Genomic DNA, 922746 nt, shown 5'->3' on the forward strand with positions numbered 1-922746 from the left:
GTATCCTCGATACTTGCTTTAATCCCAGAAATGAAACCACCAGAACCTCTGTCAACAATCCAGTATTTACCAGGCGGTATGGGACCACTACCCTTAACTGCGCCACATGCCCCTTTATTACGGTAGATACCGTTACCCGAGAAGGCCATAAACACACCAACACCATAAAGGTTGAATGGCGCATAGTCAGCACCATTCAAGAGCAACTTTCCATGTAGAGCCATTATAACCATTCAATTTGTATAGTTTTAAGTTCACAAATTGTACAACACCATAATAAACATGTGGATACCTGACGGAGATATAAAAATCTGAAAAATACGAAATATGAGAGGCACTTGACAATAATAAATGTGGCACGTCGCGCAGTCGGGTAGCGCAGGACCGAGCGAAGCGAGAAACGGTCATGGTGTCGCGCCTGTTGTGGCCGTAGTGACGATTTTGTTGCCAGGTAAGGGGATACCTTCAGTGTGAGAAGAGGCGCTGAGACTGGGATAGAGGCGGTGGCATGATGGGTATGACGTGAACTTCGCTTCATGTCACATATCTCATTGACTTAAATAGTAATAATTCAGATAAATTATCCATGTACACTGTTTAGTGTACATGTACAATTTTGATGGAAATTTAAACAGTAAAATATGGAAAAATCACTGTAAAACTTCTGCAAACCCTATTGCTTACCCACCACCAGCGAAATCAATCCGGCGGCAATTAGCGGGCCCACCGGCACGCCGCGGAACAGCGCCACACCCAGGACGGTGCCTACCAGCAGTCCGCCTACCAGCGTTGGCTGGCTGCTCATCAGGCTGACGCCGCGCCCGCCCAGCCAGGAGACAAAAACGCCAACCGCTACCGCCAGCAGCGACTTCCAGTTCATAAAGGAGTGGATCAGGGTGGATGAGGGGAGCGAGCCGCTGGCGATTGGCGCCATCACGCCGATAGTCAGGATAATAATCCCCAGCGTGAGTCCCTGTTTTTCAATCCAGGGGAAGTAGTGGTTAAGGGGCGTTATCTTAATCGCAATCAGCACCAGAATGGAGATGGTCACGGTGGTGTTGTGGCTAACCAGGCCCAGTGCGGCCAGCGCCACCAGGATAATAAGCGTACTATCAAACATCGGGACGGTCCTTCCCCTGCCGGAATAAAAGTTACAAAACCATTACTCTACATGGCTCATGGCCGTCAGGGGAGAATTTTGCGTTGGGCAACTGCCCGAATCATGGGGCTATACGACGGAACTCGACCAGTTCCGGCCTGGCAATACGCAGATAATCCGCGCTATTGAGCACCATGGAGCGATCGAGCCGTCCGGCGTTAAAGGCGATCTCGTCAAAACGTTCAAAAAGCAGCGGATCGGCCACCAGCTTCAGGGCCGGGTGAAAACTGAAGGGCGGGATGGCGCCAAACACGCAGGCGGTGAGCTGTTCGACTTCCACCGGGCTTGCCAGCGAGGCGCGCAGACCACCGATGCGCTGCGCCAGAATGGCGAGATCCGCCTGCTGGTCTGCGGCCAGTACCGCCAGTACGTGCTGATTTAATCCGTTGCCTTTTACCTTACAGACCAGCGCTTTGGCGCCCTGGCCCAGCGCGGTGCCGCGCAGTTCAGAGACCGCCTCGCATTTGCCGACCGCTTCGTGGGACATGACCCGAAAGTCTGCCGCTTCTGTAGTGAGCAATGCGACCAGGCGCTGATGAATATCGTTAAGCGGGGGGGCTACGGTCATGGCGTTCTCCTTAAAATGACGGTTACCACCAGCCCAGATAGCTCCCCACCCAGGCCACGATGGCGACGAGGATCAGAATAAGGGTGGTTTTGCGCATTGTGAAGGTCTCCGGAGTCGCTAAGGGAATGAATTAAGGGGAAAGAGTGCCTTTCGCGACAGACCTCGTCAAGGGGCGGATCTGACCACATTGCGAAATCGCTCAGTTTTCCGGTATGGCGTCTGGAGATGGAATCAAACGGGTAAAGAAAGCCAGCAGGAGGCGCTCTGCTGGCTGTTTTTTGATATCAACTGTGACTTTCGCTGCTCTGCTTATGAAACAGTTCACGGAACACCGGGTAGATATCCTCCTGGTCGCGGATGTGCTGCATGGCGAAGTTATCAAACATCGTTTGCAGGTGCTCATATTCGCGCCACAGGGTCTGATGGGCGCGCCTGGTTATTTCGATGTAGCTGTAATAACGCACCACCGGCAGAATCTTTTTCGCCAGCAGTTCGTGACACAGCGGGGAGTCGTCGGCCCAGTTATCGCCATCCGAAGCCTGAGCGGCGTAGATATTCCATTGGGCCGGGTCATAGCGCGCCTTCACGACCTCATCCATTAGCTTCAGGGCGCTGGAGACAATGGTGCCGCCGGTCTCCTGGGAATAGAAGAATTCGTGCTCGTCCACCTCTTTAGCCTGGGTATGGTGGCGAATATAGACCACCTCCACGTTTTTATAGGTCCGGCTCAGGAACAGATAGAGCAGGATGTAAAAACGCTTGGCCATATCCTTGGTGGCCTGATCCATCGATCCGGAGACGTCCATCAGGCAGAACATCACTGCCTGGCTGGAAGGCTCAGGGCGCTTCTCGTAATTGCGGTAGCGCAGATCGAAGGTGTCGATAAAGGGCACCCTGGCAATGCGTTCGCGCAGCGCTTCGATTTCACGCTTCAGGCGCTCTTCTTCCAGCAGCATGGCCGGTTCGCTGCGCTGCACCTGTTCCAGGCTGGCTTCCAGTTCCCGTAGCTGGCGGCGCTTACCGGCGTTCATGGCGGTACGGCGCGCCAGCGAGTTCTGGAGCGAACGCACCACGCTGATATTGGCCGGTACGCCGTTGGCGGTGTATCCGGCGCGGTGAGTTTTAAACTCATTTAGCTGGCGTTGCTGATTCTTCTTCAGATTGGGCAGCGCCAGATCCTCGAACAGCAGATCCAGGTATTCGTCTTTGGAGATCTGAAAGACAAATTCGTCCTGACCTTCGCCTTCGGGGCTGGCCTGGCCCTGGCCGCTACCGGAACCGCCGGCGCCGCCCTGGGGGCGTTCGATGCGATCTTTCTGCACAAAGTGGTCATTACCGGGATGGACGCGCTGACGCTGACCGCCGCGCCCCTGATGAAACATCGGTTCGTTGATATCGTCTGTCGGAATGGATACCGACTCGCCGCTCTCCACATCCGTGACCGAACGCTTATTGATGGCCTCGGAGATCGACTGCTTGATTTGCGACTTATAGCGACGCAGGAAGCGCTGGCGGTTTACCATGCTCTTGTTTTTACCGTTCAGGCGTCGGTCAATAAACCAGGTCATAGGTCCCCCTGACTTCGTCTGTCATAAAACAGGTAAAGGCCGCGGCATCACACCGCGACCGGCAGGCCGTTAAGAGGACTTACGTACTCGCAGATACCATTCGCACAGCAAACGCACCTGCTTGCGGGTGTAGCCCTTTTCCATCATGCGATCGACAAAGTCATCGTGTTTCTTCTGCTCGTCGGTCGAGGTTTTGGCGTTAAACGAAATGACCGGCAACAGCTCTTCGGTATTGGAGAACATCTTCTTCTCTATAACCGTGCGCAGCTTCTCATAGCTGGTCCAGTTAGGGTTGCGGCCATTGTTGTTGGCTCTGGCGCGCAGCACGAAGTTGACTATCTCATTACGGAAGTCTTTGGGGTTGCTGATCCCCGCCGGTTTTTCGATTTTCTCCAGCTCGGCGTTCAGCGCTTCGCGGTCAAACAGCTGGCCGGTGTCCGGATCGCGATACTCCTGATCCTGAATCCAGAAGTCGGCGTAGGTCACGTAGCGATCGAAGATGTTCTGACCGTACTCCGAATAGGATTCCAGATAGGCGGTCTGAATCTCTTTGCCGATAAACTCGGCATATTTGGGGATCAGATAGCCCTTCAGATGTTCCAGATAGCGCTCTGCCTGCTCCTGAGGGAACTGCTCGCGCTCGATTTGCTGTTCCAGCACGAAGAACAGATGCACCGGGTTAGCCGCCACTTCGGCGTGATCGAAGTTGAAGACCCGGGAGAGGATCTTAAACGCGAAGCGGGTGGAAAGACCGTTCATGCCTTCGTCGACGCCGGAATAGTCGCGATACTCCTGGTAGGACTTCGCTTTCGGGTCGGTATCCTTCAGGCTTTCGCCGTCATAGACCCGCATTTTCGAATAGATGCTGGAGTTTTCCGGCTCTTTAAGGCGTGACAGTACCGAAAAGCGCGACAGCGTTTCCAGGGTTCCGGGGGCGCAGGGCGCGTGGGTCAGCTCACTGTGGTTAAGCAGTTTTTCGTAGATGCGGATCTCTTCGGAGATTCGCAGGCAATAAGGCACCTTCACGATATAAACGCGATCGAGGAAGGCCTCATTGTTTTTGTTATTACGGAACTGTACCCATTCCGATTCGTTGGAGTGGGCAAGGATGATGCCGCTAAAGGGCAGGGCGGAGATCCCTTCGGTGCCGTTGTAATTCCCCTCCTGGGTGGCCGTCAGCAGCGGATGCAGCACCTTAATGGGCGCTTTAAACATCTCCACGAACTCCATAATCCCCTGGTTGGCGCGGCACAGGGCGCCGGAGTAGCCATAGGCATCCGGATCGTTTTGAGCGTGATCTTCCAGCTTGCGGATATCCACCTTACCCACCAGCGCTGAAATATCCTGATTGTTCTCATCGCCGGGTTCGGTTTTGGCAATCGCCAGCTGTTCCAGAATCGACGGCCAGACCTTCACCACCCGGAATTTAGTGATATCGCCGCCGAATTCGCGCAGCCGCTTGGCGGCCCAGGGCGACATAATGGTGCCGAGATAGCGGTTGGGGATGCCATACTCTTTCTCCAGAATCTGGGCATCCTCCTGGGGATTAAACAGGCACAGCGGGTGGTCATTCACCGGGCTGCGTTCGCCGTTGGCGCTTAACACATAGATGGGCACCTTCTGCATTAATGCTTTCAGGCGTTCGGCAAGGGAGGATTTACCACCGCCGACCGGCCCCAGCAGATAGAGGATCTGTTTCTTCTCCTCTAGTCCCTGGGCGGCGTGTTTCAGATAAGAGACAATCTGCTCGATAGCCTCCTCCATGCCGTAAAACTCTTCAAAAGCCGGGTAGCGTGCAACCACCCGATTCGAAAAGAGACGGGACAGCCGTGGATCCTGGGCGGTATCGACCATTTCAGGCTCACCGATAGCCATCAATAGCCGCTCCGCCGCGTTGGCATAGGCACTGCGATCTTGCCGGCAAGTGGTAAGAAACTCCTGCAGTGTGAACTCTTCGTCCTTGGCAGCTTCATAGCGCTGGCGATAGTGATCGAATATATTCATGGCATGCCGTCCTTTCGTTTTTTAGCACAGGTGATAAGAGCCGTTGGTATGAATAATGGAGGCTCCGGAAGACGTAATCTGATAACTGCAACCCCGATACCGGCGATCTCATCAGTCCGGTAACTGTGCTACTGCGTTTCAGGGTTATCCACCTTCTAAAATTTAAGCGTAGATGCATTTGGGAAACTTGCATTGGGACCTGAGTAAATTTCAACGACATATCAATAACTCATCTGATATCGCTTTATTGACGTCTGAAAGCCCGATGCGCTATTCGCATCACCTTCATCCCGCTGTCAGCGCAATGTCATCTAACCAGGTGATGCTGTGATGTTTTCTTATTGTGCGATGGGGGTTGTGAAAATGTTTTGGTTCGGCCCAACGTGCAGGTACACTTCCCGCGGGAACACAAGATGAAAGGATTAAAATACTGTGACCAAATTCAAACTTCTTGCAGTGGCAGTCCTGGCGGCGGCTACCGCTAACACCGCGTTCGCCGACGAGGGGATCTGGTCGCTGGGGGCGGCGGCTTATATTCAGAACAGCCCTTATAAAGGCACCAATACCGAGACCCGTCCGGCGCCGATGGTGGGGTATGAAGGCAAAAACTTCTATCTGCGCGGCTTTAACGGCGGCTACTACCTGTGGAATGATAAGACCGATAAGCTGTCGATCGCCGCATGGTATTCACCGCTGCATTTCCGCCCCAAGGATAGCGGCGATCATCAAATGCGTCGTCTGGACTATCGTAAGTCCACGATGATGGCCGGGCTGAATTATGCCCACTACACTCAGTACGGCTACCTGCGTACCTGGCTGGGTGGCGATGTACTGGGTGAAAGCAACGGCGTGACCTGGGATCTGGCGTGGCTGTACCGCTATACTAATGGCCGTCTGACCATCACCCCGGGTATCGGCGCTACCTGGAACAGTGAAAATCAGAACCAGTATTACTATGGCGTACGTCGCAGCGAGTCGTCGCGTAGCGGCATTCGTCACTACAACGCGGATAGCGACTGGAACCCGTACGTGGAGCTGTCGGTCAACTATAACCTGACCGATAACTGGAGCATCTACGGAATGGGCCGCTATATTCGCTTTGGCGATGAAGTGAAAGACAGCCCGATGGTGGATCGCAGCTGGATGGGTATGCTGCTCACCGGCGTTAACTACCGCTTCTGAGGTTAATTAAAGCGGCATCAGGGTCAATAGCTGGGTGCTCAGGCACCCCGTCAGGTTGATGACAAAGAGGGAAAAAACGTGGTTTTTCCCTCTTTGTGGCAATCGGCTGAAAATCAATGGATTGATTTTCCGTGTTTATTTTCCTGGTGATTCAGGGCCGAATATATTCGGCCCTGGTTTGTCATCAGTCTCGCGGGGTGCTCAGGCACCCCGTTCGCTTATCTGCGATAGGGAGGCATGATATGGGTAAAAGCATCAATCTGGCCGGACAAACGCTGCCAGCCCTGGGACAGGGAACCTGGTATATGGGGGAAGACCCCGGCCAGCGGCGCCAGGAAGTGGCCGCGTTACAGGCGGGTATCGACCTTGGCCTGCGGCTTATCGATACCGCCGAGATGTACGCCGAGGGCGGAGCGGAACAGGTGGTGGGAGAAGCCATTCGCGGGCGACGCGATCGGGTATTTGTGGTATCGAAGGTTTATCCGTGGAATGCCGGCGGCGCACGCGGTATGGCGGCCTGTGAAGCCAGTCTGAAGCGGTTAGGCACCGACTATATCGACCTTTATTTGCTGCACTGGTCTGGCGATATCCCGCTGGAACAGACGCTGGAATTGATGACCGGGCTTCAGCGTCAGGGCAAGATTGGCCACTGGGGCGTCTCTAATCTGGATATCGATGAGATGCACGAGCTGTGGACCCTGGCGGGTGGGGAAGCCTGCGCGACCGATCAGGTGCTGTATCATCTGGCATCGCGCGGTATCGAAACGGATCTCCTGCCCTGGTGTCAGGAAAGGGAGATTCCGGTGATGGCCTACTGCCCGCTGGCCCAGGCAGGAAGACAGCGTCGGGGGCTGATGCAGCATCCGCTGCTGGTGGAAGAGGCTCAGTCGCTGGGTATTAGCGTGGCGCAGCTGCTGCTGGCATGGGTGATTCGTCGTCCCGGGGTGATTGCCATCCCCAAAAGCGCGACCCTGGCTCATGTGCGGGATAATGCCGCCGCGCTGGAGATCTCTCTGAGCGATACGCTGCTCGAGCGCCTTGATAAGGCTTTCCCGGCCCCGACGTGCAAGACGCCGCTGGATATTGTCTGACGATGATACCGGGCGCTGCCGCGTGGCGGCGCCCGAACAGGGACTTTAACCTTTCAGCACTTTCAGGGTGCAGGCCAGACGCGAAGGCTGACCGGGGCGCGCGCGCTGAGGTACGGTAACGGCCGCGGTTTCGATGCAAACCATGGTCCGGTATCCGTCATCCGGCATATCGGCCATGCTAACGGAAAGGGCGGGGCCCGGATTCCAGCCAACGACGTTACTGTTGTAACGGTGTGCCACCTCAATGGCGCGGCCCAGTTTACCATCTTCAATCAGACTGCTGGCTTCCGGTGCCAGATAGACCCGATCGGTCCGGTCCGGAAAGGTCTGTACGCCGTCGGAAAGCCGGCCTTCCTCGCCGTTATTCACCTTATCGAGATAGCTCTCGCCCAGACCGGCAACGCGCACCTGTGCGATATCGCCCACCCGGAAGTAGCTGTGCAGCGCCGCGGTGGTCTCGAAATCGCCGTGCGCTTCCAGCGCCATTTCACATTCGGCGCCCAGCCGGAAGTGCGCCAGCAACTGGAAGTCGTGGGGCCAGAAGCGGCGGGTTTCGTCGCTACTCAGCAGTTCGAAGGTGAGATTAACGCCATCGGTATCCTGCTGGTGCTCTTTAAGCTGCCACGGCAGGTTGCGGGCAAAACCGTGGGACGGGAATCCCGGCTGCGCCGACGGGCCAAACCAGGGCCAGCAGACAGGTACGCCGCCGCGCAGCGCGCTACCGGTGGTAAACGGGGTATTGCTGCTCAGCCAGATGACTTCTTCTTCTCCGGCGGGCTGCCAGGAGAGCAGGTGAGCGCCCTGCAGCGCAAAGGCGGCGCGCGCCCTGGGGTGATCCACCACAATCAGGTCCAGTTCGTCCAGCTTACGGCGGGAGACAGCATCGCTTATCTGATTAACGACGGACAGCGTATAGATATCGGCACTCATAGGTATCTCCTTGTCTGATCCAATAAAAAAGGCCCCGTGGGGGGCCTTTTGCAGAACGCTGATTCAACACACCTTATTTAGAGATGTGAGCGATCAGGTCCAGTACCTTGTTGGAGTAGCCAGTTTCGTTGTCGTACCAGGAAACCAGTTTCACGAAGTTGTCGTTCAGGGCGATACCGGCTTTGGCATCGAACACGGAAGTGCAAACTTCGCCGTTGAAGTCGGTGGAAACCACGTCATCTTCGGTGTAGCCCAGAACGCCTTTCATCGGACCTTCAGAAGCGGCTTTGATCGCTTTCTTGATGTCTTCGTAAGAAGCGGCTTTTTCCAGACGAACGGTCAGGTCAACAACGGATACGTTCGGAGTCGGAACGCGGAACGCCATACCGGTCAGTTTGCCGTTCAGTTCCGGCAGTACTTTACCGACCGCTTTAGCAGCACCGGTAGAGGACGGGATGATGTTCTGAGCCGCGCCACGGCCGCCGCGCCAGTCTTTGTGAGACGGGCCGTCAACGGTTTTCTGGGTAGCGGTGGTGGCGTGAACGGTGGTCATCAGGCCTTCAACGATACCGAAGTTGTCGTTGATGACTTTAGCCAGCGGCGCCAGGCAGTTGGTGGTGCAGGAAGCGTTGGAAACGATATCCTGGCCAGCGTAGGTTTCAAAGTTGGCACCGCGAACGAACATCGGGGTGTTATCTTTAGACGGACCAGTCAGAACCACTTTTTTCGCGCCAGCGGTGATGTGCTTACGTGCAGTTTCGTCGGTCAGGAAGATACCGGTTGCTTCAGCAACAACGTCAACGCCAACTTCGTTCCACTTCAGGTTAGCCGGGTCTCTTTCAGCGGTAACACGGATGGTTTTACCGTTAACAACCAGATGGCCGTCCTTCACTTCTACGGTACCGTTGAAACGGCCGTGAGTGGAGTCATACTTCAGCATGTAAGCCATGTATTCCGCGTCCAGCAGATCGTTGATAGCCACGATCTCGATGTCAGAACGTTCCTGAGCAGCACGGAAAACAATGCGGCCAATGCGGCCAAAACCGTTGATACCTACTTTGATAGTCATATATTCCACCAGCTATTTGTTAGTGAATAAAAGGTTGGTTGTAAAATTACAAAAACCTTACGCAGCGTCAAGCGGAATCGTGTCAATCATTGCGACAAATCAAACCGCTGAGGGGCAGATTTGCCTCCACGTTTCCATTCTGCTGCCACCCATATGGGGGTGATGCGGCAGATTTTAAAGCGCCCTGGATACAAAAGTGTGAATTTGATCACAAATGAGGGGGCATCCGCTATTATGGGCTGAGTTTAGAACAAAACCGGCATCCTCGCTGTTAATGTTTTGTTAGAATCTGAACTGAGGAACTCCCCCGATACGCACACAGAGAGCGCTGTTTATGGCTAACTCAAAATCGACTGAAGAACTGAAACAATCCCTGACTGAAATGCAGTACTACGTGACCCAGCAACAGGGCACTGAGCCGCCATTTAGCGGGCGTTTGCTGCATAACAAGAGCGACGGCATCTACCACTGTCTGGTCTGCGATGCGCCGCTGTTTAATGCCGGTACCAAGTACGATTCCGGCTGCGGCTGGCCCAGCTTTTACCAGCCGGTCAGCGAAGACGCCATCCACTATCTGAAGGATTTCACCCACGGTATGGAGCGTATTGAGATCCGCTGCGGTAACTGCAATGCCCATCTGGGGCACGTATTTCCGGACGGTCCGCAGCCCACCGGTGAACGCTACTGCGTTAACTCTGCTTCCCTGAGCTTTAGCGATGGCAGCAGCGATGAACGCACCAAAGGTTGATAAATCGATTCAGCTACCTTCCCAGGGAGTGTAATAACTATGAGTATGGAGATAGAGCAGATTCTTGCCGCTATGACGCCGGAAGTGTACCAGCGTCTTGTTACGGCGGTAGAGCTGGGGAAATGGCCCGATGGCGTGGCGCTGACGCCGGAGCAGAAAGAGAACACCTTACAGCTGGTGATGCTGTGGCAGTCGCGCAATAACCATCAGCCCGAGCATATGTCGCTGGGCACCGACGGTCAGATCGTGATGAAGAGCAAGCAGCAGCTGAAGCAGGAGTTCGGTATTGAACCGGCGCCTTTCGTTACATTGAAGCCGGAGCAGCAGTAACCGATGGCCCGGGATTTCCCGGGCCGTCATGCACTTACTGAAGCGCTTCAGCTTCGGCGCTAAGAGTGGCGCCTGCCGCCGCCATTTCCGCCAGTGCCCGCTCGCTGTCCTGGGGGGAAAGATTCACGCCGCGGCAGCCGTCGGTGACCAGGGTGACGCGGTAGCCCAGCTTCAGAGCGTCCATTACCGTGAATTTCACGCAGTAGTCGGTCGCCAGCCCCATTACAATCAGTTCGGTGACTTCATGATGACGCAGCCAGCCGTCCAGTTCGGTCTGGCGACGCTGGCCGTTGTCGAAGAAGGCGCTGTAGCTGTCTACCAGCGGATCTTCCCCCTTATAAAACAGCGCATCGATGGCCTGCTGATGGAGCTCCGGATGCAGCGCTGCGCCCGGACTGTTCTGCACGCAGTGATCCGGCCACCAGGTCTGGGGCAGGCCCGCCAGTTCACCCTGAGTGTAAGGCGGCTCTCCCTGCTGGCTGGCAAAGCTGCCGTGATTCGCCGGGTGCCAGTCCTGGCTGGCCAACACTGCGATCCCCCTGGTCTTGCAGGCATCAATCAGCCGGTTGGCGACGGCAATCACGCTATCGCCGTCCGGTACCGCAAGGGCGCCATCGGCGCAGAAATCATTCTGAAGGTCGATCAGTAACAGTGCGCTTTGGGTCATCAGATTGCTCCTTCGTGGTCCGGGGTTAGTTCACCGCGCAGGTTTTGCGCCATCGCCGCGCGAATGGCGGGGGCTTCCAGTCCCTGACTTAACAGCCAGTGTAGCTTGGTCAGGGTCGCCTCTACCGTCATATCGGCGCCGCCGACCACGCCGGCATGGGCGAGGGCGTTACCGGTGGCATAGCCGCCCATATTGACGCGCCCCGACATGCACTGGGTCAGGTTAACCACCACGATACCGCGCTCGCTGGCTGCCCGCAGTTCCGCCAGAAAGTCGGCATGCTGGGGCGCATTGCCCACGCCGTAAGAGCGCAGTATCAGCGCCCGCACCGGCTGACGCAGAAAGTTACTTACCACATCTGCAGAAATGCCCGGGTAGATGGTCACTACCCCAATCGGCTGCGGCGTAATGGTGTGAACGATCAGTTCGCCGTGACCAGTGGGGGCCGCCGGAGTATTCAGACGCCGGATATGGATACCGGCCTCCAGCAGCGGCGCCAGGTTGGGGGAGGCGAAGGCATCGAAGCCGTCGGCATGGGCCTTGGTGGTGCGGTTGCCGCGGTACAGGCGGTTATTAAAAAATAGCGAGACCTCATTAACCGGGTAGTTGGCCGCCACATAAAGCGCATTCAGCAGGTTGGTCTGTCCGTCTGAACGCAATTCCGCCAGCGGGATTTGTGACCCTGTCACAATCACCGGTTTACCCAGATTCTCCAGCATGAAGGAGAGCGCCGAAGCGGTAAAGGCCATGGTGTCGGTACCATGCAGGATCACAAAGCCGTCATAGTCGTCGTAGTGGGCCTTAATATCATCGGCGATATGCTGCCAGTCTTCCGGCGTCATATCCGAAGAGTCCATCAGCGGCTGGTATTCGTGGATGGTAAAGTCCGGCATCTCCGGGCGATGAAATTCCGGCATCAGCGCCAGCTGACGCTGCAGGTGGCCGGAAACCGGGATATACCCCTGCTCGGAGCGTTGCATACCAATGGTACCGCCGGTGTAAGCGACATAAATCGATTTCTTTTGCATCAGAGGACTCTGGGCTGAAATAAACAGCCGCAATATAGCCAGGGATCCGGGAAAAAAACAGCCCGGCAGGCGCCGGGCTGTTGGGGGAGGTGTTACTTCACATCACCACAGGTGAGGCATAACGCGTAGCGGTTCTGAGGATCGTTGAGCGACTGCCATTTGTCGCCCTGAGCCTTCAATTCGCTGGTGGCCTGCGCCAGCGGTGCTGGCAGATAAGCCTGTAGCGCGTCAGGTAACGAGGCCTGGACCGAGGCGCCCATCTGATTCAGCAACTGGTCGAACAGACCCGGCTCATCCAGCTGGAACTTCAGGTGCCACTGCTTCAGCTTCGCCAGTTCGGCTGCTTTATTCACGGCGTCATCGAAGTCGCCAAGGCTGTCTACCAGGCCGTTCTTTTTGGCGTCCTGGCCGGTCCAGACGTGGCCCTGAGCAATCTGATCAATCTGCTCCGGCGTCTTGTTGCGCGACTTCGCCACCAGATTAATAAAGCGCTGATAGCCGCTCTCGATGCTCAGTTGCATCATCTGCTGTACTTCCGGCGGCAGCGCTTTGGTGCTGGAGACATCCGCCAGCGGCGAGGTTGCCACGCCATCAGTATTCACACCCACGCTCTTCAGGCTCTCTTCCAGGGTAGTGATAACCCCAAAGATACCGATAGAGCCGGTGAGCGTGGAGGGGGAAGCCACGATGTAGTTCGCTGGCGTCGAGATCCAGTAACCACCCGAGGCCGCCATTCCGCCCATTGAAACCACGATCGGTTTGCCCTGAGCTTTGGCCGCGGCCAGCTCTTCACGAATCACCTCAGAGGCGCTGACGCTACCGCCGGGGCTATTGACCCGCAGCACAATCGCTTTCACGTTGGGGTCGAGTCGGGCTTCGCGAATGCGCGCCGCAGTGGTATCGCCGCCCATATTACCGGCAGAATCTTCACCGTCCATAATGGCGCCGCTCGCCAGAATGACTGCGATGGCGCCGCCTTGCTGCGGGGCGGGCTTCACGCTGTAATCGTAGATGCTGGTGGCTTTATAGGTTTTCTGCTTGTTGTCCCAGCCGAACTGCTTGCCCAGCGCCTGGTCAACCACGTCTGAGGTTGCCAGTTCATCTACCAGCTTGTTCTTCAGGGCATACTGCGCGGTATCGCCTTTGAGCGCGGTAAGTTGCGTCAGCAGACCCTGGGCGCCGGGGAAGACCTGGCTGGCCGGGATCTTACGGTTAGCGGCGATGGTGTCGAGATAGTTGCCCCACAGCTCGCCAATCCAGCGGCCGTCGGCTTCGCGGGCGGCATCGGACATATCATCGCGGATAAACGGCTCTACCGCAGATTTGTAGGTTCCTACACGGAACACGTGGGTGTTGACCTTAAGCTTCTCCAGCAGTGATTTATAGTACATGCCGTTGGTGGCAAAGCCGTGCATATCCACCACGCCCTGCGGAGAGAGCCAGATCTTGTTGGCGAAGCTCGCCAGCAGGTACTGTCCCTGGCTGTAGCTGGCGCCCCGGGCATAAACCGGCTTACCGCTGGCGCGGAACTCCTGTAATGCCTTGCCGATATAGCGCATTGAAGGCTGGTCGGCGCCGGCAAAGTTTTTCAGATCGAGCACGATGCCGGTGATATTGGCGTCACCTTTCGCCTGGCGAATGGCATCGACAATATCGAACAGCGAGTTTTCCTGTAACCGATCGGAGCTGGCGCCAAACAGCTGGCGGCTCAGCATACCCAGCTTATTGTTGACCGAAGGCTTATCGACCACGACGCCGGTGATATCCAGCAGCAGCGCGCCACGTTCGGCCGGGCGGTTAGTGTCGGATGTCAGGCTGCTGAACTGCATCCAGATGCCTACCCCAACCAGAACCAGGAAGATAAAGAACAGGTTAAGTACCAGTTCCCTGATGAAATTCAGCAGACGCCAGCTCCATTTAAAAAAGCCGGCAAAGATTCGCCAAAGGGTGTGCATGTCTTCTCCATAACCAGATAGATATCACTGCCAGCGATCCGGTGGCAGCCAGTATGCTGTTTATCCTAAATATCCGGGGCCGGATTGTCAGCAGGAATCGGCACTGTACTGTAACAATCTGCCATGCTGTGTTAATTTCTTGAGCAGGCATCGTTACTGGAGTTAATAAATGGATGCATTAGAGCTGTTAATCAACCGACGCAGCGCTTCCCGCCTGGCGGAGCCTGCACCGGAAGGCGAGGCGTTGCAGAATATTCTGCAGGCCGGAATGCGGGCGCCGGATCACGGCGGTCTGCAACCCTGGCGTTTTTTCCTGATTGAAGGGGAAGGCCGCGCGCGCTTCAGCCTGTTGCTGGAAGAGGCGGCGAAGGCCAAAGGGCTGGACGAAAAGGCGATTGAAAAGTCGCGCGCCTCGCCGTTTCGCGCGCCGCTGATTATCGCCGTGGTGGCCCACTGCAGCGATCATCCGAAGGTACCGCACTGGGAGCAGCTCTGTTCTGCGGGTTGCGCGGTGATGGCGATGCAGATGGCGGCCCAGGCCCAGGGCTTTAACGGCATCTGGCGCAGCGGTCCCTGGACCGGCGACCAGGCCGTTCGCGCCGCCTTCCAGTGTCGCGAGCAGGATCAGATTGTCGGCTTCCTCTATCTGGGCACGCCCCAGCTCAAAGCCGCCACCTCCATCAGCGTGCCGGACATCACGCCATTCGTGCAACGATTCTGAAACTTCCCCTCAGCTGTCCGGATTGTGAGCAAAAGCAGCGCAATTCGGATGGCCACTCTTACCACTCCCGCATTCTGGCGCTACCATATGGGCCATTGCCAATGACAGGAGAGGTCCATGAGTGAGCAAGCTATTCGTTTGACGCAATATAGCCACGGAGCTGGTTGCGGCTGCAAAATATCCCCGAAGGTGCTGGAAACCATCCTGCACAGCGAACAGGCGAAGTTTATCGACCCGAACCTGCTGGTGGGCAATGAGACTCGCGATGATGCGGCCGTTTACGATCTGGGTAACGGCACCAGCATTATCAGTACCACCGACTTTTTTATGCCGATTGTCGACGATCCCTTCGACTTTGGCCGCATTGCCGCCACTAACGCCATCAGCGATATCTACGCGATGGGCGGTAAGCCGATTATGGCCATAGCTATCCTGGGCTGGCCGCTGGATAAACTGGCCCCGGAAATTGCCCGTCAGGTTACCGAAGGGGGGCGTGAAGCCTGCCGTCAGGCGGAAATCGCCCTGGCGGGCGGCCATTCCATCGACGCCCCTGAGCCGATTTTCGGTCTGGCGGTGACCGGCGTGGTGCCCACCGAACGGATCAAGAAAAACAGTACGGCGCAAGCGGGCTGCAAACTCTATCTTACCAAGCCGCTGGGCATTGGCGTTCTGACCACGGCCGAGAAAAAATCGCGTCTGCTGCCGGAACACCAGGGACTGGCTACCGAAGTGATGTGCCGGATGAATAAGCCGGGCGCGGTGCTGGCGCAGCTCGACGGCGTGAAGGCGATGACCGACGTCACCGGTTTTGGTCTGTTGGGACACCTGAGCGAAATGTGCCAGGGCGCAGGCGTTCAGGCCGAAGTCTGGTTCGACCGGATACCGAAACTGCCCGGCGTCGAGGCCTATATCGACCAGGGCTGCGTGCCTGGCGGCACAGCCCGTAACTTTGCCAGCTACGGCCACCTGATGGGCGAAATGCCGCAGGCGTGGCGCGATTTGCTGTGCGATCCCCAGACTTCTGGCGGTCTGCTGCTGGCGGTGACGCCGGAAGCCGAAGCCCAGGTGCTGGCACAGGCGGCTGAGCTGGGGCTGGAATTAACGGCCATCGGCGAGTTGCGCGAGGCCCGGGGCGGGCGCCCGATGATCGAGGTGCGCTGATTCCATGCGGCTGTTTATCGCGGAAAAGCCAAGCCTTGGGCGAGCCATTGCCGATGTGCTGCCCAAACCCCATCGCCGCGGCGATGGCTACATAGAGTGTGGCAACGGCCAGGTGGTGACCTGGTGCGTGGGCCACCTGCTGGAACAGGCTCAGCCGGATGTCTACGACGGGCGTTACGCGCGCTGGAATCTGGCCGATCTGCCCATCGTCCCGGAAAAGTGGCGGCTGCAGCCGCGGCCGTCGGTCGCCAAACAGCTTAACGTCATCCGTAAGCTGCTGGAGCAGGCCAGCGAAGTGGTGCACGCCGGTGACCCGGATCGCGAAGGGCAACTGCTGGTGGATGAGGTGCTCGACTACCTGGAACTGGCGCCGGAAAAGCGGCGCCAGGTTCAGCGCTGTTTGATCAACGATCTCAACCCGCAGGCGGTGGAGCGCGCCATTGCAAGGCTGCGCGCCAACAGCGAATTTGTGCCGCTGTGCGTTTCCGCGCTGGCTCGTGCCCGCGCCGACTGGCTGTACGGCATCAATATGACCCGGGCCTGGACCCTACTGGGGCGTAACGCCGGGTATCAGGGAGTGCTTTCGGTCGGGCGGGTACAGACCCCGGTACTGGGGCTGGTGGTGCGCCGTGACGAAGAGATCGAAAACTTTGTCCCGCGTGACTTTTTTGAGGTGCGCGCCCATATCGTCACCCCGAAGGATGAACGCTTTGTGGCGGTCTGGCAGCCCAGCGATTCTTGCGAGCCTTATCAGGATGAAGAGGGGCGGTTGTTGCACCGGGGGCTGGCGGAGCATGTGGTTAAACGCATTAACGGTCAGCCAGCCACGGTAACGGCTTATAACGATAAGCGCGAGTCAGAGACGGCGCCGCTGCCGTTTTCGCTTTCCAGCCTGCAGATTGAGGCGGCAAAACGCTTCGGCCTGAGTGCCCAGACGGTGCTGGACACCTGCCAGAAGCTCTATGAAACCCATAAGCTGATTACCTATCCCCGTTCTGACTGCCGCTATCTGCCGGAAGAGCACTACGCCGGGCGTCATTCGGTGCTTAACGCTATCGGCGTTCACGCGCCGGATCTACTGCCGCAGCCGGTGGTGGATCCCGAAATCCGCAACCGCTGCTGGGATGACAAAAAGGTGGATGCCCACCATGCCATCATCCCGACCGCCCGCGGCAGCGCCGTGAAGCTGACCGAAAACGAGAGCCGGGTCTACGAGCTGGTTGCCCGCCAGTATTTGATGCAGTTCTGTCCGGATGCCGTATTCCGTAAGTGCGTTATCGATCTCGATATTGCCGGTGGCCGCTTTGTGGCCAGGGCGCGTTTTCTGGCGGAAGCCGGATGGCGCACCCTGCTGGGGGCCAAAGAGCGCGATGAAGATAACGACGGTACGCCGCTGCCGGTGGTGGCGAAGGGTGACGAGCTGCTGTGCGAAAAGGGTGAGGTGGTGGAGCGTCAGACCCAGCCGCCGCGCCATTTTACCGATGCTACGCTGCTGTCGGCCATGACCGGTATCGCGCGCTTTGTGCAGGATAAAGATTTAAAGAAGATCCTGCGCGCGACCGACGGACTGGGTACCGAAGCCACCCGGGCCGGAATTATCGAGCTGCTGTTCCGGCGCGGTTTTCTGGTTAAGAAGGGGCGCTATATTCACTCTTCGGACCCCGGCAGGGCGCTGATTCACTCGCTGCCGGAGATTGCCGGACGGCCAGATATGACCGCCCACTGGGAATCGACGCTGACCCGCATCAGCGAAAAGCAGTGCCGCTATCAGGATTTTATGTATCCGCTGGTGGACACCCTGCATGAGTTGATCGGCCTGGCGCGCAATGCCCCGGTGCGCCAGTTTCGCGGTCTGGCGGCTCCCGAGCCCCAGTCGGAAAAACGCGCCGCCCGTAAAGGCGGCGCGATGAAGGGGAAACGCCGGGGTAAAGGCGGCGGTAAAGAGGCCGCCACCGGCGTCTGACTCAGATAACGCCCTGATGGCGCATGGCATCGGCCACTTTGACAAAGCCTGCGATATTGGCGCCGCGCACGTAGTCTACCTGCGCGGTGTCGTCGCTGCCCCAGGTGACGCAGTCGGCGTGGATTTTTTCCATAATGGCATGCAGCCGCCCGTCGACCTCTTCACTGTCCCAGCTCAGGCGCGCCGCGTTCTGAGCCATCTCCAGTCCCGACGTTGCCACGCCGCCGGCGTTGGCCGCTTTGCCTGGCGCAAACAGTACCCCAGCCTGCTGGAACAGCATGGTCGCTTCCAGGGTGGTCGGCATATTGGCGCCTTCCGCCACCGCCCGGACGCCGCTGGCGATAAGCTGCCGGGCGTCATCGACATCCAGCTCGTTCTGGGTGGCGCACGGCAGGGCGATATCGACCGGCACCTGCCACGGCCTGGCGCCTTCGTGCCAGGGGAGCGAGAACTCCCGGGCGTAATCCACCAGCCGACCGTTATGGCTGGCCTTAATCGCTTTCAGTCGCGCCAGTTTCTCAGGGGTAAAACCGGCTTCATCCACCACGGTGCCAGCGGAATCTGAAGCGGTGATGACCCGGGCGCCGTACTCCAGCGCTTTTTCAATGGCGTACTGCGCTACGTTACCGGCGCCGGAGACCGCGACCCGCATGCCTTCCAGCGCCATACCGTGCTGCCTGAGCATGGCGTCGGTAAAGTAGATCAAACCGTAGCCGGTGGCTTCCGGGCGAATCAGGCTGCCGCCGAAGCTTAATCCTTTGCCGGTAAAGGAGCAGCTGTTGGCGTTGCTCAGCTTACGCATCATCCCGGCCATATAACCCACTTCCCGACCGCCGACGCCGATATCGCCAGCGGGAACATCGGTATCCGGCCCCAGGTGGCGCCACAGCTCGCTCATCAGCGCCTGGCAGAAACGCATGATCTCGCCGTCGCTCTTACCTTTGGGATCGAAGTCGCTGCCGCCTTTACCGCCGCCCATCGGCAGGGTGGTCAGGGCATTTTTAAAGGTCTGCTCGAAGCCCAGGAACTTCAGGATCGACAGATTGACCGAAGGGTGGAAGCGCATACCGCCCTTATAGGGGCCGATGGCGGAGTTAAACTGCACTCGCCAGGCGCGGTTGACCTGAACCTGGCCGCTGTCATCGGTCCAGGCGACCCGGAACTGAATGACGCGTTCCGGCTCTGCCAGACGCTCCAGCAGGGCATTGTCAAAATAGTCGGGATGCTGTTGCAGAAAGGGCCACAGGGTGGCGAATACCTCCCGCATCGCCTGGGCGAATTCCGGCTGGTGGGGGTCGCGTTGCAGCACGCGGTCAAGAAAGGTCTCCAGGGAAGGGATTGTGGTCATAGAGTGACTCCTGTCATCGGAAATAAAGGAAAAGGCCCGCAGGCGGGATTATGGTTATTTTTTGACTATATCACCGCCCGGGAGAAAATAAACAGGGCTTGCCGTCATGCGTTGCTGGGGCCAGAATATCCGTAATGAAAATACCGGAATGGAGTGTAGTGGTATGAAACGCCGACTGTTATTCGCCGCGCTGGCGTTGGGCGTGGTACTGCCCGCAGGGGCCCGCCCGGCCCCCGATGTTGAGGTGAAAATCCCCGCGCAAAGCCTGGAGCGCACCCGTGATCGAACAGCGAACTGTAGCCGCTGCTGCCTGTTTGAGGATCGCAACTACAGTGAAGGGGCGGTGATTAAAAGCGAAGGGATACTGCTACAGTGCCAGCGTGAACAGGGAGCGGTCGGTACTAATCCGCTGGTCTGGCGGCGGGTGAAGCCATAAAGGCCGCCAGTAGCGGAATATCCGCCGGGGCAAGGGGATAATCCCTGGCGGTTTCCGGTCGGCACCAGACCAGGGCACTGTGGTTCAGAAGCTGGATTTCGCCCAGGTAGTCCGGCACCGTCCAGGCGTGCAGGTGGATAATACGGCCAGTCACCTGCTGACGCCGGCTGGCGATATAGTCGCCCACCGTCGCCCGGATCCCCAGCTCTTCCCACAGTTCACGCGCCAGCGCCTGAGGCTGGCTTTCGCCCGGTTCCACCTTGCCGCCGGGAAACTCCCACAGCCCCGGCTGATCGCCGCCCAGTGGACGCTGCGCCAGTAGAATCTCGCCGCGACGGTGAATAATGGCTGCCACCACATCCAGGGTATTCATCGGATTACAGATCGAATTTCACCCAGATTGGCGCATGGTCGGAGGGCTTCTCCATGGCGCGAATTTCATAATCGATGCCGGTCTCTGTGCAGCGTTCGGCCAGCGGCGACGTGGCCAGCAGCAGATCGATACGCAGCCCGCGGTTATCATCAAACCCTTTAGAGCGATAGTCGAACCACGAGAACTGATCCTGGGTCTCCGGATGGGCGGCGCGCCAGGTATCCACCAGTCCCCAGCCCAGCAGCCTTTCCATCCATTCACGCTCTTCCGGCAGAAAGGAGCACTTACCGGTACGCAGCCAGCGCTTGCGGTTCTCTTCGCCAATGCCGATATCGAGGTCCGTGGCGCTGATATTCATATCGCCCATAATCAGCACCGGATTCTGGTTGCTGAGCTCGCTTTCCAGATAATTTTGCAGATCCTGGTAGAACTTCTGTTTAGCCGGGAACTTCAGCGGGTGGTCGCGGCTTTCGCCCTGGGGAAAGTAACCGTTGATCACCGTCAGCGAGCCGAGCGGTGAGGGGATATCCGCCATAATAATACGGCGCTGGGCCTCTTCCCCGTCACCCGGAAAGCCGCGGCGTACCGCCAGCGGCGAGGCTTTGGTGAGGAGTGCAACGCCGTAATGGCCCTTCTGGCCGTGGTAAAACACGTTGTACCCGAGCTTCGCCACCTCTTCCAGGGGGAACATATCGTCGTGTACTTTGGTCTCTTGCAGGCCGATAACGTCCGGCTGGTGCTGTTCGACAATCGCCGCCAGCTGATGGGGGCGGGCGCGCAGTCCGTTGATATTAAAAGAGACAAATTTCATAAATCGCTGCCGCAGTCAGGTGAATGTGGCAGGGATGTTAGCAGAAATCGACGCCGGATTCCCCTTCCGAAATGATGGCGCAACCATTCGCTGTAATTGACGCTTTAATCTGGTGCAGGATGCTACCTTATGGCGCATAACTCTTTGTGAAATTTGGACCTGGATCTCATAAACAAAATTATCGTCTGATACTGAATAAATTATCTGTTTATCGTTCTGCTGTAATGGATTTATTTCTTCTTATTCACTTTTTATGCACTTTTAGTGAATATTGGTGATTGTTAACTTGCTGATATTTCAAATCATCTCCTGATTTATGCATTTTCCCGGCTGGCTGGCACAAAGCCTGCAATCTACAGTCAGAAGGTGATTTGATACTTTTTATTAACAATATCCAAACTAATATTTCACGAGGCCACTATGACCCAGTCCGTTACCCGCGAAGACTTTGATACCTGGATGGTTCCCCTTTACGCGCCGGCCCCGTTTATTCCTGACCGGGGCTTCGGCTCACGGCTGTGGGACAAAGAAGGAAAAGAGTATATCGATTTTGCGGGCGGCATTGCCGCGAATGCTTTGGGGCACGCCCATCCGGCGCTGCGTCAGGCGCTGGAACAGCAGGCCGCAAAACTGTGGCACACCGGGAATGGTTACACCAACGAACCCATTCTGCGTCTGGCGAAGCAGTTGATTGACGCCACCTTTGCGGAACGGGCCTTTTTCTGTAACTCCGGGGCTGAAGCTAACGAAGCTGCCCTGAAGCTGGCGCGCAAGTATGGTCACGATCGCGGTGGCCCGGAAAAGAGCGCGATCCTCGCCTTCGATCGCGCTTTTCATGGCCGTACCCTGTTTACCGTATCGGCGGGTGGTCAGCCTGCCTGGTCCCGGGATTTTGCGCCGCTGCCGCCTGATATCCACCATGTGCCTTATAACGATTTAGAGGCGGCGGCGAAGCTTATCGATGACCGAACCTGCGCGGTGATTGTGGAGCCGGTCCAGGGGGAAGGGGGCGTGATACCGGCGCGGCGTGAATTCCTGGCGGGGCTGCGCGAGCGGTGCGATCGCCACGATGCGCTGCTGATTTTTGATGAAGTTCAGACCGGCGTTGGGCGTACCGGTTCGCTGTACGCCTATATGCACTACGGCGTGACGCCGGATGTCTTAACCAGCGCCAAGGCACTGGGCGGCGGTTTCCCGGTGGGGGCGATGCTGACCACCGACGTTATCGGCCGCACGCTGGGAGTGGGCACCCACGGCACCACCTGGGGCGGTAATCCGCTGGCGGGAGCGGTGGGCGGTCGGGTGCTGGAACTGGTAAACACGCCGGAGTTGCTGGAGGGCGTCAGACAGCGCCACCAGCACTTTATCACCCGGTTGCAGGCCATCAATGCCCGACTGGCGCTGTTTCGCGAGATCCGCGGACTGGGGCTGCTGATTGGCTGCGAACTGCGACCGGAATATGCCGGTCAGGCGAAGACGATTCTGCGGGCCGCTGCCGCAGAAGGTCTGATGATGCTGGTGGCTGGTCCGGATGTGCTGCGCTTTGCCCCATCGCTGATTATCGACGAACAGGATATCGACGAAGGGCTGGAACGTTTTGAGCATGCCTGCCGCAACGTGGTTGGGGAGGGCCGCCTGTGATAGCGATCCGTCCCGCCACCCATGCCGATCTGGGCGGGTTAATAGCGATGCTGGGCAGTGCCGGTAGCGGCCTGACATCGCTTCCCGCCCATGAAGAGACCATCGCGGCGCGTATCGAACGTTCGTTCCAGACCTGGCGCGGCGAGCTGCCGCGTGGGGAGCAGGGCTATGTTTTTATCCTTGAAGAGCTGGAGAGCGGTAAACCGGTAGGGATCTGCGGCATAGAAGTCGCCGTGGGGTTAACCGAGCCCTGGTATAACTACCGGGTGGGGACTCTGGTGCACGCCTCGAAAGAGCTTAACGTTTATAAAGCGCTGCCGACCCTGTTTCTCAGTAACGATCACACCGGCAGCAGCGAGCTCTGTTCACTGTTTCTCGATCCGAAATGGCGCCATGCGGGCAACGGCTATCTGCTCTCTAAATGCCGCTTTCTGTTTATGGCCGCATTTCCGGAGCATTTCAGCAGCAAGCTGGTGGCGGAAATGCGCGGCGTCAGTAGCGAGCAGGGCCAGTCACCGTTCTGGGATAGCCTTGGCAGCCGCTTTTTCGCTATGGATTTCGTTAAGGCGGATTATCTGTGCGGAACCGGACAGAAAGCGTTTATCGCTGAACTGATGCCGAAGCATCCAATCTATACCGACTTTCTCTCCCCCGAAGCGCGGGCGGTTATTGGCGAAGTGCATCCTCAGACGGCACCGGCCCGGTCGGTGCTGGAGGCGGAAGGGTTCCGCTATCGCCACTACATCGACATCTTCGACGGCGGGCCAACGCTGGAGTGCGACCTGGATCAGGTGAGGGCCATCCGCGACAGCCGGATGGTGGAAGTGGCGGTCGGTCAGCCCGCCCGCGATTCCCAGCCGCTGTGCCTGGTGGCGAATGAAAACTATCACCATTTTCGTGCCCTGCTGGTGGCGGCTAATCCCCGGGCGTCGCGCATCGTACTGGATGGCGCAACGGCCGATGCCCTGAAATGCAGTAGCGGTGACCGGGTGCGCCTGGTCCGTCTCGTCCCACAGGAGAAACGCGGATGACACACTGGATTAACGGTCGCTGGCTGCCGGGTAGCGGCACGCCATTTCACAAAACGAACCCGGTAACGGGAGAGACGCTGTGGCAGGGAAACGGCGCCAGTCCGCCAGAGGTGGAAGCGGCCTGCAATGCGGCGCGGGCCGCCTTTCCTGACTGGGCCCGCCGTCCGCTGGAAACCCGCTTTGCGATTCTGGAACGCTTTGCCGCGCTGATGGAGCAGCAAAGAGATGCACTGGCCCAGACCATCGCCCGGGAGACGGGGAAACCCCGCTGGGAGGCGCTCACCGAAGTGACGGCAGCGGTTAATAAAATTGCCATTTCGCTAAAAGCCTGGCATGCCCGCACCGGCGAACAGCGTACGCCGCTGGGTGACGACACGGCGGCCAGCCTGCGTCACCGGCCGCACGGGGTGCTGGCAGTGTTCGGCCCCTATAACTTCCCCTGTCATCTGCCGAATGGTCAGATTGTTCCCGCGCTGCTGGCGGGCAACTGTGTGGTATTTAAGCCCAGCGAGCTGACGCCGGGCAGCGGCGCCGAAATGGTGAAACTCTGGCAGCAGGCGGGTCTGCCGCCCGGGGCGCTGAATCTGGTGCAGGGCGGGTCAGAAACCGGTCAGGCGCTGGCGGGACATCCGGGTATCGATGGCCTGCTGTTTACCGGCAGCGCCGCCACCGGCTATCAGTTACATCGTCAACTGGCCGGTCAGCCGGAAAAGATTCTGGCACTGGAGATGGGGGGCAATAATCCACTGATTGTCGACCAGCCCGACGATATCGATGGCGCGGTGCATCTGACCATTCAGTCGGCCTTTATTACCGCCGGGCAGCGCTGCACCTGCGCACGCCGCCTGCTGGTTAAACGCGGCGCGGCGGGGGAGCGCTTTCTTGAACGGCTGGTGACGGTGGCAGAGCGGCTGCGTCCGGCGGCCTGGAATGCCGAGCCCCAACCCTTTATGGGCGGCGTCATTAGCCGCGATGCGGCACAGCGGGTGATGACGGCCTGGCGCCAGCATCTGGCGCGGGGCGGTCGACCGTTACTGGCTCCGGCACTGCTGGATGAGCACAGTTCGCTTGTCGCGCCGGGGATAGTGGAACTGACCGGCGTGACCGGGGTTCCGGACGAGGAGGTCTTCGGCCCACTGCTGGGCGTCTGGCGCTATGACAGCTTCGATGAGGCTATCGCTCTGGCGAATGCGACCCGCTACGGTTTGTCGGCGGGACTGATTTCACCGGATCGGGCGTTGTTTGACCGTCTGTTGCTGGAAGCGCGAGCCGGTATCGTCAACTGGAACCGGCCGTTGACCGGCGCCGCCAGCACGGCGCCCTTTGGCGGCGTGGGGGCGTCGGGTAACCATCGCCCGGGAGCCTGGTATATGGCAGATGCCTGTGCCTGGCCGATGGCGAGCCTGGAGAGCGAGCGCTGTCCGCTGCCGCAACAGCTCAGTCCGGGGCTGGACTTTTCCGGAGGTGACGATGAACGCCCGTGAAGCCAACTTTGATGGGCTGGTGGGGCCCACTCATCATTACGCAGGACTGTCGCTGGGCAATGAGGCTTCGATGCGTCACCGTCATCGGGTCGCTAACCCGCGACTGGCGGCTCGTCAGGGATTGCTCAAGATGAAGGCGCTGGCGGATGCCGGTTTCCTTCAGGGGGTCATCCCACCTCAGGAGCGCCCCGGCGTGGCGCTCCTGCGCCAGTTGGGATTCAGCGGCAATGACGGCGCGGTGCTGGCGCAGGTCTGGCGTCAGGCGCCGGGGTTACTGGAAGCGGCCAGTTCGGCTTCGGCCATGTGGGTTGCCAATGCCGCCACGGTATCGCCGTCAGCGGACAGTCAGGATGGGCGGGTGCACTTTACGGTGGCAAATCTGAACAGCAAGTTTCACCGGGCTGTCGAAGCCCGCGTCACCGGGCGAGCGCTGCGCGCCATCTTTGGGGATACCCGTTACTTTGAGATTCATAACGCGCTGCCGCAGGTGGCCGCTTTCGCCGATGAAGGGGCCGCCAACCATAATCGACTCGCCGTGGATTACGGCGCGCCCGGTATCCAGATTTTTGTCTGGGGGCGGGGCGATGGCGAACCGGGCGAGGGACCGAAGCGCTACCCGGCCCGCCAGACGCTGGCGGCCAGTCAGGCGGTGGCTCGACTGAATCGGGTGGCGTCACATCAGGCGCATTTTGTGCGTCAGAATCCAGAGGTTATTGACTGCGGCGTGTTTCATAACGATGTGATTGCCGTCAGCAACCAGCAGTTGATGCTGTGTCATGAGCGGGCCTTTGTGGAGGCGGAGCCGCTGTGGCAGGCGCTGGGCGAGCGGCTGCCCGGTTTTCAGCTCATCGAGGTGCCGGAGCGTCGGGTATCAGTGGCGGATGCGGTGCAGACCTACCTGTTTAACAGCCAGTTGCTAACGACGTCCGATGGCGGAATGACGCTGGTGCTGCCTGAAGAGGCCCGACGTCATGCGGGCGTGTGGGAGTATCTGAATGAGCTGCTGGCGGAGGATAACCCGATCACCCGGCTGCGGGTGTTCGATCTGCGTGAAAGCATGGCTAACGGCGGTGGCCCGGCCTGTCTGAGGCTAAGAGTGGTGCTGAACGAGGCGGAGCAGTCGGCGGTCAATCCCGGGGTCTGGATGAACGAGGCGCTGTTTAACCGCCTCGACGCCTGGATTGAGCGCCACTACCGGGACCGTTTGATCGCCGATGATTTACGGGATCCGCAACTGCTGGAAGAGAGCAGAACGGCGCTGGATGAGCTGACCGGCATCCTCAGCCTTGGGGCGCTATACGATTTTCAGCGGGAGGTAACGGCATGAGGGATTTTCTGGCCCGGACGCTAAACGGCAGGGCGCCGCAAGCGCAATGCGGCGAGCAGAGAGGTTTTTCGTGGCAGTGGCGGGAGGAGGGGATCCTGAGCATAGCGCCAGATGCCGAACCGGTGGGCGATCTGGTCATCTCTGCGGCGATCCACGGTAATGAGACCGCGCCGGTAGAGTTACTGGATGCCATTATCCAGGCCCTGGCGGCGGGGGAATTGCCGCTGCGCTGGCGACTGCTGGTTCTCCTGGGCAATCCCGGTGCCCTGCGCGCCGGGCGTCGCTACCAGGCTCAGGATCTCAACCGTCTGTTTTCGCAAGGCTGGCAGCGCTTTCCTGAGGGGGCGGAGAGGGAGCGCGCCAGGCTGCTGGAGCAGCGGCTGATGGAATTTTATCGCGCGCCGCGGCGCTGGCATCTGGATCTACACACCGCGCTGCGAGAATCGCTGCATCCGCGCTTTGGAGTGCTGCCCGCCAGTCAGACTCCGTGGGATGAAGGATTTCTGGCCTGGCTGGGGGCCGCGGGGCTGGAGGCGCTGGTATTCCATCAGTCGCCAGCGGGCACCTTCAGTCACTTCAGCCACGCCTGCTGCGCCGCCCTGAGCGCCACCCTGGAGCTGGGTAAGGCCCGGCCATTGGGTGACAATGACCTGACGCAGTTCAGGCTGGCGGATATGGCCCTGCGTGCGCTGCTACGTGGTGAGACGCCCGTGATGCCTGAGCGACCGCCCCGGCGCTATCGGGTGGTGCGTCAGTTAACTAAACAGAGCGAGGCGTTTGTGCTGCATATGGCGGACCAGACGCCTAATTTTACCGCCTTTCACGCCGGTGACTTACTGGCGGAAGAGTCGGGAAGGCGCTATCTGGCCAGGTATCCTACCGAGTATGTGCTGTTTCCCAACCCCCGAGTGGCGCCGGGGTTACGTGCCGGTTTGATGCTGATAGATGCGGAGTAACATTCCGGCCTGGGTGGCCGGAATTTATTCAGTTAACCACAAAATATTAAATATTCAGACTGTTCCTGATGTCGGGCTTTATTTCACCAAATAAATCGATTACCCTTTCTCCATAATTTCTGGCGATTCCTCGGAATTTTATTTTTTGTTACCGGTCTGCATCTGTTCTCCTTATTTCCTTCATAATTGGCGAAAACTTCGCAATCAGGCTTTCATTACTTTACGACACCTGTGGTTACTTGACTCCGAAAGCCCTAAACTCATTTCCGTCAACGCGACAAAGTAACGTCGCCGAATAACTGAATAAGGATAAGATACTATGCGTAAATTAACTGCGATTATTGTTGCTTCATCTCTGGCCCTGGGCGCGGCGAATCTGGCACATGCAGCCGATACGTCCACGACCTCCGCAAAGGAAGACGCAGTGAAGATGCATCATCATAAAGGTCCGCGCGGTCCGCATCATATGATGATGTTTAAAGACCTTAACCTGACCGATGCCCAGAAACAGCAGGTCCGCGACATTATGAAGGCCGAGCGCCAGAAAATGCCGCGCCCGAACCTGGATGAGCGCCGCGCCATGCATAACCTGGTCGCCAGCGATACCTTTGACCGGGCCAAAGCTGAGCAGATGATTGAAAAAGGGGAGAAACAGAATCAACAGCGTATGCTGTCGATGATGGAAACCCAGAATAAGATTTATAATGTGCTGACTCCGGAGCAGAAAAAGCAGTACAACGCCAATTTTGAAAAGCACCTGACCAAAAAGCAGGATCGCATGAATAAAGCGGCTGCTGAATAAACGACGATGCCCCTTTGACCATCATAATAAAAACCGCCGTGCGAAGTTCGCCGGCGGTTTTTGCCATTTATCGCTCGCGTCCTCTGATGTGTACCAGTAATCCGTAGCTGAGGCTGGCTACCGGAAAGGCGACAAAAAAAGCCTGATCGCGAAAAACGATGCCGCTGATAATGCCAATCGCCAGGGCGAGCATTCCGTTTACCCGCCAGCGACGCTGTCCACTGTCGTAGAGTGCGGCGACATCAACATGACCGCGTAAGATAATATAATAGTGCACCAGCATAATGCCCAGAACCGGGGCCAGGCAGGCGGAAAACAGAATCTGCACCCATGCCAGATGCGCCATCAGCAACCAGGGCATCAGCAGAATACTGAGCAGGCCTACAATCCAGGTCGCAGCGGCAAAGGAGAGGCGCGGACACAGATTCAGCAGCACCAGGGTTGCGGGAAAGATATTGGCGCAGGTGTTGGTGCTCCACTGGGCAACCACCAGTGTCAGACAGCCGATGACCAGTATTAGCGGTTGTTCTCTGAAGGAGACCTTCATCATCTCTACCGGATCGTAGTGGCCACTCAGTACGCCGGAGATAAGACCGGTACCCGACAACACCAGACCGCTGATAATAAACCCTGTAAAAAAGGCGATAATCATCGCGCGGTTGCGCATGAAAAATGAGGCTTCAGGAGCATTGTGCGCTAACCGTAATTTACGTGACAGATCGCTGCCGTTCAGGGCTTCGGAAAGCCAGCCGCCCGCGAAAACGGAAATTGCGCCAAATAAGGTGAAACTGTCCGGCGTTGACGGTTCTGGGGGACGTTCAAAAACCGTCAGCACCGTAATATCGTGCGTTTTCAGCAGCCACAGCACCATGGCACACAGCATCAGTGCCAGTAGCGGGATAGCCAGCCAGCCAAATCGCGACATGGATTTGACCCCCCGGCTGGCATTAACGATTTGGCAGCCAGCGAAAATGGCGAAGACTATCCAAAAGTGGGAAAAACCGAGCCAGGTTTCCAGGATGGTATTAATCGCGCTCGCTCCCAGCCAGGTGATGATGCCACACCAGGTGACACAAACGGCGGCGCGGGCCAGCGAACCGACAATGGCGCCCCGCAGTCCAAAGCAGTCGCGGATAAACAGGGTGAAGGGGACGCCATAACGGGTACCAATATCGCCGGTAAGGGTAATCAGGCAGGCGACCAGTGAAAACCCGAGTAGCGCACAGAGTAAAATTGCCAGCGGACTGAGCGCTCCGGCAAAAAAGATCTGGGTGGGGATAATCAATCCGACAACGTTCACCACCATGGCGGCGCACAGGATGGCGAGATCGAAGGTGGTAAGGGTTCTTTGCTGTTCCGTGCTGGGTAGTAGCTCCGGACTCATTCTGTTATTCATGGTCTGCTCCCTGACTAAAAGATGTGTACTTGCCGAACCCGGTCAGCGTGGGCCAGGCGGCGCCCGATCAGGCAAAAGGGTAAAAGTGGCGAATGATCTCGGTATCAAGGCTACGGTGCAGGTACTGGCCCTGCCCGCGGTTGCCAAGAAACTGGCCCCGATGAACGATGGTTTCACCACGTAACAGGGTGGCGATAACCCTGCCTGTCGCCTGGAATCCTTCATACAGGCTGTAATCACAGCCGTTATGCAGATCCTGCTGACGCAGAGTCCAGCGTTCGCTATCGTCAAGAATCACCATATCGGCATCGCTGCCGGGGAGTAGGGTACCCTTCCGCGGGTAGCAGCCCATCAGTCGGGCGACGTTGGTGCTGGTGATAGCCACCAGTTGGTTAAGGGTGATGCGTCCGGCAGCAACGCCTTCGGTTAACAGAATGGGCAGACGAGTTTCCATTCCTGCCACGCCGTTGACGACCAGACGAAAGTCCTGAATAAAATTGCCCCGGGCATCGCGCTGTAGCTGGCGCTCTTTCTCTTCGCGGCTAAATGCGCAGTCATCTGAACCGGTGACGGAGATGACCCGCTGCTTGATCCCCTGCCATAACGCCGCCGCATCCTCAGGTCGTCGCAGTGGAGGAGAGCAAATAGCGAGATGGCCATTTGCGGGATCCTGATACAGATCGTCAAACCGGGTCAGATAGTGGGGGCAGGTCTCGACATAAATGGGAAAACCGCGGCGCTGCGCCCGTGCGGCGATATCAAGACACTCGCCGTGGGTGGTGTGCACGATCAATAGCGGGCTCCCCAGCCCGGTAGCAAGCGATACGGCGCGCTGGAAGGCTTCGCTTTCACAAAGCTTCGGTTTATGTTCGGCGAAGTCGCGCCATGTGAGCTGTCCCGCTGCAACCTTATGTTGGTAAAAATGCTCGACGAGCGCATCGGACTCGGCATGGACCATCGGCAAAATGGGGTGCTGGCGGGCCAAAGTGAAAATTCGGACCAGCGTCGCGTCGTTGGCCATGACGCCTTCCCTGCTATAGGTCATAAATAACTTAAACGTTGGACAGCCGGCGCGAATAAGCGCGGGAATTTCTGCACAATGGCGGGCAGATGCCTCGATAAATTTACCGTGTACGGCGTAATCCACCGCGCACTCCGCCATTTCTTCCCGCCTTTCATGTAGTGCCTGCAATACCGATTGTTGTCGTCGGGTATTGGTAAAATCGAACAGGGTGGTTACGCCACCAAAAGCGGCGCAGAGGCTTTGTTGATAAAAAGAGAGTCTGCCGGTGATGCCCTGAAAAGGCGCCTGCACATGCATATGGGCATCGATCAAGCCGGGTAACACCTTATGGTGGCGGGCGTCGATGATCCGCCGGGCTGGCGCCGCCGAGCCTGGGGTCAGTAATGCAGCGACGCTCCCCTTATCGACGGCGATATCGGTGTGAAAAGTGCCCTCTGTTAATACTAACAGCGCATCTTTAACGATTAAGTCGTACATAGTTATTATCCCTGGCACGGGCCGGTATTAAAATGACAGTAAGAAATAATTCCCAGGCAAAATATGACTGGGGAATATTGAGTGTTGAGAATATGGTGATTTAAAATAATGATTATGTGGCGAGATTGGTAGGCTTTTTTTAGTGATGTTTACCACACAATTAAATGTAATTTATATTGTATAGGTTCATACTTAAACGCATTATTTTTAATACTAATATGAATGTATAAATAAAGTATTTTAGTTAAAAGCGTAAAAGAATTGGGGATGATGGCAATGGCCCGGAAGGAAGGTGCCGGGCCATTTTGTCATTGTCATTATTATTATTAATAGCGACGGATCGCCAGCCAGCACAGCAGCGAACCGCCTACCACCATCATCACCCCCTGCCAGAAAGGCCAGCCGGGCATCAGACCCAGCCACAGGCTGGCGATCAGCGCGGAAAGTACCGGGGTAAAGTAAGAGGCGGTAGCCAGCAGCGTCATATTGCCGCGTTGGATCCCGAAGTTCCATGCGGCGTAGGCCAGCGCCGTAGAGCCGCCCATAAACAGCAGTTGCAGCACCGGGGAAAGCGCAAAACGCAGCGGCGGCTCGTCGCCCAGACTGTATTTTATCCACAGAATCAGCGCGGTAGCGCAGAAAAACAGCGGCACGCCGCTTTTGCCGCCGCCCCAGCGGCGGGTGAGGTTACAGTACAGTGCCCAGACGGCGGCGGCGCTAAAGGCCAGGCCATAGGCCAGCGGATTGTCCTGCACGTTTCGCCACAGCAGCACCGGGCTCCAGGCGCCATCGCCGCTCATCACCCGCCCCACACCGGCTACCGCCAGCAGCAGTCCGGGCCACAGCCACCACGAGGCGCGCTGGCCGTTAAGCAGCAGCGCCAGGGCCACCGTCAGTCCCGGCCACAGGTAGTTGATCATTCCAAGCTCCAGCGCCTGAGTTCGGGTATGGGCCAGACCGATCGCCAGCGCCAGGGCGATTTCGTAGAAGACAAACAGTCCCCCGCCGATGAGCAGATAGCGACGCGTCAGCGCTGTTGGGCGGGGCAGTCCCTGGGTCAGGCACAGCAGACATGCGCTCAGGGTGTAGATGAGTGCCGCGCCGCCGCCAGGACCAAAGTGTTCACTGATGCTGCGCAGCAGTCCGACCGAGGTGCTCCACAGCAGTATAGCGAGTAGCCCAAGCAGGGTCGCGCGCCGGGTGATTACGTCCATTGTCAAAAATTCGCCATCATGGCGCCTGTCATTAATCCAGAAAAAGGGGGTGAGGGAAGGGCGCCCGCACGAATGGCGGGCGCTGAAAGTTAGCGGTGCCAGAAGTCGTCAAAGACGGTAATGGGCGGGCGACGCTTATGTTCGGTTTTTTGATACCAGTTCTCAATAATCTGTGCCGCTTCAGAGCCGACCGTTTTCCCTTCCAGATAGTCGTCGATCTGATCGTAGGTAACGCCCAGGGCGATTTCATCTGGCAGGGCGGGACGGGAGTCTTCCAGATCCGCGGTTGGGGATTTCAGATACAGATGTTCCGGGCAGCCCAGGGTTTTAAGCAGCAGCTTGCCCTGGCGTTTATTCAGACGGAACAGCGGGTTAATGTCGGTGCCGCCGTCGCCGTATTTGGTGAAGAAGCCCGTTACCGCTTCGGCGGCGTGATCGGTACCGACGACCACGCCGTGGGTCATGCCGGCAATACTGTACTGGGCTTTCATGCGCTCGCGGGCTTTCTCGTTACCGCGCACGAAGTCGCTTAGTTCGATACCCGCCTCGCGCAGTGTCTGCTCGCTGGCCAGTACCGCGGCCTTAATATTGACGGTCAGTACCCGATCCGGCTGGATAAAGGTGATGGCGTCCTGGCAGTCCTGTTCATCGGCCTGGGTGCCAAACGGCAGACGTACGGCGATAAACTGGTATTCGTCGTTGCCGGTTTCCTTACGCAGTTCGCTGATGGCGGTCTGGCACAGCTTGCCGGTCAGGGTGGAATCCTGCCCGCCGCTGATACCGAGAACCAGGGTTTTCAGAAACGGATAGCGCTGCAGATAAGACTTCAGAAAATCGACGCTGCGGCGAATTTCCTGCCTGGCGTCGATTACCGGTTTTACGCCAAGTGCCTTAATAATCTCTTGCTGTAGGCCCATCTCCCCCTCCATAAAAATGAATCATCCGCGACGGCGGATGCAAAAAAATGCTGCTTTAAACTAACCCGTTGGACGCCAAACGACAAGAGAGGGGGGGCGAGGGGGCGGGTAAATGGCGCGTTTTTCGGCAGATCAGTGGGTTGCATTTCTATTTAGAGTTTTCTTAAAGTGCGCGTCGCCTGTTAACAACTTGAAAAAAATTGTTTTATATTCCAGGATTATTGGACTCGCCGAGATAAAACAGAGGATGAAAAATGAACAAGTTCACAGGATTTTTAGGCGCAGCAGCTGTTTTAACCATGCTGGCAGGTTGTACGGCTTATGATCGTACCGCCGATCAGTTTACTCAGCCGGTGGTTAAGGATGTGAAAAAGGGGATGACCCGCGAGCAGGTTCGCCAGATAGCAGGTCAGCCCTCTTCTGAGGTCTCTATGGTTCACGCCAAAGGTACCTGCCAGACCTATATCCTGGGCCAGCGCGGCAACAAGATCGAAACCTACTTTGTGGCGTTGAATGAGACCGGCCACGTGATTAACTCCGGCTATCAGACCTGTGCCGAATACGATACCGATCCGCAGTCTCCGCAGAAAAAAGTGCTGTAATTGCATCCTGACGGATCCTCAAAACCGCCGGTAAACGGCGGTTTTTTTATGGATAAAAGGGGTGTTCCAGGCCACCGCGAGGTTTTGCGTCGGCCTCGCCCCGTTTTCCCGGAACACTCACCGGACAGCCGCGTCGCGCACGGGATGCGCGACGCGGCCGCGACAAATCCGCTATCATAACGGTTTGCCAGTTTTCGTAACGGATCGATTAAACAGCGCTTATGAAACCTCTTCGTCATCAGAATCGCCCGGTTATTAGCTACACCCCCAGGCATGAGCCGGCGCCGCCGGAACATGCCAGACGTCTTGAAGAGTATCGCGATGTCTGGGTGCTGCGTGGCAAGTATGTGGCGTTTGTGCTGGTGGAGAATGCCTTTCGGCGTTCCCCTGCATTTGATATGCCTCAGGCGGCGCAGCGCTGGGCCGACCAGCTGCGTCAGGAGGAGGTATAAAAAAACCCGGTACTGAAAAAGTACCGGGTTTTTTATTTAGCGCGGAGGAGGTTAGCGGTGAGCCAGTTCAGCTTCCTCGTCGCTGTTAAGCACTGCTTTATCGGTCTGACGCAGTAGCTGGCTGGTGATGGTGCCTGCCGTCATAGAGCCATTCACGTTCAGGGCGGTACGGCCCATATCAATCAGCGGCTCTACCGAGATCAGTAGGGCCACAAGGGTCACCGGAAGCCCCATGGCTGGCAGGACGATAAGCGCGGCGAAGGTCGCGCCGCCGCCCACGCCCGCCACACCAGCGGAGCTGACGGTAACAATACCCACCAGGGTGGCAATCCACATCGGATCCAACGGATTAATCCCCACGGTCGGCGCGACCATGACCGCCAGCATCGCCGGGTAAAGTCCGGCGCAGCCGTTCTGACCAATGGTTGCCCCAAAGGAAGCGGCAAAGCTGGCAATAGATTCCGGAATGCCCAGACGCTGAGTCTGTGCTTCAACGCTCAGCGGAATGCTGGCGGCGCTGGAGCGGCTGGTAAAGGCGAAGGTCAGTACCGGCCACACCTTGCGGAAGAAGCGCAGCGGGCTGACGCCAGCCAGCGACAGCAGCAGAGCGTGCACCACAAACATAATGGCCAGGCCCAGATAGGAAGCCACCACGAAGCTACCCAGTTTCACGATGTCATTCAGATTAGAGCTGGCGACGACTTTGGTCATCAGGGCCAGCACGCCGTAAGGCGTCAGCTGCATCACCAGGCGTACCAGCTTCATTACCCAGCTTTGCAGGGTATCGATGGCGATCAATACCCGCTCGCCTTTAGGGGCGTCATCTTTCAGCAGCTTCAGCGCGGCCACGCCCAGGAAGGCGGCGAAAATCACCACGCTAATAATTGACGTGGGGCTGGCGCCGGTCATATCGGCGAACGGATTTTTCGGTACGAACGACAGCAGCAGTTCCGGTACCGACAGGTCGGCGACCTTACCGGCATAGTTACTCTGGATAGCGTTCAGGCGTGCGGTTTCAGCGCTGCCCTGAACCAGTCCTTCGGCACTCAAACCGAACAGATTGGTGACCAGCACACCGACCAGGGCGGCGATCAGGGTGGTCAGCAGCAGCAGGCCGATGGTCAGTACGCTAATTTTGCCCAGCGAAGAGGCATTATGCAGGCGGGCCACGGCACTGAGGATACAGGCAAAGACCAGCGGCATGACGATCATCTGCAACAGTTTGACATAGCCATTACCGACCACATTAAACCACTCAATCGACTGCTTCATTACCGGGTTGTCGGCACCGTAGACCAGATGCAGGCCCAGGCCAAACAGCACGCCCAGAACCAGACCGACCAGCACTTTTTTCGCCAGACTCCACTGACGGTGCCGCGTTTGCGCCAGCGCCAGCAGCAGAATAGCGAACACCACAACGTTCGCTATAAGTGGAAAGTTCATCCCCGTTTACTCCTGAGTTTTGTCTATGACCGCGTATAACTGCGCGGCCTTATAGGTATGGTGCCAAGTGTAACAGCACTAAAAAACGGGAGATTATACCCAAAAGGAATTGAATATTCTTAAATGGAATAACGTGCGGGGTTATTGGCCCATCTGGTGATTAATAAAACGGTCGAAGCCTGTCTGCAGACTGGAAATGACCCAGGATGACCAGCGTACCGCTTCATTGTCCGGAGCAGACTGGGGCAGCCACAGCGCATAGCAGAAAAACAGAATGCACAGCGCACGCTCCAGTTGATTGCCTTTTTGCGGCCGGACGATGGGCAGACGGAAACGCCAGCGACAGGGCCAGAGCAGCGGTACGCCAGCCGGGGTCAGCATATCGGCCAGAATATGGCTCAGATAGCCCAGCACCATACCCTGAATGGCGTCGGCGGGAATCACCCAGCTTTCAGGCACCTTCAGATAGAACAGCGTCAGCGCCGCGAAAACCGCCAGCAGGCTGTGGGTGAATCCCCGGTGACCAAAGGCTCTGGCCACCGGACGCGACACCCAGGGAATGCGTTGCCCCAGGAAGGATTTAGGGTGGTCGATATCCGGCATCAGACAGCTCAGCACCGCAGCGGGCACAATATGCCACCAGTCACCCTGGGCCAGGACCGGCGTCAGCTCCACATTTTTTGCAAATACTGCGCAGGCGATGGAAAAGAGGAGGTGGCCTTCCGCCGTCATGATAAAACCCGGGGTAACTGTCAATTCATCCAGTATAGGGTTTTTATACAGTAGAAGGAAGTGGTGACGTTGTAACACTTTATCACAACGTCACTGTAGTAACAGGGATTAACGGGCGAGCCATCCGCCATCGACCGCCAGCGTGAAGCCGTTGACATAGTCAGAAGCCGAAGAGGCCAGAAATACAGCCGGGCCGCGCAGATCCTCCGGCGTGCCCCAGCGACCGGACGGAATACGCTCCAGAATCTCCTGGCTGCGGTTTTCATCATCGCGCAGCGCCTGGGTATTGTCGGTGGCCATATAGCCAGGCGCGATGCCGTTAACGTTAATACCGTGAGGCGCCCACTCGTTAGCCAGCAGTCGGGTCAGCCCCAGAACGCCGCTTTTCGATGCGGTATAAGAGGGAACCCTGATGCCGCCCTGGTACGACAGCATGGAGGCGATATTGATAATCTTGCCGCCACTCCCCTGGCGGATAAACTGGCGGGCCACGGCCTGGGAAAGGAAGAATAGCGATTTCAGGTTCAGGTTCATCACCTCGTCCCACGCCTTTTCACTGAATTCCAGCGAGTCGGCGCGGCGGATGGTTCCGGCGTTATTGACCAGAATATCGATGTGACCCATCTCTGTGACGGTGCGGCTGACGATATCCTCAATGGCATCGGTGGTGCTAAGGTCGGCCTGAATAGCCATAAATTTACGGCCCAGCGCGGTCACTTTCTCACGTGTCTCAATGGGATCTTTACGGCTGACGCCCACGATGTCACAGCCAGCTTCTGCCAGTGCCAGGGTCATTCCCTGGCCTAACCCGGTGTCGCCGCCGGTGACGATCGCCACTTTGCCCTGAAGAGAAAATGCATCGAGAATCATAGATTGCTCCTGTCTGGCATGGATTTGGTTCTGCTCTGATGGGATCAATCATAGGCGTGGGAAAGGGAAATAACAAATAAAATGAAATTATGTTTCAAAAATTATGCAACCGGGCGTTTCCCACACCCGGTGGGCTATCAGGGGCGAAGATGGTGGGGAGCCAGGGCGTTAAGCGACTCCAGGCGCACGTCGGCCAGCGCCCAGCGTGGGTCGCCGCGATTTTCAATGGCCGGTACCACGATTGAATGCATACGCGCCGCTTTACAGGCGATCATCCCATTGACCGAATCTTCCAGCGATACGCAGTTAACTGGCGCCACATCCAGCTTACTGGCGGCATCCAGATAAACCTGGGGATGAGGTTTACTAAACGGTAGCCCTTCGGCGGAGGCCAGGGCATCAAACTGATCGCGCAGTTCGAACATGGCTAATACCCGCTCCAGCATGCGCATTGGCGAGGCTGAGGCGAGCCCTACTTTTAGCCCCATCGCTCTACACTGCGCCACGGCTTCGCGTGCGCCGGGCAGCAGGGGGCGTTCTTCTTCGACCAGTGCGATAGCGCGCTCGATGATCTGCGCGGTGGCTTGTGCTTTAGAGATGCCCTGCCAGGGCTGTTGGGCGTACCAGAGATCCACCACCATATCGATGCGTAGTCCCAGAATATCCGGCAGCTCGCCGCGCCTGGTAATATCAACGCCCAACCCGGCCATGACTTCCAGTTCGGCCCGATCCCATAGCGGCTCGGAATCGATCAGCAATCCATCCATATCAAAAATTGCGGCGAGTACCCGACGTTGGTTCGGCATGGTTACCACTCCTGTTAACGGCAAATATAACGAAAGTTCTGCATATCAATAGCCTGGAACGGCGGGGCTTACCAGTGATTTACCCGAACTCACGGCAAAAATCAGGCGAAAAACCGGCGGACGGGTTAGAATCAGGATTCAGGATAGCCTCATAAGCACAAGGGGAGAGGATGACGTATCAACAAGCTGGGCGCGTTGCGCTGTTAAAACGCGTCGCCGGTTGGGTGATTTTTATTCCGGCGCTGGTATCTACCGTGATATCGCTGCTTAAGTTTATGTATGAGCACAGCGAGAAGCGACCGGGCATTGATGCGGTGATGATGGATTTTGCGCATGTGATGATCGATATGGTGCGCTTTAATACGCCGTTTCTGAACTTTTTCTGGCACAACTCGCCGCTACCCGACTTTCATCAGCAAATGAATCCGGGATTCTGGATTATCTATGCGCTGATTTTTGTTGGCATGGCGCTGCAGGCCAGCGGTGCCCGTATGGCGCGCCAGGCGCGCTTTCTGCGTGAAGGGGTGGAAGACCAGCTCATACTGGAACAGGCAAAGGGTGACGAAGGGTTGAGCCGCGCGCAGCTTGACGCCCGGGTGGTGGTGCCGCGCCACACCATTTTTCTGCAGTTCTTCCCGCTGTATATTCTGCCGATTATCCTGATTGTACTGGGCTACTTCTTCTTTAAACTGCTCGGCTTTCTGTAGCGCTTTTCCGCGCCCCAAAAAACGCCCCACGGGGCGTTTTTTGGGTTCTGGAGGGTATCAGACCGCCAGTACCAGCTCCAGAGTGCGCTGGGCTTCTGTAAGGTGTTTACCGCCAAAAAGGTTAGCCCGGTTCAGCAGGGTATAGAGTTGGTAGACCGGTTGACGGTCGGGGAAGTCGACGGGCAGGGGGGAGACGGATTGATAACCGTCGTAGATTTGCGGCGGCTGTTCGCTGTGTAGCGGCAACATGGCCAGATCGCACTCTCTGTCGCCCCAGTAACAGGCGGGATCAAACAGGAAGGGGCCGTCCGGTCCCAGCGCGCAGTTTCCCGACCACAGATCGCCGTGCAGCAGAGAAGGCTGGGGCTGATGGTTAACCAGCCGCCGCTGTACCGCCTCGACAATCTTATCGATATCGCCAAATTCCAGCCCTTTTTCGGCTGCCAGCTCCAGCTGCCAACCGATGCGTTGCTCGGCGAAAAAGGTGGCCCAGCGCCGCTGCCACTGGTTGGGCTGCGGCGTGGTGGAAAGATGATTGTCAAAATCGAGGCCGAACTGAGGCTGATCGCTCCACTGGTGCAGATGGGCCAGCTGCTGACCCAGCAGGAAGGCGTTGTGCGCATCCAGCGGACGCGGCGCCAGATAGTCCAGCAGCAGGAAACTGTAGTCGCGAGTACTGGCCACGCCGCGTACTTTCGGCACTTTGACTGTGCCGCTGCGCGCCAGTAACGCCAGCTGATCCGACTCCGCGGTAAAGCAGGGCAGCATATCGCGCCGGTCGCTTTTCACGAAGATATCATGGCCGGCAAAACGGATGCGCCAGGCGGAATGGACTTCTCCACCCGGAAGTTCTGCGCGCTGTTCAATCTCTCCCTCACCAAACTGCTCGCTTAGCAGACGGCTGATAGCTTGCCACATAGACGGTCCCCCGTTGCCTGATGCTCCAGATCAATCATTAGCTTAGCGCTGATACCGGGGTTAAAAACCAGACCTGCTGCACAACCCCGGACGGAAGTTGTCGTTACGTTATTTGGGATGCTCGCGTGCCTGTAACCATGATTCCAGCGTGACGAGTTCGATCTCCGGCTCTTCGCCGAGTGCCAGCTTGCTTAAGCCCCGGGCCAGCTCCGTGACCTCTTCAGGCGACAGTGGAGTGGTCATGCCCCAACTGCCCGGGCCAGTCTCGTGAAGTTTGCCCTCTTCGTCAGAGATCGTGAGAGAAAAGCCTGCGCGGGTCATCTCATTATTGAGCTCATTGACCGGCGTCAGGCCGCTGACCTGGTGGCTGATGGTTACAATATAGCGGTTAATGTCGCCGCTCATGGTTCACCTCTCTGAAGTATAAGAGCTTTCAGCATAGCTGATTCCCCGGGAAGCTCCCGATTCCTCGCAATAAGGGATCAGCGATTAACGTTTGATAACCGGCTGGCGCTATCCCGATGGGCGCGAAAGTCAACCTATATATTTATCTTATTGCCGCTGCGGTTATTCCGTTTAATCCTAAAAGATTAGCAGCGTTAAAAAAGATTGTCATATTAAAATCAGGGATAATCCTGGCGTTACCCTGCAAAATGTGAAAACTCTATCTATCTGAATTTAAATGCCTTTTAAGAGGCCTCTTATTCATTAAATTAAATGGTTATTTATTACGCTGTCAGCGCTCATTTTTTATAATTAGTAACCTTTGACGGGCTTTTGTTCTGATAAATTCGGCGTATGATTCGCAGATTACTTTAGCGCTATTTGGGTTTTTCTTTGTTGTATGGATATTCGGATATAATGAATTTATTAACGCGTACTCCTGTCGCTCTGGCGCTGACGGGGAGTTTTATCTTTCCGTCGCTGGTGATGGCCGACGACTCGGTGTTTACCGTGATGGACGATCCGGCCAGTGCGACGAAACCTTTCGAGGGCAATGTAAATGCGGGCTACCTGGCCCAGTCTGGTAACAGCCGCAACTCATCGCTGACGGCCGACTCGACCCTGACCTGGTATCAGACCAGTACCGCCTGGTCGCTGTGGGGCAATGCCAGCAACACCTCCTCTAACGATGAGCGTTCGTCCGAAAAGTATTCGCTGGGCGGGCGTAGTCGCTATAACCTGAGCTCTCATGATTACCTGTTTGGCCAGGCAAGCTGGCTGTCAGATCGCTATAACGGCTATCGCCAGCGAGATGTCCTGGCGACCGGTTACGGGCGCCAACTGCTGAATGGACCGACGCATAAGCTGCGGCTGGAAGTCGGCCCTGGGGTACGTTACGACGAGTACACCGACGGTGGCGATAAAACCCAGCCGCTGGGCTATGCATCCGGCACCTGGGCGTGGAAGATGACAGACACCGCCACCTTTACTCAGGGAGTCTCGGTTCTGGGGAGCGAGGACACCACTGTTAACTCGGAAACCGCCCTGAATGTGGCGATTAACGAGCACTTTGGGTTGAAGCTGGCCTATAACGTTACCTGGAACTCAGATCCGCCGTCCAGCGCGCCGGAACATACCGATACCCGCACCTCTATTTCGTTAGGGTATAAGCTGTAATTACAGGCCGGGGGATCCCCGGCTCGTTTTTACAAAAATGGCGTTTTTTAATTTAATGTGCGATCTTTCACTGCCCGAACTTATATTCCGCGGTATCCCTTCATTCTTCCTCCTTAATTGTCTGTCAGACTTCAGAGTCAATAAATTTGATGTCAACAAGCAAATAATTTGACTGGTCAAAAATGTGATCTGGATCTAGTATTGAAACCGAGGCCAGTTATTTTGTTTGATACCAAAGAATAAGAGAAAAAGCATATGAAAATGATTAAGACAACCGCAACGGCAATCGTACTTTCGGCCCTTTCCTTTGGGGCGTTTGCCGCGCAGCCTGCACAGCCAGTAGCCGATCAGACCCTGACCGCCCAGCGCGCAAGTGACGTTGAAGCGGGCTCAAATATTATGCCCGGCGCGTTATCTACCGGTCAGACAATGGATCAGGCATTTGATGTTCATACCCTGGTCGCTGGCGACTGGTCATAACCATGGTTATTGGCGATTCACGAGTTTTGCAGTATCGGCGAATTAATAATAATCTTATCATCGATAAATAAAACCGGACCCGTACTGCGTCCGGTTTTTTTATTGAGTCGTGTAAAACAGCCGGCCATCACCTTCATTTAGCTATTCTTTTTCATCCCCATTTTAGTGAGCCGGCGCGACAGCCGCGCTCAGAAGTGTTACTATCGATGACGCGCCGACCCGGGGAATTCGGGGGCGCGGGTAATTCGGCCGCCAGGCCGTCCTCGCAATAGTTGGCGAGACGGATGCGCGGCGTTTTTCGTTTCAGCAAACTTTGTATGTGAGCTTGCGTGTGGCTCACCACTGCAAATAAGGATTTATGAATGCCTGTTATTACTCTTCCTGATGGTAGCCAGCGCGCCTATGACCACGCGGTCAGCGTAATGGATGTGGCGCAGGATATCGGTCCTGGACTGGCTAAAGCCTGCATTGCCGGTCGCGTAGACGGCCAGTTGGTAGACGCCTGCGATCCTATTGAGAAGGACGCAAAACTTGCGATCATCACCGCGAAGGATGAAGAGGGTCTGGAGATTATCCGCCACTCCTGCGCGCACCTGCTTGGTCATGCCATCAAGCAACTGTGGCCAAAAACCAAAATGGCTATCGGCCCGGTGATCGACAATGGTTTCTACTATGATGTGGAGCTCGATCACACTCTGACCCAGGAAGATCTCGACAAGCTCGAAAAGCGTATGCACGAGCTGGCAGAGACCAATTACGACGTCGTTAAGAACAAGGTGAGCTGGGAAGAGGCGCGCCGCACTTTTGTTGAGCGCGGTGAAAGCTATAAGGTTGCCATTCTTGACGAGAACATCAGCCATGATGATAAGCCGGGTCTTTATCATCATGAAGAGTACGTAGATATGTGCCGTGGGCCCCACGTGCCCAATATGCGCTTCTGCCATCACTTTAAACTGATGAAAACCGCAGGGGCGTACTGGCGCGGCGACAGCAACAATAAGATGTTGCAGCGCATTTACGGCACCGCATGGGCGGACAAGAAACAGTTGAAATCCTACCTGCAGCGTCTGGAAGAGGCCGCAAAGCGTGACCATCGTAAGATTGGTAAGCAGCTTGACCTCTATCATATGCAGGAAGAGGCACCGGGTATGGTGTTCTGGCACAACGACGGCTGGACCATCTTCCGCGAACTGGAAACCTTTGTCCGCACCAAACTGAAAGAGTACCAGTATCAGGAAGTGAAGGGTCCCTTTATGATGGACCGCGTCCTGTGGGAAAAAACCGGTCACTGGGACAACTACAAAGATGCCATGTTCACCACCTCGTCCGAGAACCGTGAATACTGCATCAAGCCGATGAACTGCCCGGGCCACGTGCAGATCTTCAACCAGGGGCTGAAGTCCTATCGCGATCTGCCGCTGCGTATGGCGGAATTCGGTAGCTGCCACCGTAACGAACCTTCGGGCGCGCTGCATGGCCTGATGCGCGTGCGCGGCTTCACCCAGGACGATGCGCACGTCTTCTGTACTGAAGATCAGGTGCGCGATGAAGTGAACAGCTGCATTCGTATGGTCTACGATATGTACAGCACCTTCGGTTTTGAAAAGATCGTGGTGAAACTGTCCACCCGCCCCGAGAAGCGTATCGGTACCGACGAAATGTGGGATCGCGCCGAAGCGGATCTGGCAGTGGCGCTGGAAGAGAACAATATTCCGTTCGAATACCAGCCGGGCGAGGGCGCCTTCTACGGGCCGAAGATCGAATTTACGCTCTATGATTGCCTGGATCGCGCCTGGCAGTGCGGTACCGTGCAGCTCGACTTCTCGCTGCCGTCGCGCCTGAGCGCCTCTTACATCGGCGAAAACAACGAGCGTCAGGTACCGGTGATGATTCACCGCGCCATCCTGGGCTCTATGGAGCGCTTCATTGGTATCCTGACCGAAGAGTTCGCTGGTTTCTTCCCGACATGGCTGGCGCCGGTGCAGGTTGTGGTGATGAATATCACCGATGCGCAGTCCGAATATGTGAATGAATTGACCCGTAAATTGCAGAATGCGGGCATCCGTGTAAAAGCGGACTTGAGAAACGAGAAGATAGGCTTTAAAATCCGCGAGCATACATTGCGTCGTGTTCCTTACATGCTGGTCTGCGGTGACAAAGAAGTCGAGGCTGGCAAAGTAGCGGTGCGTACCCGCCGGGGTAAAGACCTCGGTAGCCTGGACGTTAACGACGTAATAGAAAAGCTGCAGCAAGAGATTCGCAGCCGCAGTCTTCATCAACTGGAGGAATAAGGTATTAAAGGCGGAAAACGAGTTCAAACCGCGCGTCCGAATCGCATCAATGGCGAAATCCGCGCTCAAGAGGTTCGCTTAACAGGTCTGGAAGGCGAGCAGATAGGTATTGTCAGCCTCAGAGAAGCTCTTGAACAGGCTGAAGAAGCCGGGGTAGATCTGGTTGAGATCAGCCCTAACGCCGAACCGCCCGTATGCCGTATTATGGACTACGGCAAGTTCCTCTATGAAAAGAGCAAGTCTTCTAAAGAACAGAAGAAAAAGCAGAAAGTCATCCAGGTGAAGGAAGTCAAATTCCGCCCTGGTACTGATGAAGGCGATTATCAGGTAAAACTCCGCAGCCTGACTCGCTTTCTCGAAGATGGCGATAAGGCCAAAATCACCCTGCGTTTCCGCGGGCGTGAAATGGCCCACCAACAGATCGGTATTGAAGTGCTTAATCGCGTGAAAGAAGATCTGAGTGAACTGGCAGTCGTTGAGTCCTTCCCATCGAAGATCGAAGGCCGCCAGATGATCATGGTGCTCGCCCCCAGGAAGAAATAACGGGCCTTCAAGTAATTTAATCCTGTGAAACCTTCGGGTTTCGCAGGATTAGTTCGCCTGTATTTCGTTTATTAACAATGCGAAGTGGAAGTCATAAGATGCCAAAAATCAAAACCGTACGCGGTGCTGCTAAGCGCTTCAAAAAAACCGGTAAAGGTGGTTTTAAGCACAAGCACGCTAACCTGCGTCATATTCTGACCAAAAAAGCGACCAAGCGTAAACGTCACCTGCGCCCGAAAGCCATGGTTTCCAAAGGCGATCTGGGTCTGGTAATCGCGTGCCTGCCGTACGCATAAGCCGTTAACGTTTAATTTTTTTCATACCCAATAGATTTCGCATTGTCGCCAGGCGGCAATTGAGGGAATCCCTGAGCTTACTGAAGTAAGTGACTGGGATGACCGAAAGCAGCCAACGCCGCGAGAATGTGAAAGATGAAGGGTAAACAGAATATAGATACAGGAGAGAGCACATGGCTCGCGTAAAACGTGGTGTGATTGCACGTGCACGTCATAAAAAAATCTTGAAGCAGGCCAAAGGCTACTACGGTGCACGTTCTCGTGTATACCGCGTTGCCTTCCAGGCTGTTATCAAGGCTGGTCAGTATGCTTACCGCGACCGTCGTCAGCGTAAGCGTCAGTTCCGCCAGCTGTGGATTGCACGTATCAACGCTGCAGCCCGTCAGAACGGTATTTCTTACAGCAAGTTCATCAACGGCCTGAAGAAGGCGTCTGTTGAGATCGACCGTAAGATCCTGGCTGACATCGCCGTATTCGACAAAGTGGCTTTCACCGCCCTGGTCGAAAAAGCGAAAGCAGCGCTGGCATAAGTCCAGTGAGAAGAGGGAGCCTGTCTCCCTCTTTTCGTCTCTAAGCGAATCAATTCATTGACATTTCATACCGCAAGCCGTTCAATAGGCGCGGTAAAACAGTTTATGACAAGGTAACTGCAAGCATGAACGCTGCTATTTTCCGCTTCTTTTTTTACTTTAGCGCCTGACTCAGGGGGGCTTTACGCGTAAGAAAAGAAACGGAAAGTACGCTAAAAGGCCTCCTGAATGGAGGCTTTTTTTTTACAGATTATTCGCACTCAGACCCATGACTCCGGCGGGCTCCGCCGGCATAAGAGGAAAACCATGTCACATCTCGCAGAGCTGGTTGCCAATGCGAAGGCGGCCATAAACGAGGCCCAGGACATTGCGGCGTTAGATAACGTTCGCGTTGAATACCTGGGGAAGAAAGGGCAGTTGACCCTTCAGATGACCACCCTGCGTGACCTGCCGCCAGCCGACCGCCCGGCGGCCGGTGCGGTGATCAACCAGGCTAAAGAACAGGTCCAGCAGGCGCTGAACGCCCGCAAAGAGACTCTTGAGCGCGCGTTGCTGAATGCCCGTCTGGCGGCGGAAACCATCGATGTTTCCCTGCCGGGGCGCCGCATTGAGAACGGCGGCCTGCATCCGGTGACCCGCACCATCGACAGGATTGAACACTTTTTTGGCGAACTGGGCTTTACCGTGGCGACCGGCCCGGAGATTGAAGATGACTATCACAACTTCGACGCCCTGAATATTCCGGGTCACCACCCGGCGCGTGCCGACCACGATACCTTCTGGTTCGACGCCACTCGCCTGCTGCGTACTCAGACTTCCGGAGTACAGATCCGCACCATGAAGCAACAGCAGCCGCCGATCCGCATTATCGCTCCCGGCCGCGTCTATCGTAACGATTACGACCAGACCCACACCCCGATGTTCCATCAGATGGAAGGGCTGATCGTCGATAAAGACATCAACTTCACCAACCTGAAAGGGACGCTGCACGACTTCCTGCGCAACTTCTTTGAAGAAGATCTGCAGGTGCGTTTCCGCCCTTCCTACTTCCCGTTTACTGAGCCTTCCGCCGAAGTAGATGTGATGGGTAAAAACGGCAAATGGCTGGAAGTATTGGGCTGCGGCATGGTGCATCCTAATGTACTGCGCAACGTGGGGATCGATCCTGAAGTCTATTCCGGCTTTGCCTTCGGCATGGGGATGGAACGTCTGACCATGCTGCGCTACGGCGTCACCGATCTGCGCGCCTTCTTCGAAAATGACTTACGTTTCCTCAAACAGTTTAAATAAGGCGGGACTGGCTAATGAAATTCAGTGAACTCTGGTTACGCGAATGGGTGAACCCGGCGCTGGACAGCGAACAGCTGGCCGGGCAGATCACCATGGCCGGTCTGGAAGTGGACGGCGTAGAGCCGGTGGCGGGCGAATTTACCGGCGTGGTAGTCGGTGAAGTGATGGAGTGCGCACAGCATCCTAACGCTGACAAGCTGCGGGTCACTAAGGTGAACGTGGGCGGCGATCGTCTGCTGGATATCGTCTGCGGCGCCCCTAACTGCCGCAAAGGCCTGAAGGTGGCGGTGGCGACCGTGGGCGCGGTACTGCCGGGTAACTTTAAAATCAAAGCGGCGAAGCTGCGCGGCGAGCCTTCAGAAGGGATGCTCTGCTCCTTCTCTGAACTGGGGATCTCCGACGATCACAGCGGCATTATCGAACTGCCGGCCGATGCTCCCATCGGCACCGATATCCGCGACTATCTGAAGCTGAACGACACCACCATCGAAATCAGCGTGACCCCAAACCGCGCTGACTGCCTTGGCATTATGGGCGTGGCGCGCGATGTGGCGGTGCTGAATCAGCAGCCGCTGGTCGAGCCGGAAATCGCCCCCGTCGCGGCCGCCACCGATGAGACTCTGCCGATTCAGGTGGATGCCGCCGAAGCCTGCCCGCGTTATCTTGGCCGGGTAGTCAAAGGTATCGACGTGACCGCGCCGACCCCGATGTGGATGAAAGAGAAGCTGCGCCGCTGCGGCATTCGTTCCATCGATGCGGTAGTGGACGTGACCAACTACGTGCTGCTCGAACTGGGCCAGCCGATGCATGCATTCGATAAAGACAGGATCGAAGGCGGTATTGTGGTGCGTATGGCGAAAGAGGGCGAGAAACTGACCCTGCTGGATGGTAACGAAGTTCAGCTCAATGCTGACACTCTGGTGATTGCCGACCACCAACAGGCCCTGGCTATGGGCGGTATCTTCGGTGGTGAACATTCTGGCGTGAATGGCGAAACCCGTAACGTGCTGCTGGAGAGCGCCTTCTTCAATCCGTTGGCGATTACCGGCCGCGCTCGCCGTCACGGTCTGCACACCGATGCTTCGCACCGCTATGAGCGCGGCGTGGACTACCAGCTGCAGTATAAAGCCATGGAGCGCGCCACCCGTCTGCTGACGGATATCTGCGGCGGTGAAGCGGGCCCGATTATCGACGTGACCCATGAAGCGCATCTGCCGAAGCCGTCCACTATCTGCCTGCGTCGCAGTAAGCTGGATCGCCTGATCGGTCACCCGATTCCTGACGCTCAGGTTGGCGATATCCTGCGTCATCTTGGCTGTGAGGTAACCGAAGGTGAAGGGGAGTGGCACGCGGTAGCGCCGTCCTGGCGTTTCGATATTTCAATCGAAGAGGATCTGGTGGAAGAGGTGGCCCGTATCTATGGCTACAACAATATTCCCGATATGCCAGTCCAGGCTTCCCTCGTGATGGGCAACCATCGTGAGGCCGATCTTTCCCTGAAGCGTATGAAAGGGATGCTGGTGGACAAAGGCTACCAGGAAGTCATCACCTACAGTTTCGTCGACCCGAAAATTCAGCAGTTGCTGCATCCGGGCGAAGAGGCGCTGATGCTACCGAGCCCTATCTCCAGCGAAATGTCGGTGATGCGTCTGTCGCTGTGGACCGGCCTGCTGGGTGCGGTGGTGTATAACCAGAATCGTCAGCAGAGCCGGGTGCGTCTGTTTGAAAGCGGCCTGCGCTTTGTGCCTGATACTCAGGCAGACTTGGGGATTCGTCAGGATCTTATGCTGGCTGGCGTTATCTGCGGTAACCGCTATGAAGAGCACTGGGACCTGGCGAAAGGCAGCGTTGATTTCTACGATTTGAAAGGCGATCTGGAGTCGGTTCTGGAACTTACCGGAGATTTGTCTGAAATTGAATTCCGCGCAGAAGCTAATCCGGCCTTGCATCCTGGCCAAAGTGCTGCCATTTATTTAAAAGGCGAACGCATTGGTTTCATTGGCGTTGTCCACCCGGAGCTGGAACGTAAGCTGGATCTGAACGGCCGCACGCTGGTGTTTGAGCTGCTTCAGGAGCGGATCGCGAACCGTCGCATACCGCAGGCGCAGGAGGTTTCGCGCTTCCCGGCGAACCGTCGCGACATCGCCGTTGTGGTGTCTGAAAGCGTTCCCGCAGCAGATGTTCTCAATGAGTGTAAGAAAGTTGGCGTAAATCAGGTAGTTGGCGTAAACTTGTTTGACGTGTACCGCGGTAAGGGCGTAGCCGAAGGTGATAAGAGCCTGGCCATTAGCCTGATCCTTCAGGATACCACCCGTACACTCGAGGAAGAGGAGATTGCCGCCACCGTAGCTAAATGCGTAGCGGCATTAAAAGAGCGATTCCAGGCATCATTGAGGGATTGAACCTATGGCGCTTACAAAAGCTGAAATGTCAGAGTATCTGTTTGATAAGCTTGGGCTTAGCAAACGGGATGCCAAAGAGCTGGTGGAGCTGTTTTTCGAAGAGATCCGCCGCGCACTGGAGAACGGTGAGCAGGTGAAGCTCTCTGGCTTTGGTAATTTTGACTTGCGCGACAAGAACCAACGGCCCGGACGTAATCCGAAAACCGGTGAAGATATCCCCATTACGGCGCGCCGTGTGGTGACCTTCCGCCCCGGGCAGAAGCTTAAGAGTCGCGTCGAGAACGCAACGCCGAAAAACGACTAACTCAGTCCTGACTAAAAAGGCCGCACTGCGGCCTTTTTCCTGCGCCGCGTACGGGTGCTCTGGCATCGGTACGCGGCGGCGGGGCTGTTCTCGCTTTCAGCTCACCGGACCTGTTCCGATGCTGCCGGATTCATGCGCCCGCTGTATGGCGCATTTGCTGTTTTTTACCCCCCGTTTTCCCGTCAGGCCCCGCGCCATCAGCCCGCAGTAGAAAATGTTAAAAGTTTGTGGCAATCTGATGCCCTTGTTCATAACTAACAGGGACAGCCATACCTTATGACTTCAGAAACAGCGCGCTGCCTGTTCAGCGAAGGGAGCGTGGCGCTTCCTGAAGGCTACCAGGATCGCACGGTCAACATTTTTCCCCCGCCCGCGGCGGGTGATGCGGCATTCAATATCTCACGCGATACTCCGGAACCCAACGAAGCACTGGCTGACTATATCGAACGCCAGCTTGGGCTGATGAAGACGCATCTTAAAGGCTGGAAAACCCTGGCGCGTGAAGCGGTCAGGCTGGGCCATGATGGGCCGCAGGGAGAATGCCTGCACGCCAGCTATCTGCGCGGCGCCGAGCGAATCTGGCAGCGTCAGGCGGTATTTTTAACCGGGCCCGATAAGGTGCTGGTCTTTACGCTCTCGAAAAATACCGAACTGAGCGCTCAGGATGAAAAAGCCTTCAGCGAGCTGCTCGCCAGTTTTCACTCACACCCACAGAAGTAAGGATCCCCTGAATGTTTGAAGCGGCGCGCGTCGACGATCAAATCGGACACTCCCATGCCCTGGCCGGCTTGATCGGCGGCACTATCGTTGGCGGGTTACTTGCCGCGGCAGGAGGGTTCGCGTCCCGGGCGCTGCTGATAGCCGGAATGGGGGCCTCCTGCCTTGGCGTGGGTCTTCTGCTGGTTGGGGCTGCTCTGCTGGTGGGGTGGGCGTCGCTTGAACTGGGCACCTCGGCTCGTGACAGTATGGCCCAGTCCGGTGCCGACAGTCTCAGTCCGGAAGGGCCGATCGTCACCGGCGCCCGCGACGTCTTCATCAACGATAAACCTGCCGCCATCGCCACGACCAGCATGGTGGCCTGCGGGCGCGATGGCCCCAGTATGCAGATGGCGCAGGGCTCCTCGAAGGTGATCATTAACGATATGCCTGCTTCCCGTAAGGGGGATAAAACCAACTGCGACGCGCAGGTAATGGAAGGCTCTGCGAATGTCATTATCGGCGGGGAAGCGGTCACCACGCTGCCCATTACCCCGGAGGTCTCTGAAAACTGGTATAAAGCCTCCGATCTGACGCTGTTTTTCGCCAGTCTGGCAGGCTTTGGCGGTGCGGGTGCCGCCGCCGGTAAGCTGGCGAAGCTTATCCAGAAAATGCCGGGCATCGGCAAGCTGTCGCGCATTCTCTGCCGCGGTAGCTCGCTGCTGATTGGCGCCACGGCGGTGGGGATTGTCGCGCGTCCGGTAGAGATTATCTCCGGGCAAAAATTCCTGAGCGACGACGATGAGCTCGATTTCGTGCTGCCTTCCGCGCTGCCGGTACGCTGGCAGCGCTACTGGCGCAGCGGTAATCCCGGCGACAGCGTACTGGGCCGCGGCTGGAATCTGTTCTGGGAAACGTCGCTCGAACGCCATGAAGAGGGGCTGGTCTGGCGTTCGCCAGAAGGTGACTATATTTCGTTTCCGCTGGTGGAAAAGGGGCACCGGACCTGGTGCCAGCCGGAAAAACGCTGGCTGGAGCACCACCGGGACGGCCACTGGACGGTGTATGACATCAGCGGTGAAGTCTGGCACTATTCGGCTCTTTCTGGCGAAGGGCGCGCTACGCTGACCCATATCGCCGATCCCTGCGGTAATCGCACCGATTTTGAATGGCGCGACGACGGACGCCTACAGGCTCTGACCGACAGCGTCGGGCAGCGGGTGATTTGCCGCTATCGCGACGGACGTCTGAGCGGCGCCTGGCTGGACGATGAAATTTGTCTGGCAGGCTATGATTATGACGGCGAAGGGCAACTCATCACGGTAACGGGCCGCGGCGGTAGCGTGCTCCGCCGCTTTGGTTGGGCTGACGGGCTGATGATCAGCCACGAAGACGGCAACGGCCTGCGCAGCGACTACCAGTGGCAGGAGATAGACTCTCTGCCCCGGGTGGTGGTTTACAGCAACAGCGCCGGTGAACGCCTGAACTTTAGCTACAACTTTGAAACCGGGGTGCGCAGCGTGGAGCGTGAAGACGGCGCGCGCGCGGCCTGGCTGGTGGACGACGATGATAACGTCGCCTGCTATACCGACTTTGACGGGCGTCAGACTCACCTGCTGTATGAACAGGGGGAACTGAACGCGGTACTGCTGCCCGGCGGCGCCATGCGTAAAAGCCAGTGGGATGACTACGGCCGTATGCTCAGTGAAACCGACGAGCTGGAGCATACCACCCTGTATCAATGGCACCGCCAGAGCGACCGGATGGCACGCATTACCGGGCCGGACGGCGCCAGCGAAAGTGCGCAGTGGGACGAACGGCTGCGGCTGATCAGCGAAACTGATGCCGCAGGCGCGATCACCCGTTATCACTATCCGAATGCTGAGACCAGCCTGCCTGAACGTATCACCGACCCGCTTGGCGGCGAAGTGCAGCTTCGCTGGAATCGCCAGGGGCTGGTTACCCAACGTACCGACTGTTCCGGCAGCGTGACCACCTTCGACTATGACCGCTTTGGGCAGCTACTGTCCTCCACCGATGCCGAAGGCAACACCACCCGCCGCGAATGGAACGCTGCCGGGCAGTTAGTCGCCATCGAACTGCCGGACGGTAGCCGTGAAACTTTGCGCTGGAACGCCCACGGTCAGATAGAGCGCTGGCGCGATGCGCTGGAAAGCGAAGTCCGGCTGCGCTGGAACGCGCTGGGGCAGCCGGTCAGTATGACCGATCGCCTGAACCGCACCCGACGCTGGCATTACGATCCGCGCGGCAACCTGACTCGCCTGGAAAATGGCAACGGTGCCGACTACCGCTTTGAATACGATCCGCTGGGGCGCCCCCAGCGTGAGATCCGCCCGGATGAAACCTCGCGCCAGTTCAGCTACGACGAAGCGGGCTGGCTCAGCATGGTGCGCCATGGCGGCCAGCCGGACGCCGACGGCGAACAGCCGGTAGAGGTGCATCTCTATCGTCATGATGCTGCGGGTCAACTGATCTGGCGCGCTCACGATCATGCCGGATTCCACTACACCCGTGACGAGCTTGGCCGGTTGATTGGGGTAGAGCGACGCCCCACTGATGCCGGTGCGGCGTTGGGCATTGAGTTCGATAGCGTGACGCTACGTTATGATAAAGCGGGGAACCTGTGCGAAGAGGCGGGTGCCGGAGGGGCGCTGGGTTACGACTATGACGTGCTCGGCAACCTCAGCGCCCTGACCCTGCCGGAAGGTCAGCAGCTAAGCTGGCTGCGCTATGGCTCCGGCCACGTCAGCGCGGTTAAATTTGGCCAGCGGCTGGTCAGTGAATTCACCCGTGACCGTCTGCACCGTGAACTGAGCCGCAGCCAGGGCGCCCGATTGCAGACCCGCGGCTACGATGCCCTTGGGCGCAGGACCCGTCAGCGTAGTCAGCTCACCGGAGAAGTCACACTGCCGGAACAGCAGCTACTGGAACGTCTGTACCGTTACAGCGGCCGCGGCGAGCTGACAAGCGTCAGCGATACGTTACGTGGCGAACTCCATTTCGGGTACGATGCCGAAGGGCGGCTGCTGAAACATAACGAGCCGAGTCAGGGGCTGACGGCGCTGAAATTTAGCTATGACGACGCTGACAATCTGCTGGAGCGTGACGCCATGATGCCGCCGCAGCCGGTAAGCAATAACCGGCTGGGCCAGTGGCAAAACCTGTTCTTTCGTTATGACGCGCGTGGCAATCTGATTCAGCGCCGTCACGGTCTGCATCAGCAGCACTATAGTTACGATGCCGATAACCGACTGATTGCTGCCAGCGGCACCGGGCCGGAAGGAAAATTCACCGCCCGTTACCGCTACGATGCCCTGGGGCGCCGTATTGCGAAAGCAGTTACCACCCAGCGCGGCACGGTGGAAACCCGTTTCCTGTGGGAAGGCTGGCGTCTGCTGCAAAGCCGGGAAGGGGAGCGATGCGCCACTTATCTGTACGATCCGAACGAGACCTGGAGCCCGCTGGCGCGGGTCGATCACCCTGCTCAGGCACAGGACGGGGAATGCTACTGGTTTACTGCCGATCTTAACGGCGCGCCGCTGGAAGCCACCGACGCCGATGGCGCCGTGCGCTGGAGCGGCCAGTACGGCAGCTTTGGTGAAGTCAGCCACCAGACGGCGGAAAGCTGGGCGCTGCGGCAGGGCAAACCGACCATTAACCAGCCGCTGCGCTATGCCGGGCAGTACGCCGACAGTGAAACCGGTCTGCACTACAACCTGTTCCGCTACTACGACCCGGGCGTGGGGCGTTTTACCACTCAGGATCCGATAGGGTTGCAGGGGGGGCTGAACCTGTATCAGTATGCGCCGAATCCGCTGGGGTGGGTGGATCCGTTGGGGTTATATAAAGGTGAAGGACAAAGAGGATTAGGTAAGTACCATGTATTCCATGAACATCGGTTAGGGCCATCAGAATATACCCTTACAGATAAAGAGCACTTTAGTCGAGCGAATGAATCAGTGCATCAGCGGTTGCAGGTCGACTCAGAGTTTAAGCGAGAGTTGCAGACAAAGTATCCCGGTGTAGTGGAGCATGTTCAACCTATGAGAAACGGGAAGTATAGAGGTTCATCACCAAAAGGTATGACTTGGCATCACGGTGATACACCAGGTTCCCTCCAACTTGCTGATTTCAACGATCACAAGAGTTATCATAAAATTTATCACCCTGATGGTACTGGTGGTCGTAATAAATGGGGTGGTGGAACTGCCTGTCGAAAATAGCGAGGTAATGATGGTTACTTTTTTAGGTTTTAAGGAACTGCTGAATAGTTACAAAACGCTACCAGATGTAGGATGGTTGTACGTTGATGAATCATTTAATCTTGGTTCAAAAGATGACATAGTTAACGGGCGTTACTATCTTGCTGAAAATGAAGATGAGGAGATGGATTTTGAAGAAAGTTACGGAACTTTTTTAGAGTCCCCTATTTTTAAAGCAATAGTGGATAATACCTTAGATCATCACCCAGATTCTGGAGAAATTGATTTTCTAAACGCCACGCTTTATTACCTTGAAAATGATGATTTTTTAGATTAATAATCAACCGGACGTGATACTGATTGTCACTTCCGGTTTTTACCCATCAGCTAGTATTCTACCGGCGTCAGGTTATGGTTATTCAGGGAGCCATGAGGTTGACGATCTTTACCATCACTAGACATCCGGTATCAAACCTCGCTTCCCTGGCCAGTGCAGGCTGGGGCTGCGTGAATAGAGGGGGGCGGTGATATCCCTGCGGCTCTCATGGCGGATACTGACATAGCCGACCTTGTACATATTCTGGAGTGCAACACCATAGCCGGTAAGCAATAACCGGCTTGGCCAGTGGCAAAACCTGTTCTTTCGTTATGACGCGCGCGGCAATCTGATTCAGCGTCGTCACGGTCTGCATCAGCAGCACTATAGCTACGATGCCGATAACCGACTGATTTCTGCCAGCGGCACCGGGCCGGAAGGAAAATTCACTGCCCGTTACCGCTACGATGCCCTGGGGCGCCGTATTGCGAAAACGGTCACCACCCGGTGCGGCACGGTGGAAACCCGTTTCCTGTGGGAAGGCTGGCGTCTGCTGCAAAGCCGGGAAGGGGAGCGATGCGCCACTTATCTGTACGATCCGAACGAAACCTGGAGCCCGCTGGCGCGGGTCGATCACCCTGCTCAGGCACAGGACGGGGAATGCTACTGGTTTACTGCCGATCTTAACGGCGTGCCGCTGGAAGTCACCGACGCCGATGGCGCCGTGCGCTGGAGCGGCCAGTACGGCAGCTTTGGCGAAGTCAGCCACCAGACGGCGGAAAGCTGGGCGCTGCGGCAGGGCAAACCGACCATCAACCAGCCGCTGCGCTATGCCGGGCAGTACGCCGATAGTGAAACCGGTCTGCACTACAACCTGTTCCGCTACTACGACCCAGGCGTGGGGCGTTTTACCACTCAGGATCCGATAGGGTTAAACGGCGGGCTGAATCTGTATCAGTATGCGCCGAATCCGCTGGGGTGGGTGGATCCGTTGGGGTTGAGCTGTACTCCATCAAAGGGATTTAGTCGAAGAGACAGGATCACTAAACGTTGGGTAGAGCGCTTATCTGGTAAAAAGCCAGAAGATGTTCATGATAATTTGACAGGCAAAGGATGGCAGGTTACTCATCCTCAGTCAGGAAACCAGAATGCTATTCAGCATACAGTATATGTTAAAACAACTAAGTCTGGATCAACATATAAACTGGACTACCATCCAGGAGGCTCTTCATCTCAACCAAATATTCATGGTAATGATTATTGGAAAGTTTATAAGGCGAATGGTAAAGGTGCTGATGAAGTATTAGGAAGAATAGGCCACGAAGGGTTTAAAAATTACGATCTTATTAACGATTCGCCTGTCTATGTTGACGGTGTATTGATGAACGGTGGATGATATGATTGATATTTATGCAGATATAAAAAGCTATACATCATTGGGGGATATTGAAATTAATCAATATGTTGATTGTTATTCTTCTGAGCTTCATGGAAATTTCAATGTTGTTGTGAAAGAATATACAATTCCTTTCCCTTCGAATGAGAAAATGTTCGGATATAGTTTAAATAATGGTGTAATAGTTTTTTCGACTACTGCTGATGGGAAAATTGTATCTGTGGGTTGTAATGAGGATTATAAAGGAAAATATAAAGATAAAATCTACTCAGGAATAACTATGGGGGAGTTGCTGGCTTTGACAAGTAATCAAAAAATATTAAATGGTACTATTATTGTTGATGACGACTACGGTATGGCATTGACATTGCCTTCACCCTATAATGAAATTGCTGACTATATAAGTCATATACCACATGATTTAGAGTTAAATGAGATCTATGTTTCTGATTATTCATTCTGGGACTTGAATAGGAAATGATTTTTGTTTTTCACTGGGGGGTAAGTAGTTTACTTTTCTGGAAGAAAATATAATGTCTATGCTTTAGCGCAATGGATTAAGAAAACTCCCGCAGAATCAGTAGCATCAACCAGCCGCTGCGCTATGCCGGGCAGTATGCTGATAGTGAAACAGGTCTGCACTACAACCTGTTCCGCTACTACGACCCGGGCGTGGGGCGTTTTACCACTCAGGATCCTATAGGGCTGCAGGGCGGGCTGAACCTGTATCAGTATGCGCCGAATCCGCTGGGGTGGGTGGACCCGTTGGGGTTGGCTGCGTGTAGTCCAAATAAGAAAACAACGTATGAAGGTACGAGTCGAAGAGATGCATTTAGGCAGGCTAAGCGTGATGCAGGAATACCTAACAATCAGCAACCTTTTGAAATAAGTCGAGCTAAATTAGGCGATGGATATGGTGATTTTGTGCGTAATAAGGATGGTATTCCGATAGAAACTCGACAATATCATTTTAAAGATAGGAATGGCTCAATAATTATTATTCAAGAGCATAGTCTGGGTCATGCGAAAGCAACACCTTTACATGGCGCAGAGCCACATTTTAATGTGAGGCCTGTGGGGAATTTAAACACAGGTGATATTTCTGGGACTCATGGTCATTACAATTTTTAGGTAACAATATGAATATAATAGAATTAATAGGGAATAAGTTCTTACTGTCGCTTTTTCCTAAAGGCGTTGAAGAGAACGTGCTTATAGGACAGGTTTCTCTTGATCTGGCAGATAGAATTATGTTGGGAATACATATAACCCAGCCCCCTGCAAATACTGTTACTAAATGGGGGGTGTGGGGTAAAGATTATAATGTTATTGTAATTAATGTTTTGGCCCAATTTATATCTAAGGCTGATATAATTAATTGGCCTTCTGTACAACCAGCTCCTTTGATTTTAGAGAATAAAGATGATGGTACATATGCGATTACTTCCAAAGGAGATGATTGGAGTATAACCATTGAATTAAAAGCATTAACTTTTCAGCGTTGCGATGTATATTGTATGTAAGTAGATGCCGGAAAGATCTCGCGATCTTTCCGATGTTTTTTTAGCTGTCAGTCGTCTACCCTGTCGTCAGGAGCAGGCAACCCATTTCGATCTTTACCGCCACTGAACATTCGGCATCAAACCCCGCTTCCCTGAGCCAGTCCCCCTTGAGGTGCAGGCTGGGGCTGCGTGAATAGTGGGTGGCGGTGATATCCCTGCGGCTCTCATGGCGGATACTGACATAGCCGACCTTGTACATATTCTGGAGTGCAACGCCATAGCCGGTAAGCAATAACCGGCTGGGCCAGTGGCAAAACCTGTTCTTTCGTTATGACGCGCGCGGCAATCTGATTCAGCGTCGTCACGGTCTGCATCAGCAGCACTATAGTTACGATGCCGATAACCGACTGATTTCTGCCAGCGGCACCTACTCTTATGATTTTAAAACAGAACGCTACGGTAAAGTTCCAGCAGATAGTTCAGGAGGCCATCATATATATTATGACTACTAATGGAAAAGAAGTGTTAAAGAAAAAAATAGCCTTGAATAAGGTGGTGGCATTTTTTGAAGATGTAGAGGGTGTAAGTGATATAGACTTCATTGAACATGAGAGGGGTGATTTTGATAAATATTTTGAAAAAATAAAAAAAATTTTTGGTTACCAGCGAGAAATTAAACCTACGCAGGAGGTTTGCCTGAAATTGATTGGTGATGGAGTTATAAAGTGGCAGGTGGAATGCCTGAGCAGTATAATTGGTAGGGAGGTTTTTATAGATGCTAATGAATACTATTTTGTAAGGTTTAAAATATTTGACGGGATGCTTTTTATAAAAAGCATTTGCTCTTTGAATGGGAATAATGACTTAATTTTGTTTGTTAAATCACCAAGAAAAATACTAGCATTTAGTGATGATGAATATACGATATCATTTTATGAAGAAATGATATGATTCTTTTTTCTTGAACCTGCACTGAAATAGAGTTCACTAATTATAAATAAACCAGGATCCTGTGGCATGATAGTACTTTAGTGAGGTGATCTTACCCACCAATAGTGGACACGTGACTAAGTGAGTAAACTCTCAACCAGAGCTCGCTCACATGACAAAACCAGTATCAGCCAGTATTCTACCGGCGTCAGGTTATGGTTATTCAGGGAGCCATGAGGTTGACGATCTTTACCATCACTAGACATCCGGTCTCAAATTCCGCTTCCCTGCCAGTCCCCCTTGAGGTGCAGGCTGGGGTGGCGGTGATATCCCTGCGGCTCTCATGGCGGATACTGACATAGCCGACCTTGTACATATTCTGGAGCGCAATGCCATAGCCGGTAAGCAATAACCGGCTGGGCCAGTGGCAAAACCTGTTCTTTCGTTATGACGCGCGCGGCAATCTGATTCAGCGTCGTCACGGTCTGCATCAATGGTGAGCTAACAAATATTAATAATGACAGAGTCAAGGTCACCTGGAGTAAGCGAGTTAAAGCAAGGACAACAAGCTGTTAACTAATGAGGTAACTGATATGGTTCATGTGAAAATAGTTTGGGTTTCATTTCAAGAAGGAGGACGAAAATCTGTTCCTCCTGAGGGACGGTATTTTTCGGTTGCCCGATTTCCTGACGACATTAACTGGCAAAATAATGCGTGGAGTGTTGTTTTTGAACTGGAGGCGCCTGAAGAATCTATTGATGAGACGGTTAGCTATGGCACAGTAAAGTTTCTTGTCGATAATGCCCCTACCGAAAAAATGGCTGAATTCAGCTCCTTTGATATTTATGAAGGGCCTAAAAAAGTTGCTCAAGTTATCATTCTGGATTGATTAGCGTCGATAATTATAGCCTAAAAATTGAGTCATGCTGCATGATTGCAAGGAGGGATAAGCCTTCTTGCTGGTCACGTACTGGATCTCCTTCATCCCTTCCCACCCAACCAAACTCCCCGTAAAATCAACCCCCTGTGCCATCAGGATAAGCCGTTCTATGCTGCCATTTATTGTCCAACAACGTCGTCGCGAGCGCCGCTGGCTGTGCGGGCTGGCGCTGCTGCTGCTGTGCGCTGCGGCCCTGAGTCTGTGTGCCGGGGAGCAGTGGATCGGGCCTGGCGCCTGGTTTAGCGATGCCGGTCGGCTGTTCGTTGGCGAAATTCGTCTGCCGCGTACTCTGGCCGTGGTGCTGGTGGGGGCGGCGCTGGCGGTGAGTGGAACCGTGATGCAGGCGCTGTTCGCGAATCCGCTGGCGGAGCCGGGATTACTGGGCGTCGCTAATGGCGCCGGGATGGCGCTGGTGGGTGGCGTATTGCTGGGCGGCGGTATGCTGCCAGGCTGGGGGCTGGGGCTGCTCGCCATTGCCGGCGCGCTGCTGATTACCCTAATTCTGTTGCGCTTTGCCCGTCGTCGGCTTTCCACCAGCCGCCTGCTGCTGGCCGGAGTGGCGCTGGGCATTATCTGTAGCGCTCTGATGACCTGGGCGGTCTACTTTTCTACCAGCGTCGACCTGCGTCAACTAATGTACTGGATGATGGGCGGCTTTGGCGGCGTCGGCTGGGAGCAGGGCTGGTTGATGCTGGCGCTGCTGCCGGTGCTTGTCTGGCTGTGCATCCGCCCGTCGCCGCTGAATCTGCTGGCACTTGGCGAGACCTCCGCCCGTCAGTTGGGGCTGCCCATCTGGCTGTGGCGTAACCTGCTGGTCAGCGCCACCGGCTGGCTGGTGGGAGTCAGCGTGGCGCTGGCTGGCGCTATCGGCTTTGTTGGCCTGGTGGTGCCGCATATCCTGCGGCTGTGCGGGTTGACCGATCACCGGGTTCTGCTGCCGGGAAGCGCGCTGGCCGGGGGCGGCGTGCTGCTGCTGGCGGATATCGTGGCACGCCAGGCGCTAAGCTCCGCTGAACTGCCGATAGGGGTGGTGACCTCTACCCTGGGCGCGCCGCTGTTTGTGTGGCTATTATTAAGGGCCAGATCATAACTAACATCGAGGATGCTATGCAGGATATTCTGAATACCGAAGTGACGACGATTGAGGGCGAAAAGACCCTCCTGACGCGCTGGCAGGGCGATGTGCTGCTGATCGTCAACGTGGCCTCGAAGTGTGGGCTGACGCCGCAGTATCAGCAGTTGGAAGCGCTCTATAAAGCCAGGCAGATGCAGGGCTTTAGCGTGCTGGGCTTTCCCTGTAACCAGTTTCTGGGGCAGGAGCCGGGCGACGAACATGAGATCAAAGCCTTCTGTAGCACCAATTATGGCGTAACCTTTCCGCTGTTCAGCAAGATCGAGGTCAACGGCCCGGGGCGCCATGCGCTCTATCAAAAGCTGATTGCCGCCGCCCCCCAGGCCGTGGCGCCGGACGGCAGCGACTTTACCAGTAAGATGGAAGACAAAGGGCGCGGCGCGCAACAGCAGGGCGATATTCTGTGGAACTTCGAAAAGTTTCTGGTGGGGCGCGACGGTCAGGTGATTCAGCGCTATACGCCGGATACCTCGCCCGAAGATCCACAACTGCTTCACGACCTGCAACAGGCGCTGACCCGCGAATGACCGCATTGCTGCAACTGCAGGACGTTGCGCTGGCGGGAAGGGTCGGCCCTATCAATGCGCAAGTTCAGCCCGGGGAGTTACTGCATCTGCTGGGGCCCAACGGCGTCGGAAAAAGTTCGCTGCTGGCGCTGATGGCTGGGCTGGAGCAGGGGCAGGGGAATATCGATTTCGCCGGGCAGCCGCTGGCCGCGTGGTCTGCACCGGCGCTGGCGGCGCGGCGGGCAATACTGTGCCAGCAGCAGATGCCGCCTTTCGCCATGCCGCTATGGCACTATCTGCAACTCCATCAGAAAGCGGGGCAGGAAGAAGCGGCGATGCTGACTGTCGCCGAATCCCTGTGGCTGAGCGATAAACTGACGCGCCCGGTGTCGGCGCTTTCCGGCGGTGAATGGCAGCGCGCCCGGCTGGCAGCGGTGCTGTTGCAGATAGACCCCAACACTAACCCTCATGGGCAGTTGCTGCTGCTTGATGAACCGATGAACAGCCTGGACGTTGCCCAGCAGGCGGCGCTGGACAGGCTGCTGAGCAAACTGTGCCGCAGCGGCGTGGCCGTGGTCATGAGCGGCCACGACCTTAATCACAGCCTGCGCCACGCCGGGCGGGTATGGCTGTTGCACAACGGTCGTCTGGCGGCTTCGGGGGCGCCGGAAAGCGTGCTGACCCCTTCGCGGCTGGAATCGGTTTACGGTTTACCCTTTCGTTCCCTGGAGGTTGAAGGCACAAATCTCCTGTTAACCTGTCATTGATAGTTGTAACCACTTGCCAGCCTTGGGTTTTCAGGGCTACATTAGGCCGAAATTAACGAGGCCAGAGGAATTGCCTGAAAATGCGGCTGTGGTTACTGTTAGTGGCAATCTTAACCCTTGCGGGCTGTGGGCATCATCAGGCGCCGCCGCCTAATCCCCGCCTGTCGGACTCCATCACCGTTATCGCTGAGCTTAATGAACAGCTCAATAACTGGCGCGGCACGCCCTATCGCTATGGCGGAATGAGTCGCAGCGGCGTTGACTGTTCCGGCTTTGTGGCAATGACCTTCCGCGATCGCTTCGAAATGCAGCTGCCGCGTGAAACCCGCACTCAGGCGGAAATCGGCACCCGTATCGATAAAGAAGAGCTACTGCCCGGCGATCTGGTGTTCTTTAAAACCGGCGGCGGAGATAACGGGCTGCACGTGGGCATTTACGATACCGACAACCAGTTTATCCACGCCTCCACCAGTCGCGGCGTGATCCGCTCCTCTCTTGATAACGTTTACTGGCGTAAGAAGTTCTGGCAGGCCCGCCGCCTGTAGAGCCGGTAACCCGCCAATAACCCTGCGTAAACTCCGTGGTTAAAGCGCCTCTCTGCCACTACACTGGCGGCAGGAGGCTCCATGACTCATAACCCCCATTTCGATAATAGCTGGCATGACCAGCTGGCGGGCTTTTACAGCGCCCTGAACCCCACACCGCTGGATAACGCTCGCCTGCTCTGGCATAACCCGGCGCTGGCGGCGGAGCTGGCGCTGGATCCGCAATACTTTACCGGGCCCGATGCAGGCGTGTGGGGCGGTGAATCACTACTGGCCGGTATGCAGCCGCTGGCCCAGGTCTATAGCGGCCATCAGTTCGGCGTCTGGGCCGGGCAGCTCGGCGACGGGCGCGGCATTCTGCTGGGCGAACAGCGGCTGGCGGACGGTCGTCGTTATGACTGGCATCTGAAGGGGGCCGGGCTGACGCCCTATTCGCGTATGGGGGATGGCCGGGCGGTGGTGCGCTCCACCATTCGCGAGGCGCTGGCGTCAGAGGCGCTGCACCATCTTGGTATCCCCACCACCCGCGCCCTGACGGTGGTCACCAGCGATACTCCGGTCTGGCGCGAACAGCCCGAACGCGGGGCCATGCTGATGCGTATTGCCGAAAGCCATCTGCGCTTTGGTCATTTCGAACATTTTTACTACCGTCGCGAGCCGGAAAAGGTGCGCCAACTGGCGGATTACGCTATTGAACGCCACTGGCCGCAGCTGGCTCAGGAGGCGGATCGCTACCTGCTGATGTTCCGGGATGTGGTGGCCCGCACCGGGCGGCTGATCGCCCGTTGGCAGTGCGTGGGCTTTGCCCACGGGGTGATGAATACTGACAATATGTCGCTTATCGGGCTGACTATCGACTACGGCCCATACGGCTTTCTGGATGACTATCAACCCGGCTTTATCTGTAACCATTCGGACTGGCAGGGGCGCTACGCCTTCGATAATCAACCCGCCGTGGGGTTGTGGAACCTGCAACGACTGGGGCAGTCCCTGTCGCCGCTGGTGCCTGCGGCTCAGCTCAATGATGCGCTGGATGGCTATCAGGCAGCGCTGATGAGCGAGTACGGACGCCTGATGCGCGACAAGCTGGGGTTGATGACGCCACAGGCGGGCGATAACGAACTGCTGTCCGGGCTGCTGGCGCTGATGGAAAAAGAGGGCAGCGACTATACCCGCACCTTCCGGCTGCTGAGCGAAACTCAACAGCAACAGGCGACGTCTCCGCTGCGCGACGAGTTTATCGACAGACAGGCGTTTGACGACTGGTTCAGCCGCTACCGGGCGCGGCTGGTGCAGGATGAAGTCAGCGATGAAGCGCGGCGCACGGCCATGCGCGCCGCTAATCCGGCGCTGGTGCTGCGTAACTGGCTGGCGCAGCGCGCCATCGAACAGGCGGAGCAGGACGATCCCCGCGAGTTCGAATGGTTACTGGCGGCCCTGAGTCACCCCTTTGATGACCGGGACGATGACTACGTACAGCGTCCGCCGGACTGGGGCAAGCGGCTGGAAGTGAGCTGCTCCAGCTAAATCCGGGACGCAGTCGCCTGGCCGCGCTATAGCTCAGAAACGGCTGTCCACCGCCCGGGCCAGCATCTCCAGCAGCTGTTCGCTCTGTTGCCAGCTCAGGCAGGGGTCGGTAATGGACTGGCCGTGCACCAGCGGTTTCCCGGGTTTAATGGTCTGGTTTCCCTCTTCCAGGAAGCTTTCCGCCATTACGCCCGCAACCGCCCGCGAACCGTCGCGGATCTGGGCGCAGATTGATTCGCAGACCTCCAGTTGACGGCGGTGCTGCTTCTGGCAGTTGGCATGGCTGAAATCCACCACCAGATGTTCCGGCAGGCCGAATTTACGCAGCTGTTCTGTGGCCGCAGCGATATCTCCGGGATGGTAATTGGGCGTTTTGCCGCCGCGCATAATGATATGACCCCAGGGGTTGCCGCTGGTCTGGTAGATGGTCATCTGGCCATTTTTGTCCGGCGACAGAAACATATGGCTGACCCTGGAGGCGCGAATGGCGTCCACGGCAATACGGGTATTGCCGTCGGTACCATTTTTAAACCCTACCGGGCAGGAGAGCGCGGAGGCCATTTCCCGGTGAATCTGACTTTCGGTAGTACGTGCGCCAATGGCGCCCCAGCTCACCAGATCGGCAATAAACTGGCCGATCACCATATCCAGGAATTCGGTGGCGGTGGGAACCCCAAGGGCATTGACCTCCAGCAGCAGACGGCGTGCCACTTCGATACCGTGATTAATACGGCAACTGCCGTTCAGATCGGGGTCGGAAATCAGCCCCTTCCAGCCCACCACGGTGCGCGGCTTTTCGAAATAGGTGCGCATTACGATCTCCAGCCGTGACTGATAGCGTTCGCGCAGCGGCTGGAGCCGTCGGGCATAGTCGAGAGCCGCTTCGGGATCGTGAATGGAGCAGGGGCCAATGATCACCAGCAGGCGCGGATCTTCGCCGTTCAGGATTCGGGCGATACGCTGACGCGCGGCATCAATGTGCTGCGCAACGGCGGGGCTAACCGGATGACGGGCGGCCAGTTCGGCAGGCGCGATGAGTCTGTCGATGCGCGCGCTGCGCAATTCATCAGTCTTATTCATGGGATATCTCGGGATCCTGGAAGGAGGTGAATGGCGTTTTATTCATCTTCATGATAAATGATAATCAATTACACAATGATAATTATTATCATCTTCGATTGAGGGAGCGGCAAGCGTTATTTGTGATAATTTTGTGAAATGCGGGAAAGTTGAGCGCTACGGCGGAGGATGAAGGAATGATGCGCAGGCAAATGCCTGCGCAGGGGGGATCAGAAGCGGCTGTCCACCGCCCGGGCCAGCATCTCCAGTAGCCGTTCGCTCTGTTCCCAGCTCAGGCAGGGGTCGGTAATGGACTGGCCGCGCACCAGCGCTTTTCCGGGTTCAATCACCTGGCTTCCTTCTTCAAGGAAACTTTCCGCCATTACGCCGGCGATGGCGCGTGAGCCATGACGAATCTGCTCGCAAACAGACTCACAGACCTCCAGCTGGCGGCGGTGCTGCTTCTGGCAGTTGCCGTGGCTGAAATCCACCACCAGCTGTTCCGGCAGGCCGAATTCGCGCAGGCGCTCCGCGGCGGCGGCGATATCAGCGGCGTGATAATTGGGGCTTTTACCGCCGCGCATAATGATATGACCCCAGGGGTTGCCGCTGGTCTGGTAGATGGTCATCTGGCCATTTTTGTCCGGCGACAGAAACATATGGCTGACCCTGGAGGCGCGAATAGCGTCCACCGCAATGCGGGTATTGCCGTCAGTACCGTTCTTGAAGCCGACCGGGCAGGAAAGGGCAGAGGCCATTTCGCGATGCACCTGGCTTTCGGTGGTACGCGCGCCGATGGCGCCCCAGCTAATCAAGTCGGCAATAAACTGGCCGATCACCATATCCAGAAATTCAGTGGCGGTGGGAACCCCAAGGGCATTGACCTCCAGCAGCAGGCGGCGCGCCACCTCAATACCGTGATTAATGCGGTAGCTGCCGTTCAGATCGGGATCGGAAATCAGCCCCTTCCAGCCCACCACGGTGCGCGGTTTTTCAAAATAGGTGCGCATCACGATCTCCAGCCGCGACTGGTAACGTTCGCGCATGGCCTGAATACGCCGGGCGTAGTCGAGAGCCGCTTCGGGATCGTGAATGGAGCAGGGACCGATAATGACCAGCAGGCGCGGGTCTTCGCCGTTCAGGATACGGGCGATGCGCTGCCGGGCCGCGGTAACCTGGGCTGCGGTTTCCTGTGTCAGGGGGTGGCGCTGCGCCAGTTCGGCAGGCGTCACCAGGCGGTCGATGTGCGCGGTGCGCAACTCGTCTGTTTTATTCATTGGTGTCTCAAATTGGGTGCTTCGCTGCGGCGGAACTGCCGGGAAGTGATGGCGATCACGATAAACCAATTGATGCTGAATTCAAGCGTACAATCAGGTTTATCTGCCAGTTGTGCGCAACCATAACACAGAATGTTGCATCCGTGTACTAGTTTGATGGTTCGGGAGGGGAAGGTGGATAATGCCCCGGAATTCGGGGCCGGGGGCTCAGTACATCCGGCGGCTGAGGCCCATAATATCCATGATTCGGGTAGCGATCTCTTCAACCGAGTAATTGGTGCTGTTGAGATAGTGGATTTGATGCTTGCGATACAGCGCTTCCACCTCCGCCACTTCCATCCGGCACTGACGCATCGAAGCGTAGCGGCTGTTCTCACGGCGTTCTTCCCGAATAGCCGCCAGTCGCTCGGCATTAATGGTCAGGCCGAACAGCTTATGCTGCAGCGGTCGCAGCGCCGCCGGAAGTTGCAGGTTGTCCATATCGTCGGCAATAAAGGGGTAGTTGGCGGCGCGAATGCCGTACTGCATCGCCAGATAGAGGCTGGTGGGCGTTTTTCCACAGCGTGAAACCCCCAACAGAATCACCTGGGCCTGATCGAGATTGCGCATAGAGACGCCGTCGTCGTGGGCCAGAGTGTAATCAATGGCGGCAATGCGCGCGTCATACTGGGTAATATTGCCGGGATTCAGTCCGTGGGTTCGATGGGCAATGGGGGTGGGATCGAGCTTAAGTTCCTGCTGTAACGGTCCCACCAGTGCCTGGACAATATCTTGACAGAAGCCTTCGCATTCCAGAATGATGGCGCGAATTTCCGGTAGCACGATGGAATAGAAGACCAGTGGTCTTACGCCGGTCTGCTGCCAGAGCGCATCGATCTGTTCCTTCACCGCCCGGGCCCGGCTTTCGGTTTCAACAAAAGGCAGCGCAATGCTGTTGATGGTGACCGGGAACTGCGACATCACCGCATGGCCCAGTACCTCTGCGGTAATGGCGGTGCCGTCTGAAATATAGAAAACGTGGCGGTCGGCGTAGTTGTCCATGGCGGCTTCCTGTAAATCAAAAGAGACAGAAGTATAAATTAAATCAAATCAATAGCGAGTGAAATAGTCTTAATGGAATAAACTGAAATGCCGTTTTTATTTTTTATGAAAACCGGAATTCATTTCTGTTAATTTTAAGAAAAGCCCGATGCAAATAATGATTGGATTGATAATCAACGGTTTAGCTTAATCAGGTATCTATCCGAAAAAATCATCTTTTTTTGTGGCTTGAACGATTCACCGTTTTTCCCCGGAGGACAAATATGCCAGGCTAAAAACCGAGTTAGACGTTTCTGGTCTCTATTCCCATTCCACAAAAGGATTGTTTCGATGTCCAATAATGGCTCGTCACCTCTGGTGCTCTGGTATAACCAACTCGGTATGAATGATGTCGACCGGGTTGGGGGAAAAAACGCCTCCCTGGGCGAAATGATTACTAATCTCTCCGGTATGGGCGTTTCCGTACCCAACGGTTTTGCCACCACCGCACAAGCCTTTAACCAGTTTCTGGACAGCCGCGGCGTGAATCAGCGTATTTACGAGCTGCTGGACAACACCAATATTGACGATGTGGATGAGCTGGCGCGCGCCGGTGCGCAGATTCGCCAGTGGATTATCGACACGCCATTCCAGCCGGAGCTGGAGCAGGCGATTCGCGAAGCTTACCAGCAGTTGTCCGCCGATGATGCACAGGCCTCTTTCGCGGTACGCTCCTCCGCCACCGCAGAAGATATGCCGGATGCCTCGTTCGCCGGTCAGCAGGAAACCTTCCTTAACGTTCAGGGCTTCGACGCCGTGCTGGTGGCGGTGAAGCACGTATTTGCCTCGCTGTTTAACGATCGCGCTATCTCTTACCGCGTTCACCAGGGCTACGATCACCGCGGCGTGGCCCTGTCTGCCGGGGTTCAGCGCATGGTACGTTCCGACCTGGCCGCCTCTGGCGTGATGTTCTCCATCGATACCGAATCCGGTTTCGATCAGGTGGTCTTTATTACCGGCGCCTGGGGGCTGGGTGAAATGGTGGTGCAGGGCGCCGTGAACCCGGATGAGTTTTACGTGCATAAGCCGACGCTGGAAGCCGGGCGACCGGCCATCGTGCGCCGGACCATGGGATCGAAAAAGATCCGCATGGTGTATGCCGATACTCAGGAACACGGCAAACAGGTTCGCATTGAAGATGTTCCGGCGGCGGATCGCGACCGTTTCTGTATCTCTCAGGAAGAGGTCGAGGCGCTGGCGAAACAGGCGGTACAGATTGAAAAACACTATGGCCGGCCGATGGATATCGAATGGGCCAAAGATGGCCATACCGGCAAGCTGTTTATCGTTCAGGCCCGCCCGGAAACCGTGCGTTCACGCGGCCAGGTGATGGAGCGTTACACGCTGCACTCCCAGGGCAAGATCATCGCCGAAGGGCGCGCTATCGGCCACCGTATTGGGGCGGGCAACGTCAAGGTCATCCAGGATATCAGCGAGATGAACCGCATCCAGCCAGGAGACGTGCTGGTCACCGATATGACCGACCCGGACTGGGAGCCTATCATGAAGAAAGCGGCGGCCATCGTGACCAACCGCGGCGGCCGTACCTGCCATGCGGCGATTATCGCCCGCGAGCTGGGGATCCCGGCGGTGGTGGGCTGCGGCGATGCGACCGAGCGCATGCAGGACGGGCAGCAGGTTACGGTCTCCTGCGCCGAAGGGGATACCGGCTACGTTTATGCCGAACTGCTGGACTTCAGCGTGAAGAGCTCCAGCGTTGAAACAATGCCGGATCTACCGCTGAAGGTGATGATGAACGTGGGCAACCCGGATCGCGCCTTTGATTTCGCCTGCCTGCCCAACGAAGGGGTCGGATTGGCGCGGCTGGAATTTATTATCAACCGGATGATCGGCGTGCATCCGCGGGCGCTGTTGGAGTTCGACCAGCAGGAGCCAGCGCTGCAGAATGAGATCCGCGAAATGATGAAGGGCTACGACTCACCGGTTGAGTTTTACGTCGGTCGTCTGACTGAAGGCATTGCCACTCTGGGTGCCGCCTTCTGGCCGAAGCGCGTGATTGTGCGGCTGTCGGACTTTAAGTCCAACGAATATGCCAACCTGGTGGGCGGCGAACGCTATGAGCCGGATGAAGAGAACCCGATGCTTGGCTTCCGCGGCGCCGGCCGCTACGTGGCGGACAGCTTCCGTGACTGTTTCGCGCTGGAGTGCGAAGCGGTGAAGCGGGTGCGTAACGAGATGGGGCTGACCAACGTCGAAATTATGGTGCCCTTCGTGCGTACCGTCGATCAGGCGCGGGCCGTGGTTGATGAGCTGGCGCGACAGGGACTGAAGCGCGGCGAGAATGGGTTGAAGGTGATCATGATGTGCGAGATCCCTTCCAACGCGCTGCTGGCGGAGCAGTTCCTGGAACACTTCGACGGCTTCTCTATCGGCTCGAACGATATGACGCAGCTGGCGCTGGGGCTGGATCGCGACTCCGGCGTGGTTTCCGAACTGTTCGATGAGCGTAACGAGGCGGTGAAGGCGCTGCTCTCCATGGCGATTCGCGCGGCGAAGAAACAGGGGAAATATGTGGGTATTTGCGGGCAGGGACCATCGGATCATGAAGATTTCGCCGCCTGGCTGATGGAAGAGGGCATCGACAGCCTCTCCCTGAACCCCGATACCGTGGTGCAGACCTGGCTGAGTCTGGCTGAGCTTAAGTCGTAATAAACCGCTTTAGCCAACCAAAAGGCTCCTCTTCGAGGAGCTTTTTTTATGTCTGGTATTCGCGAACCGAAAGCAGACCTCTTTTCGGCTTTGAGGTGGTGCCTGGCGGTGAGGCGATATATTAAAGATATTCGCATTTTCGTTATTTTGCGCACCATCACAATTACGCGCTAAAAATAAAAAACATAATCCGGCTGTCAATTTTGGCAATTGTTGGCTGGTGGGGGATTCACAATACTGAAGGTCGTTTAGTGGGCGGCGGGCAGAATATCTGAGCGGTACGTCGCAACGTTTTGGCTGATGGAATAAGGCGCAAAATCGATGACGACCGTTTCAGTATTAACCACCCGGGACAAGATTGGCTATGGCCTGGGAGATATGGCCAGCGCGCTGGTCTGGCAGACGGCCACGCTGTTTCTGGCTTATTTTTACACCGATGTTTTTGGTCTTTCCGCCGCGGTGATGGGCACCATGTTTCTGGTGGTACGGGCGCTGGATGCCTGCCTGGACCCCTGTATCGGCGCGATGGTGGATCGCACCCGAACCCGTTACGGACGCTTTCGTCCCTGGCTGCTGTGGTTTGCCATTCCGTTCGGGGTGAGCTGTATGATCACCTTCTACGTGCCCGATCTCGGCACAACCGGGAAAACCCTTTACGCCTGCGCCACCTACGCGCTGTTAAGTGTGGTCTATTCTGCCATTAATGTCCCTTACTGCGCCATGCCCGGCGCCCTGACGCTGGATCCGCGCGAGCGTCATTCACTTCAATCCTGGCGCTTTGCGTTATCGTTTGTCGGCGGACTGGTCGTCACCGTGATTGCGTTGCCGCTGGTGGCCTGGCTGGGGCAGGGCAATGCGCAAAAGGGTTACTTCTTCGCCATGGGGCTGATGGGGCTGCTGGGGGTTGCGCTCTTTTTCTGCTGCTTTGCCATGACCCGGGAACGCTATTCTCCGCGCAACGACTCCAGTGGTTCGATATGGGGCGATATCAAACTGCTGGTGGCTAATTCGCAGTGGCGGATCGTTTTTGTGTTTAATATTTTGCTGCTGACCGCGGTGGTGACCCGCGGCTCTGCCACGCTCTACTACGTAAAATATGTTTTACTGCGTCCGGAGCTGGTGTTTGCCTTTATTGTTTCGGGAATGGTGGCCTCGATGCTGGGGGCGCTACTCTCAGAGAGGCTGCTCGGTAGATTTGATCGGGTGCGCTCCTATCAGTGGACGATTTTATGTTTTGTGGCGATCGGCGGCTCCATCTTCTTTTTACCCCCGACGGCGCTGTGGCTTATTTTCGCCCTGAATCTCATCTTCAGTTTTATTCAGAATCTTACCACGCCGCTGCAGTGGAGCATGTTCTCCGATGTGGTCGACTACGAAGAGCAGCGTACCGGCCGTCGGCTGGACGGGCTGGTCTTCTCCAGCGCGCTGTTCGCCATCAAAATGGGGCTGGCGCTGGGCGGTGCGGTAGTGGGATGGGTACTGGGGATGGTGGATTATCTGCCCAATACCCTGCAGCAAACGCCTCTGGTGCTGACCACCATTAATGGACTCTTCACGCTGATTCCTGCCGCGCTGTTTTTATCCATGGCGCTTCTGCTCTGTTTCTACCAGCTCAACAGTCGTCGGGTGGCCGATATCGCCGATCTGCTGGCTGCCCGACGTCAGACGGACGCAGAGACAGCGTCACCTCTACCCGTAACCCAGGAGCTAACGCATGACCGCAATCTATAAGGATCCCGCTCGCCCTGTCGCTGAACGCGTCGCCGATCTGCTGGCGCGTATGACGGCGGAGGAGAAATTCGCTCAGATGCACGCCTTCTGGCTGATTTTGTCGCCGGACGGTCAGCACCGTGAACGTACCGATTTGAGCGATACCTTCGCCGGCGTCAGCGAACAGGCGGCATTACAGGAACGTCTGAAGCTGGGCGTCGGGCAGATAACCCGGCCACTGGGAACCCATATCGTTAGCCCCAGGGATGGGGTCCGCGCCGCCAACCGGCTCCAGAAAACCCTGGTGGAGGAGACCCGGCTTGGTATCCCGGCAATGTTTCACGAAGAGTGCCTGGTGGGGCTGCTGTGCAAGGAGGCGACCCTGTTTCCTTCGCCGCTGAATTACGCTTCAAGCTGGGACCCGTCGCTGGTGGAAGCCGTGGCCGCCGCAATCGGCGCCGAAGCCCGCGCCGTGGGCTGCCACCAGGGGCTGGCGCCGGTGCTGGATGTCTCCCGTGATGTGCGCTGGGGCCGTACCGAGGAGACCTTCGGTGAGGATCCCTGGCTGGTGGGCGTGATGGCGACCCGCTATGTCCAGGGCTTACAGGGACCGGATCGCTCCCTGCTGGCGACCCTGAAGCATTATGTCGGCCACTCGTTTAGTGAAGGGGCCCGCAATCATGCTCCGGTACACATTGGCTTTCGCGAGCTGAATGATACCTTCCTGTTGCCTTTTGAGATGGCGGTGAAACTGGCGAATGCCGGATCGGTGATGCCAGCCTATCACGATATCGATAATCAACCCGCTCACTCGGATGCTTTTCTTCTGACGGAAGTACTGCGTGAACGCTGGGGATTTGATGGACTGATCGTCGCGGATTACGGCGGCGTCAGTCTGCTCCATCAGCACCATGGCGTGTCGGCGGGGCCGGCTGAGTCCGCCGCGCTGGCCTGGAATGCCGGACTGGATATCGAACTGCCGAAGGATGACTGTGCGCGGCATCTGGGCGAAGCGCTGGAGTACGGGCTGATAAGCCAGGAAAAGGTGGATCAGATAGTGGCCCGTATTCTGACCGAAAAGTTCCGGCTGGGGCTGTTCGAACAGCCTTATGTCGACGAGAACGCCATTGCACTGCAGTCGGACGAGAGCCGTCGCCTGGCGCGGGAGGTGGCGACCCGCTCGATGACGCTGCTGGAAAATAACGGCATTCTGCCGCTGCGCAACAGGCCCCGGATAGCGGTGATTGGACCGACGGCTGACGATCCGCTGGCTTTGCTTAGCGGCTACAGCTTTCCGGTGCATCTGATTATCAGTGACTGGCTGGATCAGGCGCCCCAGGTGACCACACCGCTGCAGGCGCTGCGTGAAACGCTGGGGGAAGCCCAGGTCAGCTATGCCAAAGGCTGCCATATTATTGAGCAGCGCATGGCAGGAGCGCCGGTATTTCCAGGTGAAAGCGCCGACAAACCCCAGCAGCAGTCGCCGGTCTCCCTGGATACCTCGTTAATTCCGCAGGCCGTGACGCTGGCGAAAAGCAGTGATGTGGTGGTGCTGTGCGTCGGCGATCTGGCCGGACTGTTCCAGAGCGGTACGGTTGGTGAAGGGTCGGATACCGACAGCCTGGCGCTGCCCGGCGTTCAGCAGCAGCTACTGGAAGCGTTGGTCGGGAGCGGTACCCCGGTGGTGGTGGTGATGACCGGCGGGCGGCCTTACCATCTGAACGGCTATGAAGGCCGGGTTGCCGCACTGTTGATGGCCTGGGCGCCGGGCCAGGAGGGGGGCTATGCCATTGCCGATGTACTGACCGGCGCGGCGGAGCCGCAGGGGCGGCTGGTGGTGTCGGCGCCGAAGAGCGCTGGCGCTATGCCTTACTACTACAACCACAAGCTAAAGAGCGGCGGTACGCCGCTGGCATTTCACTTCGGCGCCCGTTATCCCTTTGGTTATGGTAAAAGCTGGACCACCTTCGACTACGGCGAACTGACCCTGGCCGCTGAACGGGTGGCGAATGACGAGGCGAGCGAGATAGTCGCTCAGTTGACGGTACGCAACAGCGGTAGCGTCGCCGGCAGCGAAGTGGTGCAGCTTTACGTGCGTGATGAACTGGCGTCGCTGGCGCGTCCGGTCATGGAGCTTAAGGCGTTCGGGCGGGTGCATCTGGCCCCTGACGAACAAGCGGTGCTACGTTTTACCATCCCCGTAGATATGCTCAGCTTTACCGGGCAGGACGGTGAACGGGTGGTGGAGCCGGGAACCTTTGAGATCATGGTCGGCGCCTCCAGCGGCGATATTCGCCAGCGCGTCAGAGTACATCTGGAGGGTGATATACGCCATCCCGCCAGTCGCTGGCGGATGCTCAGTCGGTGTGAGGTGCTCGCTTAACGGTTAAGGAATGTTGTGGTGTGCGCGGTGACGGCGGACCGCGCCACCATCGTGTGTATTCGGGTAAAAAAAAGCCCACCGTAAGAGATGGGCAAAGACTACACACAGCAATTCGTTGTTTCACTCAGGGGATTTCCATGCTTATAAATCAATGCGTTGATCTATAATATGCGGCTAATAGTAGGCAGTGCCTGGGATGGCGTCGATCGGATTCCTCTCAATCGTTAATCAATTTGAAGAAATCCGGGTTCGCATTAGATAAATCTGATGGTAATTGATTAAATTGTGCGCGTATTAGATAAGATATTCTAACCAATAGGCGGGTTTTCCCCGCCTTTTCCTAAGGTTACTGAGCGGCAGACGGCTCTTCTTGTTCTGGCTCTTCCAGAATCTCCACCACCTTGTCGGGATCCTCATCAGGCAGTGGCGCTTCGCTGACCCAGACTGAGTACACTCGCCAGGAAACTGCCAGCACCACCGGACCGATAAACAGGCCGATCATGCCGAAGGCGATCATGCCGCCGATAACCCCGGAGAGAATCAGCACCATTGGCAGGTCGGCGCCCATACGTATCAGGACCGGACGCAGCACGTTGTCCAGGGTGCCCACCACGCAGCTCCACACCAGCAATACGGTGCCCCAGGTGGTATCGCCGCTCCAGTAGAGCCAGATAATGGCTGGTATCAGCACCGGCAGCGGACCCAACTGAATCAGGCACGAGAGGATCATCACAACCGCCAGCAGGGTGGCGTAGGGAATGCCGGAGACCGCCAGACCAACGCCGCCCAGCACCCCCTGGACCAGCGCGGTAACCACCACGCCCAGCGCGACGGCACGAACGGCCTGGGCCGCCAGAATCACCGCCGCATCGCCGCGTCGCGCCGCCAGCCGGCAGGCAAAGTGGCGCAAACCGTAAGCCACCTGTTCGCCGCGCCAGTAAAGCAGTACGCTAAATAGCAGCATCAGGCCGCAGTGCATCAGGAAGCGACCGATATGGGCCGCCTGGCCAATAAACCAGGTGGTGGTGGTGCCAATATAGGGACGGACCTTGTCCATGATGGCATGGCCGCCGCTTTCCACCAGGGTATTCCAGCTGGTATAGAGCTTATCGCCCGCCATCGGAATAGATTTCAGCCACTCCAGGGTTGGCAGCGTCATATGGCCACTCGTCGCCCAGTACACCAGCGGGCCGCTGCTTTCCACTACGCTATTGACCAGCAGAGCGAAGGGCAGCACAAAGACCAGAATCAAAATCAGCATCATGACCAGAACGGCCAGCGAGCGCCGTCCCCACAGCAGTTTCTGGAGCTTAATCAGCAGCGGCCAGGTGGCGATAACCACCGTACCAGCCCAGGCAAAGCCCAGAATAAAGGGCTGCACAATCCACAGACAGGCGACGATCATCACCATTAAAAACAGTACGGACAGCAGGATCTGAGGCACATCCACGGGCCGTCGATTCATAACCATAAACGAGTATCCTTTCTTCACCCGGGCAGCGGGCACTGTAATAAAAGAGCGGTTAACATAATGATGATGTATTTCAGCCAGTTTGCACAGTCTCATTATCCTGTCAGGCGGCAGCGCGGATGGAAAAAATGTGATACAACCTAGGGCTGCGGCTGCGCAAACATAACTCACAACACTCAATGTACAGACAGGGTCACCACTAATGATCCCAGAGATTTCTCAGGCACCGGGCCTCGTGCAACTGGTGCTCAGCTTTTTGCAGGAACTGGAACAACAGGGCTATACCGGCGATACCACCACCAGCTATGCCGACAGGTTGACGATGGCCACCGACAATAGCGTTTACCAGCTAATGCCGGATGCGGTGCTGTTTCCTCGCTCGACCGCCGATGTGGCGCTGATTGCCCGCCTGGCGGACGATAGCCGCTTTAAGAGTCTGATATTTACTCCGCGCGGCGGAGGAACCGGCACCAACGGTCAGTCCCTGAACCGCGGCATCATTGTCGATATGTCGCGCTATATGAACCGCATTATCGAGATTAATCCCGAGCAGGGCTGGGTGCGGGTCGAAGCCGGGGTCATTAAGGATCAGCTTAATCAGTACCTGAAGCCCTTTGGCTACTTTTTCTCACCGGAGCTTTCCACCAGTAACCGCGCTACCCTGGGAGGCATGATTAACACCGATGCTTCCGGGCAGGGCTCGCTGGTTTATGGTAAAACCTCCGATCACGTTTTGGGCGTGCGTGCGATACTGCTGGGGGGCGAAATTCTCGACACCCGGTCTATGCCCACGGCGCTGGCGGAAGAGCTTGGGCACGATGAGACCCGAACCGGGCGCATTTATCGTACCGTGCTGGAACGCTGCCGCAGCCAGCGCCAACTGATCCTCGACAAATTCCCGCCCCTTAACCGTTTCCTGACCGGTTACGATCTGCGTCATGTGTTCAATGACGATCTGACCCGCGTCGATCTGACCCGGATTCTGACCGGCTCCGAGGGCACCCTGGCCTTTATCACCGAAGCGAAGCTGGATATCACACCGCTGCCTAAAGTGCGCCGTCTGGTGAACGTCAAGTATGACTCCTTCGACTCAGCGTTGCGTAACGCCCCCTTTATGGTCGAGGCAAAGGCGCTGTCGGTGGAGACCGTGGATTCGAAGGTGCTGAATCTGGCGCGTCAGGATATCGTCTGGCACTCGGTGAGCGCGCTGATTACCGACGTGCCGGATAAAACCCTGCTGGGCCTGAATATCGTCGAATTTGCCGGTGATGATGAGGCCCAGATCGACCGCCAGGTTGAGCAACTGTGTCAACGGCTCGACGCGCTGATGGCGGCGGGGGAAGGCGGAGTGATCGGCTGGCAGTTGTGCTGCGATCTTGCCGATATCGAACGTATCTACGCCATGCGTAAGAAGGCGGTCGGCCTGTTGGGTAATGCGCCGGGGCAGGCCAAGCCTATCCCTTTCGCGGAAGATACCTGCGTGCCGCCGGAAAATCTGGCGGACTATATTGTTGAATTTCGCGCACTGCTCGACAGTCATGGCCTGAGCTATGGAATGTTTGGTCACGTAGATGCCGGGGTGCTGCACGTACGCCCGGCGCTGGATATGTGCGATCCCCAGCAGGAGTTGCTGATGAAGCACCTTTCCGATGAGGTGGTCGCGTTGACCTCCCGCTATGGCGGTCTGCTGTGGGGCGAACATGGCAAAGGCTTTAGGGCCGAATACAGCCCGGATTTCTTCGGCGAAACCCTGTATGAAGAGCTGCGCCGTATCAAGGCCGCCTTCGACCCGGATAACCGGTTGAACCCCGGTAAAATCTGCCCGCCGCTTGGGGTGGACGAGCCGATGATGAAGGTGGACGCGGTAAAACGCGGCACCTGGGATCGCCAGATCCCGCTGGCGGTACGCACCTCCTGGCGCGGCGCGCTGGAGTGTAACGGCAACGGCCTGTGCTTTAACTTTGATGCGAAGAGCCCGATGTGCCCTTCGATGAAAATCACCCGCCAGCGCATTCATTCTCCGAAAGGGCGCGCTACCCTGGTGCGGGAGTGGCTACGTCTGCTGGCCGAGCGCGGCGTCGATCCGCTGGCGCTGGAAAAAGAGCTGCCGGGCAAGCGCGCCACGCTGCGTAGCCTGATCGAGCGCACCCGTAACACCTGGCATGCAAAGAAGGGCGAGTATGATTTTTCGCACGAGGTAAAAACGGCGATGTCGGGCTGCCTGGCCTGTAAAGCCTGCTCCACTCAGTGTCCGATCAAAATCGACGTTCCGGAATTTCGCTCCCGTTTCCTGCAACTTTATCACACCCGTTACCTGAGGCCGGTGCGTGACCACCTGGTGGCGACGGTGGAAAGCTATGCGCCGCTTATGGCGCGGGCGCCGCGTACCTTTAACTTCTTTATGGGCCAGCCCTGGGTGCGCAATCTGGCGCGTCACCGCATTGGTATGGTGGATCTGCCTGCGCTATCGGTGCCTTCTCTGCAGCAGCAACTGGTGGGACATCGCTCGGCGGGAATGACCCTGGAGCAGTTGGAAAAACTCAGCGTAGAGGAGCGCAGCCGTACGCTGCTGATAGTCCAGGATCCCTTCACCAGCTACTATGATGCCCGGGTGGTGGCGGATCTGGTGCGCCTGGCGGAAAAACTGGGCTGGCAGCCGGTGGTGTTGCCGTTTTCACCTAACGGTAAGGCGCAACATATTAAGGGCTTCCTGCAGCGCTTTGCCCGTACCGCCCGTAAGACCGCCGATTTTCTTAATCGTATCGCGCAACTCGGCATGCCGATGGTGGGGGTCGATCCGGCGCTGGTGCTCTGCTATCGCGACGAGTATCGTCAGACTCTGGGGGAAGAGCGCGGCGACTTTCAGGTCCTGCTGGTGCATGAATGGTTGACCGCAGCGCTGAAGACCCGAGAGGCACTGGCGCCCTGCGGTGAATCCTGGTATCTGTTCGGCCACTGTACCGAATCGACGGCGCTACCCGGCGCGGCGGCGCAGTGGGGGGCCATTTTCCGCCAGATGGGGGCGCAGCTCGAAAGCGTCAGCGTGGGTTGCTGCGGCATGGCGGGTACCTACGGTCATGAAACCAGCAACCTGGCGAATTCGCTGGGGATTTATGAACTTTCATGGCATCAGGCGCTGCAAAAGTTACCGCGTAACCGCTGCCTGGCGACCGGCTATTCCTGTCGCAGCCAGGTTAAACGCGTGGAGGGCAGCGGCATTCGGCATCCGTTGCAGGCTCTGTTGGAGATAATGGGATGATTTGGCGACGCGAAGCCTCGCTGGAGGCGCTGAACGCGATGGGGAATGGCAACATGGTGGGGCTGCTCGGCATCCGCTTTGTTCACCTTGGCGATGAGGTGCTCGAGGCCACCATGCCGGTGGATGAGCGCACGCGTCAGCCGTTCGGTCTGCTGCACGGCGGCGCCTCGGTGGTGCTGGCGGAAACCCTGGGGTCGGTGGCCGGCTGGCTTTGTACTGAGGGTGAGCAGAAGGTGGTGGGGCTGGAGGTTAACGCCAACCATCTGCGGGCGGTACGGGAAGGTCTGGTGCGCGGCAGCTGTCGGGCGCTACATCTGGGGCGGCGTCATCAGGTGTGGCAGATAGAGATCGCCGATGAGGCCGGGCGCCTGTGCTGTAGCGCGCGCCTGACTACGGCACTGGTCTGAATTCTGGTCACAAAATCGCCGGAGGTGGTTGCTAATGTTGCCTGGATGTTGCACACTCGAGTGGCTTTTTTCAGATCAACCACGCAGGAGAATGATGAATGAAAACCAATCGTCAGGCCCGTAAGTTACTGAAAATGGACCACTGGACCTCGAACAAGTACAAAGTCCGCGTCGGCGAGGATGGCACCGAAAGTGTCGCCCGTAAGGCAGGCGGCAGAAAATAAGCCTCCAAACCTTAGCCTGAGCCCGCCATTCGGCGGGCTTTTTGTTGGGCGGCTATCCGGTCTGTGGCTGGGATGGCAGAAAATGAATCATCATGCCGTCGGATGGGCGGTGCTCCACCCGGGCCTCCACCTGCCAGGCACGGGCAATGTTGCCGGGCGTCAGCACCCGCTCGGGTTCTCCCTGCGCAGTTACGGCGCCGTGATTCAGCAATACCAGATGCTGGCAGTAGCGGGCAGCCAGGTTGAGATCGTGCAGGGCGATAATCACCGTGATCGGCAGTTCCTGAATCAACTGCATCAGCGCCAGCTGGTGGCGGATATCAAGGTGATTGGTCGGTTCATCCAGTAATAACAGCTGCGGCTTTTGCGCCAGCGCCCGGGCAATCTGGCAGCGCTGACGTTCGCCGCCGGATAGCTGACGCCACGGACGATAGGCCAACGCCTGTAGCTGCGTCATTCGAATAGCCCGTTCCACAGCTTCACTATCCTCACGGCGCCAGGCGGAAAACGCGCCGCGATGCGGCGTGCGGCCCAGGCGGACGATCTGTTCGACTCGCAGGTCGGGATCGGCGCTGGCGTGCTGGGGAACAAAGGCCAGCCGACGGGCGAGGGCACGGTGCGGGAACGCAGCCATCGGGGTCGCGCCCAGGGTAATGCATGGCGGGTGCGTGGGTATCAGCCCGGCCAGGCAGCGTAGCAGGGTCGACTTCCCGGAGCCGTTTGGCCCCAGCAGGCCGACAGTCTGGCCCGGCGCGGCGCTAAATGCCACATCGCGCAGAATGGCACGGCCTTTCAGCGTTACGCTCAGACGTTCGACACAGAGTCTCATTGGGGCTTCTCCCGGGTGCGGTACAGGATGATGGCGAAGGCCGGCGCGCCGATCAGGGCGGTGACCACGCCGACGGGCAGCACCTGGTGGGCGATCAGGCTACGTGATGCCAGATCGGCCAGAATCATAAAGTGGCTGCCCATCAGAAAAACGATGGGGATGAGCGTCAGGTGGCTGGTACGGGTCAGCATTCTGGCCACGTGGGGAATAACCAGCCCTACGAAACCCACGGCGCCGATAGCGCTGACGATCGTGGCGGTCACCAGCGCGGTGACCAGTAGCAGCACGACCCGTAGCCGGATCACCGGAATGCCGAGCGTGGCGGCTACCTCTTCGCCGAAGGCAAAGGCGTCCAGCGAGCGGGCATAGCACAGGGCGATGACCAGACCTGCCGCTGCGGCTGCCAGCCCCAGTAGCGCTTCCGGCCAGCGAACCCCGCTCAGGCTACCCATTAGCCAGAACATGACGCCGCGTGACTGCTCGGCATTGGCGGAGGTGCTGACCACCCAGGCCGTCAGCGCGTTAAATAGCTGGGTTCCCGCCACGCCCGCCAGAATGATGCGCGTGGCGTCATCGCGCAGGCCTCCCGCCAACAGCATAATCAGCCCGAAGGCGCAGCAGGCGCCGAGAAAGGCGCCACCACTGACGCCGAGCAGCCCGCCGCCCACGCCCAGCAGCATAATACATACCGCGCCGGTGGAGGCGCCCGCCGAAATCCCCAGTAGCCACGGCTCCGCAAGGGGATTGCGTAGCAGGGTTTGCAGTATCAGGCCACATAGCGCCAGGCCGCCGCCGCTACAGGCCGCCATCAGCGCGCGGCTCATGCGGTACTGCCAGACGATCCCTTCATCGATGGGCGACAAGCGGTAGTGGCCGATGCCCAGGCCGTTGGCGATGGCCCGCACGACGTCAGCGGGAGCGATCGGCATATCGCCGCTGGCCGCGGTGACCACCATCATTAGCGGAAGGTTGAGGGCGCCGCTCAGAATCAGCAGGGCGTTACGATTTTTCATCATGGGAGCTGTTTACCGATCTGTTCCACGGCATCGACGTTACGCAATGAAGGGTTCAGCGACATGGCGGGAACCACGATGATACGGCCCTGTTTCACTGCCGGTATCTCCCGGGTGACCGGATCCTTGTTCAGAAAGGCGATTTTTGCCGCGGCGTTATCGGCAGGATAGAGTCGACGTTCCATACTGGCGATAACAATAATATCGGGCCGGGAACGGGCAATATGTTCCCAGGTGACCGCCGGCCACTCCTCCCGGGAATCGATAATATTTTGCAGGCCCAGGGTGCGGCTGATCCAGCCCGGCGCGCCATCGCCGCCCGCGACCCAGGGATCGCCGTTCAGGCGGGGGCTGGAAAACCAGTACACTACCTTAAGAGGGGCGGAGCCGGGGCGCGCTGCCTGCTGGCGGGCATGCCCAATACGTTGCTTAAGCTGGTGTCGCAGCGCCTGGCCCCGTTCGGTAACGTTAAAAATGCGCGCCAGTTCGTCGATCTCGCGGTTAATGCTCTCCAGGGTAAAGGGGGTAGTGCGGGCGCCGTCGCCGTTAGAGTCGGCGGTGACGGCTTTACCGACACAGTCGGCCGGCGCTACCCAGGTGTGGATACCCAGCGCTTCGAAGCGTTCCCGGGTCGCGACTTCGCCACGGGGGCCGAGGTGCCAGCTGTACTGCGCCAGCACCAGATCGGGGCGTTGGGCGGCGACAGCTTCGAATCCTGGCGCGTTATCCGCCAGTCGCTTCAGTCCCTGGCCTGCAGGTGCCAGCGGCGGAGGCAGGCGGCCAAACCAGACCGCAGTACCGACAATGCTCTTGCCTAACCCCAGCGCCAGCAGCAGCTCGGTTTCGTGTTGCCCTAGCGTAACCACCCGTTGCGGCGACTGGTGGAAGGTCTGCGAACGGCCGCAGTTTTCCACCGTCAGTGGATAGTGTGTCGCGTGGCTTTGCGCATAAACGCTGCCCGCAAGGCAGAGCAGTGCGGGCAGTAATCGCAGTGATTTTCTGAACATGGGTATCCCTTATCCCCTGAAAACGGGGGCTGGAAAATTAATTTGCTGATGTTATAACATAACAAAACCAGCGAAGAATAGACCTTCACTTTTAATGACATAAGGGGTTGCCACCATGTCAGAGCCGTTCACCAGACGCCGTGAGGCGAAAAAACTCCCTGTTACCGTACTGTCGGGATTTCTCGGCGCGGGTAAGGCCACGCTGCTTAACCATATCCTCAACAACCGCGAACAGCTGCGCGTGGCGCTGATCGTGAACGATATGTCGGAAGTGAATATCGATGCCGGACTGGTCAGGGGCGGCGAAGCGGCGCTGTCGCGCACCGACGAAAAGCTGGTAGAGATGAGCAACGGCTGTATCTGCTGCACGCTACGCGAAGATCTGCTGCTGGAGGTTAACCGGCTGGCCAGAGAAGGGCGTTTTGATTATTTGTTGATTGAATAACGATGATGAGATGGTCATGGGGCCGGAAGCCTGGCGCCGGTTCAGCGATCCCTTTGACCCCTGGTTTGCCGAAACGCTCTGATATTCCCCCCTCAGACGCCGCTTCATCTTTCCGGCGTCTGTATTTCCCTCTGCCGCTATCAGATAAATAGGCATTGCCTATGCACCTTTAACACTGATTGCTAAAGCCTTTTGCGCATTGTGACTGATTCTATAGATATCAATTATATAGAACGCAGGTCGTGATGACGGCAAGCGTGGTTGCAGGGTCTATCCTTATAAAAAACCCCCGTAAAAGCTCTCCAGCGGTGAATGCCCCTGCGGAGCTTGGGTTGAAGTGAGAATCGTTATCACTACCATAGTGCTATCGGCCCATTAATGGGGCCAAAAGTGAGGTGAAGCTATGGAACTGCATGCAGGAACATTTGAACCCGGCGACTTTGCCTGGCAGGGGCTGACGCTAACGTCAGCGGCCGCGGAGCAGATTCGCCAGTTAACTCAACGGGAGCCGGGCATACTCGGCCTGCGGTTGGGGGTGAAAAAGAGCGGCTGTGCGGGTTTTGGCTACGTGCTGGATACCGTGAGCGAGCCCCAGGCTGACGATCTCCTGTATCAGCGCGACGGCGCCCGGCTGTACGTATCGACCCAGGCGATGCCGTTTATCGACGGTACCGAAGTGGATTATGTGCACGAAGGTTTAAACCAGGTCTTTAAATTTCATAACCCGAAAGCGCAGAACGAATGCGGCTGCGGCGAAAGCTTTGGGGTTCAGGCGGAATAGTTATGTCCAGAGATACCACAGAAGACAATGTACAAACCTGGAGCGGAAGCCTGAACTATAAAGAGGGCTTCTTCACACAGCTACAGACCGATGAACTGGCGAAAGGCATTAATGAAGAGGTGGTGCGCGCCATTTCAGCGCGTCGCAACGAGCCCGACTGGATGCTGGAGTTTCGTCTTAGTGCCTTCCACGCCTGGCAGAAAATGGAAGAGCCGCACTGGCTGAAGGCGCACTACGACAAGCTCAACTATCAGGATTACAGCTATTACTCGGCGCCTTCCTGCGGCAACTGCGACGATAACTGCGCATCGCAGCCGGGCGCCGTGCAGCAGACCGGCCAGGAGAGCGCCTTTCTGACCAAAGAGGTGGAAGAGGCCTTTAACCAGTTGGGCGTACCGGTGCGGGAAGGGAGAGAGGTGGCGGTGGACGCGATCTTCGACTCGGTCTCTGTCGCCACCACCTACCGCGACAAGCTGGCGAGTCTGGGCATTATTTTCTGCTCTTTTGGCGAAGCGATTCACGAATACCCGGATCTGGTGAAGAAGTACCTCGGTACCGTGGTGCCGGGCAACGATAACTTTTTCGCCGCGCTGAACGCTGCGGTGGCATCGGACGGCACCTTTATCTATGTCCCGAAAGGGGTGCGCTGCCCGATGGAGCTTTCCACCTACTTCCGTATTAACGCCGAAAAAACCGGTCAGTTCGAACGCACCATTCTGGTGGCAGACGAAGGTAGCTACGTCAGCTATATCGAAGGCTGCTCGGCACCGGTACGCGACAGCTACCAGCTCCATGCCGCGGTGGTCGAGGTCATCATCCACAGGGATGCCGAAGTGAAATACTCCACGGTGCAGAACTGGTTCCCTGGCGACAGCAATAACGGTGGGATTCTGAACTTCGTCACCAAACGTGCGCTGTGCGAAGGGGAAAACAGCAAAATGTCCTGGACCCAGTCTGAAACCGGATCAGCCATTACCTGGAAATACCCGAGCTGTATTTTGCGTGGCGATAACTCCATCGGCGAGTTTTTCTCGGTGGCGCTGACCAGCGGCCGTCAGCAGGCGGATACCGGCACCAAAATGATTCATATCGGTAAAAACACCCGCTCCACCATTATTTCGAAGGGCATTTCCGCAGGCCAGAGCCAGAACAGCTATCGCGGACTGGTGAAGATAATGCCGACCGCCACTAACGCCCGCAACTTCACCCAGTGCGATTCGATGCTGATTGGCGAAGAGTGCGGCGCCCACACCTTCCCGTATGTGGAGTGCCGCAACAACAGCGCCCAGTTGGAACATGAAGCCACCACCTCGCGCATTGGCGAAGATCAGCTGTTCTACTGCCTGCAGCGAGGTATCAGCGAAGACGATGCGATTTCGATGATCGTCAACGGATTCTGTAAGGACGTTTTCTCGGAGCTGCCGCTGGAATTCGCGGTAGAGGCCCAGAAGCTGCTGGCCATCAGCCTTGAGCACAGCGTCGGGTAACCGCAGTTTTATAAAGGAAACACTATGTTAAGTATTAAAGATTTGCACGTAAGCGCGGAAGATAACCCGATTCTGCGGGGCCTGAATCTGGAGGTCAAGCCGGGGGAGGTGCACGCCATTATGGGGCCGAACGGCTCCGGCAAAAGCACCCTGTCGGCGACCCTGGCAGGCCGCGAGGATTACGAGGTGACCGGCGGCGAAGTGCTGTTTAAGGGCAAGGATCTGCTCGCACTCGATCCCGAAGAGCGGGCGGGGGAAGGGATCTTTATGGCCTTCCAGTACCCGGTGGAGATTCCGGGCGTCAGTAACCAGTTTTTCCTGCAGACGGCACTGAACGCGGTGCGTGAATACCGGGGGCAGGAGCCGCTCGACCGCTTCGATTTTCAGGATCTGATGGAAGAGAAAATTGCGCTTTTAAAGATGCCGGAAGATCTGCTGACCCGTTCGGTTAACGTCGGTTTTTCCGGCGGTGAGAAGAAGCGTAACGATATCCTGCAAATGGCGGTGCTGGCGCCTTCGCTATGCATCCTCGATGAATCCGACTCCGGGCTGGATATCGATGCCCTGAAAATTGTGGCGGATGGGGTGAATTCCCTGCGTGACGGTCAGCGTTCATTTGTGATCGTGACCCACTACCAGCGCATTCTGGACTACATCAAACCTGACCACGTACACGTGCTATATCAGGGGCGCATCGTGAAATCCGGCGACTTTACCCTGGTGAAACAGCTGGAGGAGCAGGGCTATGGCTGGCTTACCGAACAACAGCAGTAACGCGCTACAGCAGTGGCACCATCTGTTCGAAAATTCGCAGACCCGCAGTCCGGAAGCCGGGCAGCATATGCAGCAACTGTTGCGCCTGGGGCTGCCGACCCGTAAGCACGAAAACTGGAAGTACACCTTTACGCCGCTGGAAAAACTGCTGGCCCACCGTTTCGTGCTGCCGCAGGGCGAATTCCTGACGGAGCAGCAGCGAGATGCACTGGCGTTGAACATCGATGCCATCAGGCTGGTCTTTGTCGACGGGCGTTACTGCGAGGCGCTGAGCGACGAACTGAGCGGCAGCGGCTATGAGATTACGGTGAACGATCGGCGTCAGGGATTACCGGTGGCGGTTCAGCCGGAGATTTTCCTGCACCTGACCGAAAGCCTGGCAGGCGAGGTGACCCATATCCGGGTTCCCCGCAATACGCGGCCGGAACGGCCTCTGGTGCTGATGCATATCAGCCGCGGTCTGGACGGCGATGAGATGAACACGGCGCACTATCGTCACCACCTGACCCTGGAACAGGGGGCGCAGGCGCAGGTGATCGAACATTACGTTAGCGCCGATGACCGGCCCCACTTTACCGGCGGGCGTCTGACCATACAGGTGGCCCCGGCGGCCAGTCTGCGCCACGCTAAACTGGCCTTCGAAAACCCACAGAGCTACCACTTCGCTCACAACGATCTGTGGCTGGATCGCGATGCCAGCGCGACCAGCACCAGTTTCCTGCTGGGGAGCGGCCTGGTGCGCCATCACACCAGTACCCGGCTGGAAGGCGAAAATATTACTCTGCGTCTTAACAGTCTGGCGATGCCGGTTGGTAGCGAAGTGTGCGACAGCCGCACCTGGCTTGAGCACAACCAGGGCTGGTGCAACAGTCGTCAGTTGCATAAAACCATCGTCAGCGACCGGGGCAGAGCGGTATTTAACGGTCTGATAAACGTGGCGCCCCATGCCGTTAAGACCGACGGCCAGATGACCAATAACAACCTGCTGCTGGGCAGGCTGGCGGAGGTAGACACCAAACCGCAGCTGGAAATTTATGCCGACGATGTGAAGTGCAGCCACGGCGCCACCGTGGGCCGCATCGACGACGAACAGCTGTTTTACCTGCGCTCGCGCGGTATTCACCGCCAGGCTGCCCGGCAGATGATTATTCACGCTTTTGCCGCAGAGCTGACGGAAGCCATCGACGATGAAGCGCTTAAGCGCCAGGTTCTGGCCCGGATCGACCAGCGTCTGGCGGGGGGGCAGTCATGAGTTTCTCAATCGAACAGGTGCGAGCGGATTTCCCGATCCTGACGCGTGAGGTCAACGGCCAGCCGCTGGCCTATCTGGACAGCGCCGCCAGCGCCCAGAAGCCGCTGGCGGTGATAGAAGCCGAGGCGGATCTCTATCGCCACGGTTATGCGGCGGTACATCGCGGTATCCATACCCTAAGCGCTGAGGCGACGGAGCGTATGGAAAACGTACGCGCCGGGGTGGCGCAATTTATCAACGCCCGTTCGGCGGAAGAGATCGTCTTCGTGCGCGGTACCACCGAAGGCATTAACCTGGTGGCAAGCAGCTGGGGCAACCAGGCGGTAGCAGCGGGGGATAATCTGATTATCAGCGCCATGGAGCACCACGCCAATATCGTCCCCTGGCAGATGCTGTGCGAACGGGTCGGCGCCGAGCTGCGGGTGATTCCGCTGAATCAGGATGGCACCCTGCAGCGGGAACGCCTGGCGAGTCTTATCGACGATCGTACCCGTCTGCTGGCGATGACCCAGGTGTCGAACGTGCTGGGGACCGAAAACCCGGTGCGGGAGATGATAGCCGAAGCCCGGGCGGCCGGTGTGAAAGTGCTGGTGGACGGTGCCCAGGCGGTGATGCACCATGCGGTGGACGTGCAGGCGCTGGACTGCGATTTTTATGTTTTCTCCGGTCATAAGATCTACGGTCCTACCGGTATCGGCGTGCTCTATGCCCGGCAGGATATTCTGCAGGCGATGCCGCCCTGGGAAGGGGGCGGATCGATGATCGCCACCGTCAGCCTGAGCGAGGGCACGACCTATACGGGAGCCCCCTGGCGTTTCGAGGCCGGTACGCCCAACACCGCAGGGATTATCGGGCTGGGGGCGGCGCTGGATTATGTCTCGCGTGTGGGTCTGGACGAAATCGAACAGTACGAAACCACGCTGATGCGCTATGCGTTACGGGAATTGCAGGCCGTGCCGGACCTGACGCTCTACGGGCCTGGGGATCGACGCGGGGTCATTGCCTTTAATCTGGGGCAGCATCACGCCTATGATGTTGGCAGCTTCCTGGATAACTACGGGATTGCGGTACGTACCGGTCACCACTGCGCCATGCCGCTGATGGAGTTTTACCAGGTTCCGGCCATGTGCCGTGCCTCTCTCGCCATGTACAATACCGAAGAGGAAGTGGACAGGCTGGTGGCCGGTCTGATTCGCATCCACCGTCTTTTGGGTTAACAGGGAGGCCAAGATGGCTGCTATGCCGGACAAAGATAAGCTGCTGCGAAACTTCAGCCGCTGTGCCAACTGGGAAGAGAAGTATCTCTATATCATCGAACTGGGTCAGCGTCTGGCGCCGCTCAGTGACGAGGCCCATAACCCCGGTAACATTATCCAGGGCTGTCAGAGCCAGGTATGGATTGTGATGGATCAAACGCCGGATGGCGTTATCCAGCTACGGGGCGACAGCGATGCGGCTATCGTTAAGGGATTGATAGCCGTGGTGTTTATTCTCTATCACCAGATGACGGCGCGCGATATCGTTGAGTTCGATGTGCGCCCCTGGTTCGAGAAGATGAATCTGGCCCAACACCTGACCCCGTCGCGCTCCCAGGGACTGGAAGCAATGATTCGTGCAATTCGCGCGAAAGCCGCCGCGTTGGCCCCGACTCTCAACTAAACTTTCAGATAACAGCTTTCATTCTGTGGATGCGGGGAAGGGGTCCCTTCCCCGCGCTTTTTCTGCATTCCGGCACGTTGCCGGTGAGGTGTTCAGTATGAAACGCGCGTTATCTCTCTCCATTACTGGGGTGCTGTGCGCACTGGCGCTCGCCCCGCTTGCTGTTCACGCCGTCGACTATCCGCTGCCGCCTCCCGGCAGCCGACTGATCGGCCATAATCAACGCTACATCATGCCCGACAACGGGAAGAACCTGGAGTACGTGGCGGATAAATTTGGTACCGGTATTCTGCTGTTGCTGGAGGCGAACAATAAAGTCGACCCGTTGCTGCCGAAGGCGGGTAGCGAAATCACCATCCCATCGCAAATGCTGCTTCCGGACACCCCCCGTGAAGGGATTGTGATCAACCTGGCGGAACTTAGGCTTTATTACTATCCGCCAGGGCAGAATAAAGTAGAGGTTTATCCTATTGGCATCGGCCAGCTTGGCCGTGAAACCCCTGAAATGGTAACCCGCATAAGTCAGAAAATCCCTAATCCCAGCTGGACGCCGACAGCCAATATTCGGGCGCGTTCAGAGGCCCAGGGAATAAAACTACCGGCGGTGGTTCCAGCGGGGCCAAATAATCCGCTGGGCCGCTACGCATTACGCCTTGAGAAAGGCGGTGGGGAATATTTAATTCACGGGACTAACGTACGGCGTAGCGTCGGTCAGCGGGTAAGCTCCGGCTGTATCCGCCTGCGTTCCGAGGATATCAAAGCTCTATTTTCGAAGGCGGCCTGGGGGACCCGGGTTCAGATTATTAATCAACCGGTGAAATATTCCGTTGAGCTGGATGGCCGACGCTATGTGGAAGTACACCAGCCGCTGTCGACCAACGACTGGGATAACCCACAAACGGCGCCAATCGCCATTAGCGCCAGCTTCGGGCGCTTTATTGATGACGGACGCAGCGATCGCGGCGCAGTAGATAACGCCATGACCCGGCGTGCTGGCTATCCGGTAGAGGTGTCGGGCACTGCATCGCCCGCGCCTTCGAAGGCGCCGATTCAGAGCGCGCACAACGCCCCCGAAACCCGGAGCGAAGGACTACTGTCCGGGGTTCAGTAATGGGCTGTTACCGGATGTAACCTTAGCGCTTTTTGGGGCAGTGTAATGCGATAGCGACACAGGGCCTCTGTGCGGCACGCTACGCAACGTAGCCAGAGTAGTGTGGGTTCTTGGGTTAAAAGAAACCAGAATGCTGACAGAGCGCGTTTGAGGGGCAAGGGGGCAATGTAAAAGCAAAAGGCAGGAGAGCAGGCAAAAAAAATGGCGCACACTGTGCGCCATTTTTATTACAGGTACTCTTACTTACGGTAAGAGTGAGCCTGGTTGTCCAGACGCTGGTTAGCGCGAGCTGCGTCGTCTTTAGCAGCCTGAACGTCAGAACGCATTGCGTTCACGTCGTTGCTCAGCTGGTCAACTTTAGCGTTCAGAGTCTGAACGTCAGAAGACAGCTGATCGATTTTAGCGTTGCTGGAGCAACCAGCCAGCAGAGTAGAACCCAGGATTACCGCGCCCAGTACCAGTTTAGTACGATTCATTATTAATACCCTCTAGATTGAGTTAATCTCCATGTAGCGTTACAAGTATTACACAAAGTTTTTTCGCTTGAGAATATTTTTTTTATGCTAATACGCTTAAATTTGATCGTTCGCTCAAAGAAGCAGCGAATTGCCGCAAATTGCTAAAAAGTCTGAGTTAAAAACGGGGAATTTCATCGGATTCATCTTAAGTTTAGTCTGGCTTAAATAGTAAAAGCCGATTTGATTTTTTATTGATAGCGACTACGCAAAGTTAAAAAAAATAAAACAAGGCGCCGGATGGCGCCTTGTAGATTTACGGATGCGCGTTTTATTACAGCACGTGTACCGAGGCGGTATTGGTGGTGCCGCTCGGTACCAGCGCTCCGGAAACCATCACGACCACGTCGCCCTTATGGGCCAGACCGCTCGCCAGCGCGGCTTCCTTACCCAGACGGTAGAAGTCGTCGGTAGAGGCGATGGACTTAACCAACTGCGGGATAACGCCCTTGCTCAGCACCAGCTGACGGCAGGTGATCTCATTGGTGGTCAGCGCCAGGATGTTGGCGTTCGGGAAGTACTTGCGGACTGACTTCGCGGATTTACCGCCTTCGGTCGCGATCACGATCAGCGGCGCTTCCAGATTTTCAGCCGTTTCTACCGCACCGCGGCACACGGCTTCGGTGATACGCAGTTTACGGCTGCTGTTGGCGTGATCGAGACGGGTATACATGACGCGATCGGTACGTTCGCAGATGGTCGCCATGATAGAAACGGCTTCCAGCGGGTATTTACCCTTGGCGGATTCGCCGGACAGCATGACGGCATCGGTACCGTCGAGGATGGCGTTCGCCACGTCACCTGCTTCAGCGCGGGTCGGACGCGGGTTTTTGATCATCGAATCCAGCATTTGGGTGGCGGTGATAACCACTTTACGGGAACGGATGCATTTCTCGATCATCATCTTCTGCGCGAAGATGACCTCTTCAACCGGGATCTCAACGCCCAGGTCGCCACGGGCAACCATAATGCCGTCAGAGGCATCCAGGATTTCGTCGAAGTTGTTCAGGCCTTCCTGATTTTCGATTTTGGAGATGATCTGGATATGATCGCCGCCGTGGGCCTGCAGATGTGCTCGGATCTCTTCAACGTCGGAACGTTTACGAATAAAGGAAGCCGCCACAAAGTCGACGCCCTGCTCACAGCCGAAGATCAGATCTTTTTTATCTTTTTCCGCCAGCGCTGGCAGGGCAATGGAGACGCCCGGCAGGTTTACGCCTTTGTTCTCGCCCAGGTCGCCGTTATTCAGCACTTTACAAACGACTTTGTTGCCCTCGATAGCGGTAACTTCCATACCGATCAGGCCATCGTCAACCAGAACGGTGTTGCCGACAGAAAGATCGCTGGTGAAGCCTTCGTAGGTAACGGCGACGGTGTCGCTGTTGCCGACCACGGATTTATCGGTGGTGAAGGTGAAAGTCTGACCGGCTTTCAGGGAAACATCGTTACCGCCTTCCAGCTTCATGGTGCGGATTTCCGGACCTTTGGTGTCCAGAAGAATAGCGGCGGATTTACCACTTTTTGCTACGACGTTACGCAGATTTTTAATACGCTGGCCGTGCTCCTCGTAATCCCCGTGGGAGAAGTTGAGGCGCATGACGTTCATGCCTGCTTCCAGCAGCTTGGTTAACATCTCTTCAGATTCGGTTTTCGGACCGATGGTACAAACGATTTTGGTCTTTTTCATGACAGTCTTAGTCTTAAGTTGTGAAGGATGGGGAATTTAAGTTCCGGTTGCGGTGACCGCTGAAACGGCAACCGGAAACGGTATTTCGATAAACGTTGAGCCACATCCACAAGAATAGGTGACAGAAGCAGAGCGTGCAGAAGAAAGTGTCCGGGCGTTGGTGAAGGTCGCCGGAGGTTGGCTCGGGTTGTCATCTGGATGCAGTTCAAAAAGCTGAAACCATTCAAGTTCAATTTTCGCCTAGTATAAGCCAGATGTTGGGGTAAAAGGAATTAAAAACAGCGTTTCATTCTGCTGTAAGCGCAGTTTTGCGGCAATTGCCGGGTTCCGGGCAAAAAAAGCAATCGGAAAGAGGCGGGTTTTTCGGCGTTCTGCCCGGTTCTGTTCGAACAGAAATCCGGTGGTGAAGATTTGACCATCGGCCATGAGGGTGTATGATAACCAATATCATGCATATCACGCATGTGGAGGTAGACGATGAGTGATAAAACTCAGGCACTGGTCCCGGCTTCTGACAGCGGTTATCCGAAATTCTCCACCCTGAATGGCGAAGAGCTGCGTCAGTTAAAAACCGGGAAGGGCAGTCACTATTTGGTGATGGAGTTACCCGATGCGCTGGCGGGCTCCGGCCAGGAGCGGGTATTGCAGTTGGCGCTGGAAAGCGCGCTGCGTCTGGCGGCCTCTTTGAGTGGCGAAGCGCCGCGGGTTGCGATCCAGGCCTCGCCCCGAACATTGCCGACAGCCAGCGCTGACGATGCCCAGGCGCGGCTAAGCGAACGTATTCTGCGTGAATCAGAATGGCTGACGGCCCGTGATATTTCGATACGCGCCGGACTGGCGCTCTCTAATCCGAGCGCGGCCCCTAATCGCTGGAAGGCGAAAAAACGGATTTTCGCGCTATCGGTGAATGGGCGTGATTACTACCCGGCTTACGGACTGGATGAAGGCTATACGCCGTTGCCGGTGATGGCCAGACTGATAGCTCTGTTTGGCGAACGAAAAACGCCCTGGGGAATGGCGGTCTGGCTGGGGTCAGATAATAGCTGGCTTGGCGGGCGCAAACCGAAAGATCTGCTGACATCGGAGCCCGAAGCCGTTTGCCGGGCCGCTCAGGCAGAGATTCAGGGACCGGTGCATGGCTGAGGGAAGGCCCGCCTCCCTGATTCCGCTACCCGGCCATGATACCCGGGTAAAGACCGGCGTCTGGGATGCCGGACGCCCGCTACACCGTATTCACTCTTTGCGTTTCGGCGCCAGCCAGTTTAACCCTGGTCTGGGCGATGCCCGCTTCAGCCCACTGCGCGACGCTCAGGGGCTTCCTGTCTCCACCCTATATGCCGGGGCTTCGCCCGATGTTGTCATTATGGAGACCTTGTTTCACGATCTGCCCCAGCACAGCGATGGGGCCCCTTTCGACCTGGCCCGATTAGGCGGTCTGGCCTGGTCGCGGCTGATTCCGTTACGGCCGTTGACCTTGATTATGCTGACGCCGATGACCCTGCGTCGCCTGGGCATCAAACGTTCACAGCTGCTGGACAGTGATGCCAGTCAGTACCCCATCACTCGCCTGTGGGCGCTGGCGCTGTGGCAGCAGAATCCCACAGCGCAGGGACTGTGCTGGTCGTCACGCCAGCACGGCGACGAAGCGCTGATGCTATTCGGCGATCGCGTGGCCCAGCGGCAGTTTGACGTCGAGGTGGCATCCCGACCGTTGATCCAGTGTGATGAACTGCTGGAGCGGGTCGAGACCCTGGCGGATGAGATGGGGGTTGTGTTACTGCCGCCGGGTGGAGGATATGGATAATAGGCTGGTTAAGTGTTGTGGCACCACGCGACAGGCACTTTGCCACTAAGCACGGCCAGGTCGCCATTGGGTTGACGGGCAATCTTATACTGGATGACGCGATTCTCTTTATAGAAGAAAGCATTAATTAACTGGCCCATCAGTGCATCATCGACTTCGTCGTAATTTTCACGAATTGCTTTGACCGATTGCATCAGGTAGCTTGAGTTGGCCACTTTAAAATTAAACATCATCTGTCGATTTAACGCCAGATGCCTGCCTTGCTCGTCCTTCACTTCACCGCTCATGACAATTACGCCCTGTTTTCCATTGAATGCCATACGAACAATGGCCTTCATCGAGAGATCTTTTTGGTTGGTATAGTATTGTGAGCTACACGAAAAGTAGCGTTTCTGATAATATCGGTAAGCCATCATTAATGAACCGAATAAGATCATTGCCATAATAATAATGATAATTTTCTTGCTCATGAGGATTTAAACCCCCGGATCACGTGTGAAATACAGAATGGATCTTTACTGCTTATCGATGCAGTACAGGAGAGTACCGAGGCTGAATGAAGAATAGGGTAGGCAGTGATATAGGTATAAGGGTTGTGTTGACAGTCGGTGCGTATCGCTGCGAACACGTTCATATGAGTCTTAGATTCCTGAGCATCCTTATTGATATAAATTCGACAGCCGTTCTGTTCCTGATGGAAGATGAAATTCTGTGCCAGAGAGGCCCCGGGGAATATGGTGTTGTCGAGTATGAACAGTGTGATGGCGAAGATGATGAATAAGGTGCTGTACAGGAGTAGGGAGCGACGGTTTTCGAGTTTTAGCTTCCAGTAACGTGATTTTTCCCCGACAGCTTTGGTCGTTGCCGTCATTTTTTGCGCTATATCAGTGGGCTCTGCCGCTGCTGTTAGATCCAGAGGGGCAATATCCAGGTCTCTATCCAGTCGAAACCCTCTACGCGGCACGGTAACCACCCAGCTATTACTGCGATCGCTAACGCTTTTTAATGCCCGGCGGAGTAAAGATATGTTCTGATAGAGATTGTTGGGGGTGGCAGAAATAGCATTCTCCTCCCAGACAAATTCGAATAGCTCGCTTTGCGTTACCAGTTCCCTGTTTTTTATCAGTAATAATAAGCAGCGAGTGGTCGTTGGTGATAGCACAGCTCGTTGTTGTTTACTCTTTCGATTAGTCAGCAGATTTTCACCAGGATGAAACTCCACACATTCACCTAACAGATAACCAACACACATTTTTGTTCACCAGTTGTAAGTAACTAAACCTTAAACGCGGTTTTCCTTATAACTAGCATAATAAATGCAACTTGTCTGATGATGCAATTCGTTTAAGAACTTTCTTGATTATTCTGTGTATTAATTGTTCAATTTTATCTTTTTGTTGCAATGTCATAACCAGTCCTCCCTGGTTACTGCAGTATCGTTAATCGGAAAAATTAACTTTTAGCGATCTTTGTTAAAAAATGCTTTTTTAGTGAGTCAGCTATGGTGTGAAACTCTTTTTTATCTTAATCAGACTTCTTGATTATCAGAGGGCTTTCTTATAACTATATGATTTTAATGTATAAATTTTATGGTTTTCTTAATGTAAGCTCTTAAAGAAATAAAGTTTTTTAATAAAGCGTTTCAAATTGCCTGGTGATGAGAAGTGGATATTATCTGGTTCAGCCCCCCATGGTTTAGGGAGGGAGTAGTGAAATCATCTGATATTTGCTTATAAAACAATGTAAAGTCTTTATTGTTTTTTTTAAATGATTTCTTAGGGAATTTTCCTGGTATGTTGTTTTTATGTTAATGAAAAGGGGGTGTTATGCTATTAAATAGAATTAAAATTCGAATTTTTATAATAAATCAGGCTTAAATTTTGATGAGTTTTCTGAGGGGGTTATTTATTTAGTTTTGAACGGCAATCTGTATTATAAGTACTGCCGGAATGTCTATCCTGACAACGCCAGATATTCATATTTTCTTCGAATGGAAATGTCTTTATGGGAAGAGAGCTTATTGGCTACTACATAGGAAACAATGTTCAGTTAGAGATTGCTCATAGAAAGATAAGTAACTTTGACTCGAAATCCCACCCAGGGAACTCTTTTATCCTCAGGGAAACTATGATGCGATTGTTCTTATATCTATTGGAGTATGGAAATGAAAAGATCGCAACAAATGAACAGATACTTTATCACGTATGGGATTTGCATGGTTTAAAGTCATCAAATCAACGGTTATGGCAGGTGATTCAGGCTTTGAAACTGCGACTTGTTGCCCTTGGGGTGCAACATGACTTCATCATGCGTATTGAGACCTTCGGTGTTAAAGGTTATACCTTGAAGTCTGAATTAATCAGACCGTTCTACTTTTACCACGATAATTGCTCACAGATCGAACGTTAATGCCTAAAGGAAGATGGTATATGAAAGTATTCGTATTATCTGAAAACTTCTTCTTTAGCTTTGGGTTGATATCGATACTTCGCAGGGCGGGATATGATGCATATGGATTAGAGCCTGATGATGGGCTGAATACTCTGTGGAGCTTCTGTAGCTTACCATTTATTGTGATTGTTGATATTAATGAACGTCAACGACTGGGGAGTATGTTAAATAACATTCTTCTTGACAGGACGTATTTGTTTTTCATCACTGACTATGATGGTGCTGTGCTTGGTTCCGACTATTTTGATATTTTTATTCCGCGCAAAATATCCTGTGCTGGTATTGTTAATCGCTTAAATCTGTATAAACCCAGGAGGAGGTATGATTGTAATCTTTCTGAACATGAAAAGATTATTATTCAATTGTTGGTTGATGGCCGGTCACTTTATTTAATTTCGAAACAACTTAATCTTTCTGTGAAGGCGGTATCACGGCACAAGATTAATGCGTTGAATAAATTAGGTATTTGTCGTATGAACAGCAAGTCATTACTTTTTGCGAGTGAGTATATTGATCGAATACGGCTTTTGTTCAGTGTTTATAACAATCGAGTCGTCAGCTGTATACGCTGACTAATAACATTTTTTGTAATTATAAGGACATAAGGTTATGATGGCTCCCGGGAAAGCTATCCGCAATATATTGTCACTATTACTCCTTTCGGGTATTACCTTTTCTGGTAATAGCGCAGCTGCTTTTAATGAGAGTGTTAATGGTACTCCATGGAAAATGGATGTGCCTGCTTTACCTTCTCAGTGGAAGAGTGAAGATGCGCGTGCCAGGGTAATAATTTTTCGCCATCAACAGCAGCACCAACGGTATGCATTGTTACCCCTGAATGTTTATATCAATAAATATTATCATGCCAGCCTGTTCCCTGAGCACCAGGCAGTGGGGCTTTCCCTGTGTCCGGGTAAGAGTTCTGTGGTCATTGTACCAGGTAACCGTAAAAAGGGCATTGTCGGGTACGAGCAGAACCCAGAAGTGATGACACCTGAACTTCAGGCCGGAATGACCTATTTCTATCAAATTTCGATGGAGGACTCCGGGGACATTATCGGACGCTGGATGGATTCCGAACAGTCAAAGAAAGAGTTAGCGAATATTGATATTCAGGCTCATACCTTGTCCCGCGTAATCACCGGGGATAACTGCCCATCGGGACTTTATACCATTAGCGAAGCCGCATTGTTCAACCTTGATCAATATCGTGCGGAGAATCTGCAGCCAGATGCGATAAAGAAAATTAATAAACTGGTAGCGACGATAACTTCCGACTATCGGCAGATCAGCAAGGTTATCGTTATTGGGCATGCCGACCCGGTTGGTAATGAGCAGCATAATCAGTCTCTCTCTGAGTTGCGAGCTAATACCATTATGACCCGGTTAATTGCGGCGGGAATTCCTGCGGATATTATTTCTTCCCGAGGGGTTGGGAGCCGGGAGTCGACAGTTTTAAATTGTAATGAATATAAAGGTGGCGAGGCGGTCAGTCAGTGTAATCAACCCAATCGCCGGGTTGATGTGCAGGTTTATGGTATCAGAGAAAAATAACACTAACTAAATGCTGGTTGAAAGTGTACGTGGCTAAGAATGCGGCTTTATGCAAAGGGAAAAAATATGGATGCTATGGTGAAAGTAAATGTTCGGGGACCCCAGGGGATTATCGCTTCTCACGACGTCGTGACAGGTAAGAATGCAGCACTGGTCATTAAAGTGCCTCAGCATGGTCATTTCAATATTGAGCTTATCGATGAGCAGACAGGGCATGCTCCGCAGGTGATCATGACCAAGCGTGTCGGCGATAATCTGGTACTGGTATTTGAAGGCGATGACGAAAATGGCTCTGATGTCATTCTTGAAGATTATTACCAGAATGAAGATATCCATTTGATCGGTGAAGCTGAAAATGGCCAGTATTACGAATTTATTCCAACAACGGGGGATGTGGCAGATTATCCCCCGGCTCTGGCTGATGGCAGTTCCAGTGAACAGGTTCTGGGCGGTGAAGGTTCTTCTCTGGCAGATCCGGCGGCGGATAATCAGCATTTTGCCTGGCTGCCCTGGATTATCTTTGGCGGCGGTGCTCTTGGCATGGCCGGCGCTGCGATTGCATCAAATAGTCATGGGCACGGCCATAGCGATGAAGCCCGTGAAATCACGATCGCCATTCATCCTGCCAGTGACGCCGACAAGGACGGGCGACCGGAGTTTTCCGGCTCTTCTTCCAGTCCTAATGCGACAGTAGAAATTACTCTACCGGACGGGAGCCGCGTTACCACAACTACCGATGAAAACGGTAACTGGGCGATAGAGTCACCGAATTCTCAGCCGAACGGTACCATTATCGTGACTGTTACGGATTCTGAGGGTAATAGTGGCTCCGCTTCTGGAAACTACCATGATAACACCGCGCCTGAGGTGCCGATCATCAATGCCAATGACGATGACCAACTGGCGGGCACCGCTGAGCCGGGTTCCACCATTACGGTGACGGACCCAGCGACAGGGGAAGCCACAACGACCGTCGCCGATGATAAGGGTAACTGGAGTATTCAGCCGAATCCGATAAGTGAGGGGGACAGCAATGTTACGGTGGTTGCGCAAGACCCGGCAGGCAATGTTTCTCCTCCTTTGGTGATTGAACGCCCTGATGTCACTTTACCGGACAATATCACTTCTGGCCTGGTCGCGGACTCCCTGGGGCTAAACGATGATGTTGCTCCGATCATAGGAACGATTGCTGATGGCGGGGTAACGAATGATACTCGCCCGACTTACTCTGGTAAGGCCACGGCGGATATCGATCACGTCAATATTTACGATAACGGTAAACTGGTTGGCAGCGCGGTCGTGGATAGCGATGGAAACTGGAGCTTCACGTCGAAAACCAGTCTGGCAGAGGGTTCTACTCATGAGTATACCGCGGCGGCCGTTGACCGCGCTGGTAATGAAGGCCCACGTATAAGTGGTACCAGCGATGCTGGATGGAGTTTTACGATCGATAGTTTGCCGCCAGATAACAGTTCTTCTGGCATTGTGGCGGGCAGTATCACCCTGACCGACGACAGGGAGCCGGTGACCGGGGAGATCACCGACGGCAGTGCGACCAACGATACCCGTCCGACCTACAGCGGGCAGGCCACGGCGGATATCGACCATGTGAATATCTACGACGGCGGCACGCTGCTCGGCAGCGCGGCGGTGGACGGCGACGGCCACTGGCGCTTTACCCCGGACAGCGATCTGGCGGAAGGCCGCCACGAGTTCACCGTCTCGGCGGTGGACGCCTCCGGCAATGAGGGGCCGCAGCTCTCCGGGACGGATGACGCGGGCTGGAGCTTCACCCTCGACGCCACGGCGCCGGATAACAGTACCTCCGGCATTGTGGCGGGCTCCATCACCCTGACCGACGACAGGGAGCCGGTGACCGGCCTCATTACCGACGGCAGTGCGACCAACGATACCCGTCCGACCTACAGCGGCCAGGCCACGGCGGATATTGACCATGTGAATATCTACGACGGCGGCACGCTGCTCGGCAGCGCGGCGGTGGACGGCGACGGCCACTGGCGCTTTACCCCGGACAGCGATCTGGCGGAAGGGCGCCACGAGTTCACCGTCTCGGCGGTGGACGCCTCCGGCAATGAGGGGCCGCAGCTCTCCGGGACCGATGACGCGGGCTGGAGCTTCACCCTCGACGCCACGGCGCCGGATAACAGTACCTCCGGCATTGTGGCGGGCTCCATCACCCTGACTGACGACAGGGAGCCGGTGACCGGGGAGATCACCGACGGCAGTGCGACCAATGATACCCGCCCGACCTACAGCGGGCAGGCCACGGCGGATATCGACCATGTGAATATCTACGACGGCGGCACGCTGCTCGGCAGCGCGGCGGTGGACGGCGACGGCCACTGGCGCTTTACCCCGGACAGCGATCTGGCGGAAGGCCGCCACGAGTTCACCGTCTCGGCGGTGGACGCCTCCGGCAATGAGGGGCCGCAGCTCTCCGGGACCGATGACGCGGGCTGGAGCTTCACCCTCGACGCCACGGCGCCGGATAACAGTACCTCCGGCATTGTGGCGGGCTCCATCACCCTGACCGACGACAGGGAGCCGGTGACCGGGGAGATCACCGACGGCAGTGCGACCAACGATACCCGTCCGACCTACAGCGGCCAGGCCACGGCGGATATCGACCACGTGAATATCTACGACGGCGGCACGCTGCTCGGCAGCGCGGCGGTGGACGGCGACGGCCACTGGCGCTTTACCCCGGACAGCGATCTGGCGGAAGGCCGCCACGAGTTCACCGTCTCGGCGGTGGACGCCTCCGGCAATGAGGGGCCGCAGCTCTCCGGGACGGATGACGCGGGCTGGAGCTTCACCCTTGATGCCACGGCGCCGGATAACAGTACCTCCGGCATTGTGGCGGGCAGTATCACCCTGACCGACGACAGGGAGCCGGTGACCGGGGAGATCACCGACGGCAGTGCGACCAACGATACCCGCCCGACCTACAGCGGGCAGGCCACGGCGGATATTGACCATGTGAATATCTACGACGGCGGCACGCTGCTCGGCAGCGCGGCGGTGGACGGCGACGGCCACTGGCGCTTTACCCCGGACAGCGATCTGGCGGAAGGCCGCCACGAGTTCACCGTCTCGGCGGTGGACGCCTCCGGCAATGAGGGGCCGCCGCTCTCCGGGACGGATGACGCGGGCTGGAGCTTCACCCTCGACGCCACGGCGCCGGATAACAGTACCTCCGGCATTGTGGTGGGCTCCATCACCCTGACCGACGACAGGGAGCCGGTGACCGGGGAAATCACCGACGGCAGTGCGACCAACGATACCCGTCCGACCTACAGCGGGCAGGCCACGGCGGATATCGACCATGTGAATATCTACGACGGCGGCACGCTGCTCGGCAGCGCGGCAGTGGACGGCGACGGCCACTGGCGCTTTACCCCGGACAGCGATCTGGCGGAAGGCCGCCACGAGTTCACCGTCTCGGCGGTGGACGCCTCCGGCAATGAGGGGCCGCCGCTCTCCGGGACGGATGACGCGGGCTGGAGCTTCACCCTTGATGCCACGGCGCCGGATAACAGTACCTCCGGCATTGTGGCGGGCAGTATCACCCTGACCGACGACAGGGAGCCGGTGACCGGGGAGATCACCGACGGCAGTGCGACCAACGATACCCGTCCGACCTACAGCGGCCAGGCCACGGCGGATATTGACCATGTGAATATCTACGACGGCGGCACGCTGCTCGGCAGCGCGGCGGTGGACGGCGACGGCCACTGGCGCTTTACCCCGGACAGCGATCTGGCGGAAGGCCGCCACGAGTTCACCGTCTCGGCGGTGGACGCCTCCGGCAATGAGGGGCCGCCGCTCTCCGGGACCGATGACGCGGGCTGGAGCTTCACCCTCGACGCCACGGCGCCGGATAACAGTACCTCCGGCATTGTGGCGGGCTCCATCACCCTGACTGACGACAGGGAGCCGGTGACCGGGGAGATCACCGACGGCAGTGCGACCAATGATACCCGCCCGACCTACAGCGGGCAGGCCACGGCGGATATCGACCATGTGAATATCTACGACGGCGGCACGCTGCTCGGCAGCGCGGCGGTGGACGGCGACGGCCACTGGCGCTTTACCCCGGACAGCGATCTGGCGGAAGGGCGCCACGAGTTCACCGTCTCGGCGGTGGACGCCTCCGGCAATGAGGGGCCGCCGCTCTCCGGGACCGATGACGCGGGCTGGAGCTTCACCCTCGACGCCACGGCGCCGGATAACAGTACCTCCGGCATTGTGGCGGGCAGTATCACCCTGACCGACGACAGGGAGCCGGTGACCGGGGAGATCACCGACGGCAGTGCGACCAACGATACCCGTCCGACCTACAGCGGCCAGGCCACGGCGGATATCGACCACGTGAATATCTACGACGGCGGCACGCTGCTCGGCAGCGCGGCGGTGGACGGCGACGGCCACTGGCGCTTTACCCCGGACAGCGATCTGGCGGAAGGCCGCCACGAGTTCACCGTCTCGGCGGTGGACACCTCCGGCAATGAGGGGCCGCAGCTCTCCGGGACCGATGACGCGGGCTGGAGCTTCACCCTCGACGCCACGGCGCCGGATAACAGTACCTCCGGCATTGTGGCGGGCTCCATCACCCTGACCGACGACAGGGAGCCGGTGACCGGGGAGATCACCGACGGCAGTGCGACCAACGATACCCGCCCGACCTACAGCGGCCAGGCCACGGCGGATATCGACCACGTGAATATCTACGACGGCGGCACGCTGCTCGGCAGCGCGGCGGTGGACGGCGACGGCCACTGGCGCTTTACCCCGGACAGCGATCTGGCGGAAGGCCGCCACGAGTTTACCGTCTCGGCGGTGGACGCCTCCGGCAATGAGGGGCCGCAGCTCTCCGGGACGGATGACGCGGGCTGGAGCTTCACCCTCGACGCCACGGCGCCGGATAACAGTACCTCCGGCATTGTGGCGGGCAGTATCACCCTGACCGACGACAGGGAGCCGGTGACCGGGGAAATCACCGACGGCAGTGCGACCAACGATACCCGTCCGACCTACAGCGGCCAGGCCACGGCGGATATCGACCACGTGAATATCTACGACGGCGGCACGCTGCTCGGCAGCGCGGCAGTGGACGGCGACGGCCACTGGCGCTTTACCCCGGACAGCGATCTGGCGGAAGGGCGCCACGAGTTCACCGTCTCGGCGGTGGACGCCTCCGGCAATGAGGGGCCGCCGCTCTCCGGGACGGATGACGCGGGCTGGAGCTTCACCCTCGACGCCACGGCGCCGGATAACAGTACCTCCGGCATTGTGGTGGGCTCCATCACCCTGACCGACGACAGGGAGCCGGTGACCGGGGAAATCACCGACGGCAGTGCGACCAACGATACCCGTCCGACCTACAGCGGGCAGGCCACGGCGGATATCGACCATGTGAATATCTACGACGGCGGCACGCTGCTCGGCAGCGCGGCAGTGGACGGCGACGGCCACTGGCGCTTTACCCCGGACAGCGATCTGGCGGAAGGGCGCCACGAGTTCACCGTCTCGGCGGTGGACGCCTCCGGCAATGAGGGGCCGCAGCTCTCCGGGACCGATGACGCGGGCTGGAGCTTCACCCTCGACGCCACGGCGCCGGATAACAGTACCTCCGGCATTGTGGCGGGCTCCATCACCCTGACTGACGACAGGGAGCCGGTGACCGGGGAGATCACCGACGGCAGTGCGACCAATGATACCCGCCCGACCTACAGCGGGCAGGCCACGGCGGATATCGACCATGTGAATATCTACGACGGCGGCACGCTGCTCGGCAGCGCGGCGGTGGACGGCGACGGCCACTGGCGCTTTACCCCGGACAGCGATCTGGCGGAAGGCCGCCACGAGTTCACCGTCTCGGCGGTGGACGCCTCCGGCAATGAGGGGCCGCAGCTCTCCGGGACCGATGACGCGGGCTGGAGCTTCACCCTCGACGCCACGGCGCCGGATAACAGTACCTCCGGCATTGTGGCGGGCTCCATCACCCTGACTGACGACAGGGAGCCGGTGACCGGGGAGATCACCGACGGCAGTGCGACCAATGATACCCGCCCGACCTACAGCGGGCAGGCCACGGCGGATATCGACCATGTGAATATCTACGACGGCGGCACGCTGCTCGGCAGCGCGGCGGTGGACGGCGACGGCCACTGGCGCTTTACCCCGGACAGCGATCTGGCGGAAGGGCGCCACGAGTTCACCGTCTCGGCGGTGGACGCCTCCGGCAATGAGGGGCCGCAGCTCTCCGGGACCGATGACGCGGGCTGGAGCTTCACCCTCGACGCCACGGCGCCGGATAACAGTACCTCCGGCATTGTGGCGGGCAGTATCACCCTGACCGACGACAGGGAGCCGGTGACCGGGGAGATCACCGACGGCAGTGCGACCAACGATACCCGTCCGACCTACAGCGGCCAGGCCACGGCGGATATCGACCACGTGAATATCTACGACGGCGGCACGCTGCTCGGCAGCGCGGCGGTGGACGGCGACGGCCACTGGCGCTTTACCCCGGACAGCGATCTGGCGGAAGGGCGCCACGAGTTTACCGTCTCGGCGGTGGACGCCTCCGGCAATGAGGGGCCGCAGCTCTCCGGGACGGATGACGCGGGCTGGAGCTTCACCCTCGACGCCACGGCGCCGGATAACAGTACCTCCGGCATTGTGGCGGGCAGTATCACCCTGACCGACGACAGGGAGCCGGTGACCGGGGAAATCACCGACGGCAGTGCGACCAATGATACCCGCCCGACCTACAGCGGGCAGGCCACGGCGGATATCGACCATGTGAATATCTACGACGGCGGCACGCTGCTCGGCAGCGCGGCGGTGGACGGCGACGGCCACTGGCGCTTTACCCCGGACAGCGATCTGGCGGAAGGCCGCCACGAGTTCACCGTCTCGGCGGTGGACGCCTCCGGCAATGAGGGGCCGCAGCTCTCCGGGACCGATGACGCGGGCTGGAGCTTCACCCTCGACGCCACGGCGCCGGATAACAGTACCTCCGGCATTGTGGCGGGCTCCATCACCCTGACCGACGACAGGGAGCCGGTGACCGGGGAGATCACCGACGGCAGTGCGACCAACGATACCCGTCCGACCTACAGCGGCCAGGCCACGGCGGATATCGACCACGTGAATATCTACGACGGCGGCACGCTGCTCGGCAGCGCGGCGGTGGACGGCGACGGCCACTGGCGCTTTACCCCGGACAGCGATCTGGCGGAAGGGCGCCACGAGTTCACCGTCTCGGCGGTGGACGCCTCCGGCAATGAGGGGCCGCAGCTCTCCGGGACCGATGACGCGGGCTGGAGCTTCACCCTCGACGCCACGGCGCCGGATAACAGTACCTCCGGCATTGTGGCGGGCTCCATCACCCTGACCGACGACAGGGAGCCGGTGACCGGGGAGATCACCGACGGCAGTGCGACCAACGATACCCGTCCGACCTACAGCGGCCAGGCCACGGCGGATATCGACCACGTGAATATCTACGACGGCGGCACGCTGCTCGGCAGCGCGGCGGTGGACGGCGACGGCCACTGGCGCTTTACCCCGGACAGCGATCTGGCGGAAGGCCGCCACGAGTTCACCGTCTCGGCGGTGGACGCCTCCGGCAATGAGGGGCCGCCGCTCTCCGGGACGGATGACGCGGGCTGGAGCTTCACCCTCGACGCCACGGCGCCGGATAACAGTACCTCCGGCATTGTGGCGGGCAGTATCACCCTGACCGACGACAGGGAGCCGGTGACCGGGGAGATCACCGACGGCAGTGCGACCAACGATACCCGCCCGACCTACAGCGGGCAGGCCACGGCGGATATTGACCATGTGAATATCTACGACGGCGGCACGCTGCTCGGTAGCGCGGCGGTGGACGGCGACGGCCACTGGCGCTTTACCCCGGACAGCGATCTGGCGGAAGGCCGCCACGAGTTCACCGTCTCGGCGGTGGACGCCTCCGGCAATGAGGGGCCGCCGCTCTCCGGGACGGATGACGCGGGCTGGAGCTTCACCCTTGATACTACTGCTCCTGGCGCGGATGCCTTTGAAACGGGCAGTATCACCCTGAACGATGATGTGAAGCCTCTCACTGGTCCGATTGCCGATGGCGGCACCACTGATGATACCCAGCCAACCTATGCGGGTAAGATTACCTCTGATGGTCTGGCGGGCGGTATCGACCACGTGAATATCTACGACGGTAGCACGCTGCTCGGCAGTACGACTGTAGATCAGAGCACCGGAGCCTGGAGCTTTACGCCAGAGATGGCGCTGGCCAGCGGCAATCACACACTGACTGTTTCAGCGGTGGATGCTGCCGGTAACGAAGGGCCGAAGGTTTCGGGTACCGATGATGATGGTTGGGATTTCAATTTGTTGACCAGCGCGCCAGCCCAGCCGTCTATTGAAAGCGTGATAGACGATCGGACTCAGGGTGATGAGGTCGATACGGGCACGCTTCAGAAGGGTCAGGCAACAAACGATGCCACGCTGACGCTTAACGGGAGTGCTGCTGAGGGCATGATCGTGAAGATCTGGGCTACGGATAGCGACGGCAATCGGGTTCAGGTAGGTGAAGGAACTGCCGATGAGAATGGCCGCTGGAGTATCACTACCGACGAACTGGGGGCCGATGGTCGCTATAGCCTGAGCGCCACGGCGGTGAATGCCTCGGGTATCTCTTCGGCAGAAACCGGCGTCTTCCCGGTGGTGCTGGATACTGTCGCGCCGGATGCGGCTATTGCCGTACTCAACGACGATCAGGGGGATATTCAGGATCCGGTAGTGGCCGGCGGGGTAACGGACGATCGTTCTCCGACCTTGAGTGGCACTGGCGAGGCAGGGGCCACCGTCAGTGTATATCTGGATGGTGACAGCACCTCAGCAGGCAGCGTGGTGGTCAATAGCGACGGAAGCTGGATACTGGCGCTGCCCGCGCTAGAGGATGGCGCGCATAGCTATCAGACCAAAGTTACCGATACGGCGGGTAATGAAACCCGCAGTGAAGCGGTGAACTTCACCGTGGATAGCAGCAGTGTTGCCATCACTATCGATCAGGCCAATGATAACGTGGGTAGCATTACGGATGCGGTGCTGAATGGCGGGCTGACCGACGACAGTACGCCTGAATTGCAGGGAACGACAATTGCCGGAGCTAGCGTGACGGTGAAAGATGTGGATGGCAAGGTCCTGGGCACTGCCATAGCGGATGCGAATGGTTTGTGGAAATATCAGCTGGATAGGGTGACGGACGGCGAGCACAGCTGGACGGCGGAAGTGATCAATCATGCGGGCAATACGGCTCAGGCTGGCATTACCCTGACGGTAGACACCACGGCGCCCGCCGCGCCGACCATTATCACGATGACCGATGATGTGGGTACACTTCAGGATATTATCACCTCTCCGGGCAAGGTGACGGACGACCCGGCACCGACGTTTGCCGGTACGGCAGAAACTGGTAGCACCGTTACGATCTATGACGGCGACACGGTTTTGGGTTCAGTGACTGCCGATAAAGACGGTAACTGGAGCTATACACCGACGACGAATCTGGTGGATGGCGAGCATCATATTACGGCCACCAGTACCGACGAAGCCGGTAATGATAGCGCTCATAGCCCGGTATGGGACTTTACGCTGGATACCGTAACCAGCGCTCCGGTTATCACGACCAATACCACAGAGGAAATTAGCGGTACTGCGGAGCCTGGGGCGACGGTAACGATCACCGATCCGTCCGATGGTAGCGAAACATCGGTAACGGCGGATGAGAACGGGAACTGGAGCATTCAGCCCAATCCGCTGGAGACGGGTGACAGCAGTGCCAGCGTAGTGGCTACCGACCAGGCAGGAAACAGCAATTCCACCATGGTTGATGGTCCGGCGGATACTACACCTCCGGATAACAAAACCTCCGGCATTGTGGCGGGCTCCATCACCCTGACCGACGACAGGGAGCCGGTGACCGGGGAAATCACCGACGGCAGTGCGACCAACGATACCCGCCCGACCTACAGCGGCCAGGCCACGGCGGATATTGACCACGTGAATATCTACGACGGCGGCACGCTGCTCGGCAGCGCGGCGGTGGACGGCGACGGCCGCTGGCGCTTTACCCCGGACAGCGATCTGGCGGAAGGCCGCCACGAGTTCACCGTCTCGGCGGTGGACACCTCCGGCAATGAGGGGCCGCAGCTCTCCGGGACGGATGACGCGGGCTGGAGCTTCACCCTCGACGCCACGGCGCCGGATAACAGTACCTCCGGCATTGTGGCGGGCAGTATCACCCTGACCGACGACAGGGAGCCGGTGACCGGGGAAATCACCGACGGCAGTGCGACCAACGATACCCGCCCGACCTACAGCGGCCAGGCCACGGCGGATATTGACCATGTGAATATCTACGACGGCGGCACGCTGCTCGGCAGCGCGGCGGTGGACGGCGACGGCCACTGGCGCTTTACCCCGGACAGCGATCTGGCGGAAGGGCGCCACGAGTTCACCGTCTCGGCGGTGGACGCCTCCGGTAATGAGGGGCCGCCGCTCTCCGGGACGGATGACGCGGGCTGGAGCTTCACCCTCGACGCCACGGCGCCGGATAACAGTACCTCTGGCATTGTGGCGGGCAGTATCACCCTGACTGACGACAGGGAGCCGGTCACCGGGGAGATCACCGACGGCAGTGCGACCAACGATACCCGCCCGACCTACAGCGGGCAGGCCACGGCGGATATCGACCACGTGAATATCTACGACGGCGGCACGCTGCTCGGCAGCGCGGCAGTGGACGGCGACGGCCACTGGCGCTTTACCCCGGACAGCGATCTGGCGGAAGGGCGCCACGAGTTCACCGTCTCGGCGGTGGACGCCTCCGGCAATGAGGGGCCGCAGCTCTCCGGGACGGATGACGCGGGCTGGAGCTTCACCCTCGACGCCACGGCGCCGGATAACAGTACCTCCGGCATTGTGGCGGGCTCCATCACCCTGACCGACGACAGGGAGCCGGTGACCGGGGAGATCACCGACGGCAGTGCGACCAACGATACCCGCCCGACCTACAGCGGCCAGGCCACGGCGGATATCGACCACGTGAATATCTACGACGGCGGCACGCTGCTCGGCAGCGCGGCGGTGGACGGTGACGGCCACTGGCGCTTTACCCCGGACAGCGATCTGGCGGAAGGCCGCCACGAGTTTACCGTCTCGGCGGTGGACGCCTCCGGCAATGAGGGGCCGCAGCTCTCCGGGACCGACGATGAAAGCTGGAACTTTAGCTTGCTGACCAGCGTGCCGGATCAGCCGTTGATTGACGCTGTGATGGACGACCACACCCAGGGTGAAGATGCTGATACGGGTAACCTTCAGAAGGGGCTGGCGACCAATGATGCGACACTGACCCTGAAAGGTAGCGCGACAGCAGGAATGATTGTGACGATTTGGGCTACGGACAGCGACGGCAATCGGGTTCAGGTGGGTGAAGGAACGGCGGATAACGATGGTCGCTGGAATATCACCACCGACGAACTGGGGGCCGATGGCAACTATGATCTGAGCGCTACGGTGGTGAACGCGGCTGGTGTCTCTTCTGTGGAAAGCGAGCGTTTCCCGGTGGTGCTGGATACTGTTGCGCCGGATGCGGTTATTGCCGTACTGAATGACGATCGGGGCGATCTACAGGAGCCGGTGACGGCTGGCGGCGTAACGGACGATCGCCTGCTAACCCTGAGTGGTACCGGCGAAGTGGGAGCCACCGTTAGCGTGTATCTGGACGGTAGTAGTACCCCGGCAGGCAGCGTAGTGGTCAACAGCGACGGAAACTGGACGCTGGCATTACCTGAACTGGCTGATGGTGCGCACAGCTATCAGACTAAAATTACCGATACGGCAGGTAATGAAACCCGTGCTGAAACAGTGGAATTCACTATCGATAGCAGCAGTGTTGCCATCACTATCGATCAGGCCAATGATAACGTGGGTAGCATTACGGATGCGGTACTGGATGGCGGGTTGACCGACGACAGTACACCAGAATTACAGGGTATAACCAGCGCCGGAGCAACTGTAACGGTGAAGGATGCAGAGGGTACGGTGCTGGGAACCGCGATAGCGAATGCGGATGGCCTGTGGACGTTCCAACTGGATGAGGTCGCTGACGGAGAGCACAGTTGGACGGCGGAAATCACTAATGCTGCGGGCAATACCGCCCGGGATACCATCACCCTGACGGTAGACACCACGGCGCCTGCCGCACCGGTTATCACCAGTCTGGGCGATGATGTAGGAAGCATTCAGTTTGTTTCCCCGGTGCAGGGCAACGTTACTGACGATCTGACTCCGACCCTGACCGGCACGGCGGAAGCTGGCGCCATCGTCACTCTTTACGATAGCGGGACTTTCCTGGGCAGTATGGTGGCCGATTCAGACGGTAAATGGAAATTCACTCCGGACGCTGACCTGACGGAGGGCACTCACAGCATCACCGCTACGGCGACAGATGCCGCAGGTAACGTTAGTGAGGTGAGCTCAACCTGGGACTTTATTCTGGATGTTACCGGGCCAAACGTGGGTATTTCAGGCAATGCGGCTGAATCTTTATCGGGATCATCGGAACCTGGCGCCATTATTACGGTGATTGATGCTGCGGGAACGAAATACACTACAACCGCCGATCAAAACGGCAGTTGGATTCTTGTGCCTAACCCCATTGCAGCAGGGGAGTCCGGGACAATTTACGCCATCGATCCGACCGGTAACCAGGGCGATCCAGTCGCTTTCCAGGGAGCCGCGCTTGGTAGTTATGACCTGATGAATGAAAGTGTGCAGGTTAACTCGACCACCGAAAACGATCAGGCAAACCCCACCACCACCCGGTTGGCCGATGGCCGTATTGTGGTGATCTGGCAGAGCACATCGGCTGGCACGATTGGCGGACTGGGAGCGCAAACCGATGTTTATATGCAGCTGTATGAAGCCGATGGCGTGCATAAGATCGGTACCGAGCAGCAGGTAAACCAGCGAACCGCAAATAACCAGGACAGCCCGCAGGTAGTGGCGCTGGCCGATGGCGGCTTCCTGGTGGTGTATGAGTCCTATAACGGCGGTCTGGACAGCGGCGATGGCGTAATCGCGCGTCGCTATGGTGCGAACGGCGAAGCGGCGACGGATGAGTTCCTGGTCAATGTGACCACCAGCGGCAACCAGAACTCACCGGGAGCCATCGCGCTGGAGGATGGCGGCTACATTATCACCTGGCAGGACCAGAACAAGAGTATCGTGCAGCGAAGCTATGACGCCGATAACGCGCCGACCAGCGACGAGGTGGTGGTTGCCAGCGGCAGTGGTATGGGGGCCTCCGGTGGTCCGGAAATGGCGACATTTACCGATGAAGCGCACAACGGAATGTATATCACCGTCTGGAACGCCACGTCGGGCCCGTCGGACAGTAGCTACACAGGGGTTGTCGGCCAGATTTTTGATGCTGAGGGCAAGGCGCTGGGTAACGCTTTCCAGGTGAACACCACCATGGATGCCTACCAGAACTATCCCGATGTTATTACCCTGGCCGATGGTAGCTTCGTGGTGTACTGGGATACCAATGATTCCGGCGCCAACGGTTCAGACGTCCGTGCGGTTCACTATACGGTAGATGCCAGCACGGGGGCGGTCACGGTACAGGGCAGCGGCGACTTTATCGTCAACACCTACAGTGACGGCAAGCAGTACAAACCGGTCGGCGTGGCGCTGGAAGATGGCGGCTATCTGATTATCTGGGGCTCAGACGGTGGTGATGGCGATGGCTCGGCAATCTACGCGCAGCGTTATGATGCCAGCGATAACAAAGTGGGACGTGAATTTATCGTCAACACCACCACGGCGGGCAATCAGGGGACCGGCGGCGACTCCAGTGACGTGACGCATATTCTGGACGCCACGCTGATGGCGGATGGCAGCGTCTATGTCACCTGGCAGTCGGATAACGTGGACGGTAGCGGTATGGGCGTGGAAGGGATTGTGATTGATCCTGATTCGTCCTACTACTCTGAATCCACCGTAAATACCGCCATCACTGGTGACCAGACTCTCTCTTCCGTTTCCGCGTTACCCGGTGGGGGCTCTATCGTAGTCTGGGAATCCACCAGCGGTGATGGTTCGGGAACCTGCATCAGGGGACAGATGCTGGATGCTCAGGGGCAGCCGATCGGCGGTGAGTTTACGGTCAATTCCACGACCAGCGGCGATCAGTTAACGCCTCAGGTGACCGTGCTGGCGAATGGCGATTTTGAGGTGGTCTGGAGCAGCGGCACTTATATCAAAGGGCAGAAATTTTCTTATGCCTATGATTCCAGTGGCAATATCTCAGGGGTGGTGACCTCGGGAACTGAGTACAACATTAACAATGGTACTGACGCCAGCAATCAAGGTTACCCGGAGATCGCGACCCTGAATGATGGTGGCTATATGGTGGTCTGGCAGGCAACGGTTAATGGCGTCTGGGTCGTCTATGGTCGCCAGTACGATGAAAACGGTTCACCGGTAACGGCGCAGACGGTGCTGGCTACCACGACGTTGGATGGTCCATGGCTGTTGGGAACGGGCGACTGGAACCCGCTACCGTCGGTGACAACACTGGCGGATGGCACCGTGGCTATCGCTTATACGACCAAAGGTGATGGCTACGATATCACCACGTTACTGTATAACCCGGAAACCCATACCACCAGTTCCCTGGGCGTGGTAAACCAGACGACGGCCAGCAACCAGGCTTCACCCGTGATTACCGCGCTGGGTAACGGCAACTATGTCGTGACATGGGACTCAGACAATAACAACGGTCCGGATCAGACGGGTTATAGCGTATGGGGGCGCATCTATGATGCGAGCGGTCAGGCTGTTACTGACGAGTTCATCATCAATACCGCCACTTCGGGCGATCAACATCTTCCTATCGTAGTCAGTCGCGCCGACGGTAGCTTTGTTGTGGTGTTCGTTTCCGGTACTGATAGCGCTCCAGGGGCCGACACTTATGGTATTTACGCCCAGTATTTTGATGCGAGTGGTCATAAAGTCGGTCAGCAAATGCAGATCAACCAACTGAGCTGGGGCGACCAGGTGGAAGTGGATGCCTCCTTCCTGGAGGGCGGTCAGCTGTATGTGACCTGGACCGATGAAGGGGTTGGCGATGGCGATGGTTCTGCGATTAAGGGGCGGGTCGTCGATCTGGTGGAAACGCTCGGTCTGGAGCAGGAAACTGCAGGGAATGACGATCCGACAATCATCGACTATCAACCTGCAGCCACCACGGACAGTGATACTCTGCCGCCCAACGTAGGGATTTCAACCAATACCGGAGACAAACTGGGGGGCCAGACAGAGCCTGGCGCTACTGTCACGGTAACGGATGCTGACGGTAAGACGTATACCGCTGTTGCAGACAGTAGCGGGGTGTGGAGTATGGAGCCTAACCCACTGTCTGTCGGGGAGCAGGGCTATATTACTGCGGCGGATAAGAGTGGTAATGAGAGTTCGCCAATTCTAATCAAAGGTACTGCGCTGGATGGTTATGATCTGCTGGATCAGAGCATGCAGGTGAATACCACTACCGAAAGCGATCAGGCAAACCCCACCACCACCCGGTTGGCCGATGGCCGTATTGTGGTGATCTGGCAGAGCACATCGGGTGGCACGATTGGCGGACTGGGAGCGCAAATCGATGTTTATATGCAGCTGTATGAAGCCGATGGCGTGCATAAGATCGGTACCGAGCAGCAGGTAAACCAGCGAACCGCAAATAACCAGGACAGCCCGCAGGTAGTGGCGCTGGCCGATGGCGGCTTCCTGGTGGTGTATGAGTCCTATAACGGCGGTCTGGACAGCGGCGATGGCGTAATCGCGCGTCGCTATGGTGCGAACGGCGAAGCGGCGACGGATGAGTTCCTGGTCAATGTGACCACCAGCGGCAACCAGAACTCACCGGGAGCCATCGCGCTGGAGGATGGCGGCTACATTATCACCTGGCAGGACCAGAACAAGAGTATCGTGCAGCGAAGCTATGACGCCGATGACGCGCCGACCAGCGACGAGGTGGTGGTTGCCAGCGGCAGTGGTATGGGGGCCTCCGGTGGTCCGGAAATGGCGACATTTACCGATGAAGCGCACAACGGAATGTATATCACCGTCTGGAACGCCACGTCGGGCCCGTCGGACAGTAGCTACACAGGGGTTGTCGGCCAGATTTTTGATGCTGAGGGCAAGGCGCTGGGTAACGCTTTCCAGGTGAACACCACCATGGATGCCTACCAGAACTATCCCGATGTTATTACCCTGGCCGATGGTAGCTTCGTGGTGTACTGGGATACCAATGATTCCGGCGCCAACGGTTCAGACGTCCGTGCGGTTCACTATACGGTAGATGCCAGCACGGGGGCGGTCACGGTACAGGGCAGCGGCGACTTTATCGTCAACACCTACAGTGACGGCAAGCAGTACAAACCGGTCGGCGTGGCGCTGGAAGATGGCGGCTATCTGATTATCTGGGGCTCAGACGGTGGTGATGGCGATGGTTCGGCAATTTACGCGCAGCGTTATGATGCCAGCGATAACAAAGTGGGACGTGAATTTATCGTCAACACCACCACGGCGGGCAATCAGGGGACCGGCGGCGACTCCAGTGACGTGACGCATATTCTGGACGCCACGCTGATGGCGGATGGCAGCGTCTATGTCACCTGGCAGTCGGATAACGTGGACGGTAGTGGTATGGGCGTGGAAGGGATTGTGGTTAATCCGGATGCAGCCTGGTATTCCGAGTTTACGGTGAACACCACGACCTCCGGCGATCAGACTAACCCGACTGTGGTAGCCCTGACAACCGGGGGGCTGTTTGAAGTGTGGGTATCTGCCAGCGGTGACGGTTCCGGTACCAGTATTAAAGGTCAGATGCTGGATGCTCAGGGGCAGCCGATCGGCGGTGAGTTTACGGTCAATTCCACGACCAGCGGCAATCAGTTAACGCCGGTCGTGTTGGCAAACGGCAATATCGAAGTTATCTGGACCAGTCCGGCTTCAGGCAACGTCAACTATATCAAGGCCCAGCAGTATACCTACACCTATGATCACGACGGGAATGTGAATGGTTTAACGGCGGTCGGCGCTGAGTACAACATCAGTTCCGGAGTCGGTGCTACGGGCCAGGCCAATCCTGAGGTGACCGCGCTGGCGGATGGCGGTTATATGGTGGTCTGGGAGGCGGTGGTGAATAGCGAATACACCATCTATGCCCGCCAGTACAATGCTGAGGGATCCCCGGTGACCGGCGAGATGGCTATCGCTTCAACGGGGCTAACGACGGGCCTGCTTGGGAACAGCGCGTCCTGGAGCTCCTATCCTTCGGTAACGCAGTTGGATAACGGTGATGTGGCGATTGCCTATGCCATACATGGAACGGGCTATGACGTGAGCGTGGTCTCTTACGATACGGTCACTCATACGGTGAGCGGCGCCTCTGTCGTTAACCAGACGCTCAGCGGCGACCAGGCTTCGGCTAGCGTCAGTGCGCTGGATAACGGTAACTATGTGGTTACCTGGGACTCCTCTGACAATAGTGGTCCGGATCAGAATGGTTATGGCGTGTGGGGGCGTATCTATGGTGCAAGTGGTAATGCCATCACCAGTGAGTTCCTGATCAATACCGTGACCGCCGGCGATCAGCAACTGGCCCAGGTGGTCAGTCGTGCCGACGGCAGTTTCGTGGCCGTTTTTGTTTCGGCCAGTGATGCGGATGCCGGTGTGGGGACCGATGGTATCTACGCTCAGTACTTCGATGCCGATGGTAATAAAGTCGGACAGGAGTTCGAAATCAACCAGTTGACCTATGGGGAGCAGGTTGACGTTAATGCCACCTTTATGGAAGGCGGGCAGCTGTATGTCACCTGGACCGATGAAGGCGTAGGCGATGGCAGTGGTTCGGGCATTAAGGGACGTATCGTCGATTTGGGGGAAACCCTGGGGCTGCCCGATGACGGTGAAGGGGTGACGAGCATTGAGTATCAGCCTGCGCAGTATTACGTCAATGGTACAGAGGGGAATGATTCGCTGGATGCGCGTGGCGCGATTTCCGTCGATGCGAAAGAGGGCAATGACACCATCTTTATCAATAGTACAAATTTCACCGGCATTAGCGGAGGGGAAGGTCACGACACACTAGTATGGGATTCAGGTAATAACCTGGAGCTGGGCTCTGTTTCTTCAAAAATTAGTGCCATCGAAGTTATCCATATGGGAAACAACTCAGCACAAACGCTGGTAATTAGCGCTAGCGATATCCTTGAAATGACCCGGGATAATGGTGACCAGTCGCATACGCTGTATATTACCGGCGATGATGGTAATTCTAATTCAAATGGAGCTAAGGATACCGTCAATATAGATAAGTCAGAATGGACTAATTCTTCGTCTCAGACCGAGGATGGCGTCACTTACGATGTTTATGTCCATAACGATGACTCTACGGTGAAACTGATGATTCAGCACGGCATGAATGTTCTTTAATGGGAAGCGGCGGTGGCTTCGGCCACCGCTTATCCGGGATGTTTCAGGCTATTGATGGCCTGAAGGACTTAAGTGACAAGGAATTTATGAAACGGTTAATTCGCTTAAATCGTTCGGCCTGTTCTCTGCCGAAGATCGTTATTTCATTGGTTGCATTAACCCACTGCATGCAAGCGAATGCGACCGAGTTTCTTGATGTTATTCGTATGACAGCAAATCATCCAGCCGTACTTTCCGCACAGAATAGTGCCGGTGCGGCTTTGTTTGATGTCGATGTTGCGAAAGCGCCAAATAATTTTCAACTTAGCGCTGGAGTAAGCTCTACAGGATATTCTGGACAGCCGGGCTATGAAAACAACTTTATTTCTCCACATGTTAAGGTCAGCAAGGTTTTATACGACCATGGCCGCACTGATGATTCCGTTAAGGGGAAAGAGGCGGAGTATCAAATGCAGCGCGCGCAAATCAATGTGCAGCGCGAAACGCTGAATCAGCAGGCACTATCCTTATACACCACGGCAGTGACCTATGTTCGGGTGATAAATGTGCTGGATCAGGAGGTGGAGGCGCTTCAGGAACTGCTGAACAGGGTAAAGAATATTGCCAGTATAGATCCAGGGCGTGCTTCGGAAGTTAACCAGGTCGCCACCCGGTTGAGTTCGGTTATCGCCAGTCGGGAATCTAGCAATATAGCGCTCCAGCAGGCCTGGCAACAGCTTGTGCTGTTGGTGAATCAGCCCGTTACGCTGACCAACGATCTGCCGGATTTGAAAAAGGCGGGCCTGCTGCCCGTCACGCTTAACGTCGCCCAGAAGGCGTTGGCGGATAATCCCTCCTATGTGGCGGCTCGTTATCAGCGCGACGCGGCGACATCTGCGGTTCAGGTGGCCTCCAAGTGGAATCGCCCGACCTGGAGCGTGCAGGTGACGCTCGACAGTCCGCGTACGCATGGCGAGTTGGAACCGTTTAAGGCTGCTACGCTGCAGGTGAGCAGCGATATGAGTCTGTGGGATGGCGGATCGGGAATGGCCACGGCCAAAGGTGCCGTCCAGCGCCTGTCTTCCGCTGAACAAAATATGGATGCCACGCTTCTGACGCTGAAACAGCAGCTCGGACAGCTTTGGGTCTCGCTGCCGCTGCGTGAACGGCAGATTGCAGCGCTGTCCCGGCAATCTGCTTCAGCGCTACAAACCTGGAAAGCGGGAGAAACCCAGTTTTTTTCCGGACAGCGTCCCCTGACCGATCTGATCTCCTTCGCCACGGATTACTACTCAAGCCTGGCCAGCTATGAAGAGCAGCGGGTGCAGTATGTGGCCACTCAGTGGCAGATTGTGGCTTCGCTCGGGAAGTTAACCGATCTGGCGAAAAATGTGCGATCGCTACCGTCGTCGTCCTTGCCGACAGTAAAGAGCGAACCGGGTCGTTCAGAAATGATGTACGGCTCGCTGACGACAGCAAGCACGGGTGATGCCACTGCGGTAACCCGCCACCAGATTACAGGCCATGATGGTCTGGGTAAATGGCCATAGTGAGAACAGATTAGGGACAATGTAATGACAATTTTAGAAACTCAGGCAGAAGTGACGGATAGCAATATTGTGCCAGCAGCCAATGACGAAATCCCTGGCGTAAAGGCCTCCCGAGGGGGAGGTCCGGCTCAGGCTATTCAGAGTGCGTTACGTTTGTTCGACGTACGCCTGACTTTAACCGAACTGGTATCGGGCATGTCCCGTTGTCCTGAATCCTTTGAGGAGCAAAGACAGTGGGCGATCCTGGCCGTACAGCGCCGCGGCATGGTTGCCGTATGGCAAAAAATGTCTCTGGCTGATATCCGATCTTTTCTGCTGCCCGCCGTGATCCGCCTGGAAAGTGGCTATGCGGTATTAACACACTATGATGCCAGCAAGTGTAGCGTGATTATCCCGGAAGTCAGCGATCGACCGGTTGAAATTGAAACCGACAAGCTGGTACAGGAATATGGCGGTGAACTATTACTGATTCGCCCCCAGTCACATATGGATCACCGTGCCGACGATCTGGTTAAAGTTAGCGGTAGGCACTGGTTCTGGCACACGCTGTGGGGATTCAAGCGCTATATCGTCGAGGCGGCTGCACTGTCGGTGGTGATCAATATTCTGGTGCTGGCCATGTCGATCTTTACGATGACCGTTTATAACCGGGTACTGCCTAATCAGACTTACGTCACGCTCTGGACCATGGCTATTGGCGTTGCCATTGCGCTGTTATTCGAATTTGGCGCGCGTCTGGCTCGCTCCTGGATCACCGATCGCGCCGGTAAAAAGATCGATCTGTTGCTCGGCGCCAGAATTTTCCGCCATGTACTGGAAGGCAAAATGGCAAACCGGGCGCAGTCGAACGGTGCTTTTGGCAATGTGATGCAGAGCTTTGAAACGGTGCGCGATCTTTCGACTTCCGCGGCGCTCACTACCGTGGCCGATCTGCCCTTTGTGTTGTTATTTCTGGTGGTGATTCACCTGGTGGCCGGGCCTTTGGTCTGGTGCGTGCTGATGATTTTACTGGTCATTGTTGCCATGGTGCTATTGATGCAGATCCCGCTTAAACGCCATGCAGAAGAGTCGATGAAAATCGGCAGCAACCGCTACGGTCTGGTCATTGAAACGCTGGATAATCTGGAAACGATTAAGGCATTACGGGCTGAAAACCTGGTTTCCGCCAAGCATGATATTGCCAGCGTTAAGCTTTCCGGCGTGGCGATGAAATCGCGCTTTCTGTCCAGTATGGGAGCCGGCGCCATCCAGACCACTCAGCAGTTCGGCACGGTGATACTGCTGCTATGGGGCGTTTATCTGGTCGGAGACGGCACGATTTCGATGGGCGGTATTATTGCGACAATGACCCTGATGGGGCGCGCCGTTACACCCATCGCCACCCTGGCTGCGTTGGGGTTACGTATTCAGCAGGCCCGTACCTCGCTGACTATCCTGAATAAACTGATGCAGACGCCGACCGAACGGGAAGATGATAAGGTTTACGTCCAACTGCCTCAGGGCAGTCAGAGCGAAATCGAATGCCGTAATCTGAGCTTTAACTACCAGCCGGGACTGCCCGCCGTTATCGAACATCTCGATCTACGCTTGCGGCACGGGGAGCGGGTGGCGATTCTGGGGAAAATGGGAAGCGGGAAATCGTCGCTGCTGCGTCTGTTGGTGGGGCTATATCAGCCGGAGCAGGGTGAAATTTGCGTCAGCGGTGTGGATATCCGGCAGATAGCGCCTGCGGAGCTACGTTCGCGTATCGCTCTTGTGAACCAGGAGCCGCGCCTGATGTTTGGCACCCTGCGTGATAACCTGCTGATGGGGGCGCCTCATGCCAGTGACGCCGAAATGATGCGCGTTGCGTCGCTGACCGGCGTCAGCGATATCGTCGCTCGTCATCCCATGGGGTACGGCATGCCGATAGGTGAAAAAGGGGAGACCCTGTCCGGCGGACAGAAGCAGGCTATAGCTCTGGCGCGAGCCCTGTTGGCGCAGCCGGATGTGCTGCTGCTGGATGAACCGACCTCCGGAATGGATATGGGATCCGAACGTACGGTGCTCCAGGCACTGAAACCGGTGATGGAAGGGCGCACCGTTGTTATCGTCACGCACCGTCCGGCTATTCTCCATTATGTCGATCGTATCGTGGTGATGGATGACGGATTGAAAGTGGCCGACGGCCCGAAAGATGAAATTATACGCTTACTGAACACGGGCCAGATACCTGCGGCCTCCGTGGTGCGTGCGGCGGCAAAACCGCAGTCAGTGATACAGATGGAAGAGGAGCGACAGGATGTTTAATAAAAAGCGCCGCACGCCAACCACGGAGATCGCCCGTACCGATGCGAAGTACGATTTTGACCATATTACCGCCAGCGAGCTTGTCAGGGCGGCCGGAAACGATCGCTGGGAAGGGTGGTTATTTATTACCTGGGGGGCGGTGGCGTTGATTGCGGCCGTTATTACCTGGTCCGCCTTTTGTCATATTGAAGAGGTTACCACCGGCTCGGCCCAGATTGTACCCAGTTCCCGGGAACAGGTGTTGCAAAGTCTTGAAGGCGGAATCCTGCAAGAGATGCTGGTCCGGGAAGGGGATACGGTTGAGAAGGGACAAATCGTTGCCCGGATCGATCCGACCCGTGCCGAAGCGTCATTTCGGGAAAGTGCTAACCGTATGCTGGCTCTGGAAGCCCAGGCCGCTCGTCTGCTGGCCGAATCATCCGGTACTGCGCTTGTTTTTCCGGATAATGTTAAGGCCGTTCCGGAGCTGGTACAGCGGGAAACCGACGCCTGGAATTTGCGTAAACAGGCGCTGGATGAATCCATTGCCGGTTACGTGAAAAGCGAATCGCTGATTGAAAAAGAGCTGAAGATGGCCCGCCAGTTGGCGGCGAAATCGCTGCTGTCCAATACCGAGGTGTTAAAACTCGAACGCCAGGCGAATGATGCTGAACTACAAATCACCGAACGTAAAAATCGCTACCGCAGCGAAGCAAATGATGAGTTGTCGAAAGTGAACGTCGAACTAAGTAGCCTTGAGGAGACGGCTCTGGGACGCCAGGATACCCTGGAGCGTACCGAGTTGCGCTCTTCGGTGCGCGGCGTGGTGAATAATATTCGGATCAACACTATCGGTGGCGTCATTCAGCCGGGAGCGGAAATTATGGAAGTAACGCCGCTGAACGACAAGCTATTAGTGGAGACCAAAATCAGGCCTCAGGACGTGGCGTTTCTGGCTCCGGGCCAGGAAGCGGTAGTGAAAATTTCGGCCTATGACTATTCCATATATGGTGGGCTGAAAGGGCGGGTTGAGAATATCAGTCCGGGTGCATTGAAAGATGAAGAGAGTCGGGTACAGAAGAAAGGTGGCTCAGGTGCCGATGATACCTATTATCGCGTTATGGTCCGAACTGAAAGCAACACTTTAACCAAGGCGGGAAGCCGTAAACTACACGTGATACCTGGAATGACCGCCACCGTGGATATCCGTACCGGAGAAAAAAGTCTGCTGAGCTATATGCTACGACCCTTACTGCGGGTACAGGAGGCTTTCCGGGAAAAATAACGGGAAATGCCTGGTGTGGCAGAGGCCACGCCAGGCGATTTTCGTATCAGATCTTACAGGCGTCACCACAGTCGTCATCGGCAACGATAGCCTGCGCTTTTTTGTCCGCCTCTTCCAGACGTTCAGCATTACGCTCTTCTGCTTCTTCCAGTCCGCTAATGACCAGATTGTCGAGATCGATTTCCATAAATCACCTGTAGTCAGTTCAGTTTCACTTCGGGTCGATTATAGGGGAAAACGGCCGTTACGCCAGCGGATGCCGATTCAATCGCGGGGAAAACGAACGGAAAACTAAGGAGTAAAACGCGAGGATGCACCTGAAATGGTGCGTCCGAGTGGACTCGAACCACCGACCCCCACCATGTCAAGGTGGTGCTCTAACCAACTGAGCTACGGACGCGAATGGTGCGTTCAATTGGACTCGAACCAACGACCCCCACCATGTCAAGGTGGTGCTCTAACCAACTGAGCTATGAACGCAATGCTGTAGGTGACAGCGGGGACGAATATTAACGACAGCGATGGTGCCTGGCAAGGGGAAAATGATAAATTTCCCGGGAAATTCACGCGATTGCTGACCAACTGCGCAATGCGTTGAAAAAACAGCCGCCCGCAGGCGGCCATTGATCGTTTAGCGTGCGGCGCGCTGCAAAATTAGCAGGGAAGGCTGACGCTGAAGCCAGCGGATGCGCAGGACCATCATAATGGCGGCGGCGGTCAGGCCAATAATAAAGCCAATCCAGAAACCGGCCGGCCCCATGGCCGGAACCACGAGATCCGTCAGGGCCAGCAGATAGCCGCTGGGCAGTCCCAGAATCCAGTAAGCGGTCAGCGTAATAAAGAAAATGGAGCGGGTATCTTTATAGCCACGCAGCACGCCGCTACCGATCACCTGGATAGAGTCGGAGATCTGGTAGACCGCCGCCAGTAACATCAGGTGGGAGGCTAATGCCACCACTGCCGGGTTATCGTTATACAGCAGGGCGATGGGCTCGCGTAGCAGTATGGTAAACAGCGCGGTCATGCAGGCCATGATGATGCCGACGGCTATTCCGGTCCAGGCTGAGGTGCGGGCATCCAGCGTCGACCCCTGACCCAGTCGGTAACCAACGCGAATCGTCACTGCCGCCGATAGCGACATCGGCAGGACGAACATCAGCGAGCTGAAGTTAAGGGCAATCTGGTGCCCGGCCACATCGATAATGCCTAATGGCGAGACCAGCAGCGCCACCACGGCGAACAGCGTGACTTCAAAAAACAGCGCCAGCGCAATGGGCAGCCCCAACTGCACCAGGCGCTTCAGAATTTGCCAGTCCGGCGCGCCAAAGCGTTCGGTATTGCGAATATCGCGCATCGAACGGGCGCGCTTCACCCAGCCCAGCATACACAGGAACATCACCCAATAGACCGCCGCGGTGGCCACGCCGCAGCCGACACCGCCCAGTTCCGGCATACCAAAGTGACCGTAAATAAAGATGTAGTTAACCGGAATATTGACCAGCAGGCCGATAAAGCCCATTACCATCCCAGGTTTGGTCTTTGCCAGTCCTTCGCACTGGTTACGGGCGACCTGGAAAAACAGATAGCCGGGGGCGCCGCACAGCAAGGCGCGCAGGTAGCTGACGGCTTTATCGGCCATCAGAGGGTCGATGTTGTGCATGGCGTGAATGATATAGCCTGCGTTCCACAGCACCACCATCACCAGCACTGAAACCACGCCTGCCAGCCAGAACCCCTGGCGAACCTGGGACGCTACGCGATCGCGACGGCCGGAACCGTTAAGCTGCGCCACCACTGGCGTTAACGCCAGTAGCAGGCCGTGCCCAAAGAGGATTGCCGGCAGCCAGATAGAGGTACCGATAGCCACTGCCGCCATATCGGTAGCGCTGTAGCCGCCAGCCATCACGGTATCGACAAAGCCCATGGCGGTCTGAGCGACCTGGGCAAAGATCACGGGGATAGCCAGAGCCAATAACTGACGCGCTTCGTTTAAGTACTTCTGCACGGAAACACCTGTATTATTGTTGTATAGAGAGACAAAAAGGCCGCCTGTGAAAGGCAGCCAGAAAAAAAGTGGGAATTTAGCCGGATATTGTAGCTGCTGTTGGCCATTAAGTCAGCGAAATAGTACCGGGTTATTGTGGATATCTGGCAACCTTTATTGCCAGCTGCTATGGTGATGGCCTTCTGTGCTATAGCGGCCTGCCTGCTCATGTATAATTGCGGGACACGGCCTGCGTTTGCCGCACGGCGTATCTGGAGTGAAATATGTTTACTGGTATTGTGCAGGGCACCGGTCGGGTGGTGTCCATCGAAGATAAAGACAACTTCCGCACCCACGTCGTCGAACTGCCGGAAGCGTTACTACCGGGGCTTGAGACTGGCGCATCGGTGGCGAATAACGGCTGCTGTCTGACCGTTACTGCGATTAACGGCGCGCAGATCAGTTTCGATCTGATGAAAGAGACGTTGCGTTTGACCAATCTGGGCCAGCTGCAGGTAGGGGATAAGGTTAATCTGGAGCGGGCTGCGAAATTCGGCGATGAAATAGGCGGCCATCTGATGTCCGGCCATATTATTACCACGGCTGAAATCGTTAAAGTGCTGACCTCGGAAAATAACCGCCAGGTGTGGTTTAAACCTCAGGACCGTACTCTGATGAAATATATTCTGCACAAAGGTTTCATCGGTATTGATGGTATTAGCCTGACGGTGGGGGAAGTGACCAGCAGCCGCTTTTGCGTGCATCTGATTCCGGAAACGCTGCAACGTACGACCCTGGGGGCGAAAAAGCTGGGCGACAGCATTAATATTGAGATCGATCCGCAAACCCAGGCCATTGTTGATACCGTCGAACGGGTGATGGCCAGCCGGGAAACGGCGATTGAAGCGGCATCAGAGCAGGCGCAGCAGGCCTGATGCGCCTGTAGATAAAAAAGCCCCCGGCGTTTGTGCCGGGGGCTTTTTTAGCGGGCAACCCGCAGGCCGTTTTCGATGCCGCGGCTGAACATTACCTGCCACAGCTGAATGTCGCGGGCGCGGAAGGCGCCGGCGCAGGCGTTCAGGTAATAGGTGAACATCCGCTTAAAGCGTTCGCTGTAATTGCTGGCGATCTCCGGCCAGGCGGCCTGGAAGCGCTCGAACCAGGCCATCAGCGTCTTATCGTAGTCGGCGCCGAAGTTATGCCAGTCTTCCATCACCAGTCGACCTTCGCTCGCTTCGGCGATGTGACGCACCGACGGCAGGCAGCCATTGGGAAAGATGTACTTGTTGATCCAGGGATCGACGTTGTGGTCGGTTCTGTTGGAGCCGATGGTATGTAGCAGGAACAGCCCGTCCGGCTTCAGGTTGCGGTCGACCACAGAAAAGTAGGTATCGTAGTTCTTCGGACCAACGTGTTCGAACATCCCCACCGAGACAATGCGGTCGAAGCGCTGGTCGAGATCGCGGTAATCCTGGAGCAGGATGGTGACATCCAGCCCCTCGCAGCGGGCCTGAGCCATCTTCTGCTGTTCGGCGGAGATTGTTACCCCGGTCATGGAGACGCCGTAATGACGCGCGGTGAATTCAGACAGGCCACCCCAGCCGCAGCCGATATCCAGCACTTTCATACCGGGGGCGAGCTGTAACTTTTCGCAGATCATCTTCAGCTTGGCCTGTTGAGCGTCCACCAGGTTGTCGGCCTCTTTCCAGTAACCGCAGGAGTATTGCATCCAGGGATCCAGCATCCGGCTAAACAGATCGTTGCCGAGATCGTAATGCTCTTTGCCGACGATCCACGCCCGTTTCTTGCTTTGCAGGTTGATCAGGCGGGCGGCGGCGATGCGCAACGTATCCTTAAGGTGGTGCGGCAGCTGATTTTCCAGGCCAGCGCGCAGAACTTTGGTAAAAAAGACATCGAGTCTGTCGCATTCCCACCAGCCGTCCATGTAACTTTCGCCCAGACCCAGCGAGCCTTCCTGTAATACACGCTTGAAGAAGTCGGGATTCTTAACCTGAATATCGCCCGGAGTGGCGCCATTTATGTTGATACCGGCCCGTCCGAGCATTTCACTGGCGATGCGATACCACTCGCTGTCAGTGACGCTGGTTTCTTCTATACACGATGAACTCATAGCCTTCTCCATCACCTATGTGCGATCGGGTCCATTACAGCACTCACGCTATCAGAAAAAGCGTAGTCGCTATTTTGGCCTTGTGAGAATTCTCACGGAAAATCCGAGCGTCTGATAACCGACGTGAATAAAGAAAGGAGAAGTCTTCCTTGTAAGACCCTCAAACAAGAGAAAACGGGGGCAGGGTGCTCCCGTTAATACATAATATTTATGGTATTTATCCAGAGCTGTTTTTCAGTATATGCCTCTGATAAAAGTGATTCAATAAAAAATTGTTAGCGCCCTAATTAGAGGCGATTCTCATTATCCAGCCCGTTATTTTACCTGGCGTGAGGGGTGCCATTGCTGATGCGAAACGCGCTGCATCAGGTAACCTGCCAGCGCCAGCACCACGGTTCCCATCATCACTCCGGTGGTGGTGAGCAGCGGTTGTTCAACGCCCCAGGAGACCAGCAGACTGGCCAGAAAGCACAGACCGAGCTGCAGGGTATTTTGCAGCGCGGCGGCGCGACCGGCATCTCCCGGAAAAGGCAGCAGGGCCGCCGAAACGACGATGGGATAGATAGCACCGTTCACGAGCGCCATCAGGCAGAAGGGGATCAGCAACAGGGTCAGGGTTGCGTGGCCGGAAAGCGCCACGCCCCAGGTTGCCAGTACGCTCAGGGCATAGAGGCCCAGTAGCCAGGGCAGCAGCAGTTCGCCACCCCAGCGCGACAGGGCGCTGCGACAGCCGTAACCACCAATCAGAAAGGCGATGGTTTGAGGGACGTAGCTCAGGCCGGTGGCGCCTGGCCCGTAGCCCAGCTCGCGTAGCAGGAACGGCGAGCCGGTCAGCCAGGCAAAGAAGCTGGCGGAGCAGGCGGCATAGATCATGACGTTGCCGCGATAGCTGCGGCTGCGCAGCAGCATCAGGAACCCGGTTTTCGCCACCTCGCTGTGCGGTTTGGGACGCTGCGGCGCCATACGCAATGCGGGAACCATCAGTAGTAGGGTAATGATAAACAGTGCGAGGAAGATGGCCTGCCATTCGAAATGCACCAGCAGCCAGCTACCCAGCAGAGGCGCCAGCGCTGGCGAAAGCGCGACCAGTGGCATAATAGTGGCGAAAACCCGTTTTGCCTGCGGGCCGGGATAGCGATCGGCGACCAGCGCCTGCCAGCTTACGGTGGCGGCACAGACCCCAACCGCCTGAATAAAGCGCAGTGCCAACATCATGGTCGCGCTCTTGACCCACATCATTCCCAGACAGCCGAGGGCGAACAGCGCCAGCCCCGCCAGTAGTATCGGACGGCGGCCAAAACGGTCCGACAGCGGTCCCCAGATCAGCTGCGCCAGCGCGAAACCGGCCAGAAACAGGCTCAGACTGGCGCTAATAGCGCCGGGGCTGGTGTTCAGACTCTGCTGCATGGCGGAAAACGCCGGCAAATACATATCGGTGGCCAGAAAGCCGATAACGCTCAGACCGGCTAGCCAGACCATAAATCCTTTTCCAGGTTGCATGATTTCTCTCTAAGATCTTTTTTGGGTGATGCAGGGAATGGGCGCAGTGTAAGGAGTGCATCATCGCTTGTGAAACGCTAATATTTGCCTGTTGCATTCAAATTTTTTGCAGGCAGATATGTGGTCGGAATACTCACTGGAAGTGGTGGATGCTGTTGCCCGCAACGGCAGCTTTAGTTCGGCAGCCCAGGAGCTGCACCGGGTGCCTTCGGCGGTCAGTTATACGGTACGTCAGTTAGAGGCGTGGCTGGCGGTTCCGCTGTTCGTGCGCCGCCATCGAGATGTCGAACTGACGGAGGCCGGGGCCTTTTTTCTGCGCGAAGGACGGGAGGTTATCAAAAAAATGCTCTCCACCCGTCAGCGCTGCCAGCAGATTGCCAACGGCTGGCGCGGGCAGCTCTCCATCGCCGTGGATAACATCGTTAAACCGGCGCGTACCCGCCAACTGGTGCTGGATTTCTACCGCCATTTCCCCGATGTGGAGCTGCGGGTTTCTCGTGAAGTGTTTAACGGCGTATGGGACGCGCTGGAGGACGGGCGCGTAGAGCTGGCGATCGGCGCCACCCGGGCAGTACCGGTTGGTGGCCGTTACGCCTTTCGGGATATGGGGATGCTGCGCTGGCATTGCGTGGTGGCGTCCGGTCATCCGCTGGCGGTAGCGGAGGGGGCGCTGGATGATGAACGACTGCGACGCTGGCCGTCGCTGGTCCTGGAAGATACCTCGCGCTCACTACCCAAGCGTACGACCTGGCTGCTGGATAACCAGCGGCGCATGGTGGTGCCGGACTGGGAGACGGCAAGAGAGTGCCTGGATGCCGGGCTCTGTGTCGGCATGGTACCAGCCCACGTTGCGCAACCGCGGATAAAAAGCGGTCAGTGGGTAGCGCTGGCTCTGGAGAATCGCTTTCCGGATGCCGCCTGCTGTCTGAGCTGGCGCCAGAACGAAGACTCACCGGTGCTGGGCTGGCTGCTGGATTATCTGGGGGATAGCGAAACGCTGAATGCGGAGTGGCTGAAGGAGCCCGGTTGAGCGGGCTCCCCTGTGCCTGGCGGCGATAGTGGTACTTAGCGGCGATAGTCGCGGAACGGGCCATCGGCCACCGAGCGGCGCTCAATCAGGCGCGGGTGAACCTCCAGGGTGCGGGACTGTTCGCGCTTATTGACGATACGGTCAATCAGCATATTAAAGGCGGTCTCCCCCAGTGAGTCCTTGGGCTGGTGGATGGTGGTCAGCGCCGGGGTAAAGTAGCGGGAGTTGCGCACGTTATCGTAGCCGATAATCGAAATATCCTGGGGCACCCGCAGCCCCATTTCGTCGGCGGCACACAGGGCGCCCATCGCCATCACATCGCCGCCGCAGAATACTGCCGTGGGGCGCTGGGGGACAGACAGAATCTGCTGCATGGCGCGGTAGCCGGATTCCGGCTCGAAGTCGCCCTGCACCACCCACTTTTCATTCAGTTTGATGCGCGCTTCTTCCAGCGCCTTCTTAAAGCCTGCCAGGCGGCCTGCGCCGGTATTGCGGTGCGGAGAGCCGGGAATCGCGCCGATATCACGATGGCCGCGTTCAATCAGGTAGCGTCCCGCCATATAGCCGCCTTCGAAGGCGTTATCGATGACCGAGTCGGTGAAATCAGCTTTCGCTTCGCCCCAGTCCATGACCACCATCGGGATATGGCGGTACTCTTCGAGCATCGCCAGCAGCGGTTCCGGATATTCCGAGCACATTACCAGCAGGCCGTCGACGCGTTTCTGAGCCATCATCGACAGGTAGGCGCGCTGTTTCTCCTGATTGTTCCAGGCGTTGCCCAGCACCAGGGTATAGCCCTTATCAAAGCAGCTTTTCTCTATGGCTTCGATAATTTCCGCAAAGTAGGGGGCCTCACTGCTGGTGGCCAGCAGCCCGATGGTTTTAGTGTGATTCACTTTCAGGCTGCGGGCTACGGCGCTGGGCGAGTAGTGCAGCTCTTTGATGGCGGCCCATACCGCATTACGGGTCTCTTCCGCGACAAAGCGGGTTTTATTGATAACATGCGACACCGTAGTGGTGGAGACGTTTGCCCGCTTTGCCACATCTTTGATTGTTGCCATCAGTCGTCACTCCCGGCCATTTCCTGGTCTCCTTGAATACCGGCCGGTTAATCGTTTGCCTGGACTTATCCCGGGGCGCAACTTTTCAGGTTGCAGGTATGTCGGGGAAGCGACACTGGACGGGAGGAGGGCATTACCGGACGGCGTAAAAACACGTTAGCCGGGGATTTTGTCCTATCTTTGCTAAAAGTGGAAGAGGAAATCTGCATTCAGGGCCACTTGATACAGGATTTTCAGGGGCGTTTGTGGGAAAATGAATCAGTCATTACGCTAATATGGAAAAAAGCACAGGAGAAAATCATGAGTACCGAACTGAAATACTCGCTGGTCACCACTATTATCGCGCTCGGCGTGATTGTGTGCGGCGCACTGACTGCCGTACTGCATTAATCCCCGACCCGGATGCGCGTCGTTGCGTATCCGGGCCTTTCTATTATTGCTATTTGCGCAACAGCCTTTTGCTTTTAACACGTCTTTAACTTTCCTCCGCAGACTGTCATTATTCTCCGCCTGACGATTTCCGGCAGCAGTGAGTTCCGCCCTGGTGGAAGCTGTCTCCCGAATTTACCGGAGAAATAACAATGAAATTTAATTTCCCCTTACTGGCGCTGGCCATTGGGGCATTTGGTATAGGAACAACAGAATTTTCGCCCATGGGGCTGCTGCCTGTTATCGCCGATGGGGTGGGCGTCTCCATCCCCGTGGCCGGTATGCTGATCAGCGCTTATGCGATTGGCGTTATGGTGGGAGCGCCGTTGATGACGCTGCTGCTGTCACATCGTGCCAGACGCAGTGCGCTGCTGTTTCTGATGGGAATCTTTATTGTCGGTAATGTGCTGTCGGCGCTGGCGCCCAGCTATGGCTGGCTTCTGGCCTCCCGGATTATCACCAGCCTTAACCATGGTGCCTTCTTCGGGCTGGGTTCGGTGGTGGCGGCGAGTCTGGTCCCCAAAGAGAAGCAGGCCAGCGCGGTCGCCACCATGTTTATGGGGCTGACCATCGCCAATATCGGCGGCGTGCCAGCGGCAACCTGGCTGGGTAGCGCCATTGGCTGGCGTATGTCCTTCCTGGCCACCGCCGGTCTTGGCGTGGTGGCGATGTTAAGTCTGTGGCTGTCGCTGCCTGCGGGCGGCGCGGGCGATCGTCCGGACGTGAAGCGCGAGCTGGGGGTACTGATGCGCCCTCAGGTACTGATGGCGTTGCTGACCACGGTTCTGGGGGCGGGGGCGATGTTTACGCTTTATACCTATATTTCGCCAGTGTTGCAGCGGGTGACTCATGCTTCGCCGGATTTTATTACCGGTATGCTGGTGCTGGTTGGGCTGGGTTTTTCACTGGGCAACTATCTTGGCGGCCGTTTTGCCGATCGCTCGGTCAACGGCACCCTGAAAGGGTTTTTACTGCTGCTGACCGTGATTATGGTCACGATCCCCTGGCTGGCGCGTAGTGAAGTCGGTGCCGCCATCGCCATGGTGGTCTGGGGGGCCGCGACCTTCGCCGTGGTTCCGCCACTGCAGATGCGGGTGATGCGAGTGGCCCATGAGGCGCCGGGACTCTCGTCGTCGGTCAATATCGGCGCCTTTAACCTTGGTAATGCGCTGGGGGCTGCGGCGGGCGGGGCGGTGATCTCCGGTGGCCTGGGATATAGCTTTGTGCCGGTCATGGGGGGCATTATCGCCGCGCTGGGGCTGCTGCTGGTGCTGTTCTCATCGCGCAAATCGCCGCAGCAGACGCTGGCGGCGGATGCCGAATAACCACAGCGACGCCCCCTTGTCAGTGGGGGGCGTTAGCGCAGAGTGTCTGGCGTCATCACCCGACGGGCGCCAACGTAGTGGCGCTGCCAGTAGTTATCACTCAGAGAGGTTATCTGGATGTCGCGCCCGGTACGCGGGGACTGGATAAACTTACCGTTGCCCACATAGACCCCGACGTGATCGGCGGTGCCGCGACCGCGAATACGGAAGAAGACCAGGTCGCCGCGCTGTAGCTCGCTGCGGTTCACTGGTGCTGCATCGCGCAGATGGTACATGCCGTTGGCGGTACGGGGGATACGAATATTGACTAAATCTTTGTAGGCATACCAGATCAGACCGCTACAGTCGAAGCCGGTACGCGGTGAGCTTCCACCCCAGTGATAGGGTTTACCGAGCTGATTCATTAATTTATTCATCGCCACTTTGCGGGCTTTTTCGATTCTGTCCTTATGGGCGCTGGCAATTGAGGTAGTGCCGGTATGATGGGGCCGGGTTTTACGCTGCGTCGGGCGTTTTTTGCTGCGGGCGCCGGTGTGGCGTTTGCTGGTGCGCAGTACCGTTTTATGGCTGGCGCCGGATTTATGGGCGCGGGCCTTGTGCTCGGTCGTCTGGTGGCTGTGTCCTGCCGCCAGGGCATGGGGCACCAGGGCGCTGCTCAGGAACAGCGCGCAAACGGTAAGCGCAAATTTTCTGTTTCGGGCCACTCGTTAACTTCCTGAACGATGGTTAGTGCGGCGCCGGGCGGCGTCGGCTTCGGGAGTCAGAGGATTCTAATCCACAGAAACCTCATGCGGGAAGCCGCTTTTTTGTTTCCAGACGTGACGATGGAAGCAAAGCGAACGTTTTTACGCCAAAACAGGCTGGACGCAGCTCTGAGGCGGTTCACGACGACCCGGCTAAAGTGTTATTCTGCATGCAGCTTTACCCCCCGCGTGGCCCGATGGGGATAACCCTGTGAAAGTGGGTATTTTACCGTTGCCCGTGAGTGGCTACAATGTAAGGCTAACGCCGTAAAAAGCTTGAGGAAGCATGACAATGAGCACCACTATCGAAAAAATTGAGCGTCAGATTAACGAGAATCCCATCCTGCTGTACATGAAGGGGTCACCGAAATTACCCAGCTGTGGGTTCTCCGCTCAGGCTGTACAGGCGCTGGCCGCCTGCGGCGAGCGTTTTGCCTACGTGGATATTTTGCAGAATCCGGAGATTCGCGCCGAGCTGCCGAAATATGCTAACTGGCCGACGTTCCCGCAACTGTGGGTGGAAGGTGAACTGGTTGGCGGTTGCGATATCATCATTCAGATGTATCAGGCTGGCGAACTGCAGACGCTGATCAAAGAGGCTGCGGCAAAGCACAAACCGGAAGAGTCAGACGCGGAATAATTGATTCTGTTGTCGATCAAAAAGGCGGTTCATGATGAACCGCCTTTTTTACGTCCAGGGATCAGGCCTCGTTGCTTTCGACCTGAGGTAACGGCCAGCCGCCCAGTCGCTTCCAGCGGTTAACAATTTCACAAAACAGTTGAGCGGTCTGTTCGGTGTCGTAGAGCGCGGAGTGCGCCTGTTCGGCATCGAAGGCGATCCCGGCGGCGATGCAGGCCTTTGCCAGTACGGTCTGGCCCAGCGCCAGGCCGCTCATGGCCGCGGTATCGAAGGTGACGAACGGATGAAACGGGTTGCGTTTCAGGCCGGCGCGTTCTGCGGCCGCCATCATAAATCCGTGATCGAAGGTGGCATTATGCGCCACCATAATTGCCCGGTTACAGTGGCTTGCCTTAATCCCTTTGCGCACCATTTTGAAGATGGCATGCAGAGCATCGTATTCGCTGACCGCGCCGCGTAGCGGGTTATGGGGATCGATACCGGTAAAGGCCAGGGCTTCCGGCTCCAGAATCGAACCTTCAAAGGGCTCAACGTGAAAGTGCAGGGTCTCGTCGGTTGTCAGCCAGCCATCTTCGTCCATTTTTAGCGTGATGGCGGCTATCTCCAGCAGGGCGTTGGTCTTTGCGTTAAAACCGGCAGTTTCCACGTCGATTACAACGGGATAAAAGCCGCGGAAGCGGTCGCACAGACCGTTCAGTTGAGCGTTGTCGGACATCCGGAGTCTCTTGTTACGGGGAAAACGAGCAGCGGGTATTATGGCAAATTTTGGGGCTTAATGCAGTAAGCGGGGCGCCGTGGCGCCCCGTGGAGATTAGTCGCCCAGACCTTTTCCGGCGTCTTTAGCTTCGATCAGCTCAATTTTATAGCCATCAGGATCTTCCACGAAGGCGATCACGGTGGTGCCGCCCTTAACCGGGCCTGCTTCACGGGTGACGTTACCGCCATTGCTGCGGATACGGTCACAGGCTTCAGCGGCGTTATCCACGCTCAGGGCAATATGGCCCCAGGCGTTGCCCAGATCGTAGCTTTCCACGCCCCAGTTATAAGTCAGCTCAATGACCGCTTCTTCGCTTTCCGGGCCGTAGCCTACGAAGGCCAGGGAGTATTTGTATTCCGGGTTTTCACTGGTACGCAGCAGTTTCATGCCCAGCACATTGGTGTAAAAATCGATGGAGCGTTGCAGGTCGCCAACGCGCAGCATGGTATGGAGTAAGCGCATAAAGTCCTCGTAATTTAACGGTTTTTTATTATCCGTCGATAAAATAGAACGTACTAAGGAGTATAGCGGCGAACGGGCGCCGCTATCAATGATAGAGGGTCAGAGGGTGGGGTAATCGGTGTAACCTTCAGCACCGCCGCCGTAGAAACTTTCGGTACGTTGAGAGTTAAGAGGGGCATTGTTATGCAGACGCGCCACCAGATCCGGGTTGGCTATCCAGTCGCGTCCGAAGGCGGCAGCATCGATATAACCTGCTTCAATCATCTGTTCCGCTTTTTCACGGGTGTAGGCTCCGGCGCCGATAATCACGCCGTTAAAGCGCTGGCGTACCTGGCGACGGAACGCGTCGCTGTAAGGCTGACCACCGGCCCAGTCCGGTTCGGAAACGTGCAGATAAGCCAGCTTGCGTTTATTCAGCTCGTCTATCAGATACAGCGCGGCCTCTTCCTGGTCGGGTCCATTATCCAGCCCGTTGAACGGCCCCAGGGGCGAGATACGGATCCCGATACGATCGGCGCTCCAGCCCGCAATGGCGGCGTCCACCACCTCCAGCGCAAAGCGGGTGCGGTTTTCAATGCTCCCGCCGTACTCGTCTTCACGCAGGTTGGAGGCCGGGGAGAGGAACTGGTGAATCAGATAACCGTGCGCGCCGTGCAGTTCCACCATATCGAAACCGGCTTCCCGGGCGTTTTCCACCGCCTTACGGAAGTCGGCGACAATGCCGGGGATTTCGCCCCGCTCAAGGGCACGCGGGGTGGAGGTATCCACGCGAATGGTTTTGCCATTTTCATCGCGCAGGCTGGTACGACCTTCGGCGCGGATAGCGGAAGGAGCGACCGGCGCTTTGCCTTCCGGCTGTACGCTGTTATGGGAGATACGGCCGGTATGCCACAGTTGAACGGCGATATGACCACCTTCGGCATGAACGCCATCGGTGATGCGACGCCAGGCATCAATCTGCGGCTGACTGTGCAGACCGGGAGCGCCGGCATAGCCTTTCGCCTGGGCGGAAATCTGGGTCGCCTCGCTGATGATAAGTCCCGCACTGGCGCGCTGGCGATAATATTCGCCCATCAGCGGCGTAGGGATATCCCCCGGCTCAATGCTGCGCAGGCGGGTAAGGGGAGCCATAATCACCCGATTAGGGATCTCAATCGCCCCCATCTGTAGGGGACTAAACAGTTTCTGGTGTTGATTTGACATGCTAACTCCTGATTTGAGTAGACCGGTCGTCTAGTTGCAGGGTAAAGAAAAAGCGCCGGCTTGTACACCGTCGCTTGAATTTTTAGCCGCGCAACAGTCGGCTGACCTGAGCCTGCGCGCTTTCCAGCGGCATGGCGCTGCGTGAAATTTTGGCCTGCAGGCTGGCGCCCAGCCACAGGGCATAAAGGGCATTAGCCAGACTGAGCGGGTCGTCCTCTTTCATTAATCCCTCTTCCTGCTGCGCCCGGGTAATCAGCCGGGCCAGCATGGCAATCACCTGCGACGAACCCTGTTCCAGCGCTTCGCGCATCTCTTCCGACAGATCGCACACCTCGGCGGAAAGCTTTACCGTCAGGCAGTTACCGATCATGCCACTGTGGCAGAAGTGCTCCAGCGCCTGGCGATACCAGTCCAGCAGCAGCGTGCTGGCGGGGGTCTCGCCCCGGGCGAACGCATCACGCATCCGCTGATTGGCGGCGGTGTAATAGCGTTTCAGCATTTCAACGCCAAAGGCCTCTTTCGAGCGGAAATAGTGGTAAAACGACCCGCGCGGCACGCCTGCGGTACGCAACAGTTCACTCAGCCCCATGCCGGTGAAGCCCAGGCGCAGGCAGAGCTGCTCGCCGGTGGCGAGCAGGTGTTCGCGGGTATCATGTTCAGGATGTTTGCTCATAGCTTTCACTTTACCAGGCTCTTTACCCCCGCGCAAGGCGCTCGGGCACGCTGCGGCAACCGTTCAACAGGTCCAGTCCGGGGCGGTAAATCCGGGTACGGACATCCATCATGCCCAGTACGGTATCGAACAGATTATCCTGTGAGATGGCCGTACTGCGCGCGCTCTGGCGTAGGCAGCGGGTATCGGTACCGGTCTGGCGGGCGTAATCCTCCGACAGCCAGAACAGAAAGGGAATCCTGACCTGTTCATCCGGCGCCAGCATACGCGGGGTGCCGTGCAGATACAGCCCCTCTTCGCCCAGCGATTCGCCATGGTCGGACAGATAGATCATCGCCCCGTTGAGTTGACTCTGACGGGCCTTTAACGTGTCGATGACGCGGCTGACCACATCGTCGGTGTACAGAATGGTGTTGTCGTAGGTGTTAATCAGCGACTGGCGACTGCATTCCTGAATCTGGTTACTGTCACAGGTCGGCGTAAAGCGCCGGAACCGCGATGGATAGCGGCGGTACCAGGCAGGGCCATGGCTACCCATCAGGTGCAGGACGATGGTGGTATCTCTTTGCACGCCGTCGAGTATGTTATCCAGGCGGTAAAGCAGAGCATCGTCCAGGCAACTTCCCTTACTGCACCATTCCGGCAGGTTCCAGAGCGTCATATTGGTTTGGGGGATCCTGTCGCAGGCACCTTTGCAGCCGCCGTCGTTATCGCGCCACAGCACGTTGATGCCGGCGTGAGCCAGAACGTCCATCAGTCCTTCACGGTGGCGGGCGGTACTGGCGTCGTAGCCTGCCCGGGTCATGCCCGAAAACATACAAGGTACTGATACCGCCGTTTCGGTACCACAGGACGTCGCGTTATCAAACCAAATCACATTCTGCTTTTTCAGTTCCGGATTGGTTTCACGGTGATAACCGCCCAGCGAGTAATTCTGCGCCCGGGAAGCCTCACCGAGTACCACAATCAGCACCGTCTTTTTCCGTTCTTTGGCGAGCGTTGCGCCGCGTCCGGCATCTTCACCGATACGAATCAAACGCCGATCGCCGTTAAACCAGCGCTCTTTACCGTAATTCGTCAGGGCGCTGATGTAATTCGGCGGAGTGACCAGTTTGGCGATGCCTTTGGTATTGCGAAACAGCGAGGCATAGTCTTTATAAAACAGCGCCGCCACCAGCAGAATCACCAGCAGGCTGAGCAACACAGTCAGCAGTCGGGTACACAGCGGATACCACCAGCGTGCGGCGCGGCTCACATGCAGGGTGCAGATGAGTGCCGCGGGAAGCAGTCCCGCCAGTGCCAGCCATAAAAGTAACTGTGGCGTAATCAGCGCCATCGATTCCTGAATATCGGTTTCGAAAACGTTGCGCATCATATTGGTATCAATGACCGCGCCGTAGCTGTACGTAAAATAGTTGGCGACGGCACAGCCGACGATCAGCACTGCCAGCAGAGGCTTACGCAGTAGCGGCAGGGTTATCAGACTGAAGATCGCCAGCCAGGCGCAAAACAGCACCAGCGGTACCGAAGCGGCGAATAAAAACTCACGCGATGAATGGGGGGCAATGGCCTGCCAGCTGCGACGGATAAACAACGCATTAATCAGGGTAAAGAGGGTGGCGCACAGCAAATTAAACAGCGAGTCATTACACTGTAACTTATTTTTCAGCAGCATCGGGATCTCTTCCTGTACGGTTGCTGCGCACAGTTTGCTGAGAAAAGATTAATCAGACCTTAATGTCTCGATGGATAAAATTTGAGCCGCCGCGCTTGCATCGCGGCGCCTGAGAGGCTTCAATTGTAGCAATTCCGTTAAAGAGGCGTGCCGTGGCTGAGCAACTTGAGTTTTTCCCCGTCCAGAGCCCCTGTCGCGGCGTTTGTCAGTCCGACGAACGCGGCTACTGCCGTGGCTGCATGCGTAGTCGCGACGAGCGCTTTAACTGGCAAAATATGAGCGATGCCCAAAAGCGCGAGGTGTTGCGCCTGTGTCACCAGCGCTGGTTGCGCAAGCTGCGTGCCGCGAAAGGGCCGGAGCAGGATACCCCTGAACAGCCCACGCTATTTTAATTTCCCAATGATGAAAAAGATGATTCGCCTGGCAGCATGTTGTGGCCAGGCTGGCTATGCTTAGCCAGTCATTCTGTAAAACTTAAGGAGAAGAGAAAACGATGAAGCGATTAACTCTGGGTCTGGCTCTGCTGGTAGCCTGTGGCGCAGCGCAGGCTGCAAGCGAGAAAGTAGAGATGAAACTGGCGACCGAACAGGGAGCGGGTGAAGCTGTCGGTACGGTGACCATCAGCGAAAGCGCCAATGGGCTCACCTTCACGCCGGATCTGAAAGGGCTGCCGGGCGGTGAGCATGGTTTCCATATTCATGCCAATGGTAGCTGCGATCCCAAAACCGTGGACGGTAAGCTGACGCCCGCCGGTGCGGCTGGTGGTCACTTTGACCCTCACAATACCGGTAAGCATCTGGGGCCGGAAGGCGACGGGCATCTGGGCGATTTGCCGGTGCTGACGGTGAGTCAGGATGGTAGCGCCACCTCACCGGTGACCGCGCCGCGCCTGAAGTCGCTGGATGAAATCAAAGGCAAGGCGCTGATGATTCACGTGGGCGGTGACAATATGTCTGATATGCCGAAGCCACTGGGCGGCGGCGGTGCCCGCTTTGCCTGTGGGGTAATCGGCTAAGATTTTGCCTGTGGCGGTGCCTCATCGGCAGGCACTGCCTGCTCCAGTTGCTGGAGCGAACCGTGCAGACGCCAGATAATCCCAGCCAGATCCCGCGCCGCCGGATTATGATGCCGGGACAGCGTGTCGCACATCTTCTGTAGTTCCGCCAGCGCCCCGGCCAGCGGTCGCTGCCTGACCCCGCGTTCACTCATCACATCGCGCAGCGTGGTGATGCAGATATCGCGCACTCTCGATAGCGGATCGGAACGAGTTTCCCATGCGCGCAGCTGCCACACCACGTGGGAGCAGTTCAGCAGTACGACCCCCCAACGCAGCAGCCAGCGGCGTGATAGCGCGTCTTTACTGTTACTGAGCTGGCTGACGTGATGGTAGACCAGGGATTCAAAGGCGCCCTCATTATGTTGCGGCTTACGGCTAAGCTGATCGATAAAGCCGCGGCGCAGCGCGCGGATATGGCGTCGTCCTTTGCGTTTATCGGAACTGGGGCGCAGCAGGGAAAAAGCCACCCAGCACAGCGCCACGCCGATCACCTTGGCCAGATTGGTATTCAGAAAGTCGGCGAAGTCATATTCGGGGGGATTGGTCACCGAGATAAACGAGCCCATAAAGACGATCAACTGCCCCCATAAACCAGCATATTTTTTGTGCTGTAGTTTAAAGAACTGCATGGTGATCAGCAGCGGCAGCAGGAAGATCAGGAACTGCCACAGTTCGGAAATCTGAATCATCAGACCGAATTTAACCATAAAGCTGAACAGCGACAGCAGCCCCAGCGTACGCAGCAGCATGCTGACCGAGCCCGTCGGCGAGGGCGAGGCAGAATAGAGCACGCAGCAGATGGCCGCCAGGGTCATGGCCGCGCTACCGGCTTCCCACTGAGTGGCGATACACCATGCGCCGGTCAGGGTAATGACGCAGAAGGTACGGAATGCGCTCCAGCTGTTTTCGGCGTTATCGGTGTGGCGGGCGAGGGAGGGAGCACCTGGGGGACTGAGCGACTCCACCGGGGTGGTCGTTTCCAGCCGCCACAGCCAGCGGCGCCCGTCCAGCCACAGCCAGCAGAAATAGCGGAGCCTTAGCCAGAAGGCCCGGTGCCGGTAGTCGTCGGGGCTCTCCGGCATCATCTGGCGCAGCAGTCGGGCGATCTCGTATTTGCTGACCTCCGGGCGCGCCAGATCGTGCAGCAGGGTTTCCAGTAGCGGCCACAGGTGCGCAGGCGCGTCGGGCCAGTTAAGCAGCATCCGCCGTATGCTGGAAATAATGCTGGTCAACCGCAGTTGCTGATGCAGCAGGTAGTTGAGCAACTGGTTCTGTTGGCGAAAGCGATAGTGGCTCCAGAAAGCCTGGATGCGCAGCAGATTCATGGTCAGAATCTGACCGATAATGCTTTCATGGGCGGTGCGAATGGCGTCGGTGGTTTCCGGTTTCCACAGCATGCTGGCGTGCTCCAGCAGCCGGTCATGCATGTTCTTCAGTGCCTTAAGCAGCGCTTCGCCATCTGAGGTGCTTGGCAGCACCATCATCATAAAGGCGCCGCACAGAATCCCAACGATCACTTCGCATACCCTGGCCTGGGCGATGTCCCACAGTTCGGTGGTCTCCAGGGTGTTGACCATCGGGAAGGCGATAATGGCCGCGGTGTAGCCCGCCAGCGCAAAGGCATAGGCGACGTTATTCTGGTACTGGCAGGAAACCCAGGTGCAGGTAGCCAGCCAGGTCGCCATGGCAAAGGTGAACAGCCAGGGATCGTTCAGGGTATGACCGGCGATAATCAGCGACGCGGTGGCGCCAATAATACTGCCAGCGATACGCCCCAGGCTTTTACTGATAACGCCACCCACGGTCGGGAAACTCACTACCGCAGCGGAGGTCATTGCCCAGTAGGGCTGATCCAGATCGAGGCCATAAGCGATACTCAGCGCCAGACACATGGCGATACTGTTACGCAGCGCATAGCGCCACTGGCCTGCCGTCGCCTTGCCCCATGGCGTATTGCGCCACTCCAGCCAGCTCAGATTCATGATTTTCAGCGCTGAATAGAGACGGTACAGGTGGTGCCGGAAACCAGCGTGATATTCTGCGGCACGCTGGCGAGCGCAATGCGCACTGGCACCCGCTGGGCCAGACGCACCCAGGGCACATTGGGTTTTATATCCGCCACCAGTTGGCTGTCGGTTTCTACGCTCTGATCGTAAATGGCGCGTCCGATGCTGGAGACCTTGCCTTCCAGCTTCTGATGGCCGCTATAGAGGGTGATATCAGCCCGGGCGCCGGGGCGGATATTGCGCAATTTGGTCTCTTCGAAGTAGCCCACAACGTAAAACGAGTGGCTGTCCACCAGTGCGAATACCGGTGAGCCGCTGGCAGCGTAATTGCCCGGGCGGGTGGAAAGATTGGTAATCCAGCCGTCTACCGGTGCGGTAACGGTGGTTTGGGAAAGCCGCCAGCGCGCCTGTTTCAGGGTCGCTTCGGCGACGGCGACCGAGGCTTTCGCCGCCTTCACGTTGATATCGGCGGTATCCATATCCTCGGCGGAAATATAGTTTTTCGGCAGATGATGGCGACGATTCGCCTCATTGGTGGCCTTTGCCAGATCGGACTGCGCCTTCGCCAGTTGTGCTTCGGCGTTCAGCACATCGATGTGAAACGGGGTCGCATCTATCCGGAACAGTACATCGCCGGCACGGACAAACTGGTTATCCTTCACCCGCAATTCGGTAATGGTGCCGGAAACCTGAGGGGCAATCCCTACCTGTTCGGCCCTGACTTTGCCGTCCCGGGTCCAGGGCGACTGCATATAGTAGTTCCACAGCAGCCAGCCAGCCACCAGAGCGACGGCCACAACCAAAAGGGTGGAAAAGTATTTTAATGTTTTCAGATTCATCGTATCGAGACCAGCAGCATCATACCCAAACAGACGGAAATAACGAACAGGGAGAGATCCATCAGCGTTGGGTGCCAGACCTCTCCGGAATAGATCCATCCTCTCAGCAGCCGGTGGGCCACCAGCCAGATAAAGAAACCTACCAGCACGGCCCGGAACAGCGGAGGAAAGTAGACCGAAGCGCCAAAAACCAGATCCTGCAGCGGCATACCGGAGGGGGATAACAGGGCGTTCATGGCCGATAATCCTTTAGAATGAACATAATGGCTGTCTTTACTGTCTCATCACCATAGAATAGCTAAAATGTGAGATGGCTGCACAGGCGCTAAGTGGGTAATACCTGGGTAAAAAAGCGCTATGCAGCGAGTTTAATATGGCTATAATAACTTAGCAAACTAATTATATTAAAAGGAGATGAAATTGGAATCGCCACTGGGATCCGATCTGGCACGGCTGGTGCGCATCTGGCGTGCTCTGATTGACCATCGCCTGAAACCTCTGGAATTAACGCAGACCCACTGGGTCACGCTACATAACATTCATCAGTTGCCGCCGGAACAGTCGCAGATCCAGCTGGCGAAAGCGATAGGCATTGAGCAGCCGTCGCTGGTACGTACGCTCGATCAGTTGGAAGAGAAGGGGCTGATTTCGCGTCATACCTGTGCTAACGATCGCCGGGCCAAACGCATTAAGCTGACCGAAAAGGCCGAGCCGTTGATTAGTGAAATGGAAAGCGTTATTGATAAAACCCGTCGTGAGATTCTGGCGGGAATTAGCCCAGAGGAAGAGGCGCTGCTGATAAGTCTGATTGCGCGGCTGGAGCAGAATATTATTGCGCTGCAGATTCGGGACTAATACCCGGGCCGATCCAGGCGTTCCGACGGATGTGGAGCGCTATTTCCTGCAACAACAGATCAAAGCGGCGCCTTTCGCAGACGCCGCCTGAAGCATTACCGCGGGGAGACGTTAACCTGACGGCCGTTGCTGGCAATCGCCACGCGCTGACCGGCAGAGAAGCGGGTGTTACCCTGCTTCTGAACCACCATAATGGTGTTACCGTCGTCCTTACGGATTTCCAGTTCCACGCCCTGGGTTTTGTTAACGGAGCTCTCAATCTGATCGCCCGCTACGCCACCAGCGACCGCGCCTGCGGCCGTTGCCAGAGAACGACCGGTGCCGCCGCCGATGGTGTTACCCAGGAAGCCCCCCAATACGGCGCCGCCAATGGTACCGATAATATTAGAATCGTTACCCGCCTGAATTTGCACCGGACGCATACTAACGATGGTGCCGTAGGTGACATTCTGTACCTGCTTGGCTTCAGACGCGCTATAGACGTCGCCAGAAAGGGTACTCGTGTTAGCACAACCCGCCAGCGTCAAACTAACCAGTGAAACTACCAGCACACGTGAAATCATCTTATGAATCTCCTGTTCACAATAAAATGCTCTGATGGGCATCCATCATCCCTTAATTATACGGCATCTGAGCTTTCTGTTTCATACGGTTCTTATACCCACGGATAAAAATAGTAAAAAACGGCGCCTGAACCGGGAGTAAACGGAACCGACAAAGCATGGCGATGGATGATTTGTCCGTTAATCATGAATTAACCATCGCCTTTGTTAAAAAATATTAATAATTCATGGTATTAGCCTCTACTTTATGATGGACTAATTCGCACAACATAGAGTGGCATCAAGGAATTACTGATGAGATCGGGTCGCTATATTGGCGTTATGTCCGGCACCAGTCTGGATGGTGTGGATGTGGTACTGGCCGTCATTGATAAAAACATGGTGGCCCAGCAGGCCAGCTACTGTCATCCCATTCCCACGGCGTTGAAGCAGGAGATCCTGGCGGTATGTCAGGGACAGCCTCTGACGCTTTCGACCCTGGGGCGACTGGATCACCGTCTGGGATTACTGTTCGCAGAGGCAGTACAGACCCTGATGCAGCGTGAAGGGCTGCGGCCTGCAGAGGTGGTGGCCATCGGTTGTCACGGGCAGACCGTGTGGCACGAACCTGAAGGCGATGCGCCGCACACCATGCAAATTGGCGATAACAACCTGATCGTCGCCGCAACTGGCGTTACCGTCGTTGGGGATTTCAGGCGTCGTGATATGGCGCTGGGCGGTCAGGGCGCGCCGTTGGTGCCCGCCTTTCATCAGGCGCTGCTGGCGCACCCCGTGGAGCGTCGGATGGTGTTGAACATCGGAGGCATTGCCAACCTGTCTCTTCTGTTTCCAGACAGACCGGTACGCGGCTTCGATACCGGCCCCGGCAATATGTTGCTGGATGCCTGGATTTGGCGTCGCCGTGGCTTGCCATACGATTGCGATGCCCAATGGGCAAGTCAGGGGCAGGTTGTTTTACCCCTGCTTCAGCAAATGCTCAGCGATCCCTTCTTCGCGCAGACGCCGCCGAAGAGCACCGGCCGCGAATACTTTAATTACGGCTGGCTGGAACGTCAGCTTGCCGCTTTCCCCGGGCTGGCGCCGGAGGATGTCCAGGCGACGCTGGCGGAGCTCACGGCGGTGACCATCTCCGAACAGATTCTGTCAGGCGGCGGCTGCGAACGTCTGCTGGTCTGCGGCGGCGGCAGCCGTAATCCGCTGCTGATGAACCGGCTGGCGGGGCTGTTACCGGGAATTGAAGTGTCGACCACCGATGAGGCGGGCATTAGCGGCGATGATATGGAAGCGCTGGCTTTTGCCTGGCTGGCGGCCCGTACGATGTCAGGCCTGCCGGGGAATCTGCCGTCGGTGACCGGCGCTTCGCGTCCTACGCTGCTCGGGGCCATCTATCCGGCGGATAGCGAGAAGTGAGCGCGAGGCAATGCGTGCGAAATTCGCTGAATGACCATCAGATTCGGAGTGGGACGAAATCACAGCGTAGCGGAACCTTCTAGACTTATTGATTAACCAGGTGTGGGGGCTGTCCGCGCCATAATAAAGCATTCAAGGATTCTCCAATGAAAAAACTGTTTATTCTTCTGCTGCCAGCCATGCTGGGTGGCTGTAGCTATTACCATACGGTCTATAACTCGGTGATGGATAAGATGAACACGGACACCCTTGAGTACCAGTGCGATGAGCAACCGCTGTCGGTCACCCACAACAGCAATCGCGATGAGGTCAGTTTCCTCTATAACGATAAAGAGCTACGCCTGAAGCAGGGCATTTCCGCCTCTGGCGCACGTTACAGCGACGGAATCTATGTTTTCTGGTCGAAGGGCGATACCGCGACAGTCTGGCGCCAGGATAGCATCGTGCTGCACAACTGCCAGCTGCAAAACGGCGAAAGTTGAGATTTACGGGAGGCGGGCGCACAATAGCGTGACCCGCTGATTTCCTGAAGAATCCACATGTCTGACCAGCAAGATTTACAGAAGATAGCCCATCTGCGCCGTGAATATACCCGCGGCGGCCTGCGTCGTCGCGATCTGACCGATGCCCCATTACCGCTGTTTGAACGCTGGCTGAGCCAGGCCTGTGAGGCGCGGCTGGCCGATCCCACGGCCATGGTGGTGGCGACCGTCGATGCCAGCGGCCAGCCGTTCCAGCGCATCGTACTGCTCAAACACTTCGACGAACGCGGTATGGTGTTCTATACCAATCTCGGCAGCCGCAAGGCGCAGCAAATCGAACAGAATCCCCGGATCTGCCTGCTCTTTCCCTGGCATGTGCTGGATCGTCAGGTGATCGTACAGGGCCATGCCGAACGGCTCTCCACGCTGGAAGTGATGAAGTATTTCCACAGCCGCCCGCGCGACAGTCAGATCGGCGCCTGGGTGTCGAAACAGTCCAGCCGTATTTCCGCGCGTGGCGTGCTGGAAAGTAAATTTTTGGAACTGCGCCAGAAGTTTCGTCAGGGTGATATTCCGCTGCCCAGCTTCTGGGGCGGCTTCCGGGTGAGTCTGGACCAGATTGAATTCTGGCAGGGGGGCGAACATCGCCTCCATGACCGTTTTTTATACCGCCGTGAGGCAGACGCCTGGCAAATTGACCGTCTGGCCCCCTGATAGCGTGAAATTGTTGTGCATAGCGCTGGTACTGTAGAGGCCGGCGCTTTATTCTATTACCCTTCATTCTTCAAGCTGCAGGTGTGTTGGCTGCGCTCGCTCACCCCGGTCACATAGTACGGCTATGCTCCCGGGGATTCGCTCCCTTGCCGCCTTCCTGCCACTTGAATTATTTTGGGTAATAACACTCTTTTTTCGCAACCCATGCGAAAAGCCGTGTACCGGCAAAGGTGCAGTCGTATTTACATGGAGAATTTGATGGCAAGCAATCTGATTCAGCAATTGCAAGAGCGGGGCCTGGTGGCCCAGGTGACGGATGAGGAAGCGTTAGCAGAGCGACTGGCGCAGGGGCCAATCGCACTCTATTGCGGCTTCGATCCCACCGCCGACAGCTTGCATTTGGGCCATCTGGTTCCGTTACTCTGCCTCAAGCGCTTCCAGCAGGCTGGTCATAAGCCCGTTGCGCTGGTGGGCGGGGCCACCGGGCTTATCGGCGACCCCAGCTTTAAAGCGGTCGAACGCAAATTAAACACCGAAGAGACGGTGCAGGAGTGGGTTGAGAAAATCCGCCGCCAGGTCGCGCCTTTCCTGGACTTCGAAAAGGGCGATAACGCCGCTATTGCCGCTAACAACTATGACTGGTTCGGCAGCATGAGCGTGCTGACTTTCCTGCGCGATATCGGTAAACACTTCTCTGTTAACCAGATGATTAACAAAGAAGCGGTGAAGCAACGTCTTAACCGCGACGACGTGGGGATCTCCTTCACCGAGTTCGCCTACAACCTGTTACAGGGTTACGATTTTGCCTGTCTGAACGAGCGCCACGACGTGGTGCTGCAGATTGGTGGCTCCGACCAGTGGGGTAACATCGTCTCTGGTATCGATCTGACCCGCCGACTGCATCAGAAACAGGCCTTCGGTCTGACGGTGCCTCTGATCACCAAATCCGACGGTACCAAGTTCGGTAAGACCGAAGGCGGCGCGGTATGGCTGGATCCGAAAAAGACCAGCCCGTATAAGTTCTATCAGTTCTGGATTAATACCGCAGACGCTGACGTATACCGCTTCCTGAAGTTCTTCACCTTCTTGAGCATTGAAGAGATCAATGCGCTGGAAGAGGAAGATAAAAATAGCGGTGCCGCGCCGCGCGCCCAGTACGTACTGGCCGAAGAAGTGACCCGTCTGGTGCACGGCGAGCAGGGACTGGTTGCCGCCGAGCGTATCACCCGCAGCCTGTTTAACGGCAATCTGGGCGACCTGACCGAAGAGGATTTCGCTCAGCTGGCGCAGGACGGCGTGCCGATGATTGAACTGGAAAAGAACGCCGATCTGCAGCAGGCGCTGGTGGATTCCGAGCTTCAGCCGTCCCGTGGCCAGGCGCGTAAAACCATCGCCCAGAACGCTATCACCATTAACGGTGAAAAGCAGAGCGACCCGGAATATACCTTCAGCGACGTTGACCGCCTGTTCGGGCGCTATACGCTGCTGCGCCGTGGCAAGAAAAACTACTGCCTGGTATGCTGGAAGTAACTGCAAGTATAACGATGAGCAACACCGGTGTCGTAAAACCCCGCGTTTGCGGCGCCCGTTGACGATTGAAAGGCGTGGGACTGTCCCACGCCTTTTTGTATTTATGGCAGGTAAAAAAACACTCCCCGGATTCACACTATGAAAAATATTCTCGCTATCCAGTCCCACGTGGTGTTTGGCCATGCGGGCAACAGCGCCGCGGAATTTCCCATGCGTCGCCTGGGCTCCAATGTCTGGCCGCTCAATACCGTTCAGTTCTCTAACCATACTCAGTACGGGCAGTGGACAGGTTGTGTGATGCCGCCCGAGCATCTGAGTGAAATCGTTCAGGGTATCGAGAATATCGGCCAGTTGAAGCGCTGTGACGCCGTGCTGAGCGGCTACCTGGGATCGGCGGAGCAGGGCGAGCATATCCTGCGTATCGTGCGTCAGGTAAAGGCGGCGAATCCTCAGGCGGTGTGGTTTTGCGATCCGGTGATGGGCCATCCGGAAAAAGGCTGTATCGTCGCGCCCGGCGTAGCGGAATTTCATGCCCGCTACTCGTTGCCAGCCTGCGATATGATTGCCCCGAATCTGCTGGAACTGGAGATGTTAAGCGGTGACAATGTCACATCGGTGGAACAGGCGGTCGCAGCGGCACGCAAGCTGGTCAGTCAGGGACCGAAAATTGTGCTGGTGAAACACCTGGCCCGCGCCGGTCGCGATCCTCATGGCTTTGAGATGCTGCTGGTTACCGCCGGCGAAGCCTGGCATATCAGTCGTCCGCTGGTAGACTTCGGCGAGCGTCAGCCGGTTGGGGTGGGCGATGTCACCAGCGGTCTGATGCTGGTAAAACTGTTACAGGGCGCGGCCCTGAAGGCAGGGCTGGAACACGTGACTGCGGCGGTATACGGTTTGATGCAGGTCACGAAGCGCATGGAAGAGTATGAACTGCAGGTGGTGGCTGCTCAGGATGAGATTGCGGCGCCGTCCGAATGGTTTAATGCCGTCGCGCTATAGGTAACAAGGCCGCTCCGGGGGTAAGAGCGGCGCTTTCTCAGGCGCTGGCTTTTTCCGCTGCCAGCGCGGCCTTCACGGATTCGCGCTCGCTCATCCGCTGCATAAAGCCTTCAATATTGCTAAGCCCCGTCAGATCCAGCTTCAGCGCCTGGGCCCAGCGCAGTACGGTAAACAGATAGGCGTCTGCCACCGTAAAGCGTTGACCCATCAGCCATGTTTTCTCCTTCAGTGAGGCATCCACATAGCCAAATTTTTCTTCCAGCGCCTGACGCGCCAGTGGCTTGTAATCTTCCGGGGTGTTTGGACGGAACAGCGGCGTAAAGCCCTTGTGCAGCTCGGTGGCGATATAATTCAGCCATGCCAGGGTCTGGTAGCGTTTCACGCTGCCGACAGGCGCCAGCAGCTGCCGGTCGGCCACCTTATCCGCCAGATACTGCACGATAGCCACGCCTTCGGTCAGAATGGTGCCGTCGTCCAGCTCCAGCGCCGGTACCTGGCCTTTGGGGTTAATGTCGTAGAAGCTGGACCCGCCTTCTGTCTGCTTTGCGGCAAGATCTACCTTCACCAGGGTGAAGTCCATCCCGGTTTCGCGTAGCACGATATGGGGGGAGAGAGAGCAGGCGCCGGCTTTGTAAAACAGTTTCATCGGTCACTCCTTAGGTGAACGGCCTGAAAGATAACCTATGTTAGTGCGCTGCCGGATAAAAAAAAAGCCGCTGGCGTGACGCCAGCGGCTTTCTGATCAAAACAGGGTGCTATCAGGCAGTGGCCTGCTCGGTCTGTTTAGCCTCTTCGCTGTCCTGAGTCATGCGGTTCAGCAGGGGCGCTGCCAGCATCATCAGGGCGGCGATAATGGCGGTGACCACACCAATCTGCAGGAACACGCGGCCATACACCTCCAGGGAAACCAGCGGGTCGGTCACGTTTTCCGGAACCGCCATCAGGTTAGCAACTTTACCCGCGATAATGGCGGCGCCCGCCGTGGTCAGGAACCAGCTACCCATAATGAAACCCATCAGGCGCTGAGGAACCAGCTGCGCCACCATGGCAAGGCCCAGGCCAGAGATCATCAGCTCGCCGATACTCTGCAGCGCATAGCTCAGAATCAGCCAGTTAACGGAAACAATACCGGCCTCGGTCGCGAACTTCGTACCCAGCGGCAGTACCAGGAAAGCCCCGGAGCACAGCACCATACCGATGGCGAATTTGTGCGGCATCGGCAGGCGATCACCCATCTTGTTATAGATAGCGGCCAGAATCGGGCTGGCGACCATGATCCAGAACGGGTTCAGGGCCTGATACTGTTCCGGCTCGAAGGCGATGCCCAGAATGGAGTGCTCAACGTTGCGAATCGCAAAGAAGTTCAGAGAGGTCGGCATCTGGCTGTAGAGTACGAAGAAGACAACCGCCTGCAGCATCAGGACAAAGGCGACGATCATACGGCGACGCGCGGTGCCGTGCATAGAGAAGGTCTCTTTGGCAAAGATCAGGACGATGCCCAGCGCGATAACGCCCAGCGCGATACGTGCGATCCCCTGGTTATGCAGCAGCCAGGTGGCGATAGCCACCAGCACCACAACACCCGCCAGCGTCGCCAGCAGTTTGCCGAAATGCAGCGGTTCGAAGTCCGGTTTGGAACCGTACTGCTTTACCCAGCCGCGGCAGAACAGGAAGTTGACCACGGTTATCAGCATACCCACTACGCTCAGCGCAAAGGCCACGCTCCAGCCGAATTCTGCGGCCAGCCACGGCGTCGCCAGCATTGAGAAGAACGAACCGATATTGATCGCCATGTAGTACATGGTGAAGGCGCCGTCGAGACGCGGGTCGTCTTTGTCATAGCAGGTAGAAAGCAGGGCGGAGGGGTTAGCCTTAAACAGGCCGTTACCCACGGCGATAGTCGCCATACCGGCATAGACCACGGCGGCATCATGGCCGGACCAGGCGACCAGAGCGTAACCCAGCGCCAGAACGATGGCGCCCAGCAGAATGACGCGTTTGGTACCCAGTACTTTGTCACCCAGCCAGCCGCCAATAGCGACCAGGCCATAGACCAGCGCGCTGAAAGAGGAGAAAAGCGTGATGGAGTCGCCTTCGGACATACCCAGCTGGCGGACCAGGTAGACCGCCATAATCCCCTGAAGGCCGTAGTATCCGAAACGTTCCCATAATTCGATAGAAAAGATGAGATAGAAAGATTTCGGTTGCTTAAAAGCGTTCAGGCTAACGCTTTCTGCTGGTTTTTTGTTTGCAGTTGACACATATACCTCTTTTTTTAATCTCCGATTTAACGAAGAAGCCATTCGCGTATTTCCGCTTTGCGGTTGCGCTTTTTCTTATATTGGGAGGGAAAACGGGAGGTAATGTTCCCTATCCTGAGGCATCAGGCAAGGCTTTTGACACACCTTGTTACACATGCCCTTAATGGAATAAAGCTCGGCTACCATGAATGTTATTCAGCGTTAAATTTTATGAAATGGCAGTTGGTTGTATTTTTATCTTATTTTCCGCGCATTTTTGTATCTTGTGGTGATATGTCCTGGTGTTAAAGCGTAAAGATGGTGTATCAGACCATCTTTTTGGAAAAGTCTGGTTATATCTGTCGCTATCAAATAATAATCACTAATAATAGCAATGAGTTACCTGTCCAAAAAGAACATAAATTTAACAATATGTTATCAGTGTGATCTCAGTCACGAATCTATAGAAAATTGCTAATGAAAAAAAACAATCTACCACCTGAAGTGGTTTTTCACGGGATCGCGCCGGTCAGTGCTTCGTCGATAACAGAATCTTTTGGGAATGGCGATGCAGGAGAGTACCCCCCATGAAAGAGGGGGTAAGCGTCAGGGATACACTTTTTCTTTAAATTCACAGAGATCTTCGATCAGGCAGGAGCCACAGCGCGGTTTGCGGGCAATGCAGGTGTAGCGGCCATGAAGAATCAACCAGTGGTGGCAGTCCACTTTAAATTCTGTGGGCACCACCTTCAGCAGTTTCTCTTCCACCTGCTCAACGTTTTTGCCCGGCGCAAAACCGGTACGGTTACAGACCCGGAAAATATGGGTATCGACGGCGATGGTCGGCCAGCCAAAAGCGGTGTTCAGCACCACATTGGCGGTCTTGCGGCCCACCCCAGGCAGCGCCTCCAACGCGGCGCGATCCTCCGGCACTTCGCCGCCGTGCAGGTCGATCAGCAGACGGCAGGTTTTAATCACGTTCTCTGCCTTGCTGTTAAACAGCCCAATGGTCTTGATGTACCCTTTGACGCCGTCCACTCCCAACGCCAGCATGGTATGGGGCGTGTTTGCGCGTGGAAACAGCTTTGCGGTGGCCTTATTGACGCTAACATCCGTGGCCTGGGCCGAAAGCAGTACCGCAATCAGCAGTTCGAAGGGGGAGCTGAAGTTGAGCTCCGTGGTCGGGTGGGGATTGTTGTCCTGCAGGCGGGTCAAAATCTCCAGCCGTTTCGCTTTGTTCATGAGGCTTTCTCCGGGGTCCCTGGAATCGCCGCGCCGGAAGCCTGAGCACGGCGCGCCTTCATTTTCTCGTCAATAAGATACTTGGCAGCCAGTAACAGGCCCAGCCCGATAAAGGCGCCGGGCGGTAGCATCGCCAGCAGGAAGGGGCTATCCATATGGAAGACCTCCACCCGCAATACCCGGGCCCAGTCGCCCAGCAGCGCGTCGGCGCCGTCGAACAGGGTTCCGTTACCCAGAATTTCGCGCAGCGCGCCCAGCACAAACATCGCACTGGTGGCGCCCAGGCCGATGGCCAGACCGTCCAGCGCCGAATGGAAGACGCCGTTACGGGCGGCGAAGGCCTCGGCACGGCCCACCACGATGCAGTTGGTGACAATCAGCGGGATAAAGATCCCCAGCGACTGATACAGGCCAAAGGCGAAGGCGTTGATCAACATCTGTACCACGCTCACCACCGAAGCGATAATCATCACATAGATGGGAATACGCACCGCGGGCGGCATCCAGCGTCGCAGCGCGGATACCGACGTATTGGTGAGCGTCAGCACCAGGGTGGTGGCCAGCCCCAGCCCCAGAGCGTTGGTGGCGGTGGAGGTAACGGCCAGCAGCGGGCACAGCCCCAGCAGCTGCACCAGCGCTGAGTTATTTTTCCACAGCCCGTCGGCAAAGATCTGTTTGATATTACTCATGGCTCTCTCCGCAGGTGGATAACTGGTCAAGCCGCGCCGGTAGCGTTTCGGCAAACAGCCCCGCGCGTTTTACGGCATTCACTATGGCGCGTGGGGTAATGGTGGCGCCGGTAAACTGATCGAACTGGCCGCCATCCTTTTTCACCGCCCAGCGGGGATCCCCGGCGCCTTCAATCTTCCGATCGCTAAAGCCGGTGATCCAGTCGCTACGGCTAAGCTCTATCTTATCACCCAGTCCCGGCGTTTCATGGTGTTCGGTTACCCGGGTGCCAAGAACGGTGCCGCTAAAATCAGCGCCGACCAGTAGCTGAATGGCGCCGGAGTATCCGTCCGGCGCCGTGGCTTCCATGATAACCCCTACTGGCTGTCCGCCTTTACGCGCTACATACAGGCGGTGCTCGCCGGCGCCGAGCTGCGGGTCGCTAATCAGATAACAGCTCTGCTGCGGGTCGTTATCGTAGCGCTCCGGGGGAATGACCTGGTCGAACAACTGTTTCTGCTGGCTTGCGCTTTGTCTGGCAATAGTGGTTTTGGTCAGTTGGTTGACGACCGCCGTCAGGCCGGTTGTCAGCGCGGCAAACAGCGCCAGGGTGACGCCATGTTTCTGTATGGTCTTCAGCATAGCGACTCCTTAGCGGTGACCATAAACCCTGGGGCGGGTGTAGTGATCGATTAACGGCACGGTAATATTGGCCAGCAGTACGGCGAAGGCCACGCCATCCGGATAACCGCCCCAGGTGCGGATCAGCCAGACCAGCAGCCCCGCCAGCGCACCGAACAGCAGGCGGCCACGGTTGGTGGTGGAAGCGGTCACCGGATCCGTCAGGATAAAAAAGGCGCCAAGCATAGTGGCTCCGGAAAACAGGTGTATCAGCGGCGAGGCGCAGCTCTCTGGGGCAAACCACCAGCCCAGGGTAGAGCACACCAGCAGCGACGCCAGAAAGGCCAGCGGAATGTGCCAGCGGATGGCGTTACGCCACAGCAGGAACAGACCGCCTGCCAGATAAGCAAGGTTGACCCACTGCCAGCCCACGCCCGCCAGCAGGCCACCGTAGATCGGCGTCTGAAGCAGGTTTTCCGCGCTCTGTCCGGCGTGCAGGCCGGTCTTAAAGGTATCCAGCGGCGTGGCCTGGCTAATGCCGTCGATACCCATACGCAGGGCGTTCATCGTCAGACCGTCCGGGGTCTGGCCGCGAAAAATCACGCTTAGCGCGTCGACGAGCCCGGGAACCGAAGCGGCCAGGCTCTGGGGCGGCAACCAACTGGTCATCTGAACCGGGAAGGAGATAAGCAGCACGACATAGCCAATCATCGCCGGGTTAAACGGATTGTTGCCCAGGCCGCCATAGAGCTGTTTAGCAATGATCACGGCAAATACGGTGCCGAGTACCACTATCCACCAGGGGGCCAGCGGCGGAACGCTAATGCCCAGCAGCAGACCGGTCAGCAGGGCCGAATTATCCCCGAGAATGGCGGAGGACTGATGACGGAGTCTGATGACCAACGCTTCGGCTGAGACCGCAGCAGCAGCGGCCAGTATCAACTGGATAAGGGTTCCCCAGCCGAAGAACCAGAGCTGTGTAGCGATCCCCGGGATACAGGCCAGAATAACCAGCATCATTATGCGCGAGGTCTGGCGCTGGTTGTGGGTATAGGGGGAGCTTGCGATTCTGAAAACCATTTATTCCTCGTGGACCACTTGCTGCTGTGCGGCTTTACGTGCTTTAACCCGGGCGATAGCGGCTTCTACCGCGGCCTTGCGCGGATCGGCGGCGGGCTGTTCAGCCGCGCTCTCCTCAGCCTGTTCCGGCTGAGCCTGATTCTGCGTGGCCTTGCGGGCTTCGGCGCGGGCGATAGCGGCTTCTACCGCGGCCTTACGCGGATCGGCGGCGGGCTGTTCAGCCGCGCTCTCCTCAGCCTGTTCCGGCTGGGCCTGATTCTGCGCGGCCTTGCGGGCTTTGGCGCGGGCGATAGCGGCTTCTACCGCGGCCTTACGCGGATCGGCGGCGGGCTGTTCAGCCGCGCTCTCCTCGGTTTGTTCCGGCTGGGCCTGATTCTGCGCGGCCTTGCGGGCTTTGGCGCGGGCGATAGCGGCTTCTACCGCGGCCTTACGCGGATCGGCGGCGGGCTGTTCAGCCGCGCTCTCCTCGGTTTGTTCCGGCTGGGCCTGATTCTGCGCGGCCTTGCGGGCTTTGGCGCGGGCGATAGCGGCTTCCACCGCGGCCTTACGCGGATCGGCATCAGCGGCGGCAGGGGCTTCGTTTTGCTGCGCTTTACGTGCCCTGGCTTCGGCTTTGCGGGCTTCTCGCGCGGCGATAACGCTGCTGTTATCCGGTTGGGTGCCAGCCTGAACTTCCACCGGCTGTGCGGCATCGGCTTTTTTTGCCTTCACCCGGGCCAGCGCGGCCTGGATAGCGTCTTTATCGCCAGTGGAGGGCTGTGCCGCGGCCTGCTTATGGCGATCCTTACGGGCCGCTTTTTCACGCTCAAGGCGCTGCTGGCGCGCCTCAAAGCGCGCTTTTGCCTCGGCGGCGCGTCGGGCTTCATCGGCGATGGCGCGGATTTCCGCTTTTTCCTGACGGAAGTACTGTACCAGCGGAATATCGCTGGGGCAGACCCAGGCGCAGGCGCCGCATTCAATGCAGTCGGACAGATGGTGCGCCGTGGCTTTATCGTGCTGCTGTCCCTTACTGAACCAGTAGAGCTGCTGGGGCAGCAGATCGGCAGGGCAGGCATCGGCGCAGGCGCTGCAGCGAATACAATTTTGTTCGGGGCGTTCCTCGCCCATCTCACTGGCGGAGGGAGCCAGCAGGCAGTTGGTGATCTTGACCACTGGCGCTGACAGCGAGGGCAGAGTAAAGCCCATCAGCGGGCCGCCCATAATTACCATCGGCTTCTGACTGGCGCGAAAACCGGCAAAATCCAGCAGATGCTGCACCGGAGTACCCAGCCGCGCCCAGACGTTACCAGGGCGCTCTACTGCTTCGCCGGTCAGAGTGACTACGCGCTCAGTCAGCGGCTCGCCGTCAATCACCGCGCGTTTCACCGCATAAGCGGTCCCGACGTTCTGCATCAGTACGCCGATATCAGACGAACGTCCGCCGTGGGGAACCTGGTGTCCGGTCAGTATCTGGGTAAGCTGTTTGGCACCGCCGGAAGGATATTTGGTGGGGATCACCCGCAGTTGAATATCGTGGGCATCCGCCAGTACCGCGCGCAGCATCGAAATGGCCTGAGGCTTGTTATCCTCAATACCGATCAGGGTTTCGCGCGGTTGCAGAATATGGGCCAGAATGCGGATACCTTCGACGATCTGCGCGGCGCAATCCTGCATCAGACGGTCATCGGCGGTGATATAGGGTTCGCATTCAGCGGCGTTAATGATCAGGGTTTTAATCGCCTCTCCGCCGCCCTGTAGTTTGACGCCGGTAGGGAAGCCCGCACCGCCCAGCCCGGCGACGCCGAACCGGTGGATTCGGGCGATTAGCGCCTCCCGGCTCTGGTGCCGATAGTCGCTCCAGCCTTCCAGTGGGATCCAGCGATCCTCGCCATCGGCTTCGATGACGATGGCGGGCTCCATCAGTCCAGAAGGATGGGCGGCAACATGGGGCTCAATGGCCGTCACGGTGCCCGAGGTCGGCGCGTGCACCGGTAGCATACGGCCATTGCCCCGGGTTAACGGCTGGCCGCGCAGCACGCTGTCACCCACGGCGACGCATAGTTCGCCCTGCTGGCCGATATGCTGCTTCAGCGGAATCACCAGCCGTGACGGTAGCGGCACCTGACGTAGCGGGGCGCCGCTGGACTGGGTTTTCATTTCCGGGGGATGAATCCCGCCGTGGAAATCCCAGATTTTCTCTTTTCTGAAGGCGGAAAATAACTTAAGCATGTTGTTCTGTCGGAATCACGCGCACCGGAATGGTGTTCAAATCCCATTTCCAGTTATCGGGCGTAGTGGGGGCCGGAAGCAGCTCAATGCAGTGCGTGGGGCAGGGATCGACGCACAGGTTACAGCCGGTGCACAGGTCGCTGACCACGGTGTGCATGGCGCGGGTGGCGCCGACAATGGCGTCCACCGGGCAGGCCTGAATGCACTTGGTACAGCCGATACAGTTGTTCTCATCAATGACCGCCAGCATACGTACCGGCTGGGCGGCTTCGTCATCGCCGTCAATGGGTTGGGGATCCACATTCAGCAGCGTAGCTATCTTGTTCATAACCGCTTCGCCACCGGGAGCGCAGCGGTTAATATTCTCGCCGTTATTACCGACCGCTTCCGCGTAAGGGCGGCAGCCGGGATAGCCGCACTGTCCGCACTGGCTCTGGGGAAGAAGTTCGTCAATTTTATCGACTATCGGATCTTCTTCCACCGCAAAGCGACGCGAGGCGTAGCCCAGTAGCAGGCCGAACACCAGGGCCAGCAGGGTCAGAACCAGAACGGCAATCGCGATCATACTCATCAGAATTTTACCAGACCGCTAAAGCCCATAAAGGCAAGAGACATCAGTCCTGCGGTGATTAGCGCAATGGCGTTGCCTTTAAAGGGCAGCGGCACGTTAGCCACCGCCAGACGTTCGCGAATCGAGGCGAACAGCACCATCACCAGCGAAAAGCCTACGGCGGCTGAAAAGCCATACAGGGCGGACTGCAGGAAGCTGTGATTCAGGTTGATGCTCAGCAGCGCCACTCCCAGCACCGCGCAGTTGGTGGTGATCAGCGGCAGGAAGATGCCGAGCAGACGGTACAGGGCCGGGCTGGTTTTACGCACCACCATTTCGGTGAACTGCACCACGACGGCGATCACCAGAATAAATGACATGGTGCGCAGGTAGAGCAGATCCAGAGGGACCAGTACAAAAGTGTTAATTAGCCACGAGCAGACGGTGGCCAGGGTCATTACGAACGTGGTCGCCAGTCCCATGCCAATCGCCGTCTCCAGCTTTTTCGATACCCCCATAAACGGGCACAGGCCAAGGAACTTCACCAGAACGAAGTTATTGACCAGAACGGTACCGATAAACAAAAGCAGATAGTCAGCCATGATTCGACCTGAATTAAAAAAAGCCGCCTATTATCGGCCAAATGACCGATAGCGACAACCGCAACTCTGTGGGGTTATTTTATGGATTAACAAATGTGTTTTTTACCCGGGCGGAGCGCCGGAAGCAGGGCGCAAGTATCGCGGCTGCGAGCAGCGGGAACAGCAACTGGCGCAGCGCCAGTTCATCGCTAATGGGTGAAAACGCAAAACTCTTCAGCGCCAGCAGCACGCCAATCAGGAGCCAGACAATATAGTGTTTACGCACCAGCCCGCGCCGCTTAAAGAAGGCGATGGCCAGCCACAGCGTATAACACCACATCACCAGGGTGCTGAACAGCGACAGATACCAGAGAGAGATCTGACCGCCGCTATGCAGACGGATGGCCTGATGCGCATCAGCAGAGATCAAAACCATCGCATACAGCGCCAGCGCGACCCCGGTGCTGAGCAGCGTCAGCAATAGCCAGGCGAGGGGAATATAGAGCCAGCCTCCGATACGCGGTGCCTGAGTGATGGTCATTTTTCCTCCGGAAATCATAGACAACAGCGGCGCCGGAATACGACGCCGCGGGGATTATAAGCCAATTCCTGGAAAATACTACCAGGCCTGCTCCGGGAAGCGCCAGACCGGTTCGGGTAACTGACCAGAATTGAACAGAGCAACGCCGGGAGGCGAGCGGCTACGCAATGGAGACTCATGATCTCGCGGGTATCTTGTAACCTGTAATTCAAATGGTTAGAAAATTTTTCACAACTCTCTATTTTATTGATTTTTAAGTTTCAATACGTTGCTGTAACGGATATGGCGGTGCTGTCCGGAGCGCTAAAATACGCAGTCTGGCGGCTCAGCGGTTGAGGCGTTGCAGTGAATGGTGTGAAATGGCCGGGTCCACCAACGGGAGAGAATCTGTAATGAGTGACACTATCCGAGTCGGATTAATGGGTTATGGCTACGCCAGTAAGACCTTCCACGCGCCGCTAATTGCCGGTACCGTCGGCATGACCCTGGCGGCAATCTCCAGCAGCGATGAAGCCAAAGTGCAGGCCGACTGGCCATCAACGCCAGTGGTTGCCACACCCCAGGCGCTGTTTAACGATCCGCAGATTGATGTAGTCGTTATCCCGACACCCAATGATACCCATTATCCACTGGCAAAGGCCGCCCTTGAGGCTGGTAAGCATGTGGTGGTGGATAAACCTTTTACGGTGACACTGTCACAGGCCCGCGAGCTGGAGTCTCTGGCTAAAAGTCGCGGACTGCTGCTTTCGGTGTTCCACAACCGCCGCTGGGACAGCGACTTCCTGACGCTGAAAAAGCTGATTGAAGAGGGCTCTCTGGGGGAAGTGGCCTATATGGAGTCGCACTTCGATCGCTTCCGTCCGCAGGTGCGCGATCGCTGGCGTGAACAGGCTGGCGTAGGCAGCGGCATCTGGTACGATCTGGGGCCGCATCTTCTGGACCAGGCGCTGGTGCTGTTTGGCCTGCCGGTCAGCATGACGGTCGATCTGGCGCAATTACGCCCTGGTGCGCAGACCACGGACTATTTCCACGCGGTGTTGCACTATCCGCAGCGGCGGGTGGTGCTGCATGCCTCGATGCTGGCGGCGGCGGAGTCGGCGCGCTATATCGTGCACGGCACCCGTGGCAGCTACGTAAAATGGGGACTGGACCCCCAGGAAGATCGCCTGAAGGTCGGCGAGCGTCCGCCGCTGGAAGACTGGGGCTACGATATGCGTGACGGAACTCTGACACTGGCCCAGGGCGACCTGATGGCCGAACAGTCGTTGCTGACGGTACCCGGCAACTATCCCGCTTACTATGCCGCCATTCGCGATGCGCTGAATGGACAGGGGGAAAACCCGGTTCCGGCCAGCCAGGCGATTCGGGTCATGGAGCTGATTGAACTTGGCATCGATTCCGCCCGACATCGTTCCACCCTCAGCCTGATCTAAGCCCGCCACAGATTCGGGGGCGGCGTCCCGCTGCCCTCGCTTTTCCCGCCGCTATTGCTACAATCGCCCGAATGAATAACAACAAGGACTTACGATGGGCTGGTTACAGCGTCTGAAAATCGATCGCTTTTTAGTGGTCATGATTGGGGTGGTGGTGATTGCTTCTCTGTTCCCTGCTCAGGGGCAGATTCAAAACGGTTTTGAGATGCTGACCACGGCGGCGATTGCGCTGCTGTTTTTTATGCACGGCGCTAAGCTGTCGCGTGAGGCGATTGTTGCCGGTGCCGGACACTGGCGGCTGCACCTGGTGGTGTTCCTGAGCACCTTCGTGCTGTTTCCGCTACTGGGGCTGGCGATGAATCTGCTGCCCCCGACCATTCTGCCCCCGCCGCTGGTACTGGGGTTCCTCTATTTATGTGCGCTGCCTGCTACCGTGCAGTCGGCCATCGCCTTTACCTCGGTGGCTGGGGGCAACGTGGCGGCGGCGGTGTGTAGCGCTTCGGCATCCAGTATTCTGGGGATTTTTCTGTCGCCGGTGCTGGTGGGGATGTTGATACATACCCAGCAGGGGGATACCGATACGCTGCACGCCATTGGCAAAATCGTGCTGCAACTGATGGTGCCCTTTGTGGTGGGGCATCTGGCGCGGCCACTGATTGGCGGCTGGGTCGATCGCCATCGTCGCCTGATCAATCTGACCGACCGTTCGTCGATCCTGCTGGTGGTTTACGTGGCCTTTAGCGAAGCGGTGAGCGAAGGGATCTGGCACCAGGTTACCGGTTATGCGCTACTGTGGGTGTTGATCTGTTCGCTGGTGCTGCTGGTGGTGGTACTGGTGGTTAATACCCTGGCGGCGCGGTTGTTTGGTTTTAACACCGAAGATGAAATTACCATTGTGTTTTGTGGTTCGAAGAAGAGTCTGGCCAATGGCGTGCCGATGGCGAATGTGCTGTTTCCGGCCGCCAGCGTGGGAATGATGGTACTGCCGCTGATGATTTTTCACCAGATTCAACTGATGGTGTGCGCCGTGCTGGCGCAGCGCTACGCCCGGCGCCTGAAGCAGAACCAGCCCGACCGTTAAGCCGGGCAGTGAGGGTCAGGCTGCGGCGACTTTAGCGCGCAGTGCCTGTTTTTCGGCGTCGCTCAGGAAGGCGATAGTCAGGCCGTTCTGCTGGGCCTGGCGAGCCTGGGCGGCGCTGAGCCCGGCCAGGGGAGCCGCCTGCAGATATTCGTGGCGGATCTCCACCCCCTGAACGGCGGGGTCGTCGGTGTTGATGGTCGCCAGAATGCCGCTATCCAGGAAACGCGCCAGCGGATGCTGTGCCAGGCTCGGTACGGTACTGGTCTGAATATTCGAAGTCAGGCAGGACTCAATGCCTATCTGATGTTCAGCCAGATAATCCATCAGCGCGGCATCCTCTACGGCCCGCACGCCGTGACCGATACGTTCGGCGCCCAGCTCGCGAATCGCCTGCCAGATGCTTTCCGGCCCGACGGCTTCGCCAGCGTGCACCGTAATGCGCCAGCCTGCGTCGCGGGCGCGACGGAAGTGATCCACGAACAGCTGGCCGGGGAAGCCGCGCTCATCGCCCGCCAGATCCAGCGCGGTAATGCGATCGCGGTGGCTCAGCAGTCCTTCCAGCTCCTCTTCACAGGCGGCCTCGCCAAAGGTGCGACTCAGAATACCGATCAGCCGGGCTTCGACCCCGTAGTCGCGACAGCCCTGGCGCACGCCGTCGATAACCGCTTCCACGACGCCGGCCACCGACAGGTGATGGGTCATCGCCATATAGCGCGGCGAAAAGCGCAGTTCCACATAATGAAGCCCCTGGCGGGCGGCATCTTCCACATTTTCCCTGGCCACCCGGCGGCAGGCCTCCAGCGAGCCGAGGACTTTCACGCCCCAGTCCAGCTTCGCCAGGAAACTTACCAGATCCGGCTGGGTTTCAGTGACCTGGACATGAGGGCGCAGCGCTTCCAGCGAATCGGCGGGCAGGGCCAGATTGAACTCGCGGCCAAGCTCGAGAATGGTTTCGGCGCGAATGTTGCCGTCGAGGTGGCGATGCAGGTCGGTTAACGGGAGGGAGGAGTCAATCATGGTCGCACTCTTTAGTCTGCTTTACGGTGCGCTACAGTATAAGGGTTTAGGGTGAAATCGACATCCGCTACCCGGCAAAATCTGACTCGCCAATGGCGAAAATGGTTGAATAACCAGCAAGATACTAATTAATAAAGACATTTAACATATATTTAATACTAAAATCATGGAAAAATCTTAGTTGGGTTGTTATATTGCCTGCAGGCCATCATTCCAGGTACATCCTGTCTGGTGGCACTGCAGTCGCGCCGTTCCGGCGCATCCGACAACGGAGCCAGGTTCTCTCAGGCTTCGTATCGCACTGGAATATCAACTAAATTAACATGGATTCGTCGGCGCTCCCGTCTAAAGACGGGGCGGAAATGGTCTGCCCATGTGTTGGGACACAACGCCCGCAGGTCACGGTGAGACCAGCCAATGACCTTCGCCGTATATAGCCGCCTCTTTTGCCAGCCTTCGGGCTGGTTTTTTATTGGCAAAAAAGTGCCGACCTGCATGACACAGGTCGGCTAATGAAAAGGGTTTGGCATGTAACAGAGGTTGTGTCGAACCTCGGGAGTATCATGCCAGAACGGGCGTATGAGTGTGGCTACTTGTTAAGATTTCCCTTAAAGAAAAGTAATGATTTGTCTTCCATCACAGTAGCGACGTTATACCCGCAATCAGCCGCGTGACGCCTTGCTCCAGTTTGACCCGCGGACAGCCGACATTCAGGCGCAGAAAACCGGCGCCTTCGGGGCCATAAGTGTCACCGGGCATAATGGCGACCTTTTGCTGACCGATCAGCCTCTCCTGTAGTGCCGCATCGTCAAGCCCCAGCGGGCGCAGATCCAGCCAGGCCAGATAGGTCGCCTGGGGCACAGACCAGTTAAGCGCGGGGAAGGCGTTATTTAAGGTGTCAGATACCCAGCGCAGATTTCCCATCAGATATTCACGCAGGGCATCCAGCCAGGGCGCGCCTTCGCGATAGGCGGCGATATGGGCGACCAGCGCCAGCACGGCGGGGGAAGAGAGGCCGTCGCGACTCTTCAGCGCCGTCAGATAATGCTCCCGTGCGTTATCCCCGGCGATAATGCCCCAGGCGCCGGTCAGGGCCGGAATATTAAAGCTCTTGGACGCCGAACTGAGCAGCGCCCAGTCTCCGCGGCCCGCCACCTGACACCACGGAATGTGTTGCGCACCATTCCAGGTCATATCCATATGAATTTCATCGCTGATAACGCGCACCCCATGGCGCTCGCACAGCTGCGCCATCTGTTCCAGCTCCTGACGCCGCCACACTTTGCCGGTAGGGTTATGGGGGCTGCACAGCAGCATCAGGGTACAGCGGTCGCGCGCCAGCAGTTGCTCCAGCTCCGCCATATCGCACTGCCATTCACCCTGGTTCAGGCGCAGCGGCGCGCTCAGTACCTGGCGCTGATTGCCTTCAACCGTTTTATAAAAGGCGTCGTAGGCTGGGGTATGAATCAACACCTCATCCCCCTCGCGACTCCACTGACGGATAAGCTGGGAAACCATATAGATAACCGACGGTCCGTAGACGAGCTGCTGTGGCGCTACCTGGCTTGCGAAGCGGCTGGACATCCAGTATTGGATGGCGCCGGTGAAGTCGGGCTGTTGCCAGCGGCTGTAGCCCAGCACGCCGTGATTCAGGCGCTGCTGCATCGCTTCCAGGATACAGGGGGCGGTGGGGAAATCCATATCGGAGATGGTAAATGGCAGCAGATCGTCAGTACCGAAGCGGTCGGCGACGTAGTCCCACTGGGTGCACCAGGTGCCGTGACGATCGACGGGCTGTGAAAAATCGAACATATAACCTCTGAAACGGATGGCCCCTTCGTGTGAAGGGGCGAGAATATCAGGCTTCAACGCTGTTCATCAGCGTCTGTAGCTCATCTTTAACCGACTGGACCTGGGTGCCGATCACCACCTGCAGACTGTGCTGATTTAGCTGCACCACGCCAATAGCGCGCAGAGCCTTCAGAGCGTCGCTATTGACCAGACTCATATCCTTTACCGACAGACGCAGGCGGGTGATGCAGTTGTCCAGAGAGGTAATATTGTCGGCGCCGCCCAGTGCGGCCAGGATAGCCGGGCTGTCGTAGCCTGACTTGCCGGTGACGGCAGCCGGAACCTGGGACGCGTCAGCGCTAACGCTTTCAATATCGCGGCCCGGCGTTCTGATATTAAAGCGCTGAATCGCGAAGCGGAAGATCAGGTAGTAAGCCACAAACCAGACGGCGGCTACCACCGGTACCAGATACCATTTCGTCGACAGGCCGTGCAGGATACCGAACACCACAAAGTCGATGACATTACCGTCGGTGTTGCCGATGGTCACCCCCAGTACCGCCATGACGGTAAAGCCCAGACCGGTGAGCAGGGCGTGGATCAGATAGAGGACAGGGGCCACAAACAGGAACAGAAACTCCAGCGGTTCGGTAGTGCCGCCCACGGTGCAGGCGATAACGCCGGAAATCAACAGCCCTTTGATCTTATGACGATTTTCCGGGCGGGCACAGTGATACATCGCCAGCGCGGCGCCGGGCAGGCCGCCAAGGAAGGCCGGCATTTTCCCCTGGGAGAGGAAGCGGGTGGCGCTTTCGGCAAAACCGCGGTTTTCAGGGCAGCTCAACTGGGCCTGGAAGATAGTCAGGGCGCCGCTGACGCTGTGGCCGCAGACGTCCATGGTGCCGCCCGCGTCGGTAAAGCGAATTAGCGCCACCAGAATGTGCTGTAACCCAAAGGGCAGCAGCAGGCGTTCGCCGGTGCCAAAGATCATCGGGCCGAAATCTCCGGCGCTGTTGATCATATATCCCAGACCGTTAATACCTGCCGCGAACACCGACCAGATCAGTGGAATCACCAGCCCCACCACGCCCATCACCAGGGTGGTGATAATAGGCACAAAGCGGGCGCCGCCGAAGAAGGCCAGGGCATCCGGCAGGCGGATATTGTGAAAGCGTTCATGCAGCATCCAGACGATAATGCCAGCGATAACCGCCCCGAGGATCCCGGTATCGATAGAGGCGATTCCGAGGGTGTCGCGAATATTATTGGCCTTGAGCAGCGCCGGATCGCTGGTGGGCAGAATCCCTTTGGCCGTCAGCCAGAAATTAACGGCAAGATTCATCACCACAAAGCCGACGAAGCCCGAGAAAGCCGCCACGCCTTTATTTTCCCGGGCCAGCCCCAGCGGAATAGCGATACAGAACATCACCGGCAGGAAGGTAAAAGCGAAAGAGCCCACTTTTGCCATCCAGGTGAACACCAGCTGTAGCACCGGCGTGTCGAGCGCCGGGATAAGCGTAGTGACATCGTGGCTGCTTAATGAACTGCCGATGCCCAGCATAATGCCGCAAAACGACAGTAACGCCACCGGCAGCATAAAGGTTTTACCGAGGTTCTGGAAAAACTCCCAGAGCGTAATTTTTTGAGTTTGACTGGCCGCCATACACGACTCCCTGCACGCAAATAGGTGATATTTGCCGCGCAGGATAAAACGTTTTACTTAAGTTTATTGCAGCGGCGATCTCATAAGGCGATCGACTGCAAGGAATTTGAATCTCATTTTAGGTAAAACGTTTTAACGATCACAAACACAGAGCGATTATGACACTGCATAAAAGGGTCACCATTACCGATGTTGCCGTGGCGGCAGGGGTTTCCGTCAGTACGGTGTCGCTGGTATTAAGCGGCAAGGGGCGTATTTCGGCTGCGACCGGCGATCGGGTTAATGCCGCTATCGAACGTTTGGGTTTTGTACGTAACCGTCAGGCGGCGGCGCTGCGCGGCGGTCAGAGCGGCACCATTGGTCTAATCGTGCGCGATCCCGGCGCGCCATTCTATGCCGGTCTGCTTGCCGGGCTAATCGAGGAGCTGGAGCGGCAGGGGCGGATGGTGCTGCTGGCACCGGGCGGGCGCGATGGGCACAGCCTTGTTCGCAGCGCTGAAAGCCTGCTGGAGCAGGGGGTGGACGGTATCGTGATTGCCGGATATCCGAACTCTGATGGCACACTGCGCGAACGGGCTAATCGGGCGGGAATTCCGCTGGTTTATGCCGATCGTGCCAGCCATCCTGACACGCCCGATATGGTCAGCCCGGATAATATGCAGGCTGCACGGTTGCTGACAGAACATCTGATCGGCAAAGGGCATCAGCGTATCGCCTGGCTTGGCGGACGTAGCGACTCGCTGACCCGGGCCGAGCTACTGGGGGGATTTTGTGCCACGCTGCTGCGCTACGGGCTGCCGTTTCACAGCGACCAGGTGATGGAGTGCGAATCCGGGCTTCAGCCTGCTTCGGATGCGTTGGTAACGCTGCTGCGGCGCAGTGCGGGGATCACAGCGGTGGTTTGCCACGACGTTCGCGTGGCGACCGGCGCCTGGTTTGGCCTGCAGCGGGTGGGGAAAAGCAGCGGTGTGGGGGGGCTGGAAAGCTATTATGAAAGCCACATCGAACTGGCTGCCTTTGCCTATGTGCCGGAAGAATCGCTGGAAGCGTTGCCGGTGACCTGGGTGACCACGCCCGCCTGTGAAATCGGGCGCGCCGCCGCATGGTGGATTGTGCAAATGGGAAGCGGTGCGGGATCGGACGTTTTGGGGCATATGGAGATTCCGGGGCGGTTGGCTATGGCGGTAATATAATTCCCGCATATCGTAAATTATTTTATAGCGGTTGCGATATGAATAAATAACGAGTAAACCTGTATCGGGTGAAATTGTCTGTTGAATGGATCTTTTAATAAATCAAAAACATTTTTCTGAATATAATCAGAAAGGCGTTATCTGGCTATATTCCTCCTGGGGAAAGGCATTTCTGCCTTTATTTGTTCGGGTTTATTTCTGAAAAAAGTCATTTCTATAATTTATCGTATTATTTTGATGCTGGTTTTATATTATCCGCAATGGGTTGATGTTACGGCCTATTAACTATGCTTATGGGGAATTACATGATAAAAACAAGCAATCTGCGAGATATTCTGGGTGCTGCATCGGACGCCTACTCTTCGGAGTATCTCCAGTCTCTGGATATTGTACGCGGTGCCGAATTGGCGCCGACGGTAACGCCAGCAGAGCCTGGTGTGGTCAATATTGACACAGCCACTGATAATACCGGTAGCCAGCAGGGCAATATTGCCAATGGCGGGCTGACCGATGATTTGACGCCGACGATCGGCGGTCATATTGATTCCGCTGAAGGTCTGGCCATTCGTATCTTTATCAACACCCAGTATGCCGGAACGGCGGTGGTGGATGCGAATGGTGACTGGTCCTTCACGCCGGGGCAGCCGCTTGAAGTCAATCATGAGTATATTTTTCAGACGGTTATCAAGGATCCGGGCGGTGATTCGCTGCTGGTTTCCCTGCCTTATACTATTTACACCGTCCCGACGGATTACGATGTGGTTATCGATAGACCGGTGATCGATGCGGCGACGGATAATGCCGGTACGATTGTGGGTGAGGTATATTCCGGTGGCGCGTCTGATGATACGACGCCGACCTTTCATGGCAGCGCGGATGCGAATGCGGTGGTGCGTATTTACGACGGCGCAACGCTGTTAGGCTCGGTGCAGGCAAACGGCAGCGGTGCATGGAGCTTCACGCCGCTAACGCCGCTGAGCGGGGACGGAACGCACAATATCACGGTCAGAGCCTCGTTCAATTCCGGTCAGGAAGCAACGTCGGATACCTTTGAGTATATTCTGGATACCCGGGGGCCGGGCTCGCTGGCCATTACCGGCGCCTATGACGACGTGGGCAGCGTGACGGGCAATGTTCCTGACGGTGGCGTGACGGATGACAAACTGTTGACACTGAGCGGTACCGCAGAAGCGGGCTGCATGGTGACCATTCATCTGTCTGTTAACGATGGGCAATACACGAAGAATTATATAACGCAGGCGGACAGCAATGGATACTGGACATACAATATGGAGAGTAACCCCTATCCGTCCACAGAGGGGACCATGGTCTTCACTGCCACTGCCACGGATAACGTGGGCAATACCAGCACCAGTGCGCCCTATACGGTGAATCTGGTAGGCAGCAACGAGGACAATCCCTCAGTACCGGATGCGCCGTTGATTTATAACTATTACGATGATGTGGGCGCATCGCAGGGGGTTGACGGGAATGGGGGAACGACGGATGACACCACCCCGACCCTGAATGGTCGGGCGGAAGCCAACAGCGTGGTGAGAGTCTACGATGGTGGTACGCTGCTGGGGTCGACCATCGCCAATAGCAGCGGTTTGTGGAGTTTTACGCCGTCGACGCTCGGCGATGGCAGACACACCTTCACCGCCACGGCGACCGATGCGGCGGGCCATATCAGCGCGCAGTCAGGCGGTTTTGTGATTAATATCTATGCCGCTGACACAACAGCGCCGGATGCCCCCGTGATTAGTAACTACTATGATGATGTGGGGCCGTCGCAGGGATATGACGGGAATGGGGGAACGACGGATGACACCACCCCGACCCTGAATGGTCGGGCGGAAGCCAACAGCGTGGTGAGAGTCTACGATGGTGGTACGCTGCTGGGGTCGACCATCGCCAATAGCAGCGGTTTGTGGAGTTTTACGCCGTCGACGCTCGGCGATGGCAGACACACCTTCACCGCCACGGCGACCGATGCGGCGGGCCATATCAGCGCGCAGTCAGGCGGTTTTGTGATTAATATCTATGCCGCTGACACAACAGCGCCGGATACCCCCGTGATTAGTAACTACTATGATGATGTGGGGCCGTCGCAGGGATATGACGGGAACGGGGGAACGACGGATGATACCACCCCGACCCTGAACGGTCGGGCGGAAGCCAACAGCGTGGTGAGAGTCTATGAAGGTAGTACGCTGCTGGGGTCGACCATCGCCAATAGCAGCGGGGAGTGGAGCTTTACGCCGTCGACGCTCGGCGATGGCAGACACACCTTCACCGCCACGGCGACCGATGCGGCGGGCCATGTCAGCGCGCAGTCGGGCGGTTTTGTGGTCAACGTACAGACCTCATCGTCATCGTTTACAGAGGACTTTAACTGTGCGGGAACGGTGCATTTTGGGAACTGTGGCGTTTATCATTTGAACCATTTTGATGTCAAAGTGTATAACGCTGGTAGCTGTTTCTATTCACCCGGATTTAATCATTATCAGCCAGCCGTATCACAAAAACCGGGCAGCAATGCGATGATTTTTGGCAATGGCACGACGGTAACGCTGCATATGGACCATGCATTATCGAGCCTCTCGTTCCAGCTCGGCGATCTTACGACGTCGGAATGCTTCCAGGTTTCTTATCTGAATGAACGGGGGCAGTTACTGGCCACGGAAACCTACGGCAAAGCATCGGGTTTGTTGACGACGGTATCTTATACGGCAACAGGAGGGGAGCATATTGCTACCGTACAGATGTCTCTCACCAATAGTCACTGGTGGGCCAGCAATAGCATGACATATACGTGGGTCGATAATATTGTCGGCCACTATGCGCCATCTGCATGTGCACAGACTTTTTCGTCCGTGGTTTCACCATTGATGCAGACAACGACATCGCCCGATCAGGAATCGAACGGACATTCAGAGGTTTCATTATCTCAGGTAATCCAGAATAACCATCACGCTGATTTAACTAATCACATGGAAGATAAGCTGCAGCTGACGCTGAATGATATTCTCAGTGAGGCGCATCCCAATCTGTTTGTGGGGGATGGAAACCAGCAGCTGGCAATCACGGGTGATAAAGGTGATGTGGTGGAGCTGAAGGTGGAAGACCTGTCTCACAATGAATGGCAGGATGTCGGCCAGGTTGTGACCGGTGGGATTCAGTATGAGATTTACCAGCATGCTGCTTCAAGTGTGGAGCTGCTTGTTCAACATGGTGTGGAGCTGCATCAGGTAGCGTAACAGAGACTCAATATTCATATACCGTAACTGTCTTATGGCGGTTACGGCATAGATCATGGATAAATCTTTGTTGTATGAAATTATCTGACGAAATGGAAATTAATAAATCAAAGACGCTTTAATGATATAGTCGAATATGTTTTTCTGGCTGATTGCTTTTCGTCTGAAATGATTTTTATTTGTTTTGGATGATTTGTGAGAAAGTAATTCCACTAAATTTAGTGGGATTTTTTAGTGAAATCATGTTATGCCATGGGTCAATGTCATAGCTTGCTAACTTTGTTTAGGGAAATAATGTGATAAAAACAACGAGTAGTTTACGAGATATTCTTGGCGCAGCATCGAACACCTACTCTTCGGAGTATCTCCAGTCTCTGGATATTGTGCGCGGTGCTGAGCTGACGCCAACGGTAACGCCAGCAGAGCCTGGTGTGGTCAATATTGACACGGCCACTGATAATACCGGTAGCCAGCAGGGCAATATTACCAATGGCGGGCTGACCGATGATTTGACGCCGACGATCGGCGGTCATATTGATTCCGCTGAAGGTCTGGCCATTCGTATCTTTATCAACACCCAGTATGCCGGAACGGCGGTGGTGGGAGCGAATGGTGACTGGTCCTTCACACCGGGGCAGCCGCTGGAGATCAATCATGAGTATATTTTTCAGACGGTGATCAAGGATCCGGGTGGCGATTCGCTGCTGATTTCCCTGCCTTATACTATTTACACCGTCCCGACGGATTACGATGTGGTTATCGATAGACCGGTGATCGATGCGGCGACGGATAATGCCGGCACGATTGTGGGTGAGGTATATTTCGGTGGTGCGTCCGATGATACGACGCCGACCTTTCATGGCAGCGCAGATGCGAATGCGGTGGTGCGTATTTACGACGGCGCAACGCTGTTAGGCTCGGTGCAGGCAAACGGCAGCGGTGCGTGGAGCTTCACGCCGCTAACGCCGCTGAGTGGGGACGGAACGCACAATATTACGGTCAGAGCCTCGCTGGGTAATTCCGGCCAGGAAGCGACGTCGGATACCTTTGAATATATTCTGGATACCCGGGGGCCGGGCTCGCTGGCCATTACCGGCGCCTATGACGACGTGGGCAGCGTGACGGGCAATGTCCCGGATGGCGGCGTGACGGATGATAAACTACTGAAGCTGAGCGGTACCGCAGAAGCGGATAGCATCGTGACCATTCATCTGTCGGTGAACGGGGGGGAATATTCGGCTAACTATATGACGATAGCGGATAGCAACGGTTACTGGACGCTGACGATGGGAAGTAACCCCTATCCGTCCACGCAGGGGACCATGGTTTTCACTGCTACTGCCACAGATGCCGTGGGCAATACCAGTACCAGCGCCAGCTACACGGTGAATCTGGTAGGCAGCAACGAGGACAATCCCTCAGTACCGGATGCGCCGACGATAGCCGTCTATTACGATGACGTGGGTCCGGTGCAGGGATACAGCGTGAGCGGGGGAACAACGGACGATAATACCCCGACCCTGAATGGCCTGGCGGCAGCAGGCGGTGTGGTGAAGATCTATGAAGGGGGCATGTTACTGGGGTCGACCCTGGTCGAAAATAATGGCGGGTGGCGCTTTACGCCGTCGGCGCTTGGCAACGGTAGCCACGTTTTCACCGCCACGGTGACCGATACGGTGGGCCATACTAGCGCGCAGTCAGGTGCATTTGTGATTAATGTTTATACCGCCGACACAACAGCGCCGGATGCCCCCGTGATTAGTAACTACTATGATGATGTGGGGGCGACGCAGGGATATGACGGGAACGGGGGAACGACGGATGATACCACCCCGACCCTGAATGGTCTGGCGGAAGCTAACAGCGTGGTGAGAGTCTATGAAGGTGGTACGCTGCTGGGGTCGACCATCGCCAATAGCAGCGGGGGGTGGAGTTTTACGCCGTCGACGCTCGGTGGGGGGATACACACCTTCACCGCCACGGCGACCGATGCAGCGGGTAATATAAGCGCCCACTCAGGCGATTTTGCGATCAATGTGCAGGCTTCTGCTCCTTGCGTAAGCGGAGAATTTACAGAAACGTTTAATGACGCGGCGGCTGCCGCCTTCTGTGAAGGGGGCGTTTTCCATCTGGAGCATTTCGATATAAGCGTGAATTCATCCGGTACGCCGTGTAGTACCGTCAGACCCGGAATTTGCAATGGCGCTATGGTGTTATCCAAGGATGCTTCGGTAACGTTGAATATGGATCATCCACTATCGTGGATTTCATTTGAGGTTAGCCATCTTGTGACGAAGGGAGAGATTATTGCTGCCTATTTGGATGAAAACGGTAAAGTCCTGCATCAGGATGTCTATGGGAATGTCGGGGGAACGACGATGAGCTATGTGGCAACGGGGGGAGAGCATATCGCCTCCGTGCAGCTGACTGCTGTAGCTCCCATGATTCAGTGGTGGGAAGATCCCTCTCCAAAATATATTATTGTTGATAATATTACCGGCCACTATGCGTCGGATTGTTCGGGAGATACATTCTCAGCGGCTGCATTTTCTCAGATGTTAACGGAAGATAGTCATACCATCGAGCTGACCGATGGTATGCAGGACAAACTGCAATTGACCCTGAATGATATTCTCAGTGAGGCGCATCCCAATCTGTTTGTGGGGGATGGAAACCAGCAGCTGGCAATCACGGGTGATAAAGGTGATGTGGTGGAGCTGAAGGTGGAAGACCTGTCTCACAATGAATGGCAGGATGTCGGCCAGGTTGTGACCGGTGGGATTCAGTATGAGATTTACCAGCATGCTGCTTCAAGTGTGGAGCTGCTTGTTCAACATGGTGTGGAGTTGCATCAGGTAGCGTGATGGGAATTAAAATCGGGTAAGTAAAAAAATAAATATCCTCCGGCATAGCCGGTAATGCCGGTAATGCCGGTAATGCCGGTAATGCCGGTAATGCCGGGAGTGTTAGAAATTCTGTGTCATTCAAGTCAATATATAATCAAAAAGGAATGACACATGTCCCAGCCCTTCGATTTTGACAAAGCACTTAAAGCCCTTCAATCCGGTCAGGCATTAACAGGCAAAGATGGTATCTTAACGCCATTAATCAAGCAGTTAACCGAGGCAGCCCTGTCTGCTGAGCTTGATTCCCATCTGGCTCAGGATGTGGAAGCAAACCGTAAAAATGGTTCCGGAAAAAAGACCATTAAAGCCCCGACAGGCAGTTTTGAACTGACAACCCCGCGCGATCGCAACGGCACTTTTGAGCTACAACTAGTGAAGAAGCATCAGACTACGCTGTCCGACGAGATCGAACGCAAGATCATTCGCCTGTTTGCGCTGGGGATGAGTTATCAGGACATCAGCCGGGAGATTGAAGAGCTTTATGCCTTCAGCGTTTCAACCGCCACCATGAGTGCAGTAACCGACAAAGTCATTCCTGAACTAAAACAGTGGCAGCAGCGCCCGCTGGAGAAGGTTTATCCCTTCGTCTGGCTGGACGCCATTCACTATAAAATCCGTGAGGATGGTCGTTACCAGAGCAAGGCAGTTTATACCGTGCTGGCGCTGAATCTTGAGGGCAAAAAGGAAGTCCTGGGCCTGTATCTGTCGGAAAGCGAAGGGGCGAACTTCTGGCTGTCGGTATTAAGAGACCTGCAAAACCGTGGCGTGGAAGATATCCTGATCGCCTGCGTGGATGGGCTGACAGGTTTCCCGGAGGCGATAAACAGCATTTATCCGCAGACAGAAGTTCAGTTGTGCGTCATTCACCAGATACGCAACTCGATTAAATATGTGGCGTCAAAACACCACAAAGCGTTCATGGCTGACCTGAAGCGGTGTATCGTGCGGTGTCAAAAGAAGCGGCAGAAACGGCGCTGGATGAACTGGAGGCGAAATGGGGCCAGCATATCCGGTGGTACTCCAGTCGTGGCGTCGCAAGTGGGAAAACCTGTCAGCATACTTCCGCTATCCGGCGAATATCCGCAAGGTCATTTACACCACGAATGCGATTGAATCGGTACATCGGCAGTTCAGAAAACTGACCAAAACTAAAGGTGCTTTCCCGAATGAAAACAGTCTGTTGAAGCTGCTTTATCTGGGACTGATGAACGCGCAGGAGAAATGGATATGATCTACACAGCATTCCGCTTCCAGTATGTTCACGCTTTTCCATTCACACAGCTTTCTTAAGATCTTACCTATCGCCCTGCGCTTCCCTCCATAGAACACCTGTCTCCGGTATTTCGGCGCAAAAAATATGTGATATTTACAGTTCCATCGGGTATGCGCTAAGCTCCTTTCGTCCCCTATTGGGACCCCCTTTTGATTTCTTGTTTAACCCTTGCAGTTGCCAGATCGCAAGGTGTTTTAACAAATCAAAAGGGGTTTATATAACTGATTTATAGCTGAAAGCTTCACGTAACCCCCAGCCTGGCTGGGGGTTTTCTGTATACAACAAAAAGCAGGCGCATTGCCGCCTGCTCTTATATTTATTCGATAACCCGGGAGTGTTGCTTTACTGTCCGCCGGACTGAGGCGGGAACGGCGTCGGGGTTTGCGGCTGCGTTTGTTCAGGCTGGGCGGGGCTTCCGTTATCCAGAGGCAGGCCGAACATTCCCTGAAATGCTTCCAGCGGCATCTTCTCGCCATTGAGATCGATCTGACCATCGGCATATTTCAGCACGCTGGTGATGTTATCATCCTGCTGTTTGGTCAGGTGGAACATGGTACCCATCGCCGCCAGGCCACGAACCTGCTGGTCAGCCAGCTTCGCCGCCTGGTCATCCTGATAGCCTTCCAGTTTCGCCACCTGAGTCATCAGCGCTTTGGCCATCGGCATCGGAATGGTCAGGTTGCCGTCCATGGTTTTGATAATGCCGTCGGCGGCCTGCTGAGGCGTTTGGGGCTGCGCCTGCTGCTGCGGCTGTTTGAAGGTCAGATTCAGGTTCAGGGTGCTTTCCCCCTTATCATTCTTCCAGCTCAGCGGCGCGACGGAAACCTGCGGCTCGCCCTTCAGCAGAATCGGCAGGTTAGCCAGCAGGATATCGGTGGCGCGCTGCTGATAGCGTTCGGGATCCTCCATCATGCCGGGCTCCGCCAGCAATGCCTGAGCCTGGGCGTTATACTTCTGGCTGAACTCATGCAGCGCGGCGCCGTCAATGCGGCTGGCCTTCAGCATCAGGCTTCCGCTCCCCATATTCTGGTTCTGAACCTGCAGCGCCTTCAGCGTGTAGTCGAGCTGGCCGCCCAGATGCTTGCCATCCTCTTCCACCCGGGAGACCGCATTCAGCGCCAGTCCTTCCAGAGTCGCCATATCCTTACCTTCGATGCTCAGCGTCAGCTTATCGACGTTCAGCTTCTGGTTGCCGACCCGCTCTTTAAAGTCGGTCATGCTGGTTTCACCGTCGATATTAAAACCGTCGATCGCCATACCCACCTGCTGGTCGTACTCGTTAGGGCCGGTGAATCTGGCGTTGCCCACTTCGCCTTTAAGGGCCATGGTATCGCCGTCGCGGCTGACGTCTGCGGTAAATTCACCACCGCCGAATACCACTTTGTTTTTCTCGTGGGTCATCTCAAGCGGGCGCAGCGCGATATCCGACGAGGTATCGCCGCTGTAGCCGACGCGGGTATCCACATCAATAAAGGATTTGCCGCCGGTGCTTTCAAACAGCGACTTCGTGGTGTCGTTATTGATAAGCGTGGTCTGTACCGAGGCCATGGCGGGCAGCAGGTTGAATCTCTTCAACTGACTGGCCGGGAAGGGGCCGTGATCCACTTTTTCATCGAGCAGAATGGTGCTGCCTGCCGGGAGCCAGCTTTTCTGCGCGGCGGGATCGGTTTTCAGCGCCAGCTTCAACTGACTGGAGAACAGGCCGCGCTGATAATCCTGATAGCTGAGGACCAGACCGGACTGCGGCGCGGTCTGCTTGATCTGCGCGTTGGCATCGGCGACCGCCTGGGCGATACGCTGCTCCAGCTGTTTGCCGGTATACCAGGAGGCACCGGTCCAGACGACACCCAGCGCAACAACAACACCTACGGCAACCAGAGATTTTTTCATAAATTCGTTTCCCTATGAGACCGGACGCAGGGGCCCGGCAGAATGTAACAGCCTTCCAAAAAAGCTTAACAATCTCCGTATAAAAATTCAGTAACTTATTCGTGGCTCAGGAAAAAGAGAGAAAAGGGCGCCGGATGGCGCCCTGAAAGATTAGAGTTTGTTATAGACCCGGGCCAGGCGACCGCTACCGCTGGCGTTAACCGGGCCGTCGCTGGCCGGAACAAAGGCCGACTCCCCGGGTTTGAGGGTAAGAGTCTGGCCGCCGTTTTCCAACTGCGCTTCACCCTCAATGCAGAACAGAATCGCGGCGCTCTGCTGACTCAGCGAAGCCGGGGCGGCACCCAGGTCGTGCAGGGAGAAGGCGAAATCATCCACCGGAATCGGGAAGTCCAGCTCCGCCCCATGCTGTTCAGGCTGGGTCAGCAGGGTATCGGCGGCGCGCGGCGTGAAGCGCACGTTGGCCACCAGCTCCGCAATATCGATATATTTCGGCGTCAGACCGGCGCGCAGCACGTTATCGGAATTGGCCATGACTTCCAGCGCCACGCCCTGCAGATAGGCATGGGGCGTTTCGGCGAACAGGAACATCGCCTCGCCGGGGTTCAGCTTCACCACGTTGAGCAGCAGCGGCGAAAACAGGCCGCTGTCGTCCGGGTAAACCTCCGCGATGGCGCGAATGGTCTGCCAGGGCTCACCCTGCTGGTTGTTCAGTTCGGCTTTCAGGATATCCAGCGCCTGGCGTTTTTCGTCGCCTGCCAGATTCAGCAGGCCGGCAAACAGTTCGCGCAGTTGAGAGGCATCAGGCTGTTGCAGGAAGCGTTCAATAGCAGGGTGCGCTTCCTTTACCGGCCGGAGTAGGGGCAGGAGTTCGCTGAACTCACGAAAGGCGTTCATCGCCAGGAAAGGGGTGAGCGCAAAAACCAGCTCGGGCTTGTGATTGGGATCTTTATAATTACGCTGCGGCGAATCCAGCGGAATAGCGGCGGCATTCTCTTTAGCAAAACCGATTTCGGAAGCCTGCTTGTTGGGGTGTACCTGAATTGAGAGCGGCTGGTCGGCGCACAGTACTTTAAACAGAAAGGGCAGTTCGCCGAAACGCCGGGCTACCGCATCGCCGAGCAGCTTTTCAGGCTGTTCATCAATAAGCGCGCGCAGGGGGCGTTCGCTACCATCGGCCATCGCCACCCGGGAACTGCTTTTAGGATGCGCGCCCATCCACAATTCCGCCATTGGCAGATTGTCGGGATTCGGGATGCCGTATAGTCTGGTTAGCGCTGTTTTGCTGCCCCAGGCATAATTTTGCACTGAATTGATTAATTTTTGCATTATCAATGCCCTGTAATTGATCAGAAAAAGTCTGACGTTATTAAACCAGTTCCCTTGAATGAAGTAACCAGGCACAACAAAAAGTCGTACTAGTCTCAGTTTTTGTTAAGAAGATGTGTATGATTGTGTGGCATATTGTTATGGTGATTTTGACGCGCGGCGCGCGTCGGAATGGATGCTTACCCTGAAGTAGCAAGTGAGAGAAAAAATGTCGAACAAACCCTTCCACTACCAGGAGTCTTTTCCGCTCAAACCCGATGACACCGAATATTATCTGCTGACCCGCGACCACGTCTGTGTGACAGAGTTCGAAGGGCAGGAGGTGCTAAAAGTCGATCCTCAGGCCCTGACGCTGCTTGCTCAGCACGCCTTTCACGACGCTTCTTTTATGCTCCGCACCGCCCATCAGCAACAAGTCGCCGCCATCCTTGACGATCCCGAAGCCAGTGATAACGATCGCTATGTGGCGCTGCAGTTCCTGCGTAACTCAGAAATCTCTGCCCGCGGCGTGCTGCCGACCTGTCAGGACACCGGCACCGCGATCGTGGTCGGTAAAAAGGGCCAGCGAGTCTGGACCGGCGGTGGCGATGAAGAGGCGCTGTCGCGCGGGATCTATAACACCTACATTGAAGATAACCTGCGCTATTCGCAAAACGCGGCGCTGGATATGTACAAAGAGGTGAACACCGGCACCAACCTGCCGGCGCAGATTGACCTTTATAGCGTCGACGGCGCGGAATATAAGTTCCTGTGCATCGCCAAAGGCGGCGGCTCTGCCAACAAAACTTATCTGTACCAGGAGACCCGCGCGCTGCTCAATCCCGGGCGCCTGAAGAATTACCTGGTCGAGAAGATGCGAACCCTGGGGACCGCGGCCTGCCCGCCGTACCATATCGCCTTTGTGATTGGCGGCACCTCGGCTGAAGCCAACCTTAAGACCGTGAAGCTGGCCTCCACCAAATACTACGACGGGCTGCCGACCGAAGGTAACGAATATGGTCAGGCCTTCCGTGACGTCGCGCTGGAAGAAGAGTTGCTGCAGGAGGCCCGCAATCTGGGGCTGGGCGCTCAGTTCGGCGGTAAGTACTTCGCGCACGATGTGCGGGTGATTCGTCTGCCGCGTCACGGCGCTTCCTGCCCGGTGGGGATGGGGGTTTCCTGCTCTGCGGACCGAAATATCAAGGCTAAAATTAACCGCGACGGTATCTGGATCGAGAAACTGGAGCAGAACCCAGGGCGCTTTATTCCCGAGGCGCTGCGCCGCTCTGGCGAAGGCGAGGTGGTGAATGTCGATCTTAACCAGCCGATGGATGAGATCCGCAAGCTGCTGTCGCAGTATCCGGTGGCGACGCGCCTGTCGCTGAACGGTACCATCATCGTGGCGCGCGATATCGCTCACGCGAAGCTCAAAGAGCTGCTCGACAGCGGCGAGCCGCTGCCTCAGTACATTAAGGATCACCCCATCTACTATGCGGGCCCGGCCAAAACGCCGGAAGGCTATGCATCAGGATCGCTGGGGCCCACCACCGCGGGCCGTATGGACTCCTATGTCGATCAGCTACAGGCCAACGGCGGCAGCATGGTGATGCTGGCCAAGGGTAACCGCAGTCAGCAGGTGACTGATGCCTGTCATAAGCACGGCGGTTTTTACCTGGGCAGTATCGGCGGTCCGGCGGCGGTGCTGGCGCAGCAGAGCATCAAGCATCTGGAGTGCGTGGCTTACCCGGAACTGGGGATGGAAGCTATCTGGAAGATCGAGGTTGAAGACTTCCCGGCCTTTATTCTGGTGGATGATAAGGGCAATGACTTCTTCCAGCAGATCCAGAACAGCCGCTGCGAGATTTGCGTTAAATAACCTTCAGGGCCGCCGTCGGGCGGCCTTTTATATCGCACGAAGCACCAAACCCTTTCCCTGTCCTGGCGCATACTCAAACCGTTGAACCCTTTTTGGTACACAGGAGTGCGTTATGGCAGCAACGCGTCGCGAACATGACTCTATGGGCGACATCGAGGTCTCTGCGGACCGGCTTTGGGGCGCCCAGACCCAGCGCTCGCTGGAGCACTTTCGTATCTCGGTAGAAAAAATGCCCCCGGCGCTGATTCGGGCGCTGGCGCTGACCAAGCGGGCCTCGGCCCGGGTAAACCAGGATCTCGGTCTGCTGGATAGGCAAAAGGGCGAAGCCATTATTCGCGCCGCCGATGAAGTTCTGGCAGATCAGCACCCGGATGAATTCCCGCTGGCGGTCTGGCAGACCGGTTCCGGAACCCAAAGTAATATGAATATGAATGAGGTGCTGGCGAACCGGGCCAGCGAACTGCTGGGCGGCGAACGCGGCATGAAGCGTCTGGTGCATCCCAACGACGATGTCAACAAGAGCCAGAGTTCGAACGACGTCTTTCCCACCGCCATGCATATAGCGGCGCTGGTGGCGCTGAATGAGCAACTGTTGCCGCAACTGGCGCGTCTTACCCAGACTCTGCACGACAAAGCGGGGGCTTTCCAGGATGTGGTCAAAATAGGCCGAACCCACCTGCAGGACGCCACGCCGCTGACGTTGGGGCAGGAGATCTCCGGCTGGGTGGCGATGTTAAGCCACGCCCGGCGTCATATCGAGGCCGCCCAGCCGCATCTGACGGAGCTGGCGCTGGGCGGCACTGCTGTCGGCACCGGGTTGAATACCCATCCTCAGTACGCTGAGCGGGTGGCGCAGGAGATAGCCCGTCTGAGCGGCCAGCCTTTTGTCACTTCGCCCAATAAATTCGAAGCGCTGGCTGGTTGCGATGCGCTGGTTCATGCCCACGGCGCCCTGAAAGGGCTGGCGGCTTCGCTAATGAAGATTGCCAACGATGTCCGCTGGCTGGCGTCGGGGCCGCGCAGCGGTATTGGTGAGTTAAAAATCCCGGAAAACGAGCCAGGCAGTTCGATTATGCCCGGCAAGGTTAACCCGACTCAGTGCGAGGCGCTGACCATGCTCTGTAGCCAGGTGCTGGGTAATGATGTGGCGATCAATATCGGTGGCGCTTCGGGCAACTTTGAGCTGAACGTGTTCCGGCCGATGGTTATCCATAACTTCCTGCAATCCACGCGGTTGCTGGCGGACGGGATAGCCAGCTTTAACGAGCATTGCGCGGTGGGTATCGAGCCCAATCGGGAGCGCATCGCGCAGTTGCTTAACGACTCCCTGATGCTGGTTACGGCGCTGAATACCCATATCGGCTATGACCGGGCCGCGGAAATTGCCAAAAAGGCTCACCATGAAGGGCTGACCCTGAAAGCGGCGGCGCTGGCGCTGGGCTACCTGAGCGAACAGCAGTTTGATGCCTGGGTACGGCCGCAGGAGATGGTGGGGAGCACGATCAAATCTTGAGTGACAATGTCACTTTTCCAGCCACAGGTGCAGACGTGGAATCATTAATTCCAGCGGCTGCGCCTGGGGGCGGTGGCGATGCTGAATGTTATCGGCATCATAGTTAAGCAGCTCGCCAATATCCGGCACTGCGCTGCCTTCCGGGCACAGCACCAGCAGCGGCGAGGGGCAGGCATACTGTACCTGGCGCTGCCTGTCGGCATACCAGACCCGGGCCACGGGCTGAACCTTGACCGGACGACGGATTTTCAGGCGCGCCCGTTCCGGCAGGGCAGCGATATCGTTGTACTCCTGGGTGACCATCTCCGCCCACTGCTCCCGATTCCAGGGGGCCACCGTGCGACCGGCCCGTAGACTTTTTTCCAGCATCTCCAGTACCTGATTGCGGGTAAGATTCTTGACGATCTGCTTATTGGCCCAGCCGAAGCGCAGGGTGGCTGCGCCTTCCACTGCGGTCAGGCGCCGGTATGCATTCAGGGTAATTAACCCGGGCAGATGCTGGTGTACCCACTCAAAACGACGGGCTGCGGGCAGGTCAGATTCCCTGGTGACTATTTGCTCCAGCTCTGCCTTCAGGGTATTTACCTGCTCAATGCCTGCACGCAGCACGGCGTGTTGCTGTGTCGTGACCGAATAGCACAGGGCACCGGGCAGGCGTACCGCTGCTTTGCTGCTGCGGCGCTCCGACTGCTGCTGGATGAACAGGCGGGTAAAGTGACGCCAGGCGGCTTCCTGCGCCCGCTGTCCCGTTAACTGCGTGACCGCAATCTGGTTGACCGGTTCATGTTCGGCGCCTTTTTCTACCACCGGCAGTTCAAATACCCGCCCGGCCATCAGGCGACAGGGGCCGAACTGCTGGCGCAGCCCGGACAGAGCCTGTTCTAACTGGCGAAACGTGGTGGTCAGGCGTTCATTCAGATCGTAACGGGACATGATGGCACCTTAATTAGTTACAACATACTGATGATTTATAGCACGGGTGCCGGTTTGCAGCCAGCGCGATCGTGGCGTCCGACAGGAAAACCTGAGATTACGCCGGTTTGGTGTCCTGAATCACCATAGGCCACTCCAGGCTAAAGCGGGCGCCGCCGAGGGGGCTGTCATCAAGACGAATGCTACCGCCGAACGCCGTGGCAATGGAGTGAACGATAGCCAGCCCCAGCCCGCAGCCGCCGGTATTGCGATCGCGGCTGGGATCGAGTCGTACAAAGGGGTCGAAGATGTGTTGACGCTCCGCTTCCGGTACGCCGGGGCCGTCATCCTCTACGCACAGCGTCAGGGCAGCTCCTGTCGTTTTTAGCGTTACCTGTACCTGTTCGCGGCTGTAGCGTAGGGCGTTATTGACCAGATTATCCAACGCCCGTGATATCAGACGCGGATCAACGCTGGCCGTTACCGGCGCTTGTGGAAGAGCCAGTTTGATAGCACGCTCCGGGTGAAGCGGGCGCGCTTCTCTTATCTGCTCTTCCAGCCAGTGGTTCAGATTGATGGGGCTCAACAGGAGTTCCGGCTGGGGTCGATCGAGCCGCGCCCAGGCGAGGAGTTCATCGATCAGCGCTTCCAGTTGACCAATATCGCGATTAAAGCCGCGTGCAGTTTCACTTTCCGGATCGTCGCTCATCGCCAGCCGGTAGCGTAGCCGCACCAGCGGGGTACGCAACTCATGGGCGATATCGTCGATCAGCCGCTTTTTACTGGCGACCAGGGTATTGATATTGTCCGCCATCTGGTTAAATGCCAGCCCCATGCGCGCCAGACTGGAGTTCTCTTCCAGCCGTAGTCGGGCATCCAGATGTCCCTGGCCGAAGCGCTGGGCGGCGGTCTCCAGTTTCAGCATATCCTGCCAGTGAGGGCGCATCCAGACGAAGACCGGAAAGGCCAGCGAGATAGCAATAAAGGCGATAAGCCCCACATCCAGCAGCCGCATTTCATGCAGGAAGAACAGATAGGGTACCGGTCCGGCAGAAAGCACATAGCGGCTGTCGGGAATCAACTGGATAAAGGTGTAGCGATCGTCCAGCGCTACGATATCGCCATCGCGCAGTCGATGAATATCATCGGCGGTAAGATCGTACGACTTCAGCGGTTCGATACTCAGGGTAAAAGAGAGATTCAGATCCAGATCGTCAAGGGTTTTAGCCCAGTCCCGGGGCGGTATCTCACGCAGTTCGCTGCGTACCATATACAGGGAACTCTTCATCAGATCGTCCAGCGACTGGCGCCCGGCGCGTTCGGCAGTGAATTTATACACCAGCCCGACCAGCATGCTCATGACCAGGAAGCAAACGAACAGCAGCAGGTAGAACTGGATAAACAGCTTTCTCATGGCGTACGGCTCCTGCCGCCCGGGTCGGGCGGTCGATGATAATTAGCGTTCCCAGGCCTGGGGGGCGAACAGATAGCCTTTATTGCGCACGGTTTTAATACGGCAGGGTTCGGCGCCGTTGTCGCCCAGCTTGCGCCGCAGTCGGGAGACGGCGACATCCACGCTGCGGTCCATACCGTCGTAGCTCATGCCGCGCAGGCTGTGTAGCAGCGCATCGCGATCCATCACCTGGCCGGCGTGGGTCGCCAGCTCCCACAGCAGATCGAAGTCAGCGGTAGAGAGCGTCACCTCTTCATCGTTTAACATTACCTGACGGTTGACCGGGTCGATGCGCAGCATCCCAAAGGTTAGCGGGCGGTGTGGAATCGGGGCCGTTTGCAGCGTGGGTGTATGATGTTCGCTGGCCTGACGCAAATGCAGCCGCAACCGCGCCAGCAACACCGGCGGCGGCGTGGTTTTCAGAATATAGTCACAGGCGCCCAGCTCCAGGGCCAGGATATGATTCATATCGCTGTCGAGAGAGGTCAGCAGCACGACAGGACCTGACCATTGGGGCCGCAGATCGCGACACAGGGTCATACCGTCTTTGCCGGGCAGCATAATATCCAGTAACACCAGATCGGGCTGCTCCCGAAGGATGGTCTGTTCGGCGCGATCGCCACGATTTTCCAGCACGACATCGATATTATGCCGTCCCAGCCATGAGGCAATTAACGACCCGACTTCCGGGTCGTCTTCCACAAATACGATTTTGCTCATCCAGGATGTCCTGAAGGGATCACCAGCGCAGGGGGCGACCGCCATCGACGGCGAAGCTGCGTCCGGTGACATAACAACTGGTCATCAGGTAGCTTACCAGATCGATAATCTCCTTTTCGCCAGGTGCAATTTTCATTAACGATTTATTGAGGGTTTTCTGGCGAAAGGCCGCATCGTCTTCTTCATAGAACAGAATCAGCCCAGGGGCGATAGCGTTGACTTTCACCTCTGGTGCCAGCATTCGGGCAAAAGAGCGGGTCAGGTTATCCAGCGCCGCTTTACTGGCGGCATAGGCCATATGGCGGTCGCTGCCGCGCTCCACCACGTAATCGGTAAAGTGGATAATATCGGAAGAGGCGTGACCATAGCCGCGCAGCAGCGGCGCCAGCTCGTGGTTAAGCAGATAGGGTGCATGAACATGAATCTGTAGCATCCGCGCCAGCGTGTCCTGGCGGGGGACCTCCGGGCTTTCCGCCTCCCAGACGCTGGCGTTATGGATAATGGCGCGCAGGCCGTCGCAGCGTGACCTCACGGCTTCAGCGAAGGCGAAGATGCCCTCATCGTTGGAAAAGTCGGCCTGCAGGCAGGTGGCGCCGCGCTCTTCCAGAATATCAATCGCTTCATAGCGGGTACGGTAGCTCACCACAACCGGCGCCTCTTCGTCCAGAAAGTGGTGCGCCAGCGCCAGACCGATACGGCGGCCGCCGCCGGTAATCAGTACAGGGCGCTGCAGTTTCTCCCCCATCGGAGCCTCCTTGTTATTATGTACGACGGGGCAGGCTTTACCCCATAAGCATCCAGGTTGCCGGGAATGCGGCAACCAGTATCAGGAAGATGATAGCCTTTTCCTGCATATTCAGCGAGTTGTCATGGTTATGACTGGAGGGAAATGGCGCATTTTGGTCAGCGTTTGCGCGTTTTGTCGAAAGAGATATGCAGAAACATCATTTTGCGCCAGACCCGATTATGCAGGCAGTAACTGACCATTTTCCAGAAGGCGTTGCTATTGAGACTCATCAGACTGACCACTGCAAACAGGATGCAGATCAGAGCCCCCGGAAATGTTACGCCAGGATAGGGTATGTCAGTTATTGCTGCAAGTAGATAAATAATGGCCCCGACTGCGGCCACAAGGGTGAGTCCGATAAGTACTTTCAGGGCGCTAATCACCCCTTTGCTCAATAAAAACAGGGTAATGGCGTTTATCCCGGCAAAAAGCAATGCTGTGGCAGTGATAGCGACAAAAACCTTATGGCGGGGAATTGCGGCCAGGTCAAAAATGATTGACCACAGGGCAAGTTGGGGAATAGCAAAGCTCACAACTACGCAAAACACACTAATGATGGCGGGTAGTCCTGAGTAGTGCCAGCCAGGTTGCCCCATCTGCTCAGCCAGTTGATTTTTTAGCTTTTCCAACTGCGGATAGTCAGCTTGTTTTATTTGTTGATCAACATCGATATAGTCGTGGAGGCGCCTGGGGCATATCTTGATGGGCATTGTACACTCCGTTAATTATATCGTAGTAGAGAATGACTGAATGAGTCCGATAGCATACTTGCCGCTTTGAGTTATGTTACCCGGGTTGCGAATTGTTTATAATCATGAAGTGTAAATTTTATGTAACAATCTCATCTGCAGAGAGGCGCTATCAAGGAAATTGTTATGGAGAAAGTCACTGTTCAGGAAAGAGATTAAATAAGATATCAGCAGGCATGCTTAAAGCATGCCTGTCAAAGGGGCAGGCTTTACCCCATAAGCATCCAGGTTGCCGGGAATGCGGCAACCAGTATCAGGAAGATGATAGCCTTTTCCTGCATATTCAGCGAGTTGTCATGATCGTGGCTGTAGCGGGTATAGAGGAAAACCAGCAGCCCTGGGGCATACAGCACTACCGAGAGCAGCAGGTGCATCAGACCGGAGGCGTATAGCAGCCACAGCCCATAGAGACTGGCGCACAGACCGACGATGCGGTGTAGCGGGCGATGGCCAATCTTCAGCAGGAAGGCGCCTACCAGCAGATAGGGCACCAGGATCATCTCTGAGGCGATGGTCAGCAGGGTGTTGTAGTCGGCATTGGTCAGCCAGATCAGCACCAGACAGAGCTGTACGCTGATATTGGTTAGCCACAGCGAAGCCGAGGGCGCGCCGTTGGCGTTCTGGCGGGCGAACATTTTGGGGAAGGCTTTATGAGTGGCGGCAAGCCACGGCACTTCCGCCGCCATAATGGTCCAGCTCAGATAGGCGCCGCATACCGAAATAATCAGCCCGGCGGCGATAATCACTTCGCCCCAGGGACCAATCATATTCACCATCAAACCGGCCATCGACGGGTTGCGCATCGAAGCTAACTGTTCGCGGGGCACCACGCCCAGCGACAGCAGCGTCACCAGCAGATAAACCACCAGCGCAGAGCAGACCGCCAGCAGGGTGGCGCGTCCCACATCCTTTTTATGGCGCGCCCGGACGGAAACGACTACCGCGCCTTCCACGCCGATAAACACCCACAGGGTGATCAGCATGGTATTTTTCACCTGCTCCCAGACCGGCACTCCCAGCGACAGGCCACTGAAGTCCATGCTAAAGGTGGGAAGCTGGAAAACCATGGCCGCCAGTACCACGAACAGCCCAAGCGGTATCAATTTTGCCAGGGTAGCGAGCAGGTTAATGCTGGCGGCGGTCTGTACACCGCGCAGAATCAGCCAGTGTACCAACCACAACAGCAGCGAAGCGCCGACAATAGACTGCCAGGTGTTGCCATCGCCGAAAAAGCGCAGCTCCGGGGTATCGGTAAAAAAACTGAGGGCGGAAAAGACGATCACCAGATAGGAGACGTTGGCGATCACGGCGCACAGCCAGTATCCCCAGGCGGAACAGAAGCCCACCAGCTCGCCAAACCCTTCGCGGGCGTAAGTAAAGATACCGCCGTCCAGCTCCGGGCGCAGGCGCGTCAGCAGCAACATCGCCAGCGCCAGCATCAGAATACCTACGCCGGTAATGGCCCAGCCGATAAGCAGCGCTTCGGGAGCGGCAACGTGGGCCATATTCTGCGGCAGGCTAAACACCCCCGCGCCCAGCATTGAGCTCAGTACCAGGGCGGTAAGGGCGGCGAGGCCCAGTTTCTTTTCCATAGGTGTCCTGATGTATCAGGGCGGCGCCAAATCGCAGGGGCGCGCGGCCCAAAAGTCGCGAGTCATACAGGTCATGCCCGGTGAGCGGCGCACGCAAAGAATACGGCGTCAGGCTATCGGGTTAGCCTGCCTGAAGCGCGCGATTTTACGGAGTGCGTCAGCCCCTTGCAATCAGTTCCGCCAGGGGGCTGCGCGATCGATAAAAAAATGGGCAGCCTGTGGCTGCCCGGGATTTGTCAGAATAAGGATTTACTTAAACAGGTCGGCGCTGATGGTCATATTGCCGCCGCGTTCCTGCCACTGACGGGTGATGTGGTAGTACTTAGCGCCTTTCTGAGCCGCGCGCTTCGCTACCTGGTAGGAAACTTCGGTCATATTGCCGAAGTGGCCGGTGAACTTCACGCTATCGAAGGGCACCATCTGAGCCGCGGTGACTTTGTTCACTTCCTGAATCGCGGTGCCGTCCGGAAGTGTTATGGTGTAACGCCCACCTTTGGATGACTGCGTCTCGTAGAAGCGGCCCACGTTAGAGCTCGGCTGACTGGAAGAAGCAACGCCCGGGATCTCAACCTGCTTCGCTGCGGCGCCGCCGCTGGCGACGGCGGCACGACCGGCATCAGAATCCGCCGGAATCACGTCCGGACTCTGCACTTCACGCTTTTTCGCATCGGCTTTATAGATGAAAGCAGTGATGATCTGGTTGCCGCCGTTGTTAGCGTCGATCTGGCGAACGATATAGAACGATGCCGCGCCTTTCTCCTTCGCCTGTTTGGCGATGGCGTAGTTCACGTCCGGCTGCGAGCGGTAGAAGCCCTGAATGGTCACGGTATCGAAGGGCTCGAGGCGGTAGGCCTGATCTTTCGGTAGCTCCATCACGCCATTGATCACCCGGTTATGCGGTTTTTCTGCTGCGGGGGCGTCTTTATGGTAGATGTCGGCCACCACGCGCCAGTTGCCGCTGTTGCCAATATCGCTGGTATCCTGAATATAAAAGGCATCGGCGCCTTTGGCGTCGGCGCGGCTGGACACGGCTTTAGCGGCATCGCTCAGGGCGGTGAAACGGCCAGTAAGGGTAATGCGTTCAAAGGGCTTCAGGGAGGCGGCCTGCTCAGGCGTCAGTTCGGTCGCCGCATGGGCGGAGATCGCGGTCAGAGATAAAAGGGCTGACGCCAGCAGGGTCTTCTTAAGCTTCATAATTAATCCTTCGCCTTGCGCAAAAAAATGAGAACTGAGTGGCTTGCTCTATAATTTCCAGTCAGCCGCTGATTATGGCACTGAATCTGTACCATTGTCTGCGTCAATTTTCGAGGTTTTTTATCGTGAATCGGGGCGTACTGTGCCCTCTGGCGCGATGAGGGGGAAATTGATGCATTAACCGGGAAAAGTGATAAGGAATATCGATTTTAAAGTTAATTTATTGTTAAAATTATTATTTATTAAGTGCTTATATTCTTTTCATTGACAATGACAACGCCGAAAATAAGCCCCCAGAGCGCCAGCTAAAGTAAAAATAGCTATCAGGGCGGGACGGCTGGTGAATTTTGCTAATAATATAAAAAAGTCTCGAATCCTGATATGGATCACAGGCTCTGTTTTCAGTAGGTTATAGAAAGGTTGTTACAGCGCCTTTTTTCATTTTGGGTCATTACGCGTCCGTATTCGGGAAACCTGGCGTCGGGCGCGTTATCGCCTGTGAGAAATACAGACGAACCATCATCAATAACCGGATGGAAGGGAATATTATGCGAATTGGGGTACCAAAAGAGCAGTTAGCTAATGAGACCCGCGTCGCCGCCACGCCGAAAACCGTTGAACAGCTGGTCAAGCTGGGTTTTAGCGTAGTGGTGGAATACAACGCGGGGATCAAGGCGAGTTTTGAGGATGAGGCTTACGTCCGCGCCGGGGCCAGTCTGGCGGCTGGCGCCGAGGTGTGGCAGTCGGACATAGTGTTGAAGGTGAACGCACCGCTGGACGATGAGATTGCCCAACTGCGCGATGGCGCGACGCTGGTGAGCTTTATCTGGCCGGCGCAGAATCCGGAACTCATGGATAAACTGGCGGCACGCAAGATTACGGTGATGGCGATGGATTCGGTGCCGCGTATTTCGCGCGCCCAGTCGCTGGATGCGCTGAGCTCCATGGCGAATATTGCGGGCTATCGCGCCATCGTTGAGGCAGCGCATGAATTCGGGCGCTTCTTCACCGGTCAGATCACCGCTGCGGGTAAGGTTCCTCCAGCCAAAGTAATGGTGATTGGCGCCGGTGTTGCCGGGCTGGCAGCCATCGGCGCTGCCGGTAGTCTGGGCGCCATCGTGCGCGCCTTCGATACTCGTCCGGAGGTTAAAGAGCAGGTGCAGAGTATGGGCGCCGAATTCCTCGAACTGGACTTTAAAGAGGAAGCGGGCAGCGGTGACGGCTATGCCAAACAGATGTCCGACGCCTTTATTCAGGCCGAAATGGCGCTGTTCGCCGCTCAGGCGAAAGAGGTAGACATTATCGTTACTACGGCGCTGATTCCCGGTAAACCAGCGCCGAAGCTGATTACCCGTGAGATGGTCGACAGCATGACGCCCGGTAGCGTGATTGTCGATCTGGCAGCGCAGAATGGCGGTAACTGTGAATATACCGTGCCCGGCGAGGTGTTCGTGACGCCCCACGGCGTGAAGGTAATTGGCTATACCGACCTGGCGGGGCGCCTGCCCACCCAGTCTTCCCAGCTATACGGTACCAACCTGGTAAACCTGCTGAAGCTGCTGTGCAAAGAGAAAGACGGCAATATTCAGGTAGACTTTGAGGATGTGGTGGTGCGCGGCGTTACCGTGGTGCGCGACGGCGAAGTCACCTGGCCTGCTCCGCCAATTCAGGTATCCGCCCAGCCTCAGGTTGCCGCGAAGGCGGCGCCTCAGCCGAAAGCTGAACCGGCTAAACCTGTTTCACCCTGGCGTAAATATGCGCTGATGGCGCTGGTGGTTGTCCTGTTCGGCTGGCTGGCGGATGTGGCGCCGAAAGAGTTCCTCGGCCACTTTACGGTCTTCGCGCTTTCGTGCGTGGTGGGCTACTACGTGGTGTGGAATGTCTCGCACGCGTTGCATACGCCGCTGATGTCGGTCACCAATGCCATTTCGGGCATTATCGTGGTCGGGGCGCTGCTGCAGATCGGCCACGGCGGCTGGGTCAGCATCTTTAGCTTTATCGCGGTACTGATCGCCAGTATCAATATTTTCGGTGGCTTCACCGTCACTCAGCGCATGCTGAAAATGTTCCGGAAGAACTAAGGGGGAGCCATGTCTGGTGGATTAGTGACTGCGGCCTATATTGTGGCCGCCATTCTGTTTATTTTCAGTCTCGCCGGTCTGTCGAAACATGAGACGTCGAAGCAGGGCAACCTGTTCGGTATCGCGGGTATGGCCATTGCGCTGATCGCTACCATCTTCGGGCCGGAGACCGGCAACGTAGCGTGGATTATCGTGGCGATGATCATCGGCGGTGCCATCGGCATCCACTTCGCGAAAAAGGTCGAGATGACCGAGATGCCCGAACTGGTGGCGATTCTGCACAGCTTTGTGGGGCTGGCTGCGGTACTGGTAGGCTTTAACAGCTATATCGATCACGCGCCGGGTCTGGAACCGGTGATGGAGAATATCCATCTGACGGAAGTGTTCCTGGGCGTCTTTATCGGCGCGGTGACCTTTACCGGCTCTATCGTGGCTTTCGGTAAGCTGCGCGGCAAGATCTCCTCGAAACCGCTGATGTTGCCTAATCGTCATAAGCTGAACCTGGCGGCGCTGGTGGTCTCTTTCCTGCTGCTGGTGCTGTTTGTGCGTACCGAAAGCACCGGGCTGCAGATGCTGGCGCTGCTGCTGATGACCCTGATCGCGCTGGCGTTCGGCTGGCATCTGGTGGCCTCCATCGGCGGCGCCGATATGCCGGTAGTGGTTTCGATGCTGAACTCCTACTCTGGTTGGGCGGCAGCGGCGGCGGGCTTTATGCTCAGCAATGACCTGCTGATCGTCACCGGCGCGCTGGTGGGCTCTTCGGGGGCTATTCTCTCTTACATTATGTGTAAGGCGATGAACCGCTCCTTTATCAGCGTGATTGCAGGCGGTTTCGGTAGCGACGGTAGCGTCAGCAGCGGTGAGGAAGAGGTCGGCGAGTATCGGGAAATCAGCGCCGAAGAGACGGCGGAGATGCTGAAGGGCTCCAGCTCGGTCATCATCACCCCCGGCTATGGTATGGCCGTGGCCCAGGCCCAGTATCCGGTGGCGGAAATTACCGAGAAGCTGCGGGCGCGCGGCGTGAAGGTTCGTTTCGGCATCCATCCGGTAGCGGGGCGTCTGCCCGGCCATATGAACGTACTGCTGGCGGAAGCGAAAGTGCCTTACGACGTGGTGCTGGAGATGGACGAGATCAACGACGACTTCGGTGAGACCGATACCGTGCTGGTGATTGGCGCCAACGATACGGTCAACCCGGCGGCTCAGGACGATCCCAACAGTCCTATTGCCGGTATGCCGGTGCTGGAAGTGTGGAAAGCCCAGAATGTGGTGGTCTTTAAGCGCTCCATGAATACCGGTTATGCCGGGGTGCAGAACCCGCTGTTCTTTAAAGAGAATACTCAGATGCTGTTTGGCGATGCCAAAGCGAGCGTAGAGGCGATTCTGCGGGCGCTGTAACCGGCGCTCAAAAGCAAAACGCCCGCGATAGATGTCGCGGGCGTTTTTTTACGGGCGGAAGTCAGTCGTCCTCTTCGTCGTCCAGCTCTACCGGCGTCTGGTAGTCATCGGGCTTGATCACCAGCAGGTCGCAACGCAGATGGTCGATCACCTGCTCGGCGGTATTTCCCAGGAAGGCGGCGGAGATACCGGTACGGCCCACGGTACCCAGCACCACGATACCCGCCTGCAGATGCTCGGCCAGGTCCGGAATCACCTCTTCCGGCAGACCTTTCTCGACGTGAGTCATGTCCTCGGCAATGGAATATTTCTGACGTAACGCCTTCATGGCCAGCAGATGCTGACCGCGAATGGCATCGTTATAGACGCTGGGATCAAAGTCAGGGAGTTCAATGGCGATATTGATGGGCGTAGCCGGATAGGCTCCCACCAGATGGACTTCGGTATGGTTAACCTGAGCGGCCAGCCGTAGCGTCTGTTCCACCAGCTTTTCATTCAGCGCATTGTGGTACAGCTCTTCGCTGGCCAGATTAACGGCTACCAGCGCTTTACCGCCTTCCGGCCAGGGTTTGTCTTTAACCATCCAGACCGGGCAAGGGCACTTGCGCAGCAGATGCCAGTCGGTAGGGGTGAAGATCACCGCTTCCAGCCGATCGTGCTGGTGAGCCATCTTCAGTACCAGATCGTGTTCAGCGGCGATGACTTCCTGAATAATGGCTTCGAAGGGGCGATTATGCCACACCACTTTAATATCGATGGGAATGCCCGCTTCTATATAGTAGCGCGCCTGGTTCTTGATCCATTCTGTGCGCTGACTGATAACACCTTTGCGCATGGCGGTGCGTTCATCGGGCGACAGAAGCGTAGTCATCTCATATGAAAAATCATAAATGGGCAGAAAGGCTTTGATCCTGCCGCCAATCCGTTGATGCAGGTACACTGCTCGTCGCAATGCTGGCTGATCGTCCTGGTCGGGGTCGATAACCACCAGCATGTTTTCATACTTCGCCATACAGGGTCTCCTTACAACTGTAAAACCGCAGTCTGTTTACAGATAAGATTAACCTGGCATTGCGTAATTAAACAGGAAAGAAACTTTCGCCGGATCAATAAATCAGGAAATTTATTGGCCCGGCGAAGAAGGATAAGGCGGGGTTATGCCACGTTGCGGGCCTGGCCCGCGAGCACCGAGAGGGCGTCGCTGTTTTCGATGGTAATGTATTTACCTTTCACCGCCAGCATGCCGCTCTTCTGGAAACGACCCAGCAGGCGACTGATGGTCTCGACCGTCAGTCCCAGATAGTTGCCGATATCGCCGCGAGTCATGGTCAGGCGGAACTCGCGTGGCGAGAAACCGCGCTGGGCAAAACGGCGCGACAGATTATAGATAAAGGCAGCCAGCCGCTCTTCGGCATTTTTCTTGGAAAGCAGCAGGATCATATCCTGATCGCCTTTGATCTCGCCGCTCATCAGACGCATCATCTGCTGACGCAGATTGGGCATCTTGCCGGAAAGATCGTCCAGGGTCTCAAACGGGATTTCACATACCATTGAGGTTTCCAGCGCCTGAGCAAAGCTCGGATGGTGGCCGGTACCGATGGCATCGAAACCCACCAGATCGCCTGCCAGATGGAAGCCGGTAATCTGCTCGTCGCCCTGTTCGGTAATGGTATAGCTCTTGATAGTGCCAGACCGAATGGCATACAGCGATTTCAGCTCATCCCCGGCTTTAAACAGCGTTTGTCCTTTCTGAATGGGCTTTTTTCGCTCAATAATATTATCAAGCTGATCGAGCTCATGTTCGTTAAGGGTGAACGGGATGCATAATTGGCTGATGCTGCAATCCTGGCAATGGATAGCACAACCGCCAGACTGGATGCGTCGGATAATGCGCTTTTCTGGGATCATAAGTCTGCTCAGGCCTTAATTGATATGCGTCAATTTTAACATCATTTTCTCCCCATGATAAGTCTGGTTACGCCGCTAACGACAAATGTACTGAATCGTTTCTGAGAGCAAAATTCATCTTGCTGAATTTGTACGATAAATTGCGGCGTTATTGTTACAGCAGTAACCAGCCCTCGTGGCGCAGCAGCCACTCTTTACGCTGTACGCCGCCCGCGTAGCCGGTAAGCGTGCCGTCGCGACCGATAACCCGGTGGCAGGGGACCACAATACTGATCGGGTTGGCGCCATTAGCTGCGCCGACGGCCCTGGCAGCACCAGGGCGGCCCAGCATCTGAGCCAGTTGCCCGTAGTTGATCGTCTGTCCGCAGGGAATAGTGCGCAGCGCCTGCCAGACTTCGCGCTGGAAGGGGGTTCCGGCGGTGGCGCCAGGCAGGGCGTCAATCACGCCGAGATCGCCGTCGAAGTAGTCGTTCAGCCGGGCGCAGAGGGAGCCAGGATTCCGGCTGTTGACCCGTTGATAGCCTTCCCGGCGATAATGGATATCGAGCAGTTGCTCCATGCGATCTTCATGCTCTTCCCACTCCACGGCACGTAGCCGAAATGCCTCGTCACACAGCACCCACAGCGGCCCCAGCGGGGTGGCGATCTTATCCTGCAACAGCGTCAGCATGGCAAATTCCTGTTTTTGATTCTGACTCACGAGTAGCGACAAGATACCATGTCAACGCCAGGGACAACCAGCCTGCAAAAAAGTCCCTGGCGTGACGCATTGCGGATAAAATCAGGCGCTTGCTGTATCCAGCGCAGCCACCTCTTCAGCGGTAAGCGTCAGGGAAACCGCCCGGGCAAAGCTTTCTATCTGGCTGACGCTGGTAGCGCTGGCGATAGGCGCGGTCACGCCTTCACGCTGAATCAGCCAGGCCAGCGCCACTTCCGCCTGATGCACGCCGTGACCTCTGGCGACGGCATCCAGCGCGTCAAGAATGGCGTAACCGCGCGGATTCAGGTAGTCCGCGACTTTATCGCTGCGCTGTGATTTTGCCAGATCGGCTTCGCCGCGATACTTACCGCTCAGGAAACCCGATGCCAGACTGTAGTAGGTCACCACGCCCAGCTCTTCCTTTATACAGAGATCGCGCAGGGCGCCATCGTATGAGCCGCGATCGTAGAGGTTATATTCCGGCTGCAGAACCTGATAAGCCGGCAGCCCTTCGCTCTGCGCTACCGCCAGAGAGTCGGCGAGCTGTTTGGCATCCAGATTCGAGGCGCCCACGGCTTTAATCTTTCCAGCCTTCAACAGCTTCTGATAAGCGCCCAGCGTCTCTTCATAGGGTGTCTGCGGATCCGGCCAGTGTGAGAAATAGAGATCGATGGCCTCCACATTCAGCCGCTTAAGGGAGTCTTCCACCGCCTGGGTTACCCAGCGTTCGGAAAGCCCTTTCTGACCGGGTTTTTCAAGATCGGCGCCGACCTTGGTAAAGATGGCCAGCTTATCGCGCATTCCCGGACGGGCCTTCAGCCAGTTGCCGATAATGGTTTCCGAAACGCCACCGGGGTTTCCCGGCGCCCAGAGCGAATAGACATCGGCGGTATCGATCGCGTTAAAACCGTGATCAACAAAGGCATCCAGCACTTCGAAACTGGTCTTTTCGTCAATGGTCCAGCCAAAGACGTTGCCGCCGAAGACCAGTGGGACGATGTCGATACCGGTCTTGCCGAGTTTCCGCTGTTCCATATTTCCTCCTGTGTGCTTTTTAGTGATGCCGTTTACTGTTGACGAAGATGCCCGATTTGTCAGCCGCCAAACGCCTTCAGGGCATCAATCGTTAAAAAAATAATGAGTTAGCCAGCAGCGACCAGCCGCGGCACCACGCCGGGGCCAATCGGCAGACCAGACAGATACCAGACCACCAGCAGCAACAGCCAGACCGTCAGGAAGATTAGCGGATAGGGCAGAACCAGCGAATAGTAGGTGCCCAGTTTGGCGTCTGGTCGGTAGCGTTGCAGGAAGCCCAGAAACAGCGGCACGAACGGAGAAACCGGCGCCAGTGGCAGCACCGAAGAGTCGGCGATACGGAACAGAATCTGGGCAAAGGCCGGATGAAAGCCCATCAGCATAAACATCGGCACGAAAATAGGCGCCAGAATCGACCAGATCGCCGAACCGCTGGCGATAAACATACACAGCAGTGACGACAGCAGCGCCAGTCCCACAAAAGCCGGAACGCCGCTTAGTCCGGAGCTTTCCAGCAGATCGGTTAGTCCCACCGCCATAAATTTGCCCATATTGCTCCAACTGAACATGGCGACAAACTGCGCCAGCGGAAAGACCATCACGATAAAGCCCGCCATCTCTTTCATCGGCTCAATCATCAGCGCAGGCAGATCGCCCTGGCGGCGGATGGTGCCGGTCGCGATGCCATAAGCGATGGAAACCACAAAGAAAAACAGGATGATCAGCGGCACAATACCGCGAATAAAGGGCGAGGGCAGAATGGTGCCCTGTACTGGATCGCGCAGCAGGCCGTGTTCCGGCACCACCATCAGTGCCACACCGGCGATAAACAGCAGCGCCGCGATACCGGCAGCAAGCAGGCCGCGATTCTGCGCCGCCGTTAGCTGTTCCAGTCGTTCATCGCTGTTGCCCTGCCAGACCCCCAGCCGCGGTTCGATAATGCGGTCGGTAATCAGGCCACCGACCAGGGTCAGCACGATGACCGAGGTTGCCATAAAGTACCAGTTATCAATCACGCTGACGTGCATTTGCGGATCGATAGCGTGGGCCGCTTCGGTACTGATCCCGGAAAGCAGCACGTCGGTGGTGACGATCAGCAGATTGGCGGTAAAGCCGCTGCCCACACCGGCGATGGCCGCCAGCAGCCCGGCCACCGGGTGGCGACCTACCGCCAGGAAGATCAGCGCCCCCATCGGCGGCATAATCACCAGCGCGGCATCCGAAGAGATATGGCTGAAGAAGGCGATAAACAGCACCATATAGCTGGCGTAACGGGCGCTGACTCTGGAGGCCATCTTCACCATCAGCGCTGGTAGCAGCCCGACACGCTCTGCCAGACCCGCGCCCAATACCAGCGCCAGAATAGCGCCCAGCGGCGTAAAACCGCTGAAATTCTTGATGACATTGGGTAAAAACCAGTGCAGTCCTTCGGCGCTCAGCAGGTTCCTGACCTGAACGATGCTGCCATCGGTCGGGCTGCGCACTCCGGCGTCAAAGGCCGAAAGCAGCGCCGTCGCCACCATCAGAATGACGATTAGCCAGATAAAGAGCAGAAAAGGGTGCGGCACCCGGTTGCCCACCTTTTCAATCCAGCCATAAAAGCGGGAGGGGGAATGCGACGGTATGGATGACATACTCATGGGGCGTTCCTCGATTGTTATTGATGTTGTTGTGTTATTTATTGTTTTATGCGCCGGACAAAGGTGACGGTGTCACATCATCCGGCAGTGGACATTGCCACGGACGCTGCGCCAGCTGTTGAGCCAGTTCATGGCGGCAGCGTTTCACCAGGTCAGCGTCGTTCAACAGCCGGATAGCAGTAGCCCCCAGCACCTTCGCGGCCAGTAACATGCCCTTATGCGCAATGCTGGTGCGCCCCTGGCTGACCAGTTGCCAGGAATGTAGCGCCGTACCCACTGCGAAACAGGGGCTGAAACACTGGGCCACCGGCACTTTCCAGCTCACGTCGCCCACATCGGTGGAGCCTGCCAGCAAACCGCGATTCGGCTCCCAGGGGGCTACCTCGTCCACCAGCAGGGTATTGCGCTGGCGACGGGCAAACTCCTCACCTCGCTGGTTAGCCGTACCGGCGATATTGTTCAGGCTGTTGGTAATATCGTTTTCATTCAGCGTGGCGCGAATGCGGGCGGCGAAAGCACGCTCTTCATCGCTCCAGTCGGGCGTTCCGAAGGCCTGCATGGCTTCGTACATCGCCGCCTCCAGTTGGCGATTGGGCAGATAGTCGGAACAGGCTTTAATAAAGCGTGATTCCACCCGGGTTTCGGTCATCAGCGCCGCGCCCTGGGCAATTTTTTCAATACGCTGGTGGATCTCCCGGGCCTGCGCCATTTCCGGTGCGCGGATCAGGTAGACCACTTCGGCGTGGGACTGCACCACATTGGGGGAAATACCGCCGGTATCGGTAATGGCGTAGTGCACCCGGGCCTTCTCGATAATATGTTCGTTCAGGAAGTTGCTGCCAGTGGTCATCAGGGTGACGGCATCCAGCGCGCTGCGCCCCAGATGGGGCGAGTTGGCGGCATGGGCCGCTATGCCGTGAAAGCGGTAAGCCACCTGAATGTTCGCCAGGGTGGCAAGGCTGAACATGCCCGCCCAGGCTTCCGGGTGCCAGGTCACGGCGGCATCGACGTCGTCGAACAGCCCTTCGCGCACCATAAAGGTTTTTCCGGAGCCGCCTTCTTCGCCGGGGCAGCCGTAGAAGCGAACCGTTCCCTGGCCGCCCTGACTCTCCAGCCAGGCTTTTACCGCCACGGCGCCAGCCAGTGCGGCGCTGCCCAGCAGATTATGGCCGCAGCCGTGGCCGTTGGCGCCGGGAGTTAGCGGCTCTGGCGTTGCGCAACTGGCCTGCTGGCTCATGCCAGCCAGGGCGTCATATTCGCCCAACAGGGCGATAACCGGGCTGCCGCTGCCGAAACTGGCGATAAAAGCGGTTTCGATGCCGCCGACGCCGCGCTCCACGTGAAAGCCTTCCGCTTCCAGTTCATCGGCCAGTCGCTGCGCTGACCAGAACTCTTCAAAACGGGTTTCCGGATGATCCCAAATCTCATCCGCAAGGGCGGAAAACTGCGCGCGCCGGGTTTCGATGGCGTCATTAACGAACGGATACAGATTTTCCATTACGCCTCTCCGTATTGCGGGAAATTGAGCACCAGGCTCGCCAGGGTGTTGACCGCCGTGGACATGACGCTTTCGTCAAAGTCGAAGTATTCGTTATGGTGGCCCGCGCTGAGGGTGGTGCCGAACACCATATAGGTAGCCTGACCGCCTCTGGCCTGAACCCGGGCCATCATCAGAGTGGCGTCTTCCGAACCGGCACTGCCTTCGCTGCGCTCTACGGCGCGTTCGACCCCGGGAATAAGGGCGGCCTGGCGGCGAACAAAATCGACCCACTCCGGGGAGGGATGGCTGCTGGTGGCGGCGCCCATCAGGCGGATCTCCTGCTGTACGCCGTGGCTGATAGCTGCCCCTTCGATAACCTGGCGGGCGCGGGCGAACACGTATTCGTTAATCTCATCGGTGGCGCCGCGGGTTTCTACTTTCAGCAGGGCATCGGCAGGCACCACGTTACGTCCGCTGCCCGCCTGCATCACGCCGACATTGACCCGTGACGGCCCCTGACTGTGGGGAGCGATAGCGTGCAGCGCCAGTGCGGCCTGGGCGGCGGCCAGCAGGGCATTGCGTCCCTGTTCGGGATTGCCGCCTGCATGGGCAGCTGTACCGCGGAACAGGGCATCGAACTTGGTAGTGGCCATAAAGTTATCGCTGCCGCACACCACTTCGCCTGACGGCACGCCGGTGCCGATATGGATGGCGGTAAAGTAGTTCACATCATCCAGCGCGCCGGCTTCCACCATGGCGCGGGCGCCGCGGGTTCCCTCTTCAGCGGGCTGGAACAGCAGCTTGATGGTGCCGCATAGCTGCGGCTTTAGGGCGCTGAACAGATGCGCCAGCCCCAGACCGATGGCGGTATGGCCGTCGTGGCCGCAGGCGTGCATCATGCCGGGATTACAGGAGGCAAACCCCTCCGCCGCCGGGCGATGCGGTGCGTTCTGCTGCTCGCTGAGATCCAGGGCGTCCATATCCACCCGAAAGCCGAACACCGGTCCGGGTTTGCCGGTCTCCAGGGTGGCGACCAGACCGGTAAAACCGCCGGAAAAGGCCGGGAGCCATTGGGGATCGGCGCCCTGAGCCAGGGCGCGCTGCTCTTCGGCCGCCAGGGTGTCGGCATCCGGCAGACCCATACGGGCGTCGGCGCTGATAACATCGCGCCCCAGCGCGAGCTGCCAGCCCAGGGAATACAGCTCGCGGGCCACCAGGGTCGCGGTACGAAACTCGACCCAGCCCGATTCGGCATAGTGGTGAAAGTCGCGACGCCACTGGCGCAGTTTGGGGGCCAGGGCTTCTATCTGTTGTGCAAGCGAATCCATCTCCGTTCCTTATATAAGCGTTTTCTGTGATTCAGTTCACGTTGTGATAGTTTTTGCTTATCGCAGGCCTCTGAATCTACGTTTTTGCCTTTCAGGAATTACCCTGGCATATCGCTTTGCTTTACAGTAGATGACAGTTTGTTTCATCTGATAAACAACGGTTATCGGAGCCTGGAATGTCCTTTCAGATTAAGTTTCATCAGATTCGCGCTTTTGTAGAGGTAGCGCGCCATGGCAGTATCCGCGGCGCCAGCCGCACTCTGGGTGTGTCCCAGCCAGCGCTGACCAAATCGATCCGCGAGCTGGAGACGGGGATGGGGGCGCAGCTCTTTGTCCGTCGCAGCCAGGGGGTGGCGCTGACGGTATGCGGTGACAGCTTCTTTCAACACGCCTGTCTGATTCTGGAAGAGCTGCGCGCCGCCAGAGAGTCCATCGCCCAGACCCTGGGGGAGTTTCGCGGCCAGGTCAATATTGGGCTGGGGGCCAGTATTTCACGCAGCCTGATGCCGACGGCCATCGCTAATTTTCAGCGCCAGCACCCGGAGGTCAAGGTCAGAATTGTCGAAGGGCAACTGGTATCGATGATCGACGAACTGCGTCAGGGCAAACTCGATTTCACCATCAACACCTGGTATCGCGGTCCCTGGGAGCGTGAATTCAGCTTTGAGAAGCTACTGGAAAAGCGCTTCGCTATCTTTGCCCGGCTGGATCATCCGGCTATCGACGCCCGCCATTTGTCACAGCTCGGCGCCTGCCGCTGGGCAATGCCGTCGCCTCAGGGCAGTTATTTCCGCCAGATGGAAGAGTTCTTTCAGCGCCACGACATTCAGCCGGATATCGGCGTGGTCTGTGAAACCTTCACCTCCAGCATTAACCTGGCAGCCCGCAGCGACTATCTGACCGTGCTGCCGGAAGATATGGGGCAGGATATTCAGCACAGGGGCCTGCTAAAACGGGTGAAAATTCAGGAGCTGCTGCCCATGGCGGGTTATTACCTGATTCAGCGCCGCGATACACCCCCCACGCCGCTTACCGCTTTACTTATCAGCCACTTTCGTCGCTTGTGCGCTTTTCAGGAGCCGACGATTCCGTTTTCGGAGCCCGGGGAGTGCGTGACTCATTAAAGGGGTAATAAAAAAGAAATCCTGATATCATTCAGCCCGGTTTTAACCTGAGGTCAGATCATGGCTATCAGCAAGCAGCTCATGTATTTCTTTGTCAGAGAGTGAACTGGAAAGAATCACGGTGACCCAGTGCTCTTTATTCATATGGTAGGCAGGCAGGATACCGTCTTTTTTTCGCAATGAACCTATATGTTCCGGCCTGACCTTAACATCAAGGATATCCACTCTATCATTCGTTTTCAGCCCCAGCTTTGTACCGGGGACGCTCATCACAATAGCAAACCATTTATCTCCGTTATGATGGCGAAGTACTGCGTAATCCGGCAGGTTACTCCATAGGTACTCTGGCTCTGAGCTAAAATGCTGCCGGGCATAGCTGAATAATGACTCTCTTTTCATCATCACTCCCGTATCGTCTGGTGATAAAGATTCTGGCTTTGTAATATGGCGTTCGGAGTTATGGTAATAACCCGCAACCCCATAAGGACAGGGCGAAACCCTTCCTGTGTTATAGCACGTTTCTTGCGTTCTTCCGGCTCGCCCGGCGGGTATCCTCACTATTTACAGCCATGTTCGGGGGATCGAGCATCACCGACTATAACTGCGCAATTATCAATCAAAAGCTTTCCTGAAAAACATTTTTAACTTATTGATTTTTAAAGAGAGTGGCTGCATCATAGTAGCGGGAAGATCCTGACAGGCTATCAGTATAATGCGATGAATTAAGTCATTATCTTTAGCATTATCGGCCCTTTTGCGGCAGGATCCCTGTGATATTCTTACCCGTATCTGATAATAAAGAGCAAAAACGGCGCGTGCGTAAGACACGGGTCGGAGAATCATATTGAGCGTTTTGCCTGTGACTCAGGCAGTGGAGTTTCCGAATGATTAAGCACACTCAGAATGAACACTACCAGCCGCGCGGCTGGTCCGATATCGACAGCCGTTACCGGTTCGCTATTGCTGCATTTGTCCTGTCGCTGGTTGGCGGCCTGGGCTGGTCGGCATTTTATCACCACAATCTGTTCGTCCAGGCCGATACCGCCAGAATTGCGGCGATCGGCCAGGCCGAGATGCAGCAGAAGACCATCAGCGATCTGATGGGGCGTGAAAAAACGCTGACCGAGCTGGAATCACGTCAGGCCCGGGAGTTGGCCGATGCCCGCGCCACCATTCGCCGCCTGGAACAGCAATCTTCCGCCCGCCCCACGCTGTAATTTCCTCACGCGCCGCCCCCGTTGAGCCAACGGAGGTGGGGCGCTATAGTCATACATCTTCTGTTGTTGCTATGGTCGGAGGTGTGATCGTGACCCCGGATGAGAAAAGCCTGTTTCTGGATGCGGTAGGGGACGTCAGGCCCCTGAAATCGGGTACTGACGTTCACTGGGAAAAAAGCCAGCCGCCGCGCCCCCGTCGTCACCGCGACGATCTGCAACTCGACAACTTTCTGACCACCGGTTTTCTGGAAATCGTTCCGCTGAGCGAGCCGCTGTTGTTCCGGCGCGATGGCTTGCAAACCGGCGTGCTGGATAAGTTGCGCAAAGGGAAATATGGCCGCGAGGCCAGTCTGAACCTGCGGCAGCAGTCGGTTGAACGCTGTCGAACCTTGCTGTACGCCTTTATCCTTCAGGCAACGCGCGACGGCTTGCGCAATTTGCTGATCGTGCACGGTCGCGCCCGGTCGGATAACACTCATGCCAACGTGGTGCGCAGCTATCTGGCGCGCTGGTTGCCTGAATTTGACGAGGTGCAGGCCTTTGCTGAAGCCCAGCCGCAGCACGGTGGATCCGGAGCCTGCTATGTGTCGTTGCGCAAATCGGCGCTGGCGAAGCTCGATAACCGGGAACGCCACGCCGCCCGGCGCGGTTAAGGTATCAGCAGCGACAGCTCCTGTGCTGCGGCCTGGAGCTGTGGCAATACCCGCTCGCGCAGCTCCTGCGCCGACACCTGCCCGGCGTGTACTCCCACATTCAGCGCCGCCTCTACGCCGCCCTGTGAATTAAACAGCGGAACGGCGATGGAGCGCAGCCCCATTTCCAGCTCCTGATCGTTAAGGGCATAGCCCTGCTGATGGACCTGCTTTAGCTCCTCTTTTAATTCGCTGACCGAACCCAGGGTCTGGGAGGTATAGCGAATCATGGTGGCCCGGGCCAGGGTATCGTTCAGTTGCTCTTCCGGCAGATGACTCAGCAATACGCGCCCCATGGAGGTGGACCAGGCGGGCAGACGGCTGCCAATGTCGAGATCGATGGTCATAATGCGCGAACTGGAGGCCCTGGCGATATAGAGAATATCGTCACCGTCCAGAATGGCGATAGAGCAGGACTCATTAAGCATTTCACTTAACTGCCTGAGCACCGGCTGGGCCGATTTAGCCAGCGGGGTAGAGGCAAGCCAGGCGTGCCCCAGCGAAAGAATCCGCGGCCGTAGCTGAAAGTTTTTGCCATCCTCGGCATAGACAAAACCCAGCTTGCCCAGGGTGTAAAGACAGCGCCGCACCGCCGCTCTGGGTATGCCGGTCTTCTGGCTAATCTGGGAGATAGACAGCACCCGCCGCTGTGGGGTAAAGGCCTGAATCACCTCAAGACCGCGCGCCAGCGAAGTCATAAAATTGGGATCGCCCTTAAAGGGATCCCGCTCGCCGCCCACGTAATGGTCGCGCTCTTTTTCCATTTTCCCCTCCGTTATTTTTGCCATCGATCACACTCTGGGAAGAAAGATACATGATGTTCGATAATCGCACCATATTTCGATTATCGCCCTTGACCCTGTTCGTTAACAGGCTCACATTTTGGCCGAAGAACGCAATTTTGTGCGATGTACGCACAACAAGGAGCAGAGTGATGATTGACAAAAGCGTCTCCTCGCTGGAGGAAGCGGTGGCCGATATTCATGACGGCGCCACCATCATGATTGGCGGTTTTGGCCCCGCCGGTCAACCCACCGCCCTGATCGATGCCCTGATAGCGCAGGGCGCTGGCGACCTGACCATTATTAATAACAATGCCGGTAATGGCGAGGTGGGGCTGGCGGCGCTGCTGAAGGCGGGAAGGGTGCGTAAGATGATTTGCTCCTTCCCCCGTCAGGTAGATTCGCAGATTTTCGACGACCTCTATCGCCGCGGCAAAGTGGCGCTGGAGCTGGTGCCCCAGGGCAACCTGGCGGCGCGTATTCAGGCGGCCGGTGCCGGACTGGGGGCTGTCTTCACCCCCACCGGCTACGGCACGCCGCTGGCGCAGGGCAAAGAGAGCCGGGAAATCGATGGCCGCCACTATGTGCTGGAATATCCCATAAAAGCCGATTTCGCGCTGATTAAGGCCCATCTGGGCGACCGCTGGGGCAACCTGATTTACCGCAAAGCGGCGCGCAACTTTGGTCCGATTATGGCGACCGCCGCGACCACCACCATTGCCGAAGTAAGCCGCATTGTGCCGCTGGGCGATCTGGATCCGGAAAACATTGTGACGCCGGGGATCTTCGTGCAGCGCCTGATTGGTCTGCATCACGACGTGGCACAGAGCGCCTGAGGAGCAAATGATGCAAAAAATGACCCGTGACGAAATGGCCCGACGCGTGGCGCGTGACATCCCGGAAGGGGCGTACGTCAACCTGGGGATTGGGCTACCCACCCGCATTGCCAACTATCTTCCTGCCGATAAAGAGATTTTCCTGCACAGCGAAAACGGTCTGCTGGGCATGGGGCCGAAGCCAGCGCCGGGTGAAGAGGATCCGGAGCTGATCAACGCAGGGAAAGAGCAAGTGACGCTGCTGAAAGGCGGTTGCTTTTTCCACCACGGCGACTCCTTCGCCATGATGCGCGGCGGCCACCTGGATATCTGCGTGCTGGGGGCCTACCAGGTGTCGGCCTGTGGCGATCTGGCGAACTGGAGCACCGGCGCGCCAGACGCCATTCCGGCAGTGGGCGGAGCGATGGATCTGGCCATCGGCGCCCGTCAGGTCTTCGTGATGATGGATCACCTGACCCGAGACGGCCAGAGCAAGCTGGTGGAAAGCTGCAGTTACCCGCTGACCGGCGTGGGCTGCGTCAGCAGAATCTACACCGACCTGGCGGTGATCGATATTACCCCTCAGGGGCCGGTAGTCAGAGAGATCTTCAACGGTTTGCCAGCCCAGGAGCTACAGAGAATCACGCCGGTAACCCTCAATTTTGAACCTCTGGCGGAAAGCGCATAAGGAATATCACATGACTCAGGCATTTATTTGCGATGCGGTACGTACCCCCTTTGGTCGCTATGGCGGCACACTTTCCACCGTACGGGCGGACGATCTGGCGGCGCTGCCGATTAAGGCGCTGATGGAACGACACCCTAACCTGGACTGGAGTCGGATCGATGATGTGCTCTATGGCTGCGCCAACCAGGCGGGGGAGGATAACCGCAACGTGGCGCGGATGGCGCTGCTGCTGGCCGGGTTACCGGAAAGCGTTCCCGCCAGCACCGTTAACCGGCTGTGCGGCTCCAGCCTGGACACCATCGGTATGGCGGCGCGCGCCATCAAGAGCGGCGAGGCGCAGATGGCGATCGCAGGCGGGGTCGAGAGCATGTCCCGTGCTCCCTTTGTGATGGGTAAGGCGGACAAAGCCTTCAGCCGTACCATGAAGATGGAAGATACCACCATCGGCTGGCGTTTTATCAACCCGCTGATGAAGGCGGCATATGGCGTGGATTCGATGCCGGAAACCGCCGAAAACGTGGCCGATGATTTCAATATTAACCGCGCCGATCAGGACGCCTTTGCACTGCGCAGCCAGTTGCGTACCGCCCGGGCTCAGGAGCTGGGACTGTTTGACGATGAGCTGATTCCGGTCTCGATTCCCCAGCGTAAGGGCGAGCCGCTGCTATTTATCCGGGACGAACATCCGCGTTCCACCTCGGCGGAGGCCCTGGCTAAACTGAAAGGGGTAGTGCGCCCGGACGGCACCGTCACTGCCGGTAATGCCTCCGGTGTTAACGACGGCGCCTGCGCGCTGCTGCTGGCAAGCGAGATGGCGATGCGCGATAACAACCTCCAGCCGCTGGCCCGGGTGGTGGGCATGGCGACGGCAGGCGTGGCGCCGCGGATTATGGGCTTTGGCCCGGCACCGGCGGTCAGAAAAGTGCTGGCGCAGACCGGACTTTCCCTGGCGCAGATGGATGTTATCGAGTTGAATGAAGCATTTGCCGCCCAGGCGCTGGCGGTGATGCGTTCGCTGGAACTGCCGGATGATGCGGCCCACGTAAATCCCAACGGCGGCGCCATTGCTCTGGGGCACCCGCTGGGCGCATCCGGCGGACGTCTGGCGATGACGGCGGCGTATCAGCTAAAGCGCAGCGGCGGACGCTATGCGCTGTGCACCATGTGTATCGGCGTGGGCCAGGGGATCGCCCTGGTGCTGGAACGCGTATAAGGAGAAACGATGTCACTTTACACTCCGCTGTTTCACGGCTCATCGCTCAGCGACTGCTTTAGCGATCGGGCGTTGCTACAGGGGATGCTGGATTTCGAAGCGGCGCTGACCCGCGCTCAGGCCAGTTGCGATATGGTGCCCCGGGAGGCGGCGGCGGCCATTAGCGCCTGCTGTCAGGCGGAGCGGCTGGATAGCGACGCCCTGGCCCGGGACGCGGCACTGGCGGGGAATCTCGCCATTCCGCTGGTTAAACAACTGACCGCCGTGGTCAGGGGCGAAGATGAGCAGGCGGCCCGCTATGTACACTGGGGAGCCACCAGTCAGGACGCCATTGACACCGGCCTGATCCTGCAACTGCGCGCGGCGCTGGAACAGGCGGAAACGCAGTTGAACCGGTTGATTACCGCGCTGACCCGTCAGGTCGGGGATCATGCCGCCAGTTTGATGCCGGGGCGCACCTGGCTACAGCATGCGCTACCGACCACCTACGGCCTGAAGCTGGCGGGAACCCTGGATGCGCTGCTGCGTCACCGGGCGCGGCTCAATGAAATGCGTCCGCGACTGCTGGTGATTCAACTGGGCGGCGCTGCGGGCACCCTGGCGTCTCTAAAGGCGCAGGGGCCTGTAGTCATTCAGGCTCTGGCCCGGGAGCTGGCGCTTGGCGTTCCCGATACGCCGTGGCACAGCCAGCGCGACCGGCTGCTGGAAGCGGCAGGCTGGTTTGCTGGTCTTGCCGCTTCGCTGGGCAAATTCGCCGGTGATTTCGCGCTACTGATGCAGACCGAAGTGGCCGAAGTTTCGGAGCCGGTGGCGGAAGGGCGCGGCGGCTCTTCGACCATGCCCCACAAGCGCAATCCCGTCACCTGTGCTGCTATCCTCAGTAGCACAGGCCGGATCCCGGGGCTGATGGCGGCGCTGTATGCTGCCCAGAATCAGCAGCATGAACGGGCTCTGGGGGGCTGGCAGGCGGAGTGGGAAACGCTGCCGCAGCTGGCGACCCTGACCGGCGGCGTGTTGGACAATGCCCTGACGCTGGTGGAAGGGATGCAGGTTTATCCTCAAAAAATGCGCCAGAATCTGGATATCACCCACGGGTTGATTATGGCGGAGTCGGTCACTCTGGCGCTGGCGCCGCAGATGGGCAAAGCCCGGGCGCACCATCTGGTGGAGCGTTTGTGCCACCAGGCGCTGGATGATAACCAGCCGCTGGCGTGGCTGCTGCAACAGGATGAAACGGTAAGCCGTTACCTGTCTGAATCACAGATTGCGAGCCTGCTGGATCCCGCCGGGGCCACCGGCAGCGCCGACCATTTTTTGCGCCAGGTGCTGGCGCGAAGTAAGGAATCCTTATGACTATTCATTACCAGCTTGAAGGGCGCGACGATGCGCCGGTGGTGATTCTCTCTAACTCGCTGGGAACCGACCTGTCGATGTGGAACGGCCAGCGTGATGCACTGCTGCCGCACTTCCGGGTGCTGCGCTACGACACCCACGGTCACGGCCAGACCCCTAAGAGCGGGAAAGTAACGCTGGCGCAGCTGGGCGAGGACGTGCTGAATATCATGACCCGTGAGGGGATCGACAAGGCCCATTTTTGCGGGATATCTATGGGCGGGCTGACCGGTCTGTGGCTGGCGCGCTTTGCGCCAGAGCGGTTTTACAGCGTGACGGTCGCCAACAGCGCGGCGAAGATAGGCGACCAGGCTGGCTGGCTTTCCCGGGCCCGCACCGTACGCCAGGAAGGCATGCCGGTGGTGGCCGCCGGCGCCGCCGATCGCTGGTTCACCCGGGCGTTTCGCCAGAAGTCGCCCGCGGTGGTGGAGCCGCTGGTGCATACGCTTGCTGCCAGCAATGCCGAAGGCTACGCCGAATGCTGTGAAGCGCTGGCCGGTGCCGACCTGCGGGCAGAAGTGGGGGAGATCGCGCTGCCGCTACTGCTGATTGCCGGTGAGGCGGATCCGGTGACCACGGTGGCCGACAGTGAATTCCTGCGCGAGCAGGTTTCGGGCGCCCAAATGGTAACGCTGCCTGCTTCGCATCTGTCGAACATCGAAGCCGCCAGCCAGTTCAATGCCGCGCTGCTGAGCTTTTTGCAGCAGCAGGAGGGGTAAAGCAATGCACGATGATGAACGCTATCAGCAGGGAATGGAGGTGCGGCGCGCGGTGCTGGGCGATGCCCATGTCGACAGAACGCTGGAAAACCTGAGCCCGCTAAATGAAGAGTTCCAGAACTTCATCACCCGCTACGCCTGGGGAGAAACCTGGACCCGACCGGGTCTGAGCCGCCATACCCGCAGCATGATCACCATCGCCATGCTGATTGCCCTGAACCGCGAAGCGGAGCTAAAAATGCATCTGCGGGCCGCCCGTAATAACGGCGTCACCCGGGACGAGCTGAAAGAGCTGATTATGCATTCGGCACTGTATTGCGGTCTGCCCGCCGCCAACGCCACGCTGCACCTGGCCCAACAGGTGTTTGACGAGCAGGACGACGTCTGATTGTCGCTGTGACCGCCGCTGGCAGAAGACGCCCGCGGCGTTTTTATTTTTATCGCAATTCCCTTGTATTTCCTGGTGGATATTATTTTTATCACTTCATGTTTATTACGTTATTCACTGATTAAACGGCAATAATAAAAGACATTCAATTTATTTCTTGTCTTTCTATTCTTGCGTCTATACTCATTGTGGCTGTGCTGAAAATAAAGAAACTTGACTATCTCCCTTGTTAAAATAAAGGTAAAATTGATGAAATACTCTGGCCTTGCGTTAAGTTGTCTTTTCGCGCTTTCCGGGTTTAGTTCCGCATCAATGGCTGCGGAAAAAAACGCGGCAGAAGCCACACCTGCCCCCATGCATGGTTCTGCGGAAAATCCGGTATCCCGTCAGTACTACTGTAAACTTCAGAATGATTTTGATAATCCGCCCGACGGTTCCGGGATTAAAAATGGTGCCTGTAAGCAGGCTTATCAGAATGGCGATTTTGAAAACTGGCAACGTCCTGCTGCGTTTAATGAATGGTCTGCGTATTCGCAAAATATCTCGAGTTCGACAACGCCGGATAAACCTATCGATCTGGTACCTGATGGTATGCTTTGCTCTGCCGGGAAAACAGGGGTTTATGAGGGTATTAACCTGCCCAGTGCGGAGTGGCAAACTTCCGAGCTTGACGTGAAAGATGGACGTGTTCAGTTGGTCTATAAGGCCACTCAGATGCACGACCCCAGTAAATTCAGGGTATTCTTTAGTAATGCCAGTTTCGATCCCACAACCAGTCGTTTGAAATGGGGTGACCTGGTGGAATCTCCTGAAGTTAAACATGAAGGAACGCCGGATGTGGCAAATTCCACAAAACATGAAAATACTCCCGGACATTATGCACTGGATGTAAAATTACCCGATGGCTATATAGTGAGCTGTAAGAAATCCATTGTTTATATTATGTGGGAACGTAACGATCCGGCACGTGAAACCTTTTTCAGTTGTAGCGATGTGGTTTTAAAGGATGCCAGTTAATGAAATAATTAAATTTTATTATCCCTGGTGGTGATAATTTCCTGCTGCAATATCTTATTTTGACGCTTCCCTTTATCCATAAGGCAGGGCGTTAAATGATAATATGACGTCACCCGGTAAACCTGTCGTTTATTACGTACTGGCGCTACCGGGTGACGCTGTTTTTCTGCGCAAAATCAAATTTCCCTTCTCCTCAGACAGATAGCCAAATCAGGCTCCGGCATGCTTGATTGTACCCAAAACACGTAGTACTGTATTTATATACAGTATTTTATGGATGCCTGACATGAGCAGAGTTAACGTTGTCGATTGCCATGCCGATTTACCCCTGCCGCTGTTTGCCAGCACCGTGGCCTGCGGCTTTCCCAGCCCGGCCCAGGACTACGTGGAAGCGCGTATCGATCTCAACCAGCTGGTGGTTCAGCGCCCCAGCGCTACCTACTTTGTTAAAACCGCCGGTGACTCGATGATTCAGGCCGGGATCGCCAGCGGCGATCTGCTGGTGGTGGATCGCTCCCTGACCGCCCGCCATGGCGATATTGTCATTGCCGCGCTGGACGGCGAATTTACCGTTAAAGAGCTGCAAACCCGCCCGCAGGTACGACTGGTGCCCCATAATCCCGAATATCGCCCCATCGTTCCCGGCGAAGGGGAAAGCCTGGAGATCTTTGGGGTGGTCACCTGGGTTCTGAAAGCGGTTCATCAGCATGTACGCGCTGGTTGACGTTAACAGCTTCTACGCTGCCTGCGAGACGCTGTTTCGCCCCGATCTGAAAAACCGCCCGGTCATTGTGCTGAGTAATAACGACGGCTGCGTGGTGGCCCGTAATGCACAGGCAAAGCAGGCGGGTATCGCGCGCGGAGAGCCCTTTTTTAAGATTCGCCAGCGGGTGGAGCGTTACGGCGTTCAGGTGTTCAGCTCCAACTACGCCCTGTATGCCGATATGTCGGCGCGGGTGATGGCGATTCTGGAAGGTTTTGCCCCGGCGGTAGAGTGTTATTCCATTGATGAAGCCTTTCTGGATCTGAGCGGCGTGGCCGATCTCCATGCTCTGGGCTGTGAAATACGGCGCTGCATTAAGCGCGATACTGGTCTGACGGTGGGGGTGGGAATCGCGCCGAGTAAGACCCTGGCGAAACTGGCTAACCACGCCGCTAAGCGCTGGCCAGCCACCGGTGGCGTGGTGGATCTTTCGGATCCGGTGCGCCAGCGCAGGCTGCTGGCGATTATGCCCCCCGAAGAGGTCTGGGGCATCGGACGCCGTCTGGGACAGCGGATCCATACTATGGGTATCACCAGCGCTCTGGCGCTGGCGCAGAGCGATCTCTGGTTTATCCGCAAAAATTTTAACGTGGTGCTGGAGCGCACGGTGCGTGAACTGCGCGGTGAATCCTGTCTGGCCTTTGAGGAGTTCGCTCCGGTGAAGCAGGAGATTATCAGCTCGCGCTCTTCTGCTGAGCGGCTGACGGAGTATGACCCGGTGCGCGAAGCGGTCTGCGCCTGGGCCGCCCGGGCGGCGGAGAAACTACGGGGAGAGCGCCAGTACTGCCGCTATGTGGCGACCTTTATCAAAAACAGCCCCCACGACAGGCACCAGGCTTACTACAGCAACAGTGCTGGCATACGGCTGCTGACGCCGACTCAGGACACCCGGGATATCACCGCTGCCGCGATTCGGGCGCTGGATGCGGTATGGAAACCGGGGCCGCGCTATCTGAAAGTGGGGGTGATGCTGGGCGACTTTTACAGCCGCGGCGTAGCGCAGCTTAATCTGTTCGACAGCTACGCTCCCAGAGCCAATGGCGAAAAGCTGATGCAGGCGCTGGACGCCATTAACCGCCAGGGAAGGGGGAAGATCTGGTTTGCCGGGCAGGGCACCGGCGAACGCTGGGCCATGAAGCGCGCCTTTCTTTCACCCTGCTATACCACGCGCTATGGGGACCTGCCGGTGGCGGGCTGATATTTTGATGGTTTTCTACTGTTTTTCTTAAATCGCAATGGAGTGGTGCCAGTCACCTGGCTAAAGCATTTGATAAAATAGGTCACATAGTTAAAGCCGGACTGTAACGCAATCTCTGACACCGCCAGCTCCGTCTGTTCAAGCAGATAACAGGCATATTTGATCCGTCTGATAATGAGGTATTCCTGGAATGTGCTGCCGGTTTCTTTTCTGAACTGGCGGGAAATATGACTTCCAGACAGCGACAGGTGAGAGGCGAGCTCTTCCAGCGTAATGCCTGAACGGAAATGTTGATCAACATAGTGCATCATCCGGGATGACAGTAGGCCCGAAGATCCGGAATTGATAAATACACCATCTGGCAGAAGCTGTAGCAGATTGAGGATAAATAAAGCGATTACTTCGCCTTTACTGGTTGCCTCGTAATTTTCTGTCAGCGAATCGAGCAGGTGTGATATACGTACCATGTTAGCAGAAAAATCGTAAATAGAGACTTTAGCGTTATCGGCGATCATCTCACTGTATAATTGCCAGGCGCTTTTGAAAGGACGAATAAAGGTCGCAATATATTCAGGGTCGACATGAATAATAGTTCGGGAATAATAATTGTTGATATCACTGTCGACCTTAACTTTATGAAGCTTGTTTTGTGGGAATATAAACAACCTGCCAGGGCGAGCGGTAAACTTCTGATTATCGACAATAACTAGTCCGACGCCGGACTCAATATAGAGGATTTCAAGACACTGATGCCAGTGGAAATAGTCGGCGCTGTTGCCTTCTACTCGCCTCAGTTCGGTATAAAGATCGTCATAGTGAATTAAATCGAGTAACGCGGTATTAGTCATCACGGACACATCAAGATAGTATAATTTCTGTGCATGATAGTGACGTTTCTGGCTGAAAAGTAATTTTTTAATGGCTGGTTAAAGGTTACAGAATCAGAACTGTGATCGTGTTAACAATTTGTGACAGGTTTTGCCCATATTTTCCCCCTCCATAACGCTGCACGCTGCGCTTAATACCTGGAGAGAGAGGGGGAATAATGGAACCGATGAAACCTGGTTGTCGCCAAACCGTAAAGCTGGAAACAAAGCAGGATGTCCAGCAGTGGTTTGAAACGCTGTTTTCTGCCGTCTGGCGTTACAGAGATTCGCATTCTGCGGGTATTTCTTTGGGTAATATTATTCCTGTATATGGTCGTCGAACGGCGGCAATGGAAAGTTTCTGCCGTCTGTTGTGGGGAGTATTTCCGGTAATTGCCGGAAAGAACGATCACTCAATGAATACGAGCGAAGTGTTTCGCTTGATTGCTCAGGGAACCGATCCCGGGCATGAACACTATTGGGGAGATCTGGTGGATTTTGACCAGCGCTGCGTTGAAATGGCCGTTCTGGGGGTTGGGCTCGCGTTGGCTGGTGCGTCATTTAATCAGTATCTGTCCGCGCAGGAGACAGAAAACCTGGTGGCCTGGCTCCATCAACTACGTCGGGTCGAACTGCCTTGTAATAACTGGTCCTTCTTTCCCATCATGGTGGAAATGGGGCTCTGCCTGTCAGGGCACTCCTGGTCCCGGCATATTATCGATAAATATTTTGCCAGAATCGACGACTATTATCTGGGTGAAGGCTGGTACAGCGATGGCCGTCAACGGCCCCGTGATTATTACAATGCCATGGCGTTTCATTATTACGGTCTGTTGTATTCAAAATTGATGGCAGATCAGGATCCTACGCGATGTCAAATGCTTCGGGAGCGCGCTTCGATTTTTGCCCACGATTTTCTGCATATGTTTGCTGAAAACGGCGCAGCGATCCCCTTTGGCCGCAGTCTGACCTACCGATTTGCGCAGGTTGCATTCTGGAGTGCCGCCGCTTTTGCCGGGATTAACGGCGTGCCAGCGGGAGTGGTAAAGGGGCTGGTTCTGAGAAACTTCCGCTGGTGGGCGCAGCAGGAGATGACCGACCCGCGGGGAACGCTGACGGTGGGTTACAGCTATGCGAATGCGGCGATCGCTGAAGACTATAATGCGCCGGGCTCGCCTTACTGGTGTTGCAAGGCATTTCTTATCCTGATACTTGATGAGGCTCACCCATTCTGGGAAACGCCGGAACAGACTCTACCTGTGGTCAGTCAGGTTGCCCGTCTGGCCCATACCGAACAACTGGTCCATCATGACCGGAACAACCGTCATCACTATCTACTGAATGCCGGTCAGGTTGCGGCAAAAAATTATAATAATATGGAAAGTAAATATGGCAAATTTGCCTATTCTTCGCTGCTTGGATTTAATCTGGAAAAAAGTCGCTTCGGTATTGAACTCAATGCCTGTGATTCAACGCTGCTATTATCTGAACAGGATGAATATTATCGGGGGCGCCGCGCTTCTTGCGAATCGGTAACGACGCAGGATTATATATTTACTCGCTGGTCACCCTGGTCTGATGTAGACATTAAAAGCTGGCTGATGCCGTTAATCTCGGGGCATCTTAGCATTCATTTTATTACCACCCAGCGGGCACTTGATAGCGTAGAGGGAGGATTTCCTGTGCCGTTATCAGACGCTGGCCTTCCAGATAAAATGGGGCCGTTAGTCAATCGGGAGTTTGATTTATTTAGCCATATTATTGATATCTCTCCTGGTTGTACCAGGGATCGTGATGTGGTTGTTTCACCACCAGCCAGTAATATTATTTATCCTGGGAGTAGCGGTGTGCCGGTACTCAGAAAGGCATTGAGTCCAGGAGTCCACATTTTAGTTGCATGGGTTCAGGCCGGTCAGGGAAATGTTCATAATATCGATGGATTACCTGAGATAAGAATTAATCAAAAAAAGTTATTGGTCGTTACAAATAATGCTGTGCATGAATTAAATATCTATGATGAATAATGGTGAATGTCATGGGCATTAATAATCAAAGCGATTATATAAAAATAAGCGCTTTTATGTTTCTCTATTTTGTTGTCTGGACAATGAGTTTTAGCCTGTATGCTATCTGGTTGGGCCAGCATGCCACTCTGACCAGCGCTGAAATTGGTGCGGTATTTGGTGTCAATGGCGCATTTGCCGTAGTATTAAAACCGGTGTACGGCTATATCACGGATAAATTGGGTATGAAGAAATACCTGCTTTATTTTGTGGCAGTGATGTCATCTCTGCTGATGCCCTTTTTTAGTTATGTTTACCACCCGCTGCTTGTGAATGATTTCTATACAGGAGTGGTGGTGGGAGCGCTGTACCTGAGTCTTGCCTGGTATGCGGGGATTGGCGTGTCGGAATCCTACTGCGATCGTTTTGGGCGCCTCAAAGGGTTTGAGTTTGGCCGGATCCGTATGTGGGGCTCCTGTGGCGCTGCTGTTACGGCATCCTTCGCTGGTATTCTGTTTAATGTCTCACCGGTGATTAACTTTACTATCAGTAGCATCATGTCTCTGGTGATGTTGGCTCTGCTCATCAGCATCAGGATCCCTGCTTCTGATAATCTTGAAAATGCCGTAGTGCCTAAAAAGAAAATCAATCTGTCTGATGTCCGCGATCTGTTAACTCAGGGGGAATTCTGGCGCTTCTGTTTCTATGTTGCGGGAATCGTCTGGATAATGCATATCGCCGAGCAGCAGTTTCCTCGCTATTTTGTCTCATTCTTTAACGGAAATAAACAGGGGACCTCCTGGTACGGTTATCTGAGTACCGTACAGGCAATTGTGGAGTTTGTCTCAATGATGACGGTTCCCTGGCTGGTCAACCGAATAGGTCCCTATAAAACCCTGATTGCTGCCGGTTTGCTTATCGGTGCCCGTCTGGTTATTTCCGGATTTGCAACCAGTGCGTTGATGATTGCCTTTATCAAGCCGTTTTATGGACTGGAAAATGCTATGTTGCTGATTGCGGTTTTTAAATATATTGCCGATAACTTTGATAAGCGTGTCAACTCAACTATGTATTTGATTGGTTATCAGTGTTTTATTTATGTTGGCACTATCTTTGTTTCAGCACCAATTGGCGCGCTTTACGACAAAATAGGCTTTAGTCAATCCTATTTTATTATGGGGGGGATTATCATCGTTTTCAGTCTCGTTTCGGCTTTTGTCCTTAGAAATGAAAAGCGAAAAGGGGGCAGGAAATTAATCTCTGCAACCCATCCACTCCAGCAAGGAAAATAATCCGACAGGAATCTGATATGTATATCTATGACGAAAACTCCCGCCAGGCACTAGATGAACAGATAATAGATGAATTAATCACCAGAGCCTGCGCCAAACTGAAATATCAGCTGCGAAGCTTCGCAAATCAGTATCCTGCGGCCTGTAGTGTTGATGGACAATATCCACTGACACCCAACACCGACTGGACGACAGGATTCTGGAGTGGGATAACCGGGCTGGCATGGAAACTGAGCGGTGATAGCTTCTATGCCAGTCAACTGGCGCAGCAGGTTGACAGTTTTCGTTCCCGACTCGCCATTCGGCATGAGCTGGATACGCACGATCTTGGCTTCCTCTATTCACTCTCTTGCGTGAACGCATGGCGCTTTATGGGGAATCAGGACGCGCGGAAAGCGGCGCTTGGCGCGGCGGATCTGCTGATTGCACGCTATTTGCCGACGGCCGGAATTATTCAGGCCTGGGGGAATCTTGACGATCCGGAGCAGCGCGGGCGGATGATTATCGACTGCCTGATGAACCTGCCTTTGCTGTACTGGGCAACAAAAGAGACTGGAGATGCGGGCTATGCGGCCTGTGCCCGTAGTCATGCCAGACAGGCCATGAACTATCTGATGCGTAGTGATTATTCGACGTATCACACCTTTTATATGGATGCTGGCACCGGCGCGCCGCTAAGAGGAGGAACTCATCAGGGATTTGCCGACGATTCATGCTGGGCCCGCGGTCAGGCATGGGCTATCTATGGCTTCGCGCTGAGCTATCGGGAAACCGGAGATTCGCGATTTCTACAGGCAGCGATCAATGCTGCCCGATATTTTCTTTGCCATTTACCTGAAGACCAGATCTGCTACTGGGATCTGTCGCTGACTGCCCCCGATACGCCAAAGGATAGTTCCGCTGCTGTTATAGCCGTCTGTGGATTGCTGGAGCTGGTCAATTTTCTTTCAATCCTTGACCCACAAAGAGAGCAGTTTATCCGTCAGGCACTGAATATCACGACGGAACTTATTCATCACTATTTTGATGGCAGGTCAGACGCCAGTGGCTATCTGAAACATGCTGTTTATAATCTGAATAAAGAACGTGGGGTCGATGAATATAGCATTTGGGGGGATTATTTCTTTTTTGAACTGCTTTCCCGTCTAAAGAATCCACTTAATCGCTACTGGTAATTAATAATAAAAATACCGGCATTAATACAATGCCGGTATCAGGGTGCATTATGAAAATGTATGGGGTTATTATTTATTGCTCTTTGTTTTTTATCTGTTGGCCTGTTTATGGAGTGGGGTATATTGAAGTTCGGGAAGCATGGGACAGTGCCTCTAAAGAGCATCAGTTTAAGCTGGGCGCTGGTTATCATTTCCGGAATGGTGCCGGCCTGCTTTATCAAACAACATATAATACCGGGAAAAATCTCGACCAGCTTGAACATAGTTTTGATGAAATAGAAGGGTGGTATCCGCTGTGGAAAATGACAGATGCGCTAACATTATATGCTGGCGGTCTGATCAATTCGACCAGCTCAGGTTCAACAACCGCACCTTATATCCAGTTCGGTTATCTTGTTAGTCCTGACTTCGCTGTCGCCTTTAAATATCGCTATAACCATATGAACTATCAGACCCGTAACCTTTCCGGGATTATGGATTACAACGACAGTCATCAGTTTATTGCGGTGGCAAACTATAAAATAAATGAAGTGTTAAATTATGAATTTGAACCAGATTTATATATTAATAGCGGCGAATATCACCGTAAGAATGGTAAAGGTCACAGTTGGGAACTGAATCATAAAGTTACATGGAAGATGAGCAACACCTGGCGGCCATTTATACAGCTTTCCTGGCTGGACAGGGATGCGGGTAATCATGCCGAACGCTACCGCATCCGATTGGGTATACGCTATTACCTGTGAGTCGGGCTGGTCATTACCACCCAGCGAGGTATCCGGTAACGATTGTCAGCCATCAACCAATAGCGCATCAACCAGGGTTTCAATTCGGGCGCGATCCGGCTGTTCGGAGGCGAACAGCAGCCGGTAGATCAGCGGCGCCACCAGGCGATCGAGGATCGCATCCCCTTCAGGAACCGATTCGCCGCGGGTCAGCGCGCGCTGCCTGATAATCTCGACCTGCTCCAGGGTGTAGGTGGTGCACTGCACCCGGTTCTGCGGCTTATCCACCGCCAGAACGGTGCGCAGCATATTACGACCCGGCACTGAGGAGACCTCCTCAATATACTGCTCTATCCAGGCGATCAGATCGGCCCTGAAGCTACCGTGCTCTTCCGGATCGCGGTCCGGACGCAGATTTTCCACCGCAACATCCGACAGCAGCTCCGCCAGGGTACCCCAGCGGCGATAAATGGTGGAGGGGGTGACGCCCGCCCGTCCGGCAATGACCGGGATAGTGAGCTGCTGTGCATCGCCCTGGGCCTGGATGTCACGTACGGCCCGGTGGACGGCGGCCTGCACCAGCGCGCTGCGCCCGCCTGGTCGTGGTCCCGGGCGGCTTTTTTTATCTTCCATTCAGATCCTCTGACAAACGCTAAAAAATGACTATTGCAAATAAATTGCGTTAGTGGGATAGTCCCGGCTAACCACAATCGCAAATAAATTGCTTTTATCAGAGGTCATATCGTGATGTCCAGTTCCCTCACCCGAAAACTGCGCCAGTCGGATGCGGCTCTGACCGCGCTTCATGCCCAGACCCTGGTGGTGACGCTGGCGGCGTCGAGCGCCTCTACGCCGCTATATGCGCTCTATCGGGCGGCGTGGACATTTTCTCCTTTCCTGCTCACGGTGGCCTTTGCCGCCTATGCTATTGCGCTATTACTGACGCTGCTGTTCGTTGGCCGCCTTTCGGATCGTATCGGCCGTCGTCCGGTGATCCTGGGCGCATTGCTGTTTGAAGGCGCCAGCATGTTGCTGTTTCTGAACGCGACTGATATTGGCTGGTTGATTGGCGCACGTCTGGTACTGGGAGTGGCGACCGGCCTTGCCACTTCGGCCCTGAGCGCGGCCATTATCGATCTTTCTCCACAGCGCGGCGGCTTTGTTAACGGCGTTTCGCCGCTGTTCGGCATGGGGGTTGGCGCGCTGGGAGGCGGGCTGCTGGCGCAGTATGCTCCTGCGCCGCTGCATTTCATCTATGCGCTACTGCTTGGGCTGTTTGCGCTGCAGTTTATCCGGACCTGGTTTTCACGTGAGACGGCGGGCGTGCTACGCCCTGACGCCTGGCAGCCGCTGCCGAAGATAGCAGTTCCGCCTGCGGCCCGTGCCACGCTGCTGCTGGTCAGTCCGGTGAATATCGCTGCCTGGGCGCTGTGCGGTTTTTACCTGTCGCTGATGCCTTCGCTGTTGCAACAGGTCACGGGGATAACAGCGCTGGGATTTTCGGGGCTGGCCGTGGCGCTGTTGGCCTTTAGCGGCGCGGCGGCGGTTGTCGTTGCACGGCACCAGAGCGGCTATCGGGCGCTGGCGGGGGGAACGATGGCGATGATTCCCGGCTCGCTACTGATTCTGGCGGGGATCATTTCAGGATCCGTCGCGCTGCTGTTGGTCGGTTCGGTTTTTGCCGGTGCTGGGCTGGGGGCGGGATTCCTGGGCGCCATTAAAAGCATAGTGCCGCTGGCTGAACCCCATGAACGGGCAGGGTTGATGGCGGTATTTTATATAGAAAGCTACCTGGCGAATGCGATACCCGCCATGAGCGCCGGGCTGCTGGTTCAGGTAATTGGGTTGAAGGCAACCGCGCAAGCGATGAGCCTGCTGGTGTTATGTCTGTCGGCGATCGCGGCTGTTACCGTGCGCAAGGTCGGGCGCCAGCAGGCAGCGCCCGATATGCCCCATGCTTAATCAGAACATCGCCATCGAAACGTCATTTCGCGATGTCATACCGTCAGGGATCGGGCCGGGTTGTTTCATCAAATACGGTGCGTTCATTAGGCGTACCCGCCTGGTCCATTCCTACGCCGGTGGCATCAGGCAGGAAATGCGAGGTGATAAACGCAATGGTATAAGCCGAAATCGCCAGCAGCCCCATGGCACGGCCGAGCGCCATATGGGTGGCAAGGATACCCACCGCCGCTGGCATCAGAGAGCCAAACCCTCTGCCGAAACTGGCGCAGAATCCGGCACCAGCGCCCCGTAATCGGGTTGGATAAAGCTCTGAAAAAGCAGGGGTAATACCCGAAGCCAGCCCACCCTGAAAGGCGCCCAGAAAGAAGCCCAGTATCAGGGTTGCCGCAAGGCTTATGTCAGCGAACATATAGATACCGACCACCAGCGCCTGCAGGCACAGAAACAGCATCATTGTGCGCCACCGACCGAGTCGGTCGCTGATGTAGCCACAAATAAAGGGGCCGAGTAGTGAGCCCAGAATATTAATACATAAATACCCGGACATAGAAGTTACTGGCAGGCCAAGAGTTATCCGTAAATAAGTAGGGAGCCAGGTGATCATAATATAAGCACCACCGAAAACACCGCTGGAAAATAGGGTCCCGGTCACCGTCATACGCAAAAATTCCGGGGAGAAAATACCGCTGTCACCACCCTTTTTTACGTGGTTCGACAGAGTATTAAATACTGGCGATTCGGGAACCGAACGACGTAACCACCACAGCAGCATGGCGGGGATCGTGCCTACAGTAAAAAAGATTCGCCAGGCAATTTCCTGAGAAAAGAAACTCAACACTACCGGTAGCGTGGCCAGCGATAGCGCATTGCCGATGGCATAACCGCTCTGGATAGAGGCTGCGACCCGGCCCCGAACCCGCGCACGAATAACTTCGCTAATCAATACACCGCACACCACCATTTCGCCGCCGTAACCCAACCCCTGAAGGAAGCGGAGCGGCAGAAACTGCCAGAAGCTGGTACAGAAAGCGGTCAGCAGGGTAAACAGGGAAAGCCAGATAACGGTCAGACGCAAAACCCGGGTACGTCCGAAACGATCGGCCAGACGGCCTGCACTCCAGCCACCAAGAGCGCTGCCAATCAGTGACGCCGAACTCAAAATTCCGGCATCTGATTTACTAAGAAAACCGATAGTAAGAAGAATCGGCATTGCCAGGGAGTATATGGTGGAATCAAACGCATCCAGCACATAGCCGCCAAAACAGGACCAGTAAGTTTTACGTTCTACCGAACCAAGATCGCTATACCAGCCAATTTTCATAATATACCTGATGTTGTGAAAAGAATGCCGGACCCGGCCAGAAAGGCTGAGCATGATGTAAGCAATGTTATTTATGCCATCTAAAATAAAACGCGCCGAATAAATAAAAACCCTGATTCATGTAGGTTGTGATCTTTATTCTGATTATCTTTAGTTAGCGTAATAAATGATGATTTGGGAAGCGGATTTGTTTTGTGGTGCTATGAGTTATTTTTATAGTCGCTAAGCATTTCCCGAAATGTTAAAAAGAGATGCCTGGGGCATCGTGCCCCGCAACGACTCATGACCCCACAAGTAAGGAGTCCACCATGCCGCACGTTGATATTAAATACTTCCCGCGCGACCTGAGCGAAGAGCAGAAACAGGCGCTGAGCGACGATATCTATGCCGTACTGAATAAGCATCTGCAGACCAAAGAGAGCTCGCTGTCGGTAGCCCTGACTGAAGTAGCTCCGGAAGCCTGGAAAGAGCAGGTCTGGGATCCCATCATCCAGCCATCGCTGGAAACCCTGGTGAAGAAACCCGGCTATAGCATGTAACAGCGCTTGCGCCGGGCTCCCTGGCGCGGTGCTTTCATTCGAAAGCTTTTTGCGACTTCAGTCACGGTTGTTCTATACTGCCGCTCGTTATTTTTGCATTCCGGCACCGGACAACGAGGTTGTATGAAGATTAAGCTCATCGCTGTGGATATGGACGGCACCTTCCTGAACGACAGGAAAGAGTACGATAAACAACGCTTTCTGGCGCAGTATGCCGCGCTGCGCGAGCAGGGCATTCGCTTTGTGGTCGCCAGCGGTAACCAGTACTACCAGCTCATCTCTTTCTTTCCGGAAATTCGCCACGAGATTGCCTTTGTAGCCGAGAATGGCGCCCTGATTTATGACCGTGATGAGCAGGTCTGGCACGCTGAACTGACCCACGATGACACTCTGTCAGTCCTGGATGCGCTGGATGATTTCCGCGGCACCAACTTTGTGGCCTGCGGCCTGAAGAGCGCTTACGTGCGCGAAGGGGCGCCGGAGGCTTTCCTGAGTCTGATGGCAAAACATTATCATCGTCTGCAACCGGTGCAGGATCTGCGTACCGTTGACGATGTGATCTTTAAGTTTTCCCTGAATCTGCCGGATGCCGAAGTCCCGGCCCTGGTGCGCCAGTTGGATCATAAACTGGACGGTATTGTGAAGCCGGTTACCAGCGGTTTCGGTTTTGTCGACCTGATTATCCCTGGAGCCCACAAAGCCAGCGGCCTGTCGCGTCTGCTAACGCGCTGGAACATCGCGCCGCAGGAGTGCGTTGCCGTGGGCGACAGCGGCAACGATGTGGAGATGCTGGAACTGGTGGGCTACTCCTTCGCTATGGAAAATGCCGCAGAGGCGGTGAGTGAGGTGGCGAAATACCAGACCACCTCCAACAACGACAGCGGCGTGCTGAAGGTGATCGATGCCGTGTTACAGGGCGAGAAACCCTTTAGCGCTTAACCGAAACATCGCCCAGCAGAAAAGCGATGCTGCGACCGCCCTGGCTCTGCTCCAGGGCGATCTTCACGATAATGGTCAGCGGTACCGACAGCAGCATACCCACCGGCCCCAGTAGCCATCCCCAGAAGATCAGCGAAACGAACACCACCAGGGTAGAAAGCCCCAGCCCACGCCCCATAATGCGCGGCTCCAGAATATTACCGAACAGCATATTAACCGCCAGGTAAAGGAGTACCACCAGCAACGCATCGTAGAGGCCGCTGAAGACCAGCACCTGAGCAACAGGCGGAATGGCGGCCAGCACGGAACCGATATTGGGGATGTAGTTCAGCGCAAAGGCCAGTAATCCCCAGACGAAGGCAAAACGCACCGAAAGCAGCGACAGCATACCCCATACCACCAGACCGGTGACCAGACTGATAGCGGTTTTCAGCACCAGATAGTGGGTAACGCTATCCAGCGCTCGCTGAATAGCGGCCATGCCTTCAGCCGGGCGGCTCATCAACTGCTGAAGTTTGGTGGGCAGTTGCGGCACTTCCAGCAGCATAAAGACCACCGTTAACAGCAGCAGGAAGATCGAGGTCATCGCATTAGAAAGCCGGGTCAGCAGGTTGGTGATGAGCGTCATCGCGGCATTGGGATCGATATATTTCACCACCTCCTCGACCGATACCTGAATACCAACCCGCTGTAGCCACGGCTCCAGGCTGGAAAGCGGAGCAATCAGCGATGAACGATACTGGGGCAGGGTGCGGGCCAGTTCATTTAGCGAAGTCCCCAGATAGGCCAGCAGCAGCACGGCCAGCATGACGATGGCGCTCACCAGCAGCACGATGGCCAGCGCGCGCGGAATACGGATACGCTCCAGCAGGCTGACCACCGGGTTCAGGATCACGGCAACGAACAGCGCCAGTACGAAGGGCACGATAAGATCGGCGGCCACTTTAATTCCGGCCAGCACAATCACCAGCATTCCCAGCATAATAACCAGTTTTAAAGCGTTCAACGTAATAATGGGTTTTGCCATCCCGGCTCTCCGCATAGTGGTCTCCGGCGAAAAATAGCATGTTGGCTGGTTTCTGGGAAATATCCAGCGTAAAAATAGAGACTGATGGTAAAGAACCGAAAATAAATTGAGTTTCAGAAGGGTCTTATGATAGAAGATAGTGGTGTTTAGCTACCGGAGACAATTTTCTGTCCGCAATGATGAGAAGCAACCCGCGGATAAGTTGTACAAATTATGAATCAGACACTGATGTCTTTATTCTTTTTCACCGATCGTTCCCTTTTTTCTGTCGCCAGCCTCTTTAGTGGCGAACAGCACTGGCGCAGCGCGCTCTAGCCCCAATCTCTCCTGTTCGTGACCCGGCATTTTTCCGGCCCGTCACGCTAATTTCTCTTTTATTTACTTTCTGTTAAATGTCGTTTAACAGATCGGCATTATCATATTTACGTTCAGGAGAGCGTTATGTTGTATTGGATATTTCTGGCTCTGGCGATTGTTTTTGAAATTACCGGAACCCTGTCGATAAAATGGGCTGGTGAGACTTCCGGCGGCATACTATTTATGCTTGCGATGATTTCCCTTTCCTATATTTTTCTGTCTCTCGCCGTTAAGCGAATTGCGCTGGGCGTGGCTTACGCTATGTGGGAAGGCATTGGTATTTTGTTTATTACGCTGTTCAGCGTGCTGCTGTTTGGCGAATCGCTGCCATGGCTGAAGCTGGCGGGGCTGGCGACGCTGATAGCGGGGATTGCACTGATTAAATCAGGTACCCGCAAGCAGGAGGTGGCCCATGGCGCAGTTTGAGTGGATCCACGGCGCCTGGCTGGCGTTTGCTATCGTGCTGGAGATTGTTGCTAACATCCTGCTGAAATTTTCCGACGGCTTCCGCCGCAAGCTCTTTGGCGTGCTGTCGCTGCTGGCGGTAATGGGCGCCTTCAGCGCACTGTCTCAGGCTGTGAAGGGGATTGAACTGTCGGTGGCCTATGCGCTGTGGGGCGGTTTTGGCGTGGCGGCGACCGTGGCCGCGGGCTGGATACTGTTCGGTCAGCGCCTCAACCATCGCGGCTGGATGGGGCTGGGCCTGCTGCTGGTGGGCATGGTGCTGATTAAACTGGCCTGATGACAGGCGGGCTGGCGTGGATTACTTTGCCAGCCCGTCCAGCTGTTCGCGAAAGGCCGTGACTGCAATGGCGCGGTTATCCGCCCGGGCGCGATCGTCAGGCGCCGGGGCGGAACTCTGAATACCAATGAGCTCCCAGCTACCGTTGCGCCTGAGCAGCAGAGGTGAGCCGCTGTCACCGGGCAGGGTATCGCACTGATGTGACAGCACGCCCTGCTGGGCCCATCCGGTAATCAGGCATTCCTGATGCATATAGAGAGTATCAAGGTGATCTTCCGGATATCCGGACTGCATGACCTTGCGACCCGCCTCTTTCAGTGCTGCAGTCAGTTCGCTACGGCTCCCCTTAAATAACCGCAGAGGCATAATGCCCGATGGGGCATAGCGCAGCACGATCAGCCCGTAATCCTTCGACGCGGCGGCGGGGGGAATAATCCAGCCATCGCCGTCCGGCTTCAGCAGGCGCCCCAGCCCCGTGGCCGCTCGCCCTTCAATACCGTGAATTTCATAGCGCCAGACCCCTTTTAGCGACACAAAGCGCAGCGCCACCGCACGATCCGGGCTGGCCTTCGGTGGAGAGAGCAGGCAGTGGCCTGCGGTTAATGCCAGATTTGGAGCAATAAGGGTGGCGGTGCACAGATTACCGCTGGCGGTTTCCAGTTGTCCGATGGCGTCCCAGGGAGAAAGAGTGGGGTCGGTGACCGGCACGCGATCGTCCTGACCGAAAAAGAGCGTCTTAATTTGGGCGGCGCTGAGGTTGTCTGCATCGTCAGCCGTGGCATTCACAGACACCAGACAGAGCGCACCCAGTAACAACACAATGGTTTTATGCATATCACTCTCAGTGGTGATCTCGTGTAAAGCGTGTTCCCGATTTGTAACTATAGCCGGGCCGGGCGGAAAGCGGTAGAAAAATCAGCGGACTACGCTTTTTATAACCAGAGACTGGCAGCGAAGATCCCGCAAAGAATCAGCACAGTCAGGATAATTTCGAACAGATAGCGACGCAGCATGATGGGCAGCTCCGAAAAACGGCACCCGGTAGCCGGGTGCCGTGTGGGGGATCGGTGCGAAGAGTGACGCTATCAGGCGGCCGGTTTTTTAGCGGCGGGCTTGCTGGCCTGATGGTGTTTTTTCTGAGGGGCTTTGTGAGCCTGCTTTTTCGCCGCCTGGCCTTTCTGCTCAGTTGCTTTGGTTTTGTGGTGGTGCGCTTTTTTATGGTGCTGCTGAGTCGCGGCCGGTTTTGCCGCCGGTGCGCCCTGCGCCGGAGTGGTATCGGCGGCGAAAGCGGCAGAAGAGAGCCCCATTGCGGCAGCGATAGCCAGTGCATATACCTTGTTCATTCCATCATCCTCATGTGGTTTGTGGTACAGCCCCGTATGGGGCCGTTGAAACCACTATAGGCCCCGGGGCCGGGGCGTTCCGTGAGTGATTGGTATCGGCGTGTAACGCAATGTACAGCCTTTACAGATAGCGAGTTTCCAGATGATGACGAAAGTGGGCGGGGTTGAGATCTTCACCACTGGCATTGCGAATCAACTGCCCGGTGGTGAAACGGCTGCCGTGCTGCCAGATGTTCTGACGCAGCCAGTCGAACAGCGCGTTGAGGGAACCTTCGGCGATATCGCTCTCCAGCGTCGGCAGCGCTTTACGGGCCGCCTGAAACAGCTGAGCGGCGTACATCGCGCCCAGCGTATAGGTCGGGAAGTAGCCGAAGCCGCCGTCGGTCCAGTGGATATCCTGCATGCAGCCGTCACGGTAGTTATCGCGGGTAGAAAGGCCAAGCCAGGACTGCATCTTCTGATCCCAGAGTTCGGGGATATCGGCGACTTCGATGTTGCCGTCGATCAGCGCCCGTTCTATCTGGTAGCGCAGAATAATATGGGCCGGGTAGCTGACCTCATCGGCGTCGATGCGAATCAGTCCTGGTTTGACTCGTTGGTTCCAGGCGATAAAGTTGGCTTCATTAAAAGCGGGCCGATCGGCAACGTGATTAAGCACCCGCGGGCGCAGCTGTTTCAGGAAGGGGGTACTGCGGGCGAGCTGCATTTCAAAGAACAGGCTCTGGGATTCGTGGATCGCGGTGGAGCGCGCCAGTTGAACCGGCTGACCGGACCATTCCCGCGGCAGCCCCTGCTCGTAGCGGGCGTGGCCGGTTTCGTGAATTACCCCCAGCAGGGCGCTGAACAGATCGTCTTCGCTGTAGCGGGTGGTGATACGAACATCTTCAGGCACGCCGCCGCAGAATGGGTGGGCGCTGACGTCCAGCCGTCCCCCCTCAAAATCAAAGCCCAGCAGGGTCATCACCTCCAACCCCAGCGCTCGCTGCTGCTCTACCGGAAACGGTCCCTGGGGCGCCACCGGGGGATGCTGCGCCTGCTTTTCCAGTGCCTGTTGTAACAGCTGCGGCAGCCAGCTTTGCAGATCGGCGAACAGGGTATCGAGGCGGGCGCTGGTCATTTCCGGCTCGTAGATATCCAGCAGCGCGTCATAGCGCGAGCAGCCTAGGGTATCGGCCCGGATGGCGGCCTCTTCGCGACTCAGGCGCACCACTTCCTGCAAATTGGGGGCGAATCCCTGCCAGTCGTTGGCCGGACGCTGGCTGCGCCAGGCGTGTTCGCAGCGGCTACCGGCCAGGGATTTGGCTTCGACCAGCTCGGCAGGCAGAATCGCAGCCTGCTGATAGTGGCGACGCATCTCCCGCAGGTTGGCGCGTTGCAGGCAGTCCAGAGGCTCCTGTTCCGCTTCTTCCAGCCAGTCGCCGACCTGCTGGTCGGTCAGAATCTGATGTTGCAGAACGCTCAGTTCCGCCAGTGCTTCACTACGCGCCTGACTGCCGCCGGGCGGCATCATAGTGTACATATCCCAACCGGCGATGGCCGACAGGTGACCAAAGCGGGCAAGGCGGGTAAAAGTACGGGTAAGCTGCTGATAGTTTGTTGGTTGCATAGGGCCTCGTCCAGCGGTTTACGATGCTGGCAAGATAGCACTCAGTAAGGTAAAAGACGAGGAAGCGAGCCATACCGGCTGTGGAATCACAGTAAGGAACAAAATATGACCCTGAATATACGCGCTATGGCCCCTGAGGATACGCCATACGGACTGGCGCTAAGCCAGCAGGTGGGCTGGCCGCATCGTCTGGAAGACTGGCAGCAGTCACTGGCGCTCGGTCGGGGGCTGGTGGCGGAAGAGGACGGACGCATTGTGGGTACCACCCTGTACTGGCTGTGGGGCGATCGTAGCGCCACCGTGGGGCTGGTGATTGTCGATCCTGGCTGCCAGGGGCGCGGTATCGGGCGTGAACTGCTGCGCCAGACGCTGGACAAGCTGGAAGGCTACAACGTGCGCCTGCACGCCACAGCGGCGGGGCAACCGCTGTACAGACAGTTCGGGTTTGTGGCGGTGGGCTCCGCCTCGCAGCATCAGGGAATAGTGGATCCCTCGTTTACGGCGCCGACGCCAGGTTCCGGTACTCGCCTGCGCCAGGGGGGCAGGCAGGATAGCGCGGCGTTGACGGCGCTGGACTGTCAGGCCAGCGGTCTGCACCGCCCACAGCTTATCGACCTGCTGCTGACTCAGGGGTGGGTTCTGGTACTGGAAAGCGATGCCGGAGAGCCCCTGGGTTTTGCCGCGCTAAGGCCTTTTGGTCGGGGGCACACCATCGGGCCGGTGGTCTGTTCGAATGAAGAGGATGCCCGGGCGCTGGTCGGCGCTTTTATGGCGCAGCGGCGCGGTAAGTTCGTGCGTCTGGATTGCGATAGCGCGTTGCCGTTTTGCGACTGGCTGACCCGCCAGGAGCTGAGCGAAGTCGATGCCCCGGTCATGATGGTGTGCGGCAAGCCGTGGCAGGTTAAGACCGGGTCGCCGCGCACCTTTGGCCTGATGAGTCAGGCGATGGGCTGATCTGTCATCCTATAAACATCACCGAAACACACAGAAGACCTACCGCCAGGGTAATCAGGTTGGCCAGTGACCGGTAAGGCTTAAGCGCCGGAATAATGAAGGTGGACAGCGTTGGCATAATAAACAGAATGATGGCGATAAGCGGCCCGCTGATGGCGGAGATCATCGAAATCGCGTTGGGATTAATGCAGCACACCACAAAGGTAATGGTGGAGACGGCCATGACCGAAATCGCCCGGTTAAAGGCCCGGCTACGCTTAACGCCCACCCGGTCCAGTGCGGATTTGGTGATTTCCGTTGCGCCTTCTATCACGCCGAAATAGGTGCCCAGAAACGACTTGGACATGGCGACCACCGCCACGATAATCCCGGAGATCCCCAACCAGGCGGGGGCGTCTGGCGTTATGGCCAGCGCGGAAAGAATCGTCAGCCCTTTCTCTTTGGCTTCCACAATATAGGGCGCGGGAATCGCCAGCAGGCAGCTAAAGACAAAGAACAGCACGCTCAGGCAGATAATCAGGTAGGCCACCTTCATTATCTTCTTGCAGTTGTCCATGGCGCCGTCGCCGCAGCGCTGGCGGCGAGCTACCGCAAAGGTCGAGATAATAGGGGTATGGCTGAAGGCGAACACCATCACGGGAATGGAGATCCATACCTGATGCAGGGTCTGTCTGGTGACCTGCAACTGCTCGGTAAAGTGGGCGGTCTGCCAGCTGCCGGTCAGCCATAGCGACAGAAACAGAAAGTAAGCGATTAGCGGAAACACCAGCATGCCCATCACCTTAATGGTGATATGGCGCCCGGTCAGGAAGATCAGATTCAGCACCAGCACCACGGTAAGACTGACCATGACCCGCACCGATGGAGTGATGGTGATATGGCTCGCCAGCTGTTCCGTCAGCGAATTGGTGATGGCCACGGCATAAATCAGCACCACCACAAAAAAGGCGACAAAATAGAGGGTGGTGATCAGATTGCCGATCTTTCGACCATAGTAGCGCTTTACTGCGCCGGTAATGCCCTCTTCGCCGGAGGCGCCGGACGAAAGAATAAACTGGCACAGCGCCCGATGGGGCCAGTAGGTTAACGGCCAGGCGACCAGTAGCGTAATCAGCAGGACCACGGAGCCAGCGGCGCCAAGCTGAATGGGCAGAAACAGCGTACCCGCACCAACAGCAGTGCCATATAAGGCAAAACTCCACAAAGTTTCTTCTTTTGACCAGATTTTAGACATTGATATAGCGTTATTAACTATTAATTGGCGTACGAAGTGGTGCAATCTACCATAAATGATGTCGCGGCGGGCAGCGGAGTTTGTTTCAGGCCGTAGCGCAGAAAGGTCAGGCGGCGTCTGCGCCAGGAAGCGAATCCAGAATAAAATTGCGCAGTGCGGCCTCTGCGGCAGTGGCCGGCGCATTACGCCAGGCAAGCCAGGTTTCCGCCCGTCGCAGGGTGGGCCAGATGGTTTTGCACACCACGTTGCTAAAGCCGAGATAGCGTACCGAAGCCGGTACCAGTGCAATGCCCATCCCGGCGTTGACCAGCGCCATAATGCTGTGAGTCTGGCCGATGTACTGAACAAAACGTGGAGGGGGCAGGGTTTCCGCCAGTAGTTCCAGCGTCATCTCATAGAAGTAGCGTCCTTCGTCGGGGGCATAGGCGATCATCGGTTGATGGCGCAGATCCTCCGGACCAATCTGCGCGCGTTCCGCTAACGGGTGACCGACCGGTAGCGCCAGCACCATCGGCTCGCGGTGATAGCGGCGATGAATCAGTCCCTCCTGTTCGGCAATGGCCGGACGCATCATCGCAAGGGCGATAGTACCGGCATTCAGGGCGGCAATCTGATCCGAGGTCACCATCTCTTTCAGGGTGATGTCTATATCCGGCAGCGCGCGCTGTACCCGGCCGAGCAGCTCCGGAATCAGCCAGTAACCTGAAACGGCGGTGAATCCCAGCGCCACCCGTCCGGCGCTGCCTTTATGAATACGCCGGGCGGTATCGACCGAAAGTTCCGCCATGGTCAGCATCTGACGCGCCGCCAGTAAAAAGGCCGCTCCGGCCTCGGTTAAACGTACCATCCGGCTATTGCGTTCAAACAGACGTACCCCGAGCGACTCTTCCAGTAGCCGAATCTGGCGGCTTAATGGCGGCTGCGTCATGTACAGACGGGCGGCGGCGCGACCGAAATGCAGCTCTTCGGCAAGGGTAATAAAGCAGCGTAGCTGATTAAAGTCATTAAACATCCGGTCCCCTCTGGCCTGTGACCCCGTTAACACTTCTCCGGATTGGCTGACGCGTCACTGGCGCGACGATATCCCGCCAGGCCAGTACCCGTGCCAATGATGACTCAATGTGAATCGATAAATACAAATTATAAATTAGACCTGAATAGTTGCCTGCCCATAATCAAAAACGACGACGAAACAAGACCTTGAAACCCAGAAGCGGCGAGCCTTTCCGTCGTTATGAATCTGAACGGAGGATAACCGTGATAACCGATATTCTGCTGATCCAGCCAGTTCCGGATCTTATCGATAGTGCGCTGAAAGACCGTTATCGGGTGCATCGCTGGTATGACATGGCCGATCGGGAGGCTTTTCTCGCTACCGGTGCCGCCGGGATTCAGGCGGTGGTCACCGGCGGTTCATTTGGTTTGCCCAATAGCATCATGGATCGCCTGCCGGCGCTGAAGATTGTGGCCATTAGCGGCATCGGTACCGATGCCGTGGATCTGGCGCGGGCCAGAGATCGCGGCATTCACGTGACCACCACGCCGGGCGTACTGACCGACGATGTAGCCGACATGGCGATGGGATTAATGATGATGACTCTGCGCGATCTGGTGACGGGCGATCGCCTGGTGCGCGCCGGTCAGTGGGGCTCAGTCACTCAGCCGCTGGCAGTACGGGTCACCGGCAAGCGACTGGGCATTGTGGGGCTGGGGCAGGTGGGGCACGCCATTGCACAACGGGCGCAGGCGTTCGCCATGCCGGTGCGGTACCACTCCCGACGGCCCCGCCCGGAAAGCGGTTATCGCTATGTCGACAACCTGATCGCCCTGGCCCAGGAGAGCGACATTCTGGTGGTGGCGGCTTCGGCGGATAGCCAGCAGGCGATTATTACCGCCGATGTTCTGCGCTCGCTCGGGCCGCAGGGTTATCTGATTAACGTGGCGCGCGGCAAGCTGGTCGATGAAGAGGCGTTGATCGCCGCGCTGGATCAGGGGCAGATCGCCGGTGCCGGGTTGGATGTGTTCGCCAGCGAGCCGCACGTTCCTGCCGCGCTGCTGGCGCACCCCGGCGTAGTGGTACAGCCGCACCGCGCCAGCGCCACCCGGGAAACGCGCCTTGCCATGGGGGAGATAGTACTGCAAAACCTGGCCGCCTGCGCCGCCGGGCAACGCCCGCCAACCTCGGTAACCGGTTGAGTGATAACGCCCCTGTGCGGGCTATGGGAGTGTCCATGAATATCAAAGAGTCTTCAATCGCGGCCCCGCGTGACGAGGCGTTAAACGTCGCGCGGCGCGGCTATCTGCGCTATATCATTCTGGCGTTGATCTTTGTGGTGACGGTCATCAACTATGCCGATCGGGCAATTCTTTCTATAGCCGGCACCAGCGTGGCTCAGGATGTCCATCTGGATCCGATGCAGTTAGGCATGGTTTTTTCCGCTTTTGGCTGGGCCTATGCGCTTGGGCAGGTGCCTGGTGGCTGGCTGCTGGACCGCTTTGGCGCCCGGCGGGTATACGGGTGCAGTATTGTGCTCTGGTCGCTGTTTACCGCCTTGCAGGGGTTGGTAGAAAGTCTGGGGTTGATGGCGATCTCCGCCATGCTGTTCCTGTTTGTGATGCGTTTTGCCCTGGGGCTGGTGGAAGCCCCGGCCTTTCCCGCCAATTCACGTATCGTTACCTGCTGGTTTCCCACCCGGGAGCGGGGAACGGCCTCGTCGCTGTTCAATTCGGCGCAGTATCTGGCGGTCGCGATCTTTACCCCGCTGATGGCCTGGCTGACCGCAAGCCTGGGCTGGCAGCACGTCTTCTTCGTGATGGGCGGCGTGGGGCTGGCGCTGGGCGTAGTCTGGTTCTGGTTTTATCACGAGCCGCATCAACACCGGCGCCTGAGTGGGGCCGAGATGGCGCATATGCGCGCCAACGGGGCGCTGGTGGATATGGAACTCAACCGTAAATCCCACCGGGAACCGGTCACCTGGCATAAGCTGCTGCAACTGTTCCGCCATCGTAATCTGTGGGCGGTCTATATCGGTCAGTACTGCATTACGGCGCTGACTTATTTCTTTATCACCTGGTTTCCTATTTACCTGATTAAAGAACGCGGCATGTCGATTCTGGAGGCCGGTTTCAGCGCTGCCATTCCCGCAGTGTGTGGCTTTACCGGCGGTATTCTGGGTGGCGTACTGTCTGACTATTTAATTCGTAAAGGGGCTCATCCTTCCCTGGCCCGTAAAATTCCGTTCACGCTGGGAATGTTTCTGGCCATGGGGTTGGTACTGACCAATTTTGTGGATGCCAACGCCGCGGTGATTGGGCTGATGGCGGTCGCCTTCTTTGGCAAAGGCCTGAGCGCGGTGGGCTGGGCGACCATGTCGGATATCGCGCCAGCGGGAATGATTGGCCTGAGCGGCGGGGTGTTTAACGGCCTGGGCAATATCGCCGGAATCGTCACCCCGGTGGTGATTGGGTATGTGGTCTCCACCACCGGTTCGTTCAGCGATGCCATCTGGTTTGTGGCGCTGCACTGCCTGGTGGGGCTGCTGGCTTACGCGGTGATTGCCCGGCGTTTTGAACGGGTGGTGATCAAAGAGTAGCTGTCGTTGACGTCTTCCGGGGATACCTCCCGTATCCCCGTTCAACTTCTCAGTAATTCCTCCATAGATCTTCGAATATTAACTTTTCATTCATTTTTATGTCATTTTTTTAAAAAGCATAAAATCATGACAATGATTAAGTAAATTTCTGTAATGTGAATGGGTTAGATATTGTTTGTTGTGCAAATGCACGGTTTTTGGGTGTTTTTTTGTGAGGAATGCTAACTATGGTGTTAGAACGACCAACTTCCAGGCGAAAATTCCTGATGGGGGCGTTGATGGCAATACCTGTCAGCGCGCTGATCGCGAAAGGATTGACCGCAGCTCAGGCTGCGGAAATGGCTGCTCCCGATCTGGCTGATTATCAACCTGTCTTTTTCTCCGCTGATGAATGGCAGTTTATTCTGGCGGCTACCGACCGTCTGATTCCCGCAGGCGGTAATGGTAAAGCGCCCGGGGCGCTGGAAACCAATGTGCCAGTCTTTATCGATCAGCAACTGGATGGCGATTTTGGGCAGGAAATTTACATGCAGGGGCCGTTTAATCCCCGGGCCCCGGCAACCATGGGATATCAGATCCCGTTTTATCCGCAAAAGATCTATCAGCGCGGTATCCAACTGGTCAATCAGTGGTGTCAGCAGCAGATGAACCAGTCGTTTAACAAACTGACCCCGGCGCAACAGGACGATGTTCTGAGTCGCCTGCAGAAAAATAAGGTGGATTTTGCCGCTCTGGGTGAGGAGAACATGCAGCCTTCTCATCTTTTCAGCCAGTTACTGGCTGATACCAAACATGGTTATCTTTCCGATCCCATGTATGGCGGCAACAAGGGAATGAAGGCCTGGATTGCTATCGGCTTTCCGGGGGCTCGAGCCAGCTATCTGGAGTGGGTGAAGCAGCACAACATTCCTTACCCACTGGGGCCGGTCAGTATTCAGGGCGCACGCGCCTGACGCGGGTACATTCCTGTTTATTTCATGAGACAGCATTACATGGCACAGATTACTAAAAAAGAAGTCGACGTTGTCGTCTGCGGCCTCGGCTGGGCCGGGTCGTTGATGAGTATTGAACTGGCGATGGCGGGGCTGACCGTCAGAGCACTGGAAAAAGGCCCCGATCGTAGCTACGACGATTTCGCCTATCCTAAACCAGCAGATGAGTACGCCTACGCGGTTCGCAATAAGGTAATGACGACTCCCGCGGCCTCCGCCGTTACCGTGCGTTACACCATGAATGATACGGCGCTACCAACCCGTAAATGGGGCGCCTTTGTGCCCGGCGGCGGCGTGGGCGGTTCGGGATTACACTGGACGGGGGTATTGATTCGCCCGACGCCGACCGACATCAAGCTGAAAAGCTATGTGGATGAAGCTTATCGTCCGGGGATCCTCCAGGAGGATATGCGGGTGCGCGATTTTCCCTTTAGCTGGGAGGAAATTGAACCCTGGTTTGATAAGTTTGAGCGCATCTGCGGCCAGTCGGGGAAAACCGGTAATCTGCGCGGGCAGATTCAGGAAGGCGGAGATCCCTTCGAAGGCCCGCGCTCGAACCCGTATCCATTGCCACCACTGGAAGATACCCTTAATAACGTGATGTTTGCCGAGGCGGCGAAAAAGCTTGGGTATCATCCGTTTCCTAATCCGTCCGCAGCGGCATCCCGGGCCTGGACCAATCCTTATGGCAATCAGATTGCCCCCTGTAACTACTGCGGCTACTGCAGTAAGTATCCTTGCCTGAACTACTCCAAGGCGTCTCCTCAGACGGCGGTGATGGACGCGCTGAAGCGCATGGATAACTTTTCTTATGAAGTTAACGCCAACGTGCTGAAAGTTGTACTGCACGATGATAAGAAGACGGCGAAAGGGGTTATCTACATTGATGAGCAGGGCAATGAATGCTTCCAGCCCGCAAAGATTGTGGTGTTGAGCAGCTTCCAGCTCTATAACGTCCACCTGATGCTGCTGTCGGGGATTGGCAAGCCTTACGATCCGGTGACGGAAGAAGGCGTGGTTGGCCGCAACTATGCGTTTCTTTCCAACGGTGGGGCGACGCTGTTCTTTAAAGATAAGCACTTTAATCCCTTCGTTGCCGCCGGCCCGACGGGCCAGATGTTTAACGATATCTCACCCGGAAACTTCGATGGGCCAGGGTTGGGGTTTCTGGGGGGCGCCAAGATTCACAGCTCCCAGGCGACCGGTACGCCAATGAGCGCTGCGCTGCCGAAAGGGACGCCGTCCTGGGGCGCAGGCTGGAAAGAGGGGCTTGAAGAGTGGTATGGCCATTCCATGAAGGTGAGTATCACGACTACCTGTATGTCATATCGGGATGTGTATCTGGATCTTGATCCGACCTACACCAATGAGCATGGCCAGCCGCTGCTGCGTATTACCTTTAACTGGAAACAGAATGAACTGAAGCTACAGCAATACCTGAAAGGCATTGTGGGCAATATTGTGCAGGAGCTGAATCCCGATAGCGCCAGCATGAGTTTTCTGCCGATGGACGCTGACTTCGACCTGACCAAATATGTCTCTACCCATAACGTGGGCGGCGCCATTATGGGCGATGACCCCAAAACGTCGGCGCTCAACAAATACCTCCAGTGCTGGGATGTCCACAACGTGTTTGTACCGGGTGGTAACGCCTTTCCGCAAAATTTCCAGGCAAATCCAACGGACACTATCGGCGCCATTACTCTCATGGCGGCTCAGGCTATCAAAGATCGGTATCTGAATAACCCCGGCCCACTGGTACAGGTGTAATTGTATGAAATGTAAGGGAATAAAAGTTTTTTTTCTGACTTATGCCGCTCTTCTGGCAGCGGGAATGTCTTTTCAGGCCTGGGGGCAGGACGATGCCGGGTTAATGAAAAAAGGCGAGTATCTGTCGCGTCTGGGGGACTGTATGGCGTGCCACTCCGTTTCCGGAAAGCCCGCTTATTCCGGGGGGTTGGCGATTAAGTCAGATCTGGGAACCATCTATTCAACCAACATCACCCCGGATAAGATCCACGGTATTGGCAACTACAGCGAACAACAGTTTGCGGATGCCGTACGCAAAGGGATTCTTCCTGATGGCACCCGGTTGTATCCGGCGATGCCGTATCCCGACTACGCGAAGATGAGCGATGAGGATATGCGCGCCCTGTACACCTGGTTTATGAAAGGCGTGGCGCCCAGCGACGTGCAGCCGCCGGAAACGAAACTGAGTTTCCCGTTCAGCCAGCGCTGGGGTATGCGCTTCTGGAATCTGGTGTTTACCTCCGATAAGCCTTTCCAGCCTATTGGCGGGGCATCTGCTCAGGTTAACCGCGGCGCCTATATCGTCGAGGGAGCGGGCCATTGCGGCAGTTGCCATACGCCGCGCGGTATTGGCATGCAGGAAAAGGCGCTGGACAGCAGCGATGAGACGTTCCTGTCTGGCGGTAATCTCAATGGCTGGGAGGTGCCATCCCTGCGAGGCCTGCCGCGCTGGAGCGAACAGGAGATCGTCGATTATCTGCAGACGGGGCGTAACGATAAAGCAGCCGTGGGCGGAGAGATGACTTCAGTGGTTGAACACAGCAGTTCGTATATGAGCGCAGAGGATCTTCAGGCCATTGCCGCATACCTGAAGTTTCTGGGGGGCAACCCGGCGTTGCAGCGGGATGATGAAGGTGCTCGTCAGGCAACGGAAGCGAAGCTGGCGGCGGGACGCCATCTGAGTGAAGGGGAACGGCTGTATATTGATAACTGTGGGGCCTGCCATTTTGCGAGCGGTAAAGGTGCGCCAGGCATTTTCCCGCAGATTCAGGGGGCGACCATTGTTAATGCACAGGAGCCGGGAGGTTTAATTCATACCATCCTGGCGGGCGCGCAGTTACCGTCTACCGCGAAAGCGCCTTCCGAACTGGCCATGCCGGGATTCGCGAAACGACTGAGCGATGAGGAGGTGGCGCAACTGGCGACCTTTGTGCGTCAGGGCTGGGGCAATAAGGCTCCGGCGGTGACAAAAGAACAGGTTGCCCATGTGCGAGAATCATTAGAAACAAAGAAGTAATCTGAAAGATGCCGACGGTAAGTCCGTCGGCATTTTCGGTTATCAGGCGCGGCTGCGATGCAGGTGATGGCCCACCAGCAGGGCGATAACCAGCAGCGCGCCGATAAAGGCGGTTACGCCATGCCAGCCGTAGTCGTGCCAGAACCAGCCGCCGCTGGTGCCCGCCAGGCTCGACCCCATATAGTAGCTGAACAGATAGAGCGATGACGCCTGACCTTTGGCGCGCCGTGCCCGGATGCCGATCCAGCTACTGGCCACCGAGTGGGCGCCGAAGAAGCCAGCGGTGAACAACAGCATACCGGCGAAAATCAGCCACAGCCAGCCGCTCAGGGTCATCAGCAGTCCCGCCAGCATCACCCCGGTAAACAGCAGAATAATCGGCCCGCGGCCGTGGCGCGCCGAAAGGGCGCCTGCCCGCGGGGAACTCCAGGTGCCGGTCAGATAGGCGACGGAAAGTAGCCCCACCACGGCCTGGCTCAGATGCCAGGGGGACTGCATCAGACGGTAGCCGATGTAGTTAAACAGCGTCACGAAGGCCCCCATCAGCAGGAATCCTTCGGCGAACAGCCACGGCAGCGCCTTGTCGCGCCAGTGCAGGCGGAAGTTGATAAACAGCGTTTTCGGGCGTAGCGATGTCGGGCGGAAGTGGCGCGAAGCTGGCAGAATCTTCCAGAACATCAGAGCCGAGGCCAGTGCAAAACAGGCGATAACCGCCAGCGCGATGCGCCAGCCCACCACATCGGTCATCACGCCGCTCAGCAGGCGGCCGCTCATCCCGCCAATGGAGTTGCCGCTGATATACAGCCCCATGGAAAAGGCCGCCACGCTGGGGTGCATCTCTTCACTCAGCCAGGTCATACCCACTGCCGCCACGCCGCTGAGCGCCAGGCCGGTCAAGGCGCGCATCACCAGAATGCCGTGCCAGCTGGTCATTACCGTTGCCAGCAGGGCGCAACAGGAGGCGAGTAGCAGCGCGGTGACCATCACCGGCTTACGGCCCACGGCATCGGAGATGGGGCCGGTGAATAGCATACCCACCGCCAGTAGCGCCGTGGTGACCGACAGCGACACGCTGGCGCTGGCCGGTGAAATACCAAATTCGTGCGAGAGGATGGGGAGAATTGGCTGGACGCAGTACACCAACGCGAAGGTGGCGAGTCCGGCAGAAAAAAGTGCCAGGGTGGCGCGCATAAAGGCAGGTGTGCCGCGCCGGATATGGCTGGCCGCTGCTGCCGGTGCGGCATCTTCGTCACGCATCCCGGCAGCGGCGGGGGTGACGGTGGTTGTACGACTCAAAATGCTTCCTTTAATAAAAAAGTGACCAGTATCACGTATTTATAGGGTAGAAAGCCGGGAATATTCTGTCTAATATATTAATAGTCTTAAATGATATCTATTAAATATGAATATTGAGTTGCGTCATCTGCGTTACTTCGTGGCCGTAGCGGAAGAGCTGCATTTTGGGCGCGCCGCCGCGCGTCTGAACATCTCCCAGCCGCCCCTTAGCCAGCAAATCCAGACTCTGGAGCAGGAGGTGGGGGCCCGTCTGCTGGCGCGTAATAATCGTAGCGTGCAACTGACCGAGGCAGGTCGCCAGTTTCTGGGCGATGTCCGTCAGATTCTGGGCCAGGTCGAGGCTGCCGCGGCACGGGCCGCTCGTCTGCACCACGGAGAAACTGGCGAACTGCGTATCGGTTTTACCTCATCCGCGCCCTTTATTCGTACGGTTTCCGACAGTCTTTCCACCTTTCGTCGCCTGTGGCCGGAAGTGCATATCGAGACGGTAGAAAACACCACCCGGGCGCTGATTGCGCCGCTTAACGAGGGAGAGCTGGAGCTGGGGTTGATGCGCAATACCGTGCTGCCGGAGACGCTGGACTGGCATCTGATTCTGCGTGAGCCGCTGCTGGCGGTGGTCCACCAGGATAATCCGCTGGCGCGGCGCTCAACGATTTCATTGTGCGATCTGGCCAGCGAACCCTTTGTCTTTTTCGACCCCAGAGTGGGGACCGGCCTTTATGACGACATCCTTAACCTGCTGCGCCGCCATGGTGTGACTCCCTACATTACCCAGGAAGTGGGGGAAGCGATGACCATTATCGGGCTGGTGGCGGCGGGCCTGGGCGTCAGTATTTTGCCCGCTTCCTTCCGCCGGGTGCAGCTGGCAGAAACGGTCTGGGTTCCTTTTAGCGAACAGCAAGCGGTTTCCGAGATGTGGCTGGTCTGGCCAAAACACCGGGAGATTGGGGCCTCAGCCCGTCGTCTGGCGCAACTTTTGAAAGGTAAAACGACGCCAGAAGCGCAGTAAAATGTGCGACAAATCACAAGGCTGGGTAAATATTTGACGCCACCTTGCTAACTGATTCACCATAGCCCTGAATGTTTATTTCGAAGCGCGAAAAATAGGGAGTCCAGCAGTGGGATCGGAGAGTCAGCCAGGGCATATCGATCAGATCAAACAGATGAATGCAGGGGCGGTTTACCGTCTGATCGACAGACATGGCCCGGTTTCCCGCATCGACCTGTCGCGACTTGCTCAGCTGGCGCCCGCCAGTATCACCAAAATTGTTCGGGAACTGCTGGAAGCCCACCTGGTCCAGGAAACAGAAATTCAGGAGCCCGGCAGTCGCGGGCGCCCGGCCATCGGCCTGAAGGTGGAAACCGAAGCCTGGCACTATCTGGCGGTACGCATCAGCCGTGGCGAACTGGCGTTGGGGCTGCACGATCTGAGCGGCAAGGTCGTGGTGGAAGAGCAGCTGCCGCTGGCGCCAGAAGCGGAAGAGGCGCTTTCCCTAAGGCTGTGTACCGAAATCGATCGCTTCTTTACCCGCCACCAGCACCAGCTGGAACGACTCACCGCCATCGCCATCACGCTACCTGGCATTATCGATACCGCCAACGGCATTGTCCGGCGTATGCCATTCTATGAAGAGGTTCGGGATCTGCCGCTGGGGGAGTTACTGGAGCAGCGTATCGGCGTGCCGGTCTATATTCAGCACGATATCAGTGCCTGGACCATGGCCGAATCGCTGTTCGGCGCCTCTAAGGGAGCCAGGGACGTGATTCAGGTGGTGATTGACCATAATGTGGGTGCCGGAGTGATTAGCGATGGCCGTCTGTTGCACGGCGGCAGCAGTAGCCTGGTGGAGATTGGTCATACCCAGGTGGATCCTTACGGCAAGCGCTGCTACTGCGGCAACCATGGCTGCCTGGAAACGATCGCCAGCGTGGAAAGTATTCTGGAGCTGGCCCGGCAGCGGCTGGCGCAGTCAGGGAGTTCTCTATTGAACGGCAGGGCGCTGACCATCGCCTCGCTGTGCGAGGCGGCTCAGGCCGGAGATCCGCTGGCCCGGGATATCATTCAGGGGGTGGGGTTGAATGTCGGTCGCATCCTGGCGATTATGGTTAACCTGCTTAATCCGCAAAAAATTCTTATCGGTTCACCACTCAATCAGGCGACGGAAATCCTCTATCCGACCATCAGCGATTGCATTCGCCGCCAGGCTCTGCCCGCCTATAGCCAGCATATCGACGTGATCTCGACCTGCTTTGATAATCAGGGGACCATGGCCGGTGCGGCGCTGGTCAAGGATGCCATGTATAACGGTTCATTATTGATCCGTTTACTCCAGGGGTAACATTTTTCAGCCTTATCCATGAAAAATTGCGCTACCTCAATCCTGGGTATGATTGCATATTTTAGACTTCCGTCACTGTATTATTTTCTTTTTGATATTTTCAGAGCATAACTGACGGAGTGCTCCTATGCTGAAGCGTTTCTTTATAACAGGTACGGATACCGCGGTCGGAAAAACAGTCGTGTCACGGGCACTACTGCAGGCGCTTGCCGCCAGCGGCAATAGCGTTGTGGGCTATAAGCCGGTAGCGAAAGGCAGCCAACAGACCTCCGAAGGATTGCGTAATAAAGACGCGCTGGTGTTGCAGAGCGTTTCTTCCCTGGCCCTGCCTTATGGCGCTGTCAATCCCATCGCTTTTAGCGAAGAGGAGAGCAGCCTGGCGCATAGCGGTACGATTAACTACGGCCTGCTGTCTGAAGGGCTGGCGAACCTGAGTTCGCTGGCCGACCGGGTGGTGGTGGAAGGAACCGGAGGCTGGCGTAGCCTGATGAACGATCTGCGGCCGCTGTCTGACTGGGTGGTTCAGGAGCAACTGCCGGTGCTGATGGTGGTGGGTATTCAGGAAGGCTGTATTAACCATGCACTGCTGACGGCGCAGGCCATTGCCAATGACGGACTACCGCTGCTGGGTTGGGTCGCTAATCGTATTAATCCGGGGCTGGCGCATTACGCGGAGATTATCGGCGTATTGCAGAAGAAGCTGAATGCACCGCTACTGGGCGAACTTCCGTATTTGCCGCGGGCGGAACAGCGCGATCTCGGCCACTATATCGATCGGACAGCGCTGGAAAGGGCGTTGATGCAGGAAGCGGTTATGCTGTAATTCTGCGTAACAAAAAGCCGGAACAAAGGTTCCGGCTTTTTGTTGGGTCTTAGTCACCACTCACAATATTCAACGCCCGGCGGGTGCGCCCAGAGCTGAGGTAGTCGGCGATATAATCCTGGGAAATTTCGCCGCTGTAGCGTCCTTCCTCGTCCACAATCGGCATCCAGACCATATTGTGCTCGTAGAGCTTAGAGAGCACCACCCTCAGGTTATCTTCCGCCTTACCGGTAATACGGAAATCATGCAGCATGTCGCCGCAGCTCCCGGTACCGCCGCGCGCTTCCCGGCGCTTTACGAAGCCCAATGGTTTGCCTTCATCATCCACTACGGTAATCGAACGTTGATCGTTGTCGTCCATAATGGCGAAGGCTTCCGCCAGCGGGGTGTCGCGTTTAACGGTAATGATGGGCTGCCGATCGGTAACGTCGCCGGCCTGTACCAGCAGCAGGCGCTTCAGGGTACGGTCCTGGCCCACAAAGGTGCCGACGAACTCATTCGCGGGCTTGGCCAGCAGCTCATCGGGGCTGGCGCACTGCACGATTTTCCCCTGGCGGAATACCGCGATGCGATCGCCCAGTTTTAACGCCTCATCAATATCGTGGCTCACCAGCAGTACCGTCTTTTTCAGCTGGCGCTGCATCTCCAGAAATTCATTCTGAATGGCTTCGCGGTTAATGGGATCCACGGCGCCGAAGGGTTCATCCATCAGCAGTACCGGCGGATCCGCCGCCAGGGCGCGAATCACCCCGATACGCTGCTGCTGGCCGCCGGACAGCTCTTTGGGGTAGCGGGGCAGATAGTGCTGCGGATCCAGGGCTACCATCGCCATCAGTTCGCTGGCCCGTTCGCGGCAGCGTTTTTTATCCCAGCCCAGCATTCTGGGCACCACGGTGATGTTCTCTTCAATCGTCATATTGGGGAACAGACCGATCTGTTGAATCACATAGCCGATATTACGACGTAGCGCCACGGTATCCATGTCGCTGGTGTCTTCACCGTTGATAAACACCCGACCACTGCTTGGAGCGATCAGCCGGTTAATCATCTTCAGGGTGGTGGTTTTACCGCAGCCGGAAGGGCCGAGCAGGATGCAGATCTCGCCTTCGGGTACTTCCAGGCTGACGTTATCGACGGCGTTAAAGGTCTGGCCGTTTTTCTGAACGAACTGACGGGTCAGTTTTTCCAGCTTTATCATGTGTTGTCTCCAGTTGCTGTTCCGCTATTGTCGGAGCGGCGAAATCCTACGCTTTAACCGCGCGTCAATAGCTTCTGCACGCCGTGCAGTAACCAGTCCAGAATAATGGCAAGCAGGCAGATCATTACCGAGCCGGCAATCAGCATACGGATGTCGCTGCCGCCGATGCCGTTGATCAGCAGCAGACCCAGACCGCCAGCGCCAATAACGGCGGCGATGGCCATAACCCCGATATTCATCACCACCGCAGTGCGGATGCCGCCGAAGATCACCGGCAGGGCGATGGGGATCTCCACCCAACGCAGGCGCTGCCAGAAGGTCATGCCGATACCGCGCCCGGCTTCCCGCAGTTCAGGCGGCAGGTTTGAGAGGGCGGTCCAGGTGTTACGCACGATGGGCAGCAGCGAATAGAGGAACACCGCCGCCACCGCCGGAACCACGCCAATCCCATGGCCGATCATCGAAAACAGGGGAATCATCAGGCCGAACAGCGCGATGGCCGGAATGGTCAGAACGATAGTTGCCAGACCCAATACCGTACTGGCCAGTGCCTTATAGCGCACGATGGTAATGCCCAACGGCACGCCGATAATAATCGCCAGCCCCACGGCTAGCAGTACCAGTACCAGATGCTGTAGCGTCAGGGTGCCCAGATAACCGGCGTTGTTGATCATATAGTCAATGGTTTCCATGCGCGCTCCTTACAGTAGCCCTTTCTGTTTCAGGAAATCACGCGCCACCCGCCGGGGAGATTCGTGGTCGATATCCACCCGGGCGTTCAGGGTGGTGATGGTCTCGTTGTCCAGTTGGTCAGAGAGGGTATTGAGCGCCTCCGCCAGACCCGGATTCGCCTCCAGGGTGTCTTTACGTACTACCGGCGTGACGGCATAGCTGGGGAAGAAGCCTTTATCGTCCTCCAGTACTTTAAGGTCGAAACCCTTCACCCGACCATCGGTGGTGTAAATCAGACCGGCATCGACAAAGCCGTCGCGAATAGCGTTATAGACCAGTCCGGGATCCATCTGGCGAATCTGTGGGCGGTCCAGCTCCATGTTGTAGGCCTTCTGCAGCGGTTTCATGCCGTCGCTGCGTCCGCTGAATTCCAGATCCAGCCCCAGCAGCCAGTTATGTTTGGGGTCGTTTTTACGGATCTGTTCAATTTTCGCTACCATCTGCGACATGGTGCTGATGTTCTCTGCCTCGGCACGCTTGCGCTGCATAGCAAAGGCGTAGGTGTTGTTCATCTTCGCCGGTTTCAGCCATATGAGACCGTGCTTCGCATCCAGTCGCTTCACGGTCTCATAGGATTGTTCCGGGGTCATGCGCTCCTTGATCTGGTTAAAGATAATCAGCGAAGTGCCGGTGTACTCCCAGGTCATATCGATCTGTTTGTTGATCATGGCATTGCGTGAAATCACCGTCGCGATATTAGTTCTGGCATCAACCTGGAACCCTTTCTTCTGCAGATAAAGGGCGGTCATGGCCGACAGGATATGCTGCTCGGTAAAGCTCTTGGTCGCCAGTACCAGCGGCGCCGCCTGGACGGAGCTGGCCAGTAGCGCGGCGGCGGCCAGGGTGGTGGTTAACAGCGTCTTCAGTTTCATTCTCTCCACTCCATCAGGCGGTGTGCGGGCTCAGCCAGCGTTCCAGCGAGGCAAGCAACATATCGAGGATCAGGGCGAACAATGCCGTAGCCGCAGCGCCGAGGATAAGCGTGGGGAAGTCGTTCAGATAGATACCCGGGAAGATGAGTTCGCCATAGCTGCTGGCGCCAATCAGGAACGACAGGGGGGCGGTGCCAACATTAATCGCCGTGGCGATGCGGATGCCGGACATGATCACCGGCCAGGCATTGGGCAACTCTACCTGACGCAGCCGCTGGCAGCGGGTCATGCCAATGCCTTTGGCCGCCTCCAACAGCGCGGGCTGTACCGAGCACAGTCCGGCATAGGTGTTGCGCACAATCGGTAGCAGCGAGGCGAGGAACAGCGCGACGATCGCCGGTCTGTCGCCGATGCCGATAATCACCATCGCCAGCGCCAGTACCGCCATGGGGGGCAGCGTGTTGCCGATATTAAACAACTGCATCACGTATTCGGCCCAGCGGCGGGCGAAGGGGCGGCTCAGCAGGATACCGCTGGGAATGCCAATCAGCAGCGCAAGGGCCATGGAAGAGAAGACCAGAATCATATGCTGCTGACCAAGGTAGATGAGATCGACCTTGCGTGCCGCGATAGTTTCTGGTCCGATGCCCCAGACCAGCAGGCCGAGCATGATGAGCAGCGCCAGAAAGCCCAACGCGGCCCGTTTTGCGAATGAGAGTGCCATTGCCGTGTGTCTCCGGTGGTAAACGTGGAAATGCGCGCTTCCGGCTGCGTCTTATGACCGCGTTGCGCAGTGCCGGATTACTTGAGCTATAACAATCCCGGGCTCAGGTTGCCAGAAAGGAACGCATGGAATACACCACAGTTTTATCCGGGAAATCATCGATTTGCCCTTGTTGCGCTACGTTTAATTCCTGATTGTAAGAAAAGTCTTAAAACGAGGGGTGAGGTGTGACGCTGTCACATATTTAGCAAATTGAGGCACCGGCCGGCAGGGCGCCGACCGTGGGGGATTAGCGGAACAGCGGTTTTTCGACGACCGGGATCGGCAGCCCGGAACGCCAGTCGGCGAGAGTGAGTTGAGCCAGCTCGCCCAGCCCCTGCCAGAAGGGATGGGCGGCATTTTCAACAAAACAGGCCAGGAAACGCGGCGCCCAGGGCAGCAGATGCCAGGCCAGCAGTTCATCCAGCGCCTGCTGCTGTCCGGCATCCGCCAGCCAGGCGGCCAGCATCAGCAGGGTGCCGAACTGATCTTCCGGCTCATTCTGTACGCTATGATGGGCGACGCCACGGCTCTGCATCCACTGGCGCAGCGCCAGGGTCGAGTCGCCAAACAGCACGTTTTCCCGATCGAGCCACACCGAGCCCCAGGGGGGGGCCGGGAGTGCCCAGGGGCCAACGAACAACCGCTGGTGCGCCTGTTCCAGCGTCTCATCCTGGCGGTCCCCGGCCATCATGGCGGGAATAGCCGAGGGTACTGGTTGGGACAGTGGCCATTCGCTCTCCCAGCCTGGGGTTTGCAGCATTTGCGTCAGCATCGCGGCGGCGTCGCTGCGTGGTTCATAGTAGAACAGCGCGCCCAGTACCCGGCCGCTTAGCGCAATGGCGTTGAGCCGGGTGCTGTGGTTGGTTGCGGTCATTAAACTTTTTACCTCGTCTAAATTTTTTCGATTTCCACCAGGTTACTGTGCTGCGGGTTCCCTTTCGCCAGCGGTGACGGACGGTGAGTGGTCAGGGTATTCATGCAGGCGCCCGTATCGATACGATCGCCGCTCATGTCCGCCTGATGCCAGGCTCCCTGGCCCATGGCGGTCACGCCAGGCATGATTCGCGGCGTCACTTTGGCCGCCACCCGGACTTCGCCGCGCTCGTTAAATACCCGCACCCTGTCGCCGTTGGCGATCCCCCGTTTGCTGGCATCGATGGGGTTGAGCCATACTTCCTGACGACAGGCGGCCTGCAACACGTCGATGTTGCCGTAAGTGGAGTGGGTGCGTGCTTTGTAGTGGAAACCAAACATCTGTAGCGGCCAACGCCCGCGCTGTGGTGCATCCCAGCTTTCGAAACCGGAGGCGTAGACGGGCAACGGGCTTATCACGTCATCCGGCGCCAGCTCCCAGCTGGCGGCGATTTCCGCCAGACGCTGCGAGTAAATCTCGATTTTGCCCGAAGGCGTTTTGAGCGGATGCGCATCGGGGTCGCGTCGGAAGTCGCGGTAGGCCACGAAATGGCCATTGGGATCGCGCCGCTTGTAGATCCCCATGGCGCGCAGCGCTTCGAATTCGGGCAGTTCCGGGTCCCTGGCGCGCATTTTAGCATACAGATGCTCCAGCCACTGGCGCTGGCTTCGTCCTTCGGTAAAGCGCTGATGGATATCCGGCCCCAGTCGTTTCGCCACCTCGCTCATGATCCAGTAGATAGGACGGCGTTCGAACTTCGCCGTAGTGGCGGGCTGAATAAAGATCAGGTAGCCCATGTTACCAGCGTAGTCGTTGGGGATAATATCCTCCTGCTCAACGGTCATCAGGTCCGGCAGCAGGATATCGGCATATTTCGCCGACGAGGTCATAAAGTTTTCAATCACCACGATGGTTTCGCACTGGCTGTCATCCTGCAAAATATCGTGGGTGCGGTTAATGTCAGAGTGCTGGTTGATCAGGGTGTTACCGGCGTAGTTCCAGATAAACTTGATGGGGACATCCAGCTTCTCTTTACCGCGCACGCCGTCGCGGATGGCGGTCATTTCCGGCCCGCGCGTGATGGCGTCGGTCCAGCTAAAGCAGGAGATACTGGTCTTCACCGGGTTTTCCAGCACCGGCATACGTTCGATAGTGATGGTGTATGTGGATTCCCTGGCGCCGCTGTTACCGCCGTGAATGCCGACGTTGCCGGTCAGAATAGGCAGCATGGCGATAGCGCGGGCGGTCTGCTCGCCGTTAGCCTGGCGCTGTGGCCCCCAGCCCTGACAGATATAAGCCGGTTTAGCGCTGCCGATCTCACGCGCCAGCGTAATAATTTTATCGACCGGGATACCGGTAATTTGCGATGCCCACTGCGGCGTTTTGGCTATGCCGTCATCGCCCTGGCCCAGAATCCAGGCCTTATAGTGGCCGTTGGCTGGCGCGCCAGCGGGCAGGGTTTTTTCATCATAGCCTACGCAGTATTTATCGAGGAACGGCTGGTCCACCAGATCTTCGTTAATCAGTACCCAGGCAAGGCCGGCTACCAGGGCGGCGTCGGTTCCGGGGCGAATCGGGAGCCACTCATCTTCGCGCCCGGCGGCGGTATCGGTATAGCGCGGATCGATAACGATCATGCGGGCATTGGAACGCTCCCGGGCCTGCTCCAGGTAGTAAGTGATGCCGCCGCCGCTCATGCGGGTTTCGGCCGGGTTATTGCCGAACATCACCACCAGTTTGCTGTTTTCGATATCGGAGGTGCTGTTACCGTCGTTGCTGCCGTAGGTGTAGGGCATGGCACAGGAGATCTGCGCGGTGCTGTAGGTGCCGTAGTGGCTCAGAAAGCCGCCGTAGCAGTTCATCAGGCGCGCCACCAGCGAAGCGTAAGGGGAGGAGCGAGTGATATTACCGCCCACAATACCGGAGGAGTAGTTGATATAGACCGACTCGTTACCGTACTGCTCGACGGTTTTCTTTAACTGTCCGGCGATAGTATCCAGCGCCTCCTGCCAACTGATGCGTTCAAACTTGCCTTCACCGCGCTTGCCCACCCGCTTCATCGGGTAGTTGAGGCGTTCCGGATGATTCATACGGCGGCGGATGGAACGACCGCGCAGGCAGGCCCGCACCTGGTGGTTACCGTAAATATCTTCGCCGGTATTATCGGTCTCTACCCGCCAGACTTCATCGTTGCGTACGTGCAGGCGCAGCGCGCAGCGGCTACCGCAGTTGACCGAGCAGGCGCCCCAGACGATGCTGTCTTCAGAGCCGGAGACGGCATCGCCGACGGCGGCGGCCACCGGGCGGATACCAAAAGGCAGCGAAACCGAACCGGCAGCCAGCGCAAGACCGCCAATCGCCGATGACTTAATCAGTGTGCGGCGGCTGATACCGCCCGGTTGTTGTTGAGTGGTGGACATGGCTCACTCCACGGCACGCCTTTCCGCAACCAGGAAGGTGCCTTGTTGTTATGGAGATATCGGTTGCAGAGACACCGCGTTATCGGCGTATCGCGGGGGAGTGTTACCCATGTGGAGGTAGCTGATATTAATATGCATCAAAGTTGACGCATTATTGCGTGATAATCCTTCAGGGGCGCCACAGGCACCCCTCAGGTTGATGACAAAGAGGGAAAAAACGTGGTTTTTCCCTCTTTGTGGTTGATTGATTTTCCTTGTTTATTTTTCTGGTGATTCTGGCCGAACGAATTCGGCCTGGGGTTTATCATCAGTCTCAGGGGTGCCACAGGCACCCCTTTAGTATTACTGCTGAGGAGCGCTATCGTCTGCCGGGGCAGCGGCGTCGCCGGTGCGGGTATAGAGAATCTTCTGGGTGTCGTTGGCGCAGTGGCCAACGACCTGGGCGCCGGGTTGATCCGCCTGATCGTTAGGGACGATGGTCAGAGTGAATCCTGACTCCGGCACGCCGTTATTGATAATGCGCTGCCCAATCTCCGCTTTCACCTTTTCGCACGAGTTCTGTGCTGCCATTACCGGCGCGGCTGCCGCCAGGAGTAACGCGCTAATCCATACCGAAGGTTTCATGATTGCTTCCTTTTGTTGAGCATGAGCTCCAATCATAGCAGAATAGGGGTAACGTCCTGTATTTACTTGCATCATTTGGCTTTTTTTCGGATTTCAGGAGTATGGGAAGACAATGAACAGAAGATTACTGGGATGCGCGCTGGCGCTGTTCGCTGTCGGCTGTGACGATGGCCATTCCCGAAGCGACGACTGGTCGCCACAAATGTCCAGCTTTGCGAACGAGTTTAATTTTGATCCACTGCGCGGGCCGGTACGCGCCTTTAGCGAGACGGTCGTCGATCAGAACGGTGAAACCGTACGTCACGTCAGCGCCCGACTTTCTCGTGAAGGCTGCTTTAACAGTCTGGAGTTTCACGATCTGCAAAACGACAGTAATGCTTCGCTGCAGCGCCAGGAGGATATGATGGTGGATGCCGACAGCGGGGTGCTGCGGGTGCTGTTGCAGGGCCATTGCCAGTTAGGATCCCTGCCGGATGCGTCTGTCGACTATCGCCAGGATCGGCGCGGTTTTGTTACTTCCGCTCAGGGGCCGCAGGTCGCGATTCACTATCGCTATGATGAAGAGGGGTATCCGCTGGGTAACATCACCCGGGAAAACGGCGAGCGGACTGCAGTACGTATTGCCGCCGGTGAATCCGGACGTAAGCCGGACTACACCGCGGTCAGCGAACGTAATGGGCGGGAGATCGCCACCACCCACCAGCGCTGCGACTACGATGGCAGAGGGAACCCCACCACCTGTCGGCTAACCAGCCGCGATCTGATCACCGGTGTGGAACAGCGCTATATCATTAGCAACAGCATCGGCTATTACTGAGCGGTGGGGGTCAGCATGGCCGCGCCAGGCGCTTTCAGATTTTGCAGATACTGATGCTGGAAGATGCACATCCGGATGGTGTTGCGATACTCGCCGTTAACGAAGAATTCGTGGATCAGCTCGCCTTCGACCATAAAGCCCAGCTTTTCGTAAATATGAATCGCCTTCGCGTTCTCTTTATCGACAATCAGATAGAGCTTATACAGATTCAGCACGGTAAAGCCGTAGTCCATCGCCAGCCTTGCAGCGCGCGAGGCCAGCCCTTTTCCCTGGTGTTCGGGAGAGATGATTATCTGAAATTCGGCGCGGCGGTGCACATGATTGATTTCCACCAGCTCCACCAGGCCGGCCTTTTCGCCATTACACTCCACCACAAAGCGGCGTTCGCTCTGATCGTGGATATGCTTGTCGTAAAGATCGGAGAGTTCTACAAAAGCTTCATAGGGCTCTTCAAACCAGTAGCGCATGACGCTGGCGTTATTATCCAGTTGATGGACGAAGCGAAGGTCTTCACGCTCCAGAGGGCGCAGTTTAACCTGTAGATCGCCGGACATAGGGGAACTCCTTGAATCGGCGGCAGAGGGTTCTGCCGCATAGCATAGGGTTACGGGTTAATCACGCGCCCCGTACGGCGATCCAGACAGCGCAGGGTGTTTGGCTCCCAATAGGCGTTAAGGTTGGCGCTTTTCTGGCAGTTATCGCGGGCGTCAAAAGCGGTATCCGCTTTATCCCACTCTTTCTCCGTACGGCGATTCACCTTCTGACGCAGCGAACGGGTATCTCCCCACTGTTCTTTATCCATGGCGGCCTGCTGGCGGCTCATGGCGCTGTCGCCGGATTCGATGATTAACTTGTTGGTTTGAGCCTGGGCCGGTGCGCAAAGCAGGGCGGCGGTGCTGAATGCCAGCGGCAGCAGCGCAAGGGACAGGCGCTTCATTGAATGACTCATAGTAATTTCCTTATTGGTCGTGAACGTCACGACGCTCCCATTTTAGCCGATTTTTGCGCGCCGGACACCCCACAGATCCCTGCACAGGAGGCTGTCACTCAAAGGTTACAGGGCGATGTGGAAGGTTCTGAAACTGTTGCATTTCCTGAGCCAATAGTGTGATGGAGTACAATTTTTTCACTATTTATACTTGTATGGTAGTTGTTCGGGAGGAATGATGGGCCCCAGAAAGATAAGTGAGATAGCCATCAGACGGCAGGCTCTGGAACGGGTGAGTCGCAAAGCGTTAATTAACACCGGGAAAACGGCGGGCCGCATGGAATCGCCGGGATCGTTAAAACAGGAGAAAAACCAATGAGAAGCGTTGTCGTTCAGCAGCCAGGTCATCTGGAAATCGCGGAGCGTCCATTGCCGCAGCCCGCGCCAGGTGAAGTCAGAATTCGCGTGAAGCATGCCGGGATCTGCGGCTCCGATGTGCATATTTTCCACGGCCATAATCCGTTCGCTAAATATCCCAGAGTGATTGGCCATGAATTCTTTGGCCATATCGACGCCGTGGGCGAGGGCGTCGATCCGGCGCGCGTCGGCGAACGGGTTGCGGGCGACCCTGTGGTGAGCTGCGGGCATTGCTACCCCTGTCAGATTGGCCGACCCAATGTCTGCACCGAATTGCAGGTGGTTGGCGTGCATCGGGACGGCGGTTTTAGTGAAGCCGTCGTGATTCCGGCAGGTAACGCTCACCGGGTGCCGGAGACGATCCCTGACGATCGTGCCACCATGATTGAACCTTTTACCATCGCCGCCAATATTTGCAGTCAGTTGCAGCCAGGTCCGCTGGATGTGGCGCTGGTTTACGGCGCGGGGCCGATGGGCCTGACGACGATCCAGGCGCTGCGCGGCGTTTACGGCGTCAAGACCGTGATTGTGGCGGATCGCATTGATGAACGTCTGGAGATGGCGCGGGTTAACGGCGCCGACCACACCATTAACAACGGTCGTGAAAATCTGGCCGACTGGCTGACGCAGCATGGGGTACGACCGACGCTTATCGTCGATGCCGCCTGCCATCCCAGCATTCTGCCGGAAGCCATTAGTCTGGCATCGCCCGCGGGCCGTATCGGCATCATGGGCTTCTCTGCCGATCCCTGCACCATAAGCCAGCAAGGCATCACCAGTAAAGAACTGACCATTATCAGCTCACGTCTGAACAGCAACCGCTTTCCGATGGTGATCGACTGGATGGCGCGTGGTCTGATTCAGCCCGAAAAACTGATTACCCATAGCTATCCGGCGGAGCAGGTACTGGAGGCAATGGAAACCTTTGAGAAGGACCAGAAGCAGTGCTGCAAGGTGTTGCTCAATTTCTGAGTACGACGTTCTGTACCCACAACCTGTAAGGATAAACGGGGAAATGAAAAATGACTGATACGACTGAAAACAGCAATAAGCCGGAACGCAATACCCGCGACCTGGTGAAGGCTGCAGTCTCGGGCTGGCTTGGAACCGCGCTGGAGTTTATGGATTTCCAGCTCTATTCACTGGGCGCCGCGCTGGTGTTTCACGAGATCTTCTTCCCTGGGCAGTCGGCGGCTATGGCGCTGATTCTGGCGATGGGAACCTACGGCGCGGGTTATATCGCCCGCATCGTTGGCGCCTTTGTTTTCGGCCGGATGGGTGACCAGGTTGGACGTAAGAAAGTGCTGTTCATTACCATCACCATGATGGGAATCTGTACCACGCTTATCGGCGTGTTGCCCACCTATGCCCAGATTGGCATCTTTGCGCCGATTCTGCTGGTGACGCTGCGAATCATACAGGGGCTGGGGGCTGGCGCCGAGATCTCCGGCGCGGGCACCATGCTGGCAGAATATGCGCCGCGCGGTAAACGCGGCATTATCTCGTCACTGGTGGCGATGGGCACCAACTGCGGTACTCTGACTGCCACCGCCATCTGGGCCCTGATGTTCTTCCTGCTGGACCGCGGACAGCTGGTGGACTGGGGCTGGCGCATCCCCTTCCTGTGCAGCGCGGTGGTGATGATCTTTGCCATCTGGTTGCGTATGAACCTGAAGGAAAGCCCGGTATTTGAAGGCGTTCAGGAACAGGATGAACAGCAGGGCACGCCCATCGATCAGGACAACACCATCGGCGCGATGTTGCGTAGCAAATCCTTCTGGCTGGCCAGCGGCCTGCGCTTTGGTCAGGCGGGTAACTCGGGGCTGATCCAGACCTTCCTGGCGGGCTATCTGGTTCAGACGCTGCTACTGGACAAGAGCATTCCGACGGATGCCCTGATGATAAGCTCGGTGATTGGTTTCCTGACCATTCCGCTGCTGGGTTGGATCTCCGACCGGGTAGGGCGCCGTATGCCGTACATCATCGTCAATATCAGCGCCATACTGCTGGCCTGGCCGATGCTGTCGCTGCTGACTAACGGCGCTTCGTCGGTGGGGGTGATGATGGCGAGCATCATTATTATCCATAACGTGGCGGTGCTGGGGCTGTTTGCGCTGGAAAATATCACCATGGCGGAGATCTTCGGCTCCCGCAATCGCTTTACCCGTATGGCGATTTCCAAAGAGGCTGGCGGCCTTATTGCCGTCGGGTTTGGCCCACTGCTGGCCGGTATCTTCTGCAACATAACCGGGGACTGGTGGCCGATTGCGGCGATGATCGTGGCTTACTCAGGGATTGGTCTGATCTCTGCGTTCCTGATGCCGGAAGTGGCGGATCGTGATTTGGAACATCCGGAAGACGCGGCTGATATCGCGGCACCAGGCCATAGCGCCCGCGCGACCCGCACGCTTTCCTGAACACTCTGCCAGCTGCCCCACCATGGGATGGTGCTCACACTTTGTTACCATTCTAGTCAGGGTAGTTGGCAAAAACTGTCGCAAATCAAGGTGCGAACGGGTGCAGAAGGTAGTCTGCCTCCGTTCCCTTATTAATGATGAAGTGGGTATCAACAATGGTAAATTCACTCTGGTCCGCGCGGGCAACCCTGCCGAAGTATGACCGTAACCGTCTGCAAACCCGTATCGTTCACCTGGGATTTGGCGCATTTCATCGCGCTCACCAGGCGGTGTTTGCCGATATCCTCGCCGCTGAGCACAACAGCGACTGGGGCTACTGCGAAGTTAACCTGATTGGCGGTGAGCAGCAGATCGCCTCCCTCAAGCGCCAGGAAAACCTGTTCAGCGTCTCTGAAATGTCCGGCGAAGGCTGGAGCTCCCGGGTCGTTGGGGTGGTGAAAGAGGCCCTGCACGCGGAAGTGGATGGTATTGATACGGTGCTGGCGGCCATGTGCCGTCCGGAAGTGTCCATTGTTTCTCTGACCGTAACCGAAAAAGGCTATTGCCACTCTCCGGCTACCGGCGAGCTGGTGATTGACCATCCGCTGATTCAGGCCGATTTAGCTCACCCCCAGGCGCCGCGTTCGGCACCGGGAACGATAGTCGCGGCGCTGGCGCGCCGTAAAGCGGCCGGGCTGCCGGGCTTTAGCGTAATGTCCTGCGACAACATGCCGGAAAACGGCCATGTGACCCGCAATGTGGTACTGGCTTACGCCCGCGAGCTGGATCCGGCGCTGGCGGCCTGGATCGAAAAAGCAGTGACATTCCCTTCCACCATGGTGGACAGGATCGTTCCGGCGGTGACGGCTGAAACCCTGGCGCAGATTGAAAGCCACATTGGCGTGGCCGATCCGGCAGGGGTCGCCTGTGAACCGTTCCGCCAGTGGGTGATTGAAGATAACTTTGTGGCGGGGCGCCCGGAGTGGGAAAAAGCCGGTGCCGAACTGGTACAGGACGTACTGCCCTGGGAAGAGATGAAGCTGCGTATGCTGAATGGCAGCCACTCCTTCCTGGCTTACCTGGGGTATCTGGGGGGCTATCAGCACATCAACGAGTGCATGGAGGATGAAAACTATCGCCGTGCCGCTCACGGGCTGATGCTGAACGAACAGGCGCCGACGCTGAAGGTGCAGGGCGTGGATCTGCGCCGCTATGCCGATTCGCTTATCGCCCGCTACTGCAACCCGGCGCTGCGTCACCGTACCTGGCAGATTGCTATGGACGGTAGCCAGAAACTGCCTCAGCGTATGCTGGATCCCGTTCGCTGGCATCTGGCCCATGATGATGCCTTCGAGCTACTGGCGCTTGGCGTGGCGGGCTGGATGCGCTATGTCGGCGGGGTGGACGAGCAGGGCGCGGCGATCGAAATCAGCGATCCGCTGCTGCCTGCCATCACTCAGGCGGTTGCCTCCAGCGAAGAGGGCGAAGCCCGGGTACGCGCGCTACTGAGTCTGGATGCGATCTTCGGTCGCGACCTGCCGGACAGCAGCGTCTTTGTCGCTAAGGTGCTGGCGGCTTACCAGGGGCTGTTAACCAACGGGGCTCGTGTTATGGTGGCGCAGGCTGCCGAACGACTGAAATAAGCGTTATCAGCGCCGGCGATTGTTGTCGGCGCTTTATTCAATCCCTTCCGCATTCCCCGCAAATTGACAGCGACCCCGGTTTGTACCACGCTTTTAACGCTAACTTTTTAGCGATCGAACCCGAGGTGACCCATGGCGACAGGAACAGTGAAATGGTTTAACGCCGATAAAGGATTTGGCTTTATTAGCCCGGACGGTGGCGGTGAGGATGTGTTTGCCCATCATTCGGCTATCCAGATGTCAGGCTATAAATCACTGGAAGAGGGGCAAAAGGTTGAGTTTGACATAACCAAGGGGCAAAAAGGGCCTCAGGCGGAGAATATCCGTCCACTCTGACGCGCCTTCTGAGCGTCTATCGAAAAGGGTTCATCGCCCAAATGAACCCGCTTCTGTACTTCCACATACCTTACGATCTCCCCCGTTTTTTACGCTTTTTGGTGATGTTATCTGCCGGATTGCTGAAACCGTATTTTCGTTCAGCAAATCTGGTGGGAATGTTATCAAAATGTGTTTCAGGTCTAATTTTTATAACGAAATCCGCCGCTTTTCTTGCAGGATTCGCGCTAAGGGCACAAATTAATTGAAACGTTTCAGCCTTTATCCTGTTGGATCTTATCCTGACAGCAGGCTTTTTTTTGCCCAAAAAGCTGAATCGTTTCAATTTCCCAAAAAAAGGAGGGGACTATGTTCCAGTTATCTGTGCAGGACATTCACCCGGGGCAGTATGCGGGAAGCAAAGAGGAGGCCATCCGTCTGGTGGCCGGGGCGCTGACTCAGGCAGGCAACGTTACCACAGGCTATGTCGATGGCATGCTGGCGCGCGAACAGCAAACGTCCACCTGGCTTGGCAACGGAATCGCCATTCCCCATGGCACTACAGCAACCCGTGATCAGGTACTGAAAACCGGCGTCCAGGTGTATCAATTTCCGGACGGCGTCTGCTGGGGCGAAGGGCAGACGGTGTATGTGGCGCTGGGCATTGCGGCCCGTTCAGATGAACATCTTGGCCTGCTGCGCCAGTTGACTCACGTGCTGAGCGATGAGTCGGTGGCGGAGCGCCTGAAATCCACCACCGATCCGCACGTATTGCGCGCCCTGCTGATGGGGGAAAGCCAGCAGCAGGCGCTGAAACTGGATAACGACATGCTGACGCTGGATGTCGCCGCCAGTGACCTGGTCATGCTTCAGGCGCTGAACGTCGGGCGTCTGAAAGCGGCGGGTGCGGTTGATACGCGCTTTGTGAGCCATGCGATTGGCGATAGCCCCATGAATCTGGGCCAGGGAGTCTGGTTGAATGACAGCACGGAAGGCAGCCTGAAAAGTGCTATCGCAATAAGCCGTGCTGATACGCCGCTGGAGGTGGAGGGCCAGCCAGCGGCGCTTTTAGTGACGGTCGCCATGGTCGATGACCAGCCGCTAGCGGTACTGGATCGCCTGAGTGCGCTACTGACGGCCGGTGAGGCACAGCGTCTGCTGACAGCGGATGCTGCCACTCTGCTGGCGCTGCTGACCGGGGAGGGCGCGGTTTGTGACGACTGTCTCAGCGCGGAATTTGTCGTGCCTAATGAGCACGGCCTGCACGCCCGTCCCGGCGCCATGCTGGTGAATGCCATCAAACAGTTCAACAGCGAAATTACCGTGACCAACCTTAACGGCAGCGGCAAGGCCGTGAACGGACGCAGTCTGATGAAGGTGGTGGCGCTGGGGGTGAAAAAGGGGCACCGGATACGGATAACGGCCCGGGGCGAAGACGCTGCTGCGGCGTTAAATCACATCGGACAGGCTATCGCCGACGGTCTTGGGGAGGGTGCGCAATGAGCAGACGGGTGGCCACTATTACCCTGAATCCGGCTTACGACCTGGTGGGATTCATTCCCGAAATCGAAAGCGGCGAAGTCAACCGGGTGCGTACCACGGGGCTGCATGCGGCGGGTAAAGGTATCAATGTCGCAAGGGTGCTTAAGGACCTGGGGATCGACGTTACCGTGAGCGGTTTTCTGGGGAAAGAGAACCTGCAAGGATTTCAGCAACTGTTCAGCGAGCTGGGCATCACCAACCGCTTTCACGTAGTGCCAGGGCGAACCCGCATTAATGTCAAACTGACCGAACAAAGCAGCGCCGTCACCGATCTGAATTTCTCGGGCTTTGAGGTGTCGCCCGAAGAGTGGACGCGCTTTGTTGAGGATTCCCTGAGCTGGAGTGGTCAGTTCGACATGATCTGCGTCAGCGGCAGTCTGCCTGCGGGCGTAAACCCCGATGCTTTTTCCCGCTGGATGGCTGCGTTGCGCGATCTCTGTCCGTGCATCATTTTCGACAGCAGCCGCGAGGCGCTGGTGGCAGGGCTCCTGGCTGCGCCCTGGCTGGTCAAACCCAACCGTCGCGAGCTGGAAATCTGGGCTGGTCGTCCGCTACCGGAAATCGGTGATGTGGTGATGGCCGCTCATGCGCTGCGTCAGCAGGGTATCGCCCATGTGGTGATCTCCCTTGGCGAGCAGGGCGCCCTGTGGGTGAGCGGATCCGGCGCATGGATAGCCAGACCGCCATCTGTCGATGTGGTCAGTACCGTCGGCGCCGGAGACGCCATGGTCGGCGGCATTATTTACGGGTTGCTGATGCGCGAATCCAACCAGCATACCTTACGCCTGGCGACGGCCGTGTCGGCGCTGGCGGTTGGCCAGAGTAACGTCGGCATCAGCGACCGGCCGCGGCTGGCGGCCATGATGGCCCGCGTGGAAGTAAATCCTTTTGATTCACGGCAGGAGAGCGACTCATGAAAACGCTGCTGATTGTAGGTACTGAACTGGGTCAGGTGCGTGCCCGGATGGCAAAAAATCTGCTTGGCGCCGCCGCTGCGAAGGCCCAAATGACCATGACCGATCACCTGGACGAAGCCGGGCTGGTGATTGTGCTGGGCACCACGCCGCTGACCGACAGCGCCCTGAATGGCAAGCGGGTATATCAGGGGGACATTAACGGCGCGGTGGCTGAACCGGAAACATTCCTGAGCGAAGCCCAAAGCCGGGCGCAGCCGTATCAGGTGCCGGAAACGGCCGCTGCGGTGGTTCCCCGCCGCATTGTGGCCGTGACCGCCTGCCCAACCGGTGTGGCGCACACCTTTATGGCGGCGGAAGCCATTGAAACCGAAGCCAAAAAACGCGGCTGGTGGGTGAAGGTCGAAACCCGCGGCTCTGTCGGGGCGGGGAATGCGATAACCCCGGAAGAGGCAGAACAGGCGGATCTGGTGCTGGTCGCCGCCGATATCGAAGTCGATCTGAGCAAATTTGCCGGTAAACCGATGTACCGCACTTCAACCGGTCTGGCGCTCAAAAAGACGGCTCAGGAGTTTGACCGTGCGCTGGCCGATGCACAGCCGTACCATCCGGACAGCGGTGACGAAAACGCATCGACCAAAGCAGCGGGCGGCGAGGGGAGCGGCGCTTATCGTCACCTGTTGACCGGAGTCTCTTTTATGCTGCCGATGGTGGTGGCGGGCGGTTTGTGTATCGCCCTCTCTTTCGCCTTCGGGATCGAGGCTTTTAAGGAGCCGGGAACCCTGGCCGCGGCGCTGATGCAGATTGGCGGCGATTCGGCGTTCGCCCTGATGGTTCCGGTGCTGGCGGGCTATATCGCCTTTTCGATTGCCGACCGGCCGGGCCTGACCCCGGGGCTGATTGGCGGGATGCTGGCGGTCAGCACAGGAGCCGGTTTTATCGGCGGCATTATTGCCGGTTTCCTGGCGGGGTACGTGGCGAAACTGATTGGCGCCCGGCTGAAATTACCGGCGGGGATGGAGGCATTAAAGCCGATTTTGATTATTCCGCTGGTGGCCAGTCTGGTTGTGGGTCTGGCGATGATCTACCTGATCGGTCGGCCGGTGGCCGGTATTCTGGCGGCGCTGACCCACTGGTTACAGACCATGGGGACGACCAATGCGGTTCTGCTGGGGGCGATCCTCGGCGGCATGATGTGTACCGACATGGGCGGGCCGCTGAATAAAGCCGCCTATGCGTTCGGCGTGGGGCTGCTGAGCACCCAAACCTATGCGCCGATGGCGGCGATTATGGGAGCCGGGATGGTGCCGCCGCTGGCGCTGGGGCTGGCTACGCTTATCGCCGGCAAAAAGTTCGATAATGGCCAGCGTGAAGGGGGTAAGGCGGCGCTGGTGTTGGGACTCTGTTTTATCACCGAAGGGGCGATTCCCTTTGCCGCCCGGGATCCGATGCGCGTGCTGCCTTGTTGTATCGCAGGCGGCGCCGTGACCGGGGCTATCTCTATGGCGGTCGGAGCCGCGCTGATGGCGCCGCACGGCGGGCTGTTTGTGCTGTTTATTCCGGGCGCAATTACGCCGGTACTGGGCTATTTGCTGGCTATTGTGGCGGGGACGCTGGTGGCGGGTGTTTCCTATGCGCTGCTCAAGCGCCCTGAACAGGCGGTTGCCTGACCTTTGCAAAAGCGGGCCAGTATTATCGGCCCGCTGCTATCGGTTTTACTCTTCGCTAAACCACTCGCTGTTCTCTTTACGAATCAGCAGTATGGATTCGCTAATCTCATGAAGATGACGGCGCATGGCCTCTTCCACCCGGGCTTCGTCACGCTGTTCCAGCGCATTGAAGATCTCAAAATGCTGATTCAGCAGCATCTCCGGCGGTGAAACGTGATCGAGACTCATGTAGCGTACCCGGTCAATGGCGGCCTTAATATTTTCCACCGTATCCCAGGCGAGCTGGCAGTCGGCAATCAGCGCCATTTTCTGGTGAAAATCATCGTCCAGGGTGAAGAAATCATTCTGCTGCTGGCGATCGATGGCGCTACGCTGCTGGCTCAGATTCTGCTCCAGCTGCCACAGCCAGTCGTCGTTAATCAGGCTGGCGGCGCGGCGCGCGACGGCGCATTCAATGGCCTGGCGCACGAAGCAGCCATTGCTGACCTGGCGGATGGAGATCTTATTCACATAGCTGCCGCGCTGGGGACGGATCTGAATCAGTCCGTTTTCCGCCAGTTTGATAAAGGCTTCGCGCACCGGCTGGCGAGAGACATCGAACCGGACCGATACCTCTTTTTCCGAAAGCGGCGTGCCTGGCGGAATCAGGCAGTGAACGATATCCCTGCGCAGGATGCGATAGATCTGCTGATTAACGGGCTGTGTGGGGTTTAACGTATCGACGGCCATTGTTTTATCTGAGTGGTGAGTAACTTACCGATTTTAGCATTTTTCTAACGACTGGCCTATACCCGGCCATAAAGGCCGGGCAGGACAAGCGCTAGCGCTGACGATGCACGCTCAGACCGCCGAAACTCTGGCTGACTGGCATCATCTCCAGGGTGTTGATGTTGACGTGAGCCGGCAGGGTGGCGACCCACCAGACCGCTTCGGTTACATCTTCCGGCGTCAGGGCGTTACTGTCCTGGTAGGTCTGTTCCACCTTCGCCTCGTCGCCTTTAAAACGCACATTAGAAAATTCGGTGCCGCCCACCAGCCCTGGCTCGATATCGGTTACGCGGACGGCGGTACCGTGCAAATCGGTACGCAGGTTCAGGCTGAACTGGCGGACGAACGCTTTAGTGGCGCCATAAACGTTACCACCGGCATAGGGCCAGCTTCCTGCGGTGGAGCCCATATTGATAATGTGGCCGCGGTTGCGCTCGACCATGCCCGGCAGTACCGCGCGGGTCATCCAGATCAGCCCTTTATTGTTGGTGTCGATCATCGCTTCCCAGTCATCGACGCTGGCGCGCTGCGCGGGTTCCAGTCCCAGCGCCAGCCCGGCGTTATTTACCAGAATATCGATCTCACGCCAGTCTTCAGGCAGCGAGGCGATGGCCTCTTCAACGGCGGCGCGATTGCGCACGTCCAGTTGCATGGTCAGTACGGCATCACCGAGCTCAGCCTGCAGCGCCTGAAGGCGGTCGTGACGGCGCCCGGTGGCGATCACCCGGTGGCCATTCTTCACAAAGCGACGGGCAATACATTCACCAAAGCCGGCGGTGGCGCCGGTAACCAGAATAATCATCTTGATGTTCCTCAACGCATTATCTAAGTGGTAACTGACTGAATATACAGCCTAACACGGCTTGCGGCGAATAGGATCGATGAAATTCTTATTGCGGTTATGACGTTGCCCGGCAGCAGCCCGCGGCATAAGCTATAAGGCTAAACCGGTGATTCAGGAGAACAAGATGGCCGTGGATAACCCCTTTTTTCAGGTGAGCCTGCTCCCCTATCAGGCGCCGCCCTTCGATGCCATTCGCGATGAGCATTACCGCCCGGCGTTTAACGAGGCGGTACGCATTAAGCGCGCAGAGGTGGCGGCGATTGCCGACGCCCCGGAAACGCCGGATTTTGCCAACACCTGCCTGGCGCTGGAGCGCAGCGGCCAGATGCTGGCCCGGGTCACCGGCGTATTTTTCGCGATGACGGCGGCCCACACCAACGATCTGCTACAGCAGCTTGACGAAGCTTTTAGCGGCGAACTGGCGGCGCTGGATGATGAAATCTATCTGAACGAGAGCCTGTTCGCCCGGCTGGAGAGCGTCTGGCAGACGCGCCGCAGTCTGGGGCTGGACCAGGAGTCTGAGCGTCTTATCGAACAGCAGCACCAGCGTTTCGTCCTGGCCGGAGCCCGGCTTGATGCGCAACAGAAAACGGCGCTGCGGGCGCTGAATCAGCAGGCGGCGCAGTTAAGCAGTCAGTTCAATCAGCGGCTGCTGGCCGCCACCAAATCGGGCGGTCTGGTGGTGGACGATGTCAGGCAACTTACCGGTATGAGCGAAGCGGAAATGGCGAGCGCGGCCCAGGCGGCGCGGGATAAGGGACTGGGGGGCCGCTGGCTGTTGCCGCTGTTCAACACCACCCAACAGCCGGTGCTGCAAACGCTGAGCCATCGCCAGACTCGCGAGGCATTATTTATGGCCAGCTGGCAGCGCTGCGAGAAAGGCGATGGCGGCGACACCCGGGAGATAATCTGCCGCCTGGCGGATATCCGCGCCCGTCAGGCGCAACTGCTGGGCTATCCGGACTATGCCAGCTGGAGCATGGCCGACCAGATGGCCGGTCATCCTGAAGCGGCGCTGGGTTTTATGCGCAATATTGTGGCGGCGGCAAGCGGGCGTGCCCGACGTGAACAGGCCGACATCCAGCAGCTTATCGATGGCGAAGAAACCCGCTTTCCGGCCCGGGCCTGGGACTGGAACTTCTATGCTCAGCGGGTCCGCCGTGAACGCTATCAACTGGATGACAGCCAGATTCGTCCTTACTTCGAACTGGAAAGCGTGCTGCATCGCGGCGTGTTCTGGTGCGCCAGCCAGCTCTATGGTTTGAGCTTTGTCGAGCGCTTCGATATTCCGGTCTGGCACCCGGATGTGCGGGTATGGGAGATTTTCGATCAGGACGGGCGCGGTATGGCGCTGTTTTATGGCGACTTTTTCGCCCGCGACAGCAAAAGCGGCGGCGCCTGGATGGGGAACTTCGTCGAACAGTCATTGCTGCTGGCGAGCGAGCCGGTCATCTACAACGTCTGTAATTTCACTAAACCGGCCGATGATGAACCTGCGTTACTGAGCTGGGACGACACCATCACGCTGTTTCACGAATTCGGTCACACGCTCCACGGGCTGTTCGCCAGCCAGCGTTACGCTTCGCTTTCCGGAACCAATACGCCACGCGATTTTGTGGAATTTCCGTCGCAGATCAATGAACACTGGGCCAGCCACCCCGAGGTGTTTGCCCACTACGCGCGCCACTACCAGAGCGGCGAAGTCATGCCTCAGGCGTTGCGTGAACGGATGCTGCAGGCCGGGCAGTTTAATCAGGGCTACCATATGACCGAACTGCTTGCCGCCGCGCTGCTGGATATGCACTGGCACCAGATAGCGCCGGACGCCGGTATTAATGACGTTAGCGCCTTCGAACAGGCAACTCTGGCCCGGGAGCAGCTCAGCCTCGACGCCGTGCCGCCGCGCTATCGCAGCAGCTACTTCGCCCATATCTGGGGCGGTGGCTATGCGGCGGGGTATTACGCTTATCTCTGGACGCAAATGCTGGCGGACGACGGTTTCAAATGGTTCGAAGAGCAGGGAGGGTTAACCCGGGAAAACGGTCAGCGCTTCCGGGATGGGATTCTGTCGTGCGGCAACAGTCGCGATCTGGCCGAACTCTATCGCAACTGGCGTGGCCACGACCCAGTGATTGAACCAATGCTGAAAAACCGCGGCCTGGCTGAATAATTTCTTCCAGAAAACTCATAAAAATCTATGGTCACCTCCGTTTTTGCAACACAGATTTTGATTTATGATGGGCCTGCGTAAATCCATCCGGCGTCTGATGGGCAGCAATGCCCGCGCCACGATGAGTTCCGCGCCTGACGAATCTTAAAAACCGGACGGCTTCCACTAGCCATTTTTTATGTCAGGTTCATCAGCAGGTCGCTTATGCCGTTCATGTCATCAAGTATCTGTCGTCGTAAAACCAGAAAGTAACGTGTTAATTAACTGAGCTGACGAGTTTTTCGTCGGCTCTTTTTATTGTCATCCCTAAACCACCTCCTATGGAGGTGGTGAACGTTCCTGTGGGGCTTCGCCCGTAGAATGCTCATGCTAAATACTGCCCCGGTTTGTTACCAGCAAATCAAGGGAGTAAGTAGCATGAGCAGATATGAATCCGCTTCACACGTATTCTATCATTGTCAGTATGATCTTGACCCGCCATCTCCAGACAGACCATGTTCATCTGGTGGTAAGAACGCCGCCGAGTCTGAGCGTATCGGAACAGATGGGTATCGTGAAGGGAAGAACAGCGATAAGCTGTCCGTGTAATGAAATCCTGTACGAAGGGCACTAGCGGCCCCGGTAAAACGGCGGCGCAGCTGGCCAGATTCCGGCGCCTGGTGGGGCTGGGTTACGGTTCATTCTGGCGGGGCGTGATATTTGATACTGAGTATAAGAACCTCGCGCTCTCGGGGGAGGAGGAGCTATTCCGTTTCGGCAAAGAGGCGGACGACTGCTGGGATTTTCACGGCCAGGAGTTCCCGTTCATCGGGTTTAACGAGCTGACCAAGCAGTAATCGCCGGAGTTTTACGAAATGATGTTCTCCCGTCGGCGTTCGTTGTTCCGGCCGGAGAACTACCCGCTGGATAATGACGGGCTGCTGAGCCCGATCCCGCTGGAAATCTTCAGCACCACCAATCCGTTCGGTATCGGCCACACTTGGGTGAAAAAGCGCTTTATCGAACCGGCACCGCGCGGCACCGTTCAGCGTGACCGGCTGATGGTGTTCAACCCGCAGACCGAGCGGGAAGAGGAAATCACGTTAACCGTGTATTCCACGTATCTTTTTTGTCTGAATCGAGTGGTAATCATCATGATCAAATATTATGCAAGCATCAATGCTAGTGGGAATTCGGGTGACCATAATAACGAATAATGTCCCATTATCCGTTATTATGGTATCTAATTCAGTTGGGTAATTTTCAGGATGGTGACCGACAGCCTTATTAAATTGGGATGGTGCGATAGCTGGTAATTATAACTTTCTTCTGAGGATTTTTTTGCATGGTACCTCTAAAAAGTGATATGTGAACATAGATATCGAGAGGGTTAGTACGAAAAATATAATAGACATACTGTTATTGGTTGTGGTGGTGCACTGAGATACAATCTCTCTTATATCTTTTCCGAAGTTTAAAAATATAATCGGATGTAATAGATACATCGATAGTGATATATCTCCTAAATATACAACTGGTCGTAATGATAGAATTCTCTTGGTATAGCTTTCGCTATTGTGAAGTGAAAATATAAGCATGGAAAAAAGAACAATGCATATTACATCCAAACCTTTACATGCTAATACTAGTATAATCAAAACAATTATATAATCAGATGCATGCTTTCTTCTGAGTGTGGGTAACATATCTTTCTTTGAAAGAGTATACATACCTACGCCAATCATAAAATCAGCAAGGCCTCTGATGAGGCTTAAAGGGTTTCTATAAATATCCAAGGGGCCGCTTGACTGATGGTCGTTATAATAAGTAATGAAATTCACCAGAAACAGGCAAGTAGCTATGGTTATAATAATTGTTGTGATATTTTTTGTTACGCTATAGATAATTATGGGGAATAAAAAATATGCCACCAGTTCTATGCTTAGAGACCATGATGCTACAACAAGAGAATCTCCGAGAAGCCCTTGCATTAAGAAAATGTTGGTTGATATTTTGTGCAGATCTATAACATTGCTGCTATATATATTTATGGAAACCATTATTACCAGTGCAAGAAAATAAACTGGGTAAACTCTTGCAAATCTATGCTTTAAAAAAGATAGGTATAATAAATCATCGCTTCTTTGAATGAATTTATCAGCATAAACTAGTGATAGAATATATCCGCTCAGTATAAAGAATAGATCAACGCCAATGTAGCCATTCCATAAAAAAAAAGTCCTCCCATAAGTGAAATGATAAAGCATTACATATAATGCTGCAAGGCCTCTTATTCCTGTCAAAGAAAGCAGTTGCATATTTGTTTGATGATTGAGTGTAATATTTTGGTGCATATTCTCATGTCGTTGTTTTTTTATACAAATAATATTTACAGCGAGTGATCTGTAAGGACCAAATTTATCATAAAAATGGAATGCAGATCTACTCTAAACTTAACCACATTTGGTTTGATTGCTCACATTTTATTAGATAACCCGACATACATGGATCTTCACCAAGCTTCAATCTTCTGCTGGCTTCAGAATTGTGATGGGTTGGTGCTTGGTAAATTGGGTTTTACGCACGGAGAACTGCTCGGGAACATAATCAGTATATCGGAAGAATCCAGAAGTGAATGGTCTGGTTAGGCGGATACTTACAAGGTTATCGCCACAGGTGGCAGCCGCTATCAGTGGCGTTTTGATTTCTGGCGGTTGGTCAGAACCTTTCTCCAAAACTACACATAACATATTGATTTTAAAGAGTGTCATTTAGGACAAAATGAAAGGTTTTAAATCTATGGATTTTTCATAATACCATGATTTTTATATATTAATTTGTTGTCCATGCCTATACTTCGCCCATATCTGGGGCGGTGGCTATGCGGCGGGGTATTACGCTTATCTCTGGACGCAAATGCTGGCGGACGACGGTTTTAAATGGTTCGAAGAGCAGGGGGGTTAACCCGGGAAAACGGTCAGCGCTTCCGGGATGGGATTCTGTCGTGCGGCAACAGTTGCGATCTGGCCGAACTCTATCGCAACTGGCGTGGGCATGACCCGGCTCCCGAACCGATGCTACAGCATCGTGGGCTGACTGACTAAAATCCGGTATTACATTGATGCAGTAAAAAAACGGGGAGGTTTAGTGGCAGTGGGTATGCCCCTCCCCAAACGCTGAAAAGTCTCATAGTCTGATGGACAGACACTCTATTTATCGGCGTGAAAGTCGGAAGCTTTAGCCTTTTTTGCGGGTCAGCAAATACAGTCATCAGGACGACCAACAGCAAGAGATTACGATGCTCTGTAGGCGCTAAATGCGTGAATATCGAAATTCACAGCGACCATAGGGGTGTTTTCAATCTCCTGTACCGCCAGCATAAACGACTGAGCCCATTGTTCACCGCCTTGCTCTTCGATATAGCGAGTGACGTAACTGGTGGATAAAAAGAACAACGCCACCTCTTGCGGGGTAAGAAACAGGATATTGGCAAAGACTTCCCGGCGGGCATTGTGCAGGTGCGGGCAGGCCTGCATTAATTCCAGCGTATTGTCGTATTCCGTCAAACGGGAATCGCGATAAGCGGCCCAGCGGCTGACCAGCTCGCGGCTGATAAAATCCTGAAGTGGTCCATAAACGATAGGGAAATCATATTTCCAGGCGCAGAACAGACCGTTGGGTTTTAACCAGTGGGCAAGATGCGCCAGAATTTTTTCCCGGTCCATCCAGTAAAAAGAGGTGGCGCTGGTGACCAGATCGTAACGTTGATTTGGCGTAAAACGAGCCGCGTCGGAAACGGTAAAAGGGATATCTGGATAATTCTGACGGGCTCTGGCAATCATGGCATCGCCAATATCACACCCTTCTACATGATGAAATAACGGCGCCAGCGGGGCAGTGGATACGCCGTTTCCGCAGCCGATATCCAGCGCAGCCTGGCGTTCAGGCACCCGCGCGGCAAGTGCGTCATACAGCGTTTGCGGATAACGGATCTTACCCCGGATCGCATTATAGGCATCCGCATTGCGATTAAATTGTTGCATGTTAATCCCTGCTTTTATTCTGATTAAATGCCTGGTGTTTCTGGCGTTATTTATCAGAAAAACATTAGCAAAAAATCAGGCAGGGCCTGGATAACATTTATTTCAGTTTGTTACGATGAGCGCTCTGAATATAGCAATAAGATTAATGCGGATATTCAGTGGCAGGCGTATGTGGTAGCACTTATGAATCGCCCGGTCACCGCTCAGGATTTATCGATAATATCGGCGATATTCAGCAAATAATGTGTAACATCAATGTTTCCCATGAGTAACGCCCCCCATAGCGGTAACAGCAGCGTTAAAATCAGGGTTGCGAGCCAGAAAGTTAGCTTTTGTGCAAACATTACCATCACCAGTGGCTTATTAGCTGTTTTAAATACTGACTTTGCTTAGCGGAAAAAGTTCAGATCCTGAATTCGATTGCTGAAAAAATGGGCGGCCTCATCTTCTTCGCCGATGGAGCGACAAAAAAAACCGGACTACGAGGATCGCGTAGTCCGGTAAACAAGGTATTACAGGGGATTTCATGGAGAATCCATGTTCATCATGGCATAACCAGTACCTGGTTTCTCGCGGTCTGGCGGCTTTAGGAGTGGTCCAGGCACTTTTTGTCTGCTGTGCTGGCGGGAACAGGAAGACTGACTGAAAGGCAAAAAAAATCCGGCTTGATGGAAGGCATCGCAGCCGGAAAAGGTAGCAGTTTCAGGGATATCTCAGAGTGATACGCTAATTATACTGGCATATAAAAAACGGTTTTAGCGGCGGGGTGTCGGGTTTTAGGAGCCTTCCAGGAATAGGATGAGTTTTATTGATGGTGAATCCCCTGCATTTTTTATTGAAATTTTCTTATAAACAAGGTGTTAACTCTGCTGATAATGATGGTTGCGCTGATTCGCATTAGCGCAATTATTGTTAAGATAACCTTGTGTGTGAATTAGCATCAGATTGACCCTGTCAGCGCTAACATAAAAAAATCAGGGGAAATAGGTATCAGGTTAATTTTTAACCCGATATTGCCTGTTAAATATACGATCATTCATTGTGCACCTGGCGCCAGTCTGATTATTGATGTGAGCCGGTTCTGATATCGGTTTTTAACCGGAAGTGCGATTGTTGGCAGGCCGCGTCATACCTGGTGTGACGCCGGTTTGCGCGAATGACAATTGCGGTTTATTTTTGAGTTGAATCCCGGTTCAAATATTGCCATAAACGTGGCCAATACAGGGGGATAAGGTTGACGGCGCAGAGAAAATAGGGCTTTATGTAAATAAATATGTGATCAAAATCACTGTAATTGACAAAAGGGATCCGGCGTTGGCAAAGGGTGCGATTCTGGCACTGTCCCGGGCCCACATAGCGGAGGTAAATGCCTGCTACGCTATAGCAGGAGGCGAAATAACAGTTTCGGCCCGCTGACTGTTGGTCGGGTGGGGCAAAGGTGAGAAGTGCACTCCCTTAATTTTTTCTGCCGGGGGCAACCCGTTTGCACAAGCTCGCTTCTGGCAGATCGCTCGTATGGGCGTTTTACCGTTAGAGGATGGAACATGAAGTTAAGAAGGAAAAAGGTCAAACCGATAACGCTTAAGGATGTGACCATTATCGATGATACCAAGCTGCGTAAGGCGATTACCGCCGCGTCGCTGGGTAACGCGATGGAGTGGTTCGATTTTGGTGTCTATGGTTTTGTTGCCTACGCACTCGGTAAAGTATTCTTCCCTGGCGCCGATCCCGGCGTGCAGATGATCGCCGCTCTGGCGACCTTTTCAGTCCCGTTTTTGATTCGTCCGCTGGGCGGCCTGTTTTTCGGCATGCTCGGGGATAAATATGGCCGTCAGCGTATTCTATCCATCACGATAGTGATCATGTCGATAAGTACCTTCTGTATCGGCCTGATACCCGGCCACGCGACCATCGGTATCTGGGCGCCTATTTTGCTGCTGTTGTGTAAAATGGCACAGGGCTTCTCGGTGGGCGGTGAATATACCGGCGCTTCAATCTTTGTCGCTGAATATTCGCCGGACCGTAAGCGCGGCTTTATGGGCAGCTGGCTGGATTTTGGCTCCATCGCCGGTTTTGTGCTGGGTGCGGGCGTGGTTGTGCTGATCTCCACTATCGTGGGTGAGGCTAACTTCCTTGAGTGGGGCTGGCGTATCCCGTTCTTCCTGGCGCTGCCGCTGGGCATTATCGGGCTCTACCTGCGTCACGCGCTGGAAGAGACCCCGACCTTCCAGCAGCACGTTGATAAGCTGGAGCAGGGCGATCGAGAAGGGCTGCAGGATGGTCCCAGGGTCTCCTTTAAAGAGATTGCGACCAAACACTGGCGCGGCCTGCTGGCCTGTACCGGCCTGGTGATTGCCACCAACGTCACCTACTACATGCTGCTCACCTATATGCCGAGTTACCTTTCCCATAACCTCCACTATTCCGAGGATCATGGGGTACTGATCATCATCGCTATCATGATTGGTATGCTGTTTGTTCAGCCGGTGATGGGGCTGCTGAGTGACCGCTTCGGGCGCCGTCCCTTTGTGCTGTGCGGTAGCGTGGCGTTGATTGTCCTGGCGGTACCGGCCTTTAAGCTGATTAACAGTGACGTGATTGGGCTGATTTTCGCCGGTCTGCTGATGCTGGCGGTGATCCTGAACTCCTTTACCGGGGTGATGGCCTCTTCGCTGCCGGCGATGTTCCCGACGCATATTCGCTACAGCGCCCTGGCCAGTGCCTTTAATATATCGGTACTGATTGCCGGTCTGACGCCGACTCTGGCCGCCTGGCTGGTGGAGACCACTCAGAACCTGCTGATGCCTGCTTATTATCTGATGGTTATCGGCGTGGTGGGGCTGGCGACCGGTCTTTATATGAAAGAGACCGCCAATAAACCACTGAAAGGCGCGACGCCGGCCGCATCGGATATGGATGAAGCGCGTGAAATTCTGCAGGAGCACCACGATCATATCGAACATAAAATCGAAGATATCGATCGTGAAATTGCTGAACTGGAAGAGAAGCGTAATCGTCTGGTGCAGCAGCACCCGCGCATTAACGAGTAAGAGTATCAGGCCCCCGGTTGGGGGCTTTTTTCTGCCTAACGCAACCGCAGCGCCGCAAACTTATTGCGAATCACTCCGTCATAAAAACGCCCCTTGGAAACCACCGTCAGAAAGGTATGGAAGGTTTTTTCCGGAACGTTACGGTAACGCCACAGCTGGCCGTCCTTAAACTGGATCTCCAGCTCGCGCACCCCGGCATCGTAACCAATACTGATGATTCTTGACGATTTAACGGGGTGTTTGTTCATCCTGAGGGCTCCGCTGTGCTAAAAGGGCTGTTCTTACTACATCTGTTAATAAAAACATACGCAAAACCAGTGCCAACAATCAACCGGCAAAGGCGACGATTTGCTTATGAGGCGAAAATAAGATGCTGAAAGACTATCTGATTGTCGCCATGCTCACGATGGTGGCGGGGTGGAAAATCAGCCTGCCGGTTCTGGGGGGACTGGTCTTCTGGTGCTGGCGACGGCGACATATTGTCTGGGGCATACTGTTTGGGGCGGGGTTTGTATGGACGGCACTGGCGGCCTGGCAGTTTGAACAGTACATGTGAATGCCGCCGCAGCGGCATTCGGCTGGTCTTAGTTCAGGCCAAGGCGGATGAGCTCCACGGGCTGATACTGACCTTCGCAACCCTCCACTTCCACTGTCTTCGAGCGGCGCAGATCTCCGGGCGTCATGCCGTCACCGTGGATAGCGGTGATAACGCCGGTCTGGCCAGTGCCGTTAATCATCACGCGGCTGCCGGTGGTAATGGAATTGCGATTGCGGTCATAGGTCATCATTGTGGTTTCTCCTCTGAATGAAGACGATAATTCAGACCCTGTTATTCTGGAATATTCTGCGCCGATGGGGCGTTGATCGCGATCAATACGAATCTTTTCATGCGATGTGCATCACATATTGGCAGGGGTGGCATCGCGCCCCGTTAGCCGCTAAGGTGTGAAGCACCGGGTGCCGCATGCGGCGGCGCAGGCTGAATCAGGGAGGCTTTTTGCCAGGATGTTAAAGATGATGCTGGTTACCGCGCGCGACAGGGTGCGGCTGACAGAAATCACGTCAGTGCTGATCCGCTATGGATTGCAGGACATCGCCAGAATGCTGGGGCTGACGACGTTGCGCGATACCCTGCGCCGCGATCGCGAGCGGACACAGGCGCAGAGCATGCCCGAGCGGCTGCGTCACGCGCTGGAAGAGCTGGGGCCCACCTTCGTAAAACTCGGGCAGATCCTGGCGACCCGTACCGACCTGCTGGATCCCGTCTGGACTGACGAACTGGAAAAACTGCACAGTCAGGCCAGAGCTCTGCCCTGGGAAAGCCTGGCGGAGCAGATATGCGAAGACCTCGGCGCCGAGCCGGAGCAAATCTTCGCCGAATTCGACCGCACGCCGATTGCCGCCGCATCGATGGCGCAGATTTATCGCGCCAGGCTCCATAGCGGTGAAGCGGTGGTGGTGAAAGTGCTGCGCCCCGGCCTGGAAAGGACCATTCGCGCCGACCTGCGGTTACTCACCTTTCTGGCAGGCGCGCTGGAAGAGCAGAGCAGCCAACTGGCGCGCTATCATCCGAGCCAGATTGTGTTGGGACTGGCGACGGCGCTGAACCACGAGCTGGATCTCACCCAGGAAGCCAGCAACTGCGAACAGATTGCCCGCTGCTTTGCCGATGACCCCCAGGTTGTTATTCCCGCTATCCACTGGGCCTGGACCTCGCCGCGCCTGATGGTGCAGGAATTTGTGCCGGGGATGGCTCCGGAAAGCCCACAACAGCTCATCGATGCCGGACTGGATGGTCATATCCTTGCCAGGGAAGGGGCGCGGGCGTTTATGGAGATGGTGCTGGAACACCGGCTGTGGCACGCCGATCCCCATCCCGGTAACGTGATGGCGCTGGAGGGGAACCGGGTCGGTTTTATCGATTTCGGTATGGTAGGACGCCTGAGCGAACGGCGGCGCAATCAGTTGCTGATGATGCTGGATGCCATTGCCGGACGTCAGAGTGAAGGGATCGTCAATGCCCTGATCGAGTGGTCGGGCGATGAGGCCATCGACATTAATCGTTTCGAACTGGCGGCGCAGAACTTCCTTGATAAACAGGGTTCGGCGCCGATGAAGCTCGGCAAGGCGCTGGCGGATCTGCTGGCGATGGTCCGGGAGTTCCGACTGGCGCTGCCGCCGGATCTCGCGCTGCTGTTTAAGGCGTTGATTACCGCTGATGGCGTGCTCCAGCGTCTGGATCCCGGTTTTGATATTGTCGCCACGCTGCGGCCGATGCTGCGCGAGGTGGTGCTGCGCCGTTATCGCCCCGGCGGCGCCCGCCGACGACTGATGGCGCTGGGGGCCCAGGCGTTGGATGCCGGAGAAGAGCTGCCTCAGACCCTGCGCCTGATGCTACGGCGCCTGAAAATGGGGAAGGTTAACGCCGACCTGGAAATTAAAAATATCGGGCTGCTCAGCCGGGCACTGGAACGTGCCGCCGTCACGCTGGCGATAGCGGTGGTGACGGCCGCTTTTGCGTTGGGCATCACCCCCTGGCTGATGGAGAGCGGCTGGCGTATTTGGGGGATTCCGGTCTTTCCGCTGTTTGGCCTGCTGGCCTGCGGTACCGGTATCTTTCTGCTGGCGCTGCGGTTACGACGTTAACGCACTCGTTTAACCTTTGTTGACGTTTAATTCGCTACAGTGGCTTGGCAATCCATCGCGACCGGCAGAGGCGCGATGTATCAATACCCAGAAAATAACGATCTATCCATGCAAGCTTGAGCCGCCAGTCGCTGGCGGTTTTTTTTCGCCTGGCGATCGCCGAATATGAAAAGCCCCTCGAGCAGTGCTGCGAGGGGCTTTTCGGTGAGAGAGCGCGTCGTTCATTAATCATCCCACTTATAGCTGAACCATGCGGCCAGAAAACCAGAGAAGACAATCATTCCCAGGACGGCCAGAAAAACATGCATATTTCCCAACATAGTGACCTCCGTCGTGTGTTTAACCGATAGAAAAACCCCTTAATTAGCGGTGGTTAGCAGAGGTGATTATACCGAACGACGCTTAAATAAACGCGCAATTGTGTGAAGAAGCGCGGACCAATGGTAAGTAAATGCAACCTATAGCGCCCGCCAGACCATTTGTGCGCCCAGGCCTAACAGCGTTAGCAGAAACAGACGGCGGAACAGTAAGGGACTGATGCGCCGACGCAGCCATTCGCCGAAGGCCATACCTGCCAGTGCCGCCACTAGCGCCAGCAGGGAGAGGGGAAGATCGCCGGTGTTCAGCGCGCCATGCCACCACAGCCCCGCGCTTAGCGCCAGTGTGGAGGTGGTAAAGGCGATGCCCAGACCTTGTATCAGGGAATCCCGGGAGCTCAGCAGCGCCTGAAGCCAGGGAACCGCCGGAATCACAAAGACGCCGGTCGCACCGGTCAGCAGTCCGGTACAGAGCCCGACCAGTAGCGAAAGCGGCGCTTCGCCACGCACAGGCGGCGTAAAACGGGCGCCTGAGAGCGACCAGAGCGCATACAGGCTCAGCGCCGTGCCCAGGGTTAAGGTCGTGGCGCTGTGACTGCCCGTAGCGAGCCAGCCGCTGGTCGCCAGGGTTCCGACAACGATCCCGACGTTCAGCGGCGTCAGACGTCGCAACAGCGGCCACAGCCCGCTACCGCGCAGCTGCATCAGATTGGTGATAAGCGAAGGCAGCAGCAACATGCCCGCGGCAGCCACCGGTGAAATTAACGCGCCCAGTAGCGCCATCGCGACCGTCGGTAGTCCCATTCCTGTCACGCCTTTTACCATGCCTGCCATCGCAAATACGGCGGCGGCAAGTACCCAAATCTGTTGTTCAGCAGACATCGACACTTCCTCTGAGTGATTCACTGTCGCAAGCGTAACGGACTCCAGCGCGCCTTAATTCGTCAGTCAGCGAACCAGGGTCGCATTCATGATGAATTTTTTTCATGTCTGATGAATTTTCCTCGTTTGCACTGCGCGCGTTCTGCTGTCATTGTTTCAGCCATGTAGCCATCCAGATGGCTGAAAGTTCAATAAAACAATTATCACCCGGCTGAACTACCGGGGAGAGGAGAGCAGCATGCAACGACAACAGGCACCGTTTCGCGCCGATGTGGTAGGGAGTTTTTTACGTCCGGACAGCATTAAGCGCGCCCGCGAGCAGTTTGCCGCCGGAGAGATCGACGCCGCCGCATTACGTAAGGTGGAAGACGAGGCGATCCGCAACGTCGTGCAGCAGCAGTGCGCCTGTGGCCTGCATGTAGTGACCGACGGCGAATTTCGTCGCGCCTGGTGGCACTTCGACTTTTTCGACGGCCTGCAGGGCACTGAGCCCTTCGAAACCGACCACGGCATTCAGTTTAACGGCGTGCAGACTAAAGCCCGCGGCATTCGGGTGGTGGATCGGGTGAAATTCGGCGATCATCCGATGCTGGAAGATTTTCGCTATCTGAAGAGCATCAGCGGCGATGCCTGTCCGAAAATGACTATCCCCAGCCCCAGCGTGCTGCATTTCCGCGGTGGTCGTGAAACTATCGACCGTACCGTCTATCCGGAACTGGACGCTTACTTCGACGACCTGGCCATTGCCTGGCGCGACGCCATCCGCGCGTTCTATGACGCGGGCTGCCGCTACCTGCAGCTCGATGATACCGTCTGGGCCTACCTGTGTTCCGAAGAGCAGCGCCGCCTGGTGCTGGAGCGCGGTGACGACCCTGATGAACTGGCCCGTACCTACGCCCGGGTATTGAATAAGGCGCTGGAAGGTAAACCTCAGGATCTGACCGTCGGGCTGCACGTCTGCCGCGGCAACTTCCGCTCCACGTGGATCTCCGAAGGGGGCTATGAGCCGGTGGCGGAAGTGCTGTTCGGCACGGTGAACATCGATGCCTTCTTCCTTGAATACGATAACGATCGTTCTGGCGACTTTAGCCCGCTGCGCCATATCCGTCCTGGCAATCAGCAGGTGGTGCTGGGGCTTATCACCACCAAGAATGGCGAGCTGGAAAACCCGGAAGGGGTGAAAGCGCGGGTGCGGGAAGCGGCGCAGTATGTCGATATCAATCAGATCTGCCTGAGCCCTCAGTGCGGTTTTGCCTCTACCGAAGAGGGTAACAGCCTGAGCGAAGGCCAGCAGTGGGATAAAGTCCGACTGGTGACCCGCCTGGCGCAGGAAGTCTGGTAAGTTCTGCGGCCCGGCGCTGTGCCGGGCCTGTTTATCAGCGCTTTTTATTATGCGACTCCCCGTCGCTATTATAAAAAACGATGATTAAAAAACGTGCAAATCATTAACCGGTGCGCACCACCATAGCGCGAAATAAAATCTTTCCTCCCGCCGGTAAAATAAAACTCCCTGATTATTAAGCATAAATTAATTCTGGCATCCGCCTTGCAACAGGTATCCCAACTTGTATACCAGATGGGAGACCTGGCATGTCGAATGGTGTTGACAGCCTGCCGGTATTATCGATTGGCGAGTGGCTGGATATTTATCAGGCCAGTCCATCGCAACTGGCAAATATCTATACGCAGTTCCTGAGCCTGGCCCGACAGGATGATAATGCCTGGATTACCCTGGCTTCCCGCGAGCAGATCGATGCACAGCTTGCGCCGCTGTTGCGGGCCGTGACGGAAGGAGGGCGCGAACCCCGGGAATTTCCGCTGTTCGGGGTGCCCTTTGCGGTGAAAGACAATATTGACGTAGCCGGTTTTCCCACCAGCGCCGCCTGCCCGGAATTCCTCTACCATCCCCATGAGGACGCCGCAGTGGTGGCGCGCCTGAAAGCGGCGGGCGCCATCGTGGTGGGAAAAACCAATCTCGACCAGTTCGCCACCGGCCTGGTGGGTACCCGTTCCCCCTATGGCGCGGTGACCAATACCTTTGATAAGCGTTATGTGAGCGGCGGTTCCAGTTCCGGTTCAGCGTCGGTGGTGGCCCGGGGGCTGACCCTGTTCTCGCTGGGGACGGATACTGCGGGCTCCGGGCGGGTGCCTGCCGGGTTTAACAATATTGTCGGCCTGAAACCGACCCGCGGCTGGCTTTCTAACCGCGGGCTGGTTCCCGCCTGCCAGTTCCTGGACTGTATCTCGGTCTTTGCGCTCCAGGTGGAGGATGCCCGGCGGGTGGCCGACATTGCGGGCGGCTACGATCCTGACGATCCCTGGTCACGTCAGGATCCTTATTGCGCACCGGCACGCCTGAGCGAGCGTCCACGCTTCGCCATTCCGGACAAACTGACCTTTTGCGGCGACAGCCAGAACGAACAGGCTTTCAACCAGGCGCTGGCGCAGATGAGCGCGCTGGGCGTAACGCTCGAACCGGTGGATTTTACCCCGTTTCGTGAACTGGCGGAGCAGCTCTATGCCGGCCCCTGGGTTGCCGAGCGTACGCTGGCGGTCAGGGATCTGCTGGAAAAAAATCCCCTGGCGCTGGATCCCACGGTGCGCACCATCGTGAAACAGGGATACCGCTACAGCGCCTGCGATGCCTGGCAGGCGGGGTATCAGCGCGCGCAACTGAGCCGTCAGATTCACCAGGCGCTGGCGGGCTTTGATGCGCTGCTGGTGCCGACATCACCCACCATCCGCACCCTGGAAGAGATGGCACAGGAGCCGGTACGCTACAACGCCGAATTCGGCACCTACACCAATTTCACCAATCTGGCGGATCTCTGCGCGCTGGCGCTGCCTTCCTCCTTCCGCGAAGACGGACTACCGGCAGGGATCACACTGATTGCCCCAGCCTGGCATGATGCGGCGCTGGCCCATTTTGGCCAGCGCTGGCAGCAGGCGCTGGCGCTGCCCGTCGGCGCTACCGGGCGCGCCCCGGCAACGCTGCCGGAAGCGGCGCTGCCGTCAACCGGCCATGTACGGCTGGCGGTGGTGGGCGCTCATCTGCGCGGCATGCCGTTAAACCACCAGTTGACCGGGCGCGACGCCGTCTTCATCGAACAGACCATCACAGCGCCTGACTACCGTCTTTATGCCCTGGCGAATACCACGCCGCCCAAACCCGGGCTGGTGCGGGCGCCGGGTGGCAACGCCATTGAGGTGGAACTGTGGGATGTGCCGCTGGCGCGCTTTGGCGAATTCGTGGCGGAAGTTCCGGCGCCGCTGGGTATTGGTTCGCTGCAACTGGCGGATGGTCGCCAGGTAAAAGGGTTTATCTGCGAACCCCTGGGATTAGAAGGGGCCACCAACATCAGCGAATGGGGCGGCTGGCGTGCCTGGCTCGCCCGCGACAGCCATAACGGACAGTAAGGAGCGACCATGTTTACCCGGGTTCTGATTGCTAACCGCGGCGAGATAGCCTGCCGCGCCATCCGCACGCTACAACGCTGCGGCATTGACAGCGTCGCGGTGTTTTCCGATGCCGATCGCAATGCGCCCCACGTCAGTATGGCGGATAGCGCCATCGCGCTGGGGGGCGACAGCGCGACGGAAAGCTATCTTAACGGCGATAAAATTCTGGCCGCGGCCCGGGAAAGCGGCGCTCAGGCCATCTTTCCCGGCTACGGTTTTCTCTCTGAAAGCGCGGAATTTGCCAGCGCCTGCGCTGCGGCCGGGCTGGTATTTATCGGCCCCACGCCGCGACAGATTCGCGATTTTGGTCAGAAGCACCGGGCGCGGGAGCTGGCCCGCGAGGCCGGGCTGCCGATGACGCCAGGCAGCGGTCTGCTGGAAAGCCCCGAAGCCGCCTGTACTGCCGCCCGGAACGTCGGCTGGCCGGTGATGCTCAAAACCACCGCCGGGGGCGGCGGTATCGGGCTGTTGCGCTGTGAAGGTGAAGCGCAACTGCTGGCCGCCTGGGAGAGCGTCCGCCGCCAGGGCGACCAGTTTTTCAGCGATGACGGGGTGTTCATTGAACGCTGTATCGATCGGGCGCGCCATATCGAGGTTCAGATCTTCGGTGACGGTCAGGGGCGCGTGGTGGCGCTGGGGGAGCGCGACTGTTCGCTACAGCGCCGCAACCAGAAAGTGGTGGAAGAAACCCCCGCTCCCGGGCTGCCTGCCGCAACCCGCAAGGCCATGCACGATGCGGCCATTCGACTGGGGCAGTCGGTCAATTATCGCAGTGCCGGCACCGTGGAGTTTATCTACGAACCGGAAAGCGACAGCTTCTGGTTTCTGGAGGTCAATACCCGCCTTCAGGTCGAACATCCGGTCACCGAAATGGTCACCGGTGTCGATCTGATAGCCGCGATGCTCCAGGTGGCAGCCGGAGCCTCACCCGACTGGGCTGCGCTGGAAAAATCGCCGCGCGGGGCGGCCATGGAGGTACGCCTCTATGCCGAAGATCCGCTACGTCAGTTTCAGCCGAGCCCGGGCGTTTTGACCGAAGTCTTTTTCCCGGACGATGTGCGGGTGGACGGCTGGGTCAGCACCGGCAGCGAAGTCACGCCGTACTACGATCCCATGCTGGCCAAAATTATCGTGTATGGAGAAGACCGCGAGGCGGCGCTGGAAAAGCTCAGACGTGCTCTGGAGAAAACCCGCCTGCACGGTATCGCCACCAACCTGGACTATCTGCGTCAGATAGTCACCCTTGACGCCTTCCGGCGCGGTGAGGCCAGTACCCGTCTGCTGGATGAAGTGCGCTATCAGCCTCATGCCATCGAGGTACTGTCTCCGGGCACCTGGACCAGCGTACAGGACTTTCCGGGCCGCACCGGCTACTGGCATATCGGCGTTCCGCCTTCAGGGCCGATGGATGATTTTGCCTTCCGCATGGCGAACCGCATTGTCGGTAACGATCCCTCCGCCGCCGGGCTGGAGTTCACCCTGGAGGGGCCGACGCTGCGTTTTCACAGTGCGGCGGTTATCGCCCTGACCGGCGCAGACTGCGAGGCGCGGCTGGATGAACGACCGCTGGCCTGCTGGCAGCCGGTCAGGGTTCAGGCCGGGCAGGTATTACGTCTGGGTCGGGCACAGAGCGGCTGCCGGGGCTACCTGGCGGTGCGTAACGGCATTGATGTGCCGGTATATCTGGGCAGTCGCGCCACCTTTGCCCTGGGGCAGTTTGGCGGCCATGCCGGACGTACGCTGAAAGTGGCAGACGTGCTGGCTATCTCCCGCCCTGATCTGCCTGCCTGTACCACGCCGCCGCCGGTCGCTGAGCCGTGCGCGGTGGATCCGGCTCTGATCCCCGACTATGACGAGCGGGTGGAGATCGGCGTACTGTACGGTCCCCATGGCGCCCCGGATTTCTTTACCTCCGAATCGATGGAACGCTTTTTTAACAGCGACTGGGAAGTGCACTACAACTCCAACCGCCTGGGCGTGCGACTGAGTGGCCCGGAGCCAGACTGGAGCCGTGACGATGGCGGCGAGGCGGGGCTGCATCCGTCCAATATCCACGACTGCGAATACGCTATCGGCGCGGTGAACTTCACCGGTGATTTCCCGGTGATCCTGACCCGGGACGGGCCAAGTCTGGGAGGATTTGTCTGTCCGGTCACCATTGCCCGGGCGGAGTTATGGAAGGTGGGGCAGGTACGTCCCGGGGATCGCATTCGCTTTCGTCTGATGGATGAATCAGAAACCAGCCAGCGGTTACAGGCTCAGGAGCAGGCGCTGAAAACCCTGAAAGCGCCGACGGTCGTCAATCACGTAGCCACAGCGCATGGCCCCACGGCAATTCTGGCCAGCCGGGCGGCCAGCGACAGCCTGCCGTCAATGGTGGTGAGGCGCGCCGGAGACAGCTACCTGCTGATCGAATACGGCGATAACGTGCTGGATCTGGCCCTGAGATTACGGGTGCATCTGCTGATGTCGGCGCTCAACGATCGCGGACCGGCAGGCATTCTCGAACTTTCCCCCGGCGTGCGGTCGCTTCAGGTGCGCTACGACAACAGCCGGTTAAGCCAGCAGGCGCTGATGACACGGCTCATGGCGCTGGAGCAGACGCTGGGCGACGTGGAACGGTTAAAAATTCCCTCACGCATCCTGTATCTGCCCATGGCCTTTGAGGATTCCGCCACCCTGGCGGCGGTGGCGCGCTACCGGGAAACGGTGCGCGACAGTGCCCCCTGGCTGCCGGATAACGTCGAGTTTATTCGCCGCGCCAACGGACTGGCCGATCGCGACGAGGTCAGACGCATTCTGTTTGAGGCCAGCTACCTGGTGCTGGGACTGGGGGATGTGTATCTCGGCGCCCCCTGCGCAGTACCGCTGGATCCGCGCCACCGCCTGCTGAGCTCCAAATATAATCCGGCCCGGACCTGGACTGCGGAAGGCACGGTGGGGATTGGCGGCATGTATATGTGCATCTACGGCATGGATTCGCCGGGAGGTTACCAACTGGTGGGGCGCACGCTGCCTGTCTGGAATCGCTTCCTGAAGAATCCGCAGTTTGCCGGGGAGCCCTGGCTACTGAAATTCTTCGACCAGGTGCGTTTCTATCCGATCAGCGAGGCGGAACTGATGCAGCAGCGCGAGGCGTTCCGCGAAGGGCGGGCGCAGATTCGCATCGAAGAGAGCGAATTCGACTTTGCCGCATACCGCCGGATGCTGAGCGAAAACGCCGCTGACATTGCCGGGTTTCGCGAGCGTCAGCAGAGCGCCTTCGATGCGGAAGTGGCGCACTGGTGCAGCTACCCGCAGCAGGCGCCGGAAAGCCCGCTCAATATGGCCGAGATTCCGGCAGCAGGGCGGGAAGGCGAACTGGTTAGCGCCGATCTCAACGGCAACATCTGGAAGATTCTGGTGGAGCCAGGCCAGCAGGTGAAACAGGGCGAACCGCTGATTGTGGTGGAAGCCATGAAGATGGAACTGATGGTCTCTGCGCCCTGTGACGGCACCGTCACCCATATCAGTTGCCTGGCGGGACGGCCTGTAGGGCCGGGGGATGCGCTGCTGTGGCTCGATCGCGCCAGTTAAGTGACATTGTCACAAACTAAACTCAGGGGAGAGGCCATGAGCGATCGGAAATCGCTAAAAACGATGAGCGAAGGTCAGGGCGAACGGGTCTATCGCCTGGTGAAACAGGCCATCTTCGACTTTCGGATGCTGCCGGGCGACCGCTTCAGCGAAAACGACATTGCCGGGCGTTACGGCGCCAGCCGCACGCCGGTACGCCAGGCGCTCTATGCCCTGGCGCAGGAAGGCTATCTGGAAGTGCAGCCCCGCAGCGGCTGGCGGGTTTGCCCCATCGACTTTCACCATCTGGAAGCGCTGTACGACCTGCGGGTGGTGCTGGAGCTGGAAACGGTCAACCGCCTGTGTCAGCGCCCGGAGCAGGTCATGCCACTGCCGCTGCGCCAGTTATGTCAGTTCTGGATAGAAGCGCCGCCGCTGGCGGATGGCCGCGAGGTGGCGCATTACGACGAACAGTTTCATATGACCCTGGTGGCGATGGTGGGTAATCCCGAAATGGCGCGTATCCACCGCGAACTGACGGAAAAGATTCGGATTGTACGGCGCATGGATTTCACCCAGCCGCCGCGGGTCAGCGCCACTTACGCCGAACATGCCGCCATTCTTGAGGCCATTATCGCACGGCGCGGCGAACAGGCGTGCCGCCTGCTGCGGGAACACATTGCCCGCAGTCAGCAGGAGGTTCGTCAGATAACCCTGCATGCGCTGCATCAGGCGCGTCAGGAAAAACGTTAACCCACACAGCATTTTGACAGGAGTGACTTATGGAGCGACGTACCTTATTACAGGCCATGGCCTTATCCGTCCCGCTGTTCGCCATGGGATTCAGCGTCAGCGTCCGGGCCGCTGACACCATTAAGGTGGGCATCATGCATTCGCTGTCCGGCACCATGGCTATCTCTGAAACGCCGTTGAAAGAAGTAGCGCTGATGACCATCGACCAGATTAACGCCCGCGGCGGCGTGCTGGGCAAAAAGCTGGAGCCGGTGGTGGTGGATCCCGCCTCGAACTGGCCGCTGTTTGCGGAAAAAGCGCGCCAGTTGCTGAGTCAGGACAAGGTGGCGGCGGTGTTCGGCTGCTGGACTTCGGTATCGCGTAAGTCGGTACTGCCGGTATTCGAAGAGCTGAACGGGTTGCTGTTCTACCCGGTGCAGTACGAAGGGGAAGAGATGTCGCCGAACGTCTTCTATACCGGCGCGGCGCCTAACCAGCAGGCGATTCCGGCGGTGGAGTATCTGATGAGTGAAGACGGCGGCGGCGCACGGCGCTTCTTCCTGTTGGGCACCGACTACGTTTATCCGCGTACCACCAACAAGATTCTGCGCGCCTTCCTGCATGCCAAAGGGGTGCAGGATAACGACATCCGGGAGGTTTACACCCCCTTTGGCTACAGCGACTACCAGACCATTGTGGCCAACATTAAGAAGTTCGCTGCGGGCGGTAATACCGCGGTTATCTCCACCATTAACGGCGATTCCAACGTGCCGTTTTATAAAGAGCTGACTAACCAGGGGGTAAAAGCTACCGATGTGCCGGTTATCGCCTTCTCGGTGGGAGAAGAGGAGCTGCGCGGCATCGATACCCGCCCGCTGGTCGGCAATCTGGCGGCCTGGAACTACTTTGAATCGTTGGATAATCCCACCAACAAAAAGTTTGTCGCTGACTGGAAGGCCTATGCCCGCAGCCACAAACTGCCCAACGCTGACACGGTGGTCACCAACGATCCGATGGAAGCGACATACGTCGGCATTCATCTGTGGGCCCAGGCGGTGGAAAAGGCGGGAACCACCGACGTGGATAAGGTGCGGGCCGCCATGGCGGGCCAGAGCTTCCCGGCGCCATCCGGCTTTACCCTGACCATGGATGCCACCAACCACCATCTGCATAAGCCGGTGATGATTGGCGAGATAGAAAGCAACGGCCAGTTTAACCCGGTATGGGAAAGCGAACAGCCGGTGCGCGCTCAGCCGTGGAGCCCCTGGCTGCCGGGGAATAAGCAGAAGGGCGATACGCCGGTGAAAGCCGCCAGCGCGCAATAACCGACCACCGTCGGGAGGGGAACTCATGAGCATCATCAGGGTTTGGGTACGGCGATGTCTGCTGCTGACGCTATTGGCCGTAACGCCGCTGGCCGCCTGGAGTGCTACGCCGGATGCCGATGCTTTTATCGCCGCCAGCCGCAGCCAGCAGGCGCAGTTGCTGGAACGCTGGGCGGCGGCGCCGGAGCCTGCGCGTTTGCCGCTGCTCCAGGCGCTGGCCGGGGAAGTGTTGAATAAAGACGAGGCAGGGCACGCCTTCGACGATTCGGGAAAGGCGCTGGGGATGGCGATCCGGTCGGAAGGGACGCTAAAGAAGGTGCGTCTGACCAACCGGCTACGCAATCTGACGGCTGCGGCGCTGGCCAGCCATCGGCTGGTTAGTGACAATGTCACTGAAAGAAAGCGCGCCGCCACGGCGCTGATGTTCGAAGCCACACCGCAGATGGCGCCGCTACTGAACCGCCGGCTGACGCAGGAGCGCGACGGCGGCGTGCGTGAAGCGCTCCAGATGGCGCTGGCGGTGTTGCAGTTAAATGACCCCAACGCCGGGCGCCGCCTGCAGGCGGCGCAACGGCTGGGCGGTCGCGGCGATCCCCGAATGCAGGCCCGATTAACGCCGCTGACCGACCCGGCCCGGGAGCCGGTGGCTGCGGTACGCACTGCCGCGCAGCACAGCCTGGATAACATCGCCCGCCAGTTGAAGATGGGAGAGCTGCTGGGCCAGATTTTCAGCGGCCTGTCGCTGGGATCGATCCTGCTGCTGGCGGCGCTGGGGCTGGCCATTACCTATGGCCTGCTGGGAGTTATCAATATGGCCCACGGCGAGATGCTGATGCTGGGCGCTTATGCGGGCTGGATGGTACAGAATGCCTTTAGCCAGTGGGCGCCCCAGTGGCTGGCCTGGTGGCCGCTGGCTGCGCTGCCGGTGGCCTTTATGATGGCCGCGGCCATCGGCATGCTGCTGGAACGCTCGGTGATTCGTCACCTCTACGGGCGACCGCTGGAGACGCTGCTCGCCACCTGGGGCATTAGTTTGATGCTGATTCAGGGAGTGCGGATGCTGGTCGGTCCCCAGAATGTCGAAGTGGCGAACCCGGCGTGGCTTTCTGGCGGCATCCAGGTATTGCCCAATCTGATCCTGCCCTGGAACCGGCTGGCGGTACTGCTGTTCGTGCTGCTGGTACTGGGATTTACCTGGCTGATTCTGAACCGTACCCGACTGGGGCTGCATATTCGCGCCGTAACCCAGAATCGCGCCATGGCGGCCTGCTGCGGGGTACCCACCGGGCGGGTCGATATGCTGGCCTTTGGTCTGGGATCCGGCATTGCCGGGCTGGGGGGCGTGGCGTTGACCCAACTGGGTAACGTCGGTCCGGAGCTTGGCCAGGGTTATATCATCGACTCCTTCCTGGTGGTGGTACTGGGCGGGGTCGGGCAACTGGCGGGCAGCGTGGTGGCGGCCTTTAGCCTGGGGATCTTTAACAAACTGCTGGAGCCTCAGGTTGGGGCGGTACTGGGCAAAATCCTGATCCTGATGCTGGTGGTGCTGTTTATTCAGAAACGACCCCAGGGGCTGTTCGCCCTGAAAGGGAGGATAACCGAATGACGCAACCTTTAACCCTGACGCTAAGCCGCCGGGCGCCGCGTCTGACGCGCTGGCTGGCAAGCCTTGCCGTGGCCGCTCTGCTGGTGATGCCGTTTCTGGCGCTGCTTCCTGCCAGTCATCCGCTGGCGCTCTCGACATGGAGCCTGATGCTGGTGGGGAAGATCCTCTGCTACGCGGTGGTAGCTGTAGCGCTGGATCTGGTGTGGGGCTATGCCGGGCTGCTCTCCCTGGGCCACGGGCTGTTCTTCGCGCTGGGCGGTTATGCGATGGGCATGTACCTGATGCGCCAGGCGGCCGGTGACGGTCTGCCGGCCTTTATGGGCTTCCTCTCCTGGGAGAGCCTGCCCTGGTACTGGTGGGGCAGTGAACACTTCGCCTGGTCGCTGCTGATGGTGGTGCTGGTGCCGGGTCTGCTGGCGCTGGTATTTGGCATCTTTGCTTTCCGCTCGCGCATTAAAGGGGTCTATTTCTCGATAATGACTCAGGCGCTGACCTGGGCCGGAATGCTGCTGTTCTTTCGCAACGAAACCGGCTTCGGCGGCAATAACGGCTTTACCGGTTTCACCACGCTGCTGGGGGCGCCGTTGACCGCAACCTCGACCCGCATCCTGCTGTTCCTGGCGACCGTTATCCTGCTGCTGGCTTCGCTGGCGCTGGGCTTTGCCCTGGCGCGCAGCAAATTTGGCCGGGTGCTGACGGCCATGCGCGACGCGGAAGGGCGGCTGCGCTTTTGCGGCTATAACCCTTTTGGCTTCAAGCTTCTGGTCTGGACGCTGTCGGCGGTGCTCTGTGGTCTGGCTGGCGCTCTTTACGTGCCGCAGGTGGGAATTATCAATCCCGGCGAAATGTCGCCCACCAATTCGATCGAGGCGGCTATCTGGGTGGCGCTGGGCGGGCGCGGTACCCTGGTTGGGCCGGTTATTGGCGCCGGGCTGGTTAACGGCGCGAAGAGCCTGTTCACCGTCTGGATGCCGGAATACTGGCAGTTATTCCTGGGGCTGATTTTTATTCTGGTGACGCTGTTTCTGCCGCGCGGCGTGATGGGGCTGTGGCGCCGGGGAGGAAAAAACGATGACTGAACAACCGCTGCCTTATACCCGTGCGCTGGCGACGGACCGTTACCGCCGCCAGCGCGACCCGATTCTGCAACTCGATGGCATCAGCGTCAGTTTTGATGGCTTCCAGGCCCTGAATAATCTGTCGTTTGAGATCGGCGTTGGGGAATTGCGCTGCGTGATTGGGCCCAACGGTGCGGGAAAAACCACGCTGATGGATGTGATCACCGGTAAAACCCGGCCGGATCGGGGGCGCGTGCTTTACGATCAAAGCGTCGATCTGACGCAGATGGATCCGGTCGCGATCGCCCGGCGCGGCATTGGTCGCAAGTTCCAGAAGCCGACGGTGTTTGACGCGCTGACGGTGGCGGAAAATCTGGAGGTGGCCCAGAAGGGTGACAAATCGGTCTGGGCCTGCCTGCGGGCGCGTCTGAACAGCGAACAGCGCGATCGCATTGACGAAACCCTGGCGCTGCTGCGGCTGGGGGCAGAGCGCAACCGTCTGGCGGGGGCGCTCTCCCACGGCCAGAAGCAGTTTCTGGAGATCGGTATGCTGCTGGTGCAGCAGCCGCATGTGCTGCTGCTCGATGAACCGGCGGCGGGGATGAGCGATGCCGAAACGGCATGGACCGCCGAACTGTTTCGCGAGCTGGCGGGGCGCCACTCCATGATGGTGGTGGAGCACGATATGGGGTTTGTGGAAAGCATTGCCGACAGGGTCACGGTACTGCATCAGGGCCAGGTGCTGGCGGAAGGCTCGCTGGCTCAGGTTCAGGCGGATGAGCGAGTGATAAACGTCTATCTGGGGCGCTAATTATTAACGGGGAGAGCCTATGCTACAGGTGTCCGCTTTACATCAGTACTACGGCGGCAGCCATATTTTACGCGGCGTTTCACTGGAAGCGCCCATCGGTGAAATCACCTGCCTGCTGGGGCGTAATGGGGTCGGTAAAACCACGCTACTGCGCTGCCTGATGGGGCTGGTTCCCGCTCACAGCGGCTCGGTGCTGTGGCAGGGGGAGGCGATCGTCCGCCGTCGCCCGCACCAGCGGGTGCAGTCAGGTATTGCCTGGGTGCCGCAGGGGCGCGAAATTTTTCCCCGTCTGACGGTGGAAGAGAATCTGCTGATGGGGCTGGCGCGCTTTCCGGCCGCGCAGGCCAGGGAGGTGCCGGATGAGATCTGGAATCTGTTCCCGGCGCTGTTTGAAATGCGGGAACGACGCGGCGGCGATCTGTCCGGTGGTCAGCAGCAGCAGCTGGCTATCGGTCGGGCGCTGGCGACCCGGCCGCAGTTGCTGATCCTGGATGAGCCTACAGAGGGGATCCAGCCTTCGGTGATCCGCGAAATTGGCGAAGTCATTCGCCAGCTGGCAGATCGCGGCGATATGGCCATTCTGCTGGTGGAGCAGTTCTATGATTTTGCCGCAGAGCTGGCGGATCGGTATCTGGTGATGTCGCGCGGGGCCATCATTCAGCAGGGAAAGGGCGCTGATATGGAGGCTGACGGCGTACGCGCCATGGTGGCGATATAGCCTCAGCCCTGAATGTGGTACAGCGGAACGTCCAGTTGAGCCGGGTCGTCGCTTCCGGCGCTGGGGTCCATTCCCTCCCAGGGTATATGGCCGGGCATAATCATAGCATTACGTGATGCCTGCGGCTGAGGCAGGCAGGGTTCGGCCAGCGCGCTAACGGGAAGGGCGACCAGCAGCGCGGCCAGGGGCAATATACGTTTCATTGTGAACCTGACGGGAGTTACTCACTGGAGACCGGCAGGCGTGAAAAGCCTGCCGAAGGGCCATTTAGCTGTTGCAACCGTTATAACCGTAGCCGCTGTGATAGTGATTCAGCGGATAAAGATAGCGTGATTCGCCCGGCATATTGGTCACCCGATACTTATGGGGCGGTACCGAAAAGTAGTTCTTAAAGGTACGGGTTAACGTCTGCTGGGATTCGAAACCATAGCGTTCGGCCAGATAGAGAATCGGCTCATTGCTCTCTTTCAGTTTCTGCGCAATCTCGGTGAGTTTCCGGTTGCGAATATACTGACCCAGCGAATGGCCGGTTTCTTTCTTAAACATCCTCTGTAAATGCCATTTGGAGTAGCCGGAACGCTCGGAGACTTTATCGAGCGAGAGCGGGGACTCCAGGTTGTCTTCAATCCAGTCCAAAATGCTATGAATCGTGACCGCATCATTATTGCGTCTGGACATCATCTCACCTCATATAATTATACTTTTACGGCAGAATCTTCTTGAGCAGGCATTCAAGATGAACCACCTCATCCGCCGTAAGATTTCTTGTTAATTCCTGGTGCAGGCTTTGCCCTACAAGCTGATGACAACGTTCGCACAGCTCAACGCCGGCAGGCGTGAGGCGAATCAGCACGCCACGTTTGTCATTGGGATTCGGCAGACGCTCGATCCAGCCCTTGCAGGAGAGGCGAACGAGCATGCGGGTCAGGGCCCCCAGGTCTACCGATAATCTCTTCTTTAACTCCACCGGTGTGGTACTGACATCGCAGTGAATGGTGCACAGCACTTTGAACTGCGATGCAGTAATACCCAGTGGGGAAAGATAGTCATTCAGCAAGCGATCTTTATGCTGGTTAGCCAGCGTGATCAGGCGTCCTAAAGGGACGATTTGATTAAACAGATCGCTCGATTTATTCAAGATAGTTGCCCAGGCAAGTACATTAGTCACGGAAGATATTATTGCCCAGGAAAGAGTAAGTCAACTAACTTACACAAGGTGATAACACTTTCTGCTAAAGCGTTTCGTGAATATAAAAAAATATGTCTGAATATGTCTTTATAACCTGTTATTTAGGCCACAAAGCAGGCTAAAACCTTACCTTTACTGACAGATGATGGCTGGTCTGACCGGCGATTTGTCCATATACTTTGGCCGGTTCTTTGTCGGGTCGTTAATGAGGAGCGACGATGCTGGATCTGTTTAAAGCCATTAGTCTTGGCCTGGTGGTGTTATTACCGCTGGCAAACCCGTTGACTTCCGTTGCGCTGTTTCTGGGGCTGTCGGGGGGAATGAACAGCGAAGAGCGTAATCGCCAGTCGCTGATGGCCTCTGTGTATGTCTTCGCCATTATGATGGTGGCCTGGTATGCCGGTCAGCTGGTAATGAGCACCTTCGGGATTTCGATTCCAGGTCTGCGTATTGCCGGCGGGCTCATTGTGGCCTTTATCGGCTTTCGAATGCTGTTTCCGCCGCCTGCCAGCGCCAGTGGGGAAGAGCCGACCACTACAGCCAATATCGCCTTTGTCCCACTGGCTATGCCCAGCACAGCAGGGCCAGGCACTATTGCCATGATCATCAGCTCAGCCTCTACCGTGAAGCATGGTATCGATTTTCCTGACTGGGTGATTCTGGTGTCGCCGGTACTGATTTTCCTTAGCGTCAGCCTGATTCTGTGGGCCTGCCTGCGTAGCTCCGGCACTATTATGCGGCTGGTGGGAAAGGGGGGAATTGAAGCGATTTCCCGACTGATGGGCTTCCTGCTGGTCTGTATGGGCGTGCAGTTTATTATTAACGGCGTGCTGGAGATCGTCTCTCAATATCATTAATTCCGCGGGGCGTCAGGCACAATAAAAACATGGTTGTTAATATCAGGTTAAATCAAGAGAATAAAAACTATATTCTTTGCATGACCTGAGTGAGCAGTACCATGTTAAGCGTTCTGTCCGCGTCCCTGTTTGCGCGGATCCGCATTTTTCTCGGCCGCCTGAAACCCCACGCCCTGCCGGTGGCCAGCAAACATATCCTCCTCTGTTCTATTGGCGCGGGTACCGGGCTGGCGGTGACCGGCATGTTCAGCCACTGGCTGCTCGGCGGCGTCAATCTGTGGTTTATCGCGCCAATGGGTGCTTCCGCCGTATTACTGTTCGGCGTTCCGGCAAGCCCCCTGGCTCAGCCCTGGTCTATCGTTGGCGGTAATGTGCTGTCGGCGCTGATTGGCGTCTCTGTGGGGATGCTGGTGCCTGATGTGGCGCTGGCATGCGGTCTGGCGGCCGGACTGGCGATTGCTGCCATGTATTTTCTGCGCTGCCTGCATCCGCCCGGCGGCGCGGTGGCGTTAACGGCGATCCTCGGTGGGGCGGACGTTGCGCACGAAGGCTACCACTTTGTGCTGACGCCGGTGTTGCTCAATTCCCTGATGCTGGCCGTGCTGGCGATGATCTTCAACAACCTGGTAGGGCGTCGTTATCCGCATCCGCTGGCCGAAGAAGAGGTGAAGTCCCGGGGGGTGTCGCAAGGGGCATCGGTGACCCGTGAAGATATTCACGCCGCGCTGCTCGACGGTCAGTTTCTGGATATTGATGAAGATGACGTTCAGGAGCTGCTGGAGAAGATCGAGCATAAAGCGGCTATGCGCAAGGCGCAAGCACGCCGGAATTGCGAGTAGATCCCCACCGACCAGGGGCCGGTGGGAGAGGCTATCAGGAGTGGTGAGGCTGCTGTTCCAGCGTTCTGGTGGGCCAGCGGCGGAATACCACCAGTGACCAGACCAGCGCTGCCAGGGCCGGAATGGCGCCCACATAGCCGATATCGGCCATCGACAGATGCAGACTGACCTGATTCCCCAGCAGCGCGCCCGCGCCGATACCAATATTAAAGATGCCGGAAAACAGCGCCATCGCCACGTCGGTGGCATCCGGCGCCAGCGCCAGCACTTTCACCTGCATGCCAAGGCCGATCACCATCATCGCGATACCCCAGAACAGGCTCAGCGCGATCAGGCCATTGCTGCTGCCGGATACCGGATACAGCAACATCAGGCAGACCAGCAGCGTGGCGATGGCGGCGCTGACCAGGGTTGATGCATGCAGGTTGCCCAGCTTGCTGAAAATAATGCTGCCGATAATGCCGGCGCCGCCCAGAATCAGCAACAGAATGGTGGCGAACCCGGCACTGAAACCGGCGACCGTCATCACAAAGGGCTCGATGTAGCTGTAAGCGGTGTAGTGGGCGGTAACCACCACGGCCACCAGCAGATAGATGCCCACCAGCGCCGGGCGGCGGAACAGTTCCGGCAGACTCTTAAGCGAGCCGGAGTGTTCGCTGGGCAGTTTCGGCAGCAGTTTCATCAGGCTCAGCAGGGTTAACAGCGCCACCGCGCCGATGCCCAGGAAGGTGACGCGCCAGCCCAGATACTGACCCACCATGCGGCCCAGCGGCAGACCCAGCACCATGGCCAGCGCGGTACCGGTGGCGATCAGGCTCAGGGCCTGGGCGCGTTTGCCGTGTGGCGCCATACGAATGGCCAGCGAGGCGGTGATCGACCAGAAGATGGCGTGGGCGCAGGCGATACCAATGCGGCTCAGCACCAGTACCTGGAAGTTCCAGGCCAGATAAGAGAGCACATGACTGGCGATGAAGACCACGAACAACCCAATCAGCAGCCCGCGTCGTTCAAATTTTGCCGTCAGCAGCATAAACGGCAGCGACAGCAGCGCCACCACCCACGCATAGATGGTCAGCATAATGCCCACCTGGGCAGTCTGCATATTAAAACTCTGTGCAATATCCGACAGCAGGCCCACGGGCGCAAACTCCGTGGTGTTGAAGATAAACGCGGCGATGGCAAGCGTAACAACGCGCAGCCACGCGACTTTGCGGGAGACTGTGTTTACCGTCATAAAAGTGTTTTGCGCCTGTTAATTCGAAAGGAGGAAGAAAGGCGCCGATCTTAAAACCTCGCTCGGGCAAAACACAACGATTTTGTGACGAATCTCTCACTTCTTTACAATGACGACGCTCCCCCTGGCGCGGTGACTGACGGCGTGTTAATAACAGCGTAAGGGATATTCTGAGGATATAAATGATGCAGGCGATTGATTTCTGGTTGGTTGATGCGTTCAGCGACCGACCGTTTGGCGGGAATGCGGCGGCGGTTTGCCCGTTAACGGACTGGTTACCGGATGAGGTGATGTTACAGATGGCCAGACAGCATAACCAGTCGGAAACCGCCTTTCTGGTGCGTAGCGATAGCGGTTTTGAACTGCGCTGGTTCACCACCCATGCCGAAATCGACCTGTGTGGCCACGCCACCCTGGCCGCGGCTCACGTGATTTTCGAATATCTCGACTGGCCGGACACCTCGATTCGCTTCAGCACCCGCTTTGTGGGAGAGCTTCAGGTCACCCGCAATGGCGAATGGTTAACCCTGGATTTGCCTGCGCGTGACTGCAGGCCCGAAACGCCGCCCCAGGCGCTGTTACAGGCGCTGGGCATCGACCAGGCCCGCTCGGTCAGTAAAGGCAAATGCTGGCTGGTGGAGCTTTCAGGCCGTGAACAGGTGGAAGCGCTGCAGCCGGATTTCGCTTTGATGCGCCAGATTGGCGGGCTGAATAAGGTATGCGTAACGGCAGCGGACAGCGAATATGATTTTGTCAGCCGCTTCTTCAGCCCTGAAGTGACGATGCCGGAAGATCCGGTGACCGGCTCGGCCCACACCATGCTGATCCCCTGGTGGGGTGCAAAGCTGGGTAAAACCCGGATGCGGGCCCGCCAGGTGTCGGAACGGGGCGGCGATCTGCGCTGTGAATGGCTGGAGGACCGGGTCAAAATCGGCGGGCAGGCCCGAACCTATATGATGGGTAAGGTTTTTCTGTAATCTAATGCCCTGAATACTGAGCTAATTCTTAAAAAACATATGTTATCGCCTTTGGTTATTGGCCCCGTAATGGTGACACGCGAAATAATTTCACGATTAGCTGATTAACACCAAATGGCGATTTTTTTATGTGGTATACGATCTTTTCCGGGCTGATTTGCGGCGCGCTGCTGGGGTTTGTGATGCAGCGCGGTCGTTTCTGCCTGACCGGCGGTTTTCGCGATATGTACATCGCGAAGAATAACCGCATCTTCTATGCGCTGCTGATAGCGATAGCCGTGCAGAGCATCGGGGTGTTTACCCTGATCGCCGGTGGCTGGTTGAGCTATGACGCAGGCGCTTTCCCCTGGTTTGGCACCGTCTTCGGCGGTTATGTCTTCGGCATCGGTATTGTGATGGCGGGCGGCTGTGCTACCGGCACCTGGTATCGCGCCGGCGAAGGGCTGCTGGGTAGCTGGATTGCGCTGTTCGCCTATATGCTGACCAGCGCGGCGATGCGTTCGGCGCATATGACCGACTTTAACCATCAGGTCAAAGGGCTCAGCACCGCCCATAACTCCATCGCCGAGACCCTGGGTATATCGGTATGGCCGTTGATTGCGCTGCTGCTGGTGGTAACCCTGGCGGTGGTGGCGAAAGAGCTGCGTAAGCCGAAGCTGAAAATGGCCATGCTGCCGCCGAAGCGTAGCGGTCTGGCGCATTTGCTGTTTGAAAAGCGCTGGCATCCCTTTATTACGGCGATCCTGATTGGCCTGATCGCCACCCTGGCCTGGCCCCTGAGCGAAGCCACCGGCCGCCACTTTGGGTTGGGGATCACCTCTCCCAGCGCCAATATTATTCAGTACCTGGTCATGGGCGACAGTAAATTCCTGAACTGGGGCGTGTTCCTGGTGCTGGGGATCTTCCTGGGCTCGTTTATCGCCGCGAAAGCCAGCCGCGAATTCCGGCTGCGCGCCGCCGATGCCCGTACCTCGGTCCGCAGCTTTGGCGGCGGTATTCTGATGGGCTTCGGCGCCAGCATTGCCGGGGGCTGCTCTATTGGTAACGGTCTGGTGATGACCGCCATGATGACCTGGCAGGGCTGGGTGGGGCTGGTCTTTATGATTCTGGGCGTCTGGACCGCCTCCTGGTTCCTGTTCGTACGCCCGCAACGCAAAGCGCGTCTGCAGACCGCTTCTGCCTGATCTATTTTTAAGTAAGGAGTTACGATGACGGTTAAAAAACTCGATGTAGTCAGCCTGGTATGTCCGTTTCCGCTGATTGAAGCTAAAGCCGCCATGGCGGAGCTGCAAAGCGGCGACGAACTGGTGATTGATTTCGACTGTACCCAGGCGACAGAAAGCATCCCGCAGTGGGCGGCCGAAGAGGGGCACACTATCTCTGACTATCAGCAGGTAGGCGACGCCAGCTGGACCATCACTGTAATGAAAGGGTGACATTGTCACTTTTCGCCAGCCGGGAGGGGCGCTGCCTCGCCCGGCTTTTTTATTGCTTCACCTGCCTGAAAAAATAAAAAAACTGGAGGCAACGGTTGTATCAGATAACGCGAGAGAGTGCGCGGCAGCGCATCGCCCGCAGCCTGACTGAGGCGCTGGATAACTGGCACCGGCGAATTTATCCCGTTGAAATGGCGCAGCTCACGCCTCAGCGGCTGGAGGCTATTCCTGAATCCGATCTGATCTTTATGATCATTCGAACCCTAAGCGGCGCAGCCGTGGGCTGTGGCGCCGTGATGTTGAGGCTGGCCGGTGAGGGCGAAGTAAAACATATCTGGATCGATCCCGAGCATCGTGGCCACGGGCTGGGGGAACGGCTGCTGTCGCAACTGGAACGCCAGGCGCGGCAGGAGGGCTGTCGGCGTCTGATGTTGACAACGGTCAGTCGCCAGCACGGTGCCGTTACGCTCTATTTGCGTAACGGTTACCGCTTTATTGATGACGGCCCTAAAGCCGTGATGGAAAAGACGCTTATGACAGAGGAGACGGTGCCTGTTGCATTTTGTCCACCCAGCTAATGCGCTAAAGGCCTCAGTCGTGATATTTTTGCGCTTCGGCCTGAGATAACTGACGGATGCGCGGCGTCATTGACAGACCGTAACCAATGCATCCCAGCGTCAGCAGTATGTGAAAAATCAGCATTGCCGGGCTTTCCGGGCGGGTAAAGGCATTCAACAGGGTCTGAACTCCCACGGCAATGCCGCCGACAATCGTCCAGCGTCTTAGTCGTATCGTATTGCGCAGAACCTTGCCTGGATCTGCGAGCTTCTCTTTATTGCGAGCCATTTCATGCCTCCTGCGATTGTTGATGAAAATAGGGGGATTTTAGGGAGTGGTGAGCAGACTGTTAACTCATTTTTCCGGCAGCAGGCTGCTAAAGGCGTCAAGCTGCGGCGTTCTGGCGCCGCGTCGCCAGATAAGCCAGGTGGTTAGCGTGCGCCACGGCGTGGTGAGCGCCCAGCGCGATACCTGATGGCTGCCAGGCATGCTTTCCAGCATGCTGAGCGGCATCAGCGCCAGGCCCGCACCGGCAATCACGCAGGCCAGCATACCGTGATAGGACTCCATCTCATGGATTTTGCCAGGCATGGCGCCATCTTCATGAAACCAGCTTTCAAAATGGCGCCGGTAGGAGCAGTTAGCGCGAAAGGCATAAATGCTGGCGCCGTTAACGTCCCGGGCCCGGGTAATGGGGGGATGACCCGCCGGGGCGATAATCACCATCTCCTCATCGAACACCGCAACCCCTTCCAGCGCTGGATGGAGCAGGGGACCATCGACAAAAGCGGCGGCCAGACTGCCTTCCAGCACGCGGTCGATCATTCCCCCCGACGGACCGGTGCTGAGATCTAACTGAATGCGCGGATAGCGCTGATTAAATTCTGCCAGAATCCCCGGAATCCGCACCGCTGCGGTACTTTCCAGCGACCCCAGCGCCAGCCGGCCCTGGGGAGCGTCGCCGGCCACCACAGTACGGGCTTCGGAAACCAGTTCCAGAATCTGCCGACTGTAGGCCAGAAAGCTGTGTCCGGCGGGCGAAAGCCGCAGACGCTGGTTCTCGCGAATAAACAGCTCGGTGCCGAGATCGGCCTCCAGTTGGCGAATACGGGTGGTCAGGTTGGAGGGAACGCGGTGTACTCGCCGGGCGGCGGCGCTGATGCTGCCTTCTTCCGCTACGGCATTAAACATCTCAAGCTGGGTAAGGTCCATGAGCTTTCTCATATCGTGAATGGCTGACTTAATATTATTCAGTTTTATCAACTGTCATGCAATGGCATGCTTAACGCCACATTTAAGAACAGAGCGCGGAGAACACAATGACGCAAGCGACTTCACCTGCAACACATGCGATTTCTATTAATCCGGCCACCGGCGAACAGATTGGCGCCTGGCCCTGGGCCGATAGCGCGGCCGTTGATAACGCCATCGCCCTGGTCCATCAGGGTTACCGCCACTGGCGCGGGGTAGCACTCGCAGAGCGAGCAGACGCCCTGCGTCGTCTGGGAGCAGCACTGCGCAATCGCGGCGAAGAGATGGCGCAAATGATGAGTGCTGAAATGGGTAAGCCTATTGCTCAGGCTCGTGGAGAAGTCAATAAATCGGCGGCCCTGTGCGACTGGTATGCTGAACAGGGACCGGCAATGCTGGGCCAGCAGCCGACCCAGGTGGAACAGAATAAAGCCGTGGTGGAGTTTCGCCCGCTGGGACCGATACTGGCGGTCATGCCCTGGAACTTTCCGCTGTGGCAGGTGCTGCGTGGCGCGGTACCGATGATACTGGCGGGGAATAGCTATCTATTGAAGCATGCGCCGTCAGTGATGGGCAGCGCCTGGCTGATTGAAGAACTGTTCCGCGATGCGCAGATTCCGACTGGGGTCTTTGCGGTGGTTAACGCCACGCCGGAAGGGGTGAGCCAGGTCATTGCCGACGATCGTATCGCGGCTGTGGCAGTGACCGGCAGCGTTCGCGCCGGTGCGGCGATTGGCGCTCAGGCCGGTGCGGCACTGAAGAAGTGCGTACTGGAACTGGGGGGCAGCGATCCCTTTATTGTCCTGAACGATGCCGATATTGATGAAGCGGTAAAAGCCGCCGTGGCGGGACGCTATCAGAATACCGGGCAGGTTTGCGCCGCCGCCAAGCGTTTTATCGTCGAACAGGGGATTGCCGAAACCTTTACCCGCAAATTTGTTGCCGAAGCGGCCCGGCTGAAGATGGGCTCCCCGCGCGATGAAGAAAACACACTGGGGCCGATGGCGCGCTACGATCTGCGTGATGAACTGCATCAGCAGGTTGAAGAGTCCATTGCTCAGGGGGCTGAACTGCTGCTGGGGGGTTATAAAGTCGAAGGTGCAGGTAACTACTATGCCCCTACGGTACTGGGTAATGTCACCGCTGATATGACCGCGTTCCGCCAGGAGCTGTTCGGCCCGGTGGCGGCCATTACCGTGGCCAGGGATGCTGAACACGCCCTTGAGCTTGCCAATGACAGCGAATTCGGGCTTTCCGCCACGCTGTATACGGGCGATGAGGCCCTGGCTAATGATATGGCCGCGCGTCTGGAGTGCGGTGGCGTGTTTATCAACGGTTACTGCGCCAGCGATGCCCGGGTGCCTTTTGGCGGGGTGAAAAAGAGCGGATTCGGGCGCGAACTGTCGCATTTTGGCCTGTATGAGTTCTGTAACGTACAGACCGTATGGAAGGATCGCCACTAATCCTGGCGTGCCATGGCACTCTCTTCACGCGGGGCGTATACTGCGCTCCGCGTTTTGCCCTTTGTCCTAAAACAAAAAGCTGGCGCTGAACGCGGCGAACAGTAGCATCGCCACGCTGCTAATCGTCACGCTAATAAAGCTCATAATTGCACCAATGATAATGAACTCCCTGATACCCCGTTTGTGCATGCCCGTCTCCAACCGATTGCCCGGTTAACTTTAGGGGAGTGCGGTTAAACGGAAGCTAAATTCCGCACAGGGGAATACGCGGGAGGAGGAGTACATGAAAAATACCGATGCGCTGTTCGAACGCCTGAGTCGTTCCCGTTTTCGCAGCCGTTTCCGCCTGGGGCCCAAAGAGCGGCAGTACTGTCTTGATAAAGGGGCGCCGGTGATTGAACGTCACGCTATCGACTTTATCGCCACCCGTCTGGCGCCAGCACAGCCGCCCAATGACGGAAAGCAGACGCCCATGCGCGGTCATCCGGTTTTTATCGCCCAGCATGCCACGGCCACCTGCTGCCGCGGCTGCCTGGCCAAATGGCACGGTATTGCCGCCGGGCAGGCGCTGAACGATGAGCAGCAGCGCTATATCCTGGCCGTTATCTGGCGCTGGCTGGTGACCCAGATGAACTGACCAGGTTATGCTGGATACCTGGTTTTAAGACGAGTAATGCCATGAAATTTGCCGACAAGCCCGCCAATGAAGAAGACCGCCTCCAGTCGCTCCATGCCTCCGGCTTGCCGGAGTCAGGGCCATCCGAACGATTCGATCGCCTGACCCGCATGGCAAAACGCATCTTCGACGTACCTGTCGCCATGCTGAATCTGGTGGATGCCGACCAGCTCTTACCGCACTCCTGCATTGGGCTGGAGCCGGAAAAGTGGGATCGCGAAACCTCGCTGTGTTCACACGTCATTCTGCAAAGTACGCCGCTTATTGTCAGCGATCTGCTGGAGGATCCCCGCTTTCACGATGCGCCTGCCATCACGCACCAGGGGTTGCGATTCTACGCCGGTTGCCCGGTGCATATGCCGGATGGTTTTGCGGTAGGGGCGCTGTGCATCAGCGATACTCGTCCACGCCTGCTTTCAGAAGATGAGGTGGCGGTGCTACAGGATCTGGCCGCTATTGTGGAAGACAGCTTTGCGGTACTGACAGAGGCGCGCCTGGACCAACTGACCGGGCTTGCCAATCGCCGCGGTTTTGATGTGCTGGCCTCCTATGCGCTGGCAGGGGCAAGGCGCCGCGAAAAGCCAGCCTGCCTGTGCTTTATCGATCTCGACGGTTTTAAGATTATCAACGACACCTGGGGTCATGAAGCAGGCGACCGGGCGCTTGGCGTGATGTCAGGGTTAATGAAGCAGTGCTTTCGCGAAGATGATGTCATCGGCCGTCGCGGTGGCGATGAGTTCAGCATTCTGTTTACCGACAGTTCGCTTTCCGGCGCCTCCCGGGCGATGGAGGTACTGCAACACAAGGTCAGCCTGTATAACGAAACCAGCGGCCAGCCCTGGCAACTGCATTTCTCGTGGGGGATGGCGCAGTACGATCCGCTACGTCACTCTTCGCTGCGCTCGCTGCTCCAGCTGGCGGACAGGCGTATGTACCAGATGAAGAAGTCGCGTCAGCAGGCCCGTTAGTTCAGTCCGGGTCACAGTTTTTATAAATAAAATTGAAAATATCAACTCACCTTGATCGAAACGGGGTTTCAGATAATCCTTGTTTGCTACTTTTCCTGTCAGGTTGTTGACAAGTGCCTTTTCAGGCCTTTTATCTGGTAAGGAATCTGATTGTGAAATCTCTGAATCGTCGTGATTTTCCCGGCGCCAGCTATCCTGAGCGCATTATTCAGTTCGGGGAAGGCAACTTCCTGCGCGCCTTTGTTGACTGGCAGATCGATCTGCTGAATGAACATACCGATCTTAACGCCGGTGTGACGATTGTCCGCCCCATCGACAGCGATTTCCCCCCCTCGCTCAGTGAACAGGATGGCCTCTACACCACGCTGATTCGCGGTCTGAACGAGCAGGGGGAAGCCGTGAGCGATGCGCGCCTGATCCGCTCGGTTAACCGTGAAATCAATGTTTATCGTCAGTACGACGAATACCTGAAGCTGGCTCATAATCCTGATATCCGCTTTGTGTTTTCTAACACCACCGAAGCGGGCATCAGCTACCATGCGGGCGATCGCTTTGAAGATGCTCCGGCGGTGAGCTTCCCGGCCAAACTGACCCGCCTGCTGTTTGAGCGCTACAGCCACTTCGACGGCGCTCAGGACAAAGGGTGGGTTATGATTCCCTGCGAGCTGATTGACTACAACGGCGATGCGCTGCGTGAACTGGTCTTACGCTACGCCCGGGAGTGGAGCCTGGCGGAAGGCTTTATCCGGTGGCTGAATGACGCCAACACTTTCTGCTCTACGCTGGTGGACCGGATCGTGACCGGCTATCCGCGCGATGAAGCAGAGCAGATTGAGCAGCAGCTTGGCTATCGCGATACTTTCCTGGATACCGCCGAACATTTCTACCTGTTTGTGATTCAGGGGCCGAAGTCGCTGGCTCAGGAGCTACGGCTCGATAAACTGGCGCTTAACGTCCTGATCGTCGACGATATTAAGCCTTACAAGGCCCGTAAGGTGGCGATTCTCAACGGTGCGCATACCGCGCTGGTGCCGGTGGCCTTTATGGCCGGTCTGGATACCGTGGGCGAAGCGATGAGCGATGCACAGATCTGCGCCTTTGTGGAAAAGGCGATACGCGATGAAATTATTCCGGTGCTGGATCTCCCTAAAGAGGAGCTGCTGTCGTTCGCCCAGGCGGTAACAGGGCGCTTTCGCAACCCCTATATTCGCCATCAGTTGCTTTCCATTGCCCTGAACGGTATGACCAAGTTCCGCACCCGCATTCTGCCGCAGCTGCTGGCGGCGCAGCAGGCTAACGGTAAACTTCCGGCGCGGCTGACCTTCGCGCTGGCGGCGCTGATTGCCTTCTACCAGGGTGAGCGGGGCGGTGAAAGCTATCCGCTGCAGGATGACGCCCACTGGCTGGAACGCTACGGTCAGTGGTGGCCCGCTTACCGCGACGGTCAGTTGAGCGTCTGCTCGCTGGTGGAGCAGGTCCTGGGCGATGAAGCGCACTGGGAATGCTGTCTGCTGACCGTTCCCGGGCTGGTGGATCAGGTCACCGCCTTCCTGGAGGCGATTCTCAGCAAAGGGATGCGCGATGCGGTAGCGCCGCTGTGCTGAACTGACTGAGCGAGAACATCATTAAAGGCCATGGCGATTTGCCGTGGCCTTTTTAGTCTGGAACGCATATTAGTTACAACATACTTTTGATTTCACCATTCATTGCCGCAGAACATCAGCGTCGAGCACAGCTTAGTCTGGCAAGTAAGGAGAGACGCGTTCCACGCTGTCGTAGCGCGCTCTGGCCGCCCGAAAATCGTCGACAGAGGCGATAATCCACTGCCATAGCGGCATCATGCGGATCAGCATCTCTTTTCCCTGTTCGGTCACGGTGTAGACCACGCGGGGACTTTTCTCCTGATAATCGTGCCGTGAAATCAGCCCGTCACGCTCCAGCTGGCGTAACGTGCGCGTCAGCATTCTTTGGGTCACGCCGTTAAGATTGCGGCGTATTTCGGCATGGCGCATAGGGCCGCGGGTGCCCAGCAGATGCACGACACCCAGCGACCAGCGGTTCCCTGCATGGGTCAGAATTTCCCGCTTCAGGCCGTCATCATCGTCGCTTAACTGTTCACATAATACTTTTGATAGTTGCAGTATGGCTTCTCGATCCTGCTCCATTTCACCCCCGGTATCATCGGTGTGCCTTATTGAATCCAGCCGTTATCCGATGTCAGTCTATACCCAACACAAGGGGGAGAGTATGACGCATCTAATCGAAAAACCGACACAAAGGATTTTAGTTCTGGGCGCAGGGGAGCTTGGGATCCAGGTCTTGCGGGCGATGAGCCAACAGGCGCGCCGCCATTCGCAGACGCAGATCAGCGTTTTACTGCGGCCGGATGCGACCAGTGCCGTCTCCGGTGCGCGAAAAACCCGGCTGGATGAACTGACGGCAGCGGGAATCCACGTGATAGAAGGCGATTTACAGAATCAGACCGTCGATGAACTGAGCCAGCTATTTCGCCCGTTTGACGCGGTAATTAACTGTAGCGGCTTTGTCGGCGGCCCCGGAACGCAAATCAAAATCACCCGGGCGGTACTCAACGCAGGTGTCGCTCGCTACTTCCCGTGGCAGTTCGGCGTTGACTATGACGTGGTGGGGAAAGGAAGTGGTCAACAGGTATGGGATGAACAGTTGGAGGTCCGCCTGCTATTACGCGCCCAGCGTGAAATGGAGTGGGTGATTGTATCGACCGGCATTTTTACCAGTTACCTGTTCGAGCCCGGGTTCGGCGTGGTGAATGAAAAAGCGCGGACGGTCTATGGCCTGGGAAACTGGCAGTATGCGGTGACGCTGACCACGCCCGAAGACATTGGCATGCTGACTGCGGAGATCTTTTTCCATCAACCGCGCTTTCGTGACCAGGTGGTTTATATCGCGGGCGATACCCTGACCTATGGCGAAATTGCCGATTTAATGCAGTCTCACTGGGGCGGTGAGATCCACAGAGAATTACTGGATAAAGCGCGGCTGGTAAACGATGTCCGCCATCACCCGGAGAGCGTGGCGGCAAAATATCGGCTGGCCTTTGGGCGCAGTGACGGTGTGGCATGGAATAAAGCCGATACCTTTAATGCCCGGCAGGGAATCAACACCATGACGGCCAGAGAATGGCTGGCCGAAAATGGTGTGGGTTAAGCGTTTCAGGCGGTCTGGTACGGCCGGGCCGCAGTTAGTGAATGTGACTGTCTAAAAAGGCGCGAATAACCGGAATGATCTCCTGTCCGTGGGTCTCCAGCGCAAAATGCCCGGTATCGTAAAAGCGAATATCGGCATCGGGAATATCCCGTTTCCAGGCTTTGGCACCGGCAGGCAGAAACCAGGGATCGTTCTGGCCCCAGACCGCAAGAAGAGGCGGCTGCGTCTCACGAAACCAGGCCTGGAACAGAGGGTAACTCTGTATGTTAGTCGCATAATCAAGCACCAGATCCAGCTGAATCCCGGCATTTCCCGGTCGCGATACCTGCATACTTTCCAGCGTATAACTGTCCGGCGGTACAAGGCTGGGGTCTGGTACGCCTTCCAGATACTGCCATTGCAAGCACCAGAGCGGGTGATTGATATCCTGTAAGGCCATGGTCGGCTGCTATGGCCTTTGGCATTGAAGTCGTAGTTACAACATTCTTTTGAATTGATTACAATATCGCTGCTACCAGCGTTGTGCAGAAGTTGGTTTAGCAGGAAGGGGGGAGGGGCCGTTAAGAGCGAAAAGCGAACCCTCATGAGTAATATCTGGTCGACCTCAACCAAACGCCGGAGCACATAATTAGCAACGATACCCACATCTGCATTGCACTTAGTTTTGAGTTCGATGATTCTTTTTGGGATGACAGGTTTACGGGTACGGTTAACAGTCTTGCCGCTGTATCCCGCTCGAATAGCCAGTCACTTGTGTAGGGTTTAAATCGACGAGGTACTCGCGACTGGAGATTTCTTGTTTGTCAGTGATGCCATTGTTCTTTATAAGGAAGGTGATGAGTGGAAGATATATTTTTTATGATGAGCTGGATTAAAGAACATCATGTGGTGTCATTAACTTTTGGAGTTTTATCTGCAATTTTATGGATTAAATCTGCCACAGCAAAAGTTGAGCTAGGCAAAAAAATTGTCATGGTCACATATGAAGATCCCGAACTTAATGTAAATCTCCATGATTTCTTCGCCACCGCGCGGCTTCAATCTAAGTATAATTCATTTGCGGCATTGTCTGCGGCTGCAACAGCGCTATTCCAGATTTTTGGTTTGTAATTCTGACCTGCCCCATTGATTAATACCCGGTGGGGTTGGCCATGTCCGCTGCTGGCACGGAGCGGACAGAACGCCGGATCGCCAGGGGCGTAATGAGCGAGGATTTTCTAACGAGACTGCCCAAGTTCGCTGTCCTTTTGCCGCCAATGACCGCCCGCCTGATTTCAACGTAACCCCCCGGATCGGTCCAAATTTCGCCGCCTGACGAAGTATCTCTTGCCCGCGCTGTCACAATCGCAATCATGATTCACTCTGGAGGTTAAAAATGATTGCTGTGATATTTGAAGCCCGGGCATTGCCCGCACACCAGACCCGTTACCTGCAACTGGCCGCCGAACTTAAGCCGCTGCTGGCTGATGTCGATGGTTTTATCGCCATTGAGCGTTTTCAGAGCCTGAGCGAGCCGGATAAGATTCTGTCGCTCTCCTGGTGGCGGGATGAAGAGGTGGTCCGGGTCTGGCACTGCAATGCCCGGCATCAGGCCGCGCAGCGTGAAGGGCAGACCTCGATTTTTAGCTGGTATCGGGTGCGGGTGGCACAGGTTATGCGGGAGCGAGGATCGGATAATGGATAGGCATCGCATATACTTACCGTTAACCCGAACTCCGGAGCAATGAGATGACCCTGTTAACCGCCCCGGAAACCCGACAAGAAAACGATGCCCTGGAAATAGCCGTTTCCACAGTGGCGGCGGCAATGGCGGATCCTTCCCGGGTCCGCATGCTGTGCGCGCTGATGGATGGTCGTGCCTGGACCGCTACCGAACTTAGCGCGGTGGCCGATATTGCGCCGTCAACCGCCAGTGCCCATCTGGCAAAGCTGATGAATGGCCGGTTGATTCTCTGCCTGTCTCAGGGGCGTCACCGCTACTATCGACTGACTGGTAGCGAAGTGGCGGGGCTGATTGAAAATATGATGGGCGTCTCCTGGCAGCGTTTTCAAATGCCGGAAACCCGTACCCCGTCCCGACTGCGCCAGGCCCGTACCTGCTATGACCACCTGGCAGGAGAAGCGGCGGTGGCTATTTACCGCTATATGGAACAGGCGGCGTGGATCGACGCTCAGGGCAGCGCGCTAACGGAAGAGGGCAAGCGCCAGTTTCAACGGCTGGGTGTGATGCTTGATCCTCAGACTCGTCGCAAACCCTGTGCTGCCTGTCTGGACTGGAGCGAAAGACGTTTTCACCTGGGGGGCGATGCCGGTGCCGCGCTGCTGCTGATGCTGGAACAGAAAGGCTGGATAACCCGCACTCAAGGCTATCGCGAAGTGACTATCACCCGGGAGGGCGCATCGGCTCTGCGGCGTCTGTTCCGGGTTGAACTGTGCGGAGACTGATATGAAGCAATATAGCGCAGGATGTCTGTGCGGTGCCGTGCGTCTTAGCGCCGTGGGGCAGCCTGACCGGGTTGGGCTATGCCACTGTCTGGACTGCCGTAAATACCATGGCTCGCTGTTTCACGCTTCGGCCATCTTCCCTGAACAGGCCGTCGCCATTGAGGGCGATACCCGGGAATGGCGGGGGCGCCACTTTTGCCCCATCTGTGGTTCCGCTGTTTATCAGATAACCGATAATGAAATTGAAGTGAATCTTGGTGCGCTGGATGAATCGAACCAACTAATGCCGACCTATGAGCTCTGGATCATACGGCGCGAAGCCTGGCTACCGCCGTTTCCCGTGGCGCATCACTATCTTCGCGATCGGGAATCGGATAGTGGTAACGATAATTAACTATTAATAATAAAAGTAGTTATATAAAAATTTATACCTGTTCCAGAAGTCGATCGTTAAGCGTGCTATGGCCGTTTCAGGAAGAGTCAGGCATTGATTATCAAATAACGTTTACCTGCTGGCAGAAGCAGGAAATGCCTATTATGCTTACCCAGGAAATAAGGCGTTGGCCACAGAAAAACACTCCCCTTAAGCGACAAGCTGTCCTGGTGGTAATGGGGCAGGGGGCGGGTTTATATTGTATATCCACTCAGGTTGAGGGGATATTTCTTTGTCAACCCATCATATTAAAAGGTGCTTTTATGGCAATAACGAAAGTTGAAGTTTGTCTCTCAGAGGATGATGCGGTTCAGGTTATTCGTTCTATGGATAGAATGCAGGGGGTTAAAGAACACAGGCTAAATTTTCAGTACCCGGAACATTGGTTTGCACCTGTTACTCTTTCTCCATTCGCACAGCAAATAGAACAAGAAACAATCTCCTGGATGCAGGGGATTGGTTTAATCAAAGACAAAAAAACGTTATCACTCGTACGGGCCATGGAACCAGGATTTTTCGCAGGGTTTTCATATTCGATGGCACCGTATGACCATGCTCTTTTGTTCTGCAAATGTGTGACGATGTGGCTGTTATGGGATGATGAGCGGGTTGAGATTGCAAAAACGTATGAGGAAATTGAAGCTCCGGTTAAAGCATTATATGGCGATCAAATCCCCACTCATCAGATGAATGATCCCTATGTGCAAGGGTTTAAGCACCTTGGAGACGAACATGAACGCCTTGGGGCAAGCAAGCACTGGCGCAAGCGCTTCGCCGCGAGTATGGCTGAATGGGGTTCACATGCGATTTACGAAGAAGTATTGAGGCGAAATAATGAAAGCGATGATCGCAGGAGCCTGGAAGAAGCGATACAACTTCGGGCCCTGACTACTGGATTTACACCTACCACAATTCCGGTTGAACAAATTGCCGGCCTTGAGTTGCCGGATGAACTTTTAGAGAGTGAAGATTATAAATCAATCCTTGATTGCGCCGCGAAAATTTGCCTTATTGTTAATGATGTGGTAGGAGTTCCAAAAGATATTTGTAACGATCAAATTAAGTCAAATGTCATTCTTTACTACATGAATGCTAACAATGTATCGCTGTTCGATGCCTATAATCTTGCGATAAAGATTCATGACGATGCCGTTAATACCTATGACAAGTTAGTCGCAAATCTTTTGAAATCTTTTCCACCGGAAAACCGCGCAGGGATAAATAATTTCTTTAACTTAATTAGATACCTGGAAACGGGCTTTGGAATCTGGCAGGAGAAATGTATTCGTTATCAACAGAGCGTTGCTGCACAAATGAATCAGTCATATCGAATTGCAATTACCAGAAGGTTGGCGTGATGAATAGCTTTTCTCGACCTTATGTCATTTGACAAAAGACCTTCCTTTGAATGTTGTCTTTCTCAATGAGCACTATCTATGTCGTCTTTGCGAAGGAGTTACTATGTCTGTCATAGAAGTCATTTTAGTCGATGATTTTGACCGCCCCACAGGAAAAACAGAAAAGCTGGAAGCCCATAAAAAAGGGTTATTGCATCGCGCGGTAACCGTTTACGTCTTCAATTCCCGGTATGAATTACTGCTGCAGCGTCGCGCAATAAAAAAGTATCACTGTGGGGGCTTATGGAGCAACACGTGCTGTAGCCACCCTTATCCACAGGAACCAACCCAGGACGCTGCCGAGCGCCGGTTACGCGAAGAGATGGGGCTGGATATGACGTTAACTCCGGTATTCGAACTAAAATATCATTTGCCCCTCAGTAATGGCCTGATTGAGCATGAATATGGCCATGTCTTTTTTGCTATCAGCGACGAGAAGCCGGAACTTAATCCGGAAGAGGCCGATGCGTGGTGTTATCGCTCCATTCAACAGATAGAACGTGATATGAAGGATAATCCATCTCTTTATACGCCCTGGTTCCTCCATACCTTTCCGCGTATTCCTGAGCAGTTCAATGATTTTCGTATGGACATCTGAACATTCCTCACCAGCCTTAGTTATCAGCATTACGTAAAAAAGCCCGACAACCAGGAGGTTGACGAGCTTTGTTCAAAAGGCGCTGACTTCCAGTCGGGAGTACTTCCCTTAACCGTCGCTCGACAGGGCGCTAAGCTGCAGACGCTTGCGGCGCTTACGACGGTAAAGGTGATCCATAATCTCGGCGCGGGACTCGATAGCCGGTGGCGATCCTTCCAGCGGCTGACAGGCGCTCTCTTTACTCAGACGCACCGCAATCAGCCCCACCAGGGCGCCAAACATCAGGTATCCGGCCGGAGCCAGCGGATTGCCGGTGGCATTGACCAGCCAGGCGCTGAGCAGCGGGGCGGTGCCGCCAAACAGCGAGGTGGAAAGATTATAGGCGATAGCCAGCCCGCCATAGCGTACCGCGGTGGGGAACAGCGCCGGTAGCGTAGAGGCCACGGTACTCAGGAAGCAGGTCAGCAGCAGCCCCATCACCAGCATGCCAAGGAAGGTCAACGCCAGGTTCTGGCTGCCCAGGGCGTAGAAACAGGGCAGCGTCAGCACCAGAAAGCCGACGCAGCCCATGGTCCACAGCGGCTTGCGGCCAATCTTATCGGAAAGCGCGCCCATAAACGGCAGCACCGCCATCATACAGAGCATCGCCACCACCACGATGGTCAGCCCTTCCAGTTCGCTCAGCCCCAGCACCACATTCAGATAGCCGGGCATCCAGGTCAGCAGCATGTAGTCGGCCAGGTTCAGGATAAACACCATGCCGATACACAGCAGGAAGGCCCGCAGATGGTGGGTGACTATCTCCTGCCACTGCTGGCGCATGCCCGGGGGCGGCGCGCTGTTTTCCATATGTTTGGCGAAAGCCGGGGTCTCTTCCAGCCGCAGACGCAGCCAGACGCCAATCAGCCCCAGCGGTCCGGCGACCAGGAAGGGCACCCGCCAGCCCCATTCGCGCATCGCTTCATTGCCCAACATCAGCGTCATGGCGGTGACCAGGGCTGCAGAGAAGATCAGTCCCAGCAGGGTGCCTACCTCCAGCCAGCTACCCAGTCGTCCGCGTTTGCGATCCGGGGCATATTCGGCAATAAAGGTGGCGGCGCCGCCATATTCACCGCCGGTGGAAAAGCCCTGAATCCCCCGCGCCACAATCAGCAGCACCGGTGCCCACAGGCCAATGCTGGCGTAGCTCGGGATAAGACCGATAGCGAAGGTGCCCAGCGCCATCATAATCATGGTCAGGGCCAGAACCCGTTTGCGGCCGATACGGTCGCCGAGCGGGCCGAAGAACATGCCGCCCAGCGGGCGAATCAGAAAGGCGACCGCAAAAGCGGCATAGGTGGAAAGCAACTGGGCTCCGGGGCTGACTTCCGGAAAGAAGACCATCCCCAGGGTCACGGCCAGGTAGCCGTAGATGCCGAAATCAAACCACTCCATGGCGTTACCCAGCGAAGCCGCCGCTACGGCGCGCTTCATCAGGGATTTATCGATGATAGTCACTTCAGGAACGGCGTCAGTGTGTTGAAGGTGTGCAGGTGATGCATTGGTATTCATTATTTTTCTCCATGATCTGTCCGGAGAGCGGAGCGGCGGGAACGAAGCGCCGCCCACTGAATTACCCTTACTCCCTGTGCTTGCTTAAACTTCTATGTCACCCTCGCGCCGCAGGGTCTGAAGCGCCGCTGTGGACTTCACGTTTTTGGTGACGATATAGGTAAAATAGCGTTCGATTCCCAGGTCAGACTCCAGCCAGCTATCGATCAGACGCTGATATTCGTCGATGGATAGCGTTTCGAATTTGGCCCAGTAATCCACGCCGCCGCCCACTGCCACGCATTCGGTCAGTTCTGGCGTATTGAGCACGCGTTTTTCAAAACGGGCAAAGCTCTCTGCGTTATGTTGTTTAAGCTCGATCGAGACCCAAATCGGCAGGCGCTTCATCAGCACCCGGGCATTGAGCCTGGCGTAATAACCTTCAATCAACCCGGCCTGTTCCAGGCGCTTTACCCGCTCCCAGCAGGGGCTGACGGAAAGATTAATGGATTCCGCCAGCCGCGATTTGGTAATGCGCCCGTCTTTGCTCAGAATGTCGAGAATCTTCAGGTCATAGCGATCGAGTTTCATACAGTGCTTACATCCTTAATGGCGACCGGTGCCCCGGAAGCCTCACATCGCTATGGCGATACGATCTCCCGGGCGATAACGGCCAGAGTGTCACCCATTGCAACCTGCGCCGGAAAGCGCCGCGCCAGCAGAATGCCGTCGCGTAGCGCCCGATACTCCACCGGCGGGTGGCCGCTGCGGGAATGGTCATAAACGCGGGCCAGGAGTTCTCCCTGGGTTACGCGGTTCCCCAGGGGGCAGAGAAATTCCAGAATGCCGTTGTGCTCGCTCTGTACATAACAGGATGCATCGGGCATATCAAGCAGTTGGGTTTCTCCTTCCCAGGGTTGTGGCGCCTGAGCCAGCATGCCGTGGTGTGCCAGAAAGTTGCGCACGCCGCGGTCGGCCAGTTGCTGGCGCTGGGGTGTCGTGGTGCCTCCGCCTCCCAGTTCGGTGGTGACAAAGCCTTTGCCCTGACTTTCCACCACGGTGTCGTAGAGCTGACTGGCGTCCAGCTCGTACATCATCACGGTGGTCGGTGCCCCAAAGGCCTGAGCGGCGGCCAGGTTGTTAGCCTGCTGGCGTTCGTCATCCAGGGTATGCAGCGCCGCGAAGGGGATAATCTCCAGGGTGCGGCCACCGGAGTGCAGATCCAGCGCCACATCGCACATCGGCACCAGTACCCGGGTGAAATAGTCGGCGATCTGCGCGGTCACGCTACCGTCCGGTGCCCCCGGAAAGCTGCGATTCAGATTGCCGCCGTCGATGGGCGAAGTGCGCTTACCTGCCTGAACCGCCGGGGCGTTCATCATTGGCACGATAATCACCCGGCCCTGAACCTCGTCGACTCGCAGCTCCCGGGCCAGCTTCAGCAGGGCGATAATGCCTTCGTATTCGTCGCCGTGATTACCGGCGGTCAGCAGCGCCGTCGGCCCCGGCGTGCCGTTAATCACGGTTATCGGGATCATCACCGCGCCCCAGGCGGAATTGTCGTGGGACCAGGGCAGCTTCAGGAAACCGTGCTGTACCCCTGGCTTGCCAAAATCCACCCCGGCATAGACGGGGCTGGGTTTTTCATGGTTCATGCAATGGGCTCCTTTATTTAACAAACAGGCGTCGTGGGTAGTCGCACAGCACTTCGGCACCCTGTGCGGTGATAACAATGCTTTCGGTGATCTCCAGCCCCCAGTCGTCCATCCACAGGCCGGGCATAAAGTGGAAGGTCATTCCGGGCTGAAGCGGTGTTTCGTCGCTGGCGCGCAGGCTCATGGTGCGCTCGCCCCAGTCAGGCGGATAACTGATGCCGATGGGATAGCCGCAGCGGGCGCCGCCCCGGTCCAGACCGGCGCTACGCATGGCGCCTTCCAGCGCCCGGGCGATATCGCCGCAGCTATTGCCCGGGCGGGCGGCGGCCAGCCCCAGTTCGATACCGGTCAGCAGGGCCTCTTCGGCGCGCAAAAAGTGATCCGGCGCTTCCCCCAGAAAAATGGTGCGCGACAGCGGCGCGTGGTAGTGGCGATAGCATCCGGCAATTTCGAAAAAGGTGCCTTCGCCCTTACGGAACGGTCTGTCGTCCCAGGTCAGGTGCGGCGCCGCAGCATCGGCGCCTCCGGGCAGCAGCGGGACGATGGCGGCATAGTCGCCGCCGAATCGCACGCCGCTGTCATCCACCCAGCCTTCAATGGCGCAGCGTTGGATCTCCGCGACCAGCATGTTTTTCGGCAGTCCCGGCTCCACCATCTGGTAGATGCGCTCGTGCATATTGCCGACGATGCGCGCCGCAATCCGCATATAGTCCAGTTCCCGTTCGGATTTAATGGCCCGACACCAGTTCACCAGCGCAGTGGCATCCACAAAGGCCTGATTTGGACTCCCCTGTTGCAGGCTCAGAAAGGCCTGGGCCGAAAAGTAGTAGTTATCCATCTCCACGCCGACCCGAGCCTGGTGCCAGCCAAAGGTTGGCAGTACTTCCTGGGCCAGCCAGCGCATGGGGTGATCGTCGGGATTCTGCACCAGCCATTCCGGATAACCGACAATCCGCTCATCGGCCATCCAGCAGGTACGCAGGGCACCGTTGCTGTCCTGCAGGCGTCCATACCACACCGGTTCATCCTCCAGCCCCAGTAACACGCACTGATGCACATAAAAGGACCAGCCGTCATAACCGGTCAGCCAGGCCATATTCGAGGGATCGCTGACCACCAGCAGTTCGATCCCGCGCTGTACCATGGCGGCGCGGGTTCTGGCGATACGCTGGTCGTACTCTTCTCGCGTGAAGGGCAAAGTTTTCGTCAACATGCTGTTTTATCACTCGTAACGGGAGTGGAAACCCTGGCGGGCCCGAGGGTCGCCAGCCTGTTTACCCTGCGCCCAGGGCGCGGGGAGTTACTGCAAAGGTTCAAGCTGCGCCAGCGCAAAGGCGGCGATGGCGCTGTCCTGTACGCCGGTGCCGGTCAGGCAGCACAGGGTGACTTCCTGCGGCGACTGGCGCAGTGCCTGGCCCCGGGCAACGCCGGTGCCCAGTTCAACCACCTCAAAAGGAACGGGGGTTTGCTGTGCCTTAAAGATTTTCAGTTCACCGTTATTTTCGCTCTGACTGCGGATATCGCAGGCCACGCGATCGGCGCGCAGCAGGGCGCTGATATCGATCTCCCGCTTTTCCGGGCTGTCGGAGCCCATGGCGGTGACGTGTACCCCAGGGGCCAGATGTTCAGCGAACAGCAGCGGCTCCCGGGAAGGTGTGGTGGTCACGATAATATCGGCCCCGGCGCAGGCGGCGCCGATCTCGCTATATACTGTGGCCTGTAGCCCATCGTCGTTAAGCTCCCGGGCCAGTTGTTCTGCGGCCTCCGGGCGCCGGGCCCAAATCGCCACCTGACTTACGGGAAACCGCAGACGCAGGGCTGCCAGTTGCAGTCGGGCCTGTTCACCGGCGCCAATCAGCGTGATGCGCTGACTTTCCTCCCGGGCCAGATATTTAGCCGCCAGCGTCCCCGCCAGCGCGGTACGGATAGCGGTCAGATAGCCTTCATCCAGCAGCAGCGCCCGGGGTACGCCGGTTTCAGCGCTCAGCACCACCATCAGACCGTTCAGGCTGGGCAGGCCGCGTTTGGGATTATCGAAAAAGCCCGGGCTGATCTTGATTGCGAAGCTGTCGCTGCCGCGGATCCAGGCGGTTTTGACATCCACTTCGCCGTTGACCTCCGGCAGCGCCATCGAGAGGATAGGGGGCTGCACCACCTTGTCTTCGCCCAGGGCGCGGAATCCCGCTTCGACCGCCGCCAGTGCCTCTGCATCCAGCCGGACCGCGGTGCTTATCTGCTGTCGGTTATAAATTTGCATGGCTTTGCCGCTCCAGCTCTCTTGCCCGTTCGAAGGTTTCCAGCGCCACGTTGTTGCCGCTAAGCACCAGCGCCACCTCTTTGCCTTCAATGGGGATTCGGTGGTGTTCAATAGCCGCCAGCCCCACGGCGGCGGCGCCTTCAAGCAACATTTTTTCCTGCTCCAGCAGGGTGACCATAGCCCTGGCAATGGCGGTTTCGGGTACCTGGTAGTGGCTGTCCATCACCGCTCGCACCAGTGCCAGGGTATGACGATTATCCAGCCCGATCCCGCCACCCAGCGAATCGGCCAGGCTCGGGACTTCTTCTACCTGCACCGGTTTACCCGCCTGCAGGCTGTGCCACATAGCGGCGCCCTGGCTGAGGCTGACGCCGACCACTTCCGTGCGCGGGCTGAGTTGCTTCATCACCAGACCGATACCGCCCAGCAGCCCGCCGCCGGACAGACCCGCTACCACCATGTCGAGCTGTGGACGCTCTTCCAGCAGCTCCAGCGCCAGGGTGCCCTGACCGGCTACGATCAGCGGATGATCGAAGGGCGGGATCGCCACCTGACCGCGACTGGCGACCCGCTCATCCACCACCGCAAAGGCGTCGTCCTGGCTGTTGCCGCAGCGGCAGACCTCGGCGCCCAGCGCTTCGATGGCGGCCACCTTGTTGGCAGGGACCAGCGAAGAGAGGCAAACCGTGGCCGGAATGCCCAGCTCCCGGGCGGCCCAGGCCACCGCCCGTCCGTGATTGCCGGTAGAGGCGGTGATGACGCCAGGCTTCAGGCGATCCGGCCCGTACTGTTCCAGTAACGCGGCGATCATGTTGCTGGCGCCGCGCAGCTTGAAAGCGCCGGTGGGCTGCATATTCTCCAGCTTCAGCCAGACCCGGGCGCCGAAGCGCCGGGAAAGGCTCGGAGAGTAACGCAGCGGAGTACGGTCCGCCCGACCCTGGATACGGTGACGGGCCTGCCAGACCTCCGCCAGGCTGATGCCGCCGGGGAATTCCGGGCTCATTTATTGGGCTCCCAACTGGCCTGCGGAACTCAGGTCGTCAGTGACCCGGTTCACCGCTCTTAGCGCGCGATCGACCAGTTCATCCACTTCGCTTCGGTTAATCACCAGCGGTGGTGCAAAGCCCAGGATATCGCCCTGAGGCATGGCCCGGGCGATAAGCCCGTTTTCCAAAGCTGCCGCAGAAACACGGGCGCCGACCTTCAGGGAAGGGTCGAAAGGTTGGCAGCGCTGCTTATCCGTAGAGAATTCGATGGCGGCCATCAGCCCCACGCCGCGCACGTTTCCCACCAGCGGGTGGTCGGCAAAGCTTTCGCGCAGGCGCTGCTGGAAGTAAGCGCCGGTGTCGGCGGCGTTCTGCACCAGATTTTCCTGTTCGATGATTTGCAGGTTAGCCAGCGCCGCCGCCGCGCCCAGTGGGTGCCCGGAGTAGGTCCAGCCGTGGCCGATGGGGCCATATTCGCCGGTTCCCTGTTCCAGCACGCTCCACACTTTTTCGCCGACGATAACTCCGGAAAGCGGCTGATAGGCGCTGGTCAGCCCTTTGGCGATGGTGATCAGATCCGGGCGCATATCGTAGGTGTGAGCGCCGAATTCACGGCCGGTACGGCCAAAGCCGCATACCACTTCATCGGCGATCAGCAGAATGTCGTATTTATCCAGCACCACCTGAATGGCCTGCCAGTAGCCTTCCGGCGGTGGGACGATACCGCCGGTGCCCAGAACCGGTTCACCAATAAAGGCGGCGACGGTTTCCGGGCCTTCGGCCAGGATCATCGCTTCCAGCCGTTCGGCGCAGTGGCGCGAGAATTCCAGCTCGCTGATACCCGCCAGCTCCGGGGCTCGCTGATAGTAGTAGGGGGCATCGGTATGCAGGATCCCGGCAATTGGCAGATCGAAATGATCGTGGAACGACGCCAGCCCGGTCAGAGAGCCTGCGGCAATGCTGGAGCCGTGGTAGCCGCGATGGCGCGAGATGATTTTCTTCTTCTGGGGGCGCCCCAGAATATTGTTGTAGTAGCGCACCAGCTTGATCTGAGTTTCGTTGGCGTCGGAGCCGGACATGCCGTAGTAGACCTTCGACATATTCATACCGGCTTTGGCGATAATCTTTTCAGAGAGCGCCACCAGCGGTTCATTGGTGTGGCCTACGTAGGTGTGGTAGTACGCCAGCTCTTTGGCCTGGCGATAGATGGCTTCGGCCATCTCTTCGCGTCCATAGCCAATGTTGACGCAGTACAGGCCTGCAAAGCCGTCGATAAACTGATTGCCTTCGGCATCGTTCACCATAATGCCGCGGCCGCCGGTCATCACCCGACCGGGGAGCGCGCCATGGGCATAGTCGCGCAGATGGGTAGAGGCGTGAAAGGTCACCTGACGATCGCGGGAAATTAAGTCGTTGCGCTGTTCCATAATTATGCTCCTGTCACTGAAGGGCCTGGCAAACCGCCAAGGCAGAAGTAGCGGGTGTTCAGATATTCATCGATACCGGTGCGGCCGCCTTCGCGGCCCAGCCCGGACTGTTTAATGCCGCCAAAGGGGACGGTGGGGCCGGTCATTTTGACGCTGTTAACGGCCACCATGCCGAATTCCAGTTCGCGGATGTAGCGCCAGACCCGGCGCCGATCGTGGGTCCAGAGATAGGCCGCCAGACCATATTCGGTGGCGTTGGCCTGGGCGATAACTTCATCATCGTCCTGCCAGGCAGCGACAATGGCGATGGGGGCAAAGCTCTCTTCCTGCCAGACCCGCATTTCCGGGGTGACGCCAGCCAGCAGGGTGGGCATAAAGTAGTTGTCGCCCGGCGCCTGGCGCTGATCGCCATGCACCAGCCGGGCCCCACGCGACAGGGCGTCGTCCACCAGGGCATTGGCTTTTTCGACGGCGTCGCGGTGAATCAGCGGGCCGATATCGCTGTCCGGGCAGTCGCCGGGGCCGACCCGGAGTTCGCGCACCCGTGCCGAAAAGGCTTCAATAAAGGCGTCATAAATTTGCTGATGCACCATGATGCGGTTGGCGGCCAGACAGTCCTGGCCGCTGGTCTGAAACCTGGCGTCGACAGCGGCGGCGGCGGCCTCGTCGACGTCCACATCCGGCGCCACCACAAAAGGGGCATTGCCGCCCAGCTCCAGAGAGACCCGCTTAACGCTTGCGGCGCACTGGGCCAGTAGCAGCTTGCCTACCCGGGTGGAGCCGGTGAAGGAGAGGGCGCGAATACGTGGTTCACTGCACAACTGGGCGCAGACGGCTTCTGGTTCACCGGTGATGACATTAAAGACCCCGGCCGGCAGCCCGGCACGCTCCGCCAGTTCGGCCAGCGCCAGGGCGGAATAGGGGGTTTCATTGGCGGGTTTAACCAGCACGCTACAGCCTGCGGCCAGTGCCGCTGCGGCTTTGCGGGTAATCATCGCCAGCGGAAAATTCCAGGGGGTGATCAGCGCGCAGACGCCAACCGGCTCTTTGATGGTGCCTGGCAGGGTGCCATCGATCTGGACTGACAGGGTTTCGCCGTTAATCCGCACCGCCTCTTCGGCGAACCAGCGGATAAAACTGGCGGCGTAATCCACTTCCCCTTCGGCTTCACGCCGGGGCTTGCCCTGTTCATTGACCAGCAGGGTGGCCAGATCGCTGCGGTGGTCCAGCAACTGCTGATACCAGGCCATCAGCAGCGCGGCACGCCGGTCGGCGCGGATTCTGCGCCAGCCTGCCAGCGCCTGCTCTGCGGCATCTACGGCGTGGTCGATCTGCTCTGGCTCCAGCAGCGGTATGTAACCCAGCAGGCTATTATCGTCCGGGTTATAGACCGGCTGCTCACGGCCGGACAGACTGTGGCTCCATTCGCCGTTAATCCAGGCGAAGTGACGAAACAGACGGGGATCCTCTAATTTCATCTGCGTTCTCCTTAAGTTGGCTGCCCCAACGACACGGGTAAGGGCACATGAGATGCTTTGAAGATAAGAGAAAGCATGAAAAAATAATTTCTGTTTCAGCGCCGTAATTATTCATTTTTTTCTGTTGTGATGGCAATTGGCAATAAATACCTGGATAACAACAAAACGTTATGAAATAACCCCGATTACATATCTTTTATTTATGTTGTTATTGATAATTCCTTCAGTAAATGCCAATGCACAATGCGAATAAAACCGCTTTTGTGCAAAATTAACAACTGGAATAATGGAATAAAACACTATTCCAGTCGGGCGTTTTCTTTTCTTTAAGGGGCATTGCGCAAGGCGTAGAGTGATGTCTATTTGATTGATTTTTAGGCAACATTGAATCTATAGCAAAGCGGTTAATAAACCTGTACACCCGTTTTTAAGATGGTTCCTGGTCGCACGGGCTAGCTGGCGTTACGCTTAATGCTATTGACCTGTTAACTCATCGATTTTTAATAATGATATAGCTCACATAATTTACTTTAGATGTGAGGGAGATCAAAAATAAATAATCCTTATTCTTGCTGAGGATAAGCGCAAAGTATTAACGATAATCTGCCGCTAATTCATCACTTCGTTTATGGTATCGATAAATGCCCGTAGCGCTGGCGGCATTTGACGGCTACCGGGAAAATACAAATAAAAGCCAGGGATCCTGGGGCACCAGTCGTCGAGAAGTTGTTCGAGACGGCCAGATTGCAGTTCCGATAACACCGCGTCTTCCGGGACATAGGCAACGCCAAGTCCGCTGACGGCGGCGCTAATCATCAAAGGGATGGTATTCAGCGTGATGCGACCAGGAACATCGATGACGATCTCCTGTCCCTGGCGCGAAAACTCCCACTGATAGAGCCTGCCGCTGGGCATCTGATGCCGGATGCCGTCATGGAGGGCGAGATCGTCCGGGACACTGGGCCGCCCACGTCTGGCCAGATAATCGGGCGCGGCCACGGCGATAAAGCGCGCCGTTCCGCCAAGACGCACGGCGTTCATTCCCTGTGCCAGGGACTCTCCCAGCCGAATCCCGGCATCAAACCCTTCCGCGACAATATCAACAAGCCGCCCCTCGACCACAATATCGATGGAGACATCCGGAAAGCGCGCCAGAAACTGGGGAACCACATGATGTAGCAAAAGCTCAGCCGCCATTTCGGGAGCATTGATGCGCAGCTTGCCAGCCGGAGCGGCCCGAAATCGATCCACACTCTGCAGGGCGAGGTCGACCTCCTGTAACGCAGGCGCCAGCCGGGCGCGCAGGTTATGGCCTGCCTCGGTTAGCGCCACGCTACGCGTTGTGCGGTTAAACAGCCGAATGCCCAGTCTTTGTTCGAGTTGTCTGATGGTGTGGCTGAGCGATGAGGGGGAGAGGTTTAACATCTGGGCCGCTTTGCGAAAGCTGCCGCACTCCGCAATGGTGATAAACGCGTTCAGATCGTTGAATGAGGGTTGCGCCATTGTTGAATTTTCACCAACAGTTTATTCGATATTGTGTGTATAGAATAAACAATCCTGTCGGTCCAGTATTGAGATCCTGTTAACGTAAACCGACACTGGAGGCTTTATGACTCAGACCTGGATGATTAGCGGCGTATCTTCTGGCATTGGCCGTATTCTTGCTGAAAAACTCACTGCCCGCGGCGATAGCGTGGTGGCACTGACGCGTGATCCGCGCAAAACAGAGGATCTCCAGCAGCGCTATCCCGAACAGTTCCGGCCGCTTCAGGTTGATCTGCGGGATACCCGGGGCATCAGCGCTGCCGTTGCTGAAGCATTCCGGCTATCCGGGCGGATAGACCGCATCGTCAGTAATGCCGGGTATGGCGTTTTTGGCGCGGCGGAAGAAACCAGCGACCAGCATCTGCGCGATATCATTGATACCAATCTGATTGGTGCGATTGTACTGATTCGCGCCGCTCTGCCATATCTCCGTGCTCAGGGAGGAGGGCGTATCCTGCAGGTTTCCAGCGAAGGGGGGCAGATAGCCTACCCGGGCTTCAGCCTCTATCATGCATCCAAATGGGGCATAGAGGGTTTTGTGGAATCGGTGGCGCAGGAGGTCAGAACCTTCGGGATCGATTTTGTGTTAGTTGAGCCAGGGCCTACCCGCACCGGTTTTGGCGGTTCGTTGGTTCGGCCTGCGTCATTAGCTGAGTACGCAGACACTCCGGCGGCGCAACTTCGGCAGGCATTTGAAGAGGGGAGCTGGGTCATTAAAGGCGATCCGGTTCGTATGGCCGATGCCATGCTGGATGCAGCCGGGCAGCCTTCACCGCCGCTGCGCTTAATTCTGGGGGCAGAGGCCCATGCGGGGGTAAGTCGCGCGCTGGAATCGCGCCTTGCTGAACTGCGAAATCAGCAACAGAGCGCCACAGCGGCGGACTTTAGCCCGGAAGAGCTTGCTTTATATTAAAATTAACGCGCGGGCAGAGGATGAGTGAATGTCCTCTGCCGCGCGCAGATTAATTTTTCCTGTAAAGAGCTGACCGATGACTGCTTACCGCGTAATTCTGTTATTTGCAATGCCATAGCGAAAGCAATAGCTGGCAAAGGTTCACTATTTGTTGCATTGAGAGGCGGGGTTATAGGTAACTTACTGCTTATAGGTGGAATGACCGAACGCTGCATAAGAACCTCTGAAAAACTAAGGGATGAAGACCCTCAATTATATTATAAACTAAGAGCTAAGGATTATGATTTGCTATACTTCATTCTTGAACCAGCACTTAAGCCCTTTGTGGATGCTACTAGAGTCAGGAGAACTGAGGGAGAGGATGCTTTTAACACCATAATAAATATGGTTGAAAAGAAGGTTAATAGTGGTCATGGGTAAATTAAAATTTTCATTGCTTGGATCTTTTTTGTCACTCACAGTTGGAATGATGAGTGGGGTAATGGTGTGGGGCTCTCTGTTTTGCATTGTTTATTTTGATACCTGGCCGGAAAGGCTCTTATATATTGCAATACTCTTAGTAGTTGTCCTGGTATTAACTAAAATCCTGGATTCGATATATAAGAAAATAAAGGGTTGATATTGTTTAATAAGGAAATGAAATATTATGTCTAATCCCGCTTATCTTTGGCTAACTGACAGTAACGGCTCTCCTGTAACAGGAGGTAGTTTATTTTCTGGAAGGGTTGGAGCTGTAGAGCTTATCACTGTTGTTCATCATATGCACATACCCACTGATGGGAATACAGGACGCCTGACAGGTACAAGAGTTCATAGCCCTATAACAATTCAAAAAGAATTTGATAGAGTAACGCCTTTCCTTTACAGGGCCTTAAGTGAGGGGCAAACACTAAAATCAGCAACAATAAAGATGTATAGAATCACAGAAGCCGGAACAGAAGCCGAATACTTCAATATTTTGTTCGATAATGTAAAGATCACTGCAATAACTCCTAATCTTCATCCTGGTGGGGTTACAGGCACTCACTTAGAAACAGTACAATTTAGATATGAGGCTATTACCTGGAAATATGTAGACGGCAACATAATCTACAAAGATAGCTGGAACGATAGAGCTCACTATTAACTCCCAATTTGTCGATGGATTTCTTTATCCGGTTTTCAGGCTAACATGAAGAACGGCCAGCGGGCTTGGCAATTCTTTTGCTGCTCATGAAGATGAGAGCCAGAACCCACAATCCGATTACCTGATTGTCCGGCATCATGGTGATGGCACTGAAGAGGTGGTGTTTGATTCTCGTGTATCAGGTACAGATTTACCAACTGCAACTGGATGAAAGGCCTGATTGGTGAGGTCAGGCCGTTCACTTACTGCTGACAGACATTTGATTCTGATTCGTCTGGAGAAACGGATGATTTTGAATCACTGTCGATAGTAGCCAGTTGACGGCCAGTGTAAACGATTCCCACCAGATTCTGCCATCCTTATCATTGGTGCGCATAATGTATATTATGTTAAATCGAATATATGAATACGCACCAGACGCCACGGATTGATGCCCTCTGATTGAATTGCCATTCCCTTCCCCATTATCCCGGTTTTTTTGCAGCGCCTGGTTATGATGCACGGGTTTCATTTCTGTTGGCCGCTGGCGTCTATAGTTATAGTTCCACTCACTTTTACAGGCAAACACCATGTCCTTTCAAGGTAGCTGTCACTGCGGCGCCGTCACCTTCACGGTCGACGCCGAACTGCCAGAAAAAGCGCTGAGCTGTAATTGCTCCATTTGTCGTCGCAAAGGATCGCTGCTGGCTTTCTTTCCGGTCGATGCATTCACTCTTAACAGTGGCCAGGATCGGCTAACCACTTATCTGTTTAACTCGCGCCAGATCCACCATCAGTTCTGCCAGGTCTGTGGCTCCGAAGCTTTCGCTCACGCCAAAACGCCCGATGGCAATGAGATGTATGCCATCAATTTACGCTGCGTCCCCGACCTGGATCTGGATAAACTGCAGATTCGGCATCATGACGGCGCCAGCCTTTAAAACAAACGATCGCGCTACGTGAAATCTGTCATCCATTGCCATGGATTACCCTGCAGATTTCACCAGAGCGCGTCGTTAAAAATGTTCGATTATTCGCCCCTGCAGGTGTATATCACTTAAATTTGTGCCAGCCCACCGTCAACGAAGACTTCGCTGCCGGTCATAAAGCTGCTCTCGTCAGAGGCCAGGAATAAGGCGACAGCGGCGATCTCATCCGAATCGCCAATGCGTCCAAGCGGCGCTCCCTGAGCGAAACTGGTCAGTAAACTCTCTTTTTGCCCTGAACTCTCCAGGACATTAAACAGCCCTGGCGTCGCTGTGGAACCTGGCGATAGCACATTTACGCGGATCCCCGTTCCCTGCAGATCCAGCGCCCAGCTTCTGGCAAAGTTGCGAATTGCCGCTTTCGACGCGCTGTAAACGCTAAATGCCGGTGTACCCATTGACCCGGTTGTCGAACCGGTCAGAATAATCGAACTGCCTTGCGACATAAGCGGCAGTGCCTTTTGTATGGTAAACAGCGTCCCTTTTACGTTAACGTTAAACGTATCCTCATACGATTCCTCGGTAATCGCGCCAAGCGGTTGCAGCTCTCCCAGGCCCGCATTAGCGAAGAGGATGTCAACTTTTCCTTTCACTTGCTGGATGCGAGAAAAAATACGTTCCAGATCGGCCATCTTCGATATGTCGCCCTGAATCGCAAGCGCCTCATGACCTATCAGCACAATGGCTTCATCAAGTTCTTTCTGACGGCGCCCAATGATGACCACCTGCGCGCCTTCCCGGGCAAAGCGCCTGGCCGTAGCCAGACCTATACCGCTATTTCCGCCGGTAATCACCGCGATTTTTCCCGCTAATCTACTCATAATGTCCTCCTCAAAGGTGGAAGGTCATAGCATAAACAGCGTTGAACATTTAGTATAGTATGCACCTTTTGGTAAGTACCTGGCGGATGAGAATTTATGCTAAATCAAAAATTCAAATGCGGTCTGGAAGCGGCTTTGGCGGTACTCAGCGGAAAGTGGAAACCGCTGGTACTGTTTCACCTTGCCCATGAAGTGCATCGTTATGGAGAGCTGAAGCGCGCTATTGGAAGCGTAAGCGACAAGGTATTGATTCAACAGCTGAAAGAACTTCAGCAAGATGGTGTCGTTGAACGCACCGACTACGGCGAAATTCCGCCCAGAGTTGAATACGCCTTAACCTGTTTCGGCGACTCCCTGGCCCGTGCGTTAGCGCCGCTCTGTCAGTGGGGCGAGCGGCATACGGAGCAGATTGAAAATATCGTACATAATCGAGAGAAGCCGCAGAGCGCTCGCCAGTAAACGGGTAAAAAGCGTTTTTCAATTATCCGCCCCCGCCTTCAACGAACTGAACCGCGACCCTGCCTGCGAAACCTCCCGCTCTCCGTGTAGCGAGATGCGCGAGGTTTCCGGCAGTGCTAACCCCCCTGCCAGAGCTAGTACCGCCACCAGTGCCAGATAAAATGCGGGCGAAACGCCGCTGCCGGTGTAAGCGATAAGCCAGGTTGCCACTAAGGGAGCCGTGCCGCCAAAAATCGTATAGGCCAGATTGTAGGTAATGGCAGATGCGGTATAGCGCGCCCGGGTGGGAAAAACTTCAGACAGCAGCGCGGCCGTTACCACGCCGGACAGCACGGCGCCGGTCGCTAATAGCAGATCGCCGATAATGGCTGCCCACAAATGCCCTGAACTGGCTAACTGCCAGGCTGGCCAGACGCTGATAATCACCCAGGTGCCGGTCAGCGCGATGGTTTTCTTGCGCCCGATGCAATCGCAAAGCGTACCGGCTACTGGGCAGGCCCCGGCGGCAAACAACAGCGCAATAGTCGAAACCATCAATGCAGAGGCCCGGTTCATGCCCCCTTCCAGCTGCAGAAAGGTGGAAAAATAGGTCGTGAACATGTAAAACGACAGCGCGGTTAACGCAATAAAAGCCCCCAGCCGCAGAATATTTCCCGCCTGCTGGCGTAACGTTTCGCTTACTGGCGCATGCGCACTGTCTGATTCCGCCAGTGCCGCACGGAATGCCGGTGTCTCTTCCATGCGCAGTCGTAAATAAACCCCCACCAGGCCAAGCGGAGCCGCCACCAGGAAAGGAATACGCCATCCCCAACTGCTCATCTGTTCCTCGCTAAGACTGGTATCCAACAGGTAAGTCAATATCGCAGCCGCAGCGAAGGCGGCAAACGTGGAGACTGTGATAAAGCTACCATACCAGGCGCGTTTGTGGTTGGGGGAATGCTCCATGACATAGGCACAGGCTCCGGCATATTCGCCACCGGCCGAGAACCCCTGAACGCATCGGGCCAGTGTCAGAAACAGCGGTGCCAGCATACCCATACTGGCATAGCCAGGCAGCAGACCAATCACGGTGGTTGACGCCGCCATCAGCAATACCGTTAACGACAAAATACGCTTGCGGCCAAATTTATCACCCAGCAGGCCAAATATCACGCCACCCAGTGGACGCAGTGCAAAAGCCACGGCAAAGACCGCAAATGTTTGCAACAATGCCGCCTGCGCCAGGTCTGGCGCAAAGAATTGTTGGGCGATAATGGTGGCAAGAAAACCATAAACGGCGAAATCAAACCATTCGACAAAATTCCCTATCGCGGCGGCTGTTGTCACTTTGCGAAGCGTCGATTTGGAAACCGGTGTCATATTATTCATAGAGTTATCTCCCTGCCTGAGTGTGATAACCAGACGTGAGTTAAAGTCGCAGATGTATACGCACCCCTGTATAGCTACAGAAAAATACGATATTGTTTTTAAAGTTAACGCCACAGTATTAATCAATCACTAACCGCGTGGTTAATGCGGGGGGACAAAAAACCACAACCAATAAATATAACGATAGCGTGACATAAAGTTTTTATGCGTTCAACGAAACTGCTGGAATATAACGCCTTCTGAAATCGATGGTGCGATACCAAAAAAATAATATGATAAATATCAATGTGTTGCCTTGGGTATCCCTGTCATATTAATTTCCTTTATGAGAATAAAGAAGATGGGCGAATTATTTATTTTATTGTCGCTTTCAGATATCTCAGTGTCGTTTTTTATTTTGAAGATCTCCGTAGCGGTCGCCCTCGCCTCACGTTTTACATCATATATTTTACAGATGTCGTTATCAGGCTGGTTATCGCAATTACCGATGTCGTTATCAGAGCATTTTCACATTCTGACCCCAAATAGACTGACCGTGCAGACCCGGATGCGCTATCGCGGTAATTAGTGCCCATCTGCTATCTGAGATAGACATCTTAATCAGCACGATATGGAGCAATTATGGGACACTCATCAAACAGAGGCGTTGTATACCAGGGCCCGGGCAACGTAGAAGTCATGGATATTGACGATCCGAAATTCGTCAGCCCCTCGGGAAAGAAAATCGACCACGCCGTGATTATCAAAGTGCTGTCGACCAACATCTGTGGGTCCGATCAGCATATGGTTCGCGGCCGGACAACCGCCCCGGCGGGTATGGTTCTGGGGCATGAAATTACCGGCGAAATTATTGAAAAAGGCTCCGATGTTGAAATGCTCAACGTTGGCGATATTGTCTCTGTCCCCTTTAACGTGGCGTGCGGCCGCTGTCGCTGCTGTCGTGAGCTCGACACCGGCGTCTGCCTGACCGTTAACCCGGCGCGTGCCGGGGGCGCATTCGGCTATGTGGATATGGGAGGCTGGGTCGGTGGGCAGGCCAAATATGTGATGGTCCCGTATGCCGATTTCAACCTGCTCAAATTCCCTGACCGTGAACAGGCGCTGGCAAAGATTCTGGATCTGACCATGCTTTCCGACATCCTGCCAACGGGGTTTCACGGCGCGATAACCGCAGGAGTAGGCGTTGGCTCGGTGACCTATGTCGCCGGTGCCGGTCCGGTGGGTCTGGCATCCGCAGCCTCTGCGCAAATTCTGGGCTCCGCGGTGGTAATGGTTGGTGACTTCAATAAAGAACGGCTGGCACATGCTGAAAAAATGGGGTTTGTCCCTATCGACTTAAGTCAGCATGACCGTCTGGGCGAAATGATCGCCGAAGTGGTTGGCGTACCGGAGGTCGACTCGGCTATTGATGCGGTAGGCTTTGAAGCTCGGGGCCATTCAGGTAAGGAGCAGCCTGCGGTGGTACTGAACAGCATGATGGACATCACCCGGGTGGCCGGGAATATCGGGATCCCGGGACTTTATGTGACGGATGATCCGGGAGCCGACGAGAAAGCCGCACGCGAAGGCTCCCTGAGCCTGAAATTCGGGCTGGGCTGGTCTAAGGCGCAAACTCTGCATACCGGGCAGACGCCGGTTTTACGCTATAACCGCCAGCTGATGAATGCCATTTTGCACGACCGCCTGCCCATCGCCAAAATTGTGAATGCGAAGGTTATCCCGCTGGAAAGCGCGGCTGAAGGTTATGCCAGCTTTGATGCCGGTGTTGCAGCGAAATACGTGCTGGATCCGCACGGATTAATCGCCTGACCGATGGTGACCTGACGGATAGCGGGGATGATACCGTTATCTGTCAGGTCAGCTTACTGCCCGGATTTCAGCTATGTCGGGGTATTTTGATGTTCGGGTTTCACTTGCGGTGTCTGCGGCGCCAGGCGATTGTGCTCCATAGCCCCAGCAGAATAACCACACCGATTCCGGCCCAGCTCAGCGCGCTGGCATAGCGAATCAGCCAACTGCCGCCGCCCTCGCCTTTTAGCGTCTGTTCGACAACCTCCGGCGTGATGGTGGTTGTGGTGCCACCAAAGGTCTGGCTGACATAGCTGGCGAGCCTGGCCAGTTCTTCCGTAGTCAACTGGGTTTTAAATTCCGGCATAAATGCATGGCCTGCGGCGGTGTGACGATCGATGCCTTCAGCCATAGTCATAATCAGGTTCGACGGGTCTGGCGATGTCACCGCGGACGATCCTGCCAGCGGCGGATAAAACCCATCGCTGGTTCCCCGGCCATCGCTGGCGTGGCAGGATGCGCAGGCGCCGTTGTATAACCGGGCGCCGGTCATTCCGTCCCGGGACAGATAGCCGTTCAGTCCGTGATGAATGCCGGTCTCGACATCGGCAAGTACCGCAACGGGTCGATTGTTACCCGAACGGTGACGCGGCGGCCCGGAAATAGCCGGGAGCTGCCGGATATAGCGGGTAATCGCCTGCAGATCGCTTTCCTGCATCTGTGAGAATGAGTTCTGTACCGCGGTGCCCATTTCTCCCCCGGCAACGGCTTTGCCGTGCAGTGTGCCGCTGCGCAGATACGTGACCAGCTCCGCTTCGCTCCAGTTACCTATCCCGGCCTGCGGGTCCGGGGTGATATTGGGGGCTGTCCAGCTCCCTACTTTACCGCCAGAAAGGAACCGATCGTTCTCTTCGCCCATCATGCTGTTGCGCGGTGTGTGGCAGGTGGAACAATGGGTCAGGGTTTTCACCAGATACTCACCGCGTTCGACGCTGCCTGACGCCGCATCGCCTCCGGTGACCGGGCTGTTGTCCAGGAACAGCGCGTTCCAGAAAGCCATCACCGGGCGGAAAGAAAACGGAAACGGCAGTCTGGTTTCCGGTACCGGATGGTCATCTGGCGCAACGCCCAACATCAGCCATGAGTAAAGCGCCAGCAGATCGTCGTCGGACATCCCGGCAAACGAGGTATAGGGCATTGCCGGATACAGATAATGGCCGCCAGGCGCCCTGCCTTCACGCATCACCGTTTTAAAGTCATCGAAACGATAGTTGCCGATACCGAACTGCTTTGACGGCGTGATATTAGATCCATAAATCAGTCCCATCGGCGACTCAATCGCAACCCCCCCGGAATAGGGATTATTGTCGGCCGGGTTGCGGTGACAGGCTGAACAGTCACCGGCAATAGCCAGATATTCACCTCGCTTCACCAGCGTTGGAGATGCCTCGAGTTGTGCGCTGAAAGCCGATACGCACCAGGATAATCCTGCCGCCGACAGCAGCGCGCAAACCAGTAAATGTTTCATCACTCACAGCTCCCTGATAATGGTGTCGGCCATGCGCAGCGCCAGCGCAATTCCCGTCAGTGTCGGATTGACCGTGGCAGAGGATGGCATCACTCCGGTGGTGGCAAGGAACAGATTTGGGTGATCCCAACTGCGCAGCTGTGGGTCGACCACCGAATCTTTTGGGCTATCGCCCATGATGGTGGTACCCATAATGTGATACTGATTGCGCCAGCCGGTCGGGGCTTCAATCACTTCGCCGTTAAAGGCTTTCAGGAAGTTGGCGAAATCGTGGTTCGCCTGGTCACGCATGCCGCGGACATAGGCATCGAGCCGGTAATTGACCGTCAGCATCGGCAGGCCGATGGCGTCTTTGCGGCCATAGTTGGGTATCACCCGGTTGGTCGGGTCCGGTAGGGTTTCGCTCATGGTGCTGATGTTCATGATGCGCGAAGCGCGATCGCGGATGGCCTGATCCAGCGCCGGGCCCATCACCCCCTGTTTGAGCAGCGGTACGGTGACATCGATGTTAGGCACCAGGTTACGCAGGGAATAGCGGATCGCGGAATGTTTTGAGCGACTGGGTTCATCGCGGCGGTTAACGATCGAGCCATGCTGTACCGAACCGCGACCGGTCCACAGCGGTTCATCCGCCAGGAAGGTCAGGCTTAGACCGGTATGATCCATCAGATTACGCCCGACCTGATCGGAACTATTGGCCACATCAGACATCAGCAACAGTTTGGGGGTTTCCAGTCCGTGGGCGGCGATGATAAAGATTTTCGCCGTCAGCCGGGTATCGCTGCCGTCGGGTTTGCGGTAATGCAGGGCGACGATCTTTCCTTTTCCCCCTTTTTCCAGCTTCCAGGCGACGCTTTCGGTACGGAGATCCACCCCCAACGCCACGGCCTTATCCACGTGCATATCGCCGGAATACATAGCGCCGATCGGGCAGATGGGCTCACAGTTGTTGTTTCCGGCACAGGCGGGACGACCGTCATAGGGACGAGATACGCGGGCATGAGGCTCATGTACCACCTGGTAACCCATCGGCCCCAGTCTGGCCTGGATACGCTGAACCATATACGGTTTGGCTTCCGGCGGTAGCGGATACTCCGCCGAGCGCGGCGGATAGTGGCCGCGCCCCTGCCCGCTCTGATCCTCCTGGCCGGTGCCGACTACGCCGACTTCCCGTTCGGCCTTCAGATACCAGGGCTCCAGTTCGTCATAGGTGAAAGGCCAGTCGCGCCCCACGCCATACACACTGCGCATCTTGAAATCATTGGGCAGCAGGCGCCAGCAGGCCGATGCCCAGTGGCGGGTGCTGCCGCCGGCCACCCGCAGGTAGCTTGTGACATAATCGAAATCGTCATCCCCTTTGGCATCGACATAGCCTTCGGTGTAGGAATTCGGCGCCCACGGCAGATTAGGGTAAGGCGCGCACCAGTTGCGTTTGCTGGCGCTATTGCGATAGTTTTCAACGACTTTCCAGCGAGGTATGTAGGGTCCCGCTTCCAGCATAATCACCGATTTTCCGGCTTTCGCCAACTGATAAGCGGCATTGGCGCCCAGCGCGCCAGAGCCGACAATCACCACATCAGCGTCAAATTCACTCATGTTCTGATCCTGATTATTTTGTTGTTATGGTTATTTTTTCTCTGCCGCTAACAGGGCGTTGGCCTCGGCCAGGGTGCGGGCTTTTCCCTGAACCATTAACAGCCAGGGGGCGTCAGGAGCAGGAATGGTCTTGGCCGCTGCGGGGGCGTTTTCGCCCCACTGGCGGATACCGACGGGCATCGGCGGCGCGTTGACGCCCTGCGGTACTTCCGCCCAGTAATCGCTGCCGGCGCGGGCATAGCTCGGGCGCAGGGTGACATCGCGGGTGGGTTCGTACATTAACGCTGACAGGAAGGTGACAAATTCCGCGTCATCCGTCGCTTTGGTGGTGGACGGATGCCCGGTATACCCCAGATACCAGGGGGAGATAATCGCCAGCGCGGTATTAATATCGTCGTCATCCAGGCTATCGACCAGCCGCTGGCGATCGGTTTCGCCTGCGGACTGCAAATGCGCCATCAGACGCGCCAGCTGGCCCGGGAAGCGAGAATTCTGTTTGCTTAACAGCTGACAGAGACGATCGGCGACTGAGGCATCCAGCCCCTGGCGACCGGTCAGCATTTCGCTGGCTCGCAGCAGCGTGGCGGCGGGCGTATTATCACTGGCCAGGGCCAGTGGGATTTGTAACGGCGCCGATACGATCATCGGTCCGGCGACCATTAATTGCAGAAAACGCCGTCTGTTCATCATGATGCGTTCTCCATGACTAACCAGCGTTCAGCGCACTGAGCGCGGCCTTAGCGGCTTCGGCATCGACCTTGCCATCCGGCGTACTGACGCCAATCGCCCCCACCACTACGCCGTTGACCTTAATCGGCTCGCCGCCAGGCAGCGGCACCACCGCCGGATTGCCCAGCACGGCGACATTACCGGCGCTGATTTTCTGCTGAAAGCTGCTGGTAGGTTGGCCAAATGCCACGGCGGCATGGGCTTTCTTCGGCGCCAGTTCAATATTGGCAAGCGTTGCGCCATCCAGCCTTTCGAAAATAATGGGCTGACCGAAGCTGTCGACAATGCTGACCGCGCCCCCCATATGGTGAGCGCGAATAGTCTCTTCGGCTTTACTGACCATCTTTTGGGCCTGTTGATGATTCAGTACTGCAACATTAATTACGGCGTCTGCCGCATAGGACGCCGCGCACACCAGCCCACTGCACAGAATGACAGTTGATAATAATTTCATAGCACCACCAGATTACAGGGAAGAAGTATTGTTGTTCTATCAATATCGAATAATTAATGGGCTAAAAACATAACGTCATCCATGCCGGAGAGAGTTAACTAAAAGTGCCTTATTCCGCTGAGCGTCAGTTTATATTCTTGCCAGGAATCGATAGCGGTCATTGCTTAATCAAATGGCGTTACTTTAAAGCCCCTGTTAAATAAGAGGTATGGTAGCTTGAAATATTATTTCACTACAGAAGGTTAATCATTTCACCATCGCCACGATGGCGGTTCCCCCTGCTTTTCCTGAGCGATTTATGCTCACATGAGGATGCAACGCCATGCTAACAATATGGATACATCCTCCCGATTCTGCTGGTAGGTATTCCCCATTTGGTTCACTGGTGGGGTGTTTTTTTGTTGTTGCTCACAAAGTCACGATGTCATTTTGGCCGTTTTTTTCGGCATCGCTTCTGGTCGAAACGGGTCGGCCGAAGGCGTGAATCACCGCATAAACACGGCTTTCCTGCTGGGATGAACCGGCAATGGCGGTTATCGCGTCGCACTTTCATTCCTGTGCGGAATGGATTGATAAAACCCAATGCCATCTTTCAGCGGGTGACGCTGTCATAATCGCTGAAATTAACCAAATGGAAACATACGGCCAACATGTCGTATTCTGATGGACGATGTACCCCGTAAGTCCTCTTAGATAGCGGATTGAGTGAAATGACGCCAGGAGTTCAGACCCATAAATAATGGCGCAAATAACAAGATAAGGAATCAAGCAATGCTGATCGTTCTCAGTATCCTGATGCTGGTTTGTTTTATTTTTTGCTTAATGGCCCGGCGACTTTCCGCATTAACGGCGCTGATCGTTATCCCCACCATTTTTGCCCTGCTGGGCGGATTTCATGCACAAATGGGAAAGTTCGTGCTCGATGGATTGCGTACCGTTGCCCCGAATGGCGTAATGATCATTTTTGCCATGCTTTATTTTATGGTCATGACCGAAGCCGGTATGTTTGATCCACTGGTGAATAAAGTGGTGAAAGCCGTTCATGGCGATCCGGTGAAAATTTTCCTGGGTACCGTACTGCTGGCGTTCATTGTGGCGCTGGATGGCGATGGCGCCACTATTTACATCATCGTGCTGTCGGCCTTCCTGCCGATTTATCAGCGTTTGGGGCTGTCTCTGCCCATGGTGTGCTGCCTGCTGCTTCAGGTTTCCGGGCTGGGCAATATGGTGCCGTGGGGCGGTCCTACCGCACGGGCGGCCACGGCCATGCATATCGACGTCGGCGATATGTTTGTTCCGATGATCCCCGCCCTGCTGGCCTGCGTGGTCTGGACCTTTGTCCTGGCATGGGTTTTTGGCCGCCGTGAGCGGGTTCGTCTGGGCGAAGGTCTGAGCTGGAAGGCAGTGCATGCGCCCCAGGCTCAGGATCGCGGCCGCGGACCCCTGACCTTCTATTTCAACTGGCTGCTGACCCTGGGGCTGATCGCCTGCCTGTGTATCGAAGTCCTGCCGCTGAGCTACCTGTTTATGCTGGCGGCTTGCGTGGCGCTGATGGTTAACTTTCCTGGCCTCAATCAACAAAAAGAGCAGCTGGAACAACACGCGCCGCCGATCCTGGCCGTTTCCAGTCTGATTTTCGCAGCCGGGGTATTTACCGGCCTGTTCACCGGCACCGGTATGGTCAATGCCGTCGGTACCGCGCTGCTGAAGATTATTCCGGATGCCATGGGGCCGTATATGGCGCCGGTGACTGCCCTGCTGAGCATTCCGATGACCTGGCTGGTTTCCAACGACGTATTCTATTTTGGCGTGCTGCCGGTACTGGCCGACACCGCCAGACACCACGGGATCAGCGGTATTGAAATGGCCAGGGCTTCGCTGGTGGGTCAGCCGGTGCATATCCTCAGTCCGCTGGTGGCGTCGACCTATCTGGTGGTGAGTATGCTGAAACTGGACTACGCCGGGAATCAACGCTTCACCTTTAAATGGTCGCTGGTAAACTGCTTTATTCTGTTAGTGATATCACTATTGCTGGGGGTTATCCCCTTTGCTGCCGCGTGAGTAGGATATGAACCAATTATTTTTAAACTGGGATTTTGCCGCCATCCTGTTGCAGATAATCATTATCGATCTGCTGCTGGGGGGCGATAACGCGGTGGTCATCGCCATGGCCTGCCGTAAACTGCCGCCGGAGCTGCGGACCAAAGCGATCGTTATCGGTACCGCGGGCGCTATCCTGGCCCGCATCGTTCTGCTGGGCATCGCCGTTTATCTGTTGTCGCTGCCGATGCTGAAAGTTATCGGGGCGCTATTATTGCTGTGGATCGGTATCAGGCTGGTCGCCAATCAGGATGAAGAAGAGGAAGTCAGCAGCTCCACCAGCCTGTGGAAAACCGCCGTGACGATTACGGTCGCCGATGTGGTGATGTCGCTGGATAACGTACTGGCCGTCGCCGCAGCCGGGAACGGTCATATCGTGCTGGTGGCATTAGGGGTGATTATCAGCATTCCGATTATCGTTGCCGGCAGCAAACTGGTGCTGGCGATTCTGAACCGCTTCCCTGCCGTGGTGATGCTCGGCGGGGCGCTGATCGGCTGGATCGCCGGCAGCATGCTGGTGACCGATCCGATTATCACCCGCTTCTACCCGCAGCCGTTTCACGCCCTGCCGCTGGCGGCGGGCGCCGTCGGCGCACTGCTGGTGCTGCTGGTTGGCATGCGCCGCAACCGGCTGGCGAATTCGGAGAAGTAATCTATCAGCCGCACATCTGATGTTCCCTAAAAAACGGCATCTTACTGAGTAAGGCGCCGTTTTTTATCATAGTCCCAAATTACTTAACGCTTTCCGCCGCCGCGTTGGCAATAGCCACTTCGTTCGGGTTTGCCGAGCCGCTGACGCCCACGCCGCCCACCACGTCGCTGCCGGTTTTCACTGGCGCGCCGCCGCCCAGCGGCACCATGCCCGGCAGAGTGGCGATAGCCGGTTCCTGGCCGTTGGCGCGGGCCATATATTTATCGGTCGGGGTGCGATATAGCACGGCGGCCCGGCCCTTTTTAATTGCTGAGTCAATGCAGCCGACCGGCGCATTATCCATCCGTTTAAAAGCCAGCAACTGGCCGGAGCGATCCAGTACCGCCACGCAAACGCTGGCTTCCAGACTGACGGCTTTTTCCGTCGCCGTCTTCAGCAGCTTTTCCGCATCGCTCCACGAAAGCGTCGTTTGGGTCAGGGTCGCGCTGACAGAAAATGCACTGAACAGCGTGGCGGACCCCAGGGCGGCTGACAGAAGTAATTTTTTCATTATCTATGACCTTTTAATAAATAGAGTAATCGGAACGATATTGAATATCGATGACATCATTAATAATCAGGTTGTTTGCGCCTGAAATTTATGACGTAACAGGTAGTCCAGACTCAATCGCCCCGGACCATTGAGCGCCAGCAGAATAAACCCTGCCGCGCAGGAGGCATTTTTTAACCACACCATTAAATGCGCATGGCTATAGCCCTGATAGAACAGGAATCCTGCTGCTATGGAAAAAATAGCCATAAAAACAGAGGTAAAGCGCGTCAGAAAGCCAAAGGCAATGGCCAGCCCGCCCCCCACTTCCAGCAGAATCACCAGCGGTAAAAAGAATGCCGGTACATGGTTTTCAGCCATCAGGGTGAGGTTGTCGTGATAATTAAAAACTTTATCCACGCCGGAGGTAAAAAATAATCCGACGGCCAGAACACGGGCCAGGATACAGATAATGTCAGAATAGCGATTCATAGCAGGTATCACTTACAGAATTAATGGGTTTATAGCTCAGGAAAATATTTTTTAACATGAGGAATAAAGCCGAAACAGTCTCTCCGGGTTATGATTCCTCACGTCTGAGTTATTAATTACCTGCCGTCATTACTGACTGATTATTCATAACGCCAGTGACGTTCTGCGATTTGCACTACCTGACGCGCAACCGGCGACAGCTCGCTGAGGGAGTGGAATTGTAGCCCAAATGTGCGCGGCATCACCAAAAGCGGCATCGGAATTTCCACCAGTGGAATGACTGACTCCAGCGCCTGCAGACAGCGGCGCGACAAAAAGCTTAATAGTTGGGTTTCCACCACAACCGAACGCAGAGTGGCCAGCGAGTTGGTTTCAATCTGGATCCGCGGCGGCGGATATCCTCCGCCCTGTAAACGCTGCTCCAGCCACTGTCGGGTGGCGACATTACGTGAAGGCAACAGCCAGTTGAACTTGCCCAGTTGCTCCGGCGTCGGGTGAATGCCAGCCAGCGGGTGATCGGCGCTGGCCACCAGCACCACAGGATCGTCCAGCAACGGGCGGCGGACGAATTCGGTGTCGTAGTCAGGCAGGAAGCCAAGGATAATATCCAGCTGATTCTCACGCAGCATATTTTGCAGGAAGTCATTCATGCCGACCTTGACATCAATACGCACGTCCGGCGCTTCGCACAGCAGTTCCCGGGCCAGCTGCGGCAGCATAAACTCCGCTGCCGTCGCTGCGGCGCCGATACGGACATAGCCTGCCGTTCCTTCCGACAGCGACTTCATTTCACGCTGGGTCTCTTCCATCGACTGGACGATTTTTTGAACTCGATCACAAAGTAATACGCCGGCTTCGGTCAGGCGGATGCCGCGTCCGACCTTCAGGATCAATCGGGTGGCATAAATTTTCTCCAGACGCTGGATGCACTTGGACAGTGCCGGCTGAGTGATTCCCAGACTTATCGCCGCCCTTCCCAGGTGTCCCGTCTCCCTTATCGCCAGGAAGTAGCGCAGATCTTTCAGTTCCATTTCATTCCCCACAGGAATCAATAAATAAAATTCGGCTGTTAATTTTTATGTTTTAACAGTGCGACCATACAAAAAACAACACTGGAGCTACTTATGGCTTACAAATTTTTAATGACCGCGCCGGCGCTGGGAGCGGCGGGTCGTCAGGTGCTGGCGGATGCGGGTTGCGAAGTCGACTATTTAACCGAAGCGAATAACCCGACGGAAGTGGAACAGCGGATGGCGACGCACGCCTATGACGCCGTTATTTCCCGTACCGTCACGCTGTCGGAACAGGCCATCGCCGCCTGCCCGTCGCTGAAAATCATCTGCAAACACGGCGTCGGCGTGACCAATATTGATGTCGCCGCCGCCAGCGCCCGTGGGATCCCGGTGTTAACCACCCCGGCCACCAATGCCCAGTCGGTGGCCGAACTGACCATTGGCCTGATGCTGAGCGCAGCGCGCCAGCTGCCGTTCTTCCAGCAGGAGATCGCCGCAGGCCGCTGGACCCGCACCAGCCTGGGGAGTGAACTGCAGGGCAAGACCCTGGGGTTGGTTGGCTTCGGTGAAATCGGCCGCCGGGTTGCCGGTATCGCCGGGGCCATCGGCATGTCAGTGCGGTTTTTTGACCCGGCAGTTGCTCCGGGAACCCCGACCGGCGGCGCCCACCAGTGCGCCAGCCTGGATGAGCTGCTGCCGCTGAGCCATGTGCTGAGCCTGCACTGCCCGGTCAGTGACGCCACCCGCCAGATGCTCCGTGCCGATACTCTGGCACAGTTGCCCGAGCGCGCGATCGTCATTAACACTTCGCGCGGCGAACTGATTGACGAACCGGCGCTGGTCCAGGCGTTACAGCAGGGTCACCTGGCCGGTGCGGGCCTGGACACCTTCGCTCAGGAGCCGCTGCCGGAAGCGCATCCGTTTCGTCAGCTCAGCAACATCGTGATGACCCCGCACATCGGCGGTACCACCCCGGAAGCGCTGGACGCCGTCGCGCGCTCTGCTGCGCAACAGTGCCTCGACTTTTTACAGCAGCGGCGCATCAATCTGCGCGCCTGCGTTAACCCGAACGCCCTGAAGAATGAGGATATGAAGCAATGACATCTCGCAGCGAATGGCCCGCCGGTTATTTTATTGGCAGCCGGGATAAGGTGCCGGATAGCACCACCCTCGACGCATGGCGTCGCCTTGCGGTGCCGAACATTGGTGACTGCATGGGCCGTAGCGTCGCCGCACGCGGCCTGAAGCCTTATCACAACGACAGTCAACTGGTCGTTTGCGGTCCGGCGCTGACCGTTAAAGTCCGGCCCGGCGACAACCTGATGATCCATAAGGCGATCGAGATTGCGCAGCCGGGTGATGTCATCGTGGTCGATGGCGCGGGCGATCTGACCCAGGCGCTGATCGGCGGCCTGATGCGCACTTCTGCAATCACCAAAAAGATTGCCGCTTTCATCATCGATGGCGCGATTCGCGATCTCAATGAATGGGCGGAAGGCGGCGTGGCGGTTTATGCCCGCGGCAATACCCTGAGAGGCCCCAGCAAGGACGGCCCGGGGGAAGTGAATATCCCGATCTCCTGCGCGGGGCTGCTGGTCTCTCCGGGCGATCTGATTGTCGCGGACGCGGATGGGGTGATCGCCGTTCCCTTCGATGAACTGGATGATTTACTGCCCAAAGTGCAGCAGCACGCCCAGCGCGAAGAGAAGATTCGCGCCAATAACGCAGCGGGGACCACTGACCCGGAACGCTTTAACAGTCTGCTACGCGCCAAAGGCTGCCCGGTCTGAACCCTTACCACGGAGGTTGAATCATCACTATGTTTAAAAAACTGACTCTGACGGCCGCTTTGCTGCTTGCCATGCAGGCGCAGGCGGCGGATACCCTGCCCCCGACCTTACCGCAGCATCAGGATAACCGTCTGCAACAGGCGGCGACCTCGCCCCGGGTATGGAACGGTATTACGGTCTCTGGCGACGGGCGTATTTTTGCCTCACTGACCCAGTCGGAAGGCCCGGGGCCGCAACTGGTGGAAGTGGGTAAGGATGGCAAGATAACGCCTTATCCCGACGAGCAATGGAACCAGTGGCAGGCCAGCGATGCGCAGCACCATTTCCTGCACGTCAATGCGCTGCGAATCGGGCCGGATGGCAATCTGTGGGTGATGGACGCCGGAAATACCGGCATTGGCACCGGCGATAAAGCCGTTAGCGGTGCGGGCAAGCTGGTCAACATCGACCTGAAGACCAATCGGGTGGTCGGCGCTTATATCATTGATGCGCCAGTGCAAAAGCCCGCCAGCTATCTCGATGACGTACGTTTTAACGGTGATTACGCCTATATTACCGATCCGGGGGCTGTGGGTCTGGTGGTGCTGAATCTGAAAACCGGCAAGTCCCACCGGGTACTGGATAACCATCCGCTGTCCATCGATCACGAGCCGATTTATGCCGATGGCAAAAAGCTGCATCTGCGCGACGGACGCGAAAAACGGGTCGGTCTGGATCAGCTGGAAGTCTCGCCGGACGGAAAGTGGCTCTATTATCAGGCGATCCCTGGACCGATGGCCCGTATCGAAACCCGCTACCTCAACGATGATTCGCTTGCGGCCAGTGAAGTGAATCGCCACGCCGAACATTTCCTCGATACCTGGAGTACCGGCGGGACGGCGATCGATAGCGAAGGCAATCTGTATGCCTCCAATATCAATACCCGCTCCGTGATGCGCATTACCCCGCAGGGCAAAGTCAGCACCGTTATCAGCGACCCGCGTCTGGTATGGGTGGATGCGATGTGGATAAGCCACGGCGCTCTGTGGATGCCTGCCGCGCAGATCAACCGGACACCGGCCACTACTGGGGGTAAACCTTCCACGGTCGAGTACCCTGTGAAGCTGTATAAATTACCGCTGCCGATAGCGCCTTCACCGCGCGATCATCAGTAACCCATTCCGGCATCGTCAGTCAGGGCGATGCCGGCTCTTCGCCGAAAATCCCCTTCGCATCGGTAAAGCAGCGTTCGGCAAGCGATGAGATCGGCGGCTGACGACGCATAATCAGTCCCAGCATCGAATCCACCTCCGGTTGTGTGATAGGGATAATCCGCAGGTTATCGCTCAGAGCTTCCAGACCGTTATTGAGCGGCACTATTGCGCAGCAGATACCGGCCTGCACCGCCTGAATTATCTGGAACGTTGAGTCGCTTTCAAAGACATATCTGGGCGTCAGCCCGTGGCCTTTAAAACTTATATCGATAGATTCGCGGTAATGCATCCCTTTGGTCAGAAAGCCCAGCGGCAGCGTGGCCAGCATGGACCAGTCCGGACGGCTTTCACTGAACTGGAAATGACGCAGATCGTGCAGTAACCCCATATGGGTCGGCATAAGCGGGATCACATCGAAGCATTCTGTGTCGACGTGTTGCAGATAGCAGATGCCCAGATCCAGCTGATTGCGGCTGACGCCATCGATAATCTGCTCAGAAGTCAGAGACAGCAGACTGAATTGCAGCTCCGGGTATTTATCCGCCAGGGGGGCGATAAGCTGCATTGGGTTCATACTCGCCAGCGGCACCATTCCCAATCGCAACTGACCGACCATCTGACCACGACAGATGGCCGCTTCGGCTTCCAGCCCGTCGTGCGCCGCCAGCAGCGCCCTTGCCCACGCCAGAATGCGTTCACCTTCCGGCGTAAAGCCTTCGAAGCGGTGCCCGCGTTGAATAAGCACCAGTTCCAGCTCTTCTTCCAGGCTGCGGATACGCATGGAAAGCGTGGGTTGGGTGATGTGGCAGGCCGCGGCGGCCTGGCCGAAATGGCGAGTCTGATCGAGGGCAATCAGATATTTAAGCTGTTTGATATCCATGAATGAGTCCGGTCAGGCAGCGCCAACCTGTTATATGGAATGTTATATAAATGTTACGTTTCAGAGCGAGTAAATTCAAGCGTATCGCTCATGTTAGCGAGTACTAACATGAGCAGTGAGGGAAAATTAGCGGATAGATTCCTTCGCCAGGATCTCTTTCGAGCGCAGCCTCACCCGGACAGGCACCGATTTATAGGAAGGCGTGCCGCTCTCGCGGTCAATATAATCCAGCGGCACCAGCACGTTGGCTTCGGGGTAATAGGCGCCGACGGAGCCCCGGGCAATGGTATAGGCCACCACGGTGATATCCTCCAGCCGTAGATCGCTACCGGGTAGCGCGGTGTGAATATCCACCCTGTCTCCGTGCTCCAGCTTCAGGCTCGCCATATCCTGCTCATTCATAAACAGCACGTCGCGGCGGCCGAAGATGCCGCGATAGCGGTCATCCATAGCGTAAATGGTGGTGTTGTACTGGTCGTGACTGCGTAGCGTAATCATCCGCAGCACATCGTCCCCTTCGACCTGGGTATTTTCATGCACCCCGTTAAAGACCGAAAACATCGCCTTACCGGTGGGCGTTGGCCAGACCCGCCGGGTAGGCGGCAGCGGCATGCGAAAACCGCCGGGGCGGCGAATACGGGCGTTGTAGTTATCGAAGCCGGGAACGGTCTGCTCGATCAGATCGCGGATTTTGTCATAGTCGGCCACCAGCCCCATCCAGTCTACCCGGGTTTCCGGCAGAGCCGCCTGGGCCATGCCAGCCACAATAGCCGGTTCCGAGCGCAGCAGCGTAGAGGCCGGGCGCAGTTTGCCCGAAGAGGCGTGCACCATCGACATTGAATCTTCGACGGTGATCGACTGACGGCCGCTTTCCTGAATATCCAGCTCGGTGCGCCCCAGACACGGCAGAAGAAAGGTCTGTTTCGCCACCAGCAGATGGGAGCGATTCAGTTTAGTACCAACGTGCACGCTCAGATCCAGCTTTTGCATGGCCGGAAAGGCGCGCTCGCTGTCAGGCATCGCTACCGCGAAGTTCCCCCCAAGACAGAGAAGCGCCCTCGCCTCGCCGTCGATCATCGCCTGTAGCGCTTTTACCGCATCGTGGCCGTGGCGCTGCGGCGGCGTAAAGCCGAATACCCGTTGCAGATTTGCCAGAAATTCGGCGCCCGGCTTTTCGGTAATGCCCACGGTACGGTTGCCCTGCACGTTGGAATGACCGCGCAGCGGGCAGATCCCGGCCCCTGGCTTGCCGATATTGCCGCGCATCAGCAGCAGATCGGCAATCAGCCGCACGTTAGAGGTGCCCTTGTTATGCTGGGTAATGCCCATGCCGTAGGTAATGATGGTGGCATTAGAGCGAGCGTAGAGCATCGCCACCTGCTCCAGCTCCTGGCGGGTCAGACCGGATTCTCGTTCTATCTCGTGCCAGGCGGTCTGGCGCAGATCGTCGGCAAAGGCCTCAAAACCCTGGGTATGCTGTTCGATAAACGGGTGATCCAGTACTTTGCCCTGCGCTTGTTCCATCGCCAGCAGGGCTTTCCCGATACCTTTCAGCGCTGCGGCATCGCCCCCGGCTTTTACCTGATAGTAAGTCGAGGCGATATTGGTAGATCGCAGGGTCGCCATCTCGATAATGTCCTGGGGATCGGCGAAGCGTTCCAGCGCCCTCTCGCGCAGCGGATTAAACACAATCACCGGCACGCCGCGACGCGCCAGTTCATGCAGGGTGCCCATCATGCGCGGATGGTTCGTGCCGGGGTTATGACCAATAGAGAGCACCAGTTCGGTATCGTCGAAGTCTTCCAGCGACACCGTCCCTTTACCAATGCCTATCGACTGAGGCAGCCCGACGCTGGTTGACTCATGGCACATATTGGAACAGTCCGGGAAGTTATTGGTGCCCAGCTCCCGGGCAAATAGCTGAAACAGCCAGGCCGCTTCGTTCGACGCCCGGCCCGAGGTATAAAACTCTACCTCATCCGGCGCCATGTCGCGCAGCGTTTCGCCAATGCGCCGGAACGCCTCTTCCCAGGGGAGTGGCCGCAGGGTATCGCTGGCGCGGTCATAAACCAGAGGATGAGTCAGTCGACCATAGCCTTCCAGCTCAAAGTCGCTCTTACTCAATAGCGAAGTGACCGTATTGGCGGCCAGAAATTCCGGCGTGACCCGCTTACTGGTGGCTTCCCAGGTCACTGCCTTGGCGCCGTTTTCGCAGAACTGAAAGGTGGATTTATGCTCTTTATCGGGCCAGGCGCATCCCGGGCAGTCGAAGCCATCCGGCTGGTTGGTACGCATCAGGGTGGCCGGGGCATTGAAGGCATCCATCTGGGTGCGCACGGCAATGGCCGTCGCCTTTAATGCACCCCAGCCTCCGGCCGGGCCATCATAGGGACGTACGCCAGGCACAGCGCGTCTTTTATTATTCATAGGCACTCCTGAATCCGCATTTTATTATTTACAGCGCCCCGCTCCGCGGACCGAATAATAACAGTAAAGGTAAGGATATATTTTCTGCGACGGGAGCAAATAACCTTGCTTTTATTGCCGGAATGGTCGCGCTGCGGACGATGACAACGCCGTTTTGTTAACCAAATAATAACACTCAGGGCAAATATGTATAATCGATGTTATCTATAAGGCATTAGATTTAACTTATTCTCTCAGGTGACCGGTAAGGTTGTAATTTACGGTGGTTATAAAAAAACCGCCTGCGACGGGCGGTCAGTAAGCGTTGTCGACGGTACTGTTATTACCGCTTCATCAGCTGTACCTGACAGGCCTTCTGCTGCGAATCCATCGCCCGAATAAACGCGGCTTCATCGGGCCAGGCCTTATGATTTTCCCGCAGTTTTGCGATAGCGAGGGTCATATCGTGACGATAAGATTCCGTTGTGGTCGCGTAGTCCTCAACGGCGTATCCGCGCTTCATTAAATCGATGATGGAGCGGTTAACCAGTAGCTCGGCACTGTCATGACCGCTTCTGGCGCTCTTCAGCGCATCAAACTGTACCTGGCACATGGCCTGCGCCGCGTCTGCGGATACCGGAACGGGTGCCGCAAAAGCCGCTCCCTGCCCCCCAAACAGTAAAACTGCGGCGAGAACGGTAAAATATTTCCTCATCGGTCTTTCTCCCTCATTAAGGTTTATTTTCGATAGCTGGATAATCTTAACATAGTGGCATACGGAGAATTTTCAGCAAATAAAAAGCCTGGAACGGGCCTTTCGTGGCAATGCGTGAATCAGAATGTCCATTTCAGATCTGCGCTCAGACCATTGTCCTGATAATTATCCGAATACATACCGGTATAGTTAAGCGATACCGATGCCGTATCGTTAATGCTGACTTCGGCTCCGGCTTTCATCACCATTCCGTCCCGGGCAGCGGGTACGGTGCCGGTATTGAACGTGGTCCCGGCCCCCTGGAAGCGTAACCCGACTTCGCGTTCAGGGGAGTTATACTGGTGCAGCCAGCCCAGTTCCCCGCGCAGCGTGATGGCGCTCTCCTTACCGGTCTGCCAGCGTTTGTCCGCCCGTAGCCCCAGGGTAGAGAGCGCAGCGCTGGTGTGCTGACTGTCAGCGCTCAGCGCGCTGGCGCCGCCACGTTCGTTAATCCGGTTGCTGCGATAATCGACCCAGGCCAGGTTGGCGAACGGCTCCAGGTTCAACCAGTCGTTGTTCAGGCTATAACCCGCTTCGGCAAAGATCTGCCCGGTCCCTGCGCTGTAACGTGCCTTATCGCTATCGGACTGACCATAATAATTTACGCTACGGTCCGTTTCTATCCGGTGCCAGGTATAAGCCGTCCCTGCCCGCAGGTTAACGTTATCCCAGGACTTGCCGGTATATAGCGCCAGGTGATAGTTATCGCTGTCCGCCGAGGCATGATTACCGTGCAGCGAGGTGCGGGTAAATCCGGTGGCGGCCCCAACCCGCCAGCCGTCCGCTACATCACCATCTACCCCCAACAGCACGCCGAAGGTGGAATCATGGAAACCGCTGGCGTTATTGTTCCCGCTGGCATGCTGCCAGTTCCCCATCAGGCTGGCCCAGGCGCCGTCTTCATTCTGCCGGATATCGCTGCTGTCGATTTGTCCCTGAGCCTGGCGCAGACGGCTGTTCAGGGTATCGCGCAGATAGCGACTGTTATTCACCAGCGATGAAGCGATATCGGCATGGATCTGGCCGGAAAGCTGACGCATCGCCTGGCGGGCATCGCCCTCCGTGGGTGCCAGCAGCAGACTCTGGTAGACAGAGCTACTGGCGGGCAATTGATCCAGGGCGGCCGCCATACTGCGCTGATTGCGGGTGGCGGCCACATCGGCGAAACTCAGGTCGCTGCGCGCCAGGGTCACGGCGACGCTGTCCGGCTGGTAAGTGAGCGATGGCGTAATAAAAGGGCCGCTCTCGACTGACGCAAACTGGCCGCTAACGCCGCCATCGGCCGTCAGAAGGGTTCCGGTGCTTCCAATCAGGTTATCCGCCGTTGTGGACTGCGCCAGCAGGTTATTTCGGGCGTAGGGAATCACCGTAACATCAGCGCCCTGAACCGTTGCCGTGCCCGCGACCTTTATCTGGTCGCTGCCAGAGGCATCCACCTCCGCGGCATACAGCGATCCATGGGCCAGAGTCATATCGCCATCAACGTTCAGAGTGCCGATAGAGTTGCCTGGCGCAACGGTGCTGCCCTGAGCCGCCGTCAGGCTCCCTACCCGACCATTACCGCCCGCCAGACCGCCGCTTTGAATCTCCACGTGACCGCTGGTCGCCCCGTTAGCCACAAAGGCCCCCTCTGCGATAACGTCGCTGGTCAGGGTGCCGCTGCTTGCCAGTTGCAATGCCGCACCGCTCGCGATCCGGGTCTGGCCGGTGTAGTCGCTGTTGCCGCTCAGTGTCTGACGTCCCCCGGCAATGGTCAGCCCGCCTTTTTCATGATCCACACCGCCGCTGCGCAGATTCTGGTCGGTAATGCGCCCGGAAAAATCGCCGTGGGCGTTATTCAGCACCAGATTGCGACTGCCCAGAGTGATCAGGCCGCTGCCGCTCAGGCTCTGAAGGGTAACATCGTTCAGGCTGTCCGAAACTCCCCACAGCGGGTTGGCATTCCCGTGTGTGGAAATATCAAACCAGCCGTTATTCACTAATTCAGACGAGGCGGCGATACTGCCTGGACCGCTCAGAAACAGCACCGCATCTTTCTGCACCCGGGTGGCGCCGGTATAGGTGTTAGCGCCGGTCATATTGACCACTATGTTCGGTGCAAGCGTCAGATCGCCTGTGCCGGAAATGGCGCCTGCCAGCCCCAGATAGCCCTTGGTTGCCTGTTGGCCGGAAGGATCGCCCTTCGGCGCCTTCATCGGGTTGCCCATTTCCGCGGTAATCTGACTGAGCTGGTCGTCGGTGGTGAAGTTATCGGCGCTGACAAAGAATGGGGTAAAGGCGGTTAGCCGGTTCTCCAGGTCGTACATCACCGAATACTGAAGAAAGAAGCCCAGCCCCATGGTGATATTCCAGGTTTTTTCATCGCTCCCGTCGGAATCGATAGTAAGATTGTTTTCGCCGGTAGGATCCTGCAACAAAATCCCCTCGCCGACAGGGTTACCACTGCTGTCGGTGGGATGCAGGGTCATGGAAACCAGGTTGCTGCTGGTTTCATCACCCTTCGTGATGATCTTCAGTCCATTCTGTTGCAGGACAGAACCCAGTTTGGCACTCTCAATAGTGACGTGAGTGGGGTTACCGGTGTCGAACAGGACGGCGCCTTTTAGCGCATCTCCCGGCACTTCTATGGTTTTTTGCTGCCCGTTCACATCCAGCACGAAGGTATATTTGAATTGCCCCTCATGTTGAGTGGAAGCCGGCGCGCCGGAACCGGGAAAAGTCTGCCGATCGCCCTCGTCATAATGTGCCGCCCAGGGCACCTGGGTGGTAAACTGGGCCCGCACTGCCGGGCTTAAATTCAAAATGGTACAGGGGGCGCAACCGGGGGAAAGCGTACTGGTGTCATCATTATCTGGCGTACTATCGTTACCGGCTACCACAAAACCGCTTTTGGTGACGGTGGCGAAAGGGCTGCCGCCGCTACCCTCAAACAGAAAATCGCCGACACCAAAGGTGCCATAAAAATTTTTTTTCTCTTCATTCTGTTCTTCCGTGGGCTGTCCCGAATCAATTCGCTCTTGCGCATCAAGATCGATATAGAAAGGTTTTTGGAAGCCAGGCACTATGATCGGGTCTTTGGAAATCCGCCCACCATGCTTACCATCCAGTAGCAGGTGCTCAACATGCCCTATTACATAGCCATGGCCGCCGCTATCCGGTGTTGAGACAGCGGTGGGATTCTCATCCGCCGTATAATAGGTCAGCGTACTGGCGCGTTTGTGCTGTAACCAGTAACCACCCCATGCGTCATCGCCATAAATGTACGCCTGGGCTTGATCCAGTTGCGGCATTTGTGAGGCATTACCTTGACTCAACACGGCATTAAACTGATCGGATCCGGTATCGAAAATATACTTCTGGGCTGGCCCGCCGTTCACACCCACGGTAATGGTCAGGCGCTCCTCCAGATGGCCCAGCGGTAATGACAGCGGGGTTGCCGCCTGAGCGGATTGCACAGTCGGATATAACGCGGCGCTGACCAGTAGCGCCATAACACTTCTTTTATATGTCATCAGCCATTTTCCTTACCAGAGTCATAAAGCAAGCGCCTGGTTTCAGGCATCAATAAGCCTCGGCGTGCAGAATTAATAATGCACACGCATCGGGGAGTTATTCTGAATTAATAAGTATTATCGCGATAAGACAAGGCTTATTAGAGGATAGAAAAGAGTGTGGGAATAGCAAAATAATTTATTTAAAAGGGACCGTTAAGGCCCCTCGGACAGGGGTTATTTATCGGTTAACTGACCGATAATTTCTCTGACCAGTTGCACCCGATCGTCATTCGGGAACCACTTATTAGCCAGCATAATCACCGCAGTATTTTCCGCCGGAATAAACACCGCATAGGTAGAAAAACCGTTGGTAGAGCCGGTCTTATTATACCAGGTGCTACCGCTGGCGACTTTGGGCGGCGTAATGGCGCTGGCGCGCATCCCGTTAAGAATGCGTTTACCGCTATTGCCTGCCACCAGTTTTTCCGCATTCACCGGCCAGGGGTAGTATTCCCACATCATCGCCTGGGTGAAATCCCGGGTGTGGAAATACCCATGATGAGTGGCGGAAACCGCCTGCTGCCAGTCGTTATCCACCTTCTGCTGGCCCATATTAACGGCCAGCCAGCGGATCAGATCGGCGGAGCTGGATTTCAGCCCATAGGATTCGGCATCCAGCGGTCCAGGCGTCACCCGAACCGGCTGGTCTTCCTTGTTATATCCCTGGGCATAGTCCCCCATCTTATCCTGGGGCACCTCTATCCAGGTGTGATGCATCCCCATGGCGGGTAACAGCCGCTGCTCCATGGCCTGTTTAAAGGGTAATTCCAGCTGTCGGGCGCTAATCATCCCCAACAGCCCTATGCCCAGGTTAGAGTAAACCCGGCGGGAGCCCGGGGGCGAAGGCAGCCGCCAGGCTTTATACCAGGCCATCAGTTGAGGAGTATCCTGCACGCTGTCCGGCACAAACAGCGGCAGGCCGGAAGTATGGGTCGCCAGGTTGAGCAGCGTGACCCGGTCGAAGGCGCTATTCTTAAGTTCCGGCATCCGGTGGCTCACCGGATCGCGCCAGTCCATTTTGCCCTGCTCCACCGCATAGCTGGCCAGCGCGGCGGTAAAGGTCTTGCTCAGGGAGCCGATCTCAAACAGTGTCTGTTCAGTCACCGGCGTCTGGCTCTGCTTTGAGGCCACGCCGTAGTTATAAAAGCGGGTTTCACCGTTGTGCAGTACGGCAATCGCCATGCCCGGTAGCTGATATTTAGCCATTACCGGCTTAACAGCGGCATCAATAGCGCTATTGTGCTGCTGGGCCATCGCGCCAGACGCGCAGCACAATACAAGCCCGGAAATCATAAAACGCATCATCACCCAGAATCCTTTTTATTGTTTGTTGGCACCCACATCATTCAGTCCGACGGGACATAATGCAACCACGGAAGGCAATGTTATAAAACTGTAACAAATGACTCTTACACTGCTCCCTGGTCACGTGACTGAGACAGGAAGCCATAATGAGCAGACCCTTAACCGCCGTATTTAAACAAGAGCACCGGGAAGAGATTAGCAACCCCAGCGATAATCGCGCCTTTTCCCAGGTCGCCAGCGCATATCTTTCGCGCCGCCGCTTCTTACAGATGGGAATGGTGGCAGGCGCCGCCGTTACCCTGCCGTCGCTCCTGATGCCGCAAAACGCAGGCGCGAAAACGCCGCTCGCCCACGCCGTTGCGCTGGGTTTTGCCAGTATTCCGGTATCGACGGAAGACCGGGTTATCGTCCCCGAAGGTTATGTCGCCCGTCCCTTTTACCGCTGGGGCGATCCGGTGGGACTGCGCGATAATCTGCCCGCCTTTAAGCCTGATGCCACCAATACCACCGCCGAACAGGCGGCCCAGGCGGGCATGCACCATGATGGAATGGCCTGGTTCAGCCTGCCGCGCGGCTCTGATAATGCCGAACACGGACTGCTGGCGCTGAACCATGAATATATCGATAACGGCCTGCTGTTCCACGACGGCATGGCCGACTGGCGACTGGATAAAGCCCGTAAAGGTCAGAACGCCATGGGGATTTCGGTGATTGAGGTGCAAAAACGCGATGGCGACTGGACGGTGGTTCGTCCTTCGGAATATGCCCGCCGTATTACCGTGGGAACGCCAATGCAGCTTTCCGGCCCGGCGCGCCACCATACGCTGATGAAGACCGCCGCCGATCCGGCAGGTGAAACGGTATTCGGCACCATGCAGAACTGCTCCTGCGGCCATACCCCCTGGGGAACTTACCTGACCTGCGAAGAGAACTGGTCGGATATTTTTGTGAAACACGGCGAGCGCAACGCGCTGGAACAGCGCTACGGCATTAGCGACAGCGATGAATCTTACCGCTGGAGCGAGGTGGACGACCGCTTTAACGTCGATAAAACCCCGAATGAACCCAACCGTTTTGGCTGGGTGGTGGAAATTGATCCTTATTCGCCGGATTCTACTCCACGTAAACATAGCGCCCTGGGCCGCTTCAAGCATGAGGGGGCCACGGTAACCCTGGCGGATGACGGACGGGTGGTGGTCTATATGGGCGACGACCAGAAGTTTGAATATATCTATAAATTCGTTTCCGACGGCCGCTACAACCCGCAAGACCGTGAATCCAACATACGGCTGCTGGAGTCCGGCACCCTGTATGTGGCCCGCTTTAACGACGACGGCAGCGGCGAATGGCTGGCGCTGGTCCATGGCAAAAATGGGCTTGATAGCAGCAACGGTTTTGCCAGTCAGGCGGAAGTGCTGATCAAAACCCGACTGGCGGCGGACCTGCTGGGGGCCACTAAAATGGATCGCCCGGAGTGGGTAGCCGTCGATCCGAATCGCAGCGCCAGCGTCTACTGTACGCTGACCAACAACAGCGATCGCGGCACCGAAGGCAAAGCGCCGGTCGATGCCGCCAATCCCCGGGCGAAAAACCTGTTTGGTCATATCATGCACTGGACCGAAGCCGACGATTCACCGGCCTCTACCCGCTTTCAGTGGGATATTCTGGTGCTGGCAGGCCGTACCGACACCGACGATAAAAACGCCAAAGGCACCATGCAGGGCGCCGCCTTCGGCAGTCCGGACGGTCTTTCCTTCGACCATCGCGGCGTGCTGTGGATCCAGACGGATGTATCATCGTCCACCATTAACCAGAAGGCCTATGCCGGAATGGGCAATAACCAGATGGTGGCGACGGTGCCCGGCACCAATGAATACCGGCGTTTCCTGACCGGCCCGCGGGGCTGTGAAATTACCGGCATCGCCTTTACGCCGGATAACCGCACGCTGTTTATCAATATTCAGCATCCTGGTGAAGGCGGCGATGTCTCAGACCCTGCGAATCCCCAGGCGGTCTCCACCTGGCCGGATGCCCAACCCAACGGGCGACCCCGTTCGGCCACCGTGGTGATTACCCGGGAAGATGGCGGGCCGATCGGCACCTGATGCTAATGCCGCCCTGCGGGGCGGCATTGAGACGGATGACAAACCTGAGCCGAACGCGTTCGGCCTGAATCACCAGAAAAATAAACAAGGAAAATCAATTCATTGATTTTCGGCTGATAACCACAAAGAGGGAAAAACCACGTTTTTTCCCTCTTTGTCATCAACCTGAGTGCCGCCCTTCGGGGCGGCACTGCTGTCAGATAAACTCCACCCAGGCGCTGCCGCTATCGGCGGATCGCACGCAATTTTCCACCCAGCGTACCCCCATGGCGCCGGCATGAACATCCGGATACCAGAATTGTGCCAGGAAGTCGGTATCCCCTCTGTCACTGGCATCCATAGCGATGGCGAAACGCCGGTAGAGATTCGACCAGGCTTCGAACAGCCCTTCCGGATGTCCGGCGCCAATGCGATCTTCCTCCAGCGCCGTATCGACCAGATAAGGCATGCCGCGATCGAGTATCTGCGCCGGTTGTCCCTGCACTTCATAGCGCAGTTGATTGGGGTGCTCATCCCACCATTCCAGACTGGCCTTCTCGCCGACAATGCGCACCTTCTGACTGTGCATCGCCCCGCTGTTCACCGCTGACGTCCACATGGAGCCGACCGCGCCGTTGTCATACTCCATCAATACAAAGGCGTTATCTTCCAGCGGTGCCCGGGACTGAACAAAGCTCTGGCGCGAGCACATCAGACGGCGAATTTTCAACGCGGGCACCATGGTTTCCGCCAGAAACAGCGGATGCGTCGCCAGGTCTCCCAGCACGTAGCTGGGCCCGACAAATTTCGGATCGACCCGCCAGCGGGTGCTGGGGCTATCCTGCTCCACCGCACGATGGTGGAAACCGTGCGAAAACTGCATATTCACAATGCGAATCTCGCCGAGATCGCCGTTCGCCACCATCTGGCGCGCCTGCTGGATCATCTGGTGGCCCGAATAGCCATAGGTCACGCCGACAATCTTATTCTGCTTTCGGCTAAGGGCCACCAGCGCGTCGGCCTGTTCGCTGGTAAAGCAAAGCGGCTTTTCGCAAACCACGTGTAACCCGGCTTCCAGCGCCGCACGGCAGATAGCGTAGTGAGTATTATTGGGCGTGGCGATAGAGACGGCCTCAATGCCGTCCGGGCGCTTCGCCTCTTCCTGAAACAGCGTCTGGTAGTCGCTGTAGCAGCGATCGCCCGCCACCCCCAGCCGTTCGCCAAAGGCGCGGCCCCGGGCGGCATCGATATCGAACGCCCCCGCCACCAGCGTAAAAGTACCGTCACGCAGCGCTGCGGAACGATGAATATAGCCAATCTGGCTGGTGCCGCCGCCGCCCACCATGCCCCAGCGCAGGGAGCGTTCCAGCGGTTTAATACCGTTAATCATCTCTTTCTCTCCGTTAAAAACCGATACCGCGCAGGTAGCGCAGACTTTCGGTGACATCATGCAGGCTGCTGTGGGCATCGCGCGGGTCGCGTTCATGCTCCAGCGTTATCCAGCCGCGATAGCGGCGTTCGAGGAGCAGATCGCGTATCGCCGGATAGTCGATGGCGCCCTGCCCCAACGGACACATCACCCCCGCCGCGCAGGCGCTGAAAAAGTCCGCCCCCAGAGTCAGTTGTTCACGATGGCGTTCGGCATTCACATCTTTAAAATGCAGATAATCCAGACGCGAAAAATAGCGATCCAGCCAGGCGACGGGATCCATTCCCGAGTAGTAAAGGTGGCCGGTATCCAGACAGAAACCGGCGGTCTGGTGGGGAATATCCCCGGCCAGCTGTGTGATTTCGTCGGCGAATTCGATACAGCCTCCGGCATGGGGATGAATCACCGGCCGCACCCGGTACTCCTGCCAGGCGATATGGCTGATGGTGGTGATGTGTTCCACCATGCGCTGCCAGTCGGCGGGAGCCAGACGCGGCGCACGTTCAGACTGCCCGGCAAACTGCGCCCGGCGGGGATCGCCAAAGTCGATAATCACCAGATACGGGGGCGAGTTTTCGCCATCTGGCTGCCGGGCAACGGGCGCCTGAGAGAGATTGCGACAGATGCTGTGGGTCAGTTCAAGAATACGTGGGAAGTGATGCTCGCTGACCAGATCGTCAAAGATTGTCCCGGCCACCAGCGCCAGACCGGCCTGCTCCAGCGCCGTGCACAGGGGCTGAACTTCGGTGGGCAGATACCCCCAGGGTCCCAGCTCAATGGCGCGATAGCCTGCGGTAGCGGCCTCATCCAGTACCTTCTGCCACGGCGGCAGGTTCGGGTTTTTGGGGTCATCCACGCCCCAACTGCAAGGGGCATTAGCGATAAGCATGGTCATCATGAGCTCCTTTTATGAGAGTGTTTTTGCGGTCTGCGCCGACTTTTGACGTGCCACATGGTCCAGCACGTGCTGCTCCATGCCTTCCAGCGAAACCCCTTTGGTTTCAGGCAGCAGCGCCTTCACAAACCACCACGACAGCAGCGAACTGGCAGTAAACAACAGCAGCGGGAACCCGCCGTGGAAGGTATGGCTGAGCCAGGGATTCATATTCATCATCGGGAACGACTGGCTGACCAGGAAGTTGGCTATCCACATCGCACCAATGGAAAAACCCATTCCGGCGGCCCGCAGGCGGGTGGGGAAAATCTCACCAATCACGGTCCAGACCACCTGCCCCCAGGTGGCGCCGAACAGCAGCATATAGCCGAACAGCCCCACCACAGACACAATGCCTTTAACCCCGTAATAGAAGGTGATGAAGGTGAATAACAGACAGCAGGCGGAGCCCAGCGAGCCGACCAGCAGCAGCGCCCGGCGACCGACTTTGTCTATCAGGCTCATTCCACCCAGCACCCCGACGAACTGCAGCGCGGCAAGCCAGATGGTCATAAACATCGCCTGCTCCATATCGCCGGTCACGTTCATCAGCAGCGTCGGCCCGAAATACTGGATAACGTTGATGCCGGTCAACTGATTAAAGGCCGCCAGCCCGACCCCAAGGGTCAGAAAGATCAGGGTACGGCGGTTAAAGGTGACTTTTTCCCGGGTAACGCCCTGCTGGTTTTCAGCGCTCAGCGACGCCTGAATTTCTGCCAGCACGTGCCGGGCGTGCTGCGGGTTAGAGATACGGGTCAGGGTATCCAGCGCCTGCTGGTGACGACCCACCAGGGTATTCCAGCGCGGAGATTCCGGAATAAAGCCAACGAAGATAAAGAACAGTACGCAGGGTACGAACGCGGATCCCAGCATCCAGCGCCAGCCGGTCTCCGCCAGCCACTCGGGCGACGCGTCTTTGGCTATCAGATAGTTGGTGGCCAGCACCAGTACCTGACCACCGGTGCAGCAGATCATATGCATAGTCATCGCCCGTCCGCGATAATCTTTGGGCGCCACTTCGGCGATATAGACCGGCGAAACCACCGAAGCGATGCCGATCCCCACGCCGCCCAGCATGCGAAACAGCACAAAAGTGGTGAAGTCCGGCGCCAGGGCAGTACCCAATACCGAGGCGATAAACAGCACTGCGGTGAAGATCAGACTTTTTTTACGCCCGATGCGATCGGCCAGCCAACCGGCCGTCAGGCAACCCGCCACACAGCCGATGATGACATTCGCCACGGCCCAGCCGGTCTGGGCGGGTGTTAGCTGATAGTGATGGCTAAGGGGCTCGATGGCGCCGGAGATCACCGAAGAGTCATAGCCGAACAGCAGGCCCCCTAATGCCGCTACGCAGCAAATAGCCATCACATAGCGGATATTGTGTTTAGCGTCTGTTTTCTTCACGTATTCAGTTCCACAGCAAAATGTGAATTAAAAACTGAATTAATATTTCATAAATTCCAAGTATGAAATATTTGTTCTTTGATGGGGTTCAAAGTTTGCAGTGAAGCACGCGAGATGGTGATGGAAAACCGTCAATATCGAAGAAGAGATTCAGTGTAGAATGGCCGCGCCCGTAACGTAACTGATAAGGAAGCTGAATCGCTATGAAACCGAAGTCTGTGACCCTGTACGATGTGGCTAAGCATGCCAGTGTCTCTTACCAGACCGTTTCACGGGTGGTAAACCGGGCGGCGCAGGTTTCTGAGAAAACCCGCCTCAAAGTCGAGGCGGCGATGAGCGACCTCAACTATGTGCCTAACCGCGTGGCGCAGCAGCTGGCAGGCAAGCACAGTCACACGATAGGTTTCGCCACCACCACCCTTGCGCTGCATGCTCCCTCGCAGATTGCCGCCGCCATTAAGTCGAAAGCCGGAGAGATGCAGTTTAATGTGGTGATTTCCATGGTTGAGCAGCCGGGCCTGGAAGCCACCAGATCCGCGATAAACAGCCTGCTTTCCCAGCGGGTAGACGGCATTATCATCAATATTCCGCTGGAAGATGCCGATGCGATGGAGATGCAGCGCGCATGCGGTGCCGTACCGGCGCTGTTCCTTGATGTTTCCCCGACCGTGGCGGCGCGCCATTCGGTTTTCGATCCCGACATGGGGGCGCGACTGGGTGTGGAGCACCTGGTTCAGCTCGGCCACCGGCACATCGCGCTGTTGGGGGGGCCAGCCAGTTCTGTTTCTGCCCGTCTGCGTTTTGACGGCTGGTTACAGCACCTGTCTGAACACCGGCTAACGCCGGTGGCGAAGCTCCATGGCGACTGGGGTTCACTCTCCGGCTATCAGCAGGTACAGCAGATGCTCCACGAAGGGGTACAGCCAGGCGCCCTGCTGGTGGCTAACGATCAGATGGCGCTTGGCGCGCTGCGGGCGCTGCATGAATTCGGGCTGGGTGTTCCCCGTGACGTTTCCGTCGTGGGCTACGACGATACCGAAGACAGCGCCTGCTTTATCCCGCCCCTGACCACCATCAAACAGGACTTCAGGACGCTGGGCCAGGTGAGCGTGGAACGCATGGTCGCGCTGATTGGCGGTGAACAAGTACCGGACGATCTTCTGACCGTGAGTCTGGTGGAACGTAAAACCACCGCTGCGCCGGGCAGCGATACCCCCTCTGCCCGGCAACTGGCCGATGCTCTGACCCGGCTGGCGCACCAGGTTGGGCGCCTGAAATAGCGCCGTGCTTTAACCGTTTTCCTCTTCCCCCTCCCTCAGGTCTATTGTGAAGCGCATCACCGAATACGGCGATGCGTCTTTACATCATCGATCGTCAAAATCATACTCCGTAAAAATGTGAGCGAGTAACAAAAACAAATCAAGGAACCCTACAATGACTGTCAAGGCGCTTTCGCTTGCCGCGATTCTGGCACGCCGGGACTGGGAAAATCCCGCCGTGACTCAGTTACACCAGCTTGATGCCCATCCGCCATTTTCCAGTTGGCGCAGTGTCGAAAATGCCCGGCACGACGCCCCATCCCCCACGTTGCGCAGCCTTAACGGCGCATGGCGTTTTAGCTATTTCCCCTGTCCCGAAGCGGTTCCTGAACGCTGGATTGATGAAGACCTGACCGATGCCGATATGATTCAGGTTCCCTCTAACTGGCAAACGCTGGGTTACGATGCCCCCATTTATACCAATGTGACCTACCCCATTCCGGTCGATCCGCCCCGGGCTCCACGGGATAATGCCACGGGATGTTACTCGCTCACATTTAGTGTGGATACTGACTGGCTGGCGAGCGGTCAGACCCGTATTGTGTTTGACGGGGTGAACTCCGCGTTTCATCTGTGGTGTAACGGTGAATGGATAGGCTACGCGCAGGACAGCCGTCTGCCTTCGGAGTTTGACCTGAGTCAGGCGTTGAAGCCTGGCGCCAATCGCATTGCCGTGCTGGTACTGCGCTGGAGCGACGGTACTTATCTGGAAGATCAGGATATGTGGCGCATGAGCGGCATTTTCCGCGATGTTTCCCTGTTGCATAAGCCGGATACCCGGTTATCTGATATGCGGCTTACGCCCCACTTGAACGAAGACTTCACGCATGGCGAGCTGGAAGCCCTGGTGGCGCTGGACGGCGACGTAACACAGGACTGCCAGATAGCTCTGCAACTGTGGCTGGGCGACAGCCTCATTGGCGAACAGCAGCAGGCCGTTGGCAGCGATATCGTGGATGAGCGCGGCGCCTGGCGCGATCGCACTACTCTGCGTCTGGCGGTTAAGCAACCTCGCCTGTGGAGCGCTGAACAGCCAGCGCTCTATCGCGCTGTGGTGGTGTTGAAACGTCACGGCGAGGTACTGGAAGCCGAAGCCTGTGATGTCGGATTCCGTAAGGTGGAAATCCATCAGGGTCAGTTGAAGCTGAACGGCAAACCGCTGCTGATTCGCGGCACCAACCGCCATGAACATCATCCTGAAAACGGTCAGGTGATGGATGTCGAGACCATGCGCCGCGATATTCTGTTAATGAAGCAGCATAACTTTAACGCCGTCCGCTGCTCCCATTATCCCAATCATCCGCTGTGGTATCGGCTCTGTGATTACTATGGGCTGTATGTGGTGGACGAAGCCAACATTGAAACCCACGGCATGGTGCCGATGAACCGGCTGAGCGACGATCCCCGCTGGCTCCCGGCCATGATGGAGCGCGTTACCCGCATGGTGCAGCGCGATCGTAACCATCCCTCCATTATTATCTGGTCGCTGGGCAATGAATCCGGGTATGGCGGCAACCATGACGCGCTATACCACTGGATAAAAGCCAGCGATCCCAGCCGCCCGGTCCAGTACGAAGGCGGCGGTGCTAATACGCCAGCAACTGACATTGTCTGCCCGATGTACGCCAGGGTGGATCAGGATCAGCCCTTCCCTCAGGTGCCTAAGTGGTCAATTAAAAAGTGGATTGGTCTGCCTGATGAGTCGAGACCGCTCATTTTGTGCGAATACGCCCATGCTATGGGCAACAGTCTGGGCGGCTTTCGCAAATACTGGGATGCCTTTCGCCAGCATCCGCGCCTGCAGGGAGGCTTTGTCTGGGACTGGGTTGACCAGTCGTTGACTCGATATGATGAAAACGGCCAGCCCTGGTCCGCCTATGGCGGTGACTTTGGCGATACCCCTAACGACCGCCAGTTCTGCATGAACGGTCTGGTCTTTGCCGATCGCACTGCGCATCCCGCTTTGTATGAAGCCTTGCAGGCACAACAGTTTTTCCAGTTCCGGCTGCTGCCCGGCAACCGGCTGGAAGTGACCAGCGAATATCTGTTCCGTACCACGGACAACGAGCGCCTGCACTGGACGCTGAAGCTGGACGGTGAATCCCTTGCCTGCGGCGAGGCGCTTTTGAATATCGCCCCGCAGGGCCAGCAGATTATTACTCTCGACCTTCCCGACGTAGATCGCAGCGGCCAGCTATGGCTCAACGTTGAGGTGCGACACATCGAGGCAACCCCCTGGTGCGACGCCGGTCACCTGTGCGCCTGGGATCAGTGGCGACTGGCGACCCGGCTCAGCGAACCCGACGCTTTTGTTGTGGGTGCTGCGCCCGAGCTTGAGACAAACGACGCGTTTATCGAGGTGCGTCACGGCGCTCAGCACTGGCGCTTCGATCGCGAAAGCGGCCTGCTCTGCCAGTGGTTCAGCCACGGGCAGCCAACCCTGGCGACACCGCTTCAGGATCAATTCACCCGCGCCCCGCTGGACAACGATATCGGCATCAGCGAAGCCTCGCGCATTGATCCCAACGCCTGGATCGAGCGCTGGAAAGCGGCTGGCTTGTATGAGATGAGCGCCCGGCTGGTGAAGATGGATGCCGGAACGCTGAATGGCGAGGCCCGGATAACCACCGTACATTGCTGGCAGGCCAGGGGTAATACGCTGTTTATCAGCCGTAAAACCTTTTGCATTGACAGCCATGGCGAGCTGCATATTACGGTAGATGTGGAGACTGGCCAGGATACGCCAGCCCCGGCGCGGATCGGGCTGACCTGTCAGTTAACGGATGTGAATCCGCAGGTGGCCTGGCTGGGGCGCGGTCCCCATGAAAATTATCCCGACCGCAAAAGTTCGGCGCGTTTCGATCTCTGGCAACGCCCGCTCACCGAAATGTATACCCCCTATGTCTTCCCGAGCGAGAACGGCCTGCGCTGTGATACCACGCGGCTTGATTATGGCGCCAACCGGTGGCGTGGCCATTTCCATTTCAACCTGAGTCGCTACAGCCAGAAACAACTGATGGATACTTCGCACCGTCATTTACTTAAAGAGGAGCCCGGAAGCTGGTTGAACCTTGATGGATTCCATATGGGGGTCGGCGGCGATGATTCCTGGAGCCCGAGCGTTGCGCCCGAGTTTTTACTTGAACAGCGGCACTACCACTACGCGGTGAGCTGGGCTCGCCGTTAATCCTCTGCCCTATCGGGCAGGCCGGGATGGGCCTGCCCGCAGATACCCTAAGGATAAATTCCATGTACTACTTAAAAAACACCAATTTCTGGATCTTTGGGCTGTTCTTTTTTTTCTACTTTTTCATTATGGGGGCCTATTTCCCCTTCTTTCCTATCTGGTTGCATGACATCAACCAGATAAGCAAGAGCGACACCGGGATTATATTCGCCTGTATCTCTTTATTTTCGCTGTTGTTTCAGCCGATATTTGGGTTGCTTTCGGATAAGTTAGGTCTGAGGAAGCATCTGCTGTGGATGATTACCGGCATGCTGGTGATGTTCGCCCCCTTCTTTATTTATGTGTTCGGGCCGCTGCTGCAAACCCATATTCTGTTGGGTTCCATCGTGGGCGGGATCTACCTGGGGTTTATCTATAACGCCGGTGCGCCAGCCATTGAGGCCTATATTGAAAAAGTCAGTCGCCGCAGCCAGTTCGAATTTGGCCGGGCGCGTCTGTTCGGCTGCGTGGGTTGGGCGCTGTGCGCCTCGGTGGTCGGCATTATGTTCACCATCAATAACCAGTTCGTGTTCTGGCTGGGTTCGGGATGTGCGGTGATCCTGGCTATCCTGCTGTTTTTCGTTAAACCTGCGGCGCCCGCTTCTGCTCAGGTGGCGGATTCTCTGGGGGCGAACCATTCGCCTTTCAGTCTGCGGCTGGCACTGGAGCTGTTTAAGCAGCCGAAGCTGTGGTTCCTGTCGCTCTATGTGGTAGGCGTTTCCTGCACCTATGACGTGTTCGATCAGCAGTTCGCTAACTTCTTTACCTCGTTGTTCGCCACCAGAGACCAGGGGACGCGGGTATTTGGCTATGTCACCACCATGGGCGAATTGCTGAATGCCTGCATCATGTTTTTTGCACCGCTCATTGTTAACCGGATTGGCGGTAAGAATGCGCTATTGCTGGCCGGTTTTATTATGTCAGTCCGGATTATTGGCTCGTCGTTCGCCACCTCGCCGCTGGAAGTGGTGGTGCTCAAAACGCTGCATATGCTTGAGCTGCCGTTCCTTATCGTCGGCTGCTTTAAATACATCACCACCCAGTTTGAGGTACGCTTTTCCGCCACTATCTATCTGGTCTGTTTCTGCTTCTTTAAGCAACTGGCGATGATCTTTATGTCGCTGTTTGCCGGATTTATGTATGACCGGGTCGGTTTTCACGGCGCTTATCTGGCGCTTGGTCTGGTGGCGCTGACCTTTACCCTGATTTCAGCCTTCACCCTGAGCGGTATGGGGCCGCTGGAGGCCATCAGGTCCCCTCACCCCAACCCTCTCCCCGAGGGGGAGAGGGAGCTTTAAGTGACGGTGTATTCTTTAACGGGTGAGGGTCTTAGCGTCAGATAGCGGCAGCGTTAACGTCCTGAATATGATCCCGGGTGAGTCGGTAAACCACCGGACTCAGGAGGGCCAGCGCAATCAGGTTGGGAATGGCCATCATGGCGTTCAGGGTATCGGCCAGCAGCCAGACAAAGTCCAGTGACTGGGTGGCTCCAATGGGCAGCGCGATAATCCAGGCAATGCGGAACGGTATTACCGACTTTGGCCCCGCCAGGAACTGGATGCACTTTTCGCCATAAAAACTCCAGCCCAGAATGGTGGTGAAGGCGAAGATTGCCAGCGCTATCGCCACAATGTAATTACCGCCGGGCAGCGTGCTGGAAAACGCGACAGACGTGAGCGTAGCCCCTGTTTCACCGCTCAGCCACTGGCCGCTGATAATAATGGTCAGCCCGGTTACCGAACAGACGATAATGGTATCGATAAAGGTGCCCAGCATGGCGATCAGTCCCTGACGAATGGGATTCTGGGTTTTCGCCGCAGCGTGAGCGATGGGGGCACTGCCCAGCCCCGCTTCGTTCGAAAAGACGCCGCGCGCCACCCCGAAGCGGATGGCGGCCCATACCGCCGCACCCGCGAAGCCGCCCTGGGCGGCCACCGGGGTAAAGGCTGAGGTAATAATCAGCTCGAAAGCGGCCGGAATAGCGCTAACGTTCAGCCCCAGCACAATAATCCCCGCGCCGAAGTAGCCCACTGTCATCACCGGCACCAGTTTGCCCGCCACGTCGGAAATACGCTTAATACCACCGATCAGCACGGCCCCGACCAGCACCACCAGAATGGCGGCAGTCACCCAGTGCGAAACCCCGAAGTTACTGCTCATGGCGTCGGCAATCGAGTTGGCCTGCACCGTATTGCCAATGCCAAATCCGGCGATACTGCCGAAAAAGGCGAACAGCGTCCCCAGCCACATCCACTTCGCACCCAGACCGTGCTTGATGTAGTACATGGGACCACCAAGGTGGTTGCCGTTAGCGTCCTGCTCGCGGAATCGCACCGCCAGCACCGCTTCGGCATATTTGGTCGCCATTCCCACCAGAGCGGTCATCCACATCCAGAACAGCGCGCCCGGCCCCCCCATTACGACCGCCGTCGCCACCCCGGCGATATTTCCGGTGCCGATGGTCGCCGAAAGCGCGGTCATCAGCGCATTAAAGGGCGAAATCTGCCCCTCGCCCCGGTTGTGGTTACGTTCGAACAGCAGTCGAAAGCCTGTACCGAGTTTACGGATAGGCAGAAACGCCAGCCGAATTTGCAGGAAAATACCAATGCCGAGAATACCGATTAGCATCGGTACTCCCCATACCACGCCGTTTATGGCCGAAAGCCATGATGTGATGAGTTCCATGTTTCGCTCCTGAGCGTTTGTAATGTCGGTACGGCCATTATTGTTATGTCAATTTGTTACAGAGATGTAACTCATAACCAGGAGCGATACCAATAGCAAATCACAATGGCTCTACCTGGCTCACAATAACGCTCTAAGGCCAGGCATTGCTGGAAAAACAGACTATGGGAGTGACGTTGTCACGCAATGAATATGAAAAGCCCCCTGCCAGATGCTACCTTAGTCCGTGATGTCTCACTTTCCGGAGCAAACGCAAATGAAAAAAGTCTTTATTATCGGCGGCGCAGGCAACGTTGGCCGCAGTCTGGCTCAACAACTGGCCCGGGCGGGCCATCAGGCGCTGGCGATGTACCGTCATCCGGAACAGGAAGCGGCCCTTAAATTGCTGGGCGCCACGCCGGTACGCGGCGATCTGCAGTCGCTGGATGAACAGGCGCTGGCGGATCTTATCGCTGGCAGCGATGTGCTGGTGTTCAGCGCTGGCGCTGGCGGAAAAGGCGGTAAGGAGATGACTAACGCCATCGACGGCCACGGACTGGAGATTGCCGTAGCTGCGGCTCTTAAGGCTGGAGTATCGCGCTTTCTGCTGGTTTCCGCCTTCCCGGAAGCCGGGCGCGGTAAAGCAGCCCCTTCCGACACCTTCGAAAACTATATGGCGGTGAAAAAGCAGGCTGATGTGCATCTTGCCGCCAGCCCGCTGGACTGGGTGATTCTGCGCCCCGGCACTCTGACCAATGACGCCGGCAACGGGCGGATTAACGCGGGCCTCGCCATTCCTTATGGTTCTGTCCCACGTGAGGATGTGGCTGCGACTCTTGCTGCCCTGATCGAAACCCCCGCCGTCAGCCGCAAAATTATTGAAGTCACTGAAGGCAATACCCCCGCGCTTCAGGCGGTGCAGGCGCTGGCTTAAGGCGCAGGATACCAGATCTCCACTGCGCGGGTATCAATGCGCCGTGGCAGCAGACGCGCGTCAAAGAACGCATCGGCAATGGACTGCTGCTCTTTCAGGCTTTCCCGGGTAACGGGTTCAACCTGGTAACTACGGCGGGCGTTGGCCTGCTCCACGATATCGGGCGCCAGGTTACCCCACAGCGGCGCCAGCAGTTTTGCGGCCTGGTGTGGGTTTTGCTTAATCCAGTCCGCTTCCTGGCGCAGGGTTTGCCAGACGATCGCCAGCACCTGCGGGTTATCCTTACCCCATGCCCGGGAAGCCAGATAGTAACGCTGGTAGTCAGCCAGCCCTTCGCCATCGGTCAGGATCCGGACATGCTGCTGAATGCGGGCGCTGGTCACGAACGGCTCCCAGGTGACCCAGGCATCAACGCTGCCGCTTTCCAGCGCAGCCCGGCCATCCGCCGGTGTCAGCCAGGCTGGCGTGATATCGCTGAAGCTCAGTCCCGCCTGTTTCAGGGCGGCAATCAGTAGATAGTGGCTGCCCGCCGCTTTGGTCACCGCAATTTTTCGCCCTTTCAGATCCTGAATACGGCGCAGCGGCGAGTTAGCCGCCACCACAATCGCCTGAGCGCGGGGAGAAGGCGCTTCCCGGGCAAACCAGATAAGCTCACCGCCAGCGGCCTGAATAAAGACCGGTACGGTATCGGCCACATCAGCGGAGATATCGATATTATTAAGATTGAGCGCTTCCAGTAGCGGCAGGCCGCTGGAAAATTCGTGCCACTTTACGCGAATATTATGGCTGGCCAGCGCCTGTTCCAGAGTGCCCTGCTGCTTTGCCAGCATCAACAGGGTTGATGATTTTTGATAGCCGATACGTATCGTCTGCTGCGCCGCCTGAACCGCAGGCGCAATTAATGCCGCAGCCAGTAGCAATCCCCGAAATAGCCTCACTGGATCCACCTCCCGAATAGTTTCAGGCAGCATAAAGCGCGGGCGCTGGCAGACTGAAATACCGATTTTGCAACCGGATAGCAAAAAAATGTCTAATGACTTTTGCGTAGGACAGTCGGAAGGCATGACGCTTCACAATTTTTAGTTCTTATCGCCCGAATGTTCGATTACCGCACAACTATTACCCTGGCACCATAGACGCCGCGGCGGGATATGGCCAGGCTAAATGACACCGTCCCGTTTTAAGGAGTCTGCCAATGAATCAGACCATGCCCCGCAGGACACACCTGCAGGTCGCTATCGCAGGAGGCGGCATTGCCGGTGTCACTCTGGCGCTAGCCCTGAGCCGCCTGCCCCATATCTCGCTTTCCCTGTATGAGTCCGCCCACGGCTTTAGCGAAGTTGGCGCCGGTATTTCTATCGGCCCCAACGCGGTGCGTATTCTTGACTGGCTGGGCGTGGGTGATGCATACCGCGAAGCCGCAGACAGCCTGGCGCCGCCGTGGCGCGATATCTGGTTTGAGTGGCGAACGGCCGCCAGCGCCGACCTGATCGGCACCACCCTGGCGCCACCGGTGGGTCAGTCTTCGATACACCGGGCGGATCTGCTTGATCTGCTGACCGAAAAGTTGCCCTCCGCCAGCCTGCACTTTAATAAGCGCATAATCGATGCCCGCACTGGCGCCGATGGACGGGTCAGCCTTGAATTTAGCGACGGCAGCCGTGCCTGCTGCGATCTGTTGATCGGGGCCGACGGTATTCATTCGGCACTGCGCAACATCGTGCTGACTGAACGGGGGCTGGCGCGCGTGGATCCGTTGTTTACCGGTACACTGGCCTGGCGTGGACTGATAGAAACCGAAACCCTGAACCGGCGCTTTGACTGGTCGGGATTCGACCGACGGCTGATTGATATTCCCCAGATGCACCTTGGCGACAACGCCCATATTCTTACCTTCCCGGTGAAGAAAGGGGCGCTGATTAACGTGGTTGCCTTTCGTACCGACCCCGCCCGGCGCCACGTCGCGCTGGCGCCGGACGAGCCATGGGTTACCGGGGTGTCGCGTCCGCAGCTGATGGCGGAATTCGAAGGCTGGAGCGCGCCGGTGCGCACGATACTGAGCGCCATTAAACGCCCCAGCCGTTGGGCGCTGCATGAACTGCCGCCGCTGGAGACCTGGCATACCGGGCATATCGCGCTGATCGGCGATGCCGCCCATGCCATGCTGCCCCACCAGGGCGCAGGCGCTGGTCAGGGTATTGAAGACGCCTGGTTCCTGTCCCGACTGCTGAGCGCGCCGACTCTGACGCGTCGCGATATTCCCGTCGTACTGCGTCAGTACGATGCCCTGCGGCGCCCCCGGGCCACGGCAGTGCAACGGACCTCATCGGAAGCGGGGGATCTCTATGAGATGCGCAGCCTGGCAGCGCGGCAGCGTCCGCAGTTGGAACATCAGCTCGCCACCCGCTTCGACTGGCTGTGGCAACACGATCTGCGCCGGGATCTGGAACGCGCGCGCAGCGCGCTGGGTGCCTGACCCGAAACGATTGATACCGTGAAATCGCGGCGGTTCGCCGCCGTTTTTACTCAACTTAAGATTAATTTTTTATTAACGCTCCGAAAATGTTAAGGTTCACACGGATTTTTCTCTGGAGCATTTATGGATAACACAATAAATCAGGACCCCAACTCTCCCCCACAAAAACCAAAAACCATCAATCCCCCCGTCTTTTATGGCTCAGCCATTCTGATCGCCGCGCTGGTGCTGTTTGCCGCCCTGTTTCCCAAACGCGCCGATGTCTGGTTTAAAGCGTTGCAGCAGGCTATCTTCACCAATGCCAGCTGGTTCTATGTTCTGACAGTAGCGTTAATACTGCTGACGGTAGCCTTTCTGGGCATGTCGCGTTACGGCAATATTAAGCTGGGGCCGGACCATGCGACCCCTGACTTCAGTTATTTCTCCTGGTTCGCCATGCTGTTTTCCGCCGGAATGGGTATCGGGCTGATGTTTTTCGGCGTTGCCGAACCGGTAATGCACTATATGTCGCCGCCCACCGGCACGGCGGAAACTGTGGAGGCCGCCAAAGAGGCGCTGCGTCTGACCTTCTTCCACTGGGGGCTGCATGCATGGGCTATCTACGCCATTGTGGCGTTGATCCTTGCCTACTTTAGCTATCGCCACGGCCTGCCGCTGACCCTGCGTTCGGCGCTCTACCCGATTATCGGCGATCGTATCTATTCCACTCCCGGTCATATCGTCGATATCTTCGCGGTGATCGGCACCGTGTTCGGGGTCGCGACCTCACTGGGTTACGGCGTGTTGCAGGTCAATGCTGGTCTGAACCATCTGTTTGATTTGCCGATTAATCCAACCACCCAGGTGATCCTGATTGTGGTGATCACCGCCATGGCGACGCTGTCGGTGGTGAGCGGTCTGGACAAGGGCATCCGAATTCTGTCAGAGATTAACCTGTGGCTGGCCCTGCTGCTGCTGGTACTGGTTATTGCTCTGGGGCCGACGGTGCTGCTGCTGAAATCCTTTGTGGAAAACACCGGCGGCTACCTGTCGGAGATTGTCAGCAAGACCTTCAATCTGTACGCCTATGAGCCCAAATCCAGCGAATGGCTGGGGGGCTGGACCCTGTTCTACTGGGGATGGTGGATCTCCTGGTCTCCGTTCGTCGGCATGTTTATCGCCCGGGTTTCCCGCGGTCGTACCATCCGCGAATTTGTGACCGGCGTGCTGTTTGTTCCGGCGGGCTTTACCCTTATCTGGATGACCGTCTTCGGTAACAGCGCTATCGAGATGATTGCCCACAAAGGCGCCACCCAACTGGCCGAAATCGTCCAGAGCGACGTTTCGCTGGCGCTGTTTAACTTCCTGGAGCATTTCCCGTTCTCTCAGGCCCTGTCTTTCCTGGCCATGGCGATGGTCGTGGTGTTCTTCGTGACTTCCGCTGACTCCGGCGCCATGGTGGTCGATACCCTGGCATCCGGCGGCGTTAAACACACCCCCGTGTGGCAGCGTATTTTCTGGGCGGCGCTGATGGGCGTGGTGGCCATTACCCTGCTGCTGGCGGGTGGACTTTCTGCGTTGCAGACCGTAACCATCGCCAGCGCCCTGCCGTTCTCTATCGTGTTGCTGACCTCGATGTGGGGGCTTCTGAAGGCGCTCAAGGTCGACTTCTATAAGAAGGAAAGCCAACAGGTCACCACCATCGCACCCGCCGGACGTAATCCGATGTCCTGGCAGCGCCGCGTGCGTCAGATAGCCTGGTATCCGAAGCGCTCTCAGGTGCGGCGCTTTATGGAAGAGGTGATTCACCCGGCTATGAATATGGTGAGTGAAGAGCTGGAAAAACAGAACGCCAGGGCAAGCGTTGATAACGCCCATGAAAATCGCATCCGCCTGGAAGTGGATTTTGGCGATGACGTTAACTTCGTTTATGAAGTCCGGCTGCGTCCCTACACCCGCCCTGCCTTCACGCTGATCGAGCTGGAAGAAGAAGAGCGTGAAGGCGACCAGAAGTACTACCGCGCCGAGGTATATCTGAAGGAAGGCGGTCAGGACTATGACCTGATGGGCTGGTCCCAGGATCAGATAATCCATGATGTCCTGGACCAGTACGAGAAGCATATTCACTTCCTGCATCTGGTGCGTTAATGCCATACCACTCTCCCGGCGTGGAGAGTGAAGGACTGCAATCCTGCCCCGCGTTAGCGGGGCATTTTTTTACTTTCCGTCGCCAGGTTACTGACATCCACAAACATGCGACATGCGGGGTCGCTATTGCGGCGGCCTGGCCTCGCTCACTCTACGGACAGGCACCCGCCGCTGCCGGGAGGCGTTCTTATCCAGTATGCCCTGCAGATAGTGCTCTATCTGCTCCAGACTGCGGCCCCGGGTTTCCGGCACCCACTTAATCACAAAGATACCGCCGAACACGCCGATGGCGGCGAAGATAAAGAAGGTGGCGGAAAGACCCACCCAGGCCAGCAGAATCGGGAAGAAGAGCGAGATCAGGAAGTTGGCTATCCACATGGCGAAGACCGCGCCGCCCATAAAGATGCCGCGTAGCCGGGTCGGGAAGATCTCCGACAGCAGCAGCCAGGTCACCGGCGACAGCGCCCCCTGCTGAAAGCACAGGAACATCAGCATGCCCGCCAGCACCATATAGCTGCGCAACGCATCGACTTCGCCGTTAACGGTTTCCGGCATCAGAGCGCTGACGGCGCCGATAAACAGCAGACACAGAGTACAGCCGAACTGCCCCAGCATGGTCATGGTGCGTCGCCCTATTCGCCCCAGCAGCCAGATACCGACAAAGGTCATCACCACCGATACCACGCCGTTAGAGACCGTCGCGAACAGCGCGGCGTTATCGCTCATCCCCACGGCGGTCAGCATGGTGGGCGCATAGTACATAATGGTGTTAACGCCGGTGAGCTGCTGGATAACGGCGATACCGACGCCGATAAAAAACAGCTTCATCAGCCACGGCGTCATCACCTCTTTCAGACCCGGTTTGCCCAGCGCCTTCTGCTCTTCCAGGGTCTCTTCTATCTCCATCAGTTCCCATTCGACATCCTCCTTAGCACGGGTGCGTTCCAGTACCCGACGCGCTTCAGCCAGTCGCCCTTTCATGGTGTACCAGCGCGGCGTATCGGGCATAAACAGCATGCCGAACCACAGTAGAATCGCAGGCAGCGTCGCCAGGGCCAGCATCCAGCGCCAGGTGGTGTCGCCACCCCAAATTTCATGGAAGGTGGCGTTGGAGATATAGGCCAGCAGCTGGCCGGAAACGATCATCAGTTCCTGTAAGGTCACCAGCTGGCCGCGACGGTTGGCAGGCGCAATTTCCGCGATATAGACCGGAACGGTGGCGGCAGCGCCGCCGACGGCCACGCCCAGCACCAGGCGGAAGAAAACCATCCAGCTGACGTCCGGCGCCAGGGCAGTACCCGCAGCCCCGATGGCAAAGATAACCGCCAGCCAGATGATGATTTTCTTGCGTCCCGCCGCCGTAGCCATATGACCGGCAAGCAGCGCGCCAAATGCGGCGCCGAACAGCAGTGAGCTGGTGACCAGCCCGGTGGTAAAGGGCGTTAGCTGTAGCTCCTTGCCCATAAACAACAAGGCACCGGAGATCACGCCAGTATCGTAGCCAAACAGCAGACCGCCCAGTGTGGCGATAAGCGCCACCACCTTCACAAAAGGCGTTACCGGGGCATCGCTGTTCGGCCCGGACGCCTTATTGACAGTGAGATAGTCTTCTTTCGTAGTCATAGCGACTCCAGGATAAGAGGATAGATCGGCCTTCTTCGGCCCTGCGACCGGAATGCCTTACAGCAATTTAGATCAAACGTTTCATATGTATAAATAATGAAAATTTAATTTTGCGATACCGATCGTTAATTATTCAGTAACGCAATGAAATAGTGAGGTTTTATGGCTGGAATTATTGGTTAATTAATTGAATACAGGTGGTTTTTTGGTTGTCTGGCGAGAGCGCAAAGCGAGGTGCAGGAACGAAACATTCAGTTCCTGAAAGCGTGAAATGAAAAGCCTGACCGGCACTCTCTGCCGGTCAGGCAGGGATCAGATCCCGGCGGTCTCCCGCAGATAACGCCGGGCTTTTATGGCGTACTCCAGTGGATTAGCCAGTGCCGGATCCTGTTCGGCTTCCACCACCATCCAGCCGCGGTAGCCGCCCTGTTCCAGAATCTCAAATACCGGGCGGAAATCGATAGCGCCGTCGCCGGGAACGGTGAAGGTGCCCATCCGAACGCCATCCAGGAACGACAGTTGCTGGCTTCGAACCTTGTCGATAATCGCCGGACGCACATCTTTCAGATGCACATGGTTAATGCGTGGCAAATAGCGACGCAGCACGTCCAGCATGACTTTGTCATTGCCTTCGGAGTACCAGAGATGGCCGGTGTCATACAGCAGGTAAACCCTGTCATCCACCAGGTTCATAAAGCGGTCTACCTCCTGAGGCGTCTGGATCCCGGTGCCCATATGGTGGTGCAGACAGACCTGCATCCCCTTCTGTTCCGCTATCTGCCCCAGGGTGTTGTAACCTTCCGCCACTCGCTGCCACTGGTCGTCGCTGAATACGGGTTTTCCGTTGCCCAGTACCGGCACCGCCTGCCCCTGAATGCTACCGCTCTGCTCTGAACAGCCAATCACTCTGGCGCCCATGGCGTGTAGGAAATCCATGTGGTTGATAAATTCATCCAGCGTCTTTTCACGCTCGCCGTCGGCGAAGAAAGTGCTGAACCAGGCGTTGCAGATCTCCATACCGCGCAGTTCCAACATCGGCTTGAGCACCGCCGGGTCACGCGGATATTTACTGCCCACCTCGCAGCCGGTGAAGCCTGCCAGCGCCATTTCGCTAACGGTTTGCTGGAAGGTGTTTTCGCTACCCAGCTCCGGCATATCGTCGTTGGTCCAGCCGATAGGCGCAATGCCCAACCTGACGTTCTCTTTGTTCATGATAATCCTCGATAAAAAGCGTTCTCGGCTTAGCGACCGAGCAACTCCCGCTCGATCAGTTCGCGGGTTTCCACCGCCTGGTGCTTCATCTTTTCCGGATAGCCAAACAGCGCGGCAGCGACAATGGGTTCGCCGCCGACTTTAAACTGGCGGTCGGCAAAGCCCGTTTCACGCAGGGTGCGGAACAGCGTGATGAAATCCACTTCCCCTTCGCCCGGCGCTACGTGCTGGTGCACGGCAGCATCAACTCCCGGCGGGTTAACGATGTAGCGGCAGTGACGGGTATGGTTCATGGTATCGGCCACCAGAACGTGGGAAAGATCGTCGCCCACGTAACGCAGCATGCTTTCCACATCGCCTTTGCCTTTGTCGTAATAGAAGGTATGAGGCACGCTGTAGACGTACTTCACGTTATCGCTGCGAAATGACTTCACCAGATCGGCGGTGGCATCGTTTTCTTCACAGAAGTCCCAGGGATGGGCCTGTAGCTCAACCCGAATACCTTCACGTTCAAAAACAGGCAGCAGCTCTTCCATGGAGCGATAGAACATCTCGTCGCAGATCTCCGGCTGATTGGGATCGCCGGACAGTTCGGTATTAATCACCTGTACATCCATTTCAACGGCGATTTCGATCATCCGCTTCCAGTTTTTTACCGCCGCCTGACGCCGCATTTCATCCGGCCCCGACCAGCGGTAAACGCAGATAAACGAAGAGAGCTCCACGCCGTTGTCCCTGAGCGCCCGCTTATATTCGGCCATGATTTCGCGCCCGGCCCTGGGGTGTTTATAGAACGGATTAATCTGCGGATGGGGCGACTGTTCAATATAGCGATAGCCCCACTCGGCCACCTGCTGCACCATTCGGGTGATGCCCAGATCCTTAATCACGTCGACGTCGAATGCTAACTTCATAACGGCTACCTCTTAATCACTTCAGCGGGGATAAAAGTCGGGGCGCGGCGCCATTTCTACCGGCTCTACGCTACCGCTCTGCTGAGCCTTCAGGCAGGCATCGGCGGCGACAGAGGCGGCATAGCCGTCCCAGGCCGAAGGCCCGCGCAGTTCATCGGCCTTCACATCGTCAATAAAGGCCTGCAGCTCCACGTCATAGGCGCGAATAAAGCGATCCTTCCAGTCGGTCAGGATCTCTGTTGCCAGCCGCGCCTGCTTGCGCATCTGCACCGAGGCGGGTTCAGGCAGACGGGCGATACCGCTCTCGCCCACTACTTCGCACTGAATGTCGTAGCCGTACTGGCAATTGACGAAGACCTCGACGTCGATGCGCACGCCGCTGCGGGTTTCCAGCAGGACTATCTGCGGGTCGCGCAGGTTCGCATGGGCGTTGCGGGTGGAGCGCGGGAAGATCACCTGAGCAGAAACGTAGTCGTCGTTCAGCAGCCAGCGCAACACGTCCAGTTCGTGAATCAGCGTGTTGGTAATCGCCATGTCGGTACTGTAGCTTTCGTTTACCGAGGCATTACGATGGGCGCAGTGCAGCATCAGCGGCGTGCCGACCTCACCCTGGGCAATAGCCTGTTTCAGTGCCTGATAGCCGTCGTCGTAAGGGCGCATAAAGCCCACCTGCACCAGACGACGACCGGCGCGCATTTCGGCATCGACGATGCGGCGGCAGCCTTCGGCGCTCATCGCCAGCGGTTTTTCGCAGAATACCGGCTTACCGGCGGCGATAGCGGCCAGGGTGAACTCTTCGTGGGTCGGATCCCAGGAGGTGACCAGCACCGCCTGGACTTCGGGGTCGGCAATCAGCGCATGGCCGTCGTCGTAAATTTTCGCCTCCAGCCCCAGCGCCGTTACCGCGCTGCGGGCGCCTTCGGCGTTGATGTCCGAGACCGCAACGATGCTTGCTCCCTGCAAGACAGTACTACAGCGACGAATGTGCTCTTTGCCGATGGCGCCTGCGCCAATTACACCTATTTTTAGCATCATGATGTGCTCCGGTTAGTAGTCCCGCGCCTGCGCGCGTTTTTCCTGCATTTGCTCCGCCGCCCGGCGGATACGTTCGGAGCTGGAGACCGCGGCCACGCCGACGTGCCACCAGCTGAAATATTTGTGCACCATGGTTTTGGGCAGCACCTTCACATCGATCAGCGTGCTGACCGGGCTGTGGCGCGCTTCTGCCAGCGCCGCTTCCAGATCTTCCAGCCGGGTCACCCGCCAGGTACGGCAACCATAGCCTGCGGCGATGGCGGCGAAATCCACCGGCACCAGGCCACCGCGCAGTTCCCCGCTGTCGGCGTCGCGATGCCGGAATTCGGTGCCGTAGCTGCCCATGCCGTGTTCCATTTGCAGATTGTTGATGCAGCCGTTGGCCATGTTGTCGAACAGAATGACGTTGATCTTTGCGCCTTCCTGAATAGAGGTCACCAGTTCGGAGTGCAGCATCATGAAAGACCCATCCCCCACCAGCGCGTAGACGTCGCGCTGCGGTTCGGCGAGCTTAACGCCCAGCGCGGCATTGACCTCGTAACCCATGCAGGAGTAGCCATACTCCACGTGGTAAGCGTCCGGCGCCCGGTTGCGCCAGGTGCGCTGGAGATCTCCCGGCAGACTACCGGCGGCGGCCACCACCACCGCATCTTCGGGCAGTTGTTGGTTCAGCACGCCCAGCACGCTGCTCTGAGTGATAACCGAGCCGGTTATCTCACGGAATTCGCGAAACAGCCGCGTTCGATCGATGCTGTCGTCAATTTCCGGCACAAAATCCTGTTCGCGCCAGCGTACCTGCCACACCCGCTGAGTCTCCTGCAACTGACGGGATCGCGCGCTCTGTAGCTGTTCGCCCCACTGCGCTTTCCAGGCACTGTCTGCCATGGCGCCAGTCAGCGCCAGGAGCGCCTCTCTGGCGTCAGCCACCACCCGAATGCCGTCCAGTTTCCAGGCATCGAAATCGCTGATATTGATATTCAGGAAACGTACGTCGGGATGCTGAAAAATCCATTTCGAAGCGGTGGTAAAGTCGGTAAAGCGGGTCCCGACCCCAATCACCAGATCCGCCTCTTTCGCCAGCAGGTTAGCCGCCAGACAGCCGGTTTCTCCCACGCCGCCCACGTTGAGCGGCTCTTCGGAAAGCAGCGTGCCCTTCCCGGCCTGGGTTTCCGCAATGGGGATCCCATGCTGGCGGGCAAAGTTGAGCAGCGCCTCACCGGCATCCGAATAACGGGTGCCGCCGCCGCAAATCAGCAGCGGACGCTGGCTGCGGCGCAGCGCTTCGCAGGCGTCGGCAATCTGGGCCGCAACGGCCGGGCGGCGATCCAGACGGTGCACGCGGCGTACAAAGAAGTGTTCCGGGTAATCCCAGGCTTCGGCCTGAACGTCCTGAGGCAGAGCCAGGGTCACGGCGCCACACTCCGCCGGGTCGGTCAGAACTCGCATGGCGTTAAGGCAGGCGCTCATCAACTGTTCCGGGCGCGTAATGCGATCCCAGTATTTGCTGACTGCCCGGAAGGCATCATTGGTGCTGATACTCAGATCCTGACTCTGTTCAATCTGTTGCAGAACCGGGTCCGGCTGGCGGGTGGCGAAAACGTCCCCCGGCAGCAGCAATAGCGGAATACGGTTAGCGGTGGCGGTGGCTGCCGCGGTGATCATATTGGCGGCACCGGGCCCCACCGATGAGCTACAGGCGATAATCTGGCGACGACGCAGCTGTTTGGCATAGCCGATGGCGGCGTGGGCCATCCCCTGTTCGTTACGACCCTGCCATACCCTTAAATCGCCGCGGTCCTGTTCCAGCGCTTGCCCCAGACCCAGCACATTGCCGTGCCCGAAGATGGCGAAGATCCCTTTGACGAATTTGATCTCGCGCCCGTCAACCTCAACAAACTGATTATCAAGGAATTTGACCAATGCCTGCGCCATTGTCAGCCTGATTCTGCCCATAGCCCTTTCCTTTATCGTGATACCGGTGTCGAAGCGACGCCGGTGGGAATGAAATATGAGGGGATTATATGCAAATGGATTTTTCATAAAATACAAATACAGAAAAAACATTTCATTTTGCGAGGGCGATCAAACTCTCTATTTCGTTTTTGGTTTTCATTTCATTCATTTCACTGCAACAGTAACCCTACAATTCCCCTATGAAATTGCGGATTGCGGCGGGTGTCAGGGTCTGTACTGTCGGGGATAGCCGGGTACAGGTTGCCGCTGCCCTCACAAAAATGAACTATAAATTTCATTTTGCATTGATAATGAAATTTACGTTCGCCATACTGACATTCGTTTGTTAACCCGGCTGCATAGGCGAGCGCGCGCTATGTGGGTAAGTCAAGGTAAGCAGAAGGAATCCGTAACTATGAATGCAGCAGTTAAGCGGCTCGATGTTATCTGTATCGGGCGTGTCGCCGTCGATCTCTATGCGCAGCAGGTGGGCGCCAGGCTGGAGGATGTCGCAAGCTTTGCCAAATATCTGGGAGGCTCATCGGGCAATGTGGCCTGGGGCACCGCCATTCAGGGGCTGAAGTCCGCCATGCTGGCCCGGGTGGGCGATGAGCATAACGGCCGCTTTATTCGTGAAACCCTGGAAAATGCAGGGGTCAATACCGACTATCTCATCACCGATCCGACCCGGCTGACGGCGCTGGTAATGCTGGGCATTAAGGATCAGGATACCTTTCCGCTGATCTTCTATCGCGACAACTGCGCCGATATGGCGCTGTCGCCCGATGATATTGATGAAACCTGGATTGCCTCGTCCCGCGCGCTGGCGGTCACCGGCACCCACCTCTCCCACCCGCAAACCCGGGCGGCGGTGCTGAAAGCGCTGGAATATGCCGGGCGCCACGGGCTGCGTCGGGCGCTGGATATCGACTACCGCCCGGTGCTGTGGGGGCTGACCTCCCCGGGCGATGGCGAAACCCGTTATATCGAATCCGGCGAGGTGACCCGCCAGCTCCAGGAGGTGCTGCACCACTTTGATCTGATCGTCGGCACCGAAGAGGAGTTTCATATTGCCGGTGGCAGCACCGATACCCTGACGGCGCTGAAAAAGGTGCGCGAGGTGAGCAACGCCACTCTGGTCTGCAAGCGCGGCCCCATGGGCTGCGTGGTTATCGAAGGTAACGTCCCGGATGACTGGTCGCAGATTCCGCTGCAACAGGGAGTCAGGGTGGAAGTTCTCAACGTGCTGGGAGCCGGTGACGCCTTTATGTCTGGCCTGCTGCGCGGCTGGCTGAATGACGAAGGCTGGGAACAGGCCTGTCGCTATGCCAACGCCTGCGGCGCGCTGGTGGTTTCGCGCCACGGCTGCGCCCCTGCCATGCCCACCCGCGCCGAACTGGATGACTATCTGTCCCGGGCCGAGTCGGTGCCGCGCCCGGATCTCGATGCGCGTCTTAACCATCTGCATCGCGTCACGTCGCGCCAGCGTCGCTTCGACGAGCTGTGTATCTTTGCCTTTGATCACCGCAAACAACTGGTGGAAATGGCTCAGCAGACCGGTCGCGACGAAAGCTGCATTCCGCCGCTGAAACGCCTGCTGCTACAGGCAGCGCAGGATGCGGCGACCGAAGCCGGGCTCGAACAGCGCAGCGGTATTCTGGCGGATAGCACCTTCGGCCAGGGGGCGTTAAACGCTATTACCGGTCAGGGATGGTGGATTGGCCGCCCTATTGAGCTGCCCGGTTCACGCCCGCTGCGTCTGGAACATGGTGATATCGGCAGTCAACTCCGTAGCTGGCCGCTGGAGCATATCGTGAAGTGCCTGGTGTTCTATCATCCGCATGACAGTGCGGAACTACGCCAGCGCCAGGATGAGCTGCTGCTGGACGTATGGCACGCCTGCAACCAGTCCGGCCACGAGCTGCTGCTGGAGGTGATCCTGCCCGCTGATGCCACGGACCGCCGCGAGTGCCACTATCCGGCGATGCTGGAGCACTTTTACCGACTGGGGATCCAGCCCGACTGGTGGAAGCTACCGCCGCTGGCAAGTGTTACCTGGGACAAAGTCAGTGAGCTTATCGTGCGTGAAGACCCCTGGTGTCGGGGTATCCTGCTGCTGGGGCTGGATGCCGAGCCAGAGGTGCTGCGTGCCGGTTTCCGTGAAGCGGCGCGCCATCCGGCCATTAAAGGCTTTGCGGTGGGGCGTACCATTTTCGGCCAGCCTTCACGACGCTGGATGGCGGGTGAACTGAACGACGATGAACTGATCGACGAGGTGAAACAGAACTATCTGCGGCTGATTGGTTACTGGCGCGAGGCCAGACGCGGATAACCCCCTGACGGCGCGCGGCCGGTTTGTGCCGCGCGCGGTAACGCAACGTGAAATGAATCCCGTATTAACGCACCGGAAATGAAATTTTTCCTCCATTTGGTACACTGATTCCAGTTTCCTTTTCACTCTGTCACAGGCAATCACATGGCCAATAATCCAACTCAGGTTTCTATTCTCCAGGACGAGATTCGCAGCCGCTACGACACGCTCAGTAAACGACTGAAGCAGGTGGCGCGCTATATTCTTGATAACAGCAACAGCGTCGCTTTTGATACCGTCGCTTCCATCGCTCACCAGGCGGATGTTCCCCCCTCTACCCTGATCCGCTTCGCCAATGCCTTTGGCTTCGGCGGTTTCAACGAAATGAAACAGATGTTCAAGCAGCATCTGATGGAAGAGACCGCCAACTATACCGAACGGGCGCGCCTGTTCCGCCAGACCGCCGGTGAAGAGACCAGCGCGCCGGAAACGCCGTCCGAAATTCTGAATATGTTCACCATGGTGAACGGCCAGGCGCTGCAGCAGCTGGCGATGCAGGTGGTGCCCGAAGAGCTCGAACGTGCCGTAGCACTGCTGGGTGACGCGGAGAATATCTATGTGATTGGACTGCGCCGCTCGTTCAGCGTCGCCTCCTATCTGACCTACGCCCTGCGCCATCTTGACCGGCGCGCCTTTCTGATAGACGGGCTGGGCGGCATGTTCACCGAGCAGCTCAGTATGGTGGGGCCAAAGGATGTGGTGGTAGCGGTAAGCTTTTCGCCCTACTCAAAAGAGGTGGTGGAACTGGTAGAGCTGGGCGCCCAGCGCAAGGCGCGCCAGATTGCGATTACCGACAGCCAGGTCAGTCCGCTGGCCGCCTTTAGCGATGTCTGCTTCGTGGTGCGCGAAGCGCAGATCGACGGTTTTCGCTCTCAGGTCGCCTCGCTGTGTCTGGCCCAGACGCTGGCGATTTCGCTGGCGCTGGGCAACAGTAAAGAGGGGAAGTAAGACCTTAATCGAAAAACTGCATATTTTTATAGGGCGCGCGTCGGCACTGCGCCAGCCGGGAGCTCAGTGAGCCGACGTGCAGCTCAAGCTGATGGCTGTCGGGATCCAGAAAGTAGAAAGATTCTCCTTCGCTGGTATTTCGCTTCCATTCTCTGACGCATCCGGCGCGCAATTTGTTAACCATGGTTTCAAATTCAGCGCCGTCTGTTGAAAAAGCATAGTGGGTATAGTCGCGCGGTTCGCCAGTCTGGCGACGCGGGTCGAACGAAAGACACAGCCACAGGCCTGGGAGTGACAGATATGCCCCCGTTTCCCAGCGAGCTTCCAGTTTAAGCCCCAGAATATCGTGGTAGAACCCAATACTGCGGGTAAGGTCGCTGACCGCTAAAGTCAGGTGGTTCAGGCCGGTTAACATATTGCCCCCTTCAGTTTTCCGGGATCCAGCCGTTATGTGCAAAGATCCGCTGGTAAATCTCCCTGATCACCTGCTGCTTATTCATATTGTACTGCTGCACCGTGGCGGCCCCGCTTAGCGCGGCTGTTTTTGCCTCTTCATATCTTTTACGATCCTGCGGATGCCCGGAAAGCCAGTCCCGAAATAAAAGATGACGCAGATGTTCCGGACAATCAGGCCCGAAGATATGCAAATTGACGCGGGGTGTATTGAGACGCAGCATTCGATGCTGATACCAGGAGGGTTCCCGGACGCGGTGCGTATAGCCGATCGCCGTCAACGCCGGTATATAGGATGCTTCATCTTCGGGATCCTCGACAATCAGATCGATATCGATAACCGGTTTCGCCGACAGACCGGGTACGGCAGTCGAGCCCACGTGCGCAATCTCCAGCGCCTTTATGTCTGGCGCACTTGCAATGCGCTGGCTCAGCGTGTCGAACAGCGTCGGCCACGCTTTATCATAGGGCACCACCTCGATATGCTCAGTATCAGGCGGCCCCACGACCCATGGGTTCTCGTTCGGATCGCCTTCCTCAAAGGTGATGATTTCGTGAGCCTTCGTTTTTATTGGGTCTTTGTCATTCATGCGCATATGCCCGTTGGAAGTCGATTAAAGCAATACTATTAACGAAGTGTACATTTGTACACTCGGCAATAGAGCTGGTACCACGGAAACAGGCGGTATTAATACGGAGGGGATGACGGGAATGAAAAACAGACGCGCCACCCTCTGGTGAGCGGCGCGTCTTTGGCCGAACGGGCATCACTTCCTGGGATAATCGTCGCTATTAATCCAGGCGTGATCCTCTTCCCAGCGGAACAGCCATTTGCGCTGCGGCCCGGCCATTACGTTCAGATAGTAGCTGTCGTAACCGGCGATGCTGGCGACGGGATGATAGCCGCGCGGCACCATCACCACATCGTGGTTATAGGGGGCCATACAGGCGTCCAGCGAGCGGTCGTCGGTATAAACCCGCTGTAAGGCAAAGCCCTGGGGCGGATCGAAGCGATGATAGTAGGTCTCTTCCAGTTGGGTTTCCTGCCCTTCCACCGCGGTATCGTGCTTGTGGCTGGGCCAGGAGCTGGTCGCGCCTTCATCGGTATAGACTTCGACCACCAGCAGGCTGTGCGCCGGTTCGCTGTCCGGCAGGATATTGTGCACCAGCCGCTGATTACGGCCCTTACCGCGCCGCTCCACGCCAACGTCGGAAGGCGCTATCAGGCGCGCAGGCAAATTTCCGCCGCCCGGCGCGCTACATACCGCCAGCTCCAGTTCGCTGTCGGCCACCACCTCGACCCGATCGTGATGAGGCACATAAACCGACCACGGCGGCGTGCGCTCAAACGGCGACATTCGCCCTCCCAGCCCGGGAAAATCGGCGTTGCGGGTTTTAATAGACGCCAGCCCGGACACCAGTACCAGACAGAGTTCGCGATCGCCGCTTTCAAGCGTAATGCGATCGCCCTTGTTCAGCAGGTGCGCTTCGAAGCCCACAAACTCCCAGCCAGCGCTGGCCGGGGTTATCTGCTGAATACGCCCCGTTCCGGGGCGACGTTTTTCAAGTAACGACATGCTGCCTTATTCCTCCATCCATCAGCCCAGCGTGGGCATGCTGAATTCCGATACTGTCTGCTGCCCTGCCGGCCAGCGAACCGTGGCGGTTTTCATGCGGGTGTAGAAGCGTACGCCGTCCGGGCCATGCACGTTGAGAGCGCCAAACACTGAGCGTTTCCAGCCGCCAAAGCTGTGGAATGCCATCGGCACCGGTACCGGGATATTCACCCCAACCATACCCGCCTGAACGTCATGCACAAATTCCCGGGCGGCGTGGCCGTTGCTGGTAAAGATGGCGCTACCGTTGCCGAATTCGTGGCTGTTAACCAGTTCCAGCGCACTGTCATAATCCCGGGCGCGTACCACGCTCAGCACCGGCCCGAAGATCTCCTCTTTCCAGATGGTCATCTCCGGCGTGACGTTATCGAACAGCGTACCGCCAACATAGTAGCCCTCTTCGTAACCTGCCGGGGTAAAGTTGCGGCCATCCACCACCAGTTGCGCGCCTTCGGCGACGCCTTTATCGATATAGCCCAGCACCTTCTGCTGATGGGCCCGGGAAACCACCGGCCCCATTTCATTCTCTTCACTGCCCCGCAGGCAGCCCGGCCCCACTTTCAACGCCTGAACCAGCGGCGTCAGACGCGCGATCAGTTTATCTGCCGTTTCGTCACCCACCGCGACGACGACCGGCAGCGCCATGCAGCGTTCCCCGGCGGAGCCGTATGCGCCGCCCATAATCGCGTTAACGGTGGCTTCCAGATCGGCGTCCGGCATCACGATGGCGTGGTTTTTGGCGGCCCCGAAAGCCTGAACTCGCTTGCCATAAGCACTGGCGGTTTTATAAATGTGCTCGGCTACAGCGGAAGATCCCACAAAGCTGACCGCCTGAATTCGCGGATCGCTGCACAGCGGTTCCGCCTGATCGTTACCACAGTGCACCACGTTAAAGACGCCGTCCGGCAGCCCGGCTTCGCTCAGCAGTTCCGCCATTTTGACTGCAGCGGAAGGCGCCAGCGCGGGCGGCTTAAGTACAAAGGTATTACCGCAGGCCAGGGCGATGGGGAACATCCACATTGGCACCATGGCCGGGAAGTTAAAGGGAGTGATACCGGCCACCACGCCCAGCGGCTGCATCAGCGAATAGCTGTCCACGCCGCTGCCGACGTCGGAGGAAAACTCCCCTTTTTGCAGGTGCGGAATGCCGCAGGCGAATTCGACTACCTCCATGCCGCGGGTCAGCTCGCCCATGGCATCCGACCAGACTTTGCCGTGCTCGCTGACGATAAGCGCCGCCAGTTCGTCACTGTGCTGCTCCAGCAGACTCTTGAATTTAAACAGAATGCGGGCGCGGCGCAGCGGTGTGGTGCGCGACCAGCTGTCAAAAGCCGCGTGCGCCACGGCAATGGCTTCCTGCACTTCCTGTTTGCTGGACTGCGTGACTTCGCGGACCGCCTGTCCGGTAGCCGGATCGTAAACCGGCTGGGTTTCGTTGCTGCTGCTGAAACAGATTTTCCCGGCAATATAGTTTCCAGTGATGTTCATGCTTTCGGACTCCAGATAGTCAATGTTGGCACCTGTGGTCCCGTGCGAACGGGATGAATCAAACCTTAGCCAAATGAAATTAATATTTCAATAACAATAAAAATGAAATGCCGGGTTTTGTGACGGGGATTACGCGCCGTACTGTCGTCCTTCATTCGTGGGAGTGTCTTGCGATATAGCATAGCGACTGGCGTCGCATTGCGGTGATGGAAAGTCAAAATTGCGAGAAGGCTCTAAAAAATAATTTTTTCTCTCTTGTAATAAATGAAATAAATGTTTTGATCTGGCAAGACCTTTACCCTGTTTCTGGAGAACCCCTATGAACATCGATATTCAGCGTTTCTGCGTTAACCGTAAGATTGCCCCCGGAATGGGGATTGCCCCCTTCTTTCAACTGGTCAGTCAGCTTGGATTGAATAAAGTCGAGCTGCGTAACGATATGTCTGGCGGTAGCGTGACTGACGACCTTTCACCCCGGGCGGTACGGGAACTGGCCCAACGCTACGGCATTGAGATTCTCTCCATTAACGCCCTCTACCCCTTTAACTGCCCCGATGAGGCGCTGATGGCGCGGGCAAGAGCGTTGCTGGAAACGGCAAAAGAGACCGGCGCCCGGGCCCTGGTGCTGTGTCCGTTAAATGATGGAACGCCGGTAGCGGCGCGCCAGACCATCGACGCCCTGCGCCAGCTTGCCCCTCTTTTTGCGGAATATGACGTGGAAGGTCTGGTGGAGCCGCTGGGCTTCCCCTGTAGTTCGTTGCGTTCAGCGCGCGAGGCTGCGGCACTGATTCATGAGGCGGGCGCTCCGTTCCGACTGCTGGTGGATACCTTCCACCACGCGCTGTGGCCCGATGCCGAACGCGAACTGGCAACGCTTGATATCAACCGGGTGGGACTGGTGCATCTGTCCGGGGTGGAGGATCCACGCCCGATGGAACAACTGACTGACGAACAGCGTATTATGCTGAGCGATGCCGACAGGCTGAACAGCGCCGCCCAGGTGCGGCGCCTTGAAGAACTGGGATATCGTGGCGCTTACTCCTTTGAACCCTTCTCTTCCGTTATGGAAAGCTGGTCCGGTCAGGAGATTGAGCGCCAGATTCGGCAGGGAATGGCGTTGATTCAGCAGGCCTGCGGTTGATTGTGTGACGCTGTCACTTACCGCGGCGCTTCTCGATAGCATCCTTAAGCAGCGCGGCACAGCGATAAAACCCGTGGGCGAACTTGCCGTAAGGCAGCGTCAGAAACAGCGCCATCACCACCCCGAGATGCACCGCCAGCAGCGCCCCCATCAGCGGCCCATCCCTGCCTGCCAGCAGCGCCAGTCCGGTGATGCTGGTTAACAGCAGCAGCAGACAGAATGCGCGATCCAGCGGTTTCTGCTGCTCATCGCCGTGCAGCGGCGCCCGCCGCAGGTTAAGCCACAATAGCCCCGCCGGGCCGATGATAAGGCCAATCCCCCCCAGAGTGCCCAGAATCACCGGCAGACTCAGCAGCGGATAAGGCGCAGGCTGCCCCAGCAGATAGTGATAGCCGGTGGCCACCACCGTCGCGGCGAAGCACAGCATAAAACCGTAGAAGGTAAAATGGTGGAAGCGACGGCGGCGCAGCGTGTAGCGATCGTCCTCGTCATTACATCCTTCGCCGTGGCCGCCGTCCAGGTAAGTGAGCGTCAGCGCGTGGCGGGCTGCTTCCAGCGCCGCCGGGGGTCTGGGCGTACCGCCGGAAACGCCGCGCCAGAAGCGGATCACGCCCACGATTAGCGCCAGCAGACCAAAACCAAACACGCCGCCAAACAGTATCGCCAGCAGATTATGGGGGAAGATCTGGTAAAAATCCCCCGCCAGCGGCGGATGCCACAGGCCGCCACGCAGCGCTACCGCCAGCAGCAGAAACAGGCTAAGACTCAGGGTCAGCGCCAGCGCGCTGGTCACTCCGGCATGGCGATACAGCGCGCCAAACCGGGCGGGCCATGCGTAACGCTGCCAGGTTTCCAGACGCACTTTCGCCAGCGTCTGGGGCACCGTAATGGCGAATTCGTGGGGCGGCGCATACTGGCAGGCATGCAGACAGGCGCCGCAGTTGTGGCACAAATTCGCCAGATAGTGGATATCGGCATCGCTAAAGCTCAGACGCCGGGTCATGGCCGGAAACACCGCGCAAAATCCTTCGCAGTAGCGGCAGGCATTACAGACCTGCATCACCCGTTTGGCCTCTTCTTCATGCGGTCGGGTCAACTGGCGGGCTTCGTTAATCAGGGAATTAAGCTGTTGCATGGTGAGACTCCTTCTGGCGCGCGGCCCGGGCCGCCTGTTCTCCGGCAATGCGGCCAAAGGTGGTGCCAATAGACATGCCCACCCCGGCGGTATAGCCCTTACCCAGCACGTTGCCGGCCATCATCTCCCCGGCCGCGAACAGGTTGCTGCTGGGAATGCCCGCGAAATGCACCGCGGCCTGTTCATTGACCCTCAACCCCAGGTAGGTGAAGGTAATGCCCGGTCGCAGCGCGTAACCGTAAAACGGCGGCTGGTCGATGGGCCGGGCCCAGTGGCTTTTGACGGGCGTCAGCCCCCGGGTATGGCAGTTATCGAGCCGGGTATGGTCGAACTGGCCCGGCTGGCAGGCGCGGTTGTAATCGGTAATGGTGGCGCTCAGGGCGGCGGGATCGAGCCCCAGTTGTTCGGCCAGCGCAGGCAGACTTTGCGCGCAGGCGCCGGGGAACACCGGCGGCATAAAGTGGCCGGGGGCCCGGGAATCAATAATCGACCAGGCTATCTGCCCCGGCTGCTGTGCCACCAGTCGTCCCCAGATGGCGTAGCGTTTGGGCCAGAAGTCCTCCCCTTCATCGTAGAAGCGCTGACTGTCGCGGTTTACCACTACGCCAAGCGATACGCAGTCCACCCGGGTGCAGATACCGCCGTCATAGAGCGGCGCCCGGGCATCAATAGCCACACAGTGTGACTGAGAGGGATCGCCGATAATATCGGCCCCGGCCTCCATCATAAATTTCAGCAGCGTTCCCTGATTAAAGCGGGTGCCGCGAATCAGAAAGTTGTCGGCAGGCCATTCGCCCCGTTCGTTCTGGCCCCAGGCTTCCCGCAGCCATGCCCGGTTGGATTCGAAACCGCCGCAGGCCAGCACGCAGGATCGGGCGGCAATCCGCTCATTGCCTGACCAGGCCGCGACAAAGCGCCCTGCTTCCAGCTCCAGTAAGTCCACCGGCGTTTCATAGCGGATAGTCACGCCCAGCCGCTCCGCGCTGCGGTAATAAGCGTTGACCAGCGCCTTACCGCCGCCCATAAAAAAGGCGTTGGTGCGCGCCACGTGCAGAGCGCCGGAAAGTGGCGGCTGAAAATGGACGCCGTGGCGCCGCATCCAGTCGCGACAGTGCGACGAAGTGCGGATGGTCAGACGCGCCAGGGTTTCATTGGTTTCACCACCGGTGACCCGCAGCAGATCTTCCCAGAACTCCTGTTCCGGATAACTTTCTACCAGAACGTCCTGGGGGGCGTCATGCATACAGCGCAGATTGCGGGTATGTTGCGAATTACCGCCGCGCCAGGCTTTGGGGGCGGCTTCCAGCAGCAGCACCGACGCCCCGGCCTCTCTGGCCGTCAGGGCCGCGCACAGCGCCGCGTTGCCGCCGCCAATCACAAGCACATCAAACATATCAGACTCCGGAATCACATGAATATCGCCATGCTATCCGGCAGGATGCAGCGGCGATACGGCCGCCGTCTGAAGGGGGTTTTACAATTTGTAAAGGCTGGCGCCCGGCCAGCGGCCACGACTGACCAGCTCGCTCATCACGCTGGTGAGTACCACCCGGGCCGCCAGCGCCGCCGGTGCCAGTTCGTCATCGCAAAGGCTGACCAGAGCGTTAATGCGCCCCGGCGCGGGGGGACGCAGTCGCAGCACCCGGAGATCGGATTCGCCCAGTGACGAAACGGCGGCACCGGGCTGGATGGTTACCCCGGCACCGTGACGCACTGCCGCCATCAACAGCGCCAGGCCGTCGATCTCAAGGTGTGGCGTCAGGGCAAGATGGTGACTGGCAAACAGTCGATCCACCAGGGCGCGCAGCCCGTGCCCCGCACTGGGAAGGATCAGCGGCACCGCGGCGAGAGCCGTCACGCTGATTTGGTCGCCGGTCTCGGCCCCCAGTAATGACGGCGGACCAATCACAAACAGTTGCTCTTCCAGAATGGGAATGGCGCTCCAGGTTTCAGGCTGCCCCTGCTGGAACAGCACCGCCAGATCGAGCCTGCGCGCCGCCAGCATATGCGCCAGATTACCGGAAAGACTTTCCACGATGTGCAGACGCACGCTGGCGTAGCGTTCACTCATCGCTTCGATAAAGGGCAGCCCCAGCACCGATGCGGTACTCGGTGCCATCCCGACGCTAACCTGCCCCGCCAGCCGGGCCTGGCTGGCCGCCCTCACCGCTTCATCGGCATGGCGCAGCGTCAGTTGGGCCTGGGCGAAAAAGGCCATCCCTGCCGCCGTGGGCTGTATTCCTTGTGAGGTACGCTGCAACAGGCGTACCGAGAGTTCATTTTCCAGTCGGCTTATCTGCTGGCTGAGGGCTGATACCCCTACCTCCAGCCGCCGCGCGGCGCCGGAAAAACTGCCTGCCTCTATGACGCTGACAAAATAGCTTAACTGACGTAGCTCCACATCCACCTCACCTTTACACCGGGGCTACAGGTAATAGCCTGAAAGCAGCAGGATGGCAATGCCCGGGGCGGAATATGCGAGGCGGGACACCCTTCAGGAATCAGCGATGCGGCGCAGCTTCCATTTCATGATACCGTCCGCCACCGGCCCTGGAATGGTGAGTCCATGCCAGCGCAGGCTGCCGATACGGAAAGTGGCGCTGGCGGTAGCCAGAATATGGCCGCTGTCATTCAGCAGGCGTCCCGCGGTAAAGCAGATACCGCCCTTACGCTGTTCAATCCAGCCTTCGCCGCGGATCACTCCCGGTGCCGCCGGATGGATAAAACTGGTCTTTGATTCAATGGTCAGCGCAACCTTGCCGGGCGGCAGATCCAGATAAATCGCGGGTCCCATACAGTCGTCCAGCATCGCGCTCAAAATCCCACCCTGAATATTGCCCAGCGGATTGGTCAACCCCGAGCCCGCCTGATACTCAACATGAACCACGCCCTGTGCTTCATCGTAACGATCGAAGCGCCATCCCAGAGTCATGGCAGCCTTTGACAGCGGCAGTTGCCCATTAACCACCTTCCAGAACAGTGCATCAGGGTTCATATCATCCTCCGAAAAGTACCAGACCGGCCGCGCCCAGCGCAGCCATTATCAGAATCAGTCCTACAGGCGTTCTGGCGCCAGTTCTGGCCCGGAAGGACGCGGCAACCAGCGCCTGGGTTAACAGGCCGAAAGCAAACAGAGCGGCGAATGTCCACCATGCCGGGCCGCTCGCTTCGCGCCACAGGAGCGCCAGTAGCGTCAGGCAACTGAGCAGCCACGCCAGCCAGGCAAAACCCACTGCCCGCATCAACGCCAGGATCAGGTTCCTGACCCGTTCGTCGAGCTGTTCCCACTCTATGCCTACCCCCTGGCGGTGATAAGGCATAAAGGTCGGGCGTAGCAGGTAGATCAGGGAAAACAGCAGAACGAAACTAAAAGCCAGGATGATGAACAACAGACTTAACCACTGTGGCATCTTAACCCCCCGGGTTATCGGACCAGCGCCTGTTCAGGTCAGACCAGATTAAGGGTAGAGCCGAATGTTGGGATGTCAAATACAGTGGGTAGCAAACACTAACCCGGCAAGTGCCGCCAGTCTTCAACTTCCACCGGCAATTCTCTTCGGTTGTGCCCCATTCAATATATTATTAACAGCGGTCCATAGATCCTTTCCATGCAGTGTGACTATATCGTCATCAATACCGTATACCCAATTGAACCGATCCCTGACTAACCCTATCTCGCCTGAATAGGCATAGGCAAATGGGATTAAATTATTCAAGGAGAGGTCTTCTCCATAAATATCAATTCTGGTTTTAGGATAACTTTTCAAAACGCTTCTTATAGAGAAATCTAAAAACCACTCTTCATTATTAGTGGAATAAGTTAGCCGTTTATCAGCAAAAACCTTCAAAAAGGACTCAAATTCATCATCCAATAGATATCCCTTTTTCTCATAAAGAGCCAGAATCTCTGAATGACTAAAATCATCATTATATATTGATGAGCCTGAATATCCTGATTGTTTTAAAACTTCTTTCATCCTATCAGTGAGACGATTTGTCATGTATATCACCCTCATTATCTATGAAATGTTCCGGCAGTTGTTACTGCACAGTTTTTACACGGTTTTTTCGTTTTCCCCGTTCTGGTTTCAACAGAGTGAACGTCCATGTCTTGCATCCTTGCGCCACGCTCCGATAATGCTTTGTTAAGCGCATCAGGCTCTCCGCAATGATTTACGGGCCGTCCATTTGGTATTAGCGAATCTTTGGGCATGGCATCCAGTAATACAGGGTTGGAAATATCAGGCCGGACACCGGATTCACCAAAGAAAATTCTCCCGGTACGCCGGTCAACCACAGCCGTTACCACAACAGGAATACTTTTTTCGCTTCTCTTTTTCTGCCTTAACTCTGTCATTAGCTTTCTTGCATATTCTTTCGCATGCGTTTTCGCGGAAGGAACGCCGTCTAAACCAAAGGGGTCAATATAACTTAATGCATTAACGCCATACTGATAGGTGTTTATTCCACCCAACAGCCCGATGGGATCCTGACTAATATAATTGCCAGTCTGCGGGCAGTAATAGCGGTAGCGATTATAGTGCAGCCCGGTTTCGGCATCGAAGTACTGGCCCTGAAAGCGTAGCGGATTGTCGATCTGACTGGCGTAAACCTCTCCCGGCTCGCCCCAAACCCCACAGCGTTGCGACCAGACGATTTCGCCATTGCCTGCGGTCAGCCTCAGCGGCATGCCGTTCGGGTCACAGTGATAGTGATAGCTGTTGCGCTCGCCTTCCTGCTGGGTTAGCAGTGCAAACGGATAGAAACTGCCCGGGTAGTAGACATATTCCCGTAGATTGTTAAAGAGCGCCGCCTGGGCCTTCTGGCGTTTCAGACGACCTGCGACATCATACAGCGCCAGCGGTTGCAGCGGTGGGCCGCCCGGTGCGCTGACTTCCGCCTGTAATGCATCCCCCTGCCAGTAAAACCAGCGGGTTTCCTGGGCCGTTTGCTTGCACACCCGCCGCCCCAGGCCATCGTAAGCATAGTGCGTGACGTTGTCACCTTGACGTACGGCAATCAGTTGCTGGCTTTCGTCCCAGATAAACTCCTGGCGACTGCCGTCAGTATATCGGCGCTGACGTAAATTACCTGCTCTGTCAAAGAGATAGTGCGTATCGTTATAATCTCCTTCGCGATACCAGTCTTCCGGCGATGCATGGACTTTGTGCGTCAGCCGGTTGCCGGTTGCATCCTGGATAAAGCGATGGATATGCACCTGTGGATCGGTATGGGCCAGCAGCCGCCCGACCGCATCATAGTGATAGCCATCGTCCCCCCACTGGCTATCGCTGCGCCGGGTCATATTGCCCTGTCGGTCGTAGCGATAGCCGGTTGAAAACAGCGGTAATTCACCCTGTAGCGTTTGCCATGCGGTCAGCCGACCGTCACTGTCGTACTCTATCTGGCGCGCCACTTCGGCGCTCAACTGCTCTTTATTCAGTCTGCCCGCATGGTCATAAGTCAGCGTTACCGGTGAGTCATCATTGAGGGTAATCGAAGAGAGTTGCCCGGCATCATTCCAGCCAAACGCCACCCGATGCCCGGCGTCGCTTTCCCGCAGAACGGGCTGTCCGTTACCGTTATAGTGATGCCTTATTATAAAACCATCCTGCTCTTCGGTGACTATCCGGCCTGCGGCATCGTAACGCCATGCCAGTTGACGCCAGCCGTTATCGCAGCCGGTCATCTGACCGCTGGGATCGTAGCGATATTGGGTTAACAGCCGGTCGCCGCTGCGTTTCTCTTTCAGCCGACCGGCACGGTCATAACCATAATCGAGTGAGTGGCCTAACGGGTCGGTGCGGCGCAGCAAATGTTGGGTGGAATCCCACTGATAGCGGGTTGTCTGCCCCCAGTAATCCACCTCTTCGGTGACTCGCCCTAAGGCATCGCGCCGCAATTGCCAGCTCTGGTCCAGGGCATTGACCACCGCCGTTAGCTGGTCTTCGCTGTCATAGTGATAAGCCACGCGCTCGCCGTCCGCCGTCAGGCATTCGGTAACCATCCCGGTCCCGTTGTAACGCAGCCGGGTCTGATTTCCCTCTTCATCCTGATAGCACAGAGGTTGGTCTTCACGGTCATATTCTATGGTTACCCGCTCTCCACCCGGCGAAAGCATCTGAGTCAGCCTGTCTTTGGCGTCATACTCATAGCGGGTCTTTTGACCAGCGCCATCTCTTTTCAGACGCAAATTACCGCGCAGGTCGTGGCATAACTGGCACTGGGGTCCCTGACTACTGACTATACGTGCCGGAAAGCCATAGCGATCGTACTCCAGCGTGGTTCGCTCGCCGTCCGCGGACAGTAGTTCGACCATCTGGCCTTCTTCGTTATAGCGATAGCGTCTGGCAGCGCCAGTGGGATCGCGGGTTAACAGCAGGTTGCCGCGTGGATCGTAAGCCATTTCCCAGGTGGCACCATTCTCGTCTATCAGAGTCTCCTGGAGCGCCAGGTCGTTATAGATCAGGCTCAGGCGATGACCATCGGGCAGGATCTCTTCCCCGATTAACCCCAGTTCGTTATAACGCCACTGATGCCGTCTGCCGTCGGGATGCGTGACGCTGAGCGGGCGGCCCAGTTCATCATAGGTAAAGACCGTGTTACCCCCCAGCGGATCAATTTCGCTGACTGGTAAACCGCTGCTGTCAAAGCGGATATGACTGATATGGCCGAATGAGTCGGTCACTTCCACTTCGTTTAACAGATCGTGGTATACGAAGTGATAGTCATACAGCCCGCCATCACCCCAGGCGTGAATCACCCGCCAGTCGTGGTCCCAGGCGTAGTGGAAAGCCTGGCCGTTGCGATCTTCGTGGCGGATCATGCGTCGCTGTTGGTAGTCGAAGCGCCGGACGGCGCCCAGGGCATCAATTTCCGCCGCCAGTTGATGGTCTGCGTCGTACTCATAGCGGGTGAGCGGCGAATAAGCGTCGTTGTCGGTGTCGTACAGCCGCATGGCCTCAATCCGCTGACGCCGGGTGGTGATATGAATCTCACGGCCGGTCTTACCCGTAGCGACATACTCCACCAGTCGGACTAACTGCCCCTGCCTGCGCACGAACTGCCAGCGGTTACCGTTGCGATCCGCCAGCGCGGCCAGCGGCATGCTGACAGCATCGTCAAAGTGATACCGCTGGCCGTCGTTATCTTCATAGATCCAGCGCCGCTGTTGTTCGTCCTGTTCCCACCACAGGCGTCCGCCGTCCGGCAGGCCCGGCGTGGCATGCTGGCGGCCCGGCTGTTCTGGGATCTGTGCAAAAAGGGTCATCCCTCCCGGGCGGGTAAGCAACAGGCTGTCATTTCCATTACGCGCTAGGTGGATATCGGCGGGCGTTGACCAGCCGTAGCCGCAATATCCTGCCTCATCAACATCCGCCGAGGAGTAGCAGCGCACCCAATCCAACGTCAGTCGCCCCGGCAACAGGAAGTCCCGATGTTCCAGCGCCACGCTGCCATCCCGAATATCTACCGGCTCGGCCCGCAGTACTTTGCATTTCAAAAAACCGGGATCCATATTCTTAAACAGCTTGCGACGAAAGGCCTGAAACTGTTCCATAAATTTGCGATAGCGCGGCGTTTTTTTAAATTTTTTCAGCCCCTTACCCAGACCGGCTAACCCCGCGCGCATCATCAGCGCCACCACATTAATGGTGGAAGGCCCACCGACGATCACCTTATTCGGCAGCGCCAGATTGGTGGTTAGCGGCATGGTTAGCGATAGCGGTTTCGGTTTGCTGAGTCTCTTTGGCCGCAACGGCGGTATCATGCCGACAAAATTGCAGCTCAGCACCGGCATCGTGATGCGCGCAAAAGGTTCGCCGTCGGCCCGCACCGTCTGGCTTCCCATAAACAGTTCATCGTCCAGCTGCGGCCCGCCAGGTAAACGCAGTGGCGGCAGCCACGGGCCGCCGACGGGAATATGCACCGCCAGTCCGCCGGTGCCCGCACTGGCGCGTTTAATACCGTTGACGTTAACCGTGGTGCCCAGCACCGGCAGATAATCAAAAACGTCAAATACCAGCGCGATATGCGGTGTCGGCAATGGCCCAACCGGATAGGTGTGAATGTCTATCCCAAGCTGGGGATCAAAGTGCGAGCTTGAGTGCATAAGTCAGCCTCTGACGCTTTCCGGTCAAAACATCGCGCGCAGCAGGGCTTGCAGGAAGTTGCGCGCCTCGCTGGCCATCTCGTTGTCTGACAGGCTAACAAAGCCGATCGCCAGTAGTACGATCGCCACGATTATCACCACCTTTTTCATGCCGGGTCCTTGAGTCTGTTTGTTGGATAAATTCGCCCGCCGCGTCGTCCGGCTGGGCCATGGATTGCGGCATCTGCTGCCACTGCCCCGGCGGAGCATCGAACGGATGAGCGATGTCCGGCAGGCCATTCCAGTGGGGATGTAAATACTGGCGGCCAATGGCGACTATCTGGCGGAACGCCGGACAGCCATCAACAATTAACTGTTCGCGCTGGGTTCTGGCCCGCAGAAAGCTAAGCTCCAGGCTCTGCTGTAACCGGCATTCCACCTGCCTGACCACCGCAGGCGTCGCGGCGTGCCGTGCTACGGTGTTTTCAGCGTCAGCAATAAAGCGGTTCTTACGCTGCTGGTACGACTCTGCGCAGCGCTCCAGCGCCTGGGCGCGTCTGCTGTCCTGAAGATGTAGCAGATCCGAAAGCGCCAGCGGTAGCGTGGTTTGTGCCCGCTCCCCGGCCGACAGCGGGCGCGCGGCATCAATCGCCCGGGCATAATCGCTCATGGCCGCGATACCATCGCCACCCAGCACCAGGCAGCGTCCCGCCATCCGCCACCCCTCTATTTCCAGCACCCGATTTTCCGCCCGTTGGGCCAGCACGGCAGCCGCCCGGTATGCTTCGGCGGCCCGCCGGTATTCTCCGGCGCTAAACCACGCGCCGCCTTCGCCAAACGCGCTTTGCATTTGTAGCGCGGCCCGCAGCGGTTGAGCGCCGACAAACTGCGCTGTATGGCGAGCCTGATGATATGCCTCAACCGCCTTGTGGGGCGCGTTCCCCTTTAGCCAGGCGCCGCCGATCATGTTGTGCATCACCACCTGCTGTTCCGACCACCCCTTTTGATGCGCGATGGCCAGCGCCAGACCGGCCCGGGCTTCCACCTGCTGCGGTGTTCCCCGCTCCAGCAGCAGCATGGCATCGGCCATAAACTGCCGACAGCGCAGCCGATCGCTATCGCTATCACTTAGCTGGCTGGCGGTTTGCTGCATCAGCTTCATACCGTCGATATCCGGCGTTAACAGCCGCACCCGCCGGGGAAAGGCCTGCTGTAGCGCCTGCCAGGTGGGCTGTTCCAGGGTATCGATAAGCATCATCCGCACGTCGGGGGCTATCTGTTCCACGCTCTGAGTCAGCCAGCGCATTAGCGCCGCGTCATCGCTGACCGATTCCGGCGTCAGTACCGTCACCACATAGCGCAACCGATCCTGGTGCTCTTTTGCAAAGTTACCGAGCAGCGCCTGCCACTGCGCCGCGCTGTAACACGGCAACAGAGGCTCGAAATCCCAGCCCTGCTCGCCTTCGCTGGCTTCATAACGTTCGATAAACTCATCCGCCAGTTCATGGCTGTAGCCGTAGCCGGTGTCGAACGGCGCCATCAGGCCAATAAACAGATCCGGCGCGCTGTAATCCCCCGGCGGCTGCTGTTGCAGGGCGATAAATGCCTGCACCAGGCTTTCGGCATTCGCCTTTACCCGCCAGATAAACAGGCGCGCCTGCGGATCCTCGCTGGCTTCCAGCCACAGCAGCTCCAGTTGCGCCATTAGCTGTTCGGTGGGGTTTCTCGCGTGACTTTGCATCATCGGCTTCCGTCAGGCGTTAAGTTCGATTTTGCTGCCATTGACCATGACACCGTCGGCGTTGATGGTAATACTGGCGCCGCCTGCGACAATTTCGATGCTGCCGGGCGATAGCATGATGCCCGTGGATTCCCCCACGCTAATCTGGAATCTCTGCGATGCGCCGTCGCTCACCGTGCCGTCGGTATAGCGGGTATCGCCGCCGTTGATCACGATAGAGCGCCCTGCGCCAATACTGACTTCCTGCTTTTTGGTAATGATTTTGTTTTCATTACCGCCAATGGAGGCTTCGCGATTGCCGTTGACGCCCAGCGTTTGATGACCGGTCACCTGAACGCTGCGATTTTTGGCGATACTGACCTTCTCATTGCCGTTTACAGTGCGGGATCGCTCCTGGCTTACCGTCATGGTCTGATTGCCTTTCACCGTGGCGTCGTGATTGCCCGTGATGCTCTCGCTGCGGTTTTGCTGCACCGTCAGGGTTTCATTGCCCTCAATGGTGTCGCTGCGGTTCTGTTTGATGGTGGTGGTTTCGTTACCGCTGATGGTTTTGGTGCGATTTTGTCCAACGGCTACCGTTTCATTGCCATCAACGTTTTTGGTCCGGTTCTGTTTAATGTGGCTGGTTTCATCGGCACCGACGGTTTTGGTGCGATTGGTCCCGACAGTATGACTTTCCTCCATTTTAACGTTGGTATCCATATTGCGTTCGGCCTGAATCCACACCTGTTCGGCACCGGCCTTGTCTTCCAAACGCAGGGCGTTGGCATTTTCCGCCGAACCATCTTTGGTGCGGCTCATAAAGCCCATTTGCGTTGCCGCTGCCGGTAGCGCCCAGGGCGGCATACTGGCTTCGTTGTAGACCCGGCCAATCACCAGCGGCCTGTCAGGATCGCCATTGATAAAGTCGATCACCACTTCGTCGTTAACCCGGGGAATTTGCACCCCGCCAAAGCCCTGACCGGCCCAGGCGCTGGAGACCCGCACCCAGCAGGAGCTGGTATCGTCCCCCGCCGCCAGGCGATCCCAATGGAATTTCACTTTGATGCGGCCATATTTATCGGTCCAGATGGATTCGCCTTTCGGCCCGACTACTCTGGCGGTTTGCGGCCCGTAAGTCTTCGGCCACTCGGCTTCCTGCCGGGGGCGAAAGACGATATCCGCCGGTATGACATTGAAGTCGATACGCTGCTCGCTGGCTTCGCCGCCGCTGGCATATGGGTTATCGCGCAGCCGATATTCCGCCCGGGTGACCAGGTATTCTTCGCTGTCACGGGTCGAAGGCGCGTTATGCAGGCTGAAGGTGTGGCCCGGCGCTATCCCTAAGGCTGTGCCGGTGGCGCTAATCTGCTGATGTTCCGCCTGCCAGGCCTCCTGGCGGATGCGGGCATAAAACTCTCCATGCTGATGGTCGACAAAGCGTCCTGGCCAGTCGTAGACGTCTATCTGCCCCGGTTTCGGCGACGCCGGATTCTGCCGGGCCTGAAACAGCCAGGCATTGGGCTTGCGAAAGTCATAATCATCAAGGCTGTAAATACCCGGCGTCACTACATCGTTCACCGCCCACTGGCTGACCCCCTCTTCCCGGGTCGTGCCGCCGGATGCCGTTACGTGATACGGGATGCTCTCATAACCTTTGAACGGTTGGTGAGACTGTGGTGCATCCATCAACACCAGGGTATGTTTGCCCATTTCGTGGCGGAAAAAGTAGTAGATGCCTTCCAGCTCCATCAGGCGGCTGATGTAGTTGTAGCTACTTTCCTGATACTGCACGCAGTATTCCCACTGACGATAACTGCCAGTCAGGCGGTCTTCACACTGCACGTTCTGTTCCGCCAGCAGTGTTTTGACGATTTGCGGCACCGTCTGCTGCTGAAAGATGCGCAGATTGCGATCGCGCATCATCGGCCAGAGATCCGGTTCCAGACGCAGCTGATAGAGCGCATAGCGGGTGCCGTCGATCTCTTCGTTACGCAGCGCCGCTTCGGTCACTTTGCCATTCAGATAGCGAGGCGTAAGCAGATTCTGGGTGGGGATCGCCAGGGTGACGGACTGACCCAGCAGAGCTCGCCTGTCGAGGTGGAAATTCTGGCTCAGTAGCGCCACCTGAAAGGCGAATGGCCGGGAAAGTTGTTCACTGCCCTGCAGTGACAAAAACTTCAGCTCGTCAGGGCCGAGAGGCGTATGTGCGGTAATTCTGTCCAGCATAAACATCCCCCGTGCGTAGAGACATCAGATTAAAGAAGAAAGTCGCATCTGAAGTCTGGCACAAGATGTCACACGGATTGGTTTATTCAGAAATTACCTCAGCGTATGCACTGAAATTTGGTGCTGGCGCACGCTTCTGGCGCCAGCACCGCTAAGACGGGAAACTAGCCGAACACGCCGTGCAGCAAAATAGCGCCGATAAACAGCGGTGCGATAAAGCGCCAGGTGAGCTTCAGGCAGCCGCGCCAGAATGGCGAAAGATCGCCGGGCATCAGCGCAGCGCTCTTCTTCGACCAGCCAAACCACAGACTGATGGCGATACCGAACAGCGGCATCATCAGGTTCGAGGTCAGATAGTCCAGAATATCGAACAGGGTCTTATTAAACAGCGTCCAGTCTTTGAGAATACCGAACGACAGGGTAATCGGAATACCTGCCAGCATGACGCTGGCGGTAGTCAGCAGCGCGCTGTTACGCCGTGACCAGCCAAAACGCTGTTGCAGGAAGGTGACGATATGTTCCAGCAGCGAGATTGAGGACGACAGCGCCGCTACCAGCAGCAGCAGGAAGAACATCACCGCCCAGATAATGCCGCCCGGCAGCCAGTTAAAAAACACCGGCATAGTCATAAAGGTCAGGCCCGGGCCGGAATCCATCCCCAGCCCTGAAGCGCTCAGCGCCGGGAAGATCATCAGCCCCGCCAGGACGCAGACGATACAGGAGAGGATCACCACCCACAGTCCGGAACGGGCGACGCCGCGGTTATCCGGCAGATAGGCTCCATAAGTAACATGCACCCCCAGCCCCACCGACAGCGAAAAGAAGGCCAGCCCCAGCGCATCCAGCACGCTACCTGCGGTGACATGCGAAAAATCCGGGTTCAGGAAAGTATGCAGACCGGCCGAGGCGCCGGGCAACGACATACCGGTGACGATCAGCACCAGCATAATCAGAAACAGCAGCGGCATCATGATTTTGCTGCCCTTCTCCAGCCCGCTCTGCACGCCGCCCAGCACCACAAAACAGGTCAGGCCGCTGAACAGCAGATGGGTCAACACTGGCCAGACCGGATGGCTGATGTAGTCGTTAAACAACTGACCCAGTTGTTGGGTGCTGCCGGTGCTGAGTTTCCCCGCAGCCGCCAGTCCGGTGTAGCCGATGGTCCAGCCCCCCACCACGCTGTAGAAGCTGAAGATAAACCAGCCGGTCAGTACCCCCATGCCACCCAGCCAGCGCCAGCGTGGTCCTGCAGCCTTCTTAAAAGCGTTCACCACGCCGGAGTGGGTTGCGGCTCCCAGCAGAATCTCGGCCAGCAGTATCGCCAGGCCCAGCGTAAAGCTGAAAAACAGGAACATCAGCACAAAGGCGCCACCGCCGTTGGTGGCCGTGACATAGGGGAATTTCCAGATGGCGCCAATGCCGATGGCGGATCCCGCGGCGGCAAGGACATGCCCGAGACGGGATGACCACTGTTGACTCATGAATTACGCTCCAGGGGTAGCGGTGACAGACCGACGATTTCCATTCATCAGGCGCCAAAATAGAATAAAAAATAGCAAATCCGCCTCTTTTCCGCTGGCAGATAGTGAACTGAGGCTGAAGAATAGGGAAATATGCTGTGGGAGGCAAGGTGAGCGCGGGATGATACCTATGGGAACGAAGAGTCACGCTAAGAGATTGTGGTAAGCCAAGGCAAGCAAAAAGATCCTTATTAGATCCTTTTGCCTCTAAAAGCCTGAGCTGTTTTATGACCCTGAATTGGGGTCAGTTATTTGATTTTTCTGGCAGCCCCATTTCGACGGTCTCAAGGGATTTGAGCATATAGGGGGTGAAATCGACTTCCTTTCCGTCGTAGGCCACTGGACCGTAGCCACAAATCGCAGAATAGCTCTGGTTTTGTATCAGGCAAAATGAGAGATTTTTTTGCACCCCTTTCTTTTTTTCCCACAAAGGAATATTGCTGTCGATAACCGCATAGCCACGGGCATTGACGGCCTGGATATTATACAGCTCCAAAGGCTGTAATTCGCTCAGACTTTTGATGCCATAAACCTCCAGAGAACGCCGGGTACTTTCCCTACTCAGGGTGTACCTTTTCTTTCTCCATACTCCTGTTTTTTTATCAAGGTAGACCTTTTCAGGTAGGACTTGCCCTGGCCCATATCCATCCTCAATAACATCAACAGAGAACAGGCAACGCCAGGGATCCGATGGGTATTTCTTATGTTCAGGAGGATGAAATACTTTCAAGGAAATAACCTTGCAGCCGCCTGTAGCCGCCAGATAGTTACTCGATGTGATTTGATCAAATAAATTTTCACTGAATTTATCAGGCGTAGAAATCTCCGGCGTTATTTTTCCAAAGGAAAAAAAAGGGGTCGTCATTAGCAGTAATAATTTTTTCATTATCATCTCCTTAGCTGGTCTGATTCAGGTTTTTCGTTGACCAGATTGTTATTACTGTCCGGGAATTTTTGCTCGGTAAGGACGGCTATCGCGCTGCCGTATACGCAGCAGCGGTCATGAAAGCCATTCAGGCCCCGGTATTCTCTGTTGTTGATCTGGTTTGGCAGGTTAACGGCGGCGCTGGCCTGCCAGAATGCCTGGCTGCGATAGTAAATCTTTATCCCGCTCCGCCGGGTATTAACGCTGCATCGCTCCAGGACATGTTCGCTGTCAGCATAATACGCCATATTTGTTGATACCCAGTAAAATCCGGCGCTGCTGGCTGCCTCATGCAGGTCGCTGCTGACGTTATTTCTCCACCGAATAATGTTTTCAGGGACGTGGTTTTCAGTATCAGACAGGTGATTGTCGGTATAACGAAGGTCCCGGTTTGAATACAGACGGCTGTATTCCCTTATCAGGGCGTTTTTAATATTTTCAGGGTAGGTTCTTCCCCTGAAGGTTCTTCCCCTGAAGCTGAAATACTTAAAGTAGTTTTCAGGATTAGTGAGCTGTAACAAACCGCGCCCGTACCACGGGTAATACCAGATGTTATAGCGGCGAATGACCCGACCTGTGTGCGGATCCCTTTCCGTATACCGGTAGCCTTCTTCCATGGACCCCAGCCAGCCCGTTTCCTGTATACCGTTCCCCAGAAAACAGGCAATGCGCAGCGGGGTGGTAATCAGGTGTTTCTGCATTGCCCTGTTCATATGCGTGCGGATATTGTCCGCGACGCTCCCTGCGCCATCCCGGTAAGTGATATCCTCCCATCGGTAATCATTCCGGCCGACCATTCTTAACAGGTACCGGGGAACAAGTTGTTTCAGCTCCGGTTTACTGAGCCAGCAGCACTTACGGAAGTGGCTGATGAATGCCACCGGATGGAAATGCCACAGCCTGCCTGTGCCGGGGGTACCCGCGTCAAAGCACAGCGCAAAGACATGGTCCCGGAGCTGGCTATAGTCCTTTTCTGCCATCGCAGGAACATCGTCAGAGCCGGTTTTCAGCCAGTCATAGCGCGGGTCAAAGGTGGATGCATTCCATTCCAGCGGGAAATGACAGACCAGACGGCTGCTCAGGTCGTTCAGATGTCCGCTTTGCTGCAATCCGGCAATAAGGGGGGAGTTACACTGGCTGTTATTGTCCGTGTCATCGTTCACCATCCGCCACCCTGTCCAGTGCGGGAAGTCAGCATCGCTGAATTTTTTGATGTCGGAAGAGGCCAGATTGACCATACCCGTCCCGCCGGGAAAGCTGACGGTACGCCACAGTGGGGCATTAGCAGGCATCAGGGTTTCATGTCCGGTACTGATGACTCGCCCGAAGCGGAGCAGTTCGAAACCGGCAGAGGGATTCTGCGGGTAAAGGCGCCTGGATATGTTGTACAAATTGTATTCATATTTCAGCGATGTTTCTGTCATGGTATTGTCTGTCGGATTGGCGTCGGTGTTCACCAGCGGCTCCCCCACCAGGTCGAAGAGCGCCGCCATGGTGGCGTTCTGCCTGCGGGTGACCATCGTACAGTCCCCTTTTTCGAAGGTCATGCTGACGAACAGCGGTTCCGCACTGGTATGAACGACATTCAGGTGGTCTGTGTCCGGTGAGGCTGAATTAGGCACGAAGGCGTAAAAGTGTGTTCCGGGGGGGAGGTAAAAATGGATATCGCCATAAACGGTATCGGCTCTGCCGTCACGGGTGATATCCAGCTCTGGAGTGGTTCGCCCGGTCAGTTTCAGCATATTTTCGTTGTCACAGAACACCTCAAAGTGAAAGGCATTCACGTTATCCACCATGCCGCTTTGCCCGATGCGGTCCCTGCGCCAGACTCTGGCTCCGTTCCTGATAGCGGGATCCAGCCTGTCCCGGAGGTGCATATACAGGGAGTAATACACGACGCTGCAGTTTTCCCCGATCTCGGTTTCATGCTTCAGCAGCACATAGCCGTCATCGGTTCTGCCATTGTAATTCAGCGGGAAGGCATCGCGCCTGTCGGTGGAGGACGGCGAACGGAAAGAGATCACCATCCCATCCGCGATGGCGCGGACAAATTCGATGGAATCGTATCCTTCCGCCTGGCGGTCAGTGTGAAGAACATGTACGCCACCGTGCCATGAGGCGTTCTGGTTGAGAGGAAAACCCCGGTTGATATCCACGGGCATCATTCTGTTTACCCATGACGGGTCACTTTCTCCGGCGTTCCTGGAGCGGATAAACGGCGGGCTGATTATCATTCTGACTTCCTGTCTGATGTGTAGGATCCATAAAAACGCAAAATAGCACAATTCTATTTAAGCGTTGTGCACTGGCAAAGAAAATACGGAATTAATTACATTGATGATGCAGATTACCTTCGATGTAATGGCCTGAGTTAACCGGGGGTAAAACCGTCATACAGTTTCCAGAGCCATCTTAGCGGAAAGTGGAAAGCAGTTGTGTCGTGTCATCTTGGGCACAGGGGAACTCTAAATTGGTTAGTAAGTTTTCGTTCCACTGAATGTCAGAACCCGATAAAAATAAAGCTGCAGGTCTTTAGCCCGCAGCTTTCTGTTGATTAGCGGCGATCGAGTGAGATAGCGCCGGGCCCGGTAATGGCCAGCAGGATAAAGGCCCCAGCAATGCTTACATTCTTATAAAAATTAATCATATTAGGCTGAACGGCATCGCCGGTCATATTCCAGTAGGCATGGCCGATAAAGGCCGTGCCCAGAGTATAGAAAAAGAACAGTACGGCAACGGGGCGGGTAAAAAAGCCCAGCGCAATCAGAATCGGCGCCACTACTTCCATCACCACCGCCACCCCGGCGGCCACGGTCGGCGCTGGCGCGCCCAGCATTGCCATGTACTGCACCGTGCCGCTAAAGCCGGTCAGTTTAGGCAGGCCAAAAATAAAGAACAGCGCAACAATCATCAGACGTGCAATCAGCAACAACAGCGGCGTGGCACCGCCAAAAGAGAGATACCTTAGAGAGTTCATGATTTTTGCTCATTAAGCAGTTAATGTCTTTTAACGTTAATACATTGCGTTCAGGTCCGCCACTTTATTTAAGGATTTTCAAATCAGACCATATTTGATGAAATGCCGTTTCGCTAATTCCGTGAGTTTTATCATCCGTCCCTAAATTAAATGCCTGACGCAGTGCGGTAAATAATGAAGATGAATCGTTAAATAATTGTTGCATTTCATTCCCATCGCTGTCGCAGCGGGTCAGTCGATCGTTATAAAGGCGTAGCTGCCCGCCATCGGGGAGCCAGCGCGACATCAGCAGATGATGGCGGAAATGGGATTCCGGCCAACTGGCGACATAGTGGTTAGCCATCTGATAATCGCTGGGGTACTGCATGGCTAAATCGAACAGATAGAGCGGTTGCCAGTTTTCCTCCTGCCAGCGTTGCAGCAGCCAGCCTGGTTCCTGGCGCACCAGACGGTAACGACCGTGGGGCGTCTGCTGGGGTTGATCGGCCATCAGCCGTATCGGCGCGCTTAGGGTACTGCCGCCAAAGCCGACATCGGCCAGCCACCATTGATCGTCAATGCGGATACGCATCAGCCGGTGAGTGCGCGGCGGCATTTCCGCGGGCGCCATCACCAGCACCCGGGCCGCCAGATCCTCGACGTCGAATCCCAGAGCGTTCAACGCCAGCTTTAACAGACCGTTCTGCTCAAAGCAGTAGCCGCCGCGCCGGGCGACAACCAGCTTGGCGAACAGCGATTCGGCGTCGAGCTGAATGGGGCGCTCCAGCAGCACATCCAGGTTTTCGAAAGGAATGGCGCAGACATGGTGCAGATGAATATCGCGCAGCGTCGCAAGGTCGGCCTGCGCCCTGCCCTTATAGTCAATGCGCGTCAGATAGCGCGTCAGACAGAATTTCATCGCCGTCTCCGTTGCAGGCTAAAGGGCTATTACAGCATTTCTGTGGGGAGCCATCGCGCCAGAAGTGCGCAATGGCCCCCGTTTTTGCTATTCGCGGGTAGAGACGCGCCATACCGCGCTACCGGCGTCGTCAGCAATCACCAGCGCGCCTTCGCCATCCATGGTCAGACCTACCGGCAAACCGCGCACCGTCTTCTGATCCTCTGACAGGAAGCCCGTGACCACCGGCTGGGGTTCGCCCACCGGTTTGCCATCCTTAAAGGCCACCCATACCACTTTATAGCCGTTGAGCGGCGAGCGGTTCCAGCTACCGTGTTCACTCACAAAGGCGCCGCCCCGATAGTTCGGCATATTGTCGCCGGTATAGAACAGCAGCCCCAGCGGCGCTACGTGGGAACTCAGGGCATAGTCGGGTTTGATGGCCTGCTTCACCAGATCCGGGCGCTGAGGCTGTGCCCGCTCATCAAGATGCTGGCCAAAGTAGCTGTAAGGCCAGCCGTAGAAGCCCCCTTCCTGCACCGCAGTCATATAATCTGGCACCAGATCGGCGCCTATCTCATCACGTTCGTTAACGATGGCCCACAGCTTGCCGGTCTGCGGTTCCCACTGGAGTCCGGTGGGATTGCGCAGGCCGCTGGCGTAGATACGGCTGGCGCCGCTGTTACTGTCCACCTCCAGTACCGCGGCGCGGCGGTATTCGGCATCCAGCCCGTTTTCACCGATATTACTATTGGAGCCCACGCCAACGTAAAGCTTACTGCCATCCGGGCTTGCCAGCAGCGCTTTGGTCCAGTGATGGTTAACGCCAGACGGCAGCTCGGTCAGTTCCCGACCGGGATCGCTGATATGGGTCTGACCGTTCTGATAGGGGTAAACCCTCAGGCTATCGGCGTTGGCGACATAGAGTTTGTTGCCGACCAGTTGTACGCCGAACGGTGAAAACAGGTGATCGAGGAAGGGAAACTTCTGCCAGCGACCATCGTCCTGCTTACGCAGCAGCGTGATACGGTTTCCTCCGGCGCCCCCTTTCCCCGAGGCATTTTTAATGATGCCGGTAATCAGTTGTTTGGGCATACTGGTCGGCTTCGGCGGCCCGCTGGCTTCCACTACCAGAATATCGCCATTTGGTAGCGTATAAAGCTGGCGCGGATTCATCAGGCCATCGGCGATTTTTTCGATCTTCAGCCCTTCGGCTACCTGAGGCATCTCTCCCTGCTTCCAGGGCACCCCTTCCGGCACCTGCATCGGCGGAATCAGAAAGTTTCGCGCTTCGGGCAGTTCCGGGTTGGGACCGACCTGACTCATGGGATCCAGTTTGGCGCTATCGTCACAGCCAGCCAGCAGCAGCGCGCCTGCCAGCGCTAACAGTTTTTTATTCATCATTCTCCTCCCGGCTTCGATCACGCAGTGCCTGTTGCAGATTGGCGATGGTCAGCAGTACCACTACCAGCGTGGAAAGCGTTACACCCAGGGGCACCACGGCCCAGGCATCACGGCTGTGAACAAAGGCGTTGATAATCGCCAGCACGATGGCGACCAGCGACAGCCAGAAGTGAACCTTTACCGGCGAGCAGGCGCTACTGCCGCCGCTCCACACCAGAAACAGATTCAGCAAACGCGGGATAATGGCGATGACCAGACCCATGGCAATCAGCCAGCTCGCGCCGTGGGTCCAGAATATCTGGGTACTGTTGATATAGATGATGTCGAATAACCAGGCAGCGGCAAAGAAGCCCAGCGGTAGCGGATTTAGCAGTTCATAGAGGCCGGTGATTACCGGCCCCCGCCCAAAGGTTTCACTCTTCATTCACAGTCTCCTTGTTGCTTAAGGTATGAACGGTCGCGAAGGGTGCGGCCGTATCTTGCCTGTGATGAAGCGTAGCCGAAGGTGGCGGGAAATGCGTCAGGCGAAATATTATGGATGAGGGAAATGGCGCACGGGATCCTGCGAGTGGTGCAGCACGCCGATAATGACGATTCCGTCATCGGTTTCGCGGTAGTAGATCAGGTGACTTTGACAGGGAAAGCTAAAGATACCATCGCCGAGATCGTCGCTGCGATCGCGACCGGGAGATGGATGCCGGTCAAGAATATCGGTCATCGTCACACGCAGCGTCTGCGCATATAAACTGGCCACATCCCGCCCCCAGCGATGCTGAGAATATGCCCGTATCTCACGAATCTGGGTTCGCGCATCCGTGGTGAACCGTACTGTCATCCCTGATTTTTTCCGGCCTTACTCAGTTCGTCTGGCGTAAGTTCACTGAATACATCATCAATATCATGTAACTCGCCCCGCTCAGCCTGAGCGATAGAGTGCGCCAGGGTGGCTCGGAGATAACGCAGCTTCAGCGCTTCAATTTCGTTGTAGTCTTCCCAGGACATCACAACCACTTTTGGACGTCCATTTTTGGTAATACTGACGGGCTCCCGCATGGCCTGGCTGATAAGTTCACCAAACTGTACCTTTGCTTCACTGGCGGTGAAACTGTTCATGACGACCTCCGGATCGATTAAATCGTACCTGTTCGAGCATTTCGTACCTGTTGGTAGCGATATTAATCCCGTCGGTCGCATGATGCGAGTTTTTTGACCGCTGCGGTTTAATCAGGCGCGCCGTACTGGTCAAGCTGCTGGCGGGTAAACTCAATAAATTGCGTTAGCGCCGCCGAACGGTGCCGCCCTGAAGGCGCCTGAAGTTGCAGGGTTCGCTGGCTGAGCGACGGGCTGTCGACCGATCTTAGCTGCATACCGTCCTGCCGTGCGCGCCACAGCACGCTAAAGTGGCTACAGGCGCTAATGGCCTGCGGCGTGTTGAGGGTAAACATATAGAGGGTGGCGAAATTATTGGCGCTCAGCACCGGTTCAAGGAAAGTCCCCTCCATCCGGCACGAAAGATCGACCAGCTGGCGAATGGTGGTGCCCTGCTCCGGCAACGCCAGCGGATAATGACGTAAATCCGCCATTGCCACCGGCTGGCGGGTCAACGGGTGGTCGGGTTGCATCAGCAGCAGCACCGGCGCGGGCCAGGAGTCCACAATATCCACATCGCGCTCCGGGGCCAGACTGAACTGAAACGCCAGGTCGCAATTGCCGTTACGGGCCCACTCCGCCACCTGCATCGCCGTACCCACCTGTAATTCAAAGGTGACGCCGGGATGCTGATGCCGGAAACGACTCAGTAATCCTGGCAGCAGATCGAACGCCATGCCGTCGGTACAGGCAATACGGACCAGCGCGCGACGGATTGCCGTCAATCCCTGAATCGCGGCGATGGCGTGTTCCATATCCAACATGCTTTTACGCACGTGATTTTCCAGAATCTGTCCGGCATCGGTCAGTACCATGCCCCGGGCGTGGCGTTCAAACAGCGGCACCCCAAGCCGCCCTTCCAGTTTCTGGATCTGGCGGCTGATGGCCGAGACGGCTACATACAGTTGCTGACTGGCGCTGCTCAGCGAGCCGCTGGCGGCCACAGCCAGAAAGTAGCGTAATTCGGTATTTAACATGGCCCTGCCTCCTGGTTGTGCATTCTGCTTTATATAAAAGGCAAAGGTCAGTTGCAATTATTATGATTGTGGCAATGCTTGCGCTGGTTTAGAACAAAATGACAACAACAGAATCCGGCCGGACCGGAACCGCAGACAGGGCAAACACCATGACATTACAACAGACCGTAGATCAGGCGCTGACCTGGTTCGACAGCGGCGCGTTCCGCGAACGGCTTGCGCAGCGCATTGCCATTCGCGGCGAAAGCCAGCGCAGCGACAGCGATGACGCACTGATGCAGTATTACCGGCAGGCGCTGACGCCGGAGCTGAGCCGCATGGGTTTTGATATCGAAATCCTCGACAATCCCCGGCGCGCCGACAGACCTTTCCTGCTCGCCAGCCGCATTGAGGATGAAGCCCTGCCCACGCTGTTGGGCTACGGCCACGGCGATGTGGTGTTTGGCAACCCGGAACGCTGGAGTCCGGGGCTCTCCCCCTGGCAACTGGTGGAACGCGATGGCCGCTGGTACGGGCGCGGCAGTGCCGATAATAAAGGACAGCACAGCATTAATCTGGCGGCGCTGGAGCAGGTATGGCAGGCGCGCGGCGCCCGGCTGGGATTTAACTGCAAATGGCTGTTCGAACTCGGTGAGGAGATAGGCTCCCCCGGTCTGGCGGAAGTCTGCCAGCAGATGAAAACGGCGCTGAAAGCCGATCTGTTGATCGCCTCTGACGGGCCACGACTTAATGAGTCCCGCCCCACGCTGTTTCTGGGCTCCCGTGGCAGCGTAAATTTTCGCCTCATCATCCGGGCCCGAAGTCAGGATTATCACTCCGGCAACTGGGGCGGCCTGCTGAGTAATCCCGGTACTCAACTGGCCAGCGCCATCGCATCGCTGGTGAATGCCCGGGGTGAATTGCAGGTTGCTGCGCTGCGCCCTCCCGCCCCTACGCCCGCGCTGCGCGCTATCCTTGCGAAGGTAGAGCCCGGCGGAAATCCCGGCGATCCGTCCCTGAGCGACGGCTGGGGGGAGCGCGAACTCACGCCCGCAGAGCGCCTGTTTGCAGGCAACACCCTTGAGGTGCTGACCCTGCTGGCCGGAAATCCGCAGCAGCCGATGAACGCCATTCCCGGTCAGGCCAGCGCCGTTTGCCAGCTACGCTTCGTGGTGGGCACCGACTGGCAGAACCTGGCGCGCCATATTCGCGAACATCTCGACGCCCGGGGCTTTACCATGGTGGAGATCGAAGAGGTGCGCGGCACCCCGGCCACCCGTTTTGATCCCACCGATCCGCTGGTCGACTGGGCGCTGGAGGCGATGAATGGCGTAACGCCGCATCCGCCTGCGCTGCTGCCGAATCTGGGCGGATCCCTGCCCAATGATGTCTTTGCCGATATTCTGGGGCTGCCCACGCTGTGGGTGCCGCACTCCTATCCCGCCTGCGGCCAGCACGCGGCGGATGAGCATCTGCCGGTGCAACTGGCCCGTGAAGGGCTGGAAATTATGACCCGCCTTTATTACGACTTCGGCGAGCGTGGCGCACAGTTGCTGGCGCAGCACCAGGCGCACCGTAACGGAGGTGAGGCATGAGCAAAGAAAATACGGCGGTACGGCCGGGGTTGTATAAAACCCTGTTCGCCACCTGCATCGGCAACGCGCTGGAGTGGTTCGATATTGCCGTCTACGGCTTTTTCGCCAGCTATATCGCCCGCGCCTTTTTTCCCACCAGCGATCCTTCGGTGTCGCTCATGCTCGCTTTCGGAAGTTTTGGCGTCGCATTCCTGGTACGGCCGTTAGGCGCCGTGGTACTGGGAACGCTTGCCGACCGGCGCGGACGCAAGGCTTCGCTTTTGCTGTCGATTAACCTGATGATGATTGGCGGCGCGATTATCACCTTTATGCCCGGCTATCAGAGTATCGGTCTGGCGGCGCCACTGCTGATTCTGCTGGCCCGTCTGATTCAGGGCTTTTCGGCCGGTGGTGAATTCGGTAGCTCCACCGCGTTTCTGGTGGAGCATTTTCCGGAGCGCCGCGCTTTTATCGCGAGCTGGCAGTTTGCCACCCAGGGTGCCAGCACCCTTTTGGCTTCGGCCTTTGGACTGGGGTTGGCTCAGTGGCTAACCGAACAGCAGATAGCCGACTGGGGCTGGCGCATTCCCTTTGCCTTCGGGCTACTTATTGGCCCGGTAGGGCTGTATATCCGGCGCAATATCCACGAGCCGGAAAGCTGGCGTCAGCAGACCCGTCCCCCGGCGGCACCGCTACGCACCCTGTTTGCCAGCCAGAAGACGCTGCTGCTGACCGCCATCGGGCTGATGGTGATCTCCACCGCCATTAATTACATGCTTAATTATGTGCCGACATGGGCCACCCGCACCCTGGCGCTGCCTGCCTCCGCCGCTTATGGCGCAACCCTGGTGGCCGGGGTAATTCTGACGGTGGTTACGCCGCTGGTCGGCCTGTGCGCCGAACGGATTGGCCGCCTGCCGCTGATGTGGGGTTCGCTGGGAATGCTGGCGGTGACCATTCTGCCTGCCTTCTGGCTAATGAGCCTGCATGTCACACCGCTGACTCTGATAGCCCTGGTGGCCTGGATGGCGCTGCTGAAATCAGTCTACTTCGCCACTGTTCCGTCGCTGATGGCCGATCTGTTCCCTATCGCCACCCGGGCTTCGGGAATGGCCATTAGCTACAACGTGGCGGTCACGGTGTTTGGCGGATTCGCTCCCTTTATTTGCACCCTGCTTATCAGCGCTACCGGTAGCCACCTGGCGCCCAGTTACTATCTGATGAGCGTGTCGGTGCTGAGCGTGCTGGCGCTGTACAACACCCGGCGGCGGGATCATCGCCAGTCGCGCAAAACGGTGGAGCGCGGGACGGTTTCCTGAATTTCAGAGAATGGTGTCATTGCGCTGAGCGATATTATTTCTCAGCGTAATGACAAGGTCATCAGCGATAGTTAACACTAAGCAGGCAATACCTGGTATCATTCTGATATAACGCATAAAAAGCATCACCTGCGAAAGGATATCAGAATGAACGCAATCTATAATCACTGGCGACTGTCTGGCTGGCTGACGCATGATATTTTTGTTATTGCCGTCGCCATTGTATTTATCGCCCTCTGCGGCTTTTTGTTATATTCACTGATTAAAAGACGCAGTACCAGACGCCTGAAGCCATATCTGTTTATTCTGGTTATCTATGGATTAATTGTTAATTTTATCGGGATGACATTTTTTGGCATGTTCCGGTCGGTCACCCTTGAAGGCAAGAGCCAGCTATTTTTTTCGCACAAAAACCACAGTTTCACATCGATTGAACGCACCGTTATTCCCAATGGGCAATCCAATGGAATTAGCACCAGTACCTCGATGTTTGAACTGATTTCGGTGAACAGCGATACCGGCGAACGAATCTGGAGTAAGCGAATGGGCTGGCGCAACTACCTGATTGGCCAGACTGATCGGTATCTTATTTTAAATGATGCCGATGATGACGCGCTCTTTTTATTAGATAGCACGACTGGCGCCATGCGCTTTTCGCAAGCAGATCTGGTGAAAAAAATCCCTGCACTCTCAGAGGTTCTGAGTCCGGACTTCCCTGACTATCGCTTTGTTGATCGTCGCCTTTATATACACGGTTTAGACAACCGTTATTATCGACTGGATTTAGAAAACTGGACGCTGACCGAAGACGCCCAAATCATGACGATTTTCCAGCAGCACAGGGCACCTGCATGGATAATCTCTGCCAGCGACAACCGGGTCGGGCAACCCATCTCAGATCAAGAGTTAACCGAAGCGCTTCGTCTCCTGGGTGAACAATTAATCAATCCGGTGTTACTCGGAAAGAAGCAGGCGCATCAGTATTATGTCCTGGCCTATAAAAAGCGTCGCGGCCCTCAGGCCTCAATAGGTTTATATGATGTGGAGAAGCAAAAGTATTTATGGCAAACCGCGGTGACCCTGACGGAAGACGGTGTTCCGATAAATGCTTATCAGATGGACGACGCTCTGTATGTCAAAGCTGCACGCTATTTGTTTAAGCTGGATACCAATACCGGCAGGAAAATCTATCAGTTTGATTATCGATGGAATCGGGTCGTGGATCGGTGACACAAAAAAGGCCCTTAACCGGGCCTCAGGTTGATGACAAAGAGGGAAAAAACGGGGTTTTTCCCTCCTTGTGGTTATCAGCCGAAAATCAATGAATTGATTTTCCTTGTTTATTTTTCTGGTGATTCTGGCCGAACGCGTTCGGCCCAGGTTTGTCATCAGTCTCAGGCCCTTAACCGGGCCTGTTAATCCATTACCGGGGGCATTCAGTTATGCCTGCCCCGCTTCAGCCTCCTTTAGCATTTGCCAGAGCGTCTCCTTCAACTTCAGCTTCTCCTTTTTCATGGTGGCAACCTGCTCGCAGTATCCGCTACCGTCCGGCTGTTCCAGCCGGGAAATCTCGTGGTCCAGCGCGTTATGCTTATCGAACAGGGAGCGAAAACGCGGGTTGCTCTCTTTCAGTTCGCTGATGAGCTCGCGGTATTCTGGAAACATGGCATAACTCCTTGTGGTGGGGGAAACCCTACTGATTTCAGGGGTAACACGTTCATTCACGGCTGTCATCCCCGCAAGCGCGTTCTGTGCAGGGGATCAAGAAGCGGTCTGACGCCGCTTACCCTCTCCTGACGAGCGCGCTATGATTGACAGGATTACCCTGCCTTAGCCTCCGCCGCGCCCCTGTGCCACAATAGACGCCCTGATCCCCTACGGAGTACCCCATGAATCAGCCACTGATTGGCGTTGGCGTAATAATTCTACGCCACGATAAAATCCTACTGGGTCGGCGCCAGGGCAGCCATGGCGCGGGCAGTTGGTCCGCACCCGGCGGCCATCTGGAATTCGGTGAAACGCCAGAAGAGTGTGCCCGGCGCGAAGTACTGGAAGAGACCGGGATCCACCTGGAAAACATCCGCCGTGGCCCCTGGGCGAATGTTATGTTCCAGGAAGCGCAAAAGCACTATATCACCCTGTTTATGCTGGCCACCGCTCCCCACGGCGAGCCCCAAAGGCTGGAGCCGGATAAGTGCGACGGCTGGCAGTGGTTTGCGCCGGATTCCCTGCCTGGGCCGCTGTTCGCGCCGGTGGAAACTCTGTTGCAGGAGTACCCACTGGCGGACCTGATGCGGCACGCAACGGATAGCACGCCCGGGTAATTTGCTTTACATTGAGCGTTTTGGTTAAACAGAAACTGGACGTTAATGATGGATATTGAAAAACTGGTTCGCACCCGTTACACCAGCAAAGCCTATGACGGCAGCCGCAAGCTAAGCGAAGAGCAGCGTCAGGAGCTGCTGGATCTGCTGCGTTTTAGCCCCTCCTCCGTTAATTCCCAGCCCTGGCACTTCTTCGTTATCGAATCCGACGAAGCAAAGGCCCGGGTACTGCCGGCGTTTGGCGAAGCCAATGCCCGGAAGGTGCAGGACGCAGCCCTGGTGGTAGTTTTCACCATCCGTAAAGAGATGAGCGAAGATCATCTGCACGCCCTGCTGGCTCAGGAAGAGCGCGACGGACGCTTTGAAAGCGATGATCTGAAGGCCGGTCAGGACAAAGGCCGCCGCTACTTCGTTAACCTGAATAGCGGCTCGGTGGAACAGCAGCGTAACTGGATGGCGCGCCAGGCCTATCTGTCACTCGGTTTTCTGCTGCTGGGCGCCGCCGGTATGGGGCTGGATGCCACCCCCATCGAAGGCTTTACCCCGGAAAAAATGGACCAGTTGCTGAGTCTGGAAGACCAGGGTCTGCAAAGCGTGGTAGTGGCAACCGTCGGTTACCGCAGCGAACAGGACTTTAACGCGGCACTACCCAAGTCGCGTCTGGCCCAGGACCAGGTTATCACCCTGCTGTAATCCTCCAGAGGCCGCCCCGGCGCGGCCTTTCACATCCTGACACCATTCATCTCCGTCTGTTTATTTCTGCTATATCAGCATGACCCACTATAAAAACCGCCTTAATCCAGTGGTATTGACTGACGCACATCTCATTTTTGTTAAAAACAGCAGTATTATGTTAACCGTTGGTATCGGAGTTTTGCGTCACTGCGCAATACCGGGTAGCATTCTTCGCCGTAATTCAGCCCGTTGTAAAACATAACCACAAAACGGGTGGTTCGCCTCTGTGTTTTTAGTTGTAAATGCAATCGTTTACGGTACTTGCAGGGCGCACTCCAGCGCGGCTGCTTCAGACAGGATCCAGAGAAATTGTATGAAATCGACAAAGCATCAGTCAGACGATCATCACGCGGCCAAACGACGCTGGCTTAACGCCCAGGATTCGGGCTATCGTCGCGCCATGGACAACCGGCACGTACAGATGATCGCCATTGGCGGCGCCATCGGTACCGGCCTGTTTCTGGGTGCCGGCGCACGCCTGCAGGCGGCAGGCCCGGCGCTGGCATTAATCTATCTGGTTTGTGGGATCTTCTCGTTCTTTATTTTGCGCGCCCTGGGGGAACTGGTATTACATCGCCCTTCCAGCGGAAACTTCGTCTCTTATGCCCGTGAATTTCTTGGCGAAAAGGCCTCCTACGTGGCGGGCTGGATGTACTTCGTTAACTGGGCGATGACCGGCATTGTCGATATCACCGCCGTGGCGCTCTATATGCACTACTGGGGCGCTTTTGGCGACGTTCCCCAGTGGGTCTTTGCCCTTGGAGCGCTGGTTATCGTCGGCACCATGAATATGGTGGGCGTGCGCTGGTTTGCGGAAATGGAGTTCTGGTTCGCCCTGATTAAAGTTCTGGCTATTGTACTGTTCCTGGTGGTTGGCGTGGTGTTCCTTGGCACCGGCAAAGTCCTGGACGGAAACACCACCGGCCTGCATCTGATTACCGACAACGGCGGCTTGTTCCCTCACGGATTACTCCCGGCCCTGGTGCTGATACAAGGGGTGGTCTTTGCCTTTGCATCGATCGAACTGGTAGGTACCGCCGCAGGCGAATGTCGCGATCCGGAACGTATGGTGCCTAAGGCGATTAATAGCGTTATCTGGCGTATCGGCCTGTTTTATGTGGGCTCGGTGCTGCTGCTGGTTCTGCTGCTGCCCTGGAACGCCTATCAGGCCGGCCAGAGCCCGTTCGTGACCTTTTTTGCCAAACTGGGGATTCCCTATATTGGCGATATCATGAATATCGTGGTGCTGACCGCCGCTCTTTCCAGCCTGAATTCGGGGCTTTACTCCACCGGACGTATTCTGCGTTCAATGTCTATGGGCGGCTCGGCGCCGGCATTTATGTCGAAGATGAGCCGTCAGCATGTCCCCTGGGCCGGTATTCTGGCGACCCTCGGGATTTACGTGCTGGGGGTATTTCTGAACTACCTGATTCCGTCACGGGTGTTCGAGGTAGTGCTGAACATCGCTTCGCTCGGCATTATCTCTTCCTGGGCCTTTATTATGGTTTGCCAGTTGCGGCTGCGTAAGGCGATTAAAGAGGGTAAAGCGGCAGATATCAGCTTTAGGCTGCCCGGCGCCCCCTTTACCTCATGGCTGACGCTGCTGTTCCTGCTGGCAGTGCTGGTGCTGATGGCCTGCGACTACCCGAACGGGACCTGGACTATCGCCTCGATCCCGCTGCTGGCGATTGTGCTGACCTTTGGCTGGTTCCGGGTTCGCAAACGGGTTCATACGATTGCCAGTACTGCGCCGCAGCAGCCGAATGATGTAAAAAATAATGCACGGCTGGTTGAAGCGGATGAACCTACGCGCTAGTTTCGGCTAAGTTTTTTATCACAACAACGCCTGAGTCGCTAATACGACTCAGGCTTTTTTATATACCATTCCCGAAAATTAAAGTTTAATTACACCTGAAAATAACACCCGTATATAGCAAGGTTTTTTTGCTCAAAATAGATCCAATGGTTTCATTGATGAAACCGTCGTTCACTTAATCGCCAAGCCATAACCATCTGAATAATAATATAATAATATATTTCAATTTATTTAAAAACTAATTCTGTGCGCTATGTTTAATTTCGTTTTTGACAGAATAAATAGCGCCTGTTATCCATTAATCAGCCAATAACGAATGAAACACTGTCTTATATATGAAACCGCTGATGGTGGTCTCAAAATAATCTATTTCACGGATAACCGTTTTCCTTTTTTAATGGAGCTAATCATGACGCGTGAAGTTCTCCCGGCGCCGCTGCCGGATCCTGCCCAACCATTTTCCTGGATTACCCGCGGTGCCGGCCTGCTGTTTACCGGTCATGGCCCGGTACGAGCCGATGGAACGCTTGAGACTGGCAGCAGCGAAAAACAGATCGCCCTGACCCTGAGTAACCTGCGAGACACGCTACAAGCCGCGGGCAGCAACTGCGATCGCGTACTGCAAATGACGGTCTGGCTATGCCGGGTAGAGGACGTTCCGCTACTCGATCGCCTGTACCGCCAATTCTTCAGCGCTCCCTGGCCCAATCGCGCCACCGTTATCGTCGAACGTCTGGTCGCAGACGGTATGAATATCGAAATCGCCGCCACCGCACTGGCGGGAGAGCAGTAATCCATTACACAACCCTCAAGGAGCTCCCATGTTTAGTTCAATCGGCCCTTCCAGACCGGATCCTATTATGAGTCTGATGGAGCAATATCTGGCTGATGACTGCCCGCATAAGGTCAATCTGGGAATTGGTCTTTACTATGACGGCGAAGGCACTCTGCCGCTGTTGAACAGCGTGCATGAAGCCCAGCAGCGTCTGATGACCCAGGAACGTCCTCATAGCTATCCGCCCATCGAAGGTCAGGCGCAGTTTCGCGAGGCGGTACAGCGCCTGATTTTCGGCCATTCAGCGCAGCAGACGGCACTGACGACCCTCCAGACATTAGGCGGTTCCGGCGCGCTACGGCTGGGAGCAGAGCTGTTACGGCAGCTGGGCGTATGCCGAATTCATTTACCGGATCCCACCTGGCCTAACCACCTGGCGATATTCTCTGTAGCCGGATTAACGCCGGAAAGTTACCCCTGGTACGACAACGCCAACGGTGAGCTGCTGATCGATGCGCTTCTGGATCGCCTGGCGACGTTGCCGGAAGGAAGCGTGGTTCTGCTCCATCCCGCCTGCCATAACCCTACCGGCATGGATCCCTCACCGGATCAGTGGCGCAGCATTCTGGATACGGTGGAACGTCGCCGACTGCTGCCCTTTTTCGATGCCGCCTATCAGGGATTCGGCGCCGGAATCGAACAGGATATCGCGCCGGTGCGCCAGGCCCTGGAGCGCGGTTTGCCATTTCTGCTAAGCCACTCATTGTCAAAAAATATGGCGCTATACGGCCAGCGCGTCGGAAGCCTGAGCCTCCACTGCCCGGATGTGGCCGCCATCAACGTACTCGGCACGCTGAAAGGGCTGGTACGCAGCAGCTATTCCTGTCCGCCAACTTTTGGCAGCGACATTGCCGCCACTGTACTAAACGACGCCGCGCTGCATCAGTGCTGGCGGGATGAAACTGAAGCCATGCGCCTGCGAATTCTCGCCATGCGTCAGCGACTGGCGACTGAGCTAAACGCCAACGGCGCCGGACTGGATATCGGGCGGATTACGCGCCAGCGTGGCATGTTCAGCTATACCGGATTGAGCGAGCAGCAGGTCGATACGTTGCGTCAGGATTTCTCTATCTACCTGGTCAATCCCGGCCGTATATGCGTACCTGGACTGACGGAGCGCAACGTCGATTATGTCGCGGCATCCATCGCCAGCGTCACTCGCTAACCCGGAGGCACACCATGAAACAGGCAGCGCGTTTTGAGGAGATCGCCCGCCGTCAGCAGGGCCTGAAACAGCAACTCAGCGCCGGGCAGATGTCGATGCTGGCTATCGGCGGCGCCATCGGTACCGGCCTCTTTCTGGGCAGCAGTTATGCCATCCAGATGGCGGGCCCGTCGGTGCTGTTAAGCTACTTTGTCGGCGGCGTTATCGCGCTGCTGCTGATGGGATCGCTGGCGGAAATGACCTGCCAGCACCCCACCTCCGGATCTTTTGGCGACTATGCCGAATTTTATCTCGGGCCGATGTGGGGGTTTCTGATTCGTTACGCCTACTGGTCGTGCATCGTTCTGGCGGTGGGAACGGAAATCACCGCAGTGGGGATGTATATGCAGTACTGGTTCCCCGATTCGCCGCTGGTGATGTGGATGCTGCTGTTTTCTGCGCTGATCGTCGGCATCAACGTGCTGGGGATCGGTATCTTCGGCCATGTAGAGTATGCGCTCTCCGCCGTTAAAATTATCGCTATCGTCGCCTTTATTTTGCTGGCAGGGGCGATTCTACTGTTCGGGCATAATCCACAGTTTGGCCTGCATCACTATACCGATGATGGTTTTATGCCTTTCGGCCTGCGTGGAATGTGGTTCGCGGTAATTGTTTCTATTTTCAGCTATATGAGCATTGAGATGATCGCCGTGGCCGCTGGCGAGGCGAAAGAGCCGGTGAAAGCCGTGCGCCAGGCATTTCGCGGCACGCTTATTCGGCTCTGCCTGTTCTATTTTCTTTCTATCGCATTAATGCTGGCAATTGTTCCCTGGCAGCATTCCGCAGACCGCGGCAGTCCGTTTTTGATCGTGATGCAATTGATTAAGCTACCGTTCGCCAGCGGCATTTTTAACTTTATCGTACTTATCGCCGCCCTGTCGGCCATGAACAGCCAGCTCTATATCACCACCCGCATGCTATTTTCGCTGGCCCGCGCCGGCCAGGCACCACAGCGTTTCGGCCGCCTGAACAAACGCGGCGTGCCGTTAAACGCCATCGCCCTTTCCAGCCTGGGGATTTTCGTATCGGTGATTCTTTCCGTCGTCTGGCCCCACAGCGCCTTTGTGGTCATGATGTCGATTGCGGTCTACGGCGCCTGTTTCACCTGGATGATGATTTTCATTACGCATTTGCGTTTTCGCCGCCATCACCAGCCGGATCAACTGACGTTCAGACTCTGGGGTTACCCGTGGACACCCTGGCTGGGGGCAGGATTGATGCTGGCAATCCTGCTCTCAACGCCTTTCACCGGTTTTTTCCGGCTGACCCTGGCCTTTGGCATCCCCTTCACTCTGTTGCTGATGCTGGCATGGGGAGTGCGGCGTCGCTGGCAGACTCGCCAACCACTAAGCGAAATGGTAGAGAAAGCGCCGGGATAATGTCTGGTTCCTGTATGGATGGCGATGAAGGGAAGCCTTAAATGATGCAGGCGCTGCTCGTTAGCGCCTGTCAGATACCGAACCCTGACTAAACCGGGATCAGCTCCAGTTGATTTATCAGAGAAGCCACTTCCTCTTCATTGTGATAAACCCGTACCTGGCTGTTCGTTAATCCCCCTTCTGGCCCCCCTGGAGTTATTTCTACGCTAAATCTTAGTACGTTACTGGCGCTCATTAACTTGTTGGCCGAAAGTTTGATATCCCGTATGCAAAGTCGCATACCGGCACCGTACTTTTCCCTGACCAGTTCGCCGGTAATTTGAAATGCCGTTTGGGCGATAATCGCCACCGGCCAGCAGGGATAGCCATAAAAGTGTCCGGCGCACTGCTGTGGCGTCAGTGGCCCTGCCACTGCGTTAACGCTATTCGCCGTAAACGTCAGATCGTGATAAGAGATTGGGGTTTGATAAGGTGAATCGGGTGGAATAATATCATCAGGATTCGCATAGTGTTTAAAGTTACGCTTAAACAGCGGCGGAGTAATTATCGTATATTCGCAGACTAATTCTGCAACCGGCGTTTTTCCCCACGCGCTGGCGGCAATTTTCAGACTTCGTTTATCCATATCCAATACCCGGGCGCTGGCATACAGCGTTTCTCCCTTTGTAGGTTGATCTGCACTGCGGGTCAAATGCGCCCTGGTCGCCAGATAGTAACCTTCTGGTCCATTGTGCAGTGCCACGGCCGAACAACTCCCCAGGATGGCCAGATGTCTGCCCAGCTCGCCCGCGGTAATGGCGCCGATTTCATAAACCAGCGGCTGTTCGGCCGTAAAACGCCCCATGACCTGCTCATCATCCTGCCAGAGATGTTGAAAGGCAAAGTAAGGCTTCTGCACATTAATACGTTGCGATATCTCGTTAATATCAAGTGAATGACTCCGGGAATGCATACTCATACTTTACCAACCCCTTAATATCTGGCAATCAATAAGCTAAACCGAACTCAATGAATAATTATTGGATGCCTCTGGGGTATTAAAACCATTTTCGGATAAAAGCTACATCCCTGTAAGATCTGGTTTCCCGAAACATTGATTTAAAATAATGCGTTGGCGCCACAATATATTAAATATCCGTCGAGCGCGTCACCTTTTCCCACCGGTCAATCTCATCGTTCCGCGCCGACAGTTTTTCGCGTACCAGTCCAGGCGCATCGCTTCCCAGTAACAGATGCTGCGGTGGATTATCGCTTGCGATAATAGCCAGCTACCGGGCTGGCGCTCCAGCTCGAACGTTATCCGGCTTCCGGGCGACAGGAGATGGCGCAGAGTATGATGTCCAGTCCGATGGATAACGCACTGCGCTGGCGATGCGGGGTAAATTTGGCAAAATCGGTAAGGCGCTGCGTTATATCCATGACCACTTTGCAGAGCCTCTCTGCCTGTCGTCGTTGGCCGGTGAAGCCGGAATGAGTATTCCGACGTTTCACACTCACTTCAAAGCCATTACCCGAACCTCCCCCATACAGTATGTAAAATCGACGCGCCTGCATCAGGCGCGTCTGTTGATGGTTCGTCAGGGGATGACGGCGGAAGCCGCCTGCCTTTGCCGGGTCAGATTATGTGTCATCGCACTAAGCCGGGGGATCAGCGAATCATCCCCAGCGCGGCCTCTGCCGCCAGAACCTCTCCCGGGCGAACGCTTTGCTGTAACTTTCCGGCGCAGGGCGCGAGCACCGAAACTTCCATCTTCATGGCTTCCATCACGGCCACGGTTTCGCCTTCCGCCACCTGCTGCCCCTCTTGTGCCACCCAACTGTGCAGCACGCCAGCCACCGGAGCGCTGACCTGATTATCCGCAGTCCCAGGCTCATTACCACCGACGACAGGCTGCGCCGTTGGGGCCGCGGCCAGCAGCCCGGCGGGCAGGCCCAGTTGCAGGCGACGTCCGTCCACCTCTATCCATGCCCGGGTCAGTGGCTGTTCGCGGCCCGGGAATGGCCGAACCTGCGCTTCCAGGCTTTCCGCGAAGTCGGTTTCTATCCAGCGGGTGTGCACCCGGAAGGTATTAATAAAATCGTCGGAAGCCAGCACCGCCCGATGGAACGGCAGCATTGAAGCAACCCCTTCGATGGCAAACTCCGCCAGCGCCCTGCGCGCCCGTGCAATGGCCTGTTCGCGGGTGGCGCCGGTGACGATAAGCTTGGCCATCAGCGAGTCATAGTGGCCTGGAATGGTAGAGCCACTCTCCACGCCGCTGTCCAGACGAATGCCCGGACCAGAGGGTGGCGCAAAGCGGGTTATCGCGCCAGGCACCGGCAGGAAGCCGCGCCCGGGGTCCTCCGCGTTAATACGAAACTCAATGGCATGACCGCGCGGCGCTGGCGTTTCCGTCAGGCTCAGGGGCAGCCCTTCGGCCACCCGTAGCTGTTCGATAACCAGATCGATACCGGTAGTCTCTTCCGTGACCGGGTGCTCCACCTGAAGCCGGGTATTAACCTCAAGAAACGAGATACGCCCATCGCGACTCAGCAGGAATTCCACCGTACCTGCCCCCACATAACCCGCCTGGCGGCAGATATCCCGGGCCGCAGTGTGAATGCGCTCGCGCTGCTCTTCGCTGATAAACGGCGCCGGGGCCTCCTCAACCAGTTTCTGATTACGACGCTGTAGCGAACAGTCGCGGGTGCCCAACACCAGTACCTGACCGTGGCTGTCGGCGATGATCTGGGCTTCGATATGACGGGGGCTATCCAGATACTGTTCGACAAAACATTCGCCGCGGCCAAAGGCCGCTTCGGCCTCACGCACCGCCGAATAATAAAGCTCCGCCACCTCGTCGAGGCGCCAGGCCACTTTCAGACCGCGCCCGCCGCCGCCAAAGGCCGCTTTAATCGCTACCGGTAAACCGTGCTCACGGGCGAACGCTTCCACTTCGCGGGCGTCAGCCACCGGATCCGCGGTGCCTTTCACCAGCGGCGCCCCGGCCTGGAGCGCAATTTTACGGGCCTGCACTTTATCGCCCAGTTGTTCGATGGTCTGCGGATTCGGACCAATCCAGAGCAGCCCTGCGTCGATAACCGCCCGGGCGAAGTCAGCGCGCTCGGAAAGGAAACCGTAGCCGGGGTGTACCATGGTGGCGCCGCAGCGGCGCGCCACATCCAGCAATTTATCGATATTAAGGTAGCTTTCCGTGGCGCTACAGCCTGGCAGCGCCCAGGCTTCATCGGCCATTCTGGCGTGTAGCGCATCGGCATCCGGATCGGCATAAACCGCCACCGAGGCCACGCCGTAGTCCCGGCAGGCGCGAATAATACGGACCGCGATCTCGCCGCGGTTAGCAATTAAGACTTTATGACGTGGTTCAGTCATGGTTTCCCTCTGGTTCCTGAAACGGCGCAATGGCCCGGAAGCGAATGGTGGCGCCGGGCGGGATCTGCCCGGCAAGATCGAGGTGATAGTCGGCAACGGCACCGATAACCGGATAGCCGCCGGTCAGGGGACGATCGTTCAGAAACAGCACCGGCTGACCGCTGGCGGGAATCTGAATGGCGCCGCTGCATACCCCTTCGCTGGGCAGCTCCTGAGTGATACTGCGCTCTAACGGCTGAGCGCCTGCCAGACGCAGGCCGATACGGTTCGACTGATCCGTTACCTGCCATAGCTGGTCGGTCAGACGGGCCTGAGAACGGGCGGTAAACCAGTCGCTGCGCGGGCCGGGAATAAAATCAAGAGTGACAACGTCACCTTTTATCGGCAGTGTGACGGAGGCCGTCTCCGTCTGTTCGACCGCCTGACACGGCAGCCCGGCATGATGCAGGCGATCTCCGGGCTTCAGCGGCGGCGGTCCCACCTGGGCCAGGGTATCGAAGGCGCAACTGTGAAGAACTGGCGCAACGGCAAAACCGCCGCGCAGCGCCAGATAGCTGCGAACGCCGCTGGCGGGCGCGCCCAAGCGAATCTCTTCCCCGACTTCCAGCGCCAGAGGCTGTTCGACGGCCGCCTGAAAGCGCTGGCCGTCAGCACTGCGAATCTCTACCGGACAGGGTGCGCCGGTCACCGCCACCACCTGTGGGCTCAGGGCTCTGGCCCGCAGGCCGCCCTGGGTGATTTCAATAACGGCGCTGCCCCAGGGGTTGCCCACAAGGCGATTAGCCCGGCGTAGCGCGCCGCGATCGAGCGCGCCGGACGGTGAAATACCCAGCCGGGCCTGGCCCGCGCGCCCTTCATCCTGATACAGCGCCTGCAAACCGCTGGCGAGTATCTCAAGGGCCTGCGGCGCGCTGCTCGCTTCGGGCTCTGGCGGCGCTATCTCTGCCGCTACGGTAATCGTGGCGCCCTGCCGTGATTCATCCACAAAACGCACCCGGGCGCCCGGCGTTAACAGCGCCGGAGGTTCGCGGCCCAGATCCCACATGCTGAGCGGCGTATCGCCAATCAGCTGCCAGCCGCCGGGGCTGGCCTGAGGATAGATACCGCTGAACTCCCCGGCCAGCGCCACCGAGCCTGCCGGAATGCGGGTGCGCGGCGTGGTGCGACGCGGCACGTTAAAACCGGCGTCGGAAACCATATAGGCAAACCCCGGCGCAAAACCGGTAAAGGCGACCTGCCATTCGTGGTCACTGTGACGGGCGATAAGCTGTTGCACGCTCAGGCCGAGCAGCTCTGCGGCTTCCGGCAGATCTTCGCCGCGATAGCGTACCGGGATAATCACTTCCGGCCCCTGCGGGCCCCGGGAAGAATTCAGGGAAAGCCGACCGATGATCTGCGCCAGCGCGCTGGCCGTGGTTTCGCCCGGCGTAAAGCGAATCAGCAGGGTTCGGGCCGCCGGGATAGTTTCTTCCACACCGCTGAGCGGTGCCGCTTCCAGCGCGGCATGCAGCGCCAGGGTCTGTTCCAGACTGGCCAGCTCAACCAGAAAGCTGTTGCTATTAACGGGTAAAAAACGCACTTAGCCCTCCTGCCAGGCGCTGTCGGGCACATCGGTAATAAACATATGGCCCGGCGCGTGGCTGATGGCAAAAGGCACCCCGGATTTCATCACCGCGGCCTGTGGCGTGACGCCGCAGGCCCAGAATACCGGCACTTCCCCCTCTTCAATGCGAACCGGATCGCCAAAATCCGGCTGCATCAGATCGGCAATCCCCAGACTGTGTGGATCGCCGACATGAACCGGCGCACCGTGTACCGCCGGGAAACGGCCGCTGATAGTGACCGCGTCCGGTATCCGGTGCGCCGCGACGGGACGCATGGAGACCACCAGTTCCCCCTGTAATCGCCCTGCCGGGCGGCACAGGCGGTTGGTGCGGTACATCGGCACGTTGCAATTGTCGGTAATATGGCGGATATCGATACCCGCTTCACGCATCGGCGTTTCAAAGGTAAAGCTACAGCCAATCAGGAAGGTCACCAGATCCGGATGTTCTGCCCAGATGGCGGTGGCATCGGTGATTTCATCCGCCAGTTCGCCCTGGCGCCATATCCGGTAGCGCGGAATATCGGTACGCAGATCCGCCCCTTCCGCCAGTACGGTGCGATAGCTACCGGCCTCGCACACGTCCAGCACCGGACAGCTGCGCGGATTGCGCTGGGCATACAGCAGAAAATCGAAGGCCCAGTCCCGCGGTAGCGAAATCATATTGCACTGGGTCATTCCCGGGGCCATGCCCGCAGTCGGGCGGTCAAAACCGTTACGAATGGTGTCACGAGCGGCGCGCGCCTGGGCAATTGCGGCCTCGCTGGCCTTGATATACGGATTCATAAATTCACCTCGCCGCTCTAAAGGAACGAATGGCGATGCCGTTGTGTTCCAGGGTGGCGCGAATCTGGCGCGCCATCTCAATGGCCCCCGGACTATCGCCGTGTACGCAGATGGAGTCCGCTTCAATACGGGTGAATTCGCCTTCCACCGACTCGACGCCGCCCTCGTTAATCAGTTTCAGCATGCGCTGTGCGACCTGTTCCGGGTCATGCAGTACAGCCCCCGCTTCGCGGCGCGATACCAGGGTGCCGTCGGCGTGATAGGCGCGATCGGCGAAGGCTTCTGCCACCACTTTAAGCCCCTGCTCCCGGGCCAGACTGACCAGCGGCGAACCGGCTAACGCCACCAGAATCAGCGATGGCTCTACCGCTTTAATGGCGGCAATCACTGCCAGCGCCTGGCGCCGGTCATGAGCAATGGTGTTATAGAGCGCGCCATGGGGTTTTACATAGCTCACCACGCAGCCCGCAGCGCGAGCCAGCCCCTGCAAGGCGCCAATCTGGTAGATAACGTCTGCGGTCAGTTCATCGCTGGCGATATCCATCGCCCGACGACCGAAGCCCACCAGGTCCGGATAGGCCACATGGGCCCCTACCGCTACGCCGTTACTGCGCGCGGCTGAAAGCGTCTCCAGAATGCCCGCGGGAGAGCCCGCGTGAAAGCCGCAGGCGACGTTAGCGCTGCTGACAACAGGCAGAATGGCCGCATCGTCGCCCATCCGCCACTGGCCAAAGCTTTCGCCCAGGTCGCTGTTTAAATCAATGCATTTCATCCGGCTTTGTCCTCTCAGACTACGTTCAGATAATTAAAGATCGCGCCAACCGACATCACACCCATATACCAGGTGAGCAGGCAGATAATCAGTCCCAGCCACAGCAGCCAGCGCGGATAATGATAACCTTCCATCAGATCGGCACGGCGCCAACCCACCCACAGAAAGATGGTTAAGCCAATCGGCAGCACCAGGCCGTTAAAGCCACCGGCAAAGACCAGCAGTGCCGCGGGCGCAGTGCCCAGCATCAGATAAACCACCAGAGAGACGGTAATAAAGATAATGGTGGCGATATTACGCTGGCGGTCGGTCATGGTCGGGCGGAAAACGGTGAGGAACGACACCGAGGTATAGGCCGCGCCAATCACGCTGGTGATGGCCGCCGCCCACAGAATACAGCCGAAGATACGCAGCCCCAGGGTTCCCGCAGCGTGCTGGAAGGCCTGAGAAGCCGGGTTAGCGCTGTGCCCTGCTACGTCCAGAGTCACACCGCTGGCCACCACGCCAAGAATGGCCAGAAACAGCACGTAGCGCATAATACCAACCACCACAATGCCTTTGGTGGCGGCGGATGAGACTTCACGGATATGCTCAGGCCCCACGGCGCCTTTATCCAGCAGTCGATGAGCGCCAGCGTAACTGATGTAACCGCCTACGGTACCGCCAACAATGGTGGTAATGGTGGCGAAATCGATACGATCGGGCATCACGCTCTGGCGCAACGCCTCGCCCAGCGGTGGCTGGGAAACGAAAGCGACATAGAGCGTTAGCGCAATCATTACCAGCCCCAGCACCACCATCATCCTGTCGATAGCCACACCGGCCCGGCGCGAAGAGAAAATATAAATCGCAATGCCGGCGCTTAACAGTCCGCCCCATTTGGGATCCAGCCCCAGCAGCGCATTCAGCCCCAACCCGCCACCGGCGATATTGCCGATATTAAAGACCAGGCCGCCAAACACCACCAGCACCGACAGCAGATAGCCGCTGCCCGGTAGCGCAATATTCGCAATCTCCGAGGCGCGTTTACGGGTCAGCGTCACCACCCGCCAGATATTTTGCTGCACCACATAGTCGATAACGATAGACGCCAGGATCCCAAAAGCGAAGGCGGCGCCCATGGTGGCAGTAAAGGTAGCGGTCTGAGTAATAAACCCGGGACCGATTGCCGAGGTGGCCATTAAGAAGATTGCTGCGATTAGCGACGATCGGCGCTTACGTACGAAGGTCTTTTTGTTTTCCGCTTCCAGAGCAGCCATGCTGTCACTCCCCATTGTGATGTTAACCCTTTGTCTGTCAGGCAATTTTCAGGCCATTGTTGGAACAAATTTTGTAATTGTTAAGTTAATGTGTTTGCATTGTTGAACAATAAACTACGTAGTGATGAATAAACCGGCAATACCCGATCGCAAAGCCAGCAACGGAATCGAGAAGTCGATCACTCTTTTTGATCAGACATTTAACTCAACGCCCCGTTTTTGTGCATAGCAATGCAGTTTTGCCCCCAAATGGTGCATATTACGCACCGCTCGGGTGCCTTGCCGCTGGTGTGTTAAATATGTGAAGATTGCTAACCTGTTGATTAGCGGAATATGCCCTGCCATGAAGAAAAGCGCGCCAGCACCTGTACTGAGTGAAAAAACGGCTGAAATAATTCGCCAGAAGATTATTGCCGGAGAGCTGGCCCCGGGAGCCCGGCTGTCAGAGGCGGCACTCAGCGAACGGCTGGCTATTTCGCGCAATACCCTACGCGAAGTCTTTCGGCTGCTGACCCAGGAAGGGCTGCTGCACTACGAGCCGAATCGCGGCGTCTGTGTGGCAGTGCCGGATATGGCGGCGATTATCGATATCTACCGTATCCGGCGGTTGATTGAGTGCGACGCCCTGCGCCAGGCCTGGCCCCTGCATCCGGCGGTGGAGCGCATGGCGCAACAGATTACCCTGGCCCGTGAACACGGCAGCCAGGGCGACTGGGTGGCGGTGGGCACCGCCAATATGCTGTTTCATACGGCCATCGTCGAACTCTCTGATAGCCCGAGGCTGGTACGCTTGTATCGTCATATCTCCGCCGAACTACGTCTGGCCTTCGGGCACCTGGACGATCTGGAGATGCTGCACGCCCCCTATATCGAAAAGAATGCCGCCCTGCTGGCGCTGCTTAATAGCGGAAAAAATGAGGAAGCGGCGCAGATGCTGGCGGGCTATCTGGATCAGTCCGAACGCACCCTGCTGGCGGTGCTACAGCGGCGGGCGGCTCTGGCGTGATGAGTTAGCCTTAGCCGTTCACAAATCTTTACGTACTACGCGTAAATACGGGACGAAGACAGGCAGTTGCTGTTAGTTAGCGGTACTTCTGTCGCGGGTAAGACGCATCCAGTTGCCGTGGGCAAAGGCCGCTTTATCATTTTCACTGAGATGACATGTTTCCAGAAATTGCCTCGCCTCATTACCGGTGCGGTATTGAAAAGGGTAATCGGTAGAAAAAAGAATTCGTTCCGTTCCCACTATCGCAACCGCTCTGTCCAGGAAATGAGAAAAGAACATACCGCTCGCCGTAACATAGAGATTTTCCCGCAGGTACGATGCCAGGGGTAATTTCAGGTTTGCCACTCTGTCCATCGCCGCCAGGCGTTCTGCATAAAATAATATCAGCTCACCCCAGTGCCCCAGGATCATCTGAAGCGCCGGAAGGCGGTCAAATGTGCCTGATAAAACCAGACGGATAAATTGAATTCCCGCATCATAATGCCAGCCAAGACCATAAGTGGCGAAAGCCGTATTTACCTCCGGGCTGAAGCCTGAATAATAGGCATTTCTGACAGCGATATCTGGCGCCCCCGGATGAATTAATACTGGCGCATTCAGGGTTTCAGCACAGCTAAGAATGGGGAAATAACCGGGACTGTCTAAATGTTCTGCGCCACCGCTGCATAGCAGCGCGCCTTTAAAGCCCAGGCTTTTTATACAACGTTCCAGTTCATTAGCCGCTTCATCAGGCATGGATACCGGCAGGGTTGCCAGCGCCTGAAACCGACTCGGGTACCTTGCCGCCACTTCCGCAATACCGTCATTGATTCGCTGTGCCATACCGACACTTGCTGGCCCCAGACCATGAAGCGCCGGTGACGTCAGGGACAGTACCTGCATATCCAGACCTGATTCATCCATCAGGGCAAGGCGCTCATCAGCGATATCAAACAGCCGACGCTTAATGACGCCGGAATTAAAAGCAATACTGGGATCTTTTGCCTCCAGCCCCGATGCTTTCCAGGCGCCACACACTTCTTCGGTCAAAAAATGCTCTTCAATACCAATCAGCTTCATTATCTGTTCTCTGCCTGAAAAATCATTGCTTCCACCGCTTCACCAGGGCACGGTTTTCCCTTCACGGTCGAGATATTGCAGTCCCGGCTTCCCCTGCTGTGAAAGCATCACCTTCACCACTTTCGGAATGCTTTCCTCGATGCTTAGCGGCGCTTCAGCTCCGCCCAGCTCGGTAGCGACCCAGCCTGGCGCCATTAACAGCAAAGTACGTGATTCTCCGGCATGACGAGCGGCATAACTGCGCATGTACATGTTCAGCGCAGCTTTGGAGCCACGATAGACCTCGTGTCCGCCGTTTCTGTTGTTGCTCACGCTGCCCTGTCCTGACGACATAACACCAATGGTGCCTGTTGCAGAAACCAGATCCTGTAAGCATTCAATCACGCGCATAGGGCTTAATGCATTGGTCACCATGACCTGTTCGAATTCCCGGGTCGATACCTCTGCGATACTCTCGCTCTGGTTTTTGTTGGCGATACCGGCATTATGAAAGAGGATATCTAACACCTTGTCAGATAAACGTTCCCGCAGCGCTTTGATCTGCTGTGGTTCAGTGACCTCAAGCTGTTCAATCTCAACGCGCTCTGGATTTTTATCCGCCAGCTGGTGCAGCAACGTTCGGTCTTTCCCGCGTACGGTACCGATGACGTGCCATCCCTTTGTCACAAATTCCGTAGCCATCGCATAGCCCAGCCCACGTGATGCGCCGATGATAAGGATAGTTTTTTGCGTCGCTCTATTTTTCATAGTTAACTCTCTCTTCTGTGGGCGCTGGGCCGCCCGGATGCCGAACGGTGTGCGTCCATGACAATATGGATTCATTTCGAAAAGTCCCGTCGCACCGCAATGACGGCGGCGATAACTGATAAATTTCATCGCTGTAATGCAATTTATTACCGGCGATATCCGAGACTATCCGGTACGTGGACAACTCTATGCCTGACAGACATAATGCGGAAGACGCATAGTTTGCATTTATACTATGCACCAAACGCCTTACCTCTTTTTCCAAACGGTATATCTGAAGTTATGGCTGATCCCGACCTGAATTTACTCATAGCCCTTGATGTACTTATCACTGAAGCCAATGTGACTCGCGCCGCGCGCCGTCTGGGGTTAAGCCCTTCAGCGATGAGCAGGACCCTGAGTCGCCTTCGCGCAACGACGGGCGATCCCCTGCTGGTTCGGGCCGGGCGTCAGATGGTGCTGACGCCCTATGCCGAAAATATACGTGAAAGCACCCAACACACCGTTTCTGCCGCTTTGGGTATACTCCGCCCCTCTGCGGTATCGCTTGACCTGTCCAGACTGGAAAGAACCTTTACTATCAGGGCGAACGAAGGTTTTGTTGAGGCTTTCGGTGCCGCGCTTATCACCTCAGCGGCGGTAAAAGCCCCTCTCGTTCGCCTTTGTTTTGCAGCAAAAGAAGAAAAAAGCGCAAAACATTTACGCGCGGGTCTGGTCGATCTCGAAATTGGTGTTTTAGGCGAAATGGGGCCGGAAATACGCCTGCAGGCGCTGTTCAGAGACCGGTTTGTAGGTGCGGTGAGAAAAGGTCATCCCCTGCTGGAACGGAAAGGTAATATCAGCGCCGCGCAATATGCTTCATTTGAACACGTCATTACTTCCCGTCATGGATTCGTCGGCGGCCCGATAGACAAGGCCCTGGCTGAATCAGGACTGGAACGGAAAATTGCTGCCGTGGTACCGAGTTTTCCCGCCGCGATAGCCGTGGCGGTAGCCTCAGATTTGATTGCGCTCATCCCCTCTTCTTTTCTTATAAACCGAATCAGCGGTGATGAAAATGAGGCGACGACGGCATTCCGCATGTTCGAGCTTCCGGTAAAGACTCAGGAAATAACCATATCGCAAATGTGGCATCCGCGGCTGGATGCCGACTCAGGCCATCGCTGGCTGCGGCAGCATGTACTGGATGTTTGTCGGCAGCAAATGCAGCGTATCACTAAAAATTGACGCTCTTTATGGTCAACGGCCGCAGTACATTTCACAGGAGGAGTCCCGACCATTAAACCTTGCAATTATCTCCATTGCCCTGTTTTTACATAACAGCCCCTGAAACGCCTTAAAGTAAACCATTCGCCGCCAACACTTCCTTCAGCTCCGGCCGCTGACGTACCGCGGCCGCAACCGCGCTGAATCTCGGGGTATGCTGTCTGTACCACTCTTCCCCCGGCGTCCAGTGCTCCATCACCACAATGTAGCAGTCCAGCAGGCTTATCTCTGACCCCAACGCATAAGGCGCGGCCCTGAGCTGCTGGTCCAGCCACAGCAACTGAGACTGCCGATAGCGAACGATGTTGTCTACCAACTGCTGTGGTGCATCCGGTGCCCAACGCTGCGGATAGTCAGCATAAGTAAAGGTGGGATAGACGCTGGCGACCAGCCAGATAAGCAGACGCTGAAACAGCGAACGTTCAGGCGTACCCGGCTGCGGCGCCAGGTGAGGATGCTGGTCCAGAATCATCAGGGCAATGGCGGCGGATTCAGTCATCACGCTGCCGTCGGCCAGTTGCAGAGTCGGCACCTGACACAGCGGGTTAAGCTGCTGTAGCCGGTCGCGCTGCGGGCCTGGCCTGTCAAACCCTTCAACATTTTCAACGCGATACGGCATATCCGCCAGCCGTAGCATCAGTTCACTAATTGCCGAGCCCCAGCCCGGAGCGCCATACAGGGTGATCATCATCGTCCTCCGGATAAAGCGTAAAGTGTAGATGGAAATGGCGCTGGCGCTGAGTGACAACGTCACAATAAATTCCATTTTTACCCGAATAGCCTGCTCAACTCTCACTGTTACTGACCTGACTGCCAGTTACCCCGCCAGTTCGCTTATTAGAGAACAACGCAGCGTCACGGGTTTACGCGCCAGCCCGGCCAGCGGGCCATCAGCCATCTCGCAGTTGAGGATATTGTCAGGCCAGTGGCGGCGAGCCGAATAGACATTGATGTTTACCCGCAGCCCCTCTTTAAGCCAGCCCAACCGCTTGCTGTTGATGGCGGCTGGCGTAAAGCGCGCCGTGCCGCCTTCAGACGGCAGGTTAAGTTCCGATCGCCCCATATCGATCTGTCCGGATTCGTCCGCGTCAGACTGGTGCCGGGCGTTGGGTTCGCCATACCAGTCGGCGGCAACGGTAATGCCTTCCCTCCCCTGCACCAGCGTCTGGCGAGCGTCCGGTGACAACAGAACCCGGATCTGCAAGTCAGGCAGCGGCCTGGTCTGTGCTGCCTGACCATTTCCGGCAGCAACGACCATAAACAGCACCCACAGGCTATACCGCCTTAACGTTAATCTCATCCGTTGCTCCCACGACCTGACGATAATAATTCGCTAAGCGTAGACCGCAAACAGCAGCCGTGCCTCTGGCTACAATTATTATCCAGGCTGAGGGTGTCAGCAGAAATCGCATATCAATCGGGAGTGACTCATGGACGTCATTTTGGTGGACGATAGTGATAATGACGTGGGCGTGATGGAAAAGCTGGAGGCCCACAGGCGGGGCGAGCTTCACCGGGCGATCACGATATATGTGTTTAATACTGCGGGTGAACTGTTACTGCAAAGACGCGCATCCAGTAAATATCATTGCGGTGGTCTGTGGAGCAATACCTGCTGCGGTCATCCGCTACCGGGGGAAACCACGGAAAACGCCGCCCGGCGACGCCTGCGGGAAGAAATGGGTATCGGCTGCGAGTTACGCTTTCAGTTTAACTTTCAGTACCGGCTGACGTTGCCCGGCGGGATGATCGAGAACGAATATGGACATATCTATTTTGGCGTGTCTGACGAACGTCCGGTGCTGAACCCTGAAGAGGCGGACAACTTTGGCTACCAGACCCTGGCCGAGGTTGAAAAGGATATCGTCGCGCGGCCCGGGCGCTATACCCCCTGGTTTACCCTAGTGTTTCCCCGTATCCGGAACCACCCCTTCACCTTTCCCGAGTGAAGAGGTGGCTCGTCACCGCGTTACAGCGCAATACGGATCACATCATCCGGATCGGTCGCCTCTTTCTGGCGGCTGGAAGCCTGCTTCACGCTGACATATAGCGTTTTGCCATCGGCGGAAAGCGCCAGGCTGTTCGGGTGAGTCGGGGTCTGAATGGTTTTGGTGACCTTCAGGGTTTTGGCATCAATCACGCTCACGCTGCCTGCCTGACGGTGAGTCACATAAACTTCATTGCGCTGCGGATTAAACAGCACCGCCAGAGATTCCGGCACCCCGACGGTATCGGTCACTTTGCCGTTACGGGTATCCACCACCAGCAACCCTTTCGCCTTTGAATCCGTCACGAAGGCGCGATGCCCGGCGCTATCCAGGCTGATATTCAGGAACATATGGGGCTGGTCATCGTCCAGCAGTTTGTTACGCGACAACACCTTGTTAGTGGCGGTATCGATGGTAATAAACTCACCGTCCGCATTGCTGGTGTACAGGCGTTTTGCCGCACTATCCAGCGCCAGACCGGTGTTCATTTTTCCCAGTCCTTCAATGGTCGTGCGCAGCTTCAGCGTGGCGCCATCCACCACCCAGACCACGCTCTGGGGTCCCAGGCCGCCGATATAGACGGTATCCGTGGCTTCATCCACCGCCAGCTCGCGCGGCGCCAGAGGACGCACCTCTTTACTGCGCTTGCGGGGGTCGAGCACCAGGCGCCCTTTTACCTCGCCGGTTTTCGCGTCGATAGCGGTCACGGCGCTGTTGGTGGTGTTGCCAAACCACAGCGTGTGGGTCTGGTTATTGATCGTGGCGCCAAAGGGTTTCAGGTCGTTATGGATAATCTGGGTGATGTCCAGGGTGGTTGGATCCAGACGGTAAACGACTCCGCCTTTATCAAGCGAACGACTCTGGGAGGTCGACAGCCACAGCGCCTGTTCAGAGGGGCTAAACGCCATTTCGTAGGCGCCTTTGGCGACCGGTTTGCGCAGCATCTCTTCGGCGGCGCTGGCGCTCATCGCCGGGAGTGCGCTGGCGAACAGCGCGGCGCTCATCAGCAGAGCACTCAGCCTGGGCTTAATGGAGCGTGGACGTAATTCCATGATGAATCCCTTTTAAAATGTTGAAGTTGTCGGCGCTATCCCTTCAGATGGCACACCAGTTGAGAATAATAATCATTAATTAATGTAACAGGCAATCATTTATAATTGTTGACCCGTTTTTTGCCAGTACAGCCCGAATCAATCAGGCGCACAGGGTAAAAAACCGGTAATCTGCTGCGGTTAATTGATTCTAAGGAGTTTCCGATGGCAGTACGGACAGGAATTGCGCGCTGGATAATGATGATGCTGTGCATTGCCACAATCGCTGGCTGTTCGCATAAACCGCCCGAAAAGCCGGTTCCCGTCATACCGCCCACCGCAGAGAAGGCGCCCCAGCCGATGCGTGGCGTCTGGTTAACCACCGTCTCACGCCTGGACTGGCCGCCGGTGGCCTCGGTGCGAGCCGCGCCTCAGCAGCGAATCGAAATGCAAAAGCGGGCCATGACGGACAAACTGGATAACCTGGTCCGGCTGGGGGTGAACACCGTCTTTTTTCAGGTGAAACCGGATGGCACAGCGCTTTACCATTCCGCTATCCTGCCCTGGTCAGAGGTGCTGACCGGTACCGTGGGGGAAGATCCCGGTTACGATCCGCTGGCCTTTGTGCTGCAGGAGGCCCATAAACGCGGATTAAAGGTGCATGCCTGGCTGAACCCCTATCGGGTAACGATGAACACCCGCCCTGCCACAGTGGCCGCCCTGGAGCATACCCGCTACAACTCACCTTCCAGCGTCTGGGTGACCCACCGTGACTGGATTAGGATTGCCAGCGATCGCTATGTGCTGGACCCCGGACTGCCGGAAGTGCGGGACTGGATAACCAGCGTGGTAACCGAGTTGCTCGAGCGCTATAACGTTGATGGTATCCAGTTCGACGACTACTTCTACTACGAAACGCCGCAATCCCCGCTGGACGACACTCAGACCTGGCGCCGCTACGGACAGGCATATGCCGACAAAGCCAGCTGGCGGCGCAATAACACCCTGTTGCTAATCAAACAGGTTTCAACAGCGATTAAGGCCAAAAAGCCCGCAGTGGAATTCGGTGTCAGCCCGGCAGGCGTGTGGCGTAACCAGAGCGACGATCCGCGTGGCTCTGACACCCGTGGCGCCGCGGCCTACGACCAGGCCAGCGCCGATACCCGCCAGTGGGTCGCACTGGGGCTGCTGGATTATATCGCCCCGCAGCTTTACTGGCCGTTTTCCCGCGAGGTCGCCCGCTATGATGAGCTGGCCAGGTGGTGGGCCAGAGTGGTTAAACCTACCCATACCCGGCTCTATATCGGCGTGGCGCTGTACAAGGTGGGAACCCCATCGCGCACTGAGCCGGACTGGACCATTGAAGAAGGCGTGCCGGAACTAAAACGCCAGCTGGATCTGAATGATAAAGTGCCGGAGATTTCCGGAACCATTCTGTTCCGTGAGGATTATCTTAATCAACCGCAGAATGCCGCGGCGGTAAACTATTTGCGCAGCCGCTGGGGCCACTAAAAATCGAGGAGCCCGCTCAAGGGCTCCTCTCTTATATTCTCAATATTATCGATAACAAACTGCCATTGTTGACTGTTCGGCCACTTCTGCAACCATTACTTATTAAATTCCGGCACTCTTCACCCTCAAAAGATAAGAATTAGCCTGGCTGAAAATCCTCAGTCTCACGCCGTCATAAAAATTATCTTATGCTGAGGCCACTTGCCCGCATTATTTTTTATGATGCTTCCGAAAATTTCATCCGAAAAACGCACACTCCCTATCCTTACTGACCTGTAGGCTCAGAATCCTGATTTGACAAAAGCAATAATAACGACTATCTGCCGCCATAAGTTAACCGCAGCGCTATTTTTACCCCCCGCTACGCTCCCTTAACCGGCTGACCGGACAAACCGCTGTTTTGCCAGGTCGTTTATTGGTAAATATTTTATAGTCATTACCATTATATAAATATACTTTTCATATGCGATATATAACAAAACACATAACCATTATCTTGATAATGCCAAAATGCCCGTTATCTGGTCATTTTTTACAATTGGTAACAAATCCCCTTCTTAGCGTAAGGTGACTTTCCCTCGCCCCTGTCGGTTTTTATCTATTCTTTGAAGCGTTACCCCGACAAACAAAATGCTGACCTAATACCAAAAAGGACGCGAGCAAGTCAGGGTAGCCTTTTGATTTTATTTTCATACTGGTGCATGCGAGGACGACTATGTCTCAACAACGTGACAATGATAACCCGTACCTGCTTAGCGACTGGCATCCGGAAGAGGCCAGTTTCTGGGAAAAGACGGGAAAACACATTGCCAGACGAAATCTGTGGATCTCGGTGGCCTGCCTGCTGCTGGCCTTCTGCGTCTGGATGCTGTTTAGCGCCGTGGCCGTTCATCTTAATGAGATAGGCTTTCACTTCACCACCGACCAGCTGTTTATGCTGACCGCGCTGCCGGCCCTTTCCGGCGCCATTCTGCGCGTCCCCTATTCGTTTATGGTGCCCATGTTCGGCGGCCGTTACTGGACGGTGCTAAGTACGGTGATCCTGATTATCCCCTGCGTCTGGCTGGGCTTCGCCATCCAGAACACCGCCACGCCCTATTGGGTGTTTATGGTAATCGCCCTGCTGTGCGGCTTTGCCGGGGCCAACTTCGCCTCCAGCATGGGCAATATCAGCTTCTTCTTCCCCAAAGAGCGCCAGGGGAGCGCCCTTGGCATCAACGGCGGTCTGGGTAACCTGGGCGTAAGCGTGATGCAGCTGGTCGCGCCGCTGATTATCACCCTGCCGGTCTTCGCCTTTTTAGGCGTTGACGGCGTTTCCCTGGAGGATGGCTCCAGCATGTGGCTGCCGAATGCCGCCTGGGTCTGGGCGCCGCTGCTGCTGCTGGCGACTATCGCCGCCTGGTTTGGTATGAACGATATCGCCAGCTCTAAAGCCTCTATCGCCGATCAGCTACCGGTGCTTAAGCGTCTGCATATGTGGCTGCTGAGTCTGCTCTATCTTGCCACCTTCGGCTCCTTTATCGGCTTTTCGGCCGGTTTTGCCATGCTGGCGAAAACCCAGTTTCCGGACGTTGAGATTCTGCATCTGGCCTTTTTTGGTCCCTTCCTGGGGGCGCTGGCCCGCTCTGCCGGGGGCGTGCTTTCCGACAAACTGGGAGGGGTACGGGTAACCCTGGTGAACTTTGTCTTTATGGCTATCTTCAGCGCCCTGCTATTCCTGACCCTGCCAGGTAGCGGCTCCGGTAATTTCACCGCCTTCTATGCGGTATTTATGGGACTGTTCCTGACCGCCGGGCTGGGCAGCGGCTCAACCTTTCAAATGATCGCCGTGATCTTCCGCCGCCTGACCATCCGCCGCGTTAAGCAGCGCGGCGGTAGCGATGCCGAAGCGCAACAGGAAGCGGTAACCGATACCGCCGCCGCGCTGGGCTTTATCTCCGCCATTGGCGCCATCGGCGGTTTCTTTATCCCCAAAGCTTTCGGATCTTCGCTGGCCATGACCGGTTCGCCGGTGGGCGCGATGAAGATCTTCCTGGTTTTCTACATTGTCTGCGTACTGCTGACCTGGCTTATCTACGGTCGTAAGACACTCAATACCAAATAGTTTTTTAATCAGCGCCCCGTGACGAGGGCGCAAAAATGTGAGCAGTGTAACCACAGGGAGGACCATTTCCCTGTCAGGAGAAATAACATGAGTAAACTTCTCGACCGCTTTCGTTACTTCAAACAGAAAGGCGAGACCTTTTCCGGCGATCACGGCCAGGTGCTGCACACCAACCGCGACTGGGAAGACAGCTATCGCCAGCGCTGGCAATTCGACAAGATTGTCCGTTCCACCCACGGCGTAAACTGTACCGGCTCCTGCAGTTGGAAGATCTACGTCAAGAACGGACTGGTCACCTGGGAAACCCAGCAGACCGACTATCCGCGCACCCGCCCCGATCTGCCGAACCACGAACCGCGCGGCTGCCCGCGCGGGGCCAGTTACTCCTGGTATCTCTACAGCGGCAACCGCCTTAAGTATCCGATGATTCGTAAGCATCTGCTGGAACTGTGGCGCGACGAGAAGTCCCGTCATAGCGACCCGGTGGACGCCTGGGCTGCGATTATGGCGGACAAAGAAAAGAGCAAGAGCTATAAGCAGATGCGCGGCCGCGGCGGCTTTGTGCGATCGAACTGGAAAGAGCTGAACGAGCTGATTGCCGCCGCCAACGTCTGGACCATCAAGAACTATGGCCCCGACCGGGTAGCCGGTTTTTCGCCGATTCCGGCGATGTCGATGGTCTCCTACGCCGCCGGTACCCGCTATCTGTCGCTGATCGGCGGTACCTGCCTGAGCTTCTACGACTGGTATTGCGATCTGCCCCCAGCTTCCCCCATGACCTGGGGCGAACAGACCGACGTACCGGAGTCTGCCGACTGGTATAACTCCAGCTATATCATCGCCTGGGGCTCTAACGTCCCCCAGACCCGTACCCCGGACGCCCACTTCTTTACCGAAGTGCGCTATAAGGGCACCAAAACCATCGCCATCACGCCCGACTATTCGGAAGTCGCCAAGCTGTGTGACCAGTGGCTGGCGCCAAAACAGGGCACTGACAGCGCTCTGGCGATGGCGATGGGCCATGTGATTCTTAAAGAGTTCCACCTCGATAACCCCAGCGACTACTTCCTGGATTACGCCCGCCGCTATACCGATATGCCGATGCTGGTGCTGCTGGAGCCCAATGAAGCAGGCTACATGGTGCCAGGCCGGATGGTGCGCGCCTCGGATCTGGTGGACGGTCTGGGAGAAGCCAATAACCCGGAATGGAAGACCGTGGCGTATAACGATGCCGGTGAACTGGTGGCGCCGAACGGCTCCATCGGCTTTCGCTGGGGCGAAAAAGGCAAATGGAATCTGGAATCCCTGGCCGCAGGCAAAGAGACTCAATTACGTCTGAGCCTGCTGGACCATCATGACGAGGTGGCGACGGTCGGCTTCCCCTACTTCGGCGGTCTGGAAAGCCCTTACTTCCGCAGCGTGAAGCAGGAGCCGGTCACCACCCATAAGCTACCGGCCAAACGTCTGACCCTGGCCGATGGCCGCGAATCTCTGGTGGTCTGCGTCTACGACCTGGTGCTGGCCAACTACGGGCTGGAGCGAGGTCTGGATGATGAAAACGCCAGCCGCGATTACGGCGACATCAAAGCCTACACCCCGGGCTGGGCCGAACAGATAACCGGCGTACCGCGCGCTCATACCGAGCGTATCGCCCGGGAATTCGCCGACACCGCCCATAAAACCCATGGTCGTTCGATGATTATCCTCGGCGCCGGTGTGAACCACTGGTATCACATGGATATGAACTACCGTGGCATGATCAACATGCTGGTGTTCTGCGGCTGCGTGGGCCAGACCGGCGGCGGCTGGGCGCACTATGTGGGCCAGGAGAAACTGCGTCCCCAGACCGGCTGGCTACCGCTGGCCTTTGCCCTGGACTGGGGCCGCCCGCCGCGCCATATGAACAGCACCTCGTTCTTCTACAATCACGCCAGCCAGTGGCGCTACGAGAAGCTGAGCGCCCAGGAGCTGCTGTCGCCGCTGGCGGATGCTTCGCGCTACAGCGGTCACCTGATCGACTTTAACGTGCGTGCCGAACGCATGGGCTGGCTGCCTTCTGCTCCCCAGCTTGGCACAAACCCGCTTACGCTTGCCGCCAGCGCAGAAAAAGCCGGTCAGTCGGTGAAGGACTATACCGTCAACGCTCTGAAGTCCGGCGACCTGCATATGGCCTGCGAACAGCCCGATAACGGCGCTAACCATCCGCGCAACCTGTTCGTCTGGCGCTCTAACCTGCTGGGCTCTTCCGGTAAGGGTCACGAGTATATGCTCAAATATCTGCTCGGCACCCAGAACGGTATCCAGGGCAAGGATCTGGGCAGCTCCGATGGCATAAAGCCCGAAGAGATCGACTGGCAGACCCCGGCGATTGAAGGCAAGCTCGACCTGCTGGTCACCCTGGATTTCAGGATGTCCAGTACCTGTCTGTTCTCTGACATCGTGCTGCCTACCGCCACCTGGTATGAAAAAGACGATATGAATACCTCGGATATGCATCCGTTTATTCACCCGCTCTCTGCCGCCGTCGATCCCGCCTGGGAATCCCGCAGCGACTGGGAAATCTACAAGGGCATCGCCAAATCCTTCTCCGAAGTCTGTCAGGGCCACCTTGGGCAGGAAACCGACGTGGTGATGGTGCCGCTACAGCACGACTCCCCCGGAGAGCTGGCTCAGCCGTTCGAGATTCAGGACTGGCGTAAAGGCGAATGCGATTTGATTCCCGGTAAAACCGCGCCGACCATTGCCACCGTAGAGCGCGACTACCCGGCCACTTACGAGCGCTTTACTTCACTGGGGCCGCTGCTCAATACCCTGGGCAACGGCGGTAAAGGCATTAGCTGGAATACCGATAAAGAGGTGGATCTGCTCGGTAAGCTTAACTACATCAAGGCCGACGGCCCGGCCCAGGGACGCCCGAAGATCGACTCCGCCATCGACGCCGCCGAAGTCATTCTGACCCTGGCGCCGGAAACCAACGGTCAGGTGGCGGTCAAAGCCTGGCAGGCGCTGGGCGAATTTACCGGTCGCGATCATACCCACCTTGCCCGCCCCAAAGAGGAAGAGAAGATCCGCTTTCGCGACATTCAGGCCCAGCCGCGTAAGATTATCTCCAGCCCCACCTGGTCAGGACTTGAAGATGAACATGTCTCCTATAACGCCGGGTACACCAACGTTCACGAGCTGATTCCGTGGCGCACCCTTTCCGGTCGTCAGCAGTTGTATCAGGACCACCAGTGGATGCGCGACTTCGGCGAGAGCCTGGCGGTCTATCGCCCGCCTATCGATACCCGAAGTATCGACAATATGAAGGATATGAAGCCCAACGGATTCCCGGAAAAGGCGCTTAACTTCCTGACGCCACACCAGAAATGGGGCATTCACTCCACCTACAGCGAAAACCTGCTGATGCTGACCATGTCGCGCGGCGGGCCCATTGTCTGGATAAGCGAAGTGGACGCCAAAGAGCTGGGCATTGCCGATAACGACTGGATCGAAGCCTTTAACGCCAACGGCGCCCTCACCGCCCGTGCGGTGGTGAGCCAGCGCGTGCCGTCCGGCATGACCATGATGTATCACGCCCAGGAGCGCATCATGAACATCCCCGGTTCGGAAATCACCGGCCTGCGCGGCGGGATCCACAACTCGGTGACCCGCGTCTGCCCGAAACCGACCCATATGATTGGCGGCTATGCCCAACTGGCTTACGGTTTCAACTATTACGGCACCGTCGGCTCTAACCGCGATGAGTTCATCATTATCCGCAAAATGAAAAATATCGACTGGCTGGATGACGAAGGAATGAATCAGGTACAGGAGGCAAACAAATGAAAATTCGTTCTCAGGTCGGCATGGTGCTGAATCTCGACAAATGCATCGGCTGCCACACCTGCTCCGTTACCTGTAAAAACGTCTGGACCGGGCGCGAAGGCATGGAGTACGCATGGTTTAATAACGTAGAGACCAAACCGGGTCTGGGCTATCCCCACGCCTGGGAGGATCAGGAAAAATGGCACGGCGGCTGGATCCGCAAGATTAACGGCAAGCTCCAGCCCAAACTCGGCAGTAAGGTCGGGGTATTAGCGAATATCTTCGCCAACCCGGTGGTGCCGCAGATAGACGACTACTACGAGCCATTCAGCTACGACTACAAAACCCTGCACTTCGCTCCGGAGGGTAAACACCTGCCCACCGCCCGCCCGCGCTCGCTGATTAGCGGCAAGCGAATGAACAAAATCGAAGGCGGCCCCAACTGGGAAGAGCTGCTGGGGGGCGAATTCGCCAAACGCGCCGCCGACTACAACTTCGAAGCCATGCAGAAAGAGATGTACGGCCAGTTCGAAAACACCTTTATGATGTATTTGCCGCGCCTGTGCGAACACTGCCTTAACCCGAGCTGTGTCGCCACCTGCCCCAGCGGCGCCATCTACAAGCGTGAAGAGGACGGCATCGTTCTGATCGATCAGGACAAATGCCGCGGCTGGCGGATGTGCATCAGCGGCTGTCCGTACAAAAAAATCTACTTCAACTGGAAGAGCGGTAAGTCCGAGAAGTGCATCTTCTGCTATCCGCGTATCGAGTCCGGACAGCCGACGGTCTGCTCCGAAACCTGCGTGGGCCGTATCCGCTATCTGGGCGTGCTGCTCTATGATGCAGACCGCATTGAAGAAGCCGCCAGCGTGGAAAACGAAAAGGATCTCTATGAGAGCCAGCTTAGCGTGTTCCTTGACCCCAACGATCCGGAAGTCATTGAAGAGGCGCTGAAACAGGGCATTCCCCAGAACGTGATCGACGCGGCCCAGAAATCGCCGGTCTACAAAATGGCGATGGACTGGAAGCTGGCGCTGCCGCTGCACCCGGAATATCGCACCCTGCCGATGGTCTGGTACGTGCCGCCGCTGTCGCCGATTCAGTCGGTGGCCGATGCCGGAGGTCTGCCTCACAACGGCAACGTGCTGCCCGCTGTGGAAAGCCTGCGTATTCCGGTTCAGTACCTGGCGAACCTGCTGGCGGCCGGGGATACCCAACCGGTGTTGCGCGCCCTGAAGCGCATGATGGCGATGCGCCACTACAAGCGCGCCGAAACGGTGGAAGGCAAAGTCGATACCAGCGCGCTTGAGGAAGTGGATCTCAGCGTCGCCCAGGTGGAAGAGATGTACCGTTATCTGGCGATTGCCAACTACGAAGATCGCTTCGTGATCCCCACCAGTCACCGCGAGCAGGCCCGGGATGCCTTCCCGGAACGTAACGGCTGCGGCTTTAGCTTTGGCGACGGCTGTCACGGCTCAGACACCAAATTCAACCTGTTTAACAGCAAACGTATCGACGCCATCGACATCAGCGAAATCAGCCATAAAGCGGAGGGCGAGTAATGCAGATTTTGAAAGTCATCGCCCTGCTGATGGAGTACCCCGATGAGCAGCTATGGCAAAGCGGCGAAGAGCTGATGCCGCTGGTGGCGCAGGAGGCGCCCCGGCTCACCGGTTTTGTTGATGAACTGCTGGCGGCGCCGTTGCTCGATCAGCAGGCGGCATGGGGCGAGGTGTTTGACCGTGGTTGCTCTACCTCGTTGATGCTGTTCGAGCACGTACACGCCGAATCCCGGGATCGGGGTCAGGCGATGGTGGATTTAATGGCTCAGTACGAAGAAGCTGGTTTGCAGCTCGACTGCCGCGAGCTGCCGGACTATCTGCCGATGTATCTGGAGTACCTCAGCACCCGCAGCCCCGCCGAAGCGCGCCAGGGGCTGCTGGATATTGCGCCGATCCTCGCCCTGCTGGGAGGCCGACTCAAAGAACGCGAGGCGCCATGGAGCCAGCTGTTTGACGCCCTGTTGGAAATTTGCGGCAGTCCGCTAAGAAGTGACAGTGTCACCAAACAGGTGGCGGGCGAAAAGCGCGACGACACCCCGGAGGCGATGGACGCGGTCTGGGAAGAGGAGCAAGTGAAATTTATTGATGACGCCGCCTCTTCCTGTGATTCCTCGCCACAGCAACAGTATCAACGGCGTTTCAGCCAGGAGGCGGCGCCCCAGTATCTGGATCTTTCATCCGGAGGCAGAAAATGACCCAGTTCCTTAATCTGTTTTTCTACGATATCTACCCCTATATCGCCGGGACGGTGTTTCTGGTTGGTAGCTGGCTGCGCTATGACTACGGTCAGTACACCTGGCGCGCCTCATCGAGCCAGATGCTGGACAAAAAGGGCTTCCGCCTGGCATCGAACCTGTTTCATATCGGGATCCTCGGCATCTTTTTCGGCCATCTGTTCGGGATGCTGACGCCGCACTGGATGTATGAAGCCTGGCTGCCGCTGCCGGTAAAACAGCAGATGGCGATGTGGCTGGGAGGCGTGTGCGGCATTCTGACCCTGGTGGGCGGTCTGCTGCTGTTGAAACGCCGCCTGTTCAACCCCCGGGTGCGGGCCAGTTCCACCACGGCAGATATTCTGATTCTGGCGATCCTGCTGATTCAGTGCGCGCTGGGCCTGACCTCCATCCACTATTCACGGCAGTTCCCGGACGGCAGCGAGATGATGAAGCTGGTGAACTGGGCGCAGCATATCGTCACCTTCCGGGGCGGCGCTTCGGAATTCCTGGACGGCGTGGCCTGGGTTTACCGGGTGCATCTGGTGCTGGGCATGACTATCTTCCTGCTGTTCCCCTTCACCCGTCTGGTGCACGTCTGGAGCGCGCCGGTGGAATACTTTACCCGCCGCTACCAGCTTGTGCGGTCACGGCGTTAAGTAGAGGTTGTTGCCAAAAGGCGCGCATCAGGCGCGCCTGAGACTGATGACAACCCCCTGGCCGAACTTGTTCGGCCAGAATCACCAGAAAAATAAACAAGGAAAATCAATTTATTGATTTTCGGCAGCTCAACCACAAAGAGGGAAAAACCACGTTTTTTCCCTCTTTGTCATCAACCTGAGGCGCGCGTAAGGCGCGCCTTTTTTACTTCTGCGCCGTCGCCAGCGCTGCATTTTCCGGCATCCTTAACTGCCACTTCTTAGCCAGCTTCTCTTTATCATCGCCCTTCAGCCAGTCGTTAATGCGCGCCAGCAGTTCGCTATTGCTCTTTTGCACCATATAGACCTTATGGCTCTCAGTACCGGCGAACGGCTTGCGGGTCGCCATGCAGATAATTCCCGGCTCCTGGTGATGGTAATAATCCCCTTCGATCAGATCGGTAAACATTACATCTGCTCGTTGAGAGCGCAGCGCCTGGAGGTTATCGACGTTATTTTTCACCCGAATCACCTGGGCATTGTGGATATGCTCATTAACAAAGCTTTCATTGGTGCCGCCGGGGTTAACCACCACCTTCACGCCGGAGCGGTCAATCTGGCGCAGGGTGCGCAACCAGCCGCTGCGATCGCAGTTGGCAATGGCGATTTTACCGTTAGGCACGACCGGCGATGACAGTCCAAAATCCGCTGCCCGTCCGGGCGTGGCCGTTACGCCGCCCATTGCCACATCAAACTTATCGGCAGCCAGATCCTTAGAAAGTGTGGGCCATGAGGTCAGCACAAAACTCACTTTCAGCCCCATGGATTCCCCCAGGGCTCTGGCCATATCGATATCAAACCCCTGCAAAGTGCCGCTATCGCCGCGCCAGGCCAGCGGCGCGTAGTCTCCCGGTACGCCAACCTTCAGGGTTCCGGACTGTTCAATCGCTCCCAGGCTGCGAGCCTGAGCCCCCGAAGCGGTAATAAGCAGGATGCAGGCAATCAATGATATGGAAACAGGTTTCATGAGGCAGTCTCAATAAGCAAAGGTAAATGGATTGTTAACTAAAGCGCCGCTAAAGGAAAGCGCCCTGCGCAGCGTTACCCTTTTCGCCTGCAAACTTCGCTATCCCGACTATGGTTAAGGTTGGGGGGCGTCTGTTCGGGGCGGCCCGGAGCATCCGTATAAAGAGAAGGAGGCAACATGGCAAAGTACCAGTTCGATAATGTGGATACCGACGTCGATCTCGATGCGGAAAATCTGGCCTACGCCCTCAGCGCTGCGGTGGAGGTACTGGCCTCCAGCATTGCCGGGAATTCGCCGCAGAAAAAAGAAGAGATTCTGCGCAAATTCGATATCGCAGTGAAAAAGAACCAGGACGAAGATTGCCATACTGAGCTGGCCTGGCTGGCCCAGTCCACCAAAGTCACGCTGCTGGGTGATGATGACTAATCCGTTAGCGCGCCGCCAAGGCGCGCTGCCCGTTCAATGCTCTCATAATACCGGGCTCGGCGCCATCTTGTTATCTGTACACTTTCCATTCATAATGCACAGGCCCACTTCGACCGACAGATCATAAAGAAAAGGAACTCATTTATGTCTGATAAAAATATAGATAACAGGCGTGCAAATAACATTTTATATATATCAGCGGTTGTTGGCATACTCCCCTTGCTGGCGATTTACTTTTTATATATCTACAACCCACAATCGCCTTTATGGTATAGCGTTTTTAATAGCATGCAGGATATACCCTCAATAACGTCAGACTTCAATCCCTTGATGACTAAAGCTATGGATCTATACTGTAAAAGCGCGCTTTTACTTGCGATCTTTTTCTTTCTTGTACAACTAAGATACAGAAAAATAGATAAAATAACTGACAGAAAAAAGATTCTGCAAGCATGTGTGCTCAGTCCTTTTTTTACGGGTTGTATGCTTACCTGGTTTTGAGGGGGAATCTTGAATTAACTATTGCAGGAAGACCCGCAAGATATCTATCAGAAAACAATTTCACCTTATTGATTTTTTATTCATTGCTGTATATTGCCACACAGGTTATGACTTTCGGTATATGTTCCTGCCCCCTACTGGCACACAGGCTCTGGAAGGAAAGGTAGCACCATGGCGCTGATTGTGGCGAACGTTAAACGCAGGTTGCCCCGCTATCGTCACCGACAAGCGCTGCCTCATATGCCAGACGATACTGCTGTATCGGTCAGAGAAATCGGACTGTGAAACCATGAAAAAGTTATGATTTTAAAATAATCTCCATATCTTTCTTTAATTCATATGTTTTGATTTTTATATGATTTTCATTAGCCCTTGATAAAATGTATTTCATTTCATAATAAGGCGGCTTTACTTTGCAATCTAACCTGTATGAATACCATCCCCCCTCATAAGGAAGAAATGCCCTATACTTCCCTTCAGATACAAGCATAAACCTGGCCCCCTTGTAATTATTTAACAGCCTATATTCTCCACCACAATAAAACCTCTCAACTGAATCCATTTCGATAGTTTGTGTGAATATAAAATTGTTAATTAACAGCTCATTTTTATAGTAACAAAACAACAGGATTACAAATGAAAAGAGTGCTGGCATCAAAATAGGGAGAGAATCATATCTAACATAAAAAACGTTTTTAAACCTGCTGTTTCTTACTGATATGGTTTTCCCTTCATGTATCAGTAAAGTAATATTAACTAAAATCATCACAGCCATTGCTAATGCCATCACCAAAATAATAAAATAGGAATATATTGTCATTTTCGTTGATGCCTGGGAAAATGTTATATCCATATACCCCATAACCTGGCTAATTGATACATTCAGAATTAGAAATGAACACAGTAGCCAGATTGCTCGCCCACACCAAACAATCATTTTCTTTTCTTTTTCCAGAAAATCAGAAGTATTTAATATATACATCTGCATAGCGACATAAAAAAACAAGAAATGTATCAATAAAAAAATAAATGCGTAATCCATTGCCGAAGCAATATAACTACCGACAAAAGTACAAACAACGATACAAAGAGTCAGAATAGACACTGCATACATTAAAAAAACAGATATTGCATACTTACTGCTTTTTCGGTATTTTTTTATTCCTTTTGTGTTTTTACTTTTGTATCTTTTATCTAAAAAAAGAATATCATATCCAATAATGAATAAAGTGCAAATTCCAACTGAAAAAAACACTCCCATTGATGCATATGGAGATCCAAACGGAATGAATAAGGAAAAAGACAAAGCGAATAGTAATGAGTGATGCAAAAACACTCTTCGTGTTGTTTTTATTTCCTTTAGCCTAATAAGCATGATTAAGTTTCCCACATAACTTAAAAACCCAAGAGATATCAATGCACAACCGTCTGCTACAGAAAATATACCACTATAATTACATATTCAATATGTTTATAGAATTTAGGTATTTATCCATACTTTCAATAAGAATAAATGGTAGTCAAACCTTAGAGTTTCCTGGGATCTGCCAGAAAAATAGAATGATAGCGCCGAAATCCACTTCTGATGCCAGTAGATTTACCCCTACTGCATTCCTCCCCCTCTGAATAACGATTTCCACATCCCGGCAGCCAGAAAATCTCCAGCCCAACATCAAGAATACCAGGTGCCGATGCGCCGCCAGGGCGCGCTGAACGCATCCAGTTAGCGGGCAAAACGACGGGCACCGGCCACGCACAATACCGCGCCAAGGCTTACGGCGACCATGCCCCAGTTGACCTGTTCGTGCAGCAACAGGCTGGCCAGCCCCAGCGCAATAAAAGGCTGTAGCAGTTGCAACTGACCTACCGCCGCGATTCCCCCCTGCGCCAGCCCCCGATACCAGAAAATAAAGCCGATCAGCATGCTGAATGCGGAAACATAGCCCAGCCCAATCCAGGCCGGAACGCTAACGTGGCTGACGCTATCCGGCAGGGTCAGCAACATCACTGGCAGCATCAGCGGTAGTGCAATCAGCAACGCCTGGCAGATGGTTTGCCAGCCGCCCAGCCGTCGCGACAGCGTTGCCCCTTCCGCATAGCCCAGACCGCAAACAATAACGGCCGCCGCCATTAACCCATCGCCGCGCAACGTGCCGCTTCCGCCATTCAGCAGCGCATAGCCAGTCACCAGCGCCGCACCCGCCAGCGAAAAGAGCCAGAACGCGCTCCGGGGGCGTTCGCCGCCGCGCAATACGGCAAAGAGCGCCGTACAAAACGGCAGTAGCCCCAGGAAGACAATAGAACGCGCGGAAGAGATTGACTGCAAAGCCAGCGCCGTCAGTAACGGGAATCCCACCACCACGCCCGCCGCGGTGACAATCAACGGAATGATGTCGCGACGTTCAGGCCGCTTCTCGCCCATCCCCACCAGCAGGGCGCCCGCCAGCGCGGCGGCGATCACCGCCCGGGCGCCCGTCAGAAATAGCGGATCGAAATCCACCACTGCCGCCCGGGTCGCCGGTAGCGAACCCGCAAAAATCACCACGCCTGCCAGGCCATTTATCCAGCCGCTGCGTCTGTTTTCCATATTCCCCTCCGTTCAGGAGTCGCCAGTAAACCATGGCTCCGCAGCTGCTAAACAGTGACAATCCAGTACAATTTGACCAAACTGTACTGCTATAGATTCCAGAACAGTTCAGGAGAAACTGCGATGCCGCCGCGCCAGACCCGTATTACCAGCGTGATGGAAGAGATTCAGGCCCGGATAGCCTCCCGTGTCTGGCAGCCCGGCGCTCGCCTGCCTTCGGTACGCACCCTTGCCCGGAGCCGGAATCTGTCAGTATCGACCGTGGTGGAAGCCTACGAGCGTCTGGTTGCCGAAAACCTGATCGTGGCCCGCCCGGGTTCCGGATTTTACGTTGTCGGTCCGACGGCGCCGCTGACGCTCATGCAGAGCGATCCCACGGAGCGCGAAATCGATCCGCTGTGGATTTCGCGCCAGTCGCTGGATGCCGGGCAAACGGCTCTTAAACCCGGCTGCGGCTGGCTGCCGGAAAGCTGGATGTATGAAGAGGGATTGCGACGCGCCCTGCGTTCAACGGCCCGCGGTCATACGCCATTGTTGACCGACTACAGCCCACCAGCGGGCCACCCGGAACTGCGTCAGTTGCTGACCCGTCGCCTGGGAATATCAGGCATTCAGATTCCCCCCCAGCAGCTAATGCTGACCGAGTCGGGCACTCAGGCGATCGATCTGATCTGCCGCTTTTTGCTGGAGCCAGGAGACACCGTTCTGGTTGATGACCCCTGCTATTTTAATTTCCACGCCCTTCTTCGGGCGCATCGGGCGAAGATTGTCGGTATCCCATGGCACAGCGATGGTCCGGATCTACAGGCTTTCGATGCAGCGCTGCGCCACCACAGGCCGCGCCTCTATATCACCAATTCCGGTATCCAGAATCCCACCGGCGCCACGCTATCGCCCGCGATCGCCCATCGTCTGCTTAAGCTTGCCGAAGCGGCTAACCTGGTGGTGGTCGAGGATGATATTTTCGCCGATCTTGAACACAGCCCGGCGCCCAGGCTGGCGGCATTCGACGGCCTGGAGCGAACTATCGCCATCGGCAGCTTTTCAAAAACCGTCTCCGCCTCGCTGCGCTGCGGCTTTATCGCAGCGCGGCGCGACTGGCTGGAAAGTTTGATCGATCTGAAAATCGCCACCAGTTTCAGCGGCGGCGGACTGGCGGCGGAGGTTCTGCTGAGGGTGTTGACCGACGGCGGTTACCGGCGCCATATGGACGCCTTGCGCGCCCGCCTGAGTCTGGCCATGGAGCGGGCCATCGAACGACTGGCGCCGCTGGGCATTACCCCCTGGCTCATTCCGCAGGCCGGTATGTTTCTCTGGTGCCAGTTGCCGCCGGGTATCGATGCGGAATCCCTGGCCCGGGAATGCCTTACAAATGGGGTGATCCTGGCGCCGGGCAACGCCTTTAGCCAGTCGCGTAGCGCCCAGCGCTTTGTGCGATTTAATGTGTCGCGCACCGATGAGCCACATCTGTATCATGTTCTGGAACACGCGCTCCATCACCTCTGCCGCTCGAACCATGGCGCGGATTGTGGCGAACGTTAAACGCAGGTTGCCCCGCTATCGTCACCGACAAGCGTTGCCTCATACGCCAGACGATACTGCTCCAGGCCCTGGACAAATGAGGGACGACGAGTCTGCCAACCGGTTACGCGACGAATTTTGTCAGAGTCGACCCACTGCCAGAAATTGGCCAGGCCGTGAGCGGAGTTAAAGTGATCTATCTTTCCCTGCTCCGGGGAAACAAACTGTAGCGCCAGCCCGTAACTGCGGGCCAGGGCTTCGCCAATTTGCCGTGCCGTCTCATAGCGGGCATTCGAGATGTTAAACACCTGATTCACAACCTGACTTCGGTCAGGATGTTCCGCCAGCATGACGTAGGCTTCTGCGCAATCATCCACGTGGCAGGCGTGCATGACGGCATTGGGATCGGCCATCAGCGAGAGCGTGCCCTGACTATTCGCCGCCAGGCAGAAAAGCGCGCCGTAATAGCTCGATGAGTGCCCATAGACAATAGTCGGGCGTAATATCACGACATCAAAGGGCGTCCGGCGCTTATCAAGAAGGTTGCTGCACAGGTTGCTACGGGGGATCAGCACATCCGGCGGATTTATCGGGCTATTTTCGCTATGAGGAGCCAGCGCCGGATCGCTATGCTTTTCGCTCATCCTGCCGTAATCTTTGCATCCGCTGGAAAACATCACAAGAGTACGGACGCCCAGGGCCTCACTGGATGCAACAAGCGCATCCATCATGGTACGAACTTTAGCAAGATGCCCGGCGGCGTCATGCTGATTTCGGTGTTCGACACGATGACATCGAACGCCACATCGCTTATCTGCGCCATAAAGGTGAGATTTTCCGGAGAGCCGACAACGGGAAATATCTCCTGCCGGGCCAGTTCCTGGGCCAACTCAGGGCGTCGAATCAACCCATAGACTTTCCACCCGGCCCGGCTGAAAGCCTTTGCAACCGCATTGCCGATATAACCGTTAGCTCCGGTGACCAGAACGTTTTTTTGATTCATGTGGTTCTCCTTAAATGGATTACGCCGTCATTGCTTGTGTATGGCACAGCATGCATGCCATATTTTTCTTCAATAACAGCCTAACGCTTTAATTAGGGAATTTGCGTCCCCAGACCGGGGCGTAACCCTGCAAGGTGGGAGTAAAGATGGAAAAGCTGGCGGATATCGGAGCATTACAGGCCTTTGTGGCCGTTGCTGACAGCGGTTCATTTGTGGAGGGAGCGCGGCGGGTTGGCCTTTCCCGCTCTGCGGTGGGTAAATCTATTGCGCGACTTGAAGAGTTGCTGGGAGTCCGGCTGCTTCACCGAACCACCCGCAGGATCGGCCTGACGGCGGATGGACAACTTTTTCTTCCTAAGGCAATGCAGATCCTGACCGACCTGGAAGAAGCGCAGACAGAGATTCAACGCGCCGGGGCAGTCCCCCACGGCGTTTTGCGGCTAACGGCGACCGAAGCTTACGGACGTCAGGTGATTCTGCCCATTGTGGCAAGTTTCCTTGAGCGCTGGCCAACGGTTTCTGCGGAAACTCAGTTTACCGATCGCGTCATCGATATTGTGGAAGAAGGATACGACGTTGCCATTCGCTTTGGCGCCCCTTCCGTATCGTCCGATCTTATTATGCGTGTGGTGGCTCGCTCGTCCGCACAGCTATGCGCCTCCCCCGATTACCTGGCCCGCCGGGGAACGCCAGAGTCGATTGACGAGCTGGCGAATCATCAACAACTGGTATCCGGCTCGCGCCACCACCAGCGCACATGGATTCTTCAGACCCGCGCAGGCTCCCCTGTTTCCGTTGCCATAAAACCTTTTCTGCTCAGCGATAACGCCAGCGCGCTGCGCGATGCCGCGCGATCGGGACTGGGTATCGCCTGTCTGCCACGATTTTTGATTGAACGGGATATTGAGCAAGGGATATTGCGGCCCGTACTGGCGGAATATTCAACGGCGGAATTTCCTGTCTGCGTGGTTTACCCCACCCGCCGCCAGCTTTCTCCCAGGGTCAGGCATTTTATTGACTGGCTGGTCGCGCAGCTTAGTCCGTCAGTGTAGCGTCACGCCCTGGACGACTGGCAGCGAAACGCCTGCTTTTGTCCGGCACGATCGATAACCAGGGGAATATGCCCGGTTCTCCCCATATCGACATCAGCGCGGGAAGTGCTGCCCTTTTCCGTACGCTGAAACGTCATAATGCGGGTATCCGCATCTTTTTATGGGTTTGACGGTCAATGATGTAAAAAACACGTTAAAAAAATAATTCCTTGTCTGCGAAAGAGGTTATTTAAACGCGGATAACCAATAAGCCCAGTTTTTCAAGCTGCCTGAGGATAGCTTCATCGGCCTGTTTTCCGGTAATCACCAGGTCTATTTCCCCTGCCTGGCTGAACAGCATCCCGGCGCGTTCACCCACTTTGCTGCTATCGACCAGTACCGCGAGTTTACCGACGACGTTAAGCATTTTTTGCTCCGCCATCGCCGTCAGCATATCGGTTTTATACAGCCCTTCAGTGGTTAGCCCTTTGCCGCTGGTAAACATCCAGTGCCCGGCATACAGGCTGTTTTCGCTGCCCTGCGGACTCAGGGTGATAGAGTGGCTGCGGTTATACTGCCCGCCCATAATGATGACACTGTCGTGTTCCTGATCGATAAGATAGTTGGCCAGCGGCAGATAGTTAGTAATGATCTGTACGGGTTTACCGCACAGCTCCTGCCCAAGCAGGAAGGCGGTAGAGCCACAGTTAATGACGATGCTTTCGCCGGGATTCACCAACTGCGAAGCCGCATGCGCAATCCGCACTTTCTCATCGTGGTTTTGCGCCTGATGAATATTCAGTGGTGACCAGCGTGGGCGCTGCTCGCTGATGGCTTCTGCGCCGTTGCGGACTTTTTTCAGCTTGCCGCTTTCGTCGAGTTTATTGATATCGCGTCGAGCCGTCGCCGGAGAAATTCCCAGCCGGGAAATCATCTGCTCCACGGTGACAAATCCCGTTTGTGCCAGCAAATCCAGTAAAATTTGATGTCTTTGCGCTTCCGTCATGAGCAAATCCGATTAAAAGTGATAAGCAAAGATAATATTTGAAATCAGGTGAAAATACTAATGCTGGCGGAGATAATTTCCGGCAGGCGGTCAACGATTACCGCCTGCCGGAGAAGCATTACAGGAAGGACTTGAAGGGCAGATCCGGTTCTATGGTGAAGCAGTCATCGAATCCGCGCGGATAGTGGTATTCGAAGTTGTCTTTATCCAGCGGCCAGGTAAATTTCCCGCCAACCTGCCAGATAAAAGGCTTAAAGCCATATTTCAGCCGGTTTTTTTTCATTTCCCACAGAGCTCGGATTTCCTGCGGATCGGCCTGGAAGTTTGACCAGATATCGTGGTGGAGCGGAATAACCACTTTGGTATTCAGCGACTCGGCCATGCGCAGGATATCGGCGCTGGTCATTTTGTCGGTAATACCGCGCGGATTTTCACCGTAGGAACCCAGCGCCACGTCGATCTGATGCTCGTTACCGTGCTTCGCATAGTAATTTGAATAGTGAGAATCGCCGCTATGGTAGAGGTTGCCGCCCGGCGTTTTGAATAGGTAGTTCACCGCGCGCTGATCCATTCCGTCAGGCAGTACGCCCGCGGCTTTTTGATCCGCAGGTAAGGTGATCAGGGCGGTACGGTCAAAAGCGTCGAGCGCGTGAATTTCAACATCTTTTATTTTTACGACATCGCCCGGTTTTATCACGATGCAGCGCTCTTTCGGCACGCCCCAGCTAATCCACAGGTCGACGCAGGTTTGCGGGCCGATAAACGGTACGTCATCGGCGCAGTTCTGCATCACGGCGGCAGCCACGTTCACATCAATATGGTCATTATGATCGTGGGTAGAGAGCACGGCGTCGATCTGGCGAATGGCGAACGGATCCAGAACAAAGGGAGTGGTGCGCAGATTTGGCTGGAGCTTTTTCACGCCCGCCATGCGCTGCATCTGGTGGCCTGTTTTCATCAGCGGGTTGCCGTGGCTTTGCTTGCCGGTACCACACCAGAAATCGACGCAGATATTGGCCCCGTCTTCGGATTTCAGCCAGATGCCCGTACAACCCAACCACCACATGGCAAAGGTGCCAGGCGCTACCTGCTCTTGTTCAATTTCTTCATTCAGCCAGCTACCCCACTCAGGAAAAGTATTCAGGATCCATGATTCACGGGTGATGGTTTGCACTTTACTCATTTATTTACCCCTCACGCATTATCAAAACCAATCATAATGTGATCTATTTTGACGAATACTGGCATTGTTTGTTCAGAATTGCAATCCTGAACTTTACCCTTTATGTGAGTATTCATAAGGAGCAAAACGAGGATGATACGTACCTGATGATATGCGAGTGATTTTATTTAATTGATTTATATACAATATTTACTGATTTTTGAAAATGAGAATTAATATCATAACGGATTAAAAGATTATTTGCAGCGCGCGTCACATTTAATCAAACGCAATCTTGTTGTGATTACTTTTGATTATTAAAGTGTTCGCAACAATAAAACCTGGGCGTAGCGTGCGTTCGGAGCTTCCACCTTCTGGAGTGTGTTATGGAGATTCTCTACAACATCTTTACCGTGTTCTTTAACCAGGTAATGACCAACGCCCCATTGCTGCTGGGGATCGTGACGTGCCTGGGATATATCCTGCTGCACAAAAGTCCCGGCGTCATTGTTAAAGGGACGATTAAAACCATTATTGGTTTTATGTTGCTGCAGGCCGGCTCCGGCATTCTGACCAGCACCTTTAAACCGGTAGTGGCGAAAATGTCTGAGGTTTACGGCATTAACGGCGCTATCTCCGATACCTACGCATCAATGATGGCGACCATTGAGCGCATGGGCGATGCCTACAGCTGGGTGGGCTATGCCGTGTTGTTAGCTCTGGCGCTGAATATTTGTTACGTCCTGCTGCGGCGCATTACCGGCATTCGCACCATCATGCTGACCGGGCACATCATGTTTCAGCAGGCGGGGCTGATTGCCGTCTCTTTCTATATCTTTGGCTACCCGATGTGGACGACCATTATCTGCACGGCGGTGCTGGTGTCGCTCTATTGGGGCATCACCTCTAACATGATGTACAAGCCAACCCAGGAAGTCACAGACGGCTGCGGCTTTTCCATCGGACACCAACAGCAGTTTGCCTCCTGGATTGCTTATAAGGTTGCGCCGTATCTGGGGAAAAAAGAGGAGAGCGTTGAGGATCTTAAGCTGCCAGGCTGGCTGAATATCTTCCATGACAACATCGTCTCCACGGCCATTGTGATGACCATTTTCTTCGGCGCGATTTTGCTCTCCTTCGGCGTCGACACCGTACAGACGATGGCGGGCAACACCCACTGGACAGTCTATATCCTGCAAACCGGTTTCTCGTTTGCGGTGGCGATATTCATTATTACCCAGGGCGTGCGCATGTTCGTGGCCGAGCTTTCTGAGGCGTTCAACGGTATCTCTCAGCGCCTGATTCCTGGGGCCGTACTGGCGATTGACTGCGCGGCGATTTATAGCTTTGCGCCAAACGCCGTGGTCTGGGGCTTTATGTGGGGCACCATCGGCCAGCTGATCGCTGTCGGCATTCTGGTGGGCTTCGGCTCTTCCATTCTGATTATTCCGGGCTTTATCCCGATGTTCTTCTCGAACGCCACCATCGGTGTGTTTGCTAACCACTTTGGCGGCTGGCGCGCGGCGCTGAAGATTTGTCTGGTGATGGGGATGATTGAAATCTTTGGCTGCGTCTGGGCGGTGAAACTTACCGGTATGAGCGCCTGGATGGGGATGGCGGACTGGTCCATTCTGGCACCGCCGATGATGCAGGGCTTCGCCTCTATCGGCATCACGTTTATGGCGGTCATCATCATTATTGCACTGGCTTATATGTTCTTTGCAGGGCGCACGCTGCGTGCTGAAGAGGACGCGAAAAAACAACTGGCAGATGCTTCTGCTCAATAAGGGGTTTTGACTATGACCGTACGTATTCTGGCTGTATGTGGCAACGGGCAAGGGAGTTCCATGATCATGAAGATGAAGGTGGATCAGTTTTTGACCCAGTCAAATATCGATCACACGGTGAACAGTTGCGCGGTAGGTGAATACAAAAGTGAATTGAGCGGCGCGGATATCATCATCGCTTCCACTCATATCGCCGGGGAGATTAGCGTCACCGGCAACAAATACGTGGTAGGCGTGCGCAACATGCTGTCGCCTGCGGATTTTGGTCCAAAACTTCTGGAAGTGATCAAAGAACATTTCCCCCTGGATGTGAAGTAAGGACGCCACATGAAATTACGTGATTCACTGGTAGAGAATAACTCCATTCTTTTACAGGCCGATGCCGGTACCTGGCAGGAGGCCGTAGAGCTGAGCGTTGATTTGTTAGTAAAAGCCGACGTGGTAGAGCCGCGCTACTACCAGGCCATTCTGGATGGCGTAGCTCATCATGGCCCCTATTTTGTGATAGCTCCCGGCCTGGCGATGCCGCACGGACGCCCGGAAGAAGGGGTCAAGAAAACCGGATTTGCGCTGGTCACGCTAAAAACTCCGCTGGTTTTTAATCACGAGGATAACGACCCGGTCGACATCCTGATCACCATGGCGGCCGTTGATGCCAATACCCATCAGGAAGTGGGCATCATGCAGATCGTCAACCTGTTTGAAGATGAAGCCAACTTCGACCGTTTACGCGCCTGCCGTACCGCGCAGGAAGTGCTGGATTTAATTGATAACGCCACGGCAGCGGCTGTTTAAAAGGAATAGCAAAATGTCATTACCTATGTTGCAGGTTGCACTGGATAACCAATCAATGTCTTCCGCATATGAAACGACGCGCCTGATTGCTGAAGAAGTGGACATTATTGAAGTCGGCACCATTCTCTGCGTGGCTGAGGGCGTACGCGCCGTTCGCGACCTGAAGGCGCTCTATCCCAACAAAATCGTGCTGGCGGACGCCAAAATTGCCGATGCCGGTAAAATCCTCTCCCGCATGTGCTTTGAGGCCAACGCCGACTGGGTGACCGTGATCTGCTGCGCGGACATCAACACCGCCAAAGGCGCGCTGGACGTGGCGAAAGAGTTTAACGGTGACGTGCAGATTGAACTGACCGGCTACTGGACCTGGGAACAGGCACAGGAGTGGCGTGAAGCAGGCATTCAGCAAGTAGTCTATCACCGTAGCCGCGATGCGCAGGCCGCTGGCGTGGCGTGGGGTAAAGCGGATATCAGCGCTATCAAACGCCTGTCCGACATGGGCTTTAAAGTCACCGTCACCGGCGGCCTGGCGCTGGAAGACCTGCCTCTGTTCCAGGGGATCCCAATTTATGTCTTTATCGCCGGTCGCAGCATTCGTGATGCGGCCTCTCCGGTAGAAGCCGCACGGCAGTTTAAGCGTTCTATCGCCCAGTTGTGGGGTTAAGGAGCGGCTATGTTGTCGAAACAAATACCGCTCGGTATTTATGAGAAAGCACTCCCCGCCGGGGAGTGCTGGCTGGAACGGTTAAGGCTGGCGAAAGAGCTTGGTTTTGACTTCGTCGAAATGTCGGTGGATGAAACCGACGCTCGCCTGGCGCGGCTTGACTGGAGCCGCGAGCAGCGTCTCGCGCTGGTCAGGGCGATTGCCGAAACCGGGGTACGCGTGCCCTCTATGTGCCTGAGCGCCCATCGGCGCTTTCCGCTCGGTAGCGAAGACGACGCGGTACGTGCACAGGGGCTGGAAATTATGCGCAAAGCGATTCAGCTGGCGCAGGATGTGGGAATTCGCGTGATCCAGCTGGCGGGCTACGACGTTTATTATCAGGAAGCCAATAACGAGACGCGCCGTCGTTTCCGCGACGGGCTGAAAGAGAGCATCGAGATGGCGAGCCGCGCGCAGGTAACGCTGGCGATGGAAATCATGGACTACCCGCTGATGAACTCGATCAGCAAGGCGCTGGGCTACGCCCACTACCTGAATAATCCGTGGTTCCAGCTCTATCCGGATATCGGCAACCTTTCCGCATGGGATAACGACGTGCAGATGGAGCTTCAGGCCGGAATGGGTCATATCGTGGGGGTGCATGTAAAAGACACGAAACCCGGCGTGTTCAAAAATGTGCCATTCGGCGAAGGGGTAGTGGATTTTGAGTGCTGTTTTGCGACGCTCAAACAGTGCGGCTACTGTGGCCCCTGGCTGATTGAAATGTGGAGCGAAACGGCTGACGATCCGGTCGCGGAAGTGGCGAAAGCGCGCGATTGGGTGAAGGCGAGGATGGCCAGCGCCGGTCTGGTGGAGGCAGCATAATGCAAACGCTAAAACGGCAGGTGTTTGAAGCCAATATGGATTTACCGCGCTACGGCCTGGTCACTTTTACCTGGGGTAACGTCAGCGCTATCGACCGGGAACGCGGGCTGGTGGCGATTAAGCCCAGCGGGGTCGCCTACGAGACCATGAAAGCGGACGATATGGTGGTCGTGGATCTGGAGGGGAAAGTGGTCGACGGGCGGTATCGCCCCTCTTCCGATACCGCTACACATCTGGCGCTGTATCGCCGCTACCCGAGTCTGGGAGGCGTGGTGCATACCCACTCGACGCACGCAACGGCCTGGGCGCAGGCGGGTCTGGCCATTCCTGCGCTGGGGACGACCCATGCAGACTACTTCTTTGGCGATATCCCCTGCACCCGGGCGTTGAGCCCCCGGGAAGTGGAAGAGGCTTATGAACTGAACACCGGCCGCGTGATTATCGAAACGCTGGGCGACGTTGAGCCACTGCATACGCCGGGAATGGTGGTCTATCAGCATGGGCCTTTTGCCTGGGGCAAAGATGCGCACGATGCGGTGCATAATGCGGTGGTGATGGAAGAGGTAGCGCGGATGGCGTGGATAGCACGCGCGATCAACCCGCAGCTGAAGCCCATCGATAGCTGGCTGATGGACAAACACTTTATGCGCAAGCACGGACCAGACGCCTACTATGGGCAAAAGTGAAGCATGTGCTCCGGAGTATTTTTTCTTTATGATTCCTCAACCAGCCTGCTCCGGAGCCATTGAGTGTATCTACACCGAGAAATATCAAAGGAGCGATATCTGACCCATTGAGTATGAACTTTCTGTATAAACCCACTATCACCGTACCGCTGCGTCATGAGGTTCTGGTTATCGGCAGTCTGAATTTTGTAGTCGGGTTAGCCCATGCTGGTTCAGGTTATGTTACAAAAAAGGCCCCGCGTTACGTCTGAAGCCTTCGGGAATTCAGGCGAATCCAACTCCCCCTCACCCGGTGAATGCTACGCTTAACAGGTAGCCGGGGCCTTGAGCCCCTGTATGACGACAGCAGTCCGGAGGTCATTATCACCATGCCCAACCAGAAATTAAACGTTGTGGGAATGTCGGAAGTGGATGCCGAAGAAGAGATTCTGTTTGAGCTCGACCCCTGCGAATTAAAACTGGATGCCATGATTGAAGCGGAGCCGGAACCGGAGATGATTGAGGGGCTACCGGCCTCCGACGCTCTGACGCCTGCGGATCGCTACCTGGAACTGTTTGAACATGTGCAGGCGGCGCGCATCTTTGTCGACAGCAAAACCTTTCCCGATTGCGCGCCAAAAATGGATCCGCTTGATATTCTGATTCGCTACCGTAAGGTTCGCCGCAAACCCGATTTCGATCTGCGCCGCTTTGTGGAGCAGCACTTCTGGATGCCGGAAAGCCATCATAGCGAATACGTCTCTAACCCCGATCATTCACTGAAAGAGCATATCGACAGCCTGTGGCCGGTGCTGACCCGGGAGCCGCACGAACATCTGCCCTGGTCATCGCTACTGGCACTGCCTCAGCCCTATGTGGTGCCCGGAGGCCGTTTCGGCGAGGCCTATTACTGGGACTCCTATTTCACCATGCTGGGGCTGAGCGAAAGCGGTCGCGACGATCTGCTGCGCTGTATGGCGGATAACTTCGCGTGGATGATTGAAAACTACGGCCATATCCCGAACGGCAATCGCACCTACTATCTGGGACGCTCCCAGCCGCCGGTGTTCGCGTTGATGGTGGAACTGTTCGAAGAAGACGGCGTACGGGGCGCCCGTCGCTATCTGCCCCATCTGCATATGGAGTACGCCTTCTGGATGGATGGCGCCGGGTCGCTCTCCCTGAACCAGGCTTACCGCCACGTGGTCTGTATGCCGGATGGCACGCTGCTCAACCGCTACTGGGACGACAGGGACACGCCGCGCGACGAATCCTGGCGTGAGGATGTGGAAACCGCCCTGCAGTCCGGGCGCCCTCCCGGCCAGGTCTACCGCGATCTGCGGGCAGGAGCCGCTTCCGGCTGGGACTATTCATCACGCTGGCTGCGGGACAGCGACCGGCTGGCCAGCATCCGTACCACCCAGTTTATTCCGGTGGATCTCAACGCCTTTCTCTACAAGCTGGAAACCACCATCGCCAATCTGTCGGCGCTGGAGAAGGACAAAGCAACCGAAGCGCAATTCCGCCAGCGGGCGGAGCTAAGGCGCGCCGCTATCACCCGCTATCTGTGGGACGAAGAGGCGGGCTGCTTCCGCGACTACGACTGGCGCCGCCAGCAGCCGGGCATCTTCTCGGCCGCCGGGATAGTGCCGCTCTACGCCGAACTCGCCACCCATGCCCAGGCGGAGCGCATGAAAACCGCGGTACAGGAGCGGCTGCTGACCCCCGGAGGCATCCTGGCCACCGAATATCAGACCGGCGAACAGTGGGATAAACCTAATGGCTGGGCGCCGCTACAGTGGATGGCGATTCAGGGCTTTAAGCGCTACGGTCATGACGATTTGGCGGATGATATCGCCCGCCGCTGGCTGAAGACCGTCAATCATGTCTATCGCAGCCACCATAAGCTGATTGAAAAATACCATATCGCTGACGCCATGCCCCACGAAGGGGGCGGCGGCGAATACCCGCTACAGGACGGTTTTGGCTGGACCAACGGCGTGGTAAGGCGGCTGATTGGCTTATACGGCGAGCCATAATAAAAATAAGCGGCGTGGCCTGATTGCCGCGCCGCTTATTTTATTCCCCTGCCCTTTCCCCGCTTTTATACAAAAAATGGCATAAAAGACAATAAGTGCGGTCATCAGCCAAAGGCGATAAAAATAGCATCAACAGAACATCAACGCCCGGGCATTAAAATTCAATACCATCACAAAATGTTAAACCTGAACCTGCCGCGCGTTACAAAATAAATACATCAACACCCGGATGATGTATCAATTAAAAAAGAAAGCAGAAGGTAATCATGATGAAAAAAATAACTTACGTATCCGCTATGGCCCTGGCGCTGGCATTAGGTTCCGTCTCAGTATCCGCAAATGCCGCAGCCGGTGATAGCAGCGCTTCATTAAGCTATGCGCAAAGCCACTTTAACCACAGCCACGGCGATGACGCCAAGGGCGCCCAGTTGCAGTACCGCTATGAGTTCGACGATAACTGGGGGTTGATGAGCGGTATTACCTATACCGGTAGCTCCTTTAGCGACAGCGCCCGCCATGGCGCAGGTGATGGACACGGTAACCACCACTACTTTTCGGTAAAAGCGGGTCCGACCTATCGTATTAATGACTGGGTCAGCGTCTATGGCGATATCGGTTATGGCTATGCGCGCAGTAAATATAATACCGCGCATAAACACAGCACCAGCGATGACTCCCTGTTTATTTACGGCGCAGGCTTGCAGTTTAACCCTTATCAGGACTGGGTTATTGATGCCGGTTATGAATACGGCGCCGCAGGCGATATTCAGGTTGGCACATGGAATGTGGGTGTAGGTTACCGTTTCTGATAATTTAAGTCGTATTAATAAAAAGGCAGGCGGTGTATGGTCTGCCTTTTTATTTATCTGGATAACAGGTAATAAAAAACCGGTCTGTATAAAAGACCAGTTTTTATTATCAGGAAGCCTTACGCATCGGCGCCTTGCGCACCGGCGCATCGCCCGCCACGTAGTATTTTGCCTCACTGCGCGGCAGGGGCTGATGGCCGCGAATACGGTCGGCAATTTTCTCGCCAATCATAATGGTGGTCGCGTTCAGGTTACCGGTGACGATTTGCGGCATAATAGAAGCATCCACCACCCGCAGCCCTTCCATGCCGTGCACCCGGCCCTGGTGGTCCACCACTGACATCTCGTCGCTGCCCATTTTGCAGCTACCGCACGGGTGAAATGCCGTTTCGGCGTGGTTGCGCACAAACTCGTCGAGCTGTTCGTCGGTCTGACACTCTTCACCGGGGCTGATTTCACGTCCGCGATATTTGTCCAGCGCAGGCTGGTTCATAATTTCACGGGTAATGCGAATCGCATCGCGGAACTCCTGCCAGTCCTGTTCGCTGGACATGTAGTTAAACAGGATGCTCGGATGTTCGTTCGGATCCCTTGATTTCAGACGTACCCGGCCACGGCTCGGCGAACGCATGGAGCCAACGTGGCACTGGAAGCCGTGCTCGTTCACTGCATTGGAGCCGTTGTAGTTAATGGCAACCGGCAGGAAGTGGTACTGAATATTCGGCCATTCGAACGCCTCGCGGCTGCGAATAAAACCGCCCGCTTCAAACTGGTTGCTGGCGCCGACGCCGGTACCGCCGAACAGCCATTCGGCGCCGATTTTCGGCTGATTCCACCACTTCAGGGCCGGATAGAGAGAGACCGGCTCTTTGCACTCGTACTGAAGATACATCTCAAGGTGATCCTGCAGGTTTTCCCCTACGCCTGGCAGGTCGTGAACCAGCGGAATCCCCATGCTTTGCAGGAAGTCCGCCGGGCCGACGCCGGAACGTTGCAGGATCTGCGGCGAAGCGATGGCCCCGGCGCACAGCAGCACTTCGCGCTTCGCCGAGGCCTGACTGATGATAGTGCTGCTTTCGCCCTCATAGAATTCGACCCCCACCGCGCGCTTGCCTTCAAACAGAATGCGGTCGGTGATGGCGTGGGTAATGATAGTCAGATTAGAGCGCTTTTTCGCCTGATCCAGATAGCCGCGTGCGGTGCTGGCGCGGCGTCCGGATGGCGTCACGGTGCGATCCATCGGACCAAAGCCTTCCTGCTGGTAGCCGTTGAGATCGTCAGTGCGCGGGTAGCCCGCCTGCACCCCGGCTTCCACCATGGCGTGGAACAGCGGGTTATTGCCGTTCTTCGGCGTGGCGACCGATACCGGGCCATCGCCGCCGTGCCAGTCGTTAGGGCCGATATCGCGGGTTTCCGCCTTGCGGTAGTAAGGCAGGCAGTCCAGGTAGCTCCAGTCGTCCAGACCGGGATCTTTGGCCCAGTTATCCAGATCCATCGCGTTGCCGCGAATGTAGCACATGCCGTTGATCAGCGAAGAGCCGCCCAGCCCCTTACCGCGACCGCACTCCATGCGGCGGTTGTTCATATAAGGTTCGGGATCGGTCTCGTAGGCCCAGTTGTAGCGCCGCCCCTGGAGCGGAAACGCCAGGGCGGCGGGCATCTGGGTACGAAAATCGAAACGGTAATCGGGGCCCCCCGCTTCCAGTAACAGAACCGTGGTGTCGCTGTCTTCGGTTAAACGGGTTGCCAGTACGTTACCTGCGGATCCGGCTCCGATAATGATGTAATCAAATTCCACGTGTCGCTCCGTAGGTTAGGTTAATCAAAAGACCGACTGAAAGCGGTCCATCTCCAGTTGGATAGATTTCACCCGGGTATAGCTTTGCAGCGTCATCAGACCATTTTCACGCCCGATACCGGAATGCTTATACCCGCCCACCGGCATTTCCGCCGGGGATTCGCCCCAGGTGTTGATCCAGCAAATGCCCGCTTCCAGTTGATGAATAATGCGGTGAGCGCGATTCAGCTCGCCGGTCACCACTCCAGCCGCCAGGCCGTAGTCGGTATCGTTAGCGCGGCGAACTGCCTCTTCTTCGCTGTCATAGCTGAGGATCGACATGACCGGCCCGAAGATCTCTTCCTGGACGATGGTCATATCATCGCGGCAGTCGGTGAAGATGGTCGGCGCTACCCAAGCGCCCTTTTCGAAAGCCGCCCCTTCCAGTGGGCCGCCGCCGCACAGCAGACGCGCTCCCTGAGCCTTGCCGCTTTCGATATAGCGCAGCACATTGTCGCGATGCGGGAAGCTCACCATCGGCCCGAAGTTGGTGGCCGGATCCATCAGATCGCCCGCCTTAATGCGCGCCACCCGCTCCAGCAGCCGCTGCTCCAGCGCATCTTTCATGGCCGCCGGAACGAAGACCCTGGTCCCGTTGGTGCAGACCTGCCCCGAGCTGTAGAAGTTGGCCATCATGGCGATGTCCGCGGCCAAATCCAGGTCAGCGTCGTCGCAGATAATCAGCGGCGATTTACCGCCCAGCTCCATGGTCACCTCTTTCAGGGTGGAGCCCGCCGCGTTCGCCATCACCTTCTTGCCGCTGGCGACGCCGCCGGTAAACGAGACTTTGGCGATGCCGGGATGTTCGGTTAGCAGCTGCCCGGTAACCGGACCGCGACCCGGCAGGACGTTAAATACCCCATCCGGCAGACCGGCTTCTTTGTAGATCTCTCCCAGGCGCAGCGCGCTCAGCGGCGTCACTTCGCTGGGTTTAAAGATCATAGCGTTACCCGCCGCCAGGGCCGGTGCCGATTTCCACAGCGCTATCTGAATCGGGTAGTTCCAGGCGCCGATACCGGCCACCACGCCCAGCGGTTCGCGGCGGGTGTAGACAAACGAGGTATCGCGCAGCGGGATCTGCTGGCCTTCCAGGGCCGGAACCAGGCCGGCGTAATATTCGAGCACGTCGGCGCCGGTAACGATATCGACGCTGGCGGTTTCGCTGAACGGCTTACCGGTATCCAGAGTTTCCAGGGCGGCCAGTTCGTCGTTACGGCTGCGTAAAATCTCCACGGCGCGGCGCAGAATACGCGAGCGTTCCATGGCGCTCATCGCCGCCCAGATTTTCTGGCCGCGACTGGCCGCCTCTACCGCCAGATTCACTTCCTGTTCACCCGCTTCGTGAACCTGAGCCAGCACTTCGCCGTTGGCCGGGTTGATGGTGTCAAAGGTGGCGCCGCTGTGGCTGGCCACGTACTGACCGTCGATCCAGATTTGTTGTTCTCCCAGGCGGGACATAGCTACTCCTGTCGATTGGGGCGGGCCTGCGCAAGCTGTTGACGAATAAATTGTGTCGTCAGCGTTTGTGCCGCCTCGCGGTTAAAGGGTTGGCCGCTCAGGGCGGCGCGCAGCCACAGGCCGTCGATTAACGCGGCCAGACCATAACCGGCCAGCCGCGCCTGCTCTTTTGGCAGTTCACGTCGAAATTCCACCACCAGAGTGGAATACAGACGCCGGTGACTCACCTCCTGTAATCGCCCCAGACCGTGCTGGTGCATGCTGCTGGCCCAGAAGGCCAGCCAGGCTTTGGTCGCTGCGCTGTGGATCTGCGTCTCGTCAAAGTTGCCGTCGACAATGGCCTTTAAGCGCGCTTCGGCGCCCGCTTGCGGCAATGCCTTAAGCCGGTCGGCCACCGCCTCGCGAAGCTGGGCGGTGATGTCGCGCATCGTCGCTTCCAGTAGTCCGTTTTTGTCGCTGAAATAGTGGCTGATAATGCCGGTTGACACCCCTGCCCGTCGGGCGATTTGCGCAATAGTGGCATCGTGCATGCCCACTTCGTTTATGGCGTTCAGGGTGGCGTCGATCAGCTGACGGCGCCGTATCGGTTGCATACCCACTTTAGGCATGACGACAACTCCTTCCATCATTTTCTGTTATCTATTTAATCGTTTTTTGATTGGACGTTCAATATAAAATGTGTATTAATTGTTACTTGATTTGGATTAATCTGTGATTAAAAAGGTAAAAAATGTGTTTTTAAGGGCGTGATTTTTTGATATTAATCAAAGGATTGAGCCATATTGTGCCGTCAGGACCCCGAACGGCCTTCCAGGGGGAGTAAGATCCTGCCCCTTCCTTTTAATAAGAAAGTTTTTACTGCTCAGTCGAGTAGTCAGCGTTACTTAACCTGAGGTAATCGATGACGAATCCCATTCCACCTTCCTGTGAAAAAGACAAACTCAACCCCGTGGTGTTTTTCACCTCCGCAGGGCTGATTTTGTTGTTTTCTCTGATGGCCATCTTCTACAGCGATCTCACCGCCAGCTGGCTCGGTAGCGCCCTGAACTGGGTCTCCGCCACCTTCGGCTGGTACTATCTGCTGGCCGCCACGCTCTATATCGTATTTGTGGTGTTTATTGCCTGTTCGCGCTTCGGCGATATCAAGCTCGGGCCGGAGCAGTCCAAACCGGAATTCAGCCTGCTGAGCTGGGCTTCGATGCTATTCGCCGCCGGTATCGGCATCGATCTGATGTTCTTTTCGGTGGCCGAGCCCATCACCCAGTATATGCAGCCGCCGGAAGGCGCCGGGCAGACTCTGGAAGCGGCGCGTCAGGCTACGGTCTGGACGCTGTTCCACTACGGCCTGACCGGCTGGGCGATGTATGCCCTGATGGGGATCGCGCTGGGCTATTTCAGCTACCGCTATAACCTGCCGTTAACCATCCGCTCGGCCCTGTATCCCATTTTCGGTAAACGTATCAACGGCCCCATCGGCCACAGCGTGGATATCGCTGCGGTGATCGGCACCATCTTTGGTATCGCCACCACCCTGGGGATTGGCGTGGTGCAGCTTAACTACGGCTTTAGCGTACTGTTCGACGTTCCCAATAACCTCACCAGCCAGGCCGCGCTGATTGCCCTGTCGGTGATTATCGCCACCATTTCGGTGACCTCCGGGGTCGATAAAGGGATTCGCTTCCTGTCGATTCTTAACGTGGTGCTGGCGCTGGGGCTGATTATGTTTGTGTTGTTCGCCGGGAATACCGAATTCCTGTTGAACGCGCTGGTGCTGAATATCGGCGACTACGTCAACCGCTTTATGGGCATGACCCTGAACAGCTTCGCATTTGACCGCCCCACCGAGTGGATGAATAGCTGGACCCTGTTTTTCTGGGCCTGGTGGGTGGCCTGGTCGCCGTTCGTGGGACTGTTTCTGGCGCGTATTTCCCGCGGTCGTACCATTCGTGAATTCGTGGTCGGCACCCTGATTATTCCGTTCGCCTTTACCCTGCTGTGGCTGTCGATCTTCGGTAACAGCGCTCTGTACGAGATAATCCACGGCAACGCCAGCTTCGCGGCCGAAGCCATGGCGCACCCGGAGCGCGGTTTTTACAGCCTGCTGGCCCAGTATCCGGCCTTTACCTTTAGCGCCTCGGTAGCCACCATTACCGGCCTGCTGTTCTACGTGACCTCTGCCGACTCCGGCGCCCTGGTGCTGGGTAACTTCACCTCGAAGTTGAAGGACATTAACAGCGATGCGCCCCACTGGCTGCGGATCTTCTGGTCGGTCGCTATCGGTCTGCTGACCATGGGGATGCTGATGGCCAACGGGATCACCGCCCTGCAGAGCGCCACGGTGATTATGGGGCTGCCGTTCAGCTTCGTGATGTTCTTTATTATCGCCGGGCTGTATAAGTCGCTGAAGATTGAAGACTACCGCCGTCAAAGCGCTAACCGCGACACGCCGCCGTGGCTGGCTTCAGCCCAGGATCGTCTGGGCTGGAAGAAACGGGTTTCACGCCTGATGAACTACCCTGGCACCCACCACACTCACGAGATGATGGAGCGGGTCTGCTTGCCCGCCATGGAAGAGGTCGCACAGGAACTTCAGGTGCGCGGCGCCAGCGTCGAGCTCAACAACCTGCCGCCGGAAGAAGGTGAAAATCTGGGCCATCTGGAACTGCTGGTGCACATGGGCGACGAACAGAACTTCGTCTACCAGATCTGGCCTCAGAAGTACTCGGTACCGGGCTTTACCTACCGGGCACGGCGCGGTAAGTCCACCTACTACCGACTGGAAACCTTCCTGCTGGAAGGCAGCCAGGGTAACGACCTGATGGACTACAGCAAAGAGCAGGTGATCCTCGATATTCTGGATCAGTACGAGCGCCACCTGAACTTCATTCACCTTAACCGCGAAGCGCCGGGCAGTAATATTATCTTCCCGCACGCGGGTTAACGCGCAGACAACAGCGCCCCACCTAACCGAACTCACTGCACCCCAAAAGTTGGACACCCACTGATTAAGGTGCAGTTTTTTATGGCCCCGCCCCCGAATTTAGTAGGCATTGAAATAGTTTTGGATCAGCTCAGGATTTTTTGTGTGCGTCAGGGCCAGCATCAGCAATATCCGGGCCTTAGCGGGATTTAAAGAATTGGCTACCAGTCCTGGTTGACCTTTATCGGCAGGTACAATGCCATTCCCCGTGCGGGATGAGCGTATCACTATAATTCCCGCCTTTTCCGCTTTCCCGATCCCTGCTTCGCTGCGCACGGAGACAGACCCCGCCCCGGTTCCTGCATAGATGATGCCGTCAACATGATGTGAAATGGCTGCATCATACATATATTCCGGATCGTCCTGGTAACCATAAATAATCACAACTTCCGGTAATTTCCGCAGGCTTCGCACATCAAATACTGAACGCCGGGTATGTATCTTCTCCACTCGCGTTTCAAATTGCGGTTTACCGTTGACAATAACCCCCAGATATCCCTGTTCAGGCGCTTTGAATGTATCCAGCGTGGTGGTGTTAGTTTTAGTGACAAATCGTGCCGAACCAATACGATCGTTTAATACCACCATCACCCCACGTCCCCTGGCATTCGGGTCGGCGGCTACAATAACGGCTTCCAGCAGATTCATCGCGCCATCTGCGCTAATCGCTGTCGCTGGCCTCATGGCGGCAGTGAATACCACAGGTTTGTCGCTTTTCACCGTCAGATTCAGAAAGTATGCTGTTTCATCCAGCGTGTCTGTGCCATGAGTAATCACCACGCCATCCACATCATCCCGCGCCAGTAACATATTTACCTGCTGAGACAGCTTTAAAATAGTATCGCTGGTCATATTTTCACTGCCGATATTAGCAATTTGCAAACCATCTACGCGTGCAATATTTTTTATTTCCGGCACGGCATTAATTAATGTCTGAACGCCGATCTCGCCAGATCGATAGCCAGATGTTTGTGTTGTATTCGCCGCCGAACCTGCGATCGTGCCTCCTGTCGCCAGAATAACAATATGGGGTTGTGTGGTAGCGCTGAATATACTCTGGCTGATACAAAGCAAAATCATAGCAATGAATATTTTTATATTCATTTTATCTTCCTGTGAATAAATTAGGCAAACTAAAAGCTGTCAGGGGTTTAAATAATCAGGCCAGCACCATTTTTCCAATAATTAAGCCCGCGGTAACCGAAACAATCACGTTGACTAAACCTGGCCGCATAAAACTGTGATTCAGAACGTACTTACCAATCCGCGTGGTTCCAGTGTCATCAAAAGCTAATGCCGCCAGGCACTGGCCCGCAACGGGAATAAAGAAATAACCATTTACTGCTGGCCATGAGCCAATCAGCGCATAGGCTGGCAACCCCAGAGCCAGTCCTAAGGGTAGTAGAATAAGCGTTGTGGCGGCCTGGCTGCTGACCATCGCGGATACCAAAAACATCATGATAGCAATGAGCCAGGTATGTTGCTGTAACAGGGTCTGGACTTCCGTTTTGATCAGTTCGATATGTCCACTCACAAAAGTCTCGCTCATCCAGGCAAGTCCGAAGGCACAGACGATAGCCAGCGCACCGGCACGGAAAACTGTACCACTAATGATTTGCTCCACCTGCGGCCGACACAGCAATACAATCAGGCAGGCAAAAGAGAGCATGGTAATCTGGATTGCCGCAGACATTGAAAGCGGCTGCAACCCTTTCGCTGTTTCTACCATTGGGCGCAGGGTCGGAATAAGTCCCAACAACACAATAACAACCGCACTCATTAAAAACAGCACGACTGAGAGTCTGGCACGCATCGTGACTTCTGTTTTTTTGCTCTCCTTCTGAGTCGGTTGAATGACTCCTTCAGCCAGTCGACGCTGATACTCAGGATCGTCTTTTAACTCTTTGCCTTTATTGAAGGTTGCGATTGCTCCCAGAGCCACGCCTGTCAATGTTGCAGGGACACAAATCATCATAATAGTGGAAATTGAAATACCTAAAGGCGCCATCAGACCTATCATCGCCGCCATTGCCGCTGATATCGGGCTGGCCGTGATTGCCTGCTGCGAGGCGATGACGGAAATCGATAATGGACGTTCAGGACGGATTCCTGAGTCACGAGCTACTTCAGAGATAACCGGTAACAAGCTGTATACCACATGACCGGTCCCTGACATAAAGGTAAAAAGATAGCAAATAAAAGGAGCCAACAACGTAATATATCGCGGATGACGCCGCAGAATTTTTTCTGCCAGCTTAACCAGTAAATCCAACCCTCCTGCAGCCTGCAATGATGAGGCGGCTAATACAACAGAAAGAATGATAAGAATAACATCAATGGGCGGCGTTGAAGGCGTCAGGCCAAATACGAACACCATGACGCCAACCCCCAGCCCACCGACCATCCCTAAAAATACGCCTCCAATTCTGGCGCCAATCATTAAAGCAAAAAGGATAAAACACAATTCTGTCCAAAACATACATCCTCCCGTTCTGTATGGAGCGAATGCTAGCTTATTTTAGTGGAACAGCATTAACTGGTAGAATAAGGCTTGCCAAAACCAAAGGCGCCGTAATGTGATAAGACCTGTGCGGCTGAACGCCCCCCCGCTCGCATGGCTGACATCACTTTTTCATTGTCAGGAGCATCTGTACCGGATTGTATAATGGAGAGCATAAATCCAGTTAAAAATGCGTCACCCGCTCCCAGCGTATCCACGGGTTCAATATATTTAGGGCGCCACTCCAGATAGCCATTAGCAGAGAAATAATAAACCCCTTCATGCCCGCTAGTCGCAATAACATGCCGGCAGCCGAAATGGTAAAGTTTATCAAGTTTTTCTTTTATTTCATCTAATGACAAACCACTACATGAAACAAACCCATAATCTATCCATGGACATACTTTTTCAAAATATTCATCCGTCCCGCGCCCGGAAAAATCAAATGAAACGACTCTTTGATTTCTTTTTATCTTTTCCAGTTCTGATTCCAAATGGCTGTTTATGCTGGAGTGAACTAAATCAAACCGGGAAATATAATAAAGATCATCTTGTGATAGCTTTATTGGGTGCTCGCGCAGCATCCCATTTTTATTACCAGCAACAAATTCCCGATCGCCATTTTTTAGTCGAATACACGCGTATCCATTCTCACCAACATAATATCGACAGTGGGTGATATCTACCTGTAGTTCATGCAGGGTATCCTGCACATGCCTTGCAGCCTCATCATTGCCAAAGACTCCCATAAAAGCAGCAGGTACGCCTGCGAGTTTTGCATACGCGGAAAAATTTAATGCATTCCCCCCTGGATACATCACTCCGGAATGGAGATATTTATCGACAACATTGTCACCAATGCCTATAACGCTGATGCTCATAACTGATCCTTGATTGGTATACTGAATAAAAAGCATCCATGCTTTTTTTTTTCAAAATCCCTGTTAATTAGTAGTCAACTTTCCACATATAGCGACGCGTGGTTAGCGGATGTTGACGGGCCTTTGCAAGCGCGCGATTGTAGACAGGATAAACGTTGTTAAAGAGAGAGTGGTTGAAATAATCAATCACCGTCGTATTAATAGTGGATAATCCCAGCTCTTTCGCATCGACGATCTCAATTCGGCGACCGTATTTTTTCAGAAAGTTTAAAGCACGCTCATCCACAGGCCGCGTATTACCCTCAGATAGCTGGAATAAAAATGGCGTGTTGGCATCAGTAATCTCAAAAGGACCGTGGAAAAATTCACCGCTGTGGATACAGGCTGAATGAATCCACTGCATTTCCATGAAGATACAGATGCTCTGAAGATATGCCGCGCCATAACTGGCACCGCTTGCGACGGTATAAATCACTTTGTCGTCTTTGTATTCCTGCGCAAAAGCCTCGGCCCGCTCTTCGACATGCTCACAGGCACGATAGACAATTCGGTTAATTTTGCTCACTCCGTCAAGGAAGTCATCATAATGCACATAACCTTCAGTCTGCTGCAATAGCTCTACTGCACTCAGCAAAGCTTTCATCGTTTTCTCTCCGGCGATGTCTTTGTTATCGCCGAAGGTATAGCTTTCCACATAATCGCAATGAGTGACTAATGGCGAATCCATTACCCATGTCAACCCAATAACCGGCGCGCCATTTTGACGAGCAAGCTCGGCCGCCTTGATGGTCTCTGGGGTATTCCCTTTGTGCGAAGCCACAATAACGACCGCATTTTCTCCCAGTGCCGATGGCAGGTTGTTAATAAATTCACCGCTGTTGTACAGACCAACGGTAAGCCCCCTGGACTCCTTCTCTAAAAACGCTTTCGCCGGATAAAACGCGGCATAAGATCCACCGCAGGCCACGTAATAAACGTATTTCACTCCCCCTTTATCCGCCTGGCTGGTCAAAATATCGCTAACGATCTCTTTGATACTCATCATACATCCCTCTGGTTCTTGCTTTGACCCGGCGAGCTCTGCCGCCATAAATGACTCATAATGTATTAATATTTTTATATTACATTTAAATGCATTCATTCAAGCTGCAAAGCAAAAAAAATCGGGATCCGCGATACGGATCCCGATTTGGATGAATCAGCTTGATCGCTGAAGGGACAAAACTACACTGTGAAGCGGATTTTATCGCCGACAATCAACTGTCTGGAAACACAGGACAATTCACCTTTGTTATCCACCATCTCACTCTTAATGAGAATAAGGGGATAATGCTCCGCGACATCCAGATAGTGAGCAACCTCAAAACTCGCGTAAACCAGTTCGATCACTTTATGTGAGTATGTAAACCACAAACCGTATTTCTCACGTAAGCACTCGTATAGTGATTTATTGTTAAGCTCTTCCTGTAGTAGAAAGGCAAAGCGTGGCGGCATCTGAACGGTTTCCAACGAAACTGGCGTATCATCGGCATAGCGAATACGTTCGATGACGACGGCTTTTTCTTCAGCGCCCATGCCCAGTAAAAATCGCGTTTCATCATCAATCGACTCGAATACTGACTTGATAGTACGCGAACCGGGTCGTCTCCCCTGTAAATGGCATGACTCGGTGAAACTCAGTATCCCTGTCATACTACGCTGAAATTTATCATTGGAAACAAATGTTCCCTTGCCTGATACGCGAGTCAGAAGATTTTCACGCGTCAATGCATCCAGCGCTTTTCGCACGGTCACTCTACTGACCTCCCAGCGCGCACTTAGCTCATTTTCAGTAGGAATCTGCTGCCCGGGTTGATACTCGCCACGCAAAATGGCCTCTTTGAGGGAGGCTTCAAGCTGTTTATAAAGTGGTTTCGCGCTTTTGCTGTCAGGCTGCTCCATTATTTGTATCCGTTTGTATTATAAAAACCATCAATGAATTATAACAATTTACCTGACATTTGCTCGCTGACATATTCAGTTTCAGCCACATATCTGGCAACCGGCTCAGCCGGAACTGGACGTTACCCCGTATCCGGCCAGTAAAATCCTACTCCAACGACAATCACCTTTTTCTCCTACGGGGTGGCTGCTGCCAGCGCATCGAGAAAATCCGCCGGAATGAAGGCACAATCAGGTTTATTAGCAGAATGGAGCGTCCGTCGCACTGCGGACTGGCACCTGAGAAGGATAACCGCTCCAGTCAACGCCAATCACATACCAGAGCAGCTTACGGGTAAGAAGTGCAGTAATACTATGAAAAATAGCGAGAGCAGGAGCGATACGCTTTACCCTGCCTGAAAACCCTCCGGCTATGCCGGAGGATATTGATGATCTGAAGTTTTTACCGGTGATACAAGAGGCTGGAGGGCAAGGTATTATGAACGCTGCGGCGCCATCGGCCCCACCACGCTGCGCAGCGCCTTTCTGATTCCGCGGCCGCGCTTTACGCCTGCCCAACGGCTGACGCAGGCTTCGCGCAGATCCTGCGTCTGAGTCGCACCTGTCCAGCGGCCGGTTAACACCTGAGCAAATCGGGACGGTCTGTTCATCCTCACCTCCATGCAGTAGGAAAACTTGTTTATTGTCAAATAGTTGACAACCAATGGCGCTACTATAGCAATCCATACCACCCCCGGCTATACGGTCTGTCTCATTGGCAGGTAAATTCACGCAAAGGAGCTTAGGGATTTGTGGCTTTTTAATAGCGGAATGCCAGGAATCCTCTGACTCAGTGATCTGATTCACAATTTCTCCACGGTTTCCCGGTAAAACGGTATCAAACAAAAAGCCAGGAGGTGCTTATGAAAAAATTAATTGCTCTGGCCGTGATTGTGGCCTGCGGTCTGACGCCGCTGGCGCAAGCCCACGATCATCATGGTCCGGACGATCGTGGACCGCAGCAGCATCAGGGAACGCGCGACAACCACAGAGACCATGGCGGCCCGGACCATCGCGGCCCTCAGGGCGATCGCCGACACGATAGCGGCCCGGACCGTCACCAGATGCACCAACGGAATCATTTTACCTGGCACGGTCACGATTTTCGCAAGGGCCACCCCATGCCTCACGGCTTCCATGACGATGGCTATCGGGTAAGCGACTGGCGCGGCCGCGGCCTGCCAGCGCCGCCTTCCGGCCATCACTGGTCCTATATTGACGGCAACTATGTGTTGATTGCCGCAGCTACCGGCGTGGTCGCCAGCATTCTGCTGAGCGGCGCGCTTAATCGCTAAAGTGAAGTTAAAAGGAGAGTAACGATGACTAAGATGCGTAATATTCTGCTGGCAGCCAGCCTGCTTGGCGCGGGAACCCTGGCATTCGCGGCACCGCAACAGCAACAGTCTGAGCCTGAGCCGGTCGCCCATCATGAGGGTAAACCCCAGCATCATCGTCAGGGACACCCTATGCGCCCCCACTGCCCGATGATGATGATGGCGCCCGCTTATCAGGCTTCGATGCAGACCAGCGATCCCAACGAAGCGCTGAAGAAAATGACCAACGACGTACCGACCCTGGAAAAAGGCAAGCGCTACCAGGTGAGCGTCACGGTAAAAGAGCTGCCGCCAATGCCGCCAGCCCCGAATAAGCCGGAGCCGAAAAAAGCGGCTGAGTAATGATATAAGGCCGGGGGAAACTCCGGCTTTTTTATTTTCCCCTGAACTGACCAGGCGTCTTGCCAAATCGCTGTCGGAAAACATCGATATAGGCGCTGACATTGCTGTAACCGCTTAATAACGCCACTTCACTGACCGGCAGTCCAGCCAGTACCCACTGGAGCGACGCCACGACCTTCGCCTGCTGGCGCCACTGACTAAAACTGAGGCCGGTCTGTTGCTGAAACAGGCGGCTAAGGTTTCGTACACTCACTCCCCACCGTTGGGCAAGCTGGCTCTGGTTAAGGGCGCAATCCGGATTTTTCAGTAACTCATTCGCGACGTTGCGCGCCCTTCTGTCTGTCGGCAACGTTAACTGAAGCGGCAATGGATCCCCCAGAGAGAGCTCATAGCCTAACAATTTCAGAAGGGTGCCCTGGTAATCTTCGGGCCCGGCGTCAGAAGCGCTCCGGCATAACCGCGTCAGGACAGACATAAGAAAAGCATCGGCCCCATAAATACCCGGATGAGAGGGGAACGGACAGCAGGACGACGGTTCGGGGTAAATACTGTGGCCCTGAACCCTGCCAGGCGTCCAGGCGCTATGACTCAGACCAACCGGAAACCACCCTACCGTGCCCGGCGTAACAGTCCACTGCGCAAGTTCGGTTTCAATCACCATGACGCCATGACTGAGCCAGTACAACTGGCCCGATGCATGTGCGTGCCAGGGGGTTGAATGCCCGCTGCCATATTCGAAGCGTTCTTTTTTCATAGTAATGGCCGATTAACCGTATATCTTGTCCTGATGCGGATAATACCCCTATCAGACGGCTCTGTAGAATCTCTGTTTTCAGCGAGGAGAAACAGATGAAAAACCTGAGCCAGATAGTGACCAATGCATTACAGGCGGTAATCAGCCATCCCGGGCATGACGAGAAACAAATCGCGCACTATTTTTCCCCTGACTATCAGCAAATCGTTGATGGTCATCACCTGGATTACGCGCAGTTTGTTCAGCACCTTGCGGCTCTCAAATCACATACCAGCCAGATGGAGGTTTACGTCAAAGCGCTGGCTACCGAAGAGGATACGGTGTTTACCCATCATTCTGTGGCAGTGGAAAAATCTTCGGGCGACAAGAGCGAATTTGAGGTTTTTGCGCGCTTTACCCTGGCGGCAGGAAAAATTATCCGCTGTGAAGAGCTCACCCGTATGGTGAGCGGCACTGCCGACGATCGGGATCTGGGCAGCAGAAAATAGTTTTCAGGCGCACGCCGGATTCCGGTATACGCCTGAAAGTTTAACGCCCAAACACCACCGTACGGTTATCGTATAAAAAGACCCGCCGCTCCACGTGCCAGCTTACGGCGCGGGCCAGAGTGACACGTTCGATATCACGCCCCTTTTCGATCAGATCGTCCGGATAGTCGGCATGGGTCACCGGCTCCACGCTCTGGGCGATAATCGGGCCTTCGTCCAGCTCCTCGTTGATATAGTGCGCGGTGGCGCCCACCAGTTTCACCCCTTTAGCCCATGCCTGATGATAGGGTTTCGCCCCCTTAAAGCCGGGCAGCAGCGAATGGTGAATGTTGATCGCCCTGCCCGCCAGTTTGCGGCACATATCATCCGACAGCACCTGCATATAGCGCGCCAGAATCACCAGTTCGGCGCCGGTTTGCTGGACAATTTGCCACACCTGCGCTTCCTGCTGCGCCCGGGTATCCGCCGTGACTGGCAGATGGTGGTACGGCAGGCCGTGCCATTCTACCAGCGACTCCAGATCCCGGTGATTAGAGACAACCGCGCATATTTCTACCGCAAGCTGGCCGGTGCGATAGCGATACAGCAGATCGTTCAGGCAATGGTCGGTGCGGGAAACCATAATCACCACCGGAACCCGGTGCCCGGGCGCGGTCAGTCCGAAAGTCATATCGAACGCCGCCGCCCGGTCGGCGAAGCCCGCCTCAAAGGCCTGGCTGTCGAACCCAGTCTGCGGCCGGAATTCGGTACGGATAAAAAAGCGCCCGGATTCGCGATCGTCGAACGAATTCTGTTCGGTAATGTAGCAGCCGTTCTCGCGCAGAAATCCGGTTACCGCATCCACCGTACCAAGCCTTCCCGGGCACTGGGCCGTCATAATCCAGCCATCATTATTACGACTCATCTCGCTTCTCCGTCAGGGAATGATGCCAATGTCGTACTCCTCGCCGGCATCCAGCAGCCAGCGCCACAGGTAATCGGCAAAGCTGCGTCTTACCACCAGTTCCCAGCAGTCGTTATCCGGCCTGCGCAGTATGGCGGTAGTTTTGGCGAACACGGTGGTTACCCCCTTGCCGACGGGAAAGTTATCCGGGTGAACGTCGTAGACCACCGACTTCATCAACAGCTCCCTGACCTTTTCCCCTCGCAACTCCAGCAGCGTCTGGCCGCCGCTGGCATTGGTGATAGCGAAATGGGCATCTCCCAGCGCCGCCCGCAGCCGGTTTTCCACCTCGAATTCGCTACCTTCCGGCACAATCAGCAGCCATTCATCCGGCGACAGCCACTGGGCGCTGATCTCGCCGCTTTCATGGGTCACCAGTCCCAGCGGCTGACCGGGAAGCCCAATCCCCAGCACGTCGCGCAGCGCCTGGTCCAGCACAATGGCGCCGCCGCGCAGAATCAGATGCCCGCAAAACGGACGTTCGCGCAGGGTCACGCCGCTGCGCTCGCTGGCCTCCGGCCGTCCCTGGTTGTGGTAGGTCAACGTCAGCGGTGATTCGCGCCTCACCTGTACGGCGGGATGGCTGTTAAAGGTGCTTATCTTTACGGCATCAGACATTCTGGCGCTCTCCTTTGGGATCGAGGAAGACAGTACTGACTATTTCGGCTTCATGAATCTGACCGTCGGCCATCGGTAGCCAGACGGTGTGACCCATTTTCTGGTGGCCGTCTTTAACCACCGCCAGCGCGAAACCGCTGTCCAGGCTCGGACTGTAGTAGCTGGAGGTGACGTGGCCGACCATCGGTACTGGTATTGGATGATTGGGTTCCAGAACGATCTGCGCCCCCTCTTCCAGAATCACCCGCGGGTCTTTAGGACGCAGCCCCACCAGTTGTTTGCGGTCTTTACGTCGGGTATCGGCACGCGACAGCGCCCGCTTGCCCACCCAGGAGAAGGCTTTGTCGTAGCCCACGCACCACTGCATGCCGAGATCTTCCGGCGTCATGGAACCGTCGGTATCCTGACCGGCGATAATAAAGCCCTTCTCAGCGCGCAGTACGTGCATGGTTTCGGTGCCATACGGCGTCAGGCCATATTTTTCACCACGTTCGAACAGCGCCTCCCAAACGTGGCGCGCGTAGTTGGCCTGCACGTTAATTTCATAAGAGAGTTCACCGGTAAACGAAATGCGGAACACCCGTGCCGGAACCCCGGCGACGGTCCCTTCGCGCCAGTCCATAAACTTAAAGGCTTCACGCGACAGGTCGATATCACACAGCTCACCCAGTAAACGGCGAGACTCCGGCCCCGACAGGGAAAGGGTCGCCCAGTGGTCGGTTACCGAGGTGAAGAACACCTGTAGATCCGGCCATTCGGTCTGATGCCACAGCTCCAGCCATTCCAGTACCGCCGCCGCGCCTCCGGTACTGGTGGTCATCAGGAAGTGGTTATCACCCAGGCAACTGGTGGTGCCATCATCCATCACCATGCCGTCATCCTTGCACATCAGACCATAGCGCACCCGACCAAAGCCCAGTTTCGCCCACTTATTGGTGTAGATGCGCTCCAGGAAGGTGCGGGCATCCGGCCCCTGAATATCGATCTTACCCAGCGTAGAAGCGTCGAGGATCCCCACGCCGTTACGTACGGCGCGGCACTCCCTTGCCACGGCCTGTTCCATCGTTTCAGTGCCCTGCGGGAAGTACCACGGGCGCTTCCACTGCCCCACCTCTTCAAATTCGGCGCCCCGATCCAGATGCCACTGGTGCAGCGCGGTATGGCGCTCGGGATCAAACAGCCCGCCGCAGTGACGCCCCACCACGGCGCCAAAGGCGACGGGCGTATAGTTGGGGCGGAACACCGTGGTGCCGACCTCTGGAATGGAACGTCCCAGACAGCGGGCGGCGATAGCCATACCATTGATATTGCCCAGTTTGCCCTGATCGGTCCCGAAGCCCATCACGGTGTAACGTTTAATATGCTCGATGGATTCAAAGCCTTCACGTATCGCCACTTCGATCGACGCCGCAGTCACGTCATTCTGCATATCGACGAACTGCTTCGGCGCCCGGGAAGTGGGCTGGTCATGGGGAACCTGATACAGCGCCAGGGCGGCACTCTCCCGGTGGTTCGCCACCTCGGGAAGTGCGACCTCCACCGGTTGACCGCCGGTTTCGCTGGCGGCCTGGCGGCCCGCCGCCGCTCCGTCGCGCAGGGCGTCAACGGTGGCTAAGGCACCGGTCACGGCCCCGGCGGAGATCACGCCATCAACCTGCGGGGCGACAAATCCCGGCACATCGTCGCGCCAGACTGGCCGTGCGCCGGTATGCACCGCCAGGTGAATCACCGGGCTGTAACCACCGGAGCTTGCCACCGTGTCGCACTCCAGACTATCGACCCGATCCACCACCCGAAAGCCCGCGCTGTCGATACGGGCGACCCGCACCCTACCCACCCGGGAGCCGCCCTGGGCTTCGATCACCGCACTGCCGCTGATAATACGAATGCCTCTGGCCCGGGCCTGAGCCACCCGTTCGCCGTCGGGGTTATCTCTGGCATCGACAATCGCCACCACTTCCCGACCTGCATCCAGCCAGTCCAGGGCTGTGCAGTAGGCCCGATCGTTACTGGTAGACAGCACCAGGCGCTGGCCCGGCGCCACGCCATAGCGATGAAGATAAGTCGAGATAGCACCGGCGACGAAGTTGCCCGGAATATCATTACCCGCGTACACCAGCGGCCGCTCGTGGGCGCCGCTGGCCAGCACGACTCGCCCTACCCGTACCCGATGCAGACGCAGCCGCGCCTGACGAGCCGGGGCCGTTTCCCCCAGATGATCGGTACGCCGCTCCAGCAGGGTCACAAAGTTGTGATCGTGGCGCCCGGTGGCGGTAGTGCGCGGCAGTAGCTGTACGTTGGCAAGCTTCGCCAGTTCCGCCAGGGTTTCCGCCACCCAGCGAGCGGCATCGCGGCCGTTTAGCGGTTCGCGACTATCGAGCAGCGAGCCGCCCATCTCTTCCTGTTCATCCACCAGAATCACCCGCACGCCGCTGCGTCCGGCAGCCAGCGCCGCCGCCAGACCGGCCGGACCGGCGCCGACAATCAGGACATCGCAGTGCTGATTCAGATGATCGTAGCTGTCGGGGTCGCGCTCTTTGGGGCTACGCCCCAACCCGGCCCCTTTGCGGATGTACTTCTCCCAGGTCATCCACATCGAGGCTGGTTTCATAAAGGTTTTGTAGTAAAAGCCGGGGGGCATAAATCGGCCCAGCATTTTACCCACTCCGCCCATCAGATCGCGCTCGGCGCTGGGCCAGCCGTTGGTGCTGCTTGCCACCAGTCCGTCATACAACGCCTGCTGGGTGGCCCGGACGTTAGGCACCTGGCTGGCCTCGGTGCTGCCCAGTTGCACCACGGCATTGGGCTCTTCGGCACCGGCGGCCACAATGCCGCGCGGGCGTCCGTACTTAAAGCTGCGGTTAACGATATCCACGCCGTTGGCCAGTAGCGCCGAGGCCAGAGTATCGCCAGCAAAACCCTGTAAAGTCTTGCCGTTAAAGCGGAAGCTGAGCGGACGCTTGCGATCGATACGACCGCCATCGGCCAGACGATTCACCTGTTTCATACCCCACCTCCGGCCTGGCGTCGCTCATCGCTGGCGACGGTTTCGATTTCGCTGTCGTCGCGCCGTGGCAGGGTCACCACCTCGGCCCCGGCGCTGGCTTTCGGCTGTTCGCCGATCCGGTAAGTTTCCAGAATCTGGTAGCTCACCGTATGACGTACCACGTTAAAGAATTTGCGGCATCCCGCAGCATGCACCCAAAGTTCCCGGTGAATGCCGCGCGGGTTATCGCGAAAAAACAGATAGTCGCCCCACTCTTCATCGCTACAGGCGTCAGGGTCCGCCGGGCGCACGATATGTGCCTGGCCTTTGGGGTGAAACTCTTCCTCTTCCCGGTGTTCGCCACACCAGGGGCACCAGATATGCAGCATCTCTTTGACTCCTCGTCAGTGGGCAACACCGGCGGCGCCGTGTTCGTCTACCAGGGCGCCGGTATTGAAGCGATCGATCGAAAACGGGGCCGCCAGCGGATGGGGCTCGCCCTTCGCCAGGCTGGCGGCAAAGACGTGGGCCGAGCCCGGCGTGGCTTTAAAGCCGCCGGTTCCCCAGCCGCAGTTAAACCACAGCCCTTTCACTTTGGTGGGCGACAGAATCGGACTGGCGTCCGGCGTGGTATCGACGATGCCGCCCCACTGTCGGTTCATGCGCACCCGCGAGAAGGCCGGGAACATTTCGACGATCGCCTGAAGCGTATGTTCGATGGTGGCATAGCTGCCGCGCTGCCCGTAGCCGGTGTAGCCGTCGATACCGGCGCCAATTACCAGATCGCCTTTGTCCGACTGGCTGATGTAGCCGTGAACGTGGTTCGACATCACCACGGTATCCAGCACCGGCTTCAGCGGTTCGGAAACCAGCGCCTGGAGCGGATGCGATTCCAGCGGCAGTTTCAGCCCGGCCATTCCCGCCAGTACCCCGGAGTTGCCCGCCGCCACGCAGCCCACGGTGCGGGCTTCGATATCGCCACGGGTGGTATGAACGCCGTAAACCTGGCCGTCGCGCATCATAAAGCCGGTGACTTCGGTCTGTTGCAGGATGTCCACTCCCAGGGCATCCGCCGCACGGGCAAAGCCCCAGGCCACGGCGTCATGACGCGCCACACCGCCCCTGGGTTGCCAGGAGGCGCCCAGGATCGGATAACGGGCGTTTTTGGAACAGTCGAGCATCGGCACCAGATCCTGCACCTGGCGGGCATCCAGTACCTCGCCGTCAATGCCGTTCAGGCGGTTGGCGTTAACCCTGCGGCGAATGTCGCGCATATCCTGAAGGGTATGCCCCAGGTTCAGCACTCCACGCTGGGAAAACATCACGTTGTAGTTGAGATCCTGCGACAGCCCTTCCCACAGTTTCATGGAATGCTCAAACAGCGCCGCCGCCTCATCCCACAGGTAGTTGGAACGCACGATGGTGGTGTTGCGGGCCGTATTACCGCCCCCCAGCCAGCCCTTTTCTACCACCGCGACGTTAGTAATGCCGAACTCTTTCGCCAGGTAATAGGCGGTTCCCAGTCCATGACCGCCGCCGCCGATAATAATCACATCGTAGGACTTCTTCGGCATGGGATTGCGCCACATGCGCGGCCAGTTTTCATGGTGGCTCATACCGTGGCGCAGCAGGCTAAGCCCTGAATAATTTTGCATCGGATAGCTCCCTGTCTGTCAGGCGAAAGCGGGTCGGGACAGCGTCATGCCCTGGGGTTCGCCGTAAACCGGATAACGGGCGCACAGCTCCGCCACCCTGGAACGCACCCAGGCTTCGATATTGCTGCTCTCTTCGCCTTTCGCCAGGGTATCCAGGATGTCGCAGATCCACTCCGCCAGCTCTTCGCATTCACGCTGACCAAAGCCGCGAGTGGTGACCGCCGGGGTGCCGATACGCAGTCCCGAAGTGACAAAGGGGCTACGGGGATCGTTTGGTACGGCGTTTTTGTTGACGGTGATATTGGCGCGACCCAGGGCGGCATCCGCCTCTTTACCGGTAATGCCCTGACGAATCAGCGACACCAGGAACAGATGGTTATCGGTTCCGCCGGAGACCAGATCGAAACCGCGGCGGGCAAAGACGCCGGCCATCGCCCGGGCATTGTCGATAACCCGGGCCTGGTAGCGGACAAATTCTTCGTTCATCGCTTCACGCAGCGCCACCGCTTTAGCCGCAATCACGTGCATCAGGGGACCGCCCTGCTGCCCGGGGAACACCGCGCCATTCAGTTTCTTGTACAGCTCTTCATCGCCGCTGGCGGAGAGGATCATCCCGCCGCGCGGGCCGCGCAGGGTCTTATGGGTGGTAGTGGTCACCACATGGGCATGGGGCAACGGGCTGGGGTAGCAGCGGGCCGCCACCAGCCCGGCTACGTGGGCCATATCCACCATCAGCCAGGCGCCCACTTCGTCGGCGATCTCACGAAACCGACGCCAGTTCACCACCCGGGCATAGGCGGAAAAACCGGCGATAATCAGCTTCGGCCGATGTTCACGGGCCAGCGCCAGCACTTCGTCGTAGTCGATTTCGCCGGTTTCCGGGTTCAGGCCATATTGCACCGCGTTGTAGTGCTTACCGGAAACGTTGGGGGCCGCGCCGTGCGTTAAGTGGCCGCCATGGGCCAGGCTCATCCCCAGAATAGTGTCCCCCGGCGCCACCAGCGCCATAAAGGCCGCGGCATTGGCCTGAGCGCCGGAGTGCGGCTGTACGTTGGCGTAATCCGCCCCGAACAGCATGCAGGCGCGCTCAATCGCCAGCCGCTCCACCACGTCAACGTGTTCGCAGCCGCCGTAATAGCGCTTGCCAGGATAACCTTCGGCATATTTGTTGGTCAGTTGACTCCCCTGTACCGCCATCACCTGAGGACTGGCGTAATTTTCGGAAGCGATCAGTTCGATATGGCTTTCCTGGCGCACCATCTCATCAACGACGGCGGCGAACAGCTGCGGATCGGTATTGTTCAAATCATCGGCATTCATCTGATTATCCTCAGGGTTAGCGCTACGGCGGCACCATCCGCCATCCGTTAGCCAGGATAGACCGGAGGGCGGTCCTGAAGATTGAGCAGATGCGACACCTTTCTGTCACAATCGCGACACAGGTTTTTAATTGATTGTTATTAAAGGAAATAGACTGACCGCGGGGATTTGTATTTTTGCGTGAAATAGCAAAAAACGCCGGTTAACCTCGGCGCTGAAGGCGTTCGGGCTCTCCGATATGCAAAAAGAAGGGATCAACTGCCCGATCGCTACCGGTTTTGCGGGCCTGCGACGGCGTGTAGCCAAAGGCTTCGCGGAACTGACGCGAGAAGTGGGCGGTATCAGAAAAACCACAGCGCTCGCCAATGTCAGTGATGGTGCGCGGGGTGTAGTGCAGCAGCCACAGGCCGTAGCGCAGCCGCAGATTGCGCATAAAACGCTGAGGAGTCACCCCCAGTTCGTCGCGGAATTTACGTTCGATATTGCGCCGCGAGGTGCCCACCCGCCGCGCCAGATCGTCGATAGACAGCGATTCGCCCAGGTGCTGGGAAATGATATCAATGGCCCGGCGCAGCGCCCTGTCCGCCACCCGTTCGAACACCACCGGCTGCGGCTGCGGATGTTCGCCGCGCCGCCCTTCGTCAATCAGCATGATATGCAGGCTTTTCATGGCCCAGGCGCGACCCAGATGGCGTTCCACCAGGTAGGCGGCCAGATCCGCCGCCGCGCTGCCGCCAGCGCAGGTGATCAAATCGCCGTCATCCACGAACAGCCGGTCGGCCACCGGCGCGACTTCCGGAAAACGGTGGGTCAGATCGCCATGGTGATACCAGCTCACGCAGCAGCGACGCCCGGGCATCACCCCGGCCTGAATCAGCGCAAATACGCCGGTGCAGATCCCCACCAGCGGCCCCCCTGCCGCTGCCGCCCGGCGAATATAGTCCAGCGCCAGCTGGTCGGTGCGGTCGTTTTCATCCTGCACCCCGCCGATGACCACCAGGTAATCAAAGCGCGTCGGATCATCAAAAGGCTTGCAGGGAGAAACGGCGGCGTCGCAACTGGAAAGCGCTGGCTGGCCGTCGCCGGTCATAAAGCGCCAGTGGCAGCGCACCTGACAGCTGCGATCCCCCTCATCGGCGGCCAGCCTCAGGCAGTCGACAAAAGCGGCAAACGGCAGCAGCGTAAAGCGTTGTAGCAGAACAAAACCTACCGTAAGCAAGGGCGACGCATCGGTCATCATTTTCGGCTGATAACCACAAAGAGGGAAAAACCACGTTTTTTCCCTCTTTGTCATCAACCTGACGGGGCGCAAACCGCGCCCCGTCATTCAATTCAATACACCAGAGATTCCCCATCCAACGGCGCACTAACAAAATTATCGATTTCATTAATTCGCGCATATTCCATTAAATCACTACGCGTCACCAGACAGTGATTAATGGCTTCCATATGGGTGGCGACAATTTGCGCCTGCGGCAGTATCAGATGTGCCTTAATCAGATCCTCTTTGCCAAAAATGATCGGTCCATAGTGAAGAATATGGGCCCAACCGGTATTCATTATCAGCACATCGGGTCGATGTTTTGTCAGATTATCTTCAACTGATGGCACCCAGATAGAATCGCCGATCAGATACAGCGTTTTTTCGTCCGGATGCTTAAACACCACGCCGCTGGCATCACCCAGCCGTGCCGCAATATCGGGGTTGGCATAGGCGGCATCGGTGCCGTGCTGGCAGACGGTTTTAATCAGCGCGATATCCCCGAACAGGGTCTGCTCCGTCAGCACCGTCAGCCTGGTGAATCCCTGGGAATGCAGTAGTTGCTCATCGCTGCCGTTCTGCACGAAGATCGGTTTGTCTTTGGGGATCTGCGCTACGGCAGCGTCATCCCAGTGATCCGGGTGGGTATGAGTCACGATAATGGCGTCAACATCCAGTAATGTGGCGATATCAAAAGGCAGTTCGACCATCGGCACCCGAATATCCGAACGCACACAGCCTTCATAGCCAGGGTAAGCGTCTTTCTCTGCCAGTAACGGATCGATAAGAAACTTTTTACCGGCATATTCGATAATCTGAGTAGCGTTACGTACCTGGGTAATTTTCATTGTCTGCTCCTGTCAGTTTTAGCTATAGCGGCTATGGGCTTTAGTATGCTACAGCCAGCAGATATCACTATTCGCCCAAAGGACAATCAGCGATTGTTTTGGGCCAAAACGACAGGAGTTTAAAGTCGCCTGCAAACAGACGGCTTTTGGCGGGATATTACTGTGGCGGAACCAGTACCAGAGGCAAAGAGAAAAACGGCGGACCGTAGCCCGCCGTAAATTATCGGTTAGTCATCTGCGCCGACGCGCACCACCACCTTACCGAAGTTTTTCCCTTCCAGCAGGTCGATCAACCCCTGGGGCGCCTGCTCCAGGCCTTCGATTACCATCTCGCGATAGTGGATCTTGCCTTGCTGAACCCAGGGGATCATATCGCGGCGGAACTCGTCAATCCGGTGCCCGTAGTCCTGACCGATAATAAAACCCTGCATCCGGATGCGCTTTTTCAGGATGGTGCCCATCAGTAGCGCCAGGCGATCCGGCCCCGGCGGCAGCTGGGTAGCGTTATAGCCGGAAACCAGGCCGCATACCGGAACACGGGCGCTGGTATTCAGCAGCGGTAACACCGCATCGAACACCTTACCGCCCACGTTTTCATAGTAGATATCGATACCCTGCGGACAGGCTTTGGCCAGCTGTTCGGCAAAATCCGGCGCGCGGTGATCCAGGCATTGATCGAACCCCAGAGTCTCCACCGCATAGCGGCATTTCTCTTCACCACCGGCCACGCCGACCACCCGGCACCCTTTCAGCTTACCGATCTGCCCCACGGTGGCCCCGACCGGGCCGGTAGCGGCGGCAACCACCAGGGTTTCCCCCGCCTTCGGCTGGCCGATATCCAGCAGCCCCATATAGGCGGTAAAGCCTGGCATCCCCAGTACGCCAAGGGCCCAGGAGGGATGCGACGGATTGTCGCCCAGCCCCACCAGTCCGCTACCGTCGGAGAGCTGATAATCCTGCCAGCCGCTGTAGCTGAGCACCCAGTCGCCGGCCTGATAGTCGGGATGATGTGACGTCACCACCCGGCAGACAGTACCGCCCGGCATCGGCTCGCCCAGTTGAACCGGCGGCGCGTAAGACGGTGCATCGCTCATTCGCCCACGCATATAGGGATCCAGCGACAGCCAGACGGTGCGCAGTAACACCTCACCCTGACCCGGCTCGGGAACAGGACCACGTTCCAGACGGAAATTCCCGGCGACCGGCGCCCCTTCAGGACGGGAAGCCAGTACCCAGCGGCGGTTCTCTTGTTGTGTCACGATTCACTCCTGTGCTGTTCAAACTCCCCCATAGCATAGCCCTTTGCGCCAGCGACTGGCGCCCTTCTTTATGTAATGCCCTGTTTCCGGGGGATGAATTTGTTATCCTCAGCCCTTGATTCACGGCGAGCTCCCTGTTATTCAGAAAGGGATAACAACTGATAAACGGACAGGGAACACCATGAATATTCGCCAGGCGCGGGTCGAGGACTGCGCCGCCATTGCCACTATTTATAACCATGCGGTACTGCATACCGATGCTATCTGGAATGAGCAAACCGTGGATGCCGATAACCGCATCGCCTGGCTGAACCAGCGCCAGCAGGTTGGCTACCCGGTGCTGGTGGCCTGCGAGGACAACGACGCGATAGCCGGGTATGCCTCCTGGGGAGACTGGCGCGCCTTTGAAGGCTTTCGCCATACCGTGGAGCATTCGGTTTATGTCCATCCCGACCATCAGGGCAAAGGTATTGCGCTCCGGCTGATGGAACAGCTGATCGCCGAGGCGCGTCATCAGGGCAAGCATGTGATGGTGGCCGGTATCGAGTCCCGTAATCGAGCGTCACTGCGGCTGCATGAAAAGCTGGGATTTCGGGTGACGGCACAGATGCCGCAGGTGGGTGCCAAATTTGGCCGCTGGCTGGATCTGACCTTTATGCAGCTGCAGCTCGACCAGCGTCCGCAGCCTGATACTCAGCAAGGCGCCTGATTTCAGGCGGTGCCCGTTCGGCGCACCGCCTTTTTACTATTACTTTTTCTGGCCGCTGCGCCGCGCGCTTACGGTCGCCAGCGCCGCCCAGTCCAGCTTTTCATCGCCGTGGGCCAGAGCATCCAGATAGCTGTCGCGCAGTACCCCGGCGATGCCCATGGGGACGTTACGGCTCTCTGCCGCCTGCTGGGCCAGCCGCACATCCTTCAGCCCCAGCTTCATGGTAAATCCGGCAGGCTGATACCTGTCTTCAGCGATCATCGCGCCGTAATTTTTATAGGCTGGCGCAGAGAATAGCGTGGAGGTCATCATGTTCAGAAATTCCCCCTTGCCCACGCCCCAGGCTTCCACCAGTGCGGCACTTTCGCCCATGGTTTCGATGGCGCTGGCCAGCATAAAGTTGGCCGCCAGCTTCACCGCCGCCGCCTGCTCCGGCAGCTCGCCAAAGCGCCAGGTCTGTTTGCCCAGCACATCGAACAGCGGCTGAACTTCGTCAAGGGTGGCCTCTTCGCCCGCAGCCAGAATATTCAACTGCCCTGCGGCCGCCACATCCACTCTGCCCAACACTGGCGCCGCCACATAGCGCAGCTGCCGATCGCTGCACAGCTGCGCCATGCGTTGGGTAAAAGCGACCGAAACGGTAGCCATATTGATCCAGACAGCGCCAGACTTCAGCGCCGCCAGCGCGCCGCTTTCCACCACCACGCTGTGGGTGACATCGTCATCCGCCAGCATCGAGATCAGCACGTCCGCTGTTCCCACATCGTCCGGCGCGCGGCAGGCCCTGGCGCCCCGGGCAACCGGCTCCTGAGTCGGTTCTTTAGAGCGATTCCATACCGCCAGTTCATGGCCTGCGGCCAGCAGATTCAACGCCATGGGCTGCCCCATGCCGCCCATACCGATAAAAGCAATGTGCATTGTTAATGCTCCTGAATTCAGAGAATAGTGCCGCCGCGGGTCAGGCGTGCGTTACGCTCTTCACTTTCCCGCTCCATATCTTCTTTGTGTTTGCGGCCATGGTGAGAGATGGCGATGCGCAGGCGCTGCTGCTGCTGATAACGATCGTCGCGCCCCAGTTCGCCGTCGTTGCTTAACGCAATCAGCAGCTCATTCATATGGGCGATGACCCCCTCTTCGATCGCCGCATCAACGCGGGTGGAAATTTCATCCAGATGGGACATATCGCCTCCTCTTTTCAGTCTGTTAACGCCGCCCCCTGCTCAGACGACAGCGTTATCAGTTTATCACTGATTGTCAGTGGGATGCGGATATTGAGGCGGTCAGGGTAACGAGTGGCGGAAAGTTGGGCGATGTCAGATTCACGGATTCATTCACCTGCTAATTCATTCGCCATTTGTTGCAATTCGTTTTTCAGCCAGTGGGTTGCGCCACGTTTGCCGCTGCGTTTATGGGTGTAAATCTTCACGTCAAAAGGCGGTACATAAAACGGTAATTCAAAGATTTTAATTCGCGTCGTACGGGCAAACTTTTCGGCAGCGCTACGAGGAATCGCCATCAACATATCGGATTCCTCAATAATAAAGGGGGCACTCAGCATTGATGGGGTTTTAACGGTAACCTGCCGGGTATGCCCCATGCGTTCAAGCGCCAGATCGAGAACGCCGTACGCCTCATTCCATGGGGTCACCACCAGATGCCTGGCCGCCAGATAATCCTTCAACGTTAAATGCGAGCGCTGCATATGGCTGATAACCACGTAGTCGTCTCTTTGCCAGCAGATAGCGTCCAGATCCGGGTGCTCCGTTTCATCCCGGGCGCTGAATCCTAACGCCAGATCGACATCTCCCGCCAGCAGTTCCGTTAATGCCGGACTGTGTGGCAAATAACGCAATTCAAAACTAAGACCCGGCGCCCTGTGTTGCACTCTGTTCATCAACGCAGGGAAGATGCAAAAAGCGGTAAAGTCCGTGATGGCAATCTGTAAACAGTCGCTGCTAACGGCGGGGAAAAAATCGGGTTGTGGAATCAGCTCCTGGTTTAAAAAGGCTAATGCAGAAGCGATGGAGGGGGCTATCTGCGTTGCGTACACGCTGGGGCACATTCGATGGCCTTCCCGATAAAAGAGCGGATCGTTTAGCGCAATCCGCAAGCGAGACAGCGCATGACTCAAAGCGGACGTGCTCATAATCAACTCTTCTGCCGCCATCCGGACTGAGCGGTGGCGATAGATAGCGTCAAATGCCGGTAACAGGTTCAGATCGATGCGCCGCAGGGCTGGATGCATGGTATTCATCATTATGTGATTTCATTGCACTTAATTCTTTTAACAATACTGATTATGCTGTCAGCAGACAATCTCAACGTCCACACGACATAAACGGCAGGAAAAACAATGAGTATGATTATTCGCCAGGCGACCCCGAACGACACCCAGGCCATCTACGACATGATTTATGAACTGGCGATTTACGAAAAAGCCCCTGAAGAGGTCGTAACCACCCCTGATGAGATCAAAACTTCGCTGTTTGGCGCAGACAGCAAAACCGAAGCGTTGATCTGCGAAATAGCGGGTAAAGCGGTGGGTTACGCCGTCTTTTTTACCAGTTATTCCACCTGGCTTGGCCGTAACGGCATTTATATGGAAGATCTCTATGTGTCACCCGCCTTTCGCGGCAACGGCGCCGGTAAAGCGTTAATGAAAACCATTGCCCGATATGCCGTAGCCAGACAGTGTGGCCGCCTGGAATGGAGCGTGCTGGACTGGAATCAACCCGCCATCGACTTCTACCTGAGTATCGGCGCCCTCCCACAGAGTGAGTGGGTACGCTATCGCCTGTCCGGAGATGCGCTTATCAACTTTGCGGAATAAGTCCCGACCTCATAGCAGACTGTGGCGCTGTGTGCCATAGTCTGCCGCGCTAACCCCCCCTCCTTTCCAACGTCCCTTCTCAGGACTCACACCAAATAAGCCATAGTCTGCGCCAGCATTGTGCATTACACTTTGCGCTGCAAAACTGAGTAGATAAACGATTAAGCAGGTAACAGGCAATGAAAGGAACGATCACAACGTGGTTTCAGGATAAAGGTTTTGGCTTTATCAAAGATGAAAATGGCGAAAACCGCTATTTTCACGTGATTAAGGTCGCCAATCCTGAGTTAATAAAGAAAGATGCTGCGGTGACGTTTGAGCCCACCACCAACAACAAAGGGTTGTCCGCCTATGCGGTGAAGGTGGTGCCGGAGAGCAAATACCTCTATATCGCGGGTGAGCGCCTGAAGCTCACGTCGATCAAATCTTACCTGGTGTACAGCGAAGAGGTGCCTGCCGATACCCGCATTGATAAAGAGAACGCGGTGCTGTCCGTAGGGGCGCTGATGAACAGTATCAAACCGAAGTCTGACATAAAGCCCGGTGATATGCGTTCCCTGAAGAAACTGGCGATTACCACCTTCCAGGGAACGATTTTGATCTTCTCGGAAGACGAGATCGACATAGACGCCACCGTGAAGCTGCTCAAGGTCTGATACCCTTACGTCAGAGATTATCAACAGATTTGGAAACCAGGATGACAAAACTCACCCTACAGGAGCAGATGCTCAAAGCAGGACTCGTGACCAGCAAAAAAATGGCCAAGGTCCAGAAAACCGCCAAAAAATCACGCGTTCAGGCCCGCGAGGCAAGAGCGGCGGTAGAAGAGAACAAAAAAGCGCAGCTTGAGCGCGACAGACAGCTAAGCGAACAGCAAAAGCAGGCGGCTTTGTCGAAAGAGTATAAAGCTCAGGTAAAACAGTTGATTGAAATGAATCGAATCTCCATTTCAAAAGGCGATATCAGCTTTAACTTCACCGACAATAACCTTATTAAAAAAATTGACGTGGATAAGCTGACACAGACGCAGCTTATCAACGGCCGTCTCGCCATTGCCCGCCTGACTATCGATGGCAAGGATGAGTGCGAATACGCGATTATCCCCGCCAGCGTCGCCGATAAAATCGCCCAGCGCGATGCCAGCAGCATTGTATTAAATAGCGCGCTGAGCCAGGAAGAGCAGGATGAAGACGATCCTTATGCCGACTTTAAAGTGCCGGATGATTTGATGTGGTGATACGTCCTTATGCATACAGATTCAGGGCTGCGAAAGCAGCCCTGGTAAACCATCCTGGTGAAACGTCCTTTCTTGCCTTCGATCATTGTCCCTGAAGCGCGATCAATATGATTTCCCACAGGAGCCCTATGTTTCTGACCAGACTCACCCCATCACTGATTCTGCTGACGGTCACCGCCCTTCCCCTTAGCGCGATGGCAGATGCCTCTGTCGCTGCGTTAATTAACGACAGGCTCTCTTTTATGAAGGATGTAGCGGGTGATAAGGCCCGGCATCATCTGGCGATTGAAGACCTGGCCCAGGAAAAGCGGGTACTGGAAAAGTCGGTGGCCGATGCACGCACTATGGGGCTGGATGGCGCCAGCGTGGAGACCTTTATTCAGGCCCAGATGGATGCCGCCAAAGCGATTCAGTATCGCTATCGCGCCGACTGGCTGGCGGCCCCGGAAAGCGGCTGGTCACCGCGACCGTTAGCGGAAATCAGGGAAAAAATCGCGCAGTTAAGCCAGCGTATTCTGGCCCAAACCGCCGAACGGCTGAAATCCGGGCAGCCCCTGGGCGATGCTGAAAAAACGCAGTTTATCCATACCCTTGCCCAGAAAAACCTGAGCGAAAACGATAAGCAGCGACTGTGGCAGACGCTAAAACAGGTGCGGCTCGCCAGCCAATAGCACAAGACAGCGCCCCGTCAGTTCGCTACGCTATGCCTTATATAAAAGCAACATTTTAATAACATATAAGGTCTACGATGAACGCTCCCCTCACCCCTTCAATGTTGATTAACGGCGTTTCGCTTCCTCCGGATGCGGGCGCCCGCTTCGAACGCCGCAACCCTATTGATGATGCTCTGGCCACCCTGGCACCGGCCGCCACGCTGGAACAGGCGCAGGATGCCGTCCGGGCGGCGGCCACGGTTTTTGAAAGCTGGCGCAACAGCGGCCCAGGCCTGCGGCGCGACCTGCTGCTGCGTGCCGCCGATGCCCTGCAGTCGCGGGAAGCGGAATTCGCCGCCGCCATGGCTGCCGAAACCGGTGCTTCCGCTCACTGGGCGGGTTTTAACGTGCAGCTCGGAGCCGGGATTCTGCGTGAAGCGGCAGCGCTCACCAGCCAGATAAACGGCTCGGTCATTCCTTCGGATGTGCCGGGAAATCTGGCGCTGGCGGTGCGTCAGCCCGCTGGCGTGGTGCTGGGCATCGCCCCCTGGAACGCACCCGTGATCCTCGGGGTGCGCGCTATCGCCACCCCGCTGGCCTGCGGCAACAGCGTTGTTTTTAAAGGATCTGAACTGTGCCCGGCAACCCATGCGCTGATCGCCACCGCGTTGAACGACGCCGGTTTTCCGCCTGGAGTCGTGAACTTCATCACTAATGCGCCACAGGATGCCGCGCAGATTGTCGAAACGCTGATCGCTCACCCGGCGGTTCGGCGGGTCAACTTTACCGGTTCAACCCACGTCGGGCGGATTATTGCCGAAACCTGCGGCCGCTATCTGAAACCCGCTGTGCTGGAACTGGGCGGTAAAGCGCCGCTGCTGGTGCTGGACGATGCCGATATCGAACACGCCGTGGCCTGCGCCGCCTTTGGCGCTTTCGCCAATTCAGGGCAGATCTGCATGTCCACCGAACGCATTATCGTCGACCAGCGCATTGCCGGGAGCTTTGTGGAACAGTTTGCCGCGAAGGCTGAAAGTCTGCCTCTGGGCGATCCGCGCCTGGGGCCGTCCGTGCTAGGAGCCATTGCCGACAGCCGGGCGCTGGAACGCTGTAATCAGCTTATTGACGATGCCGTCGCCCACGGTGCCAGACTGGTGACCGGGGGCCGCTCGCAAAGTCCGCTGATGCCCGCCACGGTGCTGGACGGAATTACCCCACAGATGCGGCTGTACCATGAAGAGTCATTCGGTCCGGTGAAAGGAATTATCCACGTCGACGGCGAAGAGCAAGCCATCGCCTGCGCCAACGACAGCCCTTACGGCCTGTCCGCCGCCGTGTTCAGCCGCGACAGCGCCCGGGCCTGGCGGGTGGCCCAGCGTCTGCACACCGGCATCTGTCATATCAACGGCCCCACGGTGCACGACGAAGCGCAAATGCCGTTCGGCGGCGTGAAGGATTCCGGCTACGGCCGCTTTGGCGGTCAGGCCGGGATCGACGAATTTACCGATCTGCGCTGGATAACCCTGCAAACCACGGCCCGTCAGCTCCCGTTCTGAGTATATGTACAGGTGGAAGCCCGGGGGGCGCTCCCGGGCGAAAGCATTGGTTCAGGGAGCGATAAGCTGCAACAGGGGATAGCGTTCTAACCACCGTTTTGAGACTAAGCGATGCCTGAAAATAGCGAACTTTTCCCGTTCGAATTGCCGCGTTGGCCTGAGTCGCAGTTCGAACAGATCGTCAAGGCCCCAGGGCGCAATAATCTCAATAAGGCCCGTATCCCTTATTCTGACGGCCACAGCCGTAGCGGTCTCTGGCCAGTATCGCAGCGCATTCTCTGTTGAAAGATAAGGAGCATGCTCGTTACGCTGATGCATTCTGGCCTGATTCTTCACCGACCAGTTGAACGAAGAATGCTGCTGGCTAAGTCTCTCTTCCAGGTCGCGATCCTGAGCGGAGTCGCAGCATTCAGCGTCAAACCAGACCACGTCCACATCGCCAGTGACGGGCCTTTGCCCATACCCATGTAAGTAATCCCATACGGCATCCCGCACAAAACCGGCACCGATCCAACCATCGCAGAGTTGTAAAGCCCGAACCGCGTAAAGGGCCTTCATCCGTAGAGGATCGTTTAACAATAATCGCTGCAGTGTTTTTTGATATTTCATAGAAGAGCGCTCTTTCCTGCCCCCCACTCAGGATGGCCAGCCTGCCAGCACCTGATTGATTATCGCCTCCAGCTTGTCACGCCCCACCCCCGCCTTTGCCTGGATAGCCATTCCATTGAGTACGGTACACATATATGCGGCTAAGGCTGCGCAGTCGGCAGTCTGAGGCAAGTCGCCTTCGGCTTTAGCCTTTTCAAATCTTTCACACAGCTGTGCTTCTCCAGCTTCACGCGCTGCTATCAACGCTTTTTGTACCGGCTTTGCAACGTCAGAACAGGCCAGCGCACCGTTGATTCCCAGGCAGCCAGTATGTTCCGGATAGCGGGTATGCAAATCCGCGGCGGCGCGCAGCATATACGCCGCTACCGCTTTTGCGGTTGGCTGCGTCAGCGCTACCGGAAAGAAATCCAGGTAATGCGAGTGATAATGCTCCAGCGCACGCAGAAACAGCGCTTCCTTATTGCCAAAAGCGGAATAAAGCGCAGGACGCTCCACGCCGGTCGCTCTGGTTAAATCAGAATACGAGGTCCCCTCATACCCTTTGTTCCAGAAAACACCAAGCGCCGCATCCAGCGCCTCTACCACATCAAATTCGCGATTGCGTCCCATCACATGACCCCGTTATTTCATAACGACCGATATTAAATCGCTTGACGGGATAAGTCTAATTTCATAACGTCCATTACGATATTGACACAATGAAAGGTTCCAGGTCCCACAACGGGGTCAATCATGAATGGAAGGAATGTGTTATGCAGAAATCATTAGCAGGTAAAGTGGCACTGGTCACAGGTGGGTCGCGCGGGCTTGGCGCTGTTATCGCCGAGCAATTTGCCGATCAGGGCGCGGATGTGGTGATTACTTATGTCGCATCTGGTGAAAAAGCGGAGGCCGTGGCAGAGAAACTGCGAGCAAAGGGCGTACGGGCGTTGGCTATTCAGAGCGATCAGGCTGATACCTCTACCGCTCAACCTCTGATTCAGGAAGTGCTTTCACAGTTCGGTAAGCTGGATATTCTGGTGAATAACGCGGCCATCGCGGTCCAGGGCAAAACGGTGGACGACCCTCAGCTTGATACCCTTAATCTTGATCGCCAGTGGCAAACCAACGTTATGGGACCGGTGGGAATTACCCGCGCCGCTGCGCAGGTTCTGTCTGCGGGAGGCCGGATAATCTTCATTGGCTCCCTGATGGGCGGCCATGTTCCCTTCGCGGGCGCCGCCGACTATGCGGGAACGAAGGCGGCCATCGTAGGCTATGCCAAAGGCGTGGCTCGGGATCTTGGCGAAAAGAATATCACGGTAAACGTTATCCAGCCTGGCGTAATGCCAACAGAGATGTCGCGTGAAGCGTTAGGCGAATCGGTTCCGGAATCACTGATGGATCTTCACCCTATTCGCCGCATAGCTACTCTGGAAGAGGTCGCCGCAATGGTGACTTTCCTGGCAGGCCCGCAAGGGGGATATATTACAGGTAGCGCTATTGATATCGCCGGCGGATTAAGTATCTGATGCCGTAGCTAAGCCGGAGAAATCCGGCTTAGCGTTTCAGACTAACAACGCTGGCATCCTCCCCTTCCCTCCATCAAACTACTTAGCCGGGTGCGCCTTCATCTGATTAATTTCCTGCTGCTGGGCGGCAATCACACTTTCCGCCAGGCGACGCATTTCCGGATCCTTACCGTATTTCAACTGGGTCTGGGCCATCTCTACCGCACCGATATGGTGGGCCAGCATACCACGGGCAAATGCCCGATCCGGATCCTGCTCGTTCATGGCCGCCATCATCTCATCGTGCATGCGCGACATTTGTTGGTGATACTCCTGATTCATTGGACTGGCGTGCTGTTCCTGCGCTTGTGCGCTTAATACCATACAGGGGAGCGCCAGCGCGCCGCCGAGCAGAAGACAAAGTGGCAATCTCATCCCGATCTCCTTAGTTTCATCTCACGATTGATGCCAGTAAGTCTGGCACGTACGCCGCAATAAACCAGGAAAAAGCCCATGGTTTATGGCGTAAATTATGCTTGAATAGTTGTGATACCGACTCTGTAAGGAAAACCACAGATGAACATTCGTCGTCAATCCGCTCTCGCCATTATTCTGGCCAGCTGCTTCGCCATGCTTTCCGCCCCAACCCTTGCTAACCCCGGTAACGGCAATGGAAACGGTAATGGGAAAGGCAATGGTAATTCGGCCTTCCACGGCAATAAAGGTAACGGCAACCCGGGCAAAGGAAATAACGGCAACCACGGTAATAAAGGCAATAACGGTAAAGGCAATAGCGACAAAGGCTATGACAACCGCGGTGATGATTACGGTGGCCACGGCTCCCGCAAGCGCGGCTACCATCCGGATAATATTTCGCTGGATATCAGCATTCCGGACCTGCGTCGTCTGGCGGTCAACCACGGGCTGACCGGTTACCGTTCCCTGCCGCCGGGCATCGCCAAAAACCTGGCCCGTGGCAAACCGCTGCCTCCCGGCATCGCTAAAAAAGCCGTTCCGGGCGGGATGTTGCGCGATCTCCCATACTATCCCGGCTATGAGTGGCAGATTGCCGGCAACGATCTGGTGCTAATCGCCGCCAGTACCGCCCTGGTCACCGCAGTGATTAACGGCGTTTTTGATTGATCACTTTTGAGCCAGCTTCCCGCTGGCTCAGATTTTTCCCCGCATTTTTTTTATCATCTCCTCTAAACCTCTGCATCAGCACGCCGATAACTTCGTGGATAAAACGATTTTTATGATGTGCACTTTTCATTGATGCAAGGATCTCTCATGTCTGTAAAGCGTCTTTTGCTTATCGCTTTTTCACTGTTACTGCTGTTGTTCCTGATTGGTACCGCGCTCTCAACCCTGTCGCTAATACGCAGTAACAAGGCGCTGGATAGCGTTAACCGCGAGATCCGTGTCGCACTGTCGATTATCGATCCTATTAACCACAGCCGTACTATGCGGGTGCACATTAACGAGTCGCTATTGCAGGCCGAACGCGCGAATCCGCAAGGTGCCAGCGCGGCGGTAGCAGCGGCGCAGACTGCGCTAAACAAAGGCGAAGCGGCATTTAATACCTATATGGGGCTTCCCAAACAGGCGGATGAGCAGACGCTGGCTAATCGCTATCGCGACGCCTGGCAACGCTACCATCAGCAGGGGCTGGAGCCCTTAATGGACGCAGCCCGCCAGGGCGATGCCCTGCGCACCGCGCATCTGGCCGCCAACACCCTTCCCCAACTGGATAGCGAATTTGAACAGACGCTGGATAAACTGTTGGCCTTTCACGAAAACTATGCCAGCCACCTGAATCAGGAGGCTAAAGGCCGCTTTACCTCCGGCCTGATTTCCATCACGGTAGATACGGCCCTGTTCCTGCTGGTGCTGTTGATGCTGTTCCTGCAAATCAAGCGCCGCATTATCGCGCCACTGGGTGAGGCTCAGGCCAGGTGCGATGAAATGGCGCGTGGCTGTCTGGATCAAGTCATTATTGCCACCGGCCGTGATGAAACCAGCGAGATGCTGCGGGCGCTGGAGCGTATGCGTCAGTCGCTGGCGCAGATTATTAGCGAAGTTCGTTCCACCGGCGATATCGTTGCCCATACCGCAGACGAAATCGCCACCGGCAATGACGATCTGTCGAGTCGCACCGAACAGCAGGCCGCCTCTCTGAGCCAGACCGCGGCCAGCATGGAACAGTTAACCGCCACCGTGCGTCAGACCTCCGATAACGCCCGTCAGGCCAGCAACCTGGCGGAAGAGATGCGCAACGCCGCCCGCGATGGCGACGCCATTGTCGGCGAAGTGGTGATCTCAATGCGCCATATCGAAACCGGTTCTGCGAAAATAGACAGCATTATCGGCATTATTGAAGATATTGCGTTCCAGACCAATATTCTGGCGCTTAACGCCGCAGTGGAAGCGGCCCGGGCCGGTGAGCAGGGGCGCGGCTTCGCGGTGGTCGCCAGCGAAGTACGCAGTCTGGCCCAGCGATCTTCGGTGGCCGCGAAAGAGATTAAAACGCTGATCGAGCAGTCCGGCGAGCAGATCGCCTGCGGCAGCGGCCAGGTCAGTCGCGCCGGTGAAAGCATGACGCGAATCCTGAAAGCGGTGCAGCAGGTTAGCGATCTGATGGATGAGATTGCTATGTCCACCAGCGAGCAGAGCCGCGGCATCGATCAGATAAACCTGGCGGTCAGTCAGATGGATTCCGTCACCCAGCAGAATGCGGTGCTGGTTGAAGAGATATCGGCCACTACCCGGACGCTGACCACCAGGGCCCGGGAACTGAAACACAGCGTGACGCAGTTCCAGCTCGGTTGATAACCATAAAGAGGGAAAACCACGTTTTTCCCTCTTTGTCATCAACCTGAGGGCGACACGCCGTCGCCCTCTCCCGTTACCCCAAATCCCCTCCCGCCACGGGCAGCACGGTGCCGGTAATATAGCTGGCATCGTCGCTGGCCAGAAACAGAATGGCGCTGGCCTGCTCGCGCAGCGTACCGTAGCGATGCATCAGGCTACTATCGGTGGTCTGCTCCACCACCTGCTGATACCACGCCTGCTCCCGGGCGTCCGGCGTTTCCTGATTACGCGGCGTCAGGCGCGGCGGCGCTTCGGTTCCCCCTGGCGCCGTGGCATTAATGCGGATACCGCTGCCGCTGTACTCCATCGCCAGCGACTGCGTAATGGCATTCACGCCCCCTTTAGCCGCCGAATAAGGCACCCGGTTCACGCCACGGGTTGCCACCGACGAGACATTGACAATGGCGCCGCCGCCCCGGGCCAGCATAAAGGGCAGTACCGCCCGACAGCCCCACAGGGTGGGAAACAGCGAGCGGCGAATTTCCGCTTCTATCTGCTGTGGCTCATATTCGGCAAAAGGTCGGGCCCAGATGGTACCCCCCACATTGTTGATCAACACATCGATAGCGCCGAAATGGCCGTGGGCCCGGGAGATAGCCTGCCGGGTGCTTTCCCACTGTTCCAGATCCGCCTCCAGCGCCAGCACCGGACAACCCCGCTCCGCCAGTTGCGCCGCCAGTTCGTGTACAAAACGCGCCCGGTCGATCAAGACCAGGCTCGCCCCTTCCCGGGCCGCCTGCTCCGCCACCTGGCGGCCAATACCCTGGGCCGCACCGGTAATCACCACTACTTTATCCTGAAATCGCATCATTCATTCCTCAGGCCGCCGCGCTCTGGCTCGGGGCGAATTTTTCATAATGGAAGCCGACCGGCGTGATGCCGCGCTCGCGCAGGTTGCCCAGCACCGCATCGACCATCGGCGGTGGTCCGCACAGATAGATATCCACTTCGCCGTCGTTCAGCAACTCATCGCTGAAGTGGTCGGTGACAAAGCCCTTTTGCGGGCAGCTGGATTTGTCATCCGCCACCACCGGCAGCCAGCGGAAGCCGGAAATCTGCTGCGCCAGCGCATCGAGTTCATCGCTCAGAACCAGATCCTCGTCGCGGGTCACGCCGTACAGCAGCGTCACCGGCCAACAGACCTCGGCGCTCGCCAGTTGGCGCAGCATTGAAAGCAGCGGCGCCAGCCCGGTGCCCCCCGCCAGCATCAGCGTCGGGCGCTGGAGCGGGCGCAGCCAGAAGCTGCCCATCGGGCCGGTCAGACTCAGGCCCTGGCCCGGCGTCGCCCTGCCCGTCAGCCAGCCGCTCATCAACCCGCCGGGCACGTTACGGATCAAAAAGCTGACCCGGGTATCGCCGGGACGCGAACTGAAAGAGTAAGCCCGCTGGTGCGGACCGCCCGGCACCTGAATATTGACGTACTGCCCCGGCAGAAAATCAATGCCCTGAGCCAGTTCCAGCTCCAGTTCAATGGCGCTGGGCGACAGCGATTCGCAGCGTATGACCTTCGCTTCGTGGCTGCTAATGGCGGTCTTACAGGCCGATGCCACCCCAGGCACGTCGATCACGCAGTCCGATGACGGCACCATCTGGCAGGTCAGCACCTGGCGCTGTTCGGCTTCGTCGTCTGACAGCGCTTCGTCGATAAAGTCATCTCCCAGGTCGTAGTCCCCACTGGCGCAGCGGCACTTGCAGGTGCCGCACACCCCGTCGGAACAGTCCATCGGCAGGTTAACCTTCTGGCGGTAAGCGGCATCCAGCACGGTTTCCCCCGGATTGCAGCGGATAAAACGCGTGACGCCATCTTCAAAATTCAGGGCGATGTTATAGCTCATGGTTCACCTCGCTTACACATGGTAGATATCAATGACCTGGCGGATGTAGTCATTGTTAAGCTGAATGGTTTTACGGGTGATCCACGGGCGTCCGCCCTCGCCCTGTTCCAGGGTGCAGAAGGTGGTGCCGAAGTAGACATCCGTCTCTTTATAGCGGTGGCTGTAGGTGGCCCAGTTGTAGCGCACATCCACGCTGGCGCCGTTATCGGCCAGGATCGCCACATTGCTAATCATATGGGTGGTGCGCGGCTCCGGGGTGCTGGCGCCGGAACGCTCGGTCTTAATGCGATACACCCGGTCTTCCAGCCCTTCGCGATTCGGGTAGTAGATGAGCGAGATCTGACTGTGAGGATCTGTCGTGAGCCGATCGTCATCGCCCCAGGCTGGCATCCAGTAGACAACGTGCGGGCTGTAGCAGCTTATCCATTCATCCCACTGGCGGTCATCCAGCAGGCTGGCTTCAAAATAGAGGAACTGGCGAATGTCACTGAGCGTCATGATGCCACCTCCACGCGCTGGGTAATGGTGGCGTCATAGCGCTGTTGTTCTTTATCCAGCGCCGCCAGCATGGTGGTTTGCCAGTGGTGATGGTGTGAGATATACAGCGCCTCGTCCTCAGGCTTGATGCCGCTCAGGGTCGGAGTGTAGCCCGAAGCGGTGGCGTGTTCGTCCGGGCCATCTACCCAGTGCACCGCGCCGCGGCTCAGATCGCTCCAGGGCAGCAGTTGTCCGTGATAGCCGTTCTGGCAGGCCCGGAACTCTTCCAGATCGTCCGGCGTGCCCATACCGCTGACGTTAAAGAAATCCTCATACTGACGAATGCGGGTGGCGCGGGTTTCCGCCGGCTCCCCTTTCGGCCCGAAGCACCAGATGGTGACTTCGGTGCGGTCCACCGAAAGCGGGCGCACCACGCGAATCTGGGTAGAGAACTGATCCATCAGATAGACATTGGGATACAGGCACAGATTGCGAGTTTCATTGACCATCAGGTCGGCGCGGACTTCACCAAATTCCGCCGCCAGACGCTCGCGCTGTTCCCAGATGGGGCGCACATCGGGGTTTAGCGCCCGGGTCCACAGCAGCATATGGCCGTTTTCAAACCCGTAGCCGCCCCCCAGGCTTTTCGACCAGCCGTTGGCATCTACCGCCCGGGTGCCTTCCGCCTCGTAGTTGCGGCGCGACATGGTAGAGGCATAGTTCCAGTGCACTACGCTGACGTGATAGCCGTCGGCGCCGTTTTCCGCCCCCAGTTTCCAGTTGCCTTCATAGATGTAGCTGGATGAGCCCTGTAGCACCTCCAGCCCTTCGGGGGCCGGATCGACGATCAGATCGATTACCTTACGGGTTTCTCCCAGATACTCTTCCAGCGCTATCACGTCGTCGCTCAGGCTGCCAAACAGGAAACCGCGATAGTTTTCAAAACGCGGCAGCGCCTTGAGGTCGTGAGATCCATCCTGTTTAAAGCCCGGCGGATAGCCGCCGCTCTTTTCATCTTTGGCCTTTAATAATTTACCGTTATTGCTGAAGGTCCAGCCGTGGAACGGGCAGGTAAATGAGCCCTTATTGCCCGACTTGCGGCGGCACAGCATGGCGCCGCGGTGAGCGCAGCTATTAATCAGGGCATGCAGTTCGCCCTGTTTGTCACGGGTAATAATCACCGGCTGGCGCCCCAGGGTCAGGGTAAAATAATCGCCGGGTTGGCTAATTTGACTTTCATGAGCCAGAAATACCCAGTTGCCTTCAAAGATATGTTTCATTTCCAGCTCAAACAGTTCTTCGTCGGTAAATATATTACGCTGACAGCGGTAAATATCATTCTGGCGGTCAACAATCAGCGCATCGCTGATTTTTTGTTTTAATCTGGCAAGTTTTTGTTGCATAGCAGGATCTCCCGATAATCAATCCAGGATAAGAGTCTTGTTATTTTATTGAAGGTGCCGGGCAGTGCCGGCACCGGGAATAGAATTACTCTTTGGCGCGGGCGCGAATAATACGCTGCTGTTCCTGGGCATTCTGGGCCCGGGTTAGCGTAAAGTCGAAGCGAATTTCGGTATGGGGACCGTTCAGGCCGCGACTGGCGATAAGCGATGGGTCGGTGACCGCCACCGGATCCGCCACCAGGCCGTCACGGGTGGCAAAGGCGAAGTCGTCCCACAGATACTCATCGCCATTCAGATTGATCTGGCTGGTCAGATGACGGTGATCCGGCGCCGAAACGAAGAAGTGGATATGGGCCGGACGGTTGCCGTGGCGGCCCAGGCGGTCCAGCAGTTGCTGGGTTGGCCCCTGGGGCGGACAGCCGTAACCGGAAGGCACGATGCTGCGCACGCTGTAGCGGCCATCGCTGCCGGTGCGGATGCGGCGGCGCAGATTGTAATCGCTCTGGCTGGCATCGAAGAACGAATAGTTGCCCAGGGTGTTGGCGTGCCAGATATCGACAATGGCGTTAGCCAGCGGCTTACCGTCGGTGCCTTTCACTTCGCCGTGCAGCCACATGACTTTACCGTCGTCGCTGCCGTCGTCCATGCGGTCGTGGCTGTCGGCCAGCGGCGCGCCGGCCACATATAGCGGCCCTTCAATGGTGCGGGGCGTGCCGGTTTCACGGTTTTCAGCGGCTTCGATAGCGTCCTGGCGCAGATCCAGGTAGTGCTCCAGCCCCAGTCCCGCCGCCAGCAGCGCGGCTTCTTTACTGCCGCCCAGGTCGTGCAGATAATTAATGGCATGCCAGAACTCTTCCGGCGTAATATTATAGTCATCAATCAACGTGCAGATATTTTCCAGCAACTGATGAATAATGGCTTTAAAACGTTCATCGCCGTCACTGCCATTTAATCCGGCGCTTTCTCTTAATAACTCGACTACTTCAGGGTTACTGGCGAAATTGCTCTTCATAATCGGACTCTCTGTTATTTTAACTGTAGGGTTAGCGCCATGACTGGCGCGCAGAGCATTTTAATTATTTATCATCAGACCGAATGGATGACGGATGACGACACAGCGCGGTCACCGAAATCTCCATCCAGGGATACAGCGGTAATTCCATTAAAATATCATGCAGCTCCTGAGCGTCTTTCACGTCGAAAATACTGACGTTGGCGTACAGCCCGGCCACACGCCAGATATGGCGCCATTTGCCTTCGCGCTGCAACTGCTGGGAATACGCCTTTTCCGTCGCCTTAATCTGTTCGGCCCGTTCGGCAGGCATATCCGGCGGCAGATTGACCGCCATCTCAACCATAAATAGCATGCTGGTTCTCCTGTTATTGTGATGCGCGACTGTAGCGGCGCAGTTTATCTTCATCCAGTTCCACGCCCAGCCCCGGCCCCTGGGGCAGCGCCACCTGGCCGTTCGCGAAGTCGAGCGGGCGAACCACGATATCGTCCTTCAGCAGCAGCGGGCCGAACATCTCGGTGCCCCAGGCTAACGGCAGGGTCGACCAGGCGTGCAGCGAAGCCACGGTGCCGATGGTGCCTTCCAGCATGGTGCCGCCATACAGCCCAATACCCGCAGCCTGAGCGACGTTCGCCAGCTTCAGTACGCTGGCGGGACCGCCTGATTTGGCGATTTTTAAGGCACAGGCGCCGCTAAAACCGCGTCGGGCGATATCGAAACCGTCCTGAGGGCTGGCCACCGCTTCATCGGCAAGAATAGCGGTGCCGCAGTGGTGGCTCAGGCGCACCAGCGCATCGCGATCGTGGGCCGCTACCGGCTGTTCGATAAGGTCAACGCCCATGGCGGCCAGTTCGGCACAGCCCCGTGCGGCGGTGCTGGCATCCCAGGCCTGGTTTACGTCCACCCGAATGCTGGCGCGGCAGCCCAGCGCTTCAACAATGGCGCGGGTATGCGCCAGGTCGGTCGCCAGTTCCCGGGCGCCAATTTTCAGTTTGAAAGCGTTGTGGCGACCGCTTTCCAGCAACTGCTCTCCTTCGGCGATATCCCGGGCGGTGTCGCCGCTCGCCAGGGTCCACAGTACCGGTAACGATGTACTGAGCGCCCCGCCCAGCAGCGCGCTGACCGGCAGCCCCAACGCCTTGCCTCTGGCATCCAGCAGCGCGGTTTCCACTGCCGATTTGGCGAAGGTGTTGCCCTTCACCGCCTTTTCCAGCCGCGCCAGCAGCGGGTTGATATCGTCGGCGGGTTGGCCGACAAGCAGCGGCGCCAAGTAGTTATCCAGCGCCGATTTAATGCCTTCCGGGCTTTCCACCCCGTAGCTCAGACCACCAATAGTGGTCGCTTCGCCCAGGCCGCTGATGCCGTCGGAACGGACGATGCGCAGAATCACCAGGGTCTGACAGCCCATGGTGGTCATTGACAGTTTGTGCGGGCGAATGGTGGGGAGATCCACCAGCCAGCTTTCGAGGTGTTCGATGGTTGCGCTCATAATCTTCCGCCTGATAGCTCCATTATTGTATTTATTGTCAATACGTTACCTCCCGACTACGCAGAAAACCGCATCAAAATCGGGGAATGTGTAATGACAATAGGGTGCGGTGTATCAGAGCGTCAACGGCGGTAATCGAAAAGTTGTGCGATTATCGACACGTTTGTTAAATTAAAGTTATTAATGTGATCGTTGTGGAATATTAAACAGCTTTCCTCCACCCCACCGGCGGCGTGGATATAGTGGATCTTCGGATCCCCTTGTCCGCCGCCGGAGAGAAGAGAACATGGCCGGAAAAAAAACGGATAACCAGGCACTGACCCCGCTTCAGGGCGAAGAGTGCATCGCAGCCCGACGCGATCCCAACTTTATGCTATCACTGGCCCGCGGGCTGGAGGTGCTGAACGCCTTTACCCCCCAGCGCCAGCGGTTAACCATCTCCCAGCTCAGTCAGAAAACCCACATTTCACGGGCCGCCGTGCGCCGCTGCCTGTATACCCTGGCGACCCTGGGCATGGTGCACAGCCCCGATGGCCGACACTATGAGCTGTTGCCACGGGTGCTGGCAGTGGGCCACGCTTATCTGGCGGGAACGCCGCTGGCACGGGCCGCCCAGTGCACGCTGGACAGTCTGCGTGACAGGCTTAATGAGTCCTGCTCCGCCGCCACTCTGGACGGCGACAACGTGCTCTATATCGCCCGGGCGGCGGTGGATAACATTATCAGCATGGATATCGGACGCGGCAGCCGCCTGCCCGCCTGGGCGACATCGATGGGCAGGGTGCTGCTGAGTGCGCTGCCGGAGCAGGAGCTGGAAGAGATACTGGCGCGTGCAAAGCGGGTGCCCTTTACCTCCCACACTCTGGCGTCGCTGCCCCAACTGCGGGAAGAGCTGGACCGGGTTCGGCGTCAGGGTTATGCCATTAACGACCAGCAACTGGAGATGGGCCTGCGCTCTATTGCCGTACCGCTGCTGGCGGCAGGTGGACAGGTGGTGGCGGCCATGAATGTGGGCGTGCACGCCTCCAGAATGTCGGTGGACAGACTGCGTAACGAGGTGCTGCCCACGCTACGCCGCGCCGCCACCGATCTTGCCATGCGAATTTAACGGCGCAGACGGTAGAGGATATGGCGCCGCAGCCAGTCGCCTTCCGGCAATGACGGGTGATCGAAAGCGATATCGCGCGCCATGCCCAGCCGGGCCATCAACCGCTGCGAATCCAGATTGGCCAGCGCGGTAAAGGCGACAATCTCCGTCAGACCATAGTCGTGAAACCCGATATCCAGCGCCCGATGCGCCGCCTCGTAAGCGTAGCCGCGCCCCTGGTATGCCCGGACCAGCCGCCAGCCAATCTCCACCACCTCGCCGAACGGCATCGCGATGACCGGGCGGTTTAACCCCACCATGCCGATAAAATCACCGCTGCGGCGCTCTTCCACCGCCCACATACCAAAACCGTTAGAGGTCATGCGCTCGCGCAGGGTGCATAGCATGGCATCGCTTTGCTCACGGCTAAGCGGAGCCGGAAAATAGCGCATCACCTGCGGGTCGGCATTCAGTCGGGCAAAGGCCGGGGCGTCGTCGTCATCCCAGGGGCGCAGAATCAGGCGTTCGGTCTGATAATTCATGGTAAAAGCCTGTCACGAATAAGCTGGCCCAGCCGCGCCGCCGCCTGCTCTTCCCGTTCGCCCCACGCCCAGGAGGCATTGAAACGAAAGCCGTGATGCCAGGCGCTGTCGGCGCTGAACATCTTACCGGGAGCAATGCTGATGGCCTGGTGCAGCGCCGCTTCGCTCAGTTCGCTGGCGTCCATCTCACGGGGCAGCTCAACCCAAAGGAAGTAGCCGCCGTCGCTGGCGTGAACACGCACCGGGTCGGGAAGATGGCGGTACAGGGCGTGCAGCGCCTGCTGCTTGCGTTCCGCCAGGGTACGGCGCAGACGCCGCAGATGACTGTCATAACGCTGGGTGGCCAGGTAATCCACCAGCGCCAGCTGCATCGGAGAACTGGTGGACAGCGTGCTCATCATCTGCAACTGCTGAATGCGCCGGGCAAAGGCCCCCGCCGCCACCCAGCCGATACGGAATCCCGCCACCAGACATTTGGAAAAAGAGGAGCAGTGCAGCACCGAGGTGCCGTCATCCCAGGCCCGGGCCGGTAGCGGTTTTTCTCGCCCCGCGTAAAGTTCGCTGTAGACGTCGTCCTCAATAAACGTGACACCGTAACGCTTTATCAGCGCCATCAGGCGCTGCTTTTTCTCGCGGCTCAGGGTGTAGCCCAGCGGATTCTGAGCACTGGTCATTAACCAGCAGGCCTTAACCGGCCAGCGGTTCAGCGCCTCTTCCAGGGCATCGAGATCGATGCCTTCCCGCACGTCACCCGGCACCGCCAGCGCCCGTAGTTTCAGACGTTCCAGCGCCTGGAGGGCGCCATAAAAACACGGGCTTTCAACAATCACCCAGTCTCCCGGCTCGGTAATGGCCTGTAGGCTGAGGTTCAGCGCCTCCAGCGCCCCGGCGGTAATGACTATCTCATCCGGCGGGATGGTCATGCCCTGTGCTGCATAGCGCCGGGCGATGGCATGGCGTAGCGCTTCATTGCCCGGCGGCAGGTTATCCGTGATGCTGACCGAGGTGGCATTGCGGCTGACCCTTGCCAGCGAGCGGTTGAGCTGCTGGAGCGGAAACAGCCTGGGGTCGGGAAACGCCGAGCCGAACGGCACCACCGAGGGATCCCGGCTGGCCTGCAGGACGTCGAAAATATAGGTGTTGATATCCACCGCCCCGGCCCTGACCTGCCGCCGCACTGCTGGTTCGGACACCGGACGCGGCGCTACGTAGTAGCCCGATTGGGGACGCGCCACAACGGCGCCCTGACTTTCCAGCAGCTGATAGGCGTGGCTGACGGTCATAAAACTCATGCCGCTGTGGGTCACCTGCTCGCGCAGGGATGGCAGACGGTCGCCGGGGTGCCAGACTCCCTGCTCGATTTGCTCCAGGATCTGCCGCGCCAGGCGCTGATATTTCTTCACGGGCGGGGTTCCGGTATTAGCTGAACAGCGGCGTCGGTTTGCCGTCATCATCGATGGCGACAAAGTTAAACTGGCCGTTGATCACCTGTTCGCGCCCTTCGGCATACATATCCTCCAGCCAGACGGTAACCGTGACGGTCAGACTGCTGTTGCCGACCCGGGTCACTTCCCCCACCATTTCGATAATTGAACCTGAGGGAATCGGATTCTGAAAATTGATTTTTTCGGTAGAGACGGTGACCAGGCGCTTACGGCAAAAGCGGGTAGCGGTAACGAACGACACCTCGTCCATCCACGACAGCGCCGTGCCGCCGAACAGCGTGGAGTGATGGTTGATGGTGGTGGGAAACACCACTTTCGCCACGCTGGTGCGTGATAAACGAATCTGCTGGTCGATACTCTCTTGATCCCGGGGGCTCATTACGGTTTCTCTGGTGATTTATGCTAGGTAGCAGGAGTATAACAAAGCAGTAACTTTACCGTCTTCGTGGTTTTTCCCGTTTTGTGCTGATTTTATATCAGTTTGAATAAAATGGACTAATGAAAAAAATTGTTATGTTACCAGACATCCTGAGCTGCCTGTTTTTTAGACATAGCATAACGTGACGTAATATTTTCCATGTCGCTATATCACCAATATAAACAAGGCTTTTATTGCTATTATTCTTAAAAAAATATGATTCCTGGACATTAATGGAATTATTCCATCCGTCGACCAGAATAAATACTCCATACATGACTGCCTTCATTTCTGAAGAGGTAACAATGAGTAAAACAACGAATTTAATCAGCAGTGATTTATATATTGTTATTGATACCAGCCAGTCTATGGAAGACGAGGCTAAAACTCTGAGCACCGCACTCTCCACAGCGCTGAAGCAAGCTCGCCAGACCTGTCCGTCTGACCTGAATGTGGTTTTTCTGGGTATTGAAGGTACTTTCCCGGATACGGTATTCGATAAAACAGTCCATGAATATCTGGTGGAAAACGGCGCAGCGGGGGCGAAGTTTAAAAGCCGCAAAAAAGGATCATTACCCAGCTCTGGTGCTCAGGAAGATTCAGCTTATGCCATTGAAGACGTTATTCATTATGCCCCCTGGCGCCCCGGCGCCCAGAAAAACGTGTTTATTCTAACCGATGAAGGTCCACTGGCCGGTGGTTTAAAAGTCACCGATAAATCACGCAAAGCGCTCAACGATACCATTAAAACCGCACTCGATAACGACACTAAAGTCTTCAGCTATCTTGGCACCACCCCACCGGAAATACCCTATGCTTCCAAAGCCGATGAAAAAGCGATGATTGCGGAATATCAACGACTGGCGCAAGAAACCGGCGGTGAAAGCTATACCTTCACTAAAGGCATCAACGGATTTATCAGCATTCTGACCGATGCCATCTGCACCAGTCAGATCCCCCAGGAAGAAAGTCTGGAGGAGGAAGCAGAATCGCCCACCGATAAAGCTCCGGATGACGCCAAAACGCCCCCGGAAACCGCCGATAAGCCCGATACCGGCTCACCCAACGGCGATGCAGAGCCTGGCGGTAATAGCGGCAGCGCTTCCGATATCTGTTCCCAGGCGTCTGAGATTATCCGTGCCGTCAATACCCTGGCGGATGTGTTGAAAGGTCTGGTGGAAGCCTGCGGACCCAATGGCGGCTGTCACTGTCACGAGCCGCAAACGCCTCCTGCGCCAGCGCGCCGTCCCTGCAAATGTCAGCAGCATAAGCCGGTGCCCACTCCGCCGCCGGTGGAAGAAGAATCCGCCATTGAGCCGAAGCCCGAAAAAGAGACGCCCGCTGTAAAGCCGGCACCCGAACCCGAAAAAGAAGCACCTGTCGTTAAACCGGCTCCCGACCCCGAAAAAGAGACGCCCTATACCGAGCTGGACAGTATTTATGCTATCACCTATTACGACAATGCCTTCACCGGCAACAAAGGCGATAACGGTGATATCTACCAGCATAACGGCGATAGCGGCGATCTGGCTAAAAAGAGCATCGACAATCAGCACGGTTCCGGATGGAGTAATGCCACCACCTCCGATGGCACCCACTATTTTGGCTGGAAAGGTAATCAGATATATCGTCAAAAAGAGGGAGAAAAATTTCAGTATCTGCGTGGACTATCAGGCGGAGATTCTAAAGACGCATTTGCCTTTCGCAAGGATGACCAGGGATATTTCCTCTCTGCCCGCGAAGGCGGAAAGATCTATACCTTTAAGCACCCGGAAACCAAATATTCTACCGTACAGGTCCGCAACGCGGCGGGTAACGCCGTAAACGTTTTCACCAATGACACGAAGGTTATTGATATCGCCTTTGACGCCGACGATCGATGCTATCTGCTCGACAGTTCCGGACGGCTGTGGCGGGTCGACGACACCCACACCACCGACTGGCAGGCCAAATACCTGTGTCAGTTTGCTTCAGTCGCTGGCGCTGGTGAACAGTGCTCCTACTTTGGGCTGGCGTTCGACACTAAAGGTCAGGTCTATCTGGCGGGCGGTATTCGCAGCAACGGACAGGCGAAACGCTTTATCGCCCGCTCACGCATCGATACGCCGGACAAGGTCGAACTCATCTACGATGGGGGCTGGGGCAGCGCTTCCTACGGCAACCTGTCGTCACGAGCCTACCCGAAATTGAACTAACCCAGTTCCGCCCCACTCGGGGCGGTATTTTTTCTGTTTCCGTAACGTTTTTGTTTTATTTTTTACCGGATTCATATCAGTTATTAATTCACTATCCATTTTTATTAACTGTTATGGTTAAAAACTGCATTTCTGTTTCTGCCCTGACCTTCACGGCCTGAGTACCATGACGCTACCCCTTTCCGCTACGAGGTTACGTCATGTTGGGTTTAGACGCCTTCCACCTGGCGCGTATACAGTTTGCCTTTACGGTCTCTTTTCACATTATTTTTCCGGCTATCACCATTGGTCTGGCCAGCTACCTTGCCGTGCTGGAAGGACTATGGCTTAAAAAACGCAATCCAGTCTGGCGTTCACTTTATCAATTCTGGTCAAAAATTTTCGCCATTAACTTTGGTATGGGCGTGGTTTCCGGGCTGGTAATGGCCTACCAGTTTGGGACCAACTGGAGCGGTTTTTCCCAGTTTGCAGGCAGTATTACCGGCCCGTTGCTCACCTATGAGGTTTTGACCGCTTTCTTCCTTGAGGCGGGTTTTCTGGGCGTGATGCTGTTCGGCTGGAACCGGGTGGGGCCAGGGCTGCATTTCTTCGCTACCTGTATGGTGGCGCTGGGCACTCTGTTTTCCACCTTCTGGATCCTCGCTTCCAGTAGCTGGATGCATACGCCTCAGGGCTTTGAGATCCATAACGGTCAGGTAGTGCCAGTCGACTGGCTGGCGGTGATCTTTAATCCGTCATTCCCGTACCGACTACTGCATATGACCGTGGCCGCCTTCCTGAGCAGCGCCTTGTTCGTTGGCGCTTCAGCGGCCTGGCATCTGCTGCGCGGCAACAGCACGCCTGCGGTACGCGCCATGTTCTCGATGGCGCTGTGGATGACGCTTATCGTAGCGCCGGTTCAGGCGCTGATTGGCGATATGCACGGACTCAATACCCTGGAGCATCAACCCGCCAAAATCGCCGCCATCGAAGGACACTGGGAAAACCCTCCGGGCCAACCCACGCCGTTGCTACTGGCAGGCTGGCCGGATATGGAAGCGGAAAAAACCCGCTTTGCACTGGGTATTCCAGCTCTGGGCAGCCTGATCCTGACTCACAGTCTGGATAAGCAGGTGCCTGCGCTGAAAAGTTTCCCGCCGGAAGATCGCCCCAATGCCACCATTGTTTTCTGGTCATTTCGCCTGATGGTGGGGCTGGGCATGCTGATGATCGCACTGGCCGTTATCGCCCTCTGGTTAAGAGGCCGCAACCGCCTCTATACCAACCGGGCATTTTTACGCTTTGCGCTAGTGATGGGGCCTTCCGGCCTGGTCGCCATCCTGGCTGGCTGGGTGACCACCGAGGTAGGTCGCCAGCCGTGGATTATCTATGGATTACAGCGTACCCGGGATGCGGTTTCCGCCCATGGAACACTGCAAATGAGTATCAGTCTGTTGTGCTTTATCGCAGTCTACGCCGCAGTATTCGGCCTGGGGTACGCCTATATGGTACGCCTGATCGGCAAAGGGCCGAAGGACGATGACGTCGTGCCAGCGAACGGCACACCCGCCCGCCCGCTTTCCGCTATTTCACAGGAGACGAACTAATGGGAATCGATCTTTCGCTTATCTGGTTTGTCATTATTATCTTCGCCACCCTGATGTATATCGTGATGGACGGCTTCGATTTAGGTATCGGCATCCTGTTTACGGTGGTGCGCGATCCCGACGATCGGGATGTGATGGTCAATAGCGTGGCCCCGGTCTGGGACGGCAATGAAACCTGGCTGGTGCTGGGGGGCGCCGGGCTGTTTGGCGCCTTCCCACTGGCCTATGCGGTGATTGTCGACGCCCTGACCCTGCCTCTTACTCTGATGCTGCTCGGGCTTATCTTCCGCGGCGTAGCGTTTGAATTTCGCTTTAAGGCCACCCCGGGACACCGCCCGTTCTGGGATCGCGCTTTCCTGGTCGGCTCTCTGACGGCGACCTTTTTCCAGGGCGTAGTGGTCGGCGCCGTCATTGAAGGCTTTCCGGTAGCGGATCGTGCCTTTGCCGGATCGTCGCTGGACTGGATCACCCCGTTTAATCTGTTCTGTGGCGTCGGTCTGACCGTTGCCTGGTCACTGCTGGGCGCCAGCTGGCTGATTATGAAGAGCGAAGGCCCGTTACAGGACGATATGCGGCGCTATGCCCGACCGCTGCTGCTGGCGCTGTTGGGAGTTATCGCCATCATCAGCCTGTGGACGCCGCTGAAACATCCGGCGATTGCCGAACGCTGGTTCTCCCTGCCCAACCTCTGGTTTCTTATGCCCGTTCCGGCGCTGGTACTGCTGTTCAGCGCGCTGCTCTGGCGCTATTCGGCCAATACCCGGAGCCATCATCTATCCTTCGTCTTCACGCTGGGGCTAATATTTCTGGGGTTCAGCGGTCTGGGTATCAGTATCTGGCCCTATATTATTCCCCCTGCCGTCACGCTGTGGCAGGCGGCGGCCCCTGCCGCCAGTCAGGGATTTATGCTGGTCGGCGCGCTACTGATTATCCCTGTGATTCTGGGCTACACCGCATGGAGTTATCTGGTTTTCCGCGGCAAAGTGCGTCACGGCGAGGGGTACCACTGATGAATAATCCTCTATGGAAGCGCCTGCTGTGGCTGGTCGCTATCTGGGGCGCCAGCGTCATGGCGCTGGGCGTTGTGAGCCTGGCGCTGCGTCTGTTAATGAGCGCGGCCGGACTGAAAAGCTAAACTAACGTATCGGCTCCGCCGGGACCGATACCGCACAGCACGGCATTTTTTGCACTTCCCGAAGCTTGTCACCCCACCTCCGCTCAGGCAAAATAAAACAATCCATCCAGACGGATTGTAATTTATGAGCAAAGCCCATCATCGCCCGAAAGACCCCGCTGCGCTGCGCCAGCAACTGCTGGACAGCGCAGCGCAGATTATCGCCACCCGAGGGTTACCCGCCCTGACCCTGGATAAAGTGGTGAAAGAGAGCGGCATCAGCAAAGGCGGCCTTCAGCACCATTTCGCCACCCGCCAGGCGCTGATAGACGGGGTATTTGAAACCCTGCAGGACCAGATGCGAGCGGAGATAGACCAGGAAATGGCCCGCGAGCCACAGGCGCAAGGTCGCGCCACCCGGGCTTACATTCGCGCCTGCGCCCGCCTGATGCCTGACCATGAACAGGAGATGAACCGGGCGCTGATGGCGGCCATGATGGCGGATCCCTACCTGCGCGACCAGTGGGCGGAATTTATCAATCAGCTGCCGCAGGATCCCGGCGATGAGGCGATAAGCCGCCAGCGTCTGCTGTGTCGGCTGGCGGCGGACGGGATGTGGTTCGCCGCCCTGTGCGGCTACCACACTCAGGCGCCGGAACAGCGGCGCTGGATTGTCGAACGTTTGTTAGAGCTTGCGGAGCGCGTGAAATGACCTGGACACTGTTAACCATCGCCATTATCTGCGAAGTGATCGCCACCACGGCCCTGAAACTGTCAGACAGCTTTACCCGGCTGGCGCCGAGCGTAGCGACGGTGGTGTTCTACGGACTGGCCTTTTACTGCCTGACCTTCACCATGCGCACTCTGCCCACTGGCGTTATCTACGCCATCTGGTCAGGGGCTGGCATTGTGCTGATTGGTCTGATCGGCTGGCTGTTTCTGGGCCAGAAGCTGGATTGGCCGGCGATCCTCGGCATGGGGCTGATTATCGCCGGCGTACTGGTGATTAACCTGTTTTCCTCAGTGGAGCACTAATACTTCTCCCCTGCCCGCTCAGCGCTTGCCGGGCAGGGTTTTCAGCAGTTCTTCCGGCGAGATCGAGCCCACCACACTGCCCGGTAGCGGCATCTTCAGAATGTGGTTTTTGATCTTGCCAATAACGTGCATCTCGCAGGGCTTACAGTTAAATTCCAGCCGCAGGACCTCGTCCTGATGCACCAGTTGCATCGGCGTGGCGCGAATCCCCTTCACTCCTTTGGCCTGCTTCGGGCACAGATTAAAGGCGTAGCGCAGGCAGTGTTTGGTGATCATCACCGGCACTTCGCCTTTCTCTTCGTGAGCCTCGTAGGCGGCATCGATCAATGCCACGCCGTGGCGCTGATAGAACTGGCGGGCGCTGGCGTTATAGACGTTGGCCAGGAAGCTAAGCTGCTGTTCCGGGAAGGTCGGCGCAGGCTCAGCCGCCGGTTTACGAGTGGCGCGCTGATATGCAGCAAGCCGTGCTTCAGTCAGTTGCTCCAGAGTTTCACGCCGCAGCTGATTCAACAGGCCGTTAGGCACAAACGGCAGCTCTCCCTGTAACATCGTCACTTCCCGGGCGCGATAGCAGGTCTGGCCCAGCTTGCTTAACCCGGAACGCAGGCTTTCATAAGCGCGCGCCGGATCTTTCGCCGGGGCGAACTCGCCCGTCAGGCTATGGCTCACCGAGGCCCCGGCCTCGCAGCGAGCGGTGAGCGTCAGGGTTCCGGCATCGCCGCTCAGGGTCAGATCCACCGCGATCCGCCGTTCGGCGGATGGCTTAAGCAGCGCCTGCTGCCACTGATGATCGAGGTTACGATTGATGGGCTGCGGCAGACGCAGTTTACGCAAAGCTTCCGGCAGTGCATTGGGCCAGACCCGATAGCGGCCAGGCCCAGTCTGCTGCACCTTGTTAATCTGGAAGCCCACCACTTCGCGTTTCACCTGCACGTTCAGTCCGTCGCCGTTAGTGAGCGGCGCATCGCCTTCCACTTCCAGCCACTCCGGCCCCACCCTGACCAGTTCGCCCACCGGCAGCCCGACAAAGGTCGGGGTATCGAAGGCGCCGATATCCCCTTTACGGCCGTTGGCGAAGTAGTCGGTGCTGCCGCGATGGAAGGTTTTATCCGGCGACGGCGCAAAAAAGTGCTGACTGCGACCATGGGAAGCCCGGGCCAGATCGCCGCGCTCTTCCAGAATGGCATCCAACTGCTGGCGATAGTATGCCGTGATGTTCTTCACATAGCTCATATCCTTGTAGCGCCCTTCAATCTTGAAAGAACGCACGCCAGCATCGATAAGCTGAGACAGGTTATCGCTCTGATTATTGTCTTTCATCGACAGCAGGTGTTTTTCATAGGCTACCACCCGCCCCCGATCGTCTTTCAGGGTGTAAGGCAGGCGACAGGCCTGGGAGCAGTCACCGCGGTTGGCGCTACGCCCGGTCTGGGCATGGGAGATATAGCACTGGCCGGAATAGGCCACGCACAGGGCGCCGTGAATGAAGTATTCCAGGGTAGCATCCACCTGCTGATGCACCGCCTGAATCTGCGGCAGGCTAAGCTCCCTGGCCAGTACCAGTTGGGAAAAACCCACTTCAGAAAGGAACTTCGCTTTCTCCGGCGAGCGGATATCGCACTGGGTGCTGGCGTGAAGATCGATGGGCGGAATATCCAGTTCCAGAATCCCCATATCCTGAATAATCAGCGCATCCACCCCGGCGTTCCACAGCGAGTGAATCAGCAGACGTGCCGGTTCCAGTTCATTATCGTGCAGTATGGTATTCAGGGTAACGAACACCTTCGCGCCATAGCCGTGGGCGAAAGGCACCAGCTCTGCGATATCACGCAGGCTGTTGCCCGCGTTATGGCGGGCGCCAAATCCGGGACCGCCGATATAGACGGCATCGGCGCCGTGCACGATGGCTTCACGGGCAATGCCCGTATCGCGGGCCGGGCTGAGCAGTTCAAGTTGATTAGGTTGCAGGCGCATGGCGCAGATCCGTTATCGGGAAAATGGCGGCTATTGTAGTCACAGGCGACCGGAATCCAAACAGTTTATGCAGTACAGACTGCAGGGACATAGAAACAGGAGGTGAGGAGTGGATTAGAAGCGGTCCCCTCCCCCAGGTTAAAGCCATTTATCCGGTAACGCCCGTCGCAACGAGCGTCACCCGGCGTTGCCCGTTACGGATAATGGATCAGCGAATGAAACAGGCAGGCGCGCTGCGTGTCGTTGCGATAGCTGTGGGGACTATCGCCGGCGAAGCGCGCTCCCTGCCCGGCCGTCAGGGTTCGCCAGCCGCCATCGGTCTGTAGCGCCAGCGCCCCTTCAATCACCACCACATGCTCTACCACACCCTGCTCGTGAGGCGTGGAGTGGCTGACAGCGCCCGGCGCCAGGGTAATGGCAAACAGATCGAAACGCAGTTGCTCGTCCCAGGGAAACAGCGGTACCACCACCATGGCGCTGTCACCGGCATCATAACCGGGCTGTCCGGCAATCGGCTGAGGCTCAATAAAGGCGGAAAACGGCACCTGAAAGCCGGTAGCGATCTTCCACAGGGTCGCCACCGTCGGGCTGGATTCGCCGCGCTCGATCTGCCCCAGCATCGCTTTCGATACCCCGGTATTTTCAGCGGTCAGGCTCAGACTCCAGCCGCGAGCCTGACGTAACTGGCGCAGCGTGGCGGCCAGGTGAGAGGCCATATCCATCAGATTCTCCTTACTTATTCGCCGCGCAGTATAGCGCCTTGTACGCTATAACGCACGGTGCTATATTCGCCGGACGCTATAACGTACAAGGAGAGCACTATGCGCCTGGCAATCCCCTTTCCCCCTTCGGTGCCCGTGGCCGGTTTTGTGGCTGTGCTGGTAGGCTATGCCAGTTCTGCTGCCATTATCTGGCAGGCGGCTTCCGTCGCGGGCGCCACTAACGCTCAGGTGGCGGGCTGGATGACCATGCTGGGCCTGGCGATGGGGCTAAGCACCCTGCTGCTAAGCCTGCGCTGGCGGGCGCCGGTACTGACGGCCTGGTCGACGCCCGGCGCGGCACTGCTGGTGACCAGCCTGCCAGGCCATTCGCTGGGGGAAGCCACCGGGGTATTTATCTTCTGTGGCGCGCTGATTACGCTGTGCGGCGTCACCGGTCTGTTCGCCCGCTTAATGAAAATTCTGCCCCACAGCCTGTGCGCCGCCATGCTGGCCGGTATTTTGCTGCGTTTCGGGCTGGAAGCCTTCGGCGCTCTGGCGGACAACGGCCTGCTGTGCGGCGTGATGCTGGCCGCCTGGCTGCTGGTACGGACGCTGGCGCCACGCTATGCCGTCATTGCCGCGCTGCTCGCCGGTCTGATGGTCGCCTTCGCCGATCATCAGTACCAGCAGGGGCTGACGTTGCCGCTGTTTGTCACGCCGACCTTTACCCTGCCGCAATTTACGCTTTCCAGCCTGATTGGCGTGGGAGTGCCTTATTTTCTGGTGACCATGGCGTCCCAGAACGCGCCGGGTCTGGCAACGCTTAAGGCCTCCGGCTATCAGGTTCCCACCTCGCCGCTGCTCTCAGTAACCGGTCTGTTTACCCTGGTGCTGGCGCCATTTGGCGCGTTTTCGGTGGCAATTGCCGCCATTACCGCCTCCATCTGCCAGGGGGAAGAGGCTCATCCGGATCCCGCCCGGCGCTGGCAGGCCGCCTGCGCGGCGGGCGTATTCTATCTGCTGGCCGGTCTGGCGGGGGGCGGGATTGTCAATCTGATGACCGCCCTGCCGGATGCCTGGATCAAAATGCTGGCAGGGCTGGCGCTTCTGGGCGCGCTAAGCGGCAGCCTGCATCAGGCGCTGGGCGACGAAAAACAGCGCGATGCCGCCATCGTCACCTTTTTGATTGTGGCGTCCGGGGTCACGCTGTGGGGCGTCGGCTCCGCCTTCTGGGGATTGGTCGGCGGCGGTCTGTGCCATGCCGTACTGTCAGCGACCCGCCGCCCGTAGCCGAGACGGCGTGGCGCCAAAGGCCGCGCGAAAGCGGTTACTAAAATGGCTGGCGGAACTGAATCCGCAGCCCAGGGCTACCTCCGTTAATGGCAGGCGGCTGTGACGCACCAGCTGTTCGGCCCGCAGCAGGCGGCGCTGCATCACATAGCGGTGCGGCGCCATCCCCATCGAACGGCTGAACATACGTGCAAAGTGGAACTCGCTGAGATCCGCTTCCCGGGCCAGCATCGCCAGGGTAATGGCGTCTCCCAAATGCGTTTCGATCCACGCTTCCACCCGGCGTAGTACCACCGGGGCCAGCCCGCCGGTCACCGTAGGCAGGCGCCAGCGTACCGTACTGTAGTGCTGCACCAGATGAATCAGCAATAAGGTCGCTGCGCTACTGAACTGTAGCTGGTTAGCCTGCTGGCGCCAGTCGCAGCTTAGCAGCAGATGGCGGTACATCCAGGCGATACGCTCATCTTCGGCAAAGGTCTTCTCTTCCAGGCTGAGCTGCGCCGGGCCGCGATCCCAGACCTGCTCGGCCACCGCCCGCAGATGCCAGTCGGTACAGTAGAGATGGACAAAAGAGAGATCGCCACGCACGTCCCAGGTATATTCGCTCTGCTCCGGCATCAGGCAGAAACGCCCCGGTCCACCGCCGTTGCGCCAGCCGCCAGGCACCTTAAGCCAGGTTTCATAACCGTCCGCCACATACAGACTCAACGTGTGGTGATCGGAACGCTGGGTGATGGTGTCCTTATTGTTGAACCAGGATGCAAGCTGAATACCAGAGCCCAACACCAGGCTATCGCGCAGCTGCGCCCGGTGTGCGCTGAGCGTGTTAAAGGTGTGGTAATGCGATGGCATAAGCGAACTTCATGCGGATAAAGAATGTCCGCAGTGTACCCGAGCAGGCGCAGGCCCCGCCAGATTCGGCAACAGAAAAGCGCAAGATGCTGCAAGTCACCGCAGTCTGATGCAGGCGCAGCAGTCACGCCAGCACGATACTGGGGCCACCTTTACCATGACGGGATGAGATTCATGCCTTTTATTCTTTACGCCCTGGTGGTCGCCATCTGGGGCACCACCTGGATAGCCATTGTCATGCAGCTCGGAACGGCGCCGATCGCCGTCTCCATCTTCTGGCGTTTCGCCATCGCGGCGCTGGTGATGACGCTTATCGCCAGGCTGTGCGGCCGTTTGCAGCGCCTGTCGTTGCGCGATCGGCTGTTTTGCCTGGCACAGGGCTGCTGCGTGTTCGGCTTTAACTTTCTCTGCTTCTACCACGCCGCCGAATGGATCAACAGCGGACTGGAATCGGTCATTTTTTCAATGGCGGTGCTGTTTAACGCAATTAACAGCTTCCTGTTTTTCAGGATTCGCCCGCCGGTCAGTTTCTTTCCGGCTGCGCTGCTGGGTGCTGCCGGTATCATACTACTGTTCTGGCGCGATCTGAGCGCGCCCCGTATTGAACCAGGGCTCTTTATCGGCATCGGGCTGAGCGCGCTGGGCACGCTGGGTTTTTCGCTGGGCAATATGATTAGTCTGCGCCACCAGCGGCGCGGGCTGGATATTCTGACCACCAATAGTCAGGCGATGCTGTATGGAGCGCTGGTGATGGGGTTACTGGCGTTAAGCCAGGGGGCGAACTTTATGCCGCCGCTGTCGGCACGCTATCTGGGCTCCCTGCTCTATCTGGCGCTGTTTGGTTCGGTTATCGCCTTTGGCGCTTACTTTACGCTGGTCAGCCGCATCGGCGCCGATCAGGCGGCTTACAGCATCCTGCTGTTTCCGCTGGTAGCGCTGGCTATTTCCACCCTCTACGAAGGCTACGTTTGGCACCCCAGCGCGGTTGCCGGTCTGCTGCTGATTCTGACCGGCAACCTGGTGATGTTCGCCCGGCCGGAGCGCCTGTTGTTCAGGCTCCGCGGCACGGCATAATGACTCAGGCGGCCGCCTGGCGCGGCCCCTGTGAATCCACCACCACAATACTCGGCAGCGCCAGCCGGATATCATTTTCCGCCAGTTGCTCAATTAACCGGATATTGATCTCCTGCTGAATATCCATATAGCGGTTATAGTCGGCGGTACTGACGATATGCACTACTTCGAAGCTCAGGCGATCGCTTTCAAACCCCAGCAGATGGGCGCGATCAAAGGTGGTTTCGCCCACATCGGTCACAATCTGCTTCACCATATCGCCAATTTGACGCAGTTTTTCCGGCGGCGTGGACAGTGAGACGCCAAAGGAAAAGACGATGCGTCGGGTCTGCATCCGCTTGTAGTTATGGATAATTTGCTGCAACAGAATGGCGTTGCCGCAGACAATTTGCTCGCCGCTCAGGCTGCGGATACGGGTGGTTTTCAGCCCGATATGCTCGATGGTACCGGCGACATCATTGAATACAATGAAGTCGCCAATCTCGAACGGCTTATCAAAACCGATAGAAAGCGAGGCGAACACATCGCTCAGTACGGTCTGCACCGCCAGCGCGATAGCGATACCGCCAACCCCCAGACTGGCAACCAGCGCGGTAATATCCACCCCGGCATTGGCCAGGATCGACAGCAGCATCATCGACCAGACGATCGCCCGCAGAATAACGCCCAGAATCACCAGGGTCACCGGATTCTTACGGGTGCCCGGGGTGTATATCACGTGATGCAGCCAGGACTGCACCGCCTGATCCAGCCAGATGGCGACCTGGAGCGCCAGCACCAGGAACCACGCATGGCTCAGGGTACTGCCAAGATTGGCCGGCAGTGAGACAAAGCGCAGACTGATCAGGAAGGCGACCACAAACATCAGCAGTTTGTTGGTCTTGTTCAGCACGTCGAACAGCAGATAGCGGTAGTCGCGGGCGGTGGTGCGCGACTCTCCCCAGGACTGAATGGTGCGGTGCACCAGGGCCAGCAGCCTGTTTATCAACCAGTAAACAATGAGCGTCACCAGTACCACGGTCGCCACGCCAATCCAGAACGATGTCGACATCAGCACCGGCAGTATATTTATCTTATCGATGAACGTCATCCGGCCTCCTTTGATGGTTGCAAAACGATCAAGTATAGCCGTTGCGTGCGGGAGAAGGACCGGGCTGGAAGCGCCCGGTACCGGCATATTAGCTAAAGAAGTCGACTTGTCCTCCCTCCAGACTGTACATCGCCCCAAGAATGACGATATCGCCTTTGTTTTCCATTTCGGACAATACCGGGCTACGGCGACGGATCTGTTCCATCGTCATCATCACGTGGGTGCGGGCTACGGCATCGACAAACCCCGGGCTGGCGATGCTCCGTTCACCTTCCCAGGGCGTGTTTTCTACCGCGGGCCGTATCGCCTGTACCAGGGCGGTCAGATGACCCAATTTAACGCCGTTAATGGCGCCTTTAATGGCGCCACATGAGGTGTGCCCCATGACCAGCAGCACTTTGGCGCCGGACACCGTACAGGCATACTCCAGGCTGCCCAAAATATCATCATTCTGGCCATTACCCGCGACTCTGGTGTTAAAGATTTCACCAATGCCGGTATCCAGCACAATTTCCGCCGGTACTCGCGAATCAATACAACTCAGAATCACCGTAGAGGGAAACTGACCGGCCTTGCTGGTACGTTGTTCATCCAGATAATCATGCTGCAACATTTTTCCCTGTCGGAATCGCAGATTGCCCTGCTTCAGGCCTTCTACGATTTCGGCAGGCGTCATCGCGTCGCGCTGTGTTTTCGTCATGGCTGCGGCAAAACTCAACTGCGGTGCGCTGAGCCCGGCAATACCGGTCACCGCCATGGCGGAAACCGCGGCACTGTGTTTAAAAAACTGACGACGGCTGGGATTAAGGGGGATTGGATAACGCATAAGCACTCTCCTTGGTCGATATGCGCCTTGCGTCACTGCAAGGCGTTGCACGATGTTACCGCGCGTCGGCGTGCCGGATTAAGCACGCCGCGCAGGAGAGCAAAAGAATGTGGTGAATATCACGCCAGTTATCAGATTTTTCTTGCAAACAGGGTGGCAAAACGCAGTTTAATCCGATTTCCGTTGGCATCGGTGCGGTGCAACTCGCCGACGTCTTCGTTATATTTCAGCAGCTCCCAGCCTTCGTAGTAACGGCTGAGTTCGCCCTGACGAAAGGCAAAAGGGAAGCCCACGGTGCAGGGGTAATCGTCGGTATCCATGGCCGCGACAATCAGGTTATAGCCACCGGGACGGGTAGCGGCCTGCATGCTGCCGATGAGCCCTGGAATGGTTTCCGGCGCCAGGAACATCATCACCACGGTGGAAAGTATAAAGTCGTACTCGCCATCAAAGGTCAGCCCGTTCAGATCGACAATGCTGGCGTTCAGGTTATCCAGCCCCTCTTCCTGAGCGATACGCTGGACGTTGGCAATGCTGGTCGGATTTTTATCCCAGGCGGTCACATCAAAGCCGCGCGCTGCCAGATAGAGGCTGTTGCGGCCATTGCCACAGCCCACGTCCAGCGTGCGGCCTGGGGTTAGCCACTGCATCGCCTCCAGCACTTCCGAGTGGGTGCGGGTCAGACCATATTTGTCGGTAAAATAGTTTTCATCACGCGGGGTCATGAGAGCTCCTTGTTGTAGCATGGTGCGGGATGCGGTTCACGAAGCAACAGTTTACCCTGGCACAGCAGGATTAGGGTCTGAACCATCAGCAGCCCGATAATCAGGTTAGAGAAGATAAACAGCGGTATCGCCAGCCAGTGGAATACGCCGTCCGGTTGTTCATGTCCCAGATGCAGCGCGGTGGTTGCCAGCGCCGACAGGCCGAATGAAAAGCTCCATAGCGAAGCGTTAAACGGCTGCGTCAGATACCAGGGCATCAGCCGTACCATAAACAGCAGCTGCAGCAGGCCGTAGCCAAACAGCATATGAGCAAAGATATCCCCTTTTCCACCGTTGACGCTTAGCCAGGCGCTACAGGCCACCAGCGCCGGCGCCATTTGAATTCCCAGCGAACTGCGCGCCGCGGGCGGCACTTCACCGGCGCTGCGCAGGCGCTGCAATATGGCAGGCTCCAGGCTCAGCCAAGAAAAAACGCCAGCCCCCAAAAACAGGCTGCCGGCCGCCGGCCAGCCGAGGGCGCCGCAGGCCATGGCGCTAATAAAGTTGCAGGCTACCGTCGGCAGATAGAGCCCGGGGGTGGTAGCTTCGGTGGGATGGGTACCGCGCCACAGACCGGCGCTCTGCCAGGCGGCGTAACCGAGCTGCGCCACCACACCCACCGCGAACAGCCCCAGCGCCAGCGGCCGCAGCCAGGGAACAACGCCGATCGCCACCAGCATAGTGGTGGCCGGAAACAGACTGACAAAGCTGCTCTTCAACGGATGGCGGATCTCTTCCAGTACGGTGCTGGTGTAACGCACCAGTCGCCAGAGAAAGCTCAGACTCAACAGCAGCCAGATGGCTATCCCCGAGGCGATCAGCCCATCGCTAATACGCGGTGACAGCGGCCAGATCGTGGCGGCATAGCGCCAGGCAAACCCCATACCCAGAATGCCCAACACCATACCAAAGTAACCGGCGGGCAGATTGAGGATCTGACGAGGTTCGGATGATTTCTGCATCTTGTTTAAGACATAAAATATATTTGAAATGCATTTTATGGGATTTGTCCGTCAAATACTATCCCGGCCAGATTTGCTACCTTTTAATCAGTGTTGCCGCCGATTCAATCCGGGAGCCCGCATGCAAAAATTTCGTCTGCTGGAACAAAAGCGCCCGTTCACCATTATGCAGGGTGACGTCAGATGTACGCTCTGGCTACGCCAGCTTGAAGCGATTACCGATTTTGCCGATGTCCGGGCCGGGCAGCGCGGTGGCTGGCTGGAAGAGGAAGAGCTACTAAGCCAGTCCGGCGACTGCTGGGTGTACAGTCAAAACAGCATTCTGTATGGCGGCGCCTGGGTCACCCATAACGCCCGCATTACTGGTGAATGCGTTATCGGCCAGGGGGCGATTATCGACGGCAATGCGCTGGTGGATAGTTCACAGGTCACCCATCACGCCCACATCGGCGACCAGGTTGCGGTACGCGCCAGTCAGGTCAGCGGTCAATGCCAGATCGGTGACGTCGCCCGGGTCAGCGACAGCCAGGTCATCGCCCGCCGCGGGCTGACGGCGGAAAAACACCAGCAGCTACGTATTGCCGATCGCGCCAGCGTGCACGCTTCGCGCATTATGCATCAGGCGCAAATCATCGACAGCGCGCTGGTCAGCTACGCCTTTATTGAACACCGGGCCTGCGTAAGCGGTCATGCGGTGATAGAGGGTAACGAAGAGAATGATGTCTGGCTGTGCGATCAGGCCTGGGTAGGAGAGCGGGCACGCATCCTGGCCGGGCGCGGCGAAGGTCAGAGTCCGACCCTGCGTTACAGCTCCCGGGTCGGCGGCAATGCGCAGATCGTGGGCGAATGCCTGCTTAAACATCGGGTGCGGGTGGAAGGCGATGCGGTGCTCACTGGCGGGCCGCTACAGCTTGACGATCGCGTTAGCATCGACGGCCACGCCCGGGTGACGGGTAATGTGCTGATCGAGCATCGGGTTCGCCTGACGGATGAGGTTAGCGTCGAAGCCTGGGACGATGAAACCATCCATATTCACGGCGACAAAACCCTGGCAGGCAGTCAGCATATTACCCGGATGCCGTATTACGGGGTTCCCGGGTAACGTACCAGTCTAAATTTTTTGCTGGTTAACACGCGCCGAGAGCGCCTGATGGCTCTCCACCCGCTCGCTGTATCTGTCAGCAAGGTAATGGGTCTGCCCTTTCAGAAGCAGCGTTATCTTGAACAACTCTTCGGCAACGTCCACGATGCGATCGTACCAGGAGGAAGGCTTCATGCGCCCGTTGTCATCAAATTCCTGCCAGGCTTTCGCCACCGATGACTGATTAGGAATCGTGAACATCCGCATCCAGCGCCCCAGAATGCGCATCTGGTTTACGGCGTTGAAGGACTGTGAACCGCCGCAGACCTGCATCACGGCCAGCGTTTTACCCTGAGACGGTCGCACGGCCCCTTCGCTTAATGAAATCCAGTCGATCTGGGCCTTCATTATTGCACTCATCGCACCATGTCGCTCCGGCGAGCTCCAGATCATGCCGTCACACCACCTTACCCGCTCACGTAGTTCAACCACTTTCGGATGCGTTTCCGGCGCATCGTCAGGCAAAGGCAGACCTGAGGGATTAAACATTTTGACCTCTGCGCCCATCGCGCTGAGCAGGCGCCCTGCTTCTTCGGCGGCAAAACGGCTGTACGAACGTTCCCGTACCGAGCCATAAAGGATCAGAATACGCGGCGGTTCTGGTTGCTGTAATTTTTCAGCGATCTGCCTGTCGAAACAGTCCGCGTTCAGGGCCGGAAATGATTCCACTTTTATGCCTCCTTAAAAGCACCTGGCGATTTCAATATCAACACATATGTTTTATCGTATATGTATTCTACGTTCACCGGGAACTCAAATGCTACAACCCGTTCAGCTTTTCAAAATTCTGTCGGACGATACCCGGCTGGCTATCGTGATGCTTCTGCGCGAATCGGGAGAACTGTGCGTCTGCGAACTCTGCGGGGCTATCTCTGCTTCACAACCTAAGATATCCCGCCATATGGCGATATTACGCGAGTCGGAACTGGTTCTGGATCGCCGGGAAGGGAAATGGATCTACTATCGCCTTTCGCCACATATGCCAGCCTGGGCCGCCGAGACGATAACAACCACCTGGCTGTGTCTGCGGGACGATGTCCGCGACCGGCTGGCCAAATCGGCGGCGACCCTCTGCTAGCCGGTACGGATACACATTCTAAAAAACATATATTATGGAGTCTTAAATGTTACTGGCCGGGAGTCTTTTTCTACTGACGCTGATTCTGGTTATCTGGCAACCCAAAGGACTGAGCATTGGCTGGAGCGCGAGCATTGGCGCGATCCTCGCCCTGATGAGCGGCGTTATCCATATTGATGATATTCCGGTGGTCTGGCATATCGTCTGGAACGCCACGGCAACCTTTATCGCCGTCATCATTATCAGCTTGCTGCTTGATGAATCCGGTTTTTTTGAATGGGCTGCCCTGCATGTTTCGCGCTGGGGCAACGGGCGTGGGCGTCTGTTGTTTAGCTGGATTGTGTTACTTGGCGCCGCCGTCGCAGCCCTGTTTGCCAACGACGGCGCTGCCCTGATACTGACGCCGATCGTGATTGCTATGTTGCTGGCGCTGGGATTCAGCAGAGGAGCCACCCTTGCCTTCGTGATGGCGGCGGGGTTTATTGCCGACACGGCCAGTCTGCCGCTTATCGTCTCTAATCTTGTGAATATTGTCTCTGCTGACTTCTTCCGGCTTGGCTTTGCGCAATACGCATCGGTCATGATCCCGGTCACTATCGCCACTATTGCAGCCACACTCGGCATGCTGCATCTCTTCTTTCGCAAAGATATCCCGGTAACCTACGACGTGACGCTGCTGAAAGTCCCGGCCAGCGCCATTAAAGATCCTGCCACCTTTAAGACAGGCTGGGTTGTTCTGGTACTGTTGCTTGTGGGTTTCTTTGTGCTGGAGCCCATGGGGATTCCGGTCAGCGCCATTGCGGCAACGGGGGCCGCCATTTTGCTTGCCGTTGCCCAAAAGGGCCATGCCATCAATACCCGAAAAGTATTGCGGGGAGCACCCTGGCAGATCGTCATATTCTCACTGGGAATGTATCTGGTGGTCTACGGCCTGAGAAATGCAGGACTGACGGAATATCTTTCCGGCGTATTGAATATGCTGGCCGATAAAGGCTTGCTGGCGGCCACCTTTGGCACCGGCTTCCTGACCGCATTTCTCTCGTCAGTCATGAATAATATGCCAACGGTACTGGTGGGGGCATTGTCGATAGACGCCAGCGCGGCTTCAGGCGTAATTAAAGAGGCAATGATCTATGCCAATATCATCGGCTGCGATCTGGGTCCTAAAATTACCCCAATTGGCAGTCTGGCAACGCTGTTATGGCTGCATGTCCTGTCACAGAAAAATATGACCATCACCTGGGGATACTACTTCCGCACCGGCATTATCATGACTCTGCCGGTGCTATTTATCGCCTTAGCTACGCTGGCTCTGCGACTATCAGTGACGCTGTTTTGGTAAAAGGTGGCGAATCAGTCCGACTGAGCCGTGTCGATAATCCGCCCGTAGATATTTTGATCGTGGAACTGGCCGTTAAGGTATTCGGCCTGTTTCATGCAGCCTTCCAGGGTAAAACCGTTACGCAACGCCACCGCATTGCTGGCTTCATTGTTGACGCTGCAGCGAATAGCAAAGCGTCGCACCATGCCTTCCCCGGAATATTTTTTCATCATCGCCTGTAGCGCCCTGGAGATAATCCCCTGCCCCTGGTGCCCCTGGTCCAGCCAGTAGCCAATATAGGCCGCCTTATTGGTAGGCTCTATCTGGTTAAAAGAGATGACGCCTACCAGCTCCTGTTCCAGCAGGATCATAAACATCTTGGCGTAATTGCGATGATGAAGCATATGGTTGCCGCGCAGGGTTTTCAGAGTATCTTCCTGGGCCGTTACGTACTGAGGCCAGTCCATCGCCTGCTGTAGCCACGCCTTATTGCGCTGTACCAGCTCAAAAACCGGTGTCACAAAGGTTTCATTCACCGAATGCAGAATCAGCCCCTGCTCAACCTCAATCACCTCATCCTGCCAGTTATGCTTGTTCTGCTGCACGGTTATCTCCTTCATAAATCGGGGTTTACGCCTAACTTACTCCTGGAAAATACGGATGTAAAAGCGTTGTGGAACAGAAGGAGGGAATCAAATAAAAAAAGCCAGGCCATTAATCCGTATATGGCCTGGCATACATCACACCGGTTTGCCTCCCTGCCCCCTTACGGGTACTGCGTTGACCTGGCGGCCGACGCATCCTTGTGTTCTCCTTACCCCCAATTCGAAGGAGATCCACAAAACTTTCTTAGGACTGCGGTTCGCCGTAAAGCTCCGCCCGACGGCTGCGCAGGCTGTTAACCAGCACCGCCCCCACAATCACCACGCCGCCGATAAGCGCGTGCCCCGTTGGCGCCTGGCCCAGCACCAGCCAGATCCACAGCGGCGCCAGCGCGGTTTCCAGCAGCAGGAACAGACCGGCGTTTGCCGGGGAGACATAGCGGGTCGACAGCGTAATCAACCCCATGGCCAGCGGCATCACTAACGCCCCTTCCGCCAGCGCCCAACCCCACTGCGCGCTGTTCATCTGCATCAGCGTCTGCTGTACCGGACCACCGGCAAACACCCCCACCAGCAGCGCCGCCAGCAGCCCCCCTACCGACGGTAACGCCAGGGTTCCCCCCTCTACCCGGGAGGAATAAATAAAGGCCAGCGCCATTGAAACTGCGGTGCCGAGCGCAAACAGGTTCGCCAGCCCGTTTTCATGGCCGCCGCGGCCGCTCATCACAATCGCCACTCCGACCATCCCCACCAGCGCCGCCGTCAGCAGGCCGCGATCCAGTCTGGCGCCGAACAACACCCGGGAGATCAGCGCCGATACAAAGGGCGTGGCGGAGATAATCACCAGTACCGTCGCCACATTGCCCCGGTTCAGAGCGTTCACAAAACCGGCCGACGCCAGACAGAAAAAGAGCACCGACAGCAGATTGTCGCGGGTCGCCCAGGGGGCGCCCAGCGTAGAGCGCGAAGGCCGCCACATCAGCCAGACCAGCAGGCAGACCGCCCACATAAACGCGCCCCGCAGCAGCACGATGGCCCAGGAGTTATCAATCCCCATCATGCGAATAAATAGCGAGTCGGTACTCAACAATAACCCGCCCGCAATACCGATAAGATTGCCGTTACCCGTTAGCGTCCGTTTCATTAAACCTCCAGAAGTTGAGTCAACCGCCGGGAGACCTCCGGCGTGGTATCCACGGGGATAGTGCCATCGCCGCGCGCCCAGCAGGAAAGCCGCAGCGTTCCCACATCCGGGAAATAGCTGATGCTGTCGGCCTTCGCGCGCCGTAGCAGCCCTTCGTCCGGCACCGGCATTTTGATGCAGCAGAACGGCAAACCATCCGCGCTGACCGGATCCAGCCCGTAGCCTGCCGGTAGCGTCAGCGCCGAAGCGCATACCTGCGCCACGTTAAACGGCTGCCATTCCGGTCTGGCCAGGGTTTCCAGCGCCTCTTCCAGCGGGTGGCTGGAAGCGGTTGCCTCTTCGAACAGCCGCAGTTCGCTGCGTAGCAGCCGGCTGTGACTGCTGGCCCGTAGGGCGACGATCGCCAGCCCGGGGGTCAACGACGCATGCTTATGCAGCGGCGCAATAAAAATCTCGCTGTCGCGCACCAGTTCGGCGTGGCGCAGCGTGGCGAAACTGTGGGAAGCATCCACCATCCCCTTGCCGCCGCATCCCTTCAGGCTGCATACCGCGCCGGTACCGGGGTGCACATGGGTGATGATATTGAGCTCCCCGGGCGGTGGCGGACACTGACCACCGCCGGTAAACAGACGGGCGATGGGAGGATAGTGATGCTGCGGCGCCAGCCGCAGCATCACCTCCTGGCGATGAAACAGATGATTCAGGATGACCAGCCCCACCCGTACCGACTGCACAAAAAAGATGTCGTAGTCGTCCAGGCGGTAAATGCAGGTCAGCTCATCTCTCAACCGATCTCTTAACATAGCCGCTCGCTTATAAAAATGTTCTCCGTACACCCGCTGTAGATCCGGGGACAGTGATGACGCATCCATCAGTTAATAAGCTCCTGCTGATAGAGCAGCGGCATCACCTCGTCGCGAAATATGGACCCTACCGGCACCGCACAGGGCGGCTGGCGATAGCTGACCCAGGCCAGCTCTTCGATTTCGCTACAGGGCCGCGGCTGCCCGGCAATCTCTACCCGATAAACGTGGTTTTCGATCGGCCGGTTTTCAAAAGCGGCCTGCCCCAGAAACAGCCCGAAGGGGCGAATATTTGTGACCGAAACCCCCAGCTCTTCCTGGAGCTCGCGCTTCAGGCAACTCAGGTGATCTTCACCGGCATCCGGCTTGCCCCCCGGCGAGATAAAAATGTCGGTGCCGCGCTTGCGGGTCAGCAGCAGCGAACGCTGATGGATGATGACAGCGGCGCATTTCACGATGGGCTTCTGCGCTTTCTCCTGGGAAACCTCATCCTCAATGGCATCGTAGCTTTCCGGTTGCAGACTCATCATGCGGCCACCGTTGCAGCGCGGGTGGAACGGCACTCCAGAGTCTCCCCGGACAGGAAGCGCACAATGTTCAACATCAACGGCGCTTTGTCGTTCAGATAGCCAAGGATGGTGTCATCATCCGGGGTGGTGAAGCTGTCAGCGAAGATGCTGATCCCCTCCAGCGATTTGGTAGAGATACCCAGCTGCAGCAGGCGATATTTCACATCGTCCGCCGAACGGGCAAACTCATAAATCGGTGAATGGTAGGTGATGTCGAAGCGCGCCATCATATCCACCAGCCACTCTTTGGCCACCAGACGCTGTTCCGGAAACTCCATCTGATAGTGGGTGATGCCGTCGTTGATCACATCGATATCGTTGCGGCGGCAGAAGTCCACCAGGTGAGCGTGAATCGCCATCTTTTCACCCAGCAGCACCAGATTCTTGCGGTACTTCAGAATGTCCGATTCCAGATGTTCAATGGCGATGGAACGAAAAGCGCCGCTGATATCAGCCACGGTGTGCCCGACCACTAAATCGCCAAAGCGATTGCGCAACTCTTCCACCCGGTGAGCCAGAATACCGCGATGCAAAGAGCAACCGCTGTTGCCTGACCAGAGGTGAACCGGAATGCCTTGTAACATTAAATAACAGGCGGCCAGGGTGCTGTCGCGTCCACCGGTAAACATAACAAGCTGGGTCTTGGGGGTAAGCTGTTCTGTCATTTTACGCTCCTTTCAGGAAATAACGGGGTTCAGAGTGAAACCCGTGCTGTTTATCGTTCTGTTATGCAGCACAGAGTAGGGAAATAAATCGCGGCTGAAAAATGATATAAACAGACATATACTGTTAGTTTTTCTCACAAGGTATCGCTATGCCGGATTCCCTGCCGCCGCTGCGCGCATTGCGCTACTTTCAACGCGCCGCCCGCCACCAGAGCGTTAGCCTGGCTGCCCGTTCGCTTAATGTGACCCATAGCGCCGTCAGCCATCAGATCCGGCTGCTGGAAGAGTGGCTGGCCGCTCCGCTGTTTGTGCGGGCCGGTGGACGTATCCATTTGACGGCGGATGGCGAACAGCTCAGCCGGGTCTGTTCCCGGGCCTTTACCGATATCGCGGAAAGCTGTGAACGCATCCGTGGTCAGGCCCGTCACGGGCTGACCGTCTCCTGCGCCCCCAGTTTTCTGGCCCAGTGGTTGATTCCGCGCATTGGACGTTTTAATCAGCAATATCCGGACGTTCCGCTCAGCTTCGATACCCTGACTGACCCCCAGAAGCTGCGTGACGATCGCACCGATGTGTTAATCCTGAGCCACGACCATCTGGTGCCGGAAGGCGTGGCCACCACGCTGATTGCCGTCGACTATATCGGCCCGGTCTGTTCCCCACTGTTTCGCGGACGACTGAGCTACGCCGCCGACTTTAGCGCCCTGCCGCTGCTGCACGCCGATACCCGCGCCCACGCCTGGGAAGAGTGGGCGCAAAAAACCGGCGCCCGGGGCGACTTCTGGGCGGGGAAACACTTCGATAATCTGACGCTGGCGATTCAGGCCGCGCGCAACGGCCTGGGCATCATCATGACGCCGCAGATTCTGGTGAAGAAGGAGTTACGGGAAGGAACGCTGTGCGCGCCGCTGGGGTTCGCGGCTATGGATCGCGCCACCTGGATGATGGTGCGTCAGGCACGCCAGCATGAGCCGGCCATCGATCTGTTCAGAAGGTGGTTGCTGGAAGAAGCCGCGGAGGATTAGCCCTCACCCCGGCCCTCTCCCTGAGGGAGAGGGAGAAAACCAGCACTTGCCTGTCCCTTCTCCCCGGCTCTCTCCCTGAGGGAGAGAGAGAAAACCAGCACTTGCCTGTCTCCTCACACCGGCTCTCTCCCTGAGGGAGAGGGAGACAACCAGCACTTGCCTGTCTCCTCACACCGGCTCTCTCCCTGAAGGCGAGGGAGACAACCAGCACTTGCCTGTCTCCTCACACCGGCTCTCTCCCTGAGGGAGAGGGAGAAAACCAGCACTTGCCTGTCCCTTCTCCCCGGCTCTCTCCCTGAAGGCGAGGGAGACAACCAGCACTTGCCTGTCTCCTCACCCCGGCCCTCTCCCTGAGGGAGAGGGAGACAACCAGCACTTGCCAGTCCCCTCTCCCCGGCTCTCTCCCTGAAGGCGAGGGAGAAAACCAGCACTTGCCAGTCCCCTCTCCCCTGTGGGGAGAGGGTTAGGGTGAGGGGGTCAGCGCATCTGACGATCGTCTACATACTTGCGCTTATCCGGCGCTGGCGGGAAGTACTGGTAGAGCCAGGTTTCGCTTTCGGTCTGCCCCTGACTGCGCAAATACATCCGCATCTCCACCGGATCGACGCTGTCAGAAGTGGGGTGCCAGTCGAACAGAATACGATAACCGTCGAAGGGGTCGACGTAGAGGATCTCCACCTGCTTCGCCTCGCCGCTGGACAGCGTGATCACCGGCTCCATACCGCGGGCAGCCGCCTCTTTCAGGTTAGCGCCGACAAAGTCCACCGCGAAACGGCGCGACCAGGTTTCCGGGTAGTGTTCGCCCGGCGCCCAGCCTTCCGGGAAGCTGCCCATCCCGGTACGGGTGGCGTAAACCCGGGCCAGTTCGCTGCGCACCGGCGGTTCAGCGGCCCAGTACAGGCGATATTTAAAGTCCAGCCGATCCCCGGCCTGCACCGGTTTTTCCGGTTGCCAGAAGCAGACGATATTATCCAGAGTTTCGCCGGTGGTGGGAATCTCCAGCAGCGAGATATGCCCCTTGCCCCAGTTGCCCTGCGGCTCCACCCACAGACTGGGACGTTTGTTATACCAGCCGATAACGTCCTGATAGTTATCGAAGCTGTGATCGGTCTGCAACAGGCCAAAGCCTTTAATATTCTCATCATTAAAGGCGTTAAACTGCAGCTTCTGGGGATTATTGAGCGGACGGCACACCCATTCACCGTTGCCGCGCCATAGCGCCAGGCGATCGGAGTCATGGATCTGCGGGTGGATGGTGTCACACATGCGGCGCTCGTTAGTGCCGCAACTGAACATGCTGGTCATAGGCGCGATGCCCAGCTGCTTCACGGCCTTACGGGCATACAGGTGGTTTTCCACCTCCATAATCACCTGCTTCTCTTCGCAGTGAATGGTGAATTTATAAGCGCCGGTGAGACTTGGACCGTCCATTAACGCATAGACCACAAAGGTGGTGTCGCGGGCTTTCGGGGTTTCGAACCAGAAGGCGGTAAAATCCGGGAACTCTTCGGTAGTATCGGTGAAGGTGTTGACCGCCACGCCGCGGGCGGACAGGCCATACTGATAAGTGCTGTCCACGGCACGGAAGTAGCTGGCGCCAAGGAAGGAAACCACATCGCGCTTCGCCAGTTCCGGGGCCTTAAAGGCACGGAAACCGGCGAAGCCGAGATCCGGATGGTCTTCCAACTGGCGGGTATCCACCCCGGCCTCGTTGTAGTTAAAGAGTTCGGGGCGGAAGTGAATCTCCCGCGCCTGGCGGCTGGCGGGATCCACAGAGTACATCCGCACCCGCCGCTGGAACCCCATACCGACGTGGAAGAACTGCACATCGAGCTGGCGCCCTTCGATCTGGTTCCACAGCGAGTGTCCCGCGTCGTACTGAATATGATTGTAGGCCTGAGGCGTCATTCCGGTAAGCGCCCCCGGTAGCGGACGGGGAGCGCCGCCCCAGGTTTTTTTCGCCAACTCGCTGGCCATTTCCTGAAGCTGAGCAAAGTCGAAGGGACGCGAACTGCCATCGGCAATACCGCCGTCCGCCGCCCAGGCTGATTGAGAAAAGAGGCCGGCCAGGCCGGGCGTGCCGCAGGCTGCTGCCAGCGCCATTGAAGCTTTAATAAAACGTCTGCGGTTCATGCCTGAGAAATCGTCCTTAAGTTGGGTGTGGCTTTGGTGTATTTTACTTCCCCTGAAAGGGGAACATGGTCAAAATAATGCCCCAGGTATGACCGCCCACGCCAGACAAAATTCCTTCCATTTTCAAACTCTTTATTTCACCGATCGCCGCCACTTTCCCCGCTGGCGACACGGCTGACAGCAGCTGGCAGTCGCTGGCCGAAACGATACCGCTCCCCCACCCGACCAAATTTCAGACAGTTCTCAAACTATGGAGAAACGCCTTATGAATCTGCGCTACATCCTGACCGGCGGACCCGGCGCCGGAAAATCCACCCTGCTACAGGCTCTAAGCGACGCAGGAATAGCGACCCAACCGGAAAGCGGTCGCGCCATTATTCGCGAACAGCAGCAGCAAGGCGGCAACGCCCTGCCCTGGGCGGACAGACTGGCTTTCGCCATGCGGATGCTGGAACGCGATATCGACGGCTGGAAGGTACACGAAAACGCCACGGCGCCGGTGCTGTTCGACCGTGGCATTCCGGATTCGCTGGGCTACCTGCAACTGTGCGGTCTGGACGCGCCGCCACGGATGACCAACGCCGTGCGCGACTGCCGCTATGCGCCCCGGGTCTTCTTCGCCCCGCCCTGGCGCGATATTTATCGCCAGGACGATGAACGCCGCCAGAGCTGGGACGAAGCGGCGGCCACCGCCCGGGTGATGCTACGACTGTATCGCGCCTGCGGCTATCAGGTGGTAATGGTGCCGCCGCTGACTGCGGCGGCCAGGGCTCGCTGGCTGCGAGCAAGGCTGATTACAGGGTAACGTGCTGCTTCATCACCCGCTTAAACAGCAGCGAGCGAGCGCGCATAAAGCGACGCTCCAGCTTAAAGCCGGGCCGCCGGTTAATGCCCATGCGCATCAGGCGGTCGGCGCCCCCCTTGCTGGCAGGCCAGGGGAGCGGGCCTGCCAGTACCGTCTGTCCAGGCTTCAGATGGGCAAAAGCCGCCCAGTAGTCCGCCACCCGGGCGGCAAACGCCAGATCCTCAAGGCTGGCGTACTCCCTGGACGGCAGAATGGTGCCAAGGGTATCGAACACGTAGGGAATTTCGTTGCCATGCCAGGCGCCCCAGGGATAGGTGGCGTGCTCCGCTTCGGCAACATAGTCAAACCAGTAGCGCCAGCAGGGCTGCCCCAGGCGCTGCCAGGACTGCATCGCCACGAATCCCATGGTGGTAAAGGCCATATCGCGACTGACCTGGCGGCCCAGCGCCTCGTCGCCGCGTACCCCCGGATAGAGCATGCGGATCAACGCCAGCCCCAGCCGGTGGTCGCGACGCATGCGTTGGATCTGCTGCGCCAGATCGACGCCAAATACCCCCATCACGCTGGCTTCGTCGCTGTTGCTGCCTATCATCAGCGGCATGGGGTGTTGCCGCCCGGCCATCAGGCTTTCCAGCATAGGTTGCGGCAGTACCCGATCGCCGCAGATGGGCACCGGCCCCGTTCCCAGCGGGCTGGTCAGCGGCCAGAACACATCGGCCGGCAGGGCCCGCAGTTGAGCGGCTGAAGCATTTTCCAGCCCCAGATGGCGAGCCACCGCCTCACCTCGGGCCGTTGCCTCGCTGAGCGGTTCATCGGCCAGGGTATAGGCGCTCTGGGCAATCGCTTTATGAAACAGACCGGCGGACAGCGGCGACACCAGCAGCGACAGCACGCTGCGCCCACCGGCTGATTCGCCAAACAGGGTGATATTTTGCGGATCGCCGCCGAACGCGGCGATGTTATCGCGCACCCACTCCAGGGCTGCAATCTGATCCAGCAGCGCGAAGTTAGCAAGCGGCCCTTCGGGATCTTCCTCCGCAAGCGCCGGATGGGCGAAGAACCCCAGATGACCGAGACGGTAATTCACCGTAACCACCACCACGCCACGATTCGCCAGTGCCCGCCCTTCATAGGGCGGCAGACTACCGGCGCCGATGGTGTAACCGCCGCCGTGCAGCCAGACCATCACCGGCAGCGGCTTGTCGCTCTGGGCCGGTGCCCAGATATTCAGATACAGACAATCTTCACAAAAGGTGCCAGGGTCACCGCCGCCCACTTCCCGACAGGCTTCAATACTCTGCCAGGCGGCAGGCGCAAAGCGGTCCGCCATCCGCACGCCATGCCAGGGCACCGGCGGTCGCGGCGCGCGCCAGCGCCCTTCCCCCACCGGCGGCGCCGCATAGGGAATGCCGCGCCAGACGGCGATATCTTCTTCAATCTGACCAATAAGCTGCCCCTGACTCAGGGTGACGATCGGCGTGGCGGGCCTTTTCATACGACTGTCCTTTTGAAAACACGCCGCTAAGAGTACCTATTTCAGAGCAGACCGCAACGCCGTTTGCTACGTTTTTCCAGTTCCTGGTAGAGGGCAAATTCGTTCAGCACCGAGGCGCCCAGCGCCATTTCAAAATCGCTGCGGCTGGCGTTGCCGTGACTCAGGGGGTGGGCTTCATCCCCAAGATTAGACTGGAAAATACCGGCAGCGCTGACCGGCAGGAAATCTTCATAGGTGATGGGATGCGCCACCAGCCAGCCGCGGTCGATCAACGGTTCCGGATCGCAGCCGGGTTCAATGGCGGCGCGGTGCGCTTCACCGGCGGGGGTCAGACGGTAACGGAAGTAGCCCAGCCCCTGGCGGCGTACCTCCCGGGCGTCATCCGGGAAGCGGCTGAACACCTCCTGCAGACGGAGCTGATGAGTCAGGTTATCGCGGGCGTTACCGACTTCCCGTAGCAGGGTATCGTACAGCGCTCGCCCTTTAGGGGTGAGCGCCATACCGCGTTGTTCAATTTCACCAAAACGCGCCCTGTGGCTGCCCGGCTGCTGGTCGCTGAACATAATCGACTCCTCCAGCGCCTTAAAACTGGTCTGACGCAGCAGGATCGGCACAGCCCGACGCGGCGGCCCCTCAATCACCATTTTGGGGACGATACCACGCTCCGGCATCTGGGCCTGTACCCGGTCGATATCCAGGGTTCGCGGCGTCAGATGGTTGATATGGCAGCCGCGGAAGCTGACCACATCGGCAATCAGCTGGTGGGTCTGATGCAGGGACTCATAGGTGGCGGCATCCACCGTGGCGTGGCGCTGCCAGCGGAAGGTTTCCAGCACCTCATTAACGAACGCATCCGCCTGTGCCTGGGTAAAGCCGCACTTCCGCTCATACTGAGTCAGTAGCGTGATGCAGCCGGGGGTAAAGATATGGCGCTGCGCCAGTATCGATTCGGCCCGGCGCCGCAACCCTTCGTCAGGGATCAGATCCAGCCGCAGCAGCGAAGTAAAGATCCGAAACGGATTGCGGGAAAGCGAAGCCTCTTCGATGGGACGAAAGGCGGTGGAGTGAACCGGCACCCCCGCCTGAGACAGGTCGTAGTAACCCACCGGGAACATCCCCATCACCTTAAAGATACGTCGCAGCGTCTCCAGCTCATGGGCCGTACCGACGCGAATCGCCCCGTGGCGCTCCACGTTCAGGCGCGACAGTTCATCGGCGTTCGCCAGTTGCTCATGCAGGCCGGGATTTTTTTCCAGCACCCCCAGATTCACATCGGCTACCAGCTCCAGTAGCGTGCCGTACTGCGGAACCTCCTGCTGGTACATGGCCGACATTGCCTGGGAGAATTGCTCCCGGATCTCATCGGCCGTGACGTTGTTCACCATGCTTTCATCCCTCCAGTGGGTAATGGAGGAAATAGTAGGAAAGCGCCGGGTGAGCCGTCGGGAAGAATTTGCTTTTTGTGATCGCCAGGGCATTGGTTGCGCAAACGCAGGGGAGCGGGATAGATAACGACGAGTTATTAAAAAAGCGCCATAATTTCACTATTAATTAACAATTAATTTACACACACTGACCGACACCGATAACGACAACACCTGTACTCAACCAACCGGAGCCCGTCATGAACGACGAAAAATGGTCCCCCCGCGAACTGGTGCACCGCGACTATCGCAGCCACCCGCCGGCTTACACACCGGGCTACAAAACCAGCGTGCTGCGATCGCCGCGTAACGCCTTAATCTCCCTGCAAAATTCACTTTCTGAAATCACCGGCCCTGTCTTCGGCGCCCGTGAGCTTAGCCCCAAAGATAACGATCTGATCCTTAACTATGCTAAAGAGGGGCTGCCCATTGGCGAACGGATTATCGTTCACGGCTACGTGCGTGACGGATACGGCCGACCGGTGAAAAACGCGCTGGTGGAAGTGTGGCAGGCCAACGCGGGCGGTCGCTACCGCCACAAGAAGGATCAGTACCTGGCGCCGATCGATCCCAACTTCGGCGGCTGTGGCCGCATGCTAACCGACGAAAACGGCTACTACGCCTTTCGCACCATCAAGCCCGGCCCCTATCCGTGGCGCAATCAGGTAAGCGACTGGCGTCCGGCCCATATCCACTTTTCGCTGTCCGGCGACAGCTTCGGCCAGCGGCTGATCACCCAGATGTACTTCGAAGGCGATCCGCTGATTAAGCAGTGCCCCATCGTACGTACACTGGGGGATGACGACGCGGTGCGCACCCTGATTGCCGAACTGGATATGTCGGCGGCGGTACCGCTGGACTGTCTGGCTTATCGCTTCGATCTGGTTCTGCGCGGCCACCGGGCCACGCTGTTTGAAAACCGTACCCAGGGGGCCGCATCATGAGAGACTATTTACCGGAAACCGCCTCCCAGACCGCTGGCCCTTACGTGCACATCGGCCTGGCGCCCCAGGCTGCGGGCTTCGATATCTTCGAGAATAACTTCAGCCATATACTGACCAACAGCCACACCAAAGGAGAACGGGTAACCATTGAAGGCCGGGTGATTGATGGTTCCGGCACGCCAGTTCGCGACGTGCTGCTGGAGATCTGGCAGGCCAATGCCGTCGGGCGCTACAGCCACCCCGCCGACCAGCAGCAGGAAAAAGCGCTGGACCCCGATTTTCGCGGCTGGGGGCGCAGCTGTTCCGACTTCGACAGCGGCGTCTGGCGTTTTGAAACCATCAAGCCCGGCCCGGTGGTCGGCCGTGACGGGCGCATAATGGCGCCGCACGTTAACCTGTGGATCGTCGCCCGCGGGATCAATATCGGGCTGAACACCCGCATGTACTTTGACGATGAAGCCGATGCCAATAGCCGCGACCCGGTGCTTAACCTGATTGAATGGGAAGTACGCCGCGCAACGCTTATCGGCAAACGCCAGCAGCGCGGTAACGAAGTGGTTTACCAGTTCGACATCCGACTGCAGGGCGAAAACGAAACTGTCTTTTTCGACCTCTGAGCCATGACACGCGTCCCGCCATGCTGGCGGGACATTTTTTCACCGCTGCGATAATTTCTTCCCCCATCGACATCCCCCCGGACGAATGTTAATTTTATTTTGCTATCAGGTTATCAAAAATAAGCATGTTACCTTGTCACAGTCGTCGCGCTGGATTTAACTTGGGGTTATGGAAAAAAACAGTCTCTTCAGCCAGCGGATTCGCTTGCGCCATCTGCATACATTCGTGGCCGTCGCCCAACAGGGAACACTGGGGCGCGCGGCTGAAACTCTTAATCTTAGTCAACCGGCCCTCTCCAAGACCCTGAATGAGCTGGAACAGTTAACCGGCGAACGCCTGTTCGAACGCGGTCGGCTGGGCGCTCAGCTCACGCTGATGGGCGAACAGTTCCTGATTCACGCGGTCCGGGTGCTGGATGCGCTGAATCACGCCGGGCTTTCCATGAGCCGCAAGCAGGGCCAGACCCATGACGTGGTGCGTATCGGCGCCCTGCCCACGGCGGCGCTCGGCATTCTGCCCAGCGTGATTGGCCAGTACCACGGCCAGCAGGCGAACGTCACCCTGCAGGTGGCGACCATGAATAACACCATGCTGCTGGCGGGGCTAAAGTCCGGCGAGCTGGATCTCGGCATCGGCCGTATGTCCGACCCGGAACTGATGACCGGCCTTAACTATGAGCTGCTGTTTCTGGAATCGCTAAAGCTGGTGGTGCGCCCCGATCACCCACTATTGCGTGACAACGTCACACTTAGTCGGGTAATGGAGTGGCCGGTGGTGGTTTCGCCCAAAGGCACGGTACCACGCCAGAATGCCGAAGCGCTGCTGGCCAGTGAAGGCTGTAAGCTGCCCGCCTCCTGCATCGAAACGCTGTCAGCTTCGCTGTCGCGCCAGCTGACGGTGGACTATCAGTACGTCTGGTTTGTGCCTTCCGGCGCGGTGAAAGAGGATCTACGCCAGGGTACCCTGAACGCCCTGCCGGTACCCACCCACGGCGCGGGCGAGCCCATTGGCATTCTGACCCGGGTCGATGCGCCCCTTTCCCCCGGCGCCCAGGCGTTGCTGACCTGTATCAGGAAGAGTATGCCGGCGTAAAGTGTGACCTACGCCCTTCTCAGCCGTAGGTCAGAATATTTACTGATAGCATGGCGGTAAAACACCATCATTTTTAAGCTGCCTGTACGGTAGTGCACACAAACGCAGCTGGAAACCGACCATACGTTGATTTCTAAGCTGCCTGTACGGCAGTGCACCCACTGCCAGCGAAGTCCAGACGTTTGATTACTTTCTAAGCTGCCTGTACGGCAGTGCACGCGGAAATATCCTGGACCTGCGAATAGACGTTTTTCTAAGCTGCCTGTACGGCAGTGCACCTTGTCTTATCAGCTTTTTGGTGAGGGAGGGCTTTCTAAGCTGCCTGTACGGCAGTGCACAGAAAGCCGACATGACGCAGGTAAAGCGTGCCGTTTCTAAGCTGCCTGTACGGCAGTGCACTTAGCCACTCCCCGGGCAGTGATTCCCGGATTTTTCTAAGCTGCCTGTACGGCAGTGCACCTGATTCGCACCCGATGGCAGGTTGACCAGAATTTCTAAGCTGCCTGTACGGCAGTGCACTGATAAAAAATAACAGTAGCCGACTGTTTCTAAAAGTAAAAAAGTGGTATTCCGCCAAAAACCCTTTTTCCAGACATTTACAGTCACAATATTAAAATCAATAAGTTACAAGTTCCCCCAAAAAAAGGGCTGAAGCTATGCTATCGACTATGCCTCATGTCCTGTAGCAAATGGTCGACGACCATAAATGAAAAATCGATGAAGAAATAACCATGGCTAAATAAAAAAAATAATAAGATTGTGCGTATTTCTGATCTGCGCCACATTCCAGGAGCAATCAACCGACACAAATATATGAATTTATAAATCAGTCTGTTACTATTTTTTTCGCTCGAAACAAGATTTTTTCGACGCCTGGGCTACACTCGATATGGTGTCTTAACGTCCATTCAATACCCAACAAGGATGCTTTATTATGAAAAAAACAGCTTTAATCACCGCCATTGTTGCGTCTGCATTCTCCTTTAGCGCGTTTGCAGCCACTCAGGTCTCCAAACAGGAAATCGACCAGTTTAAACTTGTTAAAGTGGGTGATATCAATGTCTCCCAGTCTGGTGGCGCAATCTCTTCCCCAAGCGATCTGCACGACGCACTGTCCGCGAAAGCTGACGAGAAAGGCGGCAAGTACTACCATATCGTTGCTGCCCGCGAGCACGGTCCGAACTTTGAAGCGGTTGCTGAAGTCTACAAAGACGCCAATAAGTAAGTTCGCACAACATTCGAAAACCACGCCAGCTGGCGTGGTTTTTTTATGCATCAAGGAGAACCATGAATATCTCAACGCCGCGTTTCATACTAAAACCCATATCAGAAAATGACTGGATATTTTTTCTGGCGTTACGCCAGGATGAAACGCTAATGCGTTATATGTCAGACGTGGCGCAACGTGCCGAAATTCAGGCCCTGTTTGAGCGACGTCTTAAAGCGTGGAAAGAAGAGACCTTTACCCCAAAAACCTGGATTATCCACGATCGGCTCAACCATGCGCAGGCGCTGGGGGAAATCGGCATCGCCCGCCAGGCGATGGCGCGCCAGCATGGAGAAGTCGGCTATACCATCTGTACGGCAGCCCAGGGGAAAGGCGTGGCCAGCGAGACGCTGGCAGCCGTGTGCCGGGACGCTTTCGATAAAGGCGATTATCAATGCCTGGACGCCCGGGTTCTGGGCGATAATCAGGGCTCTATCCGGGTACTGGAAAAGTGCGGATTCCGGCTGCAGCAGACGGTTAAAAACGGCTACTCGCTTCACGGTCAGTATCATGACGACCTGCTTTACCGGCTGGAGAAGGCCCGATCTCTGGTAGGGTGACGGCTGTACGGCAGTGAACTGGCACATCTAAAGGGAGTGTTACGGTTCGTTTTTCTAAGCTGCCTGTACGGCAATGCAGAAAAAACACAAAATAACCAGCAAATTCATTACATTAAAACCAGTCGCTGGTTATTAAACTCTCCTGATAAGTCTCGTTTAGTGCCTTTCAGAATCAATAAGTTAAAAATAGTTTTAGGGAAAGACTTTGGTTAATAATCGCTCAGGGTGTAATCGTTAATGCCGATACGTGGCATCACCACCATTCCATACTCACTCATTCATTTCCCTTGCTAATCAGTCATCATTTTGTGTATTTCAAAGTCACATAAATAGTATGGGAATGGAAGGAACTGAATATGCCAATCCCGGCTTACATGTGGCTCAAGGACGATGGAGGCGCCGATATCAAAGGCTCCGTAGATGTACAGGATCGCGAAGGGAGTATTGAGGTTGTGGAATTCAGCCACGGGCTCAACATTCCGGTAGACAGCAACACAGGGAAAGTAGCGGGTACCCGCAGTCACTCGCCGGTGATGATTGAGAAGGAATTCGACTCCTCAAGCCCATACATCTATAAAGCGGTTTCGAAGGGGCAGACACTTCAGAGCGCCGAGATCCGCTGGTACCGGATTAACCATGCGGGCCAGGAAGAGGCCTATTTTGTCATGCTGTTCGGGGGCGTGAAGATCACCGGCGTTAACCCTGGTATGCCAAACGCGAAATTGTCAGGCACTTCACAGATAAATCATATGGAGTCAGTCTCGATGATGTACGAGCGCGTTACCTGGCGCTATGTGGATGGAAATATCCAGTACACCGATGACTGGAACCTGAGATAAAGGGAAAGGCCCACCAATGTAGGGTGGGTTTTCTTTTTTAGTTGATGGTCTTCTGCCTAAACTTACGCCAAAACCAAATAATTAATTTGTACGCAATGATCGCCACAACAAGATCTAAGGCCCACATTGCCGGAAAATAAACATCTTCAGGATTGCTTACCCCCAGAAATTCAGACACCGAAAACCAGAAATCTAACTGTCCTTGCGGCATAGGGTATGGGTATGTGTGAACAAACATCACGGCCAGGATAAACAAAACCAGAAATAGGGCCACTTTAATGGATCTACGGGCAAGTGTCGCCATGGGTAATAACCTCGATTTGACCATACGCCATCAAGCCTGTATTCCTGACAGGCACTTTGTTGGTACGCAGTAATGCGGTGCGAATAGACTGAAAATCCGAGTGATGTTGCAGAGTAATGCAACCCTCCGGAATACCCAACGGCCCAATCGGATGCAACCGGAAGTTTCCTCGCCTTACACCCCGAATCCATGTGTGATCGTCAATCATTCCATCATCACGATACAGTGCGAACCATTCCGAATGGTCTGTCGGTGTATCTGTGATCCACGTCGGTATATCCTTCACCTTAGCATACATACGGCGAAAAAAGTTGCCAGACGGGCGTTCGACAATTCAGTAACGGCCAGACGGTAACAGTCCATTATTTGGGATGGCTACACATCCACCACGATTTCGGTATGCCTGGTTTCCCGAAAAAGCCATGAACGTCCCAACACCATATATCATAAGCGGCGAAAAATGCGCATTATTAACTATGAACTTTCCCTGTAGTGCCATCTGAATAGCTCCATTGTTTATGATCGCTAAACTATACAGGGTCAAAACAGCGAGTACACCCCGGCTGATTATGGTCACTCAGGCTGTTCGGGCCACTCAATGTCCGGGGCTTTACTGGTGGCCAGCATCAAAACGGTCCGCAATTCTGCGGGACGTATCGTCGGGCTATTCCATCTCCGCCGTCCGATATTCCACGTAATGATAAATTTTGGGGGAAAGACCTTGGTTAATAATCGCTCAGGGTGTGAGCGTTAATGCCGATACGTGGCATCACCACCATTCCATACTCACTCATTCATTTCCCTTGCTAATCAATTACCATTTTGTGTACTTTAATGGCACATAAACCAAAAGGAAATGGAAGGAACTAAATATGCCAATCCCGGCTTACATGTGGCTCAAGGACGACGGAGGCGCCGATATCAAAGGCTCCGTAGATGTACAGGATCGTGAAGGAAGCATCGAAATACTTGGTTTCTCACACGGCGTAAATTTGCCAGTTGATACAGCAACAGGAAAAATCACTGGCAAACGTAACCATGCCCCTATCTCTTTCGAAAAAGAATTTGACTCGTCAAGCCCTTATCTTTACAAAGCGGTGTCAAAAGGACAGACTCTTAAATCAGCGGAATTTAAGTGGTATAGAATCAACCATGCAGGCCAGGAAGAAGAATACTTCAACATGCTGCTGGAGGGTGTCAAAGTGGTATCCATTAACCCAGGAATGCCAAACGCCAAAATGGCGGGAATGTCCACGATTAATCACATGGAGTCGGTGTCTCTCATGTACGAGAAAATTACCTGGAAATATTGCGACGGTAATATTTTGTTTACAGATAGCTGGGAAGACCGTTCCTGAAAAAACCGGGGGGCACCCTGGTTTCTAATTTGTCCGATTCAGCTTCTTTTCCGCCAGGCGAACTATTACCTGGTAGCCAATGACAGTTACCATGGTGCATATAGCCAGAAGTGCTAAGCCCACAAAACCTTCTACATCACGATCCCCAAAAAAACCTGCCACCTTCTTCCAGAAAGCTATCTGGCCATGAGTGGCAGGATCAGACGGGCGAACCAGAAGAAACGTCAGGATGAAGAGCCCAACTGCAATCAGAATCCTAAACCCCGCTGGGACACGACGAGTTGCCATTCAAAATCACCTCAATGGTTCCGTAAGACATCAGGCCGTTCGGCAACTTCACTTGCTGAGTTGAAAGTAGCGCCTGCCGTATTGCCAGAAAATCAGTTCTATGCTGTAACGTTATGCATCCTAACGATATACCCATAGGGCCAGGTGGATGCAGCCGAAAGTTACCCCTTTCAACACCATTTATCCATGTGTAATCGTCAATTTTTCCGTCATCACGATACAAGGCAAACCATTCATATTTTATCACTGGTCTGGATGTCGGCCATGAATAAAAATCACGCATATCAGTGCGGAGCATCCCCTTCCAGCCACCCGTAGGTCTTTTTACTATGTGATAACGTCCCCCGGGTATCGGCCCATTATTCGGTACGCCAACACATCCTGAACGGTTCCGGTACTGATCGTTTCCTGAGTATGCCAAGAATGTGCCAATGCCATAAAGCATTAATGGACAGAAGTGTGCATCGTTAACAACAAATTTCCCTTGTAGTGCCATCTGAATAGCTCCATTGTTTATGATCGCTAAACTATACAGGGTCAAAACAGCGAGTACACCCCGGCTGATTATGGTCACTCAGGCTGTTCGGGCCACTCAATGTCCGGGGCTTTACTGGTGGCCAGTATCAAAACGGTCCACGATTCTGCGGGACGTATCGTCGGGCGATTCCATCTCCGCCGTCCGGTATTCCACGTAATGATAAATATCCCCGATCCGGATATATGCATCTTTAAGTAAGTCAGCTTTTACGCTCTATCGGAACATGCCTGTAAATGCTGGTAAGAGACACGCCAATCACGTCAGCCACCTGCTGCCGTGTTGCGCCGTTCTCCAGTAGCCTGCGCGCATATGCGACATTCTCGGGAGTCATTTTTTTCGGGCGCCCGCCGCTCCTCCCCTCTTCTCTGGCGGCGGACAGACCGGCCAGAGTGCATTCTACGATTAGCTCGCGCTCCATCTCTGCCAGGGCACCCATGACGTGGAAAAAGAAGCGCCCATTGCTGTCGACGTATCGATCGAGTCGGTCAGACTCTGAAAGTGGCCGCCACGGCGCTGGATATCGCCAACCAGGGCGATCAGGTCGCCGACACTACAACCCAAGGCGATCCAGTTTCCAGACGATCAGAGTATCCCCTCGCCTCACGCGCCGCACCGCGCGCCTTAGCTCCGGACGCCGGGCATTCGACCCGCTGGCCCGATCCTCGAAAATTAGTTCACATCCTGCGCTATTTAACGCGCTCCGCTGTAATTCTGAGTTTTGCTCCGCTGTAGACACTCTGACGTAGCCGATCAGCATCGGTTTATCCCGTTAAAAATGAATAGGATAAATCACCCTCCTGGTTTCCAAAAACGAATGTTTTTGCAATAGCGTATTTCTTTTCTAAGCTGCCTGTACGGCAGTGAACATGGGGCTGTTCACGTCCGCCGGTTCTGGTAGTTTTCTAAGCTGCCTGTACGGCAGTGAACAGAAGCAAAATAGCACTATCGCGTTGTTACGAAAAGAGAAAAGTACGATTTGGGTTATCACACCCTTTTTCCCACTCCCACTCTGCGGGCACGCAAAATCAACAAGTTAGCAATAGCGCTAAAAAAAGGGTTTGCTGGCTGTAAACACCCCACCGCTGAATTTAGCAGTTCTCCGCTATAACTTTCGCCATTGTTTAAGATTCTATAATCATAGAATCATACGTAACCTGAAACCTGTCACCTTGCGTGCAGGCGCTAATGTTACCAAAAACCTTCCCAAAAATGCCGTTATCAGGTAGGGTAGCGCCAGTTGTTACTTCAGTGGAATTTCATGTTAGCCGCCACTCTTAAACTCACGCTTTCCGAACGCGCTTCACGTATGGTGGTGCCCGATCTTCAGGCGCTGATCCCCCCTTCTGATATCAGCATTTTTATTAATCATCTCGGCGCGGATCACAGTGCGACGGTAGAGTGTTCGCGCAGTACAGAGGTCTGTTCCCTGCTGGCGGCAACGCTAATGACCTGGCTGCGGTTATGTGCGGCTAAAGGGTTGCAACTCTGGAGTAATGGCGATGCGCTGGACGCAAAAGCGCTGGATACCCAACGCCTTTATGGCCTGCTGATGGCGGCGGATGCTCACCTGGTGATGGATTTCAATCAGTAACCCTCTGCCTGATGCGGGGCTTTTTCTATACCTGACGCCGAACCGCAGCCAGCGCTGCGATATCTGCCGGCGTGGTACGGCAGCAGCCACCAATTAATCGTGCCCCGGCGTCGCGCCATGCGGGCAGATGATCGACCAGCTGATGGCAGCCTTCAGCGCCGTGGGACCAGCGCTTGCTGGCGGCGTCATAGGTTTCGCCAGAGTTAGGATAAACCACCAGCGGCAGCGCGGTCAGTGAAGACAGGTGACGCAGTGAGGCATCGGTAGATTCCAGCGCCACGCAGTTAATACCCAGCGCCAGCGCCTGCGGGCAGGCGTTCAAATGCGCCGCCACCTGGCTAAGCGGCGTGCCGTCACTCAGGTGTTCGGCATCACGCAGCGTAAAGGTGAACCAGGCCCCGGTTTGCGGAAACGCCTGCGCCAGTAGTGCGGTCAGCGCCTGGAGTTCGCTGAACGATGGCAGAGTCTCGCAGGCCAGCAGATCGACGCCCCCTTCCACCAGCGCCGCAATCCGTGGCCGATGAAAATCGGCAAACTCCGCGGCACTACATTGATAGTCACCGCGATATTCAGAGCCATCCGCCAGAAAAGCGCCATAAGGCCCCACCGAACCTGCCACCAGCAGCGGTCCGTCCTGCGGCTTTTCCTTCAGGTAGTCGGTCCGCGCCTCCCGGGCCAGCGCAACGCTTTTAATCATCAGCTCTCGCGCCTGGGCACCCTCTATCCCCCGGGTTGCGAAGCCTGCTTCGCTGGCCTGGTAGCTGGCGGTAATAGCGCACTGAGCACCGGCGCGAAAATAGTCGAGATGAACCTGATAAATCAGCTCCGGCTGTTCCAGCAACACCTTCGCCGACCACAGGCTATCCGCCAGGTTGCAGCCACGGGCTTCCAGTTCGGTGGCCAGCGCGCCATCCAGCACCAGGAAGGGATCGCGAGCCAGAATGGACGTTAATGGATTATTCAGCGGCATGGGTGACCTCCTGTTGCCGACGGGTCGAAAGCTTGCGGGTCAGATAATACGCGCCGTAACACAGCGCCACAAAAGGCAGCCCGCACCACAGAGCAATACGCTGTTCCGGGTCGAACGCCAGCCCGATGCAGGCCACCAGGCAGAGCACAAATCCCAGTACCGGCGTAAGGGGAAACCAGGGCGCACGGTAATGCAACTGCGCCAGAGTGCCGCCGCTGCGCAGATGGTGACGACGGAATTGAAAGTGCGAGGCACAAATCGCCAGCCAGACCGCCACTACCGCAAAACCAGAAATAGCCGACAGCGCCACAAAGACGGTATCCGGCGCCACTACGCTGGTAAACAGCGCCAGTACCCCACCCAGCATACTGACAGAAAGCGCGGTCAGCGGAATGCCACGCCGGGTCAGGCGCGCAAAGCAGCGTGGCAGCGTGCGCTCATTAGAAAGGGACCACAGCATGCGCCCGGAAGCGTACAACCCGGAATTAGCGGCAGAGAGAATCGCCGTCAGAATCACAAAGTTAATGATATCCGCAGCCCAGGGAATGCCGATTTTCTCGAACACCAGGACGAACGGGCTCTTCACCACTCCGGCCTGATCCATCGGGATCAGCGCCGCCAGAACCAGCACAGTACCGATAAAAAACAGAATCAGCCGGGCGATGGTGGTGCGAATGGCAATGGGCAACACCTTGTGGGGCTCGGCGGTCTCACCGGCGGCGATCCCAATAAGTTCAGTGCCGGAAAAGGCGAAGTTCACCGCCACCATGGTCATCATGATGGGCAGTACGCCGTGGGGCAGCAGACCGCCTTCGGTCAGTTGGCTGAAAAACGGCGCCGGGGTGCCGTCACGCAGCGGAATAATGCCGAACATGGCGGCGCCGCCCAGAATAATAAAGGCCAGGATAGTGATGACCTTAATCAGCGAAAACCAGAACTCCCCTTCGGCGAAAACGCGCGCCGAAAAGACGTTCATCACAAAGATAGCGACGCAGAATATCAGGCACCAGATCCACACCGGCACCGAGGGAAACCAGTACTGCATGCAGAACCCGGCAGCGGTCAGGCTGGAGCCCAGCGCCACGGTCCAGGTCAGCCAGTAAAGCCAGGCCACGGTATAGCCGGTAGCCGGGCTCAGATAGCGGCTGGCATAGACGTGGAAAGCGCCCGTTTCCGGCATCGCGACCGACAGCTCCCCCAGGCACTGCATCACCAGCCACACCACCAGCGCGCCTATCAGATAGGCCAGCAGCGTGCCCGCAGCACCCGTTGTCGAGATAATATAGCCGGTATTGAAAAACAGCCCGGTGCCGATCACCCCGCCCAGCGACAGCATCACCAGGTGGCGGGTCTTCATGGTTCGGCGAAATGCGCCTTGATTTGGGTTCTCTTGCATACTGCCTTCTTTACGTATAGACGTCTAAACATCTGACATAAGAGAAGCGTTATACTCGCCGCAATCACGAAATGCAATGGCTTTATGCAGCGCAAGGCAATGGTAACGTAATGAAACTAAAGATGAATAAGGCCGGTGACGGGCATCACCGGCCGGAAGGGAACGGGCTTATTCGTCGCCGAAGTGGATGACGGTACGAATCGATTTGCCTTCGTGCATCAGATCGAATGCTTCGTTGATCTTCGAGAGCGGCAGACGATGAGTAATAAAGGGATCGAGGCGGATTTTGCCCACCATGGCGTCTTCAACCATACCCGGTAGCTGAGTGCGCCCTTTTACGCCGCCAAAGGCGGAACCGCGCCATACGCGCCCGGTGACCAACTGGAACGGACGGGTACGAATCTCCTGCCCGGCACCGGCCACGCCGATAATCACGCTTTCGCCCCAGCCTTTATGGCAGCATTCCAGCGCGGCGCGCATCACATCCACATTGCCGATACACTCGAAGCTGAAGTCGACGCCGCCGTCGGTCATCTCGACAATCACTTCCTGAATGGGACGCTCGTGATCCTTCGGATTCACCACGTCGGTGGCGCCCATCTCCAGTGCCAGTTTGAACTTCTCGGGGTTGGTGTCGATGGCGATAATCCGCCCGGCTTTCGCCTGTACCGCCCCCTGGATTGCCGCAAGGCCAATACCGCCCAGCCCGAAGATCGCCACGCTGTCGCCCTCTTTCACCTTCGCGGTATTGTGGACCGCGCCGATGCCGGTGGTGACGCCGCAGCCCAGCAGACAGACTTTGTCCAGCGGCGCCTGCGGGTTTACTTTCGCCAGCGAAATTTCGGCTACCACGGTGTACTCGCTAAAAGTACTGGTGCCCATGTAGTGATAGATGGGTTCGCCGTTGTAGGAAAAACGGGTGGTGCCGTCCGGCATCAGTCCTTTGCCCTGGGTGGCGCGCACCGCCTGACAGAGGTTGGTTTTGCCCGACTTACAGAATTTGCACTCGCCGCACTCTGCGGTGTAAAGCGGAATAACGTGATCGCCCGGCTTCACGCTGGTGACGCCCTCGCCCACTTCTACCACAATACCGCCGCCTTCGTGGCCCAGTACCGCCGGAAAGACGCCTTCGGGATCGTCGCCGGAGAGGGTGAATGCATCGGTATGGCATACGCCGGTGTGGGTAATTTTAACCAGCACTTCGCCCTTCTTCGGCGGCGCTACGTCAATCTCGACAATTTCCAGCGGTTTGCCCGGGCCGAACGCAACGGCTGCACGTGATTTCATAGTCTCCCTTCCCCTGTTTGGTTGGTGATTTATTTCAGATAGGCGCGGATAAGATGGCCGATTTCCGCCATCTGCGCCCCTCGCTGTTCCGGCGTGGTGTCGCCGCTGACCAGCTCGTCTTTCAGGTGGATCTCCAGCATCTCGCCCATCAGGCCATTGGCCGCACCGCGTACTGCGGCTATCTGCTGGAGCATAGCAGAGCAAGGCTCTCCCCCTTCCAGCGCTCGCTCCAGGGCTTCGACCTGCCCACGGATGCGCCGCACCCGGGTGAGGATCCGTTTTTTGTCTTCAGGTAAGTGTGGCATATCCGCCCTCCAGATACTATAGGGGGGTATAGTAATTCATCTGACTATGCGTTGTAAAACGTAAGCCCTGATGAGTTATAGACTTAAAATACGCTCTTGCCTCATTCAGCATAGCCCCGATATTTGGCGATCATTTATTGCGATATGCATCCGTCTACCTTGCCCCTCCCCCTTAAGCCCCTTCCCACGGCCAGGCAATATGCTATGATTCGCCCGCTATATCCTTTCAACTCATACCGAGGCTTCGATGCTGGAGAATGTCATCATCTGATAATCAGCGTTCAGACCTTTTAAGGTCCGACTGATTATCAATGCGCCGAAATCGTACGCGAACGCCGCCAGGCGTTGGCTCGTTTTGCTCATGATGATGAACAGGTTTTCAGTATGAATTTATCCCGTCAGGAACAACGTACCTTACACGTTCTCGCTAAAGGTGGACGTATCGCACACGTCCGCGATTCATCTGGTCGTATCACTTCCGTGGAATGCTACAGCCGCGAAGGACTGTTGCTGAGCGACTGCACGCTCGCCGTCTTTAAAAAGCTTAAAGCCAAAAAACTGATCAAGTCCGTTAATGGACAGCCCTACCGCATTAATACCACTGGCCTGAACAATGTTCGCGCTCAGGCCGATAACCGTTAAGGAGAAGGTGATGGATATCCCACGTATCTTCAACATTACCGAAAGCGCCCACCGCATTCATAATCCGTTCACGCCTGAAAAATTCGCGACGCTTGGCGCGGCATTGCGCATGACGCCGGGCACCCGAATTCTGGATCTTGCCAGCGGTTCGGGCGAGATGCTCTGCACCTGGGCGCGCGATTATGGCATTACCGGCACTGGCGTCGATATGAGCCAGTTGTTCAATCAGCAGGCGCAACAGCGCGCTCAGGAGCTAAAGGTTGCCGATCGCGTGACCTTTATTCATGGCGATGCCGCCGGTTACGTTGCCGATGAAAAGTGCGGCGTGGCCGCCTGCGTTGGTGCTACCTGGATCGGCGGCGGCGTAGCCGGAACCCTTGAGCTGTTGAACCAGAGCCTTGTGCCCGGCGGCATTCTGCTTATCGGCGAGCCATACTGGCGCAAGGAGCCGGAAACGGAAGCCGTCGCGCAGCACTGTTTTGCCAGCAGCGTTTCTGATTTCCTGACGCTACCCGGGCTGGTCGCCTCGTTTGGTGAACTCGGCTACGACGTGGTGGAGATGGTACTGGCGGATCGGGAAGGCTGGGACAGTTACGAGGCCGCCAAATGGCTGACTATGCGGCGCTGGCTGGAAGCGAATCCTGGCGATGAACTGGCAGTGGAAATTCGCGAAACCCTGAATACGGCGCCAGTGCGCCATGTCACCTGGGTTCGTGAATATCTGGGCTGGGGCGTATTCGCCCTGATGGCACGTTAATAATATCCATTACGGGCGCTACCGGCGCCCGTATATTATTCACTGTGAACAATCATCACTCAATAAATAACACTGCCATTTCTTTATGTAACATCCCCTTTCTGCCTGCTGACAAAATCTGACGTAAATTATCGGACCCCACCTGGTTATTCCTTAAATACACTCATTACAATGGTGATGTGTTTTTTCATTCATAAAAGCAGCAGAGAGTTAAATGCAGAAACTCAACTCTTTACAGGCATTACGCGGTTTGGCAGCACTGTTTGTGGTGATATTTCACTACCATTTTCGGCTCGGCGGCCCCGATGAGCATGCCCTTGAATACTGGCACTCCATTTTTGGCTGGAGCTTTATTGGGGTGGATATCTTTTTTGTGATTAGCGGTTTTATTATGGTCTATACCACCCGCCAGCACAGCCCCGGAATAGTCACGTCCGGAAAATTTCTGCTCAACCGGATGATAAGAATTCTCCCTCTTTATTATCTGTTGCTGTTTTTCGCTTTTTTATTAAATGGCGCGTTCTATCTTCTGGATAATGAAGAGAGTGCCCGTAACCTGATTAGCGCCCTCACCTTTACCGTAAGCACCATCGCGGCGTCGCCGCAATATATCGATCTGGAACAGATGTATAACGTGCGCTGGACGCTTAACTACGAACTCTATTTTTATCTGGTTTTCGCACTTTGCCTGCTGTTCCGCCAGCGCATTCTGCCGCTGCTCGCCTGGGCCGCCGCGGCGGTGTTTATAATCCCGGCACTGTTCGGCAATGCGCCAACGCTGAATATTCACGGTTATCAGGTGGAACACGCGCTATGGGGGTTTTTATCTAACCCGGTGATTCTCGATTTTGTCGTCGGTGCACTGGCAGGCGGGCTCTATGTGAAACTGGAAAAGGCGGCACGCCAGCGCTGGTTGCAGCAACTGGCCCTGGGCCTGGCGCTGGTGATGGTTTTCGCCATCGTCATGGGGCTGTATACGCAGCATCTGTACCTGCTCAGCCTGAGGCTGGGAGTCGCTATTGGTATCACGATACTGCTGCTGAGCATCGCCGAGCCTGTGTTACATAACTATATTCCGCGCATTGCGCTCTATGCCGGAAATATCTCGTTCTCGCTCTATCTGTGCCACAATACCGTCAACTATTTCGTCTTTGACCATCTGGGCGATAAAGCCACATCGATGCCCGCTATTCTGGGGCTGATTGCGCTATCTATCACGCTGTCCCTCGCCCTTTCTCACTGCACCTGGAAATATATTGAAGTTGGATTAACCCGATGGCTGAAGGCGAAGCTACTGGCACCTTCCACTACATGGCATCAGGGGCAGGTAACCAGCGAACGCACTGGCTGAAACGCAAAGCGCCCGGCACTGTTGTTGCCGGGCGCAGCCAGAAACTACCAGCCGCAAACGTCGGTCTCTTCTTCGGTATCGTAGCCGCGGACGGTATTCACCAGGTCTTTAATCACCTGCGCACCTACATCCGGTATCAGCAGGCTGGCGGGCGCTTCTGTTTCATAATCGACCGAAACGCCATTGCTGTTATTGGTGACAGTTACCGTGTAAGTTGCCTTGCCCATAACGATTTACCTTATTTCTGAGTTTTTACTACCTGGCGCAAACCAGACCCTTTCAGCAACACTTCAGGCGCCACAAAAAAATCGATGTTGAAATAGGTGTCATCGGTCAGAATTTCAATATGGTGCCATTTTTCTGGTGGGAACACGCCAAAATGACCGGCTTCAATCACCATTTCACTATCCGGCTCGGGGCATTCCCCATCGGCGAAACCATAATATTTCACCGCGCCCCGCATCACCGACAAACGCGGATAAACGCCCTGTTGAGTGCCATGATCAAGGTGGCGCTTAAACAGACCAGCCGGTGCGTTATCTTTATTCCAGAATGGCGTGGAGCGTGTATGAATACAGTCCTGCGGAATAAGCAGCATAACTTTCTTCCTCGTTTACGTCAGACGATGCTGTCTTAGCCGTTATTTCACCACGTTCAGGATGAGGCTTTGTTTCGAAAGATGCTTTTTAAATGCACCTTAATAGGTATTGACGCGGGCACCGGCCACCGCCGATGCCCACTAAGGGTTATTTCAGATGCTTCAGAACGAACGGTACTGAATCGCGCAGGGAGGGATTCACGGTTCCGCTGTGGTCCAGACCCGGGTATTCGTGCACTTCTACCATAGTACCCGCCAGCCGAACCGCATGGGCGAAACGCTGCTGCATGACGGTGGGCACATTAATATCGGCACCGCCAATCCCGATAAACACCGGACTGTCGATACTCAGCGTCGGGTAATGCATCGCTTCAGTACTGGCTTCCAGCAACGACTGGATCCCCGGCTTCAGGCTGTTCGCCGCATTCAGCTTTTCCTTCATCACCTTTTCGGTGAGCGGCGTAATACACAGCTTATTCGCCTCGCCCAGAACCGGTAACGCCGCTGGCTGGAAATACGTGGACGGTTTCAGTTTGGGTAGCGACTCCGCCGCCGCCAGGTAGATATAGAACACATAGGGAATTTTGGGATCGCCGACCTGCGGCGTGGCCTTATCGTTAATGCCAAATAGCTGGGCCACCGTGGTCTCAGAATCGAAATAAGGCGTGCCGGTCAGCACCGTCATCCGAATATTAAGCTCAGGCGCGTATTTCGGCTGCCAGCCCGCGCTGGCGAAAGCGGCATGCGCCCCCTGGGACTGCCCGACCAGCACCAGTTGATTACGCAGCGGGAAGTTTTTCAGTGCCGCGCGAACGCCATCGAGCACGCTCCAGGCTTCGGCCCTGGCGTTAAGGTAATGGTGTAATCCCCCGGAGCCCAGACCGGCATAGTCCGGCGCGACGATAGCGAACCCCAGCGACAGCCAGGTGTTCAGATACTGGCTATCCCTGACGGTACGCGGATTAAGCGAAGGCGCACAGTCGTTGGCAACACCAACGGTACCGTGAGCCCAGACCACCACCGGCCAGCCCCCTTTCGGCATCGGCCCCCTGGGGATAAACACCGCAGCGCTGTCCCGGCGCGGTGTTTTACCATCTACCCCGCTCACGGAAGGATAAATAAGCCGGTACTGTTCTGCAGCCTCGGTCAGGCCATGTTCCGCAGGTAAGACCGATTTTTCAACCGACGGCGGCTGAACCGCCGCCTGAGCCTCTGACTGCTGCGCCGCCTGAACCAGCGGTACACCAATTGTCAGTGCTGCAACCGGCACGGCCCAGCACAGAAGTTTTTTTACAACAGGCTTCATATTTCCCCTATGAATTATCAGACGGTGATATCCACATCATCAGCAAAAATTGTACGCCGCAAAAACGCAATGCGTGAGCAATCACCGATAAAGCGCAGCCTAATCCTGGAGGAAAGCGTAGATGATAAAACGGCGCCGGACAGCTCCGGCACCAGGCGTTTATTCGCTATCGCGGCGGCGCGGCATCATACGCAGCAGCGTATTGTCGCGCCATATATAGTGGTGAAACAGCGCGGCGGCGGCGTGAAGGGCAATCACAAAATAGCCGATGTTAGCAATTAGCTCATGAAGATCTTTCAGACTCTGGCGGCGATCCTCATTCAGGTCTGCCGCATGGGGCATGGGGATCCCCAGTACGCTCCAGGCCTCGCCTTTGTCGTACATCACCAAAAAGCCCAGCACCGGCAACGCCAGAAAAATCAGGTACAGCGCGCTGTGCCCCAGGTGTGCCAGGCCCGTCGCCCAGGCCGCTGGTTTCGGCACAATCGGCGGTGTGGGCCGCGTGGCACGCAGCACCAGCCGTGCCACCATCAGAATCAGCACCATCAGTCCGCTGGCAAAATGAAACGCTTTAAACACCGGACGATACTCACGCGGCGCCAGGCCGCGAAACTCCATGGCGCAATAAGCGATGGCAATCAGCAGCAGCACCAGCCAGTGCAGGCCAATCTGCAGTGAGGAGAATTTACCTTGCATAACCCATCCTTTTTCCTGAATTCCGACCTAAGAATAAACTTCAGAGACGGGCTTCACATTAAGTTTCTCGGGCAATCAGCGAGTTAATTGATCCCGCACCCCCTGCGTTTGCGGCATGCCATCACCTGAACTATCACTTAGTGAGTTTAAACAACCTTCCCGCAAAGGAGTCCCTGATGAGTAAGATTGCCATTAACGGGTTTGGGCGCATCGGGCGTCTGGTGCTGCGTCGGCTGCTTGAAGTGCCGGGGGACCGGCAGGTTATCGCGATTAACGATCTGACCTCCCCCGAAGTCCTTGCCTATCTGTTGAAGCACGACTCTAACTATGGCCATTTCCCGTGGTCCGTTGACTACAGCGACGACGCCCTGATTGTCGATGGCACAAAGATCGCCGTATTTGCCGTCAAAGAGGCGGAAAAACTGCCCTGGGGGGAGCTTGGGGTAGATATCGTGGTGGAGAGCACCGGCTTTTATACCTCAGCCGATAAAGCCCGGGCCCATCTGGATGCCGGAGCGAAGAAGGTGCTGATCTCCGCCCCTGCCGGTGATATGAAAACCGTGGTGTTTAACGTCAACGACGACACCATGGACGCCAGCGATAAGCTGCTTTCGGTAGCGTCGTGCACCACCAACTGCCTGGCGCCGATGGCGAAAGCCCTGAACGACAGTTTTGGTATCAAACTGGGCACTATGACCACCATTCATGCCTATACCGGCACCCAGGCGCTGGTGGACGGACCGCGCGGCAAGAATCTGCGCGCTTCGCGGGCCGCGGCTGAAAATATCATTCCGCACACGACCGGTGCGGCTAAGGCTATCGGGCTGGTGATACCGGCCCTGAGCGGTAAACTTAAGGGTCACGCCCAGCGGGTGCCGGTAAAAACCGGTTCGGTCACCGAACTGGTCTCGATTCTGGATAAAAAAGTCACCGTGGATGAAATAAACGCCGCACTGAAAAAGGCGACCGAAAATAATGACGCCTTCGGTTATACCGATGAAGAGCTGGTGTCCGGCGATATTATTGGCAGCCACTTCGGTTCAGTGTTCGACGCGACCCAGACCGAAGTAACGGAAACCGACGAACTGCAACTGGTGAAAACCGTCGCCTGGTACGATAACGAATATGGTTTTGTGACCCAACTGGTGAGGGTGCTGGATAAGTACGCCCGCCTGTAGCGGCGTTACTCCACGGCGCGATTAAACGGCGACGCCTGGGGCTCAGACCAGCTCAGGCGTGCCGGAAGCGTGCGCCACAGCCACTCCCGCACCTCGAATTCCCAGAAATTCTGGTCCAGATTCAGGGTCACATCGCCGGTCAGTTGCAACAGCCGGGAGTGGCTGAAATCCGGAATGCAGATCCCTCCTTTGGGGTTTAACATGAAGTTGCCCAGGGTATTAAACAGGTTATTGCCGGGATAGTCGGGGATCCGCAGTCGATTCCCCTGCTCCACCCGAACAAAGCCCGGCGCGCCGCCGCGGTGCGAAACATCACAGCCGCTTTCCGGCCAGTCAGAGGCCACAAACAGCGTGTCGCAGCCGTGGATAAACGCCCGTAGTTCATCGTTCAACCCTTTACCGCGCTGTGGGGATTCATCGGGTTCCGCCAGGCTGGCATGCACCACCCGCCGCTGCTGAATATATTTCGGGCAATTACCATAGGCTTCGCAGACAAACAGCTCCAGATCGCCGCGGGTCAGGCTGTTAAGGCGCCCGTTGACCCGCAATCGCTGGCGGCTGTTAAGATCGATAAACAGCAGTCCCAGCCGCGGGTTATGGCTCAGGTTCTGCCATAGCGGATCCGCAGGATCGCGCTGCGCTTGCGGTAATGTCAGATTGAGATACTGAGGATGACCGGCATCGGCAAAGCCCGGCGGTCCTACCAGCAGCGAAGCCCAGGGATAGCCATCGCTATCCACGCTGCCCACCAGCACCATAAACATATGGCCCACGTAAGCCTGAGCCTGACCGTAAATCCCGTCTTGAAGGGTAGCGCCATGGCGTGTCGCAGCCCTGTCACTCAGCTTCTGCGCCCGCACCGCCTGTTCGCCAGGATGAAATGTGGTGTCGCCCATCGCCCTGTCTCCGCCCGCCTTTTTATAAAGGTAGCAGAGTGACGCTCCCCCGGCGCGCCGGGGGAGCGATGGGTTAGTCGTGCTGCTGCAGGTAAACCACCTGGGTTTGCAGATACTCATGCAGACCGTGTTTACCGTCGGCGCCGCCAATGCCGGACTTACGCCAGCCCGCGTGGAAGCCCTGCATCGCCTCGAAGTTTTCGCGGTTGATATAGGTTTCGCCAAACTGCAGACGCTTAATGGCCTTCATGGCGGTATTCAGATCCCGGGTGTAGATCGATGACGTCAGGCCGTAATCGCTGTCGTTAGCCATGGCGATGGCCTGCTCCAAGGTATCGAAGGTCGCCACCGGCAGCACCGGGCCGAAGGTCTCTTCGTGCATGATATCCATGGACTGTTCAACGTCCACCAGCAGGGTCGGCGGATAAAAATAGCCTTTGCCCTGCGGCGCTTCACCGCCCAGCGCCAGACGGGCGCCCTGCTCCACGGCGCGCTGCACTTTCTGCTGCACCCGGGTCAGCGCGGCCTGGTTGATCAGCGGCCCCATTGCGATATCGTCGCGCCGGGCCGGGTCGCCAAACTGCGCCTCGCTCAGCACCTGCTGCATCCGCTCGATAAAGCGCGGATAGATCCCTTTCTGTACGTAAACGCGCTCGGCGCAGTTACACACCTGCCCGCTATTAATCACCCGCGAGTCGGCAATGGCCTTCACCGCCAGTTCCAGATCGGCATCGTCCATCACGATGGCCGGAGCTTTGCCCCCCAGTTCCAGACAGACTTTGGTAATATTTTTGGCCGCCGCCGTCATGATCTTCTCGCCCGCCGCCACGCTGCCGGTCATACTGACCATCGCCACCTTCGGGTTGCCCGCCAGCTCCTGGCCCACGGTTTCGCCACGCCCCAGCACCATGCTGAACACGCCGCGCGGCAGGCCGACCTGGTGGACGATCTCGGCAAAAATGATGGCGTTGCCCGGGGTAAATTCGCTGGGTTTCACCACGATGGTGTTGCCGGTAATCAGCGCCGGCGCCAGTTTGCGGGCGATCAGAAAGAACGGGAAGTTCCACGGTAGAATACCGGTGGTTGCCCCCAGCGCCCGCTTAAAGACTAGGATATTTTCCCCGGGACGGTCGCTCTGTACAATCTCCCCTTCATAACGACGCGCCCACTCGGCCATATACTCCATATAGTCAGCGGTAAAGGCGACTTCAACGGCGGCGAGCTGCTGCGTTTTGCCCCCTTCCGCCACAATCACCCGGGCGATCTCGTCGCCCCGTTCACGAATACCCGCCGCGATTTTGCGCAACCAGCCTGCGCGCTCAATGGCAGGTAGCGCTTCCCATTCCGGCTGGGCCCGTTCAGCGGCCTCAATGGCGCGCCGGGCATCTTCAGCCGTGCCATCGGGAATACGGGCGATAATCTCTTCAGTCGATGGGTTAATTACATCCATCCAGTCACTGCTCTGACCATTCTGGAATTCGCCATCGATATACATTTGATAAGTAACGGGTTCAGTCATCGCCTCTCTCCTGGGTGAGGTATAAACGTTAACAAAGGATAAGGTGAATTTATTGTTAAATAACTTAAAGATTCAGGTGAATAAATGGCAGAGCAGAAGAGAAATTTGTGACCATCATCGAATAAAATGTCGCGATGTGCCGGGGATAGCGTCGCGGAGGTTGCGCAGAGATGACCGTTTGCGCCAGAAGCAGCCCAAACGGTCATTGCCGTTATAACATTGAACGCTGACGCAGCAGGCCGGTCAGACGGCTATCGTCAATCATTGCCTGCCAGGCAGCCTCCACCTGGAGCGGAATATCGACGTGTTCGATAAAGTCGCGGCCGTTAGGGCCATAGCCCTGTTCGTCATCACGCAGGCGCGGGATCTCCCCCAGCAACAGTGCCAGATAGCGTTCCGGCAACCACAGCCCGTCGCTGTTGCCGGCGTAGCTCAGACTGCGCTTACCGTTCACCACTTCGGGTACAAAGCCGGGGTAACCTATCCAGCGCGGCGCCATAGCCTCGCCGCGCCAGACCCGGGCAAAGGTCGCCAGGGTACGCCGCATCATAGTCGGATCCTGAATCACTATCGCACTGGTCGGGGTAATGCCGCTTTGCGCCATCAGTTCCCGTGTGCACTGCGCATTTTCGCCGCAGTTGGTGGATCGGGTCTCGGTATGCAGCCGCTCTTGCGGCACGTTCCAGAATTCCCGGGCAATATCCGCGAGAATCGCCGCTTCCGAACGTCCGGTGGTGGGAATGGTGTTATAGCGGGGATGCTGAGCAATCGCCGAATAGAGGAACGTGGTCGAATGGCCGATGCCGCCGCTTATCACCAGCGGCAGGGAGCTTCCGGCGGCCAGCCGACAGGCGGCGTCAATCGTTGGAATCGCCGCATTGCCCGCCAGGATAATCGCCCCAGCCCTCCCGACATTCGGTTCAGCGCTATAGTCATCCTGCGCCAGCCAGCGACCCAGAGTGTTGACCGCGTTCAGCGTTTCCCCATCAAGCGTGGGAAAGGTCGTTATCATTATCATCACTCCTTACGTAAAACCAGCGGCCATGGTAACGCCTGACATAGCGGCATTCGCAGAGATGAATCCTAAACCGCAGGTAAATTTTTGACGGCTTGCGCACAGAATTCCCATCAGGTTGAAATAACCAGAAACATCTACGTCTGTACAGCCAACAACGTGGTCCACGGCTACCACTGAAAGATCATTCCCCCCTCGACAAAGGTCCCCTGATAATCGCGCAACGGCGTGTTGTACCACTGTCGCCCGGCTACCAAAGTAAGTGCAATATCTTTGGTTAACGGCTGGAAGCGCTTCAGACTGACGCTATGCATTTTTCCGCTCTGGCTATCCGGGCGCCAGTCGTAGGCATAACGTGCTGTACCGCTTCCCAACCATAGCTGAGTGTATCCCTGACCTGCGCTATCTTTCACTCTCAGGGAGAGCAGATGGCTGTAGCTATTTCCCGCATCCGATGACGCATAATGCGTGTAACGATAAGTTGCGATTGCTGCTCCCAGATACAATGCTCCGCCAGCAGACCAACTGTTTACCCGGTTATCTCCATAATAGCTGGCATGCCGTCCCCCCACGGTAAATACCGTTCTTTTAATCAGCTTAAAATTAAAATCATTAAAAACTTCGCGTCTGACAAATACCGGGCTATGAGTGGACCACGATAACCCGGAGCGGGTTGAAAGGGTCGGGTTCCAGTTATAATAGAGCGTTCCCCGGGCACGGGTTCCCGAATAGGATTCATTGCTGTAAACCCGTTTACCGGACGCTGCGTTCAAAACCAGTGCGCCCTTTTCCAGTTTTTGATTCATTTCCGCATAGGATATTTTTTTATTCCCATACCCACGACTGTAATCGGTGTACCCATAACCGGCAGAAAAACTGCCGGCTGCATGGGCCGGTATGACGACTATTATCAGAGTCAAAGCAAGCGTTGTTCTCATTACGTTTCCCTAATTGTTATTATCATTTAGCCAGCAGAGTCTGCCTGAGAAAATATCGCCCGGAGGGTAAGTTACGCTCAACAATAATACGTGGACCTAATAGCGTATTCCGCGAAACGACCCTACCGGGTAAGATGATCACCTGAATACCCAGTGCCGACTCGGCGCCAATAAAACAGCCCAGCTTTTCTCTTCCGGTATCAATAAATTTGTCGTTCATCAAGACCTGAACGCATTGTCCATCCAATCGATGATTACTGGTTCTTACCTGAGCGCCGAGGTAAGCATCCCGCTCGATAATGCTATCGGCAATAAAACACTGGGGCCCGATGGTGACCCGCTCCTCAATGATTGCCCCTTTAATTTCTGTGGCAAAGCCAATCTTTACTCTGTCGCCAATAAGGGTATTACCACGAATAAATGCGCCATTGCCAATCAGGCAGTTTTTACCAATACTCACTGGTCCCTGAACCACCGCACCATGGCATATCTTGGTTGCGGCCCCTAAAATAACCGGGCCCTGGGATTGATCGATGAGCGCGCCCGGCGAAATATCACATAAATCATGATAATGAGGTATCCCCTCAACAAACTCCGGGGGAGTGAAATCAAGCCGTTTCCACCACTGGTTTATATCGGGTCGGTTTATCTCGCCTGGGTTCTCTGCCGGTAAAAAAGCCAATCGTTCCATATAATATCCATATCAAATAAGAGAGTAGAACATAGAATACTGATAGCGGTGCTAAAACAACTAATAGCGGAGATCGATGCCAGTATGCGCTGAATGCACCAATGCAGCAGACAATACCGATCCAGACTATCGGGAATAATATATATAGCGTCTCCAGATATTCTCCAGAGAAAAGTAGTGCGCCGATCATGATACAATAAATCGCCACACCGTATATAACGACCAGTACCATAGGAATAATACTGAACAACCCATACCGGCTGAATAACAGTCGGCTGTGCAGACGCATGCAGACAGCATAACCGACAATCCATCTGCGCCAGCGTCGCCATTCTTCGCGGATCGTGCTGCATTCCTGTGGGTAGACAATACAGCGGTTGCACTGCCGAATGCGGAATCCGTTCGCAATCAGCGTCCAGGTGAGATCCAGATCCTCCACGCGGGTTCGATCTGAAAAACCATGCCTGAGTAATATTTCCCTGCGAAACATACCGCAGGCACCGCTTATAATAAAGGGAGCACCTCCCAGGAACTGCTGGAGGGTTCTTTTCATAATAATCATCGGCATTTTTACCGTCGCCCGAATATGCGGCAGGAACTTACCGTAGCGTAGATCGGACGATGGAATCCCCCCAACAGCATCGGCGCCATTCTCTATTTCTGCCAGCATATAGCCCAACCCATTATCCTGTGGAACGCGGGTATCGGCATCCGTCAGAAAAACATACTGCGCCGATGAGCGTTTAATTCCCTTCATCAGAGCGCCGCCTTTGCCTGTATTGCTTTGATGAATAACGATAAGACGTTCTCCCCACTTCTTTTGCAATTGCTCAAGAACTTGCGGCGTCTCATCTGTTGACCCGTCATCAACACAGATCACTTGATTGATATAATGGTTACCCAACAAATTATTTAAACTGCTTTCCAGGCAAGGTCCCTCATTAAAGGCAGGAACTATAGCATCTACCGAAGCCAGTTGTTCGCTTGGCTTTCTGCGTAAACAGAGTAATATGTAAATAAGCATCGAAATGCACATTAATACGAATATTGTTGTCTTCACGCCTGCAACACCATTTTATGAATAAAAAAAGCTTCAGCATACTGATAATTTCCGGCCATTCGCCCACGAAACTGAGCCATAACTCTAATTTGTTCTGGTTGCATATAGGGACGATGGCTTTGACTGGTATGCAACTGAAGCGCCATAATTTTTCTTTCAAGGCAACTTTCATTGATTATTGAATAAACCTGAGGCACGGCATACTCCAGAGAGCTTGGCACTTCATAACAAAAAATATCATGCGCCCCACGACATGCCACGATCGAAGCATAATATACAGCCCGGTGATCTTGATGACGATCATCCTTCTGCATGGTGTAAACACGGTGTAATTCTCCAGAGGGGGTAATATCTTTAACGATAATGTTTTCAATAGCCAGTATTATTTTATCCAGAAAAAAATCAAGTCGGGTATCGTCAAAATCAAGACAGAAAATACGGCGACATCCTAATAGGCTTAGCGCTGAACAGGTTTCTACCATCCTGGTCTCTTCGCCGCCAGACATCCCCCGAGATAATACAACTGAAACCACCCTATTTCCGTTATCGATCTCTTTTATCATAGTCGCCCCACACCCCAACTCGATATCATCCGGATGGGCACCAATAAATAAAACATTTTTTCCTGACATTAGACGCTCGCTAAAAATCCTCTGAACATCAGATAAACTGATAGAGAATGCTTTAATTTATATACCATCCACGGCACCACTATCCTGTAAATAGTCGAGTGCGCTGGTTGCCTGATACTCTAAAGAAAACTCCAAAAATAAATATGGTGAAAGTCCTAAAAATGGCTCAATAAATATCATTCAGAAATGAATGACAGATTAATAAGATGAAAAGGAATAGTTCCGATAAATGCCAGAAATAATAAAAAACAAAACAATATCATGGTCTTTACATCAACTTCAGGAATCCGGCCTTCCTTATCAGGGTTGCAAGAAGTCTCATTTTATTTATCACCGTCGCGGTATGTAGTCGGGTGCCAGCGCCAGCCTGCGTGGTCAGGATGATGGCTTTATTTAGCTTTTTACCGTCAGCGGCAGTAAATTTTTGACGGCTTGCGCACAGAATTCCCATCAGGTTGAAATAACCAGAAACATCTAAAAATTGCCCGGTTGCACCCTGATAACAGACCGGACCAGCGGCTGGTTTTTATCCTTTTATTTTACTATTCACTGAAAATACAGAATAAAACTCCATTACCAGCGCCGGTTTTTGGGGTTTCCATCAGGGTTTCCTCTTGCCAAATGTTACAGCAAACCCCAGCATTATTAACAATTTTATAACCCTCACGTCCGCAGAGGTTGCACCCGATTTGGCGATTCGGTGTTACTCGAGGAACCCAGTAGCGAGGAAAAGACCATGACAGCCCATGAAAGCAGCGCCGCTATTCTGCGCAAGAATAAGAAGGTGCTTATCGCCAGTCTGACCGGTAGCTCCATCGAGTGGTTCGACTATTTTCTGTATGGCACCGCAGCCGCGCTGGTGTTTAACAAGATTTTCTTCCCGATGGTGGACCCGGTGATTGGGCTGATGCTCTCCTGGCTCTCCTTTTCTCTGACCTTTTTTATTCGTCCCATCGGCGGCGTGCTGTTCGCCCATATCGGTGATCGCATTGGTCGTAAAAAAACCCTGGTGCTGACCCTGTCGCTGATGGGGGGCGCCACCGTGATGATCGGCCTGCTGCCCACCTATGAGAGTATCGGCATGTGGGCACCGGCACTGCTGATTCTGATGCGGGTAATCCAGGGGCTGGGCATTGGCGGTGAATGGGGCGGCGCCCTGCTGCTGGCCTATGAGTATGCGCCGGAAAAGCGTAAAGGTTTTTTTGGCAGCATTCCCCAGGCGGGAGTCACTATCGGCATGCTGATGGCGACTTTTATTGTTTCGCTGATGACGATGTTTAACGAAGAGCAGTTCCTGAGCTGGGGCTGGCGCATTCCGTTTCTGATGAGTTCGGTACTGGTGATTCTGGGGTTGTGGATCCGTAAGGACATCGACGAAACCCCGGACTTTAAGAATCTGAAACGCAGCGGTCAGGTCAGCAAGGCGCCGCTGCGGGCCACGCTGCAACACCACTGGCGCGAAGTGCTGATCGCCGCCGGACTGAAAGTGGTGGAAACCGCCCCCTTCTATATTTTTTCTACCTTTGTGGTCAGTTACGCCACCAGCACGCTGAGTTACGAAAGATCCCAGGCGCTGGAGTCGGTGACCCTGGGGGCGCTGATAGCCACCGTGATGATCCCGCTAATGGGGCTACTTTCCGACAGGATTGGCCGTAAGCGCACCTATACCATGGGCGTGGTGCTGATGGGGCTGTTTATCGTTCCCTGGTTTATGTTGCTGGATACCGGCACCACCTGGGGCATTATGCTGGCGACGGTGATTGCCTTCGGTATTCTTTGGGCACCGGTCACGGCGGTGCTGGGCACCCTGTGTTCGGAAATCTTCCACGCCAGCGTCCGTTATACCGGCATTACTCTGGGGTACCAGCTGGGCGCCGCGCTGGCTGGCGGCACCGCGCCGCTTATCGCCACAGGACTGCTGGCAAGCTCCGGCGGCGACTGGACTCCGGTAGCCTGGTATATGGCAGTGACCGTATTGATATCGCTGCTGGCAATCTTCTTCGCCACCCGCCAACGCACGCCCCGGGCGCCGGACGGTCAGACCCATCTTTCCTGATAATCAGAGGGCGTATCTGGCAGATTAAATTCCGGTAACCAGCAGATCCAGAGCCGCAATAATCTCAGTGCGCAAGGATTGCGCGCTACCTACCGGAGTTCGTGCCAGCCTTTGCCTGTCCACGCTGGTCATCAGATCCATTAGCACCAGACACTCTTTACCCTCAATGCTCAGGCAAAGATGGATGCCCTTAACGGGAACCAGCCCGCCGCGATGGGCCAATGGAACAACCAGACGGGTGCTCAGGGCATCAAAAAGATCATGCTGAAGCACCATAAAATAGGGGTAATGCTCCCGTCCCCGACCGTGGTTACAATAGACATCAAACTGCGTCATCACAGAATGCCTTCATCATCTGAAAACAGGCCTGCCTTCTGGATAAAGCGATTATGCGATTCAAAAGCCGCCTGATTTTCTTCCAGATAGCGTACCCTACGCGCCTCTTTTAACTTTTCCTGTAAAGAGTGTTCCAACAGGGCCGACAGGTTAATCCCGCAGGCGCGTGCTTCCTGCAACAGATCGGCGCGAATGGTGACATTGGTTCTTTTCTTATCCGTGACGCGATATGCCATAACACGCCTCCTGAGTGTGTATAGATGATGTGTATAAATATTGTGCTCCGGGAAACTCAACATTGCAAAAACAACCACTGAACCCTGCGTAACGCCACGCAAAAAAACGGGGCGCCCTCACTGGCGCCCCGTTTCAACCGTTGACCACTCAAACGCTAATCTGCTCCATGGCCTGCTGCACCCGCTTATCGGAAACCGGATAAGGAGTGCCGAGCTGCTGGGCGAAGTAGCTGACCCGTAGCTCTTCAAGCATCCAGCGGATCGCCTGTACCTCTTCATCTTCCCGACGGGCCGCGGGTAATTTGTTCAGCCACTGGCGCCAGGCCTGCTGCACCTGTTCCACCTTCAACATCTGTGCGCGATCGCGATGCGGATCCACCGCCATCTTCTCCAGCCGCTTCTCGATTGCCTGTAAATAGCGCAGGGTATCCCCCAGCCGCTGCCAGCCGTTGCCGGTGACGAAGCCGCGATAGATTAGCCCGCTCATCTGGGCCTTAATATCCGACAGCCCCAGCGCCATGGTCATATCCACCCGCCCTTTCAGGCGTTTATTAATGGCAAAGACCTCGCTCAGGATGCGCTCCACCTGCTGCGCGATATCGACCACCGCATCGTTAAGTTCGGCGCGTACTTTGTCGTGCAGGCGATTAAAACCGGCTTCGTCGTAGACCGGGCCGCCGGCCTGCTCAATCAGGCGGTCCACCCCACAGGCGATGCAGTCGTCAATCAGATCCAGCACCTTGCCGTAGGGGTTAAAGTAGAGCCCGAGCTTCGCTTTGTTGGGCAGCTTTTCGTGCAGATATTTGATGGGCGATGGAATATTCAACAGCAGCAGACGTCGCAGGCCGCGCCACATGGCATGCCGCTGTTCCTGAGGGTTGTCGAACAGCTTAATGCCGACGCTCTCTTTTTCATCCACCAGCGCAGGCCAGGCTTTCACCTTGTAGCCGCCGCGCTTCTGCTCGTAGCTTTCCGGCAGCGTGCCGAAGCTCCAGAGGTGCAGCCCGCTCTGTTCGATACCGTCATCCGCCACCGCGGAAAGGGTCTCCTGTACTTTTCCTTTCAGCGCCCCTTTCAGGGCCTCGAGACCCTTGCCTTCGCGCAGGGGCTTATTGCGTTCATCCACCACCCGGAAGGTAATTTTCAGGTGATCGGGCACCATATCCCACTGCCAGGCATCGCGCTCAACGGTCACGCCGGTCATACGGCGCAGCTCACGCTCCAGGCTTTCCAGCAGCGGCATTTCCAGCGGCGTGACGCGCCCCAGGAAGGCTTCGGCGTAGTTCGGCGCCGGAACAAAATTGCGCCGCACCGGTTTCGGCAGCGACTTAATCAGGGCGATAATCAGATCGCGGCGCATCCCCGGCACCAGCCATTCGAAACCGCTCTCCTCCACCTGATTCAGCACCGGCAGCGGAATATGGACCGTGACGCCGTCGGCATCGGCCCCGGGTTCAAACTGGTAGCTCAGGCGCAGCTTCAGATTGCCCTGATGCCAGAAGTTGGGATAGTCGAGCGAGCTGACCTTATCCGCGCCTTCCTTAATCAGCATGCTCTTTTCAAAGTTGAGCAGCTCCGGGTTTTCCCGGCTGGCCTTCTTCCACCAGCTATCGAAATGACGGCCCGAGATAGCCTCATGACCGATGCGCTGGTCGTAGAATTCGAACAGCGTATCGTCATCCACCAGAATATCGCGCCGCCGGGAGCGATGCTCCAGCTCCTCGACTTCGGCCCGCAGCTTCTGATTTTCCCGGAAGAAGGCGTGGCGGGTCTGCCAGTCGCCTTCCACCAGCGCATGGCGGATAAACAGTTCACGACACAATACGGGATCGATCTGGCTGTAGTTCACCTTACGCGCCGCCACAATGGGCAGGCCGAACAGGGTTACCTTTTCGCTGGCCATGACCGCGCCCTGACCGCGTTCCCAGTGAGGTTCGCTATATGAACGCTTAATCAGATCCCCGGCCAGCGGCTCGATCCATTCGGGATCGATGCGCGCGGCAATACGCCCCCACAGGCGGCTGGTTTCCACCAGTTCCGCCACCATGGTCCATTTGGGCGGCTTCTTAAACAGCCCGGAGCCCGGGAAGATCGCAAACCGGGCGTTACGGGCGCCGGTGAACTCCTGTTTATCGGTATCTTTCATGCCGATATGGGAAAGCAGGCCGGTCAGCAGCGCGCAGTGCACCGAGCGATAGTCGCCGGGCTCGCTATTGACCGGAATCCCCAGCTCTTTTACCACCTGGCGTAGCTGGGTGTAGATATCCTGCCATTCGCGCACCCGCAACCAGTTCAGATAGTCGCTGCGGCACAGGCGGCGGAACTGGTTGCCGGACAGCGCTTTCTGCTGCTCCAGCAGGTAGTTCCACAGATTAACCCAGGCCAGGAAGTCGGACTCTTTATCCTGGAAACGGCGATGTTTTTCATCGGCGGCCTGCTGTTTTTCCTGAGGCCGCTCGCGCGGATCCTGAATCGAGAGCGCGGCGCTGATAATCATCACTTCACGCACGCAACCAAACTGGCTCGCCGCCAGCACCATTCGCGCCAGGCGGGGGTCCACCGGCAGACGCGCCAGCTGGCGCCCGGTGTCGGTCAGACGATAGCCGTCATGCCGGGGATCGCTGGCAATCGCCCCCAGCTCTTCCAGCAGCCGAACCCCGTCCTGGATATTGCGTTTGTCCGGCGCTTCCACAAATGGAAAAGCGCCGATATCCCCCAGCCCCAGCGCCGTCATCTGCAAAATGACCGAGGCCAGGTTAGTGCGCAAAATTTCCGGATCGGTAAATTCCGGGCGCGACAGGAAATCGTCTTGCGAATAGAGCCGGATGCAGATCCCTTCCGATACGCGGCCGCAGCGCCCTTTACGCTGGTTGGCCGAAGCCTGGGAGACCGGCTCGATCGGCAGGCGCTGCACTTTGGTGCGATAGCTGTAGCGGCTGATGCGGGCAGTACCCGGATCGATTACATACTTAATCCCCGGCACCGTGAGCGAGGTTTCCGCCACGTTGGTGGCCAGCACGATGCGCCGCCCGCTGTGAGACTGGAACACCCTATTCTGTTCGCTATTCGAGAGTCGGGCATAGAGCGGCAGAATTTCGGTATGGCGCAGATTAAGCCGGGTCAGGCCGTCGGCGGTATCGCGAATTTCCCGCTCGCCGCTCATAAAGATCAGGATATCTCCGGGCCCTTCCCGGCCCAGTTCCTCCACGGCATCGTATATCGCCTGAAGCTGATCGCGTTCAGTATCCTGGGCCTCTTCCACAATGGGGCGGTAGCGCACCTCCACCGGATAAGTACGGCCGGAGACTTCAACAATCGGCGCCTGGTTAAAGTGGCGTGAAAAGCGCTGCGGATCGATAGTCGCCGAGGTAATAATCACTTTCAGATCGGGGCGACGCGGCAGCAGCTCTTTCAGGTAGCCCAGCAGAAAGTCGATGTTCAGACTGCGTTCATGGGCTTCGTCAATAATAATGGTGTCGTACTGCATCAGCAGCCGGTCCTGCTGGATCTCCGCCAGCAGAATACCGTCGGTCATCAGCTTCACCATAGTGTTGTCGCCAACGTGGTCGGTGAAGCGCACCTTATAGCCTACGCAGCCGCCCGGTTCGGTCTGGAGCTCTTCGGCAATACGGTTAGCCACGGTTCGGGCCGCCAGACGGCGGGGCTGAGTGTGGCCAATCAGGCCTTTAATCCCCCGCCCCAGCTCCATACAGATTTTTGGCAACTGGGTGGTTTTACCGGAGCCGGTCTCCCCCGCCACTATAGTGACCTGATGGTCGCGCACCGCTTCCAGGATCGCCTGCTTTTTCTGGCTGACCGGCAGATTTTCTGGGTAGACGATGGCCGGGCACGCGGCTTTGCGCAGCAGGATTTTACCGGCTGCGGTTTCTATCTCCTGGGCCAGTTTTTCAAAAACGGCCTGGCGAGACTCAGTATTTTTAACCTTTTTCGCCCCGTGAAGACGGCGGGCGAAGCGGGCTTTATCGCTTAGCATCAGATCGTCGAGGCGAGCCTGAAGGCTGGCGAATGAGGCTGTGTTTTGTTCCATGATTCAGATACAACGCAGGAAAGCTGAATAGATAATTAGCCGTAGTTTACCATAGCGGGCTGCCGTGCGACTTGTTCAAAAAAATTGAATTCAGGGTTCGATATATTACGCTATCACTGTAGCCCAATCATGAATAGCATGGACTCATGCAACGGAAAACGTTCCGATAACCGCAAAGTAAGGAATCAGTGAATGAGTAAAGTATTAGTTCTGAAGTCCAGCATCCTGGCAGGCTATTCGCAGTCCAACCAGATTTCCGACTACTTTATTGAACAGTGGCGTGAAAAACACAGCGCAGACCAGATTACCGTGCGCGACCTGGCCGCCGACCCGATTCCGGTACTGGACGGTGAACTGGTTGGCGCCATGCGTCCGGGCGATGCGCCGCTGACACCCCGTCAGCAGGAAGCGCTGGCCCTTTCCGACGCGCTGATTGCCGAACTGCAGGCACACGATATCGTGGTCTTTAACGCGCCGATGTATAACTTCACTATTCCGACTCAGTTGAAGAACTACTTCGATCTGATAGCCCGCGCCGGCGTCACTTTCCGCTACACCGAAAACGGTCCGGAAGGTCTGGTCACCGGTAAACGCGCGGTAGTCATCTCCAGCCGCGGCGGCGTTCATAAAGATGGCCCGACCGATCTGCTAACGCCGTACGTTAAACTGTTCCTGGGCTTTATTGGTATCACCGACGTGAACTTCATCTTCGCGGAAGGCGTCGCCATGGGGCCGGAAATCGCCACCCAGGCGCAGAACGACGCCAAAGCTGCAGTGGACTCGGTGGTTAACGCCTGACAGGCGTCAGAACAGAACGCGACCCCGCCATAAATGGGCGGGGTTTTTTATGGCTCCGGGAAGCAAAAGAGGCAATAGTTACGCCACCGGCGATTTCAGTTCCGCCGCATTCAACTCTCCGCAACGAAACAGCCCCTGTAGATTACGTACCCCCGCCTTCTGATAAATTCGCGAACGATGGGCATAAATCGTTTTCGGGCTCAGATTGAGCTCTTTCGCAATGCTTTCAACCCGTCGGCCCTTCAAAATCAGGCGAATAATTTGATGTTCGCGGTGCGTAAAGCGGGACAGCAGTTGCCCGCTATTCATCTTCTGCGGTACCGATTGTTGTAGAATAAAATCCAGCAGGATTTGCTTAATTGCTCCCACCGGGGCTCCTTTGGTCAGGCAGTAATCCACTTCGGAGACCGCCAGCTCTTTATGGAGCACCAGCATCACAGAACGGAAGACCTTCATCCCCTGTAACAGTTCAAGAATATGAGAATTGCCGATCAGCCGGACATCGTAGTCAGCAATAAGCAGGCGATCCTCGCTCTTCATTGCATCCTGAAAATCCATCTGAAATACACTTTCACAATGTACGACATTATAGATCGTCCCTTTTTTGCTCAGAATTTCTGGCAGCATCGAATGAATCAAATACTTCACAGCCAAATAAAAATAATTATCAGCCGTAATAATAGTAATTGTGGATTCCTGACATGCACGATCTACGTCACTGCTCAATTGTTTCCCCATGTGATTCTCCATAACAAACCATGGATTTCGTCATTCCATTACAACAATCAATCTAGAATAATTAATCAACCATGTATATATGACGCAAATACTCTTTTGCGCGGAAAAATCCTGGCACAGATAAATTAAAATTTCTTAATATTTACCTTTGAATGCAATCCTGAGACAGATTTTCAACCTTTACCTGAAATCAGAAAACCTTACCCCCCTCATTCTATTTTCGTTTAATAACATAAAGATAATTATAAAAACTGCAATCATTACATTCACATAGCCGTTACAATCACATAGCGCAACCCTTAAGTAGTAATTATTAATATTTCAACCAATTTCGAATCTCGTCAAGAAAATTCTTATTCATCATGATTCCGGACAGCTCTGTTCCTCATTTTTCTGGTGATAAAAAAGAGAAAAACCGCATATCCATCATGTCTGCGTCACTGTTCATAGCACTATTTGCAAAAAAAACGCCCTCAAAAAACAAAAAATCAACAAATTTAAAACCTTTTGTTATCATTGAAAACCGACACGGCTTGACAGTCATTCCTTCATTTATCACCTAAACGTACTGTTCCAGGAATAGCCAGCCATAGGATTTTTCCTCATCACTAGTAGTTAGCTATTAAGAAAGTACTTATTTAGAGATAAAAAGTAAGGCCGATTCCCAAACGGCAAATGTGCTTTAATGGCTCCTGCAAAAAAACCCAGGATTATTTTCCCAAATGACCGCCCAATAGTTATGATGAACATCACAATTCACCTGCAATCATTCTGAAATCACAACCATTTAGCACCATCAGGAAGTTGAGATTATATTCTCAGAATTATTTTCCCTGCCGAATAACAATAAAGAAATTCATCTTATTTTTAAGGAAAACGCCAGCCAGCGCTTTACAGCAAACCAGGACAATCTTAATATCCAATTGTCGATAACAATCCGCCTCAGCCTTCAGAAAAGAAAGCTGTGTATTGCCACATATATTTGTGGCCGTAAATTTATCGTCTTCATCAACTAAGCAGAGCATCAATAAGCATAAAGATAGTGCTGTTATGCGAATGCAGGTTTATTCCGCAAGGGTATTTCAATATACATGGAGTTTGTACAATGAACATCAAGAAAACATTACTGGCTGCTGCTTTAGCTTCTGGCGTATTCGGCACTCAGGCTCTGGCAGCCGACGGCACTATCTATTTCGAAGGCAAGCTGACCGCCACCACCTGCGACATCACCGTAGACGGTCAGGCGTCACCGGCCACCGTGGTTCTGCCGGAAGTCAGCACCTCACTGCTGCAGACCCTGGGCGAAACGACCGCAGACACCGGCTTCAGCATTGAGCTGGCTAACTGCACCGGCGTCACCAGCACCTCTACCGCCGCAGCGTTCTTCGAAAACGGCTCTACCGTCGATACCACCACCTATAACCTGCTGAACACTGACGAAGGCGTGACCGATGGCGCGACCAACGTTCAGCTGCAGCTGCTGGATCAGCAGACCGAGCAGCCGCTGCAGGTGGGTAACACCAGCCAGACCACCAACACCACCCGTATCGATATGAGCAGCGGCTCTGCCAGCCTGCCATATACCGTACGTTACTACGCCATGGGCGCCACCACCCCGGGTACGGTAAAAAGCCAGGTTAACTTCAGCATCGATTACGAATAATCGTACCTGAAATTCCTCCTGTTAAGGATACAGGCGAGCGCAATGCTCGCCTGCAAAAAAGGACTTAAGCGATGAAAATGAAATTACTGCCCACCACTCTCGCCCTGCTTTCCACGCTTGTGGCCTTTTCCGCACACAGTGCCATTATTATTGCCGGTACCCGCGTCGTTTATCCGGAAAAGGATAAAGAAGTTTCGATCAAGATGACCAATAACGGCAAGGCGCCGGTATTAATTCAGTCGTGGATCGACTCCGGCGATCGTAACTCCCGACCGGACAACGCCCAGGCACCCTTTACTCTGACGCCGCCCATTAACCGCGTCGATCCCGGCAAGGGCCAGTCGCTGCGTATCCGCTATACCGGCGAGCCGCTGCCCAAAGATAAAGAGTCGATCTTCTATCTTAACGTGCTGGAAATTCCCGCGAAGGTGAAGAACGCCGAAGGCAAGAGCATGCTGCAAATGGCATTCCGTTCACGTCTGAAGTTGTTCTTCCGCCCGGATGGATTACCTATAAGCGCCAGCGACGCGCAACAGCAGGTGAAGTGGTCCCGCCAGGGCACTACGGTCACCGCCACCAACCCCAGCCCCTATTTTATTAACGTCGCTTATTTCTCTGACGACCGCGAGGGGAAAAAGAGCATTGGCAGCGGCGGCATGATAGCCCCTGGCGCTACCAAAACCTTTACCTTAAGCCGCAGCGAAGGGAATTACTATCCATTTATTATCAACGACTTTGGCGCAATGCGCGTTATTGATAGCGAAAAAAAGTAGTGCCGGAAAACAGATGATAAAGCGCAGTACAGGAAGATATTATGGAACGGAACCTTAACCTTAAGATCAACGGCACGCTGAAGCTTTGCCCGTTAGCGATTGCCATTGCTACGGCATATTTTCCTGTCGCCCAGGCCGCTGATGCCTCTTTTGTCGAATTTAATACCAACTTTATGAGCCCCGACAGCAAAAACCGGATCGATATTGCCCGCTATGAGAAAGGCGTACCGGTTCCTGGAAAATATAACGTCGAGGTGCTGATTAATGGCGTCGCTATGGGGCGCTACGACCTGCAGGTGTCGGACGGCTCTGGCGCCCTGCCGGACGGCGCAATCTGCCTGACTAAAAAGACCTTTATTAATCTGGAAATTAATATCGAGAAACTCTCGAAAGCGTCGCTGGAATTACTGAATGGCGCCGACGATGACCAGTGTCTGCCCGTGGACCAGATTCTGCCGGAGGCGTCATTCGATCTGGATACCGGCGAACAGATGCTCTCCCTGGCGGTGGCCGATATCTATCTGATTAAGCGCCCGCGCGGCTACGTTAACCCGGCGCTGTGGGATCAGGGCATTACCGCCGGTATTCTGAACTACAACGCCAACTTTTATCGTAGCGTGACCCGTAATAACGAAAGCGACGCGCTCTATGCCGGTATTAACAGCGGCTTTAATATTATGGGCTGGTATTTTCGCCATAACGGCAGTCTGAGCTGGCAGGAAGATGCCGGCCGCCGCTATCAGTCGCTGGATACCTACGTGCAGCGCGATATTGTGCCATTAAGCAGTCGTTTAACCCTGGGAGACGCCCATACCACCGGCGAACAGTTCGATACCCTCGCCTTTCGCGGTATTCAGTTAGCCAACGCCGAGCAGATGCTGCCTGACTCCCAGCGCGGCTATGCGCCTTTAATTACCGGTATCGCCAGAACCAACGCCCGGGTAAAGGTGATGCAGCAGAACCGTCTGCTGTATGAAACTACGGTGGCGCCGGGCGCTTTTGAAATTAACGATCTCTACCCCACCGGTTACGGCGGCGAACTGGAAGTGATTATCGAAGAGGCCGACGGTTCAGTGCAGCGTCAGAGCATCCCCTTTGCCTCGACCAGTAACCTGCTGCGACCGGGCATTACTCACTACAGCGCCACCGTCGGCCATCTGCGTAAGGGCTGGGTTGAAGATGAGCCCCTGCTCGCCGAATTCACCTGGCGTCGCGGGCTTTCCAACCGCTTTACGGCCTATACCGGCATTCAGGGCAACGAAGACTATAAGGTGGCCCAACTGGGGCTGGCAGTAGGCACCCCCGTGGGCGCCTTTTCGTTCGACGTCACCCACGCCAGAAGTACGCTGCCGAAACAGTATGAAAGCTTTGGCCGCTCGATGTCCGGCGAAAGCTATCAGCTTAAATACAGCCATATGATTCAGCAGACCGGCAGCAATATCAGCGTGGCGGCTTATCGCTTCTCTACCGAAGGCTATATGGATTTTATGACCGCCATGCAGCTACGCGAAGCGATGGATAATAACGATCGCCAGATAGAACTGTACCGGCCCAAAAGCCGCCTGGGACTAACCGCCAACCAGCGGCTGCCGGAAGGCTGGGGAAACTTTTACGCCAGTCTGTATCAGCAGGACTACTGGAATCAGCGCGGTAGCGATCGCCAGTACCAGTTCGGCTATAACAACCATATTGGCCGTATCAACTACAGTCTGAGCGCCAGTCGCAACCGCAACGGCGAAGGCGAATACGAAACCCGCTATATGCTGAGTATGAGTATCCCCTTCTCCAGCGACAGCCTGTTTAGCCAGATGTCGGTCAACCTGAACCGGGATAACGACGGGCGACTGCGCGAACAGGTGGGTCTGAGCGGCACCGCGCTGGAAAACAGTGCGCTGAGCTATAGCGTCAGCGCCGCTAACGCCAATAAGGGCGGCTCCAGTAGCGGCGCCTTTAACAGTTCGCTGCGCACCCCCTGGACCACGGTACAGGCCTCCGCCGGGGCGGGCAAACACTACCATAACTACTCGCTGGGCATGAACGGAACCGCCGTGCTGCACAGCGGCGGCGTTACGCTGTCACCCTACAGCGGCGATACCATGGCGCTGGTGGAAGCGAAAGGCGCCAAAGGCGCCGCCGTCAGCAACTATCCCGGCGTCAGGATCGATCGCTTCGGCTATGCGGTAGTGCCCTATCTTAACGCCTGGCAGATGAATGAAATCAGCATCGATCCCAAAGGGTTACCCGACGATGTGGAGCTGAATCTGACCAGTCAGAAAGTGGCGCCCTACAGCGGCGCCGTGGTTAAGCTCAGCTATGGCACCACTATGGGTACGCCGGTCCTGATCGTGCTGGATAACGACAGTCACGTACCGTTCGGCGCGGATGTATTTGACGGCGAACAGAACGCCGTGGGCGTAGTAGGCCAGGGAAGGCGCATCTTCGCCCGCCTGGCCCAGCAGAGCGGTCAGTTGAAGGTACGCTGGGGCGAAGCGCCGAACCAGCAGTGTCTGCTGAATTACCAGTTACCGAACCGCGCTAAAGCGAACAATAGCGGCATGTTAACCCTCAATGGCCGCTGCGTGGCGCGTTGATAGCGCCACCGGATTGACCCGATTTAAGGAAAAAGACCATGCGGATACCACACGGATTTTTACGCCAGGCCAGCGCCACTGGCGCGCTTATCGCAGGCGCTTTACTCTACAGTACTTCGGCCAGCGCGCTGGTGACCTGTACCGTGCCGAGAGTCAATGGCGTCGATGTTGGCACGCCACCGGATTATGTGGAACTCAATGTTCCCATTCTTTCCAGCAGCGTGACCGTCAGCGCGCTGCGCGATCTGCCTTTTGGCAGCGAGCTATTTTCACAGCGGATAACCAATATCGGCGCCATGTCCACCACCTACAGTAACTGCACATCAAATTCGGGCACCAAAGAGAGCTTCAGCGTGGTGACTAAAATTGAATTTGAAAATGGCGCACCGGCTGCCGTTGGGCAACTTAACGGCTATGACATTTATGAAACCGGCACGCCTGGTATCGGATACAGTCTGGTCTGGCGGGACAACACCATTGCCCGCTCTCTCCCCCAGGAAAAAAGCGTTACATCGGACAGCGAGCTGCCCTATGCAAATAGCCTGAACATAGGGTTAGGCTACTTCTATCTGGCGCTGGTGAAAACCGGGGATATTCCAGCCGGAACCTGGAATCTACCCATTGATATTCCTGCCATTATCACTTATGCCCAACCGGGTGAAAATATGGCGGCAGACTTTAATGTTAAAGGCCAGCGCATCCGTATCAGCGGCTCTCTTAATGTGGTTGCCGGTAGCTGCCAGACGCCGGATGTCTATGTGCAATTAGGCGAATACGAGATAACCGAAGAGATACAACAGGCGACCTGGAGCTCCCCCTGGAAGGAGTTCAATATTCAGCTTATCAATTGCCCGGTAATGGCTGGTCGCTACGAAGATTTTTTGAGCTTTACCGGCGCCACTAATAGCTGGGCTGGTGAAGGCAGCAGTAATACTTTTGTGGGCGACCCCTGGTATCCCACCGTTATTGCCTATCGTCTGGATCCGGTTAATGAAAAAGGTTACACCTACGGCGGTGATACATGCGTAAAAACCGATGCGGTCGCCAATGGCGCTGAAGGCGTTTGCATTGAGATACATGATATCTCTCTTCAAAATGCAGGCATGGGCTTAAGCAACGCGCTGGCTGAAAGTAATTACGACTGGCGCGGTAAAGCCTTTTTGAATCAGTTTTACCTGGGCAGCAACGCTACCAGCTATACCATTCCATTACGGGCCCGTTATTCGCGCATTCGTCAGACCTCGGCCAGCGGTACTGTCGTCCCGCTAAAAGCGGGCCCCGCCAACGCCGCCGTCGAGTTCACCATATTCTATGAATAACCGGCCTGGCCAATCCGCGCAGCCCCGGTGCTGCGCGGACTTCATTCAGTCTTTCCGCTCCGATTTCGCCGCCAGCCCCTTATCAAACACCAGCGCTTTGCGATCCGGCTCCACCTCACGCAACGGCTCTACCTGATGCAGCGTCTGCTGGCAGCGCAGCACCAGCGCCTGGTATTCCGCCGTGCCGCGCCGCTTCCAGTCGATCTCTTCCGGGCGCAGCGCACGCACCACTCTGGCCGGGCTGCCCAGAATCAGACTGGCTTCGGGAAACTCCGCCTTCGCCTTCACAAAGGCGGCGGCGCCGATAATACTGTTGGCGCCTATCTGCGCGCCATCCATCACCACCGCGTTCATTCCCACCAGCACGTTTTTACCAATATGGCAGCCGTGCAGAATGGCGCCGTGGCCGACGTGGCCCTCCTCGTCTACCAGGGTTTCCTGTTGGGGAAAGCCGTGCATCACGCAGTTATCCTGAATATTGGCGCCGTCTTTCACCACAATGCGTCCGAAATCGCCGCGCAGCGAAGCATTGGGGCCGACCCACACGCCGTGGCCCAGAATGACATCGCCAATCAATACCGCCGTAGGGTGAACATAGCTGTCGCCGGGCACTACAGGCGTCAGCCCGTCTATCTGATATATCGGCATTCGACCTCCTTATTCCGGCGGTTGCAGGCCGCCAAAACGCTGGAACCAGCCGCTGCCCGGCGGCGGCAGTTCGCCCACCGTGGTTTCGCTGTTGGCGCTGACCCAGGTCAGCGCGCCGGGCGCGGTCCGTTGATAGATATTAATACACAGCTGGCGCGCGCTCTGGCCGAGCCAGTGCGGCGGCAGCAGTTCGTCCGGCAATAGCGGATCTTTCAGTACCACCCGCCGGTAAAAATGAATCAGCAGTAGTTGCAGATTAAAACTGCGCGCCGGGGTCAGTTCATCGCCCGCCTCGCGCAGCAGCGGTAACAGCGGCCGGAAGGTATCGATAAATTCGCCGTAGAGCGCATTCTTATCGCTCAGCTGCCAGCAGCTCTCCACCCTGGATTTCAGGGCGCTGTGCGACAGCGGCAGCGGCGCCGTGGCTTCGAAGCAGATAACGTTTTCCGCCACCCCGGACTCATGCAGAAAGCTTTGCACTTCCGCCATCCGCTGGGAAGGCGACGCCATCAGGTTCGGGGTCAGCGTTCCAAAACCCTGCCACATCAGCTCTTTTTTTACCTGCAGCATCCGGTTTTTCTCCAGCCCTTCCGACAGCAGCAGCAGCCATTTACCATCCCACTCCGGCTGAGCGGCGCGGTAGATTTTGCTTTCCGCACGCCTGGCCTGGCGGCGCCCCGACTCCGTCAGCCGGTAGTAACTGCGACGCCCGACCCGCTCCACCTCCAGCCAGCCCTCTTTATTCAGACGAAACAGCGAAGTGCGCACAAAGCGTTCGCCAAAGCCCAGCCCCTCCAGCTGCGTCGCCAGACTACCGAGCCAGACCTCGCCGCCGCGATGCAGCAGCGCATCGCCATACAGAGAGATAATCAACGAGGTTCCGCTAATGGAGCCGGCATTCAGCGCCTGCTGTAAAAAGTTGTCCAGTTTGCTCATTGCGATACATCCTGAAGCGCATCAAATTCAATAATGAATCATGGTATCTAAAAACGGTGTTAAATCATTATATTATGCCGTCATCCAGGTGTGATATGGTTCACAGATTCAACTATTGTCTGATAAAAACCCGCGCCAGAAATGGCGAGGCGGTGAACGCTCAACTAACGTTTGGTTTGCGGTTGTCATCTGACGCCGTTTCGAGTGTTGTGAAACGACTCCCCCGCCTTTAACGGCGGGGATTTTTTTGTGACATCTTACGATGACAATACCCGCCCCTGAAGGGAATAATCAGATGGACGAGAATCTGTCTGTGTTCCCCATCACTCTTCATCATATTAACGCTATACTTTGGCTTTAAGCTGCGTCATGGTGTCATTTTTTGATACTATCCCTTTATGAACAAACGACATCAAAAGACGCTGTCCGATCTGTTCAAACACCCGGTGAGTGGATCGATAAAATGGTCAGAGATTGAATCTCTGTTTATTGCTCTCGGGGCAGAGATCCATGAACGTGAAGGTTCAAGAATTGCTGTTTTATTACGGGGTGAAAAACGGATATTTCACCGCCCGCACCCAAGGCCAACCACCGACAAGGGAGCAGTAAACGCTATCAGGATATGGTTAGATGTATTAGGAATAAGACCATGATCAATATACTTAAAATCGACGGCCATCAGGCAATCATCACCTTTGACCCTGAAATTGAGATGTTCCGCGGTGAATTTACCGGGCTCAATGGCGGCGCCGATTTCTACGCCAGGAGCGTAGATGAGCTAAAAAAAGAAGGCGAAGAATCACTGCGTATATTCCTTGATGAATGCCGTAAAGATGGAATAGCCCCCTATAAATCTTTTAGCGGTAAGGTGACAACCCGCCTGACCCCGGAGCGCCATCAGGCACTGACTATCGCCGCACAGGCTACGGGGATGTCCATTAATGAAATGTTGAATGAAGGCGTTGACCTGGTACTTAAAAAACACGCATAGCGTGCATTACCCGCCCGGCATACAGAAGTCACAGGATGCCGGGCGGATATTTACTGATTCGCCGCCGGGCGCAAATCCGCGACCCGCAACGCTTTCCCTTCCGAACGCGGCAGCGAGCCGCAGTTAACGATAGCAATATCGGTACTGATGCCAACCATCGATTTAATCCGCCGCCGCAGGTGATTACAGATCTGGCAGCGCTGCTCCTGGTTCAGCGTCAGGCTGCTTTCGCGCAGCTCCACCTTAATCGCCAGCGAATCCAGATGACCATGGCGGTGCATCTCCAGTTGATAATGAGGCGCCAGGTGTTCGATTTTGAAAATCTCCTCTTCCAGCTGTGAAGGGAAGACATTAACGCCGCGAATAATCAGCATATCGTCAGAGCGCCCGGTGATGCGATCCATACGGCGCATGGTGCGCGTACTTCCCGGCAGCAGGCGGGTCAGATCCCGGGTGCGGTAGCGAATCACCGGCAGCGCCTCTTTGGTCAGGGTGGTGAACAGCAGTTCCCCCTGCTCGCCGTCGGCCCGCGGCACCCCGCTGGCGGGATCGACAATCTCCGGATAAAAGTGGTCTTCCCAGATAGTCGGCCCGTCCCGCGAGTCGATGCACTCCATCGCCACCCCCGGCCCCATCACCTCTGAAAGTCCGTAGATATCGAGCGCGGTAATGCCCAACCGCCGTTCGATCTCCGCCCGCATGCCCTGAGTCCAGGGCTCGGCGCCGAATACCCCCACCCGCAGCGAACAACCGCTGGCGTCGCCGCCCATCTGGCGCTCCAGCTCCTCAATCAGGTTCAGACACCAGGAAGGGGTCACCATCAGGATATCCGGCCGGAAGTCGCGAATCAGCTGGGCCTGTTTTTCGGTCTGCCCGCCGGACATCGGGATCACCGTCGCCCCCAGTCGTTCAGCGCCGTAGTGGGCTCCCAGACCGCCGGTAAACAGCCCGTAGCCGTAGGAGACATGCACCTTGTCGTGCGGCGTACCGCCAGCGGCGCGCAGCGATCGCGCCACGATATCGGCCCAGTTATCGATATCCTTTTGGGTATAGCCCACCACCGTGGGTTTACCCGTCGTGCCGGAGGAGGCGTGGATCCGCACTATCTGCTCCATCGGCACCGCAAAAGTGTCGAACGGATAGTTGTCGCGCAGGTCCTGCTTGGTGGTGCAGGGAAACAGCCGGATATCGCTCAGCTGTTTAAAGTCGTCGGGGTGCACTCCAACGGCGTCAAACTTACGACGATACATAGGGACATTGCGATAAGCGTGCTCCAGCGTCCACTTCATGCGCCGGGTCTGCAACGCCTGTAGCTCGTCCAGCGACGCGGTTTCAATGGGATCTGTTGTCATTGTAGGGTACTCACAGGTGAATACACTTCATTCTTCGGGCTGGCTCTTTGTTGGCTGCCTTCGTCGCCCCGGTCACATAGTACGACTATGCTCCCGGGGACTGCCGCAGTTGCCGCCGCGATCCCGCCGCGAATAATTTTGTGTATTTATTATTTATGTTTCGGCGTTCAGTCGGTGGGCGCGACCGCGAAACAGCGCCACCGCTTTTGCCTGTTGGTTTATTATCTCAATATCATAAACGCCGGTCCGTCGTCCCTGATGGCGTGCCCGGGCCGTGGCGGTGAGCACATCTCCGGCCTGCGCCGGGCGCAGAAAATCGATGCTGCACCCGGCCGCCACCGCCGCCACCCCCTGACTGTTGCAGGCGTAGGCGAAGGCGGTATCCGCCAGCGCAAACAGCTGTCCGCCGTGGCAGGTGCCGTGACCGTTAAGCATCGTCTCAGTTACGGTCATCGTTAACGTCGCATAGCCATCGTCCATTTCCACGATTTCGATGCCCAGCGCCCGGGCGCAGTTGTCGCGGGCGTACATCTCACGAGCCTGTTGCCAGGGATCACTGTGCATAAGGTTGCTCCATCAGACTGCGTTCGCGCAGCAGTGAACAGGGTCGATAACGCTCTTCACCGTAGTGGCGCTGCAACCGTTCCAGAATGTCCAGTACCCGGCGCCAGCCGAGTACCGCCCCCCAGGCCAGCGGCCCCATGGGGTAGTTCACCCCCAGTCGCAGAGCGGTATCGATATCCTGTTCGCTGGCTACCCCCTTTTGCAGGGCATCCAGCCCTTCATTCACCAGCATGGCGACCGTGCGCCACACCAGCATGCCGGGGTAATCGTTAATCAGCAGCACCTGTTTATCCCACTGTTGCAGCAGATGCAGGGCCTTCGCGGTCTGGTTCGGGGTGTTTTGCGGCGCGGCGGCGGCCACCAGTAACGGCGAACGCTGATAGTCGGCGGCCAGATCGAGCAGTACCACCGCCCGCCCCAGCCGCTGTGCTTCAGCGCCCGCGCTGTCGCCCCGGGACAACATCAACACGACATCATCGTCCAGTTCGATAACCGCCTTATTTGTGACATTGTCACTAATGGCGATCGGTGCGACCAGCGCCTCCAGCCCGGCAAACCAGCCTTCCCGGCTACGCCGGATCTGCCGTGCAGAGGCCGCTGCAGGCTCGGGCGCAACAAACGGCAGCGCCGACGGGTTTCGCGGCCAGCCATAAACCCCCTGACCGCTCTTTTGCCCCAGCCGCCGCCCCAACACCAGCTCCTGCTGATGCAGCGACGGCAGAAAGCGGCGATCCTGCCAGAAACCATTAAATACCGAGCAGGTGACGGCGAAGTTCACGTCCTGGCCTATCAGATCGGTTAGCTCCAGCGGCCCCATGGGAAAGCCGCCGGACTCACGCAGCGCGGCGTCCAGCACCTCTGGCGGCGCCACCTGCTGTTCCAGCGCCCGCCAGGCCTCGGCGTAGAACGGTCGCGCCACCCGGTTGACGATAAACCCCGGCATGGCCTGGCAGCGTACCGCCGTTTTGCCCCAGCGCTGCGCCAGTTCGCACAACGCAGAGGCCGTCTGTTCGCTGGTTTCCAGCCCGCTGACCACCTCGACCAGCTTCATGACCGGCGCCGGATTAAAAAAGTGGAATCCCGCCACCCTGCCAGGATCCGGTACGGCGCTGGCGATAGCGGTAATCGAAATGGATGAGGTATTGGTGGTCAGCAGGGTTCCGGGATCGCAGAGGTTCGCCAGTTCCGCCAGCAATTGCTGTTTGACTTCCAACTGCTCCAGCGCCGCCTCAATCACCACCCGGCACTCCGCCAGTTGGCTGAGTTCGCCCACCCCCTGGATACGCGCCAGAATTCCCTGGCGTTCCGTCTCTGCCATTTTCCCTTTCGCCACCCGCTTAGCCAGCGCGCTATCGATACGGGCAATGCCCTGACGGGTCGCCTGTGGCGAAATATCGTAGAGGCGTACCGGATGACCATGGCTGGCCGCCACCTGGGCGATGCCCGCCCCCATGGCGCCGCTGCCCACCACGCCGATAACGGCCTGTTCACTGATGTTCATCTTACCTCCCGGTAAACTGCGGCGGACGACGGGCCAGAAACGCGGCCACACCTTCACGGTAGTCGGCGCTGCGCCCGGCCAGCCGCTGGTAGTCACGCTCCAGGTCGAGCTGAGCGTCAAGTCCCTGCTGTTCGGCAGCCAGCAGCGCCCTTTTGATCAACCCCAGCCCCAGGGTGGGCTGCGTCGCCAGATGGCGGGAGATTGTCTGAACCCGGTCGCTCAGCGCGGCATCGTCCACCACTTCCCAGATCATGCCCCAGCTTTCCGCCTGTTCAGCGCTTAGCTTATCGCCCAGCATGGCCAGCCCCATGGCCCGCGCCCGCCCGGCAAGGCGCGGCAGAAACCAGGTGCCGCCGCTATCCGGCACCAGCCCCAGCTTGCTGAAGCCCATCACAAAGCTGGCGGAACGGGCAGCAATGACGATATCGCAACCCAGCGCCAGGGTGGCCCCGGCTCCCGCCGCCACGCCGTTCACCGCGGCGATAACCGGCTTTTCCAGGCGCGCCAGACGGCGCACCAGCGGATTGTAGAAACGCTCCACCGACAGCCCCAGGTCCGGGGGGCCGGCATCGGGATCCACATTGCGATCGTTAAGATCCTGCCCGGCGCAAAACGCGCGACCGGCACCGGTCAGCACCAGACAGCGAATTTCCGCGTCACGTTCCGCCTGAGTTAGCTGTTCGGCTAACTGAAGGTGCATCGCATCATTAAAACTGTTCAGTCGCTCGGGGCGATTAAAGGTCAGGGTCATCACGCCCTGCTGCACATCACGGGTAATCAGCTCATCCACGGTCAGCGTCCTGTAAATTTCGGAGTTCGTTTTTCCAGAAAGGCGCGAATGCCCTCCTGACGATCGTCGGTGGCGGCCAGCAGCGTAAATAACTGACGCTCAATGCTGAGCCCCTGGCTGAGCCCCACTTCCTGGCCCTGACGCAGCGCCTGTTTTGCCGCCTGCAGCGCCAGCGGCGCCCGTTCGGCGATACGCTGCGCCAACTGCTGCGCATACTCCAGGGTCAGATCCGGCGGGCATAGCCGGGCCACCAGCCCCACCCGCCAGGCTTCCCGGGCGTCGATGGGTTCGCCGCTCAGCACCATGCGGCTGGCCAGCCCCTTGCCTACGGCGCGCAGCAGGCGCTGGATGCCGCCCGCCCCCGGCATAATGCCCAACGTGATTTCCGGTAAACCAAAGCGAGCGTTTTCACCGGCAACCACCATGTCGCTCAGCAGCGCCAGTTCGAAACCGGCGCCCAGGGCATAGCCGTTAACCGCCGTCAGCAGCGGTTTGGGAAAACCGTCGATGCGCGCCCACAGCCCGGGGCGCGGATCCTGCAGGGTGGCGACCATATCCCGACTGGCCATCTCTTTAAGATCGGCCCCGGCGGCAAAGCCGCGTCCGGCGCCGGTAATTACCACCGCGCCGATGCTTTCATCGCCGCTGGCCTGTTCCAGCGCCGTCGCCAGCCTTTCCAGTTGGGCATTGTCCAGCGCGTTACGCGCCTGCGGACGATTCAGGGTCAGGGTCAACACCCGCCCCTGACGCTCGCTAATCAGTTGCGTCACCTCGCCCCCTTAAACGTCGAAGTCCACCACCAGGCCATCGCCTTTCGGCAACGCCTGGCAGCTCAGGATGTAGCCTGCCGCCAGTTGATCCGGCTCCAGACTGTAGTTAACCGCCATCTCCACTTCGCCCTGCAACACCCGGCATTTACAGGTAGCGCAGACGCCGCCTTTACAGGCATAAGGCAGGTCGGCCCCCTGACGCAGAGCGGCATCCAGAATGCTTTCATCTTCTGCGGCCAGCACAATCTGGCGCTGGTGGCCATCCTGACGCACGGTAACCCGGGTGCCTTGCGCCGCGCCGGCCGTTCGCCGCGGGCCGCCAGTTCCCGGCGTATTAAAATGTTCGATATTAATAGTGTCCGGCGCCATGCCCAGTTCCACCAGCGCTGCGCTGGCCTGCTCCATCATCGCCTGGGGGCCGCAAATAAAGGCACGATCAAAACGCGAAAAATCCAGTAGCTGTTCGCCCAGCGCATGGAGCTTCTGACCGTCGATGCGGCCATGAAACAGCGCGCTTTCGGTGCTCTCCTGACTGAAGATCCATAGCAGTTGCAGGCGCTGGGGCCAGCGGTCCTTCAGGTCCGCCAGCGCCTGGCGGAACATCATGCTGTCGGTGGAGCGGTTGCCATAAATCAGGGTAAAGCGGCTTTCCGGCTCGGTCGCCAGCGTCGCTTCGATAATCGCCAGCATCGGCGTAATGCCTGAGCCTGCGGCAATCGCCAGATAGTCGCCGCGCACCGCAGGGTCTGGCCGGTAGCCGAAGTTGCCCTGGGGCACCATCACCTCCAGACTGGCGCCCGGTTGCAACTCTCGCAGGGCGTAGCCGGAAAAACGCCCACCCTCAATGCTTTTTACCGCCACGCTAATTTCACCGGCTCGCGGCGCCCGGCAAATGGAGTAACAGCGCCGCAACTCTTCGCCATTAATCCGGGCTTTCAGCGTCAGATGCTGGCCGGGACGCCAGGCGTAATCCCGCGCCAGCGCCTCGGGCACCGCGAAGGTGATCTCCACCGCTTCCGCCGTTTCCGGCTCGATATTCGCCACTGTCAGGGCATGAAAGGTCGTCATGGCCACCTCAGATACATTTGAAATAGTCGAAGGGTTCCCGGCAGCTTTCGCAGCGCCACAGCGCCTTGCAGGCCGTGGAGCCAAATTCGCTGATAAGCTGGGTCTGAACGCTTGCGCAGCGCGGGCAACGGACCCGCTCCGGCATCAGGGCGTGGCAGCTATGCCCCACCGGCGGGCTGATGCCATATTCCCGTAACCGCCGCCGGGCATCGGGACTCATCCAGTCGGTGGTCCAGGCCGGGTGTAACTGTACGGTCACCTCTACCGGGCCGTAGCCCCGACTTTCCAGAACCGTGCGGATCTCCGCCATCAGCGTTTCGGTGGCCGGACAGCCGGAATAGGTGGGCGTAAAGCCGATACGCCAGCCGCGCCCGTCGTGCTTCACGCTGCGTACCATGCCGAGATCGGTGATGGTCAGTACCGGGATCTCCGGATCGCTGATGGTGGAAAGCAGCGCCCAGACCTCGCGGGTTTGCGGCGGCGTCAGGGTCAGGTTCATCGCCCCTCCTTACCAGCTCAGGCCGGGATAGCTGCGTTGCAGATACTGCATCTCTGCCAGCAGCGGCCCCAGATGTTCGCTATGCAGCCCGGCACGACCGCCGGTGCGGTATCCCGCTTCGTCCGGCTCACGCAATCCGGCTTCCCGCAGCCCCTGTTCCACCTCCTGGCGCCAGGGGGTCTGCAGGGTACGGGAGTCCACCGCAATGCCCTGCTCCGCCAGCGCGATTTCAAGCTGATCCGCCTGGAACAGTTCGCCGCTAAAGCGCCACAGTTCATCCAGCGCCTGCTGCATTTTGGTGTGGGAAAGTTCAGTGCCGTTGCCCAGGCGAATCAGCCAGCCGCGGCTAAAGCGCAGGTGATAACGCACCTCTTTAATGGCACGGGCGGCAATGGCCGACAGCGTTTCATCACGGCTGTGGATCAGCCGCTCGTAAAGCGCGACATGCCAGGCATCCATCAGATACTGACGCACCAGGGTGTCGCTGAAATCACCGTTAGGTTGTTCCACCAGCAGCAGATTGCTGTACTGACGTTCGTCACGGCCAAAGGCGAGCGTATCTTCATCGCCCTCTCCCAGCCGCTGCGCCGCATAGCTCAGCAAATGGCGCCCCTGACCCAGCAGATCCAGACCGATATTGGCCAGCGCCAGGTCGATTTCCAGCTCCGGAGCATGGCCGCACCATTCGCACAGGCGCTGGGCCAGAATCAGGCTGCTGTCGCCCAGCCGCAGGCTGTAGCTGGCGATTGTGTCACTGTGTTGCACGGGCCACCTCACATATGTTCAATGCCATCGGGAATGGTGTAGAAGGTTGGATGGCGGTAGATTTTGGTGTCCGCCGGGTCGAAAAACTCGCCGCGCTCTTCCGGCTGGGAAGCCACGATCTGGCTGGCCCGCACCACCCAGATAGAGCAGCCTTCACTGCGCCGGGTATAGGCATCGCGCGCGTTTTCCAGCGCCATTTGATCGTCGGCGGCATGCAGACTGCCAACGTGACGGTGCGACAACCCCTGGCGGTTACGGACAAAGACCTCATATAGCGGCCAGTACTCTTTGCTCATCATGGTTCTCCTCAGGCGGCGTCGGTACGCTGCTGTTTTTCGGCCCAGGCCAGCGCCGCTTCGCGCACCCAGGCTCCCTTGTCCCAGGCCCGGCGCTTCGCCGCCAGCCGTTCGTGATTACAGATACCGCGTCCGGCAATGACCTCATTCAGTTCCGTCCAGTTGATTTCACCAAAGCGGTAGTGGCCGCTGGCCGCGTCCCAGGCAAGGTCCGGGTCCGGCACCGTCATTCCCAGCGCTTCAACCTGCGGAACGGTGTTATCCACAAAGCGCTGACGCAGTTCATCGTTGGTATGGCGTTTAATTTTCCAGGCCAGACTGCGGGCGCTGTTGGGCGACCTGGCATCGTCAGGGCCGAACATCATCAGCGACGGCCACCAGAAGCGATTAATGGCGTCCTGCAACATCCGGCGCTGTTCATCGCTGCCGTTAGCCAGCGCCACGCAGGCCTCAAACCCCTGACGCTGGTGAAAGCTCTCTTCCTTACAGATTTTCACCATCGCCCTGGCGTAAGGACCGTAGGAGGTTCGACACAGCGCCACCTGGTTAACAATGGCCGCGCCATCCACCAGCCAGCCGATAACCGGAATATCGGCCCAGTTCAGGGTCGGGTAATTGAAGATGGACGAATACTTCATCCGCCCTTCCAGCATCTTGCGATAGAGATCTTCCCGGGCGCAGCCCAGGGTTTCTGCCGCGCTGTAAAGGTAAAGACCGTGACCGGCTTCATCCTGCACCTTCGCCAGCAGGATAGCCTTACGGCGCAGGCTGGGCGCCCGGGTCAGCCAGTTACCCTCTGGCAGCATGCCCACCACTTCGGAATGGGCATGCTGACCGATCTGGCGAATAAGCGTTTTACGGTAGTCATCCGGCATCCAGTCCTGAGGTTCAATGGCGCGTTCCCCGGCGATATCGGCCTCAAAACGGCGTTGTTGTTGGTTCGTCACGGCACCACCCCTTTATGATTCCAGTTTTAATAAAAATAAATTCAAAATGAATCACTTCATAATGGAAAAGTTACAAATAAGTTAAGCATATGAGCAAAGAATGTATTGGCATTCTGTGAGCGCAATCACGATAAATATCATAAAAATCCTATTTATCATTAAGTTGCTTAGATGAACGAAGCGGCGGCAAATCACATTGTTAATAAAACATTAAATGGCAGCTTGATTTTTATGATTCACAAAACAACTATTATTGTGTTTTTACGTAACATTTAATGGGGAGCAAACTATGCAGCAGTTAGCCAGTTATCTTTCGGGCGTCTGGCAGTGCGGTAACAGTGAGGGGCGTACCATCCGCCATGCGATTAGCGGCGAAGCGCTGTGGCAGGTTTCCAGCGATGGGCTGGATATGGCCGCTGCCAGGCGCTACGCCATTGAACGCGGCGGTAGCGCCCTGGGGGCGATGACCTTTGTTCAGCGCGCCGCCATGCTGAAGGCACTGGCCAAACACCTGCTGGCCCATAAAGAGAGTTTCTACGAGATTTCAGCCCAGACCGGCGCCACCCGCGCCGACGGATGGGTGGATATTGAAGGGGGCATCGGCACGCTGTTTGCTTATGCAGGCCTGGGCAGCCGCGAACTGCCGGACGACCAGCTGTGGCCCGAAGATGAGCTTATTCCGCTGTCAAAACAGGGGGAGTTCGCGGCCCGTCACGTGTTGACCCGCCGCGACGGCGTGGCGGTACACATTAACGCCTTTAACTTCCCGTGCTGGGGAATGCTGGAAAAACTGGCTCCCACCTGGCTTGCCGGTATGCCCGCCATCGTGAAGCCCGGCACCGCCAGCGCCCAGCTCACCCAGGCGATGGTCCGCGCCATTGTCGACAGCGATCTGGTACCGGACGGCGCCATCAGCCTGATCTGCGGCGGCGCGGGGGACCTGCTGGACTATCTGGAAGAGCAGGATGTGGTGACCTTCACTGGCTCTGCGGCCACCGGTCAGAAGCTGCGCTGCCACCCCAATCTGGTGGCGCGATCGATCCCCTTCACCATGGAGGCGGATTCCCTGAACTGCTGCGTACTGGGCAGTGACGTCACTGCACAACAGCCGGAATTTGCGCTGTTTATTCGCGAAGTAGTACGCGAAATGACCGCCAAAGCCGGACAGAAATGTACCGCGATTCGCCGCATTATGGTGCCGGAAACGCAGCTTGAGGCGGTACGTGAAGCGCTTATCGCCCGACTTAGCAAAGTTCGCTGGGGCGATCCCGCTGAGGAAGGAGTCAAAATGGGCGCGCTGGTCAGTAGCGAACAGCGTGACGATGTGGCAGCGCAGGTCAACGCGCTGGTAGAAGCAGGCTGCCAGCTGGCGCTGGGGGGCACGCCCGATACCCGTAGCCCTGGCGCCTTCTTCCCACCGACCCTGCTGGTTTGCCCGCAGCCGGATGAAATCACGGCGGTACACCAGCGCGAAGCCTTCGGACCGGTCGCCACCCTGATGCCCTACCGGGACGATGACCACGCCATGGCGCTGGCCCGGGCCGGATGCGGCAGCCTGGCAGGTACACTGGTCACCAATGATGAAGCCCTGGCCCGCCGGTTTGTGCTGGGGGCGGCGCGCGCCCATGGTCGACTGCAGATTCTGAATGGCGAATCGGCCCCCGGCTCCACCGGCCACGGCTCGCCGCTGCCGCAGCTGGTGCATGGCGGCCCCGGACGGGCCGGCGGCGGCGAAGAGCTGGGCGGCCTGCGCGCCGTGAAGCACTACCTGCAGCGTACCGCCATTCAGGGAAGCCCCTCGATGCTGGCCGCCATCGGTCGCCAGTGGGTGGCGGGCGCCCGGGTCAATGAGTCCCCGGTGCATCCGTTCCGTAAAGAATTCGAAGATCTGCACCCTGGCGACAGCCTGCTCACCGCCCGCCGCACCGTAACCGAAGCCGATATCGTCAACTTCGCCTGTCTGAGCGGTGACCACTTCTACGCCCATATGGATAAGATCGGCGCCGCCGAATCACTGTTTGGCGAGCGGGTAGCCCACGGCTACTTTGTGGTTTCCGCCGGTGCCGGGCTGTTTGTCGACCCCGGCGTCGGGCCGGTTATCGCCAACTATGGCCTGAATAATCTGCGCTTTATCGAACCAGTGAAGATTGGCGATACCATTCAGGCGCGGCTGACCTGCAAACAGAAGACCGCCAAAGCCCAGAAAACCCCGGAAGATCGTCCGGTCGGCGTGGTGGAATGGGCCGTCGAAGTCGTCAACCAGCATCAGCAACCGGTGGCGCTGTGGAGTATCCTCACCCTGGTGGCACGCCGCAACGGCGATTTTCCTGCATGATTGATGAGGCGGGCATAGATTTGCCCGCCCTTTTCCCCAACCTGGCACAAACGGCAAATCTTTCACGGCACTCTGGAAGAATTTGGCGTAACGCCCGGCGAATACCGGCGCCGCCATCTCTGACTACTTCTTCATCCAGCGCCCGTTAATACCGCGCACGTACTCGCCGACTGCTGCGCGAGTGACCAGCTTCTGCCCGGCCAGCCGCGCCACTTCTTCAATCGGGACGTTATGGCTTTTTGCCAGCGCGCGGTAGCTCTGCTGGCGCTCTTTATTGATACGGTCCACCAGGACCTGGCTTTCCGGATCCGCACTGATGGTCGCCAGATAGCCCCCCAGGGTTTCGCCCACCCGCCCCTGGCTGCGCGCTTCATCCAGCGTCAGGGCGCTGACGCTCACACTCGCCAGCAACAGAACCAGTCCGCTGATAAGTCGTTTCATCTTCGTCGGCTCCGTTAAAAGAGATCGCTGCGGCTCTTCAGCAGCGTTTCCACGTCTTTATCCACCTTGACGTGAATTTCATGTTCGATCTTCACGTTCATATTGATGGTGATGGGCTCAGATGGCGCCGCCACCTCAATACGCGGCGTGCAGCCGCTGAGCCCGACGACCGTCAGCGCCAGCAGGGCGACTCCCCATGTGTTCATTGTTGCTCCTTACAGTTTTGCCCGGCGCAGCGCGCATCAGGCAGGGACATATTCTGCTCCAGCCAGGATTGCAGGTTGTCGCCAAAGCGCAGGCTGCGCCACAGCGTAAAAAGGTTTTCCTGATGGGTATAGTTCAGCTTCACAGTGCCGCTTTTGCCGTTTACCCGGCCAGTGCCCTCCAGCTCCGAAGCCATGGTCAGCACGCCAAGATTATCGAGATTGATTTTGGTCCAGGAGCGGGAAATTTCCATATAGCGCAGCCAGTTAATGGCTGAGCCCGCCGTCACGTTATCGTTCGCAAGGGCATCGGCCATATCTTTATCAAGCCGCAGCGTCAGCGGACCGCGGGCCGTTACCCAGCCGTCTTTCACAATCCATTGCGGATGGTTAAACCAGATGGGCAGCGCCCCTTCAATTCGGCCGGAAAGCGCGAACTGCTTGGGATTCACGGCGCTGACCAGTTCGCTGGAAGAGATATTGTGCAGCCGCAGCAGTGCCGGGTCGCGCTGCGGCATGCGTAGCTGTTTCATCAACAGACTACCGCCCAGCAGCTCCACGCTGACGTCGCTCAGCAACAAAGGATGGGTTTCGCTCCAGGGATACCAGCCCTGGAGATCGGCGCTCAGCTTGCGGGCCACCGCCTGGCTTTCTATCTCTTCAATGCGCAGCCGCACCGGGCCGCGGGTACCCAGGTGCCAGGTGGCGTCGCTGTAGCGGAATGGCAGCACAAAATCGACGCCGTTAATTTTGCTGTCCGGCAGCCAGGCGCTACCGCCCTTCAGCACGCCGTGACCGCCCGCTTCAAAACCCTGTCCCGCCGCGGCAGAAAAAGCCACCTGGGCGTATAGTTCACCGGACTTAAGGGCCAGTTTCCAGTCCGGAGGAAGCAGCGGCTGAAAGACCGACAGCGGCTGACGCGGCCACCAGGCTTCGCCGCGCAGGCGCTCGCCGTCCCAGCGGCCGTGCACCCGAACCGGACCAATGTCTTCCGCCGTTAAATCGCCGCGATACAGGAACGTGGTGGGCTCTTTGCCTTTGACTTCAAAGTTGAGTACCGCCGGCGGCAGCACGCTGCCGCTGCTGAACTGCGTGCTCCCCGCATGCAGGGCCAGCGCGCCGCTGAAATCAGGATGCTGCGGATTGCGCTGCCAGACCACCGGCTTCACCAGAGTCATGCGCGGCTGATGCACCGTCATACTGCCGTACTGCAACTGGTCGAATCCGGTAGACAACGCCGCCAGGCGAATCTCACTGTCGCGCCACTGGCCTTCCCCTTTCACGTCCCAGCGGGCGTTCATCGGGGTGAACTGGCCGTCACCCCAGTAGCGCCACACCCACAGCCCTTTGTCCGGCAGAAAATCGCTGGCCTGGCCGTCCAGGTGTAGGGTGAAGTTGCCCATCTCATTTTCGTGAGCGCGCAGAATGGCCTGGAGCCGCCCATCCACGCCGTTGCGGGTCAGCCGTACACCGGCCAGCGGCCAGCGCACTTCATCAATATTCAGCGAATCGATTATCCGGCCTCGCGAGCGCAGCAGCGCGCCGGGCTGAAAATGGAGGGCGGGATCTAACAGCGGGCCGCTCAGTTTGCCGGGCAGCATAGCGTAGAAGATCATTTGATCCTGTTTGGCTTCGCCGGTCAGGCGCAGCGGCATATCGCTTTCGGTCATGCTTAACCGCCCCGGCCCCAGGGTCAGTACCGCATTGCCCTTACCGGCATCCCCTTCGGTCAGCACGCTAACCCGGGCGGTGATTTGCGCCTGTTCCAGTCCCTTCCGCCAGTCGACCACCTGTAACGCCAGGCGGCCGCTGAGCGGAAAACCGGCCCAGGGCCAGAGCCAGCGTCCGTCGCTGATTTTCAGGCGATCGCGGCTCAGTTCCCACGGCAGATCCAGCAGTGGCTCCACCAACGCTTCGCTACCGATAAGCAACTGACCACGGTTGCTTTCCCAGTTCAGTTCGGCGGTGGCATGGCGCGGCTCCTGCGGCAGCGTCATGCTCGCCTTCACGTGACCGTGAGTTGGCAGGCCATCCGGCATCAGGGCCAGTTTCACCTCGCCCACCAGCCTGGCGGGCTCCATACCGGAAAAAGGCCGCACTTCAAACTGCTTAACGGTAAGGTCGCGACCATTAAGCACGGCTTTCAGGGTAAGCAGATCGCCACTGAAGCTGACCTGCTGGCTGCGGGGCGTCATCGCCAGCTTTAACGCGCCGCTATACTGCGGCACGGAGGTCAGCGTCAGGCGCTCAATGTCCACGCTGGAGTTGGGCAACATCTGCTGCCACTCGGCCAGGGTACGCGTCGTCTCAGAGGGAGTATCGTCAGTGGGGATTTTGCTAAAACAGTCTGGATTCAGCGTCAGCTCGCCAATCTTCAGGCTCCAGCGTCCGGGATGACGCAGCGCCGCCGACTTAATATTCGCCAGTTCACATTCGCCAGCCAGATAGCGCAAATCCGGCAGGATCAGCGCCCCCTGCTTAATGCGCGGCCCCGAAGTCATGGCAATGCGCGTACCCTGCGGCAGCCAGATGTCCGCCAGAGTCGGCAACCAGTGCGCCACCGTTAACATCAGCGTCAGCGGCAGCAAAATCAATAACAACAGTAGCGCGATGAGTGCTTTGTATTTACCCTTCATGGGCCGTTAATGTCCTGATTAAGCAAGATTTCAGGCCGAAACAGTACGTTATTCTGACACATTTAGTCGACCAGGTGAAGTTGGGTACCTTCCGGGGGCGTCAATGGCCTAAACTAATGAGTATGTACAGGATATGTAGTGCATTCTTTTAAAATTGTCAGACAATATTAACGGTGATAATCTGGCACCATACCTGATGGAGAAAGTATTATGAAACTGGCGGTATACAGTACAAAACAGTATGACAAAAAATATTTGCAGCATGTTAACCAGGAATATGGTTTTGAACTCGAATTTTTTGACTTTCTCCTGACTGAGAAAACGGCCAAAACGGCCCACGGCTGTGAAGCCGTCTGTCTGTTTGTTAACGATGACGGTAGCCGCCCGGTGCTGGAAGAGTTAAAAAGTCAGGGAGTGAAATACATCGCCCTGCGCTGCGCCGGGTTCAATAACGTCGATCTCGACGCCGCCAAAGCGCTGGGGCTACGGGTGGTACGGGTTCCCGCTTACTCGCCGGAAGCGGTCGCGGAACACGCCGTGGGGATGATGATGTGCCTGAACCGCCGCATCCACCGCGCCTGGCTGCGTACCCGCGACGCCAACTTCTCGCTGGAAGGGCTCACCGGTTTTACCATGCACGGCAAAACGGCGGGCATTATCGGCACCGGTAAGATAGGCACCGCGACCCTGCGTATTTTGAAAGGTTTTGGCATGCGCCTGCTGGCGTTCGATCCTTACCCGAATCCGGATGCGCTGGATCTGGGAGCCGAGTATGTGGATCTGCCCACCCTGCTGGCCCAGTCCGACGTTATCAGCCTGCATTGTCCCATGACCCCGGAAAACTACCATCTGCTGAATGCCGACGCCTTCGCACAGATGAAAGACGGTGTGATGATTATCAATACCAGCCGCGGCGGACTCATCGATTCCCAGGCGGCCATCGAAGCGCTGAAAACCCAGAAAATCGGCTCGCTGGGGATGGACGTCTATGAAAACGAACGCGATCTGTTCTTTGAGGATAAGTCCAACGACGTTATCCAGGATGATGTGTTTCGTCGCCTTTCCGCCTGCCATAACGTGCTGTTCACCGGTCATCAGGCTTTCCTGACCGCGGAAGCGCTGATCGGTATTTCAGAGACCACCCTGAAAAACCTGGATCAGCTAACCAAAGGGGAAGCCTGCGCCAACGAGCTGTAATGGCTAATGTTCCGTGCGCGGTCACGGTCGCGCGCTTTTCAGACTATGCCGCAAAGACGGCGTCATACCTCGCTGCCACACTTCCGGCAGCGTTAACGACAATCAGGGAGAAGAGATGAAGAAGTCATTAGCCACGCTTCTGGTGGCATGTAGCGCGCTGGTTGGATGCGCACAGGGCGATAACAACGCGGCGGGTGCCAGCGCAGAACAGCTTCAGCACCACCGTTTCGTGCTGGAAAGCGTGGATGGGAAACCGCTGACGCTGTCAGACAAAAGCGGACGCCAGCCGGAGATCGACTTCGGCGAGAAAATGCATATTTCCGGCGCCATGTGCAACCGCTTCACCGGTCAGGGCGAGCTGAACAACGGCGTGCTGACCGCCCAACTGGCGTCAACCCGGATGATGTGCGCCGATCCGCAGCTTAACGCGCTCGATAATCTGTTCGGCCAGATGCTGGCCGCAGGCGCTCACATCAGCGTGGCGAACGACAAGCTGACGCTGAAGAACCCACAGCATACTCTGGTCTATAAACGCGCCGAGTGGGTTAACTGAACTTAGTAACTTCCGCAGTTGCCGGACGCCAGCGCCCCTTCACTGCAGCGCTTACCGTTCGGCAACGCACACATTCCCTTCGCAGAGCCATCAAGCTGGCGTGCGACGGAAAGCGAACCGCCAATCATGGCGCAATGCGCTTCACCCTGCGCGGACATCGCCGCTTTCATGCCTGGCGTAACGTGTGCGGCAGTCCCCTGCTGCTGCGGCTCGCTACTGCATGCGGTCAAAAATAAAACGCTGGCTGCCAACCAAAATCCTGCGCGCATCTGCGATCTCCCCTGAATTAAGAATTTTCGACACAAAAACCGTTAAATCATAGGCCAGCCAGGCGGCAGCCGTCGAGCGGCAACCCCTGATATTTCACGTTCTGAAACAGATTTTTGACTGTTTTTATGATCCCGTTCATTTTTTATCACGTGACATTGTCACAATATGGCCAGCCCGCAGTACAGGCGGGACCCGGGGACACAAAAATGAAAATGGTCGTTTCTGCCCTCTGCTAAGATAAAAAGCATACCCATACACAGAAAACTGTTATTTCCTGTTACGGATACGCCGCAAGGCCGTATCGCCTTTTTTGCGCAATGTGAAGGTAGCTTATGATTACAACTGACGGGAATGGTGCCGTTGCTTCCGTGGCCTATCGAACCAGCGAAGTGATCGCGATTTACCCGATTACCCCCAGTTCCACCATGGCCGAACACGCGGGAGCCTGGTCAGTGGACGGCGTGAACAACGTCTGGGGAGATCGTCCGCAGGTGGTCGAGATGCAGTCCGAAGCCGGGGCTATCGCCACGGTGCATGGCGCGCTGCAAACCGGCGCTCTGTCCACCACCTTTACCTCATCCCAGGGGCTGCTGCTGATGATCCCGACGCTGTATAAGCTCGCCGGTCAGCTGACACCCTTTGTGCTGCACGTAGCGGCGCGTACCGTCGCGACTCACGCGCTGTCGATTTTTGGCGATCACTCCGACGTCATGGCAGTACGCCAGACCGGCTGCGCCATGCTGTGCGCCGCCAACGTGCAGGAAGCCCAGGACTTTGCGCTGATCTCCCAGATGGCGACGCTCAACAGCCGTATTCCTTTTATTCACTTCTTCGATGGTTTCCGCACGTCACACGAAATCAATAAAATCGCTCCGCTTTCGGACGATACCCTGCGCCAGTTGATGCCCCAGTCAGCCATTGACGAACATCGGGCCCGGGCCCTTAACCCGGAACATCCGGTAATTCGCGGCACTTCGGCCAATCCGGATACTTACTTCCAGTCCCGGGAAGCCACCAACCCCTGGTACAACGCGGTCTGCGAACATGTGGAACGGGCAATGGACGATTTCGCCGCCGCTACCGGGCGCCAGTATCGCCCGTTTGAATACTACGGGCACCCCGAAGCAGAACGGGTTATCGCCCTGATGGGATCGGCCATTGGCACCTGCGAAGAGGTGGTGGACGAACTGCTTAAGCGCGGCGAAAAGGTCGGCGTGCTGAAAGTGCGCCTGTATCGTCCCTTCTCTGCCCAACGCCTGCTGGAGGCCCTGCCCCAGTGCGTGCGCAGTCTGGCGGTGCTGGATCGCACCAAAGAGCCGGGGGCGCTGGCCGAGCCGCTGCACCTTGACATCATGACCGCGCTGGCGGAAGCGTACAGTAGCGGCGAGCGCGAAACCCTGCCGAAGGTCACTGGCGGGCGTTACGGCCTTTCCTCTAAAGAGTTCGGCCCCGACTGTGCGCTGGCGGTGTTCCGCGAACTGCAAGCCGATCGACCAAAATCGCGCTTTACCGTGGGCATCTATGACGATGTCACCCACCTTTCCCTGCCGCTGACGGCCAGTAACCTGCCGTCTGATGCCCGCCTGTCGGCGCTGTTCTACGGTCTGGGCAGCGACGGCACCGTCTCCGCTACCAAAAACAACATCAAGATTATCGGCAACGCCACCCCGTGGTACGCCCAGGGCTACTTTGTCTACGATTCCAAAAAGGCCGGTGGCCTGACGGTTTCCCACCTGCGGATCAGCGAACATCCCATTCGTTCGGCTTACCTGGTGGACCAGGCCGACTTTATCGGCTGCCACCAGCTACAGTTCGTCGATAAATACGCCATGGTGGAACACCTCAAACCGGGCGGTCTGTTCCTGCTGAACACCCCCTATGAGCCCGAAGAGGTGTGGGAGCGCCTGCCCCAGGAAGTCCAGTCGCAACTGCGCGCGAAGAATGCCCGCCTGTGGGTCATTAACGCCACCCGTATCGCCCGCGAATGCCAGCTTGGCGCGCGCATTAATACCGTCATGCAGATGGCCTTCTTCCACCTGACCGGCATTCTGCCGGGCGATAGCGCCCTGCAGGAGCTCCAGGGCGCTATCGCGAAGAGCTACAGCAGCAAAGGTCAGGAGCTGGTAGAGCGCAACTGGCAGGCGCTGGCGCTGGCACGGGAATCCCTGAGTCAGGTAACCCTGGGTGAAGTGCTGGATAACAGCCACCATATGCCGCCGGTAGTGGCCGATGCCGCGCCGGACTTTGTCAAAACCGTTACCGCCGCCATGCTGGCGGGCCTGGGGGATGCGCTGCCGGTTTCCGCCCTGCCGCCGGACGGCACCTGGCCGGTGGGCACCACCCGCTGGGAAAAACGCAATATTGCCGACGAGATCCCCATCTGGAAGCCGGATATCTGCACTCAGTGTAATCACTGCGTGGCCGCCTGCCCCCATGCCGCTATCCGCGCCAAAGTGGTAGCGCCCGGGGAAATGGAAAGCGCACCCGACTCGCTCCAGTCGCTGGATGTGAAGTCCCGGGATATGCGCGGTCAGAAATATGTGCTGCAGGTGGCGCCGGAAGACTGCACCGGCTGTAACCTGTGCGTGGAAGTGTGCCCGGCCAAAGACCGCCAGAACCCGGAAATCAAAGCCATCAATATGATGTCGCGTCTGGATCACGTCGAGGAAGAAAAGGCCAACTACGACTTCTTCCTCAGTCTGCCGGAAATCGACCGTAGCAAGCTGGAACGTATTGATATCCGCACCTCCCAGTTAATCACCCCGCTGTTTGAATACTCCGGCGCCTGCTCTGGCTGTGGTGAGACGCCCTACATCAAGCTGCTGACCCAGCTTTACGGCGATCGGATGATGGTGGCTAACGCGACCGGCTGTTCGTCAATTTACGGCGGCAACCTGCCCTCTACCCCCTGGACCACCGATGAACACGGCCGTGGCCCGGCCTGGGCTAACTCGCTGTTCGAAGATAACGCCGAGTTCGGGCTGGGCTTCCGCCTGACCGCCAATCAACATGCGGATCGGGTCCGGCGCCTGTTGACCCAACTGGCGGATCGGCTTCCCGCGCAACTGGTGGAACAGCTGAACGCTGAGGCTGAAATTCCCGAGCGCCGCGAGCAGATAGCCGCCCTGCGCCAGGCGCTGGCGGACATCGACTCCCCGCTGGCGCGCCAACTGGCGACTGATGCCGATGCCCTGGTGGCAAAATCCATCTGGCTTATCGGCGGCGACGGCTGGGCCTATGATATTGGCTACGGCGGCCTGGATCACGTGCTGAGTCTGAGCGAAAACGTCAACGTGCTGGTACTGGATACCCAGTGCTACGCCAACACCGGCGGTCAGGCTTCTAAGGCGACCCCGTTGGGTGCGGTAATGAAATTTGCCGAACAGGGCAAGCGCAAGGCGCGTAAGGATCTGGGGGTGAATGTGATGATGTACGGTCACGTCTACGTTGCGCAGATAGCGCTGGGCGCCCAGCTTAACCAGGCCGTGAAAGCGCTACAGGAGGCCGAAGCCTACGATGGCCCGTCGCTGGTCATCGCCTACAGCCCCTGCGTGGAGCACGGCTACGATCTGGCCCTGAGCCACGATCAGATGCGCCAGTTGACCGCCACCGGCTTCTGGCCGCTCTATCGCTTTGATCCACGCCGCGCCGACCAGGGAAAACTGCCGCTCTCGCTGGATTCCCGCCCGCCGTCAGACGCGCTGGCCGAAACACTGCTTAACGAGCAGCGCTTCCGGCGCCTGAACGTCAGCCAGCCGGAAGTGGCGGAACAGCTCTGGCAAGAGGCCGCCAGCGATCTGCAACGCCACTACGACTTCCTGGCGATGCTGGCCGGTAAGCAGCAGAGTAAAGCCAGCGAGTAACTCCCTCCAACCCCGCTTTCCGGCGGGGTTTTACTTTTCCGCCAGCGCGCCTTCCGCCTCTTTCTCTGGCTCCAGCAACAGCGCCATAAACTCCCGGGCGATCCCGGTGAGCGATTCGCCGCGCCTTGTCAGTACGCCATATTCCTGAGGCGCCAGCCGTAGATCGGTATTCAGCACGCTCAACAGCCCCCCGTGCAGGTGGGCGGCGGCCATAGCTTCCGGCAGCATGCCGATCATCGGTCCGCCCTGCAGCACCTGCAGGAAAGTCTGCATCGAGATAGTTTCAACGGTATTGTGTGGCGTGGCGACCCCGGCTGCGGCAAAGGCCTCTTCCATCTGGCGACGGATTGGCGTTCCCTGGGGGTAGAGGATCCACGGCCATGCCAGCAGTTCCCCCAGACTGTAGCGCTGAGTCTGCCCGGCCAGCGGATGGCGACAATTCACCACCAGGCAGAACGGCTCCGGCCCCATCGGGCGGAAGTCGAACAGCTGTAGTTGCTGGGGTTCGGTAAAGCGACCGATAGCCAGATCCAGAGTTCGGGCCTTTAACATTTCCATCAGATGGTCGCTGGTCTGTTCCACCACCTCCAGCGACAGCAACGGCCAGCGTTTTTTAATTCTGACGATAGCCTGGGGCAGCGCCACCGCCGTGGCGGCAAAGATTCCCCCCACCCGCAGATGGCCGTGGCCGCCAGCCCGCAGGCTGTCGATACGCGCCACAAATCCCCGGGCATCGTTAAGCGCAATCTGCGCGTAACGCACCACCTCACTGCCCAGCGCCGTGGGGGGCATGCTACGCGGCAGGCGTTCGAACAGAGGAAAGCCGAACTGATTTTCGATCTCCCTGAGCATTTTACTGAGGGCGGGCTGGCTCAGGCTCATCTGCTCTGCCGCCAGATGCATATTCCCGGTGCGCCCAAGAGTATCGATCAGCAACAGATGGCGGAACTTCAGCCAGTGACAAAAGCTGGTAAACGAGATTTCAGACATAGCGCGCCCTTTAAAGACCGATAACGCCTGGTTATCGATAACTGAATGAATGCCATTGGAGTTTATTCCCCGCGCCGCATAACGTGGCGATAACAACAATGAGGAGAAACTCCCATGACCATCGCTCTGAACCCTGCAAACACCCTGCCCGAAGACGGAACCCGCGGCTGCCTGATTGGCCGCGCCTGGGTTCCCGGCGCCTGCCCCGGTCCTTCACCGGTGGTGATTCGCGGCGACGACGTCTTCGATATTTCGCAACAGGCTGCCACCGTCGCCGGACTTCTGGAACTGGAAAGCCCCGGGGATGTGATACGCCAGACAAAGGGACGCCGTATCGGCTCACTTTGTGAGCTACTGGACAACAGCGGCGACACGCCGGACCCCGAACGCCCTTATCTGCTTTCCCCTGTCGATCTCCAGGTGATTAAGGCCGCCGGCGTCACCTTCGTCGACAGCATGCTGGAGCGGGTGATCGAAGAACAGGCCGCCGGTGACGGCGAACTGGCCAGCGGCCTGCGAGCCCGCATTTACGATCTGACCGGTCCGGATCTACGGGCGGTAAAACCCGGATCCGAACGGGCCGCCGCCCTGAAGCAGTTACTGATCGAACGCGGGCTGTGGTCCCAGTACCTGGAAGTCGGCATTGGCCCTGACGCCGAAATCTTTACCAAGGCGCCAGTGCTGGCAAGCGTCGGCAGCGGTGCTTCCATCGGTATTCATCCCCACTCAAGCTGGAATAATCCGGAGCCTGAAGTGGTGTTGCTGGTCAACAGCCGCGGCCAGATTCAGGGCGCGACCCTCGGCAACGACGTCAACCTGCGCGATTTCGAAGGTCGCAGCGCCCTGCTGCTAAGCAAGGCCAAGGACAACAACGCCTCCTGCGCTATCGGCCCCTTTATTCGCCTGTTCGACGAAAGCTTTACCCTGGACCATTTGCGCAACTGCGAGGTAGAGCTCAGGGTTGAGGGCGATGAAGGCTTCCAGATGCACGGCCTGAGCGCCATGAGCGCCATCAGTCGCGATCCCGAAGATCTGGTCAGCCAGACCCTGAATGCCAGTCACCAGTATCCCGACGGCTTCGCACTGTTCCTGGGGACTCTGTTCGCCCCCACCCAGGACCGGGATCGCCCCGGCGCCGGTTTTACCCACCGCCCCGGCGATGCCGTCACCATTAGCACCCCGATGCTGGGCGCCCTGCGCAATCGGGTCACCACCAGCGATCAAGCACCGCCCTGGACCTTCGGTCTGCGCGCGCTGTTTGACAACCTGAGCCGGCGCCGCCTGCTGTAATGCCCGCCATCCTGAATTCACGCTGTAACGGCAATCCCAATGGAGGAGCATGCTATGCGTGTACAGAATCATTCCACTTCGCCCGATCCGCGTCAGTTGCGGCGGGCGATCTTTACCGGCGCCGTCGGCAGTGCGCTGGAGTATTACGATTTCGCGATTTATGGACTGGCTTCGGCGCTGGTCTTCGGCCATATCTTCTTCCCCTCACTGGGAGTCACCGGTGCCCTGCTGGCAAGTTTCGCCACCTACGGCGCCGGGTTTCTGGCGCGGCCTTTCGGCGGACTGTTTTTCGGATCGCTCGGGGATCGCAAGGGTCGTAAGCTGGTATTGCTTATCACCATCGGGCTGATGGGGGTTGCCACTACGCTTATCGGCCTGCTGCCCGCCGGGCCACTGGGTGCCGTGCTGCTGGTTGCCCTGCGGCTGCTTCAGGGCTTTGGTGCCGGTGCCGAACAGTCTGGCGCTGCCACCCTGATGGCTGAGCTGGCCCCCCCAAAACGCCGCGGCTGGTATGCGGCGCTGCCGTTTATCGGGGTCTTTTCCGGGCTGGCGCTGGCGACTATCACCTTTCGGGTGATGCAGTTGCTGCTGACCGAACAGCAGATCCTGAGCTGGGGCTGGCGTATTCCGTTCCTGCTGAGCGTGGTGCTGATTGCCGTCGCCATCTGGGTACGCTTAAGGTTGAAAGAGAGCCCGGTGTTTAAGACCCTGGAAACTCAGCAGCAGGTGGTTAAAGCACCCATGCGGGCCGTGCTGCGCGATGCGCGACGCCCGCTGGCCGCTACCATCCTGATGCGCATGGCGGAAACCGGCAGCTCCACCCTCTATGCCACGGTTTCCATCGCCTTTCTGACCGGTTATGCCGCCACCCAGGCCCAACAAAGTGCCGCTTTTGCGCAAATCGGCACCAATGCCGTGCTGCTGGCAAGCGTGGCGAGCGTTATCACCACTCCACTGTTCGGCGCGCTTTCGGACAGAGTGGGTCGACTGCGGGTCTATCGTGCCGGAGCACTGTTCTGCATGCTCTGGGCCTTCCCGGCCTGGATGATGATCGCCAGCGGCAATCCCTGGCTTATCACCCTGGCGATTGTCGGCGGTTTCGCTATCGGCGCTAACAGTATGCTCGGCGCCCAGTGTGCCCACTTCACCGAGCTGTTCGGCAACCGCTATCGCTACTCCGGCGTGGCCCTTTCCCGCGAAGTCGGCGCCCTGCTTTCTGGGGGACTCGCGCCGCTACTCGGGATCTGGCTCACAGGACTGGCCGACGGCGCCCCCTGGGTGCTGGCCACATACACTATTGTTCTGGGGGGCATTACGCTTGCCGGTAGCTGGCTTTCCGTAGAAACCCGTGGCCGCGATCTGACGCTGCTTCAGGATGCCGTCGGCCAGCCGCCCCGCCATCGCGCCCCGGGCGCCATACTAATAAGAGAGAATAAACATGAAGGATAAACCGGTACCCACACTGCGCAGCCAGCGCTGGTTCGACGACCCTGACCATGCCGATATGACGGCGCTCTACGTCGAACGCTATATGAATTATGGACTGACCCGCGAAGAGCTACAGTCCGGGCGCCCGATTATCGGCATCGCCCAGACCGGCAGCGATCTGACCCCCTGTAACCGCCACCATCAGGCGCTGGCGGAGCGGGTAAAGGCCGGTATTCGCGATGCCGGTGGCATTCCCATGGAATTCCCGGTTCACCCTATCGCCGAACAGAGCCGTCGCCCTACTGCGGCGCTGGATCGCAACCTGGCCTATCTTGGGCTGGTGGAGATCCTGCACGGCTATCCGCTGGACGGTGTGGTGCTGACCACCGGCTGCGATAAGACCACTCCCGCCTGCCTGATGGCCGCCGCCACCACCGATCTGCCCGCTATTGTGCTTTCCGGCGGACCGATGCTCGACGGTCACTATAAGGGGGAGCTGATTGGCTCCGGCACCGTTATCTGGCACGCCCGTAACCTGCTGGCTACCGGTGAGATTGACTACGAAGGCTTTATGGAGCTGACCACCGCCTCTTCGCCTTCCATCGGCCACTGCAACACCATGGGTACGGCGCTTTCGATGAACGCGCTGGCCGAAGCGCTGGGTATGTCGTTGCCGGGCTGTGCCAGTATTCCGGCTCCCTATCGCGAACGCGGGCAAATGGCTTATCGCACCGGTAAACGCATCTGCCAGATGGTGTTGGACGATCTGCGTCCTTCGAAGATTCTGACCAAAGCGGCGTTCGAAAACGCCATTACCGTGGCATCGGCGCTGGGAGCGTCCAGCAACTGTCCGCCGCACCTGATCGCCATCGCCCGTCATGCCGGCATTGAACTGAGCCTGGATGACTGGCAGCGGGTGGGCGAAGCGGTGCCGCTGCTGGTGGACTGTATGCCCGCCGGGCGTTACCTGGGAGAAGGCTTTCACCGGGCCGGAGGGGTTCCGGCGGTTCTGCACGAATTGCAGAAAGTCGGACGCATTAACGAATCCTGCCTGACCGTGAGCGGTCAGGCCATCGGCGAGATAGCCCGGGAGTCCGGCAACCACAACCCGGATGTGATTCACGACTGGGAAAATCCGCTCAAACACCGGGCCGGATTTATCGTCCTGAGCGGTAACTTCTTCGACAGCGCCATCATGAAGATGTCGGTGGTGGGCGACGAATTCCGTAAGACATGGCTCAGCGAACCCGGAGAGGAAAACTGCTTCGAAGCCCGGGCCATTGTGTTCGACGGACCGGAGGATTATCACGCCCGGATTAACGATCCCGAACTGGCTATCGACGCCCGATCGATTCTGGTGATTCGCGGCGCTGGTACTGTCGGCTACCCCGGCAGCGCCGAGGTGGTCAATATGGCCCCGCCGACCAACCTGCTGAAACAGGGCGTAACCTCGCTGCCCTGCCTGGGGGACGGGCGCCAGAGCGGCACCTCCGCCAGCCCGTCGATCCTCAATATGTCGCCGGAAGCCGCCGTCGGTGGCGGGCTGGCGCTGTTGGAGACCAACGACCGTCTGCGGGTGGACCTTAACCAGCGCCGGGTCGACCTATTGATTGACGATGCCGAAATGGAACGTCGCCGGGCGGCCTGGAAGCCTTCGCTTCCGCCTTCCCAAACGCCGTGGCAGGAAATTTACCGCAGCATGGTCGGCCAGCTTTCCACCGGTGGCTGCCTGGAACCTGCCACCCTTTATCTGCGGGTCGTTAATGACGACAACTTACCCCGACATTCACACTAAAAGATGAGTATTCCGTCATGAAGATTACCGGTTACAACTTTATTGGCTCAGAACGCAGCGCCCAGGGCGATACGGTGCTGGAAAGCCTGGACGCGACCAGCGGCGAAGCGCTGCCGTGGCGTTTTTATCAGGCCACCGAACAGGAAGCCGCCACGGCCTGTGAAGCGGCCCGCAACGCGTTTACCGCCTACAGTCGTCTGGCGCCGGAACAGCGGGCCCGTTTTCTGGAAGCCATCGCCGACGAGCTGGATGCCCTGGACGATGAGTTTCTGACGCTTGCCAGTCGGGAGACCGCCCTTCCCGTAGCCCGGCTACGCGGCGAACGGGGGCGCACCAGCGGCCAGATGCGGCTGTTTGCCACCGTACTGCGGCGCGGCGACTATCTTGGCGCACGTATCGATACGGCATTGCCGGACCGACAGCCGTTACCGCGCTCCGATCTGCGCCAGGCGCGGCTCGGCGTGGGGCCGGTAGCCGTCTTTGGCGCCAGCAACTTCCCGCTGGCGTTCTCTACCGCCGGGGGCGATACCGCCGCCGCGCTGGCGGCGGGCTGTCCGGTGGTGTTTAAGGCTCACACCGGTCATATGGCAACAGCGGAATACGTTGCCGACGCCATCGCCCGCGCCGCCCGCCAGACCGGTATGCCAGAAGGCGTGTTCAGCATGATATACGGCACCACCATCGGCGAAGTGCTGGTCAGACATCCGGCAATTCAGGCGGTGGGCTTTACCGGTTCGCTGCGCGGCGGTCGGGCCATTTTCGATATGGCGGCCAGCCGACCACAGCCGATCCCGGTTTTTGCCGAAATGAGCAGCATCAACCCTATCGTCCTGCTGCCAGAAGCCCTGCGCCGCCGCGGCCCGCAGATAGCCCGGGAGCTGGCGGATTCCGTGGTGCTGGGCTGCGGCCAGTTCTGTACCAATCCGGGACTGATTGTCGGCGTGGCAGGCCCGGAATACACCGAATTCCTGGCGGCGCTGCGCGATGAAATAGCCAGCCGCCCGGCGCAGGTGATGCTGAATGCCGGGATCCTGCAACACTATCGCCAGGGGTTGAACCGACTGAGCCAGCATCCACAGATTGAAACGCTTGCCGGTGAAGCGCGCGATGATAATCAGGCATCCCCATGGCTGTTTAAGGCTGATGCCACACTGCTGGCTAACGGCGATGAGCTGTTACAGGAAGAGGTGTTCGGCCCGGCTACCGTGGCGGTGGAGGCCAGTAGCGCCCAGGGGTTACATCAGGCGCTACTGGGAATGCATGGCCAGCTCACCGCAACGCTAATTGCCGAGCCGGACGATTTGCGCGACTGTCAGGCGCTGGTGAGCCTGCTGGAAGAGAAAGCCGGTCGCCTGTTGCTTAACGGCTATCCTACCGGCGTGGAGGTGTGTGATGCCATGGTGCACGGTGGCCCCTGGCCTGCCACCTCGGACGCGCGCGGTACTTCGGTCGGAACCCTCGCTATCGACCGCTTCCTGCGCCCGATCTGCTATCAGGACTATCCCCAGGCGCTGCTGCCGGATGCCCTGAAAGACGCAAATCCGTTGGGTATCACCCGGCTGGTGAACGGCGTTAACACCCGCGAACCGCTACGCTAAATGACGCCTGTGCCGGGGGGATAGTTTTATCCCTCCGGGCTGTGTTACAAATGCTTTAGCACAGCCACCAACGGAGCACAGCATGAAGATAACGGTAAGCAATGCCATTAATGAACGAGACAGGGAAGCGCTTTACAAAGGGCTGAGCAGCTACAATTCGCAATTTATCGACCGCAGCAACTGGGGCGATTTAAGCGTATTTATGCATGACGATGCCGGTCGGGCGCAGGCAGGGCTTATCGCTTCACGTAAGGGTAACTGGCTTTCCATCCATTTTTTGTGGGTTAATGAGGCTCTGCGCGGTAGCGGCGCAGGCAGCCAACTAATGCAGGCCGCCGAACAGAGTGCACGGGAACAGGGCTGCCGGTTTGCGCTGGTGGATACCTTCAGCTTTCAGGCCCGCCCCTTCTACGAGAAGCTGGGCTATGAGTTGCAGATGACCCTGGAAGACTTTCCCGGCGACGGCCAGTCGGTTTATTACCTTAAAAAGCGGCTGTAGCGTGCCCCTGGCGGCGCCACAGTATCACCAGCCCCACCACTAACCAGAGCGCCCCGGCCACCAGCGCCGGGGCGTGAATATGGAACAGAACCGGCACCAGCACCGCGATCCCAAAGAGCGGCATCAGCCCGCAAGCCAGCAGCGAGCGCAGACTACGCTGGCGCTGTTTCACCAGAAACAGGCCGATCACCGAGCAATGCAGCAGAATAAAGCCGCAAATCGCCCCCACATCTACAAAAGAGACCAGATGAGACAGCCCGTTATCGACGCTGGCGGCGATCACCGCCAGTACGGTGTTGACCGCAGCAGCGGCCAGCAGCGCAGTGACCGGTAACCCGCTACGCTTGCCAATTTGACTCAGGGAGCCAGGCAGGGCACCCGCGCGCCCCATGCTGAACAACAACCGCCCCGCTGCCGCCTGCCCCACCATTGCAGAGAAAGCAGCGCCCAGCGCCTTCACAAAGGCCAGTGCATCGCCCAGCCATGGGGAAATAGTGTCGCCGACAATCACATAATATGCCTTGCCCTGAAGCTCGGGCTGCTGCTGGAGCGTCTGACTGTCCCAGGGGCTGAGCAGCGCCCCCAGCCAGGTCTGAGCTACAAACAGCACCCCGGCCAGGATCAGACACCACATAGTCGCCCGACCGGGCTGATTGCGGGAACCCTGGTTTTCTTCGGCAAAAGTTGAAATAGCATCGAACCCCAGATAAGAGAGAACCGCCACGGATACCCCGGTCAAAACGGCACTGCTGTTTACCCCATCGATCCCGATAAAAGGCGCCAGCAGCGGTCGGTTAAATCCCTGCTGCCACAGCACCCACAGTCCACCGGCCAGAATCAGCGCCAGCACAATCACTTCGGCAATCAGCACCGTCATGGTCACTTTTCTGGTCTTATGTAGCCCGGTCAGGTTCAGAGCCGTGGTCGCTACCACGGCCAGCAGCGTCCAGGCCCAGACCGGCACCGAGGGCACCAGCGCATTTAATGAAATACCGCTAAACAGATAAGCCACCGCCGGAATAAACAGATAATCCAGCAGAATAATCCAGCCAGCGATAAAACCCACCCGGGGGTTAATCCCTTCCCGGGTATAGGCATAAACCGCCCCGGCGTTGGGCACCGCCCGCGACATCAGCGCATAAGACCATGCGGTAAAGCCCATCACCACGGTCGCCACCACATACACCAGCGGCACCACCCCGCCGCTGGTGGCATCCAGCGTGCCAAATAGCCCCACCGGCGCCGCCGGACCAATAAACAGTAATCCCATAATGACTAAGTCGCGCATCCGCAACGAACGTGCCAGTGCCATCCCCATCACCTTTGATTGTTATTATCTGAACCAGGGCAAGTGTTAAACGGTACAGCACCTGGTGGAAGGGAAATCATAGAAGGGTTTGATCTATGTTATGACTGACCTTCTCCTTCCAACCCACAGGCAGGCAAATGCGTCCGTAAAACGCTGGCATTCAGCGCCGTAATCCGTACCATACGCATCACGCATTTGCCCATGGGGCTAACCTTTTTTACGCCGTCCGCAGGATGCCGGGCGCGTACCGCGGCCAGAGAGCAGCGACGCCGGGTGTGGGGCGCAGAAGCCGTCCTGGCGCTACACTCACCCTACTGAGCCGCCCTTTTTCGATGTTTTGAAATACAGATAAATGCAAGATAACCAACAGATTAGCAAGAAAGAGCAATACAACCTCAATGTAAATCAGTCATTTTTTTAACTGACTGAAAACATTTTATTTTTATTTAAAATCAATCAAGTACGTTATTTCACCTGCTACGTTAATCCACACTGATTTCCTATTTTTATGCCCCTTTTGCCCCCATTTTTGCCCCCGACACACCAGGGGCAACCAGACTAATAATTGCCCGGAGCGTGAGCGTTAATATCGATACGCGGCATCACCACCATTCCATACTCACTCATTCATTTCCTTTGCTAATCGGTCATCAATTTGTGTACTTTAAAATCACACAAATAACATGGAAATAGAAGGATCTGGATATGGCAATACCGGCTTATATGTGGCTTAAAGATGATGGTGGCGCGGATATCAAAGGCTCTGTTGATGTACAGCATAGAGATAACAGCACTGGCTCACTGCGTATCTCTCCCAACAGATAACTTGTCTGGTAAGATAACGGCCACTCGCGAACATGCGCCCTTTATCCTGACCAAAGCGCTGGATTCTTCCAGTCCGTACCTTTATCAATTCGTTAGTTCCGGAAAGCGCTTAAAGTCTGCCGAACTTAAATTCTATCGCATTAATTACGCCGGACAGGAAGAAGAATACTTTAACGTACTTCTTGAGAATGCCCGCATCACATGTGTCGTACCATTTATGGATGATATTAAAGACCCTGACTACGAACGTCATGATCATCTTGAGGTGCTCGAAATGATGTATGAAAAAATCACCTGGACCTACAAGGACGGCAATATCATTCACTCTGATTCCTGGAAAGAGCGCAGCGCGGCATAGGAGAACAACACATGGCATGGATATACCACCAGAGTACCGGCGAGTTGTGGCACAACGGTAAGTTAATCGGTAAAGGTTATTCGGGGAATCTGACTAACAAAAACAATCCAGACCGGCAGCACGTTAAGGGGATGGGGCCAATTCCTCGCGGTACCTGGCGTATTGGCGGGCATACCAGTTCAAAGGGGCCATTCACCATAATTTTAACGCAGACATCTGGCGAAAGTTATGGGCGCTCTTTGTTTCGTATCCATGGAGAGAGGAAACCGCCGAAAGCACCTGGATTCGCCTCTGAAGGTTGCATAATACTCGGGCCAGCTATCCGCACAAAAATCATCCAATCAACAGACAGGACACTTGAGGTAGTAAGATGATTTGGCGAACTATTTTGCTGACCGCCTGCATTATCTCATCCTCCTGCGTGGCATCTTCAAGCGAATGGAAAGTTTATATTCAACTGATAGAACGGGCTGATAATAAAGCGCTCCAGGCATTTCCGGGGAAAATTGACATCATTGGTGATACCCTCGACGCTGAGCATACAGAAGAACTGACGACAGCGCTTAGCATCGCGTTGATTAAAGATCCAGTATCTGTAATTAACGCAACCAACTCACTAGACAAGAGCGCAGATCCCTTAAAGCAGCGCTTCGGAACATCAATGGTATGCGGTATACCTATAATCACACATGCGAATCAGATGAAGATTGAGGAGTATTTCGCGAAGGCAGAACCGGCGCTGGAAAAGGCCGGAACTCCAGCCGCAGAATGTCTAAGCAACATGCGTGACACGATTGATGAGTTCAGACAAGAAGCAGCACAAAACGAAGCAAAGTAATCCTCAGAAAAACCTGGCTGTTAGAAGGCTGTTTATGGATGCTCAGGGTGTTCGAGATACTAATGTTCCGGGCTCTACTGGTGACCAGCATCAAAACGGCCTGCGATACTGCGGGCCACTTCGTTCCGGCTGACGGGCATAAAAAAAGCCAGCCCGAAGGCTGGCGGAAACTATGTTCATCTTTCTTACTGAATATACTAAAAAAGGCACTGATGGAGCAATCCATGGACCAACACAGGCATCATCCTGTCGTCAGCTCCGACTGTCACGCCCCCCTCTTCGGATTATTCTGTCTCCACAGCCCGGAATTCACCATCCTGATAAACATCCCCGCTCCGGACGCGCGCATCTTCATCCAGCGCCACCAGATCCGCGCCGTCAATGCTGAATCCCTCCGGAGCCATAATCAGGTTATCCACCACACCATCAATCACTACTGCGTATTGCATATCATGCCTCACGAATATTCATAGATAATCACCATCCCCGGCGCACCCTTACCGCCGGGAAAACCGGTTTCTGAATTCAGGGTCTTTCCTGAGCCGCTGCCGCCGCTACCAAACCCCGTTCCATCAACACCCGCTTCATCCAGCTTCCCTCTGAACATCCCCCCTCGCCCAAAAGGCGTATCACCGCCGTTCCCCGGAATAAGACACCGGTCTGAGACCGCAAAGGCGTAACCCCCATTCATACCCAGCACGGAGGCCAGTCCGGTGGTCACTCCCGCTCCCATAGTCGCACCACCGCCAAAAGTCCCGGCAGAAAATGCGCCCGCAGCGGGAGAGCTGGCAGCATACGATGAGCCTGAGCCACCGCCACTGGCAGTCAGCATCTGATCACCAAATATCGTTGACCCCTGAGCCGCACCAACAATGACATTTACACTATCACCAAGATTCGCCACATCAATGAGCGCTTTTATATAAAGACCACTACCAAATAGTTGTTCACATGCGTTTTCAACACTATCCAGCGTGCAGCGTGAGAAGTTTTTAATACAGCGCGCTTTGATTACAACCCGGAATTTGGAGTCGGTTAACCCTGCGATACTGTGTCAGTTCGTTCGGGTCTGCGGTGGCTATGGCCATTAGCTGATGTACGAGTTCGTCAAGGTCAGCTGCATGGCGTTTCTGGCGCCTGTCCCTGAGCCAGCGAATTGCACGGGATACCCTGGCATTTCTTACCAAGCGACTGGCGATAGAATTTGCTGTCGCCCCCTGTCCTTCATACCCCGCTAGTTGAAGCAGGACTGACCGCATTAACAGGACTCGGAAAGCGGCAAATAGAAAATTACCGACAGGAATGTTGGATCGAAGGAGTGCATTTCAAACGAGTTTCCCCGAAGGGGAATTCAGAAAGCAAAAGAGGGACGACCTGGTACAACTACCCAGGAATTAACAAGTTTATTCAGGACTCGTAATTATGGCAGCATTACCCAAAGGTGTAGAAATCAGAGGAAAAAGCATTTGCATCTGGTTCATGTTCAGGGGTAAACGGTGCCGTGAAATTCTTAAGGGGTGGACTGTCACCCCTGCCAATATAAAGAAGGCCGGTAACTTTCGCTCTTTAATTACCAGTGAAATAAATCTCGGTGAGTTCGACTATCAGGCTAGATTCCCCTCTTCCCGCAAAGCTGTAAAAACGGTGACAACAAAAGATGTCCGAACATTCGATGATTTATGCGCAGTATGGATAAAAGCGAAAGAGATCGAATTAACAGCAAACACGCTAAGAAAGACGAAATCACAGTTAAGATCTCTGACGCACATTGTAAACGGTACAACCCCCATCGCTACAATCAGACGCAGCGATATCCTGGGCTATCGAACAGGATTGCTTCACGGTGATAATTTCTATGACGAACAGATCCGCAGAAACAAGACAGGCAGAACTGTGCGAACGGTCGATAACTACATCTCGTTACTATGTTCCCTGCTCCGCTTTGCTCACCACTCAGGCTTCATCTCACACAAACCGTATGAGGGGGTAAAAAAATTGAAGAGAGTCAGGACTAAGCCAGATCCACTGACACAGGAAGAATTAGCCCACCTGATGGAAAGCGAAAAGGGCCAGAGTCAAAACCTGTGGAAATTCGCCGTCTATTCCGGCCTGCGGCATGGAGAACTGGCGGAGTTGGCATGGGAAGACATCGATCTGGAAAATGGCACTGTGCACGTCAGACGCAACCTTACGGCGCCTGGAACATTTGGCCCACCCAAGACAATTGCGGGAGACAGGACGATCGCCCTGCTTAAGCCAGCACTTGATGCCCTGAAGGCACAGCGCGAGCTGACAGCGCTAAACCGAAGGCGCAAATCACCTTTCATCACCGCGAATATGGCAATACAGAACAACAAAAAGTCAGGTTCGTTTTTATGCCCAGATGAAAAATGGCGAGCAAAAACCGCACTACTCATTATCGAGCATCGGCAGCCGGTGGAATGCAGCAGTAAAACGCGCTGGAATTCGTCGTCGTAATCCGTACCATACTCGCCACACGTTCGCCTGCTGGCTGCTGTCGGCTGGCGCTAACCCATCATTCATAGCGAACCAGATGGGGCATGAGAACGCGCAGATGGTGTATGAGATCTATGCTACGTGGATAGAGGAAATGAACGGCGCTCAGGTAGATATGCTGAACGCCAGGCTGGCCATCTAAAAAATTTTTGCCCCTTATATGCCCCTTTTGGTTTTTGAGATCGATAAAAAATGCAAGAAATTCAGCAAGTTAACAAGAAAGAACAATACAACCTCAACAAGCTCCAGAAACGCCTGCGCCGCAACGTGGGCGAGGCGATCGCCGATTTTAATATGATTGAGGAAGGCGACCGGATTATGGTGTGCCTCTCCGGCGGCAAGGACAGCTACACCATGCTGGAGATCCTGCGCAATTTGCAGCAGAGCGCCCCGGTCAACTTCAGCCTGATCGCGGTGAATCTCGATCAGAAACAGCCGGGCTTCCCCGAACATATCCTGCCGGAGTATCTGGAAAGTATCGGGGTTGAGTATAAGATCGTGGAAGAGAATACCTACGGCATCGTCAAAGAGAAGATTCCGGAAGGAAAAACCACCTGTTCGCTCTGCTCACGTCTGCGCCGCGGTATTCTGTACCGTACCGCCAGCGAACTGGGAGCCACCAAAATCGCGCTGGGTCATCATCGCGACGATATTCTGCAGACCCTGTTTCTGAACATGTTCTATGGCGGCAAGATGAAGGGAATGCCGCCCAAGCTGATGAGCGATGACGGTAAACATATCGTTATCCGCCCGCTGGCCTACTGCCGCGAAAAAGATATCGAACGCTTCTCGCAAGCCAAAGGCTTCCCGATCATCCCCTGCAACCTGTGTGGCTCTCAACCTAACCTGCAGCGTCAGGTTATCGCCGAGATGCTGCGCGACTGGGATAAACGCTATCCGGGCCGTATCGAAACCATGTTCAGCGCCATGCAGAATGTGGTGCCTTCACACCTGTGCGACAGCGCGCTGTTTGACTTTGCCGGTATCACTCACGGTAGTGAAGTGGTGGACGGTGGCGATCTGGCGTTCGATCGCGAAGAACTGCCTCAGCAGCCGGTGGGCTGGCAGGCGGATGATGAAGCAGAGCAGCCTTTGCAGCGCCTGGACGTAGTGGAAATTAAGTAACCGCCCTCGCCTCCCCGGTTTCGGGGGGGCTTCCCGCACCTTATCGCAGACAAAAAAAAGCCGACTAATTTAGCCGGCGTCGTACGAATCAATTGTGCTATGCAGTAATTCAAAAAAGGAAGTAAGACAATATGGAGCGCAACGCCCATCGCTTGACGTTGCATTCACCTGCGAGAGAGATAGTGCCGCGATCCGGCACCAGGTTTATTGACCTCGATCAGGTTTACTCCCCTTTTGTGGTTAGCCAGCAAATTAATTCCTTATTTTTACAGCCAGTTACCTCGTCGCAACCACCAGATAACACCCCCGATAAGCACCAGTAGCATCACGCAAAACAGTCCAAAACCAAAGTGCCACGAGCCGCCGGGAATGCCACCCAGATTAACGCCGAACAGCCCGGTCAGAAAGGTGGTGGGCAGGAAAACCATCGCCATGACCGACATGGTATAAGTACGGCGCGCCAGTGATTCCTGCATCAGTTGGGCTATTTCGTCGGCCATCACCGCGGTTCGGGCGATACAGGCGTCTATCTCATCCAGACCGCGCCCGAGGCGGTCGGCGATATCCTGCATTCGGCGCCGGTTATCGTCATCCATCCAGTTCAGACGCTCGCTGACAAGCCGGGTATAGACATTGCGCTGGGGCGCCATATAGCGCCGCATCACAATAAGCTGCTTGCGGATCAGCGCCAACACTCCGCGCGGCGGCACCTCCTGGTCCAGCAACTGATCCTCGAGGTCCATGATTTTATCGTGCAGATGGTCGATAAACTCCGTGGCGTGATCGGTCAACGCATCACAGACCTCAACCAGCCAGCCGCCGCTGTTGGTCGGCCCGGTTCCCTGATTCAGGTCGCTAATCACATCGTCCAGCGCCAGAACCTTACGTCGCCGGGTAGAGACTATCAGACGTTCATCGATATATACCCGCAGCGCCACCAGTTGATCCGGGCGTTCGTCGGTACTGCCGTTAATACAGCGCAGCGTAATAAAGGTTCCCTCACCCAGACGGGAGACCCGGGGCCGGGTGCTGTCGCCCGCCAGCGCGTCGCGCACGGTGTCCGGCAGCAGTGCCGTGGTGGCAAGCCAGTGCTGACTTTCACTACGGGTATAGTTCAGGTGCAGCCAGCAGGGGTGTTCACTGTCGAAAACCGTATCGTTAGCGATGTCACTAACGCCCCCCTTACCGTCCAGACGCAGTGCAAATACTGCATCCGGGACATCCAGCTGCTCTCCCTTTATGACATCCACATCCAATCCTCATCACAAAAAATAATCGAACGGTTTCAGTCTAGACCGACCAGCTTGTTAAGCAACCCCATGATGACGCAGGCAAAAAAAATCGCCCGCACAGGCGGACGATTTTACTGGTCTGGCAGACGCTACCGGAGCTGGCTGTCTTTTGAGCCACGCCGGTTGTATCCGGATCAGGCGGCGCGCTGGTTGTCCACCTTCTGCTGACAAAGCACACACAGACGCACGCCGGGAATCGCCTTGCGTCGCGCCTCGGGAATGGGTTCGTCACACTCTTCACAAAAATGCAGGCTTTCCCCTGCCGGAAGCTCGCTACGCGCCCGTTCAACCGCATCCCGTACCGTGCTGTCGATTTGATCCTGTACCGCACCGTCGGCGGCCCAACCTGAAGCCATAACATCCTCCATACGCGAGAATCAACGCGTCATTATACCACGATTTGCGCATTTTTTAGCCAGGCATCAGGCAAAGAAAAACCCGCCGCAGCGGGTTTTTCCAGGCCGCTAAGTCAGATTAGCTGCGCACTTTGCGGTAGATAAACAGCACGACCAGCGCGCCGATTACCGCCACCGCAAAGCTGCCGATATTAAAGCCGTCAACCTTACCGAAGCCGAGCAGAGTGCTGATCCAACCGCCCACGACGGCACCGATAACACCAAGCACCACGGTCATAATAAAACCACCGCCGTCCTTGCCCGGCATAATCCACTTGGCCAGAATACCTGCGATCAAACCGAAAATAATCCAGGAAAGAATACCCACTGTTTCCTCACTTATCGTTTCATATTTACATTCTGGCGGAGCTTAAGAATTTGAAACCCCGCAAATAGAAAGTTAGCACAGGTGCAGGATATCGCCAATCGACAAAATGTCCAGGTTGATTTCTATGTGGTTTTATTACGCCACTTGCGCAGTAAACATACAACGGCGGTACTGAAGGATAACCGCATCAGGAGTTGCCCTGTTCGGAAAGTCACTAATAACAGTAACATTGCCAAGAAATATCTTAATTCACAGTGAGCACATTAAATGTTATGCCGCCGTTTCACGCCGATAATTTGCGACCATTTTATCCCAGGCCTCACTGACGTTTCCCGCCAGTGAGAACAACCCGGAGGTGCCAACGATAAAGACATCAACGCCGGACTGCGCAATAACGTTGAAGGTTTTTTCATTACACGAGCCGTCGATTTCCGTCAAATAATGCCAGCCATTTTTTTCACGCATTTCAATCAACTGACTGATTTTATTGAGCGATTCCGGAATGAATTTCTGACCAACGTAGCCCGGATCAACCGACATCACCGTGACTTTATCCAGCAGATGTGCATACTCGCGAATCGCCTGAGCTGGCGTGGCAGGATTCAGCACCACGCCGCAGCGACGACCCGCGTCTTTAATCTGGTTGAGCAGGCGGAAGATCTTGTTATTCGCCGTTTCCGGATGGAAGCTGATAATGTCCGCCCCTGCGTCGAGGCACAGCGGAATAATATCCTCCGGATGATTGACCATCAGGTGAACATCAATGGGGACTTCGGTTATTTTGCGCAGGTTCTCAATAAAGAACGGCGACAGTGTAATGTTTCTGACGTAATTGCCGTCCATGATGTCAACATGATAAAAATCTGCCCGGCTGTTCATTGCCGTAATTTGTTCCCGGAATTGCGTTAAATCCATACACATTAACGAGGGCGAAAATTTAGCCGCCATACTCACCTCCAGTAAAACGATTAATTAAACCAGGCCACAATATGTCCAAGTACGATACCGACCACACCAAAGTCAGCATCGCCGAAGGTTGTGGAAGCCAATCCCAGATCGCCCATCAGCGGCAGCAGAATGGCTGGCAGGAAAGAGATCAATAGCCCCTGGGCGAAGGCGCCAGTCACTGCACCGCGCCGTCCACCACAAATGTTGCCGTAAACCCCTGCCGTCGCGCCGCAGAAGAAGTGCGGCACCAGGCCTGGAACAATCACACTCAACCCAAACAACGGACACAGGAACATACTGACCAGACCGGCCGCGAAGCTTGCCAGGAAGCCAACAATGACAGCGTTCGGCGCGAAGGGAAATACCGTCGGGCAGTCCAGCGCCGGTTTGGCATCTTTTACCAGCTTGTCGGCAATACCTTTAAAGGCAGGAACAATTTCGGCGATGACCATGCGTACCCCGGCAAGAATGATCCATACCCCGGCAGCAAAGGTTAGCGACTGGATAATAGCGAACACGATGAAATTCTGACCTTCGCTGACGCTGCTTTCCACGAATTCTTTGCCTGCCACAACGACCAGTACCAGGAACAAAATCATCATGGTCAGCGAAATAGCCACCGAAGAATCCCGCAAGAAATTCAGCGATTTGGGCACCTTCAACTCTTCAATCGACGGGCTTCCCTTACCAACGGCTTTACCTACCAGCGCCGACAGCAGATAACCGGTAGAGCCAAAATGTCCAAGCGCCAGATCGTCGGTGCCGGTAATTTTACGGGTGAAGGGTTGCAGGATCGCTGGCGAAACCACCATCATCACACCAAGAATGAGAGCCCCTATGGTCACCACCCACGGCAGTGAAAGACCGCCGACAGAGAGGATAACCGCCAGCATCGCCGCCATATACAGCGTGTGATGACCGGTCAGGAAGATATATTTCAACGGAGTAATACGGGCCAGGACAATATTAAACAGCATCCCGAGCACCATTATCATCGCCGTAGCCGTGCCGTAGTTCTTCTGGGCCAGCGCCGCCATCGCATCGGTATTCGGCACTACCCCCTGAATATGGAACGAATGCTCAAATAGCTGGCTAAATGTTGCCAGGGTGGTGGCGATAATCGCCGCACCAGAGGTTAAAATAACAAACCCCATAATGGTTTTCAGCGTGCCGGAAACTACATCTGAAAATGCTTTTTTCTGCAGCAACAGACCAATTAGCGAAAATAAGCCGACGAGTATTGCTGGTGTGCCAAGCACATCATGAATAATAAATTGCAGCATAGAATGACTCCGTGGGGCCAAACACTATTAATTACAGGTTTTCGGCAAGGATCTCTTTAATTTTGTTATTATCCAGAAGATTGCTTAAGCCAAATACCCGGGCTGAATGGCCGGATAACTGCTCAGCAATATCTTGCGCACTCAGGATAATATCTGCGGTTTCACTTTTTGCCGAAGTCAGATCGGTATGAGAAACATCAGCCTGTTTATTCAGCTCGCCGATAATTTTTTTAACATTCATTTCCACAATAAAACTACTGCCCAGACCATTACCGCAAACAATCAGAATCTTTTTCATTCCTTACCTCACCGGTTGGTTATAACACATTGAATGTCATGCATTGTCTCTGCTTTCAGAAGTCCTTCCAGACGCATTTCATCGCTGAAAACCTCTGCCAGTGCGCTAATCATGCGAATGTGTTCATCACCCGACAGTGCACATAGCATAATAACAACATAAATTGGATCATTTTCGCGCGCATCAAAGGATACACCCTCTTTTATATGCAGCAGTGACAATCCATTTTTTATTACCCCCTGTTCCGGCCGGGCATGCGGCATCGCCAACCCCGGAGCCAGAACATAATACGGCCCCAGCTCCTGATGACTTTTTAAAATGGCTTCCAGATATTGTTCAGTAATCGCTCTGCTTTTTAATAAGGGAGCCGCAGATAAATTTATTGCCTGCTTCCAGTCATTGACGGCATCAACGAATTGAATATTTTCTTCGGGCAACCAGGTCGTAAGCATAACTGCCTCGCGCTGTATTTAAGTGGGCCTACTATAGAGGAATAAATTCGCTGCTTACCGTGATCCGCATCGCAAAGTTAGCGCTAACACAAGATAATGTTAAAAATTTTGTTATCGCTAACATCATTGATCAGCATGTTCAACGATTTGCGGTTTTACAATGCTCAAACGAGAGAACATCATTTACAATAGAGCCCCAGAAATAACTAACAGGAGGGCATCCGTGCAGACGTTACCAACGGACGACGGCTCAAAAGAAAAACGCAGAAAGAACACCGGCAAGATCACACTGGCAGAGGTCGCAAAGCTGGTTGGCGTCAGTACCATGACCGTATCCCGTGCGCTACGGATGCCCGAAAAAGTGAATCCAGAACTGCGTACACGTATTGAGACAGCAGTGAATGAACTGGGCTATGTCCCCAATCTGCAGGCGCGCAGTCTGGCTTCCGCCGATTCCAGCCTTGTTATGGGCGTTGTGCCCTCTTTCTCAGTGCCGGGATTTATCGCCGCTTCCGAAACCCTGCAAGAGGTGCTGTCACGTCAGGGCTATACCATGATGTTTATTGAGTCCGGCCAGGGGGGACAGAGCGAAGAAAAAGCTTTTCAGCAGATGCTGGCTTACAATCCAGCCGCCATTGTCCAGTTTAATATCGACAACATCGATAGCTGTTCACAAATGCTGGCTAACGCCGGGATTCCGGTTGTTGAGATTGGCGCCATTAACCACGAGGCCGCCTGCGTCAGCATTGGTGTCGACTACGCCGCCGCCATCAAAAAGCTGGTGAATTCACTGGCACAGGAGGGATATAAAAATCTGGGACTGCTCTGCACCGCCTCGAATAATGTGATGTTTCGCCAGATTCTGGGGGGCTGGAACAGTGCCATGCTGTCGATTAGCCACTCGCCGCACCGCGTGGTCACGCCTCACCTTCCGTCCGGGATCACGACAGGATTCAGCCTGCTGGGGGATATTCGTATTACCTGGCCGGAACTGGATGCGCTGATTTGTACTTCGGACGAGATTGCCTGCGGCTGCATTATGGCCTGCCATAACGCCGGTCTGAAAGTGCCCGATGGGTTGGCACTGGCAAGCCTTAGCGGCGGTACTCTCGCCGCCGTCTGCTCACCGGCGTTAACCTCCGTCGAGTTCCCCTGGAAAGAAGCGGGAACCCTGGCCGGTAAAACCCTTCTGGAACGGCTGGCGGGCAATGGACAGCAGCAGATTATCGAGCTGCCATCCACCCTGCAAATTCGCGCCAGCAGTAAAAGGCCAGCGCGCTAAAGCGTTAGTGTTTTTCAATATAGATAGTGCGGCTGTAGGCAACATCTTCCGGGTTATTAATCGGGTAACCCTTTACCCAGGGTTTAATCAATCGTCCGTTGGTATACTGATAGATCGGCGCGATGGGCGCCTGAGCCTGTAGGATCTTCTCTGCCGCGTTATAGTCGCGATTGCGTCGTTCGCCGTCCACTTCGAGGCTTGCCTGGTTCAGCACCTTATCGTAACGGGGATCGTGAAAACGGGCGATATTGCCGCTATGGCCTGAAGTCAGCAGCGTCAGGAAGCTGGAAGGCTCGTTATAGTCCCCCACCCAGGACGCGCGTACTACGTCGAAATTACCGCTGTTGCGGCTGTCGATATAGGTTTTCCACTCCTGATTTTGCAGTTTTACCTGAACGCCCAGATTCTTCTTCCACATTGAGGCCACGGCAATGGCGATCTTCTGGTGGTTTTCCGAGGTGTTATACAGAAGCGTCAGATTCAGCGACCGTCCGGGACCATAGCCTGCCGCCTGAAGCAGCGTTTTCGCCTGCGCATTCAGCTCCGGCTGAGGGGTTCCCTCCAGCGGCGATGGCTCCGGCGTAAAGCCTGCCGTTACATCCGGCGTAAAGCGCCACGCCGGTTTTTCACCGGTTCCCAGCACCTTGTCAGCGATGATACGTCGATCGATAGTCATACTGAGCGCCTGACGCACCCGGACATCGGCCGTTGGCCCTTTTTCAGTATTAAACGCGTAGTAGTAGGTGCCAAGCTGGGGCGGCGTGTAAATCTGCCCCGGAATCTCCTTCGTCAGCTTGCGGTAGAGCTGTTTGGGGAAGGATTCGGTGATATCGATATCCCCCGCCAGATAACGCTTGGTCACCGCGGACTCCTGATTGATGGGCAGGAAGGTCACCTTATTGAGCACCGTTTTCGTGTTATCCCAGTACTGACGATTGCGGCCCAGCTCCAGCTTTTCATTCACTACCCGCGTGCGTAGCACAAAGGCGCCGTTACTGACCAGATTTCCCGGCTGAGTCCAGGCCTTGCCAAAGCGCTCAATATTGGCCTGCTTCACGGGATATAACGCAAAACTGGCGGCAAGCGCAGGGAAATACGGCACCGGGCGATCGAGTTGTACCCGAAGCTGGTGGGCATTCACCGCGCTGACTCCCAGTTTATCGGGTGCCACTTTCCCGTCGGCGATGTCGCGGGCGTTCAGAATACCCGCCAGACCGGCGAACCAGGCGAAAGGCGACGTGGTTTGCGGATCCACCAGTCGGCGCCAGCTGTACACAAAATCCTGTGCCGTTACCGGCGTTCCATCGGACCAGCGGGCGTCGTTACGCAGCGTAAAGGTCCAGACCCGGTTATCGTTGCTCTGCCATTTGCTGGCAACACCCGGTACCGGCTGCCCCTTCTCATCCTGATTGACCAGCCCTTCAAACAGATCGCGAATGACCTGAATTTCCGGCAGCCCAACGGCCTTAGCCGGATCCAGCGAAGCGGGTTCATCCTTCAGATGACGAACCAGCTCCTGGCGGGTATCGAGCGTCACCCCGGCAGGTACATCCGCCGCATACGCGGAAGGAAACGCGCCGGCCAGCAGCAGCGCGCAACAGGAATAGCGAAGTACGTTTTTCATTAACGGCCCTTAAGACAAACGTGATGTTGCCGATAACAGCAGACCAGACGCAAAAAATCAATTAACTCAGTCAATTGTTGCGCGCTGAAGGGGCAGCGTTGTTCAGCCCGGAGCGTAAGCGGTGGCTTTTTCATCACCGGCTGCTTTAATAAAATCAGGAACAGGAAAAGGAAGGCCCTATGAGTACACGTCTGCCCCGTTCACAGCGCGGCCCCCTGCCCCCGGGCATCGAACGCTACGGCGAGTCGGTACTCGGCGCGCCGCTGCTATGGTTCCCCGCCCCGCGCGCCGATGCCGACAGCGGGCTGATTATCGCCGGTACCCACGGCGATGAAAACGCCGCTATGGTCAGCCTTTCCTGTGCGCTGCGCACTCTGGCGCCGCCGCTGCGCCGCCATCATGTGGTACTGGCTGTGAATCCGGACGGCTGCCAGCTGGGGCTGCGCGCCAACGCCCGCGGCGTTGATATCAACCGCAATTTTCCGGCAGCCAACTGGCGCCAGGGTGAGACTCATTACCGCTGGAACAGCCTGGCCGACAGACGCGACGTGGTACTTTCCACCGGCGAAACGCCCGCCAGTGAACCGGAAACCCTGGCGCTGTGTGCACTTATCCACCAGTTGCATCCCGCCTGGGTCGTCTCATTTCACGATCCGCTAAGCTGTATTGAAGACCCCCATACCGGTACGCTCAGCGAATGGATGGCTGAGGCCTTCGGGCTGCCGCTGGTCGCCAGCGTCGGATACGAAACGCCCGGTTCCTTCGGCAGCTGGTGCGGCGATCTCGGCCTGCCATGCATTACGGCGGAGCTGCCAGCTATTTCTGCCGACGAAGCCAGCGAACGCTACCTGGAGCCGCTGCTGCGCCTGCTGTGCTGGACCGAAAACGCAGAATAAAAGACGGGTGCTTAAAGCGCTGCGCGAACGCATGATACGGCGGGGAACTTTCCCCGCCGGGTTACCTTACTTAAGAGCTATGCAGGCAGTGAAAACAGAAATCTCCATGTGACCGCTTCGGATGCGGACTCCACAAAGATCTTTCCTCATCGCCAGCACCACCATAAACGCTGTGATGCAGATAACGATCAGAGCGACAAGTATCGCCTTCTGCTGTTTCATCGTCGGCTACTCCTTGACCGGGTGGTCTGTAAGAAGCTAACCTGCATGTGTCGAGCATGCGGACTAGCCTCAGGTTGATAATAAACGTCACCTGGGGCTTTTCTCTGCCTGCCTTCCACCAATGCTTAAGGCAGACAGCCTTAAGCACCCGCCGTTATTTTATTCAGCCGACTGATGCGCCACCATTTTATCCACCACTGTTATTAATGATTTGCGAGACGGCTCGCGCTAGTCCAGCAAAATACGCCCGCCTTCATAGCGCAGCCCCGGCTCTACATCCACCGCCAGCCAGTCCGGTCCTTCCAGATCCACATAGCGCGCCTGTGGTGCCAGCGGCAGAGCCGCCGACACGGCTCGTGAAGTACAGCTGGCGCCGCCCAGCACCAGTTCGAAGCCCTGCTCCCTGGCGGCCGCAGCCAGGGCCAGCCCTTCGGTCAACCCACCGCATTTGTCGAGTTTGAGATTAATTGCTTCGTAACGCCCCGCCAGCGCCTTCAGACTGCTGCGGGTATGGCAGCTTTCATCGGCGCAGATTGGCAATGGATGGATAAAATTCTCCAGAGCGGCATCATCCCGGGCCGACAGCGGCTGTTCCAGCAACGCGACGCCAAGATCCGCCAGTAACTGACAGCGAGCCGCCAGGCCGTCACTGTGCCAGGTTTCGCTGGCATCGACCATCAGCGTGGCCTCCGGCACCGCTTCTCGGATCGCCACCAGCCGTTCGCTGATTAGCCTGTCGTCCAGACGAATCCGGAACAGCCGGGCGCCCCGGTTATAGCGCGCCCGGGCGGCAGCGGCCATATGGGGTGGTTCATCGGGTTGCAGCGTGCTGGCATTCTCCACCGCTGAATCCAGTTGCACGCCCACATATTCCGCCAGGCTCTGTCCGGCGCGGCGGGCATCCAGATCCCAGAAGGCGCAGTCCACGGCGTTACGGGCAGCGCCTGGCGGCAGAGTCTGCTGCAGCTGCTCCCGGGTCATCCTACGTTCCAAATGGGGCAGAATACTGGCAATTTGCGCCATCACCGATGGTACACTTTCGCCAAAACGCCGCCAGGGCGCGCACTCCCCCACACCGCGCCAGCCGTCTTCTTCCATTTCCACCACCACCACTTCAGCCTCGTTGCGGCTGCCGCGGGCGGTAAACAGTGGCGTACGCAGCGGCCACACTTCACGGTACATCCTGACGGATCTCATTAGGGTTATTCCTGTCTGTTAGGCTATCCGGAGTATAGCGGGCGTGCACTTTTGTGCCCCCGTCTCATATTTCTATGTTCATTAAGGTAATGTTGTCATACACTAGAGTGCTAGTTAAACATATGTAAACAGGAAGATAATTATGTCCCAAACTGTTCATTTCAAGGGCGCTCCGGTTGCCGTAAATGGGGAATTCCCAAAGACCGGCAGTAAGGCACAGCCTTTCTCCCTGGTAGCGAAAGATCTTTCCGACGTTTCTCTGTCGCAGTTTGCCGGTAAGCGCAAAGTGCTGAATATTTTCCCGAGCATCGATACCGGCGTTTGCGCCGCTTCGGTCCGTGAGTTCAACAAGCGTGCGGGCCAGTTGGATAATGCTGTGGTCCTGTGCATCTCTGCCGACCTGCCTTTCGCTCAGGCGCGCTTCTGCGGTGCTGAAGGTCTGGATAATGTGGTAACGCTGTCCACCCTGCGCGATCCTGCCTTCCTGGAAAACTACGGCGTGGCGATTGCCGAAGGTCCGATGAAAGGACTGACTGCACGTGCGGTCGTGGTTCTGAACGAAAATGATGAAGTGATTTACAGCCAGCTGGTGAACGAAATCACCGAAGAGCCGGATTACGACAGCGCGCTGAAAGCGCTGTAACAGACAAGCGTCTGAATAGCAGACCGGCCCCCCCAGGGGCCGGTTTTTTTGTACTTACTCTTCGCCGCGGCGCTGGCCCAGGCCGTAGTCGCGCAGCTTGTTGGCGATGGCGGTATGAGAAACCCCCAGCCGTTTTGCCAGCTTGCGAGTACTGGGATAGGAGCGATAAAGCTGCACCAGTACCGAGCGTTCGAAACGTCGGGTGATGTCGTCCAGCGAGCCGTCCAGCGCTTCGTCCCCTACGGGTAACGCGGCGGCATCGAAATCCGGCAGCGCGATATCCTGGGGGCGCAGTTCATAGCCCTGTAGCTGAGTCAGCGCCCGATAGATGGCATTTTTCAACTGACGCACGTTACCAGGCCAGCCATAGCGGGTCAGTACGCCCGCCAGTTCCGGGGAGAGCCGCGGCCGCGCCAGCCCCTGTTCATCCGCCAGGCGCGCCACGAACATTTCAGTCAGCGGCATAATATCCTGAGGACGATCGCGCAATGCGGGCAGGTTCAGGGTCAGTACGTTAAGGCGATAGTAGAGATCCTCACGGAACAATCCCTTCTGCACCAGCTCCACCAGGTTTTTCTGAGTCGCGCAGATCACCCGCACGTCCACGTGCACTTCATGATCTTCCCCCACCCGCCGGAAGGTGCCGTCATTCAGGAAGCGCAGCAGTTTAACCTGCATGCGCGGCGACATTTCGCCGATTTCGTCCAGCAGTACCGAGCCGCCGTTGGCCTGCTCGAAAAAGCCCTTTTTGCCGGTGGCGCCGTCGCCATAAAGCTCGCTTTCCACCGCATCTTCCGGAATAGAGGCGCAGCTCAGCGCCAGCCATGGCTTGCGTGCTCTGGGGCTTGCCAGATGGCAGGCGTGCGCCAGCAGATCCTTACCGGTACCGGTATCGCCGGTAATCAACAACGGCGCGCTCAGGGTCGCCATTTTACGCGCCTGCTCCACTACGCCGCGCATCCTGGGGCTCACCGCCACTATCTGGCTGAATGCTTCGAGATCCACATCGTCCAGCGCCTGTAGCTGGCGCCCCATCCGCGCCGTGGAGCGCAACATCACGACCGCCCCCACCAGCAGGTTATCGCCCTCTTCGCCATCGAGATAGACCGGCGTCAGCTCCATCAGGAAGTTCTGGCCATTGATCGCCACATGGCGGTTATGGGACTCGTGGGGCTCTCCTTCCAGCCAGCGCGGGAAGTTAAAACCGTCAAACAGCGTAGAGGCGCTGTGATTAATCAGTTTATCCACGCCCTGTCCAAACAGCGCGCAGCTGGCCGGATTCGCCTGTTCAATGCGTCCTTTGAGATCCAGCGACAGTACCGGCTCCGGCAGCGACTCCAGCACCGCGCTCAGGGCGCGATGTTCACGCTCGCTGGGCATCCAGGGAACGGTACGCACGTCCGTCACACCAGCAATACGGCGAATCTCCGCCATCAGGCTACTGAAGGAGGTGAAATCCAGGGAGGCGAAATTGAGGTAGATCTTGCCGACAGGATCGATTTCGATACCGCGCAGATCGATACTGCGTAGCACCAGCAGATCGAGCAGTTCGCGGGTCAGGCCAAGACGGTCCTGACAGATAACTTCCAGACGCATGGGAATGACGCTCACACGAAAGCAATGATTGGATATCGGAATCATACCCCAGAAGGGGCCTCCCCAGAAGGGATCTGTCAACAAAAATTGACAGCCCGACGCAAAGCCGGGCGTTCTGGTGTAAAGTCAGCGGTTATCGGCGCTTTTACCCTTTCCTTTCTGCATGGTCTCTTTAAGCTGCCCCAGCAGTTCACGACGGAAGTCACCCAACCGTGGCTTATCGTCATCCATCCACGGCAGCGGACGGCACAGCTCCATAGCCTTAATGCCCAACCTTGCGGTCAGCAGACCGGCGCCAATTCCCTGGGCGGCACGGGCAGACAGGCGAGCCGCCAGATCCTGGGACATCCAGTCCATGCCCACTTCACGCACCAGTTCACTGGCCCCGGCAAAGGCAATGTTCAGCAACACCAGGCGGAACAGACGAATGCGACTGTAGTAGCCCAGCTCAATACCGTACAGCGCGGCTATGCGATTGATCAGTCGCAGGTTACGCCAGGCGATAAACGCCATATCCACCAGCGCCAGCGGGCTGACGGCGATCATCAGGGTCGATTCGGCGGCAGAGCGGCTGATAGCGCGCCGCGCCTGGGCGTCAAGCACCGGCTGTACGATACGGGCATAGAGCGCTACTACTTCGCGATCGTTCTGGGTTTCGTGAATGGCGGCATGCCAGCGTTGCAGCGCCGGATGGCTCTGATCCAGACCGGCCTGTTGCGCCAGATTCTCGCAGAAAGCGCGACCCTTGCCGGAAGCGTGGCTGGCCAGCAACTCCCTGGCCTCGTCGCGCGCCTCGGCCCTTTGGCGCAAACGCCACAGACGCCGCCATTCCCCCGCCACCGAACCGATACCGGCAGCGATAATCAGCCCCCCGGCGGCACAACCGCCCAGCGCCGCCCAGTCCTGGCTCTGCCAGGCTTGCCATGCCCACTGCACGCCCTGAGCGACCGTGCTTACGACAAACAGGCCAATACCCAGCCCCACCATGCGGCGCCACAGGCTGCGGCGCGGACGCAGCGCGGCTTCCACCGCCACCTCGGGCTGACCCTCTTCCGCTGCCTCCTCCTGCTCATTCAGGGCGGGCATAAATTTTTCCGCTTCCGGCTCGCTGAAGGTGCGATTTTCCCGTAGCGCTTCCGGGTTCTCTTCCGCCAGCGGTTGTGCGAAATCCCGGCGCGGTTTCAGAGAATCATTCATCGCAGCTTGTCTCCTATTAAAAATTCCAGCGCCGCATCAAGGCGAATATGGGGCAGCGGGCTGTCCACATCCATAACCTGAGGGCGAAACTGTTCAAAACGAAAGCCCTGCTGTTCCCAGAAGGCGGCGCCGGGCAGACGCTCCGGTACCTCGCCGGGGTAGACCGTCAGCGGCTCTCCATCGCTCAGGCGATGACCGCGCAGCGCCGGGATCTTCTCGCCATCCAACTCCACCAGGCCACTCTGGGTAGCCTGTACCGAGGCCAGCCCCAGGCAGTCCATCTCAATCCCTTCAAAGGCGGCATTCTGCCAGGCGTCCTGCACCAGTTGCTGAAGCAGCGACACCATATGAGGATGCTGATCGAGCGTCACATGGTCCGCCTTGGTGGCGGCAAACAGCAGCTTATCGATAACCGGCGAGAACATACGCCGGAACAGGGTACGCTGGCCGTAGTGGAAACTCTGCATCAGTTGCGTCAGCGCCAGACGCATATCGTTAAAGGCCTGGGGACCGCTGTTGAGCGGTTGCAGGCAATCAACCAGCACAATCTGACGATCGAAACGCAGAAAGTGGTCGCGGTAGAACCCCTTCACCACCTTGTCGCAGTAATAGTCATAGCGGGCGCGCAGCATTCCGAGATTGCTGCCTTTATCGGCCTGGGCCAATTTCGATTCGCCCCAGCCATCCACGTCCGGCCAGGGGAAGAACTGCAGCGCCGGGGCGCCGGCCATTTCACCAGGCAGTACAAAGCGTCCGGGCTGAATAAAGTGCAGCCCCTGCGCTTTGCATTTAATCAGGTAATCGCTCCAGGCCGCGGCGATGGCCGCCAACCGGTTCTCATCGGCGGGCGCTTCTGGATCCAGCCCGGCGCACAGTTCACGCCACGGGCGCGCCCATTCGGCGCGATCGCCCTGCAGCAGGCCAGTCATCTGGCGCGACCAGCTCAGATAATCCTGGGCCAGCATCGGCAGATCCAGCAGCCACTCGCCGGGGTAGTCGACAATCTCCAGCCACAGGGTGGAGGTCTCTTTAAAGTGACGCAGCAGGGAATCATCGGAGCGGTAGCGCAGCGCCAGCCGCATTTCGCTGACGCCGCGGGTCGGCGTGGGCCAGGCCGGCGGCGAACCGTAAAGCTGGGCCAGCCCTTCATCGTAGGTAAAGCGCGGAATGCCCAGGTCACGCTGCGGCACTCTTTTTACGCCCAGCAGACGCTCTTCGCGCGCCGCGCTCAGCAGCGGCAGACGCGCGCCGGTATGGACATTGAGTAGTTGATTAACCATCGCGGTAATAAAAGCCGTCTTGCCGCTACGGCTCAGGCCAGTCACCGCCAGACGCAGATGCCGATCCATTCCACGGTTCATCAGCGCCTGCAGTTCATTTTTTATTCTTTTCATAGCACTCCTGTGTCACCCACGCACGCTTATCCTGGTACCTTAGTTTACGCGATGGGCGCCGGTTCCTCATCTTTCCCGTGCCTGTGCGGGGGAAACCCCGGGCCTGATGGTAATCCGGAAGGCGGACGCCGCTGTCAGAACGACAGCGGCCGCGGGCGCTTAACGCGCCGAAAAACGACGGGATAAACGGTGAGCCAGGCGGGAAAGTAGCGGCTCCAGCGCCACCGCCAGCACCATCTTCAGCGGCCGACGGGCCACCGACTTCACTGCCCAGCCGGCAACGCCTGCCGGGCCATAACGCAGCGCGGTGAGCAGTACCAGCTTACCGGCTACCCGGGCAACGGGAGCCGCTTTACGAGCGGCGTGGTTCAAACTCGCTTTCACTCTGACTTTCTCCTTACCCCGTATCACGGGTTAAAGTTGACGGAAACGGCTATGCAGCGTGTAAGCGTCGGAGGTAATGTAACGCTCCATCGCGCGCAGGCGCTGCTCGCCTTCGGCCAGTTCGGCGTCCACTTCATTCAGTATATGACCGCTGGACGCTTCCTGCCGATCTGCGCCTTCCGGCATGGGATCCAGCGCGAAAGTCAGAATCACATAGGCCACGAGGGTGAAGAAAAACAGGCCAAACAACATCGATAAAATCACGATCAGACGTACCAGCTTCACCGGTACATCAAGGTATTGCGCTATCCCGGCACATACGCCTTTCACCATACCGCGCTGTGGGATACGCCACAATTTACGCCCGGAAAAGGTCACTGCCATTATTTGTCTCTCCAGTTCGGATGTTCAGCATCAAGAATCTGTTCCAGCGCCTGAATGCGTTCCCGCATCCGCTGCGCGTCGTCATTCAGTTGCATCAGGCGCTGTCGTTCGCTCTGGGAGAGCTGACTCCCCCGCTCCTGGCGGTTGCTGTAGTGCAGCCAGAGCCAGATAGGGGCGACAAACAGCACAAAGATGGTCAACGGAATGGCTAAAAATAGCGCGCTCATGTGTACTCCTTACCGATCAAACGCAGCGGCGCGAACCGCGCCGCATGAAAGATTACTCACCGTCGCGCTGTACTTTAGCCTTTAACGCCTCCAGCTGCGCGCTGATTTCATCATCCGCTTTCAGCTCGGAGAACTGCTGGTCGAGGCTTTTCGACTTACCGAAGCGATGGCTTTCCGCTTCTGCTTCCATATGGTCGATACGACGCTCGAAGGATTCGAAACGCGCCATGGCTTCGTCCAGTTTGCCGCTGTCCAGCTGACGGCGTACGTCACGCGAAGAGGAAGCGGCCTGATGACGCAGGGTCAGCGCCTGCTGACGGGCCCGGGTTTCGCTCAGCTTGTTTTCCAGCTCGCCAATCTCGGTCTTCATGCGATCCAGAGATTCATCCACCTGCGCGGCTTCATGCTCCAGAGAAGCGATGATTTCGGTCAGCTTCTGCTTTTCGATCAGCGCAGAGCGGGCCAGATCCTCTTTCTCTTTACGCAGCGCCAGTTCGGCTTTCTCCTGCCATTCGGCCTGCTGAGCCGTTGCCTGCTCAATGCGGCGCGCCAGCTGTTTCTTCTCTGCCAGGGCGCGGGCCGAGGTGGAGCGAACTTCCACCAGCGTGTCTTCCATTTCCTGAATCATCAGTCGTACCAGCTTCTGCGGATCTTCCGCTTTCTCCAGCAGCGAGTTGATGTTGGCGCTCACGATATCGGCGAAACGAGAAAAAATACCCATAATTCAAATCCTCAGTCATGGTTCCTGCGGGCACTGTGCCCGTCTCCCTCAGGATATTGCAGAATGCGTGCCAACTTTTTAATGCATTGAAAATAAAGAAATAGTTATATTTTACCCGCCACTAAAAATCCGCTAGAGTGGTGATATTCACTAACGAGTGGTTAATTTCATCATGACCGAATACAAAGATAACCTGCTGGGCGAGGATAACCGTTTTCTGGAGATGCTGGAGCAGGTATCGCGCCTGGCGCCGCTGGACAAACCGGTACTGGTTATCGGCGAGCGCGGTACCGGCAAGGAGCTTATCGCCAACCGTCTGCACTTTTTGTCGCGCCGCTGGCAGGGCCCTTTTATTTCGCTGAACTGCGCTGCGCTCAATGAAAACCTGCTCGATTCCGAACTGTTCGGCCACGAGGCGGGCTCCTTTACCGGCGCCAAAACCCGTCACCAGGGGCGCTTCGAGCGCGCCGACGGTGGCACCCTGTTTCTGGACGAGCTGGCCACCGCGCCGATGAGCGTTCAGGAAAAGCTGCTAAGGGTCATTGAATATGGCGAGCTGGAGCGCGTGGGGGGCAGCCAGCCTTTGCAGGTTAACGTGCGTCTGGTGTGCGCCACCAATGCCGATCTGCCACAAATGGCGGAACAGGGCAGTTTTCGCGCCGATCTGCTGGATCGTCTGGCCTTTGAAGTGGTGCGACTACCGCCATTGCGTGAACGCCAGGCCGATATCATGCTGCTGGCGGAGCAGTTCGCCATTCAGATGTGTCGGGAACTGGCGCTACCGCTGTTTCCCGGTTTTAGCGAACAGGCCCGGAATACCCTGCTGAACTACCGCTGGCCGGGCAACGTCCGGGAACTGAAAAACGTGGTGGAGCGTTCGGTATGGCGCCACGGCGCAAGCGATGAGCCGGTAGAAACCATCGTTCTGGATCCCTTCGCCCGGAACCCCGCGCCAGCGCCGGAACCAAACGCGACTGCTGACGCACTCCCGGCACTGCCACTCGACCTGCGCGACTGGCAGACTCAGCAGGAAAAAGCCCTGGTGGAAGCCAGTCTGCGTGCAGCCAAATATCACCAGAAGCAGGCCGCGCAGCTGCTGGGATTAACCTACCACCAGCTGCGGGCGCTGCTTAAGAAACATCAGCTCAGTTGATTGCTACGCGGCACCATCAGGAAGACCACCACTAGCGCCGCCAGGCACAGGCCGGTATTGGCCAGCAGCGCGAACTGCGCGGCACGGGCCATGCCCAACGGCAGCAGCAGCCCATAGAGCGAAGCGGAAATCGCCAGTCCGAAAGCGCCCCCCAGCGAGCTGCCCATTTTATAGAGCCCGGAGGCCACGCCCGCTTTATCGTGCGGAGCGTGGCTAACGGCGGTATCCGTAGACGGCGTGGCGTAACAGCCCAGGCCAAGACCGAACAGCACATAGCTGGCAAACACCGTGGCCACGTAGGCGGTATCCCCAAGGAAAGTACAGGAGATAAAGAAGATGCCCAGACCGGTAAGCACCGGGCCAATCATCATCGGCAGCCGCGCGCCATAGCGCTGCAGCAGCTTTTCACCAACGCGAATCATCGCCAGTACCGTCACCAGATAGCCCATGGTCATCAGTCCGGTCTGGAAGGCGCTGAACTGGCGCCCCTGCTGCATATAGATACTGGCGATCATCATGGTGCCGATACAGCCGTTAAGCAGCATATTGGAGATAACCGCGCCGCTGTACGCCCGGTTCGCGAACAGGGAAAAGTCGATCAACGCCTGACCGCCCCGCCGCCGCTCCGCCCGGAAAAAGCACAGCGCCGTGATCACAAAACCGGCCAGCAGTCCCAGGGTTGCCGGACTGGCCCAGCCCCAGTCGCGCCCTTTGGTGATAAACAGGTTAAGCAGCACCAGCGCCGCCGCCAGCAGGATCAGACCCGGCAGGTCGAGACGATGACGTGCGGCCTGTTCGCTGCGATTCTCCTGTGCGCCGCGCAGCAGCAACAGCGCCAGCCCGGCGAACAGCATCGAGATAATAAAGATCCAGCGCCACCCTATACCGGTGGCGATAGCGCCCCCAACCAGCGAACAGAGACCGCTCCCTCCCCAGGAGCCGATCACCCAGAAACTGATGGCCCGCTGACGCGCCGCCCCCTGATACCAGGTTTTAATCAATGCCAGAGTGGCGGGCATGATGCAGGCAGCAGAAAGCCCCTGCACCGCACGCCCCACCAAAAACAGCGTCGATTCCTGGGCCAGCACCAGCATCAGGCTGCCCGCCAGACTTAGCCACAGCCCAAGCCGGGTCAGACGAACCCGGCCGAAGCGATCCGCCAGCCCGCCGCAGGCCACAATAAAACAGCCGCTAAATAACGCGCTCAGACTAATGGCCAGATTCAGCGTGGCCGCCGGAATCGCCACGCTGGACTTGATATCGGGCACCACATTAATGACCGACTGGGCGAACAGCCAGAATGTCAGAACGCCCAGCACAATCCCAGCCAGCCAGCGGTCGTTACCCGCGCTGCGGGGGTGTTCCAGAGATACCGTACTCATTTACCCTTCCCTCCATAATGGGAATCATGACCGGGGATCTGCGCCCCCTGGTCCGTCCTATTCAGCGCAGATAGCGCTGCGTTAGCTCACACCACAACGCAGCCGCCGGAATTATGGTGCTGTCGTTAAAGTCGTAACCAGGGTTGTGCACCATGCAGCGGTCGGCTTCGTCACCTGCGCCAACCACAAAGTAGCTGCCCTGAGGATGGTGTTTGAGCATAAAGGCGAAATCTTCGCTGCCCATAAAGGGTTTGCCTGGTTCAACGCGCTCAGCGCCAAACAGGTCGCTGGCCGCTTCACGGGCGAAATCGTTGGCCTGCGGATCGTTGACCAGTACCGGACAGCCGTTCACATGACTGACGCTGGCGCTGGCGTTAAAGCTGGCGGCCATCGTTCCGGCAATCTCCTGAATACGTTGTAGCACGGTCTCACGCACTGACTCATTCAGGGTGCGGACGCTCAGTTTCATCAGCGCCTTTTCGTTGATGATGTTGGGCGCTTCACCGGCCTGAATGCTGCCGACGGTGACCACCACCGGCTCGAAGGGGGTGATATTGCGCGACACAATAGTCTGTAACGCTGTGGCGATATGGCAGGCCACCAGGGTGGCATCCACGCAGTACTCCGGCATAGCGCCATGGCCGCCCACGCCGGTCACCTCAATATGCAGGGTGTCGGCGGAAGCCATCATAGGGCCATCGCGGAAATAGAAGTGATTGAGCTTGCCGCCCGGCATATTGTGCAGGCCGTAGATACGATCGCAGGGGAAGAGATCGAACAGACCATCCTCCACCATCACCTTACCGCCGTACAGTAGCTCTTCCGCAGGCTGAAAAATCAGATTCAGCGTACCGTTGAACTGGCGGGTTTTTGCCAGATACTGCGCGGCGCATAGCAAGATCGTGGTATGGCCGTCATGGCCGCAGCCGTGGAAGCGACCGGGAATTTCGCTGGCCCAGGGTTTGCCGCTCGCTTCCTGCATCGGCAGCGCATCCATATCAGCGCGAATCCCCAGGCTGCGCTGACCATCTCCGACCTTCAGAGTCCCCACCACCCCGGTACCCGCCAGACCCCGATGCACCTGATAACCCCACTCTTCCAGCAGACGCGCCACCAGATCGCTGGTGCGGTGCTCTTCAAAGCCTACCTCCGGATGGCTGTGAATCTGATGACGGATCTCGGTAAAGATCTCCTCCTGCTCGCGCAGGGCGGCAATAAGCTGTTGTGTCATGATGTTGTGTTCCTCTGTTTTTTTCTTTCTGCGCTTTCGAGTTTATGGTGCTTTACGGGCTTTAAAATGGCATTTTTTGTTTTAAAGTGACCTGGTACCGTCGACCACCTTTCATACAGCCTGGTTATGACAAAAAACAGGGTGTTATTTTTTGTCTTTACGGAGTACCGCCATGCCCGATCGCGACAATGCCGATTTTTCCGTAGCGCTACATGCCGTGCAGCGCTTTACCTGCTCCGGATTCCACGGCCTGACGCTGTTGCAGGTGCTGAAAGGCGAACTGAGCTGGTCGATACAGGGGCAACAGCGCCTGCTGCACGCTGGCGATATCCGGCTTATCAACCGCCATACCGACTGGAGCCTGAGCGGCGATGGCGATAATACCGTGATGGTGGTGACCCTCTCCGGCCAGTGGGTGGCGCGCTACTATCCCGATTTCTTCCGCTACGACTACCGGGTGCCGCCAGAGCCCGCCGAAGGCGCCGACTCCCCCTGGCGCACGGCGCTGCACCACGCGCTGCGGCAGGTTCTGATCGCCAGCGTGATGAAAAACGAACAACGCTACTGGCTGGAGGTAAATCGCTGGTTGAGCGAGACAATGCTGATTCTGGTGACCGGGTTTCAGTATCCGGCCCGCGACCGGGGCAGCCGCGAGCAGCGCTGGAGTCGCCGCATTACCCAGGTGGTGCAACGCATTGAGGCCAACGTTAGTCGGCGTATCAGCCTTGGCGAAATCGCCCGGGCGGAATTCGTCTCTGAAGCCTGGCTGTCGCGGCTGTTCAAGAAAGAGGTCGGGGTCAGCTTTATGCGCTTTATCACCGAGCTGCGCCTGAAAAATGCGCGGGAAGCGCTGATCGCGACCAGCAAACCGGTACATCAAATCGCCATGGAACAGGGCTTCGCCAACAATCGCCAGATGATCGACCTGTTCCGCCGCCACTACGGTAAAACCCCGAGCCAGCTGCGCCAGCAACCGCCCGATGCGGCGCTGCAGCGTAACAGCATCGTCGCCTCGCAGGCCCCGGACAGCATTGCGCCCCCGTCTCCGGCGCTGCTGTTCTCACTGCTCAACGATCGCCAGAGCGAACCGTCGCCCGCCGCCGCATTGCACTACGATATCAGCGAAGAGCTGACACTCGCCCTGAGCGATGCGCCCCGGGGGCGCCGCCAGCTGCGCCCCCGGGAGATTGTCATCACTCTGCGCGAGCTTGATGATTTGCGTCTTCAGGAAGTGCAGGAACAGCTGCGCGCGCTGAAACAGCACTTTTCGCTGGCGGTCATCGATATTCACGAACCGGTACTGAGCAGCGCGTTAATCCGGGAAGAGGCCCCCGAGACACAGCCCTTCGCCTGTGGGTGGTCAGCGTTTCAGCAGATTGTGCACTTTGTGGATGAGCTGGGCGCCGGGCTCTGCCTGCGTCTGGCCAGCGAAACCCGACGCGAACAACTGCAAGCCTTTTTGCGCCGCAGCATCGACCATTTTCCGGCACACATCATCAAACGGTGGCGCTTCTTATGGCTCTGCCCGCCGACGGTACAGCACGACCCGCAGGCCTGGCAGGATGTGCATGGCGTCGTGCGTCACTGGTTGCCGGAAGCGCATCTGGGCGTCGCGCTGCCGCTGCCGTCCGATCCTCATGCCGTCGCGGAAAGTTCGCTCTGGCAGCAGCCATGGCTGGCGGAGGCCGATTTTCTGGCCTGTAGCGCGGATGCCAATGCCCTGCTCAGTGCTGATGGCGATCGGGAAATCCAAATCCGCGCCTCTCTTGATTACCCCAGACGTCAGCTGCTGGCGATCGGCAATGCGTTACAGCGTCACAAATTAACTTTGCCGCTGCACCTGCTGGCCTGGAATACCCTGAGTGCTAACGGCGGTTTTTTCCGCGGCGCGCTGTTGATGCACAGCCTGCTGGGGCTGCCCGATACGGTACAGAGCGTCGGCTTCTGGTTGAACGCCGCGCTACAGCGCGAAGCGCTGGAAGGCGAACAGATCGATACCTCAAGCCTAGCCCTGCTATTCAACCATTCGCTGCCGCGCCCCATTTACTGGGTACTGCACTTCTGGCAGCGTCTCCAGGGGGAACGGCTGGCCAGCGGTCCTCATCATCTTCTGACCCGCAGCGGCGACTGCTATCGCCTGCTACTCAGTAATCCCCAGGTCTTCAATCCCGACCTTTCCAGCCAGCAGCGCTTTATTCAGCGCTTTCGCAAACAGCTACGCCTGAGTCTGTCGGGCCTGGCTTCCGGGCGCTGGCGGGTGAGACAATTGCGCTTCGATCAGCAGAACGGCGCCCTGTTCCCGCTGCTGGAACCGCATCTGGCGATCCGGGGGGCGGACAGAGAAACGCTGGCGTGGGTACACCATCGGGCGCGACCACACCATCAGTTATGGGAAATAACGCTGGATGGCCCCTGGGAAATCCATGAAGCGCTGGAGAGTAACGCGCTGGTGCTGTATGAACTGACGCCGCTATCGTCGCTATCGTCGCTATAGCACAGTTTGCAAGCGACTGCGGTACGGTAAAACACCAAACAACGCATCCGATTTTGGGAAGCCGGCCAGAGTGCTGTACACTTTGGGGATTAGCTAATGAAAACACAAAAACTTATGCGCGGAATTATTCCCCTTGTGTTACTGACGCTCGGCATTGCGGCCGGGGCGGCGCGTGCCGCACCGCCAGCCCAGAATGCCGATATTCGCGACAGCGGATTCGTCTGGTGCGTCAGCGGTCAGGTCAACACCTTTAACCCCCAGCAGGCCAGCGGTGGACTGACCGTAGATACCCTTGCCGCCCAGCTTTACGATCGGCTGCTGGATGTGGATCCCTATACCTATCGCCTGACGCCGGAGCTGGCGGAACGCTGGGAGGTGCTCGACAATGGCGCCACCTACCGTTTTCACCTGCGCCATAACGTTCAGTTCCAGAGTACCCCCTGGTTTAAGCCCACCCGGCCGCTCAACGCCGACGATGTGGTATTCAGCTTCCAGCGTATTTTTAACCGCAGCCATCCCTGGCACTATATTAATGGCGGCAACTATCCCTATTTCGACAGCCTGCAGTTTGCCGATACCGTGGAGAGCGTGCGCAGGCTGGGCAAATATACGGTCGAATTTCGCCTGAAGCAGCCGGACGCCTCCTTCCTGTGGCATCTGGCCACCCATTATGCGTCGGTGATGTCCTCGGAATACGCCGACAAGCTGGCGCAGGCCGACAGACAAGAGCAGTTTGATCGCCTGCCGGTCGGTACCGGCCCCTTCCAGCTCAGCGAATATCGCGCCGGTCAGTATATTCGCCTGGCGCGTCACCCCCACTACTGGCGTGGCGTACCCCGTATGCCTCAGGTGGTGATCGATCTGGGCTCCGGCGGTACCGGGCGACTGTCCAAGCTGTTGACCGGAGAGTGCGATGTGCTGGCCTGGCCCGCCGCCAGTCAGCTTTCCATTCTGCGCGACGACCCGCGCCTGCGTCTGTCGCTGCGTCCGGGCATGAACATCGCTTATCTGGCGTTTAACACCAATAAGCCGCCGCTGAACAATCCGAAGGTGCGCCACGCGCTGGCGCTGGCCATTAATAACCAGCGTCTGATGCAGTCCATCTATTACGGCACGGCCGAAACCGCTGCTTCTATCCTGCCGCGGGCCTCCTGGGCTTACGATAATGAAGCCGAGGTCACCGAATTTAATCCGGAAAAATCGCGCCAGCAGTTAAAAGCGCTGGGCATCGAAAATCTGCAACTCCAGCTGTGGGTGCCCACCAGCTCTCAGGCCTGGAATCCCAGCCCGCTGAAAACCGCCGAGCTGATTCAGGCCGACCTGGCCCACGTGGGGGTAAAAGTTAATATCGTGCCGGTGGAGGGCCGCTTCCAGGAGGCGCGTCTGATGGAGATGAATCACGATCTGACGCTCTCCGGCTGGGCCACCGACAGCAATGACCCGGACAGCTTTTTCCGTCCGATGCTGAGCTGTGCCGCCATTCGCTCCCAAACCAACTACGCCCACTGGTGCGATCCTCAGTTCGATCAACTGCTGCACCAGGGGCTGCGCTCGCAGCAACTGGCGTCGCGTATCGAGGCCTATGACAAGGCCCAGGCGCTGCTGGCCCGGGAGCTACCGGTGCTGCCGCTGGCCTCCTCCCTGCGCCTGCTGGCCTATCGCTATGACATTCAGGGACTGGTGCTCAGCCCCTTCGGTAGCGCCTCGTTTGCCGGTGTCTTCCGTGAACAACCTGGCGGAGTGAAAAAGCCATGATCATCTATACGCTTCGGCGTTTGCTGTTACTGCTGGTAACGCTGCTGCTGCTGAGCGTTGTGGGCTTTAGCCTGAGCTACTTTACGCCCCATGCGCCACTGCAGGGCGCGTCGCCCGGCAATGCCTGGACTTTCTGGTTTACCAGCCTGCTGCACTGGGATTTCGGCGTTTCCAGCATTAACGGCCAACTGATTAACCAACAGCTGCGCGAGGTCTTTCCGGCCACGCTGGAACTCTGTTTCTTCGCATTTAGCGTGGCGCTGCTGGTAGGGATCCCGATTGGAATGCTGGCGGGCGTGATGCGTGACAAGTGGCAGGATAAGCTGATTACCGCGCTGGCGCTGCTGGGATTTTCGATTCCAGTGTTCTGGCTGGCGCTGCTGCTCACGCTGTTTTTCTCCCTCACCCTGGGCTGGCTGCCGGTATCCGGACGTTTTGATCTACTCTATGAGGTAAAAGCCACCACCGGTTTCGCACTGATCGACGCCTGGCGTTCAGACTCCCCCTGGCGCCACGAAATGGTGGTCAGCGCCCTGCGCCATATGGTGCTGCCAGTGCTGACCCTGGCGGTGGCCCCCACCACCGAGGTGGTGCGACTGGTGCGTAACAGCACTATCGAGGTTCTGGAGCAGAACTATATTAAGGCCGCGGCTACCCGTGGCCTGTCACGCCTGACGATTTTGCGCCGCCACGTGCTGCACAACGCGCTGCCGCCGGTGATCCCGCGTCTGGGGCTTCAGTTTTCCACCATGCTGACCCTGGCGATGATTACCGAAATGGTATTTAGCTGGCCCGGCGTGGGCCGCTGGCTGATTATTGCTATCCGCCAGCAGGACTACGCCGCGATTTCCGCAGGCGTGATGACCATTGGCACCCTGGTGCTGGTGGTCAACGTGCTGTCCGATATCTTAAGCGCCATGGTTAATCCGCTGAAACATAAGGAATGGTATGCCCTACGATAGCGTCTATAGCGAGAAACGGCCGCCGGGCGCGCTGCGAACCTCGTGGCGCCAGTTCTACGGCGATACCAGCGCCATGGTCGGCCTGTATGGCTGCGGCGGTTTGCTGATCCTCTGCCTGTTCGGTACTCTGCTGGCCCCCTACGGCATTAATCAGCAATTTCTGGGTTACCAGCTGTTACCCCCTTCCTGGTCACGCTACGGGGATGTTTCCTTCTTCCTGGGGACCGACGATCTGGGACGCGATGTACTGAGCCGTCTGCTGAGCGGCGCACTGCCCACCGTCGGATCCGCCTTTGTGGTGACCCTGGCGGCGACCCTGTGCGGGCTGCTGCTCGGCATTTTTGCCGGGGCCACCCACGGCCTGCGCTCGGCGATTCTTAACCATATTCTGGATACCCTGCTCTCCATCCCCTCGCTGCTGCTGGCGATTGTGGTGGTGGCCTTTTCCGGCCCCAGCCTGGGCAACGCGATGTTCGCCGTCTGGCTGGCGATACTGCCACGTATGGTGCGCTCAGTGTATATCATGGTTCACGACGAGCTGGAAAAAGAGTACGTGGTGGCGACCCGGCTCGATGGCGCTTCCACCCTGAATATTCTCTGGTATTCGGTACTGCCCAATACCGCACCGCTGCTGGTCAGCGAAATCACCCGCGCCCTGTCGATGGCGATTCTCGACATCGCCGCGCTGGGTTTTCTCGACCTGGGCGCCCAGCTCCCTTCCGCCGAATGGGGCGCGATGCTGGGCGATGCCCTTGAGCTGGTCTATGTGGCCCCCTGGAGCGTGATGCTGCCTGGTGCTGCCATTATGATCAGCGTGCTGTTGGTTAATCTGCTCGGTGACGGCGTGCGTCGCGCTATCATCGCGGGAGTCGAGTAATGGCGTTATTGGATATTCGTAATCTGACCATTGAATTTCGCACCAGCGAAGGTTGGGTAAAGGCGGTGGACCGCGTCAGTATGACCCTGAACGAGGGGGAAATTCGCGGCCTGGTGGGAGAATCCGGTTCCGGGAAGAGCGTGATCGCCAAGGCGATTTGCGGCGTCACCAAAGATAACTGGCGGGTCACCGCCGACCGCCTGCGCTTTGACGATATCGATCTGATGCGTCTGACGCCGCGCCAGCGCCGCCGTCTGGTGGGGCATAACGTTTCGATGATTTTCCAGGAGCCTCAGTCCTGTCTGGATCCCTCCGAGCGCATCGGTCGTCAGCTGCTCCAGAGTATTCCCGGTTGGACCTGGAAAGGCCGCTGGTGGCAGCGTTTCGGCTGGCGTCGGCGCCGGGCTATCGAGCTGCTGCACCGGGTAGGGATTAAAGATCACCGCGATGCCATGCGTAGCTACCCCTATGAGCTGACCGAAGGCGAATGCCAGAAGGTGATGATCGCCATCGCGCTGGCCAATCAGCCGCGACTGCTGATTGCCGATGAGCCGACCAACGCTATGGAGCCCACCACTCAGGCCCAGATCTTCCGCCTGCTCAGCCGTCTGAATCAGGTCAACAACACCACGATTTTGCTGATCAGCCACGATCTGCAAATGCTGACTCAGTGGGCCAACCGTATCAACGTGATGTACTGCGGCCAGACGGTGGAAAGCGCCACCAGCGAAGAGCTGATTAGCACGCCGCATCACCCTTATACCCAGGCGCTGATTCGGGCAATTCCCGACTTCGGACGCGCTCTGCCCCATAAAAGCCGACTCAACACGCTGCCGGGCGCTATTCCACTGCTGGAGCATCTGCCCATTGGCTGTCGTCTGGGGCCTCGCTGCCCCTACGCCCAGCGCAAATGTATTGAAACTCCGCGCCTGCGCGGCGCCAGGAGCCACCTGTTTGCCTGCCATTTCCCGTTGAATATGGAGAGGGAGTGAGATGGTCGAAACCTTACTGGAAGTCCGGAATTTAAGTAAGACCTTCCGCTACCGCACTGGCCTGTTCCACCGCCAGACCGTTGAGGCGGTTAAACCGCTCAGCTTCACACTGCGCGAACGCCAGACCCTTGCCCTGATCGGCGAGAACGGCTCCGGAAAATCAACGCTGGCAAAAATGCTGGTCGGAATGATAGCGCCCACCAGCGGCGAGCTGTTGATTGACGATCATCCCCTGCACTATGGAGATTACGCCTTCCGCAGCCAACGGATCCGCATGATTTTTCAGGATCCCAGCACCTCGCTGAACCCGCGTCAGCGCATATCGCAGATCCTCGAACTGCCCCTGCGCCTGAGCAGCGAGCTGGAGCCGGAACAGCGGCGACGCCATATTATCGACACCCTGCGCCTGGTGGGATTGCTGCCGGATCACGCCAGTTACTATCCGCATATGCTGGCGCCGGGACAGAAGCAGCGTCTGGGGCTGGCCCGTGCGCTAATCCTGAACCCGAAGGTGCTGATTGCCGACGAGGCGCTGGCGTCGCTGGATATGTCGATGCGCTCTCAGTTGCTTAACCTGATGCTGGAGCTTCAGGAAAAGCAGGGGCTCTCCTACATCTATGTTACCCAGCATCTGGGCATGATGAAGCATATCAGCGATCAGGTGATGGTGATGCATCAGGGAGAGGTGGTAGAGCGTGGCAGTACGGCTGACGTACTGGCTTCGCCACTTAACGATCTCACCAAACGGCTGATTGCCGGGCATTTCGGCGAAGCGCTGACCGCCGACGCCTGGCGTAAAGATCGTTGATTACCTCACGAAGTTGATAAAAATCATTGCTCAAAACCGCTGGCCGAGGGTAATGTGCGTGCGCGCGGAACCTCGTTGCGCGCGTATATGCCTTCATTCCTCCAGGGGAGGGTCCGGAACAATACAAAACAACCCTTACCGGACAGACACCAGTTAATGATGATAGTTTATGGTGGCCCGGCTTCTGCCGGGTTCTTTTCCCCTCTTATCCCGCCCCTCCGACCACGTGGAAAAATATCGACACGGCCCCCATGCTGTGGGATATAATTCAAAATTGACTTTGAATGATTTACTTAGCTTTGGTCAGCGTCGAATCGTATAAGACGTATTTTAAGTAACTAAGTAACAACTATAAGGATTAACTGCTATGGGCTTTCTTGCCGGCAAACGTATTCTGATCACTGGTGTCGCCAGTAAACTTTCCATCGCCTACGGTATCGCACAGGCTATGCATCGCGAAGGGGCTGAACTGGCATTCACCTACCAGAATGAAAAGCTGAAAGGCCGTGTGGAAGAGTTTGCCGCCGCACTGGGCTCAAACCTGGTATTCGAATGCGATGTAGCGGAAGATGCCAGCATTGAAGCGCTGTTTACCGAAGTGGGTAAAGTCTGGCCGAAATTCGATGGTTTCGTACACTCCATCGGCTACGCCCCGGGCGATCAGCTGGATGGCGACTACGTTAACGCCGTCACCCGCGAAGGTTTCAAAATTGCTCATGACATTAGCGCCTACAGCTTCGTTGCCATGGCGAAAGCCTGCCGCGAAATGCTCAATCCGGGCTCTGCGCTGCTGACCCTCTCCTACCTGGGCGCCGAGCGTGCCATCCCTAACTACAACGTGATGGGTCTGGCTAAAGCGTCTCTGGAAGCGAACGTACGTTACATGGCCAATGCCATGGGTCCGGAAGGCGTGCGCGTTAACGCCGTTTCTGCCGGTCCGATCCGTACTCTGGCGGCTTCAGGTATCAAAGATTTCCGTAAGATGCTGGCCCACTGCGAAGCGGTTACCCCGATCCGTCGCACCGTCACCATCGAAGACGTAGGTAACAGCGCCGCGTTCCTGTGCTCCGATCTGGCGGCAGGTATCTCCGGCGAAGTGGTACACGTAGATGGCGGCTTCAGCATCGCCGCCATGAACGAACTGGAACTGAAATAAGTTTCACGCCGTTAACGGGCAGGCCTCAGGCCTGCCTTTTTTATCCCCCGAATCCCGTCAGCGACGGCTATATACCATTCTGATATTTATTATCACCCGCCATTCTTTCACTTCCCTTCTCGCTTACGTCAGGATAGCTCTGAACCCCGATCCGGCTCGCTCCCGGCCCCGGATGTATTCTTTAAGATCCAAGGAACGCTCATGGAACAGCGCCGCTTTTCCGGCAAAAGCCACTGGTATCATGAAACTCAGTCCAGTCTCTGTCCGGCGGACATCCTGCCGTTGGTTCCCGAGGCCGCCGGTGTGGCCGATCCCTTTTATCTCGATCTCCCTGAGGCTGACGAACCGTCGGCACCATGGCTTAACGCCGCCAGAGCCCTGGCCCACCAGCTACTGCCGGAAAGCCTGGAGACCAGCAGGCTGAATACCCTTAGCTGTTACGACCGCCTCAGTACCGCGCTTACGGTGGCCCAGGTCTATGGCGTCCAGCGCTTGTGTAATCACTATGCGGCCCGTCTGGCGCCGCAGCCCGGCCCCGATTCGTCGCGCGAAAGTAATCATCGCCTGACGCAAATTACCCAGTACGCCCGCCAGTTGGCGAGCCATCCGACGCTGATTGGCTCCCGGGCCCGTCAACAGCTTGTCGGAGTGGGGCTTTCCGATATCGATATTATCCATTTTCACCTGATTATCGGTTTCGTTGGTTTTCAGGCCCGGGCGGTGGCGGCAGCGCAGGCGCTGGCAGGCTTTGATGTCCGCTGGCTACCGGGGATGGAGATGCAGCAACCCGCCGCCGCGGAGCATTTCAGCCACACCGGCGACGGCTGGCGCAGTGAACTGTGCCGCAATGCGCCGGGAACGCTTTCCGAACGTCTGGAGCCACAGCAGCTACCTCTGCGTCTGCGCCCTCTGGCTCCGCTGTTTATCCAGGATAACCGCTCACAGGCGGATCTGCTCACCCTCAGCCGTCACTTTGATGCCGGAACGCCAGAGAAGCTGCTCTGCACCCTGTTGAGTGCGCGTATCAACGGCAGCGTTATCTGCTTTAATGCTGCCGCCCGTCGCTGGGTCATGGACAAAACCCTGCCAGACGCGATGCGCAACGGCGAGCGCGCCCTTCAGGCCTGGGGGCATAATCATCCGCGAGAAAGCGCCATCATTCAGGCGCTGCAATTATTGATTCGCGCGCCAGGAAACTTTGGTCACGGCGCCATTCAGCCATTACGCACCCAGGGCATTTCCGATGCCGACATCAACCATCTGCTGCTCTGCTGTGCCCTGTGTGGCTGGTTTGACCGCATGATGGTAGGTCTGGGCGAGTGGGAATAAGCAGAAACAGCGCTTGCTGCGCGGGGCGGATTCGCGTAAAACTGTCAGCCGCTCTTTAGGCCACGAAAACTCAGAGATATGTTTCAGGATAACCCGCTGCTAGCGCAGCTTAAACAGCAACTTCATTCTCAGACGCCGCGCGCTGAAGGCGTGGTAAAAGGTACGGAAAAGGGATTTGGCTTCCTCGAAGTTGACGCCAATAAAAGCTACTTTATCCCGCCGCCGCAGATGAAAAAAGTGATGCACGGTGACCGAATCAGAGCTGTGATTCATGAGGATAAGGGTCGCGAAAGCGCCGAGCCGGAAGAGCTTATCGAGCCATTCCTGACGCGTTTTGTTGGCCGGGTTCAGAAGAAAGATGACCGCTACGCTATCGTACCGGATCATCCGCTACTCAAAGATGCTATCCCCTGCCGTCCTGAACGTGGTCTGAAGCATGAATTTAAAGAGGGTGACTGGGCCGTTGCAGAAATGCGCCGTCATCCCCTCAAAGGCGATCGCAGCTTCTACGCTGAACTGACTCGTTATATCACCTGGGGCGACGATCACTACGCCCCCTGGTGGGTGACGCTGGCGCGCCATAATCTGGAGAAAGAGGCGCCGGACGGCGTCGCTACCGAAATGCTGGACGAAGGGCTGACCCGTGAAGATCTGACCGAACTACCGTTCGTCACTATCGACAGCGCCAGCACCGAGGATATGGACGATGCGCTCTATGCTGAGCAGGACGATCGGGGCGACCTGCACCTGACCGTCGCCATTGCCGATCCTACCGCGTGGATCGCACCGGGTAGCCGACTGGATAAGATCGCCCGCGAACGCGCCTTTACCAACTATCTGCCGGGATTCAATATCCCGATGCTGCCGCGCGAGCTTTCTGACGATCTTTGCTCTCTGCGCCCTGATGAAACGCGTCCGGTACTGGCCTGCCGCATGAGTATTGGCGCCGATGGCGCTATCGGTAGCGATATTCACTTCTTTGCCGCCACTATTCAGTCCCGCGCCAAACTGGTCTATGACGAAGTTTCTGACTGGCTGGAGCAGAAAGGCTACTGGCAGCCTCAGGACGACATTATCGCCCGGCAGATTACCCTACTGCATCGCATCTGCCAACTGCGCGGGGAATGGCGCCATAACCACGCGCTGGTCTTTAAGGATCGCCCTGATTACCGCTTTGTTCTCGACGAAAACGGCTATGTACTGGATATCGTCGCCGAGCCGCGTCGTATCGCTAACCGTATCGTGGAAGAGTCGATGATTGCCGCCAACGTCTGCGCCGCTACCGTGCTGCGCGATCGTCTGGGCTTTGGTATCTACAACGTCCATACCGGTTTTGACCCGGCTAATACCGAACAGCTGGCGACTATGCTGAAAAGCCACGGCATGCACGTGGACGCCAACGAGGTACAGACCCTGGAAGGCTTCTGCAAACTGCGTCGCGAGCTGGATGCCCAACCCACCGGCTTCCTGGACAGCCGTATTCGCCGCTATCAGTCCTTTGCTGAAATCAGCACCGAGCCAGGCCCGCATTTTGGTCTGGGTCTGGAAGCTTACGCCACCTGGACATCACCGATTCGTAAGTATGGCGATATGATCAACCATCGCCTGCTTAAGGCCATCGTCAAAGGTGAAAGCGCTGAACGTCCGCAGGATGAGGTCACCGTACAGATGGGTGAACGTCGTCGTCTTGGCCGTATGGCAGAGCGTGATGTCGGCGACTGGCTCTACTCGCGTTTCCTGCAGGATAAAGCCGGTACCGATACTCGCTTTAGCGCTGAAATTATCGATATCAGCCGCGGCGGTATGCGCGTACGTCTGGTAGATAACGGCGCCGTCGCCTTTATTCCGGCCCCCTTCCTGCACGCCGTGCGCGATGAACTGGTATGCAGCCAGGAAAATGGCACCGTACAGATTAAAGGCGAAACCGTCTATAAGGTCACTGACGTTATCGATGTCACCATCGCCGAAGTCCGTATGGAAACCCGCAGTATTATTGCTCGCCCGGCGAGCTAACCCGCCTCAGGGCGCGAGCCTTGCGTCGCGCCCTGCTCCCGCTTTACGCCCCATAGCGATAAGATGTTCCTGTACGATGCTGGCGCCCGCTGCGTTTTTTCTGCATCATAGCGCTATCGACCCCACAAAGAGCTGAAGCCGATGTCAACACTCGATCCTCGTAGCGTCGCCCGCCGCATTGATACCGTGCTGGATATTCTGGTGGGCGGAGATACCGTTTCCGCCATTCGCAATCTGGAAATTCTCAGAGAGGAGCTGCTGACCAAAGTCCGGGAAAGCGGCGAAGATGAGCGCCCTGCGCAAAAATCCCCCTGGGAGATCTGATCTTCCTTCCCGACGCCCTGATGGGCGTCGCTCTTCCCGCCAGGCGTGCTACTATGGCGATTAATTAGCATAATTATTCATTTTCCTCTGTTAACGGACCAGCATGAACGCCAGACAGCAGCAAATTTTACAGATGGTAGTCGAACGTGGCCGAATGAATGTTTCGGATCTGTCCAGAATCACCGGCGTGTCGGAAGTGACCATCCGCCAGGACCTCAATCTGCTGGAAAAGCAGAACTATCTGCGTCGCGCCCACGGCTATGCCATGCCGCTGGAAAGCGATGACGTGGAAACCCGTATGATGAATAACTTCCCGGTCAAACAGCGCCTGGCGGAGTACGCCGCTTCGCTGGTGAAAGACGGTGAGACGATATTTATTGAGAACGGCAGCAGCAACGCCCTGCTGGCACGCGCACTGGGCCATAATCGCCGTCTGACGCTTATCACCGCCAGTAGCCATATTGCCTGGCTACTGCGCGAGAGCGAATGCGAAGTCATTCTGGTGGGCGGCAGTTATCAGAAGAAAAGCGAAACCATGGTCGGCCCACTGGCCCGCGCCTTTATCCGCCAGATCAATTTCACCAAAGCCTTTATCGGCATTGATGGCTGGCAGCCGGACACCGGTTTTACCGGTAAGGATATGCTACGCAGCGATCTGGTCAGCGCCGTGCTGGATAAAGAAAGCGAAACTATCGTCCTGAGCGACAGCTCCAAGTTCAGCGTCACCTGGCCCTGGCCCCTGGACGCTCAGCACAAGTTCCGTAGGGTCATTACCGATAATGCCCTCGATCGCCGGACGGTACAGCAACTGGAAGAGAGCGGGCTGAAGGTCGATCTGGTCGACTGTCGGGATGGAGCGTCATAATTTCGCTGTCAGACAGGGGAAAACGGGCAAAGTTTGCGATCGTATCGCGTAGCACCATGAATTAAGAATTTTTACCTGTTTTAATATTCAGTCGCATTTAAAATAGAACCTAGCGATATAACAGGGAGTGATAATCACCCCAGTGATTTTCGTCATGTATCGCAACGTCGTTTCACGGTTTGTCTTCAGTACAGGGAATATCCCCTATACTTAAAGGGAGGCATTTTCCCGTGAATATTAATTCAGGAGAAAGCATTATGTCGTTAAATAACAAAAAAATCGCTGCCGCCGTTCTGGCCGTTACCCTGGCAATGTCTCTGAGTGCCTGTGGCCACTGGTCAAAACGCGATCGTAACACTGCTATCGGCGCTGGCGCCGGTGCAATTGGTGGTTCTGTCCTGACTGACGGCAGTACCCTGGGTACCCTGGGCGGCGCAGCGGTAGGTGGCATCATCGGTCACCAGATCGACTAAGGTTCTGAGACCGCCAAAAGCGCACCAGCGCTTTGATGTACGACAACAGCGTTGCGAACAGGTCTGACGACAAATTTTAATTGCGGGCCGTGGTTTCGATACCACGGCCCGCTGCTTTTCAGCCGCCGGCCAGTTTAACCTTCATGCCTTTGGCTTCCAGCAGCGTTTTGATCAGCTCGCGCTTATCACCCTGAATCTCGATGACTCCATCTTTGAGCGAGCCGCCGCAGCCGCACTTCTTCTTAAGCTCCGCCGCCAGTCGCGCCAGTTCTGCATCGTCGCCATCCACGCCTGTGATCAGGCAAACGCCCTTCCCTTTGCGGCCGCTGGTCTGACGCTGAATACGCACGATGCCGTCGCCTTTCGGCCGTTCGACGACCGGTTTAGACTCTTTGATGCGCCCGGTCTCCGAAGACCAGACCAGGCGGCTGTTGTTATCGTTCATTATGCCTCCTTCAGCGACTGACGGATGGCCTGCAGCGTGGCCTCCGGATCCGCCGACTGAGTAATGGGCCGACCGATGACCATATAGTCTACGCCCGCCTGCTGTGCCTCTACGGGCGTCATAATACGGCGCTGATCGCCAGCCGCGCTTCCTGCGGGGCGAATGCCCGGCGTCACCAGCTTAAAATCTGCGCCCAGCGCTGACTTAAAACGTACCGCTTCCTGAGCCGAACACACCACCCCATCCAACCCGCAGTCGCGAGTCAGGCGCGCCAGACGCTCCGCATGATCGGCCGGAGACAGGGTAATTCCAATATCGGCCAGATCGCTGGCCTCCATGCTGGTCAGCACCGTTACGGCAATCAACATGGGCGCATCATTACCGAAAGGCACCAGCGCCTCTCTGGCCGCCGTCATCATCCGCGCGCCGCCGCTGGCATGTACATTCACCATCCATACCCCAAGCTCTGCCGCGGCCGCCACAGCGCGCGCAGTGGTGTTGGGAATATCGTGGAATTTAAGGTCCAGAAAAACGTCGAAGCCACGCTGCTGCAGGTCGCTGACCAGTTGGGAGCCGAACAACGTAAACATCTCTTTGCCCACTTTCAGGCGGCAGTCACGGGGATCGATACGGTCGACGAACGCCAGCGCGCTGTCGCGACTATCATAATCCAGCGCAACAACAATGGGAGAATCTGTAACGGTTTCGGCAGGCTTCATGGCTGTTCCTTCTCTCTGTGGGGCACGCGCGGCGCACTGATGATAAACGGCAGGCATTCTACCCGCCCCCCCGCCAAAAGAACAGCCGCAACCCTGGTTAGCTGACAAGCTTGACGAGGGGCTCGACGCCGGACTGTTCGCGGTTTTAACATCTATAAGTATGTTGTAACTAAAGTCGCTTTTTTTAAAAATTACTGGCCATCGAGGCCGCGAATCGGTTTCACCGTGGACCAGGCACGACAGGACGGACAGTGCCAGTACATAGTAAAGGCGGTAAAGCCACACTTACGGCAGCTGTAGCGCGGTTTGGTACGCAGCTGTTCGCCTACCATATCGCGCAGTGCCATCAGGCTCTCTTTCGCGCGCCCTTCTTCCGCCTCGCCCAGGTGATAGTCCATCAGTCGATGGAATACCCGAGTGGTGGGATGCTGCTGGAGCCGATGGGTAATATAGACCTGAGCCGCTTCGTGCCCTTCCCGCTGTTCGATAATGGTGGCCAGCATCAGTTCCGCCGTCGCACCGGTATTTTCGTCTACGCAGCGGCGCAGGAATGTTTCCCACTCCGCCGGTTTTTCCAGATGTTGGTAGCAGGTCTGAAGCATCTCCAGCGTTTCGCTCACCAGATCTTTATCCTGCTCGATGACCCGCTCCAGATGTTCCGCCGCCCGGGCATAGTCACCCTTTTCCATCAGCAGGCGCCCCATCATAATAGAGACCCGCGCGCTGTTGCGATCCGCCGCCGCGCCTTTCTTCAGCAGCGTCATCGCACGATCGAGGTCGTCATTGCTCATCAGCTGCAGCGCCTGTTCACAGTAAAAGTGAGCGATCTCCACCTTCTGTTTGTCGTACCCCAGCTTCACCAGACGCTCTGCGGTATCGATCGCCTTCTGCCAGTCGCTGGTGGCCTGATATATTTGCAACAGCTGCTGCAGGGCGCTCACCCGGAAATCGGTCTCATCCACCAGTTGGGAAAACATATCTTCAGCCCGATCATACAGCCCCGCAGCCATGTAATCGCGGCCCAGTTGCTGTACGGCGAGCAGGCGCTGATCGTAATCGAGGGAAGCGCTCTCCATCAGGGCCTGATGGATGCGGATGGCGCGGTCAACTTCGCCGCGCGAACGGAACAGGTTGCCCAGGGTCAGATGCGCCTCTACGGTACCGCTGTCCTCTTTGAGCATATCAAGGAACAGATCGACCGCTTTATCCTGCTGATTCGACAACAGAAAGTTGACCCCGGCCACATATTCACGCGACAGGCGGTTAGCTTCCTGCTGCTTATCGTTGTGCGCACTTCTGCGCCCCATATACCAGCCGTAAGCCGCGGCGACGGGTAGCAGAAGAAACAGCAACTCCAGCATCTAACGTTATTCCTTCACGGCTGGCATGGCAGCACCGGCAGTGGCTTCAGGCATCGTACTATCGCCCAGTTTCTGCTCCAGGCGCTTTACTTTACGCTCGGCACGCACCAGCGACAGGCGTACACGCAACCAGAACAACCCGCAGATAAGCCAGCCGATAAGAAAACCGGCGCCGAACAGCGTCGCCAGCAGCGTCGAGATGCGATAGTCCCCCTGGGCCAGCAGGTAGTTAAAGTGAACGACTTGATCGTTTTGCGCACCCAGCGTCACTGAAATAATGAAAATTGCCAGTACCAGTAAGAAAATCAGTAAATATTTCACATTACTTCCCGTATGTGGTTGTCATCGGATAAAGCCTGACCGAAACCCTGCGTCCAGTCCTATAAATTACCATTTCCCTCTCTGACGGGGAATCATAAAGCGCAGGCCCTTTAATGATATATGGAGGCAAAAGCACCTTTTTACAACACTTTCAGCCGGATTCGCCGGTCTGGCCCTCTTCCCGGGCTGGCGTCAACGGTCCGCACAGTCGCCGGGTCAGCCAACACGCCACGGTGACCAACAGCCAGGCGATAGCGGTAGAAGCCATCAGATCCTGCGGCCAGTGCATTCCCAACAGCAGCCTGCTACCCATCACGCCAGTGGCCCATATCATCAGCACCACCACGCTGATAACCCGCCTGCGCGGCCACAGTAGCCCCACGGCCAGTAATGCCCAGCTGGCGGCAAACATGGTATGCCCGGAAGGAAATGCGAAACCGGTCTCTTTCTGCCAGTGGCCACGCAGCCAGCCCGGTAACTCATGATGCTGTTCGAGTAGCGTTTTCACCTGCTGCCCACGCTGCTGGCGATTTAAATCATAGAACTGCTGAGCCGGAATGCCATGAGACTCCTCAAGCCACATCACATAGGGGCGAGGTTCCTGAACCTGCTCTTTAACCCAGGATTTTACCCCCTGACCGCCGAGGATAGCCGCTCCCAGGATCAAAAACAGCACCAGTGCCGCCTTCAAACGGAAGCGCAGACACCAGAGAAACCAAAAAAACAGCACCAGATGAGTTATTAGTCCCCAGGGTTGAGTTACCGTTTCCGTAACCCAATACATCATTTTCAGCCACAGTGCGCTTTCACCCGGCTGCCACTGCCAGCCAATTAGTGACACTGTAACAGGCATCGCCAGCAGAATAATTGCGCCAGTGGCGGTACGTTTTGCTATCGACAACATCGCTTCTCCTTGTTTGCCGCGTGCTTCAAGGATAACCGAAAAAGTGCACCGAAGGAAAAAACGGCCGCTCCGCTTCGGGGGAGAATGATTGTCGTTATTGCCAATGAGGCGATTGTGCCCGCGATGTGGCAAAATAGCCGATAATAATTGCATACAGCCAGCAACTGGCGGGGGCATTGCAGGCCCTGGATGCGTATCTGGAGAATCACATGCAGCTTAAACGTGTGGCAGAAGCCAAACTGCCAACCCCCTGGGGCGACTTCCTGATGGTGGGTTTTGAAGAACTGGCAACCGGACAGGATCACGTCGCCCTGGTGTATGGGGATATCAGCGATAACGCGCCGGTGCTGGCGCGCGTCCATTCGGAGTGCCTGACGGGCGATGCCCTGTTCAGTCTGCGCTGTGATTGCGGTTTCCAGCTGGAAGCGGCCCTGAGCCATATCGCTGAAGAGGGACGCGGTATTCTGCTCTATCACCGCCAGGAGGGGCGTAATATCGGACTGCTGAATAAGATTCGCGCCTACGCGCTTCAGGATCAGGGTTACGATACCGTAGAGGCCAACCATCAACTGGGGTTCGCCGCCGATGAACGAGACTTCACCCTCTGTGCGGATATGTTCAAACTGCTGGGCGTGGATGCTGTCCGTCTGCTGACCAACAACCCGCGCAAGGTAGAAATTCTGACCGAATCGGGTATTAATATCGTCGAGCGGGTTCCGCTGATTGTCGGGCGCAATCCCAAGAACGAGCGCTACCTCGATACCAAAGCCGCCCGTATGGGGCATCTGCTTTCCGAATAACGCTTTCCCCGCGTTCAGACAGCAACGGGCCGCGCAGTGCGCGGCCCGTTTTTCTTTACCTGTTTACTTAATTCAACATATTGCGGATCACATAGTGCAGAATACCGTCGTTCTGATAGTAGGTCAGTTCAGTGGCGGTATCGATACGACAGCGGCAATCCACCACCTCCTGTCGGCCATCCGGGAAGGTTATGGTGACAGGGACAGCGGCGCCGGGTTGCAGCGCGTTCAGACCGCGAATATCCAGGGTCTCCTCACCCGTCAGCTTCAGGGTTTTACGGGTTACCCCCTGTGGGAACTCCAGCGGCAGAATCCCCATGCCAATCAGGTTTGAGCGGTGGATACGCTCGAAGCTTTCGGCTATAACCACCCTCACCCCCAGCAGACGCGGCCCCTTGGCTGCCCAGTCGCGGCTGGAACCGGAACCGTACTCCTTACCCGCAACCACCGCCAGCGGCGTCCCCTGCTGTTGATAATGCATAGCGGCATCGTAGATGGCGACCACATCATTCCCCGGCAGCAGTCGGGTCATTCCCCCTTCCACCCCTGGCACCATCTCGTTGCGGATGCGGATATTGGCGAAGGTGCCGCGCATCATCACCTCATGGTTGCCGCGTCGCGAACCGTAGGAGTTAAAGTCCTGGCGCTCTACGCCGTGTTCCTGCAGATAGCGCCCGGCGGGACTATCCGCCTTGATGCTGCCCGCCGGGGAGATATGGTCGGTCGTCACCGAGTCCCCCAGCATCGCCAGCAGGCGAGCGCCATGGATATCGTTAACCGGCTCGGGTTCAGCCCCCATCTGCTCGAAGAACGGCGTCAGCCGGATATAGGTGGAATCCTGCTGCCAGCCGTAGGTATCGGCGCTCTCCACCTCAATAGCCTGCCACTCCGGCGTGCCTTCAAAGACTTCCGCATATTCTTTGCTGAACATAGCGGTAGAGACCTGCGCCACCGCCTGCGCAATCTCAGCGCCTGAGGGCCAGATATCCTTGAGATACACCGGATTGCCGGCGCGATCTTTCCCCAGGGGATCGCGGGTCAGATTGATGTTCATATTACCGGCCAGCGCATAGGCCACTACCAGCGGCGGCGAGGCCAGCCAGTTGGTTTTCACCAGCGGGTGGATGCGCCCTTCGAAATTACGGTTGCCGGAGAGTACCGCCCCCACAGTCAGATCGCCGTCGCGAATCGCCTGTTCAATAGGCTCCGGCAAGGGGCCGGAGTTACCGATACAGGTCGTGCAGCCATAGCCCACCAGGTTAAAGCCCAGTTCGTCCAGGTACGGCGTCAGCCCGGCCTTCGCCAGATAGTCAGAGACCACCTTAGAGCCCGGCGCCAGCGAAGCCTTAACCCACGGCTGACGCATCAGTCCGCGCTCCACCGCGTTTTTCGCCAGCAGGCCGGCGGCCATCAGCACGCTGGGGTTTGAGGTATTGGTACAGGAAGTAATGGCCGCAATCGCCACCGCCCCTTCCGGCAGCTGATACTGCTGACCGTCCAGGGTATAGGCTACCGGTTCCCGGGGCTGCTGTGGTTTATTCAGCTCCAGTTCGGTGCTGGCACTGAAGGCGGCCGGCACATCGCCAAGCGCCACGCGGTCCTGCGGCCGCTTCGGCCCGGCCAGGCTGGCTTCGACATCGCCCATGTCCAGTGCCAGGGTGCTGGTAAATACCGGCTCATCTCCCGGATGACGCCAGAGCCCCTGAGCCTTCGAGTAGGCTTCCACCAGAGCTACCTGCTCCTCGCTGCGGCCACTCAGTCGCAGATAGTCCAGCGTCACATTATCCACCGGGAAGAAGCCACAGGTCGCGCCGTATTCCGGCGACATATTGGCGATGGTCGCGCGGTCCGCCAACGGCAGCGAATCCAGCCCATCGCCATAGAATTCAACAAATTTGCCCACCACGCCATGCTTACGCAGCATCTGGGTAACGGTCAGTACCAGGTCGGTAGCGGTAATGCCCTCACGCAGCTTGCCGGTGAGCTTAAAGCCCACCACATCCGGAATCAGCATCGAGACTGGCTGCCCTAACATGGCGGCTTCGGCTTCAATACCGCCCACGCCCCAACCCAGTACGCCAAGGCCGTTAATCATGGTGGTATGGGAATCGGTGCCGACCAGAGTATCCGGATACGCAATCCATTCCCCCTGCTGCTCTTCACTCCAGACGGTTTTACCCAGATATTCCAGATTCACCTGGTGGCAGATACCGGTACCAGGCGGCACAACACGAAAGCGACTGAACGCCTGTTGACCCCAGCGCAGAAAAACGTAACGTTCATGATTACGCTCCATCTCCAGTTGGACGTTTTGTTCAAAGGCCTGTTCATTGCCGAAGCGATCGACGGTGACCGAGTGGTCGATCACCAGATCGACCGGCGACAGCGGATTGACCTTCGCCACATCGCCTCCCAACCGCTTCACCGCTTCGCGCATGGCGGCGAGATCCACTACCGCAGGCACTCCGGTGAAGTCCTGCATCAGTACCCTCGCGGGCCGGTAAGCGATTTCCCGATCCGCGTGGGCCTGTTTTAGCCAGTCGACCAGCCCCTGGATATCCTGCCCGGTCACCGAATCGCCATCCTCCCAGCGCAGCAGATTCTCAAGTAGTACCTTCAGCGACTTGGGCAGACGCTGAATGTCCCCCAGTCTGGCGGCAGCCTGCGGCAAACTGTAATAGTGATAAGTTTTGTCCAGTACCTGCAGGGTGTCCTTACTGGCTTCCCGTAGTGTCGACGACATAGCTCCTCCTTAGATCGGGGAATCGTGATACCCCGGACAGTCGTCCGGGTTTGTATTAAAGATAACACAAACATAATGTAACGTTTTGATAACAACCCAAAATGCTAAATCCTGGTCCATAGAAGGGTTATTGCGTTAACCGGGAATAAAACAGCAAATCGGGAAAAGTCGTCGACGGATTTATAACGAACATCAATCAGGCATGCGTGCGCAATAAACACCATGTAATAAGAAGGGATATTTTCGCCATCCATTAAAGACAGCATTGATGCAGATAGCAAAACGCCCGCGATGCGGGCATTTTGAATTAGCGGGTAATAACCCAGACCAGCTGAGCCCAGAACGCCATTGACAGGCTAAAGGCGCTCAGCCATGACCAGTATTTGACGCAATGTCTATTCATAATAAAAGTAACTATTAATTTTATTAATGGATTCAGGTTGATACTTTTATCAACCCCCGGCTGCTGTGGTTATTTTTCATTCAAAAGGTGGTTCGTTATTACTATTAATAGCAAAAAACTCACCATTCCGGATTTACTGACCGGTATTAATTGTTAACTATTATTGTTTTTTGTGATCTTCTTCAGCAAATAAATCAATAAAATCTTGTTGCTGTTTGGTTAACTTCCAGCTGACAGGAAGTTTAATCCCCGAGCGATGCCCGGTTTTATGTTCGTCATTTTTCTGACATACCCGGGATACGGGTGAAATCGGTGTCTGAATCGTCATAATCAGCCCCAGAATTTCCAGACCAGCAGAAGGAGACCTCCCCAAAACAGCGCCGACACCAGAAATGCCGCAACCCAGGCTTTACGCTTCAGTTCCGGATCCCGTTGCAGATCGTCGTTTGGAGATGACATTGCAGACCTCTTACAATCGACATCACTTATCATAATGCTACCTAACAATTGGCGGGACTAATCGCCATTGGGATTAATCCTAAAGAAACTCTAGCTCAAAATCCAGCGTATTTACGTATATTTTCGCGCCGAAAATTAAATCTTTTGATCTGAAATAAATTATTGGAATCCAGGGTTTGCCGGAAAGCGACTTATTAACTATTGTTATTGCCGTTATGTAATGAGTTGTGGTAGGGAAAGTTATTAAAAGGCAGCGCTATTAGAAATGAGGGTAAATATGAGAGGGATTACTATTATCTTTCTCTGCTGTTTCGGCGACCCCCTTTTCGCAGGAAGCCGCCGCTGCGATTATTTCGATGGCAGCTTAATATCGCGGAACATCGCTTCAATATCGTCGTTAGAGCGTAACGCCACTGCGGCATCCACCACATCACGAGTTAAGTGCGGCGCAAAGCGCTGAATGAAATCATACATATAGCTACGCAGGAAGGTACTGCGGCGAAAACCTATCTTGGTGGAACTGTGGCTAAAGATGTCGTGAGCATCAATCCGCACCAGATCGGGATCGGATACCGGATCCACCGCCATACTGGCTATCACCCCTACTCCCAGCCCCAGACGTACATAGGTCTTAATCACGTCGGCATCGGTGGCGGTAAAGACGATACGCGGCGTCAGCCCCGCGTGGTTAAAGGCGGTATCCAGCTCCGAGCGCCCGGTAAAACCGAAGGTATAGGTAACCAGCGGATACTGGGCCAGCTCCTCAATGCTAAGACTCTCTTTAGAAGCCAGCGGATGGTCAGGCGTGACTACCACACAGCGGTTCCAGTGATAGCAGGGCAGCATCACCAGATCGTCATACAGATGCAGCGCTTCGGTAGCGATAGCAAAATCGGCATTGCCTTTAGAGACGGCCTCGGCAATCTGGGTTGGCGATCCCTGATGCATGTGCAGCGATACCCGCGGATAACGTTCTATGAATCCCTTGATCACGCCCGGCAACGCATAGCGGGCCTGGGTATGGGTGGTAGCGACATACAGGGAGCCCTTGTCTGGCCAGGTGTGTTCGCCAGCCACCGACTTGATGGCATCCACTTTGGACAACACCTCGCGAGCAATGCGAATAATCTCCTCGCCGGCGGGGGTGACCTGGGTTAAATGCTTACCGCTACGGGCAAAAATTTGAATGCCCAGCTCATCTTCCAGCATTCGCACCTGCTTACTGATGCCCGGCTGGGAAGTATAAAGCCCTTCGGCGGTGGAAGAGACGTTAAGGTTATGGTTAACCACCTCAACGATATAACGAAGCTGTTGTAATTTCATGGCTGTCGGTCCGGGATTAAGCGCGCCACACTTAAGATGATTCGAGAATAAGGAGGGGCATGGCTGTAACAACTATATCACTTATAGCTGATTTGTATAGACCAAAAGAAAAGATAATAATCAGGTTATAACCAGGGGATAAAAAAGGGCCGGAAAATCCGGCCCCTGAAGTTTTTACAGCATGTGAAGATTATTTTTTCTTACCTTCCACCCACTTACCATCCACGAAGAAAGCAGACCAGCCGGTTGCTTTACCCTCTTTTTCGGACGATACGTACTGCTGTTTGGTTTTACGACTAAAGCGCACCACCGTCTTGTTGCCATCCTGGTCCTGCTGCGGCGCGTCGGCCAGGTACCGCAGTTTCTCCGGCAGGCGATCGCGGAAGCGGTACAGCTCTTCCACCAGCGGCGCCCGGGTTTCCCGGGATTTGGGGAAGGTGTTAGCCGCCAGGAAGATCCCTGCCGCACCATCGCGCAGTACGAAGTAAGCGTCTGATTTTTCGCACGGCAGTTCCGGCAGCGGAACCGGATCTTCCTTCGGCGGAGCCACTTCGCCGTTACGCAAAATCTTACGGGTGTTCTTACACTCGTCGTTGGTGCAGGCCATGTACTTACCAAAACGTCCCATTTTCAGGTGCATTTCACAACCGCACTTCTCGCACTCCACCACCGGACCGTCATAGCCCTTGATGCGGAACTCGCCCTCTTCAATCTCGTAACCGTCACAGGCCGGGTTATTACCACAGACGTGCAGCTTGCGTTTAGGATCGATCAGATAGCTGTCCATCGCCGTGCCGCATTTCGGGCAGCGACGCTTAGCACGCAACGCGTTGGTTTCGGCATCATCGCCTTCCAGTACGTTGAGTACTTCGTTTTCCGGCACCAGGTTAATGGTGGTTTTGCAGCGCTCCTTCGGCGGCAGCGCGTAACCGGAACAGCCCAGGAAGACCCCGGTGCTGGCGGTACGGATTCCCATGGGACGGCTACAGGTCGGACATTCGATGCTGGTCAGGACCATCTGGTTCGGACGCATGCCGCCCTCTTCCGGATCCTTCTCGGCAGTTTCCAACTGGTCGCTGAAGTTGTCGAAAAAGTTATCCAGGACCTTACGCCACTCCTGCTGATGGTTGGCCACCTCATCGAGTCGGCTTTCCATCTGGGCGGTAAAATCGTAGTTCATCAGCTCGCGGAAGTTATCTTCCAGGCGATCGGTCACGATTTCACCCATTTTTTCCGCATAGAAACGGCGGTTTTCAACCCGCACATAGCCGCGATCCTGAATCGTCGAGATGATCGACGCATAGGTGGACGGGCGGCCAATACCGCGTTTTTCCAGCTCTTTAACCAGCGAAGCTTCGCTAAAACGCGCAGGCGGTTTGGTAAAGTGCTGTGCCGGAATCAGATCCACCAGCGACAGCGTATCGCCCTTCTCGACCGCCGGCAGAGTGCGATCTTCATCGCCCTTACGCAGCGCCGGCATCACCCGGGTCCAACCGTCGAAGCGCAGAATGCGCCCGCGGGCCCGCAGTCGGAAGTCACCGGCCCCAACCGTGAGAGTGGTGGAGTCATACTTCGCCGGGGTCATCTGGCAGGCCACAAACTGGCGCCAGATGAGCTGATACAGGCGCTGAGCATCAGACTCCATATCTTTCAGGGACTCCGCCACGACATTCACATCGGACGGACGGATGGCCTCGTGGGCCTCCTGAGAGTTGTCTTTACTCGCATACTGGTTCGGCGATGCAGGCAGATACGCTTTACCGAAATTGTCGTCGATATAGCCGCGCGCCATGCTCAGCGCATCCTGACTCAGGTTGGTGGAGTCGGTACGCATATAGGTGATATGCCCCGCCTCGTACAGACGCTGGGCCAGCATCATGGTCTTTTTCACGCCAAAGCCCAGACGGGTACTGGCCGCCTGCTGCAGCGTGGAAGTGATGTAAGGCGCGCCTGGCTTGCTGCTGGTCGGTTTATCTTCGCGCTCCACGACGCTGTAGCGTGCTTTTTCAAGCAGCGCCACCGCGGCCATGGTCTGTTCGCGCGTGACCGGACGGAACGGCTTATCGTTCTGATGCGTCACTTCCACCGGCAGGTTTTCGCCGCCCGGCGTGGTCAGGTTAGCATCGACTTCCCAATACTCTTCCGGCACGAACGCTTTGATTTCACGCTCGCGCTCCACCACCAGACGCACCGCCACAGACTGTACGCGTCCGGCAGACAGGCCGCGGGCTATTTTCTTCCACAGCAGCGGCGAGACCATATAACCCACCACACGGTCCATAAAGCGCCGCGCCTGCTGGGCGTTGACCCGGTCGAGGTTCAGTTCACCCGGCTTTTCAAACGCCTGGCGAATCGCATTTTTGGTGATTTCGTTAAATACCACCCGGCTGTAACGCGTATCGTCGCCGCCAATCACTTCCCGCAGGTGCCAGGCAATGGCTTCCCCTTCGCGGTCAAGGTCGGTTGCGAGATAGATGTGGTCGGCTTTCTCAGCCAGCGCTTTCAGCTCAGACACCACCTTCTCTTTGCCAGGCAGTACTTCGTAGTGGGCCGCCCAGTTGTGCCAGGGGTCGATACCCATACGGTTGACCAGAGCGCCACGCTCATCCTTTTTGCCTTTCCTGGCCGTTTTGGTGGAGGCTGAGTCGGCGCTCTTTTTTTGAGTTGAACCGCTGGTCGGCAAATCACGGATGTGCCCTACGCTGGATTTCACCACGTAGTCACTTCCGAGATACTTGTTGATCGTTTTGGCTTTTGCCGGGGACTCAACGATGACGAGAGCTTTACCCATATTCACCTTTACCTAATCTGATTCTTCCTGCTGATTATTCAGAGAACGTGTCGGTCGATTCACCTGCCACTGGCGACCAGCCTCTATATGGCGACAGCGCAAATGGATATCAACCCTGCTCTACCGGCGTCGAAACGGGGATAAAGCAGGCACTATCTGTGCAATTTCGATGCAGCGCAACGGGATATTCGGCTGAATGTCAAGCAATTCTGTTGCCAGTTCTGCGAAAGCGTCACACTGTACCTGATAAAATTTGATACGCAACTTTATTAGCATGCAATAGCGAATCCCGCCAGCCAGCTAAACTTTACAGTTCAATACGTAAGCGACCGCAGAATTTGCCCGAACGCCGGACCGGGCGTAAACTACGCACGGTTTGTAAGGAGAATGTGATGCAACGTCAGACCCAACCCGTAACCCGGGAAACTCTGCTTGAAGAAGCAAATAAAATCATGAGCGAACATGAGGATTTTATCAAAGGGATGATCGCCACCGACGTGGTTGAGAAGAACGGCGTGTTGGTTTTTCGCGGCGAATACTTTCTGGACGACCAGGGGCTGCCGACCGCGAAGAGCACGGCGGTGTTTAATATGTTTAAACATCTGGCCCACGTCCTGTCGGAAAAGTACCATCTGGCGGACTGAGCGCCGTAAAAAAGGCCGCTAATGCGGCCTTTCAGATTGATGACTAAAGAGGGAAAAAACGCGGTTTTTCCCTCTTTGTGGTTGAGCTGCCGAAAATCAATAAATTGATTTTCCTTGTTTATTTTTCTGGTGATTCTGGCCGAACGCGTTCGGCCAGGTTCATCAGCAGCTTCAAAGGCCGCAAGTGCGGCCTTTCTGCTTAAGGTAACGGGCGTTCGCCCCGCTGCCACCAGCGCAGCAGCAGCCGGTCGGCGCTTTCTGCCGCGCTGCGGGTAAAGCGGTCCACCAGCTTCTTACGCTGTACATAGTGGACGTTGACCGCCTCAAAGCGTTCCAGGCGCGCCAGCAGCCAGTCATCGCTGGTGCCGATCTCATCCACCAGCCCCTTGTCCTGAGCCTGACTACCGTACCAGTGTTCACCCGTAGCGACCGCTTCCACGTCCAGCGCCGGTCGCATACTGTGCACGAAGGATTTGAACAACTGGTGTGTTTCGTTCAGATCTTCGCGGAATTTATCCCGACCCTCCGGCGTGTTCTCACCAAATAGCGTCAAAGTTCGTTTATATTGCCCTGCGGTGTGCAGCTCCACGTCAATATTGTTGCGTTGTAGCAGGCGGTGGAAGTTAGGCACCTGCGCCACCACGCCAATGGAGCCGATAATCGCGAAAGGCGCGCTGACGATTCGGTCGGCCACGCAGGCCATCATGTAGCCACCGCTGGCGGCGACTTTGTCCACGGCGACAGTCAGCGGGACCTTGTGGTCGCGCAGCCGCTGAAGCTGAGAAGCCGCCAGACCGTAACCGTGCACCACTCCCCCCGGGCTTTCCAGACGCAGCAGCACTTCATCCCCTGGCTTATAGGTCGCCAGCACGGCGCTAATCTCTTCACGCAGCGCAGTCACCTCATGGGCGTCCATGCTGCCTTTAAAGTCCAGCACCCACAGCACCGGCTTACGGGATGTGGTGTTCACCTGCCCCAGCTTCGCACGGGCTTTGGCCGCTTTCGCCTCCTGCTTACGCTGCCGCTTCTGCTCTTTGAGCCATAATTTACGCGCCGGGTCATCGAGTAATGCTTCGCTGAGGGAATTCTGCATCTCCTGATACTGCTCATTCAGTTTGGTGACGCGCAATTCACCGCGCTGCTGCTTTTTATGGCGCGCGGCATTCGCCACCAGCATGACGACAACGGCAATCGCTACCACCACCGTCACCACCCGGGCTAAAAACAATCCATAATTGACGATCAGATCCACATTTCCGCCTTTTCTTTCCTGATAGATAAGCTGACGACATTGTAACCTGAACTTCCCTGGCCGTCCCTCCTCCTTTGCAGGGGATCCCCCCCGGCGAAATATTTGCAAAATGTTAACAAGCGCCACGCCGTACGGCCATCTGATTGAAAAGCCAGGCGGGATCGGGCATAAAACCCGATATCAGAATCCTGCGAGTTCAGGCCTCGGGCCGCTCACTTACGGCTTAGGAGTCAGTTATGATGCATTACCAACCCACCATCGATCTGCTACAAAATCGGATAATCCTGGTGACCGGCGCCAGCGACGGCATTGGTCGCGAAGCCGCATTAACCTACGCCCGCTATGGCGCCACCGTGCTGCTGGTAGGCCGCAATGAAGAGAAACTGCGCGATGTCGCCAGTGAGATTCAGAACCGCGGCCTGGCGCAACCTCAGTGGTTTGTACTGGACTATGACAGCGCCGATGCCGAATCCTGCTATCAGTTCGGCCACCGGCTGGCGGGCCTGGTGCCGCACCTGGACGGCGTGCTGCATAACGCCGGAATTCTGGGCGATATCGTGCCGATGACCGAACAAAATCCCGAAGTCTGGGAACGGGTGATGCAGATTAACGTGAACGTCACCTTTTACCTGACCCAGGCGCTGCTGCCGCTGCTGTTGAAATCAAAGGCCGGCTCTCTGGTCTTTACCAGCTCCAGCGTCGGTCGCCAGGGACGCGCTGGCTGGGGCGCCTACGCGGTTTCTAAATTCGCGACCGAAGGTATGATGCAGGTACTGGCCGAGGAGTATCGCCACCGCAATCTGCGGGTCAACTGCATTAATCCGGGCGGCACCCGCACCAAAATGCGCGCCAGCGCCTTCCCAACAGAAGATGCCAGTAAGCTAAAAACGCCGGGCGACCTGATGCCGCTCTATCTGTGGTTGATGGGTGAAGACAGCCGCCGCAAAACCGGCATGAGCTTCGACGCGCAGCCGAAACGTAAGCCGGGGATTGCCGAATGAGCGATCAACGCCACCGCGAGCGCCAGCAGCGCCTGAAAGAAAAAGTGGATGCCCGCGTCGCCGCAGCGCAGCAGGAGCGCGGCATTCTGATGATCTTTACCGGCAACGGTAAAGGCAAAACTACCGCTGCATTCGGCACGGCAACCCGGGCCGTGGGGCACGGCAAACGGGTGGGCGTGATTCAGTTTATCAAAGGGGAATGGCCCAATGGCGAACGCAATCTGCTGGAGCCCCATGGGGTGGAATTTCAGGTGATGGCCACCGGCTTTACCTGGGAGACGCAGAACCGCGAAAGCGACACCGCCGCCTGCCTTGCGGTCTGGCAACATGGCCAACGCATGCTGGCGGATCCCGAACTCGATCTGGTGATTCTGGACGAGCTGACCTATATGGTCTCTTACGATTATCTGGCGCTGGACCGCGTACTTGAGGCGCTACAGGCCCGCCCTGCCCATCAGAGCGTTATTATCACCGGTCGCGGCTGTCACCGTGAACTGCTTGAACGGGCGGAAACCGTCAGCGAAATCCGCCCGGTGAAGCACGCTTTCGATGCCGGTATTAAAGCCCAGTTGGGTATTGATTACTAAGGTATTAAGAGTGTGGACCCGGAGCCTCTATGCCTTCCCCCTCACCCCAGCCCTCTCCCCGAGGGGGAGAGGGAGCCGGTTGGCACATTAGCGCGCGCCGCCCCGGCGCTGGCCGGTGTTCACTTTGCTGTGACGCTTCACTGCACGGCGGATCTGGTTGGCTTTCATCCGCCTTCTGTCCTTCTCTACCGCGACTTTGGTCGCAGTTTCCGGCGCCAGCTCCACCAGCTCGCGCAAGTAGTTGGTCTTATCCAGATCCAGTTCGGTCCAGCCGCCGCGCGGCAGACCTTTCGGCAACGCGATATCGCCATAGCGCACGCGGATAAGACGGCTAACCTGAACGCCCACCGCTTCCCACAGGCGACGCACCTCACGGTTGCGCCCTTCGGTCAGGGTCACGTTAAACCACTGGTTCATCCCCTCGCCGCCGCTGTAACGCAGGGTTTTAAAAGCCGCCGGACCATCTTCCAGCTGAACGCCGCGGGTCAGGGAGCGTAACTTAGCTTCGTCCACCTCGCCGAAGACGCGTACCGCGTACTCGCGCTCCACTTCCCGGCTCGGGTGCATCAGGCGGTTCGCCAGCTCGCCGTCGGTGGTAAACAGCAGCAGACCGCAGGTGTTCACATCCAGTCGGCCAACCGCAATCCAGCGCGCGCCGCGCAGCTTCGGCAGGCGGTCGAACACCGTGGGGCGCCCTTCGGGATCGCTGCGGGTACACAGCTCTCCTTCCGGCTTATAGTAAGCCAACACCCGGCAGATCTGGCCGGTACTGGCGTTAAGGGAGATCAAATGGCCGTCGATGCGGATACGCAGACCAGGGGTCAGCTCAACGCGATCCCCCAGAGTGGCAACCTTACCGTCCACGCTAACGCGACCGGCGGCAATCATACCTTCGATTTCGCGGCGTGAGCCATGGCCGGCACGCGCCAGCACCTTCTGTAACTTTTCACTATTGTCGCTCATGGAGCTCCTCGGGTGTCGCCTTCACAGGCGTCTTAACTACCGGTAAAACAGCGCGCTAACGCAAAGGCTAACCCACTATTATTTACGTAACTTTTCACATGGCACGTCATTAGATTTTAGTCCGTCACGGCGCGCCCGCTTATGTGGAGGCGTATGGTACACGAACTTCACGGCGAATGCTTGCCCCGTAACGAAGCCGCTAGTAATCTTCCGGCAACCTCCGATCGACGGAGATCAGCTTACCTTTCTTAACCGTAATATAGCCCCCTTCCCTGAGGTCGGACAGCACCCGATAAACGTAGCTACGCGACAGATTGGTGCGTCGGATAATCAAAGTGGCATAAAGGTGAAAAAGCCACTCTGGCTGGCAGTCGGGCACCGCTTGAAATCGAGCGGGTAAAATAAATGTTTCAGGGGAGGCTTAAGCCTCCCCTGATGTGTTTAATAAACCCGCGTCAACATCAGGAATAGTAAGTCACATTATTATAAGTCACACCGCTCAGCTCATTCTGAATGACGATCTCAGCTTTACTGATGGCTCTACCGTCCGGCGCCGTATAGCTCACGTCCTGAAAACCGACATTAGCCGGAATGGCATTAGAGGCAATCAGCTCACCACGGGTGTCGTAATAATTAACCTTCTGCCCGGAGTTAAGCCCGTGCAGCATAATGCTGAATGACGATGCTGGCGCATCGAATTCAACGGTCAAACTTCCCGACAAATTCGGATCATACAGGAAATTGCCCACCCCATTACCCGGATCATAGCCACGCCCCGAACCATTACCGGACCAGGTAACCTTTATTCCCTGGTCCTGATGGACATTGGGTATCGGCGCCTGCACGGCATAGTTGCTGTAATTCAGTAGATGTTTTTGAGGCTCCTTCTGAGACGCACCCGCAGATGCCGCCCCGCCGTATTCGCCTTCCAGAGAGGCAAACCAGGCCACTGTTTCCTGAGTGTGGGTCCCGTCTGAAACCGGGCTGCCCTTTGCCACCAGCTCGTTGATGCGCACGCTAAATCCCTCTGGCGTGACATCGGCTATACGGATACCGGGGGTGTCCGGGCCGTTAAAGGTGTTGGTCTGGGCAAAGACGACAACCCGGGAACCGGTGGGAAAAGGATACTGGAATTTAACCCGGGTGAAGGTTTCTATGCCATTCAGTGCAGAGGCCTGGTCACTATCCAGTTGAACGGTACCAAATTTCATATATCCCATCACTCCTGTGTTACTGGCAACAGTTTCATCGTCCACCGTCTCCAGGCTAATCGACTTTTCCAGTACCTCGCCCAATTTCGCGATATCGTCATCCCAGGTATAACTTTCCCCGCCAGTCTCTTCTGCCAGCCTGCGATATTCCGATTTCATCTTTTCGGCATCGCCATCGGCATATTTCTGACCTTCGCCCGGTGCTGACAGATAGCTGGAGACCATAACGTTATTGGCCTTTGCCGCCGCCACAGCCTCTTCCCTGGCGATTCGCTGCCCGCTACCGACCTTTAACCCACCGCCAAACAGGCTTTCGTTCCCCAGAACCATAATCCGCCGGTCGGCGCCGGGGTTCCAGTCAAACCAGTTGCTGATATCATCTACTGAGGGGGCGATATCCTCCTGCTCGCCGGCATAAAGCAGTTTGTCTGCTTTGGTTCTGGCTTTCAGCTTATCCGCCGGAGCACCGGCTTTCGTCAGATAATCACGAACCGTTTGCGTAATGCCCAGATCAGGGAAGATCCCTTCAATACCCAGATATTTTTCGCGGATCACACAGCCCTTTTCACGCGCTTGCGCTATCGTTTGCCGAACCTGCGTAACCAACGCCTTTGCCGCTTCTTCCATGCCCGGGCTGGTATCCACCACAAAAACATAATCAACGGGTTTACTGACAATTCGGGTCGTACTCATCGTTTACCCCATATGGTTCAATGTTCAGACAGAGGAATCACATAAGCAGTGATTACCGTTCCGATAAAACATTAGCCAGTATTTCGAAGGTTTCTTTTTTATTTCACTGAATACAATGGCATTCTGCGGAGTAGTATTTTCAATACATTGAAAAAAAAGGCAAATACACTGAAATGAGGTTTTTCTTATTTTAAATCAAACCATAACCTCCTGTATTATTTGCATAAATACAATTCCAGCGTGATTATGTGCCTTAATCGATATCCTGAGTGATTCGCAAAACGCGTTAATGTATGCGACCAACATGAGAATCTATTCGGAGCTTCCCCAGGCCCGAAGTCTGACCCGTGCCTGTAACCCCGGCTGCGGCGTGCGATTATTCAGTAACAGACGCCCCTGGTGCAGTTGCGCGATACGACTGACGATGCTCAGTCCCAGCCCGACGCCACCGTAGCGGCTGTCCATACGCACAAAAGCCTGGCTCAGTTTCTCGCGCTGGCTCTCATTGATGCCAGGCCCTTCATCCTCGACGCTCAGTTGCGGCAGCGGTGAGGCGGTGATGCTCAGGGTGATAGCGCTGCCTTGCGGGCTGTAACGGTGGGCGTTTTCCACCAGATTGCGCAGTACCACTCGCAGTAGCGTGGCATCGCCGCGCACCGCCACATCGTCTGCCAGGTTCAGAACCAGACGCTGCTGACGCCGGGACAGCATGGTCTCCAGCTCTTCCCAGAGAGGCGTGACCACGTCACCTGCCAGCATCACTCGCTGGTAATTTCCGGCGGCAAAAGCCTGCCCAACCCGGCTGAGCTGCAGCAGTTGCGCCACCCGTTCTTGCATCTGCTCCAGACGCGCCAGCAGAGGCTCAATGCCGGTTGTTCCCTGTCGCGCCTGCGCTTCCAGCAGACCCTGTATCTCTTCCAGCGGCATCTGCAACGCACTGGCGACATCGCGACTGAACATTCGTTCGTTTTCCAGCATCGCGGAAAGACGTGACACCAGTTGATTCAGCGCCCCCACCACCGCAGTGACCTCGGTCACCTGCCCCCTGGGCGCCAGCGGCGTCAGATTTTCAGCATCACGGCTTTTTAGCTCATGCTGCAAGCGGTCCAGAGGGCGGGTTATCAGCTTGATGGCCTGATAGCAGAACAGCAGCGTCAGCGTCACCATAATCAACCCCGGGACGATGAGACTGGTCAGCGCCTGGTGGATCTCGCGTCGCAGGTGGTTGTGGTAGTGATGGTTGTCCAGCGCACCCTGCACCAGATAGCGGATCTGATCCCGACTTTCGTGCCACAGCCAGAAGGTGCCAGACAGCTGACAAACCACCAGAATGGCGCCGATAACCAGCATCAACCAGCTGCGTAGCGTCAATGGCCGGAGAAGTCGCGGGTTAAGCATTGCGTATCCCGAAGCAAAGAGAAAAGAGAGAGCCGACGCCAGAGCGTCATCAGGCGAACAGGATAGCACAAGCGTACAGCCAAAAAAGAAACGGCCCCGTGAGGGGCCGTGGAGGATTAGAAGCTCAGGTTGGCGCTCAGACCGCCAATAAAGGCGTCGTCAACTTTGGTGACGGCGCCCGGGGCCGCAACGTACTGCAGGTTGGGACGCAGTTGCAGCCAGTTGGTGACATGGAAGTTATAGTAGATTTCGTAGTTGTATTCCGAGCCTTCCTGAATCGGCAGATAGGTCGGGCTGTTGTAATCCGCTACGCCATTTTCACGATTCTGAGCGCGCAGCATGCTGGTGTAGTCGGAGTTCACGTGGATACGCGCGGCACCGATACCGATCTCATCCTGAGGACGGGCGTCGAACGGACCTTTCCAGGCCAGAGAGATCGCCTGATAGTTGTCCGTCTTGGCCGTCTTATGGTCGTTCATCACCGCCTGCAGGGTCAGAGTCAGACCGCGGTCGGCGCTGCCGCCCTGGCTGAACAGCTGCTGCTGAGCAAGGATATAGCCGCCGTAGGAGTGAGCATCATCATGGTAAGCACCGTTGCGCCAGCTACTGTAGACATCGTCGTTGGTGGACGAGTAGTAGAAACCGATACGGTAGTTACCCGGCAGGTTATCCGGCCCGAAGGTCGGTTTCCAGCCCAGTTCCACCGGCACCAGGTTGCCTTCGGTCGGGTTGAACTCCAGGCGGAAGCCGTCACCGCGATCGTAGTTGTAGGGGTTCTGGTTATAGAAGCCCACCTGCAGGAAGACTTCTGGGGTAAAGTTGAGTTTTACCCGTCCGCCCCACTGGGAGACCGGCCAGTTATACCAGTGGTCGCCGCGCCAGTTCCCGGCCTGACCACTACCGAAGGCCAGGTTCTGGAATTTACTGTCGAAGTTATCGAAATCTTCACCGACGGTCACGCGACCGGCTTTGATATCCAGCACGTCGTTAAAGAAGCCCTTACGCAGCCAGAACTGAGTCAGACGCCAGGTCTGTCCGCGGCCGTAAACTTCCTGTACCGAGGAGAGCATCCCGGTACGCGGATCGGCAACCTGATCGGAAAGGTTATTACCGTCACGGTTAGTGATGGTCATCTGGAATTCGGTGTCCTGCCAGTCCAGCAGTTTTTCAAGGTCGAGGTTGACCCCGAAGGCCCACTGATCGCTGTAGCGCGCAGTGGTAGAGGAGTTATAACCGCCAGCGAAGTTAGACGCGGCCTCCATGGTGTAATCAACGTTAAATTTAACCCCTTTCTGTTCCAGCGCGGCGCGGTCGCCGCCCCAGTCGCCAAACATCCAGGGTGAGTCATAGCTGAATGGCTCGCCCGCCGCAGAGGCGCCACCAGCAAAGAGCGCCAGGCACAGCGCGCTAAGCGCCAGAGCCCCGTGTTTTTTTGTCACTGCCTTCGATTGTTTCATAAGTCATTATTTTTTTAATGGAAATGGAGCCCGAGTGTAGGGCCGGTTACAGGGTAAGTTTTATAGATTTGTGCTGCAAAAAAAGTAACGAGGGAACTTTTTTGGAGAAATGAGATCGGGTGTGCAAAAAAGGGGGCTGAATCGAGCCCCCGGTACGTTTCTTGTATATTTGTGCTCTGATTACAGGAAGGGTTTCGCGTCTCCCATCCCTTCACGCAGCACCACCGGAGACTCTTCGGTCAGATCCACTACCGTGGTGGGTTTCTGACCCAGGTGACCGCCGTGAATAATCAGATCCACCTGCTTTTCCAGCCGGTCTTTGATCTCTTCGGGATCCGACTCGGTAAACTCGCTGCCCGGCAGCATCAGCGAAGTCGAGAGCATCGGTTCGTTTAATCCCCCCAGCAGCGCCAGCGCAATCGGATTCGAAGGCACCCGAAGACCAATGGTCTTACGCTTTTCCTGCAGCAAACGACGCGGCACCTCTTTGGTCCCCTTAAGGATGAAGGTGTAATTCCCCGGCGTATTGTTTTTGATCAGACGGAATGCCACGTTGTCCACCCAGGCATAGGTCGACAGCTCCGACAGATCGCGGCACATCAGCGTAAAGTTATGGCCTTTTTCCAGTTGACGGATTCGGCAGATGCGCTCCATGGCGTCCTTATTTTCCAGTCGGCAGCCCAGCGCATAGCCGGAGTCGGTGGGATAGACGATAACCCCGCCCTTCTGGACAATCTCCACCGCCTGGTTAATCAACCGCGGCTGTGGATTCTCCGGATGAATATAAAAAAACTGACTCATACTGCCCTCTCTTCTTGTTCGGCGGTTTCCCAGCCTTGCCATACCGGCACGACATTCTCTGGCAGTCGCAGCCTGCGCCCCAACTCAATCCAGGCGCAGGGCTGATGAAAGTCGGAGCCCTGAGACGCCTGGAGTCCAAACTGCCGGGCGTACTGCGCCAGCTGATTGCGTTCGTTGGGCGCCTGCTGGCACTGCGCCACTTCCATGGCATCGCCGCCCCACTGCGCGAACTGCCCCAACAGCCGTTTTAACCACTTTGCGGAGAGCCGGTAACGGCCAGGATGGGCCACCACCGCCACTCCACCCGAATGGTGAATAACATCAATAGCTTGTTCTATTGTACACCACTGAGGGGGAACATAACCGGTTTTCCCCCGGGCCAGATAGTGCTTAAACACGTCGGCAAAGGAGTTAGCCCGCCCACACTCCACCAGGAAACGGGCGAAGTGGCCGCGGGTAATGGCTGCACCGCTGGCATGGCGTTGCGCCCCTTCCCAGGCCCCCGGAATACGTGCCTTTTCCAGCCGCTCGGCAATCAACCGTGCCCGCTCGGTGCGACGCTCTCCCTGCTGCGCAAGAAAGGTCGTCAACGCCGGATGTTCAGGATCCATATTCAAACCCACAATATGAATTTCATGATTTTCCCAGACCGTGGAGATCTCCACCCCATTCACCAGATGCAGCGCCAGGCCCTGACGATCAATGGCCTCCCGGGCCGCCGCCAGACCGGACACGCTGTCATGATCGGTAATCGCCAGCACATCCACCTCCTGAGCGACGGCACGTTCCACCAGCTTTTCGGGTGACAGCAGGCCATCGGAGGCGGTGGTGTGACTGTGAAGATCGTAAAGTAATTCGCCCAAACTGGCTCCCGTTCTGGTCGTTATCAAGTGACGGGACATCATAACGGTCAGCGCGTGAAAAATCGCTATTGACATTAGGCTCCCGAACCAGTTAACTAGTACGCAGGTTCACTTGAGAATAAAAAGGTATCTGCCATGACAATCGTAATGCTCCTGAACACCCCCTGGTGGCGCAGCTCCTGAATAGGGTCCGTGCTGTTCGTTGCGCCGCGCAATGCAGATACCAGGCCCGCCATTAAGCGGGCCTTTTTTTGAACAAAATTTCAGGAATATCGAGATGTTAAACGCCAAACCTGCACTGGAACTGATTGCCCGCGAAGCGCCCTATCGTGAAAATCCCGATGCGCTGTTCCAGCAACTTTGTGGCGCCCGTCCGGCCACCCTGCTGCTGGAGTCTGCGGATATTGTGAGCAAGGACTCTCTGAAAAGCATGCTGCTAGTGGACAGCGCCCTGCGTATCAGCGCTCTCGGTCATGTGGTAACCGTGCAGGCGCTCTCCGCTAACGGCGCCGCGCTGCTGCCGTTGCTGGATGCCGCGCTGCCTGCAAGCGTGGGCAATCGCATCTCGCCGCTGTGTCGCGAGCTCACCTTCCCGGATCCGGACAGCACCCTGGACGAGGACAGCCGTCTGCGTTCGCTGTCGGTATTTGATGCTCTGCGACTGATGACCACCCTGGTAGAAGCCCCGGAGCACGAGCGTGAAGCCATGTTCTTCGGCGGCCTGTTTGCCTATGATCTGGTCGCAGGCTTTGAAAATCTGCCGCCGCTGCGCCAGGGCAACCGCTGCCCCGACTACTGCTTCTATCTGGCCGAAACCCTGGTGGTGATCGACCATCAGAAAAAGAGCTGCCGCCTGCAGGCCAGCCTGTTTAGCGACGACAGCCGCGAACGCGACCGTCTGACGCAGCGCCTGGCGGCGCTGGACAAGCAGATGCAGGTTGCTCCACAACTGCTTCCGGCCCAGTCCGTGCCGCAAATGACCTTAAGCTGCAACCAGACCGACGAAGAGTACGGCGCCGTGGTCAGCCAGATGCAGCAGGCCATTCGCATCGGAGAGATCTTCCAGGTCGTTCCGTCGCGCCGCTTCTCTCTGCCCTGCCCGTCGCCGCTGGCGGCCTATCAGGTGCTGAAGCAGAGCAACCCCAGCCCCTATATGTTCTATATGCAGGATGCCGACTTCACGCTGTTTGGCGCCTCGCCGGAAAGCTCGCTCAAATATGACGCAACCTCGCGCCAGATTGAGATCTACCCCATCGCAGGAACCCGCCATCGCGGACGCCGCGCTGATGGAACGCTGGACCACGACCTGGACAGCCGTATCGAACTGGAAATGCGCACCGACCATAAAGAGCTGTCGGAGCACCTGATGCTGGTGGATCTGGCCCGTAACGACCTGGCGCGTATCTGCACCCCGGGCAGCCGCTATGTGGCGGATCTGACCAAGGTGGATCGTTACTCATTCGTGATGCATCTGGTTTCCAGAGTGGTGGGCGAACTGCGTCAGGATCTGGATGTACTGCACGCCTACCGGGCCTGCATGAATATGGGCACCCTGAGCGGCGCCCCCAAGGTTCGCGCCATGCAGCTTATCGCCGAAGCCGAGGGCGAACGCCGCGGCAGTTATGGCGGCGCCGTCGGTTACTTCACCGCCGATGGCTCCCTCGACACCTGCATCGTTATCCGCTCCGCCTGGGTTGAAGACGGCATTGCTACCGTTCAGGCCGGTGCCGGTGTGGTTCTGGACTCGGTTCCCCAGTCGGAAGCAGACGAAACCCGTAACAAAGCCCGCGCGGTACTGCGCGCCATTGCCACGGCTCACCATTCACAGGAGATCTTCTGATGGCCGATATTCTGCTGCTCGACAATATTGACTCCTTCACCTGGAACCTGGTGGATCAGCTGCGTGCCAATGGCCATCAGGTGGTGATTTATCGCAACCAGGTTCCGGCGCACACCATTCTGGAGCGTCTGGCCCAGATGGAAAATCCGGTGCTGATGCTCTCTCCGGGCCCCGGAGCGCCTGCCCAGGCAGGCTGTATGCCGGAGCTGCTTAATACCCTGCGCGGTCGTCTGCCGATTATCGGCATCTGCCTGGGCCACCAGGCCATCGTGGAAGCTTACGGCGGTCACGTGGGCCAGGCCGGTGAAATCCTGCACGGCAAAGCTTCCGCCATTACTCACGATGGTGAAGCCATGTTTGCCGGTCTGCCTAACCCGCTGCCAGTGGCGCGCTACCACTCGCTGGTGGGCAGCCAGGTTCCGGCCACGCTAACGGTCAACGCCACCTTTAATGACATGGTAATGGCGGTACGCCACGACGCCGACCGGGTATGTGGTTTCCAGTTCCATCCGGAATCCATTCTGACCACCCTGGGCGCCAGACTTCTTGAGCAGACCCTGGCATGGGCGCTCAGCGACCCACAAAAAAATGCGGTCACTAACGAGGGGGAAGCGTGATGCAACCGATTCTGGAGAAACTGTTTCAGTCCCGGATACTGAGCCGGGACGAAAGCCATCGCCTGTTTTCCGCCATCGTGCGCGGCGAGCTGGAACAAACTCAATTGGCAGCGGCGTTGATCAGTATGAAAGTACGCGGTGAAGATCCCGTTGAGATCGCCGGGGCCGCTTCCGCCCTGCTGGAAGATGCCCAGCCGTTCCCGCGCCCGGACTACCGCTTTGCCGATATCGTCGGTACCGGCGGCGACGGCAGTAACAGCATTAATATTTCCACCGCCAGCGCTTTTGTGGCCGCGGCTGCAGGAATGAAGGTCGCCAAACACGGCAATCGTAGCGTCTCCAGCCGTTCCGGCTCTTCCGATCTGCTGGCCGCCTTTGGCATCCGGCTGGATATGAGCGCCGAAGCCTCGCGCCAGGCGCTGGACGAACTGGGCGTCTGCTTCCTGTTCGCTCCCCAGTACCATACCGGCTTTCGCCACGCCATGCCGGTGCGTCAACAGCTGAAAACCCGCACCCTGTTTAACGTGCTGGGACCTCTGATTAACCCCGCCCATCCGCCGCTGGCGTTGATTGGCGTTTACAGCCCGGAGCTGGTACTGCCAATCGCCGAAACCCTTAAGGTCCTGGGCTATCAGCGAGCAGCCGTGGTTCACAGCGGCGGCATGGACGAAGTCTCCCTGCATGCCGACACCCAGGTAGCGGAGCTGAAAGACGGCAAGATCGACAGTTATCAACTGAGCGCCGCAGATTTTGGCCTGAAAGGCTACGCGAAACAGGCGCTTGCCGGTGGAACGCCTGAAGAAAACCGTGACATTCTGACTCGCCTGTTACAAGGTAAGGGAGAAGAGGCTCACGCATGCGCAGTGGCGGCCAATGTCGCCATGCTGATGCGTCTCCACGGCCAGGAAAATCTCCGGGAAAATGCCAGCCATGCGCTGGAAGTGATTCACAGCGGCGCGGCATGGTCACGCGTGGCCGCACTGGCAGCAAGAGGGTAACCGAGAGTATGAAGGACACTGTTTTAGCGCGTATCGTCGCGGATAAGGCCATCTGGGTCGAAGCCCGTAAGGCGCAGCAACCACTGGCGTCATTCCAGAATGAGACCGTCCCGAGTGTGCGCAACTTCTATGATGCACTACGGGGATCGCGCACCGCGTTTATTCTGGAGTGCAAAAAGGCTTCGCCTTCGAAGGGTCTGATCCGTGAGGATTTCGATCCGGTGCGCATCGCCGGTATCTATCGCCACTATGCTTCCGCCATTTCGGTCCTGACGGACGAAAAATATTTCCAGGGCAGCTTCGACTTCCTGCCGCTGGTGAGCCAGACCGTGACTCAGCCGGTACTGTGCAAAGATTTTATTATCGACCCTTATCAGATCTGGCTGGCCCGCCACTACCAGGCCGACGCCTGCCTGCTGATGCTGTCGGTACTGGACGATGAGCAGTACCAGCAGTTGGCCGCCGTAGCCCATAGCCTGAATATGGGCGTTCTGACCGAGGTCAGTAACGAAGAGGAGCTGGAGCGCGCCATTCACCTGAAGGCGAAAGTGGTTGGCATTAATAACCGCGACCTGCGCGATCTCTCTATCGATCTGGACCGTACCCGTCAACTGGCGCCGCGTCTGGGACACGACGTAACGGTGATTAGCGAATCTGGTATTAACCGCTATGCCCAGATTCGCGAACTGAGCCGTTATGCCAACGGCTTTCTTATCGGCTCCGCGCTGATGGGCGAGGAAAACCTTGAGTCCGCAGTACGTCGGGTACTGCTGGGTGAAAATAAGGTCTGCGGCCTGACCCGCCCGCAGGATGCGCTGGCCGCCTGTGAGGCCGGTGCCGTTTACGGTGGATTGATCTTCGTCCCTTCCTCGCCGCGTGCGGTGAGCGAGCAGCAGGCCAGAGCCGTAATGGCGGGCGCTCCGCTACGCTACGTCGGGGTATTTCGCGACGTACCCACGGGCGAGGTAGCCGCCACCGCGCAACGCCTTGGTCTGTATGCAGTTCAGCTACACGGTCATGAGGATCAGGCGTATATCGACGCCCTGCGCCAGGCGCTCCCGAAAGAGGTCGCTATCTGGAAGGCCGTGAGCGTAGGCAGAACCCTGCCGCCCCGGGATCTGAAGCAGGTGGATAAATGGCTACTCGATAACGGCAACGGCGGAAGCGGCCAGCGCTTCGACTGGTCGCTACTGGCAGGCCAGCCGCTGAGCGGCGTGATGCTGGCCGGTGGCCTGAGCGCCGACAACTGCGTGGATGCCGCTCAGGCAGGCTACGACGGTCTGGATTTTAACTCCGGCGTGGAAAGCGCCCCGGGAATCAAAGATGCCAACAAGCTGACGGCGGTCTTTCAGACTTTGCGGGCTTATTAAGGAAGAAAATCATGACAACGCTATTAAACCCTTATTTTGGTGAGTTCGGCGGCATGTATGTGCCGCAAATCCTGATGCCCGCCCTGCGTCAGCTGGAAGAAGCCTTCGTCAGCGCTCGTCAGGATCCCGAGTTTCAGGCCCAGTTCACCGACCTGCTGAAAAACTATGCCGGTCGCCCGACGGCGTTAACCAAATGCCGCAACCTGACCGCCGGTACCCGTACCACCCTCTACCTGAAGCGTGAAGATCTGCTGCACGGCGGCGCCCACAAAACTAACCAGGTTCTGGGTCAGGCGCTACTGGCGAAGCGGATGGGCAAGACTGAGATCATCGCCGAAACCGGTGCGGGTCAGCATGGCGTGGCTTCAGCGCTGGCCAGTGCCCTGCTGGGCCTGAAGTGCCGTGTTTATATGGGCGCTAAGGATGTAGAGCGTCAGTCGCCCAACGTTTTCCGTATGCGGCTGATGGGGGCCGAGGTCATTCCGGTGCACAGCGGTTCCGCCACCCTGAAAGACGCCTGTAACGAGGCGCTGCGCGACTGGTCCGGCAACTATGAAAACGCCCACTATATGCTGGGCACCGCGGCGGGTCCGCACCCTTTCCCGACCATCGTGCGTGAATTTCAGCGGATGATCGGCGAAGAGACCAAAGCGCAGCTTCAGGAACAGGAAGGACGCCTGCCGGACGCGGTTATCGCCTGCGTTGGCGGTGGCTCCAATGCCATCGGTATGTTCGCCGACTTTATTGATGATGAGAGCGTACAGCTTATTGGCGTTGAGCCTGGTGGTCACGGTATTGAAACCGGCGAGCACGGCGCCCCTCTGAAGCACGGACGGGTCGGCATCTATTTCGGCATGAAGGCGCCGATGATGCAGACTGCAGACGGTCAGATTGAGGAGTCTTACTCCATTTCTGCCGGACTCGATTTTCCCTCGGTGGGTCCGCAGCATGCGTACCTTAACAGCACCGGCCGGGCGGATTATGTCTCCATTACCGACGACGAAGCGCTGGATGCTTTCCAGATCCTGTGTCGTCAGGAGGGGATACTGCCAGCGCTGGAGTCTTCCCACGCTCTGGCTCACGCGCTGAAAATCATGCGCGAAGATCCAGAAAAAGAGCAGTTGCTGGTGGTTAACCTTTCCGGCCGCGGCGATAAAGATATTTTCACGGTTCACGACATTCTGAAAGCACGGGGGGAGATCTGATGGAACGCTACGAGCAGCTTTTTAAACAGCTGGATGCCCGAAAGGAAGGCGCCTTTGTTCCCTTCGTAACCCTGGGCGATCCTTCCCCGGAACAGTCGCTGAAAATCATCGACGCGCTAATTGAAGGCGGCGCCGATGCCCTGGAGCTGGGGATTCCGTTCTCGGATCCTTTGGCGGACGGCCCGACCATTCAGAATGCGACTCTGCGCGCTTTCGCAGCGGGTACGACGCCGGATCAATGCTTCGAAATGCTGGCGGCGATTCGCCACAAATACCCTGACATCCCTATTGGCCTGCTGATGTATGCCAATCTGGTGTGGAACCCGGGCATCGACGCCTTCTATGCGCGCTGTGCCGAAGTGGGAGTCGATTCCGTTCTGGTAGCCGATGTGCCCATTGAAGAGTCCGCGCCGTTCCGTGAAGCGGCAATGCGTTACGAAGTGGCGCCGATCTTTATCTGCCCGCCCAATGCTGATGATGAACTGCTGCGCCAGCTGGCGTCGTTCGGGCGCGGCTATACCTATCTGCTGTCGCGCGCCGGGGTGACTGGTGCCGAGAATCGCGCCAGCGTGCCGTTGACGCACCTGGTGAACAAGCTGAAGGAGTATCACGCCGCACCGCCGTTACAGGGTTTCGGGATTTCCGAACCTTCCCAGGTGAAGGATGCGCTCGATGCCGGCGCAGCCGGGGCCATTTCCGGCTCCGCGGTGGTGAAAATTATCGAGCGCAACCTGGAGCAGCCGCAGCAGATGCTGAGTGAGCTGACCCACTTTGCCCGCGAAATGAAAGCGGCCACCCAGGGCCGCTAATCCCGAAGGGCGCCCATCACGGCGCCCTTTTTGCCCGGTTATTCCGGTAGCCGCTTTATCGGCCAGGCGACAAAGGGTTTGATCTCCTTAAGGACGAACATACTCTGCATCTCTTTAATGCCCGGCAGCCGACGAACCACCGACATCGCGAAATCGGCATAGCTATCAAGGTCTGGCGCCACCACCTGAAGCAAAAAATCGGCATCGGCGCCGATACTGTAGCAGGCCACCACATCCTCCAGCGCCATCACCTGTTCCTCGAATTTTCTTGCTTCCACTTCGCTATGGCTGTCAATCGCCACGCGCACAAAGACCATCACCCCCAGTCCCAGCTTCCGGCGATTCAGTACTGCCCGGTAGCCCTGAATCACCTCATCTTCTTCAAGCTTACGCACTTTACGCCAGCAGGGAGACGCAGACATACCTGCTTTATCCGCCAGCTCCTGATTAGTCACCCTCGCATCATCCTGTAGCAGCCTGAGAATCTTTATTTCTGTCGAACTGAGCGCCATAGAAGGAAATTCCTTTCTTTATTTTAATTTTATTGGGCTATTTTTTCCGTAATCGGCCTTTTTATCAAGTCAATCAGACAGCAAATACCCGACGCGCTGATGCATACTGGTTCTCAGGATCAACGGGTTATCGCAGAGAGGATAAAAATGAAATTTGATGCCAGCCAACATCGCTGCACCATCGTGATTGATAGCAATCTGCCCGCGGGGCTCGCCATTAATGCCGCCAGCGTCATTGGCATCAGTTTTGGTCGTACGGTAGAAAACCTGGTCGGCCCGGATATGCAAAGCGTCGATAGCGTTAATTATCCGGGCGTGATCTACAGCCCGCTGCCGGTGCTGTTGGCTTCCGGGGAATACCTGCATACGCTGCAGAACGCCGCGCAGCAGGATGCAGAGATTTATGCCATGCCCTTTAGCGCACTGGCGCAATCATGCCGCAGTTATGAGGAATATGGCGAGCGTATTGCGACGGTCACCAGTCCCCATATTGAACTGGTGGCCATTGGGCTTATCGGCCCGCGCAAAAAAATCACCAAACTGACCGGGAATTTAGCGCTCTATAAATAATCGAAGAGGGCGCCCGATGGGCGCCCTCTTCGTTACGGCTGTTCCGGCCCTTCCAGCGCCGCCTGAATGGCATCCGCCAGCTCGCCGATTTTATCCCTGGTATACTCGATATCCTTACTCAGTTTGTCGCGTCCGGCATAAGCGTTAGGCGCCGCCACCGACGCCTTAATAATCTCCAGCGCCGCCGCCACTGCCAGAACCCGTCTCCGGGTTTTATCTTCCTCGCTAACGCCAATAAGCGGATAATCTTCCAGCATCATCGCTCTCCTGATGAACTATGCCTGACTGACCCAGCCCGATAGTTAAATTTTTGTGATAAATTAACGCGTTTCACTATTACGTTAACACAGAATATCCAGGAATCAGCCATGAAGATAATCGTACTGCTCAGCCTGCTGACGCTGTTCCTCTCTCCCGCCTTTGCCGCCACCGCCGTCAAACTGGCCTGCTCTTTGCGCAAGAATGTGATTGTCTCGTCGTTTAACTACGGCCTGACCACCATGAAATGGGGCAAACACTTTCAGGTTGCCGCAGGCAGTAAAAAGACCCATACCGATTCGGGAACGCCGTTTCGCATTACCAGTTTCCGTAATGGTGACGACCTGGTCTATTTTCCGGGCAGCGACAGCTATCTGTTTTTCTATGCCGGAGGAACCATTCCCGACCGCTGTTCAGTACTGGAAACCTTCTCGTACCCCGTAACGCCACTCAACCGCTATAAAAAGCCGCTCTCCTGAAACGTATTTTTAAGCTGTGCTAACCTCAGACGTAAGTGGGATAAGCGTGCGACCCGCAATATAATTCCATAGCTGGTTATGTACCCACCAGTGATTATCCTGATGCAAACTGTACTTCCTTTTCTCCCCCTCAGTGTCTGAGGGGATTTTTTTAGCCTCTATATCCTGCTTAATCTGACATTAAGGGACAGGCTATGGACTCAAATTCTGGTGTCGGTATGATGCATCCCGGTGCGGTTTGCCAGGCCGCATCAGGCAAAAAATGGCACTATCGACCACACCGCACAGGGGTCGTGTGGTTGATAACACTAAGATTGTCTTCATTGTTTAATTTTGGGCTCCAGGGAATGACTGGGGCCCTTTTTTTAATTCTGATTTAAAAGAGCCACGCCTTCCTGTTCGGGAATTAAGGATAGCGGGTTAAGTGAGCGCAGATTATCGATAAATCGCAACCCGGCTGTGCCAGATAAAAAAACAGGCCAAAAAATGGCCCGTTTTTCAGTAAATGAGATAACAGACTTAAAAGCGATAGCCCGCAGAGAACATAAATACCCACGGATCCAGACTGGTATCTATGTTCTGCTTCTGGCCACCTGCCTTAAATCGAACCTCGGTATCGATATCCATATACCAGACCGACATATTAAGCAGCCAGTCGCGGTTGATCATATAGTCCAGCCCCACCTGACCCGCCACGCCCCAGGAATCTTTCAGGCTGAGATCGCTAAGCCCTGCCTCTTTTCCAGTTTTATTAAAGCCTTCGTCAAAGAAGGTGGTGTAGTTAATACCCACCCCGACATAAGGACGGAATTTGCTGGAAGAGTCACCAAAGTACCACTGAGCCATCAGGGTCGGCGGCAGATGATGTACCGTTGCGATATCGCCAGTCGGCCCCAGACCCACCTTATGACGGAACGGCGTGGCGGCCAGCAGTTCGATACCGATATTATCGGTCGCCATATACGTAAAGGTTAACCCCAACTGGGTATTATTGTTGACGTTAAACCCCCCCATTCCCAATACATTATCCGAACTTTCGCTGGGACGGACCGTTGCGCTACCGGCTCGCAGGAAAAACTCCCCTGCTTCATGAGCCGAGGCGACGCCGGACAGACAGCTAAACGCCAGAAGTGCCACTGCAAACTTTTTCATAATCCCTTTCCCTATTATCTTTTTGGTCTTAGCACTGCTGAATATACCTGGTAAGAAGTATGTAGGGATCCGTCCTGCGTCACATTTAATTAGCTATTTTAACATTCAATGATCCAGATTAATTTTTCTGTTCTATTACGAATGATTATATTTGATCTGATACCAAATTTTACGATTTTCCTGATATTGCATTCGCGCAAAAAAGTGATCTCATCCTATTGCAGCCTGACACAGCTGCGATTATGTTAATCCTCTTGGTAACCTTAATTAATCATACGTTCACTTGCCGGTGCAAAATGAGCGGAATTAACCCCTGTATAACATGTGGCGCCTGCTGCGCTTACTTTCGTGTTTCCTTCTACTGGGCCGAAGCCGATGATGGCGGCGGCGTGGTTCCGTCTGCGCTAACCGAACAGGTCACTCCCCTGCTACGAGCCATGCGCGGCACTAATCAGAAATCACCGCGCTGCGTAGCGCTGGCGGGCACCCCAGGGGGCGCCACGCGCTGCACTATCTATTCCCAACGCCCTTCGCCCTGTCGCGAATTTGCCTGCTCCGGCGAAGGGGATCAGGTGAATGAAGCCTGCGATCGCGCCCGGGCCCGCTACGGGCTACCGCCGCTAAAATGCCATCCCCTTGTAACCGAAGGTGCCAGAGAGCCGTCAACCAGGGTACAATTGGCCGTTGATAAATACCGGCCATAACCCAAGGAGTGTGCATGTCTATCACGGCAAATGCGGTTTACCGTGACACGGGAAATTTCTTCCGTAATCAGTTCATTACCATTTTGCTGATTGCGTTGCTTTGTACCTTTATCTCTATTGTGTTTGGCCACGTCTTCTCACCCGCAGAGGACCAGGTTGCGATCCTCAATAGCGTGGAGAATATGGAAGGAAGTACCGGGCTTTACGATCTGGTGCAGAATATGACGCCAGAACAGCAGCAGGTTTTGCTGCGCCTGTCCGCCGCCTCCACCTTTGCTATGCTGATCGGCAACACTCTGCTGGTCGGCGGCATGATGGCGCTGATTCAGTTGGTCTCTGCCGGTCAACGCCTGAGCGCGCTGCGCGCCATTGGCGCCTCTGCCCCCATGCTGCCGAAACTGTTTATTCTGCTGTTTCTGACCACCTTCCTGGTGCAGATGGGGATGATGCTGATTATCGTACCCGGCGTGCTACTGGCTATCGTGCTGGCGCTGGCGCCAATTATGCTGGCCCAGGATAAGTCAGGCATCTTCCAGTCCATGCGTAACAGCATGCGCCTTGGCTGGGCCAATATGCGTCTGGTGGCACCCGCCGTGCTCGGCTGGCTGCTGGCAAAGGTGATTCTGATGATCGTGGCCTCTTCCTTTGCTGCCGTAACACCAACGGTAGCCTCCATCATACTTAACACGCTCAGCAATTTGATTACCGCGGCGATGATTGTCTATCTCTATCGCCTGTATATGCTGCTGCGCCAGTAATGAACCTGGGGCGCCGGGGCAGATCCGCGGCGCCCACAATGTGGAACCGACTATGAAGCAGTTGCTCGACTTTTTACCTCTGATCGTCTTTTTTGCCTTTTATAAGCTGTACGACATCTTCGTGGCCACCGGTGCCCTGATTATCGCCACCGCGCTGGCGTTAATCTTCACCTGGTACAAATACCGTAAGGTCGAGAAGATGACCCTGGTGACCTTTGTACTGGTAGCGGTCTTCGGCGGCCTGACGCTGTTCTTTCACAGCGATGAGTTTATTAAGTGGAAAGTCACCGCTATCTACGGCCTGTTCGCCGCTGCGCTGCTGATTGGTCAGTGGGTCATGAAAAAGAACCTGATCAAAACCATGCTTGGTAAAGAGATTACGCTGCCGGACAGCGTCTGGTCGCGGCTGAATCTGGCCTGGGCGCTATTCTTTATCATCTGCGGGCTGGCGAATATCTATGTTGCCTTCTGGCTACCTCAGAACGTCTGGGTCAACTTCAAGGTCTTTGGCCTGACGGCTCTGACGCTGGTCTTTACGCTTCTGAGCGGCGTTTACATGTATCGCCATATGGCGCCAGAGCAAAAATAACCACTCACGCCGGCCCCTGAGCCGGCGTTTTATTATCCCTTCGCTGGCCGCACACAGAACCCCTGCCACCATCGCGACATCTGGTATAATCGGCCACGATTTTTAGACCGATGTATCAGGAACACAGCAATGACAACACAAGAAAACGAAGCCGTTCTGGGCGATCTGGTGCTGCGCACCCTGGCAATGCCCGCCGATACCAATGCCAATGGCGATATTTTTGGCGGCTGGCTGATGTCGCAGATGGATATGGGCGGCGCCATTCTGGCCAAAGAAGAGGCCCTGGGCCGCGTGGTTACCGTACGGGTTGACGGCATGACTTTTCTTAATCCGGTAGCCGTAGGCGATGTTGTCTGCTGCTATGCAAGCGTCGTGAAGCGCGGTAATACCTCTATTACCATTCACGTAGAAGTCTGGGTAAAGAAGGTTTCTTCTTCGCCGGTGGGACAGCGCTGCAAGGCCACCGAAGCCAATTTTATCTACGTGGCAGTCGACGATAACGGCCGTCCACGTCCTCTGCCTCGCCCCGATCAGGCGTAAAAAAAGCCCGCAGGACAACATCCTGCGGGCTTTTTTTCTCGCGGATTCAGTTTACTGCACCGATGCCCCGCCGTTAATCCGGAATACGATATTGACAATCAGACCGGTTCCGGGTTTGCCCGGCTCATAGCGCCATTTGCGCATCGCCTGCTTCACTTCGCGGTCAAACATATTGGCCGGTTTTGCCGACAGTATGGAGATATTGTCGACCCGCCCGCTGCTGTCTACGTCAAATTTCACCCTGACCTGCCCTTCCATACGCAGTGCGTAAGCCCGTGACGGGTACTGGGGTTGATTACGGCTCACGGCCCGCGGACCGCTCGGCGCCGCAGGCGCTGCCGGGCTATTGTTACTACTGCGTGCGGTGCTGGTACTGCTGGCAGGCCGTGCGGGCTTATCGCTGTCGAACGGCGAGGCCGGACGCGACTCGGGTTTAACCTCGCGCTTCGGCTTCTCTTCCACCTTATGTACCGGCTTTGGTTTGGGTTTGGGTTTCGGCTTGGGCTTATGGATCACCACCGGCGCCTCTTTCGGCGGTTCGGGAACCGGCTCCGGCTCAACCACCGGTTCGGGTTCAACAACCGGTTCCGGCTCTGCGGCGGGGGGCGGCGCTGGCGGCTCAAGCGCTTCAGGCGCCACCATAGAGACGCTAATCGCCTGCTGTGAAGGGGCTGGCAGTTGCACTGTCTGATTTACCGAGGTGTAAAGCAGCCCCGCCACTACGGCCCCGTGCAGCACAACAGAAAGTAGCGTTGGCCACGGAAAACGGCGGGGAGTATCGAGGGTCATTGCAGTCATAGCGGTCCCGGTAACGTAATAAGGCGTCAATTTTAAATGCAAATAGCAATCATATTCAATAACGAGCGACAATTTGTCTGACCCATTCAGCTTGTTTGCTGCTTTTTACCCCATAAAATGTGCGGCTTATCAAGGCCTGTCATCTTTCCGTTGCGTCATCCGACGCTTTCAAATAACGTGAACAGCGATTGATCCAAACTCAAGGAGTTTTACCGTGCTGTATGTGATTTATGCAGAAGATGTCGCCGATTCCCTGGAGAAGCGTATGGCCGTGCGCCCTGCGCACCTGGCCCGTCTGCAGCTTCTGCATGACGAAGGCCGACTGGTAACCGCCGGTCCAATGCCTGCCGTCGACAGTAACGAACCCGGCGCCGCCGGTTTCACAGGTTCAACGGTTATCGCTGAATTCGAATCCCTGGAAGAGGCGCAGTCCTGGGCCCAGGACGATCCCTTTGTCGCTGCGGGGGTCTATCAGAAAGTCACGGTAAAGCCTTACAGACGCACCTTCTGATTCAACCGCGACCAGAACGCGCTCTGCATTTCCGCCGGGCGCGTTTTTTATGGCAAAAAAAAGCCAGCACAACGGTGCTGGCGCAGTAAATATGCAGGTTAAGAAAACAATTCGCTAAGACATTCGGTAAAGGGAAAGAGTCTCTACCGGATGGCGGTACTATACCACCCGGCGGGGGTGCTGACCAGAAAAAGATGCATATTAAATGCATGTTATATTGCTGTAAAAAATCAATCACTAAGAGAATATACTGTCAGGGGAAGGAAAGGCGTGGCGCGCAAACATTCAGGGCACCCCACGGGTGCCCTGCTACACGCGCTAACTATCGTGAAAGGCAAACAGTAACGTTAAACGCTGCTGATGAGCCAGACTCTTTCTGATGGCGTGAATGCGCATGTTGCGCCGCGACTGGGCTTCCAGCCAGCGGGTCTTGCGTCTTTGGGTCTGACGCAGCATACGCCAACGACCGACCTCGGTTCGACTACGCCTCATTTTTTTGACTCTTTAATAAAAACGACGCTCCATTATAGTTCCTTCCCCACACTAAACCAGCCGTTTTACCAACTGTTTTAGTTTCCCGTGACCGCCGTTGTGCGTACACTCTTAAGAACTGGGTTTCTAACGGATTTTTGAATTATGACAACCTTCTACACGGTGGTGAGTTGGCTGGTCATTCTGGGCTATTGGCTGTTAATCGCCAGCGTGACGTTACGGATACTGATGAAACGTCGCGCGGTCCCTTCTGCAATGGCATGGCTGCTAATTATCTATATTCTGCCGCTGGTGGGTATTATCGCCTATCTGTCGCTGGGCGAACTGCATCTGGGTAAGCGTCGGGCCGAACGGGCTCAGGCCATGTGGCCCTCGACCGCCCGCTGGCTCAACGACCTCAAAGCCTGTAAACATATTTTCGCGACCGAATGCAGCGACGTGGCCAGCTCACTGTTTGAACTGTGCGAACGTCGCCAGGGCATTGGCGAGGTTAAGGGCAATCAGCTACAGCTGCTGACCGATTCGGCCGATGTAATGCAGGCGATGATCCGTGACATCCAGCTGGCGCGCCACAATATCGAGATGGTGTTCTATATCTGGCAGCCGGGCGGCATGGCGGACAAGGTCGCCGAATCGCTGATGGCGGCAGCGCGACGCGGCATCCATTGCCGCCTGATGCTGGATTCCGCAGGCAGCGTCGCCTTCTTCCGAAGCCCCTGGGCCGGTATGATGCGCAACGCCGGTATCGAAGTGGTGGAAGCCCTGAAGGTTAACCTGTTCCGTGTCTTCCTGCGCCGCATGGATCTGCGCCAGCACCGTAAAATGGTGATGATCGATAACTATATTGCCTATACCGGCAGCATGAATATGGTCGACCCGCGCTACTTCAAGCAGGACGCTGGCGTGGGCCAGTGGGTGGATCTGATGGCGCGTATGGAAGGCCCGGTCTCCACCTCAATGGGCGTGATCTACTCCTGCGACTGGGAGATTGAAACCGGCAAGCGTATTCTGCCGCCGCCGCCGGACGCCAACGTGATGCCGTTCGAGCAGGCCAGCGGCCATATTATCCAGACCATCGCTTCCGGCCCCGGCTTTCCTGAGGATCTGATCCACCAGGCGCTGCTGACCTCCGTTTATGCGGCGAAAAAGTACCTGGTTATGACTACCCCCTACTTTGTGCCGAGCGACGATCTACTGCATGCCATCTGTACCGCGGCCCAGCGCGGCGTGGAGGTCAGCATTATTATTCCCCACAAGAACGATTCGTTGCTGGTGGGCTGGGCCAGCCGCGCCTTCTTTACCGAGCTGCTGGCCGCTGGCGTCAAGCTCTACCAGTTCGAAGGAGGGTTGCTACATACCAAGAGCGTACTGGTGGACGGTCAGCTCAGCCTGGTGGGCACCGTCAACCTGGATATGCGCAGCCTGTGGCTCAATTTTGAGATAACCCTGGTGATTGACGATGACGGTTTCGGTAGCGATCTGGCGGCGGTACAGGACGACTATATTTCCCGCTCGCGACTGGTGGATGAGCAGCTATGGCTGAAACGCCCGCTGTGGCAGCGCATCTGCGAGCGACTGTTTTACTTCTTTAGTCCGTTGCTGTAAAACATGGCCCAAATCAACGAGTGGTAATCATGATGGATATGGATCTTAACAACCGCCTGAGCGAAGACGAAACCCTGGAACAGGCCTACGATATCTTTCTGGAGCTGGCGCCAGATAATCTGGATCCGGCGGATATCATCCTGTTTAACCTGCAGTTCGAAGAGCGCGGCGGCGCGGAACTGTTCGACCCCTCTGAAGACTGGGCTGAACACGTGGACTTCGATCTTAATCCCGACTTTTTCGCTGAGGTGGTGATTGGTCTTGCCGACGAAGACGGCGGCGAGATTAACGATATCTTCGCCCGGGTACTGATGTGTCGCGAAAAGAGCCACAAGCTGTGTCACATTCTGTGGCGCGAATAGACGCCAGAAAAAAGCCGCCGGTTTACGGCGGCTTTTTGTTATAGCGGATCCACCTTCAGGCAGGCCACCGCATGCTGGAAACTGCCCTCCAGCGGCGGCTTAGTGGCGGCGCACTCCGGCCCGGCTATCGGGCAGCGGGTACGAAACACGCAGCCCGAAGGCGGATTAATGGGTGACGGCAGATCGCCTTCCAGTAGCTGTATCTGCTTCGCCTTTTCACGATCCGGGTCCGGCAACGGTACTGCCGACATCAGCGCCCGGGTATAGGGATGCAGCGGATTGCGATACAGCTCATCGCGCCCCCCCAGCTCTACCGCCTGCCCCAGATACATCACCAGAACCCGATCGGAGATATGTTTCACGACCGCCAGGTCGTGGGCGATAAAGATCAGCGACAGCCCCATTTCGCGCTGCAAATCCCGCAGCAGATTCACCACCTGAGCTTGAATAGAGACATCCAGCGCCGATACCGGCTCGTCGCAGATAATCAGCTTCGGCTCCAGAATCAGCGCCCTGGCGATGCCAATACGCTGACACTGCCCGCCAGAAAACTCATGGGGGTAGCGGTTAATCAGATTAGGTAGCAGCCCTACCTTCGCCATCATCGTCTTAACCTTATCGGTCACCTGCTGGCGCGGCATCTTCGGGTAATAAGTCCGCAGCGGCTCGGCAATAATGTCACCGATTGTCATACGCGGATTCAGCGATGCCAGCGGATCCTGAAAGATCATCTGGATATCGCTACGCACTTCGCGCCACGCCCGGGTATCCAGCTCTGTCAGTTCACGGCCCAGCCAGGCTACCCGCCCGGCAGAAGCTTTTACCAGGCCGATAATGGCTCTGGCAAAGGTTGATTTACCGCAGCCGGACTCCCCGACTACCCCCAGGGTTTCGCCTTCGTACAGGCGCAGGGTCACGCCATCGACCGCTTTCAGTTTCTGTACTGGCTGCCAGAACCAGCGTTTCTCATCACGCACATCGAAGTGAACTTTAAGGCTATCAACTTCCAGCAGCACATTGCGCTCTACGGTCTGATTCATACCATCTCCTCCAGCGGCTTATAGCAGGCACGCAGGCGCCCCTGTTCAAACGGGGTCAGCGCCGGAGTCTGACCACACTCTTCCATGGCCCAGGGGCAACGCGGCCGGAACGGGCAACCGGACGGCAGATGCAGCAGATTAGGCGGATTACCGGGAATGGTTAACAGCATCTCTTCTTCGCTGTCCAGAGCCGGTACCGCGCTTAAAAGCCCCCGGGAATAGGGATGCGACGGCCGGTAGAAAATATCGCGGGCGCTGCCGTACTCCATGGTGCGCCCGGCGTACATGACCAGCACCTGGTCACACAGCCCGGCCACCACCCCCAGATCGTGGGTGATCATAATAATGGCGGTATTAAACTCGCGCTTCAGCTCGTTCAGCAGGGTCATAATCTGCGCCTGAACGGTGACATCCAGCGCCGTGGTGGGTTCGTCGGCAATCAGCAACTGCGGGCGACACAGCAGCGCCATGGCAATCATGACCCGCTGGCGCATACCGCCAGAAAACTCGTGAGGGTACATACGCATGCGCTTGCGGGCTTCCGGCATACGCACCGCATCCAGCATCCGCACCGAGGCGTTGAAAGCGTCGCTCTTACTCATGCGTTTATGCAACATCAGCACCTCCATTAACTGCTCTCCGACCCGCATATAGGGATTCAGGGAGGTCATGGGGTCCTGGAAAATCATCGCAATCTGTTCGGCACGCAGCCGGTTCATCTGCGACTCAGGCAGGTTGAGGATCTCACGGTCGTTAAAGCGCGCCGAGCCGCCGGTCCGACCGTTGGACGCCAGCAGCCCCATTAACGCAAACGCGGTCTGGGACTTACCGGATCCGGACTCGCCGACTATCCCTAAAGTTTCTCCGGCCCGCAGGCTGAAGTTCAGATCGTTGACCGCGGTAACATCGCCATCCGGCGTGGCGAAGGTCACCCGCAGATCTTTCACTGCCAGCAGAGGCGCCGTCATAGTTTGGCTGTGACTCATCGACTCACTCCTTAACGATCTTTCGGGTCGAGGGCATCACGCAGGCCATCGCCGATAAAGTTAAAACAGAACAGGGTCACTACCAGAAAACCCGCCGGAAACAACAGAAGCCAGGGCGATACCTCCATTGAGTTGGCGCCATCGCTCAACAGCGCTCCCCAGCTACTAAGCGGCTCCTGAGTGCCCAGCCCCAGAAAGCTCAGGAAGGATTCAAACAGAATCATGTTCGGTACCAGCAGCGAGGCATAGATCACCACCACGCCCAGTACATTGGGAACGATATGACGCATCACAATCCCGGCGGTCGAGACGCCGCCGACCTGAGCTGCTTCGATAAACTCCTTGCGCTTAAGGCTCAGGGTCTGGCCGCGCACGATACGCGCCATATCCAGCCAGGAAACCATGCCGATCGCCACAAAGATCAACAAAATGTTCTGGCCAAAAAAGGTCACCAGCAGGATCACGAAAAACATAAACGGAAACGAGTTGAGAATTTCCAGCAGGCGCATCATCACAGAATCCACCCGGCCGCCGAGGTAGCCAGAAAGCGCGCCATACAGCGTGCCCACAACGATCGCCACCAGCGCCGCGCAGATCCCCACCATCAGAGAAATACGCCCGCCAATGGCCACCCGCACCAGCAGATCGCGCCCGGAAGAGTCGGTACCAAAGTAGTGCCCGCTGGCCCATTCCGGCGCCGCGGACATCATCGCCCAGTCGGTATCGTCATAGGTAAAAGCGGATAGCATCGGCGCCAGCACCACAAACAGCGCGATCAGTGCCAGAACCAGCAGACTGGTGGTAGCGGCACGGTTATGCAGGAAGCGGCGTCGCGCGTCCTGCCACAGACTGCGCCCTTTAACATCCAGTTGCTGGCTGAAATCCTCCAGCACGGCGCTGTTTTTATTACTCATCATCATCGGTCAGCTCCGCGTCAGTAACGAATTTTCGGGTCGATCAGCGCATAAAGTACATCGACCACCGCATTAAACAGAATGGTCAGCACCCCAACCAGAATCGTCAGACTGAGTACCAGTGAATAGTCACGATTCAGAGCGCCGTTAACAAACAGCTGGCCGATTCCCGGCAGGCCAAAAATGGTCTCAATCACCATCGAGCCGGTAATAATGCCCACGAAAGCTGGCCCCATATAGGAGAGCACCGGTAACAGCGCGGGACGCAGCGCATGGCGCAGAATAATACGCCGCATCGGCAGCCCCTTGGCCCGGGCGGTACGAATAAAGTTCGAGTGCAGCACCTCGATCATCGAGCCGCGGGTAATACGGGCAATACTTGCGATATAAGCCAGTGACAGCGCCACCATCGGCAAAATCACATAGTTTATCTGCCCGCCGTTCCAGCCGCCTCCCGGCAGCCACTTCAGGGTAATCGAGAAGATCAGCACCAGCAGCGGCGCCACTACAAAGCCGGGGATCACCACCCCGGTCATGGCGAACCCCATCACCGTATAGTCCCATTTGGTGTTCTGCTTCAGGGCGGCCACAGTACCGGCTCCCACCCCCAGAATGACCGCCAGCACGAACGCGGCCAGCCCCAGCTTCGCCGATACCGGGAAGGCACCGGCCACCAGATCGTTAACCGAATAATCTTTATATTTAAATGACGGCCCGAAATCCCCGTGAGCCAGCTGTTTCAGGTAGCTCGCATACTGGGTCATAATGGGATCGTTAAGGTGGTATTTGGCCTCGATATTGGCCAGCACTTCGGGCGGCAGATTACGCTCGCCGGTAAAAGGGCTACCGGGCGCCAGGCGCATCATAAAAAAGGAGATGGTAATTAAGATAAAAAGCGTCGGTATCGCTTCCAGACAGCGACGCAGGATAAATTTCAGCATTGCCCTAACCCTCTGGCTCTGTCACTGAAGAGGCATCGTGCGGCGGGTCTTAACCCGCCGCGGACCATCAGTGCTTAATAATGTACATATCTTTGGTGTAGGTATTATCCAGCGGATCCTTGCCGGTATATCCCCCTACCCACGGCTTCACCAGTCGGGTGTTCACATAGTAATAGACAGGCACAATGACGGAGTCTTTGTCCAACTGCTGCTCCGCCTTATCATAAAGCTCTGCCCGGGCCTCATCGCCAGAGGCTTTCAGAGTCTCGGCGATAATCTTATCGAATGCCGGGCTCTGGTAATGCGCAGTATTATTGGAACTGCCCGACAGCATGGTGTTCAGGAACGAGCTTGGCTCATTATAATCGGCACACCAGCCGGCGCGGGCCACATCATAATTCCCCTGATGGCGGGTATCCAGGAAGGTTTTCCACTCCTGGTTTTCCAAACGAACGTTAATCCCCAGGTTTTTCTTCCAGATAGAGGCGGTGGCAATCGCCATCTTCTTATGCAGATCCGAGGTGTTATACAGCAGGTCGACACTCAGCGGTTTTCCTTTGCCATAGCCCGCTTCTTCCAGCAGTTTACGCGCCTCTTCATTACGTTTTTCCTGGCTCCAGCCGAACCATTCCGGCTTCGTCAGTTTCATTCCGTCGGCGTAAGGCGGAGTATAGCTGTACGCCGGGAGGTCACCCTGGTTTTTCACCTTATTGACGATGATATCGCGATCCAGCCCCAGTTTAAGCGCGGTACGCACCCGCGGGTCATTAAACGGCGGTTTCTTATTATTGATTTCGAAATAGTAGGTGCACATATAGGGGGTGATACTGAGTTCTTTCGGCAGTTCCTGTTTCAGTTTGCGAAACAGCTCAATGGGCAGGTAATTATTGGTGATGTCAATTCCGCCGCTGCGGTAACGGTTAACATCGGTCACTTCAGAAGCAACGGGTAACCAGGTCACTTGGTTAATCACAGTTTTGGCGTTATTCCAGTACTGCGGATTGCGGGCCAGCACCAGGCGCTCATTCACCACCCATTGCTTGACGCTATAAGCGCCATTATTCACCATATTTCCTGGCTGGGTCCACTTCTCACCATATTTTTCAATTGTGGCCTTGGGCACCGGCGACATCGAAGGATGAATCAGCAGTTTATAAAAATAAGGCACCGGTTCACTTAGCGTGACCTGTAGGGTATGAGCATCCAGCGCTTTAACCCCCAGAGTCTCCGGTTTTTTCTTACCGGCGATAATATCGTCGACGTTGGCGATATGCCCATACTGAAGATAACTGGCGTAAGGCGATGCGGTATCTGGCGTCGCCAGTCGCTGCCAGCTATAGACAAAGTCCTGGGCAGTCACCGGTTCGCCGTTGGACCATTTGGCGTTTTTACGCAGATGGAAGATCCAGACTTTAAAATCCTGGTTGTCCCATTTTTCCGCTACGCCTGGGATGGGATGCCCCTGAAGATCGGAAATCAGTAGCCCCTCGAACAGATCGCGATTCACATTAGATTCAGGGACACCTTCTATTTTATGCGGATCCAGCGACTGTACTTCCGCACCGTTATTACGCACCAGGGTCTGCTTTTCCGCCAGGGCTGTTCCTTCAGGAACCTCCGCCGCCCCTGCCCCATTCGCCGTAATGAATGCCGCCAGTATCGCGACGGCGATCCCGGTCTTCTTTGTGATGATGGTCATTGTGTTATTGCTCCTGTACTTATAATTATTGGCCCTTGCAGGCCTGCGCCATACCGGGACGAGCCCGGCGGCGGGCGTCGGTATGAACGAAAGACCGACAACCCGTCACTCTTTTACGTCGCGCGAATCCGGCGCGCCGTATTGTTAAACCAGCCAGACAGAGGCAGACACCATCACCAGGTGAAAGATTCAAAATGGCGTTTAACGCTATAATTTATTGTTATTGCATTATAAAGAGTTATATAGCCCCGCTCCCCGCAAACTAGCAAAGAGCAAAATGCTTCCGCCAGGATTATTTTGCAAAATTGTTAAGCTATGCGTCGGGCGGATAAAAATCACCCAACTGCGACAATGCAGACGGATGCCGTATCAATATCATTGACGTAAGGCCGCCGCCAGAGGTTGTCCGGCATCGCCGATACAATTTTTATATATCAGAAGAGATATATACGACAGCGGCGCCCGTCAGGCGCCGCAGAAAATGAGAATAAATAACCGTCGATTAGCTTAGCAGACCCGGAAATATCGATTTAATACCGGTAACGATAAACTCAATCCCCAGCGCCATCAGCAGCAGGCCCATGATTCGGGTAATAACATTAATGCCAGTCTGCCCCAGCAGACGCACCAGCCAGGGCGCGGCGCGGAACAGCAGCCAGCAGCTCAGGGCAAACAGCGCGATCGCTACGCTAAATCCCGCCAGATGAAGCCAGCTGTCGTAGCGGGTGCTCCAGACAATGGTGGAACTGATAGCACCGGGGCCCGCCATCAGCGGCAGCGCCAGCGGCACCACCCCCACGTTCTCGCGGATGGCCGTTTCCGATTTTTCCTGCTTGTTCTGTTTGTCTTCTCCCAACTTGCCACTAATCATCGACATCGCGATAGTGACCACCAGAATGCCGCCCGCAATCCGGAAAGAGTCGATAGAGATGCCGAATATCTGCAGGATGGCATCTCCCAGGAACAGCGAGCTCCAGAGAATAATGGCGACCGAAAGACTGGCGGTCATATTGGTCTTGTTACGCGCCGCCGCGGTCTGGTAGCTGGTCATACTGATAAACACTGGCAGGATCCCTACCGGGTTAACCAGCGCAAACAGACCAATAAAGAACTTAAACCAGGTCGGAAAATCGAACAGTATCTGAGCCACCCGAGACTCCACAAAATGAACGGGGAAAAAAGGCCCGCGTAATGTAATGGAAAAGCGCCAGCGACGCCACGTTAATTCACCATCCGGCGCTTATCTCCACCGCCACTGCGGCAAGGCGCCACGGCTTTTTGCTGAGATTATAGTCAGTCGCCTGGCGGCTACTCCTTTGGCGTAACCCCGCACGATTAAAAAACCATCAAAACCGCATGCTGAAAGGTGTCAGCTTGGCGTAAAATTGACGCCGATCACAAAATAACTACTCAGAAGTGAGTAATCTTGGTGTCGCCGCCAGGGATAACAGCGTCAGGTTGATGATGTTTAAGGCAAGGCTCTTTTAGTAAATCTGCGTCGCTGCTGTTTTCGCGCCAGCGACAGCCAATCGGCAGGCTATACTGAGGTCCTGGATGCTGATTTACTAAAAGAGTTTAACATTATCAGGAGAGCATTATGGCTGTTACTAACGTCGCTGAACTGAACGCACTCGTCGAGCGCGTAAAAAAGGCCCAGCGTGAATATGCCAATTTCACCCAAGAGCAGGTCGATAAAATCTTCCGCGCCGCTGCACTGGCTGCCGCCGATGCTCGAATCCCCCTCGCCAAAATGGCCGTTTCTGAATCAGGCATGGGTATCGTTGAAGATAAAGTGATCAAAAACCACTTCGCTTCCGAATATATCTACAATGCCTATAAAGATGAAAAGACCTGCGGCATTCTTGATGAAGATGATACCTTCGGCACCATCACCATCGCCGAACCCACCGGGATCATCTGCGGTATCGTTCCAACTACGAACCCGACTTCAACCGCAATTTTTAAAGCGTTGATCAGCCTGAAAACCCGTAACGCTATTATCTTCTCTCCGCACCCGCGTGCCAAAAACGCCACCAACAAAGCTGCGGACATCGTGCTGCAGGCGGCTATCGCGGCCGGCGCGCCGAAAGATATTATCGGCTGGATTGACGAGCCTTCCGTGGAGCTCTCAAATCAGCTGATGCACCACCCTGACATCAACCTGATTCTGGCCACCGGTGGTCCGGGTATGGTGAAAGCCGCCTACAGCTCCGGCAAACCGGCTATCGGCGTGGGTGCGGGTAACACTCCGGTAGTTATCGACGAAACGGCCGATATCAAACGCGCCGTGGCGTCGATCCTGATGTCCAAAACCTTCGACAACGGCGTCATCTGCGCCTCCGAGCAGTCGGTAGTGGTGGTGGACTCGGTATACGACGCGGTTCGCGAGCGTTTCGCCAGCCACGGCGGTTACCTGCTGCAGGGTAAAGAGCTGAAAGCCGTTCAGGACATTATCCTGAAAAATGGCGCGCTTAATGCCGCCATCGTGGGTCAGCCCGCAACGAAAATCGCGGAAATGGCGGGCATCGAGGTTCCGGTCGGCACCAAGATTCTGATCGGTGAAGTGACCGACGTGGATGAGAGCGAGCCGTTTGCTCACGAAAAACTCTCCCCGACCCTGGCGATGTACCGCGCCACCGACTTCGAAGACGCAGTCGTGAAAGCGGAAAAACTGGTGGCTATGGGCGGTATCGGTCATACCTCCTGCCTCTACACCGACCAGGACAACCAGCAGGCTCGCGTGAACTTCTTCGGCGATAAGATGAAGACTGCCCGTATCCTGATTAACACTCCGGCCTCTCAGGGCGGTATCGGCGACCTGTACAACTTTAAGCTCGCGCCTTCTCTTACCCTGGGCTGCGGCTCATGGGGCGGTAACTCTATCTCCGAGAACGTTGGTCCTAAGCACCTGATCAACAAGAAAACCGTTGCTAAGCGAGCTGAAAACATGTTGTGGCATAAACTTCCGAAATCAATCTACTTCCGCCGCGGTTCACTGCCGGTAGCGCTGGATGAAGTGGTTACCGATGGCCACAAACGCGCCTTTATCGTGACCGATCGCTTCCTGTTCAACAACGGCTACGCCGACCAGATTACTTCCGTTCTGAAGGCTGCCGGTGTGGAAACCGAGGTCTTCTTCGAAGTTGAAGCGGATCCGACGCTGAGCATCGTGCGCAAAGGCGCAGAGCAGATGAACTCCTTCAAGCCTGACGTGATTATCGCGCTGGGCGGCGGTTCCCCGATGGATGCCGCGAAGATCATGTGGGTCATGTACGAACATCCGGAAACCCATTTCGAAGAGCTGGCGCTGCGCTTTATGGACATCCGTAAGCGTATCCACAAGTTCCCGAAAATGGGCGTGAAAGCGAAGATGATTGCCGTGACCACCACTTCTGGTACTGGTTCTGAAGTGACGCCGTTCGCGGTCGTGACCGATGATGAAACCGGCCAGAAATATCCGCTGGCAGACTACGCGCTGACCCCGGATATGGCGATTGTCGACGCCAACCTGGTAATGGATATGCCGAAATCCCTGTGCGCCTTCGGCGGTCTGGATGCGGTAACCCACGCGCTGGAAGCCTACGTATCAGTACTGGCATCTGAATTCTCTGACGGTCAGGCCCTGCAGGCGCTGAAGCTGCTCAAAGAGTACCTGCCGGCCTCTTACCACGAAGGCGCCCATAACCCGGTAGCCCGCGAACGCGTGCACAGCGCGGCCACCATCGCCGGTATCGCGTTTGCTAACGCCTTCCTGGGCGTGTGCCACTCTATGGCGCACAAACTGGGCTCTCAGTTCCACATTCCGCACGGTCTGGCCAACGCCCTGCTGATCTGTAACGTCATCCGCTACAACGCGAACGACAACCCGACCAAGCAGACCGCATTCAGCCAGTACGACCGTCCGCAGGCACGCCGTCGTTACGCTGAGATTGCCGATCATCTCGGCCTGAGTGCCGCAGGCGACCGTACCGCGCAGAAGATTGAGAAACTGCTGGCATGGCTGGAAAGCCTGAAGGCTGAGCTGGGGATTCCGAAATCTATCCGCGAAGCTGGAGTTCAGGAAGCCGACTTCCTGGCGAACCTGGACAAGCTGTCTGAAGACGCTTTCGACGACCAGTGCACCGGCGCTAACCCGCGCTACCCGCTGATCGCCGAGCTGAAACAGATTATGCTGGATACCTACTACGGTCGCGATTTCGTAGAAGGCGAAACCACTGAAGCACCGGCAGCAGCGGCAAAACCGAAAGCTGCACCGGCGGCTAAAGCGCGCAAGAGCAAGAAAAGCGCCTAATCGCTAAGCAATAAAAAAACCCGCCGTTTCCCGGCGGGTTTTTTATTGCCTGCTTCACAAGGCATCAACAGCCCTGTATCGCCTGCAAAGAGCCTTTCGCCAGCGCTTCCTTATAGTGTTTGCGACACACCGATACGTAGCGCTCATTGCCCCCTATTTCCACCTGAGCCCCTTCCTGATAAGGACGTCCGTTTTGGTCCAGCCGCAGCACCATACTCGCCTTACGGCCGCAGAAGCAGACGGTCTTTAATTCCACCAGCTTATCCGACCAGGCTAGCAGATATTGACTGCCACTAAACAGTTCGCCGCGAAAATCGGTACGCAGCCCGTAGCAGAGCACAGGAATATCCAGGTCATCGACCACCGCAGCCAGTTCAGAGACCTGCTCACGAGTCAGAAACTGGCTTTCATCCACCAGCACGCAGTGGATGGTCTGACGCTGATGCTCTTCGCGAATCTCTGCCAGTAAGGAAGTTTCAGGATTATATAGCCGGGCGGGAGAAGAGAGGCCGATACGGGAACTCACCTTACCGGAACCAAAACGGTCGTCAATTTCTGCGGTATAAACAACCGTCCGCATACCACGCTCCTGGTAGTTCCATGAGGATTGTAACAGTGCGGTAGATTTACCGGCATTCATTGCAGAATAGTAGAAATAGAGCTGCGCCATCGAAGTCAAAACCCCGGTCTGGATGTCAAAAAGTATAGAGCCATGATTGTACCATATCCCCGAGTCTCCCCGGCTCCATTCCCCTCTGACTTCAGGGTGATTAACATATTATATATGACTTAGAACTATTCGCATCTGTGATTGTTCGCATGGTCATTATCAGGTTATCGTTTGTTAACTTACGGACTATAAAGCATTTTTATCGTCACTCCGCTCGCTTTCATTCATAATCAAAAACTGTGATCGCCCTCCTGTTATCCCGCTATATCGAAGAATAAGCGACCAGTGAAATGAAAAAAATTATCTATTGATGCTTTTATCTGACGCACTCCCCCCATGCTTTCTGCCGAAATTTTGACTGTCATGGCGTTTTTCTGTGATACAGAACAGGGTCAATTAAAGTAAATAGAATAATAAAAGATGTGTCGGCCAATGCGATATTTTGCGTTCCTTACATTTACCCTATTGCAGAACCAGAATGAAGGCTCTATTATTACCTCAACAAACCACTCCCCCAATATAAGTTTGAGATTACTAAAATGAGCGAAGCACTTAAAATTCTGAACAACATCCGTACTCTTCGTGCTCAGGCCAGAGAATGCACACTGGAAACGCTCGAAGAAATGCTGGAGAAACTGGAAGTCGTGGTAAATGAGCGCCGCGAAGAAGAAAACGCTGCAGCAGCTGAAATTGAAGAGCGTAACAAGAAACTGCAGCAATATCGCGAAATGCTGATTGCTGACGGTATTGATCCTAACGATCTGCTGAGCGCTATGAGCAGCAGCAAAGCGGGTACCAAAGCCAAGCGCGCTGCTCGTCCGGCAAAATATGAATACACCGACGAAAACGGTGAAGCTAAAACCTGGACCGGCCAGGGCCGTACCCCGGCGGTAATCAAGAAAGCCATTGATGAGCAGGGCAAGAGCCTGGAAGACTTCCTCATCAAAGAGTGATTGGTATTGCTATGAAAAATCCCGCTATGGCGGGATTTTTTATTGCCTCTCTCCCCGACCTGGACTCAGTGCCGTGATTAATTACAGCTAAATAACAAAGCCGCAATAGCCCTGTGGCAATAAATTCATCTTTCTCCTGCTCCCACGCGCCTGTCATGATGCGAATAGAGAATCGCCTTAGACGATATCGTCAGGGATTTTCTGATTTTTCCTTCCCCTCCTCCACGACTTATAACACCCTGTATCTTAATTTTCGTTATCAGATAAAGTCCCGGATTTATACCCACAACGCATCATCTGCCAGGCAGCCATAGCAAATAACCCGTATACCGTTCCGGTTAATGAAAAGAGATCTCAATGAAATGAAATCTGCGACACACGGCAAATACCGATAAAAAACAGGCAGCCGCCGAAGCGACTGCCTGTTTCATAATGAGGATGAAGTATCAAGAGGCCTGTTTCAAAGAGGCTCCGCGGCCAATCGCATAATAGGTAAAACCGCGACGGCTGAGACGATCCGGATCGAACAGATTTCGTCCATCAAATATAACCGGCTGGTTCAGCGTCTGCTGAATAAACTCCAGATCCGGTGCACGGAAGCTCTGCCATTCGGTACAGATAATTAATGCATCAGCCTTATGCAATGCGGCCTCTTTGGTACCCATCAGACGCAAATCATCGCGATGCCCATAGATACGCTGAGTCTCATCCATCGCCTCGGGATCGTATGCCTGTACCGTTGCACCACGTTTCCAGAGTTCTTCCATCAGTACGCGGCTGGAGGCCTCACGCATATCGTCAGTGTTAGGTTTAAAAGAAAGTCCCCACAGCGCGAAGGTTTTCCCTTTCAGATCTTCACCGAAGTGACGCGCGATATACTGCGGCAGCTTCTGTTTCTGATCGTCGTTAATATCTTCAACCGCACGCAACAGTCTGGGTTCATAGCCAATCTGCTGCGCGGTGCGGATTAATGCCTGCACATCTTTCGGGAAACAGGAACCACCGTAGCCACAGCCGGCATAGATAAAGTGGTAACCAATGCGAGAATCCGAACCGATTCCCTGACGTACCTTTTCGATATCCGCGCCCAGATGCTCCGCCAGGTTGGCGATCTCGTTCATAAAGCTGATTTTGGTCGCCAACATGCAGTTGGCGGCATATTTGGTCAGCTCGGCGCTACGGATATCCATCAGGATCATACGGTCATGGTTGCGGTTGAAAGGCTCATACAGCTCACGCAGCAGGTCGACAACCTCTTCATTGTCGGTGCCCACCACAATGCGCTCAGGGCGCTTACAATCCGCCACCGCGGCCCCTTCTTTCAGAAACTCAGGGTTAGAGACAACATCGAAGGGAATCTCAACGCCGCGGCTCTTCAGGGTTTCGTCCATAGCCGCACGTACTTTCTCCGCCGTACCGACCGGTACGGTTGATTTATCCAGCACCACCTTATGAGAGGTCATATGCTGGGCAATAGTGCGGGCAACGGCGAGAACGTATTTCAGATCCGCAGAGCCGTCTTCATCCGGCGGTGTTCCCACGGCGATAAACTGCATCGTGCCGTGCTCTACCCCCAGACGGGCGTCAGTACTGAAATTCAGACGCCCCTCTTCGTAATTTTTAGTGACCAGCGGCGTCAGGCCCGGTTCATAAATGGGGATATTCCCCTTTTTCAGATTCTCAACTTTGGTTTCATCGACATCGATACACATGACGTCGTGGCCGACTTCAGCAAGCACTGCAGCCTGCACCAGCCCCACGTAGCCAATGCCAAATACCGTCACTTTCATTAGGTTGTCCCGGTTTCAGTGATTTATTTTTTTCCGCCAACGGCCTCTGTTAGCCAGGCCTTGAACTCTTCGCCCAGGCTATCGTGGCGGACGCCGTACTCAACAAATGCCTGCATATAGCCAAGCTTGTTGCCGCAATCGTGGCTCTTACCCTTCATGTGGTAAGCCTCAACGGTCTCTTTATCCATCAGCATAGCGATAGAGTCCGTCAGCTGAATTTCATCGCCAGCGCCCGGAGGCGTACGGGCCAGCAGCGGCCAGATATCAGCGCTGAGCACATAGCGGCCCACCACGGAAAGGTTAGAAGGCGCTTCGTTGGCCTTCGGTTTTTCCACAATGCCAACCATCGGTACGCTATCGCCCGGGGTCAGTTCAGCGCCTTTGCAATCCACCACGCCGTATGCGGTCACATCTTCCACCGGCTCGACCATAATCTGGCTGTGCCCGGTCTCTTCGAAACGATGAATCATTTCAGCGAGGTTGTCTTGGCTCAGATCGGACTCATATTCGTCCAGAATCACGTCCGGCAGAATCACAGCCACCGGCTCATTGCCGACCACCGGATGGGCGCACAGCACCGCATGTCCCAGCCCTTTCGCCAGCCCCTGACGCACCTGCATAATGGTTACGTGCGGCGGGCAGATGGACTGCACTTCGGCCAGCAGCTGACGCTTAACGCGTTTTTCCAGCATGGCTTCCAGTTCGAAACTGGTATCAAAGTGGTTTTCAATGGAGTTCTTGGAGGAGTGGGTAACCAGAACAATCTCGGTGATTCCTGCGGCAATACATTCATTGACCACATACTGAATCAGCGGTTTATCGACCAGCGGCAGCATCTCTTTGGGGATGGCCTTGGTCGCCGGCAACATACGCGTTCCCAGACCCGCAACCGGGATTACCGCTTTCCTTACTTTTGCATTATTAGCAGCCATTAAAAATCTCCTGGACTGTTCAAGCATGACACTTGTACGTCAATTAAAACGAGGTCGAGTATATCAGCTTGAAAAAAATTTCCGCCCCGAAATACCTGCCTCACCAGTAAATTAAGACTAATACGAAACAACCTGTGGTGATATTAGCACCACAGGTCATAAGAGCAGAGACCATTTTTAGGCAAAGGATTTAGATGCTTACTCTGTGCTCAACATAAGCCGCAACCGCCCCCCAGCGCCCCAGACCTGGCACTGCCAGGCGTCGCAGCGTTGGCTGATTTGATTGAGGTAGGTATTTCCCAGAGTACCCAGCGGAACACCATTGCTGACCTGAATTTGATGGCCGCCGGTATTTAAAGAAGCATTCAAACCGGCAGAAACTAAAATAAGATTTTTTAACGTACTGTGATAATAACCAACCAGTAACGGGAACTGTCCGACTAAATTAGCCTGGCGAAGTAACTGATTCACCTGTTTAAGTAAAATCCCTAATTCCGGAAGTCGCTGACGCTGACGCGCCAACTGCTCCTGAAGTAAGCCGTTAAACAACGCACGCAGCAGCAATGCCGCCAGTACGCCGTTATCCCCTGCCCGGGTCACGTCCAGGCAGTAGAATGCCAGATCGTTGTCCGACAGCGGAGCAATATCCAACACCAGACCGGGTTTATCGGCAGAGACCAGCTGTCGATAATTGACCCGACAGTGGGCGATATCCTGTTGCACGGGCGGCTGTAATTGCTGCAGCAGGCTGGCTGCCGCCTGCGGGTTGCTGACCAACGCATCCCAGTCCTGAAACAGGCGTTCCTCCTCTTCCACCCGGGAATTAAAGGCGGAAGGATAAAGACAGGCAAAGACGGTCTCCCGCAGTCGGTTAAGATCCTTAATCGGTTTGAGCAGGACGTCCTGAACACCCAGTCGCAAGGCCCGGGCGATATCCGACATATTCTCGGTGGCGGAAATCACCAGAATGGGCATTTGATTGCCGGTGTTACGAATGCGCTCTACCAGCGTCAGACCATTCATGCGCGGCATGGCCAGATCGCAGATCAGCAGATCGGGCATGGCGCTGGCAATCTGCTCCAGCGCCTCCACGCCGTCCCCGGCCAGCCGCGTTATAGCGCCAAGAGAGACCAGGTAAGAGTCCAGCAGCGATCGGAAAACGGCTTCGTCTTCGACAATGAGAATCTGTTTTCCGACCAACGGCTGTGTCATGTGTGTTCCCCAGACTGGCAATAGTTAAATAGTGGCATGTGTCGGGGGTTTACGCCTGTCAGATTTAGCCGAAGCAGCGTAAAGCGCACGGAACTATTATTCATAAGTACGCACCAGTGGTAATAGTTCATCCAGCTTTTTCTCAACCGCGAGCGTTCCGGCCGCAATCGCCTCATCGGCCCGATGAAAATCCAGGGTGGAGATTTGCGGGCAGTAGGGTTGCAGAACGATATCCGGCGGATCTCCCGCCATACGGTTGCGCTTCAGACGATTTTCCAGCACCTGAATCGAGGTACTCATGATCTCCATCGCACCGGGCGGCGCGCTGGTTCGCCGGGTCAGCAGTTGGCCCAGGCGCTTGCGCCACCCGGCTGGCTGACGTCCGGGCTCATTGCGCGGCTCATCAGACAGCAAATCCTGCTGCATCAGGTGGGCGTCATGCTGGAGATCGACCGCTATAACGATATCCGCCCCCAGCGCCCGGGTCAGCGAGACCGGAACCGGGTTGACCACCGCGCCATCCACCAGCCAGTACCCATTATGACGCACCGGCGACAGCAGACCCGGCATACTGCACGACGCGCGCACGGCGGTATGTAAGTCGCCTTCGGTAAACCACAGCTCGCGGCCGGTACTCAGGTTGGTTGCCACTGTGGCAAAGCGCAGTGGCATCTGTTCGATGCGATCGAGAGGAATAAGTCGACGTACGTGATTAAATACCCGCTCGCCGCGCAGCAGGCCGCCGCGACGCCAGGAGAGATCCATCAGACGCAAAACGTCCCAGTAGCTGAAGGAGCATACCCAGCGTTCAAACGTCGTCAGGCGGTCACAGGCACAGGCGGCGCCCACCAGGGATCCTACTGAACAGCCCGTAATAATATCCGGCCGAATGCCGATCTTCGCCAGCGCATTAATCGCGCCAATATGAGCCCATCCCTTGGCTGCGCCCGAACCCAGCGCCAGTCCAATTTTCACCTGTCTCATTACGCCTCGGTCTGCTTCCCCGGAAAAAACACCTCGTGGCGTCAACGCCACCGCTCAGTTAATATAGGCTGCCTGGCCGTATTCGTTCGTTTTTATACCCAAGGAGATACTTTGTCGCAGCTTTGTCCTTGTGGCAGCGGTTTGGATTATAGCCTATGTTGCCAGCCTTACCTACGCGGAGACCTGTTACCTAAAGATCCGTCACAACTTATGCGCAGCCGCTACAGCGCTTTCGTAATGAAAGACGCCGGATGGCTGATCGCCAGTTGGCATCCCACGGTGGGAGCCGAACGGCTGCGTGCCGACCTTGAATCCGGTTTCGCCCGCACTCAATGGCAGGGACTCACGCTATTCGAAGAGAGCCCCGGACGCAACGCGGATGAAGGCTACGTCAGCTTTGTTGCGCGCTATGAGGAACAGGGCGTGCCCGGCGCAATTATCGAACGCTCCCGGTTCTTAAAAGAACAGGGACAGTGGTACTATGTCGACGGCCAGCGACCGGATATCGGACGTAACGATCCCTGCCCCTGCGGGTCCGGGAAAAAATTTAAAAAGTGCTGCGGCCGCTAACGGCACGCACAACAACTGACATTCCTTCAACAGGATCTTCCCCGCAATGCAAGCTTTACAACGAAAAGTACTGCGTACCATCTGCCCGGACCAGAAAGGGCTTATCGCACGCATCACTAACATCTGCTACAAGCACGAGCTGAACATCGTTCAGAATAATGAGTTCGTCGACCATCGTACCGGCCGCTTCTTTATGCGTACCGAGCTGGAAGGGATCTTTAATGACACTACCCTGCTGGCGGATCTTGACGGTGCCCTACCGCAAGGTTCCCTGCGCGAGCTGCATCCCGCCGGTTCGCGTCGGGTAGTGATTCTGGTCACCAAAGAGGCCCACTGTCTGGGGGATCTGCTGATGAAGTCGCGTTACGGCGGGCTGGATGTGGAAATCGCCGCGGTTATCGGCAACCACGACACCCTACGCGGCCTGGTCGAAAGCTTTGATATTCCTTTCCAGTTGGTCAGCCACGAAGGGCTGACGCGCGAACAGCACGATCGCCAGATGGCGGAAGCCATTGAGGTACACGCGCCTGACTATGTGGTGCTGGCGAAGTATATGCGAGTGCTGACTCCGGAATTCGTGGCCCGTTTCCCGAATCAGATTATTAATATTCACCACTCGTTCCTGCCAGCCTTTATCGGGGCGCGTCCCTATCATCAGGCCTATGAACGCGGCGTGAAGATTATCGGTGCTACGGCGCACTACGTGAACGATAATCTGGATGAAGGCCCGATCATCATGCAGGATGTGATTCACGTCGATCACACCTATACCGCCGAAGATATGATGCGCGCAGGGCGCGACGTTGAGAAAAACGTACTGAGCCGCGCGCTGTACCAGGTGCTGGCTCAGCGGGTCTTCGTTTACGGTAACCGGACGATCATTTTGTAATCAGCCAGGGAAAAGGTTGTTTAACTTTAGGGCGTTACGCGCAAAAAGTACGCAAACAATTTATTTTCCATTATTCATCCCTTTACAGGGGCGCTTCATTTGATATGATGCGCCCCGCTTCCCGAGACGGAAGCAGGCCAGTGGTGGGGTTCCCGAGTGGCCAAAGGGAGCAGACTGTAAATCTGCCGTCATCGACTTCGAAGGTTCGAATCCTTCCCCCACCACCATCATTCGCTGTAGTGATACAGCAAACTGGCAGGTAAGGTTAGTTAGAATATCTGTCGGCAAGGGTGAGGAGCGAAGCGACGAATAATCCTTCCTCATCCCCTCTTCTCTCACTGTTTACACAGTGAAGCGGCGTTAAAGCCACAACAATTTGATTTGCCCCTGGTGGGGTTCCCGAGTGGCCAAAGGGAGCAGACTGTAAATCTGCCGTCATCGACTTCGAAGGTTCGAATCCTTCCCCCACCACCATCACTTTATGTTCCTCCGTATTGAATCCCACAGTCAGTTTTCCCATAGTGCGTAAACACAGGAAAGGACGAGAACCTTCGACTAAGGTTCGACTCGAGCGTAAGCGAGAGAACTCTTCGTTATTGATTCCCGAACCTCCCCCGTCTTTCTGGCATAGCCCAGCGTTCGTCATTTGATTTTTCAGGCATGGATTCCTTCGACCATGCAAAATGCAGCATGCTGTCGCTGTTCTCCCTGATATCGCATCACAGCCTGTTCTCTGCATACTCGATACTGTGTGTATAATGTGTACAGTCAACCTGTCGGTCAGCGGCAGGGAGGCAGAGTGAAAAGCGCGGAACTTATCAAACGACTGGAGAAAAACGGTTGGATTCTTGAACGAATAAAAGGTAGCCATCATCAGTTCTCCCATCCGGACTTTTCGATCGTTATCACGGTTCCGCATCCACGCAAAGATATGAAACCGGGAACGCTTCATCAAATTCTGAAGAGCGCGAAACTTAAGGAGTAACCATGCTCTACCCTGCTTTCATTGAAGTCGATACTGACGGTACAGCCAGCGGCTGGTTTCCGGACGTTCCGGGGTGTACCTTCGCCGGTGATACCATCGAAGACGCTTTTATCGATGCACGCAGCGCTATAGAAGCACACTTTGAGCTGCTGAGTGAAAAAGAGCGAGAAATACCAACGCCGCATCGCATTGAAGAGCATGCTAACGCGAAGGGCAGCGACGGCCTGAATGGTCGCTGGCTCTACATTGATATCAATATGGATAAATTTGACGGACGCGCTGAGCGTATCAATATTACGCTTCCGCACCGGCTACTTGAGCGCATAGACGCCACCGTTAAACAGCAGCCTGAGTACGGTAGCCGCAGCGCTTTTCTGGCCGCGGCCGCACGCGAAGAACTTCTTAAAAACCGTTAAAAAAAACCCTGCCGGAGCAGGGTTCCCGTGACAGGTAGCGGATATCAGCGACGGGCGCGAACTACCTGATATTTGCGGGTCAGGTACTCCACCGGCGCGCTCCAGATATGCACCAGGCGGCTGAACGGGAACAGCACAAACAGCGTCATCCCCAGCACCAGGTGAATGCGGAATATCGGGGCCACGCCGTCCAGATGGGCGGAAGCGCCACCGTGGAAGGTCACCACCGACTGCGCCCAGCCCACCAACTTCATCATCTCGGAGCCATCCATATGCTGGGCGGAGAACGGGATAGTCAGCAGACCCAGCGCGCACTGAATCATCAGCAAGCTCAGGATCAGAATATCTGCCGCGGTAGAGGTCGCGCGAATACGCGGGTTGAACAGACGGCGTTTCAGCAGCATCAGTCCCCCAACCAGCGTCATCACGCCACACAGACCACCGGCAATCATCGCCAGCTTCTGCTTCACATCGATGGGCAGGAACGCCTCGTACATCCAGTGCGGCGTCAGCATGCCAAAGGCATGACCGAAAAAGATACCCAGAATCCCCAGGTGGAACAGGTTCGAGGCCATATTCATGCCCTTTTTATCCAGCATCTGGCTGGATGACGCACGCCAGGTGTACTGGCCATAGTCATAACGCAGCCAGCTACCGACCAGAAACACCGTCCCGGCGATATAGGGGTAGATATCGAAGAAGAACATATTCAGGAAGTGCATTATTGCTGTCCCCCGGTAGAGATATTCAGATATTGCGGCGCCACTGCGCCAGCAAAGCGACGCTGGTGCTCGGAGATTTCAGAGTCGCCGCAGCCGCTGTCCGCGAAGAATTTCACCTGCTCCTCCTCCCAGACCGCGTCCAGGGCCTGGGTGGTATCGTCGCGCGCTTCATCGGCGATCTGTTTACCAACCTGGGCCACATCGACCTGGCTTTCACTGAGCGACAGCAGCAGATCGAACAGCAACGCATAGCGGCTGTCCCGTTTCTTCAGTCTGGCGCTCAGCAGCGCCAGAATTGGCGCAATATCGCCCAGACCGGCACGCGCCTCCTGCTCCGGCAACTGCGCCAGATACTCCAGATAGAGCGGCAGATGATCCGGCAGTTCGTGGCTGTCGAGCTGCAGACCGATCCTCTGGTACTGCGCCATCAGATCGACCATGGCCTGACCGCGGTCGCGGGACTCGCCATGCACGTGTTCAAACAGCAGCAGCGAGGTAGCACGGCCGCGATCGAACAGCTCGCCGTAAGCGGCCTGGACATCCAGCAGATCCCGGTCCAGCAGATCGCGCAGGAAGATGCCCAGCGCCTGGGCATCGTTCTGGTTCAGCGCCTGAGCATCGCTGATGGCGGAAAACAGCTCCTGCTGATGCTCAACCAGCGCCGCGTCCGGGTACTCCAGCAGACGGGAGATAATCACCAGTTCAATCATTAGCGTTACTCCGGGTAGTCACATCAATGGCATCGATACGGCGGCTGTTGAACAGATTGAATTTGGTGTCCGAACCGTGGCAACCGTCGCCGAAGCTGAAACCACAGCCGCTCTTCTCGGGGAAGGCGTCATGGGCCAGTTCGCGGTGGCTGGTCGGCACCACAAAGCGATCTTCATAGTTGGCGATAGCCAGATAGCGGTACATCTCCTGCGCCTGAGCTTCGGTAAGGCCCACCTCTTCCAGCGCCCGGGTGTCGCTCACGCCATCCACGGTCTCACTGCGCTTGTAGTGGCGCATCGCCAGCATCCGTTTCAGGGCCAGCAGTACCGGCTGGGTATCGCCAGCGGTCAGCAGGTTCGCCAGGTACTGTACCGGAATACGCAGGCTTTCCACGTCCGGCAGAATGCCGCTATGCGGCAGTTCGCCCGCGTCGGCCGCAGACTGAATCGGCGACAGAGGCGGCACATACCAGACCATCGGCAGAGTGCGGTATTCCGGGTGCAGCGGCAGCGCCAGCTTCCAGTCCATCGCCATTTTGTAAACCGGCGACTGCTGAGCCGCGTCGATAACGCTCTGGGGAATGCCGTCTTTCAGGGCCTGTTCAATGACTTTCGGATCGTTCGGATCCAAGAAGACATCCAACTGACGCTGGTAGAGATCCTGTTCGCTCTCGGTGCTGGCTGCCTGTTCAATCGCATCCGCATCATAGAGCAGCACGCCCAGGTAGCGGATACGCCCCACGCAGGTTTCGGAGCAAACGGTCGGCATACCCGCTTCGATACGCGGGTAGCAGAAGATGCACTTCTCGGACTTGCCGCTCTTCCAGTTGAAGTAGATTTTCTTGTACGGGCAGCCGGTAATGCACATCCGCCAGCCGCGGCACTTATCCTGGTCGATCAGCACGATGCCGTCTTCTTCACGCTTATAGATGGCGCCGCTCGGGCAGGTGGCGACACAGGCCGGGTTAAGGCAGTGTTCGCACAGGCGCGGCAGATACATCATAAAGGTGTTTTCGAACTGGCCGTACATCGCTTTCTGCATGTTTTCGAAGTTCTGATCCTGGCTGCGTTTTTCGAACTCGCCGCCCAGGATCTCTTCCCAGTTGGGACCCGCTTCGATTTTGTTCATCCGCTTGCCGGTAATCAGCGAGCGCGGACGGGCGATAGGCTGATGCTTGCCTTCCGGCGCGTTATGCAGATGCTGATAGTCGTAGTCAAACGGCTCATAGTAGTCATCGATGCCCGGCAGATGCGGGTTGGCGAAGATCTTGCCCAGCAGCATGCCGCGGCCGCCCATGCGCGGCTGCAGCTTACCGTTGATTTTACGGATCCAGCCGCCCTTCCATTTTTCCTGATTTTCCCAGTCATTGGGGAAGCCGACGCCGGGTTTACTTTCAACGTTATTGAACCAGGCGTACTCCATTCCCTCACGGCTGGTCCAGACGTTTTTACAGGTTACCGAACAGGTGTGGCAGCCGATGCACTTATCCAGATTCAGCACCATGCCGACTTGTGAACGAATCTTCATTTTGCGCTCTCCTGTTTCTGGTCGTTACCTTCACCATCCAACCAGTCAATATTTTTCATCTTACGAACCACCACGAACTCATCACGGTTAGAGCCTACGGTGCCGTAATAGTTAAAGCCGTAAGCCAACTGGGCATAGCCGCCGATCATATGGGTCGGTTTCGGGCTGATGCGGGTGACCGAGTTATGGATACCGCCGCGCTGGCCGGTAATTTCCGAGCCCGGAATATTCACGATGCGCTCCTGGGCGTGGTACATCATGGTCATCCCGGACGGCACGCGCTGGCTCACCACGGCACGAGCCGTCAGGGCGCCGTTGCTGTTAAACACTTCGATCCAGTCGTTATCGGCAATACCCAGCTCTTTGGCGTCCACTTCGCTCATCCAGACAATCGGACCGCCGCGTGACAGGGTCAGCATCAGCAGGTTGTCGCTGTAGGTGGAGTGGATACCCCACTTCTGGTGCGGCGTCAGGAAGTTCAGCGCCTTTTCCGGGTTGCCATTGGATTTCGTGCCCATCACCGCTTTCACCGAACGGGTGTCGATAGGCGGACGGTAAACCAGCAGGCTTTCACCGAAATCACGCATCCACTGATGATCCTGATACAGCTGCTGACGACCGGAGAGGGTGCGCCACGGAATCAGTTCGTGAACGTTGGTGTAGCCCGCGTTATAGGAGACATGCTCATCTTCCAGACCTGACCAGGTGGGGCTGGAGATAATCTTGCGCGGCTGGGCCTGAATATCGCGGAAGCGAATCTTCTCGTCTTCTTTGTTCAGTGCCAGATGGGTATGGTCGCGACCGGTAAACTCGCTAAGCGCCGCCCAGGCTTTCACCGCCACCTGACCGTTGGTTTCCGGCGCCAGGGTCAGAATCATCTCTGCAGCGTCAATAGCGCTGTTCAACATCGGCTGCCCTTTGGCCGGACCTTCCGCCTTCTGGTAGTTGAGCTTACGCAGCAGATCCATTTCGCTCTGGGTGTTCCAGGCGATCCCCTTACCGCCGTTACCCACCGTCTCGAGCAGCGGGCCGATAGAGGTAAAGCGTTCGTAAGTGGCCGGATAGTCGCGTTCCACCACCATCAGGTGCGGCGCGGTCTTGCCCGGAATCAAGTCGCATTCGCCTTTCTTCCAGTCTTTTACCTCCAGCGGCTGCGCCAGTTCGGCGGCAGAGTCATGCTGAATCGGCAGCGTGACCACATCGGTCTCCTGACCCAGATGACCTTCACAGACCTCAGAGAATTTCTTCGCAATGCCTTTATAAATCTCCCAGTCGCTCTTCGATTCCCAGGCGGGATCGACGGCGGCGGAAAGCGGGTGAATAAACGGATGCATATCCGAAGTATTCATATCGTCTTTCTCATACCAGGTGGCGGTCGGCAGCACGATATCGGAGTACAGGCAGGTACTGGACAGACGGAAGTCGAGGGTGACCACCAGATCCAGTTTGCCTTCCAGGCCGTTATCAACCCATTCCGCCTCTTCCGGCATCACGCCGCCCTGCGCTCCCAGGTCCTTACCCTGAATGCCGTTTTCGGTACCCAGCAGGTACTTCAGCATATACTCATGGCCCTTACCGGAAGAGCCCAGCAGGTTAGAACGCCAGATAAACAGGTTACGCGGGTGGTTAGTTCCGCTGTCAGGCTGTTCAGCCGCGAAACGGATATCCCCGGTTTTCAGCGCCTTAACGGTGTAATCCGCCGGACTCATGCCCGCCGCATCCGCCGCCGCTTTAATGGTCAGCGGGTTGGTGTTGAGCTGCGGCGCGGACGGCAGCCAGCCCATACGTTCGGCGCGCACGTTAAAGTCAATCAGGCTACCGCTGTAGCGGGACTTATCCGCCATCGGCGACAGCAGTTCCTGCGCGGTCAGGGACTCATAGCGCCACTGGCTGGAGTGGTTGTAAAAGAACGACGTGCTGTTCATATGGCGCGGCGGACGCTGCCAGTCCAGGGCAAACGCCAGCGGCTGCCAGCCGGTCTGGGGACGCAGTTTTTCCTGGCCCACGTAGTGCGCCCAACCGCCGCCGCTCTGGCCGATACAGCCGCAGAAGATCAGCATATTGATCAGGCCACGGTAGTTCATATCCATGTGATACCAGTGGTTCAGACCGGCGCCAACGATAATCATGGAACGACCGTGGGTCTTATTGGCGTTATCGGCGAATTCACGGGCGGTACGGATAATTTGCTGGCGCGGTACGCCGGTAATCTGCTCGGCCCAGGCCGGGGTGTAGGCCTTAACATCGTCGTAGCTGGTGGCGCAATTGGCGTCTTCCAGCCCGCGATCCAGACCATAGTTGGCCATGGTCAGGTCGTAAACGGTGGTGACCAGCGCGCTGGTGCCATCGGCCAGCTGCAGGCGTTTCACCGGCAGTTTATGCAGCAGGATATTTTGCAGTTCGACCCGGTTAAAGTTTTCATTACCCTCGGCGCCAAAGTACGGGAAGCCTACTTCGGCCACCTCGTCGTGGCTGCCCAGCAGGCTCAGGCGCAGGGTGGTTTCGTCACCGGAGGTGCCATCGCGCTGCTCCAGGTTCCATTTACCCTTCTCACCCCAGCGGAAACCGATAGAGCCGTTCGGCGCCACCAGCTCGCCTTTCGCGTCGTCGCAGGCTACGGTTTTCCACTCAGGGTTATTTTCCTGGCCCAGAGAGTCCACCAGGTCGGCGGCACGCAGCATACGGCCCGCGGCATAGTAACCGTCGCGCTCTTCCAGCATCACCAGCATCGGCATATCGGTGTAGCGGCGCACGTAGTCGGTGAAGTACTGGCTCGGGTTATCCAGGTGGAACTCGCGCAGCATCACGTGGCCCATCGCCAGCGCCATGGCGCTGTCGGTGCCCTGCTTCGGCGCCAGCCACAGATCGCACAGCTTGGCGATTTCCGCGTAGTCCGGGGTCACTGCAACCGTTTTGGTCCCTTTGTAACGCACTTCGGTGAAGAAATGGGCGTCAGGGGTACGGGTCTGAGGCACGTTAGAGCCCCAGGCGATAATGTAGCTGGAGTTGTACCAGTCAGCGGATTCCGGTACGTCGGTCTGCTCGCCCCAGGTCATCGGTGAAGCCGGCGGCAGGTCGCAGTACCAGTCGTAGAAGCTCAGGCAGGCGCCGCCAATCAGCGACAGATAACGGGCGCCGGAGGCGTAGGAAACCATGGACATTGCCGGAATCGGCGAGAAACCGGCAACGCGGTCAGGGCCGTAGTTTTTAACAGTCCAGACGTTAGCGGCAGCGATAATTTCATTCACTTCCTGCCAGGAGGAGCGGACAAAACCGCCGCGGCCACGGGCCTGTTTATAGCGTTTGGCGTTCTCTTTGTCCGCCATAATGGACGCCCAGGCCTCGACTGGATCGCTGTTGCGCGTTTTTGCTTCGCGCCACAGCTTCATCAGGTGCTTGCGCATCAGGGGATATTTCAGGCGGTTGGCGCTGTAGAGGTACCAGGAGTAGCTGGCGCCGCGCGGACAGCCGCGGGGCTCATGGTTGGGCATATCCGGGCGGGTACGTGGGTAGTCGGTCTGCTGAGTTTCCCAGGTCACCAGACCGTTTTTAACGTAGATCTTCCAGCTGCAGGAGCCGGTACAGTTTACGCCGTGGGTTGAACGCACAATTTTATCGTGCTGCCAGCGCTGGCGGTAACCCTCTTCCCAGTCCCTGTTGGTATTCAGCAGTTGACCGTGACCGTCGGCAAAGGTTTCGCCCTTCTGTTTGAAGTAACGAAACCGGTCAAGAAATTTGCTCATCGGGATTCTCCTGATGTGGAGCCTTTGGCTCTTATAAATCGACATTGCTGGATTTGCCGCAACGGTAACGCGCGGAATTGTCAGGAGATTTGATAACGATCAACGCGCCAGGGCTTAGGCCATTCCCAGGAGAAAACAGCTACCCCAAAAGTGGCAGAAATAAATATCGCCTAACATAATGTTTTATATGCATTATTTTTATAAACCTCGGGGGAGTGATAGAAATAAATCAGTACAGGGGTATTAAGGGGTAGAGAAGACTGGACTCAATCAGCACTAAGCGATTGATGTAGCAAATAAATTGCATCATTGTAAACACATTGTAATCAGGTACTGGCAAAAAAAAGCGCGGCCCGTCGCCGCGCAAAAGGATAACCCTAAAGGTTAATGCTTTTTAATCATTGATTAACTGGCGCGCTTACGGCCATAGATGGCCCAGGTAATCACCACACACAGAATGTAGAACACCAGGAAGATCTTCATGGCCCCGGCCGGAGAGCCGGTCATTTCCAGCGAGGTCCCGAAGGCTTTGGGGATAAAGAATCCGCCAATAGCGCCAATGGCCGAAATAAAGCCCAGCGCGGCGGCAGTATCGGTGGCTGCCTCACGCATCGCCTCTTCTTCACTACCGCCTGCCGCTTTAACGCGATCCATGGTCAGCTTGCGGAAGATCACCGAAATCATCTGGAAGGTAGATCCACTACCCAGACCTGCGGTCAGGAACAGCACCAGGAACACGCCAAAGAAGGCCACAAAGTTGCCCCCCTCACCCGCTGTCGGCAGGGTCAAAAACAGCGCAGCGCTGAAAATCGCCATCAGGACAAAGTTCACCAGAGTGACCCGGATACCGCCCAGACGGTCGGAGATAACCCCACCGGCAGAGCGCGCCAGTGCGCCAATCAGCGGACCGAAGAAGGCGTAATGCATCACATCAATCTGCGGGAACTGGGTTTTAGACAGCATCGCGAAACCGGCGGAAAAACCGATAAATGAACCAAAGGTCGCCAGATACAGCAGGCTCATAATCCACAGGTGACCGCGCTTAAGTACCGGCAACTGTTCGCTCAGGGAAGCCTTCGAGGTCGCCAGATCGTTCATACCAAACCAGGCCGCCACGGTAAAAATCGCCAGCGGAATCACCCACACCCAGGCGGCATTTTCCAGGAACAAGCGACTACCGTCGCTCTGCATCACGCCTTCACCGCCGAACACGGCAAACATCGACAGCGACAGCACCAGGGGGGCGACCAGCTGCATCACGCTCACCCCCATGTTACCCAGACCGCCGTTAATACCCAGCGCGCCGCCCTGCTTGCTCTTGGGGAAGAAGAAGCTGATGTTAGCCATGCTCGATGCAAAGTTAGCACCGGCAAAACCGCACAGCAGCGAGATAATAATAAAGGTACTAAAGGGCGTGGTCGGATCCTGTACCGCAAAACCCAGACACACGCAGGGAACGATCAGAATACCGGTGCTGAACGCCGTCCAGCGACGACCGCCGAATACCGGTACCATAAAAGAGTAAGGTACGCGCAACAGCGCTCCGGAAACCGACGGCAGCGCAGTCAGCATAAACAGCTGGTCGGTGGTAAAGCTGAAACCGACCTTATTCAGATTCACTGCAACGGCGCTAAACAGCATCCAGACGCAGAAAGCGAGCAGCAGACAGGGTACCGAAATCCACAGGTTACGGCTGGCCACGCGGTGTCCCGTGCGTTGCCAGAAAGCCGGATCTTCAGGATGCCAGTCGGTAATGGTTGCACCTGACGACCGCTCGGGCAGGGCTGACTGAGTCATATTTACCTCTAAACTTTATGGGATATCTGCCGCCACATTAGGCCGAACAGATGAAGATAAGTTGATGTAAATCAATGGATAATCAGACTTTGCCATGAGCAAAAAATGCGCATACCCCAGGGGGAGTACTCCCCGAAAGGCAAAAAAGCGCGATTTTTCACTATGCTGTCCACAGGTGGCAAAAAAGTGCCGACATTCCTTACCCCTCTGGCAATTAAGGAGTAATTATTTGGAGGTATGGGTATACTCCGGGGGATGACAGAAAATAGAGCCAATAGCTTCTCCCACGCCTTCCAACGGAGCCATCCGCTTATGCTAAAACGCAGCCTCTCTCCCCTGACCCTGTCCAACCAGCTGGCGCTAATCGTGCTGCTGCTTGCGGCACTGGGCGGCGCGGGACTAGCGCTGTCGGCCTGGCTGGGCCAGGGGCTACAGGGGAGCGCCCACGCCATCAATAAAGCCGGTTCTCTGCGTATGCAGAGTTACCGACTACTGTCGGCGGTACCGCTCCAGCCCAAGGATGAACGGCTACTGGAAGAGATGACCAGAACCGCTAACAGCATCCAGCTGCGCGATGCTGCCCGTAACGACCAGCAAAGTCGCCAGCTGGCAGCGCTCACCGACTACTGGCGTACCATTCTGGCCCCGGCCCTGAAGAATGCCCGGGATCGCGACGAGGTCAGCGCCAAAGTCGACGCCTTCGTGGGTTATATCGACGAACTGGTCACCGCCTTCGACCATACCACCGAGCTGCGCATCCACCACGTCATCATGCTGCAACTGGCGATGGCGTTACTGATGGGGCTACTCCTTATTTTCACCGTGGTATGGCTGCGCCAGCGCCTGTTTAATCCGTGGCGCCAGCTGCTGGAGATGGCTGCCGCCATTGGTCAACGTAACTTCAACCACCGGGTGCGGGTACGCGGGCGCGACGAAATGGCGACCCTGGGCGATGCCCTGAACAGCATGTCCGACGAGCTGGCGGAAAGCTATGCCGGGCTGGAGCAGCGGGTGGCGGAAAAGACCGCCGGACTGGCACGCACCAATCAGATGCTCTCCTTCCTCTATAACGCCAACCGCCGCCTGCACTCCCAGGCCGGTTTCTGTCAGCGGGTCACGCCGGTGCTCAACGAACTACGCACCCTCACCCCGCTATGCGAAATCGAACTGCGGGTCTACGAGCATGACGACGAAGAACACTACCAGGAATTTACCCTGCGCCCGGATGCCGACTGCCCGCACGACGACTGCCAGCAGTGTTCCCGGCATGAGCCGGAGCCGCACGGCGCTACCACCGCGCTGAAGTGGCGCCTGACCGACAGCCATACCCAGTATGGGCTGGTGCTGGCCCAGTTACCCCTGGGTAGTAGCCTGAGTCTGGATCAGCAACAGATGGTGGATACCCTGATGGAGCAGCTCACCACCACCCTGGCGCTGGAGCGTCAGTCAGAGCGTCAGCAGCAGTTGGTCGTGATGGAGGAGCGTTCCGCCATCGCCCGGGAGTTGCACGACTCCATCGCCCAGTCCCTCTCTTGTATGAAGATGCAGGTCAGCTGTCTGCAGATGCAGGGCGAAGCGCTACCTGAGCAAAGCCGCGAACTGCTGGGGCAGATCCGCAATGAACTGAATACCTCCTGGCGCCAGTTGCGAGAACTGCTGACGACTTTCCGCCTGAAGTTGACCGAGCCGGGGCTACGCCCGGCATTGGAGGAAAGTTGTCAGCAGTTCAGTACCCGTCTGGGCTTTCCGGTCACGCTGGATTATCAGCTACCGCCGCGCCGGGTACCGGGGCACCAGGCCATTCACCTGGTACAGATCGCCCGCGAGGCGCTCAACAATACCTTTAAGCACGCCGAAGCCAGCGCCGCTGGCGTCAGCGTTACCCAGAATGACGACCAGATTCGCCTGACGGTCTGGGACAACGGCCGCGGCATTACCGGCAGCGGTGAAAAAAGTAACCACTATGGCCTGATCATCATGCGCGATCGCGCCCATAGTCTGAAGGGGGATTGCCAGGTTCGCCCACGCACCGGCGGCGGTACCGAGGTGGTGGTAAGTTTTATCCCCGAAGCCCAACTCTCTTCTACAACAGGAGCAAATACATGAGTCACCAGGAAGCATCAACCATCCTGCTTATCGACGATCACCCGATGCTGCGCACCGGTGTGAAACAGCTGATCAGCATGGCCCCCGATCTGAGCGTAGTGGGCGAAGCCGGCAATGGCGAGCAGGGCGTTGAACTGGCGGAATCCCTCGACCCGGACCTGATCCTGTTGGATCTCAATATGCCCGGTATGAACGGTCTGGAAACCCTGGATCGGCTGCGCGAAAAATCACTGTCCGGCCGGGTGGTGGTCTTTAGCGTATCGAATCATGAAGAGGATGTGGTCACTGCCCTGAAGCGCGGCGCCGACGGCTATCTGCTCAAAGATATGGAGCCGGAAGATCTGCTGAAGGCCCTGCATCAGGCCGCGGCGGGCGAAATGGTGTTAAGCGAAACCCTGACCCCGATACTGGCCGCCAGCCTGCGCGCCAACCGCGCCACTTCCGGGCGAGACGTGTCGCAACTCACCCCGCGCGAGCGCGATATCCTCAAACTTATCGCCCAGGGGCTACCGAACAAGATGATCGCCCGCCGCCTGGACATTACTGAAAGCACCGTAAAGGTACACGTAAAGCATCTGCTGAAGAAGATGAAGCTGAAATCGCGGGTCGAAGCGGCGGTCTGGGTTCACCAGGAGCGGATCTTCTGACAGCCCTACTCGTCGGGCAATAACTGCCAGCGCGAATCCTGCTCAGGCGCAATATCCAGCGGCGCCTGCGGCTTCAGGGTTACCCAGTTCGAGGTGACGCGCTGCCCCTTCTCATCCTCGACTGTCACCGACAGTCGCCAGCTATTTTCCGCTTCAGCCGAATTATCCCAGGCCGGCAGAATCACGGTCCAGCCTTCCGGGTTATTTCTATCCGCCGGCGGCGTCAGACTCAACGCCTGGGTATCCCCCTGCCAGGAAAGGCGGCGAATACCGTAGCGGGAATTTACCTGTAGCTTAAGCACCACCGAATCACCGGCATGCAGCTGCCACGGCGGCGTTGCCAGATACACCGACAGCGTCTTACGCTGGCGGAACTCCATAACAGGCGCGCCGCTGCGCTCGACATTGTCATAACGGCTACCGCGCAGCGAGGTAGCGGGCACCACCTCATCGGCAGAGAGCTGTTTGGCCATCGAAACGCCGAAGCGGTAGTTCAGCTTAAAGCCCAGATCCTCCTGCACATCCCCCTTTTCCCCCTGCTTATGAGAGGCGGTCAGAGTAATTAGCGGAATCGGGGTATAGCTCAGCCCCAGCTTCACCGCCATGGGATCCCGGTAGCCGTTGCCGTTGCGAAACAGATCGACATTATCCCCGAAGTACTGTTCCAGACTGACGCTGGTATTAATATGACGATAGAACGGCAGACGGGCCTGAGCGGTAATATCGTAACCGTGAGCCATGCGTGCCTGTTGGCTGATATCGCTCATCCGCCAGTCACCCAGCGGATGATAATAGTTGGCGGATAGCCGCAGATTCTCGCCCCAGGCTTCGGCTCCCAGGCTGGCCCGCCGCAGGCTGTCGTCGAATTCGTTATCATAGAAGGTGTTGTAGCCCAGCAGCCAGTCACCCGCCACCCAGCGCTGCCCCATGCCCAGGTTGCCCACCAGCCCCTGATTCAACTGGCTGACGCCCACCTGGCTCCAGGTCAGATAGTGGTCGGTATCCTGCCAGGGGGTAAACAGCGAACCGCTACTGCCGGTAAACTCCCCTTCCTGATCCACCTTCAGCGCCACATCGGCATTGCCGTAAGGCGAAAGCAGTGACTCCGCCTCGCTGGTCACCCGGGTCGCCAGGGCATCGCGCAGATGGTCCAGGGCAAACAGCCGCGCCCGTTCACTGGTATGGAGATCGCTATCGGTCATGCTGGCTTCGCCAAAGGCTTTAGCCATGGTGGCGATTTTTTTTTCGGTGGCCGAATTGTCCGGCGCCGATCCGAGATCGGGCAGGCTATCCCCGTTATTATCAAAGGGATTTTGGGCCTTCTGCATATAGGAATCCCCGGCAGCGATACCGGGACTGGCGTGGCAGAGCGACAGCAGAAGCGTGAATGTGCAAAAAGATGGATACCGCATATAAAGGTTGTAGCTACTTCCTGAGAATCCGGGTTCGACCAACGACACGAGCCTGAACCGCGAGTATAACATAACAGTGGGTCGGCGCCGCTCCCGTGAATCGACGGACTTTAGCTGAAAAATCGGCGGGATGTGCCAGACTTATGCCAGCCATCCCCGATCGCCGAGGCCTCCATGCACACTCGCTATCTGATGTTATTCTGCGCGTTATGCGGTATGCCCGCGCTGGCAGACACGCCATTCCGCCTGAGTTCGCCCGACTTCACCGACAACGCCCACCTTGCTCCGCGCTTCGCCGGTAACGCGCCTGACAATCCCAACTGTACCGGTGAAAATCACTCTCCGGCGCTAAACTGGTACGACGCGCCAGCGAATACCCGTAGCTTTGCGCTGCTGATGCACGACCCTGAAGGGGCGAAGGGGCTGGGCGTCACCCATCTGGTGGCCTACAACATTCCGGCATCCAGCAGCGGCTTTGTTGCCAATGATCTGCGTGACGGCAAGGGCTATACTGGCGGCACCAATACACCAGGCAACCAGCGCTGGCACGGCCCCTGCCCGCCTCCGGGCACCAGCCCTCACCACTACACCTTTACCCTGATAGCCAGCGATCTGGAGCCCAACTTACCTGCCGGACTCACCCGGGAAGCGCTGATGACGCGCCTGAAAGGCCACGCCCTGGGCGCGGCCGGGCTGGTGGGGCGCTTTAGTCAGTAGTCAGCCTGCACTTTTCAGGCAGTGACGTAATTCCGGCAGGCAGGAGCCGCAGTTGGTGCCACAGCGCAGTCGTTGGCCCAGCGCCTCGGTGGTGACGCAACCCCCGGCGATAGCGGCCGCTATGGCGCGCTCCCCCACGCCGAAGCAGCTACAAATTAACCGCCCTTCGCCGCCCTCTCCTTGCGGCGCCTGCCCGGCCAGCAGAGCGTGGCACTGACTCGCATCGCCGCAAAACGCGGACGCCACCCAGGGAATATCCACCTCAGGCAGCCGCTCTGCGCTATAGAATGCCAGCATCAGGCGCTCCCCCTGCCAGGCCAACAGGTGCACAAACCCCGGTCCGGCGGCGTGCTGAATCAACCAACCGCGCTGCTGGCACTGCGCCCTGATCCAGCCTTCCGGGTCGCCTTCTCCAGCCAGATGATAATGATCGCAGCCCTCCACTGGTCGCCGCCACCACTGGATCTGGCTGTCAAAGGTCGGCGCTTCCCGGCACAGCAGCTCGCCCTGCCAGCGCGGACGCCAGGGCTCCACCCTGACCGCCGTCTGCTTACTTTCCGGTTGCCCGGAGTGCGGACAGCAGGCGGCACTTACCAGGGCGTTCACCCGCCCCTGACCGGCAAAGCTGTCGGTCCAGTGCATGGGCAGAAACAGCGAACCGGCGAGCTGCTCGTCACTCACCCGCACCCGGACGGCGATCCATCCCTGAGGGGAGACGACTCGCGCCAGTCCCCCCTGCCTTAGCCCGTATCGCCGGGCATCAGCCGGGGCGATTGCCAGTTGCGGCTGTGGCGTATGGGCCATCAGCCGCGGCACCGCACCGGTGCGGGTCATGGTGTGCCACTGATCGCGCAGTCGTCCGGTATTAAGCAACAGCGGATAGTGGCGCCCAACCACGGCTCGGGGCAACTGCGGCTCAACCGCCACCAGCGCCGCCCGCCCATCTTTGCGCCAGCCTTCCCGTTCAATCAGCAACCGGTCCGTCCCCTGCGGATGCTGCGCCGTAACCGGCCACTGTACCGGTTTCAACTGGTCATACTGCTGCTGGCTCAACCCTGCCAGCGCGCTGATATCAAAGGCCCGCTGGCCCTGATTTTCAAAGCCGGAAAGCGCTGCATGCTCGCAGAAAATCTGCTGCGGATGCTGCCAGGCGAAGGCGTCGCCATAGCCCAGCCGCCGGGCTATCTGTGCCACTATCCACCAGTCGGCTCTGGCTTCCCCCGGCGCCGGTAAAAAGGGGCGCTGGCGGGAGATCCGGCGTTCCGAATTGGTCACCGTGCCGTTCTTTTCCCCCCACGCCAGCGCCGGGAAGCGTACGTGGGCATAGCGTGAAGTATCAGTCTGTGCCGCAACTTCCGAGACAATCACCAGCGGACAACAGGCCAGCGCCTGATTAACCCGCAGGCTGTCCGGCAGCGACACCGCCGGGTTGGTGCCCATAATCCACACCGCCTTAACCTCTCCCCGCGCAATGGCATCGAACAGCGCCACCGCATTCAGTCCAGGGGTCTGCGCAATGCGTTCGCTGCCCCAGAAACGCCGCAGGCGAGCGATATCTTCCGGCACAAAATCCATATGACAGGCCAACTGGCTGGCGAGCCCCCCCACTTCGCGGCCGCCCATGGCATTGGGCTGACCGGTCAGCGAAAAAGGCCCGCAGCCAGGGCGCCCGTAATGGCCGCTCGCCAGATGCAGATTAATAATGGCGTTGCTCTTGTCGCTACCGCTGGTGGACTGGTTAATACCCATGGTCCACAGCGTTATCATGCTATCGGCGGCGCACAACCAGTCGATAAGCTGACGTAGCTGCGCTTGCGGCAGTTGGCAGAAATCGGCGCAGGCGGCCAGATGCCAGGGCTCTGCCGCCGCCAGCGCCTGCTCCTGTCCGGCAAAGCGCACCGCCGCCAGCGGTTTGCGGCGCACCACCTCACGCAACAACCCATTAAACAGCGCCCCGTCGCTGCCCGGACGCAATGCCAGGTGCAGGTCGGCGCCATCGCAGGTGGCGGTGCGTCTGGGGTCAATGACCACAATTTTCATTTGCGGCCGCCGCCGTTTCGCCTCCAGCACACGCTGCCACAGCACCGGATGGGCCCAGGCGGCATTAGAGCCGGTTACCAGTAGCAGGTCAGTCTGCTCCAGATCCTGGTAGCAGCCGGGAACGGCATCGGCACCAAAGGCGCGCTTATAGCCCACCACCGCCGAAGACATGCAGAGCCGGGAATTGGTATCGATATTGGCGCTGCCGATAAATCCCTTCATCAGTTTATTGGCAACGTAATAGTCTTCGGTCAGCAGTTGCCCGGAGGCATAAAATGCCACCGCCCGTGGCCCGTACTGTTCGATAATCGCCTTCATCTGCCCGGCAGCATAGTCCAGCGCCTGCGACCATGTCTGACGCTGGCCGTTGACCTGCGGGTACAGCAGGCGCCCGCTTAGCCCCAGGGTTTCTCCCAGCGCCGCCCCTTTAACGCACAGGCGCCCGAAACTGGCCGGATGGTCGGGATCGCCGCGCAGGCGGAGCGTGCCTTTATCGTCACGCTCCGCCACCAGCCCGCAGCCCACGCCACAGTACGGACAGGTGGTTCGCACCGCGCTCATGACGCCCGGGCCCGCACGATTAACGCCTGGCTGGCGACCCATACCTGGCCCGCTTCCACCTTCACCGGCCAGGCACGCACCGCTGGTGCGCCATCTTCCAGATTACAGCCGTCGCGCAGCCGGATCTGCTGCTTATAGAGCGGCGAGATCACCATCGGTTCACCGTCGCGATCGCCAAGGATCCCACGGGAAAGTACCCCCGCGCCGTTGGCGGGCTCCAGGTTATCCAGAGCGAAGACCTGTTCGCCAAAGCGAAATAGCGCAATCTGCTGTTCGCCAAGCCGGGCGCCGATACCGGCATTTTCCGGGATCGACTCCAGTGCGCAAATGGCCTGCCAGGGTCGCGATGGCAGCCGTGCATCGGCCACCGTAATCTGCGCTGCCGGCTGGCGCTGACCGCGGAGCATCCGCGATTGCAGCCGTTCATCCGGGGTATCATCGTTAACGAACGAGCGAAACAGCGCCAGCCGTTCGGGGCTGTTAAGAGTGGTCTGCCATTCGCACTGGTAGCTGGCGATGACATGCGCTATTTCGCGATCCAGCTCGTCGCCAATCCCCAGGCTATCTTCCAGAATCACCGCCCGCAGGTAGTCGATGCCCCCTTCCAGGTTGTCCATCCAGACGCTGGTGCGCTGTAACCGGTCGGCGGTACGGATGTAAAACATCAACAGACGGTCGATAGTGCGGATCAGACTCGCGGTATCGAGATCGCTGGCAAACAGATCGGCATGGCGTGGCTTCATACCGCCGTTGCCGCACACGTACAGGTTCCAGCCCTTGTCGGTGGCAATCACCCCCACATCTTTGCTCTGGGCTTCGGCGCACTCGCGGGTACAGCCGGAAACCGCCATCTTGATCTTATGGGGCGAGCGTAACCCTTTGTAGCGATGCTCCAGCTCGATAGCCAGCCCGGTAGAGTCCTGTACCCCGTAGCGACACCAACTGGATCCGACGCAGGATTTCACGGTGCGCAGCGACTTGCCGTAGGCGTGACCGGTTTCAAAGCCCGCCGCCAGCAGATCGCGCCAAATATCCGGTAGCTGCTCCAGTCGGGCGCCAAACAGATCGATACGCTGACCGCCGGTAATTTTACTGTACAGTCCATAGCGTTTTGCCACTTCACCAATGGCGATCAGACCATCCGGGGTGATTTCGCCCCCGGCCACCCTGGGCACCACCGAATAGCTGCCATCCTTCTGGATATTGGCGAAGTAGCGATCGTTGGTGTCCTGTAACGGCAGATGCGCTGGCTGTAGTAGATAGTCGTTCCAGCAAGAAGCCAGCACCGACGCCACCAGCGGCTTACAGATTTCACAACCGTGGCCGTGCCCATAGCGGCTAATCAACTGCTCAAAGGTGCGAATATGGTTAACCCGTACCAGGTGGTAGATCTCCTGACGTGACCAGGAGAAGTGTTCACAGATATCTTTTTTCACCTCCACGCCCCGGGCCGCCAACTGGCATTCCAGCACCTGTTTCGCCAGCCCCGCGCAGCCGCCGCAGCCGGTGGCCGCTTTGGTCGCACCCTTTAAGGCGGCCATGTCCTGAGCTCCGGCATCCACGGCGGCGCAAATATCCCCTTTGCTGACATTGTGGCAGGAGCAGATCTGCGCGCTTTCCGGCAGCGCAGCAACACCCACGCCCTTGCGGGCCCCCCCCTCTGCCAGCGGCAGAATCAGGCTTTCCGGCCGGGACGGCAGTGCCATATCATTAAGCATCATCTGTGTCAGGGTCGCGTAATCGCCGCTGTCCCCCACCAGCACGCCCCCCAACAGCCGGGAATTATCCGCCGAGGTGACGATCTTCTTGTAGATTCCGCCCGGACCATCGCGCCACTGATAGCTCTGACTGCCCTCCGTGCGGCCATGGGCGTCGCCGAACGAAGCCACTTCAACCCCCAGCAGTTTCAGTTTAGTGCTCATATCGGCACCGTTAAATACCGCCGCTTCCCCAGCCAGGCCAGCAGCAGCCACCCGCGCCATCTGATATCCCGGCGCCACCAGCCCGAAGATTTGCCCCTGCCACAGCGCGCACTCACCAATCGCCAGGATATCGGGATCGTCGGTGCGGCAGGCATCATCGATCGCCACACCGCCGCGATCCCCCAGCGTCAGACCGCAATCCCTGGCCAGTTCGTCCCGGGGGCGGATCCCGGCGGAAAACAGCAGCAGATCGGTCTCCAGTTGTTCACCGTCGGCAAAGTTCAACCACAACCGCCCCTGCTCTTCATCGATTCGGGTGGTATTTTTAGAGGTATGTACGCTGACCCCCAGCGCGGTAATTTTGTCGCGTAACAGCCCGGCACCGACTTCATCCAGTTGCACCGCCATCAGGCGCGGTGAGAACTCCACCACATGAGTTTCCAGCCCCAGTTGCCTGAGCGCATTAGCGGCTTCCAGTCCCAGCAGACCGCCGCCGATCACCACGCCGCGCCGGGCGCTGACGGCGCGTTCACGAATTGCCGCCAGATCGTCAAGGGTGCGGTAGACCAGACAGCCCGGCAGATTCTGCCCCGGAATCGGCGGCACAAAGGCCCGGGAGCCGGTGGCCAGTACCAGCTTGTCCCAGCGCACCTCATGGCCTTCTGCGTCCCGCACCACGCGACGCTCGCGATCGATTCCGCTGATGGCGCAGCCGGTACGCAGTTCGATTCCATGGCGTTCAAAGAAACCCGCTTCAACCAGCGATAGCGATTCAGCGCTGCGCCCGGCAAAATATTCGGAAAGATGGACCCGGTCATAGGCGGCATGGCGTTCGTCACCAAAGACCACGATGTGATAGCGCAGATGCAGATCCAGTTGTACCGCCTGCTCAAGGAAATGATGGCCGACCATGCCGTGGCCCACGACCACCAGCGTCTGTTTGGTTGTTAGCTCTGTCATTGTTTCGCTTCCTGCCGCGTCATCACGCGGCGCTGTATGGTCGAATAACAGCGCGGTCCCCGCCGGGGTTCCGTGCTCCAGGTGTTCGCTCAGGCGCGCCGCCGGGCTGAGATCGCCATACAGCAGCGCGCCGCGCAGTCGTCCGTCACGCAGCAGCAGACGACGGTAGTGGTCGGTTCGGGGGTCGATGGCGGTCAGTAGCTGGTCGCCCGGCCGGGGTCGGGTGTCGCCCAGGCAGAACAGATGGATGCCGGTGACCTTAAGTCGGGTACCGGTTTCCCGGTAGCGGTAGCCCGTAAGCGACGTACCGGCCAGCCTGGCAGCCAGGATCTCCGCCTGCTGCAGCGCCGGAGCCAACAGTCCCGGACAGCGGCCTTCTGTCTCGCAGCAGTCCCCCAGCGCGCTGACCTGCGGCTGAGAAGTCTGTAGCTGTGCGTCCACCAGGATGCCGGTAGCGCAGGCCACGCCTGCCCGGCGAGCCAGTTCTTGATTGGGACGAACCCCGGTAGCCATGACCACCAGCTCCGCCGACAGGCGTTCGCCGTCAGTGAGCGTGACACCGTCACTATCAATCTGGCAGATACCACTACCGGTCACACAGCGGATCCCCCGTGCTTGCAAATCCCTCTCCAACAGCTCCCCGGCACAGGCATCCAGTTGCGCATCCATCAACCACGGCTGACGGTGCACCAGGGTGACCTCCCTTCCGCGCTGGCGCAGTGCGGCGGCGGCCTCCACGCCCAGTAACCCGCCCCCCAGTACCACCGCATCGCCAGATTGGGCCAGCATGGCCGCCACATCGGCCCGGGTACGGAAAGCGTGAACATGGGGTTGCTGGCTTCCGGGGATCGCCGGTATCTGCGGGCGGGCTCCGGTGGCAAACACCAGTTGGTCCCAGGCCAGGTGCCGATCCGCCACCGTAAGCGTCCGCGTCCTGAGGCAGACCGCCGTCACCGGCGTGCCACTCAACACCCGGATACTCCGCTCCCGATACCAGGCAGCATCATGCAGACACAGCGCTTCCTCATCGGTTTCTCCGGCAAGCAGCGGCGTGAGTTGGATGCGGTTATAGGCCAGTCCCGGCTCTTCGCCGATAAGCGTGATGGCATAGCGGCCAGGCGCCAGCTCCCACAGTCGCTCCGCCAGCCGCAGCGCCGCCATGCCACTGCCGATAATCACCAGTCGTTGCGCCATTGCCGCTCCTCAGGCCACTTTCGGCTGCTTTTCATACAGAAAGTGGAGAATATGCTGTCGCAACTGGTGGTAGCGGCTGTCATCCGCCAGTTGAACCCGGTTGCGCGGCCGCGGTAGATTCACGTCCACTACCTCGCCCACCGTTGCCGCCGGACCGTTAGTCATCATCAGCACCCGATCGGAGAGCAGTACCGCCTCGTCCACGTCGTGGGTAATCAGCACAATGGTGGTATTCAGGCTGTTCTGGATGCGCATCACCGCATCCTGAAGATGAGCCCGGGTCAGGGCATCCAGCGCACCGAAGGGTTCATCCATCAGCAGCACTTTGGGCTTCATAGCCAGCGCCCGGGCAATGCCCACCCGCTGCTTCATGCCGCCGGAGATCTCCCCCGGGTGTTTATGCAGGGCATGGCCCATCTGCACCTGTTCCAGGTTATGGGCTATCCACTCCGCCCGCTCGCGACGGTTCATGCTGCGCTTAAATACTTTGTCGACTGCCAGCGCCACGTTGTCGTAGCAACTGAGCCAGGGGAGCAGTGAGTGATTCTGGAACACCACCGCCCGTTCCGGGCCAGGACCAGCAATTTCGCGATTTTCACACAGCAGCCCCCCAGCGCTGGGGCGGTCGATACCGGCAATCAGATTAAGCAGCGTCGATTTGCCGCAGCCGGAATGGCCTATCAGACTCAGAGTCTCCCCTGGCGCGATATCGAAGCTGACGTTTTGCAGCGCCAGAAATTCGCCGCTGGCGGTGTTGAAACGCTGACTGACGTTCTGTACCTGGATAATCGGTTTCATAAGGCCCCCTTTATTCCGACCAGCTAAAGCGGCGCGCCAGCAGCATCAGTCCCTGCTCCAGCAGCAGCCCCACCACGCCGATAATGACGATAGCGACGATAATGTTTTCCATGTTGAGGTTGTTCCACTCGTTCCAGATCCAGAAGCCGATGCCCAGCCCGCCGGTCAGCATTTCAGCGGCGACAATCACCAGCCAGGCAATGCCGATGGAAAGCCGCACGCCGGTCAGCACCGCGGGCAGTACCGCCGGAAACAGAATGCGGCGCATCACCGTCCATTCGGAAAGCTGCAACACCCGCGCCACGTTGAGGTAGTCCAGCGGAATGCGCCTGACTCCTTCGGCGGTGTTAATCACCATCGGCCAGATCGAGCAGATAAAAATGGTCCAACTGGAAGCCGGTTCTGCGCGCTGGAACAGCAGCAGGCCAATCGGCAGCCAGGCCAGCGGGCTGACCGGGCGCAGCAGCGCAATCAGCGGATTAAACATATGGGCCAGCAGGGTGAAGCGACCAATGGCGAACCCAAGGGGGATCCCCACCAGCGCCGCCAGACCAAAACCCACCGCCACCCGGCTAAGCGAGGCCAGCACATTCCAGCCAATCCCCATGTCGTTAGGGCCATCGCGATAGAAAGGGTCGGCAAACAGGACCCGCGCCGAATCCAGGGTGCTGAGCGGCGTGGGAAAGCCGCGACTGTTGATGGCCGCCAGTTGCCAGACCACCAGCAGAATGCCTAACCCCAGTAGCGCGGGAATCAACCGTTGCAGCAGCCGGTTGCCGCGCCGCCGCCAGTCCGGCGTCGCTTTTCGTACCGCCAGCGGCGGCAGCACGATCACTTCTCCTTCCCGCGTCGGAGCGGGGTTTTCTACGGTTTGATGCAGCGTTTTCATTACTTCCCCCTTAGCGTTTAATGGCAAAGCTGGCGGCATAGCGGGCGGGATCGCGCCCGTCCCACAAGGTGCCATCCATCAGGCGGCTGGTACGCAGCGTTTCGCCCGGTGGCGTAATACCGCCAACGGCGCTGGCAGCCTCGCGCCAGACATCATTACGGTTAATGCGTGCCGCCAGCGCCTGGTAGTCGGGCTCGTGTTTCAGCAGACCCCAGCGCCGGAACTGAGTCAGAAACCAGATGCCGTCGGAATGCCAGGGCCAGCTCACTTCGCCATCGCCGAAATAGCGCATGCCGTGCCGGTCCTGCCAGCGATTGCCCAGACCATCTTCGTAGTCGCCGAGCATACGCGGCGCCAGGTACTGCTCTTTGGTGTTGAGCCAGGCCCTGCGGGCCAGCACTTTTGCGGTTTCGCGCCGGTTTTCCGGGCTGGCGTCCAGCCAGCGGGCGGCATCCAGCACCGCGGCCGTCAGGGCCCGGGCGCTGTTAGGATTCTGTTCCACCCAGTCCCGGCGGGTGCCAAGGATCTTCTCCGGGTGATCGGGCCAGATCTGCTGAGAAGTGGTGGCGGTATAGCCGATGCGATCGTTGATGGCGCGGGCATTCCAGGGTTCGCCCACGCAGAAGCCCACCATGTTGCCAATCATCATGTTCATCACCATCTGCGGCGGCGGAACCACCACGGTGCGCACATCGTTGAACGGGTGAATATCGTTGGCCGCCAGCCAGTAATAAAGCCACATAGCATGGGTGCCGGTCGGAAACGTGTGGGCGAAGGTATAGGTTCCCGGTGCCGACCCGGCCACCCGTTTCTTCAGCCCGGCGCCATCGACGATCCCTTTCTCCCGCAGGTCGGCAGAGAGCGAGATAGCCTGACCGTTATTGTTCAGGGTCATCAGATTCGCCATTCGCTGTGGCTTACCGGCAATGCCCAGCTCCAGGCCGTAAATTAGTCCGTAAAGAACGTGGGCGGCATCCAGTTCGCCGGAGACCAGTTTGTCGCGTACCGAGGCCCAACTGGCCTCTTTAACCGGCTCGATCCGAATCCCATACTTCTTATCGAACCCTTTAAGCGCCGCCATCACCACCGGCGCACAGTCGGTCAGCGGAATAAAACCTACCCGGATGGTGGTCTGCTCCGGTTTATCCGATCCCGCCGCCCAGGCAGCGTTCATCAGGCCGGGCAGCAGCAGCGATCCACCGAGTGCCGCCCCGGTCTGAATCAGCCGGCGACGCGAAAGGGTAAACGAGTTTTTAGGCATGGCGACTCCTGGTAAAAAAGACAAAAAAAAGCGCCCCGCGCTGCCTGATGGCAGCGCCGGACGCCTTTATCCGCTGACTCTGACACCGCCGTTGGCGCCAGGGCTCAGTCAATTTTTCTGTAAACTGTCACCACCGTTTTGCAAACCCCGTGCCAGCTCGCCTCAGCCCGCCAGCGGCGGCAATCAACGCTTAAGCGCCATGGACTGCACCGTCAAGGGGCGCAAACTGCCCGGCGATTGTGCAGTCAGTCGTCGGGCCATAGCCCGGAAAGGGTCAGCATAGCCCGGGCTATTTCCACCATGCGACGGTTCTGGTCCATCGCCAGCTTGCGTAGCTGCTGCCAGGCCTGCTCTTCACTCATCCCCTGATGGCGAATTAACAGCGCTTTCGCTTTATCGATAACTTTGCGCTCTTCCAGGGTGGTCTGTAGGGAGGCTAACTGACGGCTCAAAGTTTCCAGCTCCCGGGCCTGCTGGCGCACCAGCGGCAGCAAATGACGATTTGGAGGCTGGGCCATATCGTCGCTGGCATGGCTCGCCACCCAGCGGGCGAAAGCGGGTTCATCCTGGCTTTCTGCTTCCCGGACAGAGGCCAGCGCTGCCGCGGCCAGCGCCATCAACTGGCCGATCAGGCTTTCTTCCAGCTCACGCAGGGCATCGATACGTCGGGTCTGGAGCTCAAACCAGCGCAGGGTGGCCGTCCCCTTTTCCGGTAGCCGGGTGCAGGCGATGCGCCGTAGCTGCTCTGTTTCCAGACAGGCCTCGCCGCGCTGATGGAAGCGGGCCACGGTCACCGGATCCGCCAGCGCCAGAAACGCGGCAAAGCAGCGCTGCTGGCCATCGATACGATCCACCAGTTGCTGGCGCAGTTCTGCCGTGAAACTGCCCCCGGTGAAGCCAATGGCCCCCAGCGCCCGCTCCTGGCCAACCAGCTCCTTCCCCTGCATAAAGCTGTAAAGCGCCGTCAGCCCCTGGACCACCTCCCGGGATTCCAGCGCTTCGCTGGCTTCCGGCACCAGGCTCAGCAGATGACGAATGGCGCAGTTGAAGCACGACATCGCCTCTTGTGCGGCGACCTCGCCCCGGCTCAGTCGCTGGCGCAGTTCAGGCAGTTGATCCAGCGCCCACAGGGCGCAGGCCAGTCGGGAACAAAAAGCGCCGCTCAGGGCCGCGGGCGGCGATGGCAGCCCCGCCTGAAAACCGGCCGTCGCCTGCTGCGTTTCCCGGGCGCTCTGCACCCGCTCCCGGGCGAACAGCTCACCGCCGGAGCACAGCCAGATATTGGAAGCGCCGCGTTCGCGCTGAAGCAGATGCACCAGATGGCTGATTTGCCCGGCCCAGTGGCCAATATCCAGCACTCGGGAAAGCTGGGCCTGCTGGCGTTCGCGTGCCGCCAGGAACCAGGCGCGCGCATCGCCTGGCGGCGGGGACGTGGTCGTCATATACTCCCTCCGAAATAACCGTTATTTCAGAGCAAGCAAAAGTCATGCCCGCCCGGGCAGGGAGAGAAAATGCAAAAGATCGTGATTATCGCCAACGGCGCCGCCTACGGCAGCGAGTCTCTGTTTAACAGCCTGCGGCTGGCCATTGCGCTGCGCGAGCAGAACATCCAGCCGGAAGTGAAGCTGTTTTTAATGTCCGATGCGGTGACCGCCGGACTGCGCGGCCAGAACCCCACCGAGGGCTACAACATCCAACAGATGCTGGAGATTCTGACCGCTCAGGACGTGCCCGTGAAACTGTGTAAGACCTGCGCCGACGGCCGCGGCGTCAGCGCCCTACCGCTGGTGGATGGCGTGGAGATAGGTACTCTGGTGGAACTGGCTGAATGGACCCTGGCGGCCGATAAGGTGCTGACTTTCTGAGCCATTAACGTTCCGGCGCCGTACCGCTGACGCCCTGAATGGCGCGCACCTCAGCCAGTAGATCGTCAAGGTTGCTGTCGTGCATACCGAGTTTGCCCAGCGTTTGCTCCAGCGAGAACAGATACTGGGCATTGCTGCCAAGGGGACCGCAGGCCGCGGCAATCAGCGGCGCCACTACCCGCGCCCGGGTGTCTGACTCATAGAGCGGATGGCGGGGGTCCATGGTAAACACCAACGCATTCACGGTACGGCCATCGTCCAACCGCAGCGGACACCAGCGCGGCAGATAACAGCCAGTGATCATCTCGCGCTTCCACAGTAGCGTCAGCTCCTGCTCCAGGGTCGCTTCCGGCAACCGGAAGGCCACGCCGGTGGTGCGGCCGCCCTCTTTAAGCGCCAGCATGCGCCCGGGCTGGCTGGCAGTGCCGCGCCCGGCGGTGAGCCGCAGGCAAAAAGCCCGGTGCCACCCTTCCAGAGAGCCGGTAGCTGACTCTTCATACTCCAGCGCCGGGTTCCACATCAGGGAGCCATAGCCAAAGATCCACACTGGCCCCCCGGGACGGCAGGCCAGGGTTGCGGCCAGCGATGCCGCCCGCTGTTCGACCGACCAGAGTAATGAAGATTCAATGGTACCAAAGGCGGTACTACAATCTGCGTTAGCTAAAAAATCGCGTGTGATCACCCGTATCCCCCTGCTTAGCGTTACTGCATCCCGGCCAGTCAGGAGCCTTCCCGGCTCGCGCATGCCCTGCCTGTGCGCGCGCTATTTCGACCATAGAAAATTACGGCGTCGCTGACAAGGGGCACTTTGATACTTTTTGGCTCCCCCGCGATATTATCCTTAACCTGACGGAGCACCCGCCTCCTGACGCATACTTTTTACTGATAAATCACCAATACCGGTTCTGAGTCGCCTTTTCCCTTATCATGACTGACGACACCAGTATGGACACCCACACGCCAGATAAGTATCAACTGTCTGAATACGGGCACAAGTTCTGGGGGAAATCGCCATGAAAATCTTATCCTCGCCGCACGGCGAGTCATCAGCAGGGCTCAGACAGTTCTACAGATAATAAAATTATAACTCATTGATTAACATATAATTTAAAAGCTATTATACGATTTATCAGGCGATTAAAGAAAATATCCCTAAAGTAGTAAAATTTAGTAAAAAAACGCAGCATTTAGCAAAATATCTGCTATTTTATCGAGTATTCATGGTTTTACTATAATGACTGCTGGTAACGGCAGGCTATTCACCTGCGATAATAGGGAGAATTACAATTGACAAAACAGCATGAGGCGGTAAAAACCCGCCACAAGGAGACCACCCTCATCTTCCCGGTTGTGGCACTGGTGGTGCTCGCGATGTGGGGCTCCAGCCAGTCGCTGCCGGCCATCGCCGGTATTAACCTCCTGGCGCTGGTCGCCATTCTGAGCAGCGCTTTTAGCGTGGTACGTCACGCCGACGTGCTTGCCCACCGACTGGGCGAACCCTACGGCTCTCTGATTCTCAGTCTGTCGGTAGTGATTCTTGAAGTCAGCCTGATCTCGGCGCTGATGGCCACCGGCGACGCCGCCCCAACCCTGATGCGTGACACACTCTACTCTATCATTATGATTGTCACCGGCGGTCTGGTCGGATTCGCATTGCTGATGGGCGGGCGCAAATTCGCCACTCAGTACGTCAACCTGTTCGGTATTAAGCAGTATCTGATCGCCATGTTCCCGCTGGCGGTAATTGTGCTGGTGTTCCCCATGGCGCTGCCGGGGGCGAACTTCACTATCGGCCAGTCGCTGTTAGTCGCCCTGATTTCCGCCGCCATGTATGGCGTATTTCTGCTGATCCAGACCCGCACTCACCAGAGCCTGTTCGTTTACGAGCACGAAGACGAAGCGGATGACGACGATCCGCATCACGGCAAACCTTCTGCGCACAGCAGCGCCTGGCACACCGTCTGGCTGATCGTCCATCTGATTGCTGTGATTGCAGTCACCAAGATGAACGCCGTGCCGCTGGAAAACCTGCTGACCTGGATGAACGCCCCGGTAGCCTTCACCGGTTTCCTGGTAGCACTACTGATTCTGTCGCCGGAAGGGCTTGGCGCCATTAAAGCGGTGCTGAATAACCAGGTACAGCGCGCCATGAACCTGTTCTTCGGTTCGGTGCTGGCGACCATCTCCCTGACGGTGCCTACAGTGACCCTGATCGCCATTATCACCGGCAATGAGCTGATCTTCGCACTGGGCGCCCCGGAGATGATTGTGATGCTGGCCTCGCTGGTGTTGTGCCAGATATCCTTTTCTACCGGCCGTACTAACGTGCTGAACGGTGCAGCGCATCTGGCGCTGTTTGCCGCCTATCTGATGACGATTTTCGCCTGAGTTGTAACAGGGGCCGCACCTGCGGCCCCTGTTACTTCGCCTCATCCGCCAGCCTCTGTGCCATACCTATCGCCTCTACCAGCCGCTGACGATTAACCCGCGGCGACGGCGTATCCAGCACTCGCGTCCATAACGTTATCGCCCGTGAATAATCGGCGTGCAGAAACGCATCCGACGCCAGCAGCATCAGTGCCGTCACTTCATCCGGCTCGGCCGCCAGCGCGCTATCGATCCACTGCCGTACCTCTGGCGTCAGCTGTTGCCCGTTCTGATAGTAAAGCGCCACGGCCAGCGCCGCATAAAGTCGGGCATCGCCGCCACGCAGCGTCAGCGCCTGACGATAAGCAAATAGTGCCTGCGGATAGCGGTCATCGAGCATCAGCCTGTCGCCCAGCAAAGCCCAGTCATCACCGCTTTGTGGGACGGGCTGAGATACCGACAGCGGCCGTTTTTCCTGCTGCGCCATCACCTTCTGCCAGCGTGGCGCCAGCGCCAGACCGCAGAGTACCAGCAGCGTAATAACCAACAGAGTACGCCAGCCCCCCATGGTCATTGTCGCCTCCTGTGGTAACGCCACAGCGCCACCGCCAGGGCGACCAGCAGTAACGACGGAAACAGCCACAACACCAGCGCCGCGCCGCGCCACGGCGGCTGGTAACGGACAAAATCCCCATAGCGTTCGGTCATATAACCGGTGATCTCCTGCTCGCTCTTCCCCTGTTCCGCCATCGCGAAGACCTGATGACGCATGGCAACCGCCACCGGCGCTGTCGACTCCAGCAGACTCTGGTTCTGGCACTGGGGGCAACGCAGCCTGCCAGAAATCGCCAGCGCCCTGTCCTGTACCTCTGGCGAACTAAAGCGCCAGGTATCCACGACCTCCGCCAACGCCCCCGTCGTCACCAGGCACCACAGCATCAGGCTCCAGGCCAGTCTCCTCATTGCCGCTTTCTCCCCGCTCCACTAAATGCCGCACCCAGCAGCATCAATACCCCTCCCCCCCAGACCAGCCGGACGCCACTCTGTACATAAAGACGCACCGCATAACGGCCGGGGGCGGGCTTTTCCCCCACCAGCGCGTACCAGTCGCGCCAGCCGTTGGTGGCCGTATCCGGTTCAAACATCTGCTGCCCACGGACGCTATAAAAACGCCGCTCCGGCCGCAGGGTGGCTATCGGCACGGTATCATCACGCCAGACGCCGATGGTGAGCTGCTCAGCGCTATAGTTTCCTGCCGCCAGAAGACGTGTTTCCTGAAGCGTAAAGCGGTAACCGGCCAGAGTGACGCTCTCACCCGGCATTAGCAATACGCTCACCTCCTGCTTAAGTAACGCGGCACTGGCGATACCGGCAGCGCAGACTAATACCCCACTATGGGCCAGCCATGTCGGCCAACGGCCTCTGCGGCTTGCGGCCAGCATCAGCACTATCCCCACCAGCGCGAAGGGCAACAGCACCAGGTTAAACCAGGGCGCCCCCACCGAGATCTGCCCACCGCCGGTCAGCCGGTACAGAATGGGGAATAGCGTACCGATCAACACCACCAGCGCACTGGCGACAAACAGCCACAGGCCCCCCACCAGCCAGACGCTGGGTGCGGGCCCGTCCGGCATCCGGCGGTAGCGCCAGGCGCTAACGGCAAACGCCGACAGCGCCCCCAGGCTCAATAGCGCAAACAGCGCCAGCAGCGGCAGCCCGCGCGTCTCATCCAGCGCAAAGGCATGTACCGACATTAATATGCCCGAACGCACGATAAAGGTACCCAACAGCGTCAGTAGCCCGGTCGCCAGCACCAGTAGCGTGGCGCTGCGGCTTAAATGGCCGCTGCGGCGCATAACGACCAGCGCGTGCAGACTGGCGATGCCGGTCAGCCAGGGCAGAAGCGATGCATTCTCGACCGGGTCCCAAAACCACCATCCCCCCCAGCCCAGCTCACTCCAGGCCCACCAGGACCCCAGGATCATACCGGCGGTCAACAGACTCCAGGAAATGGCCACGTTACGCAGACACAAGCGAGCCAGCGCGACAGGCGCGGTCTGGCAAAACAACCCCGCCAGCAGTTGCGCCGCGCTAAACAGAAATCCGGCATAGCTCAGATAGAGCAGCGGCGGATGCATTAGCAGCGCGGGATGTTGCAACATGGGATTGAGATCGCGCCCGTCCAGCGGAGCGGGAAACTGGCGGGCGAAAGGATCGGACAGGGTCACAATAAACAGCAGTAGCGCAACCTGGATAATCGAGCCCAGCGCCAGGGTAAGCCCCTTACGACGTAGCCCCTTCCCCCGCCACCGCCACGCGGCTATCGCCTGCCAGACGGCAAGAGAGAGACTCCATAGCATCAGCGAGCCTTCATGGCCCCCCCAGGCCGCCGCCAGTCGGAACGGCAGCGCCAGCGCACTATTGCTATGGCTCATCACGTAGTGAAGCGAAAAGTCATTCAGCGCCAGGGCCAGCAGTAAAATCAGCATGGCACCGCTCAGCAGCAGCGCCAGCGCAATACTGCTGCCCGCCCGCGCCGCCCCCCTGGGCCGCCAGTACTGGCGTAAACCGTCAAACAGTATCACCACGCTAAGCGCCAGCCCCAGCAGCAGGCAAAGATAGCCCCCTTCCGCCAGCCAGCTCCCCACGCCGGGCAGCACTGCAGACTCAGGCAAGGGTCATCTGCCCCGCGTAGAGAATATAAAAGCGCAGCATCAGGACTCCTACCAGAGAGCAGCCGCAGGCAATCGCCACCTGAAGCCCGGGCCTGCGCCGGATAGCCCAGCGCGCCAGAATGGGGGCCACAAATCCGAGCCCCACCACGCCCCACCAGAACCAGGCGCTCCAGAATCCCCCGCCCAGCGCCGCCCCGAACGCCCGGACTTTACCGTCGTCCCCCAGCCACAGCCCGGCAAAAAAGGCCACCAGCAGAAAAATCTCCATTGCCAGGATCGGCATTTCCAGGCCATGGAGCCAGTGCAGAGTCCTGGCATGCCGCTCCCGGGCAGCCGCCAGCATGGCGACGGCAAGACCCGATGACAGCCCGGAAAACAGAAACAGTGCGGGTAACACGGGATGGTTAAGCATGGGGCGGGAGGTCAATACCGACAGCAGAAAGCCGGTATAAGCCCCCAGCAGCAGCGCCAGCCCCAGCATCAGATGTTCCAGCGGTCGCAGCCAGCGCTGAAACCTCTCCAGTAGCGCAACGGCGGGCAACAGCGGCGGCAGCCAACGCCGTACCAGAGCGTTGAGCGGCGCGCGGAACACCACCGCCAGCCACGCCGCCAGCGTCAGCATATAGATCTGAAACAACATCACCCCCATCGACATCACCGAGGTCAGGCTGTAGTGAAACATCAGCTTCCAGAAGGCCCAGGGGCGGGTCAGATGGAAGATGAGTATCAGCAGACCCAGTATCACCGACAGCGGCGCCACCCACAGCGTGGCGCGCATCACCGGACTCTGCGGCTCTCCCGCTTCCGGAAGCCCGCGACGCAGCATAATCGCCACCATCACCAACCCCGCCGATATGCCAATCAGAAACAGATAGACGGCAATGGGCCAGTCCCAGACAAGTCCTTCAAAATGAAACGCCGATCTCATAGTTTCACCTCGCCATAGCGGAAGGGGACCCGGTAGAGTTTGGGGAGCGTGCCCAACGCCGGTTTGTAGCGATAGGTGATGCGCGCCGCAATAAGCCGTGCGATGTCGCTTTGTGGATCCTCAAGGTTGCCGAAGATCAACGCCTTTGTCGGGCAGGCTTCAACGCAGGCGGGCTGCTGCCCCTGCCGGAGACGGGTTTTACGGCAAAAATCACACTTATCGGCAACCCGGGTTTCGGGATGAATAAAACGTACCTGATACGGGCAGGCCACGATGCAGTACTGACAACCCACGCAGAGATCGGCATGGACATCGACGATCCCCGTCGCCATATCGCGATATGAGGCGCCAGTGGGACAGACCGCCACGCAGGGGGCGCGATCGCAGTGCTGGCAGGAGTGGCGGAAGAAGCGATAGCGAGCTTCGGGAAACGCCCCTGTGGGGCCACTGCGAATAATCTCCAGCCGCGAGACTGATTCGGGTACCTGATTCACCGTCCGACAGGCATCCATACAGGCAGTACAGCCAATACAGCGCGTTTCATCATGCACCATGCCAAGGCGCACACCAGCCCGGTTCTTGCTCTGGGCCAGCACCAGCGGTATGGAAAGCCCCCCTACCGCCAGTACGCCAGCCCCGGCCAGAAAACGACGACGGGAACAGCTCATGGCCGCTCCTTATCCGGCCAGACCGAGGCCGGATTAAAAGCCGGATTGCCCTGCTGTTCGCGGTGGCAGTCCACACACAGCCTGACCCTGGCCTTATCGTTCAGCATCGTCACCCTATCCTTGTCCGGATGTAACCGGTGACAGCCCGAACAGGTCAGCGTGGCGGCATGCACGTCATGGGGCCAGAAAGCCTCCCTTAACGCTTCCGGCTGATGGCATGCGAAGCAGACGCTGTTCTGTTGCTCCACGCTAAAAGCCGGGTCGTTATAGCGCATCACGTCCTTTGCCCCTTCGCGATGTCGGGGACCTGGCCTGCCGTGGCAGTCTGTACAAGTCACCGGCAGGCCATTATTGGGGTTGGTTGCCCGGGCATGTTGCCCCAGCATCCCCTGCTGGTGGGACTTATGGCAATCCAGGCAGGCCTGGTCCCGGCTGCGCTGTAGCTCGACCCCAGCATCCGCACGGGCCAGGGACAACAGCATCAGCCACAGGCAGCCAAAACCGACCGTTAATAACCAACGCATCGTACGCATATTCACTCCGCTCCGTGGTGTGCCCCGCCCGGCGGGGCGACGGGTTATTTATCCAGTCGGCCTTCACGCTGGGCTTCCTGCTCCCATGCTGGCACTACCGCCTTCAGGAACTGGATTTTCTCCGCCAGGATCTGCGGCATATTGAGTCCGATCGCCTGCTGGGCTTTCTCTTTGGTGGAGATATCCGGCAGCGCCACCGGCCCGTTAATGCCTTTGCTCGCCAGCAGATGCGCCAGCTTGATGCGCGCCTCAGCGGCATTATCCAACGCGGTTCCCAGGGTGCGCAGCGCCACCTCGGGGGCATGCATATGAATACCGTGGGAAGCGATGGAATAATCCCAGCGCCACTGGGCATGACGGATATCCTGCAATGCCGGGGCTAGCGCCGCCTCACTCACGCCAGCGTCCCTGGCCGCTTTGGCTTCAAAATGGGCATGAACCAGTTGATCCTCCACCTTCAGCTTAATTTCCCCGATGCTCTGCTTACGTTCAGCCACAATCCGCGTGAGCGTCTGTTTATCCTGGGTATGGCAGGTGGCGCAGGTCTGTTCAAAGTTATCGAAGGGGTTACCAATTTTATGGCTGGTATAGAGCTGACCCTGGCTGTTCTGCACCTTCGGCATATGGCAGTCGATACAGGTCACATTGTTCTGGCCGTGGATACCGCTGCGCCAGGTTTCATATTCAGGGTGCTGGGCTTTAAGCATCGGTGCTCCGGAAAGTTGATGGGTCCAGTCGCTGAACCGGATATCGTCATACAGCGCTTCCATCGCATCCGCAGTGGTGCCCTGTTTCCAGGGGAAAGTCACCGCTTTGCTTTTGCCCGCGAAGTAGTATTCAACGTGACACTGTCCGCAAACCATCGACTGTTGATCAAAGCGACTGGCCTGCTCAAATGGGGTACCCAGGGCGTTCATGGCCCGGGCGGCATAGGGGCGGGACAGCGCCAGAGCAGGTTTGCCGCTGGAAAACCCGGGAGCGGCGGTGTTATGGCAATCAGCGCAGCCCAGGACGTTCACTACCTGAGGCCCGCCCCTGGCCCACTGACCGTGGAAGTACGCCTGCTCGCCGTTTTCCGCAATTTCCCGTGCCACATCCGGACTTTTGCAGCTCCAGCAAGCCATCGGCATGGGGCCATCATCGTTGCCCTTAGGCGCGCCAGTGCGCAGCGTTTCCCGAACATCCGTCAGAGCATAAGCATGGCCGCGCGGCTTATTGTAATCTTTGGCAAAGGCGTAGCCCGCCCACAGGATGACCAGCCGGGGATCTTCCGCCAGAGCATCCTCCCGGGCCGACTGCTGCGCCGTGGCCAGCCAGGAGGCATACTGATCGGGATGTAGCGCCTGGAAGCGTCCGTTGCGCGCTTCCACGTTGGCGGCAGGTTGTGGTTTAGCGGCGTCCGGGACATCGGCCGCGCCGCTGGTGAACGACAGGCTCAACAGTAGTGCTATCAGAGACAAAATTCTGACCATAGATACCATCCCGATACTTATTGTTATGGGGAAATGAGTCGTATCGCCGACGGGAACAGCGCAATAGCGTGGCGGGAGTGGTCTATTTTCTAGCCAAAAACCACAATAAAAGCATTGTCTTTGATCAATGTAGCAGTATGAAAAACCGGCAGGGGCGGAAGCTGTGATGCACTTCAGGGAAGGCGGATTGCAGTGGACGATAAAAGAAAACCGCCGCCGGCGCCAGCCGGACGGCGGTAAAACGATTAGTGGCTGGTATCCAGCTCCGGGAAGTTCTTCACCAAATCGTCGATCGCTTTGATCTGCTGCAGGAAGGGTTCCAGTTTTGCCAGCGGCAGCGCTGAAGGACCGTCGCAGCGGGCATTTTCCGGATCCGGATGCGCTTCCAGGAACAGACCGGCCAGGCCGACCGCCATCCCGGCGCGCGCCAGTTCCGCCACCTGGCCACGGCGACCGCTGGAGGCCGCGCCAAAGGGGTCGCGGCACTGCAGGGCGTGGGTCACATCAAAGATCACCGGTGCATTGCCGGAGACCTGCTTCATCACGCCAAAGCCGAGCATATCGACAACCAGGTTGTCATAACCGAAGTTGCTGCCGCGATCGCAGAGGATCACCCGGTCATTACCGCCTTCATGGAATTTATCCACGATGTTGCCCACCTGCCCCGGGCTGATAAACTGCGGCTTCTTGATGTTGATCACCGCGTCGGTCTTCGCCATGGCTTCCACCAGATCGGTCTGGCGGGCCAGGAAGGCCGGAAGCTGGATCACATCCACCACTTCGGAAACCGGTTGGGCCTGCAGCGGCTCATGTACGTCAGTGATGATTTTCACGCCGAAGGTTTTTTTCAGCTCTTCAAAAATCTTCATGCCCTCTTCCAGACCCGGCCCTCGGTATGAGTGGATCGAAGAGCGGTTCGCCTTATCAAAGGAGGCTTTGAAAACGTAGGGGATGCCAAGCCTGTTGGTTACCTCGACATAGTGTTCGCAGATGCGCATCGCCAGGTCGCGGGATTCCAACACGTTCATGCCGCCAAACAGCACAAACGGCAGATCGTTCGCGACCTTGGTATCACCAATGCTAACCACTTTCTGTTTCATATCTTCGCCTTGTTGGTGTGAACCGGAAAAAACTGTCGCACTTAGTGCAGCGTAATCGGTTTGTGAGAAATCGAATTAATTTGCGCTTTGATCATCTCGCTGATCGGATCTTCCGGGCAGTGTTCGACAAAATAGCTTAAGTCGTTAAGCGCCACGTGTTCACAGTCGAGCTGGGCATAAATCAGCCCGCGATCGCGGATTTCATAAGGATCTTCCGGGTTGAACTGCAGCAGTACCTCGCTGGCGCGCAGCGCCAACTCCATCTGCTGCTCTTCCATCAGCGAGGTCTTCAGGGTATCCAGCAGCTTATGGATCACCTCTGCGTTATCCGCTTCATCCAGATCTTCGTCGTAGAGACGGGCCGACGGGCCGACATTGCCCTTCAGCCAGACCTCCAGAATATGTTCATTCAGGGTTTCGCCATTGAACGGGTTGATTAGCCACATCTCGCCATCCATCCAGTCGGCACGCAGAACCAGTTGGGTCGGGAAGATAACCGGCATCAGCGGAATATCCAGCGTATCCGCCAGCCACAGCAGAATCGCTCCCAGAGAGACGGCGCTGCCCTGGCGGCGGTTGAGCACCTCATCGAGCCACAGCGCGTCGGAAAGACGATAGACGCCGTCCGAATCATGAAAGCCCCACTCGCCGTAAAACAGCTCCAGCAGTTTCTCCAACCGATCGTCCTGCTGCCACCCTGTGCTAATCTCCTCGCGGGCCAGATCTGCCAGCTTATCGAGTTGCGCGCGCACCTGCTGCGTTGGAAAGTCCTCGCGAATGGCCTGCGAGACCCGAATCATGCCCTCGCACAGCGGTGCCTGATTAAATTCAAAACCGGCTAACGACTCCATGATTTACCCCAATAACGGAATTTTTGTGGTGGCGAGTTCGATGATGACGTACAGCGCCACCAGCGCCAGTATAAACGCGCCAGCGCGCACTTTCTGACTACGCTGACCGCGGCCGAGCGCAATAAAACCCAAAACGATGTAGATAATAACGCCAAACAGTTTCTCAGTCAGCCATGCGCCCTGGGGAGTGAAAGGCCAGAAATGGGTGACAGCGACTAATGCTACTCCACTGCCCAGCAGCAGCGTATCGTTGATATGTGGCACAATACGCACCCAGCGCTTATTGGCCATGGGCGAAGCGCGGTATTGCCACCAGTAACGCAAAATAAACAGCGAGACAGAGATAGCCACCGTCAGAATGTGCAGATGCTTTAGGGCGAAATATGCCGCCATTGCCTTACTCCAGTATTGTTATAAATTTTCCTGCCCCGGGGTCAGATAAACTGCCCTGCGGTCAGCCGCTCATTGCCGCCGTAGTCGCGATGCGTTTCCACCCGCTCGTAGCCCGCACCGTTAAACAGTTCGCGTACCGCTTCTCCCTGACGCCAGCCATGCTCCAGCAGTAGCCACCCGCCTGGCTGCAGCCAGTAACGGGCCTCAGTAATCAGCTGCTGCAAATCCGCCAGCCCTTTATCGGCCGCCACCAGCGCCGATTTGGGTTCGTAACGGACATCCCCCTGGCTCAGGTGCGGATCCTCCGCATCAATGTATGGAGGATTGCTGACGATCAAATCGAAACGCTGTCCGGACTCCAGGGCGGAAAACCAGTCGCTCTGGAGCACGGTGACGTTGTCAATGGCGAGATTTTGCGCGTTGCTGTGCGCCAGCGCAACGGCCTCTGGGATCAGTTCGAGCGCTGTGACTGCGGCATCCGGCCGTTCACTGGCTAATGCCAGGGCGATAGCGCCGGTTCCGGTACCGAGATCGAGAATGCGGCAGGGCTCTGCGGGCAGACGCGCCAGCCCCTGTTCCACCAGACATTCGCTGTCCGGGCGTGGGATAAGCGTGGCCGGAGAGACCGCCAGCGGTAGCGACCAGAATTCGCGCTGGCCGGTAAGGTAAGCCACAGGTTCACCGCGCTCGCGGCGCGCCAGCAGTTGCTCCAGTTGGTCCAGTTCCGCGTCTGATAGCCGGGTTTCGCCAAAGGCGAGAAGATAAGTGCGGGAGCGCCCCGTGACCAGCCCCAACAGGATTTCGGCATCGCGTCGCGGGCTGTCGCTGCCAGCGAGGCGCGCCGTTGCCTGACGCACCCAGTTCTGATAATCCATTACTCCTGCCCGGCAAGCGCCGCCAACTGATCGGCCTGGTGTTCCTGAACAATAGGATCGATCAGCATATCCAGCTTGCCTTCCATCACTTCATCCAGACGATAAAGCGTCAGGTTGATGCGGTGGTCAGTCACACGCCCCTGGGGGAAGTTGTAGGTGCGGTTGCGATCGGAACGATCGCCGCTGCCTAACAGATTGCGGCGGGTCGAGGCTTCCGCCTGCTGACGCTTCGCCACTTCGGCGGCGTGAATACGCGAGCCCAACACTGCCAGCGCCTTGGCTTTGTTCTTATGCTGGGAGCGTTCATCCTGACACTCCACCACAATGCCGGTGGGCAGGTGGGTGATACGAATAGCGGAATCGGTGGTGTTAACGTGCTGGCCACCGGCGCCAGAGGAACGGAAAGTGTCAATGCGCAGATCCGCCGGGTTAATATCCGGCAGTTCGGCTTCCGGCAGTTCCGGCATCACCGCCACGGTGCAGGCGGAAGTATGAATACGCCCCTGGGATTCGGTGGCCGGTACCCGCTGTACCCGGTGACCGCCGGATTCGAACTTCAGGTGGCCGTAAACGCCTTCGCCGCTGATTTTGGCGATGACCTCTTTATAGCCGCCCATTTCGCCGTCGCTGGCACTCATGATTTCCACCCGCCAGCGCCGGGATTCGGCATAGCGGCTGTACATCCGGAACAGATCGCCGGCGAACAGCGCCGCCTCATCACCGCCGGTTCCGGCGCGCACTTCCAGGAAGGCGTTGCGTTCATCGTCGGGATCTTTCGGCAGCAGTAACAGCTGAAGCTGATGCGCCAGCTCTTCACTGCGGGCGCGTGAGGAATCCAGCTCTTCCTGGGCCATTTCGCGCATATCCGGGTCCGCCAACATCTCCTGGGCGGTTTCGATATCCTGCTGCACCTGCTGCCACTGTAGAAAACAGCGGGAGACATCGCTCAACTGAGCGTACTCACGCGACAGCGCGCGAAAGCGCGTCTGATCGGCAATGACCTCCGCATCGCCCAGCAGGGCCTGAACTTCTTCATGGCGCTCCTGCAGGGCTTCCAGTTTGGCAACAATAGAAGACTTCATGGGTAGCTATTACCTTGTGGTATTCGAATGGGGGGCGCGCTAGTCCAGCCCGAGGCTGTCGCGCAGGATATTCAGGCGCTCGTCGTCGCCATTGCGCGCCGCCTGCTGTAACGATTTGGTAGGAGCATGGATCAGCCGGTTGGTCAGCTTACGGGAAAGCTCCTGCAGCACGGCTTCAGCATCGCCGCCCTGCTGAAGGGCAGCCAGCGCTTTGGTGGTCAGTTCATCACGCACCTGCTCAGCCTGACCGCGATACTCACGGATGGTGGCGCTGGCACTCTGGGCGCGCAACCATCCCATAAACTCGCCAGTTTCCTGGGCAACGATGGTTTCCGCCTGTACCGCCGCGGCCTGACGCTGGGCCATATTGTGCTGAATGATGGACTGTAGGTCATCCACGCCGTAGAGATAGGCGTTGGCCAGTTTGCCCACTTCCGGTTCGACATCGCGCGGGACGGCGATATCCACCAGCAGCATCGGCTGGTTGCGTCGCGCCTTCAGGGCGCGCTCCACCATGCCCTTGCCAATAATCGGCAGCGGGCTGGCAGTGGAGCTGATGATAATATCGGCCTGGGCCAGCCGTTCGTCGATCTCCGGCAGGCCAATAACTTCGGCCCCGACTTCGTCGGCCAGCTCACGCGCCCGCTCGCGGGTGCGGTTGGCGATAATCATATGGCGAACCTGGTGTTCACGCAGATGGCGCGCCACCAGTTCAATGGTTTCACCGGCGCCGACCAGCAGTACGGTCACTTCGGAAAGGGATTCGAAGATCTGGCGCGCCAGAGTACAGGCAGCGAAGGCCACCGACACCGCGCTGGCACCGATTTCCGTTTCGGTACGAACCCGTTTGGCCACCGAAAAGGATTTCTGGAACATGCGTTCCAGATCGCTGGCGTGCAGATGGCCGCGGGCCGAATCGGCGAAGGCTTTCTTCACCTGCCCCAGAATCTGCGGTTCGCCGAGAATCATTGAATCCAGACCGCTGGCGACCCGCATCAGATGGCTGACAGCGTCGTTATCCTGGTGCCAGTACAGACTATTGCGAACTTCGGTCTCATCCAGCCCGTGGTAGTCACACAGCCAGCGTACCAGCGCTTCCTGCAGATTCTCCTGCTCTTCAACGCTAAGATAGAGTTCTGTTCTGTTGCAGGTAGAGAGAACCACCCCGCCCTGCACCATTGGCTGCGCCAACAGGCTTTCCAGCGCCTGGTCAAGGGTGTCCGGCGAAAACGTGACGCGTTCTCGCAGTGATACCGGAGCAGTTTTATGGTTGATGCCTAGAGCTAACAGGGTCATGTGTGCGGAATAATGCCGGTCTTGGTAAGGATTACTGCAAGCATAATACAGGATGCGCAGCCCCAATAAAAGACGACGCCCTGCCTTTCAAACTAATCGATAATTTTGATGATCCCGCCCATTTCGTCATTGACGGGCCGCACGACGCCCGCCAGGATGGTTAACTATAATATTGACGGTTCTCAAGGATTTATTGCGCTATGATCAAATTCAGTCCGCTGCGCCTGCTACCGCTGGCAAGCCTGGTACTCGCCGCCTGCGTCAGCCATCAGGCCCCGAAAGGCCCGGGAGTCAGTCACGATAATCCCCAGTGGCAGCAGCATATGGCCCAGGTTAAAGGCCTGAGTCAGTACCAGACCCGCGGCGCCTTCGCCTGGATTTCCGACGACCAGAAAGTCTACGCCCGCTTCTTCTGGCAGCAGACTGGCCAGGATCGTTACCGCCTGCTGCTGACCAATCCGCTGGGCAGCACCGAGCTGGAGCTGAACGCCCAGCCCGGCGCAGTAACCCTGGTAGATAACAAAGGCCAGCGCTATCAGTCCCAGGACGCCGAAGAGATGCTGGAGCGTCTGACCGGTATGCCGATTCCCATCGACAGCCTGCGTCAGTGGATCCTCGGCCTGCCGGGCGATGCCACCGATTACCGGGTTGACCAAAATCACCGCCTGAGCGAGCTGAACTACGGCAGCGACGGCAGAAAATGGAAGGTAACCTGGAGCGGCTATAGCGATAAAGTGCAGCCCGCCCTGCCCGCCAGTATGGAGCTGAACGACGGCGAGCAGCGCATTAAGCTGAAGATGGATAACTGGATCGTGAAATGAGCGCAACCCGCTGGCCGTCACCGGCTAAACTGAATCTGTTTCTCTATATCACTGGCCGTCGCCCCGACGGCTATCATAATCTCCAGACCCTGTTTCAGTTTCTGGACTATGGCGACACCATAACCATCAGCCCACGAACCGACGGCGAGATTCACCTGTTGACGCCGGTGGCTGGAGTGCCGGATGAACAGAATCTGATCGTACGCGCCGCCCGTATGCTGTCAGAGACGGTCAGCGGCGCGGTGCCTGGTGCCGATCTGGCCGTAGAAAAGGTGCTACCGATGGGCGGCGGGCTGGGGGGTGGTTCTTCCAATGCCGCCACGGCGCTGGTGGCGCTGAATCATCTTTGGAACACCGGGCTTTCTCTGGACCAGCTGGCTCACATTGGGCTACGCCTGGGGGCCGATGTGCCGGTCTTCGTGCGCGGTCACGCCGCCTTTGCCGAAGGGGTTGGCGACCTGCTGACACCGGTCTCGCCGCCGGAAAAATGGTATCTGGTGCTGCATCCGGGTATTAGTATCGCCACGCCGGATATCTTTAAAGATCCTGAATTAGTGCGCAATACGCCGGTGCGGTCAATTGACATGTTGCTGAAATGTGAATTCCACAACGATTGCGAAGTTATCGCAAGAAAACGTTTTCGCGAGGTTGATGCCCTGCTTTCCTGGCTGTTAGAATACGCGCCGTCGCGTCTGACAGGCACCGGAGCCTGTGTCTTTGCTGAATTTGACACTGAATCCGCGGCCCGTCAGGTGCTTGAGCAAGCCCCGGTATGGTCGCAGGGTTTCGTGGCGCGAGGCGTCAATCACTCCCCGCTGCACAGGACCTTACCCGGGCAAGCTTAGCGCCGGTGACAACGTCACCTTGTTTCAGACGTTGCACCATGCTTTTTAATACACCGCCGGGATGATGTGCCACCCCGCCCGCACCGGATAACGGTGCGATGGCCCATCATCCACTACTGGACGCATGCCTGAGGTTCTTCTCGTGCCTGATATGAAGCTTTTTGCTGGTAACGCCACCCCGGAACTGGCTCAACGTATTGCCAACCGCCTGTACACTTCTCTTGGAGACGCCGCTGTCGGCCGCTTCAGCGATGGAGAAGTCAGTGTACAAATCAACGAAAACGTACGTGGTGGCGATATTTTCATCATCCAGTCAACCTGTGCACCCACCAATGACAACCTGATGGAGCTGGTCGTCATGGTCGACGCCCTGCGCCGCGCTTCCGCAGGACGCATTACCGCCGTTATCCCCTACTTCGGCTACGCCCGTCAGGATCGCCGCGTGCGCTCCGCACGTGTGCCGATTACCGCCAAAGTGGTTGCCGATTTCCTCTCCAGCGTCGGCGTGGATCGCGTTCTGACCGTAGACCTGCACGCTGAGCAGATTCAGGGCTTTTTCGACGTTCCCGTAGACAACGTGTTCGGTAGCCCGATCCTGCTGGAAGATATGCTGCAGAAAGATCTCGACAACCCGATCGTGGTTTCTCCGGATATCGGCGGCGTTGTGCGCGCCCGTGCCGTTGCCAAACTGCTGAACGACACCGAAATGGCTATCATCGATAAACGTCGCCCGCGTGCCAACGTTTCTCAGGTGATGCACATTATCGGTGACGTCGCCGGTCGCGACTGCGTTCTGGTTGACGATATGATCGATACCGGCGGCACCCTGTGCAAAGCCGCCGAAGCCCTAAAAGAGCGCGGCGCCAAACGCGTATTCGCTTACGCCACCCACCCCATCTTTTCGGGCAACGCGGTCACCAACCTGCGTAACTCGACGATCGATGAAGTGGTGGTCTGCGACACCATTCCGCTCTCTGACGAGATTAAAGCCCTGCCGAACGTGCGTACGCTGACGCTCTCCGGCATGCTGGCCGAAGCGATTCGCCGTATCAGCAACGAAGAATCCATCTCCGCCATGTTCGACCACTAATCGAACGGCTCAGAAAAAACCCGCTTCGGCGGGTTTTTTCTTTTTTGTTACACATTTGTATGATCAATACCTCGCGCCGCCGGCGCCCATGGACGACATCGTGAACCTTCGTAATACCGTACTTCCCTTTCGCGCGCTGGTGGATGCCTGCTGGCGCGAACCCTACAGCGCCGCCCGCTTCAGCCGCGATCTGATCGCCGGTCTGACCGTAGGGATTATCGCTATTCCGCTGGCCATGGCGCTGGCTATCGCCAGCGGCGTACCGCCCCAGTATGGGCTTTATACTTCGGCGGTGGCAGGTATCATCATTGCCGTGACCGGCGGTTCGCGCTATAGCGTTTCCGGCCCCACGGCCGCCTTTGTGGTGATTCTCTATCCGGTTTCCCAGCAGTTCGGACTCAGCGGCCTGCTGGTGGCGACGCTGCTTTCCGGGGTATTCCTGATTCTGTTCGGCCTGGCGCGCTTCGGGCGGCTGATTGAATATATCCCTCTACCCGTCACCCTGGGCTTTACTTCCGGGATCGCCATTACCATCGCCACCATGCAGATTAAGGATTTTCTTGGGCTGACGCTGAACCACACGCCGGAGCACTACACCGACAAAGTGGCGGCCCTGGCGATAGCATTACCCACGCTAAATTTGGGAGATACCGTCACAGGCTGCGTTACGCTGGCGGTACTGGTGCTGTGGCCGCGGCTGGGCCTGCGCCTGCCGGGCCACCTACCCGCACTGCTGGCAGGCTGCGCGGTCATGGGAATCGTGATGCTGGCAGGCGGGGAAGTGGCTACCATCGGTACTCGCTTTCACTATCTGCTGGCCGATGGCAGCCAGGGGAATGGCATTCCGCCGCTGCTGCCGCAGCTAATGCTGCCATGGTCGCTGCCGGGCGATACTTTTACCCTGAATCTGGATTCGCTACAGGCCCTGTTACCGGCAGCCTTTTCGATGGCGCTACTGGGGGCCATTGAATCGCTGCTGTGCGCGGTGGTGCTGGACGGCATGACCGGCACCCGCCATAACGCCAACGGCGAGCTGCTGGGCCAGGGGCTGGGCAATATTGTCGCGCCATTCTTCGGCGGCATTACCGCCACCGCCGCTATCGCCCGCTCCGCCGCTAACGTGCGCGCCGGGGCCAGCTCGCCGGTATCGGCCATTATCCATGCCCTGCTGGTGCTGCTGGCGCTGCTGGCTCTTGCTCCGCTGCTCTCCTGGCTGCCGCTTTCCGCCATGGCGGCGCTGCTGCTGATGGTGGCCTGGAATATGAGCGAGGCGCGTAAAGTGGTGGCGCTACTGCGTCAGGCGCCGAAGGACGACATCATCGTGATGCTGATTTGTATGTCACTGACGGTGCTGTTCGATATGGTCATCGCCATTAGCGTGGGGATCGTCATGGCATCGCTGCTGTTTATGCGGCGCATTGCGCGCATGACCCGGCTGGCGCCACTGCCGGTGACGACCCCGAACGACGTGCTGGCGCTGCGGGTGACCGGGCCGCTGTTTTTCGCCGCGGCGGAGGGGATCTTTAACGATCTGAGCCAGCGCCTTAACGGCCACCGGCTCCTGATACTGCAATGGGATGCAGTACCGCTGCTTGACGCGGGAGGGCTGGATGCCCTGCGCCGCTTTGTGGCGAAACTGCCTGAAGGCTGTGAACTGCGCATCTGTAATCTGGAATTCCAGCCGCTGCGGACTCTGGCCCGGGCCGGTATTCAGCCCATTCCCGGTCGCCTGGCCTTCTTCGCCGATCGCGACGAAGCGCTGGCCTGAATACGAGATAAAAAAAGCGCCGTATCAGACGGCGCCTTCTTCATGACCTGGCGAACGAGCATCAACCGTGACGATGCTGCCTGCCGCCGCTGCGACGGCAGCGTTTATCGTAGTGCCGTACCCACCAGTAGCGATCTGTTACCCGTTCACGACCGCTAATACGTGCCCCCGCCAGCCACAGAATTGCGCCAACAAAGATGCTGAATACCGCACCGTGGGCTAAAAATTCTGGTAAATTAAACTGTGGAAGCTGGTTAAGTACGGAATAGCCTACGCCGCCAATCATTACCACTAACCCCAACCCCATCAACATATTGCCGAGTAATGAAGCGTTTTTGCGTTTCATCTGTCACCTCCGGAACCTTGGGTCGCCAGGGAATATCCCCTTTCCTTGTAAGTCAAAGTATAGGCAATACCTCATTTCAATGTGTGCGGTATCGATCACAACTCAGAATATTTGACTAACAAAACTTTACAAATAACCTACTGAACATCTTCCTTTTTGAATGATTGGTATCAGTGATTATTATCATTCATAACCAAAGCGGCGCACGCCTTTTGTCATCGCGCCTTCGGCACAGTACACTAGCGCGCAGGTCAAAACCCTTTAGGACAGTGATGTGACGATTAAACTGATTGTCGGCCTCGCCAATCCGGGGGCGGAATATGCCGCCACCCGCCATAACGCCGGGGCCTGGTATGTGGATCTGCTGGCTGAGCGCCACGGCCAGCCGCTGAAAGAAGAGGCAAAATTCTTCGGTTATACCGCACGCATCAAGGTTAATGGCGAAGATGTGCGCCTGCTGGTCCCCACCACCTTTATGAACCTGAGCGGTAAAGCGGTGGCTGCACTGGCGGGTTTCTACCGAATTAATCCGGACGAAATTCTGGTGGCCCACGATGAGCTCGACCTGCCCCCGGGTGTGGCGAAATTTAAACTCGGCGGCGGTCACGGCGGCCATAACGGGCTTAAAGACATCATCAGCAAGCTGGGCAATAACCCCAACTTTCACCGTCTTCGCGTAGGAATCGGCCATCCGGGCGATAAAAACAAGGTTGTCGGTTTTGTGCTGGGTAAACCTCAGGCGGCCGAGCAGAAGCTGATTGACGAAGCCGTAGACGAAGCGGCGCGTTGCACCGAAGTGTGGTTTAAAGAGGGGCTGGCGAAGGCAACCAGCCGGCTGCATAGCTTTAAAGCGCAGTAGCCCCCTGTCCCGGCCACGGGCGGGATTTCTCCCCCCTGGGCGCCGGGTTTAGGTGTATAATAGCCATAGTCATTCGTTTTTCATCATCAGGCAACCTATAACCTGATGATTATCAAGCAATTAAGGTGATCTAAACCATGGGATTCAAATGCGGTATCGTCGGTCTGCCGAACGTGGGTAAATCCACTCTGTTCAACGCCCTGACCAAAGCAGGCATTGAAGCGGCGAACTTCCCGTTCTGTACTATCGAGCCGAACACTGGCGTGGTGCCGATGCCCGATCCGCGTCTGGACAAACTTGCCGAAATCGTAAAACCGCAGCGCGTGCTGCCAACCACCATGGAGTTCGTGGATATCGCGGGCCTGGTGAAAGGCGCATCCAAAGGCGAAGGTCTGGGCAACCAGTTCCTGATGAACATCCGTGAGACCGAAGCTATCGGCCACGTGGTGCGCTGCTTTGAGAACGACAATATCATTCACGTCGCGGGCAAAGTGAATCCGGCAGAAGACATTGAAGTGATCAACACCGAGCTGGCGCTGTCTGATCTGGACACCTGCGAGCGCGCCATCCACCGGGTACAAAAGAAGGCCAAAGGCGGCGACAAAGACGCTAAAGCCGAACTGGCGGTGCTGGAAAAGTGCCTGCCGCAGCTGGAGCAGGCCGGCATGCTGCGTAGTCTGGATCTAAGCAAAGAAGAGAAAGCGCTGATCCGTTACCTGAGCTTCCTGACCATGAAGCCCACCATGTATATCGCCAACGTTAACGAAGACGGCTTCGAAAATAACCCGTACCTGGACATGGTCCGCGAAATCGCCGCCGGTGAAGGTTCAGTGGTGGTCGCGGTCTGCGCCGCCGTAGAAGCCGATATCGCCGAGCTGGAAGACGACGAGCGCGACGAATTTATGCAGGAGCTGGGTCTGGAAGAGCCGGGCCTGAACCGCGTGATCCGCGCCGGTTATGAGCTGCTGAACCTGCAGACCTACTTCACCGCAGGCGTAAAAGAAGTGCGCGCCTGGACCATTCCGGTTGGCGCCACCGCCCCACAGGCGGCCGGTAAAATTCACACCGACTTCGAAAAAGGTTTTATCCGCGCCCAGACCATCGCCTACGAGGATTTTATTACCTACAAGGGCGAACAGGGTGCCAAAGAGGCCGGTAAGATGCGCGCCGAAGGCAAGGAGTATATCGTTAAGGATGGCGATGTGATGAATTTCTTGTTTAACGTCTAAAGCGCTACTGCTGTCTTAGGGGATTCGCTGAATCTTGCTAAGACGGGTAAAACACAAAAATCCACGCGGTTGCGTGGATTTTTTTATGGGAATGGAAAAAATTATCGAATATACCTCTGACATGTTGATTAAATCCATTGCAATTCATCTTTTTTCCTTTCCGCAACCATAATTTTACTTTCCTGTTATCGCTGGTATCTGTTATAAAAACGCTCTCTAAAAATCAATAAAACAACTCATTATTAAAAAGGATTTTCGATGAAAAAAATATGGTTCTCATTAAACCTTGGTATAGCACACTTTTTATTGTTCTATATGGCAATACTCATCGTCACGCCGAAGAGAATGCCGCTATACCCCATTATTATTTGGCTGGGAATGATTATTTTCAGCGGACTAATCGTACACTTTTACTGGAATAAAGCATCGTTTAATCAAACTACTACTCGCATTCGGAAAAATCATAAAAAAACACCAAGGGCAGCATTACTTTCGACATTGCTGTTTTTGCTAACTTGCATTTCTTTTAAAATTTTCAGTCATATCAACATCCTCATCCCGATTACATTAATTTTCATGACTGCAACATCAATTATATACACCATTGCATCTCATATAAAGTCAATCGATAATAAAGAAAAAACCATAGCTCTGAGAGTAAAACTGGCAGTTAAATACTCATGGGTACTAGCGTCATTAATCTCATACTATCTCGCACGTTCGCTAATATCTAATTCATTTGATATCCCTTTCGACACCACATTCAACAAACTCATGACGATAATCACGGCGTTATTTTTTATTTTTATCTTCTATTATTTCATTTACTTTATCTTTATTGCTTTTTTATCCTCTATCACCTCGCAGACAAAGAAAAAAAAACCTATTGTCATTAATTATTCAATGTCAATTTTCGCTCCGCTATTTATTATTGGCTACATTTCATGCATTGCGTTTAATGTACAGACACTTTCCATTCTCAAATTCGGCTTCGAGCTTGCCATGAAGTATGATACGCGCGACACTTTTTTTTGCAAAAATGAATATATGTTACTTAGCAAGCATCCTAATGCCCGCTTTATGTTTATCTCTGAAGGAAACTATCGCGCATTAATACCTCATCATGATGACTTTACAATCTCACGTTTATCCTGCACGAATAGTGAACCATTCTATTCACTGGTTAGTGTAGAGGATAAAAAAGGTCTTATGATTGCTACTTTAGAAAAGCGGACTGAGGCGCTTGTCAGTGACTTGAAGGCGACAATTCGATGATACTCATCATTACGATAAAGATACCTTTAAGATACCAGTCGGGACCTTTAGCCAGCTAACATAGCCGTTAGAGTGCATATAAATCGCCGCACGACCACGTTTGCTGAAATCCGCTAGTGCCCGAATGAATTGTAAGACCTCTTCGACAACAAGTGCTGCCATGACTGAAACAAGAGAGAGGATCTATACCTCCGAATCGGGTCATTTTATTATTCTCATTTTTCTATTACTCAAGCATTAACATAATGCGATGTTATTAAAGTTTACGCTTGTCCTGAGACTAACCATTTGTGCTTCTAAAGGAACCACTATGTGCCAGAAACGGATACTGGCGAGTAGTAATTTTCAGCTCTGAGCGAACTATCGTAACTGAGCTATTTTTAAGAAAAAAAGGTCAATCAGATGTCAAGCTTAATAGACCTCAAACACTATTACGTGGTGCCCTACAATCTAACGACTGCCGATATTATATTTTCTACGCACATAAAAATTTGAGAGTAAGAATAAACTCTAGGAAGGGCATGTAAATCCCCTCTCAGCCGAAAAAACTAAAGCAAAAGCTGTAAAATCGTTCGTGACTTCCGCATTGCAGATAACCTGATTTGCTTAATCGCCCCTCATAATCTTACAGGTATCATCTGGCGTGCTATGGCGCATATCAATCCACGCTGAACCCACAATAAGCCCCAAACCACTTAACTTAGTTCGACATAAACACCGAAAGACGGTTCTTTATCGCATCAATCAAATGAAGCGCCGCCGTGGACAACGGTCTGTTTTTTCGCGACAGCAGGCAAAATTCCGGCGCATTGAGCGTGACGTCCTCAATGTGCCGCAGGCGGGTCTGTTCCTGCATGGCGCTGCCCCAGAGTATCGGAGAGGCCATCAGCGCTACGCCTGCGCCGCTCAGTACGAACTGTTTTAGCACCTGCAAAGAATTGGTCGTCAACGCCACATCAAACTTCACTTTGTGCTGAAACTCGATCAGGTTGATATACCGCCGTAGTCCGTAGTCTGCCGTCATCATCGCGTAGGGATAACGTAGCGCTTCGGCCAGGTGAAGCATACGAGAAGGGTCAGCAAGAGCATGATCCGAACGGAAAACCACCCCTACCGGCTGCTCTGCTTTTTTCAGCACGGCGATTTCACTGTGTTCAGGCGGATTAAAACACACGCCAAGATGCACGGCGTCTGTTCTGACTTTATCAATGATGCTGTTTACGGACTCCATCATCAGCTCAACGTGAACCCCCGGGTGGCTGGCATAAAATGGCATCAGCACCTCATGCACCATCATCTCCGCTACGCCCTCACTGATAGCCACCTTCACATTGCCACGCTGCATTCCTTTAATTTCAGACAGCCGCGAGGCCAGGTATTCCTGTGAAGAGAGATAGCCCCGGTAATAGTCAGCGATCACCGCAGCCACTTCTGTCGCTTCCAGCCGCCCTTTGCGCCTTTCAAACAGAGTGAAGCCCACTTCCTGTTCCAGAAGCTGGATTTGCCTGCTGATGAGCGAAGGCGAAAGCGCAAGCCTTTCTGCCGCCGCACGTACTGAACCACTGTTCAGAACTTCATAGAAATATTTCAGCCTGGTCTGGCTCAACTCTTGCATTAGTTAACGGTTCCCTTTTTTCGTGCACTTGAAGTCAACAAGCCGTGATTTTTGGCTAACAGTTAACCGTTTTGGAGCGAAAAAAACATGACCAATACCGCTATTTGAAAGATTAAAGCAAGCATTTACGCCATCAGTGATGCATTAGTATACACAATCAACTAAATGTTTACTTTATATCAACATTGATTTAACCAAAAACAACAGCAGCCGCTAACAAAAGTTGCCACCTTACATAAGTCGAGAGGTACGCCGATGTCTTCAACGTATATTCAGGTAAGTACTTTAAATACAGATGGTTGTGTTTCGGATAAAACTTATAAAAAAGTTTACTGGCGCATTCTTCCATTTCTGGCGCTCTGCTATATGTTCGCCTATCTGGATCGTATTAACGTGGGTTTTGCCAAACTCCAGATGCAGGATGCGATTAATCTTAGTGATGCAGCATACGGACTGGGTGCGGGCATATTCTTTCTGGGATACGTAATCTTTGAAATCCCCAGCAATCTTTATATGGCCCGCACGGGAGCCCGAAAAACGCTGGTGCGCATCATGGTGCTTTGGGGGCTAACATCAGCCTGTATGATGTTCGTCTCCTCGCCGGGTATGTTTTACCTGCTTCGTTTCATGCTGGGTGTATTCGAGGCAGGCTTCGCTCCAGGCATCATTTACTACCTCACGTTATGGTTCCCGGCCAGACGTATGGCGGGAGCGATGGCAATGCTGATGTTTGCCGGCCCGATTGGCAGCATCATCGGCGCACCGCTATCGACATGGCTCATGACCCATTTTCATCAGACTCACGGTCTTCAGGGCTGGCAGTGGATGTTTATGCTGGAGGGGCTGCCCTGCGTACTGCTGGGTATCATCACCTGGTTCTATATTGTTGATAAACCTGAAGATGCCCGCTGGCTGACCGATGCAGAAAAAAAGGAGATCGCGCAATCACTTAATCAGACCCGACAAAAGCATAGCGCCTTCAGATCGGTTCTGAAAAATCCGGCCATCTACGGCCTCAGCCTGACCTATTTCGGCCTGATTTGCGGCATTTATGCCATGAGCTTCTGGCTTCCCACCATTCTGCAATCTCACGGAATCAGGGACACCATGACAATCGGTCTGCTAACAGCCATTCCCTACGTTACTGCGCTGATTGGTATGATCGTTTTTGCCTGGAGCTCTGATAAATTTCAGGAACGCCGCTGGCACGTGGCCCTTACGGCGCTGTTCGCCGGCACAGCGCTGTTGCTCTCTAATTTCACGGCAAGCTTTCCCATCGCCATGCTTCTGCTCACCCTGGCAACCGGGCTGATGTGGGCCTCCTATACCACTTTCTGGGCCATCCCATCAAAAATCATGCAGGGCACTGCCGCCGCCGGAGGTATTGCGCTTATCAACAGCTTTGGCCTGATCGGCGGATTTGTCAGCCCAACCATTATGGGCTGGATCAAGCAAACCACCGGATCGCTGACCCATGGCCTTATCTTCATGACGGTACTACTGTTTACGGGTGCCATCGCCATTCTTTTCCAGAAAAAAATCTGAACGGAGTAGTGAAATGCGTATTTTAATCGCGGGCTTTCAGCACGAAACCAACACCTTTGCCTTAAACAAAGCCGGATGGGACAACTTTGTTAAAGGAGAAGGTTTCCCCGCCATGCAGCACGGTGAAAAAATGTTCGAACTGGCCGAAACCAACATTCCTGCCGGAGGATTTATTCAGGCCGCCAGCCGGGATGGACACACCCTGCTACCGGTTATCTGGACCGCGGCCAGCCCGTCCGCACAGGTTACGCAGGAGGCTTACGAGAGAATTTGCCAGCAGATTATTGCTCAGGCCCGGGAGTTAAAGCCCGATGCGGTCTACCTGGATCTACACGGCGCAATGGTTGCGGAACATTATGACGACGGCGAAGGCGAGCTACTGCGCAGAATGCGTGAAACCGTGGGGGACCATACACCGATTATCGTTAGCCTGGATCTGCATGCCAACGTGACGAACGCCATGCTGCACCACGCAACGGCAATGGTGGCTTTCCGTACTTATCCCCATGTCGATATGGCGGCAACGGGGCAAAAAGCTTACGAATTACTGCTGAATGCGGCCAATGGCCCCTTGATTCAGGAAAGTGCCCGCATTCCATTTCTGATCCCCATTAATGGGATGTGCACCTTTATGGAGCCTGCGAAAGGAATCTATCAACTGCTGGAAGAACTTGAAAAACAGCCGGGTGTCAGTTCGCTGTCTTTCGCACCGGGATTCCCCGCCGCAGACTTCCCGGAATGCGGCCCCGTGGTCTGGGGCTACGGAAGCGACGGAGCAGCGGTGGAACGCACCGTCAGGATGCTTCGCGACGCCGTCTGCAATGCCGAATCCGCCTGGGCGGTAGAGTTTCTTTCACCGGAAGAGGCCGTTGCCCAGGCGCAGAAGCTGGCGCTCACGGCAACCCGCCCCGTTATCATTGCAGATACCCAGGATAACCCTGGCGCTGGCGGCAGTGGCGATACCACCGGCATTCTGCATGCGCTGATCGCGGCAGATGCCAATGCCGCCCTGGGATTACTGCTGGATCCAGAAGCCGTGAAAGCGGCTATCGCTGCTGGCAAGGGAAAACCGGTGACATTAGCCCTGGGTGGCAAAAGCGATACCCAGGGCGATCCGGCCGTTAACGACACATTTATCGTGGATGAGATCAGTGAAGGAAAGTGTCGATTCGACGGTCCGATGATGCACGGCATTGCCGTTGATGTCGGCCCCGTAGTGACGCTGCGGCATTGCAACATTAAGGTCGTGGTCAGCAGCGTTAAGTCGCAGATGCTCGACCGCAACCTGTTCCGGCTGGGCGGAATTAACCCGGAACAGGAAAGCATTCTGGTGGTGAAAAGCTCCGTTCATTTTCGCGCTGACTTCCAGCCGATCGCCAGCGCTATTCTGGTGGCGAAATCCCGGGGAGAAATGAAAGCCGACAGCCAGGATCTGCCGTGGACCCGTCTGCCCGAAGGAATTCGAATCGCACCGCTGGGCAAGTCGTTTAAAATGCCGTGCTAACATCCGCTGGAGCAGCAGGCTGAAAAGCCTGCTGTTTATCCCGCTACTTCAACAACCGCACCTTCACCGCCCTGCCCTTAATTTTGCCCTGCTGTAGCTGCTTCCAGGCATGGCGCGCCTGGCTTTGCTTTACCGCCACGTAAGCATGCATGGGGTGGATCACAATCTTGCCGATATCGGCGCCGTCCAGACCCATTTCACCGGTTAGCGCGCCCAGAATATCGCCAGGGCGCATTTTGGCTTTTTTGCCACCGTCGATGCACAGCGTCGCCATCGTGGCCTCCAGTGGCGTGATGCGTAGCCCGCCGGGCTGCGGCAGCCACTGGAGTTTGATATTCAGCATCTCTTCCAGCAGGTTGGCGCGCTGGGCCTCTTCCGGGGCGCACAGGCTAATGGCCAGACCGCTTTTACCGGCCCGGGCGGTACGACCAATGCGGTGCACGTGCACTTCCGGGTCCCACGACAGTTCGTAGTTAATCACCATCTCCAGCGCCTTGATATCCAGCCCGCGCGCCGCTACGTCGGTCGCCACCAGTACCCGGCTGCTGCCGTTGGCAAAACGCACCAGGGTCTGGTCACGATCGCGCTGCTCCATATCGCCGTGCAGCGCCAGCGCGCTCTGGCAGCTTTCATTCAGGGCATCGCACACCGCCTGACAATCCTTTTTGGTATTGCAGAACACCACGCAGGAAGCGGGCTGTTCACGGCTCAGAAGCTGTTGCAGCAGAGCGATTTTGCCGCTGCGCGGCACCTCGTAGAAGCGCTGCTCTACCGCGGGCAGTTCATCCACCGCATCAATCTCAATGGTTTGCGGAGAGCGCTGAATACGCTGGCTGATGGCGGCAATCGCCTGGGGCCAGGTGGCGGAAAACAGCAGCGTCTGGCGCTGAGCGGGAGCATGGGTGATGACCTCATCGATGGCATCGGCAAAGCCCATATCGAGCATCCGGTCGGCTTCATCCAGCACCAGGGTCTGCAACGCCGCCAGGCTGACCGTCTCTTTCTTCAGGTGATCTAGCAGGCGACCCGGCGTGGCGACAATAATATGAGGCGCGTGAGTCAGCGAATCACGCTGGGCGCCGAACGGCACGCCGCCGCACAGAGTCAGCACCTTGATGTTAGGTATCGCCCGGGCCAGACGGCGCAGTTCGCTTGCCACCTGGTCGGCCAGTTCACGGGTCGGGCACAGCACCAGCGACTGAGTATTAAAACGTCCGCCATCAATGCGCTGCAACAGCCCCAGACCAAAGGCCGCCGTTTTACCGCTGCCGGTTTTCGCCTGCGCCCGCACGTCTTTTCCTGCGAGGATCGCCGGTAGCGCCGCGGCCTGAACCGGCGTCATGGTCAGGTAGCCCAGTTCGTTAAGGTTAGAAAGCTGTTGCGCGGACAGCGCGTTGAGTTCGGCAAATGAGGTCACAGTAAGCATTCCGGATAAAGTGGCCGGCAATGATAGCATCCTTTGCCTGTAAGGATTGCATCTAAAACGTACAGTTAGTTTAGGGTCATTCTCATCATAATAAGAAAAAGCATCCGGATAATATATCAATATGTTTATTTAAGTTTCTCATTATTAATAAAGACGCCATGCAATAACCGGGGGTTAATTATCCGGGATTGCGCCATGATGCCGTTTTCTTTAAGGTGGTCGGCCGCCATTTTTACGGGAATGGCGGTATTACCGGCCTTTTATAGCTTTCCTTACTGTATAAGCGTGACGGCAGCGAAAGCTATAAGAGTGCTCCATCCAGATTTACGGGGAGTTTATGAGCACAGGATCGATACCGAATAACCAGAATAACCATAAGCCATCGGCACAGGAATTAACCGTTAGCGATATTACTATTGTTGACCGCAAACTATTAAAGCGCGCCGTTGGCGCTGCCGCGCTGGGCAATACCATGGAGTGGTTCGACTTCGGGGTATACAGCTATCTGGCCGTGATTATCGGCAAAGTCTTTTTCCCCGATGCCAGCGGCGCCGCACAGCTGATTGCCTCGTTCGGCACCTTTGCCGCCGCCTTCCTGGTGCGCCCCATCGGCGGAATGGTGTTTGGTCCGCTGGGCGACCGCTTTGGCCGCCAGAAGATCCTCGCCCTGACGATGATCATGATGTCGATCGGCACCTTCTGTATCGGACTCATCCCCGACTATGGCAGCATTGGCATCGCCGCGCCCATCCTGCTGCTGGTCGCTCGCCTGGTGCAGGGCTTTTCCACCGGCGGTGAATACGGCGGTGCGGCGACCTTTATTGCCGAATATTCCACCGATAAGCGGCGCGGCTTTATGGGAAGCTGGCTGGAATTTGGCACTCTGGGAGGTTACCTGCTGGGCGCCAGCCTGGTTACCCTCATGACCGCTCTGCTGCCGGAACAGGCGATGCTCGACTGGGGCTGGCGTATCCCCTTTTTCCTGGCCGCGCCGTTAGGCATTTTTGGCCTCTATATCCGCCTTAAGCTCGAAGAGACACCGGCGTTTAAAGAGCATATGGAAAAACAGGATGCCCTGGAGCACAGCAAGCCGCAGCTCGGCCTGTTAAAAATGCTGCACCAGAATCGCAATCAGATCCTCAAATGTATGGGGCTGGTACTGCTGTTTAACGTGTCGAATTATATGCTGACCTCTTATATGCCCAGCTATCTCACCAGCGTACTGGGGATGAGTGAACTCACCGGTCTGCTGCTGGTGATGGTCATTATGTTTGTGATGATGCCGCTGACTCTGATGTGGGGCCACTGGACGGATCGTATCGGCCGTCGCCCGGTAATTGCCCTGGGGGCTATCGGGCTGCTGCTGCTGTCCATTCCGAGCTTTATGCTGATCGGGTCGGGAAATCTGCTGGCGGTCTTTGCCGGCCTTGCGGTGCTGGGTATTCTGCATACCTGCTTTAGCGGCACCATGCCCGCCACGCTGCCAGCGCTGTTTACCACCCACATTCGCTACAGCGCTCTGGCCATTGGCTTTAACCTGTCGGTTTCACTGTTTGGCGGCACCACGCCGCTGGTCACCGCCTGGCTGGTGGATACCACCCAGAATGTCATGATGCCCGCGTACTATATGATGGGTGCCGGAGTCATCGGCCTGATCACCGTGCTGACGCTGCGCGAAACGGCTCAAAAGCCGCTGAGCGGATCGTCGCCCACCGTCGCCAGCCATGCCGAAGCGCACCGGCTGATCGACAGGCTGCGTAAGCAGCGGGCCAAAAAATCGCGTATGCCGCAAACGGCTAGCGAGTAACCGATTAAATCCACGCTGCGGCGTGGATTTTTTCAGGAATAGATTTCTGCCTGTCTGGCGCCCGCTAACGCATCACCCGCGTAATAACCGACGACAGCTCGTTGATCTCAAACTTGGCGACATAGCCGTCGGCTCGCACTTTGCGGACGTGTTCCTCGTTAGCGCTGCCGGAAAGTGATGAGTGAATGACCACCGGAATGCTTTGCAACTGGCTGTGGGTTTTAATTTTACGAGTCAGAGTAAAGCCGTCCATTTCCGGCATTTCCAGGTCAGTCAGCACCAGTGCGATCTTTTCACTGATGTGCACGCCTTCCTGCTGCGCCTGGGCGGCCAGCTCCTCGATTTTCAGCCATGCATCCTTGCCGGTCACATGCATCAACGCCGGCAGCTTCATGGCCTGTAGCCCTTTTTCCAGCATAGCGCGCGCCACTTTGGAATCTTCGGCGACAATCACCACCGACCCCGGCTTAATGTCAATCTGCGGCAGATCGTTATGGGTGGCGTGCAGGTCGTGTTTGGTGGGAACGATATCGTGCAGCACCTGTTCCACGTCGATCACCATCGCCAGGTTATTGCTGGTCGGATCGTCATCCAGCCGGGCTACGCTTGTGATGTACTGCCCGTTGACCAGTTTTTCCGCGGTGTGAATCTGGGTCCAGTCCAGACGCACGATATTTTCCACCGACTCCACGGCAAAGGCCTGAACGGTACGCGCGTACTCGGTAATCAGCAAAATATTCATCCCGCCCGAAGGGCGACAGCCCAGAACCGCGGGCAGGTCAATCACCGGGATTATCTGGTCGCGAATATTCACCATTCCCAGTACCGGATGCCGCACCCCAACCGGTTTGGTGTAGTCAGGCATCGGTACGATTTCGCGCAGTTTAAATACGTTAATGCCGAACAGCTCCGATTTTCCATCGTGTTCAGATGGACCAAGGCGAAACAACAGCAGTTCAAAGCGGTTCGATAGCGTGAGATTCACCCTGTCATCAATATCTTTCTGGAAATTATCCATCATGCCCTCAGAGTCCTGGAAAGGGTTTTACCGGTATTCTGGTTATCGGCATTCCCGGGAAAAAGTGCAGTGTATTTTTCTTTTTTTTCATTCTCCGGCGCCTCCCGGGGCGGGAGAAAGCGGTTGCAATGATTGTCCACGTGTTCCGATAGTCGCATAATGACGCCCGACCTCCGCAGGTGCGGGGTTAAGCTCCAGCTTTTTCTGGTGACGAAAGGATGACGAATGGAAAGGCGTAACTTTCTTAAAGGCGCGGCGGCGCTCTCTACATTGGGGCTGGTCAGCCCGGTCTGGTCTGAAACCAAAAGCGCTAAGCAGCCCGCCGTCTCCGCTTCCAGCCAATGGCGCCGTTTTGTCATGACCCAGACTTACAACCTGAAGGTGCCGGAAGGTTCCGAAGGCAAAGTCAATCTGTGGGTGCCGGTGCCCGAAAATACCGACTTCCAGCAGCTGGTAAATCTCTCCTTTAGCGGCAACTACCAGAAGGCCGTACTCAACGCCAATAACCGCTACGGCGCGAAGATGCTGTTCGTCACCTGGCCGGACTCCGAAGGCAAGCTGGAGCTGAAGGTCGAAATGACCATCGAAACCCGCGACTGGGAAGTGCTGAAACAGAATAAACTGGCCGACTGGCAGCTACCAGAACAGGACGCCGTCATTCCAGACACCATTCAGCCCTGGCTGAAAGCCACCCCGCATATCGCCATCGACGGCGTGGTTAAAGAGACCGCGCACAAGATTATCGGCAACGAAAAATCCCCGCTGAAACAGGCGCGCCTGATCCATGACTGGGTCAGCAGCAATATGCATCGCGACGAGTCGGTTATCGGCTGCGGCACCGGAGACGTGGGCGAGATCCTGAAAACCGGCAAACTGGGCGGCAAATGCACCGACATCAACTCGGTCTTTGTGGCGCTGTGCCGCGCCGCAGGCATTCCGGCCCGCGAAATGTTCGGTATTCGTCTGGGAGCCACCCACAAACTGGCGGACTATTCGAAAAAAGCCTTCGGCAGCGCAGATGCCCAGGGCGTGGCAAAAATCAGCGGCGGCCAGCACTGCCGGGCCATGTTCTGGCTGGCGGGCTTTGGCTGGGTTCCGGCCGACCCGGCAGACGTTACCAAAATGCGTCTGGCCGAAAAGCAAGAGAACGACTCTCCGGCCGTGAAAGCGGTGAACGATTATCTGTTCGGCAACTGGGAGATGAACTGGGTGGGCTTTAACTTCGGCCGCGATTTCGCCCTCTCTCCAGAAGCGGAACAGGGCGACGTCAACAACCTTGGCTATCCTTATGCGGAAGTGGATGGCGATCCGCTCAACTTCTACGATCCGGCAACATTCAGTTATGACTATGTCAGCGTCGAACGGCGTTAAGAGCGGCCTGGTCACCCTGCTGGCGGCACTGGTGGCCGCGGGTGCTTCCACGCTGTGCTGTATCGGGCCGCTGCTCTATCTGCTGTTCGGCATCTCCGCCGCCGGACTGATTGGCATTCCGGCGCTGGACTGGCTGCAGATCCCGATGATTATTCTGTCAGTCGGCCTGATGGCGCGCGGTTTCTGGCGGCTTTATCTGTCGCCGAAGCCCATCTGCGTTAACGTAGTCAGCCGTCGGGTGCTGGAATGGCTTTACTGGCTGTCGGTCCCGCTGGTGTTGCTGCTCATCACCTACCCCTGGGTGCTACCCTGGATACTGGAAACGATGGAATGAAAAAGATAATTTGCCTGGCGCTGATGCTGATTGCCCCTCTGGGCTGGGCCGCCAACAAAAAAGTGACGCTCGATGTCAGTCAGATGACCTGCCCGCTGTGCGTTATCTCAATCAACAAAGCGCTGCGCGGCACCGATGGCGTTATCAAAGCCAAAGCGTCGATGAAAACCCATCAGGCCGATGTGGTCGTCCCGGCGGATTTTGATAACCAGAAGCTGCTGGCGGCGGTCGCCAAAACCGGCTTTAGCGCGAAGATTCACGACGTCACTGATATTCAGTGATCCCACCATACGCTGCGCCGGATCTCATCTCCGGCACGGCGTTCTGCCGCTCCCCTTTTCCCGGCGTACAATGCTGTCGTTCGATGTTCCTTAACCGGAGAGCGGCACCGTCATGCCAACCATCAAAGACGTCGCCCGACTGGCGGGCGTTTCCACCGCCACCGTTTCAAGAGTGATCAATCAAACCGCCTGGGTGGAGCCAGCGACCCGGGAGCGGGTCGAAAAAGCCATGCGCGAACTCAACTACCGGCGCAATGCGGCGGCTCTGGCGCTGGCGAAACGCAGCGGCGATATGCTCGGCCTGCTGACCGGCAACCTTGCCGACCCCTTTTTTGCCCGGCTGGCCCGGGGCGTTGAGGAAGTCGCCCGACAGCACGGTTTCCGCCTGATGGTGTGCAGCGGCGGCCACCAGGAAAGCATGGAGAAATCCGGCCTCGATTTTCTGATTAACCAGGGCTGTGAAGTCATTGTGGTGCACGCCAGTCGCCTGAGCGATCGCGACCTGCTGCGCTACGCCGCCCATACTCCCGGAATGGTGCTGGTGAACCGCTATATTGCCGCCATGGCTAACCGCTGCGTCTGGTTGGAAAATCACGCTGCCGCCATGCAGGCCACCCTGCATCTGCTGGAAAACGGCCACCGCTGCATCGCCTGCATCACCTCGGATCTGCCCATCGACGATCGCCACCAGCGTCTGGAAGGCTACCGCTCAGCGCTGGCGCAGTACGGCATTACGCCGCCCCACGAGTGGATTATCAGCGTGCCTTTTAACGAGGAAGGCGGCGAACAGGCGGCCCGTCAGTTGCTGGACAACGGTGTTCCATTTACCGCCGCCTTTACCTTTAACGATGTGATGGCCGCCGGCATTATGCGCATCCTGCATCAGCAGGGGGTGGCGCTTCCCGAACGTCTGTCGCTGGTCGGTTTCGACGATGTGGTGCTGGCCCGTTACCTGCATCCTGCCCTGACCACCATCCACTACCCGGTGGAGACCATGGCCCGCCAGGCCGGTCAACTGGCGATTCAGCTTTACCGGGGACAGACCCCGCCGCCGCGCAGTAACGGCTTTTGCGCCGAACTGGTGGTCAGAGACTCGGTCTGCCCGCGGGTCAATGGATAATGATGTGATCGGGTTCATCTTTTCCATCGCCATGTAACCGGTTACATGGCGAGCCATTCCCGATCACGTTAGCCTGCCGCCATTGCGCCTACCCTGAAGCCCACTCTTCGACCAGGAGCATCAACATGAATGCGAAACAGAACAACAAAAAAACGCTGTCGCTCGGGCTGGCGCTACTGCCTATTGTCGCCATGCTGGCGCTGCTGATTGTGGGCTACGGCGTGGCGGGGCTGCGTATCGAACCGCTGCTGCTGTGTTCAGCGGCCATCGCGGCGGCTCTGGCGCTGTGGCAGGGCTATAGCTGGGATGAGATTATCGACTCCATCGTCAGCAAACTGGCGAAGGCGATGCCGGTGATTATGATCCTGATCTGCGTCGGCGGCCTGATCGGCACCTGGATGTTCAGCGGCACCATTCCCTACATGGTTTACTGGGGCCTGAAGCTGATTAGCCCCCAGTATATTCTGATCGCCGCCTTCTTTCTGACCAGCGTGGTATCGGTCTGTACCGGTACCTCCTGGGGCTCCGCCGGTACCGTCGGAGTGGCGTTGATGGGGGTGGCCGCCGGGCTGGACGTCTCCCTGCCTGCAGCGGCGGGCGCCGTGGTTTCCGGCGCCTACTTCGGCGATAAAATTTCGCCGCTTTCCGACTCCACCAACTTCGCCGCCATCGTGGCGGACACCACGCTGTTCGAGCATATCCAACACCTGCTCTATACCACTATCCCCAGCTTCCTGCTGGCCGCCGCGGTCTATCTGCTGGCCGGTCATAGCGACATGATCGGCAATGTGGCCACGCCCCAGCGCGTCACCGATATCATCGCCAACCTGGAAGGGCTGTACCACTTTAATATCGTGCTGATTCTGCCGCCGGTACTGGTACTGTGGGGCGCAGTACGTAAAAAGCCGGTGATTCCGCTGATGCTGTTTGCCTGCCTGCTGGCCATCGTCCTTGGGATTGCGCTACAGGGTTTGAGCCTGAAACAGGGGCTGGATGCCTTTATGGATGGCTTTAACATCACCATGTTCGACCATGGCAACGCCGGAGTGGTCGCCGATGTGCCGCGTCTGCTCAATCGCGGCGGCATGTTCTCGATGATGAGCACCATTCTGCTGGTGTTCTGCGCCTTCTCTTTTGCCGGCGCCCTGACGCTCACCGGCGCTCTGACCGTGATAATCAACCGTCTGCTGACCATTATCCGTACCACCGGCCAGTTGATTGCCGCCACCATCGGCACCACCATTCTGGTAACCGGCGCCACCAGCGACGGCAAGCTGGCGCTGCTGGTGCCTGCCGAACTGTTTAAAAACGCCTACCGCCGGATGGGGCTCGATAACAAGAATCTGTCGCGAACCATCGAAGACGCCGGAACCGTGATCGAACCGCTGTTGCCCTGGACCTCCGCCGGGGTCTATATGGCGACCACTCTGGGGGTCAGTACCCTCGACCTGCTGCCCTGGGCGGTCCAGTGCTACGCCGCTATCTTCTTCGCGCTGATCTACGGCTTTACCGGTTTTGGCATCGCCCGACTGCCGCAATCAAAGACACAGCCTCAGCCTCAACCGGTTGCGGAATAATAAGGACCAGACCATGACAGAGAATTTCGATCGGATTATTGAGCGCCGCGGCACCGGTTCGGTGAAGTGGGATGCGGTGGACGGCTCCGGGCTCCCCATGTGGGTTTCGGACGTAGACTTCGCAGCACCACCGGCGGTGCTGGCCGCCCTGCACCAGCGGGCGGATCACGGTGTCTTCGGCTACAGCACCCGCAATCAGGCGTATGACGATGCGCTACTGGCCTGGTTTGCCGGACGACACAACCTGACGCTGGACTCGCAGTGGATCTGCTGCGTGGAAGGCGTGGTCCCCGGGCTGGCGCTGCTGTTGCAGATGCTCAGCCAGCCCGGCGATGGCGTGGTGATTCAGGGGCCTTACTATGGCTCATTCGCCAAAATCATCACCCTTAACGGCCGCGCGCTACTGGAAAATCCCCTGATCGAGGATCCTCAGTTCGGCTACCGGATGGATCTCGACCAACTGGAGCAGTTGTTCCAGCGCCATCGGCCACCGCTGATGATTCTGTGTAATCCCCATAATCCTACCGGACGCTGCTGGTCTGCCGACGAGCTGACCCGCCTGCTGGCGCTGTGCGAACGCTACGATGTCACCCTGCTTTCCGACGAAATCTGGGCCGATCTGCTGCTGCCGGGTAACCGCTTTACCTCGGTACTGCATCTGGACTCGCGCTGGCACCCGCGCATCATCGCCGCCACCGCCCCCAGTAAGACCTTTGGTCTGTCGTCGCTGCGTCTGTCTAACTTCCTGATTCCGGATGCCACGCTGCGTCAGCGTTTTTTGCAACGTCTGGACGCCCACGGGCTGGATGTGTTCAACGCCATGTCGCTGACCGCGTCCACGGCGGCGCTACGCCACGGCGCCGGGTGGCTGGATGAACTGCTGGCCTGGCTGGCGGAAAACCGGCGCTGGTTTTGCAAGCAGGCGGCTCAGCATCTGCCCTGGGCCAGAATCACGCCCGCCCAGGGCACCTATCTGCTATGGGTGGACTGCCGCGCCCTGGGGCTGGATGACGATACCCTGAAGCAGCGGATAACCGAACAGGCAGGTATTATCCCTTCAATGGGCGCCAGTTTCGGCCCCACGGGGCGGGGCTTTATCCGCCTTAACCTCGGGTGCCCGCGCCGCTATCTGGAGCAGGCGCTGGCAGGGCTGAGGCAAATTCAGCCTGCGTAACCACGGTGCCGGACAGCGCGTCCGGCATTATTTAGCGGATTTCATCTCCTGAATAACAGGATCACGGGTTAACAGATATCGATCCAGCGTAAACCGGTAGCACTGGGTATCATTGATTTTTAAATACATACGGTCTGCCGCTTTTGGTCCGCAGGGGGAAATAAAGGAGGCATCCGCCAGCAGAGCCACCCGGGCAATCCAGGGAGTGGAAAATACCGCCAGGACAGGTAATGGAGCCGTGAGTATCATCAGATAAATGCCACGCCGCAGTAACAACATAAAACCTGAGGACTCAATGGACTGCTTCATGCCACCGGGAATAACAGGAGAAAACTGGCTATAGACTGAAACAATCATACCCGACAGCGCAGAGGCCAGCATAATCAGTGCCCAAACCAGAAGCACCGAAACAGGCACTCCCAATATTGCGGGGGAATATTTCAAATTATCTTCGCTGACGCCGCTGGCAAAACTCAGTATTTTCAAAGCGATCAGATAAGAAAAAAACCAAATCACCACATTATAAAATTTGAGGACATACGCATTTTTCAGAAAACCGAAGATCGCCCCACGCAGCGGCGCCAGTCGGATAATCCCCAGACCAAAAAGAATACAGAACGCGATATAGATATGGCCGTAATACATGGCCGCCACGACCATACCACAAATAACCAAATCCGTTATTATCTCTTTCCTGGACATATTGTCTTGATTCCCGATCCACCTCTCCAGGTTTCGGAATATAGCACAGGCATATGGCCAATTAGCTGTCGCGACGCGTAAGCCAGGGAGGAAAATATTTCCTCCCCCAATCCCGTTATTCCCGCTGCGCCCGGGTCCACCACAGTTCGGCGCGACCGTTAAACAGCGGCCAGGCGATCGCAATGGCCGCCATACTGATAATCCACGAAATATCGGTGCCCGGCACCAGTCCGGCATAAGGGCCAGAGAAAAAGGCGTTCTTCATAAAGGGCAACTGCACCAGGATACCGAAGGCGTAAATGCCCAGCGCCTTACGGTTTACCCGCCCATAGCGACCGCCGTCGGCCCGGAAGATCGATTCCACATCGTAGCGCTGACCGTGGATCAGATAGAAGTCGATCAGATTGATCATCGCCCAGGGCACCAGCACCGAGATCAGCGCCAGAATCAGGTTCAGGAACAGGTTCACAAAGTTGGATGAGGCCGCCAGCGCCACCAGTACCGAGCCCACCAGCACCACCGCGGAGCACAGCAGCCGCCCGCGGGCCGATGGCCGCCAGTCCGGCACAAAGGTCTGTACCGCGGTGATCAGCGACAGTACCGCACCGTAGAGATTCATGGCGTTATGACAGATGATATTCAGCAGAAACAGTACCATCAGCAGCGGACCCAGCCAGCCGGTGGCCTGGCGCACCGCGTCCATGGCGTCGCTGCCGCCGGTGACGCTGACCGCCGACATGCCGAACAGAAACGCCAGGATAGTGCCGCAGCAGGCGCCGAGCCAGGTATACAAAAACGGTTTCAGTACCCCGCAATCTTCCGGCAGATAGCGCGAATAGTCAGAGGTATAAGGCGAGAAGCTAATCTGCCATACCGCCCCCAGACAGAAGGTGGCGAACCAGCCGGAAAGCGTAAAACTGCCGCGCGCCCAGAAATCCGCGGGCAGCGGATGGCTGTAGATCATCGCCAGCCCCGCCAGCAGCGCCGCTCCCATCACCCAGGCGCCAATGCGGTTAAGACGGTGAATAAAGTGATACCCGACCGCGCCTATAAAGGTAGCGGCCGCGGCGCCGCACAGCGTGGCGCTGGTAATACCGATCGACGGCAGTACGTTATGGATCACCCGGCCGGAAAGCGTGATATTCGAGATAAAAAAGCCCAGGTAGATGACCGAGGCAAACGCAATCACCAGCAGCGACCCATAGCGCCCAAACTGGGCCCGGCTCTGAACCATCTGCGGTATCCCGGCACGGGGACCCTGAGCGGAAGTGAGCCCCAGAAACAGACCGCCGAACAGATGACCCGCCACGATAGCCGTTATCGCCGACAACACGTTAAGGTGAAACGTCAGCGTGGCGGCGGCGCCGGTCACCACCGCCAGCGGCGCAATATTGGTGCAGAACCAGAGTGTAAACAGGCTGCGGGGGTGACCGTGCCGCTCGGCGGCGGGCACATAGTCGATAGACTTATTTTCAATAAACGCTTTCCGGGCTTGCATGGTCGCCTCCTCCGGGAAAGAAATGGGTACAGGTTCGCGGTGTTTTCCCTGACAAAAGGCCGTAGCAGACCCGGCGCGCCATGGCTCGCCTGAACTGCGGGTTACGGATTTCCTGTTAGCGGCGCCGTGAACCGGCGCCGCGACTTCGGTTAACGCATCACAAAGGGATCGTCGATGGGCTCATCGCTGGTGCGTAGCCACACGGTGCGGGTGGTGGTGTACTCCAGCGCGGCGCTGATGCCCCCTTCCCGCCCGGAGCCGGATTCGCCATAGCCGCCGAACGGCGCCATGGGCGAGATAGCCCGGTAGGTATTCAGCCAGACCACACCGGCCCGCAACACCCCGGTCACCCGGTGGGCCCGGGCCAGATCCCGGGTAAAGACGCCTGCGGCCAGGCCATAGGCGCTGTCGTTGGCCAGCCGTATCGCTTCGGCTTCGTCCCGGAACGACTGTACCGACAGCACCGGTCCGAACAGTTCGGTGCGCAGGCAGGCCGCATCGGGATGTCCATCGCAATCCAGGATGGTCGGCGGATAGTAGTGACCGCCCTGCTCCAGCGCATAATGACCGGTCACCAGCCGTGCTCCCTGTTCCAGAGACTTGCCGACCACCTCTTCAATCCGCTGTTTCTGACGGGCGGTACACAGCGGCCCGAACTGGGTTTCGGGATCTTCCGGGGCGCCAATGCGGATGGCTTCTGCCTTACGGGTCAGCAGCGCCAGGAAGCGCTCCTTAATACTTTCCGCCACCAGCAGGCGCGACCCCGCCACGCAGCTCTGGCCGGAGGCAGCAAAAATACCGGCCACCTGCGCGTTGGCGGCGCTTTCCAGATTCGCGTCGTCGAACACGATAAATGGCGACTTGCCCCCCAGCTCCAGCGAGGTGCGCGCCAGGTTCTCTGCGCTGTTGCGCACGATATGGCGCGCGGTCTCCGGCCCGCCGGTAAAGGCGATGTGGTCCACCGCCGGATGGGCGCTCAGCAGCGCACCGCACTCAGCGGCAAAGCCGGTGATCACATTGACCACGCCGGGCGGAAAACCGGCCTGGTCAATAACCCGGGCAAAGGCCAGCAGCGGAGCGGGCGCTTCTTCCGATGCCTTCAGCACCACGGTACAGCCCGCAGCCAGCGCCGGTCCCAGTTTGACTGCCGACAGAAATAGCTGACTGTTCCAGGGGACAATCGCGGCGACCGCCCCCACCGGCTCGCGGCGGATCCAGCTTTCCATATCCGGTTTGTCGATAGCCAGCACCCGGCCTTCGATCTTATCCGCCAACCCCGCGTAGTAGCGGTAATATTCGGCGATATAGGCAATCTGAGCGCGGGTTTCGCGAATGATCTTGCCGGTATCCAGGGTTTCCAGACGCGCCAGTTCGTCGGCGTTGGCTTCCAGTAGATCGGCCAGCCGCAGCAGCAGTTTGCCGCGCCCGCCCGCAGTCAACCCGCGCCAGGCCGGATCGTTGAAGGCGCGCTGCGCGGCCATGACGGCGCGATTCACCTCGTCGCCGCGCGCTTCCGGCATTTCGGCCCAGGGTTCTCCGGTGGCCGGATTACGAGAGAGGAAGCGCGCCGCTCCCGCTTCAAAGCGGCCATCGATATAGAGTTTGAAGGTTTCCATCGCCGCCTCTCTGTTAGTGGAATTCCGGTAATACCGAATGGATAAAGCGTTTCAGCGACGCTTTTTTGCGCCCGAACGACATGCCGCTGTCGATCCAGAAAGCGAACTCGTCGTAGCCCAGATCCTTGTAGTGCTTCAGACGGGTAATGACCTCGTTCGGCGTACCGATGGCCAGGTTATTACGCATCATCTCCGGCGTGAAGAAGGCATTGGCGGCGATCTCTTCGTCGCTCAGCGGCTCAATCAGCCCCTGGCTAACCGGGCGTTCATTCTTAAACCAGGCGCCGAAGTAGTTATAGAAGCGGTTAAGCTCCCGGGCCGCCTGTTGGGCATCCGCTTCATCTTCCGCCACGTAACCGTGCTGTAACAGCATGATTTTCAGGGGTTGCTCCGGGGCGAACTGCGCCCTGGCCTCTTTAAAGCAACTGACCAGGCGTTCTATCTCCTCCTCACCCTGGCTGAGCGGTGTGACCTGCACGTTACAGCCGTTTTTCACCGCAAACTCATGGCTGTTTGGGTCCCTGGCCGCCACCCAGATGGGCGGATGAGGCTGCTGCTGAGGTAACGGTGCTGAAGTGCTGGAAGGGAACGACCAGAATTCACCGTCGTGGGCGTAATCGCCTTCCCACAGCTTTTTCACCGCCGGAATCAGTTCGCGCATCCGCTGCCCGGCGTCCCAGGCGGTCAGCCCTGGCAGCATGCGCTCGTATTCATACATATAAGCACCGCGGGCGATACCCAGTTCCAGCCGCCCGTCGGTGACGATATCGGTCATCGCCGCCTCGCCCGCCAGGCGGATCGGATGGTTGAACGGCGCCACTATGGTGCCGGTGCCCAGTCGTACCCGGGAGGTGCGGCGCGCCAGATCCGCCAGGTTGATAAAAGGATTGGGGGCGATGGTGAAGTTCATCGCATGGTGTTCACCGGTCCATACCGCGTGCATGCCCCCTTTATCCGCCATCTCGCACAGCTCAATCATTTCGTCATAGAGCTGACGCTGCGGCGTTTCGGCAGAGGTGCGCTCCATATGGACAAATAAAGACAGTTTCATAACGCTCTCCCGTTTACCGTCAGACAGCAAATTGCTTAATGGACCCGCGCTGCTCGTCGCCGTAATAGAGTCCGTAGTTGCCCATGGCGCTCTCGCGCACAAAGCGGTTGAGCAGTGATTTCAGGGCAAAATCCTGAACCGGCAGATCCGGAATCACCGGCAGCGCCACCCACTCACAGCCCGGCTGTGCGGGCGGGTTCAGCGTTGACCCTACCGGCAACGCGCAGTGCAGGACGATATGCTGCTGGTTGCGCTGGCGATCGTTATAGACCGAGTAGACCAGCCCTGGATTCGCCGGAACATCCAGCTCTTTCAGCAGCGCTTCCAGGCTTTCACCCACGCTGCCCCCCGCCACAGATCGCGACGGCAGACGGTAGCGGCCATCCTGCTGCTTCACCATCACGGCCTGGCCGCTGGCTTCAATCAGCGCGCTGACCACCACTTCCGGACCTGCCGCCAGGTTTTCAGCGTTTTGCGCCGGTGTGAAGTAAGCGCCGCGATAGTAGCCCAGCCCTGCCGTACCGCAGGAATCGAAGGCCAGTACCTCGCCAATCAGGATCTGGTGATCGCCAGCGCTGATGGTCTGCCAGCGGGCGCACTCAAACCAGGCCGAACAGCCGTCGATAAGCGGCGTGCCGTGCTCCCCCCTGCGCCACGCCGTGGCGGCGAAACGGTCTTCGCCCGGGCGGGCGAAGCGGCCCGACACCTCTTTCTGCTGCTCGGAAAGAATATTGATAGCGAAGCGTTCACCTTCGGCGAAATGGCTCAGGTTGGCCGAACGATTATCGATGCTCACCAGCAGCAGCGGCGGATCGAGAGAAACCGATGAAAATGAGTTAGCCGTAAAACCAATGGGCTGCTGCGCTTTATTAACGGTAGTGACCACCGTCACCCCGGTCATAAAGGCGCCGAAGGCATCGCGTAGTTGTCTGCGCTTATCCGCGTCCATCTGTCACTCCTTCATGCTGTTGTCCGGCACGCCCGCTCTGATGTGGCGCGCCAAGAAAAGTCAGAATCTCGTCATTCACCGGCTGAGGATCGGTCAGGCTCAGCATATGACGGGCGTTTTTCACAATCACGGCCCGGGCGCCGGGGGTGGCCTGCGCCATCTGGTGCGCCATGGCCGGGCTGGAGTTGGCGTCGTACTCGCCGGTCATCACCAGTACCGGGCAGCCGATCTCGCCCCAGCGCCCGGCATAAGTGCTGTCGCCGTCGGCAAAGGCCTGATAGGCCCGGGCATAGCCCTGTCTGTCGACCTGGTGCAGCCATTCGCCGACCTGGCGGCGCAGCACCTGCTCCCGTGGGGCATCGCTAAACCAGCGCGCCAGCGGCGCATCGGTCTGGCCTCCGCCGTTAGCCAGCTCCAGCGCCCGGGAAAGTACCGCCTTGCGGGCCGCCGGATCGCGACGAAATACGCCGCTGATAACAATCGCATGGCTAATCCACTGCGGATATTCAATGGCCAGCCCGGCGGCGATCAGCGCCCCCATGGAGTGGCCCGCCACGGCACAGGGCCCCTGTACCAGGCTGCGAATGGCGGCGCCGGCCCAGTGGACATAATCCTCAAGCGCGGGCGTCTGGTGGAAACCTTCGCTTTCGCCATGGCCGGGCATATCCAGCGCAATCACCCGGTAGCGGCGACTCAGGGCTTCGAGCTGCGGATACCAGGCATCGGCATTCATACCCACGCCGTGAATCAGCACCAGCGGCGCGCCCTGGCCCGCTTCCAGGTAGCCGACGCGCAGATTCGGCTCAGACAGCCGCAGGGTTTTTCGGATCATGGCCTAACTCTTTTAAGTCGAGATAACGGTTACCGATACGGTGATGAGGTCTGCCCCCCAGCGCCGCGCCCAGTGCCACCACGATTTCATCGCTGAACGGCGCATCGCTAATGTTGAACTGGAAAGTCAGGTAGTGTTCGCGGCTGCCTTCGTCGTTTTTACCCATCATCGGGATCAGAATCGGCGATGCCGCCGGACCCCGGGTGTTGTTAAACGCAAGGTAGCTTTTGCCCTCTACCGCCGAACGGTAGTGGTTGCCGAAGTGCAGGGTGTGGATCAGCGCCGAGGCGTGCTCCAGCTCGCCGTTCAACCCCACCACTGCGCTCTTACCAAAGGCCTGGACCTTCTCGCCGGAACCAGCCTCTTTGATGATCATGCCGGTCAGTAATTCCCCCAGTACCGGTCCCATCTCGCGGATTTTCGGCGCCAGATCCTCAACGAAGCCCTCCCCGGCCCAGGGATTCTTCACCACGGCTGCCGCCGCGATCATCACCAGCGGCTCGGCCGCGGCCCGACCACCGTCGACCCAGGTAGTCTCGGTGGCAACAAAGGTCTTACGAATATCCGGATGCATAACAATACCCTCTGAGATGTAGATCAAATGTTAATCAAATGTCGCAAACGGTATAGCATTGCGTATTACGGAATGTCAAAACTTGGTATACCATAAGACAACACACCAAATACGGAGTGGTAACAACCACGACCAGCGTGTTAAAGACAGCTTAATAAGATTGATTTAAAAGGATTTTTCATTTCAACCCGGCACGAATCTTCAGCACGGGCGAACAGAGAAGCACTGTTGTTTGTGTGGAAATGACAAAACGGTAGAGTGCCGTTACGACGCGGCTGACAGACGACGGCAACAATTTTTAGCGCAATATTGAATTTTGTGAGCCGTGCCGAATTTAGCCGGGAACCGACGCCGGTGCCTCAGCCCCTCTGCCGGGGCGGCGTTGCCATCCCGTGTAAAAGGATGTTAATAGTAGCCATGAACAGGAAGAACTGGCGCTATTTCATCACGATGTTTAACGGCTCAGCATGGAGAAAATAATGATTCAGAGCCAGTCACTGAAAATAGAGAGCACGCCTACCCTTCGTGAGCTTGCGCTAACCAAAATTCGCCAGGCCATCGTCGTCGGCTATTTTAAGGCGGGAGACCGGCTGGTGGAGCGCAACCTGAGCGATGAGCTCGGCGTCAGCCGCAGCGTGGTACGCGAGGTGATTCGCTATCTCGAAGCAGAAGGATTAATCGAGATCATCCCCAAAAAGGGCCCTATCGTCGCCATTCTGACCTGGGAGGTAGCTGAACAGATCTACAACATCCGCATGCTGCTCGAACAGGAGGCCGCCCACGACTGCGCCCTGCGCGCCACCGAACAGGATAAAAAGCGGCTCTATGACCGACTGTTGCAAATAGACAGCGTATCCGGCGCCAGCGACGATATCCACCGCATTGAAGCTTCTCTCGCCTTTTATGAACAACTGTTTCACATAGCCGGGCATACCATCGCCTGGGAGATCGTCCAGCGTCTTAACAGCCGCATCAGCCGACTGCGTACGCTGACCCTGAAGACCCGCGAGCGCCAGGTGGCCGGTTTTGAACGCATGACGCGCATCTGGCGCGCCATCGATCAGAACGATGCCCAACGCGCCCGCCAGGAAGTCATTGAACATCTGCGCGAAGCATCAAGTCTTGCCCGCCAGATTCTGGAACAGCAGGAGTAAACATGTCCGCCTACTGGATTGCCCACGTGACCGTGTACGACCCCGAGCAGTACCGCCACTATATGGATCTGGCGCCTGAAGCCTTTCAGGCTTTTAACGCCCGCTTTCTGGCCCGGGGCGGTGAAGCCTCGACTCTGGAAGGCCAGCACTTTGTGAAGCACGTGCTGATTGAGTTCGACGATTATCAGAGCGCGCTGGCCTGCTACCAGTCCGACGCCTACCAGCGGGCGAAGGCCCAACGCGCTGGCGTTGCGGAAGCGCAAATTGTGATTGTCGAAGGGTTGGCCTGACTAAAAACAGCCATGGCCGCATGCCACCGCGGCCAGATAGAATTACTCAGCGTTCAATGACATCCCCACTTCGTCATCGTACGGTGACAGCCAAAATAGCGCCCCCTGTCCCCACAAGACTCCATCTTCGTTTTTTAATTGCCAGATCACTCCGTTATAAATTTTGAAGGACTCGCCCTGTCGGGTAGTACGTACTCCTGAATAACCGCTAACGATGCCGGAGTTCGTCAGTCCGTCCAGCATTTGCTGACGTTCCTGCTGTTCCGAACCGGCCGCGCTCAACCGGGAAGGCAGTCGCAACATTTCTTCCCGTGAGTATTTGAAACATCTCAGCGCACATTCATTAGCGTAAATAAAATGAGGATCGTCCCCTCCATCGTGCGCCAGCAAACTATAAGGAGCCTTATCATGCAACCACCAGGCTCGATCGGCCACGTTATCTGGGCCGGGCAATGGCTTTCCACTCAACTTTTGATAACACTGCCCAATGCGTTCGATAAGTGCCCTGTCCGGGAAATGATTCATACTCAACCTCTAAAGATTTTTCACCCGCGGGTTATGCCCCAACACCTGTAAGGCATCCACGGGAATATCAATCAACAATGATTTCACTGAAACACTACCCGCTCTTTCCAGCAAAAGATCGAGATTGCTCAGATCGGCAGCAAGTCGTTCAGCATCCCAGCCACAGGCCTGGGCGATAAGACAGTAATCAAGCGGTTTAAGACTGGCATGATAATTTTTTTCCTCAACGTCCGGCAGAATAACCGGCAATCCCTGGGCAACAATGGAAAAACTTGCGTTATTTATCAGGAAGATCACTAATCCTAATTCACTGGCTTCTCCCAACGAGCCAGAAAATAACCGAAAGCAACCATCACCAGTAAAGAGAAATACCGGCCGCTTTGGCGATGACAACCTCGCCCCCACAGCAGCGCCAAAAGCGCCACCCATTGCCGAACCACGATAAAGGGAATAAAAGTGGATATTGTTATTGGGGCGCTGAGTCACATATTGCCTGTCTTTGTACGCCAGGCAGACATCATCAAAACCAATGGCACCAGCAGGCCACCAACGATCAAGCCTCTGATAAAGTTCCACCATATCCACATAGCCATGACGGGGAGCCGGGTACTCACGGTGATTGAGGTTATCCGGCGCAGTCGACGCGGGAATATTGTCAAATGGCTGTTGTTTAGCCGCCCTGAGTAGATGACGTAGCGACTCATCTAATGGGCCAAAGACATGACGGTATTCCCCCCGAGCCATATGGGCAAAATTATTCTCTATCTGCCCATATCCTTCGGGATGACACGTAAGATAAAAGGTCTTTGCAGCTGCAAATTTATGCCGGTTGACGGTATATTCATCCGGGCAGGCCCCCAGAACCAGCAACACATCATCTTGCCCAACAGATTGATATAATGACAATGCTGCGTCATTGCCGCCAAAAGAGAGATACCCAAAACCATAAGGATTTTTTCGATGGACGGCGTTGGCGCCATTGATACTCCAGACTGCCGCACACTGTAGAGCCTGACAAAATTCCGTCGTAAGCTCTGCCGCTCCCGGGTAACGCGCCATCTCTTCTCCGACCAGCACTACCACTCGCCGCCCATCACTAGCCCGACGAAATTCGTCGCAAAAATCAGCAGGGCTATCCGGGGGAACGGGTGGCGACAAAATAGCGTTTTCAGTTGGGACAGTCACCGGACTGCTAAGTGCGCTGTGCAGTAACACCAACACCACCGGCCTGCACTGTTCTAATCGGAAACGGGCGGACAACAATTTCTCAGCCAGCGTAGCCGAAGAGTCGAGGACAAACACGGAATCAGGCAACTCACTGCGCAACTGCGCCAGGATGTTGATACCATATTCTGAAGTGTCCTGTAACGGTGCCTGCCCCGGACTTTCACTCTCAGAGAGAGGAAGGATATAAATGGCCGGAATATCATGAAATTTCGCATCGCTCAGGCCACAACTCAGCAGTTTGCTGGCCGCGCCGGTGGTTGCTACTGCCGCAGATATCCCGCCGCTGCTCAGGTAATACCCCAGAGGAATAAAACCCGCACTGTATTCACCTATTGAATAGAAACCCGGTGTTTTCGTATCAGAATCAACAACGGAATCAAAGTGCTTAAGAAAATGGATGACGCCTCCTCCGGTAACACCTGCGTAACAGGTAACGCCCCATTCACGAAGTGTATCCTGCAGAAACTGATACCCGGAAGAAGGTCTTTCAGTGACTGAACTCTTCACCTTACCCTCCATATACAGCTCACAGACACAAATATGTAAGGCTAGCTTATATGTCACAAACAGCGACGCTCAAAAAAGAAACACCCCCCGGACGACACTGCTCTTATTGTCCGAAAAAATTCACTAATCGTGAGTTCGGCCCCCCGCTGCGCTAAAAATTCGGCTAAGGTTTTCATAGGGTTGATCGCCTCTATCCCGGCAGTGGCCCGGGAGCATGGAGAATAAGGAGAATAATGCATGGCAAAATCTGATTTGCGCCGTCCCCGTACCCTGTTACTGGCCATCCAGCTGGCGCTGGGTGGTGCTTTTGTCTCGCTAATGCCCCAGGCCATTGCCGCCGATGCCGAACAGAGCGTGACCGCCAGACCCGCGCCTCAGTCGCCGGATGCGCTTCTGGGCCCGCTGTTCACCGCCGTACAAAGCGCGAAACTGTTTCCCGATCAGAAAACCTTCGCCGACGCCGTACCGCGCAGCGATCCGTTAATGATCCTCGCCGACTATCGTATGCAGCGTAATCAGTCCGGTTTCGATCTACGCCACTTTGTGGAGGTGAACTTCGTGCTGCCCAAAGCGGGCGAAAAATATGTGCCTCCTGCCGACCAGAGCCTGCGCGAACATATCGACGGCCTGTGGCCGGTGCTGACCCGCACCGGGAAAAGTACCGGCGAATGGGATTCACTGTTGACGCTGCCCAAACCTTACGTCGTACCCGGCGGCCGCTTCCGCGAAGTCTATTACTGGGACAGCTACTTCACCATGCTGGGGCTGGCCGAAAGCGGCAACTGGGATAAAGTCCAGGATATGGTGGATAACTTCGCTTACGAGATAGACACCTGGGGCCATATTCCTAACGGCAACCGCAGCTACTATCTGAGCCGCTCCCAGCCGCCCTTCTTCGCCATGATGGTGGAGCTGCTGGCCAGCCACGATAACGGCGAAGCGCTGACCAAATACCTGCCCCAGATGAAGAAGGAGTATCAGTACTGGATGGCGGGCAGCGATACCCTTGATAAGGGCGACGCCAAAGGACGGGTGGTGAAACTGCGCGACGGCGCGCTGCTGAACCGCTACTGGGATGATAAGGATACGCCGCGCCCCGAATCCTGGCTGGACGACGTCACCACCGCGAAGAGCAATCCGGATCGTAAGGCGGCGCAGATTTATCGCGATCTGCGGGCCGCCGCGGCCTCGGGCTGGGACTTTAGCTCGCGCTGGATGGATGACCCCAAAAAACTCTCCACCATTCGTACCACCAGCATCGCACCGGTGGATCTTAACGCGCTGATGTATCACCTGGAGAAGACCCTGGCGCGCGCCAGCGAAGCGGCTGGTAAAGCCGAAGAAGCGAAACGCTATGCCAGTCTTGCCAGCCAGCGCCAGCAGGCCATTGAGAAACATATGTGGAACAGCAAGAACGGCTGGTATGTGGATTACGATCTGCAGCACCATCGGGTGCGCAGCCAGCTAACCGCCGCCGCACTGTTCCCGCTCTATGTCCAGACGTCTAATAAAGAGCGGGCCGCGAAGGTGGCTGCCGCCGTGCGTAGCCACCTTCTGAAAGAGGGCGGCCTGCTGACCACCGACGTGAACTCCGGGCAGCAGTGGGATGCGCCTAACGGCTGGGCGCCGCTGCAGTGGGTGGCCGTCGAAGGGCTGAAACACTACGCTCAGGATGAACTGGCGGGCGACATCCGCTGGCGCTTCCTGAGCAATGTGCAGCGCATCTATAACGCGGAACAGAAGCTGGTCGAAAAGTATGATGTTACCGGCCAGGGTGCAGGCGGTGGCGGCGGTGAATATCCGTTACAGGATGGCTTCGGCTGGACCAATGGCGTGACGCTTAAGCTGTTGGACCAGCTGTGCGCCAGCGACAAGCCTTGTGATAACGTGCCGTCTCAGCGTCCGGGCCACGCCGCTCCGAACGTGTCGGCAAATTCGCAACCGGCTGAAAAGGCCAGCGCCCCACAACCGGCAGAGCAGTAGCCCCCCTCATCCTCTCCCCCTATGGGGAGAGGATCTCACCCAATCCGCTATCCCTTTTCCATGGCCCCGACGGGCGTTGCTGAAGCCTGTTGTCCCATCGGTATCCGCGCCATGACGCCCGCGCCCACCACCAGCAAACCGGTCATAAACCACAATCCGGCGCTAAAACTGCCGGTGAGATCATGCAGAATGCCGATCATCAGCGGGCTAAGCCCTGAACCAATATTCCCCACGGCGTTAATCACCGCAATCGCCACCGCCCGCGCCTTAAAGCTGATGGTGCTGTCCGGCGTGGTCCAGAACAGCACCATGGCAGTAAAGGAACCCACCGAGGCCATAATAATGCCCAGTAGCTGAACCAGGCTGTGACCGGTGGCGGAGGCCGTCAACCAGCCCACGGCGGCAAACAGAAAGGGAATGATAGTATGGATTCTGCGTTCCTGACGGCGATCGGAACGGCGGCTCCACCAGACCATCCCGATAATGGTACACAGCTGGGGCACCGCCGCCAGCAGGCCAATTACAATGGTGCTGCTGCCCTGGTTAAAGCTTTGCAGAATCTGCGGCGTCCAGATGTTGATGGCGCTCAGGGTATTGGTCAGACAGAAATAGGCCAGGGTGTACATCAGCACCACAGGCGTCAGCACTTCGCGCCAGGTCGAACGCCCGACGGGGGCTGTGCGGCTCCAGGCCCTGTCCCGGGCCAGCATCGCCTCCAGCGCCCCTTTCTCTTCCTTCGTCAGCCAGCGGGCATCCGCCGGTTTATCTGACATGTAGTGCCAGACCACGATCCCCAGCAGTATCGACGGCATTCCCTCCAGCAGGAACAGCCACTGCCAGCCTTTCAGGTTCAGTACGCCATCCAGCGCCAGAATATAGCCGGAAACCGCCGAGCCCAGCATCATGGTGACCGGCATGGCGATCATAAACAGCGCATTCGCTCTGGCCCGATACCAGGCCGGAAACCACCAGGTAAGATAGAGCAGGATCCCGGGCAGAAAACCGGCTTCGGTAATGCCGACAATCATCCGCAGTACATATAGCGAGCCAGGACCAGTGGCAAACATCGTACAGGTGGAAGCAATTCCCCACAGCACCATGATAGTGGCGATCCAACGCCGGGCCCCCACGATGCCCAGCATAATGTTGCCAGGGATACCGAAGATAACGTAGGTCACGTAAAACAGGGAAGAAGCCAACCCGAACATGGTGGCGCTCAATCCCAGGTCTTTGCCCATCGTCAGACCGGCAAAACCGATATTAATACGATCGAGAAAGGAGAAGACGAACAGCACGAACAGGAAGGGGATCAGACGCCGGAACAGTTTCTTCATCACCCGCTGTTCGAGCGCGCTAAAGCCCGCTTGCTGTGAGACCAGGTCGCTCATAAGGGACTCCCGGAAAGATCGATGGATAGTCACTGGCAATCGCGGCACCGGATCCCGAGCCCTTTCCTCGCCAGTCCATTTCATTAATACATTAACGAGATGGTTTTATTATGGCTCATTCTATTGTTCAAATATTGTTTCAAAAGGCGTGACGCAATTAACAAAACAGAAACATCATTGTGAAAACACGCTAATGAGGCCACACTCAGAAAGCTCCGGAGATCGCAACACTGACGCCCGGATTAACAGTTAATATATTAATAACTTGATGATTCAGCAGGAGGTGGTGAAAGTATTACCGACAAGCCTTGCGGCCAGAAGGGAAAAAAATATACTGGATACAGACTCTTATTCTGTGGAAATCGTTATGCATGAATCCCTGACCATCGCCCTGTTGCAGGCGCGGGAAACGGCCATGAGCTGGTTTCGCCCGGTGCTGAACCGGCATAACCTGACCGAGCAGCAGTGGCGCGTCATCCGTATTCTGGCGGTGCATCGCTCGCTGGACTTCCATCAACTCGCCAGCGAAGCCTGCATCCTGCGCCCCAGCCTGACTGGCATCCTGACCCGGCTGGAGCGCGACGGCCTGGTCTGGCGCATGAAACCGGTCAGCGATCAGCGCAAACTGTTCGCCTCGCTGACGCCGCGCGGCGAAGCGCTGTATCAGGAAGCCAGCCACCAGGTGGAACAGGGCTATCGGGAAATCGAGCGTCAGTTCGGCCCGGAGAAAATGGCGCAGCTTCAGGGGCTGTTGTACGAATTCAGCGCCCTGCCCCCGCCGCCGGATGATGTCTGAAATTATCCATCTCCACAGCCCTTTCATTAATAAGGGCTTTTTTCTTCTGTTTATCCGCATTTACGTCTTGAAATAAGCAAAAGACAACGATAATAATTCGCGTTTAACTTTAAAGTGAACGTTTATCGATGATGACGGGAAAACAATAATGACGTTAATGAATAGCAGAGGGCGCGCGCTGGTTATCCCCCTGGCGCTACTGGCCTCGGGCCCGGCGTTTAGCGCCGAAGATACCGTGGTGGTCAGCGCCGTAGCACCGGATACCGCCACCACCCCCACCGAAGGGTACAGCGCCACCACCAGCCGTGGCGCCACCAAAACCGATAAACCGCTCATCGAAACCGGCCAGGCGATTTCAGTGGTCCCCCGCCAGCAGATGGAAGACCAGGGCTCTGCAGACGTTAACAGCGCGCTGAATTACACCCCTGGCGTCTTTACCGGCTTCGCCGGCGGTGCCACCCGCTACGACACCGTAGCGCTGCGCGGCTTCCACGGCGGCGATGTCAACAACACCTTCCTGGACGGTCTGCGCCTGATGAGCGACGGCGGCAGCTATAACGTGTTGCAGGTCGATCCCTGGTTCCTGGAACGCATCGATGTGATTCGCGGTCCCTCTTCCGCCCTGTACGGCCAGACCATCCCCGGCGGGCTGGTGATGATGACCTCGAAGCGCCCGCAGTTCGCTCGTGAAGGCCACCTGCGCGCCCTGGTCGGTAATCACAGTACCAACGGCACCGCCTTCGACTATACCGATGCCATTAACCAGAACTGGGCATGGCGTCTGACCGGGATGACCAAAAATACCGATACCCAGTATCAGAACACCCGCGACGAACGTTACGCCATTGCCCCCTCGGTACTCTGGCAGCCCGATGACGACACTTCGCTGGTGCTACGCGCTTATCTGGAAAAAGATCCCTCCGGCGGTTTCCACGGTTCGGTACCCGCGGATGGTAGTCTGTATTCCTCTACCGGCCATAAGCTGGGAACCGATTTCTCGGATGTGGAGCCAGGTATCGACGCCTTTAAGCGTCACGAGCAGATCTACAGCTACGAATTCGCTCACCGGTTTAACGATGTCTGGGCCTTCCGCTCTAACGGCAGCTACACCCACTCCAACGTTAAACTTAACCAGGCTTACCAGCTCGGCTGGGCCGATGCGCAGCACAATGAACTGACCCGCTACTACAGCGGTGAAGACTCTTCGCTTGACGCCTGGGCAATGGATAATCAACTGGAGGCAGATTTCGCCACCGGTAGCGTGGATCACACCCTGGTACTGGGCGCCGAATATCACCGCTTCCGTAACCGCATTCAGAGCGACAGCGCGTCGGCCACTAACCTGAATCCCTGGAGCGGCGAGAATGGCGGCACCGACTTGTGGCACTACGACGCCAGCGGCGCCATGATCCCCGGCGCGCTGCGTTCGAATATTCGTCGGGTTTACGAGCAGACCGGCGTCTACCTGCAGGATGAGATGGTCTGGAACCGCTGGCATCTGGATCTCTCCGGTCGCTTTGACCGTCTGGAAACCAAAAGCCGCACGGTTACGCCCGAGAATAACAGCCGGGTGGTGGATAACCGCCGTGACGATCGCTTCAGCGGCCGCGCCGCCTTGCTGTACGCCTTCCAGAACGGCGTCTCGCCCTATATCAGCTACAGTTCCGCCGTCACCCCTCAGGTGCTACCGGATGCCCAGGGCCATTTGCTGAAGCCCACCACCAGCCAGCAGTATGAGGCGGGCCTGAAGTACCAGCCGCCGGGCAGCCGCGATCTCTACACCCTGGCCGTCTACGATCTGACCCAGAAGGATGTCGGTAACCGCGTCATTCAGGGCAGCTACTATGAACCGGCAGGGAAAGTGCACTCCCAGGGCATTGAGCTGGAAGCGCGCACCGAAATCACCCCACGCCTTTCTGCCATCGCTGGCTACACATGGAACAAGGTACGCTTTAAAGACGCCATCGACGGCAATAACGGCAACACTCCATACGTCACGCCGGATCAGTTCGCTTCGCTGTGGGGCCACTACCGCGCGGACTACGGCATTAGCTTTGGCGCCGGGTTGCGCTATATCGGCAAGCAGTGGGTCGATAACGAGAACACCCGTCGTATTCCGTCAGTGACCCTGGTGGATGCTATGGTACGCGCCGATCTCGGGGAATGGAGCAGCAACCTGCGCGGCGCTTCGCTCCAGGTGAACGCCACTAACCTGACGGGACGTGATTACGTGGCGGGCTGTTACGGCACCAACAACTGCTACTGGGGTAAAGAGCGCCAGGTGATCGTGACTGCGGGGTATGATTTTTAATCGCAATGAGAAACAGCCCCGAACCGGGGCCGTTGTCTTAAAGCATCAGGCACTTTCCATCGCCCGCTTTACCTTCCACAGGTAGCGCGGCGCCTGGGAAGAGGGATGGTTATCCATCACGTACTGCCAGAACGCTTCCGGCGACATGTCATTAATCTGCTCAATCGCCTCTCCCCGATCCGACGAGAATATCCGCAGCAGCGCCCCGGCACCGTTGACGTAGGAGACGATCAGCGCGTACTCCATGGTCTGCGGGTTGTCGATGCCGCGCAGAATGCCGTTCTCCAGAATGCTCAGATAGGCCGCGCCAATATCAATATTGCGCGCCGGATCCTTAAGATCGCTGGTCGATGGCTGGCCGCTTCGCCCTTCATGGCGATAGACTTCGCGACCGGCGGTAGACGCCTTAATCTGCATCAGCCCCACTGCGTTAGAGCGGCTGACCAGTTGTGGATTACCGCCGGATTCCACGGCGATAATCGCGGTAATCAGACGCGGGCTGACGCCCCAGGTCTCTGCCGCCTCTTCGGTAATCGGCATCCAGGTCTGGGCCCCCTGAACCGGGCGACCCGCTTCCCAGCCCCCGTGTTGAACCCGGGATGGCTTACTCGAACAACCCACCAGCAACACACTCAGTACGATAAGCCATCTCAACTTCACTACGCTTCCCCTTTTTTCGATAACAGGTTCCAGGTCAAAGGCATTGCGGATGACAACCGCAACGCCTCGCGGCATGATAACCAATACAGAATTTAAATCAGCAAGGAAATTCCATGGCCACTTTTCATCTCGTCGCTCCTTCCGGTTACTGCATTCAACAGGAAGCCGCGGAACGCGGCGTCGCCCGGTTGCGGGAAGCGGGCCATCAGGTGCATAACACGGGCGTTATCGGGCGGCGCGAACAGCGCTTTGCCGGTACCGATGCACAGCGGCTGGCGGATTTGAATCAACTTGCAGAATTATCTGAAAACCCGACGATTGTGCTGGCCGTGCGCGGCGGCTACGGCGTCAGCCGACTGCTGGAGTCCATCGACTACCCGGCGTTAAGCGACCGCCAGCGCCGCAATCCGCTGCTGATTTGCGGCCACAGCGACTTCACCGCCTTTCAACTGGCGCTGCTGGCCCGTGAAGGGGTCATTACCTTTAGCGGGCCGATGCTGGCGGGCAATTTTGGCGCGCCGGAGCTGGATCCCTTTACCATAGAGCACTTCTGGAAGGCGCTCACCTCCCCCCGCTTTACCCTGGAATGGCGCAGCGATGCGCCAGCCTGTCGGACCAGCGGTACGGTATGGGGCGGAAATCTGGCGATGCTGATAAGCCTGGTGGGCACGCCGTGGCTGCCGCAAATCGACGATGGCATTCTGGTGGTCGAAGATATTAACGAACACCCGTTCCGGGTAGAGCGAATGCTATTGCAGCTCCACCATGCCGGTGTGCTGGCGCGTCAGCGCGCTATTGTGCTGGGCAGCTTCAGCGCCGCTGCCCCTAACGATTATGATAACGGGTACGATCTGGCCCAGGTATGCGCCACGCTGCGCGAACGAACGGGGCTCCCCATCGTCGATGGTCTGGCTTTCGGTCACGAACCCTGCACCGTCACGCTGCCGCTGGGCGCCCACGGCGAACTGATTCACGATGGAAAACGGGCAACGCTTAGCCTGAATGGTCATCCCTGCCTGAAATAAGGGCGATTCAGGTCGCTTTTCCGCAGGTCGGTTTTCGGCACTTAGCTGTATCATGGTAACATTTTGTAAAACTCTGCTGGGGGACTCTTTATCTTGGATGCCGGGACCATTTTTAACCTTTTTATCGTCGGCTCGTTGCTGGTCACTTTCAGCATCCTGTTAAGCTCATTCTCTTCCCGTCTTGGGATCCCAATCCTGGTTATCTTTCTGGCCATCGGTATGCTGGCCGGGGTGGATGGCATCGGCGGCATTCCATTCGATAACTATCCGTTTGCCTATCTGATCAGTAACCTGGCGCTGGCGGTGATTCTGCTGGACGGCGGTATGCGTACCCAGGCCAGTTCGTTCCGGGTTGCGCTCGGACCGGCGCTATCGCTGGCGACGCTCGGCGTAGTGGTGACCTCGGGGCTCACCGGAATGGCTGCCGCCTGGCTGTTTAACCTGAATCTGATGGAAGGACTGCTGATTGGCGCCATCGTCGGCTCCACCGATGCCGCCGCCGTCTTTTCGCTGCTGGGAGGAAAAGGACTTAACGAGCGCGTCAGCGCCACCCTTGAAATCGAATCCGGCAGTAACGACCCCATGGCGGTGTTCCTGACCATCACCCTGATCGAGATGATTCAGCAGCATGAAAGCGGCCTGAGCTGGATGTTCTTCGCGCATCTGGCGCAGCAGTTCGGGCTGGGAATTCTGCTTGGCGGCATCGGCGGCTTTATTCTGCAGCAGGTGATTAATCGTATCTCTCTGCCCCAGGGGCTCTACCCGCTACTGGCCCTGAGCGGCGGGATTATGATTTTCGCCGTTACCACCGCCCTGAACGGCAGCGGCATTCTGGCGGTCTACCTGTGCGGCTTCCTGCTGGGTAACCGCCCGGTACGCAACCGCTTCGGTATTCTACAAACCTTCGACGGTATGGCCTGGATGGCCCAGATCGGCATGTTCCTGGTGCTGGGGCTGCTGGTGACGCCGTCGGATCTGCTGCCGATCGCGATACCGGCGCTGCTGCTTTCACTGTGGATGATCTTCTTCGCTCGTCCGCTGTCGGTGTTTCTGGGGTTGCTGCCGTTTCGCAGCTTTAACCTGCGCGAGCGGGTGTTTATCAGCTGGGTCGGACTGCGCGGCGCGGTACCCATTATTCTGGCGGTATTCCCGATGATGGCGGGGCTGGAAAATTCACGCCTGTTCTTTAACGTCGCCTTCTTTGTGGTGCTGGTGTCGCTGCTGCTTCAGGGTACCAGCCTTAGCTGGGCGGCCAGGCGCGCCAAAGTGGTGGTGCCGCTGGTGGGCTGGCCGGTTTCGCGTATCGGTCTGGATATCCACCCGGAGAAGCCCTGGGAGCAGCTTATCTATCAGCTCAGCGCCGATAAGTGGTGCGTGGGGGCCGCCCTGCGCGATCTGCATATGCCGAAAGATACCCGTATCGCCGCGCTGTTTCGCGGTAAAAGTCTGTTGCACCCCAGCGGCAGCACCCGTCTGCGGGAAGGCGATATCCTGTGCGTGATTGGCCGCGAGCGCGATCTGCCCGCCTTGGGCAAACTGTTCAGCCACACCCCGCCAGTATCGCCGGAGCTCGACCAGCGTTTCTTTGGCGACTTTATTCTGGAGGCCAACGCCCGCTTTGGCGACGTGGCGACCATTTACGGCCTGGAGCCGGATAACGCGGAGAATAGCGAACAGACCCTGGGCGAGTGGGTGATTCAGCGCCTGGGCGGCGCCCCGGTGGTCGGCGACCAGGTGGAGTACGCCGGTCTGGTCTGGACGGTCGCGGAAAAAGAGGATAATCAGGTAATGAAAATCGGGGTCCGGGTGACCCAGGAAGAGGCGGAATAACCGCCGCCTCCCCTATTGTTACGCTGTCACAACTGGCACGCGCGGCGCCAGCGCGCACATCAGCTCATAGCCGATGGTTCCGCTGGCAGCCGCCACATCATCGATACGAATCTGCTCGCCCCACAGCTCTACCGGCGTACCGATTCCCGCCTGGGGACAGGGGGTTAGATCCACCGCCAGCATATCCATAGAAACCGTGCCCACCAGCCCGGTGCGCACGCCGCCTACCAGCACCGGCGTACCGTCCGGAGCTACCCGCGGATAGCCGTCTGCGTAGCCGCAGGCCACAATACCAATACGCTGTTCGCCGGACGCGCAATAGCGACTGCCATAGCCCACCCGCTCCCCCGCCTTAAGCGTCTGCACGCCGATAATTTCGCTACTGAGGGTCATGGCGGGTCGCAGCCCGGCGCTGGCGATATCGCACCAGCGACCGCTCGGCGAAGCACCGTATAGCACAATACCCGGCCGCACCCAGTCGTAGTGGGTCTGGGGGTGCCACAGCGTCGCCGCCGAGTTGGCCAGCGAGCGCGGCGCCTCCAGCCCTTCCGCCGCCTGGCTGATACGCGCCATCGGCGCATCCACGCCGTCGGGCCGGTCGGCATCGGCGAAGTGAGCCATCAGGGTCATCTCACCCACATTTTTCAGTTCGCGTAGCTGGCGCCAGACCCGATGTACCTGCTCCGGCACAAACCCCAGCCGGTTCATACCGCTGTTAATCTTAAGGTAAACATCCAGCGGCGCGCTGAGTCGGGCATCGGCCAGCGCCTTAATCTGCCAGCGACTGTGCAGGCTGGTGGTCAGGCGATAGCGATCGAACAACGCCAACTCCTGAGCATCGAAAAAGCCTTCCAGCATCAGAATCGGCCCCTTCCAGCCCCGCTCGCGTAGCTGTATAGCATCTTCCAGATTCAGCATCGCGAAGCCGTCGGCACCGCTCAACGCCGACCAGACCCGTGATAAACCATGGCCGTATGCGTCGGCTTTCACCACCGCCCACACCCGGGAGTGCGGCGCGGCATAGCGCACCTGACTCAAATTGTGGCGCAGGGCGGCCAGATGAATACTGGCCTGAACAGGACGCGTCATAGAAAGCCCCCTGTCAGTGTGCGCCGTGCAGACGCGGCGAATGGCCGGGAGTAAAGCCCGGCAGATAGCGCGCTACCGACAGATCCTCACTGGGGATCGCCGGTGTACGCCCGGAGATAATATCGCTCAGCATCTGGCCAGAGCCGCAGGCCATAGTCCAGCCCAGAGTGCCGTGACCGGTATTCAGCCAAAGGTTTTTCCAGGGAGTACGGCCCACCACCGGCGTACCGTCCGGCGTCATGGGACGAAGACCGGTCCAGAAGGTGGCCTGCTCGATATGGCCGCCGCGCGGGTAGAGATCGCGCACCACCATTTCCAGCGTGGCGCGACGCGCAGCTGGTAGTCCGGTATTAAAACCGACGATCTCCGCCATGCCACCCACCCGAATACGCTGGTCGAAGCGGGTAATGGCGACCTTGTAAGTTTCATCGAGAATGGTCGATACCGGCGCCCCGCTCTCATCGGCAATGGGAATGGTCAGCGAATAGCCCTTCAGGGGGTAAACCGGAATATCGATGATGTCCTTAAGCATCGCCGTAGAGTACGAGCCAAAGGCCATCACGTAGCCATCCGCCTTAAGTACTTCGTTACCACATTTGACACCGGCAATCTGTTGCCCTTCGGTCAGTAGCTGGTCCACCGGCAGGTTATAGCGAAATTCGACGCCCGCCTCTTCCGCCATGCGGGCAAGTCCACGGGTAAACAGCTGACAGTCGCCGGTTTCATCATTCGGCAGTCGCAAACCGCCAGCCAGCTTGTGGGCGACGGAGGCCAGCGCCGGTTCGGCCCGGGCCAGTTGTCCGGCTTCCAGCAGTTCATAAGGCACCCCGGCCTCTTCCAGAACGGCGATATCGCGCGCCGCATTTTCGTACTGCTGAGGGCTGCGGAACAGTTGCATCAGCCCTTTCTGGCGCCCTTCATAAGCGATACCGGTGCTGGCGCGCAGCGCCTTCAGGCAGTCGCGGCTGTATTCGGCCAGCCGCACCATGCGCTCTTTATTTTCCGCATAGTGGCGGGCGTCGCAGTTGCGCAGCATCTGCCACATCCACTTGAGCTGGAAAGAGGTGCCGTCCGGGCGGATAGCCAGCGGCGCATGGCGCTGAAACATCCACTTAACCGCCTTTAGCGGAATACCCGGCGCCGCCCAAGGCGCCGCATAGCCCGGGGAGATCTGCCCGGCGTTACCGGCGCTGGTCTCCTCTGCCGGTCCGGATTCCCGGTCAATGACCGTGACTTCGTGTCCCGCCTGGCGTAAATACCAGGCGCTGGCGACGCCCACAACCCCACTTCCCAGCACAATGACTCGCATAGCCTGCTCCATTCTGAGTAAAAGAATAATATTCTGGCTACAAATTGATAACCCAGATGAAAATGTTATTCAACATAGGGCTTTATTATGGTGACATAATTCACAATGTGGCTGGCGTAGCGGTAAATCGCGAATTCAGAATCTCGTGCTCCTGCAACATCTTTGTCAGTAAAAAATACTGGATAATAAAAAAAATTCAGCACAAAAATTAAAATAACCGCCCATGAAAAAAATTCCGCTCACCGCCCGAAACGCTGCCCCTGTTCTATGCTTGATTTTGAGGCTTTCCATTCAGATGAGAGCCGTTAACAATGAGGGGGCGCTGATGGCGACTGTTGCAGATTCCACGAGCAAGGACACCAAACATCTAAGCGACGGCCCCGACTGGACGTTCGGGCTGCTGGAGGATTACCTGGCCGAGATCGACCGGGTAGCCAAATACTACCGGCTGGAAACCTACCCTCATCAGATTGAGGTCATCACCTCTGAGCAGATGATGGATGCTTACTCCAGCATCGGAATGCCGATCAACTATACCCACTGGTCATTCGGCAAAAAATTCATCGAAACCGAGCAGCGTTATAAACACGGCCAGCAGGGGCTGGCTTATGAAATCGTCATTAACTCCGACCCCTGTATCGCCTACCTGATGGAGGAGAACACCATTACCATGCAGGCGCTGGTGATGGCCCACGCCTGCTACGGGCACAACTCCTTCTTTAAAAACAACTACCTGTTCCGCAGCTGGACCGATGCCAGTTCGATTGTCGACTACCTTATCTTTGCCCGTAACTATATTCGCGAGTGCGAAGAACGCTACGGTGTGGATGAGGTGGAAAAGCTGCTGGACTCCTGTCATGCCCTGATGAACTACGGGGTGGACCGCTATAAGCGCCCGTCTAAGATCTCCCTGCAGGAGGAGAAAGCGCGTCAGAAGAGCCGTGAGGAGTACCTGCAAAGCCAGGTCAATATGCTGTGGCGCACCCTGCCGCGTCACGAAGAAGAGAAAACCGTCGAGGCCAGCCATCGCTTTCCGTCGGAGCCCCAGGAGAACCTGCTGTACTTTATGGAGAAGAACGCGCCGCTGCTGGAGCCCTGGCAGCGTGAGATCCTGCGCATTGTGCGTAAGGTCAGCCAGTATTTTTATCCGCAAAAGCAGACTCAGGTGATGAACGAAGGCTGGGCCACTTTCTGGCATTACAGCATCCTCAACCACCTGTACGACGAGGGCAAGGTTAGCGACCGCTTTATGCTGGAATTTCTGCATAACCACACCAACGTGGTCTATCAGCTGCCCTATAACAGCCCCTGGTACAGCGGCATTAACCCCTACGCGCTGGGTTTCGCCATGTTCCAGGACATCAAGCGCATCTGTCAGTCCCCCACCGAGGAGGACAGCTACTGGTTCCCGGAAATGGCCGGTAAGGACTGGCTGGATACCCTGCACTTCGCCATGCGCGATTTTAAGGACGAGAGCTTTATCAGCCAGTTCCTGTCGCCGAAGCTGATGCGGGATTTCCGGCTGTTTGCGGTAGAAGATGACGATCGCAAAAACTATCTGGAGATTTCGGCGATCCACAACGAAGAGGGTTACCAGGAGCTGCGTTCACGCCTTTCCAGCCAGTACAACCTGAGCAATCTGGAACCCAACATTCAGGTCTGGAATGTCGACCTGCGCGGCGACCGTTCGCTGACGCTGCGTTATATCCCGCATAATCGGGTGCCGCTGGATAAAGGACGCCGCGAGGTGCTGAAGCATGTGCACCGGCTGTGGGGTTTTGATGTGCTGCTGGAGCAGCAGAACGACGACGGCAGCGTCGAACTGCTGGAACGCTGCCCGCCACGGGTCAACAATACTCTGTAGCGAAAAAAATGCCGGTTAGCGTAACTGCTTACCGGCATTTTTTATTCTGGTGGCGGGCGGAATTAGTGGCCGTGCATCGCCAGGTCACCCGGCAGATTCTTCTGCATCCGGTGCCAGATATCCCCACTTTCACGACCGTAGGTTCGCACCACGTCATACACCTGATCGTGAAGCGATTCGCGACACAGCGTCGACAGTTTATGGTAGAAGCCCAGTGCCAGAGCACGCGCTTCCGGGCTGGAAAAGTAGTGCCGCCCGATACGGGTGTACAGCCCTTTCATGCCGTTCAGAATCAGGCCGTAGATCGGATTCCCGGAGGCGAATGCCAGCCCGCGGAAAATACCGTAATCCAGTTCGGCGAAGGCATCAGCATGATCTTCCACCGACTGAGCGCTGGCCAGCACCTGCTGTGATTCATCAGGATGATTACGCAGCGCGGTACGAATAAAGATGGTGGCGATGTTGGTTCTGACCGACAACAGATTATCGATGAGCTGGGGAACGCTTTCGTGGTCGAGACGCGCCAGGGTTTCAAGGATATTCAGACCAGACGTTTCCCAGAAGTTATTTACCCGGGTCGGTTTGCCGTGCTGAATGGTTAACCAGCCGTCGCGCGCCAGACGTTGAAGTACTTCGCGCAGGGTGGTTCGGGTAACGCCAATCAATTCAGATAGCTCACGCTCGGCAGGCAGAATGGATCCCGGCGGAAAGCGATTTTTCCAGATGCTCTCAATAATATATTCTTCCGCGAAACCCGCTGGGCTCTGCGCCTTTATCACCATAGTGAAATTTCCATTAACCTGGCTTAATCATGGGGACTCATCATACCAGATGCACAGCCAGGCAGATAGCACGCACGGATAACAAATTAGCGTGTCCCCGCTCACTTTTTAGACATTTCAGTCTTATCCAGGTGACAATCCTGCAGGAGCGCGCCTTGTCAGCTCCAGGTTCGGGGAGTAGGCTGGATAATTCCTCTCGTGTCATTCAGAACAAAATAACGGAAGATCTCAATCCATGAAGGAAATATCCACTGGCCGCGCTCTTTATCGCAACTTCCTGGGACAGTCTCCGGACTGGTATAAGCTGGCGATACTCTGTTTTCTGGTGATCAATCCACTGGTGTTCTTCTTTGTCAGCCCCTTTGCGGCAGGCTGGCTGCTGGTGGCAGAGTTCATCTTTACCCTGGCCATGGCGCTGAAGTGCTATCCGCTGCTGCCCGGCGGCCTGCTGGCTATTGAAGCTGTCGCCTTCGGCATGACCAGCGCCCAGCACGTGCGCGACGAGGTCGCCAATAACCTTGAAGTGATTCTACTGCTGATCTTTATGGTCGCCGGCATCTGGTTTATGAAGCAGCTCCTGCTGCTGATTTTTACCCGATTGCTGCTGGGCATTCGCTCCAAGATGCTGCTCTCCCTCTCTTTTTGTCTGGCTGCCGCCTTTCTTTCTGCTTTTCTGGACGCTCTGACGGTGGTCGCGGTGATTATCAGCGTCGCCGTCGGTTTTTACGGTATTTACCACCGGGTGGCTTCCAGTCGTGACGATGACGGCGATCTGTCAAACGATAACGACATCTTCCAGGATCATAAGGCCACGCTGGAGCAGTTCCGCAGTTTTCTGCGCAGTCTGATGATGCACGCCGCCGTGGGTACTGCGCTGGGCGGCGTCATGACCATGGTCGGCGAACCGCAGAACCTGATTATCGCCCGAGCAGCCAACTGGCACTTTGGCGACTTCCTGCTGCGCATGGCGCCGGTTACCGTGCCGGTACTGTTCTGCGGTCTGATAACCTGTATGCTGCTGGAGCGCCTGAAGGTGCTGGGCTATGGCGAACCGTTACCGGAAAGCGTTCGGGCCGTACTGAAAGAGTTCGCTCAGAAAGAGGCCCGCCAGCGTAACCGCCAGGAGCAGGTACGGCTGGTGATTCAGGGGCTGATCGGCATCTGGCTGATTACCGCACTGGCGCTGCATATGGCCGAGGTGGGACTGATTGGCCTGTCGGTGATTATCCTGGCCACTTCGCTGTGCGGCGTCACCGACGAGCATACTATCGGGCGCGCCTTTACCGAGGCCCTGCCCTTTACCGCGCTGCTGACGGTCTTCTTTGCCATCGTCGCCGTCATTATCGACCAGCAGCTATTCCAGCCGATTATCGAATTCGTGCTCCAGGCATCGCCCCACACTCAGCTGTCGCTGTTCTACGTCTTCAATGGCCTGCTGTCATCTATCTCTGACAATGTGTTTGTCGGTACCGTCTACATTAACGAAGCGCGAAGCGCCATGCTTAACGGCGCTATCGATCCGCAGCAGTATGAATTGCTGGCAGTGGCGATTAACACCGGTACCAACCTGCCGTCGGTGGCGACGCCCAACGGTCAGGCGGCATTCCTGTTTATGCTCACCTCGGCCCTGGCGCCACTAATCCGCCTCTCTTACGGCCGCATGGTGTTGATGGCGCTGCCCTACACCCTGGTGCTAACCCTGGTGGGGCTTCTCGGCGTGGCGTTTTTCCTGACGCCCGCAACAGACTGGATGCTGGCCCATGGCTGGATTAGCACTCCACCGCTCAAGCCATAACAACCGATGGCGGGCACGACCCGCCGCCAGTACCCCATATACGGAAGTGTATAATTTTTTGTCCGCCTGATGGCGCGGGCGGCGAATTGGTTTACACTGCGCGAACGAATTTAGCAGGGAATGTTATTTATGTTGCAATATCTCAACCAATGCTCACGCGGTCGGGGCGCATGGCTGCTGATGGCCCTGACGGCCTTTGCGCTGGAGCTGGTCGCGCTCTGGTTCCAGCATGTTATGAAGCTGCAACCCTGCGTGCTTTGTATCTACGAGCGCTGTGCGCTATTTGGCGTGATGGGCGCCGGTCTGCTGGGCGCCATCGCCCCGAAAACCCCACTGCGCTTTGTGGCGCTGGCGGTCTGGATCTACAGCGCCTGGCGCGGTCTGGAGCTGGCCTGGCAGCACACTATGATGCAGTTGCACCCTTCGCCTTTCCAGGTGTGTGATTTCGCCGCCCGATTCCCCACATGGCTGCCGCTGGATAAATGGTTGCCGCAGGTTTTCGTCGCTACCGGCGACTGTTCGGTACGTCAGTGGGAATTTCTGTCGCTGGAAATGCCGCAGTGGCTGGTAGGCATCTTTGCCGCTTACCTGATAGTGGCGCTGGTGGTGGTAATTGCCCAGTTTGTGAAGCCGAAGCGGCGCGGTATTTTCAAGCATTAATCCCATAAAAAAACCTCCAGTCGGAGGTTTTTTTTCATCTCAGCGAATTACTGAGGAATGCGCAGCGTCTGGCCCGGATAGATTTTATTCGGGTCGCTCAGCATCGGCTTATTGGCTTCGAAGATCTTGTTGTACTGGTTGGCATCGCCATAAACTTCTTTCGCGATAGCGCTCAGGGTATCCCCTTTCTTCACCGTGTAAGACTTGCTGGCCGCCGCGCTGTCGCCCGCCGCCACGGTCACCTGATCTTCCACGTCGCCCACGCCTTCGACGTTACCCGCAGCCACCAGAATCTTCTCTTTCTGCTCCTGACTCAGGCCGTCGCCTTTGACGATAACCTTATCGCCTTTTACTTCGACTTCCACTTTGTCAGCACCGGCCAGACCCGTTTTTTCCAGATGCTTTTTGATAAGGTCGCCGCGCTGGTCGTCCTGACCGGTCACCGCATCCCAAAGCTTTTCACCCGCTTCTTTTACAAAATTAAACAGTCCCATTTTTGTACTCCTGTTATTTGCCGGGCACATGCCCATCCTCGTGCTAAGAAGTCTGGCAAAAAATGGCGAAAAGTAAAGGAGGAAATAAGATTTATCGCGCAAAATCATTACGTTAATAAGGAAAATGCGCAACAGAATGAATATTTCCGTATAAATACAAAGCGATTGATAAATACTCGCAAGGCGGGGCTATAGATTGCAGGGAGACAGGCGCTTAATGCTTATTTAACAGCCGACGCAATCCGGCTGTTTCATTTCAGCGTCGACTTTCCCACTGAGGATGGTTGAGAATATGCTCTTCCCAGTCGCGAACCTCGGATTCCGGTACTGCAATATGGCGCACCGAGATACGCTGGGCATGCATCGCCGCCTTAGAGCCGCTGCGCAAAGGGTGCCAGACCGGCAGCCCCTTGCCTTCCGCCAGCAACCGATAGGCGCAGGTGGGCGGCAGCCATTCGAAGGTCGGCAGGTTTTCCCGGGTCAGCTTGATGCAGTCCGATTCATATTCAAAGCGCCGCTCATAGTTGCGGCACTGGCAGGTTTTAATATTGAGCTGCCGACAGGCCACATTGGTAAAATAGATCTCGTCGGTCACTTCATCCTGCAGTTTGTGCAGGCAGCACTGCCCGCAGCCATCGCAGAGGGACTCCCACTCCTCATCGCTCATTTGTTCCAGCGTTTTACGCTGCCAGAAAGGCGTTTCGGTCATTGGCGTGGTCCTGGTCGTCGGAAAATAAGCTGCACGTTATAAAGGGCATGGCGGCCGCCGTCAAGCAAACCGCTATTTCTCCATTATAGTCCTTTACCCCAGCAGCCCCTTAGCCCGGGCCAGCAGGAAGGCGGTCACCGAGGTGGCATCGCTGACCTTTCCCTCCAGGATCAGCGCCATAAAGTCGCCGATCTTTATTTTACCGGCAGTCAGCCCCAGCTCTTCGGCATCCAGTTGCTGGCTGTCGTGGCTCAGATCGCTTGCCAGATAAATATGGTATCCCTGACTGGAATACCCCTGCGCCAGCTTCTGATATCCCACCCAGGTCATACTGTTGGCCTGGAGCCCGGTCTCCTCGCGCAGCTCGCCTGCCGCTAGCGCCAGCGGATCGGCATCGGGCGCCGTTTCCCAGGTTCCCTGAGGCAGTTCAAGAGTACGTTGTCCCAACGGATAGCGATACTGCTCCACCACATAGATAAATTCCCCTTCTACCGGCAGGATCACCACAAAGTCCGGTTTGACCACCACCGAATAGAGCCCTTCGTTGCCATCGGCCCTGCGAATGCGATCCTCTTTAAGGGTCATCCATTTATTGCGGTAGACCTCGGTCGACGAAAGCGTCTGTATCTCTGTTTCTGCCACTCTTCCCCCTCGTCGTTACAGCACCCGGGTTGTCAGTTCGCGATGGTCAAAACCAATCGCCAGTTCATCGCCGCTGTGCAGTGCTCCAACGCCTTCAGGCGTTCCCGTCAACACCACATCGCCGGCGCGCAGGGTAAAGAAGCGACTGATATAAGCAATCAGCGGCAGGATGGGATGAATCATATCGGCAGTGGTGCCCTGCTGGCGCACGTCGCCATTTACAGTCAGCGAAAGCGGCGTGTTCTGCGGATCGCCATGAAATTCCGCAGCCGGAATAAAGCCGGAGATCGGGCAGGCATTGTCGAAGCCTTTAGCTTTCTCCCACGGTCGCCCCGCCTTCTTGAGTTTGCCCTGCAGTTCGCGCAGCGTCAGATCGAGCGCCACGCCGTAACCGGCGATGGCCTGACGCACATGCTCTTCGGTGGCCTGTTTCAGCGTTGAGCCAATCAGCACCGCCAGCTCCACCTCGTGATGCACTTCCCCCATTCCCTGAGGCAGCGCCAGCGGCTGGCCCAGATCGCAGAGCGAAGTTTCTGGTTTAATAAACAGCACGGGCTCTTCTGGCGTTACGCTGCCCATCTCGCGAATATGCATGGCGTAATTGCTGCCGACGCAGACGACCTTACTGACCGGGTAATCCAGCAGCGCCCCCTGCCAGTTGTGATGTCGGTACATGATGCTCCCCTTCAGATTGTAGTGTTGTCAGGTTATCCGCCCACTATCCACGGCGGGCGGGCAAACTGTCAATCATTGGGGTAGCGATATAAGAAAGGCGCCGGAAAACGGCGCCTGTGGCTGAAAACAAATCCCCGGGAAATATCCGGATCCGGCGAAATATTATTTCTCCCGCTGAGTTTCCAGATGAATCTTAAGTAAACTTTCCGGCGGAGGAGGCAGTTGTAAATAATAGCCCTGCTCGCTGAGTGCCTGTTTTACTTTTTCTATTTCGGCATTAGCTAATTTTTTCGTGCCGTCCAGCGGCAATAGCATGGCAAACGCCGGGACGCCAAATCCCTGCATCAGATCCTGCGGTACGCGTGAAAAATCGTCTTTTTTTTCGACATAAAGATAGGTCTGATCGCGTTTTGAACTTCGATAGATCGCACAAAGCATAATTTTACTCTGATTTCACCGGTTGGTTACTTGCCTGAATATAACGCTGACTATAACATGCCTGCTGTACATCGGAATATCGTCCCGCGAACGTGGACTCTAAAAACTGAATTGAGTAAGGCCAGGATGTCAAACACACCCATCGAGCTAAAAGGCAGCAGTTTCACTCTCTCTGTGGTTCATTTGCATGACGCTCAGCCCGGTGTGATCCGCGAGGCGTTGCGGGAGAAAGTCGCCCAGGCCCCCGCGTTTCTGAAACACGCCCCCATCGTGCTCAATGTCACCGGTCTCACTGGCGATGCCGAATGGGAGCCCATCCAGCAGGCGGTTGTGGAAAGCGGTTTACGCGTGGTTGGCGTAAGCGGCTGCAAGGATCCTCTCCTGCGCGAGCGCATCGAACGCGCGGGCCTGCCGCTGATGAGCGAGGGTAAAGAGAAGCCGCGTGCGGTCGAGCCTCCGCCCTCCCCACCGCAGCCAGTTGCAACATCCGTCACAAAAACGCGCATTATCGATACGCCGGTACGTTCCGGTCAGCGCATTTATGCGCCAAACTGTGATTTGGTGGTAACCAGCCACGTCAGCGCGGGCGCCGAGCTTATCGCCGACGGCAATATCCATATTTATGGGACCATGCGTGGTCGTGCGCTGGCAGGCGCCAGCGGCTGCCGCGATGCGCAGATATTCAGCATCAGCCTGACGGCAGAGCTGGTGTCTATTGCCGGAGTCTACTGGCTTAGTGAGCAGATTCCGGCCGATTTTTCAGGTAAGGCGGCCCGGCTACAGCTGATAGGCGGCGCTCTTACCGTACAACCTTTTAATTGATAAGCCCTTTTAACAAGGAATTTCTTATGGCACGCATTATTGTAGTTACATCAGGTAAAGGGGGCGTTGGAAAAACCACCTCCAGCGCGGCCATCGCTACAGGTCTGGCACAGAAGGGAAAGAAAACTGTCGTTATTGACTTCGATATCGGCCTGCGTAACCTCGACCTGATCATGGGGTGTGAACGCCGTGTCGTATACGATTTCGTTAACGTTATCCAGGGCGATGCCACGCTTAATCAGGCGCTAATCAAAGATAAGCGTACCGAACACCTTCATATTCTCCCGGCGTCGCAGACGCGCGATAAAGACGCACTGACCCGCGAAGGCGTGGAAAAAGTGCTCGATGAACTGAAAAAGATGGAATTCGATTTCATCGTCTGCGACTCCCCTGCCGGTATCGAGACTGGCGCGCTGATGGCGCTCTACTTTGCGGATGAAGCCATCATCACCACTAACCCGGAAGTCTCCTCCGTGCGCGACTCTGACCGCATCCTGGGGATTCTGTCGTCCAAATCACGCCGCGCCGAAAACGGCGAAGAGCCGATTAAAGAGCATCTGATGCTGACCCGCTACAACCCTGGTCGCGTCACCCGGGGCGATATGCTGAGCATGGAAGACGTGCTGGAAATTCTGCGCATTCCGCTGCTGGGCGTGATTCCGGAAGATCAGTCAGTGCTGCGCTCCTCTAACCAGGGGGAGCCGGTGATCCTGGACGCAACGGCCGATGCGGGCAAAGCCTATGCCGATGCCGTGGATCGTCTGCTGGGAGAAGAACGTCCTTTCCGCTTCATTGAAGAAGAGAAGAAAGGTTTCCTGAAACGCCTGTTCGGAGGATAAGTCATGGCATTACTTGACTTTTTTCTGTCCCGAAAAAAGAACACCGCCAACATCGCCAAAGAACGTTTACAGATTATCGTTGCAGAACGCCGTCGTGGCGATACCGAACCTCACTACCTGCCGCAGCTTAAGCGGGACATTCTGGAAGTGATTTGCAAGTACGTAAAGATCGATCCGGAAATGGTTTCAGTACAGCTGGATCAAAAGGGTGAAGATATTTCCATTCTGGAGCTCAATGTGACGCTTCCGGAAATGGAAGAGTCGAAGTCCTGACGTCAAAATATCTCCTTCGGCCTCAGGCTACGGGAGATATTTTATTCAGCCCTGCGGCAGCGCCGTCAGGGCTGATTTTCGTGGCTTAACGATTCGCGAGCAGCGCTTGTAGCTGGTCGCCGAACAGCCGTCCACGCCAGCCGCTGGCCAGTTCCGGTGCCAGAGTGGCCGGTTTCAGCTGCCAGTGGGCGTTCAGCAGTTGGTTAATCTGGCGACGCGATGCCAGCAGCTCAGGGCTCAGACCATGATTTTCCGCCACCTTCTGCACCAGCGCTTTAATCTCTTTGAAGATGCCGCGATAGCCCGGCATATCGACAAGATTCGCCAGCGGTGCCGGTAGCGCCGCTTCGGGCAGCGCTTTCGCCTCTTCCACCAGCCGGATCAGGGTTTTACCGTGAAAGCGGATTTCGCTGCCGGAAAGCCCCAGGCTGTCCAGCTCGCCCAGAGTTCCCGGCATATGGCGCGCCACCTGCCACAGATGCTCTTCACGCACCACGAAATTGACCGCCATATCCCGCTCCCGGGCCTTGCGCAGGCGCCATGAGGCCAGCAGTCGCAGGCAGCCCAGCTGGCGGGTACGCAGTTGCCAGGCGTTACCGATATCGCGCCAGGCCTCATCGGGATCCAGCTGTTCACGGCGCCGGGTCGCCATCAGGCGACATTCGTCTTCCACCGCCGCCAGCCAGCCGGTCTGGTCGATCTCGTCCATCAGGCGACGGGCGATGGGCAACAGGTACCAGACGTCCGCCGCCGCATAGTCGAGCTGACGCTCCGTCAGGGGGCGCGCCAGCCAGTCGGTACGCGATTCGCTTTTATCCAGCACCACACCGCTGTACTTCTCGACCATGGTCGCAAAACCGCAGGAGAGTGGATGGCCCAAAAACGCCGCCAGCACCTGGGTGTCGATCATCGGCGTCGGCATCATATCGAACGCGTGCCAGAACACCTCCAGATCTTCGCTTCCCGCGTGCAGAAACTTGGTGACCTTTTCATCCTGCAACAGCGCCTTCATTGGCGCCCAGTCAGTAATGGTCAGGGGATCGATAAGCGATGTCTGTTCGCCATCGAACAGCTGAATCAGCCCCAGGCGGGGCCAGTAGGTGCGGGTACGGACAAATTCAGTATCCAGCGCCACCATAGGAACAAGGCGCGCCTGCTGGCACACATCCGCCAGTTGCGCGTCCTGGGTAATCATCTGGTAATTCAAATTGTGTTCTCTTTCGGTTTGCGGCCAAAAAAAACGCCGGCTGACCGGCGTTCGGGCGACTGACCTGTGAATCTAGTCGCTATTGTTACTTGTATTACGCTCTGCGTCACGCAGTTCGCGTCGTAAAATTTTTCCGACGTTGGATTTCGGCAGGTCTTCGCGGAATTCAACCTGTTTCGGCACCTTGTAACCGGTAAGATTACGGCGGCAAAACGCGATCAGGGACTCTTCGGTCAGAGTATTGCTCTTACGCACCACAAACAACTTCACCGCCTCGCCGCTGGTTTCTGAAGGCACCCCCACGGCAGCCACTTCCTGCACCGCTTCGTGCTGCATCACCACATCTTCTATCTCGTTGGGATAGACGTTAAAACCCGAAACCAGAATCATATCCTTTTTGCGATCGACGATGCGCAGGAAGCCCTGTTCATCCATCACCGCGATATCGCCGCTGTGCAGCCAGCCATCGCGCAGGATCTCTTCCGTGGCCTGAGGCTGACCCCAATAGCCGGTCATCACCTGAGGGCCGCGAATGCACAGCTCGCCCGGTTCGCCCGGCGCGACCTCGTTGTCCTCTTCGTCAACCAGCTTGACCTCGGTGGAGGGAATAGGCAGGCCGATACTACCGCTGTGATACGTAATATCATGCGGATTGACGCTCACCAGCGGCGAGCACTCCGTCAGACCGTAGCCTTCCAGCAGATAACGTCCGGTAAGCTTTTCCCAGCGCTCCGCCACCACGTGCTGTACCGACATGCCGCCTCCGGCGGAAAGATGCAGATTCGAGAAGTCCAGCTTACAGAATTCGCTGTTATTCAGCAGCGCGTTAAACAGCGTATTCACCCCGGTAATGGCGGTAAAGCGGAACTTCGCCAGCTCTTTCACCATGCCGGGAATATCGCGCGGATTAGTGATCAGCAGGTTCTGGCCACCCAGATCGATAAACAGCAGGCAGTTCATGGTCAGGGCGAAGATATGGTAGAGCGGCAGCGCGGTCACCACTCGTTCGGTGTTGCTCATCAGCAGCGAACCGTAGGTCGCCTTTACCTGTTCCAGGTTAGCCAGCATATTGCGGTGGCTCAGCATCGCCCCCTTCGCCACGCCGGTGGTACCGCCGGTATACTGCAGAAAGGCTAAATCATCGCCGTTCAGTTCCGGCTTGACGTACTGCATGCGATAACCGCGCTGAAGCGCGCTACGAAAGGAGATGGCGTCCGGCAGATGATATTTGGGCACCAGCCGTTTCACGTACTTCACCACGAAGTTGACCAGGGTGCCTTTGGCCGTGGAAAGCTGATCGCCCATGCGGGTCAGAATGACGTGACGTACCGGCGTGCGCGCCACCACCTTTTCCAGGGTGTGGGCAAAGTTCGATACAATTACAATGGCGCTGGCGCCGCTATCGTTAAGCTGGTGTTCCAGCTCGCGCGGCGTATAAAGAGGGTTCACATTGACGACCACCATACCGGCGCGCAAAATACCGAACAGCGCCACCGGATACTGCAGCAGGTTGGGCATCATCAACGCCACCCGGTCCCCTTTTTTCAGCCCCAGTCCCTGTTGAAGCCAGGCTGCAAAGGCGCGGCTGCGCTCTTCCAGCTTGCGGAAGGTCATGACCTCCCCCATGTTCACAAACGCGGGACGATCCGCATATTTGGTGGTGGCATGTTCAAACAGCTCCACCAGCGACAGATAGCGATCGGGATTGATATCCGCCGGGACATCCGCCGGATAGCGCTTAAGCCAGACCTTGTTCAAGGATTCACCTCTGAATTTATTATTCATCGTCATCGCAACCTGGTCTCATAACGCCCCATTAACATAATATTAACTCAGCGTACCAGTTTATTTATTAGCCGGATTAAAGGTTGCGAAGCACATCACTAAATTTCTCTATCCGTCCTGGATATAAAGAAACAGCGGCCAGGCCGCTGTTAAATATTTCTAAAAATCAAAAGATTATTCAGTCACGACGCTTTGAACCTGAGCCGGCATGGGGCTGTACCAGCCTCCCCATGGCCCATAGCGCCAGGGACCCGGCCCCCACATCCAGGGATCAATCGGCTGAGGCGGCATCACCACCTGCTGGGTCACGCGCCAGCGCTTAAAGCCGTTAACCTGTACGATCAGGTAGTTATAGGGGGTTTTGCCGATGGTTCCCTTTTCAGTGCCGGTGATGGGGCCCACCACGGTCACCAGACGATTACGGAAATCCACCGGGTCGAGGAACTGATTAACATCGGCGTAGATACGCCCGACCGAGGCGGCACCCAGCACCGGGGCGGCGCTGGCATCCAGAGGTACGGTGGCGATCTCCAGCCGGGTGCTGCCCTGCAGATTCTTCACATCCACCACCCGGCCGCCGAAGCGCGCCTCCTGGCCGACGTAAAGCTGCGGGGCATTCATCACCCTGATGAGATCCTGCTGAGGCGTGGGGCTGGTGCCACGAATGGCCTCCGGTACACTAATGCAGCCGCTCAGCGTCAGCGCCAGTAATGGCGCTACGAGCCAGCGTCCTGTAGAGAATCGACCCGCCATAATAGACTCCTTTCCGCGACCGCAACGCGCGCGGTAGATAACGTTAATCTGGCAGAGTCAGCCTCTGCCAGGCAGTTTTTTCCAGGCCACTTCGTTTCGCAGATAGACTGGCTCGGCCTGCTCGACCGGCACGGTTTTCCCCTGGTCGATACACCACTGCGCCAGCGGCAGCATGTCGCGCGCTTCCGGCAGTGTCACCTCGCCATCTTTCAGCGTCAGTTGGCTATCGGCGCCCATTTCCGGCCAGGCCTGCCAGCCAGTACCGACGGTGGCCCATTCGCCATCAAGCTGCGCCATACGCTCACAGGCGGCTTCGGGCTTGAGTACCGCTTCGCTCTCTTCACCGTGCCACACCCCCTGCTCATCGCGCTGGTACTCTGCCCAGTATACCTCACCCATGCGGGCATCGATGGCCGCCAGCACCCGGGTCGCTCCGGTACGCCGCCAGGCGCCTTCCGCCATAGTCGCCAGCGTCGAGACGCCCGCCATCGGCAGCTCTGCGCCCAACGCCAGTCCCTGGGCAATGCCGATACCGATACGTACGCCGGTGAAGCTACCCGGGCCACGCCCAAAGGCCAGTGCATCCAGTTCAGACAAAGAAATGCCGCCCTGGTTCAGGATATCGCGCACCATAGGCAAAATACGCTGGGTGTGTTCGCGCGGGCAAAGTTCGAAGTGGTTCAACACCTGGCCGTCTAGCCAGAGTGCGACGGAACAGGCTTCGGTGGCAGTATCAATGGCGAGGATTCGCATGGTTCAGTCAACCCCGGTGGATAAAAACGGCGCGCATCATACCACAGCCGGGCGCGAATTACTGCGCCGCGCTGTCGGTCAGGAAGGCGACTGCCCGCTTTATATCCCGGGTGCGCGGCGCCGGTGGCAAACTGTTCAGGAATACCTCACCGTAAGGGCGCATGACCAGGCGACTGTCGCAAATCACCAGCACCCCGCGATCGTCGACGTCGCGAATCAGACGCCCTACTCCCTGTTTCAGGGCGATGACCGCTTCCGGCAACTGCACGTCGTTAAAGGGATCGGCGCCGCGCAGACGGCAGTCTTCCATGCGCGCCTTTAACAACGGATCGTCCGGCGCGGTGAACGGCAGTTTATCGATAATCACCAAAGACAACGCATCGCCGCGCACGTCCACCCCTTCCCAGAAGCTGCTGGTCGCGACCAGCAGGGCGTTACCCGCTTCGATAAACTGGCTCAATAGCTGCCCCTTGCCGGTTTCGCCCTGGAGTAACACTGGCAGGGTCATGGTGGCGCGAAACTCCGCCGCCAGCTCGCGCATCATGGCGTGAGAGGTACACAGCATAAAACAGCGCCCGTTATTGGCTTCGATCATCGGGCGCAGCATCTGCGCCAGACGACGCGCCGCGCCGGGCTGGCGGGCTTCAGGAAGGCCACGCGGCACGCAGAGTAGCGCCTGGCTGGCATAGTCGAAGGGGCTCGGCAGCAGTAACGTTTGGGCATCGTCAATGCCAAGGCGGCCGGTAAAATGGCCGAGATCGTCATTCACCGACAGGGTTGCCGAAGTGAAGATCCAGCTACCGGGCTTCTGGCCAATCACCTCTTTAAACTTCTCTGCCACCGTCAGGGGGGTGAGCGCCAGAGTAAAGTGGCGCGAGTTGCACTCATACCAGTAGCTGTAACCGGGCTGATTGACCTCTTTCAGACGTTGCAGCCGGGCGCGATAAAGGGTGGCGCGCTCAAAAGCGGCGTCCAGCAGCGCCGAACGGCCAAGCGCCAGTTTCGCTACGTCGTAACAGAGCTCCAGCGCATCGTCGAGCAGCAGCAACGCCCGCTGGATGCTGGCATCCGCCAGCAATTCGCGCAGATTGCCGCGGTAGCCAGGTTCACCCAGTTGCAGGCGGAAATCCTGCGCGCTCTGAGCCAGGCGGTCGGCGCACTTCTGCAACTGGCGGGTATCTTTGAGTTCGGTCCGGTAGGCGATATTGATATCCCGGGCCAGATCCAGCAGCTGACGGCTGGACAGCGACTGACCAAAATACTGGCTGGCGATATCGGGGATCTGATGCGCTTCATCGAAGATCATCACCTCGGCTTCCGGAATCAGTTCAGCAAAGCCGCTCTCTTTCACCACCATATCGGCCAGGAACAGATGGTGATTCACCACCACCACATCGGCCTCCATGGCTTTTTTACGCGCTTTTACTACAAAACACTCTTTATAGAGCGGGCAGTCGCTACCCAGGCAGTTATCATTGGTGCTGGTCACCAACGGCCAGACCGCAGAGTCTTCCGGTACGCCCGCACAGCTGCTGACATCTCCATCGAGGGTTTCGGTCGCCCAGCTGCGCAGCTTAACCACCTCGCTCAGCACCTGAACCGGCAGATCGCCACCGGCCATCGACTGCTGCTCCAGACGTTCCAGACACAGGTAGTTGGATCGTCCCTTAAGCAACGCAATCTGGCCTTTATAGTCCAGCGCTTTTTTGACGGTGGGCAGATCGCGGCTATAGAGCTGATCCTGCAAGGCTTTGGAACCGGTGGAGATAATCACCTGCTTACCGCTGCGCAACGCAGGCAGAAGGTAACCATAGGTTTTACCGGTACCGGTCCCCGCCTCAACCACCAGTTGCTCGCCCTGTTCGATAGCCTTACTCACCGCCTGCGCCATCTGGCGCTGCGGCTCGCGCGGTTTAAAGCCGGGTATCGCTTTGGCAAGCTGCCCGTCAACTGCAAAATCGTCCGTCACGCTACCCATATCCCCATGTATAAATTGCCAGTGATTATGTCAGGGCCAGGCCGACAACACCAGCAAAGAGGTAGCGGCCTGAGCGCGAATATGGCAGGCTCAGCGTTTTCAAACCGATGTGACCTAAGGATAACAAGACCATGACCATCAAGCGCATAGACACCGACCCCCGTATGTCCGACGCGGTGATCCATAACAACACGCTTTATTACACCGGGGTACCGAGAAACCTGAGTGCCGGTGCTTATGAGCAGACGCTGGATACTCTGGCGCAGGTAGAAGAGATGTTGAACGCTCAGGGCAGTAATAAAAGCAAAGTGCTCGACGCCACCATTATTCTGGCGGATGGCGCCGATTTCGCCGAGATGAACCGCGCCTGGGATAGCTGGGTGGATCCCGAGCATACTCCGGTACGCTGCACCATTCAGGCGACGCTGATGAAAGCCGAATACCGGGTGGAAATTAAGATTATTGCGGCTGTGGACTGAGGGCGATCAGAGGAGGACTACTCCTCCTCATCCTCATCCTCAAACCGCGCAGCCACACGGCCCCCGGTGTGAGTTGCGCGGATCTCCTGCGCCACTCTGGCGATGGCTTCGCCGCTGCTGACGCCCTCAGCCATCAACGCCTGAATTCGCTCAACGGCCTGCTGCTGCTGTTCGTGAGTCAGGGAAGGAAGACCTGTAAACATATTCGACTCCTCGTTTTTAAGGTGGCTATTATCCCACGCCCTTACGACAGATGCCAGAACCCCCGGCTTGTGGCATCCTGAGCGCCTGATGTTTCTGTTTTAGAGTGACCACCGACCATGCCACAACCGCACACCCCGCCGCCACAGTGTCTGACGCTCCCCTGGTGCGAGGACGCCGCCAGCCACTATTTCGCACCGCTTAATGCCCTTCCCTGGGCCATGCTGCTGCACTCCGGCCATGCCGAACATCCGGATAACCGCTTCGATATTCTGACTGCCGCCCCCATTGCGACCCTGACCACTCACGGGGCCGAAACGGTAATTGCCCAAAGGGGGAAAGCCCCGCAGGTCAGCCATGAAGACCCGCTGGCCCTGCTGCGTGGCGTGCTGGAACAGAGTGGCCTTCAGCCTTCTCAGGAATGCTGCCTGCCCTTTCAGGGGGGCGCTCTGGGGCTGTTTGGCTACGATCTGGGTCGCCGGTTCGAAAAACTACCCAGCCAGGCTCAGGCGGATATCACTACTGCGGATATGGCGGTGGGTATCTACGACTGGGCGTTGATAGTCGATCATCATCGCCAGTACATTACGCTTATCGACCATCAGGATCCGGCGGCACGTCTGCGCTGGCTGGAGGCGCAGCGCCATACGCCAGGCCCCCCTTTCCGGCTCACCTCCCACTGGCAATCCAATATGAGCCGCGATGAGTATGGCCATAAGTTTCGTCAGATTCAGGACTGGATCCGCAGCGGCGACTGTTATCAGGTCAATCTGGCCCAGCGCTTTAGCGCCACTTATGAAGGGGACGAATGGCAGGCCTTTTGCGCGCTCAATAGCGATAACCGGGCGCCGTTCAGCGCCTTTATTCGCACCGACGAAGGCGCCATTCTCAGCCTGTCGCCGGAGCGCTTTATTCATCTGGCCGAAGGACGTATCCAGACCCGCCCCATCAAGGGCACCCTGCCCCGGCTGGCGGATCCTGACCAGGACGCCCGTCAGGCCCGACGTTTGCAGGAATCTCCCAAGGATCGGGCCGAAAATCTGATGATTGTCGATCTGCTGCGTAACGATATTGGGCGGGTCGCGGTGCCCGGCAGCGTTCGGGTGCCGGAGCTGTTCGTGGTGGAACCCTTCCCCGCGGTACACCATCTGGTCAGCACCATTACCGCCGAACTGCCCGCCAGCCTGCATGCCACCGATCTGCTGCGTGCCGCCTTTCCCGGCGGTTCCATCACCGGCGCCCCCAAAATTCGGGCCATGGAGATTATCGAAGAGCTGGAGCCCCAGCGCCGTAACGCCTGGTGCGGCAGCATTGGCTACCTGAGTTTCTGCGGGCGGATGGATACCAGTATCACCATCCGTACCCTGACCGCCACGGGCGGCAAACTCTACGTTTCAGCCGGCGGCGGTATCGTGGCCGACAGCGACGAAGAGGCGGAATATCAGGAAACTTTTGCTAAAGTTAACCGCATTCTGCGTTTGACGGGAACCACAGCATGATCCACAACGAGCTTACGATCGACGATTTTCTCTCCCGCTTTCAGATGCTGCGCCCCCGCTCACGCACGCCGACCCGCAACCTGCGCCAGGCGGCGGTACTGATCCCCATCGTACGCCGTCCGACGCCGGGGCTGCTGCTAACCCAGCGCTCCCCACGGTTGCGCAAGCACGCCGGACAGGTGGCTTTTCCCGGCGGCGCCGTGGATGCCAGCGACGCATCACTGGTCGATGCCGCCCTGCGCGAGGCCCGGGAAGAAGTTGGTATTCCTTCTCAACGGGTTGAAATCGTCGGCGTACTGCCAGCAGTGGATAGCGTCAGCGGTTTCCAGGTAACGCCAGTAGTGGGGATTATCCCGCCGGATCTGCATTATCACGCCTGCGAAGATGAAGTCGCTTCGGTGTTTGAGATGCCGCTTCAGGAGGCTCTGCGACTCGGGCGCTATCATCCGCTGGACATCAAACGTCGCGACGGCGACCGCCGGGTCTGGCTCTCCTGGTATCAGCACTACATGGTCTGGGGCATGACCGCAGGCATCATTCGTGAGCTGGCTCTACAAATTGGCATTCGCTAAGACGCTATACTTTAATTCTGAGTAACCACCCTTATTTAGAGAATTATTCCAGGCGGCAGGCAGTTGAGAATTAGAGATTTTCACGCCCGGGATTAGTTTAATTCATGCGAATAGTTTTTCCCGGCGGACCCGGGATCCCCGTACACTAGCCGCAGTTTATAGACCTTCGGAGCCGATGACGGCTCCCCTGGCCAGGAGTTTCAGCGTGATTAGCGTATTTGATATGTTCAAGGTCGGCATCGGCCCTTCCAGTTCTCACACCGTAGGCCCCATGAAGGCCGGCAAGCTGTTTGTTGATGAGCTTATCGAACAGGGGCTGCTGGATAGCGTCACCCGCATTGCGGTGGACGTTTACGGCTCCCTCGCCCTGACCGGTAAGGGTCACCATACCGATATCGCCATTATTATGGGGCTGGCGGGCAACCAGCCGAACGATGTGGATATCGACGCTATTCCCGGATTTATCCGCGATGTCGAAACCCGTGGCCGTCTGCCGCTGGCTCAGGGGCGACACGAAGTGGATTTCCCCCAGGATAACGGGATGCGCTTTCACAGCGAAAACCTGCCCCTGCATGAAAACGGTCTGCGCATTCACGCCTTTGACGGCGAGCGCGAAATCTATGCCCGTACCTGGTACTCCATCGGCGGTGGTTTTATCGTTGATGCAGAAAACTTCGGTAAGAGCGTGCTTGACGAAGTGGAGGTCCCCTGGCCCTATCATTCGGCCAAAGAGCTGCTGGCCCACTGCAAAGAGAGCGGCTACTCCCTTTCCGGTCTGGTGCTACAGAACGAACTGGCGCTGCACAGCCGTCAGGAGATCGATGACTATTTCGCCGATGTCTGGCAGACCATGCGCGCCTGTATCGATCGCGGTCTCAGCACCGAAGGCGTGCTGCCCGGGCCGCTGCGGGTACCGCGCCGTGCTGCGGCGCTGCGCCGGATGCTGGTCTCCAGCGATAAGCTGAGCCGCGACCCGATGAACGTGGTGGACTGGGTTAATATGTTCGCCCTGGCAGTGAACGAAGAGAACGCCGCCGGTGGTCGCGTGGTCACGGCGCCGACTAACGGCGCCTGCGGTATCGTGCCTGCGGTACTCTCTTACTATGACCACTTTATCGAGCCGGTCACTCCCGATATCTGGCTACGCTACTTCCTGGCCGCCGGAGCCGTCGGCATTCTCTACAAGATGAACGCCTCGATCTCTGGCGCCGAAGTGGGCTGTCAGGGGGAAGTGGGCGTGGCCTGTTCCATGGCCGCCGCCGGTCTGGCCGAGCTGCTGGGCGGTAGCCCGGAGCAGGTGTGCGTAGCCGCGGAAATCGGAATGGAGCATAACCTGGGCCTCACCTGCGATCCGGTGGCGGGCCAGGTACAGGTGCCCTGCATCGAGCGTAACGCTATCGCCTCAGTAAAAGCCATCAACGCCTCGCGCATGGCGCTGCGTCGCACCAGCGAGCCGCGAGTATCGCTGGATAAGGTTATCGAAACCATGTATGAAACCGGAAAGGATATGAACGCCAAATACCGTGAAACCTCACGCGGCGGTCTGGCGATTAAGGTTCAGTGCGACTGATATTCCGCTGAATACGATAACGCCTGTCTAATCAGCAGGCGTTTTTGTATTCTATGGATTTCAGCCATTTACAGGTTTTATCAGCCTGAACCACAGAAAGCTAAATGCCGTCCAGATACTTACAACTGACGGATAGTCTGAGCTATTTGGTTTACCTGCCTGACTGCGATAAAAAGCGCATTAACCAGTGGCACAGTCACATGGGTTGATATACCTGCCAACCAGATATGCTCTGGATTTGATGAATGGGTAAATGGAAGCTGTAGCTCAGATGATAATCGATGGGGAGGAACTAAAGATCCTGAAGCTTCCGAGAGAATAAATGAATTTTTAGTTACGATATTTGATGGATAATCATAACCCATAGCACAGATGACTGTTTCAAAGGTGCTCTCTCCTTCCTGAAGACCATTAATTATCCAGCCTGAATGTGTTTTCCACACCGCCAGATGGTTTAGTTTTTCACAACTGAACAATCCTTCGCTAGCGTAGTTTAGCAATTTTTCCGCATTCTGTAATGGCATCGCACCAATATATCGCTCCGTTTTTTTTATCTCTTTTTTAAGTAGTTCTTTATATGTAAAAGGCAAACTTAAAAACATATTGTTAATAATTTCGACCAACCCCACTATAACAAATTGCCATTCAGTTTGATTGCTGCGTGCCAATTCAGCCTCCTCCCCAAGACGCTGTATAACATCAGAAGCAAAGCTAAATTGTTTTTTTACTGGCGTTTCTGATGTATCTGCCAGCATCTGTAGAAAACACTTTCTTATATTCGGTATAAAATTATGTTCCGTAAAATTTGTAACCCGTAATTTGTATAACAGAGAGGCTGGTATTGAGCGATATACCAGTGCTGACCGAACAGCAGGAAGTTCGCCAGAAGGAGAGGTTAGTTTTACTCTGCAACCATGACGACACAGGACTAATGCCGCATCTATCGCCGAAAGCTTTGTGCCAATTATCAGGACATCACTACCTGGACGGATATGTTGTTGCATTAAATTTTCCGGATATGGTGACGAAAAGAAATGGCTGCTATTCTGGTACGGTCTGAATGCCTTCAGGATTTTTGGGTTTCCATAGCCGGTACAAACGATAACATCATTGGTAATAACTTTCCTGCCATTATCTGTATATATCTGATAGTCTCCATTACTCTGGCGCTTGATACATTTGCCTGATCCTTTTATAAAGTCAACAGTTATTCCATAGTTATGGGCTAAATTCAAATAGTCATGATATCGTTGCCTGATATATTCTCCGATCATTTTCCTGGAAATAAAACTGACTGAAGTGCAGTTTACATTTCGTTGTTTTTGTAAGTAGTGCAACAAATCATTATACTCAGGTGGCAACAGTGACATGAGTTCGACAGAGGTATTGCATAATACTTCAGGATGTTGATTTGCATAAACCTGACCAACCCCAGGTTCGTAAGCATCAATCAGCACAATCTTTTTACAAGCACGATGGCGCACCAGTGCAATAAATGCGGCTATTCCAGTTGCGCCAGCACCAATAATTGAAACATGTCTTTCGCTCATACTCCCTATCCTCAAGCTGCTGATTTCACCTTGACAGGAGTAGTATAGAACTAAAAATATTTTTCAGACATTTTAATTTTGGTAATTAAAAAACCAACCCCCGTAGAATTGCCACCAATTAAATTGGTTTCGTGAGGCTGGATTCTCTTAATAATAAAGTTAACGCTGAATATTTTTCCAGACTCTGGAGTCATTGACGCCATTGCCTTTTATGGTGCTGTGAGAAGTAAATAATAACGGCTGCAACCTATTCATCACGGGTCTGACATATCTTAAACGCCTGCCGAACCGGCAGGCGTTTTTTATTACTCGTCTTCGTCTTCGTCGGGCGGTGACTCTTTCACCACCCGCACCAGATCCACCCGGTAGTCGCTGGCTTCCACCACCTGAATACGCAGCGGCGGCAGCGCAATCTCTTCACCCACTTTCGGGATCTGGCCGTGGGCATCAATCACCAGACCCGCCACGGTAGCAATATCCGCGTCTTCATCCACCAGGGTAGTGACATCCAGGTGCTGCTGAAGGGCATGCAGATCGGTGGAACCTTTGACCAGCCAGCCGTCACCGTCGGCAACGATCTCCGGAGTTTCGTCATCGTCCGGGAACTCACCGGCAATGGCTTCCAGCACGTCTACCGGCGTGACCAGCCCCTGCACCACACCGAATTCGTTAGTCACCATCACGAAGCTGCCACGCGCCCGGCGCAGAACGCTCAGCAGCGCAATGGGATCCAGCGTTTCAGGTACTACGATAACCGGCGTTGAGGCCGACCAGGCCGCTACGTCGACGCCGTCGTCCAGCGCCACCAGCAGCTCTTTGGCGCGAACCACGCCAATCAGCTCATCCAGTTCGCCGTGACACACCGGGAACAGGCTGTGGGGCGATGAGAGCAACTGCTGGCGTATCTCCTCCAGCGGCAGACTGGCATCGACCCAGCTTATCTCACCGCGCGGCGTCATAATGCTGCGCAACGAACGGGAAGCCAGAGTCAGTACGCCGTTAATCATATAGCGCTCTTCATCGGCGAAGCCTTCGTGCGGGACTGGCATGACTACCGGCCCTTCCGGCTCGCTCTGGTTAGCACTATCGCGACGATTGCCCATCAGGCGCAGAATGGCTTCGGCGGTACGGGCACGTAGCGGCCGCTGAGACTGATTACGGATAAAGTTACGGCGCGCTATCTGGTTAAACACCTCAATCAGGATAGAGAAGCCAATGGCCGCGTACAGGTAGCCTTTCGGAATATGGAAACCGAAGCCTTCCGCCACCAGGCTCAGACCAATCATCAACAGGAAGCTCAGACAGAGCACCACCACCGTAGGGTGAGCGTTCACGAAGTTGGTCAGAGGCTTAGAGGCCAGCAGCATCACGCCCATGGCGATGATCACCGCCGCCATCATGACCGGCAGATCGTTTACCATTCCGACCGCGGTAATAACCGCATCCAGTGAGAAGACCGCATCCAGTACCACTATCTGCAACACCACCACCCAGAAGCTGGCATAGCCCTTACCGTGCTCGCCGTCGTGCTGGCGGTTTTCCAGCCGTTCATGGAGCTCCGTAGTCGCCTTGAACAGCAGAAACAGGCCCCCCACCAGCATGATCAGATCGCGCCCCGAGAAGGTGAAGTCCCAGACGCTGAACAGCGGTTTGGTTAACGTGACCAGCCATGAGATCAGCGACAGCAGACCCAGACGCATAATCAGCGCCAGCGACAGACCGATCAGACGCGCTTTATCACGCTGCTTCGGCGGCAGTTTGTCGGCAAGGATTGCGATAAACACCAGGTTATCAATCCCCAGCACAATCTCAAGCACTACCAGCGTCAGCAGGCCGGCCCAGATTGACGGGTCCATTAACAGTTCCATGACAAGCTCCGAAAACAGGAATGATCAAAGCGTACACCGCAAATCTCGGGCACAAAAAGGCAGAAGAAAGCAGAACGTGGGCACGGGCCCAGAGGATGAAAAGTTGCGCAGCAGGTGCTGCTCAATAAACAACGTCGGTGACGGTCCATACGGAGGGCAACTGCCCAAAGCTCCTTACAAAATGGTCAGAACGGCTAACATAACAGAGGGATTAACCTTCTGGCAAAGATTTACCAGACTTTGCAATACCTCTAACAAAGGGAAAAGAGTGACTGATTTCACAAAAGTTTTTTATTCTTTAACCAAAGATGATTTATCGAAGTTCATCACAAAAATTATTTTTTCACTGTCTAAAATAAATCGCGGTTTTTTAGATAAATCTTAATAACCCTTGTCTGAATCGATTCACTCTGATCAGAGCATACAGAGTGGCTGGCGACACAACAGGAGGTAGCAGGTGACCATTGCTATTGTGATAGGCACGCACGGCTGGGCAGCGGAGCAGTTGTTAAAAACTGCCGAAATGCTGCTTGGCGAGCAGGAGAACGTAGGCTGGATCGATTTCGTCCCGGGGGAAAATGCAGAAACCCTGATCGAAAAATATCAGGCCCAGTTGCAGAAACTGGATACCGCTAAGGGTGTTCTGTTCCTGGTAGATACATGGGGAGGCAGCCCATTCAACGCAGCCAGTCGCATCGTGGTGGATAAAGAGGGCTATGAGGTCATCGCCGGGGTCAATATCCCGATGCTGGTCGAAACCCTGATGGCCCGTGACGACGATCCCAGCTTTGATGAACTGGTGGCGGTGGCGGTTGAAACTGGTCGCGAAGGCGTTAAAGCGCTGAAAGCCAAACCGGTTGAACCGGCTCAGCCTGCCGCTCCCGTAGCGGCAACAGTAGCCGCGCCACAACCGGCCGCGCCCGCGAAACCCATGGGCCCCAATGACTATATGGTCATCGGCCTGGCGCGTATCGACGACCGTCTGATTCATGGACAGGTCGCCACCCGCTGGACCAAAGAGACCAACGTCACCCGCATTATCGTAGTCAGTGACGAAGTAGCCGCCGATCAGGTGCGTAAAACCCTGCTCACCCAGGTCGCTCCGCCCGGGGTCACCGCCCACGTGGTGGACGTCGCCAAAATGATCCGCGTCTATAACAACCCGAAATACGCCGGTCAGCGCGTGATGCTGCTGTTCACCAATCCGACCGACGTCGAACGGCTGGTGGAAGGCGGCGTGAAGATCACCACGGTGAATATTGGCGGTATGGCCTATCGCCAGGGTAAGACCCAGGTGAACAACGCGGTGTCGGTGGACGAAAAAGATATTGCCGCCTTTAACCACCTCAACGAGCGCGGCATTGAGCTGGAAGTCCGTAAAGTCGCCAGCGATCCCAAACTCAAGATGATGGACCTGATTAGCAAAATAGATAAATAGACGAAACCAGCCGGTTTCACTGTGCTCAGCTTTTCACATTTAGTCTGACTACGTTTATAGGAGAAGTACAATGGAGATAACCACTCTTCAGATTGTGCTGGTATTTATCGTCGCCTGTATTGCGGGTATGGAATCAATCCTCGATGAATTCCAGTTTCACCGCCCACTGGTCGCCTGTACGCTGGTTGGCGCCGTTCTGGGTGATATGAAAACCGGTATCATCATCGGGGGCACCCTGGAGATGATCGCTCTTGGCTGGATGAACATCGGCGCCGCCGTGGCACCGGACGCCGCCCTGGCCTCAATTATTTCCACCATTCTGGTTATTGCCGGACATCAAAGCATCGGCGCCGGTATCGCGCTGGCCATTCCGCTGGCGGCCGCAGGCCAGGTGCTGACCATCATCGTTCGTACTATCACCGTGGGCTTCCAGCACGCGGCGGACAGCGCGGCGGAAAAAGGCAACCTGACAGCACTTTCCTGGATTCACGTCTCGGCCCTGGTGCTGCAGGCCATGCGTATCGCCATCCCGGCGGTTATCGTGGCGTTTTCCGTGGGCACCAGCGAGGTACAAAACCTGCTGAGCGCCATTCCGGAAGTGGTCACTAATGGTCTGAATATCGCTGGCGGCATGATTGTCGTAGTCGGTTACGCCATGGTCATCAACATGATGCGCGCCGGCTACCTGATGCCCTTCTTTTATCTGGGCTTCGTGACCGCAGCATTCACCGACTTCAACCTGGTGGCTCTGGGCGTTATCGGCGCAGTCATGGCCGTGCTCTACATCCAGCTGAGCCCGAAATATAACCGCTCTGCGGCAGCGCCTGCCCAGGCGGCAACCTCTAACGATCTCGACAACGAACTGGATTAACAGGTGAGCGACATGGTTGATATGACTAAAACGACTACCGAGAAAAAACTCACTCCGGGCGATATTCGCGGCGTGTTCCTGCGCTCCAACCTGTTCCAGGGGTCATGGAACTTCGAGCGTATGCAGGCGCTGGGCTTCTGCTTCTCTATGGTGCCGGTGATCCGCCGCCTGTATCCGGAAAATAATGACGCGCGTCGTCAGGCAATTAAGCGTCACCTGGAATTCTTTAACACCCATCCTTATGTGGCTGCGCCGGTACTGGGCGTCACGATGGCGATGGAAGAGCAGCGCGCCAACGGCGCCGAGATCGACGATGGCGCCATCAACGGGATCAAAGTCGGCCTGATGGGGCCGCTGGCTGGAGTCGGCGATCCCATCTACTGGGGTACTGTGCGTCCGGTTTTCGCAGCGCTTGGCGCCGGTATCGCCATGAGCGGCAGCCTGCTCGGTCCCCTGCTGTTCTTCATTCTGTTCAACCTGGTACGTCTGGCGACCCGCTACTACGGCGTGGCTTACGGCTACCGCAAAGGGGTCGATATCGTGAAGGATATGGGCGGCGGCTTCCTGCAGAAACTGACGGAGGGGGCGTCGATTCTCGGCCTCTTTGTGATGGGGGCACTGGTGAACAAGTGGACCCACGTCAACATACCGATGGTAGTTTCACGCGTGACCGACCAGACCGGCCAGGAGCAGGTCACTACGGTACAGAATATCCTTGACCAGTTGATGCCGGGCCTGGTACCGCTGCTGCTCACCTTTGCCTGTATGTGGCTGCTGCGCAAGAAGGTTAACGCGCTGTGGATCATCTGCGGCTTCTTCGTAATTGGTATCGTGGGCTATGCTATCGGCCTGTTAGGGCTATAATCCAACGCGTTATATTGATATCGCCGGGGCTCGCCCCGGCGTTTTTATGGAGAAAGTATGGGTCTGACGGACATCATCCTGATTGTACTGATTGCGCTAATGCTCGGCTGGGCGCTCTGGGTCGAGATAGTGCCGGAGCGGCGACGTGGCCGCACTCAGCTAAAGGTTCCGCTACTGCGGCGCAGCCCGGTAGACACCGCTATATTCACCGCTCTACTGGCCATCCTGGTATATAACAACCTGGTGAACCACGGTACCCTGCTTACCACCTGGCTATTATGTGGAACCGCGCTGCTGGCCATTTATATCGGCTGGCTAAGAACGCCCTGGCTGCGATTTAAAATCGGCGGGTTTTTCTACGGACCGGTATGGATTAGCTATCAAAGAATTAGCGGAATGAATTTGTCGGAAGATGGCGTTCTGGTAGTGCAATTAAAAAAACAGCGTCTGCTTATTCGAGTACGAAATATCGACGATCTTGAGGCGATATATAAAATTATGCTGCGAGGTCAATAGGATATAATATAGCCCGGCCTATATTTTATCCGGGCTAAAAAATAACCTCGGATATAGCAAAGGCTATAAAATCATTAACCATAAAAGCCGTCCTGATTAACAAAATCATTACCGATAAAGTCAAATGAAAATCGTTATCAATTGATAAATAATAAATTCCCTCGCGATTTGATGCTGGCTAAAAAATAAGATAAAGTACGCTCCGTTCTTTGGGGAGTAGCCGATCTCCTGGTATCAGGAGATGTACGTGTCAACAGACTCGTGACCGAAAGGAAACGTGGCGCGTACGGGCCGGAGTCGTATTCCGGTCAGGCGAGACCATAGCGCATCACTGCTGATACTGGGGGCAGTGGATTTGCGCTATATGGTTTTCCCGGTCAGGACGCTTGAATGAACCTATCCGCCACGCTTCTTCTCGCCTTCGGCATGTCGATGGACGCGTTCGCCGCCTCTATCGGCAAAGGCGCCACGCTGCAAAAACCCAAATTCTCTGAAGCGTTACGCACCGGCCTAATCTTCGGTGTGGTGGAAGCCATTACCCCGCTTATCGGCTGGGGACTGGGGATGCTGGCCAGCAAGGTCGTGATGGAGTGGAACCACTGGGTCGCTTTCGCACTGCTGCTGTTTCTGGGTTGCCGGATGATTATCGAAGGCTTTCGCACCAGCAGCGACGATGAAGAACCCCGCCAGCGCCACGGATTCTGGCTGCTGGTGACTACGGCCATCGCCACCAGTCTGGACGCCATGGCGGTCGGCGTTGGTCTTGCCTTCCTGAAGGTCAACATCATTCATACCGCGCTGGCCATTGGCTGCGCCACCATGATGATGTCGACCCTGGGTATGATGGTGGGCCGCTTTATCGGCCCGCTGCTCGGTAAGCGCGCCGAAATTCTCGGCGGCGTTGTTCTGATAGGTATCGGTATCCAGATCCTCTGGAGTCATTTCACTGGCTGATTATCCTTCCTGCCGGCGCCAGACCCGTACCACAAAATCCGTTTCGCAGGCGAATGCCTGCGCCTCGTCCAGCTGTTGCCAGACTTCCGGGCGCGCCCGCCAGGCGAACGGCGTCATCTGTAACAGCGCCCGGGCCTGATCGCCCGGCAGCTGCATAGTCCAGCCCGGCGTCAGGGTCTGCGCCAGTTCAAAGCCTTCCAGTCGCTCTTCCCGATTCGGATGAAGCTGGACCTCACGATAAATCAGCGCTTTAAGCTGTACCAGATGGCGGGGCCCCGGGGTAACGGTCACCAGAATCCCCCCAGGTCGCACCACCCGCGCCAGCTCTGCGGCGCTGCACGGCGCATAAATGCGCACTACGGCGTCGAAACACCGATCGGCAAAAGGCAACCGATGGCTGGAGGCCACACAAAAGCGAACCTGTGGGTAACGCTTCGCCCCATAGCGGATAGCGACCTTTGAAACATCCAGACCGTAACACTCACTCCCCTGCCCCAGCGCCCCGGCAAAGGCCGAGGTGTAATAGCCTTCACCGCAGCCGATATCCAGCACCCGTCCATCTTCGGGCAGCGCCCCGGACAGAACCGCCGTTACCGCATCACGCAGCGGCTGATAGTATCCCGCATCCAGAAATGCCCTGCGGGCGCGCATCATCTCTGCGCTGTCCCCCGGCTCCCTTGAGCGCTTATGCTGTACCGGCAGCAGATTGACATATCCCTCTTTGGCCCTGTCGAACTGATGCCCCGCTGGACAGCGGAACTGCGTGGATTGCTCGGTCAGCGGTGCGTGACATAGCGGACAAACAAAGGACATGGTGGCTCCGGGATCTAAAAACGAGGGGCGCAGTGTACCGCTGCGCCCCTCGTCAGGGAAGCCATCACGACAGAGGATGAGCCTCATCGCTGGTTTTCAGTACCGACAGATGGTCCGAATCCGGCGCTACGCCGTCCGGCTCCACGTTCTGAAGCCGTAGCACATCGCCCATAATCTGGCTGAAGACCGGCGCCGCCACCGCACCACCGTAATATTCGCCGTTCTGCGGATTATTGATCATCACCACCAGCGCGTAACGCGGATTGGTGGCCGGCGCCACGCCGGCGGTGTAAGCCACATAGTTGTCGATATAGTGGCCATCCGGCCCAATCTTTTTCGCCGTGCCGGTTTTTACCGCCACCCGATAGTTACGCACCGCGGCCTTAATCCCGCCGCCACCCGGCAGGGCAACGCTTTCCATCATATGTTCCACCTGGTGGACAATTTGCTCCGGCATCACCCGCTGCCCTTCTACCGGCGGATCGATACGAGTAATCGACAGCGGCCGTTCGATACCGAAACCACCAATCGTGGCGTAGACATGGGCCAGCTGTAGCGGCGTGACCATCAATCCATAGCCGAACGAAAAGGTGGCGCGATCCAGTTTGCCCCAGATGCGGCGGTGCGGCAGCAGGCCGCTACTCTCGCCGGTCAGGCCCAGCCCCGTAGGCTGACCGAAGCCGAAGGCTTTATAGGTCTGCATCAGAGCGTTAATCGGCATCGCCAGCGACAGTCGGGAGACGCCGACATCGCTCGACTTCTGCAGGATGCCAGTCAGCGTCAGCTCCGGATAGTAACCGACATCGCGAATCATATGACCGTCGATACGCCAGGGATGGGTATCCACTACGCTGTCCGGCTGAACGATCCCCTTACGCAGAGCCGTCATTAATACCAGGGGTTTGACCGTCGAGCCAGGCTCAAAGGTATCGCTGATGGCGCGGTTACGAAAATCATCCAGGGTGGCCCCGGCGCGATTGTTAGGGTTAAAGGTGGGATAGCTGGCCATCGCCAGCACCTCACCGGTATGGACATCCAACAATACCGAGGCACCCGACTTTGCTTTATTCCAGGTGACGGCGTTACTAAGCGCATCTTCGGTGACGGTCTGTAACCGCCGGTCGATGCTCAGGATAATATTGTGGGCAGGCACTGGCGGGCGTTCGGTGATATTTTCGATAACCTTGCCGTAGCGATCTTTTCGTACCCGCCGTTCGCCGGGCTTACCGGTCAGCTGGCGGTTAAAGCTTTTCTCGACCCCTTCAATACCCCGGTCATCGATATTGGTGAAGCCAATCAGATTCGCCGCCACGTGGCCCGAGGGATAAAAACGTCGCGATTCCTGACGCAGGCTGATGCCGGGTAAACGCAGCTTTTTAATATATTGCGCCTGCTGCGGGTCAAGCTGGCGCGCCAGATAGACAAAGCGCCCTTTCGGATTATGCTCAATACGGTGAGCTATCTCGCTGAGCGGCTGTTTCAGCACCGTCGCCAGCGCCTGCCAGCGGGCGTTAATCTGCACGCCGCCCTTTTGACCGACGATAAGGGGATCGGCCCAGACCGCCGCTACCGGTACGCTGACCGCCAGCGGCTGGCCGTTGCGATCCTCAATCATACCGCGAGGCACCACCAGCGGCTCTTCACGCAGCGAACGCTTATCCTCTTCCTTTACCAGGTGATCTGGCTCAACCAGCTGCAGCCAGGCCACCCGGCCAAGAATCACCAGTAAACTCACCAGAATGGCAATGCAGAGCAGCCCGTAACGCCAGTGGACAAAGTTCAGGCTTGTCGCGCCGCGCAATTTTTTCACATCCTCTCCTTCGCGGTTAACCGGAAAACAGCCCCGATTAAACCCGACATTAAGCACAGATAACGTCACAAAATGCTAATAGCGACCAACGCTTTGCAACAGAACACAACCAGAGGGCGGGTTCAGTAACACTCTGAAAAACCATACTCTTTTAGCAGGTTCAAAGTGGTTACCGGGTAACCAGAGGCGGGAAATATAGCGGGCAACAAAAAACCCCGCGCCCAATATGATGGAAGCTGCGGGGTTTCACTAACCTGCAACCATAGCGGTTGCGCAAAATTATCAGATGGCGACCACGTTAACGGCTGCCGGGCCCTTCTGGCCGTCCTGAATTTCAAATTCAACTTTCTGACCTTCGGCCAGCGTTTTGAAACCGTTGCCCTGGATAGCAGAGAAGTGTACGAACACATCTTTGCTGCCATCGGCCGGAGTGATGAAACCAAAGCCTTTAGACTCGTTGAACCACTTAACTTGACCTGTGATCTTTGCCATTTACAAATTCCTTAAATTGTTTTCTTCGCCCGCAGGCGCAACTTAGATAAAACTGAGACATTACTGCTTGAGGCACTAATATAAGGTTCGGCAGAGAAGCGGTATTCAACGACATCGTGTTTACTCAGGACTTCTTTGACTTAACATGCCACAAAAAAACAGAACTATACCTCGTTTAACCCATCGTGTTATCACACACAACGTTAACGATGGCAAGCCATTTTTAGGCGTGTCACGATCTGCCGCACAGATTCAGATATTCACCAGATAAACAGCGCCCCATTATGCACCTGCGTGCGCTAAAGCTGCAGTACCCTACCGCAAGGAATGAGGGCTGGCGCCCCGTTTCGCTGCGACTTTTTCACCATAGCTCAAACACTTCCGCCCGTCCAGGCGAACTGTTAAAAAGTCGTGCCGCCTCGCTTTTTTGGTTATATCATTTACGGACAACTTATAACATAAAGTAATGAATAAAGCGCCACAGGCCAAGTTTAGCCGCTAACCCTCAGACTCGCCAGTTTGTTCCCGATAATAAAATCTGAGCCATTCAACAATATATTGCACCAGAATAATGACGATTTAATGACAACGCATCATAAGCGTGCGCGACCTGCACCAATATATAAACCGACACAATGACATGATGAGATAATCCCGAAACCAAATAATTACTGGTCCGTGATGTAATAGCGTTTCCTTATTCCCGGGCTATTGCCAAATACTGACCAATGCGCAGCGGACGGAAAGCGGCCTCCTGTTCCCCTACCGCACTCAACGCCGCGCACAGTTCACGCGGCGGCGCGTCCAGCGATTCATCCGCCAGCTCAAATACTCCCCAGTGAATGGGAATGGCAAGGGGGCGTCCTATCGCCCTCCAGAGCGCCACCGCCTCCTGAGGCCCCATATGGTGATCGCGCATAAACCAGCGTGGCTCATAGGCGCCAATAGGAATCGCAGCCCCATCCAGCGCGCCAAGACGCTGGGGAATCTCCAGCAGCAGATCGCTGTAGCCAGTATCGCCGCTGAACCAGAAGCGCCGGGAAGCCCATTCCACCACCCAACCACACCACAGAGAACGGTTGCGATCCCAGGGGGTACGCATACTCCAGTGACGTGCGGGCACCGCAGTCAGCGTAATACCATTGAGCTCGTGGTTCTGCCACCAGTCGCGCTCCACAACCTGATGAATACCCCGGCGTCGAAACCAGATTCCCAGACCTGCAGGGACCAGAAAAGCAGCATAGGGAAAACGCCGGTGCAATAGCCGTATGCTGGCGCTGTCGAGATGATCGTAGTGGTTATGAGAGATAAGCACCGCATCAAGCTGCGGGAGATCGTCCGGCACCAGGGCCAGCGGCGTCCTGCGCTGGGGCCCCCAGAAACGCAGCGGAGAGGCGCGGTGGGAAAAGACCGGATCGGTTAACAGATAGCGGCCATTGATACGCAGCAGCAATGTGGCATGGCCCAGCCACCAGACGGCATCTTCATTGCCGCAAATGTCGGCATACTGCCACCAGCGCGCGATAAACCCCGGGTAACCGTCATCAGGAGGAAAGGGAAGCCCCTGCTCGCGGCGCATTCTACGCCAGCGCTTTAAATCGCCGGGCTGACGGCGGCCCGGCTCAATATTGCAGAAGCCATTGGGAAGATGGTGCGCCTGTTGGGGATCATACCAGGGGTTTTTCCAGGGCATTGGGCCTCCGCAGAATCAGCCTCTGGATGATATAGCAGATTCAGCGCTCCGCTACCAGCCGCACCAGCTCTTCGTCGTTATCATCCTGAACCAGTACGGGCGCATCCTTTTCAGGTTCATTGGCCTCGCACAGACGACGCAGCAGCGCGTTTTGTCGCTTCTGCTGTTCGAGCAGCGCTTCAAGCAACGCGACCTGCTCGCTGGCCCTGACGCTTGCGCGATTAACAAAAAACCACACCACCAGACCAATCACCAGCATCAATCCGGAGACCGCCAGCGAGGCCACATTTAACGTATTCATGAGTTCATTCATTTAACCACCTCAAACAAACCCGGATTCTACCGCGGGTCTGCCCGGGACACCACCGGCGCAAGCGCCCTTACTCGCTACCAGGGGATAAATTTATTCACAACGCAAATACCGTTAAAGAATGGTTCATCCTGATCGCACATGGCGTTCAGCATCTGTGTCCACATCAACAGGCAGGCTATCAGGACGACTATCAGGATGATCCACCAGTATTTTCTCACATCGACTCCATTGTTGTCGGGCAGGGTATGCTACCATCCTGGCATCGCCAGGTTAAACCAAACTTCACTCATTCAGCGTTTCCTTTAGGAATCATCAGATTGTTAAGATCTGCCCGCTGTTTTACCCTGGCTTTCGCAAATCAATATCAAATAAGAGGGAATTAATGCGCATCCTGATTCGTATCATTATTGTGCTGGCGCTCATCTGGATTGGCTTACTCCTGAGCGGCTATGGGGTGCTTATCGGCAGCAAGGAGAACGCTGCAGGGCTGGGACTACAGTGTAAATATCTGACCGCCCGCAGCACTCAGACCGTTCAGTACGTTCACACCGACAGCGGTATCATCGGCATTACGGACTGCCCGGTACTGCGCAAGACCGGCGACGCGGTCGACGACGGCAAATAAGCGATTACGGCCCCGCCAGGGGCGGGGCCGTAATTATCAGAACGGATAGTCGTGATAGCCCTGTTGTTCGGAGATATTGCGTGCGGCGCGATGCAACATCGCCACATACTCATGCAGTTTTTCTTCAGAGAAACGTAAAGTCGGGAACGAAATACTCAGTCCGGCAATCACCACGCCGAAACGGTCGAATACCGGCACCGCAATACAGCGCAACCCCTCTTCCTGTTCCTCATTATCTTCCCCGTAACCCAGTCTTTTCACCGTATCCAGAACCGGCAGCAGCTCTTCGGTGCTACCAACGGTACGTGATGTGCTGCGGGTATACTCAATGTGCGAGAGGATTTCCTTTACCTCGTCGCGATCGCGCCAGGCCAGCAGCACCTTCCCAATAGCGGTACTGTGCAGCGGGTTCCGGCGACCAATACGCGAATACATACGCAGGTTATACATGGAGTCGATTTTGTGGATGTAGACAATGCTGTCTTCATCCAGCGCCCCCAGATGGATGGTCTCTTTGGTCTGACGCGACAGCTCGCGCATCTGAATGTCGGCACTGCGAATCAGATCGACATTCTGCAGCGAGCGGGCACCCAGCTCAAAAAGCTTCAGAGTCAGAGAATACTTTTCCGACTCGCCTTCCTGAGCGACGTAACCCAGCGACTTCATGGTCTGCAAAAAGCGGTATACCGTGCTTTTCGACATCATTACGCGCTGCGACAGCTCGGTTATCCCTATTTCGCGTTCTTCGCCCAACGCCTGAAGAATACCGAATACCTTCAGTACGGAAGAGACCGAATCCGGCTGCTTATCCAAGTCTGCGACTGCCATTAATCACCTCGGCGCAATTTGTTTTATAAAAATCAGAACTGGTTTTTAGTATAATTTGACCACCCGCGTGCCGCAATCGCTGTGCGCCAGTTTCGTTACAAATCTGCGACATTCAGCTGCACCATCGATGATAAACTGGTCGCTTTATTAAACTTTTTGCCACTAATCCGTCATTTTATGGAAAACTCCCCCGCAGACGGCATGCCGCTGCCCCAACGCTACGGCGCTATTATCACCATCGCTCTGGGTATTATGATGTCGGTGCTGGATGGCGCGATTGCTAATGTAGCACTGCCGACGCTCTCCCAGGAACTGCAGGCCAGCCCGGCCAGCACCATCTGGGTGGTCAACGCCTATCAGATGGCGATTATGGTGTCGCTACTGTCATTCTCTTTTTTAGGCGATATGGTCGGCTACCGCCGTATCTACCGCTACGGGCTGGCGCTGTTTAGCCTGACGTCGCTGATGTGTGCCCTTTCCCCTACGCTGGAATGGCTGATTGCCGCCCGCATCCTTCAGGGCTTTAGCGCAGCGGCGGTAATGAGCGTGAATACCGCGCTGATTCGCCTGATCTATCCCCGCGCCCAACTGGGACGCGGGCTCGCCATTAACGCGTTGATCGTAGCGGTCTCCGCCGCCGCTGGCCCCACCGTGGCCGCGGCGATTCTGTCGGTCGCTACCTGGCACTGGCTGTTTCTGATTAACCTGCCCATCGGCGTTGTGGGACTGATTCTGGCGCTGCGCTGGCTACCAGCCAACACCGAAAAACAGCGTCAGCGCTTCGATCTGCCCAGCGCGCTGATGAACGCCCTGACCTTTGGCCTGCTGATCGGCGCCCTGAGCGGCTTCGCGCAGGGACAGCCGCCGCTGCTGGTTGCCGGTGAGTGTATCGCGCTGTTGATTATCGGTACGCTCTTTGTGCGCCGTCAGCTGCGCCTGGAAGTGCCGTTACTGCCAGTGGACCTGCTACGTATTCCGATTTTTTCGCTATCAATGGCGACCTCTATCTGTTCGTTTACCGCACAGATGCTGGCGCTGGTCGCCCTGCCGTTCTGGATGCAAGGGGTGCTGGGACGCAGCGAAGTGGAGACAGGGTTGCTGCTGACCCCCTGGCCTATCGCGACTATGCTGGTGGCGCCTGTGGCCGGAAGACTGATCGAACATGTCCATGCCGGACCGCTGGGTGCGCTGGGGCTGTTGCTGTTTACCACCGGGCTGGTGGCGCTGGCGCTACTTACGGATACCCCTGGCGATATGGATATCATCTGGCGTATGGCGCTGTGCGGCGTCGGATTTGCGCTGTTCCAGTCGCCGAATAACCATACCCTTATATCCAGCGCTCCACGTAACCGCAGCGGCGGTGCCAGCGGGATGCTGGGCACCGCGCGTCTGACCGGTCAGAGCATCGGAGCCGCGCTGGTGGCGCTGATGTTTAACCTGTTTAACGACAGCGGTACCCAGTCCGCCCTCTGGCTGGCGGCCGCTTTTGCCTGTATAGCGGCAATCATCAGCAGCCTGCGCCTGAGTCAGCCCCACAGTCGCGCATAAAAAAAGCGCCATCCGGCGCTTTTTTGTTTAATACCCTGAATTACTTCAGGTACTCCCCGCTACGCAGCGCTTCGATACGCTTATCGAGCGGCGGATGGCTCATAAACAGTTCGCTAAAGGATTTACCCTTACCGTTGATACAGAACGCCATCATGCTGCTGGCTTCCTGCGGTTCGTAACTGGTCTTCAGACGCTGCAGCGCAGCGATCATCTTTTCACGCCCTACCAGCTTCGCAGAGCCGGCATCGGCGTGGAATTCACGGTAGCGCGAGAACCACATGGTGATAATACTGGCCAGAATACCGAATACCAGTTCCAGCACCATGGAAACGGCAAAGTAGATCATCGGGTTACCGTTGGAGCTTTCGCCTTCGTCGCGGTTACCGCTCAGGAAACCCGCAGCCAGCTGCGCGATAATACGCGAGATAAAGATAACGAAGGTGTTCACTACCCCCTGAATCAGAGTCATGGTGACCATGTCGCCATTGGCGATATGGCTGATTTCGTGAGCGATCACCGCCTCAGCCTCGTCCTGATTCATGTTCTGCAACAGACCGGTACTGACCGCCACCAGCGACGCATCGCGTCGGGCGCCGGTCGCGAAGGCGTTGATATCCGGCGCATGGTAGATAGCCACCTGCGGCATAGCGATGCCCGCCTGCTGCGCCTGACGGCTTACGGTTTCCATCAGCCAGCGTTCGGTCTCGTTACGCGGCTGCTCAATAACTTCCCCCCCTACCGAACGCAGCGCCATCCATTTGGACATCAGCAGCGATACGATAGATCCGCCAAAGCCAAACAGCAGCGCCATAATCAACAGACCACTAACGCTGCTGGACTGAATTCCCGTCAGGCTTAGCACAATCCCGAAGACGACCATAACGGCAAGGTTGGTCAGCAGGAAAAGCGCGATTCGCATCATAATTTTTTTAACCTCGTTTAAACCAAACGCACTACGCGATTCCTCATATCGTGAGGCGCGAAAGCGTTATTTTCAACGATCGGAGGTCGCCAGGTGACTAAAAAGACATATCTTTACATTTTGTAGCATTTCGCTAACGCAATGCTGAGAAAGCCTAAAAAAACAGGCACAAAACTTTGTGCCTGTTGGGGGGTTATTTTGCGGTTTCAGGTTGCTGGGCCGGTCGCGCTTTTTCCATTTTCACCAGGTCGCTGGCAATATGGACCGTCTCGTCGAGATAAGGATCCGGCTCCTGATACCCCTTGGGCAGGTCGTCGATCTTCTTCAGCAGCGGCTTACCTTCGCGCTTCAGGCGATCGTTAACTCGCATCAGGCGGGTGGCCTCTTCTTCATCGTTCTCTTTCTCGCGCTGGGCGTAGTTAAGAGAGACGATATTGCGCTTCGCCTTCATCGCGTTGTAACGCTCGATATCCTTCATAATGAACTGGAACTCAGGATCTTTGGCGATACGCTGCTGGTGCAGTTTCAGCAGCTCAGGCTCGAACCCTTTCAGGTCCCCTGCTTCTACCCAGGTCGCTGGTTTAATGCTGTCCCAGGGCAGCGCGTTATCCTCGTACTTCTCGCCCGTTTCGGTATCCTGATTCGCGGTCGGCATCGGGATATCCGGCGTGACCCCTTTGCGCTGGGTACTTCCGCCGTTGATTCGGTAGAACTTCTGGATGGTGTACTGCACCGAGCCCAGCGCCGGCCATTCGGGGCGCAGCATCTGATCGTAGATGCGGTTCAGCGAACGGTACTGCTGTACGGTACCTTTACCGAAGGTGGGTTCGCCGACGATCAACGCTCGTCCATAATCCTGCATGGCCGCCGCGAAAATTTCGGAGGCCGAGGCGCTAAAGCGGTCCACCAGCACCACCAGCGGCCCCTTGTAGTAAACCACGCCGTCGGTGTCGCTATCTTCACGCACTTTGCCGTTATTATCGCGAACCTGAACCACCGGACCGCCGGGAATAAACAGACCGGAGAGCGATACCGCTTCCGTCAGCGCACCGCCGCCGTTCGAGCGCAGGTCGATCACCACGCTGCTAACGTGCTGCTTAGCCAGCTTCTGGAGCTGCACCTTCACATCATCGGTCAGACCGACATAGAAACCCGGGATGTCCAGCACGCCGATCTTCTCTTTGCCAATCTTTTTCACCGACATCTTCACCGCCCGATCTTCAAGGCGAATACGCTCGCGAGTCAGCGTGACGATGCGGGTTTTGGTACCTTTGCCCCCCGGCAGGATCTCAAGGCGCACCTTGCTGCCTTTCGGGCCTTTGATCAGCGCCACCACGTCGTCCAGTCGCCAGCCGATCACATCCTGCATGGATTTACCCGGCTGCCCCACGCCGACGATACGATCGCCAACGCTGAGGGACTTGCTTTTGGCCGCCGGTCCACCGGCCACCAGCGAGTTAATCACGGTGTAATCGTCATCCATCTGCAGCACGGCGCCAATCCCTTCGAGCGACAGACTCATTTCGGTATTGAACTGCTCGGTGTTGCGTGGCGACAGGTAGTTGGTATGGGGGTCGATCTCATGGGCAAACGCCGTCATCGCCAGCGAAAAGACATCCTCGCTCTTGGTCTGCGCCAGGCGGCGGATGGCCGAGTTATAGCGGCGTGACAACGTATCGTGAATCTCTTTGTCGTTCTTGCCAGTCAGTTTCAGCGTTAACTGATCGTACTTAACCTTGGCGTCCCACAGCGCATTGAGCTCGGCTTCGCTGGTCGGCCAGGGCGCCTTACTGCGATCGAGATTAAAGGTGTCGTTACCGTTAAAATTCATCGGCCGATCGAGCACCTTCAACGCCCAGGAGTAACGTTCAAAACGACGTTTCTGCGCCAGATTAAACAGATCGTAGAAAACATCGAGCTGCCCACTGCGCAGTTCATCGCCAATCAGGCTTTTCTTTTTCGCAAACGCTTCAATATCGCTGGCCAGCAACACATTGTGGCTGTAATCCAGCAGATTAAGATAGCGATCGAAAATTTTCGCTGAAAAAGCGTTATCGAGTTCGAACTGACGATAGTGGGAACGGGTAAAGCGCGATGTCACGCGCTCGCTTACCGTAGAATGCTGCGGCTCTTCTTTCAGCGTCGGAATCTGATCCGCACGGGTGATATCTTCAACCGCCAGCGCGCTGCCAGACAGCAGCAGCAGGCTGGCGACAGCCGTAAGCTTAAAAAATGTGTTCATGCCCTGGGTTGACCTCCGTTTCAGAACATCAAGTGTTCTGCGCGTACTATCATTGACATACCAGAAGTCAACTGCACACGAACGCCATCTTTGGTGACTTCCTGCACGGTGGCGTCCATCGCATTGTTACCTGCTTTAACTTTGACGCTCTGGCCCTGCTTCAATACGGAAAGATCCGTTACCGGCGTATGACGCGGCTCTGCAGCGCGTGCGGCTTTGGCAGCAGGTTTCTCTGCTCGGGGCTTGTTCCCGGCACCTTCTTTACGCCGGGGCGTCGTTGGGCGGCTCTTACGCTCGCGACGCGGGGCTTCACCTTCGCCATTCGCTTCACGTTTTTTCGCCTGCTTTTCAGCGCGCTGAGCCTGAACCCGGGCCTTCGCCTCTTCAAGCTGCTTGCGGGCGTGTTCAACGTGTTGCTCTTCCAGCTCACCACAGGGATTGCCATCCAGGTCAACGCGCGTGGCGCCCGGCTTAATGCCGTACAGATAACGCCAGCTGGAAGTATAGAGACGAAGAGCGGAACGAAGCTGGGTTTTACTGAGACTCATCTCCCCCTGAACACGCTCAACCAAATCCTGAAAAATACCAATTTTCAGGGGGCGTGCTTCACCTTCGGCGCTAAAACAGCGAGGAAAACGCTCGGCCAAAAAGGCGATAACTTCTTTACTGCTATTCAACTTAGGTTGATTTTCCATGAAATTTCCTGATTACAACGGGCTTTGCCAACCAAGTCGCAGGCATGAACAGGCGCCATTATAATGACGCAATCGGCAAATGCTACGGGAACCGTTGTTTATCACGCGTTAATCGTAAAGAATTTTTTAAAATCGCTGGATGCGATCGCGCTCTGCAGATTTTTAGCGAGCTGGCTTAGCCCTTGCTCATCCTGCTGGTCGAAGCGGTCATACTGCGTGCTATCGATATCGAGAACGCCAATAATCTGATTTTCCACCACCAGCGGCAGCACAATCTCAGCATTACTGGCGGCATCGCAGGCAATATGGCCATCGAAGGCGTGTACATCGGCCACCCGCTGTACGGTACGGGTCGCTGCGGCGGTACCACATACGCCGGTTCCCATCGGGATCCGCACACAGGCCAGCTTACCCTGGAACGGCCCCAGCACCAGGGTTTCCCCTTCCAGCAGGTAGAATCCGGCCCAGTTCACCTCTTCCAGACGTTCGAATAGCAGCGCGCTGGTATTCGCCATGATGGCCAGAAAGCTGGTCTCCCCTGCCATTAAAGCATTAAAGTCGCGGTTGAGATCCGCGTAAAATTGGTCTTTATTCATTAATCAATCACATCAGCTGTATTACTTAAGACTATGCCTGATAAAATAAGCACTAAATGCGGTTACGCTCAAGGCGAATCGCAAATTAGGTTACCATTCTTCGCAGAGGCAATTATCAGACATCTAACGTCATGACGCTAAAGTTCAGGCACCCCTCATCGGGTAATCCCCTTACTATTCACGCCATTGGCGAGGTTCTGCCACAGTCACGGTATCAGCGTTGCCCTGAATGCGATACCCTTTTTCTGTTACCGGTGGTGAAATCGCACCAGGATGCCTTCTGCCCGCGCTGCCATGCCAAAGTCCATAACGGCCGGGACTGGTCGATGACCCGGCTGGGCGCGATGGCGATAACCATGCTACTGCTGATGCCCTTCGCCTGGGGCGAACCGCTGCTGCACCTGTGGCTGTTAGGCAGTCATATCGAGGCCAGTCTGCTACAGGGCGTGCGCCAGATGGTGCTTCAGGGCTCTCCCCTCACCGCGGCGATGGTGCTTTTCGGCTCGGTGGCCGCGCCGGTCATTCTGGTGGCCGCCATTGCTTATCTGTGGCTCGGCAACATCCTCGGCATGAACCTGCGACCGGTACTCCTTATGCTGGATAAACTTAAAGAGTGGGTGATGCTGGATATTTATCTGGTGGGGATCGGCGTGGCCTCAATCAAAGTCAGCGAATACGCCTTTCTGCAGCCTGGCATCGGCCTGTATGCCTTTGCGGCCCTCACCCTGCTCAGTATCCTGACCCTTATCCATCTGAATATGGAAGAGCTGTGGGAACGTTTTTACCCGCAGAAGCCCGCGCGCCACCACAATCAGCAGCTTCGCGTCTGCCTGAGCTGCCACTTTACCAGCGTTGCCGATAAGCGCGGCCGCTGTCCGCGCTGCCACGTGCCGCTTCACCATCGGCGACCGATGAGCGTACAAAAATGCTGGGCGGCACTTATCGCCTCGCTGTTTTTCCTGCTTCCGGCTAACCTGCTGCCGATTTCGATAATCTACGTCAACGGTGCCCGTCAGGAGGACACGATACTGTCCGGAATCCTGTCACTGGCATCCAGCAACGTACCGGTGGCCGCCGTGGTCTTTGTCGCCAGTATCCTGGTGCCCTTTACCAAGGTACTGGTGCTGTTTACCCTGCTGATCAGCATTCACTTAAAATGCGAGCAGGGGCTAAAAACACGAATTCTGCTGTTGCGTTTCGTGACCTGGATTGGTCGCTGGTCCATGCTGGATCTGTTCGTTATCTCGTTAACCATGTCGCTGGTCAATCGCGATCAGCTACTGGCTTTTACCATGGGACCGGCCGCCTTCTACTTCGGCGCAGCGGTAATTTTAACTATTCTTGCAGTGGAATGGCTGGACAGCCGCTTACTTTGGGACGCTCATGAGTCAGGAAACGCCCGCTTCACCGACTGAAGCGCAAATAAAAACCAAACGCCGTATCTCTCCGTTCTGGCTGCTGCCGATCATCGCATTGCTGATCGCGCTGTGGCTGGTCTGGAACACCTGGCAAGAGCACGGCGCTACCGTCACCATCGACTTCGTCTCTGCCGATGGTATCGTTCCCGGCCGTACCCCGGTGCGTTACCAGGGGGTGGAAGTGGGTACGGTACAGAATGTGCGTCCGAGCAAGGATCTAAAAAAGATTGCCGTTACCGTCAGCATTAAGCGCGATATGGAAGATGCCCTGCGCAGCGAAACTCAGTTCTGGCTGGTGACGCCCAAGGCCTCCCTGGCCGGGGTTTCCGGCCTTGATGCCCTGGTGGGAGGTAACTATATCGGTATGATGCCCGGGCCGGGCGAGTCCCGGGATCACTTTACCGCCCTGGATACCCAACCCCGATATCGCATCAACAACGGCGAACTGATGATTCACCTGCAGGCGCCTAACCTGGGCTCCCTGAGTAGCGGCTCGCAGGTCTATTTTCGCAAGATTCCAGTGGGTAGGGTTTACGACTATTCGATTAACTCGGATAAACAGGGCGTGACTATCGATGTTCTGATCGACCGTCGTTTCACTAATCTGGTGAAGCAAAACAGCCGCTTCTGGAACGTCTCCGGCGTAAAAGCCGACGTCAGCCTTTCCGGAGCGAAGGTCGAGCTGGAAAGCCTGAGCGCGCTGGTTAACGGCGCCATTGCCTTCGACTCCCCTGACCAGGGCGAAGCCGCAAAGCAAAATGATAGCTACCAGCTGTATGACGATCTGGCCGACACCAAACGCGGCGTGAAAGTGAAGCTGGATCTGCCCGGCGGCGAAGGATTGCGGGAAGGATCCACCCGCCTGATGTATCAGGGACTGGAGGTCGGGACCCTGAGTAAACTGGCCCTGGATGCCAAAACCGGCAGCGTCAGCGGTGAGCTTACGGTGGATCCCAGCGTGGTGAGCCTGATGCGGACCGGTACCCGTATCGAACTTCGTAGCCCCAAGGTTTCGCTGCACAGCCCGCGCCTGAGTGGTCTGCTGACCGGCAGTACCCTTGAATTAATTCCCGGCGAAGGCGAACCCCAGCAGCACTTTGTGGTGGCCCAGGAAAATAAAGCGCCGCTGCAACAGGCCGGTACCCTGAAACTGACACTCACCGCCCCGGAAAGCTTTGGCATCGACGCCGGTCAGCCCTTGTTGCTACACGGCGTGCAGGTCGGGCGCGTGGTGGAGCGTCAGCTTAGCGCCAAAGGGGTGGATTTCTCGGTCGCCATCGATCCCGGGTATCGCGCTCTCATCAAGGGCGACAGTAAGTTTGTGGTCAACAGCCGCATTGACGTGAAAGTTGGCCTGAGCGGCGTTGAGATGCTTGGCGCCAGTGCCAGCGACTGGGTGGATGGCGGTATTCGCATACTGCCGGGCGACAGCGGCGCGGTGAAGCAACGCTATCCGCTTTACGCCAATCTGGAACGGGCCCGGGAGAACACCCAGAGTGAACAGCCGAATCCGACGCTGACCCTGTCGGCCCAAAGCCTGCCTGATGTTCAGGACGGGTCGGTGGTGCTGTATCGTAAATTCGAGGTAGGCGAAATCGTCGACATCCGCCCAAGGGCCAACGCCTTTGATATCGATGTCTATATTAAGCCTCAGTACCGCAACCTGCTCACCTCCAGCAGCGTCTTCTGGGCCGAAGGCGGAGCCAAAGTTCAGCTTAACGGCGCCGGCGTCTCGGTTCAGGCATCGCCGCTGGCCAGAGCGCTCAAGGGCGCCATCAGCTTCGATAATCTGTCCGGCGCATCTCTGCCAGAAGGGCAAAAACGTCACCTTTATCCGTCAGAAACCGCGGCCCGAGCTGTGGGCAGCCAGATTACCCTGCACACCTTTGATGCCGGTAAACTGGCGGAGGGGATGCCCATTCGTTATCTGGGCATCGATATCGGTCAGCTGGAGTCGCTAAAACTGCTGACCGATCGTAATGAAGTCCAGGCCAGCGCAGTGCTCTATCCGGAGTATGTCGATACCTTTGCCCGGGGCGGAACCCGCTTCTCGGTTATCACGCCGCAGTTGTCAGCCGCGGGCGTTGAGCACCTGGATACCCTGCTCCAGCCCTATATCAACGTCGAGCCGGGTCACGGCAAGCCCAGGCGCAATTTTGAACTACAGGAAGCCACCATCACTGACTCCCGCTACCTTGACGGTCTGAGCATCACCGTCGAAGTGCCGGATGCCGGTTCGCTGGGCATCGGCACGCCGGTACTGTTCCGCGGAATGGAAGTGGGTACCGTTACCGGCATGCATCTGGGGAATCTTTCGGATCGTGTGATGGTAGCCCTGCGCATCAGCAAGCGTTATCAGCATCTGGTGCGCAATAACTCGGTATTCTGGCTGGCTTCCGGCTATAGCCTCGACTTTGGGTTGATTGGCGGCGTGGTCAAGACCGGTACCTTTAACCAGTTCATTCGCGGCGGCATCGCCTTCGCCACCCCGCCCGGCACACCGCTGGCGCCAATGGCGAACCCAGGCAAACACTTCCTGCTGCTCGACAACGAGCCGAAAGAGTGGCGCGAATGGGGTACTGCCCTGCCGCGTTAACGCTGTGCCCCGGTGCCTGCGGCGCCGGGGCCTTTATGCTACACTGCGCCTTTGCTAATTCCCTGAACGAGACACTCCACTGGTGCAAACCCCATCCGCCTGGCTACCGGACGCCTTCCTCGACCTGATGCGCGAGGCTATGCCGGACACCCTCTCCTTTGATGACTTTATTGCCGCCTGTCAGCGTCCACTACGGCGCAGCCTGCGGGTTAACACATTGAAAATCAGCGTGACGGACTTTCTTGAGCAGGTCGCCCCCTACGGCTGGCAGTTGACACCAATCCCATGGTGCCCGGAAGGCTTCTGGATCGAGCGCGATAACGAAGATGAGCTACCGCTAGGCAGTACCGCCGAACACCTGAGCGGTCTGTTCTACATTCAGGAAGCCAGCTCCATGCTGCCGGTGGCGGCGCTGTTCGCCGACGGCAATGCCCCGCAGCGGGTGATGGATATGGCTGCTGCTCCGGGCTCCAAGACCACGCAAATGGCGGCGCGGATGGAGAATCTGGGCGCTATCCTGGCCAACGAATACTCGGCCAGCCGGGTAAAGGTGCTGCACGCGAACCTTAGCCGCTGCGGCGCCAGCAACGTCGCCCTGACTCACTTCGACGGACGAGTCTTCGGCGCCGCGCTACCGGAAAGTTTCGACGCCATTCTGCTGGATGCCCCCTGCTCCGGCGAAGGGGTGGTACGCAAGGATCCCGATGCCCTGCGTAACTGGTCTCCGGCCAGTAATCAGGAGATCGCCGCGACTCAGCGAGCGCTTATCGAGAGCGCCATTCATGCCCTCAGACCCGGCGGCGTACTGGTTTATTCCACCTGTACCCTGAATCGTGACGAGAACCATCAGGTGCTGCGTTGGCTGCTGGAACGCTATCCTGATGCAGTGGAAGTCGAGCCTCTGGGCAATCTGTTCCCGGGCGCCGGGCGTGCGCTCACGCCGGAAGGCTGGCTACACGTCTTCCCTCAAATCTTCGACTGTGAAGGCTTTTTCGTGGCGCGACTGCGTAAAACCGCCGCGTTAGATCCACTGCCCGCCCCGGACTTTCGGGTGGGCAAATTCCCCTTTACCCCGCTCAGGAGCAAGCCGCTTAGCGAAGTGGAAAATGCCGCCGCCAGAGTGGGCCTTGTCTGGGACGATCGTTTGCAGCTCTGGGAGCGGGATAAAGAGCTGTGGCTGTTCCCGACGGAAATGGTCCCGCTGTTCGGTAAAGTGCGCTTCTCGCGCTGTGGACTACGGCTGGCCGAACGTCATACCAAAGGCTACCGCTGGCAGCATGAGGCCATCGTGGCGCTGGCCTCCGGGCATGCCGCCAACGCCTTTGCGTTAACGGCGGAACAGGCCGAAGAGTGGTTCCGGGGCCGCGATATCTTCCCGGATACGCTTCCTCCGGATGGCGATGTCATCGTGACCTTCCAGAATCAGCCGCTGGGGCTGGCCAAACGGGTAGGGTCGCGCCTGAAAAATAGCTATCCGCGCGAGCTGGTACGCAACGGCCGCCTGTTCAGCGCCGCAGGACAAAATAAAAACCCTACAATTTGAATTGCGTCTTTTTTCGCCATCTGCCAGGATGGGCCTGTACGGTTTTTAAACCGTACAGGCAATGCGGCACTCACTTATTACGATTGGGAATCGTTCTATGGCAAAAACCAGCGTTCGAATCGGCGCATTCGAGATTGATGATGCCGAAATACACGGAGGAGATCAGGGCGCTCGCACTCTGAGTATCCCCTGCAAGTCTGATCCTGACCTGTGCATGCAGCTCGATGCCTGGGACGAAGAGACCAGCATCCCTGCGCTGCTAAACGGCGAAAATTCTGTCCTGTACCGTAAACATTACGACCGCAGTACCGACTCCTGGGTCATGCATTTTGCCTGAACCCATGAACCCGCCGCAAGGGCGGGTTGTTTTTCAGATCAACGCATTTCCCCATAATCCTCTACAATACCCCTAAAACGCAGCGCTGATTGTGGCGGGGATAGCATGTTCGCACTGGTTTTATTTGTCTGTTATCTGGATGGCGGATGCGACGATATCGTCGTAGAGCTTTTTAATACCGAACAGCAGTGCGAAGTGGCCATGGACAGCCAGAAAATTCGCCACGGCGGCTGCTATCCGGTGGAAGATTTTATCGACGGCTTCTGGCTGCCTGCTCAGCAGTACAGCGATTTCTGACGGCTACTGAAGCTGTACCAGCGTCAGCGTATTGCCAAAAACCGCGCCGGTATCGATGTAGTGCTGATTAAAAAAGGTTTTGGCCTCCTGCAACGGCGTATGTCCGAACCAGAACTCATCCGCCCCGGTAATGGGGCCGCCCCGGCCCTCCAGGTGACGGGTCAGCCGCTCGCGGCTCCATACCGTACGGTGGGCATCTACCGGCTTCTGCCAGACATAATGGGACGAGGGATAGTCGGCATGCGCAACGACCTGAACCTTACCGGCGCTGTGCAGCTCAAGGATTAACGGCAGTCCAGCGCAGCGGCGCAGGCGTGCCACAGCATCCCGCTGCGGCTGTTCCGCAAGCTGGTTCAGCCAGTCACCGCCGTTTATCTGCCACAGCATCCCGTCGCGGGCTTCCAGAGCCTCCAGCGCCATCTCCTCATGATTGCCGCGCACCGCGCGAAACCAGGGTTTATCCAGCAGCGCCAGGCAGCCAGCGCTGTCGGGCCCGCGATCGATCAGATCGCCAACCGAGACCAGCAGATCCTGCCAGGGATGAAAACGCCTGTCCCGCAACGCGGTCGCCAGCTGCTGCAGGCAGCCGTGTAGATCGCCAACCAGCCAGATATGACGCCAGGCGGCACCATCGATTCTCTGATACACAGATCGCCTCCTGGGTTAAGTATAGCGTCCGCGATTGATGAGATAATCACCAGGTTCACTGGAAAATTTCCACGCTTTTTCCTAAACCGCACGTAAGGTTTATCTTAAGGTTAAATTAAGCAAGTTCTGCTAATCACCCCGCCGCGTTAATCTTTATGTTGCACCTGATGTTTGTTAAGAGGTGCGTCGTGTTCCTGAATCAATCCCCCATACTAAAACAGTTCATTATTTTTCTGGCTTTAGCCATCTGCATTGCCCTGAGCACCAGCTTTTTATTTATCGATGTGTTCTGGCTCCATAATCAGGTGAAAGAGATATCGCTAACCGAAATTTCCCAGGAGCTCTTCCTGTTGGCGAACGTGGTTATCTTTATCTTCTGCGCCCGCCGTTCGCCGGGAATGCGCGGTGGATTACTGCTGATTGCCGGTTTCTATGCCGCGCTGTTGATCCGCGAGCTGGACTCCTTTTTCGATATGCTGCACCACGGCGCCTGGTTTTGGTTCGCCCTGGCTTCCACCGCCCTCTTCCTGATCCTGGCCGCTAACTGGCACGCGTCTGTGAAACCGGGGCTGCTGGCTTTTACCCGCCATCCCTGCTTTGCCCATACCACATCCGGTATGGTGATAATCCTGGTGTTCTCACGTCTGTTCGGCATGACTGAACTCTGGAACGGCCTGCTCCAGGGGGGTTATCTGAACGTGGTGAAAACGGCGATCGAAGAAGGCACAGAACTGATCGGCTACACGCTGTGCCTGTTCTCCAGCGCCTGGTTTGCGCTGAGCCTGCAGCCTCAGCGCCTGGTTGCGCCAGAGCGGGAAGCCCGGGTCACGCGTTTTAATACCGGTCGGCACGAGCCGGAAGTCTGGGCCAGGGAGAGCGCCTCCCGGTCGTAACGGACCAGGCCGGCGTCTCTCACGCCGGCCTTTTTGATCAGTTGCCGTGCTGCAGCATAGGGTAGGTAAAGAACAAGGCGTGGCACAGATTAAGCGCGAAGTGCAGTACCGTGGACACCCACAGCCTGCCGCTCCATAGCCAGGCCATCCCATAGAGCACACCGGCAAGCGTGGCGAATACCACCAGCAGCACGCCTCCCGCCGTATGCATCAGCCCGAAAATCACTGCGCTCAGCAACAGCGCCAGCGGCGCCGTCATCACGCCACACAGCCGTTGCAGCAGCCAGCCGCGAAACAGCGCCTCTTCCGCCAGTGATACAAAGAACAGGTTGGCGAAGGCAAAAGGCAGCAGCCACTGGCCCTGATGCAACTCCAGCCCCAGCCCACCCAGCGCTACCGCCACCAGTAGCAGCGCCGGGACGCCCAGCACCAGTAGCAGCCACTGCCAGAAAACAGCCCGTTTTAACGGCTGCGCCACAAATAGCGTGGGCAGACAGCACAGCAGCAGGAACGGCACCAGCGCTTTATCGAAGTTAAAATACATCGTAAATGGGGCGCTGCGCGGCCCGGAGTGAATTCCATCAAGAACTTTGGGATTGTTAAACCCGGGGATCAGATGCAGCATCAGCGCCGCTGCCGCAACGACCAGTACCACCTCAAGAGCAATTTTGACTCCGCGCCGCTCACGCCATTTAACGCAGGCAACCCCCAGCAGCGCCATGACCACCAGCGCGATAATGCCCACTGGCTGCACAACGCCACTGACAACGCCCCAGACGGCAGAACCCACCAGTAACGCCAGCGCCAGAGGCAGGTAAAAGCGCAACGCCAGCAGCGCCGCGGCCAATAAAATCCACATTATCGTTCTCCTTGTGTCGATGATATTGGCCGGATTATGCCTAACAGGAAATTCTTAACCAAAATAAAAACGCCAGGCAACGCCAAACGGTCCCCACAGACACGCCTGTGAGGACCACAATCAGCACTGGAAACGGGGCCTGTCAGGCAGAGATATCCAGATCGTAGGTCTGGTAGAAGGCATTGCCGGTATCAGCCACCAGCCAGATAAGCACCACAACATGATATCCGGATTTTCCAGCGGGAATTATCAGTTTATGTTCATCCTTCGCAGGCAGCGGATAACTCCAGTAAGGCGCTTCGGTATAAACATCTTCAAAAAAAGGTTTCTCTTCTAATTGCGACCGGGTAACAGGTGCGGAGGGATCCCAGCCATCTTTAGTAATAAAGGCAATATACCCCCTGGTTGGATGTGGCGCAGTATATTTCCATTTAATTGTTAATTCTTGCGAAGCCTTAACCGAAATTCTTGGCCAGGGCTGTTTCCCCTCTTCTTTTAATTGCTGATCGGTATAATTTAGTTTTTTACGAATATCAGAACGCCCACCGCTTAGAATAAGGCCATCTGCAGGTGGCGTCTCGCTCCATACGTCAGTACCTTCGTAATGGGCCTGGCCTGCAACGGTATCAGGGAAGTTTTTTCCTCCTTCTAACTCATTGGCATGATCTTCCTGGAATTCAGTCCAGTACTGGATAGCATGAACGGCGCGGGTTGGCGGATCATAAGCATGACCATGAAACGGGGTGATATTACTCATTTGGATACCTCCTTCTGAATGGACTTTTTTAATATAGACCGCCGAACCGCCGCCCACCAATTAAGGGAAGGTTAAATTTTTATTTATTTCTCGAGAAACAAGAACCACCAATATTTATTAATGAGTTACGATCACCCACGCAAAAAAAATCAGATGGTTAGTAAAACAAAACATTTTATTTTATATTATTCGAAGCGGTGTAAATTTTTGATGCCATACTGTTCAGCCAGCATGGCAGGGATATAAAAAAACCATTGAAAACAATCTGCGTTACCTGCCGACGAGGTGAGCACCATGAGATTGACCGTCTGGGGGCAGCGTTCATCCTTATCGACGACACCGGCATCATCAGGTCGGTCATCACATCCGACAAAAAAATTCTGTCAGCAACTTGTAAATGAATCGTTAACCGTGTTACAACGATTCAGACCCAGGGTGAGAGCGAACAGTCACTATCGCCCGCCCGGTCGGGGCAGGCGCAACAAAAACAACAGATAAAAAAAGACCGAATACGATTCCTGTTTATGGCATATCTCAATATTTCAAACTAAAATCAATAAGTTACGCTGTAAAACACCACAAAACACACCTACCAACACATACCAAAACAACCGTTCAAGATCAAACGGTTGCCATTTCTTTCGAGACGGCGACGGGATAACTTCGGTTAGTCGTCCCGCCCTCCGATCCACATTCCAAATCTGAACGCTGCTCATTTACTGAGCGCCAATCCGTGGCATCATGTCAGCGCATAAATCTTTCATCTTCGGCGCGTTGTGAGTAGTGCGCCGCTTTTTATGATGTTTGCTCGGGTGGCTGTTGTTTCTGATTCCAGATGCTGTCCAGTGGCATCCCGACACGCACGGAAACGTACTGATCGGACGGTATATCGATAGGGTCGCCGTCAGTATACCCATCCCGTTCATTACGCGCCCACACCGGGGCGGTTGGGTGCGTTCTATGAAATGTTTTTACCAACACTGAACCATCAGCATTAACATCATAATCGAGCCACAACAGCGGCTGCTTATTTCGGTCTGTCGGTATATCAAATCCGCCATCTATACCGCCCCACTCCGCATCCGAATTAAGCCCCTGGCAACCCTCTATTAAATATTTTCCTATCCCCTGGCGAATAACAGTCACGCCCTCAGCTTCATCCGTAAAATCAAATGAACCATCAGTAAATAATTTAACTACCGGGCTGGCTGCTTTTAATGTTCCATCGCTGGCTTTGGTTGTGTTTCGGTTATTGTAGAATATTGTCCAACCTGACCATGATCCACTACTTCCATTATAAAACCTGGTCCCCAGGTGAACCGCAGATAATCCACTGTCAACAACCCAGTCAACCAAAAATGAATGATTCCATCCGAATTTAGAAACTGACGCCCAGTGCTGACCAGTAATTCCCGGCCCCGAACTCATTCCAACCGCCGCCGCCGATCCGATCGCATAATCACCTGGGGACAAAGAATTAAAATTGCTACCGAAGTCCGATGCAACATTACTAACCAAGCCAGGCTGAGATTTCGCGTGAGCAGCCCTAACTTGATTTGATTTCGGTATATTAGATCCTGTATCCCCTGTGTTATTAATCGCTGCCGTACCCAGCCCTAAATTATTGCGCGCATCAGCGGCGGTTTTCGCGCCAGTGCCACCCTGAGAAATAGAAAGCGCTGTAGTCAGCCCCTTTAATTCGGTTATATCAGAATTAACTCCACTGGCCGCTTTCCCGACCATATCGTCGGTCAGCTTCTTGAATGATGAGATGGTGACCTCCCGCCCATCCGGTGCGGTGATCGTCACAGACCCGTCACCGGTCATGATTTCCTGCCAGCCGTCCATCTGCGACTGGTAGTAGCCGAGCTGGGCCGCCAGCATGTTCGCAAAATATTGCACGCTCTGGGTTTCGGCCACCAAGACGCCGTAGGCGCTACCGGAGAACGCCCGGGAAACAGGCCTCGTCACCGTAATCTGCGTATCGCTGTCTACCCTGGCGATAGCGTACAAATCGACGGTACCGGCGCCATAAATCGCGATTGTGCACTGCGGGCCAATGCCGTTTCGCTGGTCGGCCCATTTCGTGCCGGATCCGGTGATCGTGGTTGCGTCTGCGGTCGCGCTGACGGTGCCGGTTTCATACATCGACATAGTGAATTTCTCCCATAAAAAAAGCCCCGCGAAAGGGCTTTTGCAAAAACGGTCGTTTTTGAAAAAAAGAAAACCCGCCGTAGCGGGTCAGAATTCGGTTACTTCTGGCATGTCGAACTGACAAAATTGCCCTTGCTCACCCATCGCCAGTTAAAGGGGTAGCCAGCCTTGTATTGCGTTTGGTTCGCCACACTGCGGACGCCGTAAATGTGCACAGTCGTGTGCTGGCCGCCAATCATCGCGACCGCCTCGCATACCGGATCCTGCGGCTCTATAAGCGATGAGCAACCAGCCACTAAAAACGCCAGAGATAAGATAATTGCTCTCACGGTAGTTCCCTCTTCTGTTATTTCATACGAAGTTAACAGCCAGGCGCAAATTCATCCAATTGGTTTTGTAGATCAATAAGCCGTGATTGGTAGTTTTCATCGATCAATCTTATTTAATAGCGGGAAACGTCAGTAATTAAATATCTGTTTCGGTAATTAATATAGCCTGGATTAAGCAACCCGGAACCTGGTGATATACCTACAACAGCTTTTATTCTTGTATTACCACCTGAGTAGTACGCCATTGATGTTTGTATTGTTTGAAACGGAATCGGCTGAGCCGATCCTGCCATGCCAATGACATAACCAACCATTCTTGGCATTACGGCCCATTTTCCAGATTTAGTTACATCCAGTTTTGTCCCGCTGTTATTTTCATTGGAAGGATCTCCAACAGCCTCCACGTCAGTTAATACCTTTGTTTCATTGGTCAATATACAAACCCCATTAGCATCCCAGATTGCCATGCCCCACTCTGGTGGAGTCTGAGGCTCAACAGAAAAAAAATACGCATCTATAGTCCCACCCTCGACACCCAAATAGTACGCGCTTAGCGTGCAAACACCATTATCCAGCGAAGCAGTGATGGCTGTGGATGCGGCGTTTGTTTCTGGTGCTGCCCGGTTGTGGGTGATGAATGGAATCATTGGGCGAGTTGCGTCATAGTTAACAGCAACCTCAAACGTACCATTTGCAAGGGTTTTCTTCTCGATTAGGGAAAGAGGCATAGAATCAGGGGTGACAAACACCCCGCCGTCTACTGTTGTTAGGTATGCTCCAAAACTCATCACTTACACTCTCACAGCAATTACCAGACAAAAAACCTCCGATGCCTGATCCGCATCAACGCCATAATATCCAGCACCATCCTTGACGCTGACCGTTCCGCCACTGATTACGAACCGGCGGCGCGCAGTTGTATCAAATGCAAAATTAAGACTCACTGGCATTACATCAAGTTTACAACCAAGCGGGACCGTAAAATTATAATCCCCGGTGATTTGATTTTTATTAAGACGAAATGTGCCAACAACGTTAACGGGATTTATTCCATAGTTATTGGCGTTACCATTTGCATCCCATGTTTGAACACCCCATATTTCAACCGTACCCGCCATAACACCCCCTTTACCAAACGCCCGTAATTTTACCAACCTGAACGCGCAACCGACCGTTAGCATCTCGAACAGAAATGGTGGTATTAGTTTGCTTCATTGCACCGGATGAATCACTACCATAGTTTTCAAACGTACCGTTTTTATCCAGACGCCAGCCTGTTTTCCCCGACACGTAGTTATTCGACTGAATATAGCTACCGATTTTTGCGTTAGTAATCGTGCCATCACCGATAAACGCATCATTAATAAACACCTGCCCGTTTTGAATGGCAAACGGTGAATACGTCTTGCCACCAGCCTGGCTCATCACTGCAAACCGGTCGGCGAGAAACAGGATCTGAGATTTCACACTACCATCGGAAACCTCTACGCCTACAGCCATTCCAGCAGAATAATAGGTTCCATTATAGGTAACTCCGGCATTAACGCTATAAACAGCCGACCCCGTACCGGCATTATCAAACTGGGCTGTGGCCTTGGTCTGAATTGATGCCTCCTGCTCATCAAATTTAGCTGTTACCAGTTGTTGATATTCTGCAAAAGCTTTCTGGTCGCTCGCCTGAACAGTGCGAATCTCCAGTATTTCCGCCTTAGCTTTGCCGTTTTCTCTACGCCAGCGTTGGATATCGGCATCGTTCGCCAGTGCGTTCGAGATTATCGCATCGGTATTGGTATTTATCTGTTCTGTGAGCGCCCCCCCAGCTTCAGTTGTCAGGACATCATCACCGATCGCTTCCAGTATATCGCTCGCGTCAGCGCTGGACTGTCCTCGCACCCATTCGGTATAACCGGATTCATTCCCCGTTTTATCGACCAGTTGAGCCCGGAACCAGAACACCTGCCCTGCACGCAACCCCATTTGCTGATAACTACTCTGGGGATAAGGAACATCGGCCAGAAGTATTGCAGCATCATCACTGCCAATATTGCTGTATTGAATTTCAGTTTTCAGTGTATCAGCAGTGTTTGCAGGAAATCCCCATGAGAGATTAATACCAAATAACACATCATCAGACGCAGCAAACCCCACTGGCTTGGGCGGGTTCCCCACCTTCCCGGTCAATGTCTTCTCTTCCGAGTACCCCCATCCTGACGATATTTCAGAAGCATTAATCGCCCGCACGCGTGCCAGATAGCGCCCGGCGTAGATAGATGGCACTTCAAACGATGTCGTAGAACTGCGCGGAACGTTTACCCAGTTGCCGTCGTTCCGACGCCACTGTGCCTCGTAGGCTATAGCGTTGTCGGCCTTGTCCCAAGTAACCGTCATCGTTTCCAGGCTGATCCCCTGATTCACGACCGAATAGCTCCCAATCACAATATTCGCCGGGGCCGATTGATTACCCGGAGGAATGACGCTGATCGGGCGCTCGTCGATAATCGCGCCGGTATCGATGCGGGCGTATTTGTCAGGGTCATGGTATGCGGCGGTAATCGTGTATGTGTTGTCATCGTTGTCAGTGACGGTCACGACACGATATTGCTGTGCATACAGAGCATCCGACTCAATCACCCACACAGCACCGGCGGCAGGAGTCTCACTATAGGCGGTGGTTACTGTCACAACGTTACCAGACACTGACTGGATCGTGCGCGCCTGGGATACACCGCTGGGCAGGTTGATTAGCATCCGATCGCCATTGGCCGCCGTCGGCGCTCGGTCCAGAGTAATGGACCGGCCATTGACCGAGGATACGCGGCCGCCCAGGTCTTTTCCGGACAAGTTGCGATCTGACACAGCGATGATATAGCCCGGCTGCGGGATGTTCCCATCGAGGCCCACATCAAACGTCACCACCCGATCTTTATTGTTCGTCAGAATCCCCCAGCGTCCTTTCCTGTTCGCTTCTGACTGTCGCGTACAGCCGATGGCTGTAACTTCAAGCTGGTTAAAACCGTACCGGCGCACCAGATCCTGCTCAAATACCGGCTCCATGGCATCAGCATAGGCATTTGCTGGATCTGACCAGGAGACTAACGACGTGGTGTAACGGCTCTTTGTCGTGCTGCTGGAGTACGTGAAACGGCCATCAATAACGTTCGCTGCGGTATAGCAGAAATCAACATCGCGCGGCATGTCAGCAAGACAGACGATCTGATCGCCGCCCCAGTACGTCATGCCGCGAAATATCGCGGCGAAATCGCGCAGAACGGTATATGCCTCGTTGCGGTCCTGAATGTACACATTGCAGGTATAGCGCGGCTCTGTGCCGCTACCGCCCTTCCCATCCGGCACCATCTGATCGCAGTACTGCGCCACCTGGTAAAGCATCCATTTGTCGATGTTCTCGGTAGTGAGGCGGTTACCCAGGCCGAAGCGACCAGACACAACAAGATCGTAAAAAACCCATGCGGGGTTATCAGTCCACGCCCATTTAAAATTACCGGTCCATGTACCGATGTAGGTTCTGGTTTCCGGGTCATATGTATCCGGCACCCGGATTACACGCCCGCGCGGCTCGCACGAAATCTGGGGAATGGAGCCGTTAAACTGGCTGGAGTCAAATTCGACGTATAGCAACGCAGTGTTCGGATAGCGCAACTTCGCGTCGATAACCTCGGTGTAGCTCTCCAGAGACATTTTATCGCCGATCTTGGCGCTGTTAGCATCGGTGGTGATTTTGCGAACGCGAACAGTCCAGGTGCTGCCAGCCTGCGGCAAATCGACACGGTGACTGCGCTCATAACCAGACGTAGTTTTGCCCGTTACTGAGGTATTCAGCACCGTCGTCCAGGTGCCGCCATCGGTCTGCAAATCGACGGCATAGTTGATGGAGTAGCCAACCAGATCCCCGGAATCCTCCTGTTTAAAGAGGCTCGGCCATTTGAGGCGCAGCCGCACCGCAGATAGTTGGGTATTAGTAAATGTATGGGTCCAGGCCGTGGCGCTCGAAATCTCAGCACCAACGTTGATTTCGTTCTCTGTGCCGGGAATCCCCTGTATGTAATTTTGTGCCTGCGTACCGGCACGAAACTCCCAGGCTACTCCACCGAAATTATCAGAGCCATCCGCGTTCTGTAGCGGCGTCCCGTCGAGATAAATATCCTGCGCTGTCAGTGCGCCAGCGAACTCCCCCTCGCCCAGCGCCAGGAGAATTTTCGCTTTCGCTACTGACTGGAGATCGTCCGGCTGTTCAACCGGCGTGCGCTGTTTTGAACTGCCGCCTTTGCGGCCTTTGATTGCGGTTGCTGTTGCCATATTGCGCCCATAAAAAAGGCCACCGCATGGGTGGCCACTGTTTGAATATCAGGATGTTGCTTTTAGGTATCCCTGGATAAGGTAAGGTCTCAGCCCGCCCATGCCGACACATGGGCGCACACAGCAAAAGGAGGGATGGCTGATTACCTCTGATAAGGACTGGAAATGGATAAAAAGTTTGTTAATTTCGGATTCACGATGTCACCAGAAATTCCAACTAATACGGCTCTTGAAATTGTGGCTATAAAGAATGTCTTGATGTGCATTCTTGCTCACATGCCTGAGAAGAGGAAGGTGATTACTGATGAATTATCAGCCATTGATAGTGATATCATGAGGGATATCGTGAAAAACATCAGACTAATGGATCAACAGTAATATCCATTGTTGCTCTATATTTTTTTGTGGCCTGTTGCTGGGCCACTATTTGCTGAAGGTCATGCGTGGCCGCCTGCGCCGCATGCTGCACTACCGTAACCAGTTCGTTTGATTCCCGTGCCTGCTGCTTTAACTCAGACACTTCCCGCTCCAGTGCTTCAATTCGTTGTTCTAAAGTCATAATAAGCTCCTGCCTTTCGGCAATTGGTTAGTTAACTTACTGCTCATCTTCGACATAAATACCCGCCGAAATAATAGCCCCGCCTATTCGGCGCCGACCATACAAACACCCTACCGGATACCCCTGTGCCGCTGTATTGGTCACGCTGCCGAATGCATACGAGGCCCGGTTGTCGGGGTCCTGTTTGCTGGCCAGTCCGGTAGTCTGCGGGGAAAGCATCTGGACTACACCGCCGACCATCATTGATGCACCGCTAAATCCGATCCCCCAGGCGCTGGCGGAGCCAATGACACCTGCCCCAGCCGGCCCCATCATAACAGCAGCAGCAACGATGACAGCTCCCAGTATGGTTTGTAATAGCCCTGCCCGCTTACTACCGATAATGACAGGTGCAATCCGAATATCCTGATCGCTCCTGTCCATCTCCAGCTCATCCTGCACCAGATTCCGGCGCCCGCTGAATACTGCATACGTCAACCCACGCTGTTTGCTGGTATTAAGGAAGCGCTCGAAGCCCGGAATGATTACGCATAGTGCACGGATAGCTTCGCGTGGCGACGCTACGGCGAGCCGGTGCTCGCGCCCAAACGTGGTACCGAGTACGCCATAAAGACGTATCGTGCGCATTGGTTCATAGGTTAATGCAGCCATGTTCTCTCCATAAAAAAACCCGCCGGAGCGGGTCTTGGTTAGATTTCTTTTAGTGTCAGGGCTTTATTGCGTCAAGTCGCTGTTGAATTATATTTTTGACATCATTAGACGTTACCTGCATTTGCTGAACCTGCCCCATTGCCATCTGTGTTTCAACCCACATATCAGCCCAAACTTTAACATCGTTATTGATTTGAGAAATGGTAAATCTTACTTTTGACACAGGAGTAGTGGAATATGCATTCCCAATTAAGGCCTGAGTAAATATTGCGGAACCGCCCTGCTGTTCCCTTCCACAGATAACAGAACTGTTATCTGCCCCATAAATAGTTAGCCCTTGATTGTTACAATAATTAATTAACGCATCCTTAACTTTTTCTTTTGTTGTGGAAGTGTAGAAACCTTCGGGTTTCCCAGATTGGGTTTCTTTTATTAGTTTAGGCTGATTTGCACAACCAGAAAGAACAAGAGCGGCAAATCCAATAATTGCAAGCTTTTTCATCAATTAGCGTCCATATTACATAAACATTCTGAGTTCTCCCAGTACCGGGAGAGGGCGTAGTAATGCAGAAAGCCTACCAGGGTGGGCTATCAATCCTTATCTACATAATTTAACGGTTTCTTCATATAGGGCTGAGGTTAACGCAGGAATGCGTTCATACAAGACATAGGAAGAACCCGCATCATTACCTGTTACATCCAGAACCACGTCATACCCGCCCATAGCTTGGGGTACAAGAATGCTAATGCCATTCTCTAATGGTAAAGAAGTTACGGAGGTGCCATTCCTCGCCCACGTTGATGAAACGCAAGCTGAAAATTCGTTAACATTTTTGTTTGTTACGCCAGTGTCAACCGGCTGTTTTGAACGAACGGAATCCAATGATTTGCATCCTGTTAATGCAAGTATCGCAAAAATGGTTAAGCCGATTTTTTTCACTTCCCCTATCTCCCATCGGTAAAAGATGAGAGTAATCCTAGCATGGGAGCCAGCGATGGTGGGAGGGGATGATCACTTGATTCTATCTTTGAAATACGCCAGCAACGCCGCCTTGATAACCGACTCACCGCTAACACCTGCCTCTGTAGCCAGCCTCTCTACAAGAGCGATGCACTCGTCATCAAGCTCATAGTTGATAGCAAACTCACTGCCTTGCGAATCATCGCTATTTGCCAATGACTTAGCCTCAGATCCAGTTGCTAACCAGTCAAAAGTCGATCTAAGCGCCTTTGCTAGCCTTGCAATTACCTGCTGGCTCGGAACACTCTTCCCTGACTCATATCTTGATATTTGGGCTGGCGCCACCGAGGCCCTTCTGGCTAACTCGCTCTGAGATATCCCTAAAAAAGCCCTTCGATTTACTATCCGCCTTCCTATTTCGTTATTGTCAGTCATGACTACTATTGACTCTCAAGAAACCAATGATTAGTATCATCATACATGACTAGTTATGACTATTCATAGCTATCATGGTCACTATTTTGATGTTCGTTTTATCAAAACAGCGAGGCCCTAACTGCTGGAACAGTCAGGGCCTCCATTCGTCCCCATCCGCACAAAGGATAAAAGACATGACTAGTGTAAACAAAAAGGTATTACTTAACACGCAATCCCGCGCAAATTCTTCTGAATCATCTTTTCCCATCGTCATTTCCGGCATATCCATTCGCCAGGACTCAGAAGGACGCTACTCCGTAAACGACCTGCATAAATCCGCTGGCGGTGAGCGTCGCCATGAGCCTAAAAACTGGCTTAACAACCAGCAAACGCAGGAATTAATTGAGGTTATTGTAAATACTGGAATCTCAGTATTTAGCCCAATCACGTCAAAACGCGGCTGCAAAGGCGGAACATATGTCTGCAAAGAACTAGTTTACGCATATGCAACATGGATAAGCGCAGAGTTTTTTCTCAAGGTTATCAGAGCCTATGACGCCTTAGTTTCTGGCGACACTGAGAAGGCGGAATCCATCGCCAAGACCACTGTTGATGATCGCACTCCCTTACGCAGTCTGGTCAACCGCATCATGGGTAAATACGGAGTTACCTATCAGGCGGTGTATAAGATGGTTCACCGTGAATTTGGCGTTAACCATATCGACGAACTGTCCACTAAGCAGACTGCCGAGGCAATGGAATACCTATCCGCAAAGGTTATCGAGGGTGAGTTCATCAGCAAGGACAGTAATGAGCAGCCACCTAAGAAGCAACCCGATGATAGCCGCTACTACGTCAGGGTAATAATCCGTGATAGCCTCATGGGGACTGCAATAGAGTTAAGCGGGGAAGCTGATTCCCTGAGGGACGCAGCAAACGGAATCGCCACCGACCTGGGATTTAAACCCCATACATTTACTCATGTCCCGATAAATAAGAGGGTGATCAGACGACTGTACTAAAACGTCCATTCAAGCCCGCCGCTCTGGCGGGCTTTACCACCCTCTATAGCAAGGCAATGCAAAAAGCCCGGACTATGCCGGGCTGGTGAGTTCGGGTTTAGTTAAGCTACAGCAGCGCCGCTGATGATGTGCCGAAGCGCTTCGATGCCATTGTCGTTATAGCGGAATGCCTCCACCTGCTTGTCTGAGTGCTTCGACTTGTCCAGAAAGAACTTGCCGTACTGCTCAGTTTTCAGGTTATTAGCGTTGGCTACGCGGCCAATCTTATTCGCCGTCACGCCAAGTTTCTCTGCTACCTCTCCGGCTGTGTAGTAATGCTGCTCAATGACAGGGAGAGGGATAGCATTGAATCCTACGATGGGATTGATGATGCTGGCAGCGGCAGTCTGTTTTGCCTCTGGTGCAAGGTTAGGCATCAGGTCGAACAGGTTGGTAACTGCTTCAACCGTCATTTTCAGCGTGCGAGCCTGGCGATACTCAACAAGACCAGTTGCTGACTTCCCGCTCTTGATGTGCGCTTCCTGCATATTTTCAAGTTTATCCACCAGAGAGCGACGTACCGCCTTAGACTCACGAGCGGCCACGCGGAGCGCTTGCTTGATTGACATATCAATGACGACCATCGAAGTTTTGTTCGATTTTTGCACTACACTTTTTGTGTAGTGCTCGCCATCCAGCTCATCTTCAACTTTCTCGATGAATTTGTTATTGCGAACTTCCGGCTCGCCGCACTGTTTGCGTGCTTCATTGACCATTGCCAGCAGAGACTGGCTGTCAATGGTTTTCTCAGTGACAATAGAGCCTACATTTGCTACATTCTTAGAAGTCATTCAACATTCCTTATGTGAGATAGGGTTTGTGACGTAGCCGCCAGCTGTAACTGGCGGTTTTTCTTTGCGCCATCCCAAGCGCCAATCAGTGAATCCTCCCCTTCTTTTCGTGCTTGCTCAGACTTTCCTCAAGAGGCGCTGTGAAGAAAGACAGGTCAGCCAGTCTTTCGCTAATGTCTCCGCCATGCCTGTAATCAATCAGGCGCAGAGCCTCTTCCAGTCCGCCTCGCCAAATTTCCTTGATGACCTTAATGTTCATGCTGATGGCTCGTGCGTTATATGCGGCCCTGTCAAAATCGAACGCCGGATGTGCATTACCCTGTGCAACTTCGCGGTCGAGGATATCCAGAACCCAGCGGCGGAATTCTTTGGCAATCGGAGTCCGAGAAAACATTGCGATCAGGTGAGCACCGCGAAGAGAGAACACACGAGACTCCTGCATTCCACGAGGGGTGGTCACTTTGACCACCCCTGTCATTTTGTCTGTAAATTCATCGGCATGACGCGAATAGATACGCTGCACAGCCTTCTCATCTGCATAGCCGAGCGCTTTTCCAATTTCGATTGCGGTAAGCCATACCTGCCCGGCCATCTCCATATGAGAGAACGTAGTATTGTGGAAAGTTAACTCGTTGTTCTGTACACTATTCATGTCGATATTTCCTATGCGGTTATTTTCGATAGAAGCCCGGTTAGTGTTAGCGCACTGCCGGGTTTCGCCGTTTTTACTGCCCATTCGCGCGATCCTCTCGCAAACTCTTCGCCAAACGCTGCACAATCGCAGAGTTAATCGAAATGCCATCCATCTCTGCCATGCGGCGTATTTCTTCCTTCATGCGTTCAGGCAGCCTCAGCATGAAGTTTTCACTTTTCTTTCCGGTGTAAAGGATGTCGCTCATTTCACTACCTCGTCATGTTGATATCACGGTGAAATGATTACACCGTGAATCTATCATGTCAAGAGCTATATGACTACACTGTGCTATCACATATCGAAATCACTTGGGGTTAAGATGAAAGGCGCCAGAAATATCGCTCCGTTTGGCCTAAGAATGCCGGATGAGATCCGGGAGGCTGTACAGCAAAGAGCCAAGAACAATGGCAGGTCAATGAATGCTGAAATAGTTAAAATACTCCAAGATGCTTTAGAGGGAGATGAACTACCACCCTCCTACCATTCTGACGCGCCAACCGAAGTGAATGAGTCACAGATGGAGTTCTATTCCCAGCCAAGGGAAGAGCAACTAAAGCAGTTGGAGAAGATTGACCCGTTACAAGCCGCTATTGAACGGATAAGTGACAACTACAGCAAAAAGATGATGGATGATGTGAAAAAAGCCATCCAAGAGTTCAACAAAAAGCCCACCTGAGTGGGCTACCACCATCGTACCTGTCCGATGAAATACCCAAGTGCGGCGGTAATCGCCACAAGCCAGAGCAGGATGAATTTCCAATTTGGTAATTGCTTAATCATTAGTCGCAACTCCCGTATCAGTTTGCTAAAATCTATCACATGTTCCTCGTTAGCAACGGTAACGGTGGAAAGCAAAAGGCCCAGCATCGCTTGCAACGATCTGGGCCTTTGGTTTTGTGGGTGAGAAAACGTTCCCGTCTGGGTCAGGCAGAGAAAAGTTCTTTATGCCGCACCGCTTTTACGGTGCGCTCCTGCCAGTATCCGCCATACGGCGTTCTCTGGCTCAGGTGTCCGTACAGGTGGTGTAGCAGCATATTGCCTTCCAGCAGGATGCCGGCATGATTTGCTACCGGTGCCGATACCTGCATGATCACCATGTCGCCCGGGCGCGGCGGGCCGGAGAACTCCCGGAAGCCGCATTCATACCAGTTATCTAGGTAAAGGTTTTCGGTGCCGGACTCCCACCACGGGTAATCGACGCGGTAATCCCGCAGTTCTATCCCATGCTCCTGCCGGAAGTAGCTCATAATCAGCCCCCAGCAATCAGTATGACCCAGGACGAACGGTCGGCCGACAAGCGGGAGTTCGCCACGGGGCTGGATGGTTCGGAGGTCGCCTTCCGGCCAACTGACAATGTGCCAGGGAAGCTCAGTATTGTCGCATTGCGCCATATCAAGTTCACTGGGCTGCGTGGTGGCATCTGGGTGGCTATGCACAATGCCGGTGATCGTTCCCCAGTCCTCTACAAAGGCATAATCCTCTGGTGAAAGGTGGAATTGTTCCGTAGGGTCAGAGGCAAGATTACGGCACGGGAAATAGCGCTCTACGCGCCCTTTTTGCGCCACCAAGCCACATGCCTCGCGCGGATGCTCGGCGGCGGCGTGGGTCATGATATCCGCTATGGTTTTATCACGCATATCATCAACTCCTGATCAGCGATGTTCCCGGGAAGCCGCCGAACGAAAGTTCGTTGCTCTCTCCATGCCGGAGTTTACAAGCGGTCAGTGTTCCCGGGCACTCGTCGAGTGAAGGATCGTCAACCGGGTTATTGTGTTTGTCGAAATACCGGGTACCGACATAATCGCAGCCGTCGCCGCTGCGGTACTGCCCGCGAATGCACCAGGTACAGAGCGAGTGGAGCTGGCGCGTCGGTATCATGAGGCCCTGTAGGTCCATCGGGCTGGAGAGCACGAACTCCATCACTTCGTTGGTTTCGCTACTCTTCCCGTCGATATAGAAAACCCGCTTTACCTCCTGGGTGGGGTCGGCGGAGTCATTGCCATCGGGGAAATTACGAGCGTCCAGATAATGGGAGAAAGTATCGTGAATTGTCACTTTCGCCTGCAGCAGGTCGTCGTAGGCCAGGCAAAGCGCAGTGATGGAGCCGTCCAGGTTGGCAACGGATAGCGTAGGCTGCGCGGCGCTGCCGTCGGTCGATGTCTCCATTCCCTCTATCTGACACGGCCAGGCGCCGTATTCGTTCCCCTGCCACCAGATCGGCTTAGCCGGTAATTTCGACTCATCTCCACCGGCCGCCGCGATTTCCTCCGGTGTATGGGGGATATTGCAGGCATGGAAGCGCAAAACGTCATCCAGCCCAAACGAACTACCGTCCACCTCGAACAGCCGGATCTTGTTGCCTGGCTCGAGGCTCTGAAAATCTGCCGTAATCATCAGAATGCCTCCAGGAAACTCCGGACTTCAGGCCGGGGAGGAAAGGAGGCGTTTTTTTGACTAACTGTCTTTTGCATAATCACATTTTCCTCTTTAGTATGTGAAACCATGAAACGTGCATACAAATACCGGTTTTACCCGACACCAGAGCAGGCTGAGCTTTTAACTCAAACGTTCGGCTGTGTGCGCTTTGTCTACAACTCCATCCTTCGCTGGCGTACCGATGCGTACTACGAGCGAAAGGAAAAGATCGGTTATTTACAGGCCAACGCTCGCCTTACGGCGCTTAAAAGAGAGCCTGAACACGCTTGGCTTAACGATGTTTCCTGCGTACCACTCCAGCAATCTCTGCGACACCAACAAACCGCCTTTGCTAACTTCTTCGCCGGACGCGCCGCATATCCGGCCTTCAAAAGCAAACGGCACAAGCAGGCGGCTGAGTTCACTGCGAGCGCGTTTAAATACCGTGATGGCAGGTTGTACATGGCAAAGAGTAAAACGGCGCTGGATGTACGATGGTCACGCCAGTTGCCATTAGTACCGTCTACAGTAACTATCAGCAAAGATACTGCTGGCCGATATTTTGTATCGTGCCTTTGCGAGTTTGAGCCTGAATCAATGTCGATCAGCCCTAAAATGGTCGGCATTGATGTTGGCTTAAAAGATTTGTTCGTCACCGACACCGGATTCAAAACCGGCAATCCCCGCCACACGGCTAAATATGCGAAGCGACTGGCCTTGCAGCAACGCAGGTTAAGCAGAAAGAAAAAAGGCTCAAAGAACCGCGCAAAAGCCCGCTTAAAGGTCGCCAGACTCCACGCCAAAATCGCCGATTGCCGGATGGATAACCTGCACAAGTTGTCCCGCAAACTGATTAACGAAAACCAAGTTGTTTGCGTCGAATCCCTCAGGGTGAAAAACATGATCCGCAACCCGAAGCTGTCTAAAGCAATAGCTGACGCAGGCTGGAGCGAACTTATTCGCCAGCTACAGTACAAAGGCGAATGGGCGGGTCGTAGCGTTGTCGCTATCGACCAGTATTTCCCTTCTTCCAGACGCTGTAGCTGTTGCGGATTTACCATGCAAAAAATGCCTCTTGATGTGCGTAAATGGCAGTGCCCTGAGTGCGGCACAGCCCATGATCGGGACATTAACGCGGCACGTAATATCAAAGCTGCCGGGCTGGCAGTGTTAGCCCACGGAGAGCCTGTAAATCCTGAATCGCATCACGCGGCTTAGGTTCGGCTCGTTGAAGTGGGAATCCCCGTCCTTCAGAGCGGGGAGCAGTCAAGGTGCGTATGCCTGTTTAAATGTCGCGTTGATAGTTAATACGTTGCTCGACAGCGGCGTTGCCTTCACTGAGTCGGTCACCACCCGGTAGAGGCCGACCTCCCCGATCGGTGATGTCCAGATGAAGGAGCGAATGAAGTGGCCGCGCATGAACGCCAACGCCTTCAACATTTCCGCCCGGCGGCCGGTCATAGTAATCGGCCAGGACTGCGTTTCGGGGTGAATGCCGTCACCGGCAATCTGTTCGTACCCATCGCCAAATGCTGCCGTTCGGGCCGTGTATGCCAGTTCGCCCTGCATACCGCCCTGAATTTGCGTAGGCCAGGTAAATGTATCGATAGCCATCCTGACTCCTGATAAAAAGAAACCCGCCGCAGCGGGTTATCGAGCCTTGCTGTTAATCAGCTTCCATAACGGCGTTCCCTGCCGTCCTGCTTCGGTGGTAACCGTCTGAATGATGGCAGAGCGCAACTGTCTGTTTGCCGCTGTCGTATCACCCTGGGATGATGTTTGTTGCTGCTGATTGTTCTGGATCACCACATCACCAACATTAACGTTTACCCCGCCGCCGCCAGTTCCCTGCAATCCGTACATGGGCGCCCGACTTCCGACATAGCCGCCATCGGCATAACCCTGGGCACCGCGCATCATGGCATAGAGGTTTTCCACGCCCAGCGCGGTCGTTGCCTCTTTGGTAAAAACGAACTCCCCGCCGTGGACAACCCCTTTGGGCTGATACTTTCCACCGTCGCCGGTATATCCGCCGACATCGAACGCCGGTACAAGCCCGCCACCGGAAAAGCCGAAAAAGGAGCCGACTGCGGTCCCGCCAAATGCCGATTTCATGCTGTTGACCAGCGCCAGTTGCGTCAGCATCTGGGCGATCCCCTTCAGGAAAGTGGTAAGGAAATCCTTGAAATCAGCCTTTCCGGTGGTAAAGAAGTCGGTCAGTGTGGATGCCATCCCGCTGAATGCCTGGGCGGAAATATCCTGGACCTGCGAATAGACGTTGGTGGCACTATCTTCGAACTCTGCCCAGCCTTTTTTGGCCCCGGCCAGCCAGTCACTACGCAATGCATCTTCTGCCGCATAGTAATCACTGGCGGCCTTCAGTTCCTTCTGATAACCAGCATCATCAAGAGAGCCACCGGCATTCTGCCAGCCAGAAGCGAGCTGCGCCTTCGCCAGTTCCCTCTGCGCCAGGCGGTCACTCATGACCGAGCCGACACCGAGAGCCTGCTGCTTCTCGGCCATTTGAGTGACGTACTTTTGCGCCGTGTCCATGCGCTTATTCAGTTGCTCCTGCGCCGTAATCTGGTCTCCCAGAATAGCCTTTTGCCGCGCCAGTTGCAGAACCTGCTCTTTGCTCGCAAGCAGGGATTTTTCCTGTTTCGACAGCTTGCGAGTGCTCGCGGCATCTTCCAGTACCTGAAACTTGGCTTCGGTGGTCCATAGTTCCTTGCGCTGCTGGCTTATTTTGTCATTCAGTCCCTGGTGTTGCTGGAGTGTGCGGAGTTGAGCCTGAAGCGCCAGCAGTTCGGCCTGGGCGGTATCTGTAGCCCGGTCGCCGGACGAAGCGCCGATGCCTTTTTCCTTCGGTGTTTTTTTGCCATAAGCAGCCACTTCAGCCCGGTCTTTCTGGGTGGTACTCTGCTGCACCTTCTTCGCTGTACCGAGGTATTTTTCAGCGCTCTTATCGGCAGCGTCCCAGTCTTTCTTGAGTTGAGAAACGCTATTACCGTAGGCACCGGCCATCTGCTCGTTATAGCTCTGCCAGCCCTTCAGAGTGTCTGTTTTCGCCCAATCAGGGATAAGATCAATCGCGCTGGCGACGGATTGCGAAATAATCTGGTTCAGCTTCTGAAAGACGATCGCCACGCTGTAGTAAATGGCGTTGAACTCTTTCATGGTGTTGGCAGCCAGTTCAGCCACCCACTTCCCGATGCTCTCCATCGCCTCGGAGGCCCAGCCCTTCACATCGAGCCACAGTCGCCCGAACGGCGTTAACGAGTCATAGGCCTGCTTCCCACGCTGTGCCATTGTACTGCCGAAAAGGTCCATCGCCTGGGTAACGGCGGCTGTGTGGCCCTTCTCTTTCTCCAACTGGTCAATGTGCTTAAGCTGGTCAACCGTGAGGAAATTATATTGTGCGCTTAATGCCTGCAGGGCCTTAACCGGATCTTTCTCAATATCAGAGTAAGCTTTTACGATGTCCTGGGCTGACACAACGCCGGTTTGCACGACCATTGCTGTCGAACTGGCCGCTTTTTCAAGCTGCTGCTGCGTCAGCGCTCCAGTGCTAACCAGTTGCGTCATTAGATCCTGCACGGTTCCCACCGTGGCGCCAGTAGCACCGGCGATATCATGAGCGGCAGACATGACCTGCCCCGCTGTCACCCCGGCGATATTGCCTGTGCGGATAATCGCGCGGTTTATCTCATCGAACGTGTTGAAATAGTCGATCCCGGCCTTCGCCGCTACCAGGACAGCACCAGCCAGGCCGCCGATAGCCAGACGCGCTGGCGTAATCAGCGAAGAAACCGCCTTCAGCGTGTTGCCAATGCCACCGAACGAATCACGAAGCTGGCCGCCCTGCTGAATAGCCACCATGTAAACCGGCATGCCCGAGGCCAGCGAAGTGACGATGTCGGTGATCTGCATCGGGAGGTAGCGCATCGCGTTACGGTACTGGCCAGCACTGATAGCGCCGGTTTTCCATGCGTTCTCCTGCTCCCGCAGCTTAGCAATCATCGGCGCGGCCTGCTGAGACACCCCCAGCTGCGCCGCCTTCAGTTCCATCAATTCGCTGCGGGTTTTGCCGATGGCATTGGCCTGTTCCTGCAGTGAATCGATAAACGTCCTGCCTGCCGCCGCGGCGCGTTGGGCCGAGCGGGCCTGCTCCAGCCTTTCTCGCCCCTCCGCCGTCTCTGCCTCCATCACCTGAGCCAGTTTAGCCCGCGTGGTATCCAGAACACCGTTATAGCGCGCGAAATCCTCATCGCCTACAAGTCCCTTTCCGCGAAATTTCGCCAGGCTCTGCTGGATGGTGTCGAGTTCGTCGAGCGCCTTATTTACCGGGCTTATTTTGTTCAGGAGGTTCTGGAGTTCCTGCTTCTGCTGGCGCAGGCTTTCGGCATTCTTCTTCTGCCGGTCTACCCCGGTTTTGAACGTATAGTTCAGATCGTCGGCCTTACCGGCCGCCCGGGTCGCTGTTTCCTGAAACCGGTCGAGTTCTTTACTACCACGCTCAAGTTCCCCGGTATTTACCCGCAGGGAAATGGTAGCGATGTCAGCCATGCCCTTACTCCTTATGCATTATTTTTAGCGCGGTTCGCTCCATGATCCTGATATCCGATAGCGCGGTTGCCTCGTCCTGTACGTCATGAATCCGCATCAACCAGGGCAGGACGTTGTAATCCAGCCCGGTTACCCCGGCCATTCCCGTACGCCATTGCGTGCTGGCAGACTGGAACACGAGGAATGCTGGCCAGATATCCGGCCAGACTTCGATGATCACTTCTTCGTAATCGTCGGCGGTCAGACCAAACGCCGCCATTTCCTCGGCTGACGTCTCAGGCGTATAGAACTGCGAGGCAACCGCTATCAGTTTTTTTCGCGATTCCCCGTCAGTTCTCGGTAATAAGTTTCGGGGATGGTTCTCAGTGCGCCCGGGTAGTTTTCCAGCAGGATTTCCAGATTTTCAGCATTGAATTCATCAGGCAGCGCCCAGCCGTCGATAATTTCCATCATGAAATCCACGGCGGTTTTACCATCCAATTTTTCGATAGCCGACAATTCCTTTAGCGGCTTATGCCTGAAAGTGATCGTCAGTTCGCCGTCCTCAGCGCCAGCGCGTGGGATTGTTACATTGGCTTTAAACGTGGGTTTCGGCTGTAGCGTAAATTTGGTGCTCATTATGCGTCCCTAAAAAAGCCCCTTTCGGGGCGATGGTGGTTATCAATTAGCTGCCAGGAGTGCTACCGTCATCAGCAATTTTGTAGAACGTCATGGCCGGGGACTGGAGCTGGAGCGCCACGGTCACCGTTTCCACCTCGTTTACGGCGGTTGCCGGGATTTTGTTAAACGACACGGTGGCGGACCAGTAGCGGTTTTCCTTCGCTTTCGGGATGTACATATACGCGGCCACGGTGTCCCCGTTTTCGTCCAGTCTGTCCAGTAGTGGGTAAACAGGGAGCGAGGAATCATGCGCGATGGTGTACGTCTGCGAACTGGCCGCCTTGAACGTGTTCAGGTTGCGCTGGCGATCGTCACTCAGAAACTGGATCTGGGTGGTGTTCTGGTCACCGCCAGCGTTAGCAACCTCGGTAATTTGAGGTAACTCGGTCCACTCGCTGACAACCCGAATGGAACCGGCGCCGCTGCCCGCCGGATATTTATTGACGTTGGTCGTGTCAATATTGCCGAGCGTGACGGACGTACCATCGACCGCGGTAATTTTGGCTACCACGTCGTTGATACCTGACCAGCCAGAGGTGATATGAACGATATCATCCTCCTGCAGGCCGGTAGCGCTGCCGACAGTAATCACGGCATGTTCGGCATTGGTGATGCCGGTAAACGGCACCGCATCAGCGTATTCGGACGCAAGATAAACGTGCGATCCATTGGGTAAGGCAAAGCCCATGGCATTTCTCCTGTACGAAAAAAAACCGGCTCGCGGCCGGTTGGTTATGAGGTTTGTGGAGTTTGGTGTTTAGCTGACGATATCGGCCCGGTAATTCAGACTAACGGGCACGGTATATGTGGTGTCGGTGGTTACGCCTGCGAATATGGCCGGAGGGCCGCTTACCCAGCACGTAAAACCATCTCCCGCCAGTTCCTGTCCCTCGGGGAAGAGCGCGGCAATCTGGCGGGCCAGCGCGCCAGCAGAGGATCTGCCAGAGCCAGCCGGAACAACGACATTAATCTGATATACGCCGGGAAACGTCCGGCACGTCAGCGATAAATCCAGCGTTCGCGGCGTGGCAGGCATGTCATGCGCGGCAAGATAAGGCGCGCCCGATGGCGGCTCAAATGCGACATTATCCCAGGCGACCGGGATCCCCTGCGAATCCGCCCATTGGCCCAGGCGAGCCGACAGCACCGCAGAAATATCAGGAATCACGTTTTTAACTCCCTGGCCGATTCGTCAAAAAACCGCTGAAACTCGGCGGCGGTGATCCGCACCATTCCCCCTGGCGCCTGGGTTGAATGCCCCATTTCCAGCGGGTAGGCATACGGCACGTTATTGCAGAAATAAATCGACGTCATCCCTACCTTAAACAGAGATAGCTGGTACTCACCGGCTGCGCGGGTTAGATGCCCCTGCTTGTCGATGACTCCGGTTTCCCCTTCTACCGGGGCATCGAAGGATACTTGCCAGTTACCACGGAAGCGCCCGCCGGTATACCCGGGCGGGGCCTTAATATCCATGCTGTCATTCACTCTGGCCTTTTTCTTCAGGCGCCCGGTTTTGGTCAGGTTGGCGGGATCGGCCCGCTGCGCTGCATTGTGTTCCAGCACTGCGGTGTTATAGGCCACCGCAGTCTGATTCACCTGCCACAACTCAGGATTTCCAACGGGAGACATCATAATCAGCTGGTTCAGGATTTTTATGCTGGTAGCCCGAACCACCTGTTCCTGACTCGCTTTGGCCTGGTTCACGAATGCCGTGATTGACTCCACGAACGCTGTATTCTCGCCCATGCTACGCCCTCAGTTGCGCCCGGTAGCAAATCACCAGGTCCGCCGGTTTAACCGGGTTTGGCTTCACAACACGGTGTTGCTTGCCGTCGATTTCCACCAGGTCGCCGATGCTAATTTCCTGCTCTGCGGTAAACACGACCCGCACATCACCAGATTTGATGACCGTGCCATCTATTTCACCCGGCTGATAGTCTGTGCGCACGCCAATCGCCGTGTAAGGCGCTTCGGGGTGAACATGCTCCACACCACCAATAACCTCCAGCGAACCGGGACGCACAGCCTGAAACGTGGTGCCATTGGCGGCTATCATTCTGGTTGAGCGATCGCGCATGCGCTGATAGTTGATAGCCATGAATCATCTCCGTTCGATGCAGGCATGGATGAAATCAGTTTTCAGGGACTCCAGCGCTCCAACCATCACATACGGGCGATCGGAGTTATGCCAGCAGTCAATAATGTTTCCATCCACATCCATCATCAGAACAGCCAGGCTCTGGCAATTACCGTCACGGGCCAGTTGCAACGCTTCTTCCAAGAGGCGAATCACCTCATCGGCATGATGTCGCTTCTCAGCGCAGAGTTTTTTATCGAAGTTGACCACCCTTAACCCACTCATTACGCACGCTCCGCGAATGTGTTGATCGCAAACCCACGGGCAATCGCCAGACCATCCAGCAGAGCCGTTACGGCAGGATATGACGGAGTAAACGTCTCTCCGTCAGCAACAGCGTAAGTCATCGTTACAGCGCCCTCCACCCGCTCAGTCTTAACCGCAGCCTCGCGAACGCTTCCCAGCAGCTCCCCGTCGATGGCTTCAACCGCCAGCATGCATTGCGCGGTTATAACCTGCCGGGGTATCTGGTCGTGTGGCAACTCATGGTCTTCGATGTAGACCTCTTTGCGGGGCCAAGCCAGCGGCTGCGCGGGATTGACGCGGCGGCCTGCCCAGTTCATTCCCTCCAGATAGTCCATCGCCCTAATCAGTAACGGCGCGGTTTTATCCGGTAGCTCAATGCCACGCAAATCAGCAAACGCTGCAAGATCGGCCTCGCTGGCGTAACTGTTGAAATCAGGGGAATTGATATTGGTATTAATCATCTCAACACCTGAAAAATGGGGCCGAAGCCCCAAACGATTTATCACCCACCCGGGGGAGTGGTGAATGTGATGCCATCAGTTTTCCTGGTAATTCCATCCACCGTTGCAGAAACTGTGACCACATTCTCACTGTCGGACGTCAGTTTTACTGTCGCCCCACCAGCGGTTCCAGTTACCGATGATTCAGTGCTCAGCGTACCGCCAGTGGACGTCCACGCGACATTGGCACCAGAAACCCCAGTTCCGGCCTTGGTGTATTTCAGGGAGACAGTTACCGCATCAGTGCTGTCAGCGGTGGCGGTGGTTTTATCCACTGACAGCGTTACTCCCCCGACTCCGGTGCCTCGAGCTTGATGAGAACACCAGCGGTGGACTTGTTGCTGGTGAAGTGTTTCTTCCAGTTTGCGCCGGTGCCGATCTTAGTCAGATCCGGGTTGCTACCGCCTGCCGTGGTGTCCCAGCTATAGCCCAGCAGTTCAACGTTGACTGTGCCCTCAGCACGATAACCAATCGCGAGGTTTTCCTGGTCGTTGATGTCGTAGGAACGGAATCCCGGAGCCTGAGATTCAGTTACAGACACGCCACCGGCAACCAGACCAAGGATGGCGTCGGCATCCATGGTGTCAGTAACCAGAACCGGTTTACCCAGGGTGCCCGGTTGACCGCCATACACCACCACCCCTGCCTCTTCGTAGATTTTGTTGTCGATAGCCTGATCGACAATGTCGAAATACGTGGTGGAATGCATGACGAACAGTGCAACTCGGTTGAATTTGTCGCCATATTTCCGCAGTCCACGAGTCAGGGTTTTCTTGCCATCAGTGGCAATATCGGCTGTGACAACCATATCAGCATTAGCGCCGATGGCCGCGACTGCCCCCTGGAGCGCGTATTTGATGTAACCCTCCAGAGTGGCGTCAGCCACATCGACACCAACCACCTCGGAGAATTCGTCTACAGAACGACCTCGACGCTTAAACGCCTCCTCAGTAGTCATATACGGCCCGTATTTCCAGGGGGCCTTGACGCTGACTGATTCACCAGCGCCAATCTTCTTACCAGTAACCGGATCGGTTGAGTTGACGTCGCGAGACTCAATTGAGCCACCAACTTGATAGAAAGCGCGTTTGCGGAAATCACCCTCGATCAGTTCGTTGTCCAGAATGATCGCGCCGTTAGATGCCTGGTTAAAAACATCCAGATTGTCCTGGCGACGCTCCAGGAACGCAGTCTGCGCCAGGTCGTCGTAAATAATCAGGTCTGAGTTGACAGTAGTAGCCATTTAAAAATCCTTACTTGGGAAGTCGTAGGAACGCCTGCTGTCCGTGTTTACGGACGTAGGCGGCTTTGTCTGCGGCGGACATTTCTGAGCGCTTGAGGGCATTACCACCAGCCCCTGATTTATGCCCACCGGCGCCAGTGCCCTCGGCACGGGGGAACAGGTGGGGAGCCGTCTCCTTAAGAGACTCGGCCCACTCTTCGGGGGTGAGTGGTGACTTGCCATCTTTGCCGAACAGAACATCGCCATTTGTATCAACAGCTACGGCCTCGCCGTCCTCGTTGAGCTGGAAAGTGCCCTTGGCACGCAGGATCAGGTCGTCGGACGCCTCCGCCAGCGCGCCAGCTTTCGCTGCGGCAGAACGGATGGCATCGGCCAGAACGCGATCCCGAAATTTGTTGGAGAACGCCTCAGCTTTTTCAGCGCGTTCATTTGCGGACTTGATCTGCTTATCGACATCGGCGCGCAGGCGCTCGGTGCGTTTGTTCAGCACCTCATCGATTTTCCCGGCGGCGATAAGCTTTGCCTCTTCGTCATCGGAAAAGCGCTGCAAAATGCCGCGAACGGCTTCGGGGTCGATGCCTTCAAACTGTTTCAGCGACTCGCTGGACTCCTTGAGCTTCCCCAGCAATTCGTTATTTTTGGTCTTCAAGCCGGTAACGGCACTATTCACCCGCTCATTGATAATTTTCTCAATTTCAGGGGTGATTTCCGGCGTGCCTTCGCCGCCGCCAGCGCCACCACCGTCGCCCCCTTCAGAGCCTGCCGCAGAGTAATATTTAATGAACATATTTCGAAAAAGCATGGTATTCCCCTTGGGAAAGTTGCGGGCTTAGCCCAATAAAAAAGGCCGCCCTGGGCGACCTGTGTTTTAGATAAAAATTTGCACGTTAACCTGTGGGGAGAATCACCTCGTCGGAAAGCGTGATCCCATCGGACGCAAGAACGAAGGTGACAACCAACTTCCCTGCTTCTCCAGGGTGGCTATCAATCCTTAGTTCAGACTGATTGGACAAAAGCTGTCCGCTCTCTTTATCAAATAGCGCTATCCCCCCGCGAAACCGTTTTAAAACCAATTTTCGCGCTGGCATCAATCTTTCATGGCTCAAATTCCTGCCTCCTCAAATGCTCGCGCATCGCGCTGGCGCAACTGCTCAAGCGTCAGCCACTCCCCGCGGTCGGTATAGAACTCATCCGGGCTCATTCCGCCGTCACGCATCAGCCGGGCTCGCTTCTCGCCCAGCACCTCGACCTGCCGCCGGTACGGCTGGCGCTCCAGCCAGTCCCGGTAGTTCGTCTCTGCTGCGACCTGGCCATCCATGCTGGCCCGTGTTCCCTCATCCATTTCGTCGATATCGAGACCCAGTTCGCGCCAGGACTTCAGAATCAACGTTTCGGTAGAACGGCAGCAGAAGTGAATCCGGCCAGGTCCCTGCAAATAGGGAACCTTGTGGCCGATCGGCTTGCCGTCCAGTGTGTAGCTCAGCCGGTCACGAATGATGCATAAATGGGTAGTTCGGTTATCCAGCGTGGAAAGCCACTGCTTACCCTTCGCAATGTCGCTGTTAGCGTTAGCGAAGCTGCTACGCGCCGTTGCTGCGATATGGTTTACCGCCGTTTTGGCAATACTGGCGGCGTTCGCCCTGCTCATCTGAATTGCACCATCACGGTAGTGCTGATTCGCGTGCCCGCGCACACTGCGCGCTATCGTTTCGGTCGTATCCCCGGCCAGATATCCGCGGCGTACAGCGTTGATTATCCGGGTCAGGCGATCCGATTCTAGGTTGCTGGCCCACTCGCTCAACGGTCGCCCCTGGAATGGCTGGGACATCGCTGTTGCATAGACCATGTCAGCCGTAATGCCCTGCAGCGGATAACGGGAAGCTACCGGGCCAGGCAATAGCGAATCGAACAGACTGAGCTGATAGCCTGCCTCATGCTCTGCAAACTCCCGCAGTTCGCCCTGCAGCGCGCTCTGCAACGCAGATACCGCCTGCCGGTTCAGTTCCCGAACGCTACCCAGCAGGCTCTCCAGGCGTTTGACCGTGAAACTGTCGGCCGGTAGTCGGTCTAGGGCATCCAGCAGGCGGCCGGTCAGATCAGCATCGGTTTCGTTCAGCGTTTTCACCATGCGGTTTGCAACGCCGGTACTGTAGCGAGCTACCCAGATGGAATGGGCGATAGCCTCATCCCGCAGGTTTTCATTAATCGTCGCCATTTCCGCCACCACTGCCGATCAGCGTCGGCTCCTGATTGCGAATTGTGTCGATCACGTCCTCGATGCTGTCGCCCGGATCGATGATGTCCAGGCGCTGGAGCGCGCGCACCATGTCCGAATCACGAATAGCGCCGGATTGCCACGCCGAAACGATGGCCGTTACCATGCCGGATTCGGCCACTTTTGCGATGAATTCCTGGCTGATAACGAAGGTTGGTTCCTCGCCTTTCATCCCCAGATACCGGGCGCACCACGCCAGCGCGCGCCCGTATGCCTCGGTAACGTTCGATACGCAGATCCCCAGGACAGATGTCGATGATGTCTGTTCGCCGCTGGCCTGCGTGGCCGTTTTGGCCGCCGAATTCTGCTCAATCAGTCGGGCGCCGAGCTGCACCATATAGTCGCGCTTACTGTCCATTGCCTCTTTAGCGAGCATGTTTGGCGCCGCCTGGGCATAACCAAACGAGCCATCTTTCGGAAGAAGCAATGGCTCACGGGAGCCGACTTTAATGCCGTTTTTTTCCAACCAGTCGCGCCACATGGAATCAAGCCCGGAAATGTACGGCTGAACCTGCCCGCAGAACCACACGCTATCCTCATAATCCGCGCTGTTCCGGTAATGCCCGAGATTAATCTCAGTCAGCGCTGCCAGCGGCGATTCGTCAATCGTCGGGTCATTATTCTGGGCGCCGACGAACGTGAACGGGATTTCGTCCCAGGATGTTTCGCTTTTCGGTTTCGGCCAGTATTCGCTACTTACCTCGTAACCGCCGCTACCGGTTTCCCCGCTGCGCCGCCAGACCCGGCAAACGAACCGCCCCTCTTCCAGCGCCAGTTCTCGGTACTGAATGACATTCTTGAATCCGTATCCGTCCGGCTCTTCAATACACTCACGCAGAACCACCAGCACCAGTTGATCCCTCCCATTAATACGGTCGGTGCGCCAGTTGATGATGTTTTCAGCCTGGTAGCGGAGGATGATCGCCTGATTAGCGCCATCGGCGTAATCGACGTAAAGCCCCTCACGGGCCACTTCCAGCACGTTATCCAGAACCTGCTGTGCTTGCTGATAGATGCTTGTCCCTGCGCCATCGGCATTGCTCTGCGCATACTCCAGCTTTTCCGGTGCGGTTAACGTGGGATCTTTCCGGAACGCAAGCCCGAGCAGCCCGATTTTAGTGTTGCTGGTTATCGCGTAGAAAACCGCGCGCGTGAGATAGTCCTCGTTGCGTTTCCGGTTTCGCGCTGATTTATCCGAGGGGGCCAGTTTAGGCAGATACTCATGCCCCGCCGATTTTATGGCTTCCGCCCCTTTGCAAACGTCGCGGATCTTCTTCCAGATCTCACACGCCGCCTTCTGCTCAGGTCGAATAAATGTAATATCGTAATTTGACATCAGAAAGTAGTATCCAGAGAGATAGAGAAAGCCGGTTTAGTTCGTTTTCTAGTTACAGAGAAATAGCGAAACGCATCGGCGCCGTGGGATGTCCAGTCATGCAGTGGTTTATCCTTCCAGCACCCCCTCTTGTCATCCCATTCTTTGCGATAGTTCTCCAGCGCATTAATCCCATCTGCGCACTTAACCTCGTCAAACACGCAAGCGGGAAGGATTTCGCGAGCCAATTCAATCCCCTCGTCAATGCCTGATTTTGGCACCACACTAAATACCAGAGAGTATATTTTCCCATCGATTTCATACCCTTCCCGGGCCAGCTCTCGTCGTGATTTCGCATCGCTACCAAACTCGCGGTTGTCGATGTCATGCGGCCCCCAGTGCTCACCGTATTCATAGCCACGGTCTTTCAGCACCTTCATGTAGTGGCGCAGCCCTTCACCGCTGTTTTCGTAGTAGTCGATGACGTGGAATTCTTCACCCACTTCTCTGACGAACCAGATAGCTGTTGAGTCACCGACACCGATATCCCAGAACGTGTGAACCGGGAGATGCGAGTTATCAGGAATGTCTCCAATGCGCTTACTCTGATAAAGCCACCGGAATTGTTTTGCGTAGTAAGCGCCTTCGACTGATTGCTGGAATGCCTCTGCGGGAACGGATGGGTATTCCCGCTTCATGTCATCGCCGAGCGTCTTCTCTTTAGCGAGATACCAGGCTTTCTGGCGGTCATTTAGTTTAACGCCGTGTTTTGTCTCAATCTCAGCAAAATAATCGCTCAGGCGCTGCGGTATTGATTCCACGGGGTCGATTGCATACTGAGGATTATTCCACCACGAAAAGAAGAAAAATTTCCAGTCAAGATTGGATAGTTGCTTGCCCTGTAGTTGGGCTTTTTCTGCCGATTGGCAGTAATCAAAGAAGTAGCCCGCCCTTCCCTCTGCGGTGCTCTCAATCGTAGTAAAGCAATCGGTAGACACCGCTTCAAATGCGCCGGTGACAATCTCACGCGCTTTATCAGGGAACTTGGCACATATCTTCCCAAATTCGGAAACATGCAAATATCGCAACGTACCGCCACGAAAAGATGTGCTGATATAGAGAGAGCCGCCTTTCTTAAAAACAAGCTCGCCTGCCGCATCATTGCTTGCCGGGTTCGCTGCCTTTATCTCGTTAGGGAGTCGGTCATAGGCGTACTTAATCTTCTCCCTGAATAATCGCTTGGCATCATTGAGAGTGTGAGCAATCAGAGCGCACTTCGCAGCCTCAAACAACGCCGCATCCAATTGGATAATGCAAACCTCGGTGGTAAACCCAAGCTGCCGGGCTTTCAGAATGATATTCCTTGTATGCATCCCCTCGAAATATTCGAGTTGCTCAGGCGTCATACCGAAGCGTACCGGCTTGCCCTCTTTGTTCGTAATCCAGTAGAGATGATTTAGCCGCCAGAGCTTGTCACGAAGCAGCGCGAGATGTTCCGCCTTCATGCTCACCCCTTAGCTAATTCATCCATCATTGAAGACAAGGATTCTGTCTCGTCACTCTTCTTCTCAGAGTCGATGTTGTAGGCCTCGCGCTCAGCTTTGATTATCTTCACCTGAGCATCTACGCCAGCGACGAGAGAGCGGGAAAGAGATGCGTGGTTATCTTCGGTAAAATCGACACTTTCCAGGAAGTCGCCGAGTCGGTTAGCAATACGCCGCCATCGGGTTAGATCCATCCGGTGACCAAGAACTACATCAGCAGCAGCTTCGGATGCCTCATCGATAATCTCATCGTCAGTTCGCACATGTTCGCGCGAACCGTCATTGCGAACCTCGCTGCGAACCAATTTCAATCTGGTCGCTTCCTTGACCTTTTCTGTCAGGTCCCTTAGCCAACCATTTTGCGTTGCTCGCTTCCTTATCGCAGTGTCGCTTACTCCATACTTTTCGGCTATTGCACGAATGGACAGCGAGCCAGCCCGGTAAGCCGACTCGATGGCCTCCCAGTCTGGTTTTGCCATTTTTTTATACCCAGTTGGTTACCTGAATTTTAGCTGTTGCACCTGTTCCGGCTCTTACCCAAACCGAAAGCGGTGGAGTAACGGTCATTACCCCGCTGGCGAGATGGTGCCACGCCTCACTATTTGACTCAGTCGCGTACAGCACAGTCCCGCTCGTAACAGTGACGTGCGCATAGTTGTCGCCATTCGTAATTTGTACGGCTGTTTGATCTAATGTTTTTGCTGTTGTCACGTTACGTCCCTCACGCCAGTACAAAATCGGGGTCATCAGGCACAACGATGTACCGCTGTGCCGCCGCAGGAATATCGCCATAAATCACGTCGACATGAAATCCCGGGCGCTGTGTCGGCGGTGTGATGCATTCGCCCGTCGTCTCGTCATAAACGCCATCGTCGTTATAGAGCACGCCACGAACCGCTATTTGTAATGCTGGCGTTGGCGCTATCCAGCCTGATTTTTTAGACCACCAGCCTGTGGATTTTTTGGCTGTGGGCTCATCAGGGAATTGCAGATATCGCATAATAATCACTCCTTGAAATAGCTGATACGCCGAATGTAGCGAGTGGACCAGGGTAATGCCGGGGCCGGGAGTTGATACCAGTCGCCCGCCTCAGCCGGTAACGTCACCGTATCTGTTGTGCCGTCTGTGTATGTGATGCGTAGCCCGCTCAGACCCGGATAAATGCGGACGCTCGCGAATGCTGCGGCGCGGGTTGTCGAGGCAGAGTCTGTATGAATGGGTGACGTCATAATCGCTGATTGCTCAACCTGCGCGAATCCGACGACGATCGAATCTCCAGCCGTGGCCGCTACTGATTTAGCGGTGTGCGCCGCGCCGAAATAAACGAAATATGAGGAGCTGACCGGCAGAGATGCGGTTGCTGTAACAATGAACCAGCCGTCAACAAATTCACGCACAGCTACAACAACAGGCAGGCTGCCAACTGCGCTGATTATTCCCCCGGTTTTGTCGATCAGGTCAGCGTAAAAATGTGACGAATTTTGCCGGGTTGAATCCTCCAGTGTAGCGTGGAGATAACTGGTTGTGCCGGGTTTAACGTAGAGCGTAAACACGCAATCACCCGCGGCCAGCGCAGGGGTCTGGTAAACGCGGGTATAGGTCGCTGTAGCTGTTGCGGTAACAAACTGTGCATGTTCATTTGCGAATAGCATCTCATCACTATTAGTAACTGATGAATTTGCAGCTCGCCACTCACCAAAATTCGTAGCATGCGTGAGTAAATTTGTAGCCTGCCGCTCTGGCTCATGCCTGCCGACTACTACGCCGTCTCTATATTCGAGCGGCCAGATATCAGGCTCAGCAAACTGAATCGTCCCGTCTGCTGCGTAATATGCGTGATTTGACGCGCACTGATATTTGATGCGGCTGTCGAGAGTCTGGGCAGTTAAATCAATATCGCTCAAATCAGCGCCGCCGCCAGCACCGGCCGAAATATTGCCCAGAACTGGCGCACTTGGGATGTATAGACCACGCATACAGAATAATCCTCTGGATTGCTGGGATACAGCCTCGGTAATTTCGAAACCGCACCATCAAAAACTTACATAAAACTCTGCGATGGCCAATTATTCGCTGACCGTTACAGGATTTTATAAACCATTCATTCCTGAATCCCCTCGGGAGGAGGCTGAGGGATGGCCGCCCGTAGGACTTTATTTGCCTGTTCGTTCATTACGCTGCTCCCTGCATGATTGCGACCATGTCGGGGTCCATCTGGTCAATTAGGTTCTGCCGGGTGGTTTCAAGCATGTTCTTCCTACCACCGACACCCCAGCGATTCATCTTGCGAGCACACTCGCTTACCTCCTGCTTTTCATTCGTGATCAGCAAGTCGAGTCTGTTAAGCATGGTCATGCTGGATATTCCGTTTAGCACAGCCTCACGGAATGTCTCGTATACCCGAATTTCAAAGGCAGGATTCAGCCAGGCTGCATAGCGAATAGCGATTAGCTCAAGCCCCCAAATGCCTGATTCAATGCCACCCTTAATGATTTTTACCGAAGCCCTTTTTTGGGCTTTGGTTAATGATTCGGCAAATCGCCCAATTTGAGAGCTACGCATGAATTTACTTGGTCGCTGCGCTTCTGTGGCCTCGCCTTTCAATACTGCTGCTGCGTGTAGATCATTCAGGTTGTAGCGCCCTTCTTCATCTACTCGAACAGATACGCCATTAACAATTACGGTTGGATATTGCATGGTGATTACCTTCAAAAAAGAGACCTCTGCTCACCAGAACGGCCATACCCGAGCGCACCATGCTGCGATGGCGTTCTCAGAGGTCGCTTTTGTGAATGGTCTCGGGGTTGGAATGCGCGGTGAGTGCGCGGTGAAATTCAGATACAAAAAAGCCCCGGCTAACCGAGGCTTGTTATTTGAGGCACTGAGTCCTGATGTAGTCCTGCAACCCGCCAATCTGAGCCGTTGCCGTCTCTAACTGGCGTCTGAGGGTGTAATAATCCTGTCGAGCGTCTGGAGATAGTTCGGCGGCTCCTGCATTAGCCATGCCGGGGGAGGAGGTGGTGCCGGGCAATCTGTCAGGGCAGCTTGCTTTGACGCGCAGCCGGACAGCACCAGAATCAACCCTGTCACGCAGAGAGGCAATCTCATCGTCTTTCGCCTTGAGTTGTTTTGTGTAGCGTTCATCAATTTCCGCCACCCCTTTCTGAGCGGCAACCAGACCGTTAATCTGAGCCTGTCGGGTCTTTGCCAGGCTCTCAGCAGCGTTAGCCCTGCTCCGTTCTTCCGTGTACTTGCCGTGATAGTGGCTTGCGAGAGCAAATGCTGTGATTACGATGGCTGACAGTAACGCCCAGAATGCGACCTTTGTTTTAGATATCATCCGCACCTGCCGCCAGGCACATTGAACGCTCCATCTCTCGCCTGTTCTGTAGACCCTTCCATTTCACCCCGCCTGCATAGACCCACCGGCGCATTTCTTCACATGCTCCCACCTGGTCACCGGCGTTCAGTTTCTTAAGCATCGTCGATTTCGAGAATGCACCTGTTCCAACGTTATAAGCGAAGCTGTACAGGGCCGCCCGCTGGTATTCGTTAAGCGGCACTTTCACCTGAGCATCAACAGAGCGCTTCACCGGTTGCAGGTCTTTCCATAGCAGGCGATCGCACTCAGTATCCGTGTACGCCTTGCCAATTACGATGTCTTTCCCGGTGTGACCGTCGCATACCGTCCATACCCCAGCGACGTCTTTGTACGCCTCGTACTTTCGACCCTCAACGCCATCTTTGCCGCCGAGGAATAGCGTGGCAATACCAATCGCCCCAGCGCCAGCGGCGCTAATGAGCTTTCTCTTCAGTGAAGGGCTGAATGCCATGTTAATCCTCGTCTTCGATGTTATTCATGTTGAGCCAGCGCTGATATGCCTGAATTTTTGCCAGGGTGCTTTTGCGCTTGTAGTACCAGTTGATAGCGAACGTCAGGAGTGCAACGAAAATACCGGCAATGACGCCGATAGCACTCCATTCATCCGGGCTTAACCGGGTTAAGAGACCATTGGCAACAGTACCAGCCGAGGCTCCATAAGCCGCGCCAGATGCTAGTTTGCTCATATGTTTCATTCTCACCTCCGAGCGGATCGGGGTGCTGTCGTGTAGTTAAAAGAAGGCCGTCAGACACGAGGGGAAAAGGTTTATCTAGAGGGTTATGTCTGCGGCCAAATTCAGGTTTGTGATGTAAATCACTAAAAATAACTTGTACCGATTTTCGGTACATAGTATTATTCATTTCAAGGAGAGGGGGAATACACCAACTCTCAACAGTCAAAAGGATAATGAAATGACTAAGTCAGAAATTTTTGAAAGGGCATGGAAACTCTCTCGCCGAGGTGCAAAAAATTTCGGAGGAAATGCAAAGCAGTATTTCCCGGAAGCGCTGAAGGCAGTTTTCGAATCAATAAAGGTTGAAGCAAGAATAAACCACGATCGTCGTGAGGCCCTTAGTTCGAAAAGAAAATACACCAGAGATGAAGCGGTCGAAATCTTAGGTTATCAGGCAGACTACAACTTGATGATGTGGCTCAGAACAGGTCGACAGTATCGGCTGGATGCTCACAATGAGCAGATCGAACTTATACAAACGGTATCAGCGCTTTCCGACAACGCTGTGCTCCTGAATCATGGCGGCGGCCACAATGTATACATTTACAGAGACTGAGGTAAATCATGGATAATGACGAAAAAGTAGAGCTGATCAATCAGCTCGGGACCCTGATGTATGGAACGCACTGGAAATCTGAAATTGCCCAAAAATTCATGATAAACGACAGGTCTGTGCGCCAGTGGGCCAATGGCGAGCGCACAATCCCAGATGGAGTTATCAGAGCCATGCTATCTCTATGTCACTCAGAAGCGCACAGGATTATTACTCAATCAACAGAAATTGCCAAATACCTGAAAGGCGCACCAGGGTACGAGAGGATTATGTGGCCAGCCACCCGCGTTCCCAATCTTTCCGATATCAGGTATGACCTGAAAAATTTTAAATTCGAATGGTACGACATAGACGGAAAACGGTTTTGCGTAGTTGAAAATGGCATGGTCATTGATATTTATGGCAATGAGACGGAGTTGCCATACGGCATCACCGATGAGTCGCTAAAAGCCGCCAGGGACGCAGACTACGAGTACCGCATGAAAAAAGGCGGAGGAGTTGACTGATATGGACAACAAACAACTCACAATCAACCTCAAACTGATAGCCGGAGCTATTGGAATTATGAACAGGCACAGCATATCGGAGATTATCTCCACGGGCGGAGTGCCATGCTCAAAAAGTCGCGCTGACGCAATTATTCGAGGCGCCGGTGCAACAAAAAACGCAACAGGTAACTCTGATTTGGCAGGCTCTCGCACAAACAGAGCGGCGACAGTAACGCCGGAGGAGTTCAACGCATTTTGCCTTGGCCTTAAACCATTTCTTGACTCAATCGACAGATAGTTGTATGTCTGTATTGTTCCCTGCGTTAGTAGGGCTGAACCGTATTTAAAGTGAGGTTTGAATCTCATGGCTAGCGTTCCCCACTTCGGTGGGGATTTTCATTTCTGCCGCAAAAAGGCCCGCCGAAGCAAGCCTGAATAATTGGTGCATCACCACAGAGAAGAGCACTGACAGGCGTTGCCACACTCAATGACGCGTTTCACCATCGCTATTCCGGGCCATTGAATGCCGTTCCGACTAATGCTCTTTTCTGTGATGCGCCCCGTTTCGTGGGGCTAACGACTGGCGATCTCCGACATCGCACAATGCTCTCATGAGTGGGCGCCCGTTATTAATCACAGCGGGCCACTGCGCCGAATTCGTTGACGAGGAATCGGAAGACCTCGCTGGTGTTTGGCCGTTAGGCTACTGCCAGGAATTGTTCATCGTTTGCATTTGTCTTTAGATGATAAAAACAGCCGCTAACTATGACGAAAACTGGAAAAGGCACCTGATAATTGCTGCAACAATTAACCGCCACGGGTTAGGTTATGAGCCTGTCGTAGGGAGATGCCCTTGCCAGATTTCGCCAATAAAAAAGCCGCCGCAGCAACTTAAGAGTCACTAACGGCAGCTTACCTTTATATTATGGGTAAATAGGTAAAAGCGGTCAAGAGGTTTTATGCAACATGTTTAATTTTCTCTACCCGTTTGCGATTTTTAAAAGCAGATTGCAGCGGATAGTGCAATAAATACAAGCTTGCATTCAGTATCTGGGCGACCTCTTTCCGACATGTTTCCTCGGATGGTTTTCGCCATCCCTCCCCTCTCCTTCCCCTGTCTATTTTGCGTGGCTTTGCAGTCTTGTGATAATAAGATGCAATTGCTCTCTTTGATGCACCACAAGAGTAGTAGCTAAGCAGAATGCCAAGGGCCTTTTTGTCAATGCACATAACGGAATCTACGACCTGAGAAATCAACATTCCGTCATCGTCATTACACATCGGCCTTGTCATTATCCGGGATGGCTCGACGCTTTCCATAAATCTGGATATCATGCTTCCCCTGCGTTTCTCCAGGCGCCCTGAATACACCCATGCCCCCCATAGCTCAAGCCATCCGTTAATCCAGTCGTGTTGCTCTTTGGTTAGCTCAAGTTCTCCAACGCTCACGCAGCACCTCCCGGCTTGTTCATGTTGTTCCGGTTTACCAACTCTCTGATCCGCTCGTTGTTGCCGTCAATGATTGCTGAATAGCGCTGATTGGCTTCCTGGAGGCGTTCTATCTCCGCAATATCCTTTTCACGCTGCGCCCGTCGACTTTCTATGCTCGTTACGCTCATACCGCCTCCGATTCATGTCGATGCTTACCGCGCTTGCCGAATACCGCCATCAGCCGACCATTTACCACCGCATGGCTCTGGGCCTCTCTGTCTCTCGCGTATTTGCTGACTGTGTGTCTGTCACATCCCAGACGCTCAGCAACTGCTTTCACGCTACCCCGTGATGATTCGAGCAACTCAGGGATTGTGATGAAGTGCCTCATGCCGCCTCCAGTTCAGTGATTTTTATTCCAACCCTGCCACCAGGCACTTTTTCTCCACGAATTACGCGAATGTCATCAAACTGTTCGTCATCCTCCGCAAACCCGGCGTGGACGAGAGAATCCAGGAGGCTCTTGAGAATGTTGTCGATATCTCGGCGTCTGTTATCTGGAGCGTTTGCGATGATTTTTATTCGGAGGCGGGAGTTGGTGTATATGTCAAGGTCTTGGTCAAAAATTATTTGCTGCACTATTTTTCTGTATTCTTGCCCTTTTTTGCTGATGAAATATTGCGGTCCTTTCCGTCTCCAGTAGTTATTAACAGACGGCGGGTACGGTAGAACAAACTGATATTCATTCATGTCTTTATCAGCCCCTCCTTAATCCAGATGGCCTGCGTCCTGAGCACACCCTCAGCATGCATCAGCCTCAATTCATCATGAGTGAACGGCGTCTTTATCCGGCCATCTACAGCATCGTGACAGCAGTTACACCCGATGGCGCCCTGAGTGTCGTCCGGCTTGCATCCAACACCACAGGTTCCAGACATCCGGTAGTGAGTCAGTACAGATGTTTCAGGGTTTCCGTTGCACACTCCGGGTATTCGAATCTGGCATTCTCTACCCCTGGCTGCTTTGCGAAGATTTGCCATCCTCCACCTCCACCATCGCAAAATTCGGGTCGCACATCTCAGACTCGCAGAATCCACAGCAATACGTTTCATCTGCCCTCAATTCGTCATCGCATACAACGCATCTGACGCTGTTACGCTCGTATTGTTGAGCCTGTTCATGGGTTAGCATCTCTGCCTCCTGGTTCTCATCCTGTCCCATTTCGCACGCAGCAGGCCGTAGACGTAATCGAACGTCTGGACTTCGCTGGCGGTTGGAATTGGTTTGGGTTTATTGCGGGAGAGTTTGGTGGGTCGGAATATCGTGTTGTCTATGGCTATCTGGGCTGGGCTTCGCCGCCGCTTCATGCGTTTTGCCTCCGTTGCAGTTCTCGATACTCGCAATTCTCTGGAATGGTCAGTTCTATCCCCATCGAGAAACACCATTCTTCAACCTGTTGCAGGTAGTAGTGCATGTCTCCGGTGTCCAGTTCTGACGTCTTCTTCAATTCCCATCTGGTTTCAACCTCCCCGGTTTTCAGGTCGGTGTCTTCGACCTCGCGATATCCGAGGAACGTCTTTTTCAGGTTCCGTTTAACCCACTCCGGAGTACAGTAGTCTCTGCCGGTGGCAACCAGTTGCTTGCTGATTTCGGCATACCACATGTGACTGAGTGAGTTTTGAGGGATTGAGCGTTTGGCGCGGTACTCTGACATTTCGATACGCCAGCGCTTACCAGTAGATATTTTCTCTTTGAGGACTGACCAGAATTGCGATTTATTCGTTTCGTGCAGAATGAACTCCTGCATTGTTGCCTCCTCAGTGGATTTGCTCGCCCTCTGTCAACTTGAGGCGCATGGTTCCATCTTCCCACTCATGCAGGTATTCCGATTTTTTATGTACGTGCATATAACCACGCATGTAACTCAGACAATAATTCTCAGGGCTTTCACCACATTTCCGTAGCGCCTCAATGGCGTCACAAAATAATTTCTCTGCTTTGCTCTTTCTCATGATTATTTATCCCTTAATCCGGTTCCTTCCCATAACTGTTTCTCAATGACTTGAAGCGTGGTTAAAGCGTTATATGATGCGTCTTTGGAATGCTCGGTTCCGTCATCGACGATTGCTAACAACTGCTGCTTCATGTTGACGGCGTTAACCAGGGCGTCGCATATCAGTCGATACTGTCGGCGGGATAGTGTGATTGTTCGTTGCGCCATATCACTCACTCCTTACCTTTAGTCCGGCTGCGCGAATTACCTTTTCGCATTCTTCAATGCCAGTATTTCGCCCCATGTCCCAGTCGCACAGGTCAGGGATGTTTTCGTCCTCGATAATCCCCTTCTCAGGCATAACTATCTCTATAGACTCCCTGCTCGCCTGCCACATTATCCTCGTAAGTTGGCTGCTTCCATCCGCAATGGCAGTCCTGAAGCTCTCCGCTACCACCCTCCAGGTATTCACCACATTCCGGGCAGTAAAGCAGCGGCATGCCGTATGTCTCCAGCAGGTGACGCACGCGTCGAACACGATCTAAGGTTATGATTGCCATCACTTAGCCTCCACCTTGATGCCTACGGCGGTAAGTGTTTGTTCGACTTGTTCCTGATAACCCTGACCGCCAGCACTAACAGATTCATGGTGACGGTGTTGCACAGCATCTTTTCCACTTTCCCCTCCATTAACCGTGTCAATAATCTGGTTCATCCTGTATTGCATATCCCGATTGATAATCTTTTGTAGAACCCTGTCTCTGGGGTAATGTGGTTCTTTTGGGCGATGCTTGAATTTCTCGCGCATTGGCAGTGAAGATGACCTGTAATATTTTTTAAATCTTGCGCGGCTTTCAGCAACGTCTGACTTAAATAGTTCTCTGTGCGTTGACATATTCCCCTCCATTAAAAAGGCCCGCTTTTGCGAGCCTGTTAAGGTGTGCTCCAGTTATCTTCAATTGCCACTCCGAGCCTGTGAAGCCAGTCGGCAAGTTTCAGCATTGACTCCCGCTCGCTTAAACCAGATGGAAAATCATCGAGCGCTACTGAAATATCAATATGGCCGTAACCGTCTCGGGATATTGTCAGGTATTGCTCCAGGGTAGTTCTTTGCGCTGAACTGTGATGGCTCAGCAGGTATTTTGTTGTTTCCGTCCGCTCTTTCGGGTCGTGCGTATATTCTGTAACAACCATCTTGCTGCGCCGGTTATCGGCAATGAGCCTACGGATGAAACTCATACAGCACTCCTTGCTGCTGCCAGACAGCGGTTAAACAGCGCGGTTAGCTCGTTAGTGCATCCGAATTTCATTGGTTTATTCAGAACTGTTCCGGTAGTTGCGCCATGCTGAATAGCCACGGCTCGGCTCTCGAAATAGATAAACCGCCCGCCCGTTCTGGTGCGCCAGAGATATCCTCGCTCCGCCAGCCTGCTCAATGACGATGTAAGAGACGACCTGCTGATTCTGGTATGTCTCTGCAATTCGGCCAGGCCGCTTCCGGGATTCTCGGTGATGAATTTGATGATGGTTTCGTAGTTGTTCATGAGCGGTCCTCCAGAACGCCATTCAGTACGCCGATGGTGTACAGCAGCCAGACAAACGATATGCCCAGGGGTTTGATGCGCTCGTAGTGCTTGAGCAGAATCGGGCGGCTCAGTTTGTCTTTGTTGACGCTGGTATTATCGGCAAAAGCCTTCTTCACCTCGTTCAGTGCTTCCCTTGCACAGCAGCGCAGGGCATTTCTCATTTCCGGTGTCATGCTCTGTTCCCCCTGTAGCTATCCCACGTGAATGCCAGCGTGCATCCGCCTCCGTCGTTCATGCGGTCTATCACCCGCTCACCGATGAACGCGGATAGCTCCTCTTTGCTCTGGTTGCTAATCAGAATCGTGGGGCGCATGCGTTCGTAACGGGTGTTGATGATTTCGAACATGATTAGCTTCTCAGCTTCGCTACCGAACTGGACGCCGACTTCATCGATAATCAGCAGGTCTGGCCGGGTGAACTGGCGGATAACATCGTCTTCGGAGCGAGTTGCGCTTTTCGACCAGGTTGCCTTGTACTCGCGGGCAATTTTCAGGGCAGTAGTGAATACCGCCGTGCTCTGGTGCTTCTCGATGACGTGCTGTGCAATAGCCAACGCCAGGTGATTCTTGCCAGTACCAGGCTTACCACACATAACCAGTCCGCCGCCGCGCTTGAGGCGATCAGGCCACTTTGAGGCGTATGCCTGACACACCCTGAGTGCCTTTTTCGCGTCATCACAACCAGGAACGTAGTTATCCAGAGTGCAATCAGCGAATCGCTCAGGAACGCGAAAATCCAACTTCAGGCGCTCGATAGTTCGGCGTCGTGCTTCAGCGTCAATCTGCTCCCGCTCTCTGTGTAGTTCGTCCAGTTGCTCTCTCAGGCAGCCAGGGCATTCCGTATGGTTTGGAGGAATCTTGATCATCCCGGTAATCGTCCTAACTCGCTGCTCGTACTCACCGTGCGACTCACAGTGAGCAGCTACGATTTCAACTGTGCTGTGCGGGATATCCGCAGGCGGCTTGCTCAGTTCGGAGAGTTTTCTCTCCACGTTGGAAATTTTCTCGTTGATGTCCATGGTCACTCCGTCGCCCAGGATGGCATTTCAGTCTGGCCGTAGTCTTTAGTGGCAAAGCTCTCGTTAACGGCCCGCTTTGCAGGGGCTCGGTATGCGTTTTTATTCTGGTAGTTCAGCTTGGCGCTGGCAGTGTTGAACCAGCTTTTAGGTTTCTCGCGGGTGAACTCCATGTCCAGTCGGGTAAGCTCAGCAACGAGATCGATATTTGAAAACAGAGCTTTCCAGGAGTCGAAGTCCTTTTGGTTTAGTCTCACCACATTCCCTTCGAATGCATATCGGCTAGCCATCTGATGAATTGTTGCCCCTGACTCATCGGAACAAGTCGCGTCAGCGGCTTGGGTGTTAACAGAGGGAATCAGGTTAAGGGAATCAGGAATCAGGTTAAGGGAATCAGCAGGATTTAAATTGTTCTCTACTGGTTCTTGCACTGTACTTGCATGGTGCTTTTCTGGTGTCTCATTGTTTTCAATGACTTGAGGTGATTTTGCATCCTTCTTATCTTCCTCTTTATCGTCCTTGCACTGTTCTTGTCCGGTGCTGTCATTGTTCTCTACTGGTTCTGGTATCTCACTTGCAGCTTCTTTGCAGTGAGGATTCTGGTGCTTCTTCCAGTTTGAGATTTGGATAAATCCATCTCCATTAACCTGGTAACGGTTGATGAATTTACGCTGATATAACTGCTGAAGGAGTTCATCGCAGTCAACGTTGTCGAACGGTAGGACAAGCGCTTTAACCTTTTTTGGGCGATCATCCAATCGCCCTTCTTTGTCAGCAATAGTCCACAACCCGGCAAAAAGAAGGCGGGCATATGGAGAACACTCGGCTAATTCATCATTAGTGAAAAAGCCAGGTTTTATGTTTCTTGAGCGAGCCATTAAAATCCTCCCGGCAGTCTTGGGCCATAAATGCCCGTTTGCATTGCTTTTTCGTGAAGCTCTTCAAGGTAGGCAAGGTTGCTCTGGTGAGATTCGGTCAGGATTCCTCTTGGGCCGCCGTCTTCGATAATTATCGAAATGCCATCCCTGGAGATTTCATCAAGACGCTCACATCCGAGCTCAAAAATGAGCCTTAGTGCGTTTGTCTTGCACCCAACAGATGTTACGCAGAGCTCCTCAAACCATTCGTGAAGGTTCATTTGTATTGGTTTTGCTGCGCAGATAATGGAGTAGTTATCTGCAACTTCTTCCAGTGTTGACTTGGATTCGCAAAGACAAAATGAGCGACATATCTCATCGACAACATCCAATGAGCAGCGAAAAAACTCTCTCCCGCTATTAATCCGGTAATCGTTCAGCGCTGCATGTATGCGGGCCTCGTCGCCGCGAGGGTCATCAGAAAAGTAAGATGCCTCTACGAGAAATTTATCCGGAACGCCGGTTGCAGAAGATATCTCTTTGGCTCTCATTTCTGGCGAGGTGGTTGTCATGCCAACTTTCAACAGCCCAGGCATGCATGGGTTGGACAATATGTACACCCAACCTTTTGTATTGATGCTTTCTTTAACTGGCCCGCTAATATCTATTGGCATGGAGTATTTTGATTCCAGCCTTCTTACTTCTTCCTTTATAAATTCATACCCGCATTCTTTTACAAGATCGTCATTTAAGGGCATAATTACCTCTGTGAGTTGCTTTAAAACTCCATCGATATCTGGTCTAAATCCTCGGTCTTGCACACCGGGGATTTTTTCTTTCCGATAGCCTGATAGGCATCCTGAATAGCCCGTCCCAATGGACTGACCTCTACCGCCATCCTGGCGATGCAAAATACCGTTGCGATATCCCGCCAGTTCATCCTGCTTACCTTCGATTCATGCCACCCGGCCAGGTCGGCAAACTTCCGCCCGGTAAGCTGGGAGAGCATGATTAGCAGGTCGGTTTCAGCGCGATCGATTTCACGCGCAGTTGGTTTGCTGTAGCTTGCGTTTTCCATTTCGTAAAATTTCCATGTTGAATATGTGGTTATGTGACGCATACGGGTGTATGCACCATTGGTGTTTGTGGTAGGTATGGTTCGCTTTTCAGCGACGTAGGACGAATGTCCGTTGTGAAGTGATGTTGCTTATGCTGCTGAGTCTCTGCGCACGCTTGGGAATGGCTTGATCTCTTCTGCTGATACAGAGCCATCAGCATGAACAATTACAGTGATATTCCGCTTGCTGAAAAGGGCCTTGTTTATTGCACTTTGATAAACACCAAGAGCCTTAGCTGTCTTGGTCTGGCCGAATCGCTTAGCGTAATCCTCAAGCTTAATTCGTTGAACCATATCGTTCTCCTTAGTCCATAAGTCAATTATCACCGCCAGAGGTATTCATGTCAACACATGCGGTGTTAGTTAAATTATCCCTTCCGGTGTTAAATTTAAGCCATGAGCATGAAAAAGAAACCATTAACAGATGAGCAAAAAGAGGACGCAAGTCGCCTCAAGTCTCTTTATATGAGCAAAAAGTCATCTCTTGGGCTGTCTCAGGAGTCCATTGCTGATTCAATGGGGATCGGTCAGTCGGCTGTTGCCTCATTATTGAACGGAGTGAATGCCTTAAATCACAGCAACGCTGCCGCATTTGCGAGGATTTTAGGGGTAAGCGTTTATGAATTCAGCCCATCCCTGGCAAGGGAAATAGAGGACATGTATAAATCAGTTTCCTCACCAACAGCCGAAGGGAAAAGGAAGGAATACGAATACCCTCTTTTAGCCTCAGTACAGGCTGGCGCGTTTGCCGATGTTGGTACATACACCGCGAAAGAGGCCCAGGCATGGATATCAACCACAAAAAAAGCCAGCGAACAGTCGTTCTGGCTTAGGGTTGTAGGTCATTCAATGACCGCCCCATCTGGAGTGAAGCCCAGCTTTCCGGAGGGAATGCTGATACTTGTAGATCCGGCTGAAGATGTTAGGCCAGGCGATTTCTGTGTGGCGGGGATTTTTGGCGACACCGAAGTAACGTTTAAGAAGTTTGTCTGGGACGACGGCAAGGGATGGCTTGAGCCTCTTAACCCCGACAGATACCGCTACCAGCCCATAGAGTGCAACGAGAACTGTCACGTAATCGGAAGAGTGGTGAAGGCGCAGTGGCCTGATGAGACGTTTGGGTGATTATTTTATTTTTCACAGCAATAGGATGATTTATGACACAGTTTCAACTTGCATTAATCGCTAGAGAAGTTGATGGACAAGTCATCCATCTTCGCACCAAAGACGGATACATCAATGCCACCGCAATGTGCAAGTCTGCGGGGAAGCTACTTGCTGACTATACACGACTAAAAACAACACAAGATTTTTTTGATGAATTATCACGCGATATGGGGATTCCCATATCGGAGTTAATTCAATCATTTAAAGGCGGAAGAGCAGAGAATCAAGGGACCTGGGTTCATCCAGACATCGCAATTAATTTAGCTCAGTGGCTATCGCCAAAATTTGCAGTGCAAGTATCGAGATGGGTGCGTGAGTGGATGTCAGGAGAAAGAGCGCCTACCGAACTCCCTATCCACCTTAAGCGGTATATGACAAACCGAGGCAGGGTTCCTCATACGCACTTTTCTATGCTTAATGAACTGACATTTAACTTGGTTGCGCCACTTGAACAGGCCGGATATACGCTGCCTGAAAAAATGGTCCCTGATATTTCAGAAGGTAGGGTCTTCTCGCAATGGCTCCGTGACAACCGGGGTGTTGAGCCGAAGACATTCCCAACATATAACCATGAGTACCCAGATGGCCGGACATTCCCGGTACGTCTATACCCAAACGAATATCTTGCAGATTTCAAACAACACTTCAATGAAGTGTGGCTGCCTCAGTACGCTCCTAAATATTTTGCTGAACGAGACAAAATGGCATTGACGTTGATTGAGAAAATCATGCTACCTGACCTTGATTCCTAAATGTTATTCCCGGCCACCGCGCCGGGTTTTCATATGAAGGGTCGCAGAGGTGCGGCCTTTTTCCTGGTTAACGGCGTCACTCTCGGTAACCGGTTTACCACTATTGGTTGACCGCAGCGGTTAACGATGTCATTCTTGGTAAACTGTTTACCACTAGTGATATCGTTAACCGAGGTTGGGAATGAAAAAATATGCAATTTGGAATAACAAAGGCGGTACAGGGAAGACAAGCCTATCTTTTCAGGCCATATGCCGATACTCGGAAACTCATCCTTTAGAGAGAATTTTGGTGATTGATGTTTGCCCACAGGCCAACCTTTCTGAATTATTCCTTGGTGGCTTGGTTGGAAATGGAAGTGTTAATTTATTGGCAAGGCATGACATTAACGATCGCTGCACGCTTGGCGGCTACTTCCAGATGCGATTGCCTACGCCATATCAAAAGCCAAATTTCGATGCGCACAACTATCTTACCCACCCCAGGTCATTCAATGAGAATATCCCAGCCAATATCTCATTGATATGTGGAGATCCCTTGCTTGAATTGCAGGCCAATGCAATAAATACCCTAGCCAATCAACAAATACCAGGAACAAACGCATGGGTTAGCATTATCGATTGGATTAATGACATTATCGATGGCCTGCAGAATGAATATGATGTTTTGTTCATTGACTGCAATCCTAGTTTCTCCATATATACTCAGATTGCCTTGGCTGCGGTAGAGAAACTAATCTTACCCGTTATGGCTGACGATTCTTCCAGGAGAGCTATACAGAATGCCTTCTCTTTGATTTATGGACTTAAGTTGCCATCAGACATCTATGCATCATATGCCTTTGCAAATAAGCTTGATGCTGTCGGGAGGCCACTCCCAAAGGTCCACATGATCGCAAAAAATAGACTAACCCAGTACATGGGACCAGCTTCAGCCTATGCTGCTGTGCTTAATTCCATCGACGATGACATTCAGCAGTTACTGGTAAGTCATCCGCAAATTTTCGCTTTCCAATCTGTAAGTGATGGAGTGGTTAACATCAAGGATTTCCAGACTACCGGAGTCGTTGCATTTGCAAAAGGATGCCCTTTTTCAACGCTACCCTCAGGCAGCGTAAGAGTTATGAACCGACGAATAAAAGTTAACGCACCTTACAAAGCGTCCTGCCTACATGCTATTGATACAATGGTTAGCAAGCTCTAAGCATCCCCCACCCGGCCACCGCGCCGGGTTTTCTTTTGCCAATTTCCCGGATCCAATTTAGGCCTGCTTTCCCATAAAAATAACACTCAAACCAAGCAACGGCGCGGGTTCTAACGAGATCCACTTTTCACTAACCTTTCGGCAGCGACAGCGTATCAATAGCCAGTTCTACAGCCAAATCCACGTTATCATCCTGCCATAGCACCTGAATCATCTCTATCAGCGCCTCTCTGGACGGCTCGCGCTGCTCTACCAGTATCTGCATCACCGCAATTCCCAACACCTCAACCACCTGCGGGTGAAGTTCTGCAAAGAACTCATCTTCGCTTTTCATGCTAATCCCTCGCTTTATTTTTGACCTAACCAGCCTACCACAGGTGCGGGTGATGGCGTTTACAAAAATAAATATCGTTTAAATACACCAACTTAATCATTTGCGGTAATTTTTTATCTCCTGCGGTGTTGACCATAATACCACTTACGGTGATAATCATCCCATCAACACGGAGCACTACTCACCAGGACGGTGAACCTACAACGATTCAGAGATGAATCTACGAGGCTGAAAAGCCTGAATGACCAAAGTGAACTTTGGGATGTGGTGACCGAGCCTAAAAGTAATCGGAATCGCACTCACAGGGGTGAATCGAATCGGGATGGCGGTTGGCGCAACTGTGATAGAGCCGCAACGTCACACTCACCACATCACCAAAGTTCATCAGGAGGTCTATATGACGCGCAGAACATCTTTCAATGGTTCAGCTTCAGCCCGTCGTCGCGAGCTCCGCGCTGCGCTTCAGAGCGATGCTGCGGTAAGTTCAGAAAGAATGCATCGCCCCACCCTGAGCCGCGCTCAGATTCAGGCTAAAGGAAAGCATCACACGCCAGAGCGGATTGAGGATGCGACACCGCTGAAATTCATCGCTCAGGACGCAGAATGGAAGCGCAGAGAGTACAAACGGAATCTTGAACGTGCGGCAATCCTTTACAGCAACGAGTTCGGTCACAAGCTGCCGGATGTAAACGGCATGTGCCTGCCGGATGTGGCGCTGTTTGCCGCAGGCCATCGAACAGTACGTAAAAACGCAACGCATATTATTAAGTGAGGAATTGAAATGGACGAAAGCAAGGCATTCAAGAGCGGTAGCAAGATAATTGAGGCGGCTGATGCGGCTCTCGCAGCGGTAAGCGAAGTTCTGAAGGATACAACAGATGATGCGTACTTCAGACAGAAGTTGATAAAGGCAGCACTTGAGGCTGCCATGGCATCAGTTATCTCCATGGAGGGCTGGACGCCGCACACCACACAGAAAGCAACAGGTGAATCAGGAACAGGGATAAAGCCAGCCTGACCAACGTTCGAAAGCGCATACAAATATTGCAGCGTCCCGACTTGATAATGTGTCAGCAACTTTTTTTACCATATCCCTTACCTGAGCTGGACTCTCCACCCTTGAGCCAACGTAAGTTCCATCTGGCAAGACACTTACCCTGCCACTTTCGCCAATTATCTTTTTGCTAAAAGATAAAGCCTGCATGGCATCGTGAAGCTCATCGTACTTATCGGAATCTGCATCAAATATTTCAACGCGAACCAGATAGTCTGACATAAAAAATCCTTATTTTGACTGTGGAAAGCAAGGAACCACCGAGCCTGAAGTGGTGAAAAGACAGGCGCAACCGGAGATATTTAAATGAAGAAATTCTTTAGCAAATTCCCAGCCGCAATTCAGGGGTGGGTTATCGGCACTCTTACCGGGGTTGCCATTCTCATAGCGACGCCACCAGTAGTTATATTTCTTCGTTGGTGGTTCAGATTATGGGGCGTGAATAACTGATAAGCATCAGTGCGGTTGGCGGACAGAAGATGAAGCTTGGCGAGAAGCCGCTGATTTTAAACGTTTAACGAACTATGACCCGCTACGGCGGGTTTTTATTGCCAAATTCAAGGAAAAATAAAATGAGCAACAAAATTGTGACCTATAAGGGATTCAACAAAGATTTAACCTGCCGTGATTTTCAGTTCGAAATCGGAAAATCATATAATCACGAAGGAAAAGTTGAAGCATGCGGCTCTGGATTTCATGCATGTGAATGCCCATTCGATGTGTTTAGTTATTACCCTCCAGCAGAAAGTCGCTACGCAGAAACTATTTCGTTTGGCGTCACTGACCGTAAAGAAAATGGTGATACAAAAATCGCCAGCGCCAGCATCACTATTAAAACAGAGCTAACCCTACCCGAATTCATTCAGCGGGGAATTGACTGGATTTGGAGTAAAATTGACAGATCTCTGGAACAGCAGAACATGACTGGCGACTGTTCAGCAGCAACGAACACTGGCCACCGGTCAGCAGCAACGAACACTGGCGACTGTTCAGCAGCAACGAACACTGGCTACCGGTCAGCAGCAACGAACACTGGCGACTGTTCAGCAGCAACGAACACTGGCGACTGTTCAGCAGCAACGAACACTGGCTACCGGTCAGCAGCAACGAACACTGGCTACCGGTCAGCAGCAACGAACACTGGCGACTGTTCAGCAGCAACGAACACTGGCCACCGGTCAGCAGCAACGAACACTGGCGACTGTTCAGCAGCAACGAACACTGGCGACTGTTCAGCAGCAACGAACACTGGCGACTGTTCAGCAGCAACGAACACTGGCTACCGGTCAGCAGCAACGAACACTGGCTACCGGTCAGCAGCAACGAACACTGGCGACTGTTCAGCAGCAACGAACACTGGCCACCGGTCAGCAGCAACGAACACTGGCGACTGTTCAGCAGCAACGAACACTGGCTACCGGTCAGCAGCAACGAACACTGGCGACTGTTCAGCAGCAACGAACACTGGCTACCGGTCAGCAGCAACGAACACTGGCTACCGGTCAGCAGCAACGAACACTGGCGACTGTTCAGCAGCAACGAACACTGGCCACCGGTCAGCAGCAACGAACACTGGCGACTGTTCAGCAGCAACGAACACTGGCTACCGGTCAGCAGCAACGAACACTGGCGACTGTTCAGCAGCAACGAACACTGGCTACCGGTCAGCAGCAACGAACACTGGCTACCGGTCAGCAGCGGAAGTATCTGGATCGCAATCTGTAGCCGCATCGCTCGGAATTAAAGGGAAGGCTCGCGCATCTAAAAACGGAGCAATCGTACTCTGCTATCGCGATGAAGACGGAGAGTTAATTCATATCCGCGCAAGCAAGGTTGGCGAAAATGGAATCGAGCCTGATGTCTGGTATCAGTTAAATGAGTCAGGTGAATTTGAGACTGCCAAATAATTCGTTTTTTATTGGAGGATATTATGGAATTTAAAGGGACGCCCGGTCCTTGGTCATACAGAAAAACATGTCCGCACTGGAATAATTCATTACTGACTAATATAGAGATTAATTTCGGGAGCGAAGGAGAATGTATTGCCGACACTGTTTACGAAGAAGCGGATGCCAGGCTAATCTCTGCGGCCCCTGAGCTTCTTGAGGCATTGCAATTAATCGTGGCTGAACATAGCGGAATGAATAAATCATGCGGTCACAATGGATATGAGTGTACATGTGGCTACGACAAAGCACGAGCGGCAATATCTAAAGCGCTGGGAGGTGAGTAATGGGAAGAAAGTTTAAAGTTTGGCTGGATTCTGGTGCGAATATTGAATCCAGATACGAAGATGAAGTTGACTTGGATTTCCTGGGTGTTTCATCGGAAGAATGGGAAAATATGAACGAACGCGAACGGGATGAATTAATGAAGGATGTCGCCTGGGAAAGAATGGATTGGGGATACAAAGAAATAACTGACGAGTAAGCACATATAGCGCATTAACCAGTGCGCTATGTGAGCATAACTCGTTATCCCTTGAAGTTATTACCCCGTGTCCGGGGCTTTTTTATGGAGAAATTATGAAATTACGTGTATGGCACATCCCGCAAGTTCCAATGAAATCATTCATCGTAGAAGTAAGCAGCGTTGAGGAAGGTGTGCGAATGATGGCCGCCCTTGGAGACTACGACGCATTCCAGTACGAGAACAACATCAAGCCAGATTACTGCAATGCCAACGGACTCCAGATGTATGACGAGAGCCTTACCGACCAAGACCTGGAAGAAATGGAACTAGATGATCGCTGGGTCGATTGGTATAGCGAATGCCAGTGTTACGACGACCCGAGAGAATATCTCGAAAGCCTGAAAGAAGAAACAGCCGCGTAACAGCGGCTTTTTTATGCGCGTATATCAGAGCTAATGACGTTAGCTGCGATATGCACACAATAAACAAGGAGTACACCCATGCAGTTTGTTATGAATGCAGGGGCCACCGTGCCGGGTGGCTCAGTTAATTACATTAAATTTATGCAGCATCATCCGTCATTTCGCGTGTCGAGTGCGTCATTTGTACCGCCGCCGCGCTGGAAAAGTCTGCTGCAAAAACTGGTTGAGTTTCTGACACAGGAAGGACAGCCATGAGATTAAGTATCCGTGATATCGAAGAGTTGAAGCGTATTAAAGCAATGCTCACAGAAGACGACCACGAACGAATTTATGCCGAAGTTGAGTCGCTAACCAAATCATCAAACCCCATCACCGCCCTACTCCGCAATATAAAGCCTGATTCAAATACAGAGGACGCGGTGTCTTTTATGGAAGACCACGATATCGAATATCAGGAACAGTCGGCGGAAATGTTATGGGATTTACTGACATTCAGAGTGACTAGTGAGTACGTGATGGAAATATTTAAGCGCAGACACCAGGAGGCGGCGTAATGTCATTTAGTATCGTTGAATTTGTAAAACAACAGGAGCCTCTTTTTGTCGGCGCTCTAACTGACCAGGCTGTCACATGGGCGAAGGAAAGCCAGTTTGCTATTCAGTTGTTTCAAAAAAACGACTATCTCGCAAAAACTGCGATTAGCAATCCTACCAGCGCACAGAACGCGATTATCAACGTAGCGGCAATCGGTATCACCCTCAACCCAGCAAGCAAGCTGGCGTACCTGGTGCCTCGTGATGGCTCTGTGTGCCTGGATATCAGTTATATGGGGCTGCTTCATCTTGCGCAGTCTGCCGGGTGCATTCTGTGGGGCCAGTGCAAACTGGTTTATGAGAACGACACATACGAATCAAACGGACTGGATAAGGCCCCGACACACAAATACAACGCGTTCGGAGAGCGTGGCCCCGTGGTCGGCGGTTATTGCACAGTTAAAACCCCTGGCGGAGACTATCTCACTGAAGAAATGAGCCTCTCTGAAATCAAGGCTACCGAGGCAACCAGCAAGGCCAAGAATGGCCCATGGAAGACGTTCTGGGAAGAAATGGCTCGCAAGACCATAGTCAAGCGCGCAAGTAAGTACTGGCCTCGCACAGAGCGTCTGGATAACGCAATTCACGTAATCAACGAAGACGAAGGGGTTCATTCTGAACCGGTTATGGAGCACGTCCCGGAAAGCGAGATTATGAATGCCGAGAATGCCAGAAAGGAGGAGGTGTTCAATAAGGCTCAGTCGCTGTGTGAAAGCATGGAAGCCTCTGAGAATATGGAAGACCTGAAGAGATACTTCAAAGAGGCTTTCTTACTCACTCGCGGAATGAAGCTACAGCAAAACATCCAGGCTGTTTACGCCGAGTGCAAAGAGAAACTGGAGGTAACTGAAGCATGACCAAGCTCTATGAAGTGGCAAATGATTATGCGCGACTCCTGGAGTCAGATTTACCACCAGAGGATATAGCGGACACAGTAGAAGGAATTGAAGGCGAACTAACAGATAAAATAGAGCAACTTCTATCTATCTGCAAAAACGAACTGGTTTACGCCAATGCGCTCAAGGAAGAGTCAAGAGCATTATCAGAAAGGGCTAAGGTAAGCGAATCAAAAATATCCAGCATCAAGGCGTATATAGCGACCTCTCTGACAACTGTTGGAAAGAAAACCATCAGGGCTGGCATTCATCAGGTCACAGTTCGCGCCCCCTCAAAGTCAGTAGATATTATTGACGCAAACCTACTACCCACAGAATTTGTTGAGTATGAGACAAAAATAAAGCCAGACACCATGGCTATTAAGCACCTTCTTGAGTCTGGTAAAGATATCCCAGGCGCAAAAATAAAAACAGGGAAGCCATCTCTCATCATCAAATAACTCAGGATAAATAAATCATGCACTCTCCCACAGACAATATCAGATGTGGGAGCACCGTCATTCGCTATTACTCAGCGTATGGCGGATGGATGCTCCCGGATAGAACACTCACTAAAAACCCACTAAAAGCCCATCGCATTGCAGAAGAAACCGAAGAGAAAAAAGAAAAACATAAGCAAGCGTGGGAACCGTATGAAGTCGAGTTATTAATCAAGCGCAATAGCAAATGGACAATGGCGGTCATTGCTAAAAAACTCGACCGAACTAAATCGGACATCATTCAAATGTTAAGCGCCATATCGGCAGGAAATTAACGGAGGGTTTATGAACGAGATTGAGAAGCTGAAATCAGAGCATGCGCAAGCGCTGACAGCATATGAAGCAACAGTGCAGAACCTGAATGCAAAAGTTGAAGCGCTGGCGGCGGAGAATTCTGCGCAGAAAGATGTATTCGGACCTGGGGAGGCCGTCGTTAACTTCCTGGCTGTGGCGCTTCGTCACACTAACTATGACAACATCGATCTGTCAGATGTTTCCCTGGCATTCAAAATGTCACTCCCGGAAACACCGGACACCGACGCAGTGATTGCAGATATCGAAGCGCGTGGATATGCGAACGCAATGAGCGACATTATCGATTTTATCGATAGGCGAGCTGGGCTTTCAGAGATGAAAACGCAATGGGAATTGTCGTCTGCAATCGTCGAATACGTTAGCGAACTGCGCAGCGGCAAGGGAGAATAAAAATGAACTCAGCAGAATTAGCGAAAATACTCGACGAGCATAAAATCTGGATTGAGTCTTTCCGTGAAAGAGGAGCAAGAGCCAACCTGCGCGATGCCAACCTGCGCGATGCCAACCTGTGCTATGCCAACCTGTGCTATGCCAACCTGAGCGGTGCCGACCTGCGCGATGCCGACCTGTGCGGTGCCGACCTGCGCAGTGCCGACCTGCGCGGTGCCAACCTGAGCGGTGCCGACCTGCGCGATGCCAACCTGTGCGGTGCCAACCTGAGCGGTGCCGACCTGCCTGATCACACATTCATAATCATGGGTGAAAAATATTTCATCAGCATCACAAACGGAGAGTATGTTCGCGCCGGTTGCCAGAATCACACCGTTGAGGAGTGGCGAAATTACAGCAAACAGGAAATTGCTGAAATGGATGGCCGTGACGCTCTGAGATTTTACCCGCGCCTGTTGGATATTATCGATTTTTATATCGGCAAAGGCGAGCGCCCTGAATGGCTGGGAAGCGGCAAGGGGGCGGCATGAATCTTGAATCTACGTTAGCTCGCATTGTTGAGTCAATTGATTATCTGAAGATGGTCGATCGCCCAAAGCAGGGGCAGTTTGTTGTTACCGGTCCTAATTTTAACGGCAATCAAGGGCGCGTTGGGTACTGCGTTCAAATTCGTGTAAGCGTGGGGCAATTTGGCTCTGACATGGTTTTCTTGCGTCATGCTGATGGCTCATTAGTTATACATGAGAATCAGTGTTATATCGCGATGAGTGAAGAACAGGAATCATTAGCCCGCTCTGTGTTTATTGTCTCCCCGGAGTGTGAGGAATATGAATTGGGATATAGCGATTGTCTAAAAGTTCATGAAGTCGGATTTATTATAGAAAATTCGAAATCTCGTGGCACTCCAGACACGCCATTTACAATAGCAATAATGAAAAGCAGCGGCAAGGGGGCGGCATGAGCACGATTATTGAATTACATGTAGAACGCAACGAAGAAGGGTATTGGACTCATCCTGACTATTCTGCTCTGTTCGGCGACAGAGAAGTTATTTCACAAGAAGAGTTTCAAGCCTGGGAAAGAAAGCATGGTCTGGAAAGCACTATTACGCTGCTTGAAAATGATGGTGACGATGAAATAAGAAAACGTTATTTCGAAGATGGCGAAACTGATATCAGCGAATGGAGCCCATCAAAACCGAATGGTGAAGGCTGGTTTATCGCATCAATTCATGACACCGAAGAGGGTCCGGTATGTGTCTGGCTCAGGGAGGCCCGCAGCAATGGCGAATAAAGAACTCATGTCAATAATAACCGACATAAATGTCGTACTGGGAGAGCATCAGATAACTGATACCAGTGATGACGTTATCGCCTATTTAATTCGCAGGGATGGATATTCATCAATTGATGACGCAATCGCCAGCGGCGAGTTTAGCCCGGTCAAATACAAATACACAGTTAGAATTGAAAGGGAGATTGTTGTCGATGAGTGAATTAAGCGTGAAAGAACTGATTAAAAAATTAACCGCTGCCGCACACGATGAAATTAAATGTCGTGAAAATGGCGACACTTCTGATGACTGGCAGGATGAAGCCAGTCCGGAAAATTTATTGCGTGTGCTGGCGTATGTTGCAGAACTGGAACGCGAAAAATTAGCAATGGAAGCTGCCGCGCTGGCTATGCGTGATGATATGCGAAAGGCGCGTAATGAACTGGAATCACGCCGGGTGCGTGTTGAGCTGCCTGAAATACGCAGCGTCGAGAGAATGAGCGATATAACGCACAACGAGGCAGTATCAAAATGTCGTCATGCGTTCGTATCAGCATGCCGTGAAGCTGGCATAGAGTGCGAGGTGGTGTGATATGGCTAGTTCATTACTTGAGGCATGCAACGACTGGCAGATTCAGCGTGCTGAAATTCTGAACAGAAACCAAGAAATGAAAATGACGATAAAAGAATTAGACGAGATGATTTTACGGGCTGTTAATTACGCCAGTTTTATTGCTCATCGTGTCGATTGGGATTTTCACGAAGCAGAGAAGCGAGCGAAAGAGATAGACAAGGAGGCCGAACAGTGAGCATTAGCAAAGAGCGTTTAGAGTGGATTTCATGCATTTCTGACCGTGAAGATATTGATGATATCGACGGAGGTGAAATTCGGGAAATGGCGTGCGCCATGCTGGAACTGGAGCGGCTGCGGGCGCAGGAGCCGGTGGCACTGACCAGAGAGGACGAGTTGAGCGACCTGGTAAAGATTGGGTTCTCATACATCTTCCCGACTGGAACGGAGGGTGTGATTCACAAGCCAGTTAAGCTCTACGCGGAGCCTAAGCCGCTGGCGGTGCCTGATGAATGGACGATTCAAGATGCAGTGAAGTTTTGCCGGGAGACGGGCAGACAGGAAGCTGGCTCGGCTATGGATGCATTCAACCACTGCCGCGCAGCAATGCTCCAGTCTCATGATGGTACCCTCATCGGTGAGGGTACCATGCGAAATAGCAACTCTCCGGAAATCCCGGATCGTTGGATTCCGTGCAGTGAGCGGATGCCGGAAGAAAGCGTTGATGCTGCTGGCTGCGCAACCGGCTATCTGGTTTTGTACGAAAAAGGCAAGGAGCCGAACGGAGGATTCAATGTTGGTGTGTGGAACGTGACATATCTACGCCAATGGTGGAAAGGTATCGTCACACACTGGATGCCGCTGCCCGCAGCGCCGGAGGTGAAGTGATGGGAAAGGTGACCTTCGTCGTTGAATTTGAAGATGGCCGGGAGCCGCCAAGAAGTAATCAAACAATCATTTAATCATATGAGGCTGCCATCAGGCGGCCTTTTTATTTTGCGTTGATTTGCATAGCAGATGTGGAAAATACACAGGAGAGACAAATGGCAAAGTTGCTTACGTTGTTGCAATGGGCTGACGCGCACTATGAAACTCCGCCCTCACTGAGAACGTTGCAGCGATGGACCAGGGAGGGGCGTATCTACCCTGCCCCGGAGCTACACGGCCGGGAGTACAAGGTTCAGCATGACGCGGTGTATGTAGACCCCAGCAAGAAGAACCTCAAGCCAAAGCCTAAACACGTAAAACTGCCGAGTAAAGGCACGCTACTGGAGAGATTAAAACATGGCGAACAGGCCAGCCCGTTACGACGCTAACTTACCCCGTAACCTGACCTATCGTAAACGCAACAAAATCTACTCATGGCGCAATCCGATGACCGGCCAAGAAATTTCGCTGGGGCGCATATCACGCAAGGATGCAATCGCTCAGGCCATCGAAGCCAACAACTATATAGAGCAGAACTACATCCCCTCTACCCTGCTCGACCGCATCAAAGATGTCCCCACATTCACAGTGACTGAGTGGCTCAAGCGATACAGGGTCATTCTGGAGCGCCGTGAATTGAAGCCCAACACGATGAAGGTCAGGAACAATCAACTACAAACCATAGATGATGAATTTGGCCGGTTTCCTCTGTCCGCAATATCGACAAAGGACATCTCTGAATTTCTGGAGTCATACGTCTCATGCGGGAAGAAAAGCATGGCTGCCGGTCTCCGATCTGTTCTGATGGACATATTCAGGGAGGCGATAGTGGAAGGCCATCTTGAAAGAAATCCTGTAGAGCCGACAAGGACGCCAACGCCAGAGGTTAAGAGGGAGAGGCTTCTTCTTGAGCCATTCATAATCATCAGGGATGCCGCGTTCAGCAGCTCGTCATGGGCCGCCAACGCTTTCAATCTGGCGCTGGTAACAGGTCAGAGGCGAGAAGATGTAGCCAAATTTCAATTCAGCCACATAAAAGATGGGCGTCTGTTTGTAGAGCAGGAGAAGACTGGTCACAAACTCGCTATTCCTCTGGATTTAACACTGGACGCGGCAGGGCTGGTATTGCAGGATGTCATAGACCAATGTCGGGTTAACAACCCATCTGATTATATGATTTACTCAGCCGTGCGTCGCGGAGGAAGAAAGCCAGGGCCACTAACGCCAGATGGACTGACCCAGGCTTTTTCTGATATGAGGGATGTATCAGGATTAAGGTTCGGACCTAACCCGCCCTCTTTCCACGAAATCAGGAGCCTCGCCAGCAGGTTGTATGAAAGGGAACGCGGGGAAGAATTTGCAAGGAAACTTCTTGGTCACAAGAATTTAACAATGACGCAAAAATACCTGGACTCCAGGGGTGCTGAGTATGATATGGTTTAGACAGGATATGAAGATTTCGGGAGATTTTCGTGTCCTTTCGTGAGAGACGATAAAAACACGTTTAAAAACATACAGATAAAAAAAGACCGAATACGATTCCTATATTCGGTCCAGGGAAATGGCTCTTGGGAGAGAGCCGTGCGCTAAAAGTTGGCATTAATGCAGGCTAAGTCGCCTTGCCCTTTAAAGAATAGATGAGAGTCGCAGGTTTTCCAGTCCGGCCCCCTTTTCTGGACGAAAAAAACCGGCGCTGCGACTACTCGTCTCAGTAAAAAACCGCCATACCGATACCGGTAATGGCGGTTTTTTTATGCCAGGTCAGTTAATTACACAGTTTTTGCGCCCGCTCGATAAAGGGCGCCAGACTCATCTTCTGCCCCGGATGCGCCGGGTCGTCAATCATAATGGTTTCCAGGGGCTGGCCGGTGCTTTTCCCGTCTGCGACCCGCGCTTTCGCCACATCGTTTAACGGATACTGCATCAGGGTACTGGGATTGATCACAAACAGGGCATTACCAGTGCGACAGCTCAGCATCACCTCTTCACGGTTAAACGCCCACTTATCTTTCCCTATTTCAAAACGGCTTACGGTGATCACCTTAGGTGCGGCCAACGCCGCGCCGGAGGCGGCGAGCAGCAGCAGGGTTATTGCGATTTTTTTCATCAGCACTCAAGTACCATTCAGTTAAAAAGGTTCCAGGGTGGCAAACAGGCTCACGCACAGCAGCACAGCCAGCGCCAGCGCCATTTCCACCCGGGTCAGTATAATAAAACGCTGCTGCGCCACGCCCGCGCTTTGCGCAAAACGCGGCACCAGCAGGTAACGATTAACCAGCGCGATCGCCACCATGACGCTCGCCAACCCCATTTTAAGCAATAGCAGCCGAACGTAGTCGCCCTGCCACGACCAGTGCCAGCCCAGTATCGCCAGGCTGTTGATGGCGCCGGTGGCAATGACCAGCGCCACAGCCAGGTGGCCATAGCGCGAAAAGCGCATCATGGCCGCAATCGCCGACTTGCGCCAGCGCGGCTTTGTCGCCATCCGCATACAGACCAGCAGCGGTACCAGTCCACCGACCCACCAGGCGGCGGCCAGCAGATGAACGGCATGGTTAGTACGATGCAGCGCCCCGGCGACACCGTCATGCATCGCCGCATGCCCGGTACCGGCCAGTAACGCCAGCTGTAAAGCCGCCAGACAGAGCAGCAACGGCGAGCGGCGCGGCGGCCTCAGCAAGGTTACTGCAACAATGATCAACGCCAGTACCATCTGCCACAGCCATACCGCGCCAAAGCGGGTGCCCGGCAGCATGCGCCAGATATCAGGGTTTAGCACATCGCTCCATCCCTGCCCCATCAATCCCCCCTGCAGCGCAAACAGCAACAGCGCGCTCACGAGATTCAAGAGTGCGGCAGCACTCCACAAACGCGCCAGACGGCGGGTCACCACAGAGGCAAAACGGCCGGAGCTGAGCAGTACGCTACAGATGGCCGATCCCACCAGCAGCATCAGTGCCAGATCGTGACTAAAGCGCATCGCAACCGCAACCAGATGCAGCATCTTACTTCACACTAAACTGATAGCTACCCTTAGTTTTGTGGCTATCGACCGACACCACGTGCCAGTCCACCTGATAGTTGCCAGGGGACAGTTCAGCCTTGATCGGTACAATCAGTTGGCGATCGTTTCCGGACGCCAGACTGGCGGGACCAGTGGCGACCTTCTGCTGTTGGGGCCCCGTCAGGGTGACGCCGCTAAAAGCCGGCTCCACCCCTTCGGAAAAGGTCAGCGTCAGGGTGTTAGTTTGCGCCGTCGCCACGCTGTCAGCGGCGGGTTGTTGCTGTTGAAGATGGGCGTGAGCCAGTGCCAGGGAAGGCGTCAAAGAGGCAGCCAGAAACAGAGAGGCGAGTCGTTTACGGGACAGGGCCATTCCGGTCATTCCTTTTGTTTATGGATCTGGCCCAAAGAATAACTGTCGAGCCTCGTCAAATCCAGCGCGTCTGGTGCCCCATACGCGGAAAGACTTGTCATTGTGTGCGCCAGGCAGTACCTTCTGGATTCCCAAAAATGGAGACCGCGATGAACAACAATCTTGCACAGCTCCCTCAGGAGGAGATGGACAAAGTTAACGTCGATCTGGCTGCGGCAGGGGTCGCGTTTAAAGAGCGCTACAATATGCCGGTTATCGCCGAAGCCGTGGAAAGAGAACAGCCGGAACCACTGCGTGAGTGGTTTAGGGAAAGACTAATCGCCCACAGACTGGCGTCGGTTAACCTTTCCCGACTGCCTTATGAGCCGAAATCAAAATAATTTCACTCCGGTGACATTTCCTTACAGAGCCTTTGCTAAGATTTTTCTCGTATAATATGACATCTAATATCAAAGGATGAGCGACCCGTCAGGACGACGGGTTAGCAACGGAGAAAGGAAAAGACAATGCCCCCGTGGAGTGTTGCCGCCGCACAATATGCCGCCCGACCCGGCGGTGTAGAAGAGAATATTCGCCACCACCTTAATTTTATCGAGCATGCCGCACGCGAGTTCGTCGATCTACTGATCTTCCCGGAAAACTCGCTGGTCTGTGCCAATGAGCAGATCGATGACGGCGCGGGGCTGGCGGCTGATTCTCCTCTGTTACAGCCGTTACAGCAGGCGGCAATGCGCCATCGGATGACTGTCGTTGTGGGTCTGCCGCATCGGGATGCTCAGGGCTTCCCCGCCGGCGCCCTGGGTTTTATGCCCGACGGCGGGCAGGTTTCCTGCCGTAAACCCCATACCGGGGCCGGGGACTGGTTTACCCCCTGCCCTGAAATGCCGGTCATCGGCAGCGGTGAATACAGTTTCGCGCTCGCGGTGGATACCCCCAGCCATGAAGAGGCGCTGCCGCGTAGCGCCGCCGGGCTGGGAGCCAGCCTCTACGCCACTGGCGGTTTTGTCTCCGAAGCCAGCTGGCAGCACGATGTCATGTACCTTCAGCGCTGGGCTCATAAATACGGCATGGCAGTGCTGATGGCGAATAAAATCGAGCCGCTTAATGGCGGATATAGCCCGGGTCGCAGCGCCTTCTGGGATGAACGCGGACAGTTGGTCGTGCGCGCAGAGCAGCAGGAGCTGCTGGTGATAGGCCGACGCGCGCCTCAGGGTTGGCAGGGGGAAGTGGTTCCTGTACGCTAACGCTATTCAGCTGGCGGAGAGACTGATGCTACGCGTTATTGATACAGAAACCTGCGACCTGCACGGCGGCGTGGTCGAGGTGGCCTCCATCGATATCATCGACGGAAAAATGGTCAACCCCATGAGCAATCTGGTACGCCCCGAGAGACCCATCAGCCCCCAGGCGATGGCCATTCACCACATTACCGAAGCGATGGTCGCCGACCAGCCCTGGATTGAAGAGGTAATTCCCCGCTATCAGGGCAGCCCCTGGTATGTCGCTCACAATGCCAGCTTCGATCAGCGGGTACTGCCGGAAATGTCCGGCGAATGGATCTGTACCATGCGCCTTGCCCGCCACCTGTGGCCCGGTATCCGTTATAGCAATATGGGTCTGTACAAATCCCTGAAGCTGCACGTGGAAACACCCCCCGATCTCCATCATCACCGCGCCCTGTATGATTGCTATATCACCGCGGCCCTGCTGCTGCGTATTATGGAAGAGAGCAGTTGGACGCCGGATCAGATGGTCACCATCACTGGCCGCCCCACGCTGCTGGAAAGCCTGCCGTTCGGTAAATATCGCGGCCAGCCTTTTGCTGATATCGCCGAGCGCGATCCCGGCTATCTGCGCTGGATGGCGGGCAATCTTAAACAGATGTCTCCGGCCCTGCGCCTGACCCTGCGCCACTGGCTCGATGAAGCCTGATATTACAGCATCCGCCCCGGTAGGGTCTCCTGAGCCAGGGCGATCATAAAGGCATACTCCAGGGCCACCCCTTCCCAGGATTTATAGCGTCCCGATTTGCCGCCGTGCCCGGAATCCATATCGGTACACAGCAGCAGCAAGGTGTCGTCACGCTTCATTTCCCGTAGTTTCGCCACCCATTTGGCCGGCTCCCAGTACTGAACCTGAGAATCGTGCAGCCCTGTCGTCACCAGCATATGGGGGTAAGGCTGGGGCGCCAGGTTGTCGTAGGGACTGTAGGCCTTGATATAGCGGTAATAGTCCGCCTCCTGCGGATTGCCCCACTCTTCAAATTCACCGGTGGTTAATGGGATCGACGTGTCGAGCATGGTGGTCAGCACATCCACAAAGGGCACCTGCGCCACCACGCCGAGAAACAGTTCAGGACGCATATTAATCACCGCCCCCATCAGCAGTCCGCCAGCGCTGCCCCCCATGGCGAAGAGCTTCTGCGGATCGCCATAGCTCTTCGCCAGCAGGGCATCGCACACATCCAGATAGTCGGTAAAGCTGTTCATCTTATTCAGCAGTTTTCCGTCGTCATACCACTGCTGGCCCAGCTCTCCGCCGCCGCGCACGTGAGCAATGGCGCATACGAAACCGCGCTCCAGCAGACTCAGGCGACTGGTGCTGAAATCGGCATCAATACTGCTGCCGTATGCGCCATAGCCGTAAACCAGCAGCGGATTATGGCCACGCCGGAAATGGCGCCGGTGATAAACCAGGGATACCGGAACCTTCGTTCCATCACGGGCCGCTATCCACAGATGCTCGCTGCGGTAGTCGTCGGCATCGAAACCGGGCACCGGCGTCTGCTTAAGTATCCGCCGCTCGCCGCTATCCATATTCAGTTCAAACAGGGTATCCGGCGTGGTCATCGAGGAGTACCCATAGCGCAGCCAGGCCGTCTCTGGTTCCGGATTCAGGGCTATCCAGGTCACATAGGCCGGATCGTCAAAGGCAATGCCTGTCTCCTCACCGCTCTGGCGGTGGATACGGCGCAGGCTGGTCAGACCGCGCTGACGTTCTTCCACCACCAGCCAGTCGCGAAACAGGGTAAAGCCTTCCAGCATGACCACATCCCGGGCCGGAATCACGGTCTGCCAGCCGGACTCATCCCCCGTTGCGGCACGCCACAGGCCAAAATTTTTCCCGGCCCGGTTCGATCGCACCCAGAATTCATCCTGGTAGTGATCCAGGGTGTATTCATGGTGACGGCGCCGCGCCAGGAAACATTCAGGACGGGGACATTCAGCATTAGCGTCCAGCAGCCATACCTCACTGGTGGTGGCGCTGCTGAGATCAATCAGCACGTATTTTTGCGATGAACTCTTATGTACGCCGACGTAGAAGGCTTCGTTCGGCTCTTCGAAGATCAGCTCATCATCCCGGGACGGACTGCCGACAGTGTGGCGCCACACCTGCCAGGGATGCAGGGTCTTCGGATGTTTGCGGACATAGTAGAGGGTGCGCGAATCATTGGCCCAGACAAAGTCCGGCGAGGCATTGTCCAGCACTTCCGGGTACCAGTTACCGCTCTGCAAATTACGCAACCGCAGGCTGTACTGGCGACGCGACAGATAATCCTCCGCTATCGCCATCACCTGATTATCTGGGGCCACATTCATGCCCCCCAGGGTGTAAAACTCGCTGTGGGCGGCGCGTTCATTGGCATCCAGCAGGATCTGCCAGGGTTCCTGCTCCCCGGATTCCACCGGCTGGCGCTGCCAGCAGGCATACTCATTCCCCTGTTGGTAAATATAGCGATAACGGTAGCCGTTCTTCACCCAGGGCGCCGAAGCGTCACGCTCCGGCACTCGCCCGACCATCTCTTTGAGCAATCGGTCCTGAAGCGCGCGCTGGGAAGCCATAATCCGGCGGCCATACTCATTCTCCTGGCGTAAATAGCCAAGCACCTCGGGAGCGCTCCTGTCGTCGTCGCGTAGCCAGTAGTAGTGATCAATACGGGTGTCGCCATGAACGGTGATGGCGTGCGGCACTCTTTTTGCTTTTGGGGGCATGGTTATTCTTCTTGTTTCCGGATAATGCACACCTGTAAGGGTGTGCATTATCTGCCCTTCTTGCAAGTTATACCGATTATCCTTCAGCAGCTGGAAGGATTTGGCCTTTGGCGGGGAGGGAAAGATTATTCAGGAAGCTGGCGCTTCTGAGCCTGGATATCCTGCTCGATGCCGTCGCGCACGTCCTGGGGGATCTGTAGCGCATCACCCAGCGCATTGAGGTAACTGCGCTCCATAAAGTGGTCGATGTCGATGGCAGCACAGCTCAGAAAATAGAGCTCCAGCGCCTCTTCTTCATTGCGAACCCCCTGAGCCAGACGTTGAGGATCCAAAGGCTGTTCAATGGCGCGCTGCACCAGAGCGCGCCCTTCCTGTTCAATGCCCGCCTCCTGAAGCTGCTGCTCAATGACCTGACGCTCTTGATCATCAATATGTCCGTCACTTTTAGCGGCAAAGACCAGCGCCAGTACCAGACGTTCCGCGCGCTCATCCAGCGGCGATGCCTGATTCGCCAGCGCAGGCTGTACCGGCTGCGCCTGCTGCTGCTGCGGCTGCTGGGTTTCGCTCATACGTTGCTTGTACTTGTTCCACAGCACGCTGCCAGCCACGGCGCCACCACCAACCAGTAACGCGCTGCCGCCGTATTTGGTCAATAGCTTGCGCGACGATTTGCTGGCCACCAGCAGCCCCGCCAGACCGCCCAGCGCGCCCGGTACCAGTAACTTACTTAATCCCTGCTCCTGCTTGCCTGCACTTCCCTGCTGCCCACTCTGGCCCAGCATTGACTGCAGTTGATTTAACCAGTTAGCCATGCAAATACCCCTGTAATGATCTATTCATGCACTTTGCAGGGTAAGTGACTCAGTGTCAGGAAGTGTCGGGAAACGCAAAAAAAGCAAAATGGCCCTAAAGGGCCGTCAGGTTGATGACAAAGAGGGAAAAACGTGGTTTTTCCCTCTTTGTGGTTAAAGGCTCAGGCCGCTTTATGCTTCGCGCGCGCTTTGGGCGCCGCCTTCTCTTCCTGCTCTGGTGTTGTCGCAGCCTTTGGCTGGGGCCGCTTGCCGGTCTTAATCAGGGTGGAGAGCGTCTCTTTATGCTCCGCCAGCCACAGACCTAATGCCTCGCGCTGAGATTCGTCCAGCTCCACTGGCCCCTCTTCCAGCCACTCTTCGAACGACTCCGCCAGATCTAACATTTTATCCCAGGAGTCTGCCTCCTTTTTACTGGCAAAAGACATCTTTTCCTCACCTTTGCGTACAACAACGTATTTAGTTTCAACCGCCATCGGTTTTACTCCGGGTATACTGGATTTTTAATCAGTATACCAGACCCGGCGTTTTGGCTAAACTACGTCGCCGACGCAAACGTTTTCGTAGCTGTTGTTGTATTTTTTGACCGGGGAAATCACTATGTCTGTACTGGGAACCGCACTGCGTCCTTCCGCCACGCGCGTGATGCTGCTGGGCGCCGGAGAGTTGGGAAAAGAGGTGGCCATTGAGTGCCAGCGTCTCGGGCTGGAGGTCATCGCCGTCGATCGCTATGCCGACGCCCCCGCCATGCACGTAGCACACCGCAGCCACGTCGTGAATATGCTGGATGCAGAGCAAATTAAGGCCCTGGTGGCCAAAGAGCGCCCGGACTACATTGTGCCGGAGATCGAAGCCATCGCCACCGACGCGCTGATAGCGCTGGAAAGCGCAGGCACGCATGTGGTGCCCTGCGCCCGCGCCACGCAGCTCACCATGAACCGGGAAGGTATTCGCCGTCTGGCGGCCGAAACGCTGGCGCTCCCGACCTCCAGCTACCGCTTCGCCGACGACCTGGCAGGTTTCCGTCAGGCGGTTGAAGAGATCGGCCTGCCCTGCATCATTAAGCCGGTGATGAGCTCATCCGGTAAGGGACAAAGCCTGATCCGCAGCGCCGGGCAGATTGAACAGGCCTGGCACTACGCCCAACAGGGCGGCCGCGCGGGTAAAGGTCGGGTTATCGTTGAAGGGGTGGTTAACTTCGACTTCGAGATTACCCTGCTGACCATCAGCGCCGTAGATGGCCTGCACTTTTGCGACCCCATCGGCCATCGTCAGCAGGACGGCGACTACCGCGAATCCTGGCAGCCCCAGCGGATGAGCGACCGGGCGCTGGCGCAGGCCCGTGACGTGGCGGGCAAGGTGGTTACCGCCCTGGGCGGCCACGGCCTGTTTGGCGTGGAGCTGTTCGTCTGCGGCGATGAGGTCATATTCAGCGAAGTCTCGCCGCGTCCCCACGATACCGGCATGGTCACCCTGCTCTCTCAGGATCTGTCAGAATTCGCGCTGCACGTGCGCGCATTCCTCGGCCTGCCAATAGGCGCGATTCGTCAATACGGACCGGCGGCCTCTGCGGTTATTTTACCGGAGCTAACCAGCCAGGATCTGCGTTTCAGCGGCGTGGAAAACGCCTGTGGCGCCGGGTTACAGCTACGCCTGTTCGGCAAACCGGAAATCGCGGGAACCCGCCGTCTTGGCGTGGTACTGACGACCGGAGAATCCACGGAAGATGCCGTCAGTCGGGCCAGAGCGGCCGCGGACGCGGTAGTGGTTCAGGGGGAATAAATTAAGCGGCCCTCTCCGAACGGAGAGGGCCGGAAGATTACTGCTTCGCGCCTTCCACGGCTTCACGCGCAATCTGGGTGATGCGTGCGTAGTCGCCAGACTCCAGGGCATCGCCCGGTACCAGCCAGGAACCGCCGATGCACAGCACGCTCGGCAGCGCCAGGTAGTCGCGATAGTTAGCCGGAGAGATACCGCCAGTCGGGCAGAAACGCACCTGGGAGAACGGACCTGCGATAGCCTGCAGCGCCTTCACGCCGCCGTTCGCTTCGGCCGGGAAGAATTTAAACTCACGCAGACCGTAGTCCATGCCCAGCATCAGTTCGGAAACGGTGCTAATGCCCGGGATCAGCGGGATGGACCCTTCGGTCGCCGCTTTCAGCAGCGGCTCGGTCAGACCCGGGCTGATGGCGAACTGCGCACCCGCCTCGGTCACTTCGGCCAGCTGCTGCGGGTTGATAACGGTGCCCGCCCCCACGATGGCTTCCGGAACTTCCTTCGCAATCAGACGGATCGCTTCCATCGCACACTCGGTACGCAGGGTCACTTCCAGAACGCGAACGCCACCGGCGACCAGCGCTTTGGCCATCGGTACCGCATGCTCCAGTTTTTTGACAACGATGACCGGTACTACCGGACCGCTCTTCAGGATCTGTTCCGCACTCGTTTTCCAGTTATTCATCAGAGAATCTCTCCCGTGAAGGTTAATCTGTCTTCCCCGCAATGCGCGGGATTTAAAAGGTAATACAGGTGGCTCCCTGCTCTGCGCCGGACAGTTTTTCACGCAGCGCGCCAAACAGTTCGCGCCCGGTACCAACGCGCATGGCGCTAAGATCCGGATGTTCAGGGGTGCGCTCAGCCAGTTCGCTATCATCCACCAGCAGCATCAGCTCGCCGGTCTGGCCGTTGACCCGAATCATGTCGCCTTCGCGGACCTTCGCCAGCAGCCCGCCGTCGTATGCTTCCGGCGTGACATGGATAGCGGAAGGAACCTTACCCGAGGCGCCAGACAGGCGTCCGTCGGTCACCAGCGCAATTTTGAAACCGCGGTCCAATAATACACCAAGTGGCGGCATGAGTTTATGTAATTCTGGCATTCCGTTCGCTTTCGGCCCCTGATGGCGCACCACCACCACGCAGTCGCGATCCAGTTTGCCGGCTTCGAAAGCCGGTACCACATCGTGCTGACTCTCGAAAATCACCGCCGGAGCTTCAATCACCTGATTATCCAGCGGTACCGCAGAGGTCTTCATTACGGCACGGCCCAGGTTACCGCTCAGCACTTTGGTACCGCCGTGATGGGAGAAGGGTTGATCAAAGGTGGCGATAACCTCCGGATCCAACGAATTTTCAGCCCCTTCGCGCCAGTCCAGCTTACCGTTATTCAGCCACGGCTCCATGGTGTAGTGGTTCAGACCGCGGCCTGCCACGGTGTTGACATCTTCATGCAGCAGACCGCCTTTCAGCAGTTCGCGCATCAGTACCGGTACCCCGCCCGCAGCCTGGAAGTGGTTGATATCCGCCGGGCCGTTGGGATACAGGCGCGCCAACAGCGGAACCACATCGGAAAGCTCAGAGAAATCGTCCCAGTTAATGATTATGCCGGCGGCGCGCGCCATGGCCACCAGGTGCATGGTGTGATTGGTGGATCCGCCGGTCGCCAGCAAAGCCACCATGCCGTTGACCACCACCTTTTCATCAATCATTTTACCCAGCGGCATCCAGTCGTTACCGTTGCCGGTCATACGCGTCACCTGCTGAGCCGCCGCTGCGGTCAGCGCGTCGCGCAGCGGCGCGTCCGGCTGAATAAAGGAAGAGCCCGGCAGTTGCATCCCCATAAACTCCACCACCATCTGGTTGGTGTTGGCGGTGCCGTAGAAGGTACAGGTGCCAGGCGCGTGATAGGAGGCGGCCTCGGCATCCAGCAGCGCTGCACGATCTGCTTTACCTTCGGCATACAGCTGACGGATACGGACCTTCTCTTTATTTGGCAAACCGCTGGCCATAGGGCCGGAGGGGATGAATACCGACGGCAGATGACCGAAGGAGAGCGCGGCCATGGTCAGACCGGGGACGATTTTATCGCAGACCCCCAGGAACAGCGCGCCATCGAACATATTGTGGGACAGCCCAACGGCCGCGGACATGGCGATCACTTCACGGCTCAGCAGCGACAGCTCCATGCCGTCCTGCCCCTGAGTCACGCCATCGCACATTGCCGGAACGCCACCGGCCACCTGCCCTACCGCACCCACTTCATGCAGCGCCTGACGAATTTTATTCGGGTAGTTCTCATAGGGCTGATGTGCGGACAGCATGTCGTTGTAGGCGGTGATAATGGCGATATCGTTGTGCAGCATGCTTTTCAGAGAAGCTTTATCCCCCGGCTGGCAAGCCGCGAAACCGTGTGCCAGGTTACCGCAGGCTAGCTGGGAGCGACGGACGGTGTTGCTCTTCGCTTGTTCAATGCGGGCCAGGTAGGCTTCCCGGGTCGGGCGCGAACGCTCGATGATGCGATTTGTTACGCGTAACATTTTCGGATTCATAAAGGGTCCTCATTATCTGTGTCGCCGTCAGGCGGCTGGTACGGAGTATCAGAAACAGTGATGACGCTGACTTATCTCTTCTCTCCCGCACCACCAGTGGCAAAATCGCTTCAGCTAGTGTAATGAAAAAAGCCCCGTCGGTGAATCCGGACGGGGCTTTAAAACAAAAAAATTTTCAACTCTGCTGAGTCAGATCATGTTACCGGTAAAATAACCCTATGACACGATCGTGATAATCAGGACTCGAACTCATTCCAGGAGCGGCCATCGCGGGTGATCATCGCCACCGAGGCCACTGGCCCCCAGGAGCCCGCCTGATACGGTTTGGGCGCATCGTTGTCCGCCGCCCAGGCTTCGGTAATGGAATCCACCCATTTCCACGCCTCTTCCACTTCATCGCGCCGTACGAACAGCGCCTGAATGCCGCGCATGGTCTCCAGCAGCAGCCTTTCATAGGCATCCGCCAGATGGGTCTGGTTGAAGGTTTCGGAATAACTCAGATCCAGCTTGGTGGTCTGAAGGTTGTGTTTATGATCCAGCCCCGGCACCTTATTCAGGACCTGGATATCCACCCCTTCATCCGGCTGCAGACGAATGGTCAGCTTATTCTGGGGCAGCTCCTGCCAGGACTCCCTAAACAGGTTCAGGGCCGGGTTCTTGAAGTAGACCACCACTTCCGAACACTTAGTCGGCAGACGCTTACCGGTACGCAGATAGAACGGCACGCCGGACCAGCGCCAGTTATCAATATCCACCCGAATGGCGACGAAGGTTTCGGTATTGCTGCTCTTATTTGCCCCCTCTTCGTCCAGATACCCCGGCACTTTTTTGCCCTGAGCAAAGCCCGAGGTATACTGCCCACGCACCGTTTTATCGCGCACGTTGGTGCGATCGATGCGACGCAGAGACTGCAGAACCTTCACCTTCTCGTTACGGATATGGTCGGCGGTCAGATCGGCGGGCGGCGACATCGCGATCATGCACAGAATCTGCAGCAGGTGGTTCTGCACCATATCGCGCATCTGGCCAGCCTGGTCAAAGTAGCCCCAGCGCCCTTCAATGCCCACTTCTTCGGCCACGGTGATCTCTACGTGATCGATGGTGCGATTATCCCAGTTATTGACGAACAGGGAGTTGGCGAAACGCAGCGCCAGCAGGTTGAGTACCGTCTCTTTACCCAGATAGTGGTCGATGCGATAAACCTGGCATTCTTCGAAGAACTCGCCCACCTGGTCATTAATTTCACGGGAAGTCGCCAGTGAAGTACCGAGCGGCTTTTCCATCACCACGCGAGCCGGTTTGGCGTTCAGCTTCGCGGCGCCCAGCCCCTGACAGATGGCGCCGAAGGTGCTGGGCGGCATGGCGAAATAGTTAATGGTGATCCGACTCTTCTGATCGAGCATTTTCCCCAGTCGGGTGAAGCCTTTCTGGTCGTTGACATCCAGATTACAGAAGTCCAGGCGACCGCTCAGGGTCTGCCACAGCGCCTCATCAATCGGCTCTTTCATAAAGGTTTCGAGCGCTTCACGAACCACGCCGGTATAGAACTCTTTATCCCAGTCCGCGCGCCCCACCCCCAGAATACGCGTATCGGGATGAATCTGGCCCGCCTTTTCCAACTGATACAGGGAAGGCAGCAGTTTACGGCGCGCAAGATCGCCTTTTGCGCCGAAAATGACCAGGTCGCATGCCTGGGCTGTTTGCGTTACCGCCATGTCTTTTCTCCTCGTTCCGGCTGGCCCGGCTTATGCCAGACCGCTTGTAATTTTATTACAATGCACTGTACTTCATTTTGTTAGTGAGGCGAATACACCCAGTGCCATTTGCCATAGAAATCGCCAGCTGTCGCTATCGTAAAGCGCTATCCGACCTGTTGCCAGCAGAGGACCAAAACCCGACTACGATCAAGTAATGAAAAAAAACAACAGCTTTGGCCTTTTCGATACCCGCAGATGCCCCCGAAAAGGGTATTCTGGGCGGAGTAACTGACGATGACGCCCGAAGTGGCATCGCAACGAGCTGTGAGTGCCTCATTCATTATGAATATGCTGGAAACTATCCGGATTCAGCGGGACAGGCTGAGTAAGTCCGAACGCAAGGTCGCCGACGCCATTTTACAGGCGCCGCAGCGCGCCATTCATTCGAGTATCGCGGCGCTTGCCGCCTGCGCCGGGGTGAGCGAACCCACCGTCAACCGCTTCTGCCGCCGTATGGAAACCCGGGGCTTCCCCGATTTCAAACTTCATCTGGCCCAGAGCCTGGCCAGCGGTACTCCCTGGGTCAGCCGCAGCGTTGATGAAAATGATAGCGTCGAGTCCTACACCAATAAAATTTTTGAGTCAGCAATGGCCAGTCTGGATCAGGTGCGCCAGACTCTGGATATGCAGGCCATCAACCGCGCCGTAGACTGGCTAAGCCAGGCGCGACGCATCACCTTCTTCGGGCTTGGCGCCTCCGCCGTTGTGGCTCACGATGCCATGAACAAGTTCCTGCGCTTCAATGTGCCGGTTTTCTATTCCGACGATATCGTGGTGCAGCGAATGAACTGCATCAACGGCGGCAGTGGCGACGTACTGGTGTTGATCTCCCACACCGGTCGGACCCGGCAGATGGTCGAGCTGGCCGGTCTGGCGCGCGACAACGATATGATGGTGATAGCCATTACCAGCCCCGACTCGCCGCTGGCAGAGGAAGCCGGTCTTAGCCTGCTGCTGGAGGTACCGGAAGATACCGATATCTATATCCCCATGGTATCTCGTCTGGCGCAGCTCACGCTGCTCGATGCTCTGGCTACCGGCTTTACCCTGCGCCGCGGCGCGAAATTCAGAGAGAACTTGAAGCGGGTCAAGGAAGCCCTGCGCGAATCGCGCTTTGATAAGGGACTGTTTCTGCCGGATAACACAGAGTAATTTGTTAATTTTTTATAACAAAGATGTAACTTAGCAGGCTGTTCGGTTAGGTTAAGAGTAGAAAGTCCGAACAACCGAATTCTATTCAAGCAACACCGAGTTGTTTCAGTCAACGGAGTAATACATGTCCAGACGGCTACGCAGAACCAAAATCGTAACCACCTTAGGCCCGGCCACTGACCGCGACAATAACCTAGAGAAGGTTATCGCCGCTGGCGCCAATGTGGTGCGCATGAACTTTTCACACGGCAGCGCGGAAGATCACCTGCTGCGCGCCAATAAGGTCCGCGAAATCGCGGCGCGGCTGGGACGTCATGTCGCCATCCTGGGCGATCTCCAGGGGCCGAAAATCCGTGTTTCCACCTTTAAAGAGGGCAAAGTCTTCCTCAACATCGGTGACAAATTTCTGCTCGATGCCGGCCTGGGCAAAGGCGAAGGCGATCGGGAAAAAGTCGGCATCGACTATAAAGGGCTGCCCGCGGATGTGGTGCCTGGCGATATCCTGCTGCTCGACGACGGTCGCGTGCAGCTGAAGGTGCTGGAAGTTCAGGGGATGAAAGTTTTTACCGAAGTCACCGTCGGTGGACCGCTCTCCAATAACAAAGGCATCAACAAGCTGGGCGGCGGCCTGTCGGCCGAAGCGCTGACCGAAAAAGACAAAGCCGATATCCTGACCGCAGCGAAAATTGGGGTGGATTATCTGGCGGTCTCCTTTCCGCGCTGCGGCGAGGATCTGAACTATGCCCGCCGTCTGGCGCGTGATGCTGGCTGCGACGCCCACATTGTCGCTAAGGTCGAACGTGCGGAGGCCGTAGCCAGCGAAGAGGCCATGGACGATATTATTCGCGCCTCCGACGCTGTGATGGTCGCGCGCGGCGATCTTGGCGTGGAGATCGGCGATCCGGAGCTGGTCGGCATCCAAAAAACCCTGATTCGCCGTGCCCGTCGGCTGAATCGTGCCGTCATTACCGCGACCCAGATGATGGAGTCGATGATCACCAACCCGATGCCAACTCGCGCCGAGGTCATGGACGTAGCGAACGCCGTGCTGGACGGCACCGACGCTGTCATGCTCTCAGCAGAGACCGCTGCGGGTCAGTACCCGGCAGAGACGGTCGCGGCCATGGCCCGGGTCTGTATTGGCGCCGAAAAAATCCCCAGCGTCAATGTTTCCAAACACCGCCTGGACGTGCAGTTCGAAAATGTGGAAGAGGCTATCGCTATGTCGGCCATGTACGCGGCTAACCACACCACCGGAGTGACCGCGATCATCGCCATGACCGAATCCGGCCGCACTGCACGCATGACCTCGCGCATCAGCTCTGGCCTGCCAATCTTCGCGATGTCGCGCCATGAGCGCACCCTGGATCTGACCTCCCTGTACCGCGGCGTAACGCCGGTACACTGCGACACCCATACCGACGGTGTAGCCGCCGCCCACGATGCGGTGAACCTGCTACGCGATAAGGGCTATCTGGTCCCTGGCGATCGGGTTATCGTCACCCAGGGCGATGTGATGGGCACCGTAGGCACCACCAATACCGTGCGTATTCTGACCGTCGAATAATCGACCTTCGGAAATGAAAAAGCCCACAGCGTCGTCTGTGGGCTTTTTTATCGCTAAATGATCAGGGCTTCTTCCTGTCCTTCGGCCACAGATCCTTGCGCTTATAAGGCTGAATCTCCCCTTCCTTACGGGTCTTCAACAGCTTCAGAATCCAAGTGTACTGCTCGGGATGAGGCCCCACAAAGATCTCCACCTCTTCATTCATACGCCGGGCGATGGTGTGATCGTCCGCCTCGCGCAGATCGTCCATCGGCGGACGGATATAGATATCCAGCCGATGAGTGTCGCCGTTATAAACCGGAAACAGCGGCACAACCCGTGCCCGACACACTTTCATCAGGCGGCCAATCGCCGGCAGCGTCGCCTTATAGGTCGCGAAGAAATCCACGAATTCGCTGTGTTCACGGCCGTGATCCTGGTCCGGAAGATAGTAGCCCCAGTACCCCTGACGCACCGAGCTGATAAAAGGCTTGATGCCATCGTTACGGGCGTGCATACGGCCACCAAAACGGCGGCGTATCCGGTTCCACAGATAATCGAACAGCTGATTGCCCTGGTTATGGAACATCGCCGCCATCAACTGGCCGCTTGCCGCCATCAGCATCGCCGGTATATCCACCGCCCAGCCGTGAGGGACCAGAAAAATCACCTTCTCGTTATTGGCCTGCAGCTCATCAATAATCTCTTTACCATGCCAGTCGACACGAGCCAGAATCTTTTGTGGATCCCGTAACCCCAGCTCCGCCATCATGGCCATCGCCTGAGGCGCGGTCGTAAACATGCCGTCGATCATGGCTTCCCGTTGCTCTTCCGGTAGCTCCGGAAAACAGTAAAGCAGATTGATGCGCGCCCGGCGCCGGGCGCTTTTCGCAAAGCGTCCGGCAATACGGCCAATATTCCCCAGCAGCGGATCGCGCAGACGCGGCGGCGTCCAGGCCAGTCCCGCAAAGGCCACCACGCCCAGCCACGAGCCCCAGTAGCGCGGATGCAAAAACGCCTTCTGGAACTGAGGAATAAACTCAATGTTCGATCTCTTTTCTGCTTTTTGTTCTTTTTCCATTCGCTTCCCGGCCGTGGCCGATTCGACTAATCATCACCGTTGCCCGCTATTTTAGCGGCGGATGGCCGACAGACAAAGTAAAAGACCACCTTCCGGGAAGGCGGCCTTTGAGAATGCCCCTGTAAGGCTGAGGGATCCCTGCGAAATCCGCATTAATCAATCAGCACTCTGTCTCTACAGATACTGGTTAGTTTACTTTTATTCGCAGTAATATCAGCAGTGAATAGCGAAATATCTTAGTCCCTGATGGGGATTATGGCGAGAAACCCGTTAAAACTTCAGCTCGACTTCGAAACCGACGGAATAAGCAGGCGAACTGCGTGACGCATCATCTCCGGATCCGGAACGAAAACGCTTTGATGGCAGAAACATGCCCAGCAACAGTTCAGTCTTTAGATTATCAGTGACTTCCACCCCCCAGATGAGATCGACTCCCTCCCCCAACCGATGCGTGTTCCGACGATCGTAACGGGACTTCAGTTCGGGATCGTGGGTACCAAAATCGTCCATCCGCGTCTGGCGGTAATGGTGATAGACCAGATCCAGTCCTGAATCCGGGGTAATATCCAGCCCAATACCTGCGCTAAAGACCTGAAGGTTAGCCAATTCCGGCGCCAGCGTATTGCCATAAATGCTGAATTTAGTATCTCCACCGAAGGTCGCTTCGTTGGATTGCAGCCCTGTCTGACGGTAGTGCTGGCTGGCTAACGCGTATCCCAGGGTGATGCGCGAGCGTAGATCATGATCAAAGACCCAGGTGGCGCCAAGATCGATTGCGTAGCCCTTGTGGCGCCCGCTTTCGTTTTTTCCCTCCATCATGCCTAACTCAGCCCAATGGCGTAACCCTCTGCTCTGCTCGTTATGCGAACGCAGTCCGTAATGATACTGATGATACCCATCGTCATGGGTATTTTTGCTCATAACCACATAACCGCCTGCCAGCCACTTATCATCAATTTTAAAACGCAGATTCGTTGCTATCGTTGCGGCATTCCCCGTATTGCGCGTTGAGCGATTCAGCAGATCGCGCTGCCAGTAATTAATCCTGGCGCCCAGCACGTCCCCCCGCCAGCCTCCCTTTTTCCAGTGGAGCAGCACACCATCCATATTTTCATCAAACAACCATTCGCGCTCGTCGCGGTACAGCCAGCGCCCCATACGCAGATCGCTATTCAATGCATCAATATTTACGCCAATATATGCCTGGGTCAGATCCAGTTTGGTCTGGCTCTGCTTCTTTTTACCGCTTTCACGGGTCGTTTTGTCCGTCAGCTCCAGCTCCAGTACGCCATATAGCGGCCTCTTCTTTGCTACATCGACCCGAAATCGCGCCAGGGGCTCCCGCTTCTGCTCATTTTCGCGCTTTTCACCTTTACGCAGCGATTTGTTACGCAGCGACCATGTCTCAAGTTTTAACGTGGTATGAAATTGAAGCAATGGCGCTTCCGGTTTCTCTTCCGCCCGTACGCCAGACGACGCGAAAAGCAAATTTATTCCCAGTGAAATGGCAAAGCTACAGCGACATGCTGATGAAATATATCTTGTCATTAGTCATCCATTACTCTTTCACAATAATCAAGCAGTGGCGCCGTCGTGTATGCTCTTGAAGGAAATCGGGTGCTCAGGAAGATATGTCTGGCCAGCGATAGCGCCTTGAAGGCCTGAACCTCAGCCAAAGTCACGCCATCTGAGCAGGCGAGCCAGGCATGAGTAAAGGCAGACTCATGTGCCTGTAACGTCTGAATGTCGCCAGAGAGACGTAACGCCAGCTCGCTGATGTGAGCAAGGTAGTTTCCGGCATCCAACGCCCCGGCGCCAATGGCGCACAGGTCAAAATCCAACAGCGTCACACACTGCGGATCGTCAGGCGCAACCAGGATTTGGTCGGGATAAAAATCCCGGTGCAAACAAGCCTCACGTGACGCTACCAGGGTCGAGGCTAACGCCTCGCAGCGGTTAAAAAGCCTGTTGAGGCGACGACGCCAGTCGGGATGTTGTTCTGCGACCTGCCTGAATCCCCAATCCAGTACCCGCAACTCATCGGTTAAGTCCCAACGGCGATCGCCAATAGCCTGACGTAAACCCGGGTGCTGCTGCATTCGTGCCAGCGCGATACCGACAGCGCCCGCCGTCCCCGGCAGTACCTGCGATATCAGCAGCATTCGGGTGAGCGGTGTCGCCACAACCTTCCGCTGTAGCCAGATTTTCTGTTGCGGTAGCTTAACCAGCGGTTCCGGAACCCGAATTCCGCCCCGCCACAATGCCTGCTGGCAGGCAAAAGCATGGTTATCAATGCCCTTTTCCCGATATTTTCCCAGAAGAACCTGTGTCACACCTGTCGCATCATCCAACTGATACTCAACTAATGCTCTTCTGCCAGGCTTATGGCGGACGATCCGAGCCGCCTGTAGTCTCCATGCACAGTCTGGGGCCAGTCCCTGGATAAGGGCGCTTTCCATCGTCTGGCGTGAGCAAAGTCGTGTAAGAACTTCTTGCCATGGGTCTGAACCACCACTGCCGTCTGCCTCCTGAAAACATAGCTGTTCCACGCGCGTAAGCAGCACATCTACCCTTTTCGGCCAGTCCGGCCACCGCAGGCGAAACGACTCCGTTGCCAGACACAGGAGCGAGCGGGCGACAAACCATGACAGTCCATCACCAGATGTACGCTGGGTACGGTAACCTCTCAGTAACGCCTCACCGACGGTATCCGCCTGTGAGCGGCTGCGCAGACCATTAATGACATCCATTTCAAGACGGGCAAGGAAAGAGGCGATGTCATTGAGTGGGTGACCGCTGGCGCTGCGATCCCAGTCAATGAAGCGTGGCCCGGCCGGGGTTATCACCACCTGATCGGCGGAAAAATCGCCGTGCAGAACCACAGGCGGCGTGCTGAACTGTCCAAGATGCGCCTCGATTTGTGTGGCGCAGTGCTCAAAGCGTTCAGCCTCTCCGGGCAGGAGAGTACGAATGGCTTCCCATTCGCGCCAGAGCGCATTCAGATCATCCTGTAGTTTACGGCGCAGTGTCGGAACAAACGGCGCGTTATGCACCAGGGCAAGCTCGGCGCCAACGCGTTCAACCAGCGCTGTCATGTCATCGCCTTCAGGCAGGCTGTCGAGGCTCTGCCCCGGCATCCAGCGAGTCGCTACCATACGACAGACTGCCCGGGCGCCTAACAGCGTTATATGACCCAGCGCCACGCCTGTGGCGCTGCCCTGCAATATTGCCCCGAACTCCCTGGCGGTGGTACAGCGCACCAGCGCCAGCGGTGTTTCACCGCGCTGAATGACAGCGACACAGCGCCGTCCGGGTTTGTAGCGCATCAGTTGCCAGTCGACGCCCTCATTATTAACCAGTTCCGGTAGCCAGTCCTGTAGCAGGCGGTGACGTTTTGTATCGTCCCACAGCGTATCGAGATAGCGAATGTCACGATCCTGAGTGGGATGAAGTAACAGAATCGCCTGTCGTTCCAGTACCAGCGGCGCATATGGATGCCCGGCGGCGATCATGGCCCGACGCTTTAGATGGCGTAAAGAGACGGCAAAACGCTCCCGCGTTAATCCCCTGGCGAAATAGCGCAGTAGCTCCGCGTTTTCCATCGTAATTTCCAGGGACAGCACGCAGCTGGTGCAGGGTTTGTAGCGCAGATAACGGACCTGTACGGACCGGGCGCTGGCGAGCGGAGCCAGAGTACGTAGCGCTGCCAGTAATTGGGTATTATCCAACAACAGTTCCAGTCCGGGGAGCGCCGGATCGCGGGCAGCCAGCGCTTGTTCAGCATCGCGAGCGGCTATCATGGCGCGATTCCTTTCTGTATGTTCCATAATTCGAAGTAGCGTCCACGATGGCCCAATAGCGTATGATGATCGCCCTGTTCAACGATACGCCCTTGATCCAACACCAGAATGCGATCGGCGCGAGACGCAAGGGAAAGATTGTGTGTGACGATAATGCAGGTTCGCTCTCGCATCAGACGCGTCAGGGCATTGGTTATCAAACGCTCGTTTTCGCTGTCCAGCCCCACCCCTGGTTCATCCAGCAGCAGCACACTACTATTGCGTATTGCGGCTCTGGCGATAGCTATTCGCTGACGCTGTCCACCGGACAGCGATGTTCCTCGCTCGCTGATGGTGGTGTCATACCCCTGCGGCAGCTTCAGAATAAAATCATGTGCATTGGCTAACTTCGCTGCCGCCACGATCTCCTCTTCGCTAACCGCTCCATTGCTGCCCAGCGCAATATTTTCCCGAATGGTAACGCCAAACAGCAGACTCTCCTGCGGCAGATAGCCGATCTGTTTGCGCAGGCTCTCTGCGGTGTAATCCCGCAGATCCTGCCCCCCAAGCGTAATTTTTCCAGCGTAAGGGTCATACAGGCGCAGCAGTAACTGGATCAGCGTCGATTTACCAGCACCGGATGAACCGGTAATGGCGACGGAGCTTCCCCCCGCAATACAGAAGCTGAGATCATGAAGTATGCAATGTTCCGACTCCCCCTTTGCATCCCACCAGGCGAAGCTTACCCTTTCAAAGCGGATATCCTTCCGGGCCTGCTCTGATGCCAGCGACAATCCAACCTGACGGTCGATGTCCGGCTTCAGATTCAGTAGCTCCGTAATCCGCTCTCCAGCGGTAATCGCTTTCGCCAGACGACCGCTGTATTTAGCGAATTCACGAACAGGTCGAAAGGCATTTTTCATATAAGAGATGAAAATCAGCAGTTCGCCTGCTGACATTTTTTCCGCCAGAACACTTCTGGCACCCAGAAGCAAGACCAGAGCAGTAACGATGGCAATCAGGATATCCACCTGACGCTCCAGGCCCGCACTCAGCCGTTTGGTGCGTACATTTTGTTGCAGACTTCGGGTATCGCTGCCATTAAATGTCTTCGTTGCGGCCTTTTCTAACGACATGGCCTGGATGGTTGCGATCCCCGTCATAAACTCCGCCGATCTGGCTGCCAGCTCGCCTTCACGCTTACGTTGGGTACGACTGACTTCACGGATTTTACGGCTGCTGTATAACATTCCCAGCGCCAGCAATGGCATGGGCAGGAGTATGAGCAACGTCAGTGCCCAGTTGAGAAAAAGCATGATGCTGAGCATGCCCAGAAAAACCACCGAGCTGGACAGCAAAGGCACAATGGCGGTAACTGTGGCTTCACGCATCATGCCAATATCGTTAATCAGCCGCATCGTCAGATCGCCGGTTCGGGCTCGCTGATGAAACGACAAAGGCAAACGTAGCAGTTGCGCAAACAGCGCCTGGCGAACTCCGCTCATAACCTGGCTACCGGCCAGCGCCATACCGATGGTGCTAACGTAGCTGGCAATGGCCCGGAGAACGGCAACCGCGACAACACCGACCGCACAAATCCACAGTAGATTTTCAGTAGTTAAGTGATTCAACCCGACGCTGTTTATCAGCGTATTGTCCTTCACGTCTCCCGTCACCACATCAATAGCGAACGCCAGCGGCCACGGCTCCAGCAGACGGATAACGCTTGCCAGTAACAGGATAATAAAAGAGCCGTACAGCAACCTTTTCTGGCGACGAATCCACGGCCAGAAGACGCGCAGTACTGCAGTGCGGGCTTCAGTTTTCATCAGGCTCCCCCGCTGCCAGTTCAATACCAGCCAGTTGCCAGATATGTCGTACGACCCGCTCCCAGCTATGGTATTTTTCCGCCCGCTGACGTCCGACCTGGCCCAGGCGCTTACGCAGCGCCGGGTCGTTGTACAACGCGATCACAGCGTCCGCCAGCGCCTGCGGCGATTCCGGCTCAACCAACAGACCGGTCAGGCGGTCCTTGACCAACTCTGCCAGATGGCCGGTACGGGAAGTAATCACCGGTAATCCGGCTGCCATATATTCGTAGATTTTTAGGGGTGAAAAATAGAAGTTGTCGAACTGCGGATAGGGGGCGATACCGATATCCACCTGCTCCAGCAGCGCCGGAACCTGTGAAGGGGCAACCGCGCCGTGGAAATCCGCGCAAGCCAGTAGTCCGGCTTGCGCTAACTTTTCGCGCATCGGAATGAACTCCGGCCCATGACCAATGACAGATAAAGTGACATCGTAATTTTCATGGCGCAGTAAAATAAAAGCGTCGATCAGTATGTGCAGCCCATGCCAGGGCTTCAGAGTACCGACGAACCCCAGCGTTAGCCCTGGACCTGACGTAGTACGGTGTGCGCGAAAACGAGCGGGATCGACGCCATTCGCCACGACATGAGCCTTACCCCGGGATGGCGCAAAAGTGTTGAGCCAGTGCTTAACCCCGTCGGAAACCGCCACCAGAATATCGGCATGGGTTAACAACTGGTCGAGAACCTGGAACGCCTCTGTCTCCAGCGCCAGCTTGCGATACCGGCGCTGTTCTTCAGGCAGCGGCGCGTTGACCTCAAGAATCGTCGGAATCCCGGCCCGCTTTGCCCAGACAATTCCGGCGTAGCTCCACAGTGAATAGCGTTCATAGACCACGTCAAATGGCCCTTCCGCCGCCATTAACCTCACCAGTGCATCGTTATTTTCCAGTGCCGCTCGCGCCCGCGTCTCTTCGTCAACGGAGTCAGGCATTGTGGGTAGAGACACGACTTTCATCCCCCGGAATTCGTCAGGGCTCTCTCCTCCGGAGCGACAGGTAAACAGCAGCACTTCAGCACCGTGGCGTAGTAGTACCCGCAACACTTCCTGGATATGAATTGATGCCCCTTTTTGTCCAAATACCGGAATGCCAGGGTCGGCACAAATCCATGCCACTTTCATCAGGCGTTCTCCCCTCTGACGGATGAAAGACGCGCCGCCGCCGCTGCAAAAATCTCCCGCAACTGTCTGGTATTACAGTCAATATCGAACTCCTGCTCAATCAGCGCTCTCGCCTCATACGCCAGCCTGATGCGAAATTCCTCGCTGTCGGCCAGACGGGTGATGGCCTCGGTCAGCGCAGCGGAATCGCCGGGCGCAACACAGCAGCCTGTTTTCCCTTCAATGACCAGTTCCGGAATTCCCGCGACGCGAGTGGCGATGACCGGCGTCCCCAGCGCCATTGCTTCCAGTAGCACGGTCGGCAATCCGTCGCGATCCCCTTCCTCACTGACAATACAGGGGGCCACAACCATCAGAGCGTTACGCATAGCGGTGATGATTTCTCGCTGCGGCAGAAAACCACTCAGCGTGACGACCTGCTCCAGGCCGAGATTACGAATTTGCGCCAGTAGCACGGCATGCAGCGGGCCATCACCAATGATCCGACAGCGTAAGCTCAGCCTCCGATCGTGCAACAAGCGCAGCGCCGATATCAGATGACAAAAGCCTTTTTTTTCCACCAGCCGTCCGACAGCCAGAATCTCAGGTTGCCGGTTATTGTTGAGTGTGAAGCTGAATTTTTGCAGATCGAGACCGTTGTACAGGCGAATCGTCCGATCGGCATTTTTCCCATAGCGCTGGCGTAGATGAGCCAGGTTGTAGTCAGAAACGGTAATCGCCTGTACGGCATCACGCAGTTTGTTTTCCAGTTCAGTACTTTCCTGGTAAGGGTAATAAATATCTTTCGCGTGGGCGGTAAAGCTGTAGCCAATCCCACTAAGGCGGGCTGCGATGCGGGCTACCGTTGTGGCCCGGGTGCCGAAATGCGCATGCAGATGTTCGATACCCCGCTCGCGTATGGCCAGCGCCAGCAAAATGGCCTGGGCAAATTCGTGTACGTTGGGGTGACGTTGCGCCGCCAGGCAGTCGGCAAAACCGGGGAGTTCTCGCCACGCCCGGTCAAATAATGCCCAGTAGCGCTCCATGTTACGTTGTTTGTCAACAATACGGGTAACCGGAGCCCGAACCTGAGCAATGATGTCCTGAAAGTGTGTCTCTTCAACGTTGCCAAGTGCGAAAATGTCTATTTTCATGCCGACGCGTTCATGGGCAAGAATTTCATTAACGATGAAGGTTTCTGAGAAACGCGGATAACGTTTTACCACATATCCGACATAAGGTTGTTTTGTCATTATTATGCCTCTTCCCTGACTAGCGATGTTTTTCCTGTCAAAAGTGCATTCATTTTTTCCGTAAAGGTCAACAGACCGTCCAGGTTTAAATGCCGGCGCGGATTGTCAGGTTGCCAGGACGAGCATATCCATTGACTCAGCGCCTCCGGTGTTAAATCTTCCGGATGCAGACAACTGACCAGATTCCTTTGTGCCAGGTGGATGGCGCGAATCCATTGTTCCTGACGCGGAGAGATCCGCGGAATAATAAGCGCGCGTTTGTTCAGGGAAAGTATTTCCAGCGTGGAGTTATAGCCTCCCATCGCGATAATGCTGTGCGCCTGACGTAATAGCGCCAGAGGATTAGGAATAAAGCGAATAATGTGTAGATCGTCACGCTGGCAGACTATTTGCTGTAGTGCTTCGAATTCAGCGGTTGGCATCATGGTTCCGGTAATTAATATGCCAGAAAAGCCTTCAGGCAGTTGGGCATGTGCAAAAGTTGAGGCAAGCTGGTAGCCATCCTGCCCGCCGCCAACCATACATAAAATCCACGGTTTTTTGACATCGATCACCAGGTTATCGGCGAGCTGAGGCTGGGGCGCATGATACGTGGCGTTCAGATAACCCATAAAGGACGTTTTATCCACGACGCTTTTTTCCAGTTGGTAGGCGCTGCGCAGATCGTAAAAACGGGCGTCGCCGTATACCCAGACGTCGTGGTAGTAATCGCGAATCGCTCTCTGGTTATCCAGTTTCCGCCACTGACGCTGTACCTCTGTCGGTTCATCAATAATATCCCGCAGCCCAAGCACCAGATGCGTTCCCTGCCTCGCCAGCATCGGCAGGATGCTATCCAGTTCGGACATCGCACCTCGTGGAACGTTATCGACGACCATCACATCAGGGCGAAATGACGTCAGCGCGGCCTGAATAACGTTAACGCGTAACT

The 922746-nt window shown here is 56.4% G+C and carries 877 protein-coding genes, 4 tRNA genes, 1 other RNA gene, 26 pseudogenes, 1 CRISPR repeat array and 1 other annotated feature (2 of these 910 running past the window's edge); of the genes and pseudogenes, 403 read left to right on the forward strand and 505 right to left on the reverse strand.

The window, feature by feature from the left end:
* The 5 genes from FEM41_RS15875 to yeaG all read right to left on the reverse strand — a co-directional run.
* Positions 1 to 224, reverse strand: partial view of a DUF2778 domain-containing protein gene (locus FEM41_RS15875; protein ID WP_138097175.1) — the 5' portion only. Its footprint begins 295 nt before the window's first position; 224 of the gene's 519 nt are visible here — the first part of the coding sequence; its start codon is at positions 222 to 224; its stop codon lies beyond the left edge, outside the window.
* A 449-nt stretch (positions 225 to 673) separates the two neighbouring features.
* Positions 674 to 1120: a DUF441 domain-containing protein gene (locus tag FEM41_RS15880; protein WP_138097176.1), complete on the reverse strand. Its 447-nt coding sequence runs from the start codon at positions 1118 to 1120 to the stop codon at positions 674 to 676.
* Positions 1121 to 1220: 100 nt separating this feature from the next.
* A complete protein-coding gene (locus tag FEM41_RS15885) occupies positions 1221 to 1727 on the reverse strand; it encodes a YbaK/prolyl-tRNA synthetase associated domain-containing protein (RefSeq protein WP_138097177.1) in 507 nt (168 codons plus the stop codon).
* A 284-nt stretch (positions 1728 to 2011) separates the two neighbouring features.
* Complete coding sequence (locus FEM41_RS15890) at positions 2012 to 3295, reverse strand: YeaH/YhbH family protein (protein WP_138097178.1); 1284 nt, start codon at positions 3293 to 3295, stop codon at positions 2012 to 2014.
* A gap of 69 nt (positions 3296 to 3364) precedes the next feature.
* On the reverse strand, positions 3365 to 5299 hold the full coding sequence (gene yeaG / locus FEM41_RS15895; protein ID WP_138097179.1) for a protein kinase YeaG: 1935 nt from the start codon (positions 5297 to 5299) through the stop codon (positions 3365 to 3367).
* A gap of 432 nt (positions 5300 to 5731) precedes the next feature.
* Here yeaG and FEM41_RS15900 point away from each other — a divergent pair, with 432 nt between their 5' ends.
* Together FEM41_RS15900 and FEM41_RS15910 are read left to right on the forward strand one after the other, a co-directional pair.
* Positions 5732 to 6481 (forward strand): MipA/OmpV family protein, encoded by a 750-nt coding sequence (locus tag FEM41_RS15900; RefSeq protein WP_138097180.1) that lies wholly within the window; start codon positions 5732 to 5734, stop codon positions 6479 to 6481.
* A gap of 242 nt (positions 6482 to 6723) precedes the next feature.
* Positions 6724 to 7572: an aldo/keto reductase gene (locus FEM41_RS15910; protein ID WP_138097182.1), complete on the forward strand. Its 849-nt coding sequence runs from the start codon at positions 6724 to 6726 to the stop codon at positions 7570 to 7572.
* Positions 7573 to 7617: 45 nt separating this feature from the next.
* On the opposite strand, the gene FEM41_RS15915 is transcribed toward FEM41_RS15910, so the two are convergent.
* Positions 7618 to 8502 (reverse strand): D-hexose-6-phosphate mutarotase, encoded by an 885-nt coding sequence (locus FEM41_RS15915; RefSeq protein WP_138097183.1) that lies wholly within the window; start codon positions 8500 to 8502, stop codon positions 7618 to 7620.
* Between the two features lie 73 nt (positions 8503 to 8575).
* Complete coding sequence (gene gapA / locus FEM41_RS15920) at positions 8576 to 9571, reverse strand: glyceraldehyde-3-phosphate dehydrogenase (protein WP_138097184.1); 996 nt, start codon at positions 9569 to 9571, stop codon at positions 8576 to 8578.
* Positions 9572 to 9905: 334 nt separating this feature from the next.
* Here gapA and msrB point away from each other — a divergent pair, with 334 nt between their 5' ends.
* Positions 9906 to 10319 (forward strand): peptide-methionine (R)-S-oxide reductase MsrB, encoded by a 414-nt coding sequence (msrB, locus tag FEM41_RS15925; protein WP_138097185.1) that lies wholly within the window; start codon positions 9906 to 9908, stop codon positions 10317 to 10319.
* A 45-nt stretch (positions 10320 to 10364) separates the two neighbouring features.
* Positions 10365 to 10649 (forward strand): YeaC family protein, encoded by a 285-nt coding sequence (locus FEM41_RS15930; protein WP_138099231.1) that lies wholly within the window; start codon positions 10365 to 10367, stop codon positions 10647 to 10649.
* Positions 10650 to 10683: 34 nt separating this feature from the next.
* On the opposite strand, the gene pncA is transcribed toward FEM41_RS15930, so the two are convergent.
* The 3 genes from pncA to sppA all read right to left on the reverse strand — a co-directional run bounded on the left by pncA (position 10684) and on the right by sppA (position 14299).
* Positions 10684 to 11316 carry a bifunctional nicotinamidase/pyrazinamidase gene (pncA, locus tag FEM41_RS15935; RefSeq protein WP_138097186.1) on the reverse strand — a complete coding sequence of 211 codons (633 nt, stop codon included), beginning with the start codon at positions 11314 to 11316 and terminating at the stop codon, positions 10684 to 10686.
* Positions 11316 to 12344, reverse strand: a complete 1029-nt coding sequence (ansA, locus tag FEM41_RS15940; RefSeq protein WP_138097187.1) for an asparaginase — start codon at positions 12342 to 12344, stop codon at positions 11316 to 11318. Before ansA ends, pncA begins: the two co-directional genes overlap by 1 nt.
* 92 nt (positions 12345 to 12436) lie before the next feature.
* Positions 12437 to 14299 carry a signal peptide peptidase SppA gene (sppA, locus tag FEM41_RS15945; RefSeq protein WP_138097188.1) on the reverse strand — a complete coding sequence of 621 codons (1863 nt, stop codon included), beginning with the start codon at positions 14297 to 14299 and terminating at the stop codon, positions 12437 to 12439.
* 169 nt (positions 14300 to 14468) lie between these two features.
* On the opposite strand from sppA, the gene FEM41_RS15950 reads away from it, so the two are divergent.
* The 3 genes from FEM41_RS15950 to FEM41_RS15960 all read left to right on the forward strand — a co-directional run bounded on the left by FEM41_RS15950 (position 14469) and on the right by FEM41_RS15960 (position 18144).
* Positions 14469 to 15020 (forward strand): NAD(P)H nitroreductase, encoded by a 552-nt coding sequence (locus FEM41_RS15950; protein ID WP_138097189.1) that lies wholly within the window; start codon positions 14469 to 14471, stop codon positions 15018 to 15020.
* A gap of 117 nt (positions 15021 to 15137) precedes the next feature.
* Entirely contained in the window at positions 15138 to 16181 is a 1044-nt protein-coding gene (gene selD / locus FEM41_RS15955) for a selenide, water dikinase SelD (RefSeq protein ID WP_138097190.1), read from the forward strand.
* Between the two features lie 4 nt (positions 16182 to 16185).
* The gene (locus tag FEM41_RS15960; RefSeq protein WP_138097191.1) at positions 16186 to 18144 is read left to right on the forward strand and encodes a DNA topoisomerase III; all 1959 of its coding nucleotides are present in this window, start codon (positions 16186 to 16188) and stop codon (positions 18142 to 18144) included.
* 1 nt (position 18145) lies between these two features.
* Here FEM41_RS15960 and gdhA read toward each other — a convergent pair whose 3' ends face one another.
* Complete coding sequence (gdhA, locus tag FEM41_RS15965) at positions 18146 to 19492, reverse strand: NADP-specific glutamate dehydrogenase (RefSeq protein WP_138097192.1); 1347 nt, start codon at positions 19490 to 19492, stop codon at positions 18146 to 18148.
* A gap of 163 nt (positions 19493 to 19655) precedes the next feature.
* Here gdhA and FEM41_RS15970 point away from each other — a divergent pair, with 163 nt between their 5' ends.
* Positions 19656 to 19928: a DUF1496 domain-containing protein gene (locus FEM41_RS15970; RefSeq protein WP_138097193.1), complete on the forward strand. Its 273-nt coding sequence runs from the start codon at positions 19656 to 19658 to the stop codon at positions 19926 to 19928.
* On the opposite strand, the gene FEM41_RS15975 is transcribed toward FEM41_RS15970, so the two are convergent.
* Positions 19894 to 20301: a pyrimidine (deoxy)nucleoside triphosphate diphosphatase gene (locus tag FEM41_RS15975; RefSeq protein ID WP_138097194.1), complete on the reverse strand. Its 408-nt coding sequence runs from the start codon at positions 20299 to 20301 to the stop codon at positions 19894 to 19896. The genes FEM41_RS15970 and FEM41_RS15975 overlap by 35 nt on opposite strands.
* Before the next feature lie 4 nt (positions 20302 to 20305).
* On the reverse strand, positions 20306 to 21112 hold the full coding sequence (xthA, locus tag FEM41_RS15980) for an exodeoxyribonuclease III (protein ID WP_138097195.1): 807 nt from the start codon (positions 21110 to 21112) through the stop codon (positions 20306 to 20308).
* Between the two features lie 420 nt (positions 21113 to 21532).
* Between xthA and FEM41_RS15985 the strand changes: the two genes are divergently transcribed.
* From FEM41_RS15985 to spy, 6 genes are all read left to right on the forward strand, one after another.
* On the forward strand, positions 21533 to 22753 hold the full coding sequence (locus FEM41_RS15985) for an aspartate aminotransferase family protein (RefSeq protein WP_138097196.1): 1221 nt from the start codon (positions 21533 to 21535) through the stop codon (positions 22751 to 22753).
* Between the two features lie 47 nt (positions 22754 to 22800).
* Positions 22801 to 23784 (forward strand): arginine N-succinyltransferase, encoded by a 984-nt coding sequence (astA, locus tag FEM41_RS15990; protein WP_241666647.1) that lies wholly within the window; start codon positions 22801 to 22803, stop codon positions 23782 to 23784.
* On the forward strand, positions 23781 to 25268 hold the full coding sequence (astD, locus tag FEM41_RS15995; RefSeq protein WP_138097198.1) for a succinylglutamate-semialdehyde dehydrogenase: 1488 nt from the start codon (positions 23781 to 23783) through the stop codon (positions 25266 to 25268). The genes astA and astD overlap by 4 nt, the downstream gene beginning before the upstream one ends.
* Positions 25255 to 26595 carry an N-succinylarginine dihydrolase gene (gene astB, locus FEM41_RS16000; RefSeq protein WP_138097199.1) on the forward strand — a complete coding sequence of 447 codons (1341 nt, stop codon included), beginning with the start codon at positions 25255 to 25257 and terminating at the stop codon, positions 26593 to 26595. The genes astD and astB overlap by 14 nt, the downstream gene beginning before the upstream one ends.
* A complete protein-coding gene (gene astE, locus FEM41_RS16005; RefSeq protein WP_138097200.1) occupies positions 26592 to 27551 on the forward strand; it encodes a succinylglutamate desuccinylase in 960 nt (319 codons plus the stop codon). The genes astB and astE overlap by 4 nt, the downstream gene beginning before the upstream one ends.
* A gap of 319 nt (positions 27552 to 27870) precedes the next feature.
* The gene (gene spy / locus FEM41_RS16010; protein WP_138097201.1) at positions 27871 to 28353 is read left to right on the forward strand and encodes an ATP-independent periplasmic protein-refolding chaperone Spy; all 483 of its coding nucleotides are present in this window, start codon (positions 27871 to 27873) and stop codon (positions 28351 to 28353) included.
* Positions 28354 to 28420: 67 nt separating this feature from the next.
* Here the strand turns inward: spy and FEM41_RS16015 are convergent, their stop codons facing one another.
* From FEM41_RS16015 to nadE, 4 genes are all read right to left on the reverse strand, one after another.
* Positions 28421 to 29749 (reverse strand): cytosine permease, encoded by a 1329-nt coding sequence (locus FEM41_RS16015; RefSeq protein ID WP_138097202.1) that lies wholly within the window; start codon positions 29747 to 29749, stop codon positions 28421 to 28423.
* Between the two features lie 67 nt (positions 29750 to 29816).
* On the reverse strand, positions 29817 to 31250 hold the full coding sequence (locus tag FEM41_RS16020; protein WP_138097203.1) for an amidohydrolase family protein: 1434 nt from the start codon (positions 31248 to 31250) through the stop codon (positions 29817 to 29819).
* 326 nt (positions 31251 to 31576) lie between these two features.
* Positions 31577 to 32464, reverse strand: coding sequence for an aromatic amino acid DMT transporter YddG (gene yddG, locus FEM41_RS16025; RefSeq protein ID WP_138097204.1), 888 nt, complete (start codon positions 32462 to 32464; stop codon positions 31577 to 31579).
* Positions 32465 to 32553: 89 nt separating this feature from the next.
* Positions 32554 to 33381: an ammonia-dependent NAD(+) synthetase gene (gene nadE / locus FEM41_RS16030; RefSeq protein WP_138097205.1), complete on the reverse strand. Its 828-nt coding sequence runs from the start codon at positions 33379 to 33381 to the stop codon at positions 32554 to 32556.
* Positions 33382 to 33635: 254 nt separating this feature from the next.
* Between nadE and osmE the strand changes: the two genes are divergently transcribed.
* Entirely contained in the window at positions 33636 to 33983 is a 348-nt protein-coding gene (gene osmE / locus FEM41_RS16035; protein ID WP_138097206.1) for an osmotically-inducible lipoprotein OsmE, read from the forward strand.
* Between the two features lie 221 nt (positions 33984 to 34204).
* A complete protein-coding gene (gene cedA, locus FEM41_RS16040) occupies positions 34205 to 34435 on the forward strand; it encodes a cell division activator CedA (RefSeq protein ID WP_138097207.1) in 231 nt (76 codons plus the stop codon).
* 51 nt (positions 34436 to 34486) lie between these two features.
* On the opposite strand, the gene FEM41_RS16045 is transcribed toward cedA, so the two are convergent.
* The 4 genes from FEM41_RS16045 to hxpB all read right to left on the reverse strand — a co-directional run bounded on the left by FEM41_RS16045 (position 34487) and on the right by hxpB (position 38286).
* Positions 34487 to 35878 carry an L-cystine transporter gene (locus FEM41_RS16045; protein WP_138097208.1) on the reverse strand — a complete coding sequence of 464 codons (1392 nt, stop codon included), beginning with the start codon at positions 35876 to 35878 and terminating at the stop codon, positions 34487 to 34489.
* Positions 35879 to 36019: 141 nt separating this feature from the next.
* Positions 36020 to 36610 (reverse strand): metal-dependent hydrolase, encoded by a 591-nt coding sequence (locus FEM41_RS16050; RefSeq protein WP_138097209.1) that lies wholly within the window; start codon positions 36608 to 36610, stop codon positions 36020 to 36022.
* A gap of 108 nt (positions 36611 to 36718) precedes the next feature.
* The gene (gene kduD / locus FEM41_RS16055) at positions 36719 to 37480 is read right to left on the reverse strand and encodes a 2-dehydro-3-deoxy-D-gluconate 5-dehydrogenase KduD (RefSeq protein WP_138097210.1); all 762 of its coding nucleotides are present in this window, start codon (positions 37478 to 37480) and stop codon (positions 36719 to 36721) included.
* Positions 37481 to 37617: 137 nt separating this feature from the next.
* On the reverse strand, positions 37618 to 38286 hold the full coding sequence (gene hxpB / locus FEM41_RS16060) for a hexitol phosphatase HxpB (protein WP_138097211.1): 669 nt from the start codon (positions 38284 to 38286) through the stop codon (positions 37618 to 37620).
* Between the two features lie 170 nt (positions 38287 to 38456).
* On the opposite strand from hxpB, the gene FEM41_RS16065 reads away from it, so the two are divergent.
* Complete coding sequence (locus tag FEM41_RS16065; protein WP_138097212.1) at positions 38457 to 38993, forward strand: YniB family protein; 537 nt, start codon at positions 38457 to 38459, stop codon at positions 38991 to 38993.
* A gap of 57 nt (positions 38994 to 39050) precedes the next feature.
* Here FEM41_RS16065 and FEM41_RS16070 read toward each other — a convergent pair whose 3' ends face one another.
* Positions 39051 to 39911 carry a fructosamine kinase family protein gene (locus FEM41_RS16070; RefSeq protein ID WP_138097213.1) on the reverse strand — a complete coding sequence of 287 codons (861 nt, stop codon included), beginning with the start codon at positions 39909 to 39911 and terminating at the stop codon, positions 39051 to 39053.
* A gap of 108 nt (positions 39912 to 40019) precedes the next feature.
* Entirely contained in the window at positions 40020 to 40316 is a 297-nt protein-coding gene (ghoS, locus tag FEM41_RS16075; RefSeq protein WP_138097214.1) for a type V toxin-antitoxin system endoribonuclease antitoxin GhoS, read from the reverse strand.
* A 525-nt stretch (positions 40317 to 40841) separates the two neighbouring features.
* Between ghoS (FEM41_RS16075) and FEM41_RS16080 the strand changes: the two genes are divergently transcribed.
* The 17 genes and pseudogenes from FEM41_RS16080 (at position 40842) to FEM41_RS16160 (ending at position 57821) form a co-directional block, all read left to right on the forward strand.
* Complete coding sequence (locus FEM41_RS16080; protein ID WP_241666648.1) at positions 40842 to 41531, forward strand: DUF481 domain-containing protein; 690 nt, start codon at positions 40842 to 40844, stop codon at positions 41529 to 41531.
* A gap of 255 nt (positions 41532 to 41786) precedes the next feature.
* A complete protein-coding gene (locus FEM41_RS16085; protein ID WP_138097216.1) occupies positions 41787 to 42011 on the forward strand; it encodes a YdgH/BhsA/McbA family protein in 225 nt (74 codons plus the stop codon).
* 362 nt (positions 42012 to 42373) lie between these two features.
* Positions 42374 to 44302, forward strand: coding sequence for a threonine--tRNA ligase (gene thrS, locus FEM41_RS16090; RefSeq protein WP_138097217.1), 1929 nt, complete (start codon positions 42374 to 42376; stop codon positions 44300 to 44302).
* Positions 44303 to 44305: 3 nt separating this feature from the next.
* The gene (gene infC, locus FEM41_RS16095) at positions 44306 to 44845 is read left to right on the forward strand and encodes a translation initiation factor IF-3 (protein WP_138097218.1); all 540 of its coding nucleotides are present in this window, start codon (positions 44306 to 44308) and stop codon (positions 44843 to 44845) included.
* Positions 44846 to 44943: 98 nt separating this feature from the next.
* Positions 44944 to 45141 carry a 50S ribosomal protein L35 gene (rpmI, locus tag FEM41_RS16100; protein ID WP_001124225.1) on the forward strand — a complete coding sequence of 66 codons (198 nt, stop codon included), beginning with the start codon at positions 44944 to 44946 and terminating at the stop codon, positions 45139 to 45141.
* A gap of 173 nt (positions 45142 to 45314) precedes the next feature.
* Positions 45315 to 45671: a 50S ribosomal protein L20 gene (gene rplT / locus FEM41_RS16105; RefSeq protein WP_000124850.1), complete on the forward strand. Its 357-nt coding sequence runs from the start codon at positions 45315 to 45317 to the stop codon at positions 45669 to 45671.
* Between the two features lie 120 nt (positions 45672 to 45791).
* Positions 45792 to 45916 (forward strand) — a sequence feature (Phe leader region).
* Entirely contained in the window at positions 45797 to 45841 is a 45-nt protein-coding gene (gene pheM, locus FEM41_RS16110) for a pheST operon leader peptide PheM (protein ID WP_106120997.1), read from the forward strand. Its footprint overlaps the feature before it by 45 nt.
* 61 nt (positions 45917 to 45977) lie before the next feature.
* Positions 45978 to 46961 (forward strand): phenylalanine--tRNA ligase subunit alpha, encoded by a 984-nt coding sequence (pheS, locus tag FEM41_RS16115; protein WP_138097219.1) that lies wholly within the window; start codon positions 45978 to 45980, stop codon positions 46959 to 46961.
* 14 nt (positions 46962 to 46975) lie between these two features.
* Positions 46976 to 49363 carry a phenylalanine--tRNA ligase subunit beta gene (gene pheT, locus FEM41_RS16120; protein ID WP_138097220.1) on the forward strand — a complete coding sequence of 796 codons (2388 nt, stop codon included), beginning with the start codon at positions 46976 to 46978 and terminating at the stop codon, positions 49361 to 49363.
* A gap of 4 nt (positions 49364 to 49367) precedes the next feature.
* Positions 49368 to 49667, forward strand: coding sequence for an integration host factor subunit alpha (gene ihfA / locus FEM41_RS16125; RefSeq protein WP_138097221.1), 300 nt, complete (start codon positions 49368 to 49370; stop codon positions 49665 to 49667).
* Positions 49668 to 49943: 276 nt separating this feature from the next.
* Complete coding sequence (locus FEM41_RS16130) at positions 49944 to 50387, forward strand: DcrB-related protein (protein WP_138097222.1); 444 nt, start codon at positions 49944 to 49946, stop codon at positions 50385 to 50387.
* Between the two features lie 11 nt (positions 50388 to 50398).
* A complete protein-coding gene (locus FEM41_RS16135) occupies positions 50399 to 54607 on the forward strand; it encodes an RHS repeat-associated core domain-containing protein (protein WP_138097223.1) in 4209 nt (1402 codons plus the stop codon).
* A complete protein-coding gene (locus tag FEM41_RS16140) occupies positions 54585 to 54923 on the forward strand; it encodes a DUF7716 domain-containing protein (RefSeq protein ID WP_421804472.1) in 339 nt (112 codons plus the stop codon). The genes FEM41_RS16135 and FEM41_RS16140 overlap by 23 nt, the downstream gene beginning before the upstream one ends.
* A gap of 262 nt (positions 54924 to 55185) precedes the next feature.
* Positions 55186 to 55905 (forward strand): annotated as a pseudogene (locus FEM41_RS24945) (RHS repeat-associated core domain-containing protein); the annotation flags it as partial.
* 394 nt (positions 55906 to 56299) lie between these two features.
* Entirely contained in the window at positions 56300 to 56779 is a 480-nt protein-coding gene (locus tag FEM41_RS16150; RefSeq protein WP_138097225.1) for a hypothetical protein, read from the forward strand.
* A gap of 107 nt (positions 56780 to 56886) precedes the next feature.
* Positions 56887 to 57429 (forward strand): annotated as a pseudogene (locus FEM41_RS16155) (RHS repeat-associated core domain-containing protein); the annotation flags it as partial.
* Positions 57430 to 57437: 8 nt separating this feature from the next.
* Positions 57438 to 57821 (forward strand): hypothetical protein, encoded by a 384-nt coding sequence (locus FEM41_RS16160; protein ID WP_138097226.1) that lies wholly within the window; start codon positions 57438 to 57440, stop codon positions 57819 to 57821.
* Positions 57822 to 57876: 55 nt separating this feature from the next.
* Here FEM41_RS16160 and FEM41_RS16165 read toward each other — a convergent pair whose 3' ends face one another.
* Positions 57877 to 58059: a SymE family type I addiction module toxin gene (locus tag FEM41_RS16165; RefSeq protein ID WP_138097227.1), complete on the reverse strand. Its 183-nt coding sequence runs from the start codon at positions 58057 to 58059 to the stop codon at positions 57877 to 57879.
* A gap of 22 nt (positions 58060 to 58081) precedes the next feature.
* Here FEM41_RS16165 and FEM41_RS25105 point away from each other — a divergent pair.
* From FEM41_RS25105 to FEM41_RS16205, 8 genes and pseudogenes are all read left to right on the forward strand, one after another.
* Positions 58082 to 58312, forward strand: a pseudogene (locus tag FEM41_RS25105) (hypothetical protein); the annotation flags it as partial.
* Positions 58236 to 58751, forward strand: a complete 516-nt coding sequence (locus tag FEM41_RS16175) for a hypothetical protein (RefSeq protein ID WP_168198738.1) — start codon at positions 58236 to 58238, stop codon at positions 58749 to 58751. The pseudogene FEM41_RS25105 and the gene FEM41_RS16175, both read left to right, overlap by 77 nt.
* A gap of 572 nt (positions 58752 to 59323) precedes the next feature.
* A complete protein-coding gene (locus FEM41_RS16180; RefSeq protein WP_138097229.1) occupies positions 59324 to 59620 on the forward strand; it encodes a hypothetical protein in 297 nt (98 codons plus the stop codon).
* A gap of 160 nt (positions 59621 to 59780) precedes the next feature.
* Positions 59781 to 60761, forward strand: coding sequence for a vitamin B12 ABC transporter permease BtuC (gene btuC, locus FEM41_RS16185; RefSeq protein ID WP_138097230.1), 981 nt, complete (start codon positions 59781 to 59783; stop codon positions 60759 to 60761).
* Positions 60762 to 60778: 17 nt separating this feature from the next.
* Positions 60779 to 61330 carry a glutathione peroxidase gene (locus tag FEM41_RS16190; protein ID WP_138097231.1) on the forward strand — a complete coding sequence of 184 codons (552 nt, stop codon included), beginning with the start codon at positions 60779 to 60781 and terminating at the stop codon, positions 61328 to 61330.
* Entirely contained in the window at positions 61327 to 62076 is a 750-nt protein-coding gene (btuD, locus tag FEM41_RS16195) for a vitamin B12 ABC transporter ATP-binding protein BtuD (RefSeq protein WP_138097232.1), read from the forward strand. Before FEM41_RS16190 ends, btuD begins: the two co-directional genes overlap by 4 nt.
* 80 nt (positions 62077 to 62156) lie before the next feature.
* Complete coding sequence (locus tag FEM41_RS16200; RefSeq protein ID WP_138097233.1) at positions 62157 to 62621, forward strand: C40 family peptidase; 465 nt, start codon at positions 62157 to 62159, stop codon at positions 62619 to 62621.
* An 81-nt stretch (positions 62622 to 62702) separates the two neighbouring features.
* The gene (locus tag FEM41_RS16205) at positions 62703 to 64148 is read left to right on the forward strand and encodes a protein adenylyltransferase SelO (protein ID WP_138097234.1); all 1446 of its coding nucleotides are present in this window, start codon (positions 62703 to 62705) and stop codon (positions 64146 to 64148) included.
* Between the two features lie 33 nt (positions 64149 to 64181).
* Here the strand turns inward: FEM41_RS16205 and FEM41_RS16210 are convergent, their stop codons facing one another.
* From FEM41_RS16210 to ppsR, 3 genes are all read right to left on the reverse strand, one after another.
* Positions 64182 to 65228 carry a 3-deoxy-7-phosphoheptulonate synthase gene (locus FEM41_RS16210; RefSeq protein WP_138097235.1) on the reverse strand — a complete coding sequence of 349 codons (1047 nt, stop codon included), beginning with the start codon at positions 65226 to 65228 and terminating at the stop codon, positions 64182 to 64184.
* A gap of 209 nt (positions 65229 to 65437) precedes the next feature.
* Positions 65438 to 66484, reverse strand: a complete 1047-nt coding sequence (locus tag FEM41_RS16215; RefSeq protein WP_138097236.1) for a 3-deoxy-7-phosphoheptulonate synthase — start codon at positions 66482 to 66484, stop codon at positions 65438 to 65440.
* 207 nt (positions 66485 to 66691) lie between these two features.
* Positions 66692 to 67525 carry a posphoenolpyruvate synthetase regulatory kinase/phosphorylase PpsR gene (gene ppsR / locus FEM41_RS16220; RefSeq protein WP_138097237.1) on the reverse strand — a complete coding sequence of 278 codons (834 nt, stop codon included), beginning with the start codon at positions 67523 to 67525 and terminating at the stop codon, positions 66692 to 66694.
* 330 nt (positions 67526 to 67855) lie between these two features.
* Between ppsR and ppsA the strand changes: the two genes are divergently transcribed.
* The 3 genes from ppsA (at position 67856) to FEM41_RS16235 (ending at position 74327) form a co-directional block, all read left to right on the forward strand.
* Positions 67856 to 70234: a phosphoenolpyruvate synthase gene (ppsA, locus tag FEM41_RS16225; RefSeq protein ID WP_138097238.1), complete on the forward strand. Its 2379-nt coding sequence runs from the start codon at positions 67856 to 67858 to the stop codon at positions 70232 to 70234.
* 321 nt (positions 70235 to 70555) lie between these two features.
* Entirely contained in the window at positions 70556 to 71965 is a 1410-nt protein-coding gene (locus tag FEM41_RS16230) for an MFS transporter (RefSeq protein WP_138097239.1), read from the forward strand.
* Positions 71949 to 74327, forward strand: a complete 2379-nt coding sequence (locus FEM41_RS16235) for a glycoside hydrolase family 3 N-terminal domain-containing protein (protein ID WP_138097240.1) — start codon at positions 71949 to 71951, stop codon at positions 74325 to 74327. The genes FEM41_RS16230 and FEM41_RS16235 overlap by 17 nt, the downstream gene beginning before the upstream one ends.
* Before the next feature lie 63 nt (positions 74328 to 74390).
* On the opposite strand, the gene rprA is transcribed toward FEM41_RS16235, so the two are convergent.
* Both rprA and ydiK read right to left on the reverse strand, forming a co-directional pair.
* Positions 74391 to 74497: antisense sRNA RprA (rprA, locus tag FEM41_RS16240), an RNA gene on the reverse strand.
* A gap of 176 nt (positions 74498 to 74673) precedes the next feature.
* Complete coding sequence (gene ydiK / locus FEM41_RS16245; RefSeq protein WP_138097241.1) at positions 74674 to 75798, reverse strand: AI-2E family transporter YdiK; 1125 nt, start codon at positions 75796 to 75798, stop codon at positions 74674 to 74676.
* Positions 75799 to 76000: 202 nt separating this feature from the next.
* Between ydiK and ydiJ the strand changes: the two genes are divergently transcribed.
* From ydiJ to sra, 3 genes are all read left to right on the forward strand, one after another.
* The gene (gene ydiJ, locus FEM41_RS16250) at positions 76001 to 79057 is read left to right on the forward strand and encodes a D-2-hydroxyglutarate dehydrogenase YdiJ (RefSeq protein ID WP_138097242.1); all 3057 of its coding nucleotides are present in this window, start codon (positions 76001 to 76003) and stop codon (positions 79055 to 79057) included.
* Entirely contained in the window at positions 79054 to 79464 is a 411-nt protein-coding gene (gene menI / locus FEM41_RS16255; RefSeq protein ID WP_138097243.1) for a 1,4-dihydroxy-2-naphthoyl-CoA hydrolase, read from the forward strand. Before ydiJ ends, menI begins: the two co-directional genes overlap by 4 nt.
* A 98-nt stretch (positions 79465 to 79562) precedes the next feature.
* Positions 79563 to 79688, forward strand: coding sequence for a stationary-phase-induced ribosome-associated protein (sra, locus tag FEM41_RS16260; protein WP_138097244.1), 126 nt, complete (start codon positions 79563 to 79565; stop codon positions 79686 to 79688).
* A 52-nt stretch (positions 79689 to 79740) separates the two neighbouring features.
* Here sra and FEM41_RS16265 read toward each other — a convergent pair whose 3' ends face one another.
* The 3 genes from FEM41_RS16265 to FEM41_RS16275 are packed head-to-tail and all read right to left on the reverse strand — an operon-like array spanning position 79741 to position 82537.
* Complete coding sequence (locus FEM41_RS16265; protein WP_138097245.1) at positions 79741 to 80517, reverse strand: ABC transporter ATP-binding protein; 777 nt, start codon at positions 80515 to 80517, stop codon at positions 79741 to 79743.
* A complete protein-coding gene (locus FEM41_RS16270; protein WP_138097246.1) occupies positions 80514 to 81533 on the reverse strand; it encodes a FecCD family ABC transporter permease in 1020 nt (339 codons plus the stop codon). The genes FEM41_RS16265 and FEM41_RS16270 overlap by 4 nt, the downstream gene beginning before the upstream one ends.
* Positions 81530 to 82537 (reverse strand): ABC transporter substrate-binding protein, encoded by a 1008-nt coding sequence (locus tag FEM41_RS16275; RefSeq protein WP_138097247.1) that lies wholly within the window; start codon positions 82535 to 82537, stop codon positions 81530 to 81532. Before FEM41_RS16275 ends, FEM41_RS16270 begins: the two co-directional genes overlap by 4 nt.
* A 115-nt stretch (positions 82538 to 82652) precedes the next feature.
* On the opposite strand from FEM41_RS16275, the pseudogene FEM41_RS16280 reads away from it, so the two are divergent.
* The 8 genes and pseudogenes from FEM41_RS16280 to ldtE form a co-directional block, all read left to right on the forward strand.
* A pseudogene (locus FEM41_RS16280) lies at positions 82653 to 82979 on the forward strand (GTP-binding protein); the annotation flags it as partial.
* 406 nt (positions 82980 to 83385) lie between these two features.
* Positions 83386 to 83763 (forward strand): Fe-S cluster assembly scaffold SufA, encoded by a 378-nt coding sequence (sufA, locus tag FEM41_RS16285; protein WP_138097248.1) that lies wholly within the window; start codon positions 83386 to 83388, stop codon positions 83761 to 83763.
* Positions 83764 to 83765: 2 nt separating this feature from the next.
* Positions 83766 to 85250 (forward strand): Fe-S cluster assembly protein SufB, encoded by a 1485-nt coding sequence (gene sufB / locus FEM41_RS16290; RefSeq protein WP_138097249.1) that lies wholly within the window; start codon positions 83766 to 83768, stop codon positions 85248 to 85250.
* Between the two features lie 24 nt (positions 85251 to 85274).
* On the forward strand, positions 85275 to 86024 hold the full coding sequence (gene sufC / locus FEM41_RS16295) for a Fe-S cluster assembly ATPase SufC (RefSeq protein ID WP_138097250.1): 750 nt from the start codon (positions 85275 to 85277) through the stop codon (positions 86022 to 86024).
* A complete protein-coding gene (gene sufD, locus FEM41_RS16300; protein ID WP_138097251.1) occupies positions 85996 to 87276 on the forward strand; it encodes a Fe-S cluster assembly protein SufD in 1281 nt (426 codons plus the stop codon). Before sufC ends, sufD begins: the two co-directional genes overlap by 29 nt.
* Positions 87273 to 88493 carry a cysteine desulfurase SufS gene (gene sufS, locus FEM41_RS16305; RefSeq protein WP_138097252.1) on the forward strand — a complete coding sequence of 407 codons (1221 nt, stop codon included), beginning with the start codon at positions 87273 to 87275 and terminating at the stop codon, positions 88491 to 88493. Before sufD ends, sufS begins: the two co-directional genes overlap by 4 nt.
* 13 nt (positions 88494 to 88506) lie before the next feature.
* Positions 88507 to 88935, forward strand: a complete 429-nt coding sequence (gene sufE, locus FEM41_RS16310; RefSeq protein ID WP_138097253.1) for a cysteine desulfuration protein SufE — start codon at positions 88507 to 88509, stop codon at positions 88933 to 88935.
* Positions 88936 to 89032: 97 nt separating this feature from the next.
* Complete coding sequence (gene ldtE / locus FEM41_RS16315; protein ID WP_138097254.1) at positions 89033 to 90046, forward strand: L,D-transpeptidase LdtE; 1014 nt, start codon at positions 89033 to 89035, stop codon at positions 90044 to 90046.
* 239 nt (positions 90047 to 90285) lie between these two features.
* Here ldtE and FEM41_RS16320 read toward each other — a convergent pair whose 3' ends face one another.
* The 3 genes from FEM41_RS16320 to FEM41_RS16330 form a co-directional block, all read right to left on the reverse strand.
* Positions 90286 to 90522: a major outer membrane lipoprotein gene (locus tag FEM41_RS16320; protein WP_002908860.1), complete on the reverse strand. Its 237-nt coding sequence runs from the start codon at positions 90520 to 90522 to the stop codon at positions 90286 to 90288.
* Positions 90523 to 90835: 313 nt separating this feature from the next.
* Positions 90836 to 92248 (reverse strand): pyruvate kinase PykF, encoded by a 1413-nt coding sequence (gene pykF, locus FEM41_RS16325; protein ID WP_138097255.1) that lies wholly within the window; start codon positions 92246 to 92248, stop codon positions 90836 to 90838.
* A gap of 240 nt (positions 92249 to 92488) precedes the next feature.
* Positions 92489 to 92674 carry a hypothetical protein gene (locus FEM41_RS16330; protein ID WP_138097256.1) on the reverse strand — a complete coding sequence of 62 codons (186 nt, stop codon included), beginning with the start codon at positions 92672 to 92674 and terminating at the stop codon, positions 92489 to 92491.
* Positions 92675 to 92725: 51 nt separating this feature from the next.
* On the opposite strand from FEM41_RS16330, the gene FEM41_RS16335 reads away from it, so the two are divergent.
* Together FEM41_RS16335 and FEM41_RS16340 are read left to right on the forward strand one after the other, a co-directional pair.
* Positions 92726 to 93391, forward strand: a complete 666-nt coding sequence (locus FEM41_RS16335) for an antitoxin Xre/MbcA/ParS toxin-binding domain-containing protein (RefSeq protein ID WP_138097257.1) — start codon at positions 92726 to 92728, stop codon at positions 93389 to 93391.
* Complete coding sequence (locus FEM41_RS16340; protein ID WP_138097258.1) at positions 93384 to 94052, forward strand: RES family NAD+ phosphorylase; 669 nt, start codon at positions 93384 to 93386, stop codon at positions 94050 to 94052. Before FEM41_RS16335 ends, FEM41_RS16340 begins: the two co-directional genes overlap by 8 nt.
* Before the next feature lie 8 nt (positions 94053 to 94060).
* Here FEM41_RS16340 and FEM41_RS16345 read toward each other — a convergent pair whose 3' ends face one another.
* Both FEM41_RS16345 and FEM41_RS16350 read right to left on the reverse strand, forming a co-directional pair.
* Positions 94061 to 94522, reverse strand: a complete 462-nt coding sequence (locus FEM41_RS16345) for a hypothetical protein (RefSeq protein ID WP_138097259.1) — start codon at positions 94520 to 94522, stop codon at positions 94061 to 94063.
* The gene (locus FEM41_RS16350; protein WP_168198812.1) at positions 94519 to 95274 is read right to left on the reverse strand and encodes a winged helix-turn-helix domain-containing protein; all 756 of its coding nucleotides are present in this window, start codon (positions 95272 to 95274) and stop codon (positions 94519 to 94521) included. Before FEM41_RS16350 ends, FEM41_RS16345 begins: the two co-directional genes overlap by 4 nt.
* A 782-nt stretch (positions 95275 to 96056) precedes the next feature.
* On the opposite strand from FEM41_RS16350, the gene FEM41_RS16355 reads away from it, so the two are divergent.
* The 7 genes from FEM41_RS16355 (at position 96057) to FEM41_RS16385 (ending at position 121733) form a co-directional block, all read left to right on the forward strand.
* Entirely contained in the window at positions 96057 to 96461 is a 405-nt protein-coding gene (locus FEM41_RS16355; protein ID WP_138097261.1) for a winged helix-turn-helix domain-containing protein, read from the forward strand.
* Between the two features lie 20 nt (positions 96462 to 96481).
* Positions 96482 to 97075 (forward strand): LuxR C-terminal-related transcriptional regulator, encoded by a 594-nt coding sequence (locus tag FEM41_RS16360; protein ID WP_168198813.1) that lies wholly within the window; start codon positions 96482 to 96484, stop codon positions 97073 to 97075.
* A gap of 37 nt (positions 97076 to 97112) precedes the next feature.
* Positions 97113 to 98057, forward strand: a complete 945-nt coding sequence (locus FEM41_RS16365; protein WP_138097263.1) for an OmpA family protein — start codon at positions 97113 to 97115, stop codon at positions 98055 to 98057.
* A gap of 66 nt (positions 98058 to 98123) precedes the next feature.
* Positions 98124 to 116651: an Ig-like domain-containing protein gene (locus FEM41_RS16370; RefSeq protein ID WP_168198814.1), complete on the forward strand. Its 18528-nt coding sequence runs from the start codon at positions 98124 to 98126 to the stop codon at positions 116649 to 116651.
* Positions 116651 to 118180, forward strand: coding sequence for a TolC family protein (locus FEM41_RS16375; RefSeq protein ID WP_138097265.1), 1530 nt, complete (start codon positions 116651 to 116653; stop codon positions 118178 to 118180). Before FEM41_RS16370 ends, FEM41_RS16375 begins: the two co-directional genes overlap by 1 nt.
* 24 nt (positions 118181 to 118204) lie before the next feature.
* Positions 118205 to 120469 carry a type I secretion system permease/ATPase gene (locus tag FEM41_RS16380; RefSeq protein WP_138097266.1) on the forward strand — a complete coding sequence of 755 codons (2265 nt, stop codon included), beginning with the start codon at positions 118205 to 118207 and terminating at the stop codon, positions 120467 to 120469.
* Complete coding sequence (locus tag FEM41_RS16385) at positions 120462 to 121733, forward strand: HlyD family type I secretion periplasmic adaptor subunit (protein ID WP_138097267.1); 1272 nt, start codon at positions 120462 to 120464, stop codon at positions 121731 to 121733. The genes FEM41_RS16380 and FEM41_RS16385 overlap by 8 nt, the downstream gene beginning before the upstream one ends.
* A gap of 46 nt (positions 121734 to 121779) precedes the next feature.
* On the opposite strand, the gene FEM41_RS16390 is transcribed toward FEM41_RS16385, so the two are convergent.
* The 4 genes from FEM41_RS16390 to mdtK all read right to left on the reverse strand — a co-directional run bounded on the left by FEM41_RS16390 (position 121780) and on the right by mdtK (position 123738).
* Entirely contained in the window at positions 121780 to 121920 is a 141-nt protein-coding gene (locus tag FEM41_RS16390; RefSeq protein ID WP_138097268.1) for a hypothetical protein, read from the reverse strand.
* A gap of 136 nt (positions 121921 to 122056) precedes the next feature.
* Positions 122057 to 122133, reverse strand: a tRNA-Val gene (locus FEM41_RS16395).
* 3 nt (positions 122134 to 122136) lie between these two features.
* Positions 122137 to 122213 (reverse strand) — tRNA-Val (locus tag FEM41_RS16400).
* 151 nt (positions 122214 to 122364) lie between these two features.
* Positions 122365 to 123738 carry an MdtK family multidrug efflux MATE transporter gene (gene mdtK / locus FEM41_RS16405; protein WP_138097269.1) on the reverse strand — a complete coding sequence of 458 codons (1374 nt, stop codon included), beginning with the start codon at positions 123736 to 123738 and terminating at the stop codon, positions 122365 to 122367.
* 263 nt (positions 123739 to 124001) lie between these two features.
* On the opposite strand from mdtK, the gene FEM41_RS16410 reads away from it, so the two are divergent.
* Entirely contained in the window at positions 124002 to 124652 is a 651-nt protein-coding gene (locus FEM41_RS16410; protein WP_138097270.1) for a riboflavin synthase subunit alpha, read from the forward strand.
* 47 nt (positions 124653 to 124699) lie between these two features.
* On the opposite strand, the gene cfa is transcribed toward FEM41_RS16410, so the two are convergent.
* Entirely contained in the window at positions 124700 to 125848 is a 1149-nt protein-coding gene (gene cfa / locus FEM41_RS16415) for a cyclopropane fatty acyl phospholipid synthase (protein ID WP_138097271.1), read from the reverse strand.
* A gap of 315 nt (positions 125849 to 126163) precedes the next feature.
* On the reverse strand, positions 126164 to 127348 hold the full coding sequence (punC, locus tag FEM41_RS16420) for a purine nucleoside transporter PunC (RefSeq protein ID WP_138097272.1): 1185 nt from the start codon (positions 127346 to 127348) through the stop codon (positions 126164 to 126166).
* Between the two features lie 118 nt (positions 127349 to 127466).
* Between punC and punR the strand changes: the two genes are divergently transcribed.
* Positions 127467 to 128378, forward strand: coding sequence for a DNA-binding transcriptional activator PunR (punR, locus tag FEM41_RS16425; RefSeq protein WP_138097273.1), 912 nt, complete (start codon positions 127467 to 127469; stop codon positions 128376 to 128378).
* A gap of 35 nt (positions 128379 to 128413) precedes the next feature.
* Here the strand turns inward: punR and purR are convergent, their stop codons facing one another.
* Entirely contained in the window at positions 128414 to 129439 is a 1026-nt protein-coding gene (gene purR / locus FEM41_RS16430) for an HTH-type transcriptional repressor PurR (protein WP_138097274.1), read from the reverse strand.
* A gap of 300 nt (positions 129440 to 129739) precedes the next feature.
* On the opposite strand from purR, the gene cydH reads away from it, so the two are divergent.
* Together cydH and FEM41_RS16440 are read left to right on the forward strand one after the other, a co-directional pair.
* On the forward strand, positions 129740 to 129829 hold the full coding sequence (gene cydH / locus FEM41_RS16435) for a cytochrome bd-I oxidase subunit CydH (protein WP_138097275.1): 90 nt from the start codon (positions 129740 to 129742) through the stop codon (positions 129827 to 129829).
* Positions 129830 to 130020: 191 nt separating this feature from the next.
* Positions 130021 to 131193, forward strand: a complete 1173-nt coding sequence (locus FEM41_RS16440; protein WP_138097276.1) for an MFS transporter — start codon at positions 130021 to 130023, stop codon at positions 131191 to 131193.
* Positions 131194 to 131225: 32 nt separating this feature from the next.
* Here FEM41_RS16440 and FEM41_RS16445 read toward each other — a convergent pair whose 3' ends face one another.
* Positions 131226 to 131897 (reverse strand): C40 family peptidase, encoded by a 672-nt coding sequence (locus FEM41_RS16445; protein ID WP_138097277.1) that lies wholly within the window; start codon positions 131895 to 131897, stop codon positions 131226 to 131228.
* 331 nt (positions 131898 to 132228) lie between these two features.
* Between FEM41_RS16445 and FEM41_RS16450 the strand changes: the two genes are divergently transcribed.
* A complete protein-coding gene (locus tag FEM41_RS16450; RefSeq protein ID WP_138097278.1) occupies positions 132229 to 132576 on the forward strand; it encodes a Grx4 family monothiol glutaredoxin in 348 nt (115 codons plus the stop codon).
* A 61-nt stretch (positions 132577 to 132637) separates the two neighbouring features.
* On the opposite strand, the gene rnt is transcribed toward FEM41_RS16450, so the two are convergent.
* The 5 genes from rnt to eptA form a co-directional block, all read right to left on the reverse strand.
* Positions 132638 to 133291, reverse strand: coding sequence for a ribonuclease T (rnt, locus tag FEM41_RS16455; RefSeq protein WP_138097279.1), 654 nt, complete (start codon positions 133289 to 133291; stop codon positions 132638 to 132640).
* Positions 133292 to 133387: 96 nt separating this feature from the next.
* Positions 133388 to 133795: a lactoylglutathione lyase gene (gloA, locus tag FEM41_RS16460; RefSeq protein ID WP_138097280.1), complete on the reverse strand. Its 408-nt coding sequence runs from the start codon at positions 133793 to 133795 to the stop codon at positions 133388 to 133390.
* Positions 133796 to 133894: 99 nt separating this feature from the next.
* On the reverse strand, positions 133895 to 134998 hold the full coding sequence (nemA, locus tag FEM41_RS16465; RefSeq protein ID WP_138097281.1) for an alkene reductase: 1104 nt from the start codon (positions 134996 to 134998) through the stop codon (positions 133895 to 133897).
* Between the two features lie 82 nt (positions 134999 to 135080).
* On the reverse strand, positions 135081 to 135671 hold the full coding sequence (locus tag FEM41_RS16470) for a TetR/AcrR family transcriptional regulator (protein WP_138097282.1): 591 nt from the start codon (positions 135669 to 135671) through the stop codon (positions 135081 to 135083).
* Positions 135672 to 135693: 22 nt separating this feature from the next.
* On the reverse strand, positions 135694 to 137346 hold the full coding sequence (gene eptA, locus FEM41_RS16475; RefSeq protein WP_138097283.1) for a phosphoethanolamine transferase EptA: 1653 nt from the start codon (positions 137344 to 137346) through the stop codon (positions 135694 to 135696).
* 152 nt (positions 137347 to 137498) lie between these two features.
* Here eptA and FEM41_RS16480 point away from each other — a divergent pair, with 152 nt between their 5' ends.
* Together FEM41_RS16480 and sodC are read left to right on the forward strand one after the other, a co-directional pair.
* Positions 137499 to 137738, forward strand: coding sequence for a DUF1289 domain-containing protein (locus tag FEM41_RS16480; RefSeq protein ID WP_138097284.1), 240 nt, complete (start codon positions 137499 to 137501; stop codon positions 137736 to 137738).
* Positions 137739 to 137839: 101 nt separating this feature from the next.
* Positions 137840 to 138361, forward strand: coding sequence for a superoxide dismutase [Cu-Zn] SodC (gene sodC, locus FEM41_RS16485; protein ID WP_138097285.1), 522 nt, complete (start codon positions 137840 to 137842; stop codon positions 138359 to 138361).
* Here the strand turns inward: sodC and FEM41_RS16490 are convergent.
* The 3 genes from FEM41_RS16490 to FEM41_RS16500 are packed head-to-tail and all read right to left on the reverse strand — an operon-like array spanning position 138358 to position 141484.
* Positions 138358 to 140385: an FUSC family protein gene (locus tag FEM41_RS16490; protein ID WP_138097286.1), complete on the reverse strand. Its 2028-nt coding sequence runs from the start codon at positions 140383 to 140385 to the stop codon at positions 138358 to 138360. The two genes, sodC and FEM41_RS16490, sit on opposite strands and share 4 nt — an antisense overlap.
* A gap of 5 nt (positions 140386 to 140390) precedes the next feature.
* On the reverse strand, positions 140391 to 141248 hold the full coding sequence (locus FEM41_RS16495; protein WP_138097287.1) for an efflux RND transporter periplasmic adaptor subunit: 858 nt from the start codon (positions 141246 to 141248) through the stop codon (positions 140391 to 140393).
* The gene (locus FEM41_RS16500) at positions 141245 to 141484 is read right to left on the reverse strand and encodes a DUF1656 domain-containing protein (RefSeq protein WP_138097288.1); all 240 of its coding nucleotides are present in this window, start codon (positions 141482 to 141484) and stop codon (positions 141245 to 141247) included. Before FEM41_RS16500 ends, FEM41_RS16495 begins: the two co-directional genes overlap by 4 nt.
* A gap of 178 nt (positions 141485 to 141662) precedes the next feature.
* Here FEM41_RS16500 and slyA point away from each other — a divergent pair, with 178 nt between their 5' ends.
* Entirely contained in the window at positions 141663 to 142103 is a 441-nt protein-coding gene (gene slyA / locus FEM41_RS16505) for a transcriptional regulator SlyA (RefSeq protein WP_138097289.1), read from the forward strand.
* A 95-nt stretch (positions 142104 to 142198) separates the two neighbouring features.
* On the opposite strand, the gene slyB is transcribed toward slyA, so the two are convergent.
* Positions 142199 to 142666 carry an outer membrane lipoprotein SlyB gene (slyB, locus tag FEM41_RS16510; protein ID WP_138097290.1) on the reverse strand — a complete coding sequence of 156 codons (468 nt, stop codon included), beginning with the start codon at positions 142664 to 142666 and terminating at the stop codon, positions 142199 to 142201.
* Between the two features lie 294 nt (positions 142667 to 142960).
* On the opposite strand from slyB, the gene anmK reads away from it, so the two are divergent.
* From anmK to pdxY, 5 genes are all read left to right on the forward strand, one after another.
* Entirely contained in the window at positions 142961 to 144076 is a 1116-nt protein-coding gene (gene anmK, locus FEM41_RS16515) for an anhydro-N-acetylmuramic acid kinase (RefSeq protein ID WP_138097291.1), read from the forward strand.
* Between the two features lie 146 nt (positions 144077 to 144222).
* Entirely contained in the window at positions 144223 to 144558 is a 336-nt protein-coding gene (locus FEM41_RS16520) for an MliC family protein (protein WP_138097292.1), read from the forward strand.
* Between the two features lie 57 nt (positions 144559 to 144615).
* Positions 144616 to 145272 (forward strand): pyridoxamine 5'-phosphate oxidase, encoded by a 657-nt coding sequence (pdxH, locus tag FEM41_RS16525; protein WP_138097293.1) that lies wholly within the window; start codon positions 144616 to 144618, stop codon positions 145270 to 145272.
* Positions 145273 to 145527: 255 nt separating this feature from the next.
* On the forward strand, positions 145528 to 146802 hold the full coding sequence (gene tyrS / locus FEM41_RS16530; protein WP_168198874.1) for a tyrosine--tRNA ligase: 1275 nt from the start codon (positions 145528 to 145530) through the stop codon (positions 146800 to 146802).
* Positions 146803 to 146940: 138 nt separating this feature from the next.
* Positions 146941 to 147801, forward strand: a complete 861-nt coding sequence (gene pdxY / locus FEM41_RS16535) for a pyridoxal kinase PdxY (protein WP_138097295.1) — start codon at positions 146941 to 146943, stop codon at positions 147799 to 147801.
* Between the two features lie 37 nt (positions 147802 to 147838).
* Here pdxY and gstA read toward each other — a convergent pair whose 3' ends face one another.
* The 10 genes from gstA to FEM41_RS16585 form a co-directional block, all read right to left on the reverse strand.
* Positions 147839 to 148447: a glutathione transferase GstA gene (gene gstA, locus FEM41_RS16540; RefSeq protein ID WP_138097296.1), complete on the reverse strand. Its 609-nt coding sequence runs from the start codon at positions 148445 to 148447 to the stop codon at positions 147839 to 147841.
* Between the two features lie 112 nt (positions 148448 to 148559).
* A complete protein-coding gene (gene dtpA / locus FEM41_RS16545) occupies positions 148560 to 150062 on the reverse strand; it encodes a dipeptide/tripeptide permease DtpA (protein ID WP_138097297.1) in 1503 nt (500 codons plus the stop codon).
* A 585-nt stretch (positions 150063 to 150647) separates the two neighbouring features.
* Entirely contained in the window at positions 150648 to 151283 is a 636-nt protein-coding gene (gene nth / locus FEM41_RS16550) for an endonuclease III (RefSeq protein WP_138097298.1), read from the reverse strand.
* Positions 151280 to 151972, reverse strand: coding sequence for an electron transport complex subunit E (locus FEM41_RS16555; protein ID WP_138097299.1), 693 nt, complete (start codon positions 151970 to 151972; stop codon positions 151280 to 151282). The genes nth and FEM41_RS16555 overlap by 4 nt, the downstream gene beginning before the upstream one ends.
* The gene (gene rsxG / locus FEM41_RS16560) at positions 151965 to 152594 is read right to left on the reverse strand and encodes an electron transport complex subunit RsxG (protein WP_138097300.1); all 630 of its coding nucleotides are present in this window, start codon (positions 152592 to 152594) and stop codon (positions 151965 to 151967) included. The genes FEM41_RS16555 and rsxG overlap by 8 nt, the downstream gene beginning before the upstream one ends.
* A 9-nt stretch (positions 152595 to 152603) precedes the next feature.
* Positions 152604 to 153653 carry an electron transport complex subunit RsxD gene (gene rsxD / locus FEM41_RS16565; protein WP_138097301.1) on the reverse strand — a complete coding sequence of 350 codons (1050 nt, stop codon included), beginning with the start codon at positions 153651 to 153653 and terminating at the stop codon, positions 152604 to 152606.
* Complete coding sequence (gene rsxC / locus FEM41_RS16570; RefSeq protein ID WP_138097302.1) at positions 153654 to 155861, reverse strand: electron transport complex subunit RsxC; 2208 nt, start codon at positions 155859 to 155861, stop codon at positions 153654 to 153656.
* Positions 155854 to 156432 (reverse strand): electron transport complex subunit RsxB, encoded by a 579-nt coding sequence (gene rsxB / locus FEM41_RS16575; protein WP_138097303.1) that lies wholly within the window; start codon positions 156430 to 156432, stop codon positions 155854 to 155856. The genes rsxC and rsxB overlap by 8 nt, the downstream gene beginning before the upstream one ends.
* Entirely contained in the window at positions 156432 to 157013 is a 582-nt protein-coding gene (gene rsxA / locus FEM41_RS16580; protein ID WP_138097304.1) for an electron transport complex subunit RsxA, read from the reverse strand. The genes rsxB and rsxA overlap by 1 nt, the downstream gene beginning before the upstream one ends.
* Before the next feature lie 79 nt (positions 157014 to 157092).
* The gene (locus FEM41_RS16585) at positions 157093 to 157533 is read right to left on the reverse strand and encodes a DUF2569 domain-containing protein (RefSeq protein ID WP_138097305.1); all 441 of its coding nucleotides are present in this window, start codon (positions 157531 to 157533) and stop codon (positions 157093 to 157095) included.
* A gap of 392 nt (positions 157534 to 157925) precedes the next feature.
* On the opposite strand from FEM41_RS16585, the gene FEM41_RS16590 reads away from it, so the two are divergent.
* Both FEM41_RS16590 and FEM41_RS16595 read left to right on the forward strand, forming a co-directional pair.
* Positions 157926 to 158966, forward strand: coding sequence for an oxidoreductase (locus tag FEM41_RS16590; protein WP_138097306.1), 1041 nt, complete (start codon positions 157926 to 157928; stop codon positions 158964 to 158966).
* A 94-nt stretch (positions 158967 to 159060) separates the two neighbouring features.
* A complete protein-coding gene (locus tag FEM41_RS16595) occupies positions 159061 to 160047 on the forward strand; it encodes a bile acid:sodium symporter family protein (protein WP_138097307.1) in 987 nt (328 codons plus the stop codon).
* A gap of 15 nt (positions 160048 to 160062) precedes the next feature.
* On the opposite strand, the gene add is transcribed toward FEM41_RS16595, so the two are convergent.
* The 3 genes from add to malX all read right to left on the reverse strand — a co-directional run bounded on the left by add (position 160063) and on the right by malX (position 164518).
* Positions 160063 to 161064, reverse strand: coding sequence for an adenosine deaminase (gene add / locus FEM41_RS16600; protein WP_138097308.1), 1002 nt, complete (start codon positions 161062 to 161064; stop codon positions 160063 to 160065).
* Positions 161065 to 161700: 636 nt separating this feature from the next.
* On the reverse strand, positions 161701 to 162876 hold the full coding sequence (locus FEM41_RS16605) for a MalY/PatB family protein (protein ID WP_138097309.1): 1176 nt from the start codon (positions 162874 to 162876) through the stop codon (positions 161701 to 161703).
* Positions 162877 to 162922: 46 nt separating this feature from the next.
* The gene (gene malX, locus FEM41_RS16610; protein WP_138097310.1) at positions 162923 to 164518 is read right to left on the reverse strand and encodes a maltose/glucose-specific PTS transporter subunit IIBC; all 1596 of its coding nucleotides are present in this window, start codon (positions 164516 to 164518) and stop codon (positions 162923 to 162925) included.
* A 158-nt stretch (positions 164519 to 164676) separates the two neighbouring features.
* On the opposite strand from malX, the gene malI reads away from it, so the two are divergent.
* From malI to FEM41_RS16630, 4 genes and pseudogenes are all read left to right on the forward strand, one after another.
* Entirely contained in the window at positions 164677 to 165711 is a 1035-nt protein-coding gene (gene malI, locus FEM41_RS16615) for a Mal regulon transcriptional regulator MalI (protein ID WP_138097311.1), read from the forward strand.
* A 305-nt stretch (positions 165712 to 166016) separates the two neighbouring features.
* Positions 166017 to 168971, forward strand: a complete 2955-nt coding sequence (locus FEM41_RS16620) for an Ig-like domain-containing protein (protein WP_168198815.1) — start codon at positions 166017 to 166019, stop codon at positions 168969 to 168971.
* Positions 168972 to 169267: 296 nt separating this feature from the next.
* Positions 169268 to 171835, forward strand: coding sequence for an Ig-like domain-containing protein (locus FEM41_RS16625; RefSeq protein ID WP_138097313.1), 2568 nt, complete (start codon positions 169268 to 169270; stop codon positions 171833 to 171835).
* A 153-nt stretch (positions 171836 to 171988) separates the two neighbouring features.
* A pseudogene (locus FEM41_RS16630) lies at positions 171989 to 173102 on the forward strand (IS256 family transposase); the annotation flags it as partial.
* Here the strand turns inward: FEM41_RS16630 and tnpA are convergent.
* The 3 genes and pseudogenes from tnpA to manA form a co-directional block, all read right to left on the reverse strand.
* A pseudogene (tnpA, locus tag FEM41_RS16635) lies at positions 173099 to 173287 on the reverse strand (IS200/IS605 family transposase); the annotation flags it as partial. The pseudogenes FEM41_RS16630 and tnpA overlap by 4 nt on opposite strands.
* 205 nt (positions 173288 to 173492) lie before the next feature.
* Positions 173493 to 175040 carry a YdgA family protein gene (locus tag FEM41_RS16640; protein WP_138097314.1) on the reverse strand — a complete coding sequence of 516 codons (1548 nt, stop codon included), beginning with the start codon at positions 175038 to 175040 and terminating at the stop codon, positions 173493 to 173495.
* 150 nt (positions 175041 to 175190) lie between these two features.
* Positions 175191 to 176366, reverse strand: a complete 1176-nt coding sequence (gene manA, locus FEM41_RS16645) for a mannose-6-phosphate isomerase (RefSeq protein WP_138097315.1) — start codon at positions 176364 to 176366, stop codon at positions 175191 to 175193.
* Between the two features lie 208 nt (positions 176367 to 176574).
* On the opposite strand from manA, the gene fumA reads away from it, so the two are divergent.
* Together fumA and fumC are read left to right on the forward strand one after the other, a co-directional pair.
* Positions 176575 to 178221: a class I fumarate hydratase FumA gene (gene fumA / locus FEM41_RS16650; protein ID WP_138097316.1), complete on the forward strand. Its 1647-nt coding sequence runs from the start codon at positions 176575 to 176577 to the stop codon at positions 178219 to 178221.
* A 112-nt stretch (positions 178222 to 178333) separates the two neighbouring features.
* On the forward strand, positions 178334 to 179734 hold the full coding sequence (gene fumC / locus FEM41_RS16655; protein ID WP_138097317.1) for a class II fumarate hydratase: 1401 nt from the start codon (positions 178334 to 178336) through the stop codon (positions 179732 to 179734).
* Positions 179735 to 179743: 9 nt separating this feature from the next.
* On the opposite strand, the gene tus is transcribed toward fumC, so the two are convergent.
* The 8 genes and pseudogenes from tus to ydgH all read right to left on the reverse strand — a co-directional run bounded on the left by tus (position 179744) and on the right by ydgH (position 187141).
* A complete protein-coding gene (gene tus / locus FEM41_RS16660) occupies positions 179744 to 180667 on the reverse strand; it encodes a DNA replication terminus site-binding protein (protein WP_138097318.1) in 924 nt (307 codons plus the stop codon).
* Between the two features lie 97 nt (positions 180668 to 180764).
* Positions 180765 to 182060 (reverse strand): two-component system sensor histidine kinase RstB, encoded by a 1296-nt coding sequence (gene rstB, locus FEM41_RS16665; protein WP_138097319.1) that lies wholly within the window; start codon positions 182058 to 182060, stop codon positions 180765 to 180767.
* A gap of 42 nt (positions 182061 to 182102) precedes the next feature.
* Positions 182103 to 182819: a two-component system response regulator RstA gene (rstA, locus tag FEM41_RS16670; RefSeq protein ID WP_138097320.1), complete on the reverse strand. Its 717-nt coding sequence runs from the start codon at positions 182817 to 182819 to the stop codon at positions 182103 to 182105.
* A gap of 19 nt (positions 182820 to 182838) precedes the next feature.
* Positions 182839 to 183564, reverse strand: coding sequence for a dihydromonapterin reductase (folM, locus tag FEM41_RS16675; RefSeq protein ID WP_138097321.1), 726 nt, complete (start codon positions 183562 to 183564; stop codon positions 182839 to 182841).
* A gap of 37 nt (positions 183565 to 183601) precedes the next feature.
* Positions 183602 to 183700, reverse strand: a pseudogene (locus FEM41_RS25190) (hypothetical protein); the annotation flags it as partial.
* 22 nt (positions 183701 to 183722) lie between these two features.
* A complete protein-coding gene (locus FEM41_RS16680) occupies positions 183723 to 184316 on the reverse strand; it encodes a hypothetical protein (protein ID WP_138097322.1) in 594 nt (197 codons plus the stop codon).
* Positions 184317 to 184564: 248 nt separating this feature from the next.
* Positions 184565 to 185947 carry an amino acid permease gene (locus tag FEM41_RS16685; RefSeq protein ID WP_138097323.1) on the reverse strand — a complete coding sequence of 461 codons (1383 nt, stop codon included), beginning with the start codon at positions 185945 to 185947 and terminating at the stop codon, positions 184565 to 184567.
* Positions 185948 to 186196: 249 nt separating this feature from the next.
* A complete protein-coding gene (gene ydgH / locus FEM41_RS16690) occupies positions 186197 to 187141 on the reverse strand; it encodes a DUF1471 family protein YdgH (RefSeq protein ID WP_138097324.1) in 945 nt (314 codons plus the stop codon).
* 548 nt (positions 187142 to 187689) lie between these two features.
* On the opposite strand from ydgH, the gene pntA reads away from it, so the two are divergent.
* Together pntA and pntB are read left to right on the forward strand one after the other, a co-directional pair.
* On the forward strand, positions 187690 to 189222 hold the full coding sequence (pntA, locus tag FEM41_RS16695; protein ID WP_168198816.1) for a Re/Si-specific NAD(P)(+) transhydrogenase subunit alpha: 1533 nt from the start codon (positions 187690 to 187692) through the stop codon (positions 189220 to 189222).
* A 9-nt stretch (positions 189223 to 189231) separates the two neighbouring features.
* Positions 189232 to 190620, forward strand: coding sequence for a Re/Si-specific NAD(P)(+) transhydrogenase subunit beta (gene pntB / locus FEM41_RS16700; protein WP_138097326.1), 1389 nt, complete (start codon positions 189232 to 189234; stop codon positions 190618 to 190620).
* 61 nt (positions 190621 to 190681) lie between these two features.
* Here the strand turns inward: pntB and uspE are convergent, their stop codons facing one another.
* The 7 genes from uspE to FEM41_RS16735 all read right to left on the reverse strand — a co-directional run bounded on the left by uspE (position 190682) and on the right by FEM41_RS16735 (position 198711).
* Positions 190682 to 191632: a universal stress protein UspE gene (uspE, locus tag FEM41_RS16705; RefSeq protein WP_138097327.1), complete on the reverse strand. Its 951-nt coding sequence runs from the start codon at positions 191630 to 191632 to the stop codon at positions 190682 to 190684.
* Between the two features lie 143 nt (positions 191633 to 191775).
* Positions 191776 to 192528, reverse strand: coding sequence for a fumarate/nitrate reduction transcriptional regulator Fnr (fnr, locus tag FEM41_RS16710; RefSeq protein WP_138097328.1), 753 nt, complete (start codon positions 192526 to 192528; stop codon positions 191776 to 191778).
* A gap of 154 nt (positions 192529 to 192682) precedes the next feature.
* Entirely contained in the window at positions 192683 to 193198 is a 516-nt protein-coding gene (ogt, locus tag FEM41_RS16715) for a methylated-DNA--[protein]-cysteine S-methyltransferase (protein ID WP_138097329.1), read from the reverse strand.
* Positions 193199 to 193309: 111 nt separating this feature from the next.
* Positions 193310 to 194263: an aldo/keto reductase gene (locus FEM41_RS16720; protein ID WP_138097330.1), complete on the reverse strand. Its 954-nt coding sequence runs from the start codon at positions 194261 to 194263 to the stop codon at positions 193310 to 193312.
* Positions 194264 to 194370: 107 nt separating this feature from the next.
* Complete coding sequence (gene abgT / locus FEM41_RS16725; protein ID WP_138097331.1) at positions 194371 to 195903, reverse strand: p-aminobenzoyl-glutamate transporter; 1533 nt, start codon at positions 195901 to 195903, stop codon at positions 194371 to 194373.
* Positions 195904 to 195949: 46 nt separating this feature from the next.
* Positions 195950 to 197401 carry a M20 family metallopeptidase gene (locus FEM41_RS16730; RefSeq protein ID WP_138097332.1) on the reverse strand — a complete coding sequence of 484 codons (1452 nt, stop codon included), beginning with the start codon at positions 197399 to 197401 and terminating at the stop codon, positions 195950 to 195952.
* Positions 197401 to 198711: a M20 family metallo-hydrolase gene (locus tag FEM41_RS16735; protein ID WP_138097333.1), complete on the reverse strand. Its 1311-nt coding sequence runs from the start codon at positions 198709 to 198711 to the stop codon at positions 197401 to 197403. Before FEM41_RS16735 ends, FEM41_RS16730 begins: the two co-directional genes overlap by 1 nt.
* Positions 198712 to 198887: 176 nt before the next feature.
* Between FEM41_RS16735 and FEM41_RS16740 the strand changes: the two genes are divergently transcribed.
* Positions 198888 to 199835 (forward strand): LysR family transcriptional regulator, encoded by a 948-nt coding sequence (locus tag FEM41_RS16740; RefSeq protein ID WP_138097334.1) that lies wholly within the window; start codon positions 198888 to 198890, stop codon positions 199833 to 199835.
* A gap of 42 nt (positions 199836 to 199877) precedes the next feature.
* Here FEM41_RS16740 and FEM41_RS16745 read toward each other — a convergent pair whose 3' ends face one another.
* Complete coding sequence (locus FEM41_RS16745) at positions 199878 to 200234, reverse strand: MmcQ/YjbR family DNA-binding protein (RefSeq protein ID WP_138099233.1); 357 nt, start codon at positions 200232 to 200234, stop codon at positions 199878 to 199880.
* 485 nt (positions 200235 to 200719) lie between these two features.
* Between FEM41_RS16745 and FEM41_RS16750 the strand changes: the two genes are divergently transcribed.
* Together FEM41_RS16750 and smrA are read left to right on the forward strand one after the other, a co-directional pair.
* Complete coding sequence (locus FEM41_RS16750) at positions 200720 to 201052, forward strand: hypothetical protein (protein ID WP_138097335.1); 333 nt, start codon at positions 200720 to 200722, stop codon at positions 201050 to 201052.
* Between the two features lie 89 nt (positions 201053 to 201141).
* Complete coding sequence (gene smrA / locus FEM41_RS16755; RefSeq protein ID WP_138097336.1) at positions 201142 to 201705, forward strand: DNA endonuclease SmrA; 564 nt, start codon at positions 201142 to 201144, stop codon at positions 201703 to 201705.
* Here the strand turns inward: smrA and FEM41_RS16760 are convergent.
* Positions 201702 to 202508: an IclR family transcriptional regulator domain-containing protein gene (locus tag FEM41_RS16760; protein ID WP_138097337.1), complete on the reverse strand. Its 807-nt coding sequence runs from the start codon at positions 202506 to 202508 to the stop codon at positions 201702 to 201704. The two genes, smrA and FEM41_RS16760, sit on opposite strands and share 4 nt — an antisense overlap.
* 170 nt (positions 202509 to 202678) lie before the next feature.
* On the opposite strand from FEM41_RS16760, the gene FEM41_RS16765 reads away from it, so the two are divergent.
* The 9 genes from FEM41_RS16765 to umuC all read left to right on the forward strand — a co-directional run bounded on the left by FEM41_RS16765 (position 202679) and on the right by umuC (position 210719).
* The gene (locus FEM41_RS16765) at positions 202679 to 203362 is read left to right on the forward strand and encodes a 3-oxoacid CoA-transferase subunit A (protein ID WP_138097338.1); all 684 of its coding nucleotides are present in this window, start codon (positions 202679 to 202681) and stop codon (positions 203360 to 203362) included.
* Positions 203363 to 203372: 10 nt separating this feature from the next.
* Positions 203373 to 204029 (forward strand): 3-oxoacid CoA-transferase subunit B, encoded by a 657-nt coding sequence (locus FEM41_RS16770; protein WP_138099234.1) that lies wholly within the window; start codon positions 203373 to 203375, stop codon positions 204027 to 204029.
* Between the two features lie 10 nt (positions 204030 to 204039).
* Positions 204040 to 205242 carry a 3-oxoadipyl-CoA thiolase gene (pcaF, locus tag FEM41_RS16775; RefSeq protein ID WP_138097339.1) on the forward strand — a complete coding sequence of 401 codons (1203 nt, stop codon included), beginning with the start codon at positions 204040 to 204042 and terminating at the stop codon, positions 205240 to 205242.
* Positions 205243 to 205251: 9 nt separating this feature from the next.
* The gene (locus FEM41_RS16780) at positions 205252 to 206595 is read left to right on the forward strand and encodes a 3-carboxy-cis,cis-muconate cycloisomerase (protein ID WP_138097340.1); all 1344 of its coding nucleotides are present in this window, start codon (positions 205252 to 205254) and stop codon (positions 206593 to 206595) included.
* The gene (pcaD, locus tag FEM41_RS16785) at positions 206592 to 207353 is read left to right on the forward strand and encodes a 3-oxoadipate enol-lactonase (RefSeq protein ID WP_138097341.1); all 762 of its coding nucleotides are present in this window, start codon (positions 206592 to 206594) and stop codon (positions 207351 to 207353) included. Before FEM41_RS16780 ends, pcaD begins: the two co-directional genes overlap by 4 nt.
* A 4-nt stretch (positions 207354 to 207357) precedes the next feature.
* On the forward strand, positions 207358 to 207741 hold the full coding sequence (pcaC, locus tag FEM41_RS16790) for a 4-carboxymuconolactone decarboxylase (RefSeq protein ID WP_138097342.1): 384 nt from the start codon (positions 207358 to 207360) through the stop codon (positions 207739 to 207741).
* A 249-nt stretch (positions 207742 to 207990) separates the two neighbouring features.
* The gene (locus tag FEM41_RS16795; RefSeq protein ID WP_138097343.1) at positions 207991 to 208758 is read left to right on the forward strand and encodes a lytic polysaccharide monooxygenase auxiliary activity family 9 protein; all 768 of its coding nucleotides are present in this window, start codon (positions 207991 to 207993) and stop codon (positions 208756 to 208758) included.
* 286 nt (positions 208759 to 209044) lie between these two features.
* A complete protein-coding gene (gene umuD, locus FEM41_RS16800) occupies positions 209045 to 209482 on the forward strand; it encodes a translesion error-prone DNA polymerase V autoproteolytic subunit (RefSeq protein WP_138097344.1) in 438 nt (145 codons plus the stop codon).
* On the forward strand, positions 209466 to 210719 hold the full coding sequence (gene umuC, locus FEM41_RS16805) for a translesion error-prone DNA polymerase V subunit UmuC (protein ID WP_138097345.1): 1254 nt from the start codon (positions 209466 to 209468) through the stop codon (positions 210717 to 210719). The genes umuD and umuC overlap by 17 nt, the downstream gene beginning before the upstream one ends.
* Here umuC and FEM41_RS16810 read toward each other — a convergent pair.
* Positions 210692 to 211567 (reverse strand): helix-turn-helix domain-containing protein, encoded by an 876-nt coding sequence (locus FEM41_RS16810; protein ID WP_138097346.1) that lies wholly within the window; start codon positions 211565 to 211567, stop codon positions 210692 to 210694. The genes umuC and FEM41_RS16810 overlap by 28 nt on opposite strands.
* 197 nt (positions 211568 to 211764) lie before the next feature.
* Between FEM41_RS16810 and FEM41_RS16815 the strand changes: the two genes are divergently transcribed.
* Genes FEM41_RS16815 through FEM41_RS16830 form a run of 4 tightly spaced genes read left to right on the forward strand, consistent with a single transcriptional unit; the run spans position 211765 to position 216801 of the window.
* Positions 211765 to 213609 carry a DUF2264 domain-containing protein gene (locus FEM41_RS16815; RefSeq protein ID WP_138097347.1) on the forward strand — a complete coding sequence of 615 codons (1845 nt, stop codon included), beginning with the start codon at positions 211765 to 211767 and terminating at the stop codon, positions 213607 to 213609.
* An 11-nt stretch (positions 213610 to 213620) separates the two neighbouring features.
* Complete coding sequence (locus tag FEM41_RS16820; RefSeq protein ID WP_241666508.1) at positions 213621 to 214880, forward strand: oligosaccharide MFS transporter; 1260 nt, start codon at positions 213621 to 213623, stop codon at positions 214878 to 214880.
* A 17-nt stretch (positions 214881 to 214897) separates the two neighbouring features.
* On the forward strand, positions 214898 to 216055 hold the full coding sequence (locus FEM41_RS16825; protein WP_138097349.1) for a glycoside hydrolase family 88 protein: 1158 nt from the start codon (positions 214898 to 214900) through the stop codon (positions 216053 to 216055).
* Between the two features lie 50 nt (positions 216056 to 216105).
* Complete coding sequence (locus FEM41_RS16830) at positions 216106 to 216801, forward strand: oligogalacturonate-specific porin KdgM family protein (protein ID WP_168198817.1); 696 nt, start codon at positions 216106 to 216108, stop codon at positions 216799 to 216801.
* A gap of 45 nt (positions 216802 to 216846) precedes the next feature.
* On the opposite strand, the gene FEM41_RS16835 is transcribed toward FEM41_RS16830, so the two are convergent.
* Entirely contained in the window at positions 216847 to 217413 is a 567-nt protein-coding gene (locus tag FEM41_RS16835; protein ID WP_138097351.1) for a TetR/AcrR family transcriptional regulator, read from the reverse strand.
* Positions 217414 to 217527: 114 nt separating this feature from the next.
* Here FEM41_RS16835 and FEM41_RS16840 point away from each other — a divergent pair, with 114 nt between their 5' ends.
* Positions 217528 to 218742 carry an MFS transporter gene (locus tag FEM41_RS16840; RefSeq protein WP_138097352.1) on the forward strand — a complete coding sequence of 405 codons (1215 nt, stop codon included), beginning with the start codon at positions 217528 to 217530 and terminating at the stop codon, positions 218740 to 218742.
* Positions 218743 to 218785: 43 nt separating this feature from the next.
* Here FEM41_RS16840 and FEM41_RS16845 read toward each other — a convergent pair whose 3' ends face one another.
* A complete protein-coding gene (locus FEM41_RS16845; RefSeq protein WP_138097353.1) occupies positions 218786 to 220066 on the reverse strand; it encodes an MFS transporter in 1281 nt (426 codons plus the stop codon).
* Positions 220067 to 220374: 308 nt separating this feature from the next.
* Here FEM41_RS16845 and pptA point away from each other — a divergent pair, with 308 nt between their 5' ends.
* Both pptA and FEM41_RS16855 read left to right on the forward strand, forming a co-directional pair.
* Entirely contained in the window at positions 220375 to 220605 is a 231-nt protein-coding gene (pptA, locus tag FEM41_RS16850) for a tautomerase PptA (protein ID WP_138097354.1), read from the forward strand.
* 123 nt (positions 220606 to 220728) lie between these two features.
* Positions 220729 to 221544 carry a Cof-type HAD-IIB family hydrolase gene (locus FEM41_RS16855; RefSeq protein WP_138097355.1) on the forward strand — a complete coding sequence of 272 codons (816 nt, stop codon included), beginning with the start codon at positions 220729 to 220731 and terminating at the stop codon, positions 221542 to 221544.
* On the opposite strand, the gene FEM41_RS16860 is transcribed toward FEM41_RS16855, so the two are convergent.
* Positions 221534 to 222571: an AI-2E family transporter gene (locus tag FEM41_RS16860; protein ID WP_138097356.1), complete on the reverse strand. Its 1038-nt coding sequence runs from the start codon at positions 222569 to 222571 to the stop codon at positions 221534 to 221536. The two genes, FEM41_RS16855 and FEM41_RS16860, sit on opposite strands and share 11 nt — an antisense overlap.
* 441 nt (positions 222572 to 223012) lie before the next feature.
* Here FEM41_RS16860 and mdtJ point away from each other — a divergent pair, with 441 nt between their 5' ends.
* The gene (mdtJ, locus tag FEM41_RS16865) at positions 223013 to 223354 is read left to right on the forward strand and encodes a multidrug/spermidine efflux SMR transporter subunit MdtJ (RefSeq protein WP_138097357.1); all 342 of its coding nucleotides are present in this window, start codon (positions 223013 to 223015) and stop codon (positions 223352 to 223354) included.
* Positions 223341 to 223670 carry a multidrug/spermidine efflux SMR transporter subunit MdtI gene (gene mdtI / locus FEM41_RS16870; RefSeq protein WP_138097358.1) on the forward strand — a complete coding sequence of 110 codons (330 nt, stop codon included), beginning with the start codon at positions 223341 to 223343 and terminating at the stop codon, positions 223668 to 223670. The genes mdtJ and mdtI overlap by 14 nt, the downstream gene beginning before the upstream one ends.
* 21 nt (positions 223671 to 223691) lie before the next feature.
* Here mdtI and FEM41_RS16875 read toward each other — a convergent pair whose 3' ends face one another.
* The 4 genes from FEM41_RS16875 to FEM41_RS16885 form a co-directional block, all read right to left on the reverse strand.
* Positions 223692 to 224504 carry a trypsin-like serine peptidase gene (locus FEM41_RS16875; RefSeq protein WP_138097359.1) on the reverse strand — a complete coding sequence of 271 codons (813 nt, stop codon included), beginning with the start codon at positions 224502 to 224504 and terminating at the stop codon, positions 223692 to 223694.
* 98 nt (positions 224505 to 224602) lie between these two features.
* Positions 224603 to 224683 (reverse strand): small membrane protein YdgU, encoded by an 81-nt coding sequence (gene ydgU, locus FEM41_RS25270; RefSeq protein WP_462585944.1) that lies wholly within the window; start codon positions 224681 to 224683, stop codon positions 224603 to 224605.
* A 72-nt stretch (positions 224684 to 224755) separates the two neighbouring features.
* Positions 224756 to 225013: an acid resistance repetitive basic protein Asr gene (asr, locus tag FEM41_RS16880; RefSeq protein WP_138097360.1), complete on the reverse strand. Its 258-nt coding sequence runs from the start codon at positions 225011 to 225013 to the stop codon at positions 224756 to 224758.
* 121 nt (positions 225014 to 225134) lie between these two features.
* Positions 225135 to 226619, reverse strand: a complete 1485-nt coding sequence (locus FEM41_RS16885; protein WP_138097361.1) for a carboxypeptidase M32 — start codon at positions 226617 to 226619, stop codon at positions 225135 to 225137.
* A 105-nt stretch (positions 226620 to 226724) separates the two neighbouring features.
* On the opposite strand from FEM41_RS16885, the gene FEM41_RS16890 reads away from it, so the two are divergent.
* Positions 226725 to 227573 (forward strand): GNAT family N-acetyltransferase, encoded by an 849-nt coding sequence (locus FEM41_RS16890; protein WP_138097362.1) that lies wholly within the window; start codon positions 226725 to 226727, stop codon positions 227571 to 227573.
* A gap of 4 nt (positions 227574 to 227577) precedes the next feature.
* On the opposite strand, the gene FEM41_RS16895 is transcribed toward FEM41_RS16890, so the two are convergent.
* The gene (locus tag FEM41_RS16895; protein ID WP_138097363.1) at positions 227578 to 228807 is read right to left on the reverse strand and encodes an amino acid permease; all 1230 of its coding nucleotides are present in this window, start codon (positions 228805 to 228807) and stop codon (positions 227578 to 227580) included.
* A gap of 106 nt (positions 228808 to 228913) precedes the next feature.
* Positions 228914 to 229819 carry a LysR family transcriptional regulator gene (locus tag FEM41_RS16900; protein ID WP_138097364.1) on the reverse strand — a complete coding sequence of 302 codons (906 nt, stop codon included), beginning with the start codon at positions 229817 to 229819 and terminating at the stop codon, positions 228914 to 228916.
* Between the two features lie 245 nt (positions 229820 to 230064).
* On the opposite strand from FEM41_RS16900, the gene FEM41_RS16905 reads away from it, so the two are divergent.
* The 5 genes from FEM41_RS16905 (at position 230065) to FEM41_RS16925 (ending at position 236438) form a co-directional block, all read left to right on the forward strand.
* The gene (locus tag FEM41_RS16905; RefSeq protein ID WP_138097365.1) at positions 230065 to 231003 is read left to right on the forward strand and encodes a 2-hydroxyacid dehydrogenase; all 939 of its coding nucleotides are present in this window, start codon (positions 230065 to 230067) and stop codon (positions 231001 to 231003) included.
* A gap of 35 nt (positions 231004 to 231038) precedes the next feature.
* Positions 231039 to 232400, forward strand: coding sequence for an MFS transporter (locus tag FEM41_RS16910; protein WP_138097366.1), 1362 nt, complete (start codon positions 231039 to 231041; stop codon positions 232398 to 232400).
* Positions 232401 to 232627: 227 nt separating this feature from the next.
* Positions 232628 to 233353 carry a gluconate 2-dehydrogenase subunit 3 family protein gene (locus FEM41_RS16915; protein WP_138097367.1) on the forward strand — a complete coding sequence of 242 codons (726 nt, stop codon included), beginning with the start codon at positions 232628 to 232630 and terminating at the stop codon, positions 233351 to 233353.
* Between the two features lie 39 nt (positions 233354 to 233392).
* Positions 233393 to 235162 (forward strand): GMC family oxidoreductase, encoded by a 1770-nt coding sequence (locus FEM41_RS16920; protein ID WP_138097368.1) that lies wholly within the window; start codon positions 233393 to 233395, stop codon positions 235160 to 235162.
* Positions 235163 to 235226: 64 nt separating this feature from the next.
* Positions 235227 to 236438: a c-type cytochrome gene (locus FEM41_RS16925; protein ID WP_241666509.1), complete on the forward strand. Its 1212-nt coding sequence runs from the start codon at positions 235227 to 235229 to the stop codon at positions 236436 to 236438.
* A 42-nt stretch (positions 236439 to 236480) separates the two neighbouring features.
* Here FEM41_RS16925 and FEM41_RS16930 read toward each other — a convergent pair whose 3' ends face one another.
* Positions 236481 to 237734: an MFS transporter gene (locus FEM41_RS16930; protein WP_421804474.1), complete on the reverse strand. Its 1254-nt coding sequence runs from the start codon at positions 237732 to 237734 to the stop codon at positions 236481 to 236483.
* Between the two features lie 106 nt (positions 237735 to 237840).
* On the opposite strand from FEM41_RS16930, the gene FEM41_RS16935 reads away from it, so the two are divergent.
* The 3 genes from FEM41_RS16935 (at position 237841) to bioD (ending at position 240899) form a co-directional block, all read left to right on the forward strand.
* Positions 237841 to 238746 carry a LysR family transcriptional regulator gene (locus tag FEM41_RS16935; protein WP_138097370.1) on the forward strand — a complete coding sequence of 302 codons (906 nt, stop codon included), beginning with the start codon at positions 237841 to 237843 and terminating at the stop codon, positions 238744 to 238746.
* Positions 238747 to 238855: 109 nt separating this feature from the next.
* Entirely contained in the window at positions 238856 to 240076 is a 1221-nt protein-coding gene (mlc, locus tag FEM41_RS16940; protein WP_138097371.1) for a sugar metabolism global transcriptional regulator Mlc, read from the forward strand.
* A gap of 127 nt (positions 240077 to 240203) precedes the next feature.
* Positions 240204 to 240899 (forward strand): dethiobiotin synthase, encoded by a 696-nt coding sequence (gene bioD, locus FEM41_RS16945; RefSeq protein ID WP_138097372.1) that lies wholly within the window; start codon positions 240204 to 240206, stop codon positions 240897 to 240899.
* A gap of 49 nt (positions 240900 to 240948) precedes the next feature.
* On the opposite strand, the gene osmV is transcribed toward bioD, so the two are convergent.
* The 7 genes from osmV to FEM41_RS16980 all read right to left on the reverse strand — a co-directional run bounded on the left by osmV (position 240949) and on the right by FEM41_RS16980 (position 248424).
* The gene (gene osmV / locus FEM41_RS16950; RefSeq protein WP_138097373.1) at positions 240949 to 242097 is read right to left on the reverse strand and encodes an osmoprotectant ABC transporter ATP-binding protein OsmV; all 1149 of its coding nucleotides are present in this window, start codon (positions 242095 to 242097) and stop codon (positions 240949 to 240951) included.
* Positions 242098 to 242150: 53 nt separating this feature from the next.
* On the reverse strand, positions 242151 to 242789 hold the full coding sequence (gene osmW, locus FEM41_RS16955; protein WP_138097374.1) for an osmoprotectant ABC transporter permease OsmW: 639 nt from the start codon (positions 242787 to 242789) through the stop codon (positions 242151 to 242153).
* Positions 242790 to 242798: 9 nt separating this feature from the next.
* Positions 242799 to 243701 carry a glycine betaine ABC transporter substrate-binding protein gene (locus FEM41_RS16960; protein WP_138097375.1) on the reverse strand — a complete coding sequence of 301 codons (903 nt, stop codon included), beginning with the start codon at positions 243699 to 243701 and terminating at the stop codon, positions 242799 to 242801.
* Positions 243702 to 243714: 13 nt separating this feature from the next.
* On the reverse strand, positions 243715 to 244425 hold the full coding sequence (locus FEM41_RS16965) for an ABC transporter permease (protein ID WP_138097376.1): 711 nt from the start codon (positions 244423 to 244425) through the stop codon (positions 243715 to 243717).
* A gap of 289 nt (positions 244426 to 244714) precedes the next feature.
* On the reverse strand, positions 244715 to 245341 hold the full coding sequence (gene dmsD / locus FEM41_RS16970) for a Tat proofreading chaperone DmsD (protein WP_138097377.1): 627 nt from the start codon (positions 245339 to 245341) through the stop codon (positions 244715 to 244717).
* Positions 245342 to 245358: 17 nt separating this feature from the next.
* Positions 245359 to 247800 (reverse strand): selenate/tellurate reductase subunit YnfE, encoded by a 2442-nt coding sequence (gene ynfE / locus FEM41_RS16975; RefSeq protein WP_138097378.1) that lies wholly within the window; start codon positions 247798 to 247800, stop codon positions 245359 to 245361.
* Between the two features lie 342 nt (positions 247801 to 248142).
* A complete protein-coding gene (locus FEM41_RS16980; protein ID WP_138097379.1) occupies positions 248143 to 248424 on the reverse strand; it encodes a DUF1161 domain-containing protein in 282 nt (93 codons plus the stop codon).
* Between the two features lie 112 nt (positions 248425 to 248536).
* Here FEM41_RS16980 and FEM41_RS16985 point away from each other — a divergent pair, with 112 nt between their 5' ends.
* Positions 248537 to 249241, forward strand: a complete 705-nt coding sequence (locus FEM41_RS16985) for a YnfC family lipoprotein (protein WP_138097380.1) — start codon at positions 248537 to 248539, stop codon at positions 249239 to 249241.
* On the opposite strand, the gene speG is transcribed toward FEM41_RS16985, so the two are convergent.
* Positions 249235 to 249795, reverse strand: a complete 561-nt coding sequence (gene speG, locus FEM41_RS16990; protein WP_138097381.1) for a spermidine N1-acetyltransferase — start codon at positions 249793 to 249795, stop codon at positions 249235 to 249237. The two genes, FEM41_RS16985 and speG, sit on opposite strands and share 7 nt — an antisense overlap.
* A 50-nt stretch (positions 249796 to 249845) precedes the next feature.
* On the reverse strand, positions 249846 to 250190 hold the full coding sequence (locus FEM41_RS16995; protein ID WP_168198818.1) for a DUF1283 family protein: 345 nt from the start codon (positions 250188 to 250190) through the stop codon (positions 249846 to 249848).
* A gap of 354 nt (positions 250191 to 250544) precedes the next feature.
* Between FEM41_RS16995 and FEM41_RS17000 the strand changes: the two genes are divergently transcribed.
* From FEM41_RS17000 to fruA, 7 genes are all read left to right on the forward strand, one after another.
* On the forward strand, positions 250545 to 251558 hold the full coding sequence (locus FEM41_RS17000; protein WP_138097382.1) for a Zn-dependent oxidoreductase: 1014 nt from the start codon (positions 250545 to 250547) through the stop codon (positions 251556 to 251558).
* Between the two features lie 50 nt (positions 251559 to 251608).
* Positions 251609 to 253003: an MFS transporter gene (locus FEM41_RS17005; RefSeq protein ID WP_138097383.1), complete on the forward strand. Its 1395-nt coding sequence runs from the start codon at positions 251609 to 251611 to the stop codon at positions 253001 to 253003.
* 155 nt (positions 253004 to 253158) lie between these two features.
* Positions 253159 to 254625, forward strand: coding sequence for a mannitol dehydrogenase family protein (locus tag FEM41_RS17010; RefSeq protein ID WP_138097384.1), 1467 nt, complete (start codon positions 253159 to 253161; stop codon positions 254623 to 254625).
* Positions 254626 to 254757: 132 nt separating this feature from the next.
* Complete coding sequence (locus FEM41_RS17015; RefSeq protein ID WP_138097385.1) at positions 254758 to 254961, forward strand: cold-shock protein; 204 nt, start codon at positions 254758 to 254760, stop codon at positions 254959 to 254961.
* A gap of 348 nt (positions 254962 to 255309) precedes the next feature.
* Positions 255310 to 256443: a fused PTS fructose transporter subunit IIA/HPr protein gene (gene fruB / locus FEM41_RS17020; protein ID WP_138097386.1), complete on the forward strand. Its 1134-nt coding sequence runs from the start codon at positions 255310 to 255312 to the stop codon at positions 256441 to 256443.
* Positions 256440 to 257399: a 1-phosphofructokinase gene (fruK, locus tag FEM41_RS17025; RefSeq protein WP_138097387.1), complete on the forward strand. Its 960-nt coding sequence runs from the start codon at positions 256440 to 256442 to the stop codon at positions 257397 to 257399. The genes fruB and fruK overlap by 4 nt, the downstream gene beginning before the upstream one ends.
* Positions 257396 to 259066 (forward strand): PTS fructose transporter subunit IIBC, encoded by a 1671-nt coding sequence (gene fruA / locus FEM41_RS17030; RefSeq protein ID WP_138097388.1) that lies wholly within the window; start codon positions 257396 to 257398, stop codon positions 259064 to 259066. Before fruK ends, fruA begins: the two co-directional genes overlap by 4 nt.
* 45 nt (positions 259067 to 259111) lie before the next feature.
* Here fruA and FEM41_RS17035 read toward each other — a convergent pair whose 3' ends face one another.
* Positions 259112 to 259795, reverse strand: a complete 684-nt coding sequence (locus tag FEM41_RS17035) for a GntR family transcriptional regulator (RefSeq protein ID WP_138097389.1) — start codon at positions 259793 to 259795, stop codon at positions 259112 to 259114.
* 91 nt (positions 259796 to 259886) lie between these two features.
* Positions 259887 to 260636: a bifunctional NADP-dependent 3-hydroxy acid dehydrogenase/3-hydroxypropionate dehydrogenase YdfG gene (gene ydfG / locus FEM41_RS17040; protein WP_138097390.1), complete on the reverse strand. Its 750-nt coding sequence runs from the start codon at positions 260634 to 260636 to the stop codon at positions 259887 to 259889.
* 166 nt (positions 260637 to 260802) lie between these two features.
* On the opposite strand from ydfG, the gene dcp reads away from it, so the two are divergent.
* The 3 genes and pseudogenes from dcp to FEM41_RS24955 form a co-directional block, all read left to right on the forward strand.
* A complete protein-coding gene (dcp, locus tag FEM41_RS17045) occupies positions 260803 to 262848 on the forward strand; it encodes a peptidyl-dipeptidase Dcp (protein WP_138097391.1) in 2046 nt (681 codons plus the stop codon).
* A gap of 484 nt (positions 262849 to 263332) precedes the next feature.
* Positions 263333 to 263422, forward strand: a pseudogene (locus FEM41_RS25195) (transposase); the annotation flags it as partial.
* Positions 263402 to 263936 (forward strand): annotated as a pseudogene (locus FEM41_RS24955) (terminase); the annotation flags it as partial. The pseudogenes FEM41_RS25195 and FEM41_RS24955, both read left to right, overlap by 21 nt.
* Positions 263937 to 264143: 207 nt before the next feature.
* On the opposite strand, the gene FEM41_RS17055 reads toward FEM41_RS24955, so the two are convergent.
* Positions 264144 to 265145, reverse strand: a complete 1002-nt coding sequence (locus FEM41_RS17055) for an acyltransferase family protein (RefSeq protein WP_168198819.1) — start codon at positions 265143 to 265145, stop codon at positions 264144 to 264146.
* Between the two features lie 535 nt (positions 265146 to 265680).
* Here FEM41_RS17055 and FEM41_RS17060 point away from each other — a divergent pair.
* Positions 265681 to 265931: pseudogene (locus FEM41_RS17060) on the forward strand (M3 family metallopeptidase); the annotation flags it as partial.
* A gap of 189 nt (positions 265932 to 266120) precedes the next feature.
* Here FEM41_RS17060 and FEM41_RS17065 read toward each other — a convergent pair.
* Both FEM41_RS17065 and FEM41_RS24600 read right to left on the reverse strand, forming a co-directional pair.
* Positions 266121 to 266870 (reverse strand): class I SAM-dependent methyltransferase, encoded by a 750-nt coding sequence (locus FEM41_RS17065; protein ID WP_138097393.1) that lies wholly within the window; start codon positions 266868 to 266870, stop codon positions 266121 to 266123.
* Positions 266871 to 267073: 203 nt separating this feature from the next.
* Complete coding sequence (locus FEM41_RS24600) at positions 267074 to 267214, reverse strand: hypothetical protein (RefSeq protein WP_168198820.1); 141 nt, start codon at positions 267212 to 267214, stop codon at positions 267074 to 267076.
* A 1200-nt stretch (positions 267215 to 268414) separates the two neighbouring features.
* On the opposite strand from FEM41_RS24600, the gene proP (FEM41_RS17070) reads away from it, so the two are divergent.
* The gene (gene proP, locus FEM41_RS17070; protein WP_138097394.1) at positions 268415 to 269920 is read left to right on the forward strand and encodes a glycine betaine/L-proline transporter ProP; all 1506 of its coding nucleotides are present in this window, start codon (positions 268415 to 268417) and stop codon (positions 269918 to 269920) included.
* A gap of 35 nt (positions 269921 to 269955) precedes the next feature.
* On the opposite strand, the gene FEM41_RS17075 is transcribed toward proP (FEM41_RS17070), so the two are convergent.
* A complete protein-coding gene (locus FEM41_RS17075; RefSeq protein WP_138097395.1) occupies positions 269956 to 270168 on the reverse strand; it encodes a KTSC domain-containing protein in 213 nt (70 codons plus the stop codon).
* Positions 270169 to 270290: 122 nt separating this feature from the next.
* Between FEM41_RS17075 and FEM41_RS17080 the strand changes: the two genes are divergently transcribed.
* Positions 270291 to 270476 carry a hypothetical protein gene (locus tag FEM41_RS17080; RefSeq protein ID WP_138097396.1) on the forward strand — a complete coding sequence of 62 codons (186 nt, stop codon included), beginning with the start codon at positions 270291 to 270293 and terminating at the stop codon, positions 270474 to 270476.
* A 28-nt stretch (positions 270477 to 270504) separates the two neighbouring features.
* On the opposite strand, the gene ydfZ is transcribed toward FEM41_RS17080, so the two are convergent.
* Positions 270505 to 270708 carry a putative selenium delivery protein YdfZ gene (gene ydfZ / locus FEM41_RS17085; RefSeq protein ID WP_138097397.1) on the reverse strand — a complete coding sequence of 68 codons (204 nt, stop codon included), beginning with the start codon at positions 270706 to 270708 and terminating at the stop codon, positions 270505 to 270507.
* 217 nt (positions 270709 to 270925) lie between these two features.
* Here ydfZ and FEM41_RS17090 point away from each other — a divergent pair, with 217 nt between their 5' ends.
* Entirely contained in the window at positions 270926 to 272566 is a 1641-nt protein-coding gene (locus FEM41_RS17090) for an ABC1 kinase family protein (RefSeq protein WP_138097398.1), read from the forward strand.
* A 224-nt stretch (positions 272567 to 272790) separates the two neighbouring features.
* Here the strand turns inward: FEM41_RS17090 and mgtS are convergent, their stop codons facing one another.
* Together mgtS and FEM41_RS17100 are read right to left on the reverse strand one after the other, a co-directional pair.
* Entirely contained in the window at positions 272791 to 272886 is a 96-nt protein-coding gene (mgtS, locus tag FEM41_RS17095; protein ID WP_138097399.1) for a protein MgtS, read from the reverse strand.
* A 138-nt stretch (positions 272887 to 273024) separates the two neighbouring features.
* Entirely contained in the window at positions 273025 to 273765 is a 741-nt protein-coding gene (locus FEM41_RS17100; protein WP_138097400.1) for a sulfite exporter TauE/SafE family protein, read from the reverse strand.
* A 238-nt stretch (positions 273766 to 274003) separates the two neighbouring features.
* Here FEM41_RS17100 and FEM41_RS17105 point away from each other — a divergent pair, with 238 nt between their 5' ends.
* The 9 genes from FEM41_RS17105 (at position 274004) to urtE (ending at position 287029) form a co-directional block, all read left to right on the forward strand.
* On the forward strand, positions 274004 to 275107 hold the full coding sequence (locus FEM41_RS17105) for a cobalamin-independent methionine synthase II family protein (RefSeq protein WP_138097401.1): 1104 nt from the start codon (positions 274004 to 274006) through the stop codon (positions 275105 to 275107).
* A 248-nt stretch (positions 275108 to 275355) separates the two neighbouring features.
* Entirely contained in the window at positions 275356 to 277182 is a 1827-nt protein-coding gene (atzF, locus tag FEM41_RS17110) for an allophanate hydrolase (protein ID WP_138097402.1), read from the forward strand.
* Between the two features lie 9 nt (positions 277183 to 277191).
* Entirely contained in the window at positions 277192 to 280800 is a 3609-nt protein-coding gene (gene uca, locus FEM41_RS17115; protein WP_138097403.1) for an urea carboxylase, read from the forward strand.
* A 36-nt stretch (positions 280801 to 280836) separates the two neighbouring features.
* The gene (locus FEM41_RS17120; RefSeq protein ID WP_138097404.1) at positions 280837 to 281532 is read left to right on the forward strand and encodes a GntR family transcriptional regulator; all 696 of its coding nucleotides are present in this window, start codon (positions 280837 to 280839) and stop codon (positions 281530 to 281532) included.
* 29 nt (positions 281533 to 281561) lie between these two features.
* On the forward strand, positions 281562 to 282836 hold the full coding sequence (gene urtA, locus FEM41_RS17125) for an urea ABC transporter substrate-binding protein (protein ID WP_138097405.1): 1275 nt from the start codon (positions 281562 to 281564) through the stop codon (positions 282834 to 282836).
* Positions 282837 to 282861: 25 nt separating this feature from the next.
* The gene (gene urtB / locus FEM41_RS17130) at positions 282862 to 284442 is read left to right on the forward strand and encodes an urea ABC transporter permease subunit UrtB (RefSeq protein ID WP_138097406.1); all 1581 of its coding nucleotides are present in this window, start codon (positions 282862 to 282864) and stop codon (positions 284440 to 284442) included.
* A complete protein-coding gene (gene urtC, locus FEM41_RS17135; protein WP_138097407.1) occupies positions 284439 to 285521 on the forward strand; it encodes an urea ABC transporter permease subunit UrtC in 1083 nt (360 codons plus the stop codon). The genes urtB and urtC overlap by 4 nt, the downstream gene beginning before the upstream one ends.
* Positions 285514 to 286311, forward strand: a complete 798-nt coding sequence (gene urtD, locus FEM41_RS17140; protein WP_138097408.1) for an urea ABC transporter ATP-binding protein UrtD — start codon at positions 285514 to 285516, stop codon at positions 286309 to 286311. The genes urtC and urtD overlap by 8 nt, the downstream gene beginning before the upstream one ends.
* 19 nt (positions 286312 to 286330) lie before the next feature.
* Complete coding sequence (gene urtE / locus FEM41_RS17145; protein WP_138097409.1) at positions 286331 to 287029, forward strand: urea ABC transporter ATP-binding subunit UrtE; 699 nt, start codon at positions 286331 to 286333, stop codon at positions 287027 to 287029.
* Between the two features lie 2 nt (positions 287030 to 287031).
* On the opposite strand, the gene FEM41_RS17150 is transcribed toward urtE, so the two are convergent.
* From FEM41_RS17150 to marR, 3 genes are all read right to left on the reverse strand, one after another.
* The gene (locus tag FEM41_RS17150; RefSeq protein WP_138097410.1) at positions 287032 to 287232 is read right to left on the reverse strand and encodes a hypothetical protein; all 201 of its coding nucleotides are present in this window, start codon (positions 287230 to 287232) and stop codon (positions 287032 to 287034) included.
* Positions 287233 to 287296: 64 nt separating this feature from the next.
* Positions 287297 to 287707: an MDR efflux pump AcrAB transcriptional activator MarA gene (gene marA, locus FEM41_RS17155; protein WP_138099237.1), complete on the reverse strand. Its 411-nt coding sequence runs from the start codon at positions 287705 to 287707 to the stop codon at positions 287297 to 287299.
* Positions 287708 to 287732: 25 nt separating this feature from the next.
* On the reverse strand, positions 287733 to 288167 hold the full coding sequence (gene marR / locus FEM41_RS17160) for a multiple antibiotic resistance transcriptional regulator MarR (protein ID WP_138097411.1): 435 nt from the start codon (positions 288165 to 288167) through the stop codon (positions 287733 to 287735).
* A 269-nt stretch (positions 288168 to 288436) separates the two neighbouring features.
* Between marR and FEM41_RS17165 the strand changes: the two genes are divergently transcribed.
* Positions 288437 to 289075 (forward strand): MarC family NAAT transporter, encoded by a 639-nt coding sequence (locus tag FEM41_RS17165; protein ID WP_138097412.1) that lies wholly within the window; start codon positions 288437 to 288439, stop codon positions 289073 to 289075.
* A gap of 101 nt (positions 289076 to 289176) precedes the next feature.
* Positions 289177 to 289914: an HPP family protein gene (locus tag FEM41_RS17170; RefSeq protein ID WP_138097413.1), complete on the forward strand. Its 738-nt coding sequence runs from the start codon at positions 289177 to 289179 to the stop codon at positions 289912 to 289914.
* Positions 289915 to 289948: 34 nt separating this feature from the next.
* On the opposite strand, the gene FEM41_RS17175 is transcribed toward FEM41_RS17170, so the two are convergent.
* The gene (locus FEM41_RS17175; RefSeq protein ID WP_138097414.1) at positions 289949 to 291148 is read right to left on the reverse strand and encodes a sugar transporter; all 1200 of its coding nucleotides are present in this window, start codon (positions 291146 to 291148) and stop codon (positions 289949 to 289951) included.
* A 185-nt stretch (positions 291149 to 291333) separates the two neighbouring features.
* On the opposite strand from FEM41_RS17175, the gene FEM41_RS17180 reads away from it, so the two are divergent.
* From FEM41_RS17180 to FEM41_RS17195, 4 genes are all read left to right on the forward strand, one after another.
* Complete coding sequence (locus tag FEM41_RS17180) at positions 291334 to 292125, forward strand: PhzF family phenazine biosynthesis protein (RefSeq protein ID WP_138099238.1); 792 nt, start codon at positions 291334 to 291336, stop codon at positions 292123 to 292125.
* Positions 292126 to 292253: 128 nt separating this feature from the next.
* Complete coding sequence (tsuA, locus tag FEM41_RS17185; protein ID WP_138097415.1) at positions 292254 to 293309, forward strand: thiosulfate utilization transporter TsuA/YeeE; 1056 nt, start codon at positions 292254 to 292256, stop codon at positions 293307 to 293309.
* Positions 293310 to 293333: 24 nt separating this feature from the next.
* Complete coding sequence (tsuB, locus tag FEM41_RS17190) at positions 293334 to 293561, forward strand: thiosulfate utilization sulfurtransferase TsuB/YeeD (RefSeq protein ID WP_138097416.1); 228 nt, start codon at positions 293334 to 293336, stop codon at positions 293559 to 293561.
* Positions 293562 to 293656: 95 nt separating this feature from the next.
* A complete protein-coding gene (locus FEM41_RS17195) occupies positions 293657 to 294139 on the forward strand; it encodes a GNAT family N-acetyltransferase (protein WP_138097417.1) in 483 nt (160 codons plus the stop codon).
* A gap of 13 nt (positions 294140 to 294152) precedes the next feature.
* Here the strand turns inward: FEM41_RS17195 and FEM41_RS17200 are convergent, their stop codons facing one another.
* On the reverse strand, positions 294153 to 294407 hold the full coding sequence (locus FEM41_RS17200; RefSeq protein WP_196240464.1) for a hypothetical protein: 255 nt from the start codon (positions 294405 to 294407) through the stop codon (positions 294153 to 294155).
* Between the two features lie 66 nt (positions 294408 to 294473).
* On the reverse strand, positions 294474 to 295331 hold the full coding sequence (gene ptrR, locus FEM41_RS17205; RefSeq protein ID WP_138097418.1) for a putrescine utilization regulator PtrR: 858 nt from the start codon (positions 295329 to 295331) through the stop codon (positions 294474 to 294476).
* A 107-nt stretch (positions 295332 to 295438) separates the two neighbouring features.
* Here ptrR and sad point away from each other — a divergent pair, with 107 nt between their 5' ends.
* Positions 295439 to 296833: a succinate-semialdehyde dehydrogenase gene (gene sad / locus FEM41_RS17210; protein WP_138097419.1), complete on the forward strand. Its 1395-nt coding sequence runs from the start codon at positions 295439 to 295441 to the stop codon at positions 296831 to 296833.
* Positions 296834 to 296899: 66 nt separating this feature from the next.
* Here sad and FEM41_RS25070 read toward each other — a convergent pair whose 3' ends face one another.
* Positions 296900 to 297022 (reverse strand): hypothetical protein, encoded by a 123-nt coding sequence (locus FEM41_RS25070; RefSeq protein ID WP_277752966.1) that lies wholly within the window; start codon positions 297020 to 297022, stop codon positions 296900 to 296902.
* A gap of 94 nt (positions 297023 to 297116) precedes the next feature.
* Here FEM41_RS25070 and FEM41_RS17215 point away from each other — a divergent pair, with 94 nt between their 5' ends.
* The 3 genes from FEM41_RS17215 (at position 297117) to FEM41_RS17225 (ending at position 300081) form a co-directional block, all read left to right on the forward strand.
* Positions 297117 to 297470 (forward strand): DUF4186 domain-containing protein, encoded by a 354-nt coding sequence (locus FEM41_RS17215; RefSeq protein WP_138097420.1) that lies wholly within the window; start codon positions 297117 to 297119, stop codon positions 297468 to 297470.
* 41 nt (positions 297471 to 297511) lie between these two features.
* A complete protein-coding gene (locus tag FEM41_RS17220; protein WP_138097421.1) occupies positions 297512 to 298477 on the forward strand; it encodes a sensor domain-containing diguanylate cyclase in 966 nt (321 codons plus the stop codon).
* A 152-nt stretch (positions 298478 to 298629) separates the two neighbouring features.
* Complete coding sequence (locus FEM41_RS17225; RefSeq protein WP_138097422.1) at positions 298630 to 300081, forward strand: tagaturonate reductase; 1452 nt, start codon at positions 298630 to 298632, stop codon at positions 300079 to 300081.
* A gap of 132 nt (positions 300082 to 300213) precedes the next feature.
* Here FEM41_RS17225 and FEM41_RS17230 read toward each other — a convergent pair whose 3' ends face one another.
* Complete coding sequence (locus FEM41_RS17230) at positions 300214 to 300642, reverse strand: winged helix-turn-helix transcriptional regulator (protein ID WP_138097423.1); 429 nt, start codon at positions 300640 to 300642, stop codon at positions 300214 to 300216.
* A gap of 82 nt (positions 300643 to 300724) precedes the next feature.
* Here FEM41_RS17230 and FEM41_RS17235 point away from each other — a divergent pair, with 82 nt between their 5' ends.
* Positions 300725 to 301663: an aromatic alcohol reductase gene (locus FEM41_RS17235; RefSeq protein ID WP_138097424.1), complete on the forward strand. Its 939-nt coding sequence runs from the start codon at positions 300725 to 300727 to the stop codon at positions 301661 to 301663.
* A 34-nt stretch (positions 301664 to 301697) separates the two neighbouring features.
* On the opposite strand, the pseudogene FEM41_RS17240 reads toward FEM41_RS17235, so the two are convergent.
* A pseudogene (locus tag FEM41_RS17240) lies at positions 301698 to 302099 on the reverse strand (alpha/beta fold hydrolase); the annotation flags it as partial.
* 404 nt (positions 302100 to 302503) lie between these two features.
* On the opposite strand from FEM41_RS17240, the gene FEM41_RS17250 reads away from it, so the two are divergent.
* The 6 genes from FEM41_RS17250 (at position 302504) to idi (FEM41_RS17275) (ending at position 306536) form a co-directional block, all read left to right on the forward strand.
* The gene (locus tag FEM41_RS17250; protein ID WP_138097425.1) at positions 302504 to 302773 is read left to right on the forward strand and encodes a hypothetical protein; all 270 of its coding nucleotides are present in this window, start codon (positions 302504 to 302506) and stop codon (positions 302771 to 302773) included.
* Between the two features lie 265 nt (positions 302774 to 303038).
* Positions 303039 to 303347, forward strand: a complete 309-nt coding sequence (locus FEM41_RS17255) for an antibiotic biosynthesis monooxygenase family protein (RefSeq protein WP_138097426.1) — start codon at positions 303039 to 303041, stop codon at positions 303345 to 303347.
* Between the two features lie 44 nt (positions 303348 to 303391).
* Positions 303392 to 304108, forward strand: a complete 717-nt coding sequence (locus tag FEM41_RS17260; RefSeq protein ID WP_138097427.1) for an ArsR/SmtB family transcription factor — start codon at positions 303392 to 303394, stop codon at positions 304106 to 304108.
* A gap of 1 nt (position 304109) precedes the next feature.
* On the forward strand, positions 304110 to 304502 hold the full coding sequence (locus FEM41_RS17265; RefSeq protein WP_138097428.1) for a GFA family protein: 393 nt from the start codon (positions 304110 to 304112) through the stop codon (positions 304500 to 304502).
* 143 nt (positions 304503 to 304645) lie between these two features.
* A complete protein-coding gene (locus FEM41_RS17270) occupies positions 304646 to 305899 on the forward strand; it encodes a terpene synthase family protein (RefSeq protein ID WP_138097429.1) in 1254 nt (417 codons plus the stop codon).
* A 103-nt stretch (positions 305900 to 306002) separates the two neighbouring features.
* Complete coding sequence (gene idi / locus FEM41_RS17275) at positions 306003 to 306536, forward strand: isopentenyl-diphosphate Delta-isomerase (protein WP_138097430.1); 534 nt, start codon at positions 306003 to 306005, stop codon at positions 306534 to 306536.
* Between the two features lie 108 nt (positions 306537 to 306644).
* Here the strand turns inward: idi (FEM41_RS17275) and FEM41_RS17280 are convergent, their stop codons facing one another.
* The 9 genes from FEM41_RS17280 to FEM41_RS17320 all read right to left on the reverse strand — a co-directional run bounded on the left by FEM41_RS17280 (position 306645) and on the right by FEM41_RS17320 (position 317372).
* Entirely contained in the window at positions 306645 to 308087 is a 1443-nt protein-coding gene (locus FEM41_RS17280) for an MFS transporter (protein WP_138097431.1), read from the reverse strand.
* An 84-nt stretch (positions 308088 to 308171) separates the two neighbouring features.
* Positions 308172 to 308657, reverse strand: coding sequence for an Lrp/AsnC family transcriptional regulator (locus FEM41_RS17285; RefSeq protein WP_138097432.1), 486 nt, complete (start codon positions 308655 to 308657; stop codon positions 308172 to 308174).
* A 50-nt stretch (positions 308658 to 308707) separates the two neighbouring features.
* A complete protein-coding gene (gene doeB, locus FEM41_RS17290; protein ID WP_138097433.1) occupies positions 308708 to 309721 on the reverse strand; it encodes a N(2)-acetyl-L-2,4-diaminobutanoate deacetylase DoeB in 1014 nt (337 codons plus the stop codon).
* Between the two features lie 13 nt (positions 309722 to 309734).
* A complete protein-coding gene (doeA, locus tag FEM41_RS17295; protein ID WP_138097434.1) occupies positions 309735 to 310934 on the reverse strand; it encodes an ectoine hydrolase DoeA in 1200 nt (399 codons plus the stop codon).
* Positions 310935 to 311021: 87 nt separating this feature from the next.
* The gene (locus FEM41_RS17300; protein ID WP_138097435.1) at positions 311022 to 311978 is read right to left on the reverse strand and encodes a cyclodeaminase; all 957 of its coding nucleotides are present in this window, start codon (positions 311976 to 311978) and stop codon (positions 311022 to 311024) included.
* A complete protein-coding gene (gene eutB / locus FEM41_RS17305) occupies positions 311965 to 312981 on the reverse strand; it encodes a hydroxyectoine utilization dehydratase EutB (RefSeq protein ID WP_138097436.1) in 1017 nt (338 codons plus the stop codon). The genes FEM41_RS17300 and eutB overlap by 14 nt, the downstream gene beginning before the upstream one ends.
* The gene (locus tag FEM41_RS17310) at positions 312982 to 314391 is read right to left on the reverse strand and encodes an aminotransferase (RefSeq protein ID WP_138097437.1); all 1410 of its coding nucleotides are present in this window, start codon (positions 314389 to 314391) and stop codon (positions 312982 to 312984) included.
* Positions 314392 to 314393: 2 nt separating this feature from the next.
* A complete protein-coding gene (locus FEM41_RS17315) occupies positions 314394 to 315869 on the reverse strand; it encodes an NAD-dependent succinate-semialdehyde dehydrogenase (RefSeq protein ID WP_138097438.1) in 1476 nt (491 codons plus the stop codon).
* 609 nt (positions 315870 to 316478) lie between these two features.
* Positions 316479 to 317372 carry a LysR family transcriptional regulator gene (locus FEM41_RS17320; protein WP_138097439.1) on the reverse strand — a complete coding sequence of 298 codons (894 nt, stop codon included), beginning with the start codon at positions 317370 to 317372 and terminating at the stop codon, positions 316479 to 316481.
* 106 nt (positions 317373 to 317478) lie between these two features.
* Here FEM41_RS17320 and FEM41_RS17325 point away from each other — a divergent pair, with 106 nt between their 5' ends.
* From FEM41_RS17325 to FEM41_RS17345, 4 genes are all read left to right on the forward strand, one after another.
* Positions 317479 to 318327 (forward strand): SDR family oxidoreductase, encoded by an 849-nt coding sequence (locus FEM41_RS17325; protein WP_138097440.1) that lies wholly within the window; start codon positions 317479 to 317481, stop codon positions 318325 to 318327.
* A gap of 24 nt (positions 318328 to 318351) precedes the next feature.
* Positions 318352 to 318747 (forward strand): hypothetical protein, encoded by a 396-nt coding sequence (locus FEM41_RS17330; protein ID WP_138097441.1) that lies wholly within the window; start codon positions 318352 to 318354, stop codon positions 318745 to 318747.
* Between the two features lie 226 nt (positions 318748 to 318973).
* On the forward strand, positions 318974 to 319453 hold the full coding sequence (locus FEM41_RS17335; RefSeq protein ID WP_138097442.1) for an Hcp family type VI secretion system effector: 480 nt from the start codon (positions 318974 to 318976) through the stop codon (positions 319451 to 319453).
* Between the two features lie 569 nt (positions 319454 to 320022).
* The gene (locus FEM41_RS17345) at positions 320023 to 320373 is read left to right on the forward strand and encodes a GFA family protein (RefSeq protein ID WP_138097444.1); all 351 of its coding nucleotides are present in this window, start codon (positions 320023 to 320025) and stop codon (positions 320371 to 320373) included.
* 116 nt (positions 320374 to 320489) lie between these two features.
* Here FEM41_RS17345 and FEM41_RS17350 read toward each other — a convergent pair whose 3' ends face one another.
* The gene (locus tag FEM41_RS17350) at positions 320490 to 321242 is read right to left on the reverse strand and encodes an SDR family NAD(P)-dependent oxidoreductase (protein WP_206665556.1); all 753 of its coding nucleotides are present in this window, start codon (positions 321240 to 321242) and stop codon (positions 320490 to 320492) included.
* Positions 321243 to 321335: 93 nt separating this feature from the next.
* On the opposite strand from FEM41_RS17350, the gene FEM41_RS17355 reads away from it, so the two are divergent.
* A complete protein-coding gene (locus FEM41_RS17355) occupies positions 321336 to 321698 on the forward strand; it encodes a winged helix-turn-helix transcriptional regulator (protein ID WP_138097446.1) in 363 nt (120 codons plus the stop codon).
* A gap of 18 nt (positions 321699 to 321716) precedes the next feature.
* Here the strand turns inward: FEM41_RS17355 and FEM41_RS17360 are convergent, their stop codons facing one another.
* Positions 321717 to 323066 carry an MFS transporter gene (locus FEM41_RS17360; protein WP_138097447.1) on the reverse strand — a complete coding sequence of 450 codons (1350 nt, stop codon included), beginning with the start codon at positions 323064 to 323066 and terminating at the stop codon, positions 321717 to 321719.
* 621 nt (positions 323067 to 323687) lie between these two features.
* Here FEM41_RS17360 and fdhA point away from each other — a divergent pair.
* Positions 323688 to 324875 (forward strand): formaldehyde dehydrogenase, glutathione-independent, encoded by a 1188-nt coding sequence (gene fdhA / locus FEM41_RS17365; protein WP_138097448.1) that lies wholly within the window; start codon positions 323688 to 323690, stop codon positions 324873 to 324875.
* Positions 324876 to 324975: 100 nt separating this feature from the next.
* On the opposite strand, the gene FEM41_RS17370 is transcribed toward fdhA, so the two are convergent.
* From FEM41_RS17370 to FEM41_RS17385, 4 genes are read right to left on the reverse strand one after another with little or no spacing between them, the layout of a single operon-like run.
* Positions 324976 to 326382 carry a cytochrome c gene (locus FEM41_RS17370; RefSeq protein ID WP_138099239.1) on the reverse strand — a complete coding sequence of 469 codons (1407 nt, stop codon included), beginning with the start codon at positions 326380 to 326382 and terminating at the stop codon, positions 324976 to 324978.
* A gap of 3 nt (positions 326383 to 326385) precedes the next feature.
* Complete coding sequence (locus FEM41_RS17375) at positions 326386 to 327978, reverse strand: GMC family oxidoreductase (RefSeq protein ID WP_138097449.1); 1593 nt, start codon at positions 327976 to 327978, stop codon at positions 326386 to 326388.
* A gap of 30 nt (positions 327979 to 328008) precedes the next feature.
* A complete protein-coding gene (locus FEM41_RS17380) occupies positions 328009 to 328668 on the reverse strand; it encodes a sorbitol dehydrogenase family protein (protein ID WP_241666510.1) in 660 nt (219 codons plus the stop codon).
* Between the two features lie 16 nt (positions 328669 to 328684).
* Positions 328685 to 329161, reverse strand: coding sequence for a GlcG/HbpS family heme-binding protein (locus FEM41_RS17385; RefSeq protein ID WP_138097450.1), 477 nt, complete (start codon positions 329159 to 329161; stop codon positions 328685 to 328687).
* A gap of 771 nt (positions 329162 to 329932) precedes the next feature.
* Here FEM41_RS17385 and FEM41_RS17390 point away from each other — a divergent pair.
* Together FEM41_RS17390 and FEM41_RS17395 are read left to right on the forward strand one after the other, a co-directional pair.
* On the forward strand, positions 329933 to 331222 hold the full coding sequence (locus FEM41_RS17390) for a CitMHS family transporter (RefSeq protein WP_138097451.1): 1290 nt from the start codon (positions 329933 to 329935) through the stop codon (positions 331220 to 331222).
* A gap of 7 nt (positions 331223 to 331229) precedes the next feature.
* Positions 331230 to 331913, forward strand: coding sequence for a TerC family protein (locus FEM41_RS17395; RefSeq protein ID WP_138097452.1), 684 nt, complete (start codon positions 331230 to 331232; stop codon positions 331911 to 331913).
* Between the two features lie 79 nt (positions 331914 to 331992).
* On the opposite strand, the gene FEM41_RS17400 is transcribed toward FEM41_RS17395, so the two are convergent.
* The 3 genes from FEM41_RS17400 to FEM41_RS17410 form a co-directional block, all read right to left on the reverse strand.
* A complete protein-coding gene (locus FEM41_RS17400; RefSeq protein ID WP_138097453.1) occupies positions 331993 to 332463 on the reverse strand; it encodes a GlcG/HbpS family heme-binding protein in 471 nt (156 codons plus the stop codon).
* 66 nt (positions 332464 to 332529) lie between these two features.
* Entirely contained in the window at positions 332530 to 332934 is a 405-nt protein-coding gene (locus FEM41_RS17405; RefSeq protein WP_138097454.1) for a DoxX family protein, read from the reverse strand.
* A 140-nt stretch (positions 332935 to 333074) separates the two neighbouring features.
* Positions 333075 to 333965, reverse strand: coding sequence for a LysR family transcriptional regulator (locus FEM41_RS17410; protein WP_138097455.1), 891 nt, complete (start codon positions 333963 to 333965; stop codon positions 333075 to 333077).
* Positions 333966 to 334058: 93 nt separating this feature from the next.
* Here FEM41_RS17410 and FEM41_RS17415 point away from each other — a divergent pair, with 93 nt between their 5' ends.
* Genes FEM41_RS17415 through FEM41_RS17425 form a run of 3 tightly spaced genes read left to right on the forward strand, consistent with a single transcriptional unit; the run spans position 334059 to position 336891 of the window.
* Positions 334059 to 335048, forward strand: coding sequence for a hydroxyacid dehydrogenase (locus FEM41_RS17415; protein ID WP_138097456.1), 990 nt, complete (start codon positions 334059 to 334061; stop codon positions 335046 to 335048).
* Positions 335045 to 335737: an RraA family protein gene (locus FEM41_RS17420; RefSeq protein WP_138097457.1), complete on the forward strand. Its 693-nt coding sequence runs from the start codon at positions 335045 to 335047 to the stop codon at positions 335735 to 335737. The genes FEM41_RS17415 and FEM41_RS17420 overlap by 4 nt, the downstream gene beginning before the upstream one ends.
* Before the next feature lie 29 nt (positions 335738 to 335766).
* Positions 335767 to 336891, forward strand: coding sequence for a major royal jelly family protein (locus tag FEM41_RS17425; protein WP_241666511.1), 1125 nt, complete (start codon positions 335767 to 335769; stop codon positions 336889 to 336891).
* Positions 336892 to 336910: 19 nt separating this feature from the next.
* On the opposite strand, the gene FEM41_RS17430 is transcribed toward FEM41_RS17425, so the two are convergent.
* The 5 genes from FEM41_RS17430 to ampC form a co-directional block, all read right to left on the reverse strand.
* Positions 336911 to 337810 (reverse strand): LysR family transcriptional regulator, encoded by a 900-nt coding sequence (locus tag FEM41_RS17430; RefSeq protein WP_138097459.1) that lies wholly within the window; start codon positions 337808 to 337810, stop codon positions 336911 to 336913.
* A 126-nt stretch (positions 337811 to 337936) separates the two neighbouring features.
* Complete coding sequence (locus FEM41_RS17435; protein ID WP_138097460.1) at positions 337937 to 340237, reverse strand: FdhF/YdeP family oxidoreductase; 2301 nt, start codon at positions 340235 to 340237, stop codon at positions 337937 to 337939.
* A gap of 322 nt (positions 340238 to 340559) precedes the next feature.
* Positions 340560 to 340931 carry a hypothetical protein gene (locus FEM41_RS17440; protein ID WP_138097461.1) on the reverse strand — a complete coding sequence of 124 codons (372 nt, stop codon included), beginning with the start codon at positions 340929 to 340931 and terminating at the stop codon, positions 340560 to 340562.
* Between the two features lie 119 nt (positions 340932 to 341050).
* Positions 341051 to 344482, reverse strand: a complete 3432-nt coding sequence (locus FEM41_RS17445) for an autotransporter outer membrane beta-barrel domain-containing protein (protein ID WP_138097462.1) — start codon at positions 344480 to 344482, stop codon at positions 341051 to 341053.
* 216 nt (positions 344483 to 344698) lie between these two features.
* Positions 344699 to 345826, reverse strand: a complete 1128-nt coding sequence (gene ampC, locus FEM41_RS17450) for a class C beta-lactamase (RefSeq protein ID WP_138099241.1) — start codon at positions 345824 to 345826, stop codon at positions 344699 to 344701.
* Between the two features lie 149 nt (positions 345827 to 345975).
* Here ampC and FEM41_RS17455 point away from each other — a divergent pair, with 149 nt between their 5' ends.
* Positions 345976 to 347934 (forward strand): PhoX family protein, encoded by a 1959-nt coding sequence (locus tag FEM41_RS17455; protein ID WP_138097463.1) that lies wholly within the window; start codon positions 345976 to 345978, stop codon positions 347932 to 347934.
* Positions 347935 to 348130: 196 nt separating this feature from the next.
* Here the strand turns inward: FEM41_RS17455 and FEM41_RS17460 are convergent, their stop codons facing one another.
* From FEM41_RS17460 to FEM41_RS17470, 3 genes are read right to left on the reverse strand one after another with little or no spacing between them, the layout of a single operon-like run.
* Positions 348131 to 349303: a Gfo/Idh/MocA family protein gene (locus FEM41_RS17460; protein WP_138099242.1), complete on the reverse strand. Its 1173-nt coding sequence runs from the start codon at positions 349301 to 349303 to the stop codon at positions 348131 to 348133.
* Positions 349304 to 349316: 13 nt separating this feature from the next.
* Positions 349317 to 350237: a sugar phosphate isomerase/epimerase family protein gene (locus tag FEM41_RS17465; RefSeq protein WP_138099243.1), complete on the reverse strand. Its 921-nt coding sequence runs from the start codon at positions 350235 to 350237 to the stop codon at positions 349317 to 349319.
* Between the two features lie 12 nt (positions 350238 to 350249).
* Positions 350250 to 351683, reverse strand: a complete 1434-nt coding sequence (locus FEM41_RS17470; protein WP_241666512.1) for a sugar porter family MFS transporter — start codon at positions 351681 to 351683, stop codon at positions 350250 to 350252.
* 203 nt (positions 351684 to 351886) lie between these two features.
* Between FEM41_RS17470 and FEM41_RS17475 the strand changes: the two genes are divergently transcribed.
* From FEM41_RS17475 to FEM41_RS17485, 3 genes are all read left to right on the forward strand, one after another.
* The gene (locus FEM41_RS17475; RefSeq protein WP_138097464.1) at positions 351887 to 352963 is read left to right on the forward strand and encodes a LacI family DNA-binding transcriptional regulator; all 1077 of its coding nucleotides are present in this window, start codon (positions 351887 to 351889) and stop codon (positions 352961 to 352963) included.
* Between the two features lie 154 nt (positions 352964 to 353117).
* Positions 353118 to 356189: a beta-galactosidase gene (locus tag FEM41_RS17480; RefSeq protein ID WP_138097465.1), complete on the forward strand. Its 3072-nt coding sequence runs from the start codon at positions 353118 to 353120 to the stop codon at positions 356187 to 356189.
* A gap of 62 nt (positions 356190 to 356251) precedes the next feature.
* On the forward strand, positions 356252 to 357526 hold the full coding sequence (locus tag FEM41_RS17485) for an MFS transporter (protein WP_138097466.1): 1275 nt from the start codon (positions 356252 to 356254) through the stop codon (positions 357524 to 357526).
* A 37-nt stretch (positions 357527 to 357563) separates the two neighbouring features.
* Here FEM41_RS17485 and FEM41_RS17490 read toward each other — a convergent pair whose 3' ends face one another.
* Positions 357564 to 358913, reverse strand: coding sequence for an alanine/glycine:cation symporter family protein (locus FEM41_RS17490; protein WP_138097467.1), 1350 nt, complete (start codon positions 358911 to 358913; stop codon positions 357564 to 357566).
* 256 nt (positions 358914 to 359169) lie between these two features.
* Between FEM41_RS17490 and FEM41_RS17495 the strand changes: the two genes are divergently transcribed.
* Positions 359170 to 359826, forward strand: a complete 657-nt coding sequence (locus FEM41_RS17495) for an SDR family oxidoreductase (protein WP_138097468.1) — start codon at positions 359170 to 359172, stop codon at positions 359824 to 359826.
* On the opposite strand, the gene FEM41_RS17500 is transcribed toward FEM41_RS17495, so the two are convergent.
* The gene (locus FEM41_RS17500) at positions 359823 to 360764 is read right to left on the reverse strand and encodes an aliphatic sulfonate ABC transporter substrate-binding protein (RefSeq protein ID WP_241666513.1); all 942 of its coding nucleotides are present in this window, start codon (positions 360762 to 360764) and stop codon (positions 359823 to 359825) included. The two genes, FEM41_RS17495 and FEM41_RS17500, sit on opposite strands and share 4 nt — an antisense overlap.
* 257 nt (positions 360765 to 361021) lie before the next feature.
* Here FEM41_RS17500 and salA point away from each other — a divergent pair, with 257 nt between their 5' ends.
* Both salA and betT read left to right on the forward strand, forming a co-directional pair.
* Positions 361022 to 362302: a salicylate 1-monooxygenase gene (gene salA / locus FEM41_RS17505; protein WP_206665529.1), complete on the forward strand. Its 1281-nt coding sequence runs from the start codon at positions 361022 to 361024 to the stop codon at positions 362300 to 362302.
* Between the two features lie 123 nt (positions 362303 to 362425).
* A complete protein-coding gene (gene betT, locus FEM41_RS17510) occupies positions 362426 to 364429 on the forward strand; it encodes a choline BCCT transporter BetT (RefSeq protein WP_138097470.1) in 2004 nt (667 codons plus the stop codon).
* Between the two features lie 123 nt (positions 364430 to 364552).
* Here the strand turns inward: betT and FEM41_RS17515 are convergent, their stop codons facing one another.
* From FEM41_RS17515 to iolD, 5 genes are all read right to left on the reverse strand, one after another.
* Positions 364553 to 366052, reverse strand: coding sequence for a sugar porter family MFS transporter (locus FEM41_RS17515; RefSeq protein ID WP_138097471.1), 1500 nt, complete (start codon positions 366050 to 366052; stop codon positions 364553 to 364555).
* 312 nt (positions 366053 to 366364) lie between these two features.
* Positions 366365 to 367264: a myo-inosose-2 dehydratase gene (gene iolE / locus FEM41_RS17520; protein ID WP_138097472.1), complete on the reverse strand. Its 900-nt coding sequence runs from the start codon at positions 367262 to 367264 to the stop codon at positions 366365 to 366367.
* 29 nt (positions 367265 to 367293) lie between these two features.
* Positions 367294 to 368178, reverse strand: coding sequence for a sugar phosphate isomerase/epimerase family protein (locus FEM41_RS17525; protein ID WP_138097473.1), 885 nt, complete (start codon positions 368176 to 368178; stop codon positions 367294 to 367296).
* A 21-nt stretch (positions 368179 to 368199) separates the two neighbouring features.
* The gene (iolG, locus tag FEM41_RS17530) at positions 368200 to 369213 is read right to left on the reverse strand and encodes a bifunctional inositol 2-dehydrogenase/D-chiro-inositol 1-dehydrogenase (RefSeq protein WP_138097474.1); all 1014 of its coding nucleotides are present in this window, start codon (positions 369211 to 369213) and stop codon (positions 368200 to 368202) included.
* A gap of 12 nt (positions 369214 to 369225) precedes the next feature.
* The gene (gene iolD, locus FEM41_RS17535) at positions 369226 to 371166 is read right to left on the reverse strand and encodes a 3D-(3,5/4)-trihydroxycyclohexane-1,2-dione acylhydrolase (decyclizing) (protein ID WP_138097475.1); all 1941 of its coding nucleotides are present in this window, start codon (positions 371164 to 371166) and stop codon (positions 369226 to 369228) included.
* A gap of 415 nt (positions 371167 to 371581) precedes the next feature.
* On the opposite strand from iolD, the gene FEM41_RS17540 reads away from it, so the two are divergent.
* On the forward strand, positions 371582 to 373498 hold the full coding sequence (locus tag FEM41_RS17540) for a bifunctional 5-dehydro-2-deoxygluconokinase/5-dehydro-2-deoxyphosphogluconate aldolase (protein ID WP_138097476.1): 1917 nt from the start codon (positions 371582 to 371584) through the stop codon (positions 373496 to 373498).
* Positions 373499 to 373642: 144 nt separating this feature from the next.
* Entirely contained in the window at positions 373643 to 374485 is an 843-nt protein-coding gene (locus FEM41_RS17545; RefSeq protein WP_138097477.1) for a MurR/RpiR family transcriptional regulator, read from the forward strand.
* Between the two features lie 4 nt (positions 374486 to 374489).
* Here the strand turns inward: FEM41_RS17545 and fos are convergent, their stop codons facing one another.
* From fos to FEM41_RS17565, 4 genes are all read right to left on the reverse strand, one after another.
* Positions 374490 to 374900, reverse strand: a complete 411-nt coding sequence (gene fos, locus FEM41_RS17550; RefSeq protein ID WP_138097478.1) for a fosfomycin resistance glutathione transferase — start codon at positions 374898 to 374900, stop codon at positions 374490 to 374492.
* A gap of 10 nt (positions 374901 to 374910) precedes the next feature.
* Positions 374911 to 375528 (reverse strand): GrpB family protein, encoded by a 618-nt coding sequence (locus FEM41_RS17555; RefSeq protein WP_138097479.1) that lies wholly within the window; start codon positions 375526 to 375528, stop codon positions 374911 to 374913.
* Between the two features lie 177 nt (positions 375529 to 375705).
* Positions 375706 to 376515 (reverse strand): 5-deoxy-glucuronate isomerase, encoded by an 810-nt coding sequence (gene iolB, locus FEM41_RS17560; protein WP_138097480.1) that lies wholly within the window; start codon positions 376513 to 376515, stop codon positions 375706 to 375708.
* Between the two features lie 21 nt (positions 376516 to 376536).
* Entirely contained in the window at positions 376537 to 378042 is a 1506-nt protein-coding gene (locus FEM41_RS17565) for a CoA-acylating methylmalonate-semialdehyde dehydrogenase (protein WP_138097481.1), read from the reverse strand.
* A gap of 319 nt (positions 378043 to 378361) precedes the next feature.
* Here FEM41_RS17565 and FEM41_RS17570 point away from each other — a divergent pair, with 319 nt between their 5' ends.
* Positions 378362 to 379183: a TIM barrel protein gene (locus FEM41_RS17570; protein WP_138097482.1), complete on the forward strand. Its 822-nt coding sequence runs from the start codon at positions 378362 to 378364 to the stop codon at positions 379181 to 379183.
* Between the two features lie 13 nt (positions 379184 to 379196).
* Here FEM41_RS17570 and tcuB read toward each other — a convergent pair whose 3' ends face one another.
* From tcuB to FEM41_RS17665, 19 genes are all read right to left on the reverse strand, one after another.
* Positions 379197 to 380318, reverse strand: a complete 1122-nt coding sequence (tcuB, locus tag FEM41_RS17575; RefSeq protein ID WP_138097483.1) for a tricarballylate utilization 4Fe-4S protein TcuB — start codon at positions 380316 to 380318, stop codon at positions 379197 to 379199.
* On the reverse strand, positions 380305 to 381711 hold the full coding sequence (gene tcuA / locus FEM41_RS17580) for an FAD-dependent tricarballylate dehydrogenase TcuA (protein ID WP_138097484.1): 1407 nt from the start codon (positions 381709 to 381711) through the stop codon (positions 380305 to 380307). The genes tcuB and tcuA overlap by 14 nt, the downstream gene beginning before the upstream one ends.
* An 81-nt stretch (positions 381712 to 381792) precedes the next feature.
* A complete protein-coding gene (locus FEM41_RS17585) occupies positions 381793 to 382719 on the reverse strand; it encodes a LysR family transcriptional regulator (RefSeq protein ID WP_138097485.1) in 927 nt (308 codons plus the stop codon).
* A 93-nt stretch (positions 382720 to 382812) separates the two neighbouring features.
* A complete protein-coding gene (locus FEM41_RS17590) occupies positions 382813 to 383313 on the reverse strand; it encodes a PaaI family thioesterase (RefSeq protein ID WP_138097486.1) in 501 nt (166 codons plus the stop codon).
* Position 383314: 1 nt separating this feature from the next.
* Positions 383315 to 383728, reverse strand: coding sequence for a hypothetical protein (locus FEM41_RS17595; protein ID WP_138097487.1), 414 nt, complete (start codon positions 383726 to 383728; stop codon positions 383315 to 383317).
* Between the two features lie 123 nt (positions 383729 to 383851).
* Positions 383852 to 384319, reverse strand: coding sequence for a hypothetical protein (locus FEM41_RS17600; RefSeq protein ID WP_138097488.1), 468 nt, complete (start codon positions 384317 to 384319; stop codon positions 383852 to 383854).
* 14 nt (positions 384320 to 384333) lie between these two features.
* A complete protein-coding gene (locus FEM41_RS17605) occupies positions 384334 to 388428 on the reverse strand; it encodes an RHS repeat-associated core domain-containing protein (protein ID WP_138097489.1) in 4095 nt (1364 codons plus the stop codon).
* Positions 388429 to 388522: 94 nt separating this feature from the next.
* Entirely contained in the window at positions 388523 to 390151 is a 1629-nt protein-coding gene (locus FEM41_RS17610) for a hypothetical protein (protein ID WP_138097490.1), read from the reverse strand.
* 9 nt (positions 390152 to 390160) lie between these two features.
* The gene (locus FEM41_RS17615) at positions 390161 to 392356 is read right to left on the reverse strand and encodes a type VI secretion system Vgr family protein (RefSeq protein WP_138097491.1); all 2196 of its coding nucleotides are present in this window, start codon (positions 392354 to 392356) and stop codon (positions 390161 to 390163) included.
* Between the two features lie 164 nt (positions 392357 to 392520).
* Positions 392521 to 393837 (reverse strand): sodium-dependent transporter, encoded by a 1317-nt coding sequence (locus tag FEM41_RS17620; protein WP_138097492.1) that lies wholly within the window; start codon positions 393835 to 393837, stop codon positions 392521 to 392523.
* 283 nt (positions 393838 to 394120) lie between these two features.
* Positions 394121 to 394762: a hypothetical protein gene (locus tag FEM41_RS17625; protein WP_138097493.1), complete on the reverse strand. Its 642-nt coding sequence runs from the start codon at positions 394760 to 394762 to the stop codon at positions 394121 to 394123.
* A gap of 2 nt (positions 394763 to 394764) precedes the next feature.
* A complete protein-coding gene (locus FEM41_RS17630) occupies positions 394765 to 397035 on the reverse strand; it encodes a M23 family metallopeptidase (RefSeq protein ID WP_168198821.1) in 2271 nt (756 codons plus the stop codon).
* A gap of 320 nt (positions 397036 to 397355) precedes the next feature.
* A complete protein-coding gene (locus FEM41_RS17635; RefSeq protein ID WP_138097495.1) occupies positions 397356 to 397778 on the reverse strand; it encodes a DoxX family protein in 423 nt (140 codons plus the stop codon).
* A gap of 64 nt (positions 397779 to 397842) precedes the next feature.
* Positions 397843 to 398676: an arylamine N-acetyltransferase family protein gene (locus tag FEM41_RS17640; protein ID WP_138097496.1), complete on the reverse strand. Its 834-nt coding sequence runs from the start codon at positions 398674 to 398676 to the stop codon at positions 397843 to 397845.
* Positions 398677 to 398763: 87 nt separating this feature from the next.
* Entirely contained in the window at positions 398764 to 400059 is a 1296-nt protein-coding gene (locus FEM41_RS17645; protein ID WP_421804475.1) for a PQQ-dependent sugar dehydrogenase, read from the reverse strand.
* Positions 400049 to 400483, reverse strand: coding sequence for a DUF2231 domain-containing protein (locus FEM41_RS17650; RefSeq protein WP_138097497.1), 435 nt, complete (start codon positions 400481 to 400483; stop codon positions 400049 to 400051). The genes FEM41_RS17645 and FEM41_RS17650 overlap by 11 nt, the downstream gene beginning before the upstream one ends.
* A 108-nt stretch (positions 400484 to 400591) precedes the next feature.
* Complete coding sequence (locus FEM41_RS17655) at positions 400592 to 400894, reverse strand: type II toxin-antitoxin system RelE/ParE family toxin (protein WP_138097498.1); 303 nt, start codon at positions 400892 to 400894, stop codon at positions 400592 to 400594.
* Positions 400891 to 401172 (reverse strand): type II toxin-antitoxin system Phd/YefM family antitoxin, encoded by a 282-nt coding sequence (locus tag FEM41_RS17660; RefSeq protein WP_138097499.1) that lies wholly within the window; start codon positions 401170 to 401172, stop codon positions 400891 to 400893. Before FEM41_RS17660 ends, FEM41_RS17655 begins: the two co-directional genes overlap by 4 nt.
* A 107-nt stretch (positions 401173 to 401279) precedes the next feature.
* Positions 401280 to 402185, reverse strand: a complete 906-nt coding sequence (locus tag FEM41_RS17665; RefSeq protein ID WP_138097500.1) for a LysR family transcriptional regulator — start codon at positions 402183 to 402185, stop codon at positions 401280 to 401282.
* Between the two features lie 149 nt (positions 402186 to 402334).
* On the opposite strand from FEM41_RS17665, the gene FEM41_RS17670 reads away from it, so the two are divergent.
* The 3 genes from FEM41_RS17670 (at position 402335) to FEM41_RS17680 (ending at position 406287) form a co-directional block, all read left to right on the forward strand.
* On the forward strand, positions 402335 to 403759 hold the full coding sequence (locus tag FEM41_RS17670; protein WP_138097501.1) for a M20 family metallopeptidase: 1425 nt from the start codon (positions 402335 to 402337) through the stop codon (positions 403757 to 403759).
* A complete protein-coding gene (locus FEM41_RS17675) occupies positions 403756 to 405057 on the forward strand; it encodes an MFS transporter (protein WP_138097502.1) in 1302 nt (433 codons plus the stop codon). The genes FEM41_RS17670 and FEM41_RS17675 overlap by 4 nt, the downstream gene beginning before the upstream one ends.
* A 147-nt stretch (positions 405058 to 405204) precedes the next feature.
* A complete protein-coding gene (locus FEM41_RS17680) occupies positions 405205 to 406287 on the forward strand; it encodes a PA2928 family protein (RefSeq protein ID WP_138097503.1) in 1083 nt (360 codons plus the stop codon).
* A 210-nt stretch (positions 406288 to 406497) separates the two neighbouring features.
* On the opposite strand, the gene FEM41_RS17685 is transcribed toward FEM41_RS17680, so the two are convergent.
* Positions 406498 to 406722 carry a DUF465 domain-containing protein gene (locus FEM41_RS17685; protein WP_138097504.1) on the reverse strand — a complete coding sequence of 75 codons (225 nt, stop codon included), beginning with the start codon at positions 406720 to 406722 and terminating at the stop codon, positions 406498 to 406500.
* Positions 406723 to 406946: 224 nt separating this feature from the next.
* On the opposite strand from FEM41_RS17685, the gene FEM41_RS17690 reads away from it, so the two are divergent.
* The 6 genes from FEM41_RS17690 (at position 406947) to FEM41_RS17715 (ending at position 413350) form a co-directional block, all read left to right on the forward strand.
* Complete coding sequence (locus FEM41_RS17690; protein WP_138097505.1) at positions 406947 to 407381, forward strand: nucleotide triphosphate diphosphatase NUDT15; 435 nt, start codon at positions 406947 to 406949, stop codon at positions 407379 to 407381.
* 45 nt (positions 407382 to 407426) lie between these two features.
* Positions 407427 to 408074, forward strand: coding sequence for an oxygen-insensitive NAD(P)H nitroreductase (gene nfsB, locus FEM41_RS17695; protein WP_241666515.1), 648 nt, complete (start codon positions 407427 to 407429; stop codon positions 408072 to 408074).
* A gap of 355 nt (positions 408075 to 408429) precedes the next feature.
* A complete protein-coding gene (ansP, locus tag FEM41_RS17700; RefSeq protein ID WP_138097506.1) occupies positions 408430 to 409932 on the forward strand; it encodes an L-asparagine permease in 1503 nt (500 codons plus the stop codon).
* Between the two features lie 409 nt (positions 409933 to 410341).
* Positions 410342 to 410725 carry a RidA family protein gene (locus tag FEM41_RS17705; protein ID WP_138097507.1) on the forward strand — a complete coding sequence of 128 codons (384 nt, stop codon included), beginning with the start codon at positions 410342 to 410344 and terminating at the stop codon, positions 410723 to 410725.
* 28 nt (positions 410726 to 410753) lie between these two features.
* On the forward strand, positions 410754 to 411932 hold the full coding sequence (locus FEM41_RS17710) for an amino acid aminotransferase (RefSeq protein ID WP_138097508.1): 1179 nt from the start codon (positions 410754 to 410756) through the stop codon (positions 411930 to 411932).
* Positions 411933 to 411946: 14 nt separating this feature from the next.
* Positions 411947 to 413350 carry an amino acid permease gene (locus tag FEM41_RS17715; RefSeq protein ID WP_138097509.1) on the forward strand — a complete coding sequence of 468 codons (1404 nt, stop codon included), beginning with the start codon at positions 411947 to 411949 and terminating at the stop codon, positions 413348 to 413350.
* Between the two features lie 88 nt (positions 413351 to 413438).
* Here the strand turns inward: FEM41_RS17715 and FEM41_RS17720 are convergent, their stop codons facing one another.
* Both FEM41_RS17720 and FEM41_RS24965 read right to left on the reverse strand, forming a co-directional pair.
* Positions 413439 to 414308 carry a hypothetical protein gene (locus FEM41_RS17720; protein ID WP_138097510.1) on the reverse strand — a complete coding sequence of 290 codons (870 nt, stop codon included), beginning with the start codon at positions 414306 to 414308 and terminating at the stop codon, positions 413439 to 413441.
* A gap of 169 nt (positions 414309 to 414477) precedes the next feature.
* Positions 414478 to 414618 (reverse strand): annotated as a pseudogene (locus FEM41_RS24965) (short-chain dehydrogenase/reductase); the annotation flags it as partial.
* 88 nt (positions 414619 to 414706) lie between these two features.
* Here FEM41_RS24965 and FEM41_RS17730 point away from each other — a divergent pair.
* Positions 414707 to 414952: pseudogene (locus tag FEM41_RS17730) on the forward strand (helix-turn-helix domain-containing protein); the annotation flags it as partial.
* Positions 414953 to 414998: 46 nt separating this feature from the next.
* Here FEM41_RS17730 and FEM41_RS17735 read toward each other — a convergent pair.
* Genes FEM41_RS17735 through FEM41_RS17755 form a run of 5 tightly spaced genes read right to left on the reverse strand, consistent with a single transcriptional unit; the run spans position 414999 to position 421143 of the window.
* A complete protein-coding gene (locus tag FEM41_RS17735) occupies positions 414999 to 416723 on the reverse strand; it encodes an acetyl/propionyl/methylcrotonyl-CoA carboxylase subunit alpha (protein WP_138097511.1) in 1725 nt (574 codons plus the stop codon).
* On the reverse strand, positions 416716 to 418302 hold the full coding sequence (locus tag FEM41_RS17740; RefSeq protein WP_138097512.1) for a 5-oxoprolinase subunit B/C family protein: 1587 nt from the start codon (positions 418300 to 418302) through the stop codon (positions 416716 to 416718). Before FEM41_RS17740 ends, FEM41_RS17735 begins: the two co-directional genes overlap by 8 nt.
* A complete protein-coding gene (locus FEM41_RS17745; RefSeq protein WP_138097513.1) occupies positions 418303 to 419112 on the reverse strand; it encodes a putative hydro-lyase in 810 nt (269 codons plus the stop codon).
* A gap of 4 nt (positions 419113 to 419116) precedes the next feature.
* Positions 419117 to 419884 (reverse strand): LamB/YcsF family protein, encoded by a 768-nt coding sequence (locus tag FEM41_RS17750; RefSeq protein ID WP_138097514.1) that lies wholly within the window; start codon positions 419882 to 419884, stop codon positions 419117 to 419119.
* 14 nt (positions 419885 to 419898) lie between these two features.
* Positions 419899 to 421143, reverse strand: a complete 1245-nt coding sequence (locus FEM41_RS17755) for an NRAMP family divalent metal transporter (protein ID WP_138097515.1) — start codon at positions 421141 to 421143, stop codon at positions 419899 to 419901.
* 343 nt (positions 421144 to 421486) lie between these two features.
* Here FEM41_RS17755 and FEM41_RS17760 point away from each other — a divergent pair, with 343 nt between their 5' ends.
* Positions 421487 to 422149: a GntR family transcriptional regulator gene (locus FEM41_RS17760; RefSeq protein ID WP_138097516.1), complete on the forward strand. Its 663-nt coding sequence runs from the start codon at positions 421487 to 421489 to the stop codon at positions 422147 to 422149.
* 72 nt (positions 422150 to 422221) lie between these two features.
* Here the strand turns inward: FEM41_RS17760 and FEM41_RS17765 are convergent, their stop codons facing one another.
* Positions 422222 to 423208, reverse strand: a complete 987-nt coding sequence (locus FEM41_RS17765; protein WP_138097517.1) for an amidohydrolase family protein — start codon at positions 423206 to 423208, stop codon at positions 422222 to 422224.
* 39 nt (positions 423209 to 423247) lie between these two features.
* Positions 423248 to 423955 carry an SDR family NAD(P)-dependent oxidoreductase gene (locus tag FEM41_RS17770; RefSeq protein ID WP_138097518.1) on the reverse strand — a complete coding sequence of 236 codons (708 nt, stop codon included), beginning with the start codon at positions 423953 to 423955 and terminating at the stop codon, positions 423248 to 423250.
* A 282-nt stretch (positions 423956 to 424237) separates the two neighbouring features.
* Between FEM41_RS17770 and FEM41_RS17775 the strand changes: the two genes are divergently transcribed.
* A complete protein-coding gene (locus FEM41_RS17775) occupies positions 424238 to 425182 on the forward strand; it encodes a LysR family transcriptional regulator (RefSeq protein ID WP_138097519.1) in 945 nt (314 codons plus the stop codon).
* Between the two features lie 109 nt (positions 425183 to 425291).
* Here the strand turns inward: FEM41_RS17775 and FEM41_RS17780 are convergent, their stop codons facing one another.
* Both FEM41_RS17780 and FEM41_RS17785 read right to left on the reverse strand, forming a co-directional pair.
* On the reverse strand, positions 425292 to 425909 hold the full coding sequence (locus tag FEM41_RS17780; protein WP_138099248.1) for a glutathione S-transferase family protein: 618 nt from the start codon (positions 425907 to 425909) through the stop codon (positions 425292 to 425294).
* 129 nt (positions 425910 to 426038) lie between these two features.
* Positions 426039 to 426521, reverse strand: a complete 483-nt coding sequence (locus FEM41_RS17785; RefSeq protein ID WP_138097520.1) for a hypothetical protein — start codon at positions 426519 to 426521, stop codon at positions 426039 to 426041.
* A gap of 130 nt (positions 426522 to 426651) precedes the next feature.
* Between FEM41_RS17785 and idi (FEM41_RS17790) the strand changes: the two genes are divergently transcribed.
* Entirely contained in the window at positions 426652 to 427170 is a 519-nt protein-coding gene (gene idi / locus FEM41_RS17790) for an isopentenyl-diphosphate Delta-isomerase (protein WP_138097521.1), read from the forward strand.
* A gap of 20 nt (positions 427171 to 427190) precedes the next feature.
* Here the strand turns inward: idi (FEM41_RS17790) and yncE are convergent, their stop codons facing one another.
* Complete coding sequence (gene yncE / locus FEM41_RS17795; RefSeq protein ID WP_241666650.1) at positions 427191 to 428213, reverse strand: 7-bladed beta-propeller protein YncE; 1023 nt, start codon at positions 428211 to 428213, stop codon at positions 427191 to 427193.
* A 285-nt stretch (positions 428214 to 428498) separates the two neighbouring features.
* Here yncE and FEM41_RS17800 point away from each other — a divergent pair, with 285 nt between their 5' ends.
* From FEM41_RS17800 to narI (FEM41_RS17825), 6 genes are all read left to right on the forward strand, one after another.
* Positions 428499 to 429752, forward strand: coding sequence for a glycoside hydrolase family 10-like protein (locus FEM41_RS17800; protein WP_241666651.1), 1254 nt, complete (start codon positions 428499 to 428501; stop codon positions 429750 to 429752).
* Between the two features lie 715 nt (positions 429753 to 430467).
* Positions 430468 to 431856, forward strand: coding sequence for a NarK family nitrate/nitrite MFS transporter (locus FEM41_RS17805; protein ID WP_138097524.1), 1389 nt, complete (start codon positions 430468 to 430470; stop codon positions 431854 to 431856).
* Positions 431857 to 431943: 87 nt separating this feature from the next.
* Entirely contained in the window at positions 431944 to 435684 is a 3741-nt protein-coding gene (locus FEM41_RS17810) for a nitrate reductase subunit alpha (protein ID WP_138097525.1), read from the forward strand.
* The gene (gene narH / locus FEM41_RS17815; protein ID WP_138097526.1) at positions 435681 to 437225 is read left to right on the forward strand and encodes a nitrate reductase subunit beta; all 1545 of its coding nucleotides are present in this window, start codon (positions 435681 to 435683) and stop codon (positions 437223 to 437225) included. The genes FEM41_RS17810 and narH (FEM41_RS17815) overlap by 4 nt, the downstream gene beginning before the upstream one ends.
* Entirely contained in the window at positions 437225 to 437920 is a 696-nt protein-coding gene (gene narJ / locus FEM41_RS17820; RefSeq protein ID WP_138097527.1) for a nitrate reductase molybdenum cofactor assembly chaperone, read from the forward strand. The genes narH (FEM41_RS17815) and narJ (FEM41_RS17820) overlap by 1 nt, the downstream gene beginning before the upstream one ends.
* Complete coding sequence (narI, locus tag FEM41_RS17825; protein ID WP_138097528.1) at positions 437917 to 438597, forward strand: respiratory nitrate reductase subunit gamma; 681 nt, start codon at positions 437917 to 437919, stop codon at positions 438595 to 438597. Before narJ (FEM41_RS17820) ends, narI (FEM41_RS17825) begins: the two co-directional genes overlap by 4 nt.
* A gap of 205 nt (positions 438598 to 438802) precedes the next feature.
* On the opposite strand, the gene FEM41_RS17830 is transcribed toward narI (FEM41_RS17825), so the two are convergent.
* The gene (locus FEM41_RS17830) at positions 438803 to 439603 is read right to left on the reverse strand and encodes a transporter substrate-binding domain-containing protein (RefSeq protein WP_138097529.1); all 801 of its coding nucleotides are present in this window, start codon (positions 439601 to 439603) and stop codon (positions 438803 to 438805) included.
* Between the two features lie 177 nt (positions 439604 to 439780).
* On the opposite strand from FEM41_RS17830, the gene FEM41_RS17835 reads away from it, so the two are divergent.
* Positions 439781 to 440029 (forward strand): hypothetical protein, encoded by a 249-nt coding sequence (locus FEM41_RS17835; RefSeq protein WP_138097530.1) that lies wholly within the window; start codon positions 439781 to 439783, stop codon positions 440027 to 440029.
* Between the two features lie 288 nt (positions 440030 to 440317).
* A pseudogene (cui, locus tag FEM41_RS25200) lies at positions 440318 to 440697 on the forward strand (colicin immunity protein Cui).
* A 131-nt stretch (positions 440698 to 440828) separates the two neighbouring features.
* On the opposite strand, the gene FEM41_RS17850 reads toward cui, so the two are convergent.
* A complete protein-coding gene (locus FEM41_RS17850; RefSeq protein ID WP_138097533.1) occupies positions 440829 to 441905 on the reverse strand; it encodes a hypothetical protein in 1077 nt (358 codons plus the stop codon).
* A 348-nt stretch (positions 441906 to 442253) separates the two neighbouring features.
* Positions 442254 to 443117, reverse strand: coding sequence for a DMT family transporter (locus FEM41_RS17855; RefSeq protein WP_138097534.1), 864 nt, complete (start codon positions 443115 to 443117; stop codon positions 442254 to 442256).
* Between the two features lie 123 nt (positions 443118 to 443240).
* Here FEM41_RS17855 and FEM41_RS17860 point away from each other — a divergent pair, with 123 nt between their 5' ends.
* On the forward strand, positions 443241 to 444659 hold the full coding sequence (locus FEM41_RS17860; protein WP_138097535.1) for an aminotransferase-like domain-containing protein: 1419 nt from the start codon (positions 443241 to 443243) through the stop codon (positions 444657 to 444659).
* On the opposite strand, the gene FEM41_RS17865 is transcribed toward FEM41_RS17860, so the two are convergent.
* Complete coding sequence (locus tag FEM41_RS17865; protein WP_206665531.1) at positions 444656 to 445369, reverse strand: NAD-dependent epimerase/dehydratase family protein; 714 nt, start codon at positions 445367 to 445369, stop codon at positions 444656 to 444658. The genes FEM41_RS17860 and FEM41_RS17865 overlap by 4 nt on opposite strands.
* Positions 445366 to 445641 (reverse strand): NAD-dependent epimerase/dehydratase family protein, encoded by a 276-nt coding sequence (locus FEM41_RS25075; protein ID WP_206665532.1) that lies wholly within the window; start codon positions 445639 to 445641, stop codon positions 445366 to 445368. Before FEM41_RS25075 ends, FEM41_RS17865 begins: the two co-directional genes overlap by 4 nt.
* A 146-nt stretch (positions 445642 to 445787) precedes the next feature.
* On the opposite strand from FEM41_RS25075, the gene FEM41_RS17870 reads away from it, so the two are divergent.
* Positions 445788 to 446693 (forward strand): LysR family transcriptional regulator, encoded by a 906-nt coding sequence (locus tag FEM41_RS17870; RefSeq protein ID WP_138097536.1) that lies wholly within the window; start codon positions 445788 to 445790, stop codon positions 446691 to 446693.
* Positions 446694 to 446695: 2 nt separating this feature from the next.
* Here the strand turns inward: FEM41_RS17870 and FEM41_RS25080 are convergent, their stop codons facing one another.
* From FEM41_RS25080 to ulaG, 3 genes are all read right to left on the reverse strand, one after another.
* Complete coding sequence (locus FEM41_RS25080) at positions 446696 to 446830, reverse strand: hypothetical protein (protein WP_277752975.1); 135 nt, start codon at positions 446828 to 446830, stop codon at positions 446696 to 446698.
* Positions 446831 to 446922: 92 nt separating this feature from the next.
* Positions 446923 to 447678, reverse strand: a complete 756-nt coding sequence (gene ulaR, locus FEM41_RS17875) for an HTH-type transcriptional regulator UlaR (RefSeq protein WP_138097537.1) — start codon at positions 447676 to 447678, stop codon at positions 446923 to 446925.
* Between the two features lie 118 nt (positions 447679 to 447796).
* Positions 447797 to 448861, reverse strand: coding sequence for an L-ascorbate 6-phosphate lactonase (gene ulaG, locus FEM41_RS17880; RefSeq protein WP_138097538.1), 1065 nt, complete (start codon positions 448859 to 448861; stop codon positions 447797 to 447799).
* 365 nt (positions 448862 to 449226) lie between these two features.
* Here ulaG and ulaA point away from each other — a divergent pair, with 365 nt between their 5' ends.
* The 8 genes from ulaA (at position 449227) to FEM41_RS17920 (ending at position 456463) form a co-directional block, all read left to right on the forward strand.
* The gene (ulaA, locus tag FEM41_RS17885; protein WP_138097539.1) at positions 449227 to 450627 is read left to right on the forward strand and encodes a PTS ascorbate transporter subunit IIC; all 1401 of its coding nucleotides are present in this window, start codon (positions 449227 to 449229) and stop codon (positions 450625 to 450627) included.
* Between the two features lie 12 nt (positions 450628 to 450639).
* Positions 450640 to 450945 (forward strand): PTS ascorbate transporter subunit IIB, encoded by a 306-nt coding sequence (ulaB, locus tag FEM41_RS17890; RefSeq protein ID WP_138097540.1) that lies wholly within the window; start codon positions 450640 to 450642, stop codon positions 450943 to 450945.
* 9 nt (positions 450946 to 450954) lie between these two features.
* Positions 450955 to 451422 carry a PTS ascorbate transporter subunit IIA gene (ulaC, locus tag FEM41_RS17895; protein ID WP_138097541.1) on the forward strand — a complete coding sequence of 156 codons (468 nt, stop codon included), beginning with the start codon at positions 450955 to 450957 and terminating at the stop codon, positions 451420 to 451422.
* A 13-nt stretch (positions 451423 to 451435) separates the two neighbouring features.
* Positions 451436 to 452086: a 3-keto-L-gulonate-6-phosphate decarboxylase UlaD gene (ulaD, locus tag FEM41_RS17900; protein ID WP_138097542.1), complete on the forward strand. Its 651-nt coding sequence runs from the start codon at positions 451436 to 451438 to the stop codon at positions 452084 to 452086.
* 9 nt (positions 452087 to 452095) lie between these two features.
* Positions 452096 to 452950, forward strand: coding sequence for an L-ribulose-5-phosphate 3-epimerase (locus tag FEM41_RS17905; RefSeq protein WP_138097543.1), 855 nt, complete (start codon positions 452096 to 452098; stop codon positions 452948 to 452950).
* The gene (locus FEM41_RS17910; RefSeq protein ID WP_138097544.1) at positions 452950 to 453636 is read left to right on the forward strand and encodes an L-ribulose-5-phosphate 4-epimerase; all 687 of its coding nucleotides are present in this window, start codon (positions 452950 to 452952) and stop codon (positions 453634 to 453636) included. The genes FEM41_RS17905 and FEM41_RS17910 overlap by 1 nt, the downstream gene beginning before the upstream one ends.
* 398 nt (positions 453637 to 454034) lie before the next feature.
* Positions 454035 to 455654, forward strand: coding sequence for an alpha,alpha-trehalase (locus FEM41_RS17915; RefSeq protein WP_421805470.1), 1620 nt, complete (start codon positions 454035 to 454037; stop codon positions 455652 to 455654).
* Positions 455655 to 455920: 266 nt separating this feature from the next.
* Positions 455921 to 456463, forward strand: a complete 543-nt coding sequence (locus FEM41_RS17920; RefSeq protein ID WP_138097545.1) for an Ail/Lom family outer membrane beta-barrel protein — start codon at positions 455921 to 455923, stop codon at positions 456461 to 456463.
* Positions 456464 to 456572: 109 nt separating this feature from the next.
* Here FEM41_RS17920 and betA read toward each other — a convergent pair whose 3' ends face one another.
* From betA to betI, 3 genes are read right to left on the reverse strand one after another with little or no spacing between them, the layout of a single operon-like run.
* Positions 456573 to 458261: a choline dehydrogenase gene (gene betA, locus FEM41_RS17925; protein ID WP_138097546.1), complete on the reverse strand. Its 1689-nt coding sequence runs from the start codon at positions 458259 to 458261 to the stop codon at positions 456573 to 456575.
* A gap of 24 nt (positions 458262 to 458285) precedes the next feature.
* Positions 458286 to 459758 carry a betaine-aldehyde dehydrogenase gene (gene betB, locus FEM41_RS17930; protein ID WP_138097547.1) on the reverse strand — a complete coding sequence of 491 codons (1473 nt, stop codon included), beginning with the start codon at positions 459756 to 459758 and terminating at the stop codon, positions 458286 to 458288.
* Positions 459759 to 459760: 2 nt separating this feature from the next.
* Positions 459761 to 460366: a transcriptional regulator BetI gene (betI, locus tag FEM41_RS17935; RefSeq protein ID WP_138097548.1), complete on the reverse strand. Its 606-nt coding sequence runs from the start codon at positions 460364 to 460366 to the stop codon at positions 459761 to 459763.
* A gap of 293 nt (positions 460367 to 460659) precedes the next feature.
* On the opposite strand from betI, the gene FEM41_RS17940 reads away from it, so the two are divergent.
* Positions 460660 to 462699, forward strand: a complete 2040-nt coding sequence (locus FEM41_RS17940) for a choline transporter (RefSeq protein WP_138097549.1) — start codon at positions 460660 to 460662, stop codon at positions 462697 to 462699.
* Between the two features lie 99 nt (positions 462700 to 462798).
* Here FEM41_RS17940 and fraE read toward each other — a convergent pair whose 3' ends face one another.
* The 6 genes from fraE to FEM41_RS24605 all read right to left on the reverse strand — a co-directional run bounded on the left by fraE (position 462799) and on the right by FEM41_RS24605 (position 468710).
* Positions 462799 to 463842 carry a fructose-asparagine asparaginase gene (gene fraE / locus FEM41_RS17945; protein ID WP_138097550.1) on the reverse strand — a complete coding sequence of 348 codons (1044 nt, stop codon included), beginning with the start codon at positions 463840 to 463842 and terminating at the stop codon, positions 462799 to 462801.
* Positions 463843 to 463897: 55 nt separating this feature from the next.
* Entirely contained in the window at positions 463898 to 465217 is a 1320-nt protein-coding gene (locus tag FEM41_RS17950; RefSeq protein ID WP_138097551.1) for an anaerobic C4-dicarboxylate transporter family protein, read from the reverse strand.
* 53 nt (positions 465218 to 465270) lie between these two features.
* A complete protein-coding gene (locus FEM41_RS17955; RefSeq protein ID WP_138097552.1) occupies positions 465271 to 466119 on the reverse strand; it encodes a fructoselysine 6-kinase in 849 nt (282 codons plus the stop codon).
* 67 nt (positions 466120 to 466186) lie between these two features.
* Positions 466187 to 467164 carry a 6-phosphofructose-aspartate deglycase gene (gene fraB, locus FEM41_RS17960; RefSeq protein WP_138097553.1) on the reverse strand — a complete coding sequence of 326 codons (978 nt, stop codon included), beginning with the start codon at positions 467162 to 467164 and terminating at the stop codon, positions 466187 to 466189.
* A gap of 179 nt (positions 467165 to 467343) precedes the next feature.
* Positions 467344 to 468063 (reverse strand): GntR family transcriptional regulator, encoded by a 720-nt coding sequence (locus tag FEM41_RS17965; protein ID WP_138097554.1) that lies wholly within the window; start codon positions 468061 to 468063, stop codon positions 467344 to 467346.
* 473 nt (positions 468064 to 468536) lie between these two features.
* Entirely contained in the window at positions 468537 to 468710 is a 174-nt protein-coding gene (locus FEM41_RS24605; protein WP_168198822.1) for a hypothetical protein, read from the reverse strand.
* Positions 468711 to 468962: 252 nt separating this feature from the next.
* Here FEM41_RS24605 and FEM41_RS17970 point away from each other — a divergent pair, with 252 nt between their 5' ends.
* Entirely contained in the window at positions 468963 to 469394 is a 432-nt protein-coding gene (locus FEM41_RS17970) for an RcnB family protein (protein ID WP_138097555.1), read from the forward strand.
* A gap of 24 nt (positions 469395 to 469418) precedes the next feature.
* The gene (locus FEM41_RS17975; RefSeq protein WP_138097556.1) at positions 469419 to 469775 is read left to right on the forward strand and encodes a hypothetical protein; all 357 of its coding nucleotides are present in this window, start codon (positions 469419 to 469421) and stop codon (positions 469773 to 469775) included.
* Positions 469776 to 469806: 31 nt separating this feature from the next.
* Here FEM41_RS17975 and FEM41_RS17980 read toward each other — a convergent pair whose 3' ends face one another.
* Positions 469807 to 470529 (reverse strand): helix-turn-helix domain-containing protein, encoded by a 723-nt coding sequence (locus tag FEM41_RS17980; protein WP_138097557.1) that lies wholly within the window; start codon positions 470527 to 470529, stop codon positions 469807 to 469809.
* A 95-nt stretch (positions 470530 to 470624) separates the two neighbouring features.
* Here FEM41_RS17980 and FEM41_RS17985 point away from each other — a divergent pair, with 95 nt between their 5' ends.
* Positions 470625 to 471017 carry a nuclear transport factor 2 family protein gene (locus tag FEM41_RS17985; RefSeq protein WP_138097558.1) on the forward strand — a complete coding sequence of 131 codons (393 nt, stop codon included), beginning with the start codon at positions 470625 to 470627 and terminating at the stop codon, positions 471015 to 471017.
* A 40-nt stretch (positions 471018 to 471057) separates the two neighbouring features.
* On the opposite strand, the gene purU (FEM41_RS17990) is transcribed toward FEM41_RS17985, so the two are convergent.
* The 9 genes from purU (FEM41_RS17990) to FEM41_RS18030 form a co-directional block, all read right to left on the reverse strand.
* Positions 471058 to 471921 (reverse strand): formyltetrahydrofolate deformylase, encoded by an 864-nt coding sequence (gene purU / locus FEM41_RS17990; RefSeq protein WP_138097559.1) that lies wholly within the window; start codon positions 471919 to 471921, stop codon positions 471058 to 471060.
* 12 nt (positions 471922 to 471933) lie between these two features.
* Positions 471934 to 472578: a sarcosine oxidase subunit gamma gene (locus tag FEM41_RS17995; protein ID WP_138097560.1), complete on the reverse strand. Its 645-nt coding sequence runs from the start codon at positions 472576 to 472578 to the stop codon at positions 471934 to 471936.
* A complete protein-coding gene (locus FEM41_RS18000; RefSeq protein ID WP_138097561.1) occupies positions 472571 to 475585 on the reverse strand; it encodes a sarcosine oxidase subunit alpha family protein in 3015 nt (1004 codons plus the stop codon). Before FEM41_RS18000 ends, FEM41_RS17995 begins: the two co-directional genes overlap by 8 nt.
* Complete coding sequence (locus tag FEM41_RS18005; RefSeq protein WP_138097562.1) at positions 475582 to 475953, reverse strand: sarcosine oxidase subunit delta; 372 nt, start codon at positions 475951 to 475953, stop codon at positions 475582 to 475584. Before FEM41_RS18005 ends, FEM41_RS18000 begins: the two co-directional genes overlap by 4 nt.
* A 15-nt stretch (positions 475954 to 475968) precedes the next feature.
* Complete coding sequence (locus FEM41_RS18010; RefSeq protein WP_138097563.1) at positions 475969 to 477219, reverse strand: sarcosine oxidase subunit beta family protein; 1251 nt, start codon at positions 477217 to 477219, stop codon at positions 475969 to 475971.
* Positions 477220 to 477237: 18 nt separating this feature from the next.
* Positions 477238 to 478539, reverse strand: coding sequence for a serine hydroxymethyltransferase (gene glyA, locus FEM41_RS18015; RefSeq protein ID WP_138097564.1), 1302 nt, complete (start codon positions 478537 to 478539; stop codon positions 477238 to 477240).
* A gap of 202 nt (positions 478540 to 478741) precedes the next feature.
* The gene (locus FEM41_RS18020) at positions 478742 to 479779 is read right to left on the reverse strand and encodes a GlxA family transcriptional regulator (RefSeq protein ID WP_241666516.1); all 1038 of its coding nucleotides are present in this window, start codon (positions 479777 to 479779) and stop codon (positions 478742 to 478744) included.
* 92 nt (positions 479780 to 479871) lie between these two features.
* Positions 479872 to 480648 (reverse strand): MBL fold metallo-hydrolase, encoded by a 777-nt coding sequence (locus FEM41_RS18025; RefSeq protein WP_138097565.1) that lies wholly within the window; start codon positions 480646 to 480648, stop codon positions 479872 to 479874.
* A 227-nt stretch (positions 480649 to 480875) separates the two neighbouring features.
* On the reverse strand, positions 480876 to 481907 hold the full coding sequence (locus FEM41_RS18030; RefSeq protein ID WP_421804476.1) for an NADP-dependent oxidoreductase: 1032 nt from the start codon (positions 481905 to 481907) through the stop codon (positions 480876 to 480878).
* 181 nt (positions 481908 to 482088) lie between these two features.
* Here FEM41_RS18030 and FEM41_RS18035 point away from each other — a divergent pair, with 181 nt between their 5' ends.
* On the forward strand, positions 482089 to 482616 hold the full coding sequence (locus FEM41_RS18035) for a GNAT family N-acetyltransferase (protein ID WP_138097567.1): 528 nt from the start codon (positions 482089 to 482091) through the stop codon (positions 482614 to 482616).
* A 39-nt stretch (positions 482617 to 482655) separates the two neighbouring features.
* Here FEM41_RS18035 and FEM41_RS18040 read toward each other — a convergent pair whose 3' ends face one another.
* From FEM41_RS18040 to FEM41_RS18050, 3 genes are all read right to left on the reverse strand, one after another.
* Entirely contained in the window at positions 482656 to 483534 is an 879-nt protein-coding gene (locus FEM41_RS18040) for an NAD(P)-dependent oxidoreductase (protein ID WP_138097568.1), read from the reverse strand.
* A gap of 17 nt (positions 483535 to 483551) precedes the next feature.
* Positions 483552 to 483797 carry a DUF2526 family protein gene (locus tag FEM41_RS18045; RefSeq protein WP_138097569.1) on the reverse strand — a complete coding sequence of 82 codons (246 nt, stop codon included), beginning with the start codon at positions 483795 to 483797 and terminating at the stop codon, positions 483552 to 483554.
* A 146-nt stretch (positions 483798 to 483943) separates the two neighbouring features.
* Positions 483944 to 484873, reverse strand: a complete 930-nt coding sequence (locus FEM41_RS18050; protein WP_138097570.1) for a LysR family transcriptional regulator — start codon at positions 484871 to 484873, stop codon at positions 483944 to 483946.
* 96 nt (positions 484874 to 484969) lie between these two features.
* Here FEM41_RS18050 and FEM41_RS18055 point away from each other — a divergent pair, with 96 nt between their 5' ends.
* From FEM41_RS18055 to FEM41_RS18075, 5 genes are all read left to right on the forward strand, one after another.
* On the forward strand, positions 484970 to 485446 hold the full coding sequence (locus FEM41_RS18055; protein ID WP_138097571.1) for a GNAT family N-acetyltransferase: 477 nt from the start codon (positions 484970 to 484972) through the stop codon (positions 485444 to 485446).
* A gap of 179 nt (positions 485447 to 485625) precedes the next feature.
* Positions 485626 to 486102, forward strand: coding sequence for a cold-shock protein (locus tag FEM41_RS18060; RefSeq protein ID WP_138097572.1), 477 nt, complete (start codon positions 485626 to 485628; stop codon positions 486100 to 486102).
* 41 nt (positions 486103 to 486143) lie between these two features.
* Entirely contained in the window at positions 486144 to 486683 is a 540-nt protein-coding gene (locus FEM41_RS18065; RefSeq protein ID WP_138097573.1) for a DUF2058 domain-containing protein, read from the forward strand.
* Between the two features lie 128 nt (positions 486684 to 486811).
* The gene (locus FEM41_RS18070; RefSeq protein ID WP_138097574.1) at positions 486812 to 487354 is read left to right on the forward strand and encodes a chorismate mutase; all 543 of its coding nucleotides are present in this window, start codon (positions 486812 to 486814) and stop codon (positions 487352 to 487354) included.
* Positions 487355 to 487455: 101 nt separating this feature from the next.
* Complete coding sequence (locus FEM41_RS18075) at positions 487456 to 488892, forward strand: aldehyde dehydrogenase (protein ID WP_241666653.1); 1437 nt, start codon at positions 487456 to 487458, stop codon at positions 488890 to 488892.
* A 51-nt stretch (positions 488893 to 488943) separates the two neighbouring features.
* Here FEM41_RS18075 and FEM41_RS18080 read toward each other — a convergent pair whose 3' ends face one another.
* Both FEM41_RS18080 and FEM41_RS18085 read right to left on the reverse strand, forming a co-directional pair.
* Positions 488944 to 489501, reverse strand: coding sequence for a nucleotidyltransferase family protein (locus FEM41_RS18080; protein ID WP_138097576.1), 558 nt, complete (start codon positions 489499 to 489501; stop codon positions 488944 to 488946).
* A 27-nt stretch (positions 489502 to 489528) separates the two neighbouring features.
* Positions 489529 to 490110 carry a TetR/AcrR family transcriptional regulator gene (locus FEM41_RS18085; RefSeq protein WP_138097577.1) on the reverse strand — a complete coding sequence of 194 codons (582 nt, stop codon included), beginning with the start codon at positions 490108 to 490110 and terminating at the stop codon, positions 489529 to 489531.
* Between the two features lie 143 nt (positions 490111 to 490253).
* On the opposite strand from FEM41_RS18085, the gene FEM41_RS18090 reads away from it, so the two are divergent.
* The gene (locus FEM41_RS18090) at positions 490254 to 491012 is read left to right on the forward strand and encodes an SDR family NAD(P)-dependent oxidoreductase (RefSeq protein WP_138097578.1); all 759 of its coding nucleotides are present in this window, start codon (positions 490254 to 490256) and stop codon (positions 491010 to 491012) included.
* A gap of 78 nt (positions 491013 to 491090) precedes the next feature.
* Here FEM41_RS18090 and copM read toward each other — a convergent pair whose 3' ends face one another.
* The gene (copM, locus tag FEM41_RS18095) at positions 491091 to 491426 is read right to left on the reverse strand and encodes a CopM family metallochaperone (RefSeq protein ID WP_138097579.1); all 336 of its coding nucleotides are present in this window, start codon (positions 491424 to 491426) and stop codon (positions 491091 to 491093) included.
* A 141-nt stretch (positions 491427 to 491567) separates the two neighbouring features.
* Between copM and FEM41_RS18100 the strand changes: the two genes are divergently transcribed.
* Positions 491568 to 492134 (forward strand): anti-virulence regulator CigR family protein, encoded by a 567-nt coding sequence (locus FEM41_RS18100; protein WP_138097580.1) that lies wholly within the window; start codon positions 491568 to 491570, stop codon positions 492132 to 492134.
* Here FEM41_RS18100 and FEM41_RS24610 read toward each other — a convergent pair.
* Positions 492115 to 492264: a hypothetical protein gene (locus FEM41_RS24610; protein WP_168198823.1), complete on the reverse strand. Its 150-nt coding sequence runs from the start codon at positions 492262 to 492264 to the stop codon at positions 492115 to 492117. The two genes, FEM41_RS18100 and FEM41_RS24610, sit on opposite strands and share 20 nt — an antisense overlap.
* 17 nt (positions 492265 to 492281) lie before the next feature.
* Between FEM41_RS24610 and FEM41_RS18105 the strand changes: the two genes are divergently transcribed.
* The gene (locus tag FEM41_RS18105; protein WP_138097581.1) at positions 492282 to 493820 is read left to right on the forward strand and encodes a methyl-accepting chemotaxis protein; all 1539 of its coding nucleotides are present in this window, start codon (positions 492282 to 492284) and stop codon (positions 493818 to 493820) included.
* A 76-nt stretch (positions 493821 to 493896) separates the two neighbouring features.
* On the opposite strand, the gene benD is transcribed toward FEM41_RS18105, so the two are convergent.
* From benD to FEM41_RS18140, 7 genes are all read right to left on the reverse strand, one after another.
* On the reverse strand, positions 493897 to 494670 hold the full coding sequence (gene benD / locus FEM41_RS18110; protein ID WP_138099251.1) for a benzoate diol dehydrogenase BenD: 774 nt from the start codon (positions 494668 to 494670) through the stop codon (positions 493897 to 493899).
* A gap of 10 nt (positions 494671 to 494680) precedes the next feature.
* Complete coding sequence (benC, locus tag FEM41_RS18115) at positions 494681 to 495697, reverse strand: benzoate 1,2-dioxygenase electron transfer component BenC (RefSeq protein ID WP_138097582.1); 1017 nt, start codon at positions 495695 to 495697, stop codon at positions 494681 to 494683.
* A gap of 12 nt (positions 495698 to 495709) precedes the next feature.
* Positions 495710 to 496195 (reverse strand): benzoate 1,2-dioxygenase small subunit, encoded by a 486-nt coding sequence (gene benB / locus FEM41_RS18120; RefSeq protein WP_421804477.1) that lies wholly within the window; start codon positions 496193 to 496195, stop codon positions 495710 to 495712.
* Positions 496192 to 497577, reverse strand: coding sequence for a Rieske 2Fe-2S domain-containing protein (locus FEM41_RS18125; RefSeq protein WP_138097584.1), 1386 nt, complete (start codon positions 497575 to 497577; stop codon positions 496192 to 496194). Before FEM41_RS18125 ends, benB begins: the two co-directional genes overlap by 4 nt.
* An 85-nt stretch (positions 497578 to 497662) precedes the next feature.
* Positions 497663 to 498589, reverse strand: coding sequence for a catechol 1,2-dioxygenase (gene catA / locus FEM41_RS18130; protein WP_138097585.1), 927 nt, complete (start codon positions 498587 to 498589; stop codon positions 497663 to 497665).
* Positions 498590 to 498653: 64 nt separating this feature from the next.
* A complete protein-coding gene (gene catC / locus FEM41_RS18135) occupies positions 498654 to 498944 on the reverse strand; it encodes a muconolactone Delta-isomerase (RefSeq protein WP_138097586.1) in 291 nt (96 codons plus the stop codon).
* A gap of 13 nt (positions 498945 to 498957) precedes the next feature.
* Positions 498958 to 500079 carry a muconate cycloisomerase family protein gene (locus FEM41_RS18140; protein ID WP_138097587.1) on the reverse strand — a complete coding sequence of 374 codons (1122 nt, stop codon included), beginning with the start codon at positions 500077 to 500079 and terminating at the stop codon, positions 498958 to 498960.
* 370 nt (positions 500080 to 500449) lie between these two features.
* On the opposite strand from FEM41_RS18140, the gene FEM41_RS18145 reads away from it, so the two are divergent.
* The gene (locus tag FEM41_RS18145; RefSeq protein WP_241666654.1) at positions 500450 to 501187 is read left to right on the forward strand and encodes an IclR family transcriptional regulator domain-containing protein; all 738 of its coding nucleotides are present in this window, start codon (positions 500450 to 500452) and stop codon (positions 501185 to 501187) included.
* On the opposite strand, the gene FEM41_RS18150 is transcribed toward FEM41_RS18145, so the two are convergent.
* Genes FEM41_RS18150 through FEM41_RS18160 form a run of 3 tightly spaced genes read right to left on the reverse strand, consistent with a single transcriptional unit; the run spans position 501184 to position 503532 of the window.
* Positions 501184 to 501708 (reverse strand): GNAT family N-acetyltransferase, encoded by a 525-nt coding sequence (locus tag FEM41_RS18150; protein ID WP_138097589.1) that lies wholly within the window; start codon positions 501706 to 501708, stop codon positions 501184 to 501186. The genes FEM41_RS18145 and FEM41_RS18150 overlap by 4 nt on opposite strands.
* Positions 501705 to 503111, reverse strand: a complete 1407-nt coding sequence (locus FEM41_RS18155; protein WP_138097590.1) for an aminotransferase-like domain-containing protein — start codon at positions 503109 to 503111, stop codon at positions 501705 to 501707. Before FEM41_RS18155 ends, FEM41_RS18150 begins: the two co-directional genes overlap by 4 nt.
* Positions 503112 to 503127: 16 nt before the next feature.
* Entirely contained in the window at positions 503128 to 503532 is a 405-nt protein-coding gene (locus tag FEM41_RS18160) for an acyl-CoA thioesterase (RefSeq protein WP_138097591.1), read from the reverse strand.
* A gap of 344 nt (positions 503533 to 503876) precedes the next feature.
* Here FEM41_RS18160 and FEM41_RS18165 point away from each other — a divergent pair, with 344 nt between their 5' ends.
* The 6 genes from FEM41_RS18165 (at position 503877) to FEM41_RS18190 (ending at position 509501) form a co-directional block, all read left to right on the forward strand.
* The gene (locus tag FEM41_RS18165) at positions 503877 to 505766 is read left to right on the forward strand and encodes a vWA domain-containing protein (RefSeq protein ID WP_138097592.1); all 1890 of its coding nucleotides are present in this window, start codon (positions 503877 to 503879) and stop codon (positions 505764 to 505766) included.
* A gap of 200 nt (positions 505767 to 505966) precedes the next feature.
* A complete protein-coding gene (locus tag FEM41_RS18170; RefSeq protein ID WP_138097593.1) occupies positions 505967 to 507352 on the forward strand; it encodes a cytochrome ubiquinol oxidase subunit I in 1386 nt (461 codons plus the stop codon).
* On the forward strand, positions 507352 to 508362 hold the full coding sequence (gene cydB, locus FEM41_RS18175; RefSeq protein WP_138097594.1) for a cytochrome d ubiquinol oxidase subunit II: 1011 nt from the start codon (positions 507352 to 507354) through the stop codon (positions 508360 to 508362). Before FEM41_RS18170 ends, cydB begins: the two co-directional genes overlap by 1 nt.
* Positions 508362 to 508487 (forward strand): DUF2474 domain-containing protein, encoded by a 126-nt coding sequence (locus FEM41_RS18180; protein ID WP_138097595.1) that lies wholly within the window; start codon positions 508362 to 508364, stop codon positions 508485 to 508487. Before cydB ends, FEM41_RS18180 begins: the two co-directional genes overlap by 1 nt.
* Positions 508488 to 508611: 124 nt before the next feature.
* A complete protein-coding gene (locus tag FEM41_RS18185; RefSeq protein ID WP_138097596.1) occupies positions 508612 to 509178 on the forward strand; it encodes a TetR/AcrR family transcriptional regulator in 567 nt (188 codons plus the stop codon).
* Positions 509175 to 509501 (forward strand): DMT family transporter, encoded by a 327-nt coding sequence (locus FEM41_RS18190; protein WP_138097597.1) that lies wholly within the window; start codon positions 509175 to 509177, stop codon positions 509499 to 509501. Before FEM41_RS18185 ends, FEM41_RS18190 begins: the two co-directional genes overlap by 4 nt.
* 18 nt (positions 509502 to 509519) lie before the next feature.
* Here the strand turns inward: FEM41_RS18190 and FEM41_RS18195 are convergent, their stop codons facing one another.
* A complete protein-coding gene (locus tag FEM41_RS18195) occupies positions 509520 to 511475 on the reverse strand; it encodes a peptidase U32 family protein (protein WP_138097598.1) in 1956 nt (651 codons plus the stop codon).
* 194 nt (positions 511476 to 511669) lie between these two features.
* Positions 511670 to 512197 carry a helix-turn-helix domain-containing protein gene (locus tag FEM41_RS18200; RefSeq protein ID WP_138097599.1) on the reverse strand — a complete coding sequence of 176 codons (528 nt, stop codon included), beginning with the start codon at positions 512195 to 512197 and terminating at the stop codon, positions 511670 to 511672.
* 99 nt (positions 512198 to 512296) lie between these two features.
* On the opposite strand from FEM41_RS18200, the gene FEM41_RS18205 reads away from it, so the two are divergent.
* On the forward strand, positions 512297 to 513466 hold the full coding sequence (locus FEM41_RS18205) for a benzoate/H(+) symporter BenE family transporter (RefSeq protein WP_138097600.1): 1170 nt from the start codon (positions 512297 to 512299) through the stop codon (positions 513464 to 513466).
* On the opposite strand, the gene FEM41_RS18210 is transcribed toward FEM41_RS18205, so the two are convergent.
* Positions 513446 to 514318, reverse strand: coding sequence for an AraC family transcriptional regulator (locus tag FEM41_RS18210; RefSeq protein ID WP_138097601.1), 873 nt, complete (start codon positions 514316 to 514318; stop codon positions 513446 to 513448). The genes FEM41_RS18205 and FEM41_RS18210 overlap by 21 nt on opposite strands.
* A gap of 174 nt (positions 514319 to 514492) precedes the next feature.
* On the opposite strand from FEM41_RS18210, the gene FEM41_RS18215 reads away from it, so the two are divergent.
* Entirely contained in the window at positions 514493 to 515392 is a 900-nt protein-coding gene (locus tag FEM41_RS18215) for a DMT family transporter (protein ID WP_138097602.1), read from the forward strand.
* A gap of 4 nt (positions 515393 to 515396) precedes the next feature.
* Here the strand turns inward: FEM41_RS18215 and FEM41_RS18220 are convergent, their stop codons facing one another.
* The 4 genes from FEM41_RS18220 to tehA form a co-directional block, all read right to left on the reverse strand.
* Positions 515397 to 516482 carry a mechanosensitive ion channel family protein gene (locus FEM41_RS18220; protein WP_138097603.1) on the reverse strand — a complete coding sequence of 362 codons (1086 nt, stop codon included), beginning with the start codon at positions 516480 to 516482 and terminating at the stop codon, positions 515397 to 515399.
* A gap of 88 nt (positions 516483 to 516570) precedes the next feature.
* Positions 516571 to 517308, reverse strand: a complete 738-nt coding sequence (locus FEM41_RS18225; protein ID WP_138097604.1) for a carbonic anhydrase family protein — start codon at positions 517306 to 517308, stop codon at positions 516571 to 516573.
* A 131-nt stretch (positions 517309 to 517439) separates the two neighbouring features.
* Positions 517440 to 518033, reverse strand: coding sequence for a tellurite resistance methyltransferase TehB (gene tehB / locus FEM41_RS18230; protein WP_138097605.1), 594 nt, complete (start codon positions 518031 to 518033; stop codon positions 517440 to 517442).
* The gene (tehA, locus tag FEM41_RS18235) at positions 518030 to 519034 is read right to left on the reverse strand and encodes a dicarboxylate transporter/tellurite-resistance protein TehA (protein WP_138097606.1); all 1005 of its coding nucleotides are present in this window, start codon (positions 519032 to 519034) and stop codon (positions 518030 to 518032) included. The genes tehB and tehA overlap by 4 nt, the downstream gene beginning before the upstream one ends.
* A gap of 121 nt (positions 519035 to 519155) precedes the next feature.
* Here tehA and ydcK point away from each other — a divergent pair, with 121 nt between their 5' ends.
* On the forward strand, positions 519156 to 520136 hold the full coding sequence (gene ydcK / locus FEM41_RS18240) for a YdcK family protein (protein ID WP_138097607.1): 981 nt from the start codon (positions 519156 to 519158) through the stop codon (positions 520134 to 520136).
* Between the two features lie 9 nt (positions 520137 to 520145).
* On the opposite strand, the gene arsH is transcribed toward ydcK, so the two are convergent.
* Complete coding sequence (arsH, locus tag FEM41_RS18245) at positions 520146 to 520844, reverse strand: arsenical resistance protein ArsH (protein ID WP_138097608.1); 699 nt, start codon at positions 520842 to 520844, stop codon at positions 520146 to 520148.
* A gap of 88 nt (positions 520845 to 520932) precedes the next feature.
* Here arsH and FEM41_RS18250 point away from each other — a divergent pair, with 88 nt between their 5' ends.
* Together FEM41_RS18250 and FEM41_RS18255 are read left to right on the forward strand one after the other, a co-directional pair.
* The gene (locus FEM41_RS18250; RefSeq protein ID WP_138097609.1) at positions 520933 to 521253 is read left to right on the forward strand and encodes a metalloregulator ArsR/SmtB family transcription factor; all 321 of its coding nucleotides are present in this window, start codon (positions 520933 to 520935) and stop codon (positions 521251 to 521253) included.
* Positions 521254 to 521299: 46 nt separating this feature from the next.
* On the forward strand, positions 521300 to 522595 hold the full coding sequence (locus tag FEM41_RS18255) for an arsenic transporter (protein WP_138097610.1): 1296 nt from the start codon (positions 521300 to 521302) through the stop codon (positions 522593 to 522595).
* Between the two features lie 11 nt (positions 522596 to 522606).
* On the opposite strand, the gene rimL is transcribed toward FEM41_RS18255, so the two are convergent.
* From rimL to FEM41_RS18280, 5 genes are all read right to left on the reverse strand, one after another.
* Positions 522607 to 523179, reverse strand: a complete 573-nt coding sequence (rimL, locus tag FEM41_RS18260) for a 50S ribosomal protein L7/L12-serine acetyltransferase (RefSeq protein WP_241666517.1) — start codon at positions 523177 to 523179, stop codon at positions 522607 to 522609.
* Between the two features lie 244 nt (positions 523180 to 523423).
* On the reverse strand, positions 523424 to 524320 hold the full coding sequence (locus FEM41_RS18265; RefSeq protein ID WP_138097612.1) for a DMT family transporter: 897 nt from the start codon (positions 524318 to 524320) through the stop codon (positions 523424 to 523426).
* Complete coding sequence (locus FEM41_RS18270; protein ID WP_138097613.1) at positions 524320 to 525192, reverse strand: DUF6024 family protein; 873 nt, start codon at positions 525190 to 525192, stop codon at positions 524320 to 524322. The genes FEM41_RS18265 and FEM41_RS18270 overlap by 1 nt, the downstream gene beginning before the upstream one ends.
* Positions 525192 to 525653: an NUDIX hydrolase gene (locus FEM41_RS18275; protein ID WP_241666518.1), complete on the reverse strand. Its 462-nt coding sequence runs from the start codon at positions 525651 to 525653 to the stop codon at positions 525192 to 525194. Before FEM41_RS18275 ends, FEM41_RS18270 begins: the two co-directional genes overlap by 1 nt.
* A complete protein-coding gene (locus FEM41_RS18280; protein WP_138097614.1) occupies positions 525650 to 526357 on the reverse strand; it encodes a hypothetical protein in 708 nt (235 codons plus the stop codon). Before FEM41_RS18280 ends, FEM41_RS18275 begins: the two co-directional genes overlap by 4 nt.
* 149 nt (positions 526358 to 526506) lie before the next feature.
* Between FEM41_RS18280 and FEM41_RS18285 the strand changes: the two genes are divergently transcribed.
* The gene (locus FEM41_RS18285; RefSeq protein WP_138097615.1) at positions 526507 to 527382 is read left to right on the forward strand and encodes a LysR substrate-binding domain-containing protein; all 876 of its coding nucleotides are present in this window, start codon (positions 526507 to 526509) and stop codon (positions 527380 to 527382) included.
* Between the two features lie 477 nt (positions 527383 to 527859).
* Here the strand turns inward: FEM41_RS18285 and FEM41_RS18290 are convergent, their stop codons facing one another.
* A complete protein-coding gene (locus FEM41_RS18290; RefSeq protein ID WP_138097616.1) occupies positions 527860 to 529515 on the reverse strand; it encodes a glucan biosynthesis protein D in 1656 nt (551 codons plus the stop codon).
* Between the two features lie 265 nt (positions 529516 to 529780).
* Here FEM41_RS18290 and FEM41_RS18295 point away from each other — a divergent pair, with 265 nt between their 5' ends.
* On the forward strand, positions 529781 to 530320 hold the full coding sequence (locus tag FEM41_RS18295; protein WP_138097617.1) for an AAA family ATPase: 540 nt from the start codon (positions 529781 to 529783) through the stop codon (positions 530318 to 530320).
* On the opposite strand, the gene FEM41_RS18300 is transcribed toward FEM41_RS18295, so the two are convergent.
* Together FEM41_RS18300 and hglS are read right to left on the reverse strand one after the other, a co-directional pair.
* A complete protein-coding gene (locus FEM41_RS18300) occupies positions 530310 to 531815 on the reverse strand; it encodes a carboxylesterase/lipase family protein (protein WP_138097618.1) in 1506 nt (501 codons plus the stop codon). The two genes, FEM41_RS18295 and FEM41_RS18300, sit on opposite strands and share 11 nt — an antisense overlap.
* Before the next feature lie 41 nt (positions 531816 to 531856).
* Positions 531857 to 533200 carry a 2-oxoadipate dioxygenase/decarboxylase HglS gene (gene hglS, locus FEM41_RS18305; protein WP_138097619.1) on the reverse strand — a complete coding sequence of 448 codons (1344 nt, stop codon included), beginning with the start codon at positions 533198 to 533200 and terminating at the stop codon, positions 531857 to 531859.
* A 239-nt stretch (positions 533201 to 533439) separates the two neighbouring features.
* On the opposite strand from hglS, the gene pcaH reads away from it, so the two are divergent.
* From pcaH to FEM41_RS18335, 6 genes are all read left to right on the forward strand, one after another.
* Entirely contained in the window at positions 533440 to 534183 is a 744-nt protein-coding gene (gene pcaH, locus FEM41_RS18310) for a protocatechuate 3,4-dioxygenase subunit beta (protein WP_138097620.1), read from the forward strand.
* On the forward strand, positions 534180 to 534800 hold the full coding sequence (pcaG, locus tag FEM41_RS18315; protein WP_138097621.1) for a protocatechuate 3,4-dioxygenase subunit alpha: 621 nt from the start codon (positions 534180 to 534182) through the stop codon (positions 534798 to 534800). The genes pcaH and pcaG overlap by 4 nt, the downstream gene beginning before the upstream one ends.
* 169 nt (positions 534801 to 534969) lie before the next feature.
* Entirely contained in the window at positions 534970 to 535893 is a 924-nt protein-coding gene (locus FEM41_RS18320; protein WP_138097622.1) for a LysR substrate-binding domain-containing protein, read from the forward strand.
* Between the two features lie 70 nt (positions 535894 to 535963).
* Positions 535964 to 536412: a CRISPR direct-repeat array (repeat unit 28 nt; unit sequence TTTCTAAGCTGCCTGTACGGCAGTGCAC).
* Between the two features lie 415 nt (positions 536413 to 536827).
* Positions 536828 to 537118 (forward strand): YdgH/BhsA/McbA family protein, encoded by a 291-nt coding sequence (locus FEM41_RS18325; protein WP_138097623.1) that lies wholly within the window; start codon positions 536828 to 536830, stop codon positions 537116 to 537118.
* A gap of 62 nt (positions 537119 to 537180) precedes the next feature.
* Positions 537181 to 537720: a GNAT family N-acetyltransferase gene (locus tag FEM41_RS18330; RefSeq protein ID WP_138097624.1), complete on the forward strand. Its 540-nt coding sequence runs from the start codon at positions 537181 to 537183 to the stop codon at positions 537718 to 537720.
* 356 nt (positions 537721 to 538076) lie between these two features.
* Positions 538077 to 538559, forward strand: coding sequence for an Hcp family type VI secretion system effector (locus tag FEM41_RS18335; RefSeq protein ID WP_138097625.1), 483 nt, complete (start codon positions 538077 to 538079; stop codon positions 538557 to 538559).
* Between the two features lie 37 nt (positions 538560 to 538596).
* Here the strand turns inward: FEM41_RS18335 and FEM41_RS18340 are convergent, their stop codons facing one another.
* Positions 538597 to 538863, reverse strand: a complete 267-nt coding sequence (locus FEM41_RS18340; protein ID WP_138097626.1) for a hypothetical protein — start codon at positions 538861 to 538863, stop codon at positions 538597 to 538599.
* Positions 538844 to 539362, reverse strand: a pseudogene (locus FEM41_RS24615) (DUF2778 domain-containing protein). The gene FEM41_RS18340 and the pseudogene FEM41_RS24615 overlap by 20 nt, the downstream one beginning before the upstream one ends.
* Before the next feature lie 373 nt (positions 539363 to 539735).
* Here FEM41_RS24615 and FEM41_RS18355 point away from each other — a divergent pair.
* Entirely contained in the window at positions 539736 to 540221 is a 486-nt protein-coding gene (locus FEM41_RS18355) for an Hcp family type VI secretion system effector (protein WP_138097629.1), read from the forward strand.
* 24 nt (positions 540222 to 540245) lie between these two features.
* On the opposite strand, the gene FEM41_RS18360 is transcribed toward FEM41_RS18355, so the two are convergent.
* The 4 genes and pseudogenes from FEM41_RS18360 to FEM41_RS18370 form a co-directional block, all read right to left on the reverse strand.
* Positions 540246 to 540509, reverse strand: a complete 264-nt coding sequence (locus tag FEM41_RS18360) for a hypothetical protein (protein WP_138097630.1) — start codon at positions 540507 to 540509, stop codon at positions 540246 to 540248.
* Positions 540478 to 541005 carry a DUF2778 domain-containing protein gene (locus tag FEM41_RS18365; RefSeq protein WP_138097631.1) on the reverse strand — a complete coding sequence of 176 codons (528 nt, stop codon included), beginning with the start codon at positions 541003 to 541005 and terminating at the stop codon, positions 540478 to 540480. Before FEM41_RS18365 ends, FEM41_RS18360 begins: the two co-directional genes overlap by 32 nt.
* Positions 541006 to 541246: 241 nt before the next feature.
* A complete protein-coding gene (locus tag FEM41_RS25205) occupies positions 541247 to 541435 on the reverse strand; it encodes a helix-turn-helix domain-containing protein (protein ID WP_421805473.1) in 189 nt (62 codons plus the stop codon).
* Positions 541412 to 541804 (reverse strand): annotated as a pseudogene (locus tag FEM41_RS18370) (recombinase family protein); the annotation flags it as partial. The gene FEM41_RS25205 and the pseudogene FEM41_RS18370, both read right to left, overlap by 24 nt.
* Positions 541805 to 542305: 501 nt before the next feature.
* On the opposite strand from FEM41_RS18370, the gene FEM41_RS18375 reads away from it, so the two are divergent.
* Positions 542306 to 542638 carry a hypothetical protein gene (locus FEM41_RS18375; RefSeq protein WP_138097632.1) on the forward strand — a complete coding sequence of 111 codons (333 nt, stop codon included), beginning with the start codon at positions 542306 to 542308 and terminating at the stop codon, positions 542636 to 542638.
* 25 nt (positions 542639 to 542663) lie between these two features.
* Here FEM41_RS18375 and mmuM read toward each other — a convergent pair whose 3' ends face one another.
* The 4 genes from mmuM to FEM41_RS18395 all read right to left on the reverse strand — a co-directional run bounded on the left by mmuM (position 542664) and on the right by FEM41_RS18395 (position 546596).
* On the reverse strand, positions 542664 to 543608 hold the full coding sequence (gene mmuM, locus FEM41_RS18380; RefSeq protein ID WP_138097633.1) for a homocysteine S-methyltransferase: 945 nt from the start codon (positions 543606 to 543608) through the stop codon (positions 542664 to 542666).
* The gene (gene mmuP / locus FEM41_RS18385) at positions 543595 to 545004 is read right to left on the reverse strand and encodes an S-methylmethionine permease (protein WP_138097634.1); all 1410 of its coding nucleotides are present in this window, start codon (positions 545002 to 545004) and stop codon (positions 543595 to 543597) included. The genes mmuM and mmuP overlap by 14 nt, the downstream gene beginning before the upstream one ends.
* A gap of 168 nt (positions 545005 to 545172) precedes the next feature.
* Positions 545173 to 546291: an S-(hydroxymethyl)glutathione dehydrogenase/class III alcohol dehydrogenase gene (locus tag FEM41_RS18390; RefSeq protein ID WP_138097635.1), complete on the reverse strand. Its 1119-nt coding sequence runs from the start codon at positions 546289 to 546291 to the stop codon at positions 545173 to 545175.
* A 29-nt stretch (positions 546292 to 546320) separates the two neighbouring features.
* On the reverse strand, positions 546321 to 546596 hold the full coding sequence (locus tag FEM41_RS18395; RefSeq protein WP_138097636.1) for a metal/formaldehyde-sensitive transcriptional repressor: 276 nt from the start codon (positions 546594 to 546596) through the stop codon (positions 546321 to 546323).
* Positions 546597 to 546980: 384 nt separating this feature from the next.
* Here FEM41_RS18395 and FEM41_RS18400 point away from each other — a divergent pair, with 384 nt between their 5' ends.
* The 3 genes from FEM41_RS18400 to FEM41_RS18410 all read left to right on the forward strand — a co-directional run bounded on the left by FEM41_RS18400 (position 546981) and on the right by FEM41_RS18410 (position 549346).
* On the forward strand, positions 546981 to 547238 hold the full coding sequence (locus FEM41_RS18400; protein ID WP_138097637.1) for a YjhX family toxin: 258 nt from the start codon (positions 546981 to 546983) through the stop codon (positions 547236 to 547238).
* Positions 547239 to 547248: 10 nt separating this feature from the next.
* On the forward strand, positions 547249 to 547995 hold the full coding sequence (locus FEM41_RS18405; RefSeq protein ID WP_138097638.1) for an SAM-dependent methyltransferase: 747 nt from the start codon (positions 547249 to 547251) through the stop codon (positions 547993 to 547995).
* A gap of 214 nt (positions 547996 to 548209) precedes the next feature.
* The gene (locus tag FEM41_RS18410; RefSeq protein WP_138097639.1) at positions 548210 to 549346 is read left to right on the forward strand and encodes an acyltransferase family protein; all 1137 of its coding nucleotides are present in this window, start codon (positions 548210 to 548212) and stop codon (positions 549344 to 549346) included.
* 44 nt (positions 549347 to 549390) lie between these two features.
* Here FEM41_RS18410 and FEM41_RS18415 read toward each other — a convergent pair whose 3' ends face one another.
* The 4 genes from FEM41_RS18415 to cybB form a co-directional block, all read right to left on the reverse strand.
* On the reverse strand, positions 549391 to 549573 hold the full coding sequence (locus FEM41_RS18415) for a DUF1869 domain-containing protein (RefSeq protein WP_138097640.1): 183 nt from the start codon (positions 549571 to 549573) through the stop codon (positions 549391 to 549393).
* An 11-nt stretch (positions 549574 to 549584) separates the two neighbouring features.
* Complete coding sequence (locus FEM41_RS18420; protein ID WP_138097641.1) at positions 549585 to 549944, reverse strand: TehB family protein; 360 nt, start codon at positions 549942 to 549944, stop codon at positions 549585 to 549587.
* Positions 549945 to 550092: 148 nt separating this feature from the next.
* Positions 550093 to 551250 (reverse strand): alpha/beta hydrolase, encoded by a 1158-nt coding sequence (locus tag FEM41_RS18425; RefSeq protein WP_138097642.1) that lies wholly within the window; start codon positions 551248 to 551250, stop codon positions 550093 to 550095.
* A 159-nt stretch (positions 551251 to 551409) separates the two neighbouring features.
* Positions 551410 to 551946, reverse strand: coding sequence for a cytochrome b561 (gene cybB / locus FEM41_RS18430; protein ID WP_138097643.1), 537 nt, complete (start codon positions 551944 to 551946; stop codon positions 551410 to 551412).
* A 176-nt stretch (positions 551947 to 552122) separates the two neighbouring features.
* Here cybB and gap point away from each other — a divergent pair, with 176 nt between their 5' ends.
* Positions 552123 to 553124: a type I glyceraldehyde-3-phosphate dehydrogenase gene (gene gap, locus FEM41_RS18435; protein WP_138097644.1), complete on the forward strand. Its 1002-nt coding sequence runs from the start codon at positions 552123 to 552125 to the stop codon at positions 553122 to 553124.
* A 5-nt stretch (positions 553125 to 553129) separates the two neighbouring features.
* Here gap and FEM41_RS18440 read toward each other — a convergent pair whose 3' ends face one another.
* The 7 genes from FEM41_RS18440 to FEM41_RS18470 form a co-directional block, all read right to left on the reverse strand.
* Positions 553130 to 554020 (reverse strand): pyridoxamine 5'-phosphate oxidase family protein, encoded by an 891-nt coding sequence (locus tag FEM41_RS18440; protein ID WP_168198824.1) that lies wholly within the window; start codon positions 554018 to 554020, stop codon positions 553130 to 553132.
* Between the two features lie 73 nt (positions 554021 to 554093).
* Positions 554094 to 555539 (reverse strand): aldehyde dehydrogenase, encoded by a 1446-nt coding sequence (gene aldA, locus FEM41_RS18445; RefSeq protein WP_138097646.1) that lies wholly within the window; start codon positions 555537 to 555539, stop codon positions 554094 to 554096.
* Between the two features lie 211 nt (positions 555540 to 555750).
* Positions 555751 to 556554: a YdcF family protein gene (locus FEM41_RS18450; RefSeq protein WP_138099253.1), complete on the reverse strand. Its 804-nt coding sequence runs from the start codon at positions 556552 to 556554 to the stop codon at positions 555751 to 555753.
* Between the two features lie 170 nt (positions 556555 to 556724).
* Positions 556725 to 557492 carry a YaiO family outer membrane beta-barrel protein gene (locus FEM41_RS18455; RefSeq protein WP_138097647.1) on the reverse strand — a complete coding sequence of 256 codons (768 nt, stop codon included), beginning with the start codon at positions 557490 to 557492 and terminating at the stop codon, positions 556725 to 556727.
* 22 nt (positions 557493 to 557514) lie between these two features.
* Positions 557515 to 558183, reverse strand: a complete 669-nt coding sequence (locus FEM41_RS18460) for an LbetaH domain-containing protein (RefSeq protein ID WP_138097648.1) — start codon at positions 558181 to 558183, stop codon at positions 557515 to 557517.
* On the reverse strand, positions 558101 to 559243 hold the full coding sequence (locus tag FEM41_RS18465; RefSeq protein WP_138097649.1) for a glycosyltransferase family 2 protein: 1143 nt from the start codon (positions 559241 to 559243) through the stop codon (positions 558101 to 558103). The genes FEM41_RS18460 and FEM41_RS18465 overlap by 83 nt, the downstream gene beginning before the upstream one ends.
* Positions 559240 to 559875, reverse strand: a complete 636-nt coding sequence (locus tag FEM41_RS18470) for a PIG-L deacetylase family protein (RefSeq protein WP_138097650.1) — start codon at positions 559873 to 559875, stop codon at positions 559240 to 559242. Before FEM41_RS18470 ends, FEM41_RS18465 begins: the two co-directional genes overlap by 4 nt.
* 736 nt (positions 559876 to 560611) lie before the next feature.
* Here FEM41_RS18470 and FEM41_RS18475 point away from each other — a divergent pair.
* Entirely contained in the window at positions 560612 to 561931 is a 1320-nt protein-coding gene (locus tag FEM41_RS18475; RefSeq protein WP_138097651.1) for an MFS transporter, read from the forward strand.
* A gap of 24 nt (positions 561932 to 561955) precedes the next feature.
* Here FEM41_RS18475 and FEM41_RS18480 read toward each other — a convergent pair whose 3' ends face one another.
* The 3 genes from FEM41_RS18480 to hrpA all read right to left on the reverse strand — a co-directional run bounded on the left by FEM41_RS18480 (position 561956) and on the right by hrpA (position 566551).
* Positions 561956 to 562267: a CcdB family protein gene (locus tag FEM41_RS18480; protein WP_138097652.1), complete on the reverse strand. Its 312-nt coding sequence runs from the start codon at positions 562265 to 562267 to the stop codon at positions 561956 to 561958.
* Positions 562267 to 562503 (reverse strand): type II toxin-antitoxin system CcdA family antitoxin, encoded by a 237-nt coding sequence (locus tag FEM41_RS18485; RefSeq protein WP_138097653.1) that lies wholly within the window; start codon positions 562501 to 562503, stop codon positions 562267 to 562269. Before FEM41_RS18485 ends, FEM41_RS18480 begins: the two co-directional genes overlap by 1 nt.
* 148 nt (positions 562504 to 562651) lie before the next feature.
* Positions 562652 to 566551: an ATP-dependent RNA helicase HrpA gene (gene hrpA, locus FEM41_RS18490; protein WP_138097654.1), complete on the reverse strand. Its 3900-nt coding sequence runs from the start codon at positions 566549 to 566551 to the stop codon at positions 562652 to 562654.
* Between the two features lie 192 nt (positions 566552 to 566743).
* On the opposite strand from hrpA, the gene azoR reads away from it, so the two are divergent.
* Positions 566744 to 567349 carry an FMN-dependent NADH-azoreductase gene (gene azoR / locus FEM41_RS18495; protein ID WP_138097655.1) on the forward strand — a complete coding sequence of 202 codons (606 nt, stop codon included), beginning with the start codon at positions 566744 to 566746 and terminating at the stop codon, positions 567347 to 567349.
* A 78-nt stretch (positions 567350 to 567427) separates the two neighbouring features.
* Here the strand turns inward: azoR and FEM41_RS18500 are convergent, their stop codons facing one another.
* Entirely contained in the window at positions 567428 to 568087 is a 660-nt protein-coding gene (locus tag FEM41_RS18500; RefSeq protein ID WP_168198825.1) for a LuxR C-terminal-related transcriptional regulator, read from the reverse strand.
* A 1105-nt stretch (positions 568088 to 569192) separates the two neighbouring features.
* Between FEM41_RS18500 and FEM41_RS18505 the strand changes: the two genes are divergently transcribed.
* The 4 genes from FEM41_RS18505 (at position 569193) to FEM41_RS18520 (ending at position 574433) form a co-directional block, all read left to right on the forward strand.
* Complete coding sequence (locus FEM41_RS18505; protein WP_241666519.1) at positions 569193 to 569750, forward strand: fimbrial protein; 558 nt, start codon at positions 569193 to 569195, stop codon at positions 569748 to 569750.
* A 71-nt stretch (positions 569751 to 569821) separates the two neighbouring features.
* Positions 569822 to 570523, forward strand: a complete 702-nt coding sequence (locus FEM41_RS18510) for a fimbrial biogenesis chaperone (RefSeq protein WP_138097657.1) — start codon at positions 569822 to 569824, stop codon at positions 570521 to 570523.
* A gap of 41 nt (positions 570524 to 570564) precedes the next feature.
* Positions 570565 to 573114 carry a fimbria/pilus outer membrane usher protein gene (locus tag FEM41_RS18515; RefSeq protein ID WP_138097658.1) on the forward strand — a complete coding sequence of 850 codons (2550 nt, stop codon included), beginning with the start codon at positions 570565 to 570567 and terminating at the stop codon, positions 573112 to 573114.
* 38 nt (positions 573115 to 573152) lie between these two features.
* On the forward strand, positions 573153 to 574433 hold the full coding sequence (locus FEM41_RS18520) for a fimbrial protein (protein ID WP_138097659.1): 1281 nt from the start codon (positions 573153 to 573155) through the stop codon (positions 574431 to 574433).
* Positions 574434 to 574478: 45 nt separating this feature from the next.
* Here the strand turns inward: FEM41_RS18520 and paaY are convergent, their stop codons facing one another.
* Positions 574479 to 575081 carry a phenylacetic acid degradation protein PaaY gene (gene paaY / locus FEM41_RS18525; protein ID WP_138097660.1) on the reverse strand — a complete coding sequence of 201 codons (603 nt, stop codon included), beginning with the start codon at positions 575079 to 575081 and terminating at the stop codon, positions 574479 to 574481.
* 9 nt (positions 575082 to 575090) lie between these two features.
* Positions 575091 to 576017, reverse strand: coding sequence for a phenylacetic acid degradation operon negative regulatory protein PaaX (paaX, locus tag FEM41_RS18530; protein ID WP_138097661.1), 927 nt, complete (start codon positions 576015 to 576017; stop codon positions 575091 to 575093).
* Between the two features lie 398 nt (positions 576018 to 576415).
* Between paaX and FEM41_RS18535 the strand changes: the two genes are divergently transcribed.
* Positions 576416 to 576670 carry a type II toxin-antitoxin system HicA family toxin gene (locus FEM41_RS18535; protein WP_138097662.1) on the forward strand — a complete coding sequence of 85 codons (255 nt, stop codon included), beginning with the start codon at positions 576416 to 576418 and terminating at the stop codon, positions 576668 to 576670.
* Positions 576667 to 577008 (forward strand): type II toxin-antitoxin system HicB family antitoxin, encoded by a 342-nt coding sequence (locus FEM41_RS18540; RefSeq protein WP_138097663.1) that lies wholly within the window; start codon positions 576667 to 576669, stop codon positions 577006 to 577008. Before FEM41_RS18535 ends, FEM41_RS18540 begins: the two co-directional genes overlap by 4 nt.
* A gap of 50 nt (positions 577009 to 577058) precedes the next feature.
* Here FEM41_RS18540 and paaK read toward each other — a convergent pair whose 3' ends face one another.
* The 10 genes from paaK to paaA all read right to left on the reverse strand — a co-directional run bounded on the left by paaK (position 577059) and on the right by paaA (position 585560).
* The gene (gene paaK / locus FEM41_RS18545) at positions 577059 to 578360 is read right to left on the reverse strand and encodes a phenylacetate--CoA ligase PaaK (protein WP_138097664.1); all 1302 of its coding nucleotides are present in this window, start codon (positions 578358 to 578360) and stop codon (positions 577059 to 577061) included.
* Between the two features lie 153 nt (positions 578361 to 578513).
* A complete protein-coding gene (gene paaI, locus FEM41_RS18550; protein ID WP_138097665.1) occupies positions 578514 to 578924 on the reverse strand; it encodes a hydroxyphenylacetyl-CoA thioesterase PaaI in 411 nt (136 codons plus the stop codon).
* The gene (locus FEM41_RS18555) at positions 578914 to 580425 is read right to left on the reverse strand and encodes a 3-hydroxyacyl-CoA dehydrogenase (RefSeq protein WP_138097666.1); all 1512 of its coding nucleotides are present in this window, start codon (positions 580423 to 580425) and stop codon (positions 578914 to 578916) included. Before FEM41_RS18555 ends, paaI begins: the two co-directional genes overlap by 11 nt.
* A gap of 1 nt (position 580426) precedes the next feature.
* Complete coding sequence (gene paaG, locus FEM41_RS18560) at positions 580427 to 581215, reverse strand: 2-(1,2-epoxy-1,2-dihydrophenyl)acetyl-CoA isomerase PaaG (protein WP_138097667.1); 789 nt, start codon at positions 581213 to 581215, stop codon at positions 580427 to 580429.
* A gap of 2 nt (positions 581216 to 581217) precedes the next feature.
* Complete coding sequence (paaF, locus tag FEM41_RS18565; protein ID WP_138097668.1) at positions 581218 to 581985, reverse strand: 2,3-dehydroadipyl-CoA hydratase PaaF; 768 nt, start codon at positions 581983 to 581985, stop codon at positions 581218 to 581220.
* A gap of 9 nt (positions 581986 to 581994) precedes the next feature.
* Positions 581995 to 583053, reverse strand: a complete 1059-nt coding sequence (gene paaE, locus FEM41_RS18570; protein ID WP_138097669.1) for a 1,2-phenylacetyl-CoA epoxidase subunit PaaE — start codon at positions 583051 to 583053, stop codon at positions 581995 to 581997.
* A 7-nt stretch (positions 583054 to 583060) separates the two neighbouring features.
* Positions 583061 to 583552, reverse strand: a complete 492-nt coding sequence (gene paaD / locus FEM41_RS18575) for a 1,2-phenylacetyl-CoA epoxidase subunit PaaD (RefSeq protein ID WP_138097670.1) — start codon at positions 583550 to 583552, stop codon at positions 583061 to 583063.
* A gap of 9 nt (positions 583553 to 583561) precedes the next feature.
* Positions 583562 to 584317, reverse strand: a complete 756-nt coding sequence (paaC, locus tag FEM41_RS18580) for a 1,2-phenylacetyl-CoA epoxidase subunit PaaC (RefSeq protein WP_138097671.1) — start codon at positions 584315 to 584317, stop codon at positions 583562 to 583564.
* Between the two features lie 8 nt (positions 584318 to 584325).
* Positions 584326 to 584613: a 1,2-phenylacetyl-CoA epoxidase subunit PaaB gene (paaB, locus tag FEM41_RS18585; protein WP_138099255.1), complete on the reverse strand. Its 288-nt coding sequence runs from the start codon at positions 584611 to 584613 to the stop codon at positions 584326 to 584328.
* Positions 584614 to 584624: 11 nt separating this feature from the next.
* Positions 584625 to 585560 carry a 1,2-phenylacetyl-CoA epoxidase subunit PaaA gene (gene paaA, locus FEM41_RS18590; protein WP_138097672.1) on the reverse strand — a complete coding sequence of 312 codons (936 nt, stop codon included), beginning with the start codon at positions 585558 to 585560 and terminating at the stop codon, positions 584625 to 584627.
* Positions 585561 to 585849: 289 nt separating this feature from the next.
* On the opposite strand from paaA, the gene paaZ reads away from it, so the two are divergent.
* Positions 585850 to 587895, forward strand: a complete 2046-nt coding sequence (paaZ, locus tag FEM41_RS18595; protein WP_138097673.1) for a phenylacetic acid degradation bifunctional protein PaaZ — start codon at positions 585850 to 585852, stop codon at positions 587893 to 587895.
* Between the two features lie 123 nt (positions 587896 to 588018).
* On the opposite strand, the gene FEM41_RS18600 is transcribed toward paaZ, so the two are convergent.
* From FEM41_RS18600 to FEM41_RS18610, 3 genes are read right to left on the reverse strand one after another with little or no spacing between them, the layout of a single operon-like run.
* Complete coding sequence (locus FEM41_RS18600; RefSeq protein ID WP_138097674.1) at positions 588019 to 588336, reverse strand: YdbL family probable chaperone protein; 318 nt, start codon at positions 588334 to 588336, stop codon at positions 588019 to 588021.
* A 14-nt stretch (positions 588337 to 588350) separates the two neighbouring features.
* On the reverse strand, positions 588351 to 588542 hold the full coding sequence (locus FEM41_RS18605) for a YnbE family lipoprotein (protein ID WP_138097675.1): 192 nt from the start codon (positions 588540 to 588542) through the stop codon (positions 588351 to 588353).
* On the reverse strand, positions 588539 to 591175 hold the full coding sequence (locus FEM41_RS18610; protein WP_138097676.1) for a YdbH family protein: 2637 nt from the start codon (positions 591173 to 591175) through the stop codon (positions 588539 to 588541). The genes FEM41_RS18605 and FEM41_RS18610 overlap by 4 nt, the downstream gene beginning before the upstream one ends.
* 210 nt (positions 591176 to 591385) lie before the next feature.
* Here FEM41_RS18610 and FEM41_RS18615 point away from each other — a divergent pair, with 210 nt between their 5' ends.
* Together FEM41_RS18615 and hslJ are read left to right on the forward strand one after the other, a co-directional pair.
* Complete coding sequence (locus tag FEM41_RS18615) at positions 591386 to 592372, forward strand: 2-hydroxyacid dehydrogenase (protein ID WP_138097677.1); 987 nt, start codon at positions 591386 to 591388, stop codon at positions 592370 to 592372.
* A 115-nt stretch (positions 592373 to 592487) separates the two neighbouring features.
* The gene (gene hslJ, locus FEM41_RS18620; RefSeq protein ID WP_138097678.1) at positions 592488 to 592925 is read left to right on the forward strand and encodes a heat shock protein HslJ; all 438 of its coding nucleotides are present in this window, start codon (positions 592488 to 592490) and stop codon (positions 592923 to 592925) included.
* 2 nt (positions 592926 to 592927) lie between these two features.
* On the opposite strand, the gene FEM41_RS18625 is transcribed toward hslJ, so the two are convergent.
* Entirely contained in the window at positions 592928 to 593194 is a 267-nt protein-coding gene (locus FEM41_RS18625) for a putative hemolysin (protein WP_138097679.1), read from the reverse strand.
* A gap of 333 nt (positions 593195 to 593527) precedes the next feature.
* Here FEM41_RS18625 and nifJ point away from each other — a divergent pair, with 333 nt between their 5' ends.
* Complete coding sequence (gene nifJ, locus FEM41_RS18630) at positions 593528 to 597058, forward strand: pyruvate:ferredoxin (flavodoxin) oxidoreductase (RefSeq protein WP_138097680.1); 3531 nt, start codon at positions 593528 to 593530, stop codon at positions 597056 to 597058.
* Positions 597059 to 597088: 30 nt separating this feature from the next.
* On the opposite strand, the gene FEM41_RS18635 is transcribed toward nifJ, so the two are convergent.
* Positions 597089 to 598048 carry a LysR family transcriptional regulator gene (locus FEM41_RS18635; protein ID WP_138097681.1) on the reverse strand — a complete coding sequence of 320 codons (960 nt, stop codon included), beginning with the start codon at positions 598046 to 598048 and terminating at the stop codon, positions 597089 to 597091.
* Positions 598049 to 598162: 114 nt separating this feature from the next.
* On the opposite strand from FEM41_RS18635, the gene FEM41_RS18640 reads away from it, so the two are divergent.
* From FEM41_RS18640 to FEM41_RS18660, 5 genes are all read left to right on the forward strand, one after another.
* On the forward strand, positions 598163 to 599338 hold the full coding sequence (locus tag FEM41_RS18640) for a fumarylacetoacetate hydrolase family protein (protein WP_138097682.1): 1176 nt from the start codon (positions 598163 to 598165) through the stop codon (positions 599336 to 599338).
* 54 nt (positions 599339 to 599392) lie between these two features.
* Positions 599393 to 600787: an MFS transporter gene (locus tag FEM41_RS18645; RefSeq protein WP_138097683.1), complete on the forward strand. Its 1395-nt coding sequence runs from the start codon at positions 599393 to 599395 to the stop codon at positions 600785 to 600787.
* A complete protein-coding gene (locus FEM41_RS18650; RefSeq protein ID WP_206665534.1) occupies positions 600777 to 602561 on the forward strand; it encodes an IlvD/Edd family dehydratase in 1785 nt (594 codons plus the stop codon). Before FEM41_RS18645 ends, FEM41_RS18650 begins: the two co-directional genes overlap by 11 nt.
* A 17-nt stretch (positions 602562 to 602578) precedes the next feature.
* Positions 602579 to 604159 (forward strand): aldehyde dehydrogenase (NADP(+)), encoded by a 1581-nt coding sequence (locus FEM41_RS18655; RefSeq protein ID WP_138097685.1) that lies wholly within the window; start codon positions 602579 to 602581, stop codon positions 604157 to 604159.
* 82 nt (positions 604160 to 604241) lie between these two features.
* On the forward strand, positions 604242 to 604658 hold the full coding sequence (locus tag FEM41_RS18660) for a GNAT family N-acetyltransferase (RefSeq protein WP_138097686.1): 417 nt from the start codon (positions 604242 to 604244) through the stop codon (positions 604656 to 604658).
* On the opposite strand, the gene FEM41_RS18665 is transcribed toward FEM41_RS18660, so the two are convergent.
* On the reverse strand, positions 604642 to 605970 hold the full coding sequence (locus FEM41_RS18665) for an APC family permease (RefSeq protein ID WP_241666520.1): 1329 nt from the start codon (positions 605968 to 605970) through the stop codon (positions 604642 to 604644). The two genes, FEM41_RS18660 and FEM41_RS18665, sit on opposite strands and share 17 nt — an antisense overlap.
* Before the next feature lie 702 nt (positions 605971 to 606672).
* Between FEM41_RS18665 and FEM41_RS18670 the strand changes: the two are divergent.
* From FEM41_RS18670 to FEM41_RS18680, 3 genes and pseudogenes are all read left to right on the forward strand, one after another.
* Positions 606673 to 607150 (forward strand): annotated as a pseudogene (locus tag FEM41_RS18670) (Hcp family type VI secretion system effector).
* 11 nt (positions 607151 to 607161) lie between these two features.
* On the forward strand, positions 607162 to 607524 hold the full coding sequence (locus FEM41_RS18675; RefSeq protein ID WP_138097688.1) for a tlde1 domain-containing protein: 363 nt from the start codon (positions 607162 to 607164) through the stop codon (positions 607522 to 607524).
* A complete protein-coding gene (locus FEM41_RS18680) occupies positions 607521 to 607988 on the forward strand; it encodes a hypothetical protein (RefSeq protein WP_138097689.1) in 468 nt (155 codons plus the stop codon). The genes FEM41_RS18675 and FEM41_RS18680 overlap by 4 nt, the downstream gene beginning before the upstream one ends.
* 284 nt (positions 607989 to 608272) lie before the next feature.
* Here the strand turns inward: FEM41_RS18680 and FEM41_RS24620 are convergent, their stop codons facing one another.
* From FEM41_RS24620 to FEM41_RS18690, 4 genes and pseudogenes are all read right to left on the reverse strand, one after another.
* Positions 608273 to 608437: a hypothetical protein gene (locus FEM41_RS24620; protein WP_168198826.1), complete on the reverse strand. Its 165-nt coding sequence runs from the start codon at positions 608435 to 608437 to the stop codon at positions 608273 to 608275.
* Between the two features lie 8 nt (positions 608438 to 608445).
* A complete protein-coding gene (locus tag FEM41_RS24970) occupies positions 608446 to 608820 on the reverse strand; it encodes a hypothetical protein (protein WP_241666521.1) in 375 nt (124 codons plus the stop codon).
* A gap of 144 nt (positions 608821 to 608964) precedes the next feature.
* A pseudogene (locus tag FEM41_RS25210) lies at positions 608965 to 609036 on the reverse strand (hypothetical protein); the annotation flags it as partial.
* Positions 609023 to 609229: pseudogene (locus tag FEM41_RS18690) on the reverse strand (terminase small subunit); the annotation flags it as partial. The pseudogenes FEM41_RS18690 and FEM41_RS25210, both read right to left, overlap by 14 nt.
* On the opposite strand from FEM41_RS18690, the gene xisR reads away from it, so the two are divergent.
* The 3 genes and pseudogenes from xisR to ttcA all read left to right on the forward strand — a co-directional run bounded on the left by xisR (position 609193) and on the right by ttcA (position 611630).
* The gene (xisR, locus tag FEM41_RS18695) at positions 609193 to 609408 is read left to right on the forward strand and encodes an excisionase family protein (protein ID WP_138097691.1); all 216 of its coding nucleotides are present in this window, start codon (positions 609193 to 609195) and stop codon (positions 609406 to 609408) included. The pseudogene FEM41_RS18690 and the gene xisR sit on opposite strands and share 37 nt — an antisense overlap.
* A gap of 2 nt (positions 609409 to 609410) precedes the next feature.
* Positions 609411 to 610647 (forward strand): annotated as a pseudogene (locus FEM41_RS18700) (Arm DNA-binding domain-containing protein).
* Between the two features lie 50 nt (positions 610648 to 610697).
* Entirely contained in the window at positions 610698 to 611630 is a 933-nt protein-coding gene (gene ttcA, locus FEM41_RS18705) for a tRNA 2-thiocytidine(32) synthetase TtcA (protein ID WP_138097692.1), read from the forward strand.
* A 266-nt stretch (positions 611631 to 611896) separates the two neighbouring features.
* Here ttcA and zntB read toward each other — a convergent pair whose 3' ends face one another.
* From zntB to FEM41_RS18745, 7 genes are all read right to left on the reverse strand, one after another.
* Positions 611897 to 612880 (reverse strand): zinc transporter ZntB, encoded by a 984-nt coding sequence (gene zntB / locus FEM41_RS18715; RefSeq protein WP_138097694.1) that lies wholly within the window; start codon positions 612878 to 612880, stop codon positions 611897 to 611899.
* A 176-nt stretch (positions 612881 to 613056) separates the two neighbouring features.
* Positions 613057 to 613278, reverse strand: a complete 222-nt coding sequence (locus tag FEM41_RS18720) for a DksA/TraR family C4-type zinc finger protein (protein WP_138097695.1) — start codon at positions 613276 to 613278, stop codon at positions 613057 to 613059.
* Positions 613279 to 613396: 118 nt separating this feature from the next.
* Entirely contained in the window at positions 613397 to 613645 is a 249-nt protein-coding gene (locus FEM41_RS18725; protein ID WP_138097696.1) for a GlsB/YeaQ/YmgE family stress response membrane protein, read from the reverse strand.
* 270 nt (positions 613646 to 613915) lie between these two features.
* Positions 613916 to 614593 (reverse strand): D-allulose 6-phosphate 3-epimerase, encoded by a 678-nt coding sequence (gene alsE / locus FEM41_RS18730; RefSeq protein WP_138097697.1) that lies wholly within the window; start codon positions 614591 to 614593, stop codon positions 613916 to 613918.
* A gap of 20 nt (positions 614594 to 614613) precedes the next feature.
* Entirely contained in the window at positions 614614 to 615876 is a 1263-nt protein-coding gene (locus tag FEM41_RS18735) for a PTS ascorbate transporter subunit IIC (protein WP_138097698.1), read from the reverse strand.
* A gap of 31 nt (positions 615877 to 615907) precedes the next feature.
* Positions 615908 to 616174: a PTS sugar transporter subunit IIB gene (locus FEM41_RS18740; protein WP_138097699.1), complete on the reverse strand. Its 267-nt coding sequence runs from the start codon at positions 616172 to 616174 to the stop codon at positions 615908 to 615910.
* An 8-nt stretch (positions 616175 to 616182) separates the two neighbouring features.
* Positions 616183 to 616626: a PTS sugar transporter subunit IIA gene (locus tag FEM41_RS18745; protein WP_138097700.1), complete on the reverse strand. Its 444-nt coding sequence runs from the start codon at positions 616624 to 616626 to the stop codon at positions 616183 to 616185.
* Positions 616627 to 616849: 223 nt separating this feature from the next.
* On the opposite strand from FEM41_RS18745, the gene FEM41_RS18750 reads away from it, so the two are divergent.
* Positions 616850 to 617908 carry a LacI family DNA-binding transcriptional regulator gene (locus FEM41_RS18750; protein WP_138097701.1) on the forward strand — a complete coding sequence of 353 codons (1059 nt, stop codon included), beginning with the start codon at positions 616850 to 616852 and terminating at the stop codon, positions 617906 to 617908.
* A 4-nt stretch (positions 617909 to 617912) separates the two neighbouring features.
* Here the strand turns inward: FEM41_RS18750 and FEM41_RS18755 are convergent, their stop codons facing one another.
* Positions 617913 to 619532, reverse strand: coding sequence for a peptide ABC transporter substrate-binding protein (locus FEM41_RS18755; protein WP_138097702.1), 1620 nt, complete (start codon positions 619530 to 619532; stop codon positions 617913 to 617915).
* Positions 619533 to 619711: 179 nt separating this feature from the next.
* Between FEM41_RS18755 and mpaA the strand changes: the two genes are divergently transcribed.
* On the forward strand, positions 619712 to 620428 hold the full coding sequence (gene mpaA, locus FEM41_RS18760) for a murein tripeptide amidase MpaA (RefSeq protein ID WP_138097703.1): 717 nt from the start codon (positions 619712 to 619714) through the stop codon (positions 620426 to 620428).
* Between the two features lie 66 nt (positions 620429 to 620494).
* Here mpaA and FEM41_RS18765 read toward each other — a convergent pair whose 3' ends face one another.
* Positions 620495 to 620650 (reverse strand): Hok/Gef family protein, encoded by a 156-nt coding sequence (locus FEM41_RS18765; RefSeq protein ID WP_138097704.1) that lies wholly within the window; start codon positions 620648 to 620650, stop codon positions 620495 to 620497.
* Positions 620651 to 620878: 228 nt separating this feature from the next.
* Positions 620879 to 621847: an L-Ala-D/L-Glu epimerase gene (gene ycjG / locus FEM41_RS18770; RefSeq protein ID WP_138097705.1), complete on the reverse strand. Its 969-nt coding sequence runs from the start codon at positions 621845 to 621847 to the stop codon at positions 620879 to 620881.
* A 142-nt stretch (positions 621848 to 621989) separates the two neighbouring features.
* Here ycjG and tpx point away from each other — a divergent pair, with 142 nt between their 5' ends.
* Positions 621990 to 622490 (forward strand): thiol peroxidase, encoded by a 501-nt coding sequence (gene tpx, locus FEM41_RS18775; protein WP_138097706.1) that lies wholly within the window; start codon positions 621990 to 621992, stop codon positions 622488 to 622490.
* A gap of 54 nt (positions 622491 to 622544) precedes the next feature.
* Here the strand turns inward: tpx and tyrR are convergent, their stop codons facing one another.
* The 7 genes from tyrR to pspA form a co-directional block, all read right to left on the reverse strand.
* The gene (gene tyrR / locus FEM41_RS18780) at positions 622545 to 624086 is read right to left on the reverse strand and encodes a transcriptional regulator TyrR (protein ID WP_138097707.1); all 1542 of its coding nucleotides are present in this window, start codon (positions 624084 to 624086) and stop codon (positions 622545 to 622547) included.
* Between the two features lie 126 nt (positions 624087 to 624212).
* The gene (locus FEM41_RS18785; RefSeq protein WP_138097708.1) at positions 624213 to 625283 is read right to left on the reverse strand and encodes a TIGR01620 family protein; all 1071 of its coding nucleotides are present in this window, start codon (positions 625281 to 625283) and stop codon (positions 624213 to 624215) included.
* A complete protein-coding gene (locus tag FEM41_RS18790) occupies positions 625280 to 626677 on the reverse strand; it encodes a YcjX family GTP-binding protein (protein WP_138097709.1) in 1398 nt (465 codons plus the stop codon). The genes FEM41_RS18785 and FEM41_RS18790 overlap by 4 nt, the downstream gene beginning before the upstream one ends.
* Before the next feature lie 159 nt (positions 626678 to 626836).
* Entirely contained in the window at positions 626837 to 627061 is a 225-nt protein-coding gene (pspD, locus tag FEM41_RS18795) for a phage shock protein PspD (RefSeq protein ID WP_138097710.1), read from the reverse strand.
* A gap of 30 nt (positions 627062 to 627091) precedes the next feature.
* On the reverse strand, positions 627092 to 627445 hold the full coding sequence (gene pspC, locus FEM41_RS18800; RefSeq protein WP_138097711.1) for an envelope stress response membrane protein PspC: 354 nt from the start codon (positions 627443 to 627445) through the stop codon (positions 627092 to 627094).
* A complete protein-coding gene (gene pspB / locus FEM41_RS18805; protein WP_138097712.1) occupies positions 627445 to 627672 on the reverse strand; it encodes an envelope stress response membrane protein PspB in 228 nt (75 codons plus the stop codon). Before pspB ends, pspC begins: the two co-directional genes overlap by 1 nt.
* Before the next feature lie 52 nt (positions 627673 to 627724).
* Positions 627725 to 628393, reverse strand: a complete 669-nt coding sequence (gene pspA, locus FEM41_RS18810; protein WP_138097713.1) for a phage shock protein PspA — start codon at positions 628391 to 628393, stop codon at positions 627725 to 627727.
* Between the two features lie 157 nt (positions 628394 to 628550).
* Between pspA and pspF the strand changes: the two genes are divergently transcribed.
* Positions 628551 to 629546: a phage shock protein operon transcriptional activator gene (gene pspF / locus FEM41_RS18815; protein WP_168198827.1), complete on the forward strand. Its 996-nt coding sequence runs from the start codon at positions 628551 to 628553 to the stop codon at positions 629544 to 629546.
* On the opposite strand, the gene FEM41_RS18820 is transcribed toward pspF, so the two are convergent.
* Both FEM41_RS18820 and FEM41_RS18825 read right to left on the reverse strand, forming a co-directional pair.
* A complete protein-coding gene (locus tag FEM41_RS18820) occupies positions 629534 to 630928 on the reverse strand; it encodes an MFS transporter (RefSeq protein WP_138097715.1) in 1395 nt (464 codons plus the stop codon). The genes pspF and FEM41_RS18820 overlap by 13 nt on opposite strands.
* 61 nt (positions 630929 to 630989) lie before the next feature.
* Positions 630990 to 632159 carry a M20 aminoacylase family protein gene (locus FEM41_RS18825; RefSeq protein WP_138097716.1) on the reverse strand — a complete coding sequence of 390 codons (1170 nt, stop codon included), beginning with the start codon at positions 632157 to 632159 and terminating at the stop codon, positions 630990 to 630992.
* 172 nt (positions 632160 to 632331) lie between these two features.
* Here FEM41_RS18825 and FEM41_RS18830 point away from each other — a divergent pair, with 172 nt between their 5' ends.
* From FEM41_RS18830 to osmB, 12 genes are all read left to right on the forward strand, one after another.
* Positions 632332 to 634653, forward strand: coding sequence for a helix-turn-helix domain-containing protein (locus FEM41_RS18830; RefSeq protein WP_138097717.1), 2322 nt, complete (start codon positions 632332 to 632334; stop codon positions 634651 to 634653).
* Positions 634654 to 634767: 114 nt separating this feature from the next.
* Entirely contained in the window at positions 634768 to 636408 is a 1641-nt protein-coding gene (gene sapA / locus FEM41_RS18835; RefSeq protein WP_138099257.1) for an ABC transporter substrate-binding protein SapA, read from the forward strand.
* On the forward strand, positions 636405 to 637370 hold the full coding sequence (gene sapB / locus FEM41_RS18840) for a putrescine export ABC transporter permease SapB (RefSeq protein ID WP_138097718.1): 966 nt from the start codon (positions 636405 to 636407) through the stop codon (positions 637368 to 637370). Before sapA ends, sapB begins: the two co-directional genes overlap by 4 nt.
* Positions 637357 to 638247 (forward strand): putrescine export ABC transporter permease SapC, encoded by an 891-nt coding sequence (gene sapC, locus FEM41_RS18845; RefSeq protein WP_138097719.1) that lies wholly within the window; start codon positions 637357 to 637359, stop codon positions 638245 to 638247. The genes sapB and sapC overlap by 14 nt, the downstream gene beginning before the upstream one ends.
* On the forward strand, positions 638247 to 639239 hold the full coding sequence (gene sapD, locus FEM41_RS18850) for a putrescine export ABC transporter ATP-binding protein SapD (protein ID WP_138097720.1): 993 nt from the start codon (positions 638247 to 638249) through the stop codon (positions 639237 to 639239). Before sapC ends, sapD begins: the two co-directional genes overlap by 1 nt.
* A gap of 1 nt (position 639240) precedes the next feature.
* Complete coding sequence (sapF, locus tag FEM41_RS18855; RefSeq protein ID WP_138097721.1) at positions 639241 to 640047, forward strand: putrescine export ABC transporter ATP-binding protein SapF; 807 nt, start codon at positions 639241 to 639243, stop codon at positions 640045 to 640047.
* A gap of 367 nt (positions 640048 to 640414) precedes the next feature.
* Positions 640415 to 641203 (forward strand): enoyl-ACP reductase FabI, encoded by a 789-nt coding sequence (gene fabI / locus FEM41_RS18860; protein ID WP_138097722.1) that lies wholly within the window; start codon positions 640415 to 640417, stop codon positions 641201 to 641203.
* A 201-nt stretch (positions 641204 to 641404) separates the two neighbouring features.
* Positions 641405 to 642532: a carboxymuconolactone decarboxylase family protein gene (locus tag FEM41_RS18865; protein ID WP_138097723.1), complete on the forward strand. Its 1128-nt coding sequence runs from the start codon at positions 641405 to 641407 to the stop codon at positions 642530 to 642532.
* Positions 642533 to 642610: 78 nt separating this feature from the next.
* On the forward strand, positions 642611 to 644545 hold the full coding sequence (locus tag FEM41_RS18870; RefSeq protein WP_138097724.1) for an exoribonuclease II: 1935 nt from the start codon (positions 642611 to 642613) through the stop codon (positions 644543 to 644545).
* Between the two features lie 141 nt (positions 644546 to 644686).
* The gene (gene yciZ, locus FEM41_RS18875) at positions 644687 to 644869 is read left to right on the forward strand and encodes a protein YciZ/DeoL (protein ID WP_138097725.1); all 183 of its coding nucleotides are present in this window, start codon (positions 644687 to 644689) and stop codon (positions 644867 to 644869) included.
* Positions 644870 to 644972: 103 nt separating this feature from the next.
* Positions 644973 to 645734 carry a DNA-binding transcriptional regulator YciT gene (yciT, locus tag FEM41_RS18880; RefSeq protein WP_138097726.1) on the forward strand — a complete coding sequence of 254 codons (762 nt, stop codon included), beginning with the start codon at positions 644973 to 644975 and terminating at the stop codon, positions 645732 to 645734.
* A 257-nt stretch (positions 645735 to 645991) separates the two neighbouring features.
* The gene (gene osmB / locus FEM41_RS18885) at positions 645992 to 646207 is read left to right on the forward strand and encodes an osmotically-inducible lipoprotein OsmB (protein WP_168198828.1); all 216 of its coding nucleotides are present in this window, start codon (positions 645992 to 645994) and stop codon (positions 646205 to 646207) included.
* A gap of 118 nt (positions 646208 to 646325) precedes the next feature.
* Here the strand turns inward: osmB and yciH are convergent, their stop codons facing one another.
* The 5 genes from yciH to pgpB all read right to left on the reverse strand — a co-directional run bounded on the left by yciH (position 646326) and on the right by pgpB (position 649957).
* Complete coding sequence (gene yciH, locus FEM41_RS18890; RefSeq protein ID WP_138097727.1) at positions 646326 to 646652, reverse strand: stress response translation initiation inhibitor YciH; 327 nt, start codon at positions 646650 to 646652, stop codon at positions 646326 to 646328.
* Complete coding sequence (gene pyrF, locus FEM41_RS18895; RefSeq protein WP_138097728.1) at positions 646652 to 647371, reverse strand: orotidine-5'-phosphate decarboxylase; 720 nt, start codon at positions 647369 to 647371, stop codon at positions 646652 to 646654. The genes yciH and pyrF overlap by 1 nt, the downstream gene beginning before the upstream one ends.
* Before the next feature lie 191 nt (positions 647372 to 647562).
* Positions 647563 to 648732, reverse strand: coding sequence for a lipopolysaccharide assembly protein LapB (gene lapB, locus FEM41_RS18900; RefSeq protein WP_138097729.1), 1170 nt, complete (start codon positions 648730 to 648732; stop codon positions 647563 to 647565).
* 6 nt (positions 648733 to 648738) lie between these two features.
* Positions 648739 to 649053, reverse strand: a complete 315-nt coding sequence (locus tag FEM41_RS18905; protein ID WP_138097730.1) for a LapA family protein — start codon at positions 649051 to 649053, stop codon at positions 648739 to 648741.
* Between the two features lie 151 nt (positions 649054 to 649204).
* The gene (gene pgpB, locus FEM41_RS18910) at positions 649205 to 649957 is read right to left on the reverse strand and encodes a phosphatidylglycerophosphatase B (protein WP_138097731.1); all 753 of its coding nucleotides are present in this window, start codon (positions 649955 to 649957) and stop codon (positions 649205 to 649207) included.
* Between the two features lie 209 nt (positions 649958 to 650166).
* Here pgpB and ribA point away from each other — a divergent pair, with 209 nt between their 5' ends.
* The gene (ribA, locus tag FEM41_RS18915; RefSeq protein WP_138097732.1) at positions 650167 to 650757 is read left to right on the forward strand and encodes a GTP cyclohydrolase II; all 591 of its coding nucleotides are present in this window, start codon (positions 650167 to 650169) and stop codon (positions 650755 to 650757) included.
* Positions 650758 to 650824: 67 nt separating this feature from the next.
* Here ribA and acnA read toward each other — a convergent pair whose 3' ends face one another.
* The 6 genes from acnA to topA form a co-directional block, all read right to left on the reverse strand.
* Entirely contained in the window at positions 650825 to 653500 is a 2676-nt protein-coding gene (gene acnA / locus FEM41_RS18920; protein WP_138097733.1) for an aconitate hydratase AcnA, read from the reverse strand.
* Positions 653501 to 653807: 307 nt separating this feature from the next.
* Positions 653808 to 653903, reverse strand: a complete 96-nt coding sequence (ymiC, locus tag FEM41_RS25085; RefSeq protein WP_277752980.1) for a small membrane protein YmiC — start codon at positions 653901 to 653903, stop codon at positions 653808 to 653810.
* Positions 653904 to 654063: 160 nt separating this feature from the next.
* The gene (locus FEM41_RS24625) at positions 654064 to 654231 is read right to left on the reverse strand and encodes a hypothetical protein (protein WP_168198741.1); all 168 of its coding nucleotides are present in this window, start codon (positions 654229 to 654231) and stop codon (positions 654064 to 654066) included.
* 2 nt (positions 654232 to 654233) lie between these two features.
* Positions 654234 to 654362, reverse strand: coding sequence for a YmiA family putative membrane protein (locus tag FEM41_RS18925; protein ID WP_241666522.1), 129 nt, complete (start codon positions 654360 to 654362; stop codon positions 654234 to 654236).
* A 348-nt stretch (positions 654363 to 654710) separates the two neighbouring features.
* Positions 654711 to 655685, reverse strand: a complete 975-nt coding sequence (cysB, locus tag FEM41_RS18930) for an HTH-type transcriptional regulator CysB (RefSeq protein ID WP_138097735.1) — start codon at positions 655683 to 655685, stop codon at positions 654711 to 654713.
* 190 nt (positions 655686 to 655875) lie between these two features.
* Positions 655876 to 658476, reverse strand: coding sequence for a type I DNA topoisomerase (gene topA / locus FEM41_RS18935; protein ID WP_138097736.1), 2601 nt, complete (start codon positions 658474 to 658476; stop codon positions 655876 to 655878).
* A 392-nt stretch (positions 658477 to 658868) separates the two neighbouring features.
* Between topA and FEM41_RS18940 the strand changes: the two genes are divergently transcribed.
* Positions 658869 to 659120, forward strand: coding sequence for a YciN family protein (locus tag FEM41_RS18940; RefSeq protein ID WP_138097737.1), 252 nt, complete (start codon positions 658869 to 658871; stop codon positions 659118 to 659120).
* A gap of 199 nt (positions 659121 to 659319) precedes the next feature.
* On the opposite strand, the gene sohB is transcribed toward FEM41_RS18940, so the two are convergent.
* Positions 659320 to 660372, reverse strand: a complete 1053-nt coding sequence (gene sohB / locus FEM41_RS18945; RefSeq protein ID WP_138097738.1) for a protease SohB — start codon at positions 660370 to 660372, stop codon at positions 659320 to 659322.
* A 239-nt stretch (positions 660373 to 660611) separates the two neighbouring features.
* Between sohB and FEM41_RS18950 the strand changes: the two genes are divergently transcribed.
* Positions 660612 to 661373: a YciK family oxidoreductase gene (locus tag FEM41_RS18950; protein WP_138099259.1), complete on the forward strand. Its 762-nt coding sequence runs from the start codon at positions 660612 to 660614 to the stop codon at positions 661371 to 661373.
* Positions 661370 to 661960: a cob(I)yrinic acid a,c-diamide adenosyltransferase gene (cobO, locus tag FEM41_RS18955; RefSeq protein WP_138097739.1), complete on the forward strand. Its 591-nt coding sequence runs from the start codon at positions 661370 to 661372 to the stop codon at positions 661958 to 661960. Before FEM41_RS18950 ends, cobO begins: the two co-directional genes overlap by 4 nt.
* 87 nt (positions 661961 to 662047) lie before the next feature.
* Here cobO and rluB read toward each other — a convergent pair whose 3' ends face one another.
* The 7 genes and pseudogenes from rluB to rnm all read right to left on the reverse strand — a co-directional run bounded on the left by rluB (position 662048) and on the right by rnm (position 669385).
* A complete protein-coding gene (rluB, locus tag FEM41_RS18960) occupies positions 662048 to 662923 on the reverse strand; it encodes a 23S rRNA pseudouridine(2605) synthase RluB (protein ID WP_138097740.1) in 876 nt (291 codons plus the stop codon).
* A gap of 199 nt (positions 662924 to 663122) precedes the next feature.
* Positions 663123 to 663263: pseudogene (locus FEM41_RS18965) on the reverse strand (helix-turn-helix domain-containing protein); the annotation flags it as partial.
* A gap of 121 nt (positions 663264 to 663384) precedes the next feature.
* Positions 663385 to 664827: a hypothetical protein gene (locus FEM41_RS24765; protein ID WP_206665535.1), complete on the reverse strand. Its 1443-nt coding sequence runs from the start codon at positions 664825 to 664827 to the stop codon at positions 663385 to 663387.
* A gap of 312 nt (positions 664828 to 665139) precedes the next feature.
* Complete coding sequence (gene pmrB / locus FEM41_RS18975) at positions 665140 to 666225, reverse strand: two-component system sensor histidine kinase PmrB (protein WP_138097741.1); 1086 nt, start codon at positions 666223 to 666225, stop codon at positions 665140 to 665142.
* A 116-nt stretch (positions 666226 to 666341) separates the two neighbouring features.
* Positions 666342 to 667682 (reverse strand): carbohydrate porin, encoded by a 1341-nt coding sequence (locus FEM41_RS18980; RefSeq protein ID WP_138097742.1) that lies wholly within the window; start codon positions 667680 to 667682, stop codon positions 666342 to 666344.
* A gap of 180 nt (positions 667683 to 667862) precedes the next feature.
* The gene (locus FEM41_RS18985) at positions 667863 to 668483 is read right to left on the reverse strand and encodes an L-threonylcarbamoyladenylate synthase (protein WP_138097743.1); all 621 of its coding nucleotides are present in this window, start codon (positions 668481 to 668483) and stop codon (positions 667863 to 667865) included.
* Positions 668480 to 669385, reverse strand: coding sequence for an RNase RNM (gene rnm, locus FEM41_RS18990; RefSeq protein ID WP_138099260.1), 906 nt, complete (start codon positions 669383 to 669385; stop codon positions 668480 to 668482). The genes FEM41_RS18985 and rnm overlap by 4 nt, the downstream gene beginning before the upstream one ends.
* Positions 669386 to 669623: 238 nt before the next feature.
* Between rnm and FEM41_RS18995 the strand changes: the two genes are divergently transcribed.
* From FEM41_RS18995 to trpA, 5 genes and pseudogenes are all read left to right on the forward strand, one after another.
* Positions 669624 to 671186, forward strand: a complete 1563-nt coding sequence (locus FEM41_RS18995) for an anthranilate synthase component 1 (RefSeq protein ID WP_138097744.1) — start codon at positions 669624 to 669626, stop codon at positions 671184 to 671186.
* A pseudogene (gene trpD / locus FEM41_RS24975) lies at positions 671186 to 672801 on the forward strand (bifunctional anthranilate synthase glutamate amidotransferase component TrpG/anthranilate phosphoribosyltransferase TrpD). The gene FEM41_RS18995 and the pseudogene trpD overlap by 1 nt, the downstream one beginning before the upstream one ends.
* Before the next feature lie 8 nt (positions 672802 to 672809).
* Positions 672810 to 674171, forward strand: a complete 1362-nt coding sequence (trpCF, locus tag FEM41_RS19010; RefSeq protein WP_138097746.1) for a bifunctional indole-3-glycerol-phosphate synthase TrpC/phosphoribosylanthranilate isomerase TrpF — start codon at positions 672810 to 672812, stop codon at positions 674169 to 674171.
* Between the two features lie 11 nt (positions 674172 to 674182).
* Positions 674183 to 675376, forward strand: coding sequence for a tryptophan synthase subunit beta (gene trpB / locus FEM41_RS19015; protein ID WP_138097747.1), 1194 nt, complete (start codon positions 674183 to 674185; stop codon positions 675374 to 675376).
* Entirely contained in the window at positions 675376 to 676185 is an 810-nt protein-coding gene (trpA, locus tag FEM41_RS19020; RefSeq protein WP_138097748.1) for a tryptophan synthase subunit alpha, read from the forward strand. Before trpB ends, trpA begins: the two co-directional genes overlap by 1 nt.
* Positions 676186 to 676223: 38 nt before the next feature.
* On the opposite strand, the gene FEM41_RS19025 is transcribed toward trpA, so the two are convergent.
* On the reverse strand, positions 676224 to 676697 hold the full coding sequence (locus tag FEM41_RS19025; RefSeq protein ID WP_138097749.1) for an Lrp/AsnC family transcriptional regulator: 474 nt from the start codon (positions 676695 to 676697) through the stop codon (positions 676224 to 676226).
* Between the two features lie 147 nt (positions 676698 to 676844).
* Between FEM41_RS19025 and FEM41_RS19030 the strand changes: the two genes are divergently transcribed.
* Entirely contained in the window at positions 676845 to 677267 is a 423-nt protein-coding gene (locus FEM41_RS19030; protein WP_138097750.1) for a DUF2000 domain-containing protein, read from the forward strand.
* A gap of 32 nt (positions 677268 to 677299) precedes the next feature.
* Here the strand turns inward: FEM41_RS19030 and FEM41_RS19035 are convergent, their stop codons facing one another.
* Positions 677300 to 677527: a hypothetical protein gene (locus FEM41_RS19035; protein ID WP_138097751.1), complete on the reverse strand. Its 228-nt coding sequence runs from the start codon at positions 677525 to 677527 to the stop codon at positions 677300 to 677302.
* Between the two features lie 108 nt (positions 677528 to 677635).
* On the opposite strand from FEM41_RS19035, the gene FEM41_RS19040 reads away from it, so the two are divergent.
* Positions 677636 to 678004 carry a hypothetical protein gene (locus tag FEM41_RS19040; protein WP_138097752.1) on the forward strand — a complete coding sequence of 123 codons (369 nt, stop codon included), beginning with the start codon at positions 677636 to 677638 and terminating at the stop codon, positions 678002 to 678004.
* Between the two features lie 519 nt (positions 678005 to 678523).
* On the opposite strand, the gene ompW is transcribed toward FEM41_RS19040, so the two are convergent.
* The gene (ompW, locus tag FEM41_RS19045) at positions 678524 to 679156 is read right to left on the reverse strand and encodes an outer membrane protein OmpW (protein ID WP_138097753.1); all 633 of its coding nucleotides are present in this window, start codon (positions 679154 to 679156) and stop codon (positions 678524 to 678526) included.
* 296 nt (positions 679157 to 679452) lie between these two features.
* On the opposite strand from ompW, the gene FEM41_RS19050 reads away from it, so the two are divergent.
* The 4 genes from FEM41_RS19050 (at position 679453) to yciA (ending at position 681747) form a co-directional block, all read left to right on the forward strand.
* Positions 679453 to 679860, forward strand: a complete 408-nt coding sequence (locus FEM41_RS19050) for a YkgJ family cysteine cluster protein (RefSeq protein WP_138097754.1) — start codon at positions 679453 to 679455, stop codon at positions 679858 to 679860.
* Between the two features lie 14 nt (positions 679861 to 679874).
* Positions 679875 to 680618: a YciC family protein gene (locus tag FEM41_RS19055; RefSeq protein WP_138097755.1), complete on the forward strand. Its 744-nt coding sequence runs from the start codon at positions 679875 to 679877 to the stop codon at positions 680616 to 680618.
* A gap of 52 nt (positions 680619 to 680670) precedes the next feature.
* Positions 680671 to 681207, forward strand: coding sequence for a septation protein A (locus tag FEM41_RS19060; RefSeq protein WP_138097756.1), 537 nt, complete (start codon positions 680671 to 680673; stop codon positions 681205 to 681207).
* A 129-nt stretch (positions 681208 to 681336) separates the two neighbouring features.
* Positions 681337 to 681747 carry an acyl-CoA thioester hydrolase YciA gene (yciA, locus tag FEM41_RS19065; protein WP_138097757.1) on the forward strand — a complete coding sequence of 137 codons (411 nt, stop codon included), beginning with the start codon at positions 681337 to 681339 and terminating at the stop codon, positions 681745 to 681747.
* A 51-nt stretch (positions 681748 to 681798) separates the two neighbouring features.
* Here yciA and tonB read toward each other — a convergent pair whose 3' ends face one another.
* Positions 681799 to 682545, reverse strand: coding sequence for a TonB system transport protein TonB (tonB, locus tag FEM41_RS19070; protein ID WP_168198829.1), 747 nt, complete (start codon positions 682543 to 682545; stop codon positions 681799 to 681801).
* A gap of 214 nt (positions 682546 to 682759) precedes the next feature.
* Between tonB and FEM41_RS19075 the strand changes: the two genes are divergently transcribed.
* Positions 682760 to 683056 carry a YciI family protein gene (locus tag FEM41_RS19075; protein WP_138097758.1) on the forward strand — a complete coding sequence of 99 codons (297 nt, stop codon included), beginning with the start codon at positions 682760 to 682762 and terminating at the stop codon, positions 683054 to 683056.
* Positions 683057 to 683374: 318 nt separating this feature from the next.
* On the opposite strand, the gene FEM41_RS19080 is transcribed toward FEM41_RS19075, so the two are convergent.
* Positions 683375 to 683548: a YciY family protein gene (locus FEM41_RS19080; protein ID WP_138097759.1), complete on the reverse strand. Its 174-nt coding sequence runs from the start codon at positions 683546 to 683548 to the stop codon at positions 683375 to 683377.
* A gap of 144 nt (positions 683549 to 683692) precedes the next feature.
* Here FEM41_RS19080 and cls point away from each other — a divergent pair, with 144 nt between their 5' ends.
* Entirely contained in the window at positions 683693 to 685153 is a 1461-nt protein-coding gene (cls, locus tag FEM41_RS19085; protein WP_138097760.1) for a cardiolipin synthase, read from the forward strand.
* A gap of 32 nt (positions 685154 to 685185) precedes the next feature.
* The gene (locus tag FEM41_RS19090; protein ID WP_138099263.1) at positions 685186 to 685515 is read left to right on the forward strand and encodes an HI1450 family dsDNA-mimic protein; all 330 of its coding nucleotides are present in this window, start codon (positions 685186 to 685188) and stop codon (positions 685513 to 685515) included.
* Between the two features lie 38 nt (positions 685516 to 685553).
* Here the strand turns inward: FEM41_RS19090 and oppF are convergent, their stop codons facing one another.
* The 6 genes from oppF to FEM41_RS19120 all read right to left on the reverse strand — a co-directional run bounded on the left by oppF (position 685554) and on the right by FEM41_RS19120 (position 692245).
* Positions 685554 to 686555 carry a murein tripeptide/oligopeptide ABC transporter ATP binding protein OppF gene (gene oppF, locus FEM41_RS19095; protein WP_138097761.1) on the reverse strand — a complete coding sequence of 334 codons (1002 nt, stop codon included), beginning with the start codon at positions 686553 to 686555 and terminating at the stop codon, positions 685554 to 685556.
* Positions 686552 to 687541, reverse strand: coding sequence for an ABC transporter ATP-binding protein (oppD, locus tag FEM41_RS19100; RefSeq protein WP_138097762.1), 990 nt, complete (start codon positions 687539 to 687541; stop codon positions 686552 to 686554). Before oppD ends, oppF begins: the two co-directional genes overlap by 4 nt.
* A gap of 11 nt (positions 687542 to 687552) precedes the next feature.
* Complete coding sequence (oppC, locus tag FEM41_RS19105; protein WP_138097763.1) at positions 687553 to 688461, reverse strand: oligopeptide ABC transporter permease OppC; 909 nt, start codon at positions 688459 to 688461, stop codon at positions 687553 to 687555.
* Positions 688462 to 688475: 14 nt separating this feature from the next.
* Complete coding sequence (gene oppB / locus FEM41_RS19110; RefSeq protein WP_138097764.1) at positions 688476 to 689396, reverse strand: oligopeptide ABC transporter permease OppB; 921 nt, start codon at positions 689394 to 689396, stop codon at positions 688476 to 688478.
* Between the two features lie 67 nt (positions 689397 to 689463).
* Positions 689464 to 691095 carry an oligopeptide ABC transporter substrate-binding protein OppA gene (oppA, locus tag FEM41_RS19115; protein WP_138097765.1) on the reverse strand — a complete coding sequence of 544 codons (1632 nt, stop codon included), beginning with the start codon at positions 691093 to 691095 and terminating at the stop codon, positions 689464 to 689466.
* A gap of 502 nt (positions 691096 to 691597) precedes the next feature.
* Positions 691598 to 692245 (reverse strand): YchE family NAAT transporter, encoded by a 648-nt coding sequence (locus FEM41_RS19120; RefSeq protein WP_138097766.1) that lies wholly within the window; start codon positions 692243 to 692245, stop codon positions 691598 to 691600.
* Positions 692246 to 692692: 447 nt separating this feature from the next.
* Here FEM41_RS19120 and adhE point away from each other — a divergent pair, with 447 nt between their 5' ends.
* A complete protein-coding gene (adhE, locus tag FEM41_RS19125; RefSeq protein WP_138097767.1) occupies positions 692693 to 695386 on the forward strand; it encodes a bifunctional acetaldehyde-CoA/alcohol dehydrogenase in 2694 nt (897 codons plus the stop codon).
* 64 nt (positions 695387 to 695450) lie between these two features.
* Here the strand turns inward: adhE and tdk are convergent, their stop codons facing one another.
* Positions 695451 to 696056 carry a thymidine kinase gene (gene tdk, locus FEM41_RS19130; protein WP_138097768.1) on the reverse strand — a complete coding sequence of 202 codons (606 nt, stop codon included), beginning with the start codon at positions 696054 to 696056 and terminating at the stop codon, positions 695451 to 695453.
* A gap of 539 nt (positions 696057 to 696595) precedes the next feature.
* Here tdk and hns point away from each other — a divergent pair.
* Positions 696596 to 697009, forward strand: coding sequence for a histone-like nucleoid-structuring protein H-NS (hns, locus tag FEM41_RS19135; protein WP_138097769.1), 414 nt, complete (start codon positions 696596 to 696598; stop codon positions 697007 to 697009).
* Positions 697010 to 697455: 446 nt separating this feature from the next.
* Here hns and FEM41_RS19140 read toward each other — a convergent pair whose 3' ends face one another.
* The 4 genes from FEM41_RS19140 to rssA all read right to left on the reverse strand — a co-directional run bounded on the left by FEM41_RS19140 (position 697456) and on the right by rssA (position 701927).
* Positions 697456 to 698799, reverse strand: coding sequence for a UDP-glucose dehydrogenase family protein (locus FEM41_RS19140; RefSeq protein ID WP_138097770.1), 1344 nt, complete (start codon positions 698797 to 698799; stop codon positions 697456 to 697458).
* A 23-nt stretch (positions 698800 to 698822) separates the two neighbouring features.
* Positions 698823 to 699731 (reverse strand): UTP--glucose-1-phosphate uridylyltransferase GalU, encoded by a 909-nt coding sequence (gene galU / locus FEM41_RS19145; protein WP_138097771.1) that lies wholly within the window; start codon positions 699729 to 699731, stop codon positions 698823 to 698825.
* Positions 699732 to 699929: 198 nt separating this feature from the next.
* Positions 699930 to 700943, reverse strand: a complete 1014-nt coding sequence (rssB, locus tag FEM41_RS19150) for a two-component system response regulator RssB (protein ID WP_138097772.1) — start codon at positions 700941 to 700943, stop codon at positions 699930 to 699932.
* A 96-nt stretch (positions 700944 to 701039) separates the two neighbouring features.
* The gene (rssA, locus tag FEM41_RS19155; protein ID WP_138097773.1) at positions 701040 to 701927 is read right to left on the reverse strand and encodes a patatin-like phospholipase RssA; all 888 of its coding nucleotides are present in this window, start codon (positions 701925 to 701927) and stop codon (positions 701040 to 701042) included.
* Between the two features lie 111 nt (positions 701928 to 702038).
* On the opposite strand from rssA, the gene FEM41_RS19160 reads away from it, so the two are divergent.
* The 6 genes from FEM41_RS19160 to FEM41_RS19185 all read left to right on the forward strand — a co-directional run bounded on the left by FEM41_RS19160 (position 702039) and on the right by FEM41_RS19185 (position 704787).
* Entirely contained in the window at positions 702039 to 702497 is a 459-nt protein-coding gene (locus FEM41_RS19160; protein WP_138097774.1) for a YchJ family protein, read from the forward strand.
* Between the two features lie 46 nt (positions 702498 to 702543).
* Positions 702544 to 703386 (forward strand): formyltetrahydrofolate deformylase, encoded by an 843-nt coding sequence (purU, locus tag FEM41_RS19165; RefSeq protein ID WP_138097775.1) that lies wholly within the window; start codon positions 702544 to 702546, stop codon positions 703384 to 703386.
* 142 nt (positions 703387 to 703528) lie between these two features.
* Positions 703529 to 703613 (forward strand) — tRNA-Tyr (locus FEM41_RS19170).
* Between the two features lie 162 nt (positions 703614 to 703775).
* Positions 703776 to 703860, forward strand: a tRNA-Tyr gene (locus FEM41_RS19175).
* Positions 703861 to 704185: 325 nt separating this feature from the next.
* The gene (locus tag FEM41_RS19180) at positions 704186 to 704371 is read left to right on the forward strand and encodes a type II toxin-antitoxin system HicA family toxin (RefSeq protein WP_138097776.1); all 186 of its coding nucleotides are present in this window, start codon (positions 704186 to 704188) and stop codon (positions 704369 to 704371) included.
* 2 nt (positions 704372 to 704373) lie between these two features.
* The gene (locus tag FEM41_RS19185) at positions 704374 to 704787 is read left to right on the forward strand and encodes a type II toxin-antitoxin system HicB family antitoxin (RefSeq protein WP_138097777.1); all 414 of its coding nucleotides are present in this window, start codon (positions 704374 to 704376) and stop codon (positions 704785 to 704787) included.
* Positions 704788 to 704831: 44 nt separating this feature from the next.
* On the opposite strand, the gene narI (FEM41_RS19190) is transcribed toward FEM41_RS19185, so the two are convergent.
* From narI (FEM41_RS19190) to FEM41_RS19210, 5 genes are all read right to left on the reverse strand, one after another.
* Positions 704832 to 705509, reverse strand: coding sequence for a respiratory nitrate reductase subunit gamma (gene narI, locus FEM41_RS19190; RefSeq protein WP_138097778.1), 678 nt, complete (start codon positions 705507 to 705509; stop codon positions 704832 to 704834).
* Positions 705509 to 706219, reverse strand: a complete 711-nt coding sequence (gene narJ, locus FEM41_RS19195) for a nitrate reductase molybdenum cofactor assembly chaperone (protein WP_138097779.1) — start codon at positions 706217 to 706219, stop codon at positions 705509 to 705511. The genes narI (FEM41_RS19190) and narJ (FEM41_RS19195) overlap by 1 nt, the downstream gene beginning before the upstream one ends.
* Entirely contained in the window at positions 706212 to 707747 is a 1536-nt protein-coding gene (gene narH / locus FEM41_RS19200; protein WP_138097780.1) for a nitrate reductase subunit beta, read from the reverse strand. Before narH (FEM41_RS19200) ends, narJ (FEM41_RS19195) begins: the two co-directional genes overlap by 8 nt.
* A complete protein-coding gene (locus FEM41_RS19205) occupies positions 707744 to 711490 on the reverse strand; it encodes a nitrate reductase subunit alpha (protein WP_138097781.1) in 3747 nt (1248 codons plus the stop codon). The genes narH (FEM41_RS19200) and FEM41_RS19205 overlap by 4 nt, the downstream gene beginning before the upstream one ends.
* 405 nt (positions 711491 to 711895) lie before the next feature.
* Complete coding sequence (locus tag FEM41_RS19210) at positions 711896 to 713287, reverse strand: NarK family nitrate/nitrite MFS transporter (protein WP_138097782.1); 1392 nt, start codon at positions 713285 to 713287, stop codon at positions 711896 to 711898.
* A gap of 312 nt (positions 713288 to 713599) precedes the next feature.
* On the opposite strand from FEM41_RS19210, the gene narX reads away from it, so the two are divergent.
* Together narX and narL are read left to right on the forward strand one after the other, a co-directional pair.
* Positions 713600 to 715393 carry a nitrate/nitrite two-component system sensor histidine kinase NarX gene (narX, locus tag FEM41_RS19215; RefSeq protein ID WP_138097783.1) on the forward strand — a complete coding sequence of 598 codons (1794 nt, stop codon included), beginning with the start codon at positions 713600 to 713602 and terminating at the stop codon, positions 715391 to 715393.
* Complete coding sequence (narL, locus tag FEM41_RS19220) at positions 715390 to 716040, forward strand: two-component system response regulator NarL (RefSeq protein ID WP_138097784.1); 651 nt, start codon at positions 715390 to 715392, stop codon at positions 716038 to 716040. Before narX ends, narL begins: the two co-directional genes overlap by 4 nt.
* 5 nt (positions 716041 to 716045) lie before the next feature.
* On the opposite strand, the gene FEM41_RS19225 is transcribed toward narL, so the two are convergent.
* Positions 716046 to 717452, reverse strand: coding sequence for a YchO/YchP family invasin (locus FEM41_RS19225; protein WP_138097785.1), 1407 nt, complete (start codon positions 717450 to 717452; stop codon positions 716046 to 716048).
* 192 nt (positions 717453 to 717644) lie between these two features.
* On the opposite strand from FEM41_RS19225, the gene FEM41_RS19230 reads away from it, so the two are divergent.
* The gene (locus tag FEM41_RS19230) at positions 717645 to 718169 is read left to right on the forward strand and encodes a YbhB/YbcL family Raf kinase inhibitor-like protein (RefSeq protein ID WP_241666656.1); all 525 of its coding nucleotides are present in this window, start codon (positions 717645 to 717647) and stop codon (positions 718167 to 718169) included.
* Here the strand turns inward: FEM41_RS19230 and FEM41_RS19235 are convergent, their stop codons facing one another.
* The 6 genes from FEM41_RS19235 to FEM41_RS19260 all read right to left on the reverse strand — a co-directional run bounded on the left by FEM41_RS19235 (position 718170) and on the right by FEM41_RS19260 (position 729236).
* Positions 718170 to 720770 (reverse strand): nitrate reductase, encoded by a 2601-nt coding sequence (locus FEM41_RS19235; protein ID WP_138099264.1) that lies wholly within the window; start codon positions 720768 to 720770, stop codon positions 718170 to 718172. It abuts the gene before it with no gap.
* Positions 720767 to 724846 carry a nitrite reductase large subunit NirB gene (nirB, locus tag FEM41_RS19240; RefSeq protein WP_138097787.1) on the reverse strand — a complete coding sequence of 1360 codons (4080 nt, stop codon included), beginning with the start codon at positions 724844 to 724846 and terminating at the stop codon, positions 720767 to 720769. Before nirB ends, FEM41_RS19235 begins: the two co-directional genes overlap by 4 nt.
* A gap of 9 nt (positions 724847 to 724855) precedes the next feature.
* Entirely contained in the window at positions 724856 to 725644 is a 789-nt protein-coding gene (locus tag FEM41_RS19245; protein WP_138097788.1) for an ABC transporter ATP-binding protein, read from the reverse strand.
* A 10-nt stretch (positions 725645 to 725654) separates the two neighbouring features.
* Positions 725655 to 726533 carry a nitrate ABC transporter permease gene (gene ntrB, locus FEM41_RS19250; protein ID WP_138097789.1) on the reverse strand — a complete coding sequence of 293 codons (879 nt, stop codon included), beginning with the start codon at positions 726531 to 726533 and terminating at the stop codon, positions 725655 to 725657.
* 10 nt (positions 726534 to 726543) lie between these two features.
* On the reverse strand, positions 726544 to 727794 hold the full coding sequence (locus FEM41_RS19255) for a CmpA/NrtA family ABC transporter substrate-binding protein (RefSeq protein WP_138097790.1): 1251 nt from the start codon (positions 727792 to 727794) through the stop codon (positions 726544 to 726546).
* A 245-nt stretch (positions 727795 to 728039) separates the two neighbouring features.
* Complete coding sequence (locus FEM41_RS19260; protein WP_138097791.1) at positions 728040 to 729236, reverse strand: nitrate regulatory protein; 1197 nt, start codon at positions 729234 to 729236, stop codon at positions 728040 to 728042.
* A gap of 69 nt (positions 729237 to 729305) precedes the next feature.
* Here FEM41_RS19260 and FEM41_RS19265 point away from each other — a divergent pair, with 69 nt between their 5' ends.
* Positions 729306 to 729659 carry a DsrE/DsrF/TusD sulfur relay family protein gene (locus FEM41_RS19265; protein ID WP_138097792.1) on the forward strand — a complete coding sequence of 118 codons (354 nt, stop codon included), beginning with the start codon at positions 729306 to 729308 and terminating at the stop codon, positions 729657 to 729659.
* Positions 729660 to 729663: 4 nt separating this feature from the next.
* Here the strand turns inward: FEM41_RS19265 and FEM41_RS19270 are convergent, their stop codons facing one another.
* Positions 729664 to 730341: a gamma-glutamylcyclotransferase gene (locus FEM41_RS19270; protein WP_138097793.1), complete on the reverse strand. Its 678-nt coding sequence runs from the start codon at positions 730339 to 730341 to the stop codon at positions 729664 to 729666.
* A 605-nt stretch (positions 730342 to 730946) separates the two neighbouring features.
* Here FEM41_RS19270 and chaA point away from each other — a divergent pair.
* Positions 730947 to 732047 carry a sodium-potassium/proton antiporter ChaA gene (chaA, locus tag FEM41_RS19275; RefSeq protein ID WP_138097794.1) on the forward strand — a complete coding sequence of 367 codons (1101 nt, stop codon included), beginning with the start codon at positions 730947 to 730949 and terminating at the stop codon, positions 732045 to 732047.
* Between the two features lie 31 nt (positions 732048 to 732078).
* Here the strand turns inward: chaA and FEM41_RS19280 are convergent, their stop codons facing one another.
* The 13 genes from FEM41_RS19280 to hemA all read right to left on the reverse strand — a co-directional run bounded on the left by FEM41_RS19280 (position 732079) and on the right by hemA (position 743899).
* Positions 732079 to 732624: a TPR domain-containing protein gene (locus FEM41_RS19280; protein ID WP_241666523.1), complete on the reverse strand. Its 546-nt coding sequence runs from the start codon at positions 732622 to 732624 to the stop codon at positions 732079 to 732081.
* Positions 732597 to 732989 carry a heme lyase NrfEFG subunit NrfF gene (nrfF, locus tag FEM41_RS24630; protein WP_168198830.1) on the reverse strand — a complete coding sequence of 131 codons (393 nt, stop codon included), beginning with the start codon at positions 732987 to 732989 and terminating at the stop codon, positions 732597 to 732599. The genes FEM41_RS19280 and nrfF overlap by 28 nt, the downstream gene beginning before the upstream one ends.
* The gene (gene nrfE, locus FEM41_RS19285; RefSeq protein WP_421805478.1) at positions 732986 to 734683 is read right to left on the reverse strand and encodes a heme lyase NrfEFG subunit NrfE; all 1698 of its coding nucleotides are present in this window, start codon (positions 734681 to 734683) and stop codon (positions 732986 to 732988) included. Before nrfE ends, nrfF begins: the two co-directional genes overlap by 4 nt.
* A gap of 10 nt (positions 734684 to 734693) precedes the next feature.
* Positions 734694 to 735629 carry a cytochrome c nitrite reductase subunit NrfD gene (nrfD, locus tag FEM41_RS19290; RefSeq protein ID WP_138097795.1) on the reverse strand — a complete coding sequence of 312 codons (936 nt, stop codon included), beginning with the start codon at positions 735627 to 735629 and terminating at the stop codon, positions 734694 to 734696.
* Complete coding sequence (locus FEM41_RS19295; RefSeq protein ID WP_138097796.1) at positions 735626 to 736297, reverse strand: 4Fe-4S dicluster domain-containing protein; 672 nt, start codon at positions 736295 to 736297, stop codon at positions 735626 to 735628. Before FEM41_RS19295 ends, nrfD begins: the two co-directional genes overlap by 4 nt.
* A complete protein-coding gene (gene nrfB / locus FEM41_RS19300; protein WP_138097797.1) occupies positions 736294 to 736830 on the reverse strand; it encodes a cytochrome c nitrite reductase pentaheme subunit in 537 nt (178 codons plus the stop codon). Before nrfB ends, FEM41_RS19295 begins: the two co-directional genes overlap by 4 nt.
* Before the next feature lie 44 nt (positions 736831 to 736874).
* Positions 736875 to 738311: an ammonia-forming nitrite reductase cytochrome c552 subunit gene (nrfA, locus tag FEM41_RS19305; RefSeq protein ID WP_138097798.1), complete on the reverse strand. Its 1437-nt coding sequence runs from the start codon at positions 738309 to 738311 to the stop codon at positions 736875 to 736877.
* Between the two features lie 236 nt (positions 738312 to 738547).
* Complete coding sequence (gene kdsA / locus FEM41_RS19310; protein WP_138097799.1) at positions 738548 to 739402, reverse strand: 3-deoxy-8-phosphooctulonate synthase; 855 nt, start codon at positions 739400 to 739402, stop codon at positions 738548 to 738550.
* A gap of 41 nt (positions 739403 to 739443) precedes the next feature.
* Positions 739444 to 740253 carry an invasion regulator SirB1 gene (gene sirB1 / locus FEM41_RS19315; protein ID WP_138097800.1) on the reverse strand — a complete coding sequence of 270 codons (810 nt, stop codon included), beginning with the start codon at positions 740251 to 740253 and terminating at the stop codon, positions 739444 to 739446.
* A 3-nt stretch (positions 740254 to 740256) separates the two neighbouring features.
* Positions 740257 to 740646 (reverse strand): SirB2 family protein, encoded by a 390-nt coding sequence (locus FEM41_RS19320; RefSeq protein WP_138097801.1) that lies wholly within the window; start codon positions 740644 to 740646, stop codon positions 740257 to 740259.
* Between the two features lie 41 nt (positions 740647 to 740687).
* Positions 740688 to 741521: a peptide chain release factor N(5)-glutamine methyltransferase gene (gene prmC, locus FEM41_RS19325; RefSeq protein ID WP_138097802.1), complete on the reverse strand. Its 834-nt coding sequence runs from the start codon at positions 741519 to 741521 to the stop codon at positions 740688 to 740690.
* Entirely contained in the window at positions 741521 to 742603 is a 1083-nt protein-coding gene (gene prfA, locus FEM41_RS19330) for a peptide chain release factor 1 (protein ID WP_138097803.1), read from the reverse strand. The genes prmC and prfA overlap by 1 nt, the downstream gene beginning before the upstream one ends.
* 39 nt (positions 742604 to 742642) lie before the next feature.
* Complete coding sequence (gene hemA, locus FEM41_RS19335) at positions 742643 to 743899, reverse strand: glutamyl-tRNA reductase (RefSeq protein WP_138097804.1); 1257 nt, start codon at positions 743897 to 743899, stop codon at positions 742643 to 742645.
* Between the two features lie 200 nt (positions 743900 to 744099).
* Here hemA and lolB point away from each other — a divergent pair, with 200 nt between their 5' ends.
* The 4 genes from lolB (at position 744100) to dauA (ending at position 748423) form a co-directional block, all read left to right on the forward strand.
* Complete coding sequence (lolB, locus tag FEM41_RS19340) at positions 744100 to 744720, forward strand: lipoprotein insertase outer membrane protein LolB (RefSeq protein ID WP_138097805.1); 621 nt, start codon at positions 744100 to 744102, stop codon at positions 744718 to 744720.
* Positions 744717 to 745565: a 4-(cytidine 5'-diphospho)-2-C-methyl-D-erythritol kinase gene (ispE, locus tag FEM41_RS19345; protein ID WP_138097806.1), complete on the forward strand. Its 849-nt coding sequence runs from the start codon at positions 744717 to 744719 to the stop codon at positions 745563 to 745565. The genes lolB and ispE overlap by 4 nt, the downstream gene beginning before the upstream one ends.
* 142 nt (positions 745566 to 745707) lie before the next feature.
* Entirely contained in the window at positions 745708 to 746655 is a 948-nt protein-coding gene (gene prs, locus FEM41_RS19350) for a ribose-phosphate diphosphokinase (RefSeq protein ID WP_138097807.1), read from the forward strand.
* A 100-nt stretch (positions 746656 to 746755) separates the two neighbouring features.
* A complete protein-coding gene (gene dauA, locus FEM41_RS19355) occupies positions 746756 to 748423 on the forward strand; it encodes a C4-dicarboxylic acid transporter DauA (protein ID WP_421804478.1) in 1668 nt (555 codons plus the stop codon).
* Between the two features lie 61 nt (positions 748424 to 748484).
* Here dauA and ychH read toward each other — a convergent pair whose 3' ends face one another.
* Positions 748485 to 748769 carry a stress-induced protein YchH gene (gene ychH, locus FEM41_RS19360; protein WP_138097809.1) on the reverse strand — a complete coding sequence of 95 codons (285 nt, stop codon included), beginning with the start codon at positions 748767 to 748769 and terminating at the stop codon, positions 748485 to 748487.
* Between the two features lie 274 nt (positions 748770 to 749043).
* Between ychH and pth the strand changes: the two genes are divergently transcribed.
* From pth to FEM41_RS19375, 3 genes are all read left to right on the forward strand, one after another.
* Positions 749044 to 749628 carry an aminoacyl-tRNA hydrolase gene (gene pth / locus FEM41_RS19365; protein ID WP_138097810.1) on the forward strand — a complete coding sequence of 195 codons (585 nt, stop codon included), beginning with the start codon at positions 749044 to 749046 and terminating at the stop codon, positions 749626 to 749628.
* Between the two features lie 137 nt (positions 749629 to 749765).
* A complete protein-coding gene (gene ychF, locus FEM41_RS19370) occupies positions 749766 to 750857 on the forward strand; it encodes a redox-regulated ATPase YchF (protein WP_138097811.1) in 1092 nt (363 codons plus the stop codon).
* 258 nt (positions 750858 to 751115) lie between these two features.
* A complete protein-coding gene (locus tag FEM41_RS19375) occupies positions 751116 to 752132 on the forward strand; it encodes a hypothetical protein (protein ID WP_196240466.1) in 1017 nt (338 codons plus the stop codon).
* Positions 752133 to 752832: 700 nt separating this feature from the next.
* On the opposite strand, the gene FEM41_RS19380 is transcribed toward FEM41_RS19375, so the two are convergent.
* Positions 752833 to 753747 carry a LysR family transcriptional regulator gene (locus FEM41_RS19380; protein WP_138097812.1) on the reverse strand — a complete coding sequence of 305 codons (915 nt, stop codon included), beginning with the start codon at positions 753745 to 753747 and terminating at the stop codon, positions 752833 to 752835.
* 366 nt (positions 753748 to 754113) lie between these two features.
* On the opposite strand from FEM41_RS19380, the gene FEM41_RS19385 reads away from it, so the two are divergent.
* Together FEM41_RS19385 and FEM41_RS19390 are read left to right on the forward strand one after the other, a co-directional pair.
* Positions 754114 to 755292, forward strand: a complete 1179-nt coding sequence (locus FEM41_RS19385; RefSeq protein ID WP_206665536.1) for an MFS transporter — start codon at positions 754114 to 754116, stop codon at positions 755290 to 755292.
* A 13-nt stretch (positions 755293 to 755305) separates the two neighbouring features.
* A complete protein-coding gene (locus tag FEM41_RS19390) occupies positions 755306 to 756796 on the forward strand; it encodes a M81 family metallopeptidase (RefSeq protein ID WP_138097814.1) in 1491 nt (496 codons plus the stop codon).
* Positions 756797 to 756839: 43 nt separating this feature from the next.
* Here FEM41_RS19390 and dbpA read toward each other — a convergent pair whose 3' ends face one another.
* A complete protein-coding gene (gene dbpA, locus FEM41_RS19395) occupies positions 756840 to 758213 on the reverse strand; it encodes an ATP-dependent RNA helicase DbpA (RefSeq protein WP_138097815.1) in 1374 nt (457 codons plus the stop codon).
* A gap of 346 nt (positions 758214 to 758559) precedes the next feature.
* Here dbpA and proP (FEM41_RS19400) point away from each other — a divergent pair, with 346 nt between their 5' ends.
* On the forward strand, positions 758560 to 760029 hold the full coding sequence (gene proP, locus FEM41_RS19400; RefSeq protein WP_138097816.1) for a glycine betaine/L-proline transporter ProP: 1470 nt from the start codon (positions 758560 to 758562) through the stop codon (positions 760027 to 760029).
* A 64-nt stretch (positions 760030 to 760093) separates the two neighbouring features.
* On the opposite strand, the gene FEM41_RS19405 is transcribed toward proP (FEM41_RS19400), so the two are convergent.
* Complete coding sequence (locus FEM41_RS19405; protein WP_138099266.1) at positions 760094 to 761047, reverse strand: chemotaxis protein; 954 nt, start codon at positions 761045 to 761047, stop codon at positions 760094 to 760096.
* Positions 761048 to 761272: 225 nt separating this feature from the next.
* On the opposite strand from FEM41_RS19405, the gene FEM41_RS19410 reads away from it, so the two are divergent.
* The 6 genes from FEM41_RS19410 to FEM41_RS19435 all read left to right on the forward strand — a co-directional run bounded on the left by FEM41_RS19410 (position 761273) and on the right by FEM41_RS19435 (position 766904).
* Positions 761273 to 762418 carry a transglutaminase-like domain-containing protein gene (locus FEM41_RS19410; RefSeq protein ID WP_138097817.1) on the forward strand — a complete coding sequence of 382 codons (1146 nt, stop codon included), beginning with the start codon at positions 761273 to 761275 and terminating at the stop codon, positions 762416 to 762418.
* A complete protein-coding gene (locus tag FEM41_RS19415) occupies positions 762396 to 762752 on the forward strand; it encodes a mercuric transporter MerT family protein (RefSeq protein ID WP_241666526.1) in 357 nt (118 codons plus the stop codon). Before FEM41_RS19410 ends, FEM41_RS19415 begins: the two co-directional genes overlap by 23 nt.
* The gene (locus FEM41_RS19420; RefSeq protein ID WP_138097819.1) at positions 762749 to 763033 is read left to right on the forward strand and encodes a heavy-metal-associated domain-containing protein; all 285 of its coding nucleotides are present in this window, start codon (positions 762749 to 762751) and stop codon (positions 763031 to 763033) included. Before FEM41_RS19415 ends, FEM41_RS19420 begins: the two co-directional genes overlap by 4 nt.
* A 112-nt stretch (positions 763034 to 763145) precedes the next feature.
* Positions 763146 to 764153: a LacI family DNA-binding transcriptional regulator gene (locus FEM41_RS19425; protein ID WP_138097820.1), complete on the forward strand. Its 1008-nt coding sequence runs from the start codon at positions 763146 to 763148 to the stop codon at positions 764151 to 764153.
* Positions 764154 to 764278: 125 nt separating this feature from the next.
* Positions 764279 to 765730, forward strand: coding sequence for a Na+/H+ antiporter NhaC (gene nhaC, locus FEM41_RS19430; protein ID WP_138097821.1), 1452 nt, complete (start codon positions 764279 to 764281; stop codon positions 765728 to 765730).
* Positions 765731 to 765743: 13 nt separating this feature from the next.
* Entirely contained in the window at positions 765744 to 766904 is a 1161-nt protein-coding gene (locus FEM41_RS19435; protein ID WP_138097822.1) for a MalY/PatB family protein, read from the forward strand.
* A gap of 27 nt (positions 766905 to 766931) precedes the next feature.
* On the opposite strand, the gene FEM41_RS19440 is transcribed toward FEM41_RS19435, so the two are convergent.
* The 7 genes from FEM41_RS19440 to FEM41_RS19470 form a co-directional block, all read right to left on the reverse strand.
* Positions 766932 to 767606 carry a hypothetical protein gene (locus tag FEM41_RS19440; protein ID WP_138097823.1) on the reverse strand — a complete coding sequence of 225 codons (675 nt, stop codon included), beginning with the start codon at positions 767604 to 767606 and terminating at the stop codon, positions 766932 to 766934.
* Between the two features lie 115 nt (positions 767607 to 767721).
* Positions 767722 to 769104: a purine-cytosine permease family protein gene (locus tag FEM41_RS19445; RefSeq protein WP_138097824.1), complete on the reverse strand. Its 1383-nt coding sequence runs from the start codon at positions 769102 to 769104 to the stop codon at positions 767722 to 767724.
* Positions 769105 to 769253: 149 nt separating this feature from the next.
* Positions 769254 to 770720: an aldehyde dehydrogenase gene (locus FEM41_RS19450; protein ID WP_138097825.1), complete on the reverse strand. Its 1467-nt coding sequence runs from the start codon at positions 770718 to 770720 to the stop codon at positions 769254 to 769256.
* A gap of 13 nt (positions 770721 to 770733) precedes the next feature.
* Positions 770734 to 771771, reverse strand: a complete 1038-nt coding sequence (locus FEM41_RS19455; RefSeq protein ID WP_138097826.1) for an LLM class flavin-dependent oxidoreductase — start codon at positions 771769 to 771771, stop codon at positions 770734 to 770736.
* Between the two features lie 19 nt (positions 771772 to 771790).
* Positions 771791 to 772720 carry a flavin reductase family protein gene (locus FEM41_RS19460; RefSeq protein WP_241666527.1) on the reverse strand — a complete coding sequence of 310 codons (930 nt, stop codon included), beginning with the start codon at positions 772718 to 772720 and terminating at the stop codon, positions 771791 to 771793.
* A complete protein-coding gene (locus FEM41_RS19465; protein WP_138097827.1) occupies positions 772707 to 773552 on the reverse strand; it encodes an alpha/beta fold hydrolase in 846 nt (281 codons plus the stop codon). The genes FEM41_RS19460 and FEM41_RS19465 overlap by 14 nt, the downstream gene beginning before the upstream one ends.
* Positions 773524 to 774126, reverse strand: a complete 603-nt coding sequence (locus FEM41_RS19470) for an amino acid synthesis family protein (protein WP_138097828.1) — start codon at positions 774124 to 774126, stop codon at positions 773524 to 773526. Before FEM41_RS19470 ends, FEM41_RS19465 begins: the two co-directional genes overlap by 29 nt.
* Before the next feature lie 479 nt (positions 774127 to 774605).
* Between FEM41_RS19470 and FEM41_RS19475 the strand changes: the two genes are divergently transcribed.
* Both FEM41_RS19475 and FEM41_RS19480 read left to right on the forward strand, forming a co-directional pair.
* The gene (locus tag FEM41_RS19475; RefSeq protein WP_138097829.1) at positions 774606 to 775280 is read left to right on the forward strand and encodes a GntR family transcriptional regulator; all 675 of its coding nucleotides are present in this window, start codon (positions 774606 to 774608) and stop codon (positions 775278 to 775280) included.
* Positions 775281 to 775282: 2 nt separating this feature from the next.
* Positions 775283 to 775570 (forward strand): DUF1330 domain-containing protein, encoded by a 288-nt coding sequence (locus FEM41_RS19480; protein WP_138097830.1) that lies wholly within the window; start codon positions 775283 to 775285, stop codon positions 775568 to 775570.
* A gap of 42 nt (positions 775571 to 775612) precedes the next feature.
* On the opposite strand, the gene FEM41_RS19485 is transcribed toward FEM41_RS19480, so the two are convergent.
* Positions 775613 to 776095, reverse strand: coding sequence for an MEKHLA domain-containing protein (locus tag FEM41_RS19485; protein ID WP_138097831.1), 483 nt, complete (start codon positions 776093 to 776095; stop codon positions 775613 to 775615).
* A gap of 9 nt (positions 776096 to 776104) precedes the next feature.
* A complete protein-coding gene (locus FEM41_RS19490; protein ID WP_241666529.1) occupies positions 776105 to 777829 on the reverse strand; it encodes a thiamine pyrophosphate-dependent enzyme in 1725 nt (574 codons plus the stop codon).
* 237 nt (positions 777830 to 778066) lie between these two features.
* Here FEM41_RS19490 and treA point away from each other — a divergent pair, with 237 nt between their 5' ends.
* On the forward strand, positions 778067 to 779812 hold the full coding sequence (gene treA, locus FEM41_RS19495; RefSeq protein WP_138097833.1) for an alpha,alpha-trehalase TreA: 1746 nt from the start codon (positions 778067 to 778069) through the stop codon (positions 779810 to 779812).
* Positions 779813 to 779859: 47 nt separating this feature from the next.
* Here treA and hpaX read toward each other — a convergent pair whose 3' ends face one another.
* The gene (hpaX, locus tag FEM41_RS19500) at positions 779860 to 781200 is read right to left on the reverse strand and encodes a 4-hydroxyphenylacetate permease (RefSeq protein WP_138097834.1); all 1341 of its coding nucleotides are present in this window, start codon (positions 781198 to 781200) and stop codon (positions 779860 to 779862) included.
* 367 nt (positions 781201 to 781567) lie between these two features.
* On the opposite strand from hpaX, the gene hpaR reads away from it, so the two are divergent.
* Together hpaR and FEM41_RS19510 are read left to right on the forward strand one after the other, a co-directional pair.
* Positions 781568 to 781996, forward strand: coding sequence for a homoprotocatechuate degradation operon regulator HpaR (gene hpaR / locus FEM41_RS19505; RefSeq protein ID WP_138097835.1), 429 nt, complete (start codon positions 781568 to 781570; stop codon positions 781994 to 781996).
* Positions 781997 to 782153: 157 nt separating this feature from the next.
* Positions 782154 to 784307, forward strand: coding sequence for a TonB-dependent siderophore receptor (locus FEM41_RS19510; RefSeq protein ID WP_421805481.1), 2154 nt, complete (start codon positions 782154 to 782156; stop codon positions 784305 to 784307).
* A 45-nt stretch (positions 784308 to 784352) separates the two neighbouring features.
* On the opposite strand, the gene emtA is transcribed toward FEM41_RS19510, so the two are convergent.
* Entirely contained in the window at positions 784353 to 784967 is a 615-nt protein-coding gene (gene emtA / locus FEM41_RS19515; protein WP_138097837.1) for a membrane-bound lytic murein transglycosylase EmtA, read from the reverse strand.
* A 113-nt stretch (positions 784968 to 785080) separates the two neighbouring features.
* On the opposite strand from emtA, the gene ldcA reads away from it, so the two are divergent.
* Both ldcA and FEM41_RS19525 read left to right on the forward strand, forming a co-directional pair.
* Positions 785081 to 785992 (forward strand): muramoyltetrapeptide carboxypeptidase, encoded by a 912-nt coding sequence (gene ldcA / locus FEM41_RS19520; RefSeq protein ID WP_138097838.1) that lies wholly within the window; start codon positions 785081 to 785083, stop codon positions 785990 to 785992.
* Positions 785993 to 786127: 135 nt separating this feature from the next.
* Positions 786128 to 787756, forward strand: a pseudogene (locus FEM41_RS19525) (potassium/proton antiporter); the annotation flags it as partial.
* A gap of 3 nt (positions 787757 to 787759) precedes the next feature.
* Here FEM41_RS19525 and FEM41_RS25275 read toward each other — a convergent pair.
* The 3 genes and pseudogenes from FEM41_RS25275 to FEM41_RS19535 all read right to left on the reverse strand — a co-directional run.
* Positions 787760 to 787807, reverse strand: a pseudogene (locus tag FEM41_RS25275) (hypothetical protein); the annotation flags it as partial.
* 33 nt (positions 787808 to 787840) lie between these two features.
* On the reverse strand, positions 787841 to 788911 hold the full coding sequence (gene dadX / locus FEM41_RS19530; RefSeq protein ID WP_138097840.1) for a catabolic alanine racemase DadX: 1071 nt from the start codon (positions 788909 to 788911) through the stop codon (positions 787841 to 787843).
* 13 nt (positions 788912 to 788924) lie between these two features.
* The gene (locus tag FEM41_RS19535) at positions 788925 to 790220 is read right to left on the reverse strand and encodes a D-amino acid dehydrogenase (RefSeq protein ID WP_138097841.1); all 1296 of its coding nucleotides are present in this window, start codon (positions 790218 to 790220) and stop codon (positions 788925 to 788927) included.
* Between the two features lie 325 nt (positions 790221 to 790545).
* Here FEM41_RS19535 and FEM41_RS19540 point away from each other — a divergent pair, with 325 nt between their 5' ends.
* Positions 790546 to 792084, forward strand: a complete 1539-nt coding sequence (locus FEM41_RS19540) for a SpoVR family protein (RefSeq protein ID WP_138097842.1) — start codon at positions 790546 to 790548, stop codon at positions 792082 to 792084.
* Positions 792085 to 792146: 62 nt separating this feature from the next.
* Here FEM41_RS19540 and fadR read toward each other — a convergent pair whose 3' ends face one another.
* Positions 792147 to 792866, reverse strand: a complete 720-nt coding sequence (fadR, locus tag FEM41_RS19545) for a fatty acid metabolism transcriptional regulator FadR (RefSeq protein WP_138097843.1) — start codon at positions 792864 to 792866, stop codon at positions 792147 to 792149.
* Between the two features lie 235 nt (positions 792867 to 793101).
* Here fadR and nhaB point away from each other — a divergent pair, with 235 nt between their 5' ends.
* Entirely contained in the window at positions 793102 to 794661 is a 1560-nt protein-coding gene (gene nhaB, locus FEM41_RS19550; protein ID WP_138097844.1) for a Na(+)/H(+) antiporter NhaB, read from the forward strand.
* 129 nt (positions 794662 to 794790) lie between these two features.
* Positions 794791 to 795321 (forward strand): disulfide bond formation protein DsbB, encoded by a 531-nt coding sequence (dsbB, locus tag FEM41_RS19555; RefSeq protein ID WP_138097845.1) that lies wholly within the window; start codon positions 794791 to 794793, stop codon positions 795319 to 795321.
* 47 nt (positions 795322 to 795368) lie between these two features.
* Here the strand turns inward: dsbB and lysM are convergent, their stop codons facing one another.
* The 5 genes from lysM to FEM41_RS19580 form a co-directional block, all read right to left on the reverse strand.
* Positions 795369 to 795815: a peptidoglycan-binding protein LysM gene (gene lysM, locus FEM41_RS19560; RefSeq protein ID WP_138097846.1), complete on the reverse strand. Its 447-nt coding sequence runs from the start codon at positions 795813 to 795815 to the stop codon at positions 795369 to 795371.
* A gap of 256 nt (positions 795816 to 796071) precedes the next feature.
* Positions 796072 to 796524, reverse strand: coding sequence for a YcgN family cysteine cluster protein (locus FEM41_RS19565; RefSeq protein ID WP_138097847.1), 453 nt, complete (start codon positions 796522 to 796524; stop codon positions 796072 to 796074).
* Between the two features lie 93 nt (positions 796525 to 796617).
* Positions 796618 to 797109: an NUDIX hydrolase gene (locus tag FEM41_RS19570; protein ID WP_138099267.1), complete on the reverse strand. Its 492-nt coding sequence runs from the start codon at positions 797107 to 797109 to the stop codon at positions 796618 to 796620.
* 72 nt (positions 797110 to 797181) lie between these two features.
* Positions 797182 to 797841, reverse strand: coding sequence for a fumarylacetoacetate hydrolase family protein (locus FEM41_RS19575; protein WP_138097848.1), 660 nt, complete (start codon positions 797839 to 797841; stop codon positions 797182 to 797184).
* Between the two features lie 162 nt (positions 797842 to 798003).
* Positions 798004 to 798279 (reverse strand): YcgL domain-containing protein, encoded by a 276-nt coding sequence (locus tag FEM41_RS19580; protein WP_138097849.1) that lies wholly within the window; start codon positions 798277 to 798279, stop codon positions 798004 to 798006.
* Between the two features lie 126 nt (positions 798280 to 798405).
* On the opposite strand from FEM41_RS19580, the gene minC reads away from it, so the two are divergent.
* The 3 genes from minC to minE are packed head-to-tail and all read left to right on the forward strand — an operon-like array spanning position 798406 to position 800213.
* Entirely contained in the window at positions 798406 to 799101 is a 696-nt protein-coding gene (gene minC, locus FEM41_RS19585) for a septum site-determining protein MinC (RefSeq protein ID WP_138097850.1), read from the forward strand.
* Positions 799102 to 799127: 26 nt separating this feature from the next.
* Positions 799128 to 799940 carry a septum site-determining protein MinD gene (minD, locus tag FEM41_RS19590; protein WP_138097851.1) on the forward strand — a complete coding sequence of 271 codons (813 nt, stop codon included), beginning with the start codon at positions 799128 to 799130 and terminating at the stop codon, positions 799938 to 799940.
* A gap of 3 nt (positions 799941 to 799943) precedes the next feature.
* On the forward strand, positions 799944 to 800213 hold the full coding sequence (gene minE, locus FEM41_RS19595) for a cell division topological specificity factor MinE (RefSeq protein ID WP_138097852.1): 270 nt from the start codon (positions 799944 to 799946) through the stop codon (positions 800211 to 800213).
* Between the two features lie 85 nt (positions 800214 to 800298).
* On the opposite strand, the gene rnd is transcribed toward minE, so the two are convergent.
* The 5 genes from rnd to FEM41_RS19620 form a co-directional block, all read right to left on the reverse strand.
* Positions 800299 to 801420 (reverse strand): ribonuclease D, encoded by a 1122-nt coding sequence (gene rnd / locus FEM41_RS19600; RefSeq protein WP_175341738.1) that lies wholly within the window; start codon positions 801418 to 801420, stop codon positions 800299 to 800301.
* Between the two features lie 72 nt (positions 801421 to 801492).
* The gene (gene fadD, locus FEM41_RS19605; RefSeq protein ID WP_138097853.1) at positions 801493 to 803178 is read right to left on the reverse strand and encodes a long-chain-fatty-acid--CoA ligase FadD; all 1686 of its coding nucleotides are present in this window, start codon (positions 803176 to 803178) and stop codon (positions 801493 to 801495) included.
* Between the two features lie 201 nt (positions 803179 to 803379).
* Positions 803380 to 803958 (reverse strand): Slp/YeaY family lipoprotein, encoded by a 579-nt coding sequence (locus FEM41_RS19610; protein ID WP_138097854.1) that lies wholly within the window; start codon positions 803956 to 803958, stop codon positions 803380 to 803382.
* Between the two features lie 57 nt (positions 803959 to 804015).
* A complete protein-coding gene (tsaB, locus tag FEM41_RS19615; protein WP_138097855.1) occupies positions 804016 to 804711 on the reverse strand; it encodes a tRNA (adenosine(37)-N6)-threonylcarbamoyltransferase complex dimerization subunit type 1 TsaB in 696 nt (231 codons plus the stop codon).
* Between the two features lie 58 nt (positions 804712 to 804769).
* Entirely contained in the window at positions 804770 to 806680 is a 1911-nt protein-coding gene (locus FEM41_RS19620; RefSeq protein WP_138099269.1) for a DNA repair helicase YoaA, read from the reverse strand.
* Positions 806681 to 806820: 140 nt separating this feature from the next.
* Between FEM41_RS19620 and FEM41_RS19625 the strand changes: the two genes are divergently transcribed.
* Positions 806821 to 807168, forward strand: a complete 348-nt coding sequence (locus FEM41_RS19625; protein ID WP_138097856.1) for a RidA family protein — start codon at positions 806821 to 806823, stop codon at positions 807166 to 807168.
* 17 nt (positions 807169 to 807185) lie between these two features.
* Here the strand turns inward: FEM41_RS19625 and FEM41_RS19630 are convergent, their stop codons facing one another.
* On the reverse strand, positions 807186 to 807371 hold the full coding sequence (locus FEM41_RS19630; protein WP_138097857.1) for a YoaH family protein: 186 nt from the start codon (positions 807369 to 807371) through the stop codon (positions 807186 to 807188).
* Positions 807372 to 807488: 117 nt separating this feature from the next.
* On the opposite strand from FEM41_RS19630, the gene pabB reads away from it, so the two are divergent.
* The 3 genes from pabB to sdaA all read left to right on the forward strand — a co-directional run bounded on the left by pabB (position 807489) and on the right by sdaA (position 811010).
* Positions 807489 to 808868, forward strand: a complete 1380-nt coding sequence (gene pabB, locus FEM41_RS19635) for an aminodeoxychorismate synthase component 1 (protein WP_138097858.1) — start codon at positions 807489 to 807491, stop codon at positions 808866 to 808868.
* Positions 808865 to 809440 (forward strand): CoA pyrophosphatase, encoded by a 576-nt coding sequence (locus FEM41_RS19640; RefSeq protein WP_138097859.1) that lies wholly within the window; start codon positions 808865 to 808867, stop codon positions 809438 to 809440. The genes pabB and FEM41_RS19640 overlap by 4 nt, the downstream gene beginning before the upstream one ends.
* A 205-nt stretch (positions 809441 to 809645) precedes the next feature.
* Positions 809646 to 811010 (forward strand): L-serine ammonia-lyase, encoded by a 1365-nt coding sequence (sdaA, locus tag FEM41_RS19645; protein WP_138097860.1) that lies wholly within the window; start codon positions 809646 to 809648, stop codon positions 811008 to 811010.
* Positions 811011 to 811129: 119 nt separating this feature from the next.
* Here the strand turns inward: sdaA and FEM41_RS19650 are convergent, their stop codons facing one another.
* Both FEM41_RS19650 and yoaE read right to left on the reverse strand, forming a co-directional pair.
* Positions 811130 to 812560, reverse strand: a complete 1431-nt coding sequence (locus FEM41_RS19650) for an FAD/NAD(P)-binding protein (RefSeq protein ID WP_138097861.1) — start codon at positions 812558 to 812560, stop codon at positions 811130 to 811132.
* A gap of 305 nt (positions 812561 to 812865) precedes the next feature.
* Positions 812866 to 814428 carry a CNNM family cation transport protein YoaE gene (yoaE, locus tag FEM41_RS19655; RefSeq protein ID WP_138097862.1) on the reverse strand — a complete coding sequence of 521 codons (1563 nt, stop codon included), beginning with the start codon at positions 814426 to 814428 and terminating at the stop codon, positions 812866 to 812868.
* 457 nt (positions 814429 to 814885) lie between these two features.
* Here yoaE and manX point away from each other — a divergent pair, with 457 nt between their 5' ends.
* From manX to mntP, 5 genes are all read left to right on the forward strand, one after another.
* Complete coding sequence (gene manX / locus FEM41_RS19660; protein WP_138097863.1) at positions 814886 to 815866, forward strand: PTS mannose transporter subunit IIAB; 981 nt, start codon at positions 814886 to 814888, stop codon at positions 815864 to 815866.
* Between the two features lie 70 nt (positions 815867 to 815936).
* Positions 815937 to 816737: a PTS mannose/fructose/sorbose transporter subunit IIC gene (locus FEM41_RS19665; RefSeq protein ID WP_138097864.1), complete on the forward strand. Its 801-nt coding sequence runs from the start codon at positions 815937 to 815939 to the stop codon at positions 816735 to 816737.
* Positions 816738 to 816749: 12 nt separating this feature from the next.
* Entirely contained in the window at positions 816750 to 817601 is an 852-nt protein-coding gene (locus FEM41_RS19670; protein WP_138097865.1) for a PTS mannose transporter subunit IID, read from the forward strand.
* Positions 817602 to 817658: 57 nt separating this feature from the next.
* Complete coding sequence (locus tag FEM41_RS19675; RefSeq protein WP_138097866.1) at positions 817659 to 818117, forward strand: DUF986 family protein; 459 nt, start codon at positions 817659 to 817661, stop codon at positions 818115 to 818117.
* A 390-nt stretch (positions 818118 to 818507) separates the two neighbouring features.
* Positions 818508 to 819071, forward strand: coding sequence for a manganese efflux pump MntP (gene mntP / locus FEM41_RS19680; RefSeq protein WP_138097867.1), 564 nt, complete (start codon positions 818508 to 818510; stop codon positions 819069 to 819071).
* Here the strand turns inward: mntP and rlmA are convergent, their stop codons facing one another.
* The 7 genes and pseudogenes from rlmA to mgrB form a co-directional block, all read right to left on the reverse strand.
* Positions 819072 to 819884 carry a 23S rRNA (guanine(745)-N(1))-methyltransferase gene (gene rlmA / locus FEM41_RS19685; protein WP_138097868.1) on the reverse strand — a complete coding sequence of 271 codons (813 nt, stop codon included), beginning with the start codon at positions 819882 to 819884 and terminating at the stop codon, positions 819072 to 819074.
* Positions 819885 to 819948: 64 nt separating this feature from the next.
* Positions 819949 to 821694 (reverse strand): peptidoglycan glycosyltransferase FtsI, encoded by a 1746-nt coding sequence (gene ftsI / locus FEM41_RS19690; protein WP_138097869.1) that lies wholly within the window; start codon positions 821692 to 821694, stop codon positions 819949 to 819951.
* A gap of 282 nt (positions 821695 to 821976) precedes the next feature.
* Complete coding sequence (gene cspE, locus FEM41_RS19695; RefSeq protein WP_138097870.1) at positions 821977 to 822186, reverse strand: transcription antiterminator/RNA stability regulator CspE; 210 nt, start codon at positions 822184 to 822186, stop codon at positions 821977 to 821979.
* 11 nt (positions 822187 to 822197) lie between these two features.
* Positions 822198 to 822333, reverse strand: a pseudogene (locus tag FEM41_RS19700) (DUF2627 domain-containing protein).
* A 550-nt stretch (positions 822334 to 822883) separates the two neighbouring features.
* Positions 822884 to 823879, reverse strand: a complete 996-nt coding sequence (locus tag FEM41_RS19705) for an MBL fold metallo-hydrolase (RefSeq protein ID WP_138097871.1) — start codon at positions 823877 to 823879, stop codon at positions 822884 to 822886.
* Positions 823880 to 823919: 40 nt separating this feature from the next.
* A complete protein-coding gene (locus FEM41_RS19710) occupies positions 823920 to 824192 on the reverse strand; it encodes a YebO family protein (protein WP_138097872.1) in 273 nt (90 codons plus the stop codon).
* A 74-nt stretch (positions 824193 to 824266) separates the two neighbouring features.
* A complete protein-coding gene (gene mgrB / locus FEM41_RS19715; protein WP_138097873.1) occupies positions 824267 to 824410 on the reverse strand; it encodes a PhoP/PhoQ regulatory lipoprotein MgrB in 144 nt (47 codons plus the stop codon).
* A 164-nt stretch (positions 824411 to 824574) separates the two neighbouring features.
* Here mgrB and FEM41_RS19720 point away from each other — a divergent pair, with 164 nt between their 5' ends.
* Complete coding sequence (locus FEM41_RS19720; RefSeq protein WP_138097874.1) at positions 824575 to 824817, forward strand: YobH family protein; 243 nt, start codon at positions 824575 to 824577, stop codon at positions 824815 to 824817.
* A gap of 36 nt (positions 824818 to 824853) precedes the next feature.
* Here the strand turns inward: FEM41_RS19720 and kdgR are convergent, their stop codons facing one another.
* Positions 824854 to 825645, reverse strand: a complete 792-nt coding sequence (gene kdgR / locus FEM41_RS19725) for a DNA-binding transcriptional regulator KdgR (protein WP_138097875.1) — start codon at positions 825643 to 825645, stop codon at positions 824854 to 824856.
* Between the two features lie 177 nt (positions 825646 to 825822).
* On the opposite strand from kdgR, the gene FEM41_RS19730 reads away from it, so the two are divergent.
* Positions 825823 to 827193, forward strand: coding sequence for an MFS transporter (locus FEM41_RS19730; RefSeq protein WP_138097876.1), 1371 nt, complete (start codon positions 825823 to 825825; stop codon positions 827191 to 827193).
* A gap of 40 nt (positions 827194 to 827233) precedes the next feature.
* Here the strand turns inward: FEM41_RS19730 and htpX are convergent, their stop codons facing one another.
* From htpX to FEM41_RS19750, 4 genes are all read right to left on the reverse strand, one after another.
* The gene (gene htpX / locus FEM41_RS19735) at positions 827234 to 828115 is read right to left on the reverse strand and encodes a protease HtpX (RefSeq protein ID WP_138097877.1); all 882 of its coding nucleotides are present in this window, start codon (positions 828113 to 828115) and stop codon (positions 827234 to 827236) included.
* Positions 828116 to 828308: 193 nt separating this feature from the next.
* Positions 828309 to 830357 (reverse strand): carboxy terminal-processing peptidase, encoded by a 2049-nt coding sequence (gene prc, locus FEM41_RS19740; protein ID WP_138097878.1) that lies wholly within the window; start codon positions 830355 to 830357, stop codon positions 828309 to 828311.
* A gap of 20 nt (positions 830358 to 830377) precedes the next feature.
* The gene (proQ, locus tag FEM41_RS19745) at positions 830378 to 831052 is read right to left on the reverse strand and encodes an RNA chaperone ProQ (RefSeq protein WP_138097879.1); all 675 of its coding nucleotides are present in this window, start codon (positions 831050 to 831052) and stop codon (positions 830378 to 830380) included.
* A gap of 101 nt (positions 831053 to 831153) precedes the next feature.
* Positions 831154 to 831648: a GAF domain-containing protein gene (locus FEM41_RS19750; protein ID WP_138097880.1), complete on the reverse strand. Its 495-nt coding sequence runs from the start codon at positions 831646 to 831648 to the stop codon at positions 831154 to 831156.
* A 131-nt stretch (positions 831649 to 831779) separates the two neighbouring features.
* Between FEM41_RS19750 and yebS the strand changes: the two genes are divergently transcribed.
* The 5 genes from yebS to FEM41_RS19775 all read left to right on the forward strand — a co-directional run bounded on the left by yebS (position 831780) and on the right by FEM41_RS19775 (position 837839).
* On the forward strand, positions 831780 to 833063 hold the full coding sequence (gene yebS, locus FEM41_RS19755) for a membrane integrity lipid transport subunit YebS (protein ID WP_138097881.1): 1284 nt from the start codon (positions 831780 to 831782) through the stop codon (positions 833061 to 833063).
* Positions 833032 to 835662, forward strand: a complete 2631-nt coding sequence (locus FEM41_RS19760) for a PqiB family protein (protein WP_138097882.1) — start codon at positions 833032 to 833034, stop codon at positions 835660 to 835662. Before yebS ends, FEM41_RS19760 begins: the two co-directional genes overlap by 32 nt.
* Positions 835663 to 835789: 127 nt before the next feature.
* Positions 835790 to 837205 (forward strand): 16S rRNA (cytosine(1407)-C(5))-methyltransferase RsmF, encoded by a 1416-nt coding sequence (gene rsmF, locus FEM41_RS19765; RefSeq protein WP_421805483.1) that lies wholly within the window; start codon positions 835790 to 835792, stop codon positions 837203 to 837205.
* Positions 837206 to 837302: 97 nt separating this feature from the next.
* Positions 837303 to 837542, forward strand: coding sequence for a YebV family protein (locus FEM41_RS19770; RefSeq protein WP_138097884.1), 240 nt, complete (start codon positions 837303 to 837305; stop codon positions 837540 to 837542).
* 105 nt (positions 837543 to 837647) lie between these two features.
* Positions 837648 to 837839 (forward strand): YdfD/YebW family protein, encoded by a 192-nt coding sequence (locus FEM41_RS19775; protein ID WP_138097885.1) that lies wholly within the window; start codon positions 837648 to 837650, stop codon positions 837837 to 837839.
* Between the two features lie 3 nt (positions 837840 to 837842).
* Here the strand turns inward: FEM41_RS19775 and pphA are convergent, their stop codons facing one another.
* Positions 837843 to 838487, reverse strand: coding sequence for a protein-serine/threonine phosphatase (pphA, locus tag FEM41_RS19780; protein WP_138097886.1), 645 nt, complete (start codon positions 838485 to 838487; stop codon positions 837843 to 837845).
* 188 nt (positions 838488 to 838675) lie between these two features.
* Here pphA and FEM41_RS19785 point away from each other — a divergent pair, with 188 nt between their 5' ends.
* A complete protein-coding gene (locus tag FEM41_RS19785) occupies positions 838676 to 839380 on the forward strand; it encodes a hypothetical protein (protein WP_138097887.1) in 705 nt (234 codons plus the stop codon).
* Positions 839381 to 839417: 37 nt separating this feature from the next.
* Here FEM41_RS19785 and FEM41_RS19790 read toward each other — a convergent pair whose 3' ends face one another.
* The 7 genes from FEM41_RS19790 to FEM41_RS19820 form a co-directional block, all read right to left on the reverse strand.
* Positions 839418 to 840239: a CPBP family intramembrane glutamic endopeptidase gene (locus FEM41_RS19790; RefSeq protein WP_138097888.1), complete on the reverse strand. Its 822-nt coding sequence runs from the start codon at positions 840237 to 840239 to the stop codon at positions 839418 to 839420.
* A 142-nt stretch (positions 840240 to 840381) separates the two neighbouring features.
* Positions 840382 to 840996: a lytic polysaccharide monooxygenase auxiliary activity family 9 protein gene (locus FEM41_RS19795; protein ID WP_138097889.1), complete on the reverse strand. Its 615-nt coding sequence runs from the start codon at positions 840994 to 840996 to the stop codon at positions 840382 to 840384.
* A 795-nt stretch (positions 840997 to 841791) separates the two neighbouring features.
* Positions 841792 to 843150 (reverse strand): phage tail fiber protein, encoded by a 1359-nt coding sequence (locus FEM41_RS19800; protein ID WP_138097890.1) that lies wholly within the window; start codon positions 843148 to 843150, stop codon positions 841792 to 841794.
* Positions 843151 to 843248: 98 nt separating this feature from the next.
* Positions 843249 to 843479, reverse strand: coding sequence for a phage exclusion lipoprotein Cor (gene cor / locus FEM41_RS24980; RefSeq protein ID WP_138097891.1), 231 nt, complete (start codon positions 843477 to 843479; stop codon positions 843249 to 843251).
* Positions 843480 to 843592: 113 nt separating this feature from the next.
* Positions 843593 to 844267, reverse strand: coding sequence for a hypothetical protein (locus FEM41_RS19810; RefSeq protein ID WP_138097892.1), 675 nt, complete (start codon positions 844265 to 844267; stop codon positions 843593 to 843595).
* A gap of 3 nt (positions 844268 to 844270) precedes the next feature.
* Positions 844271 to 844597: a hypothetical protein gene (locus tag FEM41_RS19815; RefSeq protein ID WP_138097893.1), complete on the reverse strand. Its 327-nt coding sequence runs from the start codon at positions 844595 to 844597 to the stop codon at positions 844271 to 844273.
* 10 nt (positions 844598 to 844607) lie between these two features.
* Positions 844608 to 847796 (reverse strand): TipJ family phage tail tip protein, encoded by a 3189-nt coding sequence (locus FEM41_RS19820; RefSeq protein WP_138097894.1) that lies wholly within the window; start codon positions 847794 to 847796, stop codon positions 844608 to 844610.
* 165 nt (positions 847797 to 847961) lie between these two features.
* Between FEM41_RS19820 and FEM41_RS19825 the strand changes: the two genes are divergently transcribed.
* Complete coding sequence (locus FEM41_RS19825; protein ID WP_138097895.1) at positions 847962 to 848174, forward strand: hypothetical protein; 213 nt, start codon at positions 847962 to 847964, stop codon at positions 848172 to 848174.
* Here the strand turns inward: FEM41_RS19825 and FEM41_RS19830 are convergent.
* The 5 genes from FEM41_RS19830 to FEM41_RS19850 all read right to left on the reverse strand — a co-directional run bounded on the left by FEM41_RS19830 (position 848152) and on the right by FEM41_RS19850 (position 850402).
* The gene (locus FEM41_RS19830) at positions 848152 to 848355 is read right to left on the reverse strand and encodes a hypothetical protein (RefSeq protein WP_138097896.1); all 204 of its coding nucleotides are present in this window, start codon (positions 848353 to 848355) and stop codon (positions 848152 to 848154) included. The two genes, FEM41_RS19825 and FEM41_RS19830, sit on opposite strands and share 23 nt — an antisense overlap.
* Positions 848356 to 848391: 36 nt before the next feature.
* Positions 848392 to 849006 carry a tail assembly protein gene (locus FEM41_RS19835; protein WP_138097897.1) on the reverse strand — a complete coding sequence of 205 codons (615 nt, stop codon included), beginning with the start codon at positions 849004 to 849006 and terminating at the stop codon, positions 848392 to 848394.
* 55 nt (positions 849007 to 849061) lie between these two features.
* Positions 849062 to 849508, reverse strand: a complete 447-nt coding sequence (locus tag FEM41_RS19840; protein ID WP_138097898.1) for a hypothetical protein — start codon at positions 849506 to 849508, stop codon at positions 849062 to 849064.
* Positions 849509 to 849604: 96 nt separating this feature from the next.
* The gene (locus FEM41_RS19845; protein ID WP_241666530.1) at positions 849605 to 849946 is read right to left on the reverse strand and encodes a hypothetical protein; all 342 of its coding nucleotides are present in this window, start codon (positions 849944 to 849946) and stop codon (positions 849605 to 849607) included.
* 72 nt (positions 849947 to 850018) lie between these two features.
* A complete protein-coding gene (locus FEM41_RS19850; protein ID WP_138097899.1) occupies positions 850019 to 850402 on the reverse strand; it encodes a helix-turn-helix domain-containing protein in 384 nt (127 codons plus the stop codon).
* A gap of 176 nt (positions 850403 to 850578) precedes the next feature.
* Between FEM41_RS19850 and FEM41_RS19855 the strand changes: the two genes are divergently transcribed.
* The gene (locus FEM41_RS19855) at positions 850579 to 851406 is read left to right on the forward strand and encodes a KilA-N domain-containing protein (RefSeq protein ID WP_138097900.1); all 828 of its coding nucleotides are present in this window, start codon (positions 850579 to 850581) and stop codon (positions 851404 to 851406) included.
* 101 nt (positions 851407 to 851507) lie between these two features.
* Here the strand turns inward: FEM41_RS19855 and FEM41_RS19860 are convergent, their stop codons facing one another.
* The 3 genes from FEM41_RS19860 to FEM41_RS19870 form a co-directional block, all read right to left on the reverse strand.
* The gene (locus FEM41_RS19860) at positions 851508 to 852236 is read right to left on the reverse strand and encodes a hypothetical protein (RefSeq protein ID WP_138097901.1); all 729 of its coding nucleotides are present in this window, start codon (positions 852234 to 852236) and stop codon (positions 851508 to 851510) included.
* Between the two features lie 85 nt (positions 852237 to 852321).
* Positions 852322 to 852972, reverse strand: coding sequence for a BRO-N domain-containing protein (locus FEM41_RS19865; protein WP_138097902.1), 651 nt, complete (start codon positions 852970 to 852972; stop codon positions 852322 to 852324).
* The gene (locus FEM41_RS19870; RefSeq protein WP_138097903.1) at positions 852962 to 853135 is read right to left on the reverse strand and encodes an Arc family DNA-binding protein; all 174 of its coding nucleotides are present in this window, start codon (positions 853133 to 853135) and stop codon (positions 852962 to 852964) included. The genes FEM41_RS19865 and FEM41_RS19870 overlap by 11 nt, the downstream gene beginning before the upstream one ends.
* Positions 853136 to 853249: 114 nt before the next feature.
* Between FEM41_RS19870 and FEM41_RS19875 the strand changes: the two genes are divergently transcribed.
* On the forward strand, positions 853250 to 853606 hold the full coding sequence (locus FEM41_RS19875) for an Arc family DNA-binding protein (protein ID WP_138097904.1): 357 nt from the start codon (positions 853250 to 853252) through the stop codon (positions 853604 to 853606).
* Between the two features lie 247 nt (positions 853607 to 853853).
* Here the strand turns inward: FEM41_RS19875 and FEM41_RS19885 are convergent, their stop codons facing one another.
* Together FEM41_RS19885 and FEM41_RS19890 are read right to left on the reverse strand one after the other, a co-directional pair.
* Positions 853854 to 854567: a C40 family peptidase gene (locus FEM41_RS19885; protein ID WP_138097906.1), complete on the reverse strand. Its 714-nt coding sequence runs from the start codon at positions 854565 to 854567 to the stop codon at positions 853854 to 853856.
* A gap of 4 nt (positions 854568 to 854571) precedes the next feature.
* Positions 854572 to 855324, reverse strand: coding sequence for a phage minor tail protein L (locus FEM41_RS19890; protein ID WP_138097907.1), 753 nt, complete (start codon positions 855322 to 855324; stop codon positions 854572 to 854574).
* Positions 855325 to 855432: 108 nt separating this feature from the next.
* On the opposite strand from FEM41_RS19890, the gene FEM41_RS19895 reads away from it, so the two are divergent.
* Positions 855433 to 856563 (forward strand): RNA-guided endonuclease InsQ/TnpB family protein, encoded by a 1131-nt coding sequence (locus tag FEM41_RS19895; protein ID WP_138097908.1) that lies wholly within the window; start codon positions 855433 to 855435, stop codon positions 856561 to 856563.
* Positions 856564 to 856611: 48 nt separating this feature from the next.
* Here the strand turns inward: FEM41_RS19895 and FEM41_RS19900 are convergent, their stop codons facing one another.
* The 23 genes from FEM41_RS19900 to FEM41_RS20015 all read right to left on the reverse strand — a co-directional run bounded on the left by FEM41_RS19900 (position 856612) and on the right by FEM41_RS20015 (position 873912).
* Positions 856612 to 856959: a phage tail protein gene (locus FEM41_RS19900; protein ID WP_138097909.1), complete on the reverse strand. Its 348-nt coding sequence runs from the start codon at positions 856957 to 856959 to the stop codon at positions 856612 to 856614.
* Between the two features lie 36 nt (positions 856960 to 856995).
* Positions 856996 to 859911 carry a phage tail tape measure protein gene (locus FEM41_RS19905; protein WP_138097910.1) on the reverse strand — a complete coding sequence of 972 codons (2916 nt, stop codon included), beginning with the start codon at positions 859909 to 859911 and terminating at the stop codon, positions 856996 to 856998.
* A 4-nt stretch (positions 859912 to 859915) separates the two neighbouring features.
* On the reverse strand, positions 859916 to 860170 hold the full coding sequence (locus tag FEM41_RS19910; RefSeq protein WP_138097911.1) for a DUF1799 domain-containing protein: 255 nt from the start codon (positions 860168 to 860170) through the stop codon (positions 859916 to 859918).
* Between the two features lie 47 nt (positions 860171 to 860217).
* The gene (locus FEM41_RS19915; RefSeq protein WP_138097912.1) at positions 860218 to 860529 is read right to left on the reverse strand and encodes a phage tail assembly chaperone; all 312 of its coding nucleotides are present in this window, start codon (positions 860527 to 860529) and stop codon (positions 860218 to 860220) included.
* Positions 860530 to 860575: 46 nt separating this feature from the next.
* The gene (locus FEM41_RS19920; RefSeq protein ID WP_138097913.1) at positions 860576 to 861259 is read right to left on the reverse strand and encodes a phage tail protein; all 684 of its coding nucleotides are present in this window, start codon (positions 861257 to 861259) and stop codon (positions 860576 to 860578) included.
* Positions 861260 to 861328: 69 nt separating this feature from the next.
* Entirely contained in the window at positions 861329 to 861739 is a 411-nt protein-coding gene (locus tag FEM41_RS19925) for a DUF4128 domain-containing protein (protein WP_138097914.1), read from the reverse strand.
* The gene (locus tag FEM41_RS19930; RefSeq protein ID WP_138097915.1) at positions 861736 to 862320 is read right to left on the reverse strand and encodes a hypothetical protein; all 585 of its coding nucleotides are present in this window, start codon (positions 862318 to 862320) and stop codon (positions 861736 to 861738) included. Before FEM41_RS19930 ends, FEM41_RS19925 begins: the two co-directional genes overlap by 4 nt.
* 1 nt (position 862321) lies before the next feature.
* The gene (locus FEM41_RS19935; RefSeq protein ID WP_138097916.1) at positions 862322 to 862672 is read right to left on the reverse strand and encodes a hypothetical protein; all 351 of its coding nucleotides are present in this window, start codon (positions 862670 to 862672) and stop codon (positions 862322 to 862324) included.
* 3 nt (positions 862673 to 862675) lie between these two features.
* Positions 862676 to 862936, reverse strand: coding sequence for a hypothetical protein (locus tag FEM41_RS19940; protein ID WP_138097917.1), 261 nt, complete (start codon positions 862934 to 862936; stop codon positions 862676 to 862678).
* Entirely contained in the window at positions 862936 to 863418 is a 483-nt protein-coding gene (locus FEM41_RS19945) for a DnaT-like ssDNA-binding protein (protein WP_138097918.1), read from the reverse strand. Before FEM41_RS19945 ends, FEM41_RS19940 begins: the two co-directional genes overlap by 1 nt.
* A gap of 41 nt (positions 863419 to 863459) precedes the next feature.
* A complete protein-coding gene (locus FEM41_RS19950; protein ID WP_138097919.1) occupies positions 863460 to 863732 on the reverse strand; it encodes an Ig-like domain-containing protein in 273 nt (90 codons plus the stop codon).
* A gap of 8 nt (positions 863733 to 863740) precedes the next feature.
* Entirely contained in the window at positions 863741 to 864700 is a 960-nt protein-coding gene (locus FEM41_RS19955) for a major capsid protein (RefSeq protein WP_138097920.1), read from the reverse strand.
* 10 nt (positions 864701 to 864710) lie between these two features.
* The gene (locus FEM41_RS19960; protein ID WP_138097921.1) at positions 864711 to 865502 is read right to left on the reverse strand and encodes a hypothetical protein; all 792 of its coding nucleotides are present in this window, start codon (positions 865500 to 865502) and stop codon (positions 864711 to 864713) included.
* Positions 865503 to 865802: 300 nt separating this feature from the next.
* Positions 865803 to 866915, reverse strand: a complete 1113-nt coding sequence (locus tag FEM41_RS19965; protein ID WP_138097922.1) for a structural protein — start codon at positions 866913 to 866915, stop codon at positions 865803 to 865805.
* Complete coding sequence (locus tag FEM41_RS19970) at positions 866902 to 868311, reverse strand: DUF4055 domain-containing protein (RefSeq protein ID WP_138097923.1); 1410 nt, start codon at positions 868309 to 868311, stop codon at positions 866902 to 866904. The genes FEM41_RS19965 and FEM41_RS19970 overlap by 14 nt, the downstream gene beginning before the upstream one ends.
* The gene (locus FEM41_RS19975) at positions 868311 to 869795 is read right to left on the reverse strand and encodes a terminase large subunit (RefSeq protein WP_138097924.1); all 1485 of its coding nucleotides are present in this window, start codon (positions 869793 to 869795) and stop codon (positions 868311 to 868313) included. The genes FEM41_RS19970 and FEM41_RS19975 overlap by 1 nt, the downstream gene beginning before the upstream one ends.
* A gap of 2 nt (positions 869796 to 869797) precedes the next feature.
* Positions 869798 to 870313, reverse strand: a complete 516-nt coding sequence (locus tag FEM41_RS19980; protein ID WP_138097925.1) for a hypothetical protein — start codon at positions 870311 to 870313, stop codon at positions 869798 to 869800.
* A 242-nt stretch (positions 870314 to 870555) separates the two neighbouring features.
* The gene (locus tag FEM41_RS19985) at positions 870556 to 870834 is read right to left on the reverse strand and encodes a hypothetical protein (RefSeq protein ID WP_138097926.1); all 279 of its coding nucleotides are present in this window, start codon (positions 870832 to 870834) and stop codon (positions 870556 to 870558) included.
* 5 nt (positions 870835 to 870839) lie between these two features.
* Positions 870840 to 871811, reverse strand: a complete 972-nt coding sequence (locus FEM41_RS19990; RefSeq protein ID WP_138097927.1) for a phage head spike fiber domain-containing protein — start codon at positions 871809 to 871811, stop codon at positions 870840 to 870842.
* A 196-nt stretch (positions 871812 to 872007) separates the two neighbouring features.
* Positions 872008 to 872532 (reverse strand): KilA-N domain-containing protein, encoded by a 525-nt coding sequence (locus FEM41_RS19995; RefSeq protein WP_138097928.1) that lies wholly within the window; start codon positions 872530 to 872532, stop codon positions 872008 to 872010.
* A 172-nt stretch (positions 872533 to 872704) separates the two neighbouring features.
* Positions 872705 to 873175 carry a lysis protein gene (locus tag FEM41_RS24985; RefSeq protein ID WP_241666532.1) on the reverse strand — a complete coding sequence of 157 codons (471 nt, stop codon included), beginning with the start codon at positions 873173 to 873175 and terminating at the stop codon, positions 872705 to 872707.
* The gene (locus tag FEM41_RS20010; protein ID WP_138097931.1) at positions 873165 to 873668 is read right to left on the reverse strand and encodes a lysozyme; all 504 of its coding nucleotides are present in this window, start codon (positions 873666 to 873668) and stop codon (positions 873165 to 873167) included. The genes FEM41_RS24985 and FEM41_RS20010 overlap by 11 nt, the downstream gene beginning before the upstream one ends.
* Position 873669: 1 nt before the next feature.
* On the reverse strand, positions 873670 to 873912 hold the full coding sequence (locus tag FEM41_RS20015; protein WP_168198831.1) for a phage holin: 243 nt from the start codon (positions 873910 to 873912) through the stop codon (positions 873670 to 873672).
* A 217-nt stretch (positions 873913 to 874129) separates the two neighbouring features.
* Between FEM41_RS20015 and FEM41_RS20020 the strand changes: the two genes are divergently transcribed.
* The 3 genes from FEM41_RS20020 to FEM41_RS20030 are packed head-to-tail and all read left to right on the forward strand — an operon-like array spanning position 874130 to position 875290.
* The gene (locus FEM41_RS20020; protein ID WP_138097933.1) at positions 874130 to 874507 is read left to right on the forward strand and encodes a hypothetical protein; all 378 of its coding nucleotides are present in this window, start codon (positions 874130 to 874132) and stop codon (positions 874505 to 874507) included.
* An 8-nt stretch (positions 874508 to 874515) separates the two neighbouring features.
* The gene (locus tag FEM41_RS20025; RefSeq protein WP_138097934.1) at positions 874516 to 875010 is read left to right on the forward strand and encodes a hypothetical protein; all 495 of its coding nucleotides are present in this window, start codon (positions 874516 to 874518) and stop codon (positions 875008 to 875010) included.
* 1 nt (position 875011) lies between these two features.
* On the forward strand, positions 875012 to 875290 hold the full coding sequence (locus tag FEM41_RS20030) for a hypothetical protein (RefSeq protein WP_241666533.1): 279 nt from the start codon (positions 875012 to 875014) through the stop codon (positions 875288 to 875290).
* A gap of 659 nt (positions 875291 to 875949) precedes the next feature.
* On the opposite strand, the gene FEM41_RS20035 is transcribed toward FEM41_RS20030, so the two are convergent.
* The 20 genes from FEM41_RS20035 to FEM41_RS20125 form a co-directional block, all read right to left on the reverse strand.
* Entirely contained in the window at positions 875950 to 876441 is a 492-nt protein-coding gene (locus tag FEM41_RS20035; protein ID WP_138097936.1) for an antiterminator Q family protein, read from the reverse strand.
* A complete protein-coding gene (locus FEM41_RS24635) occupies positions 876438 to 876611 on the reverse strand; it encodes a hypothetical protein (protein WP_168198832.1) in 174 nt (57 codons plus the stop codon). The genes FEM41_RS20035 and FEM41_RS24635 overlap by 4 nt, the downstream gene beginning before the upstream one ends.
* Positions 876608 to 876814 carry a protein ninH gene (locus FEM41_RS20040; RefSeq protein ID WP_138097937.1) on the reverse strand — a complete coding sequence of 69 codons (207 nt, stop codon included), beginning with the start codon at positions 876812 to 876814 and terminating at the stop codon, positions 876608 to 876610. Before FEM41_RS20040 ends, FEM41_RS24635 begins: the two co-directional genes overlap by 4 nt.
* A complete protein-coding gene (locus FEM41_RS20045) occupies positions 876811 to 877173 on the reverse strand; it encodes a RusA family crossover junction endodeoxyribonuclease (RefSeq protein WP_138097938.1) in 363 nt (120 codons plus the stop codon). Before FEM41_RS20045 ends, FEM41_RS20040 begins: the two co-directional genes overlap by 4 nt.
* Positions 877170 to 877463: a DUF1364 domain-containing protein gene (locus FEM41_RS20050; RefSeq protein ID WP_138097939.1), complete on the reverse strand. Its 294-nt coding sequence runs from the start codon at positions 877461 to 877463 to the stop codon at positions 877170 to 877172. The genes FEM41_RS20045 and FEM41_RS20050 overlap by 4 nt, the downstream gene beginning before the upstream one ends.
* Positions 877432 to 877644, reverse strand: coding sequence for a protein NinF (locus FEM41_RS25280; RefSeq protein WP_479680760.1), 213 nt, complete (start codon positions 877642 to 877644; stop codon positions 877432 to 877434). The genes FEM41_RS20050 and FEM41_RS25280 overlap by 32 nt, the downstream gene beginning before the upstream one ends.
* Complete coding sequence (locus FEM41_RS20060; RefSeq protein WP_421804479.1) at positions 877608 to 877868, reverse strand: NinE family protein; 261 nt, start codon at positions 877866 to 877868, stop codon at positions 877608 to 877610. Before FEM41_RS20060 ends, FEM41_RS25280 begins: the two co-directional genes overlap by 37 nt.
* Positions 877787 to 878230, reverse strand: a complete 444-nt coding sequence (locus FEM41_RS20065; protein ID WP_138097942.1) for a NinB/YbcN family protein — start codon at positions 878228 to 878230, stop codon at positions 877787 to 877789. The genes FEM41_RS20060 and FEM41_RS20065 overlap by 82 nt, the downstream gene beginning before the upstream one ends.
* A gap of 10 nt (positions 878231 to 878240) precedes the next feature.
* Complete coding sequence (locus FEM41_RS20070; protein WP_138097943.1) at positions 878241 to 878435, reverse strand: hypothetical protein; 195 nt, start codon at positions 878433 to 878435, stop codon at positions 878241 to 878243.
* 2 nt (positions 878436 to 878437) lie between these two features.
* Positions 878438 to 878644, reverse strand: coding sequence for a hypothetical protein (locus FEM41_RS20075; RefSeq protein WP_138097944.1), 207 nt, complete (start codon positions 878642 to 878644; stop codon positions 878438 to 878440).
* Between the two features lies 1 nt (position 878645).
* Entirely contained in the window at positions 878646 to 878813 is a 168-nt protein-coding gene (locus FEM41_RS25285) for a phiTE_015 family protein (RefSeq protein WP_479680762.1), read from the reverse strand.
* A 162-nt stretch (positions 878814 to 878975) separates the two neighbouring features.
* Positions 878976 to 879311, reverse strand: a complete 336-nt coding sequence (locus FEM41_RS24990; RefSeq protein WP_241666534.1) for a DUF7301 family protein — start codon at positions 879309 to 879311, stop codon at positions 878976 to 878978.
* Positions 879312 to 879349: 38 nt separating this feature from the next.
* Positions 879350 to 879655, reverse strand: a complete 306-nt coding sequence (locus tag FEM41_RS20090) for a hypothetical protein (protein WP_138097946.1) — start codon at positions 879653 to 879655, stop codon at positions 879350 to 879352.
* Positions 879652 to 879960, reverse strand: a complete 309-nt coding sequence (locus tag FEM41_RS20095; protein WP_138097947.1) for a helix-turn-helix domain-containing protein — start codon at positions 879958 to 879960, stop codon at positions 879652 to 879654. Before FEM41_RS20095 ends, FEM41_RS20090 begins: the two co-directional genes overlap by 4 nt.
* Positions 879957 to 880175: a hypothetical protein gene (locus FEM41_RS20100; RefSeq protein ID WP_138097948.1), complete on the reverse strand. Its 219-nt coding sequence runs from the start codon at positions 880173 to 880175 to the stop codon at positions 879957 to 879959. The genes FEM41_RS20095 and FEM41_RS20100 overlap by 4 nt, the downstream gene beginning before the upstream one ends.
* Positions 880172 to 881020, reverse strand: coding sequence for an ATP-binding protein (locus FEM41_RS20105; RefSeq protein ID WP_138097949.1), 849 nt, complete (start codon positions 881018 to 881020; stop codon positions 880172 to 880174). The genes FEM41_RS20100 and FEM41_RS20105 overlap by 4 nt, the downstream gene beginning before the upstream one ends.
* 2 nt (positions 881021 to 881022) lie before the next feature.
* The gene (locus tag FEM41_RS20110) at positions 881023 to 881895 is read right to left on the reverse strand and encodes a hypothetical protein (protein WP_138097950.1); all 873 of its coding nucleotides are present in this window, start codon (positions 881893 to 881895) and stop codon (positions 881023 to 881025) included.
* Positions 881895 to 882695 (reverse strand): GIY-YIG nuclease family protein, encoded by an 801-nt coding sequence (locus FEM41_RS20115; RefSeq protein WP_241666535.1) that lies wholly within the window; start codon positions 882693 to 882695, stop codon positions 881895 to 881897. The genes FEM41_RS20110 and FEM41_RS20115 overlap by 1 nt, the downstream gene beginning before the upstream one ends.
* Positions 882653 to 882952, reverse strand: coding sequence for a CII family transcriptional regulator (locus tag FEM41_RS20120; protein WP_138097951.1), 300 nt, complete (start codon positions 882950 to 882952; stop codon positions 882653 to 882655). Before FEM41_RS20120 ends, FEM41_RS20115 begins: the two co-directional genes overlap by 43 nt.
* A 129-nt stretch (positions 882953 to 883081) precedes the next feature.
* Positions 883082 to 883285, reverse strand: coding sequence for a Cro/CI family transcriptional regulator (locus FEM41_RS20125; RefSeq protein WP_138097952.1), 204 nt, complete (start codon positions 883283 to 883285; stop codon positions 883082 to 883084).
* A 102-nt stretch (positions 883286 to 883387) separates the two neighbouring features.
* Between FEM41_RS20125 and FEM41_RS20130 the strand changes: the two genes are divergently transcribed.
* The 3 genes from FEM41_RS20130 (at position 883388) to FEM41_RS20140 (ending at position 886111) form a co-directional block, all read left to right on the forward strand.
* Entirely contained in the window at positions 883388 to 884116 is a 729-nt protein-coding gene (locus tag FEM41_RS20130; RefSeq protein WP_138097953.1) for a LexA family protein, read from the forward strand.
* 32 nt (positions 884117 to 884148) lie between these two features.
* Positions 884149 to 884910: a KilA-N domain-containing protein gene (locus tag FEM41_RS20135; RefSeq protein WP_138097954.1), complete on the forward strand. Its 762-nt coding sequence runs from the start codon at positions 884149 to 884151 to the stop codon at positions 884908 to 884910.
* A gap of 181 nt (positions 884911 to 885091) precedes the next feature.
* Positions 885092 to 886111 carry a ParA family protein gene (locus FEM41_RS20140; RefSeq protein ID WP_138097955.1) on the forward strand — a complete coding sequence of 340 codons (1020 nt, stop codon included), beginning with the start codon at positions 885092 to 885094 and terminating at the stop codon, positions 886109 to 886111.
* Positions 886112 to 886241: 130 nt separating this feature from the next.
* On the opposite strand, the gene FEM41_RS20145 is transcribed toward FEM41_RS20140, so the two are convergent.
* A complete protein-coding gene (locus FEM41_RS20145; protein ID WP_138097956.1) occupies positions 886242 to 886445 on the reverse strand; it encodes a hypothetical protein in 204 nt (67 codons plus the stop codon).
* Positions 886446 to 886842: 397 nt separating this feature from the next.
* On the opposite strand from FEM41_RS20145, the gene FEM41_RS20150 reads away from it, so the two are divergent.
* The gene (locus FEM41_RS20150; protein ID WP_138097957.1) at positions 886843 to 887217 is read left to right on the forward strand and encodes a transcriptional antitermination N peptide; all 375 of its coding nucleotides are present in this window, start codon (positions 886843 to 886845) and stop codon (positions 887215 to 887217) included.
* A 9-nt stretch (positions 887218 to 887226) separates the two neighbouring features.
* Complete coding sequence (locus tag FEM41_RS20155; protein WP_138097958.1) at positions 887227 to 887463, forward strand: hypothetical protein; 237 nt, start codon at positions 887227 to 887229, stop codon at positions 887461 to 887463.
* On the opposite strand, the gene ghoS (FEM41_RS20160) is transcribed toward FEM41_RS20155, so the two are convergent.
* On the reverse strand, positions 887437 to 887721 hold the full coding sequence (gene ghoS, locus FEM41_RS20160) for a type V toxin-antitoxin system endoribonuclease antitoxin GhoS (protein WP_138097959.1): 285 nt from the start codon (positions 887719 to 887721) through the stop codon (positions 887437 to 887439). The two genes, FEM41_RS20155 and ghoS (FEM41_RS20160), sit on opposite strands and share 27 nt — an antisense overlap.
* 350 nt (positions 887722 to 888071) lie before the next feature.
* On the opposite strand from ghoS (FEM41_RS20160), the pseudogene FEM41_RS25215 reads away from it, so the two are divergent.
* Positions 888072 to 888305: pseudogene (locus FEM41_RS25215) on the forward strand (DUF7666 domain-containing protein); the annotation flags it as partial.
* 52 nt (positions 888306 to 888357) lie between these two features.
* On the opposite strand, the gene FEM41_RS24640 reads toward FEM41_RS25215, so the two are convergent.
* The gene (locus FEM41_RS24640) at positions 888358 to 889230 is read right to left on the reverse strand and encodes a hypothetical protein (protein ID WP_168198833.1); all 873 of its coding nucleotides are present in this window, start codon (positions 889228 to 889230) and stop codon (positions 888358 to 888360) included.
* Positions 889231 to 889429: 199 nt separating this feature from the next.
* Here FEM41_RS24640 and FEM41_RS20170 point away from each other — a divergent pair, with 199 nt between their 5' ends.
* From FEM41_RS20170 to FEM41_RS20250, 18 genes are all read left to right on the forward strand, one after another.
* Positions 889430 to 889732 carry a hypothetical protein gene (locus tag FEM41_RS20170; RefSeq protein WP_241666536.1) on the forward strand — a complete coding sequence of 101 codons (303 nt, stop codon included), beginning with the start codon at positions 889430 to 889432 and terminating at the stop codon, positions 889730 to 889732.
* Positions 889732 to 889929 carry a DUF7167 family protein gene (locus FEM41_RS20175; protein ID WP_138097960.1) on the forward strand — a complete coding sequence of 66 codons (198 nt, stop codon included), beginning with the start codon at positions 889732 to 889734 and terminating at the stop codon, positions 889927 to 889929. Before FEM41_RS20170 ends, FEM41_RS20175 begins: the two co-directional genes overlap by 1 nt.
* Before the next feature lie 95 nt (positions 889930 to 890024).
* Positions 890025 to 890333 carry a superinfection exclusion protein gene (locus tag FEM41_RS20180; protein WP_138097961.1) on the forward strand — a complete coding sequence of 103 codons (309 nt, stop codon included), beginning with the start codon at positions 890025 to 890027 and terminating at the stop codon, positions 890331 to 890333.
* Between the two features lie 78 nt (positions 890334 to 890411).
* Entirely contained in the window at positions 890412 to 890588 is a 177-nt protein-coding gene (locus FEM41_RS24645) for a hypothetical protein (RefSeq protein ID WP_168198834.1), read from the forward strand.
* Positions 890585 to 890887 (forward strand): hypothetical protein, encoded by a 303-nt coding sequence (locus FEM41_RS20185; protein WP_138097962.1) that lies wholly within the window; start codon positions 890585 to 890587, stop codon positions 890885 to 890887. The genes FEM41_RS24645 and FEM41_RS20185 overlap by 4 nt, the downstream gene beginning before the upstream one ends.
* Positions 890887 to 891783: a RecT family recombinase gene (locus FEM41_RS20190; protein WP_138097963.1), complete on the forward strand. Its 897-nt coding sequence runs from the start codon at positions 890887 to 890889 to the stop codon at positions 891781 to 891783. The genes FEM41_RS20185 and FEM41_RS20190 overlap by 1 nt, the downstream gene beginning before the upstream one ends.
* On the forward strand, positions 891780 to 892262 hold the full coding sequence (locus FEM41_RS20195; protein ID WP_138097964.1) for a siphovirus Gp157 family protein: 483 nt from the start codon (positions 891780 to 891782) through the stop codon (positions 892260 to 892262). Before FEM41_RS20190 ends, FEM41_RS20195 begins: the two co-directional genes overlap by 4 nt.
* A gap of 17 nt (positions 892263 to 892279) precedes the next feature.
* A complete protein-coding gene (locus FEM41_RS20200; RefSeq protein WP_138097965.1) occupies positions 892280 to 892576 on the forward strand; it encodes a DUF1317 family protein in 297 nt (98 codons plus the stop codon).
* Positions 892577 to 892586: 10 nt separating this feature from the next.
* Entirely contained in the window at positions 892587 to 893006 is a 420-nt protein-coding gene (locus tag FEM41_RS20205; RefSeq protein WP_138097966.1) for a hypothetical protein, read from the forward strand.
* Between the two features lie 2 nt (positions 893007 to 893008).
* Positions 893009 to 893536 carry a pentapeptide repeat-containing protein gene (locus FEM41_RS20210; RefSeq protein ID WP_138097967.1) on the forward strand — a complete coding sequence of 176 codons (528 nt, stop codon included), beginning with the start codon at positions 893009 to 893011 and terminating at the stop codon, positions 893534 to 893536.
* The gene (locus FEM41_RS20215; RefSeq protein WP_138097968.1) at positions 893533 to 893967 is read left to right on the forward strand and encodes a plasmid protein; all 435 of its coding nucleotides are present in this window, start codon (positions 893533 to 893535) and stop codon (positions 893965 to 893967) included. The genes FEM41_RS20210 and FEM41_RS20215 overlap by 4 nt, the downstream gene beginning before the upstream one ends.
* A complete protein-coding gene (locus tag FEM41_RS20220) occupies positions 893964 to 894299 on the forward strand; it encodes a hypothetical protein (RefSeq protein ID WP_138097969.1) in 336 nt (111 codons plus the stop codon). The genes FEM41_RS20215 and FEM41_RS20220 overlap by 4 nt, the downstream gene beginning before the upstream one ends.
* Entirely contained in the window at positions 894289 to 894501 is a 213-nt protein-coding gene (locus tag FEM41_RS20225) for a hypothetical protein (RefSeq protein ID WP_138097970.1), read from the forward strand. The genes FEM41_RS20220 and FEM41_RS20225 overlap by 11 nt, the downstream gene beginning before the upstream one ends.
* A complete protein-coding gene (locus FEM41_RS20230; protein ID WP_138097971.1) occupies positions 894494 to 894871 on the forward strand; it encodes a hypothetical protein in 378 nt (125 codons plus the stop codon). The genes FEM41_RS20225 and FEM41_RS20230 overlap by 8 nt, the downstream gene beginning before the upstream one ends.
* Before the next feature lies 1 nt (position 894872).
* Positions 894873 to 895088, forward strand: coding sequence for a hypothetical protein (locus FEM41_RS20235; RefSeq protein ID WP_138097972.1), 216 nt, complete (start codon positions 894873 to 894875; stop codon positions 895086 to 895088).
* Positions 895085 to 895738 (forward strand): DUF551 domain-containing protein, encoded by a 654-nt coding sequence (locus tag FEM41_RS24650; protein ID WP_168198835.1) that lies wholly within the window; start codon positions 895085 to 895087, stop codon positions 895736 to 895738. The genes FEM41_RS20235 and FEM41_RS24650 overlap by 4 nt, the downstream gene beginning before the upstream one ends.
* Before the next feature lie 155 nt (positions 895739 to 895893).
* The gene (locus tag FEM41_RS20245) at positions 895894 to 896166 is read left to right on the forward strand and encodes an excisionase (RefSeq protein WP_138097973.1); all 273 of its coding nucleotides are present in this window, start codon (positions 895894 to 895896) and stop codon (positions 896164 to 896166) included.
* On the forward strand, positions 896135 to 897220 hold the full coding sequence (locus FEM41_RS20250; RefSeq protein WP_138097974.1) for a tyrosine-type recombinase/integrase: 1086 nt from the start codon (positions 896135 to 896137) through the stop codon (positions 897218 to 897220). Before FEM41_RS20245 ends, FEM41_RS20250 begins: the two co-directional genes overlap by 32 nt.
* A 322-nt stretch (positions 897221 to 897542) precedes the next feature.
* On the opposite strand, the gene FEM41_RS20255 is transcribed toward FEM41_RS20250, so the two are convergent.
* From FEM41_RS20255 to yobA, 3 genes are read right to left on the reverse strand one after another with little or no spacing between them, the layout of a single operon-like run.
* Entirely contained in the window at positions 897543 to 897884 is a 342-nt protein-coding gene (locus FEM41_RS20255; RefSeq protein WP_138097975.1) for a YebY family protein, read from the reverse strand.
* A gap of 21 nt (positions 897885 to 897905) precedes the next feature.
* The gene (copD, locus tag FEM41_RS20260; protein WP_138097976.1) at positions 897906 to 898781 is read right to left on the reverse strand and encodes a copper homeostasis membrane protein CopD; all 876 of its coding nucleotides are present in this window, start codon (positions 898779 to 898781) and stop codon (positions 897906 to 897908) included.
* A 1-nt stretch (position 898782) separates the two neighbouring features.
* Positions 898783 to 899151 carry a CopC domain-containing protein YobA gene (gene yobA / locus FEM41_RS20265; protein ID WP_138097977.1) on the reverse strand — a complete coding sequence of 123 codons (369 nt, stop codon included), beginning with the start codon at positions 899149 to 899151 and terminating at the stop codon, positions 898783 to 898785.
* Positions 899152 to 899300: 149 nt separating this feature from the next.
* On the opposite strand from yobA, the gene FEM41_RS20270 reads away from it, so the two are divergent.
* From FEM41_RS20270 to exoX, 3 genes are all read left to right on the forward strand, one after another.
* Positions 899301 to 899531 carry a DNA polymerase III subunit theta gene (locus FEM41_RS20270; RefSeq protein ID WP_138097978.1) on the forward strand — a complete coding sequence of 77 codons (231 nt, stop codon included), beginning with the start codon at positions 899301 to 899303 and terminating at the stop codon, positions 899529 to 899531.
* 126 nt (positions 899532 to 899657) lie between these two features.
* Complete coding sequence (locus tag FEM41_RS20275; protein ID WP_138097979.1) at positions 899658 to 900395, forward strand: carbon-nitrogen hydrolase family protein; 738 nt, start codon at positions 899658 to 899660, stop codon at positions 900393 to 900395.
* 25 nt (positions 900396 to 900420) lie between these two features.
* Positions 900421 to 901083, forward strand: coding sequence for an exodeoxyribonuclease X (gene exoX / locus FEM41_RS20280; protein ID WP_138097980.1), 663 nt, complete (start codon positions 900421 to 900423; stop codon positions 901081 to 901083).
* Between the two features lie 2 nt (positions 901084 to 901085).
* On the opposite strand, the gene FEM41_RS20285 is transcribed toward exoX, so the two are convergent.
* The 3 genes from FEM41_RS20285 to FEM41_RS20295 form a co-directional block, all read right to left on the reverse strand.
* The gene (locus FEM41_RS20285; protein WP_138097981.1) at positions 901086 to 903143 is read right to left on the reverse strand and encodes a prolyl oligopeptidase family serine peptidase; all 2058 of its coding nucleotides are present in this window, start codon (positions 903141 to 903143) and stop codon (positions 901086 to 901088) included.
* A gap of 125 nt (positions 903144 to 903268) precedes the next feature.
* Entirely contained in the window at positions 903269 to 903955 is a 687-nt protein-coding gene (locus tag FEM41_RS20290) for a tellurite resistance TerB family protein (protein ID WP_138097982.1), read from the reverse strand.
* Positions 903956 to 904116: 161 nt separating this feature from the next.
* On the reverse strand, positions 904117 to 904428 hold the full coding sequence (locus FEM41_RS20295; protein WP_138097983.1) for a YebG family protein: 312 nt from the start codon (positions 904426 to 904428) through the stop codon (positions 904117 to 904119).
* Positions 904429 to 904552: 124 nt separating this feature from the next.
* On the opposite strand from FEM41_RS20295, the gene purT reads away from it, so the two are divergent.
* On the forward strand, positions 904553 to 905734 hold the full coding sequence (purT, locus tag FEM41_RS20300) for a formate-dependent phosphoribosylglycinamide formyltransferase (RefSeq protein WP_138097984.1): 1182 nt from the start codon (positions 904553 to 904555) through the stop codon (positions 905732 to 905734).
* Between the two features lie 37 nt (positions 905735 to 905771).
* Here purT and FEM41_RS20305 read toward each other — a convergent pair whose 3' ends face one another.
* The 3 genes from FEM41_RS20305 to zwf all read right to left on the reverse strand — a co-directional run bounded on the left by FEM41_RS20305 (position 905772) and on the right by zwf (position 909992).
* Entirely contained in the window at positions 905772 to 906413 is a 642-nt protein-coding gene (locus tag FEM41_RS20305) for a bifunctional 4-hydroxy-2-oxoglutarate aldolase/2-dehydro-3-deoxy-phosphogluconate aldolase (protein WP_138097985.1), read from the reverse strand.
* A 52-nt stretch (positions 906414 to 906465) separates the two neighbouring features.
* On the reverse strand, positions 906466 to 908277 hold the full coding sequence (gene edd, locus FEM41_RS20310) for a phosphogluconate dehydratase (RefSeq protein ID WP_138097986.1): 1812 nt from the start codon (positions 908275 to 908277) through the stop codon (positions 906466 to 906468).
* A gap of 236 nt (positions 908278 to 908513) precedes the next feature.
* Entirely contained in the window at positions 908514 to 909992 is a 1479-nt protein-coding gene (gene zwf, locus FEM41_RS20315; protein ID WP_138097987.1) for a glucose-6-phosphate dehydrogenase, read from the reverse strand.
* Positions 909993 to 910316: 324 nt separating this feature from the next.
* Here zwf and FEM41_RS20320 point away from each other — a divergent pair, with 324 nt between their 5' ends.
* Together FEM41_RS20320 and pyk are read left to right on the forward strand one after the other, a co-directional pair.
* Positions 910317 to 911186 carry a MurR/RpiR family transcriptional regulator gene (locus FEM41_RS20320; RefSeq protein ID WP_138099276.1) on the forward strand — a complete coding sequence of 290 codons (870 nt, stop codon included), beginning with the start codon at positions 910317 to 910319 and terminating at the stop codon, positions 911184 to 911186.
* 124 nt (positions 911187 to 911310) lie between these two features.
* On the forward strand, positions 911311 to 912753 hold the full coding sequence (pyk, locus tag FEM41_RS20325) for a pyruvate kinase (RefSeq protein ID WP_138097988.1): 1443 nt from the start codon (positions 911311 to 911313) through the stop codon (positions 912751 to 912753).
* Positions 912754 to 912814: 61 nt separating this feature from the next.
* On the opposite strand, the gene lpxM is transcribed toward pyk, so the two are convergent.
* The 7 genes from lpxM to FEM41_RS20360 form a co-directional block, all read right to left on the reverse strand.
* Positions 912815 to 913813, reverse strand: a complete 999-nt coding sequence (lpxM, locus tag FEM41_RS20330; protein ID WP_138097989.1) for a lauroyl-Kdo(2)-lipid IV(A) myristoyltransferase — start codon at positions 913811 to 913813, stop codon at positions 912815 to 912817.
* A gap of 270 nt (positions 913814 to 914083) precedes the next feature.
* Positions 914084 to 915361 carry an alginate export family protein gene (locus FEM41_RS20335; RefSeq protein WP_138097990.1) on the reverse strand — a complete coding sequence of 426 codons (1278 nt, stop codon included), beginning with the start codon at positions 915359 to 915361 and terminating at the stop codon, positions 914084 to 914086.
* Positions 915361 to 917613: a phosphotransferase gene (locus FEM41_RS20340; RefSeq protein ID WP_168198836.1), complete on the reverse strand. Its 2253-nt coding sequence runs from the start codon at positions 917611 to 917613 to the stop codon at positions 915361 to 915363. Before FEM41_RS20340 ends, FEM41_RS20335 begins: the two co-directional genes overlap by 1 nt.
* Positions 917610 to 919421: an ABC transporter ATP-binding protein gene (locus FEM41_RS20345; RefSeq protein WP_138097992.1), complete on the reverse strand. Its 1812-nt coding sequence runs from the start codon at positions 919419 to 919421 to the stop codon at positions 917610 to 917612. Before FEM41_RS20345 ends, FEM41_RS20340 begins: the two co-directional genes overlap by 4 nt.
* Positions 919411 to 920583 (reverse strand): glycosyltransferase family 4 protein, encoded by a 1173-nt coding sequence (locus FEM41_RS20350; RefSeq protein WP_138097993.1) that lies wholly within the window; start codon positions 920581 to 920583, stop codon positions 919411 to 919413. The genes FEM41_RS20345 and FEM41_RS20350 overlap by 11 nt, the downstream gene beginning before the upstream one ends.
* On the reverse strand, positions 920583 to 921815 hold the full coding sequence (locus tag FEM41_RS20355; RefSeq protein ID WP_138097994.1) for a glycosyltransferase family 4 protein: 1233 nt from the start codon (positions 921813 to 921815) through the stop codon (positions 920583 to 920585). The genes FEM41_RS20350 and FEM41_RS20355 overlap by 1 nt, the downstream gene beginning before the upstream one ends.
* 2 nt (positions 921816 to 921817) lie before the next feature.
* Positions 921818 to 922746, reverse strand: partial view of a glycosyltransferase family protein gene (locus tag FEM41_RS20360; protein ID WP_241666537.1) — the 3' portion only. The gene runs 265 nt beyond the window's last position; the window shows 929 of its 1194 coding nt (coding positions 266-1194); its start codon lies beyond the right edge, outside the window; the stop codon is at positions 921818 to 921820.

This window comes from Jejubacter calystegiae (assembly GCF_005671395.1).
GTDB classification, from domain to species: domain Bacteria; phylum Pseudomonadota; class Gammaproteobacteria; order Enterobacterales; family Enterobacteriaceae; genus Jejubacter; species Jejubacter calystegiae.

Coding starts and splice junctions, on each gene's coding strand:
- FEM41_RS15880 (WP_138097176.1), bottom strand. CDS start 1,120: ATGTTTGATAGTACGCTTATTATCCTGGTGGCGCTGGCCGCACTGGGC.
- FEM41_RS15885 (WP_138097177.1), bottom strand. CDS start 1,727: ATGACCGTAGCCCCCCCGCTTAACGATATTCATCAGCGCCTGGTCGCA.
- FEM41_RS15890 (WP_138097178.1), bottom strand. CDS start 3,295: ATGACCTGGTTTATTGACCGACGCCTGAACGGTAAAAACAAGAGCATG.
- yeaG (WP_138097179.1), bottom strand. CDS start 5,299: ATGAATATATTCGATCACTATCGCCAGCGCTATGAAGCTGCCAAGGAC.
- FEM41_RS15910 (WP_138097182.1), top strand. CDS start 6,724: ATGGGTAAAAGCATCAATCTGGCCGGACAAACGCTGCCAGCCCTGGGA.
- FEM41_RS15915 (WP_138097183.1), bottom strand. CDS start 8,502: ATGAGTGCCGATATCTATACGCTGTCCGTCGTTAATCAGATAAGCGAT.
- gapA (WP_138097184.1), bottom strand. CDS start 9,571: ATGACTATCAAAGTAGGTATCAACGGTTTTGGCCGCATTGGCCGCATT.
- msrB (WP_138097185.1), top strand. CDS start 9,906: ATGGCTAACTCAAAATCGACTGAAGAACTGAAACAATCCCTGACTGAA.
- FEM41_RS15930 (WP_138099231.1), top strand. CDS start 10,365: ATGGAGATAGAGCAGATTCTTGCCGCTATGACGCCGGAAGTGTACCAG.
- pncA (WP_138097186.1), bottom strand. CDS start 11,316: ATGACCCAAAGCGCACTGTTACTGATCGACCTTCAGAATGATTTCTGC.
- ansA (WP_138097187.1), bottom strand. CDS start 12,344: ATGCAAAAGAAATCGATTTATGTCGCTTACACCGGCGGTACCATTGGT.
- sppA (WP_138097188.1), bottom strand. CDS start 14,299: ATGCACACCCTTTGGCGAATCTTTGCCGGCTTTTTTAAATGGAGCTGG.
- FEM41_RS15950 (WP_138097189.1), top strand. CDS start 14,469: ATGGATGCATTAGAGCTGTTAATCAACCGACGCAGCGCTTCCCGCCTG.
- selD (WP_138097190.1), top strand. CDS start 15,138: ATGAGTGAGCAAGCTATTCGTTTGACGCAATATAGCCACGGAGCTGGT.
- FEM41_RS15960 (WP_138097191.1), top strand. CDS start 16,186: ATGCGGCTGTTTATCGCGGAAAAGCCAAGCCTTGGGCGAGCCATTGCC.
- gdhA (WP_138097192.1), bottom strand. CDS start 19,492: ATGACCACAATCCCTTCCCTGGAGACCTTTCTTGACCGCGTGCTGCAA.
- FEM41_RS15970 (WP_138097193.1), top strand. CDS start 19,656: ATGAAACGCCGACTGTTATTCGCCGCGCTGGCGTTGGGCGTGGTACTG.
- FEM41_RS15975 (WP_138097194.1), bottom strand. CDS start 20,301: ATGAATACCCTGGATGTGGTGGCAGCCATTATTCACCGTCGCGGCGAG.
- xthA (WP_138097195.1), bottom strand. CDS start 21,112: ATGAAATTTGTCTCTTTTAATATCAACGGACTGCGCGCCCGCCCCCAT.
- FEM41_RS15985 (WP_138097196.1), top strand. CDS start 21,533: ATGACCCAGTCCGTTACCCGCGAAGACTTTGATACCTGGATGGTTCCC.
- astA (WP_241666647.1), top strand. CDS start 22,801: ATGCTGGGCAGTGCCGGTAGCGGCCTGACATCGCTTCCCGCCCATGAA.
- astD (WP_138097198.1), top strand. CDS start 23,781: ATGACACACTGGATTAACGGTCGCTGGCTGCCGGGTAGCGGCACGCCA.
- astB (WP_138097199.1), top strand. CDS start 25,255: ATGAACGCCCGTGAAGCCAACTTTGATGGGCTGGTGGGGCCCACTCAT.
- astE (WP_138097200.1), top strand. CDS start 26,592: ATGAGGGATTTTCTGGCCCGGACGCTAAACGGCAGGGCGCCGCAAGCG.
- spy (WP_138097201.1), top strand. CDS start 27,871: ATGCGTAAATTAACTGCGATTATTGTTGCTTCATCTCTGGCCCTGGGC.
- FEM41_RS16015 (WP_138097202.1), bottom strand. CDS start 29,749: ATGAATAACAGAATGAGTCCGGAGCTACTACCCAGCACGGAACAGCAA.
- FEM41_RS16020 (WP_138097203.1), bottom strand. CDS start 31,250: ATGTACGACTTAATCGTTAAAGATGCGCTGTTAGTATTAACAGAGGGC.
- yddG (WP_138097204.1), bottom strand. CDS start 32,464: ATGGACGTAATCACCCGGCGCGCGACCCTGCTTGGGCTACTCGCTATA.
- nadE (WP_138097205.1), bottom strand. CDS start 33,381: ATGGGCCTACAGCAAGAGATTATTAAGGCACTTGGCGTAAAACCGGTA.
- osmE (WP_138097206.1), top strand. CDS start 33,636: ATGAACAAGTTCACAGGATTTTTAGGCGCAGCAGCTGTTTTAACCATG.
- cedA (WP_138097207.1), top strand. CDS start 34,205: ATGAAACCTCTTCGTCATCAGAATCGCCCGGTTATTAGCTACACCCCC.
- FEM41_RS16045 (WP_138097208.1), bottom strand. CDS start 35,878: ATGAACTTTCCACTTATAGCGAACGTTGTGGTGTTCGCTATTCTGCTG.
- FEM41_RS16050 (WP_138097209.1), bottom strand. CDS start 36,610: ATGACGGCGGAAGGCCACCTCCTCTTTTCCATCGCCTGCGCAGTATTT.
- kduD (WP_138097210.1), bottom strand. CDS start 37,480: ATGATTCTCGATGCATTTTCTCTTCAGGGCAAAGTGGCGATCGTCACC.
- hxpB (WP_138097211.1), bottom strand. CDS start 38,286: ATGCCGAACCAACGTCGGGTACTCGCCGCAATTTTTGATATGGATGGA.
- FEM41_RS16065 (WP_138097212.1), top strand. CDS start 38,457: ATGACGTATCAACAAGCTGGGCGCGTTGCGCTGTTAAAACGCGTCGCC.
- FEM41_RS16070 (WP_138097213.1), bottom strand. CDS start 39,911: ATGTGGCAAGCTATCAGCCGTCTGCTAAGCGAGCAGTTTGGTGAGGGA.
- ghoS (WP_138097214.1), bottom strand. CDS start 40,316: ATGAGCGGCGACATTAACCGCTATATTGTAACCATCAGCCACCAGGTC.
- FEM41_RS16080 (WP_241666648.1), top strand. CDS start 40,842: ATGGCCGACGACTCGGTGTTTACCGTGATGGACGATCCGGCCAGTGCG.
- FEM41_RS16085 (WP_138097216.1), top strand. CDS start 41,787: ATGAAAATGATTAAGACAACCGCAACGGCAATCGTACTTTCGGCCCTT.
- thrS (WP_138097217.1), top strand. CDS start 42,374: ATGCCTGTTATTACTCTTCCTGATGGTAGCCAGCGCGCCTATGACCAC.
- rpmI (WP_001124225.1), top strand. CDS start 44,944: ATGCCAAAAATCAAAACCGTACGCGGTGCTGCTAAGCGCTTCAAAAAA.
- rplT (WP_000124850.1), top strand. CDS start 45,315: ATGGCTCGCGTAAAACGTGGTGTGATTGCACGTGCACGTCATAAAAAA.
- pheS (WP_138097219.1), top strand. CDS start 45,978: ATGTCACATCTCGCAGAGCTGGTTGCCAATGCGAAGGCGGCCATAAAC.
- pheT (WP_138097220.1), top strand. CDS start 46,976: ATGAAATTCAGTGAACTCTGGTTACGCGAATGGGTGAACCCGGCGCTG.
- ihfA (WP_138097221.1), top strand. CDS start 49,368: ATGGCGCTTACAAAAGCTGAAATGTCAGAGTATCTGTTTGATAAGCTT.
- FEM41_RS16130 (WP_138097222.1), top strand. CDS start 49,944: ATGACTTCAGAAACAGCGCGCTGCCTGTTCAGCGAAGGGAGCGTGGCG.
- FEM41_RS16135 (WP_138097223.1), top strand. CDS start 50,399: ATGTTTGAAGCGGCGCGCGTCGACGATCAAATCGGACACTCCCATGCC.
- FEM41_RS16150 (WP_138097225.1), top strand. CDS start 56,300: ATGATTGATATTTATGCAGATATAAAAAGCTATACATCATTGGGGGAT.
- FEM41_RS16160 (WP_138097226.1), top strand. CDS start 57,438: ATGAATATAATAGAATTAATAGGGAATAAGTTCTTACTGTCGCTTTTT.
- FEM41_RS16165 (WP_138097227.1), bottom strand. CDS start 58,059: ATGTACAAGGTCGGCTATGTCAGTATCCGCCATGAGAGCCGCAGGGAT.
- FEM41_RS16175 (WP_168198738.1), top strand. CDS start 58,236: ATGATTTTAAAACAGAACGCTACGGTAAAGTTCCAGCAGATAGTTCAG.
- FEM41_RS16180 (WP_138097229.1), top strand. CDS start 59,324: ATGGTTCATGTGAAAATAGTTTGGGTTTCATTTCAAGAAGGAGGACGA.
- btuC (WP_138097230.1), top strand. CDS start 59,781: ATGCTGCCATTTATTGTCCAACAACGTCGTCGCGAGCGCCGCTGGCTG.
- FEM41_RS16190 (WP_138097231.1), top strand. CDS start 60,779: ATGCAGGATATTCTGAATACCGAAGTGACGACGATTGAGGGCGAAAAG.
- btuD (WP_138097232.1), top strand. CDS start 61,327: ATGACCGCATTGCTGCAACTGCAGGACGTTGCGCTGGCGGGAAGGGTC.
- FEM41_RS16200 (WP_138097233.1), top strand. CDS start 62,157: ATGCGGCTGTGGTTACTGTTAGTGGCAATCTTAACCCTTGCGGGCTGT.
- FEM41_RS16205 (WP_138097234.1), top strand. CDS start 62,703: ATGACTCATAACCCCCATTTCGATAATAGCTGGCATGACCAGCTGGCG.
- FEM41_RS16210 (WP_138097235.1), bottom strand. CDS start 65,228: ATGAATAAGACTGATGAATTGCGCAGCGCGCGCATCGACAGACTCATC.
- FEM41_RS16215 (WP_138097236.1), bottom strand. CDS start 66,484: ATGAATAAAACAGACGAGTTGCGCACCGCGCACATCGACCGCCTGGTG.
- ppsR (WP_138097237.1), bottom strand. CDS start 67,525: ATGGACAACTACGCCGACCGCCACGTTTTCTATATTTCAGACGGCACC.
- ppsA (WP_138097238.1), top strand. CDS start 67,856: ATGTCCAATAATGGCTCGTCACCTCTGGTGCTCTGGTATAACCAACTC.
- FEM41_RS16230 (WP_138097239.1), top strand. CDS start 70,556: ATGACGACCGTTTCAGTATTAACCACCCGGGACAAGATTGGCTATGGC.
- FEM41_RS16235 (WP_138097240.1), top strand. CDS start 71,949: ATGACCGCAATCTATAAGGATCCCGCTCGCCCTGTCGCTGAACGCGTC.
- ydiK (WP_138097241.1), bottom strand. CDS start 75,798: ATGGTTATGAATCGACGGCCCGTGGATGTGCCTCAGATCCTGCTGTCC.
- ydiJ (WP_138097242.1), top strand. CDS start 76,001: ATGATCCCAGAGATTTCTCAGGCACCGGGCCTCGTGCAACTGGTGCTC.
- menI (WP_138097243.1), top strand. CDS start 79,054: ATGATTTGGCGACGCGAAGCCTCGCTGGAGGCGCTGAACGCGATGGGG.
- sra (WP_138097244.1), top strand. CDS start 79,563: ATGAAAACCAATCGTCAGGCCCGTAAGTTACTGAAAATGGACCACTGG.
- FEM41_RS16265 (WP_138097245.1), bottom strand. CDS start 80,517: ATGAGACTCTGTGTCGAACGTCTGAGCGTAACGCTGAAAGGCCGTGCC.
- FEM41_RS16270 (WP_138097246.1), bottom strand. CDS start 81,533: ATGATGAAAAATCGTAACGCCCTGCTGATTCTGAGCGGCGCCCTCAAC.
- FEM41_RS16275 (WP_138097247.1), bottom strand. CDS start 82,537: ATGTTCAGAAAATCACTGCGATTACTGCCCGCACTGCTCTGCCTTGCG.
- sufA (WP_138097248.1), top strand. CDS start 83,386: ATGGAACTGCATGCAGGAACATTTGAACCCGGCGACTTTGCCTGGCAG.
- sufB (WP_138097249.1), top strand. CDS start 83,766: ATGTCCAGAGATACCACAGAAGACAATGTACAAACCTGGAGCGGAAGC.
- sufC (WP_138097250.1), top strand. CDS start 85,275: ATGTTAAGTATTAAAGATTTGCACGTAAGCGCGGAAGATAACCCGATT.
- sufD (WP_138097251.1), top strand. CDS start 85,996: ATGGCTGGCTTACCGAACAACAGCAGTAACGCGCTACAGCAGTGGCAC.
- sufS (WP_138097252.1), top strand. CDS start 87,273: ATGAGTTTCTCAATCGAACAGGTGCGAGCGGATTTCCCGATCCTGACG.
- sufE (WP_138097253.1), top strand. CDS start 88,507: ATGGCTGCTATGCCGGACAAAGATAAGCTGCTGCGAAACTTCAGCCGC.
- ldtE (WP_138097254.1), top strand. CDS start 89,033: ATGAAACGCGCGTTATCTCTCTCCATTACTGGGGTGCTGTGCGCACTG.
- FEM41_RS16320 (WP_002908860.1), bottom strand. CDS start 90,522: ATGAATCGTACTAAACTGGTACTGGGCGCGGTAATCCTGGGTTCTACT.
- pykF (WP_138097255.1), bottom strand. CDS start 92,248: ATGAAAAAGACCAAAATCGTTTGTACCATCGGTCCGAAAACCGAATCT.
- FEM41_RS16330 (WP_138097256.1), bottom strand. CDS start 92,674: ATGGCCGATGGTCAAATCTTCACCACCGGATTTCTGTTCGAACAGAAC.
- FEM41_RS16335 (WP_138097257.1), top strand. CDS start 92,726: ATGAGTGATAAAACTCAGGCACTGGTCCCGGCTTCTGACAGCGGTTAT.
- FEM41_RS16340 (WP_138097258.1), top strand. CDS start 93,384: ATGGCTGAGGGAAGGCCCGCCTCCCTGATTCCGCTACCCGGCCATGAT.
- FEM41_RS16345 (WP_138097259.1), bottom strand. CDS start 94,522: ATGAGCAAGAAAATTATCATTATTATTATGGCAATGATCTTATTCGGT.
- FEM41_RS16355 (WP_138097261.1), top strand. CDS start 96,057: ATGGGAAGAGAGCTTATTGGCTACTACATAGGAAACAATGTTCAGTTA.
- FEM41_RS16360 (WP_168198813.1), top strand. CDS start 96,482: ATGAAAGTATTCGTATTATCTGAAAACTTCTTCTTTAGCTTTGGGTTG.
- FEM41_RS16365 (WP_138097263.1), top strand. CDS start 97,113: ATGATGGCTCCCGGGAAAGCTATCCGCAATATATTGTCACTATTACTC.
- FEM41_RS16370 (WP_168198814.1), top strand. CDS start 98,124: ATGGATGCTATGGTGAAAGTAAATGTTCGGGGACCCCAGGGGATTATC.
- FEM41_RS16375 (WP_138097265.1), top strand. CDS start 116,651: ATGGGAAGCGGCGGTGGCTTCGGCCACCGCTTATCCGGGATGTTTCAG.
- FEM41_RS16380 (WP_138097266.1), top strand. CDS start 118,205: ATGACAATTTTAGAAACTCAGGCAGAAGTGACGGATAGCAATATTGTG.
- FEM41_RS16385 (WP_138097267.1), top strand. CDS start 120,462: ATGTTTAATAAAAAGCGCCGCACGCCAACCACGGAGATCGCCCGTACC.
- FEM41_RS16390 (WP_138097268.1), bottom strand. CDS start 121,920: ATGGAAATCGATCTCGACAATCTGGTCATTAGCGGACTGGAAGAAGCA.
- FEM41_RS16410 (WP_138097270.1), top strand. CDS start 124,002: ATGTTTACTGGTATTGTGCAGGGCACCGGTCGGGTGGTGTCCATCGAA.
- cfa (WP_138097271.1), bottom strand. CDS start 125,848: ATGAGTTCATCGTGTATAGAAGAAACCAGCGTCACTGACAGCGAGTGG.
- punC (WP_138097272.1), bottom strand. CDS start 127,348: ATGCAACCTGGAAAAGGATTTATGGTCTGGCTAGCCGGTCTGAGCGTT.
- punR (WP_138097273.1), top strand. CDS start 127,467: ATGTGGTCGGAATACTCACTGGAAGTGGTGGATGCTGTTGCCCGCAAC.
- purR (WP_138097274.1), bottom strand. CDS start 129,439: ATGGCAACAATCAAAGATGTGGCAAAGCGGGCAAACGTCTCCACCACT.
- cydH (WP_138097275.1), top strand. CDS start 129,740: ATGAGTACCGAACTGAAATACTCGCTGGTCACCACTATTATCGCGCTC.
- FEM41_RS16440 (WP_138097276.1), top strand. CDS start 130,021: ATGAAATTTAATTTCCCCTTACTGGCGCTGGCCATTGGGGCATTTGGT.
- FEM41_RS16450 (WP_138097278.1), top strand. CDS start 132,229: ATGAGCACCACTATCGAAAAAATTGAGCGTCAGATTAACGAGAATCCC.
- rnt (WP_138097279.1), bottom strand. CDS start 133,291: ATGTCCGACAACGCTCAACTGAACGGTCTGTGCGACCGCTTCCGCGGC.
- gloA (WP_138097280.1), bottom strand. CDS start 133,795: ATGCGCTTACTCCATACCATGCTGCGCGTTGGCGACCTGCAACGCTCC.
- nemA (WP_138097281.1), bottom strand. CDS start 134,998: ATGTCAAATCAACACCAGAAACTGTTTAGTCCCCTACAGATGGGGGCG.
- FEM41_RS16470 (WP_138097282.1), bottom strand. CDS start 135,671: ATGAGCAAACATCCTGAACATGATACCCGCGAACACCTGCTCGCCACC.
- eptA (WP_138097283.1), bottom strand. CDS start 137,346: ATGCTGCTGAAAAATAAGTTACAGTGTAATGACTCGCTGTTTAATTTG.
- sodC (WP_138097285.1), top strand. CDS start 137,840: ATGAAGCGATTAACTCTGGGTCTGGCTCTGCTGGTAGCCTGTGGCGCA.
- FEM41_RS16490 (WP_138097286.1), bottom strand. CDS start 140,385: ATGAATCTGAGCTGGCTGGAGTGGCGCAATACGCCATGGGGCAAGGCG.
- FEM41_RS16495 (WP_138097287.1), bottom strand. CDS start 141,248: ATGAATCTGAAAACATTAAAATACTTTTCCACCCTTTTGGTTGTGGCC.
- FEM41_RS16500 (WP_138097288.1), bottom strand. CDS start 141,484: ATGAACGCCCTGTTATCCCCCTCCGGTATGCCGCTGCAGGATCTGGTT.
- slyA (WP_138097289.1), top strand. CDS start 141,663: ATGAAATTGGAATCGCCACTGGGATCCGATCTGGCACGGCTGGTGCGC.
- slyB (WP_138097290.1), bottom strand. CDS start 142,666: ATGATTTCACGTGTGCTGGTAGTTTCACTGGTTAGTTTGACGCTGGCG.
- anmK (WP_138097291.1), top strand. CDS start 142,961: ATGAGATCGGGTCGCTATATTGGCGTTATGTCCGGCACCAGTCTGGAT.
- FEM41_RS16520 (WP_138097292.1), top strand. CDS start 144,223: ATGAAAAAACTGTTTATTCTTCTGCTGCCAGCCATGCTGGGTGGCTGT.
- pdxH (WP_138097293.1), top strand. CDS start 144,616: ATGTCTGACCAGCAAGATTTACAGAAGATAGCCCATCTGCGCCGTGAA.
- pdxY (WP_138097295.1), top strand. CDS start 146,941: ATGAAAAATATTCTCGCTATCCAGTCCCACGTGGTGTTTGGCCATGCG.
- gstA (WP_138097296.1), bottom strand. CDS start 148,447: ATGAAACTGTTTTACAAAGCCGGCGCCTGCTCTCTCTCCCCCCATATC.
- nth (WP_138097298.1), bottom strand. CDS start 151,283: ATGAACAAAGCGAAACGGCTGGAGATTTTGACCCGCCTGCAGGACAAC.
- FEM41_RS16555 (WP_138097299.1), bottom strand. CDS start 151,972: ATGAGTAATATCAAACAGATCTTTGCCGACGGGCTGTGGAAAAATAAC.
- rsxG (WP_138097300.1), bottom strand. CDS start 152,594: ATGCTGAAGACCATACAGAAACATGGCGTCACCCTGGCGCTGTTTGCC.
- rsxD (WP_138097301.1), bottom strand. CDS start 153,653: ATGGTTTTCAGAATCGCAAGCTCCCCCTATACCCACAACCAGCGCCAG.
- rsxC (WP_138097302.1), bottom strand. CDS start 155,861: ATGCTTAAGTTATTTTCCGCCTTCAGAAAAGAGAAAATCTGGGATTTC.
- rsxB (WP_138097303.1), bottom strand. CDS start 156,432: ATGAGTATGATCGCGATTGCCGTTCTGGTTCTGACCCTGCTGGCCCTG.
- rsxA (WP_138097304.1), bottom strand. CDS start 157,013: ATGGCTGACTATCTGCTTTTGTTTATCGGTACCGTTCTGGTCAATAAC.
- FEM41_RS16585 (WP_138097305.1), bottom strand. CDS start 157,533: ATGACCATCACTCAGGCACCGCGTATCGGAGGCTGGCTCTATATTCCC.
- FEM41_RS16590 (WP_138097306.1), top strand. CDS start 157,926: ATGAGTGACACTATCCGAGTCGGATTAATGGGTTATGGCTACGCCAGT.
- FEM41_RS16595 (WP_138097307.1), top strand. CDS start 159,061: ATGGGCTGGTTACAGCGTCTGAAAATCGATCGCTTTTTAGTGGTCATG.
- add (WP_138097308.1), bottom strand. CDS start 161,064: ATGATTGACTCCTCCCTCCCGTTAACCGACCTGCATCGCCACCTCGAC.
- FEM41_RS16605 (WP_138097309.1), bottom strand. CDS start 162,876: ATGTTCGATTTTTCACAGCCCGTCGATCGTCACGGCACCTGGTGCACC.
- malX (WP_138097310.1), bottom strand. CDS start 164,518: ATGGCGGCCAGTCAAACTCAAAAAATTACGCTCTGGGAGTTTTTCCAG.
- malI (WP_138097311.1), top strand. CDS start 164,677: ATGACACTGCATAAAAGGGTCACCATTACCGATGTTGCCGTGGCGGCA.
- FEM41_RS16620 (WP_168198815.1), top strand. CDS start 166,017: ATGATAAAAACAAGCAATCTGCGAGATATTCTGGGTGCTGCATCGGAC.
- FEM41_RS16640 (WP_138097314.1), bottom strand. CDS start 175,040: ATGAAAAAATCTCTGGTTGCCGTAGGTGTTGTTGTTGCGCTGGGTGTC.
- manA (WP_138097315.1), bottom strand. CDS start 176,366: ATGCAAAAATTAATCAATTCAGTGCAAAATTATGCCTGGGGCAGCAAA.
- fumA (WP_138097316.1), top strand. CDS start 176,575: ATGTCGAACAAACCCTTCCACTACCAGGAGTCTTTTCCGCTCAAACCC.
- fumC (WP_138097317.1), top strand. CDS start 178,334: ATGGCAGCAACGCGTCGCGAACATGACTCTATGGGCGACATCGAGGTC.
- tus (WP_138097318.1), bottom strand. CDS start 180,667: ATGTCCCGTTACGATCTGAATGAACGCCTGACCACCACGTTTCGCCAG.
- rstB (WP_138097319.1), bottom strand. CDS start 182,060: ATGAGAAAGCTGTTTATCCAGTTCTACCTGCTGCTGTTCGTTTGCTTC.
- rstA (WP_138097320.1), bottom strand. CDS start 182,819: ATGAGCAAAATCGTATTTGTGGAAGACGACCCGGAAGTCGGGTCGTTA.
- folM (WP_138097321.1), bottom strand. CDS start 183,564: ATGGGGGAGAAACTGCAGCGCCCTGTACTGATTACCGGCGGCGGCCGC.
- FEM41_RS16680 (WP_138097322.1), bottom strand. CDS start 184,316: ATGCCCATCAAGATATGCCCCAGGCGCCTCCACGACTATATCGATGTT.
- FEM41_RS16685 (WP_138097323.1), bottom strand. CDS start 185,947: ATGGAAAAGAAACTGGGCCTCGCCGCCCTTACCGCCCTGGTACTGAGC.
- ydgH (WP_138097324.1), bottom strand. CDS start 187,141: ATGAAGCTTAAGAAGACCCTGCTGGCGTCAGCCCTTTTATCTCTGACC.
- pntA (WP_168198816.1), top strand. CDS start 187,690: ATGCGAATTGGGGTACCAAAAGAGCAGTTAGCTAATGAGACCCGCGTC.
- pntB (WP_138097326.1), top strand. CDS start 189,232: ATGTCTGGTGGATTAGTGACTGCGGCCTATATTGTGGCCGCCATTCTG.
- uspE (WP_138097327.1), bottom strand. CDS start 191,632: ATGGCGAAGTATGAAAACATGCTGGTGGTTATCGACCCCGACCAGGAC.
- fnr (WP_138097328.1), bottom strand. CDS start 192,528: ATGATCCCAGAAAAGCGCATTATCCGACGCATCCAGTCTGGCGGTTGT.
- ogt (WP_138097329.1), bottom strand. CDS start 193,198: ATGCTGACGCTGTTGCAGGATAAGATCGCCACCCCGCTGGGGCCGCTG.
- FEM41_RS16720 (WP_138097330.1), bottom strand. CDS start 194,263: ATGGAACAGCGGAAACTCGGCAAGACCGGTATCGACATCGTCCCACTG.
- abgT (WP_138097331.1), bottom strand. CDS start 195,903: ATGAGTATGTCATCCATACCGTCGCATTCCCCCTCCCGCTTTTATGGC.
- FEM41_RS16730 (WP_138097332.1), bottom strand. CDS start 197,401: ATGGAAAATCTGTATCCGTTCGTTAATGACGCCATCGAAACCCGGCGC.
- FEM41_RS16735 (WP_138097333.1), bottom strand. CDS start 198,711: ATGGATTCGCTTGCACAACAGATAGAAGCCCTGGCCCCCAAACTGCGC.
- FEM41_RS16740 (WP_138097334.1), top strand. CDS start 198,888: ATGTCCTTTCAGATTAAGTTTCATCAGATTCGCGCTTTTGTAGAGGTA.
- FEM41_RS16745 (WP_138099233.1), bottom strand. CDS start 200,234: ATGAAAAGAGAGTCATTATTCAGCTATGCCCGGCAGCATTTTAGCTCA.
- FEM41_RS16750 (WP_138097335.1), top strand. CDS start 200,720: ATGATTAAGCACACTCAGAATGAACACTACCAGCCGCGCGGCTGGTCC.
- FEM41_RS16760 (WP_138097337.1), bottom strand. CDS start 202,508: ATGGAAAAAGAGCGCGACCATTACGTGGGCGGCGAGCGGGATCCCTTT.
- FEM41_RS16765 (WP_138097338.1), top strand. CDS start 202,679: ATGATTGACAAAAGCGTCTCCTCGCTGGAGGAAGCGGTGGCCGATATT.
- FEM41_RS16770 (WP_138099234.1), top strand. CDS start 203,373: ATGCAAAAAATGACCCGTGACGAAATGGCCCGACGCGTGGCGCGTGAC.
- pcaF (WP_138097339.1), top strand. CDS start 204,040: ATGACTCAGGCATTTATTTGCGATGCGGTACGTACCCCCTTTGGTCGC.
- FEM41_RS16780 (WP_138097340.1), top strand. CDS start 205,252: ATGTCACTTTACACTCCGCTGTTTCACGGCTCATCGCTCAGCGACTGC.
- pcaD (WP_138097341.1), top strand. CDS start 206,592: ATGACTATTCATTACCAGCTTGAAGGGCGCGACGATGCGCCGGTGGTG.
- pcaC (WP_138097342.1), top strand. CDS start 207,358: ATGCACGATGATGAACGCTATCAGCAGGGAATGGAGGTGCGGCGCGCG.
- FEM41_RS16795 (WP_138097343.1), top strand. CDS start 207,991: ATGAAATACTCTGGCCTTGCGTTAAGTTGTCTTTTCGCGCTTTCCGGG.
- umuD (WP_138097344.1), top strand. CDS start 209,045: ATGAGCAGAGTTAACGTTGTCGATTGCCATGCCGATTTACCCCTGCCG.
- umuC (WP_138097345.1), top strand. CDS start 209,466: ATGTACGCGCTGGTTGACGTTAACAGCTTCTACGCTGCCTGCGAGACG.
- FEM41_RS16810 (WP_138097346.1), bottom strand. CDS start 211,567: ATGACTAATACCGCGTTACTCGATTTAATTCACTATGACGATCTTTAT.
- FEM41_RS16815 (WP_138097347.1), top strand. CDS start 211,765: ATGGAACCGATGAAACCTGGTTGTCGCCAAACCGTAAAGCTGGAAACA.
- FEM41_RS16820 (WP_241666508.1), top strand. CDS start 213,621: ATGGGCATTAATAATCAAAGCGATTATATAAAAATAAGCGCTTTTATG.
- FEM41_RS16825 (WP_138097349.1), top strand. CDS start 214,898: ATGTATATCTATGACGAAAACTCCCGCCAGGCACTAGATGAACAGATA.
- FEM41_RS16830 (WP_168198817.1), top strand. CDS start 216,106: ATGAAAATGTATGGGGTTATTATTTATTGCTCTTTGTTTTTTATCTGT.
- FEM41_RS16835 (WP_138097351.1), bottom strand. CDS start 217,413: ATGGAAGATAAAAAAAGCCGCCCGGGACCACGACCAGGCGGGCGCAGC.
- FEM41_RS16840 (WP_138097352.1), top strand. CDS start 217,528: ATGTCCAGTTCCCTCACCCGAAAACTGCGCCAGTCGGATGCGGCTCTG.
- FEM41_RS16845 (WP_138097353.1), bottom strand. CDS start 220,066: ATGAAAATTGGCTGGTATAGCGATCTTGGTTCGGTAGAACGTAAAACT.
- pptA (WP_138097354.1), top strand. CDS start 220,375: ATGCCGCACGTTGATATTAAATACTTCCCGCGCGACCTGAGCGAAGAG.
- FEM41_RS16855 (WP_138097355.1), top strand. CDS start 220,729: ATGAAGATTAAGCTCATCGCTGTGGATATGGACGGCACCTTCCTGAAC.
- FEM41_RS16860 (WP_138097356.1), bottom strand. CDS start 222,571: ATGGCAAAACCCATTATTACGTTGAACGCTTTAAAACTGGTTATTATG.
- mdtJ (WP_138097357.1), top strand. CDS start 223,013: ATGTTGTATTGGATATTTCTGGCTCTGGCGATTGTTTTTGAAATTACC.
- mdtI (WP_138097358.1), top strand. CDS start 223,341: ATGGCGCAGTTTGAGTGGATCCACGGCGCCTGGCTGGCGTTTGCTATC.
- FEM41_RS16875 (WP_138097359.1), bottom strand. CDS start 224,504: ATGCATAAAACCATTGTGTTGTTACTGGGTGCGCTCTGTCTGGTGTCT.
- ydgU (WP_462585944.1), bottom strand. CDS start 224,683: ATGCTGCGTCGCTATCTGTTCGAAATTATCCTGACTGTGCTGATTCTT.
- asr (WP_138097360.1), bottom strand. CDS start 225,013: ATGAACAAGGTATATGCACTGGCTATCGCTGCCGCAATGGGGCTCTCT.
- FEM41_RS16885 (WP_138097361.1), bottom strand. CDS start 226,619: ATGCAACCAACAAACTATCAGCAGCTTACCCGTACTTTTACCCGCCTT.
- FEM41_RS16890 (WP_138097362.1), top strand. CDS start 226,725: ATGACCCTGAATATACGCGCTATGGCCCCTGAGGATACGCCATACGGA.
- FEM41_RS16895 (WP_138097363.1), bottom strand. CDS start 228,807: ATGTCTAAAATCTGGTCAAAAGAAGAAACTTTGTGGAGTTTTGCCTTA.
- FEM41_RS16900 (WP_138097364.1), bottom strand. CDS start 229,819: ATGTTTAATGACTTTAATCAGCTACGCTGCTTTATTACCCTTGCCGAA.
- FEM41_RS16910 (WP_138097366.1), top strand. CDS start 231,039: ATGAATATCAAAGAGTCTTCAATCGCGGCCCCGCGTGACGAGGCGTTA.
- FEM41_RS16915 (WP_138097367.1), top strand. CDS start 232,628: ATGGTGTTAGAACGACCAACTTCCAGGCGAAAATTCCTGATGGGGGCG.
- FEM41_RS16920 (WP_138097368.1), top strand. CDS start 233,393: ATGGCACAGATTACTAAAAAAGAAGTCGACGTTGTCGTCTGCGGCCTC.
- FEM41_RS16925 (WP_241666509.1), top strand. CDS start 235,227: ATGTCTTTTCAGGCCTGGGGGCAGGACGATGCCGGGTTAATGAAAAAA.
- FEM41_RS16935 (WP_138097370.1), top strand. CDS start 237,841: ATGAATATTGAGTTGCGTCATCTGCGTTACTTCGTGGCCGTAGCGGAA.
- bioD (WP_138097372.1), top strand. CDS start 240,204: ATGCTGAAGCGTTTCTTTATAACAGGTACGGATACCGCGGTCGGAAAA.
- osmV (WP_138097373.1), bottom strand. CDS start 242,097: ATGATAAAGCTGGAAAAACTGACCCGTCAGTTCGTTCAGAAAAACGGC.
- osmW (WP_138097374.1), bottom strand. CDS start 242,789: ATGGAAACCATTGACTATATGATCAACAACGCCGGTTATCTGGGCACC.
- FEM41_RS16960 (WP_138097375.1), bottom strand. CDS start 243,701: ATGAAACTGAAGACGCTGTTAACCACCACCCTGGCCGCCGCCGCGCTA.
- FEM41_RS16965 (WP_138097376.1), bottom strand. CDS start 244,425: ATGGCACTCTCATTCGCAAAACGGGCCGCGTTGGGCTTTCTGGCGCTG.
- dmsD (WP_138097377.1), bottom strand. CDS start 245,341: ATGACCGCAACCAACCACAGCACCCGGCTCAACGCCATTGCGCTAAGC.
- ynfE (WP_138097378.1), bottom strand. CDS start 247,800: ATGTCCACCACTCAACAACAACCGGGCGGTATCAGCCGCCGCACACTG.
- FEM41_RS16980 (WP_138097379.1), bottom strand. CDS start 248,424: ATGAAACCTTCGGTATGGATTAGCGCGTTACTCCTGGCGGCAGCCGCG.
- FEM41_RS16985 (WP_138097380.1), top strand. CDS start 248,537: ATGAACAGAAGATTACTGGGATGCGCGCTGGCGCTGTTCGCTGTCGGC.
- speG (WP_138097381.1), bottom strand. CDS start 249,795: ATGTCCGGCGATCTACAGGTTAAACTGCGCCCTCTGGAGCGTGAAGAC.
- FEM41_RS16995 (WP_168198818.1), bottom strand. CDS start 250,190: ATGAGTCATTCAATGAAGCGCCTGTCCCTTGCGCTGCTGCCGCTGGCA.
- FEM41_RS17000 (WP_138097382.1), top strand. CDS start 250,545: ATGAGAAGCGTTGTCGTTCAGCAGCCAGGTCATCTGGAAATCGCGGAG.
- FEM41_RS17005 (WP_138097383.1), top strand. CDS start 251,609: ATGACTGATACGACTGAAAACAGCAATAAGCCGGAACGCAATACCCGC.
- FEM41_RS17010 (WP_138097384.1), top strand. CDS start 253,159: ATGGTAAATTCACTCTGGTCCGCGCGGGCAACCCTGCCGAAGTATGAC.
- FEM41_RS17015 (WP_138097385.1), top strand. CDS start 254,758: ATGGCGACAGGAACAGTGAAATGGTTTAACGCCGATAAAGGATTTGGC.
- fruB (WP_138097386.1), top strand. CDS start 255,310: ATGTTCCAGTTATCTGTGCAGGACATTCACCCGGGGCAGTATGCGGGA.
- fruK (WP_138097387.1), top strand. CDS start 256,440: ATGAGCAGACGGGTGGCCACTATTACCCTGAATCCGGCTTACGACCTG.
- fruA (WP_138097388.1), top strand. CDS start 257,396: ATGAAAACGCTGCTGATTGTAGGTACTGAACTGGGTCAGGTGCGTGCC.
- FEM41_RS17035 (WP_138097389.1), bottom strand. CDS start 259,795: ATGGCCGTCGATACGTTAAACCCCACACAGCCCGTTAATCAGCAGATC.
- ydfG (WP_138097390.1), bottom strand. CDS start 260,636: ATGATTATTCTGGTTACCGGCGCCACCGCCGGCTTTGGTGAATGTATT.
- dcp (WP_138097391.1), top strand. CDS start 260,803: ATGGCCGTGGATAACCCCTTTTTTCAGGTGAGCCTGCTCCCCTATCAG.
- FEM41_RS17055 (WP_168198819.1), bottom strand. CDS start 265,145: ATGCAACTGCTTTCTTTGACAGGAATAAGAGGCCTTGCAGCATTATAT.
- FEM41_RS17065 (WP_138097393.1), bottom strand. CDS start 266,870: ATGCAACAATTTAATCGCAATGCGGATGCCTATAATGCGATCCGGGGT.
- FEM41_RS24600 (WP_168198820.1), bottom strand. CDS start 267,214: ATGTTTGCACAAAAGCTAACTTTCTGGCTCGCAACCCTGATTTTAACG.
- proP (WP_138097394.1), top strand. CDS start 268,415: ATGAAGTTAAGAAGGAAAAAGGTCAAACCGATAACGCTTAAGGATGTG.
- FEM41_RS17075 (WP_138097395.1), bottom strand. CDS start 270,168: ATGAACAAACACCCCGTTAAATCGTCAAGAATCATCAGTATTGGTTAC.
- FEM41_RS17080 (WP_138097396.1), top strand. CDS start 270,291: ATGCTGAAAGACTATCTGATTGTCGCCATGCTCACGATGGTGGCGGGG.
- ydfZ (WP_138097397.1), bottom strand. CDS start 270,708: ATGATGACCTATGACCGCAATCGCAATTCCATTACCACCGGCAGCCGC.
- FEM41_RS17090 (WP_138097398.1), top strand. CDS start 270,926: ATGTTAAAGATGATGCTGGTTACCGCGCGCGACAGGGTGCGGCTGACA.
- mgtS (WP_138097399.1), bottom strand. CDS start 272,886: ATGTTGGGAAATATGCATGTTTTTCTGGCCGTCCTGGGAATGATTGTC.
- FEM41_RS17100 (WP_138097400.1), bottom strand. CDS start 273,765: ATGTCTGCTGAACAACAGATTTGGGTACTTGCCGCCGCCGTATTTGCG.
- FEM41_RS17105 (WP_138097401.1), top strand. CDS start 274,004: ATGCAACGACAACAGGCACCGTTTCGCGCCGATGTGGTAGGGAGTTTT.
- atzF (WP_138097402.1), top strand. CDS start 275,356: ATGTCGAATGGTGTTGACAGCCTGCCGGTATTATCGATTGGCGAGTGG.
- uca (WP_138097403.1), top strand. CDS start 277,192: ATGTTTACCCGGGTTCTGATTGCTAACCGCGGCGAGATAGCCTGCCGC.
- FEM41_RS17120 (WP_138097404.1), top strand. CDS start 280,837: ATGAGCGATCGGAAATCGCTAAAAACGATGAGCGAAGGTCAGGGCGAA.
- urtA (WP_138097405.1), top strand. CDS start 281,562: ATGGAGCGACGTACCTTATTACAGGCCATGGCCTTATCCGTCCCGCTG.
- urtB (WP_138097406.1), top strand. CDS start 282,862: ATGAGCATCATCAGGGTTTGGGTACGGCGATGTCTGCTGCTGACGCTA.
- urtC (WP_138097407.1), top strand. CDS start 284,439: ATGACGCAACCTTTAACCCTGACGCTAAGCCGCCGGGCGCCGCGTCTG.
- urtD (WP_138097408.1), top strand. CDS start 285,514: ATGACTGAACAACCGCTGCCTTATACCCGTGCGCTGGCGACGGACCGT.
- urtE (WP_138097409.1), top strand. CDS start 286,331: ATGCTACAGGTGTCCGCTTTACATCAGTACTACGGCGGCAGCCATATT.
- FEM41_RS17150 (WP_138097410.1), bottom strand. CDS start 287,232: ATGAAACGTATATTGCCCCTGGCCGCGCTGCTGGTCGCCCTTCCCGTT.
- marA (WP_138099237.1), bottom strand. CDS start 287,707: ATGTCCAGACGCAATAATGATGCGGTCACGATTCATAGCATTTTGGAC.
- FEM41_RS17165 (WP_138097412.1), top strand. CDS start 288,437: ATGCTGGATCTGTTTAAAGCCATTAGTCTTGGCCTGGTGGTGTTATTA.
- FEM41_RS17170 (WP_138097413.1), top strand. CDS start 289,177: ATGTTAAGCGTTCTGTCCGCGTCCCTGTTTGCGCGGATCCGCATTTTT.
- FEM41_RS17175 (WP_138097414.1), bottom strand. CDS start 291,148: ATGACGGTAAACACAGTCTCCCGCAAAGTCGCGTGGCTGCGCGTTGTT.
- FEM41_RS17180 (WP_138099238.1), top strand. CDS start 291,334: ATGCAGGCGATTGATTTCTGGTTGGTTGATGCGTTCAGCGACCGACCG.
- tsuA (WP_138097415.1), top strand. CDS start 292,254: ATGTGGTATACGATCTTTTCCGGGCTGATTTGCGGCGCGCTGCTGGGG.
- tsuB (WP_138097416.1), top strand. CDS start 293,334: ATGACGGTTAAAAAACTCGATGTAGTCAGCCTGGTATGTCCGTTTCCG.
- FEM41_RS17200 (WP_196240464.1), bottom strand. CDS start 294,407: ATGGCTCGCAATAAAGAGAAGCTCGCAGATCCAGGCAAGGTTCTGCGC.
- ptrR (WP_138097418.1), bottom strand. CDS start 295,331: ATGGACCTTACCCAGCTTGAGATGTTTAATGCCGTAGCGGAAGAAGGC.
- sad (WP_138097419.1), top strand. CDS start 295,439: ATGACGCAAGCGACTTCACCTGCAACACATGCGATTTCTATTAATCCG.
- FEM41_RS25070 (WP_277752966.1), bottom strand. CDS start 297,022: ATGCACAAACGGGGTATCAGGGAGTTCATTATCATTGGTGCAATTATG.
- FEM41_RS17215 (WP_138097420.1), top strand. CDS start 297,117: ATGAAAAATACCGATGCGCTGTTCGAACGCCTGAGTCGTTCCCGTTTT.
- FEM41_RS17220 (WP_138097421.1), top strand. CDS start 297,512: ATGAAATTTGCCGACAAGCCCGCCAATGAAGAAGACCGCCTCCAGTCG.
- FEM41_RS17230 (WP_138097423.1), bottom strand. CDS start 300,642: ATGGAGCAGGATCGAGAAGCCATACTGCAACTATCAAAAGTATTATGT.
- FEM41_RS17235 (WP_138097424.1), top strand. CDS start 300,725: ATGACGCATCTAATCGAAAAACCGACACAAAGGATTTTAGTTCTGGGC.
- FEM41_RS17255 (WP_138097426.1), top strand. CDS start 303,039: ATGATTGCTGTGATATTTGAAGCCCGGGCATTGCCCGCACACCAGACC.
- FEM41_RS17260 (WP_138097427.1), top strand. CDS start 303,392: ATGACCCTGTTAACCGCCCCGGAAACCCGACAAGAAAACGATGCCCTG.
- FEM41_RS17265 (WP_138097428.1), top strand. CDS start 304,110: ATGAAGCAATATAGCGCAGGATGTCTGTGCGGTGCCGTGCGTCTTAGC.
- FEM41_RS17270 (WP_138097429.1), top strand. CDS start 304,646: ATGCTTACCCAGGAAATAAGGCGTTGGCCACAGAAAAACACTCCCCTT.
- idi (WP_138097430.1), top strand. CDS start 306,003: ATGTCTGTCATAGAAGTCATTTTAGTCGATGATTTTGACCGCCCCACA.
- FEM41_RS17280 (WP_138097431.1), bottom strand. CDS start 308,087: ATGAATACCAATGCATCACCTGCACACCTTCAACACACTGACGCCGTT.
- FEM41_RS17285 (WP_138097432.1), bottom strand. CDS start 308,657: ATGAAACTCGATCGCTATGACCTGAAGATTCTCGACATTCTGAGCAAA.
- doeB (WP_138097433.1), bottom strand. CDS start 309,721: ATGAACCATGAAAAACCCAGCCCCGTCTATGCCGGGGTGGATTTTGGC.
- doeA (WP_138097434.1), bottom strand. CDS start 310,934: ATGTTGACGAAAACTTTGCCCTTCACGCGAGAAGAGTACGACCAGCGT.
- FEM41_RS17300 (WP_138097435.1), bottom strand. CDS start 311,978: ATGCAAATTTATAACCGACAGCAGATAAGCACCGCGGTCCGGCTGGAT.
- eutB (WP_138097436.1), bottom strand. CDS start 312,981: ATGAGCCCGGAATTCCCCGGCGGCATCAGCCTGGCGGAGGTCTGGCAG.
- FEM41_RS17310 (WP_138097437.1), bottom strand. CDS start 314,391: ATGGAACAGCGCAACGACTTAATTTCCCGCGATCGTCAGGTGACCTTT.
- FEM41_RS17315 (WP_138097438.1), bottom strand. CDS start 315,869: ATGAAATTAGAGGATCCCCGTCTGTTTCGTCACTTCGCCTGGATTAAC.
- FEM41_RS17320 (WP_138097439.1), bottom strand. CDS start 317,372: ATGGCGCAACCCTCATTCAACGATCTGAACGCGTTTATCACCATTGCG.
- FEM41_RS17325 (WP_138097440.1), top strand. CDS start 317,479: ATGACTCAGACCTGGATGATTAGCGGCGTATCTTCTGGCATTGGCCGT.
- FEM41_RS17335 (WP_138097442.1), top strand. CDS start 318,974: ATGTCTAATCCCGCTTATCTTTGGCTAACTGACAGTAACGGCTCTCCT.
- FEM41_RS17345 (WP_138097444.1), top strand. CDS start 320,023: ATGTCCTTTCAAGGTAGCTGTCACTGCGGCGCCGTCACCTTCACGGTC.
- FEM41_RS17355 (WP_138097446.1), top strand. CDS start 321,336: ATGCTAAATCAAAAATTCAAATGCGGTCTGGAAGCGGCTTTGGCGGTA.
- FEM41_RS17360 (WP_138097447.1), bottom strand. CDS start 323,066: ATGAATAATATGACACCGGTTTCCAAATCGACGCTTCGCAAAGTGACA.
- fdhA (WP_138097448.1), top strand. CDS start 323,688: ATGGGACACTCATCAAACAGAGGCGTTGTATACCAGGGCCCGGGCAAC.
- FEM41_RS17370 (WP_138099239.1), bottom strand. CDS start 326,382: ATGAAACATTTACTGGTTTGCGCGCTGCTGTCGGCGGCAGGATTATCC.
- FEM41_RS17375 (WP_138097449.1), bottom strand. CDS start 327,978: ATGAGTGAATTTGACGCTGATGTGGTGATTGTCGGCTCTGGCGCGCTG.
- FEM41_RS17380 (WP_241666510.1), bottom strand. CDS start 328,668: ATGATGAACAGACGGCGTTTTCTGCAATTAATGGTCGCCGGACCGATG.
- FEM41_RS17385 (WP_138097450.1), bottom strand. CDS start 329,161: ATGAAATTATTATCAACTGTCATTCTGTGCAGTGGGCTGGTGTGCGCG.
- FEM41_RS17390 (WP_138097451.1), top strand. CDS start 329,933: ATGCTGATCGTTCTCAGTATCCTGATGCTGGTTTGTTTTATTTTTTGC.
- FEM41_RS17395 (WP_138097452.1), top strand. CDS start 331,230: ATGAACCAATTATTTTTAAACTGGGATTTTGCCGCCATCCTGTTGCAG.
- FEM41_RS17400 (WP_138097453.1), bottom strand. CDS start 332,463: ATGAAAAAATTACTTCTGTCAGCCGCCCTGGGGTCCGCCACGCTGTTC.
- FEM41_RS17405 (WP_138097454.1), bottom strand. CDS start 332,934: ATGAATCGCTATTCTGACATTATCTGTATCCTGGCCCGTGTTCTGGCC.
- FEM41_RS17410 (WP_138097455.1), bottom strand. CDS start 333,965: ATGGAACTGAAAGATCTGCGCTACTTCCTGGCGATAAGGGAGACGGGA.
- FEM41_RS17415 (WP_138097456.1), top strand. CDS start 334,059: ATGGCTTACAAATTTTTAATGACCGCGCCGGCGCTGGGAGCGGCGGGT.
- FEM41_RS17420 (WP_138097457.1), top strand. CDS start 335,045: ATGACATCTCGCAGCGAATGGCCCGCCGGTTATTTTATTGGCAGCCGG.
- FEM41_RS17425 (WP_241666511.1), top strand. CDS start 335,767: ATGTTTAAAAAACTGACTCTGACGGCCGCTTTGCTGCTTGCCATGCAG.
- FEM41_RS17430 (WP_138097459.1), bottom strand. CDS start 337,810: ATGGATATCAAACAGCTTAAATATCTGATTGCCCTCGATCAGACTCGC.
- FEM41_RS17435 (WP_138097460.1), bottom strand. CDS start 340,237: ATGAATAATAAAAGACGCGCTGTGCCTGGCGTACGTCCCTATGATGGC.
- FEM41_RS17440 (WP_138097461.1), bottom strand. CDS start 340,931: ATGAGGAAATATTTTACCGTTCTCGCCGCAGTTTTACTGTTTGGGGGG.
- FEM41_RS17445 (WP_138097462.1), bottom strand. CDS start 344,482: ATGACATATAAAAGAAGTGTTATGGCGCTACTGGTCAGCGCCGCGTTA.
- ampC (WP_138099241.1), bottom strand. CDS start 345,826: ATGCGTTTTATGATTTCCGGGCTTGTATTGTGCTGCGCGTCTGGCGCG.
- FEM41_RS17455 (WP_138097463.1), top strand. CDS start 345,976: ATGAGCAGACCCTTAACCGCCGTATTTAAACAAGAGCACCGGGAAGAG.
- FEM41_RS17460 (WP_138099242.1), bottom strand. CDS start 349,303: ATGATTAACGGTATTAAACCGCTGGAACGCTCCCTGCGCTGGGGCATG.
- FEM41_RS17465 (WP_138099243.1), bottom strand. CDS start 350,237: ATGACCATGCTTATCGCTAATGCCCCTTGCAGTTGGGGCGTGGATGAC.
- FEM41_RS17475 (WP_138097464.1), top strand. CDS start 351,887: ATGAAACCGAAGTCTGTGACCCTGTACGATGTGGCTAAGCATGCCAGT.
- FEM41_RS17480 (WP_138097465.1), top strand. CDS start 353,118: ATGACTGTCAAGGCGCTTTCGCTTGCCGCGATTCTGGCACGCCGGGAC.
- FEM41_RS17485 (WP_138097466.1), top strand. CDS start 356,252: ATGTACTACTTAAAAAACACCAATTTCTGGATCTTTGGGCTGTTCTTT.
- FEM41_RS17490 (WP_138097467.1), bottom strand. CDS start 358,913: ATGGAACTCATCACATCATGGCTTTCGGCCATAAACGGCGTGGTATGG.
- FEM41_RS17495 (WP_138097468.1), top strand. CDS start 359,170: ATGAAAAAAGTCTTTATTATCGGCGGCGCAGGCAACGTTGGCCGCAGT.
- salA (WP_206665529.1), top strand. CDS start 361,022: ATGAATCAGACCATGCCCCGCAGGACACACCTGCAGGTCGCTATCGCA.
- betT (WP_138097470.1), top strand. CDS start 362,426: ATGGATAACACAATAAATCAGGACCCCAACTCTCCCCCACAAAAACCA.
- FEM41_RS17515 (WP_138097471.1), bottom strand. CDS start 366,052: ATGACTACGAAAGAAGACTATCTCACTGTCAATAAGGCGTCCGGGCCG.
- iolE (WP_138097472.1), bottom strand. CDS start 367,264: ATGAACAAAGAGAACGTCAGGTTGGGCATTGCGCCTATCGGCTGGACC.
- FEM41_RS17525 (WP_138097473.1), bottom strand. CDS start 368,178: ATGAAGTTAGCATTCGACGTCGACGTGATTAAGGATCTGGGCATCACC.
- iolG (WP_138097474.1), bottom strand. CDS start 369,213: ATGATGCTAAAAATAGGTGTAATTGGCGCAGGCGCCATCGGCAAAGAG.
- iolD (WP_138097475.1), bottom strand. CDS start 371,166: ATGGGCAGAATCAGGCTGACAATGGCGCAGGCATTGGTCAAATTCCTT.
- FEM41_RS17540 (WP_138097476.1), top strand. CDS start 371,582: ATGAATGCAGCAGTTAAGCGGCTCGATGTTATCTGTATCGGGCGTGTC.
- FEM41_RS17545 (WP_138097477.1), top strand. CDS start 373,643: ATGGCCAATAATCCAACTCAGGTTTCTATTCTCCAGGACGAGATTCGC.
- fos (WP_138097478.1), bottom strand. CDS start 374,900: ATGTTAACCGGCCTGAACCACCTGACTTTAGCGGTCAGCGACCTTACC.
- FEM41_RS17555 (WP_138097479.1), bottom strand. CDS start 375,528: ATGAATGACAAAGACCCAATAAAAACGAAGGCTCACGAAATCATCACC.
- iolB (WP_138097480.1), bottom strand. CDS start 376,515: ATGTCGTTACTTGAAAAACGTCGCCCCGGAACGGGGCGTATTCAGCAG.
- FEM41_RS17565 (WP_138097481.1), bottom strand. CDS start 378,042: ATGAACATCACTGGAAACTATATTGCCGGGAAAATCTGTTTCAGCAGC.
- FEM41_RS17570 (WP_138097482.1), top strand. CDS start 378,362: ATGAACATCGATATTCAGCGTTTCTGCGTTAACCGTAAGATTGCCCCC.
- tcuB (WP_138097483.1), bottom strand. CDS start 380,318: ATGCAACAGCTTAATTCCCTGATTAACGAAGCCCGCCAGTTGACCCGA.
- tcuA (WP_138097484.1), bottom strand. CDS start 381,711: ATGTTTGATGTGCTTGTGATTGGCGGCGGCAACGCGGCGCTGTGCGCG.
- FEM41_RS17590 (WP_138097486.1), bottom strand. CDS start 383,313: ATGAACCCTGATGCACTGTTCTGGAAGGTGGTTAATGGGCAACTGCCG.
- FEM41_RS17595 (WP_138097487.1), bottom strand. CDS start 383,728: ATGCCACAGTGGTTAAGTCTGTTGTTCATCATCCTGGCTTTTAGTTTC.
- FEM41_RS17600 (WP_138097488.1), bottom strand. CDS start 384,319: ATGACAAATCGTCTCACTGATAGGATGAAAGAAGTTTTAAAACAATCA.
- FEM41_RS17605 (WP_138097489.1), bottom strand. CDS start 388,428: ATGCACTCAAGCTCGCACTTTGATCCCCAGCTTGGGATAGACATTCAC.
- FEM41_RS17610 (WP_138097490.1), bottom strand. CDS start 390,151: ATGATGCAAAGTCACGCGAGAAACCCCACCGAACAGCTAATGGCGCAA.
- FEM41_RS17615 (WP_138097491.1), bottom strand. CDS start 392,356: ATGCTGGACAGAATTACCGCACATACGCCTCTCGGCCCTGACGAGCTG.
- FEM41_RS17620 (WP_138097492.1), bottom strand. CDS start 393,837: ATGAGTCAACAGTGGTCATCCCGTCTCGGGCATGTCCTTGCCGCCGCG.
- FEM41_RS17625 (WP_138097493.1), bottom strand. CDS start 394,762: ATGAAAAAATTATTACTGCTAATGACGACCCCTTTTTTTTCCTTTGGA.
- FEM41_RS17630 (WP_168198821.1), bottom strand. CDS start 397,035: ATGATAATCAGCCCGCCGTTTATCCGCTCCAGGAACGCCGGAGAAAGT.
- FEM41_RS17635 (WP_138097495.1), bottom strand. CDS start 397,778: ATGAACTCTCTAAGGTATCTCTCTTTTGGCGGTGCCACGCCGCTGTTG.
- FEM41_RS17640 (WP_138097496.1), bottom strand. CDS start 398,676: ATGAAATTCTGTCTGACGCGCTATCTGACGCGCATTGACTATAAGGGC.
- FEM41_RS17645 (WP_421804475.1), bottom strand. CDS start 400,059: ATGATGAATAAAAAACTGTTAGCGCTGGCAGGCGCGCTGCTGCTGGCT.
- FEM41_RS17650 (WP_138097497.1), bottom strand. CDS start 400,483: ATGAAGAGTGAAACCTTTGGGCGGGGGCCGGTAATCACCGGCCTCTAT.
- FEM41_RS17655 (WP_138097498.1), bottom strand. CDS start 400,894: ATGACAGTACGGTTCACCACGGATGCGCGAACCCAGATTCGTGAGATA.
- FEM41_RS17660 (WP_138097499.1), bottom strand. CDS start 401,172: ATGAACAGTTTCACCGCCAGTGAAGCAAAGGTACAGTTTGGTGAACTT.
- FEM41_RS17665 (WP_138097500.1), bottom strand. CDS start 402,185: ATGTTAAATACCGAATTACGCTACTTTCTGGCTGTGGCCGCCAGCGGC.
- FEM41_RS17670 (WP_138097501.1), top strand. CDS start 402,335: ATGACATTACAACAGACCGTAGATCAGGCGCTGACCTGGTTCGACAGC.
- FEM41_RS17675 (WP_138097502.1), top strand. CDS start 403,756: ATGAGCAAAGAAAATACGGCGGTACGGCCGGGGTTGTATAAAACCCTG.
- FEM41_RS17680 (WP_138097503.1), top strand. CDS start 405,205: ATGAACGCAATCTATAATCACTGGCGACTGTCTGGCTGGCTGACGCAT.
- FEM41_RS17685 (WP_138097504.1), bottom strand. CDS start 406,722: ATGTTTCCAGAATACCGCGAGCTCATCAGCGAACTGAAAGAGAGCAAC.
- FEM41_RS17690 (WP_138097505.1), top strand. CDS start 406,947: ATGAATCAGCCACTGATTGGCGTTGGCGTAATAATTCTACGCCACGAT.
- nfsB (WP_241666515.1), top strand. CDS start 407,427: ATGATGGATATTGAAAAACTGGTTCGCACCCGTTACACCAGCAAAGCC.
- ansP (WP_138097506.1), top strand. CDS start 408,430: ATGAAATCGACAAAGCATCAGTCAGACGATCATCACGCGGCCAAACGA.
- FEM41_RS17705 (WP_138097507.1), top strand. CDS start 410,342: ATGACGCGTGAAGTTCTCCCGGCGCCGCTGCCGGATCCTGCCCAACCA.
- FEM41_RS17710 (WP_138097508.1), top strand. CDS start 410,754: ATGTTTAGTTCAATCGGCCCTTCCAGACCGGATCCTATTATGAGTCTG.
- FEM41_RS17715 (WP_138097509.1), top strand. CDS start 411,947: ATGAAACAGGCAGCGCGTTTTGAGGAGATCGCCCGCCGTCAGCAGGGC.
- FEM41_RS17720 (WP_138097510.1), bottom strand. CDS start 414,308: ATGAGTATGCATTCCCGGAGTCATTCACTTGATATTAACGAGATATCG.
- FEM41_RS17735 (WP_138097511.1), bottom strand. CDS start 416,723: ATGACTGAACCACGTCATAAAGTCTTAATTGCTAACCGCGGCGAGATC.
- FEM41_RS17745 (WP_138097513.1), bottom strand. CDS start 419,112: ATGAATCCGTATATCAAGGCCAGCGAGGCCGCAATTGCCCAGGCGCGC.
- FEM41_RS17750 (WP_138097514.1), bottom strand. CDS start 419,884: ATGAAATGCATTGATTTAAACAGCGACCTGGGCGAAAGCTTTGGCCAG.
- FEM41_RS17755 (WP_138097515.1), bottom strand. CDS start 421,143: ATGGCTGCTCTGGAAGCGGAAAACAAAAAGACCTTCGTACGTAAGCGC.
- FEM41_RS17760 (WP_138097516.1), top strand. CDS start 421,487: ATGAAGAAAAGCGCGCCAGCACCTGTACTGAGTGAAAAAACGGCTGAA.
- FEM41_RS17765 (WP_138097517.1), bottom strand. CDS start 423,208: ATGAAGCTGATTGGTATTGAAGAGCATTTTTTGACCGAAGAAGTGTGT.
- FEM41_RS17770 (WP_138097518.1), bottom strand. CDS start 423,955: ATGAAAAATAGAGCGACGCAAAAAACTATCCTTATCATCGGCGCATCA.
- FEM41_RS17775 (WP_138097519.1), top strand. CDS start 424,238: ATGGCTGATCCCGACCTGAATTTACTCATAGCCCTTGATGTACTTATC.
- FEM41_RS17780 (WP_138099248.1), bottom strand. CDS start 425,909: ATGATCACCCTGTATGGCGCTCCGGGCTGGGGCTCGGCAATTAGTGAA.
- FEM41_RS17785 (WP_138097520.1), bottom strand. CDS start 426,521: ATGAGATTAACGTTAAGGCGGTATAGCCTGTGGGTGCTGTTTATGGTC.
- idi (WP_138097521.1), top strand. CDS start 426,652: ATGGACGTCATTTTGGTGGACGATAGTGATAATGACGTGGGCGTGATG.
- yncE (WP_241666650.1), bottom strand. CDS start 428,213: ATGAGCGCCGCGCTGTTCGCCAGCGCACTCCCGGCGATGAGCGCCAGC.
- FEM41_RS17800 (WP_241666651.1), top strand. CDS start 428,499: ATGATGATGCTGTGCATTGCCACAATCGCTGGCTGTTCGCATAAACCG.
- FEM41_RS17805 (WP_138097524.1), top strand. CDS start 430,468: ATGTCTCAACAACGTGACAATGATAACCCGTACCTGCTTAGCGACTGG.
- FEM41_RS17810 (WP_138097525.1), top strand. CDS start 431,944: ATGAGTAAACTTCTCGACCGCTTTCGTTACTTCAAACAGAAAGGCGAG.
- narH (WP_138097526.1), top strand. CDS start 435,681: ATGAAAATTCGTTCTCAGGTCGGCATGGTGCTGAATCTCGACAAATGC.
- narJ (WP_138097527.1), top strand. CDS start 437,225: ATGCAGATTTTGAAAGTCATCGCCCTGCTGATGGAGTACCCCGATGAG.
- narI (WP_138097528.1), top strand. CDS start 437,917: ATGACCCAGTTCCTTAATCTGTTTTTCTACGATATCTACCCCTATATC.
- FEM41_RS17830 (WP_138097529.1), bottom strand. CDS start 439,603: ATGAAACCTGTTTCCATATCATTGATTGCCTGCATCCTGCTTATTACC.
- FEM41_RS17835 (WP_138097530.1), top strand. CDS start 439,781: ATGGCAAAGTACCAGTTCGATAATGTGGATACCGACGTCGATCTCGAT.
- FEM41_RS17850 (WP_138097533.1), bottom strand. CDS start 441,905: ATGCTTATTAGGCTAAAGGAAATAAAAACAACACGAAGAGTGTTTTTG.
- FEM41_RS17855 (WP_138097534.1), bottom strand. CDS start 443,117: ATGGAAAACAGACGCAGCGGCTGGATAAATGGCCTGGCAGGCGTGGTG.
- FEM41_RS17860 (WP_138097535.1), top strand. CDS start 443,241: ATGCCGCCGCGCCAGACCCGTATTACCAGCGTGATGGAAGAGATTCAG.
- FEM41_RS17865 (WP_206665531.1), bottom strand. CDS start 445,369: ATGATGGATGCGCTTGTTGCATCCAGTGAGGCCCTGGGCGTCCGTACT.
- FEM41_RS25075 (WP_206665532.1), bottom strand. CDS start 445,641: ATGAATCAAAAAAACGTTCTGGTCACCGGAGCTAACGGTTATATCGGC.
- FEM41_RS17870 (WP_138097536.1), top strand. CDS start 445,788: ATGGAAAAGCTGGCGGATATCGGAGCATTACAGGCCTTTGTGGCCGTT.
- FEM41_RS25080 (WP_277752975.1), bottom strand. CDS start 446,830: ATGACGTTTCAGCGTACGGAAAAGGGCAGCACTTCCCGCGCTGATGTC.
- ulaR (WP_138097537.1), bottom strand. CDS start 447,678: ATGACGGAAGCGCAAAGACATCAAATTTTACTGGATTTGCTGGCACAA.
- ulaG (WP_138097538.1), bottom strand. CDS start 448,861: ATGAGTAAAGTGCAAACCATCACCCGTGAATCATGGATCCTGAATACT.
- ulaA (WP_138097539.1), top strand. CDS start 449,227: ATGGAGATTCTCTACAACATCTTTACCGTGTTCTTTAACCAGGTAATG.
- ulaB (WP_138097540.1), top strand. CDS start 450,640: ATGACCGTACGTATTCTGGCTGTATGTGGCAACGGGCAAGGGAGTTCC.
- ulaC (WP_138097541.1), top strand. CDS start 450,955: ATGAAATTACGTGATTCACTGGTAGAGAATAACTCCATTCTTTTACAG.
- ulaD (WP_138097542.1), top strand. CDS start 451,436: ATGTCATTACCTATGTTGCAGGTTGCACTGGATAACCAATCAATGTCT.
- FEM41_RS17905 (WP_138097543.1), top strand. CDS start 452,096: ATGTTGTCGAAACAAATACCGCTCGGTATTTATGAGAAAGCACTCCCC.
- FEM41_RS17910 (WP_138097544.1), top strand. CDS start 452,950: ATGCAAACGCTAAAACGGCAGGTGTTTGAAGCCAATATGGATTTACCG.
- FEM41_RS17915 (WP_421805470.1), top strand. CDS start 454,035: ATGTCGGAAGTGGATGCCGAAGAAGAGATTCTGTTTGAGCTCGACCCC.
- FEM41_RS17920 (WP_138097545.1), top strand. CDS start 455,921: ATGATGAAAAAAATAACTTACGTATCCGCTATGGCCCTGGCGCTGGCA.
- betB (WP_138097547.1), bottom strand. CDS start 459,758: ATGTCCCGCCTGGGAGAACAACAAATCTGGATCGACGGTCAGTACGTG.
- betI (WP_138097548.1), bottom strand. CDS start 460,366: ATGCCTAAAGTGGGTATGCAACCGATACGGCGCCGTCAGCTGATCGAC.
- FEM41_RS17940 (WP_138097549.1), top strand. CDS start 460,660: ATGACGAATCCCATTCCACCTTCCTGTGAAAAAGACAAACTCAACCCC.
- fraE (WP_138097550.1), bottom strand. CDS start 463,842: ATGAATATAAAAATATTCATTGCTATGATTTTGCTTTGTATCAGCCAG.
- FEM41_RS17950 (WP_138097551.1), bottom strand. CDS start 465,217: ATGTTTTGGACAGAATTGTGTTTTATCCTTTTTGCTTTAATGATTGGC.
- FEM41_RS17955 (WP_138097552.1), bottom strand. CDS start 466,119: ATGAGCATCAGCGTTATAGGCATTGGTGACAATGTTGTCGATAAATAT.
- fraB (WP_138097553.1), bottom strand. CDS start 467,164: ATGATGAGTATCAAAGAGATCGTTAGCGATATTTTGACCAGCCAGGCG.
- FEM41_RS24605 (WP_168198822.1), bottom strand. CDS start 468,710: ATGAACAGACCGTCCCGATTTGCTCAGGTGTTAACCGGCCGCTGGACA.
- FEM41_RS17970 (WP_138097555.1), top strand. CDS start 468,963: ATGAAAAAATTAATTGCTCTGGCCGTGATTGTGGCCTGCGGTCTGACG.
- FEM41_RS17975 (WP_138097556.1), top strand. CDS start 469,419: ATGACTAAGATGCGTAATATTCTGCTGGCAGCCAGCCTGCTTGGCGCG.
- FEM41_RS17980 (WP_138097557.1), bottom strand. CDS start 470,529: ATGAAAAAAGAACGCTTCGAATATGGCAGCGGGCATTCAACCCCCTGG.
- FEM41_RS17985 (WP_138097558.1), top strand. CDS start 470,625: ATGAAAAACCTGAGCCAGATAGTGACCAATGCATTACAGGCGGTAATC.
- purU (WP_138097559.1), bottom strand. CDS start 471,921: ATGAGTCGTAATAATGATGGCTGGATTATGACGGCCCAGTGCCCGGGA.
- FEM41_RS17995 (WP_138097560.1), bottom strand. CDS start 472,578: ATGTCTGATGCCGTAAAGATAAGCACCTTTAACAGCCATCCCGCCGTA.
- FEM41_RS18000 (WP_138097561.1), bottom strand. CDS start 475,585: ATGAAACAGGTGAATCGTCTGGCCGATGGCGGTCGTATCGATCGCAAG.
- FEM41_RS18005 (WP_138097562.1), bottom strand. CDS start 475,953: ATGCTGCATATCTGGTGCCCCTGGTGTGGCGAACACCGGGAAGAGGAA.
- FEM41_RS18010 (WP_138097563.1), bottom strand. CDS start 477,219: ATGCAAAATTATTCAGGGCTTAGCCTGCTGCGCCACGGTATGAGCCAC.
- glyA (WP_138097564.1), bottom strand. CDS start 478,539: ATGAATGCCGATGATTTGAACAATACCGATCCGCAGCTGTTCGCCGCC.
- FEM41_RS18020 (WP_241666516.1), bottom strand. CDS start 479,779: ATGATGACCGATGCGTCGCCCTTGCTTACGGTAGGTTTTGTTCTGCTA.
- FEM41_RS18025 (WP_138097565.1), bottom strand. CDS start 480,648: ATGAAAATTACCCAGGTACGTAACGCTACTCAGATTATCGAATATGCC.
- FEM41_RS18035 (WP_138097567.1), top strand. CDS start 482,089: ATGAATATTCGCCAGGCGCGGGTCGAGGACTGCGCCGCCATTGCCACT.
- FEM41_RS18040 (WP_138097568.1), bottom strand. CDS start 483,534: ATGCACATTGCTTTTATCGGTATGGGCGGCATGGGGCAGCCCATGGCG.
- FEM41_RS18045 (WP_138097569.1), bottom strand. CDS start 483,797: ATGTCCCATCTGGATGAAATTTCCACCCGCGTTGATGCGGCGATCGAA.
- FEM41_RS18050 (WP_138097570.1), bottom strand. CDS start 484,873: ATGATGAATACCATGCATCCAGCCCTGCGGCGCATCGATCTGAACCTG.
- FEM41_RS18055 (WP_138097571.1), top strand. CDS start 484,970: ATGAGTATGATTATTCGCCAGGCGACCCCGAACGACACCCAGGCCATC.
- FEM41_RS18060 (WP_138097572.1), top strand. CDS start 485,626: ATGAAAGGAACGATCACAACGTGGTTTCAGGATAAAGGTTTTGGCTTT.
- FEM41_RS18065 (WP_138097573.1), top strand. CDS start 486,144: ATGACAAAACTCACCCTACAGGAGCAGATGCTCAAAGCAGGACTCGTG.
- FEM41_RS18070 (WP_138097574.1), top strand. CDS start 486,812: ATGTTTCTGACCAGACTCACCCCATCACTGATTCTGCTGACGGTCACC.
- FEM41_RS18075 (WP_241666653.1), top strand. CDS start 487,456: ATGTTGATTAACGGCGTTTCGCTTCCTCCGGATGCGGGCGCCCGCTTC.
- FEM41_RS18080 (WP_138097576.1), bottom strand. CDS start 489,501: ATGAAATATCAAAAAACACTGCAGCGATTATTGTTAAACGATCCTCTA.
- FEM41_RS18085 (WP_138097577.1), bottom strand. CDS start 490,110: ATGGGACGCAATCGCGAATTTGATGTGGTAGAGGCGCTGGATGCGGCG.
- FEM41_RS18090 (WP_138097578.1), top strand. CDS start 490,254: ATGCAGAAATCATTAGCAGGTAAAGTGGCACTGGTCACAGGTGGGTCG.
- copM (WP_138097579.1), bottom strand. CDS start 491,426: ATGAGATTGCCACTTTGTCTTCTGCTCGGCGGCGCGCTGGCGCTCCCC.
- FEM41_RS18100 (WP_138097580.1), top strand. CDS start 491,568: ATGAACATTCGTCGTCAATCCGCTCTCGCCATTATTCTGGCCAGCTGC.
- FEM41_RS24610 (WP_168198823.1), bottom strand. CDS start 492,264: ATGAAAAGTGCACATCATAAAAATCGTTTTATCCACGAAGTTATCGGC.
- FEM41_RS18105 (WP_138097581.1), top strand. CDS start 492,282: ATGTCTGTAAAGCGTCTTTTGCTTATCGCTTTTTCACTGTTACTGCTG.
- benD (WP_138099251.1), bottom strand. CDS start 494,670: ATGCGATTTCAGGATAAAGTAGTGGTGATTACCGGTGCGGCCCAGGGT.
- benC (WP_138097582.1), bottom strand. CDS start 495,697: ATGAGCTATAACATCGCCCTGAATTTTGAAGATGGCGTCACGCGTTTT.
- benB (WP_421804477.1), bottom strand. CDS start 496,195: ATGACGCTCAGTGACATTCGCCAGTTCCTCTATTTTGAAGCCAGCCTG.
- FEM41_RS18125 (WP_138097584.1), bottom strand. CDS start 497,577: ATGCAACAAAAACTTGCCAGATTAAAACAAAAAATCAGCGATGCGCTG.
- catA (WP_138097585.1), bottom strand. CDS start 498,589: ATGAAGAGCAATTTCGCCAGTAACCCTGAAGTAGTCGAGTTATTAAGA.
- catC (WP_138097586.1), bottom strand. CDS start 498,944: ATGCTATTTATGGTTGAGATGGCGGTCAATCTGCCGCCGGATATGCCT.
- FEM41_RS18140 (WP_138097587.1), bottom strand. CDS start 500,079: ATGAGCGCAACCATCGAACACCTCGAAAGCTGGCTGGTGGATCTCCCC.
- FEM41_RS18145 (WP_241666654.1), top strand. CDS start 500,450: ATGCTATCACTGGCCCGCGGGCTGGAGGTGCTGAACGCCTTTACCCCC.
- FEM41_RS18150 (WP_138097589.1), bottom strand. CDS start 501,708: ATGAATTATCAGACCGAACGCCTGATTCTGCGCCCCTGGGATGACGAC.
- FEM41_RS18160 (WP_138097591.1), bottom strand. CDS start 503,532: ATGAGCCCCCGGGATCAAGAGAGTATCGACCAGCAGATTCGTTTATCA.
- FEM41_RS18165 (WP_138097592.1), top strand. CDS start 503,877: ATGAGTAAAACAACGAATTTAATCAGCAGTGATTTATATATTGTTATT.
- FEM41_RS18170 (WP_138097593.1), top strand. CDS start 505,967: ATGTTGGGTTTAGACGCCTTCCACCTGGCGCGTATACAGTTTGCCTTT.
- cydB (WP_138097594.1), top strand. CDS start 507,352: ATGGGAATCGATCTTTCGCTTATCTGGTTTGTCATTATTATCTTCGCC.
- FEM41_RS18180 (WP_138097595.1), top strand. CDS start 508,362: ATGAATAATCCTCTATGGAAGCGCCTGCTGTGGCTGGTCGCTATCTGG.
- FEM41_RS18185 (WP_138097596.1), top strand. CDS start 508,612: ATGAGCAAAGCCCATCATCGCCCGAAAGACCCCGCTGCGCTGCGCCAG.
- FEM41_RS18190 (WP_138097597.1), top strand. CDS start 509,175: ATGACCTGGACACTGTTAACCATCGCCATTATCTGCGAAGTGATCGCC.
- FEM41_RS18195 (WP_138097598.1), bottom strand. CDS start 511,475: ATGCGCCTGCAACCTAATCAACTTGAACTGCTCAGCCCGGCCCGCGAT.
- FEM41_RS18200 (WP_138097599.1), bottom strand. CDS start 512,197: ATGGATATGGCCTCTCACCTGGCCGCCACGCTGCGCCAGTTACGTCAG.
- FEM41_RS18205 (WP_138097600.1), top strand. CDS start 512,297: ATGCGCCTGGCAATCCCCTTTCCCCCTTCGGTGCCCGTGGCCGGTTTT.
- FEM41_RS18210 (WP_138097601.1), bottom strand. CDS start 514,318: ATGCCATCGCATTACCACACCTTTAACACGCTCAGCGCACACCGGGCG.
- FEM41_RS18215 (WP_138097602.1), top strand. CDS start 514,493: ATGCCTTTTATTCTTTACGCCCTGGTGGTCGCCATCTGGGGCACCACC.
- FEM41_RS18220 (WP_138097603.1), bottom strand. CDS start 516,482: ATGACGTTCATCGATAAGATAAATATACTGCCGGTGCTGATGTCGACA.
- FEM41_RS18225 (WP_138097604.1), bottom strand. CDS start 517,308: ATGCGTTATCCAATCCCCCTTAATCCCAGCCGTCGTCAGTTTTTTAAA.
- tehB (WP_138097605.1), bottom strand. CDS start 518,033: ATGACCCCGCGTGATGAAAACTATTTTACCGACAAATATGGTCTGACC.
- tehA (WP_138097606.1), bottom strand. CDS start 519,034: ATGCAGAAATCATCCGAACCTCGTCAGATCCTCAATCTGCCCGCCGGT.
- ydcK (WP_138097607.1), top strand. CDS start 519,156: ATGCAAAAATTTCGTCTGCTGGAACAAAAGCGCCCGTTCACCATTATG.
- FEM41_RS18250 (WP_138097609.1), top strand. CDS start 520,933: ATGCTACAACCCGTTCAGCTTTTCAAAATTCTGTCGGACGATACCCGG.
- FEM41_RS18255 (WP_138097610.1), top strand. CDS start 521,300: ATGTTACTGGCCGGGAGTCTTTTTCTACTGACGCTGATTCTGGTTATC.
- FEM41_RS18265 (WP_138097612.1), bottom strand. CDS start 524,320: ATGAAACGGACGCTAACGGGTAACGGCAATCTTATCGGTATTGCGGGC.
- FEM41_RS18270 (WP_138097613.1), bottom strand. CDS start 525,192: ATGGATGCGTCATCACTGTCCCCGGATCTACAGCGGGTGTACGGAGAA.
- FEM41_RS18275 (WP_241666518.1), bottom strand. CDS start 525,653: ATGATGAGTCTGCAACCGGAAAGCTACGATGCCATTGAGGATGAGGTT.
- FEM41_RS18280 (WP_138097614.1), bottom strand. CDS start 526,357: ATGACAGAACAGCTTACCCCCAAGACCCAGCTTGTTATGTTTACCGGT.
- FEM41_RS18285 (WP_138097615.1), top strand. CDS start 526,507: ATGCCGGATTCCCTGCCGCCGCTGCGCGCATTGCGCTACTTTCAACGC.
- FEM41_RS18290 (WP_138097616.1), bottom strand. CDS start 529,515: ATGAACCGCAGACGTTTTATTAAAGCTTCAATGGCGCTGGCAGCAGCC.
- FEM41_RS18295 (WP_138097617.1), top strand. CDS start 529,781: ATGAATCTGCGCTACATCCTGACCGGCGGACCCGGCGCCGGAAAATCC.
- FEM41_RS18300 (WP_138097618.1), bottom strand. CDS start 531,815: ATGAAAAGGCCCGCCACGCCGATCGTCACCCTGAGTCAGGGGCAGCTT.
- hglS (WP_138097619.1), bottom strand. CDS start 533,200: ATGGTGAACAACGTCACGGCCGATGAGATCCGGGAGCAATTCTCCCAG.
- pcaH (WP_138097620.1), top strand. CDS start 533,440: ATGAACGACGAAAAATGGTCCCCCCGCGAACTGGTGCACCGCGACTAT.
- pcaG (WP_138097621.1), top strand. CDS start 534,180: ATGAGAGACTATTTACCGGAAACCGCCTCCCAGACCGCTGGCCCTTAC.
- FEM41_RS18320 (WP_138097622.1), top strand. CDS start 534,970: ATGGAAAAAAACAGTCTCTTCAGCCAGCGGATTCGCTTGCGCCATCTG.
- FEM41_RS18325 (WP_138097623.1), top strand. CDS start 536,828: ATGAAAAAAACAGCTTTAATCACCGCCATTGTTGCGTCTGCATTCTCC.
- FEM41_RS18330 (WP_138097624.1), top strand. CDS start 537,181: ATGAATATCTCAACGCCGCGTTTCATACTAAAACCCATATCAGAAAAT.
- FEM41_RS18335 (WP_138097625.1), top strand. CDS start 538,077: ATGCCAATCCCGGCTTACATGTGGCTCAAGGACGATGGAGGCGCCGAT.
- FEM41_RS18340 (WP_138097626.1), bottom strand. CDS start 538,863: ATGGCGACACTTGCCCGTAGATCCATTAAAGTGGCCCTATTTCTGGTT.
- FEM41_RS18355 (WP_138097629.1), top strand. CDS start 539,736: ATGCCAATCCCGGCTTACATGTGGCTCAAGGACGACGGAGGCGCCGAT.
- FEM41_RS18360 (WP_138097630.1), bottom strand. CDS start 540,509: ATGGCAACTCGTCGTGTCCCAGCGGGGTTTAGGATTCTGATTGCAGTT.
- FEM41_RS18365 (WP_138097631.1), bottom strand. CDS start 541,005: ATGGCACTACAAGGGAAATTTGTTGTTAACGATGCACACTTCTGTCCA.
- FEM41_RS18375 (WP_138097632.1), top strand. CDS start 542,306: ATGTTAGCCGCCACTCTTAAACTCACGCTTTCCGAACGCGCTTCACGT.
- mmuM (WP_138097633.1), bottom strand. CDS start 543,608: ATGCCGCTGAATAATCCATTAACGTCCATTCTGGCTCGCGATCCCTTC.
- mmuP (WP_138097634.1), bottom strand. CDS start 545,004: ATGCAAGAGAACCCAAATCAAGGCGCATTTCGCCGAACCATGAAGACC.
- FEM41_RS18390 (WP_138097635.1), bottom strand. CDS start 546,291: ATGAAATCACGTGCAGCCGTTGCGTTCGGCCCGGGCAAACCGCTGGAA.
- FEM41_RS18395 (WP_138097636.1), bottom strand. CDS start 546,596: ATGCCACACTTACCTGAAGACAAAAAACGGATCCTCACCCGGGTGCGG.
- FEM41_RS18400 (WP_138097637.1), top strand. CDS start 546,981: ATGAATTTATCCCGTCAGGAACAACGTACCTTACACGTTCTCGCTAAA.
- FEM41_RS18405 (WP_138097638.1), top strand. CDS start 547,249: ATGGATATCCCACGTATCTTCAACATTACCGAAAGCGCCCACCGCATT.
- FEM41_RS18410 (WP_138097639.1), top strand. CDS start 548,210: ATGCAGAAACTCAACTCTTTACAGGCATTACGCGGTTTGGCAGCACTG.
- FEM41_RS18415 (WP_138097640.1), bottom strand. CDS start 549,573: ATGGGCAAGGCAACTTACACGGTAACTGTCACCAATAACAGCAATGGC.
- FEM41_RS18420 (WP_138097641.1), bottom strand. CDS start 549,944: ATGCTGCTTATTCCGCAGGACTGTATTCATACACGCTCCACGCCATTC.
- FEM41_RS18425 (WP_138097642.1), bottom strand. CDS start 551,250: ATGAAGCCTGTTGTAAAAAAACTTCTGTGCTGGGCCGTGCCGGTTGCA.
- cybB (WP_138097643.1), bottom strand. CDS start 551,946: ATGCAAGGTAAATTCTCCTCACTGCAGATTGGCCTGCACTGGCTGGTG.
- gap (WP_138097644.1), top strand. CDS start 552,123: ATGAGTAAGATTGCCATTAACGGGTTTGGGCGCATCGGGCGTCTGGTG.
- FEM41_RS18440 (WP_168198824.1), bottom strand. CDS start 554,020: ATGGGCGACACCACATTTCATCCTGGCGAACAGGCGGTGCGGGCGCAG.
- aldA (WP_138097646.1), bottom strand. CDS start 555,539: ATGACTGAACCCGTTACTTATCAAATGTATATCGATGGCGAATTCCAG.
- FEM41_RS18455 (WP_138097647.1), bottom strand. CDS start 557,492: ATGAGAACAACGCTTGCTTTGACTCTGATAATAGTCGTCATACCGGCC.
- FEM41_RS18460 (WP_138097648.1), bottom strand. CDS start 558,183: ATGGAACGATTGGCTTTTTTACCGGCAGAGAACCCAGGCGAGATAAAC.
- FEM41_RS18470 (WP_138097650.1), bottom strand. CDS start 559,875: ATGTCAGGAAAAAATGTTTTATTTATTGGTGCCCATCCGGATGATATC.
- FEM41_RS18475 (WP_138097651.1), top strand. CDS start 560,612: ATGACAGCCCATGAAAGCAGCGCCGCTATTCTGCGCAAGAATAAGAAG.
- FEM41_RS18480 (WP_138097652.1), bottom strand. CDS start 562,267: ATGACGCAGTTTGATGTCTATTGTAACCACGGTCGGGGACGGGAGCAT.
- FEM41_RS18485 (WP_138097653.1), bottom strand. CDS start 562,503: ATGGCATATCGCGTCACGGATAAGAAAAGAACCAATGTCACCATTCGC.
- hrpA (WP_138097654.1), bottom strand. CDS start 566,551: ATGGAACAAAACACAGCCTCATTCGCCAGCCTTCAGGCTCGCCTCGAC.
- azoR (WP_138097655.1), top strand. CDS start 566,744: ATGAGTAAAGTATTAGTTCTGAAGTCCAGCATCCTGGCAGGCTATTCG.
- FEM41_RS18500 (WP_168198825.1), bottom strand. CDS start 568,087: ATGGGGAAACAATTGAGCAGTGACGTAGATCGTGCATGTCAGGAATCC.
- FEM41_RS18505 (WP_241666519.1), top strand. CDS start 569,193: ATGAACATCAAGAAAACATTACTGGCTGCTGCTTTAGCTTCTGGCGTA.
- FEM41_RS18510 (WP_138097657.1), top strand. CDS start 569,822: ATGAAAATGAAATTACTGCCCACCACTCTCGCCCTGCTTTCCACGCTT.
- FEM41_RS18515 (WP_138097658.1), top strand. CDS start 570,565: ATGGAACGGAACCTTAACCTTAAGATCAACGGCACGCTGAAGCTTTGC.
- FEM41_RS18520 (WP_138097659.1), top strand. CDS start 573,153: ATGCGGATACCACACGGATTTTTACGCCAGGCCAGCGCCACTGGCGCG.
- paaY (WP_138097660.1), bottom strand. CDS start 575,081: ATGCCGATATATCAGATAGACGGGCTGACGCCTGTAGTGCCCGGCGAC.
- paaX (WP_138097661.1), bottom strand. CDS start 576,017: ATGAGCAAACTGGACAACTTTTTACAGCAGGCGCTGAATGCCGGCTCC.
- FEM41_RS18535 (WP_138097662.1), top strand. CDS start 576,416: ATGAACAAACGACATCAAAAGACGCTGTCCGATCTGTTCAAACACCCG.
- FEM41_RS18540 (WP_138097663.1), top strand. CDS start 576,667: ATGATCAATATACTTAAAATCGACGGCCATCAGGCAATCATCACCTTT.
- paaK (WP_138097664.1), bottom strand. CDS start 578,360: ATGACAACAGATCCCATTGAAACCGCGTCGCTGGACGAGCTACAGGCG.
- paaI (WP_138097665.1), bottom strand. CDS start 578,924: ATGCACAGTGATCCCTGGCAACAGGCTCGTGAGATGTACGCCCGCGAC.
- FEM41_RS18555 (WP_138097666.1), bottom strand. CDS start 580,425: ATGAACATCAGTGAACAGGCCGTTATCGGCGTGGTGGGCAGCGGCGCC.
- paaE (WP_138097669.1), bottom strand. CDS start 583,053: ATGACGACCTTTCATGCCCTGACAGTGGCGAATATCGAGCCGGAAACG.
- paaD (WP_138097670.1), bottom strand. CDS start 583,552: ATGAACCTGACCCTGACGCCGCCGCAAACCCGCGAGGTCTGGGCGCTG.
- paaB (WP_138099255.1), bottom strand. CDS start 584,613: ATGAGCAAAGAGTACTGGCCGCTATATGAGGTCTTTGTCCGTAACCGC.
- paaZ (WP_138097673.1), top strand. CDS start 585,850: ATGCAGCAGTTAGCCAGTTATCTTTCGGGCGTCTGGCAGTGCGGTAAC.
- FEM41_RS18600 (WP_138097674.1), bottom strand. CDS start 588,336: ATGAAACGACTTATCAGCGGACTGGTTCTGTTGCTGGCGAGTGTGAGC.
- FEM41_RS18605 (WP_138097675.1), bottom strand. CDS start 588,542: ATGAACACATGGGGAGTCGCCCTGCTGGCGCTGACGGTCGTCGGGCTC.
- FEM41_RS18610 (WP_138097676.1), bottom strand. CDS start 591,175: ATGAAGGGTAAATACAAAGCACTCATCGCGCTACTGTTGTTATTGATT.
- FEM41_RS18615 (WP_138097677.1), top strand. CDS start 591,386: ATGAAACTGGCGGTATACAGTACAAAACAGTATGACAAAAAATATTTG.
- hslJ (WP_138097678.1), top strand. CDS start 592,488: ATGAAGAAGTCATTAGCCACGCTTCTGGTGGCATGTAGCGCGCTGGTT.
- FEM41_RS18625 (WP_138097679.1), bottom strand. CDS start 593,194: ATGCGCGCAGGATTTTGGTTGGCAGCCAGCGTTTTATTTTTGACCGCA.
- nifJ (WP_138097680.1), top strand. CDS start 593,528: ATGATTACAACTGACGGGAATGGTGCCGTTGCTTCCGTGGCCTATCGA.
- FEM41_RS18635 (WP_138097681.1), bottom strand. CDS start 598,048: ATGTCTGAAATCTCGTTTACCAGCTTTTGTCACTGGCTGAAGTTCCGC.
- FEM41_RS18640 (WP_138097682.1), top strand. CDS start 598,163: ATGACCATCGCTCTGAACCCTGCAAACACCCTGCCCGAAGACGGAACC.
- FEM41_RS18645 (WP_138097683.1), top strand. CDS start 599,393: ATGCGTGTACAGAATCATTCCACTTCGCCCGATCCGCGTCAGTTGCGG.
- FEM41_RS18650 (WP_206665534.1), top strand. CDS start 600,777: ATGAAGGATAAACCGGTACCCACACTGCGCAGCCAGCGCTGGTTCGAC.
- FEM41_RS18655 (WP_138097685.1), top strand. CDS start 602,579: ATGAAGATTACCGGTTACAACTTTATTGGCTCAGAACGCAGCGCCCAG.
- FEM41_RS18660 (WP_138097686.1), top strand. CDS start 604,242: ATGAAGATAACGGTAAGCAATGCCATTAATGAACGAGACAGGGAAGCG.
- FEM41_RS18665 (WP_241666520.1), bottom strand. CDS start 605,970: ATGGCACTGGCACGTTCGTTGCGGATGCGCGACTTAGTCATTATGGGA.
- FEM41_RS18675 (WP_138097688.1), top strand. CDS start 607,162: ATGGCATGGATATACCACCAGAGTACCGGCGAGTTGTGGCACAACGGT.
- FEM41_RS18680 (WP_138097689.1), top strand. CDS start 607,521: ATGATTTGGCGAACTATTTTGCTGACCGCCTGCATTATCTCATCCTCC.
- FEM41_RS24620 (WP_168198826.1), bottom strand. CDS start 608,437: ATGCAATACGCAGTAGTGATTGATGGTGTGGTGGATAACCTGATTATG.
- FEM41_RS24970 (WP_241666521.1), bottom strand. CDS start 608,820: ATGCTGACTGCCAGTGGCGGTGGCTCAGGCTCATCGTATGCTGCCAGC.
- ttcA (WP_138097692.1), top strand. CDS start 610,698: ATGCAAGAAATTCAGCAAGTTAACAAGAAAGAACAATACAACCTCAAC.
- FEM41_RS18720 (WP_138097695.1), bottom strand. CDS start 613,278: ATGGCTTCAGGTTGGGCCGCCGACGGTGCGGTACAGGATCAAATCGAC.
- alsE (WP_138097697.1), bottom strand. CDS start 614,593: ATGGCGGCTAAATTTTCGCCCTCGTTAATGTGTATGGATTTAACGCAA.
- FEM41_RS18735 (WP_138097698.1), bottom strand. CDS start 615,876: ATGCTGCAATTTATTATTCATGATGTGCTTGGCACACCAGCAATACTC.
- FEM41_RS18740 (WP_138097699.1), bottom strand. CDS start 616,174: ATGAAAAAGATTCTGATTGTTTGCGGTAATGGTCTGGGCAGTAGTTTT.
- FEM41_RS18745 (WP_138097700.1), bottom strand. CDS start 616,626: ATGCTTACGACCTGGTTGCCCGAAGAAAATATTCAATTCGTTGATGCC.
- FEM41_RS18755 (WP_138097702.1), bottom strand. CDS start 619,532: ATGAAAAACGTACTTCGCTATTCCTGTTGCGCGCTGCTGCTGGCCGGC.
- mpaA (WP_138097703.1), top strand. CDS start 619,712: ATGAGTACACGTCTGCCCCGTTCACAGCGCGGCCCCCTGCCCCCGGGC.
- FEM41_RS18765 (WP_138097704.1), bottom strand. CDS start 620,650: ATGAAACAGCAGAAGGCGATACTTGTCGCTCTGATCGTTATCTGCATC.
- ycjG (WP_138097705.1), bottom strand. CDS start 621,847: ATGAGATCCGTCAGGATGTACCGTGAAGTGTGGCCGCTGCGTACGCCA.
- tpx (WP_138097706.1), top strand. CDS start 621,990: ATGTCCCAAACTGTTCATTTCAAGGGCGCTCCGGTTGCCGTAAATGGG.
- tyrR (WP_138097707.1), bottom strand. CDS start 624,086: ATGCGTCTGGAAGTTATCTGTCAGGACCGTCTTGGCCTGACCCGCGAA.
- FEM41_RS18785 (WP_138097708.1), bottom strand. CDS start 625,283: ATGAATGATTCTCTGAAACCGCGCCGGGATTTCGCACAACCGCTGGCG.
- FEM41_RS18790 (WP_138097709.1), bottom strand. CDS start 626,677: ATGAAAAGAATAAAAAATGAACTGCAGGCGCTGATGAACCGTGGAATG.
- pspC (WP_138097711.1), bottom strand. CDS start 627,445: ATGGCAGTGACCTTTTCCGGGCGTAAATTGTGGCGTATCCCACAGCGC.
- pspB (WP_138097712.1), bottom strand. CDS start 627,672: ATGAGCGCGCTATTTTTAGCCATTCCGTTGACCATCTTTGTGCTGTTT.
- pspA (WP_138097713.1), bottom strand. CDS start 628,393: ATGGGTATTTTTTCTCGTTTCGCCGATATCGTGAGCGCCAACATCAAC.
- FEM41_RS18820 (WP_138097715.1), bottom strand. CDS start 630,928: ATGAGTACGGTATCTCTGGAACACCCCCGCAGCGCGGGTAACGACCGC.
- FEM41_RS18825 (WP_138097716.1), bottom strand. CDS start 632,159: ATGACACAACAGCTTATTGCCGCCCTGCGCGAGCAGGAGGAGATCTTT.
- FEM41_RS18830 (WP_138097717.1), top strand. CDS start 632,332: ATGCCCGATCGCGACAATGCCGATTTTTCCGTAGCGCTACATGCCGTG.
- sapA (WP_138099257.1), top strand. CDS start 634,768: ATGCGCGGAATTATTCCCCTTGTGTTACTGACGCTCGGCATTGCGGCC.
- sapB (WP_138097718.1), top strand. CDS start 636,405: ATGATCATCTATACGCTTCGGCGTTTGCTGTTACTGCTGGTAACGCTG.
- sapC (WP_138097719.1), top strand. CDS start 637,357: ATGCCCTACGATAGCGTCTATAGCGAGAAACGGCCGCCGGGCGCGCTG.
- sapD (WP_138097720.1), top strand. CDS start 638,247: ATGGCGTTATTGGATATTCGTAATCTGACCATTGAATTTCGCACCAGC.
- sapF (WP_138097721.1), top strand. CDS start 639,241: ATGGTCGAAACCTTACTGGAAGTCCGGAATTTAAGTAAGACCTTCCGC.
- fabI (WP_138097722.1), top strand. CDS start 640,415: ATGGGCTTTCTTGCCGGCAAACGTATTCTGATCACTGGTGTCGCCAGT.
- FEM41_RS18865 (WP_138097723.1), top strand. CDS start 641,405: ATGGAACAGCGCCGCTTTTCCGGCAAAAGCCACTGGTATCATGAAACT.
- FEM41_RS18870 (WP_138097724.1), top strand. CDS start 642,611: ATGTTTCAGGATAACCCGCTGCTAGCGCAGCTTAAACAGCAACTTCAT.
- yciZ (WP_138097725.1), top strand. CDS start 644,687: ATGTCAACACTCGATCCTCGTAGCGTCGCCCGCCGCATTGATACCGTG.
- yciT (WP_138097726.1), top strand. CDS start 644,973: ATGAACGCCAGACAGCAGCAAATTTTACAGATGGTAGTCGAACGTGGC.
- osmB (WP_168198828.1), top strand. CDS start 645,992: ATGTCGTTAAATAACAAAAAAATCGCTGCCGCCGTTCTGGCCGTTACC.
- yciH (WP_138097727.1), bottom strand. CDS start 646,652: ATGAACGATAACAACAGCCGCCTGGTCTGGTCTTCGGAGACCGGGCGC.
- pyrF (WP_138097728.1), bottom strand. CDS start 647,371: ATGAAGCCTGCCGAAACCGTTACAGATTCTCCCATTGTTGTTGCGCTG.
- lapB (WP_138097729.1), bottom strand. CDS start 648,732: ATGCTGGAGTTGCTGTTTCTTCTGCTACCCGTCGCCGCGGCTTACGGC.
- pgpB (WP_138097731.1), bottom strand. CDS start 649,957: ATGTTGTCGATAGCAAAACGTACCGCCACTGGCGCAATTATTCTGCTG.
- ribA (WP_138097732.1), top strand. CDS start 650,167: ATGCAGCTTAAACGTGTGGCAGAAGCCAAACTGCCAACCCCCTGGGGC.
- acnA (WP_138097733.1), bottom strand. CDS start 653,500: ATGTCGTCGACACTACGGGAAGCCAGTAAGGACACCCTGCAGGTACTG.
- ymiC (WP_277752980.1), bottom strand. CDS start 653,903: ATGAATAGACATTGCGTCAAATACTGGTCATGGCTGAGCGCCTTTAGC.
- FEM41_RS24625 (WP_168198741.1), bottom strand. CDS start 654,231: ATGACGATTCAGACACCGATTTCACCCGTATCCCGGGTATGTCAGAAA.
- FEM41_RS18925 (WP_241666522.1), bottom strand. CDS start 654,362: ATGTCATCTCCAAACGACGATCTGCAACGGGATCCGGAACTGAAGCGT.
- cysB (WP_138097735.1), bottom strand. CDS start 655,685: ATGAAATTACAACAGCTTCGTTATATCGTTGAGGTGGTTAACCATAAC.
- topA (WP_138097736.1), bottom strand. CDS start 658,476: ATGGGTAAAGCTCTCGTCATCGTTGAGTCCCCGGCAAAAGCCAAAACG.
- FEM41_RS18940 (WP_138097737.1), top strand. CDS start 658,869: ATGCAACGTCAGACCCAACCCGTAACCCGGGAAACTCTGCTTGAAGAA.
- FEM41_RS18950 (WP_138099259.1), top strand. CDS start 660,612: ATGCATTACCAACCCACCATCGATCTGCTACAAAATCGGATAATCCTG.
- cobO (WP_138097739.1), top strand. CDS start 661,370: ATGAGCGATCAACGCCACCGCGAGCGCCAGCAGCGCCTGAAAGAAAAA.
- rluB (WP_138097740.1), bottom strand. CDS start 662,923: ATGAGCGACAATAGTGAAAAGTTACAGAAGGTGCTGGCGCGTGCCGGC.
- FEM41_RS24765 (WP_206665535.1), bottom strand. CDS start 664,827: ATGAGTACGACCCGAATTGTCAGTAAACCCGTTGATTATGTTTTTGTG.
- pmrB (WP_138097741.1), bottom strand. CDS start 666,225: ATGCTTAACCCGCGACTTCTCCGGCCATTGACGCTACGCAGCTGGTTG.
- FEM41_RS18980 (WP_138097742.1), bottom strand. CDS start 667,682: ATGAAACAATCGAAGGCAGTGACAAAAAAACACGGGGCTCTGGCGCTT.
- FEM41_RS18985 (WP_138097743.1), bottom strand. CDS start 668,483: ATGAGTCAGTTTTTTTATATTCATCCGGAGAATCCACAGCCGCGGTTG.
- rnm (WP_138099260.1), bottom strand. CDS start 669,385: ATGTCCCGTCACTTGATAACGACCAGAACGGGAGCCAGTTTGGGCGAA.
- FEM41_RS18995 (WP_138097744.1), top strand. CDS start 669,624: ATGTTAAACGCCAAACCTGCACTGGAACTGATTGCCCGCGAAGCGCCC.
- trpCF (WP_138097746.1), top strand. CDS start 672,810: ATGAAGGACACTGTTTTAGCGCGTATCGTCGCGGATAAGGCCATCTGG.
- trpB (WP_138097747.1), top strand. CDS start 674,183: ATGACAACGCTATTAAACCCTTATTTTGGTGAGTTCGGCGGCATGTAT.
- trpA (WP_138097748.1), top strand. CDS start 675,376: ATGGAACGCTACGAGCAGCTTTTTAAACAGCTGGATGCCCGAAAGGAA.
- FEM41_RS19025 (WP_138097749.1), bottom strand. CDS start 676,697: ATGGCGCTCAGTTCGACAGAAATAAAGATTCTCAGGCTGCTACAGGAT.
- FEM41_RS19030 (WP_138097750.1), top strand. CDS start 676,845: ATGAAATTTGATGCCAGCCAACATCGCTGCACCATCGTGATTGATAGC.
- FEM41_RS19035 (WP_138097751.1), bottom strand. CDS start 677,527: ATGATGCTGGAAGATTATCCGCTTATTGGCGTTAGCGAGGAAGATAAA.
- FEM41_RS19040 (WP_138097752.1), top strand. CDS start 677,636: ATGAAGATAATCGTACTGCTCAGCCTGCTGACGCTGTTCCTCTCTCCC.
- ompW (WP_138097753.1), bottom strand. CDS start 679,156: ATGAAAAAGTTTGCAGTGGCACTTCTGGCGTTTAGCTGTCTGTCCGGC.
- FEM41_RS19050 (WP_138097754.1), top strand. CDS start 679,453: ATGAGCGGAATTAACCCCTGTATAACATGTGGCGCCTGCTGCGCTTAC.
- FEM41_RS19055 (WP_138097755.1), top strand. CDS start 679,875: ATGTCTATCACGGCAAATGCGGTTTACCGTGACACGGGAAATTTCTTC.
- FEM41_RS19060 (WP_138097756.1), top strand. CDS start 680,671: ATGAAGCAGTTGCTCGACTTTTTACCTCTGATCGTCTTTTTTGCCTTT.
- yciA (WP_138097757.1), top strand. CDS start 681,337: ATGACAACACAAGAAAACGAAGCCGTTCTGGGCGATCTGGTGCTGCGC.
- tonB (WP_168198829.1), bottom strand. CDS start 682,545: ATGACTGCAATGACCCTCGATACTCCCCGCCGTTTTCCGTGGCCAACG.
- FEM41_RS19080 (WP_138097759.1), bottom strand. CDS start 683,548: ATGAGGCGTAGTCGAACCGAGGTCGGTCGTTGGCGTATGCTGCGTCAG.
- cls (WP_138097760.1), top strand. CDS start 683,693: ATGACAACCTTCTACACGGTGGTGAGTTGGCTGGTCATTCTGGGCTAT.
- FEM41_RS19090 (WP_138099263.1), top strand. CDS start 685,186: ATGGATATGGATCTTAACAACCGCCTGAGCGAAGACGAAACCCTGGAA.
- oppF (WP_138097761.1), bottom strand. CDS start 686,555: ATGAATCAGACCGTAGAGCGCAATGTGCTGCTGGAAGTTGATAGCCTT.
- oppD (WP_138097762.1), bottom strand. CDS start 687,541: ATGAGTCACAGCCAAACTATGACGGCGCCTCTGCTGGCAGTGAAAGAT.
- oppC (WP_138097763.1), bottom strand. CDS start 688,461: ATGATGATGAGTAATAAAAACAGCGCCGTGCTGGAGGATTTCAGCCAG.
- oppB (WP_138097764.1), bottom strand. CDS start 689,396: ATGCTGAAATTTATCCTGCGTCGCTGTCTGGAAGCGATACCGACGCTT.
- oppA (WP_138097765.1), bottom strand. CDS start 691,095: ATGACCATCATCACAAAGAAGACCGGGATCGCCGTCGCGATACTGGCG.
- adhE (WP_138097767.1), top strand. CDS start 692,693: ATGGCTGTTACTAACGTCGCTGAACTGAACGCACTCGTCGAGCGCGTA.
- tdk (WP_138097768.1), bottom strand. CDS start 696,056: ATGGCGCAGCTCTATTTCTACTATTCTGCAATGAATGCCGGTAAATCT.
- hns (WP_138097769.1), top strand. CDS start 696,596: ATGAGCGAAGCACTTAAAATTCTGAACAACATCCGTACTCTTCGTGCT.
- FEM41_RS19140 (WP_138097770.1), bottom strand. CDS start 698,799: ATGAAAGTGACGGTATTTGGCATTGGCTACGTGGGGCTGGTGCAGGCT.
- galU (WP_138097771.1), bottom strand. CDS start 699,731: ATGGCTGCTAATAATGCAAAAGTAAGGAAAGCGGTAATCCCGGTTGCG.
- rssB (WP_138097772.1), bottom strand. CDS start 700,943: ATGACACAGCCGTTGGTCGGAAAACAGATTCTCATTGTCGAAGACGAA.
- rssA (WP_138097773.1), bottom strand. CDS start 701,927: ATGAGACAGGTGAAAATTGGACTGGCGCTGGGTTCGGGCGCAGCCAAG.
- purU (WP_138097775.1), top strand. CDS start 702,544: ATGCAAGCTTTACAACGAAAAGTACTGCGTACCATCTGCCCGGACCAG.
- FEM41_RS19185 (WP_138097777.1), top strand. CDS start 704,374: ATGCTCTACCCTGCTTTCATTGAAGTCGATACTGACGGTACAGCCAGC.
- narI (WP_138097778.1), bottom strand. CDS start 705,509: ATGCACTTCCTGAATATGTTCTTCTTCGATATCTACCCCTATATCGCC.
- narJ (WP_138097779.1), bottom strand. CDS start 706,219: ATGATTGAACTGGTGATTATCTCCCGTCTGCTGGAGTACCCGGACGCG.
- narH (WP_138097780.1), bottom strand. CDS start 707,747: ATGAAGATTCGTTCACAAGTCGGCATGGTGCTGAATCTGGATAAGTGC.
- FEM41_RS19205 (WP_138097781.1), bottom strand. CDS start 711,490: ATGAGCAAATTTCTTGACCGGTTTCGTTACTTCAAACAGAAGGGCGAA.
- FEM41_RS19210 (WP_138097782.1), bottom strand. CDS start 713,287: ATGACTCAGTCAGCCCTGCCCGAGCGGTCGTCAGGTGCAACCATTACC.
- narX (WP_138097783.1), top strand. CDS start 713,600: ATGCTAAAACGCAGCCTCTCTCCCCTGACCCTGTCCAACCAGCTGGCG.
- narL (WP_138097784.1), top strand. CDS start 715,390: ATGAGTCACCAGGAAGCATCAACCATCCTGCTTATCGACGATCACCCG.
- FEM41_RS19225 (WP_138097785.1), bottom strand. CDS start 717,452: ATGCGGTATCCATCTTTTTGCACATTCACGCTTCTGCTGTCGCTCTGC.
- FEM41_RS19230 (WP_241666656.1), top strand. CDS start 717,645: ATGTTATTCTGCGCGTTATGCGGTATGCCCGCGCTGGCAGACACGCCA.
- FEM41_RS19235 (WP_138099264.1), bottom strand. CDS start 720,770: ATGAGCGCGGTGCGAACCACCTGTCCGTACTGTGGCGTGGGCTGCGGG.
- nirB (WP_138097787.1), bottom strand. CDS start 724,846: ATGGCGCAACGACTGGTGATTATCGGCAGTGGCATGGCGGCGCTGCGG.
- FEM41_RS19245 (WP_138097788.1), bottom strand. CDS start 725,644: ATGAAACCGATTATCCAGGTACAGAACGTCAGTCAGCGTTTCAACACC.
- ntrB (WP_138097789.1), bottom strand. CDS start 726,533: ATGAAAACGCTGCATCAAACCGTAGAAAACCCCGCTCCGACGCGGGAA.
- FEM41_RS19255 (WP_138097790.1), bottom strand. CDS start 727,794: ATGCCTAAAAACTCGTTTACCCTTTCGCGTCGCCGGCTGATTCAGACC.
- FEM41_RS19260 (WP_138097791.1), bottom strand. CDS start 729,236: ATGACGACCACGTCCCCGCCGCCAGGCGATGCGCGCGCCTGGTTCCTG.
- FEM41_RS19265 (WP_138097792.1), top strand. CDS start 729,306: ATGCAAAAGATCGTGATTATCGCCAACGGCGCCGCCTACGGCAGCGAG.
- nrfF (WP_168198830.1), bottom strand. CDS start 732,989: ATGAGGAGACTGGCCTGGAGCCTGATGCTGTGGTGCCTGGTGACGACG.
- nrfD (WP_138097795.1), bottom strand. CDS start 735,629: ATGAGATCGGCGTTTCATTTTGAAGGACTTGTCTGGGACTGGCCCATT.
- FEM41_RS19295 (WP_138097796.1), bottom strand. CDS start 736,297: ATGAGCTGTTCCCGTCGTCGTTTTCTGGCCGGGGCTGGCGTACTGGCG.
- nrfB (WP_138097797.1), bottom strand. CDS start 736,830: ATGCGTACGATGCGTTGGTTATTAACGGTCGGTTTTGGCTGCCTGTGG.
- nrfA (WP_138097798.1), bottom strand. CDS start 738,311: ATGGTATCTATGGTCAGAATTTTGTCTCTGATAGCACTACTGTTGAGC.
- kdsA (WP_138097799.1), bottom strand. CDS start 739,402: ATGAAACAGAAAGTGGTTAGCATTGGTGATACCAAGGTCGCGAACGAT.
- sirB1 (WP_138097800.1), bottom strand. CDS start 740,253: ATGGAGTCGTTAGCCGGTTTTGAATTTAATCAGGCACCGCTGTGCGAG.
- FEM41_RS19320 (WP_138097801.1), bottom strand. CDS start 740,646: ATGGCGGCATATTTCGCCCTAAAGCATCTGCACATTCTGACGGTGGCT.
- prmC (WP_138097802.1), bottom strand. CDS start 741,521: ATGGATTATCAGAACTGGGTGCGTCAGGCAACGGCGCGCCTCGCTGGC.
- prfA (WP_138097803.1), bottom strand. CDS start 742,603: ATGAAGTCTTCTATTGTTGCCAAACTGGAAGCCCTGCAGGAGCGCCAT.
- hemA (WP_138097804.1), bottom strand. CDS start 743,899: ATGACCCTGTTAGCTCTAGGCATCAACCATAAAACTGCTCCGGTATCA.
- lolB (WP_138097805.1), top strand. CDS start 744,100: ATGATCAAATTCAGTCCGCTGCGCCTGCTACCGCTGGCAAGCCTGGTA.
- ispE (WP_138097806.1), top strand. CDS start 744,717: ATGAGCGCAACCCGCTGGCCGTCACCGGCTAAACTGAATCTGTTTCTC.
- ychH (WP_138097809.1), bottom strand. CDS start 748,769: ATGAAACGCAAAAACGCTTCATTACTCGGCAATATGTTGATGGGGTTG.
- ychF (WP_138097811.1), top strand. CDS start 749,766: ATGGGATTCAAATGCGGTATCGTCGGTCTGCCGAACGTGGGTAAATCC.
- FEM41_RS19375 (WP_196240466.1), top strand. CDS start 751,116: ATGAAAAAAATATGGTTCTCATTAAACCTTGGTATAGCACACTTTTTA.
- FEM41_RS19380 (WP_138097812.1), bottom strand. CDS start 753,747: ATGCAAGAGTTGAGCCAGACCAGGCTGAAATATTTCTATGAAGTTCTG.
- FEM41_RS19385 (WP_206665536.1), top strand. CDS start 754,114: ATGTTCGCCTATCTGGATCGTATTAACGTGGGTTTTGCCAAACTCCAG.
- FEM41_RS19390 (WP_138097814.1), top strand. CDS start 755,306: ATGCGTATTTTAATCGCGGGCTTTCAGCACGAAACCAACACCTTTGCC.
- proP (WP_138097816.1), top strand. CDS start 758,560: ATGAGCACAGGATCGATACCGAATAACCAGAATAACCATAAGCCATCG.
- FEM41_RS19405 (WP_138099266.1), bottom strand. CDS start 761,047: ATGGATAATTTCCAGAAAGATATTGATGACAGGGTGAATCTCACGCTA.
- FEM41_RS19410 (WP_138097817.1), top strand. CDS start 761,273: ATGGAAAGGCGTAACTTTCTTAAAGGCGCGGCGGCGCTCTCTACATTG.
- FEM41_RS19415 (WP_241666526.1), top strand. CDS start 762,396: ATGTCAGCGTCGAACGGCGTTAAGAGCGGCCTGGTCACCCTGCTGGCG.
- FEM41_RS19420 (WP_138097819.1), top strand. CDS start 762,749: ATGAAAAAGATAATTTGCCTGGCGCTGATGCTGATTGCCCCTCTGGGC.
- FEM41_RS19425 (WP_138097820.1), top strand. CDS start 763,146: ATGCCAACCATCAAAGACGTCGCCCGACTGGCGGGCGTTTCCACCGCC.
- nhaC (WP_138097821.1), top strand. CDS start 764,279: ATGAATGCGAAACAGAACAACAAAAAAACGCTGTCGCTCGGGCTGGCG.
- FEM41_RS19435 (WP_138097822.1), top strand. CDS start 765,744: ATGACAGAGAATTTCGATCGGATTATTGAGCGCCGCGGCACCGGTTCG.
- FEM41_RS19440 (WP_138097823.1), bottom strand. CDS start 767,606: ATGTCCAGGAAAGAGATAATAACGGATTTGGTTATTTGTGGTATGGTC.
- FEM41_RS19445 (WP_138097824.1), bottom strand. CDS start 769,104: ATGCAAGCCCGGAAAGCGTTTATTGAAAATAAGTCTATCGACTATGTG.
- FEM41_RS19450 (WP_138097825.1), bottom strand. CDS start 770,720: ATGGAAACCTTCAAACTCTATATCGATGGCCGCTTTGAAGCGGGAGCG.
- FEM41_RS19455 (WP_138097826.1), bottom strand. CDS start 771,771: ATGAAACTGTCTTTATTTGTCCATATGGAGCGCACCTCTGCCGAAACG.
- FEM41_RS19460 (WP_241666527.1), bottom strand. CDS start 772,720: ATGGACGCGGATAAGCGCAGACAACTACGCGATGCCTTCGGCGCCTTT.
- FEM41_RS19465 (WP_138097827.1), bottom strand. CDS start 773,552: ATGATCCGAAAAACCCTGCGGCTGTCTGAGCCGAATCTGCGCGTCGGC.
- FEM41_RS19470 (WP_138097828.1), bottom strand. CDS start 774,126: ATGCATCCGGATATTCGTAAGACCTTTGTTGCCACCGAGACTACCTGG.
- FEM41_RS19475 (WP_138097829.1), top strand. CDS start 774,606: ATGATTCAGAGCCAGTCACTGAAAATAGAGAGCACGCCTACCCTTCGT.
- FEM41_RS19480 (WP_138097830.1), top strand. CDS start 775,283: ATGTCCGCCTACTGGATTGCCCACGTGACCGTGTACGACCCCGAGCAG.
- FEM41_RS19485 (WP_138097831.1), bottom strand. CDS start 776,095: ATGAATCATTTCCCGGACAGGGCACTTATCGAACGCATTGGGCAGTGT.
- treA (WP_138097833.1), top strand. CDS start 778,067: ATGGCAAAATCTGATTTGCGCCGTCCCCGTACCCTGTTACTGGCCATC.
- hpaX (WP_138097834.1), bottom strand. CDS start 781,200: ATGAGCGACCTGGTCTCACAGCAAGCGGGCTTTAGCGCGCTCGAACAG.
- hpaR (WP_138097835.1), top strand. CDS start 781,568: ATGCATGAATCCCTGACCATCGCCCTGTTGCAGGCGCGGGAAACGGCC.
- FEM41_RS19510 (WP_421805481.1), top strand. CDS start 782,154: ATGAATAGCAGAGGGCGCGCGCTGGTTATCCCCCTGGCGCTACTGGCC.
- ldcA (WP_138097838.1), top strand. CDS start 785,081: ATGGCCACTTTTCATCTCGTCGCTCCTTCCGGTTACTGCATTCAACAG.
- dadX (WP_138097840.1), bottom strand. CDS start 788,911: ATGACGCGTCCTGTTCAGGCCAGTATTCATCTGGCCGCCCTGCGCCAC.
- FEM41_RS19535 (WP_138097841.1), bottom strand. CDS start 790,220: ATGCGAGTCATTGTGCTGGGAAGTGGGGTTGTGGGCGTCGCCAGCGCC.
- FEM41_RS19540 (WP_138097842.1), top strand. CDS start 790,546: ATGGCGACTGTTGCAGATTCCACGAGCAAGGACACCAAACATCTAAGC.
- fadR (WP_138097843.1), bottom strand. CDS start 792,866: ATGGTGATAAAGGCGCAGAGCCCAGCGGGTTTCGCGGAAGAATATATT.
- nhaB (WP_138097844.1), top strand. CDS start 793,102: ATGAAGGAAATATCCACTGGCCGCGCTCTTTATCGCAACTTCCTGGGA.
- dsbB (WP_138097845.1), top strand. CDS start 794,791: ATGTTGCAATATCTCAACCAATGCTCACGCGGTCGGGGCGCATGGCTG.
- lysM (WP_138097846.1), bottom strand. CDS start 795,815: ATGGGACTGTTTAATTTTGTAAAAGAAGCGGGTGAAAAGCTTTGGGAT.
- FEM41_RS19565 (WP_138097847.1), bottom strand. CDS start 796,524: ATGACCGAAACGCCTTTCTGGCAGCGTAAAACGCTGGAACAAATGAGC.
- FEM41_RS19570 (WP_138099267.1), bottom strand. CDS start 797,109: ATGACCCTTAAAGAGGATCGCATTCGCAGGGCCGATGGCAACGAAGGG.
- FEM41_RS19575 (WP_138097848.1), bottom strand. CDS start 797,841: ATGTACCGACATCACAACTGGCAGGGGGCGCTGCTGGATTACCCGGTC.
- FEM41_RS19580 (WP_138097849.1), bottom strand. CDS start 798,279: ATGCTTTGTGCGATCTATCGAAGTTCAAAACGCGATCAGACCTATCTT.
- minC (WP_138097850.1), top strand. CDS start 798,406: ATGTCAAACACACCCATCGAGCTAAAAGGCAGCAGTTTCACTCTCTCT.
- minD (WP_138097851.1), top strand. CDS start 799,128: ATGGCACGCATTATTGTAGTTACATCAGGTAAAGGGGGCGTTGGAAAA.
- minE (WP_138097852.1), top strand. CDS start 799,944: ATGGCATTACTTGACTTTTTTCTGTCCCGAAAAAAGAACACCGCCAAC.
- FEM41_RS19610 (WP_138097854.1), bottom strand. CDS start 803,958: ATGGCGGGTCGATTCTCTACAGGACGCTGGCTCGTAGCGCCATTACTG.
- tsaB (WP_138097855.1), bottom strand. CDS start 804,711: ATGCGAATCCTCGCCATTGATACTGCCACCGAAGCCTGTTCCGTCGCA.
- FEM41_RS19625 (WP_138097856.1), top strand. CDS start 806,821: ATGACCATCAAGCGCATAGACACCGACCCCCGTATGTCCGACGCGGTG.
- FEM41_RS19630 (WP_138097857.1), bottom strand. CDS start 807,371: ATGTTTACAGGTCTTCCTTCCCTGACTCACGAACAGCAGCAGCAGGCC.
- pabB (WP_138097858.1), top strand. CDS start 807,489: ATGCCACAACCGCACACCCCGCCGCCACAGTGTCTGACGCTCCCCTGG.
- FEM41_RS19640 (WP_138097859.1), top strand. CDS start 808,865: ATGATCCACAACGAGCTTACGATCGACGATTTTCTCTCCCGCTTTCAG.
- FEM41_RS19650 (WP_138097861.1), bottom strand. CDS start 812,560: ATGAGCGAAAGACATGTTTCAATTATTGGTGCTGGCGCAACTGGAATA.
- yoaE (WP_138097862.1), bottom strand. CDS start 814,428: ATGGAACTGTTAATGGACCCGTCAATCTGGGCCGGCCTGCTGACGCTG.
- FEM41_RS19665 (WP_138097864.1), top strand. CDS start 815,937: ATGGAGATAACCACTCTTCAGATTGTGCTGGTATTTATCGTCGCCTGT.
- FEM41_RS19670 (WP_138097865.1), top strand. CDS start 816,750: ATGGTTGATATGACTAAAACGACTACCGAGAAAAAACTCACTCCGGGC.
- FEM41_RS19675 (WP_138097866.1), top strand. CDS start 817,659: ATGGGTCTGACGGACATCATCCTGATTGTACTGATTGCGCTAATGCTC.
- mntP (WP_138097867.1), top strand. CDS start 818,508: ATGAACCTATCCGCCACGCTTCTTCTCGCCTTCGGCATGTCGATGGAC.
- rlmA (WP_138097868.1), bottom strand. CDS start 819,884: ATGTCCTTTGTTTGTCCGCTATGTCACGCACCGCTGACCGAGCAATCC.
- cspE (WP_138097870.1), bottom strand. CDS start 822,186: ATGGCAAAGATCACAGGTCAAGTTAAGTGGTTCAACGAGTCTAAAGGC.
- FEM41_RS19705 (WP_138097871.1), bottom strand. CDS start 823,879: ATGCCCTGGAAAAACCCCTGGTATGATCCCCAACAGGCGCACCATCTT.
- FEM41_RS19710 (WP_138097872.1), bottom strand. CDS start 824,192: ATGAATGAACTCATGAATACGTTAAATGTGGCCTCGCTGGCGGTCTCC.
- FEM41_RS19720 (WP_138097874.1), top strand. CDS start 824,575: ATGCGCATCCTGATTCGTATCATTATTGTGCTGGCGCTCATCTGGATT.
- kdgR (WP_138097875.1), bottom strand. CDS start 825,645: ATGGCAGTCGCAGACTTGGATAAGCAGCCGGATTCGGTCTCTTCCGTA.
- FEM41_RS19730 (WP_138097876.1), top strand. CDS start 825,823: ATGGAAAACTCCCCCGCAGACGGCATGCCGCTGCCCCAACGCTACGGC.
- htpX (WP_138097877.1), bottom strand. CDS start 828,115: ATGATGCGAATCGCGCTTTTCCTGCTGACCAACCTTGCCGTTATGGTC.
- prc (WP_138097878.1), bottom strand. CDS start 830,357: ATGAACACATTTTTTAAGCTTACGGCTGTCGCCAGCCTGCTGCTGCTG.
- proQ (WP_138097879.1), bottom strand. CDS start 831,052: ATGGAAAATCAACCTAAGTTGAATAGCAGTAAAGAAGTTATCGCCTTT.
- FEM41_RS19750 (WP_138097880.1), bottom strand. CDS start 831,648: ATGAATAAAGACCAATTTTACGCGGATCTCAACCGCGACTTTAATGCT.
- yebS (WP_138097881.1), top strand. CDS start 831,780: ATGACGCTAAAGTTCAGGCACCCCTCATCGGGTAATCCCCTTACTATT.
- FEM41_RS19760 (WP_138097882.1), top strand. CDS start 833,032: ATGAGTCAGGAAACGCCCGCTTCACCGACTGAAGCGCAAATAAAAACC.
- rsmF (WP_421805483.1), top strand. CDS start 835,790: ATGCGCGAGGCTATGCCGGACACCCTCTCCTTTGATGACTTTATTGCC.
- FEM41_RS19770 (WP_138097884.1), top strand. CDS start 837,303: ATGGCAAAAACCAGCGTTCGAATCGGCGCATTCGAGATTGATGATGCC.
- FEM41_RS19775 (WP_138097885.1), top strand. CDS start 837,648: ATGTTCGCACTGGTTTTATTTGTCTGTTATCTGGATGGCGGATGCGAC.
- FEM41_RS19790 (WP_138097888.1), bottom strand. CDS start 840,239: ATGTGGATTTTATTGGCCGCGGCGCTGCTGGCGTTGCGCTTTTACCTG.
- FEM41_RS19795 (WP_138097889.1), bottom strand. CDS start 840,996: ATGAGTAATATCACCCCGTTTCATGGTCATGCTTATGATCCGCCAACC.
- FEM41_RS19800 (WP_138097890.1), bottom strand. CDS start 843,150: ATGTCGATGTATGAAACCGGCACCGTCAGCGCGACCGCAGACGCAACC.
- FEM41_RS19810 (WP_138097892.1), bottom strand. CDS start 844,267: ATGAGTTTTGGAGCATACCTAACAACAGTAGACGGCGGGGTGTTTGTC.
- FEM41_RS19815 (WP_138097893.1), bottom strand. CDS start 844,597: ATGGCGGGTACGGTTGAAATATGGGGTGTTCAAACATGGGATGCAAAT.
- FEM41_RS19820 (WP_138097894.1), bottom strand. CDS start 847,796: ATGGCAACAGCAACCGCAATCAAAGGCCGCAAAGGCGGCAGTTCAAAA.
- FEM41_RS19825 (WP_138097895.1), top strand. CDS start 847,962: ATGGATAAAAAGTTTGTTAATTTCGGATTCACGATGTCACCAGAAATT.
- FEM41_RS19830 (WP_138097896.1), bottom strand. CDS start 848,355: ATGACTTTAGAACAACGAATTGAAGCACTGGAGCGGGAAGTGTCTGAG.
- FEM41_RS19835 (WP_138097897.1), bottom strand. CDS start 849,006: ATGGCTGCATTAACCTATGAACCAATGCGCACGATACGTCTTTATGGC.
- FEM41_RS19840 (WP_138097898.1), bottom strand. CDS start 849,508: ATGAAAAAGCTTGCAATTATTGGATTTGCCGCTCTTGTTCTTTCTGGT.
- FEM41_RS19850 (WP_138097899.1), bottom strand. CDS start 850,402: ATGACTGACAATAACGAAATAGGAAGGCGGATAGTAAATCGAAGGGCT.
- FEM41_RS19855 (WP_138097900.1), top strand. CDS start 850,579: ATGACTAGTGTAAACAAAAAGGTATTACTTAACACGCAATCCCGCGCA.
- FEM41_RS19860 (WP_138097901.1), bottom strand. CDS start 852,236: ATGACTTCTAAGAATGTAGCAAATGTAGGCTCTATTGTCACTGAGAAA.
- FEM41_RS19865 (WP_138097902.1), bottom strand. CDS start 852,972: ATGGGCAGTAAAAACGGCGAAACCCGGCAGTGCGCTAACACTAACCGG.
- FEM41_RS19870 (WP_138097903.1), bottom strand. CDS start 853,135: ATGAGCGACATCCTTTACACCGGAAAGAAAAGTGAAAACTTCATGCTG.
- FEM41_RS19875 (WP_138097904.1), top strand. CDS start 853,250: ATGAAAGGCGCCAGAAATATCGCTCCGTTTGGCCTAAGAATGCCGGAT.
- FEM41_RS19885 (WP_138097906.1), bottom strand. CDS start 854,567: ATGCGTGATAAAACCATAGCGGATATCATGACCCACGCCGCCGCCGAG.
- FEM41_RS19890 (WP_138097907.1), bottom strand. CDS start 855,324: ATGATTACGGCAGATTTTCAGAGCCTCGAGCCAGGCAACAAGATCCGG.
- FEM41_RS19895 (WP_138097908.1), top strand. CDS start 855,433: ATGAAACGTGCATACAAATACCGGTTTTACCCGACACCAGAGCAGGCT.
- FEM41_RS19900 (WP_138097909.1), bottom strand. CDS start 856,959: ATGGCTATCGATACATTTACCTGGCCTACGCAAATTCAGGGCGGTATG.
- FEM41_RS19905 (WP_138097910.1), bottom strand. CDS start 859,911: ATGGCTGACATCGCTACCATTTCCCTGCGGGTAAATACCGGGGAACTT.
- FEM41_RS19910 (WP_138097911.1), bottom strand. CDS start 860,170: ATGGCGGCGTTTGGTCTGACCGCCGACGATTACGAAGAAGTGATCATC.
- FEM41_RS19915 (WP_138097912.1), bottom strand. CDS start 860,529: ATGAGCACCAAATTTACGCTACAGCCGAAACCCACGTTTAAAGCCAAT.
- FEM41_RS19920 (WP_138097913.1), bottom strand. CDS start 861,259: ATGGGCTTTGCCTTACCCAATGGATCGCACGTTTATCTTGCGTCCGAA.
- FEM41_RS19930 (WP_138097915.1), bottom strand. CDS start 862,320: ATGGGCGAGAATACAGCGTTCGTGGAGTCAATCACGGCATTCGTGAAC.
- FEM41_RS19935 (WP_138097916.1), bottom strand. CDS start 862,672: ATGGCTATCAACTATCAGCGCATGCGCGATCGCTCAACCAGAATGATA.
- FEM41_RS19940 (WP_138097917.1), bottom strand. CDS start 862,936: ATGAGTGGGTTAAGGGTGGTCAACTTCGATAAAAAACTCTGCGCTGAG.
- FEM41_RS19945 (WP_138097918.1), bottom strand. CDS start 863,418: ATGATTAATACCAATATCAATTCCCCTGATTTCAACAGTTACGCCAGC.
- FEM41_RS19955 (WP_138097920.1), bottom strand. CDS start 864,700: ATGGCTACTACTGTCAACTCAGACCTGATTATTTACGACGACCTGGCG.
- FEM41_RS19960 (WP_138097921.1), bottom strand. CDS start 865,502: ATGCTTTTTCGAAATATGTTCATTAAATATTACTCTGCGGCAGGCTCT.
- FEM41_RS19965 (WP_138097922.1), bottom strand. CDS start 866,915: ATGGCGACGATTAATGAAAACCTGCGGGATGAGGCTATCGCCCATTCC.
- FEM41_RS19970 (WP_138097923.1), bottom strand. CDS start 868,311: ATGTCAAATTACGATATTACATTTATTCGACCTGAGCAGAAGGCGGCG.
- FEM41_RS19975 (WP_138097924.1), bottom strand. CDS start 869,795: ATGAAGGCGGAACATCTCGCGCTGCTTCGTGACAAGCTCTGGCGGCTA.
- FEM41_RS19980 (WP_138097925.1), bottom strand. CDS start 870,313: ATGGCAAAACCAGACTGGGAGGCCATCGAGTCGGCTTACCGGGCTGGC.
- FEM41_RS19985 (WP_138097926.1), bottom strand. CDS start 870,834: ATGCGATATCTGCAATTCCCTGATGAGCCCACAGCCAAAAAATCCACA.
- FEM41_RS19990 (WP_138097927.1), bottom strand. CDS start 871,811: ATGCGTGGTCTATACATCCCAAGTGCGCCAGTTCTGGGCAATATTTCG.
- FEM41_RS19995 (WP_138097928.1), bottom strand. CDS start 872,532: ATGCAATATCCAACCGTAATTGTTAATGGCGTATCTGTTCGAGTAGAT.
- FEM41_RS24985 (WP_241666532.1), bottom strand. CDS start 873,175: ATGATATCTAAAACAAAGGTCGCATTCTGGGCGTTACTGTCAGCCATC.
- FEM41_RS20010 (WP_138097931.1), bottom strand. CDS start 873,668: ATGGCATTCAGCCCTTCACTGAAGAGAAAGCTCATTAGCGCCGCTGGC.
- FEM41_RS20015 (WP_168198831.1), bottom strand. CDS start 873,912: ATGAAACATATGAGCAAACTAGCATCTGGCGCGGCTTATGGAGCCTCG.
- FEM41_RS20020 (WP_138097933.1), top strand. CDS start 874,130: ATGACTAAGTCAGAAATTTTTGAAAGGGCATGGAAACTCTCTCGCCGA.
- FEM41_RS20025 (WP_138097934.1), top strand. CDS start 874,516: ATGGATAATGACGAAAAAGTAGAGCTGATCAATCAGCTCGGGACCCTG.
- FEM41_RS20030 (WP_241666533.1), top strand. CDS start 875,012: ATGGACAACAAACAACTCACAATCAACCTCAAACTGATAGCCGGAGCT.
- FEM41_RS24635 (WP_168198832.1), bottom strand. CDS start 876,611: ATGAGCGTAACGAGCATAGAAAGTCGACGGGCGCAGCGTGAAAAGGAT.
- FEM41_RS20040 (WP_138097937.1), bottom strand. CDS start 876,814: ATGAGGCACTTCATCACAATCCCTGAGTTGCTCGAATCATCACGGGGT.
- FEM41_RS20045 (WP_138097938.1), bottom strand. CDS start 877,173: ATGAATGAATATCAGTTTGTTCTACCGTACCCGCCGTCTGTTAATAAC.
- FEM41_RS20050 (WP_138097939.1), bottom strand. CDS start 877,463: ATGGCAAATCTTCGCAAAGCAGCCAGGGGTAGAGAATGCCAGATTCGA.
- FEM41_RS25280 (WP_479680760.1), bottom strand. CDS start 877,644: ATGGGACAGGATGAGAACCAGGAGGCAGAGATGCTAACCCATGAACAG.
- FEM41_RS20060 (WP_421804479.1), bottom strand. CDS start 877,868: ATGGTGTTTCTCGATGGGGATAGAACTGACCATTCCAGAGAATTGCGA.
- FEM41_RS20065 (WP_138097942.1), bottom strand. CDS start 878,230: ATGCAGGAGTTCATTCTGCACGAAACGAATAAATCGCAATTCTGGTCA.
- FEM41_RS20070 (WP_138097943.1), bottom strand. CDS start 878,435: ATGAGAAAGAGCAAAGCAGAGAAATTATTTTGTGACGCCATTGAGGCG.
- FEM41_RS20075 (WP_138097944.1), bottom strand. CDS start 878,644: ATGGCGCAACGAACAATCACACTATCCCGCCGACAGTATCGACTGATA.
- FEM41_RS25285 (WP_479680762.1), bottom strand. CDS start 878,813: ATGTGGCAGGCGAGCAGGGAGTCTATAGAGATAGTTATGCCTGAGAAG.
- FEM41_RS24990 (WP_241666534.1), bottom strand. CDS start 879,311: ATGTCAACGCACAGAGAACTATTTAAGTCAGACGTTGCTGAAAGCCGC.
- FEM41_RS20090 (WP_138097946.1), bottom strand. CDS start 879,655: ATGAGTTTCATCCGTAGGCTCATTGCCGATAACCGGCGCAGCAAGATG.
- FEM41_RS20095 (WP_138097947.1), bottom strand. CDS start 879,960: ATGAACAACTACGAAACCATCATCAAATTCATCACCGAGAATCCCGGA.
- FEM41_RS20100 (WP_138097948.1), bottom strand. CDS start 880,175: ATGACACCGGAAATGAGAAATGCCCTGCGCTGCTGTGCAAGGGAAGCA.
- FEM41_RS20105 (WP_138097949.1), bottom strand. CDS start 881,020: ATGGACATCAACGAGAAAATTTCCAACGTGGAGAGAAAACTCTCCGAA.
- FEM41_RS20110 (WP_138097950.1), bottom strand. CDS start 881,895: ATGGCTCGCTCAAGAAACATAAAACCTGGCTTTTTCACTAATGATGAA.
- FEM41_RS20120 (WP_138097951.1), bottom strand. CDS start 882,952: ATGGAAAACGCAAGCTACAGCAAACCAACTGCGCGTGAAATCGATCGC.
- FEM41_RS20125 (WP_138097952.1), bottom strand. CDS start 883,285: ATGGTTCAACGAATTAAGCTTGAGGATTACGCTAAGCGATTCGGCCAG.
- FEM41_RS20130 (WP_138097953.1), top strand. CDS start 883,388: ATGAGCATGAAAAAGAAACCATTAACAGATGAGCAAAAAGAGGACGCA.
- FEM41_RS20135 (WP_138097954.1), top strand. CDS start 884,149: ATGACACAGTTTCAACTTGCATTAATCGCTAGAGAAGTTGATGGACAA.
- FEM41_RS20140 (WP_138097955.1), top strand. CDS start 885,092: ATGAAAAAATATGCAATTTGGAATAACAAAGGCGGTACAGGGAAGACA.
- FEM41_RS20145 (WP_138097956.1), bottom strand. CDS start 886,445: ATGAAAAGCGAAGATGAGTTCTTTGCAGAACTTCACCCGCAGGTGGTT.
- FEM41_RS20150 (WP_138097957.1), top strand. CDS start 886,843: ATGACGCGCAGAACATCTTTCAATGGTTCAGCTTCAGCCCGTCGTCGC.
- FEM41_RS20155 (WP_138097958.1), top strand. CDS start 887,227: ATGGACGAAAGCAAGGCATTCAAGAGCGGTAGCAAGATAATTGAGGCG.
- ghoS (WP_138097959.1), bottom strand. CDS start 887,721: ATGTCAGACTATCTGGTTCGCGTTGAAATATTTGATGCAGATTCCGAT.
- FEM41_RS24640 (WP_168198833.1), bottom strand. CDS start 889,230: ATGCGGCTACAGATTGCGATCCAGATACTTCCGCTGCTGACCGGTAGC.
- FEM41_RS20170 (WP_241666536.1), top strand. CDS start 889,430: ATGGAATTTAAAGGGACGCCCGGTCCTTGGTCATACAGAAAAACATGT.
- FEM41_RS20175 (WP_138097960.1), top strand. CDS start 889,732: ATGGGAAGAAAGTTTAAAGTTTGGCTGGATTCTGGTGCGAATATTGAA.
- FEM41_RS20180 (WP_138097961.1), top strand. CDS start 890,025: ATGAAATTACGTGTATGGCACATCCCGCAAGTTCCAATGAAATCATTC.
- FEM41_RS24645 (WP_168198834.1), top strand. CDS start 890,412: ATGCAGTTTGTTATGAATGCAGGGGCCACCGTGCCGGGTGGCTCAGTT.
- FEM41_RS20185 (WP_138097962.1), top strand. CDS start 890,585: ATGAGATTAAGTATCCGTGATATCGAAGAGTTGAAGCGTATTAAAGCA.
- FEM41_RS20190 (WP_138097963.1), top strand. CDS start 890,887: ATGTCATTTAGTATCGTTGAATTTGTAAAACAACAGGAGCCTCTTTTT.
- FEM41_RS20195 (WP_138097964.1), top strand. CDS start 891,780: ATGACCAAGCTCTATGAAGTGGCAAATGATTATGCGCGACTCCTGGAG.
- FEM41_RS20200 (WP_138097965.1), top strand. CDS start 892,280: ATGCACTCTCCCACAGACAATATCAGATGTGGGAGCACCGTCATTCGC.
- FEM41_RS20205 (WP_138097966.1), top strand. CDS start 892,587: ATGAACGAGATTGAGAAGCTGAAATCAGAGCATGCGCAAGCGCTGACA.
- FEM41_RS20210 (WP_138097967.1), top strand. CDS start 893,009: ATGAACTCAGCAGAATTAGCGAAAATACTCGACGAGCATAAAATCTGG.
- FEM41_RS20215 (WP_138097968.1), top strand. CDS start 893,533: ATGAATCTTGAATCTACGTTAGCTCGCATTGTTGAGTCAATTGATTAT.
- FEM41_RS20220 (WP_138097969.1), top strand. CDS start 893,964: ATGAGCACGATTATTGAATTACATGTAGAACGCAACGAAGAAGGGTAT.
- FEM41_RS20225 (WP_138097970.1), top strand. CDS start 894,289: ATGGCGAATAAAGAACTCATGTCAATAATAACCGACATAAATGTCGTA.
- FEM41_RS20230 (WP_138097971.1), top strand. CDS start 894,494: ATGAGTGAATTAAGCGTGAAAGAACTGATTAAAAAATTAACCGCTGCC.
- FEM41_RS20235 (WP_138097972.1), top strand. CDS start 894,873: ATGGCTAGTTCATTACTTGAGGCATGCAACGACTGGCAGATTCAGCGT.
- FEM41_RS20245 (WP_138097973.1), top strand. CDS start 895,894: ATGGCAAAGTTGCTTACGTTGTTGCAATGGGCTGACGCGCACTATGAA.
- FEM41_RS20250 (WP_138097974.1), top strand. CDS start 896,135: ATGGCGAACAGGCCAGCCCGTTACGACGCTAACTTACCCCGTAACCTG.
- FEM41_RS20255 (WP_138097975.1), bottom strand. CDS start 897,884: ATGAAAAAAATCGCAATAACCCTGCTGCTGCTCGCCGCCTCCGGCGCG.
- copD (WP_138097976.1), bottom strand. CDS start 898,781: ATGCTGCATCTGGTTGCGGTTGCGATGCGCTTTAGTCACGATCTGGCA.
- yobA (WP_138097977.1), bottom strand. CDS start 899,151: ATGGCCCTGTCCCGTAAACGACTCGCCTCTCTGTTTCTGGCTGCCTCT.
- FEM41_RS20270 (WP_138097978.1), top strand. CDS start 899,301: ATGAACAACAATCTTGCACAGCTCCCTCAGGAGGAGATGGACAAAGTT.
- FEM41_RS20275 (WP_138097979.1), top strand. CDS start 899,658: ATGCCCCCGTGGAGTGTTGCCGCCGCACAATATGCCGCCCGACCCGGC.
- exoX (WP_138097980.1), top strand. CDS start 900,421: ATGCTACGCGTTATTGATACAGAAACCTGCGACCTGCACGGCGGCGTG.
- FEM41_RS20285 (WP_138097981.1), bottom strand. CDS start 903,143: ATGCCCCCAAAAGCAAAAAGAGTGCCGCACGCCATCACCGTTCATGGC.
- FEM41_RS20290 (WP_138097982.1), bottom strand. CDS start 903,955: ATGGCTAACTGGTTAAATCAACTGCAGTCAATGCTGGGCCAGAGTGGG.
- FEM41_RS20295 (WP_138097983.1), bottom strand. CDS start 904,428: ATGGCGGTTGAAACTAAATACGTTGTTGTACGCAAAGGTGAGGAAAAG.
- purT (WP_138097984.1), top strand. CDS start 904,553: ATGTCTGTACTGGGAACCGCACTGCGTCCTTCCGCCACGCGCGTGATG.
- FEM41_RS20305 (WP_138097985.1), bottom strand. CDS start 906,413: ATGAATAACTGGAAAACGAGTGCGGAACAGATCCTGAAGAGCGGTCCG.
- edd (WP_138097986.1), bottom strand. CDS start 908,277: ATGAATCCGAAAATGTTACGCGTAACAAATCGCATCATCGAGCGTTCG.
- zwf (WP_138097987.1), bottom strand. CDS start 909,992: ATGGCGGTAACGCAAACAGCCCAGGCATGCGACCTGGTCATTTTCGGC.
- FEM41_RS20320 (WP_138099276.1), top strand. CDS start 910,317: ATGAATATGCTGGAAACTATCCGGATTCAGCGGGACAGGCTGAGTAAG.
- pyk (WP_138097988.1), top strand. CDS start 911,311: ATGTCCAGACGGCTACGCAGAACCAAAATCGTAACCACCTTAGGCCCG.
- lpxM (WP_138097989.1), bottom strand. CDS start 913,813: ATGGAAAAAGAACAAAAAGCAGAAAAGAGATCGAACATTGAGTTTATT.
- FEM41_RS20335 (WP_138097990.1), bottom strand. CDS start 915,361: ATGACAAGATATATTTCATCAGCATGTCGCTGTAGCTTTGCCATTTCA.
- FEM41_RS20340 (WP_168198836.1), bottom strand. CDS start 917,613: ATGATAGCCGCTCGCGATGCTGAACAAGCGCTGGCTGCCCGCGATCCG.
- FEM41_RS20345 (WP_138097992.1), bottom strand. CDS start 919,421: ATGAAAACTGAAGCCCGCACTGCAGTACTGCGCGTCTTCTGGCCGTGG.
- FEM41_RS20350 (WP_138097993.1), bottom strand. CDS start 920,583: ATGAAAGTGGCATGGATTTGTGCCGACCCTGGCATTCCGGTATTTGGA.
- FEM41_RS20355 (WP_138097994.1), bottom strand. CDS start 921,815: ATGACAAAACAACCTTATGTCGGATATGTGGTAAAACGTTATCCGCGT.